This is a genomic window from Pseudoalteromonas sp. HL-AS2 (assembly GCF_031198805.1).
GTDB lineage: Bacteria > Pseudomonadota > Gammaproteobacteria > Enterobacterales > Alteromonadaceae > Pseudoalteromonas > Pseudoalteromonas nigrifaciens.
In genome coordinates this window covers 1,960,831-2,883,576 of sequence record NZ_CP133571.1, presented here as the reverse complement: position 1 = coordinate 2,883,576, position 922,746 = coordinate 1,960,831, and the positions used below count along the sequence as shown (strand labels likewise).

Genomic DNA, 922,746 nt, shown 5'->3' with positions numbered 1-922,746 from the left:
CCATACAAAATTAGCGGTGGTATGTCGTTTTTTTCGCGCTCAGAAATTAAAGATATTATGGCCTACTTACGGCTGCTGGTTAATCAAGACGATGACAATGCATTTTTACGTATAGTAAATACGCCACGGCGCGAAATAGGCACGGTGACACTTGAAAAGCTGGGTACGCTCGCAAATGAAAAGCACATGAGTTTATTTGCTACCTGTTTTGATAATGACCTAGGTTATAGGCTAAAAGGGCGTGGTTTGAACGCACTTACTGGGTTTGCACGTTGGGTTGTGGAGCTATCAGACAACGCGGTGCGCGGTGATACCCTAGAAGCGGTTAAAGATTTAGTGCGTAACATTAACTACGAAGCGTATTTATACGAGTCATCACCTAGTGCCAAAGCGGCTGAAATGCGGATGAAAAACGTATCGGAGTTATATCGGTGGATCACCGACATGCTAACCGGCGACGCCGATAACGAGCCCATGACCTTGGCCGAAGTAGTGAGCAAACTTACATTACGCGATATGTTAGAGCGTAACGAAGAAGAAGATGAAGCCGACGCGGTGCAGTTATCAACCTTGCATGCATCAAAGGGACTAGAGTACCCGTACGTGTTTATGGTGGGTATGGAAGAGGGCTTGCTACCGCATCAGGTAAGTATTGATGAGGACAACGTAGATGAAGAGCGTCGCCTTGCGTATGTTGGGATCACCCGAGCTCAACAAGAGCTCACCTTAACTTATGCTAAAATACGTCGTCAATTTGGCGAAACATCACAAACAGAGCTCAGTCGTTTTGTACAAGAACTACCACAAGACGATTTAGCATTCGAGAATAAAAAAGCACCTAATAGCCAAGCCGAGCGAATGGAAAAAGGTCAGGCGCGTGTGGCTAATCTACGCGCTATGCTTAAAAAACCTGAATAAATTGGTTAACGTTGCAGTGATTCAGAGTGACTAATAGAGGGCTGCAAACTACTGTTAAGTGCAGACTGTTTACCGATAAAAAATCCTAGACCGTGTTTATCTAATAGAGCTCTAAAATTTAATATAGCAGGGCCTTTTGCTATTACTTTAGTGTTTTTAATTTTAGTAATGGCAAGTACTCCCTGCAGTTGTAGGTCGTAGCTAGCTTGCTGCAAAATACGTTTACTAAATGTCGAGCTTAGTAGTAGGTAGTCAAAATCAATTTCGCTAAGTAAGTTAAGCTCGCATTTATCTTTAGCAAAATTATTTAACCCAATAGAGTAGCCGTTTAAAGATAATTGCTTTAAATTTTCAATTTGTGTTGCACTAGCATAACGAATTTCTTGCTCGTCAAAGAGTAAGCAAAGCTGTGTTTTGTTTTCGCATTGGCTCAAAGCATCAGTAAATAAATTAAACTCAGGATGGGCCAATAACAAACTAGAGCAAGGTAGTAAGCCGACGTTTAAGTTAGCGTTACTTGTTTGTGTGTATGCTTGTTGCAGTAGCTGTAGTTCAACATTAAGATGTTGCTCTTTATCGCAGGCAAACTTTTTTAGAATATCAAAACTGGTATAGCCCAATATAGGGTGCTCGCCAAATGCCTCTAGCAATGACTCAGACTGGCAATTTTCATCAAGAGTAATGATCTCAGAACTTCTAAAGTTCATCGGTAGCTGTTCAAGGTAATGCAGTACTGGTGATTGCTGCTCTGGTATTGCTTGCGTTAATAGCGGGTGGAATAGCTCATAGCGGTTTCTACCTGAGTTTTTAGCGTAGTACATAGCGGCATCGGCATCACGCATTATTTCATCCGTATTTTTATAGCTTTGGTTAGAGTAAGTTATACCAATACTTGCACCACTTTGCAGTGACGAGCCTTTAAAACAAAATGGTTCTGCCATTAAGTTAATTATTCTATTTGCAACATCTTCTGCTTGTTGAGGCTCGGTTAAATGAGTCAATAAAATTACAAACTCATCCCCCCCTAAGCGCGCTAATAAGTCGTGCTCGCGAATACACTGCGAAAATAGCTTACTCACGCTAATTAAAAACTGATCCCCGGCATGATGGCCAAGTTGGTCGTTAATACTTTTAAACTTATCTAAATCAATAAATAATACGGCAAAGTGTTGCTCTACAAAGCGATGATATTCTTGCAGGGTTTTTTCAAGTTGAGTTAAAAATAAGCTTCGGTTAGCTAAACCGGTCAGCGAGTCGTGATGCGCGTCGTGATAAAGCTGCTGCTCTATTTTTTTTCGCTCATCAATTTGCATTTGTAAATGTAGGTTAGCTTGGCGTAACTCTTTAGTTTTTTCGTCAACTCGAAACTCAAGCTCCTGATGACTCTTTTTAAGTGCGATATTAGCTAATTTTGTTTGTAATACTGTAGCAATTTGATGGGATACAAAGGTGATGAGTTCGCAATCATCTTGGCTAAAAATATGTTTATTGTTATACGCTTGGCAAACAATTAAACCAATAACACCTTGTGATGTTTTTAATGGTGCGCCAAGCCAACTAGTAGCCATTTGCTTTTCAGGCACAGGTGAAGTGCGTTGTACTGTGCCATCTTGTATAAGCGCTTTTGCTCTATCGGGATGTATAAGCTGAGTTTCTTCGGTGCTAATTACCAGCTCACTATAGCCTTTAGAAAAACGCCTTGATTGAGGGTTCTTTTTAAATTCATCTACGTAATAAGGAAAGCTTAGCCAGCCAGAATCTTTGTTATAAAGTGCAATATAAAGGTTATCAGCATAGGTTATCGACTTTATAATTTCATGCAGTTGTAAATATACATCATCAATATTTTTAGCTTGTGTTGCCAGCTCCGATATTTTAAATAAAATTTGCTGGCGTTGTAGGGCTCGTTTACGTTGTTCGACTTCAAGGTTAAGCGCTGCGTTACTTTGTGTAAGTGCTTGGGTGCGAATTTTAACTTCGGCTTCGAGTTGCTCGCGCTTTTTTACTCGCTCTATTGCGGTAGCTAAGTACAGCGACATAACCTCTAGTAATTGTATTTGTTGAGGGCTGTATCCTTGCTCTGTGTCGTAACTTTGTGCTGCAAGTACGCCTATAATGCTTTTTTCTTGAAATACAGGCACGCCAATCCAGTGCTCAGCAGGCGTACCTAAAGCTTTAAATAAACCATTATTAGCAGCATCTTGCATTTGTTGCTTAGTAAAGTAGGTTGTTTTACCTTGTTTAAATACATAACCAGTTGCACCTTCGTTAAAACTATTATGCTGATTAAGGGCAATAGCAAGACCATCTTTTTCGTCTGAAAAATAAGAAAGTTCTAATAAGTTTGTGTGTCTGTTAGAAAGTACAACATAAAAACTTTTGCTTGGTACGTACTTTTGCAAAATATCGTGTATAGCGGGATAGAGTAAGGTAAGTTCTGCAACCGTGCTGGCTTGCTCTGATAATAGGATCAGGGCATTTTGTAGATGATGTGCATGCTTGTACTTTTTCAGTAGCGCTTTAAGACGTTTATTTTGATGCGCTAAGTTACTAGGTACTGTTAATTTATCTTCCAATGATGTTAACCAGTTGTGTTTTTATTGTATACTAATTGCGCTTATAATTTCATTTTTAACTATTAGCGTCAAGTATATATTCGTTAAAATAGCGGTTAAAAGTAGATAAAAAGCATTAAAAAAGGCTTACCTTAGGTAAACCTTTTTATTTATTGATTTTAGTAGGCTTTTACTTAGTTGTCATAAAGTTAATTGCGGCACTAATTTCGTCTTCAGAACAATCCATACAAGTACCTTTTGGCGGCATTGCATTAAAACCATTCAGTGCGTGATCGAGTAATACATCATTACCTTTAGCAAGGCGAGGTGACCAATCATCAGCCGATTTAGGTGCGCCTAACGCACCAGTACCGTGACACGCAAAACATGAAGCTTGATATACTTGCTCGCCAGAACGTGGGCCAGTAGGGGCTGCAGGAGCGGCCACTTTGTCACCCTCAAGGTATACAGCACCAATCGGTGCGAGACGTTTTTTGATTGCATCGGCAGTCATAGAGTTATCATATGGCTGTGCGTATGCGGTGGTTGCTAGCATTAGTAATGCTGCAGCTGATAGTTTTTTCATTTTGCCTTGCCCACTTCAATTTGAACGTGATCAATCACGATTGTAAATGACGGAATTTAAAACAATTATAACTCCCCTAAGCAATTTATAAAATGCTAAGAGTAGATTTTATTGATTAAATCGACTAAAGATTGCGTTAACTCAATAAAAACAGCAGTTTACTAAATGGTTAAACAGAGTAACTGTTATTCTAAGTTACAAAAATCTAAATAGATCATATTGCTCAAAAATCAGCTTAGTGCGAGCACTTCACTCACCAGTTTAGCTATTCCAGCATCGGCATCGAGTATAGATTGTGCCAGCATATAGGCTGGTGTTGTTACTAGCTTATACTGCTGATCTACAACAATATCATCTACTGCGCAGGTGACATGCTGAGCACCTAAGGTGTTAAGTGCATTAGCTGTGTCACTATCATTACCTATAGTTAGGTGTGCTTGCTGATAAATAAAAGGAATTAAATTAGGAGCAATACACATATAGCCCGCCGCTTTATTGGTATTGGCAAACGCTTTACAGGCATGTAACACGTCAGCATTAATACTTGCCTGTGGCCCTTTTATAGCAAAGTCAGATAGATTTTTTGCAGCACCAAAACCACCCGGTACAATTAAAGCGTCAAACTGTGTAACGTCCAGCTCAGTAATCGCTTTTACTTCGCCGCGAGCAATACGCGCTGCTTCTACAAGTACATTACGATTATCGGTGGTTTCTTCACCAGTGAGGTGATTAATGGTGTGATGCTGCGCTATATCGGGTGCAAAGCATTGATAACTTGCACTATTTTTTGCTATGTGTAATAAAGTCAAAACGGCTTCATTAATTTCACTACCATCATAAACGCCACAACCGGCTAAAATTACTGCAACTTTTTTCATTTTTTATCTGCTCCGTTTAAGTCGGCAAACTAAAATTTAGTTCGATAGATTAGGGTCTGTTAACCTTTGCGGATTAAAATTCGTTCAAACTAGGAGCGATTTGATCGCGGCGCGAGGTTTGTAACCTAGTAGGCTCGATAACTGCTCCTGCGTTATTCTACTGGCTTACATCTATGTGTAAATAAGTAAAAACCGAGCAAAGCTTTTGCATCCTGCTCATGCCCCTAACAAAGAGTTAACCGCCCCTAGACAGACCCTTCGGGCAGCGCATGTTTGGCATTAATGCTGCGTTATCGCCTATTTATAGGGAATAACCACACCACATAGGCTCTGCCTTGCCTAAATACCAAACACACTGCTGCAAACTCAATCTTGAAAGATCAACAGACCTTCAAGTTTAACATGGCAAAAATAATCTGTTTGAAAAATTATTTGTATAGTTACTGTTCGCTAAGCGAGTGATCATAGGGTATATGCCATTTGGTGATCAACCACAGTGAAAAAAATTATAAAGGATCGCTATGATCTTTGATCCATTATGCTAGAATGCTCGTCCAGTTATTTAAATGGATGCAAATAATGGCAATGACTAACAGCGGATGTAACGCTTAAAACTTTTTTCCACATTGGTAAAAAAATAATAAAAAAAGAACCTCGTACTATCTTTTTTAGTAAAAACAACCAGTTAACTTTATTTCTAAGCGTTTTTTAATGCTTTGGAAGAATGGTCTGTGGCTGTTATCTACAAAGTTATCCACAGTTTGTTCTGAATTAATCAACATCAGTAGTATTAATTCGCAGTCGTTTTATTCACTGCCTTATGGCATGCTTATAATTATCTTACTTTTTGTATTTAGGATCCAAATTCACCATGGCTCAGATCCCCGAAAACCCACTTATTTTAGTTGATGGCTCTTCATATTTATTTCGTGCTTATCATTCACCGCCACATTTAACTAACTCAAAAGGTGAAGCGACCGGAGCGATATATGGTGTGATCAACATGCTAAAAAGTTTGATCAGACAATATGATCCCTCGCATATGGTGGTTATATTTGACGCTAAAGGCAAAACCTTTAGAAATGACATGTATAGCGAATATAAAGCGAACCGTCCGCCAATGCCAGATGACTTACGCACGCAAATAGCGCCAATCCACCGTATTATTAAGGCAATGGGTTTTCCGCTTATTAGCATTGAAGGTGTTGAAGCCGACGATGTAATTGGTACGTTTGCGCGCATAGCTTCAGAGCAAAAGCGCCACGTACTGGTTTCTACCGGTGATAAAGATATGGCGCAGTTGGTAAATGAACATGTAACGCTTATAAACACCATGACCGACAGTATCTCGGATCCTGTTACTGTAGTTGAAAAGTTTGGTGTGGGCCCAGAGCTTATTATCGATTATTTAGCTTTAATGGGCGATAAAGTAGATAACATTCCAGGGGTAGAAGGGTGTGGTCCTAAAACTGCGGTTAAGTGGTTAGAAAAATACGGATCGCTACAGGGCGTTATGGATAATGCCAGCGAGATCAAAGGTAAAATAGGAGAAAAGTTAGCAGCTGCGCTAGATCATCTGCCTTTAAGCTATCAACTTGCTACTATTAAGTGTGATGTTGAGGTTGAGTCGGATCTTGATACCTTTAAGTTACAAGAGCCCAATAAAGATGAGCTAATTGCGCTTTATGGTGAATGTGAATTTCGTCGTTGGTTAGCTGAGTTACTCGATAACCCTAAAGATACCGAAACACACTTAGCTGTTCCCACTGAGGCTAACGAAGTACCAAAAGTAGCAGAGGCACAATACGAAACTATTTTAACCGAGAGCCAGTTTGATGCATTAATAGAGCAGCTAAATGATGCTGAGCTATTTGCCTTTGATACAGAAACAACCAGCCTTGATTACATGCAAGCACAGTTAGTAGGTATGAGCTTTGCGGTAAAAGCCGGTGAAGCTGCTTATTTACCCGTTGCTCACGACTATCCGGGTGCACCTGAGCAACTAAGCCTTGAGTTTGTAATGCAAAAATTAGGACCTATTCTAGCCGATGCCAAAAAAGCTAAAGTAGGGCAAAACCTTAAATACGATAAAAGCGTATTAGCAAATGCGGGTTATGAATTAAACGGTATTAAGTTTGATACCATGCTTGAATCGTATGTGCTTAACAGTGTGGGTACGCGCCATGATATGGATTCACTGGCACTTAAATTTTTAGGCCATAAAAATATCAGCTTTGAAGATATTGCTGGTAAAGGTAAAAAGCAACTTACTTTTAATCAAGTAGAGCTAGATAAAGCCGGCCCCTATGCCGCTGAAGATGCAGATATTACGCTGCGTTTACACCAAGTTTTATGGCCAAAATTAGCCGCTGACGAAAAACTAAAATCAGTATTCGAAGATATAGAAATGCCACTGGTTAATGTTATTTCTGATATTGAACGCACCGGTGTAGCAATAGACAGCAAAATGCTTGCTGCGCACAGCCAACGCTTAGGCGAGCGTTTATTGGAGCTGGAAAAAGAAGCGTATGAAATAGCGGGTGAACAATTTAATTTAAGTTCTCCAAAACAACTACAAGTATTGTTGTTTGAAAAACTGGAACTGCCAATAATTAAAAAAACGCCTAAAGGCGCGCCTTCTACCGCAGAAGAAGTATTACAAGAATTAGCGCACGACTATCCACTGCCTAAAGTAATTATTGAGCACCGTGGTTTATCAAAGCTTAAATCAACCTATACCGACAAATTACCGTTAATGGTTAACGAGAAAACGCAGCGTGTGCATACCTCGTATCATCAAGCCGTAACGGCAACTGGGCGTTTAAGTTCAACCGATCCTAATTTACAAAATATTCCAATTCGCTCAGAAGAAGGGCGTCGTATTCGTGAAGCGTTTATAGCGGCCGATGGCTATAAAATTGTCGCTGCCGATTATAGCCAAATTGAGCTACGTATAATGGCGCATCTTTCACAAGATAAAGGTTTATTAAGTGCGTTCGCTAATGGTTTAGACGTGCACAGTGCCACTGCAGCAGAAGTATTTGGTGTAAGTTTAGAAGAAGTGACCAGCGATATGCGTCGTAAAGCTAAAGCGGTTAACTTTGGCTTAATTTATGGCATGTCGGCATTTGGTTTAGCACGCCAGCTGGATGTGCCACGCCATGAAGCGCAGCATTATATTGATAAATATTTTGAGCGTTTCCCAGGTGTTTTAGAATATATGGAAACAACGCGTGAAAAGGCCGCTGAAAGCGGTTATGTAGAGACTATTTTTGGACGCCGTTTATATTTACCAGAAATAAAAGCCCAAAATGGTGCACGAAGAAAAGGAGCTGAGCGCGCAGCAATCAATGCGCCAATGCAAGGCACTGCTGCCGATATCATTAAAAAGGCAATGTTAAGTGTACACAGTTGGGTATACGAGCAAGCTCCCAATACCGTTAAGCTATTAATGCAAGTACACGATGAGTTGGTATTTGAAATTAAAACAGACTGTGTTGATGCTTACACAAAGCATATTTGCGAACTAATGTCGCAAGCGGCTACTCTTGATGTACCACTTATAGTTGAAGCTGATGAAGGCGACAACTGGGAACAGGCTCACTAAGTTTATATAATAAAATGACAAAAAAGTGCCTAAGGGCACTTTTTTTATGTCAGTATAAAAATATTAATTACTTAAATAAATAGCCGCTTTAGTTACATAAAAGTTAACCAAAGAAAAGACCCATGTTAAATCATAAGGTGTTGGCAAATATACACAAATTATCTAGAATTTTATTGTACTAGTGCGCTGGCTTTTGTTAAAGTCGCGCCGTCCTCATCCTGTAGGACATCCTGTTGATGATGCATCTGCGAAGATGCAATTATTCATAGCTTCTCCCCAGTTTGCTATACCGGCCTATCATATATTTGATGGGCCGTTTTTTATTCCTAACCTTAATTATTCCCCATTTATTATTCTATAATTACACTTAATCCTTTAGGTGATACCATCATAAGCTCATAAAAAGTACTTTCTATTCATTTGTGGTTCTAATGAATGGGGTATTGTTCATTTATAGAAGGAATTCGTCATGTTTAAAGCATTAGCTATTGCAGGTTTGTCGTTATCAAGTTTAGTTATTTCTAATATCGCTCAGGCCGATTGGCAGTTAGTAAACGATAAAAGCCAATTAAGCTTTGTTTCTATCAAAAAAAATAGTATTGCTGAAGCAAATCACTTTACTAATATTGAAGGCAAGTTATCAGATAAAGGTGAGTTTAGTGTAAATGTAGACTTAACCTCGGCAGAAACACTGATCCCCATTCGTAATGAGCGTTTAACAAAATTATTATTTGAAGCCGATACATTTGCAAATGCCATATTAACCGCAGATCTAGCATCGCAGCTCAGCAGTATTAAAAAACCTGGCCAGTATGTGCTTAAAGGGATTAATGCTGAACTTGATTTTCATGGTAATAAAAAGCCGCTTACTATAGATGTGCTGGTTAGCAGTGCAGAAAATGGTGATTTAAGTGTGTCTTCTTTCAGTCCTATTATTATTAATAGTAATGATTTTGCAATTACAGAGGGCATTATGGAATTACAAAAATTAGCGGGTTTACCGTCAATTGCGACTGCCGTACCTGTTACTTTTGCACTGACATTTAAAAAGCAGTGATTTCCCTTAGCCAACTAAGCAAGCAATTAAGCGAGCCAAGCAAACCCTTTGATAGTTGGCAACCAACTCACTGTGGATCATTGCCAATGGTTATTAACGACCAAGGGCAATGGTTTTATGCTGGCAGTGAAATAACACGCCCGGCTATGGTAAAGCTGTTTGCCTCGGTATTGTGTAAAGAGGGTGAGCAGTTTTATTTAAAAACGCCGGTCGAAAAAATAGCCATCACGGTTGAAGACGCCCCCTTTATTATTGTTGCCTGGCGATTTGAAAATACCGAGCAAGGACAAGTGCTTTGTTGTATAGATAACCTAGACAGACAATGGCTCATCAGTGCTGAGCAACCTATATATATACAAGACTACAAAGATGCAGCCGTGCCTTATATACAACTCCCTTATGGGTGCTGTGCACGCGTGGCAAGAAGTGTATTTTATCAATGGGCAGAAATAGCCCAGACAGACAAACAGGGTTATTTTATAACATCTGCCGGGGAGCCGTTTTATTTATCCTAAACTCGAGTAATAGCGGATAATAATGGCTTAGGTTTGTAATGCGTGCGTGGCAAGAAGTGTATGCTATTAATGCAATGGGCTAAAATAGCCAATACTGATAAACAGGGTTATTTTAATAACATCTGCCGGGGAGCCGTTTTATTTATCCTAAACTCGGGTAATAGCGGATAATAATGGCTTAGGTTTGTAATGCGTGCGTGGCAAGAAGTGTATGCTATTAATGCAATGGGCTAAAATAGCCAATACTGATAAACAGGGTTATTTTATAACATCTGCCGGGGAGCCGTTTTATTTATCCTAAACTCGGGTAATAGCGGATAATAATGGCTTAGGTTTGTAATGCGTGCGTGGCAAGAAGTGTATGCTATTAATGCAATAGGCTGAAATAGCCGAGACAGATAAGCTCGGCTATTTATCGAATGTGTAAGCTTTTAAGCCTTGCAGAATAAATTAGCTTGCTGGGTTAGTGTCATCGTTAAGTATTTTTTCAGCAGGTGGTACCGCTACAACAGGGCCTAAAAACCATTCATCAAGTTTTTTGGCAACGTCTGGCAAGCCAGTACCTTTTAGTGATGAAAATGCATGTACCGTAATATCACCATCAAGGGCGCTTAATTCACGGCGAACTTTAAGTACTTGTGATTGACGCGGACCTTGTTTAAATTTGTCTGCTTTAGTTAATAGCGCTAAAACAGGAATTTCACTGCTAATAGCCCAATTAATTAAATCACGGTCTAAATCTTTTAATGGATGACGAATATCCATTAAAATTACAATACCTTTTAAACTCTGACGCTTTTGTAAATATTCGCCTAGCGACTTCTGCCATTTCTTTTTCATTTCAATTGGCACTTTAGCAAAGCCATAGCCTGGTAAATCGATAAGGCGCATGTCATCAACATCAGCAAGTTCAAAGGTATTTATTAGCTGAGTACGTCCAGGAGTTTTACTGGTACGCGCTAATTTTTGGTCGGTAAGTGCATTAAGAGCACTTGATTTACCTGCATTGGAGCGACCGGCAAACGCAACTTCAATTCCCGTATCAGCAGGTAATTTAGTAATGTCTGGAGCGCTTGTAACGAAAGACGCGGTATTATATTTGATACGAGATTTGAGCACGGGCTCTCCTAAAACTTAAAAATGATCACATTGAGCTAAATTCGCTCATGGGGCGTATTTTATACTATAAAGGAGTTATTAAAAAGCTGTTAAACCACCATATACAGCACATTTAAACCAAGTTAAAGCTTAACCTAAGGCAAAACCCTATAAATTATAAGTTTAATATGAGTAGAAAACGTGCCAGAGAATTTATTATCGTGTAGAATATAAAAATCACAACATCCATATTGTAGATGATACAGGGTCGGAAACAGAGAATTCACCATGAAAAAAATAGCACTATCTTTAACTATATTGCTTGGTGCGTTGTCAGCAAGCAACGCAACAGCATTTGAAGGCGATGTAAACGCAGGTAAAGAAAAATCAGTAACGTGTGCGGCTTGTCACGGCCCAGACGGTAATGCACCGATTAATATCTATCCTAAGCTTGCGGGTCAACATGCCGATTATATTTATAAGCAACTTCAAGACTTAAAACTAGGTATGACCTCAGGTGGCAAAAAAGGTCGTATGGATCCGGTTATGAGCGCAATGGCTATGCCATTAAGCGAACAGGATATGAAAGATTTGTCGGCTTATTTTGCATCACTAAACATGAGCGAAGAAGCTACGCCTAAAGACGTAGTTGAAACCGGTAAAATACTTTACAAAGCAGGTGATGCAGATCGTGGTATTCCAGGATGTGCTGCATGTCATGGCCCTCGTGGTAATGGCTCGTCACTTGCAAAATTTCCAAAAGTTTCTTTTCAGCATCCAGGTTACGTTAAAGCGCAACTTGAAAAATTTCGTGATGGCACACGCCAAAATGATTTAAATGGTGTGATGCAAGATATTGCAAAGAAATTAACAGATAAAGACATTGAAGTACTTTCGCAGTACTTAGGTGGCTTACACTAAAGTTGTATTTATTTAATTATTATTAATGTAATAAACTACAATATGTACAAAAAAGCAGCTTAGGCTGCTTTTTTTGTGCTTAAAATTACTTTTATAGTCTTTATTCATGTAAGACATTGACCATGCATAGCTGTGAGATAAGTCTTATTTTAAAAACCATTAAATTGTTAACTTGATGTAATGTAATGGTTTTTGTGTTTTTTGTTATAATCCTTTTAATAAAAGATATATAAATTAGTTGTAACAAAATTATTAACAGGTACATTAACCCCTGTCGCAAAAAACAATAACAAAATGGAATAAGCTATAAGGACAGTAGCGCGACACGACTACATAGCACAAATTGGTGCTAGCAAAGGAAATAACAAAAAAGCGTTAGGAAGACCGAAAATAATAAAAACTCATGGAAGTTTAATAATAAAAACAAAATGGAATGCTACACGGAAGGTAAAAATAATAATAATAGGGATAGGTAAAAATAATAACAATAATAAAGACTAAAAAGTCGAAGGGAGAAGTGTCCAGATAATGGCGCTCAGATTAGTAGGCGGTAGAGATGTTTTCTCTACCGCCTTTTTATTTGTCCTGTTACAATAGCCACCGTTTAAAAACGAGCAGTAAGCTGTTTTAAGCGCTAAATAGAGAAACCCAGCCTCTAAAGCGCAAACTGAATTCTTCTGGCTAGGCCAGCATTGCGATGCCCATTGATTTGCGCCTCGCCCAAAACCTCTTAAGTGAGATGATCAAGATATGAGTAGAACTAAAAAGTCACGCAAAAGCCCAGCAAATGGACCAGTACGTTTAAGCCAAGATAAGCTTAAAGAAATGCGTGCATTAAAAGAGCAACGTGTTAAAAAAACCAAAGGTGCTAAGCCTGGATCTCGTAATACCCCTGAGCTATTAAATGATGATAGCCAAAAAAGTAACACGGGAACTAAAGATAAACGCATTGGCAGTAAAAAACCTGTGCCATTAATAGCTGTTGCAGCTGCACCTAAAGTAGAAATAAAACGTAACTTAAAGCCAACTGTTGAGCTTAAAAAGTCAGCAGAGCCAGAGTTTACGCCTGAGCAAGAGCTAGAAGCACTTGAAAATGATGAGCGCTTACTTAAATTAGTAGAGCGTCATGAAAATGGCGAAATGCTAACGGGTAAAGATGCTAAGTACTTTAATAGTCGTATTGCTCGTCATCAAGCATTGTGTAAATTGCTTGGTATCGAGGATGAAGATGAAGAAGAGTTTGAAGATGACTTTAGCGAAGAAAGTAATTCAGACTTCGATCAGTATTTATCGAACGATCTTGCTAACGAATGGTTAGACGAAGAAGACAAGTAATAAGGGTTATTAAATGAGTACAGCGGTGATCTTAGCCTTATTTGTAGGTGCTGCTATTATAGTGGGCTTAGCATTTTATGCGGGTCAGTTGCTTTATAAGTTAAGCGCGCAAAAAAAACTGATTGTTAAAAAGCAGGCTGAGCAACAGCAAAAGCTTAAGCAGTCACGTTTAAAGCGTAACGCCAAATTAGCCGACAGCATTCATTTAATCGCGCGTGCAATGCATGAACAGCAGTGTGAGTTTTCAGAAGGCTGTTTACGTATTTGGGTACTTATGTCGCAATATGGTTTTGAAGACGAGCAAGATTTAACGACAAAATACTCGGGCATTTATAAAATGTACCAAGTAGTTAAAGAAATGCCGACACATGATGCGCGTAAAAAATATACCAAAAAAGAAATATTTAAGTTAGATACAGCTCGCTGGCGTGCCGAAGAGACACATAAAGATGAGATTATAGCTGACTGCGCTAAAATTATTATTGAGTTTAAAGCCGCCCCTGGCAGCGAAAACGTGGTATTTAATTAATCAGCGTTTAAATAATTTAAAGCACAAAATACAAAAGCAGACCTCAGGTCTGCTTTTTCGTTTTAAATTTACTACTCGGGCTGAGGGTTAAATAACCCGAGAAAAACGCGTTGCATTTAGCTGTTTTTGTAAGTGAGCGTCAAAGCACATACAAATAATACGAATAAATAAATTACCTCTAGCAGTGACACTAATCATATTATTTTCAATAGTGACCATCCCATCAGCAATTAAAGGCTCAATTGCCGTTAGTGCATCAGCAAAGTAGTGGTTAAAGTTAAGTGCATGTTTGGCACTAAATGCCTCCATATCTAACTCAAACTGGCATATAAGCTGTTTAATTGCATCAGCGCGTATTACATCATCGGCACTTAAGTGCATGCCTTTGGTGATGGCACAGCCGCTTTGCGTTTCTACACTATGATAATAATGCTTTAACTCTTTTTGATTTTGTAAAATGGCAGTGCCAATTTGTGATATAGATGAAACCCCTAAACCTAATAAATCGCAGTTTCCGTGGGTAGTATACCCTTGAAAGTTACGGTGTAATTGCCCCGCATTTTGTGCCACAGCGAGTTCGTTATTAACTTTAGCAAAATGGTCCATACCAATAAATTGATAACCGGCTTGAGTCATTTGCTCTAAGGTGTTTTTAAACATAGTTAGCTTGTTGTGTGCACTGGGTAAGTCGGCATCTTTAATTTTACGTTGTGCTGCAAAACGCTCTGGAAGGTGAGCATAATTAAATACCGAAACACGATCAGGGCTAAGCTCAAGCAACTGCTCTATGGTTTGTTTAAAGCTTTGTGGCGTTTGCAATGGGAGGCCGTAAATCATGTCGGCATTAATCGATTTAAACCCTAATTCACGGGCTTGGGTGATTAACTGCTTTACTGTATCGGCATTTTGCGGACGGTTTACTGCTAGCTGCACTTCATCATTAAAGTCTTGAATACCAAATGATACGCGGTTAAAACCTAAGTTACTTAAATCAACCAACATGTTATCGGCAAGCGATCGAGGGTCAATTTCAATACCACGCTCAGTGGCGTCGGTAAAATTAAAGTGCAGCTCCAAAAGTTTAACTAAACGGCTCATTTGCTGCGTAGTTAAAAAGGTAGGTGTACCACCGCCTAAATGTAGTTGCTCTAGGGTGTAGTCTTTAAATAGAGGCGCTTGGGCTGCAATTTCTATGGCTAAAAAATCAAGGTAGGTGTCGGCTTTTGACTGATGGCGAGTAATAATTTTATTGCAGCCACAGTAATAACAAAGCTGACTACAAAACGGAATATGTATATATAAAGACAATGCACGGCTGTTTGATGACTCAATCGCACTGAGTAAGTCTTGCTGTTGATAGCCCTCAGTTAGCGACAGTGCCGTGGGGTACGATGTATAACGTGGGCCAGACACATTATATTTATTTATTAGGGTTTGATCCCATTTTGGAAGTTTAATCATCACGCGCACCTTGGTATATTATTTAGGTGCTGATTATAAAAAAATGTTTAGCAGGGCGGGTTGATCTACAACAAAAAAAGGTGCCGTAGCACCTTTTTAAAGTATATTTTTTAATCTGTTAGTAAGTAACTTGATGGGCATCTTTCAAATATTGAAATAGCTCTTTGTAACCTCTACCAGGTTTTTCATCTTTCGCTTCTTTAGCTGCATTACGAACTAGCTGGCGCATTTGTTGACGATCAAGCGATGGGAACTGCTCTATAGTCTCATTGATTAGGTCATCGCCTTGTTCAATTAGGTCTGCACGTAATTGCTCAATTTTTTTGACCAACACTTCAGCTTGGTTATTTTTATTAAGCATAACATCGATAATTGATCTTATAGCATCGATGTTCTCTACGGTGCGCAGTGTTTTAGCTATGTAGTTTAAATGACGACGATAAGCATCGCTTTTATTGCTAATTTTATCGGCAACAACCATTGCGGCTTTTAAATCATCATTTAATGGCAAGCGCTCACGCTGCTTTTTACCCATTTTGGCAATTTCAGTCCCTAACTGATGAAATTCTTGTGCTTCACGCTTCAGTTCGGTTTTTGAGACATATTCAATTTCTTCTTCAATATCAGCAGGCTTGCTTTTTTTCTTCGCCATGGGGTGCTCTTAAATAAAAATAACTTCTGCCATTATACATGATTATCATACAGAGGAATATTAGCTGATGTGATGCATTGAGTGTGTTAGCATTTAAATATAAAAAATGTGTGCAACATTGCCTTCAAGGCTCAGGACTTAATTTATGAAAAGCCAACAACACGATCCAATTTATTCTCAAATATCTCAAGTAAAAGATGCGGTAGCAGCAGTGCTCGAGCATGCGAAAAAACTCGGTGCCACAGCGGCAGAAGCGGCTATGTCTAGCACTTCAGGGCTGTCGGTTAGCACTCGCATGGGCGAAGTAGAAACCATTGAGTTTAATCAAGATGGCGGTTTAGGCATTAGTGTGTATGTAGGTAATAATAAAGGCTCTGCGTCTACCGCAGATTTAAGCCCTAAAACGCTACGCACTGTGGTTGAAAAAGCCATTGATATTGCAAAATTCACCTCAGACGACCCTTTTAACGGTGTTGCAGATAAAGAGCTACTTGAGTTTTCACCCAAAGATCTCGATTTATACCATCCATGGGATGTAAGCCCAGAGCAAGGTATTGAGTTTTGTCATGCTGCAGAGCAAGCAGCGTTAAATGCGGATGAGCGCATTGTTAACTCAGACGGCGCAAGTTTTTCATCGCACCAAGGTTTGCGTGTTTATGGCAATAGCCATGGTTTAATTGCTGGTTTTCCGCGTACTCGCCACAGCATAAGTACTATGGTAATTGGTAAAGATGGCGAGCAAATGCAACGCGACTCTGCTTACACCGTAGCACGCGATCAAGCTGGTTTAAATGATGCCGCAGCAGTGGGGCTTGAAGCCGCAGCCGAAACTTTAGCTAAATTAAATAGCCAAAAATTAGGCACCATGAAAGTACCGGTAATATTTAGAGCTGACATTGCTAATTCATTATTTGGCCATTTAGTGTCGGCCATTGGTGGTGGTGCGCTGTATCGTAAATCGAGTTTTTTACTCGATAGCCTAGGTACACAAGTATTTAGCAATTGCGTAAATATTGCCGAGCGTCCGCATATACTCAAAGGGCTCGCATCGTCGCCGTTTGACAGCGAAGGTGTTAAAACCTTTGATAGAGAAATCATTCAAGGTGGCGAGTTACAAACTTACCTACTTGCAAGCTATGCTGCGCGTAAAATGAATATGACACCAACAGGGCACGCTGGCGGTATACATAACTGGTTAGTTGAGCAAACACATAACGATTTAACCGCGCTACTTAAAACCATGGGCACAGGCTTATTAGTAACAGAGCTAATGGGGCAGGGCGTAAATACAGTAACTGGTGATTACTCGCGTGGTGCGGCTGGTTTTTGGGTAGAAAATGGCGAAATCCAATATCCAGTAAGCGAAATTACCATTGCCGGTAACTTAAAAGATATGTTTAAAGGAATATCAGCTATTGGTGGCGACATAGAGCGCCGTGGTGGCATTCAAACTGGCTCTGTGTTAATTGAACAAATGCAAATAGCGGGCGCTTAGTCACTGCGCTCAGTGTATACTCAAGTCGAGGGTTATTTCGATTTGAGTAACCGCATTATTGAGTTTTTACGAGGTGTTAAATGGCTAAAGACAGGTATGCGCCAAAACCATTAACTGACATTATGGCAGGACTGAATAACCGCTTGTCGGCTTATGCAGGTAAAAGCCAAGCACTCGATACCCAGCAAACCTTACTTAAAGACTTTTTAGGCCCCAAACTGGGTGATAAATGCCGCGTGAGTAACTACCGCGATGGTACTTTAATGATCGAAGCGGTATCTGCGCCTATTGCGCTTAGACTAAATTACTTAAAAATGGATATGCTCTCGCATTTTAGAGCCGCGGGCATGGCAGAGCTTGGGCAAATAAAAATTACCGCTAATCCACAAGCAACACAACGCTTGGGCGCAGTAAGTAAAACCATTAATACCCCAATAACTAATTCTCGTAAAATGAGCGAACAAACAGCCGATTATTTAAATGCCATAGCCGCCTCAGCCCCCCCTTCGCTAAAAGAAAAATTAGAGCGTTTAGCACTGCACGCAAAGCGTAAAACCTAGCTGCTAATAACTCGTTTATAAGCTCACATAGTTATTGATAGCACTATGTGGGTCACTCATCGCATTAAAATACTTTGTTACATATTCAATTTTATTGTTACCCCAATGGGGTTTATGATAGCTACTTAATACGCCTATTAACTAGGTTGCAGTTAATGCTTATTTCATTAAGTAAAAGTACATAAAATGTCATTACGCAGCTTTATGCTGCTGGTATTTGAATATTAATGAAATAGGTATTTATTTTAACTAACAAACGGAATCCTTATGATTAAAATAACAATGACCGCCGCAGGTATTGCGCTGGCACTTGGGTTGGTTGGTTGTGGTGAACAACAAGAAATTAAAGTAAACAAAACTCCCGCGGTTAGCGCTCCAGTTCCAGCTCCTTTTGCCTTGGGTATTGAGCTGGAAAATATGGATAAATCGGTACGCGCTCAAGATGACTTTTATTACCATGTAAATGGTCAATGGCTAGCTAAAACCGAAATTCCTGGCGATAAATCTAACTATGGTTCGTTTTCGCAATTATATGACGAGTCGCAAAAGGCGATGAAAACAGTACTTGAAAGTGCGGCAGCAAATAGCAATGTTGAAAAAGGCAGTGATGAAGCAAAGTTGGCGGCATTTTATAATAGCTACATGGCAGAAGAAGCGCGCGAAGAACTTGGCATCCAGCCACTTGAGCCATCATTGGCAAGCATTGACGCCGTTAAAGGTAAAAAAGATTTAGTTACTTTAATGGCGCAATTACAGATTAAAGGCGGCGACTTGCCATTTGGTTGGTATGTAAATAATGACGCTAAAAACTCCAGCGAAAATGCATTGTATGCGTATCAAGCTGGGTTAGGTTTACCCGATCGTGATTATTATTTAAAAGATGATGAAAAGTTCACTAAAATTCGTGCTTCTTATCAAGCTTACATTGCTAAAATATTAGCCAAGTCAGGGGTTGAAAATACAGAGGCTGTGGCTAAAAATGTATTAGCGCTGGAAAAAAATCTTGCTGAGGCGCAGTGGAGTCGAGTAGAGAGCCGTGATGCAACCAAGTCTTATAATAAAATGAGCCTTGCACAAGCAAATAAACTAATGGGTGACTTTGATCTTGCTAGTTACTTTAAAGCGATAGGCATAAACACCGAAGAGTTAATTATTAGCCAGCCGAGCTACTTTGAAAAATTTGCGACTATTTATAAAAACACCGATTTAGCAACATGGCAAAATTACCTTAAGTTTCACTTTGTAAGTAACTACGCTCAGTTACTCGATAAAGAGTTAGTGGACCTTAAGTTTAACTTTTACAGTACAACTTTACGTGGTGTAGAAGAACAAGCGCCACTTTGGAAGCAAGCGGTTGATGCTTCAAACAGTGTGCTAGGTGAGATTTTAGGTAAAGTGTACGTTAAAGAGAACTTTCCACCAGAAGCGAAAGCGCGTATGGAAGAGTTGGTTGATAACGTAATTAAAGGCTACGGTGTTGCGATTGAAAATTTAGAGTGGATGAGCCCGGAAACTAAAATTGCCGCTCAACAAAAGCTAGACAAGTTTACACCTAAAATTGGCTACCCAGATAAGTGGAAAGACTTCTCAGCACTAGAGATTAACCCTGATGAATTAGTCGGTAACTACATTCGTTATAGCGAATGGGCTTACAGCGATATGATTGCCAAATTGGGTAAACCAGTAGACCGCTCAGAGTGGCACATGACACCACAAACTGTGAATGCATACTACAACCCAGTAAATAACGAAATTGTGTTTCCAGCAGCTATTTTACAGCCGCCATTTTTTAACTTAGAAGCAGATGATGCAGTAAATTACGGTGCTATTGGCGCGGTAATTGGTCATGAGTTAGGCCATGGTTTTGACGACCAAGGTGCTAAATACGACGGCGACGGTAATTTACGTAACTGGTGGAGCGAGTCAGACCTTAAACAGTTTGAACAGCGAACCGCGGCTTTAGTTGCTCAGTATAATGAATACAAACCTTTTACTGATGCTGGCGTAAATGGTGAATTGACGTTAGGCGAAAATATTGGCGATTTAGGCGGCCTTACGGTTGCGCATAAAGCGTATATGCTATCTTTAGGTAACTCTAAGGCTCCAGTGATTGATGGCTACACTGGCGATCAGCGCTTCTTTATGGGCTGGTCACAAATTTGGCGTCGTAAGTATCGTGATGAAGCGTTGCGTAACCGCTTAATGACCGACCCGCATTCGCCTAGTCATTACCGCGTAATTGGTATTTTATCGAATATGCCTGAGTTTTATAAAGCATTTGACGTTAAAGAAGGCGACAAAATGTATATTAAACCAGAGGACCGCGTAAAAATTTGGTAATTTAATTACCTAACTAAAAAGTACCTAACTAGAAAGTACCTAACTAGAAAGTATCTAACTAAAAAGGCCAGCAAGTGTTAACTTGCTGGTCTTTTTGTAGCTGCCTAATAATGGCGGTTTATTGTTATTATTATTTTACTAAAAGAGTATAGCCAAATATTAAGCGTTAAATATATTTCGCTTTTATAGCGCTAATAATATCGACGTTAGCTGCTGGAAACTCGTAGTTATCTAGCTCGTCAATACTTACCCAAGCATTATCTTGCCCTTCTGCGCCATGTGCTTCACCACTAAAGTTACTCACCACATGTACGTTCAGCTTTACCGTTTTATCATCGTAATCGTGTTTTATTGTTAGCAACTCACTGGAACTAAAAATAGTGATGCCAATCTCTTCTTGAAGTTCACGCTTAAGTGCTCTAAATACACTTTCACCGGCTTCAATTTTACCACCAGGAAACTCCCACAAACCTCCTTGATGTTGATCATTTGCCCGCTTGCAAATAAACAGAGCGTTATTTTTTTTAATTACGCCAACAGCCACATTTACAATTATACTAGTCATTTTATCTCCCTTAAACACCATAAAAAAAGCGACGCAAGCGCCGCTTTTTACGAAATTTATTACACTATTGGATTATTTTAATTTACCACAACATTGCTTAAATTTTTGACCTGAGCCACAAGGACAAGGATCGTTACGGCCTACTTTTGGCTCGCTACGTGCCATTACAGTTGCGCTTTGTGGTGCTTCGCCGCCTACATGCTCAACTTCTTCATGCTGATATTCGCGAGGAGCGTTTTCACTTTTACGGTGTTGCTCTTCTACTTTTTCAACATCCTCTTCGGCGCGTACTTGTACTTTGCTTAAAATACTTACTACATCTATTTTTAAGTTTTCTAGCATTTCAGCGAATAGCTCAAACGATTCACGCTTGTACTCTTGCTTTGGATTTTTTTGCGCATAACCACGTAAATGAATACCTTGGCGTAAATGATCCATTGCTGCCAGGTGATCTTTCCAATGCTGATCTAGGCTTTGTAACATAATCGCTTTTTCGAATTGACGTAGTACTGAATCGCCTACCATCTCTTCTTTTTGCTTATATGCTTGCCCAACCGACTCTTCAATGCGCTCACGAAGTTTTTCTTCATAGAGTTTATTGTCATCAGCTAGCCACTGAGTAATTGGCAATTCAATTAAGAAGTCTTGTTTTAAGCGCTCTTCAAGGCCAGGTACATCCCACATTTCAGCCAAGCTTTGCGGTGCAATGTACTGATCAATAATATTACTCAGCACATCACCACGAATAACCGTGATAGTTTCTGAAATATCGCCTTCTTCAAGTAGTTCGTTACGCTGTGAGTAAACCACACGGCGTTGATCGTTTGCTACGTCATCGTACTCAAGTAATTGCTTACGCACATCAAAGTTACGTGCTTCTACTTTACGCTGTGCATTTTCAATCGCACGGTTAACCCATGGATGTTCAATAGCTTCACCGCGTTGCATACCTAGTTTACGCATCATGTTAGTCATGCGCTCGCCAGCAAAAATACGCATTAACGCATCGTCCATCGATAAGTAAAAACGGCTTGAACCGGCATCACCTTGACGACCAGAACGACCACGTAATTGGTTATCTATACGACGAGATTCATGGCGTTCAGTACCAATAATGTGTAAACCACCTGCATCAATTACTGCGTCATGGCGTATTTTCCATGCAGCTTTAATTTCAGCAATTTGTTCATCAGTTGGGTTTTCAAGCTTTTCAACTTCGCTGTGCCAGTTACCACCAAGTACAATATCGGTACCACGGCCAGCCATGTTAGTGGCAATCGTTACTGTGCCTGGTAGGCCAGCGTCTGATACGATATCAGCCTCTTGCGCATGAAATTTAGCATTAAGTACGTTGTGCTTAATTTTTTCTTTGCGTAAAAATTGCGATAAATACTCAGAGCTTTCAATTGAAATAGTACCTACAAGTACAGGTTGTCCGCGTTCTTGGCAGTCTTTAATATCAACTAAAATAGCTTCGTATTTTTCTTCTTGCGTTAGGTACACTAAGTCGGCGCGATCATCACGAACCATCGGCTTATTAGTTGGCATAACAACAGTGTCTAGGCCGTAAATAGACTGGAACTCAAATGCTTCCGTATCGGCTGTACCTGTCATGCCCGCAAGTGTTTCGTATAAGCGGAAATAGTTTTGAAAGGTAATAGATGCAAGCGTTTGGTTTTCGTTTTGAATATTTACGCCTTCTTTAGCTTCAACAGCTTGGTGTAAACCTTCTGACCAACGACGACCTTCCATTGAACGACCAGTGTGCTCATCAATAATGATAACTTCGTTTTCTTTTACAACGTAATCAACATCTTTTTGATAAAGCTTATGAGCACGAAGCGCTGCATAAACATGGCTTAGTAGCGTAATGCTGGCTGCAGAATAAAGCGAATCGCCTTCTGCAATTAAGCCGCGCTCAGTAAGTAGCTCTTCAACTTTAATTTGGCCACGTTCAGTTAAATGAACTTGCTTAGACTTTTCATCAATAGTGAAATCGCCATCGCCTTCAATACCTTCTTCGTCTTCTTTTTCTTGTAGTTCAAGTAAAGGCACCATGGTATTAATTTCAGTGTATAGCTCTGAGCTGTCCTCAGCAGGGCCTGAAATAATAAGGGGCGTACGGGCTTCATCAATTAAGATAGAATCCACTTCATCGACAACAGCATAAAATAATGGACGTTGTACACGCTCATCTATGCTAAATGCCATGTTGTCACGCAGGTAGTCAAAACCAAACTCATTATTAGTACCGTACGTAATATCGGCAACATAAGCTTGTTTTTTCTGCTGTGGCATCATACCCGGTACGTTACAGCCTACTGTTAAACCTAAAAACTCAAATAACGGACGGTTAGTTTCCGCATCGCGTTTAGCTAGGTAGTCGTTCACGGTAATTACGTGTACGCCCTTACCAGTTAAACCATTTAAGTAAGCAGGTAATGTAGCTGTGAGTGTTTTACCTTCACCGGTACGCATTTCTGCAATACGGCCTTGGTGCAGTACCATGCCACCGAGTAGCTGTACGTCAAAGTGACGCATGCCATTTACACGTTTAGATGCTTCACGTACCACAGCAAATGCTTCAGGCAGTAAGTCGTCAAGGCTTTGTCCGTTATCGTAACGTTCTCTAAACTCTGCTGTTTTCGCTTTTAAGTCGTCATCAGAAAGCGCTTCTAATTGCGTTTCAAGTGCATTGATCAGTGCGACCGTCTTTCTTAGGTTTTTAATAGTGCGGTCATTGCGACTACCAAAAATCTTGGTAAATAAATTAGATATCATGATAAAACCGTTACAATGTATTTTTTTGCCAGCCGTACATCGGCTAACCCATTTTTAACAATTGATAATTAATGTATTCTTTAAAGTAACACCGAGGACACATTAATTAGCAATTTTGTATTAAACCGTTCAAAAAGCACTGTTTATTACGTGTGCTACTATACCAGACTCTGCTAAACAACAAACCATCTCACTAAAAAGATATGGATTAAAAACAGAAAAACTTAATCTAGTACATAAAATTGCTATATATTTTTATACGAGGTGAAAACTGCTAGCAAAGCTAGTGATATTAAGTAAGTTTCCACTTTGAAATATCAACAGTCACTCAAAGATATGGTGCTGAATAAATTAAAAACAAGGGGGTAATAAGCGCTTAAAGTTTATCCTCAAGCGCTTAAATATAAGTAGCCGGCGTTTATAGTTTAAACTGGTTTACCGTTTTATTTAATGCCCCTGCAAGGTCACTTAAATCATGTGCTTCATTGGCAAGTGTGTGTGCATGCTCTGCGGTACTATTAACTAAACTATTAATAGCACTAAGGCTGGTATTAATATCTTCTGCTACTACCGTTTGTTGCTCGGTAGAGGTGGCAATTTGATGACTTTGATCTTGTACTTTAGTTACCGACAGGGCAATGCTTTGTAGTGAGCTAAGTACTTCTTTTGTTTGCAACACAGAGTCCTCGGTTTGTTTTTGCCCTTGTAGCATCATACTAGAGGCTTGCTGAGCAATTTGCTGTAAACGGGTAATCATATTGCGAATATCGTCGGTTGACTCTTGTGTACGACTCGCCAACGAGCGAACTTCATCGGCAACAACGGCAAAGCCGCGGCCATGTTCTCCGGCGCGGGCCGCTTCTATGGCTGCATTAAGCGCGAGTAAGTTGGTTTGATCGGCAATTGAGTTAATTACATCAACCAATGCGCCTATGTTATTACTTTCTTGCTCAAGCCCGGCAACCACCTTAGAGGCTTCGCCAATATGTTCAGCCAGCGCACTCATTACACTTTGTGCTTGGCTTGAGCGGCTTGCACCATCGGCAGTAATTGCTTGTACTTCTTCTGCTGCGGTATTTGTTTGCTGTGCGTTACGTGATATTTCTTGCACGGTAGTGGCCATTTCTGTCACTGCGGCACTAACACTATCTACTTGTTGTTTTTCTTGCTGAATTTCTGAATTCGTTTGTTGCGATACCGTTTTAAGCTGATCGGCAGCGGCACTTAATTGCTCAGCTTGTGCTGCGGTGTCTAGCATCATCGCTCGCAACTTATCAATAAAGGTATTCATATGATTAGCCAGTTGGCCTACTTCGTCTTGGCTATCAATATTAATTTTTTGGGTTAAATCACCCTCGCCAGAAGCAATGTCGCGCATAATATGCGTGAGTGTAGTGATTGGTTTTGAAATCATATGGGTGGCCCATAAAATCATTGCTAAAATAATCACTAAAATAATGATAACAGCGGTTGTAGTGGTTGTAACCGCAGCATTTACCGGGGCTTCAATCATACTGGTTGGAATTAATAAACCCACATACCAATCTAAATGAGGCTGCTCTAATTGTAGGCGGTTATAAACCACATAAAATTGCTCGCCTTTAAGCATAACAGTTTGGCTACCCGCGAGGTTATTTTGCATTGCACTGTTAAGTGTTTTAAACCCTGAGGTATTATTAAATTGTTGTTCAAGCGCATCGAGTCCGTCTTTACCGTTAGGGCCTTCGTCGGTGACAGAGAGTTTATGCCCAGATGCTTTTGAAAAGTGCACAACTTTTTGTTGATCATCTAATAAAAAGCCATAGCCTTGGCCGTTAAAGCGAATGTTTTCGACCATGTCGTTAATTTTATTAAGTTGTAAGTCAACGCCGCCCACACCAATTAATTTGCCTTGTGGGTTATAAACAGGTTGTTGTACAACTGCTGAGGCATCGCCGGTGGTTAAGTCTACCGAAATAGGGCCTACGTAAAGCTTATTAATTTGCATTGCTTCTTGCCACCAACCTCGTTTGTACGCGTAGTAAGGTTCGCCATTATAATATGCAGTACGTTCGTTTTCTTTAAAGTACTCGCCGGTAGTGGCTGAGGCAAAAAAAGCAGATAAAATATTTTCATCATTTGCACTTATGCGTACAAAGTCTTGATTTATAGCCAAGTAGCCGTTGGCATTTTCTAGGGCTTGATCGCGCTTATCCCACGCGGTAAAAAAATTCACCAAATGCGGATTATTAATAAAGGTGGCAACTACTTTACCGTATGTAGCAAAGTAACTTTGCATTGATAATTGCTCGCTTTGTAAGTAGCTTTGAGCCTCACGCTCTATATTAACTCTGGATAGTTTGGCAATATGGTTAACAAAAAAAGTAGAGGCAATGAGCAGTAAAATAGTAATTGTTCCGCCAATCAATAATAATATTTTTTTTCTTAATGATAAGTTATTTAGCATAAGTGCACATGTTGTTATTGTTTTTGTAACAGATATCTAAGCATATTTAATTTTAGAACTCTATGAAATGAGTTAAGAATTATACATTTAAATAAACGGGGTCATATAAATTGAATCATCAGAGTAACAACTTAGTGGTACTAGGCGCGGGCTGGCTAGGCAGTGCTTTGTGCGTTAATGCGCAGCAAGCAGGTTGGCAAGTGCAGGGTACACACCGCTCAGCAGTGCATGAGCATGATTTTGAACGTCAGTTTTTGCTAGAAAATGGCCAGTTAACGCATCAAATTGATTTACAAAATGCCTACTGGGTGTGCGCTATTCCTCCACGTAGTCGCCATAGTGAAAACAATTATGCGCAAACATTAACGGCAGCACTTACACTGGCAAAAAAACTGAATGCTAAGGGCTTTTTACTTTGCTCATCAACGGGAGTGTACGATCAAGAACCAGGTGTATATAGCGAAAGCAGCGATATTTCGTGTACAAACGAGCGACAAATAAAGCTATATGAAGCTGAAGAGCAAGTACTAGAGCAAAACGGTAAAGTGCTGCGCTTAGCCGGTTTAGTTGGACCCAATAGAGAGCCGGGGCGTTTTATTGCAGGTAAAGAGCTAAATACCTCTGCCGAGCAAGTCGTTAATATGGTGCATCAGCAAGATGTGATTAACGCTATTTTTGCGGTGCTTGAGCATTGGCATCAAGGGCAGAGTATTTATAATGTGGTTAACCCGTCGCATCCTTGTAAGCGCGATTACTATGCGCAAAAGTGCCAACAACATGGCGGCGAAATGCCACGCTTTACGGGAACAGATACGGCTGAGCGCAAAGTGCTTGGCTCAGCCATTGAGGCATTAGGGTTTAGTTACCAATACGCAATTTAATAAGATACTAAGCAGTCACCCTCAATAAAGTTGCATAACTTGCCTGCGTTTAATAACGCATTTGCAGCTTCAATATCGGGGGCAAAGTAACGGTCTTTATCGTAGTAGCTTACATGCTCGCGCAGTAAGCTTTTAGCACGCTCTACTTTAGCAGCAGCTGTAAGCGGCTTTCTAAACTCTAACCCCTGCGCGGCCGCTAACCATTCAACAGCAAGTACGCCTTGGGTGTTATCGGCCATTTCCTTCAAGCGCCTTGCCGCAAAAGTGGCCATAGACACATGATCTTCTTGATTCGCCGAGGTTGGCAAACTATCTACAGAAGCTGGGTGGGCAAGTGATTTGTTTTCAGATGCCAGGGCTGCGGCAGTTACTTGGGCGATCATAAAGCCTGAGTTTACGCCGCCATTTTCAACTAAAAAAGGCGGCAATTTAGATAGGCTAGAGTCAATTAGTAAAGCAATTCGGCGCTCGGCAAGTGCGCCAATTTCAGCAATGGCAATTGCTAAGTTATCGGCGGCCATTGCCACCGGCTCTGCATGAAAATTACCGCCAGAAATAATATCACCCACATCAGCAAATACCAGCGGGTTGTCGGTTACGCCGTTAGACTCACATAATAAAACTTCTGCCGCCTGGCGAATTTGGGTTAAGCAAGCACCAAGCACTTGTGGCTGACAGCGTAAAGAGTAGGGGTCTTGTACTTTTTCACAATTTACGTGTGATTCACTAATTTGTGATTGTGGACCTAGCAAGGCTCTAAATATAGCTGCAGTATCTATTTGCCCTTGTTGGCCTCGAATTTCATGAATACGCGCATCAAATGGTGCTCGGCTGCCCATGGCCGCTTCAATACTCATAGCGCCAATTACGCAGCTTTGTGCGTATAAATCCTCTGCTCTAAATAGCCCTTGTAATGCAAAAGCAGTCGAGGCTTGGGTGCCGTTTAAAAGGGCTAAGCCTTCTTTAGCGGCTAAGGTAAGTGGTTTTAGCCCCGCAATTTTAAGCCCTTGCTCGGCACTCATTATTTGCCCTTGGTGGCGCATGTGGCCTTCGGCTAGTAACGGCAAGCACATATGAGCAAGCGGTGCTAAATCGCCCGATGCACCCACCGAGCCTTTTTTAGGCACGCAAGGGTATACTTGGCTATTAAGCAACTGGATAAAAAATTCAATGACCTGCAAACGAATACCAGAATAGCCACGCGACAGTGAATTAATTTTTAAGGTGATCATTAAGCGTACGGTACTGTCATCCATATACTCGCCAATACCTGCCGCATGCGAAAGTACAATAGAGCGTTGTAATAGCTCTAGTTCGTTATCGGCAATTTTGGTGTTAGCTAATAAGCCAAAACCGGTATTAATACCATATACAGTGCGGTGCTCGTTAATTACGTTTTGCACTGTTTGTGCGCTGGCAGCTATTTGCGACTCGGCATGCTTTATAAGGCTCAATTTTACCGGTGAATTATTAATTTTTCTTAGTGTGTTTAAATCAAGCGAGCCGGGGGTGAGAGTTAGTTCAAGCATGATCATTCCTCGTTTAACATTGGTAAGTCTAGGTTTTGCTCTTTTGCACAATTTTTTGCTATATCGTAGCCTGCATCCGCGTGGCGCATAACTCCAGTTGCAGGGTCGTTCCACAGTACGCGGGCAATACGCTGTTTTGCTTCGTCGCTGCCATCAGCCACAATAACTACGCCTGCATGTTGGCTAAAGCCCATACCTACGCCACCGCCATGGTGTAGCGATACCCAAGTTGCACCACTGGCTGTGTTAAGAAGTGCATTGAGTAATGGCCAATCAGATACCGCATCAGAGCCATCTAGCATAGCTTCGGTTTCGCGGTTAGGGCTAGCAACCGAGCCAGAGTCGAGGTGGTCGCGACCAATAACAACCGGGGCTTTAAGCTCGCCATTTTTAACCATGTTGTTAAAAGCGAGCGCAAGACGGGCTCTGTCTTTTAATCCTACCCAGCAAATACGCGCCGGTAAGCCTTGAAACTGAATACGTTCACGCGCCATATCAAGCCAGTTATGTAAGTGTGCGTCATCGGGGATTAACTCTTTAACTTTGGCATCGGTTTTATAAATATCTTCGGGGTCGCCCGACAGTGCCACCCATCTAAATGGGCCAATGCCTTCGCAAAATAAAGGACGAATATACGCAGGTACAAACCCTGGGAAATCAAACGCGTTGGTAACGCCTTCATCAAATGCCATTTGCCGAATATTGTTGCCATAATCAGTGGTAGCAGCGCCCGCTTGTTGCAGCGCGAGCATAGCTCTTACTTGCACCGCCATTGATTGCTTAGCTGCTGTTACAACCGCTTTTGGGTCTTGTTCGCGCATTTTAGCTGCATGTTCCATGCTCCAGCCTTGCGGTAAATAGCCATTTAGCGGATCGTGCGCTGAGGTTTGATCGGTGACCACATCGGGAGTAACGCCACTTTTAACTAAAGTGCTAAACACATCGGCAGCATTACCAAGTAACCCGACCGAAAGAGCGTCACCTTTTACGCACGCATTAGTTATAAGTTGTAGTGCGTGTTCAAGGTTGTTGGCTTTAATATCTACGTAACCGGTTTTTATTCTAAAATCGATACGGGTTTCATCACATTCCACCACTAATGCACAAAAGCCTGCCATAGTTGCAGCAAGAGGTTGTGCGCCGCCCATGCCACCAAGCCCGCCAGTTAATACCCATTTACCTTTAGCACTGCCAGCAAAATGTTGTTTAGCCATGGCCACAAAAGTTTCGTAAGTGCCTTGCACTATGCCTTGTGAGCCAATGTAAATCCAAGATCCCGCGGTCATTTGCCCGTACATCATCAAGCCCTTTTTATCGAGCTCGTTAAAGTGCTCCCAATTAGCCCAGTGCGGTACTAAGTTAGAATTAGCTATGAGTACTCGCGGCGCATTACTGTGGGTTTTAAATACCCCTACAGGTTTACCCGATTGTACGAGTAGCGTTTCGTCATCTTCGAGTCTATCGAGAGTTGCTATAATTTTGTCGTAACTGGGCCAGTCACGTGCAGCGCGACCAATGCCGCCATAAACAACTAATGCATGGGGATGCTCTGCAACGTCAGGGTCTAAGTTATTCATTAACATGCGTTTAGCGGCTTCGGTTTGCCAACTTTTAGCGCTAATTTTATCGCCGTGGGGGGCGCGTATTGTGCGGTTGTTGTCGAGTCGATTGTTCATATTTACTCCTGTTGTAGTTTTTAATTATTATTTTTAAAAGTTAAGTGACCACCTAAACGATACTTACTCCCAGGTGAAACAAGTCGGGCATAACTCACAATGCCGTTGCTTGACCAAGTACGGCGAATGAGTTGCAGGCAAGGTTCTTGACTCGATAAGTTAAGCCACTGGCACATTTGTTTATTGGGCATAATGGCTTCCACCGTATGCGTTGCTTGGGTAAGCGGGGCTACATTCGATAAGTACTCATGTGGAGTAAGTAGCGTAAAATTTTGTTGTAAGTACTGCGCGGCAAAAGCGGGGTTTACAAAGCGTTCCTCTACTTGCAGTGGTTTGGCATTTTCGTTATGCAGCAATACACTGCGATACACAGTGCTGTTAACTTTAATACCCAGTGCAATGGCAATGCTAGCAATTGCGGGTAACGACTCAAGCGCCAAAACCGTACAGCTATAATTACCATTACGTTCTTTTACTTCATCGGCAATATTTTTAATTTCAAGCAATGACGACTGCGATTTAAAGCTAGCAACAAAGGTGCCTAACCCTTGGCTGCGAGTTAAAATTCCCGCCTCGGTTAGCTCGCTTAATGCGCGTCGAGCGGTCATACGGCTTACAGAAAATTGATTGCTTAGCTCGTTTTCAGAAGGCACACGCTGGTTTTCTTGCCATGTAGCACTGCTAATTTTATCAACTATAAACTGTTTTATTTGTGCAAATTTAGGCGTTGTCATGGTGTATTTAATTGTATTAAAAATAAACTATAAGATTAAGATGGCATAATTGCCTTGTATATACAAGACGGGTTGTTAGACTATATTTTAGTCATTATAAAAAACACAAGGGCGCGCAATATGCAAAGTGCAACACCAGGTTATGAATTAGAAGATATTGATTTACTGCTTACCGATGCCAACATTGCCACTATGGATAGTGCTGTAGAGGCGCCTTATGGCGCGATAGAAAATGCAGCCTTAGCAATCAAAAATGGAAAAATTATGTGGCTAGGTGAGCAAAAAAACTTACCTAGTTTTGATGTGTTTGCAACGCCTACTTTGAGTATAAAAGGGCAATGGTTAACCCCAGGGTTAATAGATTGCCACACGCATTTAGTATTTGCAGGCTCTAGAGCAGAGGAGTTTGAGCAGCGCTTACAAGGGGTGAGTTATGAGCAAATTGCTGCCCAAGGTGGCGGTATAACTAGTACAGTTAAAGCCACCCGCGCTGCCGATCATGAGCAGTTATTTGTAGCCGCCAAAGATAGGTTAAATACGTTACTGGCAGAGGGCGTGACAACGGTAGAAATAAAGTCGGGTTATGGACTCGATACTGCCAACGAAATAAAAATATTAGAAGTGGCGCGCTTACTTGATGAGCATCACCCTATTAATATTAAAACCACCTTTTTAGGGGCGCATGCGCTACCACCAGAGTACAAAGGGCGTAGCGATGACTATATTGATTTAGTATGTAACGATATGCTTGATCAGGTAGTGGTTAATAACCTTGCTGATGCGGTTGATGTTTTTTGTGAGAATGTAGGCTTTAGCTATACCCAAACCAAGCGGGTGTTCGAGGCGGCAAAAAAACATAACTTGCCAGTAAAATGCCATGCCGAGCAACTCTCTAATCAACACGGTGCTGAGCTGGTGGCGCAATTTAACGGGCTATCGGCTGATCATATTGAATACCTAGATGAAGATGGCGTAAAAGCGATGGCACAGGCCGGCACAGTAGCAGTATTGTTGCCTGGCGCATTTTACTTTTTAAGAGAAACACAACTTCCGCCAATAGCTTTGCTTAATCAATATAAAGTGCCTATAGCGATTGCTAGCGACTTTAATCCGGGCACCTCACCGCTGTGTTCGCTACAATTAATGATGAATATGGCATGCACATTATTTAGATTAACACCCGAGCAGTCACTTGCTGGAGTAACTCGTAATGCTGCTAAAGCTTTAGGGTTAACAGACCGCGGAGTTTTAAAAGTAGGTGCGAGGGCCGACATTGCACAGTGGCAAATAAGCCATCCAGCACAATTAAGTTACCAGTTTGGGGTAAATAAACTGTTAAACTTATGGATTATGGGTAAACTTATTTAGTCACACCTTTACCCCAGACCGATAAGTAGGCCTTAATATTTATGCTTTTATTTAATTTTTTAGCCAGTACCAGTAGTGCTAATTTGAGCTTGATTAGCGACAGTGGCTTGCCGGTTTTTTTTAGTGGCGCCTTACTTATGGCGATGATCGCTACCTTGCTGAGCGTAAAAAATACAGCATCTAGATTAAGCTACTTATGCACAGGGTTAATAGGGTTGGCTATTTTAAGCAGTGGTGCTGCATGGCTTAGCGCTTTACTCGCATTAGGTTTTGGCTTTAATTTGTGGCATGCAATTGTACATAAAAACAAGCTGTTAATTATATTAAGTGCACTTGCTGCGGTGTTGTTTATAGCATTACTTATAGCCATTGCAGCGTTTGGCATTACACTGTTTTGGATTGTTAGTGCGGTGTTGTTATTATCATTAACTGGGTTTATTACTAATAATGAGACACTTAATCAAGCGCCCTTGAAGCAGCAGCAAGCAGCACCTGAACATTACATCGAAAGCTCTCCGCTGGCCTCTTTTGCCGATAAACAAAAATTACGTCAAGGTTATAATACGTGGCGTAATAAAGCACCGTCACTAGGGGCGTTGGTAATTCTTCGTTTAGAAGGTTTTGAGCAAGTTAATCAGCATATTGGGCGTGATTTTGGTGATTTACTGCTTGCTCAGTCGGCGAATAGAATAAAAGAATTACTCAATAATGATGGCATTGTATCGTTAGAGGACGATGAAAAACTAACCCATTTAGGAGGGCTTAATTTTGCCTTTATTTGTAACTTAGCCAGCCATAAACACTTGCATGAAAAAATAATTACCGAAATATTTGGCGCTACACTTAAACCTTTTAATGTGGCTAACTGCACTATAGAAGTGACCGCAAGAGCAAGCTATGTGCATTGTAATGAGCAAGATGAAGACTTTGACAATTTAATTAAATCGGCTTATTTAGCACTTGATAGCCAGCCAAAACAACAGGTGGTTGCTTATCATCAACAAATGATGATCGAGCAGTTAGAGCAGCAAGCACGATTAAAAGAGCTTGCAGAAATTGATTTCACCAATGAGTTCGAGCTGTATTTTCAGCCGGTTATTGTAAATGATAATGGCCAAATTGAGTTTTTAGAACTATTACTGCGTTGGCAGCATCCTAAGCAAGGCATACTTTCAGCGAGTCGTTTTATTGATGATATTAGAATTGCAGGGCTTGCTTACCCACTGGCTATATTTGTTATAGAGCGCGCTGCTGAACTTGCAATGGCATTGCGTATGGAGGGCTTTGCAGTGCCATTGAGCATTAATGTATTTGGCCCTGAAATGCTCAATGAAGAGTTTGTAGAATTTGTAACGAGTGCTATGAAAGAGCATAACTTAAGGCCTGGCGATTTAATTGTTGAGTGCCCGCTACATATTTTTACTAACCTAGATGACAAAGGGCGAGCCATGATTGCGCGGCTTAATAATATAGGCTTAAAAGTGTGTGTTGATGGTTTGGGCGATAACCCCGTTTCGCTCTCTAAGTTACCTAGTTTAGCGGTAGAATACATTAAAGTCGCGCCAGCATTAACTGCTGATTTTAGTAATCAAAACAATATTCGCAGCCTAGTTGTTGGTATGGTGCAAATGCATAATCAACAAAGTACTAAGGTTATTTTTGAAGGGGTTGAAACCCTAGATCAGCTTAAATTTGTAAAAAGCCTAAAAGGCTATGCTGCACAAGGCTATTATTTTGGCCACCCATTAAGCAGTGTTGGTTTAATGAGCTGGTTAAAGCAGTGGCAATTAGCGCAGCAGCAAAGTAATTAAGCACACTCTTTGGCTTGCAGGTAACTATTCACTAGTGCGCTAATAACTTGTCCGCAATGCACTTTACCGGCTTCAATCCCGCTGGGATGTTGAATAGGAGCTGCTTCGCATAAGTGCAAGTAGTGAGAGTGGCGGTTGCTTGCAGCTAAATGCACAAAGTGCTCAGCGTCACTTACGCTAAAACCACTACAGGTATAAGCACTTACAGGCATAAATGCAATGCTATCTAAATCAACCTCAACACCTAGAGGCGCTGCATCAAAACTCTTCAGCGCATTGCTCACTGCTTGAGTTAGATTAATTTCACGTTTAACGGCGATTGACTGATAGCTATTAAAAGTAAAATTAGCAGCGGCTAACGCATCTATAATAGCTTGATTGTTTTTTAGCTCGTGCAAGCCAATAACATGGTAACTTTTTAAATACTGCGCGCTGTACGCATAGCTAAAGCCATTACCACTGTGGCGGCCTTCGCATTCTCGAAAGTCGGCGTGGGGATCAAAATTTATAGCGTTAATAGCGGTGTTTTTATACTTAGCTAACGCTTTTATAATACCTAAGCAATTATTATGGCCGCCACCAATAACAATGGGTTCAAGCCCCGCTTTAAATATTAAACTTAATATAGCTTCTACGCGTTGATCAAGTTGCTCACATAACTCACGCAACTGTGTTAAATGGGCAGGTTTTTGGTTGTCGAGTAGAGCGCTTTGCGCCATTAAATCAGCTGTGTGCACTTCGCCAAGTAACAGTACTTTTTGCGTGGCAATAAATTGATTATAAGGCTGGTTTAAAAAACGTTGTAAAAAAGCCGGCCATGCTTGCTCTGCACCCCCGGCTCCTAAGTTTGCTTTTGGGCCAATATCTTCACAAATACCCAGTAACACGTAGCGCATGCCAAATTGTGCGGCATCGCTAAGCGCTTGTTGTATATTTACGTCGGTATCGAGTAATGACATTGACTGCCATACTTTGGTTTCGTTAGCGCGACTAGTGCAAAACGACTTAACCGCGCTTTCATCGTAAACGTTTAAATAGTGCGCCACGTTATATTTCTACGATTTCCAGTTCTAGCTCTTCTGCAGATAATACAATGCCGGTGCTGTCGGCATAAATAAAGTCATCATCAAAAAACGATACGCCAGCAAAGTTAACCCCAATGCCGTCTTCGCCTGCGCCTTGGCTATCTGCTGCAACCGGAATAGAGGCAATAGCTTGAATGCCTAAATCAAGCTCTTCAATTTCGTCTACGTGGCGTACAGCCCCGTAAACAATAATACCTTGCCAGTTGTTTTCAAGTGCAAGTTCGGCCAGTTCAATATCGATAAGCGCACGACGAGTAGAGCCACCACCGTCAATAAGTAGCACTAGGTCTGTACCATCTTGAGAAAGTAATTCACGGATAAGTTCATTATTTTCAAAACATTTAACCGTTTTAATGCGGCCACCAAAGCTGTGTCGGCCACCAAAGTTGATGAACATAGGTTCAAGCACGTCAACCACATCGGCAAAGTGGTCACATAAGTCAGAAGTGCTGTAATCCATTATTTTATCCTCAAAAGATACATTAGTTTATGCTTCAGTATACCCTCCTTATATGCAATAACAACGACTTAATCGCAGTAAATTTAGGCAAAATAGGCGGCTAATAAATAATTTGTAATCATTGGCCTATACAATGTATAGGCCTTAAGTTATTGCTGGCATATAATCCGCAACTAAATAATTGCGCGGTTAATTAAGCTAAATAACGTCACTTTAAAAAGTGCTCAGCAGTGCAGGTGTTTTAGTGTTTTTCGGTATTTCTTTCTTTGTTAAAAGCTTAAGTTATTTAAGTGTAAGTAACAGAGTTGCTCATTAAATTTTTAAAGGTGTAACAATGATTGTTTTGCAAAACTTGACCATTAAGCGGCGTTTACAGCTAAATGCTTTAACTGTTGCTTTGGCCATGCTGGCTTTTTTATATGTAATTATCACAGGTTCACAAACCACGTTAAAGTTAACTAACATCACGCAACAGGCCGAGCAGTTAAACATTCATCAGTTGCAGTTAAGTGCACATGAAAAAACCTTTTTGTTTTATAAACAGCCACAAGCACTCTCATTATTTGAACAAGAATACGCACAATTAAATAAACAAATAATTCAATTACAATCGCAAATGCAAGATTCAGAGATTGATACACAGCAGATAACCCTCTATATGCGTTTAATAAAAAGCTTTTATAGTGATTTTAATGAGGTTGTGCGACTGCAAAAAAGGATTGGCTTACATCAAGACGATGGGCTTTATGGGCAGCTGCGAAGTGCTGTGCACGAAGTAGAAAGTTTGCTCAATCAACAAGATGAATACCAGCTATTGACCCTAATGCTACAGCTAAGACGTGCCGAAAAAGACTTTATGTTACGTTTGGATGAAAAATATTTAGCAAGTTTTCAAGATCATGTTGATACGTTACAACAAAAAATAACGAGCTCATCACTAAGTCAAAACATTAAAAGTAATTTAAAAAACCTACTGTCTAATTATCAAAGTGCTTTTCAAACATTAGTAAAAGCGCAGCTTGAGTTAGGTGTTGATCTAGACTCTGGCGCACTTGGGCGCATGCAACAAAGTGTAGATCAAAGTGATCAGTTGGTAATGCAGCTAGTAGCAGATACTAAATTGCAAGTTGAAGCCAGTATAGCTAAAGCACAGTCGGTCGCTATTATGGTGTTTATTATATCGGGTATTATAGTTTTAACCCTGGTTTACTTAACCAGTCGCTCTATTATTGTACCTGTAGAGCGTATTTACCAATCTATAAACAAGATTCGACGCAATAATGATTTAACAGTAACTATTGAGCAAATTGGCAATGACGAAATTACGATAATGTCGAAAGATTTTAATAGCTTAATTGGTGACTTTAACAGCCTTATAAACGAGGTGAATGGGGCTTTAAATGCGTTAAATATCGCTACTGAAAATCTATCAGAAAGTACTGCCGCAACCAGCTCGGGTATGCAAGATCAATTACATGAAGCCGATATGGTGGCCACCGCGGCGACCGAAATGCAGGCGACCATTCAAGATATTTCACATAATACTGAAGCCGCGGCTAAAAAAGCCGAATCGACTAATTTAAGTGCGCAACAAGGTCGTAGTGAGGTTGAGTCAACCGTCGCCCATATTAGAGGGTTGTCTGACTCTTTAGAGCATGCCTCAAGTGTTGTTTCTTTATTAGAAAAAGACGGTGAAACAATAGGCTCTGTGCTTGATGTTATTCGTGCGATTGCCGATCAAACTAACTTGTTAGCGTTAAACGCCGCTATTGAAGCCGCTAGAGCGGGCGAGCAAGGCCGAGGCTTTGCTGTGGTTGCAGATGAAGTGCGCTCATTGGCTCAGCGAACACAAGAGTCTACAAGTGAAATAGAAGGCATAATAAATACTCTACAACAGCGCACTCAAGAAGTGGTGAGTATTATGCATCAGTGTCGCTCACAAGGTGATGAAAGTGCATCGCAAGCAAATAGAGCTGGTGAGTTACTCGGATCAATAACCGAAGATGTGCAAACGATTATGGAAATGAGCACACAAATTGCTGTGGCAATTGATCAACAAAGCCAAGTCGCATCTGAAGTAAATAAAAATGTGGTGAGTATTCGTGATATTGCCAGAAACACCTCAGGGCACGCTGCTAACAATGCGCAAACAAGCGAAGAAGTATCAGCGCAAGCACGAGTGCTTTTTGCTGCAATTGACAAATTTAAGGTTTAAAACTTAGCAATAAAGTACCCGTATAGTTTAAGGAATAAACTTTATGGGTACGCTGTCTTTAGAGTTATTGTGCTCACTAACTCGCTTTAAATACTCATCCCAGAGAGTCGCTTGCTGCGCCTGTAGCTTTGCAAAATATTGCCAGCTAAATAGCCCGCTATTGTGGCCATCGTCAAAATCTATACGCAGTGCGTAATGACCAACATGAGCTATGTTTTTAATACCAACAGACTGTTTATTGAATACTAATTTCATTGGCCCTGAGCCATGCCCTTGCACTTCTGCAGAAGGGGAGTGCACACGTAAAAATTCACAACTAAATACGGCTTGGCTGTCATCATCAAAGTAAACATCTAAATTTTTGCTAACGCTGTGGTAATGTACTTTTGTTACGTGTTTCATTTTTATCTCATTAAAAAGCCCCCAGTGCGGAGGCTTTTAGTATAACTGTTTATGCAGCTAATTTTAATTAAAGAATATAGCGGCTTAAGTCTTCATCTTCAACCAGCGCACCTAAGTGTTTTTCAACATAAGCGGCGTCAACCACCAGTGATGTTCCGGCTTGCTCTGAAGCGTCATATGAAATTTCTTCCATTAGTTTTTCCATTACCGTATGTAAGCGACGAGCACCGATGTTTTCGGTTTTTTCGTTAACTTGCCAAGCAGCTTTAGCAATGCGCTCAATTGCATCATCACTAAATTCAATAGTTACTTGCTCAGTTTTAAGCAGTTCACGCTGCTGCTCGGTAAGCGATGCATGCGGCTCTGTTAAAATACGTTTAAAGTCATTAGCAGTAAGTGCTTCAAGTTCTACACGAATAGGAAGACGACCTTGTAGCTCAGGGATCATGTCTGATGGCTTAGCCATTTGAAATGCGCCTGAGGCAATAAATAGCATATGATCAGTTTTAACCATGCCATGCTTAGTGCTAACCGTACAACCTTCAATTAATGGTAGTAAATCGCGCTGTACGCCTTCACGGCTAACGTCTGGACCTGATGAGTCACCTCGTTTACAAATTTTGTCTATTTCATCAATAAACACAATACCATTTTGCTCAACTGCAAAAATAGCCTGCTCTTTTAGCTCCTCAGGGTTAACTAGCTTAGCGGCTTCTTCTTCGCTTAATAGTTTAAAGGCTTCTTTAATTTTTAGCTTACGTTTAGTGCGCTTATCGCCACCCATGTTTTGAAACATGCTTTGCAACTGGTTGGTCATATCTTCCATACCAGGAGGGGCCATAATTTCTACGTTTGGTTGTGCTTGAGCTAAATCAATTTCGATTTCTTTGTCATCTAATTGACCTTCACGTAGCTTTTTACGAAACGTTTGACGAGTTGAAGAGCTGTCATCGCGTTGGCTTTCGCCATATTGATCTTTAGCTGGTGGTAAAAGCGCGTCTAAAATACGCTCTTCGGCTGCTTCTTCAGCGCGATGCTTAAACTTTTTAGTTTGTTGCTCACGCGTCATTTTAATCGCAACATCGACTAAATCGCGGATGATGGTTTCTACTTCCTTACCAACATAACCAATTTCGGTGAATTTAGTTGCTTCTACTTTAATAAATGGCGCGTTAGCAAGTTTAGCTAAACGACGCGCAATTTCGGTTTTACCAACACCCGTTGGGCCAATCATTAAAATATTTTTAGGCGTTACTTCATTACGTAAATCATCACTTAACTGCATCCGGCGCCAGCGGTTACGCAGTGCAATAGCAACGGCTTTTTTAGCCTTTGCTTGACCAATAATGTGCTGATCTAGCTCGTGAACAATTTCTCTTGGGGTCATAGCAGACATAGCGGTTCCTATTACAATTCTTCGATAGTTTGAAAGTCGTTAGTGAATACGCAGATATTGCCTGCAATGGTTAGGCTTTTTTCTACTATTTCGCGAGCACTTAAATCGGTATTTTCCAGTAAAGCAGTTGCTGCCGATTGGGCAAAGTTACCGCCACTGCCAATGGCAATTAAGTCATTTTCTGGCTGTACTACATCACCATTACCGGTAATGATTAAAGAGGCAGTTTCGTCGGCTACAGCAAGCAGCGCTTCGAGCTTGCGCAAAGCGCGATCGCTGCGCCAGTCTTTGGCCATTTCAACCGCGGCTTTAGTGAGGTTACCTTGGTGCATTTCTAGTTTGCTTTCAAAGCGTTCGAAAAGGGTGAAGGCATCAGCAGTACCGCCGGCAAAGCCAGCAATTACTTTGCCATTATAGAGGCGTCGAACTTTACGGGCATTGCCCTTCATTACTGTATTACCAAGCGAAACTTGGCCGTCGCCGCCAATTACAACATTGTTGCCGCGACGTACACTTACGATAGTAGTCATATTATTCCTCATCATCGAGCTGCAGGGGCAGCTCGTAAAAAACGATTATGAAGAGGTTATATGGGTGAATGGTTTATTTTCAAGTCCAGCCCCAAATTCCGCAGCCGACTATTTTTACACGTTTAAGTTTATTTTTATCGCTCTCAGCTTGGCGCTTGGTTTTATAAGGGCCTAAGCGTACTTTATACCAAATGCCACTGCTGCCTGTGGTCTCTTTTATTTCAGAAATAAGCCCTGCAAAGGCTATTTTAGCTTTTAACGATTCAGCCTGTGGGTAGGTTCTAAATGAGCCGCACTGCATAACGTAAGGGCCTTTTTGTTCAAGTTCTTTTACTTCAACCTGAATTTCGTGGTTTCTAATTTCTTTAATAAACGCAGGCGTACGTGGTACAACAACTTCTACAGGAGTTGTAGGTACAGGGTTAGCTTGTTTTTCAACTAGCTCAGGATCGGCGTTATTTTTAATAAACCATAAGCCATAAGCAAAACCTGCCACCAATAAAGTAACAATTAAAACTAACAGTATTGGAAAGGGTTTTTTAGCGGGCGCTGATTTCGCTTTTTTGCGGTTTGCTGGTTTTTTGTTAATGTAATCGTGCTGTGCCATAGCTTTATTTTGGCCTTAACCTAAATCATGTCTATAGGGTCTACGTCTAGGCTCCAGCGTACTTTTTGTGCAAGTTTGCTAGTGCTTAGATAATCAACCATTTGCGCAAGATATTGGTGCAATACGCGGCGATCTTGCGCTTGAATGTGTAATTGAAAACGATACATACCTGCTACTTTTTCAAGAGGAGCAGGTATTGGACCGAGCAATTGTATACCAGTTACCCCGCTTACTGGAACCAAATCTGTCAAAAAATCGACGACTTGTTTTATATTGTGTCCTTGGGCGCGAACAATGGCCATATTCGTGATTGGTGGTAGGTCTGCATCTTCACGTTCACGCAGTGCAAAGCGAGCAAAATCCTGATAACCATTATTAACCAAATCTTGTAATAGTGGGTGCTCAGGAAAATGTGTTTGCAATAACACTTGGCCTGCCTCACCTGAGCGCCCAGCACGCCCGGCCACTTGCGTAACAAGTTGGGCTAAATGCTCAGTTGCTCTAAAATCACAGGAGTATAAGCCGCTGTCTACGTCTAAAATAACCACTAAACTTACATCGGCAAAGTGATGCCCTTTAGCCAACATTTGCGTGCCCACTAAAATGCGCGCGCCGCCTAGGTTTATTTCATCCAGTGCTTTTTCAAGGCTGCCTTTACGACGAGTAGAGTCGCGGTCGATACGTGTAACAGGGGTTTGTGGAAATTCACTCGATAAAAACTCTTCGATTTGCTCAGTGCCTTTACCATTAGGAAAAATTTGCGTGCTACCGCAGTCGGGGCATTGGTGTGGAACATGATATTGATCGCCACAGTGATGGCAAATCATTTGCCCAATAGCTTTATGAAAAGTGGCGCTGGTGCTGCAACGCTTGCATTCGCTTAACCAACCACATTCATGGCAAATTAACGTGGGCGAAAATCCACGACGATTTAAAAACACCATCACTTGTTTGCCACGTTTTAAATGTTGGCGCATGGTAGCAAGGCTGGCATGGGCAATGCCTGCTTGGTCGGGCTGACCTTTCATATCGAGTAATTTAAATTGGTTATCGGTAGCGGTTTGCGCGCGCTCAGTAAGGCTCAGTAGTTGGTATTTATTATTAATTGCTTTGTGCAGGGTTTCGAGTGCCGGTGTTGCACTGCCTAATATAAGCGGAATTTTATGCTGATATGCACGATACGCAGCTAAATCACGGGCATGGTAGCGCAGCGTGTCTTGCTGTTTAAAAGACGAGTCATGTTCTTCATCAACCACTATCATGCCGAGCTTTAAAAATGGCAGAAAAATACTCGAACGTGTGCCTATTACTATGGCGCAGCTGGCTTTTTCGCAAAAACGCCAGGTTTGTAAACGTTCATTATCGGTTAAAGCTGAATGCCAAAGCATAATGGGGGTGTCGGGAAAGCGGCGGCGAAAGCGGTTAACGGTTTGCGGGGTTAAGCCTATTTCGGGCACTAATACTAGTGCTTGTTCGCCGCGCTTTAGTACTTCTTCTAAACATTGTAAGTACACTTCTGTTTTGCCGCTACCGGTTACACCTTCTAATAAAAAGCTGCTAAAACCGCTGCTTTGATTAATTGTGGTGCAGGCAACCGCTTGCTCTTTGTTAAGTGTTGGTTTGCTACCCACTGTTGGGGCTACACTTTGCCAGTGGTTATCATGCTCAATTGACTGTGTTATGAGTGCCTTATCTATTAAGCTATCAATGGTTTTTTTACTAAAGCCCAAAGCTTTTAACTCGGTTAATGACGACTTGCCTGATTGCGATAGCTGCTTTAGTAAATTAAGTTGAGTCTTAGCTTTTAATGACGGCAGCAGCGCGCCTTTTTCCGTTAGGGCTACCATATTAATGCTGGTTTTATCAGGCGATTCGCCTTGGCGTAGTGCGCTTGGCAATGCAATATGAATGGTTTCACCCAGCGGGTAGCAATAATAACGGGCAGTAAAGCGCAGTAACTCTATGTGCTCTGCAGATAAAATTGGCGTATCGTCGATAATTTCAAAAATTGCCTTTATTTTGTTTTCAGGCACTTCGGTTGTTGTTTTAAGCGCTAAAACCACGGCTACTTTACGTTGATTACCAAAGGGTACTAACACCCGCATTCCGGGTTTTAATGGCGCAGAAGCTTCACCAAGCTGGCTATCTACTTTATAATCAAAGGTGCGCGGTAGTGGAACTTTTATAGCAACTTCAACAAAATACATAGTAACTCAACTGTTAAAAAAATAATGGGGGAGGGCGTGCTAATACTTGGCCCTAATGTACTAAAAATACAGCTAAAAACCTACTACCAAATAACCTTGTTTACTCAAAATGGTTATTTTTTTAGCAAAAATACTAATTAATGCTTGTGTGCTTGATGGTTGTTGGATAAAATCCGCCACCAATAAATTTGTTTTAACGACGTATGGTGCCAGACTCCGGGTTTGGAGAGCGATGCGGCCTTAACTAGAGGTTTCTATGAAAGAAGGTATTCACCCTAAGTACGAAGTAATTTCTGCAACTTGTTCATGTGGAAACGAATTCGAAACTAGCTCTACTCTGTGTAAAAATATTCACCTAGACGTTTGTTCTGCGTGTCACCCGTTTTACACTGGTAAGCAAAAGATTTTAGACACTGGCGGACGTGTTGATCGTTTCAACAAGCGTTTCGGTGCACTTGGTAGCAAAAAGTAATTATTGCTATTTAGTTAAAAAAAGCATCTTAGGATGCTTTTTTTATGCCTAAAAATCCTCTAACTTCCCCCTAACCTCGCTAGTTTTAAGTTTATTGCTTTTTGCATAACTATTTCCTGTTCTTATTCTCGGTATGCATAAACCTTTGCAGACAAATGACTTAATATTCTCTATATTTTTAATAGCTTAATTTTCAACTCGGTTTCTAAAAGTAGCCAACATGAAGCTATGTGTTGTTAAAGCAGAATAAATAATCGCTTTTAGCTGATTTTATTTACGTTTTAAAAACCTGTTTTGTGAATAATACTTTTAACTAAAATAAGCTTGAAAAGTGTCTTTTAGCACAATTTATATTTATGAAAAGTAGCGGTGTTTTTATCGAAGTTGCTGAAAATTCGCTTAAAATTAACAGATCTAGCATATAACAGGATAGACCTGATATTGCTTGGAATTTAAAAATAATAAGGGTATCGTACTTTAAGGCATGTTAAGTGTCGCTTTACTCCCTCTCACTTTAACTTAAATTGCAGGATATAATCGCGTTATGTCGGACTTTCGTGAACAAGCACTACATTATCACTCTCACCCCGTTCCAGGTAAAATCAGCATTGAGCTAACCAAGCCTGCAGAAACGGCTCATGATCTCGCTTTAGCTTATAGCCCCGGTGTAGCTGAGCCGGTGCGTGAAATTGCTGCTGACCCTGCAAATGCCTATAAGTACACAGGTAAAGGTAATTTGGTTGCAGTGATCACCAATGGTACTGCCATTTTAGGCTTAGGAAATTTAGGCCCGTTAGCGTCAAAACCGGTAATGGAAGGTAAGTCGTTGCTGTTTAAACGCTTTGCAGGTATTGACTCAATTGATATTGAAGTAAAACACCGCACCACCGAAGACTTTATAAATACTGTGGCTAATATTGCTGATACTTTTGGCGGTATTAACCTTGAAGATATTAAAGCACCAGAGTGTTTTGAAATTGAAAAGGCGCTTATTGAACGCTGTAGTATTCCTGTTTTTCATGATGATCAGCACGGCACGGCTATTGTAACGGCTGCAGGCATGATAAATGCGCTGGAAGTGCAAGGCAAAGATATTGAAGATGCAGTTATTGTATGTTTAGGTGCCGGCGCTGCAGCGATTGCTTGTATGGAGTTATTAATTAAGTGTGGTGCACTGCGTGAACATATTTATATGCTTGATCGTAAAGGTGTTATTCACACTCGCCGTGATGATTTAAACGAGTACAAACAGTTATTTGCTAACAATACCGATAAGCGTACATTACAAGATGTAATTGAAGATGCTGACGTATTTGTTGGTGTATCGGGCCCTAACTTATTATCGGCCGATGATTTAAAATTAATGGCAGCAAAGCCAGTCGTATTTGCTTGTTCGAACCCAGACCCTGAGATTGATCCGGCATTGGCACACGGCGCACGTAGCGATTTAATTATGGCAACAGGGCGCTCAGATTACCCTAACCAAGTTAATAACGTGTTGTGTTTTCCGTTTATTTTCCGTGGTGCACTTGATGTGCGTGCCAGTGAAATTAACGATGAAATGAAAATTGCAGCAGTTGAAGCTATTCGTAGTATTGCCAAAGAGCCGGTTCCACCAGAAGTACTAAAAGCTGCCGGTGTCGATAAGCTAGCGTTTGGTGCAGAGTATATTATTCCTAAGCCTATGGACCCGCGTTTATTGCCGCGTATTGCTAAAGCAGTTGCATTAGCAGCCATTGCTTCAGGCGTAGCGCAAATAGAGCTGCCAGCAAACTATATGGAATAAGCAGCATTATGTTGCTCGGTATTAAGTTACTTCAGTGTAATTTATAGCCATAAAAAAACCTCAGCCATGCTGAGGTTTTTTTGTTTAAAAGCCGCTGTTTAGTCTTCGTTTAAAACAGGAACTTCTAAGCCCATTTCTTGCATTATTTTTTTCACTTCTTCAGGCACTTTTTCGGCGTTATCTTTACGTAAATCATCATCGTTAGGTAACGGTTGCCCAGTAAACGCATGCAAAAATGCTTCACATAATAGCTCGCTATTAGTTGCATGGCGTAAGTTATTAATTTGCCTACGGGTGCGTTCATCGGTTAGTACTTTTAATACATTTAGCGGGATCGAAACGGTGATCTTTTTAACTTGCTCTGATTTTTTCCCGTGTTCTGCGTATGGGTGAATATACTCGCCATTCCATTTTGCCATAAGATGTATCGTTGCCTCAGATTATTAATTGCTCACCCTACTAAAAAATAGCGCGAATATGCGTGAAATTCTATCGATTTAAACAAATTAGTCAAATACTTGTTGCACAGATGGCTAGGTGTTTAAATGTTTTGACTTCTTAAGTTGAATGAATTACTGTTTTAGACGTCTAAACATCTAAATAAAGCAGGTAATAAATATGAGCGAAAAAAATAAAGCGACAATTGCAGTTCGCAGTGGTGTCGATGCTGATAAGCACCATGGCGCGGTTGTGCCTCCGCTGTATTTATCAACCACTTATTCGTTTGCCGACTTTGATACAAAACGTCAATATGACTATGGCCGCAGTGGTAATCCAAATCGTGATACTTTAGCCCAAGCACTCAGCGAACTCGAAGGTGGTGCTCGCGGCATTATTACTGCAACAGGAATGGCTGCCGTACATTTAGCCACTCAGCTGCTTAATAGTGACGATACGTTAGTGATCCCCCATGATTGTTATGGCGGCAGCTATCGCTTATTTACCTCATTACAAAAGCGCGGCCTATTAAAACTCGAAGTGTTAGATTTAACTAAACCAGAAAGTTTGCAGCAAATTTTAGTAATCAAACCTAAGTTAATTTGGATAGAAACCCCTAGTAACCCTATTTTACGTTTAACTGATATTAAAGCAGTAACCGATATTGCGAAACAATGCGGTGCTTTGGTAGCCGCAGATAACACTTTTTTATCGCCTGCATTACAAAACCCGATTAAATTTGGCGTTGATATTGTGGTGCACTCAACCACTAAGTACATAAATGGCCACTCAGACGTGGTTGGCGGTGCGGTTATTGCTGCAACTGACGAACTAGGTGAAGAACTGGCTTGGTGGGCAAATAATATTGGTATAACGGGGGCACCGTTTGATAGTTACTTAACTTTGCGTGGCTTGCGTACTTTAAATGTACGCTTACGGCAGCATCAAGAAAATGCCTTAGCTATTGCTAAGTACCTTGAAAGCTCAAAATTTGTTAGCCAAGTATATTACCCGGGGCTAGAGTCGCATCCACAACATGAATTGGCTAAAGCACAGCAACTTGGTTTTGGTGGCATGGTTAGTTTTGACATTAAAGGTGATGTAAATGACGCAGCTGCATTTTTAACAAACCTTAAAACATTTAGCTTAGCTGAATCTTTAGGTGGCGTAGAGAGCTTAATATGCCACCCAGCAACAATGACGCATGCAGGAATGGAAGCCGAGGCTCGTTTAGCCGCTGGCGTTGGCGATACGCTTATTCGTGTGTCGGTAGGTATTGAAGATGTAGCAGATTTATTAGCAGACTTTGATCGGGTATTTAATTTAGTGCAACCAGGTCAGCACAATAACGCAGGTAAAGCAGGTGCTAGCGCAAGTAGTAATGTTAAATTGAGCGCTGCTCACCCGGCGTTGTGGTAATTAATATGACTAATAATATTCATAAGTTTGGTGGTTCGAGTTTAAGCTCAGCCGAGCGCTATAAAAGCGTTGCAAAAATAATTTTAGGGCAAGCTCAGCCCGGTGATTGTGTAGTGGTATCGGCTGCAGGAAAAACCACAGATACATTAGTAAAACTGTGGCAAAGTTATCAGCAGCACGATACTCAAGCGCTCGCTGATATTGTATTGCAATTAAACAATCATCAAAGTGATTTAATAACGCAGCTACTGCAGGGCGATTTAAAGCGCAGCGCTTTAACCACTCTAAATGAAGAGCTAAGTTTAGTTGCTAAATTAGCGAGTACTGAGCAGTTGCAAGAAGCGGCGCTACTCGCCCATGGTGAGTTGTGGTCAGCTCGTTTGCTCGCTGCGTATTTACAGCAACTTAATGTTGCTGCATGCATGCAAGACGCAAGAGGCTTGTTTACGCTAAGTGATGGACAATTATTGCATAGCCAAAATACACAGCAGTGTAGTGAGCTTATTAGCCAGCACAAAATTAACGTGGTAACAGGGTTTATTGCGGCTAATACCCAAGGCGATACGGTCACTCTTGGTCGCAATGGTAGTGATTACAGTGCAACCTTATTGGCAAGTTATTGCAATGCTAAACAAGTATATATTTGGACCGATACACAAGGGATATTTAGTACCGACCCACGTAAAGTTAACAAGGCCATTAAATACGCTAAGGTATGTAGAGCGCAAGCTAACTTATTGGCAAGATTAGGTAACCCCGTTTTACACGCTAAAACATTATCGCCACTTAAAAATACCGATATAAAGCTTGCGGTGCGCAGTAGTTTTGACGTGCAAGCAAGCTCAACAAATGTAGTGAAAGAGGGCTGTGTAAAACAAAAACGCTTTATTACTACATTAGAAAATATAGATTTACTTAGTGTTGAAGGGCTAGTTGAGGGTGAGGTAACTCAGGTTAGCCAGCTTATTCAACATAGTTTGCATCATTTTAGTAGCGCGGGTGAAACTTACCTAATAGTACCGGCAGTAGCGACCCATCAAGTAGTTAGTTACTTTGCAGGAAGAGCCAATATTAGCGAGTCTAACCTACATGGTTGCGCGCTAGTTGCTCCTGAGCAAGATATAAACTTATTGAGTACTCAGGCACGCGAGTTGCTCAATTTGCATAATATTGAACCTCGCTTTGTGCATCAAGATAGTGGTTATGTATTGCTACTGACGGATCAGCTTATTGATAGTGATGTGCTTAATGTGCTGCACGATAAACTGATCACTAAAGGCCAAGAAATTGCCTTAATAGTGGCAGGGCTTGGTAACGTAGGGGATGTATTTGTTAGCCAACTATCGGCGCAGCTAGCACGTTTATCAACCGACTTTAATATTAAGTTAGTGGGATTAGCACGTTCGCAAAAACTGCTATTTAATCCCAGCGGCATAAATGTACAGCACTGGAAGAACCAATGGCAGTTAGAGGCTGTTGACTATAGCAGCCAAGATTTATTAACCGCTATTGGCCAGCTTGATTACGAGCATAAAGTGGTTATAGATATAACCGCCAGCGAGCAATTTAGTCAGTTATACCCAGATTTTGTTGCGCTTGATTGTCATTTAATTAGTGCTAATAAGTATGCTGGTACCGCGCCAACTCCTTGGTATAAAGCGTTGCAGCACAATATTGCGCAGCGCAATTTATATTGGCGCTATAACGCTAGTGTGGGTGCCGGTTTACCAATTAATTTTGCCCTTGCAGATTTACAAAACAGTGGCGATAAAATAACACGTATAGAAGGTGTTTTTTCGGGTACGTTATCGTGGTTATGTAGTATGTATAATGGCGCAACTGCATTTTCTGAGTTATTACTTGAAGCGCAACAAATGGGTTTTACTGAACCCGATCCGCGCGAAGATTTATCGGGGCGAGATATGCAGCGTAAGCTACTTATTTTAGCGCGAGAGTTAGGGGTTGAATTAGACCTTAACGACATTGCCTTAGCGCCGTTAATGCCCGATGAGCTAGCACTAGGTAGCTGGGATGACTTTTTAGCTAATAAACATAAGCTCGACACTTTTATTGAAGAGCATGCACGCAATGCAAAATTACAAAACGCGGTACTTCGTTATACAGGTTTACTGAGTATTGAGCACGATAGCGTAACGGCCAAAGTAGGGTTAGCGTATGTTACGCCCAATGACGCATTAGCAAACTTAACCCCGGGTGATAATATTTTTGTTATTAACAGCCAGTGGTACAGCAATAATGCCTTGATTATACAAGGCCCAGGTGCTGGTAAGGAAGTGACTGCAGCAGGCGTTCATTCTGACTTATATTGGCTGATAAAAAACTTAAAGTAATAATTAAATAAAACAAAAAACGGCAACCTAAGAAGGTTGCCGTTTTTTAGCGTAATTAACCATTTAGCTAATGAGAGATGTGCTTATGGTTAAAATAGCTCTTCTTCTGTTTTGGTGTTTTCTTCAAAAATATCGCTTGGCTGCGAAAGCACATAACTAGTTGGGGTAGTGCCTTTTTCAAAGTATTCAAAGCGGCTAGTATAATCATTTTTGTGGCTTAATAAGCCAGTCGCTAAATCAATACGAATAGAAACTAATCCTTCAGGTGGTTCAATTGGCGCTTCTGGTTGCCCATCAAGAGCTGCCCTCATAAATTCATTCCATGCCGGTTGAGCTGTTTTAGCGCCCGATTCAGCCCCTGTTATTTGACCACTATCAAGGTTGTTGTTATAAGCAGAACGACCTAGAGTATTGCCAGGGTTGTCAAAGCCAACCCATACTGAGGTGAGTACATTGCGGTTAAAACCACTAAACCAAGTGTCAACAGAATCGTTTGTGGTACCTGTTTTACCCGATAAATCACGACGCCCTAAACGCTGTGCTCGCCATGCAGTCCCCGTCCAGCCTGTTTTATTGCTCCAGCTTCCGCCGCCCCAAATTGCGCTGTTCATAGCGTCTGCAATTAAAAAAGCATTTTGTTTAGAAATAATACGTGGGGCACATTGCACTGTTTGCTGCGCTTTTTCACCTTGCTCAGTATTTTCTATCGTTAGGCTGCTGTTATTTTCGATAGCGAGGGGCTGCGTGTTCTCATCGCAGGCTAGGGCTGGGTTTGCTTTAAATAACACTGTACCAAAGGCATCTTGAATTTCAGATATAAAATACGGTTCTATTAAATGCCCGCCATTAGCAAACGCGCTCATACCACGAGCAAGTTCTAATGGAGAAATGGAAGCACTACCAAGCGCTAAGGATTCACTGCGGTTAATGTCTTTATTATCAAAACCAAATTTAAGTAAATGATCGGCAGTACGTTGCAAGCCTACACCACGTAGAAGACGAACCGAAATAACGTTTTTAGATTGCGCCAATGCGCGGCGAATACGAATTGGGCCATTATAAACTGCAGGGCTGTTTTTTGGGCGCCATGCAATACCTTGGCTTTTATCCCATTGATTAATTGGAGCGTCGTTTAAAATGGATGCTAAAGTGTAGCCTTTTTCCAGAGCTGCAGAGTAAATAAAGGGTTTAATGTTTGAGCCGACTTGGCGTTTAGCTTGCACTGCACGGTTGTACTGGCTTTGCTCAAAACTATAACCACCAACAATTGCTTTAATACGGCCATCTTGAGGGTCTAAAGACACAATGGCACTAGAGGCTTCAGGAATTTGACTCAATAAATAATTATTATCGTCGTTTTTACGTAGCCATATTTGTGCACCTGGTACTAATATTTCAGTTGCAGCTTTAGGAGCAAAACTTTGGCGGTAACGCGTAATATATTTACGTGCCCACTTTAAGTTATCCCATGTAAGTGTTGCCAGTTCACCATTTTTTAGTAAAACGTCGGCTGTTTTTTCGTTAACCGCCAATACCACTGCTGCTTGTAAGTCGCCAAGCTGTTTTACGTCTTTTAGCTGGTTAAGAATTTGTGCTTGGCTTAATGCTGGTTGTGTTTGCGCATCCCATAATAAACGCTCTGGACCTCTAAAACCGTGGCGCATATCGTAACTATGTAAGTTATTTACTAAAGCCGTTTGCGCAGCTTGTTGAACGTGGGATTCTACCGAGGTAAATATTTTAAAGCCAGAGTTGTACGCTTTATCAATACCGTATTTAGCAACCATTTCTGCACGCACCATTTCAGATATATAAGGTGCGTATAAATCTATTTCAGCGCCATGAAAAACGGCCGTTATAGGTTGATTAATAGTCTCTTCATATTCGCTTTGGGTTATATAACGTTCAGACAACATTCTACCAAGTACGACATTACGACGCGCTTTAGCACGCACTGGATTGCGAATAGGATTAAGCGCTGAAGGTGCTTTTGGCAGGCCGGCAATCATTGCCATTTGCGCAAGGGTTAAGTCTTTTAGTTCTTTACCGTAATAAACTTGCGCTGCTGCACCAATACCAAACGCCCTATTACCTAATTCAATTTTATTTAAATACAGCTCAAGAATTTCGTTTTTGCTTAATAAGTTTTCAATATGTATCGCGATAAAAATTTCTTTTACTTTACGAATGTAGGCTTTTTCGCGGGTTAAGAAAAAATTACGTGCTAGCTGCATAGTAATAGTACTAGCGCCTTGTTTTTTCTCTCCGGTAGATATAAGTACAAGTGCAGAGCGCACTATACCTATGGGGTCAATACCAAGGTGATCATAAAAGCGGCTGTCTTCGGTGGCTAAAAATGCATTAATGAGGGGTTGTGGTATTTGGTCTATTGTGACCGGAATTCGTCGTTTTTCACCAAATTGATTGATCAACAGACCATCTTTAGTGAATACTTGCATAGGAGTTTGTAATTGCACGTCTTTTAAAACTTGCACACTTGGGATATCAGGTTTAACGTAATAATAAAGGCTGAACAAAGTGATCAGTCCAAATAATGTGCAAATGATAAAAAATTGTAAAGTTCTTTTTAATAAAATCACTGATATTTCCCTAAATGGACTCCCAATTACAAGTTGAGGCTGCTAGTATATATTGATTAAAAAATGAATAGTATTTTTTCAGATAAGAATTATAACTTGTTTATTATTAAAACAAAGGCAAAGTTGCAAACATGCTAAGTCAACTATTTAAAAAGCCATCGCCGATGATGGTAGGCATTGATATAGGATCGCACTCTATCAAAGCTGTACTGTTAAGTGAAACAGACACTGGGCTTCGATTAGAAGCACTTGCAATTGAACCTATGCCAAAAGGCGCCATGAGTGAGCGTACTATTCAAGATATTGAAGCAATTGGTAATGTAATAACTAAATTAAAACGAAAATTACCTAAATCACTAAAAGAAGCTGCGGTGGCTGTTTCAGGCCAGACCGTGATCACCAAGGTGATTTTCATGGATGTCACCTTAAGTGACGCTGAATTAGAATCGCAAATTGAAATTGAAGCAGACAGCTTAATTCCTTATCCATTAGATGAAGTTAATCTTGATTTTGAAAAGCTATCAACCAATGCCGCCGATCCTAGTAAAATGAATGTATTGCTTTCGGCTGCGCGTACTGAAAGCGTTGAAGCACGTGTTGGCGCGTTAGAAGCGGCTAACTTAGTTGCTAAAGTGGTTGACGTAGAAAGCTACGCATTAAGCCGAGCAATGGATGTGTACTATCAACAGTTACCAAGTGATGCATTTAATAAGTGCGTTGCAATTGTCGATATTGGCGCGGTATTAACACTCGTAAGTGTAGTGCAAGCGGGTGATACAATTTATACCCGCGACCAAGTGTTTGGTGGCGATCAATACACTAATAGTATTGTTACTTATTATAATAAAGGCTTTGATGAAGCTGAAATTGGTAAAGCAACCGGCGACTTACCGCCAAATTATACCTTTGAAGTACTTGCACCTTTTCAAACAGCCTTGCTACAACAAGTGCGCCGCGCGGTGCAAATGTTTTTAACCACCACGGGTAAAGATCAGCTAGATTATATTGTATTAACCGGTGGTACAGCTATGATTAGCGGTTTTGAGCGCTTATTAGTCGAAGAGTTAGGTATACACACAATTGTAGCCGAGCCATTTGTAAATATGGAAATATCTCCTAGAGTTGACCGTAATGTATTACAGCGTCATCGCACGCAATTTGCTATTGCAACAGGACTCGCTTTGAGGAGCTTTTCATCATGCCACATATAAATTTACTGCCTTGGCGTGAACAACAGCGTGAAGACTCAAAAAAGAAGTTTATTACTTCATTAATTGCAGTTGTTGTTTTGTGTTTTTTGAGTATGTATTTATTGAGCTCATTTTATGGCGCTTTAAAAGAGGGTCAAAATCTAAAAAACAATTACCTTAGTGCAGAAATAAGTATGCTAGATAAAGAAATAAGAGACATTAGAGAGCTAGATAAGAAAAAAGAAAACCTGCAGCAGCGTATGCGCTTAATTGAAAACCTGCAAAGGAGTCGTAATTTAGGCACGCAAATTATGGATGAAGTCGCAAAAATAGTACCTGCAGGGGTTTATTTAACTAAGCTAGAGCGACGCGGTAATCAAATTCATGTACTTGGAAAAAGCGAATCGAATAATCGCCTTTCAACCTTGTTACGTGAAGTGCAAGGTTCTTATTTATTAGAGCGCCCAGTAATGCAAGGTATTGTTGCTGGCGATAAATCTTCGCGTTTGTTGAGTGATTTTAATATGGAATTTTATGTAAAACCATTCGATAAAATTGGCGAGGTACATGATGAACCTTGATTTTAAAGCATTTAAAGATGTAGATTGGAATGAAATAGAACTTGATAATATAGGTGAATGGCCGGTTATTGTTAAAGTTATTTGCGGTGCTTTTATTGCGGGTTTAGTGTTGTTTTTTAGCTATAGCTTATTAGTTTCAGATGAAATAGACAGTTATCACAACGCGGTAGCCAAAGAGGTGGAGCTGCGCACTACTTATCGCACCAAATATGCGATAGCCAGTAAACTAGATATTTATCGACTGCAAATGATTGAAATGGAAGATAAGTTTTCTCAGCTATTAAAACGCCTACCAACCTCTAATGAAACCCCAGGCTTGTTAGATGACTTATCTTATGTGGGTACTACCAGTGGCTTAACCTTTTTAAAAATTGGTTGGTTGCCTGAAGTTGAAAAAGAATTTTATACCGAACTGCCAATAAAAATAGAAGTGGTAGGGACCTACCATGAATTTGGTCAGTTTGTAGGTAAAGTGGCTCAATTACCGCGAATTGTTAGTTTACATGACTTTTCTATTTTATCATCTGGAGAAAAGCAGTTAACATTTAGTGTGATTGCAAAAACTTATCGCTACGAAGAGGGGACTAAATAATGAATAAACTCCCTTTAGTGGCTATTTTTACAATGTTATTGAGTGGCTGTAATAGTGACACTTCTGAACAAAAAGAATTTATTGATCAGGTAAAAGCAAGTACAACCCCCAGAGTGGAAAAAATACCAGAGCTCATTCAGTTTGAGTATTTTGAATACAATGCAGGTCAATTGCGTAGCCCATTTGTAGCTCCACAACCTGAAATTATACAAAATAAGTTAACGCAAATTAAAAACTGTTTGCACCCAGATCCAGATAGAGTTCGTGAGCCATTAGAAAAATATCCGCTAGATAACCTAGCGATGAAAGGCACGCTAGGTTCTAATAGCCAAACATGGGCACTTATTACTGCTGCTGATGCAACGCTGCATAGAGTAACCGTAGGGAGTTACTTGGGCACTTACGACGGAAAAGTAAAAAAAGTGAGTAGTGACTATATTGAGTTAATAGAATTAATCCCTGATGGATCTGGCTGTTGGAAAGAGCGTCAGACTAAATTAGAAATGTTAGAGGCGACAATTGATGGCGCAAATTAATAACAAAAAAGGTCATACAAATATGTATAAGGATGTAGGTTCGCTTCATCGTGTATTGTCAGCTTTATTAGTGATTTTTGCACTATTAATAGCCAAAACTGCGGTAGCTGAGCCGCTACTTTATGACGTGCGCTATAATCCATTATTAAAAGGCGAAACCGAACTACAGCTGGTATTTGATGAAGAATTAACCCAGCAACCAAGTATTCAAGTGTTCAATAGCCCAGCGCGTATAGAAATGCTGTTTACCAATGCACAGTTAGATCAAGGGTTAGCCGATGTTGCTGTTAATTTGGCTGGAATAAATAATGTAACCAGCGTAATGACAAGTAACGGTTTAAAAGTAACGGTACATCTTGAGCGTTTGAAAATTTATGAAACCCAGGTTAATAATAATCTGGTCTCGCTGCGTATCTCTGATAATCCATTAACCGAGCAAGCGCTAACGACTGATGATGCTGCAGATAGCATTGGCGGTAGTTACATTAATCGTATTCAATCTATTGATTTTCGCCGTGGTGAAAAGGGCGAAGCTAAAGTATTGGTATTTTTGCAAGATACTCAAGCCGCAATAGAAGTACATGAAAGTGGCGGTAAAATTATTGCAGAGTTTCATCACACTGATATTTTAGATGATTTATTATACGAATTAGATGTACTTGATTTTGGTACTATCGTAAGCAATATAGAAACCTTTAAAGAAGATAACCTGAGCCGAATTGTTATTGAGCCAAACGCAGCATTTACGTTTACTTATCAGCAAATAGATAATATTTTTACCTTAAATGTTGAGAAAGACGAAACCCAAAATGCTTACCTTGATGGTGGTAAAGAATATCAAGGTCGACCAATGACCCTGAACTTTCAAGACATTTCGGTACGTGCAGTCTTGCAAATTATAGCCGGATACAACGACTTTAACTTAGTAACCAGTGATTCTGTAACGGGCAATATAACGCTACGCTTAGATGGCGTGCCATGGGATCAAGCGCTTGATGTGGTACTCAGAATAAAAGGCCTTGATAAGCGTATGGATGGCTCTATTTTAATGGTAGCCCCATCAGAAGAGCTTGCAGCACGTGAAGCAAAAGACTTAAAAGCAAAGCAACAAGTAGAAGATTTAGAGCCTTTGTACAGCGAGTACATTCGCTTAAATTATGCAAAGGCCGAAGATTTTGCAGATTTACTAAAAACGGACACTAACAGCATTATAACCCCAAGAGGGAGTGTGTCGGTTGATCAGCGTACCAATACATTATTAATGAAAGATACGGCAAAAAGTATCGAAAGCGTACGCCGCATGGTCGAAACGCTAGATATACCCGTAAAGCAGGTTGTAATTGAAGCGCGCATGGTAACCGTACGCGACAACGTTACAGAAGATTTAGGGGTACGTTGGGGCTTTAGTGATCAGCAAGGAACCGATGGTATTTCAGGCACCCTAGAGGGGGCTGAAAACATCTCTAATGGTAATATTCCAAGTTTGTCTGATAGATTAAATGTAAACCTGCCGGTTGCTAATCCTTCAGCTAGCATAGGTATGCATATTGCTAAACTAGCTAATGGTACGTTAATTGATTTAGAGCTAACTGCGCTTGAAGAAGAAAATAAAGGTGAAATTATTGCCAGTCCGCGAATTACTGCGGCTAACCAGCAAAAGGCGAGGATTGAACAAGGTACCGAAATACCTTATGTTGAATCAGCCTCTAGTGGTGCGACAACAGTAAGCTTTAAAAAAGCAGTACTTAGCTTAGAAGTAACACCGCATATAACACCTGATAACAAAGTTATTTTGAATTTAATTATCACTCAAGATACCCGAGGTGATACAGTACAGACCGGAACAGGCCCTGCGGTTGCAATTGATACGCAACAAATTGAAACGCAGGTACTGGTAGAAAATGGCCAAACAGTTGTTTTGGGTGGTATTTTTCAACAGCAAATTATTAATTCGACCAAAAAAGTTCCTTTATTGGGCGACATTCCATACATTGGAAGACTGTTTAAAAGTACCAGTGAGTTTAACGAAAAGCGTGAACTACTGATTTTCGTCACTCCTAAGATACAAGTTGATTAGGACGTGATTATATTTGAATATTGATTTTGCAGCACTCTACTTAGTTTACTAAGTAGAGAATATGCAGTGTGGTTACTTCCCAAAATATGCGATAGCAGCATAAAACCAACATGCGCTGCCCTTCGGGTGCACTCTAGTGTTATTTTGCGCTTTACTGTGTGAGTTTTACATAACATTACGTAGTAAAGTTATCAGTAATTTGATAAATACAACTTTGGATTGCACAAATTTTAACCATGAAAAATAAATACTCCCTAAAATAAGCTAATGTTTTGTTAACTAATGGATGATTATTTAGATTAATTGCTCGTTATATGGCTTTTTATGCTAATTGACTTGAAATACCCAACCGATTACTGAGATAATCCTCTCCTTAATTTTGGGGCCAGGTCGTTAGGCGGGGTTTTATTTCAAATTTTAGAGTTCGTTTGTACTAAAAGATATGGCTGAGAAACGTAATATATTTCTAGTTGGCCCCATGGGGGCTGGCAAAAGTACGATTGGTCGTCACATCGCTGACCAATTACACCTTGAATTTGTTGATTCTGATCAAGAAATCGAACGCCGTACCGGTGCAGATATTGCCTGGGTGTTTGATCTTGAAGGTGAAGAAGGCTTTAGACTTCGTGAAGAATCTGTTATTGGCGATCTAACCGAAATGCAGGGTATTGTACTTGCAACCGGTGGTGGTTCAGTAATGAGTAAAGAAGTTAGAAACAAGCTTTCGGCTCGCGGTATTGTAGTATACCTAGAGACACCGATTGAAAAACAAGTTGCACGCACACAACGCGACAAGCGTCGCCCATTACTGCAAACAGAAGAAGCACCTCGTGATGTATTAGAGCGTTTAGCAGAAGAACGCGAACCGTTATATAAAGAAGTGGCTGATTTTGTTGTACGCACTGATGAGCAAAGCGCTAAAGTTGTTGCTAACCAAATCATCGAGAAATTGGATTTTTAATTACTAATATTAAAGGAAATAGCTAAGCATGCTTGAATTATCTGTTAATTTAGACGAGCGAAGTTACCCTATTTATATTGGTCAATCTACACTTCAAGATAATGGCCGCCTAGTTCATCACATTGGTGATTGTCGGCCTATCATCATTACTAACGACACTATTGCGCCTTTTTATTTACAAGGCTTATTAGCGCAGTTAGCAACATTGAATCCACTGCACTTTATTATTCCTGATGGCGAGCAATATAAATCGCTTACTTGGTTTGAAAAAATATCGGCATTCTTACTCGAAAATAACTGTGGTCGTGACACCTGCTTAATTGCATTAGGTGGCGGCGTTGTTGGTGATTTAACTGGTTTTGTTGCTGCATGTTATCAGCGTGGCATTCCCTTTATTCAAATGCCAACGACACTATTATCACAAGTTGATTCGTCGGTAGGTGGAAAAACAGCGGTAAATCATCCACTAGGTAAAAATATGATTGGGGCATTTTATCAGCCACAAGCCGTTTTTATCGACACACAATCATTACATACTTTACCTGCGCGCGAGTTTGCAGCCGGTATGGCTGAAGTGATTAAATACGGTTTGATTTACGATACTGAGCTATTTGCTTACTTAGAGCAAAATGTTGAGCGTTTACAGCAATTAGATGAAGCCTGTTTACAGCATATAATTTATAGGTGCTGTGAAATTAAAGCGCTAATTGTAGCTCAAGACGAAAAAGAGCAAGGCCTAAGAGCACTATTAAACTTAGGTCATACCTTTGCGCACGCAATTGAAGCGCAAATGGGGTACGGTGTTTGGCTACATGGCGAAGCAGTAGCAACAGGTATGGTACTTGCTGCAAAACTAGCATATACACGCCAAGATTTAACCGCTGAGGACGTTACTCGTATCTCTGGTTTAATTGCGCAATATAGCTTACCCACGCAGATCCCGCCGGTAATGACCAGCGAGCATTTTTTGCAGCATATGCGTAAAGACAAAAAGAATAAAAAGGGTACTATCCGCTTTATTCTGCCCACCCAATTTGGACAATGTGCATTAGTGGATGATGTTTCAGATGACCAAGTTCGAGCGTTAATCGAGCAATAATGCAGCCACAAATTTTACCAAGCCGTGCGGCATTGGTGGATAGAATCGCACTGCAATTTGAGTACGGACAAAACCTGATTGTTTTACTAGGCACCTCTGGCCTAGGTAAAAGCTACCTACTCGAAACTTTTATTACTGATAAATATAACGATTTTAATAAAGCATTTGTGCAAGTAACAGCGCAAATGACAGACATTCAATTAATGAGCGAGCTATTAGAGCAAAGCTTTAATGCACCTTTAATTGATCATAGCTTGAGCTTATCCGAAAACTTTTATCAATTATTACAACAGCAAGCTTGTGGCCCTTGTTTATGGGTGCTAGATAACGCCAGGCACTTATCAGAAGAATTACAGGTAGAGTTAGAACTACTGGCTAAAAACTCCCCCAGTACGCTGTATATTATGCTTGCTGCGCAGTCAAAACTGGCCTTTACTGCGGCAATAAACATTCACTTAGAGCCATTAAACCAAAGTGAAAGTAAGCAGTTAATGCGTTGGTATTTTAGCGACCTGCCTTATGATGAAGACCCAGTTTATCAAGCTTTTATAGCTGCGGCTCAGGGTAATCCTAATTTATTACTGAGCTGGCAAGCAACAGAACATATAGCGGATGTTGTTGTAAAAGATAAAGTATCTTGGCGTTTACACTTATTAATTTTGATGTTAATTATTCTGTTTTTAATAATTGGCTTGTTATATAAATCAGACATGACCCAATGGTGGCAACAATATTATCAGCAAGCTGAGCCTGAAGTGCTCACAACGGCAATTTCGGTTAAGCAAATACAGCAGCCATTAGCGAATAGCGACAATAGCGTTATTGCAGCGCCACCTAACTTACCTGCAAGCACAGTTGAGCTACAAACAGCGCATAATGATGTGCCTGCAATTATGCAAAGTCTGACTGCGAAGCAAACAATTCCCAGCTCTAAAAATACACCATCGGTAGAGCCAAAGATATTAGCAACGCAGCCACACAGTAATATTTCAGCTCAGGTTGAGAGCAAAATACTCACAGGTAATGCATGGTACTTACAACAGCCAGACACAAATACAGTTATTCAATTATTAGCGATTACTCAGCAACAAGTCAGTGCTGAATTTATTAGCCAGCATAAACTACAAAAAGTAGCGCATACCTATCAAACTAAAAGAAACAATAAAACTTGGTGGGTGGTAACAGTGGGTAGTTTTACTGATATGAATGCTGCAAAGTTAGCTATGAGCGCTTTGCCTGCAGAGGTTAAAATAAATAAGCCTTTCTATAAAAAAATAAGCAAAATAAAACAAGAAATTGTATTAGTTGATCAGTAAACTAAGCAACTTTAGTGTAAAATCGCGCAACACCAGATTGAAGTAAAGAGCCAATGCAGCAAAAGAGTAGAGCCTTCCTTAAATGGGCTGGCGGAAAATACAGTCTAGTTGAAGATATTAACGCGCGACTAAAGCAAGCTAGCCAGCAGGCTGATACTTTGGTTGAACCTTTTGTTGGTGCCGGCTCAGTGTTTTTAAATAGCGACTTTAAACACTATATTCTTAATGATATTAATGCCGATTTAATTAATTTATACAAAGAACTTAAAAACTCGCCCGATGAGTTTATAAGTGATGCTAAAAAGCTGTTTGTGGATTTAAATAATCATCCCGACGCTTACTACGAATACCGCGTGCAATTTAATCAAAGTAGCGATATATACGAACGCGCAATGCTGTTTTTATATATGAATAGACACGGTTATAACGGGCTTTGTAGGTATAACTTAAAGGGTATTTTTAATGTACCTTTTGGTAAATACAAAAAGCCTTATTTTCCCGAAAAAGAAATGTACTTTTTTGCTAAAAAAGCGCAACAGGCTACGTTTACCTGCCTTGATTACGATGACATTTTTAAACTAGTACCTAAAAATGCAGTTATTTATTGTGATCCACCGTATGTGCCTTTAAGTAAAACAGCCTCGTTTACCTCGTATGCTAAGGGCGGTTTTAATTTAGATGATCAAGCAAATTTAGCAAATTTAGCCGAGCAAGCGGCGTTTGAAAATGACACTCCAGTGCTTATCTCTAACCATGATACGGTATGGACGCGTAAAATTTATAGCCAAGCCACATTAGATCAAATTCAGGTAAAGCGTACTATTAGCCCTAAAGGCGGATCGCGTAATAAAGTGAGCGAACTAATGGCTATGTACTTAGCACCGAAACAACAATCGCGTAAATCGAAATAATAAAAACAATAAAAAGCATAATAGCTATTATGATAATGCTAACTGGCGAGTGGTGTTTAAAATCTGCGTGGCGTTTATGGTTAGATTGCACCCCAAAAAATGCAGCAAGTACACTTTGTAAGGCGCTAAAAAACTGTCGCATATTTAAAATGATGGTTTTAAAGAGGGAAGCTTTTTAGAATCACCAGAGCTTGTAAGCAACTCTAATAAATCTAAATAATGAAACTGTGCACTGCGGCTGTCGCCTGTTATCCATGAAGACCAAGACGACTCATCTGTTACTTTAAGGCAAGCACTTACAGCTGTATCTGTAGTGGTTGTTTGTTTTTGCTGGCAATTGTTAATTGCTGTTAAATCTTGCTCAGAACTTGAGATAAAATTTAACGCTCCAACAAACAAAAGTGCTGACGCCATTAATATCCCCGTTTTAAAAGCACGCATGATTTAAACCTAATAATTTGATCCTTTTTTAAGCATAACAAAAATTGCTTAAATAACAAACTTAAATTTTATCATTAGCTTCTAAAGTCGAATGAAAATAAAGGCTTATCAATAATCTTTATTTTTATTAAGCCATTATATTTGTCGCGATTACTTGGGTAACATCATTAATTAAGTTACATTAACGCAATATATTATTCATTGCCGGATTAACTATGTTGAACCCAGAAAAAAAATACTTAATAGCCCCTTCTATTTTATCTGCTGATTTCGCTAAACTAGGTGAAGATGTTGATAGTGTACTTGCTGCGGGTGCCGATGTGGTTCACTTTGACGTGATGGATAATCACTATGTGCCTAACTTAACTATTGGCCCTATGGTGTGTAAAGCGCTCAGAAATTACGGCATTAAAGCGCCTATTGATGTGCATTTAATGGTTAAACCGGTTGATAGCCTTATTCCTCAGTTTGCCGAGGCCGGTGCTTCAATTATTACCTTTCATCCAGAAGCCAGTGAGCATATTGACCGCACATTACAATTAATAAAAGATCATGGCTGCCAAGCTGGTTTAGTGTTTAATCCAGGTACTAGCTTGAGCTTTCTTGATCATGTGATGGATAAAATTGATGTTATTTTAATTATGTCGGTTAATCCAGGGTTTGGTGGGCAAAGCTTTATTCCGCATACTTTAGAAAAACTACGCCAAGCAAAACAACGTATTGTAGAATCGGGTCGCAATATACGCTTAGAAGTTGATGGCGGAATAAAAGTCGATAACATTGCCGCTGCTGCAGAGGCAGGAGCTGATATGTTTGTAGCGGGATCAGCCATTTTTAACCAGCCAAATTACCAAGAAGTTATCGATCAAATGCGTGAGCAATTAGGAAGTGTTAAATAATGAAGTACGACCTAGCCCTGTTTGATTTAGATGGCACCTTAGTAGATAGTGTATACGATTTATACATAGCACTTAATCTTACTTTGAGCGACTTAGCATTTCCGATTGTTAGCCAGCGCTTAGTAGAAAGCTGGGTTGGTAATGGTATAGAAGTATTAGTAAAACGCGCACTGAGTGGCGAAATGCAAATAAGTGAGCATTTAGATAAAGTACTTAGCGATAAAGCATTTACATTATTTTACCAACATTATGAACAGCAAGTAGGTGAATATAGCGTACTTTACCAACATGTTGAAACTGGGCTTGCTGCCCTACGTGGTATGCCCAAGGCATTGATCACTAATAAAGATCGTTTATTTACCGAAAAATTACTGGATAAGTTAGCCTTAACGAGTCATTTTGAGCTAATAATTTGTGGTGATGACATGGCTAAAAAGCCATCAGCAGAGCCGTTGTTATTTGCCTGTAATAAACTAAATGTTGAGCCCAGTAAAGCGATTATGATTGGCGACTCTAAAAGCGATATACTAGCTGCCAATGCAGCTAAAATTGACGTTATTGCACTGAGCTATGGTTATAATCAAGGTGAAAACCTTAAGGACTATAATCCACAGTACCTATGCGATAACTTCTTAGATATAATACCTGTTCTTACACAGCGCTAAGTGCTGTTAATTAAGCAAAATAAAGGAAAATCATGAGTAAACCAGTAGTTTTAAGTGGCGTGCAGCCAACCGGTGGTATGACAATAGGCAACTATGTTGGCGCTATTAACCAGTGGCTAAAGTTACAGGAAGACTATGATAGCTACTTTATGCTTGCAGATCTTCACGCAGTAACTGTGCGTCAAGACCCTGAATTACTTCGCTCGCGAGTTTTAGATGGTGTAGCGCTTTATACTGCTTGTGGTATTAACCCAGAAAAAGCCGCGTTATTTGTGCAATCGCAAGTACCAGAGCATGCACAACTTGCTTGGGTATTAAACTGTTATGCACAAATGGGCGAACTTAATCGTATGACCCAGTTTAAAGATAAGTCGGCAACGCACGCGCACAATATTAACGTGGGCTTATTTGCTTACCCAGTATTACAAGCGGCCGATATTTTATTATACCAAGCAGAGCAAGTGCCGGTAGGGGAAGATCAAAAGCAACACCTTGAACTAACCCGCGATATCGCAACACGTTTTAACAACCTGTATGGCGAGGTATTTAAAATACCTCAAGCGTATATTCCAGAGTTTGGTGCGCGAGTAATGAGCTTGCAAGATCCGCTGAAAAAAATGTCTAAGTCTGATGAAAATCTAAATGGTTTTATTATGATGTTAGATGAGCCAAAAAAGATTGAGAAAAAACTGAAAAAAGCAGTTACCGATTCAGACGAACAAGCGCGTATTTACTTTGACCGAGCTGAAAAGCCTGGAGTGTCAAACTTACTTACCTTGTTAAGTGTGGCAACTAAACGTTCAATTGAAGATTTAGTGCCAGAGTACGAAGACAAAATGTACGGCCATCTGAAAAAAGACACAGCAGATGCGGTGGTGGCAATGATTGAGCCAATTCAAGCGCGTTTTAAAGAGATCAGAGAAGATCAAACACTCCTTAATAACATCATGAAGCGTGGCGCAGAAAAAGCCAGCAGCCAAGCCGAAGGTACGTTAAAAGCTGTGTACGATGCACTCGGTTTTATTCCTCGCGGCTAAACCTTGCTAGTTAAAATGATCAATAAAAATGCCGCTTTATTTATAAAGCGGCATTTTTGTTTTATTAGTATATTTGGCGGTTAATAAAAGAAGTTAACCACCAAATACACAAAAAAATGAATAGCTACCCAGCTACCCAGCTACCCAGCTAAGCTGCACTCGTTATTTAAGCAGTTCTTTTAAATAACGACCAGTATGCGAGCGCTCACACTCGGCTACTTGCTCAGGTGTACCTGCAATGAGTATTTCACCACCGCCAGCTCCGCCTTCAGGGCCTAAATCGATAACCCAATCTGCGGTTTTAATAACATCGAGGTTATGCTCAATAACAACAATAGTATTACCGTGATCGCGCAAGCGATGAAGTACAACAAGCAGCTGTTCAATATCGGCAAAGTGTAAGCCTGTTGTTGGTTCATCAAGTATGTATAGCGTTTTACCGGTATCGCGTTTTGACAGCTCGCGGGCTAATTTAACTCGCTGTGCTTCACCGCCCGAAAGCGTTGTAGCTGCTTGGCCTAAACGAATGTACGATAAACCTACGTCCATCAGGGTTTTAAGTTTGCGTGCAATGGCCGGTATTTTATCAAAGTAGTCGTGGGCATCTTCCACTGTCATGTCGAGTACTTGATGAATATTTTTACCCTTATACAGTACTTCAAGGGTTTCGCGATTATATCGTTTACCCTTACATACGTCGCACGGCACGTACACATCAGGTAAAAAGTGCATTTCTACCTTAATTACGCCATCGCCTTGGCAAGCTTCACAGCGTCCGCCTTTAACGTTAAAGCTAAAGCGACCTACTTTATAACCACGAGAGCGCGACTCTTGCGTACCGGCAAATAATTCACGAATACCAGTAAAAATACCAGTATAAGTAGCCGGGTTAGAGCGTGGTGTGCGGCCAATGGGGCTCTGATCAATGTCGATCACTTTATCAAAATGCTCAAGCCCTGAAATTGATTTATACGCAGCAGCTTCGGCAGTTGTTGCGCCATTTAATTCAGTATGCGCAAGCTTAAATAAGGTGTCGTTTATGAGCGTAGACTTGCCCGAGCCAGACACACCTGTTACACAGGTCATTAAGCCAAATGGAATTTTTAAATCAACATTTTTTAAGTTGTTACCAGTAGCGCCAAATAACTCCAGCCATTTGTCGTTAGTGGGGTGGCGTAATTTAGGTATTTCTATTCTACGTACGCCGGATAAAAACTGCCCAGTAACCGACTCTTTACAGGCTAAAATATCGTCGCGAGTACCTTGGGCAATAATATGCCCGCCATGCACACCAGCACCTGGGCCAATATCAATAATGTGATCGGCTGCGCGAATGGCATCTTCGTCGTGCTCAACCACAATGACCGTGTTACCTAAATCACGTAAATGCACCAATGTTTTTAATAATCGGTCGTTATCGCGCTGATGCAAACCAATTGATGGCTCATCCAGTACATACATAACACCCACTAGGCCTGCGCCAATTTGGCTTGCAAGGCGAATACGTTGTGCTTCACCGCCCGAAAGCGTATCGGCACTTCTATCGAGTGAGAGGTAGTTTAAACCCACGTTAATTAAAAACGATAAACGGTCGCGAATTTCTTTTAATATTTTTTCAGCTATTTGGCCTCTTTGTCCGGTTAGTTTTAACCCTTCAAAAAAGTCCATTGCTTCACCAATACTCATATGAGTAATAGTGGGTAAGTTAGTTTGGCCAATGAATACATGGCGTGACTCTTGGCGTAAACGCGAGCCATGACAGCTAGGGCAAGCCTGGCTGGTTTGATACTTTGCTAGTTCTTCACGTACCGAGTTTGATTCAGTTTCACGGTAGCGACGGTACATATTATTAAGTACCCCTTCAAACTCGTGATTACGGGTAATCAAATCGCCGCGGTCGTTACGGTAGCTAAAGGCTATTTTAGTAGTGTCTGAGCCTTCTAAAATGATTTTTTGCGAGGTTTTATCTAAATCCTGATATGGCACATCTAAATCAAAATTATAATGCTGCGCAACGGCTTGTAGCATTTGGTAATAATAAAAACTACGTTTATCCCAGCCTTTAATTGCGCCACCGGCCAAGCTTAGTTCAGGGTTTTGTACTACGCGGTTTGGATCAAAATATTGGCGTACGCCTAGGCCGTCACAGCTTTGGCATGCTCCGGCTGGATTGTTAAACGAAAACAATCTTGGCTCTAACTCGGTCATGGCATAGCCACAAGTAGGGCAGGCAAAATTAGCCGAAAACAGCATTTCTTCTGCGCTGCTGTCATCCATATAAGCTATGTTAGCCACGCCACCCGACATTTCTAATGCAGCTTCAAATGACTCAGCTAAACGCTGTTGTTGGCCATCTTTTACTTTAAAGCGGTCTACAACTACTTCTATAGTATGTTTTTTATGTAGATCAAGTGGCGGTGGATCCGATAGGTCACATACTTCGCCATCAATACGGGCACGAATGTAGCCTTGGCTCGCCAATTGCTCAAGGAGCTTAACATGCTCACCTTTACGCTCTTTTATTACCGGTGCAAGCAACATGAGTTTACTGCCCTCAGGCAGAGCTAAAACAGTATCGACCATTTGGCTAATAGTTTGTGCGGCTAACGGTAGGTCGTGAGTTGGGCAACGCGGTTCGCCCACGCGGGCAAACATTAAACGTAAATAGTCATAAATTTCGGTAATCGTACCCACAGTCGAACGCGGGTTGTGCGATGTTGACTTTTGCTCAATAGAAATAGCCGGAGAAAGACCTTCAATATGATCTACATCGGGTTTTTCCATCAGTGATAAAAACTGCCTTGCATACGCAGAAAGTGATTCAACATAACGACGCTGCCCCTCTGCATACAAAGTATCAAATGCAAGCGAAGACTTACCCGAACCAGATAGGCCAGTAATAACAATTAACTTATCACGTGGGATGGTTAGGCTGATGTCTTTTAAATTGTGCGTGCGGGCGCCTCGGACTTCAATGTTTTCCATGCTATCTCGTCTATTACCAAAATTATTTGTCCAGTATCGCATAATACGTAACATTATTAATCTATGATCAATGAAAAATCCTTACTTATGACGATTAATTATTAGTAAGCTTATGGTAGAATATCAGCCTAAATTTTCCACACAGTAAGATCACGCAAATAATGACCGCATCTTCACTTAATTCACGAGAAAAACGCGCTGCCATATCGCTAGCTAGTGTGTTTGCATTTAGAATGCTCGGCTTATTTATGCTGATGCCTGTATTAGCTATTTATGGCCAATCATTGGAGGGCTTTTCGCCTATCTGGATAGGCTTTGCTATTGGCGCGTATGGGTTAACTCAAGCGGTGTTGCAAATACCTATGGGCCGACTGTCTGATAAAATTGGCCGTAAAAAGGTTATTGTTGGCGGCTTACTAATGTTTGCGCTGGGTTCGGTAATAGCTGCATTAGCCGATTCAATTCAAATGGTTACAGTTGGGCGTGCGCTACAAGGCATGGGCGCTATAGCCAGTGCATTACTGGCATTTGCTTCCGATTTAAGCCGCGATGAACAACGCCCTAAAGTAATGGCCGTTATTGGTATGAGCATAGGCATGAGCTTTGCGTTTGCTATGTTACTTGGGCCAATCGTTGCTGCCTCGTGGGGTATTTCGGGGGTATTTTGGTTAACCGCAATATTAGCTATAATCGGCATATTTATAGTGACTATGCTAGTGCCTAATGCGGTTAATAAAGCCCCTAAAGGCGATACCCTCGCCAGCTTTAGCGATATTAAAAAATTAATTAAACACCCGCAGTTAGCGCGCTTAAATGCGGGTGTATTACTACTACATTTAACCCTCACTACTATTTTTGTAGTGTTACCGAGTCAGCTTATTAAAGATGGCTTAGTGGCCGATAATCACTGGCATTTATATATCCCAGTATTATTTTTAGCTTTTTTATTAATGGTGCCTATTATGATAATCGCCATTAAAAAAGAGAAAGAAAAGCAGGCATTTATTGGCTCCGTTATACTGTTAATGTTGAGCATGCTGGCTATGTCGGTATGGGTTAACAGTATTGTAGGTATTGCTGTTTGTATGCTGTTGTATTTTGTTGCATTTAACTTTTTAGAAGCCACCATGCCAGCGCTAGTATCGCGTATTGCACCAGCAAGCCAAAAAGGCTCTGCCATGGGAGGGTATTCTACTAGCCAGTTTTTAGGTGCCTTTTTAGGCGGTATGCTTGGCGGTTATGTAGCACAAACCACAACAACGCAAGCGGTGTTTGCGGCAGCGGCACTTGTTGGGTTAATATGGCTTATTATTGCGTGGAAAATGCAAGTCCCACCCAAAAGTAAAGTTATTAGCTTAATGACCAAATTAGATTCAGAAGAGCAGGCACAGTCGCTTGCTTCTCTGTTAGTTGCTTTACCTGGCGTAATAGAAGCAACTGTAGTGCGCGACGAAAGCCGCAGCTACTTAAAGATTAATGATAAAGAATTTGACCTAGACCAAGCACGTAAAGTAGCTGGTTTAATCTAACGTTTATAGGAGATAGTTCCATGGCACGCGGTGTGAACAAAGTAATTTTGGTTGGTAATTTAGGACAAGATCCTGAAGTACGTTATATGCCTAACGGCAACGGTGTAGCAAATATCACCTTAGCAACTTCAGATAGCTACAAAGATAAAAACACTGGCCAAATGGTTGATAAAACTGAGTGGCACCGTGTGGTATTTTTTGGCAAGTTAGCAGAAATTGTTGGTGAATATTGCCGTAAAGGTTCACAAATTTATGTTGAAGGTAAACTTCAAACACGTAAATGGACTGACCCACAAGGCCAAGAAAAATACACGACTGAAATTGTAGTTGACGGTTTTACCGGCCAAATGCAAATGTTAGGGAGTCGTGGTGGCGACCAGCAAGGTGGTGGTTACCAAGGTAATCAATCTCAAGGCGGACAGCAAAGTGGTGGTTATCAAAATAATCAATCACAAGGCGGCCAACAAAGTGGTGGTTACCAAAACAACCAAGGGCAGAATAACCAACAGCAAGGTGGTTATGCTCCACAACAGCAGTCTGCACCAGCAGCACAGCCACAGTCTGCTCCTGCACCACAGCAAAATAACCAATATCAGCAGCCACAAGGTGGTTTTGCACCACAGCAAAGTAGTGCACCACAACAGCAAGGTGGCTTTGCTCCTAAACCGCAAAGTGCTCCACAAGGCGGCGCGTCTAACCCAATGGAACCAACCATTGATTTTGATGACGACATACCGTTCTAGCACACAGTTAAACTAAGAGTGTAAGAATAAAGATCTAAGCATACCATAACCCAGTGTCATTACTGGGTTTTTTGTTTGCCCAGCGAAGCTGGCAAACCCGATAGGCTGAAAGATGCCTTATTACCCTGACTAAGGGGAAGATAATCTGAATGGCAAGGGCGTCACTGGCCAACGGTGGGGTCTGAAGGAAGCCATAAGAAGTTAGAGGTACACAACTAACCGTAACCTGTTTCGGCAGTATTGGTGGGTCAGCGTGCAAAATAGCGCAACGCCCTATACTTAGTCAGACCAATACTGTGCTTGAGGGTGGGATTTCTAACAGGGAGCCAGTGCAGTAACTGGGGAAGCCTGGCATCTAAACTTAGAGTAAATAAGTGGCCTAAACTCAAGGGGAAACCCAAGGTTTAACGTCGGTGTGAGGTGGCAGATGAACCCGTAGTAGTGAGTAAGGCTAGGCCGATGAAAGCCAGTGATGGTGTGGAGGACAAAACCAAGCCGACTATCAACAGAATGTTTGATAGGGTCAATTTTAATCAAAAGTTTTAATTGATTGCGAAGGGGGGAAGTATTCTTTAAGTGTATGAAAATCAGGAGTATCGACGTATAGGCTCACATGTATTTCGACGGAAATAGGCAAGAGATGACGGCTAAACAGGAATGTGGACGCTGAGAACTGAAGGCCGAGCATGGGAGTAATGAGCGACCACTTAGGCAGATTGCCATTCGGCTAGCACACCTAATGTCCTCATGAAGAACACCACTATACATCAATGTGAAACGACAGACATACCGTAAGCAAAGGCAATTGATGACAGTTTACTACAGCTTGTATGGGCAATTATTAGATATTAATAACCTGTACAAGGGATTCAAACAAGTGAAAGCAGCGAAAGGAGCGGCCGGAATAGATAGGCAGTCCATAGCCGCGTTCGCCTTGAATTTAGAAGAAAACTTGAAACAACTGCAAGGTGAACTGCAAAGCAAGCAGTATCGCGCACAGCCAGTCAAACGGATAGAAATACCGAAAGATGATGGTGGTGTGAGACTGCTGGGAATTCCAACAGTTCGCGACCGCATAGTACAACAAACACTATTGAACATTCTCCAACCGCTCTTCGACATCGACTTTCACCCATCAAGTTATGGGTACAGGCCGAAACGAAGTTGTCATGACGCCATCAGCAAAGCCACGGTATTTATTCGTAAATATCACCGTGAGTGGGTGGTTGATATGGATCTGTCGAAGTGTTTTGACCTACTCGATCACGACTTGATCATAAGCAGCGTCAAACGCAAAGTGACAGACGGTAGCATCTTAAAACTGCTCAAACAGTTTTTAAAAAGCGGAGTAATGATAGGCAATAATTGGGAAGCGAGTGAGCTAGGAAGTCCACAAGGTGGTGTTATCAGTCCATTGTTGGCGAATATCTACCTAGATGCATTTGATCAAGAAATGAAAAAGCGAAATCACAGAATAGTGAGGTACGCCGACGACATATTGATCTTATGCTGCACAGAAAAAGCAGCCAAGAATGCACTCACAGTAGCGACTCAGATACTCGAAAAAGGCTTAAAGTTAACAGTCAACGAAAAGAAAACGCACATAGCGCATAGTAGTGAAGGCGTAAAATTTTTGGGAGTGGAGATAGGCAGTAATTGGACGCGTATCCAAGCCACAAAACTCAAAGGCTTTAAACAAAGAGTTAAACGATTAACAAAGCGAAATAGTGGCATGAACTTAATTGAAGTAATAAAAAGACTCAATCCAGTTGTGCGCGGCTTTGTAAATTATTTCAGTATAGCCAATTGTAAACGAGTGCTAAATTTGTTGGCAAGGTGGGTGAGACGACGATTAAGGGCAATTCAGTTAAGGTTGTGGAAAAACCCAGCGAGGTTGCATAAGCGACTAAAACAATTAGGGAAAAAGCCGCCATTTAAGTTCATCAAAATGAACTCATGGCGAAACTCTCTAAGTCCATTATCGAATGTAGCGATGCCAAACCAATGGTTTGAGGAGCAAGGTTTATATTCAATGGAAAAAGTAAGTACAGGATGGCTTGCTCAATCGGCGTTTAGAAAATAAGCCGAAGGGATAGAAGAATACAGGAGCCGTATACGAGGCCCGTACGTACGGCTCTGTGAGAGGGATGAGGCAAAAGCCTCACCCTACTCGATGTTTTTTAGGACTTACTCTGCTTAGTTTAGATAAATGATGATAAATGTGTGCCAATATCAAGGCGGTTAACTTCATACAGCGAGCAGCCGATATAGGCAAATTCAAAACTCCCAGCTTAAGAAATGTGATGAATAGTAAGCCGTGGATGCATAATGGCGTGTTTCCTTCTATTGCAGGTGTTTTAAATATTTATAATGCCGGCGGCTTTGTTTTTAATAAAGATCCTAAAGATCCTAAAGATCCTAACGATCCTTTGTCACCACAAACATCTAAAATACTGCAGCCTTTATCGTTAACGAGCAAAGAAAAAAAGCTCTTGAGGCATTTTTACACTCTATTACTAGCGCCCCAGCAGCGGGTCCGCATAAAGCGTTTATAGTACAAGAGCTAAATGGGGCGTAACGCTTTAAGTTATTTAGAGAAGTTTATAAACATTATTTATTAGCTATAAATGCAATACTAAACTTTTACTATTACCTTGTGCTTATTGGGATCTTAGACAACACTTTAGCTAGTAATTTAACTAGCGAGTGCATTATGCAAAAGGGTAAGCTTAAGTTTATTAACCGCTTTAAGGCTCATCTTGTTGTGTTGCTAAATTTAATTATATTAGCGGCAACTCGCTGGGTTACTCATTTAGCAACTCTAGTAGCGCCATTGAAATCAAGGTGTAATGTAAAGCATAAAATAGAGGCAGAAACAGCGCCTACTAATACTTTAGATAATGATCGCCCTTTGAGTGAGAGTACGGCTGCAGCTTATAATATATTTGCCCTGATCGAGTGTCATTGTCATTTTGATCCCAGTACTGATCTAGAAGCTAGTTTTAAAATTCTACTTGCAAAAAACTTACCTGCGTTAAACTATATTTCAGTTAAATTATTAAGTGCGGGTAACTTAGCGGTAACCATAAAGCATATTCCAATCATTAAGTTAGAGCTGTACATTGAGCGCTTAAATTTTTGTGCACTAACAATATGTAAAAAGCATCAAAAACACTTAACGGCAAAAAATGTAAAAATAGGCCTGTGTAATTACAGAGCAAGTGCTAATCAAACACTGGTTTATCAACAAGCAAAGTCTGCGTTAACTTTATCGCAGCAAAGCCCATTACAGCATTGTCATCGCTTGGGAATAAGCCATAGCCGAGTAAATATATTTTCGAATAACCAAATAATAAAAAGCATTAAAAAAAATAAATTTGTAATTTATTTTCAGCCTTTATTTGAACTCGATAGTGGGCGTATTTTGCAACATGAAGTGTTGATTAGAGTACGCGGTGGCGCTAATGAGTTGCTGCTAGCTAATGCTGGCATTAATCAGCTAGATAATGATCAAGACGCATTTTTATTTGATCAAGCAATTATCATCAAAGTTAAAAAGCTATTACTAGCAGATACTTCAGCCGCAATTATTAGCATTAGCTTACATCCTAAAAATTGGTTTAACAAAGCGTTTTGGCAATGGCTAATAACGCAAGTAAGCGATTTTAAAATAGAGCATAAACTACAATTTGAAATAAATGCAGCAGACTTTTTTAAATATCAAATACGTTTACAAGGCGTATTAAAAATAATAACTAAGCTAAATTATCAGATTATTATTGATGGTATTAAAAGTTGCGACCATATTATTCAACTGGTTAATTACCCACAAGTTTTAGGAGTTAAATTAGCCTACGATTTAGTGCACTCAATAGAGGCAAGCACGCATCAACAAAGTTGTGTAAAAAACATTGTAAATGCTTGCCAGTTATTAAATATAGCGGTATTTGCTAGTGACGTAGAAACCAAACAAGAGCTACAAATGCTTACTATTTTAGGGGTAGATGCCGCGCAGGGGTTTTATTTTACGCAGTTGTTGCCTGATTTTACACAAACCGTATTTCATTAATTTTAAATAAGTCCTCTGTATTTTAAACCATCTAATCCTTGTAACCCACCCGTATGAACCGCAATAATTTTACTGCCTGGCGCAAAGTAGTCCTGCGCAATTAATTGCCACAAAGCATGCATCATTTTACCAGTATAAATAGGCTCTAATGGCAGTTGGTGCTCAGTTTTCATGTATTGGCAAAACTGCCAAAGTTCGGCAGAAAACTTACCATAACCACCACCATGAAAATCACATAATAATTGCCAATTAGTTTGTGAAGCGGCTTTAGGGCTAAGCGCTTTAATTTCATCGCGTAAATAGTCAGCTTGTTTTAGTACCGCAATTCCCAGTACCGTTGTATTAACTGAACTGCCTTCAATAAGCCCCGCTAAGGTGCCACCGCTTCCTGTGGGGCAAACTAAGTAGTCGTGCTTAGGTAAGCTCAGGGCAAGCTCTTTACAACCCTCAAGCGCCAGTTTATTTGTCCCACCTTCAGGTAAAATATAGGCATTAGGGAAACGCGATTGCAACTGCGTTAAATAATCGCTTTGGCTACGTTGTTTGTACTCTATACGTGTGATTGGGTGTAGCTGCATACCACATTGCTGTGCGAACAAAAGTGTAGGATTGTTAGGGTCTAGTTCTGGGCCGCGAATAATCCCGTGCGTTTTTATATTAAAAAACTTGCCAGCCGCCGCACACGCATGAATATGATTAGAAAAAGCACCACCAAAAGTGAGTAATTCAGTTTTTTTAAGCGCCTGCATCTGGGCTAAATTGTATTTAAGCTTTCGCCATTTATTTCCACTTATGAGGGGGTGGAGTAGATCATCGCGCTTAACGCCTAAAAATATATTTTTGCGCTTTAATAAATCACTATCTATTTGTTGTATTTGGTTGTTTTCATTTATTTTAAGTTTATTTAACATTGTTTATGATAATCACTTGGCAAAGTAATGAAAATGTACGGCAGTTAGTACATCGACTAATAATAATAGTAGCTATATGAAAAGAAAACTGTTTTCACTGTTTTCCTTGTTCAAGCGTAGTTTAGATAAAAATACAGTTGTGGGTGTAGCAACATATGCTAATACCGTTAATGCAGTCTGTTTAAAAAAACAGTATGGACACTGGAAAATACACAAATATCACAGTGTAGAGATCACTGAAAAACATGACTATACTGCTGCAATTACGCTATGTACGCAACAGGTTAGTAGTGATGTGTGCGCAGTGAACTTAGTTATTCCTCATTCTCTTTATCAAATTGTACAAATAGAAAAACCCGCACTAAGTGATGAAGAGATCATTCAATCGCTACCGTGGACAACGAAAGATCTAGTCGATATTGATCCTGAAAATATTGTTGCTGATTTTATTGATTATCCAATTACATTGCCGATGCAAAGTAAAAAAATGAACGTGTTTATTACCAGTAAGCTGCAGTTATTGCCGTTTATAGATAGTTTTAAGCAGGTAAAGCCTCTTTTACGGACTATGACATCAGAGGAAATGACTCTTGTAACTCTACTCGGCACGAGTAAAGACGCCCACATGCTCATTGTGCAGCATGCCAGCTTTGAGCCACGTATTTTAATTATTCGCGATGGGTAGCTATTACTTACTCGGCGTTTAAATGGCTTACTGGGTATGTCAGATAAAGATCAAAGCCAAGAGTTGGTAGAGGCATTTGGACTTGAAATTCAGCGTTCTATGGACTTTTTTGAGAGCCAGTTGAAGCAGCCACCTATTCGCAGTATTCAGCTACAGTGTGACGATTTGACGTCACTAACACTTAGAGCAGAGTTGGCTGAGTTTTTACAAGTTAAAGTGATTGATTTTAAACCAACCCTAGACCTAGCACAGCAATTAGAAACGCAATATTACTACGCATTGGGTGCGGCTTATCAATTAACTGAGCCGGAGTCTGTGATATGAAAACCCGGATTAACTTTTATCAAAAGTCCTTACGTGTAAGGCGTGATCCAGTATTACTGCAAAATATGCTAATGCTGTGGCGCGTTAATTATTGCACTTAATACTTGAATTCGAGTCGCGTCATGTGTCGGTTAAAAGCAAATGAAATAGAAAGGGCATTTCAATCTTGGATATCATCACTGATTGAAACTACAGGTGCAGATATCATCGCTATCGATGGCAAAACCGCACGGCGTTCATTTACCACAAAAGACAGAAAAAGTGCCTTACACACGGTCAGTGCATGGAGTTGCCAACACCAGTTAGTGCTTGGGCAGACGGCTGTTGATAATAAAACAAATGAAATCACCGCAATACCAGAATTACTCACCCTGCTCGATATTGAAAACAGTATCATTACGTTAGATGCGATGGGATGCCAACAAGAAATAGCAAAACAAATCATCCAACAAAAAGCAGATTATATTCTTGCACTTAAAGGAAATCATTCAGGCATGCAAAAGGAACTAGAAGCGTGGTGGCACAAGTGCGAGCGTGAAAGGTTAACTAAGCATAATTGTGATGAACATACCGAAATAAGCTCAGGACATGGGCGTGTTGAAACACGTACATGCCAGCAGTTACTTATAGATAAAAGCTGGCTAGGCAAGGATTATCGTTGGCCTGGCTTAACGAGTATTATTAAGGTCAGGGCTGAAGTTCATGATAAGTCGGCAGGGTCGGATACCACTGAAACACGCTGGTATATAAGTTCATTAGACTTAAATGCAGCGCAAGCACTCAATGCGGTACGCAGTCACTGGCAGGTTGAAAGCATGCATTGGATGCTTGATATGAACTTCAGAGAAGATGAATCGAGAATACGCAAACTTCAAGGGCCATTAATGTTTAATGTAATGCGAAAGATAGCCATGGCGCTTTTTAAACAAGATGCATCTAAGTCAGCAAGTATGGCGAGGAAAAAGAAAATGGCAGGGCTAGACGATGATTACCGCTCAACCCTGCTAGAGTCTGGGATTAAAATGCGCTAGCCGTGACAATTTGGCCACTTTCGAGGGAATGATCGGGTTATTTACTGGCGTGAAACACGTGAATAGTTGTAAACTTAGATAATAATTGAACAAAGCTTGTGTTTTGTGCTTCAAGTACATAGCATAAGGCTTTATTTTAGAAAAATAATAACGACCAAATAATTGCCGCTTTTTGGGACTGAATATATGCGAATTACTCCTTTATCTCTGTTAATTTCAGCTAGTTTGTTGGCTAGTAGTGCATTTGCACAAGACACAGCAACAGTAACTGGAATTGAATCTGAGATTAGTACAAAACAGATCGACTATGACAAATCTACAACAATACTTGATAAACATTTAAAAGAAGAAAGCCAACTGCAAACCCAGTTGCAACTTTTGCGTTCACGTTCAACCGAGTTAGATAAAGAAAAAAACCAAGCACTCGACGCGATGAATGAAATGTACCGTCGTTTAATTGATGATCCTAGCATTGATATAACCGCTGCTCAGGCGCGTTATCAAAAAGCTGTGGCCGATCACAAGCAAAATAAAGATGATATTTCTATGCAGTTGGCGGCAATTGCATCCCACCGTAAAGACATTGAGCAAATTCGTGTGGCTAAACACACGCTTTTAAACACTTTAGAGAGCTTAAAAGAGCAGTTAACTACCGCCAGAGTAGAGCGTTTACGTAACGAATTTACCCGCGAAGGCACGTTAGAGGTTAATCACACAATTAATTGTAAGCGTACCGAAACACTTGCAGCGTGTGAGCAACGCGGACAGCAAATGGGGTTACAAAAAGCGACTAAGCGTTTTGTTGACCAAATATTTGCTAACTTAACTGAAGAGCGTTTAGTTGAACCCAAACGTAATTTGGCCGGTGCTCAGGTACAAATTTTAAGTAGTCATGTGGTAAAAAGTGCATTTAGTGGCCAAGGCAATTATAACGTTAATTTAAGCGTTACTATGCGTGGTGAAGTTAACAGTAGCCGTTTATGTAACTTATTAAGCATTGATAACCGCTACTGCTCTGAATACGGCACGCCCATGGCGGCAACATATCAGCCTACTTACAGCACAACTTTTTCAGATAGTCAGTTAACATTCAGTAAGCACGCGGATAATGGCAACGTTTCGGCGGCTCGTTTAAACGAGCAACCAGTGCGTGGTTATGCAGTAAAGCCTATGGTAACAAACAACTCGGTTATTGCTAATAACGATAAAAACCAAGCAGTAGAATTAACGCTACGCTCAAACGTATACGACGACGAAGTGTTTATTGATGGGGTTAGCTTTGGCTCAACCCGCTTAGTAACCCGCTTACCGCGAGGTGTGCACAATATTGAAGTGCGCAAGCTTGGTTATAAACCTTATCAGGTACGTGTTGATTTAAATAAAGCACAAACCGTGCATGCCAATTTAGTAAAAAAGTCAGAGTCGATTGCTGCACCGACATACACGCGTGAGCAACCAGAGCAAACAACTCGTAAAGTTAGCGACAACATTAGTGTATTAAACGCTAATGTAAAAACTTCGGTAGTTGTTATTCCGGCAGGTAAATTTAAAATGGGCGATATTAATGGCAATGGTTTAGCCAATGAGCGCCCAGTTATTGAAAAAGTAATTGCCAACTCTTTTGCTATGCAAAGCAAAGAAGTGACAGTAGGTGAGTATGAGCAGTTTGCTGCTAATACAGGCTACAAAACACAAGCTGAGCAAGGTAAAGGCTGCGCCTATTATTTAAATGGCGAACCCGTATGGGAAGCTAATTTAAATTGGCGTAATCCTGGGTTTGAGCAAACAAGTGATTTTCCGGCTGTTTGTTTAACTTATAGCGACGCTAAAGCGTATGCTGATTGGTTGTCAGGGCAAACAGGTCAACAGTTTCGTTTACCTAATGAGGTTGAGTGGGAATACGCTGCACGCGCAGGTAGTCAAACAGAATACCCTTGGGGTAACGATATTGGTAAAAATTTAGCGAATTGTGGCTGGTGTGGTAGTCAATGGTCAAACAAGAGTGCTGCACCGGTAGGATCATTTTCTCCTAATGCATTTGGTTTATACGATACCGTAGGCAATGTATGGGAATGGACTAACAAAAACTCGGGTGAGTCGGATGTTGCGGTTAGAGGTGGAGCGTGGAATTTTGCGCCTAGCCTTGCACGTGCCTCAACGCGATTAATATTAGCGCCCGACTTTAGAGCTAACTACATAGGTTTTCGCTTAGTTCGCGAACGATAAATAGGAAGCTTTGCTTCCTTTTTTAACTAAATTACAAAGGCAGCTGTGCTTAATATCGCTCATTATATTAGCGTATTAAAGTGAAAGCAGCTTAAATAAGAACGTATTTCAAAGGTCATCCAGCCTCATGTTTAAAAAACTCCGTGGTATTTTTTCAAACGATCTATCGATCGACTTGGGTACAGCCAATACCCTCATTTATGTAAAAGAAGAAGGCATAGTACTTAACGAACCATCAGTGGTTGCTATTCGTCAAGAGCGTGCTGGTGGGCCTAAAAGCGTTGCTTCAGTAGGTACTGAAGCAAAGCAGATGTTAGGCCGTACGCCTGGTAACATTAAAGCTATTCGACCAATGAAAGACGGCGTAATTGCCGATTTTTATGTTACCGAAAAAATGTTACAGCATTTTATTAAGCAAGTGCATAACAATAACTTTATGCGTCCAAGTCCACGTGTACTTATATGTGTGCCTTGTGGTGCAACCCAAGTAGAAAAACGTGCAATACGTGAATCTGCAATGGGAGCGGGTGCTCGCGAAGTGTATTTAATTGAAGAGCCAATGGCTGCGGCAATTGGTGCAGGTTTACCGGTATCAGAAGCCACAGGTTCTATGGTTGTTGATATTGGTGGCGGTACTACCGAAGTGGCTATTATTTCGTTAAACGGCGTAGTTTACTCCTCGTCGGTACGTATTGGTGGCGATAAGTTTGACGAGGCAATTATTAATTATGTGCGTCGTAACTTTGGTAGCCTGATAGGCGAAGCTACTGCTGAAAATATTAAGCATCAAATTGGTTCTGCTTTTAAAACCGATGAACCAATCGAAATTGAAGTGCGTGGCCGTAATTTAGCCGAAGGCGTACCGCGCTCATTTATATTAAACTCGCACGAAATTCTTGAAGCGCTACAAGAGCCATTAATGGGAATTGTTAGTGCTGTAATGGTTGCCCTTGAGCAATCACCGCCAGAGCTAGCGTCAGATATTTCAGCGCACGGTATGGTGTTAACCGGTGGTGGTGCATTACTAAAAGATTTAGATCGTTTATTAATGGAAGAGACTGGTATTCCAGTTGTGGTTGCTGATGATCCGCTTACATGTGTTGCCCGTGGTGGTGGTAAAGCGCTTGAAATGATAGACGTGCACGGCGGTGATGTATTTAGTTACGACTAATGAAATCAATGTTTGCACAAACCGTTTCCTTGCAACTGCGACTCTTTGTCGCAGTGCTTTTGAGTGTCATACTGATTATTGGCGATAAGTACACCGAAGGTGGAACAAACGTTCGTACTAGTTTAAATACACTGGTTAGCCCATTAATTTATGTGGCTAATTTACCCTACGAAGTATTTAGCTTTGGTGCAAAAAGCTTACATACCCGCGATCAATTACTTACCGAAAATGAAGCGCTGAAAAAAAAGCAAATGCTGCAAAGCGAGCAGCTACAGCAATACCAGTTTTTGAGCAGAGAGAATCAAAAATTGCGCGCCTTATTAGGCTCATCGGCTAAACCGTCAAATCGTAAAATTATTGCGCAAGTACTGTCAGTTCATTCAAACCCGTATAGCCATCAAGTTGTTATAAACCGAGGAACCACCAATGGACTTAGCGAAAGCCAAGCCGTAATTGATGATATGGGTGTAGTAGGGCAGCTTACCAAAATAGGCTCAACCACCTCGCGCGTGTTATTAATGACCGACACTACCCACGCTACGCCGGTACGTATTTTACGTAACGATGTGCGTACAGTGGTTGAAGGCATAGGTAAAATTAATGTTGTTAAGCTCTCTCATGTACCGCATAGCCTAGATGTACGTATTGGCGATGTATTAGTGACCTCAGGTCTTGGAGGCATCTTTCCGGAGGGCTACCCCGTTGCCGTAGTTACTGAAATAAATCGCGATGAAGGCCAGCCGTTTGCACAAGTTTATGCAGAACCCATAGCGCAGCTAGATCGTATTAGATTATTAGTAGTGCTGTGGCGAAATCAACAGGAGCAGGTTAGCGATGATTAATCGTTATTCGTTGTTAATTGCACTGAGCATTTTTTTTGCGTTAGTAATGGCTTTGATGCCGTTACCGTTTTCGTTTGAACCCTTTCGTCCTGACTGGGTGCTATTGGTATTAATGTATTGGTCACTTGCTGTGCCACATCGTTTAAATATAGGAACCGCATGGATTGTAGGCTTATTAATAGATTTAGCTTCTGGTTCGCCGCTAGGGGTTAATTCACTTACTTATTCAATCTGTATTTTTGTTACCGCCAGTAATTTTCAAAAAATCCGTAACTTTTCGCTATGGCAACAAAGCTTATTAATTGGCTTATTTTTAACTCTCTATCACTTAATGCAGTTTTGGCTAAATCACTTTTTATTGGGTGTGTACTTTAGCCCGCAATACTTATGGCCTGTGCTTACAGGTATGTTGAGTTGGGTATGGGTGTTTTTATTACTGCGTAAATACCGTAGACATTTTAGGATCAGATAATGACCAACGCCGTATATTTGGCATCTGCCTCGCCTCGCCGTAAAGAGCTTTTAACGCAACTAGGAATCGAATTTACACAGTTTAGTGTTGATGCCGACGAGAGCCAACTCCCCAATGAACCACCTTATGATTATGTAGAGCGCTTAGCGCGTTTAAAGGCGCAGTCGGGTGTAGCACTTGGTTATACCGATCGCCCAGTGCTAGGCAGCGATACCGTAGTGGTTATTGACAATCAATCGCTAGGTAAGCCTTGTGATGAAAATGACTTTACCCATACATTAAAGCGCTTGTCGGGCAATACTCACCAGGTATTAACCGCGGTTGCTTTTGCAACAACAGATAAGGTGCTTAGCTGCGTAGTAAGTACTAATGTTACTTTTAAAACCCTCAGCGATGATGAAATACATACCTACTGGCAAAGTGGCGAGCCACAAGATAAAGCAGGAGGATATGGCATTCAAGGCTTAGGCGGTCGATTTGTTACTCATATTTCGGGTAGCTATTTTGCTGTAGTAGGCTTACCTTTATACGAGACCGAACAATTATTACAAACATTCTTAAGAGGCTAGCATGAGTATAGAATTACTAATTAATGTCACGCCAAGTGAAAGCCGTGTTGCCCTAATAGAAAACGGTGTTCTACAAGAAATACAATTAGAGCGAATTGGCAATTTAGGGATTGTTGGTAATATTTACTTAGGAAAAATTAGCCGTGTTTTACCCGGCATGCAAGCCGCCTTTGTTGATATAGGCCTTGAAAAAGCTGCATTCTTACACGCCTCAGATATTGTAAATAGCGCCTCTATTGTTGAAGGTGTTGACGATACCCCGATAAAAAAAGTACAAGATATTCGTGAGTTAGTTCGCCAAGGGCAATATATTATGGTGCAAGTGGTAAAAGATCCACTGGGCACTAAAGGCGCACGTTTAACTACCGACATTACCATACCTTCTCGCTATTTAGTGTTTATGCCCGACGCCACCCACGTTGGCGTAAGCCAGCGCATAGAAACAGAAGAAGAGCGTGGCAGATTAAAAAAAATCGTTGCTGAATACAGCGATGAAAACGGCAGCTTTATTGTGCGAACCGCCGCAGAAGGCGCAAGCGAAGCCGAATTAAGGCACGATGCTGCATTTTTACAAAAATTGTGGCAAAAAGTGGTGTCACGCCGTAAAAAAACCAGTAAAGCCAGTATCTTACATGAAGACTTAACCCTTGCTTTTAGAACGCTACGTGACTATGTGGGCGAAGACATGGAACGCATTAGGGTTGACTCTAAACTAACCTACCAAGAGCTTAAATTATTTACCGAAGAGTTTGTGCCAATTTTGTCGCAAGTGCTTGAATATTATCCGGGTGAGCGCCCCATTTTTGATTTGTTTGATGTTGAAAACGAAATACAAAAAGCGCTGCATCGTAAAGTAACCCTTAAATCGGGTGGCTATTTAATTATCGATCAAACCGAAGCGATGACCACGGTTGATGTTAATACTGGTGCATTTGTTGGTCATCGTAATTTAGAAGAAACCATTTTTAATACCAATGTTGAAGCAACTTCTGCTATTGCGCGCCAGCTTAGGCTGCGTAATTTAGGCGGTATTATTATTATCGATTTTATCGATATGGTAAGTGAAGATCATAAACGCCGCGTAATGCATTCGCTCGAATCGGCATTAGCAAAAGATCGTGCTAAAGCTAATATTAATGGCTTGTCGGCATTAGGTTTAGTAGAAATGACCCGTAAGCGCACCCGCGAAAGCTTAGAACATATATTATGTGATGTTTGTCCTGCGTGTTCTGGTCGTGGTTCACAAAAAACAGTAGAAACAGTGTGCTACGAATTACTGCGCGAAATAGTGAGGGTTAATCGTGCTTACGATGCAGATAAGTTTGTGGTTTATGCCGCGCCAGCGGTATGTGAAGCATTACTAAACGATGAATATCATAACTTAGCTGAGTTAGAACTATTTATTGGTAAACAGGTCAATATTCAAGTTGAGAGTTTATACAGCCAAGAGCAGTTTGATGTGGTAATGATGTAATGAAAGCAAAAGCGGTCTGTTTTTTTTGTTTTAGAAAGTTATGGCAAACGTGTGCCATAATTTTAGTGTTACTGGCCGTGACTGTTTCTATTTTAAAATATACCCTACCTTATGCAAACGACTATAAAGATAATATAGAAAACTACCTACATACCAAGTTTGATATTAGTTTATCAATCGGCTCTATTTCAGCAAGTTGGCAAGGTAGCGGGCCTGCTCTAGTGCTCGAAAACCTATCATTTAAAGACAACCAAACTGCACCTATTGCACTCACTATAGCTAAAACCAGTTTAGAGCTTAACTTGTGGGAAAGCTTAAAAACGCTGCAATTAAAGTCAAACTACTTTGTAATAAATGGCTTTCATACCAGTATTAAAGTAGCTAATTTATTTGCCAAAAATGAAGGCGAAGTGTCGTTTGAGCAAAAAGAGCTAATAGAAGAGCTATTTTTGGGTGACACAGGCCACTTCGCAATAGAAAACTCCAGCATTAACTTTATTTTAGAAGACGGTACTGAGCGTAAGTTACTGTTAGAGAATATTGTTTGGCAAAATCAAAATAAGCAACACTTAGGTAGCGGTAGCTTAGCATTACCGGGTATTTCGGTGGGAAGTTTTGATGCGCGAATTGCACTCAAAGGCGATACTATTGAAAAAATGGCAGGCGACATGTATGTGCAAGCTAATGAGGTAGATGTATCTAACTGGTTAGCGCAATATATTAATACCGAAAAACAGCAACTGCACAGCAACATAAACTTACAAGCTTGGTTAGAGCTTAATCAAGGTTTAGTGAGTGATGTTAAAGTACAGTGGTTACCTAGTTTTGCACGTTGGGAGTTGGCTGGAGAAAAACAACAGCTGAGCCTAAGCGAAGGGGGATTTCATTTATTTCCTGAACAAAAAAGCTGGCGGTTGAAAAGCACGGGGTTAGCGTTTAATAGTAATGATAAAAGCTGGCCGAGTTTAGAGTTTGAGGCACTGCTGGGTAAGCAAAATAAAATTTGGTTACAGCAAGTTGATATAGCGCTACTTAGCGATTTAGCCGAGCTGACTAACTTTAATAACCTAACGCCATTTTTACAGCGCCAACCTAGTGGGCAAATAAAGCAAGCTTACTTAGACTATACCCATAGTGAGCAATGGCAGCTGTGGTTTGAAGCCGATAATATTGGCTGGCAAGAGCAGCACGCAATACCTGCCGCACAAGAACTGCGAGTTAGTGCTCTGGTTAATCAGCAATACGGGCGAATTACCCTGTTTGGTGAAAATAACAGCCTAATTACCGGTGATAGTTTTAGCCAAAATATAGATTATGAGCAATTAAATATAGAGCTCAATTTAGCCAAGCGCAGTAATGCTTGGCACATTAGTAGTGACAATATTTGGTTTAATAATGATGAAGTAACCTTTGCTGCAGAAATGCAGCTTAGCTTAGGCGACGAACCGCGTTTAGATTTATACGCCGAAGCATTTGCACCCGACGCGAGTATTGCTGGGCATTATTTTCCTTTAAAAGCGATGAGCCCTGAATTAGTTAGCTATTTAAATGGCGCTATAAAAGGCGGTGAAGTGTCAAAAGCACAAGTGCTTTTTGCAGGCCCGCTAACAGGCTTTCCATTTAGTGACGGCTCTGGGCAGTTTGATGTGTTAGCACAAATAGATAACGCCACTTATCAGTTTGATCCCGACTGGCCTGCAGTTACTAACGCCAGCGCCCAGTTACATTTTGCCAACGAGCGCATGGATATTTATAGCCAGCAAGGCAAGTTAGTAAATTTAGCTGTGGGTAGTAGTGTACGCGTTAGCATTAGCGATTTAATGCATGCCGATGAGCTAGTAGTTAAAATAGATAAGCAAGCCGAGCTTGAAAAAATGCACGACTTTTTTGCGGCCACGCCACTTGCCAGCCCGCTTGCTGAAATTTTTAAAATTGTGCAAGGTAAAGGCGAAGCTAGTGCAGATATAGAGCTGTTAATTGGTTCTAAATTTGCTAATGGTGCAAGTGTGAGCGGCAAAGTAAATTTAATAGACTTACCTGTTTATATTGCGACTCCAGGCATTGAACTGGATAACTTAAACGGCGAGCTGCATTTTAAAAACAATGAAATAACCCTCACTAATGCCACTGCAACATGGTTGGGCATGCCACTCAATATTAACTATGACAGCAAAAGTATTGAGCAAGATTATCGCGCCAATATAAACATAAAAGCGCAGCTAGATGCCGAGACTCTTATTGCGAGCGGCCAAGGGTTATTAAAAAACTACCTTAGCGGGAAAAGTGCAGCCGATATTGGTTTAGTGCTTAACTTTACCGAACAAGGGTTTGATTATCGTGCGCAAGTAACCTCGTCATTAATTGGTTTAAGCAGTACTTTACCGGGTGACTATGCTAAAAGCAGCGAGCAACCATGGCCACTCAATGCAGTTATTCAAGGCGATAATATATCTAACTTAATTACCGCTAATATAAAGCAGCTATTTTATTTTAACGCCATTTTAGATAACGCCAACACCCACTTTAATAATGCTCATTTTGTTATCGGTAAAAATGATTTAGGGCTTAATAAAAAAGATTTAGCGGTTAGTATTAATTTACCACAAACCGATTTGCTTCCGTGGCTAGAGTTAATTGAGCAAATTATAAATGTATCTAAGCAAGGCTCAGAGCAAGCATCAGCTAGTGTTATGCCACCACTGCATGAAGTACTTGCTAATATAGAAAAACTTAATATTAGTGACGTGCAATTTAATGACTTTGAAATGCGCTTAGCACCTACCCAAAACGATTTATACCTAAAGTTAAATGCTAAAGAATTGCGTGCAGGGGTGCTAATTCCTATCTCGCAAGCCAGCCAGCCGATTCGAATTAATAGCGATTATTTAAGGGTTAACTTTATTGAACCAACAAATGTTAAGCCAGTTGCAAGCACAGAAACAGCCGATGACGTAAGCTGGCTTACTCAGCTACCCGCAATAGAATTTGAATGTGGCGATTGTAAGGTGAGTCAGTATCAGTTAGGTAAAGTAAGCGCGTCTTTATTGGGGGATGGTAAACGGCTTGTTATTTCTGAGTTAGTGGTTGATAAGAACGATCATATTTTACGCACCCATGGGCAGTGGCAAAATGGCCAAACGCAACTCAGCGGTGAGCTTAAAAGTGAGGATATAGGCGCATTATTTAATGAGTTTGACTTAACCACCGCAATTAAAGATTCAAACGCAACCATTAACTATAATCTTGCATGGCAAGCAGCCCCGTATAACCTTGATGTAGCAAGTCTTTCGGGCAATATTGATTGGCGTTTAGGCGAAGGACATTTAACCGAGGTAAGTGATGGTGGCGCGCGGGTGTTCTCGTTACTGAGCCTAGATTCACTAGTGCGTAAATTAAAACTCGATTTTAGAGATGTGTTTTCCAAAGGTTTTTTTTATAACAGCATGCAAGGCACAATGCAGCTTGATAAAGGCATTGCCTACACTCAAGATACTAAAATGGATGGCGTACCAGCCGACTTAACCATTAAAGGTTATGCTAATTTAAATACCCTAGAAATAGACTACGACCTAGCGGTTGCGCCGCAAGTAACCTCCAGCATACCTATAATAGTAGCTTGGATGGTTAACCCCGTTACCGGCCTTGCTGCGCTTGCTATAGATAAAGTGATTCACTCGGCGCGCGTTATTTCCGAAATAAACTTTAAAGTAACCGGTAAAATGAATGACCCGCAAGTACAAGAACTTGACCGTAAAAGTCGTGAAGTAACGCTACCACAAGCGGCGCAAAATCAGCCTCAAGCAGCAACAAAGCTTAAACTAAAAGACGCTGAGGTGAGCGTTACCCAATGAGAAATAGCCAATGAGAAATAGCTAATGAGTGCTACCTTATGAGTGAAGCAATTCCGACAATTATTGCTCTGCAAATGTGCTCTGGGGTTGATCCTGAGCAAAACATACAAACGCTAGTTAATCAGTTACAACAATTACCCACTACAAGGCCACTATTAGTGTGCTTGCCTGAAGCCTTTTTAGTGTTTAGTAAATCGGGTAACGATACCTTAAAAGTGGCTAAGCATGCAGAGCGTTATAAGCAGCAGTTAAGCGAGCTGTGCCAATTGCATAATATTTGGTTAAGCGCTGGTACTATGCCAGAACCTTATAACGACAATAAATATTACGCCGCGTCGCACTTATTTAATGCCCAAGGTGAACTCGTTGCCAGCTACAATAAAATGCATTTATTTGATGTAACAGTTGATGATTCAACAGCCAGCTATCGAGAATCAGACTTTACTCAAGCAGGAAATGAAGTTGTTGTTGTCGACTCTCCCTTTGGTAAAATAGGCTTAACAGTATGTTATGATCTGCGTTTTAGTACTTTATATACTCAACTTGTACGCCAAGGTGCAGAAATTATATTAGTCCCTAGCGCCTTTACGGTAGTGACCGGACAAGCCCATTGGCAACCTTTATTGGCGGCTCGTGCAATAGAAACACAATGTTATGTGATTGCTGCAGCGCAATATGGAGCACATGAAAATGGCCGCCAAACCTATGGCCACAGTATAATTTTGTCCCCTTGGGGAAATACATTAAGTGAGTTGCCCACGGGCACAGGTTTTATAAGCGCCACGTTAGATTTAAAGCAATTACACAAAATTCGACGAGATATGCCAGTGCAATCTCATCAACGATTTAGAGAGCATTTATTATGAATACGGTTGAACAGCATTTATTACACGACAGCCAGCTAAATCGAGAAGAACTCGAAAAAACGCTCGCCTACATTCATCAACATAAGGTGGATTACGCTGATTTATACTTTCAATCAAGTCACCATGAATCATGGGTACTTGAAGACGGCTTAGTAAAAGAAGGTTCATACAATGTTGAACGAGGCGTAGGTGTACGCGCAGTAAGCGGCGAAAAAACCGGTTTTTCGTACTCAGATGCAATCACCCTTGAAGCACTTAATAAAGCCGCAACTGCAGCGCGTAGTATTGCCGAGGCCGGTGAAAATAAATCAATTCAAGTATTTAGCGATGTAACTGCAAAGCAGCAGTTTGCCCCGCATCAGCCAATTTCAAGTATGAGCGATACTGATAAAGTAAATTTGTTACGAGAGCTTGAAAACTATATTCGTGAACTAGCACCCGACGCAGAGCAAGTAATAAGTTCAATGTCGGCCGTGTACGAAGAAGTACTTATTGCCGCTAGCGACGGTACTTTTGCCACCGATATTCGCCCACTTATTCGTTTAAATTGTTCAGTACTACTTGAGAAAAATGGTCGTCGTGAACGCGGTGGAGCCGGTGGTGGTGCGCGTTTAGATTATGGTTATTTTAAAGAGTTAGTAGAGGGTAAACCACGTTGGATGGAGTTTGCAGAAGAGGCAGTACGCCAAGCAAAGGTAAACCTAGAAGCCATTGATGCGCCAGCCGGAACCATGGAAGTGGTGCTAGGAAATGGCTGGCCAGGTGTATTATTACACGAAGCCGTAGGCCACGGCCTAGAGGGCGACTTTAACCGTAAAGGCGCATCGGCGTTTAACGGAAAAGTAGGGCAAAAAGTAGCGTCTGAGCTATGTACTGTGGTTGATGATGGCACTATGGCTGATCGTCGTGGCTCACTTAACGTAGACGACGAAGGCACACCTGCGGCCTATAACGTACTTATCGAAAACGGTATTTTAAAAGGCTACATGCAAGATAAAATGAACGCGCGCCTAATGGGCGTTAGCCCAACGGGTAACGCACGTCGTGAATCGTACGCACATTTACCTATGCCACGCATGACCAACACTTACATGTTAGGCGGTGAGCACAGCCAAGCAGATATTATCAGTAGTGTTAAAAAAGGCGTGTTTGCGCCTAATTTTGGTGGCGGACAAGTTGATATAACGTCAGGTAAATTTGTATTTAGCGCATCAGAAGCCTATTTAATCGAAAACGGTAAAATTACCCAACCAATTAAAGGCGCAACCTTAATAGGTAACGGCCCAGAAGTAATGCAGCAAATATCTATGGTAGGTAACGACCTTGCGCTTGATAAAGGCGTTGGCGTGTGCGGTAAAGACGGCCAAAGCGTCCCTGTTGGGGTGGGTCAACCTAGTTTGAAAATAGACAAGTTAACAGTAGGCGGAACAGCTTAAGTACTGCTATTTGATTTAATAAAAGATAAAAGCAGCGCAGTGTTTGGACATAAGCAAAGGATGTTGGCTTGCGATCACTAAGTGTGTGCTTTAAATAAGCTGGTATATAAACCTAAACATGGTTTATATTTTGAGCTGAACCCTATTCACGGCTGCGCTTATCGTAGCCGTGTTTTTAATTACATGGTAGAATTTGCGCAATTTTTTGCAGCAAACAAAGTAGCACAGCAATGATCTTAGATGATATTCGCGTTGTTTTAGTTAACACATCACACTCAGGTAATATTGGCTCGGCGGCTCGCGCCATGAAAACCATGGGCTTATCAAAGCTTTATTTAGTCGACCCAGCGTGTGAAATCGACAGCCATGCCAGTGCATTAGCCGCTGGAGCAAGTGATGTTTTAGGTAATGCTGTGATTGTTGATACTGTTGCTGATGCAATTGCCGATTGCGCGTTAACTATTGGCACGAGTGCGCGCTCTCGCACACTATCTTGGCCTATGGTTGAACCACGTGAATGTGGTGAAAAGCTAGTAAGCGAAGCAGTTAATGGCCCGGTTGCTTTGGTGTTTGGTCGTGAAAATAGCGGCTTGAGCAACGATGAATTACAGCTTTGCAATTATCATGTATGTATTCCGGCAAATCCAGAGTACAGCTCGCTTAATTTAGCTATGGCAGTGCAGACATTATGCTACGAAACGCGAATGGCGTTTTTAAATCAGCAACCTAAAATAGCCGAAGAAGATGACACCGTTTACCCTAGCTCAAAACAAACTGAGTTATTTTACGGGCATCTTGAAGAGACACTGTTTAATACTGGGTTTATCATTAAGCAGCACCCAGGCATGGTTATGACCAAGTTACGTCGTATGTTTAATCGTGCTCGCCCTGAAGATGCTGAAATGAACATTTTACGTGGTATTTTAACCTCTATAAATAAGTCGATACCTAAATAATAATGGTTATAGCAATTAGTTATAACAAGCTACGATTAAATAACGCGCTAATACTTGACTAAATTACTCAGGTAATTACAATAGGACGTAATACTTGAGTAAAACACTCAGGTATTACGTGTTTAGCTAAGAACTGGTTTTAAGTTTTAATACTTGACTAATTTACTCTGGTAATTAAAATTTGCACTCTTTTGTGCGGAGGGCGTTATGAAGTTAACATCAAAAGGCAGGTATGCCGTTACAGCTATGCTGGATGTTGCACTGCACACAGGTGTAGGTCCTGTTGCCCTTGCTGATATTTCACAGCGACAAGAAATTTCTTTGTCTTACCTTGAACAGTTGTTTGCCCGTTTACGTAAAAACGGTTTGGTAAGTTCTGTTCGCGGCCCTGGCGGTGGTTATTTATTGGGGCGTAAAGCGGACGCTATTTCTGTTGGTGATGTGATAAATGCAGTAGATGAGTCAGTTGATGCAACACGTTGCCAAAAAAGTGATATAGGTTGCCAAAGTGGTATGCGCTGTTTAACTCACAATTTGTGGTCAGAATTAAGCGCACGAATAGAAGAATTTTTAGATAATATTACCCTTGCTGAATTGGTAGAGAAATCTGATGTGAAAGAAATCGCATTACGCCAAGATAACAGTGTTAATGATGCAATTAAGCAGTTGGAAAATATTCAAGTAAGCTGTCAACTTTAAGGTTGACCTGCAGCGGAGAGAGAAATGAAGTTACCGATTTATTTAGATTACGCAGCAACCACGCCTGTTGACGAACGTGTTGCCAAAGAAATGATGCAATGCCTGACAATGGACGGTAATTTTGGAAATCCTGCGTCACGTTCACATAGGTTTGGTTGGCAAGCTGAAGAAGTGGTCGATCAAGCACGTACCGATGTTGCTGATTTAATTAATGCAGACCCACGTGAAATTGTTTTCACTTCGGGTGCAACTGAATCAAATAACCTAGCAATAAAAGGCGCAGCACAGTTTTACAAAAAGAAAGGTAAGCATATTATTACCGCTAAAACTGAGCACAAAGCTGTAATCGACACGTGTCGTGAGCTTGAGCGTCAAGGTTTTGAAGTAACCTATATGGACGTTGAAGAAAACGGCCTACTTGATTTACAAAAACTTGCCGACACTATGCGTGACGATACCGTACTTGTAAGCATCATGCATGTTAATAACGAGCTAGGTGTAATTCAAGATATCGCTACTATTGGCGAAATGTGTCGCGAACGCAAAATTATGTTCCACGTAGATGCAGCGCAAAGCGCAGGTAAAGTATTAATTGACGTACAACAGCTTAAAGTTGATTTTATGTCATTCTCAGGCCACAAAGTATATGGTCCTAAAGGTGTTGGTGCACTTTACGTTCGTCGTAAACCGCGCGCTCGCCTAGAAGCACAAATGCACGGTGGCGGCCACGAACGTGGTATGCGCTCTGGCACACTTGCTACGCATCAGTTAGTGGGTATGGGTACAGCGTTTAGAGTTGCTAAGCAAGATTTCGAAAAAGACCATGCACATATAAGCGCCCTACGTAAGCGCTTAATTGACGGTATTATGAGTGATATGGAAGAAGTGTACTTTAACGGTACACAAGACCAATCAGTACCAGGCATTGTAAATATCAGCTTTAACTTTGTTGAAGGTGAGTCGTTACTAATGGCAGTAAAAGACATTGCAGTATCGTCAGGTTCAGCCTGTACGTCAGCAAGCTTAGAGCCTTCTTATGTTTTACGTGCACTTGGCCGTAACGACGAATTAGCACATAGCTCAATTCGTTTTAGTATTGGTCGTTTTACCACCGAAGAAGAGATTGATTACACCGTTGAATTAATGAAAAACTCTATCGGTCGCCTACGTGAAATGTCTCCACTTTGGGAGATGCATCAAGAAGGTATTGATTTAGATTCAGTTGAATGGGCTCACCACTAATAATAGTGCGAGTACATACCTAGCAGGTAGTGAGGATAGAATTATGGCTTACAGTGATAAAGTAATCGACCACGTAGAAAACCCACGTAACGTAGGTGTTTTAGACAAAAATGATCCGTCAGTGGCAACGGGTATGGTAGGCGCACCAGCATGTGGTGACGTAATGAAGTTACAAATTAAAGTATCTGCCGATGGTATTATCGAAGATGCAAAATTTAAAACGTATGGTTGTGGTAGTGCAATTGCTTCATCTTCACTGGTAACAGAGTGGGTTAAAGGCAAAACACTAGAGCAAGCAGCGACTATTAAAAATACTGATATAAGTGCAGAGCTAGAGTTACCACCAGTGAAAATTCACTGTTCAATTTTAGCCGAAGATGCAATTCAAGCAGCAATTGCAAATTATAAAAGTAAACAAGCGAAGTAAGAGAGTTCCATGGCAGTGACATTGACAGATGCGGCAGCAAACCGCGTACAATCATTTTTAGCAAATCGCGGTAAAGGTTTAGGCCTGCGCGTTGGCATTAAAACGACGGGCTGTTCAGGTCTTGCCTATGTACTTGAGTTTGTTGACGAGCTAAACGACGACGACGAAACATTTGTAGCAAAAGGCGTTACCTTAATTGTTGATGCTAAAAGCTTAGTTTACATTGACGGCACGCAGCTCGATTACACTAAAGAAGGCTTGAATGAAGGGTTTAAATTTACTAACCCTAATCAAGCTGACGAGTGTGGTTGTGGCGAAAGCTTTACCGTTTAAATTTAAACGTGTTTTGAATACCTAAGTTACTTGGGTATAAAACAAGCCCTGCCAATAAACGTAGGGCTTTGTTATTTTTGAAATTAATTTCTGAATATTATTGGTTGAAGTTATGCGCTATTTTGAGTTATTTGCAATACCAGTTGACTACAATATTGATTTAGTAATAGTTAACAAGCACTACTTAGAGCTACAGCGTGCAGTGCACCCCGATCGCCATGCCAACGCCAGCAGTCGCGATAAATTAATGGCCGTGCAAAGCGCCGCAGAAATTAACGACGCACTACAAATATTAAAGCACCCAGTAAAGCGTGCCGAATATATGTTAAGTGAGTTGGGTGTCGATATTCGTGCTGAGCAACAAACCTTGCAAGATCCGGCATTTTTAATGCAGCAAATGGAACTTCGCGAAGAGTTAGAAGAGCTAACGTCAGCGAGCGATCCTGACACTGCAATCGCTAATTTTGAAAAGCAAATCAAGCAACTTAACGAACAATACAGTGCACAACTTGCACAGCAATTAGCAAGTAACGACGAGCAGCAATACCAAGCTGCTGCAGATAATGTTCGTAAACTAAAATTTGTTTATAAACTACGTGACGAACTAGAGCGTATTGAAGACAGTTTATTTGATGACTAATCACCTAACTTGCTAATTTATAAAGCAAGGTAAAGCGAGTTTAAAAAATATTATGGCATTATTGCAAATTGCTGAGCCGGGGCAGAGCGCGGCACCACATGAACATAAACTAGCCATAGGTATTGACCTAGGTACAACTAACTCATTGGTAGCCACGGTACAAAGTGGCGAAGCACGCACCTTAACAGATGACTTAGGTGAAGCAATGCTTCCTTCGGTAGTGCGCTATCAGGCGGGTGGGATCACTGTAGGCAGCGAAGCTGTAAAATCAGCAACGCAAGATCCCGTTAATACGCTAATTTCAGTTAAGCGCTTTTTAGGTAAAACCCAAGCAGAAATAGAACAAAGCTATGGGCAACTACCGTATCAATTTTGTCAGCACGATGGTGCACTTGCCATAGAAACAGCTGCTGGAAAAATCAGCCCAGTTAAAGCATCTAGCCATATTTTAGCTGCATTAAAAGCCCGTGCAGAACAAAGCTTTGGTAATCAAGAAATATTAGGTGCAGTTATTACTGTACCGGCATACTTTGATGACGCTCAGCGCCAAAGTACAAAAGATGCCGCTGAACTTGCAGGTATTAACGTACTGCGATTATTAAACGAGCCAACGGCAGCCGCTGTTGCTTATGGTTTAGACTCGGGTCAAGAAGGTATTATTGCTGTTTACGATTTAGGCGGTGGCACCTTCGATATATCAATTTTGCGCTTGCACCAAGGTGTATTTGAAGTATTAGCTACCGGTGGCGACTCAAGCCTAGGCGGCGATGACTTTGACTCACTGATTGTTGATTACTTAAAGCAGCAAACGGGTGTAACCACTTTATCTCCAGCGGTACTGCGCTTATTTATTAATAAAGCTAAAGCCTGTAAAGAAGCATTAAGCCAATACTCAACTGTTAATGTTGGGCTTGAGTTTGATGATGAGAAACACATGGTTGAAGTGACCCGCGAAAAACTTGACGAGCTTGCGATACCACTCGTTAAAAAAACGCTTCGTTCTTGTCGCCGTGCTGTAAAAGATGCTGGTATTGAGAACGAAGAAGTGCTGCAAGTAATTATGGTGGGTGGCTCTACTCGCATGCCATTAGTACGCAGCCAAGTTAGTGAGTTTTTTAATAAAGAAGCATTAACGTCAATTGATCCCGATCGCGTTGTAGCGCTAGGTGCTGCGTTGCAAGCAGACGTGTTAATAGGTAATAAACCTGATTCAGATATGTTGTTACTTGATGTATTACCACTATCGCTAGGTCTTGAAACTATGGGTGGCTTGGTGGAAAAAATTATTCCACGTAATACCACTATTCCAGTAGCACGTGCCCAAGAGTTTACTACTTTTAAAGATGGCCAAACAGCCATGTCGTTGCACGTACTACAAGGTGAGCGCGAATTGGTAGACGATTGTCGCTCTCTTGCTAAGTTTAGTTTAAAAGGTATTCCGCCAATGACTGCGGGTGCTGCACATATTCGGGTTACGTTTAAAGTAGACGCCGATGGTTTACTTAGCGTATCGGCAATGGAAAAATCGACAGGCGTACAAGCAGATATTCAAGTTAAACCGTCATTTGGTTTATCAGACGACCAAGTCTCTAATATGCTAAAAGAGTCAATGAGCAACGCTAAAGGCGATATGCAAGCGCGTATGCTCAAAGAGCAACAAGTAGAAGCACTACGTGTAATTGAAGCACTAGAGGCATCACTTGCGAGTGACAGTGGTTTACTTGACGAAGCGCAACTAGCATATTTACGAGCTGAAATTGCAGAGTTGGTAAAAGTGCGTGAGAATGCGCAGCAACCAAACGAGATTAAAACCGCGATTGAAAAAATGGATAACGCCAGCAGCGATTTTGCCGCACGCAGAATGGATGCATCAATTAAAAAAGTTCTTACTGGGCAGTCAGTAGACAATATTTAAGAGAGATTAGAATGCCACAAATTATTTTTCTTCCCCATCCAGAATTGTGTCCAGATGGCGCTGCAATTGAAGCACCTAGTGGTCAAACGGTTCTTGATGTTGCCCTTAAAAATGGCATTAGCATTGCTCACGCATGTGAAAAGTCATGTGCGTGTACCACGTGCCACTTAGTGATCCGCGAAGGCTTTGATTCGCTAGAAGAAAGCGACGAGTTAGAAGACGATATGCTTGATAAAGCATGGGGCTTAGAGCCAGAGTCGCGCTTAGGTTGCCAAGCTATTATTAGAGATGAAGACCTAGTGGTTGAAATACCTAAGTATAACGTTAATATAGTTAATGAAGAGCACTAGCTTTTAACGATTAATATAATAAAAGCCGCTGTTTAATACAGCGGCTTTTTTGTTTGTACACCGCAGGGTAGGCGGGAGTTTACCTCGCGCAGATTTATATAAAAAGTTAGCCTTGGCTCTATGTCACGCATTAAAAGCTAACACCTTAAACGTAATTTGGAGGTTTATTTTGAGTAATCTTATTTTTTCTGACTCGTTTATTAATGGTGAATTTTATAAAACAGACACACACTTTAGTGTTGATGATCCTGCTACCGAAAAAAGCATTGTTGATGTAAGCGATATTGATCAGCAGGGTGTAAATAATGCAATAGTTGCTGCTCAAAGCGCATTTGTTAAATTAAAAGCAACCAATGCTACGCAGCGAAGCGAAACCTTGATGCGCTGGTATGAGCTAGTTATAAAACACAAGCAAACGCTTGCAGAGTTAATGACCAAAGAGCAAGGTAAACCACTTAAAGAAGCATTGGGCGAAATAGATTACGGCGCAGGCTTTATAAAATGGTTTGCCGAGGAAGCTAAGCGCAGCTATGGCGATGTTATACCTGCTACCGACAACACCCATAGGTTAACCAGCTTTAAGCAGGCTGTAGGAGTTGTTGCAGGGATCACGCCATGGAATTTTCCTGTTGCTATGATTACGCGTAAAGTTGCCCCCGCCTATGCAGCCGGTTGTAGTTTTATATTAAAACCTTCAGAGCACACCCCATTATGCGCTATTGCACTTGCTTATTTAGCCGATCAAGCAGGGTTTGAAAAAGGGGCATTTAACGTCTTAGTATCGCAAAATGCTAAAAAAGTAGGAAAAATACTAACCGACTCTGAGATAGTGCGTAAGTTTACTTTTACCGGATCAACGGGGGTAGGCAAGCAGTTATTAGCGCAATGCGCAGGTACTATTAAGCGCACTTCTATGGAGCTTGGAGGAAACGCACCTTTCATTATTTTTGATAATGCAGACCTCGATGCAGCTATTGAGGGGTTAATGGCTGCTAAGTTTAGAAATAGTGGGCAAGCTTGTGTTGCTGCAAACCGTATCTTTATTCAGCGTAATATTATTGATGCGGTACTAAATAAACTAACCCCTAAGGTGGCTGCTTTAAAAGTCGGTAATGGCTTTACAGCAGATGTTGATATCGGCCCGCTTATTTACCCTAAGGCAAAAGAAAAAGTACAGCAGCTAGTACAAGACGCACTAGATAAAGGGGCAGTATTGATTGGTGATAACAGTGATTTAGGTGGCAGCTTTCAAAACCCGTTGATTGTAAATAACGTCACTACCGACATGGATATTTACCATGAAGAAGTATTTGGTCCAGTATTAACAATTATTCCTTTTGATGATGAAAGCGAAGTACTTACTCTAGCAAACGACGTACCTTACGGCTTAGCCGCTTATTTTTACAGCCAAAATATTAAGCAGGTTTATCGCATTAGCGAAGGTCTTGAGTTTGGCATGATTGGTGTAAACGAAGGCGTTATTTCTAACCCTGTAGCGCCATTTGGTGGTGTTAAGCAATCGGGCCTTGGCCGTGAAGGGGGGCACCAAGGGTTAAATGAGTACCTAGAAGAAAAATACGTGTGTATTAAAATTTAAACCGTTTATATGCTCTTGGCGGCTTGCAGTAAAACAACTTCAAGGCGCTGTACAAATACATTGAGCAATTTATTTTAGGCAAAGAAAAGCGCGCTCTATCTCTAGGCGCGCTTGCGGAATCTTCTAATTTTCTGCATCCTGCAATTGAACTTAATCAACTCCAAATTCTTACAAATCCTTGTTATTACAATATTACTTTTTAGTTCTATGTAATGTAGGCGCTCCTGCCTGTATCCTTTATTTCCTCAACATCCTGTAAAACAACGTAAATCCTTTGTTGCTATCCTTTACGCATCATCCAGATGCTATCCTTTAAGACATTCCATTGTGCTGCTCTCCTAGAGCCTGTCCTAAAATCCGTTTTGTATTAGTAACCTAAATCATTGGTTGGTCGAGTAAGTTGTCCGTTTCCATTTACTCGTTAAGCATCACTGCTTGGTTGTTAAGTTAATTATAGGCGGTACGATATTTTAAAGAAGTATAGGTTGCTAATTAATTGCTATAGTCGTAATAGTTAAAATAATTTACTTTAATTAAAACAATTGGTTACTTTGTTTGTTATGGTTTTTCATGTTGTGTTTTCATCATTGGCTGTCACGTTTGTAGGATATGTCTTACGTTGGTTTTCTATTTTAGCGATTTTAACAGGATCAGATTATATAAAGTGTGCACTTTTGGGTAAGGCACGGTAGAATTATTGATAATAGTTATTATTCAGGTGGGAAATATGAAAAAAGTATTCGCAATTGTAGTTGGTTTGGCTGTGTCGGCACCCGTTTTTGCAACTGAGTCCGTTAATATTTATTCTTTTCGACAGCCTTTTTTAATAAAACCAATTTTAGATGACTTTACCAAACAAACTGGTATTAAAACAAATGTAGTGTTTGCTAATAAAGGCTTAATAGAGCGCGTTAAGCGCGAAGGTAAACACAGCAAAGCCGATTTAGTATTAACGTCTAATTTTAGCGCCTTAATCCAACTTGAAGATTTAGATTTAACGCAAACTATTAGTAGCGAAGCAATTAATAACAATGTGCCTGCGGCATTTCGTGATGGCGACGGCCAGTGGGTGGCACTTACTAAGCGAGTACGTAATGTTTATTCGTCAAAAGAGCGTGTGGGCGCGCTACCTGAACTGACTTATGAAGATTTGGCCGATCCAAAATATAAAGGGCAAATATGTACTCGCTCTGGTAAACATCCGTATAATTTGGGTTTAGTTGCATCAATGATTGCACACCATGGTGAAGCAGATACCAAAGTATGGCTTGAGGGAGTTAAAGCAAATTTAGCGCGTAAACCACAAGGTAACGATAGAGCGCAAGTAAAAGCAGTGAAAGAAGGTTTGTGCGATCTTGCATTTGGCAATAGTTACTATTTAGGTAAAATGCTGCAAGATGAAACCCAAAAAGAATGGGCACAAGCGGTAAATATTAACTTTCCGAACCAAATCAATCGCGGCTCGCATATAAATGTGTCGGGTGCAGTTATTACAAAATACGCTAAAAACCCTGAAAATGCCTTGAAACTCCTAGAGTATATGACCGACAATAAAGCGCAAAACATGTACGCTTCAATTAATATGGAATACCCGGTTAAGCCAGGCGTAGAATTATCAAGTTTAGTTGCATCTTGGGGAAGCTTTAAAGAAGATAGCTTACCACTTGATGAAATTAGTAAATATCGTCCGTTAGCGTTAAGGCTAATTGATGAGGTGAAATTCGATCTTTAAATGACTTATAAATTTCAGCTGTCTAAATGGCAGCTTTTTGCATGGTCGACAGGATTATTACTGTCGACCCCATTGTTTTTTCTGCTATTTGAATCTCTACAAGGTAACTCAGAGGTGTTTTCGCATCTTTGGGATACAGTGCTGTGGGATTACATTTCTAATACCGTATTACTTATTTTAGGTGTGTGTGTACTAAGCTGTGCTATTGCCTTACCACTTGGCTGGCTAACCGCTTATTGCCAGTTCCCGGGTAAAAAACAGTTTGAATGGGCGTTAATGCTGCCACTGGCTATGCCTACCTATATTATTGCCTATGTTTATACCGACTTGCTTGATTACGCAGGCCCAGTACAAAATACTCTCAGAGACTGGTTTGGGTGGCAATCGCCGGATGATTACTGGTTTTTTGATATACGCACTTTGCCCGGCGCTATTGTAATGCTTGCACTGGTGCTTTATCCCTATTTATATTTAATTTTTAAAACAGCCTTGCGTGAGCAGTCTTTTAAGTTAGTACAGGCTAGCCAGTTAATGGGGCTGTCGTCGTGGCAGAGCTTTTTTAGGGTGAGCTTAGTGTTATCGCGCGGCGCAATTGTAGCTGCGCTAGCGCTAATTAGTATGGAAACCATGGCTGACTTTGCCACAGTAAGCTACTTTGCTGTAAGCACCTTAACCACTGCCGTATACGATACTTGGTTTGGTTATTACTCGTTAACCGCTGCAGCTAAAATATCGGGCGTGATGTTATTACTATTGTTTTTAGCCTTAATGGCGGAGCGCTTTAGTCGCCGTAATCAAGCGGTGTTTGAGCGTCAGTCGGGTATAAATAGTGAAGCGCTTTATATATTAAAAGGCAAGTCGGCTTGGCTGGCAACGCTATTTTGCAGTGTGATTTTAATTGTTGCCTTTGTTATACCTATCGCTGTGTTAATAAAGTACGCCATTGTTTATTTTGATCAAGCATGGAGTAGTGAGTTTTTTAGCTATGCGTGGCAAAGTTTAAAGGTAGCTATAGTAGTAAGCGTAGTAACGCTGTTACTTAGTGTATTAGTGGTGTTTTATCAACGTATAGCCAAGCAAAATTATCCACTTATTCCGGGGCGATTAGCTAGCACCGGCTACGCTTTACCAGGAACAGTACTGGCTATTGCGGTGCTATTACCGCTTACGCTGTTAGAAAATACGGTAAACCGTGTGCTTGAGCCATACGACTTAAATATAGGCTTGTTACTCACTGGCAGTGTATTTACCATTATTTTTGCTTATGTAGTGCGTTTTTACGCAGTAGCACATGGCGCGATTGAGTCGAGCTTTTTACGCATTAGCCCCTCTCTCGACATGGCTAGCCAATCTATGGGCAAAAGCCAAGGCCATACGTTACGTTTGGTGCATTTACCCCTACTTAGACGCGGGTTGCTTACTGCGGCTTTGCTGGTGTTTATTGAATGCATGAAAGAGCTACCTACGGCTTTGTTACTTAGGCCGTTTAATTTTGAAAGCTTAGCTACGCATGTGTTTCAGTATGTGAGTGATGAGCAATTAGAGCTGGCTTCTATATCGGCATTATTTATTGTGCTGGTTGGATTTATCCCTCTGTATTTTATTAACCGTTCTATGGAGCAACGTAGTTAAATGAGTAGTTTGATTTTACAAGGCGTGAGCTATCAATATAACGGTACTAAGGTTATTCACGAGCTAAATTTAACCATAGGTAAAAACGAAATAGTGTGTTTGTTAGGTGCCAGTGGTTGTGGTAAAACCACCACCTTAAAAGCAATTGCAGGGCTAATAGAAACGCAACAAGGAAGCGTGTTTATCGATGGTAAGCTGGTGAGTAACGCCAATACATTTATCTCGCCAGAGCATCGTAATATTGGCATGATGTTTCAAGATTATGCGTTATTCCCGCATTTAACCGTGGCACATAATATTGCTTTTGGCTTAAGTAAAATGAGTAAAGAGCAAAAGCAACAGCGCGTTGATGAAATGCTTAAGCTGGTGCATTTAGTTGGCTGCGCCGACAGGTATCCGCATCAGTTATCGGGTGGGCAACAACAGCGCGTGGCGATTGCGCGTGCACTTGCTTACAAACCAAGTTTACTATTACTTGATGAGCCGTTTTCGAATATAGACACTCAAGTACGCTTTGAATTAATTGCCGATATTCGCCGCATAATTAAAACTCAACAAGTGTCGGCAGTATTTGTTACCCACTCAAAGGAAGAGGCTTTTGCATTTGCAGACACGCTGGCTATTATGCACCAGGGTAAAATAGCTCAGCAGGGCACCCCAGAACAGCTTTTTGCTAAACCAAGCTCAAAGGAGGTTGCAGAGTTTCTGGGTCAGGGCATATACTTAAGCGCAGAAGTGTTAACAGCAACTGAATATAAAACCGCTTTTGGCCTAGTTGAGTCGGTTATTGCGCACCAGCATCAGGCTAATATAGGAAAAATATATGTGCGTCCTCATCAAATAGAGCTAATGAGCGACAATAAAAAAGATAGCCATAGTGAACGCGCCACCATATTAAGCAGTCGTTTTATTGGTTCGGCTTATGTTTACACTGTAGTTATTGCACAACAAGAAATAGAAGTTGCAGCGCAATATGGCCAGTCATTTGTTCAAAATGAGCAGGTTATAATAAAAATAAAACCCCACACGGTGAATTTTTTCGAATCATAAATTAATTTGTTATTCGCTGTGTTTATCTATTTATAAGCTAAGGAATAACAATGGCACAAGCGCAATCAGGGATTTGTGCTGAAGCAAACTTACACGGTTTGCATTTATTTTTTAATGTGTTTGATGGCCAAGATGAGTCATTACGTACAAAGCTCAAGCAAGTAAGCGCTATTGAGGAAGAGTTTAGCGATCAGTTTTCTGAATCTATGCTTTCTTGTATGGTGGCTATTGGTGCACAGTATTGGCCGCATATTTTGCCAGAGTATATCCCCAGTGAACTACAAAGCTTTCCTAATATAAATCATAATGAACACGCAATGAGCGTGCAGCCGTGTGATTTGTTTGTGCAAATACGTTCAGACCGCGAAGACGTTAATCATTTATTTGCACTGCAAATTTTAAAGTTATTTGCACCAGATGTAGAGCTGGTGGAACAAATTCGTAATTTTAGATTTTTAGATGGTCGCGATTTCAATGGTTTTATTTATGGTGGCAAAATGCCGCATGGCCGACAAAAGCGGGCAACGGCGTTAATAAATAAACCAGGTAGCTTTGAGGATCAAGGCAGTTATATTCATGTGCAACGTTATAAGCACGATCTAAGCGTATGGCAGCATCTATCGCTAGATGAGCAAGAGCAAATAATAGGTCGCACTCGCTTAGACAACACTCTTATAGCCCCAGCGCTTGAAACCAGCCATGCACAACGCAGTGAATTAAAAGATGAGCAAGGCCAGCCAATATTACTTAATCAAGGCATGCCTTATGGCGATGTTTACGAGCAAGGAATGCTGTCAATTACTTGCTCGGCCAGTGGAACCGCATTTGAACAGGTATTAAAAAGTCGTTTAGGTGAGGGGGAGTGCTATGATCATTGGCTTGATTTTACTCAAGCCGATATGGGGTCTGCGTTTTTTGCACCGTCAGTTGGGTTTTTAAAACAGTTATAACGCATGTTTTAAATACTAAACCGTATCAAATAAAATACGTACCCGCTCTAGGGTTAAGTCTATTTCAGATATTTTAGCTGGGGCAATAAAAATAGTGTCGTCGCCAGCTATAGTACCTAACACGCCATCGGCTTTACCTAATGAGTCAAGTAAACGCGCAATAAGCTGAGCCGCGCCTGGACTGGTACGGATAATAATCATCATTTCGTTATGCATTATATCAATAACAAGCTGGCGCAACGGGCTTTTTGCTGTGGGTACGCCCATTTCTGCTGGCAAGCAATACACCATTTCTTGTTTGGCATTGCGCGTTCGTACCGCGCCAAACTTACTAAGCATGCGCGACACTTTACTTTGGCTTATATTGTCAAAACCTTGCTCTTTTAACGAATCTACTATATCGCCTTGAGAACCAAAGTTTTCTTCTTTTAAAAGCGCTTTAAATGCTTTTACTAACGCTTCCTGTTTGTCTTGTGGTTGCATAGTTTTTATTTGCTTTTTATTATCCATGCCGCAAATTCTACACAAAAACGAATAATTATGCAGCAGTTGTTTATTTAACTTGCCAGTTTACTGTATTCAGGCCAAATGTTTTTACAACTATGGTCTAAAATATTACGAAAATAGGCAGGATAAATTTGTTTTTAGTCGCTAATTTCTTTATCTTAGAGCCATAAATATTTCCTACCTCAAATCACGGAGAATTCCAATGAAAGTTGCTGTATTAGGTGCTGCAGGCGGTATCGGTCAAGCGTTGTCTTTATTATTAAAAACAGGCTTACCAGCTGGTTCTGAATTATCACTATATGATGTTGCACCAGTAGTTCCAGGTGTTGCGGTTGATCTATCTCATATCCCTACAGCGGTTAAAGTAGCTGGCTTTGGCGCTGATGCGTTAAATGAAGCGCTTAAAGATGCTGATATCGTACTTATTCCTGCTGGCATGCCACGTAAGCCAGGTATGGATCGTGCAGATTTATTTAATGTAAATGCTGGTATCATCAAAACATTAGCAGAAGGCATAGTTGCAAGTTGTCCTAAAGCATTAGTAGGTATTATTACTAACCCAGTAAACGGCACTGTACCAATTGTTGCTGAAGTATTTAAAAAAGCAGGTACTTACGACGCTAAACGCGTATTTGGTATTACTACGCTTGACGTTATTCGTTCAGAAGCATTTGTTGCTGAACTTAAAGGCGTAGACGTAGCAACTGTTAAAGTTCCTGTAATCGGTGGCCACTCAGGTACTACTATTTTACCTCTACTTTCTCAAGTTGAAGGCGTGAGCTTTACAGATGAAGAAGTTGCAGCACTTACTCCACGTATCCAAAATGCGGGTACTGAAGTTGTAAATGCTAAAGCGGGTGGCGGTTCAGCTACTTTATCAATGGGTGCAGCAGCAGCTCGTTTTTGTATGTCTTTAGTTAAAGGCCTACAAGGTGAAGACGTTGTAGATTACGCGTACGTTGCTGTTGAAAATGGCGATGCGGAGTACTTTGCACACCCAGTACGTTTAGGTAAAAACGGCGTAGAAGAAATTCTTTCTTACGGCGAACTAAGCGCATTTGAAACAAAAGCAAAAAATGACATGCTTGAAACACTGAAAAAAGACATCAAAGAAGGTGTTGATTTCATGGCGTAATAGCCAAAATCAAGTGACAAAAAAGCCTGCGTTTGCAGGCTTTTTTATTGCTCGGAATTTAGCTAACCTGCACCCAGGTTAGCTACACATAAAGGCAGTAAAGTTAGTGATCGCGATCAACTGCAATACGGGCAAGGCTCACAAGTGCTTGTTTATATTCAGACTCAGCTAAAAAGTCTAAGCAAGCAATGGCTTTGTCGGCTTCAAGTTCGGCCTTTTGCATCGTAAATTCAAGCGCATTGGTTTGTTTAAGTGCCGCTAAAATTTCTTCAAGATGATCCATGCCATTACTGTGCTCTATAGCGTCACGGATCAGCTGTGTTTGCTGCTCATTACCATGTTGCATTGCATAAATAAGCGGCAGAGTTGGTTTCCCTTCGGCTAAATCATCACCAATATTTTTACCTAATTGATCTGCATCTGCGTTGTAATCAAGTACGTCATCAACGAGCTGAAACGCAGTACCTAAATGCATGCCGTATAGGTTAAGCGCATCAAGCGTGGCTTGGTTTTGCTCAGTAATAATGGCCGCAAGGCCTGTCGCGGCTTCAAATAGCTTAGCGGTTTTAGAGTAAATAACCTGCATATAACTCGCTTCAGTGGTGTCGGGGTCATTACAGTTCATTAACTGTAATACTTCACCTTCAGCAATAATGTTAGTTGCATCTGCAAGCACTTGCATTACCTGCATTTTACCAAGGCCAACCATAAGCTGAAATGAACGAGTGTAAATAAAGTCGCCCACTAATACGCTGGCAGCATTACCAAACTCAGCATTTGCTGTAGGCGTGCCTCGGCGTAAGTTAGATTCATCAACAACATCATCATGTAATAGTGTTGCGGTATGAATAAACTCAACAATAGTTGCAAGTGTAATATGATCTTTACCCTGATAACCCAATGCTCTGGCCGCTAGTATTGCCAACATTGGGCGCACGCGCTTGCCGCCACTGTTTACAATATACAAGCCAAGTTGGTTAACTAACGCCACATCTGAGCGCATTTGCGCATGTATAAGTTGATTGACGTCATTCATATCGTTTTCGATTAACGCCTGGATAGCTTTTATATCCATTGATCTCCGAGCCAATTTTTATGTGTGAACGGCGCAGATTGTACAACAAAAAAAGCACTAGCTCGATATTTTGTGACGATTCCCTGAAAAAACACGGTTAACATCGCTAATTAGCACTTAAATACGAGAGATAGCTGATTAATTAGCGTACAAAGTGTGCTGTAATTTATGTTTATTTATTATCCGTTGTAGTGTGTGTTTAGCTAAGGCAAATTATTTTCACTAATCGTGAAAAAGCGCTTGGCAAAAGGGCTATTTAATATAAAATAGGGGAAATATTGAATTGCTCTCAATGCAGCTACTTTTTATTCATTTTAATTACAAAATAGGCTTGCTAGTTATTACGCCGTAGCGTAAACTTCGCGCCCTATCGAAGAATATTTTAGTTGCGTCGATTTGAGGGCGCACAGACGGAGTTAATTATGTACGCGGTTTTCCAAAGTGGTGGTAAACAGCATCGTGTGACTGAAGGTCAAACGATTCGTCTTGAAAAATTAGACGTTGAAACTGGTGCAGCAGTAGAATTTGATTCAGTACTTTTAGTTGCTGATGGTGAGAAAATCGAGATTGGTGTACCGTTCGTAAACGGTGGTAAGATAACAGCTGAGGTTGTTTCACATGGTCGCGGTGAGAAGATTAAGGTTGTTAAATTTAGACGCCGTAAGCATTCTCGTAAGCAAATGGGCCATCGTCAATGGTTCACAGAAGTTAAAATCACTGGCATTAGCGCTTAATTAGAGGTACTTAGAAATGGCACATAAAAAAGCAGCTGGTAGTACTCGTAACGGTCGCGATTCAGAAAGCAAACGCCTAGGTGTTAAGCGTTTTGGTGGCGAATCAGTTCTAGCGGGTAGCATCATTGTTCGTCAGCGTGGAACTCGTTTCCACCCTGGTACAAACGTAGGTATCGGTAAAGACCACACTATCTTCGCAAAAGCAGATGGTAAAGTTCAGTTTGAACAAAAAGGTCCTTTAAACCGTAAATACGTAACTATCGTAACTGAGTAATCAGTAAGATAGTTAAAAAACCCCGCCTTTGCGGGGTTTTTTGTTTTCATTATTTTACAATATATACCCAAGCCTGCAATTATACCTATGGGTTTAAGTAGCGGGCTCTTTAACGAAGTTATAGAGCGATCTAATTCGTAAAATGGTTCAAATATTTATGCCAATTGGTATTAAGTTGGCTTGGGTATATAATAGTGTTATTAACAAGCCAATCCCTAAAGTGAGTAATCATGAAGTTTGTAGATGAAGTAGAAATTCGCGTAGAAGCTGGAGACGGTGGCGCCGGTATCGTGTCTTTCCGTCGTGAAAAATATATCCCAGAAGGTGGGCCTGACGGTGGTGACGGTGGTGACGGTGGTAGTGTTTATCTACAAGCGGATGAAAACTTAAATACCTTAATTGATTACCAATTTGAACGCTTTCATAGAGCAGATCGCGGTACTAATGGCCGCAGCCGTAACTGTACGGGTAAAAAATCTGACGATTTAATTATTATGGTGCCTGTAGGTACACGTATTATGGACGTTGATACGCAAGAGGGATTAGGGGATTTAACCCAACATGGCCAAAAGATTTTGGTGGCAAAAGGCGGTTTCCATGGCTTAGGAAATGCGCGTTTTAAATCAAGTACAAACCGTGCTCCGCGTCAAAAAACCTTAGGGACAGAAGGCGAAGTACGCAACCTTAAACTAGAGTTATTGTTACTAGCAGATGTAGGCTTATTAGGTTTGCCAAATGCAGGTAAGTCTACCTTTATCCGTAGTGTATCGGCAGCAAAACCAAAAGTAGCAGATTACCCATTTACGACGCTTATTCCAAATTTAGGTGTGGTACGTCCTGAAGCTAATAAATCATTTGTTATCGCTGATATACCAGGCTTAATTGAAGGCGCATCGGATGGTGCTGGTTTAGGTATTCAATTTTTGAAACACCTAGAGCGCTGTAGAATATTACTGCATATTATTGATGTAATGCCAGTTGATGGCTCAAATCCAGTTGATAATGCATTTGCGATTGTTAATGAGTTACATCAGTACAGTCCTAAATTAGCAGAAAAACCGCGCTGGTTGGTATTTAATAAAATAGATTTATTACCAGCTGACGAAGCAAAAGCTTTATGTGAAAAAATTGCACAAGAGCTAGGCGAAACTGAAAATATTTACAGCATTTCTGCTATTAATAAATCAAATACTCAACCACTAATTCATGACGTAATGACATTGCTTGAAAGCATGCCAAAAGAGAAATTCGTTGAAGCAACAGACGAAGAAGTTGAGTTTAAGTGGGACACCTATCATCAAAAAGCCGCTAAAAAGAGCGACGATGATGATGATTGGGATGAGTGGAATGAAGATGATTACGACGTAGAAGTTGTGTACGAGCGTTAATTATAATTAATTACATATAAAAGGAGCTTATGCTCCTTTTTCTTTGTTTAATAATAAATACTGGATAATTAGTGTGATAATTTCAATGATTGCTGCAATGGCAAATAACCGTGTAATTGGCCTTAATAATACAATGCCTTGGCATTTACCTGGAGACTTACAGCATTTTAAAAAAGTAACCACAGGTAAACCTGTGATTATGGGGCGCAAAACATTTGAGTCTATTGGACGGCCTTTACCTGGGCGTCGTAATATTATTATTACCCGTAATAGCCAGTATCAAGCAACTGGAATAGAAATTGTTACAACGCCAGAGGCCGCGTTAAATTTAGTTGCTGATGTGGAAGAGGTGATGATCATTGGTGGTGGAAATATTTATCAACAATTTTTAGAAAGTGCACAAAGACTTTATTTAACCTTTATAGACTTAGATGTTGAAGGTGACACTCAGTTTCCTGATTACGAAAAAGTGGCAACCTGGCAGGTTAAAGATGAAATACAAATGGCTGCGGATGAAAAAAATCAATATAGTCATAAGTTTGTAACTTTATATAAAAACTCTTAACATTATTGCGAAATACTGAGCATATTGGTACAATATTAACTAATCCAATAGGAATAAAGTATTATAAAAAGGGTTTTCCATGATTAAGTTATCAAAGCTAGTTGTTATTACTGCGCTTGCAGCCGGTTCGTTTGTATATACTGCCCCTGCACAAGCAGATGATCAGTTAGCGATTTCTATCTGTGAGTATATTGCAGCGGATGATAAAAATCGTTTACGTAGTAAGCTTAAAAGCTCACGAGTGAAAGTTCGTAATATATACGACGCAGTATTTTGTAACGGCAATAATTTATTGCGTCATGCAGTGGCAAGTAATGCATTAGACAGCGGTGAATATATAGTAAAAAACTTATCTAAAAGCTCGCTAGAAGATGGTGCTGATATATCATGGGCTGAATCGAACGGTCATTCAGGATCGCCCTTAATTACTATAATTAAAGAGCGCGCAGGTCTTTAATTTTACAATAAATACGATTAAACCACGTTTTATACGTGGTTTTTTTACGCCTGTATTTTTATAAATAATTTTAAATAACACAGCACTATTTTAGTATTGTAATCCCCCCCTTTTAACACAAACGCCAACCTTATTAAAAACATAACCCTTTTTACTTATTAACTTACTTATTGTGTTGAAATGAACTTATAGCCGACTCTATAGGTGCTGAAGTTAAAGGAATCTAGGAATAGCCACAAAAAATAACTCATTGTTTTTATTTGGGTTAACATTCTTGTTGTTGCTTTGACAGCTCATGAATTTAATACGATTGTTAGTATTTGCCATTAAACTGTCATAAATAGTCAATATTCTACGCGCATATGATTTTAGGGATTTATTTATGCGCGCCTCTACATTTACCCGCTTACTGGCTGTTTTGTTAACTCTCGCAAGTGTTTTATTAGCTATGACTCTACTTTGGGCCAGTCAAACTTTTCTAAAACTAGAGCAGCAAGACAGTGCATATAGACAGCTTAAAAATACGATTATGGTTGATCTAGCGAGCTATCTAAGTAATTACTTAGCACAAGGCGATAGCCAATACTTAACACAAGCCTCAAGTTTAATCTCGCAAGTAGAGCAAAAACAGTTAACGCTATTACCAGCAGCTCTTAAATCACAACTTACTGAGCAGTTAATTACTCTAAATAATGATATAAACGGTAAATATAGAGCCTTGGGTAAGCTCTCTGGTAACGAAACGGCTTTACTTGATAATGCGCTAAGGCAAATGGCTGGTTCGGCATCCTCGTTAATTAATTATGCGCGCTCAGCTTCGGATAATAGTAACAACACGCTTAGTTATTATAAATTGGCCAATGAGTATTATAGTGAAGTGATTAACTTATCATTATTTAGTTATCAACTGGTGCTAGATTATCAGCAGAGTGTAGAGCAGAGTTTGCAACAAAGCGTGAAAAATTTAAATGTATTAGCAGCAAAAATAGAGCAGCTACCAAACTTAGGTGTGATGGATAAAGTAGATGAGTATAGTTTATTTATTGACGAGCAAAGTGAAGATTTAGCTACTGATATTAAATCAGAATTAAGTAGTTGGCCAAATCGCTATCCTCGGGATTTAACCAGTACATTAACTCAGGCACAACAACGACAGACGGGGGCCGATGAATTGCGCACGCAGCTTAGTAATTTATCTAAAACAGTGATAAATGCAGAGCAAGCACTAAAAACACAACAAGATAATTTAAAGCAGCAAGTATTTTGGGTGTTTTGTGTTGCTATTAGTGGACTCGTTATACTTGCTGGCGGTGTTTATATTGTTCAGCGTAATCTGGTACTTAATCCTCTTCGACGGTTGCGCGACGGGTTTGCATTTTTAATTGAAACGAATGAGCTTAAAAATATTGTCAGTAATAACCCAAAAACTGAAGTTGGGGAAATAGCCCAATACTTTAATCAGCTAATTGAACGCCAGCGCATAGAAGCACAAGAGCGAGCGCAAATGCTAAAAGTAGTGAATGCTTTTATGCAGCAAATGAGTAAACACTTACAGACGATTGAGCAACAAACTACTACGAGTTATGGGCAAGTGGAACAAAATCAGTATTTACTAACCGATATTCAGCAGATTGGAGAGCAAGTTAATGATATTAATACACAAGTAGCTGATAACGCACAAAGTACCTTTAGTGCCATGGAACAAAGCTTAGGATTTGCGCAAAGTATGTTAAGTGCGAGTGCCGATACACAGGCACGGGTTGAACGCAGTATACAAAGCTTACAAGAGCTACTTAATGGTGTTGAAGGCGTAAGTAAAATTATAGAAGTAATACGTAATATTGCAGATCAAACCAACTTACTTGCGCTAAATGCAGCAATAGAATCAGCTAGGGCAGGTGAGCATGGTCGCGGCTTTGCAGTAGTGGCTGATGAAGTTAGGCAATTGGCACTGCAAACGCAAGGCTCGCTGAGCGAGATAAATGGGCAGCTCACCATACTGAGTGAAAACTCACGGCTAGTTGCTACGCAAATAACAGCATTAACCCAAGGTGCTCAATCGCAAACGCAAAATGCCCAAGAACTTAAGTTAAATTCGGAAGCGGTGGCAAGTAATGCAAAAAATGCTAATAAAGTAGCGTTTGAGGCGATGAAGCTTGCTAAGCAGCAAAGCAATTTATTAGATAACTTTAGTCAGTCAATGGCTGAAATGAAGGGGCAAGTAAGTGAGTCGAGCTCGTTGGTGGATGATATACGACATCAGCTACAACAACAAATTCATTCGATTAAAGGGGGCCTGGGGTTGTAATAAATTAGCTTTAGCGCTCATCTTATATCATGCTCTAAATTCTATGTGCTAAGCTGTATGCTGGTTTTATTTTATAAAATGAAGGATTTATAATGATTGTACAAGGTCAAACTATTCCCTCGGTTACGCTAAGCCAGTTAACCGACGATGGTATGCAAACACTGACTAACAGTGAATTATTTGCAGATAAAAAAGTTGTATTGTTTGCAGTCCCCGGTGCGTTTACACCTACCTGTTCAAATGCACACTTACCTGAGTTTATTACTCTGGCAGATAAAATAAAAGCAAAGGGCGTTGATGCAATTTATTGTGTATCGGTAAACGATGCGTTTGTTATGAAAGCATGGGGGGCATCACAAAATGCACAAGAAATAGCCATGCTGGCAGACGGCGATGCGAGCTTTACCAAAGCATTAGGCCTTGATATGAATACGGCAGGGTTTGGCGGTGTGCGTTCAAAGCGTTACGCAATGATCGTGGAAAATAGTGTAGTAACCGGTTTATTTGTAGAGCAAGAAAAAGAATTTGTGGTTAGTCGTGCTGCTGCTGTTTTAGAAAAGCTATAGAATAAATTAGCGATTTGAAAATACAAAAGCCGATGTTGATGCAACATCGGCTTTTTGCAATTATTGCTTATTAAGGCTGATATTGCCCGCTAATTGTTAAGCCCGAGAAGGTTTTATACGCGTTAACACTTAAGTGCCACGTACCCGCTTGTGGGCTTGAGAAAGTACAGGTTTCGGCATTACCATTTTTATATGGACGACAATCGTAACTCGATGTCGTGGGCTGACTGCCAAACTTAACAAACAAATCAGCATCGCCTGTGCCACCGCTTGTTGTTACTGTAAATGTAGCCATACCTGCTGGCACGTCTAGTGTGTAATGCTTCCATTGACCTGCATTAGCACTCACATCGCTTACAGTGCCACCACCAGCTTGAGGTGTGCCTGAGCCCCCGCCCGAAGCTGCTGTAATATTACCAGTTAAGCTGATCCCAGAATAGGCTGAATAACCTCGTAGCATCACATGATACGTACCTGATGTAGGGTTATCGATTGAACACTCTTCGTTGTTACCACTTTTGTAAGGGCGGCAATCGTATGTAGAGGTTGTTGGCTTACTGCCAGAGCGCACGTATAAATCGGCATCACCAGTGCCTCCACTCATAGTGAAAGTGACATTAGTTGCGCCACTGGGCACTGTCATTGTATAAAATGTTTCAGAGTTAGTTGCGCCGCTTAAACCGGTTTGAGTTTCGCCATCAAGAAGTTCATTACCACTTGGTGGTGGTGCAGTGCCACCACTTGCAGCAGCTACGGCAGCTGCTGCATCAACAATACCGGTACCACAGCTAGTACATGTGGCTGGGAACGAGCGGGTGGTTGTTTTTAAAATATTTTCGATTTCATCGGGAGTAGCATTCGGCTTTGCTTGTTTTATCAGTGCCGCTACGCCAGCAACATGGGGGGCTGCCATTGATGTACCCTGCGAAAAACCGTAGCTATCACTAGAAGGGGTTGACGAACCGGCGTTATAAGTGGATAAAACACCTTCAGAATCGTTAGCAAAACTTTGCGCACCACCCGGTGCGGCAACATCAATATTACTACCGTAATTAGAGTAATAAGCACGACCGCCATTACGGCCAACCGAGGCTACATTTACCACGCCATTACAGTTGCCTGGGTTATAGTTTGCTGAGTTATCGTTATCGTTACCAGCAGCAATTACCACTACTGTGCCGTTATTACGTGCGGTGTTAATAGCACTTTGTGTTGTAGAGCTACATGAGCCACTACCCCCTAAGCTCATATTTATTACATCTGCAGGATTGGCATTTGCCGGTAGCCCAGATACATTGCCACCAGAAGCCCAAATAATACCATCAGCAATATCAGAGGTTAAACCACCGCACTTACCTAGTACACGTACAGGCACTACTTTGGCGCCGTAAGCAACCCCAGCAACACCCTCACCATTATTAGTAACTGCAGCAACAGTACCCGCTACATGTGTGCCGTGCCAGCTAGAGTTTTGTGCACCGTTAGTACCACATTCATTGGCAGCAACCGCATCGCCCGGATCGCGGGCATCGCTATCGCGACCATTGCCATCATTAGCCACCGATAAATTCGAGATCATATCGTAACCGGGTAAAATATTAGCGTTTAAATCAACATGAGGGCGATAGCCTGTATCGAGTACAGCAACAACAACACCGCTACCAGTGGCTGTATCCCACGCTGTAGGTAAGTTTAAGCCGCCAGCTTGTTCATAATAATGCCATTGGTCGTCAAATCGTGGATCATTAGGCGTTGCAAATGGTTGCAGCATTTGATCGACTTCAATGTATTCAACATTGCCAGATTCAAGCATTTCTTGCATAAATCGCTGTGCTTCTTGTGCATTTAGCTTTTTACTTGCACGCATTACATGGTGATTATTAAGTGCCATGGCACGAATATACTTCGCTTTTACTTTACCTTTTTTAGAGGTGTAATTTTTAACAAAGCTCTGCGCTTTATTTTGCATATTTGATTGGCTTACATCTGTGTCTGTGTCTGTAGCTGCAAAGCTAGCTAAATCATTAGTGTTATTTTTATATTTAATAATGAATTGTGTTTCAAAACCAGTTTGATTTTGTAATTTAGCTGTTGTTTCTGCCATTGATGGTGCAATTGCTTGTGCAGGAGTTGCAATACTCGATGTTGCAGCAAATAGTGAGCTGATAGTAAAGGCTATTGCACACTTTTTAAATGATTTACCTGTTGTCATGATTATCCTTAGTTTTTATTTGTTATTTCGTAGCACAAATCCACGAAGTGGGTACAAAGGTAAATGATCTGTTAAATTAATTGAAAGATTAATTACTTATTAGCTTCTTTCATTTGGTTATAACCTTGTTATTAGCGGGTTTGTAGTTACTTTGTACTTTTTATATTTATAAATATAAGCATAAGTAACTAGTTTTAAATTTGAGTATTAATACTTTTATTTTTATTTGTTGTGCAATTGAAAATAATCAATTCGATGTCCAGCCGGTGCATAAATTTTGTTATAATCAAAAAAAATTAATGAGATAAATAAATGACCCAAGTAGATGTGATAGTAATAGGTGCGGGAGCAGCAGGCTTAATGTGTGCAGCGCAAGCAGGATATCGTGGCCGTAGTGTTACAGTACTTGATATGGGCAAAAAGCCAGGTCGAAAAATACTCATTAGTGGCGGTGGGCGCTGTAACTTCACCAACGAAAATGCCAGCCCTAGTAATTATTTGTGTGATAACCCTCATTTTGTTAAATCATGTTTAAGTCGTTATACCCAACATGACTTTATTGAACTGGTAGATCGTCATGGTTTAGCCTATCACCACAAAACACTAGGTCAGCTTTTTTGTGATAATAATGCTCAAGACATTGTTGATATTTTACTTACTGAGTGTGAATGGGCGGGGGTATCTATAAAGTTGCGTAACGAAGTAATCAGCGTTTCAAAAACTGAAACTGGTTATAGCGTAGTAACCGAGCATGAAACATTTTATTGTGAGTCGTTAGTGATTGCCTCCGGTGGCTTAACTATGCCTAAGCTTGGCGCAACACCCATTGGCTATAAAATTGCTGAGCAGTTTGGCTTAAAAGTATTACCGACCATGGCGGCACTTGTACCATTTACTTTGCATCAGCACGATAAAGAACGTTTTGAAGCGCTTTCAGGTATAAGTATTTTATGCGATGTTACTAGTGAAGATGGAACTGCATTTAAAGAAAACATTTTATTTACCCATAGAGGATTATCGGGCCCTGCTATATTACAAATAAGCTCATTTTGGCGCGCCGGACAGGCGGTAACTATTAATTTATTACCCGAAACAGATTTAAGACAACAGCTAGCCGATTGGCGTGAAACGCAATCCCAAAAGTCGTTAAAAAATAGCTTAGCCACTATTTTACCTAAACGTTTTATTGAAGTTCTTCATGAGGGGAAAGCAATTCCTGATTGTAATATTAACCAGCTAACACATAGCCAAATTGACGAGTTAGTTAACTATATACATGCATGGCAAATTAAACCAAATGGCACAGAAGGTTACAGAACAGCGGAAGTAACGTTAGGCGGTGTAGATACCGATGAACTTAGCTCAAAAACCTTCGAAGCAAAAAAAGTACAAGGCTTATATTTTATTGGCGAAGTAACCGATGTAACCGGTTGGCTAGGGGGCTATAATTTTCAGTATGCGTGGAGCTGTGGTTTTGCTGCTGGGCAGTATGCTTAATATTTTAGGAACAATAAGTTAGCAGTTACAAGGTTAATTTAGTTTATTGGGTTTAACCGCTGATACTTTAGAGCTAACTTTTAAATAGCAGCGGATTTACTTAATGTGTTTTCATAGCGAGTTTTGGTTAAGTTGTCGCTAGCAACACAGACCTGATCTCGTCCTTGTAATTTTGCTTTATAAAGCGCTTTATCGGCGCGCTCTAAAAGATGCAAAGCAGTGTCGTCAACATGCGCTTTAGCTATACCAATACTGATAGTTAACGCTCTATTATCGATTAAATGAGTGGCAATAAACGCTCTGAGCTCTTCAGCTTCGTTAATTGCGTTATCTAGGCTGCTATCTCGAAGAATAATAGTAAACTCTTCTCCGCCCCAGCGTGCAATTAATGCACTATTTGTAAGCTTGTTTTGTAAAATATTGGCAAACTCACTAAGCACGTTATCACCCGCTAAATGGCCATAAGTATCGTTTACTTTTTTAAAGTGGTCTATGTCGCAAATCATCACTATATTTGATTTTCGCTCATTATTATTTTCACTCAATAATTGCGACAATTCAAAATCAAATTTTTGCCTGTTATATAACCCGGTGAGCTTATCGGTTTCGGCTAGCAGTTTTATTTCGGCATTGCGCTTCGAAAGATGAGAGTAAGCCGAAAAACGCGTTTTTTCATAAAACCTAAATAATAAAACATGCGCAATAGACACTTCAATAAAATTAAATAATGCAGATAAACCTATGGTAATTGATAGTTGTTGCTGTAAGTAAACTAGATAGACACAAATACCAAAAGCAATGCTACTTAATATACTTCCCCAATTACGCCCAACTAAAAAAAAGGTAAAAGGCGGAATAAGTGTTGCCCAAAATAATGAATGAGCATGACCCTTTGCCGATACTATAAAGAGCATAATTAAGCTAACTATCATTAATGCAACAACCCAAGCAGCTTTACTAACCTGGGCTGTTTTATTAAACCATATACAAATACTTAATGACGCTATAAGTCCTAAGGCATCAATAAGTGCAATATCGTAACTCGAAAAATAAAAAACATTTAGTAAGGTTAAAATTAAAAAGTAGCAGCAGCAGATTAATAAAGAATGTGCAATTAAGCGTGTTCGCCAGTAATCCTTATGATCTCTAGGGTATTGCGGAAATTCTTTATACCAAAAATGTAGCATCAAATAACGACTTAATAATTATTAGTTAATTCAGTATTGTCTATTTATTATAAAGTGGGTAGTAATAAATTATAAAACCCCAATAGACTTAAATCTATCGGGGTTTTTATCATTTATTTTTACTCTTGTATAAATGCTTCGCCTTCTTTCATCCACTTTGCGGCGGGTTTGCCTTTTAAGTAATGATCAAAGTACTGCATCATACGAATCGAAAAATCGACTTGATTAGGAAACTTTTTCAAGTGATGAGGTTCGCCTTCATACTGTAAAAAAGTGGCATCTTTACCCGCACGGCGCAGGGCTAAGTAATACTGTACCCCTTCGTGCCAAGGTACAGCGTCGTCTTTATCGCCAAACATAATTAAAATAGGAGTGTTTACTTTATCGGCAAAAAATACCGGTGAGTTTTCTATGTATAATTCTGGCGCTTCAAAAAGGTTTTTACCAATGCGGCTTTGTCCTGTTTCGTACTGAAACTGACGCGCTAAGCCCGATTTTAAACGAATGCCACTATAGGCACTGGTCATGTTAGACACGGGAGCACCCGATACAACCGCTTTAAACATATCGGTTTGAGTGATCATAAAGGCACTTTGATAGCCTGCCCACGAATGACCTTGTAAACCAATTTTATTTTTATCAGCAATGCCTAAATCAATGAGCTTTTGCGTGGCGTTGATCATGGTTTGCGTTGATGATTTACCTGGGTGGCCTATTTCAAAACGAATGTCGGGTAAAAATACCGCGTAACCGTTTGAGGTAAACATAGGAAAATTAGGGCGGTGGTTTAATTCCATTTTAGGAAAGTCGTACATGCGCTGGCTCATATAACGGTAAAAATACACCATTACTGGTACTTTATCGCCTTTTTTGTAACCCGCAGGTTTAATTAGTACGCCTTGTAAGTCTTCGCCATCAAAGCCTTTGTAGCTTATGAGTTCTGGTTTTTCGCCCCAGGTAAAGTTACTTATTTGTGGGTTAAGTGTAGTCACTTGTTGCGGAGCACTGAAACTAAAGTCAGTTTGATAAAAGTCTGGAAACTGATGATACGCTTGCTCAGTAAATAGGTATTTATCGGCATTTTTTGCTTTTTTAACTAAATCAAAACGTTTATTACCACTGAGCACTTTAGTTACTGTGTTGGTGGTTAAATCAAGCTTGGCTATTTCACTTTGCTTAGTTTGTAAGTTAATAGCCGATATAAGCAATGTTTCGTCTTTTTTAAAGCCAACTTGGCTTTTATCAAGTTTAATAACGCGATATTGAGTATTGGTTTGTTTACCATTAGTTAAACGTTTTGCCTGCTGGCTATTTACATCAAACGCCCAAATATCGTACTTACTGTAAGCAAGTAGTTGGCTGCTATCTTGATTCCAACCGGCAAAACCATAACCTGGTTGGGCAGAAGGGTAGTCGTGCTTGTCATCAGCAAAAGTAGCTTGAATTGCACGTGTAAGCGTAGTGACTTTATTATTTTTTAAATCTTTTAGCTGTATATGGTTATCGCTAAAGTAGGCGGCAAACTCGCCATTAGGTGCCAAACTTGGTTTAAACGGGTAGTTACTAACAATGGGAGTGTGTTTACCTGTATTAATATTTACAGCAAAGTAGTCAGCAAAAAAGCCGCCATACATTATTTTCTCAAGGTATGGGGTATCAGTATAACCAAGCAGTGATGTATCGCGCTGCGGATTAAGCGCAACCTCTGGCATGCTCACAGTACTTAGCTGGGTAACTTTTTGCGAATTTATGTGGTACACCGCGCTGTAATGGCGGTTTTTGTTTTTTTCGTTCCACTGCTGCTGTTCACGCGGTTTTATTTGCGCGTCGTTGTTATGCCATACTTTTAAGCCTTTATGCTCTCGTATAGTGTCAAAGTCGTATAGTGAGGCTTCGTCGCTATACTCTTTAGCTTTTACTTTAGCGGCTAGTTTAGGGCGATTTTCAAAATATAAACGCTCGCCATTTTCAGACCATATTAACGCGGCGGTTTTACCTATTCCCCAATCTTTGTTGGGGGAGTTAATCGTTGTTAGCTGCTCATTTTGCCAAAGTTGTAAGCTGTAGTTACGACGGCGCATGTCGTCGTTAACATAGTTACCTAACGTAAATACTACGCTTGCCTCAGTCGGGTGCCAGGCTATTTTATTGGCCACAACACCAGGCTCATCTATGAGTATGCTGCTTACAAAGTCATTTAAATTAAGCAGTGCTATTTGATTGTTGTTACCATCGCTGTAACTCTGGCTAACTAATAGTTGCTGGTTAGTTGCGCTAACACTGTAGTTAAATACATCTGCAATTGTGTGGCTGCGTTTATTGCTTAAATTTACAATAACCAGCGGATAGGTTTTATCTTCTTTGTCTGGTGTGATGGCGCTATCGTTTTTATTAGCATGAGTGCTGGTACTTTCATCCTCGGCTTTTTCATCATCGCCTTTAGCTGCTTTTTGATCTAAGCGATAGGCAAGCCAAGTTCCATCGTTTGATAACTTATAGTCTTTCACATTACTAAAACTTTGTTGCTCGCCTGTTTGGGTATTTACTAGTACCAGGTTGTTTTTTAGAGCATCTTTTTTATTCGTGGTTTCTTGTTCTAGTAGCGTGGGTACTTGGGTAAATGCGACCCAGTTAGCAGCTTTATTAATAACAGGCTTAGTACCACGCGGTACTTCTGCAATTAAGCTATTACCGCTTAGCGAGTAAACTTGGCCAGTGGCATCACCACGATACGGGGTTGCACTGAGCGATAAAATACGGCCATCTTCAGAAAGTTGTGTTGCTTTGGCTGATTTAAAATCAAACACATCGTTAAATTGTAGCGACTCTTTAGCGTAAACTGTGGTGCTAGCTACGCTGACAATAAGCGCAGAGCTTAAAAGGGTGAGCTTTGTTTTCATTATAGGTTCTCGTTTTTTAGCGTTATTTTATTGTAACGAGTTTTGTCTATAATTCGAGTATATACGACAAGTGGTAGTAAAGCAGAGTTGAAAGGCTGAAGGTGAAAATTTAAAAACCTTGCAAGCGTGGCTCACAAGGTTACGTGTGTTGAATTTGGAATTTATAACCAAATTTTTTGTAGTTCCGGCCATTGTTTTTCAAATTGTGCGCTTGGCTTAGTACTAAAATTACTGCGTACAAACTGATTCATTTTACCTTCAACATAGGCAAGTAAAAAGTTGGCTAGGGTTAGCTCGTCACTTTGAAAGTTTTTACCTTCACGCAGCTTTCTCTCACGTAGTACTTGTTTAAATTGGGTCTCAAGTTTTTCAAAGAAACTTTGCACTCGTTCACGTAACCGCTCTTGCTCACCTTGCAATGCGTCGCCGGTTAAAATACGGGTAATACCAGGGTTCTTTTCAGCAAACGTTAGCAGTAAATGCAAAATATTATAAACGCGGGCTTGGCTTTCTTTTTCGTTTTCTAAAATAAGATTTATACGAGATAAAAGCGTGTCTTCAATAAATTCTATTAAGCCCTCAAACATACGTGCTTTACTAGGAAAATGACGATACAACGCTGCTTCCGATACACCAACCTCAGCGGCTAGCTTTGCTGTGGTAATACGCTGGCCGGGACTGGTTTCTAACATTTGTGCAAGTGCTTGCAGTATTTGCTCTTTGCGATTACTTCTTTTTGTCGCAGGCATGAACATTCCTTTTTTATTAGTTATCTTTTAGCAGGAGCTAGTCATTTTGATTCAAATGTTTAAGGCGCGTTTATATTTAGAATTAAACAAATTTAAACTCTTAAAAGTAAACGCGTGTTTAGCATGTTAATGTTTTATTCAGTTTGTTTCCAGCTCTTTTATATTCTCTGAGCGAGCTGTTGGATCACTGTTAGCGCAATTGCTGTTTTGCTATTTGTTGGTAATTCAAGCTGTTCATTATGCCAGTACAGGGTTAGCGCATTATTGTCAGCGTTAAACCCAAGATCACTTTGTGATACATCGTTAGCGCAAATCATATCCAGGTTTTTATTTTTTAGTTTGCCTTTTGCGTAGTTTGCTACATTTTGTGTTTCTGCGGCAAAACCAACAGTGTAAGGGCGGTTTTGCTGTAAATTAGCTACGTGTGCAATTACATCCGGGTTTTTAACTAAAGTAAGAGTAAGCTCGTCGCCTTGCTTTTTCATTTTTTGTGCTGCAACCGTTGCTGCGCGGTAGTCGGCAACAGCGGCGCAGCCAATAAACGCATCTGAACGCGGTGCGTAGTTGAGTGATTCGTTTAATAGCTGCTCGGCGCTTTCTATGTTGATCAAATTTACGCCAGTAGGGGCTTTTATAGTCACCGGGCCTGAAATTAAATTAACTTTAGCGCCAAGTAATAAAGCGGCCTCAGCAAGTGCGTAGCCCATTTTTCCTGAGCTGTGATTAGATATAAAACGTACCGGGTCAATGGCTTCTCGGGTCGGGCCTGCAGTTATGGTAATGGTTTTACCTGCAAGTAACTGAGGTTGCTCTTTTGCAATACATAAAGCAACTAGCTCATGAGGCTCTAGCATGCGCCCAGCGCCTACATCGCCACAAGCTTGCTCACCCTTTCCTGGGCCCCAAATAAGCACGTTACGTGCTTTAAGTGTGGCTAAATTAGCTTGTGTAGCAGGGTGAGCATACATTTGCTGATTCATAGCCGGTGCGATAGCGACTTTAGCCGGAGTTGCAAGTAATAAGGTAGTGAGTAAGTCATCGGCAATGCCCGCCGCCATTTTAGCAATAATGTTGCTGGTGGCTGGGGCAACTAAAATTAAATCGGCCCACTTGGCAAACTCAATATGGCCCATAGCAGCTTCTGCAGAAGGGTCGAGTAAGAAGTCTGCAACCATTTCACCGCTCACAGCTTGCATAGTTAAGGGGGTTATAAAATGTTTTGCTGATTCAGTCATAACTACTTTAACACTACAACCATGCTCTTTTAAGCGTCTAACCAGTTCTGCGCATTTATAGGCCGCTATACCGCCGCTAATTCCCAGCACTATTTTTTTATTAGTTAAATTAATCATGGTTGTCCATCAGCCTTATTTAATATTAGGGCTAAAATAACAAATCTTGACCCGTACAGCTAAGCTTTTAAGATGAAAATAACAGGCTAATTTTCAAATTTGCATTACAGTTAATATATAAGCCGATTTATCAAGGATGAATAATGCAACTAACCTCACTTCCTAATTCGCAGCGTCCCCGCGAAAAGCTAATCGAAAAAGGCGCAAAAGCGCTCAGTGATGCTGAATTGCTTGCCATATTTTTACGCACCGGTTTGCCGGGTATGAATGTGATTGAGCTTGCCCAACATTTACTTAATGAAAACAAAACGCTACACAATTTATTTAATGCCAGTATGGAAGAGTTTTGTGCGCAAAAAGGGTTAGGTACAGCTAAGTATGTGCAGTTGCAAGCGGTGCTTGAGCTCAGCCAGCGTTATATGCAGGAGCGTTGCCAGCGCGATGCTATATTTAACTCGCCAAACGCTGTATATGATTATTTAACCTTGCAAATGCGTGGTTTGCAGCAGGAGGTATTTATGGTGCTGTATCTTGATAGTCAAAATCGCTTAATTAAAGATGAAATACTTTTTTATGGCACCATTAATTCTGCCAGTGTATATCCACGAGAAGTGGTAAAAGCGGCACTTAAAAATAATGCAGCAGTGGTTATTTTTGCGCATAATCACCCAAGCGGGATTGCCGAACCGAGTCAGGCCGACAAACTTATTACTAATAAATTGCAACAAGCACTGCAATTGGTAGATATAAATGTGCTGGATCATATTATTGTTGGAGGAGAAACCTGTGTTTCTTTTGCTGAACGAGGTCTTATTTAGCTTTACTTTTACAGAAGAGTACTAAAAACGAGCAGTTTAGTGTGTTTTGGCAAATTAGTTTAATTTAAATGCAGTTTTTACTTTCCCTATGGGCTTTCGATCTTTATAATTAGCCGCTATCAAATTTGCACATGAGCTGATTGGATGAGATCAGTTATTTGATCTTCGCCTGTAAAAGCTGTATAAAGAGCGCCCTTCGATTTATCTCTAGGGCACAACTACATGGCCTTAGGGAAAATTAAGCTCGAGCTAAGTTATTGGAGATATATAGACATGGCTAAAGTATGTCAAGTTACAGGTAAGCGTCCTGCGGTTGGTAATCACCGTTCACACGCGAGAAACGCGACTAAACGTCGTTTCCTACCTAACCTACAAACACACCGTTTTTGGGTTGAAAGTGAAAAACGTTTTGTAACATTACGCACTACTACTAAAGGTATGCGTATTATCGATAAAAAAGGCATCGACACGGTTCTTACAGAAATCCGTGCTCGCGGCGTAAAAGTTTAAGGATCTGAATCATGCGCGATAAAATCCGTTTAGTTTCAACTGCCGGTACTGGTTTTTTCTACACTACCGACAAGAACAAACGTAACATGCCTGAGAAGATGGAAATCAAAAAGTTTGATCCAAAGATTCGTAAACATGTTCTTTTTAAAGAAGCTAAAATTAAGTAATTTTAGTTTTCTATTAGAATGTAAAAACCCAGCTTATGCTGGGTTTTTTGTTTTTGTTTTACGTAAAATAATAGCTTAATTGTTTAATATTGCCCTTAGCTTTAGCTTAGAGCTTGCTTCTAATAGCTGTAATATATCAGCGCTTACCCCTCAATTAAAACCTACTCGTTTGATTATCAGCGTATTAAATCACTTTTTCTAAGTGAGTACTTATTTACTGTGGGGCTATTTTACATAAAGGTTTGCATAGGAGTATAATGCTGCGCTCATTTAGTTTATGGTTGTCTTATCTTCAACTCAGGCTGTAGGAATTGCCATGGAAAGTTGGTATTTAGTTGTATGTAAACCTCGCCAAGAAGAGCGTGCGCAGGTTAATTTAAAAAACCAAGGAATAGCGTCATTTTTTCCAAAGTTAACTACTGAAAAGTTAGTTAAAGGACGCCGCACTGTTAAGCAGTCTGCTTTATTTCCTGGTTATGTATTTGTGTGTTTAGAAGCTGAAAATGGTAACTTTTTTGCGGTAAAAAATACCCGCGGAGTAAGTGGCTTTGTAACTTATGGTGCTGCATATCAGCGTGTGCCCGTTGAGTTAATTAATCAGCTTAAAGCAGAGCGTTCGCACTCACATGAATCGCAAGTTCCTAAAAACGGTGACTTGGTGAGTGTAAACAATGAGTCATTTAAAAATATTGACGCTATTTATAAAGAGCCTGATGGCGATATGCGCAGTATTTTGTTCATTAATTTGCTTAACAAACAAATAGAAATTAGCGTGAGTAATCAAGCAATAAGCAAAATCTAATAAAAAAAGGGGAAGTAATAAATTACTTCCCCTTTTTATAAATGTTTATAGCAGTAATTAAACCTTAAAGTTTTCTACTGATAACCTAAGTTCTTCTGCTAGTTTTGCTACTTCTGAACTTGATATGGTCGTTTGTATTGCGCCCTCAGCGGTTTGCTCGGCTATAGCAACAATGGACTCTAAGCGCTCACTTATTTCTTGTGATACTTGTTGTTGCTCTTGCGCTGCCGTTGATATTTCTTCACTCACGTTATGCGCTTGCGATACGGCTAAAGTAATCGAGTCGAGAGCGCTGCTTGCTAAATCGCTTTGCTTAACACACGACACGGCTTGTTGTTTACCTTTTTCCATAGCCGATACAGCGGCTTCTGCACCGCTTTGTAGTGACTCAATCATAGATTGAATCTCTTGGGTTGATTCTTGTGTTTTACTTGCCAGAGAACGTACTTCATCTGCTACTACAGCAAAGCCTCGCCCATACTCACCTGCACGCGCTGCTTCAATCGCGGCATTTAATGCCAATAAGTTTGTTTGATCAGCAATACCGCGAATCACATCTAATATACTGCCAATCGATGCGCTGTCTTTGTGGAGCTTATTAATAACATTCGACGCTTCATCAACTTCGTAAGCTAGTTGCTCAATAGTGGCTTTATTTTGATTTGAAATGTCTTTAACGCGCTCGGCTTCTTTATCGGCATTTTTAATCTCATGTAACGCCTGTTGAGCGCTATTACTTACCGTTTGTGATGTACTACTCATTTCTGTTGTTGCTGTAGCTGCCTGTTCAACTTGTGCTTGCTGATTACGAATTGCTTTACTTGATTCGCCAGTAATTGTTGAGGTTTGCTCTGATGCAGCTGCAAGCTGAGTTGAGCGTGAAATAATGCCTTTAATTAAACTGCGAAGGCTATCAATTAAGGTGTTACAGCTTTTAGATAGCTCACCAAACTCATCTTTGGCACTGTCATCTAAGCGCTGTGTCATATCGCCACTTGCTACAATATCTAAAATGCGGTTAACTTCAGCCAGTGGTTTAGTAATACGATTAACTGTAACGACTGCCACGATAATTGCAATTATGGTGGCTATTATCATGCCTATCCAAGTCCACAAGTTTGCAGAATCTACGTCGCTGCGCACCCCTTTTTGCAATGAAAAAGCAACATCGCTGGCTTGTTTTACAAGTACGTCAATTTGATTTAGCGCTGTTTTAGTTGCTTGCTCAGACTCTGCAAGTTCACGTTCAGTAAGGCTAATTGCATCGATTAAGCGTTTTTTATTCGCAGCAAGGCTATTGTTACCTACAATGTTGCTCTCTAGCGTGTCTACGTATTCTTTTAGACTATTGTATAAACCACTATGGCTTTGCTCTATGGCTGGTTTAATTAGCGCTATGGTGCGGGTCACTTCTTCGAAGTAGTATACTTGTTCATTTTTTACAATATCTAAAGTATTAAGCGTTTTAACCGTTAGCATGTCGGTACTGTTGCTTACTACAGACATAAAATTGTTTTCAAGATTATTAGCAGCCTGGTAAGCGCGTGGGTTACTTTGCTCTAAGCCGTTTATATCAATAATATCGAGTACAATTGAGTTTGCATCTTCGGCGGCAAGCTCTATGCTTTCTAGTTGCGCTTTTAACATTTTATTCAGTGCTAGCTGTTTAGCTTTGTCGGCAAGTAAGCCCTCTACCGTGCTTAAAAAACTTAAATAGGTTGTTTCAACTTGTTGGCTACTTTTACTCAATAGTGGATCGTTTTTAACCACTTCTTGTAATTCACTATGCAGCGTATTGAATAACTGCTTTTGTTCGAGCACTTGGTTTTTTATTGGTTCTAGTTGCTCTGCAGAAGAGGTATAAAAACTAGCTTGAGCAGCTTTGCTCATTAAAATAAACTCGGCTTGTAATTCAGCGCTTTTATTTAAAGCGGGCAGCGACAACTGATTTACTTTTTGGGTGGAGCGATCAATATTTGCTATTTTTATTAAAGAGTTACCGCCAATTATTAAAAGCAGTAGAGTGATGAAAATAAATCCACCCCAAATACGCTGGCTCACTGTTAAATTCATACGGATTTCCATTCTAAAGTATATCAGTTAAAACTTATCGGCTTGTATTGCAATAAGTTAAGTAATTAAAGTTAATTTTAATTGTTTAATCTGTGTTGATTATTTTTAATTAAGCAATGGCCATGCGTAGCTCTAATTATAGGAGTGCTATTTTTGCTACTAGAATATAATGCCAACTTAATGTGAACAGGTTGTAGTTACAAAGTTTCAACATGCGACATTAAACTTAACAGATGTATTACTTTATTTCAGTTTATTTAGACGAAAGTTGTGATTTTTCTACAGTTTTTTGTTTGCTTTTTAATTCTATTAAGGTCATGGCACCTCCCCAAACACATCCGGTGTCTAAGGCTAATAAATGATTATGAGGTGTTTTACCATTTAATGCTGCCCAGTGGCCAAAAATAAGCGTTTGTTTAGCCGTTGTTATTGCTGGATGCATAAACCAAGGGGTTAAGTTATTGCCACTTGTTACTTCCCCTTTTGCACTTAAGTCGAGTTGGTTATCGGCAGTTAAAAATCGCATACGGGTAAAGTAGTTAACTGTGTATCTAAACTTTTCGTAGTTATTAAGTTCATTAGGGTTATTAATGGGGTGAGGTTGGTACATGTTTGCAAAAAAGTCATGCGCTTTAGGCGAGCTGTAACAATGCTGAGCAAACTGAGCATGTTGTAAGGCTTGTGCTATCGACCAGTCAGGGTTGAGCCCAGCATGGGATATAAAGCTATTGTACTGCTTAAGGTAAAGTGCCAAAGGCTGAGTTTGTAAAAATGCAATATAGTGGGGGAGTTTAGTGCTATTGAATACAGCTGCTAATTTATCATTAGGGTTGGGTGGTTTATTAAGTAGATAGCAGGCAATCAGGTGTAAGTCATGATTGCCTAGCGTAACTGTAATGCTATTTTGGTGTTTGTATAAGTACTCTAAACAGGCTAGTGAGTCAGGGCCTCGAGCGACTATATCGCCCACCAAGTAGAGATGATCTTTACTTGGATTAAAGTTAACGCGTTGGAGTAACGCGTTAAACTCGTTAAAGCAGCCTTGCAAATCACCTATTGCGTAGTCAGCCATGCTTATAGTGTACTAGTGCAGTATGTTAGGGCAGGCTAAACGAAACACGTTAATAGGCGCTTTAAACTCAGTGCCAAGCTCGTTACGTAACGTATAATGCCCTTGCATAGTACCTACAGGGGTATCTAGTATTGCCCCACTGGTATATTTATAACTTTCGCCGGGTGCTATAACCGGATTTTCGCCGACCACACCTTCGCCTTGCACTTCAATTTCTTTGCCATTTGCATCGGTAATTAACCAATAACGGCTCAGTAATTTAGCGCTACACAAACTGTGGTTTTTAATGGTTACAGAATAAGCAAATACAAACTTTTCTAGTTCAGGTTGCGACTGCTCTTCTACATAAAATGTTTCAACAGATACCTTTACAGGCGATCCAATATTACTGCTTGTTGTCATAAATCCAATTTGCTATGTCAATAAATTGTTGTAACGATAAGCGCTCAGCACGCAAAGTAACATCTATGCCAATGCTGGTTAGCTCATCTGCAGTTAGTAAGTTGCTTAAACTATTGCGTAGTGTTTTACGACGCTGGTTAAAGGCTTCTAGGCAAACGTTATTTAAAATTTTCACGCTTTTTGCAGTGCGTTGTTCAGGCTTTTTAGGGATTAAGCGAATAACCGCCGAATCAACTTTAGGCGCAGGTTTAAAGCACTCAGGCGGTACTTCTATAACCGGCATTGCATTACAGTAGTACTGAGTCATTACGCTTAAACGACCAAAGGTTTTGCTCCCCGGGCCTGCAACCATGCGTTTTACTACTTCTTTTTGCAGCATAAAGTGCATGTGCTCAATATTGTCTGCAAATTCAAAAAGATGAAATAATAACGGAGTCGAAATGTTATACGGTAAGTTACCAAACACTTTTAGTTTTTTGTCATCTCTCACCAAGCTTGCAAAATCAAAGGTCATTGCATCGCCTTGGTTTACGGTTAATTTAGGTCCCAAAAATGGGTGTTCAATTAAACGCTGTGCCAAATCTTTATCTAATTCTACAACCGTTAAATGGCCGCTTAATTCGGCTACCGGTTCAGTAATTGCGCCAAGGCCTGGACCAATCTCTACTAGGTTATCTTCTGGTTTAGGATCGATTGCGCTCACTATTTTACCGATGATCATGTCATCAAATAAAAAGTTTTGTCCAAAACGTTTACGGGCGCGGTGTCCTAAATGTACTTTATCGGTCATTGATTTTGTGCTTTTTCTTGGGCGAGCTTAATTGCTTCGCGGATCGCTAATTCAAAACTGCCAACATCAGCAGTACCTTTGCCTGCCAAATCCAGAGCAGTACCATGATCTACTGAGGTGCGGATAAATGGTAAACCTAAGGTAATATTTACCGAGTTACCAAATCCCTTGTATTTTAGCACAGGTAGCCCCTGATCGTGATACATAGCTAATACGGCATCGGCTTCATTTAGGTATTTATCTTGAAATAAAGTGTCGGCAGGGAGTGGACCAATCAGGTTCATACCTTGGTTGTTAAGTATTTCAAGTGTTGGAATAATGGTATCTATTTCTTCACGGCCTAAATGGCCATCTTCACCAGCATGAGGATTTAAACCACAGACTAAAATACGCGGCTTTTCTATACCAAACTTAGTTTGTAAGTCGTGGTTTAAAATACTCGCTACTTTGATTAGCCGATCCTCTGTAATAGCACGCGATACATAGGCAAGCGGAATATGCGTCGTTACCAGCGCTACTCTTAGGCCTTGCGTAGCAAGCATCATTACTACATCTGCGGTATTCGACTGTTGTGCAAAATACTCGGTGTGGCCACTAAACGAAATACCGGCTTTATTAATAATACCTTTATGTACAGGGCCGGTAACAACTGCTGCAAAAGTGCCATCCATGTTTTTTTCACTGGCAATACGCAAAGTGTCTAATACGTATTGGCCATTAGCATCGTTAAGCACACCTAGCTCTACAGGCTCAGCTACATCTACTTGATGTAGGTAAAGGCTTCCTGCTGGTGCAGGCGTTGCTGCAGCATGCTGGTCAAACTCTATTAGCTTTATACTTAAGCCTAAATGTTTAGCACGTTGCTTAAGCATATTTGCGTCGGCAATGGCAACAAGCTGTGCGTCCCAAGTTTGTTGGGCAAGTTTTAACAGTAAATCTGGACCAATGCCCGCAGGCTCACCAGGGGTAATTGCGATACGTAATGTCATAGTTATTCGTCTATTGGGAAAATTTCAACATGGGCTTGTTCGCGCATTTCTTGCTGCCAGTTAAAGCTTTCTTCTTTAAATTTACGATTAAATAGCATGCCATGGGCGCGGTTGCGTTTAGCTTGCTCTGTTTTATCAGCTACACGGGTATCGAGTAACTGCACAATATGCCAACCGAATTGGCTTCTAAATGGTTCGCTAATTTCATTTTGCTTAAGTGATAATAAAGTATCTCTAAAGGCAGGAACATAGCTAGTTGGATCAGCCCAATCGTACTCACCACCTTTAAGGGCTGAGCCTGGATCTTCTGAGTATTCTTTAGCAAGTTTTGCAAAGTCGGCTTTATCAGCGCGTAAGTCTTTTACAAAACCGGCAAGCATACTACGTGCTTTTTCTTCACTTAAAATAATAGATGGTTTTATTAAAATATGACGTGAGCGAGTTTCAGTTGTTTCTACAACTTGACGACCACGAACATCTTGGACTTTTATAATATGAAAACCAGCACCAGAGCGCAGCGGACCAATAATAGCGCCTTGCTTTTTACCTTTTACGGCTTCAGCAAATAACGACGGCATTTCGTTAATGCCCATCCAACCTAGTTGTCCACCTTCAAGTGCTTGAGAGCCGCTTGATGATGAAATAGCAATGCGTTTAAATTCTTGCTCGTCATTAAGTAATTCAATTACTTTGTCTGCGCGCGTTTTAGCTGACGCAATTTCATCGGCGCTAGCATCACTAGGAATATCAATTAAAATATGGCCAATGTCATACTCTTCTGCGTTTTGACCTTGGCTTTCCATAATTTTTAGTAAGTTATCTACTTCTTGCTCGCTTACATAAACACGGCGATCAACATTGGCGCGCATAACTTGCTGCGTAGTGATCTCTTTACGAATTTCTTCACGGTATGCTTGAAAGCTTTCTCCCGAGCCCTCAATAGTACGACGTAAATCTGCAATGCTACCGCCTTGCTCTTTAGCCATACTTGCAAGTGTTTGATCTAGTTGGCTGTCTGAAATCTCTAACCCCATACGCTCAGCCATTTGCATCATGAGTGTTTGGTTAACTAATCGCTCTACGGCCTGGACACGTAATGTTTCGTCTTTAGGAAGCTCCTGACTCTGTTCTTCAGCTTGCTTTTTAACACGGTTAACTATGGTGTCCACTTCACTTTTTAAAATAACTCCTTGGTTGACTATGCCAATAACTTTGTCGATTTCAACCGGAGCTGCAAATGCGCTTTGGCATAAGCTAATACTTAAAACTGCTGATGTTAATAATTTTTTTAAATTCATATTCTTTTTACTACTCTTGCTAATAGTACTGTTGTGATCCTAGGGAATACTCAATTTTTAGCGTTAATTAATACTACTTTAACTTTAAAAATAGTGTCCTAGTCATTAAGAAAATACGGTCTACGATAACCAAAAATACCTTGTTGTAATAATTTTTTAGCATCATAACGGCTTTTACTACCTAACCCTTTTAAAACAAAATTCAAACGAATGCTTGAATCAAAAGTCGCCTGTTGTTGCCCTATAGACTGATTTAAGTCGGTAACAATTTGGCGATGGCCAGTAATTTGAAATGCCCAACAGCACGATTCATACTGTAGTCCGCTTAACACTTCGATACTGCGGTTATTTTCAAGGTCGCGGTGATAGCTTGCAATAAACTGCCATTCGTCGCTCACTGGAATGCTTGTAAATAAGCCTGTTTGTTCAATTGCATTACCTGAGACATCATCTGAATACCGATGGTTCAATTGAACTAGCTCATTATCGTCGCCTTTATAGTCGAGCGTTACGTTAGACTGAATAATTTGTTTACCGTCAGTATCATACTGAATACCCGCAGATAAATACCAGCGACGATGCCAATGTACCATGGTTTGTGCTGCAAACAAGGCATTGTAGTTGGTGTCTGAGTTTAATCCTTGTTCTGTAGGTTTGGCTGAATCGCTTAAATAAAATATTTGTCCGGCGCTAAAATTAAATACTTCTTGGTGTTTTTTGTCAAATAACCGAGTCGTTGCACCTAAGGTAAATTGGTTAGCAGCAGCTATTCTATCAACACCTGAAAAGCGTGTGTCTCTAAATAAACCAAAAAAATCATCTTGTAGTTTGGCAGTATCAAATAAGCCAATATCAGATTGATCTTCATTAGGGGTATATAAATATTGTAGCTGTGGCTCTAAAGTTTGAATACCGTCATCAATAAAGTAGGAGGTTTCGCGCTCAAAATTAAGTTGTGTATACAAACGTACTTTTGGCAGTGTACGCGATACGCTTTCGCTGTATTGAGTTCCTTCTAAATCACCATGCTGTTTGTAGTTTGTTTGTAATATGCTTACTTCTGATAAAAACGACCATGCATGTTCTTTATAATCAAAGCGAGCTTTTGGCTCAATATGTATTCGAGTAGCTTGATCAATAATAGCTGAGCTATTAGTAAAGTGGCTCACTTCTCCCGATACACTAAAATCAAAGTTGTCGTATTGCCAAGGTGCGGTTTGGGTAAAACTAATTTGTGGCAAAGCGGTATAAGACTCTAAGTGATCGCCCAGTACTTCAAAGTTTTGTACTGTAATATCGGTACGCCAAGTGTCGCCCATATGAGTAAGCGAGCCTGTTCTGTACAATTGAGTATCGGTTTTACTGGCATAATTAGAGTCTAAATCAGTTAAGTAGTTGTCGTCACTCACGTTTGTTATATCAACATTAGCGCGCCAGTTTTCACCTAAATAGCTTTTTTGTTGCCAATGAAACATATAACGATCGCCAAGATCGGGGTCTGAATCATCTTTATTTAAATATTCAATACCCACTAAGCCTTCATGCTCTTGGGTTAAATATCTAAATTCAGTTTGCAGTTGTAAACCTTTACGCGACATATAACGCGGGGTAATGGTGGCATCTAAATTGGGAGCGATATTCCAGTAGTAAGGCGTAATAGTTTCTAAACCATAGCGATCTGAGCTTGAAAAACTAGGCGTAAGTAACCCAGATTTACGGCGCTCATCAAGCGGAAAGGTAAAATAAGGTAAATATAAAACCGGCGTATCTAGGATGCGTAAAACCGCATTATAGGTTTCGCCCCAGCCTTCTTCGCGAGAAAGGTTAATTTCGTCGGCTTCAATGGCCCACACAGGTACTTCGCCAGGGCAAGCAGTAAAGCTTGCATTCATTAGCATTAAGCCAGACTCATCAACGGTGAGTTTTTCAGCGCCACCTTTGCCTAGCTGTTGTGTTAGGCTATATTGTGCACCAAGTAAGCTGATTGCTGAATTATTTAAATCGGCGTTGAGGCCAGTGCTGTTAACTTCGCTTATTTTGTCGCGATAAGTAATTGGCCCAGTAGCATTGAGTAAACCGCGTTGTTTATCGATTAGTGCAGTTTGTGCGGACAAACTCATATTAACGGTGTTAATATCAACATTACCAGTAAATTCAGCGCTTTGTGTGCCTAAAAGCTCTACGTCGTTAGCGCGAATATCAACCATACCTAGCTTTAAGCCAGGAAGCGGTTGCCAAGCTCTGGTTTGCATTGAAGTGCCACAAAACTTGTGTGTCAGTTCAGTTTCGGCAAGCGATGGTGCGCTCAGTACGCTTAGCATCAATATGCCCCAGGTTTTGCTCATTTATCGACCTTTATACGCTGTGATTAATTTCAAGTAGACATAATAAAGGAAAACAATGGCAAAGTAATTAGTGAAAAATAGATAGCTTATAAAATGACACGTTTTGAACGCTTACAACTCTTTATAAATACTCACTTTAGTGAGCAACAATGCACGTTAGCGGCAATTACTGCCGATGCGAGTTTTCGTCGTTATTATCGCTTAAATTGTGCTAATAACAGCTTTATAGTGATGGATTCCGATCCGCTTAAAGTAAATAATGCGCCGTATATCTCGCTTAATAGCGTATTTACGCAGCAAGGATTTTTATTGCCCGCTATTATTGCCAGTGACGAGCAGCAAGGTTTTTTTATTTTAAGTGACTTAGGCAGCACGCACCTAGCAGACATGCTTGATGATGAGCACCGCACCGAGTATTACCAGCAATTAATTAAGCTGAGCGTACAGTGGGCAAAAACACCTGCAGCCGCTGCTATGCAAGCTTATGATAAAAAGTTTATAGCTGTTGAGCTTGGCATATTCAGCCAGTGGTTAATGCATGACTTCATTGATTGTGAACTAACAGCAGAGCAACAAATGCTGTGGCAAACAAGCTGTGATCTGCTTAGTAATACCATGCTTGCTCAGCCTAGCGTTACCATGCACCGCGATTACCATAGTCGTAATATTATGCGCTGCAACCAGCAATGGGCGATCATAGATTATCAAGATGCTGTACGCGGGCCGTTGTGTTACGACTTGGTATCTTTGTTACGCGATTGCTATTTTAAACTGCCAGAGAGCGAATTAACTCATTTAGTTAAATACGGATACGATGAATTTAATCGCCAAGGTTTAATTGCTAATGTTACCTTTAATGAATTTAAATATTGGTTTGATTTAACCGGTTTACAGCGCCATTTAAAAGCGGCAGGTATTTTTTGTCGTTTGTATTTACGTGATGGTAAAAAAGGTTATTTGGCTAATATACTTCCTACACTTGCATACATTGTAGAGGTAGCTGCTAATTATTCAGAGCTACAGGCCCTTGGCTTATTTATACAAAATACCATTGCTCCTAAAGTGGTTGAGCGCTTGGCTAAGGAGCGCACATGAAGGCGATGATTTTAGCGGCCGGGCGCGGACAACGTATGATGCCACTAACGCAAAATATGCCTAAACCTATGTTGGCAGTAGCGGGTAAGCCATTAATTGAGCATCATATTGTTAATCTTAAAGCGGCGGGTATTACCGAAATAGTAATAAACCTTGCGTGGCAAGGTGATAAAATTAAAGATTATTTTGCCAATGGCAGCAAGTGGGGCGTAAATATACGCTATAGCCAAGAAGTGGCAGGTGGCCTTGAAACGGCCGGTGGCATTATTGCTGCGCTGCCCCTATTAGGCGATACCTTTATTGTTATAAATGGCGACATATATACCGATTACGACGTAAGCGCGTTAACTCAACTGCATTTACAAGCGGGTGAGGCGCACATAGTGCTGATAGAAAATCCACCGCATAATCCTAACGGTGATTTTGCACTCAGTCATTTGTCGAGTGATAGTCAAAAATATACATTTTCTGGAATTGGCCGATATCAAGCCGATTTTTTTAACGATTTTGAGCAAGGTGTTCGTCCGCTTGGGCCTATTTTAGCTAAAAGATTAACTGAACATTTAGTCTCTACCGAACTCTACATAGGCCAATGGGATGATGTAGGTACTCCTGAGCGATTATCAGCACTTAATCAACGACAAATTTAATAGAGGTAATAATTTAGATGTGGGGAAAAATACTCGGGTTTATTTTCGGTTTTATGTTTGGCAAAATATTTGGTGCTATTTTTGGCCTATATCTTGGTCATATGTTTGATAAAAGCTTAAAAAAAGATTTTGATAAAGCCGGTGGCTTTTCAAACTTATTTAAAGGTGACGACGTCAACGAGCGTCAAGCGCTGTTTTTTTCTAGCTGTTTTGCAGTTATGGGGCATATTGCTAAATCAAATGGGCGCATTAGCGAAGTACATATTAAAGCTGCAACGTTATTTATGGACGAAATGGGCCTACAAGGCGAAGAGCGCCGCGAAGCACAACATGCATTTCAGTCGGGTAAAGAAAATGATTTTTCATTAAAAGAAACAGTACAAGACTTTAAAGAACGTTTTGCTAAGCGTTATGATTTATTACAGCTATTTTTAGAAATTCAAATTCAAATGGCATTTTCAGATGGTGTACTCGCTGAGCAAGAAAAACTACTTTTACAAGAAGTGAGTAAACAGTTAGGCGTATCTAGAGCGCACTTTGCTTTTGTATTAAAGCGTTACCAAGCAGAGTTTAGCTTTAGGCAGCAGCAACAGCGTTATAAACAACAGCAACAAGGGCAAAGTAGCAGTTACCGTGAAGGTTCAGGCCATCATGTACCACCTAATAATAATATAAACCGCGCACAAGCGTTGGCATTATTAGGGCTTAATGACTCGGCAACAGCGCGAGAAATAAAGCTCGCGTATCGAAAACTGATGGCGCAGCATCACCCTGATAAATTGGTATCGCAAGGTTTACCAAAACATATGATGGAATTAGCGGTCAAAAAAAGCCAAGATATTCAAGCTGCTTACGAGTATTTAAAAAAGTCGGCGTAAAAAGCCGTCTATTTCTTTACTTAGGCGTGCATGTTGATCGGGCTGATTGCGCAAACCAAATAACTGGCGTTGGCGATAATCAAATTTTGCGTTGCGGTTAACCCAGCGCTGACGATTTTTAAGGTTCATTAAAATCTCGTTGTTATCGTTAGCGTAGTAAATATCCAGTAATGGTGGGGCAATTAAAGACGAAGTTTGGCTTAAGTCTTGATTACGTTTACTGTTAGGTAAATAACTGCTTAAACTTATAAATGCATTAAGTCTTGAGTCGGGAAATTGCGCATAATGTTCAAGTAGCACGCCAGCACTGATCCCCTGGGCAATTACTACAATATTATTCGGCTCTGCCATTGCTGTATTATACAGTGCTTCATAGCGGGCGATTAAATTTACTTTATAGTTATCGAGTACCGCGTCACTCACTTTTTCAATGGCATTAACATGGTGTGGCTCAGCACTTTTGTTTACACCAGTATCCTCAATAGTAGCACTTTCAACTGCAGCACTTTCATTAGCTGTATTTGCATTGTCAGAGCTTTGGGCAAGAATATTTTCAGCTGAGGTGCTTTCAGTTGCAGTGTTTTCGTTAGTTGCAGCAGTGGCTATTTCACTCGCCTGCCAGTTAATATCAGGTACTGTCATTGCGTAGGTAGTGTAGCCTAAATTATTTAGTTCTTTGCGTAAAAAGCTCATTCCGGCATTATTGGTCGCGCTTGATTGCCAATCAGGTATAAGCAGTACAGTGCCTCTAAAATCAGCACTCATATACTCGCTGTACAAGGTTAAAAATTCAGTATCGCCAGCTAATATAGGCTTTATTTCATCATTGGGAAGTAAGTGTTGAATATCATTATTTTCAATACTTGCATACGAGGGTGGGGCAATATGCTCTGCTGCAGTTACTTGCACAGTTAAAAGTAGCGCACAGCTTAGCAGTACGTTTAGTTTAATTACCTTTAAATACTGCGCCAATACCATAACCAACTCAAATAAAAAATATTACTTAGATATCGGCGCAGCAGCAAAAAAGTTTAGCGTAACAGGCTAAACTTTAATATTAATTGTTAGCGCTAAAAATTAGGGTCAGCTTCAAATGTAAGTATTTGCTCAGTAGTTGGATGTTTTAAGCTGAGCATTTGTGCGTGTAATTGCAAGCGCGGCGCCGCAGCGAGTGCCTCTTTGTGCGCGTAAAGCCTATCACCTAAAATAGGATGGCCTAGGCTTAGCATATGTACACGCAACTGGTGCGAGCGCCCTGTAATAGGGGTTAGTTCTACACGGGTTGCATGTGGTTCACGTTCAAGTATTTTAAAGTGGGTAAGCGACGGCTTACCGTTTTCGTGATCAACCATTTGCTTGGGGCGATTAGGCCAATCGCAAATAAGCGGTAAATCAACCGAGCCGGTTTGCGCCTCAAGTTGCCCATATATCCGGGCAATATAGCGCTTGGCGGTTTCGCGCTCCTGAAACTGCATACTTACATGGCGGTGTGCGGCTTTATTCATTGCCAAGCAAAGTATGCCCGACGTTGCCATATCTAAACGGTGCACTATTTTAGCAGTAGGAAAAACTCGGTTAACACGGCTTATTAAGCAATCGGCATGTTTAGGGTCTTTACCTGGCACGGTTAACAACTCGCTAGGCTTATTAACGATGAGTAAGTCCTCATCCTGATACAGAATAGTTAAATACGGATCTGTTGGGGGATTGTAGTTAATTAACACGGCCGACCTCAGTGATTTACAAGGGCGCCATTTTAGTGGAGCGGGCACTAAGGCTCAAGGAAAAAGATTAAAGTTTAATTGCGTGTTTTTCATACTGGTGTAAAATTACACCAGTATGATTTTTTGAGGTATATATTATGGCAAGGCAAAGCATTTCGCTCACTGAGAAAAATGATTTATGGCTGCGTAATCACATTGAAAATGTAGGTGATTACGCGAATAAAAGCGAATTAGTGAATGACTTAATTCGACGTGCAAGAAGGGCTGAAGCTATCAATAGTAAACTGCTTAAATCTGAAAAAAGTGGCTTTACTAATCAATCTGCTGATGAAATCCTGACTGAATTTAAACTAAATGTTAAGTAATGCGAAAGTTTAAACTCTCAAATGATGCTAAAGAAGACTTACGTCATATTTATCAGTATGGCTGTAAGGAGTATTCACAGCAGCAAGCAGATACTTATTTTTATGCTTTTTTTACTCTGTTTGAAAAGCTAGCTGCAAATCCTTATCCCTACCAATCAGTTGCTCATATTCGTAAAGGTTATCGACGTGCCGTTTGTGGCTCAGATAGTATTTATTACAGAGTTTATGAAACTGATGTTGAAATAATGGCTGTTTTGGGTGGGCAAGATATAGAAGAGTGGTTGTGATTTACAAGTGATTTTAGAAAGAGTTGAATAGCACTTAACTAATCGTTTTATAGGGTTTTTATCAAGTTTTAAGGTGAGCTCAGTAATATATTTTTTATTACAACAACGCATGCATTAAGTTGAAACTAAAAAGCCTGAGTTCGATACACTACCGAAATCAGGCTTTATTAGCTGCTTAGAAATGAATCCAACTTTATGGGGTCACTTCAAAATACCGCGCTTTCTTCATTCGCACATTAGCAATTTTTTACTAACGGCTGTCAGCTTATCGCCAAAGCGTTAGTGCGAAACCACAATCAAGCGTATCGCATCTAGTTTTAACTGGGTTTTTTCAATGTAGGTAGTCAAATCTGTGCGTTGCTTATCGTAGAAGGTAATTTCTTCTTGGCGAATATTAGGGTTAATTTGCTTAAGGGCAACTAATCGTTGCTGCTCTTCACTTAGTGATGTTTGCATTTTAGCCAGTGACGCAGCACGAATAACTTCAAGCTTTTCTTGTGCCATGTCTTTTGCGGTGCTGATCATTGGGTGAATAGCACTTTGCAATGCGCCGGCTAGTTTACTGGCTGTTTGGCGACCAACGGCAGAAAGCTGCTGATTAAAGCCGTCAAACGCGACGTTTTCACCTAAGTTATTACCTGCTTTATCGAGTAAAATACGAATTGGCGTAGGTGGTAAAAAGCGCCCTACTTGTAATACTTTTGGTGCCATAGCTTCGGCTACAAAAATAAGCTCAACAAAAAAGGTGCCTGGTGGTAGTTTTTTGTTTTTAAGTAAAGCAACCGATGCGCTACCAAAATCGTCGTCACAAATCATATCTAGGGTGCCTTGCACCATAGGATGATCCCAACTAATAAAGTGCACGTCTTCTTGCGAAAGCGCGGTATCGCGGTCAAATGTAACTGTCATGCCATCTTCTCTTAATGCCGGAAACGAGGCGTTTAACATATGCTCGGTTGGCTTTAAGATAATGGTATTTTCGCCTTTATCTTCTTGGCTTACGCCAAAGGTGTCAAATACGTTAATCATGTAACTAGGCAGTTCAAACTGATTGTCTAGTTTTTCAATATCAGCTACCAAAGAGTCGGCTGCGCCTTGGCCCGATGAATGCAGCTCAAGTAAACGGTCGCGTCCGCTTTCCATTTGTTTGCGCAGTACCGCATTTTTTTGTGCTACTTGCTCAAGTAATGGATCTAACTCGTCTTCGTCGCAGTTATGCGCTGCAATGTAATCAAGTAGGTCATCACGGAATTCTTTATACAACATTTGTCCCGTTGACGAGGTAGATTCGAATGCGTCTAGGCCTTCGTTGTACCAACGTAGTAATACTTCTTGGGCGGTGTTTTCAAAATATGGCACGTGAATGTTCACATCTTGAGTTTGTCCAATGCGGTCTAGTCGGCCAATACGTTGCTCTAGTAAATCTGGGTTTAGTGGTAAATCAAATAACACTAAATGATGTGAAAACTGAAAGTTACGCCCTTCAGAGCCAATTTCAGAACACAGCAGTATTTGCGCGTTGTCGTACTCGTCTGCAAAAAATGCAGCGGCGCGGTCACGCTCAATAATCGACATACCTTCGTGAAAAACTGAGGCTTTAATTGCTTCGCGTTCACGTAGTATTTGCTCAAGGCTGATAGCTGTTTCGGCTTTAGCACATATTAGCAGTACTTTTTCACGCTTAAGGGTTTTAAGAGTGTCGATTAGCCAATCTACGCGAGGATCAAATGCTCCCCAGCTGGCGCTTTCGCCTTCAAACTCTTGAAATATTTTTTCTGGGAATAGTGCGCGCTGTGCACTAAGTTCGGGGTTTTGAATGCCGCTCATATTGCCCAGTACTGTCATTGCTGTTTTATATTGCTTTGGCAATGGCATAGGGTAGGCGTGTAATATACGGCTAGGGTAGCCGTCAATGCCGCTGCGGCTATTTCTAAATAAGATGCGGCCGGTGCCGTGGCGATCCAGTAACATGTTAAGTATTTCTTTACGCGCGGGTAAATCACCTTGCTGTGCTTTTGCCAGAATATCGGTAATGTCGGTTTCTTTTAATAGCTCAATTAAAGTCGCTTTAGCGCTCTCGTCTAGGCCTTGCTCTTGGAGTAATTGATTAGCAGCTTCGGCAACGTCTTTGTAATTTGCTTCTTCTTCTTTAAATACGTCGTAGTCGTAAAACCTGTCTGGATCGAGTAGCTGTAGGCGAGCAAAGTGGCTGCTATGACCAAGTTGATCTGGCGTGGCGGTAAGTAAAATAAGGCCCGGAATATCTTGGCTAAGCTCGGCCATACGTTGGTACTCTGAGCTTGGCTTGCCATTATTAATACTTAAATGATGCGCTTCATCTATTACTAGTAAATCCCAGTCAGCTAAAGTTGCTTGTTCGAACCAACGTTTTTTCTTGGTTAAAAACTCTAGGCTGGTAAGTACCAGTTGTTCGGTATCAAATACATTTGGCGAGTCGGCAAACGCTTCATCGCAACGATCTTCATCAAAAATAGAGAAACGTAAATTAAAGCGGCGCAGCATTTCTACTAACCATTGGTGCTGCAGATTTTCGGGTACTACAATAAGCACACGGCTGGCACGGCCACTAATAATTTGCTGATGTAAAATCATTCCCGCTTCAATTGTTTTACCAAGGCCTACTTCATCTGATAAAAGTACGCGTGGTGCAAAACGTTTACCTACTTCTTGGGCTATATAAAGCTGATGCGGAATAAGATTAGCACGCTGACCAATTAAGCCTTTTATAGGCGACTGTTCACGTTCAAATTTATGTAACCATGTTTGGTAGCGCAGCGTGTAACGATCAAAACGATCTACTTGGCCGGCAAATAAACGATCTTGAGGTTTGTTAAACTTAATAAAATGATCTAGAAAGGTTTCTTTTAGTTTGGCTGCTTCACCATTATCAACACGAGTACCGTGATAACAAAGTAGCTCGCCTTGCACTTCAATAGACTCAACTTCTAATTCCCACTCTTCAACGCTTTTGATCACATCGCCAGGATTAAATGACACACGGGTTACGGGTGCTTCTGCCCAAGAATAAACGCGGCTTTCGCCACTAGCAGGAAATAATATGCTGACCTGACGGCCCTCAATGGCAACAACTGTGCCTAATCCTAAATCTGACTCTGTATCACTGATCCAACGCTGACCTAAGGAAAAATTCATATATGTCTCGTCTATGAAGAAAAAGGCGGCTATGTTACCTGTTAGACAACACCACTGCAAGGCGCTATTAGCCTCACTTTTAATTAATTCGGTAAGTGTGAATTATTCCTAACAAAACGGCTAACATCTGGATCTTTTTTGGGTAAATAAGTACACAGTAAGATAATAAATAGCTCTGCAGCTATTACTTTGAGCGTTAGCAGCATTAAAAAAATTTCCTTGGCAAAACCTACTTAATTAACTTTTATAATGCACTATTTTAGTCAGTTGATTGCTTTGATTTTAAGGTTTAATTAAAACAAAATCGAGTTTGTAATAAAACGGACTTTTATGACAAATAGACTAAACTAAAATTATACCTAAGTAACTAACGAGCCATCACTACTCAAAAGCACTTAGTTAGTTTGGTATAGCATACTCATCATAAAAAGTAAGGAAAGTGCTATGGAAAATGCTTCGAACCTTAAAAGTAAAATGTATGTGCTAGATACCAATGTATTGCTTCACGAACCCCTCGCGTATTTATCGTTTCAAGAGCACCATGTAGTTATTCCGATGACAGTGTTAGAGGAGCTTGATCATATAAAAGATAGAAAACACGATGTAAGCCGTGATGCTCGCGTGGCTATTCGTGGTTTAGATGAAATATTAAAAAATGCCACACCAGAGCAAATGCTCCAAGGCGTAGCCCTTCCTAGCAATAAAAAAGCGAAAACAGCATCAAACGGCACCTTAATTATTGTAAACGATCATTTATTTGCCGACTCTATTTCTGGCCTGCCAGGCAATGAAAACGATCATCGCATTATTAACTGTGCAGTGCATTTACAAAAGCAGCACACAAATAGCAAAGTAATATTAGTCACTAAAGATATAAACATGCGCTTAAAAGCCAAAGGTGCAGGGCTTAATTATGTTGAGGATTACCGCACCGATCAGCTTATAGACGACATTAGCTTACTAACCAGCGGCTACAAAAAAATAGCCGGAGACTTTTGGCAGCATGTTGGCCAATGTAATACTGAGCAATATGGCCGTGAGACCTTGCATCATGTGGCTAAAAACTTAATCCCTGATGTATTTTATAATGAGTATTTAATTGATGAGGGGGATCAGTTTGCAGCGCGAGTTAAATCGTACGATGAGGAGCATATAACCTTAAAAGATATAGGTTATGAGCGATTAATGAACCAAGGTGCATGGGGTATTAAACCAAAAAATATTTACCAAGGTATGGCACTCGATGCTTTATTAGATACCAGCATAGAACTGGTTATTTTAACTGGCCCTGCAGGGTGTGGTAAAACTTTATTGGCGCTTGCTAGTGCACTAGAAATGGTGATCGAAAAAGGCATTTACGACAAAGTAATAGTAACGCGTAATACGCCAGAAATAGCCGAGTCAATTGGCTTTTTACCCGGCACTGAGGAAGAAAAAATGGCGCCATGGCTAGCGGCCATTACCGACACCCTAGAGGTATTACATAAGGGCGACGAAAATCCAATTTCAAGCCGTAATTATATTATGGAAAAAGCCAATATTCAGTTTAAGTCGGTAAATTTTATGCGTGGTCGCAGTATTCAAAATGCAGTAGTTATTTTAGATGAAAGCCAAAACTTAACGGCGGCACAATTAAAAACCATTATTACCCGTTGCGGCGAAGGTACTAAGCTAATTTGTACTGGTAACTTGGCACAAATAGACAGTAACTACTTAACACCGGTTACTTCGGGCTTAACTTATATTGTGGAGCGCTTTAAAAACTTTGAAGGTAGCGCAACAATAAACCTCAATGGTGTGGTACGTAGTCGCCTAGCTTCATTCGCTGAAGAAAACTTATAACTTGCGCTTAACATTATGGCTCGCTAGTCTATTAGCTGATTATTGAGCCATAAAACAGGCAAACAGTTGAAGTTTTTACCCTTAAAAGATTATTACCGCTCTTTAGTTGTGGCTTTGGCCGTGCCTTTGTTTGTGGCTTTATTATTATGTTTGCACCTTTACAATATTAAGGTTGAACGTGCGATAGAAAAGCGCCATGGCGATTTTGCTAATGTATCGGCGCAAATTGAACATACTATGGCTGGGGTAAATAACTTATTTACCACTATGTTTAATTTGTATCACCAACCTAAGCCGCATTTAGCAGATAGCACAATGCCATTGCACGTTAATCAGTATGATGACTATTACTATCGGTATTTAAGTAATTTAAATGGCGAAATAGTAGGTGCTGGCGAATTTTCTCAATCGCAAAGTGCCTTATTACGCTGGCAAAAAGTCGTTATGTTAGCCCCTTCATTTAACACCACGTTAGCGCTAATACAGTCATTAAGTGCAGTTGCTTATGTTGATGAGCAAGGTTTTGCTTACGTTGCCAGGCGAGATCGTAGCCAAAGTGCCTTTTTAACTGATATTTTAAAAGGCAAATTTAAACCACCACTTTTAACCGAGCAACTCAGCTCTAGCCAAATTATTAAGGTTGCTAATAAAGCCTACTTTGCCATTGGCCGACAACAAGATATTAACTCCCAAGATTACATAGTTCTTATTTATGACTTACAAGCTATTTCTAATTGGCTAAAAAAAGTATCGCCGCAGCAAGGCGAATATATATTTATGAATCAGTATCATGAGGTTATTGCCAGCTCACAAAAGTTGATAAACAAAGCTGTTAAGTTAAATCAATATTGGCCGGCAGTATTAATAGAGCACAATAATACTAAGGAAGTTAAAGGTAATCAGTTTTTAATGCAGCCAATTGGTAACTACCCTATACATGCTGCCTACCATGAGCCAATAGAGCAGTTATCTGCGCCGATTATTTACGAAACAGCGATAGAATTTATATTTTTAACCGTGTTTTTAAGCATTATGTTTAGCGTGTTTTTTTGGTTGAGCCAGCGTATTTTTATCAAGCCGATGACCTTTTTAATGCGTTATCTAGAGCATAACAACACTGTAACTGGCGAGCAGTTAAACTATAAAATTCCTTTAAATTGGCAGCCATGGTTTTTAAAGGTAAAAGCTATATTTGCTAAAAATACTCAGCTGGTCGAATCCCTACAGAACGTTAATAAAGATTTAGATAAAAAATTGCAGCTACAGTCTGAAAAACTAACCAGCAGCTACGAAGCCAAAGAGCGTCATTTAGCTTTACTTAATACTGTACTTAATAACGTTCCTGACTTTATTTATTTTAAAAGTATTGATGGCTTATTTTTAGGTTGTAATAAAGCTTTTGAAACATTTATTGGTAAAAAGCAAGCTGAGCTAGTTGGTAAATTAATAGAAAATGAGAGCAGCGATAGTAAAAAAATTAGTAAGCTAGAGCAACAAGTACTACACAATCGCACGCAAATTCAACAACGTATTGATAGCGCAGAACGCTCTTACTTATTAACCATAGCGCCATTTTATAATGAACAGCAACAACTGTTAGGCGTTATGGGGATTGGCCGCGACATAACCGAGCAACAGCAAACCCTACATGCATTAAAAGAATCAGAAACTAAATTTAGAAGTGCGATAGAGTTTGCGGCTAATGGAGTGGTGTTACTTTCGCTTGATCATACTATTTTACAAGCGAATAAAGCGGCTAGAGAGCTATCTTCTGAACAAAATTTATTGGCGGGAGCGCCTTTAAATCGGGTGTTTAGTAACCCCCAATGGCAAGAAATTAAAGCCACGTTAGCGCAATTACTAAATAATAAAAAACGGGTATACCATTTAACTTTAGCGCACGGCGAACTGGCAGATTGGTTACAGCTGAGCGTGTCGTTAGTGTGGAATGAAAATGCCGAGCCGCTGTATTATGTTATTCATATTCAAGATATAAGTATATTAACCAAAGCAAAACATGATGCAGAGCGCGCCACATTAGCAAAAAGTCGATTTATTGCTAATTTAAGTCATGAGATCCGCACACCGCTAAATGCGGTATTTGGTTTACTTGATATGCTTATTGAGCAAGGACTTACGCCAAAACAATTAGAACAAACCGCGCAAGCTAAGCACGCAGCACACAGCTTGTTGTTAATGCTTAACAGAATGCTGGATTTTGCACGGGTAGAAAGTGTGGCAGCGCAGTTAAAACTCGCGCCATTTAGCATTGTTGAGTTGGTTGATATTTGTGAAAGTTTAACGGCACCTTTATGTGAAAACAAAGGGATTGAATTAATTATTGATATTGATCCCTTAATTTCCCCCAACCTTATATGCGACAGCATTCGCTTACAGCAAGTATTAGGTAACTTATTAACTAATGCCGTTAAATTTACTAAAACCGGTAGTATTACCCTTAAAATGGATTTATTACCAAGCGATACCTCAGAGCAACAACATATTTGCTTTAAGGTAATAGATACCGGAGTTGGCATAGATAAAGCCGATCAAAGGCGCTTATTCGATGCCTTTACCCAAGGGGATGAGTCATCTACGCGAACTCATCATGGCGTGGGCTTAGGGCTGGCTATTGTAAAGTCGGCAGTGCTGTTAATGGGTGGCGAAATAGCGCTAAATAGTGAAAAAGGCGAAGGGTGTGAGTTTTACTTTAGTGTTTTATTAGATGTTGTACCTGCTTGTAAGCAGCTACCTGATAATACATTAGTTATTTTATCAGCGCATAGTCACGAATTAACTCAGGTTATAAATGCATTTCCTACGCTAACTTATACTAATTTAGAGCAATTATTAAAATCTCCTCGGGAGCATTTAAAAGCCAAGCAATTAATTATAGGTGCAGCAGATTTACCTGCTTTATTAGCGGTAGCTGTAATTAAAGATATTTTATTTGCAAAAGCAATTACGCTTATTGTTGTAAGTAATCAACCAAGGTTAAATTTGCCGATCAGCATGGGTTTAACTGTACAGCATATTAAAACGTCAGCGCTTGCACAGCGATTGTTTAATTTAAATTTAGAGTCAGCTTTAAAAATAACGAATACAACGAAATTAAACCCAAGTGTGTCGGGTCTGTTAGTGTTAGCTATTGACGATAATCAATTAAACTTAGAAATAATTAGCAGCGTGTTACGCCAAGCAAAAATTAATGTGGTTACAGCCACTAGTGCCATTGATGGTATGGCATTATTACCGAATTTAATGCCAGACTTAATTTTAATGGATGTGCAAATGCCTCATTTAGATGGTTGCCAAGCAACAACTTTAATTAGGCAGCAGTATAGTGCAGAGCAATTACCTATTTTTGCACTAACCGCTCATTGTGAGCCTGCAGATATTGAACGCTCTTTAGCGTGTGGCATGAATAAGCATTTAACTAAACCTGTGGTTGCAGAAGTGCTTATAGGTGCAATAACCGATTTAGCACCTTATAAGCCGAGCTTTTTTGAGTACTCATTTGCTTTAACTCAGTTTAGTTTAAACGAAACACTGCTTAACACTATGATCGGTAAATTTGCTAGTGTGTGCAAAACTCAATTAGCGCAGCTCAAAATAAGTAATAATAAAGATGACTTAATTCGTATAGCGCATAGTATTAAAGGCGTAGCGGGTAATTTAGGCTTTAGTCGACTGTCGCAATGTGCACAGCAAACTGAAAAAGATCTTAAAACAACCGATAAAGCTGTTGAAATAACAATGAAAGAGCTTATTATGCAGTTAGAACAGGTGGTTGTTTTTATAAACGTTTTAGGGGCAATGGATGTCAAAAAAAGCTAAAGTATTAATTGTTGATGATGATGCTCTTAATCGAATTGTACTCGAAAAAACACTTAGCGATGAGCATGAGGTGTTTTTAGTTAAAAGTGGTGACGAAGCGCTTACTTTTATAAAAACAACACAAGTTGATTTAATTATACTCGATATTGTTATGCCAGGAATGAATGGCTACGAAGTACTGGTTAAATTAAAAGAAGATTCAGCAACGCAAATGATCCCGGTTATTTTTATATCGGCAAATAGCAGCCATGATGACGAGTCTAAAGGTTTAGAACTAGGTGCAATGGATTATATAACTAAGCCATTTTGTTCATCAATTGTGCGCGTAAGAGTACGTAATCAACTGCTTATTAAGCAAAAAAATGATTTGCTTGAAATGTTAGCTTCGATTGATGGCCTAACCGAAATACCCAATAGACGCAACCTAGACGAAAACCTATCTCGTGAATGGCGTAAAAGTAAGCGCAACAACACACCACTTTCAGTGCTACTTATGGATATAGATCACTTTAAGCGTTACAACGATACTTATGGGCACCGAGCTGGCGATGACTGCTTAAAAGCGGTGGCTCAAGCACTTGCTGCACAATGTGAGCGTGGCAGTGACTTTATTGCACGCTATGGCGGAGAAGAGTTTGCAGCCGTTTTACCCGGTGTAGATAAAGCTGAAGCGATAGGCTTTGCAAATAAACTACGTAATGCTGTTAATGCATTAAATATAGCGCATAAAGCATCGCTTAATGCTGAGCATGTAACTATTAGTATTGGTGTAGCAAGTACTGAAAACGCAAGTATTGAAACTGAGCAGGCACTTTTAGAAGAAGCTGATTTAGGTTTATATGCAGCGAAAGAGGGTGGCCGTAATCAAGTTGTTGCCCGCTAATTAAACTTTTATTTGTAAAGTAAACGCCAACGTTATTGGCGTTTAATAGTTAATTTTCGGATGAACACATTTAAAAAAGTGTAGCGCTTTTTAGAGCTACACAGCAGGGCACTACAGCAAGGTATTACACTAAGCGATTACGTGATTGCTGCTGCGTAAACGCCATAATATTTAAACTTACCTCATTTACCAAACGTACAATTGACTCTGTGCTTGCCCAAGCAATATGTGGCGTAAGCAGTAAGTTATTGCCTTTATAATTAGCCAGTGGGTTAGTTAGTTCAGCGGGCTCTTTAGTCAGCACATCAACCCCGGCACCTGCAATTAAGTTTTGCTCAAGAGCGGTTGCTAAGTCTGCTTCGTTAATAATGCCGCCACGTGCAGTATTAATGATAATGCTACTTGGCTTCATCATTTTAAGCTCATTGAGTGTAATTAGATCGCGAGTTTCATCGGTTAATGGGCAGTGCACACTAATTATATCGGCGGTTTTAATTGCTTGTTCAAAAGGGATACGACCTTCACGGCACTGTGTCCCTTTGCGCTCGGCAGTAATTACATTTGCGCCAAAAGCGCTAGCAACCGTTGCAACCGCGCTACCAAGTGTTCCACCACCAATAATAGCGAATGTTTTGTCTTGTAAATCGTTAAAGCTATAATCTAGGCGGCAAAACATTTCACTTTTTTGCCATGCACCTTGTTGGCAGTCCGCTTGGTAGCGATGTGTATTACCTAATAAATTAGTGATTAAAGAAAAGGTATGTTGTACTACAGAGGGGGTTGAATAGCCGGCAACGTTAGTTACTGCAATACCAAGCTCTTTAGCTGCTACTAAATCTACATTATTAGTACCAGTGGCACTAACACAAATTAGCTTTAGTGATTTTAATTGGCTCATAGTTTCACGGTTTACAACTGCTTTGTTGGTAATTAAAACGTCAGCATTTTTACTATGAGCAACAACTTGCTCCGCACTTGTTAATTCATGAACGGTAAGCTCACCTAATTGAGCAATACAATCAAGTGATGTTTTAGCAAGAGTCGCATTATCGAGAATAGTAATTTTCATATTTTTTCCTAAAATTAAACCCCATTTAAGAGAGTTATTTGCAATGCTTGCATTGCTTGATTTGAGGTTGGAAATATTTGCAGTACTAATGAAAGCAAATACAGCGCAGCATACGTATGCAAGATTAATACACTAAAGTACTATAAAGCATACACTTTGTTAATTTTAAAGTCGTAAAAACGTAGGCCAACTTAAATGTGGTCTGCCCACTAGGTTAGTTGTTACATGCTACCCTTTACGGCTATTTTGTTGTACTGCCGTCGCCATGCAGCTTTAGTAAAGCTATTTGCTTTAACTAATATTCACTATAAATAACAACAGGGCAATGTAAGTTGCATCAAGTGTGCAAACTTATAAACTTGCCGACTAAACTATAACTCTATTTGAACTAGGTAAATCGAACTTTAGTATTGCTAGTTTCGTATTTTTGATTGAGTTATAATCAAAATTAGACACGACGGTGCGCTTTGGCGTGCCGTTTTTAACTTTGTAGATGCGCTAAATGATTGAATTAGAAGATAAGTACGCTGACATAAGACCTTACAATGATGATGAAGTTGCCACTTCGCTGAAGCGTTTAATTGACGATAATGCATTTATTGATGTAATTGCAAAGTACAATTTACCACGCATTTTATCGGCAATTCCATTTGTTGCACGACCATTAATTAGACAGCAACTACGTAAAAAATGGGGCCAAATTAATAGCGTTGAAGATGTACAAAATGAAGTTGCAAAGTATTTAAATAAGTTAGTAAAACGCACTACGTCAGAAGTCACTTTTTCAGGGTTGGATAAACTAGACCCTAATCAGGCCTATTTATTTATATCGAATCATCGTGACATTGTGCTCGATCCGGCTTTAGTAAATTGGGGATTGTTTCAACATAAAATGAAAACAGTGCGCATTGCAATAGGAGATAATTTATTGCAAAGACCCTATATCACTGAGCTTATGCGATTAAATAAAAGCTTTATAGTAAAGCGATCTGCAAAAGCGCCTAAAGAAATGCTTAAAGCATTAACGCAGTTATCTTCCTATATTTATGACTCACTAACAGCAGGAAACTCTATTTGGATAGCGCAAAAAGAAGGGCGAGCAAAAGACGGTGTAGATCAAACCGATCCGGCACTACTAAAGATGCTACAACTAAATGGGCGTAAGCAAAAAAAAGAATTTGGCGATTATATTAAAGAGTTAAAAATAGTGCCGGTATCAATATCGTATCAATACGAACCCTGCGCAATTGCTAAAGCAAAAGAGCTTTATCATAAACAACACCATGGTCAATATGTAAAATCTGTAGGTGAAGACATAGCCAGTATTGTTGAAGGTTTTAGCTCATCTAAAGGACATATTCATTTAGCTTTTGGACAGCCGATAGAGTCACATTGCGACAGCGCAGATGAGCTGGCTAAAACAATAGATAAACAAATAATAGATTCATTTTATTTGCACCCAGGTAACTTTATAGCAGGCGGCTGTACAGAAGCGGTCATTAATAAAGCCGACGCTGCAAAGTTTGCAAAACGTATGGATAAAGTGCCCGAAGAGCTTAAACCTTTGGTATTAGCTATGTATGCAAAGCCATATCATCGTAAAGCAGAAGTAAATATTAAAAGTTGTGAGCATTAAAAGCTAAAGCTGCTTTTTATTACGGCACTTTAGCTAAAGCGAAGTAAATTTGTATTACAGCTTCAGCGCATGTTGGGCTGTGGTTTATGCCCCGGCTGATACCTACATTTTATCTGGTTAAGAGATTTACTAAACGTCCAGAGCTAATTACTCACAAAGCTGCTCTTTGAGTAAATAACGCTATACTTAACCTGTATCTTTATAAGTGTGGGGAGGGGCAATGCAACAAATTGAAATATTTGATATTCCAAGCCCTTGCAAGAGTATTTGTTTGGTTAATAATAGGGGATATTGTAAAGGTTGTTATCGTAGCCGCGATGAGCGTTTTTTATGGAACTCGTTAACCAACGCACAAAAGAAAAAAGTATTAAATTTGTGCCAGCAGCGCTACAAGCGTTTTATACAAAAAAAACTAGACGTTACTGCCGCTAGCGAATTAATTAATCAGCAAGGTTTTGACTTTTAGTTAGGGGGCGTGCCCTTTGTTGATTAAATTCGTAATTATCTGAGCCAATAAGCTATTAAATCCCCAAACATAATATAGCATTTAGCTGACTAAGCTTGTTGGCCTAGATGCTTTATTAAAGCAGCATTCATAACTATTTATAAGTATAATAAAACATCTTTAGTAAGTAATAGGAGTTACTGTGAGTTTTAATTTATGTAATTTACCTCGTGAACAAAAGTATCAAATTCAGTTAGATTATGAGGCTTCTTTTTGGGCGTATCAAATTAAGCGCGGGAAAAAAACACGTGAGCAAATATATAACACCCTCCATAGTCGCCCTATTGCAGAGCAAGCTTCTTTAAAGCAACAATTTGAAAGGTATTTAGCGCTAATGTTAGGCTAATGTTGTGCTTACTTGAGCAGCTCGAGTTGATTTAAAACCTCTTTAGTTTATAGGATTTATACATTCACCTCTAAAAGTAGACCTGATTTATACCGCATTATTGGTTTTAACTAGATATTAACATATAATCATTCCTTAGTAGTGCTTTTGGTGTGTGCCAATATCGTATATCGTCGCTGTCAAATACCTATCAAAAGCAACATAATAAGTGGGATCAAGAATGGGTAAAGCTATTAACAGAACAATAAGTTGCTTGCTCGCACTTATGCTAATAATGAGCAGCCAAATAAACGCACAAGTGAAGCGTTTATCTCCTAGTGAGGGGCTATCTCAAAGCTATGTTAATACTATGCTTATTGATAATAACGGTTACTTATGGCTGGCAACAGAAGGTGGCCTTAACCGTTATGATGGCTACCAAGTAATGCCAATTAACGGGCCTAATGGTGAGCTTGAAGAAGCTATTATTGACCGCATATATCAAGACACCCAAGGGCATATTTGGATTGCCTCACTGCTGGCAGGGCTATTTCGCTATGATCCAGCTACCGATTCTTATAAACAGTTTTTAGAAAAGCCGCTAAGCGAAGAGCAGATAATTAATCAATCTGTTTTTAGCATGTTAGCAATAGATGATAAAACCCTCTGGATTGGCCGAGGCCGTGACTTTGCAAAGCTTGATATTGAAAGTGGTGAAATAACCACTATTTTTGAGCTTCCGAGTAAATACAAAAGTACCCTAGTTAGAAAGCTATTTTATTATAATGGCTATATATTTATTGGTACTAGTCATGGTGCTTATGTGTTTGATATTGCCAGTGAAAAAGTGCGGCCATTAGAGCATTTACGCGCAGAGGCTGAGCATATTTACCAAAATAATGTGAAGTCATTTGCTATTGCTAACAATAATCAGCTATTAGTGGGCGCTGTTAAAGGGTTGTACCAAGTTGATATTAGCAATTTATCGAGCATGTTTGAGCGCCCCGATGTGGCATTTAACAATAGTGTATTGCTTGATAATTTAAATATTTGGCAAATTACAAATGACCATGAAAAAATTGATTTAGCCACTGATAAAGGGTTGTTCAAGTTTAATTTAAAAACGGGGGAAATAATAAAAAACACCCGCATTAACCAAAGTAAATATACCCTAGCCGATACCAGTATTATTGATATGGTTAAAGATAATTCTGGTGGAACATGGGTGGCCACTAAAACAGATGGGGCGTTTTATTTAGCCAATAATAACTATCAGTTTACCAATGTTGAGGGCAGCATGCTTGGCGGTGACGGCTTATCGCATCATTCTATTTGGGGTATTACTGAGTATAAAGACAAGCTATGGCTAGCTACGCATAATGGTTTAACTGAAGTTGATTTAAAAACAAATATAGGCAAAACGTATTTACAAGATTTTAAAGTTGATTTGCTAACCACTGAATTTACTATTTATAAAATAATGCCTTATAAAAATAAATTATGGCTGCACTCCAACAGAGGTTTATTTATTTTTGACCCTGTTAGCCTGCAATTAACTGAGCCGGAAACACAAAATCCGAGCAACCAAAAGCTGATCGCCGGCTGGGTTCATGGTGTTACTTTAATGCCCGATGGTAACTTGTACTATGTGCACTCAGATCATGGCATGCTTATGTATAATATTAATACCCAGCAACTAACCCAGTTAGAGGGCGAGTTTACTCAGTTTGACCCTTTTTTAGCGCATGGGTTTTTACCACCATTATCGACACAACCAGATAAACCTTTATTTTTTAGTGGTGGGATTTTATATCAAGTTAATCCTCACAGTTTAACTCTAAAAATAATATATAAGGTTCCTAAACAACATGAAAATGTTGCCATAAATGTGCTGTCGTATGAAGTTGATCGTAATAATATTTTATGGCTCTCGTTATCCAACTTTGGCCTGATTGGCATTGATGCCTTAACGTATGAACTTGTTCATACTATTGATTTAGACAAAAACAAATTGGGTACCTTATTGTACGATATGGTGCTTGATGACGATGGCATGATTTGGATGAGTAGTCATAAAGGCATTTGGCGTTTAAACCCGACTACACTGCATTTTCAGCAATTTACTACGTCAGAAGGGCTGCTCTCTGCAGAATTTAACAGCGGCGCTATGGCACATTTAAAAGATGGGCGTATTGCTTATGGTAGCCTAAAAGGCTTTACCTATTTTCACCCAATGAACAATCAAAACACCAAAGCGTTAATTGATCACGTTAATATTACTCGGATCAATTTAATGTCGCGAAACTTGTCGCTTAATTTACAGCAACCACTTGAAGAAATAACATTAAATCATGACGATATAGGTTTAGAAATAGCTTTTTCGGCAATGTCGTTTAGTTTTCAAGAGCGGATTATTTATGAGTATCAGCTCGATAACGGGCAAAAAAGTTATACCCGTAACAACAGAGTGTTATTTCCAAAATTAAATCCGGGTAACTACCAATTAAAAGTGTGGGCTAAAGACCCATTAACCGGCGAATATACGTCGCCCGCTAGTTTAAAAATAAAAGTGAAATACCCACTATGGCGTGCCCCTTATTTTGTGGTGCTCTATGCATTATTGCTAATTGCTTTAGTGGTGGCTTGGGTAATGCGCCGCAATAAAATACAGCGTATTTTATTGGCAGCTCACAAAGAAAGTAAAGAAAGCGAAGCGCGTTTAAAACTGGCACTAGAGGGCAGTGAATCCGGGGTTTGGGACTGGCAGTCAAGCAGCCTTAGTATTTATCAACCGCGGTTAATAAATGAATTAGGCTACAGCGTTGAATGCGTAAATTTAGATGACTATTTAGTAAAAATACACCCACAAGACAGACCTTTATTTAGATTGGAGTGGTTAGAGTTTTTATCTACAGATAAAGGATCTTTTAATTGTACCTACAGGCTTAGGCATGCAAAAGGGCATTGGCGCTGGTACAAAGATTTTGGCAAAGTAGTAGAGTGGCATAATAAATTACCGCAAAAAGTGGCCGGAACTTACACTAATATGACCCGTGAAATGGTGTTTGAAGAGCATGCTCGCTTATTCGCAGCAGCCTTTGAGCAAACTCGCGATTGGGTATTTATACTCGATAAAAACTTTAATATACGCGCCTCTAATAAATCCTTGCAAACTGCGTTTAACTTCCCAGCTGAGCCGCGATCTAGCCGAGTACTTAATTTAGGAATTTCGCGCAGCAGCCGCTTTGATTACTTGCGCATTATGCAAAAGCTCAATGTAGGGGAGCACTTTTCTTGCGAAGACACAGTAACATTGGTTAATAACGAGCAACGCCACGTGCTTGTTAAAATAAGTGCAGTTGCCGATAACGAACACAGACTAACCAGTTACGTTGTTATTTTAACCGATATTAATGCACAAAAATTAGCAGAAAATGAGCTGCATATACTCGCCAACTACGATCAGCTAACTAGCCTGCCAAATAGGGCATTATTTAATGACCGTGTAATACATGCCATTGAGCAAGCACAGCGCCATAACAGCAAGGTTGCTTTGCTGCATATTAATATTAAACGCTTTAAACACTTTAATGATTCGTTAGGGCGAGAAGTTGCCGATGAATTGATTAAAACAGTGGCAGAGCGATTAAAAAGTACCTTACGCCCCAGCGATAGCGTAGCTCGATTTGGTGGTGATGAATTTGTTGTGTTGGTGGAAGATATACAACAAATAGAAGAGGTATTGCTCGTTTGCACTAAATTAATGGGCTGTGTTAATAAAAATATTGCCCTTAATGGCCAAGTAATTAATATTAATTTAAGCATTGGTGTTGCCACATATCCAGATGATGCGCAGCAATATAAAGATCTATTAAAAGCTGCCAATATTGCTTTATACCACGCTAAAGATAATTTAGAAGGGAGCTATAAGTTTTATAAGCAAGAGATGAATCAACGGGTGCAAAAAGCACTGCACCTAGAATCGCAGTTAACTAAAGCGTATCAAGAGCATGAATTTTGTAATTATTATCAACCTATTATAAGTGCTAATAGCCAAAAAACCGAAGGCTTTGAAGTATTGCTACGCTGGCCAAAAAATCAATTAGTGAACACTCAAGAGTTTTCGTTAGCGGCAGAGAGTATTGGTTTAATTACAAAAATAATGCTGCAAACATTGGGCCGTGCTTTAGAAGAGTTAGTGGCTTGGCGCAAAATTGCTCCCGAGTTATATTTGTCGATTAACTTATCGGCACTCGATTTTGAATTTGAACACTTGGTGCCTGAAATTAAAAAGGCATTAATTAAAGCAGCTATCCCTTCAAAGGCGATTGTATTTGAAATAACAGAATCAATATTAATGCGCGATTCAAAGCAGGCCTTATCGAGTATGGATATGTTAAAACAACTAGGTTGTAGGCTTTATATGGATGACTTTGGTACAGGTTACGCATCGTTAACTTATTTGAAGCGCTTTCCTATTGATGTATTAAAAATTGACCGTAGTTTTGTACAAGATATAGGGGTTGATTCTAATGATGAGGCAATTATCCAATCTACGCTTACTTTAGCCCACAGCTTAAATAAAGAATGTGTGGCAGAAGGCATTGAAAGTACCCATCAATTAGTATTTTTAAAAGCACTTGGTTGCGACTATTTTCAAGGTTATTTATTTAGTAAACCTGTGCCCACAAATGCTGTTATTCCTTTAATTACTCGCGATTGGAGCGACGTGTTTAAGCAAGATTAAAGGAAAGCCCTTAGTGTGCAGTTGCCAGCTAAAAGCTGACAACTACTTTTAACCTATTTATGGGCGCTTGCCACAGTTTCTACAAAACATGTGTTCGCTGCGCTCGTTAAGCTGAACTTTTATGGCTTTATTGGCCTCTAGTTTACTCAGCCCTAGTTTGTAACGCAGATCTTCAAGGTGACTGAGGTGCTCCTCGCTGAGAGTGCCGTTAGTGATCTGTTCATGTACTGCATTTTCGAATACTTGACGGCGTTTGCGTACTTGCTCTGAAAAGCTCGATGCAAGTAAACCGGTAGGCACTGCAACCATTCCCATACTCACTAGGGTTATTACCCCACCAAATAGTTTACCAATAGGTGTTATGGGCACTACGTCGCCGTAACCTACGGTAGTTAGCGTTGCCATAGCCCACCACATTGCCGCAGGGATAGAGCCAAATTTATCGGGCTGTATATCGTGTTCAAGCAAGTAAATACCACAAGAGGCTAAAATAAGCACCACGGCCATAATAAAAAATGCCGCTAAAAGTGTACTGCCTTCATCAATAAATGCTTGTAACAGCAACTGCATAGCACGCGAATAACGGGTTAACTTAAATACTCGCAGTAACCTTAAAACTCGTAAAAAGCGCAAATCTAGCATAAAGAAAAACATCAATAAGCTAGGTAATATAGCAATTAAATCAATTAATGCTAAAGGCGAAAAAATATAGTGCAAGCGTCGTTTGGTATTTGAGCCCTCAATAGCTGCATATTTAACTCTGTCTACACAGGTCCAAAGCCGTATTATGTATTCAATAGAAAATATAGTTATGGAAACAATTTCTAATAAGAAAAATTCTTCATGGTACTGCTTAGCAATACTCGATACAGACTCAAGGACAATGGCAACTACGTTGACCATTATGAGACAAACCAGCATTACATCAAGTATGTGCCCCGCGCGCTGATACTCTCCAGAGGCTTCAAAAGTGTGCGCAATTTTTTGTCTAAGTTTTCGTATATAGTTCATTTATAGTTTAAGTACCATATTTATACTGCCTTCTTCAAAGTCGCGGCTTATTTTAAAGCCCAATTTACGCGCAAGCTCAATCATGCCGGTATTCTCTGGTAAAGTAATCCCTTCAATAGATTTAACTCCTTGGCGCTTACAGTGCTCAATTGCGGCTGTCATTAATATACGACCTAGGCCAAGGCCTTGGCAGTCTGAGCGCACTACAACGGCAAATTCGGCCTGTAAATTATCAGGATCCATAATAACGCGCGATACGCCAAGAGTACGAGGCTGCCCTTGATATGTTTGAGATACAATAAAGGCCATTTCACGGTCGTAATCTATTTGCGTCATTTTAGCGAGTTGGTCGTGATTAAACTGCCTTAACTCCCCAAAAAATCGTTTATAGCGATCCTCTTTAGTTAAAGACTGATCGAACTGCTGATGTGCTTGCTCATCTTCTGGTTTAATTGGGCGCAGCGTCGCTTGGGTATTATTTTTTAACGTTACGGCCTCTACCAATTCAATCGGGTAGGGGCGAATAGATAAACGTTTACGATGCGTTTGCACTCGATAGCGGTTAATGGTCATGGTGGCGTCCAGCACTAAAAATTGCCCATTGCTGGCTAATATAGGGTTGAGCTCTAAGGAACTAATGTCGGGCTGATCAATTACTAACTGCGAGATGCGAGTAAGCAGTGCGCAGAGCCGATATTTATCTACTTTTTCAGGTAGAATACGATCCTTTAGTACGCCTTTATCGTGCGCCGCGGCAATTAAGTATTTTGCTAGGTTCATATTTAGCGGGGGCAAAGCTACTGCTGCTTGTGCGTATTCAAGACCGGTGCCTGCTTCTCCTAGTAAAATAACGGGACCAAAATTAGGCTCGGTTTTTATTGCTATTCGCAGCTCGTTGGCTCCGGCACGCGGCGCCATTTTTTGTAGCGAAAAACCATCAATAATGGCATCGGGATAAGTGTTCTTTATTCTTAATAACATCGAAAAAGCAGTTTGCTCTACTTCTTGGGCGTCATTTAAGTTAAGCACTACGCCACCCACTTCAGATTTTGAAGGAATGCTTGGACTAATTAATTTTAGCGCCACCGGAAACCCTAACTCAATGGCTTGCTCTTTTGCTTCTGTTGGCGTGTAAGCCACTTCGGTTTGAATACACTCAATACCGTAATGACTTAAAATTTGGCTCGCTTGATGGGTCGGTAAATAACTTTGTCCTTCTTCTAAAAATTCATTTACTAAGGCTTTAGCTGCCGACTTATTAATTTTTGTATCTACGGTATTCGACTCAGGTGTTTGGGTTAAATGCTTTTGATTGCGTCGATAACTAACTAAGTGCATAAAGGCCCCAACAGCGCCCTCGGGAGTGCGATAAGTTGGGATCGCGTTATTAGCGCAAACACGCCTAGCAGCATAGGCGGCATCTTCACCGGTAAAGTTAGTAATAACATACGGGCGCGCCATTTTTGGGAGTGCTTGTAAGGTTTTAACAATAATATTTGCATAGTCTTCGCTAGGTGCTAGCGCAGATGGAGTGTGAATAATCAGTAAGTTTTTTACTTCAGGAGCTTTAAGTAGAATTTCTAACGCCTGCTTATAGCGGCTCGGGGCTGAGTCACCAAAAATATCCACCGGGTTTGAGGCCTTCTCTGAGCGAGGAATTACTTTATTGAGTGCATCACATGTCTCTTCACTCAATTGCGTTAATTTACCTGAACTTTGTATTAGCTCATCTACTGCCATTACGCCAGGGCCGCCACCATTGGTTAAAATAGTGAGCTGCTCTACTTTTAATAATTTTGGGTGCATGGCTAATGTTTGCGTTGCAGCAAATAGCTCGCGTAAATCGTTTACTCTTAACATACCCGCGCGCTGAAATAGAGCATCGTATACCGCATCCGAGCTATGCGCTATTCCCGACTGAGCTTCAGCGGCAATAGCGCCCGCATGGGTCCTGCCCGTTTTAATTACAATTACGGGTTTGCTAAAAGCAGCCGCTCGAGCGGCTGAAATAAAGCTGCGACTGTCCTCAATGTTATCTATGTAGAGCAAAATAGCCGTAGTTTTAGCATCGCGACCTAAAAAGTCGAGCAATTCAGTAAATTTAATATCCAGACAATCGCCCATTGACACAAAGTAAGAAAAGCCAATTTCTTTATTTTTTGCCCAATCTAAAATGGTTGAGCACACTGCCGCCGATTGTGAAACGAAAGCGAGTTTGCCAGGGCTCGCTACGGTATGTGAAAAGCTGGCATTTAGGCCAATATGAGGAATTAATAACCCTAAAGAATTTGGGCCCAACAGCGTAACTTGATGGCTACGTGCGCACTCTTTTAAAGTTTGTTTTTGTGCGTTACTTAAGCCGTCAGCAATGATGATGGCATTATGACAGCCCAGTTTTCCAAGTTGCTCAATAATAAGATCTAAAGTGTTTTTATTAGTACAAATAACCGCGAGATCAGGTACTTTTGGCAAAGCATCAATACTAGGGTATGCCAGTACACCATGCACCGCAGTGTGGTTTGGCGTTACTGGCATAATTGGCCCTTTAAAACCACTTTGCAATAAGTTGCGCATAACTACATAACCAGCGCGGGTTGGCGTGTTAGATGCACCAATAACGGCTACCGAGCTTGGGTTAAAAAACTGACTGATACGCTTGAGACTCATGGCTTTTCCTATGCTGATTAATCTTTGCTATCTATTATTTCACAATGTACTCTGTTTATATTATATTTTCGAGCGTTTAGGGTTGTTTTAGGCGCTTAACAAGGGAGTTTTAATGAATAAAGTATCTAACTTTAATATTGTTATTGCGGCTATTTGTTTAAGTATAGGCCTAATTAGCTTAGGATTTATTTTAAAAGGTGCTGCGCTTGATATCAAAGGTATGGAACGTACCGTACAAGTAAAAGGATTGGCTGAGCAAGAAGTGCTGGCCGATACCGTGATCTGGCCACTGCAATTTAGTGATGCCGACAATAACTTAGAAGCGTTAGTGAGTAGAGTTGAGGGTAAAAACGATGCAGTAATTGCATTTTTAAAGTTACACGGCTTTGATGATGAAGAAATTAGCACTGGCAGCCAATCAATTATAGATAAACAAGCTCGCGAATACGGCAGCGAAAATCAACAATTTAGATATATAGTGCGCTCTAATATTATTGTTTATTCAAATGCGCCCGACAAAGTAAAAAATGCCCTGAGCAAGGTAAGTCAGCTGGCTAAGCAAAATATTGCCATAGTGCAAGATAACTACGAAACCCGTGTGGAGTATATGTTCACTGGTTTAAACGACATTAAACCAGCAATGGTACAAGAGGCCACCGAAAAAGCCCGTGAAGTTGCGACTAAATTTGCCAAAGACTCAAATTCAAAATTAGGTAAAATAAAAACGGCTCGCCAAGGGCAATTTAGCATTAGTGATCGTGACTCTAATACGCCGCAAATCAAAAATATTCGCGTGGTTACGAGTGTTGAATATTATCTTTCTGACTAAGTAAATTAATCACTTGAGTTATTGAGCGCTGTAAATAGGCAGCGCTTAATAAAAGCGTGGTTTCGTTTACCGTATTGCTTTGTAATACATTTAATAATTGCTGTTTTGCTTGTGCATTTTGCTTTTGCTCCATTTCCATTAATGCGAGTAGCGCCGAGAACTCATGCTTTATTGGCGTAGTCGGTTTATTTGCATAAGCAATATAACAGGCAACTGGCGTTAACCCTTGCAGGTTAGGCTGTGCCAGCGCTTTTAGTAAGTCATCGTTAGATTCAAATAACATTAACGAACGTACATAGTTAAACGGTAAATTATCTGCATCAGGGTGTTTAAATACAGTATGCAACACAGTGTTACCGGCCTCATTTTGCGCCAAAAAACCCTTGTTAACTTTAAGCGCAGGTGTAAAAAAGCTTAATGCGTCTAGGGTGCTTAGTTGGCTAATAAACGATGTTGGTAAAGGGTTACTGGTTAAAATACGGATTGCCACATTTTGCATAAAGTTATATTTAACACTCATTCGCTGCGCGCTTTGATACAAGTGCATTAATTGGCTTGCTTGCTGAGCAGGCGTTAACTGCTTAAAGTCGTTATCAAGCTCGTCGAGTTGATACTTAGCAAGGCGTGCGTTAAGTAATTGTATGCATAATTCCATGGCTTATCTCCTTAGTTTATTATTACCTAGCCTGAACACTGGTTAAGAGATTTACTAATGTATTGAATCATAGTTATATTTAATTTTATTATCCGGAGCTCAGGTTACCTACTCTAGCTTAAACAATTGGCTTATAAAACAAAAAAAGGCCGCATAAGCGACCTTCTATATTGTTACTGAGTTATTACAAGTTAAGCTTGTTTACTTGCTATCCACTGATTAACAAAGTTTTCTAGTACGTTAAGTGGTACTGGGCCATTTTTAAGCACTACGTCGTGGAACTGGCGAATATCAAACTTATCACCTAGTTGCTGCTTTGCATTTTCACGTAGTTCTAAAATCTTCAGCATACCCACTTTATAAGCAGTTGCTTGCGATGGCATTACAATGTGACGCTCAACCATTTTAACCCCGTCAGAGGTCGCATTAGGTGTGTTATTTACGTAGTAATCAATACCTTGTTGGCGGTTCCACTGCATAGCGTGAATACCTGTATCAACCACTAAACGTGCTGCGCGCCATAATTCCATCGAAAGGCGACCAAAGTCAGAATATGGGTCTTCGTATAAGCCCATTTCTTTTGGTACTAGCTCAGAGTATAAACCCCAACCTTCAATATAAGCAGTGTAGCCACCAAATTTACGAAACTTAGGCACGCCTTCTAGCTCTTGCGAAATAGCAATTTGCATATGATGTCCCGGAATGCCTTCATGATAGGCTAGTGCTTCCATTTGGTAAGTAGGCATAGCTTCCATGTCGTAAAGGTTAGCGTAGTAAACACCTGGGCGAGAGCCATCTGGTGCCGGTTGTTGATAAAACGCTTTGCCAGCTGCTTTTTCACGAAATGCCTCAACGCGTTTTACTATCATATCGGCTTTTGGTTTTACAATAAATAACTCATCAAGACGCGACTTCATATTATTAATTAGGTCGGTTGCTTGGCTAATATATTGCTCTTTAGCAGCATCAGTATTAGGTAAATAAAACTGCTTGTCGGTTTTCATAAACTGCATGAAAGCGGCTAAATCGCCTTTAAAACCTACTTTATCTTTAATGGCGCGCATTTCGTCATGAATACGAGCTACTTCAGCAAGGCCAATAGCGTGTATTTCTTTTGCTGTTAGGTCTGTGGTGGTGGTGCGCTTTAACGCATTGTTATAAAACGCTTCGCCATCAGGAAATTTCCATGCACCGTCGCGGTTATCTGCGCGCTTTTCAAGTTGGGCTATATAATTAATCAGTTTAGAGTAAGCAGGTTTAACCGCCGACTTTAAAGCATCTACTGCATCAGCTGTTAGGCTGTCTTTTTCGCTTTGACTGATTTCTAGTTTATTAACTTTGCGTTTAAAGTCGCTAAGCAATGTAGAGTCGTCGCCTTGCTCAAATGGAGCGCCTTTTATAATATTTTTACTTGAGTCGATAACATGCGGGAATACAAACTTAGGGGCAATAATGCCTTTTTCAGCACGTACTTCTAAATCAGTAATTAACTGATCAAATACTGCTGGCACACCGTTTAAGCGAGATATATACGCTTTAGCGTCTTTTACATCACTTACTTGATGCTGGTTAATTAAAAATGCCGCGATCATAGAGTGAGTGCCGTACATTTGGTTTACCGGGTAACTGTGGTAACGCCATTTGAAGTCAGCAATTGAGTTTTCAAGATCTTGCTTTTTTAAGTCGTAACTTACTTTAGTTGCATCATCAAGCTGAGCACGATTAATGCTATTAAGCGTTACTAAATCAGCTTTGGTTTGTGCAAAATCTTTTAATTTTTTAGCTTCGCTACCATCGTCCCACTTGTCGTAATCTTGCTTAATACCCATGTAAGTTTGATACACAGGGCTGCTCATTACGTCACGAGTAAAGGTATCTTCAAAAAATGTATTTGCTTTGTTTATTTCGCTTTGTACTGGTTGTGCCTGTACCGCAGGTGCTGCTGTTACTTGTTGTGTAGCTTGCTGGCAACCAGCAAGTAGTGCAACGCTTACTGCAGCTGCAATAAAAGTAAATTTACGCATTATTTATCCTCTTGATGTTAGAAATTTATTATTATAATTTTGTAGAACCTAGAACCTAGAACCTAGAACCTAGAACCTAGAACCTAGAACCTAGAACCTAGAACCTAGAACCTAGAACCTAGAACCTAGAACCTAGAGTTAAACAAATAACTCTAGCAGATCATTTAAAAAGCGCTGACCTTTCAGTGTTACTTGCCAATGGCTATCGGTTTGTATTAATAAGCCCGTTTTAATTGCCTGTTGTAGCGCGTGTTGTTGGCTTTGTAATGGCTGCTGTGTAAGCGCATTAAAGTCGTTAATAGGGCAAGGCTCTACTAGACGAAAGCGATTCATAAAAAACTCAAATGCTAAATCGTCTTGTTCAACCTGCCAGCTTTTAAACAAGTAAGGTTTGATCAGATCCATGTAACCACGCGGGTGCTTAACTTTTTCGGTGCGGGTTATTATGCCTGTATTTGCATCAGTTACCTTACCATGCGCGCCACAACCAATACCGATATAATCGCCAAAACGCCAATAATTTAAGTTGTGTTGGCATTGATAGCCAGGCTTTGCATAGCCTGATATTTCGTATTGCAGGTAACCTGCTTGGGCAAGTAACTCTTGGCCTTGCTCTTGAATGTCCCATAGGGTTTCGTCTTGTGGCAGGGTAGGCGGCTTAGAAGCAAATTGTGTATTGGGCTCAATAGTAAGCTGATACCAAGAAATATGCGGCGGGTTAAGGGCAATGATTTGCTTTAAATCACCCAGTGCATCATCGAGAGTTTGCCCAGGTAAGCCATGCATTAAATCAAGATTAAAGCTATTTAACCCCGCTTCTTTAGCTTGCTCTGCGGCGTAGTTTGCCTCGTCGCTGCCATGAATACGGCCAAGCGCTTTAAGCTTGTCGTTTTGCATGCTTTGCACACCAATAGAAATGCGGTTAATACCTGCTTTTACATAATCTTTAAAGCGGCCAGTTTCAACAGTGCCAGGGTTTGCTTCAAGAGTTATTTCGCAGTTATCTTCAAGCCCAATAAGGCTTTTAACTTCACTAAGTAGGCGTGTGTAAGCTGCGCCAGTTAATAAGCTAGGTGTGCCACCACCAATAAAAATACTATGAATTTTACGCCCTTGGACTAAATGCAGGTCGGCTTTTAAATCATCAATTAAATGCTGCACATATTCAGCTTCAGGAATTTCACCTTTTTGTCCGTGGCTATTAAAGTCGCAATATGGGCATTTTTGCACGCACCAAGGAACGTGCACATATAAGCTTAGTGGTGGTAGGTTCACAGGCCGCCTTTTAGCTTAAGTTGCTGTAGTAAATTTTGTAATGCTTGACCGCGATGGCTAATGGCATTTTTTTGCTCTTTTGTCAGATCGGCACTGGTGCAATTAAGCGTAGGTACAAAAAATACCGGGTCGTAGCCAAAGCCGCCTTCGCCATTTTGGGTTAGGGTTATTTCACCTTCCCAACTGGCACTACAAATAAGCGGAGTTGGGTCATTAGCGTGACGCATTAATACCAGTACACACCAAAAGCGTGCTGTTCTAATTGGGTTATTATCCAGCTCAAGTAGTAGCTTATCTATGTTATCTTGATCAGTTGCACCTGCTCCGGCAAAGCGCGCAGAGTACACACCTGGCGCACCATTTAAACCATCAACTTCTAATCCAGAGTCATCAGCAATAGCAGGCATACCGGTAATTTTGGCTGCATGGCGGGCTTTAATAATGGCATTTTCTACAAAAGTGGTACCGGTTTCGGCCACTTCACCTACGTTAAAGTCGCTTTGCGGCACAACATTAATATTGAGCGGGCTGAGCATGTTTGCAAGTTCATTTACTTTGCCAGGGTTGCCTGTGGCAAGTACTAAAGTTTTTATCATAAGTTATTTAATCTACGTAAAATTTTTGCTGAAACTGTAATTTTTGAAATTGTGAGTCTTGCTGTATTTCAATCTCAAAACGTAAAACTTCTTCGTTAGTGTAGTTAACTTGAGCAAGGTAATAAATTGCATCGCCTTCAATTACTTCTTTAAAGTTAAGCGTTTGTTTATTGCCAAGTAAATTTTTAGCTGTGCCTTTTAATACGGCCTTTTGCGCTGTGTTATCGGCATCGTTAGCTAATATAGATATATTAACAATCCCTTTGTAGCCGCTACGCTCAAGACCATAAGCTTGGGCTATTTTAGGTTGCACAAAGGTTGAAGGAAAAGCAATGTAATGTACTTGCCACTGACCTAGCTCTTTGTACTGTGCGCCGGAAACTTGCTCACTGTGAGCATTAAAGGTAAAAGCTAAACAGGTAATAAAAAACAATTTAATTAACCGTTGCATCATTAACTCCTAAAACATAAAAAAGAGGTCTAGTGACCTCTTTAGCTAAAATAAGTGCTTAAACTAATAAATCCATAAGCAGCATTTGTAAAAACTGTATACCAATAATAAGCACTAAAACCGATAAATCTAAGCCACCTAGCGGCGGTAGAATTTTACGAATAGGTTTTAACATAGGTTCAGTTAGCTGGTGGAATACCGCTTCTATTGGGTTATAGCCTTGGCTAACCCAGCTTAAAATAGCGCGAATAATAAGTACCCAAAAAACTAAATTTAAACCTTCTTTTAGTACGGTGATTAATGCTTGAATAAGTACAGGTTGTATAGCCCATGACTTATAAATAAGCCACATAAGCACGCTTATTTTGGCTGCGGCAACAAAAAATGCCAGCAATAGCGAGGCTAAATCAAGGCCTCCAAACCCAGGAATAATTTTACGCAGTGGCTTTACCGCGAACGAGGTGGCTTTAACCACAAATTGGCTCATTGGGTTGTAAAAGTCGGCTTTTGCCCACTGTAGCCAGAAACGCAGTAATACCACCATTAAAAATAAGTCAAACAGGGTACTGATTAAAAATTGCATGGCATTCATAATTTAACCTTCTTAAAGTTCTTGTTCCATTTGCTGTGCACGCGTAATACACGCATCCATGGCATCGGCAACGGTTTGGGTTAAGCCTTTATCTTTTAAATGTTCAACGGCTGCATGCGTAGTACCACCTTTAGATGTTACGTTTGAGCGTAACTGCGAAATGGTTATATCGGGTTGGCTTAGTGCCATTTCGGCAGCGCCAAGTGCTGTTTGTTGTACTAAGCGACGTGCATCTGCATCGTTAAAGCCCAGTGCTTTGGCTTTCTCTTCTATGGCTTCCATAAATAAGAAAAAATAAGCAGGCGATGAGCCTGTAACTGCAATAATATCGTTAATTTGCGATTCTTGCTCAACCCACACTACAATGCCAGTGCATTCAAAAACTTGTTGTACAAATTCGTGCTCGCTTGGCGTTTCGCCAGCGCCATATAAACCGGATACACCACGGCCAAGTAGCGAAGGTGTATTAGGCATACAACGTATCATTTTCACGTCTTGGCCAAGCATTTCGCGCAAACGTTTTACGGTTAAACCAGCTGCTACTGAAATAAACAGTTTATCGCTAAAGTCGACACCCGACTCTTGAAACGATTTACATAAATCGCCCATCATTTGTGGTTTAACAGAAAGTACAATTACGTCAGCATCGCGCAGGGCTTCGTTATTGTCACTGGTGGTTTTCACCTTGAAATCGGCTGCCACTTTGGCCAGCTTTTCTTGGTTACGGTTTGTGGCAATAATATTGTTTGCATTAAACCCATTTTTTACCATGCCACCAATAATAGCGTAGCTCATATTACCTGTGCCTATAAATGCGATTGTTTTATCTGACATATATCTGTTATCACCTTTTAAGTTCGTGTGCCAAAAATGTCTGTGCCGATCCTCACCATGGTTGAGCCTGCACTAATTGCAGCTTCAACATCATTGCTCATCCCCATCGACAAAGTATCTACTTGAGGATATTGGGTCTGTAGTTTATCAAAGCAAGTTTGTAATTGCTTAAAATATTGAGTTTGCGTTGTAATATCATCGCTTTTAGCCGGAATAGCCATTAGACCGCGTAAAGTTAATTGTTCACATTGGTTAATAAAACTGGCCAGTTCGGCTACTTCATTAAGCTGGCAACCCGACTTAGCCTCTTCATTACTAATATTTACTTGAATAAGCACATTAAGCGCGGCTTTATCGGCTGGTCGTTGGCTGTTTAAGCGTTTCGCTATTTTAATCCGATCAACACTTTGTACCCAAGCAAAATTGGCGGCCACTAATGCGCTTTTATTTGATTGAATAGGGCCAATGAAATGCCAAATGATATCGCTATATGCGTGTAGTTGCGCTATTTTATCTACAGCCTCTTGAACATAAGACTCACCAAATTGGCGTTGGCCATGCTTGTAGGCTGCAATAATATCGGCACTTGGTTTGGTTTTTGATACTGCAAGTAAGGTTATTTCGTTACTATTTCGTTGGGCGTTTTTTGCCGCTACTGCAATTCTAGCGTAGGCGGATGTGAGTCGTTCTGCTATTGTAACCATATATTTATCAGTTAGTTGTGGAGTCATAAATGGATATTACCGAATTATTGGCGTTTAGTGTGCAACACAAAGCATCCGATTTACATTTATCATCAGGGGTTTCACCTATGATACGCGTAGACGGTGATGTGCGGCGTATTAATATACCAGCACTAGGAGACAAAGATGTAAACAACCTAGTTTACGATATTATGAACGATAACCAGCGCAAGGACTACGAACAAAATCTCGAAGTGGATTTTTCATTTGAAGTGCCTAATTTAGCACGTTTTCGTGTTAATGCCTTTAATACTCATCGTGGCCCAGCCGCTGTATTTCGTACGATCCCCAGTGAAGTGCTCACACTAGATGATTTAGGTGCTCCCGATATTTTTAAAACCATTGCCGATAATCCTCGCGGCTTAGTATTAGTAACTGGCCCTACAGGGTCAGGTAAGTCGACAACATTAGCGGCTATGGTTGATTATATAAATCAAACAAAACATCACCATATTCTCACTATTGAAGATCCAATAGAGTTTGTCCACGATAACAAATTAAGTCTGATTAATCAGCGAGAAGTACATCGCGACACACATAGCTTTAAAAATGCGCTACGCAGTGCACTTCGTGAAGATCCAGATGTAATATTAGTTGGTGAATTACGTGATCTGGAAACCATTCGCCTGGCAATGACAGCAGCCGAAACTGGTCACTTAGTATTTGGCACTTTGCACACCACCTCTGCACCTAAAACCATTGACCGTATTATAGATGTATTCCCAGGTGAAGAAAAAGCCATGATCCGCTCTATGCTCTCGGAATCATTACGTGCGGTAATTTCGCAAACCCTGCTTAAAAAAATTGGCGGTGGGCGAGTAGCTGCTCACGAAATTATGCTTGCAGTACCTGCTATTCGTAACTTAATTCGTGAAGATAAAGTGGCGCAAATGTACTCGTCTATTCAAACTGGCGCTTCGCATGGAATGCAAACGATGGATCAATGTTTAACAAACTTAGTTAATCATGGCATTGTTACCAATATTGCAGCGCAAGCTAAAGCGCAAGACAAAACTCAGTTCGGTGGTTAAGGAATACTAATGGCTTTATCTTTAAATAACTTTTTACAAATAATGATAGATAAAAAAGGCTCTGATTTATTTGTTTCAAGCCAACTGCCTATCAGCGCTAAAATTAATGGTGAATTAACCCCGCTTGATGATGAGCCGCTCAGCGATGAGCAATCACTTGAGTTGGTTGAGTCGGCAATGAGTGAAAAACAAAAAGCCGAGTTTCATACAACGAAAGAATGCAACTTTGCGATTGCCACTGACGAAGGACGTTTTCGTGTTTCGGCATTTTGGCAGCGCGATAAAGCGGGCATGGTTATTCGTCGTATTGTTACTAAAATACCTGAAATTGGCGAACTTGGGCTGCCGTCTACACTTACCGATGTGATTATGTCGAAACGTGGTTTAGTGCTATTTGTGGGGGGAACCGGTACGGGTAAGTCAACCTCACTTGCTGCACTTATTGGCTATAGAAACCGTAATCAGCGCGGACATATATTAACCATTGAAGACCCGATTGAGTTTGTACACGAACACCGTAAAAGTATTATTACTCAACGCGAAGTAGGGCTAGATACCGAAAGTTTTGAGTCAGCGCTTAAAAGCTCGTTACGCCAAGCACCCGACGTAATATTAATAGGCGAAATACGCTCACAAGAAACCATGGAGTATGCATTAAGCTTTGCAGAAACAGGGCACTTATGTGTGGCTACCTTGCATGCAAACAACGCTAACCAAGCGATAGATCGGATCATGCATTTAGTGCCAAAAGAAAAGCACGATAAGCTTAAGTACGATCTAGCATTAAATTTACGCGCTATTATTGCCCAGCAGCTGATCCCCACATCTGACGGGCAAGGTCGAGTTGCTGCTATTGAAATATTACTTAATTCACCTATGGTTGCAGAGCTAATTAAAAATGGTGATATAGGCGGTATTAAAGAAACCATGGCTAAATCGAAAGAAATGGGTATGCAGACCTTTGATCAGGCCTTATTTGAGCTGTATAAACAGCAACGAATCAATTATGCAGATGCATTGCACCATGCCGATTCGGCGAACGATTTGCGCTTAATGATAAAGCTGCGCAACAATGAGCAGCAAGGGGCGGGCTTTTTACAAGGGGTCACTATTGATGGCCTTGATGATAAAGGCAATATTAGTTAAGTTAAAGAGAAGGCTTTGGGTATCAGCTTAAAAGCTCTGATATTCAAAGCCTAACACCTAATATTTTCACTCACCGTAACTTGTTTCAAAAAAGCTCTCTAAAATAATCACCGCAGACATGTTATCTACTTTGCCTTTGCCTAAGTTTTTATAACCGCCTTGCTCAAACAAGCGCGCTTTAGCATCGGCGGTGGTTAAGCGCTCATCTTGTGTTTCTACCGGTATGGCATAGTGATTGTGTAATCGATTAGCAAACTTTTTAGCTTTAAAAGTTACCTCTTGGGCGGTGCCATCCATATTTAGCGGTAAACCCACCACCATTAAATCGGGCTGCCATTCGTTTACTTGTACTGCTATGTCATCCCAATTAGGAATGCCATCTTGTGCTTTTACAGCTTTAAGGCTCGATGCGCTGCCAGTGAGCTCTTGACCTATAGCAATACCAATACTTTTGGTGCCAAAGTCAAAGCCCATTACAGTACGCTGGCCTTGCGGCTTGAAGTTTTTTTTTGTCATAAGTTTATCTTGTTAAGCATGACCAGCTTCAGGGCTGAGTTGGCTTATATCAAAGCCGAGCATAGAAACTGCTTTTTCCCAGCGTTTTTCAACGGGGGTGTCAAAAATAATTTTCGGATCAGCTTTAATTATCAGCCAGCTATTATCCAATAGCTCTTGTTCTAATTGACCTTGCTCCCAGCCAGAGTAGCCCAAAGTAATAATAAATTGTTCAGGTGCTTGTGCTGTGGTTAACGAAGCGAGTACATCTTTAGAGGTGGTGATCATGATATCACTGCTGAGCGTTTGGCTCGCAGAGTAACCATGCTTTGGAGAGTGCAGTACAAAACCACGGTCGGTTTTAACCGGCCCGCCAGCATATACGCTAACTTGCGCTGCTTGCTGAGTTTTGTCGTTATCAATTTCTATTTTATCGAGTAACTCACCTACGGTAATATTAATAGGTTGGTTGATTACCAAGCCCATAGCCCCGTCTTCATTGTGCTCACAAATATAGGTAACAGCACGTTTAAAAAAAGGGTCTTGCATCGACGGCATTGCGATTAAAAAATGATTTTCTAATGACTGCATAGATTTCACCCTTTTTAGTTAATGAATTTTTAGTATGGCACATACCCATGTTTTTAAAACAAAATAAGCACTTTCATACGATTTAAAAATAATGAATACCTTAAACCTTACAATATGAAAGCGCTTTTAATAACGCTAACTTATTTAGCGAGTCGTTTTTCAATTGCGTCAAATAAAATACCCGTAATTGAAATATCGTACGCCGCTTCAATTTCTTTAACACAGGTTGGTGCGGTTACGTTAATTTCGGTTAATTTGTCGCCAATAATATCTAAGCCGACAAAAATTAGGCCTTTTTCTTTAAGTGTTGGTGCCACAGCTTGTGCAATTTTTAAATCGGATTCACTTAAAGGACGTGCTTCGCCGCGTCCACCTACGGCTAAGTTACCGCGTGTTTCTCCGTTTTGTGGAATACGCGCCAAGCAATATGGAATTACTTCGCCATCAACAACCAATACGCGCTTATCGCCTTGAGTGATCTCTGGAACATAATTTTGTACCATGGCAAAGCGACTGCCGTGCTCGGTTAATGTTTCACAAATTACACCAATGTTAGCATCGTCTGCTTTAACTCTAAAAATCGACGCGCCACCCATGCCATCAAGCGGTTTTAAAATAATGTCTTTATGCTGCGCTAAAAACTCACGAATTTGCTTTTGGCTGCGCGTTACTAAAGTGTCGGGCGTGTGTTCGCTAAACCAAGCTGTAAACAGCTTTTCGTTTGCGTCGCGCAGGCTTTGTGGCTTGTTAACTATGAGTGTACCTGCTTGTTCGGCACGCTCTAAAATATACGTTGCGTATATGTATTCGGTATCAAAAGGGGGATCTTTACGCATTAAAATAACGTCTAAATCGCCAAGTGCAATAGTGGTTTTTTGCTCAAGCTGGTACCAATTGTTTGGATCGTCAAAAACCTGTGCTTTTGCAGCTGTAGCATATGCCTGACCTTGGCGTAGTGAAAGATCATCCATTTCCATATAGTAAATTTCATAGCCACGTGCTTGCGCTTGCATCATCATTGCAAAACCAGTGTCTTTTTTAATATTAAATCCGCTAATAGGATCTGAAATAATGCCTAACTTAATTGCCATGCGCTGTGCCTTAATATGAATATTAATATATATATGTGGGTACTTTTAGTTATTTCAATTAGCTAAGTCGCCAAACTGCAGCTGTAATGCACTTAAAACAGTTAATGCTGCTGTTTCGGTGCGTAATACGCGCGGGCCTAAGCGAATATCTACAAAGTTTTGTTGCTTTGTTTGCGCCATTTCCTCATCAGTAAAGCCGCCTTCAGGGCCAACTAAAAAGCGTACGCCATCTTTTGGGACGGTAATTGTTTTGATACTGTGCTCGGCACGTGGATGCAAAGTGAGCTTAATTGCTGCACTTTGCTGTGCAAGCCATTGCTTTAGATCTACCGGCGGATGAACAACAGGTACAAAATTACGCCCAGATTGCTCTGCGGCGGCTATGGCTATTTTTTGCCATTGTTGGTGTTTTTTATCAAGTCGATCGCCCATCAATTTAACGCCGCAACGCTGACTAAAAATAGGGGTGATTTCGGTAATGCCCAGTTCCACCGATTTTTGAATGGTAAAATCCATTTTATCGCCACGGGATACGCATTGGCCTAAGTGAATTTTTAAGGGCGACTCTACATCATGAGTATTTAGCTGTTGTGGCATAACCACGACATTTTTTTTAGTCACCTCAATAATTTCACTAAGGTATTCACCGCCTTCACCATTAAAAATAGACACGTGCTCGCCTACTTTCATTCGCAATACTCGGCCAATATGCCCTGCAGCGTCGTCATCTAATGTAACGGGAGTGTTTAAGGCAATACTCGATGCCTGATAAATATGAGGAACTCGCATGTGGTGTCACTTATTGGTTAGTGCATAAAAGTTATATGCCGCTATGGTAAGTAAGCTGTGAGCTAGGTGCAATTATTTATTTTTATTAAATTGCTCACCAGTCTCTATTAGGTTTAGTGATGCTTGCGCTATATCGGTATGGCACGATAAGTGATTTGAATGCCCTGGGTCTGTTACTGGGCTAAACGAAAAGCCATTTTCGTCTTGGCTAACTAAAAAGCGACTTTTGTGTAGTGAGTTATAAATAAAGCGCTGTTTATCATCGCCAAGTAAGTAATCAACACGGTTAAATAATACGCCTTTAATTTTATGATGATCATGCAAGTAGGTAGCGAGCTCTGATACACTAATTTCATTTTCAAAGTCGCAATAGCAGTAATCTTTTATAAGTTCATCAAACATCATTTTTACTAACTGCCGGGTGTGGCTACCAGCTGCTATTAACCCGCTGGGTGATTGGCTCTGAGCATGATTAAAAGAGTACTCAGCAAATGCTCTGCTAAACTCATTATCTATATCAACTAACAGATAATTGGTTACATCAAATAGCATAAGGCCCCATTACACTTAAGCAAAGTGTTCACAAGCTGATTAAATATTATATTTAATCAGCTTGGTGTTAAATTGAAAACATACTAATAAGCAAATAACCTACAGCACAAAAAACCGCAAATTCGATACAAGCAATACCAATATTATCTTGATGATCAATTTCCAGCGAAGTATCGATATTTGGTAACGAAATCTTTTTTATTACATAAGTTAAACTGTAAAGTAGCACCCACATTACACCGCAATGCATCACGAGTGTAAATAAATTTTCGACCATCTTACCATTTTGAAACGCTGCGCTGGACAAACCAGCATACGCGGCCAGCGATAAACCAATTGATTTACCCGCGTAACGAATACCAATAGAGGTATTTTCAAGGCCAAAGTTACTTTGTAGTGATGCGCCTTGGTTAGCTTTGGCAAAGTGGTATTCACGTATTTTACTATCAAAAGCAAACATACCTTGTAGTACAAAAAAACTTACAAAGGCAATGAGTAAACTGCTAAAACCTTGAGTGTGAGTCCAAGTGTAAAGCCCTAAAGTAATAATACAGTTAGCAATTAACATACCTGAGTCGACCAGTGCGGCGCAGACATTTTGTTTTAAAATAGCGGCTTCTTCATTAAAACGATGCAAAATCCATTTGCGATGAATTAAGTGACCTACTTTAATAAATAAAAATAATAAAACGATTAAAAAGATCACTTTTAATGGGTTCGATTGCGCTGTGCTTATGCTTATTTCATCAAATAAAAATGCTACTGAGGCAATCACCACCGATATTTCTGAGGCAAAACTAATCCCCATTGCAAAGTTATCATGCTGCGCTAACTCATCTTTAAGCGCTTGTTTTGCTTTTAGTTGAGTGGTTATTCTTAAGCTCATTATGATCACGCAAATAACAATAAAACTAATAGCAATCGCAAGTAAACTAGTGTTAGATAATGACAAATATGACATGGTTTTCCTAAGTAGTATTTACCTTAATAGGTTTTTAATCATTCTAGTACGGTTATTGATGATATAAAAGAGAGTATTGATGAGTAACGTAAAGCAACTTCCCATTCAATTACAAAAACTTGGCGAAACACGCTTCGAACAGCTTTATCCACAACAAAAGCAAGAATTAGCGCTGGTACGGTTATTAGCCTTGAGTGACTTTGCATGGCGCTGTTTAACATCGCAACCTGAGCTAAAAAACTGGTTATTATGTAACACCGAAATTAAAAATAGGGTGATTGCAGCTCCTTTTATTGACTTAGACCTAAATAATATTGATGAGCGCGATTGCCATAAATTACTGCGGCAATACCGAGAAAAGTACTGGCTTAAAGTGGCTTTTTTAGATTTATGTTGCGACAACCCAATTGCCGATAGTATCAAGTATGTAAGCCAATTAGCAGATAACCTAATAGAAAGTGCAAATCAGTGGGCTTATACACAGGTGGCAAAAACCAATGGTGAGCCTTTAAATGAACAAGGTCAGCCATTGCCTTTAATGGTGTTAGGAATGGGTAAGCTTGGCGGACAAGAGCTAAATTACTCATCAGATATAGATCTTATTTTTGCCTATCCTCGTAATATTAAAACTCAAGGCGGGCGTCGCTCGCTCGAAGCCCAAGTGTTTTATACCAAAGTGGCGCAAAAGTTAATAACCGCACTTAATCAAGTGACCGTTGACGGCCAAGTATTTAGAGTAGATATGCGACTGCGACCTTTTGGTGAAAGTGGCCCGTTAGTTATGAGCTTTAATGCAATTGAAGATTATTACCAAGAGCAAGGCCGTGATTGGGAACGTTATGCCATGTTAAAAGGGCGCTTAATTGGCACGCCTAACATTTATTTTAGCGAGTTTAACCAGCTATTAAAGCCGTTTGTATATAGACGCTATATTGACTTTTCGGTGATTGAGTCGCTGCGAAAAATGAAGTTGATGATTGCTCAAGAAGTACGTCGTAAGCGCCTAACCAACAATATAAAACTAGGCGCAGGCGGAATACGAGAAGTTGAATTTATTGTACAAGCACTACAAATGGTACGTGGTGGGCGAGAGGCTAATTTGCAAACTCAATCATTATTACACGCCCTTAAAGAGCTTAGCTTAAGCCAAGTAATTGATGAGCTTGAAGCAAAAGATCTGCAAAAAAACTACTTATACCTGCGTAAAGTAGAGCAGTACCTACAAATATTTGATGACCAACAAACGCAAACCCTCCCGGATGAGGAGCTAAATCAGCAACGTTTAAACTATTTACTCAATCAGCCCGACTTTAGCGCTACGTTAAGCTATTTAGAGCATGTAATGGGGCAAATTCATAATGAGTTTAATCATGTAATAGGGGAGGAAACCGAGCCGCTAGATACTTGCGAAGGCGCATTTATTAGTACTTGGGATCATGGTGATGTGAGTTTTTTAAATGATCCCAGGGAAGATTGGCAAACACCACTACACGACTTTAAACAACGTATATCTAAAGCAAAAGTGGGTAATCGAGGGCGTAATATTCTTGATAAATTAATGCCGGTTTTACTCAAACAAATGAACGACTTTAATGCCACTGCCGAAACATTTAATGTTATTTGCCAAATACTCAATAAAATAATTTCGCGTACCGCCTATTTAGAGCTGTTATACGAAAACCCAGGTGCCTTAAAGCAGTTAGTATTATTGTGTTGTTATAGTAAATGGATAGGTGAGCATATTTCGCTTTACCCTATTTTGCTTGATGAGCTAATAGACCCCGCAGTACTTTATAAGCCAACACCTTTAAGCGCCTATAAAGACGAAATTAGGCAATATTTTTTACGTATTGAGCCCGACGACTTAGAAATGCAAATGGAGGCGTTACGACAGTTTAAACAAACGCATCAGTTACGAATTGCCGCTGCCGATGCCACCGATGTTATGGATGTAATGAAGGTGAGCGATCATTTAACGGCACTGGCGGAGGCTATTGTCGATCAGGCCGTTAATATTGCATGGCACAATTGTGTAAAACGCTTTGGTATGCCACCTAGTACTAACGACGAAAGCAAAGGTTTTGCGGTTATTGCCTATGGTAAAACCGGTGGCTTTGAAGTGGGTTATGACTCTGATTTAGATTTAGTCTTTGTACATAACCACGATGGCAGCAGCCAAACTAATGGTGTAAAGCCAATAGATTCAAGGCAATTTTATTTAAAATTGGCGCAACGTTTAATGCATTTATTTAATACCCGAACCGCTTCGGGGATTTTATATGAGCTTGATACACGACTACGCCCTGAAGGCGCATCGGGGTTGCTGGCAATTAACCTAGAGAGCTTTAATCATTACCAACAAACACAGGCATGGACGTGGGAGCATCAAGCGCTAGTGCGAGCTAGGCTGATTTTAGGGCAAGCTGAATTTGTTGAGCGTTTTGCGCAAATTCGTAAAAATATACTGTGTCAGCCGCGCGATAAAAAAGTGCTCAAAGACGATGTAATAAAAATGCGTGAAAAAATGCGTGAACATTTAGCAACAGGAAATGAGCAGCAATTTGATTTAAAGCAAGATGTTGGCGCAATGACAGATATTGAATTTATTACTCAGTACTTAGTGCTAAATTATGCGCAACAATTTGAAGAGCTATGTGTGTATTCCGATAACGTCAGAATTTTAACTGATGCTGCAAAGCTTGGCTGCATTACCAAGGCGCAAAAGCAGCAATTAATTCAGGCGTATATTAATTACCGTTCGCGCTATCATGTGTTGAGTTTAGATCAGCAAGGGCGCCGCGCAGAGCGTGCACAATTTAGTGATGACATTAAAAATGTAACTGCAATCTGGCAAACTGTGTTTGAATTAAGTTAACTTGAACTTTGGTTAAGCGCGCGTCACTTTGATACTCAGATGAGTATCAAAGTGCTAATTATTAAGTTCAAGTTTTAAGTTGTAAGCAGTTAGTGCGAACAAATTCAGAAGGTAGTTCAGTAATTACGGCCGCGCGCTGTTTATGACATAAGTAAGTGTATACTTCGTTTTCAAAGTCGTCGTTAATTGCACGCCCTACTTGATACAAGGTAGAAGTGAAATTGCTATCGACTCTAAAATGATCTTTAACGACGTAATCTTTACTTAAATACCAATATAACTCTATGCCTTCATTACTGGCATATTGCGATAACGCCTTTTTTAGTGTTGACCCGTTTTCAAAGCGTCGAGGCTCAATTTTACCTGTCCAGGTTTTTGGAATCGGTTCAATAATACGCATGCGCTCAGCTAAAACACGCTCAAGAGTTTGTTCTGGCTTTTTAAGCTGCAATACAAACTTACCTTGCTCGTCGCTCACTTTATTACGAATTGAAGAGTAAAACCGACTTAATCCTTGCGCCGCTGCATTGTTTGATTCTTTAAAATCAAATACTGGACCATCACCTAATAAAAAGTAGACTGCGAGAATTATTAGCCCCGCAGCCAGTGATAAATGTTTAATCCAGAACCACATAGTTGGTACTCATTTTTATTTTTATTATCTATTGTTATACCATTACTTTTAATAAAAAGAAGTGCTATTTTCATCGGGGCGTGTTTTAAAACGGCGGTGTAGCCACATATATTGCTCAGGAGCGGCATTAATTGCTTGCTCTATACGTTGGTTAACACGAGTGACATCGGCTTTCTTGTCGCCACTGGGGAAGTTTTCAAGTTCAGGTAATACTTCTAAGTGGTATTTACCGTGTTCGTCGCGACGGCTAACTAAACTAACTGTTTCACAGTGTTTACTGGCTGCAAACATTAGCGTTCCTGTGGTTGTTGCTGTGTCTGGTACGGCAAAAAATGGCACAAATTCACAATGCTTACGACCATAATCTTGATCAGGTAAGTAGTAACATATTTTTTTGTTTTTAAGTGCTTTTAATAAACCTTTTACGTCTTTTCGGCCAATTAAATATTCGTTAGAGCGCAAGCGGCCATTGGTAGTAAAGTATTCCATAAGCGGATTGTTGTGCGGGCGATAAAAACCTAAGCCTTGGTATTTTAATCCCATTACACGGCTCGCCATTTCAAGATGCAAAATATGCGGAACTAGCATTAACACGCCTTTGCCCGACGCTTGAATGCGCTCAAAGTGCTCAAGCCCTTTAATTGAGCCGTAAGCTTTTTGTACTCGCCACTTTGGCCACCACCATGCCATACCAGTTTCGACCATAGCCATTCCGGTATTTTCCATGTTTTTTAATACTAATGCTTGCTGGTCTGCTTCGCTCATATCTGGGAAGCAGTGTTTTATATTTACCTCAGCAATATGGCGGCGTCGTTTCATATATTTATGCACTAATCGGCCAAGCTGCTTGCCCATTGCTAGTTGTAGCTTTTGTGGTAGCCATGAAATTAAATATAAAAAGAAAACACCCACCCAAGTTAACCAGTAACGAGGACCCAAAAAAGATATTTTAAAAGGAGATGAGGTAACCACAAAAAATTCTCTAATAATAAAAACGCTAGTTTAACGCTAAGCGCTATAAAACACAAAAAGCCAGCAAAATGCTGGCTTTTTAGTTACTAGACTAAGCTGTGTTAAATTGCGTTTAAACCTTTATTAATCGCCATTAAGTCAGCATTTGTCAGTGTTCCTGTTGCTTGCTTTAAACGCAGCGTAGATACCACGTAGCGATAGCGAACATTGGCAAGGTTACGTTTTGCATTGTACAAATTTTGTGTACTAACAAGTACATCAACAATAGTACGAGTACCTACTTCAAAACCTGCTTCAGTTGCTTTAAGTGCACTCTCGGCAGATATAACCGCTTGCTCTAGCGCTCTAAAGGTCGCTATATCTGAAACCACTTGATTATAAGAAGTAATAACTGTGCGTGTAACTGCGCGATAGTTAGTTTCGTAATCTTGGCTTGCAGCGACGTAAAATGCACGTGCTTGATTAGTTGCAGCAACCGTGGCACCACCTGAGTAAAGAGGCACACTAAAGTTAATACCTATAGTGGTCGAATCGGCACGAGGTTGGTTATCAAAACTTGCACCGTTTGTGTCGCGATTGGTTAAAGAATCACCGTAACGCGCATCAAGTGTTAATTTTGGGTAGTGGCCTGCTTTCGCTAGCTCAATTTGATCTTTAGCTATATCAACTGTGACTTTTGCTACTTGTAAATTTAAGTTCTTTTCTTCAGCCACTTTAACTAAGTCGCTAGAGGGTTTATTTGGCTTTACAGTTGAAAATGTTTCGGTATTTAAAACGTCAAGTTTTGCGTGGTACTTACCTGTTATTTCGCGCAGTAGTTCACGTGCTGTTTCTACGGCATTACCGGCAACAATTTCTTGTGCTACTGAGTTATCAAACTGAGCTTGGGCTTCGTGTACGTCGGTAATAGCAGTTAGGCCTACCGCGTAGCGTTGCTTTGTTTGCTCTAATTGGCGTTCAATAGCGCGCTTTTCAGCTTTAACAAATTCAAGGCTATCGATAGCACTTAATACATTAAAGTAACCATCGGCAACACGTACTATTAAATCTTGCTTAGCAAAATCGTACTGTGCACTGGCTTGTAAAGCTTGTTTATCAGCAATACCTAGGTTATTCCATGCGCCTAAATCAAACAGTGTTTGGCTTAAGCTAACACCACGAGTGAATTGGTCAGTATCGCTTTCTAGTTTAACTTGGTTGAAGGTACTTTCATCAACTTGAAAAGAGGTAGAGTCACTTTTTTCGTAGCCTAAGCTTAAACCTATTTGAGGTAATAATGCGCTCATCGCACGATCACTTTGATAAGATTGTGCATCCGCTTGGGCTTTTGCCTTTAACACGGTAGGATCGTTTGCTGTCGCAATTTCAAAAACTTGCAGTAAATCTTCAGCGTGAGCAGCTGTAGCGCCAATTGCGCATGATAAACTAACCAGCGCCGCAAGGATGTTCTTTTTCATGTGTGGTTCGGTCCTTAGACAAATTTTATACTATTGGGCATGTTAACCTGTTTTGGCTCATAACTAAAAAAAAAAATGAGTAAAACAATGTTTGTAAGTGTAACAGAATATATTAATCCACTTTAGTTTATTAAAATAAGTAAGAGGTAGTTATATGACCAATAAAAAGTTGATCGAATTTACTCACCAAGATGTGAGATTAAAACCTATTACTAACCTTTACGATGGTTTTTTTAAAATTAACTTATATCAATTTGAACATGCATTATTTGCCGGTGGCGAGTCGCAACTCATTAGCCGTGAAATTTTAGAACGCGGCGATGCTATTGCCGTGCTGCCTTACGACCCTGTAACCGATACAGTGTTATTAATAGAGCAAATACGCATTGGTGCAATAAAAAGCAAACATTCGCCATGGCTGTTAGAATGTATTGCAGGTATGACCGATGGCAGTGAGGATTATGCAGCGGTAGTAAAAAAAGAAGCCTATGAAGAAGCCGGACTTAATTTAACCGAGCTCGAGTTTATGCTTTCGTATCTTTCAAGCCCCGGCGGCACTACTGAGCGGTTACATTTATATTTAGCCCGCGCCGATTTAAGCCAAGTAAACAGCGGAGTTTACGGTTTAGAAACGGAAGGGGAGGATATTAAAACCCATATATTAACACTAGATGATGCACTGGCACGGCTTAATAGTGGGGAAATAGACAATGCTGCAACGGTTATTTGTTTGCAATGGTTAGCGCTCAATCGTGATGGTATGATCAACAAGTGGGCATAAATTTTATACATAAATAGTAATTTATAAATTGTAATGGCGGTACTTTGACAGCACTTTTAGCAACCCAAAGATATATTCAAAACCTTCCAAAGTATTTAACACTTTGCGAGCATAATTACGTGCGGCTTTTAAAGTTATTACCAAGCGAGCAAACTAAACAGAGTATTCGCGAGGTAAAGTTGGGTAACAGTGAGTTTGCTGTAAAAATAGATGACATGGCTAAATACACTATGGATGTGTCAATTAAACAGCTATCAGGAATGGTAAAAGGCATTACCCCATTATACTTAACCGTTAGGCTTTATAATGATGCGAAAGTGGCCGAAATTATTCATCACGACTATCATCAGCGCATAAAACCTTCTTACGGTTATCCTAATCCTAAAATGCATCAAAAAGATGAAAAATATCAGCTTAACGCCTTTTTATATGATTGGCTGGTGGCGTGTGTTGAGCATGGCCAAGCCACGCTAAATTGGGATGTAAATAATGGCTTGGTTTGATGATACTTATACTTTTAATAAGCCATCTTTACGTATTGCTCATGTTACAGATTGCCATTTATTTGCCGATAGAAATGCTGAGTACTTTGGGGTAAATACAGCCACATATTTTCAACAAGCGCTTGAACATATGGCGTTACAACAACTAGATGCAGTGGTATTTGGCGGTGATTTAACACAAGATCATAGTGTGGAATCTTACTTATTATTTAGTGAGCTTATAAGCAACAGTACACTTACTTGCCCAGTATTTTGGCTACCAGGTAATCATGACGAAATTGCCTTGCTTGAGCAAATCAGTGGTGGACAAATAAAAGCGGCAAAACGCTTAGTGGCTAATAACCTAACTAATAACGCAAGCACTGATATTGAGCTATTACTTATTAACTCCAAAGGGCTCACTCCAGCCGGTTGGGTGACAAGTGAGCATTTAAATGAAATATCCGATTGTTTAGCGCAGCCAGTTAGCAAGCAACTGGTATTTTGCCATCATAATCCGTTGCCAATAAACGGTTATTTAGATAAACATATGCTCGAAAATGGCCCACAACTATTAAATACGTTGGTTAATAATGGCAATGTTGCTGCGCTTATTCATGGTCATGTGCATAATGATTATACGCAATGTTTTAGAGAGCTTGATATTTACGCTACGCCGGCAAGCTCAGTGCAATTTACTAAGCACAGTAAAGCGTGGCAACAGCAAAATAATGGCCCAGCTTATAGAATGCTTTATATAAACTCATCGCAAGGGCAAGTGCATATAAATACGGACGTGATATGGTTAAGCGCGTAATTTATATTCACGGTTTTAATAGTTCTGAAAAATCATATAAAGCTGTGCGCTTTGGTGAGCTTATGGCACACTATGATGTTGACTATTATGTGCCACGTTTAAACCACGAACCTCTGCAAGCTATTATCGAGTTAGAGCAGTTAATCACACCTAATACCGCGTTATTAGGTAGTTCATTAGGCGGTTTTTTTGCCACCTATTTATCGCAGCGTTATCATATTCCTGCGGTGGTTATTAACCCAGCGGTAGCACCGGGCAATTTATTACAGCCTTTACTTGGGGCAAATTATAATCCGTATCAAGATTATAATTATGAACTAAATAACCGTCATATAGATGCTTTAAAAGTATTAACATTGAGCGAGTTAAAGCACCCTGAGTTGTTGTACTTGTTGCAACAAACGGGTGATGAAGTGTTAAATTTTCAACACGCAGTAAATTATTATTCACACTGTAAGCAATTAATAGAATTTGGTGGTGATCACAGCTTTATTGGCTTTGAGCGCACTATTGCAAGCATTGTCGATTTTCTTAAATTAAATAAAACTAGTTAGCGCATATAAAGATAAAAATTATGAGTCAGCAAAATTATAACGCCGAAGCTATTGAAGTACTCAATGGGTTAGATCCGGTAAAACGCCGCCCCGGTATGTATACAGATACCTCGCGGCCAAATCATTTAGGCCAAGAAGTTATCGATAATAGTGTCGATGAAGCAATGGCCGGCCATGCCACTCGAATAGATGTGATCTTACACGAAGATAACTCGCTCGAAGTGAGTGACGATGGCCGTGGTATGCCTATTGATATTCACCCAGAGGAAGGTATTCCCGGGGTTGAGCTAATATTTACCAAACTGCATGCTGGTGGTAAGTTTTCTAACAAAAACTATCAGTTTTCGGGTGGTTTACACGGCGTTGGTATTTCGGTTGTAAATGCGCTATCAACCCGCGTAGAAGTGACCGTTAGACGAGATGCCCAGCAATACAGAATGGCATTTGAAAATGGCGAAAAAGTTGAAGACTTAAGCGTAATTGGCGTGGTGGGTAAGCGCAATACCGGTACCACAGTACGTTTTTGGCCAGACGTTAGTTACTTTGATTCGCCTAACTATTCAATCACTAAACTAAATCACTTATTAAAAGCTAAAGCCGTGTTATGCCCAGGCTTACGCATTAAGTTTGTTAATAAGCAAACTAAAGAAACCCAAGAATGGTTTTACGAAACGGGTTTAAAAGATTACTTAATTGAAGCCATTAAAGGCTACGAAACATTACCAGATGTGCCCTTTGTAGGTGAGTTTTCAAGCTCAATTGAAGGTGCTGACTGGGCATTGATTTGGCTACCTGAAGGGGGCGAGTCAATAGCTGAAAGTTACGTAAACTTAATACCTACCGCACAAGGCGGTACTCATGTAAACGGTTTACGCCAAGGTTTACTTGAGGCAATGCGTGAGTTTTGTGAGTTTAGAAATTTATTACCACGAGGTGTAAAACTCACCCCAGATGATATTTGGGAGCGTTGTAGTTATGTGCTTTCAGTTAAAATGCAAGATCCGCAGTTTGCCGGTCAAACTAAAGAAAAGTTATCGTCACGCTCATGTGCGGCATTTGTATCGGGCGTAGTAAAAGACTCCTTTAGTTTATGGCTAAACGAGCATACCGATATTGCAGAGCAACTCTCTGAATTGTGTATTTCTAATGCGCAGCGACGTTTACGTGCTGCTAAAAAAGTGATCCGTAAACGCGTAACCGCAGGGCCTGCACTTCCGGGAAAATTAACCGATTGTAGTGCCGCAGATAACGATCGCACCGAGCTATTTTTAGTAGAAGGTGACTCGGCAGGTGGCTCGGCTAAGCAAGCGCGAGACCGTGAGTTTCAAGCAATAATGCCGCTGCGTGGTAAAATATTAAATACTTGGGAAGTTGATTCTGGGCAAATATTAGCATCGCAAGAGGTGCACGATATTTCGGTGGCATTAGGTATAGACCCAGATTCAGACGATTTAACAGCGCTGCGCTATAATAAAATATGTATATTAGCCGATGCTGACTCGGATGGGTTACACATAGCTACCCTATTGTGCGCCTTATTTGTGCGCCACTTTAAGCCACTAGTAAAAGCAGGGCATGTGTATGTTGCTATGCCACCACTTTTTAGAATCGATATTGGTAAAGATGTTTATTACGCACTAGATGAAGACGAAAAAACCGGTATTTTAGCGCGCATTGAAGCTGAGAAAAAACGCGGTAAAGTAAACGTACAGCGATTTAAAGGCTTGGGTGAAATGAACCCGTTGCAACTGCGTGAAACTACTATGGATCCAAATACCCGGCGTTTAGTGCAACTCACCTTGGATGAAGAAGAATTAACCATGGAAATGATGGATATGTTACTGGCTAAAAAACGCTCTGCAGATAGGCGTCAATGGCTAGAGGATCACGGTAACAAGGCACAAGTTTAATTAGCGTCTGCGTTTAAAAAAACAAGGAGAATATATGAATACGGTACTAAAAATAGTGCTATTACTAGGTTTAACTAGCAATACCGTAATGGCTAAAAATATATTAGATAAACTCACGGTAGCCCCGGGGTTTGAGCTTAGCTTATTTGCCAGTGATGTTGAAAATGCACGGCAAGTTGTAGTATCAAAAAAAGGCATAGTATATGTTGGCTCGCGCAAAGCAGGCAATGTATATGCACTTATTGATCATAACAGCGATGGCGTAGCAGATAAAAAAATGCTGGTTGCAGAGGGCTTAAATATGCCTTCAGGTTTAGCAATTAAAGATGGCGATTTATATGTTGGTGAAGTACACCGCATCATTCGTTTTAAAAATATTGATACGCAACTAAAAAATCCACAGTTTGAGGTGCTTTACGATGCGCTGCCATCAGAGCGCCATCATGGTTGGAAATTTTTACGCTTTGCCCCAACTGGCGAGCTAATAATTCCGGTTGGTGTACCTTGTAATATTTGCGCTGAAGACGAGCGTTTTGGCCGTATTTTTGCGTTAAACGTAGAAACCAAGCAAATTACTACACTGGCGCAAGGCGTACGTAACTCAGTAGGGTTTGACTTTCACCCTAGCACACAAGCGTTATGGTTTAGCGACAATGGTCGCGACATGATGGGGGATGACATTCCGCCAGATGAGCTAAATAGAGTCACTAAAGAGGGCGAGCATTTTGGTTTTCCGTATATTCACGCGGGCGCAATTATTGACCCTGAATTTGGAAAAGGTAAAAAAATTGCTGACTATACTTCACCTGCACTAGCATTACCGGCACATGTAGCGCCTTTAGGCATTCATTTTTATAACGGTAAACAATTTCCAGCAAACTATAAGCAGCAATTATTTGTTGCTGAACATGGCTCGTGGAACCGTTCTAAAAAGTCAGGTTATAAAGTGGCATTAGCGAGCATTGAGCAAGGCCGTGTAACTAAATATACGCCATTTATTACAGGCTTTATGCAAGACGAAACAACATATGGACGCCCTGTTGCATTTGCAGAATTAGGTGACGGCAGTCTATTGGTAAGCGATGATTACGCCAATGTGATCTACCGTGTAAGCTATAAGAAAAACTAGGTAAGCTTTAATGAGTGATACAGATACCTTGCTAATGCAAGGAATTGAGCAACAAACAATGGGGCGTTTTACCGAAGACGCCTACTTAAACTATTCTATGTACGTAATTATGGATAGGGCATTACCCCATGTGGGCGATGGCTTAAAACCAGTACAGCGACGTATTATTTATGCTATGAGCGAGCTGGGATTATCGGCTAATGCCAAGTATAAAAAATCAGCCCGTACCGTAGGTGACGTACTAGGTAAATACCATCCCCATGGTGATAGTGCCTGTTATGAAGCAATGGTATTAATGGCGCAGCCGTTTTCTTATCGTTATCCATTGGTTGACGGGCAAGGAAACTGGGGCGCGGCCGACGATCCTAAATCGTTTGCGGCAATGCGTTATACCGAAGCACGTTTATCTAAGTTCTCTGAAATACTCCTCAAAGAGCTAGGCCAAGGGACGGTAGATTGGACGCCAAACTTTGACGGCACCATGGATGAGCCTGTGGTACTGCCATCGCGTTTACCGCATATATTACTCAATGGTATAACGGGTATTGCAGTTGGTATGGCAACCGATATTCCGCCTCATAATGTGCGTGAAGTAGCCAGTGCCTGTTGCTTATTACTTGATAAACCAAAAACTGAGCTTGAAGAATTACTCACCTTGGTACATGCGCCAGATTACCCTACAGACGCAGAAATAATTACCCCAAAAGCCGATATTCACAAAATATATAAAACTGGGCGTGGTTCAATCAAAATGCGTGCAGTTTATACGCAAGAACAGGGTGATATAGTTATTACCGCACTGCCACATCAGTGCTCTGGTGGTAAAGTACTGGAGCAAATTGCAGCGCAAATGAACGCTAAAAAGCTGCCAATGGTAGCCGATTTACGCGATGAGTCAGATCACGAAAACCCGACTCGAATCGTCATTATTCCGCGTTCAAATCGCATTAAAGCTGAGCCGTTAATGGCGCACTTATTTGCCACCACAGATCTAGAAAAAAGCTATCGTGTAAACTTAAATATGCTTGGCCTAGATGGGCGTCCGCAAGTTAAAAATTTACTGACTATTTTAACCGAGTGGTTAGTGTTTAGACGCGAAACAGTACGTCGACGTCTACAATATCGTTTAGATAAAGTGTTAGCGCGTTTACATATTTTAGAAGGCTTATTAGCAGCCTTTTTAAATATTGACGAAGTGATTGAAATTATTCGCAGCGAAGATAAACCAAAGCCAGTATTAATGGAGCGCTTTGATTTAACAGACATACAAGCAGAAGCTATTTTAGAGCTAAAACTTCGTCATTTAGCTAAGTTAGAAGAATTTAAAATACGTGGTGAGCAAGATGAACTCGCTAAAGAGCGTGATAAATTGCAGCAAACGCTAGGCTCAGATCGTCGTATGTCAACGTTGCTTAAAAAAGAAATTCAAGAAGCGGCTGAAATATATGGCGACGACCGTCGCTCGCCAGTTGTTGAACGCCTAGAAGCAAAAGCGTTAAATGAAAAAGATTTAATCCCATCAGAGTCGGTCACTGTGGTGCTTTCAGACAAGGGCTGGGCACGCGTTGGCAAAGGACATGATTTAGATGTGCAAGGGTTAAGTTATCGAGCCGGTGATGCTTATAGAGCCTCAGCTCGGGGTAAGAGTAATCAGCCCGCCGTGTTTTTAGATTCAGCAGGACGAGCGTTTGCAACCGATGCGCATAGCCTGCCCTCAGCACGTAGCCAAGGTGAGCCCATGACAGGGCGTTTTAACCTTAGTGCAGGCGCTAACTTTGAGCACGTAGTAATGGGTGAAGATAACCAAGTATTACTTATGGCATCAGACGCAGGTTATGGCTTTATTACTGACTTTAAAGACTTAGTGAGTAAAAACAAAAACGGCAAAGCATTGGTGAGCGTACCTAAAGGCGGTTTATTACTGTCGCCAATTAGGGTTAACGAGGTCGCTAGTGATTATTGTATGGCCATTTCCAACGAAGGGCGGATGTTGTTATTTCCGCTGCGCGACTTACCAAAATTAGGTAAAGGTAAAGGTAATAAAATAATTTCTATTCCGGGGGCTAAAGTACAAGCCCGCGAAGAGTTTGTAAAAGTATTAGCAGTAGTGCCTGAGGGCAGTAGTGTAACGCTGCATGCAGGTAAGCGAAAACTAACGCTTAAACCAAGTGATTTAGAGCATTATTATGGCGAGCGAGGGCGTAGGGGTAATAAACTACCACGAGGCCTACAAAGAGTAGATGAAGCTGTTGTAGAGTTTAGCCCGCAAAATGACGAGCCAATTGAAAATGCTATTGATGAGTAGCGATTAATTCACATTCGCTCATATTAAACGGCTTGCTTATGCAGGCCATTTTTTTGTTATAAATTTAGTTTGTTGTAAAATTGAGCGTACACTTGTGCGCTATTTTCTCGTGTAGATCATAAAATAACGTTATAATAGCCGCTGGCTTAACGCGATTATATTTGGAGACGCTCTGTTGCTTGCTGTTATACGTATTTTTATTATGCTGTTGTTTATATTATTAAGTTGTATTTTTGGGTTACTGTTATCAATAGTGAGGCCATTTCATCCTAATAATGTGCATATTATAGCGAGCTGGTTTGGCTCAGTAGCAAAAATGCTGGGCGTTAAAGTTGTACTAAAACATCATCCGGATAGCGTAAATCTTGGTCCTGCGGTTTATGTGGCAAATCATCAAAATAGTTATGACTTATTTACTATTCCTGCAATGGTGCCTAAAAACTGTGTTAGCGTAGGTAAAAAAAGCTTAAAGTGGGTGCCATTTTTTGGTCAGTTGTATTGGCTTTCGGGGAATATTTTAATTGATCGTACAAACCGCTCAAAAGCTGCGGGAACTATTTCTAAAGCCGCTGAAAAAATAAAGAAAAATGGCTTATCAGTATGGATGTTTGCAGAAGGTACACGCAGTTACGGACGCGGTTTATTACCTTTAAAAACAGGCGCATTTCATACCGCTTTAAGTGCGCAAGTACCCATAGTGCCCGTATGTATGAGCACAACGCATAAAACCATTAAACTAAATCGTTGGGATAATGGTACAATTTATATTGAAATGTTAGCCCCCATATCGCTTGATAAAAACATCAGCGCGCGCGAGCACGCTAAAAGTGTGCACAGTATTATGGCTGCTAAAATAACTGAATTAGATGCTCAAGTGAGAGAAAATTAATGGAAAACTGGCGTGAAATAAGTGAAGACATCGTATCTTCATTACTCGAAGATGGTTCAGACCCTGAAATACTTTACGAAGTAGAACATCACTTTGTATGTGAAGACTTCCCTAAGTTAGAGCAGGCCGCATTAGCCGCTTTTAAATTAGGCTACGATGTAGAAGAGCCAGCAGAGCTTGAGCTTGAAGACGGTGCAAAAATTTGGAGCTTTGACATAGTTGTTGAGTCAGAGCTTGATGTTGACGTAATAATGGAAGACGTTGATAAGCTAGCAGCACTTGCTGTTGAATGCGAAGTAGAATATGACGGTTGGGGCACTTACTTTCAAGAGTAAGCGTAGCAGCTATAAAAAAGGCGAACATTGTAAAATGTTCGCCTTTTTTATATTGGTATAATCTCTACAAACTGTATTAGGTAATTAGTGAGCTATATTTTTACCGTGCTAACTTGGATGGCGGACTTTCCGATTATTCGATTCGTGTTTTTACCAGTTCGTTGATGAATAGCTATAAAGTATTCTATAGGGTACTTTATTTTAGAAAGCTGCTCTTCAGAAGGAGAGTGCGCCTTATCTAATATGGTTGGCCATACTATAGATTTTTCGCCTTTGGCTTTATTCAACTCACAAGGTGATTTTTTACCATTTGATATTGAGATTGTTGTGCCATCTAAAGCTAAAAATTGTACAGAGCAATTATATAAATTGTTCGCATCTACATATTCAGATATTTCATAATCAAAAGATATTTCTAGCTTATGCTGCCTTTCATTTAAATTATGAGTTTCGTTAATTTTAAGCTTTGATATTACAGCTTCACTAACGTCAAAATCTGAATAATTTGTTGATGCACATCCTGCTAAAGCTAATAAAGCAATTGAAATTCCGAGTTTTCTCATTATTTTTCCTTAAAATATAAAGCAACCAGATGTTGCAGTTTGGTGTTTTAAATATTCACGTTTAATCAGTATTAAGTTATATCAACAAGTGCCTTTAATTCTGAGTTTATTTTAACCTTAACCGGAATTTTAGTCGGGTTAGTTATGGAAGGCTTATATTGTTGTATTGGCATTTTATCTAATATTTTTTGTGTCATCCAATCATTAGGTATGGAGTCAATTAACTCTCTACTAACCAAAGTTCCGTTAGAATCAATAGTAATAAAAAAAGATGCTTTACCCATTCCTTTAGGTATCTACTTTGGACGCCCAGGTAAGAAAACTACCTTAGATGTCTTAGCGACCCAATATTGGTTCAAATCAGCTACATCAATCACTACAATATCGCTATTAAAAGTTGGCTTTTTAACCGAGCTACAACTTAATAAGGTCAAAGACGCAAAAATAAACCACAGTACTAATTTGGTCACACAATAACTCCTAAAGCGGTCACTTGCTTAAAGGCATTATAGAGAAAGACTAGGAGGCAATACTATCAGAGCTTCCTAGTTATTATTTCCTATATTAGTAACAAATAGTTAAGAGTTTTGCTAGTTTATTGTAATTAAATTGTTGCTTTATTTTGGTGTAGTTTGTTTTTAGGAGAATATAGAGGGTTTTATATTTGAATTTTTTTGCGTGTTTAGAGCCGCATCAGATTTTTATTGCATAAAAACCTGATGCGACTCACCTTAAATTACCTAGCGTATTTATAAGCTATCTTTGCTTATTGCTTTACCCGTAGCGCGTTACTTCCACTAAATAATTAATTTATATTGTTACAGCCATTTTTTATTTTTAAAGTACACGCCAATACTGCCGGTAAGTACAACTAAAAACACGACGAATAAAGTGAACGCATAAGGGCTTTCTGTGCCAGGTATGCCGCCTACGTTTACGCCTAATAAGCCGGTTAAAAAGCCCAGTGGCAAAAATAATGCAGCCACCACCGACATAACATACATACGCTGATTTAGCTGCTCAGATACTTGGTTAGTGACTGTTTGTTGAATAATTTGTGCCCGCTCTATTGAGCTGTCTAATTCTTCAAGGTAACGAGTTAGTAAATTAGTGGTTTCATTAAGCTTAGCTTTATCCTCATCGAAGAGCCATGAATAGTGATGATTAACCATGCTAATAAGCGCTTCTTTTTGTGGCTTTAAATAGCGTTTTAAAGCAATAGTTTGCCGACGTAATTGCGACAAACCTTGATTATCAAACTTTTTGCTTGGCTCATCTATTTCTTCTTCAAATTCATCTAGGGTTTCATCTAAAGCATCAATAACACTTTCCATACGGGAAGTGAGTTTTTGGGTGATAGTGCAGACGAGTTCAGAAATACTGCGCGGACCGGTATTGTTACTAAATGAAGCTAAAATATCTTGAATAGATAGTAAGCGACGCTTTCGGGTAGTAATAACAATATCATCGTTAATAAAAAGGCGAATTGAAACCATGTCTTCAGGGCTTTGTGCCGGATTTAAATTAATACCGCGTAAAAATAACATATGGCCGTTTGTAGCAGAGGTGATACGTGGACGAGTTTCGTCTGCAGTTAGCGACTCTAATTCGTAGTCGGTTAAAAATTCACAGCCTTTTAGCCAAGTGACAACGTCAGCTTGGCTATAATCCATGTGCACCCAAAGCTTGCCTTGCTCTGGTTGCCAATTATGTAGTTCGGCGCTGTTTTCTATAGTGCGCGCACCGCCTTGCTCATCAAGTACAAGGGCGTGAAGTAAGCCATTAATCATAATAATTTCTCATAGATGGTGTGTTTTTAATACCGTTTACTATAGTGTATTTACTTTAGTAAATTAAACTTATCTTTCTTTTTTAAGAAGTTAAATTTATTTAGCGCTTCGAACAAGGGGGTTTTTGGCCCTTAAAGTTGACTAGTTTGTTACGCTTATATTGTTAAACTAGTCGGCTATAAAGATCAATCAAATCAATTTGTCGACTTGATAAATTTATTTTGTTGGTGTTTTTTTTCCGGTAGCGTATAAGACACTTTTTTATTAAGGGCACATTTATGACAGCAAAGATTACCGTTGGTTGGCGTGAGTGGTTGAGTTTACCAGAGCTAGGCATCGAGAAAGTAAAAGCAAAAATTGATACCGGTGCCCGCACCTCATGTATTCATGCACTTAATATAGAAGAGTATGAAGTTGATGGAGAAAAGTGGGTTAAATTTATTACCCAGCCATTGCAAGAAGATGAAGAAACACAAGTTGTTTGCAATGCAAAAGTTAAAAAGAAGAAGCACGTAACCAGCTCTGGCGGGCAAAAAGAGTTACGTTACTTTATAGAAACAACATTGCATGCGGGTAAATATAGCTGGCCTATAGAAATTACCTTAACTAGCCGCGCAACAATGAAGTTTAGAATGTTACTCGGGCGTACAGCCATGGAAAATCGTATAGTCGTTGACCCGGCTTTATCTCATTTATTATAAGGATGTATTAACTTTTAGAGGGACTAAGCTTCTAAAATAATACGTACTTATTTAAGGTTTAAATTATGAAAATTGGTATTTTATCTCGCAACAAAAAATTGTATTCAACGCGTCGTTTAATTGAGGCGGCTGAAGCTCGTGGTCACGAAGTTAAAGTAGTAGATGCACTGCGTTGTTATATGAATATAAACTCTGAGCTACCAGAAATTCACTATCGTGGTGAAAACTTAAAAGGCTTTGATGCAGTTATTCCGCGTATTGGCGCATCAGTTACGTTTTACGGCTGTTCGGTGCTGCGTCAATTTGAAATGATGGGCGTGTATCCAGTAAACGAGTCGGTTGCTATTTCTCGCTCTCGCGATAAGTTGCGCTCATTACAGCTTTTATCTCGTAAAGGTGTAGGTATGCCAGTGACTGGTTTTGCTAGTAAACCAGATGATGTAAAAGACTTGCTCGAAATGGTAGGCGGTGCGCCGGTAGTAATTAAACTACTAGAAGGCACGCAAGGTATTGGTGTGGTATTGGCTGAAACGCGTAAAGCGGCTGAGAGTGTTATTGAAGCATTTATGGGCTTAAAAGCTAACATTATGGTGCAAGAATACATTAAAGAAGCCGGTGGTGCTGACATCCGTTGTTTTGTTTTAGGTGACAAAGTGATTGCAGCAATGAAACGCCAAGCACAAGAAGGTGAGTTCCGCTCAAACCTTCACCGTGGTGGTAGCGCTACATTAGTGCGTATTACGCCAGAAGAACGTAAAACAGCCGTTGCAGCTGCTAAAGCGATGGGCTTAAATGTAGCCGGTGTTGATTTACTTCGCTCATCACGTGGTCCTTTAGTGATGGAAGTTAACTCATCACCAGGCCTTGAGGGCATTGAAATAGCAACAGGTAAGGATATTGCAGGCATGGTGATTGATTTCATTGAAAAAACAGCATCAAGTAAAGGAACAGCAACTCGTGGCAAAGGTTAAAATTAACCGTTCTTTTACCTTATTAGGTGAAAGTGTTGGCGTAGGCGAGCGTAAAACGCTGGCCTTAGAAGCGGCAAAACTTTATACCCACTCTCCACTTAATATTCCAATTGAAGTGGTTAATGGTGTTATGGAAGGGCCGGTACTTATGGTGTGTGCGGCTATTCATGGCGATGAGCTCAATGGCGTAGAAGTGGTGCGGCAATTACTTGCTAAAATAGATCCTAACCAGTTGCGCGGCACGCTGATTGCGGTGCCGATTGTAAATGTGTTTGGCTTTATACATAAGTCGCGCTACTTACCTGATAGACGCGATATGAACCGCAGTTTTCCGGGTTCAGAGCGTGGCTCGCTGGCTGGTCGTATGGCGTATATGTTTTTTAATCAAGTGGCAGTACATTGTACCCATATTATTGATTTACATACGGGAGCTATTCACCGCACTAACTTACCGCAAATACGCGCTAATTTAGCCGATGAAGCCACCGCACAAATGGCTAAAGCATTTGGTACACCCGCAGTGATAGATGCCTCGTTACGTAATGGCTCACTGCGCAGCGAAGCCGCTAACTTAGGGATCCCGGTTATTACTTATGAAGCCGGTGAAGCACTGCGTTTTGACCCATTTGCGATTGCTGCAGGTGTACAAGGCGTTGACTATGTTATGCGCCATTTAAAAATGATCCGTGGTAAGCGTCCTAGAAAGCTTCCTGAGCCTATTATAGCCAGCTCTACAAGTTGGGTGCGTGCTAATGTAGATGGCATTGTGCGTGCGCAGGTATCGCTTGGAGAGCGTGTTACTAAGGGGCAAGTACTTGCTTATATTAGCAGCCCACTTGGCGACTCTGAACTTGAGTTACCAGCACCACGCAGTGGAATTATTATTGGCCAGCAAACTATGCCATTAGTAAATGAGGGTGATGCGGTGTTTCATATTGCGTATTTTGCTCATGCAAATAGCTTGGTTGAACAACAGCTTGGCACTTTTATTGATGAAATAAATGATTTAGATGATGAGCTTAAAACAGCTGAGTTAAATAACTAGTTATAATAGTAAGCTACTAAATATAGATAGAATAAATTGTAAAGCCGTTTTAGTTAACCCAGTTGGGATAACAAAACGGCTTTTTTATTACTATTTATTTGGCTTTTTGGGGCCAATAATACGCCTAATTACCGGTGCTTTTGTTGGCTTAGGTTCTTTGTTTAAAACCAGTACCGGACGAGTTACAAATAAGTTATTAGGGTATATAACTCTATGCCCGTCAATGTGCTCAAGCACTACATTCATTAAGCCCATTTCTATAATGCGCCCTTCAATACTATTTGCGCCATCAACAATACGTACCCAATAGCCAACGCGGCAGTCATTTTGAATAAACATCAGTAAAAAAGCGGTGAGATTACTAAGTAATGACCAAGCGGCAAACAGTGCAACACCTAACATAGCAAATAGCGACGAACCTAGTACTAGGAGTCCACGTAGCTCGATACCCCAAAATACCAGCACTAAACATAACATCACAAATGCGAGGATAATTTTAAGTAATAGCTCAGCACGATATTTTCGGTGTAGGTCTATTTTTCCTTTAATAGCTTTTTCGAGAAGCTTTTTAGTACCTTTTAACAGTATCGGAAAAAGTAATAACGCAATAAGGGTAACGACCAGTTTATATTGGGTGCCAAGCAGAGCTAACAATTCCAAAGTTATAATCTCACAATAATTATATATGCCCAGTTTAACGCTTTAGGGTGCGACGAAATAGCCATTTAAAAAGAATTTTTAACATTTACCAGCCACTGTACCGAATCTACGCCATCGGCACTATCTAGCGGTGCAGCTATATCTATATGGATCATGGTGCCGGCATTTGCACGGCTTGGTGCTAAGCGCAGGCCTATACCTACATTTTTAAGAACGCGGCTATCTTCAACATTGTTTGGGGTGTTAGACCATGCTCGGCCAACATCAAGAAAAGCCGCGCCGCCTACTTTAAATAATTGCAGCAAATCATATTCCCAATAGTAGCGCTTTTCTAAACTCACTAAAAAGCTGCGATCTCCATGCTGATAATCCATAGGATAGCCACGTAGGCCGGTTTCGCCGCCGAGTGTAAGTTGTTTATCGTTAGTGAGGTTTTTAGCGTACTGCACCCGAGCTTTTACATACCAAGACTGATCAATGCTGGTATTTAAATAATATTGTATTTGGCTGGTGGAGATCAGGTTTTCAAATTTGTCCTGCTCTTTATTCCAGTAACCATCAATGTCTGCACTAAAGCGCCATAAGGTATTATCGCCACTAAAGTGAGCTTTATTAAAGTTAAAAGAGTAAACCGCGCGGCTATCATCGTTACTAACAGATTCATCGGAGTAGCCTAGTAAGGCTTTTATGTTCCAACCTAAGTTTAAGTCCTCAGTACGATAAATACTGTCGAAATTGCGTACTTTTATAAAGTTATCTTCAAACCAGTGTCCGCTTACATAAGGATAGCTTAAGCTGCGATCGACGGCTAAGGGGGCAAAGGTAGAGTCTATTGCAGCAAAAGTATGTTGCTCATCAACGTAGCCCAGGCTGAGGCGCTGGGTCCAGTTACGGCTTAATGCTTTGGAGTGACCAACAAAAAAACTGTTGTAGTCGGTCGTTTGATCAAACTCGCTAAACTTTTCACCGCGCTGATATAGCGCTTCTTCGCGTTGCTCTGAATAGCTTAAAATACCGTAGCTAAAAGGGGTGTCTATAGCAAAAAACGGATAGGTAAGTTCTAGCAGATGGCGTTTACCATCGTTATTATCGGCGTACTCTAAACGCCCACGATAGCGGGTTGATAAAATATTAGGATCGTCGTATACAAATAAATAACCATTACGATCGCTATCTGTAGTGCGCGACAACGACAAACGCTTACCCCAGCCAAATAAGTTAGATTCGCGAAAACCAATACTCGACTTGTTTTCTCCGCCACTGCGGCTAAAGCTTATTTCTGGTAGTAGTGTCCATAAGTCACGCGTAACGACGGTAACATTAACGTTCCCTTCGCAGTTTTCGGTGGCAATGACTTGAGCATCGTATAAATAGTTTTGTTTACGCAGTAAGCGTTCTGATTCGGCGAGCTTTTTAGGATCAAAATTATCACCGCTCTCAAACAATAAAATACTTTTAATAACCTCAGGCTCGGTTTGAATATGCGCGCGGTTAGCAAAGCGAAATAGGGCGTTATTTTCGGCTTCGAGTTCAGTATTAAATACATTAAGTTGCTGCAAAGTAATATTGGCAATTTTTGCATTACTACTTTGCTTTAACAGTGGCGTTGGTTGATCTAGTTGACGGCGTAAATTATTACTACTTGATGAGGTTGGTTGCTCGCTTGCGCAATCATTTTGCGCATGAGGGGTTTCTTGCGCAGCTAAACTGAACATAAAAAAGCTTGGAATACAGAGGCTAAAACAACAAGATGAAATCCATTTTTTAGTAATCATTCAAACCCTTTACTGCTACGTAGCAAATTACTACCGTAATATCAGCTTACATCATTGTTACTAAAATGTAAGTTAAAAGTAGAGAGCTTGAAGTTATTTAATTGCTATTAACTTAGGTAAAAAGTAAGTGCGGCTAATAAATGTTCAGCGTCATGGCCTTCGCCGTTAATCCAAATACTTTGGCTGTAGTGTTCAAAGTTTAAATTAAATGTTTGCTGCTGATAAGTGAAGCGCAGTTGATGACGATCGGCACCAGCAGAGTACTCATTAATGGTTATTTCATCGTGGTGTAAAAACAAGCGACTCCACAGTTCAAAGTCTTCGTCGTGGGGCGGCTCTACCGGCGTAATAATAATGCATTGATGCGTGTGGTGATATTCTATTATGGTCATAATGCTCTTAGTTAGTAGCAAGGTAGTTGCGAATTGCAGTTAAAAACTCACCGCCATACTTATTTAATTTAGTAAAGCCAACACCCGACACCTTTAAGAATTCGCTGTCGTTGGTCGGCATTAGCTGCGCCATTTCTGCAAGCGTTTTGTCGTTAAATACCACGTACGGCGGTACATCGTCGGCATCGGCTAACTCTTTTCGCAGCGCTCTTAAGCGAGCAAATAGCTTTTTGTCGTAATTAAACTGGGCTAATTTATCTTGATAAACATGCTTAGCTTGCAGGCGAGGCTCTGCGAGTTGCAACGCATATTCGCTTTTTAAAATAGCGCGCGCGGCTTCGGTTAAACGCAGTGATGCACCTTGGGTTATATCTTGGCTTAATAAGCCTTGATGAATAAGTTGGCGTAAAATACTTAGCCAAAATTCACTGCTTTTGTCTTTGCCAATGCCGTAGGTGCTGAGTTGATGATGGTTATTATCGCGAATACGACTGGTGTTTGCACCGCGTAGTAACTCAACAATATATCCAAGGCCAAAGCGTTGCTCTGCTCTGTACACACACGATAGTGCCTGCTGCGCTACTAAAGTGCCATCAAAGCTTTTGGGCGGATTTAAGCAAATATCGCAGTTACCGCATGGCTCACGTTGATACTCACTAAAATAGTTAAGCAGTATTTGTCGACGGCAGGTTTGTGCTTCGGCAAAACTGGCCATGGCATTAAAGCGCTGCTCTTCGACGCGGCGACGTTGCTCGTCGTCAATATCTTCAAAAAAGCGTCTTACGCGGCCTATATCAGCCGGATCAAAATACATTATAGCCTCAGCGGCAAGGCCATCTCGCCCAGCGCGGCCAGTTTCTTGATAGTACGACTCTATGCTTTTGGGAATATCGTAATGCAATACAAAGCGCACATTGGGTTTATTTATACCCATACCAAAGGCCACTGTAGCAACCACTATTTGTATATCGTCGCGGGCAAAGCCGGTTTGCACAAATTGGCGCTGCTCGTTACTCATACCTGCATGATAGGCGGCGGCGTTAAGTCCCGCGTCGGCTAACTTTTCGGCTATGTCGTCTACGCGCTTACGGCTGGTGCAATAAATTATGCCGCTTTGGCTTTTTTGTTCTTTTAAATAGCGCAGCAGCTGCACCATAGGTTTAAATTTTTCTTCTATGGTGTAGCGAATATTAGGGCGATCAAAGCTGCCGGTATGAATATAGGGTTGTTGTAACTTTAATTGCTCAACAATATCAAAACGAGTGGCTTTATCGGCAGTTGCAGTAAGGGCCATCATAGGTACATGAGCAAAGCGCTGTTTTAATTCGTTTAAACGAAAGTAATGGGGTCTAAAATCGTGCCCCCAATGCGATACACAATGCGCTTCGTCAATAGCAAATAAGCTGATTTTTAAATGCGATAAGCGCTCTAAAAACTCGCGCTGCAGCACTTTTTCAGGGGCAACATACAGTAGTTTAATTAATCCCTGATGGAGTTGTTGGTATACCTGCTGCTGCTCTTCGCGGGCTAAGCTATTATTTATATATGCGGCTTTAACGCCCAGCGCTTGTAGTTGAGTTACCTGATCTTGCATTAGCGATATTAGCGGAGAAATAACAATAGTTACCCCTTCAAGCACTAAAGCGGGTATTTGATAGCACACGGATTTACCGCCACCGGTTGGCAGCAATACCAACGAATCTTGGCCGTTAATGGCTGCATCAATAACCGTTTTTTGGCCGTCGCGAAATTCACTATAACCAAACACTTGTTTGAGTACAGCTTCAGGGGTGCGCACAAGTGAGCTAGAGGGTGGTGTTAATGTATTCATTGCGGGGTATTTTAGTGTTTTTTGTACAGGATGTCTTTAGCGAGTGTTGAATGTTTTTTGAATAAATTTATAACGTGTGAATTTACTCGCTCAGGGGGGGGATATTAGCTGACTTTAAGCGGCTAATAAATTTAACTGTGTTGCTAGTTTTATCCTAGTTATGCTTTACTCCTCTTACCAGATATAACATAGAGAATAATAATGAATAAAGAAATGTTAATAGAGCATGTAGGCTCGCTGTTTGTAAATAATATGCCGTTTAATCAGTTTTTAAAAATATCGGTAGAATCACTTAGCCCAGAACAAGCAAAAATATCGTTTCCTTGGCAGGATATACTCATAGGTAATCCGGCACAAAAAATACTCCATGGCGGCGTTATTTCGGCAGTGCTCGATAACGTAGGTGGTATGTTAGCTGCAGCAAGTGTAATAGATAAGCTAAACGATGTTGATATTTTATCTGTGCAGCAAAAACTAGCCACCTTGGGCACTATAGATATGCGCACCGATTACCTACGCCCAGGCAAAGGCGAGAAATTTATAGCCAGTGCCACTTTAATTCGCTCGGGCAATAAAGTATGTGTTTGTAGGATGGAATTGCATAATGAGCAAGCAGTACAAATAGCATTTGGTACGGGTACGTATTTAGTTGGCTAATAAAAGTTTGCGGAGTAAACTGGCGACCTTTTGAATAACTAAGTGTTTATTTATGCCGATTGATACCGAGAAGCGCAAGGGCGCCATTTTGGCTTGCATCGCTTTTACTATATGGGGTTTAGCACCTATATACTTTAAGCAACTCCAGCATGTTACTGCATTTGAAATTTTAACGCATCGTGTTGTGTGGTCGGTGATGTTTTTAATTATTATTGTGAGTATTTTAGGCCAGTGGGATAGAATTAAACGCATTATAGTACAGCCTAAATTATTGTTAATGCTGGTTTTAACCTCGTCGATACTGGGGTTTAACTGGGGCTTGTTTATATGGGCGGTTAATAATAATCATATGCTTGATGCCAGTTTAGGTTATTACATTAATCCGTTACTAAATGTATTACTGGGAGTGTTATTTTTAGGCGAACGTTTACGTAAGTTTCAAATGGTTGCTGTTGCTTTAGCATTTACCGGTGTACTGCTGCAATTAATAAGTTTTGGCTCATTTCCTGTGGTTGCTTTTTCGTTAGCTATATCATTTGCAATATATGGTTTACTGCGTAAGAAACTGCCAGTGGAAGCATTGTCCGGTATTTCAATAGAAGCATTTATACTCTTGCCCGTAGCGCTTATTTATTGGTATTTAATGGTGCCTACAGCAACGTCAAGCTTGCCTGCTAATGACTGGCATACCAATGTGTTACTCATTAGTGCCGGGATCATTACCACCTTACCACTACTGTGCTTTACCGGCGCTGCTAAGCGTTTGCAATACACCACTTTAGGCTTTTTTCAGTACATAGGGCCAAGTTTGATGTTTATATTAGCTGTGATGCTTTACGGTGAAGTGTTTGATGCCGAGCGAGTAGTTACATTTGTTTGTATTTGGAGTGCATTGGCTATTTTTAGTTGGGACTCTTTTAGGCAATCTCGTAAACGTAAAAAAGCCGCTATTGTGGCCTCAGGCGTGGTTTAAAAGTTAGTTAACTTAAGTAAGCACGTAGCGCGATGTATTTTGTACTCGCGCTAGGCTTGGTGTATGTTTAACTATTTAAAATGTAAAAATTAAATAGTTAAAGCAATTACATACTGTCTGACTCGGCGTAATAGTCTTGGCTTATTGGTGCTGGGGTCGCTATTTTTGAGCGGCCAAATAATGTATGGAACTTTGCTTTGCTTGTTGTTAACTTTAAGTATTTAACCCAAGCGCGCTCAATTGCATTGGTTGGCTCTAAAGCACCACTAATAACAGCGACAAATTGTTGCTGATGTTCATTTTGTGGCTCTAGGGCTTTATTATGTAAGCCTTTTAAAACAACACCGTGTTGCTCTAATATACTGGCTTCTAATAAGGTAAAGTTTCCGCTGCGACCAAATCCGCGTGGGAAGTTTTGATCATCAAAAAACTGACGTTGACTAACAAATGCTTGGCGAAGTAGTGAAATATCATTGCTCATTGTTGTACCCTCATACCTTGGTAATTGCTGGAGTATGCGGCAAGTTTGCAAATATTTTAAACAAGTTATTTTTATCGTGAGGATAAAAAATTGGATATCGATTTATTAAAAACATTTGTTGAGGTAGTACGCACTCGTCACTTTGGCAAAGCGGCTGAAAACCTTTATATCACGCAGTCTGCAGTAAGCTTTAGAATTCGTCAATTAGAGCAAGGGCTTGGTGTTAATTTGTTTATTCGCCAGCGCAATAATATTCAACTAACAGCGCCAGGTGAGCGTTTATTACCCCATGCACAAATGATCATTACTGGCATGCAAAGAGCAAAAGTAGATGTGGCACTTGCCGATAATATGCATAAACAAATTTGCCTAGCGGGTACACCAAACATTTGGGATGCATTTTTACAGTTTGGTATTACTAATATTGTATCGGCAATGCCCGGTGTGTCTTTGGTGGCTGAGGTAAAAGCACAACAAGAAAGTACCCGCCTGTTATTAGAGCGCACCTTAGATTTAGCTATTTTATTTGATCCACCAAAAGTTGATGAGCTGGTGGTTGAGCGAATTTGTGAACTACCCATTATACCGGTAAGCGCGTTTGATACTGCCAGCTACGATAACTTTTTTGATAACCAGTACGTATATGTTGACTGGGGCACGACATTCTCACTGTGGCATGCTCGCCAGTTTACTGGCAAAACCCCACCTTACTTTAGAACAAGTACTGGGCGTATAGCACTTGATTTAATATTGCAATGCGGAGGGAGTGCATTCATTCCTCAAGTACTTGTTGCAGCGCATTTAGAAAAAGGCGAGTTATTTCATGTGAAAGACGTAGAAACCACCTCGCGCGATATATTTGTTGCCTATCACAGAGACAATGAGCAAAAAGAGTTAATAGAAACATTAGTAAATTTATTAACCCAAATGACTCCTAAGTTACCCGTTGAGTAAGGCCAATGGTTTTGCTGTATATGTACGTTTGATTGCAACTATTATGTGTTTTTATGAATTTAAAAGTGTAAAAATATGACGGCTGTAATATTTTTGTCATTTAACAGTGCCAAACTCCTGTTGCATTAAAAACGAGTCTGTTGTGATTATCGAGGAAATAACATGAAATTTGTAAAGTCGAGCTTATGTGTAGCTTTATTAGGTGGTTTGTCTTTTAATGCGCTTGCTGAAGTGGATTTTTACGGTAAAGCGAACGTAACACTACAGTCGTCGGATGATGGTGAGGGGTCTTTTACCGAAATTAAAAGTAACTCATCACGTTTGGGCTTAAAAGGGTCTGAAAAAATATCTGATGGCTTAGAAGCTGTTTATAAGTTTGAATTTCAAGTTGATGTTTCTGACGCCGACTCAAAAGGTGATAATGACGACAATATCTCTGCTCGTAATCAGTATATAGGTTTAAAAGGCGCGTTTGGCCAAGTTGTTATTGGCCGTAACGATACCGCGCTTAAGCAGTCACAAGGTAAAGTTGATTTATTTAGCGACCTTGAAGGCGACATTAAAAATGCCTTTAAAGGTGAAAATAGAATGGGCAGTAGTGTTTCTTATGCCTCTAATTCTTACCAAGGTTTTAAGCTTTTGGCTACGTTTGTTGCAGAGGATAGCGATGCAGCAGGTGCTAAAAATGGCTATTCAATGGCAGTAACTTATGGTGACGCAGCCCTTAAAAAGAGCGCAATATATGCCGCTATTGCTGCCGATAGTGAAGTGAACGGCTACGATGTAGTGCGCGCATCAGTACAAGGTAAAGTAGCCGATTTTAAATTAGGCGCTATGTATCAAACGCAAGAAAAAGTTGATGGCAGTAGTGAGGCCGACGGTTATTTATTAAGTGCGGCTTACACTATGGCTAGCAATACCTTTAAATTGCAGTACCAGGCAATGGATTTTAAAGGCAGTGATGACAAAACGGCTATTTCGGCAGGTGTTGATCATCAGTTAAATAAAAACACTAAATTATTTGGTTTTTATTCTAATTTCGATATGGACAACAACGTTGACCAAGACTACTTAGGTGTAGGTATAGAATATAAATTTTAAGCAGCGCTTAGCACTGCCTTTTTAAGCCGTACTTTGTTAAGTGCGGTTTTTTTTGCTTTAAATTATTTACTTAGCCGCCCATAATAGAGTATTCATTTGGAATGAGGTGCAACTCCTCAACTGTTCCCGCAACTGTAATTAGCATAACGCTTTAAGTCAGATACAAATAAACTATTTTAACGAGCGGGTTTACTCATCTTCAAATTATGTACTAGCCATAGTTAGTTGCATTGTTAGTGAGCGCATTCCTGCCTAGGGCTAACTATTGCAAACTCAAACGCCATTAAATACACCATTGTTAAGCGTTAATCACGTGTCGTGGAATATTGGCAGTAAAACTATCCTCAACAATGTTAATTTGCAAATAAAGCAAGGTAAGTTCGTTGGCTTAATTGGCCCCAATGGCGCAGGTAAATCTAGTTTACTGCGGTGTTTGTATCGCTTTAATCAGCCCACTGCAGGGCAAATTAAATTTAATAATACCGATATTTGGCAGTTAAAAAGCCATGAATACGCAAAGCAGGTTGCGGTTGTTTTACAAGAAACCCCATCACAATTTAATTTAACTTTATTAGATGTGGTTGCACTTGGGTTAACCCCGCATAAAGCATTATTTAGCACCACCACAACAGCCGACACACAAAAAATAAACCAAGCTATAGCGCGAGTTGGCTTGCAGGATCATGCAAGCCAACGTTTTGAGTCGCTTTCGGGAGGAGAAAAACAACGTGCATTAATTGCTCGGGCTATGGTGCAGCAACCGCAACTATTAATTATGGATGAGCCAACCAGCCACTTAGATGTGAAGTATCAAATTCAGGTAATGGAGTTGGCTAAATCGCTTGGCGTTACTGTGTTTGCATCGTTTCATGATTTAAATTTAGCCGCTGCTATGTGCGATGAGCTGGTGGTTATAAATCACGGCGAAATTGTTAATACAGGCTCTCCCATCGATGTGCTCAGCGAGGACATGCTCAATGATGTATTTGGTGTATGTGCACAAGTAAGCCACCACCCGCAAATGTCTAAATTAGGTGGTGTTATTCCACATATTACTTACTTTTATGGGTATGAATAATATGCGCATGCTTAACAATCATTCAATAGCACTTTTAGTCACAGTACTAGCTGCATTATTTACGTTATTTACGGCGCTGAGTTATGGCGCTGCCGACACATCATTAACTGATGTATTTAAAAGTATTTTCACCTCAACAGAGGGCTCCTTTAACACTCGAATTATTGTTGAATTAAGAATGCCACGCACATTACTGGCATTTTTAGCTGGCAGTGGTTTAGCCATTGCCGGGCTTATTTTGCAAACCGTGACGCGTAATCCGTTAGCAGATCCTTATTTATTTGGGATATCGTCTGGGGCGTCTTTGGGGGTAGTTATACTCATGGCGTTTGTGGGCATTAGTGCGGGCTTTGCATTATCGGCAGCGGCATTGGCTGGCAGTTTAGTGGCTATGAGTTTACTTATATTGATTGCAGGGCGGCAGCAAAGTGGGCAAGTAGAATCTATGCTGCTGGCAGGTGTGGCCTTGTCATTTTTATTTAGCGCATTTACCAGTTTATTACTTTACTGGAGCGATCCTCAGGCAGTTGCGGCTATTTTATTTTGGACGCTCGGCAGTTTTGCACGAGCGCAGTGGGCAACGCTGTGGTTACCTTTTGTGGTTATTGTATTGTGTACATTTACAATGCTTAGTTTTAGGCGCCAACTTAATGCCATGCTGCTCGGCGATGAAAGTGCTATAACACTGGGTGTGCGGGTACATCGCTTTAGAATATTGATGCTAGTTTTAAGTTCGCTGATAACGGCAGTGTTAGTGGCTATGTGTGGCGGAATTGGCTTTGTAGGATTAATGGTGCCGCATATAGTGCGCTTTTTTATCTCCCAAGGTAGCTTATCTGGCTTACTGGTAACGAGTTTGGTGGGCGGTACTTTTATGGTTTGGGTTGATGTGCTAGCGCGCACGTTATTAACTAATCAAGAGTTACCCGTTGGGGTTATTACTGCAGCTATTGGTAGCGTGTTCTTTTTAAGCTTATTGTATTTTCGTAAGCGCCAGGTGTAGGGCTATAAAATGAAAACGTTAATGGTGCAAGGCACCACATCCGATGCGGGTAAAAGTACACTGGTTGCGGCGCTGTGTAGAGTATTTGCTAATAGAGGGCTAAATGTAGCGCCATTTAAGCCACAAAATATGGCATTAAATAGTGCAGTTACAGATGATGGTGGTGAAATAGGTCGTGCTCAAGCACTGCAAGCTATAGCGGCAAAGGTAGCCCCTGAAACTGACTTTAATCCCATATTACTTAAGCCAAATAGCGATACTGGCGCGCAGGTTATTATTCATGGTAAAGCCATAAGTAATATGGAAGCTGGGGCGTATCACGATTATAAAAAAGTAGCTATGGATGCAGTACTCACGTCGCATAACCGTTTAGCAAAACGTTTTGATTTATTGCTGGTGGAAGGGGCGGGCAGCCCAGCCGAAATAAACCTCAGAGCCAACGACATTGCTAATATGGGCTACGCCGAAGCCGTTGACTGCCCCGTAATTATAATTGCCGATATAGATAAAGGCGGTGTGTTTGCTCATTTAGTGGGTACTTTGGCATTGTTGAGTGAGTCGGAGCAAGCGCGGGTAAAAGGCTTTGTAATAAATCGTTTTAGAGGCGATATAAGCTTATTACAAAGTGGACTTGATTGGCTGGAACAGTACACAAGTAAACCGGTGTTAGGCGTATTGCCGTATTTACACGACCTTGCATTAGATGCTGAGGATGCAATTGCTATTGATAATACGCTAACTAATGCCAGCGTTAATATTGCCGTGCTGCTTGTGCCGCACATTAGCAACCATACTGACTTTGATGCACTGCGCTTACATCCCAATATAAATATTAATTATGTAGCGCATACACAAGCGATCCCCGATGTTGATTTGATCATTTTACCGGGGAGTAAAAACGTATTAAGTGATTTAGCCTTTTTAAAAAATGAAGGCTGGGATACACAAATAAAACGCCATTTACGTTATGGTGGTAAAGTGCTCGGTATTTGTGGTGGTATGCAAATGCTTGGCAATAGTATTAATGATCCCCTAGGTGTTGAGTCATCATTACAGCATATGCCGGGGCTAGCGTTAAGTGATTTTACCAGCACACTTACAGCACAAAAAATATTGAGTAATGTAACCGCGACTATGCAATTAAATAACCAGCAAACACTTTGTAGTGGCTACGAAATTCATGCAGGCATTAGCCAAGGTGAAGCACTTAATAAACCATTTTTAAGCTTTAATGAACACCCAAATGGCTTTACAGCCGATGGGTTTATTAGTGATGATAACGCCATAGCGGGTACTTATTTACATGGCTTATTTGATCAAGCGAGTGCCACATTGCAAATATTAAAGTGGCTCAAAGCCGATACAGTTATTAATCCGGTTAATATTAACCAGCACCGTGAGCAGCAACTAGAGCGTTTAGCTGCCATGTGTGAAACGCATTTAAATATTGCACACATTATTAAAATTTATGAAGGGCATAATCATGAGCGAACAAAGTAAAGATAAACATCAGCAACGCCAACAAAAATTAAAAGATCAAGTTGATGCACGAATAGCTGCAGCGCAACAAGAAAAAGGTATTTTTCAAGTTATAACTGGTAATGGCAAAGGTAAGTCGACCTCAGGATTTGGTGTGGTAGCACGTTGTGTTGGCCATGGAAAAAAAGCCGCTGTGTGTCAGTACATAAAAGGCACTTGGGAATGCGGAGAGCGTAACTTGTTACAGGGGGTGGGTGTGGAGTTTGTGGTAATGGGCACAGGCTTTACATGGAATACCCAAGACAAAGAGAGCGATACCGCAGCCGCGCAAGCTGCTTGGCAAGAGTCAAAGCGACTGCTTAGTGACGCAAGCTTAGATGTAGTGCTGCTCGATGAGCTAACCTACATGGTAACCTATGGGTATATTGATGTAGATGAAGTGCTAGAGGCGATTGGCAACAGACCGCCAATGCAGTCGGTTATTATTACCGGCCGCGCAGCCCATCGTAAATTAATAGAACTGGCTGACACAGTAAGCGAAGTGCGTAATGTAAAACATGCATTTGATGCAGGTGTTAAAGCTCTGCAAGGTTTTGATTACTAATGTTTAAACAGCTTGTTGTTGGCCTATTGTTACTCTGTTTATCCCAGCATGCGCAGGCCAACAAGGTACAAATTGATAAAGTACAGCCAGCTAAAACACTGCGTATTGTGGCACTGGCCCCGCACATAGTAGAAAACCTGTATGCAATAGGCGCGGGAGATAATATTGTTGGCACAGTTGATTACGCCGACTACCCTGCAGCGGCAAAAGGTATTACCCGTATTGGCGGTTACTATGGTATTTCAATCGAAAAGCTTTTAGTCCTTAAGCCAGATATAGTAATTGCTTGGAAAAGTGGTAATCAAAGTGATGATTTAGCACAAATAGAGCGCTTAGGTATTAAGCTTTATTTAACTGATCCAACGACAATTACAGGTATTGCCGATGAGTTGCTTATGCTAGGAAAACTTACCGGTAACATTAAACAAAGCGAGCAAGTGGTAAAAGCATTTAATGCTAAACTTGCAGCCATTAAAGCCAAGCAACAGGGTAAAAGTAAACTCACTGGCTTTTATCAACTCTGGTCTGAGCCGATGATGACAGTGTCGAAAAATACCGGAATAAGTGAGTTAATAGCCACTTGCCAAGTAACCAATGTATTTGCAAATAGCCGCACCGACTATCCACAAATAAGCATAGAAAATGTGATTGTGGCTAAGCCGCAAATTATAATTATTCCGGATGAAAAATCAGCAACACCGCAACCTACTATTAATTGGCAGCAATGGCCAGAAATACCCGCAGTAAAAAATAAGCAGTTTTTATCTGTAAATGCCGACTTACTACATCGTTTTTCAGCGCGTATGCTAGATGGGCTGGCCGATATGTGTGATAAAATAGACGTATCACGTCAACAAATAAAGAGCATACAATGAGCGATTGGACTGCATTTTTAAAGCAAGAATTACAGCAAGCATATATGCAGCAAACACTCGACTACGTTGCTAAGCGCCGCAGTGAAGGTGTTGCTGTTTATCCTCCAAAAGAGCAAGTGTTTAGCGCATTTGCTGCAACACCGCTTAGTGATATACGCGTTGTTATTTTAGGGCAAGATCCTTACCATGGTGAAGGCCAAGCACATGGTTTGTGTTTTTCAGTATTACCTGAGGTTAAAAAGCTGCCACCTTCGCTTAAAAATATTTATAAAGAGCTGGCTAGCGATATAAACGATTTTGTTATTCCTACCCATGGTTACTTGCAAAGCTGGGCAGAGCAGGGAGTGTTTTTACTCAATACAGTACTTACGGTAGAGCAAGGCCAAGCCCATTCGCATAAACACTTAGGATGGGAGCAATTTACCGATAAGGTTATTGCGCATATAAACACCCATTGTGAAGGCGTAATATTTATTTTGTGGGGTGCTCATGCACAAAAAAAAGGTAAGGGAATTGATAGCGCACGCCAGCATATTTTAGCAGGGCCGCACCCATCGCCACTGTCTGCTCATCGAGGTTTTTTTGGTTGTAGGCATTTTTCAGCCACGAATGCGTTATTGCAATCTCAAGGTAAAACGCCGATTAATTGGCAAGTATAATTTTAACTTTTAAAACCAAAGGCCCGCACAGTAATGCGGGCCTTTTAGTTAGTCGTTTAAAAGTCGAGCTCATTAACGGCTATACTGTCTGTAAAGTAGTCCAACTCCTGTAGTTCTTTGCGTAAACGATACTTTTCTTGTATTGCTTCGATTTCGCGCCATCTTCTTTTTTTATTTTTTTGAGAAGCTTCCTTTTTTGTTTCAGGACCTTCTATTATATTGCTTAGGCTATCCATGAATATCTCCTTTAGACTGCATTTGATACCAGTCTTATTAAAAACATAAGCTATAACGGCTCACTAATTTAACGCAATAGGTATTAACTTCGCGAATACCTATACCATAGGCCTAGCTAAAATAGAATATAAAAGTGACATTTATGTTACTAAAGTGTGATTTGTTGATGAAGCTTTACTTTACGATGGGTTTATAAGTTTTTTGCATATAAATTACAGGCATAAAAAAACGTCGCAACTGCGACGTTTTTATACAAGCGTTTGAGCCAATTACATGGCTTTAAAGCGTGCTTCTAATTGTTCTTGAGCATCAGCAAAAGAGCGAATACCTTCAGCTAACTTTTCAGTCGCCATAGCATCTTGGTTATGCAACCAACGAAATTGAGCTTCGCTAAGCGGTGCCGGTTTTGGCTGCTGCGCAACATCTTTTGCTAGTAAGTATTCTGGTGCATCTTCAAGGTTACCCAACTCTTCTAAAAGATTGGGGCTAATAGTTAGCTTATCGCAACCAGTAAGGGCAATAATTTCGCCGGTATTACGAAAACTTGCACCCATAACTACCGTTTTGTAGTCGTGGCGTTTATAAAATTCAAAAATGCTGCGTACCGATTGTACCCCAGGATCTTGCAGTGGGTCGGTCGGTTTTTCCATACCGTTAGCAACGTGCCAATCTAAAATACGACCAACAAATGGCGAGATTAAAAATACGTTAGCATCGGCGCAAGCACGTGCTTGGGCATCACTAAACAATAAAGTAAGGTTACATTTAGTACCTTCTTTTTCTAGTTGTTCAGCGGCTTTAATGCCTTCCCAAGTAGAGGCTACTTTAATTAAGATTTTATCTTTGCTTACGCCTTCTTTTTCGTAAAGACTAAGTAGCGTGTGCGCTTTATCAATAGTTGCTTGGGTATCAAACGAAAGACGTGCATCTACCTCAGTAGAAATATAACCAGGTACAATAGCGCTAATTTCTTTACCTAATAATACCGCAAAGTAGTCGCATGCTAGCGCTAGTTGCTTCGCTGGATCTTGCTCGGTTTCTTTGGCGTAGCTCCATGCTTTATTTAAATAAGGCTTATAGGCTTCAATCTCGCTCGCTTTTAATAACAATGACGGATTGGTCGTTGCGTCTTCTGGTTGATGCTTTTTAATTGCTTCAATATCACCCGTGTCGGCCACGATTGATGAATGTTGTTTTAGCCTTTGTAGCGCGTTAGTCATTTGCTTTCCTCATTCCAAGCAAGTTAAAAGAAAATCTAAACTACTTTAATATTACACCATACTGCAACAGCGAAGTAATGCTTGATAGGTCTTATGTCCTTATCAATATAAAAACGGTTATGTATGAATTATTAAGGTAGGATCAGTCTGTTTAATATTAAACAAAACGTGCTTTTCGTTTCATTTAATGTTGAAATTGACATTAAATAAATTACAAGTCAATAGCTAACTATGATCACTGTTATTTCACCTGCAAAAAATCTTGATTACACCACGCCACCTGCAACCGATAAGTTCACTCAACCGGAATTACTTGAGCACAGCGAAGCACTGATGCAAGTATGCCGTGAACTAACCCCTGCGCAAATTGGCAGCCTGATGAAAATTAGCGATAAGCTCTCAGGGCTTAACGCTGCTCGCTTTAGTGAGTGGGCACAGCCATTTACCACAGAAAACGCTAAACAAGCGGTACTGGCCTTTAATGGCGATGTATATGGTGGTTTAGATGCTAGCACGCTAACGGCTAATCAGCTTGATTACGCACAAAGCCACCTACGCATACTATCGGGCTTATATGGGCTTTTAAAGCCGCTTGATTTAATGCAAGCGTATCGCCTTGAAATGGGCACCAAGCTTGAAAACAGCCGTGGTAAAAACCTGTATGAGTTTTGGGGCAGTGTAATTGCCAATAAACTTAACGAGGTATTAAAAGCCGAGGACGCCCAATACTTAGTTAACCTTGCTTCAAACGAGTACTTTAAAGCGGTTGATAAAAAAGCCCTTAATGCACAAATAATTACTCCACACTTTAAAGACTGTAAAAATGGTCAATATAAAGTAATTAGTTTTTACGCTAAAAAAGCACGAGGCATGATGGCGCGTTACCTCATCGAAAATAAAGTAACTCAGCTAAGCCAGCTTAAAGAGTTTACAGTAGCGGGTTATTACTTTAGCGCCGAAGCAAGTGTGAAAGAGCTTGAGCCAGTATTTTTACGCGATGAACAAAGCTAAAACTTAAACCTTTACCTAATCTATAAAAGCCATGCACAGCATGGCTTTTTTAATACTGGCGCTATACTTGCAATTGATATGCGAATTCAAGATTGATTCTAATCACATTATAAATCAATAGGTGCAAGTTACATGTTTAGTATTCCCTCAATTAGCGACGCCGAAAAACTTATCGAAGAAAAGCTCGGAGGGTGGTTTGATGTCGTTATAAGCCATATTCCTAATTTTATTGTGGCAGTTATTATTGTCATTCTATTTTCTATGCTGGCTCGCTTTGCCGGTAACTTAATGAAAAATTTATTACGCCGCTCCCTCGATTCAAAACAGATAGCTGATTTAATGGCTTCTATATTTAAAGTGCTGATATTAAGTGTAGGAGTGTTTATAGCACTGGATTTTATGGGCTTAAAAGGCACGGTAACGTCATTACTAGCTGGTGCCGGTATTGTTGGTTTAGCGATTGGTTTTGCATTTCAAGATATGACCGAAAACTTAATAGCAGGTATTGCTATGGGTATTCGTAAGCCATTTAAACCAGGTGATGTAATAAAAACTGATGATGTGTTTGGCTCTGTGCATTCAATAAACCTGCGTAATACACTAATAGAGAGCTTTTATGGGCAGCAAATACTAGTGCCTAATAAAATACTATTTAGAAATGTATTGCGAAACTACAGCACGCTAGGCGTTAGACGCATAGAAGTGCCGGTAAGAATTTCATTAACAGAAGACATAGAAAAAGCCGCAAACGTTATTGTGGATAAAATTAATCAATTTGAGTTTGTAATACGCCAAGATGAAACGGCCGTATACGCAGAGAGTTTTGGCGACAGTAGTATTAATTTATTATTGTGGTTTTGGATTAAATACCCTGGTGAGCCAGACTTTATGACAGTACGCCACAAAGGTGTTGTGGCAGTACAGCAAGCACTAAATGAGGCTGATATTCGTATTCCATTCCCAATGCGCAGTTTAGATTTTGGGGTTAAAGGTGGCGAAAACCTCGATGCAATAATAAGTAATAAAGTAAATACACAATCGTCAAAGCAAGAAGGAGTCGATGGCTCTACAATCAATAAAGAAGACTAGATAACCTGATAACCTGAACGCTGGTTAAATTATATTGCGTAAAAGTTACTTTTAACCAGCGCGTATTTACACAGTAATGCGCGCTGGTTTACTGATTAAACCAGCAACCAAGTTGCGGTGCCTAAAAAGGCAAAGATACCTACTATATCGGTTACTGTAGTGAGTATTACACTGCCAGCAAGTGCAGGGTCTATTTTCATACGTTTAAGTATTATAGGAATACACGCACCCGCCACACCCGCAACAACTAAGTTCATAAACATTGCAAACGCCAGTACCGCGCCAAGCATTAAGTCCCATTGCCATAGGGCAATAACACTGGCAATTAAAACAGCCCATAAAATACCGTTTAATGCACCAATGGCGAGTTCTTTTATCATTACAAAGCGTTGGTTAGTTTGGTTAATATGACCTACTGCTATACCACGAATAACCAAGGTTAATGACTGGCTACCGGCCACCCCACCCATCGAAGGGACAATGCCGTTAAGCACGGCTAAAATAGGCAGTATTGCTAAAGTACCTTCAAAAAAGCTGGCAACAAAAGCAGCTGCCAGAGCCGTTAATAAGTTAACACCTAGCCAAACAGAGCGTTTTTTTGAGCTTTTTAAAACCGGTGCAAAGGTATCTTCTTCATCATCAAGACCCGCTAAACCTAATAAGTGATGTTCTGCGTCTTCGCGTATTACATCAACGATGTCATCGATAGTAACACGGCCAAGTAGTTGGGCATTGTCGTCAACTACTGGGGCTGATATCCAGTTATGACGTTCAAATAATTGCGCCACTTCGCTTTCATCCATCGAAATAGGAATAGACTCACAGTCTTCATCCATTAGGTCATGAACAATTTTTTCGGGCGAATTAGTTAGTAAGGTACTTAACGATAAAGCGCCTAAAAAACAGTTATGCTTATCGACAACGTAAAGGTCGTCGGTACCTTCTGGGAGTTCGCCGCGCAAGCGAATGTAACGCAGTACCACATCTAGGGTTACATCAGGGCGAATGGTTACTGTATCTGTGTTCATCAGCGCGCCAGCAGAGCGTTCCTGATAGGAGAGTGCTTGCGTAGCACGTTCTCTATCTTGAATGTCCATGGCGCTAACCACGTCTTTATAAACCGTGTCAGGCAGGCTTCGCAGTACTTCACCTAAGTCATCGTGGCCCATGTCTTCAGTGGCAGCAGCAATGTGCTTAGGTTCCATTTGGGCAATAATGCCTAAACGTACATCTTCAGAGAGTTCTTCAAGGACATCACCTTGTACATCTGGATCAACTAATTGCCAGAGCAGGCGGCGAACTTTATGTGGTGATGATTCTAGTAAAAGTGCGGTATCACAAGGAGCTGTTTTTGCCAGCATGCGCCTAACTTGAACAAACTGACCACTATTGAGTGACTTGGTCACTTGTTGTAATTGTTGTAGTGGGTAGTCTTGTTCGAAAGTTTCGGGCATTGGCGTCCTTAATTTATTTTTATAACGTTAGGGAAGAAGTTAGTCATTAACTTCGTTCAGTTTATCTTACTTTTTTTAGCCAAACTAGCTTAAGGTTTCACTAACCCTATATTTTAGCTCGTTTACTTGGTTTAAATAAAGTGCCTACTATTCTTGTTCGTTAAAGCGCTGCGCTATTAATTGGCCAACGGCATGTAAAGCATGCTCTGCATCGGGTCCTTCGCACACTACTTTTACTTCTTTACCTTGGCTGCTTTCTAGTAACATTAAAGCCAGTACGCTATCGCCAGCGGCTTCTTTTTCATCTTGAAATAAGGTAATAGATGCGTCAAATTGTACCGCTAATTGTGCTAATACGGTAGCAGCTCTAGCATGCAGGCCTAGCTTGTTTTTTATTAAAAATGTATTTTCTAAGCGCATAAGATACTCTACTTAAGCTGAACAGATGATTATTTAAATTGAATTATTTTTCTTGCTCGCGATGGCGAATTTTTACATTAGGGTGAGACATAGCAAAGCTTTCACCAATTGTTTGCGCTAAATAAACTGAGCGGTGCTGACCACCAGTACAACCAATAGCAATGGTTAAATAACTGCGATTATTACGCTCTAGGTGTGGTAACCACGTTTGTACAAAGGTTTGAATTTGCCAAGTAAATTTTTGCACAATACTATGACTAGCTAAATAATCTTTTACTGGTTGATCTAATCCAGTTAAAGGCTTGAGCTCCGGTTCCCAGTGTGGGTTTGGTAAAAAACGCGCATCAAAAACATAATCAGCACCTTTGGGAATACCATGCTTAAAGCCAAACGACTCAAAGGTAATGATAAGCTGTTTGTCTTTTTTACCGAGTATGGTTTCACGCATAGATTCAGCAAGTTGATGCACACTTAAATCGGTTGTATCAATGACATGATCAGCCCGCGTTACGAGTACATCGAGTAATTCTTTTTCCTTTTTTATTGCTAAATCTAGCGGTAGCGAATCAATCGAAAGCGGGTGCAAACGACGCGTTTCTGAATAACGGCGGATTAACGTTTGATCGTCGCTATCTAAATAAAATAACGTTGGTTTAGCAAAGTCGGGCAAGTACTCAAGAATATCGTTAAACTGCTGCTGATCTTTAGGCAGGTTACGCACGTCTATACTAACGGCTATTTTATCGTAGTTATCAGAGACACTGCGCACTAATGAAGGCAGCAAATTTACCGGAATATTATCTACACAATAGTAACCTAAATCTTCTACAACACGTAAAGCAACTGACTTACCAGAACCTGATCGGCCACTTATAATAATTAATTCCATTTACCACCCCTTTATTAGTAACTAGGATTGATCCAAAATAACTTGGTATAACGCTTCATCAGACTTTGCCGCACGCAATTGCTTACAAAACTCTTTATCGTTTAGTTTATCAGCTATTGTGGCTAGTGTTTTCAAGTGCTGCTGGTTATCGCCATCGGGCACTATAAGCGCAACAAAAATATCAACTGGACGATTATCAATTGCATCAAAATTAATAGCGGTTTCGCTTATTAAAATTAAGGCAAGAGGCTCTTGTGCCCCGCTCATACGGCCATGTGGAATTGCTATTCCTCGGCCAATACCGGTACTACCTAGCTTTTCTCTTGCCAATAAAGCAGTGAGAATATCTTGCTGAGGTAAATACGGCATTTTTTTATGCGCGAGTTCACTGATGAATTCTAAAATTCTTTTTTTACTATTAAAAAGGACCACAGCTTTGCTGCAGTCCTGGCATATAAGTGAGCTTAATTTCATAGTGTTAGTGTCGAGCAAACTTCTCTTTGTGTTTAATTACTTGACGATCGAGTTTGTCAATCAACGAGTCAATGGCAGCGTACATATCTTGGTGTTCGGTCGATGCAAATAGCTCAGCGCCACTTACAAAAATTGTTGCTTCAGCTTTTTGACTTAATTTTTCTACATCGAGAATAACATGCACATTAGTTATGTGATCTGAGTGTCTTTGCAGCTTTGCAAATTTATTATTTACATAGTCTCTTAATGAGTCTGTAATGTCTACATGACGACCAGTTAAGTTTAGTTGCATCAGCATTTTCCTCTTTGTTGTACGTCTTAAATCAAGCTTTTACGTTGATTCGACGGGGGAATAGCCAGAGATTCGCGATATTTTGCAATTGTCCGTCTAGCTACTTTAATTCCTTGCTCAGCCAATATATCTGCAATCTTGCTATCACTCAATGGTTTGGCTAAGTTTTCTGCAGCTATCAACTTTTTAATCAAGGCACGTATGGCAGTTGATGAACATTCGCCACCATTTTCGGTGCTTACATGGCTTGAAAAAAAGTACTTAAGCTCAAAAATGCCACGTGGAGTGTGCATATATTTTTGCGTAGTGACCCGTGAAATAGTCGACTCGTGCATTTCAACTATTTCGGCAACATCGTTTAAAACCATAGGTTTCATGGCTTCTGGGCCATGTTCAAAAAACGCTTGTTGCTGCTTAACAATACAATTAGTTACTTTCAGGAGGGTTTCGTTTCTACTTTCTAGGCTTTTAATAAACCATTTAGCTTCTTGTAAGTGCGAGCGAATAAATTGGCTGTCACCGCTGGATTTTACTGTACGAGACATAGCCGCATATTGGCTGTTAACACGTATTTTTGGCATGCTATCTGGGTTTAGCTCTACCACCCAGCGGCCTTTTATTTTTTTAACAGACACGTCAGGTATAACGTATTCAGACTCTTCTCTGACAATAGTATCCGCAGGCTTAGGGTTAAGCGTATGAATAAGTGTCATTATTTCTTTAAGCTCTTCTTCTTTGAGCTTAGTTTTTTTCATTAACGTACGATAGTCGCGAGCAGCGAGTAAATCGATATGATCAGTTAACACCATTTTTGTTTCGTTAATATAAGGGGTGTCTTTATCAAATTGATTTAATTGAATGCATAAGCATTCTTGCAAGCTGCGAGCTGCAATACCAACAGGATCAAATAATTGAATGCGCTTTAGCACTGCTTCTATTTCATCTAGTTCTACTTCGTGTTCGTCATCACTTTCTTGATTAAAGCTTGCTAAAAGGTCTTCGCAACTGAGGGTTAAAATACCAGAGTCATCTACGGCTTCAACGATAGCTATGGCAATAGCTTCGTCGGTAGGGCTAAAAGGGGTGAGCTGTAATTGCCACATTAAGTATTCATGCAGGGTTTCGGTTGATGCACCTTGATAAATAGATTCATCTTCAGGCATTGGCCCTGATGAAGAGGCAGGCGCTGCGCTCATATATTCATCCCATGATACATCCATGGCCATGTCGTCGCTTATGGTGTCTTTATTTAGTGCTTCACCGCTATCTTGCTCATACTCGCTTGGGGTGTCGTCAGCAGAGGCGCTAACAGTAATGTCATCTGCTTTTTGCTCGTTTTTACCTGCTGATTCTTCCGTGTAATCTTGTTCATCAACTTCAAGTAATGGGTTGCTATCAAGTGCTTCTTGTATTTCTTGCTGGAGATCCAAGGTACTAAGCTGCAATAAGCGAATAGCCTGTTGCAGTTGCGGAGTCATTGTAAGTTGCTGGCCCATGCGCAGCTGTAATGATTGCCTCATTTATCTCTAACAATCCTTATAAATTGATATGATTAATCTTAGCAGATGCTTATAGTAATAACATAAATATTACAGTTTGAACTGCTCGCCTAAATAAACATCACGTACTGTTTTATCGTTTAATACAAATTCAGGAGTACCAGATGCAATTAGCTCCCCATGAGAAACAATGTAGGCTTTTTCACAAACATCAAGGGTTTCCCTTACATTGTGGTCGGTAATTAGTACGCCAATACCACGATTTTTAAGGTGTTCTATAATTTTTTTAATATCGAGTACTGAAATGGGATCCACGCCAGCAAAGGGCTCATCAAGCAATATAAATTTAGGATCTGCAGCTAAAGCACGTGCTATTTCTACGCGGCGACGTTCACCACCAGATAGCGCCATACCTAAGCTGTCGCGAATATGTTGCAGGCTAAATTCGTCCAATAAACTATTTAGGGTTTCTTCCCTGGCTTGTTTATTTAGTTGCTTACGCGTTTCTAAAATAGCCATTAAATTTTGATACACAGTGAGCTTTCTAAAAATAGAAGATTCTTGTGGTAAATAACCAATACCTAAACGAGCACGGCTGTGCATAGGAAGTAAGGTAATATCGTTATCATCAATTAATATTTTACCTTTGTCGCTAGGTACTAAGCCTACAATCATGTAAAAGGTAGTGGTTTTACCTGCGCCATTTGGGCCAAGTAAACCAACAATGCTGCCAGCTTTTACTTCAAGTCCTACATTTTTAACAACTTCACGGCCTTTATAGCTTTTTGCTAATAGCTCTGCTTTTAATGTACTCATGGCTGACCTTTATTGAGTTTTTGTTCTTTTTTTACGTCTACAGGCACTAAAATAGTGTGTACCCGATCAGTTGAGTTTTCATCTTTTTCAGCACTTATAAGCTGTTGCTCTATATCATAGGTGATGCTTTTAGCCGTAATTTTTTGCCCAGCTTGAGAAATGTTTGCATCTCCTACCAGGGTTAAAAAACGTTTCGCTACATCGTAACGTACTTCGTTAGCGCTGGCGCTCATGACAGTGCCATCTGCTTGCTTTTCTTCAAAATATGCAGGGCTGCCCGTGGCAATTAATAGTTGTTTATTATCGCCAAGTTCGTCGCGCTTATGTACTTCTAAACGATCGGCGGTGATACGACGATTACCGTGAATTATCTCGACGTTTTTCTCAAAAATACCAACGTTTTCTTTTAGTTGGCCTTCTTGGCGGTCAGCACTAATAGAAATTTGATTAGCTAATGGGGAAGTACTTTGCTCTGCCGCATTACTATTAAATACAAGTATAAGCGATGGAATAATAAGTATTTTTGCAAGGTTATTGGTCATAATATAGTGTTCGCGTATGGTTAATTAGTTTTATCACCTCGGTTGTTAAATTGGCTTCAAGGCCTTTACCGGTGATCTTTAAATTCGGTCCAGTTATAATAACGGGCTGTTCGCTGCGCATAGTGAGTAGCATTATATCTACTTGAATATTGTCGGCGGTAATTTTGTCTATCATTGCGCCATCAATTAAGTTTTGGGCAGTTACATTACCCTCTAAAATTAATTGTCTTTCATCGTAAAGTGTTGCTTCATCAGCATTGATACGCCACGTTTTTTGTCTGTCGTCGTACAATATGAAAGTAGGTTTTTCGAATAAGGTAAATCCTAGCTGCTCGTAAAGCTCCGTCTTAACCGCAGTTACTTTATGGCTAATTTCACCGTTTTCGTCAAAAGCTGTTTGTTTTAGCTCAATGGCGGTGTAATCGGGTTTAGCTATTACTTCTGAGTCGGCTTTAGCAACCGTATTTACCTGAGTGAAATAAGGGTACCAAAGCCAAACCATACAGCCGATGAATAAAACGCTTAAGACTATGCGCGCTATATTCATGAACTGGTGCCTTGGCTAGTTAATGGTTTATTGTTTTCAAGCATAAGTAAGTCGGTTAGCTCTCTTACTGCACCAAAACCACCCGGCATTTGCGTAGTGTAATGTGCTAAGCGTTTAATTAGTGGGTGCGCGTCGTTTACTGCGACTGCAAAGCCAACTAACTCCATAACAGGCATATCAGGGCCATCATCACCAATATAAGCAATTTGCTCATCGCTCAAATTAAGCTTGTTTTTAAGTTCTTGGTAGGCAATAAGCTTGTTTTCTTGACCTTGATAAATATGCTGCACGGTTAAGCTGGTCATACGTTGTTGTACTATTTGCGAGTGCCTGCCGGTAATAACCGCTACTTCAAAGCCGCTGTTAATAAGTGCTTTAATACCAAAGCCATCTTTTGTATTAAATGCTTTTAGCTCTTCACCTTGGTTGCCAAGATAAATTCGGCCATCAGAAAATACGCCATCAATGTCGCATATAAGTAGTTTTACTTTTTTTGCGCGCGCTTTAGCGTCATCACTTAGCGCTTGATAGAGTTCTTCAAATTGCATTTATAATACTCCTGCTTTAAGTAGGTCTTGCATATTGAGTGCCCCAATAGGCTGATTATGCTCATTAATAATAATTAAGCCATTAATGCGTTTATGTTCCATGATATTAAGCGCTTGCGCAGCAAGCATATCTTGGGTTGCCGTGGTACACGATTTAGTCATTACTGCATCTATTGATGTGGTATGAATATCAACGCGTTGCTCTAAAATACGGCGTAAATCACCATCGGTAAATAACCCGGCGAGTTGCTGATTATCGTCAACTATGGCGGTCATACCTAAGCCTTTAGCTGTCATCTCAATCAGCGCATCTTTAATAGTTTGCGAAGTAGTTATAATAGGCGTATTTACACCGCTGTGCATAACATCTTTTAAGGTGAGCAGTAATCGCTTCCCTAAACTGCCACCGGGATGCGATAGTGCAAAGTCATCGGCAGTAAATCCGCGTGCTTCTAACAGTGCTACCGCCATTGCATCGCCCATAGCGAGTGTTGCCGTGGTACTGGCTGTTGGTGCTAAGCCTAATGAGCAGGCTTCTTTTTCTACTTTAATGCATACATGCACGTTAGCAAGTGTGGCCATGGTTGATTGTGTATTTCCTGTCATGGAAATAATTTTTGCACCAAGGCGTTTTAACACTGGAATAATATTAAGTACTTCACTGGTTTCGCCTGAGTTAGAAATAAGCATAACGACATCGTTTTTAGTGATCATGCCCAAATCGCCGTGGCTGGCTTCGCCTGGGTGCACAAAAAAAGCAGGGCTACCAGTGCTTGCTAAAGTTGCCGCAATTTTATGGCCAATATGCCCCGACTTACCCATACCAATAATTATAATACGGCCGCTGCAGTCATACATAAGCTGACATGCCTGATGAAAATTATCATCTACATATTGTTTTATATCAAAAAGTGCTTGGCGCTCGATATCAAGAACACGTAGCCCTTGCTCGATAAAACTTAGCTTGGTCATAGACAACTCTTACCCTATTTGACTAAAGATGTAACCTTGGTAAATCAAAAATGCGCTTAGCAGTAAACCACCTTCTACTCTATTGATACGCTGAGCGCCTCTAAAGTTCAATGACATAACAATAAGTGCCAAGGTTGCTGCAATCATAATCAGTACATCACGATTAGCAATAGAAGGGTCGATTATCGATGGATTGATAATACCGGCAAGTGGTAACACGGCTAAAATATTAAAAATATTTGAGCCCACAATATTACCCAGTGCTAGGTCATCTTCATTTTTAAGCACACCTGCAACAGACGCTGCCAGTTCTGGTAAACTGGTGCCAATAGCAATAATAGTTAAGCCAATTACCAAGTCACTTAAGCCAAAGAATTTTGCAATATCGACAGCTGAGCCAACTAAAAAGTGAGAACTAACAGGAAGTAATATCAAGCCCACAATGAGCCAAAAAACTGCCTTTTTAGTGGGAACGTTATCGGGTACTTCATCGCAGGCTTCGTTTACAAATGGATCGTTATTATTTTTAGCTCTTAGGGAGATAATAATAAGTCCAAAAATAAATACAACAAAACCAATAAGTAGGGCAATTGCTTCTGGGTATGAAAAATAGTTATCTGAAAAAATATACCAAGTAGCTAACGAAATAATTAATACCAAAGGTATTTCACGTTTTAAGGTGCTTGATGAAACAGACAACGGGCGCAATAAAGCGGTAATACCCAGTACTAATAAAATATTGGTTATGTTTGAGCCAACGGCATTGCCTATGGCAGTATCGGTTTTACCGGCTAAAGCGGCAGAAGCCGAAACCATCATTTCAGGCGCTGATGAACCCATTGCAACAACGGTTAACCCTACAATTAAAGTAGGCACACCAAAGTTTTTCGCCAGTGCTGCGGCGCCATAAACGAACTTGTCAGCGCTCCAAACTAGGCCAGCAAGACCAAAAATTAAAATAACAAATGAGGTAACCATTGTATTGAACCAGTTATTGAAAATACATATTGCGCGAATAGTAACAAAAGCCAATCTGAAAGTATAAATAAAACAGTGGCGAAGAGAGCGGTTAATCACTTATTTTATAAATATTTAGGGTATGCTATGCAAAGGTTTAAGCCAAGGTTAAGGTGGTTTGAGCGAGCCTTATAACTGTTTTGGCAATTACATTACAAAATCTTACGAATTGTTTTTTCCATCTTGGTCGAAAAAGCCTTAAAATAGGAATACGAGTGAATATTGTTATGGAGAGCGACTTGTCGCAATCAATAGTAGAAGTCAAGGATGTTTGCTTTTCAAGGGGCGATAGAATCATATATAAAAATATGAGTTTTAGTGTTCCTAAAGGTAAAATCACTGCCATTATGGGGCCAAGCGGCATTGGTAAAACTACCATGTTGCGTTTAATTGGCGGTCAGCTAAAGCCTGACTCTGGTGATATTTTATTTGAAGGCAGTAGCATTCCAAAAATGTCACGTAAAACCCTATATGAAGCGCGTACCAAAATGAGTATGCTTTTTCAAAGTGGTGCATTATTTACTGACATGTCGGTATTCGATAATATAGCTTTTCCGATTCGAGAGCACACTAAGCTAAGTGAAGACCTTATTCGTTTAGTGGTATTAATGAAGTTACAAGCTGTGGGTTTACGAGGCGCTAAAGATTTAATGCCGTCGGAGTTGTCAGGTGGTATGGCTCGCCGTGCAGCTTTAGCCCGCTCTATAGCACTTGACCCTGAATTAATTATGTATGACGAACCATTTGCAGGCCAAGACCCTATTTCTATGGGAGTACTGGTAAAGCTTATAAAGTCACTCAATGAAGTGCTTGGTTTATCGTCTTTAATTGTGACCCATGATGTGAACGAAGTCATGAGCATTGCCGATCACGTTATAATAATTGCCGATCAAGGTGTTATTGGCAGTGGATCGCCAGAACAAATGCGTCAACACGAATCTCCTTTGGTACAGCAGTTTTTAAAAGGCTTATCGGATGGTCCTGTGCCATTTCATTTCCCGGCACAAACATATGCAGATGAGTTGCTTGGAGAGAATAAATGATGTTGAATTTTCTGCAAAAAATAGGGCATAAAACACTAGGTCGTTTTGCAGCGCTAGGGCGCTCAGCGAACATGTTATTTGGTGCACTTGTGCACATACCTAACTTTAAAAAAGGCACCCCCTTACTCATTCGCCAGCTTTATATGGTGGGCTCACAATCGTTGCTCATTATTGTGGTGTCGGGGTTGTTTATTGGCATGGTATTAGCGCTGCAAGGCTATACAGTGCTGGTTGGTTATGGTGCAGAGGATAGCTTAGGCCCTTTAGTTGCGCTGAGTTTGCTCAGAGAATTAGGTCCTGTGGTTACTGCATTGCTATTTGCTGGGCGGGCGGGCAGTGCGCTCACCGCTGAAATTGGCTTAATGAAAGCAACCGAGCAATTGTCATCACTCGAAATGATGGCCATTGATCCATTGAAACGTATAATTGCACCGCGTTTTTGGGCTGGTTTAATAAGTATGCCGTTGTTAGCATTAATATTTTCGGCAGTGGCTATTATTGGTGCCCATTTAGTCGGCGTTGATTGGCTAGGCGTTGATACCGGAAGCTTTTGGTCAATTATGCAATCACAAGTTTCGTTTCAGCAAGACATACTCAATGGCATAATTAAAAGCGTTGTATTTGCTATTGTAGTGACCTGGATCGCCCTTTATAAAGGATATGATTGTGTACCAACTTCTGAGGGGATCAGTAAAGCAACCACAGAAACCGTGGTGCACTCATCTTTAGCAGTGTTAGGGTTTGACTTTCTTTTGACAGCGGTAATGTTTACCAACTAGTAGGGTATAGATAATGAATTCACGGAAATTAGAGATTTTAGTTGGTTTTTTTGTCGCATTAGGCATTTTAGCATTTGCTATGCTTGCGCTTAAAGTGGCCAACACTGGTATTAGTGGCTCAGGTGACACATACACACTTAATGCTAAATTTGAAAACATAGGCTCATTAAAGCCCCGTGCACCCATTAAAGTGGGCGGTGTGGTTATTGGTCGGGTAGAATCTATTTATGTTCATCCGCAAGAATTTTTACCAGTTGTTAATATGACCATTGATGCACAGTATTTATGTCGTTTTTCAGACACTAGCTCAATCTCTATTTTAACGTCAGGCATTTTAGGTGAGCAGTACTTAGGGATTAATCCTGTTATTGCACCAGAATCTGCAGAGCAGCGTTGTTTAGGTTTAACTGTGGTACATAACGAACAAGATCAAGCAATTGATGATTTATTTGGCGTAGAAAGTAAAGCGCTAGGTGACGGTGGATCTATTACCGATACTAAGTCTGCCTTAGTGCTAGAAGAGTTAATTGGGCAGTTTTTATTCAACCAAGGTAGTGAGTAATTATTATGTTGAAAAAGTTTTTAGTTATTGCAGCGCTTAGTACCCTAACGTTTGCACAGGTAGTTAAAGCTGCCGATGTTAAACTAACAGATCCTAACAAAATGGTACGTCAAGTGGCAGATAATACCTTTGAGCGGATCACAAAAGATCAGCCATTAATTATTAAAAATAATGAGCATTTACGTGTCATTGTTGAAGAAGAATTAATGCCCTATATTGACTACAAATATGCGGCACTGCGAGTGTTAGGCAGCGAAGTATCAAAAGTGCGTGCAATAACCGATGAAGCTGAAAAAGCGCGCGCAATTAAAGATATTCAGCGCTTTATTGTGGTATTTAGAGAGTACCTAGTAGCAACGTATGCAGGTGTTTTTACCCAATACACCAACCAACAAGTCGAGTTTGGCGCACCACAACCTTTTAAAGGTAAAGATGTGGTGGTAGTAAAAACCAAGATCATTGAAGCGGGTAAACCCGATATTAAAATTGACTTTAAAGTACGTGAAGACAGAAGTGGTGAATGGCGTGCTTACGATATGATTGCAGAAGGTATTAGCTTACTAGATGCAAAGCAAAGTGAGCTACAAGGCATGTTACGCCAACAAGGTATTGACCACGTAAGTAACCTTTTAGAGCAAAAGAGCCAACTGCCAGTACAGTTTAGAGGCAGCGACACCAATGACTAAGTTGGTGATAAGCCAAGTTGATGAGCAACATTTTCGAGTCAGTGGTGAGCTTACTCGAAGTTCAATTGGCGATGAAAAAGGCCTGGGCAGTCAGGCAATAACCAAGCATAAAATCTGCTACTTTGACCTTAGTGACGTATCTAGGGTTGACACAGCAGGCTTAGCTTGGTTAATTCACACTTTTGCGCAGTACAAGCAACAAGGCATTCGCCTTGAGTTGCAAAATCCACCTGAACAATTGCAAAATTTAATGCAATTGGGTCAAGTTACAACCCTATTTGAGTGAGAGTTATGGAAACTAGCCAAGTCGAAATATTATTACGCGATGAACTTCAATTAGCAGAAGTACATGTTAAAGCCAATGGTAGCCATTATGAAGTAATAGCTGTTGGCGAATGCTTTGACGGTTTAAGCCGAGTGAAAAAGCAACAGCTAGTTTATGGACCATTAATGAATACTATTTCAGATGGCACCATTCACGCAGTATCAATTCGCGCTTTTACTCCTGTAGAGTGGAAACGCGAACAAAAATTTATTTTACCGCAATAAAAAAGGCCCCTACATGGATCAATTTGTAATTCAAGGTGGCACTTCGCTTGCGGGTGAAGTTACTATCTCTGGCGCTAAAAATGCGGCACTTCCTATTTTATTTGCCGCATTATTAGCCGATGGTAAAAGTACGTTTACTAATGTACCGCGCTTGCGTGACATAGTTACCACCGAAGCGTTATTAAAAACCTTAGGTGCGAGTGTTAATTGGCAAGGCGACACGCTTGTGATTGACGGCGCAACAGTGGATAAAACACTTGCTCCGTATGACCTAGTTAAGCAAATGCGTGCATCGGTACTGACACTCGGGCCTTTAGTGGCGCGTTTTGGTGAAGCACAAGTGTCACTCCCTGGTGGCTGCGCTATTGGGGCTCGACCTGTGGATATTCATATTCAAGGTTTAGAGCGCATGGGCGCACAAATCAACGTAGAAAACGGCTATATTAATGCCAAAGTAAATGGTCGCTTAAAAGGCGCTGAAATCTTTATGGAGATGGTTAGCGTTGGCGCTACTGAAAACCTATTGATGGCCGCGACCTTAGCCGATGGCAAAACTGTGCTTGAAAATGCAGCTTGTGAGCCAGAAATAACAGACTTGGCTAATTGCTTAATTGCTATGGGCGCTAAAATTACGGGTGCGGGTACAAACCGTATTGAAATTGAAGGCGTTGAGCGCTTAGCGGGTTGTGAGCACCGTATTTTACCAGATCGTATAGAAACAGGTACTTTTTTAGTTGCTGCTGCTATGGCCGGTGGCGAAGTGCTGTGTAAGATGACCGATTTTCATTCACTTGAGCCGGTAATTGAAAAGCTACGTGCAACCAATGCATTGTTAGAAGTACATGACAACAGCATTTATTTAGATATGCGCGGCAGAGAATTAAAAGCCGTTAATATTAAAACAGCTCCGCATCCTGGTTTTCCTACCGATATGCAGGCGCAGTTTACCGCATTAAATGTAGTGGCTAATGGTAGTGCCACCATTACCGAAACTATTTTTGAAAACCGCTTTATGCATGTACCTGAGCTACAACGTATGGGCGCAAATATTCGCTTAGAAGGCAACACAGCTATTTGTGGTGATACAAAAACTCTTAGCGGTGCCCAAGTTATGGCAACCGACCTACGTGCATCAGCCAGTTTAATTTTAACCGGTATAGTGGCGCAAGGTGAAACGATAGTTGATCGTATTTATCATGTTGATAGAGGTTATGAGCGCATTGAAGATAAGCTCAGCGCGTTAGGTGCTAATATTAAACGTAGAAGTAGTTAAATAACTATTTAGTTAGTTAAGGTATTTTTAAAGGCCGGATAAGCTAATTTGCTATCCGGCCTTTTTATTAAAGCTTAGTTTCAAGCTCTGCAACCGTCACCATTATTTTTTCTATTTTACCATTGCGGTACAGCTCAAATTCTATTTCTTTACCGGGTTCGGTATTGCCTATTTTTTCTAACACTTTTTGTGGGTTTGCTACCGAAAGTCCTGCTATTTCAATTACAATATCTTGCTCTTCAATACCGGCCTGCCAAGCTGGGCCTAGTGGGTCTAAGTTAGTAATACGCATACCTGCCACGGGCGTTAGGCTGTCGTTTACTTCTTTGCCTGTGCTATCTACAGCTGTCCCCTCAAAGCCTAAGTAGCCACGAACCACTCGGCCATGGCGAATTAGTTTTGCCATAACCTCTTTTACTAAAGAGTAAGGAACCGCAAAAAATATTCCCTGTATGTTTAAGTTTTCGCGAGTTTTAAATTGCGCAGAAGTAATACCGACTAAATCACCATTGGAATTAACTAATGCACCGCCCGAATTGCCTACATTAATGGCTGCGTCCATTTGCAATAAATTATTATAAGGACTGTCGGTGATTTTTTGTTTGCCGGTGGCGCTAATAATACCTTGGGTAATGGTTTGCCCTAAATTTAAAGGGTTACCAATGGCCAGTACAATGTCGCCAACACTTGATGAGTAGTCATCGTTAACAGGAATAACAGGTAAGTGATCGGCATTAATTTTTAAGAGCGCAAGGTCAGTAATAGTATCAAAACCAATAAGCTGTACATCAAAAAAGCGTCGGCCATCGGTTAATATAACCAGTATTTGGTCGGCATTATTAATCACATGATAATTGGTAAGAATATAGCCATCTTGCGACATGATCACGCCCGAACCTAGTTCTTGTACGGTGTTTTGTCGTTTATAGCGTGGTTCTTTAGAAATACTTTCTGAAAAAACGGTGACTACCGAAGGAGCCGCACGCTTAACCGCATCTGAAAAGCTTAAATGGTTGCTACTCATAGCACTGGGCAGTGGCACATTAGGCAGCAATGCAGTGCGCATATTAGGACTAAAAAAAACCACTAAAAAAGCAATACCTAGGCCTGCAAATAGAGGAGGGAGTATAAATTTTAAGATTTTCAGCACAAGATTCTTATTGTTAGTGAGCAATTTCTTTATGATGGCCAAAAAAAATAACAGCGGCAAGTGCCGCTGTTACTTTTATTGCATTTTAACGGTTATAAATTATTGAATGAGTACAAATATAGACTCACGACCGCGTTTTACCCCTAATACAATGTTGCCTTTGATGTTTTCAATGATCTGGTTCATATCATTTATGCTTTCTACGCGCTGGCGATTTACTTGCACAATAATATCACCTTCTTCAAGACCAACACGCGCTGCAGGAGAGCGCGGATCTACCGTACTAACTTCAATACCCTTAGCGTTATTTTTCTTAACGTTTTCTAATGTGGCACCTTGAAATGCAGGGTGTAATTCTTCGCCTGTTGCGGTAATACCAGATGCGCCATCTAGGGTTACTTTAACGGTTTTTATCTTACCATCGCGGTAAATACCTAATTTAACGTCTCGGCCTTCGCCTAAGGTTGCTATTTTACTGCGTAATTCATGAAAGCCGCTAATATCACTACCATTAATGCTAATAATAACATCGCCTGCTTGTATGCCCGCTTTGCTGGCTGCAGTGTTATCCATTACTTGCATAACATACGCGCCCTGTTTTACGTCAAGCTGCTGTGCTTTGGCAAGCCCAGCATCGAGAGGGCGACCTGATATTCCTAGCGAGCCACGGCGAACTTCACCGTGTTCAATAATTTGATCAACTAAGTTTTTCATCATATTAGAAGGAATAGCAAAGCCAATACCTACGTTACCGCCAGATGCGCCTAAAATTGCGGTGTTAATTCCAATTAGCTCGCCATTTAAATTAACTAATGCACCACCAGAGTTACCTTGGTTAATAGCGGCATCGGTTTGAATGAAATCTTCGTAACCTTCAATATTTAAGCCACTGCGACCAAGTGCGCTTACTATGCCAGATGTAACCGTATGGCTTAAACCAAATGGGTTACCAATGGCAACAGCAAAGTCGCCCACCCGTAAATTATCAGAGTTAGCTAGCTTTACTGCGGTTAAATCATCTGCATCTATTTGTAATAAGGCGATATCAGACTCTTTATCAGTGCCAATTTTGGTTGCCTCAAACTCTCGGCCGTCTTCAAGGGTGACTATCATTTTTTCGGCGTCTTGGATCACATGGTTGTTAGTGACCACATAACCTTTCTTAGCATCAATAATAACCCCTGAGCCTAACCCGCTAAATTGACGTTTTTGACTGCGAGGTTGTGGGTTACCAAAAAAGAACTCCAGCGGATCGGCGCGGCGACGTATTTCTTTTGAGCCCGACACCTGGATACTGACAACACCAGGGGTTATTTGCTCTAACATAGGCGCAAGTGTTGGTAATTGTTGGCCATTTACTGCAATCGGCATTTTTGCGTAAGACGTAACCGGGCTCAATAATAGGCTAGTAGACAAAATAGCTGCGCTGATAAGTGATAATTTCATTTTCATAGTCAGGGTTTACTCCACTTAGGATAAGCGAAAACAAAAAGGGCTACTTTAAAAGCAGCCCTTTTCGGTTTATTTAGGGCCTGTTGACCTTTCAGGATTGTAATTTGTTCTATCTAGAGGGGGGTTAATCGCGGCGCGAGATTTGTAACCTAGTGGGCTAAGTAAAAACCGAGCAACAATGAGTAAATTCCCCCTAGGACGAACCCAAGGGCAGCGCATGTTTGTTATTTATGCTGCGTTATCGCCTGTTTATGTGAAATAACCACATGGCACAGGCTCTGCCTTGCCTAAAAATCAAACATACTGCTGCAAATTCAACCTCGAAAGAAAAACAGGCCCTTTAAAACAACAAAGCTGTTATATCTAAAGACTATGGGGTTGAAAAAAAGTTCATCAAGATGCTGTTGAAGATTTTGCTTCGCCAGCAAACAAACCAGACTCACCCGATACGTAATCAGCCGGCTGTGCATCGGCGTTAGAGCGATCTGAGCGGCGCTCTTTAAGTGAAGCTTGTAACTGCTCAGTCATCTCTTTAGAGAAAAAAGGTTCAGCAGGTGCTTTATTTCTGTCCTCTAGTAACAACTGATTAGTTTCTTCAACATGGCTAAGTAACTGATCGTAATTGTCTTTCATTTTAGTTACTAACTTACCAGTATTTGCTAAGTGATCAGCTACATCTTGTCGATATTGCTCTAGCGTATTTTTCGCTTGTTCAACCTGCTCTTCTAATTCATCATGCTTGAACTGTTTTTTAGTGACAAATGCACCGATGAAAAATGCGGCTATAGCAACAATAATAACTAAACCGACCCATGTAAATGTACCCATAAATATCACCTCTTTGGGAAAATAACTAACGAATATCTTAAATCAAACTAAGTCTAATATACCCTGACTAATGATGCGTGTTAATATGCTTTGTAAATTAAACTGCGTTTTAACTGTAAATAGATATGACTCCTTGGCAAACATACCAGCAAGACCTCAAGCGTGATGACTTTGTATACGACGCAGCACAAGAAAATGCTGTACGTCATTTACAGCGCTTATATGATGATTTAACTCAAGCAAAACCGCAACCTACCGGTTTTTTTGCAAAGCTATTTAATAAAACAGAGCCTGCACCTATAAAAGGTTTGTATTTTTGGGGCGGAGTAGGGCGTGGTAAAACGTATTTAGTTGATACCTTTTATGAAGCACTACCGGGGCAGCGTAAAATGCGCGTGCATTTTCACCGCTTTATGCACCGAGTACATGACGAGCTTAAAAAATTAAATAAAAAAGAAAACCCACTAGAAATAGTAGCTGATATTTTTAAAGCCGAAACCGATATAATTTGTTTTGATGAATTTTACGTTCAAGACATTACCGATGCTATGTTACTCGGTGGCTTAATGGAAGCACTGTTTGCTCGTGGCATAGTGTTAGTTGCTACGTCGAATATTATTCCCGATGAGTTGTATCGAAATGGCTTACAGCGCGCGCGCTTTTTGCCCGCGATTGCGCTTGTTAATGCAAATACAGAAATAGTAAATGTCGATTCGGGCATAGATTACAGATTAAGAACTTTAGAGCAGGCAGAGATATTTCACAGCCCACTCGATGAGCAAGCCGATAAAAACCTATTTGAATACTTTGATAAGTTATCACACGAACAGGGTAAATCTAATACCGCCATTGAAATTGAAGGGCGCATGATTAAAACCCGTAAAGTATCTGATTGTGTTGTAATGTTTGAGTTTAGCGAATTATGTGAAACCGCGCGTAGCCAAGTAGATTACATGGAAATTAGCCGTTTATATAACACAGTTATTTTGTCTAACGTAAAACAATTTGGGCAAGTGAATGACGACGCAGCAAGACGCTTTATTGCATTAGTAGATGAATTTTACGAACGCCACGTGACTTTAATAATTTCGGCAGAAAAACCCATTACAGAGCTCTATACTCAAGGTAATTTAAGCTTTGAGTTTAAACGCTGCATAAGTCGCTTACAAGAAATGCAGTCGCTAGAGTATTTAGCGAAAGAGCATTTAGCATAAAAGTTAGCGCCTTAGGGCTAATTTATTCTTTTGAGGAAGGGGCTCAATGCTAGAGCCCAATACACAGCGAAGGTCTTTTTAATATAAAGTGCCTAGCAGTTAAAAAATTTGTGGAAAAAACAACCCGCCGGTAGTAATGCAATAAAAGTGCTGATATACTCCCGCTCCTGCCACGTTGCGTTCTATGCCTTCATATAGTCTAGCCACTTGTGAGCGGCGCAAAAGTCTAAAACTCGAAGGGGTTATAGCAAACTTAGAGCAGTAGTTAATATTAACTACTTGTGGTTTTAATTGAAAAACATTGGATTTTTATAAATGAAAACGTTTGTTGCTAAACCAGAAACAGTAAAACGTGACTGGTACGTAGTTGACGCTGAAGGTAAAACTTTAGGTCGCATCGCTACTGAAATCGCTCTCCGCCTACGCGGTAAGCATAAAGTTGAATATACACCGCACGTAGATACTGGTGATTATATCATCGTTATCAACGCTGAAAAAGTTACTGTAACTGGTAACAAATTCAAAAACAAAGTGTACTATTCACACTCTGGTTTTCCAGGTGGTCTTAAGTCTACTACTTTTGATAAACTTCAAGCTGCAAAGCCTGAAATGATCATCGAAAAAGCTGTTAAAGGCATGTTGCCACGTGGTCCTTTAGGCCGCGCTATGTACCGTAAACTTAAAGTTTACACAGGTACTGAGCATAACCATGCTGCACAACAGCCTCAGGTTCTAGACATTTAAGGAGCACCATCATGGCAAATCAATACTACGGTACAGGTCGTCGTAAAAGTTCTAGTGCTCGCGTGTTCTTACGCCCAGGTACTGGTAACATCGTAATCAACAAGCGCTCTTTAGAAGAGTACTTTGGTCGCGAAACAGCACGTATGGTTGTTCATCAAGCTCTAGAGCTTGTTGATATGACTGAAAAGTTTGATCTTCACATCACCGTTTCTGGTGGTGGTACAACTGGTCAAGCTGGTGCAATCCGTCACGGTATTACTCGTGCACTTATGGAGTTTGACGAGTCACTACGTCCACAACTTCGTAAAGCAGGTTTCGTAACTCGTGATGCACGTAAAGTTGAACGTAAGAAAGTGGGTCTTAAGAAAGCGCGTAAGCGTCCACAGTTCTCAAAACGTTAATATTTACGTTATCAAGAATTCAAAAACCCAGCTTATGCTGGGTTTTTTGTTTTTCGCGACATAATAAATGGTAACTTTGACGATAGGTAATTGATAAACTCAGCGTGTTTAATGAGCAAAAGTAAAAAAACACTCAGTGAATACTAAAAAAGTTAAATAATTATCGTAATTAGTTTAAATCCATCAGTTAATTGGTGAATTTTTTTGCTACAATTGGCTGGCAAATAATGTGAGCAGGTTTAGCCCTAGCAAATGCAGTTGTTACTGCTTGTTTTGGTGAGGTTGACCTGAGTCAGTATATTATTTTTACAGAAGCGATATGATAGTCATTCGGCTTCATACTCGAGCTAACTTAATCTATTTTTTGAGCAAGTCAGGATTATTCGAGCATGGGGCTGTGAGTAACCTTGTTTTAAACAAGGATTTAAATATGATCGTTTCTATTTTATAATTCAAAAAAATTAACCTGCTGTAACTGATGTTCTCAATATAGCAAGTGTTGAGAATCATAGTGGAGATAAGTGGATGAGCAATGCGCCTGTAGACAATGGCCGACGTCGCTTTTTAACCATAGCTACCTCTGTTGTTGGTGGTGTTGGTGCGGCTGGGGCTGCTGTTCCTTTTATTGCGTCTTGGAATCCAAGTGAGCGAGCTAAATCTGCGGGTGCGCCTGTAGAAGTAGACATAAGCAAACTTGAGCCAGGACAATTAATACGTGTCGAGTGGCGTGGTAAACCTGTATGGGTTGTATCACGGACCCCAAAAATGCTTGAGCAAATGAAAGGACATGAAGATCAACTTCGTGACCCGCATTCGCAAGAGCCACAACAATTAGAATCATCAACAAATGATTACCGTTCATTGCGTCCAGAAATATTTTTGGCTGTAGGTATTTGTACTCATTTAGGATGTTCACCTAGCTTTTTACAAGGTGGCTTTGGTGAAAAAGTGGAAGGGACTGACGACGGTTTTTACTGTCCATGTCATGGTTCTAAGTTTGATATGGCTGGCCGTGTATTCCAATCGGTACCTGCACCATTAAACCTAGAAATACCACCATACACTTTTCTTGATGAAACCACTATATTAGTGGGCGAAGAACAAGGAGTGGCCTAATGTTTGGTAAGATTATTGGTTGGCTAGACGACCGTATACCATTGACACGTGTCTGGAACATGCATATTGCACAGTACCCAGCACCTAAAAACTTTAACTTTTGGTACTTCTTTGGCTCACTAGCTATGTTAGTACTAGTTAACCAAATTCTTACAGGAATTTGGTTAACTATGAACTATGTACCTTCTGCTGAGGGGGCGTTTGCATCAGTTGAATACATCATGCGTGATGTTGATTATGGCTGGTTATTACGTTATTTACACTCAACCGGTGCATCAGCGTTTTTCATCGTTGTATATTTACATATGTTCCGTGGCATGATCTACGGTTCTTATCAAAAACCACGGGAATTACTGTGGGTATTTGGTATGTTTATTTTCTTAGCGCTAATGGCCGAAGCATTCATGGGGTACTTATTACCATGGGGGCAAATGTCATTTTGGGGTGCACAGGTAATCATTTCACTATTTGGAGCAATTCCGGTTATAGGTGATGATTTAACACTTTGGATCCGTGGTGATTACGTAATATCGGGTGCAACGCTTAACCGCTTCTTTGCATTGCATGTTATTGCTTTACCATTAGTTATCGTGATTTTAGTATTTTTACACATAGTTGCACTACATGAAGTAGGGTCAAATAACCCTGAAGGCGTAGATAACAAGCGTAAAAAAGGTACGGTAGCTGAAGAAGATAAACCTAAGTTTAAGTTCCATGAATATTATACTGATAAAAAAGATATTCTTGATGCGATCCCGTTCCACCCTTATTACACAGTAAAAGATATTGTGGGTGTGGTTGGTTTCTTAATATTGTTCTGTTGGGTGGTGTTCTTTATGCCAGCCATGGGTGGTTTCTTTTTAGAAGCGCCAAACTTTGAAGCGGCTAACCCGCTGAAAACACCAGAGCATATTTTTCCAGTTTGGTACTTTACGCCATTTTATGCAATCTTACGTGCGATCCCTGATAAGTTAATGGGTGTTGCAGCAATGGGTGCATCTATTGTAGTGCTTGCGTTATTACCTTGGATAGATCGTGGTTCAGTTCGCTCAGTTCGTTACCGTTGTGGTTTCCACAAATGGAACATTGCAGGCTTTGTTGTTACTTTTGTTCTTTTAGGTTGGGTTGGTGCAACACCACAAACTGACATGAAAACAATTGTTTCGCAGATATGTACTGTGACTTACTTTATGTTCTTCGTACTGTTATTTGTATACAGTAAGAATGAAAAAACTAAGCCATTGCCTGAGAGGTTACTGAAATGATGAAAAAGCTACTTATTGGTTTATTTGCATTATCAATTAATGTGTTGCCGGCAATGGCTGCAGGTCCTTCAGTGGCATTATTAGATGCTGGTAATGATCTAACAGATCAGCCTTCGTTGCAACGCGGTGCTAAATTGTTCATGAACTATTGTGTTGCTTGTCATCAAATGCAATACCAGCGTTATGAACGTACTTTTCGTGATATCGGTATTCCAACGGAAATTGGCGCAGAACAGTTAATTTTTGACGGTTCAAAAGTAGGTAGCCATATTACCAATGCGATGGCGAAAGAAGATGCTGAAAAGTGGTTTGGTGCTGCGCCACCAGATTTAACTAACGTTGCACGTGTTCGTGGTTCTGATTGGATATATACGTATTTAAAATCGTTCTACAAAGATGAGTCACGTCCATTTGGCGTAAACAATACATTGTTTCCATCTGTAGGTATGCCGCATGTTCTGCAAGAACTACAAGGCTTACCAACAGCTATTACAGAAGAAGTAGAAGTGAATGGTCATACTGTGACCAGAATTATTGCTACTGAAACTGATGGCTCAGGTGAATTAAGTGTAGATGAATACGACCAAGCTGCTCGCGATTTAACCAACTTCCTTGAGTACGTGGGTGAACCTTCACGTCTTGAGTCAGAAGCAATAGGTATTAAGGTAATTGGGTTTTTATTCATCCTATTTATCTTGGCATTTATGCTTAAGAAAGAATACTGGAGAGATGTTCATTAAGTTTGAACATGTTTAAAGGTAATTTTGCAATAGGGGCTTAAGCCCCTATTGCTGTTTTAGTTATTTAATGGAGGTAGGCATGGCCGTAGCTGCCAATAAGCGCCCTGTAATGACCCTTTTTTCTGGTGCTAACTGTATGTATAGCCACCAAGTACGCATTGTACTTGCTGAAAAAGGTGTAAGTGTAGATATTCATTTGGCTGAAAAAGATAACCTGCCAGAGGCACTTCACGAAATTAACCCTTACGGTACAGTGCCAACACTGATTGACCGTGAGCTTGGTTTATATCAGGCAAATATCATCATGGAATACCTTGATGAACGTTTCCCTCATCCTCCACTAATGCCTGTTTACCCGGTAATGCGTGGCCGTAGCCGTTTAATGATGCACCGTATTGATACTGATTGGTACAGCCTAGCTGACAAAATCACTAACAACGCACCAGATGCTGCTCAAGCTCGTAAAGAGCTAACAGAAGCATTGCTTGCGGTTGCAGCAATCTTTAGCGAAGCACCTTACTTTATGAGTGAAGAGTTTAGCTTAGTAGATTGTTATCTTGCTCCACTATTATGGCGTTTACCTGAATTTGGTATTGAGCTTAACGGTGCAGGTTCTAAAGAGCTTAAAGAGTATATGATCCGCTTATTTGAGCGTGAATCATTCCAAGCTTCTTTAACTGAAACTGAGCGTGAGATCCGTTTATAATGACGCCTAATCGTCCTTATTTATTACGCGCTTTTTTTGATTGGATTGTTGATAACGAATGCACGCCACATTTAGTGGTTGACGCTGATTACCCTGCAGTACAAGTGCCAACACAGTTTGTGCAAGATGGACAAATTGTATTAAACATAAGTCCTTCAGCGGTAACCCAGTTTTCGTTAGATAATGAGCAACTTAGCTTTAGCGCGCGGTTTGGTGGTCAGCCAATGCAAGTGTATGTGCCTTTAAGGGCTGTACTTGCAATATACGCGCGTGAAAATGGCGAGGGTACGGTCTTTACAGCAGATGAGTTTTTAGAGGACGAAGACGATTTTGCTCCAGATTTTGAAAGTGTTGATTCATCAGCAAATTATGTTGACGAAACACCACCAGAAAAGCCTGAAAAGAAAAAAGGTTCGCATTTACGTGTTATAAAATAATACATTTTATAATTTGTTAATGGTAAAAGAAAAACCGCTAATAAGCGGTTTTTTTATGTCTGTATAAAAGTAAAAGGTTTTAGGTATTAGGTAAAGATTAAGCCAAGCACAAAGTTTCGCTTAAGGCTTTATGCCTTAAAGTTTGCGGGAGTGGGCTGCGAGAAGTGGGTTAAGGTTGATTGTTGTAACGGCGGGTTTTCCCACCGGTATAAAAAACCTTGCAGTGTTAACTACAAGGCTTTTATATTCATCGAACCAGCTATCTTTACAAATATTCAAATACTTTAATTACGCGCTCAACACCCGATACATTACGCGCAATATTTACTGCTTGCTCTGCTTCTGCGTCAGAAACTAAACCCATCAAAAATACTTCGGCATTTTCAGTCACTACTTTAATATTATTACTACTAATATTTTTAGCGGTTAATAGCTGTGCTTTTACTTTTGAGGTTAACCAAGAGTCATGAGTTTGGGTAGTCACCCCAATATTTGAACCAATACGAATTTGGTTATGTATTTTTCGAATGCCAGCAACACTCTCAATGGCTCTATTAGCTTCGTTTTTCATTTCTTCATTGGCAACTTGGCCAACTAATAAAACAATGCCATTAACGCTTACAGCGCTAATATGAGCAAATTTATGCAAGCGATCTACTTCACTAATTGCAATGCTAGCTTTTATTTCAATATTGCTGTCATCGATCTGAGAGCCAATTGTGCGACGATCGTTTGCAGCTGTTATTGCACTAGCAGTACCAGCAACCACTGCGGCTGCACACCCTTGCAGTAATACAACCGTGCCTAAAATAATAAGGGAGCGTTTAAACATAATTTTCATCCTGCGGGAAAAGCGTTAAATCAACCAGTTCACTTAAACAATGTAAGTTAACTAAATGCGACTCAATAATACGGCTTGGGCGTTTAGAAGGCGTTCTAATCTCAACATCATTAGGGCCAAGTAAACCAACTAGCTCACCGCCGTCATCACCAACCATAACTATGACCTTCATATCCTTAGTTAGTGCCGCCTCTACCGCTGAAATAATTTGTTTTTCATTACCATTAATAGCCAGTGCCAGCAGTAAGTCACCTTGTTGAGCAAAGGCACGTACTTGACGAGCAAACGTGTCGTAATCGTCAACCTGAGTACTTTGCCCTAAGTTAATACTCTCTTGCGATAACGCAATAGCTGGCAGGCAAGGGCGCTCGGTTTCATAATGATTAACTAAAACACCTGCCATGTGTTGAGCAAGCATATGGCAGTTAGCTGTACCGCAACAAATAAGCTTATTGCCGTTGATCAGGCTTTGAGCAATGGTAAAAGCGGCTGACTCTAATGCACTGGGTAATACCTCACCCGCTGCTATTTGTACCTGAATGCTTTCTGTAAAAATTTCTTTAATTGTGTCTTGCATAGAATACCAACAATTTATACCTAGTTCTTTGTTTTTAAAATACGTTTTTGAGCCAGTTAATATGCATAGACGGCTCTCCAGTGATTGCTACATAATCGATTCTTAACGGCTGATTTGTTAGGTTTTTAGCGGCTAAGTAATGATAAATACTGCGTTTTAAGCGTGCTTGTTTTTGTATACTTAATGCGTAATTAGCGCCGCCGCGAGCGTGGTTTTTACGAAACTTAACTTCCACAAAAACCAAAGTGTTACCGTCTTTCATAATTACATCAAGTTCGCCAAAGGGGCAGTAATAGTTACGCTCAATTGCTGTTAACCCTTGAGAAACTAAATACTTTTGTGCCTGGAGCTCATAATACTGGCCTTTTTCACGACTGTTTTGCCACAGCTGTTTAAACCAAGACATGTCGCCCCCTTAGTTATTCGGTAATGTATAAGTCACTGGCTGATTGCATAAATAATGGCACTGGGCGTTGTGTTTTTAGTTGCACAGCCTTAATCCGACGATTGGTATATTGTGCCCAGTCTAATGTGCGTTCAATATGCCCGCTGGTATTAACCGAGAGCTTACCACTTAAACCGCTAAACTGATTCCCAGGGGAAAGACTTAGTTGTTTAATGTCATGCAATATAGTTACTGCATCGTAGGCCATAGCAAATAAACGCTGGCTTATATCGGCGTGCTCTGGCCACAATGTTTCGTATTGCTGGCGAAGATTATGCTGTTTAATTTGCGACTTTAACATCCAAGGAAGTTCGGTAAAGTATAAGCCATCTAAGTCGCCTTTATCGGTACGATCAATTTGGCTACTATGGCTTTTAGAACTAGCATAAAGCGGGATCCTATCAGCAAATGTACTTACATTAACGTCTAAATACGGCTTTATTAAACGGGTTTCTATTGCATCGCCTAAAATATAAATAGCGTCTATATCGCTGCGCGAGCGTGTTTCGTTTTCGACTTCTTGCTTAAATAAAGTTTTAACGGTTTTGATCCGCTCTTTACTTTTATCAACTTCAAGTAAGCTGGTAATCGTATCAGGCATGTCTTGACTACTGTTATAAAAGCCAATTTGTGGTTTGGTTTCGCTATAGCGTTGCCACTGCAGGTTAAAGTAATCAACCAAACGCTGCCCGTTTGCATTATTAGGCGCAAGTAACATAGGCTTTTGGTAGCCCTGAGCTAAAAAGTGCTCTAATGCTTGTTGTACTTCATGCTCGGGATTAAGGGCAAAAAAGTAGTGCTGTAACGAAAGCCGCTCACCATCAAAGGTATTTAAATGCATAGTAGGTATGTCTATAAGCACTTGCGCATTAGCAAGTTTATCTATATTCGCTTTTAACAGTGGACCAACAACAAAGTCGGGTTTTATTTGCGCTATTTTAGCCGTAATTTCATCAACATCACTGTTTTCATCAATAAAAATGGTTTCATTAATGCTTTGCTGATCAAGTGCTGCGAGCACGCCGGCTTTAAGTGCATCACCTAAGCGTTCATTAGCACCAGATTGCGGCAGTAGTACAACTAAACGCTCTATTATTACAGGCGTTAAGTCATTCACTAACTCATCTTGTTTAGATAAAACTACTTTAGCAGGGTGCCCGGGGTAGCGTCTCAACCAATTATTAATAGCTTGGTCAAGTTCAACGGCACTGCCAGCATAAACTTGATGGTACAAAGCAAGGTTAACCCAACCTTGTTGAATAACCGACCCTCTGTTAAAGCGTTCAAGTGTATAAGAGGAAAGCTTTTTTAAGTTATCCCATAAGTTTTGGTTTAGCTGTGCAATATCAATATTGTTTTTAGTAGCAGACTCAGACGCTGCAAAAAAGTAAGGGGCTGCGCGTTTCGCAAAGTCTTGCGATGCATACACACTGGCGGTTAAAAATTGATGCCAGGCAAAATGTTCAGGCTGTTTAAGTTGACCATCTAAAGACTGCAAAATAACTAACGCTTGAGCGTTTTTATTTTGCTGCTTTTGCGCAAACGCAATATAAAGACGATTTTGAATCTGATCAACACTTGGGGTTAATTCTAACTCACCGCATACCTTTTCTAATAACGACCAACTTTGCTCATTCACTGCAGCATCGCGGGCACTATAAAGTAGCTGTATTTTATCGGCACCTTGGCGGTTTTGCGCCAATTGGTAGATAGATAACGCACTATTAGCTTGGTTTTTTAGTGCATTGGCACTGTTACTGAAGTTATCACTGTTTTTAGTTGGTTTTTCGGTTGTGCTACACGCCGATAACCCTGACAATATAATTAATAGACTAACTAGTTTAAGTCGCACAATGATTTCCCAATACGTTAACGCGATTTGCTTATATTACTGACTGACGCAGGAGACCTCAATGTTAAATGAGGAGAATTCACAGAAAATTGGCACTCTTTACATTGTAGCCACCCCAATTGGCAATTATGACGACTTAAGTCAGCGTGCAATCGCGACATTATCGCAAGTTGACTTAATCGCTGCTGAAGACACACGCCATACTGGCAAGCTACTTAGCCACTTTGGTATCAAGGCTAAAACCTTTGCTTTACACGATCATAACGAAAAGCAAAAAGCACAACAAATTATCGACCAACTCAATCAAGGCTTAAATATAGCCTTAGTATCAGACGCAGGCACACCTTTGATCAGCGATCCTGGCTATGCGGTGGTTAATTTATGCCGCGAGCAAGGCGCACATGTTACACCCATTCCTGGAGCATGCGCTGCAATAACCGCTGTATGCTGTTCTGGCTTACCAACTGATCGCTTTCAATTTGTTGGTTTTACACCAGCAAAAAGTAAAGCACGCCAAGAATTTTTTATTGATGCAGTTAATTCTGGCATTACTAGCATAATGTATGAAAGTACCCATCGTATTATGGCAAGCCTTGATGACTTAGCCGAGGCACTTGGCGATGATCAGCAAGTGGTGTTTGCTAAAGAGCTGACTAAAACCTTTGAAACATTTTTTAATGGCAGTGTGAGTGAGTTAAAAGCATTTTTAACTAACGATCCTACCAAGCAGCGCGGCGAAATAGTACTCATGTTGCCGGGTAAACCTAAGCTAATAGACGACGTACCGCCTGAAGCACGTAAAATGCTAGCGCTGCTTGAAAGCGAAATGCCAATGAAAAAAGCCTGCGGTATTGTAGCCGATTACTTTGGTATGAAAAAAAATGCGCTGTATAAAACAATAATTGACGAAAAAGGGTAAATCTTTACTGCGCTTGGCATTATCCTCAGGTATAATCCGCGCCGAGTTAGCCAAGATAATCGCTGCCTGTGACGAAAATGATCAGGGGGAGGAAAGTCCGGGCTCCATAGGGCAGAGTGCCAGTTAACGGCTGGGGGGCGCGAGCCCACGACAAGTGCAGCAGAGAGAAGACCGCCAATCTTCGGATTGGTAAGGGTGAAAGGGTGCGGTAAGAGCGCACCGGGCCGCTAGTAATAGTCGGTTGCAAGGTAAACTCCACTCGGAGCAAGACCAAATAGGGTTCTATCATTTTAAATAATGAACGCGTGGCCCACGTCAGAACCGGGTAGGTTGCTTGAGCCATAGAGCGATTTATGGCCTAGACGAATGATTATCACTTTCTTCGGAAAGGACAGAACCCGGCTTATACGGCTAACTCACTCATTCAATAAAAAGCCCGCAGTGCAAACTGCGGGCTTTTTTGTGTCTAAAATAAAAGTAGGCTCGATATAACCTGATACGACCTTATAAAACTAGCTCCCTGATTTTTAACTAGATAATATTTTTACCTTGCTCGGGATCGCGGGATTGATCTGCTTGCTCGCGTATTTCATCGGTGTCGCTACTTACGTCATCTAAGTTTTTGGCTTGAGCTTGTGTTTCTGATACTTTTTTAGTTGGCGCTATAGGCTCACTTTTTTCTGGGGTTACAGCTTCAAGGTTAGGATCGCTAAGTATAATGCGTTCTCTGGCATCGTCTGGCATGCTGATGTTATGACTAGTAAATTCGTTTACTAATTCTCGCATTAGCTGTGAGGCCACTTTAGCGGTACTGAACTGCTCGCTATTAACCCAAAAAAATAACGTAAAGTTAATTGTTGATGAGCCTAGGTTTTTAATTAATACCTGCGCAGGTGGATCGGTTAATACTGCGTTTTGTTGGTTTGCAATTGTGAGGGCTAGGGTTTGTGCGCTGCGTATATCGTTATCATACCCTATGCCTATTTCTACTTTGCCGCGCATTTTAGGGTTGGCAGTGAGGTTTTTAATAATATTTTTGTACACAGTGGCATTAGGTATTTGAATATGGTTACCGTCGTAGTCAACTAAAGTGGTTGCGCGAGCGGTTACTTTTTTAACTATGCCGAGGCGGCCTTCTACCTCAATTACATCATCTATTTTAAAAGGGCGTTGTATGCTTAATAATAAACTAGCTATAAAATTTTCGGCAATATCTCTAAATGCAAAACCGAGAATAAGCCCTATCAAACCTGTGCCACTCATTATAGCTACGGCAAACTGTGTCAGCCCAGCTAAACGTAAAAACAAGTAAATACCCAATAGTAGGATTAAAATACTTATACTTCGCCTTATAACCAGATGAATAAGTGCACTATCGGTTAAATATTCAATAGGTTTAATTAATAGGCGTGATAACGGCCTGGCAAGGATGTAACTTATTACAACTATAATAATCCCTAAAAATAGGGTGGGTAAGGTTTGCACTACTACATGTAGGAATTGCATGCTTTGCTCTTGCAAAAACGCCCACGACAATACATCGGCTTTAATGCTTGGAGTAGCAGGGGCTGCATTAACTGCAGTTATAATGTTATTTAAAGCACTGAGCATGGGGGTTATCCGTGTTAAATCATCTTTATAAACAATAATAGCAAGTTTAATACCAAGCGCATTGGTGTTGGCAAACATTTTGCTCTCTTACTGCTATATAACAAAGGAGTTAAAATGAGCGATGTAAAACGTGGTCAAGATGCACAGCAACCAGTAAATATTCCGTTGCTTGGTTGGTGGGATATTACTAAGCGTATTTTTACTCAAATGAGTCGTGATAATTTATCGTTAGTGGCCGCTGGCGTGGCATTTTATGCGTTACTGGCTATTTTTCCAGCGCTTGCTGCACTTGTATCTATTTATGCCTATTTTGCATCACCTACAGATATAGGGGCGCATTTAAGTCAGGTAATTGAGCTGCTACCAGAGAGTACCGGAGAGTTAATTTTGTCGCAAATAGCCAGTATCGCCCAAAGCTCAAGTACTAGCTTGAGTTTGAGCGCAATTGGCACATTAATATTAACTATTTGGAGTAGTTCAAAGGGCAGCCAAGCATTAATTACAGCCTGTAATATAAGTTATCAGGAATATGAAAAACGCTCATTTTTTAAAGCACAACTTGTACGCTTTCTGTTTTCGATTGGCGCTATTGTAGTGGCTATTTTTGCGCTGTTAATTATTGGTATTTTACCGGTAGTACTTAATTTAGTGGGATTAAAAGAAAATATAGATTTACTCATCACGTTTATTTCATGGCCATTATTAGCATTTACTTTTAACTTTGCCTTAGTGCTTTTATACCGTTACGCGCCGCATCGTAAACCAGCTAAATGGCGTTGGATCACCTTAGGATCTGTTATTGCGACAATTTTATGGATAGTCGCTTCAATTGGTTTTTCATTTTATGTATCGAAATTTGCCAGTTATAACGAAACTTATGGCTCGTTAGGTGGGGTGGTTATTATGCTGATGTGGCTATACATTAGTGCTTATATTGTAATTTTAGGGGCGACAATTAATGCTGCCTCAGAGCAACAAACTGCAATAGATAGTACAATAGGCCCAGATAAAAAAAGAGGTGAGCGCGGAGCCTATGTTGCCGATCATCTTGATGTGAAAGAGCCTAATAGGTAAGTAACTTTACAAGTACTCATAATAGAGTACTTGGGTAATGTTTGGTGCCTAACGCTGTGGTTATTTTAGTGCAATGATTTGGCTTGTGGTTAGTAAGCTCATAAACTGCTCTTTAGGTAAGGGTTTTGAAAATAAATAGCCTTGCCCATAGTCGCAACCAGCTTCAAGTAACAGTTGCATTTGCTGCTTGGTTTCTATTCCTTCAGCAATTACTTTTAACCCTAACTGGTGCGCCATAACGATAATGGTTTCGCACAATACCAGCTCCTGGCTACCTTTATTAATGTTATCAACAAAGCGTTTATCTATTTTAAGGTAGTCGGTATCCATTTCTTGTAAGTAAGCGAGAGAAGAGTAACCGGTGCCAAAATCATCAAGGGCTAATTGCATTCCCGACTGAACCAGTGCCTTTAAACGGCTTTGTGTTAAAGCCTCAGGGTTGACCATTAAGCCTTCAGTTATTTCAGCAACAATTGATGATGCAGGCAGGTTTGCTGCATTAAGCATAGCTCCCCACTCATCTATCCCGCTATCTGGGGTAGATAGCTGTATTGGCGATACATTAACGCTCAGCTGAAAATCATTGGTTATGTGTGCTTTTATATCATTGAGTGTTTGTAATGCTTGGGAGAAAACAAATTGCCCAAGTATATTTATTTGTCGGGTTTCCTCAGCTAACGGAATAAAGTCAGCAGGGCTTATTAAGCCTTTTTCAGGGTGACGCCAACGAATTAATCCTTCAGCTTTGTGTACGTGCAAGTCTTTTAGGCAGACGATAGGTTGATAAAACAATTCAAACTGCTCAAGCTCTATTGCTGTTCGTAATTCTTTAAGTAGCAGCATGCGCATTTGCGCTTTTTCGCGCATGTCATGGGAGAAAAATTCAAAGCCATTACGGCCATTAACTTTTGCTTTATACATTGCTTGATCGGCTGCTTTGAGTAACTGCTCAGTATTTTCGCCATCATTAGGGGCTGAGGCAATACCTATACTGGCACTAATAAACAACTCTTCGTTTTCAATATAAATAGCCGATGACAAGCTAAGTAAAATATTTTCAGCTATTTGCTTTATATGCTGTTCTTTAATTTTACTAAATACGATTACAAATTCGTCGCCGCCAATGCGGGCAACAAACTCGGCATTTTTTGCTGACTCTAAAATACGCTGCGACACAAATTTAAGTAAAGCATCACCATAATGGTGCCCTAAAGTGTCGTTAACGTCTTTAAAGTGATCTATGTCGAGCAACATAATAACCAGTTGCTCGGCATTATTTTCTACACGCGTAAAACATTCATTTAAACGTTTTTTTAACTCTAATCGATTCGGTAAGTCAGTAAGGTGATCAAAGTGAGCTTGTTTCCAAATAAGCGCATCGGCTTGTTTTTTTTCTGTTAAGTCTGTAAATATGGCTATACGACGAACCGGCATGTTATTGTCATCATACACAGTATCTATAGTTAACCATTCCACGTAAAGCTCACCATTTTTACGGCGATTAATAATTTCTCCCTGCCAACGCCCCGTGCTTGTTAGTTCTGCCCACAGAGCCTGATAAAATGTCTTATCGTGCTTGCCAGAGGACAAAACACTGATCGTTTTATTAATTACTTCTTCTTTAGAAAAAAGCGTGGTTTTACTAAAAGCAGGGTTAACATCGAATATAATGCCATTTTCATCGGTTATAGCCATTCCTTCACTACTGTTACCGTACACAAGCGCCGCTAAGTGTAGGGCTTCTTCATTTTGTTTGCGCTGGGTTATATCGCGTAGCACTACTACAAACTCATGGTTAGTTTGCATTGGGTTTATTCTGGCTTCAAAGCTTTTAATATCAGTTTGGCTTTGCAAGGTAAACTCTAAGTTATTTGAGTTATTTGAAGTTGAAGTAGGGAGGTTATTGAGAATTAACTGTGCATTACGCTCAGTAACAAAACTAGCTAAAGTTAAGTTGTTTACCGATTGCGTAACACCAGGAATATTAAATGAGCCCCCAATATTAGAAACCTCACCTTTGTTGTTAATCTTTAAGTAACTATCTGGCAGTGCACTTAATAAACTGGTTAACTCATCGTGTTTATTTTTAAGGTTAGCCTCAGTAGCTAAGCGAGTTTCAGCCATTATTTTAAAGCGTTGATATAAAACCTTGAGCTCGGGGCTGTTAGGAGTATCATTTTGCTCAGATGGCATAACGCCATTTGCTAAGCTGTCGGTTGCTTTAGTTAGATTATTAATAGGTGTAAAAATACTTACTTTTAGTAGTTTGTAGGCAATAAATGTTAGCAGTAATAAAAAGGTTATAAATACAGTTAAAGAGATTATAAAGTTATGATTTATTTGTGCTAAAACATCGGTGACGGGTAAACCAATATAAATATCTAAGTTGTTATTATGTGGATCGTTATAAAGAGTTGAGCGAGAAAAAATACGGGTAACACCTTGCTCATCTGTAATAAAATGAGAATCAGCCTGCATCGACTCCACATAATTTTGGGCAATACTATTACCTATTAAAGTAGTGTTTTTGGGGTAGTGAGCTAAAATTTTAGTGTTAGAATCAACAATGGCAACTAACGATCCATCAGGTAAGTTAATTTCATTTATTGCTGCATTCCACCAATCTAAGGCAATCACAATTATAACAGCGCCTTTGGTAACCCCAGCGGTATTTTTTAACGACAGCGCAAAATTCACCGTTGTTGTTTGTAAACTTCGATCTAGCTGAAAATAGCCTACAGATAGCATGTCGCTATTTAATGCATTTTTAAAATAATCTCTATCTGCAATATTTATATTTTTTACTTGCCCCGATGTGGCGCAACTAATATTCCCCTGCAAGTCAATCATGCCAATATTAGCAACATTATTGTAGAGTGACTTAAATAGCTCAAAATAGTCAGGGCAGGTGGTTAGCAGCTCATCATGCTTGCTTTCTTGTTGTGCGATATAGCGCGCTAAACGCTCAATATCATCAAGCATATTTTTTTGTTGTAATGAAAAACGGTTGGCAATATTGGTTGCTTGTAGCTCACTTTGCTTAATTGAATAGTTACGTTCTAGTAATAACGTAAAAATGATCACAGCGACCCCAGGAATGCTAAATAAAATAAGCAAACGGTAAAGCTGATTTTTAAGTGAAGTGGTAAAAATAATAATGCCTTAATAGAGATTTACGCCAAAAATAATTGTAGCTAACTTTTTGTTTAATAACCATATAAATAATAAGGATTAAAGCATTGCTTATTAAATCAAAAATCAGCTGTAATAACTACTTTAACAGCAAGTCATTTAATAACGGTTATAGCAAACTGTAATTTTTTAGGATAAAAACTAAAATTCGTTTAAAAAGAATAAATGGTACGAATTAAACATATATACGTAAATTTTCAGTGTGCTTAAATAGTGTTATCTACTTTATTGGAGCAATAAAATGAAAGTAATTAAACAACTAAGTGCGCACGCAACCCAAGATGGTGATGGCGTTAATATTAGTAGAATTCCCGGTTTTGATGGCAAGCACCTAGATCCCTTTTTAATGATTGACGAACTAAAGTCAGATAATAAAAACGATTACATTGGCGGTTTTCCTGCGCATCCTCATCGTGGTATGGAAACCTTTACCTATATTATTAAAGGTGGCTTTGAACACCGTGACCAAATGGGTAATAAAAAGGCCATAAAAGCAGGCGATGTACAATGGATGAGTACAGGTAAAGGGGTAATGCATAGTGAAATGCCATTGGCAGATGCTAATGAAGGGTTACATGGTTTTCAGATATGGATCAATATGCCCAGTGCAGAAAAAATGCGCGCACCAATTTACCAAGATACAACAGCGCATCCTGCGCCAGTTGCCACCAATGATAATGGAGTAACACTTAAAGCATTGGCAGGCACATGGCAGTTTGCCGATCAGGCTTTAACATCAAGCCTACAAACACTCGCTGCAAATGCCGCTTTAGCTGATGTAACTTTACCTGCAGGACAGCGTTTTGAGTTGCCACCACTGAGCCAGCAAAAAGTGATGCTATATATTCATACCGGTTCGTTAACTACGCAAGCAGGTAACGTTATTGCAGCAAAACAGCTGTTAATACTAGAACCAGGTAGTGACATTGACTTATATACAGAGCAAGGAGCAGGTGTGCTTATTTTAGCTGGTGATGAGCTTCAACAACCAATTGCTCACATGGGGCCATTTGTAATGACCACTGAAGCTGAAATTCAGCAAGCTATTCGTGATTATCAAAACGGTGAGTTTGGTAATATTTAGAATCGCCGATTTATGATCAATGATCAATTAAGCCGCTTAACAAAGGCTAAAGCTATCAATTAGTGCTGCGCTATTATTTATTGCGCGGCACTGGTTTTATCCATTAAGCTAATAATCTTGCTAGCCAAGCATATTTTTTGATTAAACCAGATTTAGTACTACTAGCCTGCACAACAGCACCGGCTAAAAATGCGCTTGAAATACCAACTTTGGTAACCGCAAAGCGTTTTAATCTGTACTTAAACGCCATGTGATGTTGGCGTTTTAATTCACTTTGTAAATCCATTTGTTTACTAAGATTATTCACCGCTTTGTTTGGCGACTGAATTAAATAGTTAACCAGCATTGTTATCTCCTTGAAGGTTAAATAACCTGAACTTTGGATAATAAATCTATCTCAAACAGCTACTTTAAGCGCTAACTGCGTTGAATTTACTTGCAATAGGCCAGCTATTGACGCGTCAATTCGTCTTGTTTTCACTGAAAGTTTCTGGCTAGAGAAAATAAATTTAAACATAGCTATGATTCAATACGTTAGTAAATCTTTTAACCAGAGTTCAGGTTAAATAACTGTTTTAAGCTACGTAATGTTTTACTAAAGCCAATTTTGTTACTTAAATAAATAGCACTTTTCCAAAGCCAAATTAAGCCTATAACTTGTAGTAAAGTTGCGGTTGCTATACTTAACCATACAGAGGCAAATAACTCATAAACTCCAAAGCCAATTGCGCCCAATAAAACAATCCACAACAAAATCAAACCGCTGGCAAAACAACCCAAAAGTATAGTAATGAGTGCAAGTGATCTGAGCGACAAATGCCACTCAGCTTTTGCTAATTGTTTGGTAAGTTTGCCTTGCGTTTTGTAGTCATCCTTTATTTGCTCAGAATAGGCTAAAAGCTTAGCAATATGATCTTGCCAATCTTCCTTTTGGCTCGCGTCTTGGGCCGTTTGATTTTGAGCGTCACCATCCTTGGTCGCTGTTGTTTGTGGATTATTCATCATTGTTTACTTACGACGAAACAATGCAGTTACTAGCATACCTGCGGCAAATGCAATTCCAGCTGTTGCTAATGGGTTCTCTGCTGCAAGGGTGCGTGTTTTAGATGTATATTCACCTAGTTTTTCACGGGCAATGAGTTGCTTTTCACTCAGTGTTTCAGCAGAGCTAGTTGCCCCTTTTCTTACGCTGCTCTCTGCTACGGCTGCTTTACTAGAAAGTGCATCTACTGCGTCGTGTGCAGCCGATGTTGCTTTTTCTGTAAAGGGTGCTTCGTTAACTTCAGGTTTAGTCGCTGTAGTTGTTGATGTTTTAGTATTTGTTGCAGTAGCCATAATCAATCCTTAATAAAAATAAAGTTAAAAAATTTATTGGTAAGTATATAGCTGCAATGATCAAACCAACTTTAAAATAACTTTAACTATATGATTTATATTGATATATGTGTTTTACGGTTGGCCAGCTTTAACTTGAGTCGTAACAATTGCCATATAATTGAGTAAATTTTACAAATGGCTAAATCACGCCTTAAAATTTGTAATTGTTCACTGGTTATTCAGTAAGCAAAAAGTGTAAACGAAAGGTTACTTAAAATGATAAGAAAAAATCTCACCACGAATTCCATTTTTTCCCACTTAATTCAATCGCTTTACGCTAAGCCTTATTTTTTCTAGCTTTGAGACGCGTTAAAGGAAGCCTGATTACTTGACAAAAAGCCTTGTCAAGCCCTAAACTGGAGCACTGTGGTAAAAAGTGGTTTATAGTGGATCAAAATGGATCGGGTTAATCAAAAGTGTTGATTAAAACAATTTTAAAGTAGGCTTTTTATGTTTCGTGGCGCAAGTTCGCTGAGTTTGGATGATAAAGGACGTTTTGCGGTACCCACTAAGTACCGAGACGATCTATTGTCTGAAGATCAGGGAACGGTTATTTGTACCGTCGCATTAAATGAGCCGTGTTTATGGTTATATCCATTGGCACAATGGCAAGAAATAGAAAGCCGCCTAGCAAAAATATCTAATATGAACCCACGAGCCCGTCGTATGCAGCGCATGTTGCTGGGTAATGCTACTGAATATCAACTTGATAAAAATGGCCGGATTTTGCTAGCGCCTTCGTTGCGCGCCCATGCAGATCTTGGCAAAAAAATCATGCTTGTTGGTTTAATGAATAAATTTGAAATATGGGATGAAGCGCGTTGGCATCAGCAAATGCGCCAAGATACAGAGCTTGAAAGGCTTGGTGATTTTGAACCACACCCAGATTTAGATAATTTCACACTCTAACGGCACAATAAAAGGCAAACAATAGCTAATGACAGCACAATTTGAACACGTATCCGTGCTTATGGACGAAACCATAGATGCACTTGCAATTAAGCCAGACGGTATATACATGGATGGCACTTTTGGACGTGGCGGTCATTCAGGTCAAATATTAGCGCGCCTTGGTAGTGAAGGTCGCCTACAGGCCATAGATCAAGATCCACAAGCAATTAAATCGGCTGAAAAATTTGCAGATGATCCACGCTTTGCAATTGCTCATACACGCTTTTCAAACCTATACGATGTGGCTGAGCAAAACGATCTGATTGGCAAAGTTGATGGCATTTTACTTGATATTGGCGTGTCGTCGCCACAGCTTGACGATGCACTGCGTGGCTTTAGCTTTATGAAAGATGGCCCGCTAGATATGCGCATGGATCCAACCACAGGGCGCAGTGCTGCACAGTGGCTGGCCGAAGCTGAACTTGACGATATTACCCATGTTATTAAAAAACTAGGTGAAGAAAAGTTTGGTAAGCGCATTGCGCACAAAGTGCTGGAAGTTCGCGAACATACGCCAATTACCACCACTAAGCAGCTTGCCGACTTGGTAGATGAAGCGGTACCGGTTAAAGATAAATTTAAACACCCAGCTACACGAACTTTTCAGGCTATTCGCATTTATATAAATAGTGAATTAGAAGAAATTCAAACAGCATTACAATCTGCGATTAAAGTTCTTAAGCCAGGTGGTCGCTTAGTTGTTATTTCGTTCCACTCTTTAGAGGATCGTATTGTAAAACAATTTATTAGAAAGCAAAGCCGTGGCGAGACGCTACCTCGAGGTTTACCTTTAACTGACGCACAAATAAATCAAAATTTGACATTAAAAGCTGTGGGTAAAGCCATTAAGCCAAGCGCTGCAGAAGTAGAGCGTAACCCACGTTCACGTAGCTCTGTACTTAGGATTGCGCAGAGGCTGGGATGAGGAAAAAAGCGAGCTATCGTCAACCTAATTTATTTTTTGAAATAATTAAAGGCCTAGGTGCTAATAAGCTTACCTCGGCCTTATTGGTTGTGATACTCGCTTCTAGTTTAACTTTGGTGCAAATAACGCACCTTGCGCGAGGGCAACTTATCGAGCAAGACTCGTTACTGCAACAACGCGACGAATTAGATTTAGAGTGGCGTTACTTATTAGTAGAAGAAGAGTTTTACTCTCAGCATGCACGCATTGAAGAAGTTGCTATATCGCAGTTAAAAATGAAACGGCCAACCAGCCAAGATGAGCAGGTGATAATACTACAATGAGAACTCGCGGCAAAAAACCGGTTAATAATTTAATCACATGGCGCTTTACTTTAGTTTGCGCAGTGGTGTTTTTAGTGTTTGTAACACTGGTAGCCCGTGCTGCTTATTTGCAAATATTAGAACCAGATAAAGCCCGCTCAGAAAGCGATAAGCGTACGGTGCGAGTTGAAAAACTGCATGTACAGCGAGGCATGATATTTGACCGCAATGGCAAAGAGTTAGCGGTAAGTGTACCTGTAGTGAGTGTGTATGCAGACCCCAAAGCACTGCACAAATCATTGGTATCTAAAGTACTAAGGCAAGCACGTAAAAATGGTGAAGATCACCAAGCATTAGCAGAAAATGCTGCTGAGCTAGATAAGCGTACTGCACTTTATTATAAAAACGATTTGCGCTGGCGTGAGCTTGCCGATGTTTTACGTTTAGAACCTAAAAAAATAAACTCACGCTTGCTAAACGATCCAACGCGCCGCTTTGTATATTTAAAGCGTCAAGTAACCCCCGCAGTGGCAAATTACATTGGTGATTTACGCCTACCAGGCATTCATTTACTCGACGAGTCAAAACGCTATTATCCCGCAGGCGAAGTAACTGCGCATATTATTGGCTTCACAAATATTGATGGTAAGGGTATTGAAGGCATAGAAAAGCTTTACGAAAATGCCCTTACAGGTGAAGAAGGCCGTCGTACAATTCGTAAAGACGCCCAAGGCCGTGAAGTTGCAGTACTTGACGAGCGAGAGCGTGTAGAGCCCGAAAGCATTCACTTAAGTATTGATCAGCGCATTCAAGGTATTGCTTACAAAGCGCTAAAATCGGCAGTGCTTACTTATAAAGCCACATCTGGCTCTGCCATGGTGGTAGATGTTAAAACCGGCGAAGTATTGGCTATGGTAAATAGCCCATCGTTTAATCCTAATAATTTAAATGACGCTGCCCCGCATAAGCGCCGTAACCGTGCTATTACAGATTTGTTTGAACCAGGTTCAACCGTTAAGCCTCTAGCCATTTTAGCTGGGCTAGACTACGGCGCAATTAAGGCCGATGACACCATTGACACCTACCCAGGTTGGATGCGATTAGGCGGCAGCTTAGTACAAGATACCCGTAACCACGGTGAGATGACGCTGCGCGAAATTTTAAAATATTCCTCAAATATGGGCGTTGCTAAAGTAACTCAGTTGGTACCCAAAGATTATTTAGTGGGATTATTTCAAAAGGTAGGATTTGGATCGGATTCTGGCACCGGTATGGTGGGTGAAAGCAGTGGGTTGTTTTATCCAAATCGCCGTTGGTCTGACTTCGAAATTGCTACATTATCATTTGGTTATGCTATTGCGGTAAGTACCGCGCAAATGGCACGTTTTTACACCATGTTAGGCGCAGGCGGAATTAATCGGCCATTAACCATTTTAAAGCAAGATGACATCCCTGAGGGGGAGCGTGTTTTTAAACAAAAAGACGTAGAAGCGGTTGTACACATGATGGAAAGTGTATTTGAAAAAGACGGTACAGCGCGCAGAATTAACGTAGATGGTTATCGAGCTGCTGGTAAAACAGGTACTTCTAAAAAAGCAGCTGTTGGTGGCTACGGTGACGAATATGTAGGCTACTTTGCCGGTATTGCACCTGCAAGTAATCCTAGATTAGCAGTGGTAGTGATGATTAACGAACCCGGCGGCGATGTGTACTATGGAGGTGCCACTGCTGGCCCTGCATTTGCAGAAATCGTCTCTAACGCATTAAGAATATTAAACGTAGCGCCCGATAAGGAAGAGGTAGCGTACGTAAAAGGTAAAGAGAACGATGCGTGATTTAAAAGCAATTTTAAAATATATAGAGATAGATGCCCCCTCGCAGCAGGTAGGGCACCTACGCCTTGATAGCCGGGAAGTAACGCCCGGTGATGTATTTGTGGCAATTAAAGGTCATCAATTAGATGGCGGACAATTTATTGCGAAGGCAATTGAAAATGGCGCGGTTGCAATTATTGCCGACAGATTATGCGAATTTGAAACTAGTTTTGAGCCACTTTACTTAGTGTCAGAGCTGACTAAAAAGCTCCCTGAGCTGGCGAGTCGCTTTTACCAGCAGCCAAGCCATATGCTTGATTTAATTGGTGTGACAGGTACAAACGGTAAATCGACCACCACGGCTATGATCGCTCATTTAGCGCAGTTTTGTAACAGCCAGTCGGCCATTATTGGCACCTTAGGCTATGGTCATCCAGATAATCTAACACCACTAATAAATACCACGCCATCGTCGGTTGATTTACAACGAATTTTAAATGATTTAAAGCAGCAAAATACCAAGCTAGTGGCGATGGAAGTGTCATCCCACGGATTAGTACAGCAGCGGGTTGCACAGTGTCAATTTAAAGCGGCGGTATTTACTAATTTATCGCGCGATCACCTCGACTACCATGGTGACATGGCGCGTTATGGTGATGCTAAGCTAATGTTGTTTAAAGACTTTGAGCCTGAACTTGTGGTTCTTAATCAAGATGATGGACAAACAGATCAGTGGCTCGAAAAATACAGCTTTAACAGTTTAGTGTGTTACGGGCGAAAAAACTTACCACCTAAAAATGCACAGTTTGTGTACTTTTCAGACGTTACTTATTCAGCGCAAGGCATAGCAGCACAATTAACTACAAGCTGGGGCGATATTGCTATAAAGTCGCCGTTATTTGGCGAATTTAATTTATATAATTTAACTGCGGCACTTGCAACTTTATTGGGGCTAGGTTATCCGCTAGCACAATTAATTGCAGGCTGTGCGCAATTGCAACCGGTAGCCGGACGCATGCAAGCATTTAGCGCCAAAGGCAAGCCAACCTGTATTGTTGATTACGCTCACACACCCGAGGCGCTTGCGCTTGCGCTGCAAGCATTACAGCAGCATGTACCTGGTGGAGTAAGTTGTGTATTTGGTTGTGGTGGCGACCGCGATAAAGGCAAGCGGGCATTAATGGCACAAGCGGCAGAGCAAAATGCGGATAAGGTTATTATTACCAGTGATAATCCACGTTCAGAAAATCCTGACGCCATTATTGCCGATGTAGCACAAGGTTTAGCGCAGCCAACAAAAGCTTATTTAGAGGCCGATAGAGCAACAGCTATTAGTTACGCTATAAACAATGCCAAAGCAGACGAGGTTATTCTTATTGCTGGTAAAGGCCATGAAGACTATCAAATAATAGGTGATCAGCGCATCGATTTTTGCGATCGCCGTTACGTACAACAACAACTAAAAAAAGCAGTAAGAGGGACTCAAGCATGATCCCGATGGATTTTGATTGGCTAGCTAACGTGCTGGCAACCGATTATCAAGGTGATAATCAACCAGTGCTAAATATAAATACAGATACTCGCAGCATTTGCAGTGGTGAAGTATTTTTAGCACTAAAAGGGCCAAATTTTGATGGTCATAAATTTATTGCCCAAGCAAAACAAAATGGTGCGATTGGCGTTGTTGTGCAGCACAAAGTTGATGTTGATATCCCACAGTTTATAGTTGCCGATACCCGTTTAGCATTGGGAATTATAGGCGGCGCAGTAATGGCGCAAGTAGCTCCTAAAACTATTGCCATTACTGGCAGCGTTGGCAAAACCACAGTAAAAGAAATGTGCGCTGCAATTTTATCTGTGCATGGTGATGTACTAGCCACTAAAGGTAATTTTAATAACGATATTGGCGTACCGCTAACCTTATTACGCTTAGAGCCGCAACACCGTTTTGCCGTTATAGAGTTGGGTGCAAATCATTTAGGTGAAATTGCTTATACCACCGCTATGACCAAACCCGATGTTGCCGTGGTATGTAATGTAGCCGCCGCTCACTTAGAAGGTTTTGGCAGCTTAATGGGTGTGGCTAAAGCCAAAGGCGAAATTTTTGATGGGCTTAAAGATGATGGCGTTGCCATTGTTAATTGCGACAGTGAGTTTAGCCAATATTGGCTAGATAAACTCGATGGCCGTAAAGTAACGCGTTTTTCGAGCAGTGAAAAACTCGATATTTGGGCTGAAAATATTAGCCTAGATGAAAATGCTCGCGCTAGCTTTACCCTATGCACTAAAAACGCACAAATACCGGTTAAGCTTGCGCTACCAGGTAAGCATAATATTAGTAATGCACTTATTGCAGCAGCACTAACCAGTGAGTTTGATGTCACTCTTGAGGATATTGCCAATGCGCTGGCAACCATGGGGGATGTAAAAGGCCGCGTTAATTTAATTAATGTTTCTGACTTATTAACTGTGGTTGATGATACCTATAACGCCAATGTTAAATCGGTTAAAGCCGCCATTGATTTACTAAGTGACATGCAAGGGCATCGTATTTTAGCACTGGGCGACATGGGTGAACTTGGCGAAGAAGCACGTCAATATCATCAAGAAGTAGGCGAATATGCATTAGAGCAAGGCATCAATGAGCTGTTTACTTTAGGTGTATTAAGTCGCTATGCCAGTGATGTGTATGGCCTGCCAAATAGACACTTTTCAAACCGTGAGCAAATGCTGCAACAAATTCAAACAAGTATTAAAAAAGTAGATAAAAAAACCACCATAGTCGTGAAAGGATCACGCAGTTCTCGCATGGAGCTTTTAGTAACCGATTTAGTTAATGGCCAGCAACAAGCCATCAATGGAGTATTTTAATGTTAGTTTGGCTGGCAGAGTATTTAACCCAATATTACACGGGCTTTAATGTTTTTTCGTACTTAACCCTACGTGCGATTTTAGGGATTTTAACCGCATTAATGATGTCGCTTTATTTAGGGCCTAAGTTAATTCGCGCTTTGCAACGTATGCAAATAGGGCAAACAGTGCGCGATGACGGTCCACAATCGCATTTATCAAAATCGGGAACACCTACTATGGGTGGCTTACTGATTTTAGCGGCTATTTTTACCAGTACCTTATTATGGGCCGATTTATCAAATAAATATGTTTGGGCAACGTTATTTGTTATTGGCTCGTTAGGAGTGGTTGGCTTTGTGGATGACTACCGAAAAGTTATTCGTAAAGACCCTAAAGGTTTAATTGCTAAGTGGAAGTATTTTTGGCAATCAGTTATAGCCTTAGTTGTTGCTTGTGCATTATTTTTTACCAGCACTCAAGCCAATGAAACTTCGTTAGTTGTACCATTTTTTAAAGATGTATTACCGCAACTAGGCTTGTTTTACATTGTTATTACCTACTTTGCGTTAGTAGGAACATCAAACGCGGTAAACCTTACCGATGGACTTGATGGCCTTGCCATAGTACCCACTATTTTAGTGGCAGCAGCACTGGCAATTATTGCTTACTTAACTGGTAATGTGAATTTTTCGAATTACTTACATATTCCATATTTACCGCTGGCCAGTGAGCTTGTTGTGGTATGTACCGCAATAGTAGGCGCAGGGCTGGGCTTTTTATGGTTTAACACTTACCCAGCGCAAGTATTTATGGGCGATGTAGGCTCATTAGCATTAGGCGGTGCATTGGGTATTATTGCCGTATTAGTTCGCCAAGAGTTACTGCTTATTATTATGGGGGGAGTATTTGTAATGGAAGCCTTGTCGGTTATTTTACAAGTAGGCTCGTATAAATTACGCGGGCAACGAATTTTTAGAATGGCGCCTATCCATCATCATTACGAATTAAAAGGTTGGCCAGAGCCGCGGGTTATTGTGCGCTTTTGGATTATTTCAATCGTGCTAGTGTTAGCTGGCCTTGCGACGTTAAAGATTCGATAAATGCGATACTTAAGTGAGATAAAAAACAAACAAATAACAGTGCTCGGACTCGGTGTAACCGGTCTGGGCATTGTGCGTTTTTTAGTGTCTCAGGGTTTAACACCAACCGTGGTTGATAGCCGAATAAACCCACCGGGAATTGATTGGCTAAAACAAAATACGCCAACCTTAACTACCCGTTTTGGTGATTTGGACAGTGCCGATCTTTGCGCCAGCGATATGATCATTATTAGCCCAGGCCTTAGCTTAACAATTCCAGCAATTGCTAAAGCTATAAACGCAGGCGTTGAAGTGATTGGTGATGTTGAGTTGTTTGCCCGTATTAATACTAAACCTGTGGTTGCTGTTACGGGATCTAATGGTAAATCCACAGTAGTCACACTGGCGCAGCAGGTATTACTTGCTGCTGGTTATAAAGCAGCATTAGGTGGCAACATTGGCACCGCAGTGCTTGATTTACTACAAAGTGATTTAAGTAACAACGACGTTGATGTGTACGTATTGGAGTTGTCTAGTTTTCAGCTAGATACCACAACAAGTTTACAGCCAATTAGCGCCACCGTGCTGAATGTTTCAGAGGATCACCTCGATCGTTACGCCAGTTATCAAGCTTATATAGATTCCAAGCTGAGTATTTATAATAACGCAGCTTTAGTGATAACCAATGCAGACGACGAAGCCACGCATAGTAAAGCAAAATCCCAATTAAGTTTTGGTGCTAACCAGGGCGATTACAGCCTAGGCGAATATCAGCAACAAACATATTTTATGCAGGCTAACAAAGCCTTTTTACCAGTAACTAGCTTGGCAGTAGTAGGCAAGCACAATTATTTAAATGCTCTTGCGGTAATGGCGCTACTTAGCCCGTTTAATATTAGTAAAGCACAATACAGTACAGCATTTAGCCAATTCAATGGCCTTGCACACCGCTGTCAGTTTGTTGCTGAACGTGCTGGAGTTAAATACTTTAATGACTCTAAAGCCACTAATGTGGGGGCTACTATTGCTGCAATAGATAGCCTTGCAACTAATGGCCAACAATTAATAGTTATTGCTGGTGGGGATGCAAAAGGAGCCGATTTAAACGCCCTTACACCTTACTTACAGCAGCATGTTAAAGCGCTAATTTGCTTTGGAAAAGATGCCAAAGATTTAATGGCATTAACCAATAAAAGCCATTTAACCAATAATATGAGCGAAGCGGTAACACTGGCTAAGCAATTAAGCGAGCCCGGTAATATTGTGTTACTTGCCCCAGCTTGTGCCAGTATTGATATGTACAATAACTACATGCAACGCGGCGATGACTTTATACAATGTGTTATGGCGGAACAGCCATGATGGCCTTTGCCGATATTAAAGAAGCACTAACGCCCAAGCCTTCGGCGCAGCTCTACGATGTACCATTATTGTATTGCATGCTGATGTTAATGGGGGTGGGTTTTGTCATGGTTACCAGTGCATCTATGCCTACAGCAGACAGATTATTTGGTAATATTTATCATTTTACTATTCGGCACGGTATATTTTTAGCTTTGTCGTTTTGTTTATTTTGGATCACCACTTCAGTGCCTATGAGCTGGTGGAAAAAAGCGAATCCGTACTTGTTGTTAGTGGGTTTAGGCTTATTACTTATAGTGCTTATTGTTGGCCGAGAAGTAAACGGTTCAACTCGTTGGATACCCATAGGGCCGTTTAACATTCAGGCATCTGAGCTGGCTAAGCTATTCTTTTTTAGTTATATATCAGGTTATTTGGTGCGTAAACGTAGCGAAGTCCAAGAAAACATAAAAGGTTTTATTAAGCCAATACTAGTATTTGCGGCTTATGCAGGATTAATTTTAATGCAGCCTGACTTAGGTACTGTGGTCGTTATGTTTGTAACTACCGTGGGTTTATTGTTTTTAGCTGGTGCCAAACTTTGGCAGTTTTTTGTATTAATTCTAACCGGTGTTGCCTTGGTTATCGGGCTAATAGTGCTAGAACCATACCGTATGGCGCGGGTTATTGGCTTTTTAGAACCGTGGGACGATCCATTTGGCAAAGGGTATCAGTTAGTGCAATCGTTAATGGCTTACAGTCAAGGTGATTGGTTTGGCCAAGGCCTAGGTAACAGCGTACAAAAGCTACAATACTTACCCGAGGCGCATACCGATTTTATTTTTGCGGTAATAGCCGAAGAGCTTGGTTTTGTTGGTGTATCGAGCATATTAATAGTATTAGGCACCTTAGTGTTTAGAGCCTTACTAATTGGCCAAAATGCACTTAAAAATGGTAAAGAATACGAAGGCTATTTAGCGTTGGCAATAGGTATTTGGTTTGCTTTTCAAACCATGGTGAACGTAGGCGCAAGTGCGGGTATTTTACCTACTAAAGGGTTAACACTGCCGTTTATTTCTTACGGTGGGTCGAGTTTACTCATGATGACAATTGCTGCTGGTATTTTATTACGTGTTGATTTTGAAACTAAAATGGCGACCAAACAAGCCACGTCAGGTGGAGCTAAGCGATGAGTAAAAAGTGTGTTGTAGTTGCCGGTGGTACTGGCGGACATATATTTCCGGGTATTGCTGTGGCCGACTACTTAAAGCAGCAAGGCTGGCAAGTAAGTTGGATAGGCACTCCCGATAGAATGGAAGCAACGGTTGTTCCTAAGCATAATATTGATATCAATTTTATTAATGTAAAAGGCGTACGTGGTAACGGAATAAAGCGTCTTATTAAAGCCCCATTCATGGTGCTTAATGCAATATTACAAGCGCGTAAAGTATTGAAAAGCGAAAAGCCCGATGTGGTACTCGCTATGGGCGGTTATGTAACTGGCCCAACAGGTATTGCAGCTAAAAGTTTAGGTATTCCGCTGGTGATTCATGAGCAAAACGCCATTGCCGGTATGAGCAATAAGTGGCTTGCTAAGTTTGCTAATCGGGTATTGGCGGCTTTTCCAAGTGCATTTGCTACAGGGCAAGCCGAGTTGGTTGGTAATCCAGTGCGAGAAAGCGTGGCAAATATTGCAGTGCGAGAAGTATCAAGCCCAATTAATATTTTAGTGGTAGGCGGCTCATTAGGAGCGCAAGTACTTAATACAACTTTGCCTGCTGCGTTTGCAGAGCTGGGTAATACCAATGCTATAAGTGTTTGGCACCAAACAGGTAAAGGGCACTTAGGCAGTGTTGAAGCTGCTTATAAGTCGCATAAATTTAGCACTGAAAATACAAAAGTAGCTGAATTTATAGATGATATAGACACAGCTTACGGCTGGGCTGATATTGTTATTTGCCGCTCGGGCGCGCTCACTGTGAGTGAAATTGCCGCTGCTGGTAAAATGGCAGTGTTTGTACCTTTTCCGCATGCGGTGGACGACCATCAAACAGCTAACGCACAGTATTTAGTTGTGGCAAATGGTGCATTACTAATGCCACAAGGGCAGTTTAATCAACAATCAATTGTTGCGCTTTTAAGCCCATATTTAGCTAAACCTTCATTAATTAAAGAAATGGCGGCAAATGCAAAACAGCAAGCCATTTTAGATGCCACAGCAAGCGTAGCTATGCACTGTGAGCAAGTAACCAATAAGAGAGCATAAGTGAAACAAACGTCAATAAGAGAGCAATATACACGACCAGCAATGCGTCGCATTGAAACCATCCACTTTGTTGGTATTGGCGGCGCAGGCATGGGCGGCATTGCCGAAGTACTCGCGTTTGAAGGTTATAGGATTACCGGTTCAGACATTGCGCACAGCGCTATGACAGACAGGTTAATTAAAGCCGGTGCAGAGGTGTTTATTGGGCATCACGAAAATAACGTAAAAGATGCCAATGTAGTGGTTGTTTCCAGTGCTATTGATGAAACAAATCCAGAAATTATAGCCGCAAAGGCCGCAAGAGTACCTGTGGTACGCCGCGCCGAAATGCTCGCTGAGCTAATGCGCTTTCGCCACGGTATAGCTATTGCGGGTACACACGGTAAAACTACAACAACCAGTTTAATTGCCAGTATTTATGCACAAGCTGGCCTTGATCCAACATTTATAATTGGTGGCTTGTTAAATAGTGCCGGCAGCAATGCAAAAGTAGGTAAAAGCGACTTTTTAATCGCCGAAGCGGATGAAAGCGATGCCTCATTTTTACACTTACAGCCAATGGTATCGGTGATCACTAATATTGAAGAAGATCACATGGAAACCTATGGCGGCAGCCTAGAAAAAATGAAAGACACTTATGTGGACTTTATTCATAACCTGCCGTTTTATGGCTTAGCTGTAGTGTGTATTGACTCTGAAGTAGCGAGCGAGCTTATACCGCGTTTTGGTCGCCCAGTGATTACTTATGGCGAGTCGAGCGATGCGGATTATCGCATGAGCGACTTTAGCCAGTCGGCAAACACGTGCAAGTTTACGGTAACCAATAAACAAGGCGAGAGCTTAACCGCAACGCTAAATATGCCAGGCAAGCATAATGCACTTAATGCCACTGCAGCTATAGCGGTAGCAAAAGATCAAAATATTGCTAATTTCGCTATTTTAGAAGCATTGCAAAAATTTGAAGGTATTGGCCGACGTTTTCAGCACTACGGTGAATTTGAAAACGAACGTGGCAGCGTAATGTTAGTTGACGATTATGGGCATCATCCGTCAGAAGTGGCCGCCACTATTACCGCTGCTCGTGAAGGCTGGCCAGATAAGCGTTTAGTTATGGTGTATCAACCTCATCGCTTTACTCGTACTCGCGACTTGTACGAAGATTTTGTAAAGGTATTAGCCGAGGTTGATCAGTTGTTACTACTCGATGTATACAGTGCTGGCGAAGAGCCAATTGTAGGCGCAGATAGTAAAAGCTTATGCCGTAGTTTACGCCAGCGCGGTAAAGAGCCCCGCCACGTAGCTAATAGCGCAGAGCTGGCAAGCGTATTAGCTGATTGCTTACAAAATAACGATTTAGTATTAACCCAAGGGGCTGGCAACATAGGGCAATTAGTAAAAACCTTAGCCGCTACGGGTATGTCGATAGAAAAACTTAAACAAGGTGAAGTATGACACAGTTAAATACGCAGTTTGGTAAAGTAGCGGTGCTGTTAGGGGGTAACTCAGCAGAGCGTGAAGTGTCATTAAGATCAGGACAAGCGGTATTAAATGCATTGCAAAATCATGGCATAAACGCCATTGCCTTTGACCCAAAAGAGCGCCCGTTATGGGAGCTAAATGAGTTAGCAATTGATAGAGTGTTCATTGCACTGCATGGTCGTGGTGGCGAAGACGGTACAGTGCAAGGTGCGCTTGAATTTATGAACCTGCCGTATACTGGCAGTAACGTACTAGGCTCAGCGCTGGCTATGGATAAAGTGCGTTGTAAGCATTTATTTAAATCGGCAGGGTTAAGTACCGCTCCTTATACCGTGGTTGATGCCAAAAAAGGCTTTGATGCAGCGGCAATAATGCAGCAATTTAAAAAAGTGATGGTAAAGCCGTCACACGAAGGCTCAAGTATTGGTATGGCACAAGCAAGCACGCCACAAGAGCTTGAAGATGCACTGAGTAATGCGTTTAAGTTTGATAGCCAAGTGCTAGTTGAGCAGTGGATCAGTGGCCGCGAATTTACCATAACGGTATTAGGCGATGAAGTGTTGCCAGTAATCGAAATGACAACCCCCAATGGTTTTTATGATTACCAAGCTAAATATCAAGCAACCACCACGCAGTATCATTGCCCGGCAGATTTATCGCCTGCAGATACCGAGCACTTACAAGCAATGGCACTCGATGCATTTGATTTAGTAGGTGCTAGCGGCTGGGGACGCGTAGATGCAATGCAAGATCAGCAAGGTAATTTTTACTTATTAGAAGTAAATACAGTACCCGGTATGACCGAAAAGTCGCTTGTACCTATGGCGGCAAAAGCACATGGTGCAAGTTTTGAGCAATTAGTTGTTCGCATTTTGGAGCAAACACTTTAATATGCATCCCCTTTTAGAAAAAACGCTACAAATCAAACAGCAACTTAACTGGTCGCTAATTTTTGGGGTGAGTTTTTTTCTAGCTGTGGTAATCGGCTTAGTGCAAATTACTACAGGTGTATCGGATTGGTTGGTAGAAAATAAAGATGCCCAAATTAAACACTTAATGGTGCAGGGTAATCCTAAATATACCGACGAAATCGCTATTATTAGGGCGATTAAAAAAGCAGATTTAACTAGCTTTTTTGACCTTAATGTAAAGCATGTACAGCAATTGGTACAAGATTTACCTTGGGTGGCAAGTGTATCGGTGCGTAAACAATGGCCCGACACACTGCAAGTTTATGTAGTTGAGCACCGCGCTGTTGCGCATTGGAATAGTGACTTGTTACTTAATCAAAACGGCGATGCATTTGAAGCTAAAAGTAATAAGTTAAGTAAAAACTTACCTCAACTATATGGCCCAGAGGGCAGTGAGCAAGAAGCATGGATTGCGTTTCAGCAATTTGACGAAATGCTAAAAGTAAACGCATTAACGTTAAAAAGTTTAGCGTTATCGGAGCGTTTCTCATGGCAGTTGTGGCTAGATAATGGAGTGCGCTTAAATTTAGGGCGCAAAGATAAAGCTAAGCGTGTACAGCGTTTTATAGACGTTTATCCACGCATGGAAAAGCGTGCAGATGCTCAAATAGATGCAATCGATTTACGCTACGATACTGGCCTTGCAGTCAGCTTTAAGCCATTGCAAGAAGAACAATTACAAAATAAGAGTAAGGCATGACTAAGTCAGCAGAAAGAAACCTAGTGATTGGATTAGACGTTGGCACCTCAAAAGTGATTGCAACGGTAGGTGAAATCACCGCAGACAACAAACTCAGTATTGTTGGTGTAGGCACGCAAATATCCCGAGGTATGGATAAAGGCGGCGTAAACGATTTAAACTTAGTATCTGAGTCTATTCGCCGAGCCATAGACGAAGCCGAATTGATGGCTGATTGTCGTATTAGCTCAGTGTACCTTGGTATCTCTGGCAAGCATATACAATGCCAAAACGAAAGCGGTGTAGTAGCAATTAACAACACCGAAGTAACCGATGAAGACATTGAAAATGTGATTCATATTGCCCGCTCAGTGCCTATTTCAGCAGAGCGTAAAATGCTACATGCGTTACCACAAGAATACAGTATCGACATGCAAGAGGGGATTAAAAACCCACTCGGTATGAGCGGCGTACGTATGGAAGCACGTGCTCACATTATTACGTGCTCAAACGATATGGCAAAAAATATCGAAAAATGTGTACAGCGTTGTGGGCTTGAAGTTGACCAGCTTATTTTTACTGCACTTGCCTCATGTTACTCGGTACTGACCGATGATGAAAAAGAGCTGGGAGTAGCAGTACTTGATATTGGTGGTGGCACTATGGATATCACTATATACATTAATGGTGCACTGCGTCACTCAGCGGTTATTCCGGTGGCGGGTAACCAAGTAACTGGCGATATAGCAAAAATATTTCGCACACCTATATCACATGCAGAGGCACTCAAAGTACAATACGCCTGTGCTAGTAGCCAAATGGCCAGTAATGAAGACACCATAGAAGTACCGAGTGTAGGCGGACGCCCAGCTAGATTAATGTCGCGTCATACATTATCGGAAGTGGTAGAGCCAAGATTTAGAGAATTATTTGAATTAGCGATGGAAGAAATTCGTCGCTCAGGGTTAGAAGACCAAATTGCAGCAGGTCTCGTTATCACAGGCGGAACTGCTAAAATGGCCGGCGCAATGGAAGTAGCAGAAGATATTTTCCAAATGCCGGTAAGAATAGGCAAACCAATTGGGATAGTTGGTTTGACAGACTATGTGGACGATCCTTCGTACGCAACCGCTGTTGGTTTGTTACAATACGGGCGTACCATGCAATCAATGAATGCACAAAAGTTGAAAGCAGAAGGGAATAATAATTTATGGAGCCGCATTACTAAGTGGTTCCAAGGCGAGTTTTAGTACTCAAGTCGGAGAGTAAACATGTTTGATATGATGGAACAACATAGCGAAGAAGCTGTAATAAAAGTAATTGGCGTGGGCGGCGGCGGCGGTAACGCTGTTGAGCACATGGTAAAACAGCAAATTGAAGGCGTATGCTTTATTGCTGCTAATACAGACGCACAAGCATTACGTAACTCAGCAGCGCATGTTACTGTACAATTAGGCACGCAAATAACCTCTGGGTTAGGAGCCGGTGCAAACCCTGAAATAGGTCGTCAATCAGCTGAAGAAGATGCCGATACAATTCGTGCCAGCCTTGAAGGTGCCGACATGGTATTTATTGCAGCAGGTATGGGCGGCGGTACTGGTACTGGTGCAGCGCCTGTAGTGGCAAAAATTGCAAAAGAGCTTGGTATTTTAACCGTAGCAGTAGTTACGCGTCCTTTTGATTTTGAAGGTAAAAAGCGAGCTGCAGCGGCTGAACAAGGCATTAATGAATTGTCAGAAATTGTAGATTCACTTATTACAATTCCAAACAATAAACTGCTTAAAGTTTTAGGAAAAGGGACTACACTTTTAGATGCCTTCGCTAAAGCTAACGACGTATTATTTGGTGCGGTTCAGGGTATTGCAGAGTTAATTACTCGCTCTGGTCTGATCAACGTGGATTTCGCCGACGTACGTACAGTAATGTCAGCAATGGGTCCTGCAATGATGGGTACAGCGTCTGCATCAGGTCCTGATCGTGCACAAGAAGCAGCAGAAGCGGCTATCTCAAGCCCATTACTTGAAGACGTAGATTTAACTGGTGCTAAAGGTATCTTGGTTAATATTACTGCGGGTATGGACATTGCGATTGAAGAATTTGAGATAGTTGGTAACCACGTAAAAGCATTGGCATCAGAAAACGCTACTGTGGTTGTAGGTGCAGTAATTGACCCTGAAATGACCGATGAATTACGTGTAACTGTAGTTGCAACTGGCTTAGGTGGCGATCGTCGTCCGCAGTTTGGCATTGTTGATAATGGCTTTAAAAAAGCATCAGGTTCTGATGTAGCCAGCACTTCAAACCAAAGTAGCAGCATGTACGTACCAAGCTTTGCAAGCCAAGGCACAAGCGCTGAAGAAAACACTGCAAAGACGCAAGTTGAAAGTGACGAAAAAACAACTTCATCTAGTGCTAACAAAAGCACAACGAGTGCTGCAGCGCCAAGTAACAAAAAATCAGACAAGTCAGAAGGCGGAGATTACTTTGATATTCCTGCTTTTTTACGTAAACAAGCTGATTAATATAAACAGTATTTCGTTTGAAATGTGAACGAATATTGCAATTGCGGCGTATTTATGCTAGTATCCGCCGTCTAACTGTAACTGAATTTAAGTGAGCGAACCTATGATTAAACAGCGAACGATTGCACAAGTAGTCAAAGCCATAGGAATTGGACTTCATAAAGGTGAGAAGGTCACAATAACTCTCCGACCTGCGAGCGCAAATACTGGGATTGTATTTCGTCGTGTCGACCTTGATCCGGTTGTTGATTTTGAAACAACACCTGAAGCCGTTGGTGATACGCAATTATGTACCTGTTTAATTAACAAAGATGGTGTTCGCTTATCAACTACTGAGCACCTTATTGCCGCTGTTGCTGCAATGGGTATTGATAATCTAATTGTAGAATTAGATAGCTCAGAAGTGCCAATAATGGATGGTAGTGCATTACCATTCATTTATTTGTTACAAAAAGGCGGTATTGAAGAGCAAAATGCAGCAAAACGCTTTATTCGTATTAAAGAAAAAGTACGTATTGAAGAAGGCGATAAATGGGCCGAGTTAGAACCGTATGACGGCTTTCATATCGACTTTGAAATTGCCTTTGATCACCCAGCTATCAATGAAAGTCGCCAACGTATTGGTTTAGATATTACGACGAAAAGCTTTATTGAAGAAATTAGCCGTGCACGTACTTTTGGTTTTATGAAAGACATTGAATATATGCATGCTAACAACCTAGCATTAGGTGGCAGCATGGATAGCGCAGTAGTACTTGATGAGTTTAAAGTGTTAAATCCAAACGGTTTACGCTACAGCGATGAGTTTGTTAAGCATAAGATATTAGACTGTGTTGGTGACATGTTTATGACAGGTCATAACATTTTAGGTAAAGTAACTGCATTTAAATCGGGTCACGATTTAAATAATAAATTACTACGTAAATTAATGGCTACTGAGTCAGCATGGGAGTGGGCAACCTTTGAAACGCCTGTAACGATGCCTGCACCCGGCCTTGAATTAGCGCCAGCCTAATTTATTGCTCACACAGTTATAAAAAATGACGCTAATTAGCGTCATTTTTTTTGCCTATTGAAAATACTTTAAGTGCGTAGCTACCTACAGCTCTAAAATACTTTGTAACTGCTTCAAATGAGTAACGGTATAGGTAGGCTTTATACCCTCGGGCAACTGCTCGTTTGGGTGTTGTAACCAGCAGGTATCAATCCCCGCATTATTACCGCCTAAAATATCGCTTGTGGCAGTATCGCCAACCATTAATATTTGGCTTTTATCTGGGTTACCCATTAATTCAAAGGTATGGTCAAAAATAGCTTTATTAGGCTTAGCTATGCCCACTAATTCAGAAATGACTAACCATTCAAACATATCTTTTAAACCAGTATGCTCAAGGCGCACGGTTTGTAAACGTGCAAAACCATTAGTAATAATACCCAACTTAGCGTGCGGCTTAAGTTTATTTAACAGCTCTATGGCACCGGGTAGCGGCTCGCATATTTCTGCCATAGCATCTAAAAATGCATCATTAAGCTCTTTTGCTGGCACATTTAGTTTAGTAGCCCATTCGCTAAAGCGAGTAACCTGCAAGTAGTCGGCACTAATATCGCCATTTTGGTAATTAACCCATAGTTGCTTATTGGTTTTTTGATAATGAAGATAGTCGGCTTGGCTAAAATCTACGTTATATGTTTTAAACATGCGAGTCATGCCCGCTAAAATATCAAATCTAAACAAGGTTTCGTCTGCATCAAACAGCACGTAACTGTATTTCATTAAACTTCCTAAAATTAATTTGTTTGGCAATAAAGCGCTGAATGTAAAAAAGGTGCCATGGCCAAAGTAAGTGCCTGAGTATAGGTACTTTCGCGGGTGGCGTGGTTATTAGTGAGTAAACCAATAGCGCCGCCTTGCTGCTTTATATTGGTGGTATTAAAAGCCTTATCCATAACATCGCCAAGCTCTGCACCATTAAGTAATGCGTTATACAGTATTTGCGGCAAAGGTAGGTTGCTACTGCGTCCTACAACTTGATTTACCGCGTTATCGATAACTACATAGGCAAAGGTTGCGGCACCGTAACTAAATTGCTCTGCACCGCCTTCCATGGCCACATAATAGTGGGCTTGGTAGTGCTCTTTGCAGTAATTCACTCGGTTTTGTGCGCCAATGCGAGTTTGTTCTTCACCAATAGGTTGATCAGGCACACCCGAGGGAGCATTTACACCTTGGCAGTCAATGTCACGCTCTGGAAAATACATGCTAAAAATGCACTTAGCAGCATTTATTTTTACTGGGTTTTTAGAGCCCACAATAACTTTTAATGGTTGCGACATGCTGATCTCACTTTAAGCAAAATCAGCAGTGTACGTGAGTTGGCTTTAACAAAAAAGGGCTGTGGGTTATCCAATATCAAATAGGTAAATCCAGTGGTGCTAGGTTTTCTAATGCTCGTTTTTTTAAAATAATATCTTTAATGAGTGGGGTAAGTACCAACTCCATTGCCAAGCCCATTTTACCGCCAGGCACTACCAAGGTATTAATACGCGACATAAAGCTACCTTGGATCATCTGTAAATAGTACGGAAAATCGACATCTTCAATGCCCCTAAAGCGGATCACCACAAAGCTTTCATCGAGTGATGGAATGTCTTTTGCGCTGAACGGGTTAGAGGTATCTACGGTAGGGACTCGTTGAAAGTTAATATGGGTGCGTGAAAATTGTGGAGTAATATGGTTAATATAATCGTCCATACTGCGCACTATAGATCCCATTACCGCTTCGCGTGAGTGACCACGATCAGAGGTGTCGCGGATCAGCTTTTGGATCCACTCAAGGTTGATAATGGGCACCATACCAATAAGTAAATCTACATGTTTTGCTACATCCACATTGTGCTCTTGATCTACAACAGCGCCATGCAATCCTTCGTAAAATAATAAATCGGTATTTTGCTCTAGGTTTTGCCACGGAGTAAATGTGCCAGGCAATTGGTTGTAAGGCACCGCTTCGTCAAAGGTATGTAAATAACGACGCAGTTTACCTTGGCCGGTTTCACCGTAGCTATCAAATAGGGTTTCTAGTAAACCAAAGTCGTTGGCTTCGCGGCCAAAGTAGCTAATATGTTTGCCTTCTTGTTGCGCGTCACGTACTTTTTTTTCCATTTCAGGGCGAGTGTAACGATGAAAGCTATCCCCTTCGATAAAAGCCGCACTAATGTTAAGGCTACGAAAAATATGTTTAATTGCATTCGTGGTGGTAGTTGTCCCCGCACCTGAAGAGCCGGTTATTGCAATAATAGGATGTTTAGCTGACATATTAATTCTCTTTTATAAGACCCGGTTAGTTATAAAGATGTTGCTGGTCTAGGTCAAGTGACGTAATCAGCAAATAACGTTATCATGGGGTGCTTAAAAATAAAACGAGATAGAGCATGAAATTTTTAAAACCACTACTAGGGTTGTTTTCAATAAGCGCTTTAACGCTCTCAGTAGCACAGGCAAGTATGCCCAAAAGCCAAGTATTATTAGCCGATTTAAATACTCCTTATGGCCTGCAAGTTACTATTGTGAGCGACAGTGATAGTTATAATAATCAGCCTCATATACACAATAATGGTGTTTACTTTACCCATGAAGTATTAAGTGTTGAGCAAAGCCAAACCGATATTGCTTACTACGACTTTGCAACAAAACAAATTATTAATATAACCAATACGCCAGTAAGCGAATACTCACCTACCGTAATGCCAAATAAACAAAGCTTATCGGCAATTGTGGTAGAGGCCAATGGCAAGCAAAAGCTATGGCAATATCCGCTTGATAGCGAAGTTGCAGCAAGTCGTATTTTTGACTGGATAGAGCCAGTGGGATATCACGCATGGGGTATAAATAACGATTTAGTAATGTTTATTTTAGGTGAGCCACATACATTACAATATAGCTTGGTTGCAGCGGCAAAAGGGCAAGTTGTGGCAAAAAACATTGGTCGTACGCTTATTTACAATCATACAATGGCGCAGTTTATATTTAGTTACACCCAAAATGAGCAACATATTGTAGCGCGTTTTAACCCACAAACTAAGCAGGTAGAAAACTTACTTAGATTGCCGCTACAAGTACAAGACTTTATCTTAAAAGACGACAGTACGCTGGCTTATGCGCTTAACAACCGTGTTTACCAACGTAACCTTAGTGGCAATAACACTGTATCGCAATGGCTGGATTTAACACCCTATTGCCATACCAATATTACCCGTATGAGTTATAACAACGACAAACTTGCTTTTGTTTGTGATGTAGCTGAGGACTAATTTAAATAAATTTCAGACTTTATAATGCGTATGCGTTAAGGTTATGCGCAAATTTAACTAATAGGGATTACAACGTGGCTTATAGTGCAGACGAGCTTACTGAGCAGCTAATTAAATTAGAGTGTAGAAGTAATTTTAAAATAAAGAATATTGCCGAATACATGTTAGTTAATTCAAAAGAAGCGTTTTACACGCACAGTGAAGGCGGCAAAGGTAAAATTATAATTCGCCCAGCATTTGAAGTGTTTAGTGATGATTTTACCGATATTGATGGGGTAGTGCGTACTCAGGGCTATTTTCATAGTAGCGAAATGACGCGTTTTCCTACGCGCATTTATAAAAGTGCACAGCCGATTCATTATGGTGTCGCGTTTAAAATAAACTCTGAGCAAGCAGCAAAAGATTTTATTGCTAAACTAACGATGATTTTAGGCGGGTAATAGTAAAGGTTTATAAATCAGCTTTCAGGCTTCAGATTTAACAAAATATCGGCCAAGCTGGGTTTAGGTTATAAGTAGGCAAGGCAGTATGCCGCGCTTTTTTAAAGCCTGGTAAATTTAACACCACAGCGCAAAATGCTAGGTATTAGTAAAAAACAAACCAAGCTCGCAGTAAATTATTAGCTACGAAGCTTGGTTTTGTTATCAGCTCTAGGCTCTAAAATAAAACCTAGAACCCTAATCTAGCTACTTACCTTTTAAGAAGTTATTAACCGATTCAAGCTCACGATTTTTCAGTGCAATACAATCATTAGTACTTTCTTCTAGTTTACTTAAAGTACGAGCGTAACCTGGTATTTCAGCTAACTTAGTATTAAAGAAGCTTTGTGTTGTGGCAAAGCTATTTGCATCACAATTTGCAGTTGTAAAATACGGTAGGTTAGGGATAAAAAACGGCGGTAAGCTTGCTGTTACTTTATCGTAATTACTGTAAACCCAGTCAATAAACAGCGCTTGGCGCTCATCAGTATAGCTTTGTCCTGCTAAAATAGTGCGCATGTCGGATGCGGTTACTTCATCTGTTAAGCTGTAAGCCAATACTGCTTTTTGCAGTGCAGGTTTTGCAAAGTAGCCCATAGCCGAGAGCATATTAGTACGTACTTGTGGATCTTTGGTGGTTTTAAAGGTTGCCATAAATTGATCAAGCAACGCTTTATCGCCGTTAAAAGCAGCTAAAGTTAAATAAGTACCTGCTAAGTACGGGTCTACTTTTTGTGGATCGTTTAAATAAACCTGAGTTTGCTGTTTTGCTTTATTGATCACATTTTGATCTTCGCCATCAAAACCTAAACGCGATACAACCGCAGCTCGAAGTTGTGAAATAGCGCCATCTTCACCTACTTTTGCCTCTAAGCCATATTTTTTAGCCGCAGGGGTTACTGCACCACGAATAAATTTAGGCCATAAGTCTTTATTGCTATCGTCTTTAAAGGTGCGTTGTTGCGATACTAAATAGCCCAGCGCGGTATTAGCAACGCGAGGGTGGCTGTCGCTTATAAATACTTCAAGCGTTTGCATTAACTTAGCGGCCGATATAACACCAGCATCAAGTAGTGCATCGGTAGCAGATAATAACGCTAAACGTTCGCGGTCATCTAGCTTGTCAGCAGCATTGTCGATAAGCGCACTAAACTGTGCATCGTCCATCACCCAGCGGTAATAACCCAATGCGCCTTGATCGGGATAAATCCACTCGGGTGCAAAATCTAAATCTAGCGTTTGGCTTTGTTTATTAAGTAATACGTTCGCTGTTTTTACTTTATCGCCCGCGCCATATTTAATTGCAACAGGCACATTCCATAATTGCTCAGGCGCATCAACACCGGCATTTACAAAGCGACTTTGCGATATAGTTATTTTACTACCTTGCTGAGCTACTTTAATCAGTGGGTAGGAAGATTGCTCAATAAACGATTTTAAAACACTCGCTACATCTTTATTAGAAGCTTTGCCAAGTGCTTGCCATAAATCGGCAGCTTCGGCATTTTTATAGGAAAATTCTTTTAAGTAATTTTGAATACCTTTTTGAAAGGCCTCTTCACCTATCCAGTTTTCAACCATAGCAAGTACCGAGCTACCTTTGCTATAAGCAAGGCCTAAACCATCCATAATATCGGCTTCGGTTTTAATTGGTTTACGAATTGGTTTAGTACTCAAACGTGCATCAAGTGGCATAACGTTATTTTGTGGTAAATCTAGGTGCGATTCAAATTCAGGGTTTAGTTGCTTGGTAATTTTTGCCGCCATCCAACTAGCAAACGCTTCGTTTAACCATAAATCGTTCCACCACTTCATCGTTACTAAGTTACCGTACCATTGGTGTGCAAGTTCGTGAGCAATAATAGACACATTGCGTTGTTTTTTACTGCGCGTAGCGGCAGCTAAATCAACCAATAAAATATCTTCTCGGTAGGTTACAAGTCCTGAGTTTTCCATGGCACCAAATGGAAATTCAGGTACAGCCACCGAATCTAGTTTTTGATACACATAAGGAATACCAAAATACGCCTCAAGTGCGCCTAGTACTTTTGGCATGTTTTCTTTTGCGTACTGGGCTAAATGAATTTTACCTTGTGGGGTAATTACGCGCCCTGGCACCGACATACCTTCAACATTAAGCTCTTCAAAAGGGCCCACAGCCATTGCTACTAAATAAGAAGGAATAGGCGGTGTTTTATCAAAAAAATGGGTGGTCATGTCGCCATTTACTGTAGTTTTAAGCTCAGGTGTATTGGCATATACTTTTTGTGAGGTAGGCGCGGTAATAGTGAGCTGAAATGGAATTTTGTAGCTTGGCTCGTCAAACACCGGAAATGCACGGCGCGCATCACTCATTTCAAACTGAGTAAATAAGTAAGGTGTACCTTGATCTAATGTTTTATATAGCCCAACACTTTGGCGATTATATGGCGCTGAAAAATCAATTTTCAAGGTGTATTTACCCGGCTGAATTTGCTCATCACAGCTAAATTTTACTTTACCGGTTTTGAGCATTTCGCTGTTTAAGTCACAATTTTGCTCGCCAAGTAATTGTGCCATTTTAGTTGCGTAAGCCACGCCGTTTAGCTCTATGTAGTTAGTTGGCTTGAGTACTTCTAAAATAATTTCAGTCATTCCAGTAAAGGTATCTTGGCTTGGATCGAGTGTTAACGACACTGATTGACTGCTTGGTTTTGCGAGTTTTTCAATTACAAATTCGTTAGCATTTGCTGCGTTCATCGCGAATGCAACACTTACGGTTAAGAGGCTTTTAAGAAACATAGTATCCCTAGTTTATTATTGTTATAAATGACTAAAGCAGACAGCGTTACCACGCTACTTCAATAGAAACGGTATTATATGCGGATATCCTAGCAGCTTTCTTTTATGGAGTAATCGAATAACCCCGGATTTGGACGAGTAAAGAGTAACAAAGTTTGTCAGTGACTATCGCGATTGATAAAGCGCTGCCAATGCAGTTGTGAGTTAATAACGCGAATTTGCCCAATTATGCTATTTAACACTGCTACATTGCTATAATTTGGGTGTGGGTATTCGTTAAAGCCCATTAAATAATTAAACGCGTCTTTAGAGTTGGCTTGCAGTGCATAAATACGTACTTGCTGCTCAAAGTTAAGCCGCAGGCTACTTATAGCGGTTTTCATTCCGAGTTGGTCAATGTTTGGAATTGCACATTTTTGTAAGTAACCAGCGCGCTCGCCTTCGCCGCTAAACCAAATGCGAACTTTTTCGCTGTAGCGACCGGTTTTAGCTGGCAAGTCGAACATTAATCGCTGTTGGTTTTGGCTTTTTATAAATGCTAAATAGTCGTTAAAGCCAGCATTAATTAGCGCTTGATGTACAGGAATAAGTCGCGGTTTTATTTTTCCGTGGGTATGAAAACTAAAACATAAAATGTTTTGCTCAACAGTTAAGTCATCAAGTGTTAAACAGCCTATTTCGTCACTATAAGCGCCCGTATAGTAAGCAATTAATGGCAACCAAAAATGCCAATGTTTTGCTTGTTCACGCACCACGCGCATATCGCCATAAATATAGCCAGTGTAAAGTGTGTGCAGCTCCATAGCTGAAAAAGGACGGCGACCAAGATGGGTTTTCAACGGTGTACCTTGAAAATAATGACAAAATACATTTTATACCCAAAACATAGCAAGATGCGAGTATGTTTTGGGTATAAATACTTATACCTAATTAATTAAAACAAAAAAGCCAACTAGCACGAATGCAGTTGGCTTTTTTTATGCTTTATTAATTAAGCTATAGTGAATTATTCACTTAATGCGCGTGCTAAACCTACTGGTTCAATTTCTACGCATACTTGGTCGTCATTCCAGTTAAGGCCAACTAAAGCATTGTCTTCGTTTAGGTCTTCAACCCATTCATCTAAAAATTCATCAAGGCCAATTTCTACTGGGCTGTACTCTTTCCACTCGTCTTTACACTGAGCTTTAGCAGCCGCTTCGCTTTCCCAAAGTAGTAATACGTCAGTCTCGTCAAATTGATTTGAATCACACACTACAAAGCCATTATCTTCTGCACCTAGTGCCCAAATTACTTCGCTCATACGTACTTTTTCAACAAAGTTGACTAGTTCTGATTCAATCTCGATATCGCTCATGTGTTTACCTTTTTAAATTAATGACTAGGACTGGTATTTATTGCTGCTTGGCGTTGGCCATATTGCTCATAAAAAGCAACAAGCGCTGAATGCTGACTAATGTCGGTTAGTTCACGAAAGCAAATCCAATCAAGCAGGCAGTATAAACTGATGTTGAGGTATTCACAGCCTTTAAATTCATCATCAGTTAAATGATCATTTAAAAAGTGTAATGTTTCAACAATACGTTCGTTTTGCAAATTAAAAAATAACGCATCACTTTGCGTATCAAAACCAGAGCGCTGGCATAAAAGCATTTCCACTAAAGAGTCATTACAGGCATTAATAGTGGTAAGTAAGTGCTCTTGCGGCCAAGTTAATTTTGGCTGTGCTGTTTTTTCAAGTAAATAACGCAGTATTGAGTTTGAATCACTAAGGGTTAAATTGCCATCTACGAGAATAGGGATTTTGCGTGCTGGGTTTTTGCTCACCATAGTTGGGCGATCTTGCGCTGAAAAAATATCCAGATTAATAAACTCTAAATCACAGTTATTTTCCAGCGCCCATATTCTAATACGGCGTACATAAGGCGAGGTAACAGAACCAAATAGTTGCATAATTACTCCATAAAAAAGCCGCATAAGCGGCTTTTTTCAAAATTTACAGTACAGAATAAGTTACTCTGAACGGCTGGTTACTTCAAGTAAATGGTAACCAAACTGTGTTTGTACTGGGCCTTGTACTTGATTAATTGGCGCAGAGAACACCACTTTATCAAACTCTGGCACCATCATACCTGGGCCAAACTCACCAAGAGCACCGCCATCTTGACCTGAAGGACAGTTAGAGTGTGCTTTTGCTAACACAGCAAAGTCTTCACCTTGTTCAATTTTTTCTTTTAAATCTAAACACTGTGCTTCACTATCTACTAATATATGTCTTGCGCTTGCCACTGTCATAAAATCTCCTAATAATTAATCTGGTTGTTTTTTAATCATACTAACGTGTATTTTAGTTAGTTTAAACTAATTGTAACGGTTTTAACCTAGTTAATAGCTAATGTCGCTTCAATTGCTGCAGTTAGTTTTTCTGATTCGGGGGCTACTTTACTGTTAAAGCGCGTAATTGTTTTACGATCAGCAGACACTAAATACTTATAAAAATTCCAATTAGGTGAGCTGGTTTGGCTATTTAAGTGTTTAAAAATAGGGTTTGCATCGCTGCCGCGCACTGCGCTGGTGGCAAACATAGTGAAAGTAACCCCGTAATTAACAAAGCAGACTTTGGCGGTGTCTTGTTCGTTGTTTTCTTCTTGAAAAAAATCATCAGAAGGAAATCCCAATACCACTAAGCCTTGATCTTTATATTTATTATAAACCGCTTCAAGCCCTGCAAATTGCGGCGTAAAGCCACAGTTACTCGCTGTATTAACAATTAGCAGCGGTTGGTTTTCAAATTGGCATAAGTTAACAAACTCTTTTGAGCGTAGTTTACGCAAAGTAACGTTAGTAAAGTCTTGGCAGTTATTTTGTTTTTTAATGGGGTGCTCAGCCGTGCTTTGCGCTTGAGCTAATGCGGGTACAAGTAACGCCATTAATGCTAATAATATTATTTTTATCATTTTTAATCCCTAAAGTTAAAAGGTTACATATTGTTTATAGCCTCAATGATACGCTAATATAAACGCAACTGATCAACCTTATCTAGACCTTATGACAATCCGTTTAGCACGCCCAGAAGATTTAAAAACTATAGTCGCAATTTATAACGAAACCATTGCCAGCAGAATGGTTACCGCCGATACCGAAGAGGTAAGCGTTACCGACAAGCAAGCTTGGTTTGATAGTCACACTTCTCTACGGCCAATTTATGTATATTCTGAAAATGACCAAGTGTTAGCATGGCTTAGTTATAAACCGTTTTATGGGCGCGTAGCTTACGAAGGCACGGTAGAAATAAGTATTTATATTACCGCTAAAGCACAAGGCAAAGGTTTAGGTAAAACACTGATGGAGTTTGCCCAAACGCAAGCTAAGCAACTTAATATTAAAGTGCTGCTAGGGTTCATTTTTAGTCATAATTTACCCAGTATTAAACTATTTAAACACTTTAATTTTAGTGTGTGGGGCGAGTTACCACAGGTGGCCATTATGGATAATAACCCTTACAGCTTAACTATTTTTGGTAAGCACTTATAACCGTAGCGATTAATTAAAAGTGCTTACTCCACACCTAAACATTTAAGCGTCGCGGGGTAGGCCTTTTTCAACAATTCTGATAAGCCTTGCGGTTTTACGCAGTATAGTACCTTGCTTATTGCGTTGCTGTTGCAGCGCCCAATTTATATGCTCTAAAACCAGTTCACTGCAAGCTAAGCTTTTATCTTCTAGGGCATGAATAATGCTAGGGCTAAATTCAGCATTACCTAAGCCTACAGCCAAATTACGCAACCAACGCTCGTGGCCAATACGACGAATAGGGCTGCCTTCGGTGTTTTTTAAAAAAGTGGCTTCATCCCAAGCAAACAGCTCAAGCAGGTCTTTATCTTTTAATTGGGTGCGCGGATGAAAATCATTTTCGTCGGTAAGTTGGCCATAACGATTCCACGGGCAAACTAATTGGCAGTCGTCACAACCATAAATGCGGTTACCTAATAATGTTCGGTATTGCTCTGGAATAGGGCCTTGTAGCTCAATGGTTAAGTACGATATACACTTACGTGCATCTACCACGTAGGGCTCAACAATAGCGCCAGTTGGGCATAGCGTTATACAAGCTACGCATTTACCACAGCCTTCAAAGGTGTTTTCTGCATCTATGGGCAGCGGTAAATCAACAAATAACTCACCTAAAAAAAACCAAGAACCGGCTTCTTTATTAATAAGTAATGAGTGTTTACCGCGCCAGCCCAAGCCTGCTTTTTCAGCAAGTTGGCGCTCAAGTACCGGGGCTGAGTCGACAAAAGGCCTAAAACCGTATTCGCCAATTTCGAGCTCTATTTTTTGGCCTAATTTTTTTAAGCGATTACGCATTAATTTATGGTAGTCGCGGCCAAGAGCATAGCGACTTATATACGCTTTTTCTGAGTTTTTAAGGGTTTTGGCAAAACCTGCATCGGGGGGCAGGTAATTCATTTTTACCGAAATAACACGCTGCGTTCCGGGCACTAACTCAGCAGGGCGAGCGCGTTTCATACCATGAGCGGCCATGTAATCCATATTGCCATGGTAGCCGGCGTCGAGCCAACGTTGCAGCTGCGTTTCATGCTTGCTTAAGTCTATATCAGTAATACCTACTTCGCTAAAGCCAAGCTCTTGTCCCCACGCTTTAATTTGTTGGGCAAGGTTTTTATAATCAGGAACTGCGTCGCTCACATGCATCACACGGTTAAATAAATAGCTGGGTAATTTAACATATTTAGCTTATGGGTAAAACGCTTGTTATACCCATAAGCTTGTTAGCAAATACCTATTTTTAATAAAATAGGTATTACTGCACAAAGCGTTTTAGTTGTTGTTGTGTTTGTTGGCTGAGGGTTTGTGATTGTTGGCAATCATTAAGTGCTGTATCTATGGTTTGTTTGGCTTGCTCGCCAAGCGCTACAATATGCTCTACCGATTGGTGGGTTTGATTTTGTGTTTGCTCAAGTAAGTGCACAGCCTCGGCAATTTGTTGTAACTGTTGCTGGTTATGCTCAAATTCAGTAAGCATATTAGTAAAACCATTAGAAGTACTATTAATTGATTTTTGCGCATTGTGTGAGTGAGTAATTAATTGCTCTGACTCTTTATTTGTTTCGTTTACTAGCTCGTTCATTTGGTTTATAAAATCACTAATTTGCCGCGTTGCACCACTTACCTTAATTGAAAGAGTACGCACTTCATCGGCAACTACCGCAAAACCACGTCCCGCATCACCGGCTCTTGCTGCTTCAATGGCGGCATTTAGGGCTAGTAGATTGGTTTGATCAGAAAACTCTTCCACCATTTTTAAAATGCTACGAATGTTTTCACTGTTTTCTTTTAAGCCTGAAATAGTTGCCGAAAAGCCGGTTAGCATATCGGTTATTAATTTTACTTGTTGCACTAAGGCCGACAACTCTGTTGCCGAAAGCTTAACAAAATTTAAATGCTCACTATTTATTTTATGCACGCTGTCGGTATTGCTTACTATATTTTGTAAGCTCTGCGCTATTTGGTTGCTGGCATTTATAATGGTATGGCTTAAATGTATTTGTTGTCCGCTTAATTGCTCAGTATGTTGCATAGACTGAGTTACTTGCTCGGTACTTTGCACACCAGCTTGGGCGCTATTGTAGGTTGTGTTTAGTAGCTGATTTAAATGAGTAGTAAAAAGATTGTATTGCTCGCTTAGTTCACGAAACTCATCATAAGTAAAATGGGGTAACTTTGCCGATAAGTCTGCATCTTGCTGGTTTATATTTATTAGCGTGTCGCGCATTGCCTTGACTGGGCGCACCATTAAAAATCGCATATAAAATAGGGTGAAAATAAAGCCAGCCACAATCACTAAAGCTAATGCCCAAAATAACCCAGTACTTTGTTGGTTTAGGGTTAAGCTTTCATACAGCCAAAATAAAGTAATAGCCTGAAATAAAAATACAAAACTTAAATTACCCACAATTTTGCGCGTTAAGGTAAAAAAAAGTGTTTTTTCTAAAAAATTATAAATTCGCATATAGCTACTCATTATGTACAGACCATTTGGTTATTATTAATCACCTAAGTAAGCTTTAGTTTGTGCCGGATAATTTGTAAAAATACCATCCACACCTAAATCTAGCATCAGCTTTATATCTTGTTGTTTGTCTACAGTGTACGCATAAATTATTAAACCACGTTGTTTTGCATCATCTACAAAGGCTTTATTTATAAAGTTTTGATCTACATGAACACTGTACGCGCCTAAGTCTTCAGCAAACTTTGCATAATTAATTGGTATAGATGACGTTAGTGCACCCATTTTTAGCCAAGGTAAGCGTTTTTTTAACCAGGCTAGTTGATGATGATCGAACGACGACACTAAAATGTTATCTGCTGATATGCGTTTTTCTGTAATGTTTTTTTCAACTTGAGTAGCAAACTGTTCAAGATTAAAAGTATGTTTTAGCTCTAAATTTAAGAGTGTTTGATTATTATTCCAATCAAAAAGTTGCTGTAAAGTTGGTACTTTTTCGCCATTACCAGCATTGAGTTGCATAATGTGAGCAGCAGTAAAGTTACACACTTTACCTACGCCGTTAGTGGTTCTATCAAGCCAAGTGTCGTGAATGATCATGTAATCATCAAGTGCGCTTTGTACATCTACTTCAATGCCGTCAACGCCTATTTGTAAGGCCGCCATAATGGCGCTTTGGGTGTTCTCTGGAAAGTGCCCACTGGCACCGCGATGGGCAAATACTTTCATTGGCGTGATTTCCGTGCAATAGACCAAGTTTCAAAACAAGCAGCGCTAACAATTAATGCACCACCAATAAAAGTGGCGATAGAGGGGCGCTCATGCAAAATAATAATAGCTAATAATGTGCCGTAAAGTGGCTGAAGGCAAGCAATTAGCCCCGCGGTTGCCGCCGATAAATGCTTTAAACTGGCAGCAAATAATGAGTGTGGAGCTGCGGTAAATATAACTCCCGCAACTAAAATAAGCACCAAATCGTGATTAGTGGTCGCATAAATAGGCACTTCAATAAACGCGCAAAGCATTAGGCTGGCAACCAAGGTTTGATAAAACATGGTTTGCGGGCCACCGTATTGATTAAAATAGCGCTTATGAATGATATTACGAATGGCAAAAAAGAACGCCGAAATAACCCCAGTGATCACCCCAAGTGTTACATCATTCCCTAAATTTGTATTAGGTATTAATAAATAAATGCCGATTAACACTACCGCCGCACTAATAATATCTTTTGCTTTGGGCTTACTTTTATGAAAAAACGGTTCTAAAAACACGGTTATTACCGGGTAGCTAAAAAAAGCCAACATACCAATGGTGATCCCAGCAAGTTGCATTCCCGCAAAATAAGTTACCCAATGTATGCCTACTGCCACACCGAGTAACAGGGCAATTAAGTAATCTTTACCTTGGTTTAGCTTAATCGGCTTTTTTTGCATGCCGAGCAAAATAAAAATAGCGATGCCGGCTATGGCTGCACGATACACGGTAATGTCGAGTGCATTTAAACCAATTAACTTTGCAAATAGCGCAGTGCCGCCAAAGAGTAATACGGCAATGTGTAGGTAAATTAAACTTTGCTGTTGCGACTGCATGTTATTTCCTTATGTTGGCTCATCTAAATATTGCAGACAATGGTTAAGATGAGTTTTTGAGTTTTCGTGACAAATGTAAGCAAAGTTAGTTGTATTTAAGGTAATGTAACTAAAATCGAATTTACTTTTAATATTCGTTTAGCTTACACTCGTTAGTAGGTTACTGCGTTTAAAATTGATAAATACAGGAATTAAACGTTTATTTGTAAAGTTGTGCGTAAAAACACTAAACCAAGCTTGAGTGTATTAATAACAAAAACGCGCTGCTGAAACAGCATTAATAATTAAAATAATGAAAAATGAGGGAATAAATGACACGTTTTATAGCAATAAAAACCGAAGAAAGCACGGCCGTTTTAACCATGAATACCCCCGAAAACCGCCATAATCCAGAGTTTTTGGCTGAGTTTAATCAGCATCTTGATCAAATAGAAGCCGATAAAAATATTAAGTCGGTGGTGCTTACATCTAACAGTGAAAAAAATTGGTCATTGGGAATCGATCTAGAGTGGATGGCTAATACGAGTAATACCCCAGAAACAATTGCCGGCTTTATGAGCGATGTAACCGCGTTATTAAAACGCATTATTACGTTTCCTATGCCGATTATTGCCGCGTTAAACGGCCATACTTTTGGTAATGGTGCAGTATTGGCCTGCGCTTGTGATTTTAGGCTAATGAAATCTGATAAGGGATTTTTTTGTTTTCCTGAAGTCGATGTGATGGTGCCATTTTTACCCTCAATGTTTCCTATTATTAATAAAGCTATTCCACAAGCCTTTTTTAACCGTTTAGCTATGTCGGGTATGCGAGTAGGGGCACAAGAGTTATTAGATAACAAAGTAGTAGAAGCTATTTTTGCCGATGAAGCTCAATTACAAGCAGGTGCGCTGGGCTTTGCACAACAGTTTAATAAAAACCGTTGGATTTACGCTCAAAATAAAACCCAAATGAATAAACAAATAGTGTTAACCATGGAAACAGAAGATCCGATCTTTATCGATAATATCAGTAAATTGTTATGGAAAAATTTACAGCAAAAACAATTCTAACTTAGCGTCAAACAGGCCTTAATGAGTTTGTTTGAGCTACTAATTTTAGTTACTAATTTTAGTTACTAATTTTAACTTATAGCAGAATAAACCCGCCACAAAATTAAGGGCGGGTTAAGCCCGGTTAGGCTAAGTTTTTAAATACAAAAAGTAAGGTAAAAGTGCTTTATTAAAAGTTTAATAGCTTTTACCTGTCTCATTTTAGCTATATGGGTTAAAATACCTACATAACCAAACTAACAAGATAGTGAATGTCAAACCAAGATCCAAATCTCAGTCGAGAACAAGAAAAGTACGAAAACCCAGTCCCTAGCCGTGAGTTTATACTTACTCACCTTCAAGAGCGTTCAAAACCTGCTAACTATGCACAGTTATGTGAAGAACTAGCGGTAAACGATGAAGAACGGCAAATCGCATTTAAACGCCGCCTTCGTGCTATGGAACGTGACGGTCAGCTGTATTTTAATAAGCATAAATGTTACGCCCTAATTGACGAAGCCGGTTTAACTAAAGGCAAAGTAGTAGGCCACAGAGACGGTTTTGGCTTTTTAGAAGTTGAAGGCGAGAATAAAGATTGGTTTATTGCTAAACACCAAATGAATATGGTGTTACATGGCGACATTGTACTTGCTAAAGGCACTAAACGTGGCTCTGGCTCAAAATGCGATGCACGTATTATAAAAGTACTTACCAACGAGCGCGCGCCTATTGTTGGCCGCTATTTTGTTGAGCATGGTATTGCCGTAGTGGTTGCCGAAGATCCGCGTATTACCCAAGACATAATGATTTTACCGGGAAGCGAAAACGGCGCGCGCCACAACCAAATGGTGCAAGTTAAAATAACGCAAAACCCCACCCGAAATATGAACGCGGTAGGTAAAGTAATTGACGTACTTGGCGAGCATTTAGCCCCAGGTATGGAAATAGAAGTTGCCCTGCGTAACCACGATATTCCGCACGTTTGGCCTGAAGAAGTTGAAGCGCAAGTAGCCCACCTTGGCGAATTTGTTGACGAGGCTGACAAGCAAAACCGCGTAGATTTACGCGACCTACCTTTAGTAACCATAGATGGCGAAGACGCACGCGACTTTGATGATGCCGTTTATTGTGAGCCTAAAAAGTCAGGTGGTTGGCGTTTATGGGTTGCTATTGCCGATGTGTCGCATTACGTAGGTATGAACACCCCGCTAAACAAAGAAGCCATAGAGCGTGGTAACTCAGTGTATTTTCCTGAGCAAGTAATTCCTATGCTGCCTAAAGTATTGTCTAACGGCTTATGTTCGCTTAACCCTGAAGTTGATCGCTTATGTATGGTTGCCGAAATGACAGTGTCAGATTCGGGCAAGCTTTCGGGTTATAAGTTTTACGAAGCGATAATGAATTCGCATGCACGTTTAACTTACACCAAAGTAAATGCCATTTTACAAAACGATGAAAAACTACGTAAAGAATATGCGCATGTAGTGCCACATTTAACCGATTTACAGCAAATGTATTTAGCGCTTAAATCGGCTCGCCAAGAGCGTGGTGCAATTGAGTTTGAAACTCTCGAAACTCGTTTTGTATTTAACGCACAGCGTAAAATAGAATCGATAGTGCCGGTTATTCGTAACGATGCGCACAAACTTATTGAAGAATGTATGATTTTAGCCAACGTATCGGCGGCTAAATTACTTGAAAAACACGAAGCCAGCGCGCTATTTCGTGTCCATGACGAGCCAGATAGCGAAAAACTAGGTAACTTTACTAAGTTTTTAGGCGAACTTGGTATTGAGAGCACGTTAAGCGACGAGCCAACACCTAAAGAAATTACTCAAGTGCTAGCTCGTTTAGGCGATCGCCCAGAAGCAGAGCTTATTCAAACCATGCTGCTGCGCTCAATGAAGCAAGCTGTGTATCAACCAGATAACATAGGCCACTTTGGTTTAGCCTTATCTGCTTATGCGCACTTTACTTCACCAATTCGTCGTTACCCCGACTTAGTAGTGCATCGTGCTATAAAAGCGGTACTAAAAGCACAAGGCCAACATACTTCAGGCGAATACGCATACACAGATGACGAAGTAGATAAGTTAGGTGAGCAGTGTTCTACCACAGAGCGCCGCGCCGACGATGCTACTCGCGAAGTAGCCGATTGGTTAAAATGTGAGTTTATGCAAGATCACGTTGGCACTGAGTTTGACGGTGTTATTTCATCGGTAACCAATTTTGGTTTATTCATTCGTTTAGATGATTTGCAAATTGATGGCCTTATTCATGTTGCCAACTTAGGCAATGAATTTTTTGCCCATGATGCCGCAAAACATTGTTTAATAGGCGAGCAAACGCACAAAGTATATCGCCTTGGCGATAAAGTAACGGTAAGTGTTGCATCGGTTAGCTTAGAAGACAGACGCATAAACTTAACCCTTAAAGGCGATAAAGCGCAAGACCGATACACGCGCCGCCGTGGGCCAAAAGGCACTGATAAATCTGAGCATGCACCTGCGAGTGTACGCTCACAGTTAAAAGCAGGCAAAGTACCGGGTAAAAAATCGCATGGCGATGAAAAACCTAAAGGTAAAAAAAGGCCAGCAAGCAAAGATAAAGGTAAACCTGCAAATAAGTCGGCAACTAAACCAGCTGACAAAAAAGCAGTAGATGCCACAGCAAATAAAAAACCTAAAAAAAAGGCCGTTAAAAAGCCTAAAAGAGTAGGCAAAAATGCCCGCAAACGTAATACCCCAGGAGCAGAAAATACGTGAGTAATGAATTAATTTTTGGTTTTCATTCTGTTGAAGCGATTTTAGCAAGCGAACCAGAGCGTTTTGTAGAAATTTACGCGCTTAAAGGGCGTGACGATAAACGCTCAACCCCGATTATTGATGAAGCACTTAAATTTGGTATTTCAGTACAGTACATGCAACGCAAAGCCCTTGATAGCAAATCAAAAGGCGAGCAGCATCAAGGTATTATTGCCAACGTAAAAGCAGCACCAACGTTTAACGAAAAAGATCTTGATGCGATTATTGCACGTGAAGATACTCCATTTTTGTTAGTGCTTGATGGCATTACTGATCCGCATAACTTAGGTGCATGTTTACGTAGTGCCGACGCCGCTGGCGTACATGCTGTAATTGTACCTAAAGATCGCTCAGCTAAGCTTAACGGCACAGCGCGTAAAGTTGCCTGTGGCGCAGCCGAAACAGTACCGCTTATTCAGGTTACTAACCTTGCACGTACATTGCGCGAAATTAAAGACGCTGGTGTTTGGGTTGTAGGCACTGCAGGCGAAACAGATAACCACGTATTTGATGCCAGCTTAACAGGGCCAATGGCTATTGTTATGGGTGCCGAAGGCGAAGGCATGCGCCGTTTAACCCGCGAGCATTGCGACTTGTTAGTTAAAATACCTATGGCGGGAACGGTTTCAAGCTTAAACGTATCGGTAGCCACAGGTATTTGTTTATTTGAAGTATTACGCCAACGTAGCGTTAATAACTAAGTTATTAACTGGCTCGTTTAAGCAATAAAAAACCGAGGTTGAAAATTCAATCTCGGTTTTTTTGTGTTCGTAATTTAATGCGGTTGTTATAAACGGTTCAATAACAAGGCAATAATTTAGATGTGTAGTGCTTCCTACATAAAAAATTATTAACGCTGTTAGTAAGTAGTATTGCCTTAAAAGCACAGGTAAACGGTTCAATAACAAAGCAACAATTTAGATGTGTAGTGTTTCCTACATAAAAAATTATTAACGCTGTTAGTAAGTAGTATTGCCTTAAAAGCGCAGGTAAACGGTTCAATAACAAGGCAATAATTTAGATGTGTAGTGTTTCCTGCATAAAAAATTATTAACGCTGTTAGTGAGCCGTTTAACCAGCTTTCAACTTAGAATGAGTAGCTGTAGCCCAACTGTAGGGTACGAGGCTTACCTGGTTGAATACCGCCATTAGCACGATTAGCAATGTAGGTTTTATCAAACAAGTTATCAACGCTTAAGTATACTTTTTGATTGTCGTCGATGCGGTATTTAGCGGCTAAATCCCATACCACACGGCTATTAATAGCATTTAAGCCAGAGTCGGTTAAATCTGCATGTGAGTCAGATACATAGCGCAGTTGGCTGTGTACAACAAATGCTGATAATTCAGCACCCATAGAGAGTGCTACTTGGTTTTTTGGCACGTAAGGCATAGCGTCGCCTTTTTCTACTGTGCCCCAAATTTCTGAATCAAAAGTGTTTTTAAATTCAGAATCTGTGTAGGTGTAAGTTAACTTAACCGGGAACATAACAGTATCGGTGTTAAAAGTATGGCCTGCACTAAATTCAACGCCAGAAACAGCTACTTCACCATAGTTATATTGATCGCCAATGTTCTCATCGCTACACCCTACAGCGGCAGTACAATTACCGTGCATGTTGTCGTAATCAGAATAAAACGCAATAATTTCACCATTAATACCGCTTACGTTATAGCGTGAACCAAATTCAATATTTACACTTTTTTCTTCTTCTTGGTCGGCATTACCCGGCGCGGCTGGCGCATAACCTTGTTGAATACCAGCAAGTAGAGTGATGTTGTCGTTTACTGTGTAAGTTGCACCGAGTGACGGCACTAAAATATCAGTGTCGTTCGACACATTTTTAGTTAAACCATTGCTGCGTGTAGGATCCGACTTTGCCCACTCTTCACGGGTAATCGTAATGTCTTCGAAGCGCAGGCCAGCACTGATCACTAATGCATCTAGCGTCCATTCGTCTTGAATAAATAAAGTACGTGCAGTGGCACTATCTACGCGGTTACTGTCAGAACCCGGAACTCCGCGCTCTGTCAGTGTCATGCTTAAGTCTTGATTAAGCGTGTACTCGTCTTGCCACTGAAAGCGATCCATTTCGTCTTCATGGTAACGCATACCCACAGTTATATAGTGATTGCCAGCAGGAATATGCAGCTCAGACTGAATACCTTTAGCTTGGTAGTCGCGGTTATTTGCTTTTATAGCAATGCCTTCAATACCTTGTGTGGTAGGGTTGGCTTCAAATTCGCTGTACTGCTCAAGGTAGCTTTCGCTTACTTTACTGGCTTTATACCAGTTACGATGAAAGTCGTTTAAATATGCCGTAGCAAGTAGTTCGTAACCTGCACCAAAGCGATATGCATAGTTAAGTTGATAAGCATTGTGACGGGTATTCATTTCATCATTTTGCGATGCCGCATAACGATGGTATGGCGTTGCTTGGTAATCGGCATCGGTTAAGCCCATGTAAGTTTCGTCTGATGTTTCGTCTGAATACTTAATTTTTAGCTCAAGGTTATGCGCGTCATTTTTACCAAATGTATGGCCTAACTTTAATAGTAAGTCAGTTTTTTCAAAGCCGGTGTTGTCATCGCCAACTGGCAGGTCTTTAAAACCATCTGCGCCGTAGGTAAATACTTCAATTAAACCCGCGGTATTGTTTTTTTCTTTGGCAAAATAAGCATGGCCTTTATAGTAGCCATCGCTACCTAAGGCAGCATCAAGCATACCTGTTGAGCTATTAGGCTCGGTTGGTAAGCTGCGCGATAATAAGTTTAAAACGCCGCCTGTAGTACGTGGACCATATTTAACCGATGCAGCACCTTTTAATACTTCAATAGACTCCATGCGGCCCATAGTAGGGAAGTAATAAGCCGAAGGAGCCGAGTAAGGCGCAGGTGCTACAAGTACACCATCTTCCATTACTGATATTTTGTCGTTACGACCAGTGCCAGTTCCGCGCATACCTATATTAGGGCGCAGGCCGTAGCCGTCTTCTTCTTGTACGTAAACACCAGGTACAGAGGCTAAAACACGAGAAATGTCGGTAAATTCAAATTTTTGCAGCTCAGCATCCGAAATAAACGTTGCAGAGCCCGGAATATCGTTAATAGCTTGTTGTGAGCCTATAACTGTAATTTGTTCAAAGTTACGCTCTACCTTACCCATATCTTTTGCCATTGCAGTTGCACTAATAGACAAGGCAACCGCAGTTGCAAGGGTAGATACTAAAAACTTATGTGCCATTGAGACTATCCTAAATTGAGTCAATTAACTAAATTGGCGCAATTTAAACACGTTAACGAATGAGAATCAATGTTATTCAGTGTTTGCGTGTGTAAGTTTTTATAACTAAAAATCTTCATATATATAACTTTTAATATATGAAGATTTGTTGGCTAGTATGTGTATAAAGCAGGTTAGCCTAAGCGAAGTTTTATAAATTCGGCCAGTTTAAAAACGGCATTTTCTGGCTCACTGGCCGTTTTTACTAAGCTAATACCAATATCACCCAAGGATGGTAAAAATTTGGTTTTAAGTTGATAGTTTAGCTCGTTTGGTACAGTACTTTTAGCCAGCACTGTAATGCCTAAGCCTTCTTTTAGCGCAGCAATAAGCCCAGTTAAATCGGCGTTGCTATACACAATACGATACTTTATTCCCGACCTTTCTAGCGCCTCTATAGCTCGGCGTCTGTAAATACACCCCTCGGGAGCGGTAACCAAAGTAACAGTGTCGTTTTGTGCCAGCGACAAGTCGCCCACCCATACCAGCTGATCTTGCTTAAAAATAGGAAATTGCTCCGAGTCGAGCTGCTCGTTGAGTGCCAGTACTAAATCAAACTGATCTTGGCGTTCTTGCGATAATAAATGCTTACTTAAACGCGATTTAACTTCCAGCGATACTTCAGGGTATAAAGCTACAAAGTCGCCAATAATAGAGGGTAAAATACGCGCTGCAAATTCGCTTGGAATACCCAAACGTACTCGGCCGGTAATACTTTCTGAGGTAAATAGCTGCAAAATGGCATCGTTGTGTTGCATCATTTGTTTAGCCATTGGCAATAATAGCTCGCCATATTGATTAAGCACTTGGCGTTGGCCTTGTTTTTTAAATAATTTATAACCGAGCAAATCTTCTAAGCGCTTTATTTGCAGGCTAACCGCAGGTTGCGATAAGCCAAGTAAATCGCCGGCTTTAGCAAAGCCGCTGGCCTCTACTACCATTACAAAAGTGCGTAAACTATCTGTTGAAATGTTTTTCATATTTAAAATCACAATTAATATCGCCATATATATAAGCATTATTTATCAATTGATTAATAATTACAATTTGTTGTTGTACAGCGGGAGCAATATACTTTTGATATTATAAGTTTGATAGGTGTTTGTTATGACTTTTAGCCCCATTATGTTTGCCCGCCATAGCAAAGCTAACAGCGCGGTTATTAATTCTTTGCAGGCCAGCAACAACCACGTTGTAATAGACTTTAGCGGCACAGAAGCCTCGGTATTTTTAAGTAATATACTAGGCCACGATTTAACTAAGTTAACTGCCAGTGGTTTGGGTTTAATTGGCACCCTTGATGGCGATTTTAATTCTGATTATAGCTATGCCGTTTACTGCTTTAGCGAAACCGCTTTTAGATTTATATTACCGCACTGCGCAAGTCTGCAATTACAAGCACTTATAAACGAGCAACAACTGCGTTATGACATTGATTATGTTATGCGTACTGACCTAGCAAGCTTTATTTTAAGCGGCAGTAATGCCTTTGGCTCAATTGTAGAAGCCTTTAAATTAACGCCGGGTTTACGTCTTTCAGATGCACAATTATGTTACGGTACGCAAAGCGGTGACGTATTTATCACAGCCATAAATAAAAACGACCAGCAACAATTTGTACTGGTGGCTAAAACTCCTGAGCTGCAAAAGTGGCAAGAGTATATGCAAGCCCAAGGCTTTGCCCTTATTCAAGGCGCTGCAGCGTAAAATATTCACCCTAACTTGGGTGCTCACAGCTTAGTATTAATATTTGGCTGTGTTTAATTACAATTTGGCAGGCGTTAAACGCAGGCCATATTATTCCCCCTCATTAAATTGAGGCCACGCCCAAATAACTGGGTTAATTTAAAAGTGAAGGAATATCATGACTTCTAAAACAGTACTTTATGCTAAGCACCTTGAAGCGGGCGCTAAAATGGTTGATTTTCATGGCTGGGAAATGCCAATTAACTACGGCTCGCAAATAGAAGAGCATAATGCAGTACGCAACGATGCCGGTATGTTTGACGTATCGCACATGACCATTGTTGATATACAAGGCGAGCAAGCACAAGCATTTTTACAAAAACTAGTAGCAAACGATGTTGCTAAACTTACCGTACCTGGTAAAGCGTTATATACCCCAATGCTAAATGAGCAAGGCGGCGTAATTGACGACTTAATAATTTATTTTTTCAGTAACACCTCTTATCGCCTAGTTGTTAACTCAGCAACTCGCGAAAAAGACTTAGCTCACCTTGCTAAAATATCAGCCGATTTTGCCGTTACCGTTACAGAGCGTAACGAATTTGGCATGATTGCAGTGCAAGGCCCTAACGCTAAAGCTAAAACTGCCACATTATTAACAGCTGAGCAAAATGCAGCAATAGAGGGTATGAAACCGTTTTTTGGCGTGCAAACAGGTGATTTATTTATTGCCACAACGGGTTATACTGGCGAAGACGGTTACGAAATTGTAGTGCCAAAAGAGCAAGCTGCCGATTTATGGCAACAACTGTTAGACGCAGGAGTTGCACCAGCAGGTTTAGGCGCACGCGACACGCTACGTTTAGAAGCGGGCATGAACCTTTATGGCCTAGATATGGACGAAAGCGTATCTCCACTAGCGGCTAACATGGCTTGGACTATTGCATGGGAACCACAAAGTCGTGACTTTATTGGCCGTGATGTACTAGTACAACAACGCGCCGACCAAAGCACTGATAAACAAGTAGGCCTAGTGCTAGAAGAAAAAGGTATCTTGCGCAGTGGCTCTAAAGTAATTGTTGATGGTGGCGAAGGTGTTATTACTTCTGGCACTTTTTCACCAACACTGGGTTACAGTGTAGCGCTTGCACGTGTACCACGTTCAACGGGCGACACCGCTCAGGTAGAAATGCGTAAAAAATTAGTTACCGTAAAAGTAGTAAAGCCTGGCTTTGTACGTAACGGTAAATCAATACTTTAAAGTATAAATAAATTTAATTTTGGTGCTATCACCCAATATAAACCAAAGGACAAAACAAAATGAGCAATATCCCTAGCGAGTTAAAGTATGCCTCTTCACACGAGTGGGTTCGCAACGAAGGTGACGGTACGTTTACTGTTGGTATTACTGAACATGCGCAAGAGTTACTTGGCGACATGGTATTCGTAGAACTTCCAGAAGTAGGCGACGAAGTAGATGCAGGCGAAGAGTGTGCAGTAGCAGAATCGGTAAAAGCAGCATCAGACATTTACGCACCAATTGGTGGCGAAATTGTTGCAATTAACGAAGAGCTAGAAGACGCACCAGAAACAGTTAACACCGACGCGTTTGGTGACGGCTGGTTATTTCGCATTAAAGCATCAGATGAGTCTGAGCTTGAAAACCTACTAAATGCAGAAGACTACGCAAACACTATTGACGAAGATTAATCTTTAGTGAGTAAAAAGCCCCATTATTTAAAACATTGGGGCTTTTATGATTTTGCTGCTTACCTTTCCATACACTGTAAGTTATTAAATCATATTAATTTTAAGTTATTGCTGGTTACCCATTAGTAATAATCACATTTTTTGGATCATAGGAATCTGGACACATGTCAAACGCCAAATCTCTTGAGCAGTTAGAGCAAACGCAAGATTTTATTCGCCGCCATATTGGGCCAAGCCCAGCGCAAGTAAGCGATATGCTTAGCGCGCTTGAAGTATCGAGTGTTGAAGAGCTGATCGGTCAAACTGTACCTGCAGGTATTCGCCTTGAGCAGCCTTTAACCGTGGGCGAAAGCCGCACCGAAGTTGAAACACTAAGCTACTTAAAATCAGTAGCAAGCAAAAATAAAGTTTTCAAATCGTATATTGGCCAAGGCTACCACCCAACACATGTACCGCACGTAATTTTACGTAACGTACTAGAAAACCCAGGTTGGTATACTGCGTACACTCCATATCAGCCAGAGATAGCGCAAGGGCGTTTAGAGTCGTTACTTAACTTTCAAACTATGACCCTAGATTTAACCGGCCTAGATTTAGCAAGTGCATCGTTACTTGACGAATCAACCGCTGCAGCAGAGGCTATGGGCCTTGCAAAACGTGTATCTAAAGCGAAAAAAGCCAATGCATTTTTTATTGCCGACGACGTACACACACAAACAATTGACGTAGTAAGCACCCGCGCCGAGCAGTTTGGTTTTGAAATAATTGTTGGCAAAGCAGCCGACGCTGTTAACCATGAGATTTTTGGCGCGTTATTTCAATACCCATCAACAACTGGTGAAGTGGTAGACATTACCGACCTAATTGCTGGCGTACAAAGCAAAAAGGCAATTGCCTGTGTTGCTGCCGACATTATGAGTTTATTACTATTAAAAGCACCGGGTAAATTAGGCGCAGACGTAGTATTAGGTTCGGCGCAGCGTTTTGGTGTACCTATGGGTTACGGTGGCCCACATGCTGCATTTTTTGCAACACGTGACGCGTACAAACGTTCATTACCAGGTCGTATTATTGGCGTATCTAAAGACCGTTTAGGTAACGATGCACTGCGTATGGCAATGCAAACGCGTGAGCAACACATTCGCCGCGACAAAGCCAACTCAAACATTTGTACCGCGCAAGTATTACTTGCCAACATGGCAGCGTTTTACGCTGTGTACCATGGCCCACAAGGCTTAAAAACTATTGCTCAGCGTATTCATCGCTTTGCCGATATTTTAGCTGCAGGCTTACAAGCTAAAGGCGTGAGCCTTAAACACAACACCTGGTTTGATACCCTAACGGTAGTAAGCGATAGCAAAGCCGACGTTATTGCGCGTGCACTAGCAAGCGGTGTTAACTTTGCTACTAACCGCGATGGCGAATACTCAATTGCCGTATCAGAAACCACCACACGTGCAGACGTAGCGCAGTTATTTGATATTGTATTAGGCGAAGGCCATGGCCTAAGTGTTGATGCAATTGCAGCCGATATTGAAAACAATGGCAGCACGTCAATTCCAGCAAGCTTAGAGCGTGATGACGAAGTATTAACGCACCCTAACTTTAATTCGTACCACAGCGAAACTGAAATGCTGCGTTATATTAAGCGCCTAGAAAACAAAGATTTAGCGCTTAATCACTCAATGATCTCGTTAGGTTCATGTACCATGAAACTAAACGCGACTGCTGAGATGATCCCAATTACCTGGCCTGAATTTTCAAACTTGCACCCATTTTGCCCGCTAGATCAAGCACAAGGCTATCAAATTATGATGGGCGAACTGCATGATTGGTTGGTAAACATTACCGGTTACGATGCGGTTTCATTGCAACCTAACTCAGGTGCTCAAGGTGAATACGCAGGCTTAATTGCCATTCGTAAATACCACGAGTCTCGCGGCGACGCTCACCGTAACGTATGTTTAATTCCAAGCTCGGCGCATGGTACTAACCCAGCGTCGGCACAAATGGCCAGCATGAAAATTGTGGTGGTTGATTGTGATAAAAACGGTAACGTAGACATGGCCGATCTTAAAGCGAAAGCAGAAGCGGTAGCCGAAAACTTATCGTGTATTATGATCACTTACCCATCTACACACGGCGTATACGAAGAAACAATTCGTGAAATTTGCGATATTATTCATCAGCACGGCGGCCAAGTTTACATGGACGGCGCAAACATGAACGCGCAAGTTGGCGTAACTAGCCCAGGCTTTATTGGCTCAGACGTATCGCACTTAAACTTGCATAAAACCTTTTGTATTCCACACGGTGGCGGTGGCCCAGGTGTTGGCCCAATTGGTGTTAAATCGCACCTTGCGCCATTTATGCCTAACCACAGCATTATTAACGTACCAGGTACTAACGAAGGTAATGGAGCGGTATCGGCAGCGCCATATGGTTCAGCGTCTATTTTACCTATTTCGTGGGCTTACATTACCATGATGGGCTCAGAGGGCTTAAAACAAGCCACTGAAATGGCAATTGTAAATGCTAACTACTTAACGCATGAGCTAAGCAAGCACTTTCCAATTTTATACCGTGGCCGTAACAACCGTGTTGCGCACGAATGTATTGTTGACTTGCGTCCGCTTAAAGAGTTGTCGGGTATTACTGAAATGGACGTGGCTAAACGCCTACAAGACTACGGTTTCCATTCACCTACTATGTCGTTCCCAGTAGCGGGCACGTTAATGATAGAGCCTACCGAGTCTGAGTCTAAGGTTGAGATCGACCGCTTCATCGAAGCAATGGTGTCAATTAAGAGCGAAATCGACAAAGTAATCTCTGGCGAATGGTCAATCGAAAACAACCCGTTAGTGTTTGCACCGCACACCCAAGGCGACGTGTTAGGTAACGAATGGGACCGTGCATACGACCGTTTTTACGCAGCATTCCCAGTGCCAAGCGTGGCTAAAAACAAGTTCTGGCCAACCGTAACACGTATTGACGACGTATACGGCGACCGTAACTTAGTGTGTGCTTGCCCACCGGTTGAGACATACCGCGATTAATTTTTTGAAAAAATTTCTACAGTAGATTGGGAATTTATCAAAATTAAAAAAGCCGTTGCAGCAATGCAACGGCTTTTTTTTGTGTGGTGATTCGCCATAAATAATATGGGCGTAGGTTGGGAAGAGTGCAACGAAACCCAACGAATCACAAATATACTTACTCGCTCAAAAGCCAAGAGTATGTGTTATTTATTGTAGATACCATCTCTCATTTTAAGCTTCAAGGTCGTATTTAACTTTCTTGAAGCTTAAACGCTTCTTGGTTTTTTATTACACCAAAACATATATGAATTAGCTTTCGCATATTTGCACACACAGCTTGCATCGGTGTTTTACCATTATTTATTAACGTTAACTTATGTCGTTTTATTGTTTTATTCCATTGCCCGGCAACAATGGCCGCCATATAAAGTTTGCATCGAATTCTGGCTGGCCCAAGTTTACTGATTGATGTTCGCCCTTTTAATTTACCCGATTCATTGTGCCGTGGAATTAATCCACAATAAGCTGCCGCTTCTTTGGCTTTATTAAATTTTTTAGCCGCAAACAAATACGTCAGCTCTCTCGATAATACGGGCCCAATGCCAGGGATAGACTCAAGTAGTCTCCTGTTTCTTTTTAAATCAGGTTCATTATCTATGTGGTTATCAATGTCAGATTTAAGCTGTTTAATTTCATCATCTAAAAACGCGATTGTCACTTTTATCGATTGGCAAACACGTGCTGAAACGTTGCTGAATTCACTTGCTTCTAATCGGTTAGCTTCTCGTTGTCGGTTACTCTCAAGCGCATCTAAACGACGAATAAGGGCTTTAAGCTCTCTAATTTCTAACGCTTCAGGTTGCCAATAACTAACGACTGCGTGCTTAGCACAGCCGTAATGAGCAAGCATCGTTGCATCAGATTTGTCTGTTTTATGAATTATGTTTAAAGCGTCTGCATACTTTTTAGCTTTACCGGGATTCGCTAAAATAATATTAAAGCCTTGCTCGTGTAAAAAATACATCAGTGCTTCATGATAAACACCCGTTGGTTCGAGGGTGATAACGAGCTCATTAGCAGCGCTTTTAGTTGTATTTAAAAGCCATTTTTCTATTGCTAAAAAGTCTTGATGCTTGTTTTTAAAGACTTTTGTTTTAATTTTGTTTGTAAGCTGGTCTCTCAACCACGATAAATCAATCTTCTCTTTACTAATATCAATGCCGATAAACATCATCTCTACTTACTCCCCTTGTACATACAGCATCTACTTAAATAAAAGTGTGCTTGGATACCATTCAGTTTCTGAGAATAGAAAGTCAGGGCCTTATCTACGGAGCAGTATTAAATACTAGACGCACAGGCAAGCTCACTGACTTCGATGTGATAAATGATAGCTAATCATTTATCAATGAGAGATACAAGGCGCATAGCTTGCTGGCGCGTCGAATGTTACTCGGAAAATTTAGGAGTAGCATTCATGAGCTAAACGACTCACCGATTACTGATATCAGAACCGTAGTATTAAGCATGATATTTGAGTTTCAGTTTGTAAGAAACAAAACCTGAATCTATTTTTCTTTTGAGGGTTATTTTTTTGAAATTTTATTTAGACAACTCTTCATAGTATTTAATTAGAGTACTGATTGGGATAAAACCGTTAGGGTTTGTTGCTGTTTTCCCTTGTTCATTACCATTTGAAACTATACCAATTACTTTGCCATCAGTATTTAAAACTACACCGCCACTAGTTCCATGAAGTATAAGTTTATCTATTATTATCCTCTCCTCACCATGCCACATAAGTTTATTTATGATTTTTGATTCAATAATAGTGGCAATTTCTCCTTCATGATGATTAGGGTAACCTATGGTATATACAGTTGTGTTTTTTTCATAATTAGGGGCAGGCTCAACGAGTAAAGGGCGTATTAAATCTTGACCATTCCCAAGGTCTATTATTGCAATATCTTTTTGTTTATCGTAACTAATAAATTTTGCAAAAATAAATTTATTTTTTGGTTGAACTAACCATTTAAATTCTAAATTTTCTCGCTCAATTGATTCGTCCGTCGCCCCCTCTATAACGTGGTGGTTAGTGATAAGTCCTATGCCTTTTAAGAGAAAACCACTCCCTTGAGCAAAATTATCAAAATTATCAAAATTATTAATTATAATAGTCGATTCTGCGGCTACATCGAGCCAACTCTTATTGTATGTTTCGTTGGGAACTCCTATTGCAAGTGTGTAGTTGTACATCATTTTGCGCCAGACATCACAGTTTTCACCTCTAATTGAGCGGATGAAATTTAATTTACCTCGTACCTTTTGCAAAATTAGTTTTCCTGGTGTGGAAAACATTTTAATTTTATGTCGTTCTGAAATATAGCCATCATAGTATTTTTCAAAGTGTTCTTTTTCAGCTAACGCTGGTCCATATTTTAAGATTGCATTTAATAATGCAGATGTGGATCGCATAAGCCTTTTATTTATATTAAGTTTTTCATTTACTGTTACGTTGGTAACTGATTGACGCTGTGTCCTGTGTTGTATTCTTGTTTTTTTCTCATTTATATCAAAACCGTTGAGCTTAATTATTTTAAGAAGCTGGTTCCCTAAAATAATTTTTCTTTCTGTGTTAAAAAAGACAATTTGTTTAGGTAATGAATGAATTTTATTTGTAAATGAAAAGGAAATGTCATCGGCGTAACGTGTAAATGAGCATGAGTTGTCAATGGCTAAGTTTCTGAGTTGTATATCCAATTTATAGGCGATCATATTAGAAATAATTGGAGATGTAGGAGCCCCTTGTGGTAATTTTCCCTCGTTACAACAGATATGAGCTAAAACGCTTGCTACGCCATGACTTAAATTTAAAGGAGGTCCTTCAAATAACCCTTTGACTCTTCCAAAATTAATAGTATCAAAGAAATCTTTTAAGTCTATATTGAGCACAAATTCTTTACGAACATGTGACTTTGCATTTGTTTTAATACTACGCTCGCATATAAAACCATGAGTTGTTTTTTTAGGTTTATAGTATTTTTCTAACTCCTCTTTAATTTTATATTGTATTTCTTTTAACTTTTTAATCGGAGCAGAGATTATTCGAGTATTACCATTTTTTTTAGGAATTGTGAACAGGCGATATTTAAGCCTGTTACTATAAAGAAAGTTAGATGTTGTTTCAGGGTCACAATGTAAGAAAGTATATAGTTGTTCTACACTTTTACATTGTGTTAATTTGGATGGAGGATAAATATTTCCGAACACTATAAAGATCCTTTTTAAATTTTATTCCTAGATATAAATGGTTGGGAAGGGTTTTATCTTTACCCGCGCCGCCAACTAGCAGCAACGTAAGGAGACCTAGAGGCAAAATTGCCATTGTTTATTATCAGTGACCGATGGCACTGGAAAATTAAATCGTCCTCCCCAACCTAAAAGCAAATTACCATAGTTATTAAGATAATTGAAGTCTTCGAATGCTATTAGTTATTGATTAAAAACTAAAAATTTATTTGAAACATTAATATCTTTATGTTTTAAGTGGTAAATGAAGCAACTCACTTAATTACCACCTAAGCCCCACACTGCCTAACCCCAGCCCCCGCATGTTTAAGTGCAATAATTTGCCCTTTGCCGTTATGCGCCATGGCGAGCATATCACCGGTATTTATATTACTTTCAACCGCGTGTTTACCCTTTAAATCATTCAACAGTGACTGCTTAATTTGCACTAGCACCTCGTCATTACAGCTGGCTATGTACCAGTCGTTATCTACCTTCACTAGAGTGCCGTATTCTATGTGGCGTTGTTGGTAGCGGCGTAAATCATTAGCTAATTGATTATCAAGCGCGTGTTTTTGCTCGTTTATAGAGCTTGCGTAGCTACCTGCTTGATTTATTTCGTGTGTTTTAATAATTGAATAGTCGTGAATGTCTATAGTGTTAAATGCGCTGTTAAGCACAGTTTTAGGCGCGTGGTTAATGCCATCGTTATTATCAAACACAATAAAAGCAAATACACCCAGTGCGCAGGCAAGGCTGGTTAGCTGTAGCGTAAAGCCGAACTTTTTAGGCTTTGTATGCGTGGCCTTTTTAATTAGCGCTTTTTGCTGAGTGCTTGTAAGTGTTGTGCGCGCTTTTCGCTCTTTGTAATGTTGTGTGAGCTTTTGATCAAGCGGCTCATCAGGCTTGTTCATTGTTTGCTCCTAATAAACGTTTAAGGTTTTGTTTGGCATAGCGCAGCCTTGTTTTAATGGTCTCAAGGTTGCTTTGCGTTATAAAACCAAAGGGGTCAAATCTTGACTTCATACATCAATGGTCTAGATTTATAGTTTATTGCTCATTGAGTTTATTGTTATGTCTAGACCACTGCGAATAGAGTATGAAAATGCGTTTTATCATGTGATGAATCGCGGAAGAGGGCGTGAAAATACCTTTTTGAGTGATGACTAAAAACCAAAGGGGTCAAATCTTGACTTCATACATCAATGGTCTAGATTTATAGTTTATTGCTCATTGAGTTTATTATTATGTCTAGACCACTGCGAATAGAGTATGAAAATGCGTTTTATCATGTGATGAATCGCGGAAGAGGGCGTGAAAATACCTTTTTGAGTGATGACGATTTTAAGTATTTTTTATACTGCATTGAGCAAGCAAGCCTTCGTTTTAATATTGAAGTACATTCGTATTGTTTAATGACCAATCATTACCACCTGTTAATAAAAACCCCAGATGCAAATTTAGGCAGAGCCATGAAGCATATTAATGGCCTCTATACGCAATATTTTAATAGAGCACATAATACAGATGGTGCACTGTTTAGAGGTCGCTACAAGGCGGTGCTGGTGGATGCTGATAATTACTTACTACATGTTAGCCGTTATATACATCGTAACCCAATAGAAACAAGTACACCGTTAGTAGATGTACTTATTGACTATAAATGGTCTAGCTATTCAGCTTTCATCAAAAAAACAGCGACGCCAAAATGGCTAGTTCGAGACTTTATATTTTCGCTTCAAGGAAAAAATCGTAAATATGCTGCGTACAAACAGTTTGTTGAATATGAAAATAATAAAGAGGTAATTACGTTTTATGGCGCTAAAAAGTTACTTTCAGTTTTGGGTTGTGACGCATTTATTGAAAAAATAAAGGGGTATATAGCAATACCAGATAGCGAAAGAAGTATTGTTATTAAAAAACGCTCAACGGATGATGTAATTGATTACTTAGCTAAATATTTTTGTATAGATACACATGATATTGTAACGGTTAAAAAAGGGCGAAAAGAGAAAAACTTGCCACGTATGTTTGCTATTAAATTATGCCAAGATTTAACTGGGCAAAATTTAAAAGCGTTAGCCGTTATTTTTAATGTTCAACATTATTCAGCCATATCTCAAACGGTATGTAGGCTAAATAAGTTAATAATTGAAGATGATAAGGTCAAATTACAATTCGAAAAACTGCGAGATAGCTTGATGTGTGAAGTCAAGATTTGACCCCAAACCCATAACGTGTTGTGCCTCTGTGAGCTTAATAACCTGAGCTTCGGATAATAAACTTATCTCAAGCAGCTATTTTCAGCGCTAACTGCGTTGAATTTACTTGCAATAGGCCAGCTATTGACGCGTAAATTCGCCTTATTTTCACTGAAAGCCTTTGGCTAGAGTAAATAAAATTAAATATAATTCAATACGTTAGTAAATCTCTTAACCAGAGTTCAGGTTTAATAGTTAAGGTTAAGCAAGGCGTTTTATGACTCATGCAGTACCGAAAAAATACAGCAACATTGATAGCAAAATAGGGCTGACTCTTTACTGAATTAATCAAACATAATTGTAATTGGGTGGGGAGCAGGTTTGTGTTGTCTTTTTTATGGGGAGCGCAGGAGTCTGTGTTTTATTGGTGAAAAAATCACGAACTAAAATATCATTCCCTTGAAGCTTAAAGCCTTTCACTTTTCCTTTATATGAATTTCATCTACAACTGCGTTATTATCTAAAAGGTATTAACCAAACCCGAGAACACGTTGAATTATTTAGCTCATCTTTATTTAGCACAGCCTACGGCCGATTCGCACTTTGGTAATTTACTGGGCGACTTTGGTGGTCAACGGCATTTAAACCAGATACCTATAACGGTAAAGAATGCGCTCGATAATCACTATTTAGTGGATAAATTTACTGACTCTCATCCTATAGTTAAAGAGGCTAAACAGTATTTTTCACCTAAGCGTAAGCGTTTTGCAGGGGTGGCTATTGATGTGGTGTTTGATCACTTTTTAATTATGCATTGGCAAAAATATAATCTACAGCCATTAAACGACTTTAAACAAACTAGCTTTGCGCTTTTGCATAAGCGTATGCCTGTAATGCCGCCGCGAATGCAGCACGTTGTAAAACACATGACCGACAACGATTGGTTTAAAGAGTACGAAACCCTTGATGGGGTAGGGCTAGCACTTGATAATATAGCCAAGCGCATTCGCTTTACTAATACCTTTGCTGGTGCTGTTGATGATATAGCAAAGCATTATGATGAATTGAATGTTGTATTTTTAGCATTTTTCCCTGAGCTGATTACGCATGTAAATCAGTTTAATCTTGAAAACGCTAAAAACATCCGTGGGTTTTATACTTTATAGTCGGGGGATTTAATCCCCGAATCTACTTTTTATCCTCGGTAATAAACCTGATTTAGCAATCGGGTGCTTCTAATGTAAATACTAAATGTTTACGCATATCTTTTAAAACAACGCCTTTTTTTAGCATGGCTGCGCTTAAGCGCTTTTGCCATTTTAATAACTCTGGTTTTGCTGCAGCTAAGGCTTGCTCGTTGTCAAATTGAAAGCACAGTAGTAAGGAGCCAGGGAATAAGTGATATTGAACGTCAAACCAGCATTGCAGCATACCAGGGAGCTCTGCTAGGCCTTGTTTTTCGAGTGTATCGGCAATATTAAGGACAAGCGCTTGCTGTTTTATTTGCACTGCAGAGAGTTTTTTCATTGTTTTATCCAAGTTGTAGGCTAACAAATACAGCCATAAGTGCTCATTATACCCAAGCTTTTAGGTGAGCAACAACTTTGAGGATAGTTAACCTAAACTCTGGATAATAAATTTATCTCAAGCAGCTATTTTCAGCGCTAACTGCGTTGAATTTATTTGCAATAGGCCAGCCATTAACGCGTAAATTCGCCTTATTTTCACTGAAAATCTCTGGCTAGAGAAAATAAGTTTAAACATCATTATTATTATTCAATGTGTTAGTAAATATCTTAACCAAAGCTCGGTGGTTAAAATAAAAGGCGCTGTTCAAAGTGGTTTTTAAAGGCTAATCTGGGCTTATTGTAAAAAGACGGTAGTAATAAGTTAATGAGTAAAACCACGAGTGGTATGCAGGCTTATCAGCAGCAAGAAGAAGGTTATCGAATTAAAGCGTTAAGATTGTACCCTTGGGTATGTGGGCGCTGTGCACGTGAGTTTGAGTATTCTAATTTACGAGAGTTAACGGTGCATCATATTGATCATGACCATAATAATAACCCTGATGATGGTAGTAACTGGGAGTTATTGTGTATTTATTGCCATGATAATGAGCATAATAAATATCACGAATATGTGTTGTACGGCGGCACTACAGAGCAAAAAGTGGTGGCGGCTACACATAACCCGTTTGCCGACTTAAAGGCGCTGCTAAACAAAGATAAATAATGGGTAAAGCCATTTTGGCCAAGTGGTTAGTTTAGCTTACTTATTTCAAAGCTTTAGGGTCTGTTTATCTTTCAAGGTTAAATTTGCAACAGTGTGTTTGGTATTTAGGCAAGGCAGAGCCTATGTGGTGTGGTTATTCCCCATAAATAGGCGATAACGTAGAATCAATACCAAACATGCGCTGCCCGAAGGGTTCTTAGGGGCAATTAACTCTTTGTTAGGGGCGTGAGCAGGATGCAAAAGCTTTGCTCGGTTTTTGCTTATTCTTACATGGATGTAAGCCAGTAGAATAACGCAGGAGCAGTTGTCGAGCCCACTAGGTTACAAACCTCGCGCCGTGATTAACTCGCCCCTAGTTTGAACGAATTTTAATCCGCAAAGGTCAGCAGAACCTAATCGTTACTAAATACGGCGCAGTCGCGGCCTTGTTTTTTTGCTTGATACATAGCATCGTCGGCGCGTTTAAACCAGCTAGCAACTGTGGTGCCCGGTACCCAAGCTGCAACACCAAAAGATACAGTAACTGAGTTACCCGCAGGTGTTTTTAACTCGTTTTTTATTGTTTCGCGTAGCTTGTTTATAAAGCTAACTTGCTCTTGGGGCGGGATTTCGGGAATTATTAGCACAAACTCTTCGCCACCAAAGCGGTATAGCTTATCTGATTCTCTTATATGTGAATTGGTAATTGACACTAACTGCTTTAGTACTCTGTCTCCTTCGGCGTGGCCGAATTCGTCGTTTACCTTTTTGAAAAAGTCTAAGTCTAAAAACGCTAATAAATAAGTGCTGTTATAACGCTCTGCTCGCGAAATGGCGGCTAGTGTATCATCGTTAAGCGCACGGCGATTTAATGCGCCGGTTAAAGGATCGGTACTGTTTAGTTCTGCAAGTAAAGCAAGCTGCTTGTTGCCAAAAGAGGCATATACAAAAGCACAGGCAGCTAGCATTAAGTTGGTTGTAAAGTAAGAGTTTAGTGGCATAACATCGAATAAATTAGGTATGCTCGCAATAATTGCCACATTGCTAAGGGTGAGTATGAGCGCTTCTATTGGTTTAACTAAAAAAAACGTAACGGCTACTACCGGATAAACCCATAGCATACTGTTAATGCCGTTGGTAATTATAATGGCAATAACGCCAATATTAACAAGCAATGCAATAACGGCGCTAATAACACGCGGCTTTTTAGTGTAATGGGCATAACCGACTAAGGTTAAAATACCGCTTACAATGGCTAAGTCAATTAGCGCTGCGACTATGTTATTTTCTATAAAACGAATAATAATAAATGGCGTAATACCAAATACTGACACAATACTGAGTATAAGCAGAATAGAAAGCTGATGTTTTTCTTGTAGTTGCTTGAACATAAATGCCTCAAGGTAATAAGTATAATAATGCCAAACCTAAACTAGTGATAGCTTAAGCAAGCGGTGCGCTTTTAAGTTTTTATTTACTACTTTGTAGGTTGGCACAGCGCAACGTGTTACAAGTTATAGCGTTGCGCTATAAAATAGTCAACTAAGTTAGAAGTTTAGCCTAAAGTTAACTAAGGCAAAACAGCAGGAAAAACTAGCTTGAACTGCAGAGCACTTTAGCTAGTTTTTAATAAGAGGTATTTACGCGGGGCCAACTAATTGCATTGTCACAATAGATAAAATAAGTACTGCTAAACCAAAACAAACAACCCAGTTTAATTTATGACCAAACAACAACCAAGTTGCCAGCGCAGTACCGCTAATTGAAAGAGCTCCCCACGTGGCGTAGGCAATAAACAGTGGGATGCCTTGCACAGCGAGGGTGAGTAAGGCAAACGCGGCCATAATAAAAACAATGGCAAGTATGCCAAAGCGTTTATGTTTAAATCCGTGCGACATTTCTAAAAATACGTTGGCGGCAATGTCAAAAATTACTGAGCCAAGAATATAAAGCCAATATACTGTCATTGTTTTTGCTCTTGCATAGCGTGGCCGCTGTTAATTATAACAATGCCGATAATAGCTAATAAAAGTGCAAACATTTGGCCAATAGAAATAGCTTCGCCTAAAAATACAAATGACACAGATGCAATTAATATCATCCCCAAGCCTTCCCAGAAGGCGTTAGCAAGTGCGATAGGAATTTTGCTGGTGGCTTGGCTAAGAGCAAGATAAGCTAAGCCAACCATTAAAGTTACAAATAAGCTACCTAATAGTAACTGGTCTTCGTTTACCAGCCACTTCATTACTGTTGTACCTATAACCTCAAGAGTTACAGCTATTATTAAATATATCCAATGCATTTTTCCTGCTCTTAATACTAAAACATTGTGCGTATAATACTGCTTATTATTTTTATACTATAATTGCTCAGAGTCAAAATAATTGACACTAAGGGGGCTTGATGAAATTAGAGTCGTTACAGTACTTTGTGATGATTGCACAAACCGGCTCTATTGCTAAGGCGGCAGCGCGCTTGTCGGTTAATCGTAGCACTATGAGTATGGCGCTATCGACGCTAGAGGATCAGTTGGGTACTGCGCTATTTATTCGCACTGGTAATAGTATGCAATTAGCCCCCGCGGGTGAAAAAATAATTGACGATAGCATTCGCTTAATTAACCTTGCTGAGAGTATTAAGCACCGCTGCCTGCACGATGACGAGCAACTGCCACACCGCTTAGTTATTGGCCGTGATGATGCTTTACCCGAAGCCTTTTGGCGCGAAATTATTCGCAGTATTCGCAAGCGCTACCCAGGTATATCGTTAGAAATGCACTATGCGAGTGCAAATGCGTTGCAGCAAATGGTTGAAGAGGGCTTTATGGACTTAGCTTGTTGCTTAGATCAGAGCTTGTATGCAAATACTCAGCTACCTTTACAAGTTTTGGGCTGGGTGGCATTGCATATGGTTATTGCCAAAGATCATCCGTTAACGCAAATGCGCTATGTAAGTAATGAAGACTTAGCCAGTGTGCCGCAAATTGCTTATTTAGATTTAAGCCAAAGTGACATTCAAACTAATGTATCTGAGCGTTACGATATTGCGTTAAGTAGCTTTGAGTTAATTAGGGATGCAATACGCGACAAGCTAGGTTGGGGCTATGTGCCAGAGCCATTATTAAAAGGGTTTCAACCACAAGAGGTGGCGCGCATTGCTCATGGCTATAATGTTTCGTGGCATGGGTATGTGGCTATATCGCAGCAAGTAGTTGAAAACGAGCAGCCAATAATTCGTGATATTCGCCGCCTTATTAGCGATCAGATGGTGGCTTTACCTGGCATCGATATGAGTTTGCCTGCGTAATAGAGGGCTGTTTGTGCACTTATACACAAAAAATAATTGCTCCCTTTCGGCTTTTTAATCAATACAAAAACGACAAGCTAGAATGGCGAAGGTATTGCGAGTATTATAGCCTTTGGCAGTAGCGAAGAGGTGCTCTTTTCGTCTTAGCAATAATATATTAATGGAAGTAACGAATGACAACCAGTGGTCAAAATAACAGTAAAGGTAAAAAAAACAATCCATTATTTGAGGTCGTTTTTAATATTATAGTGCCTTCAATTATTTTAATGAAGTTTTCGGGGCCTGAATATTTAGGAACCGTTGTAGGGTTAATTGTCGCGCTTATATTTCCTGTGGGTTACGGTATTTATGATTTTATTAAAGCACGCTCGTTAAATTTTATTTCATTATTAGGTTTTTTAAGTACTTTATTAACGGGTGGCATTGCGCTGTTTGAGCTTAATGTAGAATGGTTGGCAATAAAAGAAGCGGCTATACCGGGTATTATTGGCCTGACTGTTTTAATGTCGGGTTTTTTTGGTAAGCCATTATTGGCAAAGGTGTTGTTAAACTCGATTTTATTTAAGTTAGATGTAATTTACGATACGTTAGATGCGCGCGGTAATACCCAGCGTTTTAAGCAGCAAATTACCAAGGCTAATTATATTTTAGCGCTTACTTTTGCTTTTTCATCAACTATGAATTACGTGCTTGCTAAGTGGATAGTGACCAGCCCTGCGGGTACGGTAGAGTTTAACGAGCAGCTTGGTGAAATGACCTTGCTCAGTTACCCTATTATTGCTATTCCGTCTATGTTGGCAATGATTGGTATTTTCTTTTATGTGATTAAAGTAATTACTAAATTAACCGGCATGAAGTTTGAACAAATGGTTCATTCACAGTAATTTAAGTTACTAAGTTTTTAGTATAAAAAGGCTTACAACTATGTGTTGTAAGCCTTTTTGCGTTTATAGCGGCTCGGGTTTTGCCTCATTGGTATGAGCTTCAAATAAGGCGACTTCGTCGGTAGGCTGGCTTACGCTATTTTTTTGTAGCGCAACATATAGATCGGAGTGAACATAAATGCCATTTTTACCCGATACCATTCCGGCAATTTCAAACCACGATAGAAGCTGGCGTTTTCTACCTGCTAGCTCAAGGCTAATGCCACGCTTTTTAAATATAACGTCTAAATCGGCAAGCATGGCCATAACGCTTAAATCTAAATGGGTAAAGCAAGGTACGGCATCAATAATAACGCATTGGGTATCGTCTTTTTGTTTTGCGTATTGCTCAAGTAATCTGCGTTTAAAGTAACTGGCATTAAAGTAAGTTAATGGCGAATTAAAGCGGTAAATAAATACCCCTTGCACGGCTTTTGCTTTATCGGTGGCATCTAAGCTTCTTACCACGCCTTTTATGTCTACGCCTAATATGTTGTCGGTAGGGCGCATTACGGTGCGAATAAATTGAAATAAACCCAGTAATACAGCAAGCGTAATACCCGGAATAACACCAATAAACAGCACTGCAAACAAGGTGGCTAAGGCAAGGTAAAACGCCTGCTTATCTTTAAACTTTAGTTGCCATACCGCTTTTAAATCTAACAAATGCACAGAGGCAATAATAAGTACCACGCCGAGTGCTGCACTAGGTATAAACTCGAGCGGGGCGGTTAAAAAAATAGCAATAATAGCAATAATAGTGGCGGCTATAATCGACACTAATTGCGTTTTACCGCCATTAGCGTCGTTAACCGCGGTGCGAGAGTCGGCGCCACTTACAGCAAAACCTTGCGACAACGCAGAGGCGAAGTTGGCAATACCTAGGGCTCTAAACTCTTTATCTGCATCTATGTCGTAGCCATTTTTTGCGGCAAAACTACGCGCTGTTAGCATCATACTTACAAAGCTCACTATGGCTAAGTTAAGTGCCGGCACAACTAGTTCACGAATAATACCAATATCAAATACAGGGGTGTTAAATACCGGCAGTCCGCCGGTTACTGTGCCTATGGTTTTAATATTAAATTGCTCTAAATTAAAAAACCACACTAATATTGCGCCCAAGGTAATGGCAAACATTGATGCGGGCCATGTAGGCTTTAGTCGTTTCATAACAAAGTAAATAACCACAGTAAATAAGGCCATTAATAAAGTGGGAATATGGGTTTGTGATAAATAAGTGGGCACCCCCCCTAAGCGTTCAAGTAGGTATCTTTCATCAAAGGTAAAACCAAATACTTTAGAAAACTGACCCACAATGATAGTTATGGCTACACCGTTTAATAAGCCCATTAAAATAGGCTTAGATAAAAAGTCTGCTAATACACCTAATTTAAATTTACTGGCTATAAAACACCAAAAACCAGTCATGGCGGTCATGGTTACAACTAGCTGCCAGTGCTTAAAACTGTCGCCTGCGGCAAGCGGGGTAACTACTGCAGCTATAACTGCACAGGTTGCTGCATCGGGGCCAACTATTAATTGTTTTGAGGTGCCAAAAAGTGCATATAGCATCATGGGTAGTATGCAGGAATACAGCCCAACTGCAGCATTAACACCAGTTAACTGTGCATAAGCAATAGCAACGGGTAGCGCCACGGCGGCAACCGATAATGCCGCTCTTAAATCATCAGCAAACCATTGTCGTTCATAATGAAGTAAAGTATTTAAACCCGGCATAAAATTATATAAACGCGACAGCACTACCTTTCCTTATTAATAGTAATTGCTCTTTGATATTAAGTTTTATATTAAGATAAGTATAGCTAGGGAGTGGGTTTTTTATGCAATATAAAGCTACTTTTATTTAGGCATAAAAAAGCCTGCATAAAAGCAGGCTTTAGCCTTCAGGGAAAATTAAAATTTAGCGCGAATGCCTAAGCTATAACGGCGATCCGCCTCAGTGTACTTCCAAGCACCGCCTAGTTCAGATAGGTAGATTGAAGGTTCACCGGTTAAGTTTGTTGCGTTACCTACTAGGGTAAAGTTTTCGTTAATGTCCCAACTTGCAGAAAAGTCTAACTGGCCTCTGTCATCACGGTAATTATTACCATAAACAGTACCGTCTTGTGAAATGCTGCCGTTAGAGTTAATGTTTTCTACGCGTTTTTCGTTTTCAGTACTTAAGAAACCGTCACGGTAGTTATAAGCAAGGCGAGTAGAGAAACCTTCGTGTTCCCAAAATACTTGTAAGTTATAAGTGTTTTTAGAAATGTCTAATAATGGGTTGCCGTTTGGCTGTTCGCTGTCTGCGTAAGTGTAGTTTGCATTAATACCCAAACCAGAAAACGCACCCGGAAGGCTTGTAAAAAACTGCTGGTAACCTACTTCAAAACCTTGAACAGAGCCGTTTTCACCGTTAATATTTTTAACGGTATCGATGCCGGTAAGCCCTGCATCTCTAAGGCCCGCAACGTGATTAAAACCATCAGCATCTACAGGATAGTTAGTTGCATCAGAGTAAACCATATTATCTTGAGATACGCCGGCAGTATCAAGCTGACATACTTGGTTCCACTGTGTTACGTTTTGCAGTGCAGCGGTAGTTGATGAGGCAACACACGTGCTTTCGTTGCTTAAAAATGACTTAACATCTTTATAAAATAGTGCAAAAGACAATACGTTACCTTCGTCAAAGTAATGCTCTACAGATAAGTCGTATTGGGTTGCGCGGTATGGTTCTAAATCAATAGCTCCTTGAGTTGCACCCGTTCGGTCGTTATTTACGTCAAATGCTGGGCTTAGCTCGCTAAAGTCGGCTCTGCGCATAACTTTTGCTGCAGCAAAGCGAAATAGTGTTTCGTCTGAATAGTTATATGTCACGTTTAAGCTAGGTAAAAAGTCGGTGTAATCATTTTCACCTGTCACTTTTACACCGTTTTGGTAAACACTTGACTCAAGATCTGTTGTTACATAACGAGCGCCCACAATGGCTGTAACGCTATCAAAATCTAAATAAGCCGATATATAAATTGCAGCGGTGTCTTCAACTACATTTTTGTATGCGCTTTCTTGAAACTCTTGATTGTCGTGTAAGCTCCCAGTAGACGCTAAATTAGTGCCTGCTAATAGTTGTTGTAATTGAGCATACGTATTACTTGGGTTAGATAAGCCATTATAAGTAAGGAATGTTAATAGATCGTTTTGACCAGAGTGACCCAGTTGATTAAAAGAGTTATCGTGGCTCATAGTTGTAAAGCTGCCAGGGAACAGCGCGTTATAATCATCGGCCCATAAAGTTGCTAATGACCCATCTGAGTCGTTAATAGCGTTTTTATAAATATCTTTAATTTCTACTTTGTATTGTTCATATTCGTAATCGCGTTTAGTAGCGCGAACACCTGCTTTTACTTTAGAGATCCAGTTTGCACTGCTTAACGGCTCAAACATTTCAATATCAAAACGAACCGCTGTTTCATCATTATTGGTTTTTCTATCTTCGCTTTTGAATGTTCTTAATGCTAAGTTTTGTGGATTAGTAAATGCAGTTGGATCTGAGTGTATAATGCTTGGTAAGCGATTACCGTCTTGTGAAAATGCGCCATCATATAAATGGTTTACTAAATCAACACCGCCACTGGCTTCAAACGTCGATTTTTCGATTGGACGCAATGTAAATTCTGAGTCTGCTCTTATGCTTTCAGAGGATGCAACAGCAACTTCACCAGAAATTTTGATGCTATCGGTAAGACTCCATTCTGCACCAAGTGCATTTGAAAACGAGTCAGTATCACGAAAATCACTGTATGTTTTAGGAATACCAAATTCGTTAGTTAACGTATAGTTATTTACGCCGTTAGCGTCTTGTGTGGTGTTTGCATCTGTTGATAGTGAACCTGCTACACCTAAAATAGAGTTACCAGCTTGCTCACCAGAGCGCTTAGTACCACTTAAATCAAGGTATACCATGCCATTACCCGAGTGTGGTGCCCACTGGAGTGACAAATTTACAGCAGTACGTTCACGTTTTTCTACATATTGCTCAATACTGTGCTCATCTCTGACGATGGCGTTACCGCTTGGTGTGTTTCCTTCTTGAGCGTTAATTACTATGTCTTGAGGTTTTACGCGGCTAGACGTTTCGTCTTGGCGAATTTCGCGATCTTGATATGAAAACATAGCAATAGCACCAAACGTGCCTATTTCATCAAAATCCCAATTATTACCAACAGATCCACTGAAAATAGGCGCTACGTTTTCGGTTTTATCTGCATATTCTGCATCTAATGACATGGCCGCTGTTAGTTTATCTAATTCTAATGGGCGAACCGTTCTTAAACTAACCGTACCACCAAGTGCGCCTTCAATCATATCGGCAGTTGGCGACTTAACAACTTCTACTGTTTTTAAGAAACTTGATGGAAAATCTTGAAGGCTAATGCCATCACGAGAATCGCCAATAGTAGAGCGACCATTTAATTCAACCCGGTTTTGCGGTAAACCACGAATCGAAACACTATCACCCACACCAAAGTCAGAATTAATAGATACACCAGTAATACGTTGCAGGGCTTCGGCAATATTATTGTCTGGTAATTTACCAATGTCTTCAGCAACAACAGCATCAACAATACGACCGTCAGTACGTTTAAGCATTGCAGCTGCTTTCATACTGTTAAGAATTCCTTTTACTTCAATAACCTCTATGTTTTTATCTGCTGTGGCTGAGGTGTTTTCAGACTCTTGTGCAGCTAAAGTAGATGATGTCATTAAAATAAGTGCGGCCGCGCTAATAAGTGCAGGATTACTTTTATGTTGTTTATTGATTAGTGAGGAAGTAATTCGATTAAGCTTCATGTATCTCTCCCGTTTGGGTAATTGTGTGTTGATGATGCGCTTTGGTTTACCAATTTTTCAGCGTTTTACTTTTTTTGGTAATGCGTAAAGTGTGGTTAAAATTAGTCCAATTAAGTTTTAATTTCAAGCTTTGTTTACCAGTAGTGTGAATTTGGTATTACAATTTTGGTTTCTTTTTATTTAATATTTAACAAATTTAACAAGTTATGTTTTTAATTTATTTTGTAATCGCAGTTAAAAAGTTTAATTTAATGTTGGTATATAGGTTTGTTATTGCTATTTATTAATTATGATTTTTAAAAGCAAGGTGAGTTTAACCTTACTTATTTGGGAAGATTGGGGTTTTAACCTATAAAAAAATTCATTGTTTTAGATAAGAAAGTGCTGATAAGTACCAAGGCGATAAAAAGAAATTAACTTACTGAGGAGGTATGAGGCGTTTATTTAAAATAAGAAATGTAAATTACTTACTGGTAATGGCTTTGTAGTTTTTATTTTAAGTTTAAAATTGGTTTGGTTAACCAATTTAATTGCTGATATAAATAAAATATCGACTGGTAATAATAATATAAAATTTAAATGCAGATGTACGAGGGGTTAATTGGGTGAGGTTCTTTTTTATGCATTTGCTGAGCGTGACATTATTTAATGGCTACTTGGGGGTAAACTTTTTAAGAGCAAAATGCAGATACTTTGCTATGTATGATGTGTAATTATTTTAGTAGGTTATTATTTTAGTAAGTTATTAGCACTTAAAAAGCCCGCATTATTAATAATGCGGGCTTTTCTTAATTTTAAATTATTAACTAACAATAAATATTTAGCTATGTATGCCAGTTATAATAGTGCACCTACTTTTGTAGTTCACCTGTTGATGATTCAAGGTGGGCACGAATAAACCATTGAAATTGCTCTAGCTCAGCTAGTTGGCTGGTGATCATATCCTCAGAAACCGGATCAAGATCAGCAAGCGTATCTATGGCTTTACGATGATCGCTATTAATACCGCTATATACATTATCGAGTGCACTTAAATGCTCGGTAACGAGGGCTTTACCAATTGAGTACTCGTCCCATGTACGGCGATCAACAATTGATTTTGGCGTACCAACAGGTACTCCACCTAGCGTTGCGATGCGCTCAGCAATGGTGTCTGTCATTTCGCGTACAACCGCAACTTGTGGGTCTAGCATTTCATGCACGCCAATAAAATTAGGGCCAACTACGTTCCAGTGAATATGTTTAAGGGTAAGTTGTAAGTCAATTAGCGCAACCATACGATTGTCGAGTGTAGAGATAGTTTTTTCTGCTGAATCGTTACTCATACCTGGAGCGGTAAATTTAGCTGTTTTGTTACTATTACTCATAATTTCTCCTACTTAATTATTTTGCCCATTAATTACTATATGAACATACTTTACTTTATTTAAAGCAATCACCATGCCGAGAAGGGATTTTAAATAAAGTTGTTTATATACAATCAGATAGGGTTTTCAATATGAGGGGAAGAATGATGTTAAATATTACATATTTGAAAACTATGCACTTTTTTGTAAATTATGCACAGTGTAATAAATATAATAGCTAAAGGGCTTAGCTATTATATTTAATGCTAAGCCCTAAAACTAAGCCCGCAAAGTATTGTTTATTAATTTGACGAGTTATTCAATCCGCAGTGCCATACAGTCACTATTGCCATTAATAATCATGCTTTTATCGACTCGCACACCCGCACCAGAATATTTTCCTGCTGTGGTAAAACTGCATATTTGTACAAAGTAATCGTCTACTTTTGGTAGCGCAAATAATTGCTGATATATTTGCTCTTGGGATGCAAAGTGTCCGGCGGTTTCCTCAATGGTTTGTTGTTGCTGATCGACTAGTTGAATATTTGCTCCGCAGCGGCCAACAATGGGTTTTACTATATAGCCGGTTTGTAATAATTCATCACTGAGCTCAAACGCGGTATTGAGCAAATATTTATGATTAGGAAATAAACTCCACAGCATCGGTAAGATTGCTTTATTACTGGGGATCAGTGTCCATAGTGGTTCAAAAACCATGACATTTTTACGCAATAATACATCAGCCAACCGCGGGGTTGCTCCTGCTTGCCATTGCGGCTCAAAATTATGATTTTGAGCTTGATCAGCCTCGCATTCTTCACGAATTTGCTCAAGTGCAGTTTCCCACGACCAGGTTTTCCATACATAATTAAGTTTATTGCCATCGGCATCAATAATATTGCCAAAGGCATCCCAAGACAGAGTATTTAAACCAATAATAATTTTGCACTCAAAACCTGCTGCCGCAATTGTTTCTTTCATAAATAAAGCGTGGTAATGCTCTTCTGGCTCGTCATCTTGAAGAATATGAACTAAACCTTTTACTTCACTTTTTCGCCATGCTTTTACTAAGTCTTTAAATAAGTCTTGGCCTGCATCAATACCCGTTTTAACCCCAAAGTGCCTTGCCCATTTACCCTGAACTTTACCGCTTTCCATATAACACGAAGCGGAGTCGCAGTTGTATTCATACACTTTTAAGCCTGCGGGGGTTAGTGCAAAGTCAAAGCGACTGGTGATCAATTGATTTAAGCGGTTATCCCACGATTGACGAATTTTATTGAGTACTACTTCAGGTAAATTAAACTTTTTTAATAGCTCAGGGTGCTGTAACACATAATCGGTGGCATGCATAAATAAGCCATGCAGCTCATTAGTGGCGTGCTCAATGACTTGTTGGGTTGTGTGTGAAATAGTAAAGTAGCTATGTTGATCCTCTGCATTGGAGGTAAGCTTGTGGCCTTGCATCATGTCTACATAGGCGGCTTCGTCATCATTAGCAATATTTAACCATGACTTTGCAGCTTGGCCTGTATCGGCAATGTAATTAGATTTGATTGTAAATAAATCGGTGTTTATTTCAGTGGTAGGTTCTGCGTGTTCAATTTGATCAGTTTGGGTCATCCAGCCTAAAATAGTTGCATCGTTATAAGAGCATTCAATCCAATAGTCGCCATCTTTGGTTATTTTAGCTTTAAGCTCGCGGCACCAATTTTGACCTTGTGGCCATGTTTGATGGCCAACATTTTGCTCAGCAAGACGAATTTTATCAGGGTGAACTTCTACTACAATGGCAACATGGCCGGTTTCTTCAAACTCACCACCTTCTTCCCAAATAAGTAAACTACCAACTTGAGGGTGATGCTTTGCGCCATTTTTAAATGCTTGTAAGGGAAGTCTATTTTGGCTGTTAACTTCACGTACTGAGCGTAGCTCAAAAATATCGTAAGCCATGGCTATGTCATCAAAAATATAACCATGATTGAGATACATCCAGCGCCTAGCAAATTCAACGCACTGCCATTTATAACCCATATAAATGCCATCTAAATAACTGCGATAGGCACTGCGGTTAGGGTAAATGCTTTCGTCGGCAGAGTCATAGTCAGACGAGTAAACAGCAACATTACCAGGTGCGTAACCTAATAGTTCACCAAAATCACGAGCTGGAGTGCTAGTTTTCATAACAAGTTTGTTCAAAATAAAGGCCTATAATCTGCTGACTATAGGAGCGAAGTAGCTTGATAGCAAGATAAAATGCTATGCCCTTATTTAGGTTTTTATTTGCGACAGATAAAGACAGTATTAATTGAGTTTAACAGCGAGATATTTAATTACATCATCACTAACTTGCGGTAAAAAATAAATGTCATCATATTTAAAGTACTGCACCGAGCTAATAGTTACGGGCTTTGCTGCCGTTGGTAGCGAGTCGTAAAACAGCCCAAGCTTATAATTGTTGCTGTTATTTACTTTGATTGCTCGGTTAACCTGTATTTTAGGCGTATCTACTACTGTGTAGCCGTTATTTTCGGCAATATAATATACATTTTGATAGGTATAATAAGTGTTATTGCGATGCCTTAAACGTGAGTGGTATCTAGGCAGTGATCTAATATGTAAACCTCTTGGTGGCATTACCTCTCGATAGCCTCTGCTGTGTTTACGATAGTAAGTGCCATTATGGGTATTAAATACTGCACCATTAAAACGTACCGATACACTATTACTAGGAATATGACGTATCACTTTACCTGGTTTATGGTGTTTGTTATGTACATTTTGCGGATTTGCAAAGGCGTTACTTGAGAGCATAGTAAGTGTTAAAAACACTGCTAACAAAACAGTTAAGTTAATAGTGTTTAGCTTTATAGGTGTTAGTTTCACAGTTATTTGTTTCATAGTAATGTCTCGCTTATGTTTTTTATACATAACCGATATTAGAGCCTGAAACTGAATAGCAACTGATAGCGGCTGTAATTACACAAAGCTTTACATATGTTTACATAACTAAAATGCTTGTTGGTAGGGTTTGAGCATGCTAAATGAACAGGAAAGTGGTTGATTATGGGCTGTTTTGCGGGTTTTATATATAACTGTAGCGCAGTATAAAAAGCCCAGCAAAGCTGGGCTTAATTATTAATTAGTCTTGCTGTGGCGTTTTCATTATTTTACTGGTGATCACACCTGAAGTAATAGAGCCTGACACATTAAGCGCAGTACGTGCCATATCAATTAATGGTTCTATTGATATAAGTAACGCAACAATTTCTATGGGTAATCCCATTGTTGGTAATACCACTAGCGCAGCAAAAGTTGCGCCGCCGCCTACACCGGCAATGCCAAAAGAGCTAATCACTACAATACCTATTAAGGGTAGAATAAACTCAAAAGTCATCGGGTCTATTCCCACACTAGGTGCAACCATCATTGCTAGCATTGCAGGGTAAATACCTGCACAGCCATTTTGTCCAATCGTAGCACCAAAAGAGGCTGATAAATTAGCAATAGCTGGGGGAACTTTAAGTTGGTTTACTTGTGTATCTATGTTCATTGGAATTGATGCCGCTGAACTGCGCGAACTAAAAGCAAAGGTCATTACTGGCCAAATCTTAGTAAAATAATGTTTTGGACTAACCCCAACTAGGCTTAACAGTATGCCGTGCACAACAAACATTAATAAAATAGCGACATAAGAGGCGATAATAAACGCCAATAAATTAAGAATGTCGTTACCACTTGAGTTTGCGACTACATTCGCCATTAATCCTGCAACACCGTAAGGCGTTAAAGCTATAACCATTTTAACTAAGCTCATTACAGTGGCTTGTAAAGCGTTTACACCAGTACGAATAGGCGCTGTAAGTTCGCTGCGCTCTAGCATTACTTTACGTGCTGCAATGCCTATTAACACGCCAAAAATAACGACGGCAATAATAGAGGTTGAACGTGTATTACTTAAATCGGCAAATGGGTTTTCTGGAATAAAGCTAAGCAACATTTGTGGCACATTTAAGTTAGCAACATTAGCCGCTTTACTCTCTAAAGTAGTCATTTGTGCCGCTTCACGAGTGCCGGCCACTAATCCTTCTACGCTTAAGTTAAAGCCATAAGTAACCGCAATACCAACCAATGCAGCAAGGGCTGTGGTAACCAGTAAAATAGAAATACTTACAAATGAAATCTTACCTAAAGAGCCTTGGTTTTCAAGTTTGACTACCGCGGCAATCATAAACACTAATACCAAAGGCATAATGACCATTTTTAATAGCCCAACATAGCCTTTACCAACGACGGCAACCCAACTTAAAACATGGTTAATAACTTGGGGTTGTTCGGCAAATAAAAACTGTAAAGCCAAACCAAAAGCACTGCCCAGTACTAGGCCAAATAAAACGGTGCGTGATAACGTTTTACTTTTTTGCGAAAAAAGATAAATCGCGAATAACAGACCAACAAACAATGCCAGCATTAATAGTACAGCAAGCGACATAATATCCTCTTCATTAGCTGTGATTTAGCGGCGCACTTTAACGCTTTAAACTTATTTAAGAAAATACACTTTCGCTATGACTTAGAAGAAATTGTTATGTATTGCTAATATTTGGTTATAAGGGATAGCAAGCGTTTGTAAATATCTTCAAAGATGTATGGCTAAATGTTATATTACCAAAAGAGTAATCGCTGTAATTGCAGCAAACTAAACAAGTTTGTCAGGATATATGATGCCTAATATTTATATTATTTACCGTGCTATGTTTGATCATAACGGCACTATGCATACCATTGGTGGCATTGAAAACTATATCTTAAGTTTGTGCGATGTTTTTACTCGCCAAGGTTGGCCATGTCATATAGTACAACCGGCTAAAAAAGCGTTTACCTTAACTACTCCCCAGTACACTATTCATAGCGTTACTACCGGTTTATATCGCGGTAACTTAAAAAAAATCGCCCTTGCAAACTGGGTCAGTGAAAATGCAGACAAAAATAACGATATTATTATTTTTGCTACCGACTCTTATTCAGTAAAAATGCCTGATTATAAAACGCTAGCGATTCAGCATGGTATATCTTGGGATAAACCTCGCGCAGCAAAATCAGCCATATCACAATATTGCTCCTCGCTATTAAGTCAGTACAAATATTTATCCTATATAAAATCAGATTGCAGTTTGGTGTGTGTAGATCATAACTTTGTTAACTGGTATCGCACTTGGTTTAATATTGAGCAGCAACATATGAAGGTTATTTATAACTTTTATAGTGAAAAAATTAGCGAAAGTGAATTTGCCAAAAAATGGTCAGATGATAACGCAACACTAAATATTATTATTGCTCGTCGTTTTGTTGATTACCGTGGTATTAAATTAATAGCACCTATTATTAAGCAGCTTTTACCGCAATATAATATTCAAGTAAGCTTTGCCGGAGATGGGCCATTAAAACCATATTTAACAGAACTATTTGCTAATGAAGTAAAAGTGAAATTAATGCAGTACGGACCAAATGAAAGCTTTAGCGTACATAAACGCCAACACATTGCCATTATTCCAACACTAGGTTCAGAAGGTACTTCGTTATCTATGATAGAGGCAATGGCCGCAGGTTGTATGGTTATAAGTAGTAACGTTGGAGGCTTATCTAATCTTATAATTAATGGTTTTAATGGTCGATTAGTGATGCCTAATACTGCCGAGTTTACCCAAGCGCTAACAACTAGCTTGAATGACTATCAGCAAAGTAAAACGTTGGCATATAACGGGTTAACATCAATAGCGAAAGTGTGCTCTAAAGAAAATTGGGCGCAAGATTGGATTGATATGATCAAACATAAACAAGGCTAATATGCAGTGCATTTGGCATTAATTGCACCGTTATTTATGAAAGCACTTAACTAAATGTTAGGTGCTTTTTTGTTTGTACGTAAATTAGTTATTTTAAGTGGTATTAATCTAAAATAGGTTTGCTATGAATACGTGAACTTTTAAACAGGGCTTTATTGCCTGTATCGGCTTCGGCCCAAAAGTTGATATTAAATTGCGCGTCGTCGCTTAGCTCTACTTTATGCCAGTATTGTGGCGGGCTGGTAGCAAATTGCCCCGCGTTAATTACAATAGTTTGCTCAGGCTCTGTGGCGGCTTCATTTGCAAATCCGTAAAAGGTAACAGTGCCTTGCATAACGCAAATTTGGCCAAACACACCCTCGGCTGTGTTGTGGTGAGTAAGTAACGCTTTTGGAATGTTATCTTTAGTAAAAAAGTGAGTGGAGCGTTTTATTTTCCAGTGACTTGGTATAGTTAAGTGACTCATAACAATTCCTTTTTTGTATTAGTGAAACAAATATAAAAGTTTAAATCATTTCAGCATCAATATGGCGCATTAAATTAGTTACCCAATTAATATACTGACGATGTATTTTACTACCGTTGTAATTAAGGTTAGTCGAATCTTGGTAATTGATAGAATAGGCTGTTTTGTCATAATTAATATTAACGATTAATTGATGAGTACGAATATTAAGAATTCCCTTTATTTTACCTTCACTAACAGGAGCACACTGCCAACCTAGTTGAATGCAGGCTTTTAAAATACCTGTTTCAACATCTGCTGTGTTATTAATTATTTTAGATGTTTGTGGAATAAGGTTTTGTTCAAAGTTTTTAATTGGCACTGAAGTTGAACAACCCGCGAGTGCGAATAACGCAGTGGCTATAAAAAGTGTTGTTTGTTTTTTCATGTTAGTCCTTTTGTTTAAATATGCAGCGTATCAGTAAATATTATTAAGTGGTAGATACTAGCAAAATTTACTAATAATTTTGCAAATAAGTGCCACTAATATTGATAAATAAATACGTGTTTATTTTATATTGTTTGCCACTTTAGACTAACCTTTGTAAGGAGAGCATATAACGAGGAGCACAACATGGCGGTATCAGCTATTCCAAAAGGGTATCATTCAATAACCCCTTATTTAATTATAAACGGTGCGCAACAAGCAATTGATTTTTATTGTGCCGCTTTTGATGCGCAGCTAGTTATGCAAATGCCTATGCCTGAAGGCGGCATTGCTCATGCAGAAATTAAAATTGGTAATTCACATATTATGATCTCAGATATGTGCCCAGATGTTCATTTTAAAAGCCCTACAGAGCTAGGCGGTACACCCGTAAGCATAATGTTGTATGTTGATGATGTAGATACGGTATTTGCAAAAACCATTGCGTTAGGAGCGAAAGAAATACGCCCCGTTCATGATCAGTTTTATGGTGATAGAGCAGGTACGCTGCAAGATCCTTTTGGCCACGTATGGACCATTGGCACTCATAAAGAAGACATTAATGAGCAAGAGCTCAGAAAAAGAATGGTAGATCTTATGAGTAAAGATCAAGATGCTTAGCTTTATAAAATAAAGGTAAGTAAACAAGGCTTTTACAAGCAGCTAATCCTAAATTCGTCATCTAGGTTTATTGGCAAAACCAGTGTATTAAATTGCCTATTAATAGCATCATCACACATATTGTTTAGTTCAGCGCTACCATTACTATACTTACTATTATATTCAACATGAAAAACAGCTTTATTGCTATTTATAAAAGGGGTGAGTAATTCGCACTCTTGATACTCGTAGCATTGCTCGTTTACTGCAAAATCAAAATAACTATGCAGCTCATTTACCTGATGAAGATTGTTTTTTAAGCCAACCGCCAAGCCACGAGTATGCGCCTGATTTGCTATAAAGCGAGTAAATACAAGCTGATCGTTTGCAGTTAAATTAAAGCCCGAATTATTCATATAGCCGTCAACGTTATCGGGCTCTACGCCATCACATCCTTTTTGTACTGCTAAATCTAGACGACTAGCCATTATTGCTTGCACATTAGGTGAGCGAATATCTAACCAACGCTCTCCTTGCCAATTAGCTAAAGAGTTACCTAATTCGTTGATTAAAAATTGGCTTTTATCACTTCGCCACGATTCATAAGAACCCGCTGAAAAATAGCAAATAACCCGCTTACCTTGAGCTTGTAATGTTTGTATTAACTGTACTGGGGAATCGAATAGGTCTATGTCGTAAATATTAACATTGTAGTTAGTATTTATTGTGCCAGTTAGCTGCCATTGCCAGGTGCTCCCCAATGCGGGTTTATACCAGTTACCGGTAGTAATAGGGGCAATTGCAGGCTCGACTTGGCTAGAGGGAGTTGCTGGTGTATTGTCATTTTCACCGCAGCTACTAATACTGATTAGCAGTAAAAATATAACACAGTGGCCTGCGGTTTGTTTATTAAATAAAGACAAAAACATAACATACTCAAACGGTATTAGTAGTTATTAATTTAGCTGAAAACTATTGATATTGCATTAAGGATGTCGATTTTTATATTGAGTATTAGGCCTTCCATGGCCTGCTTAAATTAAATGTTTTTATAGTATGGATAATCACTATAACCAACCTCTGTGCCGCCATACATAGTGGCTGCATCAGCTTCATTTAAAGGCCATTGTTGTTTAATACGCTCAGGTAAATCGGGGTTCGCAATAAAAGGCCGACCAAAAGCAAACAAGTCACCGTAGCCATTATTTAAAATACGCAGTGCTTTATCTACCGTGTATTTTCCTGCATATATAATTCGACCAGAGAACTGCGCTCTAGCTGCTTTATAAAACTGCTCAGGTAAATCAGGTGCGTTATCCCAATCGGCTTCAGCAATCGATAAGTAAGCAATACCTGCTTGTTCAAGTACCTTAATCGCTTCTATGTAGGTATTTTGTGGATCAGACTCGACCAAACCCAAATAAACGCGGGTTTCATCTGTGCTGCTAAAAAGTGGTGCAAAGCGAACGCCTAAGCGATCAGCGCCTACAACCGCGCTCACAGCAGCAACAATTTCTTTTAAAAAACGCAGACGATTAGTAAGTGATCCGCCGTATTGATCGTCACGCACATTAGTGTGCTCTGAAATAAATTGATTAACTAAATAACCGTTAGCACAATGTAGTTCAACGCCGTCAAAGCCGGCTTCTAATGCATTTTTTGCTGCTTGCGCATACATATTAACTAACTCGCTCACTTCATCAGTACTTAAAGCGCGCGGTGTACTTGGTTCACTTAAAGCACCTTGGCCTGGGCCGGTTTCAATAAACACCTTAACGTTGTCAGCTGTAATTGCTGAAGGAGCTATTGGCTTGGCTTCATTAGGTTGCAAACTGGTGTGCGATACACGGCCAACATGCCACAGTTGAGCAAATATAATGCCCCCTTTAGCATGCACTGCTTGAGTTACTTTTTTCCAACCTTCAATTTGCGCCGCAGAATGTATACCTGGAGTCCATGCATAGCCTTGACCTCTTGGCTCTATTTGCGTGCCTTCAGTAACCATAAAACCAGCGCTGGCACGCTGCGCATAATAGGTTGCCATTAAGTCGTTAGGAATATTACCTGGTTGGGTGCTACGAGAACGTGTAAGTGGTGGCATTACTATACGGTTTTTAAGTGTATAAGGGCCAAGTTCTACAGATGAAAATAACGAGCTGGTATCAGAAATAGATTGATTCATTAAAACTCTCTCTTAAAGCAAACTTAGTGGCTTATTACCTCGTAATTAACAAGGTAAAGTATGTTGATGCTTAGCTGTTTAAGCAATGTTGGTAAGCGTAGAGCTTTAAGGGTACAATTTGAAACAACACTTTATTGTTTTAGATACAATTATGAATGGTATTAACCGGCTCGATATTAAACAGCTCAGGGTACTAAATGCCTTGCTTGATTTAAAAAGCTTGTCGCAGGTTGCACGTAAAATGGGCTTAACCCAGCAAGCAATTAGCGAGCAACTGCGTAAACTACGTGATTTATTTGACGATCGTTTGTTTATTCGCCAAGGAAATAGTATGGTGCCAACGCCTAAAGCGTTATCTATGCAGCAACCTATTAGCCATATTTTAAAGCAACTTGAAATGCTGTTAGAGCCCGATGTATTTACACCGCAAACATACAAAGGTGTATTTACTATTAGCGCGACAGACTACGCAACTCAAGCCTTGTTACCGCAGCTTTTTAATATAACTAGGCGAGAAGCCCCCGGATTAAAACTAATAGTGCGCGACTTTGCCTCAGATAATGTTAACCAGCTAATTACGGCGGGCGAGCTTGATTTACTGATTAGTTTTCCTGAATTTATTCCAGATAACTTAGCTTATGTTACTTTGCTTGAAGAGCAGCATTTATGCGTTACAGGTTGTGGCAACAAGCTAACAAATGAGCCGTTAACACTGGCACAAATTGCAGCTTATCCGCAGCTAGTGGTATCACCTTCGCGTGCCAATTTACGTGGCTCTCACGATCAGTGGTTTGCAGCAAAGGGCCTTAAACGCAATATTGTTATGTCGGTACCTAGCTTTTCGGCAGTACCAAACATTCTTCATACAACCGATATGATCGCGTTTTACCCGGCGCGATTACTACCAAACAATAAAGTACAAGAGCTAACCGTGGAAGCATTGCCGCCTTTTAAAGTAATAGCTGCATGGCATCCACGTACCAGTGAAAGCCCAATTCATCGCTGGATACTGGAGCAATTAAAAGTAATTTGAAGTGTGAATAAATTTTAGCGAGCAACACTCGTTTTATAGTGTTACTCGCTAATATAGGAGCTAACGATAACGTAAGCCGTAATTTTAGAGCTTACCTATCGACAAAGATCGCACATCGTTACCTGTTGGCGACTCATGTGCTTTAAGGTAAAACACCGGTAAAATAGCCAGTATATGGTCAAAAATATCAGCTTGAATACCTTCGTACTCTGCCCACACTGTGGTGTTGGTAAAGGTGTAAATCTCGATAGGTAAGCCTTTATTAGTTGGCTCTAATTGCCTTACCATTAGGGTCATATTTTGATGGATTTTAGGGTGTTGTTTTAACAGTTCTATTAAATAATGCCTAAAGGTACCGACGTTAGTTAAGCGGCGGCCATTAAGTAGGCAACTCATATCTTTGCTAGCGTTTTCGGCGCTAATAGATAATATTGTGGTATCTATATATTTGGTTAGTAAATTTGCTTTTCTAAGCTCAGTGAGCTCTTGTTCATTTAAAAAGCGCACACTGTTCATTTCTAAATGAATACTACGTTTTATTCTACGACCGCCCGATTCCGACATGCCGCGCCAGTTTTTGAATGAATCAGAAATAAGCGCATACGTAGGTATTGTAGTGATGGTTTTATCCCAGTTTCTTACCTTTACCGTGGTAAGTGCAATGTCAATTACATCGCCATCAGCGCCATACTTGGGCATTTCTAGCCAATCACCTACCGCTAACATATTATTAGCAGAGAGCTGAATACCTGCCACTAAACCTAAAATAGCATCCTTAAACACCAACAGCATAACGGCTGATAACGCACCTAAACCACTTAATAAAATTAATGGTGATTTATTCATTAATAACGACACAGCTAAAATACCGGTTAATACACTGGCAATTAACTTAATGGTTTGTAATAACCCTCGTATCGGGAAGTGGGCTCTGACTGCGCGCCTATCAGAAATAACCTGAAAAATATCGAGCAACGAAAACAGTGATAGTAAAGAGAAGAGAATGATCCATTGGTCGGTAACCATTTCAATAATATGTAAAAAGCTACTCCCTTCGGGGATCCAAAGCCTAGCTTGAATAACGACAACCGCACCTTGAATTACAAAAGAGATATGTTTTGCAAGTTTAAATGCTAAATCGGCGGGAGTTTTTGCATCAGGCTGAACAATTCTTTCGCTAAAGCGACCTTTAAGAAAGTGCTTAGCTGAGTTTCTGATAATTAAATGTAAAATTATGGCAAAAATGGCGAGCCAGCAAAGTACTAAAATGTCGTACCATAAAAGAGGGTTGGCGGGTAAATATTGGCCAAACCACCCCAGTAAATACTCACGTAGTTCAGCTCTTATATCTGTCATTTAATCTCCGTTTACATCATAAAGTTATTTATTTATTCCAAGGTTATTTAAGCAGAAGGCGTAGTTAAAGTCTATCTTCACTCGGTGCCGATAGACTTTAACTATAAACAGTTCGTTTTATTTTTCAGCAAGTTGTTCACTTAACTCGGCAAAAATACTGGGGTCGTCAATAGTCGATGGAATTTGCAGTTCTTCGCCATCAATAAGCTGGCGTAAGTTTTTGCGTAAAATTTTCCCTGAGCGTGTTTTAGGTAAGCGCTCAACACACATAATATTTTTTAAACACGCGATAGCACCAATTTGGTTACGTACAGATTGCACAAGCTGTTGTTGTACTTCTTGGTGAGAGCCGGTAAAACCGTCTTTCAGTACTATCATCGCCATTGGGTTTTGCCCTTTAAGCGCATCGTTTACACCAAATACAGCACATTCTGCAACCGCAGGGTGGGCGGCAACAATTTCTTCCATTTCGCCGGTAGATAGCCTGTGGCCAGCAACGTTAATTACATCATCGGTACGACCCATAATAAATAAGTAGCCGTCTTCGTCTATGTAGCCACCGTCTCCCGACAAGTAATAGCCTTCATATTCGCTCAGGTAACCTTGTTTATAGCGCTCGGTATTTTGCCAAATTGTAGACAAGCAACCCGGCGGTAAGGGCAGTTTTATTACTACTGCGCCACTTTCGTTAGGGGCACATTCTTCGCCTTCCATATTTAAAATACGTACGTCAAAGCCCGGTGTAGGAACGGTTGAACTACCTGCTTTGGTTTCTAAGTGTTCAATGCCAATAGGGTTGCAAGCAATAGCCCAGCCGGTTTCTGTTTGCCACCAATGATCGAGCACAGGTAGGCCGGTTTTTTCTTTTAACCAACCGTAAGTAGCGGCATCAAGGCGCTCACCGGCTAAAAATAACCGTTTTAAGCTAGATGTATCATATTTTTTAAAACCCTCAGCTTCAGGGTCTTCTTTTTTAATTGCTCTAAATGCAGTAGGCGCGCTAAACAAGGCTGTTACTTTATGCTCCTCTACTACTCGCCAAAATGCACTGGCATCTGGGGTGCGCACTGGTTTGCCTTCGTAAAGTACAGTTGCACAACGATACATTAACGGCGCATATACTATGTATGAGTGACCCACCACCCAGCCAATATCAGACGCAGCCCAAAAAACTTCGCCAGGCTCCATACCATATACGTTTTTCATGCTGTAATTAAGGGCAACAGCATGGCCGCCATTTTCACGTACTACACCTTTAGGTAATCCTGTGGTGCCTGAGGTATATAAAATATATAGCGGATCACTACTACTTACAGGTACAGGGTCAACAGCTTGTGCTGTTTGCATAGCCTTTGCCCAATCAATATCTTGGCCACTATTGAGTGTTGCGGTTGCTTGTTCGCGTTGATAAATTACGCAGTGATCAACTTTATGTGTGGCGCGCTTAATGGCGTCATCTAATAAGGGTTTGTATTGAATAATATTACTTACTTCTACACCACAAGAAGCACTTAATACTAATTTAGGTTTAGCATCATCAATACGCACCGCTAACTCATGAGCTGCAAAGCCACCAAAAACCACAGAGTGCACTGCACCTAAACGAGCACAAGCTAGCATGCCAATCACTGCTTGTGGGATCATGGGCATGTAAATAACCACACGGTCGCCTTTTTGCACACCTAGCGATTGCATTACACCGGCAAACTTAGCCACTTCTTGTTGTAGCTGTGAATAATTATAAGTTTGTTTAGTATTGGTAACAGGAGAGTCGTAAATAAGCGCAGTTTGCTCGCCAAAGCCGGCTTCAACATGTTGGTCAAGTGCTAAGTAGCTAGTATTAAGCTGGCCATCATCAAACCAATGGTATAAGTCATCGCTGTCTTGTGTATAGGCATTTTGGGGTGTTTTATACCAAGGAATACACTTACTTTGTGCTAACCAAAATTCAGCTGGGTTTTGTTTGAAGGCGTTATAGTGCTGTTTATATTGACCTGACATAAATGATCCTAAAACTAAAAAAGAGTGTGAGAGACATTAAAAACTAAGCGTTTTTGCTTAATTATTATATTAGACCTTGGTCGGCTAAAAGCTGAGCAAGGTGGTTGTTTTTTAGTTTGTTTTGCAAGGCCTAATTACGACTTAATACATAGCAAGCTAATTGAAATTGTTATGTTTTTATAAAAAACGTCAATTAAACTCTATTTGTACGGCTTTTTCTTTATTTTCGATAGAAAACTGGCTTGCTTAATTATCAAACTAAGCGTAAAATGCGCGCTCATTTCGGCTTTTAAACTATTAATTCCTTGCCTTAAACCGACCGGCCGAAACGGTAGAAGGCTCTATTAACCGTAAGGAATATCCATGCGTCATTACGAAATCGTATTCATGGTTCACCCTGATCAGAGTGAGCAAGTAACTGGTATGATCGAACGCTATACTGGTTCTATCACTGAAGCTGGTGGTGTTATCCACCGTCTTGAAGACTGGGGCCGTCGTCAACTGGCTTACCCAATCAACAAGCTTCATAAAGCTCATTATGTTCTTATGAACGTTGAAGCACCAACTGAAGTAATCAGCGAGCTAGAAACTACTTTCCGCTACAACGATGCAGTGCTTCGTAACTTAGTTATGCGTACTAAAAACGCGGTAACTGAAGCGTCTCCTCTTGTAAGAGAAGAGAAGAAAGAAGCACCAGCTGCTTAATTGTTTTGAGTCCTAGCATGGCGTTTAACTGGTGATGAATATAAATGGTTAGCCCTTTTATGAATCAACTGGTTTTATCTGGGGTAGTTTGTAAAACTCCCAAGTTAAGCCAAAGTCCTGCTGGTATACCGCATTGTATTTTTGTTATTGAACATAAATCAATGCAAACAGAAGCAGATCTTAACCGTAATAGTTACGTTCGGCTTCAAGTGGTTGCCAGTGGAAAGCAAATGCAACAACAGACTCAACATTTGCACGTTGGGCAGGCATTGCAAGTGAGTGGTTTTTTAAATCGCCACGAAGGTCGTAACGGCCTTAGCCAATTGGTTTTGCATGCTCAGCATATCGAAAGAATTATTTGAGGAATTAATCTCATGGCACGTTATTTCAGACGTCGTAAGTTTTGCCGCTTTAAAGCGGAAGGCGTACAACAAATCGATTACAAAGATCTAGCTACTCTTAGAAACTATGTTACAGAAAGTGGCAAAATCGTACCTAGCCGTATCACAGGTACTAGCGCTAAATATCAGCGCCAGCTAGCAACTGCTATTAAGCGTGCTCGCTACTTAGCCCTTCTTCCATACACTGACTTACATAAGTAAGCAGCGGATTAACACGTTTTTAAAAGGTGTAGAAACATGCAAGTTATTCTACTAGATAAGATCGCTAACCTAGGTGGCCTAGGTGACCAGGTTGTTGTTAAATCTGGCTTCGCACGTAACTTCCTTTTCCCGCAAGGTAAGGCAGTTCCTGCAACTAAAGCAAACATTGAAACATTTGATGCTCGTCGCGCAGAACTTGAAGCGAAAATCGCTGATCAGTTAGTTGCTGCACAAGCACGCGCTGACAAACTTGAAGCATTAGCAGAAGTTACATTAGTATCTAAAGCTGGTGACGAAGGTAAATTATTTGGTTCAATCGGTACTCGTGACATCGCTGACGCTATCTCAGCTGTTGGTGTTGAAGTTGCTAAGTCTGAAGTTCGTCTACCTCTAGGTACTATCCGTGAGACTGGCGAATTTGACGTATCAATCGCAGTACATTCAGAAGTAACGGCTACTATTAAAGTAATCGTTATTGCTGAAGCTTAATTTTTAATTAAGCAAAAAAAGCCGTGCTATTTAGCGCGGCTTTTTTGTGCCTAAAATTTAGCTAGCTGTAGATCTAAAGACACGCTTAATAAAACCTCTTCTAAATCATCTTTCCTTTTTGCAATTATTTTTTCATTTCATTTAAACCTTTTCAAACTGTCATTACGTCTAACTTATCAATACACTTAAATGCTAACCCAGTAATTATAATTTAAAGGCGGCATTACGGATGTTACACGTTAAACCCGAACAGTCGCAATTGTGCGAAGCAGCACTCATTAAGCGTGTTAAGTCGGGGGATCAAGCTGCATACACACTACTTTATGAACTACACATAAAACGAGTATACGGGATATGTTTACGTCTATTAGCTGATCAGTCGTATGCAGAGGATGCGGCCCAAGAAGTGTTTGTACAGGTGTGGCACAAAGTAGCGCAGTTTGATGGGCGCTCGCAGTTCTCTACTTGGCTTTACAGCGTAGCGAGTAATGTTGCTATTAATTACTTACGCAAACAAAAAAATTGGCTGCAAAAAGTGGTGAGTATTGAGCACAGCGGTATGGATGAGCAATCAGTTAACGACTGTAAAGGTTTAAATGGCCTAGATAAATTAATAGTAAGGCTTCCAGAGCGAGCACGTATGGTATTTGTGCTGTTTGCCATTGAAGGCTACAGACACGAGGAAATAGCCGAGCAACTAGGTATGGCTGTTGGCTCAAGTAAGTCGCAATATCATCGTGCTAGGCTGTTATTACAAGAGTGGTATGAAAATGAGTAAAGAAAATTTTGATGACTACTTAAACGAGTCACTCAATACACTTGATAAAGACATAACGCCACGCAAAAATTTATGGCCAGGGATTGAGCGAGCGATTATTAATGCTGAACGCCCTACACAAAAACACACTACTATTTGGCCAAAGTTAACGGCAGTAGCCGCATGCAGTGTTGCGGTTTTAATTGCAGTAAACATCGTTTTTATAACGCCTGAGCCAAAGCCTGCCGTGGCGATAAGTGATTACTTTTTAGCGCAAAAAAACAGTTTGTTAGTTGCGTATAAAAATCAAGACGCACTTACCAGCAATTGGCAAGTGCAATTGCAAGAACTCGAAGAAGCAGAGTTAGCCATAAAGCAGGTTCTTGAAAACGAACCACAAAACCAAGCGCTATTAACTATGTTAGCGCAAATATATCAACAACAACTTGATTTGATTAATAAGGTGCACGCACCTCGTTGGCAGCATATTTAGGAGCATAACATGAAAGCGATTTTACTAGGGTTGAGCTTATTTCCACTGGCGGTATTAGCGGGTGAAAAAATAGATAAGCAAATAGAGGTAGCCAATGGCGGCACTATTTATATTGAAAACCAACGTGGTGATATAAACATAACGGGCTGGGATAAAAACGAATTTAAAGTGTCGGGCGAACTTGATGACAAAGCAGATGGCTATGAGCTTAAAACCAGTGGTGATAAAACCCAGTTTATTGTAAACATGCCACGTAATACGGATTGGGGTAACAGTGGTGATGGTTCAAAGTTAACTATATTTATGCCCAGAAGTAGTGCGCTTGAGTTTGCTGGTGTGAATGTATCTGTCAGTGCAAAAGAGCTACAAAACAGTGCAGAAATAGATGTGGTTAATGGTGAGATAAGCGCAAGTAATTTAGCGGGTAATATTAAACTTACCAGTGTTAATGGCGATGTAAAGGCGCAGAACTTAAGTGGTAATATTGCATTTGAAACCGTAAATGGCGAAATTAACGATAAAAACTCAAGCGGGAAGCTGCGCTTTAGCGCCGTAAATGGTGATATTAAATCAGATTCAACGGCAAGCGATGTTCGCCTTGAAAACGTAAATGGTGATATAGATTTTACTTTGTCGAGCATTAAAAACTTACGAATTAATACCGTTAATGGTGAGGCCGAAGTGCATATTAAAGAGCTGTTAAAGGGCGCAGATGTTCGTTTTGAATCGGTAAGTGGCGATGGTGAATTTTACTTTGCGGCAGATGTATCGGCTAAGTTTGAAGTTGAAGCGCATGCGAATGGCAAAATAATTAATAAAGTGACTAGCGATAAAGTCAGTAAAGCTAAATATGGCCCAGCCAGTAGTTTAAAATTTAGTATTAATGGCGGTAATGCTAACGTTGAAATGAATACAATTAGCGGGCGACTCGAACTACATACTAAATAACATTCGCTACTGGCTATGATTACAAAAAGCAGGAAAAGATTTCCTGCTTTTCTATTTGCACAGCCCCTGCAAGTAGATAGAATAGGCACCATTGTATTTTAGTACTGTGAAGTCATGGCCAAACGAGATAAGCAAGTCGATACCCTTAAAGTTCCTCCCCATTCAATAGAAGCAGAACAATCTGTTTTAGGTGGCTTAATGCTTGATAACCAAGCATTTGACCGCGTAGCAGAGCTTGTTGTATCACAGGATTTTTATACCCGCACGCATAAGCTTATTTTTGAAGCGATGACAACGCTTGCTGAAATTGGCGATCCGATCGATTTAATTACTATTTCAGAGAGCCTAGAAAAAAATAATAAATTAGCAGGAATTGGTGGTTTTGCTTATTTAGCTGAAATAGCCAAAAACACCCCAAGTGCTGCTAATATTGACGCTTACGCAAGTATTGTGCGCGAACGTGCTGTGGTACGTGAAATGATTGGTGTAGCAAATGAAATTGCCGAAGCAGGTTTTAATACCGAAGGGCGCACCAGCCACGATTTGCTCGACTTTGCTGAGAGCAAAGTATTTAAAATTGCTGAGCAACGCACAAAAAATAATGAAGGCCCGCAAAGCATTCATAGCATACTTGAAAAAACAGTTGATAAAATAGAAGAGCTTTATCAATCACCGCAAGACGGTGTAACAGGTGTGAGTACCGGCTATGCCGACCTTGATAAAATGACCACAGGTTTGCAACCATCTGACTTAATTATAGTTGCGGCACGTCCATCTATGGGGAAAACCACTTTTGCGATGAACCTTGCAGAACATGCTGCAATGACCCAAGACAAGCCGGTATTAATTTACTCATTAGAAATGCCTTCAGAACAAATTATGATGAGGATGTTGGCGTCTCTTGGGCGTATTAACCAAACTAAAGTGCGTACTGGTCAGTTAGATGATGACGATTGGGCACGACTTTCATCAACCATGGGTTTGTTGATGGAAAAAGGCAAAATGTACGTTGATGATGCCTCGGGCTTAACACCTACTGATGTACGCTCTCGTGCACGACGTATTGCCCGCGATCATGGTGGTATTAGTATGATCATGGTCGATTACTTGCAATTAATGCGAGTACCTAGCCTTGCTGATAACCGAACGCTTGAAATTGCCGAAATTTCACGTTCACTTAAAGCATTAGCAAAAGAGCTAAAATGTCCGGTTGTTGCGCTTTCGCAGCTTAACCGTACGCTTGAGCAACGTGCCGATAAACGTCCAATTAACTCAGATTTACGTGAGTCGGGCTCTATTGAGCAAGATGCCGATTTAATCATGTTTATTTATCGTGATGAAGTGTACAACGAAGACAGTACCGATAAAGGTATTGCCGAAATAATCATAGGTAAGCAACGTAACGGTCCTATTGGTAAAGTACGTTTAACCTTCCAAGGTCAATTTTCTCGCTTTGATAATTATGCGGGGCCAGCAGTAGATGACGATTATTAATGCGCCTAGCGATAGCCGAAATTAACTTAACAGCACTTGCGCATAATCTTGCGCAAGTTAAGAGCTTTGCGCCTAATAGCAAAGTAATGGCAGTGCTAAAAGCCAATGCCTACGGGCATGGCTTAGTAACCATAGCGCAGCACTTAAACGATGCCGATGCATTTGCTGTGGCACGTATAGATGAAGCGCTGGCACTGCGTGCTGGCGGTTTAACTAAGCCAATTGTATTGTTAGAAGGCTTTTTTGATGAAGCCGATTTACCCATTTTATTAGCTAATAATTTTCAAACCATTATTCATGACGAAAACCAATTAGCGGCACTGGAAAATGCGCAGCTTGAGGCTCCTATAAACTGCTGGTTAAAAATAAATACCGGCATGCATCGATTAGGTATTGCACCAGATCAATTTGATGAGTTTTATAATCGCTTACAAAAAACAGCCAATGCGAATAATACGGTTAATTTAATGACCCATTTTTCGTGCGCGGATGATGTTGATAGCAGTAAAACAATGCAACAAATAGCATTGTTTAATCGCTTGGCAGAAAACGTTGAGCAGGCACATTGTTTATCAAATTCTGCCGGTATTTTAGCTTGGCCAAGTGGCCACGGTGATTGGGTACGCCCAGGGTTAATGCTTTATGGTGTATCGCCTATGGCAAATACCACAGGTAAAACGTATCAATTAGAGCCGGTTATGCGCTTAACCACAAAAGTAATTGCAGTGCGTAATGTAGCTGCCCATGAAGCGGTGGGTTACAGCGGGCGTTGGCAAAGTGATAAGCCGACCCAGTTAGCGGTTGTTGCTATGGGGTATGGTGATGGTTATCCGCGCCATGCGAGGGCGGGCACTCCGGTAATAATAAATAAGCAGCGTTATGGTATTGTAGGTAGCGTAGCTATGGATATGATCACCTTAGATATAGGCAATAATACACATAATATTAAAGTAGGTGACGAGGTAACTATGTGGGGGCCTGAGCTACCAGTAGAAGAAATAGCCCAGTGCGCCGATACTATACCTTACGAGTTATTGTGTAATATTACACCAAGGGTAAGCTATCAGTATCAGCGTTAAACTGCTGGTACTATTACTCTTTTATAAAGTAAATATCGCTAAAGCCCATACGGGCAAACTCTTGATCGCGAAAATTACGCACCGACGCTGAGCCTTTCGAAGTCATTTCGATTTGCTGTACCATAGATAAATAATTAGTAAGATCGATACCTTCAGCGGCGGCAATTGCCTGATACATGTCGTGGTATTTATCTTTAGCGAAATTAATTTCGCGCGGTTGGTTTTTAAATGTATAGGTTATTCTGCGTGCCATATTAAGCTCATTTCGATTGCGAATTAGGGTGATTTTACACTGTATTGAATCACCATTGAATGATTTTTTTAAAATGAAATAATAAAGAGATAAAAATGAAATTAACAGTAGAGATCAGCAAGTACCCACTTCATCAAGACTATATCCCGTTTATAAAAGGCTTTATAGATCGCTTAAACGAGTACGATAATTTAAAAGTAATTACTAATACCTTATCAACGCAAATTTTTGGTGATTACGATTTAGTAATGCAAGTGTTAAGTACCGAAATTAAACGCTCGTATGAAGAGTTTGGTAAAGCTATTTTTGTCTGTAAATTTCTATCTGGCGATTTGTCTCCACAATAACGGCTAATATGCATATTAGTAGTAACACGGAACCACACAATATGGATTTTTTAACACAAACCTTAAGCGGTTTTACAGCAATGTCGCATTGGGAGTATATTGCAGTGGGGCTGTCTATGGCTTATTTATTATTAGCAATAAAAGAGAGTTTATGGTGTTGGCCAGCCGCATTTTTTAGCACCCTTATTTATACTATTATGTATTGGAATGGCGCGTTATTAATGGAGTCGTTACTGCATTTTTATTATATGTATATGGCGGTGTTTGGTTGGCTAGTATGGCGTAAAGGCAAAACTAACAACGATAGTTTAAGTATTACCTCATGGTCAATGAATCGTCATATAATATTGATAATAGTGACCAGCATAGTTGCTCTTGCCATTGGTTACTTTATGAAAAATTACACCCATGCAGACTTTGCTTACCTTGATAGCTTTACAACCTGTTTTGCGGTAGTTACTACTTATTTAGTGGCAAAAAAAGTACTCGAAAATTGGCTGTATTGGATTGTAATAGATGCCGCGTCTATGTATTTATATTACGAAAAAGGCTACTACCCAACGCTCGCGCTCTTTATTTTTTACACCATAGTGGCTGCGTGGGGGTTTAAAACTTGGTACGAAGAGTACGAGCAAAAACAAGCTAAACCTATAGCGCAGTTATAAGACATTCATGCAGTCAATTAGCGATATTATCAACGGGTTTAATGCACAATTAACACTACTTAGTAGTGAGCGATTACATAGTGGTTTAAGCAATGACAACTTTTTAGTGCGCGCTGCGCTAAATAATCAACAGTATGCTTATTTATTAAAAAGTTACCGCGATCACTGGCCTACATTAGGCTTAGCTGCACAAGCTCGATTTGCACAGCTGCAATTGTGCCCTAAACCACTTTGGTTAGACAAAGCTAACAGGCTCGCTATTTTTGAATACATAGAAGGCGACACAGCCCAAAGCAATTATACCCCTGAGCTAATTAAAAAGTTGGTTGGCTTACATTGTCATAATGTGGTTAGCGAGGCGATGAATATAAAGCAAGAGCTGGATTTTTATCAACATACAGCGTTATATCAACAATATAGCCAAACTGTAGGTGTGGCGGTAGCAGAAATAGAAAAGCTACCACGTGATGAAGGCTTTTGTCATAATGACTTAGTAAAAGAAAACATCATAGAGAACCCGCAAGGCATGTTTTTAATCGATTTTGAGTACGCCAAAACCAACGACGTTTACTTTGATTTAGCCGCAATAGCTGTAAGTTTTGAACTAGACAGGGAAGGTAAGCAACGGTTACTTAAAACCTATCAACAGCAGTTACCGCTTTCGCAACGCTTTTACTGCTCTATTAATAAGCTAGAGTATTATCAAGTAGTGTTTTTAGTACTGTGTGTTTGCTGGTATAGCGATCGCTCAATAAATGAAAAAGTGATGCCTCTGTGCGCGCAATTAGACGCATTAATAGCGCTGCAACATTAACTTATCTCTTTAGTGGCTAATTTTAGCTAGTGACCCACTTGGTTTTTAGCAACAAATAGCTGATTTACCAGCTACCACTAAGTCTTTTATTTAAAAGCGTTTAAATAATAAGCATATGAACGAATGACGCTAGCATTTACCTTTAGATGTCTTTATCATTACGCATGCCAAAGCATTGATATCGCGAGTTGATGTGGCGGCAACAAATGTGCTCTCGTGGTGAAATGGATATCACGTGGCCCTCCGGAGGCTGAGTTGTAGGTTCGATCCCTACCGAGAGCGCCATTTGCATTCCTCTAATACACTTGCTAACTTTTAGTATTATCCTTTAAAAAATATTCATTATGACTTATCTACCAATTAAATGTGGCGACTACGATCAGCTTGAGCTTTATTGCATGCGTGCAAATAAAGTGGCTATCACATTAGATACCCAAACCTTAGTGGGTGTTGCTAAAACCTTAGAAAATATTAAAGGCGAAGGCGAGTTTTTGGTGCTGCAAGAGCCAACAAACAAAATAATAAAAATACGGCTAGATAAAATTAAAACGATTTCACTCGCTTAGTTTGTAGCTATTTATTACTAGTAAAAACTTTAAAAGTAGACATTTAAGGTTAAAAAGTGCTATTTAAGAGACACGCCTTATAATTGTAGAACCTCCCACACTTATGCTTATCACTTTACCTATATCTGAGCTTGTCCCTGGCATGTTTGTTGACAATGTTACCAAGCAGCATGAAAGCATTAGTAGTATAAAAATCAAAACCAGTGGACTAGTGCGTGATAAGTCAATAATTAAGCGTTTAGTAACAGAAGGGGTGCTAGAGCTACTCATTGATTTTACTAAAAGTGATGTTGAGATACCCGCCAAATACAAACCGAAAAATAAAGCTAAAGTAGCTAGCAGCCAAGAAAAGCCAGCTAAAGCTGCTCTCGCTATATCGGTAGAGCAAGAGTTTGCAAAAGCGAGCGTAAGCTATGAGCAGCATAATCGCAAAATACAGGCTTTATACGGTGACTTAACAGCAGGGCTTGCGCTTAATATAAATGTGTTGGATGAAATTGCCGGTGAAATAGTGGCATCGGTATTTAGAAACCCCAATGCAATGACCATTCTTACCCGCCTTAAAGACAAACACAGCTATAATTGGCGTCATATGATCAACTGCGCCATTTTTGCAGCAGTATTTGCTAAATACTTAGGCTATGAAGAGCCTACTGTGCAGCAGCTTGCAATGGGGGCATTGCTGCATGATTTAGGACAGGCAAAGGTGCCGCAGGGTATATTATCAAAGCAGACTAAAGTCACTAATAATGAGTTTGCAGCAATAAAAAAACATGTTGTACAAAGTTTAGGTTTAGTTAAAGGCGAAAAAGGGATCACACCGTTAATGCTTGATATGATAGTGAATCATCATGAGCGATTAGATGGTTCGGGTTATCCGCGAGGCCTTAATGCAGAGAAATTAAGTCGCCCTGCACGTATAATGGCTATTGTAGATGTGTATGACGCGATAACAGCAGATAGGCCTCACCAAGTCGGTGACGAGCCAATAAACGCACTGCGTTATTTGCTCGCTAACAAACAACTGTTTGACGCTGAATTAGTACAACACTTTATTAAATGTTTGGGTGTGCATCCGGTAGGTACTATTGTAAAGCTGACCAATGAACGTTTAGCACTGGTACTTGAGGGCAATAACCTTAATCCCATTAAACCTAAAGTTAAACTATTTTATAATGCGAAGCATGGCCACCATGTTACGCCAAAAGATATTGATTTGAGCGACCTGAGCCAAGAGCTTAAAATTATTGCCAGTGTTAAGCCCCTTGATTATCAGATTAACTTGTCTCGTTTATTAAAAGAGCACTTACTTTTATAGCGTTAGTACATTTGCGTTTTTGGCTTTGTTTAGCCGAAATAAACGCACCTAAAAAGCAACTTGCCATTAATATTAACCACAATAAAGTACCAAGCTCTACATGCAGCGCTAAACAGCAAAATGTTAGCGAGATTAATGCACAAGTAATAGCCCCCAACCAAAAGTGATTAACTGGATTGTCACATTGCCCAGCACGAGTACACGCACAATAGTTTGCTTTATAAAAACAAAATACACTTGCGCCACAAAAAATAAGCCCAGTCAAAATAAGTAAAATGCTCACCGTTTTCTCTCATCATCGTTTTATAGAGAGTGTAGATTGCAGCGCATTTCAAGTCAATTCAAATGAGAATCAATTACAATTAGAGCTTGTGCTCTAATAGCACACTTCTAGTCCGATGAGTTTTAATAAGTTGTTAAATGGTCGTTAAAAAACGTGTTTTTTACTGTTTTTTGACGTGTTTGTAGAGTTTTTTATAAAAAATTAATGTAGTGTGATCAGGTTTGAAATCCTAATAACAACACACATAGCTACCCAAACAATAAGTTTGGTTAAGGAAACAACAATGAAATTTACTAAAACTCTAATCGCAGCGTCGCTGGTACTTGTTTCAGCAGATAGTTTTGCTGCAGCATTTCAGTTATCTGAGCAAAATGCCTCAGGACTCGGTCGCGCCTATGCAGGTGAAGCTTCAATCGCAGACGATGCGTCTGTAGTAGCTCGTAACCCAGCATTAATGTCACTATTTAAAGAAAAACAAATATCAGTGGCGGGTATTGCTGTACTTCCAGATGTAAGCTTAAAAGGCACTGATACAAATAACGGTTTAGATCCAAGCGTGCTAAATAATGACAGCATCGCTCCTAATGCAATTGTACCTGCGGGTTACTTTACCATGCCAGTTAACGATAAAGTGTCAGTTGGCTTTGGTGCATTTTCTAACTTTGGCTTAGCCACAGAATTTAATGGTGACTATGCTGCAGGCCAAATAGCTGGTGAAACAGAAATTGTAACAGTTAACTTCAATGCCAGCGTTGCTTATAAAGTAACAGAGCAATTTAGTTTTGGTATTGGCTTAAACTATATTTATGCAGATGCAACGATAATTCGAAAAGTGGGTGCGAACCCTAATATTCCAGCTTCAACTGATGCGGTTCACTTAGAAGGTGACGATACTGGTTTAGGTTTAAATTTAGGCTTAATGTATCAACTTGATGAAAACAGCCGCTTTGGTTTTAACTACCGCAGCGAAACCGATATTACTTTTGAGGGGACTTTCTCAAGCGCAGCTAAATTATTACCTGAAATGCCAGGTTCTGTTGAAATTACACTACCAGCTATTGCTGAATTTTCTGGTTCTCATCAGTTAGATGAAAAGCTTGGTTTACACTACAGTGTAATGTGGACAGGTTGGAGCAGCTTTGACAAGTTAGAAGCAAAAGTAAACGGACCAGCAGGTGAGTTTACAGGATTTGAGAAAGAAGAAAATTTCTCAGATTCTATGCGCTACGCAATAGGTTCTGATTACCAGTACAGTGAAAACCTATTATTACGTGCCGGTGTTGCGTTTGATGAGTCACCAGCGGATAAAAACCATATGTCGATTTCTATCCCAGATACAGACCGCTTTTGGTTCTCGTTTGGTGGTAACTACGCAATTGATCAACATTCAGACTTTGATTTAGGTGTGAGTGTACTACGTGGTAAAACACAAAACTTCACTGAAAAAGATAATTCACAGCAAGAATGGTCTTTTGAATCAAAAGGTCATGCATTGCTAGTTGGTGCTCAGTACAACTATAAGTTTTAATGCTTGCCTAGAGCCTAGAGCCTAGAGCCTAGAGCCTAGAGCCTAGAGCCTAGAGCCTAGAGTCAAAAAAAGCCGCGCTATGAAATTACATAGCGCGGCTTTTTAATGCCTATATAAATGTTCCGGGCTAATGCCCGGAAACTAAATTATAAGCTTTCTATTTTTGCTTTTTGCTCAAGTAGCTTAGTTTTAGCATCGCTAAACTCAGCTAGTTTGGCATTTTCTTTAGCAAGTACAGCTTCTGGTGCGTTGTTAACAAACTTTTCGTTAGCGAGTTTATTTTGCACTTGTGCTAGGCCTTTTTCGGCTTTTTCGAGTTGTTTATTAATACGTGAAAGCTCGGCTTCTACGTCAATTAAACCCGCCATTGGGATCATAATTTCAAGATTACCAACATAAGACGCTGCACACGCAGGCGCATCATCTTTATTTTCGAGCATGGTGAACTCTTCAATTTTTGCAAGTGATGCTAAAAATGAGTTGTTCTCCTCAATGCGGCGCACGTCGTCGCTCGAAGCATTTGCAAGTAATACGCTAAGCGGCTTGCTTGGGCTAATGTCCATTTCACCACGAATGTTACGAATTGCTAAAATGAATTGTTTAACCCACTCTAAATCGTCCATTGCTTTGGCATCAACGCTAGCTGCATTATAAACAGGGAATGCTTGTACCATAATACTGGTGTTCTCTGTTTCAAGGCCTGCAAGTGGTGCTACACGTTGCCAAATAGTTTCGGTGATGTATGGCATCATTGGGTGCATTAAACGCAACAAGCTTTCAAGTACGGTAATTAGTGTATTACGTGTACCGCGTTGCTGTGCTTCACTGCCTTTAAATAATACCGGTTTAGTTAGTTCTAAGTACCAATCGCAAAATTGGTGCCAAGTAAACTCGTACAGGGTGTTAGCAGCTAAGTCAAAGCGGTAATTATCTAAATGCTCAGTATAACTTTTAACAGTTGACTCAAATTGACCTAAAATCCAGCGATCGGCTAACGACAACTCTTTTTGTGCATCGGTTGCAAAACCACAGTCTTGCTCTTCTGTGTTCATTAATACGTAACGACTCGCGTTCCATAGTTTGTTACAGAAGTTACGGTAGCCTTCAAGGCGGTTCATATCCCAGTTAATATCGCGACCGGTAGAAGCCATTGCTGCAAGCGTAAAGCGAAGGGCATCGGTGCCGTGTGCTTCAATGCCGCCAGCGAATACTTTGCGGGTATCTTTTTCGATTTTAGCCGCTAATTTTGGCTGCATCATGTTACCAGTACGCTTTTGTACTAACTCTTCAAGTTCAATGCCGTCAATCATGTCCAGTGGGTCAAGTACGTTACCTTTTGACTTAGACATTTTATCGCCGTTGTCGTCACGTATTAAACCAGTTACATACACGGTTTTAAACGGCACTTGTGGTTTACCATTTTCGTCTTTTATAAAGTGCAGCGTCATCATGATCATACGCGCAACCCAGAAGAAAATAATATCAAAACCAGTTACCAGCACGTCAGACGGGTGGAAGGTTTTTAAATCATCAGTGTTTGCAGGCCAACCTTGAGTTGAGAACGTCCAAAGCGCTGATGAGAACCAGGTATCAAGTACGTCTTCGTCTTGGCTTAGTGTTACGCTGTCTGCAATGTTATTTTCGCGGCGTACTTCAGCTTCATCGCGACCAACAAATACGTTGCCTTCGCTGTCGTACCAAGCTGGAATGCGGTGGCCCCACCAAAGCTGGCGTGAAATACACCAATCTTGTACGTCGTTCATCCACGAAAAGTACATGTTTTCGTATTGTTTAGGTACAAATTGAATGTCGCCGTTTTTAACCGCTTCTTTAGCCGGCTCTGCAAGAGGTGCAACACGTACATACCATTGGTCGGTAAGCAGTGGCTCAATTACCACACCCGAGCGGTCGCCGTAAGGAACGGTTAAACCATGATCTTCAATTTTTTCAAGTAAGCCTAGTTCTTCAAATTCAGCTACAATCGCTTTACGCGCAGCAAAACGGTCAAGCCCGTGTAGGCGCTCAGGAATTGGTGCATCAAACTCAAGTTCTTTGCCATCAAAGCTGTAGGTTTCGCCTTGAGTAAGAATAGCGGCGTCTTTATCGAAAATGTTGATCATCGGCATTTTGTGACGCTTGCCTACTTCGTTATCGTTAAAGTCGTGCGCTGGGGTTATTTTTACACAGCCCGTACCTTTATCTTTATCGGCATGTTCATCGGCTACAATTTTAATACGGCGATTAACAATGGGTAATAAAATCTCTTTACCAATTAAATCTAAGTAGCGTTCGTCATCAGGGTTTACTGCAACGCCCGAGTCGCCCAACATAGTTTCTGGGCGAGTTGTTGCTACCACTATGTAGTCTTTACCATCTTGAGTTTTAACACCGTCGGCTAGTGGGTAACGTAAGTTCCACATGTGGCCTTGCTTGTCTTTGTTTTCAACTTCAAGATCAGAAATAGCAGTGTGTAATTTAGGATCCCAGTTTACTAGGCGTTTGCCACGGTAAATTAGGTTTTCTTTATGCAGGCGTACAAACACTTCTTTAACGGCTTCAGATAGGCCATCGTCCATGGTAAAACGTTCACGATCCCAATCAACCGATGCGCCAAGGCGACGAAGTTGTTTAGTGATTGTGCCGCCAGATTCTTTTTTCCATTCCCAGATTTTATTAATAAAATCTTCGCGACCTAAATCGTGGCGTGTTTTGCCTTCCTCAGCATGCAGCTTACGCTCAACCAACATTTGCGTTGCAATACCTGCGTGGTCAGTACCTACTTGCCATAATGTGTTGTTACCTTGCATACGCTTAAAGCGCGTTAAGGTATCCATTATGGTGTCTTGGAAAGCGTGGCCCATGTGTAAGCTACCAGTGACATTTGGCGGCGGGATCATAATTGAATACGGGACGCCTTGGCCAGATGGTTTAAAGTAGCCTTTTTCTTCCCAGCCTTGGTATAGAGACTGTTCAATATCTTGCGGATTGTAGGTTTTATCCATTACACAGAACCTTAAATAAGTACTTAAATTAGTTGGTTAGCTATTTTACTAAAAGTGTTTTTAGTTATTAATATCTTGCGTGGTGATGTTAGCACCGAGTTGGCGTAGCTTTTTAAAACGCTCACGAGCTGCTTGTTTAGCAACGGCTTCTACGGGTACAAAATCAAAAACTTGGTTAAAGCGGCGAATAAAATCCGGTAAGTTATTAGCCAAGTTAATTAAAACTTTACGATTGCCAACAGGGGGCGTAGTACCAATTTCTACCGGTGCGCCGCCTTTTGGGCCTTCACCTTGTAGGTTATGAGGTACAAAACTGTCGGGATCAAATGCCCAAAGTGTTTCATCAATGGCAAAGGCGGTATTTTCGTTATCTACACAAATAAATACACGTTGGCCAAGCCGATACTGATCAGCGGCAATTTGAGCCGCCAAAGCCAAATGATCATCAGGCTTAGCCAGCGACTCATCTTGTTGCTTTAGAACGAAAAATTGGGCGTTCATGTTCATTGTATCGGGGTTTCCCATGACATTGAATGTGTAGCTAGTTAATACACATAAATTAAGAGGCTGATTTTGCCATATAACGGGTTTTGCTTCAATTAATACCCAAATAAATAAGGCGCCAAACGGCGCCTTAATAAGTAGCTAAGCGGTATGCTTAATCTTGAGCGGCTTCGTTTACGCCGGCTCTGTTTAATAAATATTGAGTAAGCATAGGAACGGGGCGGCCTGTTGCGCCTTTTTTAGCGCCACTGCGCCATGCCGTGCCTGCAATATCTAAATGTGCCCAGTTGTACTTTTTAGTAAACTTAGATAAAAAACACGCTGCGGTAATAGTACCAGCTGCACGGCCCCCTAAGTTAGTAAAGTCGGCAAATGGGCTCTCTAGTTGATCTTGATAGTCGTCCCATAGCGGTAGTTGCCATGCACGGTCGCCACTTTGCTCCGATGCTTTTAACAACTCATGCGCAAGCGGATTATGGTTAGAGAGTAAACCGGTTGCATGTGCGCCTAGTGCTACAATACAAGCACCTGTTAATGTGGCTACATCAATAACGGTTTCTGGCTCAAAACGCTCTACATAGGTTAGTGCATCACATAATACTAAGCGCCCTTCGGCATCAGTATTTAATACTTCAACGGTTTGTCCCGACATAGTGGTTAAAATGTCACCTGGGCGATATGCATTTGGCCCCGGCATATTTTCGCAGCCGGCTAAAATACCAATCACGTTAATAGGTAACTGCATTTGTGCCAGTGCACGCATTGCACCAATAACACCTGCAGCACCGCCCATGTCGTATTTCATTTCGTCCATGCCTTCGCCAGGTTTTAATGAAATACCGCCCGAATCGAAGGTTAAGCCTTTACCAACTAATACGATAGGAGCTTGATCATCTGCGCCGCCTTTGTAGTTAATTACCGACATAACCGATTCGTTCACACTGCCGCGACCAACAGCTAAGTAAGAGTTCATACCTAGCTCAGCCATTTGCTCTTCGCCGATTAGATCAACAGTAATGTTGTCAAAATTAGTTGCTAGCTGTTGTGCTTGCTCGCCTAAATACGCAGGGTTACAAATATTAGGTGGCATATTTGCTACGTCTTTACACAGCTTACTACCGGCAGCAATAGCTAAACCATGCTCAATAGCGCTTTCGCCTATAGTTAGCTCGCGACGCGTTGGAACATTAAACACCATTTTACGCAGTGGACGACGTGGGTCTACTGTTTTACTTTTTAGTTGATTAAAGGTGTATAAACAATCTTGGGTGGTTTCTACTGCTTGGCGCACTTTCCAGTAGGTATCGCGACCTTTAACGTGTTGCTCTGTTAAAAAGCATACCGCTTCCATAGAGCCGGTGTCGTTTAAGGTATTAATTGTTTTAGAAATAATTTGTTTATATTGCTTATCGTCAAGCTCGCGCTCTTTACCACACCCTACAAGCAATATGCGCTCGCTTAAGATGTTTGGTACATGATGCAATAATAAAACTTGGCCCGGCTTTCCTTCTAGGTCACCTCGGCGAAGTAAATTTGAGATATAACCATCACTGATTTTATCGAGTTGTTCACCAATGGGGGATAACCGACGAGGCTCGTATACACCAACTACAATACATGCGCTACGTTGTTTTTCTGGGCTACCACTTTTTACGTTAAATTCCATTGTCACTCCTGATTTTGAGTCATCTTTAGAAGCTAAGCAGAAACTAAAAATATTTTTAGTCTTATATACCTAAATTATTTAGGTGTAGCTCTAATCTTAGCTGATTTTGCCCGACTCTTACTGTGTAATTGAACTTTATCTGCTTAAGGGTCACTAATGCAACATTATATCGTGTTGTTAGGTAGGATAATTAATTTTCATGGCTTATAATATTAGATCTATACTCGGCAACGCTGAGTAAAATCATGACTAACTATAAACTTTCACTATTGCAGTGACACACCATGTTTAACAGGGGCGACTATTGCTTATTTTTCGTTATTTGACTGCTGAGGTTTTAAAATCGCAGGTCGCCGTATTTTTAACTTTGATGACCATTTTTTTGTCGCAAAAGTTAGTTAGTATTTTAGGCGATGCCTCTGAGGGTAGTATTCCTGCTAAATTAGTGCTATCGATGATCGCACTTAAATTGCCACAGTTAGCCTCGTTAATTTTACCATTGAGTATATTTTTAGGCATAATTTTGGCCTACAGCCGTATCTACGCCGATAGCGAAATGACCGTGCTTAAAGCCTGTGGTGTAAGTGAATGGTATGTGGTTAGAGTGACGCTTATATCAAGTGTGGGGTTGGCTATTTTAGCCGCCGCGCTCACTATGCATGTTGCCCCTTGGGCAAGCGAGCAAGAGTACCAATTAAAAGAGCAAGCTAAAGCCGATGCGGGATTATCTGCATTAAGGGCAGGTCGCTTTCAGCAAACCGGTAACGAAAAAGCCGTGGTGTTTATTCATAACATTGAAAACGGTGGAAAAGAGCTTAATAAAGTATTTGTAGCGCAACTCCCCGATAGCGAAAAAGACAACCTTGCACGCCTAGTTTATGCAGAGCAAGGAGTTGTAATTGAAGCGCAAAATGGCGAACAACAACTCGTTCTTAGCGACGGCAAACGCTATGAAACTGATGGCTTAACGCCAGCGCTCAATTTAACCGAGTTTGACGGTTATAGTGTACAAATACGTGAGCAAGAAATAGAGCACCAACGCCGTAAATTAGAAGCAATTCCTACTAATCAATTGTTGGCACTTAACACTCCAGAGGCAACCGCGCAGTGGCAATGGCGTATTGCTATACCGCTTTCTATTCCACTACTGACACTATTAGCAGTACCGTTAAGTGTGGTTAATCCACGCCAAGGTAAATTTGCTAAGTTAGTGCCGGCAATTAGCTTGTACTTAGGTTATTTTATTTTACTTAACGCTGCTAAATTTGCTGTTGAAGATGGCAAAATACCTCCCTCTATTGGCCTTTGGTGGATTCACTTAAGTGCCTTATTTATTGGCGGACTATTAATAATTAAAGGGCGACCACTTGGCGCTTGGCTTAAAGCGGTAATTACTAAGCGGGAGTTGGGCGCATGATGAAAACCCTTGATTGGTATTTAGGTCGCAGCATTTTACAAACCACCGGCTTTGCATTATTGGTACTGGTAGGCATTAGCACCTTAATTAAATTTATCGACCAGTTAAAGTCAGTTGGCCGTGGTAGTTACGATTTAATGACCGCGATGCTCTACACGCTTTACACAATACCGGGCGATTTAGTGGTGTTTTTTCCGATGGCCGCGCTCATTGGTGGCTTAACTGGGTTAGGAGCGCTTGCCTCAAACAGCGAGCTGGTGGTAATGCACGCTGCAGGTATGTCGCGCTTACAAATTATAAGCTCGGTAATGAAAACCGCCGTATTTATGGCGCTATGTATGATGGCATTAGGCGAGTGGGGAGTACCCGAGGCGCAATTACAAGCTAAAGAAATGCGTAACCAGGCAATTCATGGTGGCGATGTTTTTAATGCGCAAAAAGGCGTATGGGCAAAAGACGGCAATAACTTTATAAATATAGAAGATGTAGATCAAAATGGTAAATTAAATGGTGTACATATGTACCACTTTGATCAGTCGCTATCGCTTACACAAATAACGAAGGCAAAAGATGCGCTAAGTCGCGAAAACGGCTGGTTACTGCGCGGCGTCAATAAAGTAAAAATAAGTGATGAGCTTATTACTACAGAGCAAGTGCCTGAGGAGTTTTACCCATCACAACTTACTGCTGAAAAGCTGGGTGTGGTGTCGGTTAAACCTGAGTCGCTATCGTTTACTGGGTTATGGTCTTACTTAGACTATTTAGAGCAAAACGATCAAGATACCAGCACCTATGAACTCGCGCTTTGGCGCAAACTTATGCAGCCAATATCTATAGCCGTAATGTTGCTAGTTGCACTGTCGTTTATATTTGGCCCGTTGCGTACCGTCACTATGGGTGCACGTATTATAATGGGCGTAGTTACGGGTATAGTGTTTCATCTAACCAACGAAATATTTGGTCCTGTGGTTATGGTGTATCAAATACCTGCGTTTATTGGCGCTGTAGTGCCTAGCATTATATTCACCGGCTTTGCTGCTTACTTAATGAATAAACGCGCATAAAACTAGTTATAAAAAGGTAGTTACAAAAATACCTTAAAACAAAAAAGCGTGGCTACTTTATAAAAGTGCCACGCTTTTTTGTGCTTATAAATTACAGTGTATTACTTTTAATTAATCAAGCTCACGGTAAATGCGCTTGTTTTCTTCTTTGGTGAGTGCAATAACTTCGGTTTTAGAAAGATAATCTTGCAAAGCTTTTTTATTTTTAAAATCAACCAATACCACTAAATTACCTAAACCAAGTAATGCACTAACGCTGCGAATTATTGCTTGCGGCCAGCTAATAAGTTGCCCATCTAGAGTTTGTACTTTTAAGCGCCATGCGCGCATGCCAATGGTTTGCCCGCTTTTAGTCCAAAAATAAGCAAAAAAGAATACGTTTACTCCAACAAACAACGCACTTCTAATACCAGAGAGTAACGTGGAGTCTTGTATTAAAGCAGCAGGATCGTCAGTTTTAACTATCATTTCTAAAGACGTTAGTAGCTGAATGACTGCAAAGTAGAGTATGGCAGTAAGCATAGATAAAGAAATTACGACCAAGGCATCATAAATTAACGACGCCAAACGACGCCAAAAGCCAGCTCGTGGAAATTCATTCAACATAAATATACTCTCACTATTAATATGCGCGCTAGTTTAGCAAATAGGCTGGTAAATACTACCTCTTCAGTAAGGCATTAAAGCGCTGCGCAGAGTTAAATGTTAATGGTTGCTTAATTGTTAAGCGGTTGATTGTACTTATGTCATAAAACGCTTGCCGCTACCTTTATTGATTGTATAATGCTTAGCATAGAGACAAAGGCAGTTTTATAAACCTAAGCTCTAAAGTGGTTTTTCTTTATCTTCTGGTATTTAGAAGGTTAAAGAAAAATTATGCCAGCGTGATGAAATTGGTATACATGGGGGATTCAAAATCCCCTGCCGAAAGGCGTGCCGGTTCGAGTCCGGCCGCTGGTACCACTTTTTATAGCCCCGATCAAATTGGTCGGGGTTTTTTTATGCCTACAGAAAAGTGTAAACGGACACAACCCGCCGGACTCGAGCGGCACGCGGGAGTGCCGCTGTTATAAGTTAAGGTCCGGCCGCTGGTACCACTTTTTATAGCCCCGATCAAATTGGTCGGGGTTTTTTTATGCCTACAGAAAAGTGCAAACGGACACAACCCGCCGTACGCGAGTAGCACGCGGGAGTGCCGCTGTTATAAGTTAAAGTCCGGCCGCAGATGCCACTTTTTATAGCCCCTGTTAGATTTAGCAGGGGTTTTTTATGTCTACAGAAAATAATAAAGGCAAGCAGCACAGAAGTTGTCTTGTAATGACTACTTTATTTAAAGCATGATTACTCTAATAATCTGATGTGATCAGTATTTTACTTAATACCGCTTTATTTGGGCCGTTTATTAAATCGGCCAAGGTGTACTGATCTAAGCAATTAAAAAAGCTTTCTATTGCGTGTGAAAGTACTTTTTTGAGTTGGCATGCTGGTGTAATAATACAAAAGTTATTTTCACCAAAGCACTCTACTAATGCAGACTTCCCCTCAAAAGATCTAACTAATTGGCCTATGTTTATTTGTTCTGCAGCGTGATTTAGTTTGATCCCACCATTTTTTCCTCGGGTACTATTTATATAGCCTTGTGCACTTAATTGTTGCACCACCTTCATTAAGTGGTTTTTAGATACGCCATAGCATTCAGCTATCTCTTTTATTGTTTTAATTTCGTTAGTATTTTTATTTATAGCGAGGTAAATAAGTACGCGTAATGAGTAGTCGGTAAAACGAGAAATATTCATCTGTTGGCCTTTTGCTAATAAATTAAATTATATATTTAATTTATTAGCTCTACAGTACTTTTTTATTAATTACAGGCTGGTTATTAATTAACGTTACTTTTATTGATCTAAACATGCATTTTGTTTGCATGTTTAGGTGTATGTTAACTATGAGCCAATAATAACTGGTAATAATGCTAATTTTAGTCGTGGTTTGGTTACTTACGAAATAAAAAAGCAATTTTGTAAAAATAAACATTTATTTCAACATAATAAAGTACCTATGGAGAGTAGCGATATGCGTAATCGTCAGGGGGATAGCAATGAGAGAATATAAAAGGTTATGGTGGGCCCTTTTAGGGGTCGTCGCAGTCACCTTTTCATTATTAGGTTACTACGGCACAGAAATTTACCGTGAAGCACCGCCAATACCAGCCGCGTTTGTATCAGAAAGTGGCAAAGTGTTAACCACAGAAGAGCAAATACTTGACGGGCAAACTGCGTGGCAATCTGTTGGTGGCATGCAATTAGGTTCGGTTTGGGGGCATGGAGCTTATCAAGCGCCAGATTGGACAGCTGACTGGTTGCATCGCGAGTTAGTGAGTTGGTTAAATTTAGCTGCAGAAGATCAATTTGGCACAGCATACGATGAACTCAATGAGCAGCAACAGCATATGCTGCGCTATGATCTTAAAAAAGATTATAGAACAAATACTTATAATACAAAAACCAACACTGTGAGCTTGTCGTCGCGACGTATGCAGGCAATAGCGCAAACCAGTGATTATTATAATGCGTTGTTTGGTGGTGCAGCTGAGCTGCAGCAAACCCGTGCTAACTATGCAATGAAAGAAGTTACTTTGCCCAGTGCTGAGCGCAGGGCACGTTTAAACGAGTTCTTCTTTTGGACGGCTTGGGCGGCATCTACTGAGCGTTTAGATGGGAATGCAACCTATACCAATAACTGGCCGCATGAGCCGTTAATTGATAATAAACCCACTACCGAAAACATAGTATGGTCGCTGGTCAGTATTGTGTTACTGGTTGCAGGAATTGGAGCATTAGTGTGGGCGTGGGCATTTTTACGCAGGCAGGATGACGAAGAGCCAATCGTGCCAAAAACAGATCCTATTTTATCTTTTAACTTAACGCCTTCGCAAAAATCTTTAGGTAAATACTTATTTTTAATTGTAGCTTTGTTTACCTTTCAAATATTTGTAGGGGCATTTACCGCTCATTATACCGTTGAAGGGCAGGGCTTTTATGGCGTGCAAACCTCTGAATGGTTCCCCTATAGTTTAGTGCGAACTTGGCATATTCAGTCGGCGTTATTTTGGATTGCAACAGGCTTTTTAGCGGCTGGTTTATTTTTAGCCCCAATTATTAATGGTGGCGAAGATCCTAAGTTTCAAAAGCTGGGTGTTGATGTATTGTTTTGGGCGTTAGTATTGGTAGTAGTTGGCTCGTTTATTGGTCAGTACTTAGCAATTGCGCAAATAATGCCGCCAGAACTAAACTTTTGGTTAGGCCATCAGGGCTATGAATACATTGATTTAGGACGACTATGGCAAATTGGTAAATTTGTTGGAATATTGCTGTGGTTAGTATTAATGATGCGTTGTATTACACCCACTTTAAATAAAGAGGGTGATAAAAACTTACTGGTTTTATTTATGCTGTCGGTAATTGCGATTGGCTTATTTTATGGTGCGGGTTTTTTCTACGGCGAGCGTACGCATATTTCAGTAATGGAATATTGGCGCTGGTGGATTGTGCATTTATGGGTAGAAGGTTTCTTTGAAGTATTTGCCACAACAGCACTGGCCTTTATATTTTTTAATATGGGTTTAGTGTCTAAACGTATGGCTACAGTGGCTTCGTTAGCGTCGGCTTCGTTGTTTATGTTAGGCGGTGTTCCGGGGACTTTCCATCACTTGTACTTTTCGGGTACAACTACACCGGTTATGGCTGTAGGTGCAACTTTTAGTGCGCTTGAAGTAGTGCCACTTATAGTGCTTGGTCATGAAGCATGGGAGCATTATAAATTAAAAACGCGTGCGCCTTGGATGGAAAATGTTAAATGGCCAATAATGTATTTTGTAGCCGTTGCATTTTGGAATATGTTAGGTGCAGGTGTGCTGGGCTTTATGATCAACCCACCAATTGCTTTGTATTATATTCAAGGACTTAATACCACAGCAACACATGCTCATGCAGCTTTGTTTGGCGTTTATGGCTTTTTAGCGCTGGGCTTTACACTACTCATATTAAGATACATTCGCCCGCATTTAAAATTTGATGAAGGCTTAATGAAAACCTCTTTTTGGTGGATGAATATAGGGCTAGCGTTAATGCTATTCACTAGTTTATTACCGGTTGGTATTATTCAATTTGTTGCCAGCGCATCAGAGGGGCTTTGGTATGCACGTAGCGAAGCATTAATGCAAAGCGATACTTTGGTAACGCTACGCTGGGTGCGCACCATTGGTGATGTAGTATTTATGGTGGGCGCATTAGCGGTTACTTGGCAAGTTGTTAAAGGTGTATTTAGCTCGCCAGAAAAAGCAGTTAAAACGCCCTAGTTATATTGTAAATATATAAAATAAAGTTAAACAAAAATGACGCTAAACAGCGTCATTTTTTATTGGTGTTTTTACTCTAGTGAGTTTTAGTTACTATGTAGTTTATTAAATATTTTGCATAATAACTCAAAATAGCTGGGTAATTATTTGCATTGCTCAGTGCATTGCGCATTATCTACTTACTCACGTCAAAATTTTCTATAACAGCACTGCACAGTGTTGCTAAAGGCTGATAATAAAAAGGAACACAGATGAAACGCTCATTAATCTCATTAGCTATTGGCTTAGCAAGCCTAGGGGCATTTAATGCCAGTGCCAATATTAATATCGATAAACAGATAAATCAGGTTGAAGATAAGGTGATTGAATGGCGTCGCGATTTTCATCAGCACCCTGAGTTAAGTAACCGCGAAACACGCACCGCTGCGATTGTAGCACGCCATTTAAAAGCCTTAGGGATGCAGGTTGAAACTGACATTGCTTACACAGGTGTAGTGGGGGTTTTAAAAGGCGGTAAGCCGGGGCCAACAGTAATGCTGCGTGCCGATATGGATGCACTGCCAGTAACCGAAAAAGCCGATGTGCCTTTTAAATCACTGGTAACTACCAAGTATAATGGGGTTGATGTTGGGGTTATGCATGCCTGTGGGCACGACACGCATGTGGCTATGCTAATGGGTGCAGCTGAAGTATTAGCCGCTGTAAAAAATGAATTACACGGCGATATTATGTTTGTGTTTCAGCCAGCAGAAGAAGGCGCGCCACAAGGCGAAGAGGGCGGAGCTGAGTTAATGTTAAAAGAGGGGATATTTAAAAAGTATCAACCCGATGTGGCGTTTGGCATTCATGTTATGGCGGGATTAAACAGCGGCCAAATTGGCTATCGTAGTGGCCCAATTATGGCCAGTGCCGATCGCTTCGAGATAACGGTAAAAGGTAAGCAAACGCATGGTTCATCGCCTTGGGGTGGGGTCGATCCTATTTCAGTTGCTGCACAAATTGTCTCAGGGGTTAATCATATTGTTAGTCGTCAAATAGATATAACTAAAGAGCCTGCCATTATCTCGTTTGGTAAAATAGCTGGTGGCGTACGTAATAATATTATTCCCGATAGTGTAGAAATGGTAGGCACTATTCGTAATTTTGATATGGATAACCGCCAACAAATTTTTGAAAAATTAACCACTACAGCTACGCATATTGCTAAAGCGTCGGGAGCCGAAGCACAGGTAAATATTTTTAAAGGTTACCCAGTAACGGTGAATAACCCAGAGCTTACCGCGCAAATGTTGCCAACACTTAAAAATATAGTAGGTAAAGATAACCTGTTTGATGTGCCAAAAGTAACCGGCGCAGAAGACTTTGCTTTTTATGCGCAGCAAGTACCGGGTTTATTTTTGTTTTTAGGCGGCACGCCAACAGGGCAAGATGTAAAAACAGCACCAACCAACCATTCGCCGTATTTTTATGTTGACGAGTCAACGCTTAAAGTGGGCACTAAAGCAATGAGCCAGCTGGCGATTGACTATTTAGCTGCACAGCAAAAAAACTAACATAAACTTAGCTCACGCTAGGATTAAATAAATTACGGGCGCTAATAGAAGAGGCGCCCGTGTTGTTTTTGCAGTAATTAGCGTGTAAAAGCATTAGCAACTAGTATCAAAGAGCATAAGAAAGTACTCTCAAAGGTGTTTTTTTTACCAGTTCGGGTATTATCCGCCCCAACATAATTGATCGGTTGTAATTTATGACTCATTTAAGTGCAAAAGAAAATATTCAAGCCATTGTTAAAGCTATTAAGGCTGAAGAGGCGAAGCTACGCGCTAAGCATCCATTATTAACGCATCAAAATACCTTGGGATTGGTTATTTTACTGTTATCTCTTGGGGCATTAGTTGGGGTTGGCTTTTTATATTATTTAGCCATTATTCCTGCGTGGTTATGTATTATTTTAGCTGCTATGGCTGCATCTATTTCGCATGAGTTAGAGCATGATTTAATTCATAAACAGTATTTTAGTAATCAGCCATTTATGCATAATTTTATGATGCTAACCGTGTGGTTAATGCGCCCTAATACTATCAGCCCTTGGTATCGTCGTAAGTTACATTTACACCATCATAAAACTTCAGGCACACAACAAGACCTAGAAGAGCGCTTAGTGGGTAACGGTATTAAAAATCCTTTGTTACGCGCGTTGGTTATTGTGGATGGCTTATTAGGCTTATTAATTAACGCCAAACGTTTTTCTAAAGAAATTAAAGGCTTTCACTTTTTTAAGATATTTAATGCCGGTTTTCCTATTACCACCGCTTACTTTATTGTTTTATACAGCGTAATTATATTTCATGGCGTTAATTTATTTACTGGGCTTGCACAAAGCTCGCCGGCTTGGTTATTAAGCACTATGTCGCTATTTGAGTTTTTAATGGTGGTGTTAATTGTACCTAATATTGTGCGCTCGAGCTCGCTAAATTTTGTTACCTCGTGCATGCATTACTATGGCGGTGTAACCAATATGCTGGAGCAAACCCATGTGTTAACCAGTCGGGTATTTATGCCGTTTCACTTGTTTTGTTTTAACTTTGGTAAAACCCATAGTATTCATCACTTTGTGCCAAATCAGCCATTTTATTTACGCCAAATGCTAAGTAAAAAAGTGCTAAATGTAATGCGCGAACATGGCGTGCGTTTTAATGATTTTGCCAGTATTAAACAGGCAAATTTTTATAATGTTAACGCCAATTAAACTTTTAATTTAACTAAAATACCGTGGCAGTAATGATTGCAAAACCCACTGAAAATGAGCTAATTGCGCAATGTGTTGAAGCAATCAATTCAACTGGTTTTGCACAAAAAATAGTTAATTACATTGCTCATTTAGTGCAATTTGACTGCGCGGTGATTTTAGGCTGTAGAGCCCATAAACACCCCATTTATTTATACGACTCGATAGATACTCGACGCGAGTTATTGTTTCAGCGCTATTTAACCAATTCGTTTATTAACGATCCCTTTTATATTGAACTGTCAAAAAGTGGCCATGAAGGTGTGTATCGGTTAGTCGATATCAGCGCAAATAAAGACTTAGCAGCTTATACCCAATACCAGCAACAGTTTTATAACGAAACCGGTTGGGTAGATGAACTAAGTATAAGTGTGCGCACAGATGAGAGCCGCTGGATTGTTATTTATTTAGGCTTTTTAGAAAGCAAACAACGCTTTAGCGCTGCACAAAAAAGCACCTTAATAGCTCATTTTAGCCTTATAAAAGCATTATGCCGCCAACATTGGGGCAATAACTTATTATTGCTTGGGCCTTTAACTACCACAGCTACAGGGCAATTAATTGAGCGTGGCTTAGCTACCTTTGCCAACGAGCAACTTACCACCCGCGAGCGACAAATAGCTATGCTATTAGTGCAAGGCTGCGACTCTAACGATATTGCTAAGCAATTAAATATCACCTTAGGTACAGTTAAAAACCACCGTAAACGTATTTACGCACAATTAAAAGTGTCTTCGTTGAGTGAGTTTTTTCAGCTGTTTTTAAACCACTTAATCACTAGCGAGTAAGATCAGTTAGCATAAATATTTGCCTTGCCTTAATACTACTTTCGCACCGTTAAACAGCGCTTCTACTTAAATTGATTAATATAAAGTACTTTCTATCCCTTTAGGGATATATGGTTATGTAGCAGCTTTAATTAGTATTTTTACCCTAACTAATTAACACATGTGTGTGGGATAAATACAATGACAACACAATTACTGGAAGATATTACACATCGCGGCCTGGTTTCTCAGGTTAGTGATTTAGCGCAGCTTGAGCAGTTATTAGCAACCTCGCAAGTTGTGTATTGTGGCTTTGATCCTACCGCGGGCAGTTTACATATTGGCCATTTAGTACCTTTGCTAATGCTAAAGCGTTTTAATGATGCCGGTCATAAAGCGGTGGCATTAATTGGTGGCGCAACCGGGTTAATTGGCGATCCAAGCTTTAAAGCCACCGAGCGCAGCTTAAACAGTAAAGAAACCGTACAAGGTTGGGTAGCAGATTTAAGCTCACAAGTAGAGAGTGTAATGAACCCGCATTTAAGCGAGCCAATTCAATTAAAAAATAATGCCGACTGGTTTAGCGGTATTGAAGTGTTGGATTTTTTTCGCGATGTAGGTAAGCACTTTTCAATTAATAATATGATCAACCGCGAGTCGGTAAAGCAACGTTTGCAACGCCCTGATCAAGGTTTATCGTTTACTGAATTTAGTTACACTTTATTGCAGTCGTACGACTTTGCTAAATTAAATAGCGAACTGGGTTGTAGTGTGCAAATTGGCGGCAACGATCAGTGGGGGAATATAGTAAGTGGGATTGATTTAACCCGCCGCTTAAATAAGCAAACTGTGTATGGATTAACTTTGCCACTTATTACTAAATCAGACGGTACTAAGTTTGGTAAAACGGAAGGCGGCGCAATTTGGCTTGATCCGAAAAAAACCTCACCGTATCGCTTTTACCAATTTTGGTTAAATTGTGACGATGCCGATGTATACAACTTTTTGCGTTTTTACACCTTTTTATCGGTAAAAGAAATTGAAGCCATTGAAGCGAATGACATTACCAGCCAACAAAAGCCTCAAGCGCAAGGTATTTTAGCCGAGCAATTAACCCGCTTTGTACATGGCGAACAAGGCTTAGCAAGCGCGCAGCGCATTACGCAATTATTGTTTAACGGCCAAGTACAAACACTCACCTTGGCAGAGCTTGAGCAATTAGAGCAAGATGGGCTCGCCGTACACGCTATTAGCGACGCGAAAATTAATATTGCTGAGTTACTGGTTAAAAGTGAACTGGCCAGCTCAAAGCGTACTGCACGTGAGTTAATAAACGCGAATGCGATTAAAATTAATGGCGAGGCCATTACAGATGAGCACGCACAGTTAGATTTTCCGCTGTTTGATCGTTTTTGGGTAATGCAGCGTGGTAAAAAGCAATTTAGGCTTATTAAGTTAGCTTAAAGTGTTACAGGCGTGTTGAATTGAACATCCTATGAAATAAAAAACGCACATAGCCTGTCTACTAATTAGGTTAATAGCCTTTTTGAGGTAGTACTATGTGTAGTTCAATGAAACGTAGCCGTGAGGTAAAAAAGTTACAGCTTAACTTTGAAGACAATCTTAGTAATGAGCAACGCTTGCGCTTTGCTGCTAAAGCAAATATAGCGCAAGCGCGCCGTGATGCGCTTAATAAAAACAGTGCTGATAAGCATATTGCTAAATCACGCTTTTTTAATTTATTTCGTTGGTTTAAACAGTATTTATCATAAATTTAGAGGCACTAAATAGTTGCTTTAGGCTGTGGTTTTTTATTGCTATGCAGGTACATTTTTAATATAAAACTCGTGTAATACCGAAGCACCCTTAAGGGTGGAGCTCGTTAAAAATAATGGATATATAAAATGAACATAACTGGAAGCTGTTACTGCGGCGACATAAAATACCAAGCGAAAACACAAAGTAACACGCTATTAGTGTGCCACTGTAGTGATTGCCAACGCATGTCGAGTGGGCCATTTAGAGCGGTAATAATGAGTGAGCCTAACGGCGTTACTTTTACGCAAGGTAAGCCTAAAGAATATATAAAAACGGCGCAAAGTGGTAATAAACGTGCGCAAGGGTTTTGTGGTAATTGTGGCACCTCACTTTATGCTACCAACGAAGCGACAGAAAACCGTGTATATGGCCTTAGAATAGGGGCGGTTGATCAACGCGATGAGTTTACGCCAGTAGCGCAAATTTGGTGTCAGTCTAGCGTTAGTTGGTTGAACGATTTAGTGCAAGTGCCTGCATTTGCCACCACCCCAAAAAATTAGGTTTATGATGAAAAAAATAACATTAATTACCTTATTCGCCAGTGTATTGAGCAATGGTTTTGCTAATGCAAAAAACAGTGATATTGAGCACTTAAATGCGGCCTCAGCAAGTTTACCTTTTTCGCAAATTGTAAGGGTCGATAATACCTTGTATATGTCGGGTCAAATTGGGCTTACAAGCAGTGGTAAACTAGCACAAGGTGGTTTTGCAGCAGAGACTAGGCAAACGCTCGAAAATATAAAAAGCACCCTAGAGCAGCATAATTACAGTATGAAAAACATAGTAAAGTGTACGGTTATGCTAACCGACATAAATGACTTTAAAATGTTTAATAAAATATATGCTGAATACTTTACCCCGCCATATCCTGCGCGCAGTGCGTTTGCAGTAAAAGCGTTAGCACTAAATTCAGTTGTAGAGGTTGAATGTATTGGCGCTGTTTAAGCTAAATATATAAAAAGTACTAAACTATAATTAGTTATAAAAGTGGGCAAATGATTACACCGCCCACTTTTAATTAACGCTTACGCTTTGTTGCGCATAGTAATATTACGCCCGCCTAAATAACCAAACACCGCACATAGCGCGCTCGCACCCGCGCAAAACCATAAAGTAGATGCCCAGTTACCAAAATAACTATGCAGCGCACCTGCAATAATAGGCCCAGTAGCGGCAAGTAAATAACCAATACACTGCGCCATACCAGAAAGTGCCGCAGCTTGATGTGAGTCGTGAGTACGTAAACTAATAAACGACAAGCCCAATATAAAGCATGCACCCGAGCAAAACCCCATAGTGATTGACCACACAGACGCATAGTCTGGCATATACAACAGTCCAATCGACGACAGGCTTGCCAACACTCCTAAAACAAAGGTGAGTACGCGCTGATCTTTTAGTTTTGCTAATAAGGGAATTAAGATAATACCGGGTAAAGCCGAAGCTACCTGAAATGAGCCTTGCAGCGCACCCGCTTGTTGTGCGCTGTGGCCACTGTCTATTAAAATGCTTGGTAACCAGCCAATAATTATATAAGTAAATAACGAGTTACAGCCAAGTAGCAAGGTAATTTGCCACGCAAGGGCTTGGCGCCACACTTTAACGTCACCGGTGTTTTCAACCAGATCTTTAGTCGGTTTGGTGCGTAGCTTTAATTGCGGTAACCAAATAAATAAACTTATTAAAGTAATTAACGCGTAACTGGCTAAAGCAATTTGCCAGCCCATTTGTTTATATTCGGCAAGGGGAATAATTAACGCTGAGTAACTACCGCCAAAAATACCCATAGCAAGCACATACGCCGAGGTCATTACAGCCACTTTGTGTGCAAAGTCGCGCTTAATTAAACTCGGTAACAGCACATTACCTATCGCAATGCCGACCCCAATGACGGCGGTGCCTAAATAAAGTACCGGCACAGAATCTATCATGCGCGATGCTAAGCCTAAGCCAATTAAAATAAGGGCAATAAAAAGCGACACTTCTAAGCCTTGCCTTTTAGCTAAACTAGTGGCTAATGGGCTTGCTAAAGCAAATGCAATTAACGGTAAGGTGGTAAGCATACCGGCTTGTGATGCGCTTAAATTAAAACTAAGAATTATTTGGTCCAGCACGGGGGCTAAACCAGTCACTGGCGCACGTAAGTTACTGGCAATAAGTAAAATTCCCAGTACTAATAATGCGTAAGATAAGCGAGATTGAGATTGTTGAGTTAACAAGGTAAACGTCCTAGCAGGTTGGTTATTTAGCAAGAAGCAATAGAGACTAGTATAAAGGCTAAGTCATCACTATAATTTAGTAAAAGAGACATTAAATAACTAAAAACAGACAAAATGCAGCTTCCCCAAGATTGGAATGAAATAAAAAACTTTGAAATCATGCCGCAGCCGGTTATTGCTAAAATAGAATATGCCCAGCTTAGCCGTGAAATTCCGCTGCATACTCATCCAAAAGGGCAGTTAATTTTAGCCCTGCACGGTTATGTTACCTGTGAAGTGGCAACAAAAATGTGGATGGTGCCTACTCATAGCGCCATTTGGATCCCGGCAAATGTAGAGCACAGTAATAGAGCATCTGATAATGCGCATTTATGCCACTTATTTATTGATGCAAACTTACAAGGTATGCCAAGTACAGCCTGTACATTAACCATTAGCCCATTAATAAAAGAGTTAATGCTTAGTTTGGCAAGTAATCAGCAAAACTATAGCTTAACGGGTAAAACCGCACGGCTTGCACAGGTATTATTTGATCAGCTGGTGGATATGCCAATTCAACCTTTAGACTTTGTACTATCAAAAAACAGTGTTATTAAAAACATGAGCAATCAACTTATTAGCCAGCCTTATAGCCGTAAAACATTGCCACAATGGGCACAGCAATTTGCTTTAACTGAACGTACTTTAGCGCGGTTAATAAAAAAAGAAACCGGTATGACCTTTGGTAAATGGCGCACTCAATTGCATATTATAATTGCACTGCAGGCGTTATCTAATCAGCAAAGTGTGCAGCAGGTATCGGAGCTATTAGGTTATGAGTCGGTGAGTGCGTTTATTACTATGTTTAAAAAAGTAATGAAAAAATCGCCCATGCGTTACATGAGCGATCTGGATGTTTACCAGCTATAAGTTGCTGAGATCATGGCGTTACGTGGCCGCCCTGGAAAGTAGCGGTCGCCGGTAAAGCTAGTGTAATCGGCGCGCTCGGCATAAGCGGTATCGGTTAAGTTAATAATACGCGCTGCAAGCGCTAAGTTATTTGTTATTTGCCACTGTGCTCGTAAACTTAAAATGTCATGCCCGTCATAACTGTGTAAGTTTTCAGGATCGGTATAGTAACGACCAACATGATGCCATTGCAGTGCCACATTGGCGTTATTAAACGCCTGCCAGGTTAAATCTAAATTGGCAATTTTACGCGGGGCGGTATCAACATCATTATCTTTAATATTGATATTATTGAGTATTTGCTCATTAGTATAACTATGCTTGGCATAACTGGCGGCAAAGTTAACTGACCAAGTTGAGGTGAGAGCATGCTCAAGTTCAAGCTCAATCCCGCGGTGGCGCGAGCTGCCATTATTCACGGTAAAAAAGTCGCTGTCGCGGTAAATAGTATGGTGCTTACTCATAGCATAAACCGATAAATTATAACGACTATTTTGATAAACGCCTTTTAAGCCAAACTCAGCATTATTAGCTATTTCGGCACTTAAATTAGTGGTGTTTTGCTGGCGTTGTAACTGATATAACTCGGCGGCTTGTGGCGCTCGGTAGCCACGCGAAAAGTTAGCATAAAGCAGGTTATTAACAGTGTACTGATAGCTAACCCCAAGTTTTGGCGATAAGTTACTAAAATTATTTTTTGTACTTGCAGGGCGGCTATATCGGCAACCACCAAATCCGCACTCTGTACCGTCTTCTTTCGTGCGCCCCGCTAACATGTTGTTAGTGTAGTCGTATTGCATGTGCTCATAACGAGCGCCAAGAGTCACTAACCAATCGTTTAGTTGCAGATCAACACTGGCAAAAGGTGCATATAAAGTGGCATTTACGTCGTAATCGTAATGCTTACCTTGGGGGACCGTAGCAACTAAAAATGCCGAGCCTTGAGTTGGCTTGTTTTGACTTTGTAAAAAGTCGGCGCGGGTGTATTCGCCATCTAGGCCAAAGTTAAGCTTAATATTATCCTCTAGCTGATGCTGATAAAGCGACTGCAGCCCCACACCGGTTTGACTGTTGTACTCTAGTGGCGTACCAGGTAAAAAATGCTTAAAAAAGTCCATACTTTGGTTACGAAAATACACCGTTGTTGAGAGTGTATCGTCATTTATTTGCCAAGTGGCGTTACTCCATACTCGTAACGAACGTGCTTTTCTAAACGCATCCGGATCAAAGTTTTGTTGTGCTATGCTCTCGTCTTTATAGCTTTTAAGGCCAGTAATAAAGCCTGCGGTTTGTTGATCTAAATGGGTATAAGTAAGCCCAGAAGTAAGCGCTAAATCGCTATTATTATACCGGTGACGTAAGTTTACCTTTTGTTGTTTTACGCTTTCATCATCGCGATAGCCGCTGTCGTCAGTAATGCTGGCGTTAATACCTAACCCACTGCTGCCCATATCGTGGCCAGCACGTAATTTATAGCGGTTATAGCCAAACGAGCCATAATCTAGTCCGATTAAGCCGCCATCTTGCGTTGTATCTGGGGTGATCACGTTAATAACCCCATGCACCGCATTTGAGCCATACAGGGCAGAGCCAGGGCCTTTAAGTACCTCTATACGCTGCGCCATTTCGCTATGTGCTTCAAACAACTCGTTTATATTACAAAACCCAGCTGCTCTTAGTGCAATACCATCCTCAAGTGTGAGTAAACCACCACAGGCACCTGCACCGGATAAAACAGGTGAGCGCAGCGCGGGTAAATATTCTTGGCCATTACCACGTTGTATATTTGCGCCAGCGACTCTTTGCATGGCTTCTTCAATATGCGTAGGAGCAATGGCATTTAATTGTGCTTCATTGAGCACGCTAATAATTACGGGTAACTGTGTACTAAGCGCCTCAACACGCGACGCAGTGGTTGTTATGCGCTCAATTGGCTGAGCATCATTTTGCTTGGCAATGGCTATAAGTGGTAGCTGAGAGAGTAACAGCAAAGGGGGTAAGTAATGGCGTTTCATATATTCCTACACATTGATTATATGGCAATAGTGCTATGGTAAGCGTTAGGCAAACGTATTGAAATAACTTGCGTTAAACGGTATTGCGTAAACGATAAAGCCGATAAGTAATTGATAAAATAAAGCACATAACAGCCGGTACTACTAAAGTTGCTACAGAAAACAATTCAAATAGCATAAACCCAATTACACCACCGCATAAAAAACCTAGGGTGATCAGTAAAAACACCATGAATTTTCGGCCATCTACAGCATCGCCTTTTAATGCGCGGCCCATCATTAAACCAAGGTCGGTAAAAATACCGGTTAAATGTGTAGTACGTACTACTGCGCCACTGTAATTGGTTGCCAGCGCATTTTGTAAACCACAAGCGGCAGATGCCAGCACTATGCCATAAACAAAGGAGCTATAAAGTAAGTAGGCACTGGCTAGTAGTAATAACCCTTCAATAAACAATAAAGTATCGTAATGTCGGCCTAACTTTAACGAACCACCGTTGAGTAAAAACCCCGACAACGCAGAGCCAAGCATAAAGCTAATTATGATACTAAACAGTAATAATGCCGCACTGCCATCACTCATTAATTTAATGCCAAATAAAGTAACAGAGCCCGACAAATGAGAAATAGCCTGATGTTCAAATCCTAATAAACCCACGGCGTTCACAATGCCGGCAATAAATGCCAGTGTAAATGCGCCATATTCAACCCAGCGTGGCAGCTTTGTAAACATAGTTAACTTCTCTATACTTGGTTATAGATATATTTAATATCATACACTTAAACTTTCTTCTTCTAAAATAATGATAAAAAATAACCGTAATTAAATATATCTCTATTTTATATGGCTTAAGTTAAATTGATCGTGCAATTTTAGTGCTTCGTATTAGTTATTTTTTAAAGAGAAAATAACTATGTTTAACGCCCAGCAGCAATCGCGCATTATAGAAATGGCATGGGAGGATAGAACCCCGTTTGAAGCAATAGAGCAACTTTATGGCTTAAACTATTCGCAGTTGGTGGTTTTTATGCGCCAAAATATTGCCAGCGGTAGCTTTAAAGTATGGCGAAAACGCCACGCTGGGCGCAAAACCAAACATTTAAAGCTGCGTGATCCCGCCATTATGCGCAGCCATTGTAAAACGCAATATAAGCAGCGTTAAGATTAATTTATACAGAGTTTCATATAATGTTCAGGCTAACTTGTTAATCTTGCGTTATTAACTAAAGCAGAGATTAACTATGTATAAAACCATTTATAGCGCATTAATTATTTTAATATTGAGCTCATTTAACGCACAAGCAAAGCACGACAAAGATGATTATTATGATAAGCACCATAATAAACATAGTAAATACGAGCATGGCTCAAACAAGCACTACAATAAAAAACACCATAATAAAAAACACTATTCAAATAAGCATGAGTGGAAAAAACACCATAAAAAATATGATCGCCACGATAACCACTTATCTAAAAAAGAAGCTAAAAAACTTATTCGTCAAGGGTGGACACCACCGGGTTGGCATAAAAGTTACCACAGAGGTGATATTTTAGAGCGTGATATTTATAAGCGTGCCAAAGTAATAGACAGATACCGAGATAAAGGTACTGTACGCATAGAGGTAGATCGTACTATTATTCATATGGTACACGACACGCGCGAAATACTGTCTATTTTGAGTCGATAAGCAACCAACAGGAATTTAAATGTTTATTACGCTGGCAATAATAACAAGTTTTTTATTATTTATAACGCTATTACCTATGGCGTATAGCCAGCATTACCTGGTGCGTGGTTGCGACTTTATTCGCTTACAAGTGTTTTATATTGCAAGCTTTATAGCATGTGTTGCTGGGTACTTTGCATTTAATAACGCCACAGACTTTTTGTATATTGTTGCAGGCGCTGTATTAATTCTGTTTTTACAGGGAAAGTGGATATACCCATATACTTGGTTGGCAAAAAAAGAAGTGCAAAGCGCCTCAAAACACATTGCGCACAGTGTAAGAATTATGTCGGCAAATGTACTTATGTCGAACCATAACAGTGAGCAATTAATTAGCTTGGTTGATCAGCATCAACCCGACCTGCTTATTACCCTTGAAAGTGACAGCTGGTGGCAAAATAAGTTATCAGTACTTAAAAAAGACTATCCATATTACATAGAGTGCCCTAAAGACAACCGTTACGGCATGCACCTATACAGTAAATTTAAAATATTTGACGCACAAATATGCCAGCTAATAGAAGACGACATACCGTCAATTCATATTTTATTTGCAAGTGCACAAGGGGTTAAAATGCAAGCGCACTTTATTCACCCAGCGCCACCAAGCCCCACCGAAGAAGACTCATCGCGGCCGCGCGACTCAGAACTAATTATGGTAGCAAAAGCACTTAAAAACCCAACACGGCCAACCATAGTTGCCGGCGACTTAAACGACGTAGCTTGGTCGCGCAGTACCCGTTTGTTTATGCAAATTAGTGGCTTACTAGACCCCCGTAAAGGCCGTGGCTTTTACAATACTTTTCATGCAAGTTACTTTTTTATGCGCTGGCCGCTGGATCATTTATTTCACAGCGAAGGGTTTAAAGTAAAGCGTATAAAACGATTAGCTAAATACGGTTCTGATCACTTCGCGCTATTAACCGAGCTAACCTTTGAAAATGCCGACCAACAATCGCTAGAAACTAAATCGGCGCAGCACAAGCAAGAAGAGATTCAACAACTCGCTATGAGCAAAGCAGATAAACGCAAAGTGCCAGTGTTTGAAAAGAGTTAAGCTTTCAGTAATTAATTTATAAAGAGCTTAGGTGCTGCGTTTTAGCACGTGATAAAAATGATGAGTAAAAGTGCGATATAAAATCGTAATAACAAAAATTGATGTTAGATAAATTGAATACAAAAACACCGCGCTGAATTAGCGCGGTGTTTTATTTTACTTTCTAGTAACGAGTGTTTAGTACTCGTACTTTATAGTAAGTTTATGAGCTGTGGATCATGATGCTTTTAACGTTCACAAATTCGCGCATGCCAAAGCCGCCGTGCTCTCGACCGTAGCCACTTTCTTTAACTCCACCAAATGGTAAGTTTGGTTGCGCTAAACCGTAGCCGTTTATGTTGATCATGCCGGTGTCGAAGTGCTTTTTAGCCAGCTCAATGGCTTTTTTCTCGTCTTTTGAGAAAATGCCGCCACCTAAACCATAGCGAGACGAGTTAGCAATTTTCATTGCATCGTTGTTGTCTTTCGCTTTTATAAGCGAGGCAACAGGGCCAAATAATTCGTCATCGTATGCTGGCATGCCTGGCGCTAAATTATCAAGTAGCGTAGGAGGGTAGTAAAAGCCGGTTTGCTCTGGTATTTCACCACCGGTGACTATGTTTGCTCCTGCTTTAACCGATTGCATTACTTGCTCGTGAATACCATCGCGTAAATCTTTACGTGCCATTGGGCCTAAATCAGTGCCGTCGGCCATTGGATCGCCCATTTTCATGGCTTCAAACTGCTGTTTTACTTGTGCTTTAAAGTCATCATACAGAGACTCAACCACTACAAAACGTTTTGCCGAAACACACGTTTCGCCGTTGTTGATCATACGTCCTGTTACACAGGTTTTTACGGCAAGCTCTAAATCGGCGTCATCAAGTACTAAAAATGCGTCGTTACTACCAAGCTCTAGTACGGTTTTTTTAACGTATTTACCTGCTTGCTCGGCCACTTTTTTACCTGTGCTATCGCTACCGGTAAAGGTAACGCCGCTAATCGCTTTATGCGCTATGAGTGCGCTGGCTGTTTTGCCATCAATAAGTAGGTTACTAAAGCAGTGCTCAGGAAATCCGGCTTGTTTAAACAAGGTTTCAATTTTTTCGGCCATACCAAATACATTACTGGCATGCTTTAACACTGTGGTGTTACCGGCCATAATATTAGCGGCGCTGTAACGAATTACCTGGTAAAGCGGAAAGTTCCAAGGCTGAATGCCAAGTAGTACACCCGTAGGCTGATAGCTAACAATTGCGCGACCGCCGTCCATGTCACGTTCTTCATCAGCAAGAATTTTAGGGCCGTGCTCGGCACTGTAACGACAAATGCCTGCGCACAGTTCAACTTCTTGCAAACCTTGGGCGTATACTTTACCCATTTCTTCGGTCATAAGCTTGGCTATGGCATCTTTTTGCTCTTCGAATAATGAAGCTAATTTGTTTAAGTGTTTTGCACGTTCGGTCACTGACACTAAGCGCCACTGTAAATAGGTTTGATGAGATTTTTCGATTACCTGCTCAGCTTGCTGTTGCGACAGCAGCGTATAGGTATTAATGATTTGCTCAGTTGTTGGATTGATCGTATTAACTGTGTTGCTCATTGTAATCTCCTCTATGTTTGTCTGTACTGAGAAGTGCAAAGGTAATGCCAGTTAAGGTTCTATTCGAGTTTATTTATAAGTTTATGTTATTAATGAATTTAATGTTTTTTATAATATGAATTTAATATTTTTATAGTTTATTTATCTGTTATATTTTGTAAACAATGCAAGTAGCTGCAAAATTTACAAGAAAATTAAAGTAATTTACGTATTTTTAGGCTTAGCTTTTTATTATTAGCTTGCAAGTTAGAGCCAGTAAACCCTCATCAAAAAATGGTTAATATAAATGAATGAAATTTCAATCTTGCCGCTAGGCGATAGCTATCAAGAACTTGCTGCAAATTTAAAACTGCAACTTGCAGCGCAATACCCAATTGAGCATATAGCGCGCAATACCGTATTGTTACAACAAGGACAAAAGCAGCGTTATGGCTATTTAATTCTTGATGGGGTGTTAGGTGCAATACATGATGATGCACAGGGCGGGCAAAGGTGTAAGGAGTTTTACTTTAAAGGTGAGTTTGCGCTACTTTATGGAAACTGGCTAACGAATACCGAAGCGTTTTATCAACTAAAAGTAATTAATAGGGTAAGCGTTATTAGCGTCCCATTGAATATATTTAATCAACCCGAATGGCAAATAATTAAGCAACAACTTATTGCGCAGCAGCTTATATTTAAAGAGGCCAAAGAAGCATTTTTATTGCTTAATACACCCGAGCAACGCTACCGTTATTTATTAGCCGAAAAGCCCCATTGGTTGGCGCAGCTAAGTTTAACTCAAGTGGCTATGTATATTGGTATTTCGGCAATTTCTTTATCAAGAATTCGTAAACGACTTAACTTAAGTTAAGAGTAATAACGTTAAAGCTAGTTAGACTTGCTGTTTTAAGGAGTCACTATGTTTTTAATTGCTCAGTCGTTAGTTGCTATAGCAACATTACTTGACCTTGCTTCGTTTCAGTTTAAGTCGCGTTCGTTAATTTTAACCTGCTTATTTATGTCGGTATTGCTGACTGCAGTGCACTTTTTTATGTTGGGGCACAATAGCGCAGGTTGCTTAATGTTAATTGCCGCCTTTAGGTATTTTTACTGCATTTATGCACGTAAAACGTGGGCAATGTATGCTTTTATGCTGTTGTGTTGCGTGGCTGTTTATTTTACTTGGCAAGATTGGTTTAGCGCACTGGCACTTATTGCGACGTTAATTCAAACGTTTGCATCGTTTCAAAAGCACGACTTACATATGCGTTTATGTATGGTTGTAGGTACTTTATTTTGGATAAGCCATAACGTTTTTGCAGGCTCTCCGGTCGCTATTGTTATGGAAAGCTTATTTTTAAGCAGTAATTTAGTTGGCTTGTATCGTTTTTATAGCACAAAAAAAATACCTTGTTGAGCTTTACTCAGGTGTAAGTAAAGCTAATTACAGGCTATAACTGTTTAGCTATTTCTTTGAGTAAATAGGTTTCGCGAATAATCGACAGCCCTTGCTTATCGCTGGTGGTAAGTGTTCGCTCGTTATGCTCAATTGCTTCATTTATATCTACCCACTTGGCAACCATACCATTTTGTTGCTCGTAGTGTTCAAGCTGCGCTTGGCCTAACTTTTGGTCAATATTACATACATAGCAATAAGACTTTATATGAATAATGTCAAAGTCGTCTTTGTACCAAGGGCGGTACTCTTCATATAGGCCGAACTCTTTTTTTATTACTATATTTTGTGCGCCGGTTTCCTCTTGTAGCTCACGTATTAACCCTTGCTCTATACTTTCGTGCTCATCAACACCGCCACCAGGTAAACTAAAGTCATCGTATCTCTTTGTATACATTAATAAAATATGCTGTTTATGCATGGCAATAGCGCGGGCGGTAATACGTGTAAATTGGCTGCCTTGTTCAATATTAATACTTGGGTGAATGAGGGTTTTTAATGGGCGCATTGGCTCTCCTGTAATAAAGTTAAATTATATCAGTTATTTATTTTAGGTTTTTATTAAATAGTATATAAAGTGAGTGTTTTTTAAGTTTAAGTACATCAAGTATGCTTACACTGTTCACTGATGAAAATGTAACTAAATAATATAAGCTCTGTAATTTAAGCTACAAATAGCGCGCCTTTCTTTTAGTGCTAAGGCCAAGTAGAATAATAAAAAAGCATAGGGATTAATCATGTTAAATATACTATTAGTGGACGATGACGTTGAGTTTAGTGACGTGGTTTGTCATATAGTCGAATTCCTCGGCCATAACATAAGTACAGCAACCAGTTTAAAAGAAGCCCATCAGTGGCTAGAAAACAATAGTTTTGATCATATACTGCTCGACTTTATGCTCCCCGACGGTAGCGGCTTACACCTACTTGATCATTTAAAAATGATAGGCCATTCACCTAAAATAACTCTAATATCTGGGCACCCTTCGGTAAAGGGGATTTTAGCCGACATGTGCGAACCTAATGTTGCGCATTTATTAAAGCCATTGCAGCGTGAAGATCTTGAAAGGGTGTTAAATGGCCCGAAAAAAACCATTAAAAAAACGAAATCATCAGCTATAACCCGCCACTTTGGTACGCTAATAGGCGAGTCTACAGCAATGCATAAGCTGTACACCATGATAGAGCGAGTGGCTAAAACCCACGCCAACGTAATGCTTATGGGCGAAAGTGGTGCGGGTAAAGAAGTGGTTGCTCAGGCCATTCATAATGCCAGCGAATGTGAAGGACCGCTGGTGGCAAGTAACTGTGGTGGTTTTTCAAAAGAGTTAATTAGTAGTGAGCTGTTTGGCCATGAAAAAGGCGCATTTACCGGTGCTATTGCACGTAAAGAAGGCGTGTTTGAACAAGCAAATGACGGCACGTTATTTTTAGACGAAGTAACCGAAATGCCAATTGGTATGCAACCTAACTTACTGCGCGTGCTAGAAACAAAGAAAGTAACACGTGTTGGCGGAAACCGCGAAATACCTACAAATTGCCGAGTTATTTCCGCCACTAACCGCTCACTTACCGATTTAGCGCAAAATAATATTATTCGTGAAGATATTTATTTTAGATTGGCAGTGTTTCCTATAGATATACCCGCACTGCGCGATCGTAAAGAAGACATTCCACTATTAGCAAATGCCTTTTTAGAGCAATTAAATGATGAAAATGGCACCGCATTTAATTGGAATAACGAACAGTTAAAAGAGCTACAAAGCTATGACTGGCCTGGTAACGTGCGCGAGCTACGCCATGCAATACATCGTGCCTTTATTATGAGCGAACCACAAACCAGTGATATTACCTTACCCGATAATTTAGAGTCGCCATTTTCAAAAGTGAATAGCCAAGTTAACGACAAGCAAGTATCGGCAGGACAAACCATTGAAGAAGTAGAAAAAGAACTTATTCATGCCACGCTCGATAAGGTACAAGGTAATAAAACACTGGCTGCACAAATGCTGGGTATTAGTACTAAAACACTTTATAACCGCCTTAATGCTTATGGTGGCATTGGCGAATATAAATAAAATTTGAGGAAAACAATGAGCAATCACAGTAAAAAACCTCTGAATGAGTTAGTACACGATGCTAGAGCACCACTTAATCGAATTTCGATGAATGCAGAGCTTATAAAGCTGGTGCTAGAAAACGATATGCCAAAAGAGAAAGCACTCGATGCGCTAAATAAAATTATTGCTAACTGCCAACAGTGCAGCGAAAGCTTACAAACAATTACAGACTCGCAATAATTTATCTCTTTGAATTAGGATGCTAAATGAGTACGCAAAAAGAACCAAGTAAAGCTAATGTCATTTGGGCAACATTTATTGTTGTGGTGTTATCTATCATTATTGGTAACGCATTTTTGGCAGTAAATACCATACACGGGTTAAGCCAAACACAAAATAGTTTAGACAATACCAGTATGCTCACTAGCGCTATCGAAAAGTTACATTTGTCAGTTGTGCAGGCCGAGTCGGGTCAGCGAGGTTATTTACTTACAGAAAAAAGTGATTATTTAGTTCCTTATTATGATGCACTTGAGCAGCTTGAGTCACAAACTGAGCATGTAAAATCATTAAGTTCAGAAATTAATGGCCAGGCAGAGCGTATTGCACTGTTATTGTCGTTAGTGGATCAAAAGGAAATTGAATTAAAAAAGACCGTTAACTTAGCGCAAAATAATAAAGAGCGCAGTGCGCTGTATTTAGTAAACACAGATAAAGGACGAGAGCTGTATAAAAAAATTCGCTTAGCGGTAAACGAAATTCAAGATCGAGAAATGCTGTTTAAAGTTAGCCATTTTTCTAAGTTAGCAAAAATAAAAAATGAAGCTAAAATTACCTTTGTTATTACCGCAGTCACTAGCGGTTTGCTAATTATAGGCATGTTTGTACTTACACGGTTAAATTTAAGAAATGCTGCGCAGTATCGTGCAGAGCTTGAAAAACAAAACGAAACGCTAGCTAACAAAGTGACAGAGCGAACTCAAGAGCTAACGCTTTATTCAGATGAGTTGAGCCGCAGTAACCGCGAGCTAGAAGAGTTTGCCTTTGTAGCAAGCCATGACTTGCAAGAGCCACTGCGTAAAATTCAAGCATTTAGTGATCGTCTCGAAACTATGTTTAAAGATGAGCTAGGTGAAAAAGGCATGGATTATATAGCGCGCATGAAAAATGCAGCGCAGCGCATGTCTAATTTAATTAATGATTTATTAGAGTTTTCGCGTATTACCACCCGTGGCAAAAACTTTGTTGATACCGATTTAAATAATGTATTAAATGATATTTTAAGTGATTTAGAAATTGCAATTAAAGAGTCTAATGCACAGGTTAATGTGGGCGATATGCCAATAATTCAGGCCGACCCAAGCCAGATGCAACAGTTATTTTTAAACTTAATTTCAAACGCAGTTAAATTTAGGCATCCAGAACAACAACCAGTTATTAATATTGAACACATAAAAACGAGTGAGTTTAGTGAAGGGCATAATACCGAAGTTTGTTGGCAAATAATTACCGTTAAAGACAACGGTATTGGTTTTTCGCCAGATTATGCAGATAAAATATTTGTTCCATTTCAGCGTTTACATGGGCGTTCGCAATATAAAGGCACCGGCATAGGTTTATCTGTTTGTCGGCGTATAGTAGAGCGTCATGGCGGTACTATAACAGCACAAAGTAACATGGGTGAGGGTGCAAGCTTCATAATAAAACTACCTGTGGAAAGCGAGCTTTTCACATTGCAAGGAGAGGCTTAAATGCCACTTACGAAAGTAAAACCAATCACTATTTTAATGGCTGATGATGATGAAGATGATCGTTTATTAACTCAAGATGCCCTCACCGAAAGCCGTGTACTTAACGAGTTACATTTTGTTGAAGATGGTGTGGAGCTATTAGAGTACTTGGAGCGAAAAGGTAAATTTGAGCAAAAAGATACATCACCCAGACCAGGTTTAATTTTATTAGACTTAAATATGCCACGTATGGATGGCCGCGAGGCATTGCAAGCTATTAAAGCAAACCCATGCTTAAAGGGTATACCTGTTGTTATTTTAACTACCTCAAAGCAAGAAGAAGATATGGTTAAAGGCTACGACTTAGGTGCTGCGTCGTATATAACTAAGCCAGTTACCTTTGATGGTTTAGTTGAACTAATGAAAGCACTCGGTAAGTACTGGGTTGAGTTTGTAGAGTTACCAAATACTTATAATGATTAAAAACAGCCACTAAAACGGGAGATTGCATGTCTATTAAGGCAACCAAGCTGCTACTTGTTGAAGATGATGAAGATGATTATATTCTTACTAGCGATTATCTTGAGCAGCTCAGTTCCCATACATTTGAGATTGAGTGGGTTAGCGACCCTAAGCAAGCAGTTAAAGTACTTAGTGAGAATAAGCATGACATTTGTCTGCTAGATTATCGCTTAGGTGCCTCAGATGGCTTAAGTGTATTAAAACAAGCAATAAAAAACGGCTTTAGTGGCCCAATAATTATGTTAACAGGGCAATCTAATGAAGCGTTAGATTCGGCTGCACTTGATGCCGGCGCTGTAGACTATTTAGTTAAAAGTGAAATGACCACTAGCCGCTTTGCGCGCGCAATACGTTATGCTTTAGCCCGTCGCGATGTTGAAGATGAGCGACTCGAACGATTAAAAGCCGAAGCCGAAAACCGCTCGAAAGATCGCTTTTTAGCGCACTTAAGCCACGAACTACGTACCCCGCTGTCGTCGGTTTTAGGTTACACCGAATTATTAATGCAAAGCGACTTTAGTAAACAAGCCGAAAACGAGCTAGGTGTAATTTATCGCAATGGTAAACACTTATTAAGCTTACTTAATGACGTCCTCGATTTATCAAAAATAGCGGCCGATAAGCTTGAACTTAATTGCAGTGATGTAAATCTTGATAGCTTAATGGCTGACGTATTTACTTTAATGCGAGTGTCGGCGCTTGATAAGGGCTTGTCATTACGCTTTGAATCGCTGCAACCCTTGCCTTTAATCGTTAATATTGACGCAACTCGCCTTCGACAAATACTTATAAACATTATCAACAATGCAATTAAATTTACCGAGCAAGGCGAAATAACTCTTTGTGCTTGGACTGAGTTTGTTAGCGACCGTGAAATGCTATTTTTTAGTATTGAAGACTCGGGCATGGGCATTGCCCCCGAAAAACAAGCGCTTATATTTAAACCGTTTGAACAAATAGCCGATGTTGAGTCGCGTGCAGTGGGCGGTGCAGGTTTAGGACTTGCTATTTGTACTGAGTTACTTAACAGAATGCAGGGCTCAATAGCCTTAGATTCAGCAATAGGCAAAGGCTCTAAATTTATTATTTCGCTCTATCCGGGCAATATTAAAAATGTAGAGCGTAGCTTATTAAGGCTTGACTTAACCCCTAATATGCAGCAAAAAAATGCACCATGTAAAGTTAATGGTAGGGTATTAGTGGTTGATGATTTACGTGATTTACGCGTTTTAGTTGGCCACATGATCACTTCTGCAGGAGCAAAAGTAGATTACGCTGAGCACGGTAAGCAAGCGCTTGAAAAAGTACGTAATGCCCAGCAACAAGGAATAGACTACGACGCTATTTTTATGGATATACATATGCCAATTATGGGCGGAAAAGAAGCCACCATAGAGCTTAGAAAAATTGGCTTTGAAGGCGCAATTATTGCCTTAACGGCAGCAACTATGAAAGGCATTCATAATGAGTTATCGGCATTAGGGTTTAATAATGTGATAGCAAAACCAGTCGATTCCAACTTACTGTATCAGTGCTTACAAGATACGCTTAGTAAAAATAATAAAACAGCAGATGTATTAATTCCCCCCGAAGTTACCCATAGTAATACCCGCTTTTTATTAGTAGAAGACGACGCCGATGCGGCGCAAATAACGCAACTTTTACTAGAAAGCTTAGGGGTTGAAACACAAATAGCAAGCAGTTATGAGCATTGTTTAGCCATACTTAAAGCAGACGCTAACTACGATAAAGTACTGCTAGATATGAACCTGCCCGACGGCAGTGGTTTAGATTTAGCAAACCATATAAAACAACATTATCCAAAATTAAAGCGCGTTATTGTTAGTGGTATGGAACCTGATCCAGTAAAAATTAAACAGCTTGAAATTGAGCAAGTGCTGCTTAAACCAATTAATTTAGCTTTGCTCGAAACACTTATTTAACCAACAATATAGAGTTGATTTATGCAGTTAGTAACATTGGGTTGTGAGCAAGTATTACCCTCAAAAGTGGTGTGTGTAGGGCGTAATTACACCGCACACATTGCAGAGTTAAATAATGAACTGCCAGAGCAAATGGTGTTATTTAATAAGCCTAATAGTGCAATTGGTACTAAGTTGCTAGCTAAGCATAATAAGGATGCTTTACATTACGAAACCGAGCTTTGCTTTGTGGTAAAAAATAGTCGTTTAGTTGGCGTTGGCTTAGGGCTTGATTTAACCAAACGCGAAGTGCAGGCTAAGTTAAAAAACAAAGGCTTGCCGTGGGAGCGAGCAAAAGCGTTTGACGGCTCTGTGCTATTAACGCCGTTTGTTGAGCTTAGCGAGGAGATGCAACATTTTAGCTTTGAGCTCAAAATAAACGATCAACTAATACAACAAGGCAATAGCGATTTTATGTTACATAAACCAGCGCAAATTTTAGCTGAAATTAGTGACTTTATGTACTTAGAAGATGGCGACGTGATAATGACCGGCACACCTGCAGGGGTTGGTGAAGTAACGGCGGGCAGTATATTTAGTGTCACGCTGTACGCCAATGGGCAACGTATATTGGCGTATAAATGGCGGGCCGAGTAATAATGCAAAGTTAAAAGTGCACCTATGGAGTAGGTGCACTTAGCTTGCGGTTTTTACTTTTAACTTGGTCTTTTTAATTAATGCGCATTAGCTTAATAAGGCATAGGGTATTGTCTAAAAATACGATTAATAGCGCCGAGAATTTCATTGCTTAAAGTAAGGTTAAACGCGCCTATATCTTCTTTTAATTGCGCCATAGACGTGGCACCAATAATAGTAGAAGTTACGCCATCCACTTTATTACACCAAGCTAGGGCAAGTTCTGCTGGGGTTAAATTATGGGCGTGAGCAAGTTCTACGTATTGCTTTATTGCTTGTTGTGCGTTTGGCGTATCGCGGAAAATACCGTTACGTTGCATAAAGGTCCAACGCGTTCCTTCAGGGCGTGCGCCGTTTAAATATTTACCGGTTAATGAACCCGCAGCTAATGGTGACCAAGGTAAATAAGCAATATCTTCGTGTACACATTGTTCTATTAAGTAAGGCCAATCTTTGGTGTGTACTAGGCTAAATTCGTTTTGAATCGACACCATGCGCGGTAAATTATGCTCTTTAGCTAAGTTTGAAAACTGGTTAACACCCCAAGGTGTATCGTCTGAAAGGCCACAGTGTTTTATTTTTCCGGCTTTTACGCAGTCGTTTAAACCTTCTAATATATCGAGCATATCGGCAGTTTGTTGCTGCGTATCTACCTCGGTAAATTTAAGCATTCCTGGCCATTGTTTGGCAAAATGTGGCGTGGCGCGGTTGGGCCAGTGTAGTTGGTATAAATCAATGTAATCGGTTTGCAAACGTTTAAGCGAATCATCAACCGCGGCAATGACTGTTTGGCGGGTAATATTGCTACCTTCACGTATCCACTCTAAACCGTTTCCGGCAATTTTAGTGGCAAGTACTATGTCGCTACGTTTATCTTGATTGCGCGCTAACCAGTTGCCAATAATTTGCTCTGTTTTGCCGTAGGTGTCGGGAGATGGCGGCACAGCGTACATTTCGGCGGTATCAATAAAGTTAACACCTTGCTCAAGCGCATAAGCTATTTGCTGATCTGCATCGCTTTGCGTGTTTTGTAACCCCCACGTCATACTACCTAAGCAGACCCTTGAGACGTTTACACCACTGCTACCTAGTGGGTTGTATTGCATATAAGCTCCTTATTTACTGGCTTAGTTTTGGGTATATTGCTGTATAGCAGATAAAAGCGGCTCAGTGATTGGCGACTTTTTACCAGTTTGAAAGTCAAACATTACGACTTGCGAAGTGCCCGTAGTGGTAATGGCATTTTGCGCGTGGCTAAACACGTTGTAGTTCATCATAAAGCGATCTGTTTTAATATCGCTAATGGTGACACCTACAGTGAGAGTATCGGGAAAAGTAACCGGGCGTTTATAGCGAATGGTGTTTTCGCTGATCACAGGGCCAATACCTTTGCTGCTAATGGTTTCAAAAAGATTTATTTTATTTAAAAAATCGATGCGAGCTATTTCAAAATAGCGTAAATAAACGACATTATTTACGTGTTGCAGAGCATCCATATCTCCCCATGCCACAGTAATATCAGTATGAATAGGATGTTGATCTTTAAACGTTTGCATACATTTACGCCCTTTAATTTTAAAGTGTTTAGATTATCAATATGGGGTTATTACCTCAAGGTAATTAACCTAGGGTATTTTATGTTTGGTTTAATTAAATAAAAGCTTTATTGTTATATAACACAGCTAGGGAGATATGTATGAAAAGTGTCGTTAATTGGCTTTTAGTCTGTTTAGTTTTTATAGCTGCATTTATTTGCTACGCGATGGGTAATGCATCGGGTGTAATTGCTTTAACAGTTGTGGGCTTTGCGTTGGAAACAGGGTTTTGGCTGTACTCTTTTAAAAAGCGTAAAAATAATAAACGCTGTTTTTAATAGGGTGCAAGCTTGCTAATTACAGGTGATTCTATAATAATGGCTGTATAAATAAACAGTTGTTATAGTGGTAATGAAAAAGTTTATTCATATAGATATGGACTGCTTTTATGCGGCGGTCGAAATGCGCGACAACCCTAAACTTGCCAATGTACCACTAGCAATTGGTGGTAATAGTCGCCGTGGCGTACTCTCTACTGCAAATTACATTGCTCGGGAATATGGCGTGCGCTCGGCTATGTCTAATTATCATGCTAAGCAGTTATGCCCCGACTTAGTTATAGTGCCTGGGCGTATGGCTGTTTATAAAGACGTGTCGACGCAAATACGTGCCGTGTTTAGTCGCTATACAGATTTAATTGAACCCCTCTCTCTTGACGAAGCCTATTTAGATGTAACCCATAGTGAGCAGTGTAAAGGCAGCGCTACACTTATTGCGCAGCAAATTCGTGCTGATATTTATAATGCCACAGGGCTTACTGCCTCGGCTGGTATTGCGCCAATTAAATTTATTGCCAAAATAGCCAGTGACGAAAACAAACCCAATGGTCAGTTTGTAGTATTGCCCGATCAGGTTGATGCCTTTTTAGCACAGCTACCGCTGGGTAAAATTCCGGGGGTAGGTAAGGTCACGCTCGAAAAGCTTAACTTAAAAGGTTTGTATACAGGCCAAGATGTACGCAAAAAAGGCGTAAATTGGATGCAGCAACATGTAGGTAATTTTGGCGTGTCGTTATATCAAAAGTGCGCTGGTGAACACATAGGCCGGGTGTCTACTGAGCGCGTACGTAAATCTCTAAGCGTTGAGCATACTTATGAGTACAATAAAAATAGTTTACAAGAATGCCTAGAACAACTTCCTTCACTACTTGAGGAGTTAACCACTCGACTAAACAAGCAGCAGCTGCAAAATCAGGTAAATAAACTTAGTGTTAAAGTGAAATTTGCTAATTTTGTAGTGACCTCAGCCGATCAGGCGCATCAGCAATTAAATAGCGATATTTTTAGCGAACTATTAGCTAAAGCGTATCAACGCGGCTTACAGCAACCAGTGCGTTTGTTAGGTATTGGGGTAGGAATAAAGAATCAGCCGCAACACAATTTGCAGCTGAGCATACTTGATATGTAAACCCTGTAGTGACAAGTTGCCAGCGCATGTTAACTTAAGCTGGGAGCTTATCGCAGCTTGCTGGTCTTCAATATTCAAATCAACGATAATAGAGGCTTATGTTTTTAACAGGACCTTTATTTATGGCATACCCTAAAGCAGTAGTGGCTCAGCCAATGAGCGCTAGCCTTGAATGCAACGCGCATGACGCACTCATTATAATTAGTGATGACTTTTCTCAATTAGCTAACAATCCATTACGCGACGCTATTGCAGCGCAAGCAAAAGTAGATTCACGTATCGGTAAGCAAGTAACTTTATTAGTTATTAATAATAAACGTGTAGTACTGGCGCCTACTGGGCCATTAAATAGAGACTACGACGATGTACGCCGTTATTTTGATGCTGCAAAATTAGCAATAAATGAAGCTAAAGCATCGGGCAGTGTTAACCCTGCTATTTACTTGCCTAATATAAATGCCGACAGCCGTTATCAGCATGCGCTAGAAGTTGCTTACTTAGGAACTTGCCAAGCATTGTGGCAGCCATTAGAAGCGCGCGAATATCATGGCGAGGCTATTGAGCCAATTACGCAAATTGGTTTGGTTGATGCCACAGAGCAAACAATTAAAGCAGTGAATGCACTTGCAGCTGGACAATACGCAGCGCGTGATTTATGTGGCACTGAGCCTGAGCGCATGGCGCCGCCACGTTTTGCAGATTACTGTGTTGATCTATTTAAAGGCAGTAATGTTGTAGTTGATGTTATTGATGACCTTGCAGTTATAGATAAAAACTACCCTATGCTTAGCACAGTAGCTCGTGCATCGTACGCTGTTGAGCATCATCACCCGCGTGTAGTTAAATTAGAATATGTACCAGAGGGCGAGGTAACTCGTACACTCATGTTTGTAGGTAAAGGCTTAGTATACGATACCGGCGGCGCTGATTTAAAAGTGGGCGGCCATATGGCGGGCATGAGCCGCGATAAGGGCGGTGCAGCTTCTGTGGCCGGCTTTATGAAAGCAGTGGCCGACTACCAACCTAAGGGCGTTAAAGTAATTGCTTACTTAGCGGTAGTACGTAACTCAATTGGCTCTGATTGTTTTGTACCAGATGAAATTATTACTAGCCGTGAAGGTGTGCGAGTACGTATAGGTAATACAGATGCAGAAGGGCGCTTAGCTATGGGCGACCTGTTAAGTGAAATGAAAGATTTAGCTAAAAACCAAATTAACCCAACGCTATTTACAGTGGCCACTTTAACCGGCCATGCAGCCCGCGCTATGGGTCCTTATGGTGCTTACGTTGAAAATGGACCAGCACGTAGTGCTAATATTTCACGAAAGCTCGCTGATAACGGCGACTTATGGGCCGATGGCGCAGAAGTATCGCGTTCTCGTCGTGAGGATTATGACTTTATCAAGTCGCGTACTTTAGCAGACGATGTACTTTCTAGTAATAACGCAGCATCGGCTGTAACGGCACGAGGACATCAGTTCCCTATGGCGTTTTTAGCAATTGTTGGCGGCTTATACAAGCATGGTAACGACTCAGCTCAGCCACTACCTTATGTACATATGGACATAGCGGGTAGCGCAGTAGAGGGCGGCGATTGGCAGCATGGCAAGCCAACGGCAGCCTCGGTAAGTAGTTTATTTGCTAGTTACTGTTTGTAATTACCATAAAGTAGTAATTAACAACGCCCTGTAAATACAGGGCTTTTAATTTTTAATCTAATTTAAAACGAGTTACTACACTTGAGAGTTGTGAGCTACTTTGTTTTAACTGCTCGCTGGCACCGGTTAATTGCTTGGTATTATCGAGTGACTCTTTAGTTGAATTAGCTAGGTCGTTAATACGCAAGTTCACTTCATCTGCAGCTAAAGTTTGCTGCTCAGTAGCACGCGCTATTTGACTGTTCATTTCGGTGATCACACTAACTAAGCGTTCAATTTCATTTAATGATGTGTTTGCTGATGATGCCTGCTCAACCGTTGATGCTGAAAGAGCTTGGCTCGACTTCACCGCTTCTACCGCTGCTTTTGCACCGTTTTGCAGCTTAGTGATCATAGCTTGAATTTCGTCGGTGCTTTTACCAGTTCGGCTTGCTAAAGTACGCACCTCGTCTGCCACAACGGCAAACCCACGGCCGTGTTCACCTGCACGGGCAGCCTCAATCGCAGCATTAAGGGCAAGTAAATTAGTTTGCTCTGAAATACTTCTAATTACTTCAAGTACCGATCCTATATTATTACTTTCGCTGGCTAAATCGGCGGTAACTCGGCTCACGGTTTCTATATTACTGGAGAGTGTTTCAATCGCCGTTATTGTATTGGCAACAACATTTTTACCTGATGATGCATTACTAGCTGCATCGTTTGCAGCTTGCTCGGCGGCTTCAGCATTGCGACTCACATCATGAATTTGATGGGTCATTTGCTCCATTGCTGCAGCTACCTGAGTGCTACTGTCGTTTTGTAATTCAATAAATGATTGGCTTGTTTTACTTGCTTCGTCAACGGTATGCGCATGTTGATTAACATCGTGCGCGCTTTGCGATACATGCGTTAACGATTCGTGCATTTTCAATATAAACGCGTTGAATGAATGAGAAAGCTCAGATATTTCGTCATTTCCGGTTTCATCTAAGCTGCGGGTTAAATCGCCTTCGCCTTGGGAAATATCTTTCATCATGTCGGCAGCTAAGCGTGTTGGAGTAATAATACTTTTACCAATAAAGTAGCTTAATATAATCAGTGCAATAATCATTACCACGGCATTTATAATTATTAAATTACGTTGCTCAGCAAATGCACCATCAATACTGTCGAGCTACACGCCCGAACCTATAACCCATTGCCATTGGTTAAAGCCCTTCACAAACGCTATTTTATCAACTGGTTTGTCTTTACCTGGTTTAGGCCATTTATAAGGTACAAACCCTGAACCTGCTTGTTGAGTCACTTTTACCATTTCTACAAATAATGCTGTGCCATCGGGGTCTTTGTTATTAGTTAAATCTGTACCATTTAAGTCTGGCTTAAATGGATGCATTATCATTTTTGGGTGGTAGTCATTTATCCAAAAATAGTTGGTATTATCGTACCTAAGGGCACTAATTGTAGCTAAAGCTTGCGACTGCGCTTGTTGTTGGGTGAGGGTATTACTTTGCTCAAGATTATAAAAGTGATCAATAACGCTATAGGCGGTTTCTACTAGGTTTTGAGTTTTAAGATATTGCTCATTTTTAAGCGCTTGATACTGATTACTTAAACTCGAAATACTTAATATAACCAGTCCCAATACAACGATACCAACTAACAGTGCAAAACGCTGAAAAATAGTAAAACGACGAAGGTTGAGCATATGTTTATTCCTTAATGGGTACAGCACTGCTGTGCTTTTATTAAGTTTATTTATATAACTAAACTTAGCACTTATTAAGGCAAAAAAAAGGCTGATTTATAATCAGCCTTTAGTCTATTTATTCAACATTTAGTTGTTATTTAACATCAAAATGACGATTAAAGAAGTTAGTAATGGTTTGGTGTAGGTGCGTTTGCACTGTTTTACCGCGTAGGCTGTGTTTAGAACCTGGATAGGTCATCATTTCAAACGGTTTATTGGTATCTTGTAATTGTTTAAATAGTTTAGTGGCGTGAGTAAACAATACATTGTCGTCGGCCATGCCGTGGTAAATCATTAATGGACCTTTTAAGCCGTCAATATACGGAAATACCGCACTGTTTTCATAGCCTTTAGCATTAGTGGCCGGGTGGCCTAAATAACGCTCAGTATAATGAGTGTCGTAAAGTGCCCAGTCGGTTACTGGCGCGCCAGAAACACCGGCGTTAAAGTAATCGCCAGCTTTAAACATGGTCATTAGTGCCATGTAACCGCCATAACTGTGGCCGTAAATACCAATACGTTGTGGGTCTACATAATCTAGCGTACGTAAAAATTCCACGCCTTTAATTTGATCAGCAACTTCTACTTCACCTAAATTTTTATAAATAGCATCTTCAAACTTTTTGCCACGGTTGTATGAGCCGCGGTTATCAAGTTGAAAAATCACATAGCCTTGTTGCGCCATATATTGAAAATATAGGTTTTTACTACGCCAGCTATTAGTTACTCGCTGTGCATGTGGGCCACCGTATACGTTTACAATAACAGGGTGTTTTTTAGCGTCACTTATATTGCTTGGTTTAAATAACCTATAATGCATTACTTGGCCGTCTTCGGCTTTAAGTGTGCCGTATTCAGGCGTCGCTAAATCACTTAGGTAAGGCGTAAGCGGGTGCGTGTTATCTAGCTTGTTTTCTTCAAGCCAAGTAATAAACTCGCCATTTATTTTACGCAGAGCTGCAGCGTTTGGCTGATTAACCGCCGAGCTATTATCAATAAAGGTTTTGTTGTCTTTGGCAAGTACGACGTCGTGATATTGGCCTTGCTCGGTAATGCGTTTAATATCGCCTTTTTTAAATAACGAGGCACTGTATAAGTGGCTTTCGAGTGGGGTGTCTTTTCTGCCTGAAAAGTAAACGAGGCCTTTTTTCTCATCTATGCCTTTTAAGCTATCGACCGCCCATTCGCCGTTAGTAATTTGACGTACTAATTGGCCATTGGTGCGATAAAGGTATAAATGTTTAAAACCATCACGCTCAGACGCCCACACAAAATGCTTTTTGTCTTTTAAAAACTCAAGGTCAAAGTGTAAGTTTATCCAGGTATCGCTACTTTCGGTGAGCGCTACTTTTTGGCTTTTAGTTTTGCTGTTATAAAAGCGCAGCTCTAACGTTTGCTGTGAGCGGTTTTGCCATTGATACGAGAGCGTATTACTATCTTTTAACCATTTTGCTCGGGCAAGGTAAATATCTTCATCTTTGCCTAAATCAACCCAATCCACTTGCTGATTGTTTAAGGTAACTACGCCAAGCTGTATTTTAACGTTATTAGTGCCAGTAAATGGGTAACGTTGATTGAATAGTTTTACTTCGTCGGCGTAAATTTCGTTGCGTAGCGCTTCTTTTACTGGGCTTTCGTCAACGCGAGTAAAGGCAATTTTAGACTCGTCGTCGGCCCACCAATAGCCGGTCATACGGCTCATTTCTTCTTGTGCAACAAATTCGGCCATACCATTTTTAATGATGCCGCCGCCATCGTTACTTAGTTGAATTTCTTTACCAGAATCGAGCGCTAAAGCGTACAGGTTTTGCTCGCGAATAAAAGATACAAAATTACCTTTTGGCGAAAAGCGAGCATCGGTTTCAAATGCCTCGGTATTGGTGAGTTTTTTACTTTTATTTGCTGCTAGTTCGTAGTAATACAAATCGCCGTTAAGTGGGAACAATAACGCTTTACCATCTTTAGACCACTTATATTCAAGAATACCTTGGCCAAAAATACGCTGGCGCTCGCGGCGTGCTTTCTCTTCGTCAGAGAGGTTCTCTGGGCCCGAGAATAACTTAGCTGAATCGACCAGCATACGGTTGGTGTTATCTTTTAAGTTATATTCCCATAAGTCGTAGCGGTTATAGTCGTCACTTTTGCCTTGTAAATAAGTAACGCGATTGCCATCGGGCGAAAACTTTAATTGCACAGGAGATTTACCCGATAAACTCGGGTCGTCAAAAATACGCTCTAGCGAGAGTGGTTTTGCTTGTACGCTAACAGCACTTGCTAGCAGAGGGATGGCCAGTGAAAGATGTTTTATTTTTTTTAGCACAGGGTTGCCTTCGCTTTAATAAATATTGCTTAGAATGGTAAAGCCAAGCGTGTGCAACTGCAACTAAATGCTATAAAGTGGTAATTATTAAAGACAAAGTAGGACACTATGATGACCCACCCCACATTTGAACTAGCCCCAGAGCTTAAGCGCGATTGTATAGAGCTTGCCGATTGGCCGCTGTGTAAAGTATTACTATTGAACGATAGCCAGTACCCCTGGTTTATTTTGGTGCCAAAAAAAGCCGGTTTAAAAGAGATAATTGACTTAAGCGAGGATGAGCAAGTTACTTATTTGCGCGAGTCGGCAAAATTGAGTCATTTATTAATGCGGGTATTTAATCCCGATAAATTAAACGTGGCGGCGCTTGGTAATATGGTGCCGCAATTACATATTCATCATATTGCGCGTTTTACTAGCGATGCCGCTTGGCCTGCGCCAGTATGGGGTAAACACCCGGCAGTGCCATATGAAGACGAGAAAATAGCAAAAATAAAAGCCCACTTTTAATTCTAAAACCTTATAGAGAGAGCCAAGATGAGACATATTAAGTTGTTTGCCAATGCATTATTTATCACTGCGCTATTAACTACAGGCGCAGCGTTTGCAAAAGAGCAGTCTATTAATATTACAGCAGTTAAAACTAGCGATGTGCGTAATTTAGTTATTCACGAAAATCAAACGTTGTCTACGGCACAACCAACGAGCGAGCAGCTTAAACAACTCGCTAATGCTGGAGTAAAGCACGTAATTAATTTACGTGGCGAAAACGAGCAAGACTGGGATGAAGCCCAGTTGGTGGCTTCGTTAGGGATGCAGTATCACGCATTGCCAATTGCTGGCGCGCAAGATGTTAGCGTTGAAAACGCACAAAAGCTGGCTAAAATAATGGCAGAACTAAACGGCGAACCTGTGCTGTTACATTGTGCTAGTAGCAATAGAGTAGGGGCTTTAATGGCTATTTCTGCTCATGCAGAGGGGCTTGATATTGAATCGGCCCTAGCAAAGGGAAAGCATTGGGGAATGAGTAGTTTAGAGCCTGTAGTGCGCAGCGTTATTACTGCTAAGTAATTATTACTCAATAATTAGCGTTTAGCTTAAATAACGACACCGAGCACTTTTAACTCAATAAAAAAGCGTTACAGTTTTGAGCTGTAACGCTTTTTTAGTTTTTATTTACTAGGCTATTTTAGGTAGTAAACAGGCTATAAACTATTTAAGGCCCAACACTGCTTTGCCTTGTTTAAAAGTAACATCAACCGGAATATTAGCTTGGCTTAGCTTTTCTAAATCCTCTGCTAGCTCTGCTTTAATATTACCGTGCGTAGCAATAAGCTGATCTACTTTTTGATAGTCGCCATCACCTTGAATGGTTAAAATTAAGCGCGATAATTTAGCCATAGCATGGCTCATTTTTTCCATATTTACACGGTATAAACCGGCTTCATTTTTAGAAAAAGCACCTTCTTGAGCAAAAAAGTTAAAGCGGATCATATTCGCTTTACCATGAGCGCTAGATGCACCAAAACGTACTGAGCGGAATATACCAGCCATAAAGGTGGTGTAGTAATCCTCTAGTGTACCTTCAGTAATTTCGCCTTTTTTAAGTAGTTGCTCAATCATGTATAAACCTAAAATATCGGCTTTACCTTCCTCTAGCGCACTGGCGTGTTCTTGTAATGATTGGCGCACAGTTCCCTTACCAGTAAGGGTATTTTTAATGCCTAAGCCATGAGCTACTTCATGGAACATAGTATTAGCAAAAAAAGCATCAAAGGTAATATGCTTACGTTGCTCAGGCACAATAAGTTGCTCTGCAATTGGTACTAAAATTTTGTCAAACTTAGCGCGCATGGCATTTTTAAGTTGTAAACGGCGCGTGCCTTTTTCAAGCTGTACTTGCTCGTCGTTTGGTAAGTTTATTGCAATGGTTTTACTGCCCGCATTTGAGTGCCCTGCATAGTAAACAACGTCGTAGGCATTTAGGTCGGCGTCTGATCCCGGAACTTCTTGTTTGTATTTATCATCAACCGGTAAGCCTTTTTGTAGCTCAGGTAAAAAGGCAGCAAATTTAGCCAGGCGTTCGCTCCATGCTAAATCTTTAATTAATACATAAGACTCATAAGCAGCACGGTAACCAAACAATTGGTCTTCATAAGTTTCAATTGGACCAATAACCACATCTACTGGGTTATTTTTCATATCCATCCACGCAAAATCAGACGCTTGAAAGTCATCGTTTAGTAGCGCGTCTGCACGAAGGTTTAAGTAGTTAGCAAACTCTTTATCGTCTGCTAGTTTACTTGCTTCACGTAGCAAGTTAGCAGCCTCTAAAAGCTCGGTTGCGTACTCTTTAGAGTATGGCACGCTGTAAAGGTTACCTTGCTCATCACGTTTAATAATAGAGTAAAGCCCATTTTTATCTGCAAGATCAGCTTTATTTAACTCTTCTTTAGTTATATCTGCAGGGTAAAACTGTGCACCAGTTGCTTTTTCTTTATAGCTTGATAAAAACACTTTATCGCCGTTTAAACGATCCCATGGACCGTAGTTTATGTCGGCAAATTTACGCACTTTGTCATCAGCTAGTTTAGCTAAAAATGACTCTTTATTTTCACCAAACGCTTGCTGCCAAAATAAATCATCCATAATTATTGAAGCATCTATAAGCTTTGCCACCATAGCTTTTTGGTTATCACTTAAATGTGATAAATCAGTTTGTAAGCTAAAGTCAGTGTAAATGTCTAAACGTTGTTTATCGGTATTTATAAGTGTTGGACCTACTGGCTTTACTTGCTCTGTTTTAACAGCCGTTTTATTACTAGAAGAAGGGGCTTGCTCTGAACAAGCACTAAGAAAAACGATGCCGGAGAGCATAATTGCTTGGCTAATTTTATTTAAATTCATTATTTTGCCTATTTAAAAGTAAGATTTATTATTTGTATGCAGTTCGCTAAGGCGCTTACTATCTTAAAAATACTGCCTTATAGTGACTGCATTAAAGCAAAACACCGTGGTAAATAGCAAGTTTTAGGCGTTAGAGGTGTAATTAACTGATGTTAAATAGTAAATAAAAAATAAATTTATGTAGTTTTGTTAGCTTTAACTATAAGTTAAGTAATACTAAAGCATATAATAACAACAATATAAGGCTTGTTTTAGCTTATAAATAACTAATCATAGGGATGTTATGTCTACTGAAAATGCATTGTTAACAATTTTGATTGATAGAATAAATAACGACACTTTGGTGCTGCCTACTTTACCTGAAGTAGCAATTAAAGTGCGCCAAGCTGCTGATAATAATGACGTAAACTTGATGCAAATGGCCGATGTGATTGCACATGATCCAGCACTAACAGCCCGTATGATTAAAGTAGCTAACAGTGCAATTATGGGGCGCTCAGTTAAGGTATCTAACTTACATCAAGCAGTTACTCGCATAGGCTTACGACAAATTAAAAATATTGCAACGGCTATGGCAATGGAGCAATTGTTTGTATCTAACAACGAGCTAATTAAAGGTTACATGGGCAAAGCGTGGCAAAAAACGTTAATAGTAGCGAGTCACTCAATTGCATTAATGGAATTTTACTTAAAGAATAATAAGCAAAACTCTTTAAATAGAGATTCGATTACCTTGGCATCATTAATTTATAATATTGGTGTATTACCCATTTTAACCGAAGCCGAACGCCATCCTGAGGTATTTGCTAATCCTAGCTTTTTAGCCCATGCAATTCAAAAGCTCAGTGGTAAAATTGGTGGCTCTATAATGAAAGCGTGGGAGTTTCCTGATGAATTTGTTGATGTGGCGCAAAACTGGGCTGATGCCAGTCATCGCCCTGAGCAGGTAAGCTATATTGATTTTATTAGGATTGGTGCAATTTTAGAGGGCACGCTACAAGTGTCAGATAAGTCGGCCGCGCTACAGGTTTATATTAACAAAGGAATTATTCCTTCTATGCAGCTTTTCACCAGCGATGAGTATCACGCTATGGTTGACGATATAAAAGAGATGTTTTGCTAATAGTAATTAAGTAGTGAGTGTAAAAAAGCACGATTAAATCGTGCTTTTTTTGGCTTAACTTAGCAAGGGTTAGCGCTTAAGCTAAGTCGTCTATATCGCCTAAGCCTTGAGTTAGCTCTTCAAGTAGCTGTTTAATTTCTTCTGAAGCTAAAATAAAGTCAGCATCGAGTTTTACTGCCATGTCTTCTTTTGGAATATCAGCATTTTCTTCTTTTAAGGTATCGCTGTAGCTTAAACGCTTAATAGAGCCGTCGTTTTGCAGCATAAACTTAACGCGTTCTTGCCAATCAAGTGCAAGCTTAGTAACACGTTTGCCTGTTTCAAGATGCGATTTAACTTCGTCGCACGATAGGTCGTGGCCTTTAAGCTTAACTTGCGCGCCACTGTCATCTGCTTCTTCTAACTCTGCATCTGAGCCTATTGCAAAACCTTCAGGCGTACTGAAGTTAGTTAACCAGTCGGTTAAAAATACATCTAGGTCGTAATTGGCAAATGCAGGTACTACAGGCAGTGTGCCTAACGATTTACGCAAAAGTGCGAGTAACTCTTCGGCTTTGTTAAAACTGCCGCTATTAACCACAACCCAGCCGTTTTCTTGGTCAATAAATGCAAACTGTAAGCTCGACTTTTTAAATGCTTGTGGTAGCAGTGTATGTAAAATGTTTTCTTTTAATTCGTCTTTTTCTTTCTTTTTAACTGGGCGATTTTCTTCAGCTTCAATTAAATCGACTTTTTCTGCAACTAGCTCATTTATAACCGATGCAGGTAATACTTTTTCTTCGCGCTTAGCGCAAACTAAAATACTTTTTTGTGAAAAATGCGATAAAGTTTCGCCGTGTTTCCCAAACGCTTTTGTCCAGCCAAATGTAGCCAGCTCTTGGCCCGTACATGGACGAAATAAGTCTTGCTCTAATGCTTTGTCAAAATCTTCTTGTGTATACGAAACATCTTGTTTAAAGCGATAACATATAAGGTTACTAAACCACATAGGAATACAGATCCATTTGAAAAATTTGCACAATCATAGCAATAAAATCAGTATCTCGAAATGGCTGATTTTATTGTGGCATATTTAAAAAATAGCAAGTTGTTTTAAGGAGCGCAGTCATAATTGAGTATGTGTAATCTTGCTTGCTGTCGCTGCGCACTTGTTGCGCAATAAGTTGCTACACTTTTATACAGGCCGTTTAAAACTAAGTGCATATGTATTTAGCGTTTAGCTTTTTGCATTACACTATAGTTTAATGCTGGGTTTGATAATGCGCAGGCTAGGCCAAATATAAATAACTCTTGGTTGAATAAATTTCAATTTTGAAAAATTAACACGCCCTAGTGTATTTTACATTAATTCAGTTATAGTGAAGCTCGATATTTTTGAAGTTTTTCGGCTTTAAGTTTGGCTGAACGAGAGGTTGTTTTTATGCTGGCTTTAATGCATCGCCTTAGTAACTGGTTTTCATGATGAACTTTTCTATTTTAGTTTGTGACGATTCAGCAGTAGCCCGCAAACAAGTGATACGTTGCTTAAATGACTGTATAACCGCCGATATACGCCAAGCGATAAATGGAGTAGATGCGTTAGCGTTATTGAAAGAACAACATTTTGATTTAGTTTGCCTCGATTTAACTATGCCGATACTCGATGGTGTGCAGGTGTTGGAGCATATTAAAGCAGAAAAAATGGAGTGTTTTGTATTAGTCATTTCGGCAGATATTCAACAGCAAATGCAGCAGCGCGTAGCACAATTAGGTGTTATAGGGTTTATCGAAAAGCCAGTTGGCAAAATAATACTTAATAATATTTTGCATAAATTTGGCATTTACTAGAAGTTAAGATGAAAAAAAAGACTGTTTTATCTTCTTAATGAGGGTTGACAGTATAGCCTGTGTTAAGGCAGTCTTAAGCTATGAAAACATTTAGTCTTGCAGCGACCATTATTATTACAACCATCATCCTAACTGGATAGTGGCATAGGTCGGTGCAACAAATTTAAAGGCCTGTGTTCACTTAGAACCCAGGCCTTTTTTCGTTTTATGGAATGAGGAAACATAAAAAATGCGCGTTTTAAAATTTGGCGGATCATCGCTTGCCGACTTTGCTTGCTTAGAGATGGTTGCCGTGCTGGCAAAAGCACAATTAAAAGATGAAATGTTATTAGTGCTTTCAGCCCCCGGTGGCATGACAGATTCATTAGTTGCATTAGCTTCAGCGGCTGAGCAGGGTGAAGACTTTAGTCACTTGTGGCAAGCACTGGTAAATCGATGTGACGAGTTAAAAAAAGCAGTAGAGCAAGGCTATGGTGAAATTGAAAACTGGCCAAATTTTACCGAGCTTAAAAATAAACTTGATGGTGTATCACTGATTAAATGCTGCCCTGAGCAAGTACGTGCTTTTATTATTAGCTTTGGTGAGCGCGTTAGTGTGTCGTTAATGCAATGCTTACTCGGTGATTTAAACGCGCAGTACCTTGAAGCGACCAATTGCATAGTATCAACCGGTGGTTACATAGATGCAGAGGCAGACTTAGTTGCCAGTAAAGTGCGCTTTCAAGCCGTATTAAAAGAACAACCAGCAACTATTTATATTATGCCCGGTTTTACTGCCAGTAATGAGCAAGGCGAACTAACCACTTTGGGCCGAAATGGCTCAGATTATTCTGCGGCAATTGCGGCAGCTTGTTTAGAAGCCGATGTTTGCCAAATTTGGACTGATGTAGATGGTGTTTACAGTGCCGATCCGCGTTATATAAAAACCGCCACTAAAGTTGATTTTTTATCTTATAAAGAAGCGATGGAGCTTTCTTACTTTGGTGCAAAAGTATTACACCCTAAAACAATTTTACCCTGCGCTAAAGCGGGTGTACCGTGCGAAATTAAAAACACGCGTAACCCCAATGCACAAGGCTCACTTATTAGTAACGAGAGCGTTTCATCTGAGCCAGTAAAAGCACTATCAAGTTTACAAGATTTAGCAATGCTTACCGTGTCGGGCCCGGGCATGAAAGGTAAAGTAGGGATGGCATCTAAAGTATTTAATGCCCTTGCCCTTGATAATGTGTCGATTGTTTTAATTACCCAGTCATCGTGTGAGTTCAGTATTAGTTTTTGTGTTCATGAGGTCGATTTAGCGCTGGCACTTGAAGCGCTGCAAACCGCATTTAAATTAGAGTCTCAAGCAGGTTTAATTGAACCAATACAAGTAAAGCGTAACTTAGCTATTGTTACTTTGGTGGGCGATAATATGCGTGCGCACAAAGGTTTAGCGGCTAAGTTTTTTGCATCACTTGCTCAAGCACAAGTAAATATTGTAGCTATAGCCCAAGACTCTACCGAAAGTTCTATTTCGGCCGTGATCGATGGTGAACGTTGTAATGGCGCTGTAAAGGTTTGTCATGAGAATTTCTTTACCCATATTCCATCAATTGACGTGTTTTTATTAGGGTGTGGTTTAGTAGGTCAAGAGCTTATTGAGCAATTAGAGCGTCAACAAGCTTGGCTTGAAAAACGCAATATTAAACTTAAGCTTTATGGGGTTGCCAACTCTCGCCAGCTACACTTAGACAGTGAAGGTATTGCCTTTGATGACTGGCAGCAAAAGCTTGGCGCATCAGAGCAAGCTTTTGATTTAAAACTAGTTGAACAATTTGTACAGCAAAATCATTTAATAAACCCAGTATTAGTTGATTGTACTTCGTCAGATGCGTTATCGGCGCAATACGTAGACTTTTTAAATGCCGGTTTCCATGTCGTAGCCGCAAATAAAAAGGCCAATACAAGCTCGTATGCTTACTATCAAGACTTAATTGCAGCAACACAAAAAAATGGCCGTAAGTTTTTATACGAAACCAATGTAGGAGCCGGTTTACCGGTACTTGATAACTTAAAATCGTTATTTGGTGCAGGAGACGAGTTACTAGAATTTAGCGGTATTTTATCAGGCTCGCTATCGTACATGTTTGGTGCGCTGCAAGATGGCTTGTCACTGTCTGAGGCAACAATTAAAGCTAAAGAAAGTGGCTTTACTGAACCTGATCCGCGTGATGACTTATCGGGGACAGACGTAGCACGAAAACTATTAATTATTGCCCGCGAATCTGGCATGCCACTAGAGCTAAGCGACATTGAAGTAGAGTCGGTATTACCGCACGGTTTTGCACAAGGCGATGATGTAAATACGTTTATGGAAAAGCTCCCTAGCCTAAACGCAGGTTTTAACGACCGAATAGCAAGTGCTGCCGCAGAGGGTAAAGTACTGCGTTACGTAGGCACAATTAAGCAAGGTCACTGTAAGGTAGGTATAGAAGCCGTTGATGCAAAGCATGCACTTTACGATATTCGTGATGGCGAAAACGCATTAGCAATTTTAAGTCAGTATTATCAGCCACGCCCATTTGTTATACGAGGCTATGGCGCAGGCTCGGCAGTAACAGCCGCTGGTGTATTTGCTGATATTTTAAAAACGTTATCGCGCTAGGAGCAAACAATGATTGAAGTATATGCTCCCGCATCTATTGGTAATTTTGCCGTTGGTTTTGACGCGCTAGGCGCAGCTCTTGCACCTATTGACGGCAGTTTATTAGGCGATGTAGCCGTTGTTAGTGCCGCATCGAGCGATGAGTTTATTTGCTCTGGCGAATACGCGCATAAGCTACCAAGTGATGCCAGTGAAAACTTAGCGTATCAATGTTTAGTGCATTTTAGAGCGCATGTAGCGCCTAATATGCCAAGTGTAAAGTTGGAGCTGAAAAAGAACTTGCCCATAGGTTCAGGGTTAGGATCAAGTGCGTGTTCGGTGGTAGCAACCTTTGCTGCCCTAGATAAATTTGCCGGAACCAAGCTTAGCCAAGTTGAACTTATTGAGTTAATGGCCGACTTTGAGGCAGTTGTTAGTGGTGGTCGTCATTACGATAACATCACGCCATGTTATTTAGGTGGCCTGCAGCTAACTGGCGATTTAATTCCTAATAAATCAATTGCTTTACCAGTTGATGAAAACTGGTATTACGTTGCTGCGTTTCCTGGTTTTTCACTTAATACAGCAAAAGCACGCTCAGTTTTACCAAAAGAGTTGAGCATGCACGCAGGTGTAGAATTTGCGCAGCGTTTATCTGCCTTTAGTAGTTTATTGTTAATGCATCGCTTTGATGATGCATTAAGTATTATGCAAGACCATATAGCCGAGCCATACCGTGCGCCACTTATAACAGGTTTTAGTGAAGCAAAAGCGAGTTTGCCAGCGCTAGGCGCCGAAATTGTTAGTATTTCTGGTGCAGGGCCAACATTATTTACTGTGTGTAAAACATTAAAAGCTGCACAGCAGTGCGCGCAGTGGCTTGAAAGTAACTACATAAACGAGCAAGGTTTTTGCCATATTTGTAAATTAGATAACGACGGCACACGTCAATTAACAGTTTTATAGGATAGTAGTTATGCAATTACATAATTTAAAAGATAGTTCGCAACAAGTGTCGTTTGTTGAGGCAGTAAAAACGGGTTTAGGGCGTAATCAAGGGGTATTTTTTCCCGAGTCGTTAACACCACTAACGGATGTTGATGCACTACTTGATATGGATTTTGTAACCCGTAGTAGTAAAATACTCTCGCATTTAATTGGCGATGAATTACCAGCAGATACCGTTGCACATATGGTTAAAAATGCATTTAACTTTCCGGTTAAGCTGGTGGAAGTGGCAGAGAACACTTATTGCTTAGAATTGTTTCATGGGCCTACCTTAGCGTTTAAAGATTTTGGTGCGCGCTTTATGGCAGAGTGTTTAGCGCAGTTTAATCAAGGCGATAAAGTGACTATTTTAACTGCAACGTCGGGCGATACTGGCGCGGCGGTTGCACATGCGTTTTATAATAAGCCTAATATCGACGTGGTAATTTTATACCCTAAAGGCAAAATTTCACTGGCGCAGCAAAAGCTCTTTACTACATTGGGTGGCAACATTCATTGTTATGCGGTTGAAGGCAGCTTTGATGATTGCCAAGAGTTAGTTAAAAATGCCTTTTTAGATGAAGAAGTTAAATCTACACTGGGGCTTAACTCTGCTAACTCTATTAATATTAGTCGCTTAGTGGCACAAGTTTGTTATTACTTTGAGGCAATTGCACAATTACCAAAAGCAAAACGGGCTACTGCGCATATTTCGGTTCCAAGTGGTAACTTTGGTAATGTGTGCGCGGCAATGATAGGTGCTGTTATTGGTTTGCCTGTTGGCAAACTTAGTGCAACTACTAATCAAAACGATACAGTACCGCGCTTTATGCTGGATAAAAACTGGACGCCAAACGCGACACTTGAATCACTTTCAAATGCAATGGATGTAAGCAAGCCAAATAACTGGCCACGAGTGCAATCTATGCTCGACAACAATTGGTTTAGCTACGATAATTTTTATTCAACTAGCGTAAACGAGCAAGATACGCAAACAGTGATGAAAAATATTCAACAAACAGGTTATGTTGCTGAGCCGCATACCGCTATTGCATACCAAGGACTTGTTGAAAATCGCGCTCCTGGCGCTGCCGGAATCTTTTTAGCAACGGCTCATCCAGCTAAATTTAAAGACAGTGTTGAAGGTATTTTAAACATTGAACTAGCTATGCCAAAACCACTTGCAGATGCATTAGCCAAGCCATGTTTAGCTAATGATATAAATGCTGATTATGATGCCTTACGTACTGAAATACTTAGAAAATTAAGTTAAAAGTAAGATCTAATTAAAGCGGCCTTGGTCGCTTTTTTATATGTATATTTTAGTGTGGGTGTTAATACTTTCATTAGCTATGTAAATATAATAATTAATATATATTTTAATTTGTTATGTAATGATTAAAAAATATCATCTTAAAAAGCCTGTGAAATAAATTCAATCCCTGTTTAAATATCCTCAACTTAAGAGCGTAGGCAAATAGTCGTTTTAAGCGTACAATAAAGCCTCTAAAAAATACCATACACCTTGCCCCAGGAGACCCCAATGTTAGAACGTAGCATGAATATTTCAGATTTTGACCCAGAGTTATTTGACGCAATTGCAAAAGAAACTGCGCGCCAAGAAGATCACATTGAATTAATCGCTTCTGAAAACTACTGTAGCCCACGCGTACTAGAAGCACAGGGTTCACAGTTAACTAATAAATACGCAGAAGGTTATCCGGGCAAACGTTACTATGGCGGTTGTGAGCATGTAGACGTTGTTGAGCAATTAGCGATTGACCGTGCTAACGAACTATTTGGTTCTGACTATGCAAACGTACAACCACATGCTGGTTCGCAAGCAAATGCGGCCGTTTTTTTAGCATTGTTAAACGCCGGTGATACCGTACTAGGTATGAGCTTAGCTCATGGCGGCCATTTAACGCATGGTTCACACGTAAACTTTTCAGGTAAGCTTTATAATGCAATTCAGTATGGCCTAGATGAAACTACAGGCGAAATTGATTACGCACAGGTTGAAGCGCTAGCGCTTGAGCACAAACCAAAAATGATTATTGGTGGCTTCTCAGCATACTCAGGTATTGTTGATTGGGCTAAATTACGTGAAATTGCTGATAAAATTGGCGCTTACTTTTTTGTAGATATGGCGCACGTTGCTGGTTTAATTGCGGCGGGTATTTACCCAAGCCCAGTTCCTCACGCACATGTTGTTACTACAACTACACATAAAACCTTAGCAGGCCCTCGTGGTGGTTTAATTATTTCGGCATGTGGCGACGAAGCTATTTACAAAAAGCTTAACAGTGCTGTTTTCCCTGGTGGCCAAGGCGGTCCTTTATGTCATGTTATTGCTGCTAAAGCTGTGGCATTTAAAGAAGCCCTACAACCAGAATTTAAAGTATATCAAACACAAGTTGTTAAAAATGCACAAGCTATGGTTGCTGTTATGCAGGAACGTGGCTACAAAATTGTATCTGACAAAACTGAAAACCACTTATTCTTACTTGATTTAATCAATAAAGATATTACCGGTAAAGATGCTGATGCTGCTTTGGGTAACGCTCATATTACAGTTAACAAAAACTCAGTGCCTAACGATCCACGTTCACCGTTTGTAACATCTGGCCTACGTATTGGTTCTCCTGCAATCACTCGTCGTGGTTTTAAAGAAGCAGAATCTAAAGAGCTTGCTGGCTGGATCTGTGACGTACTAGATAACATCAATGATGAATCAGTACAGGCGCAAGTAAGAGAAAAAGTAAAAGCAATTTGTGCAAAACTACCTGTTTACGCTTAATAAAAGTAAAACAGTAATTTAGATCACAATCGCTTAGTTTTTTGCTAAGATAAAGGCCGCTTTAAAGCGGCCTTTTTTGTTTTTTAAAACGGAAGTACCTAGCTATGCATTGCCCATTTTGTACCGCAAAAGATACCAAAGTTATTGACTCTCGCCTGGTTGGCGGTGGTCACCAAGTGCGTCGTCGTCGTGAATGCAATGACTGCCATGAGCGTTTTACTACGTTTGAGGGCGCAGAACTGGTTATGCCACGGGTAATAAAACAAGATGGCAGCCGCGAACCCTTTAACGAAGATAAATTGTTAAATGGTTTAAACCGCGCACTGGAAAAACGCCCCGTAAGTACCGAACAAGTAGAAGAAGTAGTTAATATAATAAAGTCGCAATTACGCGCAACCGGCGAGCGAGAGGTTTCGAGCCATTTAGTGGGAGAGTGCATTATGGAAGCGCTTAAAAAGCTCGATAAAGTAGCTTATGTGCGCTTTGCCTCGGTGTATCGCTCGTTTGAAGATATTCGCGAATTTGGCGAAGAAATTGCCCGTTTAGGGGAGTAAGTATGCAAAGCGACTGTGTTTTTAACCAATATGACGAAATGTATATGGCACGTGCTATAGAACTGGCTAAAAAAGGCCGGTTTACTACCACGCCTAATCCAAACGTAGGTTGTGTATTAGTTAAAAACAATGAAATAGTAGGCGAGGGATTTCATCAGCTTGCCGGACAAGGGCATGCAGAAGTAAATGCACTTGCTATGGCTGGCAGTAAAGCAAAAGGCGCAACTGCTTATGTTACGCTTGAGCCATGTAGCCATTATGGTCGTACACCACCGTGCGCAGAAGGTTTAAAAGCCGCCGGTGTGGTAAAAGTAATTGCCGCTATGGTCGATAGCAATCCACAAGTGGCTGGTAAGGGGCTGAAAATACTCAGCGACGCTGGTATTGAGGTTGCGTATGGGTTACTTGAAGCACAGGCTAGGGCGCTTAATTTAGGCTTTTTTAAACGCATGGAGCATGGCCTGCCCTATGTAACGTGTAAAATGGCCGCCAGTATTGATGGTAAAACGGCGCTTAATAATGGCCAAAGTAAGTGGATAACAGGCGCAGCAGCACGCCAAGACGTACAGTTATATCGTGCACAAAGTTGCGCTATTTTAACCGGTGCCGACACAGTATTAGTAGATGACGCTAAATTAAATGTGCGTAAAAATGAATTACCGCAGGCATTACCTACACAGTTACCGCTTCGCCAACCTGTGCGTGTTATTATTGACTCGCAAAATCGTTTAACCCCAAATCTTGCTTTATTTGCTATTGAAAGTGAAATAATAATTTTTACTACCAAGGTTGATAAATCGCAACATTGGCCGCATTTTGTAAAGCATATAGTAGTAACTGCTAGTAATTCAAAAGTTGATTTAACCGCGGTTTTAAAAAAGCTCGCAAAGCTGCAATTTAATACTGTGTGGCTAGAGGCTGGAGCAACCCTTGCGGGTAAAATGGTTGAACTGGATTTAATAGATGAATTTATTTTTTATCTAGCGCCTAAATTAATTGGGTGTGATGGCAAGAGTTTAGTTAATTTTCCTGAGTTGATCAGTATGCAAAATACGATTGATTTAACTTTTAATGAGTGTACGCGTATAGGTGATGATTTACGTATTAGCGCAGTAAAAAGCTCATTAAAACCACTTGATACAAAAGAGTAATGCTATGTTTACTGGGATAATAGAAGCCACAGGCAAAATTGCTTTATTACAAAAAAAACAAGGCGATTTAGCTATTCGTGTACAAAGCCCTGACCTTGATATGAGTGATGTTAAGTTAGGAGATAGTATTGCCACTAATGGTGTGTGTTTAACTGTTGTTGATAAACATGCCGATGGTTTTAGTGCCGACTTATCGAATGAAACGATAGATTTAACTGGTTTTGCTCATTACACATTAGGGCAAACAGTTAATCTTGAAAAAGCCATGCAACCGGTTTCGCGTTTAGGTGGGCATTTAGTGTCTGGCCATGTTGATGGCATTGCTACAATTACCGCCATTACGCCAAATGCACGTGCTACAGAATATTGGCTAACCACAGATGAAAACCTAATGAAATACATACCGTATAAAGGTTCTGTATGTATTGATGGTATTAGCCTAACAGTGAACGCAGTAGAAGGTAATAAATTTAAATTAACGATTGTGCCCCATACTAGCGAGCAAACTACGATAGCTAATTTTAAAGTGGGCACCCAAGTTAATTTGGAAGTCGACCAAATTGCGCGTTATTTAGAGCGGCTTATAAAAGGCGCAGAGCAGCCTACGGGCGCTGATATTTCAATGAGCTTACTCGCAAAAGCGGGCTTTATTAAGTAACGCAACTAACAACTAATAAGAGTGAATTATGAACTTACACAGCGCAGAAGAAATTATCGCAGACATTAAAGCCGGTAAAATGGTTATTTTAATGGACGATGAAGACCGGGAAAATGAAGGCGATTTAATTATTGCCGCCGAGCATATTAGTGCAGAAGCTATTAACTTTATGGCCACGCATGGCCGTGGTTTAATTTGTTTAACTATGACGCAACAGCGATGCGAGCAACTTGATTTACCGCTTATGGTAAAAAATAACGGTGCTGCGTTTTCAACTAATTTTACAATGTCGATAGAAGCTTCAAAAGGCGTTACTACAGGTATTTCGGCAGCAGATAGAGCACGTACAGTACAGGCCGCTATAGCTAAAGGCGCAGTGCCTAGCGATATAGTACAGCCTGGGCATATTTTTCCTATAATGGCACAACCTGGCGGTGTTTTAACGCGTGCAGGGCACACTGAAGCAGGCTGCGACTTAGCCCGTTTAGCAGGGCTTGAGCCTTCATCGGTTATTGTTGAAATACTCAATGCAGATGGCACTATGGCGCGCCGTCCTGACTTAGAAGTGTTTTCTAAACAGCACGATATTAAAATTGGCACCATAGCTGATTTAATTGAATACCGTAACTTAAACGAAACCACAATAGAGCAAGTGGCAAAGTGTAAGTTACCTACCGAGCACGGTGAGTTTGATTTAGTAACCTACAAAGACACCATTGACGGACAGCTACATTACGCATTAGTAAAAGGCGAAATAAAACAACAAGCGCCAACCGTAGTGCGAGTGCATTTACAAAGCACCTTTAACGATATTTTACTCTCAGATAGAAACTCTGAGCGTAGCTGGGGCGTGTCTGACGCAATGGCTTATATAGCTAAGCACAATGGTGTGTTAGTTATTTTAGGCAAACAAGAAAGTACCGCAGAGCTTGAGGCAACCGTAAAGGCGTTTGCAGCCGAAGATTCGGGTGAAGATGTAACACCGAATAAATTTACAGGTACGTCTCGTACTGTAGGCGTGGGTTCACAAATTTTAGCCGATTTAGGCATTAAACAAATGCGCTTAATGAGTCGCCCTAAAAAGTATCATGCACTTTCAGGGTTTCATTTAGAAGTTGTTGACTACATAGAGCCGCAGTAATTAGACGCTAGGCTATTATTTTATTTTTATGGTATGATGCGCTGCAATTTTTGCGCAATCGAAATCGCTCAAACTTATTTTTAAGGTTATCAAATGAAAATTATTGAAGGTAGTAAGTACGCTCCGGGCAAAAAATTTGCCATTGTCATTTCTCGCTTTAATGACTTTATTGGTAGTAGCTTATTAGCAGGCGCTATTGATGAATTAAAACGCACAGGTGGTGTATCGGATGACGATATTACCGTAGTTTATGTACCTGGCGCGGTTGAATTACCTTTAGCAGCGAAACGTATTGCGGCAAAAAAACAGTATGATGCAATCATCGCATTAGGCGTAGTGATCAGAGGTGGTACTCCACACTTTGACCTAGTTGCTGGCGAATCAAACAAAGGTCTTGCGCAAGTATCACTTGAGTATGATATACCGGTTGCATTTGGCGTATTAACCACAGAAAGCATTGAACAAGCAATTGAGCGTGCTGGCACCAAAATGGGCAATAAAGGCGGCGAAGCTGCTTTAGGCGCGCTTGAAATGGTTAATGTGTTAGATAAAATTTAAGTTTAAGGAATTTTTGTGAAACCAGCAGCAAGACGTAAAGCACGTATATTAGCACTTCAGGCCATTTATTCTTGGCAATTAAGTGGCAATGCAATTGCCGATATCGAACAACAAATGTTGATCGAAAACGACGTGACTAAAATTGATGTTGAATATTTTAAAGATTTAGCCAGTGGCGTTGCGGTAAATTATAAGCAACTAGACGAGGCTGTATCACCGCATTTAACCCGTCCATTCGATGAGTTAGATATGGTTGAACGCGCAATATTACGTTTAAGCAGCTATGAGCTAAAATTTCGTGAAGATGTTCCATACAAAGTGGCTATCAACGAAAGCATTGAATTAGCTAAAATGTTTGGCGCTGAAGATAGCCATAAATTTGTAAACGGTGTACTTGATAAAGCAGTTAAGCATTTACGTAAGTAATATTTAGTCAGGTTTTTGATAATTATTTTATCAAAACTGGCTGGTATAAATTACCGTTAAAAAGGAGAGCCGGCATAGGTCGGCTTTTTTGTGTATGAAGGAATTTGAATTAATTAATCGTTATTTTAAAGGCCGTGGTATTACTCGCCGCGATGTTAATTTAGGGATTGGAGATGACTGCGCATTAGTTACTGTGCCGCAAAATTGTCAGCTTGCTATAACAACCGATACACTCGTTGCTGGTGTGCATTTTTTTGATGACATTGAACCTCGCGCACTCGGGCACAGAGCATTGGCTGTAAATTTAAGTGATTTAGCGGCAATGGGGGCAGAGCCTACATGGGTTTCTATCGCTTTAACACTTCCGAGTATTGATCAGCAATGGATTGAAGAATTGACTGACGGCATGCATGAAATTGCCGAATATTTTAATGTACAAATAATTGGTGGCGACACGACTCAAGGACCTTTGAGTATTACTATTTGTGCAAAAGGTACAGTACCTGAAGGCACTGCACTATGCCGAAATGGCGCAAAAGTAGGTGACTGGATTTTTGTAACTGGGCCGTTAGGAGATGCGGGGCTTGCAATAGAGTCTCGCAAGCAAGGCTTAACGATTGAACCTGAGCATCTAAAACATATTAAAAAGCGCCTTAACTTCCCTACACCTAGAGTGGCTGCAGGGCAGGTATTACGTGGGCTTGCGTCTTCTGCTATTGATATTTCAGATGGTTTACTAGCCGATTTAGGCCATATACTAAATATGTCGCAGGTTAGCGCAACGGTTAATATTGAAAGCATACCCACCTCGGATGCAATGAAAGCTAGCCTTGATTTTGAACAACAATTACCGTTTATACTAAATTACGGCGACGACTATGAACTGCTTTATACCGTGCCTGATAGCAATAAAAGTATGCTTGATGTAAAACTGCGTCAATATGGCGTAGAGGCAATTTGTATTGGCCAAATAAAAAGTGGCGAAGGGCAAATTGACCTGTTACATAAAGGCGAAAAATTTACTTTTAAGCACCAAGGTTTTGAGCACTTTTCTAAGGATTTAAGTTGAACAACAAGCGTTTATTTAACCTAAAGCGTCCACATCAGTTTTTTGGTTTAGGTTTTGGTACTGGGCTTGCACCTATAGCCCCAGGCACATTTGGTACTTTGGCCGCTTTACCTTTTATTTTTATAACCATGCACTATCCGTTGTGGTTACAAGTAGTATTTGCTGTAGTGATCAGTGTTTTTGGTATTTGGGCTTGTGGCAAAACCGCTGATGATTTAGGGGTACACGATCACCCCGCGATTGTATGGGATGAAGTGGCAGGCTATTACATCACTATGATTGGTGCCGCACTGAGCTGGCAAACATTATTGGTTGGTTTTTTACTGTTTCGTTTTTTTGATATAGTCAAACCAGGCCCTATCCGTGTGCTCGACAAGCGTGCCCATGGTGGATTTGGAATTATGATTGATGACGTACTTGCAGGTATATTTTCACTTATTTGTTTGCAAGCGCTGATAAAAGTAGGTTTACTACCCTTTTAGTTTATTATTTGATTGTTTAGCTAGGTGGCAGCAATATGATGCGATTTTTACTAGTTTTTGTACTACTAACCTGTGCTATGCCAAGTTGGGCCTCAATTACTGATTACGTAGTTAAACAATGGAATATTAAAGATGGACTCCCCTCGCAATCACTCAAAAGTGTTGTGCAAGACCAGCAAGGTTATATGTGGCTGGGAACTCAATTTGGTTTAAGTCGTTTTGACGGCAATACTTTTACCAACTACAACACGCAAAATAGTCTTTTTTTACCAAGTAATGGTATTAATAAATTACTAATAGATGGCCAAGGCTTTTTGTGGATCGGCACCAAAAATGGGTTAGTGGTTATTGACCCTGCAACACTTAGTGCACAAGAGTTTAATATTAAAGGCCCGGTTAGAGATATTTTAGAGGACTCTAAAGGCGGTATTTGGATAGCCGCTAATGGCCTGTATTATGTTGATCGTAGTTTGGTTGATTTACGCGATCAAACTAATGAGCCATCACCCATAGTTAATCCCACTGTTATTACTCAAATAGTTGGCTCTGTGAGCAAAATGGCGCTCGCACCTGAAGGTATTTGGTTAGTAAACGACAGACATTTACTGCGCTTGACAAAAAGCGCTGCCGACTTTTCTAAATTACGCTTAGAGCTTACTGCCAAAGTGTCATTACCCGACAGCTTAGCGCAAACCATAGTGCACGATCTCTCTTTTTTAAATGGTAATTTATATTTAGCCTCTGAGTTGGGTGCTTATTTTTTAGATTTAGATGACGAACTACGTTCTTTCCCACTGCCTAATGTGAATAACTCTGCAGTTTATAAATTTATGAGCGACACCAATGGTGGCTTATGGGTATCTACTTATGGGCGTTTATTATTTCGTGGCAAGTCAGGTGATTGGCAATGGGTTGAGCCAAGTCAGTTAGATCAAAGTATTTGGTTTGCTGACATGTTTCGCGATGATCAAAATAATGTTTGGCTAGCCAGTTTTAGTGAAGGTTTATGGCTGGCACACGAAGGTCGCATTGAGCGTCACTCGGCAATTTCTAAAATGACTGAAACGGTAATGGCGATTAGTAAATCACCCGATGACAAACTGTGGATAGCTAACAGAAGCGGTGTTGGTTACTTTGATACCAATAAAAACTTTATTAATATAATAAACAGTAGCAAGTATGGGCATGCCTCGGTGCATGATTTACAGTTTGATGGCGATCGGCTTTATATTGCTACTGGGCGGGGGTTATTCTTTTATGAAGACGACACACTTTACAGCTTTCCTGGGCGCGCATTAAACGACAACCCGGTATTTGCTATTAGCTCAGCTACCCGAGGCGGATTTTGGATTGGTACTGGCCGAGGTTTGTATCGACTCAATTATAGTGGTTTAAGGCCCTTTGCTTATAATGCATTTTTAGGCAGTAAGTTTATTACTTTTGTATTAGATGCACCAAACTTTGGCATTATCGGTACTAGTAAAGGCGCGTATTACTTTACTGACCGAGGAATAGAAAAAATAGGCGACCAAACTACCTTAGAAAGTGCTTATGTAACCAGTATTTTGCATATAGATGGAGTTGGAATATTAGTTGGCTCGTTAAACGATGGTTTGTTTTATCGTAGTGGACAAGGACAATGGCAGCAATTAGATGCGGCAAATGGCTTACCCTATGGTTCTATTTTTAGCTTAAAGTACGATGAAAAATTAAAAAGAATATGGGTAAGCACCATGAAAGGTGTTTATCGGATGCCGGTAGATCAATTTAAAACGCAGATCCAAAGCTTAAAAGTTGAAGAGGTTATTTCCTCGTTCGATCGCCAACTCGATGGTAAAGCCAGCCAATGTTGTAATGGCTTAGGGCATGACGCGGTTGTTGATATGGATAACTCCATTTGGTATCCCAGTTTACAAGGTGTAGTTGAAATACCTAAAAGCGTTGAGCTGTTTGGTTTACGTGGTTTAAAACCTAAAATAGAAACATTAACTACACCATTACGTAGTTTAACCACAGCTGCATTAGGTAATAAACCGCGGTTAAAAATAGACGAGCGCGATGTTACTTTAAAATACACAGCTATAGATTATTACGCGCCAAATAGTATTGAGTTTAGATATAAATTAAATGGTTTAGATACTGACTGGCGATACGCTAATACTCGCCGCGAAGCTATTTATACCAACCTTCCAGCCGGTGCATTTTTGTTTCAGTTAGAAACAAAACGCCAAGGCGAGGATTGGAACATAGCCCAATCTGTTGATTACGCTTTTGTAGTACCTGAGCGTTTTGATGAAACAATTTACTTTAGATTACTGATCACCAGTGGTTTCGTTTTATTGTTTTATTTAGTGTTTTGGGTATTTAGAGCGCAAGAGCGCCGTAAACAAGAAGTGTTAGAAGGGTTGATCACTGATCGTACCTTAGAGCTTCGCCAAGCAAACGATAAGCTTAATAAGGTTAACTCACAGCTTAAGCTGGTGAGCCATTCAGATGAGCTTACAGGGTTACGTAGCCGCCGCTTTTTGTTCGACCAACTACCTAAAGATATTGAACATTTTCAGCGTAACTCACAGTCACTGCAAGCGCAGGGCAAGTCGCTAGTATTATTAATTATAAACTTAGATAATTTTAGCCGTATTAACGATGCGTATGGGCCAATTGCCGGAGATAGTTGTTTGCAGCAAATGGCGGTATTACTTAATTCGCGTACTCAGGGCTCAGATTATGTGGCACGTTGGAGCGGCGATGAATTTTTACTTTTATTACGTGACTTTAAATGTAACTTAATTGACAGCTATGTGTCGGATCTTTGCCAAGGAATTGCCGAACATGGATTTCAATTGCCAAATGGTAAAAGCACTCATATTTCGGCCTCAATTGGTTGGTCGTTTTATCCGCTACCATTATTAGGTGGCCAAGTTATTAGCTGGGAAACCTCGATTAATTTAGCTGATATTGCACTGCATCAAGTTAAAAAACGCGGTGGCGATGGGGTCGCTAATATTACCTTTGATGAGCAATTAGATGCGTTTGAGTTTGAGCAAAACCCTAATGTTGAACAGCAAATAGGCTTGCTACAAGCCAATGGTTTAGCTGATATTAAAGTATGGATGCGATAAGTAACTAATATTTAGATATTAAAAAAGGAGCCTAGGCTCCTTTTTTAATATGCTTTAAATGAGTAGGAGGTTAATTAATAAACGCTTTGATAGCAGTTAATATTCCTTGCTCGCCTAAGCCCATCTCGTCGTGCATTTCGTCTTGTGTACCGTGCTTAATAAATTCATCAGGGATACCCAAGTTAAGAATGCTAACCTGTGCTTTTTGCGTTGCTAAATACTCATTAACCGCAGAGCCAGCACCGCCAGAAATTGCATTGTCTTCAAGCGTTACTATTACATCGTGGCTGTTTATTAACTCATTGAGTAACGCAGTATCAAGCGGTTTAATAAAGCGCATATTAACTAAAGTCGCATTGAGTTCATCAGCTGCTAGTTGCGCGTTTTCAAGTAATGTACCAAATGACAATATAGCCACTTTAGCACCTTGCTTAACAACATCGGCTTTACCAATTTCAAGTAATTGCATATTAGTTGCAATTTCTGCCGTACCAGCACTACCACGCGGATAACGCACAGCAACAGGGCAATTTGCTTGATAACCAGTATATAACATGTGGCGACACTCATTTGTATCGCTTGGCGCCATAATGACCATATTTGGAATGCAGCGCATAAAGCTTAAATCGTACGCACCTTGATGTGTTTCGCCGTCTGCGCCAACAATACCAGCACGGTCAATAGCGAATAACACAGGTAAGTTTTGCAGCGCTACATCGTGAATTAGCTGATCGTACGCACGTTGTAAAAAGCTTGAGTAAATTGCGACAACGGGTTTTAAGCCTTCACAAGCAAAACCAGCAGCGAGGGTTACAGCGTGCTGCTCGGCAATCGCAACATCAAAATACTGATCAGGATGCTCTTTTGAAAAACGCACCATGCCAGAGCCTTCGCGCATAGCCGGTGTTATCGCCATAAGCTTGCTGTCTTGCTTTGCTATGTCGCATAACCAGTCGCCAAATACATTAGAAAATGTAGCCGCACCGGGTTTTGATTTAGGTAAACTTGATGTATTAGGATCAAACTTAGGTACGCCGTGATAGCCAATAGGGTCGGCTTCAGCGGGTTTATACCCTTTGCCTTTTTGGGTTTTTATATGCAGTAATTGCGGGCCTTTTAAGTTACGCATATTACGCAGCGTATCTACTAACATGTTTACATCATGGCCATCAATTGGGCCAATATAATTTAGGCCTAATTCTTCAAAGAAGGTACCAGGGATCATCATCCCTTTAATATGCTCTTCCATTTTACTGGCAAGTTGCTTAACTGGTGGCACACCCGAGAGTAGTTTTTTACTACCTTCGCGAATGTTAGTATAAAAGCTACCCGATAAAATACGGGCAAAGTGATTTGTTAACGCGCCAACGTTTTCAGAAATCGACATTTCGTTGTCATTTAAAATGATCAACATATCTGATTTTACATCACCTAAGTGGTTCATGGCTTCAAAAGCCATGCCTGCTGTAATAGCACCATCGCCTATAACGGCAACCGTTTTGCGTCCTTTACCTTCTTTTTGCGCAGCAATAGACATGCCCAACGCAGCTGAAATAGAGGTACTAGAATGGCCCACACTAAACGTATCGTATTGGCTTTCTTCGCGAAATGGGAAAGGGTGCAAGCCATCTTTTTTACGAATGGTGTGCATTAAATCGCGACGCCCGGTGAGTATTTTGTGTGGGTAAGCTTGATGGCCTACATCCCATACAAGGCGATCATCTGGGGTGTTATACACATAATGTAGTGCCACAGTGAGCTCTACGGTACCTAAACCAGACGCTAAATGCCCGCTACTTTGCGATACCGAGTTGAGTAAGTAGTCACGCAACTCATGGCTAAATGCAGGAAGCTTATCTTGTGCTAAGTCTCGCAAGTGGGCTGGTTCGTTAACCAAATTAAGTAATGGATACTTGCTGCTATCAAGTGTCATGGTTTTATATATGTCCTTCGCTAACATCAATTAACTGTGCAAACGCGTTGTTTGAGTTATTTGATGTTCAGTAATAATTTTAGTGCTAAGTTGCAATACATTTAAGCCGTGTTTAGTGGTCACGTTCAATTAAATAGTTAGCTAGTGACGCTAAAGCACTGGTATCGGCGTCTATATTTGCTAACGCTGCATGGGCTTGTTGTATTAAGTTTTGTGCTTTTTCTTTAGCGCCTAGCATACCTAATAAAGCGGGATATGTCGCTTTATTCGCAGCGATATCTGACCCTTGAGGCTTACCTAAAGTAACGGTATCGCCTTCTACGTCTAAAATATCGTCATGTACTTGAAATGCAAGCCCTATGGCATAGCCAAAAGTGGCTAAATTTTCTAACGTGTTTTGACTAACATTGTTCGAGCACAAAGCCCCCAGTGTAATTGCACAGCTTATTAGCGCACCGGTTTTTAACTTATGAATACGCTCAAGTTCAGCCACGGTTATTACTTTATCAGTAGCTGCAATATCAAGCCCTTGGCCTGCCACCATACCTTGTAACCCAGAGGCATGCGCCAGTTCAGCAATCATTTTAACTTGAGCTTGAGCACTACAGTTAAAATTATGCTTGGCTATTAACTCAAATGCTAAAGCTTGCAGTGCATCACCGGCTAAAATTGCGTGTGCTTCACCGTACACTATATGACAGGTTGGGCGTCCGCGACGTAATTCATCATCATCCATAGCTGGTAAGTCATCGTGAACTAACGAGTAGCTATGAATACATTCTATAGCTGCAGCAAGTACGTCTAAATCTTGTTTATCTGCGCCGAGCATTTTACCCGTTGCGTAAACCAAAAAAGGACGCAATCTTTTGCCGCCATTCATTAAACTATAATGGGTGGCGGCTTTTATGGTCTCGTCAGTATTAAGCGATTGGTCAAAATAAAGGTTAAGAGTATTGGCTACATCAGTTTGAGCATGTGTAATAAGTTCTTTAATAGTCACGGCTATTCCATATCATTATCAAAGTCGGTTAATACAGACTTCTCATCTTTGCCCATTAAAATAGCCACCTTTTGCTCAGCTTGTTGCAACTTACTAGACGATGCGCCTGCTAAAGCAATGCCACGCTCAAACTGTTTTAATGACTGCTCAAGCGATAAATCACCTTGTTCCATTTCACTAACGATTGTTGTTAATTCTTCTAGTGCTTGCTCGAAACTTAAGTTTTCAGGTTTTTTAGTCGCCATCTTTATTTCAACTTACATAATAAATTTAGAAGTCAATTTTAGGGGGAATGCTAAACTAGGTCAAAGGATGAAATGGTTTTTTCGTTAATAAACGTTTTATGTTTTAAAAAATTGATAATTAGATAGATTACACAAGTTGATCTAGAATAGTGCTTAATCCAGCTTTTTATGTTTATCTATAAAAAATGGCTTAAGCAATTCAGTATCTTGCCGATAAACAATTAATAACAAACGTTTGCATATAAAAGCAAAAACCTTTGGAGGGAATGTGGATTTAGCAACCATTATTGGGATCCTTGGCGCAATTGGCTTAATTGTCATGTCCATGTTTATGAGTAGTAGCGGTGAAATGGCTATGTTTTACAACACGCCCTCTGTTGTAATCGTATTTGGCGGTTCATTATTTATCGTTTTATCAAACTTTACTATGTCACAGTTTTTTGGCATAGGTAAGGTGGTTACCAAAGCGTTTATGTTTAAGCTTGAGTCGCCAGAAGAGTTAATCGAAAAAGCAGTTGAACTTGCAGATTCAGCACGTAAAGGCGGGTTTTTAGCACTTGAAGAGGCAGAAATACCGAATCCATTTATGCGCAAAGGCGTTGACATGCTAGTAGATGGCCACGACGCAGACGTAGTGCGGGCCACTCTGCAAAAAGATATTTCATTAACTACAGCACGGCATGAGTCGGGTGCTACTTTATTTAAATCTTTGGGTGATATAGCCCCAGCAATGGGAATGATAGGCACCTTAATAGGCTTAGTTGCGATGTTATCTAATATGGATGATCCTAAAGCAATTGGTCCGGCTATGGCGGTGGCATTGTTAACCACATTATACGGCGCATTTTTAGCTAACGTAGTCGCTATTCCTATTCAAACAAAATTGGAGCTGCGTAAAGACGAAGAGGCAATGAATCAACGTTTAATTTTAGATGCGGTTTTAGGTATTCAAGATGGTCAAAATCCAAAAGTAATAGAAGGTATTTTGAAAAACTATCTTGCTGAATCAAAACGTAAAGTAAACACTGAGGATTAACTATGTCTGATCAAGAGTGCAAGTGCCCACCCCCAGGTTTACCTGCGTGGATGGGGACATTCGCAGATTTAATGTCGCTATTAATGTGCTTTTTTGTGCTCTTGCTTGCGTTTTCTGAAATGGATGTACTTAAATTTAAACAAATTGCCGGTTCGATGAAATTTGCATTTGGTGTACAAAATAAAATAGAAGTTAAAGATATTCCCAAAGGCACATCAGTTATTGCTATGGAGTTTACTCCGGGCAAGCCAGAGCCTACCCCAATTGAAACAATTCAACAGCAAACGGTAGAAATGACCCAGCAAATGTTAGAGTTTCAGGCAGGTGATGAAAGCTCAGCAGGCGGAAGGCAAGAGCAGCGGGGCGATAAACGTGGTGGCGAGTCGCGTAGTACTTCCAAAGAGCAAGCATCGGAGCAAGCAATTTCAGCGGCCGATCAACAGCAAACAAACGACTTAGTTAAAAAAATCGCTCAGCAATTAGAAAAACAAATAATTGATGGTGCCATAGAGCTTGAATCATTAGGGCAGCAAATAATTATTCGTATTCGTGAAAATGGCTCTTTCCCTTCGGGTAGCGCATTTTTACAACCTAAGTTTAAACCCATTATTCAAGAAATTGGCGTGCTATTAAAAGATGTGCCTGGAGAAATTACCGTGTCTGGGCATACTGACGATTTTCAGGTTTCAAACGAGTTATATATTAATAACTGGGATCTTTCATCTAAGCGTGCAGTTGCAGTAGCTAGTGAGCTGCAAAAAGTAGTTGGATTTGATAAAAATAGAATGATGGTAGTAGGGCGTGCTGAAACCCGGCCGTTAGTGCCAAATGACAGCAATGAAGATCGCCGTCGTAATCGTCGCGTTGAAATATCTATTTTACAAGGAAAGGCCAAAGAGTCTGATCCTATCGATGTAAGGTAGCAGTCATTTTATTAAAAACACACTTGGTTTAAGCAAACTAAGTGTAATTGATTTCAGGTGACTTTTAGTCAAAATTGACTAAAAGTCACCACCTCAGCCAAATACCTCAGAGTTGTTAAATAGTACGGTTTAATAAAAACATCCCACGCTGTGAATTGATATGCTAAACTACTGTGTATATAAACAGTAAAAGAGCTTGCATATGAAACTCTATATTGCCGAAAAGCCGTCATTAGGGCGTGCTATTGCCGACGCGTTACCAAAACCGCACAAAAAGCACGATGGCTACATTGAAGTTGCAAATGGTGATTGCGTATCTTGGTGTATTGGTCATTTGCTCGAGCAAGCCGAGCCCGATGACTATGATGAGCGCTTTAAAAAGTGGCAGTTTGAGCACCTACCTATCATTCCTGAGCAGTGGCAATTAAAAGCAAAAACTAAAACTCGCAAGCAACTTACTGTGTTAAAAAAGCTAATCAAACAGGCTACAGCACTAGTGCATGCAGGTGATCCCGATAGAGAAGGGCAATTACTTGTCGATCAAGTTATTGAAGAAGCCAAAATAAGTAAAACTAAAAAGCAGCATATTCAACGCTTATTAATTAGTGATTTAAACTTAGCTGCAGTAAAAAAAGCATTAACGACTATGCGATCTAACCGTGAGTTTATTCCGTTGAGCGTTTCAGCCTTAGCGCGCTCTCGTGCTGATTGGTTGTTTGGTATGAATTTAACCCGCGCTTATACTTTAGCAGGGCAAAAAGCTGGGTTTGGTAACGTACTTTCTGTGGGACGAGTACAAACACCCATACTTGGCTTGGTGGTTAATAGAGATAATGACATAGCAAATTTCGTATCGAAGCCATTTTATGAAGTATTAGCCCACTTAGTCACCCCCGAAAAACAATCATTTAGTGCAAAATGGATACCCAGTAAGGCATGTGAGCCTTATCAAGACGAAGAAGGGCGAGTATTAAATAAAGCATTGGCTGAAAACGTAGCCTCGCGTATCACACAGCAAAATGCTGAGCTAACGGCGCTTGAACAAAAACAAAAAAAACAAACTGCGCCACTGCCTTATAACTTATCTGCTTTGCAGATAGACGCGGCAAAAGCATTTGCTATGCCAGCGCAAAAGGTGCTGGATATATGCCAAACTCTTTATGAGCGTCATAAGTTAATTACCTACCCGCGTTCAGACAACCGCTACTTACCTAATGATCATCACCAAGATGCGTCTGTTATTTTAAAAGCTATAAGCACTAATGGCGGGCAAGGTGTTGAGTTAGTAAAAGCAGCTGATAGTAAAAAACGTAGTAAATGTTTTAACGATTCAAAAGTGGCTGCGCATCACGCCATTGTCCCTACGGCAAAACAGTTAAAGTCGGCAAGTTTAGGTAGCGATGAGACAAAGGTTTATCAATTAATATGTCGTCATTATTTAATACAGTTTTATCCCGACTATATTTACAACGAAACTAAAGCAGAGATAACTATTGCTGGCGGGTTATTTAAAGCAAATGCAAAGCAAGATGTAAGCTTGGGTTTTAAGGTGCTAATGGGTAAGTCTGAATTAAAAGATGAAGCCACGCTACCGCCTTTAACAAAAGGCATGTTACTTTTTTGCTCGCAAGGGGAGGTTGTTGAAAAATATACCTCACCGCCAGCGCACTTTAGTGATGCGACTTTACTTGCAGCCATGACAGGCATAAGCCGCTATGTACAAGATCCACAGATAAAAAAAGTACTTAAAGACACCGATGGCTTAGGCACAGAGGCAACGCGAGCGGGGATCATTGAATTATTATTTAAACGCCGTTTTTTAAAACGTGAAGGCAAATTAATTAAAGCAACCGAAACCGGGAGTGCACTTATTAGTGTGCTGCCGCAAGGTTTAGTTCGCCCCGATTTAACCGCTAAATGGGAGTCGAGCTTAGGTGATATTGCACAGCAAGTAATGAGCTATCAGCAATTTTTACAGCCTTTACTTGCCGACTTAAATAGTTTTGTACAACAAGCTGCAAATTGCGATAGCAATGTATTTGCAAAGCTGCCTAAAACTTCAGCTAAAAAGCGTTTTGTTAAACGTGGCCAAAAAACGCCTTATAAAAAGTCAAGTTATAAAAAAAGCTCTGTTACAGGTTAACTACAGAGCTATTATTTAAATAAAACTATTGATTAAACAAAGTTACCGCTGCATTACTCATGGCTTTAATGCCAGTTGGTAGTGCGACTTTATAGTCTGGGGCAAACTTACTTGAATGCAGTGAAGGTAATGTTTTGCCCGCTTTTATTGCACTTGCATATTTTGCTTGGTTAACGCCACCGAGCCAAAATAGTGTGATAGGAATATTTTCGTCAGTGCGGCCATATAAGCCAAAGTCTTCACCTGCCATTACAGGGAGGGTTTCAAGCACATTTTCATCACCAATAGCGCTGGCAATACTTTGACGCACAAGGTTGGTTTGTGCCGGATTGTTATATGTAGATGGAATTGACTCATCTTCATGTACTTGCACCTTAGGGTAGAGCGCTTCCTCAAGGCCTGCGCTTTGTGCAATACCGGCGGTAATGCGTTTAATTGCTGCAATTTGTGCATTTCTAATATCAGGGTTATAGCTGCGTAATGTAAGTTGTAACTTTACTTCATCAGAAATTACATTATGTTTTGAGCCACCATGAATAGATCCAACAGTAATAACTGATGGCTCAAGCGGTGAAAGCTCACGACTCGTAATAGTTTGCAGTGCAAGCACAGTGCGCGCAGCAATAATAACCGGATCAATAGTGGTATGCGGATAAGCTCCATGTCCGCCTTTACCCTTTATAGTTATATCAACAGAATCGACGCTGGCCATAGTATATTCGTTTTTCATCGCAACTTTACCGGCAGGCACACTTGCACTTACATGTAGCGCAATTATGTGATCAGGTTTTGCATATTTACTAAATAAGCCTTCTTTTAGCATGGCTTTAGCGCCACCGCCTACTTCTTCTGCGGGTTGTGCCACCATCATTAGCGTGCCTTGCCATGCATTTTTGTGAGCTATTAGTTGTTCAGCAGTACCAATGAATGAGCTCATATGTATATCGTGACCGCAGCCGTGCATAACACCTACTTTTGCACCGTGCTCGTCTATTACTGTTACTTTAGAAGCATACGCCTTACCTGTTTGTTCTGTAATAGGTAAGCCATCGGTGTCAGTACGGATCATCACGGTTGGACCGTTTCCGTTTTTGTAAATGCCGACAACGCCAAAACCACCCACATTGCTTGTAACTTCAAAACCAAGCTTGTTTAACTGCGCTGCTATTTTTTTTGCGGTTTGTTGCTCGTGATACGAAAGCTCGGGTGATTGATGCAGATCGAGGTAAAAGCTTTCAATGGCTGGCATGCTGCTATGTAAATTTAAGTCTAATGATTTAGCCGCCAATAGAGGGCTAGCTAATAATAGCGCTGTGCCTAAGTAAGTTAACTTCATGATTTTCCCTTATTGAGATAAATGTATATCCAAGTGATTTAGATATATGACTTGTAATAATTATGTTCAGCACCATATAAAAACCTAAATAAATGAATATGGCAATCAATTCAATGAGCAACATAGTTAGTATCAACGCGCAAAATTTTCAGCAAGTACTCGGCGAAACATCACAACAAAAGTTGGTACTGCTAAACTTCTACTCAGCGCAAAGTCCTGAATGTATTAACCAGGCAGCAATATTAGATAAATTAGCCGCTGAATATAACGACTATATAGTAGTAGCAAATTTAGATTGCGATGCCGAGCAAGCTCTGGCTTCGCAATTAGCACAGCAAGTTGGTTTACAAACACTACCAACACTGGTGTTGTTAAAAGACTCAGCGCCCGTTGATGTATTATCGGGTGCCCAAGCTGAAGCGAAAATTCGTGAAGCATTAGCTAAACATTTACCCGCTCAACAAGACTTACTATTAGAGCAAGCAAAGCAAGCATTATTAAAGTCAGATTTAAATGCCGCGTTTAATTATGCAAAGCAAGCTTATGAAATTGACAACAGCAACGCGCGTATTAAATTAGTACTTGCAGATATATGTATTCAAATTCATAAAGTAGATGAAGCGCAAGCACTAATTAATACAATAGATGTACAAGAGCAAGATGCTTACTTTAATAATATAAAAGCAAAATGCGAAGCTGCGCTTGAAGCAAAAGATTCACCAGAGATTAAAGAAAAACAACAACAAGTAGAAAAGTACCCAAATGACTTAGAATTAAAAGAAGAGCTAAGTATTTTACTCAATGAAGCCGGCAGAAAAGAAGAAGCATTAGATGTACTATTTACAGTGCTGCAAAAAGATCTGAATTTTAACGAAGCAAAACCAAGTTTTTTAGCTATTATTGCCTCTTTACCCGACGGTGATGCACTTGCAGCAAAGTATCGTCGCAAGTTATATAGTATTTTGTACTAAAACTTAATAACTATTACTTTTAAAAGTACCTTATCTAGGTGCTTTTTACATTTTTAAGTTTATAGCAATATAACAGTAAGCTTGTTTAAGGAATAAAAAGCGCAGTTATCCACAGGGTTTTGTGGGTAACCTGTGAGCCTGGCTTGCGTATCTTTGGGGTAAAAATTAAATGCAAAAAAGGCGATAAAAACGCTTGCGTAAAATCTGCGGCTCCCTATAATGCGACCCCACTGAGAAGGGAAACGCTGAAGCATAGCAAGGCACGAACTACTCAGAGAGTTAAATAAAACTTCGGTTTTAAATCTTCCAAAAAGAAAGTTTAAAACAAAGTGTTGACTCGAAAAATAAAGGATGTATTATACGCATCCCTTGAGGCGCTAAAGCGACTCAAAACGTTCTTTAACAATATAAAGCAATCATCTGTGTGGGCACTCGTACAGATTGAGTTCTAACAGCCAACCTACTTAGGTAGCGAGGCAAACAAATTAGAGTCTCAATTGAAAACTGAGTGACCAACAGAAGTAACTTATTTATAAGTTGCTTCGGCACAGTCAATTCAATATCGAAAGATATTAAAAAATTCAGAATTCATTGAGCTGTCGAAAGACATAAAACTTTTTAATTGAAGAGTTTGATCATGGCTCAGATTGAACGCTGGCGGCAGGCCTAACACATGCAAGTCGAGCGGTAACAGAAAGTAGCTTGCTACTTTGCTGACGAGCGGCGGACGGGTGAGTAATGCTTGGGAACATGCCTTGAGGTGGGGGACAACAGTTGGAAACGACTGCTAATACCGCATAATGTCTACGGACCAAAGGGGGCTTCGGCTCTCGCCTTTAGATTGGCCCAAGTGGGATTAGCTAGTTGGTGAGGTAATGGCTCACCAAGGCGACGATCCCTAGCTGGTTTGAGAGGATGATCAGCCACACTGGGACTGAGACACGGCCCAGACTCCTACGGGAGGCAGCAGTGGGGAATATTGCACAATGGGCGCAAGCCTGATGCAGCCATGCCGCGTGTGTGAAGAAGGCCTTCGGGTTGTAAAGCACTTTCAGTCAGGAGGAAAGGTTAGTAGTTAATACCTGCTAGCTGTGACGTTACTGACAGAAGAAGCACCGGCTAACTCCGTGCCAGCAGCCGCGGTAATACGGAGGGTGCGAGCGTTAATCGGAATTACTGGGCGTAAAGCGTACGCAGGCGGTTTGTTAAGCGAGATGTGAAAGCCCCGGGCTCAACCTGGGAACTGCATTTCGAACTGGCAAACTAGAGTGTGATAGAGGGTGGTAGAATTTCAGGTGTAGCGGTGAAATGCGTAGAGATCTGAAGGAATACCGATGGCGAAGGCAGCCACCTGGGTCAACACTGACGCTCATGTACGAAAGCGTGGGGAGCAAACGGGATTAGATACCCCGGTAGTCCACGCCGTAAACGATGTCTACTAGAAGCTCGGAGCCTCGGTTCTGTTTTTCAAAGCTAACGCATTAAGTAGACCGCCTGGGGAGTACGGCCGCAAGGTTAAAACTCAAATGAATTGACGGGGGCCCGCACAAGCGGTGGAGCATGTGGTTTAATTCGATGCAACGCGAAGAACCTTACCTACACTTGACATACAGAGAACTTACCAGAGATGGTTTGGTGCCTTCGGGAACTCTGATACAGGTGCTGCATGGCTGTCGTCAGCTCGTGTTGTGAGATGTTGGGTTAAGTCCCGCAACGAGCGCAACCCCTATCCTTAGTTGCTAGCAGGTAATGCTGAGAACTCTAAGGAGACTGCCGGTGATAAACCGGAGGAAGGTGGGGACGACGTCAAGTCATCATGGCCCTTACGTGTAGGGCTACACACGTGCTACAATGGCGCATACAGAGTGCTGCGAACCTGCGAAGGTAAGCGAATCACTTAAAGTGCGTCGTAGTCCGGATTGGAGTCTGCAACTCGACTCCATGAAGTCGGAATCGCTAGTAATCGCGTATCAGAATGACGCGGTGAATACGTTCCCGGGCCTTGTACACACCGCCCGTCACACCATGGGAGTGGGTTGCTCCAGAAGTAGATAGTCTAACCCTCGGGAGGACGTTTACCACGGAGTGATTCATGACTGGGGTGAAGTCGTAACAAGGTAGCCCTAGGGGAACCTGGGGCTGGATCACCTCCTTATACGATTTAGAACTTATTTGTTCGTAGTGTCCACACAGATGATTGTTAATTAGTGCTTGTCCTTCGGGATAACTAATTAATATGCTCTTTAAAAATTTGGAAAAGCTGATAATAAAATTCTGATGAATAACATTGTTATTTATCAAGAGTTTTCAAAAGTAAAAAAAGAATGGTAGCAGTACCATTCAGTGCCATTTAATTAACTCTTTGAGTTGATTGATTGGTATCTACTTTAGTATTCAATATTGACTTCTGGCGAAGTTAAACTGTCACACAACAAAGACCCGTTTGGGTTGTATGGTTAAGTGACTAAGCGTACACGGTGGATGCCTTGGCAGTTGGAGGCGATGAAGGACGTATTAACTTGCGATAAGCCTAGTCAAGCTAGTAAAAAGCACTTGAGACTAGGATTTCCGAATGGGGAAACCCACCTGCTTGCAGGTATCGTTAACTGAATACATAGGTTAACGAGGCGAACGCGGAGAACTGAAACATCTAAGTACCCGTAGGAAAAGAAATCAACCGAGATTCCGAAAGTAGCGGCGAGCGAAATCGGAACAGCCCTTAAGCTTATTATGTGTTAATGGAAGGCTGCTGGAAAGCGCCACGATACAGGGTGATAGTCCCGTACATGAAAAGACATTTTAAGTGAAATCGAGTAGGTCGGAGCACGTGAAACTTTGACTGAATATAGGTGGACCATCATCTAAGGCTAAATACTCCCAACTGACCGATAGTGAACCAGTACCGTGAGGGAAAGGCGAAAAGAACCCCTGTGAGGGGAGTGAAATAGAACCTGAAACCGTGTACGTACAAGCAGTAGGAGCCCACTTGTTGGGTGACTGCGTACCTTTTGTATAATGGGTCAGCGACTTATATTTTGTAGCGAGGTTAACCGATTAGGGTAGCCGTAGGGAAACCGAGTCTTAACTGGGCGAATAGTTGCAAGGTATAGACCCGAAACCCGGTGATCTAGCCATGAGCAGGTTGAAGGTTGAGTAACATCAACTGGAGGACCGAACCCACTAACGTTGAAAAGTTAGGGGATGACTTGTGGTTAGGAGTGAAAGGCTAATCAAACCGGGAGATAGCTGGTTCTCCCCGAAATCTATTTAGGTAGAGCCTCGGACGAATACTTACGGGGGTAGAGCACTGTTAAGGCTAGGGGGTCATCCCGACTTACCAACCCTTTGCAAACTCCGAATACCGTAAAGTAATATCCGGGAGACACACGGCGGGTGCTAACGTCCGTCGTGAAGAGGGAAACAACCCAGACCGCCAGCTAAGGTCCCAAAGTCATAGTTAAGTGGGAAACGATGTGGAAAGGCCCAGACAGCCAGGAGGTTGGCTTAGAAGCAGCCATCCTTTAAAGAAAGCGTAATAGCTCACTGGTCGAGTCGGTCTGCGCGGAAGATGTAACGGGGCTAAACTATGCACCGAAGCTGCGGATTCAGAATTTATTCTGAGTGGTAGGGGAGCGTTCTGTAAGCCGTTGAAGGTGTACCGGGAGGTATGCTGGAGGTATCAGAAGTGCGAATGCTGACATGAGTAACGATAATGGGAGTGAAAAACTCCCACGCCGGAAGACCAAGGGTTCCTATCCCATGTTAATCAGGGTAGGGTAAGTCGACCCCTAAGGCGAGGCCGAAAGGCGTAGTCGATGGGAAACAGATTAATATTTCTGTACTCGATATAATTGCGATGGGGGGACGGAGCAGGCTAAGCAAGCATGGCGTTGGTAGTCCATGTGAAAGTGAGTAGGGCGTTTGTTTAGGTAAATCCGGACGAACACTAAACCTGAGACACGAGACGAGTCACTAAGGTGATGAAGTTGCTGATGCCATACTTCCAGGAAAAGCCTCTAAGCTTCAGATTATATGGAATCGTACCCCAAACCGACACAGGTGGTCAGGTAGAGAATACTAAGGCGCTTGAGAGAACTCGGGTGAAGGAACTAGGCAAAATCGTACCGTAACTTCGGGAGAAGGTACGCTCCTATCTGTGATGAGACTTGCTCTCTAAGCGGACGGGAGCCGCAGTGACCAGGTGGCTGGGACTGTTTATTAAAAACACAGCACTGTGCAAAATCGCAAGATGACGTATACGGTGTGACACCTGCCCGGTGCCGGAAGGTTAATTGATGGGGTTATCCTTAGGGAGAAGCTCTTGATCGAAGCCCCGGTAAACGGCGGCCGTAACTATAACGGTCCTAAGGTAGCGAAATTCCTTGTCGGGTAAGTTCCGACCTGCACGAATGGTGTAACCATGGCCACGCTGTCTCCACCCGAGACTCAGTGAAATTGAAATCGCAGTGAAGATGCTGTGTACCCGCGGCTAGACGGAAAGACCCCGTGAACCTTTACTACAGCTTGGCACTGAACATTGAACCTACATGTGTAGGATAGGTGGGAGACTTTGAAGCAGCGACGCTAGTTGTTGTGGAGTCAACCTTGAAATACCACCCTTGTAGTTTTGATGTTCTAACGTTGGTCCCTGAATCGGGATTACGGACAGTGCCTGGTGGGTAGTTTGACTGGGGCGGTCTCCTCCTAAAGAGTAACGGAGGAGCACGAAGGTTGGCTAAGTACGGTCGGACATCGTACGGTTAGTGTAATGGTAGAAGCCAGCTTAACTGCGAGACAGACACGTCGAGCAGGTACGAAAGTAGGTCATAGTGATCCGGTGGTTCTGAATGGAAGGGCCATCGCTCAACGGATAAAAGGTACTCCGGGGATAACAGGCTGATACCGCCCAAGAGTTCATATCGACGGCGGTGTTTGGCACCTCGATGTCGGCTCATCACATCCTGGGGCTGAAGTCGGTCCCAAGGGTATGGCTGTTCGCCATTTAAAGTGGTACGCGAGCTGGGTTTAGAACGTCGTGAGACAGTTCGGTCCCTATCTGCCGTGGGCGTTTGAGAATTGAGAGGGGTTGCTCCTAGTACGAGAGGACCGGAGTGAACGAACCGCTGGTGTTCGGGTTGTCATGCCAATGGCATTGCCCGGTAGCTACGTTCGGAACTGATAAGCGCTGAAAGCATCTAAGCGCGAAGCAGGCCTCGAGATGATTTCTCACTAGAGCTATAAGCTCTCTGAAGGGCCGTTGGAGACTACAACGTTGATAGGCAAGATGTGGAAGTGCTGTGAGGCATTAAGCTAACTTGTACTAATTACCCGTGAGGCTTAACCATACAACGCCAAACGCGTTTTATGTGACAGTTCAAGCAAGAAGTTAATATTGCTAAAGTAGATATTTACGCAAAGACTTAAAAAATATTATCAGATATTTTCCAAATTCAGTTAATTTGTAGTGATACGAATTAACGCCCTAATTTGCTTGGTAACAATAGCGTTTTGGACCCACCTGACCCCATGCCGAACTCAGTAGTGAAACGAAACAGCGCCGATGATAGTGTAGCATTTGCTATGTGAAAGTAGGACATTGCCAGGCTCCAAATTTAGTCGAGAGACTTTAAATTGAATAAATTATAAAAATAAGAAAATTGAAACGAATTTTCTTGGTAACAATAGCGTTTTGGACCCACCTGACCCCATGCCGAACTCAGTAGTGAAACGAAACAGCGCCGATGATAGTGTAGCATTTGCTATGTGAAAGTAGGACATTGCCAGGATTTAAATTAAAGAAACCCGTTACAGTAATGTAACGGGTTTTTTGCTTTTTAGAATTTATAAAGTAAGCACAAGCTATTTAAAAAGTGAAAGCGTACTTACTGCTTGCATGCTAAAATTCTGCTTTATATAACCGTGTAATTGAGGTTTCTATTGCCTACTACTGATTATCAACAAGTGTTGAATGACATAACCCAAGAGGTAGCTCCTTTATTATCACAAGGTAAAGTGGCCGATTATATTCCGGCGTTGGCAGAGGTTGATCCCGAGCAGTTTTCTATTGCTATTTACACCACCTCAGGCGAAACATTTTGCGCGGGTGATTGTACGCAACAATTCACTATTCAATCTGTATCAAAAGTAATGACATTAACGCTAGCATTACAACGTTATGGTGATGAACTATGGCATCGCGTGGGAAAAGAGCCATCAGGAACTGCATTTAATTCGCTTACTCAGTTGGAATTTGAAAAAGGCATACCTCGTAACCCATTTATTAATGCAGGTGCGATTGTAACCTGCGATGCTTTATATAGTCGCTTATCGGCTCCGATGCATACTATGCTTGAAACATTTCGGGCTTTATCGGGGAATAGGTGTATAGCAATAGATAAAAAAGTAGCAAACTCAGAATATGAGTTTAGGCATAGAAATGCGGCTATGGGGCATTTAATGAAGTCATTTGGTAACTTTGAAAACGAAGTAGATGACGTGCTTTGGGCTTACTTTAACTTTTGTGCAATTGAACTAAATTGTATTGAGCTGGCAAAAGCGTATAACTTTTTAGCTAATAATGGGATTGATAATACCTCAGGTAAACGGGTGTTACCGAGCCGTCAAACTAAGCAGCTTAACTCTTTACTCTTTACCAGTGGTTTATATGATGCAGCAGGTGATTTTGGTTATAGGGTAGGTATGCCGGGGAAATCTGGGGTGTCTGGTACGGTTTTAGCTGTATTGCCTAATAAATTTACGGTTGCGGTATGGTCACCAGGGTTAAACTCTTTTGGCAACTCGGTGGCGGGGATAGCAGCATTAGAGCTGCTATCTAAAAAACTCGATATTTCAATATTTTAAGGAGTTATAGCTCCTTAAAATATTATTTATCCCAGTAGACTAGTTCGAGGCAATCTTCGCGCTCTGGTAAACCACGAGATAAGCGAGGAGAGTGCTGCACTAATACTTCAAAGCTTGCTCTATTAGCGTATTTACTTATTTGTGACAATGACGAATAGGTAATTGCTTTTTGCTGGTGTTTTGCTGAGTTACTGACGTTTATTTTATGATAAACATTGGCAGATAAATCATGTAAAACAGCTGCTAATGCACAATCACCAGCACCATTGGTGTTTTTGATTGAATCAGGGCCACCCATAAATGGGGCTGTGTGGCTATAGGCTCTAATTGGATCATCGCAGTCAGCTTTGCGCATAGCACGTGAAAACTCATAACGATTAAAATCTGGGATTGCACCAGGTAATAATGTGTACTCAGTTTCGCGTTTTAATTGCTCGTCAACGTAACCTGCCATGAATAAGCCTTTTTCGCCAGCAGTACAAATTACCAAGTCGACCCAATCAAGCGCTTTATCAGCAGCTAGAAGGGGATCTTCAAAACCAGTAATTGCCAAGCCTTCCTCTTCGTTCATTGCAAGAATATCAACATGTTTTTCAACAAAGTTAGCCCACCAGCTTGGATCTTGTTCAATTAAGAATTTAGTTCCAAGTGTAAGTACCACTGGCACACCAGCATCATTAGCGTATTTAACCGCTTGTATAGTGGCTTCTGTCATGGTTTCTGCACCTTGAGTGCGCATTAAATAAGCACTGATCACCAACGCAGATGAATTTTCAATAAGGCTTTTATCGATTGATTCAGGGCGTAAGTGGTTCATTAACCCTGCACTGATAGCAAAGGTGCGCTCACCAGTTTCATCAATAAGTGTAAAGCAGCGACCAATTGGTCCATCTACTGGCTGTAAGTAATCTAAATCTACGCGGCTTGAGGTATTACATAAAAAGCGATAAGCATAACTGCCTATATTTATGTTTTCACTCATTACGCCCAATAGCACAGATCTGTCATCAGCAAGTACTGAATAGTTGTGCATAGTATTACCAACGGTTCCGCCAGCATACTCGTAGTCAACCATTTCATGTAACTTTAAACGCTCATATAAGGCGTTGGTGACGTCACTATCTATAACTTGTGACATGCCTCGTTGCAGCTTAAATTCATCAAGGAAAGCTTGATCGACCTTGGCTTCGATATCGACAACAATCTGATCGATTCCGGTAATATAGCTACGGTGTAATCTTTCTGTGGCGTTAAGTTGATTAGTTAGTGGATCTTTGGCTTCCACTGGAAAATAATGTTTATGCCTGCGACGTCCAGGAAATTTCATTTGCTACCCGTATTGTGAGCTAAATAAAAAAAGCGTGAGATTATAGCGCGAATCCCCCCTTAGGAGCCACGATAAACCGTTTTAATTTGTTTTATTTTTGCAATAAATGCCGTAATTACGCACTTTAATTAGCTAACTTGATATAATCGATGCATAAAAAATAATTAAAGTAGCTTCAATGAACGAACGATTTGATGACAACTATTGGATGCAACAAGCGTTAACGTACGCAAAGCAAGCAGAACAACTAGATGAGATCCCTGTTGGTGCCATTCTTGTTAAAGACAATCAGCTTGTTGCTGCAGGGTATAACCGTTCTATTACTGATAATGACCCATCAGCTCATGCTGAAATGATAGCTGTACGTAAAGGCGGTAAAGCACTTAATAATTATCGTTTAATTGATTGCACGCTTTATGTGACCTTAGAGCCATGCTCTATGTGCGCGGGGTTATTAGTGCACAGTAGAATTAAGCGTTTAGTGTTTGGTGCTGCCGATGCTAAAACAGGATCTGCTGGCTCGATTATGAATTTGTTGCAAGAGCCTAAGCTAAATCATCAGGTGGAGGTATTAGGTGGTGTACTAGAGGGGCAGTGCGCTACTATTATATCTGACTTTTTTAAGCGCAGAAGAGCGCAAATTAAGGCAGCCAAAAAGGCTGCTCGTAATAGCAATGAACTTTAACTTGCTGCCATTAAAGCATCTAGCTCTGCCATTTTTTGCATTGCAAACATGCGGCGGCGCCAAATTATTTTTTTATGTAAATTACGCAGCATAACGCGGCGTCGAGTTGCTGTTGAGTTAATTGTTTTTCGTTTGAATCTTTGCGTGCGTTTACGTTTTAGCATGTTTTCTCCTAATGCAATAATGAGAAATGCACAAATTATATCCAAATTACTCAGATGTTTATCATTAATTAATGTGAATATATAATTAACACACATTATTGAACATTTGATGACAAGTAAACAGTTTTTAATTACCCAGGGCGTATTTATTAGAGTAATGAATTAGTTGTTATTATTATCGTTTGTCAGTTTACTATTTTGCTTCAACCTCATCCCCAATTTTAGGGGCAACTACAGGTGCTTCTGGTTTTTCTTCTATTGCGTTATTTTCATCAAGCCAAACTAGGGCATCGTAATAACGGCGAATATTATCAACATAGCTCACCGCAACATCACCACGAGAATAGCCATAACGCGTTTTTCGGTAGTAACGTTTTTTAATTAGTAATGGTAAGCGCTTTTTAACATCGGCCCACTTATCAGGGCTTGCGCCTTGTTGTTTAGTAATAATTCGTGCGTCGTTTACATGTCCCCAGCCTACATTATACGCAGCAAGTGCGAGCCAGGTTCTGTCTGGTTGTGGAATACGATCAGGGATACGTTTAATTAGTTTACTTAAGTATTTTGCGCCACCGCGAATATTTTGCTCTGGCTCTAACCTATTAGTAACCCCAACTTGCTTAGCAGTATTACGGGTTAGCATCATAATTCCTCGCACCCCAGTTGGTGATTTTGCTCGCGGGTTCCACATAGATTCCTGATAGCTTAATGCTGCGAGTAAACGCCAATCAAGTGTTCCTGCATATTGTTCAAACCATGGTTGGTATTTAGGCAGTGTTTCTTTTATTGCTTCAATATAGGCAAGTGTATTTACGTAGTTAAATTGACGAACGTGACCAAAGTATTTTTCTTCAAGTACATAAAGTTGATTATTTTGTTTTGCTTCACCAAAAAAAGGGACTAATAAAGCATAAAGCGAATCGTCATTTGATTTACGCAGCATCCACGCGATCGGGTCGTTATGCGTAATTGAAAAACCAATACTTAAATTAGGGTGATAACGACGAAATAACGATAACGTATGGGTGTCGGCTAAAGTGTAATCTATTTCGCCATCAATAACGGCTTGTAGTAACTCTTCTTCGTCAAATTCTTCGGTTTCGCTCCAGTTAAGTTCTGGATTGCTTTTTTTTACTTTTTGTAAAGTAAGTGAGTGACTACTTTTAGCTATAACCATGAGATTACCAGTTAAATCATCATAGTCGCGTGGTCGCTCTATACCTTGTTTATACACTAGTTTTTGACTAATGGTTCGGTAGGTAGGGCCAAAACGATATTGTTGTGCACGTGTTTTATTATAGGTAAGGCCTGAGGCAATTAAATCGAGATCACCGCTTTGCAGGCGTGCAAACATGTCTGATAAATTAAAAAATGGGACTATTTCAAGCTCTACACCTAAATAGTCTGCAAAGGCCTGAGAAAGCTCGTATTCAAAGCCTTGCTCACCTTGTACTGCCTGATAATAGTTACTGGCACTGGCTAATGTACCCACTCTAATTTTGTTTTGCGCTTTTATTTGGGCAAGTTGAGTCGACTGCTCTTGTATATCGCATGCACACAACAGCATAACTAAAGTAATAATTATGATTAGTTTTTCTTTCAACATTGTTTGCCTCTTTAACGCCCTAATCCCCGTTATAACAAAACTTAGCCATTACGTCACTTAGCGTTTAGTTTTATTCGTTTCGAGTGGCTGTAAATAAAGAAAAAAAGTTAATTTTATGAAAAGCGAAATTATGAGTTAAATCTAAGTGCTACTTAGACTATAATGTTGCCCTAAAATATCGTTCAATCCCTAACCCCGGATGAAATTATCTATGTTGATCCTTCGTGGTGCACCAGCACTTTCAGAGTTCAGAGTTAATAAAATTTTAGCGCGTTGCCAACAATCGCAACTTCCTGTCACCAACGTATATGCTGAATATGCGCACTTTGCCGACTTAACATCGCCATTGAGTAGCGCTGAGCAAACCAAGCTTGAAAAACTATTAACCTACGGTCCAACTATTGCTGAGCATACCCCAGCAGGTAAACTTGTATTAGTAACACCTCGCCCTGGCACTATTTCGCCTTGGGCTTCTAAAGCAACCGACATAGCCCATAACTGTGGCTTAAAGCAGGTTCATCGTGTTGAACGCGGTATTGCTTATTATGTTGAAGGTGAGCTAAACGCAGAGCAACTTTTACAAGTAACGGCGTTATTACATGACCGTATGACCGAAGCAACCCATAGCCAGTTTGAGGATGCTGCGCAACTATTTCGCAGTGATGCACCGCGTCAAATGTCATCTGTAGACATTTTAAGTGGTGGGCGAGAAGCGCTTGCAATTGCTAACGTTGAACAAGGTTTTGCCCTTGCAGATGACGAAATAGATTACCTAGTAGAAAACTTTATAAAGTTAGGCCGTAATCCTAACGATATCGAATTGTTTATGTTTGCCCAAGCAAACTCAGAGCATTGTCGTCATAAAATATTTAATGCTGACTGGACAATCGATGGTGAAGAGCAGCCAAAGTCGCTGTTCAAGATGATTAAAAATACTTTTGAGAAAAACCCTGAAAATGTATTGTCGGCATATAAAGACAACGCTGCGGTAATGAAAGGCTCAAAAGCGGGGCGCTTCTTCCCCAATGCGCAAGGTGAATATGCGTATCATCAAGAAGACATCGAAATACTAATGAAAGTTGAAACTCATAATCACCCAACCGCCATAGCGCCATTTTCAGGTGCTGCTACAGGCTCAGGTGGTGAAATACGTGATGAAGGTGCTACTGGCCGTGGTTCTAAGCCTAAAGCTGGTTTAGTTGGCTTTACTGTTTCTAACTTACGTATTCCTGGTTACGAGCAACCGTGGGAAAGTGATTTTGGTAAACCTGGGCGTATTGTTACCGCTTTGGATATTATGACTGAAGGGCCGCTTGGCGGCGCTGCATTTAATAATGAGTTTGGCCGTCCTAATTTGTTAGGTTACTTTCGTACCTATGAAGAGCAAGTGACAAGCCATAATGGCCTTGAGGTACGTGGTTACCACAAACCAATTATGCTTGCCGGTGGTTTAGGTAATATTCGCACAGACCATGTACAAAAAGGTGAAATTCCTGTTGGTGCTAAGCTCATTGCTTTAGGTGGCCCAGCAATGAACATAGGTTTAGGCGGCGGTGCAGCATCAAGCATGGCGTCTGGGCAATCAAATGAAGATTTAGATTTTGCTTCAGTACAACGCGAAAACCCAGAAATGGAACGTCGTTGCCAAGAAGTTATCGACAAATGTTGGCAGCTAGGTGATGAAAACCCAATTGCGTTTATTCACGATGTGGGCGCCGGTGGTTTATCAAACGCATTTCCTGAACTAGTAAATGACGGTGGCCGTGGTGGTAAGTTTCAACTACGCGATATTCCAAATGATGAGCCAGGTATGGCACCACACGAAATTTGGTGTAACGAATCGCAAGAGCGTTATGTACTTGCCGTAGGTGTTGAAGATTTTGACCGTTTTGAAGCTATTTGTAAGCGCGAACGAGCACAGTACGCGGTAATAGGCGAAGCGACTGCTGAGCCACACCTAACGGTTGCCGATAGCCACTTTGATAATAACCCTGTTGATTTACCACTAGACGTATTATTAGGTAAAGCACCTAAAATGCATCGCGATGTAACCTCAAAGCAGGTTGTAGGTAAAGCACTTGATGTTACAAATATTAATGTAGCAGATGCGGCGCAGCGTTTATTGCGCTTACCAACCATTGCAGAAAAAACCTTCCTTATTACAATTGGCGATCGCTCGGTAACAGGCTTAGTAGCGCGCGACCAAATGGTTGGCCCTTGGCAAGTGCCTGTGGCTAACTGTGCTGTAACTGCTGCTACATACGATACTTACCATGGTGAAGCTATGTCGTTGGGCGAGCGCACTCCTGCAGCGCTATTAAATTACGCTGCATCGGCGCGTTTAGCTGTGGCAGAGTCGTTAACAAATATTGCCTGTGCAAATATTGGTAGCCTTGAAAATATTAAGCTTTCGGCTAACTGGATGGCAGCAGCGGGTCACCCTGGTGAAGATGCTGGTTTATATGAAGCAGTAAAAGCCATAGGCGAAGAACTTTGCCCAGCGCTTGGTTTAACAATTCCAGTAGGTAAAGATTCTATGTCGATGAAAACGACATGGAAAGATGAAGGTGATTCACAAGAGAAATCAGTAACATCACCGCTATCGTTAATTATCACTGCCTTTGGCCGTGTTGACGATGTACGTAAAACAGTGACACCGCAGCTACGTACCGACAAAGGCGAAACATCACTTATTTTAGTTGACTTAGGTGCGGGTAAAAACCGCATGGGCGCATCAAGCTTAGCGCAGGTTTATAAGCAATTAGGTGATATAACGCCTGATGTTGATAGCCCAGAGTTATTAAAAGGCTTTTATAACGCCATGCAAGTATTGGTAGCTGATAGTAAGTTACTTGCTTATCATGACCGTTCAGACGGTGGTTTATTTACCACAGTTGCCGAAATGGCATTTGCTGGCCACACAGGTGTAACTGTTGATATTAATGGCTTAACAGGCAACGACATTGAAGCGCTTTACAACGAAGAGCTTGGCGCTGTTATTCAAGTGGCTAATAGTGATTTAGATGCAGTTAATGCGGTACTTAAAGATCATGGCTTAGCGACAATCAGCCATATTATAGGCACGCTTAATAGCGACGATGCGATTGTATTTAACCGTGGTAAAAATACCGTGCTGAGTAACACGCGTACAGAGCTGCGTACTATGTGGGCAGAAACAACGTATCAAATGCAGGCGCGTCGCGATAACCCTGAGTGCGCTAAGCAAGAGTTTGATGCCAAATTTGATGTTAGAGATCCTGGCTTAAACGTTAAGTTAAACTTTGACTTAAACGAAGATATAGCAGCACCGTATATTGCAACGGGCGCTAAACCACCAATGGCTATTTTACGTGAGCAAGGAGTAAACTCTCATCTAGAAATGGCTGCCGCATTTAATCGTGCTGGTTTTGCTGCCATTGATGTACACATGAGCGATATTCTAGAAGGGCGTTTATCGCTTGAGCAGTTTAAAGGCTTAGTGGCATGTGGTGGTTTCTCTTACGGTGACGTATTAGGTGCAGGCGAAGGTTGGGCTAAGTCGATATTGTTTAACGACATGGCGCGTGAACAGTTCCAAAGCTTTTTCCACCGTGAAGATACCTTTAGTTTAGGTGTGTGTAACGGTTGCCAAATGTTATCTACTTTAAAAGAGTTGATCCCAGGTACTGAGCATTGGCCACGTTTTGTAACGAATAAATCAGAGCGTTTTGAAGCACGTTTTAGCTTAGTAGAAATACAAGAAAATCCATCGGTATTCTTTAATGGTATGGCTGGTTCGCGTATGCCAATTGCAGTATCGCACGGTGAAGGTCATGCTGAATTTGCAAACGATAACGCAGTTAAAGCAGCATTAGACTCGGGTACTGTAGCGGTTAAGTTTGTAGATAACTACGGTAATCCTACAACGCAATACCCAGCAAACCCAAATGGCTCGCCAGAAGGGATTACAGGTATTACCTCTACCGATGGACGTGCAACAGTAATGATGCCGCATCCTGAGCGTGTATTCCGTGCTGTTGCTAACTCTTGGCACCCAGATGAGTGGCGAGAAGATAGCCCGTGGATGCGTATGTTCCGCAACGCGCGTAAAAATGTAGGTTAATAACCTAACTGCTCAATTTAGGTTCATTTAAGTTGAGTATAATAAAAAGGCTGCCTTGTGCAGCCTTTTTTGTTTATGATTACCTAGAACCTAGAACCTAGAACCTAGAACCTAGAACCTAGCACTAATATTAAGGATAATATGTTTAAGCGTGTGAGTTTAATTATTAGCAGTTTATTACTAAGCATAATTTTGCTTGGTTATATATTTCGTTTGCCATTAGTCCAGTGGGCTATAACACCGCAATTAGAAAAAGCGGGTATTACACTCAGTTGCTTAGATTTTTCGGTTACAGCTCAATTAAATGTTCATGCCGACAAAGTATGCTTAACTTATCAAAATCAACAATTAGAGCTAATCGATATTACTGTAAATACAAAGCAAGTGATTGTTGAGCATGCAGTATTAAGTATAAACCCACTTCCCAAAAGCAATCAAAGTAGTCAAGCGGCAAAAAAACTTGCTCTCGCGCTGCCAGAAGAACGTCCATTAATTGCTATAAAACAGCTGGTAATAAAGAGTAATGACTTTAACAAGCCACTAAAAATAAATTTAGCAGAGCCGATTTTAAATCAATTTAATATAACAGGCGATATAAACGCTAAAGCAATTTTAGCTAATAATAAACTAACAGGGCAGTTTTCTGTTGATGACTCTCTGTTAAAGCAGCTTATAAATACCGAAAATACAGTCGTTGCAGGTATTAGCTTTAGTACTCAGCAAGTATTTAGCTTTGATGGTATTGAACTGCAGTTAAATGGCGATGTAAACGCACAGTTTGAATATGCTATGGAGCAGTGCCGGCTTGAAGCATTGGCTGATGGTAGGTTAATTATTGGTTTTAATTTAAATAGTAAATTAGTTGAGCTAGATTCGAGTTTGTTAAACAATAAATTAAATTTAACGCCTACGTGTAGCTCACTCATTCCGCCGAGTGATTATGCTGATTTTATAGCTGAGCAAACCCCTTTAAATTGGCAGATTAAACTTCCTAAAGTGATTAGTATTACTAATAACCACCTTACTTTGCCAATGCTAAATATAATTAGCGAAGGAGATAATCAATTTGAAATAACTCTAATGGAGTCAGAGCTTAATTTTACCAACCTTTGGGCGGATTTTAAAAGCATGTTAGCGGTTAGTATAAGTACGCCAGATATTAAAAACATTGAGCTTAATGCAGAATTTAAAAATAACACACTTAAAGGTAATTATACTGTTGCGCTTAATTCACTTCCCGATTTTATTGCCAGTACTAGTAGTAATAAAATTAGCGCTAATAAAGTTAACGCCTCAGGGCAATTTAATTTAATAAATATAGTCGATGGAAAACCAAGTGGTAATGCTACAAGTAGATTAACAGCCGCAAAGGTTGATTTTGCACAACTGAGTGTAGAGCAATACGAAGGTCGCTTAACGGCACAGCTAGATGATGCTTTAAACGCACAAATAACACTAAAAACCCTATTTAAAACGTTAAAATATAACGAATTTAAATTAACAGATATAAGCAATACCATAACTGCTAAAGCAAATTTAACTCATGGTGAATTATTTGCAGACCTTAGTGCTAATACAGTAATAAATAAATTTAATAGCCCTGTTATAAAACTCAATAATATAAAAGTTGCTTCTACAGGATTGCAAAGTCGCGCTCTAAAAGCATCACATCACGTATTTGTAAACGATATTGAATTAGCGGTAAACCATCATATATCGGCAGTGGAACATCCATTTGAAATAGTAGTACCTACACAAAGTATAGTGTTATTAAATACCTTTATTCATCAGTTTGAGCCATTAGCGCAGCTTACACAGGGAACGTTTAATGGCCGAATCAGCGGGGATGTAAATTTACAACATGCCTCGTTTGCAATGGAGTTAAACAACGCAAGTGCGCTTTATAACGATTACCTTGCCAGCGATTTAAGTAGCCAATTTGTTGGCGAATATAATTCAGGGCAGCTTAATGTAAAACCCACTACCTTTAACTTAAATGAACTAAGGGCTGGTGTTGTTATTAAAAACATTAAAGGGAACTGGCAGGTTAAAAACAATAATGCGCGTATGTTTGACATTGCAGGAGCGTTATTTGATGGTGAGTTTAGCCTTGATAAATACTCACTTAATGACCTGCAGCAAGTTGCTAATGTTAAATTTAAAAACATTGATGCCAGTAAACTTATTACACTTGATGAACAGTCGGGGATTACGCTTTCAGGGCGTTTTGCCGGCACTTTGCCAGTGCACTTTAATAACACGGGTATTGAGGTAGTAAATGGCAGTTTAAGTAATCAAGGAACGGGTAAGTTAATGATTACTAATAACGCAGCATTTGATTCAGTTATGCAGCAGCAACAAGAGTTACAGCCTGTATTGGGATTACTTAGAAATCTTGATATACAAAAGCTTAATAGCAGTGTGGCACTTAAAAGTGATGGTTGGCTAAAGCTTGGCGTAAATTTGCAAGGTTATAATAAGCAAGCAGAGCAGCAAGTTAACTTTAATTATAATCATGAAGAAAATATATTTACTTTATTACGCGCATTGCGCTTAAGTGATGAAATTACACAAAAAGTTGAGCAACAATACTCACAAAAAGGAAACTAATGATGAAACAGTCGTTAAGCATAAAAGTACTTATTGTATTTGCAGCAATAAGTGCCCTTGGTGCGTGTACGCACCGAGTAGAGGTAGCTGCTAAAGAGCCTATTACAATTAATTTAAATGTGAAGGTTGATCACGAAATTCGTGTAAAAGTAGATAAAGAACTCGATAATTTATTTAGTGACGACAGTGAGTTATTTTAAGGAGCTAGGATATGAAAGTTAACAACAAATTAAGCATAATTACATTAGTTAGTGCTGTATGTATGTCTTTTTCGGCATGGGCTATTAGTTTAGATGATGCTAAAAGCCAAGGTTTAGTAGGCGAAGATAGCTCAGGCTATTTGGGCTTAGTGGTACAAAATGCAGAGGCTAAAGTGGTCGTTGATACCATTAATGCTAAGCGTAAAGCACAGTATTTAAAATTAGCGCAAAAAAATAACTTGTCACTGTCGCAAGTAGAAGCGTTAGCGGCGGCAAAAACAATCGAAAAAACCCAAAGAGGTCATTTTGTTGAAGTAAATGGTAATTGGGTTAAAAAATAACGAGTTATTTACTGTTATATGCTATTTACTGTTATATATAACCGAGCGCTTTAAGCGCTCGGTTTTTTACACCCTTCGAGTAACTGTTGCCAAAAATCGATACCCTTGCGCCTTGCTAAATTTATATTATGCTCAGGTATAGATTCGGGTTCGTTATAACTCTCAAGTGCTGCACTCATACTTGCTTCGCGAATTAAATGCAAAGTAGGAAAAGGGGAGCGATTAGTATAGTTTGCCGCATCGCTTGCATCGCTATCGGCAAATACATAATCGGGATGAAAATTAGCAATTTGATACTTACCTTCAAAACCTTGGGCTACTAACAGCGCGTTGGCTAAGTCAACCAAGTCTAAAAAGTCTTCAAAGTCGCTAAAGCCGTTATCAAACATAATAAGTGTGGTTTCGCGTGCAGCCTCTCGGTCAAGCTCAATACATTGCTCAAGCATGTCCATTACGGCATCGTCTATGCTGCTAGCAGGGCTTACAAAATAATGAATACAGTTATTTTCTACTTCTTTGCGGGCAAAGGGACAAAAGTTATATTTTACAATAACATTTGAAACCCATTCGCGGGTTTGGCTTATGGCTATGTTGGTCACGGTTTGGGCTCTAAATATTGATTAATAATGTTAAGTGTTTTTTGTATAGCACCTTGGTTATTGGCCACGCATTGCGCTGCTTTTTTACCTAAAGTTTGGCATGCTTTGCTGTTTTGATTTAATGCTATAAGTTGTTGTGTTAGCTCATCAGCATTATCAACCACAATAGCGCCTTTGAGCTTTATAAGCTCAGGGTAAATATGATCAAAGTTATAGGTATGCACCCCGCTGATAACGCCCACTGAAAATGCAGCTGATTCAAGTGGATTATGGCCACCACGGCGAATTAAACTGCCGCCAATAAAGCTCACATTAGCAGCGCCATATAAGTATTGCAGCTCGCCAAGCGTATCTGCTAACAAGACGTTTTCGTTATTATAATTATTATTGCTGCGACGACTAAAACTCAGTGTACTTTGCGTTAGTAAATCTGCAACCTTATCGAACTGTTCAGGATGGCGCGGCGCTATTATGAGTAACGCATTGGGTTGTTTTTCTAATAGATTTTTATGAGCGCTAATTACCTGCTCATGCTCGATAGGGTGAGTGGAGCCTGCAACCCATATAAAGCGCTGCTCTAAATTATAAAGCTGTTTGAGTGCAGTTACCTTAGTTAGTTGCTCTTGGGTAGGTGTAATATCAAATTTTATTGAACCTGTAACTTTACTTTTATGTGGCTCAAGGCCAAGCTCTATAAAGCGTTTGGCGTCAGTTTTATTATGACTGGCCAATACAGTGATAGAGCGCATAATAATATGCGTTAGCTTAGCTACTTTTTGATAACCCTGTTGCGATTTTTCAGACAAGCGAGCGTTTAAAACAAGTACCGGAATATTTCTATTGCGACTACTTGCCATAAGGTTGGGCCACAGTTCAGTTTCTAAAATACACAGGGCTTGTGGCTTTACTCGTTTTAAAAATCGGGCGGTTGCAAATGGAAAGTCCATAGGTAAGTAGCAGCAGGCTACCGTGTTTTTAAACTGCGTAATGATTTGCTCACGACCAGTAGGGGTGTTGCACGTTATAAGTATATTTAATTTAGGGTGCGCTTTTTGTACTGCTTTGATCAGGGGGGTAGCGGCGAGTACCTCACCTACAGATGCACAATGCACTAGCAGCGGCTTATTGTTATTGGCAAATAAAGACTTGTCCACAAAACCAAAGCGCTGTTTAAAGTACGCTCTATAACCTGGGTTTTTTTTACCGCGTAATACATATAAATAAAATACGATTAGTGGGCTAATAATCATTAATGCGAGTGAATAAAAAATGCGTGCCATACTAAGCTTTTATAAGGGTAAGTCGTCTTAGTTTAACGTGAAAATGATCAATTCTAAACACAGAAAAGATAAAATATGGTTTGTGTTCAGCTGCTACCCGATAAAATAATAATAACGCTATTCAAGTTAGCTCAAAATACCTGTTTCAGTAATATGTATATTGAGGTGATTTGGGTATAGATTTATGGAATAATGAAATTAATTTTTCCTGCCATTTCAATTCCTAGAGGAATTTACCATGTCAATTATCGATTCAGTAGCAACGAGTTACCTTGAGAGTTTAAATCGTCATTTAGCATTATTTGAAACGATGGAGGCTTATCATCAAGAGTCTATGCAATTGTTAGAAGTGTGCCATAGTGCATTACAAGCAGGCGGTAAGGTTGTTTGGCTTGGTAATGGTGGTAGTGCGGCCGATGCACAGCATTTAGCGGCAGAATTTGTAGTGCGTTATAAATTAGAGCGTGGTCCACTTGCATCTATGGCACTTACAACCGATACGTCAATTTTAACTGCGCACAGTAACGACTATCATTTTGACACTGTGTTTGAACGCCAAGTACAAGCCTTATGTAAACCAGAAGATTTAGTTATAGGGTTAACCACATCAGGTACAAGCGCCAATATTAATCTAGCGTTAGCAGCAGCGAATAAAATAGGGGCCTTTACCGTAGCATTAACGGGGCGTGATGGCGGTGAAGTTAAAAATATTGCCAAATTACCTATTATTATTAAAAACGATGAAACAGCGCGAATTCAAGAAGCACACATGTTTATTGGCCATTGGTTATGTGAAGCTATTGATATGGTAGTTGCGGAGCAGCAGTAATGGATTTATCGCTATTAAAAAACTTATCAGCCGCACGTATTTTGGTGGTTGGCGATGTAATGCTTGACCGTTATTGGTATGGTGATTCAGGGCGTATTTCCCCAGAAGCTCCGGTGCCGGTAGTTAAAGTAAGCAAATTAGAAGACAAAGCCGGTGGCGCAGCAAACGTGGCTAAAAATATAGCCCGATTAGATGGTAAAGTAGGCCTACTTGGCTTAATAGGCGAAGATGAAGGTGGACAGATACTAGAAGGTATTTTAGAAGGTGAAAAAATAAATTCACAGTTAGTAAGTGTATGCGACTTACCGACAATTTCTAAAATGCGAGTGATTAGCCGTCATCAACAAGTTGTACGGCTAGATCTAGAAGAGACGTTTACAGAGCAACACAGCCAGCTGTTATTAAACCGTTTAGAGCTAGTACTTGATGAGTACGATTTTATAGTGTTTTCTGATTACAATAAAGGTTCATTGAGCCTGATTGAAAACATGATAAGCCTAGCTAAAAAAGCAGGGAAAACAGTACTCGTTGATCCTAAGTCGTCTGATTTACATTTATATAGAGGTGCAGACTACATTACACCAAATTTAAATGAGTTTAAATTAGCGGGTGGGCAAACAGACTCAGAAGAGGGCTTGGCAACAAGTGCGCGTAAGCTCATAAGTGACGCAGGCATAAAAGCAATGTTGCTAACGCGTTCAGAGCAAGGAATGTCGTTAATTAGTGCGACTGAAAAATATGATTTTGCCGCGCAAGAGCTTGAAGTCAGTGATGTAACCGGCGCAGGCGATACAGTTATAGCAACTCTCGCCGTGATGCTAGGGGCGGGAATGACACCTAAAAATGCGGTGGAAATTGCTAACTTAGCAGCGGGCATTGCGGTGAGTAAATTAGGTGCGGCCACAGTGTCGCCAGAAGAACTTAGTCGTAAGCTGGGTCAATATTTACATGCCACTGGTGAGCATTATCAAACTCCGTTTGACGATGTGCTGCAGCATATAGAGTTTGCAAAACAAAATGGCGAAACAATTGTATTTACCAATGGCTGCTTTGATATTTTGCATGCTGGGCACGTACGCTATTTAGCACAAGCAAAAGCGCGTGGCGATAGATTAGTGGTGGGGCTAAATAACGATGCGTCTATATCACGATTAAAAGGCGCCGATAGGCCAATTAATCCGCTAGATGAAAGAGCTATGGTATTAAGTGCACTTTCCTCTGTTGATTGGGTTATTCCATTTGGTAGTGCGGATGAAAATGACACACCGGCTAAATTAATTGAGCAAATTAGCCCAGATATTTTAGTTAAAGGTGGCGACTACACGGTTGAACAAATAGCCGGTGCTGAGCATGTACTGCTTCACGGCGGAAAAGTTGAGGTGCTTGAGTTTTTAGATGGTTGCTCAACTTCAAAAGTGATTAGTAAGATTAAGCAGTAATTACGACGGTTATTAATGAATTAAAAAAGGGATGAAAACAGTGTTTTCATCCCTTTTTATTTGCACTTATTATCCTAGTTTAGGATAGCCAAAAATCCCGAATTTAAAAGTTATATTCATATTTAGCAAATGCAGATGTGTCGTTTTCTGCTGCATCGTTATTTGATGCAAAAGCGCCTAGCGTTAAGCGCCCACCCATAGCAAGTTGCCTGTAACGTATTTCAAGCTGTTTACTGTTATAAGCTGTTTTAGTAATGGTATTGCCTAAATCAGGGTTATTAGGGTAGCGATCGCGGTTATCATTGTTGTAATCAACATCGCGTAATTTAACTTGCCAATCATCTCCATTTGAAAGCTGGCCTAGCACAGTTAGTACTAGTGATTGCGCGTCATTATCAAATGTTGAACCTATGGTACGGCCATGGTAGCGGTAACCAGATTTGTAATCTGAATGCTCGTAATAGCAGTTTTCACTGCTTGATTCAGCAGAGCATGTTACGCCCGTATCTATGTACTCTACATTTACTAATACGTTTTGATCATAAATACGATGAGTAGTTTGTACACCAAATAAATAGGCTCTGTCGACAGGTTTAAACTTTGAGCTGGCATCTTCACCAATGGTACTTGCATAAATTGCGTACGGTTGGCTAAATAAAGTGTCAGACCAGCGAATATCTATACCCGCAAGTTGATTACCAATCTTAGATTTTAATTCATCATCACAAGTAGTAGTGCCATCTATACAAGCTGCTTCACCTGTCACTATATCAATAAAGTCACTCGCTGAACTAGGTTGGCCATCACCAGCCCATTGCGCTGACCAGCTCAGTGCAATTTCTAATTGCTGTAATGGTCTGAAATTAACGCGAGTACTCCACAGTAAAGCATCAGGAATTACACGAGTAGATTCTAACTGAGCCATTTGTGCGGTAAATCCCCATTGGCCTAACCAGCTTAGCCAAGGGGTTTCAAAGGCAGTACTTTGCTCACGAGTCACGCTCATTGCAGGCAATGGTTTAGCGTTGCCCGACATTATTAAACTATTATCAACCCCCGGGCCCCAAAACTGCTCTATGGCACCGGCTCTAAAAATCCAGTTACCTAAACGGTAAGCTATATAACTGCCATCAAAGGAGGTGTCATTACAGTCAGTAAGTGCTTGCTCATCTAGCACTATATCGTCTGCAGTTTTCCCTGTAACAAAACACTTCTTGCCATCATTGCGATAATTAACCGCTACTTTAGCGGCAAAACTGTCGCCTAAATAGGCGTAGGCAGCTGATGCTTCTGACTCTTGGGTATTAGTTGCGCCAAAACTGGTGGCAACAATAGTATCTGAACTTGCAAAAGCAGACAGTTGTACACTATGAGAGCCCGTATTTTCAGACTTGTAACGATGTTTTACCCGTAATAAAGCATCTTGCAAGTTTGGCGATAACTGGCCTAGGGGAGTGTTGTCTACTTCACTTATAAAGCTCTTCCACATTAGAGGGTAAGTGGTTACCGGGGCTAAAATAACGCCAGCATCGGCTAAAAGTTGAATATCAGCTCTTAACCCATAATCATCTGGTTTTACCCATGGCTCTGCGTTAACCGGCGCGCTCATTGCGCAAAAAAGTGAAGATAATATAAAAATTTTGTTTCGCAAAGTTCAGATCCTTGTGATTTAAATTACCTTAAGTTTAGCAATCAAAGCACTTTATTGCAGTAACTAAATGGGCGCAGTAAGGCTAAAAATAAGATAAAAAGGGTCGCTATCTATCGCTAAAACTATGTGATTGATATACTGAGTGTCAAATCGGAAATTGAGATTGTAATGAGCAAAAAACGACTTTTATTTATTCCTGTATCATCACCAGAGGGCATTGGTGAATATATGCGTTCACTTTTGCTAGCACAAACGCTAGAAAATGAATGCCCAGGGGATATAAATATCCACTTTATTTTAAACAAACATACGGCTTACGCTAGATGTTGCCCTTTTGAAACCACACTTTTAGAGAGATCGGCAACCAAAGAAACCAAAGCAGTTTGTCAATTTATTGAGCAATATAAACCTGATGTGGTGGTGTTTGATTGTGCTGGTCGTGCTGAGCATATGAAAGCGGCAAAAAAAGTGAGCGCAAAAGTTGTTTTCATTTCGCAACATGAGAAAAAGCGAGCCAAAGGATTAAAGCTTAATCGTATTGGTTTAATTGACGTGCACTGGGTAATACAGCCAGATTACTGCATCGAGCCACTTACATGGCTAGAAAAGCTTAAATTAAATACCTTTGCTTTAGCACCTCCGCATAATGTAGGTCCCTATACTGCGTTTGCCTCTGAGCAACAAAAGCAGCAAGTATTAAACGACTATGATTTAACAAAAAATGAATATTTTATAGTGAATGCAGGCTCAGGCGGACACACTTTAAACGGTCAAAATTGTGCTGATATTTATTTTCAAGCTGCACTGGCCATCACTCAACGTACCTCGCTAAAGGGGGTTGTTGTTTTTGGGCCCAATTACACCAAGCCGTTACCGCAAACTGATGAATTAATTTGCATACCAAGTCAGCAGGGTAGTGAGTTTTTGGCATTGTTAAGCCAAGCTAAAGTAGCGCTATTAAGTGCGGGCGATACATTATTACAAGCTATTGCGGTACAAACTCCTACAGTCGCTTGCGCTATATCAAAAGATCAAAGTAACCGTATTGCACGCTGCGTTACTACTGGCGTGGTAATAAAAGCTAAACTCGATATTTTAGACATAACCAATAAAGTAAATGAGATTATCACTGAACCTAATTATCAAAATATACTCAGTAACTACGCGTTATTTGCAAACGTGCATAGTTTTGATGTAATTAACCAAGGTGTAAAAGCATTATTATTTGGAAGTAAATAATGAATATAGTGATAGTAATTGATTCACTGGTTGGCGGTGGTGCTGAAAAAGTAATGCTTACTTTGGCTGAGCAAATAGCGACACTTAAACACAATGTGACTATTTTATCACTCGCTAATAGCGTTGAATACGATATCCCAAGTAACTTACAAGTTGAGAGCTTATTTACGGATAGAGCGTCGAAGGTTGACCGTTTTTGGCTACGAAAAGCAAGTGTCGCTAAATTAGAGTCGTGGTTTGAAAAAAAGAGAAGTGAAGTCGGGTACATTGACTTAGTACTGTCAAATTTAGATCGTAGTAATAACCTGCTTGCGCGTAGTAATGTAGAAAATGTCCATTTTGTTATGCATAACTCAGTAAATGCTGAGCTAGCAAGGCAAAAAAAATTAGGGCCTCTTTCTTATTTATACCTTAAAAAAAGTAAACAAAATTTAAATGGTAAATCACTCATTTGTGTATCCAAAGGGGTTGAAAATGAAATTACCCAAGGTAACTTAATTACTCCAAGTGCGATCACTACAATTTATAACCCATTCGATTTAAAAAAAATAAATCAGCAAGCCAGTGAGCTAAACACTAACATTCCTAATGTGCCTTACCTTATTCATGTTGGGCGATTAGCCAAGCAAAAACGTCACGATATTTTATTCGCAGCGTTTGCTAAGTTAGATAAAAAGTACAAACTAGTACTGTTATGTAACAAACCGACAAAGGCATTAAAACTTGCACAGCAATATGGAATTGCAGAGCAACTGATTGTGCCAGGGTTTGAGCAAAATCCGTATAATTGGATAAAACATGCCAAAGCGCTAGTATTAAGCTCAGATTTTGAAGGCTTGCCAACGGTATTAATAGAAGCACTTGCAGTCGGTACACCAGTGGTGAGCACTAACTGTACTTTTGGCCCCAGCGAAATACTAACAGGTACGCTAAGTAAGTATTTAGTGCCAATACAGCAAAGTGAGCAGTTAGCACGTGTAATTGAACAAGTGCTGGCAGATAAGCCAAACGTTACAAATGCAGCTATTTTACAACAAGTAAACGCAGAGCAAGTGGCTGCCAAGTACTTAGCTTTAGCTAACTAGCAGCTAAAGTAAATTAACGTTTAAGCTTTGTGTAACAAGCATACAAGGCTTGCCAATCGCTGGCTTGCCAGTTAAATACAGGGTTACGGCCTTGTTCTTTTAAAAATGAGCGCTTTAGGCGCTCCATATTACTTTGTTGCCATTGTAAGGCGGGCGTTTTAATTTCGCCGCGATCAAAGTCAATAATATATATCTGGCCAGTGTCATTAAATAAAATATTATTAATGTTTAAATCTGCGTGGTATACGCCTTTACGGTGAAATAGCGCAATGGTTGTTGCTATACTTGTTAATTCAGATTCAGTTAAAGCACGCTCAACGAGTATATCCAGTACACTTTTGGCACCTGTTACCGCCTCGGTAATAATATCACCGCGGTAAATTAACCCGCTTCGAGTCACTTTTGCAGCAATGGGAGTTGGTACATTTAAGCCAAGCTCAATTAACTGCGCCATTAAAGCAAACTCTTTATATACTCGCGTTTGCTCAAAGCCTAAATACAAGTATTGGTCACTGAGTAATTTACCGACCAAGCCACCGCGCCAATAATGTCTTAGCACAGCGGTTAGTTCATTATTTTTAAAAAACCACGCCATTGCGCGGCCTTTTTTAGCACCCACTATTTTATTTTGTTGCTGCCAGTAGTCGGCATTAAACCAGTTTAAATTAACCTGATTTTCATAACTAGGGTGGCTCAGCAGAGTATGCTTACCTTGGACGTGTTGTTTGAACATAGCTCACAGGTATTACTTAAATATGCGCCTATGTTAGCGCGTTTTAAAGCCGAGGATAAGTACTTGCAATAGCGCGATTATAATTTAAGATCGGGTTTTACTATTTAATGCCCAAGGAAACGCGTGACTTCAGTGCCTAACTACTCCTCTATTTGTATTTTAAGACTCTCTGCTATTGGCGATGTATGCCATGCTGTGAGTGCAGTACAAGCGATTCAAAAAGCGCATCCTAATGCAAAAATCACTTGGGTTATTGGCAAAGTAGAAGCTATGTTATTGGCTAACTTACCCGGTGTTGAGCTGGTGGTGTTTGATAAAAAACAAGGCCGCGTAGCACTGAAAAATTTAAAGCAAACTTTTAAAGGGCAAAACTTTGATGTACTGCTTAATATGCAGGTGGCATTAAGGGCCGGGTTTGTTGCACGTTGTATCCCTGCAAAAGTTAAAATAGGCTTTGATTGGGCGCGCTCAAAAGAGCTGCATAGCCTATTTATAAATAAACGCATTACAGCGCAGCCACATGCGCACGTGTTAGAAGGGTTTAAAGGCTTTGCTAAAGCCATTGGCGTAAATGATTATCAGCCAAGTTGGGAAATGCCTTATACACAGCAAGATCAAAACACAGCCGATGAATTACTCACTGCAGAATATTTATCTAATAAGCTGTTTGTTATCTCTCCAGCAGCAAGTAAAGCACAGCGTAATTGGCTTCCCGAACGTTATGCCGCGCTTGCTGATTATGCCCATCAGCAGGGATTTAAAGTGGCCTTGACCGGCGGCCCTACCGAGCTGGAAATAAACCTTGCCAATAATATTATTAAACACAGCCAACACAGCATTTTAAACCTAGTTGGTAAAACTAAGCTTAAAGAATTGTTGTGCGTGTTAAAACGCGCCAGTGTAGTACTAGCCCCAGATACTGGCCCTGCCCATATGGCAGTAACGGTAGGCACTCCTGTTATTGGGCTATATGCCCATTCAAACCCAGCGCGCACAGGGCCGTATTTATACCAAAACTATGTGGTTGAGGTATATCATCAAAACTTACTTAAACAAACGGGTAAAACAGCGCAGCAGCTGCCTTGGGGCACACGTATTAAAGGTGACGATTTAATGAGCCAAATTACCATTGATGCGGTAAAAGCTATGTTTGATCATGTTGTGCAAAAAGAGTCGTTATAATGAATCAATCACAAAAAAATAAAGCGCTATTTTTAGATAGAGATGGCGTAGTAAACGTTGATCATGGGTATGTGTATCAAAGTGAGCGGTTTGAATTTATCGAAGGAGTATTTAGCACGTGCAAGGCATTTTATGATGCCGGTTATAAAATTATTATTGTAACTAATCAGTCAGGTATTGGTCGTGGTTATTACACCGAGGCTGACTTTATAGCACTGACCAGCTGGATGAAAGCACAGTTTAGCGCACATCAGATATTGATAAGCGACGTTTATTTTTGCCCCCATCACCCTAAAAATGCATTGCCTGAGTATTTAAAACAGTGCGCTTGCAGAAAACCAGCCCCTGGTATGCTACTACAAGGTATTAGTGAGCATAATATCGATCCGCAGCAAAGTATTATGGTAGGCGATAAAAAAAGTGATATGCAAGCTGCAGAACAAGCTGGCATTGCCACGCGCGTATTGGTGCACTCTGGCCAGCAGTTTGATGACAGCGCCAAACAAACTGCAGATTTTATTTTCAATTCAATTAATGATTTACCAGCACTTTTATAAATTTAAATACGCCCCCAAATTCAGGCACTGTAAACTGGCAGGAATTGCTGCCAAATTTATAATTTGCGATGAACTGCAAACAGTGCATTTTATTCGTTAAACTTTTACAATACCCCACATAATAAACAGTAGCTTTGTTTTGCTGTTTAACCTGTTAAATCAAATGGAGACTAAAGATGAGAGCATCTGCTTTTTTTAGCCAGCTACAACAGCAAATTGAAGACGTAAAAACTGAAGGTTTGTATAAAAGCGAGCGTATTATTTTATCGCAGCAGCAAGCTCAAATTGAAGTTGCATCAGGCAAAGTAATTAACTTTTGTGCTAATAATTACCTAGGCTTAGCAAATAGCCCTGAGCTAATAAAAGCAGCGCAAGATGGCTTAGACGCACATGGTTTTGGTGTGGCCTCAGTACGCTTTATTTGTGGTACGCAAGATATTCACAAAACGTTAGAGAAAAAAATCAGTGAGTTTTTAGAAACAGAAGATACTATTTTATACTCATCGTGCTTTGATGCTAATACAGGTCTGTTTGAGACTATTTTAGGCGCAGAAGACGCGATTATTTCGGATTCACTTAATCATGCTTCAATTATCGATGGCGTACGTTTATGTAAAGCTAAGCGTTTTCGTTATGCTAATAACGATATGGCTGACCTTGAAAAGCAGCTTATTGCCGCGACCGAAGCAGGTGCTAAAACTAAGCTAATTGCTACAGATGGCGTGTTCTCTATGGATGGCGTTATTTGTGATTTAGCCACTGTGTGTGATTTAGCTGATAAATACGATGCATTAGTAATGGTTGACGACTCGCATGCTGTGGGCTTTGTTGGCGAAAATGGTAAAGGCACACCAGAGTATTGTAACGTGCTTGATCGCGTAGATATTATTACCGGTACCTTAGGTAAAGCATTGGGCGGTGCATCAGGTGGTTATACATCAGGTAAAAAAGAAATTGTTGAGTGGTTGCGTCAACGTTCGCGTCCTTACTTATTTTCAAATTCATTAGCTCCGGCAATTGTGACTGCATCGATTAAAGTGCTTGAAATGCTAGAAAGTGGTGGCGAGCTTCGCGCTAAGCTTTGGTCAAACGCTAAATACTTCCGCGAGCAAATGGAAGCAGCTGGCTTTACCTGTGGTGGTAAAGATCATGCCATTATTCCAGTTATGCTAGGCGATGCTAAAGTTGCATCATTAATGGCTGATAAGTTATTAGTTGAAGGTATTTATGTAACCGGTTTTTCATTCCCTGTTGTACCTAAAGGTCAGGCACGTATTCGTACCCAAATCTCAGCTGCACATAGCATTGAACAACTTGATACCGCCATTGCTGCCTTTACCCGTATTGGTAAAGAAATGGGCGTTATTTAATTTTATTGTAAACCGCGCTATAGCCGCGGTTTTTTAGTTGAGTGTGAATTATGAAAGCATTATCTAAATTAAAAGCAGAACCGGGTATTTGGATGACAGATGCGCCAAAACCAGAAGTTGGCCATAACGACCTGCTAATTAAAATTCGTAAAACTGCAATTTGTGGCACCGACGTTCATATTTATAAGTGGGACGAGTGGGCTCAAAAAACCATTCCTACACCTATGGTTGTTGGCCATGAGTATGTTGGCGAAGTGGTTGATATGGGCCAAGAAGTACGTGGTTTTAAGGTTGGCGACCGAGTATCTGGCGAAGGCCATATTACGTGTGGCCATTGTCGTAACTGTCGTGCAGGGCGCGTACATTTATGTCGTAACACCACAGGTGTAGGCGTAAATCGCGAAGGTGCATTTGCTGAATACTTAGTTATACCAGCGTTTAATGCGTTTAAAATTCCTGATAATATTTCAGACGAATTAGCATCAATTTTTGACCCTTTTGGTAATGCCGTACATACCGCGCTGTCGTTTGATTTAGTCGGCGAAGATGTATTAATTACTGGTGCAGGCCCCATTGGTATTATGGCAGCAGCAGTGGCAAAGCACGTAGGCGCACGTCACGTAGTTATTAGCGATGTAAACGAATACCGCTTAGAGCTAGCACGCAAAATGGGTGCAACACGCGCTGTTAACGTAGCCAACGAAAAGCTTGAAGATGTAATAAAAGAACTCGGTATGACTGAAGGCTTCGATATTGGCCTTGAAATGTCGGGTGTACCAAGTGCTTTTAATTCTATGCTAAATAATATGAACCATGGCGGTAAAGTTGCCATGCTAGGTATTCCACCATCAGATATGGCGGTAGACTGGAACCAAGTGATTTTTAAAGGCTTAGTGATCAAAGGTATTTATGGCCGTGAAATGTTCGAAACCTGGTATAAAATGGCAAGTCTTATTCAATCAGGTTTAGACTTAAACCCAATTATCACTCATCAATATTCAATAGACGACTTTCAAGCTGGTTTTGATATGATGATTTCAGGACAATCAGGCAAAGTGATACTAAACTGGGATTAATTTAGTTTAATACGGTTTTATAAATGGTATTAAAAGGGCGGCTTGAGTCGCCTTTTTTATTGATTTAATTATTTTAAAAGAGATTTCAATGGCATTTAAACATATATCAATAGCACAAACTCTTGAATTATTAGATAAAGAAGACGTAGTAATTGCAGACATCCGCGATCCAAATTCATATCAAGCGGGGCATATTCCAGGTTCTGAAGCGCTTTCGAACGCTAACATTGCACACTTTATGATGGAAAAAGAGTTTGATCAGCCAATAATTATTGTTTGTTATCACGGTATGAGCTCGCAAGGCGCAGCAAGCTACTTAGTGGAGCAAGGTTTTGAAGATGTGTACAGTATGGATGGTGGTTTTACAGCATGGGAAGCGGCCTACAGCGAGAAAGTTGAACGATGATAGAGCTTGGCAGTTTAAATAATCCGCGTGCTGCACAAGGCTTTATAGACTATTTAAAAAGCCAAGGCTTGCAAGGCGAGTTACGCTCAACAGATGGTAGCACAGTAATTATTAGCGTTTTACCTGAGCACTTTCATCAAGTGCAACCGCTTTGGGCTGAGTTTACGCAAAATCCTAATCATGCCCGCTACCAGCAAGCATCTTGGGAAGTTGGAAGCACGCAATCACCGCTTAAGTATCAAGGGCAATCGCTGAATTTAGTGGCGCGATTTAAAGCGCTTAGCTGGCTTAATCAAACGGTTAGCATTTTAAGTATTGTTATTTATATTGCATTTTTATTGGGTGGATTTGAAACAATATATACCACGTTGCAGTTTAATCCTGCCGAGCCATTAACGTGGATTACCCCTGCTATAGTGCACTTTAGCGCCATGCATATTGTATTTAACTTAGTTTGGTGGGTGTCGCTTGGCGATAATATCGAAAAACAATGTGGCAAGCTCAGCTTAATCGGGCTGTTTGTGGTAAGCGCCTTAATCAGCAATTGGGCACAATATTTAATGGTTGGCCCTAACTTTGGTGGCCTAAGTGGCGTGGTATACGCGCTACTTGGCTTTTGCTGGATCCACAGCGCCTTAAACCCTAAACAACCTGCATTAGTAAGCACTGCAATTATTGGTTTTATGCTAATTTGGTTGGTGCTCGGTTTTGCGGATGTGTTGTTTATAGGGATGGCTAATTGGGCGCATTTAGGCGGGTTAATTAGCGGTATGGCTTACGCCGTTACCACGTCTATATTAAAAACTAAAAGCCACAATTAATGATATAAATACTTGGTGAACAAGACTTCACGGATGATCTCTTGTCCCGTTTCTTCTTTTAATAAGCTTTTAAGTTTTGCTGCACTTTTTACTCTTATTTCTTCACGCCCACTGAGCGATTTTATTTTATCTTCAGGTTCTTTAGATAAAATTTCAACTAAGGCGTCGCGCAGCAATGGCGTATGGTGCTCTACGGTTGCAATATCTGATGCGTTATTAAGCATTAAATCGATAGTAATGCGCACATAGCCCATTTTTTTACTCGATGCGCCAATATAGTTGGTAATAATGTCTGGCTCAAAACCAAAGTAACCCACAGTCGAATCTGCTCGTGCGGTTAAGCTTACTAAACTTGCGATAAGTACAAAAAGGCCGGCGAATACTGTTTTTTTCATGTTAAATGCTGTTTTTTATAAACGTGTTGTAAATAGTCTATACCTTATAGTGCCTAATATACAGCGCAGAGCAACTATTAGTGGCAGTAAATCGTACTTTTTCAAATGCTTTGGCAATGTTATTATTCAACTGATTTTTATTAAGTAGAGCAATTGTGATTACTTTCCCTGTTTCATTATCTGCCGATTGGCAATGTGCCTCACTGTTTAGTGATTTATCGAGTGCAGAGCAAGAGTGGTTATTTGAACCGCATTCATTAACAGCCAAATTAAAAAGTCGCTCACAGTGTTTTAGTGTAAAAGTACTTAGTGAGCAAGAGTTTGAGCTTAGTGCAGAGCAACAACAATTATTAGGCTGTACGCAAACTACTGCGCTTAACCGTGAGGTACTTTTACTTTGCGACAATAAACCGGTTGTATATGCGCAAAGCTGGTTGCCAGCAAGTGTTAACGCCGCAAATAATAAATTACATAATATGGGGGAGCGACCATTAGGCGATGTGATTTTTCAAGATCCACAATTAACCCGCACAGATATAGAAATTGCGCGCTTTAATACCCAGCATTCATTACAACAGCTTGTTGCACAATTAAAGTTACCATCGCAAAGTTTACTTGGCCGTCGCAGTCTATTTTCGCTTAAAGACTATAAATTTTTAGTGTGTGAAGTGTTTTTACCAGGAGCGTATTTGTACTCATGAAATTAGCGCGTTTAACCCCAAGCCATATTCCTTATTATATTGCGCTCATGCGTATAGATAAACCAATAGGTACTTTACTATTACTTTGGCCAACATATTGGGCGCTGTGGTTAGCAAATGCAGGAATGCCAAGTTTAACTAACTTTATAGTATTTACGCTGGGTGTTGTGATAATGCGCAGCGCCGGATGCGTTATTAATGATTTTGCCGACAGAAAAATAGATGGTTCGGTTAAACGTACAATGCAGCGGCCATTAGTTTCAGGACAGGTTAGTAGTGGTGAAGCGATTAGTTTGTTTATATTATTAATAACAGTCGCATTTTTACTGGTGTTAATGCTTAGTGTAAATACAATATTACTCTCTTTTGGTGCACTTGCTTTAGCGTTTTGTTACCCGTTTATGAAGCGTTATACACAATTACCGCAAGTGGTGTTAGGCGCAGCATTTGGTTGGGCTATTCCTATGGCTTTTATGGCGTCAATTAATGCACTTCCTATACAGGCTTGGCTGTTATTTATTGCTAATATTTGCTGGACGGTAGCCTACGACACTATGTATGCCATGGTCGACAGAGATGATGACTTAAAAATAGGGGTTAAATCTACCGCTATTTTATTTGGTAAATACGATCGTCACATTATAGGGTTACTTAATTTAGCCTTTATAGCGTTAATGCTCGCTATAGGAGCACTTAATAATATTGGGCTGAGTTATTGGCTTGGTCTTAGTGTTGCTATTGTATTGTTAGTTTACCAACAAGTGCTTATTCAACAACGCGCACGCACCGATTGTTTTAAAGCGTTTTTAAACAATCATTATGTAGGATTAGCCTTTTTTATCGGCTTATTGTTTTCCTACCCTGTCGCATTTTAATAACAGGGTAGAGTATTGTTAGCGGGGTGGATCAATAATGCCACTGATTGACGTGTTTTTTCTGAACCAACCAGCAATCGAGTAGCGTTCATCAACCGCAGGTAGCACTTCATGAACAAAGCGTTCGCTTTCAAATAATACTAAGGTGCCAGCTGTTGGCCTAATAGTAATTTCAATGTCTTTACTTTTAGGTTTATAAATAACTAACTCGCCGCCTTGCTGTGGCGTGTTTAAGTATAAAACGGTGGTAAAAACACGGTTAGAACGACCTTTAAAAGCATCAACATGCTTTTTATAAAAATCACCTAAAGTATATTTTGCGTAGTGGCATTCATAATCAAATAACCCCATAAAAAAACACCGGTTAAGTGTTGTTCTAATGCCTTCCATCGCAGTTTGATAATTTTTTTGGGCTTGCGAACTGCCATCAAACCAGTATGTTTTGTCTTTGCGAATAGTGCTATCAATTTGCTGATTATTTAAGCGGCCAATTCCAGCTAAGCTAAAGTGCGGGTTTATCCGGTAACAATCGGCCATTAAATCAGACATTAAGCCTTCATCAATGGCGTTTTCAACAATAGCGTAACCATAAGCTTCAATATGATCTAAATATATTTCTGAGGTAATAAAGTTGCCCATTGATACTAATTATTAAAATAAAGAGCAGCTAGTCTAGTGCAAAGCAACTTAATAGCCATCATTTATATGTTTAAAGGCACTTATTTTATTTATTAATTTACCGTCATAGCCATTTTTTTTATCAGTGATAACAGGTGCTCTATATGCTCACCCACTTCAATTTTTTGACTCGTTTGTACTATAAGTTGCTCACGGCTTAGGTCTTTATTGGTTTTTAACTGAATAAGATTACTATTTTCAGCAATAGCATTGGTGTGCTCAATGCCTGCTATTGCAAAATGATCTGACTTTTCAAGACCTGCCATTACTTGCTCTATGCTGCCAACTTTAATGCTAGATGATTTGTTTAATCCATCAATGGCTTCATTAAGCATAAGTTGTACGGGTTTAGATTGTGAAAAACAACCAAACATAGGGTAGTGATCTAGCTCTTGTTTGCTAATGTCGGCTTTATGCGCAAGAGGGTGGTTTTTAGAAACAAATAAAATTAGCTGATCAGGTAAGTGAATATCACTACCAATGCTATTAATGGCTTGCGAATAAACACTAATATCTATTTCGCCCTGTTGCAGTTTACGCGAAAGTTCTTGTTTATCTTGGAGTTGCATTTCAATTTTAATATGCGGATATTGATTTAAAAATTGCCCACACGAAATAGGTACAACACTACTTGCTTTGTTGGTGTAGCCAATAATTAGCTTTTTTTCAATAGTGCCATTAATAGATTGAAAAATACGCTGCTTAGTTAATGCCAACTCACTAAGCGTATTTTTAGCATAATCAAGAAAAAGTTCACCAGCATCGGTAAGGTGTACCGAGCGAGTAGAGCGTTTAACTAACTCGTAGCCTATTTCTTCTTCAAGAGTTTGAATGCTACGTGTAAGCGCCGACGTGCTTATTTTAGTTTGTTCTGCGGCTTGTCTGAAGTGGCGTAACATGCCAAGTGCTATGAATTGTTCCAGTTGTTCAAATCTCACTTTATAGTCCCTTTTTATAAGTAAGTCGCATATACGCGAACATAGTAATATTACTTATTAATCTATTAAAATTAATAAGTAATATTTAAATGCGATTGTAAATTTATAATAAATTTCAATCAGCATATCCCTCTTTTAGTATTAATTAAAGAGTGAAATTGTTAAATAGTATTATCCTTTAGGTTAATAACTAATAGTTTGTTATGTGTTTTAAGCTTTTATTATGCAAGTAACATATAAAGTAGCTTTGCCTTAAGGGTTAATAAACCACTGTGCAAAAATTATTATTTGAAACTATAAGCTTTTATTCAACAAAGTTACGACTAACCCGGTTGCTCAATGGTTTATTTTCAATGCTTTGCAGTTCTATTTCAATTGCATCGCAAGAAATATGAATTTCAAATAACGAAGTTAATAACGATAAACTTAAGCAAGTAAGACTAACGCCAAATAAAATAATTCCAGTAGTATTGAGCTCTATAAATAACGCAAACATGGAAAGTGTGCATAGTAAAAAAGATACAACTCCATATACCTGCATGGTTCTTATAAGTTTTATACGCTTTCTTAAATTGGTTATTTGCGCAACAACAACCGGGCGAATTGATTCACCTTCACGGGCGTTTAATCCTCTAATTAATTGCGCTATTACTAAAAATCGGTTTGTATAGGCAAGTAGTAACAATGAAATAGCCGGAAAAAGTAATCCTGGAGTTGTAAGTGTCATATTTATTCCTGCAAGCTGGCTAGTTTATGAATTAACACATTAATGAAAGGCATTGTAAACACAAATAAATGAGGTGAAAATTGCAAAATACTAATAGTGATAACTTAACCGCTGACCCTTTCACATGGATAACAATATATCGCGCTGAAAATAGTTTAGAAGCGAATATAATTAAAGGCTTAATCTTAAATGATGGCATAGAGTGTCAAATTAAAGGTGAAATGCTGCAAGGAGCTTTAGGAGAAATACCGTTTGATCAGGCTCAAGCCAGTGTGCAGGTTTATGCGATAAAAGAGCGCCATGCGCGACAAATATTGGTAAACTACCAGCAAGTAAAACAATCAGCTCCAGATTGGGTGTGTCCTAATTGTAATGAGCATAATGGATCAACATTTGAATTTTGTTGGTCATGCGAGACGTTAAAAAATGACAAAAGCAAATAACTTTCAGCGTATTAGAGAGCTAAACTACTTACAAAAAGCAGTGTTAGCCAGTGCCTTAATTGAACGTATGCTACCTAACTATGGCCTATTTAGTGAAGCAACAGGGTTTGGTGACGAAACCGTTTTACGCAGTGCTTTAAATGTTTGCTGGGAGAAAATACTGCTACCAAAAAGTAAGATTGATCTTGAAAAGCAAATCGAGAAAATAGAACCCAATGTGCCTGAGCTAGCTGACTTTGATATGTTTGGTACGTATCCGGCAATTGATGCCGCGACCGCATTATTAAGTCTTATGCATGGTTTAATGGCGCAAGATGAGCAAGAGCTCATAAATATAAGTAAAATATCGCAAGCAACGGTTGCCCGCTTTATTGAGTATCAAATGACTGTTGAAGGTGAAGTTGCCGATAACAAAGCAATACGCGAACACCCACTAATGCAATACGAAATGGATGTATTAGGTGAGCTAATTGATTTTGTAGAAGCCATGGGCCGTGTGACCTCTGATAATGTTAAAGAACTTAAAAAACATGTGCTTGCTGATGGGCAAACCAATATTGGTTTAACATTATAAAACGTAAATAATTTAGTTTAAAAAGCACCTAAATAGGTGGCAGGAGAAAAACAGTGCGAATTTTGGGCATTGAATCGTCATGCGATGAAACCGGTATTGCTATATACGATGACGAAAAAGGTTTATTGGCGCATCAATTATATAGCCAAGTAAAAGTACACGCAGACTATGGCGGTGTAGTGCCAGAGCTGGCATCACGGGATCATATACGTAAAACGCTGCCCCTTATCGACGCTGCATTTGCACAAGCGGGTTGCGGACCTGAAGATTTAGATGGCGTTGCGTATACAGCAGGCCCTGGTTTAGTTGGCGCACTTTTAGTCGGTACCTCAATTGGTCGCTCTCTTGCTTATGGTTGGGATATTCCTGCTGTAGCAGTGCATCATATGGAAGGGCATTTATTGGCGCCCATGCTTGAGGAAAATGTTCCTGAGTTTCCGTTTATTGCTTTGCTAGTATCGGGCGGACACACCATGATGGTTAAAGTAGCCGGAATTGGCCAATATGAAGTGCTGGGTGAGTCGGTTGATGATGCAGCAGGCGAAGCATTTGATAAAACAGCAAAATTACTAGGACTTGATTACCCCGGTGGCCCACGTTTAGCTAAAATGGCAGAGCAGGGGGTGGCTAAGCGATTTATATTTCCACGTCCGATGACAGACAAGCCTGGTCTAGATTTTAGTTTTAGCGGTTTAAAAACAGCAGCGTCTATCACTATTCGTGAAAACAATGATGACGAGCAAACTAAAGCCGATATAGCACATGCATTTCAAACCGCGGTTATCGATACCTTGGTAATAAAATGCAAACGTGCACTTAAGCAAACCGGTATTAAACGACTAGTAATTGCTGGCGGCGTAAGTGCTAATACGCAGTTACGTTTGCAGTTGGAGCGTGTAATGCAAGGCATGAAAGGGCAAGTGTATTATCCGCGTACCGAATTTTGTACCGACAATGGCGCTATGATTGCGTACGCAGGGATGCAAAGGTTAAAAGCAGGGCAATTTGCTACCCTTGATATGAAAACTAAACCGCGCTGGCCAATTGACAGCCTAGAAGCTATTTAATAGCAGTTAAATATCGCTTTTTTCATCAGTGGGTGCTTTTTTAGCGCCCACTTTTGGCTCGTTACCACTAAATAATCGTGCGATATTAGAGCGATGCCTAAAAATAATTAGTACCGTAATAAAGGTAACGGGGAGCGTATAAAGTGGCTTTATTAACCAAGTGTATAAAGGTGCAAGCGAAACCGCAATTAAGGCAGCAAGAGAAGAGTAGCGTGTTATTGCTACCATAATAAACCAAGTACAAATTAATAAACCCGCCAAAGATAACCCTATAGGTAATAAAGAACCAAAAGCAGTTGCTACCGCTTTGCCCCCTTTAAAACCAAAAAATAATGGGAACATGTGCCCCAAACAGGCGGCCACAGCGACTAAACCAAGCGCAAGCGGCTCAAGATCTAAAAAGTAGGCCCCCCAAACGGGAATAGTGCCTTTTAAAACATCAAATATCAGAACTAAACAAGCGGGTAGTGCGCCCCCCAGCCGGTAAACATTAGTTGCCCCTGGATTATTAGAGCCATTACTACGCGGATCGGGGAGTTTAAATAACCGCGAGACGAGTATGGCCGACGAAATCGACCCAAGTAAATAGGCTAAAATAAACATTAAAGTGGCTAACACGTGCTTCCTTATTTTTTAATTGTACTTTTTCGGCTATTATTGACGTCAAAATTTATAAACTGCTTTAATTACTAACTAGTATAGCTACCTTGTTATTGTAGAAGTAATTTATATGTATTTAAACACTGATTAAAGTATATACAGTATTAATTTAATTGATACATTATGCAGTTAACTCAGTGGCTTGTTACTGTCATTAGGAGCATTAATGGACAAGGTATTTATATCGCAATTACACGTCGACACTATTATTGGAGTGTACGACTTTGAAAAAGAAAGTAAACAAAGCCTTTACTTTGACGTTGAAATGTTAAGTGATATTAAACCTGCAGCTGCAAACGATGATATTAATTTAGCACTCGATTATGCAAAAGTAAGTGAGCGGATCATTGAGCACAGTACGGCAAAACCGGTAGAGCTGCTCGAAACCTTAGTTGAGCAATTAGCACATATAATTTTGACTGAGTTTAATACCCCACAAGTTACTATTCGAGTAAGTAAACCTACAGCCGTTGCTCAGGCGCAAACTGTGGGTGTTGAAATTACGCGTACTAAGGCAAGCATTTAAATGGCGCAAATTTATATCAGTTTAGGGTCAAATATTAATAAGGCGCATTATATGCGCTGTGCGCTTATAGCGCTCAAGCCGCACTTTAACGACTTAGTGCATTCCTCAGTATTTGAAAGCGAAGCGGTTGGATTTGCTGGTAATAACTTTTATAACTCGGTGGTTGGTGCTACAACCGATATGCCATTAGCAGATGTATGTAGCTTACTAAAGCAAATTGAGCGCAATAATGGCCGTACTGCAAACGATAAAAAGTTTAGCCCGCGGACTCTCGATTTAGATTTACTATTTTATGATGATGTAATTTGCGACTCTCCCGCACAATTACCACGTGACGAAATTACAAAAAACGCCTTTGTATTACAGCCCCTAGCTGAAGTGGCCCCGCATTTTTATCACCCTGTTGCACAGCAAACCATTGCCGATCTTTGGCGCGAGTACAACAACCCTCAACAAAAACTATGGAAGGTGGAGTTTTCTAACCCATGAGTATTATTGAAATTATTGTTTTAGCTCTTATTCAGGGGTTTACTGAATTTTTGCCTATTTCTAGCTCTGCGCACTTAATTTTACCATCGCAAATATTAGGCTGGGAAGATCAAGGGTTAGCATTTGATGTTGCAGTACACGTAGGTACTTTAATTGCAGTAGTGATTTATTTTCGTAAAGAAGTAAGCAGCATACTTAGTGCGTGGTTTAAGTCGTTTGGTGCGCAAGGTAGCACAGATGACAGTAAATTAGGCTGGTGGATAATTTTAGGCACAATTCCGGCCGCTATTTTAGGTTTGCTTTTAAAAGACATGATTGAGCTTTATTTGCGTAGCGCATGGGTGATCGCGGTTACCACCATTATATTTGGTTTATTGCTTTGGTATGCGGATGCAAAAGGTAAGCAAATTAAAACGATTTATCAGCTAAATTGGAAAACCGCGCTTATTATAGGCCTAGCACAAGCCGTTGCGATGATCCCAGGTACGTCACGTTCTGGTATTACTATGACCGCGGGTTTAATGCTTGGCATGAATAAACAAAGCGCTGCACGCTTTTCGTTTTTACTGGCAATACCTATCATTTCAATGATGGGACTTTACTATACCGTTGAGCTTGCACTAGGGGATCATCTAGTTGACTGGAGCACCTTATTATTAGGTGTTGTGTTGTCATTTTTATCGGCTTATGTCTGTATTTATATGTTTTTAAAAGTAATAGAACGTATGGGAATGTTGCCATTTGTTATCTACCGATTATTGCTAGGGGTCGGGTTAATTGTATTTTTAACGCTGTAATTAATATTTTTTACTCGTTTAGTTTAAGCGTTTAAAAGCCTTCCTAGTGTGGAAGGCTTTTTTGTCAGTGATACTTTTAACGGTAGTGGCTTAATTATTAAGTTACTTAGGCGTTTTTGGCAACAGTGAAATGCGCATGCGCAATGGTAACGAAGCACGAATTTTGGCATTATAGCGCCATTAAACTTTGCTGTTGTGCAAAGTAAGCACACGATTAAAGGAAAGTAGATGCATATTCATATTTTAGGTATTTGTGGCACCTTTATGGGTGGAATAGCTGCGATTGCTAAATCGCTTGGCCATAAAGTAACTGGGTCTGATCAAAACGTTTATCCACCTATGAGCACGCAGCTTGAAGATCTCGGAATTGAGCTAACCCAAGGCTACGAGGTAACCCAATTAGAGCCAGCGCCAGACATGGTGGTTATTGGCAATGCCATGAGCCGAGGCAATCCATGTGTTGAATATGTACTTGATAAAGGTCTGCCTTATACATCTGGGCCTGAATGGCTAAAACATAACTTATTACAAAATTCATGGGTACTTGCTGTTGCTGGTACACATGGTAAAACCACCACAGCGAGTATGCTTGCATGGATTTTAGAGTATGCGGGTTTAAAACCGGGCTTTTTAATTGGCGGCATAGTACAAAATTTTGGCGTGTCGGCCAAAGTAGGCGAAACCCCCTTTTTTGTTATTGAAGCAGACGAATACGACACTGCATTTTTTGATAAGCGCAGTAAGTTTGTGCATTATTTACCGCGAACACTTATTTTAAATAATCTTGAGTTTGATCATGCCGATATTTTTGAAGATTTAAACGCGATTAAAAAACAATTTCATCATTTAATACGTACAGTACCACAAAGTGGCAAAGTTATTTGGCCAAAGGATGATCAAGCACTTAGTGATGTAATAACTCAAGGGCTATGGAGCGAAAGTGAAACCTTGGGTATTGATTGGAATTATGAACCAATAAAAGCCGATGGCAGTGAGTTTAAAGTGTTTTTAAATAATGAAAAACAAGGCACCGTTAATTGGCAGGCAATGGGTGAGCACAACGTTAAAAATGCTATTATGGCAATCGCAGCTGCGCGCCATGTGGGCATTGCCGTTGAGCATAGTATAGCGGCACTTGGCGAGTTTATTGGCCCTAAACGACGCATGGAGCTCAAAGCCGATATTAATAATATAAAAGTGTATGACGATTTTGCACATCATCCAACGGCTATTCAAACCACATTAGCAGGGCTGCGCGCTAAAGTAGGTAGTGATAAAATAATTGCTATTTTAGAGCCGCGATCAAACACCATGAAAATGGGCGTGCATCAACATACATTACTTGCCTCGTTGAGTGATGCTGATGAGGTACTGCTTTTTGAGCCAGAAAACCTAAGCTGGTCGCTGAGCGAACAAGCGGCTACAGCCGGTATGCAGTGTTTTACCAGTACCCAGGTAATTATTGATACCGTACTTGATAATATAGCAGCTAATCAACATATTTTAATAATGAGCAATGGTAGTTTTAATGGCCTGCATCAGCAACTAGTCGATGCACTGGCTAATAAATACAGCGGAGAATAATTTGCAATTTAAAGACACAATTACCTTAGCATTTAGTGGCGCGTCGGGTGCGCCTTATGGCTTGAGATTATTAGAGGTATTAATAGAGCAGCAATTTCAGGTGTATGTGCTTATTTCAAGTGCAGCGCGAGTGGTATTTGATATTGAATCTGGTATTAAGCTCTCAGGTAATGAAACCAAAGCCAGTGAGCAATTAAGTGCGCTATATAACGCCAAGCCAGAACAGCTAAAAGTATATGGTAAAGACAACTGGTTTAGCCCGGTAGCCTCAGGATCAGCTGCCCCTAAAAAAATGATAGTGTGCCCTTGTAGCGCGGGCACGGTTTCGGCTATTGCTGTAGGTGCATCTGACAACTTACTAGAGCGCGCCGCTGATGTGGTAATTAAAGAGCGTGGCCATCTTATTTTAGTGCCACGCGAAACACCATTTAATCAAATTCATCTGGAAAACATGCTTAAGCTTTCACGCTTAGGGGTCACCATTATGCCCGCGTCGCCGGGTTTTTATCATCAGCCACAAAGTATTGCCGATTTAGTTGATTTTATGGTGGCGCGAATTTTAGATCATTTAAACATTGAACATAACCTAACAAAGCGTTGGGGTTATGGTGAGGGCAAGTCATGAGTAAGCAACAAATTGCTTTAAATATAGCAGGCCTTACTAAGGTTTATACTAATGGGGTTGAAGCTGTAAAGGGTATTGATTTACAAGTGCGTGAGGGCGATTTTTTTGCCTTACTTGGCCCTAATGGAGCGGGTAAGTCGACCACAATTGGTGTTATTTCATCACTGGTAAATAAAACTAAAGGTAAGGTAGAGGTGTTTGGTTGCGACATAGACACCGACCTAGAGGCTGCTAAAGCGCATTTAGGCTTAGTGCCGCAAGAGTTTAATTTTAGCCAATTTGAAACCCTAACCCAAATATTAGTAACTCAAGCGGGTTATTATGGTGTACCACGCGGCGAAGCACATAAACGCGCCGAAAAATATTTAACCCAATTGGGGTTACTAGATAAAAAAGATAAACAAGCGCGTACGCTTTCAGGTGGCATGAAACGCCGTTTAATGATTGCTCGCGCACTTATGCATGAGCCTAAATTACTGATTTTAGATGAGCCAACGGCTGGTGTTGATATAGAGCTGCGTCGTTCAATGTGGGATTTTTTACGCCAAATTAATGAGCAGGGCGTCACCATTATTTTAACCACTCATTACTTAGAAGAAGCAGAGTTATTGTGTAAAAACATAGCCATAATAGACAATGGCTTGATTGTTGAAAACACCACAATTAAAGCACTGTTATCTAAGCTTGATAAAGAAACCTTTATTTTAGATTTAAAAACACCGGCTAAGCCAGTTACGCTTGAGGGTTATAAATTTACTATGGACGATGAGCATACTATTGAAGTTGAAGTGGCTAAATCGCAAGGCTTAAACGCTGTATTTAGTGCGCTAACTGAGCAAGGTAATACCGTATTGAGTATGCGTAACAAAGCAAATAGATTAGAAGAGTTATTTGTTGGATTATTAGAACAAGGTCGAGGCAAGTAAATGTTTAAATATGGCGTAGCCTTAAAAAGTATTTGGATTAAAGAGTGTATTCGTTTTTTACGTATTTGGGTGCAAACCTTAGTACCTCCAGCAATTACCATGAGTTTATATTTTGTTATTTTTGGTAACTTAATAGGCTCACGTATTGGTGATATGGGCGGCTTTAGTTATATGGAGTTTATAGTACCTGGGCTGATAATGATGTCGGTTATTACTAACTCTTATTCTAATGTAGCCTCAAGTTTTTACTCGACTAAATTTCAAAAAAGTATTGAAGAGCTACTTGTAGCCCCAGTACCAAACTATATTATTGTGCTTGGCTATATGGGCGGTGGTATGACGCGCGGAATAATGGTGGGCTTTATTGTTACCTGCGTATCGTTATTATTTGTTGATATTCAAATTCATAATATTTTTATCATTATGGCTACCGTTATTTTAACCTCAGCAGTATTTGCACTCGGTGGCTTAATAAATGCTATATATGCAAATAGCTTTGACGATATTAGTATTATTCCTACCTTTATTTTAACGCCGCTAACTTATTTAGGTGGGGTGTTTTATTCAATTACCTTACTGCCAGAGTTTTGGCAAAACGTATCACAAGTAAATCCTATTATTTATATGGTTAACGCGTTTAGGTATGGGTTTTTAGGCGTGTCGGATGTTGATTTAAGCTTGGCACTTGGTGTTATTTTAGTATTGATTATCGCGTTATTTACCTTAGCGCTGACATTAATTAAAAAAGGTGTGGGGCTAAGACACTAATGACTGATGCAAATTCGCGTAGTATTGTATCTAATCAAGCGGGTATTCACGAAAAGCTGGATGACATAGTTAGCAAGCATTTAAACGCAGAGTTTAAAAAGCCAATAGCAGCACATACACAAACAGCGTTTGATGAGGTGAATGCTAAAGTACAGGCGTTTAATGGCCCACTTATTTTAGATTCGTGTTGTGGTGTAGGAGAAAGTACCGCTAATTTAGCTAAGCGCCATCCCGATGCGCTGGTAATTGGTATTGATAAATCGTCGCACCGGTTAGATAAGCACGATGTAGAGTATAAACAAACCGACAGTGGGCAATATATTTTGGTGCAAGCAGATTTAAACGACTTTTGGCGTTTAGCCGTGGCTGCAAACTGGCAACCTAGTCACCATTATTTGCTTTACCCCAATCCGTGGCCTAAATCTAAACATATTCGTAGGCGTTGGCACGGCGCGGCTATTTTTCCGTTTATTGTAAAGTTAGGCGGTAAATTAGAGGTTCGCAGTAACTGGGATATTTACGTTAAAGAGTTTGCCAGAGCACTTGAACTAACCGGTAATGCTTGTCAGGTTTCTGCTTATGGGGCAGATGAAGCAATCACCCCATTTGAGCGGAAATACTGGGCCAGTGGCCAACAAAGCCACCGCTTAGTTATTAATTTAACTCAGGGTTGATTAACTTTACTACTCAAATAATGGATTAACATGTGGCGCTGGGTGGGCAATGTAACTACCCTGCATTAGCGTCACATTTACTTTTTTGAGTGCCGTAGCAATAGCTTTGTTTTCTACCATAGAAGCAATTAGTTGAATATTTTGCTGCTTTGCAAAATTGGCTGTGTAATCAACAAATAGCGCCGTGTTCTCATCATTAACTATTTGCTTTATTAGCATGCCATCTAACTTTATTACGTCAATTTCCAATTTTAAAATATTGAGTGTATTTGCAAAGTCATTGCCAAAACTGTTAATCATCACCTTGATCCCCTTACTTTTAACCATAGTTATAAATGCCCTTACGCTTGAATAATTGGCGATAACTTGTGGTTCAAATAAAACTAAAGTGATATTTGCAGGGTACGGATAGCGCTGTAACTCGTAAGCAATGTATTCATTTATGCTAGGGTCTAATATATCTTCAATAGTAATATTTAAACTCCAGCTAATTTGTGTTTTACGAAAGCGGCTAAGACACTGTGAAAATAATGTACGGGTTAATAAGCCATCCATACGCAAGCGTATTACGGTATTTGAAAATGCATCGGGTTTTAAAATTTCGCCCTGTGAAGTCACTATTCGTGGCGTGCACTCGTAGTGTAGTGTTTGTTTAGACTCTATATCAATAACAGCCTGAAAATAGGGCACAACGCGCTTTTGCTCAAACGCTTCACGTACTTCTTTTGCTATTTCTAAATTATATAAATACAGCGACTTTGAGTCATTTATAGCCTCAGAGTAATTAACAACACTAAGGTTACCTTGTTTTGCCTGTAAAGCCGCAATATGGGCATTTTTTAGCAGTAACGACTTGTTTCCTCGGGCAATACCTGCACATAACGTAATGTAAATAAAGGGATTGGTTAAAAATGGCGTATTAAAATTATATGATTGGATTAAATTACTTAGCTCTTCGTATGGGGTTTCTTTGGGGGTTAGTAACACCAGTTTATTGGTTGCTACACGATAAATACGATAATTTACATTGCTGTGCTTTTTAAAGTGTATTAGTAATTTTTTCATTACTTTGTCACCCACTTTAGTACCGTAAAAGCGGTTTATATTTTCAATTTCGTTCACCCAAATTATGGCCATTTGCATATGGTGAACAGGGGTATTTAAAAAATATTTTTCAAGCGCAATATGATTAGCAAAACCACTACCAGAGTCTCTCATGGCAGCGCGTTTAGTCGCGTAGTTATACATAATCAGCAACAATATAATAATAACTAAAAAAAAGCCGCCTAAAACAGCCGATGTTGAGGCGCTTTGCGCTAACTTATTATTAATAGTTTTAAGGCTTATATCGGCAGCAGTTAAATATGTAATGCCATTTTTATCAATATGCGGGATAAAAATAGTTTTAAAGTCGCCCCATTGATCACTCGATATTTCAAAAACAGGCTCAGTAGATAAAAAGGCACCAATATTAGCTTTAGTTGCCTCTGGGTATAAATCTAAAAACTGGGTTACCTTGCCACTATTTTGATCCTCTTGGGTGTAGCTAGAGGCGCTAAAATGAACCTTGCCATTAATTAACACCATAGAATACACGTAAGCAATATCGAGTGCTTGTGCAAGCTCAGAAAGCTGCTTACTTTTACTTTCGTAAGTTGCAAAGCTAATAGTTTGGGTTTTATTTATTTTACTGTGATAGTCATCGCCCAAAATATATTTAACGCTGGTGGCTGCATTAATAAGACGATTATCGAGAGTGTTAATTACATCACTGCGAATGGTGCTATAAGTATAATAAACACAGATAATTAAACTGATTAAAAACAGCATAAAAGCGCTTATTAACCCATTTATTCTTAGTTTTCCTTGTAGCATATAATTCCCTTTTTATTGTTAAATTAATTATACGCAAAAAAAACAAATGCCCAATGACTTAATTGATTTTGAATTAAAAAGATAAAAAACAGCCAAAATTAGTATTATTTGTCATGTCATTTAGCGTTTTTATGGCTTTAAGCGAGACATTTTCTTAATATTGCAGTAAAGTTAGCGCAATTATTAAAAACCCTGTTACTAAAATAGCACCTTAATTTAGTGTGTTTAATAGAGTAGCAGGCGTTTTAGCCACACACTAGGTATTAAGATGGATCAAAAGCGTTTTGCCGTCGCCTCTAAAGAAAGCCTTAAGCGTATATTTACTGTACCTGAAGCGCCAGACTCAACTTTAAGCAAAATAGAGCTTGAAATATCGAGTAATTTAGCAGGTTTTTTAAACGAAAACATTGCGGCAATTGAAAAACCATTACACGAAATTGAAAAAGACTTTCAGTCGGCGATGATCCCAGAGGATCCAACGTTTGTATCTGCTTATGCGCAAGATATAATGGAGCAGCTGGTTGCACACTCTGTGCATACCGCAGCGCCTAGCTTTATTGGCCATATGACTTCTGCTTTACCTCATTTTTTACTACCACTGTCAAAGCTAATGGTAGGGCTAAATCAAAACCTAGTAAAAATAGAAACCTCTAAAGCTTTTACCCCACTTGAGCGCCAAGTGCTTGGAATGATGCACCATTTAGCGTACGGGCAACAACACGAGTTTTATGCTAAATGGATGCACAGTGCAAAAACATCATTAGGTGCATTTTGCTCAGGCGGTACTGTAGCCAATATTACGGCGTTATGGATTGCGCGAAATCGCTTATTAAAACCTGATGGCGATTTTAGGGGGATAGGCGCACAAGGCTTAATTGCCGGTATGCTGCATTACGGCTATAAAGGCTTAGCTATTTTAATTTCTGAGCGAGGCCATTATTCGTTAGGTAAAGCGGCTGATTTATTAGGAATTGGTCGTGAAAACTTAGTGGGTATTAAAACATGCGAAAACAATAAAGTAGATGTTAATGCCATGCGCGAAAAAGCCTTAGAGCTTGAAGCGCAAGGTATTAAAGTAATGGCCATTATTGGAGTAGCGGGTACCACAGAAACCGGTAATATCGATCCCCTTGAAGCGATGGCAGATTTAGCACAAGACATTAATTGCCACTTTCATGTTGACGCTGCATGGGGCGGGGCAACTTTGTTATCTAATACCCATCGCCATTTACTCAAAGGTGTTGAGCGCGCAGACTCAATTACCATTGATGCACACAAACAAATGTATGTTCCTATGGGAGCTGGGTTGGTGTTGTTTAAAGATCCAACCGCTACCGATGCAATTGAACATCATGCAGAGTATATTTTACGTAAAGGCTCAAAAGATTTAGGTAGCCATACACTTGAGGGCAGCCGCCCAGGTATGGCAATGTTAGTACATGCTTGCTTACGTGTAATTGGCCGTAAAGGCTACGAAATGCTAATCGATCGTAGTATTAAAAAAGCCCATTACTTTGCTAATTTAATTAAAGCAGATGAAGATTTTGAGCTGATCTCAGAGCCAGAGCTGTGCTTATTAACGTATCGTTATGTGCCTAAGCAAATAAAGCAGGCAATTGCAGATGCTGATCCACAAACACGGATTGATATTTTTGCCTCACTTAATCGCTTTACTGCAAGTATGCAAAAACGGCAACGTGAATCAGGGCGATCATTTGTATCACGTACGCGTTTAACGCCTACTCAATACGATAATCAGCCCACCGTGGTATTTAGGGTAGTACTTGCTAACCCACTTACATCAGGCGTTATTTTAAAAGAAATTTTAGCTGAACAAAAAGAGTTGGCTAAAACAGATCCGGTATTTAAAAAGTATTTAACCAAGTATATGTAATTAAAATATTAGCTTAAATAAAAAAGACGCTATTTAGCGTCTTTTTTATTTTTATAATCGCAATTAAGAAAAGCTAAAACAACTCGCTTTAATTATATTAGTGATAATTTGCTGTGAAGGCTTAATTTTTTCCATTGCTAAAAATTCATCAGGTTGGTGCGCTTGGTTTATAGAGCCGGGGCCCATTACTATGGTTTCACAACCAAGCTGTTGAATAAATGGCGCTTCAGTACAGTAGTTTACTGCCACCGCTTTTTGCCCCGCTATTTTTTCGGCTAGTTTAACCAAAGCGCTATCGGTGCTACCAGTAAATGCAGGAATTGGTTCGTGTAAATCAATTACGCTTACGGCATTAGGGTATTGCTGGTTTATTTCGTGAGTTGCATCAAGTACTAACATTTGCAGCTCTTGCACGCTTAAGCCCGGTAATGGGCGCATATCTATATGCATTTCGCAGCAACCACAAATTCTGTTCGCGTTGTCGCCGCCATGAATATTACCAAAATTTAAGGTTGGATAGGGTATTTCAAAGTGTTCTATTGAATATTTATGCTTTAACTGTTCTTTTAAGATCAGTAGTTTTGTAATCACTTTGTGCATTACTTCGATGGCGTTAACACCACGTTCGGGATCTGAGCTATGGCCTGAGCGTCCGACTACTCTAATTGCGGTACTCATATGCCCTTTATGTGTAAATACTGGAGTCATATCAGTGGGTTCGCCAATTATACAGCGATCTGGTTTTAAATTTGGATGTTTACAAATTTGTTGAGCACCGGCCATTGTTGTTTCTTCATCGGCGGTGGCTAAGATCAAAATAGGCTGAGTTTGCTGTTTTTCATCAAGTTCACTAATAGCTTGCAGTACAAAAGCAAAAAAGCCTTTCATATCAATACTGCCTAAGCCATATAGTTTATTGTTGTGCTCGGTTAATTTAAATGGATTATGATTCCAGCGGCTATCGTCAAATGGCACTGTATCGGTATGGCCAGCGAGCATTAATCCACCATCGCCTTTACCGCGTTTAGCTAATAAATTATAGCGACCTTTGCCGCCTTTTAATTCGATTATTTCACAGCTAAAGCCTAAGCTTTCACACCATTGTGCCAGTAATTCAATAACATTTTTATTACTCATACACAGGCTATCTTCAATGGCACTAATAGAAGGCGCTGCAATTAATTGTTGGTACATAGAAATAAATGAAGGCAAAGACATAAAAAATCCAAAATAAGTAATCAATTTAATTGCATAACAATATAAAAGTATTTATGATGAATATCAATTCACTTTTTAAGCATAAATATTTTAAAAGTAGCGCCATGAAAATAATACGACGATAATCAACATTCATTAATTAATTAAAGTCTTAATTAGCCCCAGAGCTAGTTTAAGCGAACAACATGGATAAGTAGTAACTAATTTTAAATAACGAGTAAACAATGAATGTAGTGATTATTGGCGCAAGCGGTTATAGCGGCGCAGAACTAGCAAGTTTAGTTGCTAAGCACCCTAAACTAATTTTAACTGGCTGTTATGTATCGCAAGGTAGCTTAGATAAAAATAAATTGCTGAGTGATTTATACCCCGAACACTTAGGGCTACTCGATCAGCCTTTACTGCCTCTTAGTGAATCTGCTTTTAGCGATATTGAAAACAGCGCCGATTACGTGTGTTTATGTACCGATCATAAAGTAAGCGTAGATTTAGCGCCGCGTTTTTTAGCCATGGGGAAAAAGGTATTTGATTTATCTGGTGGGTATCGCCTTGCGAGCAATGACGACTACGTTACTTATTATGGCTTTGAGCACCAACATCCAGAGTTATTAAATCAAGCTGCTTATGGTTTGGCTGAGTGGAATAGCGATGCTATTGCCGCGGCGCAATTAGTAGCTGTAGCGGGTTGTTATCCTACGGCTGCGCTTAATGCACTTAAGCCTTTGCAGCAGGCCGGTTTATTAACTGAGCAAACAATTATAATTAATGCGGTATCGGGTGTAACCGGCGCAGGGCGTAAAGCTAGTATTGGTACCCATTTTTGCGAAGTGTCGCTTGCCCCTTATGGTTTATTTAATCATCGTCATGGCCCTGAAATAGAGCAACACCTTGGTCACAATGTTTTATTTACCCCCCATTTAGGTAATTTCCCGCGTGGTATTTTAGAAACTATTTATGTGCAATTAAAGCCTAATGTCACCATTGAGCAAGTAACACAAGCGTATCAAGTACTTGCCGATGAGCCGTTAATTCGTTTACTGGGCGATAAAATCCCCTCAATTAAAGGCGTAGCTAAACAGCCATATGTAGATATTGGCTGGCAGCAACAAGGCACACAGTTAATTGTTATAGCTGCCATTGATAATTTATTAAAAGGTGCTGCAGGACAAGCTTTGCAGTGTATTAATTTATCAATGGGATTGGCGCATACCACAGGCTTAAAAGGATCGTTTTAAATGAGTAAAAAAACCTGGGTAATTAAACTTGGCGGCGCTGTACTTAATACAGAAAACGCGGCTAAAGCATTATTTTCAGTACTTAATGAGCAGCACAACGCGCAGTTTGTCATTGTGCATGGCGGAGGCGCGCTTGTAGACACTTGGCTTAAAGACGCTGGTTTTGCCAGTGCAAAGCATCAAGGTTTACGTATTAGCCCTAAAGAGCAAATGCCGTACATAGTGGGTGCGCTTGCAGGTTGTGCTAATAAACAATTAATGAGTGCGGCAATTAATGCTGGCCATAAACCAGTTGGTTTAAGTTTGTATGAAGCTGGTGTTACTGCCACGCAAAAACTAAAAGCATTATGTTTAGTGGGTAAATGTACCAGTAACGATGATTCGATTATTAACGATTTACTAAAAATTGGCCGTATGCCAATTGTCAGCTCAATTGGTTTTGACTTGCAAGGGCTTTGGTACAACGTTAATGCTGACGAAGCCGCCGCTGCAATTGCCAACAACTTAAACGCAGAACTAATATTTATGACCGATGTTGAAGCAGTGCTTGATGCAAATAAGCAGCCTTTACATCAACTAGATACAAAACACATTGATACTTTAATAAATGAAGGAGTGATTGTGGGCGGGATGGAGGTCAAAGTTAAGACCAGTCTTCACGCTGCCCAACACTTACGACGCGGTGTGTATATTTCCAGCTGGCAAAAGCCAGAAAACTTAACAGCTTTGCTGCAAGGCAAGCATGTCGGAACTAAAATTACACCATAGGTTTATTATGTTTGAGAATTTTTTAACGGGTTTAGAATTAGACCAACAAGGCGCACTTAACTTATTAAAGCTAGCGCAAGATATTAAAGCAAACCCTAAAAAATACAGCCAAGTATTGGCTGGTAAGTCAGTGGTTACTTTATTTGAAAAACAAAGCTTACGTACACGTTTATCGTTTGATATTGGTATAAATCGCTTAGGCGGCCATGCCGTGTATTTAGATCAACAAAATGGCGCGATGGGTGCACGTGAGTCAGTAAAAGATTTTGCTCTTAATATTTCTACCTGGGCAGATGGTATTGTAGCGCGCGTAAATCAGCACAGTACATTAACCACATTAGCGCAGTATTCATCGGTGCCAGTAGTTAATAGCTTGTGTGATTTATATCATCCTTGCCAAGCACTTGCTGATTTTTTAACACTACAAGAAGTGCATGGCGATGTGAGTCAATTAAAGTTAGCTTATTTAGGTGAGGGCAACAACGTAACGCATTCATTAATGTTGCTTGCTGCAACATTAGGTACAGACTTTGTTGCCGTTACGCCTAAAGGATGTTCTCCAGATTCACAAGTTCTGAAAAAAGCGGAACAAATAGCAGCAATGAATGGTGCATCAGTAATGGTGAGCGACAGAGTAGAAGCTGCTGTTGGTGCAAACGCAGTATACGCCGACACTTGGGTATCAATGGGCGACACCACACCACTTGAGTTAGTAAAAGAAAAATACATGCCTTATCAATTAAATAAAGCATTATTAGAGCAAACCGGTGCAACAACAGTGTTACATTGCCAACCGGCACACCGTGAGTTCGAAATTACCTCTGAGGTAATGGACGGTCCAGCGTCAAAAATTATACAACAAGCCGAGAATCGTATGCATGCGCAAAACGCTCTGCTAGTTACATTATTAAATCCAAATTTTGTTAAGGAACACCTATGAGTTCATTTAAAAAAGTCGTTTTAGCCTATTCAGGTGGACTTGATACGTCGGCCATTGTGCCATGGTTAAAAGAGAATTACGGCTGTGAAGTTATTGCCTTTGTGGCCGATGTTGGCCAAGGTGCAGAGGAACTTGAAGGCGTAGAAGCTAAAGCTATCGCATCGGGTGCTTCTGAGTGTTATGTAGTTGACTTAAAAGACGAAATGGTAAGTGATTACATTTACCCTACGCTTAAAACAGGCTCAATTTACGAAGGTACTTATTTATTAGGTACGTCTATGGCGCGCCCAATTATTGCTAAAGCACAGGTAGAAATTGCGCGTAAAGTGGGTGCAGATGCACTTTCTCATGGTTGTACAGGTAAAGGTAACGACCAAGTACGTTTTGAATCGTGTTTTGCAGCGCTTGCGCCTGATTTACAAGTAATTGCACCATGGCGTGAATGGGATTTATCAAGCCGTGAGTCATTGCTAGATTACTTAGCTGAGCGCGATATTCCATGCTCGGCATCGGCTACAAAAATTTATAGCCGTGATGCAAACGCATGGCATATTTCGCACGAAGGCGGCGAACTTGAAGATCCATGGTGCCAACCAAGTGAAAAAGTGTGGACCTGGACAAACTCTCCAGAGCAAGCGCCAGATAAAGCTGAACTAGTAACACTAAATGTAGTTGAAGGTGAAGTTGTTGCAGTAAATGGTGAGCAGCTTAAACCTTATGATTGTTTAGTTAAATTAAACGATATTGCATCGCCTCATGGTGTTGGTCGTGTTGATATTGTAGAAAACCGTTTAGTGGGTATGAAATCGCGCGGTTGTTACGAAACCCCAGGTGGCACCGTAATGATGGCGGCACTGCAAGCCATTGACGAACTAGTGCTTGATAAAGCAAGCCGTAAGTGGAAAGAAGTACTAGGCGGCGAATTTGCACATTTAGTGTATGACGGTCGTTGGTTTACACCACTTAAAGACTCTATTTTAGCTGGTGCTGAAGCACTTTCTAAAGATGCAACAGGTGAAGTTGTGCTTAAGCTATATAAAGGCCAAGTTACAGCAGTGCAAAAGCAGTCGCCACACAGTTTATACAGCGAAGCGTTTGCTACCTTTGGTGAAGATGATGTGTACGACCAATCACACGCAGAGGGCTTTATTCGTTTATTCTCGCTTTCAAGCAGAATAAAAGCATTAGCTAAAAAGTAATTTTTACGCCCCTTGTTAAAAGGGGCAATATCGGGTTTGGAGAGATTTCATGGCATTATGGGGCGGGCGTTTTTCTACGGGTCCAGACGAGGCGTTTAAGCAATTTAACGACTCTCTTCCTTTCGATTATCAATTAGCAGAGCAAGATATAATAGGCTCTGTTGCATGGGCTGGTGCACTTGAGCAAGTTAATGTGTTATCAAGTGACGAGCACCAAGAGTTAGTTGCAGCATTGTACCAATTGCTTGAAGAAGTAAAAGCAGATCCACAAGCGGTAGCAACTTCAGGCGCAGAAGATATTCATTCTCATGTTGAAGCTGCGTTAATCGAAAAAGTAGGTGATTTAGCTAAAAAATTACATACAGGGCGCAGCCGTAATGACCAAGTAGCCACCGATTTTAGATTGTGGTGTCGCGATACTGCTGATCATATTTTAAAAGCCATTGCCCAGTTAAAGGGTGAGTTTGTTGCATTAGCAGAGCGTGAGCTTGGGACTATTTTACCAGGTTATACGCATTTACAACGTGCACAACCGGTATTGTTTAGTCACTGGTGTATGGCTTACGTAGAAATGCTAGAGCGTGATGAAAGCCGCCTGCAAGATGCTAAAGCGCGGATGAACTTTTGCCCACTGGGCAGTGGTGCATTAGCGGGTACGGCTTATCCAATTGATCGTCAAGCATTAGCACAGGGTTTAGGCTTTACAGGAGCGACTAAAAATAGCCTTGATGGCGTATCTGATCGTGATTTTGTAGTAGAGCTATTAAGTTGTGCGTCTATTTCGATGATTCACTTATCGCGTATGTCAGAAGATCTTATTTTTTATAACTCAGGCGAAGCCGGATTTATAGAGCTTGCGGATAATGTGACATCGGGCTCATCGCTGATGCCACAAAAAAAGAATCCAGATGCACTGGAACTAATTCGTGGTAAAACCGGACGCGTTTTTGGTGCATTTAGCGCCATGATGATGACCCTAAAAGCACTGCCACTTGCTTATAATAAAGATATGCAAGAAGACAAAGAAGGCATATTTGACGCTATGCCAACGTGGCTTGCCTGTATTCATATGGCACAAGCGTGTATTAAAGGTATTAAAGTAAAAGGCGAACGTACACTTGCAGCGGCAAAAGGTGGCCATGCAAATGCAACTGAGCTTGCAGATTACTTGGTAGCTAAGGGCGTACCTTTTAGAGAAGGGCACCATATTGTGGGTGTACTGGTACAATTGGCCATTAGTGAAGGTAAAACGCTTGAAGACTTATCGCTTGAGCAATATAAATCGGTAAGTGACGTATTTGCAGATGATGTTTATCCGGTACTAGAAATTGACGCCTGCATTAAAGCGCGTCAAGCACTTGGCGGAACATCAATTGAGCAAGTAACCAGCGCTATTAAAGCTGCGAAAAAAAAACAGCAAATAACGGTTCGTGATGCTAATTTAGACGATGTTGAATCGATTGCTAAGCTAGTTCAACATTGGGCTACGGTAGGCGAAAACCTACCACGGGCTAAAAGTGATATGGTGCACTCGATTAACGAATTTGCTGTAACCGAAATTAACGGCAAAGTATCGGGGTGTGCCTCACTGTACATTTACGACACAGGTTTGGCGGAAATACGTTCTTTGGGTATAGACCCACAAAGCGCAGTGTCAGGACAAGGGCGGCAGTTAGTTGAACATTTATTAGCGAAAGCCAAAAAATTGGCGTTAAATAGAGTAATAGTGCTAACCCGAGTCCCAGATTTTTTTGAAAAACAGCGTTTTAGCTTTTGTACCAAAGAAAGCTTGCCAGAAAAAGTAATGAAAGATTGTGAGCTTTGTTTACGTAAAGAAAACTGCGATGAAGTCGCAATGGAATATATTTTAAAGCTAAGTAATAAAGCGGAGATCCCGTGTAAATTCGTGGCTTAAACTCCCTAGATGTAAAAAACGTACGGGTTACCCTCGTGCGTTTTTTTATGGATGAAAAACACTAATTTAAGTTATAAATATAAAGTTTTATGATTATTTCAAGGTGTTAATTAAAAGTTGGCACAGTGGTTGCTTTTGTTATAAGTGTAAAATGTAGTAACAGCTTAGATAAAAACGTTGCTGCTAAATATAAGGTAAATTTAATTACCCTCTTTAAAAGGTGTAATACAAGATTTCGCCAACAATACAAAAACACTTACAAGGAATAATCACATGCAAGTTTCAGCTAACAGCCAACTACAAATGCAAGCATACAATAAAACGCAACAATTAAAGCCAGCAATGGAACAAACTGCTAGCCCTAAAACCCTGCAATCTGATACAGTAAGCTTCTCTCAAGAGGCGTTAGCGGCCGCTGGTGGCGCAGAACTGCAGCGTGGCGGTGGAGTAGTACCACCTATTCGACCTAAGTAATTAAGGTAATAAATGTTTTTAACTGAGTTTTTTGGTTTATTTTCGTTGTCTGCTTATATGATGTGGGGCTTTTTAATGGCATTTTTTTTTAATGCCTTTATTTATTCTCTAAATATTAAAAGAAATACAACTTTATTACTCAGTTCATTTATTATGATGGTCTCATATTCGTCTTCAGACTATTTTTATACTTGGCTATCTATTCAAAATGGCTTCCTACTTGATTGGGCTCTCTATGATTTTGGGACTATTGTTGCACTACTTATCGCTTATGCTTTTATAAAAAAAACAACCTCATCTTTTTTCTACTTAATTACAGGTTTAACAATTAATTCTTTATTTTTTATATGTATGTACATAGATATGTATGTATTTAACAATCAAGAACCTTGGTTGTTTTGGGACATATATACATTTTCAGTTAACCTAATTGATTTAATAATGATTGTCGCGTTAATTGTTGATCGAGACTTTCTCGGCTTACATAAGCTAAAAAGCAAAGTACTATCTCTTTTTAAAAAACCTAAATTAAAATACAATCAATAATTAATGTATCTACTTGACTTACTTTTAGCTGATTACGTAAGCGCATTTATACAATGGGGCTTTTTAATGGCCTTTTTATATTCGCTAGTGTCAGGTATTAATAAGGCCGATAAGTCTTTAATTTATATAGCCGCTATAATGATGTGCTCCTACATTTTTAGTGATTTACTGCCTATATTAAATAATATCTACTTAGATTGGATTCTCTACGATTTACTAACAATTGCACTATTAATAGCCGCTATATTAATTTCTTATGTATTAACTTCTACAGCCAGTAATTATATTATTCTTGGATTATTTGTTAATGCTTGCCTAACACTCGCTATTTATTACGACTTGTATGTATTAAATAACATTGACGAGTGGTGGCTTTGGAGTGTTTATTCAATTGGCGTTAACGTTATCGATTTACTTATGATTGCAGTGCTTTTTATAAATAAAGACTTTTTGGGACTGATAAAGCTAAAATCATGTATTCTGAGGTTTATAGGCAAAGATGATAATAGCTGTGTGGGTATAAACTCGAATGATTGATTTTTTAAGGTTTATTGTTGATTTAGGTGAAAACATAAGCGCCTTTGTAACTTGGCTATTTCTAATCGCCTTTTTATTTAATTTATCGTCGAGTATTAATAAACCTGATAAAAGTAGAGTACAGCTATCGCTTATTATGATGGTTTCTTACTTTTCTAGTGCAGTACTAAGCTTAAAAACAGTTACCTATTTAGATTATTTTATGTTTGATATTGTTACCATATTAATAGTAATAATTTGGGGTATTAAAACAAAGTATACGATCCCTACGGCACTTATATATTTAATCACAGGAATGAGCATTAATGCGATGCTATTTTTAGGCATGCATTATGACACTGTTATTATTGGTAATATTGATTATTGGTGGTTTTGGGCTGTATACGTTATAGGTACTATCTCGATTGACTTACTAATGGCTTTGGTGCTGATTATTAATAAAGATTTATTAGGGTTAGCATGGATATATAATAAAACAAAAATGCGAGTTAATAGTTTGAATAGCGCACTTAAGTAATGCGCTCGTTAGTTTATTTGCTGTAGCTGCAACCTAGCTTTTTATTAAGTGCAGCCATTACAATAGGGTCTACAAATTCGCTTACATCACCATTATGGCGTGCCACTTCTTTTACTAAGGTTGACGAAATAAACGAATTTCGCTCTGACGGGGTTAAAAATACACTTTCTAAATCTGGGTTTAGGCGTCGATTCATATTCGCTAGCTGAAATTCATAATCAAAATCAGAAACCGCTCTTATGCCTCTAATTAATACATTAGCATTGTGATCGCGTGCCAAATCAGCAAGTAAACCTGAAAATCCTATCACTTTTACATTATCTATATGAGTTAAAAGAGTATTAGCTAGAGCTACACGCTCATCAAGGCTAAAGCAAGGCTGTTTACTGGGGTTATGAGCAATAGCAACGATAACAGTATCAAACATTTTTGAGGCACGTTGAATTAGATCTGTGTGTCCGTTAGTTAGCGGATCAAAAGTACCTGGATAAATTGCAGTGATTTTCATAAAGTATCGCTATGTATTATTTTTAGCATTAGTGTAACAGTGTTTTTTATACAAATCAGCCTAGTAAGTGGCTTTAATTGTCACGACTAAGCTATTACACAGAGTGTTTAATTATGCTGTTTTTGTTTATACTAGACAACTTATTGTACGAATTGTAACTTGTTGAATAAAATAGAGTGTTAGTATATGAATACCAAGGATAAAATAATACACACCAGTATTTCATTGTTTAATGAGCATGGTGAGCGAGCGATATCAACTAATCATATAGCCTCGCATTTAAACATGAGCCCGGGTAATCTTTACTACCATTTTAAAAATAAAGAAGACATTATTCGCCATATTTTTGCGCTGTATAGTGAGCACTTGAGCACTCACTTTAAACCTATAAACAAAAATGAAGATGCATTTAGTCAGTTAACGGTATATCTAGATTCGCTATTTGAACTGATGTGGCGCTACCACTTTTTTTACGACAATTTAGGCGATATTTTGGCGCGAGATACGCAGCTTAAGCAGGCTTATATTGATTTTCAACTAGAGCTGTTAGAGCAGGTGCGTAAAATAATACTTGGTTTACGTGATAGTGAAATGATTGCGATTAATGAGCAAGATGCGCTCGAACTTGCACATACGCTTAAATTAACAGTTAGTTTTTGGACCCCTTATATTAAAGCCCGCAGGCTCAGTGGCGCACTTGCCGAGCAAGATATTTATCATGGTATTTTAAAAGTATTAACTTTATTTAGAGCCTACAGCACAGATAAAAGTAGCGATAAAATGAACCAGTTACGCGAAAAATACACGCAACTTGCTCACTCAGCCCCAAGTATTCCGGCTGCTCTTAGTTCCTAGGCGTTAATTTTTTTGCTATAATCGCGCGCCCAATGCCTGGGAGCGCGAATTCCCGCAGTCTAAGAGTGAACTATGCTTAAATTTATCGTCAAACTACATCCTGAAATTGCCATCAAAAGCCGCTCGGTTCGTAAACGCTTTACCAAAGTGTTAGAAAATAACATTAAGATTGTACTGCGCCGTATTGACGGAAAAGTACAAGTTAGAAACAACTGGGACAATATCTCAGTAGTTACCCTACTTGAAGGTGAGCAAACACGTGCCACTTTTATTGATAGCCTAGCGCGAATTCCGGGTATTGTGCAGTTTATAGAAGTAACCGAAACGAGCTTTGAAACGCTTGACGATATTTATAAAAAAACCATTGAATTAGTTGGTCACACCATTGAAGGTAAAACGTTTTGTGTACGCGCTAAACGTATTGGTAAGCATGACTTTACTTCAACGGAGTTAGAGCGTTATGTGGGCGGTGGACTAAATCAGCATGTTGCCGGTGCAAGCGTAAAGCTAAGCCACCCAGAAGTAACGATACGCCTTGAAATAAAAGACGAGAAAGCTTACATAGTATCGCATACTCACCTTGGCATGGCAGGCTTCCCGCTGCCAACACAAGAAGATGTACTATCGCTTATGTCTGGCGGTTTTGATTCGGGTGTAGCCAGTTATCAAATGATCCGCAAAGGCGCTCGTACGCACTTTTTGTTTTTCAATTTAGGCGGTGCGGCGCACGAAATTGGTGTTAAACAAGCGAGCTACTACTTATGGAATAAATACAGCTCAACTCATAAAGTTAAATTTATTACCGTTGATTTTGAACCAGTAGTAGCAGAAATATTAGAGAATATTGAAAACAGCCAAATGGGTGTGGTGCTTAAACGCATGATGATGCGCGCAGGCAGTAAAGTGGCCGAAAAATTAAATATTCAAGCTTTGGTAACCGGTGAAAGTATTGGTCAGGTTTCTAGCCAAACATTAGCAAATTTAAGTGTCATTGACCGCGTAACCGAAACCCTTATTTTACGCCCGTTAATTCAACACGATAAACAAGAAATTATTAATATTGCACGTCAAATTGGTACGGCCGAAATGGCCGAAACGATGCCAGAATACTGTGGTGTTATTTCTAAAAAGCCAACTGTTAAAGCTAAAATAGAAGTAATAAAAGCAGAAGAAGAGAAGTTCGACTTTGATATTCTTAATACCGTAATAGAAAACGCACGAGTAATGGATGTGCGCGATATTGATGTAGAAGCTAAGCAGGAGCTAAAAGAAGCTGAGTCGGTTGCCGATTTACCAGCTGGTGCAGTGGTAATTGATATTCGCTCTCCAGAGGAAGAAGAAGCAGCACCACTGGAAATTGATTCTATAGAAGTGGTGCATTTGCCGTTTTTTCGCTTAGCAACTAAGTTTGGTGATTTACCAAAAGATCAAGACTATTACTTGTATTGCGATAGAGGTGTAATGAGCCAGTTACAAGCGCTTATTCTACACGATCAAGGCTTTACTACGGTAAAGGTATATCGCCCGTAAAAGTTATCTATTTAAAAAGCGTGGTTTATACCGCGCTTTTTTTTGCTGCAATTTTAGCTAAAAGTTCATCGTTAAAAGGGGTTTTAATATTATGAAGCTTACCTTGCTCGCTAATGTACCCACAAATTGCCATTATTTCGGTTGCTCTATTGTGAGTAACATCTTGTTGCATAGATGAGAAGTTCTCTGCGGTACGTGCCATCACATCATACGCACTGCTCAGTGCATTGATTAACGTTACATCAAGGTTTTTTGCCTTAGCAATATTACATGCTTCGGTTAGCAGGTTAATTATAATTGAGCAATATTGAGGCTCGCGCAACTGACCATTTTTAATGTTATGTAGCGCACTTAGCGGATTTATTGCTATGTTAACTAATAACTTATTAAAACGTAGCTGCTCAATATTCATAGACGTATTTAAAAGGGGGATCGCGGTTAATTGATCCGCCATAATTTTGCTATTTTTAACACCTAAGTTGTTACATCCGCCAATTGCACTTTGCCCATTACCAGTGTGCTGTACTATATATTGGTTTGATTTAAACCCTGCCATGCTGGTCGTTAAAAAATAAAGCGCTTGGTGCTCATTAAGCTCACATTTTAACTGCTCTACATTACCCATACCGTTATGCGAAAGCACAACAGAGCAATGCTGAGGCAAAAACTGTTTTATTTGTGCAAATGCGCTTTGCACTTGAAAGGCTTTTACCGTAAATAAAAACACATCAAATTTAGGTAAACTATTAAGCTCATTTAATGAAATAAAAGAGGCATTTATTTTTTGTGAAGCACTGTTGTCACTACTGTAAAAGCGAGTGTTACTCGTACTTTTTCGGGTTAACACGCTTACACTATGCTGCGCACTTAAAAAGTGGGCTAATAATAAGCCTATTGCGCCGTCGCCAATAATAAGAATTTTAGCCATGAGAGTTCTTTTTACGTGGGGTTAAAATTGCTTTGATTATAAAGTAGCTTGCTGCGCCGGCAAAATCTGCAATAAAATCTGCGATTGATGCTTGCCTATATGGAAGTGCGTCTTGCATTATTTCTATTGCAGCACCGTAACCGGCTAATAAAAGTATTTGTGCGTATAAAGGGAGTTTAAACGCTTTATCCATTATTATGGCAAGGATGAAAAATATCCCAAAGTGGGCTACTTTATCAACATGAGGAAACAGGTTGCCAACCCCTTTTATTTCTTTCGCAAATAAAAAGGTAAACACCACAATACTAATTAAAAAAATTGCTTGATAAACACGCCTTGTCACAACAAATCCTAAAATCGCTTAAAAAAGAAACCGTAGTATATCAAACTAATTTAGTATCGCACCTGAACAAGATGCATAAAAGTGTAAAGATTTATAGTTTTAGCGTTATAATCGCTTTAATAAATTAAGTATAAAATTAAGATAAAATAGTTAGGAGAAATCAATGCCTTCATTTGATATTGTATCTGAAGTAGAAATGAACGAAGCTAAAAACGCAGTTGATAATGCAAACCGTGAACTAGAAACTCGCTTTGACTTTAGGGGAGTTGATGCATCGATTGAGCTAAATGATAAAGTAATTAAGCTTAAAGCCGAAGCTGACTCTCAGGTTATACAATTATTTGATATTTTAGCGAGTAAAATTTCTAAGCGTGGTATGGATGTATCAAGCCTTGAATTGCAAGATATTAGCCGAGCGGGTAAAAATGTTTTTCGTAACGTTGGTTTAAAGCAAGGTATTGAAAAAGAGATGGCTAAAAAAATAGTTAAAGCCATTAAAGATTCAAAAGTTAAAGTACAAGCCGCCATTCAAGGTGAAGAAGTACGCGTAACAGGTAAAAAGCGAGATGATCTTCAAGAAGCTATGCAAGTAGTACGTAGCGCCGATTTAGGCCAGCCATTTCAGTTTAAAAACTTCCGCGATTAATAAAACAGATTACAGATATTATAGAGATTAGGAGACTAATTTTTAAAAAATTTGTGTTAAAAAAGCCAAACTACAGCAATGAAGTTTGGCTTTTTTGCTATTAGTAACTTGATATGTAATCTAACTCTTTTACAGTGATTGTTGAGGGTTTATATCGTTAAAAATCAAACTTTGGCTATATAGACGTCTATTGACATTTATAAACAAAATACTCACAATAGCGACCTATTTTCAAGGTGCTTGCTTAATACCTTTGTATACGTTTCAAAGTATTGAAATTAACAGCAAGATAATCGGGAAGTTGGTGCGTTTTCAAGACGATAACAACCCCAACACTGCCCCCGCAACGGTAAAGTATTAGCAGCTATTATAGTGTTGACTGAGTCCGGAGACCGGCCTTGAAGTAATCTTACTTATTAACATCTTTGCGGTGGGCAAAGGTAGGGGACATCATGTTAAATAAAACCGCTCTAGGTGTGGCAATTTCGGCTGCACTTTCATTTTCAGTATCTGCAACAGTGCAACCAATCGAAAAAATTACCGTTACAGCTAATAAATTCGAACAATCAATCAATGACGTTTTAGCAAGTGTAAATGTTATCGAGCGTGCAGAAATAGAAGCAAGCAACGTACGCGATTTACCAACGCTATTAAGTAAACAAGTTGGTTTTCAGGTTAATCCAAACGGTGGTTTTGGTCAAAGTACAGGTGTGTCACTTCGTGGTACTGGCTCTGGCGATGCGTTGATTTTGATTGACGGTGTACGTACAGGGTCTGCAACACTTGGACAAAAAGCACTAAATAATGTCCCTTTAAATAGTATTGAACGCATTGAAATTATTAAAGGCTCTCGCGCGGCTATTTATGGCTCTGACGCACTCGCGGGCGTAATTAATATTATCACGCGTGAGTCAGATAACTTATCTGTGAGTGCTACGTTTGGTTCTGATTCTTATCAAGATTATCAGGTGGCTGGCTCTGTAAAATCAGGCGATGTTACTACTGCGTTTAACGCAGGTTTTGAAAAAACTGATGGTTTTGATGTACTCCAAGGTGTAGCACCAGATGAAGATGGCTATGAAAATAAGAATCTTGGTTTTAAAGTAAATTATACCGATGCACGCTACGGCAACTTTAAGTTATTAGGCCAATACAGTGAAGGCTATGTAGATTACGACAATCGTTTCAGCCCAGCCACAAGTACTGTAGAAACAGGTGATTTTAAAAACTATCAGCTTTCTGCAGGTTGGAATAAAAACTACACTAACCAATCGCACAGTATTGATATTGCTATTTCAACAGATGATTCACACGATACCTCAGCATTTGGTGTAAATGATTTTATAACGAAACGTGTGCAATTGGATTATAACGGTCAATATACATTATCTGAAGAGCTTAATATTAGCGGCGGCGTTAACTGGTACAACGATGATGTATCTCGTAGTACAACGCAGTATGGTGTACAAGAGCGTGATGTATTAGCTGTATTTGTTGGTGCTTATTATAATACAGAGAAAGTGTTAGCTAATTTAACTGTGCGTCAAGACGATGATGAACAGTTTGGTGACGAAACGACTTACACTGCAGCAGCTGGCTATCATTTATCTGAAGACGCAACCTTTAGAATAAGTCAAAGCACTGGTTTTAAAGCACCTACATTTAACGATTTATACTTTCCGGCTTTTCCTGGTTTTCCACCTTCATCTAATCCTGATTTAGAGCCTGAAAAATCATTAAACCGAGAGATTGGGTTAAATGTAGATTTTGATATAGCAAGTGTTGATGTTGCTATTTTTAGAAATGATATTGAAGATAAAATCTCTTTGGATTCTAACTTTTTTCCTATCAACTTAAATGAAGCACGCTACGAAGGGGTTGAGTTTAGCCTGTCACAACAAATTTTGGGTTTCGATAGTAATCTTAACTTTGCTTATTTAAGTGCAGAAGACGAAGAAACGGGCGCAGAGTTACGTAATGTTGCTAAACGTACATTTAATTGGGAACTTGCAAAACAGTTTGGTGCGTTTGATGCGAGCTTAGACATGCAATATCGTAGTGACCGACAAGGTGCTGTGACGCGTTTAGGCTCATACACGCTTTGGAACTTAGCGGGTAATTATCAAGTAAATGAACACATTGAGGTTTCGCTTCGTGTAGAAAACTTATTTGATAAAGAGTATAACGTGGTTGACTCAAGCACTGATTCTATAACGGGTGAAGTATATTACTACAACACACCAGAGCGTCGCTTTTTTGCGGGCGCAAGCTACCAGTTTTAGCCGTCTTTAATGCTTTTAATGCCTTTAATAGATAAAGATTATTAAATTAAGCTGAAAATACAAAAGCCCGATTTAAATCGGGCTTTCTACTGTGTAGCTAAGTTTAACTACTCAAATTAGCTAGTCAGTTAAAAACTCTTTAAATACGGTTTCAAACTTATGTAATTTAGGTGCTATTAAAATACTACAGTAACCCTGCTGTGGGTTTTCGTTATAGTAATCTTGATGATAATGCTCTGCTGGATAATACGTAGTGGCAGGGCTGACTTCTGTCACAATTGGCTCACTCACATGGCTTTGCAGTTGAGCTATCATTTCATTGGTTTGCTTTAGTTGAGCCTCATCGTGATAGTAAACAACACTTCTATACTGTGTGCCTATATCGTTACCTTGGCGATTTAATTGTGTTGCATCATGCAAAGTGAAAAACATTGCTAGCAGTGTTTCAAAGCTAACTACAGTGGTGTCAAATTCAACTTTAACAACCTCAGCGTGCCCGGTTGTGCCAGAGCATACAGAATTATAGGTTGGGGTGTCGGTTTCGCCACCGGTATAGCCAGAACTTACATCTAATACGCCATTTACACGTCTAAATGCTGCATCTATACACCAAAAACAGCCGCCACCAAAGGTAGCGACTTGCGTTGTTGAACTCATAAATACTCCAAAATAGCTGTAAGTTTAGATTATGCAGAGCATAAGTCTAAAGCGTCGTAACAACAAGGTTACGACGCTATTAGGAGGTTAGATCTCTTCGAATGGCTTTTTAGCGGCTTGTTTATCAAGTTTTTGCTGCAAAAACTCAGGTGACTGTGTATTGCGCGCAAGTGCATAGTAAGCAGCAGGTACTACAAACAGAGTCAGTAGGGTTGATACAACAACACCGGTAAACACTACAACACCAATCACCATACGGCTTTCAGCACCCGGGCCCGAGGCTAAAACCAGAGGTACCGCACTCATTACAGTGGTTAATGAGGTCATAATAATAGGGCGTAGGCGCTGCGTAGCGGCTTGTAAAATAGCTTCGCTAAACTCTACGCCTTTGTCGCGTAGTTGGTTAGTAAACTCAACAATCAAAATACCATTTTTAGCGCTTAACCCTATGAGCATAACAATACCTATTTGGCTGTAAATATTGAGCGTAAGTCCTGTGGCCCACAAGCCAAACATAGCACCCATTAAGCCAAGGGGTACGGTAAGCATTATTACAAATGGGTGCATAAAGCTTTCAAACTGTGCCGCTAGTACTAAAAAGGTAACCGTAAGTGCTAAAATAAACACGTAGGTCATGGCCGAAGCACCTTCATAAAACAACTGCGATTCGCCTTTGTAGTCAATCGCGCCATCTATGTCGTTTTCTTCCATGGCCACTTTGTTTAAAAAGTTAAGTGCTTGCTCAAGTGTATAACCATCGGCTAAGTTGGCGCTTAAGGTAATTGCACGCATACGGTTGTAGCGGTTTAAGCGCGATGCGGTAGCTTCTTCTTTTAAGCTAATTAAACTATCAAGCGGGACTAGCTCGCCACTGCGTGATTTAAGATAAATGTTTGATATATCAGTAGGGTTGGCAAAGTCTTCTTTAGTGCCTTTTAAAATAACGTCGTACTCTTCGCCGCGATCTATAAAAGTAGTAACACGACGCTGACCTAGCATGGTTTCGAGTGTACGCCCTACATCAGATACTGAAATACCTAAATCGGCCGCTTTGTTTTTATCTATGCTGACTAAAAACTGTGGGAATGTTTCTTTGTAATCATGATCGATTCTAACCAGTCCTGGATTTTTCTCAGCGCGCTCTATAATACGGTCGCGCCAATCGGCTAGTTGTGCGTAATCGTTACCTTGTAGTACAAACTCGATTGGGCGTGATGAACCACCGCCGCCAATGCCTCGGCGCATAATAGCAAAGGCTCGCACGTCGGTAACTTCCTGCAGTTTAGTGCTTATTTCGTCCATTATTTCCCAGGTAGAACGTTGGCGTTTGTCCCAATCGGCCATACCTACAATTGCTACACCGCCACTGCCGCCCCAGCCTGGTACGCGCACGAGTACGCGGCTTAGCTCACCAGATTCAGAGTAAGGCATTAAGCGATCTTCAATTTTACTCATGTTAGCGGCATTGTTCTCATAACTGGCGCCTTCAGGGCCACTCATCATAACAAAAAAGGTACCACGGTCTTCTTTAGGTGTTAGCTCAGAGGGTATTTGAGTAAATAATGAATAACTTACAAAGCCAGCTAATAATAAGCTGATCATTAAGCCCCATTTGCGGGTCATGTTAGAGGCAAGTGAGTTACGATAACTAAGCTCTACCTTTGCAAAAAAGCGGTTCATCGACTGGCTAAATTTACTTTCTTTTTCAGAGGCTTTTAATACTTTAGAACATAACGCAGGTGAAAGAGTAAGTGCTGTAATACTTGAGAAAAACACTGCGGCACTTACCGCCATAGCAAATTCAGTAAATAAAGCACCAATACGGCCATCCATAAATACTAAGGGTACAAATACCGAAATAAGCACTAAAGTGGTGGCAATAATTGCAAAGCCCACTTCGCGCGCGCCTCTATAAGCGGCCAATAAAGGAGGCTCGCCAAGCTCTATGCGGCGATGAATGTTTTCTAACATAACAATGGCATCATCAACCACTAAGCCGATTGCTAGTACCAGTGCAAGTAAAGTAAGTAAGTTAATGGAATAACCCATAGCGAGTAAAAACATAAAACTACCCACTAACGCCACCGGCACAGTAACTGCAGGGATTAAGGTGGCACGAATATTACCTAAAAATATAAAAATAATTAATACAACTAAGCCCATAGAAATAGCAAGGGTGCTGTATACCTCATTAATCGATTCTTTTATAAAAATAGATGAGTCGTAACTATCCTCTATAGTGGTTCCTTCGGGTAGGTTACGTTTTATTTTTTCAAGTTCGGCGCGGGCGTTATCAACCACAGTTAAGGTGTTGGCTTTAGCTTGCTTTACAATGCCTAAACCAATCATATTGCGGCCATTACCCCGAAATAAACTCTCGTCATCGGCGGCTTCTAGTTGTACATCAGCCACTTCACTTAAGCGTACTAGGTAACCGTCATCACCGCGTTTTATTACTAGGTTTTGAAAGTCGCGCTGATCTTTATAACTGCGGGCTGTACGTACAGTAAAGTCACGGTCAACCGATTCAATTTCGCCAGCGGGTAACTCTACGTTTTCGGTGCGTAGTGTTTGTTCTATATCGCTCGCAGTAATACCGCGAGCAGCCATTGCTTGGCGGTTTAGCCAAATTTTCATGGCGTATTTTCGTTCACCACCAATGCGTACGTTAGACACACCATCAACTACGGCTAGGCGATCAACAATAAAACGCTGTGCGTAATCAGATAATTGCATTGAGTTCATGGTTTCGCTGTTTAGCACAAACCATACAATAGGGCTTTCATCGCTGTTAGACTTAGACACCTCAGGCGGGCGAACTTGTTCAGGTAGGCTATCTGCGGCGCGGGCAACACGTTCACGCACATCGTTAGATGCAGCATCTATATCGCGCTTAATATCAAACTCAATCGTAATATTTGAGCGACCATTACGGCTCGATGAGTTAATACTTTTAATACCTTCAATACCCGAGATACGGTTTTCGATGACTTGGGTTATTTTGGTTTCTATAATCTCTGCAGAAGCACCTGTATATTCGGTACTAATATTAACAATAGGTGTTTCAATATCAGGGTACTCACGCAGTGGCAGCATGCTAAAAGCAACGAGCCCAAAGGTGAGTAAAAGTAGGTTTATTACAATCGCAAAAACAGGGCGTTTAACGCTAATATCGGTAATTTTCACGGGTTATCCCTTCACGCTAACTTTACTGCCAGAGCGAATTTTTATTAGCCCTTCAGTTATAATTTGCTCACCATCGGCTAAGCCTTCATCAACAGCAACCCAGCCGTTATTTCTGCCCGCAATATGCACTTCAACACGATTAGCAACACCGTCCAAAATTTGAAATACGTAATGTTTGTCTTGTAGCGGAATAATTGCTTTTTCTGGAACCATTAATGCTTGGTTACTACTTAGCTCTAACGCTGTTTTAAGTAGCATACCAGGGCGAAGCAAACCTGAATTATTTGCAAAGCTGGCGGTTACTTCTACGCTACGCGTTACCGAGTCAATACGCGAACTAATATGCGTTACTTTACCGATAAAGGTTTGATCTGGATAAGCATCATTTTGAGTGAGCACTTTCATGCCGGTAGCTAATTGCGCTAAATATTTTTCAGGTACTTTAAAGTCTACCTTAATGATACTTATGTCATCGAGGGTGGTAATAATTGAACTGTTATTTACATAGGCACCAATCGATATTTCACGCTTGCCCAACATGCCAGAAAATGGCGCGGTAATGGTCATTTCAGCTAGCTTGGTTTTAGCACTTTCTAATTGTGCTTGGGTGGCATCAACTCGTGATAATTGCTCTTCAAGTAACGATTTTGCTGTTGACTGAGAACGTGAAAGTTCGGTAAGTCTATCGAGTTGGCGTTTTTCTTCGCGTAAATTAATATTTAGCTCTTTTACAGCAATTTGTTCTTGTTGGCTTTGCAGTTGTACTAGCTTTTGGCCTTTGCTAACTAGGTCGCCATCTTCAAAGAAAATATTAGTCACGTAATCACTTTGTGCGCTGGTAATATATACAGCTTGGTTAGCGCGAGCGCTACCAATAGCTTCAATCATTACTGCATTTTCTTGCGAGGTAACAGTGTGAGCAGACACTTGCGTGGCCATTTGTGAAAAATCTGCTTGTTCACCTTGGCTAGCGGGTAAATATAAATAAACGCTAAATATTACGAGTAGCGTAATAATAAATGGAAAAAGAGCTCTACCTGATTGTCTTGAGTACATTGCTTTAATACCAAAAAATAAATTATAACTATTGTACGAAATAACACCGAGAAAAGGCGGTATTATGTCCCATTAATTTGTGAATTAAGCGTAAAAGTTATAATAATTAATTAAATAAACTCATGCTTGAGCTTTAAAAGGTATTTTATGAAGTTAAATACGTCGTGCAAAAAATGTTTAATGCTCAGAAAAATAGCATTGTGGGGCATTATTATGTTCATTTTTTACAGTGTTTATTATCAATATGGATGAGTTTAACGCTATGCAAATTAAGTATCGTGCGCAGGGAGCTAAGCATGGCATAGAAGTATTAATTGTTGGTGCGATTGGTTTGTTATTCATTATGCTGTTTAATTTATTACGCCCTGGTGAAATTAGCATTCTAGAAATTTTTTTAGTTAGTTTGTGTATTGCAGCAATAACAATTGGTTTTTTTAAAACCCAAGAGCCATTTTATAGCTTAGTGTTAACCACTGAGCAGTTAACTTATCAGCACAAATATGGTGTTTGGCATTTAGCTCATAGTAATTTTAAATCAAGCGGAATACCCAAAATAGCAGTAGGGCTTGAGTACTTAGAGCTTAACGTGGTGGGAATTAAGGTAAACGATATGGATGAGTTTTTAACGGGTTTAGCCCCAAGAATCGCAGGGAAATTATTGATAGAGCAGCGTCATTTATTTATGCAACTAATTCAAAAGAATTGCAAAAATGGCGATTGCCCATCAGAATGGCTGGTAGAGGATACACAATATAGATCTAAAAATGGAATTAGCTATAATGGGTTAATAGCAATGTTTGCCAACAGGGCTAAGCATTTGCAGTTACTAACAGGCTATGAGCTATTATTACCAGCGAGTGTATTAGATAGAAATATTTGGGAATTTAGTGCTAACTTAAATGCATGGCAGCGCGAACCCCTTAAATTTATAGCGTCGCAAGTAAGTAATTAAAACGCGGCAGTAGGAATAATAATGAGCCAAGAAAGAGCTTTTTTAAAAAGTGGTCGTAATACCATAATACATAAAGACAAAAAACTTGATTTAGTCATTGTTAATTCTGAGATCCACCCTCGAATTAAAGTGACCCAAAATGGCTTAGAACCATTTAAAGAAGAGCTGCCAAAAAACCGCCGTGACGCAAAAGAGCGTTACTTAGAAGTTGTTTATGTTGGTAGCGCCGATGTGTTTGGCGAAGAAAAACGATTGTTATTTATTCAAGCCCTTGATGGGCGGGAATACAAGGTTGATTACAGTAAAATAGGTACTAAGTTATTTGTACGTATTCATCAAGATAGTTATTTATAGTACTTAGTGGCACTTTTATTGCTTTAAATAATTATTAATTATTTTTTGATATAAAAAGGTGCTTAGTATGAGAGCAATTGCGTTAATCCCGTTATTGTCGTGTGGGCTATTGGCTGCATGCGGAGGTGGGGGGAGCTCTGATGATGGTGATAACACTCAAGCTTCAGTATTTGCAGGTAACGATTTGCAAATTATTGAAAAAACCGATTTTACTATTACTGCAAAAGGCTCACCTACCGAGGGTACGTTTACTTGGCAGCGCGTAAGCGGCCCCATTGTTGATGGATTTCCGCTCGATGGTGCAGTGCAAACTATTACCGCGCCAGATGTAAAGGCAGACAGTGAACTGGTGCTCAGAGTAAGCTATCAAACAACCGGTGGTGGTTTAGTACATGACGATATTAGTATTTTTATTACATCAAACAATCAATTACCCCAAGCTGTAATTACTCAAACAGCACCGCAAGTATTGCCATCGGTTTATAACGATACCGTAACGCTAAGCGCAGCAGACTCAACAGATCCAGATACAAATGGTCAAATTAATAGCTACTTGTGGCAATTAATATCAGGACCAGCCCTCAATATTAATAGTTTTACTAATTCTACCTTAAGCTTTAGCCATCCACTGCTTGAAAACCATACAAATTTAAAGTGGTCATTAACGGTTACCGATGATGAAGGGGGAGAGTCAACCTCTGAATATGACATGACTTTAAATAAAACAGCGCAAGTTGTTATTGCCAATGCCGGGGCTGATCAGCAAGTTAACGAGTTTGATAAAGTAACCTTAGATGCAAGTAACAGCGCTGCCGCAACCAGTACTTATAAATGTGACTGGCAACAACTAACCGGCAAAGCGGAAACATTAGCTAATAGTAATCAATGTATTACTACTTTTTATGCCTCAGACATAGACACTAACGCCACTTTAAGCTTTGAAGTAATGGTTACTGATTCAAAAGGGCGCACCGCAAACGATAGTGTATTTGTAGATGTTGCACCTAAAGCGCTTGGGTTAATAAACGATACAGGTGTAGGGGAGTGTTACAACAATACTCAACGTATAAACTGTGTTAGTAAAGATTTTCCAAATCAAGATGCTGAACTTGGTCGAGACAGCTTTGCGAATCGTTTAGCCAAAGTAGGGCAAGGTAATTTAGCGTTTGATTACACCAAACTAAATGAGTTTGCCGATGAAGTGGCTGATGACGCACAAAATTTTAGTTGTATTCGCGACAACGTAACCGGTTTAGTGTGGGAGGTTAAAAGCCCTGTGTCAGGTGTGGTACCTAACACTACATTACGCGATGGGCAAAATCTTTATACATGGTACCTTACTGAATCTGCTATTCCTCAAGTAGGCGGAGCAAGAGGCGCAGCTAACTCCAGTTGCCCAAGCAATACTGATTGCGGATTGCAAAGCTATATACAAGAAGTAAATGCGCTAGATTTTTGTGGTGGCACAAATTGGCGAGTACCCACTTACACCGAGCTACTAAGCTTAGTAGATTATGGCAAGCAAGGGCAAAATGTATTAATAGATGAGAGTATTTTCCCTAATATGCCTGCGGTTAGTTTACTGGGTCACTTGCGTTATTGGACCTCTCAAACAGCGGTTGATGGCACCAGTTTATCGCAAGCTTATATTATAGATATGAGCGATGGTAATGACCTTGCTTATCCAAAAGGTAATATTGCTTATGTTCGTTTAGTTAGAAGCCGTTAGGGGAAGTATATGAAATTTAAATTAATAACTACATTTGCGGCAATGAGTTTAAGCTTTAACGCAATAGCAGGGGTTTGTTATGACTCTGTTACGCAAACAACACCAACAGAGCGATTTACAATAAATCCCGATGGCACAGTGTCAGATAGCAAAACAGGTTTAATGTGGCAGCGTTGTAGTTACGGACAAGTGTATAACAATGCTACAGCAACATGCGAAGGCTCTACACCATCATTAACCTGGCAAGCTGCATTGCGAGGCGCAGTTAACGATACAACGGCAAGTTATAATGACTGGCAAGTACCAAATATTAAAGAGTTAGCAAGTATTATTGAACACAGATGTACAGAGCCAAGTATTAACGAATCGGTGTTTTTGGGCACAAAGCTACAAAACTATTGGACCAATACCTCAGGTGTAAATACGATTAATTCTGCTTGGGTTTATCAGTTTGACAGTGGATTAAATAGTTTGCACGCTAAAACCAGTAGTGTTTATTTGCGCTTAATGCGTTACGAAAAATAATCCAATATAAGTAAATGCACAGCTAAGTTGAAAGCAGTGCTTTTTACATTAATTTACGTTATTTCAATAATAAAAGAGCCTGAGTGTTGTCACTAAGGCTCTTTTTTTGCCATTATGGAGGGGATTTATTTACCAAGGAATACTCAGGTGTATTTAAGCTATTTTGGTTTGCATGAAAAACCCTTTTCAATCTCGCCTAATCCCCATTATTTGTTTTTAAGTGAGCGACATAAAGAAGCGTTAGCGCACCTTACCTATGGACTAGGTGAAGACGGCGGCTTTGTATTATTAACCGGCGAAGTGGGTACCGGTAAAACAACCATTACTCGCAGTATGCTAGAAAAACTGCCAGAGAATACTCAAGTTGCGATGATCCATAATCCGGCATTATCAGAGCTTGAGCTCTTGGCGAGTATTTGTGATGAGCTTAAAATTAATTATGATGCACAAAATGCGAGTTTAAAAAGCCTTACCGATGTTATAAAAAAGCACTTAGAAGCAAATAATAAAGCGGGTGGGCATACCATACTTATTATTGACGAAGCGCAGTTACTTGCTCCCGATGTACTAGAACAACTGCGCCTACTAACCAACATAGAAACCGATCATAAAAAGCTATTACAAATAGTGCTGGTGGGGCAACCTGAGCTGCAAGTATTATTAAAACGAAATGAGTTAAGGCAGCTTGCACAGCGTATAACAGCTCGCTATCACTTACTGCCTTTAACACAAGGACAAACGGTGGCATACATTAAGCATCGTTTACATATTGCAGGCTGTGATAAAGGTATTTTTTCGTTGGAAGCAATGCAAAGCGTTCATCAACTTACCGGTGGCGTGCCACGATTAATGAACTTAGTGTGTGAGCGGGCGTTAGTAGGGGCATTTGCAAAACAGCAATTAACAATAGATAGCGAGATTATAAAAAAATCTGCTCTGGAATCATTACCACCCGATTTCATTGCGGCTAATAATACGCCACCTAAAACCGTGCCATATTGGCTATATTGCTCTGCTTTTGTTGCTTTATTTGCAGCCGGCTTAGGGCTTTCATTTATTTTATAGTTAGGTGATTAATGTCTTATTTATTAGATGCGTTAAAGCAATCGCAACAAGCCGATATAAGCGCCGAGCAGTATGACTTACAGGCACAGCAGGCTAAACAGCAACAAGCTCTAGTGCGATACCGCCGCTTGGCGTTTGTGATTGGTGGCAGCTTAGCGGTTAGCTTTAGTGTTGCTGGTGGTTTTGTTAGTGGAAAATGGCTACAAAACAGCTCATTTAATAGTAATAATGAGCAAGTTAGCACTACAGCAATATTAAAAAATACTAATGCCGATAAAGAACCAACAATAACAACCAAATCGGATATAGATAATACAGCAAAATTACAAAGTGCAGAGCAAAACATAGCTGTATTAGCGGCGCAATCATCAGCGTCAAAAACGGCCCCGCCAGACGCAGTAAATACAGCAACTTCAATTCAAGGTCAGTTAGTGTATGTACAAACCCCCAGTGGTATTGTACAAATGTTACTTACGCCACAAGGGCAATATATTCCAATAATGGAAAATCAAGCCATACTTCAGCAAAACCTAAACCCGCAAAATAGTTTTGCTCAGGGTACGTATGGGCAAGGCGCAATTAATCAGCAGGGATATTCACAACCACATTATAATCAACCTAGCTTCAATCAAACTAGTAACCAGGCAACACAAGCTGCAAAGCAGCAACCTCAAACAAATATGCCTTCATCGGCATCGCTTGATTTAAGTAAGTATAAAGTGCTTGGTAAACCGCTCGATTCACAAGGCTCTACAGCACAAAAAACTAAAAGACCTACGCTTGCAAAGAGCCCAACATTACTAGAAACAGCTTTTGATCAAGCTATTCAAGATACAGAAAAAACACAAAACTACGAAGTAACGCAAGCAACGCGCAGCTCATCACGCGTGCAACCAATAGAGCTGTTGCCAGATGGATTGCAAGCCATGTTACCGCCACTTAAATATCAGGCGCATATATATTCCTCTGCACTCGATAAGCGTTGGATCAAGCTCAATGGTCGCGAGCTTTTTGAGGGCGATAGTATAGGTGCATTAACAGTGCGAGAAATAACACCAGAGCAAAGCGTACTTGATTTTGACGGCTACGAATTTAGCTTAAAGGCGCTACAAGATTGGCCGCAATAGCGGCTAATTAGGGTAAAATTGAATTTTTATAAAAGCGTTGTAAGTCAATTTTGTATTCGTCAGCTTTAACTGCCGACTCAAGCGTATCTTGACTTTTTTTATGTGCCAAATCTATGTCTTGCACTTGGGTGTAGCGCCCATGCTTTGCACTATAGAAAGTTTTAACAACGGGCTTTAGTGGGCTGGCAGGGTTGCTCTGTGTCACCAGTCCCACTTTTTGACTCGAGAGCTTAACCAGTGTGCCTACCGGGTGAATACCGATACACTGAATAAATTTAGTTAATAACTCACTATCAAAACTATCAGGGCAACCTTCTTTTAATATTTTAAAGGCTTTTATCGGCTCCATACCCGCTTTATAAACGCGCTCAGCTGTGAGTGCATCATACACGTCAACAATTGACGCCATACGCACATACTGGCTTATTTCATCGCCTTTTTTACCAAACGGATAGCCTTTACCATCTAAGCGTTCATGGTGCATACCGGCAATATCAACAGCTATACCTTTGAGCCCTGCAGCTTGTAAAATTTCTTTACTAAAGCGCGCATGATTTTTCATTATTGTAAATTCTTCATCAGTAAAACGTCCCGGCTTATTGAGTACTGCATCAGGAATTTTTATTTTGCCAATATCATGCAGTAGCGCGCCAGTAGTTAGCTGTTCAATAATATCTTTATCTATATTCAAATGCTTGGCAAAAATACTAATTAAAATAGAAACATTAATAGAGTGCTCTAACAGGTAGGCATCTTTTTGGCGCATTTGAGTAAGACAAGCAAGTGCATCTTGATTTCTAAATACCGAATCCATAAAACCACTAGCAAGATCTCTAAAAGGCGCTATGTCTATATCTCGGCCTGCTTTTATATCTTTAAATGCTTTAATTTGTAGAGATTTAGCTTCATCGTAGAGCTTTTTAGCTTTGCCCATTTCTTGTTCAGCACTGTGCGTTTTTTGCCAAGGATCGCGCTTTGCAACAGGGGAAGGAGTATTGGCAGGCTCTTTTTCAGGCACTGATTCGATGAGGGTTTTATCTGGATCTATTTCAATTTCTAAAATACCGACATTTTTTAACTTATCGATGCCTGTCTGGGTTTTAACCCAGCCTTGGCTTTTTATTTTAATACGTCCGGTTTGCTTTGTTACGCTTTGTACAAACATGCCAGGTAATAACTGCGAAATTGGAATGACTTTCAATTTAATTCACTTCATATAAGTATTCTACTGGTTAAAGTAACAAAAATATTACAATTAACATAGTAAAAAAGGCACCCTAAGGTGCCTTTTCATACGAATAAGTAATTAGTGCTAAACTAGTTACTCATCATCTTCAACAAGCGTCATCAGCGATGTATTACCACCCGATGCCGTTGTATCTATACTGATGGTTTTTTCAGTTACTAAACGTTTAATAAGCGTATCGTAATATTCAGAGCTGATCACTGGCAAAATAGCACCTTTACGCTGCGCTAGCTGCTGGCTGAAATAACCAAAGCGAGAAGAGCGTGCTGCAACCACAGCGCCGGCTAAGTGCGGATGTGCCAATATAGCTTGTAACTGATTTGGTTTAGCTACTTGGAACACGCCTTCGGCAACACCGGTGGCAATAAATTTATCTCTAAAGGCAACCGCTTCTTCATAAAATATTTCAGAAGCAACAGTAATTACCGTATTACCCGCAGCAATTGCAGTAATGATCGATAATGCCCAAAAGTTAAACGATGTGCTCTTATCGGCGTAACATACAACACAACCACGTGCTTCAAGGTGCAATGTATTAGACTCACCCGTTGGCCCTGGTAATGTAGTAAATTTACGCATGTGCTTTTCTAAGCGATTAAGTTGTGCACGTGCATCGGCAAGTGTTAGTGCTAAATCGTCAGCTAAGTCGTCAATAATTTCAACTGTGGCTATTTTAGCAAGCAATTGACGCACCGCAGATACACGGTCGTTTAATGGTGTTGAGCGCCAAATTTTTTCATCGCGCATAGAGTTAATCATTAGCTTTTCTACTTGCTCATTTGCACCGCTGTAGTGGTGTAAATCCAGCTCGTCTGGCGTTAGATTGGTCATTTGCACGTTTTCTGGCGATGCTTTTTCTTTTACTAAACGTTGTAAGTAGTTAGGGCCACCGGCTTTAGGGCCAGTACCAGATAAACCACGGCCACCAAATGGTTGCACACCAACAATAGCGCCAATCATATTACGGTTAACGTATACGTTACCTGCACGCGACATTTTAGCTAGGTATTCACAACGCTCTTCGATGCGCGAATGCACGCCCATAGTTAAGCCGTAACCTGTGTTGTTTATTTGATCCATAACACTGTCTAGTTCGCTCGATTTAAAGCGTATAACGTGTACACATGGGCCAAATACTTCGCGCTTAAGTACCGATAAGTCTTTTATTTCGTATAAGCGAGGAGCAAAGAAGTACGCACCATTTACTGTGTTATCTGGAATTTTACACTCGTAATGTAATGTCGCATTACCTTTTAAATACTCAACGTGATCGTTTAAGCTTTTCAGCGCTTTTTCATCAATTACCGGGCCTACGTCAGTAGATAGTAACGATGGGTCGCCTATATGTAATTCAGCCAGTGCACCTTTAAGCATTTCGATTATGCCATCGGCAACGTCTTCTTGAATAAATAATACACGTAACGCTGAACAGCGTTGCCCAGCACTTTGAAAACCAGAACTAATTACATCGTCAACCACTTGCTCAGGGAGTGCTGTTGAGTCAACGATCATACAGTTTTGGCCGCCTGTTTCAGCAATTAACGGTACTTGAATATCGCTACGCGCCGCGAGTGTTTGTGAAATAAGCGTGCCTGTTTCAGTCGAGCCAGTAAACATAATCGCTTGAACGCGTTCATCCGGAACAATTGTTTTACCTACGTCACTACCGCGGGCTATTACCGCTTGCACAACATGCTCTGGTAAACCTACCGACAGCATAAGTTCAATGGCACGCAGCGCAATTAGGCTGGTTTGCTCAGCTGGTTTTGCAATAACGGTATTACCGGTCACAATGGCAGCGGCTACTTGGCCTAAGAAAATAGCTAGCGGGAAGTTCCATGGGCTAATACATAAAATAACACCACGAGCTTCAAAGCGCTCATCTTGCGATAGCTCTTCAGCGCGGGCTGCGTAGTAACGACAAAAATCAACCGCTTCGCGTACTTCATCAATACCATCTTTAGCTATTTTACCGGCTTCTTTAATACAAATAGCCACTAGTTCGTCATGATGACGCTCTAAAATATCGGCAACACGGCGTAATAAATTAGCACGTTCTTTTACCGATGTTTGTGACCATGATTCAAAAGCGCTTTCTGCGTTGGCTAGCAAAATTTGCATTTCATCGCTAGATTGCAGTTTTATATGGCCAATTACTTCTTTGTGGTTTGCCGGGTTTTTAACTGCCACAGAGCCCTCAGGTACTTGGCTTGGCTCAATTAAGTGCTCGTTAAACCACAGATCAAGGTTTTCTTTAAACGGAGTGATCACGTTTATATCGGTTAAATCCATGCCTTTTGAATTGGCACGCTCGGCGCCATATAAGTCAATTGGCATTTTAATTTGCGTATTGTATTTATTACGTAAACCTTGCAGTGTTTCTACCGGGTCAGGTAATAGTGACTCAACCGGCTTAGTGGTATCTACAATGGCATTAACAAACGATGAGTTAGCACCATTTTCTAATAAACGGCGTACTAAGTAAGCCAGCAGGTCTTCGTGTTGGCCCACTGGTGCGTATACGCGGCACTGAATTTTTTCCTCGGTAACGATTTGGTCAAATAAAGATTCGCCCATACCGTGTAAACGTTGGAATTCAAAACCGGTGTTATCACCTTTAGCCACTTCTAATATAGTTGCTGCTGAGTAGGCATTATGGGTAGCAAACTGTGGGTAAAGTACATCACGTGCTTCGAGCATTTTCATGGCACACGCTTTATAAGACACGTCGGTGGTTGCTTTGCGAGTAAATACCGGAAAATGCTCTAAACCATCTTGTTGTGTGGTTTTTATTTCAGTGTCCCAATAAGCGCCTTTAACTAAACGCACCATCATTTTACGACCCACACGGGTTGCAAGTTCAGTTAGCCATTCAATTACAAATATAGCGCGTTTTTGATACGCTTGAACCGCTAAACCAAAGCCGTTCCAACCTGCTAGGTCGTCATCACTAAATACCGCTTCAATTACATCTAAAGAAATATCTAAACGGTCTGCTTCCTCAGCGTCAACAGTAAAGCCAATGTCATATTGTTTAGCTGCTAGCGCAAGCTCTTTAAGCTTAGGCACAATCTCGGCCATTACGCGTTCTTTATGCGTAAACTCATAACGAGGATGAATAGCAGAAAGCTTAACTGAAATGCCTGGGCTTTTTATTGGGCCACGGCCATTTGCCGCTTTACCAATAGCATGAATCGCGTTCATGTAGCTGTCAAAGTAACGCTGCGCATCTTTCATGGTGCGCGCGCCTTCGCCTAGCATGTCGTATGAATATACATAGCCTTTTTGTTCTTTATCGGCAGCACGTACTATCGCTTCGTCAATGGTACGACCCATAACGAATTGCTTACCCATAATTTTCATCGCAAAGTTTACTGATTTACGAATAACTGGCTCGCCTAAACGACCTATGGTTTTTTTAAGCATACCAAATTGCTGTTCTTTGGTTTTATCTGTGTAGTTAACCATTTTACCGGTTACTAATAGACCCCAAGACGATGCGTTAACAAATAACGAATCGCTGCTGCCTAAATGAGAGCTCCAGTCGCCCTTTGCTAATTTGTCACGAATTAATGTGTCTTGAGTTGCTTTGTCTGGTACGCGAAGCAGGGCTTCGGCTAAGCACATTAATACTACGCCTTCTTCACTAGAGAGTGAAAACTCATTTAATAGTGCATCAACACCGCTTTGACCATCTTGGTCTTTACGAATATTTAAAACAATTTGGCGAGCTCTTTCCCAGGCACGACTTCGTGCTTTAACACCTACTTCAGCAAGTGGTAAAATATGATCGATAACCGCATTTTCGTCGATGCGGTAGAAGTCACGGATTTTTTGTCGAATTGGACAAGTCGTTGTCAAATCGCTATTGAATAACATAAGCAACCCTCAGGAGTGTTAAAACTTAAGGTAAAATTAATTACCACTAAATATTCGTTGGTGTAAGGCGTGCATTCTAATTAAAATTCAGCAGAATATGCTGGTTAAATTTGGCGTTTTACGCTAATTTACAGGGCATATTTTCTACTTATCCGTATAAAGTTCTGTTATGACGAGTCCAAATAGATTACGCCTGCTTGATCGTATCGATTTAGCTATTTTAGACGTTCTGCAACAGAACGGCAGAATTTCAAATGTTAACCTCGCAAAGCAGGTTAATTTAAGCCCCAGCCCTTGTCTTGATCGTGTAAAGCGTTTAGAGCAAGAAGGCTATATTGAAGGCTATGTTGCCAAGCTTAGCGAAGCCAAGCTTAATCAAAGCTTAGTTGCACATGTACAAGTGTCGCTGGTGACTTCAAATACCGCGGTATTTAAAGTGTTTAGAGAACACATTTTAAAAATTAGGCAAGTAGTGGAGTGCGACATGGTTGCTGGTGGCTACGACTACTTGCTGAAAATCAGGGTATCAAACATGGACGAGTACAGGCAAGTGCTTGGCGACTTAGTTGATATTCCAGGAGTGGGGACGCACCACACCTACATGGTAATTGAAAAAATAAAACAAGATCCGGGTCTGCGCCTAGATTTGTAATATAAACTGCAGGCATAAAAAAAGCATCTAATGATGCTTTTTTTATGCGACTAATTAAGTTGTCGTGTTATGCCCAGCCTTGGTAGCGCTTACGGCGAGACAACACAATCGTTAATATAATACCAAAAAACAATCCTAAAAATGCAATAGCACCGCCATAAGTAAGTAATTGGCGTTTTTCTTTAGAGCTAGTAGCTTGCTTTAAAGTGCGCTCTTGCTCAAGTGTAGTTTTTAATTGAGTTATTTGTGTAAACAATTGTTTGTTTTGGTTTGTTAACTGCACGTTTTGCTCTTGCAACTGCGGTAATTCAACTTGTGCTTGGCGCAGTTCATTTTGTATTGAGCTCATTTCATCACTTAACGTTTGGTACTGCTTATGTAAGCCAGCTGTTTGTGTGATGTATTTAGCTTCAACCCAACCTTCACGATCTTTATCATCCTTAACTTTTAAAAAACCGTTTTCTTCACTCGATAATAAGGTCAGTTGTGTGCCTGCATCAATAGAGCCGAGTAAACGATAGTTTTTGCTCGCACCAGAGCGCATAAACGTATAAAGATTGTCAATTATATAAGCTGTTTTTGCATTGGTGGGGGTTGCTGTTTGAGCTTCTTCTGCTTGGCTCGCAAATGTTGAGGCTGTTAAAAACAGCCATAATAAACAGTGTTTTAGCATTTATTTACCTTGTTAATCTAACCGTGTCCGTTTAGAACGTGATTTTATATTTCACATAAGTATAGCGATAATATGGATTAAATAGCGCAATAGCAAGGTTGATATTGTAACCGGTGTTATTTTATTAGCGGCCCATTTTGACTAAAATATTTGCAATATGGGGCGGCTTTGTTTATTTTGACCACTTATTAATTTTAAGGGTAATCCGCATAACTAATGGATACTGAGATAGAACTAAAATTTTTGGTATCAGATGCCGTCATTCCACTGATCCCCTCATTAATTACACAATTTGCAAAAACAGTTACTAATAAGCCATCTCGAAGTTTACAAAATGCTTATTATGATACGCCAAGCCGTGAGCTTAGAGCCCTTGATATTGGCTATAGAACGCGTTGTGCTGATAATAAATGTGAGCAAACAATTAAACTCGCCGGTGAGGTTGTTGGGGGCTTACATCAACGCCCTGAATTTAACTTACCAATAGAGTCTAATCGTCCAGATTTAATGGCATTTGACCCATCTATTTGGCCTCATGGCATGCAAGCCAATGTTATTGCAGAAAATATACATCCGATTTTTAGTACTAACTTTATTCGCCGTACTTGGTTAATTGAGACTCAAAACGGTGCAAAAATTGAAGTAGTGCTTGATAAAGGTGAAATTGCCGCAGCGGATAAAGTTGAGGTGATCAGCGAGCTTGAAATTGAACTTGTTGAGGGCAGCCGTAATGAATTATTTGCGCTAGCCGATAAATTAGTAAGCCAAAACTGTATTCGCTTAGGTTTGTATTCAAAGGCCGCAAGAGGGTATCGCCTTGCTGACGACACGCCACTGCAACCAAGTAAGTCTATTGGGTTTGTTAAACTCAAAGGGCAAGTAACCCAAGAGCAAGCATTAATAGAGGCTATGGGTTTTGGTATTCGTTTTGTGCAAAAGCACGAACAATGTTATTTCAATAAGCCAAGTTTAAAAACATTAAAGCGAGTAACCGACGGTATAAGCTTAATTCGTCATAACTTTTGGTTGTTTGACGACATTGTTAGCAAAGAAAGTACTGAGCATTTACGCAACGAACTAAAGTGGTTACTCAGCGAGTTAGCGTGGGTTGAAAATGCAATTCAATTAAAAACCTATACTTCAAAACGCCACGCTTTTTATAAAAAAATAAACAACGCACCGGCATTAACACAAGTTATTAATGACCTAAAAGAGCTACAGCCTAGCATTGACGACATTTATGCGCTGTTTCATAGTGCACGCTATAATCGTTTAATACTGTCGTTAACAACCTGGTTAATAGACAAACAATGGCGCAAGTTTTGGGATCAAAAGCAATTACAAAACGCTGACCAATCGGTAGCCAGCATTGCTAACCGTTTGTTTGATAAAGATTGGCGAAATTTGCATAAGCTGTTACCTAAAGAACAAACTTTAACCGCGAATGATTACCTTAATATACGCACACAATTAGAGAACAGTTTACTAAGTGGTAATTGTTTAGGTGCGTTATTTGATAAAGAAGAGCGCTTAGAGTTTAGACTCCCTTGGCTTGATATTTCTCATGGTATGTACGAGCTTAGTACCCTTGACTATTTAAAGCAGCTTTGCGGTGGTCAAGAAGATGAAAAGCTAGCTAAAATTCAAACATGGCTAGCACAAAAGACAGAATATTTGGTAAGTGCAATGGAGCAAAGTAGATTGGCTTCGTTCGATATAAAGCCTTATTGGCTTTAGATTTACAGAATATGATTAAATAAAAAAGGCTCATTACGAGCCTTTTTTTATGTTTGCTGATTAGTATTTAGCAGCTTGGCCTTCTTTAGGTAATGCCGCTTTTATAAATTCACGTAAGTCAGTATTAGAGCTCTCTAAATCCGCATGGCGTAAGTACATCATATGTCCGCTTCTGTAGCCTTTAAAGCTTAAGCGGTCTTGCATTTTGCCACTTGGATCTAACTGCCATAACGTATATTTAGCATCAAAGTAGTTAGTTGCACCGTCATAATAACCCGATTGAATCATTACCTTTAAATACGGGTTTTGCGCCATAGCTAAACGCAAGTTTTCGCCGGTGTTATTACCGCTTCTATCCCATGGGTGCACATTACCAAACAGGTTATATTTAATATCTGTTTTATAATTTAGCTCTTCACGTAAGTAATGATTAATAGCGGGTGTGAAAGAGTGTAACCACGACGTGAGTTCTGCCCAGTAATCAGGCGACTCGCCCGCATCGCGTTTATCAATACCTAAATAACGCGAGTCTAAGCGTCCTACCATTTGGCCGCGGTCACGTAATAGCTCTTTCCAAAAAAACTGCGTTGGAATATCTAAGTTATTTTGCTCTACAAAGGTTTCAGAAAGCCCAGCATATTGCGCCATTTTTTTAATTATGCGGCGCTTTTCATCATCTGCAATAAAGCCGCCTTTAGCCAGTGCGGGGATCAGTTCGTTAATTGTAAACTGCTCAACTTCAGGCAGTAACTCGTCTAGGTCTTTAGCTTGTAAGTTGGCATTTAATGCTTTGTGATACCAAGCTGTAGCGGCAAAGTAAGGCAGGCGGTTAGCTGCTTTAATTGGGCCGTCGCGCTTAATGCCAATATCGGTTGGTGAAACCAATACTACGCCGTTAATGTACATCCATTGGCTATTTTGCAGTTCATGGGCAAGGCCCGATACACGTGTTGTACCGTAGCTTTCGCCAATTAAAAACTTAGGAGAGCGCCAGCGCTCGTTTCTGTTTACAAAGGTATTGAGCCACTCAGCGAGGTACTTAATATCGGCTTTTACGCCAAAAAACTGCTCTTTTTGTTCAGCTTTAGAGAGTAATTTACCGTCTTTATCTTCAACTACGCGAGAGTAGCCGGTGTTTACCGGATTTACATATACAATATCGGCAATGTCGAGCACTGAGTAAGGGTTGTCTTTAACCCCATATGGTTGAATAGGGTAGCCTTCATCATCAATTTTTAATACGCGAGGGCCAGTATAAGCAAGGTGCATCCAAACCGATGCCGAGCCAGGGCCGCCATTAAACGAAATAAGCAAAGGGCGCTTTGCTCTGTCATCTACCTTATCGCGGGTGTAGTAAGTATATTGCAAGGTTGCTATAGCATCGCCTTTGTCATCCCAAACAGGTTGCGTACCGGTTGCAACCGTATATGAAAAGCGCTGATTATTAATTTTTGCTTTGTGCTCAGTAACCACTTTGCTGTCGATATCAATACGACGCTGGTTATTATCGGCAAAGGAGGCACTACTAAGTATTAAGGCAATGGCGGCAATAGGTAAAAAAATACTTTGGCTAAACTTCATGAATGACCCTTTTTTATTGTTAATGTTCTATTAAAAGAAATATTCAGTAAAAAAACAAAAGTATTGAGACTAGTTGCCGATAATAGTGGTTGAGTAAATAGAATGTGTAAAAACTTAGCTTTTAACGCTTTGTATCGCTCTTTATTTCGATCGTAATGAAAGTAATGTATATTCGCATCTATTTATAAATAGCAGCTTAAATAAGTGAGATTTACTTTAAAAAAATAGTGGCAAACCGACAGGGTGTGTAATTTGCTTTTTAATAAATTTAAAATCTCATTAAAGGCTTTAAATTTATGATGAACACATGGTTATAAAACAAGTAATCAAATTAGAAGTAAAGAGAAGCCCTATGCAAAGACTGTTGATAGTTGAAGATAGTAAAGTAGTACAACAAGTCCTTCGCCATATATCTGCACAGTATCTTGATGTTGCCATTGATTTTGCTTGGTCTTTATCTGAGTGTAAAGAGTTTGTAAGTAAGCACAGCTATACATTAGCCTTAGTTGATTTAACGCTCCCCGACGCACCAAATGGTGAGGTGGCCAAATATACCTTATTAAAAGGTATTCCTACTGTGGTGCTTACTTCTAAGATGGATGAGTACAAGCGCCTGCAAATGTTAGAATTAGGCGTAATTGATTATGTGATAAAAGATAACCGTGACTCATATAATTACGCTATAAAATTAGTTGCACAGCTGTTGCGTAACCAAGGCTGTAAAGCATTAATAGCCGACGACTCGGTTTTAAGTCGTACTTTAATGAAGCAAATGCTAGAAAAACAATTATTTGCAGTCAGTGAGGCGCACGATGGACGCCAAGCATTAGATATGCTCAAAAACGATGCTGAAATTAAATTACTCATGACAGACTATGCAATGCCAACAATGGATGGTTTTGAATTAGTTAAAGCGGTGAGAAACTTTAGAGGCCGTGATGACTTAGCAATTATTGGGTTATCAGGCGCGAGTAAGCATGGTTTATCGGCGCGATTTATTAAATATGGTGCTAATGATTTTTTAACTAAACCTTTTATGAATGAAGAGTTTCATTGTCGTGTATTGCAAACCATGGAGCAGTTATCGTTAATTGCAGACATTAAAGAAAGTGCTTTTCGAGATCATCTTACCGGGCTTTATAATCGTCGTTACTTTTATCAGTATGCTGAAAAACTACTCAAAAATAAAAATCAGAAAAATAGCTTAGTGTTACTCGATATAGATTTTTTTAAAGCAATAAACGATGAATTTGGGCATGACGGCGGCGATCAGGCACTTAAACAAGTGAGTAATTTAATCCGTACTTCATTTTCTAACAGTACAGTGGCACGTATTGGCGGTGAAGAGTTTGCAATTATATTAACGCAAGTAGAAGTTGAACAAGCCGAGAAGTGTTTAAATTTATTTATACAAAAGTTCGCAAGTTACGACTTTACTATCAGTGATAAAACCTTATCAATAACAGCAAGTATAGGCCTAGCCGAATTTCAAAATACCAGTTTAACCGCTGCTATGCGTGTTGCCGATAGAGCTTTGTATCAAGCTAAGGAGCAAGGGCGCAATTGTGTGGTTTTAAATAGTACTTTGCAGCTAGCAGAGGTTACAGCTATACGTTGAGTTAAATACACACGCACCAATCAAGTATTATATATAAAAAAACGCACCTAATTGGTGCGTTTTTTTGTTTTAAATATAAAATATTTTTATAAGTTATTGTTTTTTATTGCCATATATAAATGGCATAAAGCTTGGATTGTATTAACTAAGAAAAACAATAACGTGTCCTAAGGGGACTAAAATGAAAATGATTAGTGCAATCATAAAGCCATTTAAATTAGATGAAGTGCGTACAGCACTCGCTGATTTAGGCATAGAAGGGATGACAGTTGTTGATGTAAAAGGCTTTGGTCGACAACGTGGTCATACCGAATTGTATCGTGGGGCTGAATACCAAGTTGATTTTATTCCTAAAGTTAAACTCGAAATTGCCACTCGTACTGAAAACTGCCAACGCGTAGTTGACTCAATTACGCAAGTTGCAGGCACCGGAAAAATAGGTGACGGTAAGATTTTTGTGTACGACCTAGATCAAATTGTTCGTATTCGTACGGGCGAACTTGATGAAGATGCACTTTAAGGGGGATTTATGGAAAGTACACTGATAGAACTAAAGTTTTCGCTCGACACCTTTTATTTTTTAATTTGTGGCATATTAGTAATGTGGATGGCCGCAGGGTTTGCCATGCTAGAAGCGGGTTTAGTACGCTCAAAAAACACCACAGAAATATTAACTAAAAATATCGCCTTGTATTCAATTGCATGCACCATGTTTTTACTCGTTGGTTACAATATTATGTATGTAGGGAATACCGAGGGAGGCATCATTCCTTCATTTGGTGGCTTAATTGGTACACAAGCCGCTGATGCTGATCACTCTCTAGAATCTGATTTTTTCTTTCAAGTTGTTTTTGTTGCCACGGCTATGTCTATTGTCTCGGGTGCGGTGGCTGAGCGCATGAAGTTGTGGGCATTTTTGGTGTTTACCTTGGTGTTAACTGGGCTTATATATCCTATTGAGGGTTACTGGACTTGGGGCTCTGGGTTTTTATCGGCAATGGGTTTTGTTGACTTTGCTGGCTCAGCAATAGTGCATGCAACCGGCGCATCAGCGGCATTAGCTGGCGTATTATTACTGGGTGCACGTAAAGGTAAATATGGTAAAAATGGCGAAATATACCCAATTCCGGGGTCAAACTTGCCTTTGGCAACGTTAGGTACGTTTATTTTATGGATGGGCTGGTTTGGTTTTAACGGCGGCTCGCAGCTACTAATATCAGATGCAGAAAACGCGACTGCTGTAGGCAAAATTTTATTAAACACCAATGCTGCTGCTGCAATGGGGGCTGTTTCAGCACTATTTGTTTGTAAAGCATTATGGGGTAAAGCCGATTTAACTATGGTATTAAATGGCGCGTTAGCTGGGCTGGTTGTGATTACCGCCGATCCGCTTTCACCTTCACCATTGATGGCGTGTTTATTAGGGTTATTAGGCGGCTCATTAGTGGTATTTAGTATTGTTATACTTGATAAGGCAAAAATAGACGACCCAGTTGGCGCTATTTCTGTGCATGGCGTATGTGGAGTACTTGGTATTATGCTAGTACCTGTGACAAACGCCGAGGCAAACTTGGTAACTCAGTTAATAGGCTTGTTGTGTATTATTGGTTTTGTGTTTATTTCTTCGCTGCTGGTGTGGGCAATCTTAAAGCATACTATGGGCATTAGGGTTACCGAAGAAGAAGAGCTAAACGGTATGGATCAACACGATTGTGGTATTGACGCCTACCCAGAATTTGTATCGGTTCGTAGTAATTAAATTTAAGTTATTGTGTGTTGTCCAAAGCGCTACTTAGGTAGCGCTTTTTTATTTCAGGGGAGGTTAACTTTAGTGCTGCTAAGATGGGTTGTTAATTTACCTTATAATGGTGAACTAGTAGGTGACTATGCTAAGCTCACATCCGTAAAATAAACCTTGGAATAAATTACATTTAAATGGCTGATAACAAAAAAACACCGACAGGTAAAACCCCCACAAAGCGCAGCGCTAAACCCTCTAAAAGTACACCGCGTAACGGCGCTAAAAAAAGTACAAAAAACAAATCATCAGTTGCTCAGCGATCTTTACTCAATAAACTATGGTCTATTCTTTGGAAACTTAGTTTAGCGACATTTATTGCTATGGCGTTTTATTTTATTTACCTCGATGCAAAAATAACTCGTCAATTTGAAGGTAATAAATGGCAGCTTCCTGCGCAAGTTTATGCACGCTCGATGGCGTTTTACCCCGGGCAGTTCTTATCAAGCCAAGAGGTTATTTGGGAGTTAGAGCGGCTAAACTACTCAGCCGTTAATAGGTTAAGTCATACAGGGCAATATGTTAAAACTGCCAACAGCATTAAAATATATCGTCGCGATTTTGAATTTTATGACGCGCTAGAACAGGCGCATATAATTGAACTGCGTTTTGCTGGGCAAAAAGTGGCTAGTATTAAAGACAAGTTTGGTCGGCGTTTAAACAACGCTAGGCTGGAGCCGGTGCAAATAGCGCGTATAGGTAACGACTCTAAACAAGACCGTGAATTTGTACCGCTGGATAAATTTCCGGCAATGCTAAAAGACACGCTTTTAGTGGTTGAAGATCGTAATTTTTATCAGCACCACGGCGTATCGGTATTTTCTATTTTACGTGCGTTGTACAGTAATATTCGTGCTGGGCGAACAGTTCAGGGCGGCAGTACGCTAACGCAACAACTGGCTAAAAATATTTACTTAACCCGAGAGCGCTCACTTACACGAAAAATAAACGAAGCGTTTATTGCGCTTATTTTAGATTACCGTTATTCAAAAGATCAAATACTTGAAGCGTATTTAAATGAAGTATATTTAGGGCAGTCTTATAACCAAGGTGTACATGGTATGGGCTTGGCTGCTGAATTTTACTTTTCTAAACCAGTAGATGAGCTAGAGTACGATCAAATAGCGCTGCTGGTGGCTATGGTAAAAGGGCCGTCTTATTACAATCCACGTCGTTACGAAGAGCGCACAATGGAACGTCGTGACTTAGTGCTGCGCTTAATGGTTGAAGACAAACTTTTGAGTACTAATGAATACCGCGCTGCATTAAAACGTCCTTTGAATATAGCGCCAATGAAAGCCAGTTTACAAAAATCGTACCCAGGTTATTTAGAACTAGTAAATCGTGAACTCAAGCAGTTATTGCCCGATCAAAATGTGTTAGATGCCGGTGTTCGTGTGTTTACCTATTTTGACTTGCAAAAACAAACGGCAATGGAAGAGTCGATTCAGGCAAGTTTGCCTTATTTAGAAAAACGCCCTAATACTCGCGCGCTTGAAGCGGCGATGATCTCAGTTAACGTAGAAAAAGGTGGCGTATCGGCATTAGTTTCTGGGCGCGATGTGCGTTATTCAGGCTTTAACCGAGTACTTGATACCAAACGTAATATTGGCTCATTAGTTAAGCCTGCGGTGTATTTAAGCGCGCTGCAGTTACCACATTATAACCTAGCCACTTTACTTGACGACTCACCGGTGCAAGTTACCAATGAGCAAGGTAAAGTATGGCAACCTGAAAACTACGATCGTCAATTTCGCGGAGCGATCCCGTTATACAAAGCTTTTAGTCGCAGTATAAATATACCTGCGGTAAATCTTGGCCTTGATGTAGGGGTAGATAAAGTTGCAAATACACTAAGAGGGTTAGGCGCGCAGGGAAGAATTAACGAATACCCATCGTTGTTATTGGGGGCACTTGAAATGTCTAGTTTTGAGGTAGCACAATTGTACACAACCATTGCTGCCGATGGCGAATATAGAAAGTTAACCGCTATTTCTGCGTTAACCGACTCAATAGGCAAAGTATTGTATAAGCATGAAGTGAAATCTGAGCCGCGTTTTGCTAAAGATGCCATGTACATGACAAAATACGCAATGAAACGAGTGACTAAAGATGGCACCGCAAAACGGTTAAACTTACACTTTCCGTCGATTCAACTTGCGGGTAAAACGGGCACTAGTAACGATTTACGCGATAGCTGGTTTGCCGGGTTTGATCAAAACACAGTGACCGTTGCTTGGCTAGGCCGAGATGATAACAAAAGTACCGGCTTAACCGGTAGTGTAGGGGCTTTAGAGACCTATATTCGTTATTTAAAACCGCTAAATCCCGAAGCGATAGCCGATACTCGTCCACCTTCAATTCGCTGGGCGTTTATTAACGAGCTAACGGGTAAACAAGCGCCACCAGGGTGCGGCAAAGTTATTCAGCTACCACTAAGAGCCAGTGAATTTGAACCAAGGCCGCAGTGTATTCGTTAAGCTGTTTTGAATAACTACAAGACATAAAAAAAGCCCGTTAGGGCTTTTTTTATTGGCTGAATAAAACTGATGTTTTACAGCTTAGCAAACGCGCGCTCTGCGGCTGCAATGGTATCTTTTATTTCTTGCTCGTTGTGCGCTGCACATACAAAGCCTGCTTCAAAAGCAGAGGGGGCTAAGTAAACACCTTCTTCAAGCATCAGGTGGAAAAAACGTTTAAAACGCTCTAAATCACACTCAGTAGCTTGTTTGTAAGTTGTTACTTTTTCAGCATCAGTAAAGAAAAAACCATACATGCCACCGGCGTAGTTAGTGGTTAATGCAATGCCTGCTTTTTTAGCACCGGCTTCAAAGCCTTCACAAATTGCTTTACTGGTTGCTTCTAGTTTTGCATGTAAACCTGGCTCGCTTAATAACTCTAGCGATTTTAAACCTGCAGCCATGGCAATTGGGTTACCCGACAATGTACCCGCCTGATAAACTGGGCCAACCGGTGCAATATAATCCATAATTTCGGTTTTGCCGCCAAAAGCGCCAACTGGCATGCCGCCGCCAATTACTTTACCTAAACAGGTTAAGTCTGGTTTTATATTGTAGTAGGCTTGTGCGCCGCCAAGTGCAACTCGAAACCCGGTCATTACTTCGTCAAAAATAAGTACCGATTTGTATTCGTCACAAACGTCGCGCAAACCTTCTAAAAATCCCGGAACCGGTGGAATACAGTTCATGTTACCAGCAACAGGTTCAACAATAATGCATGCAATTTCGTCGGCATATTTAGCAAAAATAGCTTTCACTTCATCTAAATTATTAAACGATACAGTAAGCGTATGTTTTGCAAAATCTTCAGGAATGCCCGGTGAATTAGGCACGCCCATAGTCAATGCGCCAGAGCCTGCTTTAACTAATAATGAGTCGGCATGGCCGTGGTAACAGCCTTCAAACTTAAGTATTTTATCGCGACCAGTAAAACCACGCGCTAAGCGAATAGCGCTCATGGTGGCTTCTGTGCCTGAGCTAACCATACGTACTTTTTCGATTGATGGTACTAGCTCTTTTACTTTTTCAGCCATTAAAATTTCGGCTTCGGTAGGCGCGCCATAACTTAGGCCGTTTTCTACCGCGTCGTGTACTGCTTGTTTAATTGCAGGGTGGTTATGGCCCATGATCATAGGGCCCCAAGAGCCAACATAATCGATATAGCGATTACCATCGGCGTCAAATGTAAACGCACCCTCAGCTTTAGTGATAAATAGCGGTGTGCCGCCTACACCATTAAAAGCACGTACTGGTGAATTTACGCCACCAGGAATAGAAGCTTGAGCGCGTGCAAATAAGTCTTGGCTAATTGTCATGAAAAATCCTATTGTTTTGTCACAAAAAAAGTGGGTTTAGCTATCGCGTTTGCGGCTAAACCAAGGTACGTCTACTTCATACTGCTCGACTTTGTTTTCTACGCCGAGGGTTAAAGCAAACAGTGCCATACGAATTAATACGCCATTTTGTACTTGGCGAAATATAGCTAAATTGTCATTTGCGTTTAAGTCGTTATCTAGCTCGTTGGCTTCTAGGCGACTATCGCGTGGTAGCGGGTGCATTAACACTGAATTAGGTTTGCAATGTGCAGTGTAAATTGATTGACTAATTCTAAACCCACCACGGTATTTGTTGGCTTCTTCTTGCGAAGGAAAGCGCTCTTCTTGAATACGCGTTTGATAAACTATGTCGGCAGCTAAGTTACCTTCCATTTTGTTTACCAATTCAATTTTATGACCTGCATTATCTACTGCATCTAATATATAGCTAGGCATTTGTAGACCATCGGGTGCAACCATCGAGAATTTCACGTTTTTATAGTGGCATAATAGTTTTGATAAAGAGTGCACAGTGCGACCATATTTTAAATCGCCTACTAGCGCAATGTGCATACCATCTATGTTTTGCTCAAAACGGTTAAGCTCACGCTCAATGGTTAATAAATCGAGCAGTGCTTGAGTGGGGTGCTCGTTAGGACCATCGCCACCATTAATCACAGGGATTGAGCAGCCTGTTGCAAATTCACTTACCGAACCTGCATCGGGGTGGCGCATAGCGACAGCATCGGCATACGCCGAAATAACACGGGCGGTGTCGTAAAGCGACTCGCCTTTAGCGAGCGCTGAGCTTTGCATGCCGGTTGTTTCGCGAACGAGTCCGCCGAGTAAGTTAAAAGCGGTGCCAAAGCTTACGCGTGTGCGTGTGCTAGGTTCAAAAAATAAGTTGGCTAAAATGGCACCTTCTAGCACGTTAGTACGCTTTTGTTTTTTAGCGTAGGGTTCCATTTTTTTAGCTACTGCAAATATACGTTCAATACAGTCTCTGTCGAGTTGATTAACTGAGAGTATATTTTCACCTTGGAAACTTAACATGGGGTTATTCCTACTTATTCAAAAAGGCGCGATAATCCTTAAAGGAGCACGCAATCGCGCATATTATAGCAAAGTTACTTAGCTAGTTGGCAGAGTAAATTACCTAGAAACATTTTATTATAAACTGGGTTTTATTACCGCCAGTGCTACTATTATTAATAGTGCTATAACGGGTAACTCATTAAAAATACGATAAAAACGGTCACTTTTAGTGTTACGGTCATGTTTAAAATCAGCTAAAAGCTTAAAACAGTAACCATGGTATAGGTATAAAATAATTACTAGCACTAGTTTATAATGCAACCACATGCTGTACTTAAACCAATCGCGGCCATATTCAACTATAGTGAGTACACCAAATACCGCGGTTAACACGGCAAACGGAGTGACAAAAAAAAGCAGCCTACGTTCCATTACTTTAAGCATAGAGTTGCATGCCCTTTCTTCGCTCATAGCGTGGTACACAAATAACCGTGGTAAGTAAAAAATACCGGCAAACCAGGCAATCATAAAAAATATATGCAAGGTTTTGTAAATTAATAATGCGCTCATATTACCCTCATTTTAATTAAAGTAAGCTGTTACGAATGGTTAAAATATGATGGATTTGATCCCAACGTAATAATCCCATAATTTGTTGATTATCTAATAAGTTATATACATACAATGCGCCACTGCGCTTATCATTTAATAGCTCAAACGCATCAGCTAAAGTGGCTTGGCTGCTAATACCGGCCAAACTAATATAGCTAAGGTTAGTTGCTTGATCCGACATTAAGCTCAAGTCATATTCAGCCAATCGGTAACCATTTTCTTCATCGAATACAATTAATGGGGTTTGGCTGTCCATCGCATCAAGGGTGTTTTTTATTTGCTGTTTATCGTCGGAGTAAAGCAACTTAAAGTCTTCATCCATTTCATCCATTCCCCCTACTTTTTGTAGTGCCTCAGTAGCGGGAGATACCTGGTAAGGTAACTCTTGAAAATCCAGCTGTTGTAAAAATATCGAGCGATTACCAAACACTTGCAGCGCGGTAACATAAGCGGTGGTAATAACTATCATTGCAGGCACTATTATTTCTGGAGACGAAGTGAGCTCCATCACTGTGGTTAAAGCCGCAAGCGGTGCATGCAGCGTTGCTGCTAATAATCCTGCCATGCCAAGTACACCATAAGTGCCTGCTATATCTGTACCTGGGCTAATAAACTGGGCAAAAAAGGCCATTAAAGTACCAATTAAAACCCCCAGCCCTATAACCGGTCCAATTAAACCACCGGGAATACCCAAACCTATCGCAAATAATGTGGCGAGTAACTTAGCAATTAAAATAGTAGTTAATAATTGCATGTCTTCAGGGGATTCAACCGCAATAGTAATTGCACTCATACCCGACCCCATAGCTTGGGGGACGGTATACGCAATTAAGCTGGCAATACAGCCAGCAATAAGTAAGCGAGGAAACATGCTAAGTGGTTTAAACGTTTTAATAATTAACATTAAGTTTTGATTAAAACTATAGGCTATTGCGCCCAGCGCCATGCCACACAATATTAAGTACGGGTAATGCCAGCCACTTAGCGGTGCAATGCTTATAAGTGCTAACTCTGAGCCTTCGCCAAATACAAATTGGGTTGCTAAAGCGCCAGTAACAGCTGCAAGCATAATTGGCACAAATATATGTACTTTGTATTCTCGAAGTACTACTTCCATTACAAAAATAACCGCTGCTAACGGCGTGTTAAACGAGGCGGCAATACCAGCTGCAATGCCACAGCCACTAAGGGTACGCATGGCATTATGAGGTAAGTGCAGTTTAGTTGCTAAGATACTTGCCCCAGTTGCACCTAAATGCACCGAAGGTCCTTCGCGCCCCACCGAAAAGCCGCTGATGAGAGCCAGTGCACCACCAACAAATTGGTTTAGGGTGTTATATATTGGCATTTGCCCGTAATGGCGTTTAATACGATGAATTACAAACGGAATACCCAAGCGATAATGTTTAAAGCCAGTAAAAGCCGCAAAAAGCGCAATTAAGAGTGCCGCAATAAGGGGCATTAATACGCGTTCTAAAGTGGGGAGGGTGGTAAAGTCGTCGGGAGTTTCTAAAAATATACTTTGAAAAAAAAGAATCGTTAAGCGAAATAAAATAATAAAAAATGCAGCTATTAATCCGGCACTTACGCCTAATAAGCATAATTGTACGGATGTTTTAGGTTTGGCTAATCGACGCCTGAGTTGCTCAAGCCACATGCTTTATTTCCCCGCAGCATTTTTCAGCGGTCATTTTAGCAAAAGCCACTCGCTAAGTCGTTGTGATTTTGTAAAATAATTACATTTATAGAAAAGTTAACGTTAAAATACGCAAATAAGCGATGCTGGACTCAATATTTAGGTTTAGTTTGCTACTAACAGCAGCGAGTGCCTGCAACCTTTATTTTACTATACTTGATTAAAACACTCGGGTATTAGATAATCACGGCATTACGATATTGAGGGTTTTAAAATGTCTGAAGAATTACCAATTAAGTTCACTGACGCGGCAGCCGATCGTGTTAAACAGTTAATCGATGAAGAAGAAAATCCAGAACTTAAATTACGCGTATATGTAACGGGTGGTGGTTGTTCTGGTTTTCAGTACGGTTTTACCTTTGATGAAAAGGCCAATCCAGGTGATTTAGAAATCGTCAAAAATGGCGTGATGCTGGTGGTTGATCCGATGAGTTTACAATATTTAGTAGACGGTGAAGTTGATTACACTGAAGGATTAGAAGGCGCACGCTTTTTTGTAACTAATCCTCATGCAACTACAACCTGTGGCTGTGGTTCAAGCTTTACTATTTAACAAGGGTCTGTTGATCTTTTAAGGTTAAATTTGCAGCAGTCTGTTTGGTGTTTAGGCAAGGCAGAGCCTATGTGGTGTGGTTATTCCCCATAAATAGGCGATAACGTAGCATCAATGCCAAACAGGCGCTGCCCGAAGGGTTCTGCCTAGGGGCAATTAACTCTTTGTTGCTCGGTTTTTACTTAGCCCACTAGGTTACAAACCTAGCGCCGCGATTAAATTTCCCCTAGTTGGAACAAATATTAACCCGCAAAGGTCAACAAACCCTGGGTAAACAATAAAATATTAAAGCCGCTTTTGCGGCTTTTTTAATGCCTAAAATTCGCTAGGAGTGAATTCGGTTATTTGCATCATTAATATAAAAAAGCCAAGTACAAAAGTAGAAAACGCGAGTATATATACAAAGCCTCTTTTGCCTTTTTTAATAGGCACACCATGGTGGCGAAGAAAAAAACACCAGCCTAAGCACAGTATAATAGGAAGTAAAAAAAGTAGCCTGAACATTATTTAGCCTTTTAGGGTGCTCGTTATTGATTAAGCATAAACATGTAACACTAAAATGGAACAAAATTGTTACAAATATTTATTAATGGTTTAAGCTATCTATTCAGGCTTGGTAAATATATATTCATTATTTAACCTGTGCCGAATGTAATTAGCCATTTTACCAATGAGTTAATAGTATACAATATATAAGAATGAGACGGGCAAAATTTCATTCACCACCACAATAAGTAAGTATTATTTATAGCGTTTTTTAGCTCACAATGAGTAATTAGTAATTAGTAAAGCTGAGTTGCAATCAATGCCCAATTAGGCTGTTGTGCAGTGTACTCACTGAGCGCTATTAATAAATTGCATCAATTAGTATTTACACCGCATTAAGTAGGAGATGTACATGATGGGTAAAACAGTTTCATCAGAAGAAAATGCAAAACTGACCAAATGGCTTAAAAGTAAACGTCATGACAAAGGGCATACAATGCGTAGTTTAGCGCAGTTATTAGGCACACCACATTCGTTTATTGGCAAAATTGAAAACCAAGAGCGCCGCTTAGATGTAATTGAATTTGTGCGCTACTGTAATGCACTCGAAGTTGATCCGCATGAGGCATTAAACTTACTTAAAGTTGATTAATAGCCGCAAGTTACTTGGCATATTTTAATGCACCTTTAAATATGCCAAGTAAATAATTTATTTTAAGTATTGAGTTTAAGTATTTTGGTGATAATTACGCTCTAGCTGATACAGTTTATGACGAATTAAGTATAAAAATATCAACGATGGCAACACCATTAATGCCGTAAGAATAAAAAATAGCGACCAGTTACCCGCTAGCCAATCATCTATTACTACCCCACTGTAACTCGACAGTAAAGTACGCCCTAAATTACCCAGCGACGCAAGCAACGCATAATGTGTTGCACTAAATGCTCTATCGCATAGCATAGATATAAATGCCACCATAGCTACTAGCGACCATGCCTGAGTAAAACCATCAACCACAATAGCCATGGCGTATAAATGCTCTTGTGGGCCGGCAAGTGCAATCCAAGAAAACATTAAATTAGATGCCGCCATTGCCACACCACTAATAAATAAGCCTTTAACAATGCCGTATTTATGATTAAAAATACTGCCTAAAAAGGCAAATACGATGGTAATTAATCCGGTGCCTAGCTTAGAGTAATTGGCTATTTGGGTATTACTAAAGCCAACCTCTTTATAAAATACAATCGACATGCGAGCTAAAAACGCTTCGCCAATTTTAAATAAGAAAATAAATGCAAGCAGTGCCAACGCGGTTTTAACGCCATTTTTAGCAAAAAAGGTTTTAAACGGATCAACCACAGTAACTGCAAGCCAAGCGAGTGTTTTAGTTAATGGTGTTTGCTTGCTGGCGGCAAGTTTTTCAAGGTATACCCGCTCAAGCTCAGCGTGCACTGCTTCGCGGTTTGATTCGGGTTCTTTTGCCCAAAATACACAGCTCATTAGTAGCAGCATTATGGCGGATAAAAAGTAGTATACTTGCGGCCAATCTATCGAAGGTATATCGGCCATATAAAACGGAATGGCCCCAAGTAGCGCATAACCCGACCACCAACCCGAGGTTGCCATGGCAGCGGCGGCGGTCGCTTTGTGAGATTCATTTTCGCCCAGGGCGTCTATTCTAAAAGCGTCAATAGCAATATCTTGAGTGGCAGAGGCTATGGCTATTAATAAACAAAGTGCGGCGACGAGCGCTAAATTGGCTTTTAAATCAAGCCCTGCTAATAGCAGTGTGCCAAGTAAAATAAAGCTTTGGCAAAACAGTATCCAGCTTCGGCGTTGGCCTAACCATTTGTATAAAAAGGGTAGTTTGGTACGATCAATTAACGGCGACCATAAAAAGTTAATGCTGTAAGCGCCAAACACAATGCCAAATAAGCCAATCATACTGCGGCTTAAGCCTTCGTCTTTTAGCCATGCCGACATTACAGAGCCAATCAGCACCCATGGAAAACCACTACTCATACCAAATATAAAAATATTGATAAGGCGTTTGTCTTTAAAATAAGAAAAATATTCGCGAATAGAGAGTGTTTTGCTCATAGGGCCTTCATTGGCTTTAACACAGAGCAGCTAGGCTGCTCTTTTAATAGTTACAGGGGAACTTGTTCAAGTAATTTAATATTTAAAATAACTACAGGCTCTTTGGGTACAAAGTCGTAGCCAATTTTTTCGTTAAATCCGGTTTTTACCGCCATAATTTTATCTAGCGTGTCGTAGCCGTCCATTACATTGCCAAATACCGCAAACCCCCATTCTCTGCCAGGGTTTAAATGGTCGTTATCGTCCATATTAAAAAAGAATTGGCGCGTTCCTGAATGAGGTTGGCGGTCTTGATACGCCATAGCTATGCTATACATATCGTTTTTTAAGCCATTACCGCTTTCGTTAAAAATAGGATCGTTTTCGTGTAGTCCATCGTAGTCTTTATCGTAGCCGCCACCTTGAATAACAAAGTCGCGGTCGTTTTCTACATCACGCTCAATACGATGAAACACACTGCCTTGATAGCTTTTATCCATTACGTAGGTTAAAAAGTTATTTGCAGTAATGGGGGCTTTAGAGCGGTCAAGCTCAATCACTATGCTACCCAATGAAGTGACTATTTCAACACGCGGAAAAATATTATCTTTTTGTACAAAACGGCCTTCTTGAGCAGCAAGCGTAGTGGTACTAAAGAATAGGCTTAAGCAGATTAAAAAAAGTCGTTTCATTGTTAACCTTCTAAAAATTCTATTAATTCAGGGTCAGATACAATGCGGGTAATAATTTGTTCAGTCAACTTATTAAGCTGACCTTCTATTTTTGCTCTGTCGTGCCCCAGCGGCCCTGCTAAGTTAGCATTGCCTCGGTATACTTTGCTAAAGTTACTGGTAGCGCGAATAACCCGCACGCCAAACTCTATAGAAGCTGCGCTGGTGTGGCTCATTAGTTTTTCGGTAACAACTGCTTGCAAAGCATGAATATCTACTTCAAAGCGCACCGTGGCTAAGTTAGAAATGCTGGCACCGTTACGACTTAGGGCGCTGTCGAGCGCACTTTTTACTGAGGCTGTAATACCATGGCTGGCAAAAGTTTTGGTTTTGTCAGACTCTATAAGTTTTAAGGTGGCAGTATCGCCTCTTAAATCAATTACACTGGTACTTAAGCTGCTGTTGATTGAACTTATTTGCCCATTTTTATAAACAGGATTAAGTATTATCTGATTTGGCTGATTACTACATGCAGGCAGTGCCAAAAACACCAACCAAGGTAAAAGGTATTTTATAATTTGCATTTATAACATTCCGGTATTTTTTGTGGCACTAAGTACAACAAACTTTTTGTTAGAACCTAGTAGCTTGCAGTTACCAAACATACGGTTTAGTTTGTCGTGGTAATCTAAATGACGGTTACCAATAATACGCAATTCGCCACCTTCTTTTAAAGTATCTTTTGCTTCTTTAAACATTTGCCATGCAATGTGGTCGGTAACCGCTTGAGCTTGATGAAATGGCGGGTTACATAGCACCATATCAACACTGTCGCGCTCAAATCCCGATAAACAGTCATTTTCAACAAATGAACATTGCTCATATTTAGCTTCCATATTGAGCTCTACATTCAAGCGTGCCGATTCAACGGCCATATACGACTCATCAACAAAAGTAATATTTGCATTTGGGCAACGCGATAATGCCATTAAACCCACTACGCCATTACCACAGCCTAAATCAATAATGCTTTTAGCTTTATTGGTTTCTGGTAAGTAGTTAAAAAAGAACCGTGCGCCAATATCTAATGAATCACGCGAAAACACATTTGCATGGTTACTAATAGTAAAGTCAGTGCCTTCAAGTGGCCAATTTACCGGAAAATCAGCGGCTTTATACCCACCTTGTGCGTGGCTTATAATTAAGCGTGACTTTTTAACCGCTAAACTTGTTTTTGTTTCGCCAATAAACTGCTCAAACGCTTTAATTGTTGAATTATGCACATCTTTTGTTTTTGCCGCGGCAATAACAGGCGTTCCGGGTGCAAGCACTTCGCTAAGCTCAGACAGTTGATACTGTAAAAAGCCTAATGTGCGTGGTACTTTAATAAGTACCAAATCAACTTGTTCAGGTAAAGCCGATAAACTATCGAGCTGGCTAAAGGTAATAGCAGGTATTTTATTCTCTGCTAAGTTATAAGCTGCTGCTTGGTGGCTAATATAAGAGTCGTTTACTGAACAAACCGTTAATTGCTTGTGGCTAAAATAACAAGAAAGCGCGCCAAAACTATCATTTAAAATCAGCAAAGAGCGACAATCAGGATGATGTTCGCTAACATAGTCGATTAAATATTCGTCGGCTGAATCCCAAGCTTGTAAGCTGCGGTTTTTTTGATCCAAAGGAAAGCGTTCAAGAGTAAAGGTTTTATCGCCGAGCTGTGCTTGCATGGTCATAATAGTTTAGTGATCAGTAATCAAATGATAGGTAAATTCTAACATGCAACGGCCAAACGCCAACCCCCAACTGTTACCAAATGGCTTTTCTTATCAAAGTAGGGCGCTTAGTGCACAAAAAAGCCTCGATTTATTCTACTATTTACAGCAAAACCTGTGTTGGCAGCAGCCTAATGTTACGGTTTACAATAAAACGGGGCCAATTCCTCGGCTGCAGTGTTTTATCAGTGAAAACAATATTGAGTATGGTTATTCTCACAGTAAGTTAATAGTAGAGCCTTGGCCTGATGTTTTACTGGCGATGCGCAAACGTTTAGAGCGGCATTTAAACCAGCCATTAAATTCACTATTAGTAAATTATTACCGCGATGGTAACGATACTATGGGGTGGCATAGCGACGATGAAGCAGAGCTTGGCCATCAACCTACTATTGTTTGTATATCGCTTGGGGCTGAGCGAGTATTAAAACTAAAACACAAAGCTAGCAATAAAGTTACTAATTTAAAGCTACATAGCGGCAGCTGTTTAATTATGAGTGGCAATAGTCAGCGCGACTATCAACACGCTATTGCTAAGCAAACTACCTTGGCTCATCCGCGAATAAGTTTAACCTTTCGCTTGATAAAGCGTTAGCCATTAGGCTTAGCAAGTTGCTATAGTGGGCTTATAAATAAGTAACAATAATGGTTTATGTCATGCAGCAACAAATTCAACAAAAAATCAGCGATGCAATTGCCTGTAAGCATTTAAATGTAATTAACGAAAGCCATATGCACAGTGCTGGCAGCGACTCGCATTTTAAAGTGATAGTGGTTAGCGAAGAGTTTGCTGGTAAGCGCTTATTACAGCGCCATCGCGAAATTAATGAAATTTTAAAAGATGAATTAGCCAATCATATTCATGCACTGGCTATTCATACTTATACGCCAGATGAGTTTGCTGAACATAATGGTGAAGCGCCTGATTCACCCAATTGTATGGGTGGCTCTAAGTCAGCTTAAACAATTAATAGCGATTTGATTGATGTTTACACTCAAGATTAACTGATCAGATCAGTGTTTTTAGTATTAGCCTTTAAACTAGCGCTAATTTTTATTGTAAAGATATAGGATGATCAATGGTCATTAAGCCTAAAATTCGTGGATTTATCTGCACCAATGCCCACCCAGTGGGCTGTAGCGAACATGTTCAAGAACAAATTAATTATGTAAAGCAACAAGGTGCATTAAAAAATGCGCCTAAAAATGTATTAGTTATTGGTGCCTCTACAGGCTATGGCCTTGCATCGCGTATTACTGCGGCGTTTGGTGGCGGTGCTAAAACATTAGGTATTTTCTTTGAAAAAGAAGGCACTGAGCGCAAAACGGGTTCTGCAGGTTGGTACAATACAGCTGCATTTCAAAATGCTGCAGACGAAGCAGGCCTTTGGTCAAAAAATATTAATGGCGATGCGTTCTCAAACGAAATTAAGCAAAAAGCAATTGATACTATTAAAGCCGATTTAGGCAAAGTAGATTTAATTATTTACAGCTTAGCGTCTCCGCGTCGTACCGATCCTAATACCGGTGAAGTGTTCTCATCTACGCTTAAGCCAATTGGTAATGCAGTTACGACTAAAAACTTGAATACCTCAAAGCGTGAAATTGATGAAATAACCGTTGAAGCGGCAAACCAAGATGATATCGACAATACTATTAAAGTAATGGGCGGTGAAGATTGGGAAATGTGGATTGATGCACTAAAACAAGCCGATGTGCTAGCCGATAACTTCAAAACCACTGCTTATACCTACATAGGTAAAGAGCTAACATGGCCAATATACGGGCATGCAACGATTGGTAAAGCAAAAGAAGATTTGGATCGTGCAACGGCTGCTATTAAAGCTTCGACTAGTGATTTAAATGGCGAAGCGTATGTATCGTCACTTAATGCGGTAGTAACACAAGCTAGCTCGGCTATTCCTATTATGCCTTTGTATATTTCTGCTTTATTTAAAGTGATGAAGGCCGATGGCACCTACGAAGGTACTATTGAGCAAATACAGGCGTTATTTAGCGAAAACTTATACGGCGACACGCCACGTTTTGACGAAGGCGGTCATTTATTCCAAAACTATAAAGAGCTAGAAGATGACGTACAAGCACGTATTCAAGCTATTTGGGATAAAGTAGATACTAGTAGCATTGATGAACTAACCGATTATGTTGGTTATCATAATGAGTTTTTACGCTTGTTTGGTTTTGGTATACAAGGCGTTGATTATGAGCAAGAGGTTGACCCTGTTCAGCCTATTGCGAATATGATTGACTAATCAATTGTACAAAACAGTTTGAAAAGTCGCCTAGTGCGACTTTTTTATTACTGATTTTTTTATAAAAATAATGTTTCTTAGTAAACGTACAACTTTGGTCTAGCTTGAATTTTATTAAATAGCTACATCAAGCGTAAATAAGTCTTTCTCTGGTATAATTTTTATAAATACACTCGCATAGTGTTGCACAATGATGTTAAAATCATAGCAATATGTGAGGAGTTTTACTGCGTTGCTTGTTTAGTATTTATAGCAAGTTAGTTTTACACAACTTGTTATAGTTAATATGGCGACGTGGTTGATACGATTTTTCAGTTTCTTTCCGTTAATGTAGTGCAAGTGCGTATGATCAATATAAAAAAAGGTCTGGACTTACCCATAGAGGGCGCTCCTCAGCAAGTTATTCATGATGGTTCTACCGTCAAACGTGTAGCTGTGCTAGGTGAAGAATTTATCGGTATGCGTCCAACCATGCATGTTCGTGTGGATGACCAAGTGAAAAAAGGCCAGGTACTTTTTGAAGATAAAAAGAACCCAGGTGTATTATTTACTGCTCCAGCTTCTGGCACAGTAAAAGAAATTAATCGTGGTGCTAAACGTGTACTGCAATCTGTTGTTATTGAAGTTAACGGCAGTGAGCAAATCACCTTTGGTACTTTTTCTGATGCCGAGCTTTCGAGCTTAGATCGTGAAAAAGCCAAAGAAGTACTTATACAGTCTGGTCAGTGGACAGCACTTCGTGCTCGCCCATTCAGTAAAGTAGCGGCAGTGGATGCAAATCCTAGCTCTATTTTTGTGACCGCAATCGACACTAATCCACTTGCTGCAGATCCTGCGGTAATTATTGCTGAAAATGTGCAAGCATTCGAAGCAGGTTTAGCTGTTGTGTCGCGTTTAACCGACGGTAAAGTATTTGTTTGTAAACAAGCAGGTAGCCAAGTTCCTAGCTCATCTATAGCTCAAGTAGAAGTACATGAGTTTGGTGGTGTGCATCCGGCTGGCCTTGTTGGCACACATATCCATCATCTTGATGCAGTATCTATTAGCAAGCAGGTTTGGCATATTGGTTACCAAGACGTTATCGCCTTTGGTCACTTATTCCTTACCGGTGAAATTTACACTGATCGTGTAATTTCTCTTGCAGGTCCTCGCGTTAAAAACCCTCGTTTAGTGAAAACACAATTAGGTGCTTCATTGGATGATTTAGTTGCTGGCGAATTAGAAGACGGTGATAACCGTGTTATTTCTGGTTCAGTATTGTCAGGTTCTATTTCAAACGGTGTTCATGCATTCTTAGGTCGTTACCACGTTCAAGTATCTGTTTTACTTGAAGGTCGCGAAAAAGAATTGTTTGGTTGGATTGCACCAGGTAGTGATAAATTTTCCGTAACGCGTACCTTTATTTCTCACCTTGCACCGAGTCGTTTATTTAAAATGACAACGTCAACAGGTGGTTCAAAACGTGCCATGGTACCAATTGGTAGCTATGAGCGTGTAATGCCGTTAGATATTTTGCCAACTCTATTATTACGCGACCTATTGTCACGCGATGTAGACAGTGCAATGTCATTAGGCGCGCTTGAACTAGATGAAGAAGATTTAGCGTTATGTACCTTCGTTTGTCCGGGCAAATACGAGTATGGCGCAGCCCTACGCGATTGCTTAACTACGATCGAGAAGGAAGGCTAGAGAGATGGGTTTAAAAAAATATCTTGAAGATATCGAGCCGAATTTTGAAGCCGGTGGTAAATATGAAAAGTTTTATGCTCTGTATGAAGCAGCAGCAACTATTTTTTATACACCAGGCTACGTAAATAAAGGCGCGACACACGTTCGTGACAACATCGACCTAAAACGCATGATGATTTTAGTGTGGATGGCAACGTTCCCTGCTATGTTTTTTGGTATGTTCAATATTGGTCATCAGGCCGCTGGTGCTTTAGCACAAGGTTTTGAACTAGCTAATATATGGCAAGTTGATTTGTTTCAACTGTTAGGCGGTCAATTAACCGCTGATGCAGGCTGGGGCGCTAAAATGTTCTATGGAGCGTGTTTCTTCCTACCAATTTATGCAGTTACTTTTGCTGTAGGTGGTTTTTGGGAAGTTATATTTGCTTCAGTGCGTAAACACGAAATTAACGAAGGTTTCTTCGTAACATCAGTGTTATTTGCACTTATTTTGCCAGCAACTATTCCTTTATGGCAAGTTGCGCTTGGTATTACATTTGGTGTTGTAATTGCTAAAGAAATCTTTGGTGGTACAGGTCGTAACTTCTTAAACCCTGCGTTAGCTGGTCGTGCGTTTTTATTCTTCGCATACCCTGCACAAATTTCAGGTGACACAGTATGGACAGCAGTAGATTCGTTCTCTGGTGCGACTATGCTTGGTCAAGCGTTTGTTGGCACACTTGATTTTTCAAACATGGAGCTATGGTGGAATGCGTTTTACGGTTTCATTCAAGGTTCTGTAGGCGAAACATCAACACTTGCATTATTAGTGGGTGGCTTGTTCCTTATTTACGTGCGTATCGCTTCTTGGCGTATAGTGCTAGGTGTATTTTTCGGTATGGTAATCACTGCATTACTGCTAAATACAGTTGGCTCTGAGACTAACCCCGTATTTGCTATGCCTTGGCATTGGCACTTTGTACTAGGTGGTTTTGCGTTTGGTATGTTCTTTATGGCTACCGACCCTGTGTCTGCTGCATTTACCGATAAAGGTAAGTTAGCTTATGGCGCGCTTATTGGTTTTATGGTTGTTATGATCCGTGTTGTGAACCCTGCTTTCCCAGAAGGTATGATGCTAGCAATCTTATTTGCTAACTTATTTGCTCCACTGTTCGATCACTTTGTAGTGCAAGCTAATATCAAACGGAGGTTGGCACGTAATGTCTAGTAATAACGAATCAATCGGTAAAACGTTAGCAGTAGTTGTTGCGCTATGTTTAGTGTGTGCAATTATCGTATCGTTTGCTGCTGTACAGCTTCGTCCTTTACAGCAAGCTAATAAAGCAAAAGATATTCAAAGTAATATCTTAGTTGCAGCGGGAATCGGAAAAGTTGAAAATGTTTCTGAAACATTCAACAACAAAATCGAAGTACGCTTAGTTAATATGAAAACGGGTGAGTCTTTTGCAAGCGACTCAAGTGAAGAAGTTCAGGCTAAGGTTAATGCATTTGACTTTGAAAAAAGCAAATTTGACCCTAAGCTAAGCTTTGCGCTTGCTGAAAAAGGCATTACTGATATTGCGGGCATTCAGCGCGTAACGACAGAGGCACCTGTATACATCTCTAGAGCAGATAATGGGTCAGTTGACACTATTATTGTTCCTATTCAAGGTTACGGTTTATGGGGCTTAATGTATGGTTTCCTTTCGCTTGAAAATGATGGCGAAACAATCAAAAACATTATCTTTTATAAGCATGGTGAAACACCTGGTTTAGGTGGCGAAATCCAAAATCCACAGTGGACTGCAAAATGGGAAGGTAAAGAATTACCTATCGATGTTGTAAAAAGTGGCGCTAGCAATGAGCATCAAATTGATGGCCTATCGGGTGCAACTTTAACGTCTAACGGTGTTGATAATACAGTTGACTTTTGGACTGGTGACAATGGCTTTGGTCCATTCCTTGCGGAAGTACGTAAAGGAGCATTGAAATAATGGCTGATACTAAAGAAATGAAAGCGGTCCTATTTGGCCCGGTTTTAGCTAACAACCCAATCGCACTACAAGTACTTGGTATTTGTTCTGCGCTAGCGGTAACATCTAGCTTAAAAAACGCATTAATCATGTCAATTGCTTTGACCTTGGTAACCGCGTTTTCTAGCTTCTTTATCTCGACTATTCGTAACCAGATCCCATCGTCAGTACGTATTATTGTACAAATGACGATTATTGCATCTTTGGTAATTGTTGTTGACCAAGTACTACAAGCATTTTCTTACGCTACGGCAAAAGAGCTTTCGGTATTTATCGGTCTAATTATTACTAACTGTATTGTAATGGGTCGTGCTGAAGCATACGCAATGAAGTCACCGCCACTTATGTCGTTTCTTGACGGTATTGGTAACGGTTTAGGTTATTCAGTAGTACTACTTACCGTTGGTTTCATTCGTGAACTATTTGGTAAGGGTTCACTATTCGGTGTTGATATTATCCCATTAGTACAAAATGGTGGTTGGTATCAACCTATGGGTCTATTGATATTACCACCGAGTGCATTCTTCATCATTGGTTTATTCATATGGGTACTACGTACTTATAAGAAAGACCAAGTAGAAGCTAAAGCGTAAGGGGCACACAGTGGAACATTATATTAGTTTATTTGTAAAAGCCGTTTTTATTGAAAACTTAGCGTTATCATTCTTCTTAGGCATGTGTACTTTTTTAGCAGTATCTAAAAAAGTAACCACATCAATTGGCCTAGGTGTAGCGGTTATTGTTGTATTAGGTATTTCGGTACCAGTTAACAACTTAGTTTACCATGCAGTGTTAGCACCGGGTTCACTTACGTGGCTTGGTTACCCAGATGCAGATCTTAGCTTTTTACGTTTCTTAACTTTCATTGGTGTTATTGCAGCACTTGTGCAAATTTTGGAAATGGCATTAGATAAGTTCTTCCCAGCACTTTACAACGCGTTAGGTATCTTCTTACCACTAATCACAGTTAACTGTGCAATTTTTGGTGCGGTATCTTTCATGGTTGAGCGTAACTATAACTTCGGCGAGTCTGTGGTTTATGGTATTGGCGCTGGTGTTGGTTGGGCACTTGCAATTACATTACTTGCAGGTATCCGTGAGAAAATGAAATATTCAGACGTTCCAGATGGCTTACGTGGTTTAGGTATTACCTTTATTACTGTTGGCTTAATGGCTCTTGGCTTTATGTCATTCTCTGGTATTTCACTGTAAAGGTAGCGAGGATAAATCATGGGTTATACTGATATTTTCTTAGGAGTTGGTGTTTTCATCGCTATCGTTGTACTACTAGTTTTAGTGATCATTGGTGCTAAATCTCAGTTAGTTGCAAGTGGCGATATCATCATTGGGATTAATGGCGACCCAGACAAAGCCATTAAAACATCAGCAGGTAGCAAGCTATTAGGCGCGCTATCTGAGTCAGGTATTTTCGTATCTTCTGCATGTGGTGGCGGTGGCTCTTGTGGTCAGTGTCGTGTACACATTAAAGAAGGTGGCGGCGATATTCTGCCAACTGAACTTGATCACATTTCTAAAGGTGAAGCCCGTGAAGGCTGTCGTTTAGCGTGTCAGGTAAATGTTAAAAATGACATGGAAATTGAGCTTGAAGAGTCAATTTTCGGTGTTAAAAAATGGGATTGTGAAGTTATCTCTAACGATAACAAAGCAACGTTCATTAAAGAACTTGTACTACAAATTCCAGATGGCGAGTCAGTGCCGTTCCGTGCGGGTGGTTACATCCAAATTGAAGCGCCAGCTCATCATGTTAAATATGCTGATTTCGATGTTCCAGAAGAGTATCGTGGTGATTGGAACCATTTTGGTTTCTTCGACCTGGAGTCAAAAGTAGACGAAGAAACAATTCGTGCTTACTCAATGGCTAACTACCCAGAAGAAGAAGGCATCATTATGCTTAACGTGCGTATTGCTGCTCCACCGCCAAGAAACCTAAGCCTGCCATGTGGTAAAATGTCTTCGTACATTTGGTCACTAACTAAAGGCGATAAAGTAACTATTTCTGGTCCATTTGGTGAGTTCTTCGCTAAAAATACTGACGCAGAAATGATCTTCGTTGGTGGTGGTGCTGGTATGGCGCCAATGCGTTCTCATATCTTTGATCAACTTAAACGTTTGAACTCTAAGCGTAAGATGAGCTTTTGGTATGGTGCACGTTCTAGACGCGAAATGTTCTATGTTGAAGATTTTGACGGCCTAGCTGCTGAAAACGATAACTTCGTTTGGCACACTGCGCTTTCAGATCCGCAAGCAGAAGATAACTGGGAAGGCTACACAGGCTTTATCCATAACGTGTTATTTGAGAACTATCTTAAAGATCACGAAGCCCCTGAAGATTGTGAGTACTACATGTGTGGTCCTCCAATGATGAATGCGGCAGTTATTACTATGCTTAAAGATTTAGGTGTTGAAGACGAGAATATCTTACTAGATGATTTCGGTGGCTAATAGCTAAATGGGTTGAACCTATTTCAATCCTTAAAGGTCAACAAGATCTATATCAAAACAACTTAGTTTTGGTTAAAATATCAGCCTCGTAGCATATTATGTTACGAGGCTTTTTTATTCATAAAGTTTTATTCTTAAATTAATGGAAGTAGGGTTGTGATGAATCGTGTAAGTATTCCCCAAGGCATAATGGCCTTGTTTTTAATATCGCTGATTTTTTTACTTAGTGGATGTAATGAAAAACCACAGCCAGAGAGCTTTTACCTAGAAGGTAAAACAATGGGTACTACTTACCATATTAAATTTTACGATGAGCAGCCTCAGCGCGACGTAGTAGTGCTTAAAGAGGAAGTTGACGCTGTTTTACAAGATATAAATCAGTCTATGTCAACGTACATACCTGACTCTGAAATAAACACTTTTAACCGTTTACCAGCCAATGAAGTAATGCCAATAAGTGCAGACTTTAGAGCGGTTGTTACTGAGTCAATTCGATTAGGCGAATCAACTAAAACTCTCGATGTTACTATGGGGCCGCTCATTGATTTATGGGGTTTTGGCCCTAATAAAAAACCAACTAAGCGCCCAAGCGATGCAGCCCTAGCAAAAATGCTGGCAAATATTGGCGTTGATAAACTTACCTTAACCGAGCAAGGTTTGGCTAAAACCGTTGATGGCTTAGAGCTGACATTTTCGGCAACCGCTAAAGGTTATGGCATAGATAAAGTAGCGCAACTTTTAGAAAGCCATAATATTAGTAACTATATGGTAGAAATTGGTGGCGAGCTGCGTATAAGCGGTGTTAAACCCAATAATCAAGACTGGAAAATAGCCATTGAACAACCTGATGCACAGCCAGGTGAGCGTGAAGTGCATCGAGTTTTAGCGCCCGGTACCAATGGTATTGCTACATCGGGCGATTACCGTATTTTTTATGAAATGGAAGGTGAAACATACAGCCATTTAATCGATCCAGTAACAGGTATGCCTAGCCGTCACGATTTAGTATCGGTAACAGTATTGCACCCAAGTGCTATGACAGCAGACGGGCTTGCAACGGCATTAACCGTAATGGGTATGAAAAAAGCCCAAGCTTATGCACAAAAACATGATTTACCAGTGTATTTAATAGGAAAGTCAGATGAGGGTTTAATAACATATTCAAGCCCTGCATTTAAGCCTTATTTATAACGCTTAGGTTTATATTTTAATCACTAAGGTATATAATAACAGTTGCTCAAATATGTTTGAGCCTAATTTATTGCTGAACAATAGGGGCTAAGCAATGTCACTTTTTCTTCTTACTTTTACTTTACTTATTTTGATTGTGGCAGCGATGGCTGTGGGCATGATTGTACAAAAAAAATCTATGGCTGGTAGTTGTGGTGGCCTAGGTGCCGTAGGTATTGATAAAGCCTGCGATTGCGATGATCCATGTGATAAACGTAAACAGCGCATGGCAAAAGAGCAAGTTTGGAAAGAAAATCAAATTATGTAACGTATTTTTTATTTAAAACATACGTGTAAAAAAAGCCCCCAATATTTAATTATTGGGGGCTTTTTTATATGCGTTATTAATAGCAGAGTAATAACGCATATAAAACGAAAACTAACTTAAGGCTAATTAAATTGTTATTGAACTGGACGTTGTTTTATCAATATAAATAAGCAAAATTTGATTAGGTATAAAAATTAATGAAGTAAAAATGCTAAATATTTATTATTTTTTCTTGTGCAGCCCACTCGCTTTGTTATACTCACGTTCGAACTTTCAGTAAGTTTTGAAAGTTTGATTGATGCAAATCAATTTCCACTTAGCAAGTTTGTGCTAGTCGGATCTAATTGTATTTAGCAGCTGATTTTAGGCTTACAGCAGGTGTGATTTGTTATTTTTCATTATTTGCGTATTGAGTTATTTTTGTTATTAGTCATTTAAGTAGGTTAATGTCTTTGAACGCACTATCTTGTAATCATACTAATGTTCAGCTTGCCTTTGGCGAGAGTGCATTGTGTGGGCGCTTGAATAAGGCTGGAAAAGGCGTGTGCGTGGCTATAACATTAGTCGTATTTAATACCCTAATGCTGCTAAGCGGAGCTGCAGAGGATGCATTTAGCCTTGAAGCTTTGTTAAGCGATAACACTTTTGTAGAGCCGTTATTACTAACAATTGCTGAATTTTTAGCTTATCCGATTATTTCTAGCCAGTTACTTATTGGCCTTTGTTGGTTATTGTTTCATACATTTTCAGCACGTCGTGCTGGAATAATCCTCCGTAAAGCAGCCTTTGCTTTTAGCGAGGCTAAAGTTAGCCAACCAGTGCAAGCCGCACATGGTTGTCGTGCTCCACCTAGCTTTACAGGTTGTCTGTAAGGTTACCCCTTGTTATTGGTTTAATTATTTAGTCTTGCTGTAAATAATTAGCCTGTTGTAAACAAAGTAGCTCAGTGTTTTTTAAACACATTTCAGCCAACCACCACTCACCCAAGTTAACTTTTATTACGTTATATAAATGCGTTTAGAAAGCTGGGTTTGTTGCTAGGTCTTTATTGGCATGAGCTTTAGATTTTGAATAGCCCCCTTATTTTTTTATAATTTGATATTAGTTAACTTGGGTTTACCGATAAACCGTTGCTTAGCGCTATTTTAAAGCAGCACCTTAGAACTTTTAGGTTTGTAGGATAGTCCCTTGATAATTCGTAACCTCTGTAATATTGCTTTAGCTAGTACAGTACTGGCGTTGTCAGGCTGTAAAGGCGGGATACTCGATCCAAAAGGGCAGATAGGCATTGATGAGAAAAACTTAATCATCATAGCTACTGTGCTTATGTTACTGGTAGTGATCCCCGTTATTGTGATGACTTTATATTTCGCTTGGAAATATAGAGACACACAAACTCATGAAATTTACGCTCCCAAATGGGCTCATTCTAATAAGATTGAAGCTGTTGTGTGGGCTGTTCCTATTGTTATTGTTGTTATCTTAGGTGTTATTACTTGGCAGTCTACACAAGCGTTAGACCCTTATAAACCAATTGAAGGCAAAGGCAAGCACCTCACTGTTGAAGTGGTATCGCTAAACTGGAAGTGGTTATTTATTTACCCTGAGCAAGGCATTGCTACGGTTAACGAGTTGGTGTTTCCGGCAAATGTACCGGTTGAATATAAAATCACTTCAGAGAGCACCATGAATTCATTTTTTATTCCGCAATTGGGGAGTCAAATATACTCAATGGCTGGCATGGAAACCAAGCTGCATTTAATCGCCAATGAACCGGGTACTTTTAAAGGTTTTTCTGCCAATTACAGTGGTGCAGGTTTTACCGGTATGAAGTTTAATGCCATTGCTACTCCTACCCAAGCCGGTTTTGACAAATGGGTAAGCGATATAAAAGCACAAGGTAATAACCTTACTCATGCAAATTATGTTGAGCTGGCTAAAGCGAGCGAAAACAACCAGGTGGCCTATTACGGCGACGTTGAAGCAGGCTTATTTCATACCATAGTGATGAAATATATGGGCGCACACGGCGATATGAATAAAAAGCACCCTGCAATGGGCGAGCATTCAACGCACTCATCTCACAGCCAAGGCGAGGAATAACCATGTTGTTTTTAGGTAAACTTTCAATGGATGCAATTCCGTTTCATGAACCCATTATTATGGTAACCATGGCCGTTATTGCATTAGCTGGGCTTATTATTGCCGGGCTTATTACAAAATATAAAAAATGGGGCGTGCTGTGGCGCGACTGGATCACCTCGGTTGATCATAAACGCTTAGGCGTAATGTACATTTTATTAGCGTTAATTATGCTATTTCGTGGGTTTTCTGATGCCATTATGATGCGTGCTCAGTTAGCACTTGCTACCAGTGGCGCTCCTGGGTATTTGCCACCAGAACATTACGACCAAATATTTACCGCACACGGCGTTATTATGATCATCTTTATGGCCATGCCATTTATGATAGGTTTAATGAATATTATAGTGCCATTGCAAATTGGCGCACGTGATGTCGCTTTTCCATTTTTAAATAACTTAAGCTTTTGGCTTACTGCCAGTGGCGCTATTTTAATTAATTTGTCACTTATTTTTGGTGAGTTTGCAAAAACAGGTTGGGTGGCTTATCCACCGCTCTCGGAGCTAACTTTTAGTGCCGGGGTGGGGGTCGACTATTATATATGGGCGTTGCAAATATCAGGGCTTGGCACACTATTAACCGCAGTGAACTTTTTAGTTACCGTGTTTAAAATGCGTGCACCAGGTATGAGCTTAATGAAAATGCCGGTTTTTACTTGGACCTGTACATGGGCTAATATTTTAATTGCCGCATCATTCCCTATTTTAACTGCCGTATTGGCCATGCTAACGCTTGACCGTTATCTCGATTTTCACTTCTTTACCAATGATCTGGGCGGAAACGCCATGATGTACATCAACCTATTTTGGGCGTGGGGTCATCCAGAGGTTTATATTTTAGTGCTGCCAGCATTTGGTGTGTTCTCTGAAATAATTTCTACCTTTACCAGCAAACGTCTATTTGGTTATAAGTCGATGATTTACGCCAGTGGTGCTATCTCTATTTTAGGCTTTATTGTGTGGTTACATCACTTTTTTACCATGGGTTCGAGCGCCAACGTTAATGCGTTTTTTGGGGTAATGACTATGGTTATTGCCGTACCAACCGGGGTTAAGTTGTTTAACTGGTTATTTACTATTTACCGTGGCCGTTTACGTATAACCGTACCCGTATTATGGACGCTTGGCTTTATGGTTACCTTTACCGTAGGTGGCATGACCGGAGTGCTATTAGCAATACCCGGTGCTGACTACGTACTGCATAACAGTTTGTTTTTAATCGCGCATTTTCATAATACTATTATTGGTGGCGCGGTATTTGGCTACCTTGCGGGCTTTGCATTTTGGTTCCCTAAAGCAATGGGATTTAAGCTAAATGAAGGCTGGGGTAAAGGCGCATTTTGGTGTTGGATTATTGGCTTTTTTGTCGCGTTTATGCCGCTGTACGTATTAGGCTTTTTAGGTATGACCCGTCGTTTAAATCACACCAATAACCCAGATTGGAATATTTGGTTATACATAGCTGCAGTAGGCGCAGTCATTATTATGTTTGGTATTATTTGCCAAGTAATTCAATTGTATGTGAGCTTTAGAGACCGCGAAGCACTTGACGATGCTACCGGCGATCCATGGAACGGTCACACGCTTGAATGGTCAACATCGTCACCACCACAGGCTTATAACTTTGCCCAAATACCGCATGTTGACGATATTGATGCCTGGACCGACATGAAAGAAAAAGGCCAAGCTTATCAAGGTAAAATAAGCTATAGCCCAATTCATATGCCTAAAAACACTTCGGCAGGGGTACTTATGGCTGCTAGTTTAACCGCATTTTGTTTTGCCATGATCTGGCATATTTGGTGGTTAGCTGCGGCAGGTTTAGTAGGAGGCATAGCTATATTTATCAAACGTTGTTATGCAAGCGATGTTGACTACTATGTGCAGCCCGACGAAGTAGCACGTATTGAACAAGCACATAACTTAAGTGCCACTATTTTAGCCACTGATAAGGAGCTAAACGCATGAGTACCTTGTCTGTTAGTCAAGAGTCAGTAACTTTAAACTCTGCAATTGTAAATACCAAACAGGATCATGATGCTCACGCGCATCATGATACCTCTAGTAATACTACTTTTGGTTTTTGGCTTTACTTAATGACCGATTGCCTATTGTTTGCCTCGTTTTTTGCTACCTACGCGGTGTTGTTTATGAACACCGCTGGCGGCGTATCGGGTAAAGATATTTTTGAACTCGACTTTGTAGCAGTAGAAACTGCCGCACTGCTTATTAGTAGTATTACCTTTGGTTTTGCAATGATAGCCGCGCAAGGGCAAAAAAAGGCGCTGACCTTAATATGGTTAGCGGTTACTTTTTGTTTAGGTGTGGTGTTTATTAGTATGGAAGTTTACGAATTTAATCACCTAATTGTGCATGGCAATGGTCCACAAAAAAGTGCTTTTTTAACCTCGTTTTTTGCATTAGTTGGCTTGCATGGTTTACACGTAACCGCAGGTTTAATTTGGATGAGTGTAATGATGATTGAAGTTGCTAAACGTGGCTTAGGTAAAGCAACCGTAACGCGTTTAAGCTGCTTAAGCTTGTTTTGGCACTTTTTAGATATTGTGTGGATTTGTGTATTCACCCTAGTTTATTTAATGGGAGCAATGTAATGAGCCACAGCGAAACACATGCTTTAAAGCAAATGCAAAATGAGCATCACCACGATGAATCTCACGGCAGTGTTAAAAGTTATTTAATTGGTTTTGTATTGTCGGTAATTTTAACCGCTATACCATTTTATATGGTAATGAGTGGCGACTTTTCAAAAGCAACCACGCTTTACAGCATTATTACTCTAGCCGTAGTACAAATTTGGGTACATTTAAAATACTTTTTACACCTTAATTTTATTACCGAAGATGGCCGTGCAAGTACCTTCTCGTTTTTATTCAGTGCCCTAATTATTGTTATGGTGGTTGGGCTATCTGTTTGGATTATTTACGAATCTAACGCAATGATGATGTATTAGGAGCTAAAGATGTTTCGTCGTTATTTATCAGTAACTAAGCCAGGTATTATTATGGGTAACTTAATCAGCGTAGCGGGCGGGTTTTTACTAGCCTCCCGCGGTGATATAAACCCATGGCTAATGGTTGCTACCTTAATTGGCTTATCGCTAGTGGTTGCATCAGGTTGTGCTATTAATAATGTGATTGACCGAGATATAGATATTGCCATGGCGCGTACTCGCACCCGGGTAACAGTAACGGGCGAAATGTCTGCAATGGCTGCTTTATGTCATGGGGTGGTATTGGGGATTATAGGCTTTGGTTTATTAATAGCTTATACCACTCCTGCAGCAGTATTTTTTGCCGCCTTTGGTTACTTTATTTATGTAGGGGTTTATAGCCTTTACATGAAGCGTAACTCAGTTTATGGCACTTTTATTGGCAGTTTATCGGGGGCTGTGCCACCGGTTGTTGGTTACTGCGCAGTATCTGGGGAGTTTGATATGGGGGCATTAATTTTACTGGTAATGTTTAGCCTGTGGCAAATGCCGCACTCATACGCCATTGCTATTTTTCGCTTTAAAGATTACCAAGCAGCGGGTATTCCTGTATTACCTGTAGCGCAAGGTATTGATAAAGCAAAACGCCATATTGTGCTTTATATTGCCATATATGCCTTGGTTGTAATGCTGCTACCTATTAGTGGTTATACCGGTGCTGCTTTTATGGCGGTTGCCTGTATTACTAGTTTTTGGTGGCTGTTAATGGCGCTGCGGGGCTATCGTCGTAATATAGATATAAGCGGCTGGGCGCGTCAAGTATTCGCGTTTTCAATTATTAATATTACTGCACTTAGTATTGCTATGGCGGTAGATTATCAAAGCATAGCGCCGCAGTTACTCGTACTTAGTTAATTTAATCATACCTAATTAATACACCTAGTTAATAGTACCGAGTTAATAGTACCGAGTTAATTCCAAAGTTAACAAAGGCTCTGAGATATTCGAGGAGCCTTTTTTCGTTTTAACGCGCCGCTGCAATATGTACTTATACCAAAACTCTAAAGCTATTAAAAACGTGCAGCTTGCTCAACTACAATGCCATGACGCTGAGCTAAACGCTGGTGATCTCTGTCGTAACCGCCGCCAATAACCGTAGCTACCGGAGTGTTGTGCTCAAGGCAGCGTTTAAGTACGAGATGGTCGCGCTGCTCTATACCTTGCCAGCTAATATCGAGTTTGCCTAAACCGTCTTGTTGCCACACATCAACTCCCGCATCGTACAGCACTAAATCGGGGTTTAGCTCTTTGAGCAAAAATTGTAGGGTGTCGTCAACTATGCCTAAATACTCAGCGTCTTGCATATTGTTAGTTAAACCAATATCTAAATCGCTAGGGGATTTACGAAACGGAAAGTTTTTTTCGCAATGAATCGAGCAGGTATACGCATAAGGCTGATGTTGCAGCATGGCCGCGGTGCCATCGCCTTGATGTACGTCTAAATCAAAAATAAGTACATTAGTAACCTCACCCGACTCAATTAATGTTTGCGTAGTAAAAGCCAAGTCGTTAACCATGCAATAGCCTGAGCCAAAATCAGTATGCGCGTGGTGTGTACCGCCTGCTAAATGGCATGCCATACCGTGTTTAAGGGCTAAGCGAGCGGTTTGTAGTGTACCTTGTGGGGCTGTAAAGGTACGCGCCATTAGCTCTTTTGACCAAGGTAGACCAATACGGCGCATGGCTTTTTCGTCTAATTGATTATGATATAGGTCGTGAATATAGTTTTCGCAGTGTACTAATTCTAGTGCCTCTGGCGTACCTAATAACGGCTGTACTAAGTTATCGCCAACTAATCCTAACTGCTTAACGTGCTGGTATAAATGTGCAAATTTACTCATTACAAAGCGATGTTTAGGATCAAAGCTAAACGAGTAATTAGGATGATAAACTAACGGCAAGTGAGGATTTAGGGTCATAAAATTCTATTTGTAGTTATAGTTATAAAACAAAAGCCCTACATAAATGCAGGGCTTAATTATTGCCTAGAGCTTAAAATTAGCTATTAACCAATCTTTTTGTACTTAATACGCTTAGGTTGAGTTGCCTCAGCACCTAACGTCTTTTTAAGCCACTCTTCGTACTCAGTGTAGTTACCATCAAAGAAGTTAATTTGGCCTTCGTCGCGGTAATCTAAAATATGTGTAGCAATACGGTCAAGGAACCAACGGTCATGCGATATACACATTACACAACCAGGAAACTCTAAAATAGCGTTTTCTAGTGCACGTAGTGTTTCAACGTCCAAGTCGTTAGTTGGCTCATCGAGTAGTAACACGTTACCGCCAGCTTTTAATAACTTAGCAAGGTGTAAACGGTTACGTTCACCACCCGATAGGTCTTTAACAAATTTTTGCTGATCGTTACCTTTAAAGTTAAAACGGCTAACGTAAGCACGGCTTGGGAACTCAAAATTACCAATTTTAAGTACGTCTTGCCCGTCTGATATTTCTTGGAAAACAGTTTTGCTTTCGTCCATACCGTCACGGAACTGATCAACCGTTGCAATGTGTACGCTTTCACCTATGGTGATGTTGCCGCTGTCTTGCTGTTGCTCGCCGCTGATCATTTTAAACAGTGTTGATTTACCCGCGCCGTTAGCACCAATAATGCCCACAATGGCACCTTTTGGCATGCTAAAGCTTAAATCGTCGATTAATACACGGTCGCCAAAGCTTTTACGTAAGTTAGTTATTTCAAGCACTTGATCCCCTAAACGTGGGCCAGGCGGAATAAACATTTCGTTGGTTTCGTTACGTTTTTGATAATCAGACTGCTGCATTTCGGTAAACTGCGCCATACGTGCTTTTGACTTAGCTTGGCGGCCTTTAGGGTTTGAACGAACCCATTCAAGCTCTTGCGCAATTGACTTTTGACGTGCTTTTTCAGATTTTTGCTCTTGTTGTAGGCGCGCATCTTTTTGCTCTAACCACGAAGAGTAGTTACCTTCCCATGGAATACCTTCACCACGGTCAAGCTCTAAAATCCAACCTGCTACATTATCTAGGAAGTAACGGTCATGCGTTACCGCCACAACTGTGCCTTCGTAATCGTGTAAGAAGCGCTCTAACCAGGCAACCGACTCAGCGTCTAAGTGGTTAGTTGGCTCATCGAGAATAAGCATGTCTGGTTTTTCAAGTAACAGTCGGCATATAGCAACACGGCGGCGTTCACCACCCGAAAGGTGCTCAATTTTAGCATCCCACTCAGGTAAACGTAGTGCATCGGCAGCGCGCTCTAAAACGTTGTCTATGTTATGACCATCGTGCGCTTGAATAACCGCTTCAAGCTCGCCTTGCTCTTTTGCAAGTGCGTCAAAGTCAGCGTCTTCCATGGCGTATTCGTTATACACTTCGTCAAGGCGTTTAAGCGCGTATTTAACTTCGCCAACAGCTTGCTCAACGATTTCGCGTACGGTTTTGCTTTCGTCTAAAACAGGTTCTTGCGGTAAGTAACCAATTTTAGTGCCTGGTTGTGGAAAGGCATCACCTTCAAAGTCTTGGTCAACACCGGCCATAATACGTAGCAATGTTGATTTACCAGAGCCGTTTAAACCAAGCACACCAATTTTAGCGCCCGGGAAAAAGTGTAACGAGATGTCTTTTAAGATAGTGCGCTTAGGTGGCACAACCTTAGAAACTCGACTCATCGAGAATATAAATTTATCAGGTAAAACCATGGAAAAAACCTTCAAATAATAATAAAAATTACAATGCTCTATTGTAGTGGTTGACGGGTGAGGCAGTCAACGAATGGCCAATTTTAAACCGACAAACAAACTATAAAGTGCACAAAAACGATTATAAAATAGGATGAAAAAAATTCATTTGGATATTTAGACATCTATACATCTATTGGTTGATATTTTTTCTTATCTGTTCATAATAAGTTTTCGGTTTTGATGAATAGGAGTAAAAGGATGCCAATTACAGTAAAAGACGAACTACCAGCTATTGCTCGCCTGCGCCAAGAAAACGTATTTGTAATGCCACAAACTCGTGCAAAAACGCAAGAAATTCGCCCCATGCGTTTGGCTATTCTTAACTTAATGCCTAATAAAGTTGAAACCGAAGTACAGTTTATTCGTTTGCTTGCCAATTCGCCCTTGCAAGTAAATGTAGAACTACTGCGTCTAGACACTCATCGCAGTAGCAGTAATTCAGAGCAGCACCTAGACACCTTTTATCGTTATTTTTCAGAAGTAAAAAACAATAACTACGATGCATTAATAGTTACCGGCGCGCCGCTAGCGCATTTAGAGTACCAGGATGTAGCTTATTGGGATGAGTTTACCGCAATTTTAGATTGGGCTGAGCAGCATGTTACGTCTACACTTTTTTCGTGTTGGGCAGCGCATGCAGCGCTTTATCATCATTATAAAATAAAGCGCGATTTAAAAACCGATAAACTGTGCGGCGTATTTACGCACCAATGTTACTTTGAACATGGGGCGTTAACGCGCGGCTTTGACGACACCTTTTTAGTGCCGCATTCGCGTTATGGCCATGTAGATGTAAATAAAATAAATGCTTGCAATGAACTAGTCGTGCTAGCGGGTTCTGAGAAAGTAGGTGCTTACTTAGTTAAAAATAAGTCGGGCAGCCAAGTGTTTATTACCGGCCACCCAGAGTATGACGCCGACTCGTTAAAAGCTGAATACCAACGCGATTGCGAAAAAAGCGACAATGCGCCCAAACCCGAAAATTACTTTCCAGATGATGATGCAACTAAACAACCTTCAAAAACGTGGCAAAGCCATGCTTTTTTACTTTTTTCGAACTGGTTAAATTATTACGTGTACCAAACTACACCCTATGATATTAATTTAGTTAGCCAAGACGTAAGGACTAACAACTATGCCGAATAACCCTCTTAATAATGACCAAAATAAGCACGACGAACTAAGTGCAGCGTTAAAAGAGCGAATTTTAATTTTAGACGGCGCTATGGGCACTATGATCCAAGCACACCAATTAGAAGAGCAAGACTATCGCGGTGAGCGCTTTAAAGATTGGCATGTACTTATTCGCGGTAATAACGATTTACTAAGCCTTACGCAGCCTAAAATAATTACCGATATTCATCGTAGCTTTTTAGCTGCCGGTGCCGATATTATCGAAACCAATACCTTTAACTCCACCACCATTTCGATGGAAGATTACGACATGGCTAATTTAAGCCGTGAAATAAACCTAGAGTCGGCAAAATTGGCACGGCTACTTTGCGATGAGTTTAGTGCTAAAACACCCGAAAAACCACGTTATGTAGCGGGCGTACTTGGGCCAACATCAAAAACTTGTTCATTGTCGCCCGATGTAAACGATCCGGGTTATCGTAATGTTACCTTTGATCGTTTAGTTACTGCCTATGTAGAATCGACCTTGGCACTGATGGAAGGTGGCGCCGATATTATTTTAATCGAAACCATATTCGATACCCTCAATGCTAAAGCTGCATCGTTTGCAGTAGAGGAAGCGTTTGAGCAAGCAGGGCGCACATTACCAGTTATGATCTCCGGCACTATTACCGATGCCTCTGGGCGTACGCTTTCGGGGCAAACTACCGAAGCCTTTTATAACTCTATTCGCCATATTAAACCGCTTTCTATTGGCCTTAACTGCGCCTTAGGCCCAGATTTACTGCGCCAATATGTGCAAGAGTTGTCGCGTGTATGCGAAACCTTTACCTCTGTGCATCCAAATGCAGGCTTGCCTAACGAATTTGGTGGCTACGACCTAGAAGCAAAAGAAATGGCAACCGAAATTATTGATTGGGGTAAGTCGGGCTTTATTAATATTGTAGGTGGTTGCTGCGGCACCACACCTGCGCATATTCGCGCCTTTGCAAAAGGGCTTGAAGGCGTTAAACCACGCCAGTTGCCAGAAATTGAAGTACGCATGCGTTTATCGGGCCTCGAAGCCTGTAACTTAAATTAAGGAGCCGCCAACATGACTCAAAAAATAGCAGTATTTACTAATGTCGGCGAACGTACCAATGTAACCGGCTCCGCCATGTTTAAACGTTTGATCATGGAAGAAGACTATGAAACCGCGTTAACAGTTGCTCGCGAACAAGTAGAAAACGGCGCGCAGGTAATTGATATAAACATGGACGAAGCCATGTTGGACTCAAAAGCCGCCATGGTTAAGTTTTTAAATTTAATTGCCTCAGAACCCGATATTTCTCGCGTACCTATCATGGTCGACTCCTCTAAATGGGAAGTAATAGAAGCTGGTTTAAAGTGCATTCAAGGCAAAGCCATTGTTAACTCAATTTCGTTAAAAGAAGGCGAAGAGCCGTTTATTCGTCAAGCCAAAACCATTAAACGTTTTGGTGCAGCGGCTGTAGTTATGGCCTTTGACACCGACGGCCAAGCCGCTACCGCCGATAGAAAGTTTGAAATATGTGAGCGTAGCTACAAAATATTAGTAGAAGAAGTTGGCTTTGCGCCCGAAGACATTATTTTTGACCCAAATATATTTGCTGTAGCCACAGGGATAGAAGAGCACGACAACTACGCGGTCGAATTTATTGAAGGCACACGGCGCATAAAGCAAAACTTGCCGCACTGTAAAGTGTCGGGTGGGGTGTCGAATGTGTCGTTTTCGTTTCGCGGTAATAACCCAGTACGTGAAGCCATTCACTCAGTATTTTTATATCACGCTATTCAAGCGGGTATGGATATGGGGATTGTTAACGCGGGGCAACTGGCGGTTTACGATGATATACCTGAAGAGCTACGCAAAGCCGTTACAGACGTAATACTCAATACTGACCCCGGTGCAGGCGAGCGTTTAGTAGAGCTTGCGCCTAAGTACTCAGGCATGGCACAAGCTGAGCGCGTTGAAGATTTAGAATGGCGCAGTTGGAGCGTTGAAAAACGCCTTGAACATGCCCTTGTTAAAGGTATAACTACCTTTATAGACGAAGACACCGAAGAGTGCCGCGCAGCTGCCGCTAAACCTATTCACGTAATTGAAGGCCCGTTAATGGACGGCATGAACGTAGTAGGTGACTTATTTGGTGCAGGTAAAATGTTTTTACCACAAGTAGTTAAATCGGCCCGCGTAATGAAGCGCGCCGTAGCTTACCTAGATCCCTACATTGAGCTTGAAAAAGAAGAAGGTTCAACCAACGGAAAAATTGTAATGGCCACAGTAAAAGGCGACGTACACGACATAGGTAAAAACATTGTTGGCGTAGTACTGCAATGTAATAACTACGAAGTAATCGACTTAGGCGTAATGGTGCCTGCTGATAAAATACTGCAAACCGCAATCGACGAAAAAGCTGATATTATTGGTTTATCGGGGCTAATTACCCCATCGCTTGACGAAATGGTACACGTAGCCAAAGAAATGAAACGCCGTGGTTTTGAACTGCCGCTGTTAATTGGTGGTGCTACTACATCAAAAGCGCACACCGCCGTTAAAATTGAGCCACAGTACGATAAAGGCGTAGTGTATGTGAGTAACGCCAGCCGTGCAGTGGGTGTGGTTTCAAACTTATTATCGAAAGAGCACAAAAGTGACTTTTTAGAAAAAACACAAGCCGAGTACGTGAAAGTACGCGAGCAACAAGCGCGTAAAAAACCACGCTCAAAACCAGTGACAATTCAGCGTGCTCGCGATAACGCTGCAAAACTCGATTGGGATAACTACACACCACCAGTGCCTAAGCAGCTTGGCGTGCAAGAGTTTAAAAACGTATCTATAGCTACGCTGCGTAAATACATAGATTGGACGCCATATTTTATGACCTGGTCAATTGCTGGTAAATACCCGCGCATAATGACCGATGAAGTAGTAGGCGAGCAAGCGCAAAGCTTATTTAAAGACGCCAACGACATGTTAGACGACCTTGAAAAAGCAGGCAGTTTGCAACCACTGGGTGTAATTGGTTTATTTCCGGCAAACCGCGTTGGCGACGACATAGAAATATACACAGACGAAACACGCAAAGAGGTGTTAACTACCTCGTGCCATTTACGCCAGCAAACCGAAAAAACCGATTTTGCTAACTACTGCCTAGCTGATTATATAGCCCCAAAAGGTACGCCAGATTACTTTGGCGCATTTGCAGTAACGGGGGGGTTGGAAGAAGACGACCTAGCTAATGCGTTTGACGCCCAGCAAGACGACTACAACAAAATAATGATTAAAGCCGTTGCCGACAGGCTCGCCGAAGCGTTTGCCGAGTACCTACACGAGCAAGTACGTAAAGAATACTGGGGTTTTGCACCAGATGAAAACTTAGAAAACGATGAGCTAATACGCGAAAACTACCAAGGTATTCGCCCAGCGCCAGGCTACCCGGCGTGCCCAGAGCACACCGAGAAAAAGAAAATTTGGCAGTTGCTCGACACCGAAAAACGTATTGGCATGCAGCTAACAAGCTCGTACGCCATGTGGCCAGGTGCGGCCGTTTCGGGCTGGTACTTTTCACACCCTGAGGCAAAATACTACGCAGTAGCAGCGGTACAAAAGGATCAGGTTGAAGATTACGCTAAACGAACCAATATGACGCTGGAAGAAGCTGAAAGATGGCTGTCGCCTAATTTGGGGTATGATCCAGAATAGAGCGGAGCGGTCAGTTATCAGTAAAACAAAAACGAGCCAAATTTGGCTCGTTTTTAACAACTATTGTGACCAATTAATTCAGTGTCTAGAATTAATTGGCCACAACACATTAATTTTATTATTCAATTTTTTAGATTAGTTTTTGGGTTGGCCACCAAGACAAATCAGTTCATTGGCTTCTTCTTTGCTCAAGTCACTTAGGAGTAAATCTAAGGTGATCTCAGTGCGTCGTTGGGCTGAACCAAACTTGTCAAAACCACCACACTTCACGGTGTCAATTTTTACCAGTGCGATAGTTTGGCTGTTGTCTTTTATCTCAATGTTCAAATAGCGCATATAACTAGCCATGTCCCACCACCAGTTTGCAGAGTAAGTCAGCTTAGGGTTATTTGTTACGTTAGAGTTAGACTGTGAAATATCGACAATTTGATATTTAAAGCCGTATTTATCTAACTTGCCAGCAATGATATGTTTAATTGAATCTTTAGTTTTACCATCATCGATTATTTGTATATTTTTGTTTGTTAAACTTTTTGAATCTAGTTTTTGAAGCTCAACAATTGCATTGTTAGCACAACCAGAGAGTAACAATATTGTAGATATAGCGGTGAAGCATCTTAACATTAAATTAATTTCCAATAATTATATAGATCTTATAAATAATACCATGGTAAAAATTAAACAGACACCCACCTTAATATTTGTAATATCAGTGTAATTAACTATGCTCTTTTTAGTGCAATAATTAAGCAGGGTGTCACATGGCTATCGCAAGAAAACGTCAGGTTAGTTTGGTCGATACAAAATACTATCACTGTATTTCGCGCTGTGTACGCCGTGCATTTTTATGCGGCGTAGACAACTTTACTAATCAATCGTATGAACATCGCAGAGGGTGGGTTGAAAGCAAATTACTTGCCCTCGCTAACGTATTTTGTATCGATGTGTGCGCGTATGCAGTAATGAGTAATCACACCCACTTAGTACTCTATGTTGATGATAAAAAAGCCAAGCGACTAACCGATAAAGCCATTATTCAGCGGTGGCACAGGCTTTGTAAAGGCACTGTACTCACTAACAAATATCTGCAAGGTGAAGAGCTAAGTAAAATTGAATGGCTCTTTCTAAATGAAACAATCAGTGAATACCGAGAACGCTTAGCTAATATCAGTTGGTTTATGCGCTTATTAAATGAAGACATTGCGCGCAGAGCTAATAAAGAAGATAACTGTACCGGACGGTTTTGGGAGGGACGTTTTAAATCACAAGCCCTTTTAGATGAAGCCGCATTAATCGCCTGTATGGCATATGTTGACTTAAACCCAATAAGAGCAAAGGCAGCAACAACACCAGAAACATCAGAGCATACCAGCGTAAAAATACGCATTGAAAGTGCCACTGCAGGTAAGCAACCGAAGCAACTCCTGCGCTTTTCAGGTAAATCAAAAAAGCACATGGCGAAAGGATTACCATTTGCGCTTAAATCTTACCTTGAACTAGTAGAATTAACCGGGCGTTGTATACGCGAAGGCAAGAAAGGCCATATTGAGAGTACCACTTTACCCCTGTTACAAAGAGTAAACATTACCCCCGAAAACTGGCTAAAACTCACCACACAATTTAGTCGCGTATTTCATGGTGCAGTAGGTCGCCCAGCGTCACACGAAGGATACTGCGAACACCTAAACAGAAAGCGGCGCACCAACGTTAGTAACTGCGAAAAGCTACTGGCTTAAAATTTTACTTCAAAAACTCTCCGTAATTCCCTCTCACTGTGAAAGCACAGTATTTCGCATGCCTAAAAATGAATAAAAACAGTGTTATTTGAATATTATTTTAATAAGCAGAGAGATTGTCAAAGCTAAGGGGATTTTAAGCTCAGCAATGTTTATTTAGATAAACACCAAAGGGATTAATTATTAGGGTGGGTGTCATTCTATGTTCTCTTGAGCAAAAATATCACGAGTTCACTTTACCTGTTATTGCTGCCTTTGAGGGTGACGATAAAGCAGCTATTACCTCGCTTGTTTATTACCCATTAAAACGACGATATCCTATACCTGACATTAAAGATGAGGCTGAGCTTATTAACCGCTTTGATGAAGTGTTTGACGATGAACTCACCGCAGTTATTGCCAGTTCAAACATTGATACCGATTGGGATAGTGTAGGTTGGCGCGGCATTATGCTCAATAACGGCGTTATGTGGGTAGATACCGCCGGTAAAATTATTGCTGTAAATACCCAAAACGCTAAAGAGCAGGCACTTGCTAAAAGCTTAATAAAACAAGGTAAGCAATCTTTGCATGCAAGTATCAATACTTTTGAAAAGCCAGTACTTGATTGGAAAACAGCTAACTACCATATTCGTGTTGATGATTTAGGCGATCATAATTTTCGTTATGCAGTGTGGGGTATTGATAAAAAGCCAAGCGACAAGCCTGATATGGTTTTACTAAATGGCGATATTACATTTGAAGGCAGTGGTGGCAATCATAATTATACGTTTAAAAATGGTCGTTATAGTTATGTGTTACAGGTAACTATTATTGGTTGCGATACATCCCCGCCAGGCTGGCTCGAAGTATATAAAGGCGATGAGCTACTATTAGCTGAAGATGTGATAAGTGCTCATTAATGTTTAGCCAAAAACAAAACCGCCAACAAAGGCGGTTATTTTTAAGTAGCTAATAGCTAAAATTAATGGTCTTTTTCAAATTCATCAACTTCGCGTTCGGCTTCTTCTTTCGACTTACCGTATTGCTGTTGAATTTTGCCAACTAACTCTTTGCGGCTACCTTCAATTTTATCTAAATCATCGTCGGTTATGTCGCCCCATTTACGTTGCGCTTTACCTTTAAGTTCTTTCCAATTACCTTTGATACGATCGCTGTTCATAAGTAGCTCCTTACTTTAGATTAGTGAAATTAACAGTCAACTATAAAGTAGCAAGTCGTATACCAAAAAAAAGCATAAATATTTTTTGTAATTAATATCAGTAGCTTAATATCAATCATAAATAGAGTAAGGCTAAAAGGTGGGTGTAATTATGTGGTCCTTCTTTAAATGCATACAAAATATACATAGCAGTTTGTAATAATTGCTTATCCAATATAGGTTTTAAGTTATTATGTTGCGATAAAACAGACGGTATGAGTGAGTTATGGATACTAAAGTGTGTGAATATGGCGTAGGAGATTGCTCTTACAAAATGGCGGGGGAGTTAGTAGGTATTACCCAGCTGGTTGATGCATTTTATGATTATATGCAACAGTTAAAAGAGGCTAAGCACATAAGAGATATGCACAGTAAAGACTTGTCGCAGTCGCGTAAAAAGTTAGCTTACTTTTTGTCAGGTTGGATGGGCGGACCTAAGCTGTACGCGGAGCATTTTGGCAGCATTAACATTCCCCAGGCGCATAAACACTTGGCGGTAGGCGTTGCCGAAAGTGAAGCTTGGCTATTATGCATGCAAAAAGCTGTAGATGATCAGCCATATGCAGAGTCGTTTAAAGTGTATTTAATGCAGCAATTACGCGTACCCGCAGAGCGCATTAGAATGGTATCGGGTAGCTAGTAGAGAGTTAATAGGTAGAAAGTGGGCAACTAATGGGCAACTTATTGAGCTTAGTTGCTTGTAAAAGAGTATTAATTATTAAACATCAACCGCAGTCACGCTGCGGTTTTTTGTTACAATGCCGGTAAAGCAATTTAGGGTAAATAGCTGTGCTGCCGGTTCAAAACATATATCAACAACTCGTAATAACATTACAAAGCAACCCAATTACGCTACTGCAAGCGCCGCCGGGTGCTGGTAAGTCTACTTGGTTGCCGCTGCAACTTATGCGTGATGGGCACTTTAAACGTATTGTAATGCTAGAGCCGCGTCGTTTAGCTGCGCGTAATATTGCTAGTTACTTAGCAAAGTGTCAAAACGAGAGTGTTGGCCAAAGTGTTGGCCTGCGTATAAGAGGTGAGAGTAAAGTAAGTGTTAATACGCGCCTTGAAATAGTTACCGAAGGTATGCTTACTCGTATGCTGCAAAACGATCCTGATCTTAGCGATGTTGATTTACTGATATTTGATGAGTTTCATGAGCGCTCTATTGCAGCCGATACTTCATTGGCATTTGCGTTAGAGACTCAAAGTGCGCTGCGCGAAGATTTAACCATAATGTTGATGTCGGCAACCCTTGATACCCAGCGCTACACTGAGTTTTTTGCTTGCCCTGTAATTCAATCAAATGGGCGCAGCTATCCAATAGATGAAGTATATATACCCATAAAAGATGAAAGCCGCTGGCTTGATGCAATCCCCACTATAATAAAACAAGCACTGAGTGAGCAAACAGGCAGCGCGTTGGTATTTTTACCAGGGCAGCACGAAATACTCAGGGTACAACAAGCACTCACTGACTTACCAAACAATTGTATAGTGGCAACGCTATTTGGCGAGCAAGATAAAGCCAACCAGCAAGCAGCTATTGCTCCTGCGCCTGAAGGGATGCGCAAGGTGGTACTTACTACCAATGTGGCCGAAACTAGCTTAACCATTGAAGGCATAAGGATTGTGATTGATAGCGGTAAACGCCGCGCCGCGACCTTTAATTTAAAAACCGGTGTTACTGAACTCACAACACAAAGCATATCGCGCTCATCGGCAGTGCAGCGTGCAGGGCGTGCAGGGCGAATAGAGCCAGGTGTGGTTTATAGGCTTGGCTCTAAGCAAACTTTTGAGCGCCGTAATAGTCACGACAATCCCGAAATACTCACATCAGACATAAGCCAACTAATGCTAGAAGCTAAGCAATGGGGGACAAGCATTGAGGAGCTAACCTTGCTTGATAAGCCTACCGAGCAGCAAGGCATACAGGCAAGTAACTTACTTAGCATGCTTGAAGCCATAGACAGCAAAGGCAAGCTCACACCGCTTGGCAGTAAAATGTTAGGCTTTGGCGCTGATATTCGTTTGGCGCATATGCTATTAAAAGCGCAGGCATTAGAGCAAGCGCTCCCCGGTATTTATCGACTCGCTATTTATTTGGTGGCATTACTTGAAAGCCGAGTTAATACTGCTAATGAGCTAAGCTTAGCGCTGCATAGCCAACAACAACGGCCACATCCGGTATTCAAGCAGCAATTAAAATATTGGCAAAGTCGCTTAAAAGTAAAAGAGTCAAATGGCGATTTAAATACCGAGCACTTAAGCTTGCTGGTGGCGCTTGCTTACCCCGATCGAATCGCGAAAAAGCGTGGCAGTGGATACTTACTTGCCAATGGTGCAGGCGCTGAGTTAAACCGCGGTTACTGGCATAACGACGACTACCTTGCAATTGCCACTATGGGCGGGCACAAAGGCGGGCGTATTTTTAGTGCCACATCACTTAGCCCATTTGAGCTGCAAGCTTATTTGCCGCATTTATTTAGCATGCAAACTCGCTGTGAGTTTGATGAAAAAACCGCACGCTTTATCCATCAAGACGAAGTGAAACTTGGCGCTATTACGCTTACTAGCCAGCCAAGTGCGCAAAAACTCGATAAAAGTGAGCGCGCCAAAGCATGGTTAAATTTATTTACTAAACATGGCTTTGCACTGTTTAATGAACAAAAAGACGCTGAGCAACTATTAATTAGAATGAGCTTAGCAAGTAAGCTAATGAGCGAAAAGTTTCCGAAAATTAACGAGCAACAACTTATTCAAACGGCACCGCAGTGGCTAGGTGTATTTTTACAAGATATTAAAACCCTGGAGCAGCTTAAAAAGTTTAACTACTTTGAGGCATTACAAAATTGTTTTGACTGGCAACAACAAAGTGCCTTAAAAAGCTTACTGCCACTGCGTTTAACGGTAGCGAGCGGCTCTAATATTAGGATTGAATATCAGCTTGAAGGCCCTGCAAAGCTCAGTGTACGTATGCAAGAAGTATACGGTATGACCAGCACGCCGTTGTTGGCGCAGGGGAAATTGCCACTGCTGATGGAGTTATTGTCGCCGGGGAAACGCTCGTTGCAACTTACTCAAGATTTAGCGCACTTTTGGAATACCAGTTATCGCGATGTACAAAAAGAAATGAAAGGGCGTTACCCCAAGCTCATGTGCTATTGTTAAGATTGACTGGTAATGTGTAGTTACAAGTTATTGACAATAATGCAGTGAAAAAGGGGGCTATTATGTCTTTTGCTAAAGGAAATCGGATCGTTTTAATAAAGCATATAAGGCATTGCCATTCAGAATTAAGCACTACACCGGTTAATAAAAGCTCAGAAGAAATTATATGTAAGAAAGGGGCTTATTTTGTGACTCCAAGTCACTATTTTAATGAGGACCATGATCTATATTTGTTTCCATATATCCTCAACTGCGATTTATCTCCTTGGACTGATGCAAATCTATTCTTATATACGTCAGCTTTAAATAGGGACAAAGGGTATTCAAGCTCTGATGCAATAAGGTTAAAAGCTAGCTTATTAGTTGATTACAAAATTTATTGTGAAGGTCTTAAAATCGATTTGTATGATTTTAGTGGGCGAAAACCTAAAAGGCCAACCTACAGATATTTTTTTCATTTATTACAACAAGTAAACGAAGGTGCTCTCTCTCGAAAGAAGCTAAATCAAAGCACGAAAGTTGTATATGATTTTTATCGGTATCTATCTGAACAGCATAAATCTTCAATCGACATTGAGAGAGTTGATAGTGTCAAATTGGTGAATAGATATTTTCATAATCATCATGGTGGGCTTTACTCTATGGCAACAGAAAAACGAGGACAGAGTTTGAGTGTAAACAACTCTTCAAGGCCAAGGCGTATTGGCTTCACTAGAGAGTATGGAGAAGAACTACGACCTTTAACAGATAAAGAATTAGATGAGCTATTAGGTTGTTTAAATACTGATGCTTTTGGAGTTGATGAAAGGCTTATGCACTTCATAGCTCTTCAAGTTGGAGCTAGAAAACAATCTATTTTAACAATGCGAATGAAGCATTTAAAATTATTTGCTGATGAAAAATTATTGAAGGATGGTACTTTTAAAGTAAATGCTGGGCCTGGTACTGGTATCGACACAAAGTATAACAAACCACAAGCTCTCTACTTTCCATTAATATTAGCTAAAAGCATTCTTCGCTACGCAAACAGTGAAAAAGCTAAGAGGCGGCGCCAAAAGTTTTTACAAAACAATGGAAACATATTAAACGAAGACGATATGTATTTATTTATCTCTTCTTCTGGAGGAACCCATTATATGGCTAAATCAGACCCTAGGTATATATTTACTAGAAGTCGGCCTCAGGGAAGAAATACTTACTATATGAGCAAAAAGCTAAGTAAGTTGGTAAGTGAAAAATTCCCAAGTGACTTTGTGTTTCATTGGCTAAGAGCTACTTATGCTCTTCGTTATTATCTGTTTTTACAACCTCTATATGCAAAAGGACTTATAACGGATAGCGATATAATTTCAATGGTTCAAAAAAGGCTACATCATAGCAATAGAGAAGTAACTGAAAACTATCTCAAGCTCTTTGATTCAATAGATAAAAGGCTGGTTGCACAGCAACTTTATGAAGAACGAGTATTTGACTTATATGGCACTAAAATGGACTTTATATAATGGATAAAAATTATACACAGAGAAAAACTTATATTGCTACACTTGATGATCTTGCATCAAAAGAGTTGTTACATCTGGAAATGCTTAGGTTGTATTTGCCTAACTCGGGGAAAAAAAACCCAATCGATATGGGGGCAATTGCTTACTCTGATAGAAAGTTTGTTATCAAAATGTCTAGTTATGAAAATACTGATTATTTGGTTGTTCTTGAGTCATTTTTACCAGCTAGATGTACTTTTCTTAAGAGGTTTATCGAGTATATTATTACCGGTGGTTATAGAGAGTCGAGTTTAAATAGTTTAATAGCCAAAGTTAGAAAAGCATTTAATATAATCGACGGTTACAAAGAGACTGGCGCTTTCTTAGAAAGTTTCGACGATACGTCAAAAGTTTATGAGATGATAACCCATGATTTGAGGCATAAGCTTAATGTAGGTGAGCTAACCGCATATCAGGCTAAACTTAAGCAAGTCAGCATCGCTTTTCTTATACTAATAGGCCACGGAAGAGGAACCTTTGATCATATAATAAAAAATACTATTCAATTTAGTGGCAAATCTAAACCTACCCCCCCCCGTGAGCTTGATGAGATTAGGTTTGGTTATGAGATATATAAGAGTTTAGCGCTAGGGCTAACCAAAAGCTTAGTAAACAATGAACACCTACCAATTCTCTTAAAAATGCCGGACTATGAAACATATTTATTTCCATATGCAAATCATCGTGTAACGCCTTTTTATAGTTGCCCTACAGATGTTTACAATGATGAAGAGGGTCGATTAGTCACGATCGAAGAATATTGTGCTAAAAGGCCTGATAAATGCAAAAACGAGCTCGCAAGCAACTTAAGAAGAACCAAAACTTACTTAGATGAAGCCAACACTAATATGCGTGCAAAATGTCGCAGAGCATTCGCAACTACAGCTATGCAGGCATTTCAAATGTTATTTATGATGCTCTCAGGCTCTTACGTAAGTGAAATGAAAAAAATTGAATTCGATGGTGCCTTTGAAAAGGCTAAGTCTGTAACACAAAAAAGCTATCAAGTAGTTAAATTCAGAGCCAGTGGGAAAATTATACAGTATGAACTAGCTCATGGAGCAGTAGAACTTTTTAAACACTATATTAGGTTAAGAGAATGGGTACTTGACGGTAAAGTTTTTGATGAACTTTTTTTTAGTCTTAAAGTGAAATCTTGGGAACCTTGTATAGTAGATGCAAGCGCTATAAGGGGCTTTCAGAGAAAGAAAGTTATAGGTGTTTTTATGCCAGCTAGCTTTGAAGTGCTTACTTCAAGGCAGTTTCGCAAAACTAAAAGTATATTTTTACATGAGCAGCCAGAAGTTTCTAAAGAAACAGTTGCAGAAGTTCTTGGTCATTCTGAAAGAACAAATGAGGCTCACTATCTTGAAGTTTCCCCTGAAGTTGCAAAGTCAGAATTCAGTAATTTTTGGGAGTCAGCTCATGAAGCTATACAACACATAAGCTTTAATAAAGATGCTCATGATGGACAGCACCTTAGTGTAGCTGCAGGGCATTGTACGGACTATCAAAAGCCTGAACCTGCTATAGACGCTCCGCCTATAAAGCCTGATTGTGTATCCCAATATGGGTGTTTGTTTTGTAAACATTACGTATGCCATGCCAATGATGAAGACGACGTTCATAAGTTATTTAGCTTACTCTATATAGTAATAGGTGTAATGAATGCTTCATCTGAAATGGCAAAGTCCAAAGAGCTTCTCTTAATGCTTTCATCCAGAGTAAGACAAATTTTATTAAAAATTAAATCAAAATCGTCTTTGGGAGCTAAAAACGTCAAGTTGTATCGTGAGCGAGTTTTTAATTACGGAGAGCTTACTCCTTATTGGGAAAATCGTCTCCAAAGATATGAATCTATGGGGATGATTTTTTCAGAGGAAAATATAGGAGAAAGTTTTGAATTATAATAAAAACTACACTAACCGCCTATTTAACCAAGCTTTAAGTGTCAACGGGTTACGTGTTTCATCTGAGAGTGCCCCAGACACACTATGCTTGAGTTATTCTAAAGGTAATATTCCTGATGAATTTATTATATGTAGAAATAAGCAAAATGTACCAACGGCTATTTATAAAAATGATAAATGGGATTTGAGCCCATACATTCTATCATCTAAATCCAGCGAAGTTATTAATTTTGAAGACCTTATATGTACTTCAGACGCTACTAAAGATAGAGAACTTATTAATGAAGTTAAGTCCATAGTTATTTATTTGATGTATTTTATAAATACAGGTGTTGCGGGTAGTTTAGCTATATCTACCTTAACTAGGTATGCAAATGTTGCAAAATCGGCTGCTCGCTTTTGTATAGATACTCAAGAAGATAAAATGATTGGTAGGCTGAGCCTTCAAAAACTTTTTACTAATAAAAACTACCTAGCATTCTATGTAAAAACTCTTAACAATAGGCAAAAACAGCGTTTACATGCTTTGTTGAAAAAGTTAAACATTATAGGTATTGAGCATTTAGGATATAAGGTTGTTAATTACCAGCACTTACATAAAAGAATACCACATAATCAACATCCTTTAATTCCGACGCGAATATACCTTGAGGTAGTAAATTTTTTAACTGATAGAGTTGGGTTTCTTAAGAAAAACTCTTTAAAGCTTGAGTGTTTTATAAAGGAATTCTCAGATCCTTATTTTGGTTTATGTATTTTGAGCCAAAAAGATAGGATGGTTGGTGATCTCATAAAGCCAAAGGACAGATCATTTAGACCTACACTAGATGAGGCCATAAATGCTCATAATTTAAATAGTTTATTTGAACACCCCGATTTTAATTGTAAAAGCAGAAAAGAATTAGCAGCCCGTTTGGGTGTAATTCAGTATGAAATGAAGCATTTAATTCATTTATACACGGGTATGAGAAATGATGAAGTTAATCGACTAGGCTACGATTGTGTCGTAGATAAACCAACCGATAATTATGTTTTTGATGATAGTGATTCTATACCTTCATCAAAAGCAATTGTTAAGGTCATTTCAACAACAACTAAATTTACTGGATATAAAGAGGAGGAGGCCTGGTTAGCGCACACGATTGTTTTAGAAGCTATCGAAGTACTCCGAGCTATTGTTAGGGGGATCGCATACATAGCTGGACTTGAACCAAAAAAATGTAGTCTTCTTTTAAGTACCAAAATAATATACACGAGAGATAAGTCTGCCACAGGTACAAAGATTTTTTCTGCTCCAAAAAATGAACGTAAATATTTTGTAAAAAGGGACTCCTTCATTATCGGTAGTGATGATTATGACGTTTTAGTTGCTAGTGATCCGGAAAGAGATTTTTCTAAATCACCAGAATTTAACATTGGAAGTCACTGGCCTATAACTACCCATCAGTTTAGACGATCTTTAGCTTTTTACGCTGTAAATAGTGGGTTTGTTTCTTTGGCTACTTTAAGAAAGCAGTTTAAGCATTTATCACAAGAAATGACTAAATATTACAGCCGCAATAATGAAAACGTAATGACGATTTTTGGTCATTACGATGTAAAGGCAAAAGAGTATGTTCTTCCATTAAATCATATCGCTTATGAACTTCAAACTGGCATGTCATTAGATACGGCAGAAAGGTTATTAAAAGATTTATTAAGTGAAACAAGTAGTTTACACGGCAAGGTAGGGGGGTACTTTGAGAGGCAAAAATCTCAGTTGAAGAAAGGTGAAGTTTTAGTAGAGGAGTTTATTGAAACCACTTCAAAAAAAGTTTACGAAGGTGAGGTTAACTACCGCAGAACTTTACTTGGGGGATGCACTAATGCTGAGATTTGTAGCTGTTCTATTTTAGGAGAATTTGCTGATTGTTTAACAAGCAAATGCGCTGCTATTAAGTCTGAAAACATAGATGCTTTAATTAAATCGACGGAAAAAGAACTTCAGTCGTACCACAAGGACTCAGTTGAGTTCTTATCTACAAAATCAGAGTTAGATGACTTATTAAGATATAAAACCTTTAAAATCAAAAGCAGAGCAATAGGTATTGAAGATAGAATAATTGATATAAAGGAAGAGTAATGAATACTACAAAGAAGTTACAAGAATGTTACAAGGCTCTTGAACGATTAGTAAAAGGCTGCCCTCGTATAAGTGATTTTAGTGGTATAGAGTTAAGTCAAATTACTAATTCTATTGTTTCTCAAGAAGCTGGTCACGACAAAGGTTATATAAAAAATGATCGTGATAATCACCAGGGGATAGTGCAGGCTATTAAAGACGCTAAAAAGTCGCCTGAAAGTAGTACTTTATCTAAATCTGAAATAACGGAGCGACATAACAAAAAAATTAAAAGCGTCAAAAAGAGGCTAACTTTGACAGAAGAAGCTCTAGAGAAAGCATTATCACGAGAAATTGTATTGTTAGCCCGTTTACAAGAGCTAGAAAATGATTTGAATAGGCTAAATAACGTTATGGACATACGGCAGAAATGACGTTTAAAAGTACACCTCAATTATTCTTGTCGATAAACTAAATGATTTAGCAGATATTAGAGTTTAATTCTCGAAAATTAGACTCTAATAAACAATATAAATAGAGAAGTATTTTTGTTACCAATTAAAGATTATATTCCCAAAATATTAACTAGCCTAGAGTCCTACAACAACTTAGTTTTGCAGGCAGAACCAGGTGCTGGTAAATCTACAATAGTTCCACTTGAACTCATTAAATCAAACTTAATGACAGGTAAAAAAGTCATAATGTTGGAGCCTCGTAGAGTTGCAGTTAGATCCATTGCAAATTATCTAGCGAAGTTGTTAGGCGAGAATGTAGGCGAAACAGTAGGTTACCAGATAAGAAATGAACGTAAAAAATCAAAAAATACTATACTTGAAATTGTAACTGACGGAGTTCTGACCCGAAGAATACAAAATGATCCAGAGCTAACTGACGTAGGGTTGATAATCTTTGATGAATTCCATGAGCGTTCGATTCATGCTGATCTTGCTCTAAATTTAGCATTAGAGGTGCAGGAGGCGTATCGAGATGATTTGAAGTTACTTGTTATGTCTGCAACCATAGATACTGACTTGCTGTCAAAATACTTAAATAATTCGCCAATAATAAAATGCCCAGGACGCACTTTTCCTGTCCAAATCGAATATGCTGGTAGACCATCTTCTCACCTATCTATTTATATAAAAGGTTTGTTGGATAAAGTATTAAAAGAGCAACCGTTAGGGGATGTATTAATTTTTTTACCAGGACAAGCAGAAATCAATCGATGTATGAGTGCTGCTCAGAGCTACTTACCTCAAAATGTTGAAACTTTACCTCTTTATGGCGGCTTGCCACTTACAAAGCAGGAATTAGCTCTAAATAAGTCGAGTAAAAGGCGAGTTATTTTTTCCACAAATATAGCCGAAACAAGTCTAACAATCGACGGTGTTAGTATCGTTATTGATTCCGGTCTAGAAAAAGTAATGACATTCGATGTTAAGAGTGGATTATCAAGGTTAGATACCAGCCGTATATCAAAAGCGTCAGCTAATCAACGTACAGGTAGAGCAGGTAGAACTCAAAAAGGTCTTTGTATTAGACTTTGGGGGGAAATTGAGCAAAAAGGGTTGAAAGATTTTCAAATTGAAGAAATAAGTATTACAGACCTAAGTAATCTAGTGCTCGAGTTATCAGGCTGGGGAGTACTAAATTATGATGACGTAAATTGGCTAACGGCTCCGCCAAAGAAACACTTCGATGTAGCGTGTGATCTAAACTTTAAGCTAGGATTGATCGATAACTCACACAAAATCACTTCACTTGGTAAAAAAGTATTATCTCTAGGTGTTGGCTCAAGACTTGGAGCTATGCTTACCTCGTGTGAAACAGAAAATGAAACTCTTACTGCCTGTATCTTAGTTGCTCTTTTATCTGAAAAGGATATTTTACTTAATGCGGAGAATTCAGATCTTATAGAAAGGTTTGTTGTAATATATGAAAGTTTTATAGTTAAAAAAAGTAGTGAAGCCAGCAATATTAATAAATCAGTTTTAAAGCAAGTTATAAAACTGGTGAAATCATTCTTAAATGCTTTAAATGTTACATTAGTTCCTCATAATACTACCTTGGCTGAACTTCAACCACTAATAGGTAAACTGCTATTAAAAGCATACCCAGATAGGTTAGCTAAAATCAGAAATCCTAATAGCAAAGACTATTTGTTAGCAAATGGAAGAGGGGTTACTTTAAAGACTACTGATAGTCTTTTTGGGAGTAATTGGCTTGTAGTTTGTGATTGCGATGGGAAAAATTTAGGTGGTGTTATTTATAGCTCTGTACCTATATCCTTTGAACAAATTAATGCTGTTTTGGATGGAGAATATAAATTAGACACTTATTATAAATTAGATGCTAAGAAAGAAAATATAATTGGTAGACGAGTTCATAAGTATATGAGCTTAGTTATGAGAGAAGATAAGCTAAATTCAATTCCTGATGAGCAATTCAACTCCTGTATTAAGGGGGTCTTATTAGAAGAAGGCATTAAATTTTTAAATTGGACTGCCAAGTGTGAAAGTTGGCTGGCAAAATGTCAGTGGTTACATAGTGTTGTCGAAAGCTTCCCGAATATAAATGAAGACGTTTTACTAAAAAACTTAGATACATGGCTTATACCTTATACCTTAGATGTAAAAAGCTTAAAGCAATTGAAAAATAAAGATATTTATTCAATTTTAAACGCTAAACTAACTTGGGAGCAACAGCAGGTACTGGATGCTTGTGCACCTTCTAACTACATCACTCCTAGTGGCAAGAAAGTACTAATTAGGTACGATGAAAATCAAGGGCCCACTGTATCTGTTGTATTGCAAGAAATGTTTGGCCAGCTTGAATCTCCAATGCTAGCAATGGGTAAAGTCGCTATGAGATTTGAGTTATTGTCTCCGGCTAAGAGGCCAATACAAACAACAAGTGATCTAGCTCATTTTTGGCGTTCTTCGTATTTTGATGTAGCCAAAGATATGCGCGGTAAATACCCGAAACATCGTTGGCCTGAAAAGCCGCTTGAAGAAAAGCCTGGTCATTCTATAAAAAAGAAAAGATAGAATGGGTTTAAGTGTAGTAACTCATATCCGATATTACAGTTTAAAAAGAACGGGTTAGACTTCGCCTGACTGGCGGCTTTGAGCGAAAAGCAGACATTGACCGTTAATCGTTTCAACGACGGCAATTAGCCATACGTTGCATGTTTGCTCCCTTACTGGTTTTACGATATCCAAAACCGACATAACGACCATTAAGCAAATACCAAAGTAAAATAGGTATGTGCTCCAATCATATAGCCAAAGAGGATAAAGCGTTAATAGCACTGCTACAGGCCCTAGAATGCTGAAGACAGCTCTGGTATGGTTTTTATTTTTGTGCCAGTTGTATAAGTTTACCAATAGTTCCAAAGATGCAAAAATAGGTAAAAGCGTATTTACAGCTATTCCTTCGAAGTGAGAGAAGAAGCCTAGTCCTAATGCCGATGCAAGTGACCTTAATGCAGGGAGGCAGGCCGTGCCGCTAGCCAAACGCCACTAGAGCCTACTCTGTCTAATATTTTATTTATCATTTGAAAGTCTATTGGTTGATATTACCATCATTCTAAACTCCGTATACAAGTACGGAGTCAATCATTTTAATGAGTCAATTATGGGGCAATGTGTTGGATCTTCGTTTTGCATACAGGTATTTGTCATACCCACAATTACTTTCTCTAAACGTTGAAGGTCATTAATTTTGTCTCGAATGATTGCTAACTTTTGTCGGTTTAATAGCTCAACTTGAGCGCAGTTGCTGTCCATAGACATTAGCGATTTTATTTCTCTTAACGTAAAGCCGAGCGCTTTGGCTTTTGTGATAAACCTAAGTTGTCCTGCTATTGATTCGTCATATTGTCTATAACCAGATATTGGTTTTTCAGGTTGTGTAATCAGTCCTTCTCGTTCATAAAAACGAATGGTTTCTACATTTAAATTTAATGATTGTGCTAATTTGCCAATGGTTTTCATTATTGCCTTTGTGAATACTACTAATCTAAAGTTATATTTAGTTCAACTATCTAATGACTTGATAATGCCACAGACTTCAATTGTACCGTCAGACCCGCAAGAGCTTGCCATTAGTTTTAACTCTTTTTTGAGTGCATTCAATTCCTTCATTCGTTGATTAACTAAAGTTAGTTGCCGATCAATTAATGCATTTACACTAGAGCAACTCTCCTCTGGCTTGTTTTTTAATTCAATGAGTCGCTTAATATCATTAAGCGGAATATCTAAACTTCGACAATGCTTTACGAACTCTAGCTCTTTAAATGCCTTATTAGAATACAACCTGAAATTCCCTTCAGTGCGATCAGGATCTGACAGCAAGCCCTCCTTTTCATAATATCGGATGGTTTGTACTGAATACCCCGATGTTTTCGATAACTCACCAATTTTCATAAAATTTCCAAATAAACTTGACCCTATAGTCACTATAGGATTTATAGTTAGAGCATACAAGTTAATCGGAGATGAAAATGAGCGATTGTGGGTGTGAAGTTGAGCTAAAAGATAACCAGCAAAAAACGGTGCTTTATTGGCTTCTGGCTATCAATGCCTCGATGTTTGTTTTTGAAATTGGCTTTGGTTGGTTATCAGAATCAACGGCTTTAATTGCAGATTCGTTAGACATGCTAGCGGATGCAATCGTCTATGCAATTGCACTATACGCGGTGGGAAAGTCAATCCAACATAAGGCTAATGCTGCTTTAGTGAGTGGCTATTTCCAACTGGGGTTAGGCGTGCTAATTCTAATGGATATTGCTAGAAGGCTGTATGGTGAAAGTGAGCCTCACTCTTGGTTTATGATTGGCGTAGGCATGGTTGCTTTAGTTGCAAATGTGATTTGTCTCATCCTTATTCGAAAGCACAACAACGATGAAGTACATATGAGAGCTAGCTGGATATTTTCAGCGAATGATGTAATTGCAAATCTTGGTGTCGTTATCGCAGGCATACTCGTTATGGTGCTGAAACAGCGTTGGCCTGATATCGTCATTGGTAGCATCATTTCAATGTTAATTCTTCGAGGCGCTTACCGAATACTAAGCGATGCTAAACAAGAATTAGCTGTTGCTGAGAAAACACGTTAAACACCAAATGAAGATAAACAATCAACCTTTGGTTGTTCAAAGTAAGGAAACATCAATGAATAGCAAATATCTAGAAAAAACCAAGATAGTAAATTTTGAACACTCTACAATTCAATCATTAATTTCTGAGCGTAATTGGCAAGAACTCGATGACTTCAACAAAATTGGTGCAGCCTACCAATTTGTTAAAGATGAAATATTATTTGGTTACAATGAGATTGATGATATTTCAGCAAGCAGTGTTTTAGCCGATGGTTACGGACAATGCAATACCAAGGGTAACTTGCTGATGGCTTTGTTACGAGGATTAGGTATTCAATGTCGTTTTCACGGCTTTACTATTGAGCAGCGATTACAAAAAGGAGCTATTCCAACTTATGTATTTTGGTTAGCACCTAAATATATCATTCATAGTTGGATTGAAGTTTATTTCAAGGATCGTTGGATAAACTTAGAAGGCTTTATATTAGATGAACAATATTTAAGTTCACTACAGCACAAATTTAGTCAAATAAAAAACGAATTTTGTGGTTATGGTGTTGCAACAAAGTGTTTCTCTTCGCCAGATACAGATTGGCGTGGTCAAGATACCTATATACAAAAAGAAGGTATTCATGATGATTTTGGTGTTTATAATTCCCCTGATGAGTTTTATCTCGAAAAAGGAACTAACTTATCAGGAATCAAACGTTGGATGTATCAACGAGTGATCCGTCACTTTATCAATTTTAACGTAGTCAATGTAAGAAATTTAAAAGTTCTTGAGGTGGAAAATGCACAATCATAGCCATAGCCATTCGCATGGAAAAGACAACCGTATAGGTTGGACATTTTTCCTTAATGTTTCATTTACTATTATCGAATTTATTGGTGGTTGGCTAACCAACAGTACCGCTATTATGGCTGATGCTGTACATGACCTGGGTGACAGTTTATCTATAGGATTCGCTTGGATACTGAGTCGTTTCTCGGATAAAGAAGCATCCGATAGATTTAGCTATGGCTATCGTCGTCTTACCCTGTTTGGCGCATTAATTAACAGTATTGTATTAGTTATTGGTTCTGTCTGGGTGCTATTTGAAGCAATACCAAGATTATCTAATCCTGAAATGCCAATGGCTGAAGGAATGTTGGGTCTTGCATTACTTGGGGTTGCTGTTAATGGGTATGCAGTATTTAAACTAAAAGCGGGTAAAACGCTGAACGAAAAAGTACTTACGTGGCATTTGCTTGAAGACGTACTTGGCTGGGTTGCAGTCCTAATTGTTTCTATCGTGCTGCTTTTTGTAGATCTACCAATATTAGATCCTTTGCTTTCTATAGGCTTTACACTGTTTATATTGTTTAACGTTTTGAAAAACCTGAAAACAACATTGGCACTATTTCTTCAAGCTACACCTGATGAAGAAGTGCAGAATAATATTGAAAAAGCGATAAAGGCTATACCTGAAATTAATGGGATTCATCATATGCACTTTTGGTCATTAGACGGGGAAAGTCACGTATTAACTGCTCACCTAGAGTTAGCCCATAACTTTGAGGTTGATAAATTAATTAGGCTAAAACAACAAGTGGCTAAGGAACTTTCTTCTTATAATTTATCTCATACAACCATTGAGTTTGAGTTTCCTCAAGAAACTTGCCGTGACGAGCATGAAAAACATGCGCATGGCTAGTTTAGAAAACCTTTTTTTGATATTATAATTTTTCATATTTAAGTAGGTGTTTATTTTGAAATTCAATGTTGCGTTAAAAATACTATTAGTCGTTTCGATTGTTTTGCAATCGTTAACTGCTGTTGTATCCGCAACACCTGAGAATCACCAGATAGATATAGAGCACCTTCAAATTCAACATGATCATGCAGATGATCGAAATGTTTTAAATGATAATACAGATGATGAACAGCACGATGTAAAGGATTGTCATCACTGCGGACATTGCAGTGGCAGCCATTTATCTTGGATTTTAGTCAGTAATTCAAATGTCGATGGTAAGCTAAATATTATCAATAAAACTCCTTATCAAATTGATCAAACAAGTACCTTTCTTGAAGCGATACTTCGCCCACCCATTTCTTAATTAGATTGATTTTTAATGACCTATTTGTCCATGAGAAGGATAAAGGGTTCGTGTTTATAAATTAAAAAATTAAGAAGTTTTATGTATATATTTTTAAAAAATGCAGGTTTAACCCTGTCTTTATGCATGGCTGTGAGTTTTTCAGTTGCCACTTATGGCAAACAGAAAAGTATTTCATGGCTAGATAGTCAAATAAATAAAGATCCCGAAGTTGTTGCGGCTAAAGAGTTACTTAATGCAAGTAATCATAGAGCCAAAAGCTTAACTCAAGCCGTATATAACCCAGAGCTTGAAGCAAGCTATGAAAAAGAAGGTGATTTTGATAATTATTCTATTGGTATCAGTCAAACGATTGATTTTTGGGATAAGCAATCAGCAAATAAAAGCATTGGTGAAATTGGTGTTTATGCAAACCAGCAACAATTGTTATCTCTACTCGATTCTAAAAAGGCTAACGCTTTAACTGCAATAGTTAATTGGCAAGCAGCAAAAAAGGTGGCTCAGTTACTTTCAGTAAGAGAAAATCAATTACAAACGCTCGTTGGAATTATTGAAGATAAGCGAAAAGCAGGACTTTTAGAGCCACTTGACGCTGAACTGGTTTATTTAAACTTGTCCCAAGTTTTCAGTGAAATATCTGAGTCGCAAATTGCTTTGAAAAATGCAGAGGTAAATGTTCAGGAGTTATTGCCTGATTGGACGCCTAATACTACCAATTTGTTTTCATTTACTTTTGGAGCAACAAACTATTCATTTAACTCTCAGTGGGTTGAGGAACATCCAAAAGTTAAACTCGCTAGAGCGCAATGGAAGATAAAACAATCTAAAGCTCAACTAACCACTATGGAATCTAAAGCCAATCCAACCATTGGAGTTAACGCAGGGAAAAGTGGAGATGAAGACTTGATTGGCGTGACTTTCTCAATGCCTTTAAATATCAGAAATAACTATTCAGATACTGTTAAAGCCGCTTATTCAGAAGCAATTGCAGCAGAGGCTAACTTTCGGTCGGTTTATCGAAAGCAGTCATTTGAAGCAAAAGCTAATTATGAATCGCTTATTGTCAGTAAAAAATATTATGAGCAATGGCAAAAACTGACAAAAGGCAGATTAGATAGCAGCGAAAACTTATTAAATAAGCGCTGGGAAGCTGGTGACATTAATACTTCTGACTACTTACTTGCATTAAATCAACGTGCGGAAGGGCTTCATGCAGGAATACGTTTGGAAAATCAATTCAAGCTTGCAGAAATATCCTTCATTTTAAGTATGGGTCAGTTATCCAAATTTGAGATTTGAGCGCTTTGTTTTTTCAGTAGCGAAAAACGAAATCTTAAATTTATTAAAAATATAGGTTACAAAAATGAATACAGTAATTAGTAAAAAATTTTTAGCCGTAGTAATTAGCTGCCTGTTAGTTGGGTTTACTACAAATCATGATGCTTTTGCACAGTCGTCAGATGGAACTGGTTCTGTCACAAACGTTTCGAAACAAGAAGAAAAAGAACATCAAGATGAGCATGAACACGAAAAGGGACATGAAGAAGATAAAGGTGACCATGACGAGCACGGCCATGAAGGTGGTAATAAAGAGGGAGAAGAAGGACATGAAGAAGGTATCACTATTGATCCAAAGAAGATGTCGCTTGCTAACATTAAAGTGGAAAGTGTTAAGCCTGAATATCAATTTAGCTCCGTATATGCACCTGGCGAAATAAAAGCTAATGGCTATAAAAGTTATGTGGTATCACCACGTACAGAGTCAGTCATTATCAGTCGCCATGCAGCGCTTGGCGAGTATGTAGAAATAGGTCAGAAGTTAGTTACATTATTTAGTGAAGCAATGGCACAAGCACAAGCTGACTATTTAATCGCTTCAACCGAATGGCAACGTGTAAAAAAGCTGGGTAATAAGACGGTGAGTGAAAGTCGATTATTACAAGCTGAAACAACATACAATGCGAGCTATGGCAAGCTCATTGCTTTAGGGTTAACTGAAAAAGCAATAAATGGTATTTCTAACAAAGACATTAAAGCATTTGGACAATATGCATTAACGGCGCACCGTGAAGGTGTCGTGCTTCAAGACGACTTTATCCAAGGGCAACGTGTTGATGCTGGGGATTCAGTCATGTTGTTAGCTGATGAAAAACAACTATGGGTTGAAGCAAAAGTTTCTCCAAATAAAAAGCTAAATTTATCAATTGATTCTCCTGCGGTACTTAAATTAGAAGGCCAGAGTTACAATGCCAAAGTTATCCAAGAAGCCCATACAATTGATCCCGTAACTCGTACAAGAATTATTAGATTGGGGGTACAGAATGCTGATGATAACCTTCATTCAGGTATGTTTGTAAAAGTTTACTTTCAGTTTGCCACAAAGCAGAAAGTGATGGCTGTGCCAGAAGAAGCATTGATCCGCAGCGCAGATGGTGATTGGACCGTATTTGTCGAAGACCACCCTGGAGAATTTAAAGCTGTAGAAGTAGAACTAGGCCGAGCCTTAGGTGATTTTAGGGAAATCATTGGCCTTGATAGTGGGACGCGAATTGTAACCAAAGGCGCATTTTTTGTTGCTTCTGAAATCGCTAAAGGCGGATTTGATCCGCATAACCACTAAGGAGCAAGACTATGTTTAATAAAATAATAGATTGGTCTGTTAATAATAGACTCCTGATTTTGATTGCGCTGTTTGCCACAATTGTCGGCGCAATTATGGTTATACCAAAACTAAATTTAGATGCCTTTCCTGATGTTACTAATGTTCAAGTTGCTGTAAATACTGAAGCGCCAGGACTAGCTGCTGAAGAAGTTGAACAACTCATTACGTACCCCATTGAAGCGGTCATGTATGCCTTACCTGATGTAGAACAAGTGCGCTCAATTTCTAAAACAGGCTTGTCTGGCGTCACGGTTGTTTTCAAAGAAGGCACCGACATTTACTTTGCAAGACAACTTGTATTTGAGCGTCTTCAAGCCGCAAAAGAACTGATACCAGAAGGTGTCGGCACACCCGAAATGGGGCCAAACACCTCAGGGCTAGGCCAAGTATTTCAGTACCTTCTTATTTCAGATAAAGATGCAGGCTATGATGCTATGGCACTCAGGAGTCTCAATGATTGGGTAGTAAAATTACTCGTTATGCCTGTCGATGGTGTTACTGATGTACTCTCCTTTGGAGGTATTGTTAGGCAGTACCAAGTAAATGTAGATCCATCTAAGCTTCTTTCTTATAACCTAACGCAAGAAGACGTTGTTGGTGCCCTAGATAACAACAATGCCAATGTTGGCGGATGGTATATGAACCGTGGGCAAGAGCAGCTTGTTATTAGAGGTGCAGGTTGGTTTGAAAGTGGTGACGCTGGTATTAGTAATATCAAACAAGTTCCCGTCAAAACAGTTGATGGGACAGTTGTGACGGTTTCGGATATTGCTAAAGTTGAAATGGGCAGTGAAATTCGTCAAGGTGCTGTCACAATGACGCGCAAAACCGAAGACGGTAAAGTCGAAAATTTAGGTGAAGTTGTCTCTGGCATTGTCTTAAAACGCATGGGGTCTAATACTAAAGCCACCATTGATGGTATCAATGCAAGAATCCCATTGATTAATCAAGCATTGCCTAAAGGTGTTCGCTTTGAACCATTTTATGATCAGGCTGATTTGATTGAAAAAGCCGTTGATACAGTAGTTGATGCACTATTACTAGCATTTATTTTCATCTGTATTGTATTAGCACTATTTTTAATGAATATACGTGCAACCTTCCTTGTCCTAATATCTATTCCAATTTCAATTGGTATCGCGTTAATGATCATGGCTTGGTGGGGCATTTCTGCAAACCTTATGTCATTGGGTGGCATTGCCGTAGCCATTGGTATGCTAGTTGATGGTTCAGTCGTGATGGTTGAAAACATGTTTAAGCATTTAAATAGACCAGACTCTACCCATTTAAAAACTGTAAAAGAAAGAGTGCCTAGTGCTGATACTGATCCACATGATGTAGAACAAGATGAGCATGGTATTAAGTTACGTCTTCAAAATGCGGGTAAAGAAGTGGCTCGTCCCGTATTTTTTGCAGCTTCTATTATTTTAGTCGTATTTACGCCTTTATTTAGCTTTGAAGGTGTTGAGGCAAAGTTATTTCAACCTATGGCAATAAGCATCATTTTAGCTGTTATATCTGCTATTGTGGTTGCGTTGTTTGTTGTACCCGCTTTAGCTACTTATTTATTTAAGTCAGGTGTAAAAGAGAGGGAAAGCTTTGTTCTTAGGCCATTAGACAAACTCTACAGAAAAGGGCTTACATTCGCACTAAAACGCACCAAATTAGTCATTTCAGCCGCACTTATATTAGTTTTCTCTGCCTTTGCATTAGTTCCATTAATTGGTACTGAATTTGTACCTGAGTTAGAAGAAGGGACGATAAACTTAAGAGCAACGCTTGCACCTTCTTCCAGTTTAGATACCGCGCTCACTGTGGCACCAATTCTAGAAGAAAAACTAATGGCTTTCCCTGAAGTAACCTATGCATTAAGCCGAATTGGTCGAGCAGAAATAGGTGGAGACCCAGAGCCTGTGAATAACATCGAAATTTACATAGGGTTGAAGCCTGTTTCTGAGTGGACCAGTGCATCTAATCGATATGAACTTCAAGGAAAAATGGAGAGATCTTTAGAAGAATTCCCTGGGTTGCTACTCAACTTTTCTCAACCTATTGCGACTCGTGTCGATGAGCTACTATCTGGTGTTAAGGCTCAGTTGGCGATAAAGTTGTTTGGGCCTGAACTTGAGGTACTGGCGGCTAAAGGTCAAGAAATAGAAACAGCAATTAAAAACATTGAAGGTGCAAGGGATGTTGCATTGGAGCAAATTGCTGGTGAAGCGCAATTGGTGATAAGTCCTAACAGGCAAGAACTATCACGCTTTGGATTGTCTGTGAGTGACATAATGGAGGTTGTGCGTGATGGTATTGGTGGTGTTGCAGCCGGACAAATAATCAATGGTAATGAACGTTATGATATTTACGTTCGCATAGAGGAAGAGTACCGAAGTAACAAAGAAGCTATTGCTGATATTCGGCTTCAATCACCTACTGGTGCTTGGGTGCGACTGGGTGACGTAGCCTCAGTCTCATTTGAGTCAGGCCCACCACAAGTTAGACGCGATGATGTACAACGAAGAGTCGTTATCCAAGCAAATGTACAAAATCGAGATATGGGAAGCGTGGTTGCCGATATCAGAACGGTAATTGCTGAAAAGGTTGACTTACCTTCAGGTTATTCTGTTTCGATTGGCGGCCAGTTCGAAAGTCAAAAACGTGCTCAAAATAGGTTAGCTATAGTTGTACCTTTATCGTTAGCACTAATCGCACTACTACTTTACTTTGCCTTTGGTTCTGTTGGTCAAGCTATGCTGATATTGGTCAACGTGCCGCTTGCTGTAATTGGCGGAGTTTTCTCCTTATATTTATCTGGACAATACTTGTCTGTACCAAGCTCCGTTGGCTTTATTACCTTATTTGGTGTAGCGGTATTGAATGGGGTCGTTATGGTAGAAAGTATCAACCAACGTATTAAAGACGGTCTAGAAGCATCTAAAGCCGTTTTTGAAGGCGCTACTTCAAGATTAAGACCTGTACTTATGACTGCTATAACATCAGCTTTAGGTTTGATACCGATGTTAATGTCTAATGGTGTTGGTGCAGAAATACAGCGCCCATTAGCGAGTGTTATTGTTGGCGGCTTGGTAACTGCAACACTGTTAACATTATTTGTTTTACCTGTTTTATATCGCTGGTTTTCAGAGAAAAAAATAAAAGAGCTATCCAGATAAAATTACTGTGAACTCTAACCCCACGCTAAAGTCACGTTTAGCGTGGGGTTATTGAGTAGATGAACGAAAAGAAAGATTAGATTTAACAATAAACTAATAGTCATGACTGCTTTGTCGGAATATTTGTCGTTAAACAGGCCAAAGCTAACTTCCGCTTTCGTATCTTTGCAGTCTTAATCTCTATGTGTCTCAAGGTCGGATTATGGCACGTGCCAGACTCTAACTTCGAGTCTGGCTTAGGTTCAAATTTAAGCATCGATCTGTTCTGATACTTCTAACGCATCATCAACTTCTATTCCCAAGTACCTGACAGTGCTCTCTAGTTTTCTATGGCCAAGTAGAAGCTGACAGGCTCTTAAATTTTTAGTTTTTTTGTAAATTAGTGATGGTTTGGTACGTCTCATTGAATGAGTGCCATATTGAGTCTTATCTAACCCAATTGAGGTGACCCAAGAGTCAACTATACGTCCATATTGACGGGTTGAAAGGTGTTCAGAGGAATGAATTCGTGACTTAAACAAGTAATCATAAGAATTGAGAGTAAATTGCTCTATGAGCGCCACAATTGATTTCCTTGTATTTCCAGTAATTTCAAATTGAACAGGCATACCAGTCTTTTTTTGAACGACTATTGCCCGTGATTGGATTGCTTTACCATGTGCAATGTCATTAACTTTTAGTGAAACTAAATCACACCCTCTTAGTTTGCTATCTATGGCTAGGTTAAATAGTGCTAGATCTCTTATTTTATGAAAAAGTTCCAGTCGTATTCGGATAGCCCATATTTGCTGTAATTTTAGAGGTAACTTTTGTCCTACAAGCTTATTTTTATTCCAAGGCTCTTTAGGCTGATATATAGTTAACTGGTGCATTAGTTGTACTCCGGTGTTTATGGAGTTTTAAGCTTAGCTCGCTACAAAAGAATTCGGGTATGAGCTATAAGCGGACGGTCGGGTAAACTCGTTGTTGGACAGAAACGTGTTAGATCTGATGGTCTAATACGTTACTGTCAAATTAGGCAAAGTATGTGGATTTCTGTTTGTTAGGCTTTTGTACTGCACCACTGGACTTCCCACAGAAATCATCAAGCATTCTGAGAAGCTAACAGCGAAAGATGAGCAAACCCGATTATAAGTTTAACAAGCGCATTAAATCTGATGCCCCACATTGTCCGATTTTTTGCTTAAAAGAAAATGATGCAAAAAAGCGTCCAACATGTTCCGCAGTTTATGCGGGCGTTAGCAGTCGATATGAAATTTCGCATAATTAGAAGCATTGAAGCACATATTATTAAAGATCGTGTACCAACTGAGTACAAGAGCTTAGCGGCAGCTTGTGAATCTCAGTTTACTGAAAAATGTACTTTGATTACTTTTCCACATAATAGAAAAGATGTGATAAAAAGTAACCTTACAGAAAAAGCATTAAAAAAGTTTGGAGAGCCGAGCCAAGATACTTTAATAGTTGTTGGAGGCTGTTTTTCATTAGAATCTGTTGAAAAATTAAAAAAGTACAATGCCGTTTTTCTTGCTCTATCGGAGTTCTCATGGACAGATGAGCGTCACACGTTAATAAAGTCAGGCGAACCTAGGTAGAGCCAACTGCTAAGAAGTCGTTTAAAAGGACAAAAACAGTTGGCTTTTAACGAGTCGTTACGAACGTCCGGAAATGGCACTTATGCGACAGTCAGATTTGATTAAGCCCTAACAATCAAATCTGACGGATAAAGTTAATACTTATTCAGTTAAGTTAGTACAGTTAAGCTGTAGTAACTTCTGATTTAACTTCATTACATTATTGAATTTTTTATACTCAGGTGCAGGGTTTTGAGAGTAATTTAGGTCTTCCACCTTCTTTTTATAGTTAGTGTCTAAATCATAATCCTATTCAATTGCTCTAACTTAGCATGCGCTTCATCTGAAATATCAAAGAGCAATAATTCACTCAATCCTACAGGATTAATAGGCCGGTGGTTAAAATCACCATCTAGGGTTAGGTTATTTGCAACTTTAGCCAAAGGTGTTTTTGAATTATTTTTGAGGTTTGTTTCAGTCGTCTTTTCATTATTAATTAATCTATCTAAATTAATATCAAACAAATCACCTTCCTCTGCTAACACTTTAGGTGAGTTATCCAACGGTTCGAGCACAATACTTTTTTCATTCTCAATTTCAATATCAAAAATTTTAACTTTGCCTAATTCACCAGGAACATTCTCTGCAACACGTAATGCAAAATCAATTAAGTTAGGCTCAGCTGGCATAAACATAAATGCATCTTGGTTAACTGAATCAGTAATACGCAGAATGCGTCCTAATATTTGCCTAAAATAAAGCTCCGTACGGTAATTTGTTAAGTTACAGCATACTTGTAACCGAGGAATATTAGTGCCTTCACTTACCATTCCAACGCTAATCAGCCACTCATTATCGCTTTGCCTAAATCGCTTTATGATTTTGTCGGGCTCATTTTCGCTGCTAGTAACAATAATTGCGCTGCTGCTGAACTTGCTACGCATTATCGTATTAATTACATGAGCGTGTGAGATTGATGAAGCCACAATTAACCCTCCAGCTTTAGGGTTAATACTTCTAATCTCTTTTAGTTTAGCTGTAGCTCTAAGGAGCAAATTTTCAATAACTAGTTCGTTAGTAACAAGCTCAGAGTATGAAATAACTTTTGCCTTAAGCAATTCAAAGAAATTAGTAAAGGTCGTTGTTTCTTCGGAGTTTGTTAAAGTAATTTTATTATTATCTAACGCAATTATTTGCGGCACTCGGCATACTTTATCTGATATAGCTTCTTTTAACCCATACACATAATCACAGTTTATTTGGCCAGACTCATTACAGTAATTTGATAGAGCTATTGGCAAAGAGTCAGAACGCCAAGGCGTGCCAGTCAGCGAGAGTGTAAATGCAGCTTTTTCTTTAATTAAATTGAGGATAGGGCTCCCCCAAGAGTTTGCATCCTCAATTGAAGAACCCGCACAGTGGTGTATTTCATCAAATATTACAAAAACTCTATATTGTTCAAATAACTGCCAAACATTTGCATTTAATGTGCTTAGTGCTTGATATGTGTATGAATCACCTAGCGCACCTATAGAGCCATCAAATCGAGAATTAAATCGCAGAGATAACTCATCCGCAAAATCAGCAGAAACAACAGATGAAGGAGAAAAGCAGAGTATGATATCTACAAGCTTTTTATCATATAATTTTTTTGCTAATACCGAAGCCATTACTGTTTTTCCAGCCCCAGGTGTAGCTAACGTTAAAAAATGCTTAACAGTGTTGTTGTTGTTGTTGTTGTTGTTGTACTTTGTTAGCGCTATTTTTATACATTTTTGTTGCCAATCACGTAACCGCATTAAGAGTGCCTTGTTCAGTTATATTTTCTAAAAGTATATTCAAAGCGGCAATTCGGCCTTTTAAATTTTGTTGTCGTTCTTGGGCAATTAAATATTGCCGTTTAAATAGCGTTTGATGTTGTGGATGTTTATCCCAAAGATTTATATAAGTTTCGAGAGTGCCTATACACTGCAATAATGCGTTATTGCATTCACTTAGCTCCTTTTGGCAATCAGCTTTAAAGTTACTCACATTTGGCATCGAGGATTGGGCTGGGATAATTTTACTTGGCTCAAAATAACGTGTTTTTGTGTATGTCGTTATCTTTCTGTTTAAAGATGTCGATGAATGTAACCAACCTTTACATACAAGCTTATTAAGCTGTGCGTAAATAAGCTTTCTAATTTTTACAGGGTCAAGTGTTTGGTCTTGATGCAGGGCAACATACGCAGTTCTAATTTCTACTACAGTAAAGCGATCAATATTACGCTTGCATATAATGGTTTTAATTAAGGGATCTAGCTTCATTGACAACTTAAACAAATTTAATTGATAGAAAGGTTTATTTATTGATATATATGTAAATAAGTTTCATTATATGTCATGGGTTGGCAGGCTGCAATATGGGATTATTTACACTTTGCCTATGGATATTAGCAATGCAGCCCATACAAACGCTGATTGGTATGAATATAAAATTAGCGCGAACAAAATGCTCAATACCTCAAGCTCAGCTAGCTAATAAGCTCGGTATCGAGGCAAGCTACTTAAGCCGCATTGAAAAAGGCCGAGTTCCTGTTTCTTGTGAGCGAATTTATCAAATAATTAAAATACTAAACTGTGGACTAGAAGATATTTTCCCCGACCCATCAGAAGTAGGCATACAGTTAAGCAAAAATAAGTAATTGCAGCATTAATCAAAGCTTTTCATTTTATACGCTGTGAATACTTAATTTAAATATACAAAGAGATATAGTAACTATGAAATACAAACCAGAGGGGTGGGTAGTTTTAACATATCAATCAGTTGATGATGTGACATGGTATGCCATTTTTTGTTCTTGGAAGGGGAACGATATTTGGAGAGTAAGCTCTGGTTCTGAGGCTTTACCTGATTTATCACCATGCGGAAAATATTTGATTTGGCCTCAAAAATCAGGCTCAATCTATGAACTGCCAATTGATGGGGAAAATGGTTACACATTTTATACCGGCGCAGTTTTAGATGATTTATTAGCGAATGGATATAGTGATGGAACGAAGGTTAAACGTATCGCTTTGAATGGTATTTTAAATGCAGGCAAAGCCTGAGTTAGTACACAAGATCCTGTAATAGATTCATATTATCAACGTTAGCTTTTAGTGCATTCATTTATTAGCTTTTAGTGCATTCATTTATTAGCTTTTAGTGTATTCATTTATTAGCTTTTACCTGTGCTTACTTAAAGTTTTAAATATCTGACGTTATGCAAAGCTCATTATCTTCAAAAGTAAAACAAATAGACTAAAATCTGTATTGAACCCAACTCAAATAACTGACGCACTAAACAGAATACCTACTATTAAAAATAATTTTTTATACATAAACTTCAAGTAAATATATTAAGTCAAAACCTTTGTTCTTCACTTTGGGTATCACATTAGTGAGCGTGTGCTCATGGCACTGAGCTCAATTTCGGCAAAGAGCGAGAAACAGACGGTACTCAAGCTCGTTTTTGGACAAAAACACGTTAGAAACTTAAGTTAAGTTGTTACCTAATCAAATGATTGAACAAACTGTATCAAAAAGTTATTTCTGATACAGTGAATATAGTGGTGTATCTTATTTAGATAATTAGCAATGGAGTGCATATGCATATTTCGAAATTAAGCTTAAGAAATTATAGAAATTTTAAAAGTGCTACATTGATGTTCAACAAAGGGATTAATACTCTCATCGGTGAAAACGGGTCGGGTAAAACCAATATATTTAGAGCCATAAGGCTCTTGTTAGACAATAGCTTGCCTCGTGCTGCAACTCGTTTGAATGAGGAGGACTTTTGTCGAAAATTGTATGGTTGGCAAGGTCATTGGATCATCATAAGTTTAGAATTTAGTGATATTGGACAGGATGAAGTTAGCCAAGCATTGTTTATTCACGGAACTGGTGTTGCTAACGAAGGAACTGTTGAAAAGGCTACATATAACTTAATTTTCAGACCCAAATCTCATATCAGACAACAACTTTCAAAAATAAACCCAGGTGATGTAGCCACATTACAAAGCATTCAAAAAAGTATCTCAATAGCTGATTATGAAACAGTATTTACTGGCAAAAGCGGAGTCAATTTTTGTAACGAACAAAAATATATAGAGATCGTAGGCGACTTCGAACAAGCAATATTTCCTTCACGAATTTCAAATAGTGAAGTTGGTTCTTCATTGCCAAGCATTTTGTCCATGCCAAATGAAGTGTCTTTTACTTTTGTAAAAGCATTACGTGACGTAGTGTCGGATTTTAAACAAAATAGAACAAACCCACTATTAAATTTGTTAAAACTTAAAAGTGAAGAAATAAATTCTGACGAGTTTGATCCAATAGTAAATGCTGTAGAAAAATTGAATCAATCAATTGAATCATTAACGGATGTAAAAGACATTAAGCAAGGCATAACTGACACTCTAAACGATACACTAGGAGATACTTATTCCCCTTACTCACTATCTATTCAATCAGGGCTCTCAACTGAAGCTGAACAGCTCTTCAAGTCATTAAAATTATTTGTAGATGAATCTGGCGATGATCATGAAGGTGCTATTCATGAAATGAGTTTAGGAGGGGCTAATTTAATATTTTTAACTTTAAAGCTTCTAGAGTTTAAATACCAAAAACCTGAAGAATCTATTGCGAACTTTTTACTTGTTGAAGAGCCTGAGGCCCATATTCATACTCATATACAAAAGACACTATTTGATAAAGTAGGTTACACTGATACTCAGATTATATATTCAACGCACTCTAGTCACGTTTCTGAAGTAAGTAACATCAGAAATTCTAATATTCTTTCAAAGACGGAATCGGGGTGTGTAGCATTTCAACCGTCAACAGGGCTAGAGCCTAAAGAAGTGACTTTTATTGAGAGGTACCTAGATGCTATTCGCAGTAACCTACTCTTTGCAAAAAGTGTAATTCTAGTTGAAGGTGACGCTGAAGAAATTTTAATTCCAACTCTGGTTAAACAGTCTATTGGGTTATCGTTAGACGAACTAGGGATTACTCTGGTCAACATGAGAAGCACTGGCTTCGAAAATATAGCACTTCTGTTTCATTGCAATCGAATTAGAAAGCGGTGTGGAATAATAACTGATTTAGACCAAACTTTTTTTGATGCTACTCCAAACACTGAAGACAACGACTCTATTGCAAAAGCAAAGTCTAAAGCCATTGGTTCAGCTAAAAAAGGGAGACTAAGAAAAGCTATCTTAGATGAGTTTTGTGAAGGAAATAATTGGATAAATACTTTTTATGCTGATCATACATTCGAAGTAGACTTCTTAAAATGCTTAAACTCTAATTACCTAGTAAATGCAGTTAACGAGGTTTATACCTGTCCGAACATGATAGATAGAGCAAAAGCGGAATTGACAAACCTTGACATCTCTATTTCCGGTAAGAGAGCTTTAACTATGGCTAACAACCAGGGTAAAGGGTGGTTCGCTATTACACTAGGCTCTAAAATAGATTTCAATGTCAATGTACCTAGTTATATTATTAATGCCATTTCTTTTGCACATGGTGCTTTCACAAACGAGCAAATATTAAAAATTATTGGGTATCGCTTCAATAACATCCAACAATTTATATTAGAACAAAGAGCCAGAATTGATGCAATTCCAGTGAGGAATCAACATTATACCGATTGGGATAACTACCTGACTCCCCTCGAAGCTGGAGTTAATTCGTTTAAGGCGCAATGGTTGCACCTCAATGAGAATGGAGGCTCTGTTTCAGATCTAAAACAAAAATTTATAGATTCGATAAGAATAAACAGCAATAACTTTTTGCAGGCAATTTAAATTATGTTTGTCTGGGGAGAGGAAGACCTAAATACTGAACAATCAAACTCTATCCGTGAGAATGGAAGTGTTTATTTGGTTGCTTGCCCAGGCAGCGGCAAAACGAGAACACTGACATACAAAATTGCAAAAGAGTTAACGGAACTAAACTCTACTAAGACTTGGATAGTCGCCATTACATATACAAACCGAGCTGCTGATGAAATTAAAGAGCGGATTGAGCTATTAGGTGTCGATATTTCCCAGCTGTGGATTGGCACAATTCATTCATTTTGCTTAGAGTGGGTTATCAAACCATATGGTGCACAACACCCCTCACTAGAGTTCGGCTACCGAGTTATAGATTCATATGATTCAGAGCAACTTCTAGATGAGTTATGTAAGCCTTATAGCCGTCAAAAAATTACGTATTATGATTGCCAATATTTTTTCACTACACAGGGCATAACATACTCATGCGACCCCAAAAAGCGAGAAATAATAAGATCAATTATTAATAGTTATCACGAAATTTTATTATCTAGAAATCAGATAGACTTCGAGCAAATATTGTATTTTGCTCATCAATTAATTATTAGTAACTCGACAATTTCTAAAACGCTCAGTAACTTATTTTCCTTCCTACTGATTGACGAGTTTCAAGATACACGCGAAATTCAGTATTCAATATTTGGAGAAGTTATTAAAAAAAGCAACTCTCGGCTAAATGCCTTCATCGTGGGTGACCCAAATCAGGCTATTTTTGGCTCATTGGGTGGATACGCAATAACTATCGAGGAGTTAAATCAAATTTCAGGCCAAACATTTAAATTACTCGGATTAACCAAAAACTATAGAAGCTCAAGTAAAATTGTTTCTCACTTTTCAAACTACAAAGTTTTTGATTCAGATATCGTTGCAGCAGGCGAACATTCCAACTACCCAACATTAGTTTCATATGTTGATAATGTAAGTAAGCAGGATTTAGCAAGTCACTTGGCTGAGATAATTAAATACCACATATCGGTAGAGAATATCGATGAAAGTGAGGTTTGTATAATTGCACCTTGGTGGATTCACATCGCCAGTATAACTAGAGCACTTTCTTCACAACTCCCAGAATATAGTTTTAATGGGCCTGGACTAACTCCATTTTTTAGAGATGAAGAAAACTTTTGGTACAAATTATCAAAGTTAATACTTACCGAACCATCTCCTTCTCTTTATACGAGAAGGATTAGATGGGCTAGTGAAATATTAGAAATGCTTCAAAATTATGATGTATCAACAATTAACTTAAAACCAAAGCTACTTTTACGCTTTATTAATTCATTACATCTCGAAATTGATGATGGTCTACAGCATTTGGCTGATGCTTTTGAACTTATTTCTCAAGAGTTAAAAGTTGATTTCAAATCAATAGCAGGGCTTAAAGAGCATTATGATGCGTTCTTTGAAAATGCAAAAAAGCGAATTGAGAAGATATCCAAAGAAAATGTTGAATACGCTGGTTCAATAGATAATTTTCGTAACGTATTCAAAAGACGAAATGGTATAACTGTATCAACAATTCACGGCATAAAAGGCGCAGAGTTCGATGTTGTTCTAGCATATGGGTTGTTGCAAGGTATCGTTCCTCATTTTAACGATAAAGATCCTCATAGTGCTCACAAGCTTCTATATGTTATTGGTTCACGAGCCAGAAAGCATTTACATTTGATATCTGAAACAGGCCGAGGAACAAATTTTTATCCTAAATGGCCAACAAATATTTTGGCTGAACATGTTTTTGAATATGACGACCCCATACCTTTTATAAGCCAACTAAACTAAAGTTAAAATTAGGCTTTCCTATTTTTGTAAATTGTTTCTGTCCAGAGACTGGTTATGTATATAATTCGCTTTTGCCCCAAAACGAGTTAACGTAAATACTCAAGGGGCTGCTTTGAGCGAGAAACAGACGGTCGATCAAACTCATTTTTGGACAAAAACGATTTAGAACTAAGGCGTGCTTTGTGCCAATAGCGAAAACTGGCCACTTAATTCAAAAAAACAGCAATGATACGATAGCAGACTTTCCTAAGTAGATAAAAGCACTGGTGTTTTTATCATAACGTTTGTCGATTTCCTTTTAAGGCTGTATGTAAACTAAGCCACCATAGAGACTTTAATTTAAAGCCCCAGTAGAAACTAATACTTCACTTTAGAATTCATTGCTCTAAGATGTATAATCCTAATCTCAGGATGAAATAAGGCAATACGTTTTCTATTATTATGAAAAATCTATTATCCATCCGTTCCTATAGCACAAAGCCAGTTCGTCATTCACATCAATTTAATCAGTTGGTTCTACCTTTACGTGGTGTCATAAATATATCTGTTGGTGATTTTAATGGTAAAGTTGCTCCTAGTGAATGTGTTGTAGTTAAAGCCAGCGAAGAGCACTTGTTCACCGCAAACACTGAAGCTAGGTTTGTAGTCGCAGATATGAAAAATCTTCCGCTAAATATTTCATCTTCACAATGTATTGTTTTTGCAATTAACTCACCTCTTAGAAGTTACTTAACTTTTATCGAAAACCAACTAGAAAACAAAGTTAATGCCCAATTAGAACAGGCGATGTTCGAAATGTTCAGCCTATTGCTTGCAGAGCAACCTTTATTACCAAAAGTAGATAACCGCATTGGAGCAGCAATATCCTTCATAGAGAAAAATATTGCAGCGCAGCTTCAAATTAAATGTTTAGCTGAATCTGCTTTCCTGAGTGAGACACAGTTTAAGAAACTATTTAAACAACAAACAGGTATGACCGTGATGAAGTACGTAACAAAACTTCGAATGGAAAAAGCCCAAGCCTTACTTACACATACAGATTACCCGCTACCATTTATTGGTGAAAAAGTAGGTTATAAAGAACCTTCAGCCTTTAGCAGAAAATTCTCACAATACTTTGGTCTATCACCAATTAAATTCAAAAAGTAAACTTAGTCGGAATTGATAACGATTGCGTCTTAATTGTTAAAAACACTCTACATAATTAGCATACTATTTCTGTATTGAAGTTATTATAAATAGGTCTCATTATGGAAAATCATCACGGAAGTTTTAAAGGTGTTATGGCGATTATTGTTGCTAGTTTCTTGTGGGGGACAACTGGTACTGCTGCAAGCTACTCACCAGATGTAAGCTCTTTGGCTATTGGTGCATTCTCTATGGGGATAGGAGGGGTGTTGCTTGTAATCACAGCTCGAAAAAAGCTACTTATAGATTATAAGCTGATGCTCGAACAGCCTGTAGTATTTCTTTTAGGTGCCGTTTCTGTCGCTATTTACCCATTAGTATTCTATACCTCAATGCGTTTATCAGGTGTTGCCATTGGTACTGTAGTATCTATAGCCACTGCACCTTTTTTTGCCGCAATCCTTGAGCGTCTTATTAGTAAAAAGGACATTTCATTGCAATGGATGTTGAGCTTTGTCATTGGTGCTATAGGTATTGCTCTGTTAACTTTAGGTAAAGACCAGAGCAATAATGCTTACAGTATTAATCAACAAGGTTTGGGGATTCTTTTAGGTTGTATTGCTGGTTTAACTTATGCAGGTTATTCATGGTCAGCAAGGCGTTTAATTGAAAGTGGCATTCAATCAAAATCGTCCATGTCTGGGCTATTCGGTTGTGCTGCACTATTGTTACTTCCATCATTATGGTTTACGGGTGATAACTTATTTTCAAGCTCAACTAATGCTTTCGTATCTTTGTATATGGCAATAATTCCAATGTTTTTAGGATATTTATTATTTGGTTTTGGCTTGAATTATATAGATGCAAGTAAAGCGACATTAATCACCTTAATTGAACCGTTAGTTGCAACTGTTTTAGCTATAGTCATTATTGGTGAAAAATTTAAAGTAATTGGTTGGATAGGCGTAGCTTTAGTATCACTATGCCTATTGATACAAACAATCAAACCTCAAAAAAAAATTAAGATTAGCCATCAAAAAATATAGTTATACAGCACTAAATATTCTCTTGAATTTGCAAATGCCTAATGTCCGCAATTGGCTAGCCGCTGTCGCTAAAACCTTAACAGCCAACGTCCGTAGTTTGCTCTTTTGCGGCATTCGTCTAAACACGTTTTGGGGCAGAAACGAGTTTGGACTTCCAGCTTTAACTAGACACTGGCTTATAATCTTAAAGTACAAAACGGAAATAAACTTCCGGCTATTAAGCTTATGTTGCTATGTTTAAGAAGCAAACTTCCGTTTCTAGAGTTTCAAAGGTAGTTATCGGAAACATACTTCTGTTTTTTATAGCGTTAACTTAGATAGCTATATGAGCAACTTTTCGTGGTCTTATTTGAGCGAAAACCAATCATTGAGATTGGCTGTATATAAGAGTTAATTAATTTCCAAACTGTGTCGTTCGTGCATATATTCAAGTAGACGGGGTACGCCCGTATATTGCACCATTTATCTCTACTCAAAAGTTTTAGAAAACATAGAGATAGTAATACTTCGGGTTATTTGCTAAAACTATTTAATGTAGAAGTGAGCGTGGCGTTGGCAGGAGTATATGTGATGAGCGAACTAATATTAAATTATCATTAGATTTGAAACCGAAGCTAGAATGAGCATGGATAATAAAGTACTCGAAAATAAGCAGTTCATATGGAAAATGCTAAAATCAGGTAAATGGACTAAAGAGCATCTTCTGTCGCTTAAATTTAAAGCTAATGACCAAAGTTGGAACGTAGCTTTAAAAGCAGCTCAAAAATGAAAGTATTGAGCCAGACGGAACTCGATATAACAACATGCAACATCGCTTTGAAAGCGTAAAATACTCAACAAAATGGCATTCTCGGGCTGGTAAATTTAGGCGAAAGTGATGAGGTTTTATTCTAACGCAAGCATCGGCTTGCAGGCTGGCTGCACTGCTTAATGTGTTTCCATCGTCCGCTTTAAATACTCAGGCGTACTTTGGCAAAGAGCGAGAAGCGGTCATTGGGATTGGCTAAATATAATTGTTTATTGAGCAGAATTTAGGTGTAATAGGTACATAGTTAACGCTGAGCAATACAGGGAAAGCTTAAACTATAATAGGTAAGCCGGTTTAGCTAGAACCTAAAAAGCAAATTCCCACAACATAAACACCACCAACGTTGACACATCGAGCTGGTAGGGCCTCAGCCAAACAAGCTCTTATGCAACACAAACAGCGTGTCGCATAAATACTAAAATGTTAGCTGTCTGAATTCACATTGGAGAAACAATTGAAAATATCAGAAATAAGCTCTCTGGATGATATTCAAGAGTACAAGAAGGCATCAAATCTTAGAGACGATATACAAAAACTTATCTTCCCGCTTAAAACTGAAGCGAGTAGTGATGAAGAACTACTAAGTATCGTTGAGTTTCTCAAAGTAAAGTGGTTAGGTTTTAAAGAGGGTCCATTTGTTTCAAGGCAAGCTGAATTTATTTATTATTTATCACAGCTAGAAGGAAAACAAAGAAATAGAGCTATCGGTATTACAGATGAGCATTACGAAGATACTACTATTGCCAGAAAGTGGTACAAGGAAGTTTCGCAACTAGTTCATCCTGACAAAGGTGGGGATGCAACGGCCTTCAATGTTTTGAGGAAACTATATGAGGTAATGGTTGATGTGAAGGAAGATGAAGATGAGTGATGAAAAAAATCTTCCAGTCGTACATTCTGCTAAAGATCTAACTATTATCTTTCCTGAACAAAATAAGCATATAAGTGATACAGAAGCGGAAAAGAACAGAAGCCTTATTACAGATAACGGTGCTTATACCAGTGATGGTAGAGCTTACATAGATAAAAATGCATTACCTCACTTATTGGCGACTGATAAAAAAGGTGCTAATCGTTTTTTCAACAATCTGGAAGATGATGATAAATTAGAATTAGGCAATCAAAATCTGGCTTCTATATCTTCTGTAAACAAAGAGTTATCTGAGCGGATTCAAGAGCCAAGAGATACCCTAAATAAGGAACGTCTTCGAGATTCGGAAGCTTGTATTAATGCCTTCCGAGATGCACCTGAACTAGAAAAATCTCGCGAAGTCGAAGAGTCAAAAAATAGAAAAGAGCAGTCTAATTTGAAAGCAAAAAAAATTAAGAGTGAAAACATAACTTCGTGTCAACTGACTGGAGATCAATTAGAACCTGATGCAGATGCGCATCATATCGAACGGCAGGCCGATAACCCAAGAAGAGCAAGAGATTTGAGTAATATTGTTGTAGCAAATAAATCTCCTCATCGCGAAATTCACGCGGCGGGCGCAGAATCGTTAGAAGAGCTTTCCGCACTTTGTGCTGAGAAGGGTTGGAATGATCCAACAAAAGGCTAACAAGGCGCTCGATTATGATGGCAATGTCTACGTCCAACCATTAATTCTGTATTGATACATTAAGGTTTTTAAAGCCTTAATTTATCAATTTTTATCCATTCAACTATTTACCTAAATCTAGACCTACTTAAAATAAAGGTGAGACTTTAGTTAATAAATCTCAATTTAAGTGGCACAGGCCAGGTTGTCAACAAGCCCCTGATTTTATCAATCTGATGTCAATCTTCACGAAAAAATAAAGTGTCAAAGCAAATTCATACGTTTATCGGTTATGTTGTTAAAAATAAGGCATTAAATTGCTGTCAATTAATAATACAGTTTGACATTAACAAAAATTTTTGGCCCGATAGCCCTGCAACCAGTATTGCAACTAACAAGGTGAAAAGTAAAATGTGAGCGTGTACTTAGTTGAAGTAATAATATTAACCTCACAGTTAAATTCGAGATTAATATTATTCAAATACGTAAATACTAACTAAGATGCTTTGCTAAATAGTCGACCAATAACCTTATTTTTGGCGATAAGTGACGATTATGAGGGTATATGGCCCAAATGCCTTCATCAGGCACCCGATAGCTATCTAATAAGGTAATTAGTTCACCACTTTGCAGGTGATTTTGCACGTAGTAATCGGGCAGTTGTACTATTCCTAATCCTTTTAATGCTGCATCCGCTAGGCTATAGCCACTGTTGTATCTTAGCTTACCGGCAACGCGAATGTTTTTTTCTTTTCCCGATTCCATAAAGTGCCAATAATCAAGCGTGCCTAGTAGGCAACTATGTTTACTCAGTTCAGAAATTGCATGTGGTATGCCGTGTTTTTCCAGATATTCTGGCGATGCGCACACATAACTGGTTCTGGTTCCGAGTTTTTTTGCCATCATTGACGAGTCGGCCAGCTTACCAATACGTATAGCTAAATCGTATCCGCCTTCAACTAAGTCAATTTGTTGATTACTCAAGTAAGCAGAAACCGCGACCTCACTATATTGCAGCATAAAGTCAGAAACCAAAGGCAGTACTTGCTGCTCTCCATAAGTTACCGAAGCCGTAAGTTTTATTTTACCTTGGGGCGTTGTTTGTAAATTAGTTATAGCCCGCTCTGCAGCATCTAAGCCATCAAGCACGCTGCGGCAATGCTGATAAAACACTCGGCCTTCTTCAGTTAACGACACTTTGCGCGTAGTACGATAAAACAGCTTCACATTCAGCCGGTTTTCGAGCGCACTAATTTGCCTGCTTACTTGCGCTGTAGATATTGCCATTTTTTTTGAGGCTTGCGTAAAGCTGGCATTTTCAGCAACGTGTACAAATTCACTAATACCTTCCCACTGCATGATTGTTACCTATATGTACAAGTTAATTTCAAAAATAGCATATTATCATTTTTACAGAAACAAATATAATAGCAGCCATCAACACAAACATGCTGTGAATAAGTTAAATCGTCGATATAACGTTATCGACATTAATACAACAGCTCGCAAAATAAATAGGAAAAAATATGAGTTGGGTATTTTTATTTTTAGGTGTTATTGCAGAAGCAATGTCGCATGTGGCATTAAAACAAACAGATGGCTTTACTAGGTTACTGCCCAGCATAGTGGTGTTATTGGGCCATTTGGCTGCGTTTGTTTTTTTAGGCCAAGCAATGAAAGGCATGCCTGTAGGTATTGTGCATGCGATGTGGGCAGGGTTAGCTATTGTTACCGTTACGCTACTATCTACCCTTGTATATAAACAGCATTTAGATCTATCCACTTGGTTAGGAATGGCATTGGTGGCCATAGGCATTGCAATGATTAACCTATCGCAAGGGCATAGCCATTAATTGCTTTAAAATGAATAGCATAATTCTAAGCCAAAAATAATATGCAGCAGCGCATTATTAAGGTAACTGAACTAAACTAAAATACGTGTTTACGTTCATTTATATTAAATAATTTATTAATTAAGAGAGAACGAGATGTCAGATAAGTTTATAAAATCGAAAGCCGCTATAGCATGGGGTCCAAAACAGCCTTTATCTATCGAAGAAATTGACGTAATGCTGCCGCGCAAGGGCGAAGTATTAGTTAAAGTTATTGCCTCTGGAGTTTGTCATACCGATGCTTTTACTTTGTCTGGCGATGATCCTGAAGGGATTTTTCCGGTTATTTTAGGCCACGAAGGCGGTGGTATCGTTGAGCAAGTTGGCGAGGGCGTAACGAGTGTAAAAGTTGGGGATCACGTTATTCCTTTATATACACCAGAGTGTGGCGAGTGTAAGTTTTGTTTATCGGGTAAAACTAACTTGTGTCAAAAAATTCGTGAAACTCAAGGTAAAGGCTTAATGCCTGATGGCACCACTCGTTTTTACAAAGACGGACAGCCAATTTTTCATTATATGGGTTGTTCAACTTTCTCTGAATACACGGTATTACCAGAAATTTCGTTAGCAAAAGTTAATAAATCTGCACCATTAGAAGAGGTGTGTTTATTAGGCTGTGGTGTTACAACCGGTATGGGCGCGGTAATGAATACAGCAAAAGTTGAAGAAGGCGCAACAGTAGCCATATTTGGCCTTGGTGGCATAGGCTTGTCGGCAGTTATTGGTGCAACTATGGCTAAAGCGAGCCGAATTATTGCTATAGATATTAACGAAAGTAAGTTTGAATTAGCAAAAAAACTAGGCGCTACCGACTTTATTAACCCTAAAGACTACGACAAACCAATTCAAGATGTAATTGTAGAGTTGACCGATGGCGGTGTTGATTACTCGTTTGAGTGTATTGGTAATGTTAACCTAATGCGCTCTGCGCTAGAGTGCTGCCATAAAGGCTGGGGTGAGTCTGTGGTTATTGGTGTTGCTGGTGCGGGGCAAGAAATTTCAACCCGTCCGTTCCAATTGGTAACGGGTAGAGTATGGAGAGGCTCAGCATTTGGTGGGGTTAAAGGTCGCAGCGAATTACCTGATTATGTAGAACGTTATTTAGCGGGTGAATTTAAGTTAAGTGACTTTATTACCCATACAATGGGACTTGAAGATATTAACGAATCGTTCGATTTAATGCGCAGAGGCGAAAGTATTCGCACTGTTATTCATTTCGATAAATAACGATAAACAGCAGCACTATGGTTTAATTAAACCATAGTGCTTTTTTTGTTTAATTTATAGTTACTAATAAACAATCCATCAGTTTTAAAAAAAGTAGATCCAGCCAAAAACACTTCAAAATATATAAGCATTGTTTTTAAATTTCTTTACCGCCGTGTGTTTCGGCTAAATCGTCAAGCTCTGCGACTGTGTAGTCAAAATCACTCTCGTCATAGTCATAATTAACCTTTACGCAATTGCCGCCATTAAATAATTTTGTTTTTACATCATTAATGGGCCAATTTTTAAGTAGATGTATAAATCGGTTGGCAACTTGAGAAGATTCAAAACGATAGCTAATTTCTGTTTTCATAAATAATAAGGCTCTGGCTAGTTTAACCCCCGTAGTTTGTGCATTTTTGTGAATTAGTCAAGTTTCGGTTACAAAAAATAAAGAGTAAACATGTAATTTTTATGTTTCAATTGATGTGTTAATTGCAGTAAGCACTGTTGTGCTTTAATTAAAGGTGAGAACAAATTTACATGTACTATAGAACTTTTTTACTAGCAAGCTCTGCTTTGTTTATCAGTGCTTGCGGTGGCTCTGGCTCAGATGAGACAGCAGTTATAAGCACAAATAAAATCCCCTCCCTATCAATAATCAATATCAAAAACGATATAGTTAAAGGTCAAACTATTGATTTAAATGCAACAGTTGGCGATGCCGATGGCGTTATCAGTAGTGTTGTGTGGGAACAAACTGCGGGGCTTAAAGTACTTAATGCACCTGTAAATGCCAGTAGTATCACTATTACTTTACCAGATGCGCAAAGCCATGCAGCAATGGAGTACGCTTTTAGCGTAACGGCAACCGATAATGAAGGGGCTACCAACGTTAAAACTGTGAGTTTTGTTGCGCGTAATAGTATGGATGAAACTGCTGCCGCACGTATATTACAGCAAGGCAGTATGGGCCCCACATTAAGTGAAATACGCCAAGCTCAAGGGTTAAGCGAACAGCAGTGGCTTGAGCAACAAATGGCGTTACCAATTAACTACCATCGTGGTTATTTAGTGAAAAGCCCTGATGAAAACAAATTTCAGTATATTAATAGGATTGATGCGTGGTGGAAGGGGGTGTTGCATAGCGACGATCAACTACGCCAACGTGTTGCCTTTGCATTGAGTCAAATATTGGTTGTATCGGATGCAAGTAGTAATGTAGGTAATCAGCCCGAGGGCATGATCACTTACTACGATATTTTGCTTAAACATGCTTTTGGTAACTATAGAGAGCTACTAGAAGACGTAACGCTGTCGCCAATTATGGGTACTTTTTTAAGCCATTTAGGGAATGAAAAGGCAAATGATGAGCTTAATATTCGCCCAGATGAAAACTACGCCCGCGAAGTAATGCAGTTATTTACAATAGGCCTTGAAGAGTTAAATTTAGACGCTACTCCAAAGCTTGATGCGCAAGGTAATACAATTGCCACCTACGGTCAGGCTCAAATAGAAGGATTTGCGCGCGTTTTTACTGGGTGGACATTTGCAGCTAGTGAAACTTTTAAGAAAAAAAAACGTGATTATGTAAATCCAATGAAAGCGTTTAGCGAGTATCACTCTAGTAAACAAAAAACATTGTTAAATGGCGAAATTATCCCCGAGGGCTACGGACCAGAAGAAACACTGCAAATAGCGCTCGATAACCTATTTAATCACAATAATGTAGCGCCATTTATTAGTAAACAACTCATACAGCGTTTAATTACCTCAAACCCAACACCGCAATATGTTACCCGTGTTGCTCGTGTTTTTAATGATAATGGCGCTGGAGTACGAGGAGATTTAGCCGCGGTAATAAAGGCTATTTATTTAGATGATGAGGCACGCCATTTTGGCAGTGTTTTAAATTATCAAGGGAAACTAAAAGAGCCACTGATAACCACAATACAGTTTTGGCGAAATCTAGATGCTAAAACCGGTAACGGTTATTACAACACGTGGGGTTTATACAATACCTATGGACAGGGGCCAATGAAGTCGCCCTCAGTATTTAACTTTTACAGGCCCGATTACCAACCTGTTTATTTACGTAGTGATGGCTTAGTTGCTCCAGAGTTACAAATAGCAAATGACTCTACAATAATTGGCATAATGAATAAGCACTTTGCAGATTTAGTGTGGAATGCGGCTGAAGGAAAAACATCTTTAAGTCCAAAATTACTATACGTCTATATTAAAAACGATATGAACCATCTAAAAAATTATGGCATAGAGTCGTTACTTGATCAGTACAATGTGTTGTATTTTGCCGGTTCAATGAGCCACGAAACACGCCAGGCGTTACTCGATTTAAGTGCCTATTTTATTGATAATCAAGGTCGTCAGCGGGTATCGTATTTACTTTATATGATTGCTATTTCACCTGAATTTAATTTGCAGTATTAGGAGAGGCATAATGAGCATAAATAGAAGGCAATTTTTGTCATTATGTTTAAAAGGCGGGGTGTCGGCAGCGGCGCTAACCAGCTTACAACTTCAAGCATTAACGGGTTCAACAAATGCTATTGAATTGGGTGATTATAAAGCCCTAGTATGTATATTTTTATATGGCGGTAACGATTCACTAAATATGCTAATGCCGTTAGAGGGCGAGCAACGAAATTTGTATGAAAAAAGCAGGCAAAACTTGGCGGTTGCTTCGCCTATTGCGCTTAATACTAATTCGTCGTTTGCTGGTGGTGTAGGGCTGCACCCTGCGCTTGCACCCATGCAAAGTGTGTTTGATTCGGCTAACTTGGCATTTGTTGGCGGAGTAGGTACTTTGCTTGCACCAACCACGCTTGACGATTATAAAAATAAAGCAGTACCGCTGCCTCAACACTTGTTTTCACATAACAATCAACAAGCAGCGTGGATGTATGGTCGTGAAAAGGAATCGCTAAATAATGGTTGGGGAGCGCGTTTGCTAGAGCGCTTAAATCAGCAAGATCAGTTTGCTGCAAACATATCGCTCGATGGCACCAATCTTTGGCAAACAGGCGCGCAAACTAAGGCGTTTTCGCTTAATAAAAGCGGTATCAGTAAAGTAAACGCTTTTGGCGGTTATCAGCCAAGAACTGAGCATGTAACCAATATTATGAACCGTATAATGGGTAATACGAATCATCCATTAACGGGTGCTTACGCTAATAGTTTTAATTCAGCGATTAGAAATACCCAAACAATGAATAGTGCGCTTGAAGCCGCCCCTGAACTTATTACCTCATTTAGCGATACAGGGTTGTCGAAGCAACTAGCTGCGGTAACTAAGGCGATTAGTGTGCAAGCAAAGTTAAGTACGCAGCGCCAAGTGTTTTTTGTTTCTATGGGAGGGTTTGATACACACGATAATCAATTGAATACTCACCCCGCATTGCTTAGCACACTAGCACAAGGACTTAACGAGTTTAATAGTGCGATGAATGAGCTGAATATGGCTGACAAAGTAACGTCGTTTACTATGTCGGACTTTGGCCGTACGCTAACATCTAATGGCGATGGCACGGATCATGGTTGGGCAGGAAACCAAATCGTTATGGGAGGCGCAGTTAAAGGCGCCAATATATATGGGGAGTTATTAACTCAACATTTAGGCGGACCACAAGATACCGGCCGAGGGCGATTAATACCAAGTGTTGCAAATGAGCAATATTTTGCCACACTAGCTAAGTGGTTTGGTGTTCCTGCATCAGAATTAGGTGATATATTTCCAAACTTAAGATACTTTAATCAGTCGACATTAGATTTTATGGTTTAATTCGTTATTAATGTAACCCAAATTCCATCGCAAACAGTATAAAACTGTTTGCGAATAAAAAATTCATGTAATGGAGTAAATTAATGAAAGTTTTAGTAAGTTTGGTGAGTTTAATCGCCTTTTTAATGGTTGTATTACCCGGGCCATTATATAAATTTGGTGTTGTTGAGTTAGGCACTGCATTTGCTGGATTTAGGTTTGGTGTTTACGTGGGGGGAGCTGCGCTTGTATTACTTTTGGTGCAGGTTATATTTATGCGTAAAACAGCCACTGTAAGTAGCACTGTAGTGGCTGTTATATTTGCGGGTGTTGCTATTTTTATGCCACTTAATATGATGGATAAAGCGAAAAGTGTGCCGCCAATTCATGATATTTCGACAGATGTAGTTAATCCACCAAAGTTTGTAGCTATTGCACCACTGCGTGCCGATGCGCCAAACCCAGTGGCTTATGCCGGGGCAGAAACGGCTGCGCAACAGCTTAAAGCTTACCCAGAACTGACTACCCTTAATTATGCTTACCCAAAAAGTGAGTTAGTAGTGGCTACAGTGCAAGCGATTAAAAATTTGGGTTGGGAGTTAGTTAATAGCGATGCTAGCCAAGGGATTGTTGAAGCAACCGAGACTACCACCTGGTTTGGTTTTAAAGACGATATAGTGGTGCGTATTAAAGATGAAGGTTCTCAGCGTTTTGTTGATATTCGTAGTAAGTCGCGTATTGGTCGCAGTGATTTAGGTAAAAATGCAGAGCGTATTCATACATTTGTAGATGAATTAAACGCGGTACTGGCAAAATAATTAGGGCAAACCTAAATGTTAAGTTACTAACAATTAAGTTACCAACAATCAAATGGAACCCAAGCGTACGGCTTGGGTTTTTTATCATCAGTTAGTGTTCACAGCTAAGCAAGTATACTTATTTGGTATTTATATTTTTAACATACTATGGAGTTATTATGAAAACAGTAGGATATGCAGCAAAAAGCCAAGGTTCAGAACTCACCGAGTTTTCTTTTGAGCGCCGCGATTTACGAGATAACGATGTAGAAATTGAAATATTATACTGTGGAGTTTGTCATTCAGACTTACACGCGGTACGTAATGATTGGGGTGGTAGTCGCTACCCGTTAGTACCCGGACACGAAATTGTTGGTAAGGTTATGTCGGTAGGTAGCGACGTTACAAAATATAAGCAAGGCGATACGGTTGCTGTTGGTTGTATGGTCGACTCGTGTAAAAGTTGCGATCAGTGCGATAATAACGAAGAGCAGTTTTGCCGTGAAGGCATGGTAGGCACATACGCAGGAACAGATCGTGTTAACGGCGATATGACCCAAGGTGGGTATGCTAAACATGTTGTAGTGCGTGAAGAGTTCGTACTCTCAGTACCTAAAAACTTAGAGCTGTCGCGTGTTGCACCGTTGTTGTGTGCAGGCATTACTACCTACTCGCCATTGCATAAGTGGGGCGTTAAAAAAGGCAGTCGTGTTGCTGTAGTTGGTTTAGGTGGTCTTGGCCATATGGCGGTTAAAAACGCTGTTGCTATGGGCGCAAGCGTTACGGTAGTTGGCCGTAGTGAGTCTAAAAAAGACGATGCCGTTAAACTAGGTGCCCAGCATTATTTAGTGTCGTCAAACGATGATGCAATGAAAAGTGCGCAGTCAGCCTTCGACGTTATTATTGATACCGTACCGGTAAAGCACGATCTATCTATTTACACACCACTGCTAGATATTGATGGTACACTGGTTATTGTTGGTCAGGTTGGCCCGGTTGATGAGCTAAGCACAGTGCCATTATTAATGGGGCGTCGCCGTATTGCAGGCTCACTTATTGGTGGTATTGCACAAACGCAGCAAATGCTTGATTTTTGTGGCGAGCATAATGTCTTACCCGAATGTGAAATGATCAATATTGATGAAATAAATACAGCTTATGAGCGAATGGAAAAGTCTGACGTTCGTTATCGTTTTGTTATTGATATGGCATCGTTAAGTGTTTAATTACACTTAGTAATTAAAAATAAAAAGAGCCGCAAATTAGCGGCTCTTTTTAGTTAACTATTAAGCCTCTTTTGCTACAAACGATTTATTGCTCATTTGTAAGTAGCTAAGTAACCACATAATAAACCCACCAACAAAAAGAGCAGCGGCAACATAGCCTGTTTGATTTGGCGCGGCACCTTGCGCAATTGCAATGCCTCCAACCCAAGGGCCAATTGCATTAGCAACATTAAAAGCACACTGTACTAACGCGCCTATCATGGCATGCCCATTAGGAGACACATCCATTAGTAAGGTTTGTACTAGCGTTGCTAAACCTAAACTGCAGCCAATAAAAAATATAACCCCATAAAGCAGCCAAATGTTATAGCTTGCGGTTACATAAGCAAAGGCAAATACAATAGTGCAAACCAGTACTAAGCCAGTTGTTTTAATTGCAGATTTATCTGCCGCTTTACCTAATACATAATTACCTAATGTTGAGCCAATACCAAACATCACCATAGCAATCGAAATGGTGTAGGGCGCTGTTTCGGTTACTTCTAAAATAGTATCGGCAACATAGGTATAAATACAAAATACTCCACCAAAACCAATAATTACAATACCCAAAATAGACCAAACCAGCTTGTTTTTTAATACTCCAAACTCATTAAGTAAATTAGATGGTTTAGTGTTTTCAATATTTGGCACAACTTTATATACAAAAATAAAAGCAATAAAAGCTAAAACACCTGCACCGGCTAAGCAGTAACGCCAGCTTAAGTTTTGCCCTACTAAAGTTACCACAGGTACGCCAACAATGGTGGCAATGGTCAAACCCATAAAAACTTTCGACATAAAGCTTGCACGCTTACCTGCAGGGGCAATTTCAGAGGCTAATAAAATAGCTGCACCAAAATAAGCACCATGGGGCAAGCCACTTAAAAAGCGAAACAATACCAATTGCTCAAGTGACGTTGCAAAAGCGCTTAAGCTATTAGAAATACACATTAAGCTTAAAAATATAAGCAACGCTTTGCGTTTTCTCATGTTTGCAGTAGTTAACATTAAAATGGGCGCACCAACAACAACACCTAAAGCATAAGCGCTTATAGCGTAGCCACTTTGCGAAGGCGTTGAGCCAAAAGTTTCACTGATCAGTGGCAGCATAGGCATCATCGAAAATTCAGATAACCCTAAAATAAAAGTACCGAGCGCAAGCACGATTAATATAGCTGTTCGGTTAAGTTGATTAGATGGCGGCGCTACATTAGCGGTCATAAAAATCCTTTGAGATTAATGTTTAATTCATAAAAACTAGGGCAACAAGCAAACTGTAAAGTGTTGTTGCTGCGAAAAAAGCAAAGAAGTGTTGTTGTAAATGCTGGGAATAAATAGGCGGCCATTTTAAGCCAAATAACATAGGGCGTCATCTATTAGCTGGCCGTTAAAGGTAAATTAATTACTTTAATAAAATCTTAATGTCGTGTGGTTAATTTAGAGAGGCAAATAACCTAATATAAAAAGATAAGCTTGGCTAAAAATGCTGATTATAGTTAATAAAGTGCGACATTATGTCGCGCATGCAAGTAAGGTGAATCCAGTATAATTACGTCATTAATAATAGCAGTCCAAAGAATAAAATAATGGCGCATAAAATAATATACCGTACACCTTACTTACTCTCACCTTTAGTGTTTTTAACAAGTGGGCTTTTATCTCCTTTAGTATTTGCCGACGATACATCTTTAGAAGTGATTGAAGTACATGGGGATGCTCAAAATAAACATTTAGTACTTGGCTCTACAGAGTCGCTATTAAGTGATTTAGGTGTCGATTTTTCAGCTGCTGGTGGCGTATCTAATTTACCTATTTTAAATGGTTTAATGGGCGACAGAGTAAAAGTATTAGTTGATGGCGCAGAAATAACGGCGGCATGCGCTAATCAAATGAATCCGCCGTTGTCTTACATTTCGGCGAACCAAGTTACGTCTTATCATGTGGTTGCCGGTGTATCACCGGTAAGTGCAGGTGGCGATAATATAGCAGGTGTAATAAGTGTTAACTCTATTGCACCGCAATACACTCAAAATAGCGATTTAGCATGGCATTCTGGTTATGTATCGGCAAAGTACAGCACTGCTGACAATGGTCGTAATTTTGGAGTAGGTGCACGTTTAGCAAGTAATACACTTAGCGTTAATTATCAGGGCTCGTTTAGTGATGCAAACAGCTATGAAGACGGTAACGGCGATGTAGTGCTTGATACGTTGTATCGCGCCCAAAATCACAGTTTAACCGCAGCTATACGCGACGATAAACAGCAGGTTGTAGTTAAGCTTAGTCATCAAAAAATTCCGTATCAAGGCTTTGCTAATCAGTATATGGATATGACAGATAACACCAGTTACGGGGTTACAGCGCAATACAAACGAGCATTTGCGAGCAGCGAGTTTGCAGGACAAGTAAATTGGCATAGCGTAAAACACGATATGGGATTTTTTAGCGCAGAAAAAATCGGCATGATGCCAATGAAAACCGACGCAGAAGATATAAGCAGCCAGTTAAAATGGCGTATAAATTTAGATAACGATAGCAGCATATTGCTAGCTCAAGAATATTACCATTATAGTATTGATGATTGGTGGCCAAGTATTACAGGCTCGGCCATGATGGGGCCAAACGACTATAAAAATATTAATAATGGAAAGCGTGAACGCATTGCACTTGTTGCAGAATATGAACGCCAAAATAGTAAAAAACTATGGTTAAACACGGGTGTGCGTATTGAAAATATAAATACCCAAGTAAGTGAAGTACAGGCATATAACACAGGTATGCACATGGGCGGTATGCATATGGGCGGTATGCATATGGGGCCAAGTGACGCTATAGCAGCAAATACGTTTAATGCAGGGAGTAGAAATAAAACCGATACTGTAGTTGATGCAAACGTATTAATTAATTACCAAATAACTAACGTTGATGAACTGCAACTTGGTATTGCTCGTAAAAATCGCGCGCCAAACTTATACGAGCGATACAGTTGGGGGGTTAGCAATATGGCAACCACCATGATTGGCTGGTACGGCGATGGTAATGGTTATATTGGCACCCCAGATCTTGGCGTTGAAACCGCACATACAATGAGTGCTACTTATACTAAATTGGCAAAAGACGACAGCTGGCGTGTAAGCACTAATATTTGGTATACCGATGTGAGTGATTATATTGATGCTGACATAGTAAGGAACTTTAATAGTTCAGGCATTGACGGTAATAGTCGCAATATTTTGCAGTTTACTAATGTAGACGCCATTTTATATGGCGCTAAAGTAGATTTAAGTGCCAGTATTTATCAATCTGAACAGTTAGGTCAGTGGCAGTTAAAAGCAAATATAACTAACACCCGTGGCAAACGCGATGGTAACTCTAGCACTCAGCCGCTTTATCAAATTAAACCATTGCAAACCCAGCTTGGTATTAGCCAGCAAGTTGGTAATGTTGAAAACTTACTTTTATGGCAATGGGTCGATACTAAAACGAGAGTAGATAACAACCGCTTTGAAAACCAAACCGATAGCTATCATTTAGTTAATTTAAGTTCTAAAACAGTGTGGGATGCATTTACACTCAGTGTTGAGGTAACAAATTTATTTGATCAGTATTACCAACTACCATTAGGTGGGGTTAGCATTGCTGGGTTTAAACAAGATAACGCAACCGGCTTTACACAATTAGCAGGACAAGGAAGATCATTAAATTTAGCATTAAGCTACGCGTTTTAAGGTTGAAACGGTAAATAGAAGGGCTATATAAATTTACTATGGCTTTTAAATTAATAGTTACCACTGTGGTAGTAGGTTATTGAGCGATACGCTACTTTTACCACAATAGATCCGTAAAAACTTAAAACAATAAGCGCCTAAAAGCGCTTATTGTTGCTCAGCTTCAGGTTCAGCGGTTTGCTCAGTTGTTTGTTCTACTTTTTCGTCAGTAAGTTTTTCAAGTTTTTCGCGCTCAGCTTTTGATACATAACCTGGCTTTTTGCTTTTATGTAATTTGGCATTGGTGCGCTTGTCTTTCTTTTGAAATTTAGTAACGATTTTTTTGCGACGGTTCATGTTTAATACTCATAATTTTAAGGCGCGCATTATATAGCACCAAGTATAAAAGCAACTATATAAATATTTAACTAATTGCACTGGTTGTAATGTGACTTTACCGCAAAGCGCTGTTTGTGTGAGATACACAAGGTTATAATTATGTTTCTTAGTGATTAATTAAATGGGAATTGTTTTGAAAAAGTTAGCGTTAGCCAGTGTTGCATTATTTGCGTTTAGTGCCCAAGCACAGTTAAATAAAAATATTGATAGTGTTGCCAATTATGCCGTAAATACCTACCAAAGCGCCCAGGTACATACACTAACCAATTTAGTATCATTTCCTACTGTGAATAAAAGCGATATTAGCGCACCACAAAATCCCGACTTTATTGGTTTTAAAGCCTTACTCAAAATGAAAGCGGCCGAGCTGGGTTTAGATTATCAGGATTTAGGCTACACAGTATTAATTGGACTTGGGGAACAAAGCGATAAAGTAACCGTAGTAACACACGGCGACGTGCAACCAGCTAATGCGAGTAAGTGGCAGCAAAGCCCATTTATTATTGATACAACATCAGAGCCTGGGCGCTTAATTGGCCGCGGTACCGAAGACGATAAAGGCGCAATAGCGACAGCGCTTTACGCCATGAAAGCCATTAAAGATAAAGGCATAACGCTTAATAACCGCATTGAGTTAATGATTTACCTTGCTGAGGAGTCTGATTGGGGCCCGCTTACTGAGTTTATGAAAACCTATGAGCAGCCAAAGTACGCAGTAACAATTGATGCGTCATACCCGGTAGTGGTGGCTGAAAAAGGGTGGAGTTTAATTGCGCCAACGTTCAATGCTACCTCGGCAAAAACAGGCGTTTATGTTAGTGATGTTGCAGGTGGTGCATTTGTAAGTCAAATACCAGAAGACGCCAGCCTAGTACTGCATAATGCCGATGCTAAGTTACTTACTCAATTAAAAGCCAAAGCCAGTACGCTTAAGCAAGTAGAGTTTAACTTTGCTCAGCAAAGCGATACTGCTGTCGCAATTAGTGTAAAAGGCGTATCGGCGCATTCATCAGAGCCAGAGTCGGGTGTTAACGCAATTGCTTATTTAGCCGAAATATTTAAAGGTCTAGTGCTTGAAAATAATAGCGATGGGCAGTTAATTAACTTTGTAAATCAGCTGATTGGTTTAGGTATTCATGGCAAACAGTTTGGCGATATTGCCTATAAACATGATTTTATGGGGCCAATGACAGTGGCACCTACTGTGATTGAACGAGAGGGAAATGCCCTAACGCTTAGTGTAAATGCGCGCCGCCCTATGGGCAAAGAAGAGTTGGTGTTAAAGCAGCAAATAGACAGTGCACTAGCAAAATGGCAAGCCACTAACAATGTAACACTAAGTGATGTTAAAACTATTATTGGTACGCCTATGCTACTTGATGACGCGCCGCATGCGCAAAAATTACTTGATATTTTTAAGCACTTTACGGGTGATCAACAAGCGGGTTTTGTCTCTATTGGCGGCGGTACTAACGCTAAGTTATTTGATAATGCGGTATCGTTTGGCCCATCAATGCCAGGTAAGCGTTACACCGGACACTCTGAGCATGAGTTTATTACCCTTGAGCAGCTAAAGCTTAACTTGCGCATGTACACCGCGATGATGATAGAGCTAGGTAATATGTAACTTTACTCTCTCCTTAGTATAAAAGGAGCATAAAAATACCGGCTAAATATAAATATTAGCCGGTATTTAAGCTTGGCAATTTAAGTTAGCAAAGTTTACATCTGGTAAGCTTTCAAATCCCGGTTTAGCAAACAAATACCCCTGCATAAGCTCAACACCCGCATTTTTAAGCCATGTATATTCTTCCAATGTTTCAATGCCTTCGGCCAATGTTATAACTCCTAAATCGCGAAACATATTTAAGCAATGAGTCACAATTATTTGGCGTTTTGCATCTTTATCTATATCGCGTATAAGTGCCATATCAAGCTTAATAATATCGGTTTGAAAATCGGCTAATAAATTTAAGCCAGAATAACCCGATCCAAAATCATCAGTGGCTGTTTTAAACCCAAGAGACTGATAATAGTTAACAACGCGTTTTACATGGGCGGTATCTTCAATTTTTTCAACTTCGGTAAATTCAAATAAAATATTTTTTGTCGGGAAGTTATACTTTTCAGCGGCTTCTAATGTAGTGCGAATACAACGCTCAGGTTTATAAATAGCATTAGGAAGAAAGTTTATACTTAAAATGGAGTCTATTTTTAGTTTTGCCGCTAATGCAATGGCTTTTATACGGCACAGTTGATCAAACGTATAGCGATTATCGACTGTAATTTTAGAAATAATAGAATAAGCCGACTCATTATTTAGCCCTCTAACTAATGCTTCATAACCGTAAATACTTTGGGTTTTACAGTTAATAATAGGTTGAAAAGCCATGGTAAAATCAAATCCGAGCTCATCTAAATCTGCGCAATTACTACATGAGACCTTTTCACAATTTTTTGCTTTATCATCCATTATTATTGTCCTTTCAATTTAGAGGGGGTAATTACTGTGCTACGCTTTTATCTATAGAAGAGCTGGTGGAGCAAGTGTAATAAAAATTGCTATATACGAAGGTTATTCGAAAACAGCTTTAATAAAAAGTAACAAATTTACTCAGTATTAGAAAGATCATTTTTATTTAAGTAAATCTACCTTGTATCAATTATAACTCCGCAAAACATAATAAAAGTACGAAAAGGTATTTACTACTTTAGTGAGTTAATTGTTTAATTAATCAAAGGTTTTATAAATAAGGTGATTAACTAGGAAGTAGACCAAGCATAATGCTTGGCCTATTGGTGTAATTATTTATGTAATTACTAGCAAACTAGGTTAAGGGCTTTAAAGTAAGTTTGCTGTGAGTGATATTTCAGCATTCATTAGTTTAGAAATAGGGCAGCCTTTTTTAGTTTGCTCGCATAAAGCTTGAAACTGCTCGTTTGCAATATCAGCAATTTTAGCATTAACTTCAAGCGCAATATGGGTAACAGCAAAACCATCGTCTACTTCATCTAAGCTAACCACCGCTTTGGTATCAATGTTGTCGGCGGTAAACCCTGCTTCACCTAATGCTAGCGATAATGCCATACTAAAGCATGCACTGTGCGCCGCAGCTACTAATTCTTCAGGGTTTGAGCCGGGTTTATCTTCAAAGCGGGTATTAAATCCGTAGGGTTGATTATTAAGCGCGCCACTTTGCGTAGAAATACTGCCTTTACCTGTTTTAATATCACCAGACCATTTTGAGTTTGCAGATTTTTTAATTGTCATCATCTTCTCCTTATTGCATTGGCGGTAAGCTTTTCATACTAGGTGAGTGTTATTTGCAAAAATAATCACAAAATAGCTAAAAAGCGTTGTATTTATAAGGTTATTGCAAGATAAGCGCCAGCTATTATTACTTGTTGCACTTACAGCGCTTTGAGCAGTAAATAACATTGTCCCAGTCGCGTTGCCATTTTTTACGCCACGTAAAATGTTTACTGCAAATGGGACATATTTTTTGAGGTAAGCTTTGCTTTTTATGAGCCATCGTTAGTGGTTTTATTTTTTACTTGGCTTGTTTTTGGTGTAATTGCAACGTGCTTTTTAAGAATACTCCCTATGGCGCGTTTAACATCCGCTCGCTCGCGATATTGCCATAAGCGCTCGCGCGCTGCTTTTGAGGCTGCTGTTAAATCAAGCATGGGCTCGGGGTAATCTTCCCCTAGCTTAAAATCGTTAAATAGCGCTTCCATTGGAGTTTGTTGCCAAGGCTGGTGTAAATATTCAATAGGGAGTTTTTCAAGCTCGGGGCACCACTTTTTTATAAATGAGCCAGTTGGGTCTTGATCTTCCGATTGTTTAATTGGGTTGTAATGCCTAATAGTATTAATGCCAGTTACCGAGGCTTGCATTTGAATTTGCGGGTAGTGAATTCCTGGTTCAAAATCTAAAAAGTAATTAGCAAGAGGAAAGCTTGCTTGTTGCCAGCTTATATTTAAATGATGCGTTACAAAGCTTACAAGCATGGCGCGCATTCTAAAGTTTATATAACCTGTGGCTTTTAAGCAGCGCATGCAAGCGTCAATAATTGGAATACCTGTTTGACCTTGCGCCCAGCGTTCAATATCGCTTTTTACATGTTCGTCATCACGATACGGAAATACGTGATAACCCGGATTAAGTGCTAAAAACTCCATAGAGCATTCGCTTTCAAACTTTTGCATAAAGTGGCAGTGCCAATGCAAGCGCGATACAAACGCAGCAAGTGGGCGCTTCCAGCCTCTTTTATCAGGATGTTTTGAATAATATTCGTCAAAGGCCATTTGGTACACTTGCCTAAGGCTAATGTTCCCCCAGGCTAAATACGGCGAAAGCCGAGAGCAATGTACTTGGCTCAAACTTGGGCTTGATATTCCTTTTTGATAGCCTTTACCACGTTCGGCAAAAAAGCTCTGTAATACAGTGCGTGCTTGCAGCGGGCCGCCTTGTTGAAAACTGTCGTGATTTTGGGTGTAAGCGCTTGGCAGCTCAGGTGCTTGGTAATTATTGAGGGTAATTGTTTTTATACTTTTCCAATTAGGAACCGCGATAGGTGCTTGCATTGTTTGCTGCCAGCGCTCGTTCCAATTATTACGATTTTTTTTGCCGCGAATTACTGCGCCTGTTTGCGACTCCTGCCAATTAATGTGGTTATGTTGGCACCACACTTTAATGGCTTTATCGCGCTCAAAGGTATTGTTTAAACCTATTTCTTGATGGCTAAAAATATTAACTATTTCAAACTGCGTCTTTAACGATTCAAGTAAGTCACCCATGTTTAAATTAAATATATAAACGCAGGCATTAAAGCGTGTTAGTTGATTATTTAACTCAACTATTGATTGATATACAAAGCGCCAATGCCGCTCATTGTAGTGTGCATCTTCAAGCATTAATGGCTCAAAGTTATAAAGTAGTAGGGTAGGTAAGCCGTTACTAAATGCATTTTTTAATGGTTGATGATCGCTAAGGCGTAAATCGCGTTTAAACCACACTATGTTTATTTTCATATAATTTGTTTATTGCTTTAAATGGAGATAAAAATTAGTTTGTTATTTAGCTAAGTCAGCCAAGCCTATACGTAACTACTTTGAATTAAGATTTAGTTTTAATGTATTAAAGGGAAAAGTATGTTTTTAGATCTAACCGAAAACACCAGTCAAAATGTTTATTCTTACTTAGTAGGCGCAATAAGCCCTAGACCAATTGCATGGATAAGCACATTAAATAGTGAAGGTATTGCGAATATTGCGCCTTATTCATTTTTTACTGTGGCTAGCTGCAAACCACCTGTTTTAAGCGTTACACAAGTAAACCCAAGTGATAAAACGAATAAAGATACGCTCAGTAATTTAATGGCAACTAAAGAATGTGTGGTTAATATAGTTAGCCAAGAGCTAGTTGAAAAAATGAATCAAAGTTGTGCAAATTATCCTAGTGATATAAGTGAATTTGATGCAGCTAACATCGCCCAAGCTCCAAGTCTGTTAGTTAACGCGCCAAGTGTTGCCGGTTCAAAAGTACGGTTTGAATGTAAGTTACGCGAGGTTATTAGCATTTCCAATGAGCCTGGCGGCGGAAAAATGATGTTATTGGATGTAGTGGGTATTTGTATAAACGATAGCGTGATGAGTAATGGCTATATTGACCCTGAATTATTAAATGCAGTGGGCAAAATGGGCGGCGATTACTTTAGTACAACCAAAGATAAATTTGTGCTCAAAAGGCCACAATTGTAATTTTAATGTAGATTCTTCCTTAGTTTGTGCACATTGTTTGCACTTTTACTTGTTAACTTTGTTTTATTAAACGTTAATGTAAAGGTTCAAACATTGAAAACGCACTCTAAAACAAAAACCTCGAATGTAGCTAAGTTATTCGCATTAAGTGCACTTTGCATCGCTTTAAGCGCATGTAATAGCGATTCAACAAGTGCAACTATTGAAGGCGAAATAGTCAGCAATGCAGCTCCAACAGTTAATGCGGGTATTGATCAAATAGTTAATGCGGGTGATACCGTTTATTTAAACGCTACGGTTGAAGATGATGGTGAAGTATCGGTTAGCTGGTCGCAAACATCGGGCACAACCGTTAGTTTATCTTTAAGTACTGCAACGTCAACAGAGTTTGTAGCACCTGAGGTATTAACCGACGAAGCACTGATATTTGAACTCAGTGCAGATGATGGCACTAATGATGTTGTTATAGATAGTGTAACAATTACTGTGCGTGCATCATCAGATTATACTAGCAATACCAGTGCAAAGCTTGCTAGTTGGCTAATTAACAAGGATACAACTTCTACTTATATACAAAATAATGGTGCAGTGGTTGAAGATGTGCAATCAGTTGAAGTTGTTAGCGTTGCACAAGATGATGCTGACGTTGAATACATGTACGTGCAAACCACAGATATTCCAAAATATGACGTAACGCTTACACAAGAGCAAGTAGACGCGCTAAATAACCGCCCACGTGCAGCCACCGATTTTTATAACGGTGTAACCTCAGCAGCAGTAGGGCAAACAATCTCTTTTGGTGAAGACATAGGTTATAACAGCAGCACTGAAAATTGTAATGATACAGGCGGTGCAGGCTATTGGCCTCCAGGACCTGGTTGTCCGACTGAACAAGCTGTAGAAGCGTACTTTCCAATAACACCCACCGATTTACCTGACACCGAAACCTGTGAAACTGGCCTAGGTACAGTTGGTTTAATGGTTAATGGCACCAGCATATTTAATTGGGGCGATGGTATGAGCTACGGTAATAATGTTTGGTATACGTTAGCGCCAATTGCCGAACAATACGATGTGGATGTATGTGGCGGACACGCTGCTAACGGAGAATATCATCATCATTTTTACACGAGCTGCTTAGCTGATTTACTTGAAGATGATGGCGATGCGCATTCACCAATTTATGGTTTTGCAGCTGATGGCTACCCACTTTATGGCCCTTATGAAAGTAACGGGCAACTTGCATTAAGCGGTTGGGAAATGCGCGATTATGGTGCATCAACAAGCGAGGGCGGTTGTGGTACGCAAGGTGAGCGAAGCTGTACTTTAGTCAATCAATACGATATTAGCCAAGGTACACAAATAAGCGATACAGGCCCAGCTATTGGCGCAGAAGTAACAACACTTTCAGGTAATACATTAAATGCCGACGACGGTTATTATTTTGAAGATTATTACTACGCCCAAAAAACAGTAGCAGGTGCACAACTTGATGAGCATAACGGCCACGATACCAACGATGGTAAAGGTTATCACTACCACATAACACTTTCGTTAGACAGCGATGGTAAATTACAGCCTTCGTTCCCTTATCAAATTGGGCCACGTTTTAAAGGTCAATTAGCTGATAATTCAATTGGTCGCTGTGATACGGGCGAAACAATGGGTCCACCACCAAGAAGGTAAGGAGTAACTATGCGTTATTTTAAATACGCATTGATCCTAACTACTGCTGTGCTATTGAGCTTTAAGCTCTTTGCGCAGCAGGAAATGATGGATCATAGCCATATGCCTATTGCAGTACCAAACGCTGCACCCACACCGGCACTGAGCCTTAAGTTATTAAAAGATAGTATGTCGGGTTATAACTTAATTTTAGATACACAGCGTTATGATTTATCAGTGCCTCCTGAGGGCGCAATGAACATGCAACAAATGATGAGCGCGACAACAAACGAAAATACCGGTTTTTTACAAGGCCACGCTCATTTATATATTAATGGCGTTAAAATACAGCGAATTTACGGACATGCATTGCATTTACCTGCTAACTTATTTAAAAGTGGTATAAATACCGTATCGGTTACTTTAAATAATCATGGTCACATGTATTGGACCGCTCAGGGCAAAAAAATAGTTGCTACGTTGTATGTTAATGATCAAACCAAAGAGTTTATAACATACCGATTTGAAAGCTTTCCTAGCAAGGTTAAAAATACGCATTAATGAAAATTCATAATAAACTTTTTTTAATACTATTTAGTTTTACCTTTAGTGTTATTGCAGGGATAGTAATACTTATACAGTGGAGTATAGGGCAAGGCGTTATTGATTTTGTTAATGCAAAAGAGATAAAAGCATTAGAACCACTTACGCTACAACTTGCAAAGCAGTATCAAAAAACGCCCTCGTGGGAGTTAGTTATTGGCGGCGACAAAAACTTTAGAATGCTTATAGAATCGCAACTAGAAAACAGCCAGTTTTTATCTAAGTTACCAAAAAGCCCTGATCCAAGAGGGCGAATGATGCGCCGGCCACCACCATCCGAGCATATTGTTTTAGGCGCGCGCCGACCACCTCCTGAAAATATTGCTCATTATGCTTTGCTTGACGAAAATAAACAGCGAATAGTGGGCAGGTATTTAAGTAATTTAAACTATATGACTACAGCCATTACAGTGAATAATAAAGCGGTTGGTTATTTAGCTGTATCCAAAAGAGATAGCTTAGTTGATGGCTACGAACTTGATTTTTTACAGCAGCAAACAAACTACTTATGGTTTATTGCTTTAGCGGCGGTACTGCTTACATTACTGGTTACCTTTTTATTATCTCGGCATTTAGTTAGCCCAGTAAAACAAATAGCTAACGGTATGCACCGCTTAACGCAAGGCAATTACGAGACTAAGCTGACCCTAGATCGAAAAGACGAACTAGGGCAGTTAAGCGAGGATTTTAATACGCTTGCATTTACGCTCGCCAAAGACGAGCAAGTACGTAAACGCTGGCTTGCCAATATTTCTCATGAGCTTAGAACGCCAATGAGCATTTTGCTTGGTGAGCTTGAAGCTATGCTACTTGGCATACGCGAGCCAAATGCAAAAAATATAAACTCGGCCAACGACGAAGCCCTGCATTTAAAGCGCTTAATAGACGATTTGCATATGATCAATAGCGCAGAGTTAGGGGGCATGCATTACACTATGCAAGCTACTGATATGGCATTGTTATTAAATACTATTGAGCAAAAATATCAGGTTATACTTGAGCAACATAATATAAAGCTTTACCTATTAAATGCTGCAAAAAATATAACCGTTCAAGCAGATAAAACACGCCTTTTACAGTTATTCGATAATATTTTAATGAACGCAGTGCATTACGCACAATGCTCTACTATTTCATTAACGGCGAGTAATATAAGTATTAAAGGGCAAATGTATTTACAGCTTATTATTGAAGATAATGGCGTGGGGGTTGAGCCGTCGCATTTATCGCACTTATTTGAGTATTTATACCGAGTAGATAGTTCGCGAAATCGCCAAGAGGGCGGTTCGGGTTTGGGGTTATCTATTTGTCAGCACATAGTTAAAGGTCATAAAGGCGAGATTAAAGCTGAAAAATCTAGTTTAGGCGGTCTTGCTATCATTATTAAATTACCCTTATTTAAAGCTTAGAGGGCACTATGCAAGAGCAAATACTGATTGTAGAAGATGAGGTTAAGCTGGCTAACTTAATAAGCGATTTTTTAACAAGCCATCATTACATAACGCATCAAATACATCATGGTAATGAAGTACTACCTTGGCTTGAAATTAACAAGCCTAGTGTGATTTTGCTCGACATAATGCTACCTGGTCAAAGCGGAATTGAATTGTGTAAAGCAATTAGGCAGTTCTCTAATGTGCCTATCATTATGGTGTCGGCAAAGGTAGAGGAGATTGACCGATTACTTGGGCTTGAATTAGGAGCCGATGACTATATTTGTAAGCCTTTTAGTTATGCAGAGCTGGTGGCGCGTGTTAAAGCTATTTTAAGGCGCTTGAATAACGTTAAGCCAAAAACCAATGTTATGCAACTTGATGAAAGCACCTACAGTGTAAAATACAAAGCAGCAAGTATTGAGCTTACCAATGTTGAGTTTCAGTTATTTAAGCCCTTGTTTAACAACCCTAACCGTATTTATTCGCGCGATAGCTTAATGGATACTATGTACGCCGATCAACGTATTGTGAGCCAGCGTACTATTGATAGTCATATAAAAAAATTGCGTAAAAAGCTGGACGAATTAACCAAAACCGACAGCGTTATTCAATCGGTTTATGGTGTTGGTTATCGCTTTGTAAATCCACAGCAGTGTAATTAACAACAAAATATTTGATTAATTAGCAAATACGATGCGTTAACGTAAGTAATTAATAGCCACTTTAGCTATTTACTCGCATTAGCATTTTGCTATCATTTTAAATTTATGCATTAGCGATATACATTATTTTTACTTCCTCATTATTTGCACATTGTTTGCATTTTTATAGCGTAATCTTTCGTTATTAATTAAACAAAAGGTTACGAGCATGAAACACTTGTCATCACTTACAATTATTACACTATTGTCGGTTGCTTTTTCAGTAAATGTTGCAGCAAGAGGCAGCGATAGCAAACCACCTAAACCTGATTTCTCAAGCATGGATACCAATGGCGATGGCGTAATTAGCTATGCAGAGTTTAGCGCTAAAAAACCACCACACGGCGAAGACGCACAAACAATTTTTGACGAAATAGATTCAGATGGTAATGGCGAAATTAGTGAGCAAGAAGTAAATGATCATAAACCACCTCGTCGTAAGCGTTGAAAGGATACTGTAATGATTAATAATATTAGCAGTAATTCTGCAAGCCTGGTGCTGCAACAAAGTAGCCAAACCGCAAAGTTAACAACAGCACAAAGTGACTTTGTAAAACAAACACTCGCTGAATTCGATGCCGAAAATTTAACGGCAGAAAACGCGCTAAGTATTCAAGCTGCACTTAAAGAGCAAGGTATAGCGCCAACAAAAGAGTTGGCTGAGCTAATGGGCGAGTTGGAGTTTGACGCTAAAAGCATAGGTGATGATGCTCGACCTGAAGGTCAGCGCCCGCCACCACCGCCTAAAAATTCAATTGAGCAAGTAAATACTAAAGATGTAGTTAGTTATTTAGATGAGTTGTTAGCGCAGTATTCAAGCCAGTTAAATGACGAAGATAAAAGTTCTATTTTATCGGCGGTTCAAGAAAAGTTTGCTTTATCACAAGGTGATTCGATACTGAGTGTTAAAGCGTAATTATAAATAAGGCAACACCTAAACTAAAAAATCAGCTATTACAGCTGATTTTTTAGTTTATCAATAACAGCAAGGTTAAAAGTCACTACTACTGTGGCGCTCTGCTAGTTGCTCTTCTTCAGGTCCCCATGTGCGGTTAACGCGACGACCACGTTTTACGCCAGGGCGTTTTGAAACCTGTTTAGCCCAACGTACAACATGAGTGTATGAGGCAACATCTAAAAATTCAGCTGCATCATAAATGTCGCCAAGCACTAAAGAGCCATACCAAGGCCAAATTGCGATATCGGCAATTGAGTACTCATCTCCTGCCATGTATTCGTTTGCACTTAAATGGCGGTTTAGCACGTCAAGCTGGCGCTTGGTTTCCATGGTGAAACGATCAATAGGATATTGCATTTTAGTGGGTGCATAACTATAAAAGTGGCCAAAGCCACCACCTAAGTACGGCGCTGAGCCCATTTGCCAAAATAGCCAGTTACGACATTCAGTTTTAGCTTTTAAATCTTTAGGTATAAGCACATCAAACTTTTCTGCTAGGTATTGCAGTATAGAGCCCGATTCAAAAATACGCGTTGGCGGCGTGGTTGAATGATCCATTAACGCTGGAATTTTTGAATTTGGATTAATATCAACAAAGTCAGAACCAAACTGATCACCATCACCTATGCTGATTAAATATGCGTCGTATTCTGCATCGGTTAAGCCCAGCTCTAACAGCTCTTCAAACATAATAGCGGCTTTTTGACCATTTGGTGTAGCAAGCGAATAAAGCTGAAATGCGTGCTCGCCAATAGGTAAGGTTTTGTCATGAGTTGCGCCGGCGATGGGGCGATTAATGCTGGCAAATTTACCGCCACTCTCACTGTCCCATGTCCAAACTTTGGGTGGGGTGTATTGATTTTGATCACTCATAAAAATAACCTCTGTTTAAATGAAATACATATAAAAAAATATATGTATTAATAAATGTGGCCATTAAAATAAATTAAAGGCGAGTTTTTTGACTTTTAAGTTTGTCGGATTTTGCTAATTTATAGCCTAAAAACAATCCGCTCAATGCTCCAAATAAGTGGCTTTCAAACGAAATATGCAAGCGCTGTGGTAGTACACCCCAAACAAATCCGCTGTAAAGTAGGGCAACGACAACAGCAATAACAATGGATTTAAATGAACGTCTAATTACGCCATAGCAAAGTATAAAACCCCACAACCCATATATAACGCCACTTAAACCAACATGAATATTACTACGACCAAATGCCCATACTAAAAAACCACCTACTAATGCGGTAAAAATAAATACGTTATAAAAACGCTTAACGCTGTATTGGCAAATCAACCAACTTAAAACCATAAAAGGCAGCATGTTACTGGCAAAGTGCCACCAACTGCCATGTAAAAATGGCGCGCTCAGTATGCCAATTAAGCCATTAATGCTGCGCGGATAAATGCCAAAACCATTAAGATTAATGCCAGGTAAGCTATTAATTAGCTGTAAAAAAAAGCAAATTGTAACAATACTAAAAATAGCGAAGCGTTTGCTTGTTAGTAATGACCGTGTGGTTGGCTTGGTTGCCATATAATAGTCCTAGTTGAGCTTAATAGTTGCCAGTATAGGAATTGTATTTACTAATGCAAAGCAATTAAAAAAGCACAGCATTAAATGCTGTGCTTTTTTACTTATAAATCGCTATTAACCTAGTTTGGTTAGTAGCTTTTTAGCAGCAAGTTCTGAGCTTGCTGGGTTTTGACCGGTAATTACTAGGCCATCTTCGAGTACAAGTACACCCCAGTCATCTGTTTTTTGATAGTCGCCGCCTTTTTTAATTAGTTCGTCTTCAACTAAAAATGGCACTATGTCGGTAAGTTGTACCGCAGCTTCTTCGCTGTTAGTAAAACCAGTTACTTTTTTACCAGCAACCAGTGCGTTGCCATCGGCATCTTTAGTATTTAAAAATACGGCACTGGCATGACAAACAGCCGCTACTGGCTTTTGCTCTTTAATAAAGTTTTCAATAAGTGCAATAGAGTCGGTGTTTTCTACTAAGTCCCATAGTGGGCCGTGGCCGCCTGGGTAAAATACCGCGTCAAAATCTGTCGAATTTACTTCACTAAGCACTTTGGTATTGGCCATTAATGCTTGTGCGGCGCTGTCTGCGTCGTAGCGTTTAGTTGCATCAGTTTGAAAATCAGCAAGAGTACTTGTAGGGTCTATCGGGGGCTGGCCGCCATTTGGCGATGCAAGAGTGACTTCAACGCCTGCATCTCTAAATGCGTAATAAGGGGCTGCGAATTCTTCTACCCAAAAACCTGTCTTTTCACCTGTGTTGCCCAATTCTGCATGTGAGGTTAAAACCATAAGTATTTTTTTAGCCATTAGAATATTCCTTTTGATGATTTAAATTAGTTAACTTTGCTACCAACTACTATATGCACTAATAATGCTTTAAACAACGATGATAAATTTAACTTTATTGATTTAATAATTGATACAATAATACAGTGGATTTAGGAGATGTTATGAAAGTGTCGTTTGAGCAGTTAAAAAGTATGGTGGTGTTTGCACAAATTGTAGAGCAGGGTAGTTTAACCGCTGCGGCTAAGCATTTAGGTTTAACGCGTGCGGTGGCAAGTTACCATTTAAAAAAATTAGAAACCCAACTTGAAATTACCCTACTAAATCGCTCAACACGCACTATGGCATTAACAGAGGCGGGAGTGGCGTATTACGAGCGCTGCAGAATAATTACTGAGCAAGCCAATGCGGCAAATCAACAAATAGAAAATATAAAAAGTGAGCCTCAGGGGCTGCTCAAAATTAGTTGTCCGGTAAATGTAGGGATGCAATTAATAGTGCCTGCTATTAATAGCTTTAAACGCCAATACCCCAAAATTAACATAGACCTACAACTTAGCGATGATGTAGTTGATATTATAAAGCATGGTTTTGATTTTGCCATTCGTGGGGTGGCGCTAAGCGACTCTAATTTACAAGCAACGAAACTCACAACAATGAGTACCTGTATTTGTGGCTCGCCAGATTACTTTGCTCATTTTGGCAAACCTAAAAACCCTGTTGAGTTAGCTCAGCATCAATGGGTGGTGTATCAATTGGGCAGTAAAACGTTAACCCTTTCAAAAGAAGGTAAAAAATACGACATTACAATGCAAGGCGGTTTAAGTACCAATAACGCTGCTGCCCGTACTGCTTTTGTTGAAGCCGGGCATGGCATAGGCCGTATACCGCTGTACGATGCGTGGCCTAAAGTGCAAGCAGGGTTGCTAGAAATTATATTAGACGATTACAAAAGCAAAGATATTGAGCTTTATGGGGTGTTTCCGCCAGGAGCAGCAGGCTCTAAAAAATTGCGGCTATTTATAGATTATTTAAAAGCCTACTTTGTAAAACAACATACTGCTTTAGGCATGCTAAAAAATATTTAACATGAACGCTGGTTAAAAGATTTATTATCCAGCGTTTGGATTAATTTAAACATCTAATTTATAAAGTGCGGTTAAATAATGCCACAGCTTGTTGATACATACTTATTGCAAGCGCTGCGTCGTATCGCTCACCTTCGTCGCGCATAAAGGCATGTTGTGCGTTTACTTCTTGCCATTGGTAATTTATACCCGTATTAACGCATTGCTGATAAATTTTAGTGCGGCCTTCTTGCGGCACATGTGGATCTTGTTTACCCCATATAAAGTGAATTTCGCCTTGTACATCAGCCATACGTTCAAATGAATTATTACCTGCTTTTGCTGGTAATGTATTACTGTGAATATCGGTTGCGTATAAACAAAATGCAGCTTTAATTTCAGGGTTTAATGCGGCTCTATATGCTAAATGCCCACCAATACATACACCCATTACACCAAGCGTACCTGTGCAATAGTTTTGTTGTTTTACAAAGTCGATCATGGCTTGGGTGTCGCTATCGTGATGCTCTAAAGGTTTAGCCCATTTGTCGGCATTACCTTTGTCTTTACCTGCGTCGTCGTAAGCGAGCACAGTGCCAATAGGATTTAACTCATGAAATACTTCAGGTACTAATACTACAAAGCCATGGCTTGCTAAAATAGCGGCGCTGCGGGCAATAGGGGCGGTTTGCTGAAAAATTTCAGAGTAAAAAATAAGTGCAGGAAACAACCCTTGCGCCTGAGGGCGGTATATAGTGGTTCGCATCAACCCTGTAGGGGTAGGCAAGTCGGCGTTATGTTGTTCGATGATCATAATTGCGCTCAGTTATATAAATTTATATGGTAACTGAGCGCGATAAAATATACGACTAGTTAAAGGCTAGCAGGCATTTTATTGCAGCTTGCGTAGTAGCTAACGGTTGCTGGCCAGTCGGAAAATATAGCCATTACGCCAACATCTTGCGCAAGTACATCAACTACTTTCATCATATCGCCATCGTTATTTATTACATCAGCAATCGATTGATAGTAATAGCCACCACCTTGGTTAAGTGGGCCTGAGCGCTCAAGGCTCCATGCAATAAGCTCTAAGCCTGCAGCTTTAGCGGCAATTGCGTATTGTGATGGCACAATATTGCTTTCTTTATCTATTTTTAACATCATCCAAATAGGTGGGGCTAAAATTTTCACCCCATTAGTAACCAGTTCATCCATGCTAGGTTGCCATGTTTGTGGATTACTTGGATCGAACCCAGCATCGCTATCGCGCCCGTCAAGATAGACACTTTGATCAGCAAAATCAGGATTGTTGTTTATCCAATATTTTACGTCATCAAGATTAAATGATTGCGGGTATACTCGCGACGCCGGTATATCCATTTGAGTGTATTCATCTAACATTTTTTGCGCGTATTGCTCTTGCGTCATGCCTTTAAAAGGCATGCTAACTTCTGGTGATTTAAGCTCAGGGGTCATTTTTACCCCGAGTGCTTTAAATAACGCAATACTTTGTTTATGCGTCATTAATGTGCCATTAGTTGCGTATAAGTCGGTGCGCCAACTAGGTGTGCCCTGCATATACTGTGCAACAGTAGTTGCTTGAATGTTTGCACCATCCATTTTGCCTTTAAGCGTTAAAAACTCGCTCAAGCTAATGTCGCTAGTACAGCACTTTGCAGAGGCGGTTACTGCGTTTTCAGCGTCGGCGGGGATAAATGGTTCGCTGCATTTAGCAGCTAATTCAGGAATGGCTAAAATATTGGTTGTGGTGTGTAAATCGCATTGTGAATGGCGACATACAAGCTCATTATCGTTTGTAAATGTAACATCGCACTCTACAACACCTGCGCCCATTCTTGCTGCAGCAGTGTAGGCTTCTTTAGTGTGCTCAGGGTACTGCATAGACGCACCGCGATGCCCAATTGAAAAGTCGGTGCGATAAAAAGGGCCTTCACTACACGATTCTAATTGTGCCTTTAAATCACCAGCGTCCATATCGTTAATTAAATAATAAGGACGCGTACCCAGTTGAGTATTTTGTTTGTTAATTAGTGTATTGCTACAGCCAGTAATTATAAAAATAAAACAGGCGACTAAAATTATTTTATCGAGCATTTAAAACAACTTTAAATTATTAAGATAATGTAAGTGTAGCGCTATTTTATGGCACTTTTATTAAAGTATTGATTCACCAATAATGCAGCTAAAATAATTCCAGCACCAATAGCTAGCCTGAATAAATCGGCATCTCTGTTCCAAATAAGCACATTAACAATAATACCAGCAGGGATCAGTAAGTTATTCATTACCGCCAGCGCCCCCACATTTACTAAGGTAGCCCCTTTGTTCCAAACAAAATAACCAAACCCAGACGCTACGATTCCTAAATAAATAAGCACGCTCCATTGAGTTGTGGTTGTCGGTAGTTTATCGGTATTGCCAAACAGCAGGTAGCACACTAAAGCAACGCACAAAGCGCCGATAAAAAACCAACCGAACACCGATTTGTGCTCAAGAGTACTGTTACTCATTAAGCGTTTATAGGCCACTTGGCCAATGGCAAAGCACAGGTTAGCCGCTTGGACTAATAATAAGCCAAGCAAAAAGTCGCTACTTATGCCTTCATACCTAATGGCTACCGCGCCGCCAATAGCAATAATAGCAACAATAAAAAAGCGAGGGTTAAAGTGTTTTTCTAAAGCATCGTTTAGTAGGGTGATATAAAGCGGGGTCATCACTGTAAATAGTAGTACTTCAGGCACGCTTAAATATAAAAATGAGTGATAGTAAAAGCTGTACATAGCACCAAGTTGCACTGCACCAATAAGCATTAATTTTAACGCCAATGGTTTAGGAGTCTGTTTAACCTTTAAAAACGGTAAAAAGATTAATGCAGCCAGTGCAATGCGGATTAGCACACTAAACCATGCATCAACTTGGCCTGCTAAATACACACCAATTAAGCTAAACGAGAACGCCCATAATAGGGTGACGGCAAACAAGTAAGCCATGGTTTTTATAACTCCAAATAAAACAACGAGTTTAACCTAGATAATAAAAAAGGGTAATAGTCCACTTGATAAATAAGTGGACTAAAAAGTAACTATTGTGAACTTACAAATTGCTTTGCTTGTAGTTTTAAATGCTCTAGCGCTTTTTTATTGTAGTAGCGGTTATGGCTAATAACGCCTTGTAATGATTGCGTGTTACGAATATCAACTAACGGATTGCGCGCTAAAATAATAATATCTGCCACTTTACCTACCTCTAAACTGGTAAATTGCTGCGTTTTTCCTAAAAATTTAGGCCCAGCTATTGTGGCACTTTGTAGTGTTTGTAACGGGGTAAGCCCATAATCACTAAAAATAGCGAGTTCTTGATGCAACGACAATCCCGGATAAATATAAGAATTTAAAAAACCGGCGTCGGTACCTGCAATAATTGATACGCCAGCTTGCTGCACCCAAGGGAGTAATTTTGCCGTTTTTATAAAGCGCTCTTTGCGTTGTGTTATTTGCTCAGGGGTATCTTTATTTGCGCGATCAACTCGCCATTGGTAGGTGGCTTTTAATCCTTTGCCTAAATAATTTAGGTACTCGTCTTGCTGATGGTCGTTTTCATCAATGTAGGCCGTAATTTGGCCGCCAATTAAGGTAGGCACAACAGCGGTATTATTTTTTGCGAGTACGCGATATTTTTTCATTGCTGTGGCTTTGTCAACATGCTCAGTAATAATTGGCAGCGCACTGGAGTAGCTCAGTATACCTGATTTTACCTTAGCAGAAATTTCTTGTTCGTTATCGGCGGCGGCTTTTAACATGTAGGTCATATGCTCAATCGCATCAAGCCCTGCGTTTGACACATCGGTTACCGAAAGCGAAAAAGGAATATGCCCCGAAATTTGATAACCGCGCTTTTTAACTTCTTTTACTGCTTGTAAGTATAACTGTGGCGTTAAAGCGCTGTCGGTAATTTTAATAAAATCGACATTCATGGCCTCAAGTTTATCAATGGCGGCGTGCATTTCTGCGCTGGTTTCTACTTCTAAGTCGCCAGGCCAAATTGAGTCTTTACCTTCTAGCTTTGGCCCTGAGGTATAAATAGTAGGGCCTATTAATGTGCCTTGATTAATTTGCTCGCGCCATTGTAATACCGATTCACTTAAATCAGCGGCTGCATCGCGCACTGTGGTTATGCCATAGGCTAAATATAACGGCAGTAACTGTTTGTTTTCTGTTATTAGTTGCTCACCGCCGCCAAAGTGTACATGCATATCCCAAAGCCCAGGCATTACATATTGACCACTGGCATCAATTTGACTCGTAGCGCTGTAACGTAAATTTAGCTCATTGCCGCCGCGGGCTACAATAGTAGAGTTTTTGATAACAATGGATTGATTAGCCGTAATTTGCCCTGTCATCATATTAATTACATTGGCGTGGTTAATAATAATGTCGGCTTGTTGTTTTTGAGTCACTTGGTTACAAGCAGCTAAAATAAGCGTGATGGGGAGTATTAATATGAGTTTCATAGCGGCACCTGAATTTTTTATTCAGATTAACATAGTTGTTTAAAGTGGTATTTTCTTTGAGTTAAAAGGTTATAAAAGTGGGTTAAGTTAATGGCAATAAAAGAGCCCGCAAGCGGGCTCTTTAAAAGGTGTTAATTAGTTAACTAATTAGTCTACTAAACCACGGCGCTTAAGAAGTGCGTCGGTAGTTGGTTTTTGACCTCTAAATTCAATGTAGCTTTGCATTAAGTCGCGGCTATTGCCTTTAGATAGGATTTCTTTACGGAACTTATCGCCATTTTTGCGCGTTAAGCCACCGTTGTTTTCCATATGGGCAAAGGCGTCGGCTGCAAATACTTCAGTCCAAAGGTACGCGTAGTAACCTGCAGAGTAACCACCGGCAAAAGTGTGGCTAAAGTAGTTTGATTTATAACGCGGTGGTACAGGGTAGTAAGCAATACCATGTTTTTCTAGCGCGCTTTGCTCAAACTCTTCTACATCAGCTATTTTTTTATCAGAACCAAATGAATGCCATTCCATATCAAGCAATGCCGCAGCTAAGTACTCAGTAGTACCAAAGCCTTGGTTGAATTTTTGTGATTCTAACATTTTGTTAAGCAAGTCTTGTGGAATTGGCTCACCAGTTTTGTAGTGCTTAGCGTAGTTAGCTAATACAGTCGGTTCAATCATCCAATCTTCATTTGCTTGAGAAGGAAACTCAACAAAGTCACGTGCTGTTGCTGTGCCCGCTAGACTTGGGTACTTAACATCTGAGAATAAACCATGCGCCGCATGACCAAACTCATGGAACAAAGTAGATACTTCGTCAAACGTTAATAATGTAGGCTGACCTGCTGCTGGTTTTGGAATGTTTTGCGCGTTGTAGATAACAGGTTTAGTATTTTTTAAACCACTTTGTCCTACGTATGCACTCATCCAAGCACCGCCACGCTTACCTTCACGTGCGTATGGGTCCATGTAAAATAAACCAATTGCACTGCCATCAGCATTAAATACTTCAAAGGTAGTTACATCTTCGTGGTAAACCGGCAGATCTTTACGTTCTTTAAAAGTAATACCGTATAGTTTTTCCATAGCGAAGAATAAACCATTATGAATTACCGATTGTAATTCAAAGTAAGGTTTAACTAGGGCTGGGTCTAGGTTGTACTTTTCAGCACGTACTTTTTCAGCGTAAAAAGCCCAATCCCACGGTTTAAGTTCAAAACTTTCGCCAGAATCGTTAATTACTTTTTGAATTGCTGCAGCTTCAATTTTTGCTTTTTCAACTGCTTTAGGTGCAAGGTCATCTAAAATGCCGTAAACATTTTTAGTGGTTTGCGCCATACGCGAAGTCATTACATAAGAAGCCCAATCTTTATAGCCTAAAAGCTCTGCTTTTTGAGCGCGAAGGTTGGTTTCTTTAATAATAATAGGGCCGTTAGTTTTAGCCGCACGCTTAGTTGAAGCTGTAAACACTTGCTCGCGTAAGTCGCGGTTTTCTAGGCTACTTAAAATTGGCTGCTGCGTGGTGTTTACTAAAGTGATCATGTAACCGGTTTTGCCTGCTTTTTTAGCTGCATCGGCTAGGCTTGCAATTTCGCCTTCAGAAAGACCGGCTAATTTACTTTTATCGGTAACAACAATTACATCTTCTTTAAACGATTTTAAAACGTTTTGCGAAAATGCCGTTGAAAGCTTAGCAAGCTCAGAGTTAATTTCACGCATTTTTGCTTTTTCAGCGTCGTTTAATTTGGCACCGGCTTTAACAAACTGTTTGTAGTAAAAATCAACAAGACGCTGATCTTCTGCATTTAGTTTGCTTTTATTGTCGTAAATAGTTTGTACGCGTTTAAATAATGCGCCATTTAAGTAAATATCGTCTGAGTGCGCTGAAAGTACAGGCGCCATTTTCTCATCGATACGTTGATATTCACTGTCAGAAATTAATCCTGATAAGTTATAAAATGCAGTAGATACGCGATTTAATAACTCACCCGACAGCTCCATTTCAACTAACGTATTTTTAAATGTAGCTGGGGCAGGGTTGTTAGCAATTGCTAATACTTGTGCTTTATGCTGAGCAATACCGGCATCGAAAGCAGCTTCGTAATCTTTAGTAGAGAACTTATTAAATTCTGGTGCCATATATTGTAATGGGCTTGATTTGAACAATACATTGTTTGCGTTAATGTTTTGCACTTGTGTAGCGCTCTCTTTTGCCATGTTGTTTGAATCGTTTGATGTACAGGCAGATAATACTAAAACACTAGCAATAGTAGTGGCGATCAATGTTTTACGCATAGTAACTCCATAAAAATATTAGCCGAAATAGGCTGTGCGAGTCGAAAAACACAGTTAACTTATCAAATTTAGAGTTATATACAATCATGTTTATCGGTATTAAGCGGGATTTAAACGCAAATTAGCGAATAATAGAGGAAAAGGTGGGTAAAAGTAGCTCTAAATATAAACGTTTGAGCTACTTAGTTAAGTAAATAAGCAAAAAAAGTATCCAAATTTTAATTGTAACCTAGTACAAATTTTTTATCAGAGCTAAAGTTTACCGGTTGCTGTTGGCCAAATTCTTGATTAATAGTTGCCAGTGCTTGTTCTTGTTGAGCGAGTAAAGATAAAATTTTATTACGGTATTCGAGGCTAGTTTCAAATAAATTAAGGTCAACCTGCGGCTGCAAGGTTGCTAGTTTTTGAGCTAAAGTTAGTTGCGTCATAATGTTATCTCCAGTGCAAGTACACTATTTATATAGCACTAAGTACCATAAAAGGTTAGTTGATTGTATAAATTGATTTTATTCCCCTAATATTATGACGTGCTAAACTTAGCGAACCCTGAACCAGTTTTACTTTTATTTTAGACACACGTTTATAGAGCGGTATCTTCTTACTTATTTGGATAATAAATGACACTAGAACAATTAAATCAAATGCTTGCTTTTGTACTTTTTAGTTACAACGATGTGCAAATTACAGTGGTAAAAGTAATTCAGATCCCATTGATATTATTTACTATGTGGTTTGTGGTTACTCGTATTGGTAAGTTAATAAAAAAATCATTACTTAAACGTAAAATGAACCCTGATGCGGTGCTATTGTTTACGCGAATTTATTTTATTTTAAGTATCGCAATTTTAATTTTCACTTCTTTAGAGGTGTTAAATATACCGCTTACCGCTTTTGCTTTTGTATCGGGTGCTATTGCGATAGGTGTTGGTTTTGGTGCGCAAAATATCATTAATAACTTTATTAGTGGCTGGATATTAATGTGGGAGCGACCAATTCGTATTGGTGACTTTTTAGAGGTGGGCAATGCTAAGGGCGTAGTTGAAACGATAAACACTCGCTCAACCCGTATTCGCCGTAACGATGGCGTACATATGCTAGTACCAAACAGCCAATTATTAGAAAACACAGTAACTAATTGGACGCTAATTGATCGTAATGCACGTACCTCGGTTAATGTGGGTGTAATGTATGGCTCAGATGTTGAATTGGTTGAAAAACTGATGCAACAAGTGCTTGCAGATCATCCGGCAATATTACCCACCTTACCAAAAGCGGTGTTGTTAGATGACTTTGCTGAAAGCGCGATGATGTTTAGTGCTTATTTTTGGGTGTATGCAGAGTCTGAAACGATGTTGCGCCAAGTTCGCAGCGATATTCGTTTTAGTCTTTATAAGCAGTTTAAGTTAAATAATATTAAAATTGCCTTACCACAACGTATTATTCATATTGATGATAAAAAATTCAATACGCCACTGTAATTAGCACCCATTAAATATAAAGAAAAGTGGCTTAGCATTTTGGTGCTAAGCCAACTGAATTAGCGGCTTTGATTTAATTTTTTTAATTTAAGCGCTAAACCAACTATAAGCGCGCCAAATACTATAGCGTATGCAGCAACTAACCAAAGCAAGGTTAAAATGCCTGCACCTGGGTTAAATACTAAGTACAGTCCAAATATTATAGAAATAAAACCACTAATAATTAAAATCCATTCGTTACTAATTTCATTACGTAACTTTTGGGCTAAAAATATTTCTACTACACCAATTGCAATCGCCCACGCAGCAACATAATAAAGTAACAATAAGGCGGTAAGGTTTGGTGCAAGTAAAGTGACAAAAGCGGCAATAATACTCAGTAAGCCACCAATTAATAATAGCATCCAAAAGGGATTTGATTTTTTTGATGTTATGGCAACCCAAACTCTTAATATGCCATCAAATAAAAAGTAGCCAGCAAAAACTAATAACATAACTTGCAACGACGCCTCAGGTGCAAACCAGGTTATTAAACCAAACAGTATGGCTATAACACCACGAAGTAAAAGTAACGACCAGTTTTTGGTGAGTGTATTCGTAAGATTCATTTTAATCCTTAAGTAAATAGTATGAGCGCCCAGATAAGGTAGCTATTGTTATTAGCAGGGTCAAACAAGTTTAATATCAAGTCTATATAGCATAACTTTAATTTGAAACAGGTCAAATGTCCGCTATTTTTGTTTTTTAAAGGGTTTATTTTTAATTATTTTAAGAGATGTATTTTTTGCACAAATTGTTTTTTTTATGTTTCTTTTATGCAGTAAAAGAGCGTCAGGGTGTTATAATATTAACCACTCATTCAGCCTCTTTAATTCGTTTTGCACTCTCGAGAAAGAGGTCCGCGTAGCGTATCGCGAAAAATTGCCTGAGTCCGCTATTGTAAGTGGCGCAACACATCAACCGTTGAACAAGAGTGCACTAAAAAGGTTAATCCCCGACATGAAAGCAATGAAAAGATCTACGTTAGCAACCCTAGTAAATGCAGCGTTACTCTCTGCCGTAGCAGGCACTTCATTTTCTACTATTGCTGCTGAGCAAGCGCCAGCGGTAAAGAAAAATCAATTAGAAGTTATTCAAGTTACTGCTCGTAAACGTGTAGAAAATGCACAAGAAGTACCAGTAGCTGTTTCTGCACTGCAAGGCGATAGCTTGGATGCTTACAGCTCTGCTGGTATGGATATTCGTTTTATGAATGCGAAAATCCCAAGTTTATCAATTGAGTCTTCATTTGGTCGTTCATTCCCACGCTTTTATGTACGTGGTTTAGGTAATACAGATTTCGATTTAAACGCATCACAACCGGTATCATTGGTTGTAGATGAAGTAGTACAAGAAAACGCTATTTTAAAAGGCTTTCCAGTATTTGACGTTTCACGTGTAGAAGTACTACGTGGACCACAAGGTACTTTGTTTGGGCGTAACACGCCTGCGGGCCTTGTTAAATTTGATTCAGTAAAACCAAGCCAAGAATTTGAAGGTTACGGCTCGGTATCTTACGGTAGCCGTGGCGCTGTAGATTTTGAAGGTGCGGTAGGCGGTGGTTTAACTGACCGTTTATCAACGCGTGTATCAGTACTGTGGCAAGATAAAGACGATTACATTGATAGTCGTGCTCCAGGGTTTGAACAAAAAGACGCGCTAGGCGGCTACACAGATAAAGCAGCCCGTATTCAGTTTTTATACGAAGGCGATGACTTCACTGGTTTATTTAACTACCACGTGCGTGATATGGACGGTAAACCAATTGCCTTCTTTGGTAATTCTATCAAGCCAGGTACTAACGATTTAGTTGATGGCTTTGAAAATGACGTGGTTTACCACGATGCGGCATCACGTGCGACGCAGCAAGTTGAGTCAGAAGGTGCGAGCTTAAAGCTTGAGTGGGATTTTAATAATCACACATTAACCTCTATTTCGGCGTGGGAAAGTGCAGAAATATATTCTCGTGCAGACATTGATGGTGCTTATGAGGCTGGTTTTAGCTCAGCAGAAAGTGCTGATGGTATTCCTGACCACGATCAATACACTCAAGAGTTACGCTTATCAAGCAACTTTGCTGGCGATGTAAACTACCAAGTAGGTGTGTTTTACTTTGATGAAGCGCTGACAATTGAAAATTTCAGCTATAATACGTTTTCATCACCTGCGGGCAATCAAACCGGTTATGTACTGCAGCAACAAGATACAAAAGCATGGGCTGTATTTGGCTCAGTTGATTACACGATTAGCGATGATTTAAAAGTAACTGCAGGTCTGCGTTATTCAGACGATGAAAAAGAATTTTCTGCAAACCGTACTCAAAGCCCAATTGGTACTGGTCCGCTATCTAGTGGACTCATCAATGTAAGTGATGACCATATTAGCTGGGATATTTCAACAAGCTATAAAGTAAATGATGACGTAAACTGGTACACACGTATTGCTAATAGCTTCCGTGCACCTAGCTTACAAGGGCGTATTTTATATGATAATGATGTAACTACCGCAGAAACAGAAACGGTAACCTCATACGAAACAGGTATTAAGTCAGACGTACTAGACGGTCAAGGCCGTGTTAACGCCACTGTTTTTTACTACACAATGAATGACCAACAGTTAACAGCTGTAGGTGGTGGTGCTAACTTTAACCGTTTGTTAAATGTTGATAAAACCACAGGTTATGGTTTTGAGCTAGATTCTGAGTGGGTGTTAAGTGATGAGCTAAATGCTACATTCAACTTAAGTTATAACAAAACTGAGCTTAAAGATGACACGCTTAGCATAGCAGCTCCAAGCCGCCCAACGTTGACAATTACTAACCCAGTAGTAAATGGTAAAGTATTACTCGATGGTAACAGCTTACCGCATGCTCCAGAGTGGATTTCTAACTTCACATTACGTTATACCAAAGAGCTAGCTGATGGTGAATTCTTTGCTTATGGCGATGTTTCTTATCGTAGCAAAATTAACTTTTTCTTATATGAATCAGTTGAGTTTGAAGGTAAGCCGCTTGTTGAAACTGGCTTACGTGCCGGTTACGCATGGGCAGATGGCGACTATGAATACCAAGTGTCAGCATTTGTGCGTAACTTATTTGACGAGCAACAATCTATTGGTGGCGTAGACTTCAACAATAATACTGTAATGGTTAATGAAGAGCGTTACGTTGGTGTAGAGTTTAAAGTTAACTTCTTTTAAGCTTAAACACTAATAGTAAAAATACTACAGAGCCCGCTTTTATAGCGGGCTTTTTCGTTTATATTCATTAATATTACTGCTAAAGTAGCGTTAATTGATTTGCAAAATAAAGAGATGAAAAATGGCTGGATTTTGGAACTACCGAGTGATTTTTTGTGAAGCCACAAAAGATGAAGCAGCGCAGTATCAAATACATGAAGTAGAATATAACCTTAATGGTAAAGTAACTAATTGGTCTGAAACCGGAGCAGCTCCTTTTGGTACATCGCTTGATGAATTAAAAGCTGATTCTGAGCGATTAAAAACAGCGTTTGAAAAACCTGTTTTAAAAGTGGCGCGTAAAGCGCGTGGTTATGAGTTGGTTGATGTTGAAACAGGTGAAGAAGCCACTGGTGAGCCACCGGCGGGTTTAACGGAGTAATTTATAAACATATTAAAGGCGCTTAGGCGTCTTTTTTAGCGCTGTGATAAGGAATAAAAATGACTTTAAAAGCAGTATTATTTGATATGGATGGCACGTTAGTCGACTCTGAAAGCATGCACTTTGCATGTTGGAGCCAGGTACTTGCGCCATTTAATGTAAACTACGAAGAGGGTGAGTTTTGTCAGCGTTTTTCGGGGCGGCCAACGCTCGAAGCTGCAAGTGAAATAAAGCAACAGCATAACTTATCGGTTAGCAGTGACTATTTAGCCGATGAAAAATACCGTTTATTTGCACAATATGTAAAAACCAATTTACCAGCACTAATGCCTTTTGCAGAACAAGCATTAATAGCGGTTAAAAGCAGCGGCTTAAAAATGGCGTTAGTAACAGGCAGCGCTCGCCACGAAGCAGAGCCAATATTAAAGGGGCTTGGCTTTTATGATCTATTTGACGCAGTAGTCACTAAAGATGATGTTATTAATCCAAAGCCAGCCGGAGATCCTTACTTATTAGCACTCAAGCAGATAAATGTAGCTGCTAAAGATGCCATTGCAGTAGAAGATACCTTTACCGGAGTAACTGCAGCAAACAACGCCTGTGTTAGCGTGGTGGCGATTGCTAATAATCATACAAAAAACCATGACTTTAGCCAAGCCAGATACCGTATGAATGATCTGCAAGAGTTTTGGCAATGGCTACAATCTCAACTATAGTTTAAGCCACATTACCTTGCTTGGACGCGCTGATGTTTTATATTAAATTAATTACCTTAATCACAGCAGTACTTTTTAGCTCTATTGTGAGTGCAACATTACCCAAAGTGCTGCTTGCTAAAGTGTATGATGAAACTAAGCACAGCGATGTAAGTAACTATTTAGTTAGTGAAAAGTTTGATGGTGTAAGGGCTATTTGGACAGGCAAACAGTTTGTTACCCGACAAGGTAATGTAATAAACGCGCCTGAATGGTTTACAGCGCCCTTACCTAAAGTATGGCTTGATGGTGAACTGTGGACTAAACATCAGCACTTTGCGGTGCTCAGTGGCATTGTGCGCACTAAAACTCCCAATAATCATGATTGGCAAAGTATTACGTATCAAGTATTTGATATGCCTGATGCAAACGTGCCTTTTAGCCAGCGCTACAGCAATTACAGCCACCTTGTTGCTGGTTTAAATTCACCTCATATAAAAGCTATAAAGCAGCATCAGTTTACTAATAACCAATTATTAACTAACTATTTTAAAAATATAACAGCGCAAGGTGGCGAAGGCGTTATGCTGCATTTAGCAAGCGCAAAACATGCCGATGGGCGCAGCGATGCGCTATTAAAATTAAAGCCCTACTTAGATGCAGAAGCAATAGTGATTGCATACCTACCGGGTAAAGGTAAATACCAAGGCATGTTAGGATCGTTAAGAGTAAAAACACCGCAAGGGCAACTGTTTTCAATTGGCACCGGATTTAGCGATGCCGAGCGTGAAAGCCCGCCAGCATTGGGTAGCACCATTACTTATCGATTCCATGGTTTAACAAAAAATGGTTTACCTCGTTTTGCTAGTTTTTTACGTGTGAGAGAGTCACCCTAACAATTATTCAGCTCTATATGAGTATATATTTATTACTAGGTATGCTAAATTGCGCGGCCTTTTTAGTGATGTATGGTGATATATGTTTGTTGGTTTTGATTATGGTAGTTCTAATTGTGCTATGGGTGTAATGAACGAGGGTAACGTTCAATTAGTGCCGTTAGAGCAAGGAAAACATTACCTACCTTCAACACTTTATACCCACCATAGTGCGTTGGTAGTTGACTATGTTGCCAAGCATTTACAAGGTAGCAGCGATGAGCTTGCGTTTAAAACTCAGCGCCAAGCATTGCTAAATTCATTACCACGAATTAAATCTGACTTAGATTTACACCCCACAGACGAAACCTTATTTGTTGGCCGCGAAGCAATTAGCGAGTATGTGCAATTTCCTGAAGAGGGTTATTTTGTTAAATCACCAAAATCATTTTTTGGCGCTACGGGTTTAAAACAAGGACAAATTAACTTTTTTGAAGACATTGCCACCGCAATGATTTTAAAAATAAAACAACGTGCTGAGCAATCACTAAGCAAAACGTTAACCCAAACCGTTATTGGTCGTCCGGTTAACTTTCAGGCGGTAGGCGGTGAGGAGTCAAATCAGCAAGCAATTGGTATTTTAGAGCGCGCTGCAAAACGTGCCGGCTTTAAAGAAGTCGCATTTTTATACGAGCCACTGGCGGCCGGTATTGATTACGAGAGCAACTTAACACAAAACCAAAAAGTACTGGTTATTGATATTGGTGGCGGTACCAGCGATTGCTCGTTTGTGCAAATGGGGCCAAGCTTTCGGGATAAAAGTGACCGTGACGCTGACTTTTTAGCTCACAGCGGTAAGCGTATTGGTGGAAACGATTTAGACATAGCTTTAAGTTACTATGGCTTGATGCCGCTTTTAGGCTTAGGCAGTACGTTTAAATCAGGGCTACCTTTGCCTAATCAAGCTTTTTGGCAAGCCTGTAAAATTAACGATGTAAACTTACAAAGCCAATTTTATAGTGCTAACCATCATAGAGAACTTAGCGCACAATTGCGCGATGTGAGCGCGCCAGAGCTATTTAAGCGATTAATACATTTGCAGCAAAATAGGCAAGGGCATCAATTAGTACAACAAGCTGAGGCTGCTAAAATAGCATTAACTTCAGCCACTAATTATAACTGCGATCTTAGCTTTTTAGATGCGTCATTAAGTAAAGATGTTTCAGTCAGTGATTTAGCGTTAGCGGTAGATGATAGCATTAGCCAAATAGTCGCTTTAGCGAAGCAAGCTATAAATGATGCAGATACTACGCCCGATGTTATTTATTTAACCGGTGGTAGTGCACAGTCGCCTCTTATTAAAGCGGCGCTTAGCCAACATTTAGGTGATATTAAAATGGTTAATGGCGATCACTTTGGTAGTGTAACCGCCGGCTTAACTAAATGGGCTAGCATGCTTTACAGCTAAGCCATTAAATATTAAATATCTATTTGTCGGGTTGCTAAATACTTTTCGTAATCTGGCAAGGTGCGTTCAAGCTCAACATTCATTAATGGCGAGCTTAGGAGCATGTCAGCACTTACTTCATTACAGGCTACTGGTATGTTCCACACTGCCGCTAAGCGTAGTAGTGCTTTTACATCTGGGTCGTGGGGTTGCGATGCCAGCGGGTCCCAAAAAAACACCAGCATATGTATTTCATGCTCAGCAATTTTAGCCCCTAATTGCTGATCGCCACCCATTGGGCCGCTAAGCAATTGAATCACATCTAGCCCTGTGGTTTTATTGATTAAATGCCCTGTGGTGCCTGTGGCATATAATGTATGCTCGCTCAGTGCGTTTAGGTGTTTTATACACCATAATTTTAAAGCCGCTTTTTTACCATCGTGCGCTACTAGTGCAATATTTTTTTTAGCCGGTAGCGATTGTATTTTTTGGTCCATAAAAAATTCTTTTTATTGTTAAAGTAATAAGTTAATAGCAAGGGCAATGAAAACAATGCCGGTGATCCTATCTATCCAAGTTTGGCTATTTGGGTTATCTCTAAAAAAGCGCGCAATTTTATCGCCAAAATAAATATAAGCGCAATCAATCGGAAAAGCAAAAAGCGGATACAGCAAACCAAAAAAGGCGAGCTGAAAAGTAGCCGAAGAAAGTGCTGGATCAACAAATTGTGGAATAAACGCGATAAAAAATAATGCCACTTTAGGGTTAAGTACTTCGGTCATCATAGCTTGAAACATTACATTTTTACTTTTCTTCGTAGTTATATGTGGTTTGTCTGATTGCTCAATAGGCTCTTTTATAAAAGTGCTTTTAAGCATCATTATCCCTAAGTAGCACAAATAAGCAGCGCCTGCATATTGCACTGCACTATAAGCTACCTCAGAGGCTTTAAGTATGGCGGTTAAGCCAACAACAGCAAAAAATGTATGTACTACTCCACCGAGGGCAAAACCAAACGCACTTTGCATTCCTGCCGTACGGCCATTAGCAAAGGTTTGTGCCATTAAAAAGGCATTAGAAGGCCCTGGGGCCACCGCAATTAAAAAGCTAGCCAGTAAAAAAGAAACTAAAAAATCAGGGTTTATCATGATCAGCCTTGAGTTGGGTGTAAAGCATGTCCTTTTTTACTTATTAAAATAAGCCAAAGAGGAAGTAACAATAGTAAATGAAAGGCTATTAGCCATGGTGTAGTTAACCCTAAAAACTGTGTTGCAAACACTAATATACTCGCACCACTCATTTGCATTGCGCCAAGTAGCGCTGAAGCGGTTCCGGCTTGTTTTGCAAAGCGAGAAAGTGCCATACCAGCTGCAGAGCCTAAACTTAAAGCAAAACCAAGTGCAGCAATAAGCATAGGTAACATAAGTGCCAGCGCGGTTTGTATGGTGCTAAGCGCAAGCATTAATAACCCCGAAAAAATCAATAAACCAACCCCAAGACGCAAAGCACGCTGGCTATTATTTTTAATATACATAGGCGCTATAAAACTCGCCACAATGCTACATACCGCATTGAGTGTAAACCAAAAAGTAAAGTCAGCAACTGTACCGCCTAAGTGAGTAATTAACCAACCCGGCGCAAGTGTTACGTACACCAGTATTGCCGACATTGCGACCATACAAAGTAAGCTATTAAATAAAAATATAGGAGTGCTAATAATGGGCATAAAACGGCGTAAATCTAAAATATGGCCTTGATAGTAGCTGTCTGCTGGGCGTGTTTCTTTAAAAAATAATAAGGTTATAACTAAGCCAAAAATAGCAAAAAAAGTTAAAAATAAAAAATTCATCCGCCAGCCAAACTGCACGGTTAACCATGCCCCTAAAATGGGCGCTAATGCTGGAATAAAACAAATAATACCATTTAAATAAGTGATCATTTGCCCACTTCGCTGTGCACCGTATTTATCACGTACTATGGCAAAAGCAACCACAAAAGTGGCACATGCTCCTAATCCTTGTAAAGCACGCGCGAGCAGCAATATATTAAATGAAGGAGCATAATAGGCTAACAAGGCAGAGCCCGCATACAGGCTAATACCAATGACAGCGACCGGTTTACGACCAAACTTATCAGCAAGGGGGCCTGCAATTAATTGCCCTAAGCCTACAGTGAGCATAAAAATAGCAACACTTTGTTGTACTTGCTGCTCTGAAACAGCAAATTGCTCAGCAATAGTTGGAAATGCAGGTAGGTAAATATCAATAGCCATAGGGCAAAAAATAACGAGTAACGCTAATATAAGTAATAAAGTTAAGTTTGGTTTAGCGGGCTGTGTTTGCATTAGTTCTCCTTTTGTCGCGTATTTTAGGGGGGGACTAATAAAAAAGAAAGGGCTTATGACCCTTAGTATCGTCGACATTGATATTTTTTAATTTAAATAACATGAACTCTGGGTAATAAATTTATCTCAAGCAGATATTTTCAGCGCTAACTGCGCTGAATTTACTTGCAATAGATCAGCAGTTGACGCGTAAATTCGCCTTATTGTCACTGAAAATCACTGGTTAGAAAAAATAAATTTAAATATAACTATGATTCAATACGTTAGTAAATCTCTTCACCAAAGTTAAGGTTAAATAGCTAAAAGGGACTTTTAAAGACACTACCTCAAACTGGTCTGATGTGTTACTTTTACAAAAGAATGAACGATGGAAAATAATAATGAGCAATAAATCTTCAGTTTTAACAGCATGGCGCATTGTTAAAAAGCTACCCTTTGGGCACTGGCTATTTACTAAAATAGTCTGTTTTAAAGCGCCATACTTTGGCTCGATGAAGCCTTACATACTTAATTTAAAAGCAGGACATTGTAGTGCGCGGGTTAAAAACCGGCGTAGGGTTCATAATCACATAGGTACAATACATGCAATAGCGCAGTGTAATTTGGCCGAGTTATGTGCTGGAGTGATGGTGGATGCCACGGTACCGGTTAAAACTCACCGTTGGATCCCAAAAGGTATGACGGTACAGTATTTAGCTAAAGTAGATACCGATGTAACCGCTATTGCAGAGATTGATTTACCGCACCAGTGGCTAGATAAAGAAGACTTAGTGGTGCCAGTAAAATTATATAATACCCGCAATGAACTAGTATTCACTGCAGATATTACTATGTACATTACAGCTAAAAAGTAACTAGCTTTTATTAGAGGCTTGTTTATTTACGAATGACAAGCCGATATCGTCCTCGTTAATTAATGGTTTTACATCGCTCACCGGCTTTGACTCATCATTAATGAGTGTTAAGCTTTCTTTTTCAAAGCGCTGTTTTAAATTACCTTCAATAATTGCACCAGCTTCTATACTAAGCGTATCGTGAAAAATATCACCATGCACATGAGCGTTATTTTTAATGTTAACTTCACTGGCATTTAATGAACCAATTATTTTGCCCTTAACAATCACGCTTGTCGCTTCAACAATACCCTCAACTACGCCTGTAGTGCCAATTACTAAATGAGTAGCTTTAATGTCGCCATCAATGCGGCCATCAAGTTGCACTTCACCTTGGCTTATTACTGACCCGGTAAGGCGCATATCTTCTGAAATAATAGAAGGAGCGTGATTAACGCGTTTTAATGAAGCGTTATTTGTTACTTGCTTTTTTTTACCAAACACGAGAGAGCGCCTTTGTTATTTTAAGAGGATTGACATGCTTGCCATCAATAAGCACTTCATAATGTAAGTGAGTGCTGGTACTTCTGCCGGTGCTGCCCATTAAGCCTATTACATCGTGCTTAGTGACTGCTTGGCCTTTTTTTACTTTAACTTTATTTAAATGACCAAAGCGAGTGACTAAGCCATTTTTATGTTCAAGTTCTATAAAGTTACCATAACCGCCATTGCGCCCAGCGCGCAGTACAGTACCGTCGGCAGGAGCAAATATTTCAGTTTTATGCCAGCCGGCTAAATCAACGCCCTTATGAAAGGCGCGGCGACTGTTCATTGGATCTTTTCGCAATCCAAAGTTGCTAGAAATATAATACTTTGCAGCTGGCAGCGGTAAGGTATTAGGCAGTTCATTTAAAAAGTTTTCTAAATTATTTAGTAGTAATAATTTATCGGCAATAGCTAAAAATGTGCCAGGAATTTTTGCTTCATCGAATACATCTAACGGACCACCTTGAGCGGTTGTTTGCTCGCTTAATGCTAAATGTTGCGCTAATGCAGACTCTAGCCCTGCACCTTTAAGCATAGCTAAAATGGCGTTATGACGTTGGGTAATTTGACTTTCAAGCGATAAAAAATTTTGCTCGTAGTATTGATTTAGCTGTGCATAGCGAGCAGCGAATGTACTAGGGGGCGTATTTTGCACCTGTTTACTTTGAGCGCTGTCATCGACTAAAGGTTCATGAAACTCGCTTTGCTCTTCTTCAATAGGAGATTCAAGTTCGTCACCCAGCTTTATAACATCTTTACTAAGAGAAGCAGGAAGAGATTCGATCATGCTTTGGAGTAAAGCTTGTTTTTGTTCAAGCTCAGCTAATTGTGCTATTTGTTCGTCATGGCGTGTTTTTTGCTCGCTGACTTGCTGTTGCCATTGTTTTTGCTCATCGAGTTGAGTTTGCTCAATATCTGATATTTTTGTAGTTTGTGAGTAAACCCGAAAGCTCGAAATACTTACCCAACTAAGAGTAACTAATACAAGTAATACGATAAAAACTTGCAGCCAAGGCGCCAAAACCACATGCTTAACTTCACCATTTTGGCGAATAAGTAGTTGACGAGAGGGAAAAAACTGTTCAAAAAAAGACTTTATAAATATAGGCATGACACATAAATACTGGCTATTAACCAAGCTAAGATAGCAATTTGAGTTTAAAAAGCTAGAAAAAATTGTAACTATGACTGAATTAATAAAAAAGGACGGCAATAAATGCCATCCTTTTTAGCAAAAAAATTTATTCTTTAAATTATTTTGCAGCGAGTACAGTACTCTCTACACAGCCAAAACCAATGCGTGCGTAACCTTCTTTTTCACACCAGCCACGCATAATAACGTTATCGCCGTCTTCTAAAAAGCTACGTTGTTGGCCATTGCTCAGCGTGATTTTTTCTTTACCACCACGAGAAAGCTCAAGTAACGAACCCGCTTCTTCATGGGTTGGGCCAGATTGCGTACCCGAGCCCAGCATATCACCTGGCATAAAGTTACAACCATTCACAGTATGGTGCGTTACCATTTGCGCAACTGTCCAGTATGAGTGCTTAAAGCTTGAGGTTGATACACGCGTTGGTGTATGACCTTCATCACGCATTTGCTGAGTTTGAATTTTTACATCCATTTGAATATCAAACGCGCCTTGTTCACGGTTCGCTTTAGATTCTAAATAATCCAATGGTTGTGGATCGTTTTCATCTCGTGTCCAGCTTGTTCTAAATGGTGCTAGCGCTTCAGTTGTCACTATCCAAGGAGATACCGTTGATGCAAAGTTTTTAGCTAAAAACGGCCCTAACGGCTGATATTCCCACGCTTGTAAATCACGTGCTGACCAATCGTTAAATACACAAAAGCCAAATACATGGTTTTCAGCATTTTCAATCGCTATAGCATCACCTAACGCGTTACCTTTACCTAAGTAAATACCTACTTCTAGTTCATAATCAAGGCGTTTACACGGGCCAAACGATGGTACTTCAGCATCTGGCGCTTTGGTTTGGCCTTTAGGGCGATGAAATTGTTGGCCCGATACACCAATAGATGATGAGCGACCATGATAACCAATAGGTACCCATTTATAGTTAGGTAGTAGTGGGTTGTCTGGGCGAAACAAGCTACCCACAGCAGTTGCATGGTAGATAGAGGTGTAAAAGTCGGTGTAATCACCAATGCGACACGGCAATGCAAACTCAATATCAGCCTGTGCAATAAGCGCTTCGCTTAATTTAGCCTGATGCTCAGAGCCTTCACGCAGCGCTTTAGATAATGCTAAACGCAGTGCTGACCAATATTGCTGCCCAAGGCTCATAAATTCATTTAATGTTGTGTTACTTGCAGCAGCAATGGCTGTTTGCGCATCACCACTAAAAATAGCGAGTTCATTTAGTTTTGCTAAATCGATAACCTGATCGCCAATAGCGACAGCGCCACGAAAAGCTTCGTTGCTATTTTTACGACGAACTTCAGCAAAAGGTAGATTTTGAATAGGGAAGTCGCAATCTGCAACGTTTGCAGAGGCTACCCAGCTTGTTAAATTTATATCATGGGTTTCGTTAATTAAACTCATTACATTTCCTTTGGTTTAGTTGGTCGTGCTAATCAGTATAAATATCAATTTATTAAATAAGCATATAAAGATTAAAAACATCTATTATTAACAGCTTATATGGTGATGAATAGCACGATTTAAACAGACAGAGTAGAATTGTTACTCAATATCAGCGTAAAACGACAAAAAGCAGCGAGTTACGCTGCTTTTAAAATATAAATGCTAACTACTTATAAAACGCCACGGCGCTCTTGGTCGCGTTCAATTGATTCAAATAGTGCTTGGAAGTTACCTTCACCAAAGCCACCATCGTCAACTCGCTGAATCATTTCAATAAAAATAGGACCAAATAGGTTTTTAGAGAAAATTTGTAGTAAGTAACAGTTTTCACTTTGGCTATCTACTAGAATTTGATGCTCACGAATTTTTTCTTTGTCTTCAGCAACCCAAGGTACACGGTCAAAAATAGTATCGTAGTACTCAGGAATAATATCCAAAGTTGCAATAGTCGATTTATCAAGCTTATCAAGTGAGCTTACTAAGTCGTCAGTTAAAAATGCTAAATGCTGTACGCCAGGGCCATTGTATTCACCAAGGTATTCATCGATTTGGTTATTATCGTTGCCTTTACCTTCGTTAATAGGAATAGAGAAAGTGCCACAAGGCGATTTAAGCGCATACGAAATTAACGCTGTTTTTTGGCCTTTAATGTCGAAGTAGCGAACTTCTGTAAAACCAAATACATCTTTATAAAAGTTAGCCCATTTTTCCATGGTGCCTTTATAAACATTATTAGTTAAATGGTCGATGCGAATAAAGCCTTTATCGTCAACCACGTTTTGCTCGGCTAGATCCTCAAAGTCTTGTGCGTAAATAGAGCCTTTTTCGCCAAATTGCTCAATAAAGTAAATTAAGCTGTCGCCAATGCCATAAATTGCAGGGTAAGGTAAATCTTTATTTGCCGAGTCGGTTGCTGGTTTTGCACCGCGCTCTACCGCTGCTTCAAATGCTTTTTGTGCATTCTCTACTCGCCAACCCATAGAACAAATAGCCGGGCCATGATCTTTAGCAAACTGTGCCGAAAAGCCATCACGCTCGTTATTTAATAAAAAATGAATATCGTTTTGATTGTAATAAACAATGTCTTTACCTTTGAATTTTTTTAGCTTTGAAAAGCCAAAGTCGGTAAATACTTTATCCATGTAATCTGCATCAGGTGTCGCATACTCGGTAAATTCGATACCAACTAAACCTAAAGGGTTATTTACTTCACTCATTATCATTACTCCCGCAATTAAGCACTGCGATTATTTGTTGTCGTATTGCTGTAGATGATTAACTAAATTTGTACTTTGGGGAAGGGGGCGTTGTTATTTAGTAAACAGCGCGTGTGTAAATTTTATAGGACGGTTAGCAGTAAGTTACTTTTTTGCTGAGTGCTTTAAATACGCGTATGTATGAAAACGTTTGAATAAGTGCGGCATTTTAAGTTTTAGCTATTGATTTTGTTGTTGTTTATTTTTTATAAAGAGATTTAAGCTAACTTAAATCTCTTTTTTTACTGTAGTAAAAACAAGGTTTTTTGTATTTAATTGTTTACGGTTTGCTATTGTTAAAGAACTTGCTACGTTGCTCTAACCATAAATTAGGTTTTATTGCGGGTGCAAGTTGGTAATGGCGTTCAACACTTTGATTGAGCTCTCGGGTTGTTTGCTTAAAAGTCAGCTTTTGTTGCGCGTTACTTGTAAGCTTTTTCAGTGAAGCTCTGTATCAGAGGTTATAGTATTTACAGGAACTAATAATTTTAAAGTCATTTAAGGGTTACATACCAGCTAGCACTGGTAGTAGTAAGCAATGTACTAATTAGAGGCTGGGTAAAGGGTGTTGATGTTGGGAGTGACTTGATGCGAGGTAAGCAGATAAAAACAATGAAAAAGTAGCTAAACTTATTTTATACAAAATGAAATTTGTATTTAACTATCAAGATAACGCCTCCCCATATTGCTATGGGGAGGCGTTAAAAGCTCATTAATAAAGGTTTAGTTAAGAGGGGGTTAAGCTTCCTCGCTTAGTCCCTGTCTTTCCCACACTTTAGATTTAAAGGTCATTAGTACTAAAATAATACCAACACCAATACTAAATAATGCTATTTGTAGGTATAAGTTAGGTATTTCATCAACATTATTTGGATCGAAGTTACCAGCAAGTAATCCTGCAATGATATTACCGATAGAATAAGTTAATACAAATACGCCCATCATTTGGCCTGTGTAGCGACGAGGCGATAACTTACTTACAGCACTTAATGCCACAGGGCTCAAACAAAGCTCACCCACAGTGTGTAAAAAGTAGGTAGTAACAAGCCAGTAAGGTGCTACTTTTAGGCCTTCAGCCGCATAATGCGCTGCCATAAACATAACTAAGAAACCTGTTGCCATTATAATTAAACCAACAGCACATTTTGCACTATAAGATGGTGAAACAAGACGCTTTGACATATTAATCCAAAGCGCTGCAAAAAATGGTGATAGCGCAATAATAAACAGCGAGTTTAATGACTGAAACCAAGTTGTAGGGATTTCAAAAGTACCAATAAGACGGTCAGTATAATCACGTGCAAATAAGTTTAATGATGAACCTGCTTGCTCAAAGCCAGACCAAAAACAGGCAGAAGCTATACATACTAAAAATAGTGCCCACATTCTTTGTTTTTCAGCATCGGTTAACTTACCTTTAAAGTAGATAAGACCAAAATAAACAAAGAAAATAATAGTGAATGCAATCGCAGTATAACCTGCAACTACCGTTGGATTAATAATTATAGCGCCAGTCATAGCGGCGGTAGTGATAGCAGCCGCTATAATGATAAACATAGCAATACTGCCCCATGCGCGAGCAGTACCTTTAGGACCTAAAGGATTAGCTGGTAGAGCACTATGCTCAGGTAAGTTTTTAAGTGAGCGCTTGTATTGCACTAAGCCAATAGCCATACCAACAGCTGCAGCACCAAACGCCCAGTGCCAACCTAGATTTTCCATAAAGTAACCACAAACGTAATAACCAATTAATGAACCTAAGTTAATACCCATGTAGTAAATAGCATACCCGCCATCACGACGTTCATCAGCATCACTGTATAGTTGTCCAACCATAGCGCTGATATTTGGTTTTAGTAAGCCGGTACCCGTTGCTACAAAAATTAAACCAATAAAAAATGAGTAATCATGTGGAATAGCCAAAATAATGTGGCCACACATAATAATAATACCGCCATACCAAACCGCTTTTTGACCGCCGAATAATCTATCAGCTAGCCAACCACCAGGTAAGCCTAAAAAGTATACTGCGCCTGTGTACAAACCGTAAATAGCAGCAGCTGAAGCAACGGTGAAGGCTAAGCCTTCTTGTTGTAAACTTGCTGTCATGAATAATACGAGCATAGCTCGCATACCGTAATAACTCATTCGTTCCCACATTTCGGTGAAGAACAAGGTTGAAAGTCCTTTAGGGTGGCCAAACCAACCACTATCTGGAGCTGAACTCATATTTACTTCCTAACTTTAAGTATTGTTGTAATGGCCTTATATATTTTTGCTTTAGCTATTTAGCGCCATGTATTACACGCTAAATGCTCGACCATCAGTATTGTTTAATGCAGCTAAGGTAATGGTTTGCCGTTAAGGTAGTAAAGCTGTAGGTAAGAGTCACACCCTTATCCTAGCTACAATTGCGCATTAGTATACATAGACCTTAGTGCGAGGGGAAGTGTTAAGCTTTATGGTTTAAACACAACAAACCTTGTTAAAAGTCAGCATAAGGTATTATAGGTTTGCCTGGGAATGCTAATGTGCCGTAAACAGGATTGAAATAGTAACATATAGAAAGCTGCCCTAAATTAGGCTCTTAAAAGTCGATTGTGTTCGATTTAGTTTATGGGTAGGAAATACTGATTTTAATCAGGTAGATAAAATTTTCACCTTAACGTGCGTCATAACTTAATGGTAATGAAATACCTATATAGTTTGACGGGCTGTAATATTCCCTATAAACATAAGTTTTTCACTTAAACTAATAAAACCCATTAGCGGATAACGTTGATTACTTTTGACGTTTTGACTGCAAGTCAATACTTAACCAAAATCCCAGTTAGCATCTAAATCGTACGATAAATTAGCGGTCAAGTTAGTTGAGCATAGCCCTCCTAAAGCATCTCAGATTGCACATAGGTTAAGAGGGTATAGTGTATACTGAATTGGTAACTGATTTATCTACTTGGTATTGTTAAATTTATAGGTCCTGACCTGCCTCGTATGCCGCAAATAACAGTGACAAATACAAGCAGCTACTTTGCTCTATCTGAGCTGATAACTAAGGTGATGAAGAGTAATTACTTTGCAGGGAAAAGTAATAATATGGCAGAATTAGTGAGCCAGTTACCTACTTCGCAAAAAGTAGCAGAAAATGCCGGAACAATAATGATGTATGTTAATAAACGTCCATATATTCAATTAGATGGCGGTGAGTGGACTTTATATCCCCGAGGGTGAGTTATTTTTTATATTTAGCTCAAGCAAAAAAAACGCATATATGTCCAAATTTGTTTACATTAAACTATCCAGCTGATCAGAGTTAGCGTATTATTCAGCGCAAATAGTTTCCCCTTATTTGAGGCTGTATGCGTTTAGATATTCATTGTGCGGATCGAGTTGGTATTGCTCAAGAAATCCTTAATATTTTAGTTAACTATAATGTTGATTTAAAAGGGATTGAAGTCGACTCAGTTAATTGTCGTATGTATGTTAGCTTTCCTGAAATAGAATTTGAGCAGTTTCAAAAAATCATGCCATCAATTCGCTTAATTGATGGTGTGCATGATGTACGCACCACGGCATTTTTACCCTCAGAGCGTGAACATAACGAATTAAATACGCTACTAAGAGCACTACCCGATGGCGTTATTTCTATAGATGCCAAAGGTTGGGTGCGTTTATGTAATGACGCAGCGTGCAAAGATTTACAACTAACAGAAAAAGAAGTTATTGGTGCCAATATTAATAACTTACTTAAAGGTTTTAATTTTACTCGCTGGCTTGAGGGTAAAGAAGTACTTGGCCAAACTACGCGCGTAGAAGTGGCAGGTGAAGATTTTATTGCGGATATTTTACCCATTGCTGTTCCGCAAAGTAACGAAGGCGATGTGCTAGCCGGGGCGGTAATAAATATTAAATCGCAAAGTCGCTTAGGCCAACAAGTAAGTGCTTTTAGACGCTATGGACAAGAGAGCTTTGCTACTATTCATAACTTTAGCACTGCAATGCGCCGAGTAGTGCGTGAAGCACGCAAAATGGCGCAGTTAGAGGCGCCTATTTTAATTACTGGTGAAACCGGAACTGGTAAAGAGTTACTTGCACGTGCATGTCATTACGCTTCTAATCGCTCTGTTAAGCCTTTTATTGCTTTGTCGTGTGCTTCGCTACCCGATGATGTGGCCGAATCTGAATTATTTGGTTATGCCGGTTACGAAGAAAACGCCGCGCCAAAACGTGGCGTACTTGAACAAGCCGATGGCGGTACTGTATTTTTGGATGAAGTGGGCGAAATGTCTACTCAATTACAAACCAAGTTACTGCGCTTTTTACAAGATGGCACATTTAGAAAAGTAGGCGATGAAAACGAAGTAAAAGTTAATGTACGTATTGTTGCTGCCACTCAAAAAGACTTGCCTGCTATGGTGCAAGAAGGTGTTTTTAGAGAAGACTTATATTACCGTATTAACGTTTTAACGCTAGAAATAGCACCACTGAGAGATCGCAAAGCCGATGTGGGGCCGCTTGCTGAGCACTTTATTCAAAAGTACGCACAGCAAAATGGTCATGACGTGCCGTTGTTATCACAAGAGTGTTTAAGCTTTTTACAAGATTATCCGTGGCCGGGTAATGTGCGCCAATTAGAAAACGCAATTTACCGTGCTGTGTCTTTGTTAGATGACAGTGAATTACGCGTTGAGCATTTACAGCTCCCTACATTTACCCATGATTTAGGGTATTTAGAATCAGATTTTGAAGGCTCACTTGATCAAGCAGTTAAACGCTTTGAAGCTACGTTATTACGTAAGCTATATCCTGCTTATCCTAGCTCACGCCAACTAGCAAAGCGCCTTGGTTTAAGCCACACCGCGGTGGCAAACAAGTTACGTGATTATGGTATTAATCGTAAAACAGTAAAAGTTTAGTAACGCAAAGTAATAACTATAAGCTTAAACGTGCGCGGGTAGCTTATAGTTATTTACTTTAATAAAGTAAATTTTGGCTAAACGCGTGTGATACACTTAATTTAATTTTAACTGGTAAGACCTCTGCCGTGAACTTATACATTCGACTTATTTTATTGTTTTTTAAAATTAAACGTAACCATGACTATCAACACTTACTTGATACGGTAAATATTGATTACAAAGCCCTACCTACAGATTGCGATATAAACTTACATTTAACTAATTCACGTTACTTGGCTATGATGGATTTATCGCGCACTTGGATGACAGAGCGGGTGGGTTTATTAAAGCACATATTAAAACGTCGTTGGTTTCCAATTGTAAACGCGACTGCTATTACTTATATTCGCGATATAAAACCTATGCAGCGTTATACAATTAGCACGCGCTTAGTGGGCTGGGATCATAAGTACTTTTATATAGAGCAAAAATTTCACTCTCAGCGTGGCTTACACGCAATTGCTTATGTGCGCGGCGTATTTAAAAGTAAAAAGGGCATAATTAGCATTGAAGAAATGCTGGAAGTAGCTGACTTTAAAGGTGTAGCCCCTATTTTACCAAGTGAAGTAATGCACTGGAAAGAAATGTTAGAGCAGAAAAAAGTAACTAATTTACCACGATAATAATAGTTAACCTGAGCTCTGGTTAGTTATGAGTAATAATCAATAGTTGAAAAAAAAGGCCTTACGGCCTTTTTAACACACATGCTTATTACTATTAAAAGCTGTATTTAACCCCAAACATCGCCACAATTGGGTCAATTTTAACGGTTGACGTTAATGCTTGAGCGCCATCGGCATAGACAGTTGCATCAGTTTCAATATCCATAATTGAAACCATAGCGTGTAGGCCCCATTTTTCATCTATTTTATAGTTAGCACCCACTTGCGCTACAAAGCCAAACGAATCATCAAGTTTAACTTCTACATCATCTGTTCCAAGTACTGTTTTTAGTGCTTGAGAAGGTTGCTCATCAAAGAAAGTTGTATAGTTAACACCTACACCAACAAAAGGGCGAAACGCGTAGCTTGAATCTAAAAAGTGATATTGCGCTACTAACGAAGGAGGTAAATGCTTAATGTTAGCTATTTTATTGCCCGCTAAACCACCCGCGCCATTTATATCATGTGAAAACGGTGTAGCTGCAATTAACTCTAACACCCATTGCTCATTAAAAGCATAATCAACAGTAATACCTAACTGAGTATCTGAACCCGGATTAAGTCCTCGGGCAGAATCTTCGTTAATTGGTGAGCTAGTACTATCAGGGTTTACGTTTATAGCACCCACGTTTACGCTAAAGTTAGCGTGTGCAGCAGGAGAGAGTGCTAATAAAGAGGTGAGTAATGCAATGCTTAATTTAGTTTTCATGTTGTTCTCCAAGAACTACTTTTTGATTGCCGCTATTATTATTCATTAACACAAACAATAACTTGTTTTAGATCAAGGTTTCAGAAATGTTTGAAGTTAGCAAAATCATTTATTGATTTAGATTAAGTTTCTCCACAGTACATAACAAAAGCTATTGACTTATTTAGGTAATATTCAGAATAAAATCAGCCAAGTTTGTTAAACTTATCTTTATGTCTTCTTTTCAATATTAAGCAGGTTAAATGAACGCTACCCAGCAGCTGTTTCTTCATGGTTCAATTTCTAAAGCGCTGCTTAAGTTAGGTATTCCTATAATTTTAATCAATGTTTTACAGTCGGCGTATCAACTCACTGACGCTTTTTGGGTGGGGCGTCTAGGGGCTGCGCAAGTTGCTGCTGTGTCTATTAGTATGCCTGTTACTTTTTTAGTCATTGCCATAGGTGCAGGGTTGGCGATGGCGGGGGCTATTTTATCGGCGCAATATATGGGAGCAGGGCAGCAAGACAAAGTAAATCATGTTGCCGCGCAAACTATGTTAATGGTGACGCTAACAGCCATAGTGCTGGGGGGCATAGGTTATATGCTATCGCCTTATTTTTTAACCCTTTTAGGGGTAGAAGACGCTGTTTATGGCGATGCACTTAAGTTTATGCATGTATCGTTTATTGGGGTTATTTTTGTATTTATTTATGCCATGTTCCAATCGTTAATGCGTGGTATTGGCCAAACAAAAGTACCGCTAATTATTGTGAGCGTGACCGTGTTGCTTAATTTTGTACTCGATCCGTTATTTATTTTTGGCTATGGCAGTTTTCAAGGCTTAGGGGTAATGGGAGCTGCACTGGCAACTTTAGTAACGCAGAGCTTAGCTGCACTTGCTGGGGTAATTATATTTTTACGCGGCCGTCATGGTATTCAATTACAGCTAAAAAGCTTTTACCCCGATTGGCAATATATAAAACAAGCCTTCTTTTTAGGCGCTCCGGGTTCAATTGAATTGTCGGCTCGTGCTTTTGGTTTAATTATCATGTCTTTTTTAGTGGCAAGTTTTGGCACGCAAACGATTGCATCTTACGGTGTTGGCTCCAATGTTTTACAAATGGTGATGATCCCAGCAATGGGTTTGTCGATGGCTGTGTCTACATTAGTGGGGCAAAATATGGGCGCAGGAAACCCCAAACGCGCTGCGCAAATAACTCAGCTTGCTAGTTTATGGGGCTTACTAGGCCTGTCGTTTGTGGGAGGGGTAGCCTATTATTTTGCCGAGCATTTAGTTGCATTTTTTATTCCCGATGATGGGGCTGTAATCGCTAAAGGCGCAAAATTTATTCGCATAATGTGTTTAACTTGGGGGGGAATTGGTGTACAACTTTGTGTCGTGGCTGCTTTTAGGGCATCAGGCAATATGCTTAATGCTATGTTAGTTGCCCTGTTATCACAGGGGGTTGTACAGTTTCCTGCGGCGTATATTTTATCTAAACATACGCAATTAGGAGATCACGGTATTTGGTATTCATTTGCCATTACCAACGTAGTTATTGCGCTTATTACCTATGCGTGGTTTACTCAAGGTTCGTGGCAAAAAACTATTTTAACCAAAGAAGACAAAGACATAGCAAAAATTAGCCAAGAAGCCTTCATCGAAGAAGGCAGTCACTAAACATTGCGGTGGGTTTTGCTGCCGTATAATTAACTTTATAAGGAATAACTATGTCTGTTTTGGTTGCTATAGGGGATCGTGATAATTCTAAGCTGGTGTCGCAGTTACAAGCACGCTTACCTAATATACACATTGAGCAATATTCACAGTGTGAAGATTTCAGTAAAGTTGAGTTTGTATTAGCCTGGTATGCGCCAAAAGAACTATGGGCACAATTACCTAATTTAAAAGTGGTGTCGTCGTTTGGTGCTGGGGTTGATAGCGTTGATTTAGACTTGCTGCCAGAGCATGTTGAAGTAGTGCGTATTGTTGACTCCCAATTAGAAGTAGATATGGCCGAGTATGTACTTACTCACGTATTGGCGCAAAAACTACAATTAAAAGAATATTATCAAAAACAAGCCGCAACGCAATGGAAACCAAATCGGGTATTAAGTCACAACAAAGTGGCTATTTTAGGCTTTGGTCAATTAGGCAGAGCTTGTGCGCAAAGACTCGTTGATAATGGCTTTAGCGTGAGCGCGTGGGCACAAAGCCATAAAGACGTGAATAACGTGACCATGTATTATGGAGAACATGGGCTAAACGAAATGCTGCCTAATACAGATTATTTAGTGTGCTTATTACCGCTGACCGAAAACACGGCCGGAATTATTAACAAAGATTTATTGGCTAAATTACCCGCCCATGCAGTATTAGTAAATGCGGCACGCGGCCAGCACGTAATAGAAGCTGATTTATTACAGGCACTTAATAGTGACCGTTTACGCGCCGCCACGCTTGATGCATTCGATCAAGAGCCATTACCAAGTGAGCATCCATATTGGCTGCATCCTAAAATAACCATAACACCACATTGCGCTGCATTATCAGATGTTAACTGCGTTATTGAACAAATTGAAGTGAGTATTCAATGCTTAACTAATGGCACACCACTTAAAAACCGGGTTGATAGAACCAAAGGCTATTAGCCACAAAGAAAATGATTTGATAAACATCTTGTTAACAGGTGTAATTTTTATTATTGTATGAAACTTATTCTTACTAATAAAAATAATATCGAGAATACTATGAAGTCTAATCAGGGCGGCGTTAAATTAAGTTTAGTGGTTATATCTATTATAATTTTAGGAGTATCGGCATGGTTTAACCAAGCAAATGCTTGCGAGCTTGCGCTAATACTCTATTAAAACAAAACCTACGCTGAGTTTTTATCAAACCTAGCATAGGTTTTTGCTATAAGCACTAAAATTATCTCCTTAATTAGTTATCTAATTTAAGTCCTCAGTATGCTGCTTGTTGTATCACACCACAATTTCATTCTTATATTGCTAATAGTTATCGGGTTAGTCCAGATTGACGATGATAGTTGCTCAGCGTTAGCCTTATGCTGGGTGCTAAATTAATAAGCACGACATCGGAGATAAGAATGACGACAGCACCTAAGTACGTAGAAGGGCATAACCTGTTACGCGGGAAATCGGTTTTAGTAACGGCCGCCGCAGGCGCGGGCATTGGCTTTTCAGCCGCATTACGTGCAGCCGAAGAAGGGTGCCGGGCATTAATGATATCTGACATTCATCCACGTCGTTTAGATGAAGCTGTAGCTAATATAAAAGCGCAAACAGGTTTGCAACAGGTATTTGGCCAATTGTGCGACGTAAGCCAAGAAGAACAGGTTCAGGTATTGATCAATGCAGCAGAGGATAAACTCGCAGGTGTTGATGTGCTTATTAATAATGCAGGACTAGGTGGTCAAACCGCTGTAGTAGATATGAGCGACGAGCAGTGGAGTAAGGTGATGGACATTACTCTTACCGGTACATTTCGTATGACCCGTGCAATGCTGCCATTTATGCAACAACGCAAGGCAGGTGTAATCATTAATAATGCTTCAGTATTGGGTTGGCGAGCACAAAAAGAGCAAGCACATTACGCCGCTGCTAAAGCCGGTGTTATGGCATTTACTCGCTGCTCGGCATTAGAAGCTGCTGAGCATGGAGTGCGCATTAACGCGGTATCGCCTTCAATCGCTTTACATGAATTTCTTAAAAAAGCCTCAAGTGCCGACGTACTTGAGCAATTAGCCTCAAAAGAAGCCTTTGGTCGTGCTGCCGAAGTATGGGAAATCGCCAACGTGATGATGTTTTTAGCCAGCGATTACTCGTCTTACATGACGGGCGAAGTTGTGTCTGTTAGTTCACAGCGCGCTTAGGGGGCAAAATGGCAAATAAAATAATTACTAGCAAAACGCAATTACTTGCTTCAACCGGACTTGATTTAGGCGTAAGCGACTGGATTGCAGTAGAGCAAAGCCGTATTGATATGTTTGCCGAGGCAACGGGAGATCATCAATGGATCCATGTCGATCCCATTAAGGCTGCAGAAGGCCCATTTGGCGCATGTATTGCGCATGGTTATTTAACCCTGTCATTAGTTAATTATTTTTTACCTCAGTTGGTAGATGTGCAAAATATAAGCATGGGAGTTAATTACGGCTGCGATAAAGTACGCTTTCCTAATGTGGTTAAAGCGGGCAGTAAAGTACGCGGCACAGGGCAAATAATTAGTGTGGAAGAAGTTAAAGGCAGTGTACAAGTGATCACGCGAGTAACCATTGAAGTGGCAGAGCAACAAAGGCCAGCCTGCGTGGTAGATACCATTAGCCGTTACTCGTTTGTCTAAATGTTTTGGTTAAGCACGACTAAAGCATAACACTTAAACAGCTAGCGGTTATGTTACAAATAATAGTATTAAATTGCTTAATATAAGAGTGCAATTTAAGAATAACGGTTATTGATAAAAGGTTGGATTTAATTACACAAACGAGGGGTAACATGGTCAATACTGATACGCGTTATATTATTTGGTTGCTGGATTTTTTATCTAGCTTGGGAATGGATACCAACACCATTGCTGCCAACAATGGTATCAGTCGCAGTGAGCTCCACAAACCTAATGTGCTCATTAATGCTAAACAGCATCGAGGTTTACTAACTGATGCACAGCAGTGTTATGAGGGCAGCGATCTTGGACTCATATTAGGTTTAAAACGCTCTATTGCTACCCACGACCAACTTGCATATTTAATGATGAGCAGCGCGACGCTGCGCGATGCCAGCCATATTGGGCTTAAATATCAAAATTACTCAGGCCGCTTTTCTGGTAATTTAGTAGTGACCTCCTTTAGTGAAATTCAAGCCGAAGGCTGTTATCAAATTGACGCTAAAACTGAGCTGGGTGAATTGCGTGTATTAGCAATAGAAGATTTACTTGCCAATATAGTCACGACTTGTCGTTGGGTGCTTGGTCAAGCATTGCCTATTACTAAACTACGTTGTAATTATCCGGCGCCAGTACATGCTGAGCGTTACCAAGCCATTTTTAATTGCCCCGTCGAATTTGATGCCCCAGTAACCCAGCTATTTTTTGATGCTGCCATTTTGGATCAACCACTCCCGCAGTCGAGTCCAGAAAGTGTCAACTTTTATAAAAAACTGTGCGAAGAAAAAAGCATTACTCGAAATCATGGCGACATAGCATGGCGCTTGTCGCAAATTATTGTTGAAGATCCTGCCAGTCCTCCATCGCTGCACGATGCAGCACTAAAGCTGCATTGTAGTTGCCGTACCTTGAGCCGTAAGTTATTGGCGCAAGGTTGGCGCTATCAACAATTAATCGATCAAGTACGAGAGATACATGCGCGGCGACATTTGAGCGATCCTACGTTATCAATCACTCGCATTGGTCAGCAACTTGGGTATGCCGATAGTTCGGGGTTTCATCGCGCTTTTAAAAAATGGACTGGGTTGTCGCCAAGTGCTTTTCGCCATGCGTTATTTGCGGTGCGCTATTAGCTAGTTAATGGCCAGATCGGATAACAACTTGGCGCAATGAGACAAGCTTTATTAACCACTCAGACCTATTATTTTAACCATGATTTAACATGTTTATTTTGCACAGCAACAGGAAGGTATAATAATAATGAAAAAATATGATGGCCTTAATCAATCAATGCTAGAGCGCTTTGCAACTCGTCCGGGTCGCAAAGAATTATTACCAGAGTTAAGCGAAAAAGCGCAAGTTGCGCTTATGTGTCGCATGCTTATTCGTGAAGGATGGGATGAGCATATTGCAGGGCATATTACTTACCGATTAGAAAACGGTAATATTTTAACTAATCCATGGGAGCTCGCTTGGGGGGAGTTAACCGCCAGCGATATCGTTACGCTAGACCCAAAGGGGAATGTGCTTGATAGTGATTGGAATGTGACCCCAGCGATAGGTTTGCACTTACAGTTGCACGCAATGCGACCTGACGTACATGTTGTTATTCACAATCATCCGCATTGGAGTGGTATTTGGGCTTGTATGCAAAAAGTGCCTCCAGTATACGACCAAGCAAGTGCTTATTGTGGTGTTGAATTACCACTTTATGATGAATATGAAGGCACCTTTGAAAACGAAGCAACTAGCTTATCAGCAGTTGAAGCGCTCGGTGATGCTAAGTGGGCATTACTGGCAAACCACGGCTCGTTAGTGGTGGGTAAAAATCTGCGCCAAGCACACCTAAGAGCAATTACTTTAGAGTGGCGCAGTAAACGCGCGTATGAAGTGGAATTAGCAGGTGGCGGGCGACCATTAAGTGATGAAGAAGTTAAAAAAGTGTCTATTGCTGACGACAACGGTTTCCCTTTTGTTTGGGAAGCAATGGCGCGTAAAGAATTACGCCTAGATCCAGGTTTAGTCGACTAAATTTGTCGGATTCACTTAGCTAAGTAGAAGGAATAAAAAATGAAGCTTACAGTAACTCCGCTTGATAATGTTGGCGTAGAAGTGTCGGGTTTCGATATTAACGAGCCACTTACCGATGAAATAAAAGCTGAACTAAAAGCACTATGGTACGAACACGCTATTTTAGTGTTTCGTGATCAGGATATTAGCCCTGAAAAGCAAATTGAGTTTAGTCGCATTTTTGGCCCGTTAGAATTACATCCGTTAAAAGTTACCACCAGTGATAAATATCCAGAGTTATTTGTGCTACAAAATGGTGGCCCTATGGATAAGTTTCAAACTGCTTTTTATAAAGGCGAAGAAATTGTGGGTCGGTTAGATTGGCACATGGATTTGCATTATACAGCGCGTCCAAATCATGGTGCACTGTTGCGCGCTGTGGTGGTGGCAGCAGAAGATGGCATGACCGGTTTTGGCGATTTAGCAAAAGCGTACGATGCACTCGACGACGACACTAAAGCTTTAATTGAACAGCTAGAAGTGGTTTACAGCTTTAGTATGCAGCGCCGTCATATGCGTTACGTTAACCTAGATGGTTATGAGCCTGGCCCTAACAGCCCAACAAAACCAACCGACATTGGCTTTCCTGACTTTTCAGACGCTGCTTACCCTATGGTAGTTACACACCCGATCAGTGGCCGTAAAGTACTTGAGGTGGTAGAGCAGTTTTTAGATAGAGTTGTTACTCCACAGCAATTTGGTTTATCGAATGATGAATCTATAGAGCTACTTGAGCGACTTGTTGCGCATGTACAAAAGCCGGAATTTACTTACTTTCATAAATGGCGCGAAGGCGACATGGTACTGTGGGATAACTGGCGTGCAATGCACTGCACTACCGGCACTAAGCCTGGGATCAATCGCGTTATTAACCGCACCACTATTGAGGGCGATATAACGCTTGGCCGTGTGTTAAAAACAGAATAACTTATACAATACATCAATTGCAGCAGCTTAAATTAACCAGCTGCTGCTTTTTTATATCTTTCATTAATACTTACCAGCCTCTACACGACATTTCAATCTGCTAATTTTTAATCTATAGCATGCACTTAATATACTTGCTTTTAATACGCAGATTTATTACCTAAGCAGAATAAGTAAGTTAAACCGCTACGCTGTTTGCTATAACGGTTGTTAAATTAAGTGCTAAGGCGTGTTTATTATTCGAGGTTAAATTGGCAGGTGCTTAGCGGCGCTGCGCCCAGCGAGTCTGCCAAAAAAAGTGGCATCTCCAACCGACATACCACTGGCATATCCCTTGGCTGTACGTGGTAATCCCGCGGTGGCTCGACCAGCAGCATAAAGCCCACTTATTATTTCATTGTCTAAATTAACCACTTCACCCGTAGTGAGTGTTTTTAGCCCACCAAGCGTAAATATGAGCGGGCCTTTGGTGCCGGGCATAATTACAGCAGTCATTTCACTTGCAGAGTATTCTAATAAGGCAAAAGGGGGCTTGTTTAACGGTTTTAGCCACTCGGCGGTTTTATGAAATAGTGGGTCTTGTTTATTACTGGCGTGCTGATTAAAGTAGCTAACAGTTTGCTCAAGCATACCGGCCGGGAAGGGCGCTTCACTGGCAACTTCTGCTATGCTATCGCCAGTGGCAACAATGGCTGCACGTTGTAAATAATGCGACGCCTCAAAATCCTCTTCTTGTACTAACAAATAAAACTTTTGCTCAGCTTGTTGGCAAGAATAATGCGCCAATCTGGCTAAATACGCATCTTCATTTATATAACGCTGACCGTGTTTATTTAGTAAAATACCGTAGGTTAGCTTTGCTGGTGGATAGAGCGGAAACGACATAAAAGCCTGTTCCATATTAATTGTTTGCCCGCCGACTGCTTGGCCTAATTGAATACCATCCCCCATATCGAAGGTGTTGCCATAAGGTACGCAATACTCAAGTAGATCAGGCATATATTGACGTGTCATGGTGTCGTTCATTACAAAGCCACCGGTGGCTAATACCACACCACGAGTTGCACGAATCGCAATTTCTCGGTTGTCGCGCTTAGCAATTACGCCGCAAACACGATTGTTTTTATCTACTAATAAAGCAATAGCGCGACAATCATTAATTACCTCAGCGCCCGCGCCTGCGATGCGCTGCATTATGGCATCCATAAATATTTTACCGCCTTCGTCGCCCACTTTAGAGGGCACGTGACCGCGTGGAACGGGCTTAGCAATGGTATTAAAAGGGTGAGCTTTTTCATTACCGGTAAATAATAACGACTCATCACTGAGTGGCACTACTGTACGCTCTAAAAAGGCAGCGCGTTTATAAGGTACACCAAGGGATTCAACCCAATCAAAATGTCCTGCAGCGCCTTGTGCATAACAACGCATCTTATCTTCATCGCCATACGGGCCAAGTGCTTCGCGTAAATAAGCCAGCATGTTTTCGGTGCTATCTTCTAAACCTAACTCTTTTTGTAATGCAGTGCCGCCACTGCCGCCTAAATACATTTCACAGCTTGATAATGCAGTCGAGCCACCCCCAGCACTGGCACGTTCTAAAATAGTAACCTTAGCACCTAAGGTTACAGCTTCTAGTGCGGCGGCGGCTCCTGCGCCGCCATAACCGCACACGAGTACGTCGGTGCTAATATCAAAGTGGCTAATCGATTCAAAAGCGCGAACTTTGTGTGTGCTTAGTATTGGGTTCATGTTATATCCATATAAGTATTTAATATTTAGTGTTTAAAACTTGCCATTGCGCATCATGGCGTCCATACCACCATCTACATAAATAATGCTGCCATGCACAAAAGAGGCTTGGGCTGATTGTAAAAAACTGACCGCATCGGCAATTTCACTTGGCTGACCATTGCGACCAATAGGCGCAACAAAGTTACGTACGGCTTCGCCAAAACGTGGATCTTGCTTAGAGGCTTCGTGCAGTGGAGTTTCAATTGCACCAGGCGCAACTAAGTTAATACGTACGCCGGTACTCCCCGTTTTAACGGCTAAACGACGACAATGCACAGTGAGTGCGTATTTAGACGCAGAATAGGCTATTTGTGGTTGGCCAAGCTCATCTGCCAGTGCGCGAGCGGCTGGCTCGTCATTGTTGAGCATTAACTCAATAATAGGGTGTGGATCTGCCACTTGTTGACTAGCGGCCACTGAGCCAATAACGGTAATAGCTGGCTGCTCACCTTTAGCGAGTGCAGGTTGAAGTAATTCAATTAACTCGGTTGAGCCAAAATAATTAACCGAAACCACTAAACTGCTACTTGGTGCGGTAACGCCAAGGCCCGCACAACAAACCAGGCCATCTAGTTTACCATTGGCTAATTTGATAACTTGCTCTGCGGCATTAGCGCGACCTTCGGGGGATGATAAATCGGCATTAACCTCGGCTTGATGGCGGTCTATGCCGATCACAGTATGACCTGCTGCGCGTAGTTTTTCACAAACGGCGGCGCCAATCCCTGATGCTGAACCTGTAACTGCGGTAACTGACATAATAAACTCCTAGCATTATTGGTTAATAGTAATTAAAACAAAGTTTAATTTACTGAATGGGTTTTATGAGTTGTTTTGCTTGATAAGATTTTAATTTAAACAGTAAAAATACCGATATTAATGTTGTACTCGTACTAATAAGTAAAGCATAACGTAAGGATTCAACACCGGCCTCCTCGCTAAATACTTCACTAAGCACGCCCACCAACATAGGCCCAACACCTATGCCTAAAAAAGTAATCAGCACGGTTTGCATTGAAATAGCCAATGCCCGCTGAGTGCCCGGTACAATTGAAGTGAGTAATGTGAGACAAGGGCTAACCCACCATACAGAAAAGAAACTCGCTAAGGTGCAAAACAGCATAGCAAATGGAATACCGGCAAAAAATAGGTCATCGCCTAAGCCTTTAGGCCATAAAAAATATATAACAATAAATACCCACCCCAGTATATGGCCTAGTATAGGTAGCCATAAAACACCTTTTCGTCTGGCGATTCTATCAGCCAAATAGCCACTAGAAAGAATTCCAATTGCTGCCGCACCGCCGCCAAAAAAGCCTGCCATCATGCCGGCTTGGCTCAGTGTTAAGTCGTGGCTGCGTACTAAAAAAGTGGCATTCCACATGCCAAACGCATTTGCGCCTAACGTTGCAATGGCGCTTGAGCAAACTAATAGTCGATAATCTTTGCGCTTTAACAATGCTTTTGTTGATGCTCTAAAACCTGTGGTTAGTGCAGGCTGCAGCGGTGAAGTTGGAGAGCTAATGGCATCATCGTATTGACCGCGTTTAGGTTCGGGCATCACAAAAAATAGCAAAAAAGAAATAAACAAAGCGGGAGTAGAGATAATAAAAAAGGTTTCTCGCCATCCATACAGCTCTACCCAATATGCACCTAAGGTAAGCGCAATAATGGCGGCAAAGGTAGCGCCAGAGGTAAAACAGCTAATCGCAAATGAGCGTCGCTCAACCGGGTAACTGTCCGAAAGTAACGATAAAGAGGCCGAAGTAACCGGTGCTTCAGCTACTGCCACCAACATACGCATTATTAGTAAACTAATAAAGCCTGCAGTTATGCCGCTAAGTGCTGTAATAATGCCCCACACTAATGCGCTGGCGGCTAACAAACGTGTGCGGCTCACTTTGTCAGCAAGTCTGCCGGCCGATAAACCGGTTAAAGTAAATACAATGGCAAAACCTAGGCCAGTTAATAAGCCCATTTGCGCATCTGAGGCGCCAAATTCAGCTTTGATGGGTTCAATCATCACCGCCATAATTTGTCGCCCAACAAAACTTTCTATATAAAATAAAGTAAGCACCAACAATAAAGCATGTTGGCGCCAATTAGATTTTTTTATGTTCAAGCTTTCGCCGCCTTTAAGGCCTTAGCCATAGTCATTGCGGTGTCGTCTATCATATCTTCTTGTCCGCCTACGGTTTTTAAGCGCCCTAGTTCAAGTAAAATATCACGTGCAGGTACACCGTATTTTTTCTCGGCGCGTTCTGCAAATAATAAAAATGACGAATAAACACCAGCATAACCCAAAGTTAATGAGTTTCGGTCAATACGAATAGGTTGATCCATCATTGGCATGACTAAGTCTTCAGCAACATCCATAATTTTGTATAAATCAATACCGTGATTAACTGCCATACGATCAAGTACCGCGGTAAATACTTCCAACGGCGTATTACCTGCACCGGCACCTAAACCGGCCACCGAACCATCAATGCGATTAGCGCCCATTTCGATTGCCGCCAGCGAATTTGGAATACTCATGCCTAAATTATGATGACCATGAAAGCCAATTTCGGTCTCGCTGTTAAGTTCGCTGCGCAGTAACGCAATACGGGTACTTACGTCGTCGGGCAACATGTAACCAGCAGAATCCGTACAGTAAATACAGTTAGCACCGTAAGACTCCATTAGTTTAGCCTGTGCAAGTAGCTCCTCTGGGCTGATCATATGTGCCATCATTAAAAAGCCAACGGTATCTAAACCCATTTTACGCGCTGCGCTAATATGCTGCTCTGAAACGTCAGCTTCAGTACAGTGAGTAGCCACTCGAATTGTACTTACGCCATGATCATAAGCCATTTTTAAGTGATCAACCGTTCCTATGCCCGGAATTAATAACGCTGAGACTTTAGCTTGGGTCATTTTTGGCACTACAGCACTTAGGTATTCTTCATCGGTATGAGCAGGAAAACCATAATTAAGTGAAGAGCCGCCTAAACCGTCGCCATGGGTAACCTCAATTAAAGGAATGCCCGCCTGATCTAAGCCAGTGGCAATAGACACCATTTCATCTAAGCTAATTTGATGTTGCTTAGCATGCATACCATCACGTAATGACATATCGTGCAGGGTAACTTTTTTACCTTTTAAATCCATGATATTACTCCTTAAGATTGACTATCTGATGGCGATTGACCTAGCATTTGTAGTGCAAACATTTCTGCAGTACGCGCGGCCGACGCGGTCATTATGTCAAGGTTACCGGCATATTTAGGCAAGTAATCGCCCAAACCTTCAACCTCTAAAAATATAGACACTTTACGACCATCAAACACCGGGCCATTTTTTAGTTTATAGCCTGGAACATACTTTTGTACTTCAGCAATCATTTCATGCACAGATGCAGTGATAGCGGCTTGATCTGGCTCTGTTTCGGTTAAGCAATGGATGGTGTCGCGCATTAATAATGGTGGCTCAGCAGGGTTAATTATAATAATGGCTTTGCCTTTTTTAGCGCCACCAATTTGCTCCACTGCGCCTGAGGTAGTGCGAGTAAATTCATCAATATTTTGGCGTGTACCTGGGCCAACTGATTTTGATGAAACAGTGGCAACAATTTCACCATATTCAACCGGCTGTACGCGCGATACCGCAGCAACCATAGGAATAGTTGCTTGGCCGCCACAGGTCACCATGTTAACGTTTTTAATATCAGCATTAAGTTGATTTAGGTTAACCGGAGGCACACAAAAAGGGCCAATAGCCGCTGGGGTTAAATCTATCATCAACACGCCTTTTGCATTCACTTTAGCTGAGTTTTCACCATGCACGTAGGCTGAGGTTGCATCAAAAGCAATTTTGATTTCATCGGCTTCAATATGCGGTATTAAGCCATCAATACCGTCGGCGGTGGTTTTAATACCCAATTCGCGTGCGCGCGCTAAGCCTTCTGAGTCTGGGTCTATGCCTACCATCCAAACGGGTTCTAATATCTCACTGCGTTTGAGCTTATAAAGTAAGTCAGTACCAATGTTTCCTGAACCGATCAGGGCGCATTTAATCTTTTTCATGTTATTTCCCTCGTGGGTTAACTGTTAATCGCAAAAGCTGACAGAGCATGAACCGAGACCTTCGATCTCCATACTAAAATGATCGCCGCTGTTAGCATCTATTAGAGGAGCCAGAGCTCCCGACAGAATAATTTCGCCTTTTTTAAACTCTATACCATACTCGCCTAGCGTATTTGCCAGCCATGCAACTGCTTGCGCAGGATGCCCTTGTACTGCTGAGCCCACACCGGTTACTGCTTGTTTACCATTGTGTTTAACTACCATAGTGGCTGCAGCTAAATCGAGTGTGCTAGGGTCGGTATGTTTATCACCAATTACAAATACCCCGCATGAGGCGTTATCGGCCACGGTATCAACTATGGTGATTTGCCAGTTTTCGATACGCGAATCAACAATTTCAAAACACGGTGCCACCCAATCAGTCGCAGCAAGTACTTGCTCTGCGGTAACGTTTGGGCCTTGTAAGTCGTGTTTAAGGCAAAACGCAATTTCGCCTTCGGCGCGTGGTTGAATTAAATGTGATTTTTTAAGGCTAATATTACTGCCATCAGGGTGGTGCATAGTGTTGGTTAAAAAGCCAAAGTCGGGCTGATGCACATTAAGCATTTTTTGCACTGCTTCACTGGTAACACCAATTTTTTTACCAATGATTTTTTCGCCAGCCTGAGTGCGTATTGCCAGTGTTTTTAACGACACTTGATAGGCATCGTCGATTGTAAGCTCGGGGTTATTTTTAATTAATGGCGCAATAGGTGTGCGCTGTTGCTGCGCATCATAAAGAATTTGTGCTAAATGCTGGTGTAGTTCGCTCATGCGCTTTTATCCTCTGTAGACCAAAGATCAGGTAAGCCAGGATCGGTTTGATGAATAAGGCGTTTAAGTAATAGCTTTAATGCCATTACGTCGCCTGCACCAAGCTCTGTAATGAGCTCTTCTTCAATTACTTTTGCTTGCGCAATATGGTGTAGTGAGGTTTCTCGCCCAGCGGTGGTAAGTTGGTAATTGTCTTCGCTTTTTTGGCAAATAAGATCCTGCTTTTCTAAAAAGGCCATATCTTCAAGATTGACACTGTGGCCGGTATAATCAAGGTGGGTATTTAGCTGCTCTAAACTCAGATTTTGCTGAATATTTAATACCGATAATGCAAAAAAGTGTGAATCTTCCAGCGCTTGCTCATCGAGTACTTTACGCATGCGGTACAGCATTTGAAAATGTGAACGCCCAAGCAAGTAACCTAGTAAATCTTCGTTGTAGCTGCACTGTGGCGCTGTAGGTTCACTAGATAAGTTAACCGCTGCCCACGGTTTACGTGCAGTCATTGCGTACTGACCTTGCTGAAACACCAGTGGCGGTAGTGCTTGATGATCAAACCCCAGTACTTCACCTATAAAAATAAGATGATCCCCCCCATCGTGCGTTACCATATTACGACACTGAAAACGCGCGCTACAATCGGCAATAAGTGGTGCAGAGCTAATCCCCGCTTCGAGATTAGTGTCATTAAATTTGTCTTCGCCTTTTGCGGCAAATTTATTTGACAGCTCTTGTTGGTGCTGCGAGAGAACATGAACGTTCCAGTGCTCGGCCTCGCTAAAGGCAGCCACACTAAGAGAGGTTTTTGCCAAGCTCCATAGCACCATAGGTGGGTCTAACGAAACAGAATTAAAGCTGTTTGCGGTAAGACCAACAGGGGTGCCATCTGGAGCGGTGGCAGTAATAATTGTTACGCCAGTAGTAAAACTACCGAGCGCCTGTCTAAATGCCTGACTATCAAATTCTGCTTGTGCCATGTTAACTCGCCTTATTACTGTTATATAACTTCAGTATCATGATCTGGCTATTTTTCATCATCGTCTTAATGGACTAAACAACACAGGCATTTGCTATTTATATGATTACTCAGCAATTTATTTAGGTTATTTTATATTAAACAACGGCTAAGTTTTATTACGAAGGTTAGCTTTAAGTGGCCTATTTAAATAGGGCAAAATAGTGACTGCAGCAACCGTACATTAAATAATTTAAATACGAGAACTCGTCCAAGTGGACGAGGTTTATTTGAATAAAAACAGCTAGAAAGGAAGCACAGCTCAATTAGTTTACTTGCAATGCAAAAGCTGCAATATAGTGTGTAAGCAAATATTGTTCGCCAGGCCCAGGCAAGTGTAAAACCTAGTAAGGATATAGTGCATGAACAGCAAAGATTCAGGTTCAATGGCAGCTTTGCTGCAGCATCTGCAACAAGCGCATAAATTGCAAATGTTGGTAACTGCAGCGCAAAGGCGAGAGCGTATTCAACAAGTTATAAATTTACTTGTAGAGCATCACCAAGCATTTGCCGAGGCAATAGAAGCTGACTTTAATGGTCGCAGCCAAGGCTTTTCTATTATGAATGATGTGCTCGGCTCGCTAGCCAGCCTTAAATATACCCGCGACAACTTAGAACCATGGCTTAAAAGTGAAAGCCGCGAAGTGTTTGCTCCTTATGATCAACTCGGTAGTACCGCACGGGTTGAATACCAACCCAAAGGCAGTGTGGGTATTATAGGTACTTGGAATGCGCCACTTTATACCTTATTTGCCCCGTTGGCGTGTGTATTAGGGGCGGGTAACCGCGCCATACTTAAACCATCTGAGGTCACGCCTAAAACAGCGGCCTTAGTAGCGCAATTATTTGCCAAACACATAGACCCATTACTAGTGAGTGTAGTTACAGGTGGCGCCGACACTGGTGCTAAATTTAGCGAACTGCCGTTCGATCATTTAGTATTTACTGGTAGTACCCAAGTAGGTAAAAAAATTATGGCGGCAGCGGCTAAAAATTTAGTGCCAGTTACCTTAGAGCTTGGCGGTAAATCGCCGGCAGTGCTTAGCCAAGATTGCGATTTAAGCGAAAGTTGCAAACGCTTAGCCTTAGCAAAAAGTAATAATGGCGGCCAAGTGTGTGTTAGCCCTGACATTGTTTATGTACCGCGTAATAAGCTTGATCAAGTGGCTGCATTATTACTCGAAAATTTTCGTCACTTTTATCCAGAAATCACTCATAATCCAGATTTTGTACCTAGCGTTAACCGCCAACATTGCCAGCGAGTTGTCGATTTAGTTGAGCAAGCTCGCGATGCTGGATGCCAAGTTCTTAGTAGTCATGAGGTTGCTAATTTAGCAGAGTTGGTCACAAGCGATAAACGTTTACCACTGCAATTAGTTATATCCCCAGATAAAGAGCTGGATATTATGCAGCAAGAAATATTTGGCGCTGCATTAGTGCTACTTCCTTATGATGATATAGATGGCGTTATTAACGATATTAACAGCCGTGCTAAACCACTAGCGCTGTATTATTTTGGCGAAAATGACGCAGAGCTGAGTAAGCTTTTAGCAAACACTTCATCGGGTGGAGTAGCGGTAAATGATTGCTTAATGCATGCGGCAATGCACGATGCGCCATTTGGTGGCGTAGGTGCATCGGGTATGGGGCATTATCATGGTCGTGAAGGCTTTTTAGCCTTTAGCCATCAGCGTACTGTATTTGTTGCCCCAAAACACGACCCTCGTGGTGAGTGGGGCTTATTACCGCCGCATCATGAGCAATTTAAAGCTATGATGGTCGCGCAAGTAACGGCCGACTGACGTTAACCGGCACTGTTACTTTAATAATAACAGTGCCTAATATTACTTATTAATTCCTGCCTTTTAGTCTTTGTTATTTCTCATTATTTTTAGTTATCGTTCATGCGGACTATTTAGTTTTTGTAATAGTGTGCGAGGATAAAAACCTTACATTTATTGTTGATAAACACGCGATTATAACGTGATACAGCAATTTGCTTTTTGTAATTATGAAAACGCAATACATTAAGTTTTTAGGCCGTGCAAAGCGGTCTCAAAATTAACTTATGTAGTGTTAGGTACAGCGCGCGTAACTGGCGATATTCCTGTTAGTTAATTTTACTCGCGTTCAATTTTAAACAAGGACTAAATAGTGAATATTAATAAAAAACCACTAAATGCAGCGATAGCGTTAGCCTTAATTAGCATGGCAAATTCGACACTAGCGGCTCAAGAGCAAAGTACTAAAAAAGAAGGTTTGGAAGTGATCCAAGTAACCGCGCAAAAGCGGGTACAAAACTTACAAGAGCTACCTACGGCAGTTACCGTGTTTAATGCCCAAGCATTGGCCGATAAAGGCATTACTGATGTTGAAGATCTCAGTGTATATACGCCAAACATGCAAATATCAGAAACTCCAGGCGGCAGTACTGGTGCTACAATTGCCATTCGTGGCTCGGTTACAATTAACCCTGCAGTTACCTGGGAGCCCACTACTGGTGTGTATATAGACGGGGTATTTGTATCTAAAAATGTCGGTGGTTTATTTGATGTAGCTGCTATAGAGCGCGTTGAAGTACTGCGCGGGCCGCAGGGTACGCTTTATGGTAAAAATACAATAGGTGGGGCGCTTAATATTGTAACGCGTAAACCCAGTGGTGAGTTTACCGGCGAAGTACGCGTAGGGGCAGGTAACTACGGTATGACAGATGTTTATGTTACTGCCGACTCGGCGCAAATTAACGACAAACTCAGTTTTAATTTTACCGCTAATAAAAAACAGCGCGACGGCTTTTACGATAACCTTTCGACAAGTTCTGATATTGATAAGTTTAAAGAGCTTGATTCTACCTCACTGCGTTTTGGTGCCTTGTATGAGCACAGCGATAATCTAGAGTTTTACTACACTTACGATAGCAGTAATAAAAAAAACACTCCTCCGTTGGGCCAAGTCTATATTGCCGGTGCGATGCCAGAAGATACGAAAGATCGCCAAGAAAGTGCTGCATTAGATGGCGCTATATTCGATCGCTCTAAAAGCTCGGGCCATGCACTTACAGTTACATGGCAGCAAAGTAATAACTTAACTATTAAGTCAATTACGGCACTACGTGAAATAGATTACGATGATGGCAATGACTACGATGGCGCTGATTTTCTTGGCTTTCATACCTACCGCCATGTAGAGCATGAGCAAGTATCACAAGAGCTACAATTTATTGGCGATATAGATAATTTAACCTACGTTGCAGGCTTGTTTTACTTTAAAGAAGAATCTGATGTAAACAACCCGTATGTACTGGGTTTTGGCACAGTGAATAACTATTATGGTGTTGAGTCTACCTCGGTTGCCGCTTATGGTAATGTAGAATATCGACTAAGCGACAAGCTAATGTTGGCAGGGGGTCTGCGTTGGACCACAGAAGAAAAATCATTTTATATAGAACACCCAGATGACTTTAGCTTTGCTTATTTTTTCCCACTGCCATACACCACAGCGGGCGATACTTGGAATAACACCTCGGCTATGGCATCACTTAACTATGAGTTAGCAGACAATATTCACAGCTATGTTAAAGTATCACAAGGCTGGAAAGCGGGTGGTTTTAACGGTGAAGCAGCAACTCAAGCATTAGCAGTAAAACCCTATGCACCAGAGGAAGTAATTGCCTACGAATGGGGCCTTAAATCGCGCTGGTTAGATCAACGCATTCAAGCCAATATAGCGGTGTTTTATAACGATATTACCAATATGCAAATGTCGGAATACTTAGGTGCGTACTCAGATATTCAAAACGCAGGCTCGGCAAAAGTGGCGGGGTTAGAGTTTGAATTAGTAGCGGCATTAACCGATGATTTAACGCTAAACTTTAATTACGGTTTGTTAGACCCTAAATACGACAAGTTTATTACTTACGATGTGTACACTGGGGTAGCAAACGATGTTACCGACAGTGCCGAGTTTCCCTATAGTCCAAAAAATAAATGGTCGCTTGGGTTAAATTACATTAGTGAAACAGCCCTTGGTGAGTTTAGCGCCGGCGCCGACTACAGCTTTGTGGACGATCACTTTGCGTTTCATAATCAACCTTCAGCCCAATATACTCGGATTGAAAAATACAACTTACTTAACGCCCGAGTTTCACTTAAAAGAATTGCCGGCAGTGACTTTAGTGCCTCTATTTGGGGTAAAAACATGACCGACGAAGAGTACCGAATTAACGGTGTGCCGTTGGGTGATTCGTCAGGGGTATTCATTGGTGGCTTAAATTACTATGGCGACCCAGTAACTTATGGAGCAGAAATAACTTACTCATTTTAATAAAGAGTTACAGCTAAAAAGAGCCCCTACTTTTTAAGTAGGGGCTCTTTTTTGTATCTATAATTTATTTAAAAATAGATTAGTCTTGGGTATAAGCTACGGTGCCTTTAGGCACATATACGCCATTTACTTTGCTTTGGAACTCTTCTTTACGCGCTCTTGGATTAAAGAACTGTTTGTACCAAATACGCGCTTTCATAAACGGGCCATCACTTGGTAAAAACAACCCATTAAAACAAGGTGCTTTATTTGTCCACACTTGGAAGTCTTGCATAAATGCAAACTTACTTGCGTCTTGGAACTGGCGTGCTGCTACTTCATCCTCTACTGTGGCTACTTCATTGCCACCCGGTGATTTAACTAATAATGCGTGCCAAACTCTAATTGAACCATCCTCTACAGGGGTATGCGTTATCATTAAGTAAGACTCGTAATAGCCAGTCAAATGTGAAATTAATACGCCCGGACCATGGTATTTAGTTATTGTATGCAGCACTGGGCTTGCGCCATCTTCGCCTACTAAAGTACGGTGCGGACCACATTGACGTTGAATTGCTTCGTGGCCATCAAATTCATTTTCGTAGCGCTGTACGGTAGAGCCGTGAATTGGTGCTAAATGGCTATAATCACAAATGTTATCAATAACTTCTTGCGGATGCTGCTCAAGTATTCCCAAGTCGTCAAAGCGCCAATGTACCCACGCTTTATCGTCCCATTGTGGCAAACTTGGGTGATCCCACTCAGGATCACCATTTTCAGGATCGTGCCATATCCAAATTGCACCCATGCTCTCGGCCACAGGCCACGCTTTAATACAGGCTGTTTTTGGGATTGGTCCGTCGTGGTAAGGAATGTCGTCACATTGGCCATCAGGGCCAAAACGCCATGCATGATAAGGACAACGAATGCTATCGCCTTCGATGTTGGTACCACCGCCATCAATAATAACGTAAGAGGTATCATTTTCGGCGGCTAAATGCGTTTTCATATGCGGGCAATATGCGTCGAGTAGTACCACTCGACCTGTTGCTCTACCGCGATATAGTGCGAAATCGCGACCAAAAAACCGTACGGCTAGGGGCTTATGCGTGTTGATCTCTTCAGCCGTAGCTATCATGAACCAACCTCTTGGGAATGTATAATCGCCGAGGCGATAATCTTGTGTAGTGGCCATAAGTATTCCTTTTTATATTTAGGTAGTAGATGTACTTGAATTATTGTCTGAGGTGCAATCTGCTTTATTATTATAAGATTGCGCTGTTTTATCGTTATCACTTACTTTACTTGCTATTCGTTGTTGATAAGGGCCAATGGCTTTGTAGTAAAACCAAACCGAAAACAACGATAAAGCAATCATCACTGCAATGGCGTACTTAAGGCCTTCACCCGCATCACCAACAGAAAATAAGTCACTGAGTGTACCGGTTAGCAATGGGCCAATACCGGCACCAAAAAAGGTTAAAAATAAACTTAAGATTGCAATGCTAGTAGCTCTTTGAAAGCTGTTAACTAAATGGCTCACTGCAGCGAATGCAAGTGTTGGCCACCAGCTGTTAAAAAAGCTAAAGCCAGCAGCAAATATAATCGCGTGCGGTATTTTAAGGCTCCCTAATTGCCAAAAGGCGCCGGCAGGCCAAAGTAAAAAAGCCAAGCCAAAAGGAATACTAATTAATACGCCAATCGCAGGCATACGTAATTGCCAACGACAGTCTTTTTGGCTTAGTTTGTCGCAGTAATAACCGCTAAACATTGACCCAGTAGCAGCAAAAACACCACTGGCTATACCAAAGGTAAGGCCTGCATGTGAAAGTGACATATCGTAATTGCGTACCATAAAAGTAGGGGCCCAAATGGCGTAACCATAGCCGACCATGCCAGCAACGGCAGTACCCATACAAATTAAGAAAAACCCTTTTAGTTTCATAATATCGGCAACAGCACGGAAAAAGTTTTCTTGCGGTTGGGCACGAATATTACGCTCAGCATCGGTGTCATAAACACCTAAGCCAGGGTCTTTTGCAAAAACATAAAGTAGCAATGCTAGTAATAGCCCTGGAATACCGAAAAAGATGAATACTGCGCGCCAGCCGTGCTCTTGGGCTATCCAACCACCTAATGCCATGGCGGCTAACAAACCAATGTGTGGGCCAAGCATATATAAGCTAATTGCAAATGAGCGACGATGTGGAGGGTATAAATCAGATACCATAGAAATAGACGGTGATGTACCGCCTGCTTCACCAATGGCAACTGTCATACGGGCAACTACAAATTGCCAAAATTGGGTAACAACACCGCTGGCCATAGTGGCAAGGCTCCAGAGCCCACAACATACCGCAATAATATTTTTACGGTCGGTGCCTCTATCGGCCATACGGCTTAACGGAAAGCTAACCGCAGAGTATAAAACGGCAAATGCAAGGCCGCTCACCGCGCCCATAATAGTATCTGATACGCCAAACTCTAATTTAATTGGCTCAAGAACAATGGCAATTAAATTGCGATCGATATACGAAAAAACGTAAATAATAGAAAGCAATAATAGCGTCAGACGAGTCCGACCTGCGCTTAATGAACTTTGACCTACTTGCATTTATTGCACTCTCTTTTTGATATTGTTTTAAGCTACCTTAACTTTGCTAATAATTTCAGCATCGTCCTTTTGGACGTATTACAGAATCGCTAAATGGCTTCTTATTAAGTTAAGAAAATATAAACGCGCTGATCACTTATTTTTGGAGAAATAATGAAATCGATGATTTTACCCAAAGAATCACAAGGCCATCAGCTGCATAGCCTTTTAGAATATCCAATTACTCCACCCAATGCGGATGGTTCGGTAGTGGAGATAGCTGAAGGTTTGTTGTGGTTACGTATGCCTATGCCTATGCCGATGTCGTTGGATCATATAAATCTTTATTTACTCGAAGATAACGACGGTTGGTATATTCTCGATACCGGGCTTAATAATGACACAACACGGCAATTGTGGTTAACGGTAATAGAACAACATTGCAACAAAAAAGTAATTAAAGGCGTTATTTGTACGCATTTTCATTATGACCATAGCAGCCTAGCTAGTTGGTTAATGGCCACGTTTAATGTGCCGCTATATATGACTTTTGGTGAGTTTTACATGCTAAAAACGCTGAGTAATAACACCGCAGCGCTAGGCAGTGACAACCAGTTAGATTTTTATCATAGAGCAGGTTTACCACGAGATGAGTTAGACGTGATCATTACTAGTTGCCGTAAAGATCCCTTTATAAAATTTAGCCCGCCGTCATTTAATCGTCTGCGTGAAGGGGATGTGCTCACCATAGGTAAGCGCCGTTGGCAAATAGTCATAGGGGAGGGGCATTCGCCAGAGCATGCGTGCCTTTATTGTGAAGCCGACAAGCTACTGCTAGCTGGCGATCAGTTATTGCCCAATATTAGTTCAAATATTTTAGTGTCTGAGTTAGAGCCGCAAGGTCAGCCATTAAAAAACTGGCTACGTTCGCTTGAAAAGCTACAAACGCTCGACCCACAAACCTTAGTATTACCAGCCCATGGCCCAGTATTTCGCCACATGCATTTACGAGTACAACAGTTGATTGATCATCATTTTGAGCAGTTAGATATATTAAGAGCATTTGCACTGCAAGCTCCTGAATTTAATGCCTATCAGGCAATGAAGCATTTATTTAAACGCGCTCTTTCACCCATAGAAAGTATGATGGCATTGGGCGAAACCTTAGCGCACCTAAATTGGTTAGAAAGTAATGATGAATTATTTTGTCAGCGTAAAACTGATTCAGGCATTAATAGTTACTTACTCACGGACAAAAAATTAGCAGCTGGGAATACATTATGAGTTTATTTAATTTAGTCACTGCCACTAAATCACAATTAATGGCACCTGGCGCACCATTTGAAATCACTAATAAGCAAATCAATGGTCAAAGTTATCAGGTGTATTGCAACGCGCCGCTTAATTTAGCGCAAGTGATTAATGATGCAAGGCGCACTGATGAGCAATCATTTTTGGTTTATCAGGGAGAGCACTGCAGCTATAAACAGTTTTTTCAACACGTTGATAATGTTGCCAGTTACTTGCAGAAACATGGCATAAAGCAAGGGGATCGTGTTGCTATTGCAATGCGTAACCGACCTGAGTGGGTTATTGCTTTTTGCGCGATAGCATTGATAGGTGCAGTACCTGCACCACTCAACAGTTTTGGGATGCAGCAAGAGCTAATAACTGCACTTAATGGTATTACGCCTAAATTATTAATTTGTGATGGCCCAAGATGGCAGCGAATTAGCCAAAGTAATGAGTGGTTAACCGATACCTTAGTATTAAACGATACAGCATTAGATTTATCGCAATCTGCTGCTGCAATAGACTTTACAGAGGCGCTTAATTATTCAGCGCACAGCATTGAACCACCCACAATAACAGCGACCGATGCGGCTTTAGTACTGTTTACCTCAGGTGCGACCAGCGTGGCTAAAGCGGTTGAGTCGAGCCATATTGCAGTGTGCCAAGCACTTTATAATATTGACTTTATTGGTGCAATATCGGCAATGACCTCACCTAAAGCATTAGCGCTAATTATGGAAAAAGGACTGGTGCCTACTATTTTAACCGCGGTGCCGTTATTTCATGTAAGTGGTTTACATGCCCAGTTATTGTCGGCATTACGTGGCGGGCGGCGCTTAGTGTTTACCCATAAGTGGGATCCGCTAGAGGCAATTGAACTGATCAAAAAAGAGCAAGTAACACAATTTAATGGTGCGCCATCTATGGTGATGCAGTTATTACGAGAGCCGAGTTTTCATAGTGCAGAAGTTATGGCCTCGTTTAGTGGCTTAGGTTTTGGCGGCGCAGGACTACCAGCCAGCTTAATTGATAAAACGCTGTCTAGCTTACCTGAGCAAATGATAGGAATTGGCTTTGGTATGACCGAAACCAATGGCGTGGGCGCAGCAGCGTCTGGCGATTTATTTCGCCATGCACCCAAAAGCTCTGGGCTTATTTCGCCCATTATGGAAGTACGTATTTGCGCAGCAGATGGACAGTCGTTACCTAGCAATAGTGTGGGCGAAGTATGTATGCGCGGTATTACTTTAATGGATCAGTATGTTGGCGACTTAACAGCAACTCAAGATGCAATACGCTCTGGGTGGTTACATACCGGCGACTTGGGCTATATAGACGACGCAGGCTTTTTGTTTATTGTTGACCGTATTAAAGATGTGATTAACCGCGCGGGGGAAAATATTCCCGCAGCCGAAGTAGAGTCGTGTTTGCTTGAACACCCTGCGGTAGCCGAAGTAGCAGTGTTTGGTATTCCAGATGAAGAAACCGGTGAGGCCGTTATTGCTGTTGTTTGCCCATTAGAAGGCGAGTTTATTGAAGAGCAGCAATTGCTCGCACATGTAGCACAACGACTGGCTAAATATAAAGTACCGCAGAAAATTCATCTTATGGAAGATAAATTACCGCGTAATCCGGCCGGTAAAATTTTAAGAAACAAATTAAAAACAAAGCTTTATCAATAAATGTTAATCGCCGTTAAAAAAGCCAATAAAGCGCAGATTAGTCATTAGTGAATAAAAATAATTGAACAGGAGAAGGTAGATGACCACAGCCAATGATGTTGAAAAAAATTACGATGTAATTGTTGTCGGTTCGGGAGCGGGTGCAATGACTGCAGCACTGTTTGCCGCCGATCAGGGTAACTCAGTACTTATTGTTGAAAAAACCGATAAATACGGAGGCACCTCTGCAATATCTGGAGGTGGTATTTGGATCCCAAATAACGATGAATTTCGTGCACTTGGCGGCAAAGACAGCTATGAAGCAGCACTCACTTATATTAAAGCGGCCAGCCAAGGCAGTGTTGATGAGACGCGTATTCGTGCCTATTTAGATAATGCACCAAAAATGCTGCGCGAGCTGCAAGCTAACAGCCGCGTTAAATTTGCGGTTGCCGATAAGTACCCCGATTACTATCAACACCTTGAAGGCTCATTACCGGGTGGGCGTAGTATGGATCCAGAGCTATACGATACCACAGGGCTGGGCGATGAAATGGATAACCAACAGCCTGCTGCCGGTAATGCATTACTGATGGGGAAAATGTCGTGGACTGCGCGCCAAGCACATAAAGCAGTGTCGAAGGAGCGCGGCTGGATGCTGATGATAATTGGTTTAATGCTACGTTATAAATTGGACTTTAAGCAGCGTAAAAAAGGACGCCGCGATCGCAGAGCAGGGTTAGGTGCGAGTTTAGTGGCATCACTGCGCCACTCGTTATGCGATCGTAATATTCCATTATGGCGCGATACAGAGTTTACCGACTTTGTTATTAATAACGACAAAGTGACTGGTATTAAAGTGCTACGCGATGGCCAAGAACTTACATTAAATGCGCGTTATGGCGTAATAATGGGCAGTGGTGGCTTTGAGCAAAATCAAGCATTACGTGAAAAATATTTACCGGCACCGTCACAACAAAGCTGGAGTGCAACACCTAAAGGCGGTAACACTGGCGCGGCATTAGAAGCGGGGCAAAAACTAGGTGCAGCCACCGATTTACTTGATTGGTGCTGGTGGACACCTACCTTAAATGTACCTAAAGAGCGCAACGCTCGTGGTTTATTTGCCGAGCGAGCCTTTCCTGGTGCTATTGTTGTTGATGGTGCCGGGCAACGGTTTTTTAACGAAGCAGCGCCTTATTTAGAATTTGGTGATGCTATGTATCGTAATCATCAAAAAATGGGTAATTCTATTCCTGCTTGGGTGGTTTTTGATGGCCATTTTCGCCATGAATACGCTATGGGACCACTGATGCCTGGCAAAATTATGCCAGATAGCAGAGCGCCCAAAGCCTGGTTAGGCTCGGTTTATTTTAAAGCCGATAGCTTAGCAGAGCTGGCAAAACTAGTTAATATTGATGCTGATGGATTAGCACAAACAGTACAAAAGATGAACCACTACGCAGCAACGGGTGTAGATGAAGACTTTGACCGTGGCGGTAATGTGTTTGACCGTTATTACGGCGACACCAAAGTAAAACCTAATCCTTGTTTAGCACCGCTAACAAAAGGCCCTTATTACGCATTAAAAATTCATCCGGGTGATATTGGCACTAAAGGTGGCTTGCTTACTAATGAGTATGCCCAAGTGGTACGCCCATCGGGTGAACCCATTGCAGGACTTTATGCCATTGGTAATAGCTCATCCTCTGTTATGGGGATAAGTTACCCTGGCGCAGGTGCAACAATTGGCCCAGCTATGACCTTTGGTTACGTTGCGGCTAATCACATTACTGCTAACCGTGGCGCAGAAGCCAATGACTAGAGAATTGCATATGACGATCAATAATTCATTAAACTCTAGCATTAGCAACGAAGTGGATAGTATTCCTAAATTAGTGTTTGCTGCTGCAAAGCGCCATGGACAACTTATTGCTATTGAAGATGGCGAAGCAAAAATAACCTATCAAGACTTACCTACTGAGAGTTTAAATGTTAGCCGTGCACTTATTGCTTTTGGAATAAAACCGGGCGATCGCGTGGCTATTTGGGGAGCAAACTCTGGGCGCTGGGTGCTTGCCGCGATTGGTTTGCAAATGGCCGGAGCAGTGTTAGTACCTATCAATACCCGTATGAAAGCAGTTGAAGCGGCTGAAATTATTAATCGCAGTGGCGCAAAGTTAGTGTTTAGTGTTGGTGACTTTTTAAAAAGTGACTACCCCGGCGAATTGGCAAAATTATTCACTCCACAGCAACTGTCGATTGTAACCTTAACCCCACGTAAAGGGGAGCCACTTGATATTTGTTGTGATTGGCAAAGCTTTTTAGCTAGAAAAGACAGCATAGATGAGCGCAGTGCCCGTGAAATTGCCTTAGGGGTTGGTGCAGATAATCTGTCTGATCTTATGTTTACCTCTGGCACTACAGGCAAACCCAAAGGTGTTATGAGCCGCCATGGGGCAATAATTAAAGCGTTTAGCGTATTTGTAAAAACCTTAGGCATAGTACCTGGCGATCGCTATTTAGTGGTTAATCCGTTTTTTCATGCCTTTGGTTATAAAGCCGGATGGGTAAGTTGTTTATTAGCAGGCGCGACTATTTTACCACAAGCAGTGTTTGACGCCGATGATGTACTTGCCCGAATTAGCCAAGATAAAATAACCGTATTACCTGGGCCACCAACACTTTATTTATCATTGCTTGCTCATCCACAGTTGGCAAGCGCTAACTTAAGTAGCCTGCGCATAGCCGTTACTGGCGCTGCAACTATTCCGCCTATTTTAATAGAGCGAATGCGTGAGTTATTAGGTTTTAAAGTGGTAACCACAGCCTATGGATTAACTGAGTGCGGTGGTTTAGCAAGTATTTGTGGCATTGATACCGACGTTGCCACCATAGCCAGTACCAGTGGCCGCGCAATTGAAGGCACCGAAATAGCAATAATGTCTGAGCAGGGTGAAATACTCGGTGCTAATGAAACTGGCGAAATTTGTATTCGTGGTTTTCATGTAATGAAAGGGTATTTTGAGCAACCACAAGCCACCGCCGAAACCATAGATAAAGACAATTGGCTGCACACCGGCGATGTTGGGCATTTAGATAAAAATGGCTATTTAAGCATTACCGACAGACTAAAAGATATGTACATTTCGGGCGGATTTAACTGTTATCCGGCAGAAATAGAGGCAGTACTTATTGAGCACAGCGCTATTGCACAAGTTGCAGTGGTAGGAATTAAAGATGAGCGCATGGGAGAAGTTGGCTGTGCATTTATTACTTTAAAATCATCAGCAGAACTTGATGAGGCAACGTTAATGACTTGGTGTCGTGAGCGCATGGCAAATTATCGAGTACCCAGAAAAATCAAAATAATTGACGCAATGCCAGTAAATGCTTCTAACAAAGTAGTTAAAGCAGAACTGATAAAGCATTTTATGCAACAGTAAAATTTTAGAAGGAGCAAACATTTGGAATTTTCATTTACCGAAGAGCAGAAAATGATCCGCGATACTGCGCAAGCCTTCTTAGCTGAAGTATCGTCATCGAATGCAATACGCAGCGCAATGGACACTGAGCAAGGCTTTGATCCACAAATATGGCAACGTATTTGCGAAGAAATGTACTGGCAGGCAATTCATATACCGGAAGAATATGGCGGCATGGGACTAGGCTATGTAGATTTGGTGGTTATGCTGGAGCAAATGGGACGTTATTTATTATGTTCGCCGTTTTTTTCAACCGTGTGTTTAGCCAGTAATGCCTTAATAGTTGCCGGCACTGATGAGCAAAAGCAACAATATTTAACGCAAATATGTGAAGGTAGTTTAACCGCTACGCTTGCCTATACCAGTAAAAATGGCCAGTGGGACGCAACAGCAGTGCAAGGCATTGTAACTGCACAGGGCGATGATTATGTACTTAATGGCACATATCGTTATGTACTAGATGGCCACACGGCGCAATTATTAATAGTTGCCGCACGTAGTGAAGGCAGTGAGGGCGAGCAAGGAATAAGTTTATTTGCAATAGACTCAGACACCCCTGGAGTAAAGCGCACTTGGTTGCCAACTATGGATCAAACACGTAAACAGGCAGAAATAGTGTTTGATAATGTGCGAGTGAGCAGCAGCCAATTAATGGGCGAGGAAAATAATGCTTGGCCACAGCTAAATAAAGTATTGCAACTAGCTGCTATAGCCATTGCAGCAGAGCAAGTAGGTGGCTCGCAACAAGTATTAGATTTAACTGTAGAGTACACCAAAGAGCGAGTGCAGTTTGGTAGGCCTATAGCGGGTTTTCAAGCAGTTAAACACCAAGCGGCAGATATGATGCTGCGTACCGAGGTGGCGCGCTCAGCCGTTTATTACGCTGCGTGCGTAGCAGAGGAGGCGCTCAGTGGTGGTTTGTTGGCCGATGAGTTAGGCGAAGCAGCCAGCGTAGCTAAGTCGTATTGCTCAGAAGGCTACTTTAAAAATGCCGGAGATGCGCTGCAGCTTCATGGTGGAGTAGGGTTTACCTGGGAATATGACGTGCACTTATATTTTAAACGAGCCAAGTCGTCTGAGTTATTTTTAGGTGATGCAGCTTATCATCGTGAACACGTCGCAACATTGTTATTAGATTAAATGGCTGCTAAAAAAGGTAAAACAGATGAAATTAAGTTTTAGTGATGAAGACGAAAAATTTCGCGCCGAAGTGGCACTTTGGCTCTTTGAGAATTTAGTGGGTGAATTTGAGCAGCTTAAATTTCGCGGTGGCCCAGGGGATGAACACATGTTTCCTCTGGAGCGTAAAAAGTGGGAACAAAAGCTCGCGCAAGGAGGTTGGACCTGCATTGGTTGGCCTAAAGAATATGGTGGCCGAGGGTGCTCTATTGAGCAGCAAGTTATTTTTAATGAAGAATATGCTCGCGCGGGTGCACCGGGTCGTGTTGGGCATATAGGTGAAGGGCTTGCTGGGCCAACGTTAATTGCCTTTGGTAGTGAAGCGCAAAAACAAAAATACTTGCCAGGCATTGCAGCCGGAACCGCACTTTGGTGCCAAGGTTATTCTGAGCCTGGTGCAGGCTCAGACTTAGCTAATGTTAATACCAAGGCACATTTTGACGAAGCCAAAGGTAAGTGGATTATTAGCGGGCAAAAAGTGTGGACATCGCTTGCGCATGAATCTGACTATATTTTTGTTATAGCGCGTACTAACCCAAATTCTAGCGCTCACAAAGGGCTAGGCTTTTTCTTAATGAAAATGGATCAGCCAGGTATTGAAGTGCGTGGCATAAGGCAGCTTACCGGCACCTCTGAGTTTAATGAGGTATTTTTTGATCAAGCCGAATGTGATGCCGACGATATTGTAGGGCAACCAGGTGAAGGCTGGGCTATTGCTATGGGTTTACTTAATTTTGAGCGTGGCGTGTCGACCTTAGGTCAGCAAATGCAGTTTCAAAATGAGCTTAATCAAATTATTGATATAGCCAAAGCCAATGGTAAAAGCCAAAATCCAACTATTCGCCAACGCATTGCTGACGCTCATATAGGGCTTAAAATAATGCGCTACAACAGTATGCGTATGCTCTCAGATACAGGTGATGGCGGCTTACAAAAAGAAGCGCTGATCTATAAGTTATTTTGGGCAACATGGCACCGTGATTTAGGCGAACTGGCAATGGATGTACTTGGCCCCGAAGCCGAAATACTAGAGTCAGGCCCTTATACATTAACCCGTTTACAGGCTATGTATTTGTTTGTTCGCTCAGATACCATTTATGGTGGCACTAACGAAATACAACGTAACATTATTGCTGAACGTGGCTTAGGTATGCCCAAAGAGCCTAAAATAACCGCATAAAATAATTGTATTACTTAACCTGATGTAACGGATAAAAAATCGCTTAACCAGCACATCAGGTTACTTATTTTATTGCTCATTACGACTGGGCTGGTGGGGTTATTTTTAGCGAAGGCTGTGAGTTCAAAAATTAACTAAAGAGTAAGAAGGGCTGTAAAGCTAAGCCCGCTTAATCAGCGGGCTTTATTTGAATACAGTAAGGACGTTAAAAACTACTGCGAGGCATAGGCATCGGCGCGTCGGTTAGTCCCCCATTAACACCAAAAATTTCACCAGTGATATAGCCCGCCGCGGGCGAGGCTAAAAATAGCGCACAAGCCGCTACATCTTCAGGCTGACCTAAGCGATTCATAGGTGTACGTTTAACAATAGCCTGCTCCATTTCATCATTCATTACGCCTTTAAGTGCTTCGGTAAGGGTTGAGCCTACACTAATTGCATTAACGCGCACTTTAGGTGCAAAATCTTGCGCTAAATTAAGCGTCATAAAATTTAATGCCGCTTTGGCGATGCCGTAACTGATAAAGCCGGGCTGAGCTAACTGCCCAGCTACCGATGAAATATTAATAATACTGCCTTGGCCACTGGTATTTACCATGTGCGGGGCACTAATACGTGACAAATCAAACGCGGTAGCGGTATTGAGCTTAAAGCAATTTTCTAACTCTGCTGCGCTGCTGCTAAGTGTAGGCTTAATTGCGCCTGAGCCACCGACGTTATTGACTAAAATATCGAGTCGGCCAAAATGCTCAATTGTTTTATCAACTAATGACTGTCGTTGTTGCTCATCAAGTACATCGCACGCAACGACTAAAGCGCGGCTGCCGCGTTGGCGTATTTGCGCTGCTGTTTGTTCAATATCTTCGATGGTTCTGGCAGTGACTACAATATCGGCACCCGCATCGGCTAATGCCAGTGCTATGGCAGCACCTATGCCACGCCCTGAGCCGGTAACAATAGCGACTTGGCCATCGAGGCGAAATCTATCGAGTATAGACATTAATATCTCCTTACTTAAATTAGACTAACATGTTGCTGTGCAAATTAAGGTTGCCTTACAGGCATACCTCAAATAAACCCGCAGCACCCATGCCACCGCCAATACACATGCTCACCACAACATATTTAACACCGCGACGCTTGCCTTCAATAAGGGCATGGCCCACCATACGCGCACCACTCATACCAAAGGGATGGCCAATGGCGATAGCGCCGCCATTCACGTTAAGTTTATTGTTATCAATACCTAGGTAGTCGCGCGAATAAATAAGCTGACACGCAAACGCTTCGTTAATTTCCCACAAACCAATATCATCAATTGATAAACCATGTTGTTTTAATAGCTTAGGAATAGCATACACAGGGCCAATACCCATTTCATCGGGATCGCAACCTGCAACCGCCATACCACGAAACACACCCATTGGCGCTAAGCCTTTTTGCGCCGCTAATTGTGAGTCCATTACCACGCAGGCTGATGCGCCGTCAGATAACTGACTTGCATTACCTGCTGTAATAAATTCACCTTGTGAAATAACGCGACCATCTTTCCACACCGGTTCTAAGCTTTGTAGGCTCTCAAGAGTTGTAGAAGGGCGGTTGCCTTCATCTTTAGCTAGTAATACGTCCTCAAAGGTCACTTCTTTGGTTTCGCGGTTAAATACTGATTTAGTAGATGCCATTGGCACAATTTCGTCATCAAACAGGTTGTTTTTTTGCGCCGCAGCAATACGCAGTTGCGACTGTAAGCTGTACTCATCTTGCGCTAAACGTGAAATGTTGTAGCGCTTAGCAACCACTTCAGCCGTTTCGATCATCTGCATATAGGCATGCTCTGAATGCGACAGTACTTTTTTTGAAATATTACGATAAGTATTTTTGTGTTTGTTTTGCACCATAGAAATAGATTCAACGCCACCGGCAACCACAATATCCATTGAACCAAGCATAATATTTTGCGCCGCAAAACCTATACTCATTAATCCAGATGAACACTGACGGTCAAGAGTCATACCCGGCACGCTATTAGGTAGGCCTGCAGCGGTCGCTGTTAAACGGCCCAAGTTATAGCCTTGAGTACCTTGCTGCGCTGCACAACCAATGATCACATCATCAACCTCAGCACCATCAATACCCGCGCGTTTAACGGCTTGCTCAACTGCATGACCTGATAATGCAGGCGCTTCGGTATCGTTAAAGGCACCACGAAAGGCTTTGCCCATAGGCGTTCTGGCGGTAGAAACTATAACTGCTTCGCGCATGATTATTCCTTTTTTATTTTGAAGTGCAAAGGCACTCTTACGGTTAAATTTTAGCTAGGTAATAATGCTGAGTTGCTGCAATAACACGTGTGTATTGGTTAAATTAGTCAGATTAATTGCAATTATTACCACGGGTGAAAATAGAGTTTTCCATATCTACATTAACCCTTATCGCGTCACTGTGAACATCGACCATTTGAGGTAGGCAATAACTAATTAGTAAAATAAAGAGAATTAGTAATTGGTTTGTACTGCTTATTAATTCGCTTATTGGGCGAGTTTAGCTTTAATAGTGATGAGTAAAGCAAGACAATATTTGCCGCGGATTTTAGAAAGGGAAACAGTTACAAACGGAATTAATTTTAATGAATTTACGTTGTGGTTCCTGCAATTTATTGAAAGTAGTTAGGGTATATTGACCGTTCATGGTTGAACCTTTTTCACTCTAGGGGGCTTTAATCGCGGTGCGAGATTTGTAACCTAGTATTCTCGGTAACTGTTTTTTCCTTATTCTACTAGCTTAAAACCAAGTAAAAATAAGTAAAAACGAGCAAAGCTTCCGCCGCTCACCTATACCCATGTAGATAAAAATAGTTCATCACCCTTGGCAAAACTACTCGATCAGCGTGTGTTTGGCATTTATACGTCGATATCACCTAGTTTGTGGGGAATAACGACATTACATAGGCTCTGTCTAACCTAAAAGCCAAGCAAATTGCTAAAAATTAAACCTTAGATGGTAAACAGGCTCTAATTAAAAAGAATTTTTTAAGTGGGAAAGTTGTTTTTTATTAATTAAACAGGCTAAAAAAACACATGAAATGAATGAAAAGTGAACGAGGTATTTAATTATGTTTAGCTAATAGAGTTTATAAAAGTTATTAGGATCAAATAAAGACAGTTTATTTTTTGTTTACCTAGTTTTACGTTGTTTATAAATTATAAACACATATTTTACACACAATTAAAACGGTTTTTAATTTGTGGGTCGTTGAGGCTTGTGAATTGTTTAGTACGCATATTTATAAAAATTAAGTACTAATACTATTACATTTAATTGCAGGGTTGTTTGATAAGTAAGCAAATGAAAACTCACTAAACCGTTATTTTATCTTAAGATTAAATCGTCTTACCGAAGTTGCTCAAAGGAAATGGCAATAATGAAAAAATATCTAGGTTATTTATTATGTTGCTTTGCATGTAATGCATATAGCAACGATGAAGTAGCACTTACTTTAGTTGGGTACATTTCACCTAAATGTGAGTTCACGGCAGAAAATAAAAACTTAATTATTTCTTCAGATGGCTTCGCTAATACAGAGTTAGCAATTAATTGTAACTCACCTATGCGGGTATCTATGCTGTCAGAAAACGGTGGTTTGCGCCACCAGCAGGGTACTCACTTAAATGCTTATAACGTTAACTTGTCAATTGCAGATGCTAATCAAAGTATGTCTGTTTCGTCACAGACCCTAACAGTATCACAAACATTTAATGTTGATAAAATTTTATTTAACAGCGTAGCAAAACTACAGTTAGAGCTAGTAGACCCTTTAATTTATGCAGGAAATTACCAGGATGTTATTCGCATAGAAATGACGCCATCTGCAGTCTCTGGTGGCGTGCGGTAAACCATTAATTATTAAACATAAACATATATCACATGGAAAAGGAATATAACAATGAAAAAGTTAATCGTATTATCAGCAATCGCAGCACTTACATCAGGTGCAGCACTAGCAGACAGCATAAACTTAGGTGCGGCTGTACAGTCTGTGTGTGGAGTTAGCAACACGGATACTGTTAAATATTTTCCAGCTTTAGCGCTCGGTAATAGTGCTACTGTTAATTTTAATCTTCAGTGTAATGATGTAGACGGCGCAACAATATCGCTAACAACTTCTGAAGGGCATTTACAAAATTCAGATAATGAAGATATGGGCGTTGGTTATACTGCAGCATTAAGTGCAGGTCCATTTGCGTTTACTTTAACTGCAGATGATGGTGCAAATGATCAGTCAGCATCTCAAAGCCAAGCAGGCACAGCTGCACTTGCAGCAGGCAGCATAGCGGGTACAATTTTAGTTACTGTTACACAAACACCTACATGGTCAGGGACGTATGCGGATACGCTTACACTAGGTATAACAGCTAATTAATTCGTCACTTTAAAAGGCAGTTATTAACTGCCTTTTTATTATTTAGAGGGAATTTTATGCGTTTATTTATAATTTTTATTTTATTTACAGCTTCTTACTCGGCATTGTCTTTTCAAGTACAACCTATGGTTGCAGAGGTACAACCTATGGGGAGCCAATCGCAACAAACAATACGCATAGCAAATACATCAGTAAATCCTTTAACTATTGAAATTACAGCATATGATTTATTAATAACGGATCAAGGAGATGAGTCGTTACGTGAAAATGAAGATGACTTTTTAATTATACCTATGACAACTATTATTCCTGCAGGAAAAAGCCAGTCAGTTATTGTTAGGTATATTGGTGAGCCTGTACTTTCCGCTTCAAAAGCTTATCGTTTAATGATTGATCAAGTAAAAGTTAATTTACAAGATGATAATACATCAGGTGTTGGTATGAGCTTGAGCTTTAGAACGTTACTTAATGTGGTTCCGCAAGGAGCAGAAGCCAAGTTAATGATTAAAAGTAAAGCACAAGCAGCAACTGGTGAGTGGAAAGTATTATTAGAAAATACCGGCAATAAATATATTCGCTTATCGCAAGCACAGTGGGTAATTAAGGGTAATAATGAAAAATTTGTGCTTGAAGGAGAAAGCTTAAGTAAAGCGTTAAGTGGAAAGCTGCTTTTACCTAACTCAAGTCGAGAAGTAACAATAAAAATACCAGCGCAATTTAATGCAGAGCAAAGTGAGTTAGAGGTGCTGTTTTAATGTGTAGGCTGCTGAATTATTACTTATTATTATTTGTAATGTTAGCTTTGCCCGCCTACGCTTTAGAAGTAACGCCCATGGTAGTTACTTTTTCACCAAATGGCGTGTCAAATGGTGCATCTAGTTTAATACATAACCAGTTACCACGTGATATTGCCTTTGATATACAGGTATACGAAATTCAATTTACACAAGATGAACCACAATTAGTGCCGTTAGAAGATTCGCCATTGTGGGTGTTTCCGCCGTCATTATTGCTACAAGCGGGGCAAAGTCAGCGTATTCAATTTAGATGGCTAGATAAAGTACTGCCAACCACAGATAAAAGTTACCAAGTTAGCTTGATTGAGCAACCATTAAACGCTCATTTAGCAGACAAAGCATCGCAATTGACCATGCTGCTTAATGTGAACTTAATTGTGCATGTAGATCAACCACAGTTAACAGCAGATTTAGCCGTTGGAGAGTCTCATATTGAGGGAACAGACATTATGGTAAATATAATAAATAAAGGCCCAGGTGCGAGTCGATTAAGTGATTATGAGATCAAGTTAACTGATGAAAGTTCTGGAGTATTAATAGAACGCATTTTAAAGCAGCAATTAAAGGCACAAGGGTATGACGTGTTTTTTGCACCTAATAGTAGCCACTATATAAAAATACCTAAACCAAAATCGATAAAAGAGGATAGTTTTAAAAGCTTACGCTTAGAATTGATGAGGTAATAAATATGCGTATATTTATTTGTTTATTATTAATTGTATTCACTCAAGTAAGCCTAGCAAAAATAAATCCATCTAACCGAACCATTGAGCTAAGTGTTGAGGCTGAGCTTAATAAAACAGATATTGGCAGAGTAACACTTGCTGTGGAGCCAGGTGATAATTTATTACTTAAGTGGAACGAAGTTGAAACAGTATTAAAGGAAGTGTTATACCCTGAAGGCCTTGCCATATTAAAAGCTAAGGTTGTTGATGGTTTGCTTAGCAAGCAAGCATTAGAAAAGTTTGGCTTTGTGGTTAACTTTGACCTAAGCGATTTTAGTTTAAAAATAAATGCCCCTCTTAATTTAACCCGCCCGCAAACATTAAGTTTAAAACCAGACTCTAGGCGACTAAAAGCTTCAGAAGTGGCCAATTTAAGTGGCTTTGTTAACCTGTATTCTAGCTACTTATATCAACAAAATAACAATACAGATACGACAGACAAACAGCTAGCCTTTCGTGCTGAAATGGTAATGAATTGGGGGGGCTGGGTAGTAGAAAATGAACTTGAGTATTTATCAGATGTTGAGGCAACATCATCAAATGTTAAACGTTTAGGCACACGCTTAGTGCATGACTTACCGTTAAAAGGTATGCGTGTATCAATAGGCGATAACTACAGCTCAGGAAGTTACTTTCAATCTACATCACGTATTTTGGGAATTTCGCTTGCTCATGACTTCTCGCTAGTATCCGATAGGCCAATAAGACCCAGTGCCTCTAGAAGCTTTACTTTAGAAAGCCCATCTTCTGTAGAAGTATTGGTTGACGATAGGATTGTACAGCGATTAAATTTAACTGCAGGCATATATTCATTAGATGATATACCGTTGAATGAGGGAAGTAATAATATAAGTTTGCGGATCACTGATATTGCAGGGGTAGTACGATACGTTAATTTTGATGTAACCACGGGCTTAGATTTATTTGCAGAGGGACAGCTAGAATATGAGATTCATATTGGAGTGCCATCGACATTAACCGATCAGCTAAATTACGATAATGACAGCCCATTGATAAGTACCTATCTTGATTATGGGGTATCGCCTAGTTGGACTATTGGCTTTACAGCGCAGGCAGATGAATTTATACAACAAGCAGGCTTTAAAAGTATTTATGCTGCCAATATTGGCCAATTTGCATTTGAAAATGCAGTGAGTTTTGGCGACGAAACAGGACACGCTTACCGATTGGTATATAGTAGCTTTACAGACAGAAGTGAATTACCACAAGATATTAGTTTTGGTTATGAGTACTCTACTGAAAACTTCCGTGCTGTAGGCTATCGACCTGATCTACAAGGTAGTGCTCGACTACGAGAACACTTTATTCAGGCAAACTATAGCTTTTTTAATAGCCCTACTTTACGTACTTCTTTTTTTGCCAACCTATCAAGAGCACATAATGAAGCTCAGTTTGATAAATCAGTAGGGTTAAGTTTATCTGGTGATTTAAGTAACAACCGTTGGCGTTATAGCCTAGGCGCTCAATGGGATGAAATAGCAGATAATGCAGAGTGGGGAATTAGGCTCTCTTTAACCTATAAGTTTAGTAATGATCGACGTTTAAAGTTATCTCACCAATCACGTAGAAACAAAACACGTTTAGAGTATACCCAAGATGCTAATCAACGTTATGTAGGTGCCTTTAGTTTAAGAACGGGAATTGAACATAATGACCAAAATGAAGCATTATTTGACTTAAACACACAATATAATGGCAACCGGTTCTTAGCTAGTTTAGACCATGCTAGCTTTTATGAGCAATTAAATGCAAGTTCAGCTTATCATCAAAGTCGGGTTAGTTTTGCATCCAGCGTAGCATTTGCAGAAGATGATTGGGCAATAGGTAAGCCTATATACGACAGCTTTGCTTTAATTAAACCCCACTCGAGCCTAAAAGATAAAAAAATAACCTTGGGCCAATACAAAGATCAATACAGAGCAAACAATGCAGATTTTGATACTATTTTATTACATGATATTAGCTCATACGATAATTCGGCTATTTCAGTAGATGTAGAAGATTTGGAGCCTGGGTATGATATTGGGGCGGGTTTAGTGGTGTTTTTCCCATCTTATCGCAGTGGGTATAGTGTAATGATTGGTACTGCTGCAAATATATCGGTTATCGCCACTTTACTAGATCAACAACAACAGCCGTTAGCATTACAAGTGGGTGTTGCTGTATGTTCAGATAATACTGAAAAACAACATAAGTTTTTTACAAATAAATCGGGTCGTTTTGCATTAACTGGGCTTACCCCTTGTAGCTATGAAGTGACATTAAATAATAGCGAAAAATCGCAATTTATTTTAGATGTAAAAGAAGGTGAGCAACTACAAAGAAAAGGAAAGATTTATGTACACTAAACAAACGGTTACCTTTATTAGCGGCTTAGCTTTATTACTTTTACCTTATATTAGCTACGCACAGTGTGATGCAAGGTTAAATAATATTGACCACTTATTTGATGACTTTGATCAGTACCATGCATTACAAAAAGTAGATGCAAAAAAGCAGCTGCGCATTAATGTAATAAATGACGAACAGTGCCAGCTACATATTATACTAACCAGTGAAAACCAAGCGCAGCTAAAAGGCGCTTTTCAAAGTATTGCTTATCAATTTCGCAGCGATACTCAGCAATTAGTCAGCTCATCAATTAGTCGTTTACAACTAGTAGAGTCAGCGGCTGAAGTTGAACTTTTGATCCCATCGGGTACACCGGTAAAGGCAGGGTTATACACAGATAGATTGCAAATAAAACTTTATGATCAAAATAATCAGCTGCTCGATGAGCGTCAACTTGACATTGAAACAGATATTGCCCCAAGAACCAGCCTGTCGGTGCTTGGTTATAATACTTTTGCAAATACCATTAACTTAGGAGAGTTAATACCTCTGCAAGAATACGCTATGTTACCTAGCCTGCAAGTAGTGACTAATTCAGATGTTCGGCTGCGTGTTAGCTCTGATAATAAAGGTAAGTTAGTGCACAGTATGTATCAGCAACAATATGCGATAGATTATAATTTAGATTTGGCGGGTAATTGGTTAGGATTGAGTCATGATACAAATAAAACGTTTTCATACGCTGGGCAAACTGTGTTTTTATTGCCACTTAAAATACAGTTAGCTGACTTTAAAGAGCAAGCTGCAGGTGAGTATTCAGATACTATAAGGTTTCAAATTAGCCCACTTAACTATTAACTTTGTTTAAGTTTTTTTGACACCATGCAAGTGCTTGCTGCTTATTTTTAACGGCGATTTTTTGATACACCTTATGTAAATGAACTCGCACAGTTGCTTCGCTGATAAACAGGCTATCGGCAATAGCACTGGAGTGCATTCCTGAAAACAGTAAGTTTAAAACTTTAATTTCTTTACAGGTAAGGTTATTCGACTGCAGTGTTGTTTGTTGCTCGCTAGCCAGCATTTGCCTCATCCAACAATCAGTAACTGCGCGAGGAAACCAAAGTTCTCCCTTATTAATCGCTTCTAACCCTTGGTGAAAAAGAGCTTCGTCTGTATTAGCATAAAATAAGCCCTTTAAGTTAGGCCATTCTTTTAATGGAATAACATCACTGTCTTTAGGCACGTCAAAAATAACAAGCCCTTGGTGCTCATTTTTTAACATAAACTGATTAATTAGTTCATAGTTAGTGATAACGTTAAGTGCTTGATAATTTACCAGCAGTATATTGTATTGTGTCGCCACACAAAATAAAGAAGTATACCCGGAAGTATTTAAACACTTTATCTGTTTATTCGTTACATTTTCAATTGCCATAAATTTATTCCATATACTTAAGTATTAATACTATATTCCTAAGTTCAGTTAATATCAATGGTGGAATAATGTACAAATCGTTTGTTATTTAACTTAAATCGCTTGTTTAATTGTAGTATACGCAATAGGCTCTGTGGGTTTATTTACCTCTTCATTTTAATAATTTAAGGTGAATGGCGTTTTACTGAATAACTTTTAGCGAGGAGTTGTGGCGCGGCAGGGTTTTTATTAATAAAATATTAGAAAATGATACATATCATCTTGTTTATATCATATAATTTACATCCAGAGGAAAGATGCTACAACGCATCTTTTTTTATGCCTACAATTTATATTTTATAAAAATATAACGCATAACAAAACCTATACCCTTTGGAGATTATTTTTGAAATTACGCAACCTCTCACCGTTAAGCTTAGCAATTATTGCTGCACTCACTACCTCAGTAAATGCAGAAGAAACCAAAACAACAGCAAAGCAAGACGCATTTGAAAAAATAGAAGTAACCGCTCGTAAACGTACAGAAAGCTTATTTGAGTCTCCAACCGCAATTACATCAATTGGTGCAAACCTCATTGATAAAGCCAATATGAGTAATTTAGAAGATATTGGTAAGTATGTACCTAATTTAAATATTACTCGTTATGGCGTGGGGAACTCTGCACATGCATCTGTGTTTATTCGCGGTATAGGCCTTCAAGATCATGTTATTACTACCGATCCTGGTGTTGGGGTTTACTTAGATGGTGTGTATTTAGGCCGTCAAATGGGGTCAAATTTATCGCTACCGAATGTTGAGCGTGTAGAAGTATTACGTGGCCCTCAAGGTACTTTATATGGCCGTAATACTTTAGGTGGCGCGGTTAATGTAATAACCAAGCAACCAGGTGATGAAGGCATTTTAACAACGACTGCAAAAGTGGGTAGCCGCGGTCGTGTAGCAGGCGATATTTACTTTAATAACGCATTAACTGATGATTTGAGTATGTCGGCAAGTGCGTCATACAAACAGCGTGATGGGGTGGGTACTGCAGTTAATTTAGCTAACCCAGAAAAGGAAATTGGTGAAGAGCAAGAGTTTAGTGGCCGTGTTGCATTTAAATACCAAGCAACTAGCGACCTTGCATTTACTTTTTCTTTAGATGGCGTTGATAACGAATCGGGCCAATCGCCTTATACAATTGAGCTTACCGCACCACTTGACCCAAATGATCAGAACAATGGCGACTTCCCATTATTAACACCAGAGTTAATTCCGGCAAATCCAGATGATTTAGGCACAACCGTTGCGGGTATTGAATCAACTTCTTACTCAGGTTGGGGTACTTCATTTGCTGCTGATTGGGCAATTAACGACACTTATACAAGTAAGTTTATCTCAAGCTACCGTACCTCTGAGTATGAAGGTGGTTTAGATGATGATGCATCAGCGCTTAATTTATCTGAGTTTCCAGAGCAAGGTGGTGCTGATCAATACTCATTTGAAGTTCAGTTAAACGCAACGTTTGACAACATGGACTTTGTATCTGGCTTATACTTCTTTAATGAAGATGGCTTTACCCGTTCAGAAGACTTTGTATTTAGCCCATACAATACGCCTGACAGTTTTGGCTTCTTCGAAATAAATCAAGAAACCAACTCTTATGCTGCTTACTTTAATGCCGGCTACGATTTAACCGACGATTTAAGCATTGGTGGTGGCCTGCGCTACTCAAAAGATAAAAAAGAAGCGAATGCGATTTTTCCATCTTTTGCCGAACGTAAATATGTATCTGCAGACTTTGATGCTGTGACATGGGATATAAATGCTTCGTACCAGCTTAGTAATAATATGAATGTGTATGGTCAAGTTCAAAAAGGTTACCAAACAGGTGGCTTTCCACCGCGTCCATTTGGCGGGCCTGATCAGTTTTCATCATTTGATGAAACAAAAGCAATTAACTACGAAATTGGCTTAAAAGGCCAAGTACACGAAAATGTATCTATGATGTTGGCTGTATTTGTAACTGACTACACAGATTTAGCGCTGCCATTTTCAGACCCTACTTCGGGCGGTGGTTTTGTAACTATCGTTGAAAATGCTGGTCAATCAAAAGCGCAAGGTATTGAGCTTGAAACAACAGTAGCCATTACTGACGACTTTACTATTCGCAGTGCAGTGGGTTATTTAGATTCAGAAATTAGTGAAGTAGCAGCAGGCGTACAAGGAATTGGTAAAGGCGATTCGCCTGCATTAACACCACGCTGGACTGTGATGATTGCGCCTTCATATTTTATGGATTTAAATAACGGTGGCACTCTGGCTTTTAATGCAAACTACTCGTACCGCAGTGAAATGCAAGGTCAGTCAGTATTTAACTATAGCGAAACAATTGATTCTCGTGAGTTAGTTGGCTTTAATATTTCTTACACTAACCCGTACGGCGATATGGAAGTAACGCTATATGGTGAAAACGTATTAAACGAAGTGTACGATGTAGGACGCCTACAACAAACTGGTTTTGTTGGCGTTATGCGCAGTAATGACCGCAGTGAATTTGGTTTAAAGTTCAAAAAAGACTTCGAGCTGTAAACTAATTTAGCTAACGCATTTAAACAAAAAAGGTAAGCCGCGGCTTACCTTTTTTAATATTAGTAGGGCAAAATTAATCTTTGTTAAGATCTTTACGTGCTTGCTCAATTTCTTCGGCAATTTCACGTGCTTTTTGTTTGGTTTTTTCGGTTAGCTCGCCTGCCGTTTCTTTACTTTTTATCCACGCATCAACAGCAACTTCTTTGCCGTCATCGTACATATCTAAACCCATTGCTTTACTTTGCTGTAATAACTGATTTAGCGACTCGTCATGTTTAATTTCGTGAGTAGTTTCTTTTACTTTAGTCCACGCTTTATCTAGCTCTTGCTGTACTTGAGCACCGGTGTCTTTGGCGTCTTCTTTGATCTCTTTGGCATCTTCACACGCGGTTAATGTAAGTAAAGTACCTAATAATGCTAAACCTGCTAATTTATTCATGTGTAATTTTTCCATCGATATAAAATAATATTTAACACCATTATAAGTAACGAAAATGAACATACCCGTAACAAAACGATTAAATTTTAAATTAATGGATAAAAGTGATTGCCCTAAGCTGTTTAAATTGGCTCAATACTTGGGTGTAACTACGGTTTATTGAGCCCCGAGCATTAAGCTCGGGGGTTATTCGAATTAGCCTATTGCGGGTATTAATCCGGCCATTTGTAAGCCTTGGGCACTAATAATAGTTAAACCGCATAATGCCGCAATGGCTAAGCCAATATTACCGCTGCGTACTTTATAACCTGTGTTTTGTGTACTTTTACGTTGCTTATAAACCATAGCTACAGGTAAAAAAACGGCCAAAATCACTAAGGCAATCGCTGCGTAGCCAAGCGCCATAATAAACCCTTGCGGATAAAATATGGCAAAACCAAGAGGAGGTATAAAGGTAATTAATGCCGTTTTAATTCGATCCGCTTTTGTATCTGCTTTTTTGAAAGTGTCGGCAAAAAAGTCAAACAAGCCTAAACTTACACCCAAAAATGAAGTGGCCAATGCAAGATCAGCAAATAACTTAACGGCAGTGGCAACGTTTGGGTTGTGCGCAATGCTCGCCATGCTTTGTACAAAGCCACTTAAACCTTGGCTATTGAGCAAATCATTTTGACTCATAATACCCTGGCTTAATATTTGCCAAAAAATATAAATACCTAACGGTAGCGTTGCACCCGCTATCATTACTTTACGCAGTGTTTTTATGTCTAATCCTACGTATTTAACAATTGAAGGAATAGAGCCATGAAAGCCAAATGAGGTAAATACCACCGGAATAGCCGAGAGTATTAAGCCTTGCTCTACTGGCATTTCAAGTAAATGTTGGCCATGTACATAAGGCGTTAACATATAAAACAGGCTGGCAAGTACCACAATTTTTATTGAAAACAGCACTCTATTAAATTTATCGACCTTACTGGTACCCAGAGTTACGACACCAGCAATTAAAACCGCCAGTAAAACAGAGGCCAGTTGCGGTGCAATACTCACGTTAAACCCCGTGTTTATGCGATCTTGAAGTTGTGCGCCACCACCAGCAATATAAGCTGCACACAAAGCGTAAAATAAAAATATCACCGAAAAGTTAGCTACATATTGCCCGCGTTTGCCAAGCCAAAGTTTAGCTAAGGTATTTAGCGTCGCATCGCGAGGAGCATATTGATGGAGCTCAAGCATTAGCAGTGCAGTGTAGGTCATTAATAACCAACAACCGACAATTAATGTCAGCGCAGTACTAAACCCTAGTCCGGCTGATGCAATTGGTAAGGCCAGCATACCTGCACCTATGGTAGTACCTGCAACAATTAACATGCTACCTATTGTTTTATTTTTAAGCACTTAATGATCCTGATCAATCTTGAGAGGTACGCAAGATATAACTAGTTAACCAAAACTTAAATAGTTTTGTTATAAAAGAAATAAAATAAAGTGTAATTATCTATTTACAACTGTAATTTAAATGCATCTTTTATTAATATTAACTATTAAAAAAGTGCTTTAAGCGTATAGTTTATTTGAAGTTTTTTGAGTTTTATTGTTAATGGCTAAGGAGCGGCATGTGCCAATTAAAGTATCGTACTTTATAATGATTCTTATATGGTCAACCACACCATTAGGTATAGTGTGGAGCAGCGATACAGTATCGCCAACATTAGCGGTTTTATTACGTATGTTGGTAGGGCTTACTTTAGGTGCTGTAATTATAGCTATTACGCGTATTAGGGTGCCGTGGAATAAAAATGCCTGCTTACTTTATTTTTACTCTAGCATAGGTATTTTTGGTGGCATGTTACTTAGTTATATGGCGGCTAAAACAGTGCCCTCAGGCATTATTTCATTAATGTTTGGCTTAGCGCCTATTTTATCGGGCTTACTTGCCCAGCAACTCCTTAACGAGCCTAAGTTTAGTGCAATTAAGCTAATCGCACTTGCATGTGCCCTAATCGGATTATATTTTGTCAGCTATAACCAAATTAAGCACTCGCAAACTCAGGGGCTTGGTTTGTTATATGTGTTTATAGCGGTGTGTTTTTTTAGTTTAAGTGGAGTGATGATCAAGCGGGTTAAAATTGCTATTCACCCTATGGCAACTACATTTGGTGCTCTGGTGTTTGTAACACCTTTATTTTTTATTGCTTGGTTGCTGCTAGACGGTGAATTAAATATACAAAATTGGAGTGCTAAATCAATATGGGCTATTGGTTATTTAGGAGTATTTGGCTCATTGTTAGGAGCGCTGGCGTATTTTCATGTATTACAAAACTTAAATGCCAGTACTGTTGCACTTACCACGCTTATTACCCCAAGTTTTGCATTAGGGCTTAGCGCATGGCTTAATAATGAACCGCTTAGCAAGGAGCTTATTAGTGGTGCGGTTATTATTTTACTAAGCTTAGGTGTGTTTCAGTTTGGCGAGCAAATAGTTAATCGAAATAAGCAAAAAATATGATGTTAAAGCATCATATTTTCGCTATTTGAATTACTAATCTACGGTTTTTGTTGCGCCCTAAAATAGTATCGTTAGTGTCTACAAAACGTTTTTCACCTAACCCATCGGTATGCACTTTAGTTTCATCAACACCTAAACTAATCATATAATCTTTAATTGCTTTAGCGCGTGTTTTAGAAAGGTCTAGGTTATTCCATCGACCGCCATAGCTATCGGTATAAGACGCTATATTAATTGACTCAATACTTGGATCATTTTTTAAGTATTCAGCAATTTTATCTAAACGTTGCTGCGAAGATTTAGTTAATTTACTGCTGTTAGACTGATAGTTCATTACCGTAAACGAAATATCTTCAAAGCTATATGGCAGTAATTCATCGCGGCATTGTAAAAAGGCCCAATAGGCTTGTTTAAAATTAACCCCCGACATGCCTACGGCAATTTTATCGGCACTATTTTGCCAGTCTTGATAATAAAAAGTAGGCTGATTACCTTTTTCAAGTTCGGTGAGCATTTCCCATGCGGTTTTATTACCCAGTTCGCCGTCAAACTTTTTAAGTAACTTCATGTCAGCTATATCGCGAACTGGCGTACCGGCTCGCCATGCTGGTGGCACTGCTTTTAAGCCCGCAATAGCGTAATTATCAGGGCGAACAACCATATCTAAATTAAAAGTAAGGTCTTTGTTTTTACTTGCATTAACATTAAATATGGCTTCGCCATAATATGGAACTTCATGATTTAACTGGCATTGTAAACGAGAGGTTTTAACTACTTGCCAATTAGAGTTGTCTTGATCGGCAATGTATTGGCGCATAGCACCATAGCTGCTATAACTGCAAAGTGCGCTGGTAATACCAAGGCTAATAAATAACAACTTAAACTTCATCGGGAATTCTCCAGTAAATCAGTATTGCCAATAATTTGGCAAAATACCGTGTAATAGCACTTAATAGTAAACAATACTGAGTAAGCTCTAACTGTAAAGCAAATTACATGCCTATAGTTTTAGCTATAATTAATCAATAAATCCCCTAGCCGAAAGGCCCCCAATTTTGACATAATAGATGGCTTACACCTACAAACCAAGAAGACTATGGCAAATACTGAGCAAACACTTTTCGCAAAACGCTTTCGCGGCTTTTTTCCAGTGGTAATTGATGTTGAAACTGGCGGGTTTAATAAAGATACCGACGCTTTATTAGAAATTGCAGTATCTGTTTTAAAAATGGATGATGAAGGATTGCTTAGCATAGATCACACGGTGCACTTTCATGTAGAACCGTTTGCAGACGCTAACATTGAACAAGCGGCCATTGAGTTCAATGGTATTGATCCATTTTCAGCACTGCGCGGTGCCGTGCCTGAAGAGCATGCAATTAAAGAAATTTGCAAAGTTGTGCGCAAAGCGCAAAAAGCAGCCGGCTGCCAACGTTCAGTTGTGGTTGCGCATAATGCAGCATTCGATCATGGTTTTTTAAATGCAGCAATAGAGCGCAATAATATAAAGCGCACGCCGTTCCATCCATTTGTAAGTTTTGATACTACATCGTTAGCAGGGCTTGCTTTAGGGCAAACTGTACTTGCCAAAGCATGTAGAGCAGCGGGTATTGAATTTGATAATAGCCAAGCACACTCAGCACTTTACGATACAGAGCGTACCGCTGAGCTTTATTGTTTAATAGTGAATCGCTGGCAACAACTAGGCGGTTGGCCACTAGCGCCATTAGAAAACACCGATACTGAGTTACAAGTAGATGATATTGACAGCGATGATGCTAAAACGTCTGAGTAATTTTACCTTCGCTTAGCTTGACTAAATGGGGCGGATAAATACGCGAAAACTGCTTAGTGTCTTTTGCTATTTTAAGCTCCACACCCGGATGCATTAAATCGTTAACTTTTAAGTGGCTGGTGGCCAATAGTTGCATTATTTTATGCTTAATAAGCTGTTTTTGACGTTGTAACTGGGCAGTACGTGTTTGTATATGCTGCTCGTTAAGTTTTATTTTATCTAAATATAGTTGACGTTGTGCCGGCGCTGGGATTTTGTTGGCCTTAATTCGCGCATTTTTTAGCACAGCAGATTTATCAGCAAGCAGCTTTTCAAAGTCAAAAATTTCAGTTTGCTTTTCTCTCAGTTCAAACCAATGTTGTGCTAAAAACACCTTGGTTTTAGTTCCTGCGGGCGCACCCAGCTCACCAGTTTCAAGACGCAGTGCATCTAATATATTACCGCCAATTATTTTACCGCGCGGATTGTTCGCTTTTCCTACTCTAATTAATCGCTTAGCGCGTAAATCACAATGTAAAGCCTGGCGTTCAATAAAGAGATCTTGCGCTGTTTCTATGTGGCAATACTGCGCATATCCAACGCAAATAGTCCGCTGAGCAATTATGTGGCAACTAAATGCTTCATCAACTTCGCGCTTTCGGCCAATGGCACCTAGCATAATGGTTACTGCACCTTTACTGTGTATTGTTCCTGATTCTACAAAGCCTAAAACAGTAATGTCGCCATTCGCTTTAACATGCATACCATCTTTAATATCACCACTAATAATTACGCTACCGGTAAAGTTAATATGGCCGGTGCTTACATCTACGTTATCAAAACATAACACGTCATCCACACGCATTCCACGGGGGAGGGCAACTGGTACGCCTTTGCAATCAGCTATTAATATATTTGGGTTATTAGGATCTATTTTGGTTCCCTCAAAGGGCTGCAATTGATGCTCTTTTCCGGGCTTTGCTAAAATAATATCGCCAAATACAGTATAACCATCTTCACCTAAAGTAGCCGCAACTCGCTGCATAAGTGGCGTGCCTGGTTTTACCGTAATAATTGCCCCTAAATTTTTCATATCAACTTTACCGCCTTCCTTAGCTTGCGGGCTAAGTACGCGATCTTGTGCGGTTGAACACAAACGTACAAATTTGGCGTCAAGGCCTTTTTTAGGGTTACGGCCATGCGCAATAATTGCAGAATATTCGCTTCCTGCTGGGTGCTCAAATTGCTGTCCTAAAAAGTTATCTAAGGCTTGTGGGCTTATGCCCTTACTAATACCAGCATCAAAAAGTGCTTTTTGTGCGTCTTGCATTGATAGCAATACACCACCTTTTGCCGTTTTAATCGTTGCTTCGGCTACCATATTTTTGTCATCAATATTAATAGTAATAGCGGCATTAATTGCGTGTGCAACAATTAACGATTCGCTTTGGTAATTTTTACTTTGCGTAAATAACTTACTAATATTGACAGCTATAATCTCAAAGTCACAATACTGAGATTGCTCTATCAATGTTATTAACTGTGTTGTTGTTGCTATAAAACCACTGTCTATAGGATGCTTTAATAAAGACAAGTACCCTGTTTGTTGATTAAATGAGAAAACCGACATTTATAAATTCCCTACGTAATATGCCTGTTATTATTTTATTTTTTATATAAAGATCAAAATTTGTTATTAAATAAATTTTAATCTCGTATTTGAGCACAAAGCAGAGAGAGTGTTAAGTAAATGTTATTGCTTACTCGGGTTGTTTGCATAGCTTTGCCTGTTTAATGCACAATAGTGCTTAGTAAATAAAATAAAGCGTCGAAGGCCCTTGAGTATCAGCATGTTACTCGGTTATACTAGCCGTACGCTCTGAATGAGTTACTAATTCAGGGGCTGATTAGGATTCGACGGAATTCAAGAAGCCCAAGGTGCATGTCGAGGTGCGGTTTGCCTCGTTAAACAGCCGCAACCTAAAGTAATCGCAAACGACGATAACTACTCTCTAGCGGCTTAGGCCAGCTAGCGCTCCTTCTATGTATTCTTGTGGACTAGATTTTGGAGTGTCACCCTAACACCTGATCGCGATGGAAACCCTGGCCGGGGTTGAAGCGTTAAAACTAAGCGGCCTCGCCTTTATTTACCGTGTTTGTCCGGGACTTAAAGGTTAATTAAATGACAATACTAAGCATGTAGTACCGACGGTCGAGGCTTTTCGGACGGGGGTTCAAATCCCCCCAGCTCCACCAATATCGGTTTTTAGATTCGTTTATCTAAAAACCCTAAAAAACCCGCAACGCTTGATAAATCAAGCTTGCGGGTTTTTTTATGGCTAAAGGTTAATTAAGATCACAGACCCATTAAGCTACTCGCCAAAGTACCCACGAAGCCGGTAGCGCTCTTCATTGAGTGTTGATTTTTGATGCAGTAACCGAAGCTAAGCTTTTAAAAAATGAAGGTTTAAATGAGGGGAGTAACTGAGAGTTTAAAACTGTCTGCTGTAGATAAATTAATAATCAACCTTATTAGCAACGATCCTCATATTACAAACGCACAGTTAGTTGTCGCTAGCGAAACGTCGTTGAGCGCCATCTAAAGGCGAATAAAGGTTTTGAAAATAAGCAGAAGTAATAGTAAGAATTGGGTATTGGCTCTAAAAAACCGGCAATTGTCAGATTAAATAAGTTATTAAATTGAAAGAGTTTTAAATACTTGCCCGCTACTAATTTGCCAAAAGAGCAGTATAGCCATGTTTTACGCGCACTTTGCACCAAGTCATTTAGAAGATGCTATTAAGTTTGGACCACAGTTTTAAGCTAACGTTTTTCAGTTGTGAGATTAGCTATTGTCAGCATTTCTTCAAGCCAGATATCTATAGCTAATTCTGTAGTACCTTTCTTATGAGACCAAGCTAAGTCAGTTGGTGTAGTAATTTTGACGAAGCTATACCTACCAGCTAAATCATATAAATCCGATATAGTTTCAACATTTTTATGGGCACAAGCATTACGAACTAATTGGAGATCCTTTAATTGACTAAAACTACCGAAGGAAGAGATTAAGTTACTCTTATTATTTGGAGAAAGCCCATCAACTATCACAGGAACGTTTTCAATATCTCCCCAAGTAGGTTCTTTTCTAATTAAAAAACTATTATGGCCGGTATCAGATAAATTGTTATTCCTCAAGAACCGAGAAGACTCATAGCCAAGCCTTTTCCAGCAATTACCTATGGTAGTTGTACGTTCTTGTATGAAATCCCCATTTCGAGCAACTGTTCCTCTGCAGGAACTAAAGATAAGCTCTCTACTGAAGGCTGACCAACTTTGCCATATATCTGATATAAGGACTTCGGAACAATAGTTAAATTTCCACTGTTCCGAAGACGGAATTTGTTGGATTTGATAAATTCTTGACTTATATGAGCGGTAACGGCACTCGAATCTTGAATATAGTTTTCCAAGGTGCAAATTAATCACCGCTTAATACGTCAACTAAAACCTGAAACCTAGCTTTGCGTTGAGGAAGCTTAGTTGTGCTTGATAGACACGAATTTACATATTTAGAATGTTCACCCTCATTATCCTGTACTTCATGAGCTTCAGCTAATTCAATCAGTTTTTGATTGATTCTATAAAAATCAAATTCTATGTCATTATTTGGGATTATGTTTACTAATTCATCCATATTAGGGAATCCGTACTTGCAAGCTACAAAAGCAGAAAATAATGAATTGATAACGTATGATTTCATTATAAAGGTGTCATGCACTGGCGATAAGTCTGTTTTCAACATATGAAAAAAATCATCTAAAATAATGTCATAGTGTTCTTGTTGTGAAAAATTGACATCAAAGTTTTTGTATAAATCTTCGAAATGCTTAGCTGTTTTAGCAACAATACCTTTTTCTAATGTAACTATTAAATCTGATATAAACTCACAATCCCCCATTCGTGATAAAAGCTTTTGACCTATTATTTCAAGTTCAGCTAAAAGTGGAGAGTAAGCATCAGCTTGATCAACAATAAACCATTTAAAAGCTCCCTGATAAATAGCATGTCTTTTTTCAGCGGCTGCAAGAGGAGCTGTGTATGCATTTATACGTCTGAACATTTCAAGCAATTCTGGTCTAGTTGCAGACAAAATTACTGTTGCTTCAATTTGGTAAGATAAGAAGCCTTGTTGATCATCCTCATCTAGATCTTTAAAAAACATACCTTTATATTTATTCGAACTATTACCAAGCTTAAATTTATTATTCATGAAGTCTATGATAGTTGTTATTCTTTGTTGACCATCGATTAACTCTTTAATTGGTCTTTTTGTTTTTTCATTAAAAACTTGGTATAGGTATATTTTAGGGAAAGGGTAACTTTCGAGAATAGTATCAATAAAGTACGACTTAGCAGTATCAGGCCAAACTTTCCCCCTTTGGTAATCTCTATTAACAACAACTTCTTTTCTGTGAATTTGCTCTACAAGATCTATAAGTGTAATTTGGCTTACGCTGAGGTTCATTTTTCTATCTTCCAATTTTAGTCCTTTAAATAATAACCCCGCTTGGGTAAATTATAAATCTTTATTTGAATATCGTTAGTGCCCATATATTGCCCAATTACATTAGTTAACACAAGACCTAAGTAGATATCACAAGTAGATAACTGCATTTCAATGTAAATCATTGTTTTTATTCGTCATCTATAGCAATCGAGGCTTTCTGGCCGGGATTCCTCCCAGCTCCACCAATATCGGTTCTTAGGGATAAAATTCACGAGTACGTATTCAGGAGTGATTTTCTTATTACTGAGGTACTCGTAAGAGGCTTTAACAAGGTTTAACCACAGCGATAGATAACACCTTATACTGCCCCGTAGCAGGCTGTGAAGGGCTTTTATGGGGGTATCTACCTTAGTAAATAATACTAAACTTGTATTGCTTTAGATTATTGAAAGTAAGTTGAGATTTGATACGTTTGTAAGGTTGCTGCTTAGCGATGAGATAAAGCAGTAAGTAGATACGAAGTAAACATTAAGCCAGCGCTAAGGCTGGCTTAATGTTTAATACAATAGCTTAAGTGCGGCTATTAACCGCTAACAAAAGGAAAGCTTAAATACAGCTGTATAATGAGTGCGTTGGTAATATCAATGAAGAATGCGCCGACTAAAGGTACTACTAAAAATGCCTGTGGTGAGGGGCCGTAACGAGATACTAAAGATTCCATATTTGCAACTGCGGTAGGCGTTGCGCCTAAACCAAAACCACAATGACCGCCCGCTATTATTGCGGCGTTGTAGTTTTTACCCATTACTCTAAAGGTAATAAAGTAAGCAAACAGCATTAGCATAACGGCTTGTACTAAAATCATAAATATCATTGGGCCGGCTAAGCTCAGCAGCTCCCATATTTTTAACGACATTAAAGCCATGGCTAAAAACATTGATAGCGCCATAGTGCCCCATAAGTCTATACAGGCGCGGCTTACCTTATAAATTTTAGAAAATTCAGTAAGGTTAGTAATAAAAACACCAAATAATAATGGGATTAAAAATGCTGGTAAAATAACGTCAATTGCTTTTAATGCGTCGTAGCCCATGCGGCCTAAGTACATACATAATAATATAACAAACAAGGTTTCCATCATTTTACGCGGTGTTACTAGGTCGTGATCATCTGGGTCGAAGGTAACTGTGTCATCGCGCTCTTCATGGTATGAAGTGTCTGCTTTTAAGTTGTATTTATTAATGAGGCGTCTGCTGACTGGGCCGCCAACTAAGCCACCAAGAATAAGCCCAAGCGTAGCGGCTGCCATTGCCAGTTCAAATACGCTACTTTGCATACCATATTCATTAATAAATAAATCAGCGTACGTAGCACCACTACCATGGCCACCAGAGAGTGTTACAGAGCCGCCAATTAAGCCCATTAAAGGCTCCATACCGGTTGCTACCGCAATAGATATGCCTAAGGCATTTTGTACCAATAAATAAATTGTTGCGACGCCCAAAAACAGTGCGACTTTAGGGCCACCTTTAATTAATAAGCTAAAACTCGCACCCAAACCAACAGTGGTAAAAAACATGGTCATTAATGGGGTTTTAAAAGTCATATCGAATTGAAAGTTAATATCAAAGTAAACGTGCAGAATGGCCGCAATAATAGAAAAGGCAATACCACCCACAACGGGTTCAGGAATGTTGTTGTCTTTAAGAAAAGCAATTTTGCTATTGAGATAATAGCCTGCAAAAAGTATTAACAAAGAAACTAACAAGGTTTCTATAATAGAAATTTCAATATTCATAAGCGCATTTAACCTTTTTAATACGGTATATTTTTGTTTGCACATGAACCAAAGTTTGACCGTGAAGAGGTAATCAACAGATTAGCAGTTCAAAACTTTAGAGCGCCATAAGCAAAAGCAGTACCTTGCAACTTAGCAAATCATTAATAAAAAACAGGCAAAGTTTAATTTTGAGGGCAGGAGCTTAGCATATACCGGTTACCGATCAAGATGCATATTTTAAGTTTGTATACTATTTTGCAGCAAACACAGCCATAAAGTAATTCTTATTCATTAGTTTTAATGTGGTTGTATTTTTTTACAACAAACAAAGTTGGGTGTAATTGTTAAAAGTTGAATAGATAAAGGGACAGTTCATTTTTATTAGTTACGTGTTTGGGCTAATTTATAGCGGGTTATTAACTTTAAAATAGAATCTATAATTAATTGTTGTAAGCATATTTTTAACTTAATGCTGAGCTTTAATGTGCTGTGGCTTTACACAATGCTTATATTTTTTGAACGCAATTTAAACTATGCGTGTTATACCTAATGGTTATACAAAATCACTAAAATAAGCCTCAATATAAGGTGTTATTCACCCTAGAGCATAAATATGGATTTATTGGCTACAGAGTTTGTTACTCCCTGTATAGCGCTGTTACTTATTGTACTTGCAGGCTTTACATCGTTTGTATCTGCCGCGTTTGGTGCCGGTGGCGGGCTGATGTTATTAGTTGTTATGGCATCAATTATGCCAATGACGGTCGTGGTGCCAGTGCATGGCTTAGTACAATTAGGATCGAATGCAAATAGACTAGTGTTGAGCATTAAACATATAGATAAAAATATGTTTATTTACTTTACGCTTGGTGGGTTGGTTGGCGCTGGCATTTCTAGCACTGTAGTTAATGATATTCAGTTAGATGGTATGAAGTTGGCGGTTGCGGTATTTGTGGTTTATTTATTGTGGGGTAAAACACCTAAATTTAAAAACGACTCAAAGCTGGGGCGTTTAGTTGCGGGTTTAATAACGGCATTTATTTCTATGTTTGTTGGCGCAAGTGGACCGCTAGTAGCGAGTTATTTGCATATTAATAATTATGACAAATTAAAGTTCACTGCAACGTTTTCTAGCATTATGACCTTACAGCATGTGTTAAAGGCGTTTGTTTATACTGTTATTGGGTTTAGCTTTTGGCAATGGTTGCCATTGGTGATAGGTATGATTGCCAGTGGTGCGCTAGGCACTTGGTTAGGTATTTATTTACTTAAACGTATGCCTACAGCACGTTTTAAAGCTATTTTTAAGGTTATATTAACACTTATGGCTTGCCAATTGGCTTGGCAAGGCATAAGTGAAATATTGCTATAAGCAGATTATTTTACCGCAGCTTTAATAGGGCTGTCGCCATCAAAAAGCTCAAAAATACAACTGCTATTACATTGATTTTGCGCAATGTTAAATAAAACATGAGCAACGTTTTCTCTGCTTATTTTTGCATTTGAACGATCGCTTGGTCGTGTTGTGCTAATAAGCATTGATGCGGCTTCGTTGGTTAATGCACCCGGTCGTACAATGGTATAACTAAGGCCGCTATTTATTAGGTATCTGTCTGCCATGTGTTTAGCTACTAGGTAAGGTTTTAGATCACTTTGAATTGCATCAGGGTCGTCAGCACCTAACGAGCTCACCATAATAAAGTGTTTAACCCCGTGCTCTTTTGAAAAGTTAATTGCCTTAGTAGCAGCCCACAGATCAATTAATAAGGTTTTATCAGCACCTGTACCGCCGCCTGAGCCAGCAACAAATATAACTTGCTCACAGTCTTTTACTACGTCACTAAAATCGCTTTCTAAATCTTGTTCGATAATAGTTAAATGTACGCTATTTAAATCACTTAGTTTATTTTTATTGCGCACTAAAGCGATTACATTATGCTCATGCTGGAGTAATAACTCGGTAGTCATTTTACCAATTTGCCCGCTTGCGCCAATAATTAAGGTTTTACTCATCATTAACTCCTAAATTTGTTTGCTATTTCAGCTTACAGTAGATCGTGACTCGTTGGTATACCTTTCAAGTATAGCTAACTGATTAAATTTTATTACGAATTAAATCACGCACTATAAAACGAGCAGGGTGAATAGCTTGGCTTACACGCTCGCTGAGTGGGCGCGGCTCGTTGTTTAAACTGCTAATTAAGTGTTCACTGCAAAGTGGCGCACTGCATAAAGCACGTGCACCAAAGCCGGTGAAAATATGTAGCCCTTGTTGTTTTTTACTTAGGGCTTGGTACTGATAGCGTTTACCTAAACGTAAATTAGCAAAGGCAGTTAGGTAATCGCTTTGCTCTACCCACTCTCCTGCCATAGGTAAGTGATCAATAAAACTACAACGCACTGCGGCTTTTGCTGCGGTTATATTGCCTAAGCTAGTTGCAAAATTACAGTGGCCGTAAAAGTTGAGTAATTGCTCGCGATTACTAAGGTTGTCTTGCTCAGTTACTTGTCGGCTTTTGGTGTTTTTTTCAAACGTTGCACCCATGCAATGATGATCTAAATAAGCGGGTGTAAAATAGCCTTTATGGCACAGCACCGTTTTTAGTTTAGTTGACTGCTCACTTGCCTGCACATGCGATACTTGCCCGCGTACACCAACGATTGGTAGTGCTTTAGTTTGTGCAAATGCATCGCTGTGCTCACCTGCACATATAATTACATCGCTAAAGGGGCCAAACTGTTTGCCGTTACTAAAAAGTAGCCAGCCGTTGCTGGTTTTTTTTAATTGTTCTATATGGCAGTTAAAAGTACTTTTATAAGGCGATAAACAATGGGCGGCGCTCAACATAGCATTAACTAGTTGTGGTGGGTTTACCCAGCCACCTTGTTCAAAATATACGCCAGAATAACCAGTAGTAACTCCGGCTATAGTATCTCCTTGCTCTGCGGTTACGTTACGCATTAATGTTTGTGGCCATAATTGCTGCTGGGCTAAATTTTCATGGCGATCAACGAGTGGCTGTTTTACTGCATGCTGCAATACACCGCACCAGCTATGATCAAAACTAAAGCCATCATTGAGTAACTGTTTATAAAGCCGTTTGGCATATAAAAAGCTATGCGCAAATAACTCGCTGTGTGGGGAGTTTTTTGCTTGTAAATGAGGGTATACCGCCCCTTGCACGTTGTGCGATGCCCCCATAGCGGGTGCAGCATCTTGGCAAAATAATTGGCTGCTAATACCTCGCTTAGCTAGGCTGTATAAAATACAGCTGCTGGCAATACCACCACCAATTACCGCCACATTACTAAGCGGGCTTACATCGTGATTAAAATAACTTGGCGCCGATTGCGTATCGTTAGTGTGTTTTAATGTGCCAATTAGCATGCTACGTTTGTGCGCAAATCCTTTAACTTTTTGCATGGTAAAGCCTGCATCACTTAACCCACGACGAACAAAGCCGGCAGCGGTAAAGGTAGCAAGGGTGGCTCCTACTTTTGAAATGTTAACCATGGCATTAAACAGGCTTTGCTGCCACATGTCAGGGTTTTTACTCGGTGCAAAACCATCTAAAAACCAAGCATCTACTATACCTGAGCGCGGATAGCTCATTGTTTTAATCGATTCCAGTGCATCACCAAAATATAAATCGAGCACGATTGTCCCATTATTAAATTCAAGTCGATGGCAGCCTGCTAAATTAATGGGATACTGGCTGATAAGTTGCTCACTTAATAAATTAAGTTCAGGCCATGCTGTTAATATTTTGCTTAAGTCACTTACACTTAATGGGTGTTTTTCAAAGGCAATAAAGTGTAGTCGCTTTACACCATAGTTTAGTTGCTTTTGAACTTGTTGGCGTGCAAGGTGGTCAGTAAAGTGCTGGCATGTATTTAAAAAGTTAAGGCCAGTACCAAAACCGGTTTCGGCTATAACAAAATGTGCTTGGTCATGGCTTTGTAACCGTGTATCTATATTGTTTTGCTGATAAAACACATAATAAGATTCAGCTAAGCCATTATCGTCAGAATAATAAATATCATCGAAGTCATTGGCAACAGGTGTGCCTTGGTGGTTAAAGTGAATGTTGGCGTTTTTTATCATGACCCATTTAATTTTAGAGATGAAATTTTTTAATTATTTTACGTGTTTTCTTTGAAATAGTCTGGCGTTATTTATAAGCTAGCAGTTCAGAGTACAAGTGTACGCTAGAAAGCTGACCACTTAGATGATTAAATTCGCGTAAAATAGAACGCAATTAAGTATTAAGCTAAGGGAATTACCCATGAGAAGAGCCGTAATTACAGGTATCGGTGTTGTATCAAGTATTGGTAACAACAAAGAAGAAGTATTAGAATCGTTAAAAACAGGCCGTAGTGGCATTGCGTTTAACCAAGAATTTGCCGATTACAAGCTACGTAGCAACGTGTCGGGCAAAATTGATATTGACGTTAAAGAACATGTTGACCGCAAAGCAATGCGTTTTATGGGTGATGCTGCTGCCTATTCTTATATTTCAATGACGCAAGCGATTGCAGACTCAGGTTTATCTGACGAGCAAGTGTCAAACGAGCGTACGGGTATTATAGTTGGTTCTGGTGGTGGTTCATCTAAATGGCAAGTAGAAGCGGCTGATATTTTACGCGAAAAAGGCGTAAAGCGTGTAGGTCCTTATATGGTGCCACGTACTATGGCAAGCACCACGTCTGCATGTTTAGCAACACCGTTTAAAATTAAAGGTGTTAACTACTCTATTAGTTCTGCATGTGCTACATCAGCGCACTGTATTGGTAATGCAGTAGAACAAATTCAACTTGGCAAGCAAGATGTTGTTTTTGCTGGTGGTGGTGAAGAGCTGCACTGGACTTTAGCAATGGAATTTGACGCTATGGGCGCACTTTCTACTAAATACAACGAAACACCAGAAAAAGCATCGCGTACGTACGATGCAAACCGCGATGGTTTTGTTATATCTGGTGGTGGCGGTATTGTTGTGGTTGAAGAGCTTGAACATGCTCTTGCTCGTGGCGCACATATTTACGCAGAAATTGTTGGCTATGGTGCAACGTCTGATGGTTACGACATGGTTGCTCCTTCAGGCGAAGGTGCTGCACGCTGTATGCGCCAAGCTATGCAAGACGTAGAAAGTATTGATTATTTAAATACGCATGGCACATCTACTCCAGTGGGCGATGTTAAAGAGCTTGGCGCTATTCAAGACGTATTTGGTGGTAATTCACCAATGATCAGCGCAACTAAAGCAATGACAGGCCATGCCCTAGGTGCGGCGGGTGTTCACGAGGCTATTTTCTCTTTATTAATGCTAGAGCATGGCTTTGTTGCACCATCAATTAATATTGATGAATTAGACGAGCAAGCTGCAGGCCTTGATATTGTTACATCACGTCGTGATGTTGAGTTAAATACTGTAATGTCGAACAGCTTTGGCTTTGGTGGTACAAATGCCACGTTAGTTATGAGTAAATATAAAGGTTAATTAGTTTCTTACTAAATACCCAAAGCCGAGCATTGCTCGGCTTTTTAGTTTGTGCAAAGCCTAGGTTGTTCGTTACAATAGCGACCCTTAATTGCCAAACGGACTCTGTATGAAAATTCTTGCCGATCAGAATATGCCTTTAGTTGAGCAGTACTTTGCAGACATTGGTGAAGTTGAGCGTTTTGATGGGCGACAATTAACAGCCGATCAACTAATAGACGTAGATGTGCTGCTTACTCGCTCAGTCACTCAGGTTAATAATGAGCTTTTAGCACACGCTAACAAACTAAGCTTTGTTGGCACCGCAACAATTGGTGTTGATCATATTGATACGCAATTATTAAATGATAAAAATATTGCCTTTAGTAGCGCGCCAGGCTGCAACGCAATTGCGGTAGCCGAGTATGTAATAAGCAGTTTATATGCCTTAAGCCAAGAAAACGCCCGCCCACTTAATAATCAAACAATAGGTATAGTTGGCGTAGGCAGTATTGGCAGTTGTTTGGCGCAAAAATTACAAGCGCTGAATTTAACTGTACTTTTATGTGATCCAATAAAACATGCGCAAGACTTATTAAACGAGCACGTAGCACTTGATCAATTACTTGCGCAGTCAGATATTGTAACTTTTCATGTTCCGCTTATAAAAAGTGGCGAGCATAAAACGCTACATATGATGGATAAAGCCAGATTAAAAGCGCTCAAACCCGGGCTTACGTTAATTAATGCAAGCCGTGGTGATGTGATTGACAATCAAGCATTATTAGAAGTGATGCAAGCGGGTGCCGATTTAGATTTAGTGCTTGATGTATGGGAAAACGAACCCACTATTTTAACTGAGCTATTGGAGCATGTGCGCTATGCAAGCGTTCACATTGCAGGGCACACCCTTGAAGGGAAAGCCCGTGGTACACAAATATTGTATCAAAAGTTTTGTGAACTAAAAGGGATAGAAGCAACAAAGTCGCTCGACGAGTTTTTACCCGTGCCTGCAATTACGCAAGCTACATTAGGACAAAGTTTTAATGAAGCTGATATTGCGCGTTTGGTGCATTTAATTTACGACGTACGCCGTGATGACGGTATTTTACTGCGTGATTTAGCGAATAACGGTTTTGATAGTTTACGTAAAAACTACCCTGTAAGACGAGAATTTAGCACTTTAACAATACAAGGTGATAGCTCGCAGCTAGCCGCTTTAGCCCAGCTTGGGTTTACTGTTGCAAACTAATTTAACTAGCGATGTTGTTTTAATATCGCTTAAAGAGGAATAAATATGTCGCAAAAATATAACGTTGTGGTACTTGGTGCTACAGGTTTAGTTGGTCGTCAAATCATTGAAACATTAGCAGATCGTAAATTTCCAGTGGATCAACTTTTTTTACTTGCTAGCAGCCGCAGCGCAGGCGAAGACATTAAGTTTTGTGGTGAGACCATTGAAGTACTAGATGTTGAAGGCTTTGACTTTAGCCAAGCGCACATAGGCTTCTTCTCTGCTGGTGGTAGTGTGTCAGAGCAGTACGCGCCAATTGCTGCAGATGCTGGTTGTGTAGTAATCGACAATACATCATTTTTTAGAAATGATTTTGAAGTCCCTCTAATCGTACCAGAAGTTAACGCAGCAAGCTTAGCCGATTTTAGAAATCGTAACATAATTGCCAACCCTAACTGTTCAACTATTCAGATGATGTTGGCACTAAAACCAATATACGATGCTTACGGAATTGACCGTATTAATGTATCAACATATCAAGCAGTGTCGGGCGCAGGTAAAAAAGCGGTTGATGAGTTAGCAAAGCAAACCGCTAACTTAATGAATGCCCGTCCAGTTGACAGCGATATATTTCCTAAGCAAATTGCGTTTAACGTGATCCCACAAATAGATGCATTTGAAGATAACGGCTACACCCGTGAAGAAATGAAAATGGTTAACGAAACGCATAAAATATTAGGCGATACTACCATTGCAGTAAACCCAACGTGTGTAAGAGTACCGGTGTTTTTTGGTCATTCAGAGTCAATCAATATAGAAACACGTATGCCATATGACCTTGAACACGTAAAACAGTTATTAAACGACGCGCCAGGTGTTGAGCTTATTGATGATGCGGGCGATTACCCAACAGCGGTATCTGATGCCAGCGGTAATGACACAGTTTATATTGGTCGTTTACGCGCCGATATTTCACATCCACATGGTTTAAATATGTGGGTTGTAAGCGATAATACCCGCAAAGGTGCAGCAACAAATAGCATACAAATTGCAGAAGAGCTTATTGCTAACTACATGTAATTACTTATAGCTTTAAAGCAAAAAAAGCGGTAAACATTATTTGTTTGCCGCTTTTTGTTTATATGGCTGTCAATTAATTGCCGCATATAATTTAAAAGCGTATAAAGATGTTGATGTAACAGATTTAAATACTTTTAATTATAAATTTAAGGTATTTATTTTCAAAGTGTTGCGATGGATATTAGTGGCTAACTGGTTTATAGTTTGTAACTGGAATAGAGCTTGCAATAAAAATAGATTGTAATAAAAAATGTGAGTCAGCCATTTGGTTGATAACGGCAAGAATAATCAATGTTTATGCGCCCACTTTGTGGCGCTACGTTAACATTTAAACATTAAAGGATCAGCATGCGCGGTTTAGCTTCACTTATTATATTGGCGTCTGCATTGATAGTCACTTCTGTTTACTCTCAAGACAGTACCCAACTAAAGGGGCCTAAAGGCGTTGACTATGGTGTGCAAGGACGAGCAATAGGGCCAATAAAACCGACCGATACACTCTGGCGTATTGCTGTTAAAGTTCGTCCTGATAACTCTGTAAGCATTTATCAAGTTATGCAGGCCTTGTATAACAAAAATCCAAATTCATTTTTAGAACAAAACCTTAACCACATGCAAAGTGGTGCCTATTTAAACATACCCACCTTAGCTGAAATTAAAAGTGTTAGCTCTGAGCTAGCAAGACAGCGCTCTGAACAAGACGACAAGTTATGGGAAAAAAAGAAAAACGGCACGCTAACGCAAAGCGAAATTAATACAGCTCAAACCAAAGTAACGCAAGCGCGTAAAGTTGACGTAGACGAAGCTAAAAAAGAATTACAAAAAGAATTAAATGACATAAAAACGGATCAAAGTAATAGATTAGTTGAGCTGCAACAGCAATTTAAAAGTTCGGTAAACAATGTTGAAGAAATATTAGTAGAGAATAACAAGCTTAAAAAACAACTCACAGGAATTTCACAAGAGCTAAAAAACTTACGCGAGCAACTAGGCCAAGACAGCGAAATACAGCTGCAACTTAAAGAATTAATAGTTAAACAAAATGAAATAATAGCGCAACAAAAAATCAAAGACGCCAAACAAGATGCCGAATTTGACTTAGGAGCCTTGCTATCTAATCCGCTGGTTTTAATTTTGTTAATGACTATACCTGCATTATTAATTATTTTTGCCGTTGTAATGTTGTTACGTAAACGCGCAAATAACACAGAACAAAATAACCAAGAAGATGAAGAGTTTTTACCGCAAACTCCCGTTTATAGCAGTGATGACAGCGATGATGTTGTAAGTGCAGCTAGCCACGACGATCCTATTATTCCTGATCCGTTGGATGATTTAAGTGTTCAATTAGATGACGGTATTTCGGATGACGCGCTGTTAGATGACGATGTAGCGTTTGACGACTCATTAGACGATAGCAATTTATTAGATCAAGATGAGTTAGAAAGCTTACTGAGCGATGACATCATTTTTGATGATGAAGACGGCCAAGACGATGATGAGCTCGATATTTTTATGCAGCAAGGCTTTGATGAGCCTGTAGATGACAGCTTAGAGGACACTATTGATTTAGACTTAAACACATCACAAAACAGTGATGATATTTTAAGTGCTGATGATTTAGATAGCTTATTTGATGAAGACGATAGCTTACCAGAAATTGAATCGAGTGATAGCGACAAAGTAGCACCAGAGAGTGGGGATTCTCACGATGAAATATCTGCCTTTAGTGAAGAGTTAGCAAGTGAAGATGACGATTTTGATATTGATGATTTATTAGAATCAGAGCAATCATCAATACCAAAAAATACAGAAGAGTTGGTAGAGGAAAACGACGACTTTGACTTAGATGATATCGACAGCTTAATCGATGAAGTAAGTGAGCAGGACGATGCTCTGCCTGAAAAGCAAAGCAGCGCTACAGAGCTCGTAGAAGAAAACGACGACTTTGATTTAGACGATATCGACAGCTTAATCGATGAAGAAAGCGAACAGGGCGATGATCTGCTTGAAGAGCAAAACAGCGCTACAGAGCTAGTTGAAGAAAACGACGACTTTGATTTAGATGATATCGACAGCTTAATTGACGAAGCAAACGTTCAGGGCGATGATCTGCTTGAAGAGCAAAACAGCGCTACAGAGCTAGTTGAAGAAAACGACGACTTTGATTTAGATGATATCGATAGCTTAATCGATGAAGCAAACGAGCAGGGCGATGATCTGCTGGAAGAGCAAAGCAGCGCTACAGAGCTCGTAGAAGAGAATGACGACTTTGATTTAGATGACATCGATAGCTTAATCGATGAAGCAAACGAGCAGGATGATGATCTGCTTGAAGAACAAAGCAGCACGACACAATTAGTTGAAGAAAATGATGGTGTTGATATTGACGACATCGACAGCTTAATCGACGAAGTTAGCGAACAAAGCGATGAAGAGCAGCCAGAAACAGCGCTTGAAGAGCAATATAATACAGCTGAGTTAGTAGAAGAAGCTGATGACTTTGACTTAGATGATATTGACGATATCGACAGCTTAATCGATGAAGTAAGTGAGCAGGATGATGAAGAACAGCCTGAAGCACCGCTTGAAGAGCAAAATAATACAGCTGAGTTAGTAGAAGAAGCCGATGACTTCGACTTAGATGATATTGACGACATCGACAGCTTAATCGACGAAGTTAGTGAACAAAGCGAGGGAGAGCAGCCTGAAGCACCGCTTGAAGAGCAAAATAATACAGCTGAGTTAGTAGAAGAAGCCGATGACTTCGACTTAGATGATATTGACGATATCGACAGCTTAATCGATGAAGTAAGTGAGCAGGATGATGAAGAACAGCCTGAAGCACCGCTTGAAGAGCAATATAATACAGCTGAGTTAGTAGAAGAAACTGATGACTTCGACTTAGATGATATTGACGATATCGACAGCTTAATTGATAACTTAGACGACGACCTTGATGAACATGATGCACAAATAGATACAGCCCTTGCTGAATCAGTAGAGGATTTAGAAAAAGCGCAGCAAGAGTTAAATAGTGAAGACGCTGAATCTGTTGCCTCATCATTCAGTGAAAATACAGAGTCAGCACTTGAGTCAGAACCAGAGCTTGCAGTAGAAGAGCAAGACGATTTTGGCGACTCAATTATAGAGGATTACTCAGATACATCGCAGACGTTACTCGATCCTGAAGATGCGCTTGAAGAATATAATGACGATAATTTAAAAAGTGTTGATGAGCTTTTAAATGAGCTACAACAAGCATCCGATGATGAAGAGTATGTAGAACCCCCTCAGTGGTCGGTTGATGATTTTAATGATGTAACAGAAGCCGAATTAGGTGACGACCCTCTAGGTATTGAAAATGATGAATCTGAATTATTAGCAGATGAGTCAGTGCCTGATGTAGCAGCGCCAAGCGAAGAGCTTGATGTAGACGAATACCCTGAGCTAGATCTGAATGACGATGCAATACTAACAGCAGATGAACAGCAAGCGTTTACTCCGCAAGAGCTGCAAGGCGATAACCTAGATGGTGATGCTAAAGGTATGGCCTCGAGTCAAGCTGAACAAGATCTTGCAAACTCGCTACTAGCCGGTGGTAATTTAGATAGTTTAAATGATGACTTTGACGATGAACTATTAATTGAAAATGATTTTTCAGAGCTCGATAGTGAACAACAAAATGAAGATGAATTATTAGCAATAACCTCACCACCAGAGGTTGATACAAGTAATTCGTCTGAGCAGCAATTAAATGATGACGTTAGTGATGATTTGCTTAACGAAGTAGACGATATTCAAATTGAGCAATTAAATGAAGAGTTAGATGAGAAGTTAATTGATGAGCAAACAAATGTAGACCGTGAAGCGGCATTAATGCCAACAGAGTTACCGCATAACGGTGAAGTTGCATCGGATGATGAGCTTGATGACGAGTTTATGGCCGATTTAACTCAGACCGACTTTGATGCATTACTAAATGAATTAGCCGATGCTGATGAGCTGGATATTGCAGACAGTAGTGAGTTTGACGTTGATTTTAATAACTTACTCAGTGATGAAATAGATACTGATGAATCAGCTTTAGCGCCACAGCCAACTGTTAACAGCAATACTATTGAGCAAACTAGCAAAGATGAGTTTGTAGATATTGATGCGTTATTAGAGCAAAGTGACGACGCAGATACAGAGCACGAACCTTACGATGATGTGAATATGGACGTAGGGCTAGGTGATTTTGACTCATTACTGGCCGGCGATAACCCAACAGATGTTGATGCTGAAAGTGGCGGTTATTCTGCTAAATTAGACTTAGCCCGCGCTTATATTGAAATAGATGATTTTGACTCAGCGCTTAAGGTTATCGAAGACGTTATTAATAAAGGCCCTGAAGAAGTTCAACAAGAAGCGCTTAGCTTAAAAGCTAAACTTAAATAAAATAAAGAGCATAAATTTAAAGCCCGTAATTTTACTAATTACGGGCTTTTTTAATCGGGATAGGTTTGATTATAGCGCAGCTGCTTTTATTGCATCGCTAGATAGCATAAAATGCCCCGTTCATTAGCACAGTAGGTAAAGCAGTAATTATGCGAGTAGCACTTGGAGTTGAATACAACGGCGCACGCTATAGTGGTTGGCAACGACAATCACACGTAAACAGCGTACAACAAGAAGTAGAAACAGCGTTATCGCGTATTTGTAATCATCCGGTTGCAATTGTATGCGCAGGGCGCACCGATGCCGGTGTGCATGGTACCGGGCAAGTTGTGCACTTTGATACAGATGCACCACGCGATATGGTGGCATTTACTTTAGGCATGAATACATTGTTGCCAAAAGATATTGCTATTCGTTTTGCTCAGCCAGTGGCTGATGATTTTCATGCTCGTTTTAGTGCTACAGCACGCCGTTATCGTTATGTTATTTATAATAACCCACTTCGTGGCGCGGTATTAAACGAAGGTGTTACGCACTTTCATCACACGCTTGATGAAACTAAAATGCAAGAAGCGTGTCAGTATTTAATAGGTAAATACGACTTTACGTCGTTCCGCGCTATTCACTGCCAAGCAAATACTGCTATTAGAACAATTCAGCATTTATCGGTACAGCGCCAAGGCAGTTACGTTATTATAGATATTAAAGCCAATGCTTTTTTACATCATATGGTACGTAATATAACGGGTTGTTTAATGGATATAGGCTTACATAAACAACAACCTGTTTGGCTAAAAGAATTGCTAGATTTAAAAGAGCGAGCAAAGGCAAGTGCAACCGCTAAAGCTGCCGGTTTATACCTGGTAGATGTTGATTATCCTGAACAATTTAACATACCTAAAACGCCATTAGGACCTTTGTTTTTACCAGATATTAGTATTTAATTAGGTGGTTTTTAACTGTTTAATCTAAGCGCTGGCAACTACTAAGACCAGTTTTTGATACCGTGTTAGTGTAATTCATGTTTTAATTGAGAAAATTTGTTTGCATGATAAGCATGCAAGCTCGCGACACAGAACAGCATTAAGAGAGTTGCAAATGAGTTGGCTAGAAAAAATCTTACCTAAAACGACAAAAGCATCAGGTCGTAAAGAAATTCCAGAAGGTGTTTGGGCTAAGTGTACATCGTGTGATTCTATTTTGTATAAAGCCGAATTAGAAAAAGCATTGAATGTATGTCCTAAGTGCGATCATCATATGCGTATTAGTGGGCGTAAGCGCCTTGAGTATTTTTTAGATGAAGGTGACCGTGTAGAACTTGGTACACAGCACGAACCTAAAGATGTGCTTAAATTTAGAGACTCAAAAAAATACTCTGACCGTATTACAGCGGCGCAAAAATCAAGTGGTGAAAAAGACGCGCTTGTGGCAATGAAGGGACATTTAAAAGGTATTCCTGTAGCTGCTGTAGCATTTGAATTCTCATTTATGGGCGGTTCAATGGCATCGGTAGTAGGTGCTCGTTTTGTTGACGCTGTTGATCAATGCTTAGAGCATAATATGCCACTTATTTGTTTTTCGGCATCTGGCGGCGCACGTATGCAAGAAGCACTTATTTCATTAATGCAAATGGCTAAAACCAGTGCCGCGCTTGCTAAAATGACAGAAAAAGGCTTACCATTTATTTCAGTTATGACTGATCCAACAATGGGCGGTGTTTCTGCATCGCTTGCTATGTTGGGCGACATTAACGTAGGCGAGCCAAAAGCATTAATTGGTTTTGCAGGGCCGCGTGTTATTGAGCAGACAGTGCGTGAAACACTCCCTGAAGGTTTTCAGCGTAGTGAATTCTTGCTTGAACACGGTGCAATAGACATGATTATTGACCGTCGTGAAATGCGCGATACATTGGCACGCATCTTGGCTAAGTTTATGAACTTGCCTTCTACTGAGCAAGAGCATAGAGTAGCGTAAATTTAAGCTTTATTGATCTAACGCTATGACAAAAACAATTCCTAGCCAATCATCAAGCCTTGATGATTGGCTTTTTTATTTAGAAAGTGTTCACCCTGCAAATATTGCAATGGGGCTAGAACGCGTTGCCAGTGTTGCTAATAACATTGGGCTATTAAACACCTCAAGTAAAATTATTTTGATTGCCGGTACCAATGGTAAAGGCACCACAGCACGCTGCCTAGAGTCGTTACTTTTAGCGCAAGGCCTTAGCGTAGGTACGTATGCTTCACCACATTTAACGCACTATAACGAACGTGTACGGGTAAATGGGCAAGAGCTTAGCGATCAGTATCATGTTGATGCCTTTCATTTACTAGAACAAGGGCGCAAAGATACCGCACTCACTTATTTTGAATATGGCACCTTGGCTGCGCTGGCAATTTTTAAGCGCTGTGAGGTTGACTACGTACTCTTAGAGGTAGGTTTAGGCGGGCGTTATGACGCCACTAATATTGTTACGCCTTTTGCGAGTGTTATTACCACTATCGATTTAGATCACAAAGAATACTTAGGTGATACGCGTGAACTCGTTGCTTATGACAAAGCGGGTATTTTTCGTGAAAATACGCCGGCTATTATTGGCGATTTAAATATTCCCCATACCATGACTGATTATGGCGATGAAATAAATGCCAAGATGGTTTTATCAGGGAGTGACTTTATATTTAAAGAACACGCAGATACCTTTAGCTGGCAATACCAACAGTACAACCTTGAATTAGCTAAACCAGCAATTCCTAGTCAAAATGCAGCAACAGCGTTAACCACGCTAAGTGTGTTAAATTTACTCCCGAGTGAGTCGGTGATCAAAGCCTGTTTAGCAAACCTGGTTGTGGAAGGGCGTTTTGAGCAGTTAAGCGACCAACCCTTGGTATATACCGATGTAGCGCATAATCCTGAATCGGCTCGATATTTAGCAAGTAAATTACTAAGCTACAAAGATAAAGGCTTTAAAATTCATGCATTAGTCGCTATGCTTGCTGATAAAGATAAAGCAGGTGTGCTTAAAGAAGTAAGCCATTTAGTTGATCAATGGTCGTTAGCGAGTTTAAATGGCCCTCGTGGTGATAGCGCTAGCAACTTACAAAATGCGCTACAAAGCATACCGCATAATGATATTAAGCATAGTTATAATAGCGTAGCAGCAGCACTCGATGTAATTTTGCCAACACAACAAAACGACACAGTTTTGATTGTTTTTGGTTCATTTTTTACCGTTGCTGGCGCTATTGATTACTTTAAAAAATAGAGAGAATATCGGTGAACTCAAGTTTTATAAATCGCTTAGTCGGAACAAGTATCGTGGTAATAGCAGCAATTGTGTTTATACCTAACATACTTGATGGTGAAAAAGTGCACTATAAAGAAGGCTTTAAAGCGATTCCAGAACGCTCTGAGTTCAAAACAATCGATCTGCAGCAAGAAATTGATGAAAACGTAGCCGGAGCAGACTCGTTGCAACAAGATGAGATAGAAGACATTCAAGCAGATGATATCGCTTTTGAACAACAAGCTAATATTGCTCAAAGTGACTATACATCAGAAGCTAAAGTGGTAGAGGCGCTAATAGCGCCTAAAGCTCAACCACAAGCAGCTGCGCCGGTACAATCAATCAAGCCACGCCAAAACAATGAGAACCTAACCAGCATGGCTTATGTCATTCAATTAGGTAGTTTTTCTCATGCCGCAAACGTAAAAGCGCTGCAAGCAAAGCTGCAAGCTAAAGGGTTCAAAACCTTTACTAAGCCAGTAAAAACGCCAAACGGTACATTAACTAAAGTATTTGTTGGCCCATCGCTTAATAAAAATGAGTTACAAAAGCAATTACCAGCACTTAAAGAGCTAACTAAGCTCAATGGTAAAATAACGCAATTTGAAGTAACCAAGTAACGTGTTACACCTAGCCTTGTGTAGCAAGGTTAGGTGTTTTTATTAGTCGTATTACACTTCTCATATGTTGGTCAAAACTATTTTAATTAAGGTTAAAATTTACTGTTTTGGGCAACCAGTTATCTCCCGCTTAAACTTGCATATTAACGATGTTTAGGTATAGAATGCGCCCCAAATTAGCGACTAATTGGTTCTTATGATCTGGGTTGATTACGCCATTCTTGGCATTATTGCACTATCTACCGTCATCGGTTTAATACGCGGCTTTGTTAAAGAAGCTATGTCATTAGCTGTATGGGCTGGCGCTTTTATCATCTCTAGCTTGTTCTATCAATATTTAGCTTCCTTCCTAACTACCATTTCTGAACCCCTTTTAAGAAATGCAGCGGCCATAGCCATATTATTCTTTGTGACGCTATTGTTGGGCGGTTTACTAAACTACATTTTAGGTGAATTAGTACAGCGTACTGGTTTATCAGGCACCGACCGTGTTTTTGGCATTGTGTTTGGTGCTCTTCGAGGCGTGTTGGTCGTGAGCGCGTTACTCTTCTTTCTTGATGCTTTTACAGGTGCGCCTAGTACGCATTGGTGGGGCAACTCTATTTTGATTCCGGAATTTGGCTTTGTTGTTGAATGGTTTTTTTCATACCTTGAAAACAACTCAAGCTTTTTAAATTCAGTAAACCGTTAATCGGCGAGGATAAATTACATGTGTGGTATCGTTGGAATAGTCGGAACATCGCCAGTTAATCAGGCGATTTATGATGGCTTAACTGTTTTGCAGCATCGCGGCCAAGACGCCGCGGGTATTATTACCATTGACAACAATACGTTTAGCTTACGCAAAGCAAATGGTTTAGTGAGAGATGTATTTCACACTCGCCATATGAAACGATTGCAGGGAACAATTGGCATAGGCCATGTTCGTTACCCAACAGCAGGCTCGTCAAGCTCATCAGAAGCGCAGCCATTTTATGTAAACTCTCCTTTTGGTATTGCATTAGCACATAATGGCAACCTAACGAATGCAGAAGAGTTAAAAGAGCAATTGTTTTCAGAAGCACGACGCCATGTAAACACCACCTCTGACTCAGAAATATTGCTTAATATTCTTGCGCATGAGTTAAGTAAATCAAACAAGCTACAGCTTGGCGCAGAAGATATTTTTACCGCTATTACCGAAGTAAATAACAAAGTGAATGGCGGCTATGCTGCTATCGCGATGATTATTGGCCACGGTGTGGTGGCGTTTCGTGACCCTAATGGTATTCGTCCATTGGTATTTGGTAAACGCGAAAGCGCAAAAGGCACCGAATACATGTTTGCTTCAGAAAGTGTTGCACTAAAACAAGATGGTTTTGAATTTATTCGTGATGTAGCACCAGGTGAAGCTATTTATGTAACCGAAAACGGTGAATTTCACTCGTTAAGCTGTGCAGATAAAGTATCTTATTCACCATGTATTTTTGAGTTTGTTTATTTTGCTCGCCCCGATTCAACCATTGACCGTATGTCTGTTTATGCAGCACGGGTAAATATGGGAACTAAATTGGGTGAAAAAATAGCACGTGAGTGGGCTGATAAAGACATTGATGTGGTTATTCCTATTCCTGAAACATCGTGTGATATTGCGCTCGAAATAGCCCGTGTTCTTGATTTACCTTACCGCCAAGGTTTTGTTAAAAACCGTTACATTGGCCGCACATTTATTATGCCAGGCCAAGAGTTACGTAAAAAATCGGTGCGTCAAAAGTTAAATGCCATAGATCGTGAGTTTAAAGGTAAAAACGTATTACTGGTTGATGACTCAATTGTGCGTGGTACTACCTCAGCGCAAATAGTTGAAATGGCTAGAGAGTCGGGTGCTAAAAATGTTTATTTTGCATCAGCTGCTCCTGAAATACGTTTTCCTAATGTGTACGGTATTGATATGCCATCTGCAGCCGAGCTGATTGCTCATGGCCGTGAAGTGGAAGATATTAATGCAAGTATTGGTTCTGACGGTTTGATTTTTCAGTCATTAAAAGATTTGATTGCAGCGGTTGGCAAAGAAAACCCTGAAATCACTAAATTTGAAACATCAGTATTCGATGGCCAATATATAACTGGCGACATTGATCAAGATTACTTAAATCGTATTGATAAAATGCGTAATGACTCTGCAAAAAGTACTCGCGAAAATGCGATGTCTGCAGGGTTAGAGATTCATAATCAAGATGAAAACGAATCAGACTAATCGTTAAAAATATTTAAATAAAAAAGGAGCTAATTAGCTCCTTTTTTTTGTGCAAAAAAGCACAAATACTTTTACTCCAACGCGGTGCAGTGCTTATGTAAACATGGGGCTCACTATTCCATTAGTCCATAGCATAGCGGTAACCGCTAAAATAATAACCAGTAAAATTAAGCCACAAGTTACTACAGAGCTTGCGTAAATAAAGCCTCGTTCTTCTGGTATATGCATTAATATTGGCACACCGGTATAAAGTAAATAAACCGAGTAAGCCAAAGCAACCATGCCTACGCACACCACAAACCATAAGTGCGGTAAAAAAGCAGCTAGTGCCGACATAAATACCGGGGTTGCAGTATAAGCTGCTAGTTCGAGAGCTTGAGTGAAAGTGGGCTGAGCACCAAAGGTTACTCCCATCCAGTGGGCTAAATAAGCCAAAGCAAATATACCCGCAATTAGCGCCACATACATTGCAATTGCAATAAGTAGTGCACTGTCATGGGTTAAAAATACGGGGTTTCCTGTACCTATACTCCATCCTAAATATACCGATGAATAGTACCCCATAACCGAGGGAAACAGCGCTATCAACACAATATGCGAGAGGCTATAAGTTAGGCTTTCATGGCGGTTATCAATTGTTTGCCATTCTTCAAGTGGGTGAGCGTAAAGCCCCCATAGGTGGTTTAGTATCATAGTGTTTACTCCATAAAAGTAACTTATTAGTTTTTTACTGTTTTATTTTTATACAGTCACTATACAGTTATGGTTCACTTGCAATACAAAGTCAAGGTAACATTGTATTAACATTTTATAGTTGTAAATGATACCCATGTAAAAGTAGGTCGTGGTGATCTTTTAAAAAGGTTTCATGGTAAAATCGTTATTAAGTTTAAAGTTATACTGAGATATGCAAAAAGTGTCTACGCAACAATTATTAGCGCCAATTTTAAGTTTTTTAAAATGCGAAACCCCACAGCAGTGGGTTGATGAAGCGATAAAAAAAGAAAATTTATCGATTATATTAATCGACCATTTGATATGTGAATTAAAGGCAGCGCAATCAGCGATGTTTTTAATTCGTAAGTATGCGGTGGATAAAGAAAGTAGCGACGCTCTGCTTGAGTGGCTAAAACCGTTTGAAACATTAATTTATAAACGTGAAGGCAATTGGCGTGACTTAGCGGCTAAAAACAAGCTTACCAAGGCTATTATTCCTAAATCTAACTCGCCGTATGGGCAAGAGTTAATCGATAAAATGGTGATGCTAATAAAAGAAGAGTTGCATCATTTTTATCAAGTATTAGAAATTATGGACGAGTACGGTGTTGAGTATAGAAGTATTACCCCATGTCGTTATGCTAAAGGTATGCTGCGTAATGTAAAAACCTTTGAGCCAGATGCTCTAGTCGATAAGCTTATAGTGGGTGCTTACATTGAGGCGCGATCGTGTGAGCGTTTTGCTAAGCTTGCTCCGCATGTAGATAAACGTTTAGGTGACTTTTATATATCGCTATTGCGCTCAGAAGCGCGACATTATCAAGATTATTTAACGCTGGCGCAAGAAATTGCCGACTTTGATATTACCGAGCGAGTGCAGTTTTTTGCAGAAAAAGAACGTGAGCTCATTGCAACGCCCGATACCGACTTTAAATTTCATAGCGGTATTCCTGCATTAAAAAACTAACCTTTTGTAGCACTCATTTTACGCCTTAAAAGGAGTGCTAATTAACTTTTGAGCCTGTGGTGTAACCACTAAATATGAGCCTTGGGTGTACCAGTCACCTAAAACCGTACGCGTTAAAGTTTCTTGGTTTACTGTGTAAGTATGCACATTAGGGCGATGAGTATGACCGTGGATCATATTAGTGACCTGGTGCTTAGCAAAAGTAGCGAGTACGGCGTCATCAATCACATCGAGTATTTCAAGGGGTTTATTGGCTTGGCTAAGTTTACTTTTTTCACGTGCATTACGGGCTATTTTTTTACGATACCATAGTGGCATAGCCAACATTAGTTTTGGCCACCACCATCCACGGCTTTTACGACGAAACTTTTGGTACTCTATATCTTGAGTACACATTTCATCGCCATGTAAAATAACCGTTGGTGTACCGTATAAATCTATTACGGTTTGCTCATCAAGTAAGGTCATGCCTGCCATTGCGGCATACTTGTCGCGCATAATAAAGTCGCGATTACCATGAATAAAATAAACCGGTGTACCGCCATCACTGACTGCTTTTAAATGCTTTGCTACATTAGCGCTCAGCGTTGTAATGTAATCGTCGCCAACCCATACTTCAAAAAAATCACCTAAAATGTACAGTGCATCTACATCTTGATTAAGTATGTGCGTATTTAAAAAGCTAAAAAATGCCGCGCTAATATCAGGGCGGTTTTCACTTAGATGTAAATCGGCAATAAAATAAGTTTTGCGAGTCATAGATGAGTCTTTTTAGATAAAATAAAAGCGGGCTTATATAAATTAAGTAAATATTTAAACTTAATTTATATTAATACCCGCTTATATACTCACATAATGTGAGTAAACGCTATTAGTTAACAGTAACGCTTTCGATAATTACATCTTCAAGTGGTACGTCTTGATGAAAGCCGTTGCTACCAGTTGCTACGCCTTTAATTTTATTAACTATGTCCATGCCTTCAACAACTTCAGCAAATACACAGTAACCCCAGCCTTGCGACGTTTCGCTGCTGTGGTTTAAAAAATCGTTGTCGTTAACGTTAATGAAAAATTGCGCTGTAGCTGAATGAGGATCAGGCGTACGTGCCATTGCTAAAGTACCTACTTTATTTGATAGGCCATTGTTAGCTTCATTTTTAATTGGATCATTTACTTCTTTTTGATCCATACCAGGGATAAAACCACCGCCTTGAACCATAAAACCATCGATTACACGATGAAAGATAGTGCCGTTGAAAAAGCCAGCATTTGCATACTCTAAAAAGTTTTTAACTGTGTTTGGAGCTTCTTGATCAAACATTTTAATGGTGATGTCACCAAAATTAGTGTGTAGAACAACCATGAGGTTTCCTGTATCTGGTTTAAATAGTCGCGCTATTTTATCTCAGTTAGCTAAGATTAACAAAGTAGATGTTTGCTTTGTTATAAAGCGCTAGAGCAGGGGCTTTTCAAGTGGTAACATAGCTGTTCAAGTTAATAGTCAAGGACTCAAAGTAAATGGTTAATATATACAACACACTAACGCGACAAAAAGAGCAATTTAAACCAATGGTCGAAGGCAAAATCGACATGTATGTGTGTGGTATCACCATTTATGATTACTGTCATATTGGGCATGCGCGTACCTTTGTTGGCTTCGATGTGATTGTTCGCTACCTTCGCCATATTGGTTATGATTTAAAATATGTGCGTAATATTACCGATGTTGATGACAAAATAATTAAACGCGCTAACGAAAATGGCGAGTCAATAAACGACTTAACTGTGCGCATGACGAAAGCCATGCATGAAGATTTTGATAGTTTAAACATGTTACGCCCCGATGTTGAACCAACAGTAACTGCGCACATGGATGAAATTATTGAAATGGTTGAGCGCTTAATTACCAAAGGCCATGCTTATGTTGCTGCCGATGGTGATGTATTGTTTGATGTTTCTACCTTTGAGCAGTACGGCGCATTATCGCAGCAAGATTTAACCATGCTGCAATCAGGATCGCGTGTTGAGGTTGCTCAAGATAAAGACGATCCGCTTGATTTTGTATTGTGGAAAAAAGCCAAAGCGGGTGAGCCATCATGGTCATCTCCATGGGGCGAAGGGCGTCCAGGTTGGCATATTGAATGTTCTGCTATGAGCTCAAAGCATTTGGGTGAGCATTTTGATATTCATGGTGGGGGTTCTGACTTACAGTTTCCGCATCACGAAAACGAAATTGCACAATCGTGCTGTGCAAATAATGGCAAGTATGTAAATACTTGGATCCACACGGGTATGGTGCAAGTAAATAAAGAAAAAATGTCTAAATCGTTAGATAACTTTTTTACTGTGCGTGAAGTGTTAAAACAGTACGATGCAGAATCGGTACGTTACTTTTTAATCTCGGGCCATTACCGCAGCCAGCTAAATTATTCGCAAGAAAATTTAGATCAAGCTCGCTCATCACTTGAACGTATTTATACAGCACTTCGTGGGGTTAAACCAGTAGCGTGTGAGCTTGATGACAACGAGTATGTTATTAAGTTTAGAAAGGCGATGGATGATGACTTTAATACACCAGAAGCATTACCTGTGTTGTTTGAGCTAGCTAAAGAGCTAAACCGCGTAAAAGATATTGATAGCCAGCAAGCAGGGCAGTTAGCATTTATACTAGGTAGCATAAGCGAAGTGCTAGGTGTTGCTCAACAGGACCCAGAAGCCTTTTTACAAGGTGGGCAAGACGATGATGAAGTAGCACAAATTGAAGCGCTAATAGTTAAGCGTAACGATGCGCGTGCTAGTAAAAACTGGGCTGCTGCTGATGAAGCGCGCGATGCACTTAGTGCGTTAGGCGTAATACTAGAAGATTCAGCCGGTAAAACCACTTGGCGTAAAGCGTAATTGGTTTATTTCAAAAATAATAACTAACTTTATTAGTTGCATTAAAAAGGGTTGCCACTTGGCAACCCTTTTTTGATTCTGTTAGCGCTTAGCTATGATATTTTTCACACGCTTCGAGGGTGTTTTCAATCAAGCTTGCCACTGTCATAGGGCCTACACCACCAGGTACAGGGGTAATAAAGTCAGCTTTTTGCTCAGCAACACTATATTCAACATCACCCACTAACTTACCGCTATCTAAGCGGTTAATACCTACATCAATAACAATCGCACCTTCTTTAACCCAGTCACCAGGAATAAATTCAGGTTTACCAACTGCAACCACTAATAAATCGGCCCGACGAACATGGGTTTCTAAGTCTTGTGTAAACTTATGACAAACAGTGGTAGTGCAACCAGCTAACAATAGCTCTAGTGCCATAGGACGCCCTACAATATTAGATGCACCTACAACCACAGCATGCAATCCTTTATAACGCACACCCGTTGAGTCAAGTAAGGTAATAATACCTTTTGGTGTACAAGGACGAAGGGCTGGCATACGTTGGGCTAGTCGGCCTATATTGTAAGGATGAAAACCATCTACATCTTTATGCGGGGTAATACGTTCAAGAATCTTTTCTACATCAAGACCTTCAGGTAAAGGGAGTTGTACTAAAATACCGTCAATTTCTTGATCGTTGTTTAATTCATCAATTAACTCTAATAGTGTTTGCTCAGTGGTATTTGCTGGTAAATCAAAAGATTTAGAGATAAAACCAACTTCTTCACAGGCTTTACGTTTTGAGCCAACATAAACCTGACTCGCAGGGTCGAGTCCTACAAGCACTACTGCAAGACCGGGCGCACGAAGGTTTTGTGCTACTCGCTCTGAAACGCGTTGTGCAACTGCGCTACGTACTTGTTTTGCTATTGCTTTACCATCAATGATGTTTGCCGTCATGGGTGACCTTTAATTAGGGTTAATTAACTTGATACAGATACTTAAAATGGATATACAAAAAATAGGGGTAATGTAATAAAGAAATACTTACTTTATTAAATCCATTTTCAATATGTTTACTATTTTCGCAGAAAAGCACTAAAGCGCCAAGTTGCTTTTAGCTAATAGCGTATTTGATTATACAAAATAGTCTAAATTTCAGCCGGCTATTAGGTTATTCTGGCTATTATGAACTAAAAGTGAGCAATTGAATTGTTTTCTTAAAAAAACGTTTGACCTAACCCAGCCAAATCACTATTATGCACCCCGTTGTCAACGAGGTCACTCGCTAACAATTATAAGCATCGGCGATTAGCGCAGTTTGGTAGCGCACTTGGTTTGGGTCCAAGGGGTCGCAGGTTCAAATCCTGCATCGCCGACCACTTTCTTAAGTAATTAAGCTAAGTGGATATTATTTGGGTATTAATGCAATAGTACATTTGCACAAAGCCATTGTACTTACGTAATTAGCTTATTGGTAAACTATGAAGTTTTCGATGCGCCCATAGCTCAGCTGGATAGAGCAACGCCCTTCTAAGGCGTGGGTCGAAGGTTCGAATCCTTCTGGGTGCACCATTTGAAAACAAGTAAATACCGTGGTGATTGTAGCTCAGTTGGTAGAGCCCCGGATTGTGATTCCGGTTGTCGTGGGTTCGAGCCCCATCAGTCACCCCAATTTACAAAGAGTATCGGCGATTAGCGCAGTTTGGTAGCGCACTTGGTTTGGGTCCAAGGGGTCGCAGGTTCAAATCCTGCATCGCCGACCATTTTCTTATAAATGGTCTTAAATACAAAGTTTAAGTATTCAAAAGTTAAGTATAAAAAATATATCGGCGATTAGCGCAGTTTGGTAGCGCACTTGGTTTGGGTCCAAGGGGTCGCAGGTTCAAATCCTGCATCGCCGACCATTTTCTTTATTAACAATAATAAATGAAAATGGTTTTGATATTACACGCACTACTCACTTCAAAATCAGTATTATCGAGCACTTTGTTAAAGCAGAGATTGTTAATATTCGAAAATAAATAATAAAAACTCACTAATAAACTATTTTAGAACTTATAAACTATAACTTTATACTTTTGATTAGCTGCTAAATTAGCCTGTTTTTTATTCGCTTGATTACTAATAACACAATTGTGCTTCAAAAAATTGTTTCCTACACTCGACTATCATCAATATTACGTTATAATGCCGCGTCTATTATTTTAATATAGTGCCCGCAGGGCAGAGCAGCAATGGTATCTGGTGGTAGCGACGAATGTTTTTAAGCCACAAAGGTTTAAATTTTATCAAGACTCCTAAAGATGACTTTGTGTGTAAAGAAGGCGAACAGTCGCCAAAATTGAAGATTGAGGTAAATCATGCAAGTTTCTGTTGAGACGACCCAAGGCCTTGAGCGCCGTCTGACCATCACCGTTCCTGCAGAGAACGTTGAGAATGAAGTAAAAAAACGCTTACAACAACTGTCAAAAACGCAGCGTATTGATGGCTTCCGTGCTGGTAAAGTTCCAGCATCAGTAATTAACAAGCGTTTTGGACCAGCAGTTCGTCAAGAAGTTGCTGGCGAAGTAATGCAACGTAATTTCTATGAAGCAATTGTTTCAGAAAAAATTAACCCAGCTGGCGCACCAACATTTGCTCCAAAAGCACTTGAAGCTGGTAAAGATTTAGAGTTTTCGGCTACGTTTGAAGTTTACCCTGAAGTTGAAGTTCAAGGTTTAGACAAAATTACAGTTGAAAAACCAGCCGTAACAGTAACTGACGAAGATTTAGCTAACATGCTAGAAACACTTCGTAAGCAACACGCAGACTGGGCTGAAGTTGATACAGCTGCTGGCGAAAACGACCGTGTAACGGTTGATTTTGTAGGTACTATCGACGGTGAAGTATTTGAAGGCGGCAAAGCTGAAGACTTCCCATTAGAACTTGGCCAAGGTCGTATGATCCCAGGTTTTGAAGATAATATCGTAGGTAAAAAAGCAGGCGAAGAAGCAATTGCTGATGTAACTTTCCCTGATGATTACCATGCTGAAAACTTAAAAGGTAAAGCGGCTCAATTCACTATCACAGTGAAAAAAGTTGAAGCGCAAGAGTTACCTGAATTAAGCGAAGAATTTGCAACTAAATTCGGTGTTACCGAAGGTGGTGTTGACGCGCTTAAAGTTGAAGTTAAAAAGAACATGACACGTGAGCTAGACCAAGCGGTTAAAGCTAACGTTAAAGATCAAGCTATTAAAGGTCTTTTAGCGAACAACGAAATTGAAGTGCCTAAAGCACTAGTTGATCAAGAAGTTGACGCATTACGTCAGCAAGCTGCTCAACGTTTTGGTGGCGATGCGCAAAACATGCCTGAGCTTCCTGCTGAATTGTTCCATGAGCAAGCAGTAACACGTGTTAAAACTGGCCTTTTATTAGGTGAAGTGATTAAAGCTAACGAGATTAAAGTTGACGACGCTAAAGTTGAAGCATTAATCGCAACGGTAGCTTCTGCATACGAAGATCCAACTGAAGTAGTAGAATACTACAAAGCGAATGATCAACTTATGCAGCAAATGCGTAATGTAGCAATGGAAGAGCAAGCTGTTGAGGCTATCTTAGCTAAAGCAACTGTGACTGACGTTGAAACAGCATTTGACGACATCATGAATCCACAGCAAGGTGCTTAATAAGTCATTGACTTAAGTGCTCGCTAACGATTAAATGGCTCGTGTTACTCTGTTTATGCAGTGTGCTCGGGCCATTTTAGTTTGTGGTTCTTAATTTGCGAAAAATGATAACTATGCTTTTCTTTAATAAGGACAAGTATAAGCGCATAAGGAATTAAATAAGTATGAATATTGGTATTACAGATCCCCTAAACGCATTGGTCCCTATGGTTGTTGAACAAACACCTAAAGGCGAGCGCTCGTATGACATTTATTCGAGATTATTAAAAGAGCGTATTATCTTTTTAACGGGTCCTGTTGAAGACAACATGGCAAACCTGATTTTAGCGCAAATGTTGTTCTTAGAATCAGAAAACCCAGATAAAGATATCTTTTTATATATAAACTCACCAGGTGGTTCGGTTACTGCGGGTATGGCAATTTACGACACAATGAACTTCATTAAACCAGATGTAAGTACAATTTGTGTAGGTCAAGCTGCTAGCATGGGTGCTTTTTTACTTACCGCTGGGGCAAAGGGCAAACGTTTTTGCCTACCGAACTCACGCGTAATGATCCACCAACCATTAGGTGGTTTCCAAGGTCAAGCATCTGACTTTGAAATACATGCCAAAGAAATCCTGTCTATTAAAGACAAGCTAAACCGCTTAATGGCTGAGCATACAGGCCAACCATTAGACGTGATTTCTAAAGACACTGATCGTGATAACTTTATGAGTGCTGATCAAGCTGTAGATTACGGCATTGTAGACTCAGTATTTAAAAATCGCGCTAGCAAGTAAGCGTTTGGCAAACAGCTAGGCTGTTTGCCACTTTGAGTTACTATGCGAAAAAATTAAATTTTGGTATAGTTAAAACGTATTGAAATAGCCATCGACCAATTTGGTGGCCAACGTATAAAATGAGGTAGCTGAATGTCTGACACTCCTACAGACGGCGACAAAAGTAGTAAATTGTTATACTGTTCTTTTTGCGGCAAAAGCCAACATGAAGTACGCAAATTAATTGCAGGCCCTTCAGTATATGTTTGTGATGAATGTGTAGAGTTGTGTAACGATATTATCAGAGAAGAAATAAAAGACATTGCGCCTAAGCACGATGCCTCTGACAAACTACCTGTACCAAAAGAAATTCGTAAACACTTAGACGACTATGTTATTGGCCAAGACCATGCTAAAAAAGTATTGTCTGTAGCGGTATACAACCATTACAAACGCCTACGTAATCAGTCGACTAAGCAAGATATTGAACTAAGTAAAAGTAATATCTTATTAATTGGTCCTACAGGTAGTGGTAAAACATTACTAGCAGAAACGTTAGCACGCTTATTAGATGTGCCGTTTACTATGGCCGATGCAACCACATTAACCGAAGCGGGTTATGTGGGTGAAGATGTTGAAAACATCATTCAAAAGCTGTTACAAAAATGCGATTACGATGTAGAAAAAGCACAACGTGGTATTGTTTACATAGATGAAATTGATAAAATTTCTCGTAAATCAGACAACCCGTCAATTACGCGTGATGTATCAGGCGAAGGCGTGCAACAAGCACTACTTAAACTGATAGAAGGCACCATAGCTTCGGTTCCACCACAAGGTGGCCGTAAGCACCCACAGCAAGAGTTTTTACAAGTAGATACGTCTAAAATCTTGTTTATTTGTGGTGGCGCATTCTCAGGTCTTGATAAAGTGATTGAGCAACGTAGCCATAAAAATACCGGTATTGGTTTTGGTGTTGATGTTAAAGAGTCTGCAGCGAGCCGTTCTTTAAGTGATACATTTAAAGACGTAGAGCCAGAGGATTTAGTTAAGTACGGCTTGATCCCTGAGTTTATCGGCCGTTTACCGGTAGTTGCTACATTAACTGAACTTGATGAAGCTGCACTAATACAAATTTTAAGTGAGCCTAAAAACGCCATTACTAAACAGTTTTCAGTATTGTTTGGTATGGAAGATGTTGAGCTTGAGTTTCGCGATGATGCCTTAGCTGCAATTGCCCACAAAGCAATGGAGCGTAAAACAGGTGCTCGTGGTTTGCGTTCAATCGTTGAAGGTGTATTACTTGATACTATGTATGAGCTACCTTCTATGGATAATGTAAGCAAAGTGGTTATAGATGAAACCGTAATTAAAGGTGAATCAGACCCAATTTTGATTTATGAAAATAATAATCAAGATAAAGCAGCATCTGAGTAGTTTTTAAGCTATTTGATTTAAAAAGGAGCCTAAGGCTCCTTTTTTTATAATTAATTTAATTGAGTACGGGAAAATCGTTGAACTTTAATTAGGTTATCCCCATATACTTGAGTAATCTTTAAAATAAATGAAGTGCAAAGAGAAATATAATGACGCTTGAGAGAACCGATCGAGTCGAAATCCCAGTATTAGCACTGCGCGATGTAGTGGTATATCCGCACATGGTGATCCCGCTTTTTGTAGGCCGTGAAAAATCAATAAAATGCCTTGAAGCGGCAATGGATAAAGACAAACAAATTTTCTTGGTTGCCCAAAAAGATGCAACCGTAGATGAGCCTGAGCAAGATGATATTTATCGTGTTGGTACTATTGCCACTGTACTTCAGTTATTAAAGTTACCAGACGGTACAGTAAAAGTTTTAGTAGAAGGTACGCAGCGCGCAAAAATTGAAGAATTTATTGATAGCGAAGAATTTTTTGTAGCTAATGCGCAGTTTATTGAATCAGAATCAATAGATGAGCATGAGCAAGATGTGTTTATTCGCAGCGCAATTAGCCAATTTGAAGGCTATGTAAAACTCAATAAAAAAATCCCACCAGAAGTACTTACTTCGGTTTCGGGGATTGACGATCCGGCGCGCCTTGCCGATACCATGGCAGCTCATATGCCATTAAAAGTGCCTGAAAAACAAAAAGTATTAGAAACCTCAAGTGTTACCGAACGCTTAGAATACTTAATGGCGCTAATGGAAGGCGAAATAGATTTACTGCAAGTTGAGAAAAAAATACGTAGCCGCGTTAAAAAGCAGATGGAAAAATCACAGCGCGAGTATTACCTCAATGAGCAAATGAAAGCGATTCAAAAAGAGCTCGGTGAACTTGATGATGTGCCAGATGAGTTTGAAGCGCTGAAAAAGCGTATTGAAGAGTCGGGCATGCCAACCGAAGCAAAAGAAAAAGCGACGGCTGAGTTAAGTAAGCTAAAAATGATGTCGCCAATGTCGGCAGAAGCCAGTGTAGTGCGCTCATACATAGATACACTAATTAGTGTACCGTGGAAAAAACGCTCAAAAGTTAAAAAAGATTTAGCTGGCGCGCAAAAAATACTTGATAGCGATCATTACGGCTTAGAAAAAGTTAAAGAACGTATTTTAGAGTACCTAGCGGTGCAACAACGTACTAACAAGCTTAAAGGGCCTATTTTGTGTCTAGTAGGGCCGCCTGGTGTGGGTAAAACCTCTTTAGGTCAATCTATTGCACGCTCTACCGGCCGTAAGTATATTCGTATGGCGCTTGGCGGTGTACGTGATGAAGCTGAAATTCGTGGCCATCGTCGTACTTACATTGGCTCAATGCCAGGTAAAATGATTCAGAATATGACAAAAGTGGGCGTTAAAAACCCATTGTTTTTACTTGATGAAATCGACAAAATGTCATCAGACATGCGTGGTGATCCCGCATCTGCATTACTTGAGGTGTTAGATCCTGAGCAAAATAGTCATTTTGCCGATCACTACCTAGAAGTTGACTACGATTTGTCGGATGTGATGTTTGTTGCTACATCAAACAGCTTTAACATTCCAGGGCCGTTACTAGATCGAATGGAAGTTATTCGTTTGTCGGGTTACACCGAAGATGAAAAACTTAATATTGCTAAACAGCACTTAATTACCAAGCAAGTTAAGCGTAATGGCTTAAAAGAGCATGAAATTGAGATAGCCGATAGTGCCATTACCGGTATTATTCGTTATTACACGCGTGAAGCGGGTGTACGTAATTTAGAGCGCGAAATATCTAAACTATGTCGTAAAGCGGTTAAAAATATTTTAATCGAAAAAGACACCACAACAGTCACTATCGATGAGCACAACCTAGAGGACTTTTTAGGGGTGCAACGCTTTGATTACGGTAAAGCAGAAGACGGCGACCGTATTGGCCAAGTTACCGGCCTTGCATGGACTGAAGTGGGCGGCGACTTGCTAACTATTGAATGCGCCGCAGTACCAGGTAAAGGTAAGCTTAGCTATACCGGCTCATTAGGTGATGTAATGCAAGAGTCGATACAAGCAGCCATGACAGTAGTACGAAACCGAGCGGAAGAGTTTCGTATTAACAGTGATTTTTATGAAAAGCGCGATATTCATGTACACGTACCTGAAGGCGCAACGCCTAAAGATGGTCCAAGTGCAGGTGCTGCTATGGTAACTGGTTTAGTGTCGAGCTTAACTGGTAATCCGGTACGTGCCGATGTTGCCATGACAGGCGAAATTACATTGCGTGGTGAAGTACTACCAATTGGTGGCTTAAAAGAGAAATTATTAGCAGCGCATCGCGGCGGTATTAAAACGGTTATTATTCCAAAAATTAACGAACGTGACCTAAAAGAGATCCCAGACAACGTATTGGCTGGCCTCGATATTCACCCAGTTACATGGATTGATGAAGTATTAAAACTTGCTTTAGTGCACCCAGTTGATAGTTTTTCAGTCGAAACGCCGAAAAACCGATAAAAAACGCTAAAAAAGTGCTTTTAGGGGCTTTTCAAATCTAAACGGTATGATAAGTTAAGCACTGGTTTTCAAGCCTAGCCCTTATGGTTACTAGGCTTAAGAAAAATATAATCGTATGAGCATAATAGTTTGCTCTAAATTTTCAAAACAGTGATGTTAGTAAAAAACAATCGCTCTTGATAACAACAATTAAAGAGGATGATATTGTGAATAAATCTCAATTAATCGATCAAATCGCAGCTGATGCTGACATTTCTAAAGCGGCTGCAGGTCGTGCACTAGATTCATTTATCGAATCAGTTACTGGCGCACTTAAAGAAGGCGACTCAGTTGCACTTGTTGGTTTTGGTACTTTTTCAGTTCGTGACCGTGCTGCACGTTCAGGCCGTAACCCACAAACTGGCGAAACAATTCAAATCGCTGCTGCAACTATCCCTGCATTTAAAGCAGGTAAAGCACTAAAAGACGCAGTAAACTAATCACTGTTTTAAACACATTAGTTGTGGCGAGTGTAAAAATACTTAATGACCACAGAAGATGAATTAAGTAACTTTACCGCCAGTTACTTCAAGTGAAAAAGCGTATCTGGTAAGATACGCTTTTTTTACATATGACAAGGTAAAAACCTTGCTCAGAAAAGAGATAAACAAATGCTTGAGAAAATCAGAGAAGGTTCGCAAGGACCTATAGCCAAAGTAATTTTAGGCGCCGTGATTTTATCTTTTGCTTTAGCAGGAATTGGTAGTTACCTAGGTCAAACCACAGAACAACCTGTTGCTGAAGTAAATGGTATTAAAATTAGTCAAACCGAATTTAATCGTGCGTTTCAAAATGAACGAGGCCGATTAGAGCAACAGTTTGGTGAATACTTTACCCAAATTGCAGCCGATCCAAATTACATGGCGCAAATACGCCAAGGTGTAATTGACCGTTTAGTACAACAAGAACTGCAAACTCAACTAGCGGCAGAGTTAGGCCTTCGTGTAAGCGATGAAAGTGTAAGACAAACCATTTTAGAATTACCTTATTTTAAAATTGGTGAAAGCTTTAACAACGACCGTTACTTGCAAGTTATTCGTCAAATGAACTTTCAACCAGACTCATTTCGCGAGTATTTACGTAAAGACATGACACGCAGCCAGCTTGTATCTGCTGTTGCGGGAAGTGATTTTGCGCTAAAAAATGAACTTGACAGTGCCATTGCTTTACAACAACAAACGCGCAGCATTGACTACCTAGTAGTTAATAAAGAAGCAATGCAAGACAGTGTTGTAGTGAGTGAGCAAGAAATAGCTGATTACTATGAATTAAATAGCGGCCAGTTTTTATCTCCTGAGCGTTTATCGGTTAATTACATAGAGCTAAAAGCGCAAGACATTACAGTTGCTTCAGTAACTGAAGATGACGTAAAAGCCTATTACGAACAAAGTAAAGCGCAATACGTTGAGCCTGAAAAGCGTCGTGTTTCGCATATTTTAATTGATAACAGTGAAGACGATGATGCAGCTAAAGCAAAAGCAGAGTCTTTATTAGCGCAATTAAATCAAGGTGCTGATTTTGCCGAGCTAGCAGAATCATCGTCTGATGATATTGTAAGTGGCGAAATGGGTGGCGATTTAGAGTGGATAGAACGTGATGTAATGGATCCTGTTTTTGAAGACGCAGCATTTGCGCTCGAAAATAAAGGTGACTACTCAGACGTTATAGCATCAGAATTTGGTTACCACATTATTAAACTAACCGACCTACAGGCGCAGCAAGTAAAAGCCTACGATGATGTAAAAGCAGATTTACGTGCAGAACTAGAAAAAGCTGAAAAAGTAGATGCATTTTACGAAAAGCAAACAGAAATGGCCGCGCTTGCGTTTGAAATTTCAGACCGCTTAGTTGATGCAGCAGAAGCCGCGGGTGTAGAGATTAAGTCTACTCCACTTGTAGCGCTAAATGAGCTACCAGAGCCGTTAAACAGCCCTGCAGTTATTACAGCATTAACATCAGTTGATTTACTTGAAGATAAAGTAAACTCAGAGCTGATTGAGTTAGGTAATGAGCATGTTATTGTGGTGCGTGTTAATGAACATGAGCCAGCTGCCACTAAAGCACTAAGCGATGTAAGCGAGCAAATTAAAGCCAGCTTAGTTAACGAGAAAACATCAGCGCTTGCTAAAGAAAAAGCCCGTACACTCTTTGCAGAAGTACAAGCAGGCAAGAGCTTAAATGACGTTGCCGCTGAGCAAAACCTAACAGTTCGCCAAGAAGCGCAGTTAACGCGTCAGAGCTATACTGTTTCGCCAGCTATTGTGACGCAAACATTTAAAATGGCTCACCCAACTGATTCAGCAATCGTTGAGCTAGTTAATTTAAATAATGGTGATGCTGCGATTGTTGCGCTTAAATCGGTAACGAACGCTGAAGTTGCAGATAATATTGACCCACAAATTCAGCAAAACATTACCATGGCACAAGCAAACAAAAACTACATGGTGTTTATTGAGTCATTAAAAGCTCAAGCGAAAATTAACTTACCAAATGTAGCGCAAGCCGCAGAGTGAAATTCGTAATTAAATAATTAAAAGGCGCTTTTTTAAAGCGCCTTTTTTGTTTGTAAAAAAGCAGCTATTAGGAAAAGTAGTTATTACTAAAAGAAGGTGCCAGATATCAGTAAGTGATTAACCGAATTTGGTATTTAGGTTTACAGTTGAAATATTTTTAATGCAGACACCCATTTTAAAATATTTTCAATAAAGACACCCACCCTAATATTTGTAATATCAGTGTAATTAACTATGCACTGGTTAGTGCAATAATTGAGCAGGTATCACATGGCTATCGCAAGAAAACGTCAGGTTAGTTTGGTCGATACAAAATACTATCACTGTATTTCGCGCTGTGTGCGCCGTGCATTTTTATGCGGCGTAGACAACTTTACTAATCAATCGTATGAACATTATTTTTAATGCAGACACCCATCTTAATATTTGTAATATCAGTGTAATTAACTATGCTCTGTTTAGTGCAATAATTAAGCAGGGTGTCACATGGCTATCGCAAGAAAACGTCAGGTTAGTTTGGTCGATACAAAATACTATCACTGTATTTCGCGCTGTGTACGCCGTGCATTTTTATGCGGCGTAGACAACTTTACTAATCAATCGTATGAACATCGCAGAGGGTGGGTTGAAAGCAAATTACTTGCCCTCGCTAACGTATTTTGTATCGATGTGTGCGCGTATGCAGTAATGAGCAATCACACCCACTTAGTACTCTATGTTGATGATAAAAAAGCCAAGCGACTAACCGATAAAGCCATTATTCAGCGGTGGCACAGGCTTTGTAAAGGCACTGTACTCACCAACAAATACCTACAAGGTGAAGAGCTAAGTAAAATTGAATGGCTCTTTCTAAATGAAACAATCAGTGAATACCGAGAACGCTTAGCTAATATCAGTTGGTTTATGCGCTTATTAAATGAAGACATTGCGCGCAGAGCTAATAAAGAAGATAACTGTACCGGACGGTTTTGGGAGGGACGTTTTAAATCACAAGCCCTTTTAGATGAAGCCGCATTAATCGCCTGTATGGCATATGTTGACTTAAACCCAATAAGAGCAAAGGCAGCAACAACACCAGAAACATCAGAGCATACCAGCGTAAAAATACGCATTGAAAGTGCCACTGCAGGTAAGCAACCGAAGCAACTCCTGCGCTTTTCAGGTAAATCAAAAAAGCACATGGCGAAAGGATTACCATTTGCGCTTAAATCTTACCTTGAACTAGTAGAATTAACCGGGCGTTGTATACGCGAAGGCAAGAAAGGCCATATTGAGAGTACCACTTTACCCCTGTTACAAAGAGTAAACATTACCCCCGAAAACTGGCTAAAACTCACCACACAATTTAGTCGCGTATTTCATGGTGCAGTAGGTCGCCCAGCGTCACACGAAGGATACTGCGAACACCTAAACAGAAAGCGGCGCACCAACGTTAGTAACTGCGAAAAGCTACTGGCTTAAAATTTTACTTCAAAAACTCTCCGTAATTCCCTCTCACTGTGAAAGCACAGTATTTCGCATGCCTAAAATGAATAAAAACAGCGTTATTTGAATATTATTTGAATAAGCAGAGGGATTTTAAAAATTAAGGATGCTTTTAAGCCTAGCAATGTTTGTTTAGATAAACACCAAAGGGATTAATTATTAGAGTGGGTGTCATTTTAATTTTTTAACATTTTAGTTTTTCAGACGTTCAGGTTTAATTATGTTCTAAATCAAACCTAAACGCGTACACTTTTACGTATTGAAGTTAGTTTTTCTTGGATTGTCTCATCAACAACTCAATAATTTTTGCGTTATTTTCGATTGGGGATTTTGGAATATTGCTTCGGTGGGGCCGTATTCAACAATTTCGCCTCGTTCTAGTACTACCAGTTGGTCGCTAATATGGCGGACTAAACTAAGGTGATGGGTTATTAATATATAGGTTAATCCGGTTTCTAGTTGTAGCTTTAGTAATAAATTAACTATTTGTGCGCGTACAGAGGGGTCTAGAGATGAAAGTGCTTCATCAAGTACAACAACCTTAGGATCTAATATAAGTGCGCGAGCAAGCGCTACACGCTGTAATTGCCCTATGCTGAACATGTGCGGATAATATTGTTGATGATCTACTAATAACCCCACTTTTAACATAGTGCTGTCTATTTTTTCGGCGCGTTGTTGTTTGTCAAAATCGGTATTAAATTGCAGGCAATCATCGAGCATGTCGGCAATAGTCAGTGCCGGGTTTAGCGAGGTTGCTGAGTCTTGAAAAATCATTCTGATATGGCGACATTGTGGATCGCGAATGCCGTTATTTTCGATTATGTTGTTTTCGAGTAAAATTTGCCCGCTATCAGCGCTATCGGCTCCGGCAAGTAATTTTGCTAGGGTACTTTTTCCGGCACCCGTTTCACCAATTATGGCTATGGTTTCGCCTTTGCCAACACTAAACGAAATATTTTTAAGTACTGCAAATTTTTTACGGCTAAATAATCCAGCCCGTAAATTAAAGCTTTTTGATAATGCTTGTACTTTTAGTAAGGGTTGCACTATTTCATCTCCTTGATCAGCGGAAAATGACACGCATAACTATGCCCTTGGTGTTTAGTTAGCTTTGGCGCAATAACACATTCTCTTTGTGCTTGCGGGCAACGCGGCCCTAACCGACAACCAATTGGTAAATGTTGCAGCGTAGGAATGGTGCCTTTAAGCGCGTAAAAAGGCTCTTTATGCGCCAAACCATGTTCGTAATCGGGTAGGCTTTTTAGTAGTGCTTGCGTATAAGGGTGGCGTGGTTGGCTAAAAATACGATGCGTTGGGCCTGCTTCAACCATTTGTCCACAATATAAAACATGAATAGTATGCGACCAGTTAACAATTTCTTCTAGCTCATGAGAAATCATTAAAATAGACATGTTTTTTAACTGATTTAAGCTTTTTAACAATCTAAATACTTGTGCACGGGTGGTGCTTTCAAGTGCGGTGGTGGGCTCATCTGCAATTAATAATTTTGGCGTACGCGCAATTGCCATAGCAATCATCACTTTTTGGCACACCCCTTCTGAAAGCTCGTGGGGGTAGCTGCTAAGTATTTCTTCGTGGTTTTTAATACCGACTTTATGAATAAGTGCTTTTACTCTGTCTTTGCGCTCGCGATTACGCTTTAAGAAAAACCCTTTACTTGCTACCTCAGGTAAGGTTTCGGCTATTTGATCAAATATTTTAGCGGTAGGGTCAAGGCAGCGACTCGGATCTTGATAAATCATGGCTATGTCTTGGCTCACTACTTTACGGCGTTGTTCTGGGGTTAAACGCATTAAGTCTACCCCGCGCCAATGCACTCTATCAGCTGTTATTACCCAGCGTTCATTAAGCACTCCTACAATTGCTTTGGCGATTAAGCTCTTCCCAGAACCAGATTCACCCACTAAAGCATGTACTTCGCCTTCTTTTAAGCTAAAGCTCACTCTGTCTACGGCTCTAATAACGGTTTCAGAGGTGTGTAATTCAATGGTTAAGTTTCGAACATCAAGTAATTGCATTTAATCAGCCTTACGCGCTTGTAAAACTTGGCGAAGTCCATCGCCTACTAAGTTTGTTGACAGTACCGCTAAAAACAACAGTACGCCTGGTAGGGCTACAGTCCAGGGAGCTAAATATATAAGCCCTAGGTTTTCGGCTAAAATTGCACCCCATTCGGTTGTAGGTGGTTGCGCGCCTAATTTTAAAAAACCTAAAGCGGCTATATCTAAAATAGCAGTAGAGAGCGCCATGGTAAAAATAACCACTATATATTCATATATATTAGGGTAAATCCCTCGCGACAATATATGCCAATTAGAGGCGCCATCGAGCCGATAAGCGGTGATGTAATCTTTACTCAGCTCATCTACAATTAAGTTGCGAATAGAGTGAATAAATTGCGGCAGCAGTGCCAAAATAATTGCCCATACGGTATTCATTAAACCTGGGCCTAATATCGCTATAATAATAATTGCCAGCAACAACGACGGAATAGAAAGCGTTATATCCAGTAAGTGATTTAAAAAACTGGAGCGAAGCCCGCGACTAATACCAGCAAAAGTGCCTACGAGTAAGCCAATGACAGTGGTTAAAAACGCTGCAATAATTGATAAGCCAAATGTATACGTTGCGCCGTTCATTAATCTAGAGAGCACATCGCGGCCTAAATCGTCGGTGCCTAAAAGAAAACGTACGTCACCCATTTCGCGCCACGAGGGCGGAATAAGTAAGGCATCACTATGTTGCTGATTAACCCCATAAGGGGCTAAAAAAGGTGCACTGGCGGCCAGTAAAGCAAAAGCAATAAACACCCATAAACCAACGAGTGCAGGGTGGTTGGTTTTAAATTTTCGCCATAGCCGTGCTAGGGGCGATTTATTCGACTCTTCAGAAAATAAGTTAAACTTTGCCATGAGCTTGGTTCCGTGAGAGTGGGTCGAATAGAGTATAAATTAGCTCTGCGATTATGGTGGCAAAAATAATAAATAAAGAAACCGCCATTAAGCCACCTTGTATAGCGGGGTAATCACGCTGATAAATACTATCAATTAACCAGCGGCCAATCCCAGGCCACGAAAAAATAATTTCAGTGATCATTGCCAGCGTAATAAGCGTGCTAAATTGTAAACCAATTTGCTTAATTACCGGTAACAATGCATTACGCAGCGCATGGTGCATTATAAGTTGCCTGCGATTAAGGCCTTTTGCGCGCGCTGTTTTAATAAAGTTTTGATCCATTACTTTAAGCATAGATTCGCGAGTAAAGCGTATTAATACCGTAGTGGGGTACATAGCCAGTACTATGGTAGGCAAGGTAAGGTGGTGTAAGGCGTCAATAAAAGCCATGCCCTGGTACGGAAAGCTTGCCAAGCTAATATCAATTAAAATAAAGCCAGTAGTGGGTGGTATTTCATAGAGTAAACTCATTCTTCCTGACATTGGAAACCAACCCAGTTGCAATGAAAATAGCATAATGAGTAATAATGCTAACCAAAAAATAGGCATGGAATAGCCTATCATAGTGGTAGAGGAAATAAGCTTATCGGGCCATTGTTTATAATAAGCAGAGGCTAATATGCCTGTAGGAACACCAATAACAACCGAAACAAACAGCGCGTATATACTAAGCTCGAGTGTGGCAGGAATTAAGTCGAGTATTTGCGAAAACACGCTATCTCCAGAGGCAAACGACAGTCCCCAATCACCTTGCAATATACGCCCTAAAAAAGCGATATATTGCATAAAATAATTACTATTATATAAATACTTATCTTCTAACTGGGTGTGTTGCGCAAAGTTATTACTGGGAATACCGCTTAAATTACTTAATGCATCGCCAGGAAATAAAAAGCTCAGTAAAAAAGTAAAAACGCTAAGCATTAATACCATAAAAACAAATAAACCAATGCGGCGTAAAATATAATCTAAGCGCATTATTTTTTCCTCGCATTAGCAAGCGAAATAGCACCAAATGGGCCGAGCGTTATGCCCTCTACATCAGCACTGCTTGCCTGAAAACGCATGCCGTGGGCTATTGGTATTAAAGGTAGCTCATTAATAATCATGCTTTGTGCAGCGTCATAATATTGTTTACGCAGTGCTATATCGGTTGTACTAAGCGCTTGGTTAAGTAAAGAGTCAAATTGTGGGTTACACCAATTTGCGGCATTTTTACCACTAAAGGTGGCCGTGCAACTTAGCAAAGGGCTAAAAAAGTTATCAGGGTCGGGCGTATCGGCAGCCCAGCCAAGCAGTACGCTGTCGTGTCGGTGCTCGCCAACACGCTGAATAAAGGTATTCCATTCGTATTCTATAATACTCACTTTAACCCCTATTTTACGTAAATCACTTTGCATTAGCTCGGCCATTTTACGGGCATTAGGATTATAAATACGACTGACTGGCATGGCCCAAATGTTCATGTTAAAGCCATTAGGTAAGCCAGCTTCAATAAGTAATTTTTTGGCTAAAGCAGGGTCAAAATTTGGAATGTTAGCTTGTGGTTCAAACGCCCACGAGGTGGGTGGTAAAATTGATTGAGCGCGAATACCATTGCCGTAATACACAGCCTGCATTATTTTATCTACGTCAATTGCATGAGCGAGTGCTTGTCGTACTCGTATATCGTCAAAAGGGGGGCGCTCAGTATTAAATGCCCAGTAGCCAATATTTAAGTTAGTTTCTTTTTCTACATTAATGTCGTCGCGCTGGGCTAAAATACTCAATTGCGCGCTACTTGGATGAGCAGTGACATCACATTCTTTGGTGAGCATTTTAGCTATACGCGTGGTGCCGTTAGGGGTAATGTCGTAAACCAATTGATCCAGTACCACGTCGTGTTTCCAATAAACTGGGTTTTTATAAAAGCGCACTAAATGGTCGCGCCTATACTCTTTATAAATATACGGTCCTGTGCCTACTGGGTAGTGATCAAACAAATTGGTTTGTTCGCTGGCTTTTAGTTGCATGGCATATTCTTGTGACAATACAACCGCAAAATCGGTGGCCATATTGGCTAAAAAGCTACTTTCGGCATTAAACAATTCAAACCGTACTTGATAGTCAGACACACGTACAATTTTACGAATAAGCTGATCAATTCCTACACTCTGAAAGTAAGGATAATTAGCATCGCCAACAAAGTGATACGGATTATAAACATCAAATAAGCGGCTAAAAGTAAAAATAACATCGTCAGCGTTAAAGTCCCGCGACGGCGTAAAGTACGCCGTGGTATGAAATTTTACGTCTTTACGTAAGGTAAAAGTAATCGATTTACCGTCTTTACTCGTTTTCCAATCGGTGGCTAATTCACTTTGAAATTCAGCTGTAACAGGGTCAATACTAATTAGGCGGTCGTATAATTGATTGGCAATAATATCTATAGTTGAGCCTGTTGTAGTTACCTGCGGATTAAACGACACAGGGTTTGCTTCAGCGCAATAAACTAAGCCTTGGTTTTTTTCTTTTAAGATTTCTTCTTTACTATCTATACACCCTATAAGGCTGGTTGATAGCAAAGCAAGTAATAATTTATGCACCTGCGTAACCTCTAACTATTATTGAACTATAACTAAGTAAACTGAAACTCACCCCTTGGTGTCGCTTGGGTATAGCAAGTTATATTTTTTCAGATAGCCACGTAATTGATGATACGTCAAACCCAGTACTTCTGCAGTTTTCTTTTGATTAAATTGGCTATGCTCTAAAGCTTTGTTAATCATTAAAATTTCAAAGTCGTTAGAGAGTTTTTTTAAGTTACATGGAAACTCAGTATTAATAGGCGCTGCACTTGGTAGTGCTTGAGCAACCGGCGCTGCGGCAACCGCTGGCTCAGGAGTATTAATGTTATTATTAACAAAAGCAGTGGGCTTTACTCGTGGTTTTGGCCTAAAACGGCTTTCAAATGGGTCTAAAATAATCTGATGAACGGGGATCTGTTCACTCCCATGGCGATACAAACTGCGCTCAACCACATTTTTTAGCTCTCGAATATTACCAGGCCAATCATAACTAAGCAGTGTTTCTGTGGCACTACGGGTAAAACCGCTAAACAATTGCCACTCTAAATCGCGCGCCATATTCATTGCAAACTGCTCTGCAAGCAGCATTATATCGCCTTGGCGTTCACGCAGTGGGGGAAGGGTTATTACATCAAAAGCCAGGCGGTCGAGCAAATCGCTTCTAAACTCACCTTGCTGTGCTAAATAAGGTAAATCTTCGTTAGTAGCGCACACTAAACGCGTATCTACTTTTATTGTTTGTTTACCGCCTACACGCTCAAATTCACCGTACTCTATTACGCGTAGCAATTTTTCTTGTACCATTTCTGAGGTGTTTGCTAGCTCATCTAAAAATAAAGTACCGCTGTTTGCACGTTCAAAGCGGCCTTCGTGGCGTTTGCTAGCGCCAGTAAAAGCACCACTTTCATGGCCAAATAGTTCACTTTCGAGCAGGTTTTCGTTAAGCGCCGCACAGTTGAGTTTTACATAGTTTTGATCCCAACGTTTAGATAAAAAGTGTAAACGTGCTGCAATTAACTCTTTACCTGTGCCACGCTCACCAATAATAAGCACTGGTTTATCTAGGTTAGCTAACTGCGATACCTGATCAAGTACCGATAAAAAGCTATCAGATTGGCCGAGTAAGTTATCTTGTTGGCGATATTGGCTCATATTTCCTAACTCTTAGTCATTTTTACTAACAGTTAGTGTATTTCATAATGGGGGATAACTAAAGTAATTTGTAATTTGAGTTTAACTCTATGAATAAATTATGTATTTTAACTTTTATAAAGTTGGCAAGCATATTGATACAGTTATAGCAGACAAACTAAGTTTAAATTATAGAGGTAAATGTTATGGGAATTTTTTCACGTTTTGCAGACATTGTTAATTCTAATATCAATGCCATTTTAGATAAAGCAGAAGACCCAGAAAAAATGGTTCGTCTGATTATTCAAGAAATGGAAGACACCTTGGTAGAGGTTCGCTCTACGTCAGCTAAAACACTCGCTGAGCGAAAAGAATTAGTACGTCGCGTTGATACACTTAAAGCGCAAATGAATGATTGGCAAGACAAAGCTGAACTAGCGCTAAGCAAAGATCGTGACGATTTAGCACGTGCCGCTTTACTCGAAAAGCAAAAGTCAGCTGAAGCTGTAGCCTCAGTCGAGGGTGAACTTGAGCATGTAGGCTCACACATCGAAAAGTTACAACAAGAAGTAACCACGCTACAAGAAAAGCTAGCAGATGCTAAAGCTCGTCAAAAAGCGATTATATTACGTCAGCGTTCGGCTGAGTCGCGCCTTGAAGTAAAAAAAGCACTTGATAGCTCAAAGGTAGAAGATGCACTTAATCGTTTTGAGCGTTACGAAACTAAAATAGATGGACTAGAATCTCAAATAGAGTCGTACGATTTAGGCAAAAAAACCTTAGCAGATGAAATTGCCGAACTGCAAAAAAACGAAAAGGTAGACGATGAGTTAGCTGAGCTTAAAAAGAAGCTAGCAGATAAGTAACGTATAGCTAACGCATACCAATAATAATATAAGGGGCCCATGTGCCCCTACTTAAAACACTAATACGGATAGTCAGGAGAGGGTTATGTTTGATCCAGAAATACTCGTAGCACCATTTATTTTATTTATGATTTTTGTAGCGCCATTGTGGTTAATATTGCACTACCGTAGCAAAAAACAAGTAAGCCAAGGGTTAAGTGAACACGAGCATCGCCAGTTATTAGAGCTTGCTCAAAAAGCCGAAAAAATGGCAGACCGAGTCGAAACACTCGAAGCATTACTTGATCAAGAGTCGCCACAGTGGAGGCGTAAAGTATGAGTACCAAACGTGAATTATTAAGAGATCCGCAGCGCGGAAAAATAGCCGGCGTATGCGCTGGGCTAAGCGATTATTTTAATATGGAATTATGGTTAGTTCGTATTATATTTGTTAGTGCGGTATTACTAACTGGCGGCCCTTTATTTGTGGTAGCGTATATTGCAGCCTGGTTTATTTTAGATAAAAAAGAACCCACTAGCGCCTATAAAACAAATTCAACTAACTATGGCGATCCGCTAGAAGTGAAATTTAAAGTATGGCAAAAAGGCGAGCCACCGCGCCGCGCATTGCAAGACTTAAAAGAGCGTTTAACACGCGTAGATACGCGCCTACAAAATATAGAACGCTATGTTACTTCTACTGAATTTACGGTGAGCCGTGAAATTAACAAACTTTAAAGGATTTAATAGCACGGCAACTACACATTAAACAGTAAGTGAAGTGCTAAGTGCTAAACCATTATGAGTCGTACTTCATTTGCAAAAAAGACCTTTACCAGTATTAAAGGCAAAGCACAAAAAGCATTGCATCGCAGCTTAGATCAGCATGTAAAACTGGCTGTAACAGGTTTGAGTGGCAGCGGCAAAACAGCGTTTATTACCGCATTAGTTAAACACTTAACAAGCCAAGCGAGTGATAAAAACCTGCCTTTTTTTGATGTAATGCGCGAGCGCCGTCACATTGCCACTAAAGTAGTGCCGCAAGAGGCGCTTAAAGTGCCCACATTTAATTATACTCGAGCATTAAATGCGTTACTCCCCAGTGACGGCGAGCCAACATGGCCGCCTTCAACCGAGCGCATAAATACGCTGCGTTTAGCTATTAAGTATCAAAGTAACGCTGGGTTGCGTGGCCATTTTTCACCGCAATCAACACTTTATTTAGATATTATTGACTACCCCGGCGAGTGGTTGCTTGATTTACCTATGCTGGAGCAAAGTTATGCACAGTGGTGCGAGCTGCAATATCCGCTATTAACGCAGCATTTGCGGGTACATACCTCAAGTGAGTTTTTAACAGCCGTTGAGCAACTCGACCTAAATGCGCCGGTAGATGAAAGCGCACTTGCGCATATTGCACAGCTTTATCAAAGCATGTTGGTAGGGCTTAAAAAAGACACTAAATTAGCTATGCTGCAACCTGGGCGCATGTTAATGCCAGGCGATTTACAAGGCGCGCCATTGCTATTGTTTTTTCCAGTATCGGGTGAGATAAATAGTAATAACCTAGTTGCAGGCTCTAACTTAGCGCATTTAATTAAACGCTTTAACGCCTACGTTAAAGAAGTTGTAAAGCCTTTTTATAACGAACACTTTCGCCATTTTGATCGCCAAATAGTGTTAGTGGATGTGCTTAGTGCCTTAAACGAAGGGCATGCAACCTTGCAAGAGCAAAGTAGTGTTATTAATCAGTTATTGGCGCACTTTAGTTATGGTGAATCGGGCTTTTTTAAACGCTTATTTAAACCTAATATAGATAAAATATTATTTGCCGCTAATAAATCAGATCATATAACCGCTAAGCATCATAAAGATTTAGCACTATTACTCGACTCATTAGTGCACGAGCAAAGTAATCATTTAAAGTTTGATGGTGTGCAAATAGAAACCATGGCTATGTCGTCAATTACCGCAACACAGCCGCGCCAAGTAACCGACAAAGGCCAAACGCTAGACTGCATTTATGGCAAGCCACTTAACGAGCCTGATTGGCTAACCTACTTACCGCCACAGCCGCCTAATAGAATGCTTAATAAAAGTGAATGGCCAGCGCAAGGGTTTGAGTTTTTATCGTTTTCGCCAATGCCAAGCCCAGATAAGCAGTTAAAACATATTCGATTAGATCATGTGATGCAGTACCTGTTAGGAGACAAGTTAGCATGAGTGAATCAAACCAAGAGTTTCAAGCAGGACGTCGTATAAATATCCAGAGTATGGAGCAAAACGAACCTGAATTGGCGCCTGCAAAAATAATTGAACATGGACAAAGTGATTACCAAGAAGATAATGACGAAGCGCTAGAGCCAGAAATTGACCTAGCGCCAGTATATAAAAAGTCAAAATGGCAAACGCTCAAAGGCATTTTTGTTGTTAGTTTTATAGTGCTGGTATTGCTAGAGTTTGCTTTTTCATTGGTACTGGCTTTTCAACAGTCGATTATTTTAGGCAGTATATATTTAACCGCTGTAGTGAGTGGGGTGTTGCTAATAGGGCGCTTATTATGGCGCGAATACCGAATGCTGCGCAGTTTAAAACGTAACCAGTTACATCGCCATGAAGCCGACAGGCTGTTAAATAGCGAGCAAGTAGGCGGGGCATTACCTTGGCTTGAAAAACTAAATAAACATCAGCAACTTGATAACTTTGAAACTTTTAAAAATCAAGTGGCAACGCATCACAGCGATAAAGAAATAATGACGCTGTACGCCAATAGTTTATTAATAACGCAAGATACCCAAGCTAAAAAGCTAATTAATCGCTTTGCAACTGAATCGGCGTTACTAGTTGCGCTTAGCCCGCTGGCGCTGGTGGATATGATGGCTGTGCTGTGGCGTGGTACTAAGTTAATAGAGCAAATAGGAAAAATTTACGGGATTGGTTTTGGTTACGCAAGTCGCATAAAACTGTATCGCATGCTAATAAAGCAAGTAATGTTTGTGGGCAGTGCCGAGCTTATTTCTGATTTAGCTGCAACCGCGCTAAGCGCCGAGTTATTAGGTAAGCTTTCAGGGCGAGCAGCACAGGGCTTAAGTGCCGGTATATTTACCGCGCGCATTGGCTACAAAGCAATGGAACTAAGCCGCCCATTACCTCGGCTTGAAAATAAACGCAATTTATTAAAAAGTACGGTACAAAATATTGCTAGTAAAATTATTAGCCGTAAAAAGCCCGAGACAACGGAATAAGCAGTATTAAGAAATACTTGGCAATATTTATGTACAGCTAAAAGTATAAATATTGCACAAGTAGCCATCTGAGCATCCGGGATGCTTGTGCTTTGAATGCCCATACGTTTTGATTGAAGGCTAATACCCAATAACAATCAAAATAAGAGAGTATTCAATGAGCAAGCATCATATAAACACCCAATGTATTCACGGCCCGCAAAAAGCAAACGACCCTCACGGCGCACTCACTTCTCCTTTGTATCAAACCTCAACTTTTCATTTTGAAAATGCAGCGCAAGGTGCAGCACGTTTTGCTGGCGATGAGCCGGGCTATATTTATACCCGCCTAGGCAACCCAACTACTACCGAGCTCGAACAAAAAGTAGCGCAATTAGAGGGCTGTGAAGCGGCTGCAGCAACGGCAACTGGTATGGGGGCGGTATCGGCCTCAGTACTTAGCTTTTTATCGCAAGGGGATCATTTAATTGCATCGAGTGCTTTATATGGGTGTACCTTTGCGTTTTTCTCGCACATGTTGCCGCGCTGGGGAATAGAAGTCACCTTTGTTGATATGACCAACGAGGATGAACTACGCGCTGCAATTAAACCCAATTCAAAAATGATATTTGTAGAAACGCCCATTAACCCCACTATGGCGGTTATCGATTTAGCATTAATTGGCGCCGTTGCAAAGCAGCACAACTTAATTAGCGTGGTCGACAACACCTTTTTAACGCCATTACTACAATCACCTAAGCAGTACGGTATCGATATTATAGTACACAGTGCTACCAAATATTTAAACGGCCATGGCGATGTGGTAGCGGGCATTGTATGTGGATCTATGGAGCATATAACGCTAATAAAAATGACGGTGCTTAAAGACATTGGCGCCACTATAAGCCCGCACGATGCTTGGCTTATTAATAGAGGTTTAAAAACCCTCGCCATAAGAATTGAGCGCCACTGTATCAGCGCACAAACAATTGCCGAATACTTAGAAGCGCACCCACAAGTAAGTAAAGTTTACTATCCTGGGCTTAAATCGCACCCTGGATATAAATTTATTGGCAAACAAATGAAAGCGGCAGGCGGTGTTATTGCTTTTGAGCTAAAAGGTAGTTTGCAGCAGGGGGCACAATTCATTGATAGTATGCGGCTTTGTACAATTGCCGTAAGTTTAGGCGACGCTGAAACACTTATTCAACATCCAGCCTCTATGACCCATTCACCTTACACACCAGAGGAAAGGCTCGCTGCAGGTATTAGCGATGGATTAATTAGGCTTTCGGTTGGACTTGAAGATGTTAACGATATTATTACTGATCTTCATCAGGCATTTACTCAAATAAATTAGAGTGTATTTAATTGTGTACGATATTTTGCATCTTTAAAGCTTGTAGTTACTAGGTTGTTTTAAATTGTTTACTTGTGTGTAATTTTAAGTGTACAAGATGGCTGATCGTGGCTAATACAGATGTAGCCCAAGCTATTAAACTTTTGTTCACTTTTGCATAGTATGGCTGCAATCGGTATCCAAGTTACTTGGGTATCACCCTGACACCGGTTTCGGGTTAATCCCAAAGAAGGTACTAATGGCTAAAGCAAGTAAATACACCTCCAAAACACCAGATGAAAATGGCGTTATACATTGGAGCGATGAAGAAAATAAAATTTGGTCTGAGCTCGTAGCGCGCCAACTTGCGTGCATTGAAGGCAAAGCCTGTAACGAATATATGGAAGGTTTAAAAAAAATAAACCTGCCACACGATCGTATTCCGCAACTTAGTGAGTTAAACGAAGTACTGCTAGCCACTACCGGTTGGCAAGTAGCGCCAGTGCCGGCACTTATCGACTTTGATGAGTTTTTTCGGTTACTGGCCAATAAGCAATTTCCGGTGGCGACTTTTATTCGTAGCCGGGATGAGTTTGATTACCTACAAGAACCCGATGTGTTTCATGAAATATTTGGTCACTGCGCTATGCTTACTAACCCTGATTTTGCAGAGTTTACGCATAAATACGGAAAACTTGGCTACGCGGCAGAGAAAAAAGATCGTGTATACCTAGCGCGCATGTACTGGTTTACCGTTGAATTTGGTTTAATGCAAACCGATAATGGTTTGCGTATATACGGCGGTGGTATTTTATCAAGCCCAGGAGAAACCCAGTACGTATACTCAAGCACGCCAGAAATTACGCCAATGAGTGTATTAGATGTGCTGCGTACCCCGTACCGAATTGATATTATGCAACCGCAGTACTACACCATAAATTCGATTCATGATCTGTTTGATATATCGCAAATGGATATAATGGCTTTGGTTGAACAAGCAAAAGAACTTGGCTTGCACGACCCAAAATTTTCACCAAAAGAAAAATTAGCTAGTTAACTTTAATATAAAAAGTAACGCTAAAGATAAGGATTTAAAATGTCTTCATTAAGTGCACAAAAATGCGAAGCCTGTCATGCCGATGCGCCAAAAGTATCAGACGAAGAGCTAGCGCAATTAATTACCAAAATCCCTGATTGGGTACCTGAAGTACGCGATGGCATTATGCAGCTTGAGCGTGTTTACAAATTTAAAAACTTTAAACAAGCTATCGCGTTTACTAACAAAGTAGGCGACATGGCTGAAGACGAAGGCCATCACCCAGGTTTATTAACCGAGTGGGGCAAAGTAACAGTTACTTGGTGGAGCCATTCAATTAAGGGACTACACAAAAACGATTTTATTTGCGCTGCTAAAACAGATGACGTATTTAACGCGCTGTAATACCAAACTAATTGAGCAAACCAACAAAGGCACTTATTTTTAAGTGCCTTTTTGCTTTTTAGGGAAAATAAAAGACCAAACACAGGGAGCTTAGGCTAGCAGGTGGATGTGGGTAGTGAGCAAATTAGGGTTGTTTTTAAGGCATAGAGCAAACGATAAACCTGGTTAGTGATAAAGCCAGCCTGGCTACGATCGCTTTGGATTATTTAGCCCTTAACTATGTGATGCAGATAAGGGCTAAATTGGGTTAGCGCAAATTATTTGTCGGTGTTTAGCATTTCGTCATGCTCAGTCATATCCCAAGGAAGCTCGCCTGGGCTGTTATCTAAAAAGTGCAAATAGTTTTCAAATTGGTCGAGAATATCTTTCACAATATCATCTTCGCTATAGCCAAAAATATCATACGACAAACCACCACGGCGCAAGTATACCTCTGCACGACAATACGTTTCAGTGTTATCTGTTTCAGGTTTTAGCTCAGAGTGAACAAAACTAGGCATTGCATGCTCTGTTAACCTTATGTCGTATACAAAGTCCATATGTTCATGGCGTAAAACAGTTAAGTGCGCGCGACATAAGTCGGCATCAAATACTACTTCAGCATGCCATTGTCGAGATTTTAATTCGGCTTGCACTTCTTTCATCGCTTTAGTCACTACTTGGTCAATAAAGTTATGTACTTTGCTTTTGTTTGGGTAGTCGATCATGGCTGCTAAACGGCGTTTCCAATGCGATAAATTTAAGTTTCTGCCGTTTAAAGTATGTGCTTGTAAACTGGTATCGCGATGCCCTTCAATTACAAGCGCACGCCATAGGCCAACAGTGGCAATTAGCATAATAATAGCAAAGGGTAATGCACTGGCTATTGTCATAGTTTGCAGTGCGCTGAGCCCGCCTGCCAGTAATAAAGCTGCAGCAACCGCACCTTCAAGAACCGCCCAAAATACCCGCTGCCATGCAGGAGTGTTTGCATTACCACCTGAAGCTAATGAATCAATAACGAGTGAGCCAGAGTCAGACGAGGTAACAAAGAAGGTGATAATTAAAAATACCGTTAATAGCGAAATAAAGAATGACCAAGGTAATACTTCAAATAATTGAAATAGCGCTACGGCATGGTTCGCTTGCACATCAGTAATTAAAGTGTCTAAGCCTTCATTCATGATTAAATTGAGAGCCGTATCACCAAATATCGAAAACCATAAAAATGTGAATATGGTGGGCACTAACATTACCCCAACAACAAATTGCCTGATGGTGCGACCACGGCTAATTTTTGCGATAAACATACCCACAAAAGGTGCCCAGGCAATTGTCCAGCCAAATATAAATAAGGTCCAGTTACCTATCCAGTCGCTGCGACTATAAGCTTGCAAGTTAAAGGTACGCTCAACAATACCGCTTAAGTAACTGCCAGTATTTTGTAAAAAAGATTCTAAAATATGAATGCTAGGACCAATAAAAAATACAAACATCATTAAAGATATTGCCAAGGTCATATTCAAAATAGATAAGCGCTTAACGCCTTTATCCATACCCGCTACCACAGAGAGGGTTGCTGCTGCGGTTATAATGGCAATGGCTGATATTTGCACTGTGGTATTTATAGGAATGCTTGGCCATAAATAATGTAGGCCCGCATTTATTTGCGTTACCGATAACCCCAAGGTCGTGGCTATACCAAATAGAGTACCTAAAATAGCAAATATATCGACCGCGTGACCAATTGGGCCATAAATTCTATCGCCAATTAAAGGATATAACGCTGAGCGAATTGATAGGGGCAAACCATGACGAAAAGCAAAGTAGGCAAGTACTAAACCTACAATTCCGTATATTGCCCATATATGAAATCCCCAATGGAAAAATGCAATTTGCATTGCTTGTTTAGCAGCGTTAACTGTTTCTGCCGCACCCGAAGGTGGAGATGCATAATGCAATACAGGCTCAGCAACACCAAAGTAGAGCAGTGCAACACCGTAGCCTGCAGAAAATAACATAGCAAACCACTCTGCAAAGCTATATTGCGGCTCTGAGTGATCGGGCCCTAGCTTTATGTTTCCCCAACTAGAGGCGGCAACAGAGACTATAAATACTAAAAATATAGCGACAGATAACATATAAAACCAGCCAAAGGTTTCTGTTATCCAAGTAAGGGCGATACTGAATGCTTTACCAGCAAGTTCAGGGTTACTGCTCGTACCTATCACTAAAAGGAGAATGATGAATACGGCAGGCAAAAATACGGGGAGTAAAATAGTTGAGCGTAAAGCTTTTGTTGTCATATTAGTCCTTAATATTTATTGCTAACTTTAATGTATGCTTAACTACCTTATTATATTCTGGGTGTGCTTGGCTAATTTAATTACTTTTAGCTACTTCAAGTAAAGTAAACTGGTCTAAGCATTATTTATTCAAAGTACCTTTTTGCTTTTTTATTACATATTTAATAGCATGGTTAAAACAATTAAAAAAACAGCCTTAATGACCCTATCTCGTTATCACCTTGCAGCGCTAATTATTACAGTGACCTTTATAGACTCGATGTTTATTCCGCCTGTATTTGGCATACAGTGGCACAGCCAAAAATTTACCTATGAGTTGTCTACTTACCTAGTTTGGATAAAGCAGATATTGGTAAGTATTGCTACTTATGTGTTGATAAAAAGCATCAGTAAAACAAGCAAACATACTGTTCAAGCAAAATTAGTTAGCTTGCTATTGTTTATAATGGCAGGGTTGCAAATTGTAGCACTTGGGCTTACATGTATTTGGTATGCCATTGTTGGCAGTCAAGCGCAATTTTATCAGCAGCAGGAAAATATAGTAGCGTATACCAGCGATGTAGGTGCATTTGGCAGTGCGTATCATCACTTTGGTTATCAGTGTGTGGGTGAATATGGTTTTTATACATACACGCCAATAGCCACTATCGATTGGTTACGGGACATGTCATTTTATGAGAAAAACAATCAGCTAATTATTCGTTATTATGATTTTAAAACGAAAACTCAGCAGGTAAAACAAATAGACTTACACGGCTTGAGTTGTAATGGGTGATTGAAATACACAATGCTGGCTAAATAAAAAGCGCTAAACCCACAAGGGCTTAGCGCTTTTAAATATACAATTAAAGTTCAGCTAAAACACTTAACTTTAAAGTGTCGTTGGGTTTCGCTGCGCTCTACCCAACCTACTTAACTATTCATCATCAATTGAGCGGAGCAGGGCGTTGATGCCTACTTTTTCGCGTGTTTGCTGATCTACTTTTTTCACTATAATTGCAGCGTACAGGCTGTGGCTACCGTCTTTTGATGGTAGCGCACCAGGGACTACTACTGCGCCTGCTGGAACGCGGCCGTAGTGAATTTCACCGGTTTCACGGTCATAAATACGGGTACTTTGGCTGATGTAAACGCCCATTGAAATTACCGCGCCTTCTTCAACAATTACACCCTCTACTATTTCAGAGCGTGCGCCAATAAAACAGTTGTCTTCGATGATGGTTGGGTTGGCTTGTAATGGCTCTAAAACACCGCCTATGCCTACGCCACCCGATAAGTGTACGTTCTTACCAATTTGTGCACACGAGCCTACAGTAGCCCATGTATCAACCATGGTGCCGTCGTCAACGTATGCGCCAATGTTTACATACGATGGCATAAGTACCACGTTTTTACCTACAAAGCTGCCTTTACGCGCAACAGCATTAGGCACTACGCGCATGCCGCCTTGTTTAAATTGCTCCGGCGTGTAGTCGCTAAATTTAAGTGGTACTTTGTCGTAAAACTGATTTACGCCATCGTCCATTGCTTGGTTTTCGCGAATACGGAACGACAGTAAAACCGCTTTTTTAAGCCATTGATGTACTACCCATTCACCCGATATTTTTTCAGCAACGCGTGCTGCGCCACTGTCTAGCAGGTCAAGCGCGTCAATAATGGCTTGCTTTACTTCAACAGATACTGTGCTTGGGCTAATGCTATCGCGGTTATCCCAGGCGTTTTCGATCATCGTTTTTAAATCTGACATAGTGTCCTCTTATTCGGTTTCTGCGTTGAGTTTTTTACGCAATGCTTGATGAATTTTGGCTTGTTCTTCGTCTGTAAGTGCTTGGTACTCGTTATTAGAGACCACGAAGAAATCTTCTGCGCGCTGCCCCACTGTGGTAATACGCGCAGCGTGTATGTGTAATAAGTGTGCTTGAAAAACTTCGGCTATTTTAGTCAATAAACCGGGTATATCAATTGCTTGGATTTCAATTAGGCTGCGATCTTTACGCGGATGCGGGCGCAGCACAATTTTAGGTTTTATATTAAAGTCTTTAAAGCGTTGCGAGCGATTCTTTTTAAAGCGAATTTTTTTACGCGGCTCAAACAAGGCTTGCTCTAGGGCGCGTTTAATTGATTGTGCTCTGCCACTGGCAATTGGCTCGCCATTTACTTCTAAAATAACAAAGTTAAATAGTACGTAGCCATCTTTGGTGGTAAGTACTTGCGCGTGCTGTATTTGCGCTTTTTTAGAACCAATAACACTCACTAAGCGGGCAAATAAAGGCCCAGAGTAAGGGCTGTATACAAATACTTGGGTGCCACCGTGCATCGCTTTATTTGATACGATAACACTCGGTTGACTTAAATCTTCGCTATTAACTAAATGCTGGCTGTGCCATGAAATTTGCTGTTCGCTAAAAGCGGTAAAGTAATTGGCTTTAAAGCGGCTCCAAATTAAATCAATTTGGTCTTCCATGTAGCCTAAGTTGAGTAATCGCTGTTTAGCTTGATGCTTTTTGTCGCGAATTTGGTCGCGTTGATCCATTGGATTTTCAAGCCCTAAACGCAGTGCGTGTTGCGTATGTAAGTAAAGCTCACGCAGCAGGGTGTTTTTCCAATCGTTCCATAAATTGTCGTTGGTGGCACGTATATCGGCAACGGTTAAGCAATATAAATAATCAAGTTGGCGCTCTGTTTTTACTCGTGTGGCAAAGTCTTTAATAACTCCAGGGTCGTTTATATCTTTACGTTGTGCGGTAACCGACATAAGTAAATGATTACTAACCAGCCATGCGATTAGTTTACCATCGGCGACAGAAAAGGCATGTAACTTTGCAAAGGCTAGTGCGTCAACAGCGCCCAGCTCTGAGTGGTCGCCACCACGGCCTTTGGCTATGTCATGAAATATACCCGCTAAATAAAGTAGCTCAGGTTTATCCATACGAGTGACTATTTCACTACAAATAGGAAATTCGCTGACACCGGTTTTATCAAAGTACTGATAAATATTATTTATTAATCTGTGGGTGTGCTCATCTACTGTGTAGGCATGAAATAAGTCAAATTGCATTTGCCCAAATATGTTTCGCCACTGCGGTAAATAAGCAGCCAGCATGCCGTGTTTATGCATTAAGGTAAACGCACGGCCCATACCATTGGGGTGCTTTATAAGACGTAAAAAAGCTTCGCGACAGGCAGCGTAATCTTGTAAGTCGCCTAGTAAACGGCGGCGCACTTGGCGAATAGTGCGAATAGTGCTGGGATAAATGTGCGTTATTTCTGGGTTGTCGGCAATATGCTCAAATAACATAAAAAGCTGATCGCGCCTAAAAAATACCGATGGGCTTTTTACTTTAATTTGATTGCCAATACGCTCAAAATTGCGATCAAGCTCTTGAATAATAGGTTGATGGTGTTTTGGCGAAATACTTTGTTCAAAGTACGCCAGTAGCATCAGGTTTAGTTCGCGTACGCGGCTCATTATTCTAAACAAACGCTTCATCATGCGCTCAACTGACGATTTACCATCGCTACCAAACCCCAGAATTTCGGCGGCTTGCGGTTGGTGATCAAACAGTAAGCGGTTTTCTGAACGCCCAGCAGCCAAATGCAGCGCAAAACGAATATTCCATAAGTTTTCTAGGCACTCTGAAAGCTCTTGAAACTCTTCGTGAGTAAGGTAGCCATGGCTAATAAGCTCTTGTAGGGTTTCTGCTCTAAAGTGTTTTTTAGCAACCCAAATAATGGTTTGCAGATCGCGCAGGCCACCGGGGTTTTCTTTTATGTTAGGTTCGAGATTATACGCTGTGCCGTGGCATTTTCGGTGGCGTAAATGTTGCTCTTGTACTTTGGCTAAAAAAAACTCATTTGAGCGCCACACTGGCGTGTCAATTATGTGGTTTTTTAGCTTTTCAAATTCTATATGATTACCAAAAATAAGCCGGCTTTCTAATAAGCTGGTGGCAAAGGTAACGTCTTCACGTTTTTGCTCTATGGCTTGCGCTATAGTGCGAACACTGTGCCCAATCTCTAAATTGAGATCCCAAAGCATGGTAACAAACTGACCTATTTTTTCGCTGATTTCAGCGTTTGGTTGTTGTGTTACTAGTAGCAAAAAGTCGATGTCGGAATAGGGGTGTAATTCACCTCGTCCATAACCACCTACGGCTATAAGTGCTAGGTCGGGTTCGTGCGCTAAATCATAAACATGAAACAGTTTGATCAGCAAACGATCTATGAATTCAGCCCTGGCATTAATTAAATTACCAACCGGTTGTTTAGAAAACTCATTAAAAAGCCATTTATAAAAATAGCTAGAACAATCGCGATAATCACTAAGTTGCTCTGCGTCGCTAAGCAACTTTTTTACTTTGTTGGGTAATGCCACCGGGGCTGATTCCTTATTTATACGAGTTCATTTTGATAAATAAATAGCTATCAAGTTGAACGGGTATTTTAATGCTCAATGATCCTGTCGATTGTATCATCTGATCGTAGCGTTAAAATTTCAACACCATTTTCAGTTACTAACAAAGTATGTTCCCACTGGGCTGACAAGCTACGGTCACGTGTAACCACAGTCCAATCATCTTTAAGTAGTTTACATTGGCGTTTGCCCGCATTGACCATAGGCTCAATAGTTAAACACATGCCGGCTTTTAATACTTCGCCAGTACCTGCTTTGCCATAGTGCATTACTTGTGGCTCTTCGTGAAACCCTGCGCCAATACCATGGCCACAGTATTCACGAACAATTGAGTAGTTGAAGCTTTCAGCATATTTTTGAATTGCTTCGCCAATATCGCCTAAACGCACACCTGGTTTTACCATTTTAATAGCAATGTAGAGGCTTTCTTGTGTTACTTCTGCAAGGCGTTTACCTTGAATGTTAGGGGTACCAACATGGAACATTTTAGAAGTGTCGCCGTGGTAGCCATCTTTAATTATGGTAACGTCAATATTAATACTGTCGCCATCTTTTAATGGCTTTTCGTTTGGAATACCATGGCAAATAACATGGTTTACAGAGGTGCAAACTGATTTTGGAAAACCATGATAATTTAATGGAGCAGGGATTGCTTTTTGCACATTAACAATATAATCATGACAAATTGTATTTAGCTCATCGGTGGTCACGCCCGGCACTACATATGGGCCGATCATTTCAAGTACATCTGCCGCTAAGCGCCCAGCTACGCGCATTTTCTCTATTTCTTCAGGGGTCTTAATAATAGCGCTCATTGAAGCTCCAAAGTTGAGTTTTTAACATTTATCGCCGCACAATTTTTGCACGCGATGTTGAGTATTTAATTTTAATATGGTATAAAGCGCGCCGTCTTTTTACAAATAAATTCTTTAATGATTTTTTGTATTTAAGGCAAACACAATTTTATTTTAACACACACACGTATCGTCACATACACTTGGGTGCATTAGAAGTTTAAATACTTCGGTGTTGGTGCTATGGGATATGTGGAGGCCTAACCCTAAACAACTATAGAGGATCTATAAAATGGCAAACGTTTCAATGCGCGATATGCTTCAAGCTGGTGTTCACTTTGGTCACCAAGCACGTTACTGGAACCCTAAGATGAAGCCTTTCATCTTCGGCACACGTAACCGTGTACATATCATCAACCTTGAGCAAACTGTACCAATGTTCAACACTGCACTTAAGTTTTTATCTGGTGCTGCTGCAAACAAAGGTAAAGTTCTTTTCGTTGGTACTAAGCGTGCAGCAAGCGAAGCAGTGAAAGAATCTGCAATCGCAAGCGACCAGTACTATGTAAACCACCGTTGGTTAGGTGGCATGTTGACTAACTGGAAAACAGTTCGTCAATCAATCAAGCGTCTTAAAGACCTTGAAATACAAAGCCAAGACGGTACTTTCGAGAAGTTAACTAAGAAAGAAACGTTAATGCTTAACCGCGAAATGGAAAAGCTTGAGAAGAGCCTTGGCGGAATCAAGAACATGGGCGGTCTTCCAGACGCGCTTTTCGTTATTGATGCTGACCACGAGCACATTGCTATCCGTGAAGCTAACAACCTAGGTATTCCGGTTGTTGCAATTGTTGATACTAACTCGAACCCAGATGGCGTTGATTTCATCGTACCTGGTAACGATGATGCTATCCGTGCGGTAAGTCTGTACACTAACGCTGTTGCAACTGCGATCACTGAAGGCCGTGAGAACACACTTGTTGCTCAAGCTGAAAAAGACGATTTCGTAGAAGCTGAGTAATTAGCTGTCTTCAAGTCTTCATCTTTTAAAGGTGAAGACTTGCTATTCTTGTAGAGCGGGTAACCCGCTTATCTAAACCTGATTCAGATTTGAGGAATTACTAATGGCTGTAACTACTGCCCTAGTTAAAGAATTACGCGAGCGTACTGGCGCTGGCATGATGGATTGTAAAAAAGCGTTAACTGAAACTGATGGCGACATCGAGTTAGCGATTGAAAACATGCGTAAAAGTGGCGCGGCTAAAGCAGCTAAAAAAGCAGGCAATATCGCTGCTGAAGGCGCTATCATTATCAAGAAAAATGGTAATGTTGCAGTGCTAGTTGAAGTTAACTGTCAAACAGACTTCGTAGCTAAAGACGTAAGCTTTTTAGCGTTTGCTGATAAAGTAGCAGAAGCTGCAATTGCAGACACTGTGACTATCGAAGACTTACAAGCTAAGTTTGAAGAAGCACGCGTTGAGCTAGTAACTAAAATTGGTGAAAACATTAACGTACGTCGTCTACAGTACATCACGGGTGAAAACCTAGTTGAGTACCGTCATGGTGATCGTATTGGTGTTGTTGTTGCTGGTGTTGCTGATGAAGAAACACTTAAGCACGTTGCAATGCACGTTGCTGCATCAAGCCCTGAGTACTTAACTCCTTCAGACGTTCCTGCTGATGTTGTAGCTAAAGAACAACAAGTACAAATCGAAATCGCGATGAATGAAGGCAAATCTGCTGAAATCGCTGAGAAGATGGTTGTTGGCCGCATGAAAAAATTCACTGGTGAGGTTTCTCTTACTGGTCAAGCTTTCATCATGGAACCTAAGAAAACTGTTGGCGAAATTCTTAAAGAGAAAAACGCAACAGTTACTAGCTTCGTACGTGTAGAAGTTGGTGAAGGTATCGAAAGAAAAGAAGAAGATTTTGCTGCTGAAGTTGCTGCACAAATCGCTGCTGCTAAAGCTAAATAAGATTAACTATTTGTGTAGGGAGTAAAAAAGACATGCAATTAATGTGTTATTTGCTTTTGCTTCACAGCTAGAAATTCTTTAAAATAACCGCGCTTTTATGTTTAACATAAGCGCGGTTATTTTTTATCCATTTTTTATAAAAGTTGGCCCCAATACTATGACTATCAATCGTAAACCTATTTTTAGACGCGTTCTTCTCAAATTAAGCGGTGAAGCTTTAATGGGAGATGAAGGCTTTGGCATCGACCCTAAAGTGTTAGACCGCATGGCTCAAGAAATTAAAGAGCTCGTAGAGCTCGACGTAGAAGTGGGTTTAGTTATTGGCGGTGGAAATTTTTTACGCGGTGGCTCGTTAGCAGAAGCAGGCATGAATCGTGTTGTTGGCGATCACATGGGTATGCTTGCAACCGTAATGAATGGTTTGGCAATGCGTGATGCGCTGCATCGTGCATTTGTAAACTGTCGTTTAATGTCGGCTATTCCACTTCATGGTATGTGTGATGCGTACAATTGGGCTGAAGCAATTAGTTTATTAAAAACGGGCCGCGTAGTTATTTTTGCAGCCGGTACGGGTAACCCATTTTTCACTACCGACTCAGCAGCCTGTTTACGTGGTATCGAAATTGAAGCCGATACGGTAATTAAAGCGACTAAAGTAGATGGCGTTTACAGTGATGACCCAGTTAAAAATCCAGATGCGACACTTTATCGTCATTTAAGTTACAATGAGATAATTGAGAAAGAATTGAAAGTAATGGATTTAGCGGCATTTACATTAGCACGCGATCATAATATGCCATTGAGCGTATTTAATATGAATAAATCAGGCGCATTAAAACGTGTTATTATGGGTGAAGAAGAGGGAACCCTTATTTCTTCACAAGCCTCAGATGAAGTAATTAAATAGATTAGGATTAAACTGTGATTAACGATATTCAAAAAGATGCGCAAGAGCGCATGCAAAAGAGTGTAGCAGCACTGGGCAGCCAGTTATCTAAGATTCGTACTGGTCGTGCTCATCCTGCATTGCTAGATGGTATTATGGTGTCGTATTATGGCTCGCCAACACCGTTAAACCAAGTTGCTAACGTAACAATTGAAGATTCACGTACACTGGCTATTGGTGTATTTGATAAGTCACTTGCGCAAGCGGTAGAAAAAGCAATAATGGCATCTGACTTAGGTTTAAACCCTATGTCAGCAGGTTCAGTTATTCGTGTACCATTGCCAGCATTGACTGAAGAACGTCGTAAAAACTTAATTAAAATTGTTCGTGGTGAAGTTGAAGGCGGTCGTGTTGCAGTACGTAACATTCGTCGTGACGCGAATGGCGATTTTAAAAACTTATTGAAAGATAAAGATATTTCTGAAGATGAAGCGCGTCAAGCTGAAGAAGCAATTCAAAAGATGACCGATAAATTCATTAAAGAAATGGATACTCAATTAGCAGCTAAAGAAGCTGAGTTGATGGAAATCTAAGAAACTAATACGCTGCACTTGGGGTAATAGATTGAACCTATTGCAAGTAAATTCAACGCAGTTAGCGTTAAAAATAGCCACTTGAAATAGATTTATTATCCCGAGTACAGGTTAAATTTATTAGTTTTGAAACGCCGGCTGGGGTATACTAGGCGGCGTTTTTTTATGGAATACTCAATATTTATGGTTCTAGATGCTGACACAATTTCACAGCAATGTTTACCTAAACATGTAGCTATCATCATGGATGGTAACGGGCGTTGGGCGCAAGCCAGAAATAGACCGCGTGTGTTTGGGCATAAAAAAGGTGTGGACGCAGTTCGTCAATCTGTACAGTTTTGTACTAAATTAGGGATACAATCGTTAACCTTATTTGCTTTTAGTAGTGAGAACTGGCGTCGACCTGAAGACGAAGTAAAAACGTTAATGGAGCTTTTTTTATTTGTACTTAGTAAAGAAGTTAAAAAGCTGCATAAAAACAATGTAAAACTGACCATTATTGGAGACTTATCGCGGTTTTCTGAAAGCTTACGCAGTAAAGTAGATACTGCTCAAAAGCTTACAGCAAATAATACCGGGCTGCATTTAAATGTTGCTGCAAATTACGGTGGACGTTGGGATATGGCTAATGCTGCTAAACAACTTGCAGAGCAAGTTGCACAGGGGCAATTAGACCCAGCCGATATTACAGAAGAGCGTATAGCACAGTACATGAGTATGGCAGATCAGGCCGAGCCTGATTTACTAATTCGTACTGGTGGCGATGTCAGAATTAGTAACTTTTTACTCTGGCAAGCAGCTTACGCTGAACTTTACTTTACCGACACACTGTGGCCTGATTTTAATGAAGCAGCATTTGCTGAGGCCATAGCGTGTTACGTTGCCAGAGAGCGACGATTTGGTTGTACGGGCGAACAAATAAAACAATTACTCGCTCAAACCTAAATAGAATAAGGGTCATAATTTTGTTAAAACAACGCATTCTAACCTCACTCGTGCTAGCACCATTAGCGCTTGCTTTGGTTTTTTACACCCCACTGACATTATTTAGTTATTTTGCGGGTGCAATTGTATTAATGGGCGCATGGGAATGGTCTGCTTTTATGGGGCTGTGCAATAAACTTAAGCGCAGCGCTTTTGTACTTTTAGTTGCCGCTTTGCTTGCGTTACTAAACCTGCACTGGCCAATCGAATCACTTTGGCAAGATGGAAAATTAGTTGGTGATGCAAATTACTTATTTACGCTGTCGTTTGCATGGTGGATTGTTGCTAGTTATTTAGTATGGCGCTACCCAGAAATGGCTAAAGCATGGAACGAAGGCATAGTAATGCGCGGTATTGCCGGATTACTAACGTTAGTGCCTTTATGGTTAGCCCTAAATACGCTGCGCAGTGCGCAATATACCGAATCTAGTCATTTTGGCTCTATGCTTATTTTAGTGGTTTTAGGAATCGTATGGAGCGCCGATATTGGTGCCTACTTTACAGGTAAAAGCTTTGGTAAGCGTAAGCTCATGCCAAAAGTAAGCCCAAATAAAACTATTGAAGGTTTAGCCGGCGGCGTTGTCGCTGCAGTTATATTTGTGCTTACATTTTGTCATTTTACCGACGTAGATTTAATTGTATGGCCAATTTACGCCATTATGACTGTGTTTATTGCCTTGTTTTCAGCGGTGGGTGATTTGCTTGAAAGCATGTTTAAACGCGAAGCAGGACTTAAAGACAGCGGTAATTGCTTGCCAGGACATGGCGGGATTTTAGATCGTATTGATAGCCTAACCGCAGCCGCACCTATGTTTGTAATGTGTTATGCGTGGACTTTGAGTTTATGAGTGAAAAGCAGCAACTGGTAATTCTAGGGGCTACAGGCTCTATTGGCCTTAATACCTTAGATGTTGTGGCAAGAAATACTCAGCAGTTTAGTATTTTTGCATTAGCTGCTGGGAAAAATGCTAAAAAAATGGCTGAGCTATGCATTGCGCATCAGCCACGCTATGGCGTTATGGCAACACAAAGCGCTGCTAAGCAATTGTCGTTATATTTAAGTAATACGCCATGTAAAACGCAGATAATGCATGGTGAGCAGGCTATGAGCGAGCTGTGTGGGCATCCAGAGGTTGATGCTGTCATGTCGGCAATTGTCGGTGCTGCAGGGTTATTGCCGACGTTAAGCGCAGTAGAAGCCGGAAAAAAAGTACTGCTCGCCAATAAAGAATCTTTGGTAATGTCGGGTCAGTTGTTTATTGATAAAGTAAAACAACACAAAGCGACATTGCTACCAATAGACAGTGAACATAACGCTATTTTTCAATGTTTACCGTACTCTCTACAAAATGCGCAAGGCGATCAACACCTGCAATCTCATGGCGTAAGTAAAATATTACTTACCGGATCAGGCGGCCCATTTTTAACCCGTGATATAAATACCCTTAAAGGTGTAACCATAGCAGAAGCCGTGGCGCACCCTAATTGGTCTATGGGACAAAAAATATCGGTAGATTCAGCCACCATGATGAACAAAGGGCTTGAGTTTATTGAAGCTAAATGGCTGTTTAACTGCGACCCGAGTGATATTGATGTGGTTATTCATCCACAGAGTATAATTCATTCTATGGTGCAATATCACGACGGCTCAATTTTAGCGCAAATGGGTAACCCTGATATGCGTACCCCAATTGCCCATGCATTAGCTTACCCTGAGCGCATAAATGCAGGGGTTAAGCCGTTAAACTTTTCAGATATTAGTGACTTTTCGTTCACTAAACCTGACTTTTCTCGTTACCCTAATTTACAACTAGCGATTGATGCGTGTAGCGCAGGGCAAGGCGCAACAACGACAGTGAATGCCGCAAACGAGATCGCGGTAAGTGCATTTTTAAATGGTGAAATTGGTTTTACCGATATATACACAATAAATGCACAGACTCTCGAAGCGGCCACGTACACCAATGTGCAAAGCTTAGATGAAATTTTAGAGTGCGATAGATTAGCGCGTTTAAGCGCATCGCAGTTTATAACAAAAGTGACGCATTAATATGTTCGATTTTTTTTGGAATCTCGGCTCATTTATTTTAGCGCTGGGCATTTTAGTTACAGTACATGAATACGGCCACTTTTGGGTGGCGCGTAAAGCCGGCGTTAAAGTGCTGCGCTTTTCTATCGGCTTTGGTAAACCATTGCTAAAATGGCGTGATAAATACGATACCGAGTACGTTATAGCAGCCATACCTTTGGGTGGTTATGTAAAAATGCTCGATGAGCGGGTTGATGAAGTACCTGCAAATCAGCGTCATTTATCGTTTAATGCTAAGTCGGTACAAGCGCGTATAGCGATTGTTGCTGCGGGGCCCGTTGCTAACTTTATATTTGCTATATTTGCACTTGCCGTTATGTATATGGTGGGTGTGCAATCAGTAAAACCTGTTGTTGGCAGTGTGGTTGAAGGCAGTCGTGCAGCGCAAGCGGGATTAATGCCGAGCCAACAAATTACTAAAATTGGTGATGATGAAATTACCACCTGGCAAGACGCAACCTTTGCGCTTATGTCGAGTTTAGGTGATAAAAGCGTTGCAGTAACTGTACGTAACGAAAACTATCAGCAGCAAACAAAAATGCTCAATTTAGACGGCTGGAAACTTGATCAGCAAGACGTGCCACCATTGAGCTCTCTAGGCATAGTACCATTTAGGCCACAAGCAACACTTAGTATTGCTGCGGTTACTAAAAGCTCTGCTGCAGAGCTGGCAGGGTTAAAAATAAATGATACTATTGTGGCTGTAAATGGCGAAACAATAAGCAATTGGCAGCAATTAGTTAATCTTATTACCCAATCGGCTAACAAATCATTACAATTTAGTGTAAAAAGACAAGACACTATAAAAATAATATCGGTAATACCTCAAGCTAGGGTTAACGCTCAGGGCATAGAGCAAGGCTTTTTAGGGGTTGCACCAATAGTAGAAAAATGGCCGCAAGGTTATATAGAAACTAGACATTATGGCCCGCTCGATAGTATTGTGCGAGGTAGTAAAGAAACGTGGCGATTAATTACCCTTAGCTTTGATATGATAGGTAATTTAATTACAGGCCAGATTTCGGTTAAAAATTTAAGTGGCCCAGTAGGCATTGCCGTAGGCGCGGGGACTAGCGTAAGCTACGGTTTCGTTGCGTTTTTAAGCTTTTTAGCACTGATCAGTGTTAACTTGGGTGTATTTAATTTATTGCCCTTGCCAGTGCTTGATGGCGGACACTTAATGTATTACATAATTGAACTTTTTCGTAAAAAGCCAGTCTCTGAAAAGACACAAGAGTTTGGTTTTAAAGTGGGTGCGTTACTACTCATTTTTTTAACATGTTTCGCTTTGTTCAATGATGTATCGCGTTTGTCGTTTTAACGTGACAATGACTAATTAGAACCACGATTGTACAGCTCGTAAATTTACTTTTCGATGCTAAGCGGTAATACAGTTGTAAAGGATAAATATAATAAAATGGCTATAAAAAAACATTTGGTAGTTTCAAGTTTATTGGGTGCAAGCTTTGCAGCCCTAGGCCAAAACTCCTTTATTGTTGAAGATCTCAAAGTTGAAGGTTTACAGCGTGTAGCACTGGGTGCTGCATTAACGCATATTCCTATTAACGTGGGCGATAATGTTGATGAGTACACGATTTCAAAAACAATCAAGTCTCTCTACCGCTCAGGTCACTTTGACAATATAAAAGCGCTACGCGACGGTAATAACGTTGTTTTTAAAGTAACTGAACGCCCAACAATTAGCTTTATTGAGTTTGATGGCAATAAAGATATTAAAGATGAGCAGCTTAATCAGTCACTTGATCAGCAAAATATTCGCCAAGGCGAGCCACTAGATAAAACCGTTATTGATAATATAGAAAAAGGCTTAACTGAATTTTTCCACAGTATTGGTAAATACAACGCTAAAGTTGATATTAGTATCACTAAACTGCCGCGTAACCGGGTTAAACTTAAATTAAAATTTGATGAAGGTGATGCTGCATCAATTCGTCAAATTAACTTGGTAGGTAATGAACTTTTTTCTAATGAAGAGCTATTACAACTGGCTGAGTCGCAACAAGACTTACCTTGGTGGCAGTTTATGGGCAGCGACCGCTACCAAAAACAAACCATTGAAGGCGATTTAGAAAAAATTCGTAGCTTTTATTTAGACCGTGGTTACCTACGTTTTAACATAGACTCTACCCAAGTGTCGGTTAGCCCAGAGCGTGAGTCTGTATACGTTACAGCTAACTTAACAGAAGGGGTTAAATATAAAGTTAAAGGTTTTGACTTTATTGGTGACTTACTTGGTCGCGAAGACTTAATTAAAAGTGTTATTCCACTACGAGCGGGTGAGTTATATAACGGCTCAGTGGTTACCTCTTCAGAAGAATTTATAAAAAGCTACTTAGCGCGTTTTGGTTATGCCAATGCTGAAGTACGCACAATTCCGCAAATTGATGACGAAAATCAAGAAGTACAACTAACCTTATCGGTTAACCCTGGTAAGCGTGTTTATGTGCGCCGGATTATTGTTGGTGGTAACCAAAGTACTGCAGATGAAGTGCTGCGCCGCGAAATGACACAGCTTGAAGGCGCATGGTTATCTAACCAAAGCTTAGAGCGTTCAAAATTACAAATTCAGCGTTTACCTTATATGGAAAAAGTTGATTTTAACGTTGTGCCAGTCCCAGGTGTTGATGACCAAGTAGATGTTGATTTTACTGTAAAAGAGCAGTCGGCTGGTAGCTTTAATGCCGGCTTAGCGTATGGCTCATACCTAGGTTTACAGTTTAATATTGGTGTAACAGAATCTAACTTTTTAGGTACTGGTAATCAAATAGGCTTTAATATTAATACCTCGCGTGGTTCTGAGCGTGTGAGCGTGTCTTATACCGACCCATACTTCACGCCAGATGGCGTATCGCAAGGTAGCAGTATTTTTTACAGTAACTACGATGCAAGTAAGTTTAGTTTGATCGACTATAAGTCGAAAAGCTATGGATTGGGGACTAATATAGGCTTCCCAATTGATGCGGTTAACCGCATTAACTTTGGTGTTCGTTGGATTCAAGAAGAGCTTTCAGATATTGCAGAGTACGAGCAAACGCGTGTACTGCGTGAAACCTTCTTAGACCAAGACAACCCAGATGCAGGTTTTGACTTTACTAAATATGAGTTAAGTGCTGGCTGGTCTCGCGTTACGGTAAACCGTGGTTTATTCCCAACAGCGGGCTCACGTCAAACGCTAAACTTAACAGCAACAACGCCGAATTCTGACTTAAAATACTTTAAGTTAAACTATGATTCGCGTTTTTACTGGCCAATATCGAACGACCATCGCTGGGTGTTCTCAACCCGTGCGGCGTTAGGTTACGGTAATGGTTATGGTTCAACTAACGGCTACGACCAAGTACTGCCATTCCAAGAATACTTCCGTATTACTGAAATGGAACTACGTGGTTTTGACCGAAATACAATTTTACCACGCGCAATTGCACGTATACCGCAATCAATTCCGGGTACACCTTTACCAGACGGCTCAACCACAGGTAATATAGGCGGCTCATCTGAATTTGATGTGCTAGTACCACAAGGTCGAATTGGTGGTAATGCTAAAGCGGTAGCAGGTATGGAATTAATTGTACCTACACCGTTTTTAGATGAAGAAAATACCAGCTCAGTACGTACCAGTTTCTTTGTTGATGCTGCTAACGTATGGGATACCGAGTTTAACGTAGACCGTTACCAAAATTTAGCAGCCGATGAGCGAGCTAAATTAGATGATTACTCTGATCCAATGCGTTTTAGGGTTTCAACCGGTTTATCATTACAGTGGATCTCTCCAATGGGTCCAATGCTGATTAGTTTTGCGTATCCATTGCAAAAAGAAGAAGATGACGATACGAAGACCATCAGTTTTAATATTAGTAACAGCTTTTAAAGGAGTTTTTTGTGAATAAATTATTTAAATCAACGGCAGTAGCTGTTTTAGCAACACTTATGATGGGCACCTCGGTAAGTGCATTTGCACATAAAGTAGGTATTGTAGACATGCAAGAAATCTACAAGCAAATACCACAAATGGCTAAAATTGAGCAATCTCTACAAACTGAGTTTGCAGAGCGCCGTCAAGAGTTAGAAAAGCTACAAGGCGATATTCGCTTTGAAGCTGAAAAGTTCAAGCGTGAAAGTACCACTATGAGCCAAGCGCAAAAAGATAAACTGCGTGACAAAATTCAGGGTATGCAAAAAAACCTTGCTGAAGTAGGTCGTCCTCTTGAGCAAGAAATTAAAGCACGCCAAAACCAAGAGCTTGCAAAAGTGCAGGGTTTAATTATCAAAACAATTGAAGACATTGCTAAAGATGGCGACTTTGATGAAGTTAAAGTTAAAGATACAACTATTTACTTTAACCCTAAAAAAGTAACTGATCTTTCTAATAAAGTAGTTGCTGCAGTGAGTAAGAAATAATTAAGTTATGCAAAATTATACGCTTTCGCAAATAGCGGAACTTCTAAGCGCCGAGCTGCAAGGTGATGGCGCTTTAGAAATAACAAAAATAGCAACACTTGCACATGCCCGCTCAGGGCATATTGCATTTTTAGCGAATAAGAAATATCGCTCGCAACTTGAAGTGACTCAAGCCAGTGCTGTCATTGTTAGTGAAGCAGATGCTCCTTACTTTAACGGCAATAAACTAATAGTTGCAAATCCGTATGTAAGTTACGCCAAGCTTGCGCAATTAATGGATACGACGCCACGCTCTGCCGCAACAGGCATTCATCCAAGCGCGGTTGTTCACCCAAATGCGACAGTAAGTAAAAGTGCCGCTATTGGCGCTAATACGGTAATTGAAAGCAATGCGATAATTAACGATAACGTACAAATTGGTCCGAACAGTTTTATTGGTGAAGGTGTTAAAATAGGCTCAGGCACTAAGCTTTGGTCGAATGTAACTATTTATCATAATGTTGAAATTGGCTCAGATTGTTTGTTGCAAGCCAATAGCGTTATAGGTAGTGATGGTTTTGGTTATGCTAATGAGCGTGGGCAATGGATTAAAATTCCTCAGCTTGGCTCTGTTATTATTGGTGATAAAGTTGAAATTGGCGCAAGTACTACAATTGATCGTGGTGCACTTGACGATACTATTATCCATAGTAATGTAATTATTGATAACCAATGCCAAATAGCACATAACGTTGAAGTTAACTCAGGCACAGCTATTGCTGGTTGTACTGTACTTGCTGGTAGCGTCACCATAGGTAAAAACTGCCAAATTGGCGGCATGACAGCAATTAATGGTCACATGAGCGTCTGTGATGGTGTTATAATTACGGGTATGAGTATGGTGACAAAATCAATCACCGAGCCAGGTATCTATTCATCTGGTATACCTCATACTACAAACAAAGAATGGCGTAAATCAATCGCTCACTTGCGTAACCTTTCTGAAATGAAAAGCCGTATTAAAGCACTTGAGCAATTAAATAAGCCATAAACGTTGAACACTAATGAGGATGCTATTTTGGCAAACGAATTAAATAGCCTTGATATTCAAGAAATTTTAAGTTTATTACCGCATCGCTACCCGATGTTATTAGTTGATAGAGTAATTGACTTTACACCTGGCAAATCTTTGCATGCTATTAAAAATGTGACTATAAACGAACCCATTTTTACCGGGCATTTCCCAAATCAGCCAATTTTTCCGGGTGTATTAATATTAGAAGCCATGGCTCAAGCAACTGGGTTACTTGGCTTTAAAACGGTTGAAAACCGTAGCGAAAATGAATTGTATTTGTTTGCAGCTGTAGATAATGCACGTTTTAAAAAACCAGTACTTCCTGGTGATACTATGCATTTACATGTTGAGTTTTTAAAAGAACGTCGTAATTTATGGAAGTTTGCAGCAGAAGCAAAAGTCGATGGCAAGCTAGTATGTAGCGCCGAAATTATGTGTGCGAGAAGAGAGTTTTAATTGTGATTCATCCAACGGCAATAATCGAACCAGGCGCGACACTAGGCAGCAATGTTTCAGTGGGACCATATAGTTATATTGGCAATGATGTTGTCATTGGTGATAACTGTATTATTGAGTCTCATGTTGTAGTTAAAGGCCCATCAACTATCGGTTCTGGAAATCATATTTTTCAGTTTGCGTCGGTTGGTGAAGCATGCCAAGACAAAAAGTACAACAACGAACCAACATCGCTCACTATTGGTGACAATAATATTATTCGTGAATGCGTTACAATTCACCGTGGCACAATTCAAGATCAGGGCGTAACCATTATAGGTAGTAATAACCTGTTTATGGCCTATACCCATGTTGCTCATGATGCAGTGATTGGCGATAATGTTATATTTGCTAATAACGCCAGTGTTGCAGGGCATGTACATATTGGTGACTGGGTTATTCTTGCGGGCAACTCAGGTATACATCAGTTTTGTAAGGTAGGCGCACATGCATTTGTAGGCATGTATTCAGCTATTAATAAAGATGTACCACCATTTGTTACCACTATAGGTATACCTGCAGGTCCAGTTGCAATTAATACTGAGGGCATGAAACGCCGTGGTTTTCAAAGCGATGAGATAATGGCTGTACGCCGTGCTTATAAAGTATTTTATCGTAAAAGCCTAGGTGTAGATGAAGCAATTGAGTCACTTAGCGAAGATGCGCAAAAGTATCCAGCAGTACAGTTAATGATAGATTTTGTTAAAAGCTCAGAGCGCGGTATCGTACGATAAACGCCTTTTAGCTTATATAAAAAACCACCTAAGAGTAATCGATGGTGGTTTTTTATTGCTTATTATTTATAATTATTAGTGAGTAATTCAGGATCAGCTCAGGCAAGTAGCTGTAGGCTAGTTGCTAATTATATCAATTACATAAGCTATTAAATGATACTTAAAAAACTCACTGTTACTTTTATTGCTATTATCCTTGCAGGTTGTAGTAGTCAACCACTTGTAAAATCAAGCTCAGGGGAGCTGACACAGCTTGGCAAAGCATCATTTTATGCCGATAAATACCAAGGAAGAACCACCGCAAATGGCGAACGCTTTGATCAGCAAGCAGCAACGGCAGCGCATCTTAAGCTGGCCTTTGGTACTAAAGTGAAAGTAACAAACCTAGCAAATAATAAGTCGGTAATAGTGAGAATTAACGACCGAGGTCCTTATATACGCGGGCGTATTATAGATTTATCGAGCAGTATGTTTAAAAAGATAGCCGACCCTAAAGTCGGCGTTATTGATGTGCAAGTTACCGTAATAGATAAAGCGAATTAAAAACGGATAGTAAGTGACGTGTAAGCAGGATCGCTAAGTAATTGCTGATGGGTGCCTTGTGCTATTACGCGCCCATCCTCTAACCAAATAATATTATCCATATGCTCAAGCAGGGCTGGATCATGGGTAATAGTAAGTACACTGGCGTTACTCATAACTTGCATAATGGCATGCATTACACTTTGTTTAGATTGATTATCTAGCCCTTCTGTTGGCTCATCAAGCACTAAAATAGCGGGGTTTTGCAATAAAGCCTGCGCAATCGCAATCCGCCTCGACTGACCTTGTGACACATTACGCCCGCCGGTACCTAAGCGAGTATTTAACCCCGATTTTAACTCAGTAAACCACGGGCTAAGTTGTGCATGCGCTAGTGCATCTAGCATTTGCGCTTTAGTTGCATTAGGCGCTGCATAGCATAGGTTTTCTTTTAAAGTGCCATCAAAAATATGATGCTGTTGAGCCAAAATATTAATTAACCTTGCTCGGTTATCATTACTTAATAAATGCAAATCAACGCAGTTGCCTTGCTCACTCAAGGTAATATTGCCTTGTTGCAGTGGCCATAAACCGGTGAGTAAGTTAACTAAGGTGGTTTTACCGCTGCCGCTTCTACCAACAATGGCCACTTTTTGCTGCGGCTTTAGCTCAAAACTCACGTCATTTAATGCTGGGTGTTTATCGTAACAATAACTAATGTTCTTAAGTGTTAGTGAGGGATTTTGCAAAGCCAAATTATTATTTATAGCGGCATCATATTGCGTATTAGCATTTACGGCTTTATCTTCAAGCGTAAATAAACGTTCAGCTGCTTTTAACACATTTGGTAATTCAATAAACGCATTTGGCAGGAGTAACACACTCTCAAAGCTGGCGAGCACAAATAGGCTTAGCATTGCCAGCTCAACATTAACCATGGCATTACTGTAAACCAGGGGCGCTATGGTCACAATACTTGCGATCATGGCCAGTTGTACAACTAATAAGCTTAAACCATCGGTATTAGCCAGCGCCTTGTGGCGAATAAACAGTTGCTGATTATACTGCTCGCTTAAATCATCGCACTTAGCAATTTGCTGCTCCCGAGCTTGGTAAATACTCAGTTCTCTAAGGCCGGTTAAAGTATCGGAAAGCTCAGAGCGCAGCTGTGCACTTAACTGTGTTTCTTTGTGGCTGTTTTTATTTAATTTAGCGCTAAGAAAAGCAGGTAAAACGACGCCAATCAGAACAATGCCAGTAAAACAAATAAGTGCGACATCGGCGTTGTATGCCGACATAAACAGCATAATAATAGGCACGCTTAATAGCGCAACTAACATAGGTAATAATACGTTTAAGTAAAACTTATCTAGCGCGTCTACATCGTTTTGGAGCCGATTAACTAAATCGGCGCTGCGGCTCATTGCTAAGTCAACATTATTGAGTTTACTGAGGGTAGAGAACACACTAACGCGAATTTCACTTAGCATTAAAAACGTAGCATTGTGAGTTACTAAGCGTTCCCCATACCGTGATGCGGTGCGTACAATCGCTAAAAAGCGAATAGTACCCGCTGGAGTAAAGTAATTCATTTGTGTACCGGCAATACCGGCTGCCGCCATTGAGGCTAAAAACCAGCCCGATATAGCCAGTAACCCCACATTAGCAAGTACTGTAATTGTGGCTAAAAAGGTACCCAACAACATAGCTTTGTAGTGAGGACGGCACAGTTTTAGTAAGCGAATAAAATTATGCATGAACTGCTCCTTGCTGTGCTGTTTGCAGTAAAGTGGCAAACTCACCATCTTCAGCCGCTAAGCTATTAAAGCAACCTTGCTGAGCTATCTTGCCATTGTGCATTACAATAAGTTGCTCAGCATTTTTGACAGTATTGAGCCGATGGGCAATAACTAGCACTAAATTATTTTTTGCATAATCAGCTATAGCATGTTGAATAACTTGTTCGGTTTCGCTATCAAGGTGCGCAGTAGGTTCGTCAAGTACCAATACAGGTGCTTGTTTTATAAAAGCACGCGCAAGGGCAATGCGTTGCTTTTGACCACCAGAAAGTCCCTCACCTTGCTCGCCAATTAAAGTATTAAAACCATCAGGCAGTGCCTTTATAAAGCCCAAAGCGCCTGCTTGCTTTGCTGCATGCTCAAGCTCTTGTTGCGTTGCATTAGGCTTTGCTAATTTAATATTGGCAGCAATAGTGTCGTAAAATAACGTGGCTGATTGCGGTATCCACGCAATGTGGCTTTGTAATTGCCCAATATGTGCAGTACTTAAAATTTGCTGATTAATACTTATATGCTTAATGACCTCGGGGTGAAACCCCAATAAACAATCAAACAGGGTACTTTTACCCGAGCCACTGGCACCAACAACGGCAATTAACCCTTTGTTGGGTAGAGATAAGTTTATATTTTTTATTCCTTCGTCACTATTTGGGTAGGTAAAGCTAAGGTTATTAACTGTAATTGAGCTAATAGTAGCGCTAATTTTGTCAGTAGTATGTTCGCTTTGTTGCTCAGGCAATGGGGCATTTAAAATTATTAGCATGTCGGCGGCGGCACTTATACCTTGCAAGCGCGCATGATAGTGGCTGCCTAATTGACGCAGTGGCAAATAAAATTCAGGCGCTAACAGTAAAACCACAAAACCAGTGGCAAAATCAAGTGTGCCAAAAAACAATCTAAAACCAATAATAACCGCCACTAAGGCCACACTAATGGTTGCTAAAAACTCCAATGCAAATGATGATAAAAAAGCAATTTTTAATACGCTAAGTGTTGCGTGTCTAAAGTCATCAGATATTTTAGCAATTTGTTTTAGCTCTAAGCGAGTGGCGTTAAATAGTTTAAGTTGGGTAAGCCCTTGTACGCGATCAAAAAAGTAATTCCCTAATACCGCCAGTTGTTGCCAACGTTGTTGATTAAGCGCTTCGGCTTTTGAGCCAACTAAAATCATAAAAAAAGGAATAAGCGGCGCAGTTAATAAAAATATTAGCCCAGCTTTGTAATCTGTCGGAAAAATAACGATTAATATAGCCAGCGGAATAAGCGCACTGTAGGCAACGCCAGGTAGGTACTTAGCATAATAATCGTGTAGCGCTTCTACACCATTGTGCAATGTATTGAGGGTAGCACCTTGGCCATGCTGCTCTACATAGCTTGGCCCAAGCAGGCTGAGCTTATTAAGTAGGGTTTGGCGCATTGCCGACTTTATTTTAAGTGCAGCATAAGCGCTAAAGCGTTCACTTAGTGTTAAAAATACCGCGCGCAGTAAAATAATACCGGCCAAAGGCCATAATAAGTAGGTGATTTCAGCCAAACTATACTGTTCAAAAATTACATTATGAATAGCTTGAGCAAGTAAATAAGCACCTGCAATCATGAGTAATGCGTTAACAGTACCCAGTGCAATGCTTAGCTTTAATAGCATTGCAGCGGGTTTACTTTGACGCTTTAAAAAAGCGCGCAAAGACTGCTGTTGCGCGCGATCAGGGCGGGTGTTAGTCGTCATTTTTAGTTGTGTTAGTCTCTTTTAATAAATCATGCATTACTTGCTCGTCATCAGCAATACTGTCTTTATTTTGCTGAAACTCATACCACATTACATTTATTACACCTAGGGTACAGGCTAAAAGTACACCTAAAATCCAAGCGAAATACCACATAGTTTAGTCTCCTTAGTAGCTACCGTGAGGGTTGTTTTCTATTTCTTCTACCGTAACGCGGCGCCACATTTTTACGTAACACCAGGTGGTGTAAGATAAAATAATTGGCACAAAAATAACTACGGCAACAAACATAACGTTAAGCGTCATATGGCTCGACACCGCATCCCAAATAGTTAAACTAATATTTGGGTTATTACTCGATGGCATAATAAAGGGGAACAGTGATACGCCTGCCGTCATAATAATGCCTATTAACATTAAGCTAGTTGAAGCAAGCCCTAATGCGGGTTTATTTAATTTAGAGAACAACAATGCACTGAGTGCCATTGCAAACGCTAAAATAGGGAAGGTCATAGTCCAAGGGCGCTCACTGTAATTAGTTAGCCAAGCACCTTGCGCAGTTGTAACTACTTTTGCCAGTGGGTCGGCATGGCTTTGTGTATCCGGCATAGATACAATTTGATAACCCGTTAAATTAGCAACCCAAAAACCAGCTGCTGCAAATAGCACAATAAATAGAATAAGTGCATAACGACCATATTGCCCTGAGCGCTCTGCAACTAAGCTAGCAGTACGCAATTGTAGCCACATACCTGCATGAGCTATTAACATAGTAATACTAATTACACCTACTAACAGTGCAAATGGGTTAAGTAGTGCAAAAAACGAACCTTGGTAACTTACTCGTAAAAAATTATCAATGCTAAAAGGCACACCTAAAAAGAGGTTACCAAAGGCCACACCAAATACTAATGCAGGAATGGCACTGCCAGCAAATAGGCCCCAGTCCCAGTTATTACGCCAGCGTTTTGAATCTACTTTACTGCGGTAATCAAACCCAAGTGGTCTAAAAAATAATGCAAACAATACCAGCATCATAGCAAAATAAAAGCCTGAAAAAGCCGCTGCATATACCATAGGCCACGCGGCAAATAGTGCACCACCGGCGGTAATAAACCATACTTGGTTGCCATCCCAATGCGGGCCAATAGTATTAATAACGGTGCGGCGCTCTGAATCAGTTTTACCCACTAGGCGCAGCAGCATAGCAACGCCCATATCCATGCCGTCGGTAATTGCAAAGCCAATTAGCAGTATGCCTATGATCAACCACCACAGCATTTTTAATGTTTCATAATCAAAAATCATGATTGCTCTCCTTTACCTTCAGTGGTGTTATTAGGTAGTTCAAAGTGATACTTACCGGTATGTAGTGAGCTTGGGCCTTGCTTAATAAAGCGTAGCATTAACCAACCTTCAACAATGGCTAAGCCGGTATAAAATACAATAAACCCAGTTAAGCTAATTAAAATATCGTTTACCGTTAGCGTAGAAGTTGCTAAAAAGGTTGGTAATATTTCAGAAATAGCCCAAGGCTGGCGACCATATTCGGCCACAATCCAACCAAATTCAATGGCTATCCACGGCAGTGGAATACTTAAAACAGTAGCCCATAATAGCCAACGTTTTTGCTCAATAACTCGCTGCGCGTTATAGTAAAAAGCAAGAATAAACACACCCAGCATTAATACGCCACAGCCAACCATAATACGAAAAGACCAAAACATTGGGCCCACTTTAGGAAAAGAGTCTTTAACTGCTTTTTGAATTTGCTCTTCTGTGGCATCTACTACATCAGATGTATAACGCTTCAGTAATAGGCCGTAGCCTAAATCGTCTTTTAGGGTGTTAAATTTAGCGACGTTTTCAGGCGTGTCATCACCAGCGCGCAGTTTTACTAGGTATTCGTACGCAATCATACCGTTACGAATTCGCACTTCGTGTTGTTTTTCTAGATCGTTAATACCGGTCACTTGCTCATCGAGCGAGCGAGTTGCAATAAGCCCTAATGCATACGGGATTTTTACAGCGCCGTGAGTTACCTGCTTTTCTGAATCTGGGAAACCTATAAGTGTAAACGCTGCTGGGGCTTCTTCGGTATGCCATTCTGCTTCAATGGTGGCCAGTTTTACTTTTTGCACTTCGCCTACTTCATAACCCGATTCATCGCCGAGCAAAATAACACAAAAAATAGAGGCTAAACCAAAGCCAGAGGCGACTGAAAACGAGCGTTTAGCAAAGGCTAAGTCGCGTCCTTTTAAAATATAATAACCACTAATACCGAGCACAAACATAGATGCAGCAACATAACCTGCAGATACAGTATGAATAAATTTAACCTGTGCTACAGGGTTAAATACCAGCTCTGCAAAGCTGGTCATTTCCATGCGCATGGTTTGGTAATTAAACTCGGCACCTACTGGGTTTTGCATCCAGCCGTTGGCAATTAAAATCCATAACGCCGACATGTTAGTACCAATTGCCATTAAAAAGGTAGCACCTAAGTGCTGGCGTTTAGAGAGCCGGTCCCAACCTAAAAAGAACATACCCACAAAAGTTGATTCTAAAAAGAATGCCATTAACCCTTCAATTGCTAATGGAGCCCCAAAAACATCACCTACGTAATGGGAATAATAAGACCAGTTGGTACCAAACTCAAACTCCATAGTAAGACCCGTAGCCACACCAATTGCAAAGTTAATACCAAACAATTTCCCCCAAAACTTAGTCATATCGCGATAAATTTCACGACCGGTCATAACATAAACCGATTCCATAATAACTAAGATCCAAGTCATACCTATAGTTAAAGGTACAAATAAGAAGTGAAAGAGGGCGGTAACAGCGAACTGCAATCGCGATAGATCCACAAAGGTTTCATCTATCATGTTTAGCTCCTAAATATGTGATGTAGTTACAGCACAAAGCAATAATTTGACGGGTGCTTTGGTTTTATAAGGTTTCAGTAATTACTGAAAGTTGCGTTAGTATTTACTTTTGACCATTTGAAGTCAATATTTATATTAGTAAAACTCAATATAAGCGGTTAGTGCTTAATCAGTATCAAAAGCATACAGTACCTGGGCTATTTTTAGCAAATTTAAGCACTTAGTTTTAAGCATTTAATCCAATACGAAAACGCGGTAAACTAGGTTCAATTAACGCCCAGAGCCTGTTAACCCATAAAGGCAAACAGGCCCTAGTTTACGTGTGAAAAAATCAAATGAATAAAGAGCAAAAACAACTACGAATTGGTATTGTGGCAGGTGAACTGTCGGGCGATATTTTAGGTGAAGGCTTAATTAAAGCACTTAAAAAGCATTTTCCCGATGCGATTTTTGAAGGTATAGCGGGCCCTAAAATGCAGGCGCAAGGCTGTAACACGCTTTACGACATGGATGAATTGTCGGTAATGGGGTTGGTTGAAGTATTAGGGCGCCTACCACGCTTACTTAAAATACGTAAACAACTGGTGCAACATTTTATTGATAACCCACCCGATGTATTTATTGGCATAGATGCGCCCGATTTTAACTTGCGCGTAGAAAAACCCCTTAAAGACGCTGGAATTAAAACAGTACAATACGTAAGCCCCTCGGTTTGGGCATGGCGAGAAAAACGCATTCATACCATAAGTGCTGCTACTAACTTAGTGCTTGCATTATTACCGTTTGAAAAAGAATTTTACGACAAGCACCAAGTACCTTGTACATTTGTAGGGCACACATTAGCAGACGATATAGCGCTTGAGCACGACGATAGCAAAGCCCGCAAAGAGCTAGGTTTAAGCCCAGATGATAAAGTACTTGCCCTGCTACCTGGTAGTCGCGGCTCAGAAGTAGGCTTATTAAGCGAAACCTATATTAAAACAGCCGTGCAGTTACAAGCGCAAAACCCAGCACTTAAAATTGTGGTGCCATTGGTTAACGCCAAACGCAAAGCGCAGTTTACTGAAATTTTAAATGCTACTGCGCCAACGCTTAAAATTAGTTTGCTGGATGGACAATCAAAACAAGCTATGCAAGCAGCCGATGCTATTTTATTAGCGTCGGGTACTGCCACGCTTGAGGGCATGCTGTATAAAAAGCCCATGGTAGTGGGTTATAAAATTAAACCACTGAGCTATTGGATTTTTAAAACCTTATTTACCTTTAATATAAAGTATTTTTCATTGCCGAATTTATTGGCCGATGAAGAACTCGTACCCGAGTTTTTGCAAAGTGAGTGCAATGTAGCTAATTTAACGCAAGCACTTACGCCTATGCTAAATACCGATAACCAAGCATTAAAAGCACGCTTTTTAGCGATCCACAAAAAAATTAGGTTAAATGCCAGCGAACAAGCAGCCAATGCTGTAGCGGAGTTAATAAATGCAAATTGAACGACCCAATGTAGCCCTTATTGCCGGTGTTGACGAAGTAGGGCGTGGCCCCCTTGTTGGCGACGTAGTTACTGCTGCCGTTATTTTAGATCCCTCAAAGCCTATTGCAGGTTTAGCAGATTCAAAAAAATTAACGGATAAAAAACGCCAAGCGCTTGCCATTGAAATTCAAGAAAAAGCATTGTGTTACGCGTATGGTCGTTGCAGCCCAACAGAGATTGATGAACTAAATATTCTGCACGCCACTATGCTTGCCATGACTCGCGCAGTAGAGGGGCTAAGCACGCAACCTGAATTTGTATTTATAGATGGCAACCGCCTACCTAAGTTAACCATGCCAGCGCAAGCAATAGTAAAAGGCGACAGCTTAGTAGCCGAAATTTCAGCCGCTTCTATTTTAGCTAAAGTAGCGCGCGACAACGAAATGGTAGAGCTAGATAAACGCCACCCAGAATATGGTTTTGCAGGGCATAAAGGCTATCCAACCAAAGCGCATTTTGCAGCACTTGAGCAATATGGCGCAATAAAGGAGCATCGTAAAAGCTTTAAACCAGTGCAACGTGTATTAGCGCAAGCCAAGGGTGAGGCGTAAACATGGCAGCTCCAGATTTTGTTCACTTAAGAGTTCACTCTGATTTTTCGATGGTTGATGGCCTTGCCAAAACCAAGCCAATTGTAGCCAAAGCACAAGAACTACAAATGCCGGCAATTGCTATTACCGACCAAATGAACTTATGTGGCTTAGTGCGCTTTTACGAAACAGCCCACAGCACAGGTATAAAACCTATAGTGGGTGCTGACTTTTGGCTACGCAGCCCTGAGTTTGAAAACGAGCCAAGCCGCATTACTATTTTAGCAAAAGACAATCAAGGTTATAAAAACCTCACTTTATTAATATCTAAAGCATATCAGCGCGGACATGTATTTCATCGCCCGGTGATTGATCGTGATTGGCTAATAGAACTTAAAGCCGGGTTAATAATACTCTCTGGTGCAAAAGACGGTGATTTAGGTAAAGCGTTATTAAAAAATAATCCGAGTGTTATTGAATCGGTTGTTAGTTTTTATAAACAGCATTTTAGTGATAACTACTACCTTGAACTGGTTCGAACTAATCGACCGCTTGAAGAAGATTATTTACACATGGCGGTAGAGCTTGCTGCTAAAGAGCAATTACCCGTTGTGGCCACTAACGAAGTGGTGTTTTTAAAACCAGAAAACTTTGAAGCACACGAAATTCGCGTGGCTATTTTTGATGGTTATACACTGGATGATAAACGCCGCCCTAAACGATTTTCAGAAGAGCAATACTTAAAAACGCCAGAGCAAATGGCTGAGTTATTTAGCGACATTCCAGAGGCATTACAAAACACCGTAGAAATAGCCAAACGCTGTAATGTAACGGTGCAACTTGGTACTTACTTTTTACCAGATTATCCGACCGGCTCACTTAAAATTGAAGACTTTTTAGTTAAGGTGTCACAAGACGGTCTTGAAGAGCGATTACAGTTTTTATTTCCTGATGAGCAAGAGCGTAAAGAAAAACGCGTTGAATACGATGAGCGCCTAGATATAGAGCTTGGTGTAATTAACGAAATGGGATTCCCAGGTTATTTCTTAATCGTAATGGAATTTATTCAGTGGAGCAAAGATAACAATATTCCAGTTGGCCCTGGGCGTGGGTCAGGTGCAGGATCACTGGTAGCCTACGCGCTTAAAATTACCGACCTTGATCCATTGGAATTTGACTTGCTGTTTGAGCGGTTTTTGAACCCAGAACGTATTTCAATGCCCGATTTCGACGTCGATTTTTGTATGGATAGGCGCGATGAGGTGATTGATCATGTATCGGCCTTGTATGGGCGTAACGCGGTATCGCAAATTATTACCTTTGGAACCATGGCGGCAAAAGCGGTAATACGCGATGTTGGCCGAGTATTAGGTCACCCGTACGGTTTTGTTGATCGTATTTCAAAAATGATCCCAGGCGATCCTGGGATGACACTTGCCAAGGCATTTGATATAGAGCCACGCTTGCAAGAAGCCTACGATGGCGACAATGAAGTAAAAGATTTAATCGACATGTGTCGCATTCTCGAAGGGTGTACACGTAACGCCGGTAAACATGCGGGTGGGGTAGTAATATCGCCCACCACAATTACCGACTTTGCTGCTCTTTATTGCGATGACGAAGGTAAGTTTCCGGTTACTCAGTTTGATAAAAACGATGTAGAAACTGCCGGTTTAGTTAAGTTTGACTTTTTAGGCTTACGCACGCTGACTATATTGCAGTGGGCGCTCGACATGACCAACGAGCGCTTAGCGCGCACCGGTAAAGAACCAGTAGATATTAATACTATTCCGTTGGATGATAAAAAGAGTATTGAGTTACTACTGCGCGCCGAAACGACTGCGGTGTTTCAGCTAGAATCACGGGGCATGAAAGACTTAGTAAGGCGCTTAAAGCCCGACAGCTTTGAAGATATGATTGCTTTAGTAGCCTTGTTTCGACCCGGTCCGCTGCAATCGGGCATGGTAGATAACTTTATCGACCGAAAATTAGGCCGCGAAGAAATCTCATACCCCGATGCGCAGTATCAGCACGAAAGCTTAAAACCTATTTTAGAGCCAACCTACGGCATTATTTTGTATCAAGAACAAGTAATGCAAATAGCCCAAGTATTAGCAGGCTATACACTAGGCGGCGCCGATATGCTGCGCCGTGCTATGGGTAAGAAAAAGCCCGAAGAAATGGCAAAACAGCGTTCAACATTTGAAGATGGTGCGCGAAATAACGGCATTGACGGCGAACTAGCAATTAAGATCTTCGATCTGGTAGAAAAGTTCGCAGGTTATGGTTTTAATAAATCGCACTCCGCTGCGTATGCATTAGTGTCGTATCAAACACTGTGGATGAAAACCCATCATCCAGCAGAGTTTATGGCTGCGGTAATGTCGGCCGATATGGATAATACCGACAAAATAGTTATTTTGGTGGATGAATGTGAAAACATGAAACTCACCTTGCTCCCGCCTGATGTGAATGCAGGCGAGTTCAAATTTACTGTAAACCTGCAAGGCGAAATTGTTTACGGTATTGGTGCTATTAAAGGAGTAGGTGAAGCCCCTGTAGAGGCTATTTTAGAAGCGCGCGCTAAGGGCGGACCATTTAAAGATTTATTTGATTTTTGTGCCCGTGTTGATTTAAAACGCTTAAATAAACGTGTAACCGAAAAACTTATTTATTCAGGGGCACTTGATCAGCTAGGCCCTGAAAAAACTCAATCAGGGCGCGCCACGTTATTGGCAAGCTTAAAAAGTGCCATGCGCGCCGCCGATCAGCACAATAAAGCAGAGTTATTAGGGCAAAGTGATTTATTTGGCTTATTAGCCACTGAACCCGATGAAGTAGAGCAAGCCTTTATTAAAGCCACAGGACTCACCGATAACGAATGGCTCGATGGCGAAAAAGAAACTCTTGGTCTTTATTTAACCGGTCATCCAATAAATCAATATCGCCGCGAGCTAAAATATTATACCAGTGGTAAATTGGTCGATTTACAGCCTACTAATCGCGATGTAGTATCTACAGCTGCAGGGCTTGTAATTTCGGCCAGAGTGCTTATTAATAAAAAAGGAAATAGGTGGGCATTAATAACTTTAGATGACAAGAGCGCCCGCATTGATGTACGCTTATATTCAGATGAGTTTGAAAAATACCAAGATATGCTCCAAGTTAATAATATTTTGGTGATATCTGGACAGGTCAGCTTTGATAACTTCTCTGGTGGTATTACAATGACCGCCAGAGAAATAAACACCATTGCTCAAGCGCGTGAAAAACGTATTAAAGCGATTAAAATGACGCTGAACATGGTGCAAGTCGAGGCAGGTTTCTTCGATAAATTACAAAAAGTACTCGAACCATATAAAATGGGAACGTGTCCGATCAAGGTTTATTACCAACGCCCAGATGCATTGGCGCAATTAACCCTAGGGATCGAATGGTGTGTTACGCCAAGTGACGACTTAATTCATAAGTTATCGCTAATGGCAGCGCAAGATGTAGAACTAGAATTTAACTAATTAGGTAGTTTAGAGCATGAGCCTCAATTATCTTGATTTTGAGCTTCCGATTGCAGAATTAGAAGTGAAAATTGAAGAATTACAAAATGTAAGCCGCGCTGGCGAATTAGACCTTGAATTAGAAGAGGAAGTCAGCAAGCTAAAAGAGAAAAGCGACCGATTAAAAGAGAAAATATTCTCTGAACTTGGCGCTTGGCAAGTATCACAGCTGGCACGTCATCCGTTGCGTCCTTATACTCGAGATTATATCGAGCGTATTTTTACGGAGTTTGACGAGTTTGCAGGTGATCGTACTTTTGCTAATGATCCGGCAATTTTAGGTGGTATAGCGCGTTTAGATGGCGAACCAGTAATGGTTATTGGCCAACAAAAAGGCCGTGGTACCGCTGAAAAAATTAAACGTAACTTTGGTATGCCAAAGCCTGAAGGATACCGTAAAGCATTGCGCTTAATGGAAATGGCTGAGCGTTTTAAAATGCCAATTATGACCTTTATCGACACCCCTGGAGCTTATCCTGGTGTGGGTGCTGAAGAGCGTGGCCAGTCAGAAGCTATCGCCCGTAACCTTAAAGTAATGGCCTCTTTAAAAGTGCCAACTATTTGTACGGTTATTGGTGAAGGTGGATCGGGTGGTGCGTTAGCAATTGGTGTTGGCGATCGTGTTAACATGTTGCAATACAGTACTTACTCAGTAATTTCTCCTGAAGGGTGTGCGTCTATTTTATGGAAAAGCGCCGATAAAGCCCCACTTGCAGCTGAAGCTATGGGTGTAACTGCTAAGCGAGTTAAAGAGTTAGACCTAATTAACAACTTAGTAGATGAGCCATTAGGTGGAGCGCACCGTAATTATGATGCTATGGCACGTAATTTAAAAGTGCGATTAAAGCGTGACTTAGCCGACCTACAAGCACTTTCGCTTGAAGAGATGCTTGATCAGCGCTACAAACGCTTAATGTCGTTTGGTTATTGCTCTTAAATTCTTTTAATAATTAGCAATAAATATTTAAAAAAGCCGCTTATGCGGTTTTTTTGTTTTAAAATGGCTAAAATCAAGTACCTAAAACTTAGGGTCTGTTTATCTTTCAAGGTTAAATTTACAGCAGTGTGTTTGGTATTTAGGCAAGGCAGAGCCTATGTGGTGTGGTTATTCCCCATAAATAGGCGATAACGTAGGATCAATGCCAAACATGCGCTGCCCGAAGGGTTCTACCTAGGGGCGATTGACTCTTTGTTGCTCGGTTTTTACTTAGCCCACTAGGTTACAAACCTCGCGCCGTGATTAAATCGCCCCTAGTTTGAATAAATTTTAATCCGCAAAGGTCAACAGACCCTAGTATTTTAAAATTATTGGCTAAATTATCTGGAGCTCAGGTTAAATTAATGCACACATCGCTTATTTATCAACAAGTAAAACAATCATTGGGTCAATATATTGAGCAAGGTCATAGGGTGTTTACTGTGGCACTTTCTGGTGGCGTTGATTCTGTGGTGTTACTGCATTTAATGCATGCTTTACGAGTGCAGGATCCTGCACTGCAAGTTTCTGCTATTTATATACACCATGGTTTGAGCCAGTATGCCGACGACTGGCAGGTTTTTTGTCAAACCCTGTGCAATGAGCTAAATGTGCCATTTCAAACGGCTAAAGTAAATATAAAGCAGCAGTCACGCACGAGCCTAGAGGCGCAAGCGCGCGATGCTCGTTACCAAGCATTAGATGAGCTAAGTCCACATGGCAGCATTATTTTACTTGGGCAACATTTAAACGACCAAATAGAAACCTTTTTACTGCGCTTAAAACGTGGCTCGGGTTTAAAAGGTTTAGGTGCAATGCAGCGCGAGCGCACTTTAACCAGCGGCCGATTATGTTTCAGGCCGCTGTTAGCGGTAAAACGCAGTGATATAGAAGCCTTTGCGGCGCAATATGCACTTAACCATGTTACCGATGATTCTAATACTGATGAGCGCTTTGAGCGTAATTTTATGCGCCAGCAAGTTGTGCCAATATTAGCAGCGCGCTTTAATGGTTTTGAACAATGTACCGCTCGCAGTATTAGTTTACTGCAGCAGCAACACGCTTTACTCAACGAATATACTCACATTGATTTAACGCAATGTGTTAATTCTCAGCAGGCGTTAAATATAAGTGCTATTGCCAAATTTACTCCGATTAGAACAGCCAATGTAGTACGTGCATGGCTAGAGCTATTTACTCATGTATTACCATCGCAAAAGCAGCTGGAGCAAATAATTAATCAGGCTATTGCAGCTAAAACCGATGCACAAATGCTTATTGAGCTTAGTGGTGGACAAATACGCCGCCATCAAGGGCATTTATATTTTGTTGTACCAAGTACGCAAATATTAAACAACACACTAATTACTCGCAGTGAGTTAAAGCTTGCCGATGGTCGCTTACTAAAAAAACACAGTGGCGTAGGAGTCAGAGCGCCAACTGCAGATGAGCAAGTAAGCGTGCGTTTTAATTGTAATAGTGCGCGCATCAAACCTTTAAAAAAACCAGGAAGTAATACGCTCAAGCATTGGTTTAAAGATGCAAAAGTGGCTCCTTGGCTGCGTGCTAATGTGCCGTTAATTTTTTATAATGATGACCTAGTACAAGTGGTAGGCTATTTTATAAGTGCTAACCATAGTGATGAAAACGGTATTTATTGGGAGTGTAAATAATGAGTAAGGAGCCGCATGTAGGCTTATCGTTAGTAAATAAAGCACCACAAGGTATGCTAATTACAGCGGTTATTGCTGTGCTTGCTAATTATTTTTTAACGCTTGATGTAGTGACATTAGGCTGCGCTATAGCGGGTGGAATAGTGTGCGCTAGTATTTTACTGGCTTATTGGTTAGGTAAAGGTGGGCTGTTTTTTATTTTAGGAGTGAGTGTACCGCTGTTGTTAGTGTTATTTACGCCACTTGCTAGTATTGCTGCATTACTTAATTTACTCAGTGGTTTCTTTTTTGGTTTTTGCATTGCGTTGGTTATGTATAAATTTTTATCGGCAAAGTTGCTCCCTAAGTAGGTAGACTTATTAAAACTACTTAGGCAGCAATAAAAAGCCTAGCGGGGGAAGCTAGGCTTTTTATTTACAACAATATTAACCGCTGTACTTAATATGCTTTGGCGCAATTTCGTCCCGCTGCTTTGGCTTTATATAAACCCTTATCAGCTCGCGAAAAAACATCGTTTTCGGTGTCTTGGCTACTCGCTAAAGTAAAGCCAATACTAGTAGTAACTGAGTACTGCGCCATTATTTTTGAGTTTTTAACGCGTTGCATAATGCGCTCAGCTATTACTTTATTAGTAGTAAACTCAGGATCTTCAATGAGTATTGCAAATTCATCGCCACCAAATCTAAATACAGAGTCAGTGCCTCGAATAGAGCCATTAAGTACTAAGGCAAATTCTTTAAGTACATCGTCACCTACTTTATGACCAAAATTATCGTTTACTTGCTTAAAACTGTCTAAATCAAGCAACATTAAACTAAATGGGCGCTGGTAGCGGCGGCAGTTTTCAAGCTTTTGCAGTAAGGTGTCATTAAATTGACTTCTATTGCTTAGCCCAGTTAATGCATCTTTTGTGGCAAGTTTTAATACCCGGTTATACATTATCGCATTACGTAAAGGGTAGAGCAGCGCACTATGAAAATATTGTAGTTTTTTTTCTATGGCCACACTCAGTGGGTATTTACTAAAGTATATTAGTTGCCCTAAATTATCATTTTCGACAATTAAATCAAAAGTATAAGAAAGCGTATCAATATCGCAATCAGGCGTTTGCACTGTACCTAGCGCAGACTTGAACTGTATACCTGAAAAATTTAGCAGTTGTTTTGCAAATTTTGCATAAATAGCTAATATATCTTCGAGTATTAAACTGGTTTGTAATTTTGCAGCTAGCTCTTGCGTTGCTGCCGGTTCATTTTTACGATAATGCTCAGCCGAAAACGGCAAAAACTCTCCGCGTCCAGCAATACGTTGTGTCAATATATGCACATTTTCCATTGATTTATTTCCCCCGAGTATATGATCTTATAATACCAAGCGAATTTTATGCCACATTTAAAAACTGGCCGATAAATTGGTGATTGCTATAGTTAAGCATGGCTGTTTTTATAAGTAACGAGGTAATATTTGCAAAATATTAATACTCAAATTTTTACTTTATTAGTCGCTGCTGTCTTATTTGTATGGATTTTTAAGCGCGTAGGGCTGCCTCCTATATTGGCTTATTTAGCAACAGGGGTTTTGGCGGGTAGTCACAGTGTTGGCTGGATGACGCAAACTCACGAAATGGATTTAGTAGCTGAACTAGGTATAGTATTTTTATTATTTAGTTTGGGGCTCGAGTTTTCTATTTCGCGCCTAATGGCAATGCGCAATATAGTATTTGGCTTAGGATCATTGCAGGTTGTAGTAACCAGTACAGTGCTTATTGTGATTTTATATTGCTTAAACTTTAGTTTGCTCACCAGTTTTACAATTGGCGTTATTATGATGCTGTCCTCAACTGCTGTGGTTGTTAAGCTATTAAAAGAAAACGGAGAGTTAAATAAACGCCGTGGGCAGCTCGCCATTGGAGTGCTTTTATTGCAAGACATTGCGGTTGTGCCTTTACTGATTATTTTACCTTTATTAGCCGCTACCGGATCGCAAAGTATTAGCTGGGCGTTAGCAGTAGCACTCACGAAAGGGGCGTTTGTTTGTTTACTACTTTGGGCTATAGGTAAATGGATTTTGCCTAAAGTATTTAATGAAATTGCGTTAGTACGTACCGACGAGCTATTTATGCTTACCACTTTGCTGGTGGCTTTATTTGCTGCCTTACTCACCTACTCATTTGGTTTATCTATGGCACTGGGCGCTTTTTTAGCAGGCATGATGCTAGGAGAAAGCCATTATCGGCATCAGCTTGAGGCAGATATTAGGCCATTTAGAGATATTTTAATGGGGTTGTTTTTTGTCACTGTCGGCATGCAGCTCAATGTAATGTATGTGCTTAATAATAGCTTACTTATTATTGGCGCATTAGTTGGGTTATTAGTATTAAAAATAGCGGTAATGGCAATAAGTGCTCAGCTAATGGGCGAGCGAAAACAAGACGCGCTAGCATGTGCATTTATGCTATGGCAAATGGGGGAGTTTGGTTTTGTACTTATAGCGCTAGGCGCTCAGCATCAGTTACTAACTAATCAGCAAGTATCGTTTTTAATTGCTTTAGGGGTGCTTTCTATGGCGCTTACGCCCTTTTTAATTGATAAAACACCTTTTATTTTAAAGCGTATTGGCGTGCTAGATCGTGCAAGCCAAGCGTGGGAAAGTGAACCTAAAAGCAGCACACTGTATAGTGATCATGTCATTATTTGTGGCTTTTCACGGGTGGGGCAAACGGTTGCACGTTTTTTAAAACCAGAAGCCATTGATTATATAGCAATAGAAAGTAATCCAATTTTAGTTCAAGAAGGTAAAGCGGCTGGTGAGCCTATATTATTTGGCCATGTTAAACAAAAAGATATTTTAAAATGTGCGGGAGTAGAGCGAGCACGTTTAGTCATTATTACCTTTACTGAGTTTGAGCAAACGCAAATAGTAATAGATGCAATCAAGCAAGTTGCCCCAGAGGTAAAAATACTAATAAGAACCAAAGACGACAGTCAGCTGGAGCGTTTAAAAGAACTGGGGGTTACCGAAGTTGTGCCAGAAACCCTTGAAGCTAGCTTAATGTTGGTTTCGCATGTTTTGTCTATGTCGGGGGTACCAATGAGCCGTATTATTCGCCGTGTTAGCACCGAAAGGCATAACCGTTATCAATTATTGCAACGCTTTTTTACCGGTGAGTACCTTGATGTAGACGAAGGCGCGCATGAACGCCTTGAATACTTGCATGTAATAGCGCTACCCGATAAAGCTTTTGCGGTTAATAAAAGTATTGCGGGCTTAATTTAGCAAAACGAAAAGTGTCTATAAAAGCACTGCGCAGACAAAATAATGAAATAGACAATCCATCAGATCACACTATATTACTAGCCAACGATATTTTAATACTGCAAGGTAAACCAAGGCGCGTAGAGCGAGTAGAGCATTATTTATTTGATGGTATTGAGTAAGTTACTTAGATGATGCAGGGCGAGCATGCATCAGCGCCCTAATCTAGCTCTAAAAACTTACGTATTTCAGGTAGCTTTTTCATGCCATCCTCATAACCAATTTGTATTAAATGTTGGGTATAACGTTTTTCAAATAATAAATAGCTGGTTAAACTCGATTGCGAATGTTTTTTAACCCCTATGATCCTAAGCAACACTTTAATTGCCCATGGCATATCGTCGTAGTACTGCGCGGCAATAGCATTAAAGTTTTGTGATGGGTTGATCACGCAAGTTTCTATGCGCTTAAGTTCTTGGTGTTTATCGCGAGCTGGCAGCAAGCCTAAGGTGCGGTTAATTCGCTCTAGCCGTTCTAAGTCAGATTGCATAGTGTCGGTAAACACGCTGTCGAGTAAATGCCCTGCGACCGAAGACAGCCCAGGGTAATGAGCTGAGTAACCCACAGGATGTAACTCTTTAGGCTGCTCAACACCAATAATGAATATTTTTTCAGCGCCTAAATGTATTGATGGGCTTAGAGGCGATAACTGATGTATAGAGCCATCACCAAAGTAATGGTTATAAATATTTACACTAGGAAACACCATAGGAATGGCGCTCGAAGCCATTAAATGCTCAACATTAATACGCGTAGCGCGGCCCTCACGTTTAGCGCGTTGCCATGGTAGGCGTGTATTAGATTGATAAAACGCCACCGAATCACCAGTAGTATAACTAGAGGCGGTAATCGAAAGCGCTTCTAAGTAATTGTGATGTAAATTGCGTTCAATGCGATGTAAATCTAATATTTCGTTTAATAATTTACGCAGTGGCCGATTGTTTAATAAACTCGCAGGCGGATGATTTATATGTTCTGACTGAAAACTGGTTAAAATATTACGAGTAATATGACCAAATACACTTAAAAAATCACTTTTATACACCATAGAAGTAGAAAAGTTCTTCCATACAGACTCGAGCTTTCTAACTGCTAAGTGCGCGCAGGAGGCATAGCAAGCTAGCGCCGCAGAGTTTATAGCCCCAGCAGATGTACCATTTATTACTCTAAATGGCAGAGGCGCTGTTCTAGGCATGCTATGAGCTAATGCTTTAAGTACGCCTACTTGATAAGCAGCGCGTGCGCCACCCCCTGTTAATAGAAGGGCAACTTTGGGTTTGTTAGGATCAACTTGCTTGATTTTCATATAAGGGACTAAACTGTTCTACGTCTTTACTTTATTTATTTACTTTAAGTCTTTAAGCTAGAAGAATCAAAGGATACCTTAGCTGCTTTTAATATTATTTACTGTAAGCTATGAATTAAACTCATTTAGAATACTCTAAGTGATATTGCATTTTAATTTTAATGGAGTTCGTATGTCAGATAAACCATCAGCGTCAGATGTTCAAAAACGTCCACCTAATAACAATCTACTTTTTGCCATTATTATTTTAGTGGTACTCGTATGCGCCGCTGCATTTGTATTGCTTAAGCCAAGCAACGAGGCAGAAGTGCTTACTGAGGTTGAGCCAGCACCAGTAGAGCAGCCTATGATGGAGTTAAAGCCAGAGAATGATCCTGTTTTAGATGTTCCATCAGTATTGCCAGATAAACCACAAGATTATGAAATGCCAGCGCAGCGTGATGCCGAGCCAGCAGCCGTGCAATTACCACCACTTGATGAAAGTGATGCAGTTGTTGTAGCAAAAATGGATGAATACTTAAGTGATTCGGTAATGGAGCTAATGATTACCGATGATGTTATTCGCCGTGGTGTCGTGTTTGTTGATAATTTAGCAAAGGGCAAAGTTGCTACAAAACATACACCAGTAATAAAGCCAGAAGAAAAATTTAGTGTCACAGAAGGTGATATTTTAACTATCGATCCTAATAGTTATGAACGTTACACCCCGTATGTAAAAATATTTACTAGTATGAGCGCCGCCCAAGCCGTGCGTTTATTTGAAGAATATAAACCGCTTATTAATAATGCCTATACAGAAATTGGTTACGGCGATAATGAGTTTACGCAAACGCTTGAAGATGCAATCGACTTATTACTCGATACACCAGAGCCAGAAGGTAACTTACCATTACTGCGCGATTCAGTAACCTACCAATATGCATTTGCAGAGTGGGAGCAATTACCCGCTGCACAAAAACAGCTTTTACGTATGGGCCCAGAGAACATGAAAAAAGTAAAAGCGGCACTGCGTAATATTAAAGCGCAGTTAGAGAGCAAATAGTAAACATAAAACAGTTTAAAAGGCCGCGATTGTATATGAAGTATGCAATCGCACTTTCTTTTTCGATTATCCCTTGAATAACGTAGCAAAAGTAGAGATAATCCCTCCCGCGCCAACCAAGGCCCTCAATGGTAGTCTTATTGGTCCTCTCGCAACACTAGCAGGCGAACCTGGTCAGGCCCGGAAGGGAGCAGCCACAGTTTGTGACGTGTGTGCCGAGATGTGGCTGGTAAGACTGCCACCCAAATTCCTCATTTGGGTGTTACAAATTTAATTTAATATACTTCATAAACATATCCTTTTTAAATAAAGCTATTAAAGCTTGCTTAACCATATTCTGATTTTTAAATTAGCTGTCTTAAGTATGATCATTTAAATGGAATTAAAAGCTTAATTTATGTCTACAGTTTCCAAAGTGTTTTTACCTGATGAGGGAAAAACTACACCTCTAATAAAATTCTATCTTTAGATGAAGCAAAACTATTCAAGCTTAGACGTTTTTGAGAGAGCCTGAAGGGTTAGGTAGTATTTTATGTATTACATGTTTTGAGCCTTTAATTCTTGCTGGTACTCCACCTGCGGCAACTTTTTAATTATGAACCAAGTTCAGTTTAGCCTTTGAATTCTGTAAGTTTGACATTTTACTACGGGTGATCAAGTTAATCCCGAGTAACAGTTTGAATTGCTATACATAGTAAGCTTTATTAAAGACGGTTTTATTGTTTGCTTAAGAATAATTGAAATTACTTAGCAACAGTACTATACATTTATGAATTTTTTAGTGGTATGTTAGTAGTAGATGGAGTTTTAAATAACAAAATGGTGCCAACCATTTTTAAAGGGATGTTGCATGGAATTCGTTTTTATAATTGCAGTTGTTATATTGATAATTTGGTTAATTACAAGTTCACGCTCAGATTCAAAAAAAACAAAGCCTAGAGTGCTAGGTAACCCGAGTCAAAATATAAAAGAAACTCGTGATGCGGCTGCTTCTAAACATTCTTTATCTAAGCCTTCTTTATCTAGACCTTCGAGTGACGTAACTAGCTCGATAGCTCCTATTACAACTACAAAAGCATCAGTTAGTGTTGAGTTACACGAACAAGCTACTGAATTAACCACAGCAAAGCAGACTAATCCAAAAACTCACACCACTGCTGTTAATAAACCTACGCCAATTATAGAGAGTGCCCATAGTGCAACACATTCCGAGGACGATTTTGCTACATTTAATATTTTTGAGAGCACAGAACCTCAAAATGCAAACATTAAAAGTACAAGAAAAGCCCAATGGCTTGATAAGAAGAAAGAAACTATTATACACAAGCGCAAGCTAAGAGGATTTATTTACTTAGGTGAAAAAATGGAGTCTCTTCGAGGTTATGACTCTGAGCCTGCATTATTAAACCCAATTTTACCCGCATCAACCCCTTTGGGGCATCAGCTAGGTTATTATACAGATGATTCACTTGGTTACTGGCCGAGTTATAACAGGCTTTCTAGACAGTGTAGAGGAGCCTACCTTGACTGGTTAGCAACCGACAGAAGCGCGGCCAATACCCCAGTAGGATTCGTGTTTTTGTACTTTTATGGACTTGAAAGATTTGTTATTGAAAATGGTCAAGTTGATAAAGTTGGAGATGAACAATTTGAAGACATTTTTTATGAAGTACTGCGTTTGCACAAGGTGTTTATTTCAAATCGTTCTTTTGCTGGTTACTCAGCAAACTTTTTGGAATTTATGTATTTACTTAAACCTGAATTATTTAAAAGTAAAAAACATATATTACCGAAGACGCGTCATTCACTACTTTTTAAATTACGTCTTTCAGAGCAAGTTGTTGCCACAGAAAGAGTGAGTGATGAACTAGCACTTGAGTGGATTAAAAATACAGACCAATACAATCTAAAAACAGCAGCTAGACGCTGCGATGTAGAGTTTGATTCACTTTTCAAACTTTACTACAAGCAAAAATTCCCAGAAGGGATGCAAGTAAAAGTAAATAAAACTAAATTAAACGCTGAGTACTTTGCTGCCAGTGGTGGCATCCCTAGCGTTAAAATTTTACTCGACGGTTTGCCTGACCCGAGCATATTAAAAGCACCTATAAAAAAGCTTATTCCAATAGCAGATATGGTCACTGAGGAACTAGCTAGCTATAGCCGTTATTTAGCTAAGACTAATACAAGCAAAGATGATTTAGCTGCATTAATACTGTTGCCTCGTGCCATCGCTAATAGCCAACCATCACCATTAATCGAAAAGTTTAAAACGTGGGCCCAAACTATCATTTTAGAACATGATGGGGTAACAAATGTAGCTGATTTTTGGTTGCAAACAGACTTACCAGCACCAAAAGCGATAAATAAGAAAGAAGGTGAGCTCATTTATAACTTAGCTAGCTTTGCTGATATTGGTATTGCGCCTGACTTACGTTATCACCATACAAAACCTAAATTAGATGGCAAACTTGTATTATTTTATCCAGGTCATGGGGAAGAGTTCGTCCCTAGCTATGCGTTTAATCAAGTCGGTGTCGCACTGCGCTTAGGTGCTATGGTTGCAAATATAGATGGAATTGTAGATGAGTCAGAAAGTTCAGAGTTAGAAAAGCTAATTGCTCATGATGAAAAATTAACGGATACAGAAAAGCGATCTCTAAAGGCTTATCTTACATGGCGATTAGTTACACCATCAGGTAATACGGGGTTAAAAAATAGACTTAATAATTTAGGTGTAAAAGAAATAGAATTTGTGAAACGGTTTATTCTGTCTATTGCGCTCGCTGATGGCAATGTTGATAACAAAGAAGTAAAGCAAATCGAAAAACTCTACACAAATTTAGGGTTGAATAAAGAGTCTGTTACGAGTGATATTCATCAGCTTACTACAAGTAGTCACCAACCAGCACTAAGTAATCAAAACTCATCAGAATTTAGCTTAGATGAAACAATATTAGCCCTTCATGAAAGCCAAACAACAGAAGCAAAAAATATGTTGGAACAGATCTTTATCTCAGGTGAAGATGAAAGCGATTATATTGAAGTCTCAGAGCTGACAAACGAAGTTGATGGATTAGATCTGGCTCATAGCCAGTTGTTTGAAAAGCTATGTGCTAAAGCGCAATGGGGTCGCGAAGAGGTAGCCCAAATGTGTAGTGAGCTAAAATTAATGGTCGATGGTGCTATAGAAACCATCAATGACTGGTCATTTGATTTAGTGGATGCACCAGTAATCGAAGACGATGGTGATATGTACATTGATGAAGAAATAGTCGAAGAGATAAGGGAGTTATAGCAATGGCAGCAAAAAAAATTAGAGCAAAAGAGCGCGATGCAATTATACAGTCTCTTAAATCGGGTGTTACCCCAAAAGTCGGCATACAGCATATACAAGTAGGCCGTGGTAATGAACTTAAGGCGCTCATTAAAGATATCGACAGAGTGACAGAGGGCGGCTCTGCTTTTCGGTTAATTATTGGTGAATATGGATCAGGTAAAACATTCTTTTTAAGTGTTGTAAGAGCGATAGCATTAGAGCGAAAGCTAGTTACTGTTAATGCGGATTTATCTCCCGACCGTCGTATTCATGCATCATCAGGACAAGCCAGAAACTTGTATTCTGAGTTAATGAGAAACATGTCTACTCGTAATAAGCCTGATGGTAATGCATTGACCAGTGTGGTTGAAAAGTTTATTACCGAAGCACGAAAAGAAGCTGATAATACAAGCAAGGAAATAACCACAGTGATCCACGAAAGGCTCGCGTCACTCTCTGAGCTTGTAGGTGGTTACGACTTTGCAAAAGTTATCGAAGCATACTGGACAGGCCATGAAACAGATAACGAGCAACTTAAAAACAACGCTGTAAAATGGTTAAGAGCAGAATATGCTACAAAAACAGATGCTCGCAAAGATCTTGGTATCAGAAGTATTATTTCAGATGCATCGTTTTATGACTCTCTAAAGCTTATGAGCTTATTTGTAAGGCAAGCTGGCTACGAAGGGTTATTAGTTAACCTCGATGAAATGGTAAATTTATACAAACTCAATAGCACCCAAGCACGATTATCAAATTACGAGCAAATTCTAAGAATACTCAACGACTGCTTACAAGGATCGGCTGAGTACTTAGGGTTTTTACTGGGTGGTACACCTGAGTTTTTACTTGATCCAAGAAAAGGCTTATATAGTTATGAAGCGCTGCAATCTCGCTTAGCTGGCAATACATTTGCAAAACAAGCTGGTGTTATTGATTACTCATCTCCAGCATTACATTTGGCAAGTTTAACGCCAGAAGAGTTATTCATATTACTTAAAAACCTTAGACATGTTTTCGCATCAGGGGATGAATCGTTATATTTAGTGCCTGACGAGTCCCTAAAAGCATTTTTAGTCCATTGCAGTAAAACAATTGGAGACGCTTACTTCAGAACACCAAGAAATACGATCAAAGCGTTTTTAGATATGCTTGCCGTGATTGATCAAAATCCAAACATTTCGTGGGACAGCTTAATAGAAAATGTTAATATAGCACAGGAAAAACCTTCCGATGTAGAGTTAGATATTGAATCTGAAGACGATGAGCTAGCTGACTTTAAATTATGATCAACGCACACGAAAAGCTCGATTTTCGCATTCAGCAGTGGATTTTTAAACAAGGTTGGGATCGACTTAGAGAGATACAATGTTTAGCAATTGATCCTATCCTCTCAGGCAATACTGATGTGCTTATTAGTGCCTCTACTGCCGCAGGTAAAACGGAAGCATTTTTTTTACCTGCAATAAGTAGTATCGCAGATGAAGTAAGCGGTGTGGGCATTTTATATATCAGCCCGCTAAAGGCGTTAATAAACGATCAAGACCGAAGACTCGAAAGCTTGTCAGATTTATTAGGCATACAAGTTACACCTTGGCATGGTGATAGCTCGCAAGGTCGAAAAAATAAGCTGAAACGAAATCCATCCGGCATGGTGTTAATAACGCCTGAGTCCCTAGAGTCATTATTAATAAGAGACAGTGGTTGGGTAAAATCTGCTTTTCAGAATTTAAAGCATATAGTTATAGACGAATTTCACGCATTTATTGGTACTGAGCGTGGCCATCACTTGTTGAGTTTACTGCACCGCTTAGAGCATCTGCTTGGCCGCGTAAACTCGCCAATACCCAGAACGGCTTTAAGTGCCACTTTAGGTGACCTAGAAAGTGTCCCAGCATCTTTAAGACCAAATAAATCACTACCTTGTAAAATAATAAAGCAAACGCAGTCTTCATCATCGTTAAAAATGCAAGTGAAAGGATACATTGAAAGCGCTGTAGTAACAGATGAGACGCTTACTGCGGAGCAAAGTGTATGTAACGATTTATATGGCCTTTGCCGTGGTGGAAACCACCTAGTATTTGCCAACAGCAGAAGCCGCACCGAAAGCATTGCAACTACTCTTGCAGAGATGTGTGAGAGCAACATTGTGCCTAACGAGTTTTTTCCACATCACGGCTCGTTAGCCAAAGAAATGAGAGAAACACTTGAAGCTCGGCTTCAGCAAGATCAAATTCCAACAACAGCAATATGTACTATGACTTTGGAGTTAGGTATTGATATAGGTAAAGTTAACTCTGTTGTGCAAGTTACTGCGCCACATTCTATTGCAAGCTTACGGCAGCGAATGGGTCGTTCAGGCAGGCGTGGTGGCGCTAGTGTTTTGCGAATGCTGATAACAGAGGCCGACCTTACAGAGCAATCAAATATTGCAGATAAACTTCGGCTTGAATTAGTTCAATCGCTGGCGATGATACGGTTACTGGTTGCAAGCAAGTGGTACGAACCCGCAGACACTTCGCTTTATCACTTTTCGACATTACTACATCAAGTCTTAGCGCTCATCGCGCAATGGGGTGGTATAAGAGCAGATCAAATCTACGTATTACTGTGCAAAGATGGGCCGTTTCAGCAGGTTAGTATTACCCACTTTAAAGGTTTGCTGTCTCACATGGGAAAAGTAGAGCTTATTACTCAGTTAGGGAGTGGTGAACTTGTTTTAGGCCACATGGGTGAAAAAGTAACAAATCATTATACGTTTTATGCGGTGTTTAAAACCCCTGAAGAATTTAGAATAGTGACTGGTAGTAAAACACTAGGGACATTGCCCATAGACAGCCTAATTTTAGAAGGGCAACATATTATATTTGCTGGCAAGCGTTGGGTTGTTGAGTTGGTTGATGCTGACAAAAAAGTGATTTCAGTACGGCATGCAAAAGGCGGGAAACCACCTAAGTTCGGTGGTACAGGGATGGCTGTACATGATGTAGTAAGGCAAGAGATGCTGACAATATTGAGAGAAGGAGATTACAGAATTCAAGTTGGCGAACAAAAAATTGAGTTTGGTGATGAGGTTGCTCAATCACTTTTCAAAGAAGCAGCAGGTTTTTTTCAAACAGCAAAACTTGATAGTACGCATTTTATACAGCATGGCAATATAGTAGTTATTCTGCCTTGGGCCGGAGATAAAGTTTTAAATACACTTGTTGCTGTACTTATTAACAAAGGTTTTGGTGCTGGCGCATTTGCAGGGGTGATAGAGGTTGAAAATGCTTTAGTAGAAGATGTTATTGATGCGCTTAAAAGCTTTGAAAATAACGAAACAATATCAGCAATTGATTTAGCTGAAGTTATCTCAGAAAAGGCCATTGATAAGTTTGATGAATATTTATCACAAAATTTACTCACACAAGGATATGCCGCTAGAGCATTTGACGTTGAGAAGACAAGGATATTAGTAAAAAAATTACTCTAAAGAAATCTCGCATCATAAAGCTAGTATTCGGTCACTTTATGTCACCTTATGCTTCAAACAACATTGGGTGTATAAACTAATTACTTATAACTAGGCCACTTTATAAACTACAATTATATTCAATTTATTTCTCTCTCATTATTCTACTTTTTTCCAATTTTAATCCCATACTTTAAATACTCACTTAAAACTTACGCTATATCAGCATATTAAATTTATATAAATGTTCGTACATTAAAGTAAATTACTACCATCAAGGCACTTTATTCTGTGTTTGCGTAACTTAATTTAGTAAATGCGACCTAAGTCTAGATTGCGAAGTGCGCTGTAATACTTAAAATAACGCCAAATTAAAAAGGGGCTCAGTAGTATGCAGTTAGAACGTATCCGCAATAGCAATCTGCACCAAAAAGTAATGTCAGCAGAACAAGCTAGCCAATTTATTAAAGATGGAATGACAGTAGGCATGAGTGGCTTTACTCGTGCTGGTGAAGCTAAAGCCGTGCCAAGAGCACTGGTTGAGCGTGTTAAAAATAATCCAATGAAAATAAACCTAATGACCGGTGCGTCGTTAGGTAATGATTTAGATAAACTACTTACAGAAGCGGGTGTGCTAGCCCGCCGTATGCCTTTTCAAGTAGATAGTACATTACGTAAAGCGATTAATAACGGCGAAGTAATGTTTATTGACCAGCATTTATCAGAAACCGTTGAGCAGTTGCGTAATCATCAATTAACTATGCCTGATGTGGCGGTTATTGAAGCGGTAGCCATTACTGAAGAAGGCCATATTGTGCCTACTACTTCGGTAGGAAACTCTGCAAGCTTTGCTATTTTTGCTAAAGAAGTGATTATTGAAATAAATATGTTGCACAGCCCTGAACTTGAAGGCTTGCATGACATATATATTCCTTCGTATCGCCCTGTGCGCCAACCAATTCCTTTAACTAAAGTAGATGATCGTATTGGTAGCACGGCTATTCCAATTGATCCTGCTAAAATTGTTGGCATTGTTTTTACTAATCAGAGCGATTCGTTTTCAACAGTTACCGACCCTGACGTAGATACAGCGGCTATTGCCAGCCACTTAGTGAGCTTTTTTAAAGAAGAAGTAGCACAAAAGCGTATGGCAGAAAACCTAGGGCCATTACAAGCAGGTATTGGTAATATTGCTAACGCGGTAATGATGGGATTGTTAGATTCTGATTTTGAAGATTTAACAATGTACTCAGAAGTATTACAAGATTCGACCTTTGATTTAATTGATGCCGGTAAACTTAAATTTGCTTCAGGCAGTTCAATTGTTTTATCAGAGCGTTGTAATGCAAAAGTATTTAATAACCTATCAGAATATAAAGATAAGTTAGTGTTACGTCCGCAAGAAGTGTCGAATCACCCTGAAATAGTACGCCGTTTAGGGATCATTGCCATTAATACTGCGCTTGAGTTTGATATGTACGGTAACGTAAACTCAACCCACGTTTGTGGTACTCGCATGATGAATGGTATTGGCGGCTCGGGTGACTTTGCACGTAATGCGCATTTAGCGATATTTGTTACTAAGTCGATTGCTAAAGATGGCGCTATTTCGAGTGTAGTACCTATGGTAAGCCACGTTGACCATAACGAACATGACGTTGATATATTAGTAACCGAGCAAGGCTTAGCCGATTTACGCGGCTTAGCGCCACGTGAACGTGCTGTACAAGTTATTAAGCACTGTGTGCACCCAGATTACCGTGATGCCATGCTAGATTACTATGAGCGCGCTTGTAAGCGAGGCGGACACACACCTCATTTACTAGAGGAAGCGTTTAGCTGGCATATTCGCCTTGAAGAGCAAGGCAGTATGAAAAAAGCCTGATAAATGTAATCCCAAATTGCACCAATCCATACAGTTAATCTGTTTTGGGTTTAATTAAACGCTCCTTTTAGGGGCGTTTTTTTAGCGCTACTCTACACAATTAATTAGCCACTTAGTCTTGAGTATTAAAAGGCCTAAATTCGGATAATAAATGCTGGCTAATTACCTTTAAGTAATCCATTAACACCTGGTATTAATGGGTTACTTAAACAGCCTCTAAAATCAAACTTAAGTAAGCTTTTTAGTTAGCCACATACCGCCTAGCACGGCCGCAAAAAACAACAAAAATTCCACTTTAAGAGACACTAATTGAACCAAGCCAGGGCCTGGGCATATGCCACTTAAACCCCAGCCTAAACCAAAGAGTATTGAGCCAGTAATTAAGCGTGCATCAATTTTTTTCAAATCACTTAAGTTAAATGATCCTGAAAGGAGTGGCTTCTCTTTTTTTGCAACCCATAACCACGTAAGCATCATTATTAGCATGGCAACAGCCATCACTATAATTAAACTTGCGTCCCATTGGTTCCCGTAGGTAAGAAAGTTAATTACTTTAGCGGGGTTTGTCATACCGCTAATAATAAGCCCTAAGCCAAATATAAAGCCTATAACAACCATCATAATTGCTTTCATTACTTATCCTACCAGGTTTGCTGTAATAATGGCGACGAGCATAAATGTACACGTTGCAACCCAAGAGCGGGTAGAAAAACGCGACATGCCGCACACGCCATGGCCACTTGTACATCCATTAGCTAAAGTTGTACCTACGCCAACTAAAAGCCCCGCAACAATAATAAGCCAAGGCGACAACTGTAATTCGCCTTCTAATAAAGAAGGCGCAAATACTCTTACAGCTACACCTGCTAACAACAACCCTAAAATAAAGTATAACTGCCAACGAGAGCCCGAATTTGCTTTAGCAAATACAGACTTAACAATGCCCGATATGCCTGCAATTTTTCCGTATAAAACCAGTAATAACGTACACGCTATACCTATTAATGCACCGCCTATTGCAGCCGACACTGGGGTGAATTCTGTTACCATTTTTTAAATTTCCCAAACAATAGAAACACCTAAACCGGTTTGTTTCATTTCGATTGATACTTGCTGATTTGGCGCTAAGTAGTTAGCACCCGTTACTTTTTTTGCAGGCGAATAAAAAGCCATAGCGTTTAATTGTACCTTGTTGGTAAAAGAATGGCTAAAGCCCGTTGTAAAATGCCACTCTTGAACGCCCGGCGCTAAAATATTTAATATAACTTGGGACGAAGGAATAGGTTGCTCGGTGTAAGACACCCCAAAGCGAATCTTTTGTTGCGATGTACGCTGCCACTGATAACCAAGCTTATAAATAGTCATATCGTTCCAGCCAAATCCAGCGCCGCCGTTAGCTCCTAAAGGCGCTGACATTAAGTTATTGATTGGATTTGCAATACTTTTTACTTCGCTGTAATTTATTTTTTGCCAATCAAATACCACCTGATTACTAGGTGTAAGCTTATAAGCTGCACCAAGTTGAAACGAACTTGGCAGATCAAATCCGCCTTGCTCTGCAAACAAACCTTTATAGCTATCAAACTCTTCCATCGACACTGCTGAGCGGTAACTTGCGCCTAAACTAAGCGATGAGTTAATTGCATGGCTTATACCTAATTGAACACCAAACCCTGTACTTGTATCTGTGCCATTATTAGTAAGCGCTTCTGGTGATTGCGAAAAAGGAGCAAAGTTTTCAAGCCCTTGTGCTTCAAACTGTTGCACCACGTAAATGGGGGATACACCAAGGCGTGTTTGTTCATTCAACTTATAGCTTAAGGTTGGGCTAATAAAGAGTTGCTTTAAATCAACGCCTGCCGTACCAGCGTAAAAGGTGCCTTCAGGAGCGGACTCTGCGCCGTACTCGGTATTCATACCGCCGTTGCCATACACTAATAAACCAATATTTACTTTTTCATTTAATTGATGACCAATAGCAAATTCTGGAATTGCAAACACGGTGTTGTCGCTTTTTTGTGTTTTTGCTGCAAGATAAAATGCGCCGGGGTAAAAAGTATCTACTTTTGATGCAGTGTATTTTCGCTCAGGAGAAAAAAGCTCTAAGCCCAGAGATAGCTGTGTTCCGTTTGGTAAAAAGGCTGCTGGATTATTAGCGCCAGACATTAGCTCTTCTGACAGCGCTACACCTGCGCCAGCCATACCTTTGTGGGTCATGCCGTAGCCGTGAGTAAAATAACCATTCGTAGCAAATGTACTAAATGAGCCCAACGCGCACGTTAAAGCTAAGCCTGATATTAACTGTTTTTTCATTTTGGTAGACACATAAAGTTGGAATTGGCGGACAATAGCTAACTTTTGATATTCTAAAAAGGAATTTAAATAGATTACTTATAATAAAAGGTAATAGAACAATGGCTATAAAGTTAAAATAAATGAGTATAGATTGCTAATTAACCTTTAGGTTATTTAAATCGCCATTATTAAATGGCGCTATTGTGTGCAAAGGCAAAGCGGCGACTAATATCACCGCTTTTAAAAATCACATAGATTCGAGCGTTTTACCGCGCGTTTCTTTAATGTATTTAACAACAAAAAACAGGCTTATAAGTGCCGATAACGCATAAAATCCGTAAGCACCGGCAAGGCCTATATTGGCAAGCATAATAGGGAAGGTCATAGTAATTGCAAAGTTAGCAATCCACTGCGCACTGGCGTCCACAGCAAGGGCTGCTGCATCATAATTAGCGTAAGAAATAATATTATTAGCACTATTAATGGTGCTAAATCTAATCCTAATTAACGCCTGATAACTCAAAGCATTACTGATTACAACTTTAAGATTGAATAATAAGCATAAATACTAGATACTGTTTTTATATACAGCTATGGCAATGTTATGAAAAAAGAATTACCAGCAAAATACTATTTAGCACATTTTAGAGAGCTTATTGAGTTTGTAACAAGTAAATGTATGCATTTACTTGAGCCCAAGCACAGCGAATTTATTAATAAAATTAATCAGCTTGATGAGCAAAGCCAGTGTATGTTGGCGCGCGTGTATTCGCGCAAACCCTATTTAGTACAAGCGCAGTCCCTCACTTATGAAGAAATAACCTCGCCGCATCAGGCTATTTATACGCTAAAAAAAGCAGGTATTTTATTTGAGCCGAACGAGCAGCATTATTCACAGCTTTTGGCGCACTTAACCAAACCTGCTTTACTAGAGTTACTAAGTAATTACGACGAACAAATAAGCTATAAAAAGAGCGCCGCTAAAGGCGCGCTGGTGGATAGTGCCCGTGAGTTTTTTAAAAGCTGCCCGCACGAGCTTGCACCGCTTTATAGCCAGTATGTAATTAATAACCGCAGCGATTATTATGAGTATTTTGAGTTTTTATTTGCAGGTAAACTAAGCAGTGGTGATGTGAATCATCAAAATCGTTTTGTAATGCGAGACTTAGGTTTAACCGCTACGCGTGAAGGGCATAGCGAGAGCTTATCGCGCTTTGAAACGAAGGCCGAGGCGCAATCAAACTATTTATTAAACCGTTACCGATTAGCATTTAAAAATATAACCGATGAGAACGATTACGTTGCTTTAGCGCTGCAGGTTCTAGTGCAAGCTGCGTATGGTGCAATAGCTGTTGCGCTTAAAAATAAGTTATTAGTACAGCTTTTTAAACAGTTAAAAAACACCAATAGCGAACTTGCTTTTAGTTTACTTGAAGGGTGTGTGGATGATAGCGAAGCACACGAAATTCAAATAAGAGAGCAATACAGGCTTGGTAATAAACAGTGGGTAAAAGCACGCTTAGAAGCCATTATTGAAAATCCGCTAACGGATGATTTACTGTACTTTGCTGACGACTTTTTAATGCGTAAATTTAATAAGCAAACGCGTTCGCGTTTAAGCACTATGCTTGCTGATACTCAGTGCGTACTCGAAATTGACGAATTATACCGAGGTGAAGTAGAGCAAGGTGTAAACGATTATTACACTGGCCAAGGTATGCAGGTATTTAATACCGAAAACACATTGTGGCAAAGTTTGTTTGGTTTAGTATTTTGGCACGAATTATTTATTGATACCCCTTATCCGCCATGCAATGAGTTTGATATTTATCCGCAGGTATTAAGGCTTGGTAATTTTTATGCAGCGCAACCAGCGCAAATAAATGAGCGCTTAGCACAGTGCCAAACACCTCAGGCATTACTTAAATTAGTATGTAAAAATGCAGCGCAATACTTTGATCAACCTAACGGTTTATTTAAATGGCATAACGAGTTATTACAACCACTAGAAGCGCTGATTTTAAATAGCCCAATTGAGGCGTTAATTACTCACTTAACTAATATGAGTAAACATTATTTACAGCTAAAAGACGGCTACCCCGACTTAATGGTTATCCATAACGGCAAAGTACATTTTGAAGAAGTAAAAGCCCCAGGCGACAAGCTAAGGCGAAATCAATTAACGACTATAGATAACTTAAAGAGCAGTGGTTTTGAGGTACATATAGCCGTTGTTAAATGGTTTATAGATCCCAACCGCATTTACAGCGTAGTTGATTTAGAAACGACAGGCGCATTAAAAGGCGGTAACAAAATAACCGAAATTGGCTTAGTTAAAGTACAGCATGGCAAAGTAATCGATACCTGGACTACTTTAGTTAACCCACAGCGACATATACCTGGTTTTATCACGTCGTTAACCGGTATTAGCGATAGCATGGTAAGTAATGCGCCAGTATTTGCAGATATAGTAAAACCTTTAATGGCTAAATTAGCGGGAAGCATTTTTGTTGCGCACAATGTTAACTTTGACTACGGGTTTATTAAAAAAGAATGCGAAATGGCAAAGGTGCCTTTTAAAATGCCCAAGTTGTGCACTGTGGTGGAATCGCGTAAAGCCTTTGCGGGCTTAAAGTCGTACTCGTTGGGTAATTTGTCAAAGCACTTTAATTTAAACTTAACCAGCCATCACCGAGCGCTTGCCGATGCAACCGCCACAGCGCAGTTGTTACTGTTAATTCAAAAATCACAAAGCTAGCTTATTATTCTGCTTTTTTTCGAAGTCGATTTTTACTATTTCGAGTGCTTTAAGTACCTCATCAGGAGCAACGTCGTGTTGCTCTAGTAGCATAATTAAATCGACTGCGAGTTTTATATGGGTTGGTGCTTGTTGTAGATTATTGCTCATGCTGGGGTTTCTTTTTTGCAATTTGGCTAATTGCTACATCAATGGCTGTTTGCACCCGCTGTTGCATATGCATACGCTCTGTTTGTGATAAATAATAGGCCATATCTACGTCGGAGCGAATATAGCGCGCAGGCAGTTGATTTAAAACAGTACAGCAAAAATCGGCCATTACATCATCAGTATACTGTTCATTAAGTTTGCGATTAATTATTTCTTCTAAAACAAATTTTTCATAAAAGTTATGTATATCTTCGTGTAATTGCATATTCCACTCGCTCGTTTTTAATCCATTTAATTGAGTTTATACCAAGGAACAGTATAAATCGAGGGGATAGCTTTACAGCTATTTATTAACGGTTAATTAGTTAACGGCTTGATTGGCATTGTGAAACATACTTAAAGTGTTTAGCGAAGTTGTTGTTTTTCTACACGTTGTATTTTTTCTTCGGTGGCTGAAATCGCTTTTCTACAGCGCCCTAAGCGTGCATGCGTTGTTAATATTTCCATATTTAGCTTTTGTGCTTTAGCCGGGGTTGCTTTATCCATTTGCATTTTACGCTCTTCAATCATTAACAATAATCGGCGTTCAAACTCGTGATTTTGTTTAAGTTCGTCATAAAGCTCATGAGAAGATTGTATTACTTGTTGCACGGCTTGTTTATAAACGGCTTGTTTGGGGCGTGGTTTATAGTGACTTTTATTTTCTTTTATCCAAATAGGGGTTGATTTAATAACATTAAAAACAGCTTGTACTTGTGTTGCTATACGCTCAAGTGCATAAGTGTATGCATGGCGATGCTCACTTGGTGGTAAAGACGATACTTCGTCTTCTATTTCGGTTACATAGTCGGCTAGGTTCATACTTTTAGTACTAAAAACAGCACGGTCAAATAAGCTTGGTTGCGCTTGCATATAACGGTTTTTAGAAAACAGTTTGGCTTTATCAAATTGCTCGGCTTGCTGCTTTAAGGTTGCAACTTGTTGGCGTAGTTTATCAAAAGCGGGTGAGTGCATATTAAAAGTAAGCCTCGTAAATAAGTTTTAGTGCTAATAATATAACCATAGTATTAAATACTGGACGAATAAACTTACTGCCAAAGCGTATTGCTGAATGCGCGCCAAACCATGCGCCTAGCATGATAAAAAAGCCCATAGTAATACCCAGTAAAAAGTTAACATGGCCTAATGCTACAAAAGTAATAAGTGAAATAAAGTTAGACACAAAGTTCATTGAGCGCGATAAACCACAATTTAGCAGTAGGTTCATTTTATATAGCATGCCGTTTGAAGCGGTCCAAAAGGTGCCTGTACCTGGTCCTGCTAAGCCATCAAAAAAACCTAAGCTTAAGCCTTGCAGCCACTGCTTTATTTTCATTGTTTGGGTAAGCTTAGGTAGTTCACTTCCCTCTGTGGTACTTAAACTACCAAACAAGCTATAACAGGCTACAACAATTATAATTATAGGTAATAATTTATTTAAGAAGTCGATACTTAAGTGATCAACTATTAAAGTGCCTATTAATGCGCCAATGGCGGTGGCGAAAATAGAGGCTAGCCAAAACTTAGGGTTAAATAAGTCTTTTTTATAATAAGTATAACTTGCAGTTAAAGAGCCAAAGCTTGCGGCTAATTTATTTGTGCCAAGCGTTAAATGCGGTGGTAAGCCTGCTGTTAATAAAGCAGGAACCGTTAACATACCACCACCACCGGCGATGGCGTCAATAAAACCTGCGGCAAGTGCAACGGCACATAAAATAGCCCAGGTTGTTGGATCGAGTGCAAGTTCAAACATTATTAATAATCTATCTGTCTTTTAAAAGGAGGTAAGGAATCGAGTATTGCTTTGCCGTATCGCTTAGTGATCAAGCGTCTATCGAGAATAGTAATACAGCCAGCATCGCTTTCTTTACGCAGCAGTCTACCACAGCTTTGTACCAATTTCTTTGCCGCATCGGGAACGGTTATTGATAAAAAAGGATTGCCGCCTTTACTTTGTACAAACTCGGCTTGCGCTTCTTCAATTGGCGAGGTGGGTACGGCAAAAGGAATTTTTGTAATTATTAGATTTTCTAGGTATTTACCTGGTAAATCAAGGCCTTCTGATAGGCTTTGGGTGCCAAATAAAATACTACCTTTGCCTTCATCAATATTTTTAGTATGTAATTTAAGCATTGCCTCACGCGACATTTCGCCTTGTACTAATAAGTTAAAACCTTTTGTTCTAAGAAACTTTGATACATGGTCCATTTGCCAATAAGAAGCAAACAATACTAGGTTGGCTTTTTTGGTGTCTAAATACTCAGGTAGAGTATTGGCTAAGTGATCGCTAAATGCTTTATCGGTTGGTTCAATTGTAGAAACCGGAATACGCAAAGTTGCTTGATTAGGGTAGTCGAAAGGCGAGGGCACTTTAATAAATTTAACGCCTTCCTCTTTCGCCAGGCCTGTTTCGTAAGCAAAATGATCAAACGAGCCTAAAGCACTTAATGTAGCCGAGCATAAAACTGCGCCCGCGCACTCGCTCCATAGCTTGTCTTTTAAGTAGTAACCTACTTCAATAGGGCAGTCGCTTAATAAATGGTCATGGTGGTTTTTATACTCAAGGCGCTTTATCCATCTAGCATGCGGTGTACCTTCACCTTTATTTGCATAGCTAAACCACAGCTTATTTAATTGCTCTAAACGATTTATGTATTGCCCGCTCTCGCCTAAAATAGGGTCGGCTACGTAGGGTTTTATATCGCCGTCGCTTACATCTTGGGTTAGCGTGTCATGCATTTTACTTAAGCAGCGCAGTGCATCTTGCGTGGCTTCGCTTATATCTTTGGCTTTACTGTGTAGTGACTGTGGAATTTCGCCATTTTCGAACCTGTAAGTATCATCTTTTGAATATTCAAAGTCAGCATTATCGAGAATGTCGCGTACTACTTTTAAATCTTTGTTGGCGTCGTTAATGCTATCGCAAAGCTTAAAGTTTTGTCCTATCGCCTTTTGACCCACTATTACTTTAGCCATTTTGCCGCTAAATTTAGTGAGCTTATCGAGCCACTCTATGGTGCCTTTTATTGTCGCCGCCGCTGATGAAAAGTCGCGAGTAATATGTGCTAAGTGGTGTGCTTCATCAATTACATAAATAGTGTTGTCGGGTTCGGGTAAAATTTTACCACCGCCTAAGTCTAAATCTGCAAGTAATAAAGAGTGGTTGATCACCAGTACATCCATTTGCATTAATTGCTGACGCGCAAGCTGAAACGGGCAGGTTTGATGCGCTTTCATTTGGCGCTGACACGAGTGTTTATCGCAGGCTATTAATCCCCATACTTTATCGGGAACTGTGTCGGCCCAGCTATCTCTGTCGCCTTGCCATTTTTTAGTCGTATAAGCGGTGTAAAGCTCATTTAAACATTTGGTTTCCATTACGCTTAAAGGGGAGCTAAGCGTAGGCATAAATTCCATTTGTGTTTGGCTATCGCCGTTAACCGCATTGTGTAGTTTATGAGCGCAAATATATCGCTGGCGACCTTTTACTAAATCAAACTTAAAACTAAGCCCTGAATGCTTTTTAAAAAAAGGTAACTCTTTGGCTATTAACTGCTCTTGCAGCGCAACTGTGGCGGTTGAAATAACTAATTTCTTTTTTTGTGCTAGCGCAAGTGGCAAAGCGCCTAAACAATATGCCAGAGACTTGCCCGTGCCTGTACCTGCTTCTATAACGCAAATACGTTGTTTTTTGTGATATTCACCCGCTAGCGTTTTTGCTATTTCGGCAACTAAGTAATTTTGGCTGCTACGCGGGCGGTAATCACTTAGGTTATTAGCCACATGCTGATGTACTTGCCTAATAGTTTTTTTTAATGAGCTCGATAGCATGTGATGATTACCTAAAGTATGTATATAATTACAGTGTATATATTAAGTGGGATCGGACATTGACACAAGCAATCTATCAGGGCTTTATTTTATCAAGGCAACAATACTCGTCTAAAAACAGGCAGGGCCTTACTTTGTGTTATTGGTTAAGCTCTGAGTATGGGCCTATAAAGGTGGTTGTTGAAAACCAGCAAGCCGTATTTTTTATTGCGCAACAACAACTTCCTCTTGCACAAACGTTATTAGCCAAAGCCAAAATAAAGGTAAGTTTTAAAGCGGTTAATATGCGCCACTTTAGTGGTGTTGACTGCACAGCTTGCTATTTTAACGACAGTAGTAGCCTTTATAAAGCAAGAGCCCAGCTTGAGGAGCAAATAAATATATACGAAGGGGATATTCGCCACAGCGACCGATTTTTAATGGAGCGCTTTATTAAAGGCGGAGTGTGGGTAACTGGAGAGGCGCTACAAAAAAATGGCTTTATCGAAATTACTCAAGCAAAACTAAAAGCTAATCCAGAATATACGCCACAGCTTGCGTCGCTTTCATTAGATATAGAATGTAACGCAGAAGGCGTGTTGTTTTCGGTTGGGTTAGTTGGCAATGGCTTAGATTGCGTATTAATGATTGGTGAGCCACAGCCTCACAGTAAGGCATTTAATATTGACTGGTGCGTTGATGAAATAAACTTACTGCAAAAATTGCAGTGCTACATCACTAGTAACGATCCGGATGTGATTGTGGGTTGGAATGTAATTGAATTTGATTTTAGCGTACTTAACGCGCGCGCAGAAGCATTAGGACTGGTGCTTAATTTAGGTAGAGATCAACAACCTCTAACAATTAGAACGGGTCATTACACCCGGCTTACTTTACCTGGGCGCAGCGTAATAGATGGTATAGATACACTAAAAAATGCCACTTATCATTTTGATAGTTATTCGTTAGCTAATATTTCTCATAAAGTGCTGGGCGAGTCTAAGTTAATTCAAGCAGATAATCGCCTTAGCGAAATTATTCGTCTATTTAATCACGACAAGCTCGCACTTGCCGCTTATAACCGCCAAGACTGTATATTAGTAAATAGAATTTTTGTTAAGTTAAAGCTATTTGAATTTGCCATAGTAAGAACGCAACTTACGGGGCTTGAACTAGAACGTATGGGCGGCTCGGTAGCTGCATTTACCAACCTATATTTACCCTTATTACATCGCAGTGGCTATGTTGCACCTAATTTAGGCGATCATGGCTTATCGTTTGAAAGCCCTGGCGGTTATGTAATGGAGTCGACTCCTGGTTTATATAAAAATGTATTAGTGCTCGACTTTAAAAGCTTGTATCCGTCAATTATGCGCACTTTTTGTATTGATCCATTAGGCCTTATAGAAGGGCTAAACTCTCCCGAAAGTGCGGTAGCAGGGTTTAACGATGCACTTTTTTCACGCGAGCTGCATCACTTACCTAAATTAATTAAGCACTTAACCCGTACTCGCCAAAAAGCTAAAGACACCAACCAGCCAATGCTTTCTCAGGCAATAAAAATAATAATGAACAGCTTGTATGGTGTATTAGGCTCTAAAGGTTGCCGATTTTACGATCCCAGGCTCTCAAGTTCAATTACACTTAGGGGGCACGAGATCATGCAAACCACCCGAAAATGGATTGAAGAGCTGGGTTATGAGGTTATTTATGGCGACACAGATTCAATATTTGTAAAAGTAAATGAGCGCTTAAATGCCACACAGTGTAATGAAATAGGCAATAATGTGATGCAAATTATTAACAAACGCTGGTCTGATAGCATTAAAACTCGCTTTTTGTTGACCAGTTATTTAGAAATAGAGTTTGAAACCCATTACAGCCCGTTTTTTATGCCCACCATAAGAGGAAAAAAAATAGGCTCAAAAAAACGTTACGTTGGCCAAATTGAAAAAAACAACGCTAAGCAGCTAATTTTTAAAGGAATGGAAACCGTGCGCAGCGATTGGACCCAATTTGCTCAAGAGTTTCAAACCGAGCTTTTTAAAACATTATTTGATCAACAATTTGAAATAGAGCAATTAAACGACATTATAAAAAGCTACACTAAAAAACTATATGCAGGGGAGTTTGATAAAAAACTTATATACCGTAAACGTTTAGGCCAAAATTTAAGTGACTATGTAAAAAATATTCCCCCGCATGTGCAAGCAGTCAAAAAATATAAAGCGAATAATCCCGACTTTCAAATTAAGCGCGGCCAAATAATAGAATATGTTTATGCCATTAATGGCGCTGAAATTTACAATGGAAATAATACCCTCAATTACCCTCTTTATATCCAGCGGCAGCTAGAACCTGTTGCCGATATGATTCTAAGCGCACTTGGCGTACTGCCAAACTCAACCCAAAGTAGTTTGTTTTAAGCTTAATAATCAGTAAAAATTAAAGTGTAGAACTGATTAAAAAGCTGTTTACAAAAACTCACATGCCGAAAGTTAACAAGTATGATTTCAATTAAACTACAACTGAAAACAACATTAAAGTAAATCACTTTAAAAACAGTGAGTTATTTTTATTTTTTAATTTATAGCGAACTTACCAAAAGTATTTTTGTAAGCGGACAGTACTAATAGCGGTGATTAAGTGTGATATATGATAATGACAAGTCACTTAAAGTTAATTTTATGTTGACCTTTCTGTTCTCATAGTATTATCATTGGTTACATAATCATTGTTTATTCGTAATCAGATGATTAAATATAAAAAAATAAAATAGTATTCTTGGGAGAATCAAATGTTAAATAATCAAGTTTCAAAAGCAGTTCGCTTAGCAATCGCTTTTGGTGCAGCTTCAACAGCTGTATTTTCAGCAAGCTCAATTGCTGCTGAAGAAGGCGTAGAAAAAGTAGAGCGTATCGCTGTTACTGGTTCACGTATTAAAAGAACTGACTTAGAAGGTTCTGTACCTGTAACTGTTATCGATCGTGCTGCGATTGACTTTTCAGGACAAACTTCTGTTTCAGATTTATTACGTAATACAAGCTTTAACTCGGCGGGTTCATTTCGTCCACAGTCTGGTAGTTCTGCGCAAGGTGTTTCGCAAATTAACTTACGTGGTTTAGGTGCTTCACGTTCATTAATTTTGGTTGATGGTCGTCGCTTACCTAAGTCACCTTCAACTGGTAACTCACAAGATTTAAACTCAATCCCAATGGCGGCGGTTGAGCGTATTGAAATTTTATCTGATGGTGCTTCAGCAGTATATGGTTCTGACGCTATCGCTGGTGTAGTTAACATCATTACCAGAAAAGATTTTAACGGTATTGAAATGCGTATCGGTGCTTCAGAAGTAAGCTTACCGGAAGACGGTGGTGACCGTGAAGAAGGCTCTGTAGTATTTGGTGCTTCAAGCGATAACTCTTCTGTAATTGGTGGTGTTTCTTGGAACAGCCGTGACATTATTTATGAAAATGCTTACTCATGGGTACAGCCTGGTGCTTCAAGCTTTGGTGCAAACTGGGTAAAACCAAGTGGCTACGATGGTATTGGTGCTGATGGGGAGCCACTTAGTGGTGGTCTAAGTTCAATTTTATCAGCTAGCGCTTGTGATGGAATCGAAAACTTCTTCTCATCAGGTGATGATTTCTGTGCATATAACTTTAACGCGACAAATGCTAACGAAGCTTCTACATCAAATACATCAGCGTTCTTAAAAGCTAATTATGATATTAATGATGACTGGAGAATCTTATCGCATACTCTAGTGTCAAAAACTAAGTCTTTTGGTCGTTACGCGCCAACATTGAATGACGCAGGTGTTGGTGCTTTCATGTCTGCTGATAGCCCAAATAACCCAACTAACCCAGCTAGCCCTTTTTATGATGCTCCTGCAGATGGTTTAGGTGCACGTGAAGTTGGATATCGTCATCGTTTTGCTGCATTAGGTAACCGTGATAGTGAAGTTGATAACTGGTCTACTGACTTTATGATTAGTGTTGAAGGTCAAATAGGTAATGTTTTTGTTGATTTTGGTGCACGTAAAAACCAAACAAAAACGTATGAAATTGGCCGTGGTTATTTAATGGGTTCAAATGCAAGAACTGCAGTTGATAACGGTGATTACATGCTGAATGACCCATTTGGTACTCGTTTTACTACAGATGAGCAACGTAATAATTACGCTAAAGTACTAAATGGCTTGAATGTAACTACATCGCGAATTGGTACTTTCCAACAAGAAGAAGTGTTTGGCTCTGCAGCATTTGACGTAATGGAAATGAATGGCGGAACTCTACAAGCTGTTGTTGGTCTTGAATACCGTAAAGAAGATTATTCTGATACGTACGATTCATTATCAGAAGCTGGTCAAGTAGGTGGTTCTGCAGGTAATAGTGCTGGTGGTGGTCGTAATTTAACAAGTGCTTATTTTGAAGCTTTATTCCCAGTTATGGAAGGCCTAGAGTTTACATTAGCAGGTCGTTACGATGATTATTCTGATTACGGTTCAGATTTTTCACCTAAAGTTTCAGTAAAATATGATGTAACAGAAGAGCTAGTATTACGTGCATCATATGGTGAAGGTTTCCGTGCACCTACATTGGATATCCTTACAGCTAAACCAGCTCCAGGTAACCCAAGTGTATCAGATGATCCGTCATGTCTAAATTTAGGCCAGGCAGCAGGTTGTGATGTGCAAGTAAGTGCGATTACTTTAGCAAACGCAGAAATGGGTTCTGAATCATCAGAGCAAATTTCATTAGGTTTAGCTTATCAACCAACAGATTGGTTAAACTTTTCTGCTGATTATTATGAGATTGAAATCTCTAACATGATCCGTTTCTTTGGTGCTAATACAATCCTAACTCGTGAACAAACAGGTGACCCAATTCCTGCAGGTTTAGGTGTTAAACGTTTAAGCAATGGTGGTATTGACCTTATCACTCAGGGTTATGCTAACGAAGGTAAATGGGAAATTAGTGGTTTAGATTTAAATTTAAACACAACGTTTGACTTTGATGCAGCGGGTACATTAAAACAAACATTACAATTTAGTCATCAGTTTGAAAGTAAAATTGATGGTGGTCGTAATACACTTAAAGACACTGGTGAGCCACAGCAACGTGCTTCATTGTCAAACAGCTATGCAATACAAGACTTTGACTTTACTTGGAACATCAACATGATTGGTTCTCAGTATGAAGATGTAACGCAAGTAGCTGGTGGTAGTGTTGAACGTACAGGTAATATTGCAACGTGGATCACACATGATTTACAAGCGACATATAGCTTCCCTACAGGAACTAAGGTGTCTGTTGGTATGCAAAATGCCTTTGAGAAAGAGCCACAGTTAAGCAGCTACGATGGACGTAGCTATAACTTTAACCTTTATGATGCTTACGGTCGTGTTACGTACTTACGTTTCTCACAATCGTTTTAATTTATAAAATAAGTTAAATAAAAAGGTGGGTTTAAACCCACCTTTTTTTATGGGTAAAAAATGCAACATTGGAATTCATACTGGTCAAGGACCAAATCACTTAATAGTTTTGCAGAAGGGGAACACAGCCAAGGTTATAAAGGCATTGTAGCAAATTTTTGGCAAACTATTTTTAAATCACTACCTGAATCAACTACAATTTTAGATCTAGCTACCGGAAATGGTGGACTGGCTGTTTTAGCGCAGCAATTTAATTCAAGTTTTGATGTTTATGCATCAGACGCGGCAAACATAGCACCATTATCTCAACATGCCCCCTCAGATCCTAATTACAAACACCTCGAAAAAATACATTTTTATGGCAATATGCCCTCTGAAGCCTTAGCGTTTGAAAACGTTCTATTTGATAGTGTTATAAGTCAATTTGGTTTTGAGTATGCAGAGCCCGCAGCAGGTCTTTTAGCGGTAAATAAGGTCTTAAAACCTAATGGTGAATTTATTGCGTTAGTACATCATCAAGACTCATTTATTTCTACAGATTGTAAAATTGGGTTGAAAGTACTCAAAGACTTGAGTAAAGACAATGGTTTGTTATTGCAACTGCAGGACTTTGCTGACCTTTGCCAGTCTATTACAAATAAGGTAGAGCCGACTGCTGAGCAACAAGTTCAATTTAAGCAAAAAAATGTAAACTTGTTACAGCAAGTAAAATATCAGCAGAGTAAATGCAGCAGTGAAGATGAGTTAGACTGGTTTAATTTGCTAGTAAAAGAGCTACTTCCAGCGATCATTGATTGGCCGCAAACAGACAGTAAAAGAGTAGAAGAACTCCGCGATAACTTATATTCTTTTCAGCTTCGCTTACAAGATCAACAAGCCGCATCGTGGTCAAACTCAGATGTTGAGTATATAAAAACCCTTCTGCAAGATAATTGGTCCAGCTACGAGTTCGATGTTATGAAAATAGACGCAGGTATTTTTTGTTGGGTTATAAAAGCACGAAAGTAAATTTAACATTGAATGTATTGTACTAATTTAAAAGTGTAAATTAGTACAATAATAAATAGCTATGTAGTTCTTTATTGCTGCCTAAATTAAGTAAAAAAGAATTGTAAATTACTATCTGCTTATTATAACCAATTGTCCCTTCATTAATAACGCAACAGGCTATTAATACTGTAGCGGTCTGTTTTAAATAGTTATCTTTCTGACTTGAGGCATATAAACCTCTGCCTTTTACTTATTTTATATAAGCTTTAAAGTTATTAATCCGCTAAGTGACTTTGTAGATATGTAGCAGCTACTATTACGCTTTTGTGCAGTTAAACTCAATTGCTCTATTTAGTTAGTAATATGTTACTGCTTTAGTATGGGCTGTTTTTCAATTTTAATGTAAAAGCTAGCTTAATAATTACTAAACCAAACATAATACAGAGATTAATTATAAGTAATATTACCTTTACTTCTATACCTTTATTTTTGCTCTATGCCCCGCCAAATATCAAAATCTGATTTTTATCAGTTAATTCATATACCCCTAAAAACTCAATTATAGATAAACAATAGTACCCACAAAAAGTGCGGTAAATTGTTTATCAGATATTAGTTATTGTGTTTATGTGAATACATGCGCCTTGTAAACACACGTAAACAAAAGCTCTTTTGTGTTAACTGGGTGTTGACCTGATGGTGTACTTAGTAATACTCTTTAATTGAAAGTAGATGCTATGCAGAATACCGTAGCTTTATTTTTCATAAAAAATGATAAAAATAAAATAGAAACATAGGGAGAATCAAATGTTAAATAATCAAGTTTCAAAAGCTGTTCGCTTAGCGATTGCTTTTGGTGCAGCATCAACAGCTTTATTTTCAGCAAGCACAATTGCAGCTCAAGAAGGCGCAGAAAAAGTAGAGCGGATAGAAGTTACTGGTTCGCGTATATTACGCGAAGGAGCTATATCTCCATCACCAGTGACAGTGATAAGTGGGGAAGATTTAGTTGATACTGGGGCTATGAATATCGGTGAAGTACTAAATAAACTACCCGCATTAGCTACTACGTATTCACTTGCAAACTCAGGTCGTTTTATTGGTACGGCTGGCATCAGTTTACTAGATTTGCGTGGAATGGGCAGTGAGCGGACACTGGTTTTAGTCGATGGTAAACGTCACGTTGCTAGTGCTCCTGGTACTTCTTCAGTAGATACTAATACGATTCCAAGTGCTTGGATTGAAAAAGTTGAGATTATCACTGGTGGCGCATCAGCAGTATACGGCGCAGATGCTGTGACAGGTGTAGTTAACTTTATTCTTAAAAAAGATATAACAGGCTTCAATGTATCAGCAACGAAGGGGTTTGCCGATAATAGCTCTTATCAAAATGAAAAGTATACTTTATCTTATGGTAAAGACTTTGCTGAAGGTCGTGGTAATGCTGCATTTTCAGTAGAATACAATTCACAAAACTCTTTGAACTCGTTGGATAACCCTTGGACAGCAACATCATATGCGTCTATGCCGTATAATGTTGTAACAGGTCAAGCCCGCCCAGAAGGTCAAATTGATAGTGAAGCTTATCCAGATAAAATTGTAGTCCCTAATGCGGGTTATTACTTAATTTCTAATGCAGGTACTGCTTGGGATCCAAATACGTACGGTATTTTAGGTAAGTTTAATGGCGATAGTACTTTAGGTGAGGTATACACTGGCGCTATTGATGATGGTGATTACTGCGCCAGCCCTGGTTGTGATTTTATTAACTTACGCCAATATTCAGAAATTCAACCTAAGTTCGATCGTGTAAACTTTAACTTTAAAACAAACTATGATGTAACAGATGAGTTAAATGCATATTTTCAAGCGAAATATTCAAAAACTGAAGGCGAGAATATAGGGCAACCTTTCTTTCGCTTTTTTAGTGGCGCAAATTTAATTAAGCGTGACAATGCTTTTTTAACTCCAGATACAGCTGCAATGATGGACGAAAAAGGCTTGTCTGTTATTGGTGTTAGTAAAATGTACAACGATATTGGTCGCCGTCTTGAAGAAAATACGCGTGAAACAACGCGTTTTGTGGCCGGAATTCAAGGTGATATCAGTGATGATTGGGCTATGGATCTTTCTGTAGTACATGGTAAATCAGAGATAGAGCGTATCAACGGTGCAAACGTAATTATGGCTAATTACGCAAATGCTATAGATGCAATTTTTGATGGAAATGGCGATATTGTTTGTCGTGATGCAGACGCTAGAGCAAATGGTTGTGTGGCCGCAAATATAATGGGTGATGGTGCGATTAGCCAAGAAGCGATTGATTATGTAACCACAACATCAACAGGTACATCTGAAATTAAGCAAACAGTATTTAATGCAACATTTAGTAACTCAGCTATTTTTGAGCTGCCAGCTGGAATGGTTGGTTTTGCTGGTGGTGTTGAATATCGCGATGAAAGCAGTGTAACGATTGAGGATGCTTTTGCTAAAACTGGCGCGACGTTCTTTAATGCTTTAGGTGAGACTGATGGTGGCTATGATGTAACTGAAGCCTTTTTTGAATTATCGGTGCCTTTAATTGAAGATGTATTTTTGATTGACACTTTAGTTTTTGACACTGCAGTTCGCTATGCTGATTACTCAACTATTGGTGATGCAACCAGTTGGAAATTAGGCCTTGACTGGACTATAAACCCTGAGTTACGTGCTCGTTTTACCGTCTCTGAAGCAATGCGTGCTCCTAATATTGATGAGTTATTTTCAGGACAAAGTCAGTCATTTACGAATGTAGATGATAGCTGTAAAGTATCTGAGCTGGATCAATTAAGTGCCGGTGGCCGCGCAACACGTGCTGCTAACTGTGCAGCGCTTGGCGTACCATCTGACTTTGATTCTAGTTATGATAGTAAGACATTGGAGACTTTAGTTGGTGGTAATCCAGATCTACAACCAGAAGAGTCTAGATCAATTACTGCAGGTATAGTATATCAACCAGAATGGTTGGAAGGGTTCAGTGTTACTGCTGATTATTGGGAAATAGATATTGATGACACAATAAGCAGTATTGGCTTTCAAACTATTATTGACCGTTGTGTAGACTCACCTACAGGAATTGATAATCAGTTTTGTGGCTTAATAACTCGCGATCCTAATACCAGCGAAATTACTTTATTAAAAGGCTTTGCACTAAATATCGCACGCAGCACTAACTCTGGTGTAGATTTTGAAGTCGGCTATGATTTCGATGCATTTGGGGGCAGCTTTAACACCAGCTTTATCGGTACTTACTTGATAGAAGCAAAAGATTATCCTTTCTCAGCAGAACAAGAAAACTATACTGACTCTGAAGGTGTATTAGGTGATGAAACATGGCAGGGCAATATTTCTGTTGATTACACTTATGAAAATCTTGCAGTAGGATTTAGTACTCGTTTTATCAACGGTGTTGAACTATATGATCACAAACAGTTAGAAACTAACCCTAACCCATCTAATGAGATGCGTTACGGCTCATACTTTATAACAGATGCCTCTGTTGCTTATAAATTTGATAGTGGCGTTGGCTTTAAACTAGGCGTTGATAACCTATTTAATCGTCAATTACCTGGAAGTACATCAGGCACTGGAGCAGGTTCAGCAATATACGATAATATTGGCAGATTTGCTTATCTTCAAGCTACTTACAGGTTCTAAATATAATTTATAGTGTATAAAAACCTATATTAATAGAGTATTTAAGAACTACTAATTGGTGCAGTAATCTATAAAATACCCATAATCATTTTGATTATGGGTATTTTTTTATATTTATAAATAATATAGTCTTCAGGGTTTACATTTCACTGAGTAAAACGGTTGCTCCATATGAAAATTAAAATTTTATAGAGCTAATATTAAAAAGAGTTTGTTGTTCAACATCTAACCGCTAACCGCATTGAGACCTTTTATAACTCATGACCTACACCCTAAGACCTTATCAGAGCGAGGCGGTTGAACGTACCGTTTTACACTTTAGAAAAACCAATGATCCCGCAGTGATTGTATTACCTACTGGTGCGGGTAAAAGCTTGGTAATTGCTGAGCTTTCGCGTATTGCTAAACAAAAAATATTAGTACTGGCGCATGTTAAAGAATTAGTAGAGCAAAACTCACAAAAATATAAAAGCTTTGGGCTTGAGGCGAGTATATTTTCGGCAGGATTAAAAGAGAAATCGTTAAACCATCAGGTTACTTTTGCCAGCGTGCAGTCGCTATCGCGTAATTTAGATCAGCTTAATGAGCATTATTCACTGTTAATAATTGATGAGTGCCATAGAGTTAATGGTGATAAAAAAAGCCAATACGGTAAAGTTATTAATGCCTTGCAAGCGCATAATCCGCAGTTAAAAGTATTAGGGTTAACGGCAACGCCTTATCGGTTAGGTATGGGGTGGATTTATCATCATCACTATCATGGTTTTGTGCGGGGCAATAAAGACAGCCCATTTAAAAGCTGTATTTTTGAATTACCGCTGCGCTATATGATCAAACATAACTATTTAACGCCACCCAATGAAGTGGATGCGGCGATTAGTCATTACGATTTTTCGGCGTTAACCAGTGATGCGTATGGCCGTTATACTAATGAGGATATGAATGCGTTATTAAAAAACAGTGCACGCGCAACGCAGGCCATTTTACAACAAGTAATACAATATAGTGAAAACCGCCAAGGTATTATGATTTTTGCTGCTACGGTTATCCACGCACAAGAAATTTTAAGCTATTTACCTCACCAGCAAAGCGCCTTAATTACAGGTGATACACCGAATAGCGAACGCGATAAAATAATTAAGCAATTTAAAGCCAAACAATTAAAATATTTGGTTAATATATCTGTACTCACCACCGGATTTGATGCACCTCATGTTGATTTTATTGCTATTTTACGCCCTACGGAGTCGGTGAGTTTATACCAGCAAATTGTTGGCAGAGGGCTTAGATTAGCCGATTCAAAAACAGATTGTTTGGTGATTGATTATGCCGGAAATGGTTTTGATTTGTTTCACCCTGAGGTTGGCGATAAAAAAGGTGATAGCGATAACGAGCCGGTACAAGTGCTTTGTCCGGGTTGTGGCTTTGCTAATATTTATTGGGGTAAAACTGACTCTACAGGAAAGGTTATTGAACACTTTGGTAGGCGCTGTAAGGGCTTGTTAGAAGATGATGAAGGTAATAAAGAGCAGTGCGATTATCGTTTTCGCTTTAAAGAGTGTGATGAATGTGGTGCGCAAAACGATATAGCCGCACGTAAATGCCACGATTGCGGTGCGGTAATGGCCGACCCTGATGATAAGTTACGCAATGCACTAAACTTAAAAGATGCACTCGTACTTCGCTGTAGTGGTTTAAGTGTAACGCAGCTTAAAAATGAGATGATTAAAGTAACGTATTTTGACGAAGACGGTGCAAGTTGCGACGAAGTTTACGATATTGCCAATAAAGGGGCGGCGTATATTTTTAATCGGCAATTTGGTAAGCGAGTTGGCCAAGGGCAAGCGCCCATAAAATTTAAAACAGCAGAGCAAATAATTAACGCGCAGTTTGATTTAATTGCGCCCGACTTTGTAATTGCGCGTAAAAGTAAAAAATATGGTTGGAAGGTAGCAGATAAGCTGTTTGATTATAAAGGCAGTTTTAGAAAAGCTAATCAGTTAAACCCTTAGGTTTAACTGATTTATAATTTAGTATGGGAATGCAGATTAAGCTTCTTCTGCGTCCATTAATCCCCAACCATCGCCGTAACCGTTAAAGTTATTAGCTATGCTTTCAATGTATTGCTCAGCTTGGCCTAATAGAGTGTGCTCAGGAACCATTTGTACTTGAGTAATTACTTCCCATACGCCAGTGTCTTGGCATTTTTCGAGTTCAGCATGCTGTACTAATGTATCGGCTACTACTTCTTTGGCAAACTTTTCTGCATCGCTTTGTTGCTCAAATAAAATATAAAAATCGACTTGGTGCATTTTACTTAAATCAATACCAGCGGCGGCTATTTCAGCTAAAAGTTGGCCATTTTCGTCATCAGGAAATTGCATTAAAAAACTCATTAAAATTATTGTGTACTTGTTAGGGCTATTGTAACCAAAATAAACGCTTAAAGCGTACTAATTTTAATATTATAGATTGCATATTATGTCACTGGGTAGCTATTAAGTTAATGTAAGGCTCATTACGGCTATGATATTATAGAGTTGATGCATCGTTATATTTTAAGAATTAAAGGTAAGGATATTTACTTGTTTAATCAGTTTTTGCGTTACATGTTTATTTTTTGCATTCTTCTGAGTGCTCAGTCTGTTGCCTCTGAAAATGTAATAGAAGATTATGAGATTAAAGGGATAAATGACGATTTAGAAAAAAATGTTGCGCTTTATTTAAAACAACTTATAGGTGAAAAGCCGACCTTGACCCTGCGCCGCTATGCAAAAAAACAAGTCGAGAATAGTATTAAAGCATTAGGGTATTACAGCCCTAAAGTAGAGGTTAACTTTGATAAAGATGAGCGTGATTTGGTGGTTAGAATTGAGCGAGGGCCAGCTACTCGCATCGCTGCAATAAATATTAGTGTAAAGGGGGCTGGCAAGCAGGACCCCGCTTTATTGGCAGTAATTAATAATATTACCCTAAAGCAGGGAGATATTTTAAACCACGGACATTATGACAGCGCGCATAAAAAAATAGAATCAATGCTGTTAGAGCTAGGTTATTTTGACGCTAAATGGCCTGCGCGTAAACTAGAAGTATCTTTGGGGAAACATAGCGCAGAAGTTACTTTTATTATTGAAACTGGGGTGCGTTATCAGTTTGGCGATATTGTAATTGCTAGCGATACACCTGCTGAAAAGTATATTCGTTCTTTAGCGCCTTTTGCCAAAGGGCAGCCTTATAAATCGACCCACATAGCCGATTATAATCTTGATTTATCAAGCACGCCTTATTTTACTAGTGTACGAGTATATGCAGATATAACCGAACGTAAAAATAACCAAGTACCTATAAAAGTAGATGTATTACATAAACCTGCAAATAGCTATGAAGTGGGTGGTGGCTTTAGTACCGACTTAGGCCCCAAAGTGCGCTTTAAATGGAGTAAACCATGGATAACGCAAGATGGCCATTACCTAGAAAGTAACTTAAATGTGTCTGAGCGACAACAAGATATTTCAATGGCTTATACAATCCCAGAGGATGATCCTAATGACGATTTATGGCGTTTTTCGGTTGGTTATAAACTTGAGGATGAATTAGCTAATAATATTTATAGTGAAATACTTACCGGGCAAGTACAACGCCAATGGTTAACTGATAATAACTGGGTGCGTACCGCTTTTATACGCCGCGACCATGAAACATATAGAATAGGTGACGACGAAGAAGAAAGCAGTGAAATGTTAATGCCGGGTATTAGTTATGCACGTAAAAAATCAAAAGGGGGAACAACCCCTTATTGGGGCGAACAGTGGTTAATATCTGCAGAGTTTGGCGTAGAAGATGTACTCTCTAGTACTAATTTGATCCGCGTGCAGTTACAAAACGCTTGGCTGAGAACTTATTTAGACCGCCATTTAGTGTTTTTAAAAGCGAACCTAGGTGCCATGTTGGTCGATAATATAGCTAATGTGCCGTATTCACTGCGCTTTTTTGCTGGTGGCGATCAAAGTGTGCGTGGTTTTGCGTATCAATCAATTTCACCCGAAAACGATGAAGGGCAGCTAATAGGGGGTAAGTACTTAGTCTCTGGTACTGCAGAATACAACTATCAGTTTGCGCAAAATTGGCGGGTTGCTTTATTTGTAGATGGAGGTACTGCAACCAATGATTTTTCGGATAGATTTGAAGTAGGTGCTGGTTTTGGTTTTCGTTATTTAACACCTGTAGGTCCGGTTAGAATTGACCACGCTTGGGGACTTACCAAAGAAAGTAAAAGCACCCGTTTGAGTATTACTATAGGGCCTGAAATTTAATGACTGTATTTAAAAAAATAACTGCAAGTGTCAGTGCTGTTTTAGTCATACTGCTAATAACCGTATTTTGTATATTATTTACTGCACCCGGTAATCAATTTATTGCTTATAGTGCAAACAAGTTGGTTGATGGTTTAAATATTGACATTAAAAACGGTCGGTTTTTATATAACGATGTATTTAATGTTAGGTATAACAATAACGGGGTAGATTTTAATGCCCAGCAACTAAAGCTTAATTTATTTTGGTGGCAGTGCGACGGCATTTGCATTGATAATTTAAGTGCTAATACAATGGCCTTAACTTTGGAGCAATCAACTGAAGCAGTTGCAGAAGAGCCATCTGAGCCACTAACTAAAATTACCTTACCTTTTAATATCGCTGTTAAAAATATAGCTGTAAAAGTATTTACTTTAGAACACCCAAGCGCCAACGTGCGTGTTGATAACTTTAAGTTATCGGCAAAAGCGATGGGATCAGAGCTTGTAGTAAAAAGCTTAAACATACCTAAAATACTGGTTACGCTAAAAGAGCAAGCCCAATCCCAGCAATCACAAACAGCATCAACGGCAATTACGCAGCTTCCTGCACTGCCTAATATCGAATTTACTTCACCACTGGATATAACCATTGAGCAGTTTGATATTGATAAAGTGGCTATACAGCAGGGCGAACAAGACTATGAGATAGAAAATATAGCACTGCAAATGACTGTAGAAGATGCCAAAATAAATTTATATTCTTTAGCGGCTCGTTATCAGCAGTGGCAATTAAATACACAACTTAACACAGAGCTTGCAGGTAATATGCCGCTAAAAGGTCATATTGTATTAAAAAGCCCGCAACACCAAGCTGACTTATCACTCAGTGGCGACTTGGCAAATTTAAATGTTGATTTAGAAACCACAGGGCAATTTCCGCTTAGTTTAAATGCCAATGCTAATTTAAAGCAAACAAACTACCCATTTACAGTTAAAGGCAAAATAAACCAGTGGCTGATCGACGCACAAAGCGAGCAGTTAACGCTACGTAAGGTTAACTTAAGTGCGCAGGGCAACGCAGATGACTATCAACTTAGTTTAACTGCAACGAGCCAGTTAGGCGCGTACCCAGCCGTTGATTTAAACACACAATTAACGGGCACGCTTACCCATGCACAGCTTTCTACATTGTCGGTTAAGGCCAACGACAGTACTGCAAAAATAAATGCCAATGTTAACTGGCAACAAGGTATAAAAGCAGATTTTGCAGGGACGCTATCGCATTTAAAAGCGCAATACTTAACAGATGCAGTAACGAGTGATATTTCTGGGCAGTTTAAAGGCTCATTTAATGCACAAACGGATACTTGGCAACTGAAAATGAATAATACCAAACTCACCGGCACACTTAACGACGTGCCATTAGAGTTTGCCGCAAACTTTAGGCTAGATAATGCATTTAAAGCTAATATTGATAGTTTTTATTTAAGCAGTGGTAAAAATAAATTAGAACTCAATGGCCAAATAGATAGCAAATGGTTAGTAGATGGCAATATAACACTACAAAGTGATGAGCAGGCTAATATGCCATTTATTGCAGATGGTAAGGCCAATATAGCCCTTAGAGGTCAAAGGTTAACACCGTCGGTTGACTTAGCATTAATGCTGGAACGTTTTATTTTTGATGAAATAAACATAAGTAAGTTATCTGTTAAAGCTGATCTTGATACAGCGGCCGATTGGCAAACTAATATTGCAATAGATGTTGGTTCGGCTTTAGTTGCTGAGCAACAAATTAACAGTGTAAAAATAGATGCAACAGGGGATAAAAAAGATCATCAACTTACCGCATCTGTTGATGCGCAACAAGGTGCAGTTGAGTTTGAAGTTAATGGTCAACTTACCAATGCGATTTGGCAAGGTGCATTGAGCAATGTGCAGTTAAGCGATAAAAAGCTAAGCTTTAACAACAGTAAAAAAATTACACTTAACGTAAACACCCAAACAGGCGATTTTGATGTAAGTAAGCACTGCTGGCAATCTGCACAAAGTGAGTTGTGTATCGACACTTTGTCGCAAAATAAACAGTTAGGTCAATTCAATGCTAAATTAAACAATTTAGCACTTGAGGAACTAAAGCATTTACTACCTGATAATGTTGGTGCAGAAGGCGCTTTAACAGGGGAACTTGTTGCAAACTGGCAAGCGAGTGCGCTGAAAACATTACGCGCTTCTTTAAATTCAAATAACTTAATAGCCAAATACAATTCCGAAGAAGATAACTTTCGTTTACCAATAGAAACGCTTAGTGTGAATGCATTTACTGATTCTCAAACAGGTAAATTAACAGCTAACTTAAACTCTAGCGTGTTAGGTGAAATTACCACCCAAATTAATGTAGATGACATACAAAACACGCAAGCGTTAAGCGGTAATGTAAACATAGATAAAATATTATTTTCTAACTTGCAGCCATTTTTAGACACTATTGAGCAGCTCAAAGGCAATATTAGCGGTAAAATTGCATTAGCAGGTACATTAAAAGAGCCACTCCTTGAAGGTGAAGTAAATATTGATGATATTAATTTACAAGGTGAACAACTACCAATAGCACTTGAAAAATCGAATGTGAGTATTTTATTTAACAAAGCGACAGCAACAATTAAAGGCCTTTTAACAGATCCCCAAGGCGGGAATATTAAATTAAATGGCGACATAGATTGGCAAGGTGAACAACCAGCCGTTAACGTTGCAATAGTAGGTGAGCAATTTTATGTACGTGCTCAGCAAGGAGTCGTTTTTAAAGTATCTCCAGATTTAAAAATTGGTTTGGCTAACAACGCAATAAACCTTGTGGGTGAAGTAATTGTCCCTTATGGGCGAATTGAAATAGAAGAGTTGCCAGAGGGCGCTGTGCAAGTTAGCGATGACGAAATAATCGTTGATCAAAAAACCAAAGCGACTAAAAAAGTGCCATTTGATTACGATATAGATTTAAAACTGATTGTAAAAAATGACGTGAAAATTGAATCATTCGGTCTAGAATCTAAAGTAGAAGGCGATTTGGCGATTAAAATGAGCCAAGGAACTCCTATTATTGCCACAGGCGAGCTTAAGTTAGTAAACGGTACATACTTAGCATTTGGCCAAGATTTGTTAATTCGTACCGGCCAGGTTGGCTTTAGTGGCTCAATAGAGCAGCCTTACTTAAATATTAAAGCCATTCGTAATCCCGAAAACACCGCCAATGGTGTTATTGCTGGGGTAACGCTTACAGGTAATGTAGAGCAACCCAGGCTAAAAGTGTTTTCGGAGCCAGCGATGGATCAGGCACAAGCTTTGGCCTATTTACTCAATGGCCAACCACTAGGCGAGGGCGATAGCTCCACCGATGCTATGCTCACTCAGTTGTTACTTTCGCAGGGGGTTAGCCGCAGTGAAGGGCTGGTTTCTAAAGTGGGTGAAACGTTTGGTTTGTCGGATGTTAGCCTTACCTCTAAAGGCAGTGGTGAGCAAACAAAAGTAGAAATATCAGGCTATGTGGCACCGAGCTTACAAGTAAAATACAGTGTTGGTATTTTTGACTCCCTTAGTGAAGTGGCAATACGTTATCAGCTGCTTTCGCAGTTTTATATCGAAATAACCAGTGGGCTATATCAAAACGTAGATATACTTTATAAGTTTGATTGGGACTAATAACTACAGGTTAAAGCAGATGTTAGCAAGTAATAACCAAGCTTAAGGATAAGACCCTAATGTAAAACTATAATAATAAGGCGCTAATTTATGAAAAAGTACCTGTTAACAGTGGCCGCTGCGATGTTATTAAACGGCTGTGCTGGACAATATAAACAAAGCATTACCACGCAACAAGTTGAGCCGAAAATAAAGTACACTGCCAGTGACGTTATTACTAAAGCCGCCGAGGACGAGTGGCGAGTGGTTAACTCGCAAAATATTTTAAAAATAACCTTACCCACAGGCGCCACTTATATTGAGCTTAATCCGCAGCTTGCTCCACAGCATGTAAAAAATATTAAAAAGCTTGCGCGAGAAGGCTTTTATCAAGGAACGAGTGTTTATCGCTTTGTTGAGGGATTTGTAGCTCAAGGTGGTGCTAGCAGTGCTAAAAAGATTATTAAGACTGCAAATAAATCACTTTTGGCCGAGTTTTATTTAACTACTAAACACCCGTTGGCAATTACAGCCCTTGAAGGTGATGGTTATGCACCTATAACTGGTTTTTTAAATGGTTTTGCGGTTGCTCAAAACGCACTACAAACCCAAACTTGGCAAGTACATTGCAGTGGCATATTTGCAATGGCGCGAGATAACGATATAAATAGTGCAAGCACCGAATTCTTTATCACTATAGGGCAAGCGCCACGTTATTTAGATAAAAACACCACTGTATTTGGACGCGTACTTGAGGGTATAGAGCATGTTAACCGCTTAGAGCGTACCGCTCGCAATGATAAAGAATTTAACCCAATAACTGATATTCAAGTACTTGAAGACATTAATAATAGTGATAAAAGTGTTTTTAAAGTGATGAAAACAAACTCACAGGCATTTAAAAACCTAATTGCGGCAAGAAAAAATCGCTCTGAGCCTTGGTTTGTACATACAGCTAATTATATAGACGTGTGCGCTGTGGCTATTCCCACCAAACGTAGTGAATAAAAAAGGAGCCTAGGCTCCTTTTTTATTACAATAAACACTTATTGGCGGTTAATTTTAACTGCAAATGGCGTGTCGTTATTATGAGTTGAGCGATACGGATTTATATCAAGGCCACCACGGCGCGTATAGCGAGCATAAACTTCAAGATTTTTAATGCTGAGCTGAGTGCTTAAATCGCTATAAATACGCTCCACGCATTGTTCATGAAACTCATTATGGGTTCTAAACGAAATTAAGTAGCGCAGTAACGACTCTCTACATATTTGCTCACCTGTATAACGAATAATTACACTTGCCCAATCGGGTTGTGAGGTAATTAAGCAGTTAGACTTAAGTAAGTGGCTATGCAGGGTTTCGGTTACTGTTTTATTACTTTGCGATTTTAGAGAATGAGCGTCAATATCGTAGTTATCAATTTCGATATCTAAATCATCAATACACTCACCAGGTAATGGGGTGTAAGGAAGGCAGTTATACTCATCTGCATTGTATAAAGTTACCTGTACTAAGCTGTTAACCACTGCGGTTAGATCTTTAACTAAATGCTGTTTCACTTCATCACGGCTGTTAAATCGAGTTTGGTTAAAGCTATTTAAATACAGTTTAAACGATTTAGATTCAACAAGGTGACTGCTTTGGCAGGCAAAAGTAAATACAGCGATAGCGACTTGCGGCTTGCCTTTGGCGTTTAACCACGACAGCTCGTAACCAGTCCAAATGTCTTGGCCTTTGAATGGTAAAGCGGCTTCGTCAATATTTAAAGCATCTCTATTTAGCTTGCGTGCAATTGGAAAAAGTAAGCTAGGAGTATATTGATCTATATATTCAGTTGATTGGCCTAACACACTGCCTTTAAGGTCGGGAGAATTGCTGTAATCTGTCATGTTTGCCCTTAAATAGTTACAATAGCGGCATTATATCTAATTTAAATGAGTTTCATAGTATGTCTGTTGTATTGCAGTTAACCCAGCTACACCAAAGGTTTAATGACAAAACCTTAAAAAACACGCAAAAACATCCACTTATGGTGCACGATGAACAATGGCCAAGCCCATGTGAAATAGGTAATGTTGATCAACAAGGTAATATTCAGTGGCAAGCTGTGCTGCAGCAACCTGCAGGCTCGCTTAATGATTTAGCTAAGGCATTGGATGTTACATTTCCAAGTGGCTTAAATGCGCTTTATGGGCATATGTATGGTGGCAATATTCAAGCCAGTATTGATGGTCACCAAGTTGAATTGTTACAGGCATGGAATAGCGATGACTTTGATTTATTGCAACAAAATATAACTGGCCACGTTTTAATGAAGCGTAAACTTAAACAACCTGAAACAGTATTTATAGGGTTAACAGCACAAGATGATTTGTTAGTAAGTGTGTTATTGCACAGCGGTGAAGTGTGCTTAGAGTACGTAGGCAAAAAAACGCATCATGTGCTTGCTGCCAATATAGAAGAATTTTTGCAAGCGCTTGAGGTTTAATTAAAACAGGCGTTAATTACCTTAAAACGATTTAGTGTAAAGTATTAGCTCGGAATTAATTTTAATATCGAGCTAATACATTAATAATATCTTTAACTTATTGAAAGTCCCACGATATGTTAGACACTAAGGCGCAGGGCTCACACCTAAAATCAAATAATCCAAACCAGGATTCAGGTAACCTCCAATCGCCATTACAGCTTGGGCATTTACGCTCTAGTTCAGAAGTTTTATCGGTGCCACCTACGCGGTATATATAGTAATACACAGGCTTTTTAGTTAAAAAGCTAATTCGTTTAGTAATGTCTTTACCGCGGCGGAATAAGTCGCTTTTAATACTCGAAATTTCTTCAAGAGCAGGAAACTCACAGCGTGTTGCGCCATTAATTTGAATTTGATCGCAGGCTTGCCAGTCTTCCTGCCATTTAATTAAGGTTTTATAATCACCATTAGCAATTGCTGGGATCCGAAATAGCGGTACCGGTAAAAAGTCGTCACCACAATAAAGTGGGCTACAAGTATGCACATAAGTGGTGTATAAAATATAGCTAGAAGGCTCGGCGCAGCAATCAGACCCATTAGAATGAATATCTTGACCAATAATTTTTACTTTTGGCGCAAGTAAACCAGCGCTGTGCAATTGCTCAATGCTGTGTTTTACAAATGGACTATTGTTAAGCGGGTGCATAGCATCTTCGTTTGGGCACATAACACGGGTAATAAAGTAACCATCTTTTAAAACAGTAGGAAATTCTTCGCCCATTATTTGGCCATTAAAACGTAGCGCATTAACCAAGCGATTAATAGCTTGTTCGGCTTTCTCTAAAGTGGTGTCTTGGTAGCAATCAAAGGTTAAATCAACAACGAACATTTATAGTCTCGAATTATTATTTTTCTAGTAGGGTAAGTAACCGGTCGAGCTTTTCTTCAATTCTGTCTAGCTGCGAAGTTTTAGAATCGCTACTACTCGGCTGTACTTGGCTTTTCATTAAGTTATAAATTGAATCTGGATTGTTTTTATACTGACTCACCGCCGCAATAATAACAGGCATAGGCACAGGCTTAATTAAACGACTTTTAGTAAGCGCGACAGTAGGTACTTTGCCTTCATCAAGAAGGACTTTAATTGCATCAAATACAGCAGCATTCATTAGGTTTATAACTCTTTAGTATAAATAGGTACGCAGCATGAAGCTGCTGCGTGGAGGCTATAGTAACAATAAATAGGGAGGGGCACATTAAATGTCCCAAATTAAATCAATTACCTTAAAATTAATTGCCTTGGCGAAGGCGTACATCAAGCTCATCAATAACTTCACTCCAATCACTGTCCTCTGCGAGTGATTCAGCTAAAAAATGCTGTTGAGATTCATCCCAAAAAGGTGCATCTTGTATTAACGTTGTATCTTCAATCGCATGGGAAGCAATAAAAGCATCAATCTGAGCTTCAGAACTAGGTAAGCCAAGTTGTGCAAACAGTGTATTTATATCGTGCTTTGTTGTATCCATGTTGTGCTCCTAGCGTGTCAAAATAAGATTATAAATAAACTATAGTCTAAGCCAGCTAAACTCACGCTGAATTTACCATTAATAACTTTACAGCTATAGTTTAGAAAGTGAGTAAATAAAGCGCTTATTTAGAGAACAAATATAAATTTATTATGTGTGTAAGTTGTAGCTATGAGTAAACCCAATCGCATTAAGTTAGTGATTATAGCGCCAAGCTAATGGTTTAATCATAAGGCGAAAATAATGATGTGTTGTTCTAATACAAAAAAGGAATAATAATGACTGTGACCACCCAAGCCGATACATTTAGCGTACAGTATTTAGCCGCAGAAGATATAAGTATTGCCGCGAGTTTAATTTATCAGGCGTACCACGACGATCCTATTTTACAAACTATGCTCAATTACGAGCAAGAGAGTAAATCGGCCTACGAAAAAAAACTTCGGTCATTAATTCGCGAAGAGCTAAGCAGCTTTTGGCAAGAAAAGCAGCCGCTTATTGGTTTATATCGTAACGATAAGCTCAAAGCCGTTGCCTGCGTGTTCGAATCAAACAGCCAATTACAGGCGCAGCGTTATTGGCATTGGCGCTTAAAGCTAATGTTAAGTGCTGGTTACTTACAAACCAATCAACTAATAGATAAAGAGCAAACAATTAGAGATGCACTAGAGCAGCAGGGCAACTACTATTTTTTAGCTTTTATTGCGGTCGATCCGCATTTTCATGGCCAAGGGTTTGGGCGTTATTTATTAAGAGGCCTAAATGACCTAGTTCAATCTAATGCTGAGTCTACAGGTATGGCGGTGTTTGTAACGCGCAAAGAGCATACTCAATTTTTTAAAACCGAAGGGTTTGAAAGCTTTAAGCAGCTTACTTTTAATAAGATTGCGGGCGAATTGTTATTTAAGTCAAAAAACTAAATTTAATTTAGGTTATAAGGTAGCCTGCATTGGTGGTTTACATCCCAAAACGGACATATGACCGTGAGATATATCTCACATCACTGTGCGAGTTGTCAGTTTAAATTGCATTGAAATAGTTACTCCTTACCTATTTGATTGATATGTAAGGTTATTTTTATAGTTTGTGTTTTTTAATATAAATGCCATTTAATAATTAACAGCTAGGTACTATATCTACTAGCCATTTGCTTTAAACTTTACTTTGTCAAGACGACACAGCTCAATGATTGAGTGATTACCAAGGATACGGAAGTAGGCAACATAGCAGACGCTAGCAAGAAGCAAAACGGACAAGTTAACACGGATGCAAGGATGAGTAGGAAAGTGCATGATGCGCTTAAGTGGCAGGAGCTACTAAGGGGTAATCAAGGATGGCGCTACAGGAAGTAGCCGGAGCGTTAGTTTACGCAGGACAGCCAAGGTGGCAAGAGGATATTGCAGGATGCAATGTGAGGGTGAACAAGGTTGTTTGCTCGTTCAGAGGATGATAATACGGATTACACAGGTAAAGGATACCTAACAGGATGTTTGTCAATTGGGGCGTAACTTTAGTTACGCCTTAGTTTTTTGTGTTTTACTTATTTTTAAATTAAACCTTACCCTAAATTAAACTTTTAGCGCAGTATAAAGATTATATTTTATGCGGTGGAATAACCACACTTTTTAAATACTCATTTTCCATGATCAGTATTCCCTGATAGGCATTTTCGCCATCACTTGAAAACTCAAAAATAAATTCGCTTTTCACTCCAGGTTTACCACTTTTTAAAAAGCCAAAGCGGCGTTTACTACAGGCAACGCTCATTAATTGCACCTGCAGTTGTTCGCTTTGGCGTTTAGCATGAACGTTCGCCGCCTCGGCTACCTTTCGGTTTAGCCAAAATAAGTAAATTACACTACCAATAAGTATGAACGTCCATAAACTTGCCATTTAAGAGAATAACCTTCCAATTGCACGCGCGAGGGTTTCGCTACGATTTTCTTTACGTAATAAGCCTAATAAATGCGGGCGAATGGTGGGTATTGCAACTAAATCAGCAAAAACACTCACAAATAGTTCAGTAATTTGTTGATGGTGTGCACAGTTGTCCATAAATACATGCAAGCGTTCAGGGTCTTCTAGTTGTTTAAAACAACGCCCAGCAATAGTGAGCAGTACGTCAGCATCTTGATTAATCGATGAAGTTAATACGCTATCGACCAATTGGGCGGTTAAGCCTTGCGCTTGCGCTTTAGAAAGCGAACGTAGCGCTACTGTAACAGCAAACGGGTCGTTATTTTTTATAGCCGCTTGGCCGAACCCTACTAGTAATTGACTTAATGAGGGCGGTATTTCTACATGCTCAAGCATGGCGCTAAGGGGCTGTAATACCTCAACGGGCAAATGAGGCCAGGCTTTTTGTAAATTAGCTAAGTTAGTCTCATTATCGAGGCGCAGTGCAAAATCGGCAATGCCTTGTAATGCCACACTTTGCCAATTTTCAAAACCCAGCTTACCACTAAAGTACAGCTGCGTATGCTCGTAATACTGTGATGCAGGTTGTTTTAATAGTACTTTAAGTTGCGCATTAAAGGCTGCTAATTTATTAGCGTTTGGTGTAAAAACATAAGGATTGTTATCAAGTTTACCATCGGCTTGCTCACCGGTAAGTTGTGTGCCGAGTGCTTCAATTACCATGTCGGCAAAGTGATCGCGACTCGCACTCACCAGTTTGCTTTGCTCATCAACTGGAAATTTCAAAAACCATACATAAGGTTCTTTACTCGCTTTACTATCCCAAAACTGAATAGCTAACCACGCATGACCAGCAAGTGGATAAGGGTAAGGGACTTGTGCTTGCTCTATGGCTAAAAATTGTTTTTTATCAAGCTTAGTTATGTGTCTACCAATATCAAACGCGCGCCACTGAGTACCTGCATTATCTAAAAGCTGCCCTAATGTCGCTATTTGCTTACTCATCGTTTTCTCAATTGTTTTTACTACAAAATTGCGTCAATTATACGCCATAGCAAAGGTTGAGGGAACCGCGCTTATAGAGTTTGAGTTTTGATTTTGCTAAATAACTGAGCAAGCGGGGGTAATATTAAGCGGGTATTTTCAGTTACTATAATTTCCCTCTTAATAAATACAAATGGTATTATTACTTCATCTAGTTTTAAGAGGGCGGTTATGTACCAGCAAACCCAAGCTTATTTAGTGCAGTTAAGGGCACTTTTAAAAAAGCATCAGCTTTGGCAAAATGAGCCAATAGCAGCAGAAGCATTACAATCAAACGTGCCTTTTTGCCACGACACCATGGCATTTGAACAATGGTTACAGTTTGTATTTATTGAAAAAGTTGAGCAGCTAATTATTGATAAGCAGCCATTGCCGCGCAACTTTGCAATTGCTCCTATGGCACAAATGACGCTTGCGAGTAAAAAAGGCAGCGATGAAATTATTACTCTGTTAACAGCTCTCGATGCCTTTTTAGGAGATCCAAATGAGTGAGCGCCCAATACCAATTGAGTATGGCGAACTGACTATCTTGTATCAGGATGAAAACTACGTAGCCATAGATAAACCCTCAGGCTTATTAGTGCATCGTTCGTTTTTAGATAAGCACGAAACCCAGTTTGCTATGCAAATGCTACGCGATCAACTTGGGCAGCATGTTTTTCCGGTACATAGGCTCGATAGACCCACATCGGGGGTGTTACTGTTTGCGTTAAGTTCAGAAGCGGCCCGCGATATGAATCAGTTATTTATTGAAGGCACTATTAGTAAACGCTATTTAGCCTTAGTACGTGGTTTTGCACCCGAGTCGGTATTTTTAGATAAACCACTAAAAGAAGAGCTGGACAAAATAGCAGATAAGTTTGCCGATCAAGACAAAGCGCCACAAGAAGCGCAAACTCAGTTTAACTGCTTGCACCAAGCAGCCTTGCCTATTCCCATTGGCAAGTACCCAACGGTGCGCTATTCCCTCGTAGAATGTTTTCCTAAAACGGGGCGTAAACATCAAATTCGTCGGCATTTAAAGCATTTATCACTGCCTATCATTGGCGATGTAAACCATGGTGATAATCAGCATAATCAATTTTTTAGGGAGCATTTTGAGCTGCGCAGATTAATGTTATTTGCAACTGAGCTTAGCTTTGTGCACCCTTATAGTAATGAATCAATAACAATTAAAGCGCCACTAGGTGATGCAATGCTCAGCATTTGCAAACAACTAGGTTGGCCAGATGAAGAAAAGGATTATTAATTAATGGCACATATTAGTATTTTTGTAGGCAGCGTATATGGCGGTGCAGAGCGTTTAAGTGACGAAGTAGCCACAACAATAGAGCAAGCTGGGCATGGCGTTACGGTATTTAATGAGCCAGTGTTGAGCGACATTCAAAGTGCATCACATATTTTAATTATCACCTCAACAACCGGCCAAGGCGATGTGCCTGATAACTTGGCTGATTTTTATAATCAGTTAAATAGTACTTTTCCTATGTTAACCGACAAGCCATTTGGAATTATTGCCATGGGCGACAGAAGCTACGGCGACACCTTTTGTGGTGCAGGGCGCAGCTTTGATGAATTATTACGTGACTTACAAGCTAAGCCTGTTGGTAACCGCTTAGAAGTTGATGCCTGCGAAGACTTTGAACCTTGGCCGGTTACCGAGCCGTGGTTAAAAAATTGGCTTAGTAAGCTTTAATTATTAATAAAGGTGAGTGTTACCCTAAGCTCACCTTTATTATCTGAGTTATTTTATTTTTAGGTAGCAAAATAGCTATGCAGCTAAATCCCATCGCGGTTCATTTGTCTGAAAGTTTTGGCGTAGGCAATCAGCATATCAGTATCAAACCAATCGGTAGTGGGCTGATCAATAGTACATGGTTACTTAGCACTGCTAAAAAGTCGCTAGTAGTACAAAAGCTCAATGTTGATGTGTTTCCTGAGCCCGGTTTACTCGTAAAAAATGCCCGTTTAATAGAGCAACACCTAACTAGCAAGCAGCAATTGGGTGAGTACAACTTAGATATTATTCGCCACGTAGCGACTATTAATAATGACTATTTAGTTAACTGTGATCAGGGGGTATGGCGAGCACTAGAGTTTATTGGTGGCAGTTACAGCGACGATGTAGTCACTAATGCTACCCAAGCGCAAACTGCGGCGAATGCCTTTGGTCAATTTGCTGTGGCGCTAGAGGATTTTGATGCAGAACAATTGCACCATGTGATCCCTGACTTTCATAACTTAGCCATGCGTGCACAGACGTTTAAAACTGCAGTTAGTCTTGACCCAGAGCAGCGCTTAGCTAGTTGCCAAGCTGAGGTTGATTTTTGTTTATCGCAATTTACACTCATTGATGAACTCCAAGCATTAGCAGGATCTATACCGGTAAGGCCTTGTCATAACGATACAAAAATAAATAACATGCTGTTTTGTGAGCAATCACATAATGCTAAAGCGGTAATCGATTTAGACACTTGTATGCCAGGGTATTGGCTTTACGACTTTGGTGATATGGTACGCACCTTTTGCTCACCAGAGCAAGAAGACTCCACCGATTTAAGTAATGTAGGTGTGCGCGAAGAAATATTTGCAGCCATAGTTAAAGGTTACGTAGAGCCATTAAAAGGCCTGATCACCGAGCAAGAAAAACAAAGCTTTTGGCTAGGTGCTAAAGTGATGACCTTTATGATAGGCCTGCGATTTTTAACAGATTATATTGATGGCGATAATTATTTTTCAATCAAACATGCCAATCATAATTTAGAGCGGGCGCAAAATCAGTTTGCGCTTTATAAAGATATTATTGCAAAACAAAGCACCCTTAAAGCAATATTAGCACAAGCCTAAAATAACTAAGGCGCTATAAGCGCCTTAGTTTTACCTGTTGCAGTTTAACTGCTTCTAACATCTACTTTTAATTTAAGCTTTTGCCCCGGCTGTAAATACTTTTGTCCGGCTAAACTATTCCACTTTATAATGTCGTTTACAGTTAAGTTAAACTTAGACGCAATACGCGCTAACGAATCACCACGGCGCACTTTATACGTAATTGTACGATGCGTAGTGTTTGCTGCTGTCTTTGCTTTATTAGCAGATTTATATACCGTTAGCTTTTGATTTAAACGCAATGTGGCGCTTTTCTTCAGCTTATTCCACTTTGCAAGCTCATCCATAGTGACATCGTATTCACGACTAATATCCCACAGCGTATCACCACTTTTAACCGTATGCGAAAGCTTAGTACGGCTGGTATTATTAGCCGCAGAGCGCATTTGCTCTGGTAAATGTTCGCTATTAATTGCGCCATCAGTTAGTGGCACTAATAGTTGCTGACCGACTCTAATTGTATTTGAGCTTAACTTATTTAATGATCGGATTGCACTGGTGCTGGTGGTAAACTTTTTGGCAATAACCGATAAACTGTCGCCACGCTCAACCGTATATTGCTGCCAGCGTAAGCGGTTTTTAATATCAGTATTAGCTAATTTTTGACTAAACTGCTCAGCTTTATCAACCGGTAATAGTAAAGAATGCGGGCCATTAGGATCGGTTGCCCAACGATTAAAACCAGGGTTTAACCTATACAACTCAGTGAGTGTTATATCGGCCATTTCTGCAGCGAGTGCTAAGTCAATTTGCGAACCAATTTCAACTACTTCAACAACTTGTGCATTTATAATAGGATTCCACGTCACGTTAAAGTCATCTGAGCGCTTTAATAAGTCGGCCAGTGCTAATAATTTTGGTACATAGGCGGTGGTTTCGCTAGGTAAATCAAGTGACCAAAAATCGGTCGGCAAGTGTTTCTTGCGATTCTTTTTAATCGCGCGCAACAAACGACCTTCACCCGAGTTATAAGCTGCAATGGCATTGAGCCAATCGCCCTCAAGGGTTTTGTGTAAATACGACAAGTAATCAAGCGCAGCGCGAGTTGATTGTACTATGTCGCGACGCCCGTCATACCACCAGTTTTGCTTTAAATCGAAACGCTCACCGGTTTGTGGCATAAATTGCCAAATACCCGACGCCGTGCGATGCGAGTAACCAAACGGATCAAAAGCACTCTCTACAATAGGCAGCAGTGCAATTTCGATAGGCATTTCACGTTTTTCTATTTCTTCAACAATAAAATGCAAATAAGGTTCGGCACGCTTCGAAATACGATTTAAATAAGATTGGTGCTTTGCATAATAGTTACGCTCGGTAACTACGGGGCGATTTTGCGGCACCTCTATTGAAAGCTGGTAACGAATACGCTCCCATACATCATCAAAAATAGGTGCTTCAGTGTCAGTATCTTTAACGTGTTGATACTTGGCGCTGCTCATTAATGCATTGCTAATATCGTGTGGACTTGCGCCTCCAAGCTGCTTATTTGCTTGAGTTGCGGCTTGCGAGTCAGTGTTTTCGTTTGTTAACGTTTGACAGCCGCTTAGTGCTAATACTAAAACCAGTAATAGGGGAGATTTATTCATAAATACCAATACATGGGGTAAAAAACTCGGCGAATACTACCCGTTATGAGCTAACATTGCCACTTGTGACCTTTTAAAACACTTAGCAATAATCAAATGCTAATTTTAACTTTTTGATTGCTAAACAAAAAGTACATGTGGCTATTGGTTAGCGGATTAAAAATGGTCTTTGAACTTTCTCAGACCCGCAAAGTTTTCCCAAGGTTCATTGTTTTTTGTAACCGAGCAAAATTCTTTTGGTATTAGTTCAGTAATGTTAGGTAAATCGCTGCGCATAAAGGGGTTTATTTTTAGCTCTTGGCCGATAGTGCTTGGTAAAGTAATTCCATTTTTGCTGCGCAGTTCATCTACTCTTTTACTATAGGCAAGTAGCTCTGGGTTACGCGGTTCAATGGCTGTTGCAAAAGCGAGGTTAGCTTGAGTGTATTCGTGAGTACAGTAAACTTTGCAATCAGCAGGTAATTCGCGCAGTTTATTAAACGAGTGCCACATTTGTTCTGCAGAGCCTTCAAATAAACGCCCACAACCACCACTAAATAAAGTATCACCAGTAAAGGCAAGTTGTTCATTAACATAACAAATATGATCTAGAGTATGCCCGGGTGTCGCTATAATATTAAAAGCAGTATTAAGCACTGTAATACTTTGGCCATCAGTAAGTTGCTGAGTAATCCCCTTAAACGGGCTGTTAGTTGGGCCGTATACAGCAATATTTGGGTTTTCGCTAACCAGCTTTGCTACGCCATCGGTATGGTCGTAATGATGATGGGTAATTAAAATACCCGCCAAGGTTAAATTATGCTGCGCCAAATAATCAAGTACTGGCTCTGCTTGGCCCGGATCGACTACCCAAGCTTGCGTATTATTGCTTGTAGTTAAGCACCAAATATAATTATCTGAAAAGGCTTTAATTGCTTTGACTTGCACCATGTAACGTTGCTCTATAAAGTGACAGTTAACACCTAGTATAACGAGCTCATAAAATGAAACCAGCCCTTAGTTTTCAAGAAGGACCTAAACCGTTGTCATGGCAGCAGTTTCCTCATGGGGATTATTTACGCTGTGAGATTGAACGTAAATTAGCGCCGTGGCTCCCCCGTATGTTTGGCTACCATATGCTTAAGTTAGGTAGTTTGAGTGGCGAGCTAAACACCAGTAAATGTTTAATAAAACACCAAGTGTGCGTAGCGCAAGCGGGCGCTCACACCGGCGTTATTGCCGATATAGACGAATTACCATTTTATGAGCACACTATTGATGCATGTATTTTAAGCCATTGCTTAGAGTATCACTCAGATCCTCACCATATTTTACGCGAAGCACATCGCACTTTAATTCCAGGTGGGTATATTGTGGTAACAGGCTTTAATCCGTTTAGTTTATGTGGGCTTGCCCAATTACTGCCATTTAGTGGCCAGAAACTGCCATGGACAGGGCGTTTTTTTACCCCTGCACGGGTTAAAGATTGGCTTAATTTATTGGGGTTTGAAATAGTGAGTGATGAGCGCTTTATTTACTCATCACTGGCGCGAGGTAATAGATTGTCGCGTTTTGCGTTTTGGCGTAGCTTTACCAAACAATACTTAAAACCTATGGGCAGTGTTTACATGCTGGTGGCACGTAAACGTGTTGCACCGCTCACACCCATTAAACCTAAGTGGCATGCTCGCCCGCGCTTTACAACTGTAGAAGGGGGCCTTAGACAAACCTCAAAGCAACACTTAAAGCATTGTGAGCAAAATAAAAAGTAATTTGGTATGTGCTAATCAGCTTTAAGGTTGATAACCTACATCATCGAGTAAATCTTTACTGCCAGCGGCATCGCGCGCTAAGTCATCTACAATTTCATTGTATTTATGACCGCTATGCCCTTTAACCCATTTCCAGGTTACGGTGTGTTTAGCGCACGCTAAATCGAGGCGTTTCCATAAGTCGACATTTTTTACTGGTTTTTTAGCTGAGGTTAACCAGCCGCGCTTTTTCCAATTCGTGATCCAAGACTCAATACCTTGTTTCACATATTGGCTATCGGTAGTGATATTAATAACACATGGGCGAGTTAATACTTCCAGAGCCACAATTGCCCCCAGCATTTCCATGCGATTATTAGTTGTTAGTTTATAACCTTGACTCAATTTTTTTTCATGTTCGTTATAAATCATGAATATACCATAACCACCGGGGCCTGGATTACCTAAACACGAACCATCGGTATAAATCTCTACGGTTTTTTCCACTGTTTTACCTTGATATTATGTACAATAAAGTGATTATAGAAAGATACCAGAGTCAGGATTAATTCGATATGGCACGCAGACAAATAGTTTTAGATACAGAAACCACCGGCATCGACCCTAAACAAGGGCATCGTATTATCGAAATAGGGTGTGTTGAATTAGTAAATCGCCGCTTAACCGGCAATAACTTTCATGTGTATATCAACCCACAGCGCAACAGTGAAGAAGAAGCAATAGACGTTCACGGTATCACTAATGAGTTTTTACGTGATAAACCACTGTTTCATCAAATTGCTCAAGAGTTTTTTGATTATATTAAGGGGGCAGAACTGGTTATTCATAATGCGCCGTTCGATATTGGCCATATGGATAACGAATTTTCTCTGCTTAACCAGGGCTATCCTAAAACGGCCACTTTCTGTCAAGTACTCGACACGCTTAAAATGGCGCGTGACTTGCATCCAGGACAAAAGAACAACCTAGATGCGTTATGCCGTCGTTACGACGTAGATAACGCTAAGCGAACATTGCACGGCGCATTACTGGATTCTGAAATATTAGCCGACGTTTACCTAGCAATGACTGGCGGACAAGTTAAGCTAAATTTGAACCAAAACAAAAATGACGATACCGAACAGCAAAAAGGCGGAATACGACGCTTAAGCGCCCAAAGAGCACCTCTTGTAGTATTAAGCGCCAGTGAGGCAGAACAAGCTGCACACGAAGCACGATTAGATATTGTTAATAATGAAGGCGGCCACTGTATATGGCGCGCTGATTAAGGCCATATTATGAAAACCTTTTATTTGGTAACCGCATTAGTATCTGCTAGTTTTTTTGCAACCAGCGCATATGGCGTTAAACAAGTTGAAGTACTAAAGCGTGATGGGAGGCAAAATGAAATCCCTTTATTAGATAATCGTTTTCGTATTGATAGTAAAGTAGCTGAAATAACCTTACTTTTTTTTAGAAAACCAGGCTCACCGGCTGTTATTTTAGTAAGGCCCGATGGCAGTAAATATTTTGCTACCGAATCAGTTAAAAACCCTGACTTAAGTTGGCATGACGAGCTTAGTTATGATTTGGTTACCATACGCAACCCCATGGCTGGCCCTTGGCAAGTTATAGGTAATATCTTACCCGACAGCCGCATTGTCGTATTAGGCCAGGTATCACTTGAGGCAGAGCCGTTACCGGAAATGCTGTTTCGAGGCGAGACAATAAAAATCACCGGAAAAATTTTAAATGACGGTGCTCCCATAAATGCCAATCTATTTAGAGATGTCGTTACCTTAAATGTTGATTTTGTAAGTACTAATAGTGCAGAGGCTGCTAATTTTGGAGCCAGTACTCAAGAAGTCGCTGAATTTAAAGATGATGGCCGAGGGTTTGACGAACGCCCAAACGATGGCGTTTTTACGGGCGAGTTTAAATTAGACTTTCCCGAAGGAGAATGGATCCCCGAACTCTACATAGCAACCCCCTTATTACAACGTCGAATAGTGCAAAGCAGCATTGTGGTACATTCTGCCCCAGTAAGTTACGACATGACGCTAGCAGAGCAAGAAAGTAACGAGCACCTTTTAGCTATTAATTTAGATGACACAATAGTTAAGCCAGAAACCGTAATTATGCAGGGTAAAATTTACTACCCTAATAACGAAGAGCAAATGTTTAGTATAGAGTCGGATGCACAACATACGAGGCAGTTAGCAATTAAAAATTATGGTTGGGGTCGATATAGTGTCGAGCTGTCTATTTTTGGCACAAATATAAAGGGTCGTGAGTTTATGGCAACGCTGCCAACGTACAAATTTGAAATTGCACGCCCAATAGAAGCGGTACCAGCAGTTGATCCAGCGACCATAATTCCACCTGATTTAATGATTGAGAGTGAACCCGTAGCAGAAAAAATAGCGAATTGGGTTTTACTCAGCTTAATTATTGTTGGAAATCTGTGCGTTTTATTAATGGGTTGGCTGGCAATTCGTATTTTTGTACAGAAAAAATCGCTTAAATTTAAAGTGAAGCTGCCTTTTATAAATAAAAAGACAACAACAAATGACGATGTTGGTAATTCTGAAAAAAAGCAAAGTACTAAAAACGGCTCAAAAAATGACAAAAGCGGTGAAATTTTAAACCTTTCGATGACAGATGACTAAAAAACCTAAATAAAAGCGAAAAAGCCCTTGACGAAATAGGGGCTGGTTCGTATTATTCACGCCGCTGTCAGGGGAGACTCAAACAGCAACGAAAATGTGGAGTGGTAGTTCAGTTGGTTAGAATACCGGCCTGTCACGCCGGGGGTCGCGGGTTCGAGTCCCGTCCACTCCGCCAATTTTCGAAAACTTGTAAGCAAAACTGGAGTGGTAGTTCAGTTGGTTAGAATACCGGCCTGTCACGCCGGGGGTCGCGGGTTCGAGTCCCGTCCACTCCGCCAACGCTTACACAACATATGGTTGTAAAACATATTCTTATTCTGGAGTGGTAGTTCAGTTGGTTAGAATACCGGCCTGTCACGCCGGGGGTCGCGGGTTCGAGTCCCGTCCACTCCGCCAATAAGAAAAAAGATAACAGTTTAAATATACGCTGGAGTGGTAGTTCAGTTGGTTAGAATACCGGCCTGTCACGCCGGGGGTCGCGGGTTCGAGTCCCGTCCACTCCGCCAACTATTTAAACATTGTTATAGTATAAAATTTGTATGCTGGAGTGGTAGTTCAGTTGGTTAGAATACCGGCCTGTCACGCCGGGGGTCGCGGGTTCGAGTCCCGTCCACTCCGCCAACAAATTAAGTAATACAAGTAAAGTAAAAGTAATATGATATCTCTGCGGAGTGGTAGTTCAGTTGGTTAGAATACCGGCCTGTCACGCCGGGGGTCGCGGGTTCGAGTCCCGTCCACTCCGCCATTTGATATCAGTAACAAAATTAGTAAGTGCATTACCCCATGCACATACCACTGCGGAGTGGTAGTTCAGTTGGTTAGAATACCGGCCTGTCACGCCGGGGGTCGCGGGTTCGAGTCCCGTCCACTCCGCCACTTGTTATTTCCTCAATAACAAGTTGAATACAATAAAAATCATAAATTACATTTCTTAGCACATAAAAAAGCCCACAAAAATGCAGGCATAAATTAATCAGTGCAAACTTATTCAGCTTTTAAATACTGCTCTAAAAATTTCAAGTAAGCGTTTGATGCCGTGATCCGATTTTCTTTTTTGCTAAAACCATGACCTTCATCGTCAAACAATACATACTCAACTGGTACGCCATTGGCTTTAACTGCAGCTACAAGCTCATCACTTTCAACTTGTAACACGCGCGGATCGTTAGCGCCTTGAATAACCATAAGTGGCTTGATGATGTTTCTAGCGTGGAATAACGGTGAAATGGCGCGGTGACGATCACCGTCTGTTGCCGGATCGCCCATTTCGTCGTACAGCGACTTTTTAAAGCTCTCCCACCAAGGAGGAATAGAATTAAGTGTACGTACCCAGTTGGTTACTCCAAAAATATTAATCCCAACTTTAAACTCTTCGGGTTCAAAGGCAAGGGCTGCCGCGGTCATAAAGCCGCCATAGCTACCACCCATAATGCCAATTTTATCGGTATCGACCCACTCTAAGCTCTGTAAATGTTTTTTGCCGTATACAATATCTTGTAGGTCATCGGTGCCGTGCTTTTTATCATCTAAATGAAAAAAGGTTTTACCATAGCCCGAGCTGCCTCGATTATTAACTGCAAAAATGGCGTAACCATGATTTACCAAATGCTGTTGCATCGCACTATAACCGGTACGGCTTTGTCCGCCTGGCCCACCGTGCACCCAAATTAACGCAGGCACTTTGTTGGTGCTACTCGCTTGCTTGGGTTTATATAAAACACCTGGTATTTCTAAACCATCAAAGCTCTTAAAGCGTACTATAGTGCTTTGCACTAAATCGTTTTGATTAATTTTTTTACTGAGGGTATTAGTTAATTGCTGCGTGTTATTACTGCCTACTTGCCATACAAATAAATTACTAGGTGCAGTGTCTGAATTTAAATAAAAGGCCATGCTTTGCTCATCAGCTGAAAAGCTCACACCCCGTAAATTACCTGCCGGTAGCTTAGGCATGGCAATTTCTTTATTCGTTTGCGTATCGATCACGGTTACTTTAGTGCTGGCATCGGCGTTCACACCACTTACCTGGTAGCGCCCCGACGTTGAAAAATAAATAAAGCTTACGTCCCAGTCATCGGCTAAAGCTGGGCTGTGCTCGCCAGAAGCTAGGTCATAACGCCACATCTGCGAAAACTCACCTTTAGCGTCTGTAGAGTAGTATAAGTATTTGTTATCGGCAGAGAAGGTTTCAGGGCTGTATTGAGCAGGTGTATGGTGTTTTGAAATTAATTGTGGCTTTAGTGTTTTAGTATAAGTATCTAAAATAAAGGTATCGCTGTCTTTGTTGCTATTACTTTTAGACAGCGCAATAAAACGACCATTTGGGCTTATTGCACCTATATTTAGTCCTAAAGTATTTTGATAAACAGGCGTTACTTTATAGGTTTTACTATTAACGCGATATAAATCCATAAACTTAGCATCACGCTGATTGCTGGTAATAAAAAATTGGCTGGCATTTTTAGTGAAGCCGGCAAAACTAGCACGGGTTTCATCCCCTGGGGTTAAGTCTTTTACTGTGCCGTCAGTTTCGCGTACATAAATATGAAAGCGTTCGTTACCGCCCGTGTCTTTTGTAAACAACACTCGCTCATCATTTGGAAAATAGCGGATAGGGTAGGTACTGTCGGTAAAATCGGTTAAGCGAGTTTTGCCGCCTGTTTGGACATTAACCTCATATAGGCTGTAAATGCCACTTTCATCACTACTGACTAAAATTTTATCGCCATGGGGTGAAAAGCTACTCCCCATAATTGAGGTGGTATCAAAAAATGTTTCAGCTGAGTAGGTGCTCAGTTCTTTTACATGCGCTTTAGAGCTGGTTAGCGGGGCTGTATATGAGGATGAGGATGAGTTGGTTGATTCACTGCAACCAGAGAGCGCTAGGGTAACTGCGCATGTAATTATTGTAAGTTTAATAATTTGCTTCATTGTTACGTTCCTTCACTGTTGTTTTTATAACCCGAATTTAGGTTAAAGTATTTATAGCAGTTTTACCTGAACAGTTTTTAAACGCAATAAGCAGCTGGTTTTATGTACAACAAAAGTGTATCAAAATCTTACACATAAAAAAGCCAGCACATAATGTGCTGGCTTTTATAACTTAAAAGTAGATGCTGGGCTTATTTAGCGGCATCAGTTTTTTTAGGTTTATTATTACGAGCTGCTTTACCAGCGAGTAAATCAGCAGGATCAAAGTCGTCAACGTTTATAACGTCTAAACGAGCTTGTTCTACAGCTGCTAACTTGTCAGCTTCTGCTTGGCTTAAAATACCAGCCTCAAGACCCATTTGCGCTACTTTATCAAGCTGAAAGAATGGCAGTTTAAGGCCTTTTTCTTTACATACACGGTCAAATAATGGCTCAACTTCAAGTACGTCTTTAAGCGTTTGCTCTTGACGGCCTACAAGGTTAAGCGGCTCATTTGTTAAATACACATAGCTTGCCAAACGATTACGCGTTTCGCTAGGTACTTGTAGTATTTGCGCTAATTTGTGTTCAAGTTGGTCGGTAGGTTTACGAACCGGACGGCCAAACGGGAATAACAATACTTTTAATACGCCACGCAGTGGAGCAGAAGGCATGTTATTAATTAAATCAGCAAGTGCGCGTTGACAATGATACAGGTGATCTTGACAGCTCCACTGTACTAACGGGAAGTCTTCTTTTTTACGGCCTTCGTCGTTATAACGTTTAAGCGTTGCAGACACTAAGTATAGGTAGCTTAGTAAGTCACCTAAGCGAGCAGAAATACGCTCTTTACGTTTTAGTGAGCCACCAAATACTGCCATGCTAATGTCAGACATAAGTGCAAGTGATGCACTAAAGCGCGACGCTATACGGTAAAACTCAGCGGTTTCGTCTTTGTACGGCACACTTGTAAAACGAGCACCCGTTAACGCGAGCCATTTAGTGCGCACAAGGTTAGACATGGTAAAGCCAATGTGACCCATTAATGCTTTATCAAATACGTTTAGCGCTTCTTCACGGTCTTCAATTTCGCACGCACCTAGTTCGGTAAGTACAAACGGGTGACAGCGAATTGCACCTTGACCATAAATAATCATATTACGGGTCAAAATGTTGGCACCTTCAACGGTAATCGCAATAGGTGCACCTTGATAACCACGGCCTAAATAGTTATTTGGCCCAAGCATGATGCCCTTACCGCCAAGTACGTCCATGGCGTGCAGGGTAGAGTCACGCATTTGTTCTGTAAGGTGGTATTTAATAATAGCCGAAACAACCGAAGGTTTTTCGCCTAAATCTACCGCACCGGTAGACATGCTTACTGCAGCATCAGAGCTATATGCATAACCAGCAAGTTTTGCTAACGACTCTTCAACGCCTTCCATTTTACCAATAGGTAAGCGGAACTGGCGACGAATACGGCTGTAGGCACCGGTTGCAACAGCAATCATTTTAATGCCACCGGCTGAGTTTGACGGCAATGTAATTGCACGGCCAACTGATAAACACTCAACCAGCATACGCCAGCCTTGGCCTGCCATATCTGGCCCACCAATAATGTAATCAAGCGGTACGAATATATCTTTACCCTGCGTAGGACCATTTTGAAACGGCACATTAAGCGGGAAGTGGCGACGACCAATTTCAACCCCTGGAGTATCGGTTGGAATAAGTGCACAGGTAATGCCAGGCTCTTTATTATCACCAATTAAACCATCAGGATCTTGTAATTTAAATGCAAGCCCTAGTACCGTAGCCACAGGTGCAAGCGTAATATAACGCTTGTTCCATGTAAGGCTAACACCTACAACTTCTTCACCTTTCCATTGTCCTTTACATACTACACCGTAGTCTGGAATTGAGCTTGCATCAGAACCTGCTTCTGGCGAGGTTAATGCAAAACATGGAATTTCTTGGCCACTGGCAAGGCGCGGTAAGTAATGGTCTTTTTGCTCTTTTGTTCCATAGTGCTGGAGTAATTCACCAGGGCCTAATGAGTTTGGTACGCCAACAATTGACGAAAGTAAGGTTGATTTACTGGTTAGCTTTTGTAGTACGCACGACTGTGCAAATGCTGAGAACTGTAAACCGCCATATTCTTTTTTGATGATCATGGCAAAAAATTTGTTATCTTTTAGGTATTGCCATACATCTTGAGGAAGATCGGTAAGTTCGTGTGTTGCTTCCCAGTCATCGAGCATACTACACACTACTTCAACAGGGCCATCGATAAAGGCTTGTTCTTCAATAGTTAGCTTAGGCACTGGATATTGGTGTAACTTTTTCCAATCTGGGTTACCACAAAATAAATCAGCTTCCCACCATGTTGTACCGGCATCAATGGCTGACTTTTCAGTATCAGACATGCTAGGCGTTACTTTTTTAAACATAGTAAAAAGAGGCTTAACAATATATTGCTGGCGAATACCAGTAACAGAGAGAGGCACCGCTATAATTAAAAATATTATCCAACTAATTAAACCAAAAGCACCCGCAAAGGTACCAATTAATAATGTTGCAATAGAAACACCAAGTGCGGTGTTCCAACTTGCTCTGTGGTAAACCGCTGCGCTGAGCAGTGCGATTAAACCGAGTGTAAATATGAGTGTCATTGCTAATTCCTTATTAGAGGTCAGACCACCTTAGTTAGAGTAGCGTTAGTAACGCTAAGTTTCAAGTACCTTACGTAGTTAAATTTTAATCGAAATAACCGTAAAAAAGCAGCTCATTTAATAGAGTCAGCGTTAATAAAGTAAGTTACAGCTTTAGTCTATGCATTCATAGCGACAAAAAAAATTTAATCTAATAGTAAAATGTTATTTTTTAAGTAAATATAGACGCCCGTACACACAACTAAATAGTGTACGCTTAATATAAAAATATAACGTTATTTATTAATACGTGGTTTAAAGGTTATTTATTTTATGTGTGAATTGCTTGGCATGTCGGCGAATGTGCCTACAGATATTTGTTTTAGTTTTTCGGGGCTGCTGGAGCGCGGCGGTAATACTGGGCCACATAGAGATGGGTGGGGTATTACATTTTACGAAGGCAAAGGCTGCAGAACCTTTAAAGATCCGCAGCCGAGCTACCAGTCAGAAATAGCTAAGTTAGTTAAAGCATACCCGATTAAAAGTGTGTCCGTTATTAGCCATATTCGCCAAGGTAACCGCGGTAAAGTATGCCTTGAAAACACGCACCCATTTACGCGTGAACTGTGGGGGCGCGAAATTACTTATGCGCATAACGGCCAGTTATCTAATTACCATGATTTAAAGCCTGATCATTACCGACCTGTTGGCGATACTGACAGCGAGTTGGCTTTTTGCTGGCTGCTGGATCAAATACGCACTAAGTACCCAAATAAGCCAGAGGATATGGCATCGGTATTTCGTTATGCAGCAACGCTTTCGCATACACTGCGTGAAAAGGGCGTTTTTAATATGCTGCTGACCGATGGCGTATTTGTTTTAGCTTACTGTACCAATAACTTACATTACATAACTCGCCGTGCGCCCTTTGAAAAAGCGACCTTGATTGATGCTGACATGGTGGTCGATTTTAACGAAGAAACCACGCCCAACGATATTGTTAGTGTTATAGCAACAAAACCACTGACTAACGACGAGCGCTGGAAAAAAATGCAGCCGGGTGAGTTTGTATTATTTAAGATGGGTGAATTGATTTAAGCTTGTTTTTTGCCTTTAGCGCTTAGTTGAGAGGCAAACAACTGTTGTAGTAAAGTAGACGCGGGCTTTTATATTGAGCTGACCCAGTATATTATTTATTATCGGAATTATATTATGACTCCTAAAAAACGCCGTATTCTACAAGCTGTGTTGTATGAATTATTTGCCATTGCTTTTGTTGGCCCTATTATAAGTTTTATGTTTGATAAATCAGCCACTTCGGCGATAGGCCTCGCTTTTGTATTATCCAGCGTAGCACTTAGCTGGAACTATGTATTTAATGCGTTATTTGAGCGCTGGGAGTCCCAGCAAACAATAAAAGGTCGCTCATTCAATCGTCGCTTATTACACGGAATTGGCTTTGAAGGTGGCCTTGTTTTAATTTTAGTGCCGGTTATGGCGCTGTGGTTGAAAATTTCAGTGCTTAGTGCGTTTATAGCGAACCTTGGATTTTTTATATTCTTTTTTGTTTATGCAATTGTTTTTACATGGGCGTTCGATCGAGTTTTTGGCTTGCCAGCTTCTGCGCAGCAGCAAAGTGAAGCATAATAAAGCTTAACTTTTAGATTTAATCGCGAAAAAACGTATAAAAAAAGCGCGATTTGCATCGCGCTTTATATAAACTAATAGTAATAAAGATATAAACAAATAGTAATAAAGATATAAACAAATAGTAATAAAGCCATTTGTAGCTAAAAATAATTGCTTACTCTGGGCTTGTTACTTTTTTAATATCAGCAGGTGGGGCAATGACAGGTGTTGTCACGGTAAATGAGTTTATTTGCACTTCAAATTGTTCCATTCCTTTTTCACCTTTCCACATACGCACTAACATGTAATCCATTTCTGGTGCAAACCAAGCAAGTGCTTGGCGTTTGTCGTTATCGTATAAGCGTTTTACTTTAATTGCTTCTACGTTGCCGATAGGTAATGAAATCGTCTCTGTTGCAACAACTTCAAAATTGTAGTCGCGGCGATTACCTTTTTTATCGATTAATGGGAATGAAAAACTGGTTTCGCCTTTTTTCAAACCTTCGCGCACTTGTACCTGATACGAAATAGCATCTTGAAAGTCATCGGTCCATTCGCATTCAAGCGGGTATTCGCTGCGACTACTGTTAACTACTTTTTTTTGTGCGTCAAAATCAATGTTGTAATCTTTATCAGGACCAGTGCCAGTACGGATCATTGAATAATGATGCGGGCTCACTTTGCCATCTTTAAAGGTAAATTTAGAGGTTTCCTGGCGTGAGTCAGAAAAAATCATCCACTCAATATTGCTGTGATAGGTTAACTCGTAGTTATCGTCACTTATCTTTTTGAGTTCACGCACGGCTTCACCATGATTTTTACCTTTGCGTAAAATATCATACTTAGCTTCGTACTGTGTCAATTCGCCGGCAATAAGGCTAGTTGGAAGTAAAGTGCCCACACATAATAGCAGGGCACTTATTTTTTTATTGTGGGTACTGCGCGCCGTGTGCAGGAAGTTTTGTTTCGTCAAGAACTGCATAATCTGCTTCCATAGTTAGTCTGTGTTCACTGAACCACTTGACCACCAAAGGATAAATTATATGCTCTTGTTCGTGCACGCGTTTTGCTAATGTGTCTGCTGTATCATCCTTGAGTACAGGTACTTTTGCCTGAAGTATAACCGGACCTCCGTCTAGCTCTTCAGTTACAAAATGAACACTTACGCCATGAACATCATCATTTGCATCAATTGCTCTTTGGTGGGTATTCAGCCCCTGGTACTTAGGCAACAAAGATGGATGAATGTTCAACATTTTTCCAATATATTTTTGTACCAAGTTAGGAGTAAGAATACGCATAAACCCAGCTAATACAACTAGATTCGGTATAAAAGAGTCAATGATGCTCATTAACTGTGTATCGTAGGCCTCGCGCGAGTCAAAATCTTTATGACTCAGCACTTGTGTAGCAATGCCAGCTTGCTTAGCACGTTCAAGGCCATAAGCGTCTGCTTTGTTACTAATAACAGCCGCTATTTGCGCATTTATCTCGCCACTTTCACAGGCATCAATAATGGCTTGTAAATTAGAGCCACCGCCTGAGATTAAAACTACAAGACGAGTGGGTGCCATTACTTAGCACCACCTACAATTTCAACTTGCTCTTCGCCAGGCGCTGCGTCTTGAATTTCACCAAGGTGCCATGCGTTTTCGCCCAAGTCTTTTAGCATGCTTAAACTTTGCTCAAGTTTGTCGGCTGGAACAACTAATACCATGCCTACACCACAGTTAAATGTGCGGTACATTTCATGCGTAGTAATGTTACCGTTTTCTTGTAACCAGTTAAAAATAGGTGGCCACTGCCAGCTATCGCCTTTTACTACTGCTTTTGCAGAGGCAGGTAATACGCGTGGGATATTTTCCCAAAAGCCGCCACCGGTAATGTGCGAAAGCGCGTGTACGTCAACGTGCTTGAATAACTCAAGCAGTGGTTTAACGTAAATGCGAGTAGGTTCAAGTAATGTTTCGCCTAATGTTTTGCCTTCAAAATCAGCGCTTGTATCTGCTTTAGATACTTCAAGCACTTTGCGAATAAGTGAGAAGCCATTTGAATGCGGACCACTTGAAGCAAGCGCGATAAGTTGATCGCCCGCGGCTACTTTAGTGCCATCAATAATTTTTGATTTTTCTACAACACCGGTACAAAAACCAGCCATATCGTAGTCTTCGCCGTCGTACATACCAGGCATTTCTGCGGTTTCACCACCAATAAGGGCACAGCCAGAAATTTCACAGCCTTTACCAATACCGGTTACTACGTCGGCGGCCGTGTCTACGTCTAGCTTACCTGTTGCATAGTAATCTAGGAAAAACAACGGTTCAGCACCTTGAACAATTAAATCGTTTACACACATAGCGACCAAGTCGATACCTACAGTGTCGTGCTTTTTAAGATCGATAGCTAAACGTAACTTAGTACCCACACCATCAGTGCCGGCAACTAATACTGGTTGCTTATAACCTGCCGGAATTTCGCAAAGTGCGCCAAAACCACCAATACCGCCCATTACTTCAGGACGACGAGTTTTTTTAACCACACCTTTAATACGCTCAACAAGTGCATTACCAGCGTCGATATCTACGCCCGCGTCTTTATAGCTTAGAGACTGTTTTTGTTCGCTCACAGGTTTTCCTCAAAATAGTTGTTTTGGGTTGCTTAGAAACGCGCGTATTTTACAACAATTGCGTAACCGCGGCTAGCGTAAATATAGTATTGAAATAATTAACAGGACACTTGTCCGCTAATTGCTGGCTAAATAAACAAAAAAACGCCCTTAGGCGTTTTTTACTGTTTGCTGATGTTGCAGTTAACGCTATGCTTTAGCAGTTAAAATAGCACGTAGTGGTGCCGGGTAACCTTCAATGGTTTTACTGGTGTCGTTTGGATCTAAAAAGTCGACTAACGATTCGTTTTCCATCCAAGCAGTTTTGCGTTGCTCATCTAAGGTGGTAATCGCACAATCTTTCACTTGAACATCTTTAAAACCGACGCGCTCCATCCATAGCTTTAATGCTGCGGTGCTTGGAATAAACCACACGTTACGCATTTTAGCGTAGCGGTCGGTGGGTACAAGTACCGTATTTTCGTCGCCTTCAATGACTAAGGTTTCTAGGACTAACTCGCCACCGGGGCGCAGCTGTGCTTTTAATTGCGCTAAAAAGTCGATAGGCGAGCGACGATGATAAAGTACCCCCATCGAAAATACCGTATCAAATGCTTTTAACTCGGGTAGTGCTTCAACACCCAGTGGTAATAAATGCACGTTTTCGTCGGGGTTAAAGTGTTTTATAGCTTGAAACTGACACAAAAATAAGTCAGAGGGGTCAATGCCTACTACAAACTGAGCGCCTTCACCGCGCATACGCCATAAATGATAGCCCGAGCCACAGCCAATATCTAACACTGTGCGGCCTTTGAGTGGCTCAATATGTGGAAGCAGGCGATCCCATTTCCAATCGCTGCGCCACTCTGTATCTATTTCAATGCCGTGAACGCTAAATGGGCCTTTGCGCCATGGCATCATACGTTTTAATAAATGGAGGGTTTGTTTTTGCTCACCATCGGTCATTTCACCCGCTGCGCCAATTTTTACCTGAGTAGTAATATCAACATGTTGAGTTTTAACTTCAGGTAAATTTTTAAGCACTTTTTGCCATTTAGGTAAGTCGCCATGACTTGCCTCTAACTGCCAATGTTTTAATTGCGCAGGCAGGGTTTCTAGCCAGTGACTAAGTGGGCTTTGGGCAATAGCGGCGTAAAATTGGTTAAACCATTGAGACATAAATTACTTACTCTCTTTATTTAATTGCGATCATTGAGCAAAAATTAAAACATTGGTACCACGCCTGAGTTTGGCTAAAGCCAATATCTTTTAAGCGGGTAAAGTGCGTGCTTAGCGTATCTGGGCGCATTACGTTTTCAATAGCGGTGCGCTTTTGGCTTATTTCAAGCTCCGAATACCCATTATGGCGTTTAAAATCGTGGTGTAGGTCAATTAGTAAATTATCGCACAGCTCGTTTTCGGCTTTTATTTTTTCGCTTAACAGTAATACACCGCCGGGTTTTAAGTTGGCGTATATTTTTTCAAGCACGGCTTGGCGTTGTGCATGCGGAATAAACTGCAGCGTAAAGTTCATTGCCACCACTGAAGCATTTTGAATTTCAAGCTCGTTAATATCGCCTAAGGTAACGGTAACCGGTACTTCAGACTTAAAGCCTTGTAAATGTACCTTACAACGCTCAACCATAGCTTGTGAGTTATCTACTGCAATAATATGGCAGTTATCGGTGCGAATATTACGGCGCATACTTAACGTAACCGCACCCAGCGAGCAGCCTAAATCGTAAAGATTAGAGTTACTTTGCGCATACTCACCGGCAAGTTTACCCATAGTGCTCACTATAGTGGCGTAACCCGGCACTGAACGCTGGATCATATCAGGAAAAACTTCGACTACGTTTTGATCAAAACTAAAGTCTTTAACTTGTTGCTCAGAGGCATAAATACTGTCTTTAATGGTCACGAAGCCAGTCTCTTTGAAAATAATGGCGCTATTTTAACATTTTATGCTGGATAGTCAGTGATAAATTAAGTAGCTTGGCTAGAATAATGAAAAATAAGTATAAATGAGACTATTAAATGAGCAAAAGTAAAGTTATTAGCACCGATGATATATTAGCAACCCTTTGTCACTCGGTTACAGGGGTACTCACTTCGGCCAGTGGTAATAGTGTTAGTTACTCCGCTATGGTGCAAAAAATTACCCGTACTTGTATGCGCCCAGATATTGGCTGTTTTGTGTTATTTGATGGTGGCTTTACTGGCCTAGTAATTACTAATTTCACATCGCAAGCGGCAATGGAAATTTATGGCGATTACATGCGTAACATGGGCATGCCCGAAGAAGAAATAGCACATAGTCATTTGTCTGACGATGTATCAAATGTGTTAGGCGAGTTAATGAACCAAATAGTTGGCGACTTTACCTCTAAAGTACGCGAGCAATTACATACCTCTATTACCCAAAATCAGCCAAAAATGATGGCAATTAATAAACAGGTACAAATATCGGTAGATACCACAATGGATCGCCCACAAGCGCGCCGCGTAACGTTTACCACCAGTAAACAAAATATATTTTATTTAGAGCTGGCAATGGATAAAACTGAGTTTATTAAATTACACGACTTTGACATTATCGAAGCAATAGATCCCGACGATATTATCGAAAACGAAGCAAAACAAAAAGCAGAAAAAGCGAAAGTTAAAGCTGAAAAAGAAGCAGAAGATAGTGATGATGACGACTTTATGGCAGGACTAGGGCTGTAAGAATACGTTAAAATAATTATGTGGTTAAGGTCATAAAAACCAGCCAAGCGCAGTGTTGGCCTTTATTAATAACTGTTGGGTTGCATGATTTAACCCAACAGTTATTTAAACACAATAGCGCTATTTAGCGAATAATCATCTGTTCGCGCTCAGGACCAACAGACACCATAGTTATTGGTACGCCCATTAACGCTTCAATGCGCTCAACGTATTGTTGCGCTGCAATTGGTAGGCTGTCGAAGGTACGACAACCGGTAATGTCTTCATCCCAAGGTTGCATATTTTCATACACAGGGCTTAATGCAGCCGTTTGTGGCCAAATTGGGTTTTCGCTATGATCGCCATCATAGGCAACACAGATTTTTAAATCTTTCATACCCGATAAACAATCAATTTTGGTTAAGGCAATTTCGGTGGCAGCTTGTAGCTCAACACCGTTGCGCGTGGCAACTGCATCAAAGTAGCCCATGTCGCGTGGACGGCCAGTTACTGCGCCATATTCGTTAGCGCTTTCACGAAAATTGTCTTGCTCTTCCATTGCAGTAACTAAAGTACCTGTACCTACTGATGAGCTAAACGACTTTGCTACCGCAACAACACGTTCAGGACGAAGCGCAGGTAAACCGCTGCCTATGCCTGCATAAGCGGCCGTTACGTTTGAAGAGGTAGTGTAAGGGTATTCGCCATAAACTAAATCGCGACCGGCACCTAACTGAGCTTCAAATAATAAATTAGCATTTTGTTTTTGTAGTGCTTTTAACGGCTCTGTCACATTACAAATAAATGCACGCCAAGGCGCGGTAACATCGAGTAACCACTGCGTCATTTCTTCAGCTGTTTGTGAAAAATCACAACTTGGATATAAGGCTTTTAGCTGTGGCATTTTCCAATCAAGCATAAATTGAATACGCTCTAGTAAAACGTCAGGCTGATTTAACCAACCCACTAAAATGCCTTTTTTCATTACTCGGTCGCCATACGCTGGCGAAATACCTTGGCGAGTCGAGCCGTAAGCAGCGTCGCCTAAACGTAATTCTTCAAGGGTGTCTTCAAGGGCATGTAAAGGCAGACATAAAGTGGCACGATCAGAAATACACAGCTTTACATTAACGCCAGCGGCTTTAACTTCGGCTATTTCTTCACTTAAGGCGCTAGGGCTTATTACCATGCCTGGGCCAAGTACTGCTATGCAATCAGGATTAAAAATACCGCTAGGTAATTGGTGTAGTTTAAAGGTGCCAAAATCATTCACAACGGTATGACCGGCGTTATTACCACCTTGAAAGCGAATGCTTGCTGATGCGTTCTCAGCTAAAAAATCTACGATGCGGCCTTTGCCTTCATCACCCCAGTTTGCACCTACAACAACAATTGACGGCATAATTTAATCTCCAAATTGAACAAGCTGATATGATATGCGGGCTGTTAAAATAAGAGAAATTAATTATAATTATGATATCAATAAGGATTCCATATGGCGTGTGCAATATTAAGGAAGTGAGATGTTAGATATTCATTGGTTAAAAACCTTTGTTACATTAGCAGAGCTAAAGCACTTTGGTAAAACGGCAAGTGCACTGCACATGACGCAACCTAATGTGAGCTTGCATATTAAGCAGTTAGAAAAAATGACGCGGGTAAAGTTAATCGAGCGTAACCCCTTTTGTTTAACCCAAGCGGGTTTGCGTTTATTACAGTCGGGGCAAAAAACCTTATGGGAATTGAAGGTATGTCAGTCTGATCTAAATGCAATAAATAACTTAAGCCAAGGCACACTCACCATTGCAGCCAGTGATATTATTTCTCGCTTGTTACTCATAGAGCCTTTTCAGCTGTTTAAAACCCAGTTCCCGGGGATTGATTTTACCTTGCTTAATACCACCTCGTCACAGGCATCGGCGCTGGTTAAAAGTGCAGAAGCCGATTTAGGCTTTGTAATTGCTCAAAAAGAAAGTGAGCCACTGCATTTTAGTGAACTCCAACAGATAAAGTGGTGTGCGCTGGGAAATAATTTAGCGTTATGGCAGCAAGCAAAAAACGATGAAAGTATGGTACTCACTGAGCCGCCAACATTAATTTTATTAGGCCACGATACCCGCACCCGAGAGTTATTAGATAATGCGCTACCGTCTTTAAATTTACCGAGTTATCGGGTTATGGAAGTGGGTAGTGTTGATGCACAAATTGATTGGGCAGAAGCTGGTTTTGGCGTGGCAATTGTTCCTGAGTTTTCGCTGCGCTCTAAAGCTAATTTAACCAATACAGTAACGGCTTTACCGCAATTCCCAACCACCAGTTTAGGTTATATAGTGCGGCAAAATCAGGTGCTATCTAAGGCAATAAAACAGTTACTACACTGGGTAAATGAAGAAATTTCGCGCACCCATTTAAAACAACCAAAATAGTCATCACTTAATATTACTACCGATTATTATATTGTTAATAAGCTAAGGGGTTTTATGCTATTTATGTGTTGTTCAGGTAATTACTTTAAGATAAAACGCTTATGTTTTTAAGCGCTTTAGCATGCACACTTGTACGGACCCAAAATTAGATGGACTATTTTAAAAGTTTAATAACAAAATTTATAATCGCAATGCAACAGCGGCCGGGATTATTAGCGGTAATAGCATTTTGCTCTGGTGTGGCAAGTTATGTGTTAGTTGAGCGAAAAGAATCGTTTTCGCAATTTATTGCCATATTTTTGCTAGTGAGCTGGGTATGGTTAATTATTGATAACTGGTTGCGCGATAAAGTAGAGCAAAGATTTGGTGTCGCGGTATCGCCCAACTTTATGCGCTTTGCTTTACAAATGGTGCAACAAGAAAGCCTGTTTTTTGCTTTGCCATTTTTTTTAGCGGTAACGCAGTGGGATCACCCGCAAGCTATTTTTACCGCGCTAATGATAATGTGTGCAGTCATATCGGTAATTGATCCTTTGTATTATAAAAAGTTAGCAAAAAATCGCATGTTATTTGCGGTGTTTCATAACTTTGCATTGTTTGTCGTTATATTGGTTACTTTGCCTATTTTATTTAATGTAACCACTAGCCAAAGCTTAGCAATTGCTTTGGTTACTGCTGTTATTTTTACCCTCCCCAGTTTAGGCAACTTAATGCCTAATACCCGCTGGTGGCGATTTCCTTTATTGGTAGTGATTTTGTGTATATTAAGTGCTGGCTTATGGCAACTACGTAGCTGGGTGCCGCCAGCGGCTTTGCGCTTAACCGATATTACTTTATCGCACGAGGTTGATTTAGAGCAACGCCAACCTATTGGTAATATTAAGCAATTAGACTCTTATTCACTACATCATCAGGGGTTATATACGTGGACTGCTGTTAAAGCGCCCAGAGGATTAAATGAAAAGATATTTCATGTGTGGCTATACAACAATAAAGAAGTAGATCGGATCACACTAAATATAAGTGGTGGGCGAGAGCAAGGTTATAGAGCGTGGACCCATAAAGTAAATTTCCCAACTGATTCTGTCGGTAAATGGCAGGTGCAAGTAGTAACAGAATCGGGGCAACTTATAGGTTTAACTAAATTTACAGTTTTGCCTTAGCTAATGTGCATTTACTAGCGCGTTTACGGCAATTTAATTAGCTCATTTTAAGTAAGGATTATTGCCTTGCTCTACAGCCACGCAAAAAATGCGTAAATCAAGCTCTAGCTGGTGGTAACTTGGCTCCATGTGACAACAAAGTTTATAAAAACTTTTGTTATGGTCTTTTTCTTTAAAATGAGCGAGCTCGTGTACCACTAAGGCTTTTAATAACGGCTCGGGAGCGCGCAGTAAATCACTGTTGATGGCCAAATCGTGCTTGCGAGTTTTACCTTGCATACGATAGGTGTGCGTGCCAAGTGCATTAGTGACCATGTCGCCTTGCTTTTTAAATGCGGCGCGACCAAACGGCGGGGCATTTTTTAAATACTGTTTTTTAAGCTCTGTGGCGTAGCTAAAAAGTGCTTTGTCGCTGGTAATATTATGTGCCTGCGGATACTTTTTAAGTAAGTAGTTACTTACTTTATCATTACTGATTAGATTTAATACTTGCTCAACAATGTTTGCAGGGTAGCCGGTAAAATAACGTGCATATTCACTCATGTTGCTCTCTAAGTTCTAACATTTTATTTGTTGTAAGTGGTTATTTAAAACAGTGCTTGCTGGTGGGCTTCTGCCTCGCCGCTAAATGGATTTAGTACCTTGTGGTTATAACCTAGGTCCTTACAAAACTGCCTTGCTAATAACGGTGCTTCTCGGTTGTCTGCGGTATGAAAAAATACATAGGGCGTTTTTCCTTCATCAAGCCACTGTTTTACTTTACTAAGCCAAGGCTTATAAAAGGTTTTATATTCACTTTGTAAATTAGCAATAACAAAACGTGCCATGGGTTGCTCACTTGTAGCAATAGCATGCACGGGCAGATGCGGCTTTTTTTGTTGTGCATCAATCAGCGCTTCTGTATTCGCTTTAACTGCAAATAGGGCGCGGGTATCCATGGCTATACGGTTTATGTTATTTGCCATTAATAATTGATTAAGCGCTATTTCGGCTTCACCCTTTTGAAAAAATGCCGGATGGCGAACTTCTACCCCGAAGTTTAGCTCTTTGGGTAATAGGCTAATAAATTGCGCTAACTTGGGTAAATCATTAGGGCCAAAAGCACTTGGCAGCTGCAGCATAATTTGCCCAGTTTTCTCTAAAATTGGTGCAAATAAGTTAAGCCAAGCGGTTAGCTCGTTGTGTACATTAGTCAGCTTTAGCTCATGGCTAAAGCGCCGATGAAACTTAAAGGTAAATTTAAAATCGTCGGGTACACTGTTTGCCCAGCGTAAAAGAGTACTTGGGGATGGATCGGCGTAAAAGCTGGTATTTCCCTCTACAGAGTTAAAATGTTGCGCGTATTGGCTTAGCATATCGGTATTTTTACATTGGCTCGAAAATAAATTGCCTTTCCACGCATTGCTTGACCACTGTGGGCACCCAATATATAGCATACAAACTAACGCCTAATTATAAAGTAGCTATAGTGTATCAAATAATAAAATATGCTGCTTTAAATCCGATGCAAAAAACGACACCCGCCCTAGTATCTTCATATCACTTGCGTATAATACAGGGCTTAATTTGATTATTTTGAATTGCAAGCGGTGTTATTTTTATATTCGTATTTATAAAAAAGATTTACCCTACTTAAAACGAATGTTTTTTGACCGTTGCACGCCTTTTATCTGACAGGAAAACTATGCGCTCTATATACTGCGGACAGCTAAATAAAACTCACGTAGATCAAGAAGTTGAACTATGTGGCTGGATCAACAAACGACGTGACCTTGGTGGACTTATCTTTGTCGATTTACGCGATAGAGAAGGTTTAGTACAAGTTGTATTCGATTCTGACATTGAAGAGTTGATGAGTTCAGCTAACACGCTTCGCCAAGAATTTTGTGTGCAGTTAAAAGGTATTGTACGTGCACGCCCAGATAGCCAAGTAAATAAAGACATGCCTACAGGCGAAATCGAAATATTAGGCACTGAGCTTAATATTATTAACCGCTCAGAGCCATTACCACTTGATTTTAACCAAGTGAACTCTGAAGAGCGTCGTTTAAAATACCGCTACCTAGACCTACGTCGTTTAGAAATGAGCGACCGCATTAAGTTACGCGCTAAAGCAAGCAGCTTTGTGCGTCGTTTTTTAGATGAAAACGGCTTTTTAGACATAGAAACACCCGTACTTACCAAAGCAACGCCAGAGGGCGCGCGCGATTACTTAGTACCGAGTCGTGTTCACAAAGGTAGTTTTTACGCATTACCGCAGTCGCCGCAGTTATTTAAGCAATTGTTGATGATGTCGGGTTTTGACCGTTACTACCAAATTGTAAAATGTTTCCGTGATGAAGATTTACGTGCCGATCGCCAACCTGAGTTTACTCAAATAGATATTGAAACCTCGTTCATGAGCTCTGATCAAGTACGTGGTATGACTGAAAAAATGATCCGCGAAATGTGGCAAACATTGTTAAATGTAGATTTAGGCGATTTTCCAATTATGCCTTACAGCGAAGCAATGAGCTTATACGGTTCAGATAAGCCTGATTTACGTAATCTAATGAAGCTTGTTGATATTGCCGATTTAGTTAAAGACGTAGAGTTTAATGTTTTCTCAGGCCCTGCAAATGACGAAAAAGGCCGTGTTGCGGTATTAACTGTACCAGGTGGTGCAAAGCTTTCGCGTAAACAACTTGACGATTACACTAAGTTTATTGGTATTTACGGCGCTAAAGGCATGGCGTGGATGAAAGTAAACGATCACACTGCGGGCGCAGAAGGCGTGCAGTCACCAGTAGCTAAATTTTTAACTGCAGATGTAATTACTCAGTTACTTGAGCGTACTAATGCACAGTCGGGCGATATTATTTTATTTGGTGCCGATAAGCGCAACACAGTAAATGAAGCAATGGGCGCACTGCGCGTTAAAATTGGTATTGATTTAGAAATCACTAACCTTGATAGCTGGGCACCACTTTGGGTTGTAGATTTCCCAATGTTTGAAGAAGATGACGAAGGTACGCTGCACGCTGTACATCATCCATTTACTGCGCCAAAAGACATGAGCGCAAGTGAACTTGAAGCAAACCCTGCGGCTGCTATTTCAGATGCGTACGATATGGTATTAAACGGCTACGAAGTAGGTGGCGGTTCGGTACGTATTCATAATGCTGATATGCAAGAAGCTGCGTTTAGAATTTTAGGTATTAATGAGCAAGAGCAACAAGACAAGTTTGGCTTTTTGCTTGACGCACTTAAATACGGTACGCCACCACATGCTGGTTTAGCTTTTGGCCTTGACCGTTTAGCTATGTTGCTTTGTGGTACTGATAACATCCGTGACGTTATTGCGTTCCCTAAAACTACGCAGGCGTCGTGTTTATTAACCAATGCGCCAAGTAAGCCTAATGCTGATTCGTTAGCAGAACTTGCAATTAGCGTAGTAGAAAAAGCGGTACTAAGCGCAGAGTAAATTATTTTTACAGTGTTTTGTAAATATGCGTTAGATAATTAAAAATTAAACCTTTAAGTGTAGGCTTAAGGGTTTTTTTATGGTTAAATTTAGTACTGCAATAATCATACAGATGAAAAGGAATTCTTATGTCAGTTAACATCACTCTTTTTGGCGAGTTTATCGCTTTTTTTATACTTTTATTAGTGCCTATTTTTGCTTTTATTAGTTATAAATTAGGTAAACGAAAAAGTACTAATCCAGGTGTCATTGCTTTTGTTGGTGGCTGTTTATCGCTAATTTTACCTCTGGGTTTAATATTTATAGCGATACTCGCACTGAAAAAAGATCTCCCTAAAAAAGCTCAATTTGCGCGTTAAGGTAATATTCAAACCGTGTCTATAGAAAATAATAATCACTATTTTGATCAACAATTTACAGCATTAGCACTGACAGAGCAGGTTTTTGAGAATATAGAGTTTGAAGACTGTACTTTTACAGATTGCGACTTTTCAAATGGCCAATTTAAACACTGCCGTTTTATAGAATGCAGCTTTAAAAAATGCAATTTAGCATCACTAAAATGGGGTTATAGCTCACTCGAAAATGTTGACTTTAGTCATTGTAAATTAAACAGTATACAGTGGAGTGATATAAACTGGCCGCAGCTTAGTGTTAATGCTGCTGTGAGTTTTAGTCACTGTGAGCTTAGCCACAGTTCCTTTTTTGAACTAACTCTAAAAGCACTTAAACTAACAGATTGCTTTGCAAAAAATGTAGACTTTAGGCACGCAAATTTAGCTAAGAGTAAATTTAGCGGTACTGATTTTCGTGATAGCGAGTTTTTTCAAACTAATTTAAGCCAGTGCGACTTTGTTGGTGCCACGCAATTTAATATCGATTTAAATAGCAACCAAATAACCAAGGCTAAATTTGAGCGTTTTGAAGCGTTGAATTTACTCAGCGGATTAGGTGTGGAGCTGGTGGATTAGCCGTTATTACACGGCTAATTAAGCTTTTTTAACAGCTAGGGCCATTTTTATTACGTGCACTTGCAAGCACTCTGGCTATTTCAAGCAACGCTGGCGAAATATCGGTTGCGCCATCTTTAATTAGCTTAGTTACATCACCCGACGAATATAAGCTATCGCGAGACGATTTAATGCCTAAACCACGTACATAGTCTTTGGTTTTACCCGTGCTGCCGGTTTCAATAAACTTAAAAATAATGCGTTCGTTATCACTTTTAGGTTCCGCTTTTAATACTTCAATTTCGTCTTTATAGGCTTCGATTCGGCTTTGTAAAATTTCAATTCGTTCTGCAATGGTGTTATATGATTTCATGGATGGATTCTTTTGCTAAAAATATTGGAACAATGACGGTTATTATCGCACACATTTAAAATAATTAATTATTTAGCTTAACAAGATGAAAAAATAGCGCAGCTTTAACTGCGCTATTTTATATACAGAATTAAAATTATTATACGTTACTCTACCAATTCACTTATCACCAGTGGGTTATTGTGTAGGGTTTTATGCACTGGGCATTTATTAGCAATTTCGAGAAGGCGCGCGCGTTGCTCGGGGGTTAAGTCGCCCGTTAAGGTGATTTTACGCGTAATAGCTTCAACACCTTGGCCTTGCTCTGCGTCACCGTCTTGTTTTTTATAATCGCGAGTGTGCTCAAGCTCAACTTTGACATGTTCCAACGGTAACTTTTTATGACTCGCATACATGCGCAGTGTCATAGAGGTACACGCGCCAAGCCCCGCGAGTAAATGCTCATACGGATCTGGGCCTAGATTTTTGCCCCCCATTTTAAGTGGTTCGTCAGCAAGCCAAGTATGCTCTTTGGTGCTTACGTGCTGAGTAAATACATGGTCTTTTTCTTCTACTAATACGCTGCCATTATTTAATTTAGCCGTATATTTAGTTTTATCGTAATTTACATAACGATTGGCCCAGGTGGCAATAATATCTGCTGCGTAGTCGGCATCGTTTTTATTAGTAAGTAAGTGATCGGCGTTATCTAGGCTAATAAAGCTTTTAGGGTGCTTAGCTGATGCGTAAATTTTTTCGGCTTCGCTAATATTTACAGTCGCGTCAATAGGGGAGTGCATTACTAATAATGCGCGCTTAAGTTTACTTATGTGGCTTTTATCGTACTTAGCTATATCGTCTATAAATTGTTTTTTAATAGTGAACTCGCGGCCCGCTAAATTTACTTTAGCTTCGCCAGCTGCGTTAATTTCATCTAGGTGGGCTTTAAAGTTGTGTGCTACGTGTTGTGCATCTGACGGCGCACCTATGGTAGTAATTGCCGATACTTCTGGTATGTGCTCTGCAGCGGCCAGCACTGCTGCTCCACCTAAGCTGTGGCCTATAAGTAGCTGCGGCGCACCAAAATGTTCACGCAGGTGATTAGCGGCCGCTACTAAGTCTTGAATATTAGATGAGAAATTACTATTGGCAAAGTCGCCATCGCTATTACCTAAGCCGGTAAAATCAAATCGTAATACTGCAATCCCTTGTTGTGTGAGTGCACGGCTGATACGTGTTGCCGCCGCTATATCTTTGCCACAGGTAAAACAGTGTGCGAATAGGGCGTAAAATTTAATTTCACCAGAGGGCAGTTCAAGTTGTCCTGCCAATTTTAAATCACCACTTTTAAAAGATACTTTTTGTCGCATGAGAAGCCTTAATACTTAAATTTAAGTACAAAATAATAAACATTACTATCATAGTTCAGAGATAGGTGCGAAGTGATGTTATTTCAATCTTTATTTATAATTTGATTAAGATCAACTCGATTGCTCACCTAGCCAAGGTGCGGACATATGTCCTTATGATTTTAGGGCTGTTTGTCTATCCTCACGGTGGTAATAATACAGGCTTTGCTGCTTAAATAGAGTAATCTACCTCTATAATGTAAATGATCTCTCACAACCTATTCACTGGAATGTACAATGCAATTACCTACTGTTGATTATAAAGCGGACAATGCGGCTGCTCAATTTGTTGAATCATTAAGAAATACCGGCTTTGGGGTATTAAAAAACCATCCAATTCCGCAATCTTTAGTTGAGTCTATTTATAAAAATTGGCAAGACTTTTTTAACTCAGAGCAAAAGCAGGACTTTTTATTTTCTAAAGACACCCAAGATGGCTATTTTCCGCCTTCGGTATCTGAAGTGGCAAAAGGTTGTAAAGTTAAAGACATTAAAGAGTATTTCCATGTTTATCCTAAAGGCCGTGTACCTGCCCAGTTAGAAGCAGACATACGTGAGTACTATCGTTTAGCTAATGAGTTTGCAGCAACGCTTTTAAGTTGGGTACAAGCAGAAGCACCAGCAGATGTGCGTGCTAAATTTTCGATTGACTTAAAAGATATGATTGCTAATTCTGAGCAAACATTACTGCGTATTTTACATTACCCACCAATGACCGGCGATGAAGAGCCTGGTGCTATTCGTGCAGCTGCGCATGGCGATATTAACTTGCTAACTGTATTACCTGCTTCTAATGAACCGGGTTTACAAGTTAAAAATACCGAAGGCGGTTGGTTAGATGTTCCTTCTGATTTTGGTTGCTTGATCATTAATATTGGTGACATGCTACAAGAAGCGTCGGGTGGTTATTTCCCTTCAACAATTCATCGGGTAATTAACCCAACAGGTAAAGCGTCTAGTAAGTCGCGTATTTCATTACCACTATTTTTACACCCTCGCCCAGATGTGGTGTTATCAGAGCGCTATACTGCTGATAGTTACTTGCAAGAGCGTTTACGTGAGCTTGGCGTTAAGTAACTAGTAAATATCGCGATATAAAAAAACGGCTTTTTAGCCGTTTTTTGCGTTTTATAACTGCGGGTAGCGCTGCTGCATAATGTTGAGTGACCTTGTAATAATCTGCGCGAGTATCGTTAAATCCACTTTAGCTAGGTTTGTAATATATAAACAGCTTTTACCTAAACTGTGCTTTCCTAACTGGTTAAGTAGGGTTTTAATCGTCTCATCTTCAAAGCCGGGCATTATATAAATACACAGCTTGGTTTTACGCGGGGAAAAGCCAGTGAGTGGCCATTTTTCACTGCTGCCAGAGTTATGTTTATAGGTGTAGTGGCCAAAGCCAATAATATCCTTACCCCATACAACGGCTTGCTCATTAGTGACTTTTGTAAATAGGGCGAGTAATGTTTTCGCCTCATCTTCCCGCTTAGTCTCTACATTATGTAAACACTCAACTAAAGTTATTTGGTTTGCTTGGGTTTTTAAGCTCATAAGTAACTCTTTAATTTATTTTTAGCGGTAGTTAATAGTAGCAAAAAATGAGTACTAAAAGTTGGATGTGAATATTTTTATGCAATATTGCAGGTTATAGGTATAATGCGCGCAACTGGCTAGTTTAGCCTTATTTAAAAGAGAGTTTATATGAGTTTTGAAGGTTTAGGTTTATCACAGTCTTTAGTTAATGCGGTTTTAGAGAAGGGCTATGAAACGCCAACGCCAATTCAGGCTCAAGCAATTCCGGCGATTATTGAGCGTCGTGATGTGATGGCAGCAGCGCAAACAGGAACAGGTAAAACAGCGGGTTTTACACTGCCACTTATTGAGCGTTTGTCTAGCGGTCCTAAAGCTAAAAGTAACCATGTGCGTGCACTTATTTTAACGCCAACACGTGAGCTTGCTTTGCAAGTTAGTGAAAATGTTGAAGAGTACGCAAAGCATTCAAATGTAAGCTCGTTTGTAGTTTACGGTGGCGTTAAAATTAACCCACAAATGCAGCGTTTGCGCAAAGGGGTTGATATTTTAGTGGCAACTCCAGGGCGCCTAATCGATTTACATAATCAAAATGCGGTTAAGTTTGATAGTGTTGAAGTATTAGTTCTTGACGAAGCTGATCGCATGCTCGACATGGGCTTTATTCATGATATTAAACGCCTGATTGCAAAAATGCCTGCAAAACGTCAAAACTTAATGTTTTCGGCAACCTTTTCTGACGAAATTCGTGCACTGGCAAAAGGGTTGATAAACGATCCGGTTGAAATTTCTGTTGCTGCAAAAAACACCACAGCTAAAAGCGTTACTCAGTGTGTTTACGCGGTAGATAAACCACGTAAAACAGCGTTATTAAGCCACCTAATTCGTACTAACGATTGGCAGCAAGTATTAGTATTTAGCCGTACTAAGCACGGCGCAAACCGCTTAGTTAAACAACTAGAGCGCGATGATATTGTTGGCGCGGCTATTCATGGCAATAAATCGCAAGGCGCACGTGTTAAAGCCCTTGATGGCTTTAAAAGCGGTGAAGTACGTGTGTTAGTTGCAACCGATATTGTTGCCCGTGGTTTAGATATTGTGGAGCTTCCACACGTTGTTAACTACGACTTACCAAACGTATACGAAGATTATGTGCATCGAATTGGCCGTACTGGCCGCGCCGGTGCATCGGGCCATGCAATTTCGTTTGTAACCACGGAAGATGCAGTGGATTTATACGGCATTGAACGCTTTATTGGTGAGCTTATTCCTCGTGCTACCGAAGAAGGTTTTGAGCCGGTTAACCCAGTACCAGAGCGCGACTTAGATGCGCGTCCAATCGCTCCTAAAAAAGCTAAAAAGACCAATCAGCCATTTAATAAGCCTAAATCTGACAGCAGCAAGCCAAATAATAAAAAGCCTAATAATGGCGGAAACGGTACGGGTGCGCGCAGAGGCGGTTCTAAAAAGCCAGTAGCTAAAACGGATGATAAAGCGCAAAGCCCATGGGCAAAACGCGAATCTGTTGGTGGTAATACTCAGCGCCGTCGTCGTCCAAGTAACAACGATTAATAATACTTTTAAACGCTGATACAAAAAACGCGCTTACTTGCTTTACAAGTAGCGCGTTTTTTAATGGGGATTTTTTAGTGTGTATGCTTTGCTATTATTACAGGCTAGCTGATTAAGTAATTAATTCCTAATCCTACAAATAAGGTAACACTTACGCTAAGTAGTGTGCCTAGCATTACATATTCGGTGAGCTTTTTATCTTTACTGGCACTTAAATCGCCAAATCTAAATACAGATTTAGCGGCAATTAAAAACCCTAGCCCTGCAAACTGATCTAATAAGATAAACGTCAGCATCAGTACTCTTTCAAGCATGCCAATACTTTGTCCAGCTAAGGGCAGGCTACCATCACTTGAAAAGTGGTTGGTTATACGCTCTAACATCATTCTTATAAATACGGCACTGGGATTTAAAATAATGAGGTAACCAGCTATAACCCACAGCGCTTTTGAGTTGGTTAATAGCGCCATTACACTGTTAGTAAACTGCAGATTGTCAGTTAGCCAAATACTTATCGCAATAATAATGATGATATGTGCAATTTGGTCGAATAAAAAAGGCACTACGCCTTTATTAGAGTACGATTTTGCAATATCAATAAAGTAGTGGCTAATCACGATAATACTGGTGGCAAGAAATACGCTACTCAGTTGTTGCCAGCCAAAGGTATACTCCCAAAGCGTAATAATTAGTGCGCTAGTCACGCCGTGAACTAATACATGGTAGTAAAGTTTTTTTGCTTTAAAGTGGCGGGTGTTTCTGTCGTTTACCCAGCTCATGGGTTGCCAGTAAAAATCGGCGAGTAGGTGGCCAATAATAAGGGCAACGAGTAAGAGTGAAAATGCCATTATTTACTTCCTGCGATTATTTTTTGGATACATTGCTGAGTGTATTTAATAAAACGCTCTATTAGTTGGTAATGCGCTAAATTAAGCAATTTAGTAACATTCTCCCGGCTTGTTTTTAGCTCTTTAGCTACAGCGGCATGGCTGTTGTCGGCTTTAGTTAAGTACACATACAAGGCATTGGCCTGCTTTAGCGTAATTTTAGTGAGTAACACATCTACAAAGGCTAGATTAAGGCTTAAGCTCTCATCGAGTTGTTGCTCTGCAATATTAATAATAAAGCGTTGATTGGCTATTTTATCTAGCCCTTGCCCAGAGAGAGTAAAGGCAGAGCCGGTTGCGGTTTTTATATCGCTGCGCGGATTATCTATTTTCCCTAAAGCCATACTTTGGCGTAGTTCATACCCCGATGCTTTTAAGTGTAAATACACTAAAATAGCGGTTTTAAATAATTGCTCTGGGTTGTTTAACTGTAATTGAAAGGCATCGCCTCGGTATATATTCCAATGAGTGCGCTGTGTGGTAATACTTCTTAGGCTTTGCTCTAGCTGATAAAGCATGGCATCGTACTGCTGCTGAGGAATAGTTTGCGATTTAATAATGTCGCCGCTGATCACACCAATCATATGAGCCTCGAAATAGTTACTTTTTAAAATGTAACCTAAATTGGTTACATGGAGTTAAGTAACCAATTTAGGTTACTTAAATAAAAAATGCAAGGTACACTTATTTTAATAGCACCACGCCATTACTATAAATCCTGATTAGGAAATTAAATGACTTCACAACACGAGCTGCAAAATACCAAACCCCGTGTAGGTATTTTTGTCGATGTACAAAATATTTATTACACTTGCCGTGAAAGTTACGGAAAAAACTTTGATTACAACGCATTTTGGCGAGTTATGGCGCAGCAATATAATATTGAATGTGCGTTTGCTTATGCAATTTACCGAGGGGATGAAAAACAAAGCCAGTTTCAAAATATTTTGCGTGCAATTGGTTTTGAGGTAAAACTTAAGCCATTTATTCAACGCCGCGATGGCAGTGCCAAAGGCGACTGGGATGTGGGTATAACCATTGATATGCTTGAGCATGGTAAAAACCTTGATAAAGTTATTTTACTCTCTGGTGATGGCGACTTTGCTTTATTGTTGGGGCATTTAAAAAGCCAATATAATGTTCCGTGTGATGTATATGGCGCTGATAGGTTAACCGCAGAGGCATTAAAACAAAGTGCTGAGCAATTTCATTTAATCGACAATACATTTTTGCTTTAAATCAAGGTTTACTAAATAGCCAAAAAATAACACTCACATAGGCTATTAGCCCCTGCAACATGAGACTTTTTAATACTGCAGTGTTATATAGCAATTAAGCCTATTTTAGGCTTTTTTTATCGCGCTAATAAATTGGGTTTACTAAAGGGTTATGGTAATTTTAAAACATAACGTGTACCTAAGGATTTAAATGCTTCATTACAGCAACATGCCACTAGACAGAGGCTCAAATTTTCGTAACGACCCAGCATGGCTTAAAGCGCATATGTCGGCGCAAAGTAAGTGGGTTTTAGTTAAAAATAATCAAACCTTATTTATTAAAGATACCCCAAAAGTTAGTTATTTATCGTATCAACAGGTTGCCCATTTAGATTTAACGAATGCTATTTTTGTTGGCTTAAACAATGCAAAAGATGGGGTGTTTGCTCTTGATGTATCTAAGCTAGATACGAGCATACTTGATCCTTTAATTGACGGCGCACAGTTTGTTGACATACGCCAATACGGCCCTCAAGTAACCATTAAATACGCTTCAATAGCGGCACTTGCACGCGGCTTATGTTATTGGCATGCAACCCATAGTTTTTGTGGACGTTGCGGCAGTAAAAATCATTTAGTAGAAGCCGGGCATTCGCGAGTATGCGAAAACGAAAACTGTAAACACCCTACTTTTCCGCGCACTGATCCTGCAGTAATTATGGTGGTTACTAAAGTGTTTGCCGATGGGGTAGAGCGCTGTTTACTAGGTCGTCAAGCTGCGTGGGCGAGCGGTATGTATTCGTCGTTAGCGGGCTTTGTTGATCCCGGTGAAACACTCGAGCAAGCAGTTGCTCGTGAGGTAAAAGAAGAGGCGGGTATTGAAGTAAATAATGTACGTTATGTTGCATCACAACCTTGGCCGTTTCCTTCATCAATAATGCTGGGCTTTTTTGCCGAAGCGGTTACAGAAGATATTAATGTTGATAAAAACGAACTTGACGATGCTAAGTGGTTTAGTCGTGAAGAGTTACGCCAGTTTGGTAATTGGCATGACGAAGGGGAGCATTTAAAGCTTCCCAGAACAGATTCTATTTCTCGCTATTTAATTGAGTACTGGCTAAATAATAAGGATTAAGCATGACGAGCAAAAGCAATAAAAATACCCAACTTGTTACATCAGGACGTAAAAAAGCCTATACCCACGGTGTAGTTAATCCGGTTGTGCAACGTGCATCAACCATAGTATTTGACTCAGTAGCAGAATTAAAAAAAGCCGCTAAAACATGTGGTGACAAAACCTTATTTTATGGCCGTAGAGGCACAACTACCCACTTTGCGCTGCAAGAGGCGATAACTGAGCTTGAGGGCGGCGAAGGGTGTGTACTTTATCCGTGTGGCGCAGCTGCAATTAGCCAAACTTTGCTGTCGTTTTTAAAAACCGGCGACCATATTTTAATGGTTGATAATGTATACGAACCTACTCGTGATTTTTGCGATAAAATTCTAGCCGGCCTGGGTATTAGCACTACGTATTACCCACCTACTATAGGCGCAGGAATTAAAGACTACATTAAAGCAAACACCAAGGTATTGTTTTTGGAATCGCCGGGCTCTATTACCATGGAAATTCAAGATGTACCGGCTATGGTAAAAGTAGCAAACGAGCACCACATAATGACCATGCTTGATAATACCTATGGCAACGGTTTGCATTATCGTCCGCTTGAGCACGGTGTTGATATTAGTATTCAAGCAGCTACTAAATATATAGTAGGCCATTCTGATGTAATGATGGGCGTGGCTGTTGCTAATAAAAAGTATTGGCTAACTTTGCGCGAAAACTCCTATTTACTCGGGCAATGCACTAGCGCAGACGATGCATATTTAGCACTTAGGGGCTTACGCACTATGGCTGTGCGTTTAAATCAACACGAAAAAGCAGCAATAGAAGTGGCTACATGGCTTGAGCAACATGAGCTTGTTGATCATATTCGCCACCCAGCATTTGCTACTTGCCCGGGGCATGAATTTTTTAAACGTGACTTTGATGGCAGTAATGGTTTGTTCTCAATAGTAATGAAAGCAGGGGATCAGGCTGCCATAGATGCGTTTTTAGATAGCCTACACTATTTTAAAATGGGTTTTTCGTGGGGCGGCTTTGAAAGCTTAGTAACCGCTAATTTAACCATGAAAGGACTGCGTTCTGATACAGGTTGGGATTTAGGGCCCGTTATTCGTTTGCATATAGGCCTTGAAGATGTAGACGATTTAATCAACGACTTAAGCCAAGCACTTGAGGTTTATAAGCAGCATTTATAATTTTTAATGTAATTTATGCTGTTAGATTAAAATGTATTGTTACAAAGCTCACCATTAGTGAGCTTTTTTTTGCTGGTAATTCAAGGTATTTACACTTAGTGTGGATAAATATACTGAAAACAAAAAGTCATTAAGGATAGTCAATGGCAACACCATTACCGATAAACATAGGGCGACTAACGCAAATAGCAGGCTTTGAGCTCGTACGTATGTTTTTAACTAAACGTGGGCTTATTGCATTAGCTGCCTTTGCATTGGTGTGGCTAATAATACTGCGCTACCCGATAGGGCAAGCGGTAGGCATTGTAAGTGCGCCCGATTTTGAACAAATTGCCCGTGATATATCTGGCTCCATAGGTTTAAGTAAATTACTTGATTGGCCTGAGGCCGAATTTGCTATGTATTGGCTGATTGCTTTGTATAGCTTTCCGATATTTAGTGTGTTTATTTGCAGCGACCAAACAGTAGGCGATAGAGAGCGTGGCACACTTCGTTTTTTATCGCTGCGTTCAACACGTTTTGAAATACTCTTTGGCCGTTTTTTAGGGCAATTAGCGGTATTAGCATGCTTGGTAGGTATTACCCTGGTGGCTACGCTCGCTGTGCTGGGGTTTAGAGATCCTAGTTTACTTGCTGGTGGCTTTGCCCGCGCACTTTCTATATTTTTAATATTAGTGGTTACTCTGTGCCCATTTGTAGCTCTTATGACGTTGATAAATACCTTTGCTCGCTCATCGCGTTTATCTATAGTGTTGGCAATTTTATATTTTACTGCAGGCGGTATTGTTGTTGGTATTTTGCAGTGGCAAATCCCCGCATTAGGTATGCTTGATTTTTTATTTCCGGGTGTACAAATAGAGCTATTAGCTGGACAAAATTTACCATTACTAAGCGCGGTGGCTATTCCACTGATCCAAACAGCGGTATTACTAAGCGTTGCTCAGCGTGTTTTTGCAAGGAGCTCACTATGAGAGCATTAATTACAGGCAGCGGTTTGAGTAAATCGTATGGCGCAAAACTTGCGCTTAATAATGTGAACTTTGAAATAAATAAAGGTGCGCCAGTGGCGCTTGTTGGGCCAAATGGCGCGGGTAAAACCACCTTATTTAGTTTGTTATGCGGCTATATAGCGCCCAGTAAAGGCAGTCTTGAAATATTAGGGCATAAGCCTGGCAGCGCAGCTTTATTTAATAAAGTAAGTGCATTACCGCAAGACGCGCAGCTTGACCCTCGTTTTAATATAGACAAGCAACTTGCCTTTTATGCAAAACTACAGGGTATGGGCGCTAAGCAAAGCCAAACTGAGGCGCTACGTGTACTTGACTTGGTTGGTCTAAAAGAGATTGCAAAGCAGCGTGCAGGGGACTTATCACACGGTATGCGTAAACGTGTAACCATAGCACAGGCGCTTATTGGTGAGCCGCAAATAGTGATGCTTGATGAAGCCACTGCGGGGCTTGATCCTATTCATGCCAGAGAAGTACGCGAGCTGGTTTCTGATTTAAGTGAGCAGGCTACTTTTATTTTAAGCTCGCACGATTTAACTGAGCTGGAGCGACTTTGCTCGCAAGTATTGCATTTAGATAAAGGCGTTTTAAGCGAGCATCAAACCAAAGAAAACAAGTCAGATACACATTTTTATACCCTAATGCTTAATGAAAATTATCAAAATGTAGAGCAGCAGTTGCAATCGATAGCAGGTATAAGCCGTGTATATATGAGCCAACATAAAGAGTTTGTAATTGAGTACCAGCCTACAGGTGAACCGCTTGATATTGCATTGCTTAACTTTTGCCATCAGCATAACTGGCAATATAGGCAGCTTGTGAACGGACACACCCTAGAGAATCAAATTTTTAAACAGGAGAAATTATAATGGGATTATTCAGTGGGTTAATGGGTAACGCTAGCGAAGTAGATGATGCCGACTTAGAAAAAGTATTATTAAATACCTTAATAGAAGGCGAACAGGTTGAAAAGGCTTATAAAGTAATACGCGATATGTTTATTTTTACTAACAAGCGATTGATCTTGATAGATAAACAAGGAGTTACTGGTTCTAAAATGGAAATGATCAGCATAGCTTACTCAAAAATAACAAAGTTTAGTAAAGAAAGCGCAGGGCATTTTGATCTAGATGCCGAGCTGAAAATATGGGTTGGCTCAGACTCTACACCTATTAGTAAAGACTTTAAGTCTGGCGATAATATTAATGATGTTTATCGTATTATTAGCCAATATGCACTGTAATACTTAGTTTAGTTAAAGTAGTTGTTAGCATGGTGTTGCAATTACTTTAATCTTACACATACCTACACTTCATTACAATTAACTTAATGAATACAAGTGCTTAGTTAAGTTTTCATTCAGTTTCACAGCGTTAGCATGTCCCTCGATCTCAGCTACCCAGCTAAGACATAAAAAAGTCATATAAATAGGGATTTATCATAATGAAAAAGTTAGCAGTTATTATCTCAAGTATTTTATTATCTAGCGCTGCAACCACTGCAATGGCAGCAGATAGCTATCAGTCAATTAGTAACCTAGGCTTTAAGCATGAAGCTAGCAGCAATAACAATACCGTTGCGGTGGATTCTATTTACTATTTATCGCCTAAAAAAACATTAGGCCCGTACGATCAGTTTGAATACATAAATAAACAAAGTAATGTATATGGTGGCTACGCTGACGACGACTCTAGTGACGTAACTTCAGTTGGTGGCGAATACTTTATTAACAACTTTGTGGTAGGTGCATCTTACAGTAACCTTGATACTGGTTCGCACAATGAGTTTTACACGCTTTCAGGTGGTTTCTTTTTTAACCCAAACTTACTGGCTAAAGTAACTTTAGTTGAAAACAAAAACGGTGAAGATTTTGCGTTATTTGATTTAGCTTACAACCACATGCTAAACAGCACTGACTACATTGGTGTAACAGTAACCGCTGATGACGACTTTGATTACCGTGCAGTAGCAGCTAAATACTTTATTGACTTGCAACAAGGTAACTTCTTAACGTTTGAAGGTAAATACGAGAGCATTGATGATAAAGAAAACCAATGGGTAGCAGAAACTAACTACTACTTCTCAAAAGCAACATCTGTATTTGCTAACTACAACAAGCAAGATGCTTACAGCTTTGGTGCTCAGCATTTCATTAATGAAAATGTAGGTATTAAAGTTGGTTACGGTAACAATGCTGATGATTCAGGCAACGATGCTTACTTTGCTAACATGCGTTTTCAGTTTTAATTAAGGCTTATAGTTAATTTACTTAAGAGTAAAAACAAACCCCGCTTAATACTAAGCGGGGTTTTTGTATTTTTAAAGTAAGTAATTGAGTTAAAAATAATAACTAAAGCTATGCAGAAAGTTAAAAGAGGTGATTTTTAAATAAACTAAGCATAACTTACGACTGAAGAATGATTGTATTTAACTTGAGAACGGTCATAATTAAACCACTATTTTCATTCAATGTATCAAGGAATATGCACATGACATTTTTTATTATATTGCTGGTCGTGGTGGTGGTTATATTTGCAGTTAAAAATATTCGCCTCAATTTAATCAGTCGACCTACCTTTAAAATGTTTAAAAAAGTATTACCGCCGTTATCACAAACCGAGCGCGAGGCAATGGAAGCTGGTGATGTTTGGTGGGATGGTGAGTTATTTAGTGGTAACCCAGACTGGCAAAAGCTGCACCGCTTTCCTAAGCCTGAGCTAAGTGATAAAGAAAACGCCTTTATGGATAATCAAGTAGAGACTTTATTGGCTATGCTTGACGATTATCAAATTGTGCAAAAAGATAAAGACTTACCAAAAGATGTTTGGGATTACTTAAAATCGGAAGGTTTTTTTGCATTAATAATTCCTGAAAAATTTGGTGGGCGTGAATTTTCTGCGATTGCAAACTCTACTATAGTGTCAAAAATTGCCACAAAAAGCTTAACAGCAGCTGTTACCGTAATGGTACCTAATAGCTTAGGCCCAGGTGAATTACTGCTACATTACGGTACTACAGAGCAACAAAACCGCTGGTTGCCTACGTTGGCGACTGGTGAAGATGTACCTTGTTTTGCACTAACAGGTCCAGAAGCCGGATCTGATGCAGGAAGCATTCCTGACTCAGGCGTGGTGTGTATGGGGGATCATAATGGCGAAGAGGTTTTAGGCCTGCGTTTAAATTGGTCAAAACGTTATATTACGCTTGCGCCTGTGGCAACGGTTTTAGGGCTTGCCTTTAAAATGTATGACCCTGATGGTTTATTAGGTGGAGAAAAAGAGCTGGGAATTACCTGTGCGCTTATCCCTACTGATCACCCTGGAGTTGAAACTGGCGAGCGCCATTACCCACTAAATATGGCGTTTATGAATGGCACAACGTACGGTGAAGATGTGTTTATTCCACTGGATTGGATTATAGGCGGGCAGCAAGGCGCTGGACGTGGTTGGCGCATGTTGGTTGAGTGTTTAAGTGCAGGGCGCGGCATTTCATTGCCAGCATTAAGTACAGCAACAGGGCATTTAGCCGCTAAAATGACCTCAGCTTACGCCATGGTGCGCCAACAGTTTGGTGTGTCTATTGGTCAATTTGAAGGTGTACAAGAAGCACTTGCACGTATTGGTGGTTTAACCTATGCGCTTGAGTCGTGTCGTTTAATGACGGCAGGTGCAATTGATTTAAAACTCAGCCCTTCAGTTGTTACCGCTATTGCTAAATACCATATGACTGAAATGGGTCGTACAGTAATGAACGATGCGATGGATATTCATTCAGGTAAAGGCATTCAGGTTGGTCCAAATAACTATTTAGCGCATGGCTATATGGGGATCCCGGTATCGATTACGGTAGAAGGCGCTAATATTTTAACGCGTAATTTAATGATATTTGGCCAAGGTGCCACACGTTGTCATCCGTTTGTATTAAAAGAAATGGAAGCGGCAGCGATGGAAGATGATGACGCTGCATTAGAGCAATTTGATGGTTTATTAATGGACCATATTATGTTTGCCGCGTGCAACGCCAGCATGGCATTTGTGCATGGTTTAACGCGTAGTTGTTTTGCTAAAGCACCAGTAAGTGGCGAAACAGCAGTTTACTATAAGCAACTGACAAGAATGAGCCGTGGCCTTGCCATATGTACAGATGTAGCCATGCTCATGTTAGGCGGAGAACTTAAACGTAAAGAAATGATATCGGCACGTTTAGGTGATGTATTAAGCCATTTGTACTTAGCGTCAACCGTACTAAAACGTTTTGAAGACGAAGGGCGTCAACAAGCCGACTTACCCTTTGTTAAATACGCAATAGAAACGTCATTGTATGAAATTGGCCAAGCATTTGATGGTTTCTTTAAAAATTTCTCAAACCCGGTGGTTAACTTTGTGCTCAAACGTATTGTATTCCCACTCGGTAATCATTATCACAAACCAAGTGATGCCATTGCACAAAGTATTTGTAAACATATGACTCAACCAGGTGTGTTTAGAAACCGTTTAACGCATTTATGTTATGTGGATGAAAACGCGGGTACGGGTGTAATGGAAAGTGCATTTTTAGCAATGCATGATATGCAAACACAATTTAAAGATCTAAAACAATGGCAGCGTAAAGGGAAGGTACCCGCTACGCTTGATATTGAGGGGGCGATTAATTATGCGCTTGAAAACGATTTATTAAAGCAAACCGATGCCGATGCAATGCATCATGCTAATAAATTAAGAAAGCAAGCCATAGCAGTTGATAACTTTCAACCTGGTGAGCTATAACGCAGTGCTTTAAGTAATAACTAAAACGAAAAAGGCCTTACAAATGTAAGGCCTTTTTCGTTTAATTCATTTAAGTTAACGAGCGTAAGGATCGGTCACTATTTTATCTATATACCATAGGCCTTTTTTATGACGCATTTTAACGCTGCGCATATCATCAATTTTTTTACCATTTAGAGTGCCGGTGAATATAAGATTAATTTTAGCCGAGTCGCCATATTGCTCCCGTAAGCTCATATTAGACATATCAACTTCTATAACCACTTGATCATATTGCATGTTTAATAAGGTGCGAGAAAATTGCTTAGCAGTACCGTATGATTTCATAATGCGGGCAAGGTTTGGGGTTGCCATAGTGCTGGCTTTATGCAGATTTTTTTGATTATAAAGCGCGTCAAAATAAGCCGTTGCAGCATCGCCCGGCGTGCTATTAACTTGGGCAACTTCTTCAGTGCAGCTAATAATAAATAGGCAAAAAGTTAAGCTTAAAAAAGAGGTTAGTTTTTTCATCATCAATATAATTTATTCATTCTTTACAAAGTGTGTGGCTTTATTGCACGGATGTAAAGGGGGGTGAATAAATAAGCAATAAAAAAGGATGCTCTTAGCATCCTTTTTTCAAACAAAATACTTATTGCACGAGCTCTTGTTCACTAAACTCTTCATCAAACATGGGGCTTGATAAATAACGCTCAGTGGCACTTGGTAAAATAACCACTATATTTTTATCTGCATTTTCAGGCTTTTCAGCAATGCGTTTCGCCGCAACAACCGCTGCGCCAGATGAAATACCTACTAATATACCTTCTTGTCTCATTAGTAGGTGTGCCATCGCAATAGCATCTTCGTTAGATACTTGCTCTGCACCATCAATCACACTTAAATCTAAGTTACCAGGAATAAAGCCAGCACCAATACCTTGAATTTTATGTGGCCCAGGCTTAATTTCTTCACCTGCTAGCGTTTGGCTAATAACCGGTGAATTTGTTGGCTCAACAGCAATCGATTTTACATTGAGACCTTTTTCGTTTTTAAGGTAGCGACTAACACCAGTGATAGTCCCGCCAGTACCAACGCCTGCAACAAAAAAGTCTACTTTACCATCAAGGGCATCATAAATTTCAGGGCCGGTGGTTTCAAAGTGAATTTTAGGGTTTGCCGGGTTTTCGAATTGTTGTAATAAAATATATTTATCGGGAGCGGTTGCTTGAATTTCTTTTGCTTTATCAATTGCACCGTTCATACCTTTTGCGCCATCGGTTAGTACTAGGTTTGCACCTAATGCTTTGAGCAGTTTTCGGCGCTCTAAACTCATAGTATTTGGCATGGTAAGGGTTAGTTTATAACCACGAGATGCTGCCACAAACGCCAGCGCAATACCGGTATTACCAGATGTAGGCTCAATTAGTTCTTTATCTTTCGTTAGCTGCCCTGATTTTTCAGCTTCCCAAATCATTGATGCACCAATACGACATTTTATACTAAAGCTTGGGTTGCGAGATTCAATTTTTGCGTATACGTTGCCACCGGTAACACGGTTAAGTTTTACCAGCGGTGTATTACCAATGCTTAGTGAGTTATCTTCAAAAATAGTAGACATAATGTTCCTTTGGATACAATCCGCTTAACATGTTAGTAGTTTTGCTATTAACTATATAAGCATACTTTACTGTGAGTTTAAAAAATTTAAAGTAAAGTTTGGCTATAACATATATTTATTGGGCTTATAACGAGGATGTGTTTATTTCTCAAGCTTGAATTTACCGCGGCGTGGTTGATTTTTGAGCTATGCAGGGCCTTCTTAATGTGGTTACTGCCCATTAATTGACGCTAACGACGCTTAAAAGATAAATAAACCCTAATTAAATAAAAACTTGGCCTCGTGATCATTGCAAGTGTTACTTAAGGAACCTGAGCTCCGGATAATAAATCTATCTCAAGCAGCTATTTTCAGCGCTAATTGCGTTGAATTTACTTGCAATAGGCCAGCTATTGACGCGTAAATTCGCCTTGTTTTCATTGAAAACTTCTGGCTAGAGAAAATAAAATTAAATATAACTATGATTCAATACGTTAGTAAATCTCTTAATCAGAGTTCAGATTAAGTAGAAAAATAAACTTTTGAAAGGCGTGTTATATTTATTTATATTCTAACAATTAATCTATTAAAGACTTAATACTCACCGTATTGTTGCTTATTTGTGCAAATGAACTGCAGTTGAACAGTTTTATGATACAAGCTATGCAAAACATGATAAAAACACAGTATCTAAATTCAAGAAAGCAATCACAATGAAGTTAATCTTAAAATTAATTGCCGGTATTGTGGCCGGTATCTTAGCTGGACTCTATTTACCACTAATAGGCGTTGAACTTTTATATACTGTTAAAGAACTGATTGGACAATTGATCTCCTTTACTATACCGCTGATCATTTTATTTTTTATTGCATCGGGTATTGCTGGACTACCAAAAGGGTCAGGGCACTTATTAGGTAAAACAGTTGGTTTTGCTTATGGCTCTACTGTTATTGCTGGCACACTGGCTTTTTTACTGGTTAGCACAGTAATTCCATTTTTAAGTGGCGGTATTACATTTGAAGCTGAATCAGCGACACAAGTTGGTAGTTTTATTGATTTAGAAATTCCGCCACTAATGGGCGTGATGACTGCATTAATGAGCGCATTTATATTTGGTATTGGCATGAGCCAGCTTGAATTGACTACGCTTAAAACAGTGTCTGATCAGGGGCGTGATATTGTTGATAGCTTATTATCTAAGGTGATAATACCGGCATTACCATTTTATATTGCAGGTGTATTTGCCGAAATGACGGTAGCAGGAACAGTTGTTGATACCCTACAAGCATTTGGCGTAGTACTTATTGCAGCGTTGGTTATGCACTGGTTATGGCTTACTGTTTTATATGTATCTACAGGCTTGTTACTAAAACGCAACCCAATCGAATTAATTAAAAATATGCTACCAGCGTACTTTACCGCTTTGGGCACAATGTCTAGCGCTGCAACAATTCCAGTATCATTACAATCAAGTAAGTCGAATGGCGTAAAAGAAGACGTAGCCAATTTTACGGTTCCGCTTTGTGCGACAATTCATTTATCGGGCTCTACAATTACAATTGTAACCTGTGCAATGGCGGTCATGTTTTTATCACCAAGCATGCAAGCACCTTCATTAATGGGCATGTTGCCATTTATTATGATGTTAGGTGTAGTAATGATTGCCGCACCAGGTGCACCAGGTGGTGCAGTAATGTCGGCACTGGGTTTATTAACAACTATGCTAGGCTTTAATGAAGGCGCAGTAGCTTTAATGATTGCACTATATTTAGCCCAAGACAGTTTTGGTACTGCGTGTAACGTAACCGGTGATGGCGTTATTGCTTTGTGGGTAGATCGCTTTAGCGAAAAAGCATAATAAACTGGGTGTGTTAATCTGTTAATATACATGTATTAACACACCTTAAACGATGAAATAATATCGGTTATTGTTTTATTTTAACTGTGTTACTGTGGCAAATTAATATTATTAAATTGCATTTTATTAGGCTAGTGAGGATGTTCCATTGATTAATGTACTTTTAGTTGATGACCATGAGTTGGTACGAACAGGGATCAGGCGGATTCTTGACGATGTACGAGGCTTTAAAGTTGTTGGAGAAGCTAAAACAGGTGAAGAGGCTGTGCAATTTTGTCGTCAACACTCACCCAATATAGTACTTATGGACATGAATATGCCCGGTATTGGTGGCCTTGAGGCGACGAAAAAGATATGTCGTTATTGCCCTGATGTAAAAATTATAGTGCTTACTGTTAATTGTGAAGATCCGTATCCTAGTACCGTAATGCAGCTTGGCGCGCATGGCTTTTTAACTAAAGGTGCTGGGTCTGATGAAATGGTACGTGCTATACGCTGTGTGCATGCCGGGCAGCGTTATATTGCACCTGAAATTGCACAGCAAATTGCATTAGCACAGGTAAGTGGGCGCACAGATGAAAGTCCATTTCAGAGTTTGTCAGAGCGTGAACTGCAAATAATGCTAATGATCACCAAAGGTGAAAAAGCACAAAGTATAGCTGAGCGTTTAAATTTAAGCTCTAAAACAGTTAATAGCTACCGCTATCGTATGTTTGAAAAACTAAATGTGAGTGGCGATGTAGAGCTGACTCATTTAGCTATTCGCTATAAAATGATTGATATAGACGTATCGTACTAATCATAATTTATGTCTGAATTTGATCACGCCCAGTTTTTAAAAACACTATCGAGTGAGCCCGGGGTTTACCGTATGCTCGATAGTGACAATCAAGTAATTTATGTTGGTAAAGCAAAGCATTTAAAAAAACGGGTGAGTAGTTACTTTAGAAGTAACATCACCGACAGCAAAACCCGTGTTTTAGTCAGTAATATTTGTAATGTTGAAGTAACGCTTACTAATACCGAAACCGAAGCGCTATTACTTGAAAACAATCTGATAAAAAAGTATCAGCCTCGTTACAATATTTTATTACGCGACGATAAATCCTATCCTTATATATTACTTACTAATCATAAACATCCTCGATTAGCGTTTCATCGTGGCAGTCGTAAAGTAAAAGGTGAGTATTTTGGCCCATTTCCAAGTGCGGGGGCGGTATCAGAAAGCTTACGACTGATGCAAAAAATATTTCCCATTCGTCAATGCGAAGATGTTTATTACCGTGCGCGCAGCCGACCATGCTTACAATATCAACTCAAACGATGCTCAGCCCCGTGTGTAAATAAAGTTTCAGATGAAGATTATACTGAGCAAGTTGATTATGTGCGTAAGTTTTTAACGGGTAAATCACATGAGGTAATCGCCGATCTCATTAAAAAAATGGAAGCAGCTAGCCAGCAGCTAAATTTTGAGTTGGCTGCAAAAGTGCGTGACCAAATAATGTTGCTGCGTAAAATGCAGGAACAACAGTCTATTTCGGGTAATTTTGCAGAAATGGATGTTGTAGGCTTTGCACACCTAAATGGTTTAAATGGCATTCACTTATTGATGATCCGCGACCATAAAGTATTGGGCAGTAAAACCTACTTTCCAAAAGTGCCAAAAGACTCAAGTGAACAAGAAATATTGACTTCGTTTTTAGGCCAGTACTATTTAGCGCCGGGGGCAACTGGGCGTATCGCAAAAGAAATCATTTTGCCGTTCGAAATACAAGAAAGCGACGTATTAGGCCAAGCACTTACGCAAATAAGTGAGCGTAAAGTAACTCTTAAAGTAGTTACTCGGGGTGAGCGTGCCCAGTATTTGCAGTTAGCCAATAAAAACGCATTAAATAGTATTACCGTTAAGCAAAGCACCCAAGACTCTATTAATAAACGCTATGCGCAATTAAAAGCTACCCTACGCCTTGATGATATAACCAGAATGGAATGTTTTGATATAAGCCATACTATGGGGGAGAACACGGTTGCTAGCTGTGTGGTATTTGATTCACAAGGACCCAATACTAAAGAGTATAGGCGTTACAACGTGACTGGAATAACCGGTGGAGATGATTATGCTGCCATGGAGTTTGCGCTTAATAAGCGCTACAACAAATTAGTTGATGAAGATAAAATACCCGATGTGATTTTTATAGACGGTGGTAAAGGGCAATTAGGGCGTGCAGAGCAGTATTTTGCTACTTGGCCACATGCAAAAATGCCCTTGTTAGTTGGTGTAGCTAAAGGTACAAGCCGTAAACCCGGCCTCGAAACACTGTTAATAGACGGTGGTCGAAAAACTATTCCAATGGATTCAGATGCACCTGCACTGCATTTAATTCAGCATATACGCGACGAATCACATCGTTTTGCTATTGCGGGGCACCGTAATAAGCGCCAAAAACAACGAACGCAATCATTATTAGAAGAAATAAATGGCGTAGGTGCTAGGCGCCGACAAACATTATTAAAATATTTAGGGGGCATGCAAGGGGTAAAAGCTGCTAATATAGAACAGTTAAAGAAAGTACCGGGGATCAGCCCTGACATGGCTGACAAGATATTTAACCATTTGCATGACAAGGGTTAGCCCTTCATGCGAATATAGCAAAAAAGACATACCCAAGCAGTTATGTGGAATATTCCAAACACACTCACAACCTTTAGACTTTTTCTTATCCCCATTTTTTTGGTGGTATTTTATTTGCCTTATTCATGGGCGCTTTTTGCTGCCGCCTTTATTTTTTGGTTTGCATCAATAACCGACATTCTCGACGGTTATTTAGCACGTAAACTTGAGCAATCAACTCCCTTTGGTGCGTTTTTAGATCCCGTTGCCGATAAAGTTATGGTGTGCGCTGCCTTAGTCGCGTTATCAGAGCATTATCAGTCTATGTATATGACTATCCCGGCACTTATTATAATAAGCCGCGAAATTGTTATCTCTGCACTGCGTGAATGGATGGCAGAACAAGGTAAGCGTGATAACGTAGCTGTATCTAATATGGGTAAAATAAAAACAGCAGCACAAATGTTAGCCATTATCGGTCTAATTTGGCAATACGATGCTTGGATGAATTATTTAAGTTTTGGTTTGTTGTATATTGCGACCTTCCTAACATTGAGTTCTATGATGCAATATTTGGTATCGGCATGGAGTGAATTGACCAAAAATTGATTCTAAACGTCTAATAACGCACCATATTAGATAAAAAATAATCAAACAGTTCGAAAGTGGCATTTTTTGTATTGACGCGTTTAATAATCTCTGTAGAATGCGTCCGTGTTGAGAGGGCATAGCCCCCAAGATAAACTAAATGGTAATTAATCAGTTACTGAATATTTACTGCAATACGTTGCAAGTTGATAGAAAGCTTACTGAATAATATTAAATGCGGCACTAGCTCAGTTGGTAGAGCGCGACCTTGCCAAGGTCGAGGTCACGAGTTCGAGCCTCGTGTGCCGCTCCAGTTTATCTCATTGTTAAGGCGGAATGGCAGAGTGGCCATGCACCGGATTGCAAATCCGTTTACCTCGGTTCGACTCCGGGTTCCGCCTCCATAGCAACACTCCACATGCTTTAAATAGCAAACTCGATGCCCGAGTGGTGGAATTGGTAGACACAAGGGATTTAAAATCCCTCGACTAACAAGTCGTGCCGGTTCAATTCCGGCCTCGGGCACCACTTTGTGGTTTAATTACATTACCAAGTGTAATTTATAAAATGTTTAATTTAGAACTAATATGATGCGGCACTAGCTCAGTTGGTAGAGCGCGACCTTGCCAAGGTCGAGGTCACGAGTTCGAGCCTCGTGTGCCGCTCCATATTAGTTTTATCCACTTGCTTTAAATAGTAAACTCGATGCCCGAGTGGTGGAATTGGTAGACACAAGGGATTTAAAATCCCTCGACTAACAAGTCGTGCCGGTTCAATTCCGGCCTCGGGCACCACTTTTATATAAAGTGGCAGAGTAATGAAATACTAATTTATAGTATAAGTAAATACCATTGCTTATAGAATAAAATGCGGCACTAGCTCAGTTGGTAGAGCGCGACCTTGCCAAGGTCGAGGTCACGAGTTCGAGCCTCGTGTGCCGCTCCAAATTATTTGGATACATTTAGGCGGAATGGCAGAGTGGCCATGCACCGGATTGCAAATCCGTTTACCTCGGTTCGACTCCGGGTTCCGCCTCCATATAATTTACTCCACACGCTTTAATTAGCAAACTCGATGCCCGAGTGGTGGAATTGGTAGACACAAGGGATTTAAAATCCCTCGACTAACAAGTCGTGCCGGTTCAATTCCGGCCTCGGGCACCACTTTCTTGCTATTACTACTTATAAACAATGCTATAAGCTGGCAATAACATTAGTCAGTATTTACGCATCAATTCGTTATAATAAAACTACACATCTTATTACTACAATAAAACCCAGTCTGTTAAAGTGAATAGTTACCTTGAATAACGCTAGATTCAGTGCTTATTTATATCTTAAAGTCTACAGCCTTACCTAAATAAGTATTTCCAATTAAGCAATTAGCTATTTATTGTTACTGCACGTAAGAAATAGCCACACTTGCTGATAATACCAAAGATCCCGTAATGAAATAACGCCGCAGCGCTTAGCTACATGGCTACACTTCATCTAGTTAGAATACTAATCAAAACATGAGGACTCTATACACTAGTATAGGGTTTTGTATTTGCCGCATGAGAACGTATTACAATGCAAAACTAAATGCTTACCATGAGTAGCGATTACTAGGCGTTAGCAATAAGTAATCGGCAAAGCGTTACCATTTAAATCGCCAGATCATCGTTACTAAGTTTAGAGGGGGAGGTTAGGCCTCATGCGTCTCTGAGGCTTAGGTTATTGTATGAAGGTGTAGAGTGAAGCGTAATTAGGTATGTAAAAGCGAGCCAGTAATGGGTGTGTTTTAAAAGCAAAAAAAGGGAAGCAATATAGCTTCCCTTTAATTTAACCAATATTAGCTATAATTACTTATGCCAAATCCCTTTTGGAATTGTTTTATCAAGATGCTTATTTTTAGTTGGATCGAAAGTTGGTAACTTCCCAGCACGACGTTGCGTGTTGTAGTCTTTAGCAAGCCAAACAACTACGCCTGACAACATAAATAATGCTATAACGTTCACAATAGCCATTAACCCCATAGATATATCAGCTAAAGTCCACACTAATGGTAGCTCACCCATAGCGCCAAACATCACCATACCTAATACTAACAATCTAAAAATCAACATGCCGTATGCATGGTTATGCTCTAAAAATAATAAATTTGTTTCTGCATAAGAGTAATTAGCAACAATAGATGTGAAAGCAAAGAATAAAATAGCAATCGCAACGAATATTGCACCCCAACTACCTACATGCTCCTCAAGTGCTGCTTGAGTTAAAGCTATGCCCGTTAAACCAGAGCCAGCAGTAAGTTGTTGTGATAATAAAATTAATGCCGCAGTAGCGCTACAAATTACAATAGTATCAACAAAAACGCCTAACATTTGCACATACCCTTGTGAGGCAGGGTGGGGAGGGTTAGGTGTTGCTGTTGCAGCTGCGTTAGCAGCGCTACCCATACCCGCTTCGTTTGAGAACAAGCCACGTTTAATGCCTTGGATCATCGCTTGCATAACGCCGTAGCCAATTGCGCCTGCGCCTGCTTGCTCAATGCCAAATGCACTATTTATAACATGCATAAAAACACCAGGTAGCTCAGAGTAATTTAAAGCACAAACGTACAAAGCCACTAGTAAATAAGCAAGAGCCATAAAAGGCACTACCATTTCTGCAAATCGAGAAATAGTTTTTAAACCGCCAAAAATAATGATCCCAGAGCCAATAACTAAAGCAATACCTACTACATAGTTCGGAATATCAAAAGCGACTTTAAATGCAGCTGCAATAGAGTTTGATTGCACTGCGTTAAATACAAAACCAAACGCTAATATTAAACACAGTGAAAAAATAACGCCCATCCAGCGCTTACCTAAACCATATTCCATATAATAAGCAGGGCCACCACGAAAGTTCCCCTGTTCATCACGCGTTTTATAAGCTTGCGCTAATGTGCTCTCGGCAAAACTAGTCGCCATACCAATTAAAGCAATAAGCCACATCCAAAAAATAGCCCCAGCACCACCTAAATAAAGTGCAACTGCAACACCTGCCATATTACCAGTACCAACACGCGCTGCGAGTGAAGTACAAAAGGCTTGGAATGAAGAGATGCCATCGCCTGAACCTCTACGACTCAAAAACATCACTTTTATCATGTGAGGAAACTGTACAAATTGAATAAAGCGAAGGCGAATGGTGAAAAACAGCCCTGCTGCTATTAATAAGTATACTAAAACATGGCCCCATAAGAGGTTGCTTATACTGTTTATTATATCTGTCATGCTATTTGCCTAATCAACGAGTTTAAATCTGTCGCGCAACTTAGCATAAGCTTGAGAAATAGTTTAGTGATCGAGGTAAAAAAATGACTTGTCCACAGGCTTTTGTGGGTAACCTGTGAGCCTGGCTTGTGTATCTTTGGGGTAAAAATTAAATGCAAAAAAGGCGATAAAAACGCTTGCGTAAAATCTGCGGCTCCCTATAATGCGACCCCACTGAGACGGGAAACGTCAACGCCTAGCGAGACGCGAACTACTCAGAGAGTTAAATAAAACTTCGGTTTTAAATCTTCCAAAAAGAAAGTTTAAAACAAAGTGTTGACTCGAAAAATAAAGGATGTATTATACGCATCCCTTGAGTCGCTAAAGCGACTCAAAACGTTCTTTAACAATATAAAGCAATCATCTGTGTGGGCACTCGTACAGATTGAGTTCTAACAGCCAAGCTTAGTTCGCTAAGCAAGGCAAACAAATTAGAGTCTCAATTGAAAACTGAGTGACCAACAGAAGTAACTTATTTATAAGTTGCTTCGGCACAGTCAATTCAATATCGAAAGATATTAAAATAAATTCAGAATTCATTGAGCTGTCGAAAGACATAAAACTTTTTAATTGAAGAGTTTGATCATGGCTCAGATTGAACGCTGGCGGCAGGCCTAACACATGCAAGTCGAGCGGTAACAGAAAGAAGCTTGCTTCTTTGCTGACGAGCGGCGGACGGGTGAGTAATGCTTGGGAACATGCCTTGAGGTGGGGGACAACAGTTGGAAACGACTGCTAATACCGCATAATGTCTACGGACCAAAGGGGGCTTCGGCTCTCGCCTTTAGATTGGCCCAAGTGGGATTAGCTAGTTGGTGAGGTAATGGCTCACCAAGGCGACGATCCCTAGCTGGTTTGAGAGGATGATCAGCCACACTGGGACTGAGACACGGCCCAGACTCCTACGGGAGGCAGCAGTGGGGAATATTGCACAATGGGCGCAAGCCTGATGCAGCCATGCCGCGTGTGTGAAGAAGGCCTTCGGGTTGTAAAGCACTTTCAGTCAGGAGGAAAGGTTAGTAGTTAATACCTGCTAGCTGTGACGTTACTGACAGAAGAAGCACCGGCTAACTCCGTGCCAGCAGCCGCGGTAATACGGAGGGTGCGAGCGTTAATCGGAATTACTGGGCGTAAAGCGTACGCAGGCGGTTTGTTAAGCGAGATGTGAAAGCCCCGGGCTCAACCTGGGAACTGCATTTCGAACTGGCAAACTAGAGTGTGATAGAGGGTGGTAGAATTTCAGGTGTAGCGGTGAAATGCGTAGAGATCTGAAGGAATACCGATGGCGAAGGCAGCCACCTGGGTCAACACTGACGCTCATGTACGAAAGCGTGGGGAGCAAACGGGATTAGATACCCCGGTAGTCCACGCCGTAAACGATGTCTACTAGAAGCTCGGAGCCTCGGTTCTGTTTTTCAAAGCTAACGCATTAAGTAGACCGCCTGGGGAGTACGGCCGCAAGGTTAAAACTCAAATGAATTGACGGGGGCCCGCACAAGCGGTGGAGCATGTGGTTTAATTCGATGCAACGCGAAGAACCTTACCTACACTTGACATACAGAGAACTTACCAGAGATGGTTTGGTGCCTTCGGGAACTCTGATACAGGTGCTGCATGGCTGTCGTCAGCTCGTGTTGTGAGATGTTGGGTTAAGTCCCGCAACGAGCGCAACCCCTATCCTTAGTTGCTAGCAGGTAATGCTGAGAACTCTAAGGAGACTGCCGGTGATAAACCGGAGGAAGGTGGGGACGACGTCAAGTCATCATGGCCCTTACGTGTAGGGCTACACACGTGCTACAATGGCGCATACAGAGTGCTGCGAACCTGCGAAGGTAAGCGAATCACTTAAAGTGCGTCGTAGTCCGGATTGGAGTCTGCAACTCGACTCCATGAAGTCGGAATCGCTAGTAATCGCGTATCAGAATGACGCGGTGAATACGTTCCCGGGCCTTGTACACACCGCCCGTCACACCATGGGAGTGGGTTGCTCCAGAAGTAGATAGTCTAACCCTCGGGAGGACGTTTACCACGGAGTGATTCATGACTGGGGTGAAGTCGTAACAAGGTAGCCCTAGGGGAACCTGGGGCTGGATCACCTCCTTATACGATTTAGAACTTATTTGTTCGTAGTGTCCACACAGATGATTGTTAATTAGTGCTTGTCCTTCGGGATAACTAATTAATATGCTCTTTAAAAATTTGGAAAAGCTGATAATAAAATTCTGATGAATAACATTGTTATTTATCAAGAGTTTTCAAAAGTAAAAAAAGAATGGTAGCAGTACCATTCAGTGCCATTTAATTAACTCTTATGAGTTGATTGATTGGTATCTACTTTAGTATTCAATATTGACTTCTGGCGAAGTTAAACTGTCACAGAACAAAGACCCGTTTGGGTTGTATGGTTAAGTGACTAAGCGTACACGGTGGATGCCTTGGCAGTTGGAGGCGATGAAGGACGTATTAACTTGCGATAAGCCTAGTCAAGCTAGTAAAAAGCACTTGAGACTAGGATTTCCGAATGGGGAAACCCACCTGCTTGCAGGTATCGTTAACTGAATACATAGGTTAACGAGGCGAACGCGGAGAACTGAAACATCTAAGTACCCGTAGGAAAAGAAATCAACCGAGATTCCGAAAGTAGCGGCGAGCGAAATCGGAACAGCCCTTAAGCTTATTATGTGTTAATGGAAGGCTGCTGGAAAGCGCCACGATACAGGGTGATAGTCCCGTACATGAAAAGACATTTTAAGTGAAATCGAGTAGGTCGGAGCACGTGAAACTTTGACTGAATATAGGTGGACCATCATCTAAGGCTAAATACTCCCAACTGACCGATAGTGAACCAGTACCGTGAGGGAAAGGCGAAAAGAACCCCTGTGAGGGGAGTGAAATAGAACCTGAAACCGTGTACGTACAAGCAGTAGGAGCCCACTTGTTGGGTGACTGCGTACCTTTTGTATAATGGGTCAGCGACTTATATTTTGTAGCGAGGTTAACCGATTAGGGTAGCCGTAGGGAAACCGAGTCTTAACTGGGCGAATAGTTGCAAGGTATAGACCCGAAACCCGGTGATCTAGCCATGAGCAGGTTGAAGGTTGAGTAACATCAACTGGAGGACCGAACCCACTAACGTTGAAAAGTTAGGGGATGACTTGTGGTTAGGAGTGAAAGGCTAATCAAACCGGGAGATAGCTGGTTCTCCCCGAAATCTATTTAGGTAGAGCCTCGGACGAATACTTACGGGGGTAGAGCACTGTTAAGGCTAGGGGGTCATCCCGACTTACCAACCCTTTGCAAACTCCGAATACCGTAAAGTAATATCCGGGAGACACACGGCGGGTGCTAACGTCCGTCGTGAAGAGGGAAACAACCCAGACCGCCAGCTAAGGTCCCAAAGTCATAGTTAAGTGGGAAACGATGTGGAAAGGCCCAGACAGCCAGGAGGTTGGCTTAGAAGCAGCCATCCTTTAAAGAAAGCGTAATAGCTCACTGGTCGAGTCGGTCTGCGCGGAAGATGTAACGGGGCTAAACTATGCACCGAAGCTGCGGATTCATCTTAGGATGAGTGGTAGGGGAGCGTTCTGTAAGCCGTTGAAGGTGTACCGGGAGGTATGCTGGAGGTATCAGAAGTGCGAATGCTGACATGAGTAACGATAATGGGAGTGAAAAACTCCCACGCCGGAAGACCAAGGGTTCCTATCCCATGTTAATCAGGGTAGGGTAAGTCGACCCCTAAGGCGAGGCCGAAAGGCGTAGTCGATGGGAAACAGATTAATATTTCTGTACTCGATATAATTGCGATGGGGGGACGGAGCAGGCTAAGCAAGCATGGCGTTGGTAGTCCATGTGAAAGTGAGTAGGGCGTTTGTTTAGGTAAATCCGGACGAACACTAAACCTGAGACACGAGACGAGTCACTAAGGTGATGAAGTTGCTGATGCCATACTTCCAGGAAAAGCCTCTAAGCTTCAGATTATATGGAATCGTACCCCAAACCGACACAGGTGGTCAGGTAGAGAATACTAAGGCGCTTGAGAGAACTCGGGTGAAGGAACTAGGCAAAATCGTACCGTAACTTCGGGAGAAGGTACGCTCCTATCTGTGATGAGACTTGCTCTCTAAGCGGACGGGAGCCGCAGTGACCAGGTGGCTGGGACTGTTTATTAAAAACACAGCACTGTGCAAAATCGCAAGATGACGTATACGGTGTGACACCTGCCCGGTGCCGGAAGGTTAATTGATGGGGTTATCCTTAGGGAGAAGCTCTTGATCGAAGCCCCGGTAAACGGCGGCCGTAACTATAACGGTCCTAAGGTAGCGAAATTCCTTGTCGGGTAAGTTCCGACCTGCACGAATGGTGTAACCATGGCCACGCTGTCTCCACCCGAGACTCAGTGAAATTGAAATCGCAGTGAAGATGCTGTGTACCCGCGGCTAGACGGAAAGACCCCGTGAACCTTTACTACAGCTTGGCACTGAACATTGAACCTACATGTGTAGGATAGGTGGGAGACTTTGAAGATGAGACGCTAGTTTTGTTGGAGTCAACCTTGAAATACCACCCTTGTAGTTTTGATGTTCTAACGTTGGCCCCTGAATCGGGGTTACGGACAGTGCCTGGTGGGTAGTTTGACTGGGGCGGTCTCCTCCTAAAGAGTAACGGAGGAGCACGAAGGTTGGCTAAGTACGGTCGGACATCGTACGGTTAGTGTAATGGTAGAAGCCAGCTTAACTGCGAGACAGACACGTCGAGCAGGTACGAAAGTAGGTCATAGTGATCCGGTGGTTCTGAATGGAAGGGCCATCGCTCAACGGATAAAAGGTACTCCGGGGATAACAGGCTGATACCGCCCAAGAGTTCATATCGACGGCGGTGTTTGGCACCTCGATGTCGGCTCATCACATCCTGGGGCTGAAGTCGGTCCCAAGGGTATGGCTGTTCGCCATTTAAAGTGGTACGCGAGCTGGGTTTAGAACGTCGTGAGACAGTTCGGTCCCTATCTGCCGTGGGCGTTTGAGAATTGAGAGGGGTTGCTCCTAGTACGAGAGGACCGGAGTGAACGAACCGCTGGTGTTCGGGTTGTCATGCCAATGGCATTGCCCGGTAGCTACGTTCGGAACTGATAAGCGCTGAAAGCATCTAAGCGCGAAGCAGGCCTCGAGATGATTTCTCACTAGAGCTATAAGCTCTCTGAAGGGCCGTTGGAGACTACAACGTTGATAGGCAAGATGTGGAAGTGCTGTGAGGCATTAAGCTAACTTGTACTAATTACCCGTGAGGCTTAACCATACAACGCCAAACGCGTTTTATGTGACAGTTCAAGCAAGAAGTTAATATTGCTAAAGTAGATATTTACGCAAAGACTTAAAAAATATTATCAGATATTTTCCAAATTCAGTTAATTTGTAGTGATACGAATTAACGCCCTAATTTGCTTGGTAACAATAGCGTTTTGGACCCACCTGACCCCATGCCGAACTCAGTAGTGAAACGAAACAGCGCCGATGATAGTGTAGCATTTGCTATGTGAAAGTAGGACATTGCCAGGCTCCAAATTGTAGAAAGCCCGACTAGAAATAGTCGGGCTTTTTTACGTCTGTAGAAAAGTGAAATGTGGGTGAATAATGTACACAAGTCTCCCGCGTAGGTTGGGCGAGCGTAGCGACACCCGACACTCAAATCATAAAAACATCATCACTAGCCAATGAGTTTAGTGCATTTGCACTGTGACTCTCCACCGCTGTGGGCACTTACGACATTCTACTGCGTTGTCGCTACGAAGTAGCGCACCGACATTCAAATCATAAAAACATCATCACTAGTCAATGAGTGTGGTGTATTTGCACTGTGACTCTCCACTGCTGTGGGCATTAAGACACTACCAGGCCTAATTAAAGACTCCGATTCTAATTATCGCTTTGTTATTGAGCTCGTTATTTAATATTAAATTACTCATTAACTTTATGCGATTAGTATAAAAACATTAAATTGTTAGACAAAAATAACCCCATCAGCAATCTCTGCTAGCACCTAGCACCTAGCACTTTTTCCTACAAATAAAATATAATTTTGCTTTGTGGGTTGCTTTGATTTAGGATCAAATCAGTTTAAAACTAAGAACAAATAGCCTGTGTATAGATTATTATTAAGTGCCTTATCAATTATATTTTGCTTTACTACATCAGCGGTTGAAGTAACTGATCTTTATCAAGATATTTTAAAAGTTGATGATAAAACTCGAGACACGCGTTTAGCAGCAAGTCGTAAAGCATTGCTGAATGTTCTAGTGAAAGTCAGCGGTGATGAAAGTGCTGATCAAAACAGCTTAGCGCAACAAAAAACTCAAGATATTTCAGACTACATGCTCAAGTTTGAGTACGACGAGAGTACAACCGGTAACTTAAAACTTGTTGTTAAATTTGAAGCGCGAAAAATTAATGCATTAATTAAAGAGCTCGGTTTACCCTTATGGGGTGTGCAACGACCATTAATTGCAATATGGTTAGGAATTGAAGATAACTGGCGCAGAGAGCTAGTTACTCAAGAAAGCTACCCACAACTAGAACAGTTAATATACGATAAAGCAGGGCGACGTGGTTTACCGGTTGTGGTGCCTTTACTTGATTTACAAGACAGACGTCTAGTAGGTATTCCTGAAGTATGGGGTAACTTTTCAGAGCCAGTAGAAGAGGCCTCTAAGCGTTATAGTGCTGAGCGCAGTATTACAGCCAGAATGTATAAGCAACCAGATAGTGAAAACTGGGTTTTAGATTGGCGATTTACTAACGATGATCTTTTTGAATTAAATAGATTAACGGGTGATAAACAACAAGTTGTTGCGCAAATGATAGATACGTTAGCGAAAGGGCTAGCTAATGAATATGCAATTGATCCAAATGCTTATTACGAGCAAGCAGCGGCAACTTTAACTCTAAAAGGTACGCAAAGCTTTGTTGATATTGAGTTGGCTAAACGCCGGTTATCAAATTTAAGTGTGGTAACTCAGGCTACTATTATACGAAAAACCCCAGATTTAGTTGAGTTCAAACTTAATCATACGGGTAGTGTGGTTGATTTAAAAAAAGCATTAGGGCTTGATGCTGCGTTTAGAGATTATGTTGATCCAAGTGCTTTTTATCATATTGTTGATAAAAACAGTTTAGAGTATCAATGGATTGGTGAGTAATGCTAACTCATGAGCCAATGCAAATGGCATTGCCGGTTACTTTGCCCGATGACGAAACCTTTACCTCGTACTTTGGCGGTGAGGACTCTTTAGAAGTAAGTCATTTAAAAGACAGTTTTTCAAAATTGTCGCAATCTTTTCAATACACTTATTTATGTGGTTTGGGCGATTCAGGGAAATCTCACCTTTTGTACGCTACGTGTATTCAAGCGCAAGAGCGCGGCTTATCAAATATGCTGTTATCTATGCGAGAAGTTATTGATTTTGGCCCTATGGTATTAGAAGGCTTAGAAGCCCTTGATGTTTTATGCATAGATGATGTGCATTTGGTAGCGGGTGATGATGCGTGGGAAAAGGCCTTATTTAATTTTTTTAATCGCTTTAACGAGCCTAAAAAAATGTTAGTGGTGACCGCTGACTTACTCCCCGACATGCTAAATATTAGCTTACCAGACTTAGAATCGCGGCTAAAATGGGGAACTACACTGCAAATTCGTTCAATGAGTGATGACGATAAAGCACAAGCTTTAGTTAAACGCACAAAAATGCGTGGCTTAGAGCTAAGTGACGAATGCGCCCGATTTTTATTAACGCGCTTAAGCCGTGATATGCGTACATTACTCGACGTATTAGACAAATTAGATCATGCATCTATGGCCGCACAACGAAAATTAACAATTCCTTTTATAAAATCAACGTTAAAGCTCTAGTAGGTCTAGAATCTAGGCACTGCTTTCAGTTATCATAAGTTATTACTTAACAGCAATCACCTTCTGTGAAAGATCAGGTATCCAATGAACTTAGAAAATATATTAGCGCAAGCACTTGAGGCGGTAGCCAGTGCCAGTGAAATCGCGCAGTTAGAAGAAATGCGGGTTAATTACCTTGGCAAAAAAGGCGAGATCACCAGCTTACTTAAAACGTTAGGCAAAATTGCCCCTGAAGAGCGTAAAGAAGCGGGCCAAGTTATTAATCAAGCTAAACAAGATGTGCAAGCTGCTATAAACGATAAACGCGAGCTGTTAGCCAGTAAAGCGCTAGAAGAAAAGCTAGCCGCTGAAACTATCGATGTAACATTACCTGGGCGTGTTATGCCTACTGGTGGCCTACATCCGGTTACACGTACCATTGAGCGCATAGAAAGCTTTTTTGGTGAGTTAGGCTTTGCAGTTAAATCGGGTCCTGAAGTTGAAGATGACTTTCATAACTTTGATGCGTTAAATATTCCTGAGCATCATCCAGCCCGTGCTGATCACGACACTTTTTACTTCAACCCTAAGCTGGTATTGCGTACGCAAACGAGTGGCGTACAAATACGTACAATGGAAGTTGAGCAACCGCCGCTGCGTATTATTTCTCCTGGACGTGTATATCGTAACGATTATGACCAAACGCACACGCCTATGTTTCATCAGGTTGAAGGCTTAATGGTCGACACAGATGTGAGCTTTACTGAACTTAAAGGTATTTTACACGACTTCCTGCGTAACTTTTTTGAAGAAGACATGGAAATTCGTTTCCGTCCTTCATTTTTCCCTTTTACAGAACCTTCAGCAGAAGTAGACGTAATGGGTAAAGACGGCAAGTGGCTAGAAGTATTAGGCTGCGGCATGGTACACCCTAACGTTCTTAAGTCTGTGGGCATTGATCCTGAAAAATACACCGGCTTTGCTTTTGGCATGGGTGTAGAACGCTTAACTATGTTGCGTTATGGCGTAAACGATTTACGTGCATTTTTTGAAAATGACTTAAAATTCCTAAACCAGTTCCGTTAAGAGTGAAACAATAATATGAAATTTAGTGAAAAGTGGTTAAGAGAGTGGGTTAATCCAGCCATTGATACGCAAGCTCTGTCGGAACAGCTTTCTATGGCTGGCCTAGAAGTTGATGGCGTAACACCTGCAGCAGCAAAATTTAATGGTGTATTGGTAGGTGAAGTTGTTGAATGTGGACAACATCCTGATGCAGATAAGCTACGCGTTACCAAAATTAATGTCGGTGGTGATGAACTACTTGATATCGTATGTGGCGCACCGAACTGTCGTTTAGGCATTAAAGTTGCGGTTGCAACTGTTGGCGCAGTGCTTCCTGGTGATTTTAAAATTAAAAAAGCCAAGTTACGTGGCCAACCTTCAAATGGCATGTTGTGTGCCTTTGTTGAGCTAGGGATTAGCGAAGAAGGCGATGGCATTATGGAATTGCCAAGCGATGCGCCAGTAGGTACAGATTTACGTGAATACCTAGGCCTTGATGATAATATTATTGATGTTGATTTAACACCAAACCGTGGTGATTGTTTAGGTATAAAAGGCTTAGCGCGCGAAGTGGGCGTACTTAACAGCATTGACGTAAACGTATTACAAATTCCAGCGGTTACAGCAACAATTGACGATAAAGTATCGATTGAATTAGTTAATGAAGATGCATGTCCTCGCTACCTTGGGCGTGTGATTAAAGGCATTAACCTTGATACAGCAACGCCGTTATGGATGGTTGAAAAACTACGTCGCAGCGGTGTGCGTTCAATCGACCCAGTAGTTGATGTTACTAATTATGTATTACTTGAACTTGGCCATCCAATGCATGCATTTGATTTAAATGCGATTGAAGGTGGAATTAAAGTACGTAGTGCAAACGCCGGTGAAGAGCTAGTTTTACTTGACGGTAATAGCGTTAAATTAAACGAATCTACATTAGTGATAGCCGATCATAATAAAGCACTAGCCATTGCGGGTATTTTTGGTGGCGAGCAATCGGGTGTTACAAATAAAACGTCTGATATATTACTTGAAAGCGCATTTTTTAACCCTGTAGCAATAGCTGGGCAAGCACGTAGCTACGGTTTACACACAGATGCATCGCATCGTTATGAGCGTGGTGTTGATTTTGCGCTACAGCATGATGCAATAGAGCGTGCAACAGCGTTACTACTTGAAATAGTAGGCGGTGAAGCAGGCCCAGTGGTTGAAGCCGTTGCCGCAGATAAACTACCTAAAGTGACTGAGGTTCGTTTACGTCGTAGCCGTTTAGACCGTGTTATTGGCCATCATATTGAAGATGAGAAAGTTACTGATATTTTAACTCGCTTAGGTTTTAACGTAAAAGTTGAAAACGACAGCTGGAGTGCAGATGTACCTAGTTACCGTTTTGATGTGCGTATTGAAGAAGATTTAATTGAAGAAGTGGCGCGTGTTTACGGTTACAACAGTATTCCTAATGTTGCACCGACTGCTAAGCTTAAAATGACCACCCATAACGAAGCGACTATCGCACTAAGCAAGTTTCGTAATACGCTAGTAGCCCGTGGTTATCAAGAGGCTATTACGTACAGTTTTGTCGACCCTAAAGCGCAAGCTATTTTGCACCCAGAAAGTCAGCCGCTAGTATTACCGCACCCAATTTCAATTGAAATGTCTGCAATGCGAGTAAGCTTAATGCCTGGCTTATTGGCGTCGCTAGCGTATAACCAAAATCGTCAGCAACCGCGTATTCGTCTATTTGAACACGGCCTTAAATTTTTAAGTGACGAAAATGCCGAAAACGGTGTTAACCAAGTGCCAGTAATTGGCGGTGTAATTACCGGTCTTGCGCATGGCGAACATTGGGTTGAAGAAAAACGCAACGTCGATTTTTACGATGTGAAAGGTGACGTGGAAGCACTACTGGCAATTACCAATGATATGAGCCGCTTTGAAATTAAAGCAGAGCAGTCAGACGGTTTGCATCCTGGTCAATCAGCGGTAATTTATGTTGCTGGTAAAAAGGTTGGTTTTTTTGGTGCATTACACCCTCAAGCGCAAAAGTCGTTAGATATCAATAATGCTACTTTCGTGTTTGAAATTGAAATGTCGGCAATCGAAAAAAGAAATTTACCGCAAGTTGCAGGGGTGTCTAAATTCCCTTCAAATCGCCGCGACATCGCGATTTTAGTGCAAGAGAGCGTAAATATTGGCGATATTTTAACAGCGATAGAAAAAGTTGGCGGAAATCAATTAGTTGACCTAAACTTATTCGATGTGTATAAGGGCAAAGGTATTGAGCCAAATTATAAGAGTTTGGCGATTGCTCTAACACTGCAATCGGTTGATAGAACACTCGAAGAGAAAGATATCAATCTAGTAGTTGATAACGTGGTGGCCACACTGGCCGAACAGTTTAATGCATCGTTGAGGGACTAGATATGGCGCTTACTAAAGCCGACATAGCTGAACACCTATTTGAAAAACTCGGGATCAATAAAAAAGATGCCAAAGATTTAGTTGAAGCGTTTTTTGAAGAAATCCGCTCAGCGCTTGAAAAAGGCGAGCAGATTAAGCTCTCTGGATTTGGTAATTTTGATCTTCGTGATAAAAAAGAAAGACCGGGACGTAATCCGAAAACAGGGGAAGATATTCCTATTTCGGCGCGTCGCGTGGTGACCTTTAGACCTGGGCAAAAACTTAAAACCCGAGTAGAAGTGGGCACAAGTAAAGCAAAGTAATATAAAAAAGGCAGCGTAAGCTGCCTTTTTTATTATTAATGTTTTATTTAACTACGCCTAGGTTACTTAAAACTCCCTAGGTGATACAAACTTACCAGCGCGAATTTGCTGAAAAGTTTGTTGCGCTAAAGAATCTAAACTATCAAGATTTTTTCTGCTGCTTGCCAATTGCTGCTCTACAGCAAATATATCAACGTTTTCTATCCCCGACATCTGCGCAACTTTAGAAAAAACATAGGCATGTTTATAATTTTGTTGTTTATAAAACAAACTGACCAAAGAGGTAAACACCTCGGGATCAGGTATTTGCTGTGCTTTATTAAGTTCTAATGTTTTGTAGAGCAAATCAATCGTTTTATCATCATCAAATTTAATATAATACGATGCCAAAAAAAGTTGCATTTCAGCACTTGTTGTCACCCTTTCATCATGCTCCAAAGCTAAAAATTTAGTCAGTGCTCGCTGATCGTTATTACGCGACCAATGATAGTAAAGTAAGCCTGGGTGATTAGTACTTTTAGTATCTTGATATAATCGCGTCATTTCTTTAATACTGGTTAATTTACCTTCTACACGAGAGGTCTTTTTTTCTTTTAATTTTATATGCTCAATTTTAGCTGCAAGCGTAATACACTGATTATATGATTCAAACTCTTTAAGTAGCTGATATTTATTTTCATCAGTTGGGTGCTTGTATTCAATATAACGCTGCAAAATAGTGTTAGAACGCTGCTCCCGACAATGATTATCTTTATTTAGATCGTTGCAAAAACCGGGCGTTTCTTTACATACTTGGGCCAAGCTTAGTGGCTTTTCACATCCGGCTAAGGTGAGTACTCCAAGTACTACTATTAGTCTTATAACCATCCTCAACCCTTAAATATATTAATATAATGTTATTCTAACGCAATCATTTAGCCTCTAACAGTAGAGAATAAAGCAAGATTAAATTAGAATAGGGAAGTCACTAGAGTGCGTTGACTTATCAGGGTCGAAATCATTTCAACTTTTGATGGTTAAATGCTCTAGGGCTATCCGTTCAAAAATGTTTAACTTAGGTAAATAAAATGACCTCATCTCACGAGTTAGAATACACAAATAGTTGGCAAGAACGCCAAGGTTACGCAGAAAGCATGCAACCAATCATTGGTAAGCTTTATCGTAGTCGTGGTATCGAAATTGCTGTTTATGGCCGCCCACTTGTAAATGCAAGCCCAATTGAAATTATCAAATCTCACAAATCAGTTGCGCAGTTTGAAGGTACAAAATTACGTTTACGTGAAAGCTTCCCATTTTTAGAAGCGATTAGCAAAATGGATTTAAACTCTGCACGTATCGATATTGGTAAGCTTGCTTACAGCTATTTGTATAATGATGCTGCAAACGGTCGTTCTGTTGAAGAGTTTGTAAAAGATGAGCTCGCTGAAATTGCTGATTTACCAGCTAAAGAATCACGCGATGTGGTGCTTTATGGCTTTGGTCGAATTGGCCGTTTACTTGCACGCCTACTAATTGAAAAATCAGGTCCTTATGCTGACTTACGCCTACGCGCAATTGTTGTACGTGGTGGTAAAGATGGCGACCTTGAAAAACGTGCCAGTTTATTACGTCGTGATTCAATTCACGGTCCATTTAATGGATCTATCACTGTTGATAAAGAGCGTAATGCAATTAAAGCTAATGGTAGCTACATCCAGGTTATTTACGCTAACTCTCCTAGCGAAATAGATTACACAGCCTACGGCATCGACAATGCACTTATTGTTGATAACACAGGTATTTGGAAAGATGAAGCAGGCCTTGGTCAGCATTTAGAATGTAAAGGCGCTGCTAAAGTACTATTAACGGCTCCTGCTAAAGGTAATATCAAAAACATCGTATATGGTGTAAATAACAAAGATATTTTACCTGAAGACAAAATTGTATGTGCAGCAAGCTGTACAACTAATGCCATTACACCAACACTTAAAGCATTAAACGATAAGTTTGGCATTAAAAATGGTCACGTAGAAACGGTTCACTCGTATACTAATGACCAAAACTTAATTGATAACTACCACAAAGCAGACCGCCGTGGCCGTGCTGCTGCACTTAACATGGTAATTACTGAAACAGGCGCTGCAAAAGCGGTTTCAAAAGCACTACCAGAGCTTGAGGGCAAACTAACGGGTAACGCAATTCGCGTACCTACACCTAACGTGTCGCTGGCTATTTTGAACCTAAACTTAGAAAAGAGCACCTCGGTAGAAGAGCTAAATGCATTTTTACGCGATACCGCACTTCACTCAGACCTGCGCGACCAAATTGATTACACCGCTTCTACTGAAATCGTATCTACCGATTTAGTAGGTAGTCGTTACGCTGGTGTGGTTGACTCGCAAGCAACTATTGTTGATGACAACCGTATTGTACTTTACGTTTGGTACGATAATGAATTTGGTTACAGCTGCCAAGTGGTACGTTGTATGCGCGATATGGCCGAAGTGGCATTCCCAAGCTTACCTCACTAATTTATTAGTCGTTATACAAAAGCCAGCATTTGCTGGCTTTTTTGATTATCAATATTTTTAAAGCGCAGCGCTTATGGTACGCTTTATACATTAGATACGGCTAATCGCAGCGTACTTACATCCTGGCTATTTATGCAGTCCAGAGACACTTAGTCAACTTATAGGTTTTTTGTCATGAAAATCAGTAGCAATTTCGATAGTGGTAATATTAAGGTTATTGAAGCCACCGATCCATTAAATATCCAGTTAGAGATTAATAACGATTTCCAGTCTGAATTTTATCAGTGGTTTCATTTTCGCCTAGAAACAACCCCTTACCAATTACATAAGCTAAATATAAACAAGCTCGAAAATTCAGCTTATCCAGATGGCTGGGTAGATTATCAGGCGGTTGCATCGTATGACCGTCAAACGTGGTTTCGTGTACCTTCAAGCTACGAAAATGGCACATTAAGCTTTGAAATAGAGCCAGAGTGCGGCAGTGTTTATTTTGCTTATTTTGCACCATATAGCTATGAGCGTCATTTAGATTTACTTACGTGGGCGCAAAGCCAGCAAATTTGCCAATTAGAAACATTGGGCGAAACCCTAGATGGCCGCGACATGAGCGTACTTAAAATTGGTGAGCCAAGTGCAGATAAGAAAAACATTTGGATCACAGCTCGCCAGCATCCGGGTGAAACAATGGCGCAGTGGTTTGTAGAGGGAATACTTCACAAACTACTTGATGACGAAGACCCGCATGCTGCTGCATTACTATCAAAAGCAGTATTTTATATTGTGCCAAACATGAACCCAGATGGTAGTGCTCGTGGGCACTTACGTACTAACGCTAAAGGCGTTAACTTAAACCGTGAATGGCAAACGCCGAGCATGGAAAATAGCCCAGAAGTTTATTTAGTGCTTAATAAAATGCGTGAAACAGGCCTAGATATGCACCTTGATATTCATGGTGATGAAGCAATCCCGTATAACTTTGTCGCCGGCAGTGAAGGCATTCCAAGTTATGATGCGCGCTTAAAAGATCTAGAAGATAGCTTTAAAGCTGCTTTGTTAACCATTACTCCTGAGTTTCAAGACGAGCATGGCTACCCTAAAGACGAGCCAGGCCAAGCTAACCTTACAGTAGGTTCATCTGCAACAGCAGAAGAATTTAAGGCGCTTACCTATACAGTCGAAATGCCATTTAAAGATAATAACGACTTACCCGACCCAGATTACGGTTGGTCAGATCGTCGTTCATATCAATTTGGCCAAGATACTTTGGCGGCTATCGTAAATGTCGTTGATAAATTAAGATAAATTAGTATAAGGTAAGGGCAACATTAAAATGTTGCCCTTTTTTGTTACAACACTTACAAAAATAACAAGTGCGCAACGGCACAATAAACTGTGGCTTAACGAATGTTTAGTCAGCAATTTCAAAATAAAATAATAAGAGGAATTTAGCGTGGATGCATTCGGACAACTTTTAGATAGCCTAGATGGCATGTTAGGAGGAGCAGTATGGTTTCCTTATGTGTTATTAGGGGTTGGTTTATTTTTTACTATTTATTTAAAATTTCCCCAAATACGGTATTTTAAACATGCTTGCCAAGTTGTTTCGGGTAAGTTTGATAAAAAAGATACAGAAGGGGATACCACTCACTTTCAAGCACTTGCTACAGCACTATCGGGCACAGTAGGCACAGGTAATATTGGTGGCGTAGCACTGGCTATATCAATTGGTGGGCCTGCGGCGTTGTTTTGGATGTGGATGACCGCATTTTTTGGTATGACTACCAAGTTTGTAGAAGTTACCTTGTCGCATAAATACCGTGAAAAAACTGAAGATGGCACTATGTCTGGCGGCCCAATGTATTACATGGATAAACGCCTTAACATGAAATGGCTGGCCATTTTATTTGCCGTAGCCACTGTAATTAGCTCGTTTGGTACAGGCAGCCTGCCACAAATTAATAATATTGCACAAGGTATGGAAGCCACCTTTGGTTTTGCGCCTATGGCCACAGGTGCAGTGTTATCTATTTTACTTGCCTTGGTTATATTAGGCGGCATTAAGCGTATTGCAGCAATTACATCACGCGTAGTACCGTTAATGGCGACTATTTATATTATTGGTGCTCTGGCTGTTATTTTTTATAACGCTGAAAACATCGGTCCTTCATTTTCTGCTGTATTTATGGACGCATTTTCTGGCTCTGCTGCCGCAGGTGGCTTCTTGGGGGCGTCATTTGCTTATGCGTTTAACCGGGGTGTAAACCGTGGTTTATTCTCTAACGAAGCGGGTCAAGGTTCTGCGCCTATAGCGCATGCTTCGGCAAAAGCTGATGAGCCAGTATCAGAGGGTATAGTATCTATCCTAGAACCTTTTATCGATACCATTATTATTTGTACGCTTACGGGGTTGGTTATTTTATCCTCGGGGGTGTGGAATGAAAAATTTCAAACTCATTTTGAGCGCTCGGCTATGAGTATTATTAAAGGCGATTACACAGAAGAAAACCAAACACAGCGCGAAGACCTCTATAAATATCTTAATGGTCAAAAAAGTAATATAGAGACGTTTACCGGCAATATTGAAGTGGTTAATGGTGAGGCATTGAGTACAGGTTTTACGGTACTACATTCACGCTCAATTGCAGAGGATGTACGCTTTGGTATTACTGAAAAGCACAAATACACAGGTGTTGTAGAAGTAATAGATGGCATGCCAACAGATGACAGCATTAGTTTAGTGGGCAAATCATTGGTACATTCAGCAGAGCTAACTACCAAGGCTTTTAAACGTGGTTACTTTGGCGATAGTGGCCAATACATTGTATCAATAGGCTTATTGCTGTTTGCGTTCTCTACTGCCATTGCTTGGTCGTACTATGGAGATCGCGCAATGATTTACTTATTAGGGCATCGCTCAGTAATGCCGTATCGCGTATTTTATGTGGCTGCATTCTTTTGGGCATCGTTCGCCGATACCACCTTGGTATGGAAGTTAGCGGCAGTGGCTATTGTTGTTATGACGCTACCTAACTTAATTGGCATTATGTTATTGCGTAAAGAGATGAAAGAATCGGTAGATGACTACTGGGTCAAATTCAAAAAAGACAACGAGAAATAAAACAAGTACAATAAAGGCGCCGCAAGGCGCTTTTTTTATGCGTAGTATGGAGAGATGTATGGCGATTATCCGTTGCCCTAAATGTGCCAAATCAATATCAGATAAACACGCGCAATGTCCGCATTGCGAAAGTAACGTTGCCGACTTAAATAATGAGCAAGTTCAACAGCTTCAACGTGAGCAGCGAATTAAAAAACAGCAAATGTTTATAACTCACTCATTTTTAGCACTTATCCTATTTTTAGGCGGTTTTTTCTGTTTGTACTTCTTACAACCGCAAGAAAAAACACCTCAGTGGTATGCTTACACCATCGCTATTGGCGTGGGGTGTATTTGGTACCTTATTAATCGTATTATTTTAGTGACTCTAAAAAAGAAAAAATGACATGAATATCGACAATCTTGTACAAAATATTACCCCAGAATTATTTGAACGTTTGCAATATGGAGCAGCAACTGGCAAATGGCCAGATGGCACTCCTTTATCAGATGAACAAAAACAGCAAACAGTGCAGTTAGTTATGTTGTATCAAGCAAAAGTTGCTCAATCGAATGAGCAATTTACTATTGGTGCAAATGGCGAAATGGTGCAAAAAACAAAAGCACAACTGCAAAAAGAATTTAACTCAGATAACGAAATAGCTAGGTTTAGTGAACATGATCTTTAAACACCTTTTTACGCCAAAATGGAAACACCCAAAGCTGCAAGTACGTCTAGACGCAATCGAAAAGTTAGATGTACAACGCGACGCAATAATTTTAAGCACTTTAGCGCTGGAAGATAGCTCAGCAGAAATTCGTCGTAAGGCACTGCAAAAAGTAAACGACTTGCCACTGTGGTGGAAAGCCTATAAACAAGATCAAGCATTAAAAGATATTGCTGAACAACAAATATCTACCGCAGTTTTAAGTAGCGAAAGTACACTGTCGCCGCAAATTAAAAGCGAATATATAGAGCGTTTTGCACCAGTAAAAACCCTTGAAAAACTTGCCTTTGCAGAAAAAGAGTTGCAAGTGCGGGTTAAGTTACTAAAGCGCCTAGGAAACCCTAAACTAATAGAAAAAGCCTTTAAAGAGGGCAGCGAAGAGTTACAAGCGCAACTAGTTGAGCTGGTTATTACCCACCAGTTAACTAAACCATTATTAAAGCATGCACAAAACAGTGCTAAAACAGCGCTTAACACGCATTTAGAAAACGAGCGTTTAGCAATTGAAATGCCAGCGCAAGTTGAGGGGGAAACCCGTGTTATTTTAGCCAAGCTAAATGCTTTGCGCGATAAAAATGATTTTGCATTAGTAAACCCAAAAGCCGGTGAGTTAATGGCGCAATGGCAAGCCTTAGAGCTTAAGTGGCTTAGCACCGAGCAAGTAAAACAGCTAAACGAAAAGTACAGCACAATTACCGAAAAGCTAAATGCCCATATTGCACAGCTTCGCAGTGAGCACGAAAAAGAGCAGCAATTACTTGCACTACAACAGCGTCAACTGTTGGCATTAGCAACGCTTGAAGCTTTAAGTGAAGAAATTGAAAATGCATTACAACTTGGCCTAGAAACGCCAGAGCAAATTCAGCAAGATTGGCTTGATGCAAAAGTAGCGCAGGCTCAACAAGCAATAAATGAAACAGAGTTAGCCAATAACCCGCAATCAAAGCAGGTTATTAATAAGTTAGAAAAGTCATTTACTCAAGTAGCTAAATTACCTGAGCTAACGTCTGCTATTAAAGATTATAAGCTGGCATTTACTGAACTGTGTGAAATAAAACCAGCAGCCGATTTAGCCCAATACGACGAAACCCTAGCTGCATTTAATAGTGGTTTTAAAGCAGCGCGTAATCATCTAAATATATTAGATAGTGCATTGCAAGGTACGTTTAAAACACAACTTAATGCGCATAAAAAGCAATTTTTAGTGCCAATGAACGAGTTGATAAAACCGCTTGAAAAAAATCAAAGCCAAGCTAAACGCAAAGCCCGTGATGTAAAGCGCCTAATAGAAGAAGGTCGTTTTAACGTTGCATTTGGTGTGTTTAAAGGCTTTGAAGAGTTATTTAATACCTTAACTGAGCAGTATCAGCAACCACTTGTAAGCTTAAAAACCGATTTAGAAGCGCAGCTAGCTGACGCCAAAGATTGGCAAAAATATGCTGCAGCACCAAAGCGCGAAGCATTACTTGAAGAAGTTAGCACGCTCGCTTTAGAGGAGTGCGTAGATCCCCAGCAACGGGCTGATCAAGTTAAAGTGTTGCGTAAACGTTGGAATGAGCTTGGCCGCTTAGATACAGACGAAGAAAAGCAACAAGGTGAGCAATTTGATCAAAAAATCGAATTATTGTTTGCACCTTGCCGTAACTATTTTGCAGAGCAAGAAGTACAACGTGAAGCGTCAAAAGCGCAGCGCGAAAGTATTATTGCTGACATGCATGCACTGCACTTACTCGCAACTGACGAGCAGGGTTTTGATTGGAAGCAGTTTGAAAGCCAATACAATCGTTTAAACAAAGCATGGCGCAGTGTGGGTAAAGTTGACCCTAAAACGTACCGTGTATTAAACGATCGTTACAAAAACGAGCAGCAGCGTGTGCTAGCGGCGTTAAATGCGTTTCATAAAGGCAATGCTGCACTTAAAAATGCATTAGTAGAGCAAGCGCAGCAATTATCACAAAGTGATGACCTAGCAGCAGCATGCCAAGAGCTAAAACAATTACAGCAGCAGTGGCAAGCAATTGGCTTTGCCGGCTTAAAAGCTGAAAATGCCTTATGGCAAAAATTTCGTCAATTTAACGACGAAACTTTTACTAAACGCAGTAGCGAGTTTGAACAGCAAAAGTTAGATCAAAGCGAAAACGACAAGCAAGTAGTCGCTGAGCTTAACGAACTTGAATTGGCGCTGGGTCAAATTAACGAAAAAGCGCAATTACACGACTTAGAAACTAAAGTTAAAGGGTATACCCAGTTTAAGTCACTATCGCCAAAAGTAACGTCGTTACTTAGCGCCATAGAAGAGAAGCTTGCAGGGCTAACGAGCAAAGCCGAACAAGCTAATTTAGTGGCCTTATTTAACGCTCTTGAAAATAATGAAGCGATACCGAGCCAGTACCAAGCTGCACTTAAAACATCACTTAGTAGCGCACAGTTACTTACTAGAATGGAAATTTTAGCTAATGTAAGTAGTAATGATGCAATGCAAAGAATGGCAGAGCAAGTTGCCATGTTAGATGATAAGCATCGTGGCGAACATGCAGATATAAGCTATTATTTAAAGCAGTTGTTAGCGCTCAGTGAAGGTTCAGTTGATGCTGACACACTAGCAAGGCTAAAGGCTGTTTTTACAGCTTAGTGTAGTTACACCTAATAGAGTATTACTCTTTTAAAAGCCGCTCGTAAGCGGCTTTTTTATACCCATCACTTATAATAATTTAGAGAGTTTTTTATGAAAATATTATTTATTATTGCCGCATTATTTTTAACTGCATGTAACGCTACACAAGGAATGTCTGTTTATTCATTTACTAACGCCGACGTGGAGTCGTTATTAACAAAACAGCTTCCTAAATTAAGCGAACAGGTAAGTTTAATGGGATTACCAGTAGAGTTTGATGTAAACGATGTGAGTGTAAATATTGGTCCAGAAAATCGTGATGTTGTAGTGCTAGGCGCCGATTCAAGCGCTAACATTAGTGCTTTTGCATTAAAATACCCAGTACGCTTAAAGCTGCAAATAGAAGGTAGCCCATTTTACGACAGCGAGAAAAAAGCGGTGTTTTTACGTAATATAAAATTACTAGATTCGAGTGTTGATGCTGGTGGTTTTAAAGGTAATTTAGGTGCGCTAGACGAACAAGCTATGGATATTATTAACCGCTTTTTAGCTGTAAACCCAGTGTATGAGCTAAATATGAACGATCCTAAAATGGCCTTGCTAAGTAAACTACCACTTGATATGAAAGTGGTTGCAGGCGCTATAAAATTGGTTCCACGCCTTTAAGTTAGTTGTAAATAAAGTCTAGTTAGCATAATAAGGTAACTAGGCTTTATTTTCTGTCATAAATTTTTGTATTTTCGTAATTCTATTGTCACTCCCTTCCTCCAGCGCTATTAATTACTAATAATAATTTTTGCAGTGCACTTTTTGAATTAAATTGTCATAATGATCGCGATATTTCGCGAGGGCTATTTTATGATAAAACAATTTTTAAACGATCCTAGTTTATTACTCAACGCAGTGGGCGAAGGAATTTATGGCTTTGATCTGTCGGGTAATGCCGTGTTTGTTAACCCTGCGGCCGAGCGCATGACAGGCTGGAGTGCAGAGACACTATTAGGTAAAAAAATTCATCAATACCATCATCATACTCATGCCGATGGCACGCCTTATCCAGCCGACGAATGCCAAATATATTGCACCATGTTTGACGGTAAACGCCGTGAAGTGAAAAACGAAGTTTTTTGGCGCAAAGATGGCAGCTCTTTCCCTGTTGAGTACACATCGACACCAGTTTATCGAAATAATGAATTGATAGGTGCGGTAGCGGTATTTCGCGATATTTCTCAGCAGCAACAAACACAAAATGCATTACAAGATGCACTTGCACAAGTAAAACATTTGAGTGAACAGTTACAAGATGAAAATAATTATTTAATAGCAGAATTAAACGAAGATTGGCAAGACTCTGGCTTAGTAGGTAAAAGCCACGTGTTTCAAACCATGTTAGAGCAAATTAAGTTAGTGAGCGAAACCGATACCACAGTGCTTATTTTAGGCGAAAATGGTACAGGTAAAGAGCTGGTTGCCCGAAACCTATACAGATTAAGTAAGCGTAATAAACAGCCCTTTATAAAAGTGAACTGCGCAGCATTTACGCCAAGCTTATTAGAGTCAGAGCTGTTTGGCCATGAGAAAGGCGCGTTTACTGGTGCTAATGAGCGCCGTAAAGGGCGTTTTGAACTAGCCGACAAAGGTACCTTATTTTTAGATGAAATAGCAGAGCTGCCGCTTGAAGCGCAAAGTAAGTTGCTTAGAGTGTTGCAAGAGCAAGAATTTGAACGTGTTGGGGCAAGCAATACATTAAAGGTAGATATTCGCGTTATTGCAGCAACTAACCGCGATCTATGGGAAATGGTGCAAAAAGGCAGTTTTAGAATCGATTTATACTATCGCTTAAATGTATTTCCTATAAAAGTGCCAGCGCTGAGAGAGCGCAAGGAAGATATTCCTTATTTATGTAGTAATTTAATAGTGCAGTTAAATAAACGTTTAACTAAGCAGCTTAAGGGATTAAGCAATAAGGCAATTTCTCAACTACAAGCTTATGACTGGCCAGGCAATATTAGAGAGTTACAAAATGTACTAGAGCGCGAGGCCATTTTATCTAAGCAAGCTATTTTACAATTAAGTCAGCCATTACAAGCAATATCACAAAGTACTATAAACCCAGCATTAACGCTCAATGAAATGCAAAAACAGCATATTATTACTGTGCTTAAGCTGTCGGCTTGGCAAATATCGGGGAGTAAAGGTGCCGCTGCAAAACTTGGTATGCCAGAGAGTACTTTACGCTCTAAAATGCACAAGTTAGGGATTAGCAAGATTTCGTGATATATCGTGAGTATCGCTTTATTTCGCGAGTTTGAGGTTTTCAATAATAAATAAATCACTTAAATATCAATGTAATGCCTTTGCTTTCAGTTTGGTCTGAAAGTTGCAAATACTTAACTAACATCCGTTATGATTAAGTAAGTACTATGAAGTTTGATATTAAAGAAGAAGATATGATCATCAAGCCCTATAAAAGCGAAGGGCCAATTTATATACGTGAGCAAAAAGGCTTTTTTCAGCGTATACGCCGTAACTTAGGCTGGTTATTAATGCTTACGTTTATTGCAATACCGTGGATCCAATATAACGGCCAACAAGCGGTGCTATTAGATGTAGCAACGCAAAAGTTTACTATTTTCACTTTAACTTTATTCCCGCAAGATTTTATTATTGTAGCCATGTTGTTTATGGTGGGGGCCTTTGCGCTATTTTTTGTAACCAACTGGTTAGGCCGCGTTTGGTGTGGTTATACTTGCCCTCAAACTATTTGGATGTTGATGTTTTCATGGGTTGAGCAACGCGTTGAAGGCACACGTAATCAGCGTATACAGCTTGATAAATCTGCATGGGGTTTTACCAAATGGCGTAAAAAGCTTACTAAACACAGTGCTTGGTTAGTGCTATCACTATTAACTGCCACTTCATTTTTAACTTATTTTATACCCGCAAAAACATTGTACTTAGAAATGCTTACTTTTGAGTGGTCGGGTATTACCAGCTTTTGGGTGTTTTTATTTGCTTTGTGTACATATGGTAACGCAGGATTTTTACGTGAAAAAATGTGTACTGTGGCGTGTCCGTATTCGCGTTTTCAATCGGTTATGTTTGATAAAGATACACTCGTGGTTACTTACGATAGCGCACGCGGTGAAAACCGTGGCCCACGTAAACGTAAGGCCGACCCAAAAGCACTTAACTTAGGTGACTGCGTAGATTGTAATTTATGTGTAGAGGTATGCCCAGCTGGAATAGATATTCGAAATGGTTTGCAATATGAATGTATAAACTGTGGCTTATGTATTGATGCTTGCGACGATACTATGAATAAATTTGGTTATGAAAAAGGGTTAATAAAATACGCTAGTGGAGAGCAAATGGCGGGTAAAAAAACCAACCCTTTTAGGCTTAAATTGGTTGGATATGGTGTTTTGACCGTGATGCTAATTGTAGCTATGTTTGCTTGGGTGGTACAAAGAACACCAATTGAAGCCTCGGTACTGCGCGATAGAGGCGCCTTGTACAGAGTAAATTATGAGGGTTTAGTAGAAAACCCTTATACGTTAACGATTATAAATAAAACCCAACAAACATTGCACTACACTATTGCTATATCAGGCTTAGCAGAGGCTAAATTAACTAGCCCAGATACAACACTAATTCAACCTGGAATGATGAGGCGTATACCCGTAACGGTGACTGCAGATGGCTTTGATATTTCAAACAAGGTAAGTAAAGTTAAATTTATTATTTTTGCAGAAGAAGATCCGAGCATTAGCATAACGAAAGATAGTTACTTTTATAAAAATTAAAAGTATAAAAATGCCCAAGCTAGTTTACCTACTTGGGCATTTTAATAGGATTATTAATTGTATATATTTAAACCCAGATCACAGATTAATTATGTAATCTAATGCGCTCGTAATTACGGCTACTTGCGCCAAAATACATTCTTCGTCACTTGCTGTAGGGCTATCTGGGTATACTTCAGTGGTGGTTACATAAGGTGCATTGGTAAAGCCCATACATAAACCTAATTCGCGAGCAGCGTAGTTGATCACCCCAAATTGCTCTTGTGGCACACCAATAAGTTGGTTATTTTCATCACTTGGGGCAATGTGGGTTACTTTTGCTACGCTATCAATAATGGCTTTTTGAAATGCAGCCTCAGGTTTAGTGCTATCGGCCACTAAATAAAAACCATCGGGAATATTCCAATTAGTATTTACTGTGCCTTCGCGTGCAGCTAGTGCCGGGCGAAACTCGCTGTTGTCGCTGTCGGTCGTTTCGTGCAAATCAATATGAGCAATTAAATCTAACTCAAGGGATTTTACATACGCCATAATCGCCGCCGACTCTTGCGCTGGGCTACCTTCATAAAATGAGCGGTTAGGATCAATGGCTTCTGGGTTCCAGCGGTTTATCGTTTCGTAACCCCAAGGGCTAATACAAGGTGCGATTACAATATTAAAATGCTGACTATATTTTTGCGCTGCCGTTTTTGCAAACCTAAGCGCGCCGTGTACACCGCTAGTTTCGTAGCCGTGTACACCACCGGTAATTAAAACGGTAGGTTTGTTAGTGTTAAAGTCAGCGGTTTTTAAAACAAATAAAGGATATTTGCCTGCAACGTAATTTAGTTCGCCATATTGTTCTACATTTAGCTCATCTTTGAGCTCGTTAATGAGGGTTACTACTTCATTTTGATAGCTGCGTTTAATATTTTGGCGGGTTAACCAATCGGCTTTATCGTTGTTATTCCACTTAGTGCCAGGTGTGCCAATAGGATATGTGCTGTTAGTCATGATAAACCTTTAATAATAATTATAATTAACCTTATAGCAAGGCTATATAGCAAATGCAGTTAATATAATTAGTAAATAAAAGCACAGCTTAACGCTGACTAAAATAAGGCGCAAATTAAAACGATAAACAGCTGTTTTAATTTTTTAAATTAGCTATTTACTAAGCTCAGTTATAGTAAGTTGTTAAATTAAATGTATTATAAAAGAGTATGTTACAATTGTTTTATTACCTACTTAGATATTGAGTATTATGGCGCAGTATTTTGCCACACCTAGTTGGTTAGGCCGTTTTTTCACCCGTATTAAATTACTCAGTATTGAGCAGGAAAGCTTAGTGATTGAGTTTAAAAACGCGACTAAGCAATCGTTTTTAATCAAGGATTTTAACGATTTTTCGCAGTTGCAAAACCGGATATTTAGCGCCAAAATTAATTTAACTCTAGGTGAAAATAGTGCTCATACTACTATTAGCTTTTTAAACAAAGCACAGGCAAAAGCACTAAACATTGCAATTAACCAATATTTTTCGCAAGCGCTTGAACACAAAATAAATAATGCTAAAGCTTTATTAAAGCGCACTGCGTTAGATGAGTATTTACGCGACAGTAATACCACAATTTTAAGCGCTGAGGTGTTTTCACTGAGCAAGCGCTATCAGCAAAACCGCAATGTGTGGCAAGGGTATTTACCTTCAAATAGTAGCCAGTTTTTATCGGTATTGGCCAGTGCAAAAAATAAGAATGATGCTATTGCACAACTGCGTAATAAATATGAGCGCAAGCAACTTGCTCAACGAGCTGATTTTTATAATAACGTGGAGTCAAACCCATTAACTAATGAGCAGCGTCTTGCTGTAATACGCAATAACGATAAAAATTTAGTATTGGCTGCTGCAGGTACCGGTAAAACCTCAGTTATGGTAGCCAAAGCACTTGATCTAATTGCCACAAAACAAGCAATGCCAGAGCAAATACTGGTACTTGCTTATAATAAAACAGCGGCGCAAGAGCTTAAAACACGCTTTATTAAACGCGCCCAGCAGGCTAAATTATCAAGCAAGTCACCAGAGGTTTTAACTTTTCATGCGTTAGGGTTGCAGCTGCTACAGCAGGCAGGTAAAGGTTGCAACATATCGCCTTTTGTAGGTGATTTTGGCGCGCTGACGAGTTGGCTAACATCATGGCTAAGTGAGCAAGTACAAGCCCAACCGGTATTATTAAGCGCCTTTATTGCTATGCTCGATAAGCCTTTAGTATCCTGCGATACTCATAAAAGTAAGTTTAATGCTACGCAAGTACTGGCAATATTAAAAGACTCAGGGCAGCTTAAGCATGAGGTTGATAAATATTTAAAATGCTTAGCAGCTATAAGGGCTGAACAGTTAACCGATAGCGAAATTACTCAGCGGCTTAAGCGCCAAAATAATCAATTAAATACTGTTCATCTAAGTACCAATCAATTAAATACGAGTCAAGTTAATAGCAATCAAAAAAGCACTAATCATCACAGTGCGGCCGCGCAGTTATTAATTGCTATGCATCGCGCTTATAAAACGCAACTCATTGCGCAAAACTGTATTGATTTTGACGATATGATTTTACAAGCTACTCAGGCTGTAAATAAGCAGCAAGTGAATGTGCCATGGCAGCATATTTTAGTGGATGAATTTCAGGATATTTCTGCTGCACGTATGGCTTTATTAAACAGTTTAATTAAGCATGGTCATAAGGTGCGTTTTACCGCTGTAGGTGACGACTGGCAGTCAATTTATCGGTTTTCTGGTGGTAACTTAGCACTTACCACACGTTTTAATGAGTTAGTGGGTAGTCATTCGTTAACGTTGTTGCAAAAAACATTTAGGTATAACAATAGTATAAGTGACGTAGCGGGGCGTTTTGTTATGCAAAACCCTGAGCAGTATAAAAAGCTCATTATTACTCATACACAAGTGGCTGAGCCTCAAGTTATTTTATTAGATGACGTGTACCAAGGTAAAAAGTCGTTAGAGCTAAAAACCCAGCAAACTATCAATACTATTCAAAAACACCATGCAAACGCGAGTATTGCTGTATTGAGCCGTTATCGTTATACGCTCAACAAAGTGCAACAGCATTTAGCCTCACAACAAAAAAGTGCAAACGTAGCATTTTTAACCCTGCATAGCGCCAAAGGGTTAGAAGCAGATTACTGTATTATTATAGGGTTAGAGCAGGGGAAGTTTGGCTTTCCGAGTAGTCAGCAAAATAATCCGCTGCTGGAGGCTTTACTACCTAGCCAAGACACCTTTGCTTATTCAGAAGAGCGGCGTTTATTATATGTGGGGCTTACCCGAGCAAAACATAAGGCTTACTTAATTGCCGATGCTAAACAGCCGTCGTTATTTGTTAAAGAATTAATAAATGACAACTATCCAATTCATATTGCATCTACTTTGTTTAGCAAATAACAAAAAGCAATAGTATGCAGTGACTGTAACCAGAGGCTGTTGTTAAGCGCTAACTTGGTGAGTTAATTAATGGTTCATGCTGATATAAATTAGCGTATTGACGTTGGTGTTCGGCAAATAAATAAGCTCTTAATTGTTCTTTACCAGTATGAATGTGTTTTATTTTAGCTGCAAGGCCATGCTTGCTTTGCCTGACAGGCTCAATATCCATAGATACAGATTCTTTATTTGGTAGGGTAAATTCTACGTGTTGAACTTTTGATAGGTTTTTGTGTTTACCGGTGGGCTTTAAAAATACACCTGTGCTTGAAATTGATTCAATGCAAAAGCCTTGGCTTTTAATATTTAAATGGCTCCAGCGCCAACTGCGTTGAGTGCCTTTAGTATCAATAACTTCAGGAGCGCTTAAAGTAGGTGTAATTGTGCCGGAGCTATTAATTTTTAAGTGTAGCGGAAACCACAGTTGGTAATGGGCAACCTCAGCCAGTAGAGTTAAATTGGCATTGCTAAGTAACTGCGCAATACTAACAGGCACACTGCTTTGCATGGTTAACATAGGCTCATGAGGTAATGCAGGTTTTTGATCGGATTTAAATAAGTCAGATAAAAAGTCTATTTCTTCAGCAGAAAAATCCATATTCCATACTCGGGTTGCCTAAAATATAAGCATAAGTTAAACAAAACACCGGCTCAATAAACAGCGTGTTTAATTTTGTTTAGTTAGTCTTTAACCGTTTTAGGTAGTTAGTATCTTTAGCTAAACAAAGCGATACGGCGCGTTATTAGCTTAACCCTAGAGCTAGATTAAGATATAAAGTTGCAGCCCAAGTTATTAAAAATTAACATGATGTAATTACAAGCCACTTTTTATTTGGGTTATATCATGACGCATGCATTTACACATTATAGACAACAGCAATTGGTCCGCTTTTTAGCTGTGTTATTAAGCATTACGTTTTGTGCTAGTTTAACGGCCGCAGAGCAAAGCCAAACGTTAATTTTAGTTGGTAGCGAGCTAAGTAGCTGCAGTAGTTTAAACATGCAACAGTGCGATAAAAACACCCAAATAGCGGGTAAAGCAGAGCATTTATTTAGCGTTACGGCTGAAAAAGTTAAAAAAATCACTCAGCAGTGGCCGAGTACTAATCAAGAAGTTAAAAGCAGTACAGTTAAAGTTTTACTTGCGATAAAGGCTAAATCATCAACATCAATAACTAAGCCTGCACTGTTATGGCACTGGCGCGATATTGATAATACCCAGCTTAATAGCCTATCGGAGCAAGAGTATCATTTTGTTATGGATATGCTTGAAGTGCCTCAGTTGAGTTCTCAAGGGCAGCGATTAGCGGAGCAAGTTAACCCTAGTTTGAATAATGAACCGACTATAAACAATATACTGCAATTTATAACGGGTAGTTTAAAGGTAGCTAACGAGCAACCAAGTGTGTTGGCAATTACAGCAGCAAGCCGAGACCCTTATGCTGCTGCCGATTTTACTCAAGGTTTATTGAGCACGGCAAGTGTAAACAGCCAATGGTTAGCATTGACCCCTGCATTAGTTAAAGCAATTACTACAAACACCTGTGAAAAATTACCACAATATAGGCAATCAGAAATGCGCTTGTATAACCGTGAGGCTATTTATCCCGATCGCATCCAAGCAGAAAATACCCTTTGCAGTAATGGCGTTAATAGCTTGGTAAAGCTAATAAACAACAGTACAGGAGTGATTTTTAATAATGGCGAGCAAGACTTAACGCGCAGCGTACTGTTTGATGAAAACAACCAAGCTTACCCGTGGACTAAAGCATTGCAAACACGCCCTGTTGTTATAGGTAGCGCCGCGGGGGCGGCTATTCAAAGCGGTGGCAAAAACACAAGTGGTAACATAGCTACAATTACTAAAGGATCGAGCCTTTTGGCTTTACAGGCAGATATTAACGATAGTTCTATGTTTAATCTTGCTGGTGGCCTTGCAACATTTAATTATGGCATGATCGATACTCACTTTAGTGAACAAAACCGTACATTAAGGTTGGCAACAGTACTTGATAAAACGCAACAAAAGTTTGGTTTTGGTATTGATGAAGCCACGGCATTAGTCGTTATAAAGTCATCCGCAGGTAACTTAATGACCGTAATAGGTAAAAGTGGTGTGGTATATTTAAAAGCAAAAGGCAATCAGCATTATAACTACTCATACTGGCCTGCAGGCAGCGTTATTGATATTGCAAATGAAGATTTTACCCTAAGCCAGCGCAGCATTAATAAAGCTTTAGCAAGTATTAAAATACCAGCATTACCGCTACAACGATTTGGCTCTATATTAACGAATGCAAAATTACGCTCACTTATTCAAGCTATGTGTTTAAGCCAAGAACAAAGTACAGTTGCTCAACAAGATCAGTTTATATTGAGCTTAAGTGTACAAGCTAACACTGCGTATCATCGTATTAATAAGGATCAATATGGCTGTGCTATAAGTCATTTAGAACTTGCAGTGAGTACATTTTAGTTCTGAAAGTTTACTAGAGCGTGTTTAATTAAAACGGCCAAAATATTGTTTATAAAACTACATTGGCCGTTTTAATACTTAGTAGCCAGCGGGGCGGCTATCACGCATGATAAAATCTAGTTTTATTTGCGCTTTTATTGGCTGCGACAGATCAGTTATTTCAATCATTTCACACTCATCTCTGATCATTTCAGCTATTAGGCTCGGATAATGGCGACAGTCTTCGGGGCGGTCTAAGTAAATACTGCAAGTGTATTTATTTTGCGCTAGTGGGTTTGTTTTAGGCTCAATCTCTAAAAAAGGGCACCTGCTTAGTCTTACACCCGATTTAGGGTCGAACCATATTTCATTATTTTTAACAAATTCAAAGATTTCAGGGTTAAATACTTCCCATAAATCAATTTCTTCTTGGGTAGCACTCAAGTCGCCATCGCCGTATTTAATACAACATTTACCGCATTGATTACAGTCTTTCATAGTTTGCCAGTTAGCATAATAACCAGGCCACAGTGTAGCACTTATATTGATATGCGGTGTTGTTGGCGAAAAGGTTTAAGTTTCTACCAAGAGTATATAAAATAGCGAGCATATTGTATTGCTAAGCTTTGCAGTACGCGGAGCATGATTAAAAGAGTTATAAAAAATGAGTGAAGAGCAAAGTGTAATTGATAACCTAGCCGACCTTGAAAGTTTTTTACTTAATGTAGAAAGCGGTGGTTTTGGCTTAAAAGGTGTTGCAGGCATTGGTATGGCAACAAATAACGCAGATGGCAGCCGCTTTGTAGCAGTATTTGACGATAATCAAAAGCTACTTTTAGCACGCATGATTACAGAAAACGTATTCCAAACAGGGCAAGACATGGTACGTAATGGTGTAGGGCGCAAGCATTAACTATAATAGTTAAAACGCCGCTTTAATTTAAACTGTTAAATTAAAGCGGCGTTTATTTTGTTTTTAGCCTATAAGCTTATTTAAGGTTTATAGGCGCTATCAACTTCAACAGCCTCATCTATAACTTATTAATAAATAATGGCAGGGTTTGGCTTATTCGGCGAACCTAACATTTCGCGATAAGATGGTGGCTGCAAACCTTCTCTGTCGGTAATATTAAAATGCTTAGCTATTTCGGCAGCAATTACAGTGTGCCCGTTAAGCTCGTCACCTTTAGGGTCATTAGCAATAGCATAAACAATATCACCAATAAATTCTGGTGACTCTGCGGTTGCCATAAACTGCTGGTATTGCTCTTTATCTAGTTTACCTATAATGGCCGAACGTTCGGTTAAGAGTGGCCCCATCCAAATAGATACAGCACGCATACCTGTGCCTTTAAAGTCTACCGCCATATCATGAGCAAGCTTATCAAGGCCCGCCTTTTGTGCACCATAAGCAGGCCCATGAATATAACAACTAGCACCAAATGATGAACCAAACATAATTAAGCCACTGTTATGCTTAGCCATTAGTTTTGCGCCATGCCAACTAGCCACGTAAGCAGAGCGTAAACCTACATCTAAAATTTTACCCGCATCAAGCTCTTTTTCCCAAAATGGCTTTTGTTCAACTAATTGATCATGAATAAATGCAGCGTTATTAACCAAAATATCTAATCGGCCTTGCTCTTTTTCAACCTGAGCAAACAATGCGGCGGTTTGTGCATCGTCACTGTGATCGCACACCACAGCAATACCTATACCACCTGCTTGATTAATTTGCTCGGCAGTTTCATATACTGTTCCGGGTAATACCGAGCCATCCCACCCTAAAACTGAGCCTGTTTTTATACTGCGGCCAGTAACATAAACTGTCATGCCTTTTTTACCTAAAGCTAAGGCAATGCCTCTGCCTGCACCGCGGCTAGCACCGGTTACAATGGCAACTTTTGCTTCTTCCTGTTGCATGGATTCCCTCATTTAAAAAGATGACACATTAAAAGTACTAAAGGTTAAATTGGCTAACCAGCTCAATTTAGTTTCGATAGTAGTCGTACTAGTAATAAAGATATATTTGTATTGAAATTAGCATGTAAAGCCTTAGTATAAAAGCCTAGCTTAAAAATCAACCAAAAAACAAAGGACTGCTATGAAATATACAAAGACTACCGAGCAACGTTTACAACAACTAGAAGACAAGCAATCAATATTAGAGTTGAAATATCGCTACCTAAATGCCTGCGATGAAAAACAACCTGAGGTGGTAACTAATTGCTTTATTAGCGGCGAAGTAGATATTAACTTTGGTCACATTGGCCAATTTAACCGACGGGAAGATTTTGTGGCTGTTTTTAAAGATCTTGGTTGCCACGACCATATAGTTGATATGCATCACGCACAAAATCCGGTTTTTTTAGAGCTCACCAACAATACAGCCAAGACTAAAATTAACCTTCGCTTTCAAAGTATCAACACCAAAGATAAGCTCCATGTGCAATTAGGTGGCTACTACCTCGACGAATTTGAAAAGCAAAGAGACGGTCAATGGCTGATCAGCAAAAGTGCATTTATAATAAATTCGGTAAGCATGAGTGATTTTTCAGGTGAATATAGCAAAGTGGTTTATAGCGGAAACTGCATGCCAGACTAGGTTACTGTATATTTTTTAAATTCAGGAAAGGTAGCAATAAAGTAACTGAGCGTGTTGCGAAGTAATTGATTTTGGTTATTTAAAAGGCTTTTAAAGTTGGTTGGTATGGAGAGATATTAAACAGACACCGGATATTAAACAGACACCCATCTTAATATTTGTAATATCAGTGTAATTAACTAAGCTCTGGTTAGTGCAATAATTAAGCAGGGTGTCACATGGCTATCGCAAGAAAACGTCAGGTTAGTTTGGTCGATACAAAATACTATCACTGTATTTCGCGCTGTGTACGCCGTGCATTTTTATGCGGCGTAGACAACTTTACTAATCAATCGTATGAACATCGCAGAGGGTGGGTTGAAAGCAAATTACTTGCCCTCGCTAACGTATTTTGTATCGATGTGTGCGCGTATGCAGTAATGAGCAATCACACCCACTTAGTACTCTATGTTGATGATAAAAAAGCCAAGCGACTAACCGATAAAGCCATTATTCAGCGGTGGCACAGGCTTTGTAAAGGCACTGTACTCACCAACAAATACCTACAAGGTGAAGAGCTAAGTAAAATTGAATGGCTCTTTCTAAATGAAACAATCAGTGAATACCGAGAACGCTTAGCTAATATCAGTTGGTTTATGCGCTTATTAAATGAAGACATTGCGCGCAGAGCTAATAAAGAAGATAACTGTACCGGACGGTTTTGGGAGGGACGTTTTAAATCACAAGCCCTTTTAGATGAAGCCGCATTAATCGCCTGTATGGCATATGTTGACTTAAACCCAATAAGAGCAAAGGCAGCAACAACACCAGAAACATCAGAGCATACCAGCGTAAAAATACGCATTGAAAGTGCCACTGCAGGTAAGCAACCGAAGCAACTCCTGCGCTTTTCAGGTAAATCAAAAAAGCACATGGCGAAAGGATTACCATTTGCGCTTAAATCTTACCTTGAACTAGTAGAATTAACCGGGCGTTGTATACGCGAAGGCAAGAAAGGCCATATTGAGAGTACCACTTTACCCCTGTTACAAAGAGTAAACATTACCCCCGAAAACTGGCTAAAACTCACCACACAATTTAGTCGCGTATTTCATGGTGCAGTAGGTCGCCCAGCGTCACACGAAGGATACTGCGAACACCTAAACAGAAAGCGGCGCACCAACGTTAGTAACTGCGAAAAGCTACTGGCTTAAAATTTTACTTCAAAAACTCTCCGTAATTCCCTCTCACTGTGAAAGCACAGTATTTCGCATGCCTAAAAAATGAATGAAAAGTAGGTAAAAACGATGTTATTTGAGCTAGCGGAAGCATTTTGAATATTTAGGACACTTTAAGCCAAACGATATTTATCTTAGTAAAAATTAAAGCGATTAATTATTAGAGTGGGTGTCACATTAATTTTTTATTTGTCCTTACAATTTATTTAAGATATTTGCAGGGCTTTGTAAGCTACTGCTCTATTATCACTGCTGTACCCGAGGCGACAATAAACAACATGCCAGCTTTACCACCACCTGATATTTCACTGTAGTCTAGGTCTATACCTATTACAGCATTCGCACCAACAGAAACGGCTTCTTTTCTAAGCTCAGCTAGAGCTGTTTTACGTGCGTCTCTTAATGTGTTTTGTATGCTGTCACTCCTCCCACCAAAAGTATCACTAAAGCTTGCAAATATATCTTTGAAGATATTCATACCATAAACACATTCAGCTGTGATTACATCAATACGCTTGAAGATCTTTAAGTCAGGAGCAGTTTCAGTTGTGAGCAATACATCACTAGGATCTACTTTTTTAAACTTATTCGCGGTTGCAAGCTCTACTTTTTGCGTATCGAATTGCTGTTTTGTTTTACTGCCATTAAGACCGTACATTCGAGCTAAGTGAATATCTTTGGCTTTATCTATTGTGTTAGCTTCATGCTCGGAAACATGTGTTAAAAGACTCCCATAATGTAATACACCATAGCTGTCTATATTGTGGTGGGTTCTTATCCCAGCTAATCCGTACTCTTTGTCTAGAAATGATAGTGTGGGTAAGGATATTTCTATGCTATTACCATCTAAATCAACCAAATTTACATCATTAAAATCTTCTAGAAATGCATCACACTCTTTCATACCATGATTTTTATAGATATTAGATTGGCTGTATAACGTAGTTAAGTTGCATAAAAACTTACCTTCATGCCAAATAGTCGTGATTGCGTTGTAGCCATCTTTCTTTGAAGCATAATAAAGATTAGCCATATCATAAGACTCGCCAGTGATATTGTTAATTAGCTCACTATCTTTGAGGCTCCAATCGGGTTTAGTATTTGCTGGTGTAGATTTGTCATTTTTAGAGAAAAACATAACCGTCCTTAGTAGTTTTAGTGTTATTAGAATTACAAAAGGCGCTAGCAAATTCAAGTCATTTAAGTTTTATTATCCATAGCCTTCTTATTGAACACAATTTTATGCCTAACTGAATCGCCCGAAATGATTGTAATAAAAGGGTATAATATGACCTTCTAAGGAGGATATATGAATACACAGCATAGAATTGATAACGATAAACTAGTATTTAAAGCGCTGGTATTAAAGCTTAATGAATCGCATAAATATAAAAACCCTAGCTACCAGTATTTAGTTAATCATTTAAATAACATAAACTTAAAAACTAGTTGGGGTAATACATGGACGCGTAAAAGCTTATTTAGATATTTACAAAGAAACGGGTTTTCGGGTGTATGGGGGCTTAGAAATAGCCTAGAACAATACAGCAAGCTAGCTAAATTTTTATAGGGTATTTTCCTACACCGTAGAAGGGGGATTCGCAACCAGTACGCGCAAGCAATTAAAGAGTTGAATTTTAATTCCCGACTATAAAAAAGAGTAGAGTGGCTACACATTGGCTACACGCAATGCGTTAGGCTAAAACGGAAGTCTTATAATTAGAGGTAAGGTATTGATTTAAATGGTCGGTATGGAGAGATTCGAACTCTCGACCCCTGCCACCCCATGACAGTGCGCTACCAAGCTGCGCCACATACCGACTGAGGTTGCAATAGTACGTGTATTTTTTTAAAAATCAATAAGCATTTGTTTGTTTGGGTGTTTTTTGCGCAAGCAGGCTGAAAATAGTTTCCTTGCGCAATTAAAAGTAGTTAAGCATGGCGCTAGTCTTTATTTAACCAAAGTTTGATCGTGTTATACATTTCGTCTCGTAGTATTGGTTGCGCAGTTTTGTTAGGGTGCAAGTTATCGTTTTGCATTAAGTCGTTTCGCCCAGCAACTTTAAGTACAAAAAAGTCCATAAGGTAAGCGTTTGTATTTTTACTTACTTGTGTAAAACTATCGGTAAACATTTTGCTGTAACGTGGCCCGTAATTGGGGGGAATATAAATTTCCATTAAAGCGCTGGTGGCATTGGCTGCTTGGCTTTTTTTGATTAATTCGGTTAAGTTAGCTTGTAGCTTACTCACCGGAAAACCACGTAAACCGTCGTTTGCGCCCAGCTCAATAAGTACATGAGTTGGTTGATACTGCGCTAGCAAAGAATCTACACGGCGCAGTGCGCCACCGGTTGTTTCGCCACTAATACTGGCATTAATAAGTTTGATATTACTTTGCTCAGCATCGTATTTATCTTGTAACAATTGTACCCAGCCTTGTTCTTGTTTAAGTCCGTAGGCTGCGCTTAAACTGTCACCAAGTATTAAAATGGTGTTATTAGCTGCTGCACTTAGTGGTTTGATAACTAAAAATAAAATGAATACAAAACGTAGGATTGAATGAGTCATATGTCAGCGCTTTCTCAATTAAATATAATTCAAGTAAATGGTTTGTCTAAAGTGGTATCTACCTTTGAAGGTGAGTTGCCCATCCTCAGCGACATCAGCTTTAATGTCAAGCATGGCGAATCTGTTGCAGTAGTGGGCACTTCTGGTTCTGGTAAATCTACGTTACTTAGTTTGTTAGCTGGGCTTGATACGGCGAGTGGCGGTGAAATATTTTTAGATGGCGAGCCGCTACATAATCTCGATGAAGAAGCGCGTGCTGGGCTGCGCGCCGCAAAAGTAGGCTTTGTATTTCAGTCGTTTATGTTAGTACAAAGTTTAACAGCGCTTGAAAACGTAATGCTACCCGCTGAACTTGCAGGGGAGCGCGACGCTAAACAGCAAGCACTTATTTTGCTAGAAAAGGTAGGTTTGGCTCATCGCATCGACCATTATCCGTCGCAACTCTCTGGTGGTGAGCAGCAACGCGTTGCTATTGCGCGGGCATTTATTGGCACACCAAAAATACTGTTTGCCGATGAGCCTTCGGCAAACCTAGACAGTAAAAACGGTAAAATGATTGAGTCGTTATTATTTGATCTAAATTCGCAGCACGGTACTACGCTTATTTTAGTAACGCATGACGAGGCACTTGCACAAAAATGCCAGCATATTATTCAAATTGAAGGTGGCCGATTAGTAGAAAACTCAGCAGAGGAAATAGCAAATGTGGGCTAAGTTAGCGCTTAAGTTATTTTCGCGGGAGTTTCGCCGTGGTGAGCTTACGGTGATAAGTGCGGCTATAGCGCTTGCGGTACTTACCGTGCTTACTTTATCTATGGTTACCGAGCGTATTGCGCAGAGCATTGCGCAAAAAAGTAGCGCCTTTATTGCCGCCGACCGAGTGCTTGGCAGTAATCACGTAATCGACACTTCTTATATAGCTAAAGCAGAGCAACAAAATTTAAAAACCGCACAAATGCTTTACTTCGACACTATGTTATTTGCCAACGACGAAATGCAATTTAGTTCGGTAAAAGCGGCTTCAAGTGGTTACCCGTTAAAGGGGCAACTTAAGGTTAAGTCGAGCCTAAATGGAGAAACCGAAGTTGCTAACGGCGGACCAACACTTGGCAATGTGTGGCTTAGCGAGTCGGTATTTTATAGTTTAAATATAGATATAGGCGATGTAGTAGAGCTAGGTGCTGCATTATTTAACGTTGAAAAAGTAATTGTAGAAGAGCCCGACGCGCCTTTTAATGTGTTTTCGAGTAGCCGCAGGGTGCTTATAAACATTAACGACGTGGAAAAAACAGAAGTAATACAACCGGGTAGCCGAGTGTTTTATCGTCAGCTTTATGCCGGCGATGAAAGCGATATAAATAGTTTTTATGATTGGCTAAAACCGCAGTTAAAAGAAAACCAGCAATGGTATGGCGTAAAAGATCGCCAATCGCCAATATCTAATAGTTTAAACCGTGCAGAAAGCTTTTTGTTGCTAGCAGGTTTGCTGGGCATTATTTTAGCCGCAGTGGCAATTGCGGTGTCTGCAAAGCGTTATTGTGAACGCCAATACGACCCAGTTGCTATGATGAAAACCTTAGGTGGTAGCCGGGCAATGATCCGCAAAATTTACCTTACACATCTATTAATGGTGTGTTTAATGGCGGTAACAGTGGGTTTATTAATTGGCTATGGTTTACAAGAAATTGCGACACATTATTTAGCAAAAAGCATGGGTACAACGTTGCCAATGGCGGGTTTTAAGCCGTGGTTAGTGGCAATTAGTACAGGTGTAATTTGTGCTGTGATGTTTTCTATCAAGCCCTTATTTGATTTATTTGATATTCCGCCATTGCGAGTGCTGCGTCGTAACTTAGGCGATAAACTAGCGGTTAGCAGGGTGCACTTAGCTATGAGTGCGTTTACCGTGTTTTTACTCATGTGGCTATTTAGCAATAATATAAAAATTACTCTGATTTTGTTTGCCTCAACCCTTACTTTAATTGGCGTGTTGTTTTTGGTGTCTAAAGTTATATTTGGTGGTGGCCGTAAATTAGGCTTAAAGCCGGGTAACAGTTGGTCGCTGGCAATTGCGTCAATTCAAAAGCGTGCAAATGTGAATGCAGTCCAGCTGATCAGCTTTTCCCTCGCTATTAAGCTATTACTATTTTTAGTGGTACTTAAAAACGACATGATAGCCGATTGGCAGTCGCAGTTACCAGATGATGCTCCCAATGCATTTTTAGTCAATATTACCCAAAACGAACTTGAGCCAATTAATACTTATTTGGCGCAAAAAAACATTCAGGTATCGGAGTTTTATCCCACCATTCGTGGCCGGGTAAATGCGGTAAATGGCGAGTTGGTAGCGCGAGAAGTATCTCTGCAAGACAACGAGAAAAAAGATGAAGAGGCACGCGCTGGTATTGGTCGCGAGCTAAATTTAACCTGGCTTGAAACGCCGCCAGCGCAAAACGAAATAGTGCAAGGGCAGTGGTTTAATGAAAACACATTAGCAGAGGCATCTATTGAGGAGTCTATGCTTGAGCGTTTAGATGTTGAACTTGGCGACACGTTAACGTTTTTAATTGGTGCGCAGTCGTTTGATGCTAAAATTACCAGCGTGCGTAAAGTAAACTGGGCCACCCTTAAGCCAAACTTTTTTATTATTTTAAGTCCTGATGTGCTCAAAGACTTTCCGGCAACGTATATTTCGTCGGTACGTATTGAGCCTGATCAAAAACGCGACTTTAGCCAATTGCTGCGCAGCTATCCAACGGTTACCGCCATAGATGTAGGTAACTTTGTTAAACAAATACAATCAACCATAGAGCAAGTGTCACTTGCAATTGGCTTTGTACTTACTATTGTGGTGTTGTGTGGTGCACTGGTATTAATATCGCAAGTGCAAGCAAGCTTAGGCGAGCGCATGCAAGAAATTGTAATACTGCGCACACTTGGTGCAAAAAGCCGGCTTATTAAAAACGCTACTTTATATGAGTTTTTATTGCTTGGTGGTTTGGCCGGCTTAGTTGCCGCTTTTTTTAGTGATATTGCACTATTAGTTGTACAGCAGCAGTTATTTGATCTGGCGGGTAAATTACATCCACATATTTGGATAATAGGACCGGTGGCAGGTGGAGTGTTTGTAGCGGGGTTAGGCTATTTTATGATTGCTCGCACACTTAAGCAAAACACCCAAGGGCTGGTGCGTGCGTTAGGTTAAGTTGCCAATATTTAAGCAAAAGGAAAACGCCCACTTAAGTGGGCGTTTTTGTTTTATTGTTACTGGTAATTTATACAGTGCTCTGGCATTATTAGCCTAATTAACGAATAACAATAATGAGAGTGCTTTTTGGCCATAATTTTAGGGATTGATCCAGGCTCACGCTTAACTGGCTACGGTGTTGTAGCGCATCAGGGGTCTAAATTCACTTATTTAGGCAGTGGTTGCATTAAATTAGCGGATCATGAGTTTCATATAAGACTTAAAATGATTTACCAAGGCATTACCCAGCTTATAGAGCAGTTTTCGCCAGAAACCTTCGCGATAGAAAAAGTGTTTATGGCGCACAATCCCGACTCAGCCTTAAAGCTAGGCCAAGCACGTGGTGCTGCTATTGTAGGCGCTGCAATGGCCGACTTACCAGTATTTGAATACTCAGCAAGGCAAATAAAACAAGCCGTAGTAGGCAATGGTGGCGCCGATAAAACTCAAGTACAGCATATGGTTAAAAACATTTTAAAACTACCTGGTACGCCACAAGCTGATGCCGCCGATGCACTGGCTATTGCTATTTGCCATGCGCACTCAGAACAAAATTTAATAAAACTAGCGGGTAGCGCAAGCAAAACCGTTAGAGGACGTTTAAGGAAATAACTATGATTGGTCGCTTAAATGGTATTTTAGTAGAAAAACAACCTCCCGAAATATTATTAGAGGTAAGTGGTGTTGGCTACGAAGTGCAAATGCCAATGACCTGCTTTTACGACTTACCTAAAGTTGGCGAAAGTGCCATTGTTTATACTCATTTTGTAGTACGCGAAGATGCACAACTATTGTTTGGCTTTAACAACAAGGTAGAGCGTGCCTTATTTAGAGAGTTATTAAAGGCCAATGGCGTAGGGCCAAAGCTAGGTTTAGCTATTTTGTCGGGTATGTCGGCGCAGCAATTTGTAAGCTGTGTAAATAACGAAGACTCCACAAGCTTAGTTAAATTACCCGGTGTAGGTAAAAAAACCGCCGAGCGGCTAGTACTCGAAATGAAAGACAGATTAAAAAATTGGGGCAACGATTTATTCACCCCTTCCAGCGACAGTGCGGTTATTGAGCCGTTTAGCGACGCAACAATTGCTAATAATGCCGCCGATGATGCTGTGTCGGCTTTGGTGTCGCTAGGTTATAAATTGCCACAAGCGCAAAAAGCAGTAAAATCAGTAAGTAAACCCGATATGTCTACTGAGGTTCTTATTAAAGAATCTTTAAAATCAATGCTGTGAGTAACCTATGATCGAAGCTGATCGCTTAATTGACGCGACTGAAAAACCCAACGAAGACTCTATAGACCGTGCAATTAGGCCAAAATTACTCGCCGATTACCGTGGTCAACCGCATGTTAAACAGCAAATGGAAATTTTTATTGAAGCGGCCCGTAGCCGAGGCGAAGCACTCGATCACCTGCTTATTTTTGGCCCACCAGGTTTGGGTAAAACTACATTAGCTAATATTGTTGCCAACGAGCTGCAGGTAAATATAAAGGCAACCTCAGGGCCAGTGCTCGAAAAAGCCGGTGATTTAGCCGCATTGCTAACCAACCTTGAAGAAGGTGATGTATTATTTATTGATGAAATACACAGGTTAAGCCCACAAGTTGAAGAAATACTCTACCCAGCAATGGAAGACTACCAACTTGATATTATGATAGGTGAAGGCCCAGCAGCACGCTCGATAAAATTAGATTTACCCTCGTTTACGCTTATTGGCGCAACGACTCGCGCGGGTTCGTTAACCTCGCCACTGCGTGACCGCTTTGGTATTGTGCAGCGCTTAGAGTTTTATTCAGTAGAAGACTTATCGTACATAGTAGGGCGATCGGCGCATTTTCTTGATTTAGAAATGTGCGACGAGGGTGCAGTTGAAATTGCTAAACGCTCACGCGGTACCCCCCGTATTGCCAATAGATTACTACGCCGAGTGCGTGACTACACCCAAGTAAAGTCAGACGGTACGGTAAACGCCGAAGTGGCAGAGCTGGCACTTAATATGATAGATGTAGATAAAAGCGGTTTTGATTATATGGATCGTAAGTACTTACTCGCCATTATAGAAAAATTTATGGGCGGCCCAGTTGGGCTCGACAATATAGCTGCAGCTATTGGCGAGGAAAAAGAGACTATTGAAGATGTAATAGAACCCTTTTTAATTCAACAGGGCTTTATTCAGCGTACACCCCGTGGACGAATAGTGTCAGACAACGCATATCATCACTTTGGTTTACTACCAAAGCAAGACTAATAAAAAGCTTTACCCAATTTAAAAAGCCATTGCGATTAATTAATTGCAATGGCTTTTTAGTTTATGCTTAGCCGTGTTTTATGTTGCTTTGCGCTGCCGTTATATTCATTCTATAGGCACGTTATTGGCGCTATACTTGGTGAGTTTTAATGTGGTTGGTATGCGTACTTAAATTTAGCAATAATTCACGATGCGTTAAGTCAATCAAGGTTATTGTGCCTGCGTTATATTGCTGGTGTTAACTAATAGGTGGTTTGCTGTGGCGCACTAGCTTAGGCTTTATGCAATTGTTATAAACGCTAAAGTTGTGATGCTAACTTAATACCTAGGTATTCATGTTATGAAGATTATTTATGGGCAAAAAAAAGCCCGCAAATAATGCGGGCAAACAACAAGTTGAAGGAAGTAATCTTGGGAACTCTATTTTACTTACTTAGGTTTTATCCTAAAAAAGTAAAACAATGTAATACGATGAAATGTCATATTACGAAGAACTGGGTGCAATGAAAACTTTCATTTAATGCGTTAGTTCGGTATGAGGTAATAATACCGAAGAGTTGTTTTTTGTTCAAACTAGAAAATTTATAATTTCAGATAAAAAAAACTAATCTGAATGCTTTTTATGAATGTTCAATTATTGCACGTTAATTAATCGTTAACATTATAACTTTATGAAATTATTTGCTTATATTGTATTTTACAGTAAATTTCGGTATTAGTTTTACTATTACGTTAAAGTAAACCTTAGGTTGTTTTGCGTGCTTATGCTTATATTTTGAATAAACAGCTAATTTAACTGAGTGTTACCTTTATAATAGCGCATTAATAAACACTAATATTAATTACGCAATTATAATAAACGGGTTATTTTACGGTTTAATAAAAATAAAAGAATTTTTTAACGTTTTTTGTTGTCTATTCATAGCAAGATCGTTGTAAGCGGGAAATACACTATATACACTAGCTACAATTTTAGACGCTTACCCTTTGTAGTTCTGGTGTAAGGTCATATTATCCAAATAAATCAATTTGATGTGTTTTTAATTTTTTAGGAGTTTAACGTGGGATCAGGGCTTAATTTTTTAGATCTAATTCTAGAAGCAAGTTTGCTTGTGCAACTAGTGATGCTAGCGTTAGTAGCGATGTCGGTAATGTCGTGGGCTATTATTTTTCAGCGTAAAAAGGCAATCTCAGACGCTTTAAGCAATGCCAAAAAGTTCGAACAAAAGTTTTGGTCTGGAATTGATTTAAGTAAGCTGTATAGCGAAATTTCATCACGTAGTGGGCAATCAAAAGGTATAGAAGCATTATTTACCGCTGGCTTTAAAGAGTTTGCACGTCATAAAAAAAATACATTTCAAAGTGCAGGCATTGTTATGGAAGGCACACATCGCTCCATGCGCGTGGCGCTTTCACGTGAGGTAGAAAAATTAGAATCAAGTTTGTCATTTTTAGCAACCGTGGGCTCAATTAGTCCATATATAGGCTTGTTTGGTACAGTATGGGGCATAATGAATGCCTTTATTGCACTGGGCGAAGTTAAGCAAGCTACGCTACAAATGGTAGCACCAGGTATTGCTGAAGCGTTGATTGCTACTGCAATGGGCTTATTTGCAGCTATTCCAGCTGTTATTGCTTATAACCGTTTTGCTAATAAAGTTGAAAAATTAGAAACGCATTACATTAACTTTATGGAAGAGTTTGCTAATATCCTACACCGTCAAGCAGCTACTCAAATAGAGGCCCAAGCGAATGTATCAGCGTAAAAAGCGCCGTCCGGTCGCAGAAATTAATGTAGTGCCTTACATTGATGTAATGTTGGTACTACTAATTATATTTATGGCTACAGCACCTCTCATTACTCACGGTGTTAAAGTTGACTTACCAAAAATGGAAGAGTCAGACTTAGTTGATACTAAAGATACGCCACCTATTATTGCCTCTATAGATGCTGATGGCCGATACTATGTAAGCGTAGGCACCGACCCTGAAGAGCCAATGGAAGCGCTAGATGTAGC

Annotated in this window: 806 protein-coding genes, 23 tRNA genes, 7 rRNA genes, 3 other RNA genes, 6 pseudogenes, 2 riboswitches and 1 other annotated feature (2 of these 848 cut by a window edge); of the genes and pseudogenes, 534 read left to right on the top strand and 311 right to left on the bottom strand. The window is 40.1% G+C overall.

Annotation, left to right across the window (positions count from 1 at the left end; genetic code table 11):
* A protein-coding gene (gene rep / locus RB215_RS13390; protein ID WP_086994727.1) for a DNA helicase Rep crosses the window boundary here: on the top strand, window positions 1–918 show its 3' portion. It extends 1,101 nt beyond the left edge of the window; 918 of the gene's 2,019 nt are visible here — the last part of the coding sequence; the start codon falls outside the window, past its left edge; its stop codon occupies window positions 916–918.
* A gap of 5 nt (window positions 919–923) precedes the next feature.
* Here the strand turns inward: rep and RB215_RS13385 are convergent, their stop codons facing one another.
* The 3 genes from RB215_RS13385 to elbB form a co-directional block, all read right to left on the bottom strand.
* Window positions 924–3,494: a diguanylate cyclase domain-containing protein gene (locus tag RB215_RS13385; RefSeq protein WP_309216553.1), complete on the bottom strand. Its 2,571-nt coding sequence runs from the start codon at window positions 3,492–3,494 to the stop codon at window positions 924–926.
* Window positions 3,495–3,663: 169 nt separating this feature from the next.
* Window positions 3,664–4,059, bottom strand: a complete 396-nt coding sequence (locus RB215_RS13380) for a cytochrome c5 family protein (protein ID WP_041454600.1) — start codon at window positions 4,057–4,059, stop codon at window positions 3,664–3,666.
* Window positions 4,060–4,289: 230 nt separating this feature from the next.
* A complete protein-coding gene (elbB, locus tag RB215_RS13375; protein ID WP_309216552.1) occupies window positions 4,290–4,937 on the bottom strand; it encodes an isoprenoid biosynthesis glyoxalase ElbB in 648 nt (215 codons plus the stop codon).
* 871 nt (window positions 4,938–5,808) lie between these two features.
* Here elbB and polA point away from each other — a divergent pair.
* The 3 genes from polA (at window position 5,809) to RB215_RS13360 (ending at window position 10,116) form a co-directional block, all read left to right on the top strand.
* On the top strand, window positions 5,809–8,544 hold the full coding sequence (gene polA, locus RB215_RS13370; protein ID WP_309216551.1) for a DNA polymerase I: 2,736 nt from the start codon (window positions 5,809–5,811) through the stop codon (window positions 8,542–8,544).
* Window positions 8,545–9,013: 469 nt separating this feature from the next.
* Complete coding sequence (locus RB215_RS13365) at window positions 9,014–9,601, top strand: YceI family protein (RefSeq protein ID WP_011329398.1); 588 nt, start codon at window positions 9,014–9,016, stop codon at window positions 9,599–9,601.
* Entirely contained in the window at window positions 9,598–10,116 is a 519-nt protein-coding gene (locus tag RB215_RS13360; protein WP_041454598.1) for a DUF1285 domain-containing protein, read from the top strand. Before RB215_RS13365 ends, RB215_RS13360 begins: the two co-directional genes overlap by 4 nt.
* A 450-nt stretch (window positions 10,117–10,566) precedes the next feature.
* Here the strand turns inward: RB215_RS13360 and yihA are convergent, their stop codons facing one another.
* The gene (gene yihA, locus RB215_RS13355; RefSeq protein ID WP_058374289.1) at window positions 10,567–11,235 is read right to left on the bottom strand and encodes a ribosome biogenesis GTP-binding protein YihA/YsxC; all 669 of its coding nucleotides are present in this window, start codon (window positions 11,233–11,235) and stop codon (window positions 10,567–10,569) included.
* 267 nt (window positions 11,236–11,502) lie between these two features.
* Between yihA and RB215_RS13350 the strand changes: the two genes are divergently transcribed.
* The 3 genes from RB215_RS13350 to RB215_RS13340 all read left to right on the top strand — a co-directional run bounded on the left by RB215_RS13350 (window position 11,503) and on the right by RB215_RS13340 (window position 13,999).
* On the top strand, window positions 11,503–12,135 hold the full coding sequence (locus RB215_RS13350; protein WP_011329395.1) for a cytochrome c: 633 nt from the start codon (window positions 11,503–11,505) through the stop codon (window positions 12,133–12,135).
* 750 nt (window positions 12,136–12,885) lie between these two features.
* A complete protein-coding gene (yihI, locus tag RB215_RS13345) occupies window positions 12,886–13,470 on the top strand; it encodes a Der GTPase-activating protein YihI (protein WP_011329394.1) in 585 nt (194 codons plus the stop codon).
* Between the two features lie 13 nt (window positions 13,471–13,483).
* Window positions 13,484–13,999 (top strand): DUF2489 domain-containing protein, encoded by a 516-nt coding sequence (locus tag RB215_RS13340; protein WP_011329393.1) that lies wholly within the window; start codon window positions 13,484–13,486, stop codon window positions 13,997–13,999.
* Window positions 14,000–14,086: 87 nt separating this feature from the next.
* Here the strand turns inward: RB215_RS13340 and hemN are convergent, their stop codons facing one another.
* Both hemN and yjgA read right to left on the bottom strand, forming a co-directional pair.
* Complete coding sequence (gene hemN / locus RB215_RS13335) at window positions 14,087–15,460, bottom strand: oxygen-independent coproporphyrinogen III oxidase (protein WP_011329392.1); 1,374 nt, start codon at window positions 15,458–15,460, stop codon at window positions 14,087–14,089.
* 118 nt (window positions 15,461–15,578) lie between these two features.
* A complete protein-coding gene (yjgA, locus tag RB215_RS13330; protein ID WP_011329391.1) occupies window positions 15,579–16,112 on the bottom strand; it encodes a ribosome biogenesis factor YjgA in 534 nt (177 codons plus the stop codon).
* Window positions 16,113–16,257: 145 nt separating this feature from the next.
* Between yjgA and pmbA the strand changes: the two genes are divergently transcribed.
* The 3 genes from pmbA (at window position 16,258) to RB215_RS13315 (ending at window position 20,507) form a co-directional block, all read left to right on the top strand.
* Complete coding sequence (pmbA, locus tag RB215_RS13325) at window positions 16,258–17,607, top strand: metalloprotease PmbA (RefSeq protein WP_309216546.1); 1,350 nt, start codon at window positions 16,258–16,260, stop codon at window positions 17,605–17,607.
* 80 nt (window positions 17,608–17,687) lie between these two features.
* Window positions 17,688–18,167, top strand: a complete 480-nt coding sequence (locus RB215_RS13320; protein ID WP_011329389.1) for a DUF721 domain-containing protein — start codon at window positions 17,688–17,690, stop codon at window positions 18,165–18,167.
* 267 nt (window positions 18,168–18,434) lie between these two features.
* Window positions 18,435–20,507, top strand: coding sequence for a M13 family metallopeptidase (locus RB215_RS13315; protein WP_309216545.1), 2,073 nt, complete (start codon window positions 18,435–18,437; stop codon window positions 20,505–20,507).
* 166 nt (window positions 20,508–20,673) lie between these two features.
* On the opposite strand, the gene mutT is transcribed toward RB215_RS13315, so the two are convergent.
* The 3 genes from mutT to RB215_RS13300 all read right to left on the bottom strand — a co-directional run bounded on the left by mutT (window position 20,674) and on the right by RB215_RS13300 (window position 26,299).
* Complete coding sequence (gene mutT / locus RB215_RS13310; RefSeq protein ID WP_011329387.1) at window positions 20,674–21,072, bottom strand: 8-oxo-dGTP diphosphatase MutT; 399 nt, start codon at window positions 21,070–21,072, stop codon at window positions 20,674–20,676.
* Between the two features lie 72 nt (window positions 21,073–21,144).
* A complete protein-coding gene (secA, locus tag RB215_RS13305; RefSeq protein WP_011329386.1) occupies window positions 21,145–23,853 on the bottom strand; it encodes a preprotein translocase subunit SecA in 2,709 nt (902 codons plus the stop codon).
* 418 nt (window positions 23,854–24,271) lie between these two features.
* A complete protein-coding gene (locus tag RB215_RS13300; protein WP_089368817.1) occupies window positions 24,272–26,299 on the bottom strand; it encodes a methyl-accepting chemotaxis protein in 2,028 nt (675 codons plus the stop codon).
* A 110-nt stretch (window positions 26,300–26,409) separates the two neighbouring features.
* Between RB215_RS13300 and RB215_RS13295 the strand changes: the two genes are divergently transcribed.
* Entirely contained in the window at window positions 26,410–27,180 is a 771-nt protein-coding gene (locus tag RB215_RS13295) for an NAD-dependent epimerase/dehydratase family protein (RefSeq protein WP_041454596.1), read from the top strand.
* Here RB215_RS13295 and hutH read toward each other — a convergent pair.
* The 3 genes from hutH to hutC are packed head-to-tail and all read right to left on the bottom strand — an operon-like array spanning window position 27,177 to window position 31,119.
* Window positions 27,177–28,709 carry a histidine ammonia-lyase gene (gene hutH / locus RB215_RS13290; RefSeq protein WP_192531516.1) on the bottom strand — a complete coding sequence of 511 codons (1,533 nt, stop codon included), beginning with the start codon at window positions 28,707–28,709 and terminating at the stop codon, window positions 27,177–27,179. The two genes, RB215_RS13295 and hutH, sit on opposite strands and share 4 nt — an antisense overlap.
* A 2-nt stretch (window positions 28,710–28,711) precedes the next feature.
* On the bottom strand, window positions 28,712–30,385 hold the full coding sequence (hutU, locus tag RB215_RS13285) for a urocanate hydratase (protein WP_182683861.1): 1,674 nt from the start codon (window positions 30,383–30,385) through the stop codon (window positions 28,712–28,714).
* 20 nt (window positions 30,386–30,405) lie between these two features.
* Window positions 30,406–31,119, bottom strand: coding sequence for a histidine utilization repressor (gene hutC / locus RB215_RS13280; RefSeq protein ID WP_192531518.1), 714 nt, complete (start codon window positions 31,117–31,119; stop codon window positions 30,406–30,408).
* Window positions 31,120–31,239: 120 nt separating this feature from the next.
* On the opposite strand from hutC, the gene hutI reads away from it, so the two are divergent.
* Both hutI and RB215_RS13270 read left to right on the top strand, forming a co-directional pair.
* Window positions 31,240–32,487: an imidazolonepropionase gene (gene hutI / locus RB215_RS13275; protein WP_192531519.1), complete on the top strand. Its 1,248-nt coding sequence runs from the start codon at window positions 31,240–31,242 to the stop codon at window positions 32,485–32,487.
* A 41-nt stretch (window positions 32,488–32,528) separates the two neighbouring features.
* On the top strand, window positions 32,529–34,298 hold the full coding sequence (locus RB215_RS13270) for an EAL domain-containing protein (RefSeq protein ID WP_372811821.1): 1,770 nt from the start codon (window positions 32,529–32,531) through the stop codon (window positions 34,296–34,298).
* Here RB215_RS13270 and RB215_RS13265 read toward each other — a convergent pair.
* Window positions 34,295–35,344, bottom strand: a complete 1,050-nt coding sequence (locus RB215_RS13265; RefSeq protein ID WP_192531520.1) for a formimidoylglutamase — start codon at window positions 35,342–35,344, stop codon at window positions 34,295–34,297. The two genes, RB215_RS13270 and RB215_RS13265, sit on opposite strands and share 4 nt — an antisense overlap.
* 1 nt (window position 35,345) lies before the next feature.
* Window positions 35,346–35,843 (bottom strand): ribonuclease E activity regulator RraA, encoded by a 498-nt coding sequence (gene rraA / locus RB215_RS13260; RefSeq protein WP_011329377.1) that lies wholly within the window; start codon window positions 35,841–35,843, stop codon window positions 35,346–35,348.
* Between the two features lie 334 nt (window positions 35,844–36,177).
* Here rraA and RB215_RS13255 point away from each other — a divergent pair, with 334 nt between their 5' ends.
* On the top strand, window positions 36,178–38,058 hold the full coding sequence (locus tag RB215_RS13255) for a methyl-accepting chemotaxis protein (protein WP_309216542.1): 1,881 nt from the start codon (window positions 36,178–36,180) through the stop codon (window positions 38,056–38,058).
* 27 nt (window positions 38,059–38,085) lie between these two features.
* Here RB215_RS13255 and RB215_RS13250 read toward each other — a convergent pair whose 3' ends face one another.
* The 5 genes from RB215_RS13250 to priA all read right to left on the bottom strand — a co-directional run bounded on the left by RB215_RS13250 (window position 38,086) and on the right by priA (window position 43,200).
* A complete protein-coding gene (locus RB215_RS13250; RefSeq protein ID WP_179808003.1) occupies window positions 38,086–38,460 on the bottom strand; it encodes a gamma-butyrobetaine hydroxylase-like domain-containing protein in 375 nt (124 codons plus the stop codon).
* A 67-nt stretch (window positions 38,461–38,527) separates the two neighbouring features.
* Entirely contained in the window at window positions 38,528–39,856 is a 1,329-nt protein-coding gene (gene hslU / locus RB215_RS13245) for an HslU--HslV peptidase ATPase subunit (protein WP_179808004.1), read from the bottom strand.
* Window positions 39,857–39,867: 11 nt separating this feature from the next.
* Entirely contained in the window at window positions 39,868–40,386 is a 519-nt protein-coding gene (hslV, locus tag RB215_RS13240; protein WP_011329373.1) for an ATP-dependent protease subunit HslV, read from the bottom strand.
* A 79-nt stretch (window positions 40,387–40,465) separates the two neighbouring features.
* The gene (locus RB215_RS13235) at window positions 40,466–40,993 is read right to left on the bottom strand and encodes an SPOR domain-containing protein (RefSeq protein WP_011329372.1); all 528 of its coding nucleotides are present in this window, start codon (window positions 40,991–40,993) and stop codon (window positions 40,466–40,468) included.
* A 20-nt stretch (window positions 40,994–41,013) separates the two neighbouring features.
* The gene (gene priA, locus RB215_RS13230) at window positions 41,014–43,200 is read right to left on the bottom strand and encodes a primosomal protein N' (RefSeq protein ID WP_011329371.1); all 2,187 of its coding nucleotides are present in this window, start codon (window positions 43,198–43,200) and stop codon (window positions 41,014–41,016) included.
* Between the two features lie 256 nt (window positions 43,201–43,456).
* Between priA and rpmE the strand changes: the two genes are divergently transcribed.
* Together rpmE and RB215_RS13220 are read left to right on the top strand one after the other, a co-directional pair.
* Complete coding sequence (rpmE, locus tag RB215_RS13225; protein ID WP_011329369.1) at window positions 43,457–43,672, top strand: 50S ribosomal protein L31; 216 nt, start codon at window positions 43,457–43,459, stop codon at window positions 43,670–43,672.
* Between the two features lie 544 nt (window positions 43,673–44,216).
* Window positions 44,217–45,458, top strand: a complete 1,242-nt coding sequence (locus RB215_RS13220; RefSeq protein ID WP_179808005.1) for a malic enzyme-like NAD(P)-binding protein — start codon at window positions 44,217–44,219, stop codon at window positions 45,456–45,458.
* 98 nt (window positions 45,459–45,556) lie between these two features.
* Here RB215_RS13220 and metJ read toward each other — a convergent pair whose 3' ends face one another.
* Window positions 45,557–45,877: a met regulon transcriptional regulator MetJ gene (gene metJ, locus RB215_RS13215; RefSeq protein ID WP_006793094.1), complete on the bottom strand. Its 321-nt coding sequence runs from the start codon at window positions 45,875–45,877 to the stop codon at window positions 45,557–45,559.
* A 199-nt stretch (window positions 45,878–46,076) separates the two neighbouring features.
* On the opposite strand from metJ, the gene metB reads away from it, so the two are divergent.
* Both metB and RB215_RS13205 read left to right on the top strand, forming a co-directional pair.
* Window positions 46,077–47,315, top strand: coding sequence for a cystathionine gamma-synthase (gene metB / locus RB215_RS13210; protein WP_011329367.1), 1,239 nt, complete (start codon window positions 46,077–46,079; stop codon window positions 47,313–47,315).
* Between the two features lie 5 nt (window positions 47,316–47,320).
* Complete coding sequence (locus RB215_RS13205) at window positions 47,321–49,666, top strand: bifunctional aspartate kinase/homoserine dehydrogenase II (protein ID WP_179808007.1); 2,346 nt, start codon at window positions 47,321–47,323, stop codon at window positions 49,664–49,666.
* Window positions 49,667–49,755: 89 nt separating this feature from the next.
* On the opposite strand, the gene RB215_RS13200 is transcribed toward RB215_RS13205, so the two are convergent.
* Complete coding sequence (locus tag RB215_RS13200) at window positions 49,756–52,266, bottom strand: penicillin-binding protein 1A (RefSeq protein ID WP_011329365.1); 2,511 nt, start codon at window positions 52,264–52,266, stop codon at window positions 49,756–49,758.
* A gap of 131 nt (window positions 52,267–52,397) precedes the next feature.
* Here RB215_RS13200 and RB215_RS13195 point away from each other — a divergent pair, with 131 nt between their 5' ends.
* The 9 genes from RB215_RS13195 to RB215_RS13155 all read left to right on the top strand — a co-directional run bounded on the left by RB215_RS13195 (window position 52,398) and on the right by RB215_RS13155 (window position 61,529).
* Window positions 52,398–53,477: a pilus assembly protein PilM gene (locus tag RB215_RS13195; RefSeq protein WP_011329364.1), complete on the top strand. Its 1,080-nt coding sequence runs from the start codon at window positions 52,398–52,400 to the stop codon at window positions 53,475–53,477.
* The gene (locus RB215_RS13190) at window positions 53,465–54,037 is read left to right on the top strand and encodes a PilN domain-containing protein (protein WP_089368805.1); all 573 of its coding nucleotides are present in this window, start codon (window positions 53,465–53,467) and stop codon (window positions 54,035–54,037) included. The genes RB215_RS13195 and RB215_RS13190 overlap by 13 nt, the downstream gene beginning before the upstream one ends.
* Complete coding sequence (locus RB215_RS13185; protein ID WP_197181845.1) at window positions 54,027–54,629, top strand: type 4a pilus biogenesis protein PilO; 603 nt, start codon at window positions 54,027–54,029, stop codon at window positions 54,627–54,629. Before RB215_RS13190 ends, RB215_RS13185 begins: the two co-directional genes overlap by 11 nt.
* The gene (locus RB215_RS13180) at window positions 54,629–55,165 is read left to right on the top strand and encodes a pilus assembly protein PilP (protein WP_011329361.1); all 537 of its coding nucleotides are present in this window, start codon (window positions 54,629–54,631) and stop codon (window positions 55,163–55,165) included. Before RB215_RS13185 ends, RB215_RS13180 begins: the two co-directional genes overlap by 1 nt.
* A complete protein-coding gene (locus tag RB215_RS13175) occupies window positions 55,152–57,242 on the top strand; it encodes a type IV pilus secretin PilQ (protein ID WP_089368803.1) in 2,091 nt (696 codons plus the stop codon). Before RB215_RS13180 ends, RB215_RS13175 begins: the two co-directional genes overlap by 14 nt.
* Window positions 57,243–57,684: 442 nt before the next feature.
* On the top strand, window positions 57,685–58,203 hold the full coding sequence (aroK, locus tag RB215_RS13170) for a shikimate kinase AroK (RefSeq protein ID WP_008466255.1): 519 nt from the start codon (window positions 57,685–57,687) through the stop codon (window positions 58,201–58,203).
* Window positions 58,204–58,231: 28 nt separating this feature from the next.
* A complete protein-coding gene (gene aroB / locus RB215_RS13165; protein ID WP_306288435.1) occupies window positions 58,232–59,302 on the top strand; it encodes a 3-dehydroquinate synthase in 1,071 nt (356 codons plus the stop codon).
* Window positions 59,302–60,618: an AAA family ATPase gene (locus RB215_RS13160; RefSeq protein ID WP_309216534.1), complete on the top strand. Its 1,317-nt coding sequence runs from the start codon at window positions 59,302–59,304 to the stop codon at window positions 60,616–60,618. Before aroB ends, RB215_RS13160 begins: the two co-directional genes overlap by 1 nt.
* 53 nt (window positions 60,619–60,671) lie before the next feature.
* The gene (locus tag RB215_RS13155; protein ID WP_011329357.1) at window positions 60,672–61,529 is read left to right on the top strand and encodes a Dam family site-specific DNA-(adenine-N6)-methyltransferase; all 858 of its coding nucleotides are present in this window, start codon (window positions 60,672–60,674) and stop codon (window positions 61,527–61,529) included.
* Here RB215_RS13155 and RB215_RS13150 read toward each other — a convergent pair.
* Both RB215_RS13150 and RB215_RS13145 read right to left on the bottom strand, forming a co-directional pair.
* Window positions 61,486–61,671: a DUF2970 domain-containing protein gene (locus tag RB215_RS13150; protein ID WP_041454590.1), complete on the bottom strand. Its 186-nt coding sequence runs from the start codon at window positions 61,669–61,671 to the stop codon at window positions 61,486–61,488. The two genes, RB215_RS13155 and RB215_RS13150, sit on opposite strands and share 44 nt — an antisense overlap.
* 2 nt (window positions 61,672–61,673) lie before the next feature.
* Entirely contained in the window at window positions 61,674–61,970 is a 297-nt protein-coding gene (locus tag RB215_RS13145) for a hypothetical protein (RefSeq protein WP_089368800.1), read from the bottom strand.
* A 215-nt stretch (window positions 61,971–62,185) separates the two neighbouring features.
* Between RB215_RS13145 and rpe the strand changes: the two genes are divergently transcribed.
* From rpe to trpS, 3 genes are read left to right on the top strand one after another with little or no spacing between them, the layout of a single operon-like run.
* A complete protein-coding gene (rpe, locus tag RB215_RS13140) occupies window positions 62,186–62,869 on the top strand; it encodes a ribulose-phosphate 3-epimerase (RefSeq protein WP_179808010.1) in 684 nt (227 codons plus the stop codon).
* Complete coding sequence (locus RB215_RS13135) at window positions 62,869–63,534, top strand: phosphoglycolate phosphatase (protein ID WP_089368798.1); 666 nt, start codon at window positions 62,869–62,871, stop codon at window positions 63,532–63,534. Before rpe ends, RB215_RS13135 begins: the two co-directional genes overlap by 1 nt.
* 32 nt (window positions 63,535–63,566) lie before the next feature.
* Window positions 63,567–64,571 (top strand): tryptophan--tRNA ligase, encoded by a 1,005-nt coding sequence (trpS, locus tag RB215_RS13130; RefSeq protein ID WP_011329353.1) that lies wholly within the window; start codon window positions 63,567–63,569, stop codon window positions 64,569–64,571.
* Between the two features lie 162 nt (window positions 64,572–64,733).
* Here trpS and uvrA read toward each other — a convergent pair whose 3' ends face one another.
* Window positions 64,734–67,556, bottom strand: a complete 2,823-nt coding sequence (uvrA, locus tag RB215_RS13125; RefSeq protein ID WP_182677587.1) for an excinuclease ABC subunit UvrA — start codon at window positions 67,554–67,556, stop codon at window positions 64,734–64,736.
* A 161-nt stretch (window positions 67,557–67,717) separates the two neighbouring features.
* Here uvrA and RB215_RS13120 point away from each other — a divergent pair, with 161 nt between their 5' ends.
* The 5 genes from RB215_RS13120 to RB215_RS13100 all read left to right on the top strand — a co-directional run bounded on the left by RB215_RS13120 (window position 67,718) and on the right by RB215_RS13100 (window position 73,897).
* The gene (locus RB215_RS13120) at window positions 67,718–69,085 is read left to right on the top strand and encodes an MFS transporter (protein ID WP_089368797.1); all 1,368 of its coding nucleotides are present in this window, start codon (window positions 67,718–67,720) and stop codon (window positions 69,083–69,085) included.
* A gap of 20 nt (window positions 69,086–69,105) precedes the next feature.
* Entirely contained in the window at window positions 69,106–69,828 is a 723-nt protein-coding gene (gene ssb / locus RB215_RS13115) for a single-stranded DNA-binding protein (RefSeq protein ID WP_182677553.1), read from the top strand.
* An 808-nt stretch (window positions 69,829–70,636) separates the two neighbouring features.
* Window positions 70,637–71,911 carry a group II intron reverse transcriptase/maturase gene (gene ltrA, locus RB215_RS13110; RefSeq protein ID WP_309216533.1) on the top strand — a complete coding sequence of 425 codons (1,275 nt, stop codon included), beginning with the start codon at window positions 70,637–70,639 and terminating at the stop codon, window positions 71,909–71,911.
* A gap of 220 nt (window positions 71,912–72,131) precedes the next feature.
* Complete coding sequence (locus RB215_RS13105; RefSeq protein WP_182679339.1) at window positions 72,132–72,383, top strand: hypothetical protein; 252 nt, start codon at window positions 72,132–72,134, stop codon at window positions 72,381–72,383.
* A gap of 158 nt (window positions 72,384–72,541) precedes the next feature.
* The gene (locus tag RB215_RS13100; RefSeq protein WP_309216531.1) at window positions 72,542–73,897 is read left to right on the top strand and encodes an EAL domain-containing protein; all 1,356 of its coding nucleotides are present in this window, start codon (window positions 72,542–72,544) and stop codon (window positions 73,895–73,897) included.
* 2 nt (window positions 73,898–73,899) lie between these two features.
* Here RB215_RS13100 and RB215_RS13095 read toward each other — a convergent pair whose 3' ends face one another.
* The gene (locus RB215_RS13095; protein WP_011329345.1) at window positions 73,900–74,808 is read right to left on the bottom strand and encodes a 1-aminocyclopropane-1-carboxylate deaminase/D-cysteine desulfhydrase; all 909 of its coding nucleotides are present in this window, start codon (window positions 74,806–74,808) and stop codon (window positions 73,900–73,902) included.
* 76 nt (window positions 74,809–74,884) lie between these two features.
* Here RB215_RS13095 and RB215_RS13090 point away from each other — a divergent pair, with 76 nt between their 5' ends.
* The 25 genes and pseudogenes from RB215_RS13090 (at window position 74,885) to RB215_RS12970 (ending at window position 103,278) form a co-directional block, all read left to right on the top strand.
* On the top strand, window positions 74,885–75,493 hold the full coding sequence (locus RB215_RS13090) for a hypothetical protein (RefSeq protein WP_309216530.1): 609 nt from the start codon (window positions 74,885–74,887) through the stop codon (window positions 75,491–75,493).
* Between the two features lie 36 nt (window positions 75,494–75,529).
* Complete coding sequence (locus tag RB215_RS13085) at window positions 75,530–75,817, top strand: hypothetical protein (RefSeq protein ID WP_309216529.1); 288 nt, start codon at window positions 75,530–75,532, stop codon at window positions 75,815–75,817.
* 113 nt (window positions 75,818–75,930) lie between these two features.
* Window positions 75,931–76,848: pseudogene (locus RB215_RS13080) on the top strand (ISAs1 family transposase); the annotation flags it as partial.
* 186 nt (window positions 76,849–77,034) lie between these two features.
* The gene (locus RB215_RS13075; protein WP_182676588.1) at window positions 77,035–79,074 is read left to right on the top strand and encodes a formylglycine-generating enzyme family protein; all 2,040 of its coding nucleotides are present in this window, start codon (window positions 77,035–77,037) and stop codon (window positions 79,072–79,074) included.
* 127 nt (window positions 79,075–79,201) lie between these two features.
* Complete coding sequence (locus RB215_RS13070) at window positions 79,202–80,245, top strand: rod shape-determining protein (RefSeq protein WP_011329327.1); 1,044 nt, start codon at window positions 79,202–79,204, stop codon at window positions 80,243–80,245.
* On the top strand, window positions 80,245–81,087 hold the full coding sequence (gene mreC / locus RB215_RS13065; RefSeq protein ID WP_182676586.1) for a rod shape-determining protein MreC: 843 nt from the start codon (window positions 80,245–80,247) through the stop codon (window positions 81,085–81,087). Before RB215_RS13070 ends, mreC begins: the two co-directional genes overlap by 1 nt.
* The gene (mreD, locus tag RB215_RS13060; RefSeq protein ID WP_089368784.1) at window positions 81,080–81,559 is read left to right on the top strand and encodes a rod shape-determining protein MreD; all 480 of its coding nucleotides are present in this window, start codon (window positions 81,080–81,082) and stop codon (window positions 81,557–81,559) included. The genes mreC and mreD overlap by 8 nt, the downstream gene beginning before the upstream one ends.
* Complete coding sequence (locus RB215_RS13055; protein WP_182676584.1) at window positions 81,559–82,128, top strand: nucleoside triphosphate pyrophosphatase; 570 nt, start codon at window positions 81,559–81,561, stop codon at window positions 82,126–82,128. Before mreD ends, RB215_RS13055 begins: the two co-directional genes overlap by 1 nt.
* 1 nt (window position 82,129) lies before the next feature.
* A complete protein-coding gene (rng, locus tag RB215_RS13050) occupies window positions 82,130–83,602 on the top strand; it encodes a ribonuclease G (protein WP_011329323.1) in 1,473 nt (490 codons plus the stop codon).
* A complete protein-coding gene (locus RB215_RS13045) occupies window positions 83,602–87,453 on the top strand; it encodes a YhdP family protein (protein ID WP_182676583.1) in 3,852 nt (1,283 codons plus the stop codon). Before rng ends, RB215_RS13045 begins: the two co-directional genes overlap by 1 nt.
* Window positions 87,454–87,491: 38 nt before the next feature.
* A complete protein-coding gene (locus RB215_RS13040; RefSeq protein ID WP_309216528.1) occupies window positions 87,492–88,319 on the top strand; it encodes a carbon-nitrogen hydrolase family protein in 828 nt (275 codons plus the stop codon).
* Complete coding sequence (gene tldD, locus RB215_RS13035; protein WP_309216526.1) at window positions 88,316–89,755, top strand: metalloprotease TldD; 1,440 nt, start codon at window positions 88,316–88,318, stop codon at window positions 89,753–89,755. Before RB215_RS13040 ends, tldD begins: the two co-directional genes overlap by 4 nt.
* Before the next feature lie 230 nt (window positions 89,756–89,985).
* Window positions 89,986–90,711, top strand: coding sequence for a tRNA (cytosine(32)/uridine(32)-2'-O)-methyltransferase TrmJ (gene trmJ / locus RB215_RS13030; RefSeq protein WP_011329318.1), 726 nt, complete (start codon window positions 89,986–89,988; stop codon window positions 90,709–90,711).
* Window positions 90,712–90,918: 207 nt separating this feature from the next.
* Complete coding sequence (gene iscR / locus RB215_RS13025; protein WP_011329317.1) at window positions 90,919–91,410, top strand: Fe-S cluster assembly transcriptional regulator IscR; 492 nt, start codon at window positions 90,919–90,921, stop codon at window positions 91,408–91,410.
* Window positions 91,411–91,434: 24 nt separating this feature from the next.
* Window positions 91,435–92,652 carry an IscS subfamily cysteine desulfurase gene (locus tag RB215_RS13020; protein ID WP_011329316.1) on the top strand — a complete coding sequence of 406 codons (1,218 nt, stop codon included), beginning with the start codon at window positions 91,435–91,437 and terminating at the stop codon, window positions 92,650–92,652.
* A 43-nt stretch (window positions 92,653–92,695) separates the two neighbouring features.
* Window positions 92,696–93,079, top strand: a complete 384-nt coding sequence (iscU, locus tag RB215_RS13015; RefSeq protein ID WP_011329315.1) for a Fe-S cluster assembly scaffold IscU — start codon at window positions 92,696–92,698, stop codon at window positions 93,077–93,079.
* 9 nt (window positions 93,080–93,088) lie between these two features.
* The gene (iscA, locus tag RB215_RS13010) at window positions 93,089–93,412 is read left to right on the top strand and encodes an iron-sulfur cluster assembly protein IscA (RefSeq protein ID WP_011329314.1); all 324 of its coding nucleotides are present in this window, start codon (window positions 93,089–93,091) and stop codon (window positions 93,410–93,412) included.
* A gap of 112 nt (window positions 93,413–93,524) precedes the next feature.
* Complete coding sequence (hscB, locus tag RB215_RS13005; RefSeq protein WP_041454584.1) at window positions 93,525–94,052, top strand: co-chaperone HscB; 528 nt, start codon at window positions 93,525–93,527, stop codon at window positions 94,050–94,052.
* Between the two features lie 52 nt (window positions 94,053–94,104).
* The gene (hscA, locus tag RB215_RS13000) at window positions 94,105–95,967 is read left to right on the top strand and encodes a Fe-S protein assembly chaperone HscA (RefSeq protein WP_011329312.1); all 1,863 of its coding nucleotides are present in this window, start codon (window positions 94,105–94,107) and stop codon (window positions 95,965–95,967) included.
* 11 nt (window positions 95,968–95,978) lie between these two features.
* Window positions 95,979–96,317 (top strand): ISC system 2Fe-2S type ferredoxin, encoded by a 339-nt coding sequence (fdx, locus tag RB215_RS12995; protein ID WP_011329311.1) that lies wholly within the window; start codon window positions 95,979–95,981, stop codon window positions 96,315–96,317.
* A gap of 169 nt (window positions 96,318–96,486) precedes the next feature.
* Window positions 96,487–97,914, top strand: coding sequence for an NAD-dependent succinate-semialdehyde dehydrogenase (locus RB215_RS12990; protein ID WP_182676579.1), 1,428 nt, complete (start codon window positions 96,487–96,489; stop codon window positions 97,912–97,914).
* A gap of 727 nt (window positions 97,915–98,641) precedes the next feature.
* Window positions 98,642–99,646, top strand: a complete 1,005-nt coding sequence (locus tag RB215_RS12985) for a Fe(3+) ABC transporter substrate-binding protein (RefSeq protein WP_011329308.1) — start codon at window positions 98,642–98,644, stop codon at window positions 99,644–99,646.
* Window positions 99,647–101,278: an iron ABC transporter permease gene (locus RB215_RS12980; protein WP_011329307.1), complete on the top strand. Its 1,632-nt coding sequence runs from the start codon at window positions 99,647–99,649 to the stop codon at window positions 101,276–101,278. It begins immediately after the preceding gene.
* On the top strand, window positions 101,279–102,328 hold the full coding sequence (locus RB215_RS12975; protein WP_086997672.1) for an ABC transporter ATP-binding protein: 1,050 nt from the start codon (window positions 101,279–101,281) through the stop codon (window positions 102,326–102,328). It abuts the gene before it with no gap.
* Window positions 102,329–102,378: 50 nt separating this feature from the next.
* Window positions 102,379–103,278 carry a Dyp-type peroxidase gene (locus RB215_RS12970; protein WP_011329305.1) on the top strand — a complete coding sequence of 300 codons (900 nt, stop codon included), beginning with the start codon at window positions 102,379–102,381 and terminating at the stop codon, window positions 103,276–103,278.
* A gap of 15 nt (window positions 103,279–103,293) precedes the next feature.
* On the opposite strand, the gene argR is transcribed toward RB215_RS12970, so the two are convergent.
* The gene (argR, locus tag RB215_RS12965) at window positions 103,294–103,761 is read right to left on the bottom strand and encodes a transcriptional regulator ArgR (RefSeq protein WP_041454781.1); all 468 of its coding nucleotides are present in this window, start codon (window positions 103,759–103,761) and stop codon (window positions 103,294–103,296) included.
* A 226-nt stretch (window positions 103,762–103,987) separates the two neighbouring features.
* On the opposite strand from argR, the gene mdh reads away from it, so the two are divergent.
* Window positions 103,988–104,920 carry a malate dehydrogenase gene (gene mdh / locus RB215_RS12960; RefSeq protein ID WP_011329303.1) on the top strand — a complete coding sequence of 311 codons (933 nt, stop codon included), beginning with the start codon at window positions 103,988–103,990 and terminating at the stop codon, window positions 104,918–104,920.
* A 103-nt stretch (window positions 104,921–105,023) separates the two neighbouring features.
* On the opposite strand, the gene ispB is transcribed toward mdh, so the two are convergent.
* A complete protein-coding gene (gene ispB / locus RB215_RS12955; RefSeq protein ID WP_011329302.1) occupies window positions 105,024–105,995 on the bottom strand; it encodes an octaprenyl diphosphate synthase in 972 nt (323 codons plus the stop codon).
* Between the two features lie 422 nt (window positions 105,996–106,417).
* On the opposite strand from ispB, the gene rplU reads away from it, so the two are divergent.
* The 7 genes from rplU (at window position 106,418) to RB215_RS12920 (ending at window position 112,287) form a co-directional block, all read left to right on the top strand.
* Window positions 106,418–106,729 carry a 50S ribosomal protein L21 gene (gene rplU, locus RB215_RS12950; protein ID WP_006794538.1) on the top strand — a complete coding sequence of 104 codons (312 nt, stop codon included), beginning with the start codon at window positions 106,418–106,420 and terminating at the stop codon, window positions 106,727–106,729.
* 16 nt (window positions 106,730–106,745) lie between these two features.
* Window positions 106,746–107,003: a 50S ribosomal protein L27 gene (gene rpmA / locus RB215_RS12945; RefSeq protein WP_002957747.1), complete on the top strand. Its 258-nt coding sequence runs from the start codon at window positions 106,746–106,748 to the stop codon at window positions 107,001–107,003.
* A gap of 230 nt (window positions 107,004–107,233) precedes the next feature.
* Window positions 107,234–108,391, top strand: coding sequence for an Obg family GTPase CgtA (gene cgtA, locus RB215_RS12940; RefSeq protein ID WP_197181816.1), 1,158 nt, complete (start codon window positions 107,234–107,236; stop codon window positions 108,389–108,391).
* A gap of 73 nt (window positions 108,392–108,464) precedes the next feature.
* On the top strand, window positions 108,465–108,956 hold the full coding sequence (gene folA, locus RB215_RS12935; RefSeq protein ID WP_306287726.1) for a type 3 dihydrofolate reductase: 492 nt from the start codon (window positions 108,465–108,467) through the stop codon (window positions 108,954–108,956).
* Window positions 108,957–109,035: 79 nt separating this feature from the next.
* Window positions 109,036–109,413, top strand: coding sequence for a DUF3718 domain-containing protein (locus tag RB215_RS12930; protein WP_011329299.1), 378 nt, complete (start codon window positions 109,036–109,038; stop codon window positions 109,411–109,413).
* A gap of 382 nt (window positions 109,414–109,795) precedes the next feature.
* Entirely contained in the window at window positions 109,796–111,721 is a 1,926-nt protein-coding gene (locus RB215_RS12925; RefSeq protein ID WP_197181815.1) for a methyl-accepting chemotaxis protein, read from the top strand.
* Between the two features lie 92 nt (window positions 111,722–111,813).
* Window positions 111,814–112,287 carry a peroxiredoxin gene (locus tag RB215_RS12920; RefSeq protein WP_086997685.1) on the top strand — a complete coding sequence of 158 codons (474 nt, stop codon included), beginning with the start codon at window positions 111,814–111,816 and terminating at the stop codon, window positions 112,285–112,287.
* Window positions 112,288–112,357: 70 nt separating this feature from the next.
* Here RB215_RS12920 and RB215_RS12915 read toward each other — a convergent pair whose 3' ends face one another.
* On the bottom strand, window positions 112,358–114,499 hold the full coding sequence (locus tag RB215_RS12915; RefSeq protein WP_309216525.1) for a S8 family peptidase: 2,142 nt from the start codon (window positions 114,497–114,499) through the stop codon (window positions 112,358–112,360).
* Between the two features lie 312 nt (window positions 114,500–114,811).
* Here RB215_RS12915 and RB215_RS12910 point away from each other — a divergent pair, with 312 nt between their 5' ends.
* Complete coding sequence (locus RB215_RS12910) at window positions 114,812–115,996, top strand: NAD(P)/FAD-dependent oxidoreductase (RefSeq protein ID WP_192531546.1); 1,185 nt, start codon at window positions 114,812–114,814, stop codon at window positions 115,994–115,996.
* Window positions 115,997–116,076: 80 nt separating this feature from the next.
* Here the strand turns inward: RB215_RS12910 and RB215_RS12905 are convergent, their stop codons facing one another.
* The 4 genes from RB215_RS12905 to coaBC all read right to left on the bottom strand — a co-directional run bounded on the left by RB215_RS12905 (window position 116,077) and on the right by coaBC (window position 122,184).
* Window positions 116,077–117,183, bottom strand: a complete 1,107-nt coding sequence (locus tag RB215_RS12905; protein WP_193038456.1) for a GGDEF domain-containing protein — start codon at window positions 117,181–117,183, stop codon at window positions 116,077–116,079.
* Window positions 117,184–117,302: 119 nt separating this feature from the next.
* Entirely contained in the window at window positions 117,303–120,083 is a 2,781-nt protein-coding gene (locus RB215_RS12900; protein ID WP_193038455.1) for a S9 family peptidase, read from the bottom strand.
* Between the two features lie 161 nt (window positions 120,084–120,244).
* Window positions 120,245–120,832: a nucleoid occlusion factor SlmA gene (gene slmA / locus RB215_RS12895; protein ID WP_011329292.1), complete on the bottom strand. Its 588-nt coding sequence runs from the start codon at window positions 120,830–120,832 to the stop codon at window positions 120,245–120,247.
* Window positions 120,833–120,990: 158 nt separating this feature from the next.
* Window positions 120,991–122,184, bottom strand: coding sequence for a bifunctional phosphopantothenoylcysteine decarboxylase/phosphopantothenate--cysteine ligase CoaBC (gene coaBC, locus RB215_RS12890; RefSeq protein WP_309216523.1), 1,194 nt, complete (start codon window positions 122,182–122,184; stop codon window positions 120,991–120,993).
* Between the two features lie 143 nt (window positions 122,185–122,327).
* Between coaBC and radC the strand changes: the two genes are divergently transcribed.
* The 4 genes from radC (at window position 122,328) to rfaH (ending at window position 124,481) form a co-directional block, all read left to right on the top strand.
* On the top strand, window positions 122,328–123,002 hold the full coding sequence (gene radC, locus RB215_RS12885; RefSeq protein WP_182683894.1) for a DNA repair protein RadC: 675 nt from the start codon (window positions 122,328–122,330) through the stop codon (window positions 123,000–123,002).
* Window positions 123,003–123,275: 273 nt separating this feature from the next.
* Entirely contained in the window at window positions 123,276–123,512 is a 237-nt protein-coding gene (gene rpmB / locus RB215_RS12880) for a 50S ribosomal protein L28 (RefSeq protein ID WP_041454777.1), read from the top strand.
* Between the two features lie 11 nt (window positions 123,513–123,523).
* Window positions 123,524–123,679: a 50S ribosomal protein L33 gene (gene rpmG, locus RB215_RS12875; protein WP_004335545.1), complete on the top strand. Its 156-nt coding sequence runs from the start codon at window positions 123,524–123,526 to the stop codon at window positions 123,677–123,679.
* A gap of 316 nt (window positions 123,680–123,995) precedes the next feature.
* A complete protein-coding gene (gene rfaH, locus RB215_RS12870; protein WP_011329287.1) occupies window positions 123,996–124,481 on the top strand; it encodes a transcription/translation regulatory transformer protein RfaH in 486 nt (161 codons plus the stop codon).
* A 57-nt stretch (window positions 124,482–124,538) separates the two neighbouring features.
* Here the strand turns inward: rfaH and RB215_RS12865 are convergent, their stop codons facing one another.
* The 7 genes from RB215_RS12865 to lptD form a co-directional block, all read right to left on the bottom strand.
* Entirely contained in the window at window positions 124,539–126,554 is a 2,016-nt protein-coding gene (locus RB215_RS12865) for a methyl-accepting chemotaxis protein (protein WP_089368770.1), read from the bottom strand.
* A gap of 253 nt (window positions 126,555–126,807) precedes the next feature.
* The gene (locus tag RB215_RS12860) at window positions 126,808–127,626 is read right to left on the bottom strand and encodes a symmetrical bis(5'-nucleosyl)-tetraphosphatase (protein WP_011329285.1); all 819 of its coding nucleotides are present in this window, start codon (window positions 127,624–127,626) and stop codon (window positions 126,808–126,810) included.
* Window positions 127,627–127,638: 12 nt separating this feature from the next.
* The gene (apaG, locus tag RB215_RS12855) at window positions 127,639–128,028 is read right to left on the bottom strand and encodes a Co2+/Mg2+ efflux protein ApaG (protein WP_309216522.1); all 390 of its coding nucleotides are present in this window, start codon (window positions 128,026–128,028) and stop codon (window positions 127,639–127,641) included.
* On the bottom strand, window positions 128,012–128,818 hold the full coding sequence (rsmA, locus tag RB215_RS12850; RefSeq protein ID WP_011329283.1) for a 16S rRNA (adenine(1518)-N(6)/adenine(1519)-N(6))-dimethyltransferase RsmA: 807 nt from the start codon (window positions 128,816–128,818) through the stop codon (window positions 128,012–128,014). The genes apaG and rsmA overlap by 17 nt, the downstream gene beginning before the upstream one ends.
* On the bottom strand, window positions 128,815–129,807 hold the full coding sequence (pdxA, locus tag RB215_RS12845) for a 4-hydroxythreonine-4-phosphate dehydrogenase PdxA (RefSeq protein WP_011329282.1): 993 nt from the start codon (window positions 129,805–129,807) through the stop codon (window positions 128,815–128,817). The genes rsmA and pdxA overlap by 4 nt, the downstream gene beginning before the upstream one ends.
* A gap of 2 nt (window positions 129,808–129,809) precedes the next feature.
* Complete coding sequence (gene surA / locus RB215_RS12840) at window positions 129,810–131,105, bottom strand: peptidylprolyl isomerase SurA (RefSeq protein ID WP_011329281.1); 1,296 nt, start codon at window positions 131,103–131,105, stop codon at window positions 129,810–129,812.
* 98 nt (window positions 131,106–131,203) lie between these two features.
* Window positions 131,204–133,450, bottom strand: a complete 2,247-nt coding sequence (lptD, locus tag RB215_RS12835; RefSeq protein ID WP_041454580.1) for an LPS assembly protein LptD — start codon at window positions 133,448–133,450, stop codon at window positions 131,204–131,206.
* A 93-nt stretch (window positions 133,451–133,543) separates the two neighbouring features.
* On the opposite strand from lptD, the gene RB215_RS12830 reads away from it, so the two are divergent.
* The 3 genes from RB215_RS12830 to djlA are packed head-to-tail and all read left to right on the top strand — an operon-like array spanning window position 133,544 to window position 136,073.
* Window positions 133,544–134,545 (top strand): aminoglycoside phosphotransferase family protein, encoded by a 1,002-nt coding sequence (locus tag RB215_RS12830; RefSeq protein ID WP_089368768.1) that lies wholly within the window; start codon window positions 133,544–133,546, stop codon window positions 134,543–134,545.
* On the top strand, window positions 134,542–135,195 hold the full coding sequence (murU, locus tag RB215_RS12825) for an N-acetylmuramate alpha-1-phosphate uridylyltransferase MurU (protein ID WP_309216521.1): 654 nt from the start codon (window positions 134,542–134,544) through the stop codon (window positions 135,193–135,195). Before RB215_RS12830 ends, murU begins: the two co-directional genes overlap by 4 nt.
* 17 nt (window positions 135,196–135,212) lie before the next feature.
* Window positions 135,213–136,073, top strand: coding sequence for a co-chaperone DjlA (gene djlA, locus RB215_RS12820; RefSeq protein ID WP_089368767.1), 861 nt, complete (start codon window positions 135,213–135,215; stop codon window positions 136,071–136,073).
* On the opposite strand, the gene RB215_RS12815 is transcribed toward djlA, so the two are convergent.
* Window positions 136,056–137,051 carry a DUF3530 family protein gene (locus tag RB215_RS12815; protein WP_309216520.1) on the bottom strand — a complete coding sequence of 332 codons (996 nt, stop codon included), beginning with the start codon at window positions 137,049–137,051 and terminating at the stop codon, window positions 136,056–136,058. The two genes, djlA and RB215_RS12815, sit on opposite strands and share 18 nt — an antisense overlap.
* A gap of 92 nt (window positions 137,052–137,143) precedes the next feature.
* Window positions 137,144–137,797, bottom strand: a complete 654-nt coding sequence (gene rluA / locus RB215_RS12810; protein WP_086997723.1) for a bifunctional tRNA pseudouridine(32) synthase/23S rRNA pseudouridine(746) synthase RluA — start codon at window positions 137,795–137,797, stop codon at window positions 137,144–137,146.
* Between the two features lie 137 nt (window positions 137,798–137,934).
* Between rluA and RB215_RS12805 the strand changes: the two genes are divergently transcribed.
* The 3 genes from RB215_RS12805 to RB215_RS17850 all read left to right on the top strand — a co-directional run bounded on the left by RB215_RS12805 (window position 137,935) and on the right by RB215_RS17850 (window position 138,628).
* Window positions 137,935–138,162, top strand: a complete 228-nt coding sequence (locus RB215_RS12805; protein WP_011329274.1) for a hypothetical protein — start codon at window positions 137,935–137,937, stop codon at window positions 138,160–138,162.
* A complete protein-coding gene (locus RB215_RS12800; protein ID WP_309216519.1) occupies window positions 138,162–138,449 on the top strand; it encodes a type II toxin-antitoxin system RelE/ParE family toxin in 288 nt (95 codons plus the stop codon). Before RB215_RS12805 ends, RB215_RS12800 begins: the two co-directional genes overlap by 1 nt.
* Before the next feature lie 119 nt (window positions 138,450–138,568).
* On the top strand, window positions 138,569–138,628 hold the full coding sequence (locus RB215_RS17850) for a hypothetical protein (RefSeq protein ID WP_375144260.1): 60 nt from the start codon (window positions 138,569–138,571) through the stop codon (window positions 138,626–138,628).
* Window positions 138,629–138,728: 100 nt separating this feature from the next.
* Here RB215_RS17850 and rapA read toward each other — a convergent pair whose 3' ends face one another.
* Window positions 138,729–141,623, bottom strand: coding sequence for an RNA polymerase-associated protein RapA (gene rapA / locus RB215_RS12790; protein ID WP_011329272.1), 2,895 nt, complete (start codon window positions 141,621–141,623; stop codon window positions 138,729–138,731).
* 444 nt (window positions 141,624–142,067) lie between these two features.
* On the opposite strand from rapA, the gene RB215_RS12785 reads away from it, so the two are divergent.
* From RB215_RS12785 to RB215_RS12775, 3 genes are all read left to right on the top strand, one after another.
* Entirely contained in the window at window positions 142,068–143,465 is a 1,398-nt protein-coding gene (locus tag RB215_RS12785; RefSeq protein ID WP_086997728.1) for a PhoH family protein, read from the top strand.
* A 66-nt stretch (window positions 143,466–143,531) separates the two neighbouring features.
* Window positions 143,532–147,302, top strand: coding sequence for an ATP-binding protein (locus RB215_RS12780; RefSeq protein WP_309216518.1), 3,771 nt, complete (start codon window positions 143,532–143,534; stop codon window positions 147,300–147,302).
* A complete protein-coding gene (locus RB215_RS12775; RefSeq protein WP_192531889.1) occupies window positions 147,286–148,185 on the top strand; it encodes a diguanylate cyclase in 900 nt (299 codons plus the stop codon). Before RB215_RS12780 ends, RB215_RS12775 begins: the two co-directional genes overlap by 17 nt.
* 124 nt (window positions 148,186–148,309) lie before the next feature.
* Here RB215_RS12775 and RB215_RS12770 read toward each other — a convergent pair whose 3' ends face one another.
* Window positions 148,310–149,254 carry a D-2-hydroxyacid dehydrogenase gene (locus tag RB215_RS12770; protein WP_011329267.1) on the bottom strand — a complete coding sequence of 315 codons (945 nt, stop codon included), beginning with the start codon at window positions 149,252–149,254 and terminating at the stop codon, window positions 148,310–148,312.
* Between the two features lie 502 nt (window positions 149,255–149,756).
* On the opposite strand from RB215_RS12770, the gene RB215_RS12765 reads away from it, so the two are divergent.
* From RB215_RS12765 to RB215_RS12750, 4 genes are all read left to right on the top strand, one after another.
* Window positions 149,757–150,890: a 1-acyl-sn-glycerol-3-phosphate acyltransferase gene (locus RB215_RS12765; protein WP_011329266.1), complete on the top strand. Its 1,134-nt coding sequence runs from the start codon at window positions 149,757–149,759 to the stop codon at window positions 150,888–150,890.
* A 220-nt stretch (window positions 150,891–151,110) separates the two neighbouring features.
* A complete protein-coding gene (locus tag RB215_RS12760; protein ID WP_011329265.1) occupies window positions 151,111–151,356 on the top strand; it encodes a DUF1289 domain-containing protein in 246 nt (81 codons plus the stop codon).
* 181 nt (window positions 151,357–151,537) lie between these two features.
* On the top strand, window positions 151,538–151,741 hold the full coding sequence (locus RB215_RS12755; protein ID WP_011329264.1) for a DUF3283 family protein: 204 nt from the start codon (window positions 151,538–151,540) through the stop codon (window positions 151,739–151,741).
* Window positions 151,742–151,961: 220 nt separating this feature from the next.
* A complete protein-coding gene (locus RB215_RS12750; RefSeq protein ID WP_193038451.1) occupies window positions 151,962–156,467 on the top strand; it encodes an EAL domain-containing protein in 4,506 nt (1,501 codons plus the stop codon).
* A 57-nt stretch (window positions 156,468–156,524) separates the two neighbouring features.
* Here the strand turns inward: RB215_RS12750 and RB215_RS12745 are convergent, their stop codons facing one another.
* Window positions 156,525–157,478 carry an ion transporter gene (locus RB215_RS12745; protein WP_011329262.1) on the bottom strand — a complete coding sequence of 318 codons (954 nt, stop codon included), beginning with the start codon at window positions 157,476–157,478 and terminating at the stop codon, window positions 156,525–156,527.
* The gene (locus tag RB215_RS12740; RefSeq protein ID WP_011329261.1) at window positions 157,479–160,145 is read right to left on the bottom strand and encodes a bifunctional acetate--CoA ligase family protein/GNAT family N-acetyltransferase; all 2,667 of its coding nucleotides are present in this window, start codon (window positions 160,143–160,145) and stop codon (window positions 157,479–157,481) included. It lies immediately after the preceding gene.
* Between the two features lie 112 nt (window positions 160,146–160,257).
* Here RB215_RS12740 and RB215_RS12735 point away from each other — a divergent pair, with 112 nt between their 5' ends.
* A complete protein-coding gene (locus RB215_RS12735) occupies window positions 160,258–160,974 on the top strand; it encodes an SIMPL domain-containing protein (RefSeq protein ID WP_011329260.1) in 717 nt (238 codons plus the stop codon).
* Here RB215_RS12735 and RB215_RS12730 read toward each other — a convergent pair.
* The 8 genes from RB215_RS12730 to RB215_RS12695 form a co-directional block, all read right to left on the bottom strand.
* Complete coding sequence (locus RB215_RS12730) at window positions 160,943–161,629, bottom strand: hypothetical protein (protein ID WP_192531892.1); 687 nt, start codon at window positions 161,627–161,629, stop codon at window positions 160,943–160,945. The genes RB215_RS12735 and RB215_RS12730 overlap by 32 nt on opposite strands.
* Window positions 161,630–161,820: 191 nt before the next feature.
* The gene (locus RB215_RS12725) at window positions 161,821–163,653 is read right to left on the bottom strand and encodes a DUF885 family protein (RefSeq protein ID WP_011329258.1); all 1,833 of its coding nucleotides are present in this window, start codon (window positions 163,651–163,653) and stop codon (window positions 161,821–161,823) included.
* A 138-nt stretch (window positions 163,654–163,791) separates the two neighbouring features.
* On the bottom strand, window positions 163,792–164,928 hold the full coding sequence (hemW, locus tag RB215_RS12720; protein WP_011329257.1) for a radical SAM family heme chaperone HemW: 1,137 nt from the start codon (window positions 164,926–164,928) through the stop codon (window positions 163,792–163,794).
* A complete protein-coding gene (gene rdgB / locus RB215_RS12715) occupies window positions 164,925–165,524 on the bottom strand; it encodes an RdgB/HAM1 family non-canonical purine NTP pyrophosphatase (RefSeq protein WP_309216517.1) in 600 nt (199 codons plus the stop codon). Before rdgB ends, hemW begins: the two co-directional genes overlap by 4 nt.
* A gap of 7 nt (window positions 165,525–165,531) precedes the next feature.
* The gene (locus tag RB215_RS12710) at window positions 165,532–165,975 is read right to left on the bottom strand and encodes a DUF4426 domain-containing protein (RefSeq protein ID WP_182676591.1); all 444 of its coding nucleotides are present in this window, start codon (window positions 165,973–165,975) and stop codon (window positions 165,532–165,534) included.
* 58 nt (window positions 165,976–166,033) lie between these two features.
* Complete coding sequence (locus RB215_RS12705) at window positions 166,034–166,567, bottom strand: YggT family protein (RefSeq protein WP_058374186.1); 534 nt, start codon at window positions 166,565–166,567, stop codon at window positions 166,034–166,036.
* 12 nt (window positions 166,568–166,579) lie between these two features.
* A complete protein-coding gene (gene proC / locus RB215_RS12700; RefSeq protein ID WP_011329253.1) occupies window positions 166,580–167,401 on the bottom strand; it encodes a pyrroline-5-carboxylate reductase in 822 nt (273 codons plus the stop codon).
* 17 nt (window positions 167,402–167,418) lie between these two features.
* Complete coding sequence (locus RB215_RS12695) at window positions 167,419–168,132, bottom strand: YggS family pyridoxal phosphate-dependent enzyme (protein WP_011329252.1); 714 nt, start codon at window positions 168,130–168,132, stop codon at window positions 167,419–167,421.
* 2 nt (window positions 168,133–168,134) lie between these two features.
* Between RB215_RS12695 and RB215_RS12690 the strand changes: the two genes are divergently transcribed.
* Both RB215_RS12690 and RB215_RS12685 read left to right on the top strand, forming a co-directional pair.
* Entirely contained in the window at window positions 168,135–169,175 is a 1,041-nt protein-coding gene (locus tag RB215_RS12690; protein WP_041454575.1) for a type IV pilus twitching motility protein PilT, read from the top strand.
* A 9-nt stretch (window positions 169,176–169,184) separates the two neighbouring features.
* Entirely contained in the window at window positions 169,185–170,321 is a 1,137-nt protein-coding gene (locus tag RB215_RS12685) for a PilT/PilU family type 4a pilus ATPase (RefSeq protein WP_011329250.1), read from the top strand.
* A gap of 66 nt (window positions 170,322–170,387) precedes the next feature.
* Here RB215_RS12685 and ruvX read toward each other — a convergent pair whose 3' ends face one another.
* From ruvX to RB215_RS12655, 6 genes are all read right to left on the bottom strand, one after another.
* Complete coding sequence (gene ruvX / locus RB215_RS12680; protein WP_011329249.1) at window positions 170,388–170,837, bottom strand: Holliday junction resolvase RuvX; 450 nt, start codon at window positions 170,835–170,837, stop codon at window positions 170,388–170,390.
* Between the two features lie 12 nt (window positions 170,838–170,849).
* The gene (locus RB215_RS12675) at window positions 170,850–171,407 is read right to left on the bottom strand and encodes a YqgE/AlgH family protein (protein WP_058374183.1); all 558 of its coding nucleotides are present in this window, start codon (window positions 171,405–171,407) and stop codon (window positions 170,850–170,852) included.
* Window positions 171,408–171,547: 140 nt separating this feature from the next.
* Entirely contained in the window at window positions 171,548–172,498 is a 951-nt protein-coding gene (gene gshB, locus RB215_RS12670; protein WP_089368758.1) for a glutathione synthase, read from the bottom strand.
* A 54-nt stretch (window positions 172,499–172,552) separates the two neighbouring features.
* On the bottom strand, window positions 172,553–173,287 hold the full coding sequence (rsmE, locus tag RB215_RS12665) for a 16S rRNA (uracil(1498)-N(3))-methyltransferase (RefSeq protein WP_011329246.1): 735 nt from the start codon (window positions 173,285–173,287) through the stop codon (window positions 172,553–172,555).
* A 72-nt stretch (window positions 173,288–173,359) separates the two neighbouring features.
* On the bottom strand, window positions 173,360–173,839 hold the full coding sequence (locus tag RB215_RS12660) for a hypothetical protein (RefSeq protein ID WP_309216516.1): 480 nt from the start codon (window positions 173,837–173,839) through the stop codon (window positions 173,360–173,362).
* A 67-nt stretch (window positions 173,840–173,906) separates the two neighbouring features.
* Complete coding sequence (locus tag RB215_RS12655; RefSeq protein ID WP_011329244.1) at window positions 173,907–174,800, bottom strand: hypothetical protein; 894 nt, start codon at window positions 174,798–174,800, stop codon at window positions 173,907–173,909.
* 79 nt (window positions 174,801–174,879) lie between these two features.
* Here RB215_RS12655 and glnE point away from each other — a divergent pair, with 79 nt between their 5' ends.
* A complete protein-coding gene (gene glnE, locus RB215_RS12650) occupies window positions 174,880–177,675 on the top strand; it encodes a bifunctional [glutamate--ammonia ligase]-adenylyl-L-tyrosine phosphorylase/[glutamate--ammonia-ligase] adenylyltransferase (protein WP_011329243.1) in 2,796 nt (931 codons plus the stop codon).
* A 67-nt stretch (window positions 177,676–177,742) separates the two neighbouring features.
* Here glnE and RB215_RS12645 read toward each other — a convergent pair whose 3' ends face one another.
* The 3 genes from RB215_RS12645 to tolC all read right to left on the bottom strand — a co-directional run bounded on the left by RB215_RS12645 (window position 177,743) and on the right by tolC (window position 180,738).
* Complete coding sequence (locus tag RB215_RS12645; protein WP_179806956.1) at window positions 177,743–178,309, bottom strand: toxin co-regulated pilus biosynthesis Q family protein; 567 nt, start codon at window positions 178,307–178,309, stop codon at window positions 177,743–177,745.
* A 48-nt stretch (window positions 178,310–178,357) separates the two neighbouring features.
* A complete protein-coding gene (gene lpxL, locus RB215_RS12640) occupies window positions 178,358–179,281 on the bottom strand; it encodes an LpxL/LpxP family Kdo(2)-lipid IV(A) lauroyl/palmitoleoyl acyltransferase (RefSeq protein WP_309216515.1) in 924 nt (307 codons plus the stop codon).
* A gap of 101 nt (window positions 179,282–179,382) precedes the next feature.
* Window positions 179,383–180,738, bottom strand: a complete 1,356-nt coding sequence (gene tolC / locus RB215_RS12635) for an outer membrane channel protein TolC (RefSeq protein ID WP_182676521.1) — start codon at window positions 180,736–180,738, stop codon at window positions 179,383–179,385.
* 154 nt (window positions 180,739–180,892) lie between these two features.
* Between tolC and RB215_RS12630 the strand changes: the two genes are divergently transcribed.
* The 9 genes from RB215_RS12630 to rraB all read left to right on the top strand — a co-directional run bounded on the left by RB215_RS12630 (window position 180,893) and on the right by rraB (window position 189,940).
* Window positions 180,893–181,519, top strand: coding sequence for an NUDIX domain-containing protein (locus RB215_RS12630; protein WP_011329239.1), 627 nt, complete (start codon window positions 180,893–180,895; stop codon window positions 181,517–181,519).
* Between the two features lie 44 nt (window positions 181,520–181,563).
* Complete coding sequence (locus RB215_RS12625) at window positions 181,564–182,022, top strand: DUF1249 domain-containing protein (RefSeq protein ID WP_058374175.1); 459 nt, start codon at window positions 181,564–181,566, stop codon at window positions 182,020–182,022.
* Complete coding sequence (locus tag RB215_RS12620) at window positions 182,009–182,818, top strand: metallophosphoesterase (RefSeq protein ID WP_182676516.1); 810 nt, start codon at window positions 182,009–182,011, stop codon at window positions 182,816–182,818. The genes RB215_RS12625 and RB215_RS12620 overlap by 14 nt, the downstream gene beginning before the upstream one ends.
* Window positions 182,803–183,372 carry a YqiA/YcfP family alpha/beta fold hydrolase gene (locus RB215_RS12615; protein WP_011329236.1) on the top strand — a complete coding sequence of 190 codons (570 nt, stop codon included), beginning with the start codon at window positions 182,803–182,805 and terminating at the stop codon, window positions 183,370–183,372. Before RB215_RS12620 ends, RB215_RS12615 begins: the two co-directional genes overlap by 16 nt.
* 20 nt (window positions 183,373–183,392) lie before the next feature.
* Entirely contained in the window at window positions 183,393–185,282 is a 1,890-nt protein-coding gene (parE, locus tag RB215_RS12610) for a DNA topoisomerase IV subunit B (protein ID WP_011329235.1), read from the top strand.
* Between the two features lie 34 nt (window positions 185,283–185,316).
* The gene (locus RB215_RS12605; protein WP_309216514.1) at window positions 185,317–186,411 is read left to right on the top strand and encodes a PQQ-dependent sugar dehydrogenase; all 1,095 of its coding nucleotides are present in this window, start codon (window positions 185,317–185,319) and stop codon (window positions 186,409–186,411) included.
* Window positions 186,412–186,421: 10 nt separating this feature from the next.
* A complete protein-coding gene (gene parC, locus RB215_RS12600) occupies window positions 186,422–188,716 on the top strand; it encodes a DNA topoisomerase IV subunit A (RefSeq protein ID WP_011329233.1) in 2,295 nt (764 codons plus the stop codon).
* Window positions 188,717–188,891: 175 nt separating this feature from the next.
* Window positions 188,892–189,605, top strand: a complete 714-nt coding sequence (locus RB215_RS12595; protein ID WP_086995208.1) for a 1-acylglycerol-3-phosphate O-acyltransferase — start codon at window positions 188,892–188,894, stop codon at window positions 189,603–189,605.
* The gene (gene rraB / locus RB215_RS12590; protein ID WP_011329231.1) at window positions 189,605–189,940 is read left to right on the top strand and encodes a ribonuclease E inhibitor RraB; all 336 of its coding nucleotides are present in this window, start codon (window positions 189,605–189,607) and stop codon (window positions 189,938–189,940) included. The genes RB215_RS12595 and rraB overlap by 1 nt, the downstream gene beginning before the upstream one ends.
* A gap of 92 nt (window positions 189,941–190,032) precedes the next feature.
* On the opposite strand, the gene RB215_RS12585 is transcribed toward rraB, so the two are convergent.
* The 4 genes from RB215_RS12585 to RB215_RS12570 form a co-directional block, all read right to left on the bottom strand.
* A complete protein-coding gene (locus RB215_RS12585) occupies window positions 190,033–190,503 on the bottom strand; it encodes a hypothetical protein (protein ID WP_011329230.1) in 471 nt (156 codons plus the stop codon).
* A 71-nt stretch (window positions 190,504–190,574) separates the two neighbouring features.
* Window positions 190,575–190,787, bottom strand: coding sequence for a hypothetical protein (locus RB215_RS12580; protein ID WP_011329229.1), 213 nt, complete (start codon window positions 190,785–190,787; stop codon window positions 190,575–190,577).
* Between the two features lie 12 nt (window positions 190,788–190,799).
* The gene (locus RB215_RS12575) at window positions 190,800–190,973 is read right to left on the bottom strand and encodes a hypothetical protein (protein WP_157863182.1); all 174 of its coding nucleotides are present in this window, start codon (window positions 190,971–190,973) and stop codon (window positions 190,800–190,802) included.
* 348 nt (window positions 190,974–191,321) lie between these two features.
* Window positions 191,322–192,293, bottom strand: coding sequence for a zinc transporter ZntB (locus RB215_RS12570; protein WP_193038447.1), 972 nt, complete (start codon window positions 192,291–192,293; stop codon window positions 191,322–191,324).
* A 278-nt stretch (window positions 192,294–192,571) separates the two neighbouring features.
* On the opposite strand from RB215_RS12570, the gene RB215_RS12565 reads away from it, so the two are divergent.
* The 3 genes from RB215_RS12565 (at window position 192,572) to RB215_RS12555 (ending at window position 195,010) form a co-directional block, all read left to right on the top strand.
* Window positions 192,572–192,994, top strand: a complete 423-nt coding sequence (locus RB215_RS12565) for an ATP-dependent zinc protease (RefSeq protein WP_086995212.1) — start codon at window positions 192,572–192,574, stop codon at window positions 192,992–192,994.
* Between the two features lie 65 nt (window positions 192,995–193,059).
* Window positions 193,060–193,965, top strand: a complete 906-nt coding sequence (rimK, locus tag RB215_RS12560; RefSeq protein ID WP_011329225.1) for a 30S ribosomal protein S6--L-glutamate ligase — start codon at window positions 193,060–193,062, stop codon at window positions 193,963–193,965.
* Window positions 193,952–195,010: a succinylglutamate desuccinylase/aspartoacylase family protein gene (locus RB215_RS12555; protein WP_011329224.1), complete on the top strand. Its 1,059-nt coding sequence runs from the start codon at window positions 193,952–193,954 to the stop codon at window positions 195,008–195,010. Before rimK ends, RB215_RS12555 begins: the two co-directional genes overlap by 14 nt.
* Window positions 195,011–195,100: 90 nt before the next feature.
* Here the strand turns inward: RB215_RS12555 and RB215_RS12550 are convergent, their stop codons facing one another.
* The 4 genes from RB215_RS12550 to recQ form a co-directional block, all read right to left on the bottom strand.
* The gene (locus tag RB215_RS12550) at window positions 195,101–195,670 is read right to left on the bottom strand and encodes a mechanosensitive ion channel domain-containing protein (protein ID WP_011329223.1); all 570 of its coding nucleotides are present in this window, start codon (window positions 195,668–195,670) and stop codon (window positions 195,101–195,103) included.
* Window positions 195,671–195,735: 65 nt separating this feature from the next.
* Window positions 195,736–197,445 (bottom strand): ShlB/FhaC/HecB family hemolysin secretion/activation protein, encoded by a 1,710-nt coding sequence (locus RB215_RS12545; RefSeq protein WP_309216511.1) that lies wholly within the window; start codon window positions 197,443–197,445, stop codon window positions 195,736–195,738.
* A gap of 107 nt (window positions 197,446–197,552) precedes the next feature.
* Entirely contained in the window at window positions 197,553–197,837 is a 285-nt protein-coding gene (locus RB215_RS12540) for a DUF3630 family protein (protein WP_011329221.1), read from the bottom strand.
* Between the two features lie 7 nt (window positions 197,838–197,844).
* Window positions 197,845–199,668 carry a DNA helicase RecQ gene (gene recQ, locus RB215_RS12535; protein ID WP_192532767.1) on the bottom strand — a complete coding sequence of 608 codons (1,824 nt, stop codon included), beginning with the start codon at window positions 199,666–199,668 and terminating at the stop codon, window positions 197,845–197,847.
* 201 nt (window positions 199,669–199,869) lie between these two features.
* On the opposite strand from recQ, the gene RB215_RS12530 reads away from it, so the two are divergent.
* On the top strand, window positions 199,870–200,325 hold the full coding sequence (locus tag RB215_RS12530; RefSeq protein ID WP_172459223.1) for a thioesterase family protein: 456 nt from the start codon (window positions 199,870–199,872) through the stop codon (window positions 200,323–200,325).
* Window positions 200,326–200,377: 52 nt separating this feature from the next.
* Window positions 200,378–201,298, top strand: a complete 921-nt coding sequence (gene rarD / locus RB215_RS12525; RefSeq protein WP_011329218.1) for an EamA family transporter RarD — start codon at window positions 200,378–200,380, stop codon at window positions 201,296–201,298.
* A gap of 106 nt (window positions 201,299–201,404) precedes the next feature.
* On the opposite strand, the gene RB215_RS12520 is transcribed toward rarD, so the two are convergent.
* The gene (locus RB215_RS12520; protein ID WP_011329217.1) at window positions 201,405–201,779 is read right to left on the bottom strand and encodes a DUF413 domain-containing protein; all 375 of its coding nucleotides are present in this window, start codon (window positions 201,777–201,779) and stop codon (window positions 201,405–201,407) included.
* A gap of 90 nt (window positions 201,780–201,869) precedes the next feature.
* On the opposite strand from RB215_RS12520, the gene RB215_RS12515 reads away from it, so the two are divergent.
* The 8 genes from RB215_RS12515 (at window position 201,870) to ung (ending at window position 209,532) form a co-directional block, all read left to right on the top strand.
* Window positions 201,870–202,733: a LysR family transcriptional regulator gene (locus RB215_RS12515; protein WP_011329216.1), complete on the top strand. Its 864-nt coding sequence runs from the start codon at window positions 201,870–201,872 to the stop codon at window positions 202,731–202,733.
* A 162-nt stretch (window positions 202,734–202,895) separates the two neighbouring features.
* Window positions 202,896–203,834, top strand: a complete 939-nt coding sequence (locus RB215_RS12510) for a porin (RefSeq protein ID WP_182683921.1) — start codon at window positions 202,896–202,898, stop codon at window positions 203,832–203,834.
* A gap of 45 nt (window positions 203,835–203,879) precedes the next feature.
* Window positions 203,880–204,021: riboswitch (cobalamin riboswitch) on the top strand.
* 78 nt (window positions 204,022–204,099) lie between these two features.
* On the top strand, window positions 204,100–204,912 hold the full coding sequence (locus RB215_RS12505; protein ID WP_089368747.1) for an ABC transporter ATP-binding protein: 813 nt from the start codon (window positions 204,100–204,102) through the stop codon (window positions 204,910–204,912).
* Between the two features lies 1 nt (window position 204,913).
* Window positions 204,914–205,915, top strand: a complete 1,002-nt coding sequence (locus tag RB215_RS12500) for an iron ABC transporter permease (protein ID WP_011329213.1) — start codon at window positions 204,914–204,916, stop codon at window positions 205,913–205,915.
* Window positions 205,916–205,924: 9 nt separating this feature from the next.
* Window positions 205,925–207,415 (top strand): cobyric acid synthase, encoded by a 1,491-nt coding sequence (locus tag RB215_RS12495; RefSeq protein WP_179806965.1) that lies wholly within the window; start codon window positions 205,925–205,927, stop codon window positions 207,413–207,415.
* Entirely contained in the window at window positions 207,399–207,998 is a 600-nt protein-coding gene (cobO, locus tag RB215_RS12490; protein WP_011329211.1) for a cob(I)yrinic acid a,c-diamide adenosyltransferase, read from the top strand. Before RB215_RS12495 ends, cobO begins: the two co-directional genes overlap by 17 nt.
* Window positions 207,998–208,873, top strand: coding sequence for a cobalamin-binding protein (locus RB215_RS12485; protein ID WP_182683924.1), 876 nt, complete (start codon window positions 207,998–208,000; stop codon window positions 208,871–208,873). Before cobO ends, RB215_RS12485 begins: the two co-directional genes overlap by 1 nt.
* Complete coding sequence (ung, locus tag RB215_RS12480; protein WP_182683925.1) at window positions 208,870–209,532, top strand: uracil-DNA glycosylase; 663 nt, start codon at window positions 208,870–208,872, stop codon at window positions 209,530–209,532. The genes RB215_RS12485 and ung overlap by 4 nt, the downstream gene beginning before the upstream one ends.
* A 56-nt stretch (window positions 209,533–209,588) precedes the next feature.
* On the opposite strand, the gene RB215_RS12475 is transcribed toward ung, so the two are convergent.
* Both RB215_RS12475 and tal read right to left on the bottom strand, forming a co-directional pair.
* Complete coding sequence (locus tag RB215_RS12475) at window positions 209,589–209,768, bottom strand: DUF3545 family protein (RefSeq protein ID WP_011329208.1); 180 nt, start codon at window positions 209,766–209,768, stop codon at window positions 209,589–209,591.
* Between the two features lie 270 nt (window positions 209,769–210,038).
* On the bottom strand, window positions 210,039–210,989 hold the full coding sequence (gene tal / locus RB215_RS12470) for a transaldolase (RefSeq protein ID WP_089368743.1): 951 nt from the start codon (window positions 210,987–210,989) through the stop codon (window positions 210,039–210,041).
* Window positions 210,990–211,220: 231 nt separating this feature from the next.
* On the opposite strand from tal, the gene yaaA reads away from it, so the two are divergent.
* Together yaaA and RB215_RS12460 are read left to right on the top strand one after the other, a co-directional pair.
* The gene (gene yaaA, locus RB215_RS12465) at window positions 211,221–212,000 is read left to right on the top strand and encodes a peroxide stress protein YaaA (RefSeq protein WP_011329206.1); all 780 of its coding nucleotides are present in this window, start codon (window positions 211,221–211,223) and stop codon (window positions 211,998–212,000) included.
* Between the two features lie 132 nt (window positions 212,001–212,132).
* On the top strand, window positions 212,133–213,089 hold the full coding sequence (locus RB215_RS12460) for a mechanosensitive ion channel family protein (protein ID WP_309216507.1): 957 nt from the start codon (window positions 212,133–212,135) through the stop codon (window positions 213,087–213,089).
* Window positions 213,090–213,184: 95 nt separating this feature from the next.
* Here the strand turns inward: RB215_RS12460 and mgtE are convergent, their stop codons facing one another.
* The 12 genes from mgtE to RB215_RS12400 form a co-directional block, all read right to left on the bottom strand.
* Window positions 213,185–214,543 carry a magnesium transporter gene (gene mgtE / locus RB215_RS12455; RefSeq protein ID WP_011329204.1) on the bottom strand — a complete coding sequence of 453 codons (1,359 nt, stop codon included), beginning with the start codon at window positions 214,541–214,543 and terminating at the stop codon, window positions 213,185–213,187.
* A gap of 147 nt (window positions 214,544–214,690) precedes the next feature.
* Entirely contained in the window at window positions 214,691–214,963 is a 273-nt protein-coding gene (locus RB215_RS12450) for an HPr family phosphocarrier protein (RefSeq protein ID WP_011329203.1), read from the bottom strand.
* A 43-nt stretch (window positions 214,964–215,006) separates the two neighbouring features.
* Window positions 215,007–215,852 carry an RNase adapter RapZ gene (gene rapZ, locus RB215_RS12445; protein ID WP_011329202.1) on the bottom strand — a complete coding sequence of 282 codons (846 nt, stop codon included), beginning with the start codon at window positions 215,850–215,852 and terminating at the stop codon, window positions 215,007–215,009.
* 21 nt (window positions 215,853–215,873) lie between these two features.
* Complete coding sequence (gene ptsN, locus RB215_RS12440; RefSeq protein WP_041454569.1) at window positions 215,874–216,326, bottom strand: PTS IIA-like nitrogen regulatory protein PtsN; 453 nt, start codon at window positions 216,324–216,326, stop codon at window positions 215,874–215,876.
* 4 nt (window positions 216,327–216,330) lie between these two features.
* Complete coding sequence (gene hpf / locus RB215_RS12435) at window positions 216,331–216,618, bottom strand: ribosome hibernation promoting factor (RefSeq protein ID WP_011329200.1); 288 nt, start codon at window positions 216,616–216,618, stop codon at window positions 216,331–216,333.
* Window positions 216,619–216,644: 26 nt separating this feature from the next.
* A complete protein-coding gene (locus RB215_RS12430) occupies window positions 216,645–218,138 on the bottom strand; it encodes an RNA polymerase factor sigma-54 (protein ID WP_058374151.1) in 1,494 nt (497 codons plus the stop codon).
* Window positions 218,139–218,207: 69 nt separating this feature from the next.
* On the bottom strand, window positions 218,208–218,933 hold the full coding sequence (gene lptB, locus RB215_RS12425) for an LPS export ABC transporter ATP-binding protein (RefSeq protein ID WP_011329198.1): 726 nt from the start codon (window positions 218,931–218,933) through the stop codon (window positions 218,208–218,210).
* Window positions 218,930–219,475 carry a lipopolysaccharide transport periplasmic protein LptA gene (gene lptA / locus RB215_RS12420; RefSeq protein ID WP_011329197.1) on the bottom strand — a complete coding sequence of 182 codons (546 nt, stop codon included), beginning with the start codon at window positions 219,473–219,475 and terminating at the stop codon, window positions 218,930–218,932. Before lptA ends, lptB begins: the two co-directional genes overlap by 4 nt.
* Window positions 219,465–220,022 (bottom strand): LPS export ABC transporter periplasmic protein LptC, encoded by a 558-nt coding sequence (gene lptC, locus RB215_RS12415; RefSeq protein WP_011329196.1) that lies wholly within the window; start codon window positions 220,020–220,022, stop codon window positions 219,465–219,467. Before lptC ends, lptA begins: the two co-directional genes overlap by 11 nt.
* Window positions 220,019–220,570: a 3-deoxy-manno-octulosonate-8-phosphatase KdsC gene (gene kdsC / locus RB215_RS12410; protein ID WP_011329195.1), complete on the bottom strand. Its 552-nt coding sequence runs from the start codon at window positions 220,568–220,570 to the stop codon at window positions 220,019–220,021. The genes lptC and kdsC overlap by 4 nt, the downstream gene beginning before the upstream one ends.
* Window positions 220,571–221,542: a KpsF/GutQ family sugar-phosphate isomerase gene (locus RB215_RS12405; protein ID WP_011329194.1), complete on the bottom strand. Its 972-nt coding sequence runs from the start codon at window positions 221,540–221,542 to the stop codon at window positions 220,571–220,573.
* Window positions 221,543–221,551: 9 nt separating this feature from the next.
* Window positions 221,552–222,520 carry a calcium/sodium antiporter gene (locus RB215_RS12400; RefSeq protein WP_041454567.1) on the bottom strand — a complete coding sequence of 323 codons (969 nt, stop codon included), beginning with the start codon at window positions 222,518–222,520 and terminating at the stop codon, window positions 221,552–221,554.
* A 266-nt stretch (window positions 222,521–222,786) separates the two neighbouring features.
* On the opposite strand from RB215_RS12400, the gene RB215_RS12395 reads away from it, so the two are divergent.
* From RB215_RS12395 to murA, 7 genes are read left to right on the top strand one after another with little or no spacing between them, the layout of a single operon-like run.
* Window positions 222,787–223,602, top strand: a complete 816-nt coding sequence (locus tag RB215_RS12395) for an ATP-binding cassette domain-containing protein (RefSeq protein ID WP_309217167.1) — start codon at window positions 222,787–222,789, stop codon at window positions 223,600–223,602.
* Complete coding sequence (gene mlaE / locus RB215_RS12390; protein WP_041454775.1) at window positions 223,602–224,381, top strand: lipid asymmetry maintenance ABC transporter permease subunit MlaE; 780 nt, start codon at window positions 223,602–223,604, stop codon at window positions 224,379–224,381. Before RB215_RS12395 ends, mlaE begins: the two co-directional genes overlap by 1 nt.
* Window positions 224,382–224,394: 13 nt before the next feature.
* On the top strand, window positions 224,395–224,943 hold the full coding sequence (gene mlaD / locus RB215_RS12385; protein ID WP_011329190.1) for an outer membrane lipid asymmetry maintenance protein MlaD: 549 nt from the start codon (window positions 224,395–224,397) through the stop codon (window positions 224,941–224,943).
* 5 nt (window positions 224,944–224,948) lie between these two features.
* The gene (locus tag RB215_RS12380; RefSeq protein WP_011329189.1) at window positions 224,949–225,629 is read left to right on the top strand and encodes a phospholipid-binding protein MlaC; all 681 of its coding nucleotides are present in this window, start codon (window positions 224,949–224,951) and stop codon (window positions 225,627–225,629) included.
* A complete protein-coding gene (locus RB215_RS12375) occupies window positions 225,622–225,915 on the top strand; it encodes a lipid asymmetry maintenance protein MlaB (RefSeq protein WP_011329188.1) in 294 nt (97 codons plus the stop codon). Before RB215_RS12380 ends, RB215_RS12375 begins: the two co-directional genes overlap by 8 nt.
* 5 nt (window positions 225,916–225,920) lie before the next feature.
* Complete coding sequence (locus RB215_RS12370) at window positions 225,921–226,178, top strand: BolA family protein (RefSeq protein WP_011329187.1); 258 nt, start codon at window positions 225,921–225,923, stop codon at window positions 226,176–226,178.
* Between the two features lie 13 nt (window positions 226,179–226,191).
* Window positions 226,192–227,451 (top strand): UDP-N-acetylglucosamine 1-carboxyvinyltransferase, encoded by a 1,260-nt coding sequence (gene murA, locus RB215_RS12365; RefSeq protein ID WP_011329186.1) that lies wholly within the window; start codon window positions 226,192–226,194, stop codon window positions 227,449–227,451.
* Between the two features lie 67 nt (window positions 227,452–227,518).
* Here the strand turns inward: murA and RB215_RS12360 are convergent, their stop codons facing one another.
* The 3 genes from RB215_RS12360 to RB215_RS12350 form a co-directional block, all read right to left on the bottom strand.
* A complete protein-coding gene (locus RB215_RS12360) occupies window positions 227,519–228,601 on the bottom strand; it encodes a trypsin-like peptidase domain-containing protein (RefSeq protein ID WP_011329185.1) in 1,083 nt (360 codons plus the stop codon).
* A 99-nt stretch (window positions 228,602–228,700) separates the two neighbouring features.
* Window positions 228,701–230,053: a Do family serine endopeptidase gene (locus RB215_RS12355; RefSeq protein ID WP_086995406.1), complete on the bottom strand. Its 1,353-nt coding sequence runs from the start codon at window positions 230,051–230,053 to the stop codon at window positions 228,701–228,703.
* A gap of 393 nt (window positions 230,054–230,446) precedes the next feature.
* Window positions 230,447–230,881, bottom strand: a complete 435-nt coding sequence (locus tag RB215_RS12350) for a YhcB family protein (protein ID WP_011329183.1) — start codon at window positions 230,879–230,881, stop codon at window positions 230,447–230,449.
* Window positions 230,882–231,006: 125 nt separating this feature from the next.
* On the opposite strand from RB215_RS12350, the gene zapE reads away from it, so the two are divergent.
* The 8 genes from zapE to RB215_RS12310 all read left to right on the top strand — a co-directional run bounded on the left by zapE (window position 231,007) and on the right by RB215_RS12310 (window position 237,504).
* Entirely contained in the window at window positions 231,007–232,095 is a 1,089-nt protein-coding gene (gene zapE / locus RB215_RS12345) for a cell division protein ZapE (protein ID WP_011329182.1), read from the top strand.
* 315 nt (window positions 232,096–232,410) lie between these two features.
* Window positions 232,411–232,839, top strand: a complete 429-nt coding sequence (gene rplM, locus RB215_RS12340; RefSeq protein ID WP_011329180.1) for a 50S ribosomal protein L13 — start codon at window positions 232,411–232,413, stop codon at window positions 232,837–232,839.
* Window positions 232,840–232,847: 8 nt separating this feature from the next.
* Entirely contained in the window at window positions 232,848–233,240 is a 393-nt protein-coding gene (rpsI, locus tag RB215_RS12335; protein WP_086995409.1) for a 30S ribosomal protein S9, read from the top strand.
* A 525-nt stretch (window positions 233,241–233,765) separates the two neighbouring features.
* Window positions 233,766–234,356 carry a ubiquinol-cytochrome c reductase iron-sulfur subunit gene (gene petA / locus RB215_RS12330; protein ID WP_011329178.1) on the top strand — a complete coding sequence of 197 codons (591 nt, stop codon included), beginning with the start codon at window positions 233,766–233,768 and terminating at the stop codon, window positions 234,354–234,356.
* Window positions 234,356–235,621, top strand: coding sequence for a cytochrome b N-terminal domain-containing protein (locus RB215_RS12325; protein ID WP_011329177.1), 1,266 nt, complete (start codon window positions 234,356–234,358; stop codon window positions 235,619–235,621). Before petA ends, RB215_RS12325 begins: the two co-directional genes overlap by 1 nt.
* Entirely contained in the window at window positions 235,618–236,361 is a 744-nt protein-coding gene (locus tag RB215_RS12320; RefSeq protein WP_011329176.1) for a cytochrome c1, read from the top strand. The genes RB215_RS12325 and RB215_RS12320 overlap by 4 nt, the downstream gene beginning before the upstream one ends.
* A gap of 79 nt (window positions 236,362–236,440) precedes the next feature.
* On the top strand, window positions 236,441–237,067 hold the full coding sequence (gene sspA / locus RB215_RS12315) for a stringent starvation protein SspA (protein ID WP_011329175.1): 627 nt from the start codon (window positions 236,441–236,443) through the stop codon (window positions 237,065–237,067).
* Window positions 237,067–237,504: a ClpXP protease specificity-enhancing factor gene (locus tag RB215_RS12310; protein WP_011329174.1), complete on the top strand. Its 438-nt coding sequence runs from the start codon at window positions 237,067–237,069 to the stop codon at window positions 237,502–237,504. The genes sspA and RB215_RS12310 overlap by 1 nt, the downstream gene beginning before the upstream one ends.
* A 265-nt stretch (window positions 237,505–237,769) precedes the next feature.
* Here RB215_RS12310 and dolP read toward each other — a convergent pair whose 3' ends face one another.
* The 4 genes from dolP to RB215_RS12290 are packed head-to-tail and all read right to left on the bottom strand — an operon-like array spanning window position 237,770 to window position 241,219.
* Window positions 237,770–238,336 (bottom strand): division/outer membrane stress-associated lipid-binding lipoprotein, encoded by a 567-nt coding sequence (dolP, locus tag RB215_RS12305; protein WP_011329173.1) that lies wholly within the window; start codon window positions 238,334–238,336, stop codon window positions 237,770–237,772.
* Window positions 238,329–238,922 (bottom strand): SIS domain-containing protein, encoded by a 594-nt coding sequence (locus RB215_RS12300; protein ID WP_011329172.1) that lies wholly within the window; start codon window positions 238,920–238,922, stop codon window positions 238,329–238,331. The genes dolP and RB215_RS12300 overlap by 8 nt, the downstream gene beginning before the upstream one ends.
* A 34-nt stretch (window positions 238,923–238,956) precedes the next feature.
* Complete coding sequence (locus tag RB215_RS12295; protein ID WP_011329171.1) at window positions 238,957–239,328, bottom strand: YraN family protein; 372 nt, start codon at window positions 239,326–239,328, stop codon at window positions 238,957–238,959.
* A gap of 13 nt (window positions 239,329–239,341) precedes the next feature.
* A complete protein-coding gene (locus RB215_RS12290; RefSeq protein WP_309216506.1) occupies window positions 239,342–241,219 on the bottom strand; it encodes a penicillin-binding protein activator in 1,878 nt (625 codons plus the stop codon).
* 61 nt (window positions 241,220–241,280) lie between these two features.
* Between RB215_RS12290 and rsmI the strand changes: the two genes are divergently transcribed.
* Together rsmI and rnpB are read left to right on the top strand one after the other, a co-directional pair.
* Window positions 241,281–242,138: a 16S rRNA (cytidine(1402)-2'-O)-methyltransferase gene (gene rsmI / locus RB215_RS12285; protein WP_086995415.1), complete on the top strand. Its 858-nt coding sequence runs from the start codon at window positions 241,281–241,283 to the stop codon at window positions 242,136–242,138.
* A 43-nt stretch (window positions 242,139–242,181) separates the two neighbouring features.
* An RNA gene (gene rnpB / locus RB215_RS12280) (RNase P RNA component class A) lies at window positions 242,182–242,560 on the top strand.
* Window positions 242,561–242,669: 109 nt separating this feature from the next.
* Here rnpB and RB215_RS12275 read toward each other — a convergent pair.
* Window positions 242,670–243,749: a mechanosensitive ion channel family protein gene (locus tag RB215_RS12275; RefSeq protein WP_011329168.1), complete on the bottom strand. Its 1,080-nt coding sequence runs from the start codon at window positions 243,747–243,749 to the stop codon at window positions 242,670–242,672.
* Window positions 243,750–243,863: 114 nt separating this feature from the next.
* Between RB215_RS12275 and RB215_RS12270 the strand changes: the two genes are divergently transcribed.
* A complete protein-coding gene (locus RB215_RS12270; RefSeq protein ID WP_182683928.1) occupies window positions 243,864–244,823 on the top strand; it encodes a YihY/virulence factor BrkB family protein in 960 nt (319 codons plus the stop codon).
* A gap of 60 nt (window positions 244,824–244,883) precedes the next feature.
* Here the strand turns inward: RB215_RS12270 and RB215_RS12265 are convergent, their stop codons facing one another.
* Window positions 244,884–247,907: an EAL domain-containing protein gene (locus tag RB215_RS12265; protein ID WP_309216504.1), complete on the bottom strand. Its 3,024-nt coding sequence runs from the start codon at window positions 247,905–247,907 to the stop codon at window positions 244,884–244,886.
* A gap of 349 nt (window positions 247,908–248,256) precedes the next feature.
* Here RB215_RS12265 and RB215_RS12260 point away from each other — a divergent pair, with 349 nt between their 5' ends.
* Window positions 248,257–249,099, top strand: coding sequence for a pirin family protein (locus RB215_RS12260; RefSeq protein WP_086993251.1), 843 nt, complete (start codon window positions 248,257–248,259; stop codon window positions 249,097–249,099).
* 103 nt (window positions 249,100–249,202) lie between these two features.
* Here the strand turns inward: RB215_RS12260 and RB215_RS12255 are convergent, their stop codons facing one another.
* The 3 genes from RB215_RS12255 to RB215_RS12245 all read right to left on the bottom strand — a co-directional run bounded on the left by RB215_RS12255 (window position 249,203) and on the right by RB215_RS12245 (window position 250,434).
* Window positions 249,203–249,445, bottom strand: a complete 243-nt coding sequence (locus RB215_RS12255) for a hypothetical protein (RefSeq protein ID WP_011329164.1) — start codon at window positions 249,443–249,445, stop codon at window positions 249,203–249,205.
* A gap of 200 nt (window positions 249,446–249,645) precedes the next feature.
* On the bottom strand, window positions 249,646–250,101 hold the full coding sequence (locus RB215_RS12250) for a hypothetical protein (RefSeq protein ID WP_011329163.1): 456 nt from the start codon (window positions 250,099–250,101) through the stop codon (window positions 249,646–249,648).
* Between the two features lie 6 nt (window positions 250,102–250,107).
* On the bottom strand, window positions 250,108–250,434 hold the full coding sequence (locus RB215_RS12245) for a hypothetical protein (protein ID WP_011329162.1): 327 nt from the start codon (window positions 250,432–250,434) through the stop codon (window positions 250,108–250,110).
* A gap of 492 nt (window positions 250,435–250,926) precedes the next feature.
* Between RB215_RS12245 and mraZ the strand changes: the two genes are divergently transcribed.
* The 16 genes from mraZ to lpxC all read left to right on the top strand — a co-directional run bounded on the left by mraZ (window position 250,927) and on the right by lpxC (window position 268,673).
* Window positions 250,927–251,385, top strand: coding sequence for a division/cell wall cluster transcriptional repressor MraZ (mraZ, locus tag RB215_RS12240; RefSeq protein WP_011329161.1), 459 nt, complete (start codon window positions 250,927–250,929; stop codon window positions 251,383–251,385).
* Between the two features lie 28 nt (window positions 251,386–251,413).
* Window positions 251,414–252,352: a 16S rRNA (cytosine(1402)-N(4))-methyltransferase RsmH gene (gene rsmH / locus RB215_RS12235; protein WP_089368734.1), complete on the top strand. Its 939-nt coding sequence runs from the start codon at window positions 251,414–251,416 to the stop codon at window positions 252,350–252,352.
* On the top strand, window positions 252,349–252,675 hold the full coding sequence (gene ftsL / locus RB215_RS12230; protein WP_086993255.1) for a cell division protein FtsL: 327 nt from the start codon (window positions 252,349–252,351) through the stop codon (window positions 252,673–252,675). Before rsmH ends, ftsL begins: the two co-directional genes overlap by 4 nt.
* A complete protein-coding gene (locus RB215_RS12225) occupies window positions 252,672–254,489 on the top strand; it encodes a penicillin-binding transpeptidase domain-containing protein (RefSeq protein ID WP_182676487.1) in 1,818 nt (605 codons plus the stop codon). The genes ftsL and RB215_RS12225 overlap by 4 nt, the downstream gene beginning before the upstream one ends.
* Window positions 254,482–255,960 (top strand): UDP-N-acetylmuramoyl-L-alanyl-D-glutamate--2,6-diaminopimelate ligase, encoded by a 1,479-nt coding sequence (gene murE, locus RB215_RS12220; RefSeq protein ID WP_309216502.1) that lies wholly within the window; start codon window positions 254,482–254,484, stop codon window positions 255,958–255,960. The genes RB215_RS12225 and murE overlap by 8 nt, the downstream gene beginning before the upstream one ends.
* Window positions 255,957–257,339, top strand: a complete 1,383-nt coding sequence (gene murF / locus RB215_RS12215; RefSeq protein ID WP_089368731.1) for a UDP-N-acetylmuramoyl-tripeptide--D-alanyl-D-alanine ligase — start codon at window positions 255,957–255,959, stop codon at window positions 257,337–257,339. Before murE ends, murF begins: the two co-directional genes overlap by 4 nt.
* Window positions 257,339–258,421, top strand: a complete 1,083-nt coding sequence (gene mraY, locus RB215_RS12210; RefSeq protein ID WP_011329155.1) for a phospho-N-acetylmuramoyl-pentapeptide-transferase — start codon at window positions 257,339–257,341, stop codon at window positions 258,419–258,421. The genes murF and mraY overlap by 1 nt, the downstream gene beginning before the upstream one ends.
* Window positions 258,422–259,762 (top strand): UDP-N-acetylmuramoyl-L-alanine--D-glutamate ligase, encoded by a 1,341-nt coding sequence (gene murD, locus RB215_RS12205; protein ID WP_011329154.1) that lies wholly within the window; start codon window positions 258,422–258,424, stop codon window positions 259,760–259,762. It begins immediately after the preceding gene.
* Window positions 259,759–260,934: a cell division protein FtsW gene (ftsW, locus tag RB215_RS12200; protein ID WP_041454565.1), complete on the top strand. Its 1,176-nt coding sequence runs from the start codon at window positions 259,759–259,761 to the stop codon at window positions 260,932–260,934. Before murD ends, ftsW begins: the two co-directional genes overlap by 4 nt.
* Entirely contained in the window at window positions 260,931–262,007 is a 1,077-nt protein-coding gene (gene murG, locus RB215_RS12195) for an undecaprenyldiphospho-muramoylpentapeptide beta-N-acetylglucosaminyltransferase (protein ID WP_086993258.1), read from the top strand. Before ftsW ends, murG begins: the two co-directional genes overlap by 4 nt.
* A 42-nt stretch (window positions 262,008–262,049) precedes the next feature.
* A complete protein-coding gene (murC, locus tag RB215_RS12190) occupies window positions 262,050–263,459 on the top strand; it encodes a UDP-N-acetylmuramate--L-alanine ligase (protein ID WP_225740939.1) in 1,410 nt (469 codons plus the stop codon).
* Window positions 263,456–264,376: a D-alanine--D-alanine ligase gene (locus RB215_RS12185; protein WP_011329150.1), complete on the top strand. Its 921-nt coding sequence runs from the start codon at window positions 263,456–263,458 to the stop codon at window positions 264,374–264,376. Before murC ends, RB215_RS12185 begins: the two co-directional genes overlap by 4 nt.
* A 1-nt stretch (window position 264,377) precedes the next feature.
* Window positions 264,378–265,157, top strand: coding sequence for a cell division protein FtsQ/DivIB (locus tag RB215_RS12180; protein ID WP_089368728.1), 780 nt, complete (start codon window positions 264,378–264,380; stop codon window positions 265,155–265,157).
* Window positions 265,154–266,386 carry a cell division protein FtsA gene (gene ftsA / locus RB215_RS12175; protein WP_011329148.1) on the top strand — a complete coding sequence of 411 codons (1,233 nt, stop codon included), beginning with the start codon at window positions 265,154–265,156 and terminating at the stop codon, window positions 266,384–266,386. Before RB215_RS12180 ends, ftsA begins: the two co-directional genes overlap by 4 nt.
* A gap of 21 nt (window positions 266,387–266,407) precedes the next feature.
* The gene (ftsZ, locus tag RB215_RS12170; RefSeq protein ID WP_011329147.1) at window positions 266,408–267,658 is read left to right on the top strand and encodes a cell division protein FtsZ; all 1,251 of its coding nucleotides are present in this window, start codon (window positions 266,408–266,410) and stop codon (window positions 267,656–267,658) included.
* Between the two features lie 103 nt (window positions 267,659–267,761).
* Entirely contained in the window at window positions 267,762–268,673 is a 912-nt protein-coding gene (lpxC, locus tag RB215_RS12165; RefSeq protein ID WP_011329146.1) for a UDP-3-O-acyl-N-acetylglucosamine deacetylase, read from the top strand.
* An 84-nt stretch (window positions 268,674–268,757) separates the two neighbouring features.
* Here the strand turns inward: lpxC and yjjG are convergent, their stop codons facing one another.
* The 3 genes from yjjG to RB215_RS12150 all read right to left on the bottom strand — a co-directional run bounded on the left by yjjG (window position 268,758) and on the right by RB215_RS12150 (window position 270,974).
* Complete coding sequence (gene yjjG / locus RB215_RS12160) at window positions 268,758–269,432, bottom strand: pyrimidine 5'-nucleotidase (RefSeq protein ID WP_309216501.1); 675 nt, start codon at window positions 269,430–269,432, stop codon at window positions 268,758–268,760.
* A 14-nt stretch (window positions 269,433–269,446) separates the two neighbouring features.
* A complete protein-coding gene (gene yjjX / locus RB215_RS12155; protein ID WP_011329144.1) occupies window positions 269,447–269,992 on the bottom strand; it encodes an inosine/xanthosine triphosphatase in 546 nt (181 codons plus the stop codon).
* A gap of 76 nt (window positions 269,993–270,068) precedes the next feature.
* The gene (locus tag RB215_RS12150; protein ID WP_011329143.1) at window positions 270,069–270,974 is read right to left on the bottom strand and encodes a phosphoribulokinase; all 906 of its coding nucleotides are present in this window, start codon (window positions 270,972–270,974) and stop codon (window positions 270,069–270,071) included.
* A 116-nt stretch (window positions 270,975–271,090) separates the two neighbouring features.
* Between RB215_RS12150 and RB215_RS12145 the strand changes: the two genes are divergently transcribed.
* Window positions 271,091–271,969, top strand: coding sequence for a hypothetical protein (locus tag RB215_RS12145; RefSeq protein WP_011329142.1), 879 nt, complete (start codon window positions 271,091–271,093; stop codon window positions 271,967–271,969).
* 74 nt (window positions 271,970–272,043) lie between these two features.
* Window positions 272,044–272,409, top strand: coding sequence for a hypothetical protein (locus RB215_RS12140; protein ID WP_011329141.1), 366 nt, complete (start codon window positions 272,044–272,046; stop codon window positions 272,407–272,409).
* 246 nt (window positions 272,410–272,655) lie between these two features.
* Here the strand turns inward: RB215_RS12140 and RB215_RS12135 are convergent, their stop codons facing one another.
* From RB215_RS12135 to RB215_RS12110, 6 genes are all read right to left on the bottom strand, one after another.
* Window positions 272,656–275,229, bottom strand: coding sequence for a M1 family metallopeptidase (locus RB215_RS12135; RefSeq protein WP_089368724.1), 2,574 nt, complete (start codon window positions 275,227–275,229; stop codon window positions 272,656–272,658).
* 158 nt (window positions 275,230–275,387) lie between these two features.
* Entirely contained in the window at window positions 275,388–276,068 is a 681-nt protein-coding gene (locus RB215_RS12130) for a hypothetical protein (RefSeq protein WP_011329139.1), read from the bottom strand.
* A gap of 167 nt (window positions 276,069–276,235) precedes the next feature.
* Entirely contained in the window at window positions 276,236–276,586 is a 351-nt protein-coding gene (locus RB215_RS12125; RefSeq protein ID WP_011329138.1) for a DUF2750 domain-containing protein, read from the bottom strand.
* Between the two features lie 17 nt (window positions 276,587–276,603).
* Window positions 276,604–277,182 (bottom strand): glutathione S-transferase family protein, encoded by a 579-nt coding sequence (locus RB215_RS12120; RefSeq protein ID WP_011329137.1) that lies wholly within the window; start codon window positions 277,180–277,182, stop codon window positions 276,604–276,606.
* Window positions 277,183–277,242: 60 nt separating this feature from the next.
* Entirely contained in the window at window positions 277,243–277,524 is a 282-nt protein-coding gene (locus RB215_RS12115) for a peptidylprolyl isomerase (RefSeq protein ID WP_011329136.1), read from the bottom strand.
* Window positions 277,525–277,610: 86 nt separating this feature from the next.
* On the bottom strand, window positions 277,611–278,186 hold the full coding sequence (locus tag RB215_RS12110; protein WP_197181789.1) for a glutathione peroxidase: 576 nt from the start codon (window positions 278,184–278,186) through the stop codon (window positions 277,611–277,613).
* 91 nt (window positions 278,187–278,277) lie between these two features.
* Between RB215_RS12110 and RB215_RS12105 the strand changes: the two genes are divergently transcribed.
* Window positions 278,278–278,763, top strand: coding sequence for an N-acetyltransferase family protein (locus tag RB215_RS12105; protein WP_309216500.1), 486 nt, complete (start codon window positions 278,278–278,280; stop codon window positions 278,761–278,763).
* Window positions 278,764–278,805: 42 nt separating this feature from the next.
* Here the strand turns inward: RB215_RS12105 and queG are convergent, their stop codons facing one another.
* The 4 genes from queG to RB215_RS12085 form a co-directional block, all read right to left on the bottom strand.
* On the bottom strand, window positions 278,806–279,945 hold the full coding sequence (queG, locus tag RB215_RS12100) for a tRNA epoxyqueuosine(34) reductase QueG (RefSeq protein ID WP_220488969.1): 1,140 nt from the start codon (window positions 279,943–279,945) through the stop codon (window positions 278,806–278,808).
* A 109-nt stretch (window positions 279,946–280,054) separates the two neighbouring features.
* The gene (locus RB215_RS12095; protein ID WP_309216499.1) at window positions 280,055–281,275 is read right to left on the bottom strand and encodes a methyl-accepting chemotaxis protein; all 1,221 of its coding nucleotides are present in this window, start codon (window positions 281,273–281,275) and stop codon (window positions 280,055–280,057) included.
* A 24-nt stretch (window positions 281,276–281,299) separates the two neighbouring features.
* On the bottom strand, window positions 281,300–281,992 hold the full coding sequence (locus tag RB215_RS12090; protein WP_309216498.1) for a glycerophosphodiester phosphodiesterase family protein: 693 nt from the start codon (window positions 281,990–281,992) through the stop codon (window positions 281,300–281,302).
* Window positions 281,989–282,855 (bottom strand): DMT family transporter, encoded by an 867-nt coding sequence (locus RB215_RS12085; RefSeq protein ID WP_182676461.1) that lies wholly within the window; start codon window positions 282,853–282,855, stop codon window positions 281,989–281,991. Before RB215_RS12085 ends, RB215_RS12090 begins: the two co-directional genes overlap by 4 nt.
* 311 nt (window positions 282,856–283,166) lie before the next feature.
* Between RB215_RS12085 and RB215_RS12080 the strand changes: the two genes are divergently transcribed.
* From RB215_RS12080 to rlmB, 3 genes are all read left to right on the top strand, one after another.
* On the top strand, window positions 283,167–283,907 hold the full coding sequence (locus RB215_RS12080) for an enoyl-CoA hydratase/isomerase family protein (protein WP_309216496.1): 741 nt from the start codon (window positions 283,167–283,169) through the stop codon (window positions 283,905–283,907).
* A gap of 251 nt (window positions 283,908–284,158) precedes the next feature.
* On the top strand, window positions 284,159–286,651 hold the full coding sequence (gene rnr, locus RB215_RS12075) for a ribonuclease R (RefSeq protein ID WP_011329128.1): 2,493 nt from the start codon (window positions 284,159–284,161) through the stop codon (window positions 286,649–286,651).
* On the top strand, window positions 286,648–287,391 hold the full coding sequence (rlmB, locus tag RB215_RS12070) for a 23S rRNA (guanosine(2251)-2'-O)-methyltransferase RlmB (protein WP_011329127.1): 744 nt from the start codon (window positions 286,648–286,650) through the stop codon (window positions 287,389–287,391). Before rnr ends, rlmB begins: the two co-directional genes overlap by 4 nt.
* Window positions 287,392–287,777: 386 nt before the next feature.
* Here rlmB and RB215_RS12065 read toward each other — a convergent pair whose 3' ends face one another.
* Both RB215_RS12065 and RB215_RS12060 read right to left on the bottom strand, forming a co-directional pair.
* The gene (locus RB215_RS12065; protein ID WP_309216493.1) at window positions 287,778–289,934 is read right to left on the bottom strand and encodes a TonB-dependent receptor domain-containing protein; all 2,157 of its coding nucleotides are present in this window, start codon (window positions 289,932–289,934) and stop codon (window positions 287,778–287,780) included.
* A gap of 173 nt (window positions 289,935–290,107) precedes the next feature.
* Window positions 290,108–290,953, bottom strand: coding sequence for a LysR family transcriptional regulator (locus RB215_RS12060; protein WP_011329125.1), 846 nt, complete (start codon window positions 290,951–290,953; stop codon window positions 290,108–290,110).
* A 127-nt stretch (window positions 290,954–291,080) separates the two neighbouring features.
* On the opposite strand from RB215_RS12060, the gene RB215_RS12055 reads away from it, so the two are divergent.
* From RB215_RS12055 to gcvP, 4 genes are all read left to right on the top strand, one after another.
* Window positions 291,081–291,680, top strand: a complete 600-nt coding sequence (locus RB215_RS12055) for a hypothetical protein (RefSeq protein WP_309216492.1) — start codon at window positions 291,081–291,083, stop codon at window positions 291,678–291,680.
* Between the two features lie 157 nt (window positions 291,681–291,837).
* On the top strand, window positions 291,838–292,920 hold the full coding sequence (gene gcvT, locus RB215_RS12050; protein WP_011329123.1) for a glycine cleavage system aminomethyltransferase GcvT: 1,083 nt from the start codon (window positions 291,838–291,840) through the stop codon (window positions 292,918–292,920).
* Window positions 292,921–292,979: 59 nt separating this feature from the next.
* On the top strand, window positions 292,980–293,369 hold the full coding sequence (gcvH, locus tag RB215_RS12045; protein WP_011329122.1) for a glycine cleavage system protein GcvH: 390 nt from the start codon (window positions 292,980–292,982) through the stop codon (window positions 293,367–293,369).
* Window positions 293,370–293,533: 164 nt separating this feature from the next.
* Window positions 293,534–296,425: an aminomethyl-transferring glycine dehydrogenase gene (gene gcvP, locus RB215_RS12040; RefSeq protein WP_089368720.1), complete on the top strand. Its 2,892-nt coding sequence runs from the start codon at window positions 293,534–293,536 to the stop codon at window positions 296,423–296,425.
* A gap of 232 nt (window positions 296,426–296,657) precedes the next feature.
* Here the strand turns inward: gcvP and RB215_RS12035 are convergent, their stop codons facing one another.
* The 4 genes and pseudogenes from RB215_RS12035 to RB215_RS12020 form a co-directional block, all read right to left on the bottom strand.
* The gene (locus RB215_RS12035; RefSeq protein WP_309216488.1) at window positions 296,658–297,641 is read right to left on the bottom strand and encodes an IS110 family transposase; all 984 of its coding nucleotides are present in this window, start codon (window positions 297,639–297,641) and stop codon (window positions 296,658–296,660) included.
* A 368-nt stretch (window positions 297,642–298,009) separates the two neighbouring features.
* The gene (locus tag RB215_RS12030) at window positions 298,010–299,677 is read right to left on the bottom strand and encodes a reverse transcriptase domain-containing protein (RefSeq protein ID WP_309216487.1); all 1,668 of its coding nucleotides are present in this window, start codon (window positions 299,675–299,677) and stop codon (window positions 298,010–298,012) included.
* A gap of 308 nt (window positions 299,678–299,985) precedes the next feature.
* Window positions 299,986–300,609: a hypothetical protein gene (locus RB215_RS12025; RefSeq protein WP_309216486.1), complete on the bottom strand. Its 624-nt coding sequence runs from the start codon at window positions 300,607–300,609 to the stop codon at window positions 299,986–299,988.
* Window positions 300,596–300,691, bottom strand: a pseudogene (locus RB215_RS12020) (RNA polymerase sigma factor); the annotation flags it as partial. The pseudogene RB215_RS12020 and the gene RB215_RS12025, both read right to left, overlap by 14 nt.
* Window positions 300,692–300,942: 251 nt before the next feature.
* Here RB215_RS12020 and RB215_RS12015 point away from each other — a divergent pair.
* Window positions 300,943–301,917, top strand: a complete 975-nt coding sequence (locus tag RB215_RS12015) for a transposase (RefSeq protein WP_309216484.1) — start codon at window positions 300,943–300,945, stop codon at window positions 301,915–301,917.
* A gap of 530 nt (window positions 301,918–302,447) precedes the next feature.
* A complete protein-coding gene (locus RB215_RS12010) occupies window positions 302,448–303,062 on the top strand; it encodes an ACP phosphodiesterase (protein ID WP_011329116.1) in 615 nt (204 codons plus the stop codon).
* 52 nt (window positions 303,063–303,114) lie between these two features.
* Here the strand turns inward: RB215_RS12010 and RB215_RS12005 are convergent, their stop codons facing one another.
* A complete protein-coding gene (locus RB215_RS12005) occupies window positions 303,115–303,423 on the bottom strand; it encodes a hypothetical protein (protein WP_179808122.1) in 309 nt (102 codons plus the stop codon).
* 366 nt (window positions 303,424–303,789) lie between these two features.
* On the opposite strand from RB215_RS12005, the gene RB215_RS12000 reads away from it, so the two are divergent.
* Complete coding sequence (locus RB215_RS12000; RefSeq protein ID WP_086997751.1) at window positions 303,790–304,128, top strand: YajD family HNH nuclease; 339 nt, start codon at window positions 303,790–303,792, stop codon at window positions 304,126–304,128.
* 392 nt (window positions 304,129–304,520) lie between these two features.
* Here RB215_RS12000 and RB215_RS11995 read toward each other — a convergent pair whose 3' ends face one another.
* The 3 genes from RB215_RS11995 to RB215_RS11985 form a co-directional block, all read right to left on the bottom strand.
* Window positions 304,521–305,498, bottom strand: coding sequence for a GGDEF domain-containing protein (locus tag RB215_RS11995; protein WP_179808123.1), 978 nt, complete (start codon window positions 305,496–305,498; stop codon window positions 304,521–304,523).
* 249 nt (window positions 305,499–305,747) lie between these two features.
* A complete protein-coding gene (locus RB215_RS11990) occupies window positions 305,748–306,074 on the bottom strand; it encodes an SMR family transporter (RefSeq protein ID WP_011329111.1) in 327 nt (108 codons plus the stop codon).
* Complete coding sequence (locus tag RB215_RS11985) at window positions 306,071–306,409, bottom strand: multidrug efflux SMR transporter (protein ID WP_011329110.1); 339 nt, start codon at window positions 306,407–306,409, stop codon at window positions 306,071–306,073. The genes RB215_RS11990 and RB215_RS11985 overlap by 4 nt, the downstream gene beginning before the upstream one ends.
* A gap of 101 nt (window positions 306,410–306,510) precedes the next feature.
* Between RB215_RS11985 and RB215_RS11980 the strand changes: the two genes are divergently transcribed.
* Together RB215_RS11980 and RB215_RS11975 are read left to right on the top strand one after the other, a co-directional pair.
* Window positions 306,511–307,413 carry a LysR family transcriptional regulator gene (locus RB215_RS11980; RefSeq protein WP_011329109.1) on the top strand — a complete coding sequence of 301 codons (903 nt, stop codon included), beginning with the start codon at window positions 306,511–306,513 and terminating at the stop codon, window positions 307,411–307,413.
* A gap of 173 nt (window positions 307,414–307,586) precedes the next feature.
* Window positions 307,587–308,297 carry a VC0807 family protein gene (locus RB215_RS11975; protein WP_011329108.1) on the top strand — a complete coding sequence of 237 codons (711 nt, stop codon included), beginning with the start codon at window positions 307,587–307,589 and terminating at the stop codon, window positions 308,295–308,297.
* Between the two features lie 63 nt (window positions 308,298–308,360).
* Here the strand turns inward: RB215_RS11975 and RB215_RS11970 are convergent, their stop codons facing one another.
* The 6 genes from RB215_RS11970 to RB215_RS11945 all read right to left on the bottom strand — a co-directional run bounded on the left by RB215_RS11970 (window position 308,361) and on the right by RB215_RS11945 (window position 319,031).
* Window positions 308,361–310,100, bottom strand: a complete 1,740-nt coding sequence (locus tag RB215_RS11970) for a SulP family inorganic anion transporter (protein ID WP_011329107.1) — start codon at window positions 310,098–310,100, stop codon at window positions 308,361–308,363.
* Between the two features lie 153 nt (window positions 310,101–310,253).
* Complete coding sequence (locus tag RB215_RS11965; protein WP_309216478.1) at window positions 310,254–313,193, bottom strand: TonB-dependent receptor; 2,940 nt, start codon at window positions 313,191–313,193, stop codon at window positions 310,254–310,256.
* A gap of 851 nt (window positions 313,194–314,044) precedes the next feature.
* The gene (gene dps / locus RB215_RS11960; protein WP_011329105.1) at window positions 314,045–314,560 is read right to left on the bottom strand and encodes a DNA starvation/stationary phase protection protein Dps; all 516 of its coding nucleotides are present in this window, start codon (window positions 314,558–314,560) and stop codon (window positions 314,045–314,047) included.
* A gap of 294 nt (window positions 314,561–314,854) precedes the next feature.
* Complete coding sequence (gene gss / locus RB215_RS11955; RefSeq protein ID WP_309217166.1) at window positions 314,855–316,723, bottom strand: bifunctional glutathionylspermidine amidase/synthase; 1,869 nt, start codon at window positions 316,721–316,723, stop codon at window positions 314,855–314,857.
* A 120-nt stretch (window positions 316,724–316,843) separates the two neighbouring features.
* The gene (locus RB215_RS11950; protein WP_011329103.1) at window positions 316,844–317,440 is read right to left on the bottom strand and encodes a DUF6515 family protein; all 597 of its coding nucleotides are present in this window, start codon (window positions 317,438–317,440) and stop codon (window positions 316,844–316,846) included.
* A 241-nt stretch (window positions 317,441–317,681) separates the two neighbouring features.
* Complete coding sequence (locus RB215_RS11945; protein WP_089368713.1) at window positions 317,682–319,031, bottom strand: L-cystine transporter; 1,350 nt, start codon at window positions 319,029–319,031, stop codon at window positions 317,682–317,684.
* A gap of 229 nt (window positions 319,032–319,260) precedes the next feature.
* Here RB215_RS11945 and RB215_RS11940 point away from each other — a divergent pair, with 229 nt between their 5' ends.
* The gene (locus RB215_RS11940) at window positions 319,261–320,385 is read left to right on the top strand and encodes a glycosyltransferase family 4 protein (RefSeq protein ID WP_226898012.1); all 1,125 of its coding nucleotides are present in this window, start codon (window positions 319,261–319,263) and stop codon (window positions 320,383–320,385) included.
* Between the two features lie 103 nt (window positions 320,386–320,488).
* Here the strand turns inward: RB215_RS11940 and RB215_RS11935 are convergent, their stop codons facing one another.
* Window positions 320,489–320,851 carry a DUF1971 domain-containing protein gene (locus RB215_RS11935; RefSeq protein ID WP_089368711.1) on the bottom strand — a complete coding sequence of 121 codons (363 nt, stop codon included), beginning with the start codon at window positions 320,849–320,851 and terminating at the stop codon, window positions 320,489–320,491.
* Between the two features lie 40 nt (window positions 320,852–320,891).
* Window positions 320,892–321,278 carry a lipoprotein gene (locus RB215_RS11930; RefSeq protein WP_011329099.1) on the bottom strand — a complete coding sequence of 129 codons (387 nt, stop codon included), beginning with the start codon at window positions 321,276–321,278 and terminating at the stop codon, window positions 320,892–320,894.
* 186 nt (window positions 321,279–321,464) lie between these two features.
* Here RB215_RS11930 and RB215_RS11925 point away from each other — a divergent pair, with 186 nt between their 5' ends.
* Window positions 321,465–321,938, top strand: coding sequence for a VOC family protein (locus RB215_RS11925; RefSeq protein ID WP_011329098.1), 474 nt, complete (start codon window positions 321,465–321,467; stop codon window positions 321,936–321,938).
* Between the two features lie 32 nt (window positions 321,939–321,970).
* Here the strand turns inward: RB215_RS11925 and RB215_RS11920 are convergent, their stop codons facing one another.
* Window positions 321,971–322,846: an endo alpha-1,4 polygalactosaminidase gene (locus tag RB215_RS11920; protein WP_208834257.1), complete on the bottom strand. Its 876-nt coding sequence runs from the start codon at window positions 322,844–322,846 to the stop codon at window positions 321,971–321,973.
* A gap of 110 nt (window positions 322,847–322,956) precedes the next feature.
* Window positions 322,957–324,099: an alkene reductase gene (locus tag RB215_RS11915; protein WP_197181769.1), complete on the bottom strand. Its 1,143-nt coding sequence runs from the start codon at window positions 324,097–324,099 to the stop codon at window positions 322,957–322,959.
* Window positions 324,100–324,217: 118 nt separating this feature from the next.
* Between RB215_RS11915 and RB215_RS11910 the strand changes: the two genes are divergently transcribed.
* Window positions 324,218–325,132, top strand: coding sequence for a LysR family transcriptional regulator (locus RB215_RS11910; protein WP_309216473.1), 915 nt, complete (start codon window positions 324,218–324,220; stop codon window positions 325,130–325,132).
* Between the two features lie 84 nt (window positions 325,133–325,216).
* Here the strand turns inward: RB215_RS11910 and RB215_RS11905 are convergent, their stop codons facing one another.
* Window positions 325,217–326,488 (bottom strand): mechanosensitive ion channel domain-containing protein, encoded by a 1,272-nt coding sequence (locus RB215_RS11905; RefSeq protein WP_309216472.1) that lies wholly within the window; start codon window positions 326,486–326,488, stop codon window positions 325,217–325,219.
* Window positions 326,489–326,605: 117 nt separating this feature from the next.
* Window positions 326,606–328,489: a propionyl-CoA synthetase gene (locus RB215_RS11900; protein WP_309216470.1), complete on the bottom strand. Its 1,884-nt coding sequence runs from the start codon at window positions 328,487–328,489 to the stop codon at window positions 326,606–326,608.
* 363 nt (window positions 328,490–328,852) lie between these two features.
* Between RB215_RS11900 and rpsF the strand changes: the two genes are divergently transcribed.
* The 9 genes from rpsF (at window position 328,853) to alr (ending at window position 335,056) form a co-directional block, all read left to right on the top strand.
* Window positions 328,853–329,194 carry a 30S ribosomal protein S6 gene (gene rpsF, locus RB215_RS11895; protein WP_011329092.1) on the top strand — a complete coding sequence of 114 codons (342 nt, stop codon included), beginning with the start codon at window positions 328,853–328,855 and terminating at the stop codon, window positions 329,192–329,194.
* A gap of 44 nt (window positions 329,195–329,238) precedes the next feature.
* A complete protein-coding gene (gene priB / locus RB215_RS11890; RefSeq protein ID WP_041454555.1) occupies window positions 329,239–329,556 on the top strand; it encodes a primosomal replication protein N in 318 nt (105 codons plus the stop codon).
* 12 nt (window positions 329,557–329,568) lie between these two features.
* Window positions 329,569–329,796: a 30S ribosomal protein S18 gene (gene rpsR, locus RB215_RS11885; RefSeq protein WP_002962753.1), complete on the top strand. Its 228-nt coding sequence runs from the start codon at window positions 329,569–329,571 to the stop codon at window positions 329,794–329,796.
* A 36-nt stretch (window positions 329,797–329,832) separates the two neighbouring features.
* Entirely contained in the window at window positions 329,833–330,285 is a 453-nt protein-coding gene (rplI, locus tag RB215_RS11880) for a 50S ribosomal protein L9 (RefSeq protein WP_011329089.1), read from the top strand.
* A 229-nt stretch (window positions 330,286–330,514) separates the two neighbouring features.
* Complete coding sequence (locus tag RB215_RS11875) at window positions 330,515–331,063, top strand: sigma-70 family RNA polymerase sigma factor (protein WP_309216468.1); 549 nt, start codon at window positions 330,515–330,517, stop codon at window positions 331,061–331,063.
* Window positions 331,050–331,535, top strand: coding sequence for a hypothetical protein (locus tag RB215_RS11870; protein ID WP_080516819.1), 486 nt, complete (start codon window positions 331,050–331,052; stop codon window positions 331,533–331,535). Before RB215_RS11875 ends, RB215_RS11870 begins: the two co-directional genes overlap by 14 nt.
* 9 nt (window positions 331,536–331,544) lie before the next feature.
* Window positions 331,545–332,483: a DUF4097 family beta strand repeat-containing protein gene (locus tag RB215_RS11865; RefSeq protein ID WP_309216466.1), complete on the top strand. Its 939-nt coding sequence runs from the start codon at window positions 331,545–331,547 to the stop codon at window positions 332,481–332,483.
* Window positions 332,484–332,597: 114 nt separating this feature from the next.
* The gene (gene dnaB / locus RB215_RS11860; protein WP_041454554.1) at window positions 332,598–333,977 is read left to right on the top strand and encodes a replicative DNA helicase; all 1,380 of its coding nucleotides are present in this window, start codon (window positions 332,598–332,600) and stop codon (window positions 333,975–333,977) included.
* Window positions 333,977–335,056, top strand: coding sequence for an alanine racemase (alr, locus tag RB215_RS11855; protein WP_086997797.1), 1,080 nt, complete (start codon window positions 333,977–333,979; stop codon window positions 335,054–335,056). Before dnaB ends, alr begins: the two co-directional genes overlap by 1 nt.
* A 13-nt stretch (window positions 335,057–335,069) precedes the next feature.
* Here alr and RB215_RS11850 read toward each other — a convergent pair whose 3' ends face one another.
* The gene (locus RB215_RS11850) at window positions 335,070–335,309 is read right to left on the bottom strand and encodes a DUF2960 domain-containing protein (protein WP_011329083.1); all 240 of its coding nucleotides are present in this window, start codon (window positions 335,307–335,309) and stop codon (window positions 335,070–335,072) included.
* A 95-nt stretch (window positions 335,310–335,404) separates the two neighbouring features.
* On the opposite strand from RB215_RS11850, the gene RB215_RS11845 reads away from it, so the two are divergent.
* The 6 genes from RB215_RS11845 to RB215_RS11820 all read left to right on the top strand — a co-directional run bounded on the left by RB215_RS11845 (window position 335,405) and on the right by RB215_RS11820 (window position 339,019).
* Window positions 335,405–335,656 carry a hypothetical protein gene (locus RB215_RS11845; RefSeq protein ID WP_011329082.1) on the top strand — a complete coding sequence of 84 codons (252 nt, stop codon included), beginning with the start codon at window positions 335,405–335,407 and terminating at the stop codon, window positions 335,654–335,656.
* A 41-nt stretch (window positions 335,657–335,697) separates the two neighbouring features.
* Window positions 335,698–336,321 (top strand): nicotinamide riboside transporter PnuC, encoded by a 624-nt coding sequence (gene pnuC / locus RB215_RS11840; protein WP_041454551.1) that lies wholly within the window; start codon window positions 335,698–335,700, stop codon window positions 336,319–336,321.
* Between the two features lie 7 nt (window positions 336,322–336,328).
* Window positions 336,329–337,135 (top strand): phosphotransferase, encoded by an 807-nt coding sequence (locus RB215_RS11835; protein WP_309216462.1) that lies wholly within the window; start codon window positions 336,329–336,331, stop codon window positions 337,133–337,135.
* A 210-nt stretch (window positions 337,136–337,345) separates the two neighbouring features.
* Window positions 337,346–337,420 (top strand) — tRNA-Arg (locus tag RB215_RS11830).
* A gap of 59 nt (window positions 337,421–337,479) precedes the next feature.
* A complete protein-coding gene (locus RB215_RS11825; RefSeq protein WP_041454550.1) occupies window positions 337,480–337,701 on the top strand; it encodes a Rho-binding antiterminator in 222 nt (73 codons plus the stop codon).
* Window positions 337,702–337,804: 103 nt separating this feature from the next.
* Window positions 337,805–339,019, top strand: coding sequence for an HD-GYP domain-containing protein (locus tag RB215_RS11820; RefSeq protein WP_011329078.1), 1,215 nt, complete (start codon window positions 337,805–337,807; stop codon window positions 339,017–339,019).
* Here RB215_RS11820 and RB215_RS11815 read toward each other — a convergent pair.
* On the bottom strand, window positions 338,979–339,302 hold the full coding sequence (locus RB215_RS11815) for a hypothetical protein (protein ID WP_309216459.1): 324 nt from the start codon (window positions 339,300–339,302) through the stop codon (window positions 338,979–338,981). The two genes, RB215_RS11820 and RB215_RS11815, sit on opposite strands and share 41 nt — an antisense overlap.
* A gap of 283 nt (window positions 339,303–339,585) precedes the next feature.
* Here RB215_RS11815 and RB215_RS11810 point away from each other — a divergent pair, with 283 nt between their 5' ends.
* Window positions 339,586–340,830 (top strand): outer membrane protein transport protein, encoded by a 1,245-nt coding sequence (locus RB215_RS11810; RefSeq protein ID WP_011329076.1) that lies wholly within the window; start codon window positions 339,586–339,588, stop codon window positions 340,828–340,830.
* A gap of 146 nt (window positions 340,831–340,976) precedes the next feature.
* Here the strand turns inward: RB215_RS11810 and RB215_RS11805 are convergent, their stop codons facing one another.
* The 3 genes from RB215_RS11805 to pepA form a co-directional block, all read right to left on the bottom strand.
* Entirely contained in the window at window positions 340,977–343,832 is a 2,856-nt protein-coding gene (locus RB215_RS11805; RefSeq protein WP_309216458.1) for a valine--tRNA ligase, read from the bottom strand.
* Window positions 343,833–343,892: 60 nt separating this feature from the next.
* The gene (locus RB215_RS11800) at window positions 343,893–344,339 is read right to left on the bottom strand and encodes a DNA polymerase III subunit chi (protein WP_011329074.1); all 447 of its coding nucleotides are present in this window, start codon (window positions 344,337–344,339) and stop codon (window positions 343,893–343,895) included.
* 151 nt (window positions 344,340–344,490) lie between these two features.
* Window positions 344,491–346,002, bottom strand: coding sequence for a leucyl aminopeptidase (pepA, locus tag RB215_RS11795; RefSeq protein ID WP_011329073.1), 1,512 nt, complete (start codon window positions 346,000–346,002; stop codon window positions 344,491–344,493).
* Window positions 346,003–346,306: 304 nt separating this feature from the next.
* Here pepA and lptF point away from each other — a divergent pair, with 304 nt between their 5' ends.
* On the top strand, window positions 346,307–347,419 hold the full coding sequence (gene lptF / locus RB215_RS11790; protein ID WP_011329072.1) for an LPS export ABC transporter permease LptF: 1,113 nt from the start codon (window positions 346,307–346,309) through the stop codon (window positions 347,417–347,419).
* Entirely contained in the window at window positions 347,416–348,483 is a 1,068-nt protein-coding gene (lptG, locus tag RB215_RS11785; protein WP_089368699.1) for an LPS export ABC transporter permease LptG, read from the top strand. Before lptF ends, lptG begins: the two co-directional genes overlap by 4 nt.
* A 111-nt stretch (window positions 348,484–348,594) precedes the next feature.
* Here the strand turns inward: lptG and RB215_RS11780 are convergent, their stop codons facing one another.
* Window positions 348,595–349,089, bottom strand: a complete 495-nt coding sequence (locus tag RB215_RS11780) for an RDD family protein (RefSeq protein WP_309216456.1) — start codon at window positions 349,087–349,089, stop codon at window positions 348,595–348,597.
* Window positions 349,090–349,361: 272 nt separating this feature from the next.
* On the opposite strand from RB215_RS11780, the gene RB215_RS11775 reads away from it, so the two are divergent.
* Window positions 349,362–349,446, top strand: a tRNA-Leu gene (locus tag RB215_RS11775).
* Window positions 349,447–349,829: 383 nt separating this feature from the next.
* Here RB215_RS11775 and RB215_RS11770 read toward each other — a convergent pair.
* A complete protein-coding gene (locus RB215_RS11770; protein WP_011329069.1) occupies window positions 349,830–350,279 on the bottom strand; it encodes an Rrf2 family transcriptional regulator in 450 nt (149 codons plus the stop codon).
* Between the two features lie 302 nt (window positions 350,280–350,581).
* Here RB215_RS11770 and RB215_RS11765 point away from each other — a divergent pair, with 302 nt between their 5' ends.
* The 8 genes from RB215_RS11765 (at window position 350,582) to RB215_RS11730 (ending at window position 359,158) form a co-directional block, all read left to right on the top strand.
* Complete coding sequence (locus tag RB215_RS11765) at window positions 350,582–352,840, top strand: nitric-oxide reductase large subunit (protein ID WP_086993231.1); 2,259 nt, start codon at window positions 350,582–350,584, stop codon at window positions 352,838–352,840.
* A gap of 251 nt (window positions 352,841–353,091) precedes the next feature.
* Window positions 353,092–354,393 carry a M20 family metallopeptidase gene (locus tag RB215_RS11760; protein ID WP_208834263.1) on the top strand — a complete coding sequence of 434 codons (1,302 nt, stop codon included), beginning with the start codon at window positions 353,092–353,094 and terminating at the stop codon, window positions 354,391–354,393.
* A gap of 194 nt (window positions 354,394–354,587) precedes the next feature.
* Window positions 354,588–355,589 carry a fatty acid desaturase gene (locus RB215_RS11755; protein WP_309216453.1) on the top strand — a complete coding sequence of 334 codons (1,002 nt, stop codon included), beginning with the start codon at window positions 354,588–354,590 and terminating at the stop codon, window positions 355,587–355,589.
* 32 nt (window positions 355,590–355,621) lie between these two features.
* Window positions 355,622–356,416, top strand: a complete 795-nt coding sequence (locus RB215_RS11750) for a LuxR C-terminal-related transcriptional regulator (RefSeq protein ID WP_011329064.1) — start codon at window positions 355,622–355,624, stop codon at window positions 356,414–356,416.
* 180 nt (window positions 356,417–356,596) lie between these two features.
* The gene (gene tyrS / locus RB215_RS11745) at window positions 356,597–357,859 is read left to right on the top strand and encodes a tyrosine--tRNA ligase (RefSeq protein WP_011329063.1); all 1,263 of its coding nucleotides are present in this window, start codon (window positions 356,597–356,599) and stop codon (window positions 357,857–357,859) included.
* A 95-nt stretch (window positions 357,860–357,954) separates the two neighbouring features.
* Window positions 357,955–358,167, top strand: a complete 213-nt coding sequence (locus tag RB215_RS11740; protein ID WP_309216451.1) for a hypothetical protein — start codon at window positions 357,955–357,957, stop codon at window positions 358,165–358,167.
* A gap of 132 nt (window positions 358,168–358,299) precedes the next feature.
* Complete coding sequence (locus RB215_RS11735; protein WP_011329061.1) at window positions 358,300–358,713, top strand: GFA family protein; 414 nt, start codon at window positions 358,300–358,302, stop codon at window positions 358,711–358,713.
* 7 nt (window positions 358,714–358,720) lie between these two features.
* Complete coding sequence (locus RB215_RS11730; RefSeq protein ID WP_309216449.1) at window positions 358,721–359,158, top strand: Rid family detoxifying hydrolase; 438 nt, start codon at window positions 358,721–358,723, stop codon at window positions 359,156–359,158.
* Window positions 359,159–359,238: 80 nt separating this feature from the next.
* On the opposite strand, the gene RB215_RS11725 is transcribed toward RB215_RS11730, so the two are convergent.
* Window positions 359,239–360,432: an MFS transporter gene (locus RB215_RS11725; protein WP_011329059.1), complete on the bottom strand. Its 1,194-nt coding sequence runs from the start codon at window positions 360,430–360,432 to the stop codon at window positions 359,239–359,241.
* Between the two features lie 114 nt (window positions 360,433–360,546).
* On the opposite strand from RB215_RS11725, the gene RB215_RS11720 reads away from it, so the two are divergent.
* On the top strand, window positions 360,547–361,341 hold the full coding sequence (locus RB215_RS11720; protein WP_011329058.1) for a helix-turn-helix domain-containing protein: 795 nt from the start codon (window positions 360,547–360,549) through the stop codon (window positions 361,339–361,341).
* On the opposite strand, the gene RB215_RS11715 is transcribed toward RB215_RS11720, so the two are convergent.
* Both RB215_RS11715 and RB215_RS11710 read right to left on the bottom strand, forming a co-directional pair.
* A complete protein-coding gene (locus tag RB215_RS11715) occupies window positions 361,329–363,395 on the bottom strand; it encodes a TonB-dependent receptor (RefSeq protein WP_309216446.1) in 2,067 nt (688 codons plus the stop codon). The two genes, RB215_RS11720 and RB215_RS11715, sit on opposite strands and share 13 nt — an antisense overlap.
* A gap of 73 nt (window positions 363,396–363,468) precedes the next feature.
* Window positions 363,469–364,128, bottom strand: coding sequence for a YoaK family protein (locus RB215_RS11710; protein WP_011329056.1), 660 nt, complete (start codon window positions 364,126–364,128; stop codon window positions 363,469–363,471).
* Between the two features lie 181 nt (window positions 364,129–364,309).
* On the opposite strand from RB215_RS11710, the gene RB215_RS11705 reads away from it, so the two are divergent.
* The 3 genes from RB215_RS11705 to RB215_RS11695 all read left to right on the top strand — a co-directional run bounded on the left by RB215_RS11705 (window position 364,310) and on the right by RB215_RS11695 (window position 366,183).
* A complete protein-coding gene (locus RB215_RS11705; RefSeq protein WP_011329055.1) occupies window positions 364,310–364,558 on the top strand; it encodes a TIGR03643 family protein in 249 nt (82 codons plus the stop codon).
* Between the two features lie 79 nt (window positions 364,559–364,637).
* Window positions 364,638–365,087 (top strand): hypothetical protein, encoded by a 450-nt coding sequence (locus tag RB215_RS11700; RefSeq protein ID WP_011329054.1) that lies wholly within the window; start codon window positions 364,638–364,640, stop codon window positions 365,085–365,087.
* Window positions 365,088–365,106: 19 nt separating this feature from the next.
* Complete coding sequence (locus tag RB215_RS11695; protein WP_011329053.1) at window positions 365,107–366,183, top strand: endonuclease/exonuclease/phosphatase family protein; 1,077 nt, start codon at window positions 365,107–365,109, stop codon at window positions 366,181–366,183.
* Between the two features lie 202 nt (window positions 366,184–366,385).
* On the opposite strand, the gene RB215_RS11690 is transcribed toward RB215_RS11695, so the two are convergent.
* Complete coding sequence (locus tag RB215_RS11690) at window positions 366,386–367,765, bottom strand: NAD-dependent succinate-semialdehyde dehydrogenase (protein ID WP_011329052.1); 1,380 nt, start codon at window positions 367,763–367,765, stop codon at window positions 366,386–366,388.
* 286 nt (window positions 367,766–368,051) lie between these two features.
* Here RB215_RS11690 and RB215_RS11685 point away from each other — a divergent pair, with 286 nt between their 5' ends.
* Window positions 368,052–368,618, top strand: coding sequence for a Crp/Fnr family transcriptional regulator (locus RB215_RS11685; RefSeq protein ID WP_309216444.1), 567 nt, complete (start codon window positions 368,052–368,054; stop codon window positions 368,616–368,618).
* 48 nt (window positions 368,619–368,666) lie between these two features.
* Complete coding sequence (locus RB215_RS11680; RefSeq protein WP_011329050.1) at window positions 368,667–369,164, top strand: YgjV family protein; 498 nt, start codon at window positions 368,667–368,669, stop codon at window positions 369,162–369,164.
* 34 nt (window positions 369,165–369,198) lie between these two features.
* On the opposite strand, the gene RB215_RS11675 is transcribed toward RB215_RS11680, so the two are convergent.
* Complete coding sequence (locus RB215_RS11675) at window positions 369,199–369,711, bottom strand: NUDIX domain-containing protein (protein ID WP_309216442.1); 513 nt, start codon at window positions 369,709–369,711, stop codon at window positions 369,199–369,201.
* A 229-nt stretch (window positions 369,712–369,940) separates the two neighbouring features.
* Between RB215_RS11675 and RB215_RS11670 the strand changes: the two genes are divergently transcribed.
* From RB215_RS11670 to RB215_RS11645, 6 genes are read left to right on the top strand one after another with little or no spacing between them, the layout of a single operon-like run.
* A complete protein-coding gene (locus RB215_RS11670; RefSeq protein WP_179807508.1) occupies window positions 369,941–371,281 on the top strand; it encodes a sigma-54 dependent transcriptional regulator in 1,341 nt (446 codons plus the stop codon).
* A 15-nt stretch (window positions 371,282–371,296) separates the two neighbouring features.
* Window positions 371,297–371,503: a hypothetical protein gene (locus RB215_RS11665; RefSeq protein WP_011329047.1), complete on the top strand. Its 207-nt coding sequence runs from the start codon at window positions 371,297–371,299 to the stop codon at window positions 371,501–371,503.
* Between the two features lie 26 nt (window positions 371,504–371,529).
* Window positions 371,530–373,014: an ATP-binding protein gene (locus tag RB215_RS11660; RefSeq protein WP_309216438.1), complete on the top strand. Its 1,485-nt coding sequence runs from the start codon at window positions 371,530–371,532 to the stop codon at window positions 373,012–373,014.
* A complete protein-coding gene (locus RB215_RS11655; RefSeq protein ID WP_011329045.1) occupies window positions 373,015–373,476 on the top strand; it encodes a response regulator in 462 nt (153 codons plus the stop codon). It abuts the gene before it with no gap.
* Between the two features lie 26 nt (window positions 373,477–373,502).
* Window positions 373,503–375,458, top strand: coding sequence for a hybrid sensor histidine kinase/response regulator (locus RB215_RS11650; RefSeq protein WP_197108732.1), 1,956 nt, complete (start codon window positions 373,503–373,505; stop codon window positions 375,456–375,458).
* A 21-nt stretch (window positions 375,459–375,479) separates the two neighbouring features.
* Window positions 375,480–376,094, top strand: coding sequence for a fumarylacetoacetate hydrolase family protein (locus RB215_RS11645; RefSeq protein WP_309216435.1), 615 nt, complete (start codon window positions 375,480–375,482; stop codon window positions 376,092–376,094).
* Window positions 376,095–376,186: 92 nt separating this feature from the next.
* On the opposite strand, the gene RB215_RS11640 is transcribed toward RB215_RS11645, so the two are convergent.
* Both RB215_RS11640 and RB215_RS11635 read right to left on the bottom strand, forming a co-directional pair.
* The gene (locus RB215_RS11640; RefSeq protein ID WP_309216434.1) at window positions 376,187–377,239 is read right to left on the bottom strand and encodes an aldo/keto reductase; all 1,053 of its coding nucleotides are present in this window, start codon (window positions 377,237–377,239) and stop codon (window positions 376,187–376,189) included.
* A gap of 21 nt (window positions 377,240–377,260) precedes the next feature.
* Window positions 377,261–377,689 carry a thioesterase family protein gene (locus RB215_RS11635; protein WP_086993205.1) on the bottom strand — a complete coding sequence of 143 codons (429 nt, stop codon included), beginning with the start codon at window positions 377,687–377,689 and terminating at the stop codon, window positions 377,261–377,263.
* Between the two features lie 140 nt (window positions 377,690–377,829).
* Between RB215_RS11635 and RB215_RS11630 the strand changes: the two genes are divergently transcribed.
* From RB215_RS11630 to RB215_RS11620, 3 genes are all read left to right on the top strand, one after another.
* Complete coding sequence (locus RB215_RS11630; RefSeq protein ID WP_011329040.1) at window positions 377,830–378,006, top strand: hypothetical protein; 177 nt, start codon at window positions 377,830–377,832, stop codon at window positions 378,004–378,006.
* A 73-nt stretch (window positions 378,007–378,079) separates the two neighbouring features.
* Window positions 378,080–379,135: a DNA polymerase IV gene (gene dinB, locus RB215_RS11625; protein WP_011329039.1), complete on the top strand. Its 1,056-nt coding sequence runs from the start codon at window positions 378,080–378,082 to the stop codon at window positions 379,133–379,135.
* 122 nt (window positions 379,136–379,257) lie between these two features.
* Window positions 379,258–380,793: a leucyl aminopeptidase family protein gene (locus RB215_RS11620; RefSeq protein WP_309216432.1), complete on the top strand. Its 1,536-nt coding sequence runs from the start codon at window positions 379,258–379,260 to the stop codon at window positions 380,791–380,793.
* Between the two features lie 52 nt (window positions 380,794–380,845).
* On the opposite strand, the pseudogene RB215_RS11615 reads toward RB215_RS11620, so the two are convergent.
* Together RB215_RS11615 and RB215_RS11610 are read right to left on the bottom strand one after the other, a co-directional pair.
* Window positions 380,846–382,483: pseudogene (locus RB215_RS11615) on the bottom strand (methyl-accepting chemotaxis protein).
* Window positions 382,484–382,619: 136 nt separating this feature from the next.
* A complete protein-coding gene (locus tag RB215_RS11610) occupies window positions 382,620–384,845 on the bottom strand; it encodes a S9 family peptidase (RefSeq protein ID WP_089368684.1) in 2,226 nt (741 codons plus the stop codon).
* 111 nt (window positions 384,846–384,956) lie between these two features.
* On the opposite strand from RB215_RS11610, the gene RB215_RS11605 reads away from it, so the two are divergent.
* Both RB215_RS11605 and RB215_RS11600 read left to right on the top strand, forming a co-directional pair.
* Window positions 384,957–385,355 carry an HIT domain-containing protein gene (locus tag RB215_RS11605; RefSeq protein WP_041454540.1) on the top strand — a complete coding sequence of 133 codons (399 nt, stop codon included), beginning with the start codon at window positions 384,957–384,959 and terminating at the stop codon, window positions 385,353–385,355.
* A gap of 27 nt (window positions 385,356–385,382) precedes the next feature.
* Window positions 385,383–385,916, top strand: a complete 534-nt coding sequence (locus tag RB215_RS11600) for a tyrosine-protein phosphatase (protein WP_309216430.1) — start codon at window positions 385,383–385,385, stop codon at window positions 385,914–385,916.
* Between the two features lie 141 nt (window positions 385,917–386,057).
* Here the strand turns inward: RB215_RS11600 and RB215_RS11595 are convergent, their stop codons facing one another.
* On the bottom strand, window positions 386,058–387,752 hold the full coding sequence (locus tag RB215_RS11595; RefSeq protein ID WP_011329033.1) for a hypothetical protein: 1,695 nt from the start codon (window positions 387,750–387,752) through the stop codon (window positions 386,058–386,060).
* Between the two features lie 283 nt (window positions 387,753–388,035).
* Here RB215_RS11595 and RB215_RS11590 point away from each other — a divergent pair, with 283 nt between their 5' ends.
* Window positions 388,036–388,875 (top strand): HDOD domain-containing protein, encoded by an 840-nt coding sequence (locus tag RB215_RS11590; RefSeq protein ID WP_011329032.1) that lies wholly within the window; start codon window positions 388,036–388,038, stop codon window positions 388,873–388,875.
* A gap of 76 nt (window positions 388,876–388,951) precedes the next feature.
* On the opposite strand, the gene rdgC is transcribed toward RB215_RS11590, so the two are convergent.
* Entirely contained in the window at window positions 388,952–389,863 is a 912-nt protein-coding gene (gene rdgC / locus RB215_RS11585) for a recombination-associated protein RdgC (protein WP_011329031.1), read from the bottom strand.
* A 470-nt stretch (window positions 389,864–390,333) separates the two neighbouring features.
* Here rdgC and RB215_RS11580 point away from each other — a divergent pair, with 470 nt between their 5' ends.
* From RB215_RS11580 to RB215_RS11515, 14 genes are all read left to right on the top strand, one after another.
* Window positions 390,334–390,702: a response regulator gene (locus RB215_RS11580; RefSeq protein ID WP_086993178.1), complete on the top strand. Its 369-nt coding sequence runs from the start codon at window positions 390,334–390,336 to the stop codon at window positions 390,700–390,702.
* A 229-nt stretch (window positions 390,703–390,931) separates the two neighbouring features.
* Window positions 390,932–393,349, top strand: a complete 2,418-nt coding sequence (thrA, locus tag RB215_RS11575; protein WP_011329029.1) for a bifunctional aspartate kinase/homoserine dehydrogenase I — start codon at window positions 390,932–390,934, stop codon at window positions 393,347–393,349.
* A gap of 9 nt (window positions 393,350–393,358) precedes the next feature.
* Window positions 393,359–394,294 (top strand): homoserine kinase, encoded by a 936-nt coding sequence (thrB, locus tag RB215_RS11570; RefSeq protein WP_011329028.1) that lies wholly within the window; start codon window positions 393,359–393,361, stop codon window positions 394,292–394,294.
* 10 nt (window positions 394,295–394,304) lie between these two features.
* Window positions 394,305–395,588 (top strand): threonine synthase, encoded by a 1,284-nt coding sequence (gene thrC / locus RB215_RS11565; RefSeq protein WP_179807521.1) that lies wholly within the window; start codon window positions 394,305–394,307, stop codon window positions 395,586–395,588.
* Between the two features lie 270 nt (window positions 395,589–395,858).
* Window positions 395,859–397,115: a serine hydroxymethyltransferase gene (gene glyA / locus RB215_RS11560; protein ID WP_011329026.1), complete on the top strand. Its 1,257-nt coding sequence runs from the start codon at window positions 395,859–395,861 to the stop codon at window positions 397,113–397,115.
* A 104-nt stretch (window positions 397,116–397,219) separates the two neighbouring features.
* On the top strand, window positions 397,220–397,669 hold the full coding sequence (gene nrdR, locus RB215_RS11555; protein WP_011329025.1) for a transcriptional regulator NrdR: 450 nt from the start codon (window positions 397,220–397,222) through the stop codon (window positions 397,667–397,669).
* A 2-nt stretch (window positions 397,670–397,671) separates the two neighbouring features.
* Window positions 397,672–398,820 carry a bifunctional diaminohydroxyphosphoribosylaminopyrimidine deaminase/5-amino-6-(5-phosphoribosylamino)uracil reductase RibD gene (gene ribD / locus RB215_RS11550; protein ID WP_011329024.1) on the top strand — a complete coding sequence of 383 codons (1,149 nt, stop codon included), beginning with the start codon at window positions 397,672–397,674 and terminating at the stop codon, window positions 398,818–398,820.
* Between the two features lie 4 nt (window positions 398,821–398,824).
* Window positions 398,825–399,478, top strand: a complete 654-nt coding sequence (locus RB215_RS11545; RefSeq protein WP_086993175.1) for a riboflavin synthase — start codon at window positions 398,825–398,827, stop codon at window positions 399,476–399,478.
* A gap of 28 nt (window positions 399,479–399,506) precedes the next feature.
* Entirely contained in the window at window positions 399,507–400,619 is a 1,113-nt protein-coding gene (gene ribBA, locus RB215_RS11540; RefSeq protein ID WP_011329022.1) for a bifunctional 3,4-dihydroxy-2-butanone-4-phosphate synthase/GTP cyclohydrolase II, read from the top strand.
* 93 nt (window positions 400,620–400,712) lie between these two features.
* On the top strand, window positions 400,713–401,177 hold the full coding sequence (gene ribE / locus RB215_RS11535) for a 6,7-dimethyl-8-ribityllumazine synthase (protein ID WP_011329021.1): 465 nt from the start codon (window positions 400,713–400,715) through the stop codon (window positions 401,175–401,177).
* Window positions 401,178–401,192: 15 nt separating this feature from the next.
* Window positions 401,193–401,603, top strand: coding sequence for a transcription antitermination factor NusB (gene nusB, locus RB215_RS11530; protein ID WP_011329020.1), 411 nt, complete (start codon window positions 401,193–401,195; stop codon window positions 401,601–401,603).
* Window positions 401,604–401,697: 94 nt separating this feature from the next.
* Complete coding sequence (gene thiL / locus RB215_RS11525; RefSeq protein WP_041454538.1) at window positions 401,698–402,672, top strand: thiamine-phosphate kinase; 975 nt, start codon at window positions 401,698–401,700, stop codon at window positions 402,670–402,672.
* Complete coding sequence (locus tag RB215_RS11520; RefSeq protein ID WP_086993172.1) at window positions 402,669–403,154, top strand: phosphatidylglycerophosphatase A; 486 nt, start codon at window positions 402,669–402,671, stop codon at window positions 403,152–403,154. Before thiL ends, RB215_RS11520 begins: the two co-directional genes overlap by 4 nt.
* 35 nt (window positions 403,155–403,189) lie before the next feature.
* The gene (locus RB215_RS11515; RefSeq protein WP_011329017.1) at window positions 403,190–406,276 is read left to right on the top strand and encodes a ligand-binding sensor domain-containing diguanylate cyclase; all 3,087 of its coding nucleotides are present in this window, start codon (window positions 403,190–403,192) and stop codon (window positions 406,274–406,276) included.
* A 70-nt stretch (window positions 406,277–406,346) separates the two neighbouring features.
* Here the strand turns inward: RB215_RS11515 and dxs are convergent, their stop codons facing one another.
* The 3 genes from dxs to RB215_RS11500 form a co-directional block, all read right to left on the bottom strand.
* Window positions 406,347–408,209, bottom strand: a complete 1,863-nt coding sequence (dxs, locus tag RB215_RS11510) for a 1-deoxy-D-xylulose-5-phosphate synthase (protein ID WP_086993171.1) — start codon at window positions 408,207–408,209, stop codon at window positions 406,347–406,349.
* A gap of 112 nt (window positions 408,210–408,321) precedes the next feature.
* A complete protein-coding gene (ispA, locus tag RB215_RS11505; protein ID WP_011329015.1) occupies window positions 408,322–409,209 on the bottom strand; it encodes a (2E,6E)-farnesyl diphosphate synthase in 888 nt (295 codons plus the stop codon).
* A gap of 2 nt (window positions 409,210–409,211) precedes the next feature.
* Window positions 409,212–409,454 (bottom strand): exodeoxyribonuclease VII small subunit, encoded by a 243-nt coding sequence (locus RB215_RS11500; protein ID WP_011329014.1) that lies wholly within the window; start codon window positions 409,452–409,454, stop codon window positions 409,212–409,214.
* Between the two features lie 268 nt (window positions 409,455–409,722).
* Here RB215_RS11500 and pomA point away from each other — a divergent pair, with 268 nt between their 5' ends.
* The 3 genes from pomA to RB215_RS11485 all read left to right on the top strand — a co-directional run bounded on the left by pomA (window position 409,723) and on the right by RB215_RS11485 (window position 413,556).
* Window positions 409,723–410,490, top strand: coding sequence for a flagellar motor protein PomA (gene pomA, locus RB215_RS11495; protein WP_041454537.1), 768 nt, complete (start codon window positions 409,723–409,725; stop codon window positions 410,488–410,490).
* Between the two features lie 2 nt (window positions 410,491–410,492).
* A complete protein-coding gene (locus tag RB215_RS11490; protein WP_011329012.1) occupies window positions 410,493–411,413 on the top strand; it encodes a flagellar motor protein MotB in 921 nt (306 codons plus the stop codon).
* Window positions 411,414–411,615: 202 nt separating this feature from the next.
* Window positions 411,616–413,556 carry a DNA topoisomerase III gene (locus RB215_RS11485; protein ID WP_089368675.1) on the top strand — a complete coding sequence of 647 codons (1,941 nt, stop codon included), beginning with the start codon at window positions 411,616–411,618 and terminating at the stop codon, window positions 413,554–413,556.
* 25 nt (window positions 413,557–413,581) lie between these two features.
* Here RB215_RS11485 and RB215_RS11480 read toward each other — a convergent pair whose 3' ends face one another.
* Complete coding sequence (locus RB215_RS11480; RefSeq protein WP_309216424.1) at window positions 413,582–414,892, bottom strand: amidohydrolase; 1,311 nt, start codon at window positions 414,890–414,892, stop codon at window positions 413,582–413,584.
* A gap of 113 nt (window positions 414,893–415,005) precedes the next feature.
* Between RB215_RS11480 and RB215_RS11475 the strand changes: the two genes are divergently transcribed.
* From RB215_RS11475 to glsB, 6 genes are all read left to right on the top strand, one after another.
* Window positions 415,006–415,863: a tetratricopeptide repeat protein gene (locus tag RB215_RS11475; RefSeq protein ID WP_041454532.1), complete on the top strand. Its 858-nt coding sequence runs from the start codon at window positions 415,006–415,008 to the stop codon at window positions 415,861–415,863.
* 619 nt (window positions 415,864–416,482) lie between these two features.
* Window positions 416,483–418,018, top strand: a 16S ribosomal RNA gene (locus RB215_RS11470).
* Between the two features lie 299 nt (window positions 418,019–418,317).
* A 23S ribosomal RNA gene (locus tag RB215_RS11465) occupies window positions 418,318–421,208 on the top strand.
* A 145-nt stretch (window positions 421,209–421,353) separates the two neighbouring features.
* Window positions 421,354–421,468 (top strand): 5S ribosomal RNA (gene rrf / locus RB215_RS11460).
* A gap of 66 nt (window positions 421,469–421,534) precedes the next feature.
* Window positions 421,535–421,649 (top strand): 5S ribosomal RNA (rrf, locus tag RB215_RS11455).
* The 16S, 23S and 5S rRNA genes sit together here, the layout of an rRNA operon.
* A gap of 151 nt (window positions 421,650–421,800) precedes the next feature.
* Window positions 421,801–422,724: a glutaminase B gene (gene glsB / locus RB215_RS11450; RefSeq protein ID WP_011328992.1), complete on the top strand. Its 924-nt coding sequence runs from the start codon at window positions 421,801–421,803 to the stop codon at window positions 422,722–422,724.
* Window positions 422,725–422,746: 22 nt separating this feature from the next.
* Here glsB and RB215_RS11445 read toward each other — a convergent pair whose 3' ends face one another.
* Entirely contained in the window at window positions 422,747–424,051 is a 1,305-nt protein-coding gene (locus tag RB215_RS11445) for an inosine/guanosine kinase (RefSeq protein WP_179807596.1), read from the bottom strand.
* Between the two features lie 178 nt (window positions 424,052–424,229).
* Between RB215_RS11445 and tadA the strand changes: the two genes are divergently transcribed.
* Window positions 424,230–424,736 carry a tRNA adenosine(34) deaminase TadA gene (gene tadA / locus RB215_RS11440; protein WP_179807595.1) on the top strand — a complete coding sequence of 169 codons (507 nt, stop codon included), beginning with the start codon at window positions 424,230–424,232 and terminating at the stop codon, window positions 424,734–424,736.
* Here tadA and RB215_RS11435 read toward each other — a convergent pair.
* Both RB215_RS11435 and mltF read right to left on the bottom strand, forming a co-directional pair.
* Window positions 424,733–424,900 carry a hypothetical protein gene (locus RB215_RS11435; protein ID WP_167376939.1) on the bottom strand — a complete coding sequence of 56 codons (168 nt, stop codon included), beginning with the start codon at window positions 424,898–424,900 and terminating at the stop codon, window positions 424,733–424,735. The two genes, tadA and RB215_RS11435, sit on opposite strands and share 4 nt — an antisense overlap.
* Window positions 424,901–425,093: 193 nt before the next feature.
* On the bottom strand, window positions 425,094–426,506 hold the full coding sequence (gene mltF / locus RB215_RS11430) for a membrane-bound lytic murein transglycosylase MltF (RefSeq protein ID WP_011328988.1): 1,413 nt from the start codon (window positions 426,504–426,506) through the stop codon (window positions 425,094–425,096).
* Window positions 426,507–426,717: 211 nt separating this feature from the next.
* On the opposite strand from mltF, the gene purL reads away from it, so the two are divergent.
* The 4 genes from purL (at window position 426,718) to RB215_RS11410 (ending at window position 433,759) form a co-directional block, all read left to right on the top strand.
* On the top strand, window positions 426,718–430,608 hold the full coding sequence (gene purL / locus RB215_RS11425) for a phosphoribosylformylglycinamidine synthase (protein WP_309216422.1): 3,891 nt from the start codon (window positions 426,718–426,720) through the stop codon (window positions 430,606–430,608).
* A 141-nt stretch (window positions 430,609–430,749) separates the two neighbouring features.
* On the top strand, window positions 430,750–433,218 hold the full coding sequence (locus RB215_RS11420; protein WP_309216420.1) for a YdbH domain-containing protein: 2,469 nt from the start codon (window positions 430,750–430,752) through the stop codon (window positions 433,216–433,218).
* A gap of 2 nt (window positions 433,219–433,220) precedes the next feature.
* The gene (locus RB215_RS11415) at window positions 433,221–433,418 is read left to right on the top strand and encodes a YnbE family lipoprotein (RefSeq protein ID WP_011328985.1); all 198 of its coding nucleotides are present in this window, start codon (window positions 433,221–433,223) and stop codon (window positions 433,416–433,418) included.
* A gap of 11 nt (window positions 433,419–433,429) precedes the next feature.
* Window positions 433,430–433,759 carry a YdbL family protein gene (locus RB215_RS11410; RefSeq protein WP_011328984.1) on the top strand — a complete coding sequence of 110 codons (330 nt, stop codon included), beginning with the start codon at window positions 433,430–433,432 and terminating at the stop codon, window positions 433,757–433,759.
* Window positions 433,760–433,809: 50 nt separating this feature from the next.
* On the opposite strand, the gene RB215_RS11405 is transcribed toward RB215_RS11410, so the two are convergent.
* The gene (locus RB215_RS11405; RefSeq protein ID WP_058373986.1) at window positions 433,810–434,358 is read right to left on the bottom strand and encodes a DUF1415 domain-containing protein; all 549 of its coding nucleotides are present in this window, start codon (window positions 434,356–434,358) and stop codon (window positions 433,810–433,812) included.
* Window positions 434,355–435,638 carry a lipid IV(A) 3-deoxy-D-manno-octulosonic acid transferase gene (gene waaA, locus RB215_RS11400; RefSeq protein ID WP_309216418.1) on the bottom strand — a complete coding sequence of 428 codons (1,284 nt, stop codon included), beginning with the start codon at window positions 435,636–435,638 and terminating at the stop codon, window positions 434,355–434,357. The genes RB215_RS11405 and waaA overlap by 4 nt, the downstream gene beginning before the upstream one ends.
* A gap of 238 nt (window positions 435,639–435,876) precedes the next feature.
* On the opposite strand from waaA, the gene RB215_RS11395 reads away from it, so the two are divergent.
* Entirely contained in the window at window positions 435,877–436,467 is a 591-nt protein-coding gene (locus RB215_RS11395) for an SIS domain-containing protein (RefSeq protein ID WP_011328981.1), read from the top strand.
* Window positions 436,467–437,906 (top strand): bifunctional D-glycero-beta-D-manno-heptose-7-phosphate kinase/D-glycero-beta-D-manno-heptose 1-phosphate adenylyltransferase HldE, encoded by a 1,440-nt coding sequence (gene hldE, locus RB215_RS11390; RefSeq protein ID WP_011328980.1) that lies wholly within the window; start codon window positions 436,467–436,469, stop codon window positions 437,904–437,906. Before RB215_RS11395 ends, hldE begins: the two co-directional genes overlap by 1 nt.
* A gap of 103 nt (window positions 437,907–438,009) precedes the next feature.
* Here hldE and RB215_RS11385 read toward each other — a convergent pair whose 3' ends face one another.
* A complete protein-coding gene (locus RB215_RS11385) occupies window positions 438,010–439,515 on the bottom strand; it encodes a capsule assembly Wzi family protein (RefSeq protein ID WP_089368980.1) in 1,506 nt (501 codons plus the stop codon).
* Between the two features lie 210 nt (window positions 439,516–439,725).
* Between RB215_RS11385 and RB215_RS11380 the strand changes: the two genes are divergently transcribed.
* Window positions 439,726–440,796 (top strand): glycosyltransferase family 1 protein, encoded by a 1,071-nt coding sequence (locus RB215_RS11380; protein WP_309216417.1) that lies wholly within the window; start codon window positions 439,726–439,728, stop codon window positions 440,794–440,796.
* Complete coding sequence (locus tag RB215_RS11375; protein ID WP_309216416.1) at window positions 440,796–441,881, top strand: glycosyltransferase; 1,086 nt, start codon at window positions 440,796–440,798, stop codon at window positions 441,879–441,881. Before RB215_RS11380 ends, RB215_RS11375 begins: the two co-directional genes overlap by 1 nt.
* 13 nt (window positions 441,882–441,894) lie before the next feature.
* On the opposite strand, the gene RB215_RS11370 is transcribed toward RB215_RS11375, so the two are convergent.
* On the bottom strand, window positions 441,895–442,614 hold the full coding sequence (locus RB215_RS11370) for a 3-deoxy-D-manno-octulosonic acid kinase (RefSeq protein WP_197182664.1): 720 nt from the start codon (window positions 442,612–442,614) through the stop codon (window positions 441,895–441,897).
* Between the two features lie 123 nt (window positions 442,615–442,737).
* Here RB215_RS11370 and RB215_RS11365 point away from each other — a divergent pair, with 123 nt between their 5' ends.
* From RB215_RS11365 to glpG, 6 genes are all read left to right on the top strand, one after another.
* The gene (locus tag RB215_RS11365; RefSeq protein WP_309216415.1) at window positions 442,738–443,796 is read left to right on the top strand and encodes a glycosyltransferase family 9 protein; all 1,059 of its coding nucleotides are present in this window, start codon (window positions 442,738–442,740) and stop codon (window positions 443,794–443,796) included.
* A complete protein-coding gene (gmhB, locus tag RB215_RS11360) occupies window positions 443,796–444,353 on the top strand; it encodes a D-glycero-beta-D-manno-heptose 1,7-bisphosphate 7-phosphatase (protein WP_011328974.1) in 558 nt (185 codons plus the stop codon). The genes RB215_RS11365 and gmhB overlap by 1 nt, the downstream gene beginning before the upstream one ends.
* A 176-nt stretch (window positions 444,354–444,529) precedes the next feature.
* The gene (locus RB215_RS11355) at window positions 444,530–445,723 is read left to right on the top strand and encodes a glycine C-acetyltransferase (RefSeq protein WP_011328973.1); all 1,194 of its coding nucleotides are present in this window, start codon (window positions 444,530–444,532) and stop codon (window positions 445,721–445,723) included.
* A gap of 50 nt (window positions 445,724–445,773) precedes the next feature.
* Entirely contained in the window at window positions 445,774–446,799 is a 1,026-nt protein-coding gene (tdh, locus tag RB215_RS11350; RefSeq protein WP_011328972.1) for an L-threonine 3-dehydrogenase, read from the top strand.
* A gap of 88 nt (window positions 446,800–446,887) precedes the next feature.
* Window positions 446,888–447,205, top strand: coding sequence for a thiosulfate sulfurtransferase GlpE (glpE, locus tag RB215_RS11345; RefSeq protein ID WP_011328971.1), 318 nt, complete (start codon window positions 446,888–446,890; stop codon window positions 447,203–447,205).
* Window positions 447,202–448,026 carry a rhomboid family intramembrane serine protease GlpG gene (gene glpG / locus RB215_RS11340; protein WP_011328970.1) on the top strand — a complete coding sequence of 275 codons (825 nt, stop codon included), beginning with the start codon at window positions 447,202–447,204 and terminating at the stop codon, window positions 448,024–448,026. Before glpE ends, glpG begins: the two co-directional genes overlap by 4 nt.
* Here glpG and RB215_RS11335 read toward each other — a convergent pair.
* Complete coding sequence (locus tag RB215_RS11335; RefSeq protein ID WP_011328969.1) at window positions 448,023–448,421, bottom strand: flagellar basal body-associated protein FliL; 399 nt, start codon at window positions 448,419–448,421, stop codon at window positions 448,023–448,025. The genes glpG and RB215_RS11335 overlap by 4 nt on opposite strands.
* A gap of 155 nt (window positions 448,422–448,576) precedes the next feature.
* Here RB215_RS11335 and RB215_RS11330 point away from each other — a divergent pair, with 155 nt between their 5' ends.
* Both RB215_RS11330 and ubiA read left to right on the top strand, forming a co-directional pair.
* Window positions 448,577–449,122 carry a chorismate lyase gene (locus RB215_RS11330; RefSeq protein WP_011328968.1) on the top strand — a complete coding sequence of 182 codons (546 nt, stop codon included), beginning with the start codon at window positions 448,577–448,579 and terminating at the stop codon, window positions 449,120–449,122.
* Window positions 449,119–449,997, top strand: coding sequence for a 4-hydroxybenzoate octaprenyltransferase (gene ubiA, locus RB215_RS11325; RefSeq protein WP_086994012.1), 879 nt, complete (start codon window positions 449,119–449,121; stop codon window positions 449,995–449,997). The genes RB215_RS11330 and ubiA overlap by 4 nt, the downstream gene beginning before the upstream one ends.
* Window positions 449,998–450,015: 18 nt before the next feature.
* Here ubiA and RB215_RS11320 read toward each other — a convergent pair whose 3' ends face one another.
* The 3 genes from RB215_RS11320 to RB215_RS11310 all read right to left on the bottom strand — a co-directional run bounded on the left by RB215_RS11320 (window position 450,016) and on the right by RB215_RS11310 (window position 452,340).
* Complete coding sequence (locus RB215_RS11320; RefSeq protein WP_041454529.1) at window positions 450,016–450,636, bottom strand: 2OG-Fe(II) oxygenase; 621 nt, start codon at window positions 450,634–450,636, stop codon at window positions 450,016–450,018.
* Window positions 450,637–450,728: 92 nt separating this feature from the next.
* Window positions 450,729–451,613, bottom strand: coding sequence for a LysR family transcriptional regulator (locus tag RB215_RS11315; protein WP_041454528.1), 885 nt, complete (start codon window positions 451,611–451,613; stop codon window positions 450,729–450,731).
* Between the two features lie 304 nt (window positions 451,614–451,917).
* Window positions 451,918–452,340, bottom strand: coding sequence for a DUF2721 domain-containing protein (locus tag RB215_RS11310; protein ID WP_011328964.1), 423 nt, complete (start codon window positions 452,338–452,340; stop codon window positions 451,918–451,920).
* A gap of 80 nt (window positions 452,341–452,420) precedes the next feature.
* Between RB215_RS11310 and RB215_RS11305 the strand changes: the two genes are divergently transcribed.
* Genes RB215_RS11305 through tsaD form a run of 3 tightly spaced genes read left to right on the top strand, consistent with a single transcriptional unit; the run spans window position 452,421 to window position 454,424 of the window.
* Window positions 452,421–452,783 (top strand): DUF2007 domain-containing protein, encoded by a 363-nt coding sequence (locus tag RB215_RS11305; protein WP_011328963.1) that lies wholly within the window; start codon window positions 452,421–452,423, stop codon window positions 452,781–452,783.
* Entirely contained in the window at window positions 452,767–453,357 is a 591-nt protein-coding gene (locus tag RB215_RS11300) for a YjaG family protein (RefSeq protein WP_011328962.1), read from the top strand. Before RB215_RS11305 ends, RB215_RS11300 begins: the two co-directional genes overlap by 17 nt.
* Before the next feature lie 53 nt (window positions 453,358–453,410).
* Window positions 453,411–454,424, top strand: coding sequence for a tRNA (adenosine(37)-N6)-threonylcarbamoyltransferase complex transferase subunit TsaD (gene tsaD / locus RB215_RS11295; RefSeq protein WP_309216412.1), 1,014 nt, complete (start codon window positions 453,411–453,413; stop codon window positions 454,422–454,424).
* Window positions 454,425–454,430: 6 nt separating this feature from the next.
* On the opposite strand, the gene plsY is transcribed toward tsaD, so the two are convergent.
* Window positions 454,431–455,042 (bottom strand): glycerol-3-phosphate 1-O-acyltransferase PlsY, encoded by a 612-nt coding sequence (plsY, locus tag RB215_RS11290; protein ID WP_182684350.1) that lies wholly within the window; start codon window positions 455,040–455,042, stop codon window positions 454,431–454,433.
* 208 nt (window positions 455,043–455,250) lie between these two features.
* On the opposite strand from plsY, the gene folB reads away from it, so the two are divergent.
* The 8 genes from folB to RB215_RS11250 all read left to right on the top strand — a co-directional run bounded on the left by folB (window position 455,251) and on the right by RB215_RS11250 (window position 461,473).
* Window positions 455,251–455,610 (top strand): dihydroneopterin aldolase, encoded by a 360-nt coding sequence (gene folB / locus RB215_RS11285; RefSeq protein ID WP_309216411.1) that lies wholly within the window; start codon window positions 455,251–455,253, stop codon window positions 455,608–455,610.
* On the top strand, window positions 455,611–456,099 hold the full coding sequence (folK, locus tag RB215_RS11280; RefSeq protein ID WP_041454526.1) for a 2-amino-4-hydroxy-6-hydroxymethyldihydropteridine diphosphokinase: 489 nt from the start codon (window positions 455,611–455,613) through the stop codon (window positions 456,097–456,099). It begins immediately after the preceding gene.
* Window positions 456,096–456,896 carry an undecaprenyl-diphosphate phosphatase gene (locus RB215_RS11275; protein WP_011328957.1) on the top strand — a complete coding sequence of 267 codons (801 nt, stop codon included), beginning with the start codon at window positions 456,096–456,098 and terminating at the stop codon, window positions 456,894–456,896. The genes folK and RB215_RS11275 overlap by 4 nt, the downstream gene beginning before the upstream one ends.
* A 228-nt stretch (window positions 456,897–457,124) precedes the next feature.
* Window positions 457,125–458,480, top strand: coding sequence for a UDP-N-acetylmuramate:L-alanyl-gamma-D-glutamyl-meso-diaminopimelate ligase (gene mpl / locus RB215_RS11270; protein ID WP_309216410.1), 1,356 nt, complete (start codon window positions 457,125–457,127; stop codon window positions 458,478–458,480).
* Between the two features lies 1 nt (window position 458,481).
* On the top strand, window positions 458,482–459,105 hold the full coding sequence (locus tag RB215_RS11265; RefSeq protein ID WP_041454762.1) for a flavin prenyltransferase UbiX: 624 nt from the start codon (window positions 458,482–458,484) through the stop codon (window positions 459,103–459,105).
* Entirely contained in the window at window positions 459,102–460,031 is a 930-nt protein-coding gene (locus RB215_RS11260) for an ABC transporter ATP-binding protein (protein WP_011328954.1), read from the top strand. The genes RB215_RS11265 and RB215_RS11260 overlap by 4 nt, the downstream gene beginning before the upstream one ends.
* Window positions 460,032–460,799, top strand: coding sequence for an ABC transporter permease (locus tag RB215_RS11255; protein WP_309216409.1), 768 nt, complete (start codon window positions 460,032–460,034; stop codon window positions 460,797–460,799).
* Window positions 460,799–461,473, top strand: coding sequence for a tRNA (guanosine(46)-N(7))-methyltransferase TrmB (locus tag RB215_RS11250; RefSeq protein ID WP_011328952.1), 675 nt, complete (start codon window positions 460,799–460,801; stop codon window positions 461,471–461,473). Before RB215_RS11255 ends, RB215_RS11250 begins: the two co-directional genes overlap by 1 nt.
* Before the next feature lie 9 nt (window positions 461,474–461,482).
* Here RB215_RS11250 and RB215_RS11245 read toward each other — a convergent pair whose 3' ends face one another.
* Window positions 461,483–463,348: a GGDEF domain-containing protein gene (locus RB215_RS11245; RefSeq protein WP_089368662.1), complete on the bottom strand. Its 1,866-nt coding sequence runs from the start codon at window positions 463,346–463,348 to the stop codon at window positions 461,483–461,485.
* Window positions 463,349–463,616: 268 nt separating this feature from the next.
* Between RB215_RS11245 and panP the strand changes: the two genes are divergently transcribed.
* The gene (gene panP, locus RB215_RS11240; RefSeq protein ID WP_309216407.1) at window positions 463,617–465,242 is read left to right on the top strand and encodes a pyridoxal-dependent aspartate 1-decarboxylase PanP; all 1,626 of its coding nucleotides are present in this window, start codon (window positions 463,617–463,619) and stop codon (window positions 465,240–465,242) included.
* A gap of 63 nt (window positions 465,243–465,305) precedes the next feature.
* Here the strand turns inward: panP and argE are convergent, their stop codons facing one another.
* On the bottom strand, window positions 465,306–466,460 hold the full coding sequence (gene argE / locus RB215_RS11235) for an acetylornithine deacetylase (RefSeq protein WP_309216406.1): 1,155 nt from the start codon (window positions 466,458–466,460) through the stop codon (window positions 465,306–465,308).
* Between the two features lie 224 nt (window positions 466,461–466,684).
* Between argE and argC the strand changes: the two genes are divergently transcribed.
* The 9 genes from argC to RB215_RS11190 all read left to right on the top strand — a co-directional run bounded on the left by argC (window position 466,685) and on the right by RB215_RS11190 (window position 474,591).
* Window positions 466,685–467,695, top strand: coding sequence for an N-acetyl-gamma-glutamyl-phosphate reductase (gene argC, locus RB215_RS11230; protein WP_197182670.1), 1,011 nt, complete (start codon window positions 466,685–466,687; stop codon window positions 467,693–467,695).
* A complete protein-coding gene (gene argB, locus RB215_RS11225) occupies window positions 467,696–468,463 on the top strand; it encodes an acetylglutamate kinase (protein ID WP_011328947.1) in 768 nt (255 codons plus the stop codon). It begins immediately after the preceding gene.
* A 7-nt stretch (window positions 468,464–468,470) separates the two neighbouring features.
* Window positions 468,471–469,403, top strand: coding sequence for an ornithine carbamoyltransferase (locus RB215_RS11220; RefSeq protein WP_011328946.1), 933 nt, complete (start codon window positions 468,471–468,473; stop codon window positions 469,401–469,403).
* Window positions 469,400–470,602, top strand: a complete 1,203-nt coding sequence (locus tag RB215_RS11215; protein ID WP_011328945.1) for an argininosuccinate synthase — start codon at window positions 469,400–469,402, stop codon at window positions 470,600–470,602. The genes RB215_RS11220 and RB215_RS11215 overlap by 4 nt, the downstream gene beginning before the upstream one ends.
* A 49-nt stretch (window positions 470,603–470,651) precedes the next feature.
* Window positions 470,652–472,517, top strand: coding sequence for an argininosuccinate lyase (gene argH / locus RB215_RS11210; RefSeq protein ID WP_011328944.1), 1,866 nt, complete (start codon window positions 470,652–470,654; stop codon window positions 472,515–472,517).
* Between the two features lie 273 nt (window positions 472,518–472,790).
* Window positions 472,791–472,991, top strand: coding sequence for a hypothetical protein (locus RB215_RS11205; protein WP_309216405.1), 201 nt, complete (start codon window positions 472,791–472,793; stop codon window positions 472,989–472,991).
* Between the two features lie 12 nt (window positions 472,992–473,003).
* The gene (locus RB215_RS11200; RefSeq protein WP_309216404.1) at window positions 473,004–473,537 is read left to right on the top strand and encodes a hypothetical protein; all 534 of its coding nucleotides are present in this window, start codon (window positions 473,004–473,006) and stop codon (window positions 473,535–473,537) included.
* A 66-nt stretch (window positions 473,538–473,603) separates the two neighbouring features.
* Window positions 473,604–474,074, top strand: coding sequence for a hypothetical protein (locus RB215_RS11195; protein ID WP_309216403.1), 471 nt, complete (start codon window positions 473,604–473,606; stop codon window positions 474,072–474,074).
* Window positions 474,067–474,591, top strand: coding sequence for a hypothetical protein (locus tag RB215_RS11190; RefSeq protein ID WP_182677846.1), 525 nt, complete (start codon window positions 474,067–474,069; stop codon window positions 474,589–474,591). Before RB215_RS11195 ends, RB215_RS11190 begins: the two co-directional genes overlap by 8 nt.
* A 13-nt stretch (window positions 474,592–474,604) precedes the next feature.
* On the opposite strand, the gene coaD is transcribed toward RB215_RS11190, so the two are convergent.
* Window positions 474,605–475,099 (bottom strand): pantetheine-phosphate adenylyltransferase, encoded by a 495-nt coding sequence (coaD, locus tag RB215_RS11185; RefSeq protein ID WP_011328939.1) that lies wholly within the window; start codon window positions 475,097–475,099, stop codon window positions 474,605–474,607.
* A 186-nt stretch (window positions 475,100–475,285) separates the two neighbouring features.
* Between coaD and RB215_RS11180 the strand changes: the two genes are divergently transcribed.
* A complete protein-coding gene (locus tag RB215_RS11180) occupies window positions 475,286–475,954 on the top strand; it encodes a TetR/AcrR family transcriptional regulator (RefSeq protein WP_309216402.1) in 669 nt (222 codons plus the stop codon).
* A gap of 72 nt (window positions 475,955–476,026) precedes the next feature.
* The gene (gene thiI / locus RB215_RS11175) at window positions 476,027–477,484 is read left to right on the top strand and encodes a tRNA uracil 4-sulfurtransferase ThiI (protein WP_309216401.1); all 1,458 of its coding nucleotides are present in this window, start codon (window positions 476,027–476,029) and stop codon (window positions 477,482–477,484) included.
* A 25-nt stretch (window positions 477,485–477,509) separates the two neighbouring features.
* Here the strand turns inward: thiI and RB215_RS11170 are convergent, their stop codons facing one another.
* On the bottom strand, window positions 477,510–478,412 hold the full coding sequence (locus RB215_RS11170; RefSeq protein ID WP_309216400.1) for a 2-dehydropantoate 2-reductase: 903 nt from the start codon (window positions 478,410–478,412) through the stop codon (window positions 477,510–477,512).
* On the bottom strand, window positions 478,405–478,755 hold the full coding sequence (locus RB215_RS11165) for a VanZ family protein (RefSeq protein WP_011328935.1): 351 nt from the start codon (window positions 478,753–478,755) through the stop codon (window positions 478,405–478,407). The genes RB215_RS11170 and RB215_RS11165 overlap by 8 nt, the downstream gene beginning before the upstream one ends.
* Window positions 478,756–478,918: 163 nt before the next feature.
* On the opposite strand from RB215_RS11165, the gene RB215_RS11160 reads away from it, so the two are divergent.
* Together RB215_RS11160 and RB215_RS11155 are read left to right on the top strand one after the other, a co-directional pair.
* Window positions 478,919–479,401: a YajQ family cyclic di-GMP-binding protein gene (locus tag RB215_RS11160; RefSeq protein WP_011328934.1), complete on the top strand. Its 483-nt coding sequence runs from the start codon at window positions 478,919–478,921 to the stop codon at window positions 479,399–479,401.
* A 250-nt stretch (window positions 479,402–479,651) separates the two neighbouring features.
* Window positions 479,652–479,817, top strand: a riboswitch (cobalamin riboswitch).
* Window positions 479,818–479,853: 36 nt separating this feature from the next.
* Window positions 479,854–481,683: a TonB-dependent receptor domain-containing protein gene (locus RB215_RS11155; protein ID WP_309216399.1), complete on the top strand. Its 1,830-nt coding sequence runs from the start codon at window positions 479,854–479,856 to the stop codon at window positions 481,681–481,683.
* 120 nt (window positions 481,684–481,803) lie between these two features.
* Here RB215_RS11155 and msrA read toward each other — a convergent pair whose 3' ends face one another.
* The 3 genes from msrA to RB215_RS11140 all read right to left on the bottom strand — a co-directional run bounded on the left by msrA (window position 481,804) and on the right by RB215_RS11140 (window position 486,582).
* Window positions 481,804–482,340 carry a peptide-methionine (S)-S-oxide reductase MsrA gene (gene msrA, locus RB215_RS11150; RefSeq protein WP_309216398.1) on the bottom strand — a complete coding sequence of 179 codons (537 nt, stop codon included), beginning with the start codon at window positions 482,338–482,340 and terminating at the stop codon, window positions 481,804–481,806.
* A gap of 87 nt (window positions 482,341–482,427) precedes the next feature.
* Entirely contained in the window at window positions 482,428–485,526 is a 3,099-nt protein-coding gene (locus RB215_RS11145; RefSeq protein ID WP_182684343.1) for an efflux RND transporter permease subunit, read from the bottom strand.
* A 3-nt stretch (window positions 485,527–485,529) separates the two neighbouring features.
* A complete protein-coding gene (locus tag RB215_RS11140; protein WP_011328929.1) occupies window positions 485,530–486,582 on the bottom strand; it encodes an efflux RND transporter periplasmic adaptor subunit in 1,053 nt (350 codons plus the stop codon).
* Window positions 486,583–486,826: 244 nt separating this feature from the next.
* Here RB215_RS11140 and RB215_RS11135 point away from each other — a divergent pair, with 244 nt between their 5' ends.
* The 6 genes from RB215_RS11135 (at window position 486,827) to RB215_RS11110 (ending at window position 492,334) form a co-directional block, all read left to right on the top strand.
* On the top strand, window positions 486,827–487,534 hold the full coding sequence (locus RB215_RS11135; RefSeq protein ID WP_193038612.1) for a DUF2982 domain-containing protein: 708 nt from the start codon (window positions 486,827–486,829) through the stop codon (window positions 487,532–487,534).
* Between the two features lie 21 nt (window positions 487,535–487,555).
* Window positions 487,556–487,888: a hypothetical protein gene (locus RB215_RS11130; RefSeq protein WP_011328927.1), complete on the top strand. Its 333-nt coding sequence runs from the start codon at window positions 487,556–487,558 to the stop codon at window positions 487,886–487,888.
* Between the two features lie 67 nt (window positions 487,889–487,955).
* Window positions 487,956–489,617, top strand: a complete 1,662-nt coding sequence (locus RB215_RS11125) for a DUF1566 domain-containing protein (protein WP_309216397.1) — start codon at window positions 487,956–487,958, stop codon at window positions 489,615–489,617.
* Window positions 489,618–489,626: 9 nt separating this feature from the next.
* Window positions 489,627–490,142, top strand: coding sequence for a DUF1566 domain-containing protein (locus RB215_RS11120; RefSeq protein ID WP_309216396.1), 516 nt, complete (start codon window positions 489,627–489,629; stop codon window positions 490,140–490,142).
* Window positions 490,143–490,289: 147 nt separating this feature from the next.
* Entirely contained in the window at window positions 490,290–491,207 is a 918-nt protein-coding gene (locus RB215_RS11115) for an AAA family ATPase (protein WP_182684341.1), read from the top strand.
* A gap of 11 nt (window positions 491,208–491,218) precedes the next feature.
* Window positions 491,219–492,334: a general secretion pathway protein GspB gene (locus RB215_RS11110; RefSeq protein WP_309216395.1), complete on the top strand. Its 1,116-nt coding sequence runs from the start codon at window positions 491,219–491,221 to the stop codon at window positions 492,332–492,334.
* 7 nt (window positions 492,335–492,341) lie between these two features.
* Here RB215_RS11110 and RB215_RS11105 read toward each other — a convergent pair whose 3' ends face one another.
* Window positions 492,342–493,535 carry an HD-GYP domain-containing protein gene (locus RB215_RS11105; protein WP_179808037.1) on the bottom strand — a complete coding sequence of 398 codons (1,194 nt, stop codon included), beginning with the start codon at window positions 493,533–493,535 and terminating at the stop codon, window positions 492,342–492,344.
* Between the two features lie 120 nt (window positions 493,536–493,655).
* Window positions 493,656–497,459, bottom strand: coding sequence for a bifunctional proline dehydrogenase/L-glutamate gamma-semialdehyde dehydrogenase PutA (gene putA / locus RB215_RS11100; RefSeq protein WP_179808038.1), 3,804 nt, complete (start codon window positions 497,457–497,459; stop codon window positions 493,656–493,658).
* Window positions 497,460–497,628: 169 nt separating this feature from the next.
* Here putA and RB215_RS11095 point away from each other — a divergent pair, with 169 nt between their 5' ends.
* On the top strand, window positions 497,629–498,111 hold the full coding sequence (locus RB215_RS11095) for a winged helix-turn-helix transcriptional regulator (protein WP_011328920.1): 483 nt from the start codon (window positions 497,629–497,631) through the stop codon (window positions 498,109–498,111).
* A gap of 67 nt (window positions 498,112–498,178) precedes the next feature.
* Here the strand turns inward: RB215_RS11095 and RB215_RS11090 are convergent, their stop codons facing one another.
* Window positions 498,179–498,784: a TIGR04211 family SH3 domain-containing protein gene (locus RB215_RS11090; protein WP_309216392.1), complete on the bottom strand. Its 606-nt coding sequence runs from the start codon at window positions 498,782–498,784 to the stop codon at window positions 498,179–498,181.
* A gap of 216 nt (window positions 498,785–499,000) precedes the next feature.
* On the opposite strand from RB215_RS11090, the gene RB215_RS11085 reads away from it, so the two are divergent.
* Entirely contained in the window at window positions 499,001–500,521 is a 1,521-nt protein-coding gene (locus tag RB215_RS11085) for a CYTH domain-containing protein (RefSeq protein ID WP_309216391.1), read from the top strand.
* Between the two features lie 60 nt (window positions 500,522–500,581).
* Here the strand turns inward: RB215_RS11085 and RB215_RS11080 are convergent, their stop codons facing one another.
* Window positions 500,582–502,102: a carboxypeptidase gene (locus RB215_RS11080; protein ID WP_309216390.1), complete on the bottom strand. Its 1,521-nt coding sequence runs from the start codon at window positions 502,100–502,102 to the stop codon at window positions 500,582–500,584.
* 352 nt (window positions 502,103–502,454) lie between these two features.
* On the opposite strand from RB215_RS11080, the gene RB215_RS11075 reads away from it, so the two are divergent.
* From RB215_RS11075 to mrcB, 4 genes are all read left to right on the top strand, one after another.
* Complete coding sequence (locus RB215_RS11075; protein WP_011328916.1) at window positions 502,455–503,720, top strand: diguanylate cyclase; 1,266 nt, start codon at window positions 502,455–502,457, stop codon at window positions 503,718–503,720.
* A gap of 181 nt (window positions 503,721–503,901) precedes the next feature.
* Window positions 503,902–504,240 (top strand): P-II family nitrogen regulator, encoded by a 339-nt coding sequence (locus RB215_RS11070; RefSeq protein WP_309216389.1) that lies wholly within the window; start codon window positions 503,902–503,904, stop codon window positions 504,238–504,240.
* Between the two features lie 9 nt (window positions 504,241–504,249).
* Complete coding sequence (locus RB215_RS11065; protein WP_011328914.1) at window positions 504,250–505,479, top strand: ammonium transporter; 1,230 nt, start codon at window positions 504,250–504,252, stop codon at window positions 505,477–505,479.
* A 176-nt stretch (window positions 505,480–505,655) separates the two neighbouring features.
* Window positions 505,656–507,998 (top strand): penicillin-binding protein 1B, encoded by a 2,343-nt coding sequence (mrcB, locus tag RB215_RS11060; protein WP_309216388.1) that lies wholly within the window; start codon window positions 505,656–505,658, stop codon window positions 507,996–507,998.
* A gap of 74 nt (window positions 507,999–508,072) precedes the next feature.
* Here mrcB and hemL read toward each other — a convergent pair whose 3' ends face one another.
* From hemL to RB215_RS11040, 4 genes are all read right to left on the bottom strand, one after another.
* Complete coding sequence (gene hemL, locus RB215_RS11055; protein WP_011328912.1) at window positions 508,073–509,353, bottom strand: glutamate-1-semialdehyde 2,1-aminomutase; 1,281 nt, start codon at window positions 509,351–509,353, stop codon at window positions 508,073–508,075.
* A gap of 36 nt (window positions 509,354–509,389) precedes the next feature.
* Window positions 509,390–510,406 carry an aspartate carbamoyltransferase gene (locus RB215_RS11050; protein WP_011328911.1) on the bottom strand — a complete coding sequence of 339 codons (1,017 nt, stop codon included), beginning with the start codon at window positions 510,404–510,406 and terminating at the stop codon, window positions 509,390–509,392.
* 117 nt (window positions 510,407–510,523) lie between these two features.
* Window positions 510,524–510,958 carry a CopD family protein gene (locus RB215_RS11045; RefSeq protein WP_011328910.1) on the bottom strand — a complete coding sequence of 145 codons (435 nt, stop codon included), beginning with the start codon at window positions 510,956–510,958 and terminating at the stop codon, window positions 510,524–510,526.
* 16 nt (window positions 510,959–510,974) lie between these two features.
* Complete coding sequence (locus RB215_RS11040; protein ID WP_309216387.1) at window positions 510,975–512,657, bottom strand: chloride channel protein; 1,683 nt, start codon at window positions 512,655–512,657, stop codon at window positions 510,975–510,977.
* Window positions 512,658–512,910: 253 nt separating this feature from the next.
* Between RB215_RS11040 and erpA the strand changes: the two genes are divergently transcribed.
* Complete coding sequence (gene erpA, locus RB215_RS11035; RefSeq protein WP_011328908.1) at window positions 512,911–513,249, top strand: iron-sulfur cluster insertion protein ErpA; 339 nt, start codon at window positions 512,911–512,913, stop codon at window positions 513,247–513,249.
* 315 nt (window positions 513,250–513,564) lie between these two features.
* On the opposite strand, the gene RB215_RS11030 is transcribed toward erpA, so the two are convergent.
* Window positions 513,565–513,753 (bottom strand): hypothetical protein, encoded by a 189-nt coding sequence (locus RB215_RS11030; RefSeq protein WP_011328907.1) that lies wholly within the window; start codon window positions 513,751–513,753, stop codon window positions 513,565–513,567.
* Between the two features lie 394 nt (window positions 513,754–514,147).
* Here RB215_RS11030 and RB215_RS11025 point away from each other — a divergent pair, with 394 nt between their 5' ends.
* Entirely contained in the window at window positions 514,148–514,387 is a 240-nt protein-coding gene (locus RB215_RS11025; protein WP_011328906.1) for a helix-turn-helix domain-containing protein, read from the top strand.
* A gap of 75 nt (window positions 514,388–514,462) precedes the next feature.
* On the opposite strand, the gene RB215_RS11020 is transcribed toward RB215_RS11025, so the two are convergent.
* From RB215_RS11020 to RB215_RS11005, 4 genes are read right to left on the bottom strand one after another with little or no spacing between them, the layout of a single operon-like run.
* Window positions 514,463–515,842: an MFS transporter gene (locus RB215_RS11020; protein WP_011328905.1), complete on the bottom strand. Its 1,380-nt coding sequence runs from the start codon at window positions 515,840–515,842 to the stop codon at window positions 514,463–514,465.
* A 50-nt stretch (window positions 515,843–515,892) separates the two neighbouring features.
* Entirely contained in the window at window positions 515,893–516,513 is a 621-nt protein-coding gene (locus tag RB215_RS11015) for a peptidylprolyl isomerase (RefSeq protein ID WP_011328904.1), read from the bottom strand.
* 2 nt (window positions 516,514–516,515) lie between these two features.
* Window positions 516,516–517,076 (bottom strand): YajG family lipoprotein, encoded by a 561-nt coding sequence (locus tag RB215_RS11010; RefSeq protein WP_011328903.1) that lies wholly within the window; start codon window positions 517,074–517,076, stop codon window positions 516,516–516,518.
* A complete protein-coding gene (locus tag RB215_RS11005) occupies window positions 517,077–518,225 on the bottom strand; it encodes a methyltransferase (RefSeq protein ID WP_011328902.1) in 1,149 nt (382 codons plus the stop codon). It abuts the gene before it with no gap.
* A gap of 43 nt (window positions 518,226–518,268) precedes the next feature.
* Here RB215_RS11005 and RB215_RS11000 point away from each other — a divergent pair, with 43 nt between their 5' ends.
* The 17 genes from RB215_RS11000 (at window position 518,269) to cyoE (ending at window position 534,205) form a co-directional block, all read left to right on the top strand.
* Window positions 518,269–518,859 (top strand): alpha-ketoglutarate-dependent dioxygenase AlkB, encoded by a 591-nt coding sequence (locus tag RB215_RS11000; RefSeq protein ID WP_011328901.1) that lies wholly within the window; start codon window positions 518,269–518,271, stop codon window positions 518,857–518,859.
* Window positions 518,860–518,921: 62 nt separating this feature from the next.
* Window positions 518,922–519,227, top strand: coding sequence for a BolA family transcriptional regulator (locus RB215_RS10995; protein ID WP_011328900.1), 306 nt, complete (start codon window positions 518,922–518,924; stop codon window positions 519,225–519,227).
* 116 nt (window positions 519,228–519,343) lie between these two features.
* Window positions 519,344–520,537 (top strand): enoyl-ACP reductase FabV, encoded by a 1,194-nt coding sequence (gene fabV, locus RB215_RS10990; protein WP_086993907.1) that lies wholly within the window; start codon window positions 519,344–519,346, stop codon window positions 520,535–520,537.
* 345 nt (window positions 520,538–520,882) lie between these two features.
* Window positions 520,883–522,226 (top strand): Na(+)-translocating NADH-quinone reductase subunit A, encoded by a 1,344-nt coding sequence (locus tag RB215_RS10985; RefSeq protein WP_011328898.1) that lies wholly within the window; start codon window positions 520,883–520,885, stop codon window positions 522,224–522,226.
* A 4-nt stretch (window positions 522,227–522,230) separates the two neighbouring features.
* Entirely contained in the window at window positions 522,231–523,433 is a 1,203-nt protein-coding gene (locus RB215_RS10980) for an NADH:ubiquinone reductase (Na(+)-transporting) subunit B (RefSeq protein WP_011328897.1), read from the top strand.
* Complete coding sequence (locus RB215_RS10975) at window positions 523,426–524,199, top strand: Na(+)-translocating NADH-quinone reductase subunit C (protein ID WP_011328896.1); 774 nt, start codon at window positions 523,426–523,428, stop codon at window positions 524,197–524,199. Before RB215_RS10980 ends, RB215_RS10975 begins: the two co-directional genes overlap by 8 nt.
* The gene (locus tag RB215_RS10970) at window positions 524,199–524,831 is read left to right on the top strand and encodes an NADH:ubiquinone reductase (Na(+)-transporting) subunit D (protein WP_011328895.1); all 633 of its coding nucleotides are present in this window, start codon (window positions 524,199–524,201) and stop codon (window positions 524,829–524,831) included. The genes RB215_RS10975 and RB215_RS10970 overlap by 1 nt, the downstream gene beginning before the upstream one ends.
* A gap of 10 nt (window positions 524,832–524,841) precedes the next feature.
* On the top strand, window positions 524,842–525,450 hold the full coding sequence (gene nqrE / locus RB215_RS10965; RefSeq protein WP_011328894.1) for an NADH:ubiquinone reductase (Na(+)-transporting) subunit E: 609 nt from the start codon (window positions 524,842–524,844) through the stop codon (window positions 525,448–525,450).
* Between the two features lie 18 nt (window positions 525,451–525,468).
* On the top strand, window positions 525,469–526,701 hold the full coding sequence (nqrF, locus tag RB215_RS10960) for an NADH:ubiquinone reductase (Na(+)-transporting) subunit F (protein WP_011328893.1): 1,233 nt from the start codon (window positions 525,469–525,471) through the stop codon (window positions 526,699–526,701).
* Between the two features lie 159 nt (window positions 526,702–526,860).
* The gene (locus tag RB215_RS10955) at window positions 526,861–527,892 is read left to right on the top strand and encodes an FAD:protein FMN transferase (RefSeq protein ID WP_309217165.1); all 1,032 of its coding nucleotides are present in this window, start codon (window positions 526,861–526,863) and stop codon (window positions 527,890–527,892) included.
* Between the two features lie 94 nt (window positions 527,893–527,986).
* Entirely contained in the window at window positions 527,987–528,199 is a 213-nt protein-coding gene (gene nqrM, locus RB215_RS10950; RefSeq protein ID WP_011328891.1) for a (Na+)-NQR maturation NqrM, read from the top strand.
* A 452-nt stretch (window positions 528,200–528,651) separates the two neighbouring features.
* Window positions 528,652–529,071, top strand: coding sequence for a hypothetical protein (locus RB215_RS10945; protein WP_041454755.1), 420 nt, complete (start codon window positions 528,652–528,654; stop codon window positions 529,069–529,071).
* A 316-nt stretch (window positions 529,072–529,387) separates the two neighbouring features.
* Window positions 529,388–530,302 carry a ubiquinol oxidase subunit II gene (gene cyoA, locus RB215_RS10940; RefSeq protein WP_086993897.1) on the top strand — a complete coding sequence of 305 codons (915 nt, stop codon included), beginning with the start codon at window positions 529,388–529,390 and terminating at the stop codon, window positions 530,300–530,302.
* A 2-nt stretch (window positions 530,303–530,304) separates the two neighbouring features.
* Window positions 530,305–532,308 carry a cytochrome o ubiquinol oxidase subunit I gene (gene cyoB, locus RB215_RS10935; RefSeq protein ID WP_179807874.1) on the top strand — a complete coding sequence of 668 codons (2,004 nt, stop codon included), beginning with the start codon at window positions 530,305–530,307 and terminating at the stop codon, window positions 532,306–532,308.
* A complete protein-coding gene (gene cyoC, locus RB215_RS10930; RefSeq protein WP_011328886.1) occupies window positions 532,305–532,952 on the top strand; it encodes a cytochrome o ubiquinol oxidase subunit III in 648 nt (215 codons plus the stop codon). The genes cyoB and cyoC overlap by 4 nt, the downstream gene beginning before the upstream one ends.
* On the top strand, window positions 532,952–533,311 hold the full coding sequence (cyoD, locus tag RB215_RS10925; protein WP_011328885.1) for a cytochrome o ubiquinol oxidase subunit IV: 360 nt from the start codon (window positions 532,952–532,954) through the stop codon (window positions 533,309–533,311). The genes cyoC and cyoD overlap by 1 nt, the downstream gene beginning before the upstream one ends.
* 9 nt (window positions 533,312–533,320) lie before the next feature.
* Window positions 533,321–534,205 carry a heme o synthase gene (gene cyoE / locus RB215_RS10920; RefSeq protein WP_089368635.1) on the top strand — a complete coding sequence of 295 codons (885 nt, stop codon included), beginning with the start codon at window positions 533,321–533,323 and terminating at the stop codon, window positions 534,203–534,205.
* 155 nt (window positions 534,206–534,360) lie between these two features.
* Here cyoE and RB215_RS10915 read toward each other — a convergent pair whose 3' ends face one another.
* On the bottom strand, window positions 534,361–535,269 hold the full coding sequence (locus RB215_RS10915) for a histone deacetylase (RefSeq protein WP_011328883.1): 909 nt from the start codon (window positions 535,267–535,269) through the stop codon (window positions 534,361–534,363).
* A gap of 86 nt (window positions 535,270–535,355) precedes the next feature.
* Entirely contained in the window at window positions 535,356–537,029 is a 1,674-nt protein-coding gene (gene ettA / locus RB215_RS10910) for an energy-dependent translational throttle protein EttA (RefSeq protein ID WP_011328882.1), read from the bottom strand.
* Between the two features lie 240 nt (window positions 537,030–537,269).
* Here ettA and metA point away from each other — a divergent pair, with 240 nt between their 5' ends.
* Genes metA through metH form a run of 3 tightly spaced genes read left to right on the top strand, consistent with a single transcriptional unit; the run spans window position 537,270 to window position 541,929 of the window.
* A complete protein-coding gene (metA, locus tag RB215_RS10905) occupies window positions 537,270–538,217 on the top strand; it encodes a homoserine O-succinyltransferase (protein ID WP_011328881.1) in 948 nt (315 codons plus the stop codon).
* Window positions 538,207–539,286, top strand: coding sequence for a homocysteine S-methyltransferase family protein (locus tag RB215_RS10900; RefSeq protein WP_011328880.1), 1,080 nt, complete (start codon window positions 538,207–538,209; stop codon window positions 539,284–539,286). Before metA ends, RB215_RS10900 begins: the two co-directional genes overlap by 11 nt.
* 12 nt (window positions 539,287–539,298) lie before the next feature.
* Window positions 539,299–541,929, top strand: coding sequence for a methionine synthase (metH, locus tag RB215_RS10895; RefSeq protein WP_309216381.1), 2,631 nt, complete (start codon window positions 539,299–539,301; stop codon window positions 541,927–541,929).
* A 135-nt stretch (window positions 541,930–542,064) separates the two neighbouring features.
* Here metH and RB215_RS10890 read toward each other — a convergent pair whose 3' ends face one another.
* Window positions 542,065–542,553, bottom strand: coding sequence for an Sbal_3080 family lipoprotein (locus RB215_RS10890; protein WP_011328878.1), 489 nt, complete (start codon window positions 542,551–542,553; stop codon window positions 542,065–542,067).
* Between the two features lie 137 nt (window positions 542,554–542,690).
* Between RB215_RS10890 and RB215_RS10885 the strand changes: the two genes are divergently transcribed.
* The gene (locus tag RB215_RS10885) at window positions 542,691–543,665 is read left to right on the top strand and encodes a transposase (RefSeq protein WP_089368564.1); all 975 of its coding nucleotides are present in this window, start codon (window positions 542,691–542,693) and stop codon (window positions 543,663–543,665) included.
* Between the two features lie 188 nt (window positions 543,666–543,853).
* Entirely contained in the window at window positions 543,854–544,567 is a 714-nt protein-coding gene (locus RB215_RS10880; RefSeq protein WP_309216380.1) for a hypothetical protein, read from the top strand.
* Window positions 544,568–544,629: 62 nt separating this feature from the next.
* Here RB215_RS10880 and RB215_RS10875 read toward each other — a convergent pair whose 3' ends face one another.
* Entirely contained in the window at window positions 544,630–544,827 is a 198-nt protein-coding gene (locus RB215_RS10875) for a CsbD family protein (protein WP_011328875.1), read from the bottom strand.
* A gap of 265 nt (window positions 544,828–545,092) precedes the next feature.
* Between RB215_RS10875 and RB215_RS10870 the strand changes: the two genes are divergently transcribed.
* The 7 genes from RB215_RS10870 to hrpB (RB215_RS10840) all read left to right on the top strand — a co-directional run bounded on the left by RB215_RS10870 (window position 545,093) and on the right by hrpB (RB215_RS10840) (window position 556,636).
* Window positions 545,093–545,506 carry a group II truncated hemoglobin gene (locus RB215_RS10870; protein ID WP_011328874.1) on the top strand — a complete coding sequence of 138 codons (414 nt, stop codon included), beginning with the start codon at window positions 545,093–545,095 and terminating at the stop codon, window positions 545,504–545,506.
* A gap of 149 nt (window positions 545,507–545,655) precedes the next feature.
* The gene (gene hrpB, locus RB215_RS10865) at window positions 545,656–548,037 is read left to right on the top strand and encodes an ATP-dependent helicase HrpB (RefSeq protein ID WP_309216377.1); all 2,382 of its coding nucleotides are present in this window, start codon (window positions 545,656–545,658) and stop codon (window positions 548,035–548,037) included.
* Between the two features lie 62 nt (window positions 548,038–548,099).
* Window positions 548,100–549,539 (top strand): site-specific integrase, encoded by a 1,440-nt coding sequence (locus RB215_RS10860; protein WP_309216376.1) that lies wholly within the window; start codon window positions 548,100–548,102, stop codon window positions 549,537–549,539.
* Window positions 549,539–551,488 (top strand): hypothetical protein, encoded by a 1,950-nt coding sequence (locus tag RB215_RS10855; RefSeq protein ID WP_309216374.1) that lies wholly within the window; start codon window positions 549,539–549,541, stop codon window positions 551,486–551,488. The genes RB215_RS10860 and RB215_RS10855 overlap by 1 nt, the downstream gene beginning before the upstream one ends.
* Window positions 551,478–553,610 (top strand): hypothetical protein, encoded by a 2,133-nt coding sequence (locus RB215_RS10850; RefSeq protein ID WP_309216373.1) that lies wholly within the window; start codon window positions 551,478–551,480, stop codon window positions 553,608–553,610. Before RB215_RS10855 ends, RB215_RS10850 begins: the two co-directional genes overlap by 11 nt.
* On the top strand, window positions 553,610–554,023 hold the full coding sequence (locus RB215_RS10845) for a hypothetical protein (protein ID WP_197121248.1): 414 nt from the start codon (window positions 553,610–553,612) through the stop codon (window positions 554,021–554,023). The genes RB215_RS10850 and RB215_RS10845 overlap by 1 nt, the downstream gene beginning before the upstream one ends.
* 114 nt (window positions 554,024–554,137) lie before the next feature.
* Entirely contained in the window at window positions 554,138–556,636 is a 2,499-nt protein-coding gene (gene hrpB, locus RB215_RS10840; RefSeq protein ID WP_309216370.1) for an ATP-dependent helicase HrpB, read from the top strand.
* A 54-nt stretch (window positions 556,637–556,690) separates the two neighbouring features.
* Here hrpB (RB215_RS10840) and RB215_RS10835 read toward each other — a convergent pair whose 3' ends face one another.
* The 3 genes from RB215_RS10835 to RB215_RS10825 all read right to left on the bottom strand — a co-directional run bounded on the left by RB215_RS10835 (window position 556,691) and on the right by RB215_RS10825 (window position 558,016).
* Complete coding sequence (locus RB215_RS10835) at window positions 556,691–557,104, bottom strand: MerC family mercury resistance protein (RefSeq protein ID WP_309216368.1); 414 nt, start codon at window positions 557,102–557,104, stop codon at window positions 556,691–556,693.
* 102 nt (window positions 557,105–557,206) lie between these two features.
* The gene (locus RB215_RS10830) at window positions 557,207–557,584 is read right to left on the bottom strand and encodes a MerR family transcriptional regulator (protein WP_004588890.1); all 378 of its coding nucleotides are present in this window, start codon (window positions 557,582–557,584) and stop codon (window positions 557,207–557,209) included.
* A gap of 42 nt (window positions 557,585–557,626) precedes the next feature.
* Window positions 557,627–558,016, bottom strand: a complete 390-nt coding sequence (locus RB215_RS10825) for a Cd(II)/Pb(II)-responsive transcriptional regulator (protein WP_004588889.1) — start codon at window positions 558,014–558,016, stop codon at window positions 557,627–557,629.
* 77 nt (window positions 558,017–558,093) lie between these two features.
* On the opposite strand from RB215_RS10825, the gene RB215_RS10820 reads away from it, so the two are divergent.
* From RB215_RS10820 to RB215_RS10790, 7 genes are all read left to right on the top strand, one after another.
* Window positions 558,094–558,708, top strand: coding sequence for a cation transporter (locus tag RB215_RS10820; RefSeq protein ID WP_004588888.1), 615 nt, complete (start codon window positions 558,094–558,096; stop codon window positions 558,706–558,708).
* 55 nt (window positions 558,709–558,763) lie between these two features.
* Window positions 558,764–559,495: a transglutaminase-like domain-containing protein gene (locus RB215_RS10815; protein WP_309216366.1), complete on the top strand. Its 732-nt coding sequence runs from the start codon at window positions 558,764–558,766 to the stop codon at window positions 559,493–559,495.
* Window positions 559,482–560,384 (top strand): cation diffusion facilitator family transporter, encoded by a 903-nt coding sequence (locus RB215_RS10810; protein WP_309216365.1) that lies wholly within the window; start codon window positions 559,482–559,484, stop codon window positions 560,382–560,384. The genes RB215_RS10815 and RB215_RS10810 overlap by 14 nt, the downstream gene beginning before the upstream one ends.
* A 55-nt stretch (window positions 560,385–560,439) precedes the next feature.
* Window positions 560,440–560,790: a hypothetical protein gene (locus tag RB215_RS10805; RefSeq protein ID WP_309216364.1), complete on the top strand. Its 351-nt coding sequence runs from the start codon at window positions 560,440–560,442 to the stop codon at window positions 560,788–560,790.
* Between the two features lie 81 nt (window positions 560,791–560,871).
* Window positions 560,872–562,089 carry a TolC family protein gene (locus tag RB215_RS10800; RefSeq protein ID WP_309216363.1) on the top strand — a complete coding sequence of 406 codons (1,218 nt, stop codon included), beginning with the start codon at window positions 560,872–560,874 and terminating at the stop codon, window positions 562,087–562,089.
* A gap of 64 nt (window positions 562,090–562,153) precedes the next feature.
* Window positions 562,154–563,410 carry an efflux RND transporter periplasmic adaptor subunit gene (locus tag RB215_RS10795; protein WP_002962258.1) on the top strand — a complete coding sequence of 419 codons (1,257 nt, stop codon included), beginning with the start codon at window positions 562,154–562,156 and terminating at the stop codon, window positions 563,408–563,410.
* An 11-nt stretch (window positions 563,411–563,421) separates the two neighbouring features.
* Window positions 563,422–566,622 (top strand): efflux RND transporter permease subunit, encoded by a 3,201-nt coding sequence (locus RB215_RS10790; RefSeq protein WP_150138351.1) that lies wholly within the window; start codon window positions 563,422–563,424, stop codon window positions 566,620–566,622.
* A gap of 248 nt (window positions 566,623–566,870) precedes the next feature.
* On the opposite strand, the gene RB215_RS10785 is transcribed toward RB215_RS10790, so the two are convergent.
* Window positions 566,871–567,494 (bottom strand): tyrosine-type recombinase/integrase, encoded by a 624-nt coding sequence (locus RB215_RS10785; RefSeq protein WP_004589486.1) that lies wholly within the window; start codon window positions 567,492–567,494, stop codon window positions 566,871–566,873.
* Window positions 567,495–567,872: 378 nt separating this feature from the next.
* On the opposite strand from RB215_RS10785, the gene RB215_RS10780 reads away from it, so the two are divergent.
* Window positions 567,873–568,217, top strand: a complete 345-nt coding sequence (locus RB215_RS10780) for a hypothetical protein (RefSeq protein WP_309216356.1) — start codon at window positions 567,873–567,875, stop codon at window positions 568,215–568,217.
* 275 nt (window positions 568,218–568,492) lie between these two features.
* Here RB215_RS10780 and RB215_RS10775 read toward each other — a convergent pair whose 3' ends face one another.
* Window positions 568,493–569,995 carry a DEAD/DEAH box helicase family protein gene (locus RB215_RS10775; protein WP_309216355.1) on the bottom strand — a complete coding sequence of 501 codons (1,503 nt, stop codon included), beginning with the start codon at window positions 569,993–569,995 and terminating at the stop codon, window positions 568,493–568,495.
* Window positions 569,982–570,503, bottom strand: a complete 522-nt coding sequence (locus RB215_RS10770; protein WP_197121747.1) for a hypothetical protein — start codon at window positions 570,501–570,503, stop codon at window positions 569,982–569,984. Before RB215_RS10770 ends, RB215_RS10775 begins: the two co-directional genes overlap by 14 nt.
* 95 nt (window positions 570,504–570,598) lie before the next feature.
* Here RB215_RS10770 and RB215_RS10765 point away from each other — a divergent pair, with 95 nt between their 5' ends.
* The 8 genes from RB215_RS10765 to RB215_RS10730 all read left to right on the top strand — a co-directional run bounded on the left by RB215_RS10765 (window position 570,599) and on the right by RB215_RS10730 (window position 580,384).
* Window positions 570,599–570,880 carry a helix-turn-helix domain-containing protein gene (locus tag RB215_RS10765; RefSeq protein ID WP_231619810.1) on the top strand — a complete coding sequence of 94 codons (282 nt, stop codon included), beginning with the start codon at window positions 570,599–570,601 and terminating at the stop codon, window positions 570,878–570,880.
* 76 nt (window positions 570,881–570,956) lie between these two features.
* Window positions 570,957–571,286: a hypothetical protein gene (locus RB215_RS10760; RefSeq protein WP_197121746.1), complete on the top strand. Its 330-nt coding sequence runs from the start codon at window positions 570,957–570,959 to the stop codon at window positions 571,284–571,286.
* 540 nt (window positions 571,287–571,826) lie between these two features.
* Window positions 571,827–574,031 (top strand): AAA family ATPase, encoded by a 2,205-nt coding sequence (locus RB215_RS10755; protein WP_309216354.1) that lies wholly within the window; start codon window positions 571,827–571,829, stop codon window positions 574,029–574,031.
* Between the two features lie 3 nt (window positions 574,032–574,034).
* Entirely contained in the window at window positions 574,035–575,843 is a 1,809-nt protein-coding gene (locus RB215_RS10750; protein WP_309216352.1) for an ATP-dependent helicase, read from the top strand.
* A 441-nt stretch (window positions 575,844–576,284) separates the two neighbouring features.
* Window positions 576,285–576,992, top strand: a complete 708-nt coding sequence (locus RB215_RS10745) for an AraC family transcriptional regulator (protein WP_039485098.1) — start codon at window positions 576,285–576,287, stop codon at window positions 576,990–576,992.
* 101 nt (window positions 576,993–577,093) lie between these two features.
* Window positions 577,094–578,017: a DMT family transporter gene (locus RB215_RS10740; protein ID WP_039485102.1), complete on the top strand. Its 924-nt coding sequence runs from the start codon at window positions 577,094–577,096 to the stop codon at window positions 578,015–578,017.
* A gap of 1,262 nt (window positions 578,018–579,279) precedes the next feature.
* Window positions 579,280–579,696, top strand: coding sequence for a hypothetical protein (locus tag RB215_RS10735; protein ID WP_197121743.1), 417 nt, complete (start codon window positions 579,280–579,282; stop codon window positions 579,694–579,696).
* Window positions 579,689–580,384: a hypothetical protein gene (locus tag RB215_RS10730; RefSeq protein WP_197121742.1), complete on the top strand. Its 696-nt coding sequence runs from the start codon at window positions 579,689–579,691 to the stop codon at window positions 580,382–580,384. The genes RB215_RS10735 and RB215_RS10730 overlap by 8 nt, the downstream gene beginning before the upstream one ends.
* A 471-nt stretch (window positions 580,385–580,855) precedes the next feature.
* On the opposite strand, the gene RB215_RS10725 is transcribed toward RB215_RS10730, so the two are convergent.
* Window positions 580,856–581,722, bottom strand: a complete 867-nt coding sequence (locus tag RB215_RS10725; protein ID WP_011328872.1) for a LysR family transcriptional regulator — start codon at window positions 581,720–581,722, stop codon at window positions 580,856–580,858.
* A gap of 167 nt (window positions 581,723–581,889) precedes the next feature.
* Between RB215_RS10725 and RB215_RS10720 the strand changes: the two genes are divergently transcribed.
* Complete coding sequence (locus RB215_RS10720; protein ID WP_011328871.1) at window positions 581,890–582,216, top strand: multidrug efflux SMR transporter; 327 nt, start codon at window positions 581,890–581,892, stop codon at window positions 582,214–582,216.
* Between the two features lie 135 nt (window positions 582,217–582,351).
* Window positions 582,352–583,482, top strand: coding sequence for an S-(hydroxymethyl)glutathione dehydrogenase/class III alcohol dehydrogenase (locus RB215_RS10715; protein ID WP_011328870.1), 1,131 nt, complete (start codon window positions 582,352–582,354; stop codon window positions 583,480–583,482).
* 136 nt (window positions 583,483–583,618) lie between these two features.
* Here RB215_RS10715 and RB215_RS10710 read toward each other — a convergent pair whose 3' ends face one another.
* The gene (locus RB215_RS10710) at window positions 583,619–583,834 is read right to left on the bottom strand and encodes a hypothetical protein (protein ID WP_309216347.1); all 216 of its coding nucleotides are present in this window, start codon (window positions 583,832–583,834) and stop codon (window positions 583,619–583,621) included.
* A 170-nt stretch (window positions 583,835–584,004) separates the two neighbouring features.
* Between RB215_RS10710 and RB215_RS10705 the strand changes: the two genes are divergently transcribed.
* From RB215_RS10705 to RB215_RS10690, 4 genes are all read left to right on the top strand, one after another.
* The gene (locus RB215_RS10705; protein WP_309216346.1) at window positions 584,005–585,912 is read left to right on the top strand and encodes a DUF1800 family protein; all 1,908 of its coding nucleotides are present in this window, start codon (window positions 584,005–584,007) and stop codon (window positions 585,910–585,912) included.
* A 10-nt stretch (window positions 585,913–585,922) separates the two neighbouring features.
* Window positions 585,923–587,263 carry a DUF1501 domain-containing protein gene (locus RB215_RS10700; protein ID WP_197108254.1) on the top strand — a complete coding sequence of 447 codons (1,341 nt, stop codon included), beginning with the start codon at window positions 585,923–585,925 and terminating at the stop codon, window positions 587,261–587,263.
* Window positions 587,264–587,346: 83 nt separating this feature from the next.
* Window positions 587,347–588,060: a DUF1499 domain-containing protein gene (locus RB215_RS10695; RefSeq protein WP_309216344.1), complete on the top strand. Its 714-nt coding sequence runs from the start codon at window positions 587,347–587,349 to the stop codon at window positions 588,058–588,060.
* A 158-nt stretch (window positions 588,061–588,218) separates the two neighbouring features.
* Window positions 588,219–589,265, top strand: coding sequence for an NAD(P)-dependent alcohol dehydrogenase (locus tag RB215_RS10690; RefSeq protein WP_011328865.1), 1,047 nt, complete (start codon window positions 588,219–588,221; stop codon window positions 589,263–589,265).
* Between the two features lie 60 nt (window positions 589,266–589,325).
* On the opposite strand, the gene RB215_RS10685 is transcribed toward RB215_RS10690, so the two are convergent.
* Window positions 589,326–590,528, bottom strand: coding sequence for an MFS transporter (locus tag RB215_RS10685; protein WP_011328864.1), 1,203 nt, complete (start codon window positions 590,526–590,528; stop codon window positions 589,326–589,328).
* A gap of 365 nt (window positions 590,529–590,893) precedes the next feature.
* On the opposite strand from RB215_RS10685, the gene RB215_RS10680 reads away from it, so the two are divergent.
* The gene (locus tag RB215_RS10680; protein ID WP_309216342.1) at window positions 590,894–593,035 is read left to right on the top strand and encodes a TonB-dependent receptor plug domain-containing protein; all 2,142 of its coding nucleotides are present in this window, start codon (window positions 590,894–590,896) and stop codon (window positions 593,033–593,035) included.
* Window positions 593,036–593,182: 147 nt separating this feature from the next.
* Here RB215_RS10680 and RB215_RS10675 read toward each other — a convergent pair whose 3' ends face one another.
* Entirely contained in the window at window positions 593,183–593,371 is a 189-nt protein-coding gene (locus RB215_RS10675) for a DUF2986 domain-containing protein (protein WP_011328862.1), read from the bottom strand.
* 175 nt (window positions 593,372–593,546) lie between these two features.
* On the opposite strand from RB215_RS10675, the gene RB215_RS10670 reads away from it, so the two are divergent.
* Entirely contained in the window at window positions 593,547–595,040 is a 1,494-nt protein-coding gene (locus RB215_RS10670) for a dipeptidase (protein ID WP_197182094.1), read from the top strand.
* Window positions 595,041–595,106: 66 nt separating this feature from the next.
* Here RB215_RS10670 and RB215_RS10665 read toward each other — a convergent pair whose 3' ends face one another.
* The 4 genes from RB215_RS10665 to RB215_RS10650 all read right to left on the bottom strand — a co-directional run bounded on the left by RB215_RS10665 (window position 595,107) and on the right by RB215_RS10650 (window position 598,447).
* A complete protein-coding gene (locus tag RB215_RS10665) occupies window positions 595,107–595,886 on the bottom strand; it encodes an EAL domain-containing protein (RefSeq protein ID WP_309216341.1) in 780 nt (259 codons plus the stop codon).
* A gap of 369 nt (window positions 595,887–596,255) precedes the next feature.
* On the bottom strand, window positions 596,256–596,684 hold the full coding sequence (locus tag RB215_RS10660; RefSeq protein WP_041454749.1) for an OsmC family protein: 429 nt from the start codon (window positions 596,682–596,684) through the stop codon (window positions 596,256–596,258).
* A 127-nt stretch (window positions 596,685–596,811) separates the two neighbouring features.
* Entirely contained in the window at window positions 596,812–596,946 is a 135-nt protein-coding gene (locus RB215_RS10655) for a DUF2256 domain-containing protein (RefSeq protein ID WP_309216340.1), read from the bottom strand.
* Window positions 596,936–598,447 carry a deoxyribodipyrimidine photo-lyase gene (locus tag RB215_RS10650; RefSeq protein WP_309216338.1) on the bottom strand — a complete coding sequence of 504 codons (1,512 nt, stop codon included), beginning with the start codon at window positions 598,445–598,447 and terminating at the stop codon, window positions 596,936–596,938. The genes RB215_RS10655 and RB215_RS10650 overlap by 11 nt, the downstream gene beginning before the upstream one ends.
* 120 nt (window positions 598,448–598,567) lie before the next feature.
* On the opposite strand from RB215_RS10650, the gene RB215_RS10645 reads away from it, so the two are divergent.
* From RB215_RS10645 to RB215_RS10615, 7 genes are all read left to right on the top strand, one after another.
* Window positions 598,568–599,176 (top strand): flavin reductase family protein, encoded by a 609-nt coding sequence (locus RB215_RS10645; protein ID WP_011328856.1) that lies wholly within the window; start codon window positions 598,568–598,570, stop codon window positions 599,174–599,176.
* Between the two features lie 33 nt (window positions 599,177–599,209).
* Window positions 599,210–600,862: a YHYH protein gene (locus RB215_RS10640; RefSeq protein ID WP_182684388.1), complete on the top strand. Its 1,653-nt coding sequence runs from the start codon at window positions 599,210–599,212 to the stop codon at window positions 600,860–600,862.
* Window positions 600,863–600,871: 9 nt separating this feature from the next.
* A complete protein-coding gene (locus RB215_RS10635) occupies window positions 600,872–601,402 on the top strand; it encodes a hypothetical protein (protein WP_011328854.1) in 531 nt (176 codons plus the stop codon).
* Complete coding sequence (locus RB215_RS10630) at window positions 601,402–602,853, top strand: ATP-binding protein (protein ID WP_309216336.1); 1,452 nt, start codon at window positions 601,402–601,404, stop codon at window positions 602,851–602,853. The genes RB215_RS10635 and RB215_RS10630 overlap by 1 nt, the downstream gene beginning before the upstream one ends.
* Window positions 602,854–602,861: 8 nt before the next feature.
* Window positions 602,862–603,542 carry a response regulator gene (locus RB215_RS10625; RefSeq protein ID WP_197108251.1) on the top strand — a complete coding sequence of 227 codons (681 nt, stop codon included), beginning with the start codon at window positions 602,862–602,864 and terminating at the stop codon, window positions 603,540–603,542.
* A gap of 208 nt (window positions 603,543–603,750) precedes the next feature.
* The gene (locus RB215_RS10620) at window positions 603,751–604,029 is read left to right on the top strand and encodes an EF-hand domain-containing protein (protein WP_011328851.1); all 279 of its coding nucleotides are present in this window, start codon (window positions 603,751–603,753) and stop codon (window positions 604,027–604,029) included.
* Between the two features lie 12 nt (window positions 604,030–604,041).
* On the top strand, window positions 604,042–604,497 hold the full coding sequence (locus RB215_RS10615) for a hypothetical protein (RefSeq protein ID WP_011328850.1): 456 nt from the start codon (window positions 604,042–604,044) through the stop codon (window positions 604,495–604,497).
* 75 nt (window positions 604,498–604,572) lie between these two features.
* On the opposite strand, the gene yghU is transcribed toward RB215_RS10615, so the two are convergent.
* From yghU to RB215_RS10600, 3 genes are all read right to left on the bottom strand, one after another.
* Entirely contained in the window at window positions 604,573–605,412 is an 840-nt protein-coding gene (yghU, locus tag RB215_RS10610) for a glutathione-dependent disulfide-bond oxidoreductase (protein ID WP_011328849.1), read from the bottom strand.
* 73 nt (window positions 605,413–605,485) lie between these two features.
* Window positions 605,486–606,079: a rhomboid family intramembrane serine protease gene (locus RB215_RS10605; protein ID WP_309216335.1), complete on the bottom strand. Its 594-nt coding sequence runs from the start codon at window positions 606,077–606,079 to the stop codon at window positions 605,486–605,488.
* A 114-nt stretch (window positions 606,080–606,193) separates the two neighbouring features.
* Window positions 606,194–606,877 (bottom strand): type 1 glutamine amidotransferase domain-containing protein, encoded by a 684-nt coding sequence (locus tag RB215_RS10600; RefSeq protein ID WP_309216334.1) that lies wholly within the window; start codon window positions 606,875–606,877, stop codon window positions 606,194–606,196.
* A gap of 143 nt (window positions 606,878–607,020) precedes the next feature.
* Here RB215_RS10600 and RB215_RS10595 point away from each other — a divergent pair, with 143 nt between their 5' ends.
* Window positions 607,021–607,944, top strand: a complete 924-nt coding sequence (locus tag RB215_RS10595; protein ID WP_182678351.1) for a LysR family transcriptional regulator — start codon at window positions 607,021–607,023, stop codon at window positions 607,942–607,944.
* Between the two features lie 58 nt (window positions 607,945–608,002).
* Here the strand turns inward: RB215_RS10595 and RB215_RS10590 are convergent, their stop codons facing one another.
* The 6 genes from RB215_RS10590 to RB215_RS10565 form a co-directional block, all read right to left on the bottom strand.
* Window positions 608,003–608,737, bottom strand: a complete 735-nt coding sequence (locus RB215_RS10590; protein ID WP_011328845.1) for a dienelactone hydrolase family protein — start codon at window positions 608,735–608,737, stop codon at window positions 608,003–608,005.
* Between the two features lie 59 nt (window positions 608,738–608,796).
* Window positions 608,797–610,038: a glycerophosphodiester phosphodiesterase family protein gene (locus RB215_RS10585; RefSeq protein ID WP_309216333.1), complete on the bottom strand. Its 1,242-nt coding sequence runs from the start codon at window positions 610,036–610,038 to the stop codon at window positions 608,797–608,799.
* A 41-nt stretch (window positions 610,039–610,079) separates the two neighbouring features.
* Window positions 610,080–610,934 carry a carboxylate/amino acid/amine transporter gene (locus RB215_RS10580; protein ID WP_011328843.1) on the bottom strand — a complete coding sequence of 285 codons (855 nt, stop codon included), beginning with the start codon at window positions 610,932–610,934 and terminating at the stop codon, window positions 610,080–610,082.
* 92 nt (window positions 610,935–611,026) lie between these two features.
* Window positions 611,027–612,454, bottom strand: coding sequence for an amidohydrolase family protein (locus RB215_RS10575; protein WP_086998837.1), 1,428 nt, complete (start codon window positions 612,452–612,454; stop codon window positions 611,027–611,029).
* 147 nt (window positions 612,455–612,601) lie between these two features.
* Complete coding sequence (locus tag RB215_RS10570) at window positions 612,602–614,737, bottom strand: M3 family metallopeptidase (protein WP_309216332.1); 2,136 nt, start codon at window positions 614,735–614,737, stop codon at window positions 612,602–612,604.
* Window positions 614,738–614,955: 218 nt separating this feature from the next.
* On the bottom strand, window positions 614,956–615,165 hold the full coding sequence (locus tag RB215_RS10565) for a hypothetical protein (protein WP_011328840.1): 210 nt from the start codon (window positions 615,163–615,165) through the stop codon (window positions 614,956–614,958).
* Between the two features lie 189 nt (window positions 615,166–615,354).
* On the opposite strand from RB215_RS10565, the gene RB215_RS10560 reads away from it, so the two are divergent.
* Entirely contained in the window at window positions 615,355–616,215 is an 861-nt protein-coding gene (locus tag RB215_RS10560) for a mechanosensitive ion channel family protein (RefSeq protein ID WP_011328839.1), read from the top strand.
* A gap of 59 nt (window positions 616,216–616,274) precedes the next feature.
* Here RB215_RS10560 and RB215_RS10555 read toward each other — a convergent pair whose 3' ends face one another.
* Window positions 616,275–616,823: an HdeD family acid-resistance protein gene (locus RB215_RS10555; protein ID WP_086998845.1), complete on the bottom strand. Its 549-nt coding sequence runs from the start codon at window positions 616,821–616,823 to the stop codon at window positions 616,275–616,277.
* A gap of 391 nt (window positions 616,824–617,214) precedes the next feature.
* On the opposite strand from RB215_RS10555, the gene RB215_RS10550 reads away from it, so the two are divergent.
* The 5 genes from RB215_RS10550 (at window position 617,215) to yegD (ending at window position 622,911) form a co-directional block, all read left to right on the top strand.
* Entirely contained in the window at window positions 617,215–619,452 is a 2,238-nt protein-coding gene (locus tag RB215_RS10550; protein ID WP_309216331.1) for a TonB-dependent receptor, read from the top strand.
* Window positions 619,416–619,510, top strand: a sequence feature (Trp leader region). It overlaps the preceding gene by 37 nt.
* A 63-nt stretch (window positions 619,511–619,573) precedes the next feature.
* Window positions 619,574–619,873, top strand: a complete 300-nt coding sequence (locus RB215_RS10545; protein ID WP_011328836.1) for a hypothetical protein — start codon at window positions 619,574–619,576, stop codon at window positions 619,871–619,873.
* Between the two features lie 59 nt (window positions 619,874–619,932).
* On the top strand, window positions 619,933–620,589 hold the full coding sequence (locus tag RB215_RS10540; RefSeq protein ID WP_309216330.1) for an HAD family phosphatase: 657 nt from the start codon (window positions 619,933–619,935) through the stop codon (window positions 620,587–620,589).
* A gap of 32 nt (window positions 620,590–620,621) precedes the next feature.
* Window positions 620,622–621,464, top strand: a complete 843-nt coding sequence (locus RB215_RS10535) for a DNA ligase (protein WP_309216329.1) — start codon at window positions 620,622–620,624, stop codon at window positions 621,462–621,464.
* Between the two features lie 82 nt (window positions 621,465–621,546).
* Window positions 621,547–622,911 carry a molecular chaperone gene (yegD, locus tag RB215_RS10530; protein WP_309216328.1) on the top strand — a complete coding sequence of 455 codons (1,365 nt, stop codon included), beginning with the start codon at window positions 621,547–621,549 and terminating at the stop codon, window positions 622,909–622,911.
* Between the two features lie 11 nt (window positions 622,912–622,922).
* On the opposite strand, the gene RB215_RS10525 is transcribed toward yegD, so the two are convergent.
* From RB215_RS10525 to RB215_RS10515, 3 genes are read right to left on the bottom strand one after another with little or no spacing between them, the layout of a single operon-like run.
* A complete protein-coding gene (locus RB215_RS10525; RefSeq protein WP_011328832.1) occupies window positions 622,923–623,387 on the bottom strand; it encodes a methylglyoxal synthase in 465 nt (154 codons plus the stop codon).
* Window positions 623,388–623,405: 18 nt separating this feature from the next.
* The gene (locus RB215_RS10520; RefSeq protein ID WP_011328831.1) at window positions 623,406–624,038 is read right to left on the bottom strand and encodes a LysE family translocator; all 633 of its coding nucleotides are present in this window, start codon (window positions 624,036–624,038) and stop codon (window positions 623,406–623,408) included.
* A gap of 2 nt (window positions 624,039–624,040) precedes the next feature.
* Window positions 624,041–625,234 carry a multidrug effflux MFS transporter gene (locus RB215_RS10515; RefSeq protein ID WP_011328830.1) on the bottom strand — a complete coding sequence of 398 codons (1,194 nt, stop codon included), beginning with the start codon at window positions 625,232–625,234 and terminating at the stop codon, window positions 624,041–624,043.
* 380 nt (window positions 625,235–625,614) lie between these two features.
* Here RB215_RS10515 and RB215_RS10510 point away from each other — a divergent pair, with 380 nt between their 5' ends.
* Window positions 625,615–626,088 carry a hotdog fold domain-containing protein gene (locus tag RB215_RS10510; RefSeq protein WP_089368608.1) on the top strand — a complete coding sequence of 158 codons (474 nt, stop codon included), beginning with the start codon at window positions 625,615–625,617 and terminating at the stop codon, window positions 626,086–626,088.
* On the opposite strand, the gene RB215_RS10505 is transcribed toward RB215_RS10510, so the two are convergent.
* The 5 genes from RB215_RS10505 to RB215_RS10485 form a co-directional block, all read right to left on the bottom strand.
* Window positions 626,089–626,571, bottom strand: coding sequence for a polymer-forming cytoskeletal protein (locus tag RB215_RS10505; protein ID WP_309216327.1), 483 nt, complete (start codon window positions 626,569–626,571; stop codon window positions 626,089–626,091).
* Window positions 626,561–627,724, bottom strand: coding sequence for a M23 family metallopeptidase (locus RB215_RS10500; RefSeq protein ID WP_086998862.1), 1,164 nt, complete (start codon window positions 627,722–627,724; stop codon window positions 626,561–626,563). The genes RB215_RS10505 and RB215_RS10500 overlap by 11 nt, the downstream gene beginning before the upstream one ends.
* A gap of 142 nt (window positions 627,725–627,866) precedes the next feature.
* A complete protein-coding gene (gene fahA / locus RB215_RS10495; protein WP_086998865.1) occupies window positions 627,867–629,180 on the bottom strand; it encodes a fumarylacetoacetase in 1,314 nt (437 codons plus the stop codon).
* A 212-nt stretch (window positions 629,181–629,392) separates the two neighbouring features.
* Complete coding sequence (hppD, locus tag RB215_RS10490) at window positions 629,393–630,439, bottom strand: 4-hydroxyphenylpyruvate dioxygenase (RefSeq protein WP_011328825.1); 1,047 nt, start codon at window positions 630,437–630,439, stop codon at window positions 629,393–629,395.
* 777 nt (window positions 630,440–631,216) lie between these two features.
* Entirely contained in the window at window positions 631,217–632,707 is a 1,491-nt protein-coding gene (locus RB215_RS10485) for a peptide MFS transporter (protein ID WP_309216326.1), read from the bottom strand.
* 765 nt (window positions 632,708–633,472) lie between these two features.
* Here RB215_RS10485 and bcsG point away from each other — a divergent pair.
* From bcsG to RB215_RS10470, 3 genes are all read left to right on the top strand, one after another.
* Window positions 633,473–633,709 carry a cellulose biosynthesis protein BcsG gene (gene bcsG, locus RB215_RS10480; RefSeq protein WP_375144241.1) on the top strand — a complete coding sequence of 79 codons (237 nt, stop codon included), beginning with the start codon at window positions 633,473–633,475 and terminating at the stop codon, window positions 633,707–633,709.
* A 128-nt stretch (window positions 633,710–633,837) separates the two neighbouring features.
* Complete coding sequence (gene tyrR, locus RB215_RS10475; protein ID WP_011328814.1) at window positions 633,838–635,394, top strand: transcriptional regulator TyrR; 1,557 nt, start codon at window positions 633,838–633,840, stop codon at window positions 635,392–635,394.
* A 128-nt stretch (window positions 635,395–635,522) separates the two neighbouring features.
* Entirely contained in the window at window positions 635,523–636,059 is a 537-nt protein-coding gene (locus RB215_RS10470; protein ID WP_179807456.1) for a thioesterase family protein, read from the top strand.
* Window positions 636,060–636,153: 94 nt separating this feature from the next.
* On the opposite strand, the gene RB215_RS10465 is transcribed toward RB215_RS10470, so the two are convergent.
* Window positions 636,154–636,807, bottom strand: a complete 654-nt coding sequence (locus RB215_RS10465) for an OmpW family protein (RefSeq protein ID WP_179807455.1) — start codon at window positions 636,805–636,807, stop codon at window positions 636,154–636,156.
* 242 nt (window positions 636,808–637,049) lie between these two features.
* Here RB215_RS10465 and RB215_RS10460 point away from each other — a divergent pair, with 242 nt between their 5' ends.
* From RB215_RS10460 to RB215_RS10430, 7 genes are all read left to right on the top strand, one after another.
* Window positions 637,050–638,468, top strand: a complete 1,419-nt coding sequence (locus tag RB215_RS10460; protein ID WP_309216325.1) for an MATE family efflux transporter — start codon at window positions 637,050–637,052, stop codon at window positions 638,466–638,468.
* Window positions 638,469–638,518: 50 nt separating this feature from the next.
* Window positions 638,519–639,439 carry a glyoxylate/hydroxypyruvate reductase A gene (locus tag RB215_RS10455; protein WP_309216324.1) on the top strand — a complete coding sequence of 307 codons (921 nt, stop codon included), beginning with the start codon at window positions 638,519–638,521 and terminating at the stop codon, window positions 639,437–639,439.
* A 458-nt stretch (window positions 639,440–639,897) separates the two neighbouring features.
* A complete protein-coding gene (locus tag RB215_RS10450) occupies window positions 639,898–640,683 on the top strand; it encodes an SDR family oxidoreductase (protein ID WP_058373853.1) in 786 nt (261 codons plus the stop codon).
* 8 nt (window positions 640,684–640,691) lie between these two features.
* Window positions 640,692–641,153: a MaoC family dehydratase gene (locus RB215_RS10445; RefSeq protein ID WP_197108216.1), complete on the top strand. Its 462-nt coding sequence runs from the start codon at window positions 640,692–640,694 to the stop codon at window positions 641,151–641,153.
* A gap of 152 nt (window positions 641,154–641,305) precedes the next feature.
* Entirely contained in the window at window positions 641,306–642,325 is a 1,020-nt protein-coding gene (locus tag RB215_RS10440; protein ID WP_089368595.1) for an AraC family transcriptional regulator, read from the top strand.
* A gap of 127 nt (window positions 642,326–642,452) precedes the next feature.
* Window positions 642,453–643,223 carry a class II aldolase/adducin family protein gene (locus tag RB215_RS10435; RefSeq protein ID WP_011328805.1) on the top strand — a complete coding sequence of 257 codons (771 nt, stop codon included), beginning with the start codon at window positions 642,453–642,455 and terminating at the stop codon, window positions 643,221–643,223.
* A gap of 39 nt (window positions 643,224–643,262) precedes the next feature.
* On the top strand, window positions 643,263–644,189 hold the full coding sequence (locus RB215_RS10430) for a TauD/TfdA family dioxygenase (protein ID WP_011328804.1): 927 nt from the start codon (window positions 643,263–643,265) through the stop codon (window positions 644,187–644,189).
* A 246-nt stretch (window positions 644,190–644,435) separates the two neighbouring features.
* On the opposite strand, the gene RB215_RS10425 is transcribed toward RB215_RS10430, so the two are convergent.
* Genes RB215_RS10425 through RB215_RS10395 form a run of 7 tightly spaced genes read right to left on the bottom strand, consistent with a single transcriptional unit; the run spans window position 644,436 to window position 651,840 of the window.
* Window positions 644,436–645,941: an FAD-dependent oxidoreductase gene (locus tag RB215_RS10425; protein WP_208834147.1), complete on the bottom strand. Its 1,506-nt coding sequence runs from the start codon at window positions 645,939–645,941 to the stop codon at window positions 644,436–644,438.
* Between the two features lie 33 nt (window positions 645,942–645,974).
* Window positions 645,975–646,742: an SDR family oxidoreductase gene (locus tag RB215_RS10420; RefSeq protein ID WP_179807449.1), complete on the bottom strand. Its 768-nt coding sequence runs from the start codon at window positions 646,740–646,742 to the stop codon at window positions 645,975–645,977.
* 49 nt (window positions 646,743–646,791) lie between these two features.
* Window positions 646,792–648,105, bottom strand: coding sequence for an MFS transporter (locus RB215_RS10415; RefSeq protein WP_306287838.1), 1,314 nt, complete (start codon window positions 648,103–648,105; stop codon window positions 646,792–646,794).
* Window positions 648,102–649,136: a 4-hydroxy-2-oxovalerate aldolase gene (gene dmpG / locus RB215_RS10410; RefSeq protein ID WP_011328800.1), complete on the bottom strand. Its 1,035-nt coding sequence runs from the start codon at window positions 649,134–649,136 to the stop codon at window positions 648,102–648,104. The genes RB215_RS10415 and dmpG overlap by 4 nt, the downstream gene beginning before the upstream one ends.
* Before the next feature lie 11 nt (window positions 649,137–649,147).
* Entirely contained in the window at window positions 649,148–650,050 is a 903-nt protein-coding gene (locus RB215_RS10405; RefSeq protein WP_011328799.1) for an acetaldehyde dehydrogenase (acetylating), read from the bottom strand.
* A 24-nt stretch (window positions 650,051–650,074) separates the two neighbouring features.
* Complete coding sequence (locus tag RB215_RS10400) at window positions 650,075–650,863, bottom strand: fumarylacetoacetate hydrolase family protein (RefSeq protein ID WP_182684186.1); 789 nt, start codon at window positions 650,861–650,863, stop codon at window positions 650,075–650,077.
* Window positions 650,860–651,840 carry a flavin reductase gene (locus tag RB215_RS10395; protein WP_011328797.1) on the bottom strand — a complete coding sequence of 327 codons (981 nt, stop codon included), beginning with the start codon at window positions 651,838–651,840 and terminating at the stop codon, window positions 650,860–650,862. The genes RB215_RS10400 and RB215_RS10395 overlap by 4 nt, the downstream gene beginning before the upstream one ends.
* A gap of 400 nt (window positions 651,841–652,240) precedes the next feature.
* On the opposite strand from RB215_RS10395, the gene RB215_RS10390 reads away from it, so the two are divergent.
* The gene (locus RB215_RS10390; RefSeq protein WP_309216323.1) at window positions 652,241–653,680 is read left to right on the top strand and encodes a coniferyl aldehyde dehydrogenase; all 1,440 of its coding nucleotides are present in this window, start codon (window positions 652,241–652,243) and stop codon (window positions 653,678–653,680) included.
* A 352-nt stretch (window positions 653,681–654,032) separates the two neighbouring features.
* A complete protein-coding gene (locus RB215_RS10385; protein ID WP_011328795.1) occupies window positions 654,033–656,201 on the top strand; it encodes a TonB-dependent receptor in 2,169 nt (722 codons plus the stop codon).
* Window positions 656,202–656,280: 79 nt separating this feature from the next.
* On the opposite strand, the gene RB215_RS10380 is transcribed toward RB215_RS10385, so the two are convergent.
* Window positions 656,281–657,375, bottom strand: coding sequence for a Rieske 2Fe-2S domain-containing protein (locus RB215_RS10380; RefSeq protein WP_011328794.1), 1,095 nt, complete (start codon window positions 657,373–657,375; stop codon window positions 656,281–656,283).
* An 18-nt stretch (window positions 657,376–657,393) separates the two neighbouring features.
* Window positions 657,394–658,794, bottom strand: a complete 1,401-nt coding sequence (locus RB215_RS10375) for an MFS transporter (protein WP_011328793.1) — start codon at window positions 658,792–658,794, stop codon at window positions 657,394–657,396.
* A gap of 153 nt (window positions 658,795–658,947) precedes the next feature.
* On the opposite strand from RB215_RS10375, the gene RB215_RS10370 reads away from it, so the two are divergent.
* The 6 genes from RB215_RS10370 to RB215_RS10345 all read left to right on the top strand — a co-directional run bounded on the left by RB215_RS10370 (window position 658,948) and on the right by RB215_RS10345 (window position 667,571).
* The gene (locus tag RB215_RS10370; protein WP_309216322.1) at window positions 658,948–660,057 is read left to right on the top strand and encodes an MBL fold metallo-hydrolase; all 1,110 of its coding nucleotides are present in this window, start codon (window positions 658,948–658,950) and stop codon (window positions 660,055–660,057) included.
* Window positions 660,054–661,748: a class I adenylate-forming enzyme family protein gene (locus tag RB215_RS10365; RefSeq protein WP_309216321.1), complete on the top strand. Its 1,695-nt coding sequence runs from the start codon at window positions 660,054–660,056 to the stop codon at window positions 661,746–661,748. Before RB215_RS10370 ends, RB215_RS10365 begins: the two co-directional genes overlap by 4 nt.
* Before the next feature lie 79 nt (window positions 661,749–661,827).
* Entirely contained in the window at window positions 661,828–663,552 is a 1,725-nt protein-coding gene (locus tag RB215_RS10360) for an FAD-binding protein (protein WP_011328790.1), read from the top strand.
* A 10-nt stretch (window positions 663,553–663,562) separates the two neighbouring features.
* Window positions 663,563–665,173, top strand: coding sequence for a FadD3 family acyl-CoA ligase (locus RB215_RS10355; protein WP_011328789.1), 1,611 nt, complete (start codon window positions 663,563–663,565; stop codon window positions 665,171–665,173).
* A gap of 21 nt (window positions 665,174–665,194) precedes the next feature.
* Complete coding sequence (locus tag RB215_RS10350) at window positions 665,195–666,352, top strand: acyl-CoA dehydrogenase family protein (RefSeq protein ID WP_089368585.1); 1,158 nt, start codon at window positions 665,195–665,197, stop codon at window positions 666,350–666,352.
* 25 nt (window positions 666,353–666,377) lie between these two features.
* The gene (locus tag RB215_RS10345; protein ID WP_011328787.1) at window positions 666,378–667,571 is read left to right on the top strand and encodes an acyl-CoA dehydrogenase family protein; all 1,194 of its coding nucleotides are present in this window, start codon (window positions 666,378–666,380) and stop codon (window positions 667,569–667,571) included.
* A 205-nt stretch (window positions 667,572–667,776) separates the two neighbouring features.
* Here the strand turns inward: RB215_RS10345 and RB215_RS10340 are convergent, their stop codons facing one another.
* A complete protein-coding gene (locus RB215_RS10340) occupies window positions 667,777–668,571 on the bottom strand; it encodes an SDR family oxidoreductase (RefSeq protein ID WP_011328786.1) in 795 nt (264 codons plus the stop codon).
* A 55-nt stretch (window positions 668,572–668,626) separates the two neighbouring features.
* Window positions 668,627–669,832, bottom strand: a complete 1,206-nt coding sequence (locus RB215_RS10335) for an acetyl-CoA C-acyltransferase (RefSeq protein ID WP_309216320.1) — start codon at window positions 669,830–669,832, stop codon at window positions 668,627–668,629.
* Window positions 669,833–670,992: 1,160 nt separating this feature from the next.
* Between RB215_RS10335 and RB215_RS10330 the strand changes: the two genes are divergently transcribed.
* From RB215_RS10330 to RB215_RS10305, 6 genes are read left to right on the top strand one after another with little or no spacing between them, the layout of a single operon-like run.
* A complete protein-coding gene (locus RB215_RS10330; RefSeq protein ID WP_011328783.1) occupies window positions 670,993–671,463 on the top strand; it encodes a hypothetical protein in 471 nt (156 codons plus the stop codon).
* A gap of 51 nt (window positions 671,464–671,514) precedes the next feature.
* Window positions 671,515–671,991, top strand: coding sequence for a hypothetical protein (locus tag RB215_RS10325; protein ID WP_011328782.1), 477 nt, complete (start codon window positions 671,515–671,517; stop codon window positions 671,989–671,991).
* Window positions 671,992–672,047: 56 nt separating this feature from the next.
* Window positions 672,048–672,746, top strand: coding sequence for a molecular chaperone (locus tag RB215_RS10320; protein ID WP_179807442.1), 699 nt, complete (start codon window positions 672,048–672,050; stop codon window positions 672,744–672,746).
* Window positions 672,746–673,471, top strand: coding sequence for a hypothetical protein (locus RB215_RS10315; RefSeq protein WP_041454511.1), 726 nt, complete (start codon window positions 672,746–672,748; stop codon window positions 673,469–673,471). The genes RB215_RS10320 and RB215_RS10315 overlap by 1 nt, the downstream gene beginning before the upstream one ends.
* A 5-nt stretch (window positions 673,472–673,476) precedes the next feature.
* A complete protein-coding gene (locus RB215_RS10310; protein ID WP_309216319.1) occupies window positions 673,477–675,882 on the top strand; it encodes a fimbria/pilus outer membrane usher protein in 2,406 nt (801 codons plus the stop codon).
* Window positions 675,872–676,723, top strand: a complete 852-nt coding sequence (locus RB215_RS10305) for a hypothetical protein (RefSeq protein ID WP_309216318.1) — start codon at window positions 675,872–675,874, stop codon at window positions 676,721–676,723. Before RB215_RS10310 ends, RB215_RS10305 begins: the two co-directional genes overlap by 11 nt.
* On the opposite strand, the gene RB215_RS10300 is transcribed toward RB215_RS10305, so the two are convergent.
* Complete coding sequence (locus RB215_RS10300; RefSeq protein ID WP_182684175.1) at window positions 676,713–677,303, bottom strand: LuxR C-terminal-related transcriptional regulator; 591 nt, start codon at window positions 677,301–677,303, stop codon at window positions 676,713–676,715. The genes RB215_RS10305 and RB215_RS10300 overlap by 11 nt on opposite strands.
* Before the next feature lie 385 nt (window positions 677,304–677,688).
* On the opposite strand from RB215_RS10300, the gene RB215_RS10295 reads away from it, so the two are divergent.
* Window positions 677,689–679,875, top strand: a complete 2,187-nt coding sequence (locus tag RB215_RS10295; RefSeq protein WP_089368579.1) for a TonB-dependent receptor — start codon at window positions 677,689–677,691, stop codon at window positions 679,873–679,875.
* Window positions 679,876–679,948: 73 nt separating this feature from the next.
* On the opposite strand, the gene RB215_RS10290 is transcribed toward RB215_RS10295, so the two are convergent.
* On the bottom strand, window positions 679,949–680,314 hold the full coding sequence (locus tag RB215_RS10290; RefSeq protein WP_041454510.1) for a hypothetical protein: 366 nt from the start codon (window positions 680,312–680,314) through the stop codon (window positions 679,949–679,951).
* 195 nt (window positions 680,315–680,509) lie between these two features.
* On the bottom strand, window positions 680,510–681,712 hold the full coding sequence (locus RB215_RS10285; RefSeq protein ID WP_080516816.1) for an aromatic amino acid transport family protein: 1,203 nt from the start codon (window positions 681,710–681,712) through the stop codon (window positions 680,510–680,512).
* A 220-nt stretch (window positions 681,713–681,932) separates the two neighbouring features.
* Here RB215_RS10285 and RB215_RS10280 point away from each other — a divergent pair, with 220 nt between their 5' ends.
* Window positions 681,933–682,823 carry a DMT family transporter gene (locus tag RB215_RS10280; protein ID WP_309216317.1) on the top strand — a complete coding sequence of 297 codons (891 nt, stop codon included), beginning with the start codon at window positions 681,933–681,935 and terminating at the stop codon, window positions 682,821–682,823.
* Between the two features lie 10 nt (window positions 682,824–682,833).
* Here RB215_RS10280 and RB215_RS10275 read toward each other — a convergent pair whose 3' ends face one another.
* On the bottom strand, window positions 682,834–683,712 hold the full coding sequence (locus RB215_RS10275; RefSeq protein WP_011328772.1) for an OmpA family protein: 879 nt from the start codon (window positions 683,710–683,712) through the stop codon (window positions 682,834–682,836).
* A 207-nt stretch (window positions 683,713–683,919) separates the two neighbouring features.
* Here RB215_RS10275 and rnt point away from each other — a divergent pair, with 207 nt between their 5' ends.
* Complete coding sequence (rnt, locus tag RB215_RS10270) at window positions 683,920–684,618, top strand: ribonuclease T (protein ID WP_011328771.1); 699 nt, start codon at window positions 683,920–683,922, stop codon at window positions 684,616–684,618.
* Here the strand turns inward: rnt and RB215_RS10265 are convergent.
* Window positions 684,602–686,227 carry a DUF342 domain-containing protein gene (locus RB215_RS10265; RefSeq protein ID WP_197108192.1) on the bottom strand — a complete coding sequence of 542 codons (1,626 nt, stop codon included), beginning with the start codon at window positions 686,225–686,227 and terminating at the stop codon, window positions 684,602–684,604. The two genes, rnt and RB215_RS10265, sit on opposite strands and share 17 nt — an antisense overlap.
* 269 nt (window positions 686,228–686,496) lie before the next feature.
* Between RB215_RS10265 and ssrA the strand changes: the two genes are divergently transcribed.
* Window positions 686,497–686,853: a transfer-messenger RNA gene (gene ssrA, locus RB215_RS10260) on the top strand.
* A 567-nt stretch (window positions 686,854–687,420) separates the two neighbouring features.
* Here ssrA and RB215_RS10255 read toward each other — a convergent pair.
* The 3 genes from RB215_RS10255 to gltS all read right to left on the bottom strand — a co-directional run bounded on the left by RB215_RS10255 (window position 687,421) and on the right by gltS (window position 690,902).
* The gene (locus tag RB215_RS10255; protein ID WP_208834159.1) at window positions 687,421–688,074 is read right to left on the bottom strand and encodes a hypothetical protein; all 654 of its coding nucleotides are present in this window, start codon (window positions 688,072–688,074) and stop codon (window positions 687,421–687,423) included.
* A gap of 1 nt (window position 688,075) precedes the next feature.
* Window positions 688,076–689,137: a DUF262 domain-containing protein gene (locus RB215_RS10250; RefSeq protein WP_244363750.1), complete on the bottom strand. Its 1,062-nt coding sequence runs from the start codon at window positions 689,135–689,137 to the stop codon at window positions 688,076–688,078.
* Between the two features lie 550 nt (window positions 689,138–689,687).
* A complete protein-coding gene (gltS, locus tag RB215_RS10245) occupies window positions 689,688–690,902 on the bottom strand; it encodes a sodium/glutamate symporter (protein WP_011328742.1) in 1,215 nt (404 codons plus the stop codon).
* A 595-nt stretch (window positions 690,903–691,497) separates the two neighbouring features.
* On the opposite strand from gltS, the gene RB215_RS10240 reads away from it, so the two are divergent.
* Window positions 691,498–692,256, top strand: a complete 759-nt coding sequence (locus tag RB215_RS10240; protein WP_309216316.1) for a sulfite exporter TauE/SafE family protein — start codon at window positions 691,498–691,500, stop codon at window positions 692,254–692,256.
* Between the two features lie 5 nt (window positions 692,257–692,261).
* On the opposite strand, the gene RB215_RS10235 is transcribed toward RB215_RS10240, so the two are convergent.
* Window positions 692,262–692,897, bottom strand: coding sequence for an NAD(P)-binding oxidoreductase (locus RB215_RS10235; RefSeq protein WP_011328740.1), 636 nt, complete (start codon window positions 692,895–692,897; stop codon window positions 692,262–692,264).
* 82 nt (window positions 692,898–692,979) lie between these two features.
* Entirely contained in the window at window positions 692,980–694,989 is a 2,010-nt protein-coding gene (gene mnmC / locus RB215_RS10230; protein WP_011328739.1) for a bifunctional tRNA (5-methylaminomethyl-2-thiouridine)(34)-methyltransferase MnmD/FAD-dependent 5-carboxymethylaminomethyl-2-thiouridine(34) oxidoreductase MnmC, read from the bottom strand.
* Window positions 694,990–695,170: 181 nt separating this feature from the next.
* On the opposite strand from mnmC, the gene fabB reads away from it, so the two are divergent.
* From fabB to purF, 10 genes are all read left to right on the top strand, one after another.
* The gene (fabB, locus tag RB215_RS10225; RefSeq protein WP_309216315.1) at window positions 695,171–696,382 is read left to right on the top strand and encodes a beta-ketoacyl-ACP synthase I; all 1,212 of its coding nucleotides are present in this window, start codon (window positions 695,171–695,173) and stop codon (window positions 696,380–696,382) included.
* Window positions 696,383–696,491: 109 nt separating this feature from the next.
* The gene (locus RB215_RS10220; protein WP_309216314.1) at window positions 696,492–697,613 is read left to right on the top strand and encodes a 4-phosphoerythronate dehydrogenase; all 1,122 of its coding nucleotides are present in this window, start codon (window positions 696,492–696,494) and stop codon (window positions 697,611–697,613) included.
* 45 nt (window positions 697,614–697,658) lie between these two features.
* Window positions 697,659–698,675: an aspartate-semialdehyde dehydrogenase gene (locus RB215_RS10215; protein WP_011328736.1), complete on the top strand. Its 1,017-nt coding sequence runs from the start codon at window positions 697,659–697,661 to the stop codon at window positions 698,673–698,675.
* 348 nt (window positions 698,676–699,023) lie between these two features.
* Window positions 699,024–703,115, top strand: a complete 4,092-nt coding sequence (locus RB215_RS10210; protein ID WP_309216313.1) for a FimV/HubP family polar landmark protein — start codon at window positions 699,024–699,026, stop codon at window positions 703,113–703,115.
* Window positions 703,116–703,264: 149 nt separating this feature from the next.
* A complete protein-coding gene (gene truA, locus RB215_RS10205; RefSeq protein ID WP_011328733.1) occupies window positions 703,265–704,059 on the top strand; it encodes a tRNA pseudouridine(38-40) synthase TruA in 795 nt (264 codons plus the stop codon).
* Window positions 704,060–704,213: 154 nt separating this feature from the next.
* Window positions 704,214–705,089: an acetyl-CoA carboxylase, carboxyltransferase subunit beta gene (gene accD / locus RB215_RS10200; protein WP_011328732.1), complete on the top strand. Its 876-nt coding sequence runs from the start codon at window positions 704,214–704,216 to the stop codon at window positions 705,087–705,089.
* A gap of 25 nt (window positions 705,090–705,114) precedes the next feature.
* Window positions 705,115–706,380, top strand: coding sequence for a bifunctional tetrahydrofolate synthase/dihydrofolate synthase (gene folC / locus RB215_RS10195; RefSeq protein WP_086998467.1), 1,266 nt, complete (start codon window positions 705,115–705,117; stop codon window positions 706,378–706,380).
* An 11-nt stretch (window positions 706,381–706,391) separates the two neighbouring features.
* The gene (locus RB215_RS10190; protein WP_089368568.1) at window positions 706,392–707,021 is read left to right on the top strand and encodes an SPOR domain-containing protein; all 630 of its coding nucleotides are present in this window, start codon (window positions 706,392–706,394) and stop codon (window positions 707,019–707,021) included.
* Window positions 707,022–707,217: 196 nt separating this feature from the next.
* On the top strand, window positions 707,218–707,712 hold the full coding sequence (locus tag RB215_RS10185; RefSeq protein WP_058373811.1) for a CvpA family protein: 495 nt from the start codon (window positions 707,218–707,220) through the stop codon (window positions 707,710–707,712).
* An 18-nt stretch (window positions 707,713–707,730) separates the two neighbouring features.
* On the top strand, window positions 707,731–709,257 hold the full coding sequence (gene purF, locus RB215_RS10180; protein WP_089368566.1) for an amidophosphoribosyltransferase: 1,527 nt from the start codon (window positions 707,731–707,733) through the stop codon (window positions 709,255–709,257).
* Between the two features lie 93 nt (window positions 709,258–709,350).
* On the opposite strand, the gene RB215_RS10175 is transcribed toward purF, so the two are convergent.
* Window positions 709,351–709,950, bottom strand: coding sequence for a Yip1 family protein (locus tag RB215_RS10175; protein WP_011328727.1), 600 nt, complete (start codon window positions 709,948–709,950; stop codon window positions 709,351–709,353).
* A 223-nt stretch (window positions 709,951–710,173) separates the two neighbouring features.
* Between RB215_RS10175 and RB215_RS10170 the strand changes: the two genes are divergently transcribed.
* Window positions 710,174–710,941, top strand: a complete 768-nt coding sequence (locus RB215_RS10170) for a tRNA-(ms[2]io[6]A)-hydroxylase (RefSeq protein WP_011328726.1) — start codon at window positions 710,174–710,176, stop codon at window positions 710,939–710,941.
* Between the two features lie 18 nt (window positions 710,942–710,959).
* Here RB215_RS10170 and RB215_RS10165 read toward each other — a convergent pair whose 3' ends face one another.
* Together RB215_RS10165 and RB215_RS10160 are read right to left on the bottom strand one after the other, a co-directional pair.
* The gene (locus RB215_RS10165; protein WP_011328725.1) at window positions 710,960–711,700 is read right to left on the bottom strand and encodes a UDP-2,3-diacylglucosamine diphosphatase; all 741 of its coding nucleotides are present in this window, start codon (window positions 711,698–711,700) and stop codon (window positions 710,960–710,962) included.
* A 112-nt stretch (window positions 711,701–711,812) separates the two neighbouring features.
* The gene (locus RB215_RS10160) at window positions 711,813–712,304 is read right to left on the bottom strand and encodes a peptidylprolyl isomerase (RefSeq protein WP_011328724.1); all 492 of its coding nucleotides are present in this window, start codon (window positions 712,302–712,304) and stop codon (window positions 711,813–711,815) included.
* Between the two features lie 155 nt (window positions 712,305–712,459).
* Here RB215_RS10160 and cysS point away from each other — a divergent pair, with 155 nt between their 5' ends.
* Window positions 712,460–713,839: a cysteine--tRNA ligase gene (gene cysS, locus RB215_RS10155; protein ID WP_309216312.1), complete on the top strand. Its 1,380-nt coding sequence runs from the start codon at window positions 712,460–712,462 to the stop codon at window positions 713,837–713,839.
* An 88-nt stretch (window positions 713,840–713,927) separates the two neighbouring features.
* Here the strand turns inward: cysS and folD are convergent, their stop codons facing one another.
* Window positions 713,928–714,782 (bottom strand): bifunctional methylenetetrahydrofolate dehydrogenase/methenyltetrahydrofolate cyclohydrolase FolD, encoded by an 855-nt coding sequence (folD, locus tag RB215_RS10150; protein ID WP_011328722.1) that lies wholly within the window; start codon window positions 714,780–714,782, stop codon window positions 713,928–713,930.
* Between the two features lie 345 nt (window positions 714,783–715,127).
* On the opposite strand from folD, the gene RB215_RS10145 reads away from it, so the two are divergent.
* From RB215_RS10145 to RB215_RS10085, 13 genes and pseudogenes are all read left to right on the top strand, one after another.
* Window positions 715,128–715,204: transfer RNA gene (locus RB215_RS10145), tRNA-Pro, on the top strand.
* A gap of 116 nt (window positions 715,205–715,320) precedes the next feature.
* A tRNA-Arg gene (locus RB215_RS10140) sits at window positions 715,321–715,397 on the top strand.
* A gap of 23 nt (window positions 715,398–715,420) precedes the next feature.
* Window positions 715,421–715,496 (top strand) — tRNA-His (locus RB215_RS10135).
* A gap of 15 nt (window positions 715,497–715,511) precedes the next feature.
* Window positions 715,512–715,588: transfer RNA gene (locus RB215_RS10130), tRNA-Pro, on the top strand.
* A 64-nt stretch (window positions 715,589–715,652) separates the two neighbouring features.
* A tRNA-Pro gene (locus RB215_RS10125) sits at window positions 715,653–715,729 on the top strand.
* A 456-nt stretch (window positions 715,730–716,185) separates the two neighbouring features.
* Entirely contained in the window at window positions 716,186–717,490 is a 1,305-nt protein-coding gene (gene tig, locus RB215_RS10120) for a trigger factor (RefSeq protein ID WP_011328721.1), read from the top strand.
* A gap of 164 nt (window positions 717,491–717,654) precedes the next feature.
* Window positions 717,655–718,272: an ATP-dependent Clp endopeptidase proteolytic subunit ClpP gene (gene clpP / locus RB215_RS10115; RefSeq protein WP_011328720.1), complete on the top strand. Its 618-nt coding sequence runs from the start codon at window positions 717,655–717,657 to the stop codon at window positions 718,270–718,272.
* Between the two features lie 132 nt (window positions 718,273–718,404).
* Entirely contained in the window at window positions 718,405–719,688 is a 1,284-nt protein-coding gene (clpX, locus tag RB215_RS10110; RefSeq protein WP_011328719.1) for an ATP-dependent protease ATP-binding subunit ClpX, read from the top strand.
* A gap of 149 nt (window positions 719,689–719,837) precedes the next feature.
* Window positions 719,838–722,198, top strand: a complete 2,361-nt coding sequence (gene lon, locus RB215_RS10105; RefSeq protein WP_011328718.1) for an endopeptidase La — start codon at window positions 719,838–719,840, stop codon at window positions 722,196–722,198.
* A 206-nt stretch (window positions 722,199–722,404) separates the two neighbouring features.
* Window positions 722,405–722,677 carry a nucleoid-associated protein HU-beta gene (gene hupB / locus RB215_RS10100; RefSeq protein WP_011328717.1) on the top strand — a complete coding sequence of 91 codons (273 nt, stop codon included), beginning with the start codon at window positions 722,405–722,407 and terminating at the stop codon, window positions 722,675–722,677.
* A gap of 171 nt (window positions 722,678–722,848) precedes the next feature.
* Complete coding sequence (locus tag RB215_RS10095) at window positions 722,849–724,750, top strand: SurA N-terminal domain-containing protein (RefSeq protein WP_309216311.1); 1,902 nt, start codon at window positions 722,849–722,851, stop codon at window positions 724,748–724,750.
* Window positions 724,751–725,020: 270 nt separating this feature from the next.
* Window positions 725,021–725,116 (top strand): annotated as a pseudogene (locus RB215_RS10090) (Mobile element protein); the annotation flags it as partial.
* Between the two features lie 120 nt (window positions 725,117–725,236).
* Window positions 725,237–726,211: a transposase gene (locus tag RB215_RS10085; protein ID WP_089368564.1), complete on the top strand. Its 975-nt coding sequence runs from the start codon at window positions 725,237–725,239 to the stop codon at window positions 726,209–726,211.
* A 312-nt stretch (window positions 726,212–726,523) separates the two neighbouring features.
* Here the strand turns inward: RB215_RS10085 and RB215_RS10080 are convergent, their stop codons facing one another.
* Genes RB215_RS10080 through pspF form a run of 6 tightly spaced genes read right to left on the bottom strand, consistent with a single transcriptional unit; the run spans window position 726,524 to window position 732,933 of the window.
* Window positions 726,524–727,285 (bottom strand): ATP-binding cassette domain-containing protein, encoded by a 762-nt coding sequence (locus RB215_RS10080; protein WP_011328713.1) that lies wholly within the window; start codon window positions 727,283–727,285, stop codon window positions 726,524–726,526.
* Window positions 727,285–728,277, bottom strand: coding sequence for an oligopeptide/dipeptide ABC transporter ATP-binding protein (locus RB215_RS10075; protein WP_011328712.1), 993 nt, complete (start codon window positions 728,275–728,277; stop codon window positions 727,285–727,287). The genes RB215_RS10080 and RB215_RS10075 overlap by 1 nt, the downstream gene beginning before the upstream one ends.
* Window positions 728,278–729,171 (bottom strand): ABC transporter permease subunit, encoded by an 894-nt coding sequence (locus RB215_RS10070; protein ID WP_011328711.1) that lies wholly within the window; start codon window positions 729,169–729,171, stop codon window positions 728,278–728,280. It lies immediately after the preceding gene.
* A complete protein-coding gene (locus tag RB215_RS10065; RefSeq protein WP_089368562.1) occupies window positions 729,158–730,192 on the bottom strand; it encodes an ABC transporter permease subunit in 1,035 nt (344 codons plus the stop codon). The genes RB215_RS10070 and RB215_RS10065 overlap by 14 nt, the downstream gene beginning before the upstream one ends.
* Complete coding sequence (locus tag RB215_RS10060; protein ID WP_011328709.1) at window positions 730,192–731,799, bottom strand: ABC transporter substrate-binding protein; 1,608 nt, start codon at window positions 731,797–731,799, stop codon at window positions 730,192–730,194. Before RB215_RS10060 ends, RB215_RS10065 begins: the two co-directional genes overlap by 1 nt.
* 48 nt (window positions 731,800–731,847) lie before the next feature.
* A complete protein-coding gene (gene pspF / locus RB215_RS10055; RefSeq protein WP_309216310.1) occupies window positions 731,848–732,933 on the bottom strand; it encodes a phage shock protein operon transcriptional activator in 1,086 nt (361 codons plus the stop codon).
* A 185-nt stretch (window positions 732,934–733,118) separates the two neighbouring features.
* Between pspF and pspA the strand changes: the two genes are divergently transcribed.
* From pspA to RB215_RS10015, 8 genes are all read left to right on the top strand, one after another.
* Window positions 733,119–733,778, top strand: a complete 660-nt coding sequence (gene pspA, locus RB215_RS10050) for a phage shock protein PspA (RefSeq protein WP_041454499.1) — start codon at window positions 733,119–733,121, stop codon at window positions 733,776–733,778.
* A gap of 85 nt (window positions 733,779–733,863) precedes the next feature.
* A complete protein-coding gene (gene pspB, locus RB215_RS10045) occupies window positions 733,864–734,097 on the top strand; it encodes an envelope stress response membrane protein PspB (RefSeq protein WP_011328706.1) in 234 nt (77 codons plus the stop codon).
* Window positions 734,094–734,495 (top strand): envelope stress response membrane protein PspC, encoded by a 402-nt coding sequence (gene pspC / locus RB215_RS10040; protein ID WP_011328705.1) that lies wholly within the window; start codon window positions 734,094–734,096, stop codon window positions 734,493–734,495. The genes pspB and pspC overlap by 4 nt, the downstream gene beginning before the upstream one ends.
* Before the next feature lie 63 nt (window positions 734,496–734,558).
* Window positions 734,559–735,980: a YcjX family protein gene (locus RB215_RS10035; protein WP_086997937.1), complete on the top strand. Its 1,422-nt coding sequence runs from the start codon at window positions 734,559–734,561 to the stop codon at window positions 735,978–735,980.
* Complete coding sequence (locus RB215_RS10030; protein WP_309216309.1) at window positions 735,977–737,002, top strand: YcjF family protein; 1,026 nt, start codon at window positions 735,977–735,979, stop codon at window positions 737,000–737,002. Before RB215_RS10035 ends, RB215_RS10030 begins: the two co-directional genes overlap by 4 nt.
* 157 nt (window positions 737,003–737,159) lie before the next feature.
* The gene (gene megL, locus RB215_RS10025) at window positions 737,160–738,341 is read left to right on the top strand and encodes a methionine gamma-lyase (protein WP_182677460.1); all 1,182 of its coding nucleotides are present in this window, start codon (window positions 737,160–737,162) and stop codon (window positions 738,339–738,341) included.
* Window positions 738,342–738,579: 238 nt separating this feature from the next.
* The gene (gene phhA, locus RB215_RS10020) at window positions 738,580–739,377 is read left to right on the top strand and encodes a phenylalanine 4-monooxygenase (RefSeq protein ID WP_011328701.1); all 798 of its coding nucleotides are present in this window, start codon (window positions 738,580–738,582) and stop codon (window positions 739,375–739,377) included.
* A gap of 39 nt (window positions 739,378–739,416) precedes the next feature.
* On the top strand, window positions 739,417–739,761 hold the full coding sequence (locus tag RB215_RS10015) for a 4a-hydroxytetrahydrobiopterin dehydratase (protein WP_011328700.1): 345 nt from the start codon (window positions 739,417–739,419) through the stop codon (window positions 739,759–739,761).
* 257 nt (window positions 739,762–740,018) lie between these two features.
* Here the strand turns inward: RB215_RS10015 and RB215_RS10010 are convergent, their stop codons facing one another.
* A complete protein-coding gene (locus RB215_RS10010; protein WP_086997940.1) occupies window positions 740,019–742,046 on the bottom strand; it encodes a BCCT family transporter in 2,028 nt (675 codons plus the stop codon).
* 199 nt (window positions 742,047–742,245) lie between these two features.
* Here RB215_RS10010 and RB215_RS10005 point away from each other — a divergent pair, with 199 nt between their 5' ends.
* A complete protein-coding gene (locus RB215_RS10005) occupies window positions 742,246–742,821 on the top strand; it encodes a hypothetical protein (RefSeq protein ID WP_309216307.1) in 576 nt (191 codons plus the stop codon).
* Window positions 742,822–742,962: 141 nt separating this feature from the next.
* Here the strand turns inward: RB215_RS10005 and dapD are convergent, their stop codons facing one another.
* The 3 genes from dapD to map form a co-directional block, all read right to left on the bottom strand.
* Entirely contained in the window at window positions 742,963–743,793 is an 831-nt protein-coding gene (gene dapD / locus RB215_RS10000; RefSeq protein WP_011328697.1) for a 2,3,4,5-tetrahydropyridine-2,6-dicarboxylate N-succinyltransferase, read from the bottom strand.
* Between the two features lie 9 nt (window positions 743,794–743,802).
* Window positions 743,803–746,421, bottom strand: coding sequence for a [protein-PII] uridylyltransferase (glnD, locus tag RB215_RS09995; protein WP_011328696.1), 2,619 nt, complete (start codon window positions 746,419–746,421; stop codon window positions 743,803–743,805).
* Between the two features lie 68 nt (window positions 746,422–746,489).
* Window positions 746,490–747,275 (bottom strand): type I methionyl aminopeptidase, encoded by a 786-nt coding sequence (gene map / locus RB215_RS09990; RefSeq protein ID WP_089368556.1) that lies wholly within the window; start codon window positions 747,273–747,275, stop codon window positions 746,490–746,492.
* A gap of 271 nt (window positions 747,276–747,546) precedes the next feature.
* Between map and rpsB the strand changes: the two genes are divergently transcribed.
* The 14 genes from rpsB to RB215_RS09920 all read left to right on the top strand — a co-directional run bounded on the left by rpsB (window position 747,547) and on the right by RB215_RS09920 (window position 761,027).
* Window positions 747,547–748,275 carry a 30S ribosomal protein S2 gene (rpsB, locus tag RB215_RS09985; RefSeq protein ID WP_011328694.1) on the top strand — a complete coding sequence of 243 codons (729 nt, stop codon included), beginning with the start codon at window positions 747,547–747,549 and terminating at the stop codon, window positions 748,273–748,275.
* A gap of 103 nt (window positions 748,276–748,378) precedes the next feature.
* Complete coding sequence (gene tsf, locus RB215_RS09980; RefSeq protein ID WP_011328693.1) at window positions 748,379–749,230, top strand: translation elongation factor Ts; 852 nt, start codon at window positions 748,379–748,381, stop codon at window positions 749,228–749,230.
* Window positions 749,231–749,387: 157 nt separating this feature from the next.
* Window positions 749,388–750,137 carry a UMP kinase gene (pyrH, locus tag RB215_RS09975; RefSeq protein ID WP_011328692.1) on the top strand — a complete coding sequence of 250 codons (750 nt, stop codon included), beginning with the start codon at window positions 749,388–749,390 and terminating at the stop codon, window positions 750,135–750,137.
* A 50-nt stretch (window positions 750,138–750,187) separates the two neighbouring features.
* Window positions 750,188–750,709: a ribosome recycling factor gene (gene frr / locus RB215_RS09970; RefSeq protein WP_011328691.1), complete on the top strand. Its 522-nt coding sequence runs from the start codon at window positions 750,188–750,190 to the stop codon at window positions 750,707–750,709.
* A gap of 165 nt (window positions 750,710–750,874) precedes the next feature.
* Window positions 750,875–751,654 (top strand): isoprenyl transferase, encoded by a 780-nt coding sequence (locus RB215_RS09965; RefSeq protein ID WP_011328690.1) that lies wholly within the window; start codon window positions 750,875–750,877, stop codon window positions 751,652–751,654.
* A gap of 20 nt (window positions 751,655–751,674) precedes the next feature.
* Window positions 751,675–752,541 carry a phosphatidate cytidylyltransferase gene (locus RB215_RS09960; protein ID WP_011328689.1) on the top strand — a complete coding sequence of 289 codons (867 nt, stop codon included), beginning with the start codon at window positions 751,675–751,677 and terminating at the stop codon, window positions 752,539–752,541.
* Window positions 752,538–753,743 (top strand): 1-deoxy-D-xylulose-5-phosphate reductoisomerase, encoded by a 1,206-nt coding sequence (ispC, locus tag RB215_RS09955; protein ID WP_309216305.1) that lies wholly within the window; start codon window positions 752,538–752,540, stop codon window positions 753,741–753,743. Before RB215_RS09960 ends, ispC begins: the two co-directional genes overlap by 4 nt.
* 1 nt (window position 753,744) lies before the next feature.
* Window positions 753,745–755,103, top strand: coding sequence for a sigma E protease regulator RseP (gene rseP, locus RB215_RS09950; protein WP_192531577.1), 1,359 nt, complete (start codon window positions 753,745–753,747; stop codon window positions 755,101–755,103).
* A gap of 96 nt (window positions 755,104–755,199) precedes the next feature.
* Window positions 755,200–757,671, top strand: a complete 2,472-nt coding sequence (gene bamA / locus RB215_RS09945; protein ID WP_011328686.1) for an outer membrane protein assembly factor BamA — start codon at window positions 755,200–755,202, stop codon at window positions 757,669–757,671.
* Window positions 757,672–757,682: 11 nt separating this feature from the next.
* Window positions 757,683–758,201 carry an OmpH family outer membrane protein gene (locus RB215_RS09940; RefSeq protein WP_041454497.1) on the top strand — a complete coding sequence of 173 codons (519 nt, stop codon included), beginning with the start codon at window positions 757,683–757,685 and terminating at the stop codon, window positions 758,199–758,201.
* A gap of 7 nt (window positions 758,202–758,208) precedes the next feature.
* Window positions 758,209–759,231 (top strand): UDP-3-O-(3-hydroxymyristoyl)glucosamine N-acyltransferase, encoded by a 1,023-nt coding sequence (gene lpxD, locus RB215_RS09935; RefSeq protein WP_011328684.1) that lies wholly within the window; start codon window positions 758,209–758,211, stop codon window positions 759,229–759,231.
* 27 nt (window positions 759,232–759,258) lie between these two features.
* Window positions 759,259–759,711: a 3-hydroxyacyl-ACP dehydratase FabZ gene (gene fabZ / locus RB215_RS09930; protein WP_011328683.1), complete on the top strand. Its 453-nt coding sequence runs from the start codon at window positions 759,259–759,261 to the stop codon at window positions 759,709–759,711.
* Window positions 759,712–759,713: 2 nt separating this feature from the next.
* A complete protein-coding gene (gene lpxA / locus RB215_RS09925) occupies window positions 759,714–760,484 on the top strand; it encodes an acyl-ACP--UDP-N-acetylglucosamine O-acyltransferase (RefSeq protein ID WP_011328682.1) in 771 nt (256 codons plus the stop codon).
* Window positions 760,485–760,637: 153 nt separating this feature from the next.
* Entirely contained in the window at window positions 760,638–761,027 is a 390-nt protein-coding gene (locus RB215_RS09920) for a septal ring lytic transglycosylase RlpA family protein (protein WP_089368555.1), read from the top strand.
* Here the strand turns inward: RB215_RS09920 and cydC are convergent.
* From cydC to RB215_RS09895, 5 genes are read right to left on the bottom strand one after another with little or no spacing between them, the layout of a single operon-like run.
* Window positions 761,024–762,763 (bottom strand): thiol reductant ABC exporter subunit CydC, encoded by a 1,740-nt coding sequence (cydC, locus tag RB215_RS09915; protein WP_309216304.1) that lies wholly within the window; start codon window positions 762,761–762,763, stop codon window positions 761,024–761,026. The genes RB215_RS09920 and cydC overlap by 4 nt on opposite strands.
* The gene (cydD, locus tag RB215_RS09910) at window positions 762,756–764,531 is read right to left on the bottom strand and encodes a thiol reductant ABC exporter subunit CydD (protein ID WP_086995287.1); all 1,776 of its coding nucleotides are present in this window, start codon (window positions 764,529–764,531) and stop codon (window positions 762,756–762,758) included. Before cydD ends, cydC begins: the two co-directional genes overlap by 8 nt.
* Window positions 764,521–764,685 carry a cytochrome bd-I oxidase subunit CydX gene (gene cydX / locus RB215_RS09905; protein WP_011328678.1) on the bottom strand — a complete coding sequence of 55 codons (165 nt, stop codon included), beginning with the start codon at window positions 764,683–764,685 and terminating at the stop codon, window positions 764,521–764,523. Before cydX ends, cydD begins: the two co-directional genes overlap by 11 nt.
* Window positions 764,686–764,697: 12 nt before the next feature.
* Complete coding sequence (cydB, locus tag RB215_RS09900) at window positions 764,698–765,837, bottom strand: cytochrome d ubiquinol oxidase subunit II (protein ID WP_011328677.1); 1,140 nt, start codon at window positions 765,835–765,837, stop codon at window positions 764,698–764,700.
* Window positions 765,834–767,417, bottom strand: a complete 1,584-nt coding sequence (locus RB215_RS09895) for a cytochrome ubiquinol oxidase subunit I (RefSeq protein ID WP_309216302.1) — start codon at window positions 767,415–767,417, stop codon at window positions 765,834–765,836. Before RB215_RS09895 ends, cydB begins: the two co-directional genes overlap by 4 nt.
* Before the next feature lie 335 nt (window positions 767,418–767,752).
* Here RB215_RS09895 and lpxB point away from each other — a divergent pair, with 335 nt between their 5' ends.
* From lpxB to RB215_RS09865, 6 genes are all read left to right on the top strand, one after another.
* On the top strand, window positions 767,753–768,910 hold the full coding sequence (gene lpxB, locus RB215_RS09890) for a lipid-A-disaccharide synthase (RefSeq protein ID WP_309216300.1): 1,158 nt from the start codon (window positions 767,753–767,755) through the stop codon (window positions 768,908–768,910).
* Entirely contained in the window at window positions 768,900–769,502 is a 603-nt protein-coding gene (gene rnhB / locus RB215_RS09885) for a ribonuclease HII (RefSeq protein ID WP_011328674.1), read from the top strand. The genes lpxB and rnhB overlap by 11 nt, the downstream gene beginning before the upstream one ends.
* 2 nt (window positions 769,503–769,504) lie before the next feature.
* Window positions 769,505–772,996 carry a DNA polymerase III subunit alpha gene (gene dnaE / locus RB215_RS09880; protein WP_011328673.1) on the top strand — a complete coding sequence of 1,164 codons (3,492 nt, stop codon included), beginning with the start codon at window positions 769,505–769,507 and terminating at the stop codon, window positions 772,994–772,996.
* A 16-nt stretch (window positions 772,997–773,012) separates the two neighbouring features.
* Window positions 773,013–773,972, top strand: a complete 960-nt coding sequence (gene accA / locus RB215_RS09875; protein ID WP_011328672.1) for an acetyl-CoA carboxylase carboxyl transferase subunit alpha — start codon at window positions 773,013–773,015, stop codon at window positions 773,970–773,972.
* A 404-nt stretch (window positions 773,973–774,376) separates the two neighbouring features.
* Window positions 774,377–775,684: a tRNA lysidine(34) synthetase TilS gene (gene tilS / locus RB215_RS09870; RefSeq protein WP_309216298.1), complete on the top strand. Its 1,308-nt coding sequence runs from the start codon at window positions 774,377–774,379 to the stop codon at window positions 775,682–775,684.
* Entirely contained in the window at window positions 775,684–776,034 is a 351-nt protein-coding gene (locus tag RB215_RS09865) for a hypothetical protein (protein ID WP_182677449.1), read from the top strand. The genes tilS and RB215_RS09865 overlap by 1 nt, the downstream gene beginning before the upstream one ends.
* 88 nt (window positions 776,035–776,122) lie before the next feature.
* Here RB215_RS09865 and RB215_RS09860 read toward each other — a convergent pair whose 3' ends face one another.
* On the bottom strand, window positions 776,123–777,019 hold the full coding sequence (locus tag RB215_RS09860) for a GGDEF domain-containing protein (RefSeq protein WP_309216297.1): 897 nt from the start codon (window positions 777,017–777,019) through the stop codon (window positions 776,123–776,125).
* Between the two features lie 129 nt (window positions 777,020–777,148).
* Between RB215_RS09860 and RB215_RS09855 the strand changes: the two are divergent.
* Window positions 777,149–779,121 (top strand): annotated as a pseudogene (locus RB215_RS09855) (cation:proton antiporter).
* Window positions 779,122–779,159: 38 nt separating this feature from the next.
* Here the strand turns inward: RB215_RS09855 and RB215_RS09850 are convergent.
* Window positions 779,160–780,305, bottom strand: a complete 1,146-nt coding sequence (locus tag RB215_RS09850; RefSeq protein ID WP_011328667.1) for a patatin-like phospholipase family protein — start codon at window positions 780,303–780,305, stop codon at window positions 779,160–779,162.
* Window positions 780,306–780,477: 172 nt separating this feature from the next.
* On the opposite strand from RB215_RS09850, the gene RB215_RS09845 reads away from it, so the two are divergent.
* The 6 genes from RB215_RS09845 (at window position 780,478) to RB215_RS09820 (ending at window position 790,005) form a co-directional block, all read left to right on the top strand.
* Window positions 780,478–781,347: a DUF3014 domain-containing protein gene (locus tag RB215_RS09845; protein ID WP_086999367.1), complete on the top strand. Its 870-nt coding sequence runs from the start codon at window positions 780,478–780,480 to the stop codon at window positions 781,345–781,347.
* Between the two features lie 138 nt (window positions 781,348–781,485).
* Window positions 781,486–781,582, top strand: an RNA gene (gene ffs, locus RB215_RS09840) — signal recognition particle sRNA small type.
* Window positions 781,583–782,197: 615 nt separating this feature from the next.
* Entirely contained in the window at window positions 782,198–784,645 is a 2,448-nt protein-coding gene (locus RB215_RS09835) for a TerB N-terminal domain-containing protein (protein ID WP_309216296.1), read from the top strand.
* A gap of 2 nt (window positions 784,646–784,647) precedes the next feature.
* The gene (locus tag RB215_RS09830) at window positions 784,648–785,955 is read left to right on the top strand and encodes an ATP-binding protein (RefSeq protein ID WP_086999318.1); all 1,308 of its coding nucleotides are present in this window, start codon (window positions 784,648–784,650) and stop codon (window positions 785,953–785,955) included.
* On the top strand, window positions 785,952–788,141 hold the full coding sequence (locus RB215_RS09825; protein ID WP_309216295.1) for a DEAD/DEAH box helicase: 2,190 nt from the start codon (window positions 785,952–785,954) through the stop codon (window positions 788,139–788,141). Before RB215_RS09830 ends, RB215_RS09825 begins: the two co-directional genes overlap by 4 nt.
* Window positions 788,142–788,511: 370 nt before the next feature.
* Window positions 788,512–790,005, top strand: coding sequence for an acetyl-CoA hydrolase/transferase family protein (locus RB215_RS09820; RefSeq protein ID WP_011328660.1), 1,494 nt, complete (start codon window positions 788,512–788,514; stop codon window positions 790,003–790,005).
* 228 nt (window positions 790,006–790,233) lie between these two features.
* Here the strand turns inward: RB215_RS09820 and RB215_RS09815 are convergent, their stop codons facing one another.
* The 4 genes and pseudogenes from RB215_RS09815 to RB215_RS09800 form a co-directional block, all read right to left on the bottom strand.
* On the bottom strand, window positions 790,234–790,638 hold the full coding sequence (locus tag RB215_RS09815) for a DUF6691 family protein (RefSeq protein ID WP_309216294.1): 405 nt from the start codon (window positions 790,636–790,638) through the stop codon (window positions 790,234–790,236).
* Window positions 790,639–790,641: 3 nt separating this feature from the next.
* Complete coding sequence (locus RB215_RS09810; protein WP_309216293.1) at window positions 790,642–791,055, bottom strand: YeeE/YedE thiosulfate transporter family protein; 414 nt, start codon at window positions 791,053–791,055, stop codon at window positions 790,642–790,644.
* 3 nt (window positions 791,056–791,058) lie between these two features.
* Window positions 791,059–792,318: an outer membrane protein transport protein gene (locus tag RB215_RS09805; protein WP_309216292.1), complete on the bottom strand. Its 1,260-nt coding sequence runs from the start codon at window positions 792,316–792,318 to the stop codon at window positions 791,059–791,061.
* A 229-nt stretch (window positions 792,319–792,547) separates the two neighbouring features.
* Window positions 792,548–792,739 (bottom strand): annotated as a pseudogene (locus tag RB215_RS09800) (MFS transporter); the annotation flags it as partial.
* 165 nt (window positions 792,740–792,904) lie between these two features.
* Here RB215_RS09800 and RB215_RS09795 point away from each other — a divergent pair.
* Entirely contained in the window at window positions 792,905–795,058 is a 2,154-nt protein-coding gene (locus RB215_RS09795; protein ID WP_309216291.1) for an exonuclease domain-containing protein, read from the top strand.
* On the opposite strand, the gene RB215_RS09790 is transcribed toward RB215_RS09795, so the two are convergent.
* The 5 genes from RB215_RS09790 to dinG form a co-directional block, all read right to left on the bottom strand.
* On the bottom strand, window positions 795,047–795,208 hold the full coding sequence (locus RB215_RS09790; RefSeq protein WP_309216290.1) for a DUF2496 domain-containing protein: 162 nt from the start codon (window positions 795,206–795,208) through the stop codon (window positions 795,047–795,049). The genes RB215_RS09795 and RB215_RS09790 overlap by 12 nt on opposite strands.
* Window positions 795,198–795,473 carry a late competence development ComFB family protein gene (locus RB215_RS09785; RefSeq protein ID WP_089368542.1) on the bottom strand — a complete coding sequence of 92 codons (276 nt, stop codon included), beginning with the start codon at window positions 795,471–795,473 and terminating at the stop codon, window positions 795,198–795,200. Before RB215_RS09785 ends, RB215_RS09790 begins: the two co-directional genes overlap by 11 nt.
* A gap of 140 nt (window positions 795,474–795,613) precedes the next feature.
* Window positions 795,614–796,222: a primosomal replication protein gene (locus RB215_RS09780; protein ID WP_086999300.1), complete on the bottom strand. Its 609-nt coding sequence runs from the start codon at window positions 796,220–796,222 to the stop codon at window positions 795,614–795,616.
* 1 nt (window position 796,223) lies between these two features.
* A complete protein-coding gene (locus tag RB215_RS09775) occupies window positions 796,224–797,000 on the bottom strand; it encodes a TSUP family transporter (protein WP_011328650.1) in 777 nt (258 codons plus the stop codon).
* 2 nt (window positions 797,001–797,002) lie between these two features.
* Window positions 797,003–799,078 carry an ATP-dependent DNA helicase DinG gene (dinG, locus tag RB215_RS09770; RefSeq protein ID WP_309216289.1) on the bottom strand — a complete coding sequence of 692 codons (2,076 nt, stop codon included), beginning with the start codon at window positions 799,076–799,078 and terminating at the stop codon, window positions 797,003–797,005.
* A gap of 59 nt (window positions 799,079–799,137) precedes the next feature.
* On the opposite strand from dinG, the gene RB215_RS09765 reads away from it, so the two are divergent.
* The 5 genes from RB215_RS09765 (at window position 799,138) to RB215_RS09745 (ending at window position 811,195) form a co-directional block, all read left to right on the top strand.
* Window positions 799,138–801,483: a DNA polymerase II gene (locus RB215_RS09765; protein ID WP_309216288.1), complete on the top strand. Its 2,346-nt coding sequence runs from the start codon at window positions 799,138–799,140 to the stop codon at window positions 801,481–801,483.
* 371 nt (window positions 801,484–801,854) lie between these two features.
* Window positions 801,855–804,497, top strand: a complete 2,643-nt coding sequence (locus RB215_RS09760; protein WP_309216287.1) for a TonB-dependent receptor — start codon at window positions 801,855–801,857, stop codon at window positions 804,495–804,497.
* A gap of 60 nt (window positions 804,498–804,557) precedes the next feature.
* Window positions 804,558–805,505, top strand: coding sequence for a class I SAM-dependent methyltransferase (locus tag RB215_RS09755; protein ID WP_309216286.1), 948 nt, complete (start codon window positions 804,558–804,560; stop codon window positions 805,503–805,505).
* A 789-nt stretch (window positions 805,506–806,294) separates the two neighbouring features.
* Complete coding sequence (locus tag RB215_RS09750) at window positions 806,295–809,183, top strand: TonB-dependent receptor domain-containing protein (RefSeq protein WP_309216285.1); 2,889 nt, start codon at window positions 806,295–806,297, stop codon at window positions 809,181–809,183.
* A gap of 260 nt (window positions 809,184–809,443) precedes the next feature.
* Complete coding sequence (locus RB215_RS09745; protein ID WP_309216284.1) at window positions 809,444–811,195, top strand: DEAD/DEAH box helicase; 1,752 nt, start codon at window positions 809,444–809,446, stop codon at window positions 811,193–811,195.
* A gap of 36 nt (window positions 811,196–811,231) precedes the next feature.
* On the opposite strand, the gene RB215_RS09740 is transcribed toward RB215_RS09745, so the two are convergent.
* On the bottom strand, window positions 811,232–811,567 hold the full coding sequence (locus RB215_RS09740) for a ribonuclease E inhibitor RraB (protein WP_011328642.1): 336 nt from the start codon (window positions 811,565–811,567) through the stop codon (window positions 811,232–811,234).
* Between the two features lie 201 nt (window positions 811,568–811,768).
* On the opposite strand from RB215_RS09740, the gene RB215_RS09735 reads away from it, so the two are divergent.
* The 3 genes from RB215_RS09735 (at window position 811,769) to RB215_RS09725 (ending at window position 818,160) form a co-directional block, all read left to right on the top strand.
* Window positions 811,769–813,496, top strand: coding sequence for an autotransporter assembly complex family protein (locus tag RB215_RS09735; protein WP_309216283.1), 1,728 nt, complete (start codon window positions 811,769–811,771; stop codon window positions 813,494–813,496).
* Window positions 813,496–817,173 carry a translocation/assembly module TamB domain-containing protein gene (locus RB215_RS09730; RefSeq protein WP_309216282.1) on the top strand — a complete coding sequence of 1,226 codons (3,678 nt, stop codon included), beginning with the start codon at window positions 813,496–813,498 and terminating at the stop codon, window positions 817,171–817,173. Before RB215_RS09735 ends, RB215_RS09730 begins: the two co-directional genes overlap by 1 nt.
* 90 nt (window positions 817,174–817,263) lie before the next feature.
* Window positions 817,264–818,160: a peptidylprolyl isomerase gene (locus RB215_RS09725; protein WP_182677419.1), complete on the top strand. Its 897-nt coding sequence runs from the start codon at window positions 817,264–817,266 to the stop codon at window positions 818,158–818,160.
* A 38-nt stretch (window positions 818,161–818,198) separates the two neighbouring features.
* Here the strand turns inward: RB215_RS09725 and queF are convergent, their stop codons facing one another.
* Window positions 818,199–819,044 carry an NADPH-dependent 7-cyano-7-deazaguanine reductase QueF gene (gene queF, locus RB215_RS09720; protein ID WP_011328638.1) on the bottom strand — a complete coding sequence of 282 codons (846 nt, stop codon included), beginning with the start codon at window positions 819,042–819,044 and terminating at the stop codon, window positions 818,199–818,201.
* A gap of 59 nt (window positions 819,045–819,103) precedes the next feature.
* Here queF and syd point away from each other — a divergent pair, with 59 nt between their 5' ends.
* Window positions 819,104–819,643 carry a SecY-interacting protein gene (gene syd / locus RB215_RS09715; RefSeq protein ID WP_089368970.1) on the top strand — a complete coding sequence of 180 codons (540 nt, stop codon included), beginning with the start codon at window positions 819,104–819,106 and terminating at the stop codon, window positions 819,641–819,643.
* 97 nt (window positions 819,644–819,740) lie between these two features.
* Here the strand turns inward: syd and RB215_RS09710 are convergent, their stop codons facing one another.
* The 3 genes from RB215_RS09710 to RB215_RS09700 form a co-directional block, all read right to left on the bottom strand.
* The gene (locus RB215_RS09710) at window positions 819,741–820,514 is read right to left on the bottom strand and encodes a Zn-ribbon-containing protein (RefSeq protein WP_011328636.1); all 774 of its coding nucleotides are present in this window, start codon (window positions 820,512–820,514) and stop codon (window positions 819,741–819,743) included.
* A gap of 16 nt (window positions 820,515–820,530) precedes the next feature.
* A complete protein-coding gene (locus RB215_RS09705) occupies window positions 820,531–820,794 on the bottom strand; it encodes a hypothetical protein (protein WP_011328635.1) in 264 nt (87 codons plus the stop codon).
* Window positions 820,795–820,915: 121 nt separating this feature from the next.
* Window positions 820,916–821,152 (bottom strand): DUF2789 domain-containing protein, encoded by a 237-nt coding sequence (locus RB215_RS09700; protein WP_011328634.1) that lies wholly within the window; start codon window positions 821,150–821,152, stop codon window positions 820,916–820,918.
* A 278-nt stretch (window positions 821,153–821,430) separates the two neighbouring features.
* Here RB215_RS09700 and RB215_RS09695 point away from each other — a divergent pair, with 278 nt between their 5' ends.
* On the top strand, window positions 821,431–822,072 hold the full coding sequence (locus tag RB215_RS09695) for a GNAT family N-acetyltransferase (RefSeq protein WP_011328633.1): 642 nt from the start codon (window positions 821,431–821,433) through the stop codon (window positions 822,070–822,072).
* Between the two features lie 673 nt (window positions 822,073–822,745).
* Here RB215_RS09695 and RB215_RS09690 read toward each other — a convergent pair.
* Window positions 822,746–823,045, bottom strand: a complete 300-nt coding sequence (locus RB215_RS09690; protein WP_011328632.1) for a DUF3301 domain-containing protein — start codon at window positions 823,043–823,045, stop codon at window positions 822,746–822,748.
* Window positions 823,046–824,074 carry a DUF3549 family protein gene (locus tag RB215_RS09685; RefSeq protein ID WP_309216279.1) on the bottom strand — a complete coding sequence of 343 codons (1,029 nt, stop codon included), beginning with the start codon at window positions 824,072–824,074 and terminating at the stop codon, window positions 823,046–823,048.
* Window positions 824,075–824,284: 210 nt separating this feature from the next.
* On the opposite strand from RB215_RS09685, the gene RB215_RS09680 reads away from it, so the two are divergent.
* From RB215_RS09680 to RB215_RS09665, 4 genes are all read left to right on the top strand, one after another.
* Complete coding sequence (locus tag RB215_RS09680; protein ID WP_192531553.1) at window positions 824,285–824,605, top strand: YqcC family protein; 321 nt, start codon at window positions 824,285–824,287, stop codon at window positions 824,603–824,605.
* Window positions 824,598–825,362 carry a tRNA pseudouridine(65) synthase TruC gene (gene truC / locus RB215_RS09675; RefSeq protein WP_011328629.1) on the top strand — a complete coding sequence of 255 codons (765 nt, stop codon included), beginning with the start codon at window positions 824,598–824,600 and terminating at the stop codon, window positions 825,360–825,362. Before RB215_RS09680 ends, truC begins: the two co-directional genes overlap by 8 nt.
* 3 nt (window positions 825,363–825,365) lie before the next feature.
* Entirely contained in the window at window positions 825,366–825,809 is a 444-nt protein-coding gene (locus RB215_RS09670; protein WP_011328628.1) for a flavodoxin, read from the top strand.
* Window positions 825,810–825,886: 77 nt separating this feature from the next.
* Window positions 825,887–826,960 (top strand): phosphotransferase enzyme family protein, encoded by a 1,074-nt coding sequence (locus RB215_RS09665; protein ID WP_011328627.1) that lies wholly within the window; start codon window positions 825,887–825,889, stop codon window positions 826,958–826,960.
* A 44-nt stretch (window positions 826,961–827,004) separates the two neighbouring features.
* Here the strand turns inward: RB215_RS09665 and RB215_RS09660 are convergent, their stop codons facing one another.
* Entirely contained in the window at window positions 827,005–828,588 is a 1,584-nt protein-coding gene (locus tag RB215_RS09660) for a LysM peptidoglycan-binding domain-containing protein (RefSeq protein WP_011328626.1), read from the bottom strand.
* 156 nt (window positions 828,589–828,744) lie between these two features.
* Window positions 828,745–829,518, bottom strand: a complete 774-nt coding sequence (gene gloB, locus RB215_RS09655) for a hydroxyacylglutathione hydrolase (RefSeq protein WP_309216277.1) — start codon at window positions 829,516–829,518, stop codon at window positions 828,745–828,747.
* A gap of 53 nt (window positions 829,519–829,571) precedes the next feature.
* Here gloB and RB215_RS09650 point away from each other — a divergent pair, with 53 nt between their 5' ends.
* Window positions 829,572–830,339 carry a class I SAM-dependent methyltransferase gene (locus tag RB215_RS09650; protein ID WP_011328624.1) on the top strand — a complete coding sequence of 256 codons (768 nt, stop codon included), beginning with the start codon at window positions 829,572–829,574 and terminating at the stop codon, window positions 830,337–830,339.
* A gap of 21 nt (window positions 830,340–830,360) precedes the next feature.
* Here the strand turns inward: RB215_RS09650 and rnhA are convergent, their stop codons facing one another.
* Window positions 830,361–830,825: a ribonuclease HI gene (rnhA, locus tag RB215_RS09645; protein WP_011328623.1), complete on the bottom strand. Its 465-nt coding sequence runs from the start codon at window positions 830,823–830,825 to the stop codon at window positions 830,361–830,363.
* 68 nt (window positions 830,826–830,893) lie between these two features.
* Between rnhA and dnaQ the strand changes: the two genes are divergently transcribed.
* The 9 genes from dnaQ to RB215_RS09600 all read left to right on the top strand — a co-directional run bounded on the left by dnaQ (window position 830,894) and on the right by RB215_RS09600 (window position 833,863).
* Window positions 830,894–831,607, top strand: a complete 714-nt coding sequence (dnaQ, locus tag RB215_RS09640) for a DNA polymerase III subunit epsilon (protein ID WP_086999245.1) — start codon at window positions 830,894–830,896, stop codon at window positions 831,605–831,607.
* Between the two features lie 9 nt (window positions 831,608–831,616).
* Window positions 831,617–832,987 (top strand): TIGR03503 family protein, encoded by a 1,371-nt coding sequence (locus RB215_RS09635; protein ID WP_089368529.1) that lies wholly within the window; start codon window positions 831,617–831,619, stop codon window positions 832,985–832,987.
* A gap of 98 nt (window positions 832,988–833,085) precedes the next feature.
* Window positions 833,086–833,162: transfer RNA gene (locus RB215_RS09630), tRNA-Asp, on the top strand.
* 26 nt (window positions 833,163–833,188) lie between these two features.
* A tRNA-Asp gene (locus tag RB215_RS09625) sits at window positions 833,189–833,265 on the top strand.
* A 41-nt stretch (window positions 833,266–833,306) separates the two neighbouring features.
* Window positions 833,307–833,383, top strand: a tRNA-Asp gene (locus tag RB215_RS09620).
* A 33-nt stretch (window positions 833,384–833,416) separates the two neighbouring features.
* A tRNA-Asp gene (locus tag RB215_RS09615) sits at window positions 833,417–833,493 on the top strand.
* 38 nt (window positions 833,494–833,531) lie between these two features.
* Window positions 833,532–833,608: transfer RNA gene (locus RB215_RS09610), tRNA-Asp, on the top strand.
* A gap of 47 nt (window positions 833,609–833,655) precedes the next feature.
* Window positions 833,656–833,732 (top strand) — tRNA-Asp (locus RB215_RS09605).
* Window positions 833,733–833,786: 54 nt separating this feature from the next.
* A tRNA-Asp gene (locus RB215_RS09600) sits at window positions 833,787–833,863 on the top strand.
* Between the two features lie 108 nt (window positions 833,864–833,971).
* Here RB215_RS09600 and RB215_RS09595 read toward each other — a convergent pair.
* Together RB215_RS09595 and fadE are read right to left on the bottom strand one after the other, a co-directional pair.
* Entirely contained in the window at window positions 833,972–835,918 is a 1,947-nt protein-coding gene (locus RB215_RS09595; RefSeq protein ID WP_309216276.1) for a S9 family peptidase, read from the bottom strand.
* Window positions 835,919–836,109: 191 nt separating this feature from the next.
* Window positions 836,110–838,569: an acyl-CoA dehydrogenase FadE gene (gene fadE, locus RB215_RS09590; protein ID WP_011328618.1), complete on the bottom strand. Its 2,460-nt coding sequence runs from the start codon at window positions 838,567–838,569 to the stop codon at window positions 836,110–836,112.
* A gap of 312 nt (window positions 838,570–838,881) precedes the next feature.
* Here fadE and RB215_RS09585 point away from each other — a divergent pair, with 312 nt between their 5' ends.
* Window positions 838,882–839,646: a class II glutamine amidotransferase gene (locus RB215_RS09585; RefSeq protein ID WP_309216275.1), complete on the top strand. Its 765-nt coding sequence runs from the start codon at window positions 838,882–838,884 to the stop codon at window positions 839,644–839,646.
* Between the two features lie 114 nt (window positions 839,647–839,760).
* Complete coding sequence (locus RB215_RS09580; protein WP_011328616.1) at window positions 839,761–840,195, top strand: PACE efflux transporter; 435 nt, start codon at window positions 839,761–839,763, stop codon at window positions 840,193–840,195.
* 157 nt (window positions 840,196–840,352) lie between these two features.
* On the opposite strand, the gene RB215_RS09575 is transcribed toward RB215_RS09580, so the two are convergent.
* From RB215_RS09575 to cmoA, 5 genes are all read right to left on the bottom strand, one after another.
* Window positions 840,353–841,159, bottom strand: a complete 807-nt coding sequence (locus tag RB215_RS09575) for a DUF3108 domain-containing protein (protein WP_375144240.1) — start codon at window positions 841,157–841,159, stop codon at window positions 840,353–840,355.
* Window positions 841,104–841,751, bottom strand: a complete 648-nt coding sequence (purN, locus tag RB215_RS09570; protein ID WP_011328614.1) for a phosphoribosylglycinamide formyltransferase — start codon at window positions 841,749–841,751, stop codon at window positions 841,104–841,106. Before purN ends, RB215_RS09575 begins: the two co-directional genes overlap by 56 nt.
* Window positions 841,751–842,803: a phosphoribosylformylglycinamidine cyclo-ligase gene (gene purM / locus RB215_RS09565; RefSeq protein WP_309216274.1), complete on the bottom strand. Its 1,053-nt coding sequence runs from the start codon at window positions 842,801–842,803 to the stop codon at window positions 841,751–841,753. Before purM ends, purN begins: the two co-directional genes overlap by 1 nt.
* 189 nt (window positions 842,804–842,992) lie before the next feature.
* Window positions 842,993–843,961 carry a tRNA 5-methoxyuridine(34)/uridine 5-oxyacetic acid(34) synthase CmoB gene (gene cmoB, locus RB215_RS09560; protein ID WP_089368525.1) on the bottom strand — a complete coding sequence of 323 codons (969 nt, stop codon included), beginning with the start codon at window positions 843,959–843,961 and terminating at the stop codon, window positions 842,993–842,995.
* Window positions 843,962–843,977: 16 nt separating this feature from the next.
* Window positions 843,978–844,703, bottom strand: coding sequence for a carboxy-S-adenosyl-L-methionine synthase CmoA (cmoA, locus tag RB215_RS09555; protein ID WP_011328611.1), 726 nt, complete (start codon window positions 844,701–844,703; stop codon window positions 843,978–843,980).
* Window positions 844,704–844,819: 116 nt separating this feature from the next.
* Between cmoA and RB215_RS09550 the strand changes: the two genes are divergently transcribed.
* Entirely contained in the window at window positions 844,820–845,509 is a 690-nt protein-coding gene (locus RB215_RS09550; protein WP_089368524.1) for a DUF3334 family protein, read from the top strand.
* A gap of 124 nt (window positions 845,510–845,633) precedes the next feature.
* On the opposite strand, the gene RB215_RS09545 is transcribed toward RB215_RS09550, so the two are convergent.
* Window positions 845,634–846,890, bottom strand: coding sequence for an adenylosuccinate synthase (locus tag RB215_RS09545; protein ID WP_011328609.1), 1,257 nt, complete (start codon window positions 846,888–846,890; stop codon window positions 845,634–845,636).
* 121 nt (window positions 846,891–847,011) lie between these two features.
* Here RB215_RS09545 and RB215_RS09540 point away from each other — a divergent pair, with 121 nt between their 5' ends.
* Both RB215_RS09540 and RB215_RS09535 read left to right on the top strand, forming a co-directional pair.
* On the top strand, window positions 847,012–847,914 hold the full coding sequence (locus RB215_RS09540; protein WP_089368523.1) for a LysR family transcriptional regulator: 903 nt from the start codon (window positions 847,012–847,014) through the stop codon (window positions 847,912–847,914).
* Window positions 847,915–848,063: 149 nt separating this feature from the next.
* Window positions 848,064–849,077, top strand: coding sequence for a DUF5924 family protein (locus RB215_RS09535; RefSeq protein WP_089368522.1), 1,014 nt, complete (start codon window positions 848,064–848,066; stop codon window positions 849,075–849,077).
* Window positions 849,078–849,119: 42 nt separating this feature from the next.
* On the opposite strand, the gene RB215_RS09530 is transcribed toward RB215_RS09535, so the two are convergent.
* Together RB215_RS09530 and RB215_RS09525 are read right to left on the bottom strand one after the other, a co-directional pair.
* Window positions 849,120–849,620: a M48 family metallopeptidase gene (locus tag RB215_RS09530; protein WP_011328606.1), complete on the bottom strand. Its 501-nt coding sequence runs from the start codon at window positions 849,618–849,620 to the stop codon at window positions 849,120–849,122.
* Between the two features lie 44 nt (window positions 849,621–849,664).
* On the bottom strand, window positions 849,665–850,513 hold the full coding sequence (locus RB215_RS09525; RefSeq protein WP_011328605.1) for a DUF72 domain-containing protein: 849 nt from the start codon (window positions 850,511–850,513) through the stop codon (window positions 849,665–849,667).
* A 248-nt stretch (window positions 850,514–850,761) separates the two neighbouring features.
* Here RB215_RS09525 and aspS point away from each other — a divergent pair, with 248 nt between their 5' ends.
* The 3 genes from aspS to RB215_RS09510 all read left to right on the top strand — a co-directional run bounded on the left by aspS (window position 850,762) and on the right by RB215_RS09510 (window position 853,511).
* Window positions 850,762–852,540 carry an aspartate--tRNA ligase gene (gene aspS, locus RB215_RS09520; protein WP_309216273.1) on the top strand — a complete coding sequence of 593 codons (1,779 nt, stop codon included), beginning with the start codon at window positions 850,762–850,764 and terminating at the stop codon, window positions 852,538–852,540.
* Window positions 852,541–852,668: 128 nt separating this feature from the next.
* Window positions 852,669–852,899: a hypothetical protein gene (locus tag RB215_RS09515; protein ID WP_011328602.1), complete on the top strand. Its 231-nt coding sequence runs from the start codon at window positions 852,669–852,671 to the stop codon at window positions 852,897–852,899.
* A gap of 15 nt (window positions 852,900–852,914) precedes the next feature.
* A complete protein-coding gene (locus RB215_RS09510) occupies window positions 852,915–853,511 on the top strand; it encodes a pentapeptide repeat-containing protein (protein ID WP_011328601.1) in 597 nt (198 codons plus the stop codon).
* A gap of 28 nt (window positions 853,512–853,539) precedes the next feature.
* Here the strand turns inward: RB215_RS09510 and RB215_RS09505 are convergent, their stop codons facing one another.
* Window positions 853,540–853,863, bottom strand: a complete 324-nt coding sequence (locus tag RB215_RS09505; protein WP_011328600.1) for a hypothetical protein — start codon at window positions 853,861–853,863, stop codon at window positions 853,540–853,542.
* Between the two features lie 146 nt (window positions 853,864–854,009).
* Window positions 854,010–855,212 carry a bifunctional alpha/beta hydrolase/OsmC family protein gene (locus RB215_RS09500; protein WP_197182166.1) on the bottom strand — a complete coding sequence of 401 codons (1,203 nt, stop codon included), beginning with the start codon at window positions 855,210–855,212 and terminating at the stop codon, window positions 854,010–854,012.
* Between the two features lie 276 nt (window positions 855,213–855,488).
* Here RB215_RS09500 and RB215_RS09495 point away from each other — a divergent pair, with 276 nt between their 5' ends.
* Window positions 855,489–856,328, top strand: a complete 840-nt coding sequence (locus tag RB215_RS09495) for an isopenicillin N synthase family oxygenase (RefSeq protein WP_011328598.1) — start codon at window positions 855,489–855,491, stop codon at window positions 856,326–856,328.
* A 51-nt stretch (window positions 856,329–856,379) separates the two neighbouring features.
* Here the strand turns inward: RB215_RS09495 and RB215_RS09490 are convergent, their stop codons facing one another.
* Window positions 856,380–856,802 carry a DUF1801 domain-containing protein gene (locus RB215_RS09490; protein WP_011328597.1) on the bottom strand — a complete coding sequence of 141 codons (423 nt, stop codon included), beginning with the start codon at window positions 856,800–856,802 and terminating at the stop codon, window positions 856,380–856,382.
* A gap of 150 nt (window positions 856,803–856,952) precedes the next feature.
* On the opposite strand from RB215_RS09490, the gene RB215_RS09485 reads away from it, so the two are divergent.
* The gene (locus tag RB215_RS09485; protein ID WP_011328596.1) at window positions 856,953–858,353 is read left to right on the top strand and encodes a DEAD/DEAH box helicase; all 1,401 of its coding nucleotides are present in this window, start codon (window positions 856,953–856,955) and stop codon (window positions 858,351–858,353) included.
* Window positions 858,354–858,457: 104 nt separating this feature from the next.
* Here the strand turns inward: RB215_RS09485 and RB215_RS09480 are convergent, their stop codons facing one another.
* Window positions 858,458–859,201: a DUF3307 domain-containing protein gene (locus RB215_RS09480; protein WP_011328595.1), complete on the bottom strand. Its 744-nt coding sequence runs from the start codon at window positions 859,199–859,201 to the stop codon at window positions 858,458–858,460.
* The gene (locus RB215_RS09475) at window positions 859,201–859,824 is read right to left on the bottom strand and encodes a hypothetical protein (protein ID WP_041454486.1); all 624 of its coding nucleotides are present in this window, start codon (window positions 859,822–859,824) and stop codon (window positions 859,201–859,203) included. The genes RB215_RS09480 and RB215_RS09475 overlap by 1 nt, the downstream gene beginning before the upstream one ends.
* Before the next feature lie 150 nt (window positions 859,825–859,974).
* Between RB215_RS09475 and RB215_RS09470 the strand changes: the two genes are divergently transcribed.
* The 8 genes from RB215_RS09470 to RB215_RS09435 all read left to right on the top strand — a co-directional run bounded on the left by RB215_RS09470 (window position 859,975) and on the right by RB215_RS09435 (window position 868,549).
* The gene (locus tag RB215_RS09470) at window positions 859,975–860,478 is read left to right on the top strand and encodes an NYN domain-containing protein (protein ID WP_086999215.1); all 504 of its coding nucleotides are present in this window, start codon (window positions 859,975–859,977) and stop codon (window positions 860,476–860,478) included.
* A 190-nt stretch (window positions 860,479–860,668) separates the two neighbouring features.
* Window positions 860,669–861,592 (top strand): NAD(+) diphosphatase, encoded by a 924-nt coding sequence (gene nudC, locus RB215_RS09465; protein WP_089368520.1) that lies wholly within the window; start codon window positions 860,669–860,671, stop codon window positions 861,590–861,592.
* 2 nt (window positions 861,593–861,594) lie between these two features.
* Window positions 861,595–862,776, top strand: a complete 1,182-nt coding sequence (locus tag RB215_RS09460) for a cystathionine beta-lyase (protein WP_179808246.1) — start codon at window positions 861,595–861,597, stop codon at window positions 862,774–862,776.
* A 143-nt stretch (window positions 862,777–862,919) separates the two neighbouring features.
* Window positions 862,920–863,747 (top strand): ABC transporter permease subunit, encoded by an 828-nt coding sequence (locus RB215_RS09455; protein ID WP_309216272.1) that lies wholly within the window; start codon window positions 862,920–862,922, stop codon window positions 863,745–863,747.
* On the top strand, window positions 863,744–864,652 hold the full coding sequence (locus RB215_RS09450; RefSeq protein ID WP_011328589.1) for an ABC transporter ATP-binding protein: 909 nt from the start codon (window positions 863,744–863,746) through the stop codon (window positions 864,650–864,652). Before RB215_RS09455 ends, RB215_RS09450 begins: the two co-directional genes overlap by 4 nt.
* Window positions 864,652–865,026: a PH domain-containing protein gene (locus tag RB215_RS09445; RefSeq protein ID WP_011328588.1), complete on the top strand. Its 375-nt coding sequence runs from the start codon at window positions 864,652–864,654 to the stop codon at window positions 865,024–865,026. The genes RB215_RS09450 and RB215_RS09445 overlap by 1 nt, the downstream gene beginning before the upstream one ends.
* A 200-nt stretch (window positions 865,027–865,226) precedes the next feature.
* Entirely contained in the window at window positions 865,227–866,030 is an 804-nt protein-coding gene (locus tag RB215_RS09440; RefSeq protein WP_309216270.1) for a putative porin, read from the top strand.
* A gap of 242 nt (window positions 866,031–866,272) precedes the next feature.
* Window positions 866,273–868,549 carry an acyl-CoA dehydrogenase gene (locus RB215_RS09435; protein WP_309216269.1) on the top strand — a complete coding sequence of 759 codons (2,277 nt, stop codon included), beginning with the start codon at window positions 866,273–866,275 and terminating at the stop codon, window positions 868,547–868,549.
* 75 nt (window positions 868,550–868,624) lie between these two features.
* Here RB215_RS09435 and RB215_RS09430 read toward each other — a convergent pair whose 3' ends face one another.
* Window positions 868,625–869,059, bottom strand: coding sequence for a hypothetical protein (locus tag RB215_RS09430; RefSeq protein ID WP_041454731.1), 435 nt, complete (start codon window positions 869,057–869,059; stop codon window positions 868,625–868,627).
* Window positions 869,060–869,180: 121 nt separating this feature from the next.
* Window positions 869,181–870,149 carry a cysteine synthase A gene (gene cysK / locus RB215_RS09425; RefSeq protein WP_011328584.1) on the bottom strand — a complete coding sequence of 323 codons (969 nt, stop codon included), beginning with the start codon at window positions 870,147–870,149 and terminating at the stop codon, window positions 869,181–869,183.
* A 692-nt stretch (window positions 870,150–870,841) separates the two neighbouring features.
* Here cysK and RB215_RS09420 point away from each other — a divergent pair.
* The 12 genes from RB215_RS09420 (at window position 870,842) to RB215_RS09365 (ending at window position 876,349) form a co-directional block, all read left to right on the top strand.
* Window positions 870,842–871,987, top strand: coding sequence for a dicarboxylate/amino acid:cation symporter (locus tag RB215_RS09420; protein ID WP_011328583.1), 1,146 nt, complete (start codon window positions 870,842–870,844; stop codon window positions 871,985–871,987).
* Window positions 871,988–872,135: 148 nt separating this feature from the next.
* On the top strand, window positions 872,136–872,786 hold the full coding sequence (gene uvrY, locus RB215_RS09415; protein ID WP_011328582.1) for a UvrY/SirA/GacA family response regulator transcription factor: 651 nt from the start codon (window positions 872,136–872,138) through the stop codon (window positions 872,784–872,786).
* A 9-nt stretch (window positions 872,787–872,795) separates the two neighbouring features.
* Window positions 872,796–874,619, top strand: a complete 1,824-nt coding sequence (gene uvrC, locus RB215_RS09410) for an excinuclease ABC subunit UvrC (protein ID WP_309216268.1) — start codon at window positions 872,796–872,798, stop codon at window positions 874,617–874,619.
* Between the two features lie 42 nt (window positions 874,620–874,661).
* Window positions 874,662–875,207, top strand: coding sequence for a CDP-diacylglycerol--glycerol-3-phosphate 3-phosphatidyltransferase (gene pgsA / locus RB215_RS09405; RefSeq protein WP_089368514.1), 546 nt, complete (start codon window positions 874,662–874,664; stop codon window positions 875,205–875,207).
* A gap of 216 nt (window positions 875,208–875,423) precedes the next feature.
* Window positions 875,424–875,499 (top strand) — tRNA-Gly (locus tag RB215_RS09400).
* Window positions 875,500–875,516: 17 nt separating this feature from the next.
* Window positions 875,517–875,590, top strand: a tRNA-Cys gene (locus RB215_RS09395).
* Between the two features lie 37 nt (window positions 875,591–875,627).
* Window positions 875,628–875,714 (top strand) — tRNA-Leu (locus RB215_RS09390).
* A 64-nt stretch (window positions 875,715–875,778) separates the two neighbouring features.
* A tRNA-Gly gene (locus tag RB215_RS09385) sits at window positions 875,779–875,854 on the top strand.
* 39 nt (window positions 875,855–875,893) lie between these two features.
* A tRNA-Leu gene (locus tag RB215_RS09380) sits at window positions 875,894–875,980 on the top strand.
* Between the two features lie 75 nt (window positions 875,981–876,055).
* Window positions 876,056–876,131: transfer RNA gene (locus RB215_RS09375), tRNA-Gly, on the top strand.
* A 19-nt stretch (window positions 876,132–876,150) separates the two neighbouring features.
* Window positions 876,151–876,224 (top strand) — tRNA-Cys (locus tag RB215_RS09370).
* 38 nt (window positions 876,225–876,262) lie between these two features.
* Window positions 876,263–876,349, top strand: a tRNA-Leu gene (locus RB215_RS09365).
* Between the two features lie 680 nt (window positions 876,350–877,029).
* On the opposite strand, the gene RB215_RS09360 is transcribed toward RB215_RS09365, so the two are convergent.
* Window positions 877,030–878,448 (bottom strand): sodium:alanine symporter family protein, encoded by a 1,419-nt coding sequence (locus RB215_RS09360; protein WP_309216267.1) that lies wholly within the window; start codon window positions 878,446–878,448, stop codon window positions 877,030–877,032.
* A 606-nt stretch (window positions 878,449–879,054) separates the two neighbouring features.
* Between RB215_RS09360 and RB215_RS09355 the strand changes: the two genes are divergently transcribed.
* The 8 genes from RB215_RS09355 (at window position 879,055) to ihfA (ending at window position 890,156) form a co-directional block, all read left to right on the top strand.
* Window positions 879,055–880,590, top strand: a 16S ribosomal RNA gene (locus tag RB215_RS09355).
* A 300-nt stretch (window positions 880,591–880,890) separates the two neighbouring features.
* Window positions 880,891–883,779: ribosomal RNA gene (locus RB215_RS09350) — 23S ribosomal RNA — on the top strand.
* A gap of 145 nt (window positions 883,780–883,924) precedes the next feature.
* Window positions 883,925–884,039 (top strand): 5S ribosomal RNA (gene rrf / locus RB215_RS09345).
* A gap of 581 nt (window positions 884,040–884,620) precedes the next feature.
* Window positions 884,621–885,676 (top strand): DUF2066 domain-containing protein, encoded by a 1,056-nt coding sequence (locus tag RB215_RS09340; protein WP_309216266.1) that lies wholly within the window; start codon window positions 884,621–884,623, stop codon window positions 885,674–885,676.
* On the top strand, window positions 885,676–886,386 hold the full coding sequence (hda, locus tag RB215_RS09335; protein ID WP_172459224.1) for a DnaA regulatory inactivator Hda: 711 nt from the start codon (window positions 885,676–885,678) through the stop codon (window positions 886,384–886,386). The genes RB215_RS09340 and hda overlap by 1 nt, the downstream gene beginning before the upstream one ends.
* 84 nt (window positions 886,387–886,470) lie before the next feature.
* A complete protein-coding gene (gene pheS, locus RB215_RS09330; RefSeq protein ID WP_011328576.1) occupies window positions 886,471–887,451 on the top strand; it encodes a phenylalanine--tRNA ligase subunit alpha in 981 nt (326 codons plus the stop codon).
* Between the two features lie 15 nt (window positions 887,452–887,466).
* Window positions 887,467–889,854, top strand: coding sequence for a phenylalanine--tRNA ligase subunit beta (gene pheT / locus RB215_RS09325; protein WP_086994471.1), 2,388 nt, complete (start codon window positions 887,467–887,469; stop codon window positions 889,852–889,854).
* Between the two features lie 2 nt (window positions 889,855–889,856).
* Window positions 889,857–890,156, top strand: a complete 300-nt coding sequence (ihfA, locus tag RB215_RS09320) for an integration host factor subunit alpha (protein ID WP_011328574.1) — start codon at window positions 889,857–889,859, stop codon at window positions 890,154–890,156.
* A 66-nt stretch (window positions 890,157–890,222) separates the two neighbouring features.
* Here ihfA and RB215_RS09315 read toward each other — a convergent pair whose 3' ends face one another.
* Window positions 890,223–891,023, bottom strand: a complete 801-nt coding sequence (locus RB215_RS09315) for a DUF2989 domain-containing protein (RefSeq protein WP_089368513.1) — start codon at window positions 891,021–891,023, stop codon at window positions 890,223–890,225.
* A 200-nt stretch (window positions 891,024–891,223) separates the two neighbouring features.
* Between RB215_RS09315 and RB215_RS09310 the strand changes: the two genes are divergently transcribed.
* The 9 genes from RB215_RS09310 (at window position 891,224) to ccoG (ending at window position 902,911) form a co-directional block, all read left to right on the top strand.
* Window positions 891,224–892,666, top strand: a complete 1,443-nt coding sequence (locus RB215_RS09310; protein WP_011328572.1) for a glyceraldehyde-3-phosphate dehydrogenase — start codon at window positions 891,224–891,226, stop codon at window positions 892,664–892,666.
* A 174-nt stretch (window positions 892,667–892,840) separates the two neighbouring features.
* Complete coding sequence (locus RB215_RS09305; RefSeq protein ID WP_011328571.1) at window positions 892,841–893,968, top strand: M14-type cytosolic carboxypeptidase; 1,128 nt, start codon at window positions 892,841–892,843, stop codon at window positions 893,966–893,968.
* A gap of 148 nt (window positions 893,969–894,116) precedes the next feature.
* Window positions 894,117–895,784, top strand: coding sequence for an AGCS family amino acid carrier protein (locus tag RB215_RS09300; RefSeq protein WP_309216264.1), 1,668 nt, complete (start codon window positions 894,117–894,119; stop codon window positions 895,782–895,784).
* Between the two features lie 58 nt (window positions 895,785–895,842).
* Entirely contained in the window at window positions 895,843–896,169 is a 327-nt protein-coding gene (locus RB215_RS09295; RefSeq protein WP_011328569.1) for a hypothetical protein, read from the top strand.
* A gap of 1 nt (window position 896,170) precedes the next feature.
* Complete coding sequence (locus tag RB215_RS09290; protein ID WP_011328568.1) at window positions 896,171–896,452, top strand: YeaC family protein; 282 nt, start codon at window positions 896,171–896,173, stop codon at window positions 896,450–896,452.
* Window positions 896,442–899,123 (top strand): DUF349 domain-containing protein, encoded by a 2,682-nt coding sequence (locus RB215_RS09285; protein WP_309216263.1) that lies wholly within the window; start codon window positions 896,442–896,444, stop codon window positions 899,121–899,123. The genes RB215_RS09290 and RB215_RS09285 overlap by 11 nt, the downstream gene beginning before the upstream one ends.
* A 93-nt stretch (window positions 899,124–899,216) precedes the next feature.
* Window positions 899,217–899,771: a DUF1439 domain-containing protein gene (locus RB215_RS09280; RefSeq protein ID WP_011328566.1), complete on the top strand. Its 555-nt coding sequence runs from the start codon at window positions 899,217–899,219 to the stop codon at window positions 899,769–899,771.
* Window positions 899,772–899,963: 192 nt separating this feature from the next.
* A complete protein-coding gene (locus tag RB215_RS09275) occupies window positions 899,964–901,382 on the top strand; it encodes a sigma-54-dependent Fis family transcriptional regulator (RefSeq protein WP_193039007.1) in 1,419 nt (472 codons plus the stop codon).
* Between the two features lie 146 nt (window positions 901,383–901,528).
* Window positions 901,529–902,911, top strand: a complete 1,383-nt coding sequence (gene ccoG / locus RB215_RS09270; RefSeq protein WP_041454483.1) for a cytochrome c oxidase accessory protein CcoG — start codon at window positions 901,529–901,531, stop codon at window positions 902,909–902,911.
* 78 nt (window positions 902,912–902,989) lie between these two features.
* Here ccoG and RB215_RS09265 read toward each other — a convergent pair whose 3' ends face one another.
* On the bottom strand, window positions 902,990–903,904 hold the full coding sequence (locus tag RB215_RS09265; protein WP_089368508.1) for a M14 family metallocarboxypeptidase: 915 nt from the start codon (window positions 903,902–903,904) through the stop codon (window positions 902,990–902,992).
* 250 nt (window positions 903,905–904,154) lie between these two features.
* On the opposite strand from RB215_RS09265, the gene RB215_RS09260 reads away from it, so the two are divergent.
* Window positions 904,155–906,350 (top strand): UvrD-helicase domain-containing protein, encoded by a 2,196-nt coding sequence (locus RB215_RS09260; RefSeq protein ID WP_309216261.1) that lies wholly within the window; start codon window positions 904,155–904,157, stop codon window positions 906,348–906,350.
* A 49-nt stretch (window positions 906,351–906,399) separates the two neighbouring features.
* On the opposite strand, the gene RB215_RS09255 is transcribed toward RB215_RS09260, so the two are convergent.
* Entirely contained in the window at window positions 906,400–906,987 is a 588-nt protein-coding gene (locus RB215_RS09255) for a hypothetical protein (RefSeq protein WP_089368506.1), read from the bottom strand.
* A 246-nt stretch (window positions 906,988–907,233) separates the two neighbouring features.
* Between RB215_RS09255 and RB215_RS09250 the strand changes: the two genes are divergently transcribed.
* Window positions 907,234–908,865: a cyanophycinase gene (locus tag RB215_RS09250; protein WP_089368505.1), complete on the top strand. Its 1,632-nt coding sequence runs from the start codon at window positions 907,234–907,236 to the stop codon at window positions 908,863–908,865.
* Between the two features lie 78 nt (window positions 908,866–908,943).
* Here the strand turns inward: RB215_RS09250 and RB215_RS09245 are convergent, their stop codons facing one another.
* Window positions 908,944–909,342: a YkgJ family cysteine cluster protein gene (locus RB215_RS09245; RefSeq protein WP_086994494.1), complete on the bottom strand. Its 399-nt coding sequence runs from the start codon at window positions 909,340–909,342 to the stop codon at window positions 908,944–908,946.
* Between the two features lie 166 nt (window positions 909,343–909,508).
* Here RB215_RS09245 and RB215_RS09240 point away from each other — a divergent pair, with 166 nt between their 5' ends.
* Window positions 909,509–909,757, top strand: coding sequence for a hypothetical protein (locus tag RB215_RS09240; RefSeq protein ID WP_011328558.1), 249 nt, complete (start codon window positions 909,509–909,511; stop codon window positions 909,755–909,757).
* 128 nt (window positions 909,758–909,885) lie between these two features.
* Here RB215_RS09240 and RB215_RS09235 read toward each other — a convergent pair whose 3' ends face one another.
* On the bottom strand, window positions 909,886–910,767 hold the full coding sequence (locus RB215_RS09235; protein ID WP_089368504.1) for an SDR family NAD(P)-dependent oxidoreductase: 882 nt from the start codon (window positions 910,765–910,767) through the stop codon (window positions 909,886–909,888).
* 181 nt (window positions 910,768–910,948) lie between these two features.
* Between RB215_RS09235 and RB215_RS09230 the strand changes: the two genes are divergently transcribed.
* Both RB215_RS09230 and RB215_RS09225 read left to right on the top strand, forming a co-directional pair.
* Window positions 910,949–911,449, top strand: a complete 501-nt coding sequence (locus RB215_RS09230; protein WP_089368503.1) for a nuclear transport factor 2 family protein — start codon at window positions 910,949–910,951, stop codon at window positions 911,447–911,449.
* 218 nt (window positions 911,450–911,667) lie between these two features.
* On the top strand, window positions 911,668–912,642 hold the full coding sequence (locus tag RB215_RS09225; RefSeq protein WP_089368564.1) for a transposase: 975 nt from the start codon (window positions 911,668–911,670) through the stop codon (window positions 912,640–912,642).
* A gap of 256 nt (window positions 912,643–912,898) precedes the next feature.
* Here the strand turns inward: RB215_RS09225 and RB215_RS09220 are convergent, their stop codons facing one another.
* Window positions 912,899–913,804, bottom strand: a complete 906-nt coding sequence (locus tag RB215_RS09220; protein WP_225741027.1) for a YbjQ family protein — start codon at window positions 913,802–913,804, stop codon at window positions 912,899–912,901.
* A gap of 171 nt (window positions 913,805–913,975) precedes the next feature.
* Here RB215_RS09220 and RB215_RS09215 point away from each other — a divergent pair, with 171 nt between their 5' ends.
* Window positions 913,976–914,236, top strand: coding sequence for a hypothetical protein (locus RB215_RS09215; protein WP_192532648.1), 261 nt, complete (start codon window positions 913,976–913,978; stop codon window positions 914,234–914,236).
* Between the two features lie 173 nt (window positions 914,237–914,409).
* On the opposite strand, the gene RB215_RS09210 is transcribed toward RB215_RS09215, so the two are convergent.
* Window positions 914,410–914,486, bottom strand: a tRNA-Pro gene (locus tag RB215_RS09210).
* Window positions 914,487–914,610: 124 nt separating this feature from the next.
* Window positions 914,611–915,234, bottom strand: coding sequence for an arylesterase (locus RB215_RS09205; protein WP_309216258.1), 624 nt, complete (start codon window positions 915,232–915,234; stop codon window positions 914,611–914,613).
* Between RB215_RS09205 and RB215_RS09200 the strand changes: the two genes are divergently transcribed.
* The 7 genes from RB215_RS09200 to tolR all read left to right on the top strand — a co-directional run.
* Window positions 915,235–915,948 carry an ABC transporter ATP-binding protein gene (locus RB215_RS09200; RefSeq protein ID WP_309217162.1) on the top strand — a complete coding sequence of 238 codons (714 nt, stop codon included), beginning with the start codon at window positions 915,235–915,237 and terminating at the stop codon, window positions 915,946–915,948.
* On the top strand, window positions 915,938–918,439 hold the full coding sequence (locus RB215_RS09195; RefSeq protein ID WP_309216256.1) for an FtsX-like permease family protein: 2,502 nt from the start codon (window positions 915,938–915,940) through the stop codon (window positions 918,437–918,439). The genes RB215_RS09200 and RB215_RS09195 overlap by 11 nt, the downstream gene beginning before the upstream one ends.
* Window positions 918,440–918,568: 129 nt before the next feature.
* Window positions 918,569–919,093, top strand: coding sequence for a crossover junction endodeoxyribonuclease RuvC (gene ruvC, locus RB215_RS09190; RefSeq protein WP_011328549.1), 525 nt, complete (start codon window positions 918,569–918,571; stop codon window positions 919,091–919,093).
* 2 nt (window positions 919,094–919,095) lie between these two features.
* The gene (ruvA, locus tag RB215_RS09185) at window positions 919,096–919,713 is read left to right on the top strand and encodes a Holliday junction branch migration protein RuvA (protein WP_309216254.1); all 618 of its coding nucleotides are present in this window, start codon (window positions 919,096–919,098) and stop codon (window positions 919,711–919,713) included.
* A 7-nt stretch (window positions 919,714–919,720) separates the two neighbouring features.
* Complete coding sequence (gene ruvB, locus RB215_RS09180; RefSeq protein ID WP_011328547.1) at window positions 919,721–920,728, top strand: Holliday junction branch migration DNA helicase RuvB; 1,008 nt, start codon at window positions 919,721–919,723, stop codon at window positions 920,726–920,728.
* A gap of 1,061 nt (window positions 920,729–921,789) precedes the next feature.
* On the top strand, window positions 921,790–922,494 hold the full coding sequence (tolQ, locus tag RB215_RS09175) for a protein TolQ (RefSeq protein WP_041454480.1): 705 nt from the start codon (window positions 921,790–921,792) through the stop codon (window positions 922,492–922,494).
* Window positions 922,481–922,746, top strand: partial view of a protein TolR gene (tolR, locus tag RB215_RS09170; protein ID WP_041454479.1) — the 5' portion only. 166 nt of this gene lie beyond the right edge of the window; the window shows 266 of its 432 coding nt (coding positions 1–266); it begins with the start codon at window positions 922,481–922,483; its stop codon lies beyond the right edge, outside the window. The genes tolQ and tolR overlap by 14 nt, the downstream gene beginning before the upstream one ends.

Excerpts from the sequence above, each read along its gene's own strand:
- RB215_RS13380 (WP_041454600.1), bottom strand. The coding sequence starts at position 4,059 with ATGAAAAAACTATCAGCTGCAGCATTACTAATGCTAGCAACCACCGCA.
- elbB (WP_309216552.1), bottom strand. The coding sequence starts at position 4,937 with ATGAAAAAAGTTGCAGTAATTTTAGCCGGTTGTGGCGTTTATGATGGT.
- polA (WP_309216551.1), top strand. The coding sequence starts at position 5,809 with ATGGCTCAGATCCCCGAAAACCCACTTATTTTAGTTGATGGCTCTTCA.
- RB215_RS13365 (WP_011329398.1), top strand. The coding sequence starts at position 9,014 with ATGTTTAAAGCATTAGCTATTGCAGGTTTGTCGTTATCAAGTTTAGTT.
- RB215_RS13350 (WP_011329395.1), top strand. The coding sequence starts at position 11,503 with ATGAAAAAAATAGCACTATCTTTAACTATATTGCTTGGTGCGTTGTCA.
- yihI (WP_011329394.1), top strand. The coding sequence starts at position 12,886 with ATGAGTAGAACTAAAAAGTCACGCAAAAGCCCAGCAAATGGACCAGTA.
- RB215_RS13340 (WP_011329393.1), top strand. The coding sequence starts at position 13,484 with ATGAGTACAGCGGTGATCTTAGCCTTATTTGTAGGTGCTGCTATTATA.
- hemN (WP_011329392.1), bottom strand. The coding sequence starts at position 15,460 with ATGATTAAACTTCCAAAATGGGATCAAACCCTAATAAATAAATATAAT.
- yjgA (WP_011329391.1), bottom strand. The coding sequence starts at position 16,112 with ATGGCGAAGAAAAAAAGCAAGCCTGCTGATATTGAAGAAGAAATTGAA.
- pmbA (WP_309216546.1), top strand. The coding sequence starts at position 16,258 with ATGAAAAGCCAACAACACGATCCAATTTATTCTCAAATATCTCAAGTA.
- RB215_RS13320 (WP_011329389.1), top strand. The coding sequence starts at position 17,688 with ATGGCTAAAGACAGGTATGCGCCAAAACCATTAACTGACATTATGGCA.
- RB215_RS13315 (WP_309216545.1), top strand. The coding sequence starts at position 18,435 with ATGATTAAAATAACAATGACCGCCGCAGGTATTGCGCTGGCACTTGGG.
- mutT (WP_011329387.1), bottom strand. The coding sequence starts at position 21,072 with ATGACTAGTATAATTGTAAATGTGGCTGTTGGCGTAATTAAAAAAAAT.
- secA (WP_011329386.1), bottom strand. The coding sequence starts at position 23,853 with ATGATATCTAATTTATTTACCAAGATTTTTGGTAGTCGCAATGACCGC.
- RB215_RS13300 (WP_089368817.1), bottom strand. The coding sequence starts at position 26,299 with ATGCTAAATAACTTATCATTAAGAAAAAAAATATTATTATTGATTGGC.
- hutH (WP_192531516.1), bottom strand. The coding sequence starts at position 28,709 with ATGCTTGAACTAACTCTCACCCCCGGCTCGCTTGATTTAAACACACTA.
- hutU (WP_182683861.1), bottom strand. The coding sequence starts at position 30,385 with ATGAACAATCGACTCGACAACAACCGCACAATACGCGCCCCCCACGGC.
- hutC (WP_192531518.1), bottom strand. The coding sequence starts at position 31,119 with ATGACAACGCCTAAATTTGCACAAATAAAACAGTTTATAGTTGATAAA.
- hutI (WP_192531519.1), top strand. The coding sequence starts at position 31,240 with ATGCAAAGTGCAACACCAGGTTATGAATTAGAAGATATTGATTTACTG.
- RB215_RS13270 (WP_372811821.1), top strand. The coding sequence starts at position 32,529 with ATGCTTTTATTTAATTTTTTAGCCAGTACCAGTAGTGCTAATTTGAGC.
- rraA (WP_011329377.1), bottom strand. The coding sequence starts at position 35,843 with ATGGATTACAGCACTTCTGACTTATGTGACCACTTTGCCGATGTGGTT.
- RB215_RS13255 (WP_309216542.1), top strand. The coding sequence starts at position 36,178 with ATGATTGTTTTGCAAAACTTGACCATTAAGCGGCGTTTACAGCTAAAT.
- RB215_RS13250 (WP_179808003.1), bottom strand. The coding sequence starts at position 38,460 with ATGAAACACGTAACAAAAGTACATTACCACAGCGTTAGCAAAAATTTA.
- hslU (WP_179808004.1), bottom strand. The coding sequence starts at position 39,856 with ATGTCTGCTATGACCCCAAGAGAAATTGTTCACGAGCTAGATCAGCAC.
- hslV (WP_011329373.1), bottom strand. The coding sequence starts at position 40,386 with ATGACTACTATCGTAAGTGTACGTCGCGGCAACAATGTTGTAATTGGC.
- RB215_RS13235 (WP_011329372.1), bottom strand. The coding sequence starts at position 40,993 with ATGGCACAGCACGATTACATTAACAAAAAACCAGCAAACCGCAAAAAA.
- priA (WP_011329371.1), bottom strand. The coding sequence starts at position 43,200 with ATGTATTTTGTTGAAGTTGCTATAAAAGTTCCACTACCGCGCACCTTT.
- rpmE (WP_011329369.1), top strand. The coding sequence starts at position 43,457 with ATGAAAGAAGGTATTCACCCTAAGTACGAAGTAATTTCTGCAACTTGT.
- RB215_RS13220 (WP_179808005.1), top strand. The coding sequence starts at position 44,217 with ATGTCGGACTTTCGTGAACAAGCACTACATTATCACTCTCACCCCGTT.
- metJ (WP_006793094.1), bottom strand. The coding sequence starts at position 45,877 with ATGGCAAAATGGAATGGCGAGTATATTCACCCATACGCAGAACACGGG.
- metB (WP_011329367.1), top strand. The coding sequence starts at position 46,077 with ATGAGCGAAAAAAATAAAGCGACAATTGCAGTTCGCAGTGGTGTCGAT.
- RB215_RS13205 (WP_179808007.1), top strand. The coding sequence starts at position 47,321 with ATGACTAATAATATTCATAAGTTTGGTGGTTCGAGTTTAAGCTCAGCC.
- RB215_RS13195 (WP_011329364.1), top strand. The coding sequence starts at position 52,398 with ATGCTAAGTCAACTATTTAAAAAGCCATCGCCGATGATGGTAGGCATT.
- RB215_RS13190 (WP_089368805.1), top strand. The coding sequence starts at position 53,465 with ATGCCACATATAAATTTACTGCCTTGGCGTGAACAACAGCGTGAAGAC.
- RB215_RS13185 (WP_197181845.1), top strand. The coding sequence starts at position 54,027 with ATGAACCTTGATTTTAAAGCATTTAAAGATGTAGATTGGAATGAAATA.
- RB215_RS13180 (WP_011329361.1), top strand. The coding sequence starts at position 54,629 with ATGAATAAACTCCCTTTAGTGGCTATTTTTACAATGTTATTGAGTGGC.
- RB215_RS13175 (WP_089368803.1), top strand. The coding sequence starts at position 55,152 with ATGGCGCAAATTAATAACAAAAAAGGTCATACAAATATGTATAAGGAT.
- aroK (WP_008466255.1), top strand. The coding sequence starts at position 57,685 with ATGGCTGAGAAACGTAATATATTTCTAGTTGGCCCCATGGGGGCTGGC.
- aroB (WP_306288435.1), top strand. The coding sequence starts at position 58,232 with ATGCTTGAATTATCTGTTAATTTAGACGAGCGAAGTTACCCTATTTAT.
- RB215_RS13160 (WP_309216534.1), top strand. The coding sequence starts at position 59,302 with ATGCAGCCACAAATTTTACCAAGCCGTGCGGCATTGGTGGATAGAATC.
- RB215_RS13155 (WP_011329357.1), top strand. The coding sequence starts at position 60,672 with ATGCAGCAAAAGAGTAGAGCCTTCCTTAAATGGGCTGGCGGAAAATAC.
- RB215_RS13150 (WP_041454590.1), bottom strand. The coding sequence starts at position 61,671 with ATGCGACAGTTTTTTAGCGCCTTACAAAGTGTACTTGCTGCATTTTTT.
- RB215_RS13145 (WP_089368800.1), bottom strand. The coding sequence starts at position 61,970 with ATGCGTGCTTTTAAAACGGGGATATTAATGGCGTCAGCACTTTTGTTT.
- rpe (WP_179808010.1), top strand. The coding sequence starts at position 62,186 with ATGTTGAACCCAGAAAAAAAATACTTAATAGCCCCTTCTATTTTATCT.
- RB215_RS13135 (WP_089368798.1), top strand. The coding sequence starts at position 62,869 with ATGAAGTACGACCTAGCCCTGTTTGATTTAGATGGCACCTTAGTAGAT.
- trpS (WP_011329353.1), top strand. The coding sequence starts at position 63,567 with ATGAGTAAACCAGTAGTTTTAAGTGGCGTGCAGCCAACCGGTGGTATG.
- uvrA (WP_182677587.1), bottom strand. The coding sequence starts at position 67,556 with ATGGAAAACATTGAAGTCCGAGGCGCCCGCACGCACAATTTAAAAGAC.
- RB215_RS13120 (WP_089368797.1), top strand. The coding sequence starts at position 67,718 with ATGACCGCATCTTCACTTAATTCACGAGAAAAACGCGCTGCCATATCG.
- ssb (WP_182677553.1), top strand. The coding sequence starts at position 69,106 with ATGGCACGCGGTGTGAACAAAGTAATTTTGGTTGGTAATTTAGGACAA.
- ltrA (WP_309216533.1), top strand. The coding sequence starts at position 70,637 with ATGACAGTTTACTACAGCTTGTATGGGCAATTATTAGATATTAATAAC.
- RB215_RS13105 (WP_182679339.1), top strand. The coding sequence starts at position 72,132 with ATGAATAGTAAGCCGTGGATGCATAATGGCGTGTTTCCTTCTATTGCA.
- RB215_RS13100 (WP_309216531.1), top strand. The coding sequence starts at position 72,542 with ATGCAAAAGGGTAAGCTTAAGTTTATTAACCGCTTTAAGGCTCATCTT.
- RB215_RS13095 (WP_011329345.1), bottom strand. The coding sequence starts at position 74,808 with ATGTTAAATAAACTTAAAATAAATGAAAACAACCAAATACAACAAATA.
- RB215_RS13090 (WP_309216530.1), top strand. The coding sequence starts at position 74,885 with ATGAAAAGAAAACTGTTTTCACTGTTTTCCTTGTTCAAGCGTAGTTTA.
- RB215_RS13085 (WP_309216529.1), top strand. The coding sequence starts at position 75,530 with ATGTCAGATAAAGATCAAAGCCAAGAGTTGGTAGAGGCATTTGGACTT.
- RB215_RS13075 (WP_182676588.1), top strand. The coding sequence starts at position 77,035 with ATGCGAATTACTCCTTTATCTCTGTTAATTTCAGCTAGTTTGTTGGCT.
- RB215_RS13070 (WP_011329327.1), top strand. The coding sequence starts at position 79,202 with ATGTTTAAAAAACTCCGTGGTATTTTTTCAAACGATCTATCGATCGAC.
- mreC (WP_182676586.1), top strand. The coding sequence starts at position 80,245 with ATGAAATCAATGTTTGCACAAACCGTTTCCTTGCAACTGCGACTCTTT.
- mreD (WP_089368784.1), top strand. The coding sequence starts at position 81,080 with ATGATTAATCGTTATTCGTTGTTAATTGCACTGAGCATTTTTTTTGCG.
- RB215_RS13055 (WP_182676584.1), top strand. The coding sequence starts at position 81,559 with ATGACCAACGCCGTATATTTGGCATCTGCCTCGCCTCGCCGTAAAGAG.
- rng (WP_011329323.1), top strand. The coding sequence starts at position 82,130 with ATGAGTATAGAATTACTAATTAATGTCACGCCAAGTGAAAGCCGTGTT.
- RB215_RS13045 (WP_182676583.1), top strand. The coding sequence starts at position 83,602 with ATGAAAGCAAAAGCGGTCTGTTTTTTTTGTTTTAGAAAGTTATGGCAA.
- RB215_RS13040 (WP_309216528.1), top strand. The coding sequence starts at position 87,492 with ATGAGTGAAGCAATTCCGACAATTATTGCTCTGCAAATGTGCTCTGGG.
- tldD (WP_309216526.1), top strand. The coding sequence starts at position 88,316 with ATGAATACGGTTGAACAGCATTTATTACACGACAGCCAGCTAAATCGA.
- trmJ (WP_011329318.1), top strand. The coding sequence starts at position 89,986 with ATGATCTTAGATGATATTCGCGTTGTTTTAGTTAACACATCACACTCA.
- iscR (WP_011329317.1), top strand. The coding sequence starts at position 90,919 with ATGAAGTTAACATCAAAAGGCAGGTATGCCGTTACAGCTATGCTGGAT.
- RB215_RS13020 (WP_011329316.1), top strand. The coding sequence starts at position 91,435 with ATGAAGTTACCGATTTATTTAGATTACGCAGCAACCACGCCTGTTGAC.
- iscU (WP_011329315.1), top strand. The coding sequence starts at position 92,696 with ATGGCTTACAGTGATAAAGTAATCGACCACGTAGAAAACCCACGTAAC.
- iscA (WP_011329314.1), top strand. The coding sequence starts at position 93,089 with ATGGCAGTGACATTGACAGATGCGGCAGCAAACCGCGTACAATCATTT.
- hscB (WP_041454584.1), top strand. The coding sequence starts at position 93,525 with ATGCGCTATTTTGAGTTATTTGCAATACCAGTTGACTACAATATTGAT.
- hscA (WP_011329312.1), top strand. The coding sequence starts at position 94,105 with ATGGCATTATTGCAAATTGCTGAGCCGGGGCAGAGCGCGGCACCACAT.
- fdx (WP_011329311.1), top strand. The coding sequence starts at position 95,979 with ATGCCACAAATTATTTTTCTTCCCCATCCAGAATTGTGTCCAGATGGC.
- RB215_RS12985 (WP_011329308.1), top strand. The coding sequence starts at position 98,642 with ATGAAAAAAGTATTCGCAATTGTAGTTGGTTTGGCTGTGTCGGCACCC.
- RB215_RS12980 (WP_011329307.1), top strand. The coding sequence starts at position 99,647 with ATGACTTATAAATTTCAGCTGTCTAAATGGCAGCTTTTTGCATGGTCG.
- RB215_RS12975 (WP_086997672.1), top strand. The coding sequence starts at position 101,279 with ATGAGTAGTTTGATTTTACAAGGCGTGAGCTATCAATATAACGGTACT.
- RB215_RS12970 (WP_011329305.1), top strand. The coding sequence starts at position 102,379 with ATGGCACAAGCGCAATCAGGGATTTGTGCTGAAGCAAACTTACACGGT.
- argR (WP_041454781.1), bottom strand. The coding sequence starts at position 103,761 with ATGCAACCACAAGACAAACAGGAAGCGTTAGTAAAAGCATTTAAAGCG.
- mdh (WP_011329303.1), top strand. The coding sequence starts at position 103,988 with ATGAAAGTTGCTGTATTAGGTGCTGCAGGCGGTATCGGTCAAGCGTTG.
- ispB (WP_011329302.1), bottom strand. The coding sequence starts at position 105,995 with ATGGATATAAAAGCTATCCAGGCGTTAATCGAAAACGATATGAATGAC.
- rplU (WP_006794538.1), top strand. The coding sequence starts at position 106,418 with ATGTACGCGGTTTTCCAAAGTGGTGGTAAACAGCATCGTGTGACTGAA.
- rpmA (WP_002957747.1), top strand. The coding sequence starts at position 106,746 with ATGGCACATAAAAAAGCAGCTGGTAGTACTCGTAACGGTCGCGATTCA.
- cgtA (WP_197181816.1), top strand. The coding sequence starts at position 107,234 with ATGAAGTTTGTAGATGAAGTAGAAATTCGCGTAGAAGCTGGAGACGGT.
- RB215_RS12930 (WP_011329299.1), top strand. The coding sequence starts at position 109,036 with ATGATTAAGTTATCAAAGCTAGTTGTTATTACTGCGCTTGCAGCCGGT.
- RB215_RS12925 (WP_197181815.1), top strand. The coding sequence starts at position 109,796 with ATGCGCGCCTCTACATTTACCCGCTTACTGGCTGTTTTGTTAACTCTC.
- RB215_RS12920 (WP_086997685.1), top strand. The coding sequence starts at position 111,814 with ATGATTGTACAAGGTCAAACTATTCCCTCGGTTACGCTAAGCCAGTTA.
- RB215_RS12915 (WP_309216525.1), bottom strand. The coding sequence starts at position 114,499 with ATGACAACAGGTAAATCATTTAAAAAGTGTGCAATAGCCTTTACTATC.
- RB215_RS12910 (WP_192531546.1), top strand. The coding sequence starts at position 114,812 with ATGACCCAAGTAGATGTGATAGTAATAGGTGCGGGAGCAGCAGGCTTA.
- RB215_RS12905 (WP_193038456.1), bottom strand. The coding sequence starts at position 117,183 with ATGCTACATTTTTGGTATAAAGAATTTCCGCAATACCCTAGAGATCAT.
- RB215_RS12900 (WP_193038455.1), bottom strand. The coding sequence starts at position 120,083 with ATGAAAACAAAGCTCACCCTTTTAAGCTCTGCGCTTATTGTCAGCGTA.
- slmA (WP_011329292.1), bottom strand. The coding sequence starts at position 120,832 with ATGCCTGCGACAAAAAGAAGTAATCGCAAAGAGCAAATACTGCAAGCA.
- coaBC (WP_309216523.1), bottom strand. The coding sequence starts at position 122,184 with ATGATTAATTTAACTAATAAAAAAATAGTGCTGGGAATTAGCGGCGGT.
- radC (WP_182683894.1), top strand. The coding sequence starts at position 122,328 with ATGCAACTAACCTCACTTCCTAATTCGCAGCGTCCCCGCGAAAAGCTA.
- rpmB (WP_041454777.1), top strand. The coding sequence starts at position 123,276 with ATGGCTAAAGTATGTCAAGTTACAGGTAAGCGTCCTGCGGTTGGTAAT.
- rpmG (WP_004335545.1), top strand. The coding sequence starts at position 123,524 with ATGCGCGATAAAATCCGTTTAGTTTCAACTGCCGGTACTGGTTTTTTC.
- rfaH (WP_011329287.1), top strand. The coding sequence starts at position 123,996 with ATGGAAAGTTGGTATTTAGTTGTATGTAAACCTCGCCAAGAAGAGCGT.
- RB215_RS12865 (WP_089368770.1), bottom strand. The coding sequence starts at position 126,554 with ATGAATTTAACAGTGAGCCAGCGTATTTGGGGTGGATTTATTTTCATC.
- RB215_RS12860 (WP_011329285.1), bottom strand. The coding sequence starts at position 127,626 with ATGGCTGACTACGCAATAGGTGATTTGCAAGGCTGCTTTAACGAGTTT.
- apaG (WP_309216522.1), bottom strand. The coding sequence starts at position 128,028 with ATGACAACAAGCAGTAATATTGGATCGCCTGTAAAGGTATCTGTTGAA.
- rsmA (WP_011329283.1), bottom strand. The coding sequence starts at position 128,818 with ATGACCGATAAAGTACATTTAGGACACCGCGCCCGTAAACGTTTTGGA.
- pdxA (WP_011329282.1), bottom strand. The coding sequence starts at position 129,807 with ATGACATTACGTATCGCAATTACCCCTGGTGAGCCTGCGGGCATTGGT.
- surA (WP_011329281.1), bottom strand. The coding sequence starts at position 131,105 with ATGAATTTAAAAAAATTATTAACATCAGCAGTTTTAAGTATTAGCTTA.
- lptD (WP_041454580.1), bottom strand. The coding sequence starts at position 133,450 with ATGAGCAAAACCTGGGGCATATTGATGCTAAGCGTACTGAGCGCACCA.
- RB215_RS12830 (WP_089368768.1), top strand. The coding sequence starts at position 133,544 with ATGACACGTTTTGAACGCTTACAACTCTTTATAAATACTCACTTTAGT.
- murU (WP_309216521.1), top strand. The coding sequence starts at position 134,542 with ATGAAGGCGATGATTTTAGCGGCCGGGCGCGGACAACGTATGATGCCA.
- djlA (WP_089368767.1), top strand. The coding sequence starts at position 135,213 with ATGTGGGGAAAAATACTCGGGTTTATTTTCGGTTTTATGTTTGGCAAA.
- RB215_RS12815 (WP_309216520.1), bottom strand. The coding sequence starts at position 137,051 with ATGGTATTGGCGCAGTATTTAAAGGTAATTAAACTAAACGTACTGCTA.
- RB215_RS12805 (WP_011329274.1), top strand. The coding sequence starts at position 137,935 with ATGGCAAGGCAAAGCATTTCGCTCACTGAGAAAAATGATTTATGGCTG.
- RB215_RS12800 (WP_309216519.1), top strand. The coding sequence starts at position 138,162 with ATGCGAAAGTTTAAACTCTCAAATGATGCTAAAGAAGACTTACGTCAT.
- rapA (WP_011329272.1), bottom strand. The coding sequence starts at position 141,623 with ATGAATTTTTCCTTAGGTCAGCGTTGGATCAGTGATACAGAGTCAGAT.
- RB215_RS12785 (WP_086997728.1), top strand. The coding sequence starts at position 142,068 with ATGGAAAATGCTTCGAACCTTAAAAGTAAAATGTATGTGCTAGATACC.
- RB215_RS12775 (WP_192531889.1), top strand. The coding sequence starts at position 147,286 with ATGTCAAAAAAAGCTAAAGTATTAATTGTTGATGATGATGCTCTTAAT.
- RB215_RS12770 (WP_011329267.1), bottom strand. The coding sequence starts at position 149,254 with ATGAAAATTACTATTCTCGATAATGCGACTCTTGCTAAAACATCACTT.
- RB215_RS12765 (WP_011329266.1), top strand. The coding sequence starts at position 149,757 with ATGATTGAATTAGAAGATAAGTACGCTGACATAAGACCTTACAATGAT.
- RB215_RS12760 (WP_011329265.1), top strand. The coding sequence starts at position 151,111 with ATGCAACAAATTGAAATATTTGATATTCCAAGCCCTTGCAAGAGTATT.
- RB215_RS12750 (WP_193038451.1), top strand. The coding sequence starts at position 151,962 with ATGGGTAAAGCTATTAACAGAACAATAAGTTGCTTGCTCGCACTTATG.
- RB215_RS12745 (WP_011329262.1), bottom strand. The coding sequence starts at position 157,478 with ATGAACTATATACGAAAACTTAGACAAAAAATTGCGCACACTTTTGAA.
- RB215_RS12740 (WP_011329261.1), bottom strand. The coding sequence starts at position 160,145 with ATGAGTCTCAAGCGTATCAGTCAGTTTTTTAACCCAAGCTCGGTAGCC.
- RB215_RS12735 (WP_011329260.1), top strand. The coding sequence starts at position 160,258 with ATGAATAAAGTATCTAACTTTAATATTGTTATTGCGGCTATTTGTTTA.
- RB215_RS12730 (WP_192531892.1), bottom strand. The coding sequence starts at position 161,629 with ATGGAATTATGCATACAATTACTTAACGCACGCCTTGCTAAGTATCAA.
- RB215_RS12725 (WP_011329258.1), bottom strand. The coding sequence starts at position 163,653 with ATGCGTAAATTTACTTTTATTGCAGCTGCAGTAAGCGTTGCACTACTT.
- rdgB (WP_309216517.1), bottom strand. The coding sequence starts at position 165,524 with ATGATAAAAACTTTAGTACTTGCCACAGGCAACCCTGGCAAAGTAAAT.
- RB215_RS12710 (WP_182676591.1), bottom strand. The coding sequence starts at position 165,975 with ATGCAACGGTTAATTAAATTGTTTTTTATTACCTGTTTAGCTTTTACC.
- RB215_RS12705 (WP_058374186.1), bottom strand. The coding sequence starts at position 166,567 with ATGAATGCCATGCAATTTTTAATCAGTACCCTGTTTGACTTATTTTTA.
- proC (WP_011329253.1), bottom strand. The coding sequence starts at position 167,401 with ATGTCAGATAAAACAATCGCATTTATAGGCACAGGTAATATGAGCTAC.
- RB215_RS12695 (WP_011329252.1), bottom strand. The coding sequence starts at position 168,132 with ATGACTCCACAACTAACTGATAAATATATGGTTACAATAGCAGAACGA.
- RB215_RS12690 (WP_041454575.1), top strand. The coding sequence starts at position 168,135 with ATGGATATTACCGAATTATTGGCGTTTAGTGTGCAACACAAAGCATCC.
- RB215_RS12685 (WP_011329250.1), top strand. The coding sequence starts at position 169,185 with ATGGCTTTATCTTTAAATAACTTTTTACAAATAATGATAGATAAAAAA.
- ruvX (WP_011329249.1), bottom strand. The coding sequence starts at position 170,837 with ATGACAAAAAAAAACTTCAAGCCGCAAGGCCAGCGTACTGTAATGGGC.
- RB215_RS12675 (WP_058374183.1), bottom strand. The coding sequence starts at position 171,407 with ATGCAGTCATTAGAAAATCATTTTTTAATCGCAATGCCGTCGATGCAA.
- gshB (WP_089368758.1), bottom strand. The coding sequence starts at position 172,498 with ATGGCAATTAAGTTAGGCATTATTTCAGATCCTATTAGCGGATTTAAT.
- rsmE (WP_011329246.1), bottom strand. The coding sequence starts at position 173,287 with ATGCGAGTTCCTCATATTTATCAGGCATCGAGTATTGCCTTAAACACT.
- RB215_RS12660 (WP_309216516.1), bottom strand. The coding sequence starts at position 173,839 with ATGCTATTTGATGTAACCAATTATCTGTTAGTTGATATAGATAATGAG.
- RB215_RS12655 (WP_011329244.1), bottom strand. The coding sequence starts at position 174,800 with ATGTCATATTTGTCATTATCTAACACTAGTTTACTTGCGATTGCTATT.
- glnE (WP_011329243.1), top strand. The coding sequence starts at position 174,880 with ATGAGTAACGTAAAGCAACTTCCCATTCAATTACAAAAACTTGGCGAA.
- RB215_RS12645 (WP_179806956.1), bottom strand. The coding sequence starts at position 178,309 with ATGTGGTTCTGGATTAAACATTTATCACTGGCTGCGGGGCTAATAATT.
- tolC (WP_182676521.1), bottom strand. The coding sequence starts at position 180,738 with ATGAAAAAGAACATCCTTGCGGCGCTGGTTAGTTTATCATGCGCAATT.
- RB215_RS12630 (WP_011329239.1), top strand. The coding sequence starts at position 180,893 with ATGACCAATAAAAAGTTGATCGAATTTACTCACCAAGATGTGAGATTA.
- RB215_RS12620 (WP_182676516.1), top strand. The coding sequence starts at position 182,009 with ATGGCTTGGTTTGATGATACTTATACTTTTAATAAGCCATCTTTACGT.
- RB215_RS12615 (WP_011329236.1), top strand. The coding sequence starts at position 182,803 with ATGGTTAAGCGCGTAATTTATATTCACGGTTTTAATAGTTCTGAAAAA.
- parE (WP_011329235.1), top strand. The coding sequence starts at position 183,393 with ATGAGTCAGCAAAATTATAACGCCGAAGCTATTGAAGTACTCAATGGG.
- RB215_RS12605 (WP_309216514.1), top strand. The coding sequence starts at position 185,317 with ATGAATACGGTACTAAAAATAGTGCTATTACTAGGTTTAACTAGCAAT.
- parC (WP_011329233.1), top strand. The coding sequence starts at position 186,422 with ATGAGTGATACAGATACCTTGCTAATGCAAGGAATTGAGCAACAAACA.
- rraB (WP_011329231.1), top strand. The coding sequence starts at position 189,605 with ATGGAAAACTGGCGTGAAATAAGTGAAGACATCGTATCTTCATTACTC.
- RB215_RS12585 (WP_011329230.1), bottom strand. The coding sequence starts at position 190,503 with ATGAGAAAACTCGGAATTTCAATTGCTTTATTAGCTTTAGCAGGATGT.
- RB215_RS12580 (WP_011329229.1), bottom strand. The coding sequence starts at position 190,787 with ATGGGTAAAGCATCTTTTTTTATTACTATTGATTCTAACGGAACTTTG.
- RB215_RS12570 (WP_193038447.1), bottom strand. The coding sequence starts at position 192,293 with ATGATTAATGGCTTACTTCACGCCCTTGTACTTGATGAGCAAGGCGGT.
- RB215_RS12565 (WP_086995212.1), top strand. The coding sequence starts at position 192,572 with ATGACAGCAAAGATTACCGTTGGTTGGCGTGAGTGGTTGAGTTTACCA.
- rimK (WP_011329225.1), top strand. The coding sequence starts at position 193,060 with ATGAAAATTGGTATTTTATCTCGCAACAAAAAATTGTATTCAACGCGT.
- RB215_RS12545 (WP_309216511.1), bottom strand. The coding sequence starts at position 197,445 with ATGATTACTAAAAAATGGATTTCATCTTGTTGTTTTAGCCTCTGTATT.
- RB215_RS12540 (WP_011329221.1), bottom strand. The coding sequence starts at position 197,837 with ATGACCATAATAGAATATCACCACACGCATCAATGCATTATTATTACG.
- recQ (WP_192532767.1), bottom strand. The coding sequence starts at position 199,668 with ATGAATACATTAACACCACCCTCTAGCTCACTTGTGCGCACCCCTGAA.
- RB215_RS12530 (WP_172459223.1), top strand. The coding sequence starts at position 199,870 with ATGAATAAAGAAATGTTAATAGAGCATGTAGGCTCGCTGTTTGTAAAT.
- rarD (WP_011329218.1), top strand. The coding sequence starts at position 200,378 with ATGCCGATTGATACCGAGAAGCGCAAGGGCGCCATTTTGGCTTGCATC.
- RB215_RS12520 (WP_011329217.1), bottom strand. The coding sequence starts at position 201,779 with ATGAGCAATGATATTTCACTACTTCGCCAAGCATTTGTTAGTCAACGT.
- RB215_RS12510 (WP_182683921.1), top strand. The coding sequence starts at position 202,896 with ATGAAATTTGTAAAGTCGAGCTTATGTGTAGCTTTATTAGGTGGTTTG.
- RB215_RS12500 (WP_011329213.1), top strand. The coding sequence starts at position 204,914 with ATGCGCATGCTTAACAATCATTCAATAGCACTTTTAGTCACAGTACTA.
- RB215_RS12495 (WP_179806965.1), top strand. The coding sequence starts at position 205,925 with ATGAAAACGTTAATGGTGCAAGGCACCACATCCGATGCGGGTAAAAGT.
- cobO (WP_011329211.1), top strand. The coding sequence starts at position 207,399 with ATGAGCGAACAAAGTAAAGATAAACATCAGCAACGCCAACAAAAATTA.
- RB215_RS12485 (WP_182683924.1), top strand. The coding sequence starts at position 207,998 with ATGTTTAAACAGCTTGTTGTTGGCCTATTGTTACTCTGTTTATCCCAG.
- ung (WP_182683925.1), top strand. The coding sequence starts at position 208,870 with ATGAGCGATTGGACTGCATTTTTAAAGCAAGAATTACAGCAAGCATAT.
- RB215_RS12475 (WP_011329208.1), bottom strand. The coding sequence starts at position 209,768 with ATGGATAGCCTAAGCAATATAATAGAAGGTCCTGAAACAAAAAAGGAA.
- tal (WP_089368743.1), bottom strand. The coding sequence starts at position 210,989 with ATGACTAACGCGCTACAAAGGCTAAAACAACATTCATCAATCGTGGCC.
- yaaA (WP_011329206.1), top strand. The coding sequence starts at position 211,221 with ATGATCACTGTTATTTCACCTGCAAAAAATCTTGATTACACCACGCCA.
- RB215_RS12460 (WP_309216507.1), top strand. The coding sequence starts at position 212,133 with ATGTTTAGTATTCCCTCAATTAGCGACGCCGAAAAACTTATCGAAGAA.
- mgtE (WP_011329204.1), bottom strand. The coding sequence starts at position 214,543 with ATGCCCGAAACTTTCGAACAAGACTACCCACTACAACAATTACAACAA.
- RB215_RS12450 (WP_011329203.1), bottom strand. The coding sequence starts at position 214,963 with ATGCGCTTAGAAAATACATTTTTAATAAAAAACAAGCTAGGCCTGCAT.
- rapZ (WP_011329202.1), bottom strand. The coding sequence starts at position 215,852 with ATGGAATTAATTATTATAAGTGGCCGATCAGGTTCTGGTAAGTCAGTT.
- ptsN (WP_041454569.1), bottom strand. The coding sequence starts at position 216,326 with ATGAAATTAAGCTCACTTATATGCCAGGACTGCAGCAAAGCTGTGGTC.
- hpf (WP_011329200.1), bottom strand. The coding sequence starts at position 216,618 with ATGCAACTAAACTTAACTGGTCGTCATGTAGACATTACAGACTCATTA.
- RB215_RS12430 (WP_058374151.1), bottom strand. The coding sequence starts at position 218,138 with ATGAGGCAATCATTACAGCTGCGCATGGGCCAGCAACTTACAATGACT.
- lptB (WP_011329198.1), bottom strand. The coding sequence starts at position 218,933 with ATGAGTACATTAAAAGCAGAGCTATTAGCAAAAAGCTATAAAGGCCGT.
- lptA (WP_011329197.1), bottom strand. The coding sequence starts at position 219,475 with ATGACCAATAACCTTGCAAAAATACTTATTATTCCATCGCTTATACTT.
- lptC (WP_011329196.1), bottom strand. The coding sequence starts at position 220,022 with ATGAATATAGCGCGCATAGTCTTAAGCGTTTTATTCATCGGCTGTATG.
- kdsC (WP_011329195.1), bottom strand. The coding sequence starts at position 220,570 with ATGCAATTTGAAGAACTCTATCAAGCGCTAAGTGATGACGCTAAAGCG.
- RB215_RS12405 (WP_011329194.1), bottom strand. The coding sequence starts at position 221,542 with ATGACCAAGCTAAGTTTTATCGAGCAAGGGCTACGTGTTCTTGATATC.
- RB215_RS12400 (WP_041454567.1), bottom strand. The coding sequence starts at position 222,520 with ATGGTTACCTCATTTGTTATTTTAATTTTTGGTCTTGCTGGCCTAGTT.
- RB215_RS12395 (WP_309217167.1), top strand. The coding sequence starts at position 222,787 with ATGGAGAGCGACTTGTCGCAATCAATAGTAGAAGTCAAGGATGTTTGC.
- mlaE (WP_041454775.1), top strand. The coding sequence starts at position 223,602 with ATGTTGAATTTTCTGCAAAAAATAGGGCATAAAACACTAGGTCGTTTT.
- mlaD (WP_011329190.1), top strand. The coding sequence starts at position 224,395 with ATGAATTCACGGAAATTAGAGATTTTAGTTGGTTTTTTTGTCGCATTA.
- RB215_RS12380 (WP_011329189.1), top strand. The coding sequence starts at position 224,949 with ATGTTGAAAAAGTTTTTAGTTATTGCAGCGCTTAGTACCCTAACGTTT.
- RB215_RS12375 (WP_011329188.1), top strand. The coding sequence starts at position 225,622 with ATGACTAAGTTGGTGATAAGCCAAGTTGATGAGCAACATTTTCGAGTC.
- RB215_RS12370 (WP_011329187.1), top strand. The coding sequence starts at position 225,921 with ATGGAAACTAGCCAAGTCGAAATATTATTACGCGATGAACTTCAATTA.
- murA (WP_011329186.1), top strand. The coding sequence starts at position 226,192 with ATGGATCAATTTGTAATTCAAGGTGGCACTTCGCTTGCGGGTGAAGTT.
- RB215_RS12355 (WP_086995406.1), bottom strand. The coding sequence starts at position 230,053 with ATGAAAATGAAATTATCACTTATCAGCGCAGCTATTTTGTCTACTAGC.
- RB215_RS12350 (WP_011329183.1), bottom strand. The coding sequence starts at position 230,881 with ATGGGTACATTTACATGGGTCGGTTTAGTTATTATTGTTGCTATAGCC.
- zapE (WP_011329182.1), top strand. The coding sequence starts at position 231,007 with ATGACTCCTTGGCAAACATACCAGCAAGACCTCAAGCGTGATGACTTT.
- rplM (WP_011329180.1), top strand. The coding sequence starts at position 232,411 with ATGAAAACGTTTGTTGCTAAACCAGAAACAGTAAAACGTGACTGGTAC.
- petA (WP_011329178.1), top strand. The coding sequence starts at position 233,766 with ATGAGCAATGCGCCTGTAGACAATGGCCGACGTCGCTTTTTAACCATA.
- RB215_RS12325 (WP_011329177.1), top strand. The coding sequence starts at position 234,356 with ATGTTTGGTAAGATTATTGGTTGGCTAGACGACCGTATACCATTGACA.
- RB215_RS12320 (WP_011329176.1), top strand. The coding sequence starts at position 235,618 with ATGATGAAAAAGCTACTTATTGGTTTATTTGCATTATCAATTAATGTG.
- sspA (WP_011329175.1), top strand. The coding sequence starts at position 236,441 with ATGGCCGTAGCTGCCAATAAGCGCCCTGTAATGACCCTTTTTTCTGGT.
- RB215_RS12310 (WP_011329174.1), top strand. The coding sequence starts at position 237,067 with ATGACGCCTAATCGTCCTTATTTATTACGCGCTTTTTTTGATTGGATT.
- dolP (WP_011329173.1), bottom strand. The coding sequence starts at position 238,336 with ATGTTTAAACGCTCCCTTATTATTTTAGGCACGGTTGTATTACTGCAA.
- RB215_RS12300 (WP_011329172.1), bottom strand. The coding sequence starts at position 238,922 with ATGCAAGACACAATTAAAGAAATTTTTACAGAAAGCATTCAGGTACAA.
- RB215_RS12295 (WP_011329171.1), bottom strand. The coding sequence starts at position 239,328 with ATGTCTTGGTTTAAACAGCTGTGGCAAAACAGTCGTGAAAAAGGCCAG.
- rsmI (WP_086995415.1), top strand. The coding sequence starts at position 241,281 with ATGTTAAATGAGGAGAATTCACAGAAAATTGGCACTCTTTACATTGTA.
- RB215_RS12275 (WP_011329168.1), bottom strand. The coding sequence starts at position 243,749 with ATGCTCAGTGCTTTAAATAACATTATAACTGCAGTTAATGCAGCCCCT.
- RB215_RS12270 (WP_182683928.1), top strand. The coding sequence starts at position 243,864 with ATGAGCGATGTAAAACGTGGTCAAGATGCACAGCAACCAGTAAATATT.
- RB215_RS12260 (WP_086993251.1), top strand. The coding sequence starts at position 248,257 with ATGAAAGTAATTAAACAACTAAGTGCGCACGCAACCCAAGATGGTGAT.
- RB215_RS12255 (WP_011329164.1), bottom strand. The coding sequence starts at position 249,445 with ATGCTGGTTAACTATTTAATTCAGTCGCCAAACAAAGCGGTGAATAAT.
- RB215_RS12250 (WP_011329163.1), bottom strand. The coding sequence starts at position 250,101 with ATGAATAATCCACAAACAACAGCGACCAAGGATGGTGACGCTCAAAAT.
- RB215_RS12245 (WP_011329162.1), bottom strand. The coding sequence starts at position 250,434 with ATGGCTACTGCAACAAATACTAAAACATCAACAACTACAGCGACTAAA.
- mraZ (WP_011329161.1), top strand. The coding sequence starts at position 250,927 with ATGTTTCGTGGCGCAAGTTCGCTGAGTTTGGATGATAAAGGACGTTTT.
- rsmH (WP_089368734.1), top strand. The coding sequence starts at position 251,414 with ATGACAGCACAATTTGAACACGTATCCGTGCTTATGGACGAAACCATA.
- ftsL (WP_086993255.1), top strand. The coding sequence starts at position 252,349 with ATGAGGAAAAAAGCGAGCTATCGTCAACCTAATTTATTTTTTGAAATA.
- RB215_RS12225 (WP_182676487.1), top strand. The coding sequence starts at position 252,672 with ATGAGAACTCGCGGCAAAAAACCGGTTAATAATTTAATCACATGGCGC.
- murE (WP_309216502.1), top strand. The coding sequence starts at position 254,482 with ATGCGTGATTTAAAAGCAATTTTAAAATATATAGAGATAGATGCCCCC.
- murF (WP_089368731.1), top strand. The coding sequence starts at position 255,957 with ATGATCCCGATGGATTTTGATTGGCTAGCTAACGTGCTGGCAACCGAT.
- mraY (WP_011329155.1), top strand. The coding sequence starts at position 257,339 with ATGTTAGTTTGGCTGGCAGAGTATTTAACCCAATATTACACGGGCTTT.
- murD (WP_011329154.1), top strand. The coding sequence starts at position 258,422 with ATGCGATACTTAAGTGAGATAAAAAACAAACAAATAACAGTGCTCGGA.
- ftsW (WP_041454565.1), top strand. The coding sequence starts at position 259,759 with ATGATGGCCTTTGCCGATATTAAAGAAGCACTAACGCCCAAGCCTTCG.
- murG (WP_086993258.1), top strand. The coding sequence starts at position 260,931 with ATGAGTAAAAAGTGTGTTGTAGTTGCCGGTGGTACTGGCGGACATATA.
- murC (WP_225740939.1), top strand. The coding sequence starts at position 262,050 with ATGCGTCGCATTGAAACCATCCACTTTGTTGGTATTGGCGGCGCAGGC.
- RB215_RS12185 (WP_011329150.1), top strand. The coding sequence starts at position 263,456 with ATGACACAGTTAAATACGCAGTTTGGTAAAGTAGCGGTGCTGTTAGGG.
- RB215_RS12180 (WP_089368728.1), top strand. The coding sequence starts at position 264,378 with ATGCATCCCCTTTTAGAAAAAACGCTACAAATCAAACAGCAACTTAAC.
- ftsA (WP_011329148.1), top strand. The coding sequence starts at position 265,154 with ATGACTAAGTCAGCAGAAAGAAACCTAGTGATTGGATTAGACGTTGGC.
- ftsZ (WP_011329147.1), top strand. The coding sequence starts at position 266,408 with ATGTTTGATATGATGGAACAACATAGCGAAGAAGCTGTAATAAAAGTA.
- lpxC (WP_011329146.1), top strand. The coding sequence starts at position 267,762 with ATGATTAAACAGCGAACGATTGCACAAGTAGTCAAAGCCATAGGAATT.
- yjjG (WP_309216501.1), bottom strand. The coding sequence starts at position 269,432 with ATGAAATACAGTTACGTGCTGTTTGATGCAGACGAAACCTTGTTTAGA.
- yjjX (WP_011329144.1), bottom strand. The coding sequence starts at position 269,992 with ATGTCGCAACCATTAAAAGTTATTGTGGGCTCTAAAAACCCAGTAAAA.
- RB215_RS12150 (WP_011329143.1), bottom strand. The coding sequence starts at position 270,974 with ATGTCAGCTAAACATCCTATTATTGCAATAACCGGCTCTTCAGGTGCG.
- RB215_RS12145 (WP_011329142.1), top strand. The coding sequence starts at position 271,091 with ATGAAATTTTTAAAACCACTACTAGGGTTGTTTTCAATAAGCGCTTTA.
- RB215_RS12135 (WP_089368724.1), bottom strand. The coding sequence starts at position 275,229 with ATGTTTCTTAAAAGCCTCTTAACCGTAAGTGTTGCATTCGCGATGAAC.
- RB215_RS12125 (WP_011329138.1), bottom strand. The coding sequence starts at position 276,586 with ATGAGCGATATCGAGATTGAATCAGAACTAGTCAACTTTGTTGAAAAA.
- RB215_RS12120 (WP_011329137.1), bottom strand. The coding sequence starts at position 277,182 with ATGCAACTATTTGGTTCTGTTACCTCGCCTTATGTACGCCGTATTAGA.
- RB215_RS12115 (WP_011329136.1), bottom strand. The coding sequence starts at position 277,524 with ATGACAGTGGCAAGCGCAAGACATATATTAGTAGATAGTGAAGCACAG.
- RB215_RS12110 (WP_197181789.1), bottom strand. The coding sequence starts at position 278,186 with ATGATAAAAATAATATTATTAGCATTAATGGCGTTACTTGTACCCGCA.
- RB215_RS12105 (WP_309216500.1), top strand. The coding sequence starts at position 278,278 with ATGACAATCCGTTTAGCACGCCCAGAAGATTTAAAAACTATAGTCGCA.
- queG (WP_220488969.1), bottom strand. The coding sequence starts at position 279,945 with ATGCATGTGAGCGACGCAGTTCCTGATTATAAAAACCTTGCCCAACAA.
- RB215_RS12095 (WP_309216499.1), bottom strand. The coding sequence starts at position 281,275 with ATGAGTAGCTATATGCGAATTTATAATTTTTTAGAAAAAACACTTTTT.
- RB215_RS12090 (WP_309216498.1), bottom strand. The coding sequence starts at position 281,992 with ATGAAAGTATTTGCCCATCGCGGTGCCAGTGGGCACTTTCCAGAGAAC.
- RB215_RS12085 (WP_182676461.1), bottom strand. The coding sequence starts at position 282,855 with ATGCAGTCGCAACAGCAAAGTTTAATTTACCTACACATTGCCGTATTA.
- RB215_RS12080 (WP_309216496.1), top strand. The coding sequence starts at position 283,167 with ATGACACGTTTTATAGCAATAAAAACCGAAGAAAGCACGGCCGTTTTA.
- rnr (WP_011329128.1), top strand. The coding sequence starts at position 284,159 with ATGTCAAACCAAGATCCAAATCTCAGTCGAGAACAAGAAAAGTACGAA.
- RB215_RS12065 (WP_309216493.1), bottom strand. The coding sequence starts at position 289,934 with ATGGCACATAAGTTTTTAGTATCTACCCTTGCAACTGCGGTTGCCTTG.
- RB215_RS12060 (WP_011329125.1), bottom strand. The coding sequence starts at position 290,953 with ATGAAAAACATTTCAACAGATAGTTTACGCACTTTTGTAATGGTAGTA.
- RB215_RS12055 (WP_309216492.1), top strand. The coding sequence starts at position 291,081 with ATGACTTTTAGCCCCATTATGTTTGCCCGCCATAGCAAAGCTAACAGC.
- gcvT (WP_011329123.1), top strand. The coding sequence starts at position 291,838 with ATGACTTCTAAAACAGTACTTTATGCTAAGCACCTTGAAGCGGGCGCT.
- gcvH (WP_011329122.1), top strand. The coding sequence starts at position 292,980 with ATGAGCAATATCCCTAGCGAGTTAAAGTATGCCTCTTCACACGAGTGG.
- gcvP (WP_089368720.1), top strand. The coding sequence starts at position 293,534 with ATGTCAAACGCCAAATCTCTTGAGCAGTTAGAGCAAACGCAAGATTTT.
- RB215_RS12035 (WP_309216488.1), bottom strand. The coding sequence starts at position 297,641 with ATGATGTTTATCGGCATTGATATTAGTAAAGAGAAGATTGATTTATCG.
- RB215_RS12025 (WP_309216486.1), bottom strand. The coding sequence starts at position 300,609 with ATGAACAAGCCTGATGAGCCGCTTGATCAAAAGCTCACACAACATTAC.
- RB215_RS12015 (WP_309216484.1), top strand. The coding sequence starts at position 300,943 with ATGTCTAGACCACTGCGAATAGAGTATGAAAATGCGTTTTATCATGTG.
- RB215_RS12005 (WP_179808122.1), bottom strand. The coding sequence starts at position 303,423 with ATGAAAAAACTCTCTGCAGTGCAAATAAAACAGCAAGCGCTTGTCCTT.
- RB215_RS12000 (WP_086997751.1), top strand. The coding sequence starts at position 303,790 with ATGAGTAAAACCACGAGTGGTATGCAGGCTTATCAGCAGCAAGAAGAA.
- RB215_RS11995 (WP_179808123.1), bottom strand. The coding sequence starts at position 305,498 with ATGTTCAAGCAACTACAAGAAAAACATCAGCTTTCTATTCTGCTTATA.
- RB215_RS11990 (WP_011329111.1), bottom strand. The coding sequence starts at position 306,074 with ATGACAGTATATTGGCTTTATATTCTTGGCTCAGTAATTTTTGACATT.
- RB215_RS11985 (WP_011329110.1), bottom strand. The coding sequence starts at position 306,409 with ATGCATTGGATATATTTAATAATAGCTGTAACTCTTGAGGTTATAGGT.
- RB215_RS11980 (WP_011329109.1), top strand. The coding sequence starts at position 306,511 with ATGAAATTAGAGTCGTTACAGTACTTTGTGATGATTGCACAAACCGGC.
- RB215_RS11975 (WP_011329108.1), top strand. The coding sequence starts at position 307,587 with ATGACAACCAGTGGTCAAAATAACAGTAAAGGTAAAAAAAACAATCCA.
- RB215_RS11965 (WP_309216478.1), bottom strand. The coding sequence starts at position 313,193 with ATGAAGCTTAATCGAATTACTTCCTCACTAATCAATAAACAACATAAA.
- dps (WP_011329105.1), bottom strand. The coding sequence starts at position 314,560 with ATGAGTAATAGTAACAAAACAGCTAAATTTACCGCTCCAGGTATGAGT.
- gss (WP_309217166.1), bottom strand. The coding sequence starts at position 316,723 with ATGAAAACTAGCACTCCAGCTCGTGATTTTGGTGAACTATTAGGTTAC.
- RB215_RS11950 (WP_011329103.1), bottom strand. The coding sequence starts at position 317,440 with ATGAAACAAATAACTGTGAAACTAACACCTATAAAGCTAAACACTATT.
- RB215_RS11945 (WP_089368713.1), bottom strand. The coding sequence starts at position 319,031 with ATGTCGCTTGCTGTACTATTAATGCTGGCATTGTTTGTTGGTCTGTTA.
- RB215_RS11940 (WP_226898012.1), top strand. The coding sequence starts at position 319,261 with ATGATGCCTAATATTTATATTATTTACCGTGCTATGTTTGATCATAAC.
- RB215_RS11935 (WP_089368711.1), bottom strand. The coding sequence starts at position 320,851 with ATGAGTCACTTAACTATACCAAGTCACTGGAAAATAAAACGCTCCACT.
- RB215_RS11930 (WP_011329099.1), bottom strand. The coding sequence starts at position 321,278 with ATGAAAAAACAAACAACACTTTTTATAGCCACTGCGTTATTCGCACTC.
- RB215_RS11925 (WP_011329098.1), top strand. The coding sequence starts at position 321,465 with ATGGCGGTATCAGCTATTCCAAAAGGGTATCATTCAATAACCCCTTAT.
- RB215_RS11920 (WP_208834257.1), bottom strand. The coding sequence starts at position 322,846 with ATGTTTTTGTCTTTATTTAATAAACAAACCGCAGGCCACTGTGTTATA.
- RB215_RS11915 (WP_197181769.1), bottom strand. The coding sequence starts at position 324,099 with ATGAATCAATCTATTTCTGATACCAGCTCGTTATTTTCATCTGTAGAA.
- RB215_RS11905 (WP_309216472.1), bottom strand. The coding sequence starts at position 326,488 with ATGACAGATATAAGAGCTGAACTACGTGAGTATTTACTGGGGTGGTTT.
- RB215_RS11900 (WP_309216470.1), bottom strand. The coding sequence starts at position 328,489 with ATGTCAGGTCAATATAAACAGCACTATAACGCCTTCAAACAAAACCCA.
- rpsF (WP_011329092.1), top strand. The coding sequence starts at position 328,853 with ATGCGTCATTACGAAATCGTATTCATGGTTCACCCTGATCAGAGTGAG.
- priB (WP_041454555.1), top strand. The coding sequence starts at position 329,239 with ATGGTTAGCCCTTTTATGAATCAACTGGTTTTATCTGGGGTAGTTTGT.
- rpsR (WP_002962753.1), top strand. The coding sequence starts at position 329,569 with ATGGCACGTTATTTCAGACGTCGTAAGTTTTGCCGCTTTAAAGCGGAA.
- rplI (WP_011329089.1), top strand. The coding sequence starts at position 329,833 with ATGCAAGTTATTCTACTAGATAAGATCGCTAACCTAGGTGGCCTAGGT.
- RB215_RS11875 (WP_309216468.1), top strand. The coding sequence starts at position 330,515 with ATGTTACACGTTAAACCCGAACAGTCGCAATTGTGCGAAGCAGCACTC.
- RB215_RS11870 (WP_080516819.1), top strand. The coding sequence starts at position 331,050 with ATGAAAATGAGTAAAGAAAATTTTGATGACTACTTAAACGAGTCACTC.
- RB215_RS11865 (WP_309216466.1), top strand. The coding sequence starts at position 331,545 with ATGAAAGCGATTTTACTAGGGTTGAGCTTATTTCCACTGGCGGTATTA.
- dnaB (WP_041454554.1), top strand. The coding sequence starts at position 332,598 with ATGGCCAAACGAGATAAGCAAGTCGATACCCTTAAAGTTCCTCCCCAT.
- alr (WP_086997797.1), top strand. The coding sequence starts at position 333,977 with ATGCGCCTAGCGATAGCCGAAATTAACTTAACAGCACTTGCGCATAAT.
- RB215_RS11850 (WP_011329083.1), bottom strand. The coding sequence starts at position 335,309 with ATGGCACGCAGAATAACCTATACATTTAAAAACCAACCGCGCGAAATT.
- RB215_RS11845 (WP_011329082.1), top strand. The coding sequence starts at position 335,405 with ATGAAATTAACAGTAGAGATCAGCAAGTACCCACTTCATCAAGACTAT.
- pnuC (WP_041454551.1), top strand. The coding sequence starts at position 335,698 with ATGGATTTTTTAACACAAACCTTAAGCGGTTTTACAGCAATGTCGCAT.
- RB215_RS11835 (WP_309216462.1), top strand. The coding sequence starts at position 336,329 with ATGCAGTCAATTAGCGATATTATCAACGGGTTTAATGCACAATTAACA.
- RB215_RS11825 (WP_041454550.1), top strand. The coding sequence starts at position 337,480 with ATGACTTATCTACCAATTAAATGTGGCGACTACGATCAGCTTGAGCTT.
- RB215_RS11820 (WP_011329078.1), top strand. The coding sequence starts at position 337,805 with ATGCTTATCACTTTACCTATATCTGAGCTTGTCCCTGGCATGTTTGTT.
- RB215_RS11810 (WP_011329076.1), top strand. The coding sequence starts at position 339,586 with ATGAAATTTACTAAAACTCTAATCGCAGCGTCGCTGGTACTTGTTTCA.
- RB215_RS11805 (WP_309216458.1), bottom strand. The coding sequence starts at position 343,832 with ATGGATAAAACCTACAATCCGCAAGATATTGAACAGTCTCTATACCAA.
- RB215_RS11800 (WP_011329074.1), bottom strand. The coding sequence starts at position 344,339 with ATGAACATGAACGCCCAATTTTTCGTTCTAAAGCAACAAGATGAGTCG.
- pepA (WP_011329073.1), bottom strand. The coding sequence starts at position 346,002 with ATGGAATTTAACGTAAAAAGTGGTAGCCCAGAAAAACAACGTAGCGCA.
- lptG (WP_089368699.1), top strand. The coding sequence starts at position 347,416 with ATGATGAAAACCCTTGATTGGTATTTAGGTCGCAGCATTTTACAAACC.
- RB215_RS11780 (WP_309216456.1), bottom strand. The coding sequence starts at position 349,089 with ATGTTGAATGAATTTCCACGAGCTGGCTTTTGGCGTCGTTTGGCGTCG.
- RB215_RS11770 (WP_011329069.1), bottom strand. The coding sequence starts at position 350,279 with ATGAATATTTCTCGTTTTACCGACTACTCATTACGCGTACTTATTTAC.
- RB215_RS11765 (WP_086993231.1), top strand. The coding sequence starts at position 350,582 with ATGAGAGAATATAAAAGGTTATGGTGGGCCCTTTTAGGGGTCGTCGCA.
- RB215_RS11760 (WP_208834263.1), top strand. The coding sequence starts at position 353,092 with ATGAAACGCTCATTAATCTCATTAGCTATTGGCTTAGCAAGCCTAGGG.
- RB215_RS11755 (WP_309216453.1), top strand. The coding sequence starts at position 354,588 with ATGACTCATTTAAGTGCAAAAGAAAATATTCAAGCCATTGTTAAAGCT.
- RB215_RS11750 (WP_011329064.1), top strand. The coding sequence starts at position 355,622 with ATGATTGCAAAACCCACTGAAAATGAGCTAATTGCGCAATGTGTTGAA.
- tyrS (WP_011329063.1), top strand. The coding sequence starts at position 356,597 with ATGACAACACAATTACTGGAAGATATTACACATCGCGGCCTGGTTTCT.
- RB215_RS11740 (WP_309216451.1), top strand. The coding sequence starts at position 357,955 with ATGTGTAGTTCAATGAAACGTAGCCGTGAGGTAAAAAAGTTACAGCTT.
- RB215_RS11735 (WP_011329061.1), top strand. The coding sequence starts at position 358,300 with ATGAACATAACTGGAAGCTGTTACTGCGGCGACATAAAATACCAAGCG.
- RB215_RS11730 (WP_309216449.1), top strand. The coding sequence starts at position 358,721 with ATGAAAAAAATAACATTAATTACCTTATTCGCCAGTGTATTGAGCAAT.
- RB215_RS11720 (WP_011329058.1), top strand. The coding sequence starts at position 360,547 with ATGCAGCTTCCCCAAGATTGGAATGAAATAAAAAACTTTGAAATCATG.
- RB215_RS11715 (WP_309216446.1), bottom strand. The coding sequence starts at position 363,395 with ATGAAACGCCATTACTTACCCCCTTTGCTGTTACTCTCTCAGCTACCA.
- RB215_RS11710 (WP_011329056.1), bottom strand. The coding sequence starts at position 364,128 with ATGTTTACAAAGCTGCCACGCTGGGTTGAATATGGCGCATTTACACTG.
- RB215_RS11705 (WP_011329055.1), top strand. The coding sequence starts at position 364,310 with ATGTTTAACGCCCAGCAGCAATCGCGCATTATAGAAATGGCATGGGAG.
- RB215_RS11700 (WP_011329054.1), top strand. The coding sequence starts at position 364,638 with ATGTATAAAACCATTTATAGCGCATTAATTATTTTAATATTGAGCTCA.
- RB215_RS11695 (WP_011329053.1), top strand. The coding sequence starts at position 365,107 with ATGTTTATTACGCTGGCAATAATAACAAGTTTTTTATTATTTATAACG.
- RB215_RS11690 (WP_011329052.1), bottom strand. The coding sequence starts at position 367,765 with ATGAGCAACACAGTTAATACGATCAATCCAACAACTGAGCAAATCATT.
- RB215_RS11685 (WP_309216444.1), top strand. The coding sequence starts at position 368,052 with ATGAATGAAATTTCAATCTTGCCGCTAGGCGATAGCTATCAAGAACTT.
- RB215_RS11680 (WP_011329050.1), top strand. The coding sequence starts at position 368,667 with ATGTTTTTAATTGCTCAGTCGTTAGTTGCTATAGCAACATTACTTGAC.
- RB215_RS11675 (WP_309216442.1), bottom strand. The coding sequence starts at position 369,711 with ATGCGCCCATTAAAAACCCTCATTCACCCAAGTATTAATATTGAACAA.
- RB215_RS11670 (WP_179807508.1), top strand. The coding sequence starts at position 369,941 with ATGTTAAATATACTATTAGTGGACGATGACGTTGAGTTTAGTGACGTG.
- RB215_RS11665 (WP_011329047.1), top strand. The coding sequence starts at position 371,297 with ATGAGCAATCACAGTAAAAAACCTCTGAATGAGTTAGTACACGATGCT.
- RB215_RS11660 (WP_309216438.1), top strand. The coding sequence starts at position 371,530 with ATGAGTACGCAAAAAGAACCAAGTAAAGCTAATGTCATTTGGGCAACA.
- RB215_RS11655 (WP_011329045.1), top strand. The coding sequence starts at position 373,015 with ATGCCACTTACGAAAGTAAAACCAATCACTATTTTAATGGCTGATGAT.
- RB215_RS11650 (WP_197108732.1), top strand. The coding sequence starts at position 373,503 with ATGTCTATTAAGGCAACCAAGCTGCTACTTGTTGAAGATGATGAAGAT.
- RB215_RS11645 (WP_309216435.1), top strand. The coding sequence starts at position 375,480 with ATGCAGTTAGTAACATTGGGTTGTGAGCAAGTATTACCCTCAAAAGTG.
- RB215_RS11640 (WP_309216434.1), bottom strand. The coding sequence starts at position 377,239 with ATGCAATACAACCCACTAGGTAGCAGTGGTGTAAACGTCTCAAGGGTC.
- RB215_RS11635 (WP_086993205.1), bottom strand. The coding sequence starts at position 377,689 with ATGCAAACGTTTAAAGATCAACATCCTATTCATACTGATATTACTGTG.
- RB215_RS11630 (WP_011329040.1), top strand. The coding sequence starts at position 377,830 with ATGAAAAGTGTCGTTAATTGGCTTTTAGTCTGTTTAGTTTTTATAGCT.
- dinB (WP_011329039.1), top strand. The coding sequence starts at position 378,080 with ATGAAAAAGTTTATTCATATAGATATGGACTGCTTTTATGCGGCGGTC.
- RB215_RS11620 (WP_309216432.1), top strand. The coding sequence starts at position 379,258 with ATGGCATACCCTAAAGCAGTAGTGGCTCAGCCAATGAGCGCTAGCCTT.
- RB215_RS11605 (WP_041454540.1), top strand. The coding sequence starts at position 384,957 with ATGACCCACCCCACATTTGAACTAGCCCCAGAGCTTAAGCGCGATTGT.
- RB215_RS11600 (WP_309216430.1), top strand. The coding sequence starts at position 385,383 with ATGAGACATATTAAGTTGTTTGCCAATGCATTATTTATCACTGCGCTA.
- RB215_RS11595 (WP_011329033.1), bottom strand. The coding sequence starts at position 387,752 with ATGAATTTAAATAAAATTAGCCAAGCAATTATGCTCTCCGGCATCGTT.
- RB215_RS11590 (WP_011329032.1), top strand. The coding sequence starts at position 388,036 with ATGTCTACTGAAAATGCATTGTTAACAATTTTGATTGATAGAATAAAT.
- rdgC (WP_011329031.1), bottom strand. The coding sequence starts at position 389,863 with ATGTGGTTTAGTAACCTTATATGTTATCGCTTTAAACAAGATGTTTCG.
- RB215_RS11580 (WP_086993178.1), top strand. The coding sequence starts at position 390,334 with ATGATGAACTTTTCTATTTTAGTTTGTGACGATTCAGCAGTAGCCCGC.
- thrA (WP_011329029.1), top strand. The coding sequence starts at position 390,932 with ATGCGCGTTTTAAAATTTGGCGGATCATCGCTTGCCGACTTTGCTTGC.
- thrB (WP_011329028.1), top strand. The coding sequence starts at position 393,359 with ATGATTGAAGTATATGCTCCCGCATCTATTGGTAATTTTGCCGTTGGT.
- thrC (WP_179807521.1), top strand. The coding sequence starts at position 394,305 with ATGCAATTACATAATTTAAAAGATAGTTCGCAACAAGTGTCGTTTGTT.
- glyA (WP_011329026.1), top strand. The coding sequence starts at position 395,859 with ATGTTAGAACGTAGCATGAATATTTCAGATTTTGACCCAGAGTTATTT.
- nrdR (WP_011329025.1), top strand. The coding sequence starts at position 397,220 with ATGCATTGCCCATTTTGTACCGCAAAAGATACCAAAGTTATTGACTCT.
- ribD (WP_011329024.1), top strand. The coding sequence starts at position 397,672 with ATGCAAAGCGACTGTGTTTTTAACCAATATGACGAAATGTATATGGCA.
- RB215_RS11545 (WP_086993175.1), top strand. The coding sequence starts at position 398,825 with ATGTTTACTGGGATAATAGAAGCCACAGGCAAAATTGCTTTATTACAA.
- ribBA (WP_011329022.1), top strand. The coding sequence starts at position 399,507 with ATGAACTTACACAGCGCAGAAGAAATTATCGCAGACATTAAAGCCGGT.
- ribE (WP_011329021.1), top strand. The coding sequence starts at position 400,713 with ATGAAAATTATTGAAGGTAGTAAGTACGCTCCGGGCAAAAAATTTGCC.
- thiL (WP_041454538.1), top strand. The coding sequence starts at position 401,698 with ATGAAGGAATTTGAATTAATTAATCGTTATTTTAAAGGCCGTGGTATT.
- RB215_RS11515 (WP_011329017.1), top strand. The coding sequence starts at position 403,190 with ATGATGCGATTTTTACTAGTTTTTGTACTACTAACCTGTGCTATGCCA.
- dxs (WP_086993171.1), bottom strand. The coding sequence starts at position 408,209 with ATGACACTTGATAGCAGCAAGTATCCATTACTTAATTTGGTTAACGAA.
- RB215_RS11500 (WP_011329014.1), bottom strand. The coding sequence starts at position 409,454 with ATGGCGACTAAAAAACCTGAAAACTTAAGTTTCGAGCAAGCACTAGAA.
- RB215_RS11490 (WP_011329012.1), top strand. The coding sequence starts at position 410,493 with ATGTCTGATCAAGAGTGCAAGTGCCCACCCCCAGGTTTACCTGCGTGG.
- RB215_RS11485 (WP_089368675.1), top strand. The coding sequence starts at position 411,616 with ATGAAACTCTATATTGCCGAAAAGCCGTCATTAGGGCGTGCTATTGCC.
- RB215_RS11480 (WP_309216424.1), bottom strand. The coding sequence starts at position 414,892 with ATGAAGTTAACTTACTTAGGCACAGCGCTATTATTAGCTAGCCCTCTA.
- RB215_RS11475 (WP_041454532.1), top strand. The coding sequence starts at position 415,006 with ATGAGCAACATAGTTAGTATCAACGCGCAAAATTTTCAGCAAGTACTC.
- RB215_RS11445 (WP_179807596.1), bottom strand. The coding sequence starts at position 424,051 with ATGAAATTTCCTGGACGTCGCAGGCATAAACATTATTTTCCAGTGGAA.
- tadA (WP_179807595.1), top strand. The coding sequence starts at position 424,230 with ATGAACGAACGATTTGATGACAACTATTGGATGCAACAAGCGTTAACG.
- RB215_RS11435 (WP_167376939.1), bottom strand. The coding sequence starts at position 424,900 with ATGCTAAAACGTAAACGCACGCAAAGATTCAAACGAAAAACAATTAAC.
- mltF (WP_011328988.1), bottom strand. The coding sequence starts at position 426,506 with ATGTTGAAAGAAAAACTAATCATAATTATTACTTTAGTTATGCTGTTG.
- purL (WP_309216422.1), top strand. The coding sequence starts at position 426,718 with ATGTTGATCCTTCGTGGTGCACCAGCACTTTCAGAGTTCAGAGTTAAT.
- RB215_RS11420 (WP_309216420.1), top strand. The coding sequence starts at position 430,750 with ATGTTTAAGCGTGTGAGTTTAATTATTAGCAGTTTATTACTAAGCATA.
- RB215_RS11415 (WP_011328985.1), top strand. The coding sequence starts at position 433,221 with ATGAAACAGTCGTTAAGCATAAAAGTACTTATTGTATTTGCAGCAATA.
- RB215_RS11410 (WP_011328984.1), top strand. The coding sequence starts at position 433,430 with ATGAAAGTTAACAACAAATTAAGCATAATTACATTAGTTAGTGCTGTA.
- waaA (WP_309216418.1), bottom strand. The coding sequence starts at position 435,638 with ATGGCACGCATTTTTTATTCACTCGCATTAATGATTATTAGCCCACTA.
- RB215_RS11395 (WP_011328981.1), top strand. The coding sequence starts at position 435,877 with ATGTCAATTATCGATTCAGTAGCAACGAGTTACCTTGAGAGTTTAAAT.
- hldE (WP_011328980.1), top strand. The coding sequence starts at position 436,467 with ATGGATTTATCGCTATTAAAAAACTTATCAGCCGCACGTATTTTGGTG.
- RB215_RS11385 (WP_089368980.1), bottom strand. The coding sequence starts at position 439,515 with ATGAGCGCGCCGGTTAACGCAGAGCCATGGGTAAAACCAGATGATTAT.
- RB215_RS11380 (WP_309216417.1), top strand. The coding sequence starts at position 439,726 with ATGAGCAAAAAACGACTTTTATTTATTCCTGTATCATCACCAGAGGGC.
- RB215_RS11375 (WP_309216416.1), top strand. The coding sequence starts at position 440,796 with ATGAATATAGTGATAGTAATTGATTCACTGGTTGGCGGTGGTGCTGAA.
- RB215_RS11370 (WP_197182664.1), bottom strand. The coding sequence starts at position 442,614 with ATGTTCAAACAACACGTCCAAGGTAAGCATACTCTGCTGAGCCACCCT.
- gmhB (WP_011328974.1), top strand. The coding sequence starts at position 443,796 with ATGAATCAATCACAAAAAAATAAAGCGCTATTTTTAGATAGAGATGGC.
- RB215_RS11355 (WP_011328973.1), top strand. The coding sequence starts at position 444,530 with ATGAGAGCATCTGCTTTTTTTAGCCAGCTACAACAGCAAATTGAAGAC.
- tdh (WP_011328972.1), top strand. The coding sequence starts at position 445,774 with ATGAAAGCATTATCTAAATTAAAAGCAGAACCGGGTATTTGGATGACA.
- glpE (WP_011328971.1), top strand. The coding sequence starts at position 446,888 with ATGGCATTTAAACATATATCAATAGCACAAACTCTTGAATTATTAGAT.
- glpG (WP_011328970.1), top strand. The coding sequence starts at position 447,202 with ATGATAGAGCTTGGCAGTTTAAATAATCCGCGTGCTGCACAAGGCTTT.
- RB215_RS11335 (WP_011328969.1), bottom strand. The coding sequence starts at position 448,421 with ATGAAAAAAACAGTATTCGCCGGCCTTTTTGTACTTATCGCAAGTTTA.
- ubiA (WP_086994012.1), top strand. The coding sequence starts at position 449,119 with ATGAAATTAGCGCGTTTAACCCCAAGCCATATTCCTTATTATATTGCG.
- RB215_RS11320 (WP_041454529.1), bottom strand. The coding sequence starts at position 450,636 with ATGGGCAACTTTATTACCTCAGAAATATATTTAGATCATATTGAAGCT.
- RB215_RS11310 (WP_011328964.1), bottom strand. The coding sequence starts at position 452,340 with ATGACACTTACAACTCCAGGATTACTTTTTCCGGCTATTTCATTGTTA.
- RB215_RS11300 (WP_011328962.1), top strand. The coding sequence starts at position 452,767 with ATGACAAAAGCAAATAACTTTCAGCGTATTAGAGAGCTAAACTACTTA.
- folB (WP_309216411.1), top strand. The coding sequence starts at position 455,251 with ATGGACAAGGTATTTATATCGCAATTACACGTCGACACTATTATTGGA.
- folK (WP_041454526.1), top strand. The coding sequence starts at position 455,611 with ATGGCGCAAATTTATATCAGTTTAGGGTCAAATATTAATAAGGCGCAT.
- RB215_RS11275 (WP_011328957.1), top strand. The coding sequence starts at position 456,096 with ATGAGTATTATTGAAATTATTGTTTTAGCTCTTATTCAGGGGTTTACT.
- mpl (WP_309216410.1), top strand. The coding sequence starts at position 457,125 with ATGCATATTCATATTTTAGGTATTTGTGGCACCTTTATGGGTGGAATA.
- RB215_RS11260 (WP_011328954.1), top strand. The coding sequence starts at position 459,102 with ATGAGTAAGCAACAAATTGCTTTAAATATAGCAGGCCTTACTAAGGTT.
- RB215_RS11255 (WP_309216409.1), top strand. The coding sequence starts at position 460,032 with ATGTTTAAATATGGCGTAGCCTTAAAAAGTATTTGGATTAAAGAGTGT.
- RB215_RS11250 (WP_011328952.1), top strand. The coding sequence starts at position 460,799 with ATGACTGATGCAAATTCGCGTAGTATTGTATCTAATCAAGCGGGTATT.
- RB215_RS11245 (WP_089368662.1), bottom strand. The coding sequence starts at position 463,348 with ATGCTACAAGGAAAACTAAGAATAAATGGGTTAATAAGCGCTTTTATG.
- panP (WP_309216407.1), top strand. The coding sequence starts at position 463,617 with ATGGATCAAAAGCGTTTTGCCGTCGCCTCTAAAGAAAGCCTTAAGCGT.
- argE (WP_309216406.1), bottom strand. The coding sequence starts at position 466,460 with ATGTCTTTGCCTTCATTTATTTCTATGTACCAACAATTAATTGCAGCG.
- argC (WP_197182670.1), top strand. The coding sequence starts at position 466,685 with ATGAATGTAGTGATTATTGGCGCAAGCGGTTATAGCGGCGCAGAACTA.
- argB (WP_011328947.1), top strand. The coding sequence starts at position 467,696 with ATGAGTAAAAAAACCTGGGTAATTAAACTTGGCGGCGCTGTACTTAAT.
- RB215_RS11220 (WP_011328946.1), top strand. The coding sequence starts at position 468,471 with ATGTTTGAGAATTTTTTAACGGGTTTAGAATTAGACCAACAAGGCGCA.
- RB215_RS11215 (WP_011328945.1), top strand. The coding sequence starts at position 469,400 with ATGAGTTCATTTAAAAAAGTCGTTTTAGCCTATTCAGGTGGACTTGAT.
- argH (WP_011328944.1), top strand. The coding sequence starts at position 470,652 with ATGGCATTATGGGGCGGGCGTTTTTCTACGGGTCCAGACGAGGCGTTT.
- RB215_RS11205 (WP_309216405.1), top strand. The coding sequence starts at position 472,791 with ATGCAAGTTTCAGCTAACAGCCAACTACAAATGCAAGCATACAATAAA.
- RB215_RS11200 (WP_309216404.1), top strand. The coding sequence starts at position 473,004 with ATGTTTTTAACTGAGTTTTTTGGTTTATTTTCGTTGTCTGCTTATATG.
- RB215_RS11195 (WP_309216403.1), top strand. The coding sequence starts at position 473,604 with ATGGCCTTTTTATATTCGCTAGTGTCAGGTATTAATAAGGCCGATAAG.
- RB215_RS11190 (WP_182677846.1), top strand. The coding sequence starts at position 474,067 with ATGATTGATTTTTTAAGGTTTATTGTTGATTTAGGTGAAAACATAAGC.
- coaD (WP_011328939.1), bottom strand. The coding sequence starts at position 475,099 with ATGAAAATCACTGCAATTTATCCAGGTACTTTTGATCCGCTAACTAAC.
- RB215_RS11180 (WP_309216402.1), top strand. The coding sequence starts at position 475,286 with ATGAATACCAAGGATAAAATAATACACACCAGTATTTCATTGTTTAAT.
- thiI (WP_309216401.1), top strand. The coding sequence starts at position 476,027 with ATGCTTAAATTTATCGTCAAACTACATCCTGAAATTGCCATCAAAAGC.
- RB215_RS11170 (WP_309216400.1), bottom strand. The coding sequence starts at position 478,412 with ATGGCTAAAATTCTTATTATTGGCGACGGCGCAATAGGCTTATTATTA.
- RB215_RS11160 (WP_011328934.1), top strand. The coding sequence starts at position 478,919 with ATGCCTTCATTTGATATTGTATCTGAAGTAGAAATGAACGAAGCTAAA.
- RB215_RS11155 (WP_309216399.1), top strand. The coding sequence starts at position 479,854 with ATGTTAAATAAAACCGCTCTAGGTGTGGCAATTTCGGCTGCACTTTCA.
- msrA (WP_309216398.1), bottom strand. The coding sequence starts at position 482,340 with ATGAGTTCAACAACGCAAGTCGCTACCTTTGGTGGCGGCTGTTTTTGG.
- RB215_RS11140 (WP_011328929.1), bottom strand. The coding sequence starts at position 486,582 with ATGTACTCAAGACAATCAGGTAGAGCTCTTTTTCCATTTATTATTACG.
- RB215_RS11135 (WP_193038612.1), top strand. The coding sequence starts at position 486,827 with ATGGATGAGTTTAACGCTATGCAAATTAAGTATCGTGCGCAGGGAGCT.
- RB215_RS11130 (WP_011328927.1), top strand. The coding sequence starts at position 487,556 with ATGAGCCAAGAAAGAGCTTTTTTAAAAAGTGGTCGTAATACCATAATA.
- RB215_RS11125 (WP_309216397.1), top strand. The coding sequence starts at position 487,956 with ATGAGAGCAATTGCGTTAATCCCGTTATTGTCGTGTGGGCTATTGGCT.
- RB215_RS11120 (WP_309216396.1), top strand. The coding sequence starts at position 489,627 with ATGAAATTTAAATTAATAACTACATTTGCGGCAATGAGTTTAAGCTTT.
- RB215_RS11110 (WP_309216395.1), top strand. The coding sequence starts at position 491,219 with ATGTCTTATTTATTAGATGCGTTAAAGCAATCGCAACAAGCCGATATA.
- putA (WP_179808038.1), bottom strand. The coding sequence starts at position 497,459 with ATGTTATTCAATAGCGATTTGACAACGACTTGTCCAATTCGACAAAAA.
- RB215_RS11095 (WP_011328920.1), top strand. The coding sequence starts at position 497,629 with ATGACGAGTCCAAATAGATTACGCCTGCTTGATCGTATCGATTTAGCT.
- RB215_RS11090 (WP_309216392.1), bottom strand. The coding sequence starts at position 498,784 with ATGCTAAAACACTGTTTATTATGGCTGTTTTTAACAGCCTCAACATTT.
- RB215_RS11085 (WP_309216391.1), top strand. The coding sequence starts at position 499,001 with ATGGATACTGAGATAGAACTAAAATTTTTGGTATCAGATGCCGTCATT.
- RB215_RS11080 (WP_309216390.1), bottom strand. The coding sequence starts at position 502,102 with ATGAAGTTTAGCCAAAGTATTTTTTTACCTATTGCCGCCATTGCCTTA.
- RB215_RS11075 (WP_011328916.1), top strand. The coding sequence starts at position 502,455 with ATGCAAAGACTGTTGATAGTTGAAGATAGTAAAGTAGTACAACAAGTC.
- RB215_RS11070 (WP_309216389.1), top strand. The coding sequence starts at position 503,902 with ATGAAAATGATTAGTGCAATCATAAAGCCATTTAAATTAGATGAAGTG.
- RB215_RS11065 (WP_011328914.1), top strand. The coding sequence starts at position 504,250 with ATGGAAAGTACACTGATAGAACTAAAGTTTTCGCTCGACACCTTTTAT.
- mrcB (WP_309216388.1), top strand. The coding sequence starts at position 505,656 with ATGGCTGATAACAAAAAAACACCGACAGGTAAAACCCCCACAAAGCGC.
- hemL (WP_011328912.1), bottom strand. The coding sequence starts at position 509,353 with ATGACAATTAGCCAAGACTTATTTGCACGCGCTCAAGCTTCTATTCCT.
- RB215_RS11050 (WP_011328911.1), bottom strand. The coding sequence starts at position 510,406 with ATGTTAAGTTTCCAAGGTGAAAATATACTCTCAGTTAATCAACTCGAC.
- RB215_RS11045 (WP_011328910.1), bottom strand. The coding sequence starts at position 510,958 with ATGAGCGCATTATTAATTTACAAAACCTTGCATATATTTTTTATGATT.
- RB215_RS11040 (WP_309216387.1), bottom strand. The coding sequence starts at position 512,657 with ATGTGGCTTGAGCAACTCAGGCGTCGATTAGCCAAACCTAAAACATCC.
- erpA (WP_011328908.1), top strand. The coding sequence starts at position 512,911 with ATGTCTGAAGAATTACCAATTAAGTTCACTGACGCGGCAGCCGATCGT.
- RB215_RS11030 (WP_011328907.1), bottom strand. The coding sequence starts at position 513,753 with ATGTTCAGGCTACTTTTTTTACTTCCTATTATACTGTGCTTAGGCTGG.
- RB215_RS11025 (WP_011328906.1), top strand. The coding sequence starts at position 514,148 with ATGATGGGTAAAACAGTTTCATCAGAAGAAAATGCAAAACTGACCAAA.
- RB215_RS11020 (WP_011328905.1), bottom strand. The coding sequence starts at position 515,842 with ATGAGCAAAACACTCTCTATTCGCGAATATTTTTCTTATTTTAAAGAC.
- RB215_RS11015 (WP_011328904.1), bottom strand. The coding sequence starts at position 516,513 with ATGAAACGACTTTTTTTAATCTGCTTAAGCCTATTCTTTAGTACCACT.
- RB215_RS11010 (WP_011328903.1), bottom strand. The coding sequence starts at position 517,076 with ATGCAAATTATAAAATACCTTTTACCTTGGTTGGTGTTTTTGGCACTG.
- RB215_RS11005 (WP_011328902.1), bottom strand. The coding sequence starts at position 518,225 with ATGACCATGCAAGCACAGCTCGGCGATAAAACCTTTACTCTTGAACGC.
- RB215_RS11000 (WP_011328901.1), top strand. The coding sequence starts at position 518,269 with ATGCAACGGCCAAACGCCAACCCCCAACTGTTACCAAATGGCTTTTCT.
- RB215_RS10995 (WP_011328900.1), top strand. The coding sequence starts at position 518,922 with ATGCAGCAACAAATTCAACAAAAAATCAGCGATGCAATTGCCTGTAAG.
- fabV (WP_086993907.1), top strand. The coding sequence starts at position 519,344 with ATGGTCATTAAGCCTAAAATTCGTGGATTTATCTGCACCAATGCCCAC.
- RB215_RS10985 (WP_011328898.1), top strand. The coding sequence starts at position 520,883 with ATGATCAATATAAAAAAAGGTCTGGACTTACCCATAGAGGGCGCTCCT.
- RB215_RS10980 (WP_011328897.1), top strand. The coding sequence starts at position 522,231 with ATGGGTTTAAAAAAATATCTTGAAGATATCGAGCCGAATTTTGAAGCC.
- RB215_RS10975 (WP_011328896.1), top strand. The coding sequence starts at position 523,426 with ATGTCTAGTAATAACGAATCAATCGGTAAAACGTTAGCAGTAGTTGTT.
- RB215_RS10970 (WP_011328895.1), top strand. The coding sequence starts at position 524,199 with ATGGCTGATACTAAAGAAATGAAAGCGGTCCTATTTGGCCCGGTTTTA.
- nqrF (WP_011328893.1), top strand. The coding sequence starts at position 525,469 with ATGGGTTATACTGATATTTTCTTAGGAGTTGGTGTTTTCATCGCTATC.
- RB215_RS10955 (WP_309217165.1), top strand. The coding sequence starts at position 526,861 with ATGAATCGTGTAAGTATTCCCCAAGGCATAATGGCCTTGTTTTTAATA.
- nqrM (WP_011328891.1), top strand. The coding sequence starts at position 527,987 with ATGTCACTTTTTCTTCTTACTTTTACTTTACTTATTTTGATTGTGGCA.
- cyoB (WP_179807874.1), top strand. The coding sequence starts at position 530,305 with ATGTTGTTTTTAGGTAAACTTTCAATGGATGCAATTCCGTTTCATGAA.
- cyoC (WP_011328886.1), top strand. The coding sequence starts at position 532,305 with ATGAGTACCTTGTCTGTTAGTCAAGAGTCAGTAACTTTAAACTCTGCA.
- cyoD (WP_011328885.1), top strand. The coding sequence starts at position 532,952 with ATGAGCCACAGCGAAACACATGCTTTAAAGCAAATGCAAAATGAGCAT.
- cyoE (WP_089368635.1), top strand. The coding sequence starts at position 533,321 with ATGTTTCGTCGTTATTTATCAGTAACTAAGCCAGGTATTATTATGGGT.
- RB215_RS10915 (WP_011328883.1), bottom strand. The coding sequence starts at position 535,269 with ATGACCCTAAATCCTCACTTGCCGTTAGTTTATCATCCTAATTACTCG.
- ettA (WP_011328882.1), bottom strand. The coding sequence starts at position 537,029 with ATGGTTTTACCTGATAAATTTATATTCTCGATGAGTCGAGTTTCTAAG.
- metA (WP_011328881.1), top strand. The coding sequence starts at position 537,270 with ATGCCAATTACAGTAAAAGACGAACTACCAGCTATTGCTCGCCTGCGC.
- RB215_RS10900 (WP_011328880.1), top strand. The coding sequence starts at position 538,207 with ATGCCGAATAACCCTCTTAATAATGACCAAAATAAGCACGACGAACTA.
- metH (WP_309216381.1), top strand. The coding sequence starts at position 539,299 with ATGACTCAAAAAATAGCAGTATTTACTAATGTCGGCGAACGTACCAAT.
- RB215_RS10890 (WP_011328878.1), bottom strand. The coding sequence starts at position 542,553 with ATGTTAAGATGCTTCACCGCTATATCTACAATATTGTTACTCTCTGGT.
- RB215_RS10885 (WP_089368564.1), top strand. The coding sequence starts at position 542,691 with ATGGCTATCGCAAGAAAACGTCAGGTTAGTTTGGTCGATACAAAATAC.
- RB215_RS10875 (WP_011328875.1), bottom strand. The coding sequence starts at position 544,827 with ATGAACAGCGATCGTATCAAAGGTAATTGGAAAGAACTTAAAGGTAAA.
- RB215_RS10870 (WP_011328874.1), top strand. The coding sequence starts at position 545,093 with ATGGATACTAAAGTGTGTGAATATGGCGTAGGAGATTGCTCTTACAAA.
- RB215_RS10860 (WP_309216376.1), top strand. The coding sequence starts at position 548,100 with ATGTCTTTTGCTAAAGGAAATCGGATCGTTTTAATAAAGCATATAAGG.
- RB215_RS10855 (WP_309216374.1), top strand. The coding sequence starts at position 549,539 with ATGGATAAAAATTATACACAGAGAAAAACTTATATTGCTACACTTGAT.
- RB215_RS10845 (WP_197121248.1), top strand. The coding sequence starts at position 553,610 with ATGAATACTACAAAGAAGTTACAAGAATGTTACAAGGCTCTTGAACGA.
- RB215_RS10830 (WP_004588890.1), bottom strand. The coding sequence starts at position 557,584 with ATGAAAACCATTGGCAAATTAGCACAATCATTAAATTTAAATGTAGAA.
- RB215_RS10825 (WP_004588889.1), bottom strand. The coding sequence starts at position 558,016 with ATGAAAATTGGTGAGTTATCGAAAACATCGGGGTATTCAGTACAAACC.
- RB215_RS10820 (WP_004588888.1), top strand. The coding sequence starts at position 558,094 with ATGAGCGATTGTGGGTGTGAAGTTGAGCTAAAAGATAACCAGCAAAAA.
- RB215_RS10815 (WP_309216366.1), top strand. The coding sequence starts at position 558,764 with ATGAATAGCAAATATCTAGAAAAAACCAAGATAGTAAATTTTGAACAC.
- RB215_RS10810 (WP_309216365.1), top strand. The coding sequence starts at position 559,482 with ATGCACAATCATAGCCATAGCCATTCGCATGGAAAAGACAACCGTATA.
- RB215_RS10800 (WP_309216363.1), top strand. The coding sequence starts at position 560,872 with ATGTATATATTTTTAAAAAATGCAGGTTTAACCCTGTCTTTATGCATG.
- RB215_RS10795 (WP_002962258.1), top strand. The coding sequence starts at position 562,154 with ATGAATACAGTAATTAGTAAAAAATTTTTAGCCGTAGTAATTAGCTGC.
- RB215_RS10790 (WP_150138351.1), top strand. The coding sequence starts at position 563,422 with ATGTTTAATAAAATAATAGATTGGTCTGTTAATAATAGACTCCTGATT.
- RB215_RS10785 (WP_004589486.1), bottom strand. The coding sequence starts at position 567,494 with ATGCACCAGTTAACTATATATCAGCCTAAAGAGCCTTGGAATAAAAAT.
- RB215_RS10780 (WP_309216356.1), top strand. The coding sequence starts at position 567,873 with ATGAAATTTCGCATAATTAGAAGCATTGAAGCACATATTATTAAAGAT.
- RB215_RS10775 (WP_309216355.1), bottom strand. The coding sequence starts at position 569,995 with ATGCGGTTACGTGATTGGCAACAAAAATGTATAAAAATAGCGCTAACA.
- RB215_RS10770 (WP_197121747.1), bottom strand. The coding sequence starts at position 570,503 with ATGAAGCTAGATCCCTTAATTAAAACCATTATATGCAAGCGTAATATT.
- RB215_RS10765 (WP_231619810.1), top strand. The coding sequence starts at position 570,599 with ATGGGATTATTTACACTTTGCCTATGGATATTAGCAATGCAGCCCATA.
- RB215_RS10760 (WP_197121746.1), top strand. The coding sequence starts at position 570,957 with ATGAAATACAAACCAGAGGGGTGGGTAGTTTTAACATATCAATCAGTT.
- RB215_RS10755 (WP_309216354.1), top strand. The coding sequence starts at position 571,827 with ATGCATATTTCGAAATTAAGCTTAAGAAATTATAGAAATTTTAAAAGT.
- RB215_RS10750 (WP_309216352.1), top strand. The coding sequence starts at position 574,035 with ATGTTTGTCTGGGGAGAGGAAGACCTAAATACTGAACAATCAAACTCT.
- RB215_RS10745 (WP_039485098.1), top strand. The coding sequence starts at position 576,285 with ATGAAAAATCTATTATCCATCCGTTCCTATAGCACAAAGCCAGTTCGT.
- RB215_RS10740 (WP_039485102.1), top strand. The coding sequence starts at position 577,094 with ATGGAAAATCATCACGGAAGTTTTAAAGGTGTTATGGCGATTATTGTT.
- RB215_RS10730 (WP_197121742.1), top strand. The coding sequence starts at position 579,689 with ATGAGTGATGAAAAAAATCTTCCAGTCGTACATTCTGCTAAAGATCTA.
- RB215_RS10725 (WP_011328872.1), bottom strand. The coding sequence starts at position 581,722 with ATGCAGTGGGAAGGTATTAGTGAATTTGTACACGTTGCTGAAAATGCC.
- RB215_RS10720 (WP_011328871.1), top strand. The coding sequence starts at position 581,890 with ATGAGTTGGGTATTTTTATTTTTAGGTGTTATTGCAGAAGCAATGTCG.
- RB215_RS10715 (WP_011328870.1), top strand. The coding sequence starts at position 582,352 with ATGTCAGATAAGTTTATAAAATCGAAAGCCGCTATAGCATGGGGTCCA.
- RB215_RS10710 (WP_309216347.1), bottom strand. The coding sequence starts at position 583,834 with ATGAAAACAGAAATTAGCTATCGTTTTGAATCTTCTCAAGTTGCCAAC.
- RB215_RS10705 (WP_309216346.1), top strand. The coding sequence starts at position 584,005 with ATGTACTATAGAACTTTTTTACTAGCAAGCTCTGCTTTGTTTATCAGT.
- RB215_RS10700 (WP_197108254.1), top strand. The coding sequence starts at position 585,923 with ATGAGCATAAATAGAAGGCAATTTTTGTCATTATGTTTAAAAGGCGGG.
- RB215_RS10695 (WP_309216344.1), top strand. The coding sequence starts at position 587,347 with ATGAAAGTTTTAGTAAGTTTGGTGAGTTTAATCGCCTTTTTAATGGTT.
- RB215_RS10690 (WP_011328865.1), top strand. The coding sequence starts at position 588,219 with ATGAAAACAGTAGGATATGCAGCAAAAAGCCAAGGTTCAGAACTCACC.
- RB215_RS10685 (WP_011328864.1), bottom strand. The coding sequence starts at position 590,528 with ATGACCGCTAATGTAGCGCCGCCATCTAATCAACTTAACCGAACAGCT.
- RB215_RS10680 (WP_309216342.1), top strand. The coding sequence starts at position 590,894 with ATGGCGCATAAAATAATATACCGTACACCTTACTTACTCTCACCTTTA.
- RB215_RS10675 (WP_011328862.1), bottom strand. The coding sequence starts at position 593,371 with ATGAACCGTCGCAAAAAAATCGTTACTAAATTTCAAAAGAAAGACAAG.
- RB215_RS10665 (WP_309216341.1), bottom strand. The coding sequence starts at position 595,886 with ATGGATGATAAAGCAAAAAATTGTGAAAAGGTCTCATGTAGTAATTGC.
- RB215_RS10660 (WP_041454749.1), bottom strand. The coding sequence starts at position 596,684 with ATGACAATTAAAAAATCTGCAAACTCAAAATGGTCTGGTGATATTAAA.
- RB215_RS10655 (WP_309216340.1), bottom strand. The coding sequence starts at position 596,946 with ATGGCTCATAAAAAGCAAAGCTTACCTCAAAAAATATGTCCCATTTGC.
- RB215_RS10650 (WP_309216338.1), bottom strand. The coding sequence starts at position 598,447 with ATGAAAATAAACATAGTGTGGTTTAAACGCGATTTACGCCTTAGCGAT.
- RB215_RS10645 (WP_011328856.1), top strand. The coding sequence starts at position 598,568 with ATGTTTTTAGATCTAACCGAAAACACCAGTCAAAATGTTTATTCTTAC.
- RB215_RS10635 (WP_011328854.1), top strand. The coding sequence starts at position 600,872 with ATGCGTTATTTTAAATACGCATTGATCCTAACTACTGCTGTGCTATTG.
- RB215_RS10630 (WP_309216336.1), top strand. The coding sequence starts at position 601,402 with ATGAAAATTCATAATAAACTTTTTTTAATACTATTTAGTTTTACCTTT.
- RB215_RS10625 (WP_197108251.1), top strand. The coding sequence starts at position 602,862 with ATGCAAGAGCAAATACTGATTGTAGAAGATGAGGTTAAGCTGGCTAAC.
- RB215_RS10620 (WP_011328851.1), top strand. The coding sequence starts at position 603,751 with ATGAAACACTTGTCATCACTTACAATTATTACACTATTGTCGGTTGCT.
- RB215_RS10615 (WP_011328850.1), top strand. The coding sequence starts at position 604,042 with ATGATTAATAATATTAGCAGTAATTCTGCAAGCCTGGTGCTGCAACAA.
- yghU (WP_011328849.1), bottom strand. The coding sequence starts at position 605,412 with ATGAGTGATCAAAATCAATACACCCCACCCAAAGTTTGGACATGGGAC.
- RB215_RS10605 (WP_309216335.1), bottom strand. The coding sequence starts at position 606,079 with ATGGCAACCAAGCCAACCACACGGTCATTACTAACAAGCAAACGCTTC.
- RB215_RS10600 (WP_309216334.1), bottom strand. The coding sequence starts at position 606,877 with ATGGCTAAAAAAATACTTATGGTTTTAACCTCACATGCAGAATTGGGC.
- RB215_RS10595 (WP_182678351.1), top strand. The coding sequence starts at position 607,021 with ATGAAAGTGTCGTTTGAGCAGTTAAAAAGTATGGTGGTGTTTGCACAA.
- RB215_RS10590 (WP_011328845.1), bottom strand. The coding sequence starts at position 608,737 with ATGATCATCGAACAACATAACGCCGACTTGCCTACCCCTACAGGGTTG.
- RB215_RS10585 (WP_309216333.1), bottom strand. The coding sequence starts at position 610,038 with ATGCTCGATAAAATAATTTTAGTCGCCTGTTTTATTTTTATAATTACT.
- RB215_RS10580 (WP_011328843.1), bottom strand. The coding sequence starts at position 610,934 with ATGGCTTACTTGTTTGCCGTCACCCTATTATGGGCGTTCTCGTTTAGC.
- RB215_RS10575 (WP_086998837.1), bottom strand. The coding sequence starts at position 612,454 with ATGAAACTCATATTAATACTCCCCATCACGCTTATTTTAGCTGCTTGT.
- RB215_RS10570 (WP_309216332.1), bottom strand. The coding sequence starts at position 614,737 with ATGCGTAAAACATTGATCGCCACTACTATTGCTAGTGTTTTAGTATTA.
- RB215_RS10565 (WP_011328840.1), bottom strand. The coding sequence starts at position 615,165 with ATGACGCAACTAACTTTAGCTCAAAAACTAGCAACCTTGCAGCCGCAG.
- RB215_RS10560 (WP_011328839.1), top strand. The coding sequence starts at position 615,355 with ATGACACTAGAACAATTAAATCAAATGCTTGCTTTTGTACTTTTTAGT.
- RB215_RS10555 (WP_086998845.1), bottom strand. The coding sequence starts at position 616,823 with ATGAATCTTACGAATACACTCACCAAAAACTGGTCGTTACTTTTACTT.
- RB215_RS10550 (WP_309216331.1), top strand. The coding sequence starts at position 617,215 with ATGAAAGCAATGAAAAGATCTACGTTAGCAACCCTAGTAAATGCAGCG.
- RB215_RS10545 (WP_011328836.1), top strand. The coding sequence starts at position 619,574 with ATGGCTGGATTTTGGAACTACCGAGTGATTTTTTGTGAAGCCACAAAA.
- RB215_RS10540 (WP_309216330.1), top strand. The coding sequence starts at position 619,933 with ATGACTTTAAAAGCAGTATTATTTGATATGGATGGCACGTTAGTCGAC.
- RB215_RS10535 (WP_309216329.1), top strand. The coding sequence starts at position 620,622 with ATGTTTTATATTAAATTAATTACCTTAATCACAGCAGTACTTTTTAGC.
- yegD (WP_309216328.1), top strand. The coding sequence starts at position 621,547 with ATGTTTGTTGGTTTTGATTATGGTAGTTCTAATTGTGCTATGGGTGTA.
- RB215_RS10525 (WP_011328832.1), bottom strand. The coding sequence starts at position 623,387 with ATGGACCAAAAAATACAATCGCTACCGGCTAAAAAAAATATTGCACTA.
- RB215_RS10520 (WP_011328831.1), bottom strand. The coding sequence starts at position 624,038 with ATGATAAACCCTGATTTTTTAGTTTCTTTTTTACTGGCTAGCTTTTTA.
- RB215_RS10515 (WP_011328830.1), bottom strand. The coding sequence starts at position 625,234 with ATGCAAACACAGCCCGCTAAACCAAACTTAACTTTATTACTTATATTA.
- RB215_RS10510 (WP_089368608.1), top strand. The coding sequence starts at position 625,615 with ATGAGCAATAAATCTTCAGTTTTAACAGCATGGCGCATTGTTAAAAAG.
- RB215_RS10500 (WP_086998862.1), bottom strand. The coding sequence starts at position 627,724 with ATGCCTATATTTATAAAGTCTTTTTTTGAACAGTTTTTTCCCTCTCGT.
- fahA (WP_086998865.1), bottom strand. The coding sequence starts at position 629,180 with ATGAGTTTAATTAACGAAACCCATGATATAAATTTAACAAGCTGGGTA.
- hppD (WP_011328825.1), bottom strand. The coding sequence starts at position 630,439 with ATGAGTGAAGTAAATAACCCTTTAGGTTTAGTTGGTATCGAATTTACC.
- RB215_RS10485 (WP_309216326.1), bottom strand. The coding sequence starts at position 632,707 with ATGAGTTCAGCTCCAGATAGTGGTTGGTTTGGCCACCCTAAAGGACTT.
- bcsG (WP_375144241.1), top strand. The coding sequence starts at position 633,473 with ATGCCGCAAATAACAGTGACAAATACAAGCAGCTACTTTGCTCTATCT.
- tyrR (WP_011328814.1), top strand. The coding sequence starts at position 633,838 with ATGCGTTTAGATATTCATTGTGCGGATCGAGTTGGTATTGCTCAAGAA.
- RB215_RS10465 (WP_179807455.1), bottom strand. The coding sequence starts at position 636,807 with ATGAAAACTAAATTAAGCATTGCATTACTCACCTCTTTATTAGCACTC.
- RB215_RS10460 (WP_309216325.1), top strand. The coding sequence starts at position 637,050 with ATGAACGCTACCCAGCAGCTGTTTCTTCATGGTTCAATTTCTAAAGCG.
- RB215_RS10455 (WP_309216324.1), top strand. The coding sequence starts at position 638,519 with ATGTCTGTTTTGGTTGCTATAGGGGATCGTGATAATTCTAAGCTGGTG.
- RB215_RS10450 (WP_058373853.1), top strand. The coding sequence starts at position 639,898 with ATGACGACAGCACCTAAGTACGTAGAAGGGCATAACCTGTTACGCGGG.
- RB215_RS10445 (WP_197108216.1), top strand. The coding sequence starts at position 640,692 with ATGGCAAATAAAATAATTACTAGCAAAACGCAATTACTTGCTTCAACC.
- RB215_RS10440 (WP_089368595.1), top strand. The coding sequence starts at position 641,306 with ATGGTCAATACTGATACGCGTTATATTATTTGGTTGCTGGATTTTTTA.
- RB215_RS10435 (WP_011328805.1), top strand. The coding sequence starts at position 642,453 with ATGAAAAAATATGATGGCCTTAATCAATCAATGCTAGAGCGCTTTGCA.
- RB215_RS10430 (WP_011328804.1), top strand. The coding sequence starts at position 643,263 with ATGAAGCTTACAGTAACTCCGCTTGATAATGTTGGCGTAGAAGTGTCG.
- RB215_RS10425 (WP_208834147.1), bottom strand. The coding sequence starts at position 645,941 with ATGAACCCAATACTAAGCACACACAAAGTTCGCGCTTTTGAATCGATT.
- RB215_RS10420 (WP_179807449.1), bottom strand. The coding sequence starts at position 646,742 with ATGTCAGTTACCGCAGTTACAGGTTCAGCATCAGGGATTGGCGCCGCC.
- dmpG (WP_011328800.1), bottom strand. The coding sequence starts at position 649,136 with ATGGATTTAAAAGGTAAAAAAGTTACCCTGCACGATATGTCATTACGT.
- RB215_RS10405 (WP_011328799.1), bottom strand. The coding sequence starts at position 650,050 with ATGAAAAAGATTAAATGCGCCCTGATCGGTTCAGGAAACATTGGTACT.
- RB215_RS10400 (WP_182684186.1), bottom strand. The coding sequence starts at position 650,863 with ATGAGCGAACTACACCAGCATTTAGCACAAATTCTTTATGATGCGCAG.
- RB215_RS10395 (WP_011328797.1), bottom strand. The coding sequence starts at position 651,840 with ATGGCACAAGCAGAATTTGATAGTCAGGCATTTAGACAGGCGCTCGGT.
- RB215_RS10390 (WP_309216323.1), top strand. The coding sequence starts at position 652,241 with ATGAACAGCAAAGATTCAGGTTCAATGGCAGCTTTGCTGCAGCATCTG.
- RB215_RS10380 (WP_011328794.1), bottom strand. The coding sequence starts at position 657,375 with ATGGCCACTACACAAGATTATCGCCTCGGCGATTATACATTCCCAAGA.
- RB215_RS10375 (WP_011328793.1), bottom strand. The coding sequence starts at position 658,794 with ATGCAAGTAGGTCAAAGTTCATTAAGCGCAGGTCGGACTCGTCTGACG.
- RB215_RS10370 (WP_309216322.1), top strand. The coding sequence starts at position 658,948 with ATGAAATCGATGATTTTACCCAAAGAATCACAAGGCCATCAGCTGCAT.
- RB215_RS10365 (WP_309216321.1), top strand. The coding sequence starts at position 660,054 with ATGAGTTTATTTAATTTAGTCACTGCCACTAAATCACAATTAATGGCA.
- RB215_RS10360 (WP_011328790.1), top strand. The coding sequence starts at position 661,828 with ATGACCACAGCCAATGATGTTGAAAAAAATTACGATGTAATTGTTGTC.
- RB215_RS10355 (WP_011328789.1), top strand. The coding sequence starts at position 663,563 with ATGACGATCAATAATTCATTAAACTCTAGCATTAGCAACGAAGTGGAT.
- RB215_RS10345 (WP_011328787.1), top strand. The coding sequence starts at position 666,378 with ATGAAATTAAGTTTTAGTGATGAAGACGAAAAATTTCGCGCCGAAGTG.
- RB215_RS10340 (WP_011328786.1), bottom strand. The coding sequence starts at position 668,571 with ATGTCTATACTCGATAGATTTCGCCTCGATGGCCAAGTCGCTATTGTT.
- RB215_RS10335 (WP_309216320.1), bottom strand. The coding sequence starts at position 669,832 with ATGCGCGAAGCAGTTATAGTTTCTACCGCCAGAACGCCTATGGGCAAA.
- RB215_RS10330 (WP_011328783.1), top strand. The coding sequence starts at position 670,993 with ATGAAAAAATATCTAGGTTATTTATTATGTTGCTTTGCATGTAATGCA.
- RB215_RS10325 (WP_011328782.1), top strand. The coding sequence starts at position 671,515 with ATGAAAAAGTTAATCGTATTATCAGCAATCGCAGCACTTACATCAGGT.
- RB215_RS10320 (WP_179807442.1), top strand. The coding sequence starts at position 672,048 with ATGCGTTTATTTATAATTTTTATTTTATTTACAGCTTCTTACTCGGCA.
- RB215_RS10315 (WP_041454511.1), top strand. The coding sequence starts at position 672,746 with ATGTGTAGGCTGCTGAATTATTACTTATTATTATTTGTAATGTTAGCT.
- RB215_RS10310 (WP_309216319.1), top strand. The coding sequence starts at position 673,477 with ATGCGTATATTTATTTGTTTATTATTAATTGTATTCACTCAAGTAAGC.
- RB215_RS10305 (WP_309216318.1), top strand. The coding sequence starts at position 675,872 with ATGTACACTAAACAAACGGTTACCTTTATTAGCGGCTTAGCTTTATTA.
- RB215_RS10300 (WP_182684175.1), bottom strand. The coding sequence starts at position 677,303 with ATGGCAATTGAAAATGTAACGAATAAACAGATAAAGTGTTTAAATACT.
- RB215_RS10290 (WP_041454510.1), bottom strand. The coding sequence starts at position 680,314 with ATGAATAAATTAGCAGGTTTAGCATTATTAGGTACTTTACTTACATTA.
- RB215_RS10275 (WP_011328772.1), bottom strand. The coding sequence starts at position 683,712 with ATGAAGTTTAAGTTGTTATTTATTAGCCTTGGTATTACCAGCGCACTT.
- rnt (WP_011328771.1), top strand. The coding sequence starts at position 683,920 with ATGGCAAATACTGAGCAAACACTTTTCGCAAAACGCTTTCGCGGCTTT.
- RB215_RS10265 (WP_197108192.1), bottom strand. The coding sequence starts at position 686,227 with ATGTCGGTTTTCTCATTTAATCAACAAACAGGGTACTTGTCTTTATTA.
- gltS (WP_011328742.1), bottom strand. The coding sequence starts at position 690,902 with ATGAATATTGAAATTTCTATTATAGAAACCTTGTTAGTTTCTTTGTTA.
- RB215_RS10240 (WP_309216316.1), top strand. The coding sequence starts at position 691,498 with ATGGATTTATTGGCTACAGAGTTTGTTACTCCCTGTATAGCGCTGTTA.
- RB215_RS10235 (WP_011328740.1), bottom strand. The coding sequence starts at position 692,897 with ATGAGTAAAACCTTAATTATTGGCGCAAGCGGGCAAATTGGTAAAATG.
- mnmC (WP_011328739.1), bottom strand. The coding sequence starts at position 694,989 with ATGATAAAAAACGCCAACATTCACTTTAACCACCAAGGCACACCTGTT.
- fabB (WP_309216315.1), top strand. The coding sequence starts at position 695,171 with ATGAGAAGAGCCGTAATTACAGGTATCGGTGTTGTATCAAGTATTGGT.
- RB215_RS10220 (WP_309216314.1), top strand. The coding sequence starts at position 696,492 with ATGAAAATTCTTGCCGATCAGAATATGCCTTTAGTTGAGCAGTACTTT.
- RB215_RS10215 (WP_011328736.1), top strand. The coding sequence starts at position 697,659 with ATGTCGCAAAAATATAACGTTGTGGTACTTGGTGCTACAGGTTTAGTT.
- RB215_RS10210 (WP_309216313.1), top strand. The coding sequence starts at position 699,024 with ATGCGCGGTTTAGCTTCACTTATTATATTGGCGTCTGCATTGATAGTC.
- truA (WP_011328733.1), top strand. The coding sequence starts at position 703,265 with ATGCGAGTAGCACTTGGAGTTGAATACAACGGCGCACGCTATAGTGGT.
- accD (WP_011328732.1), top strand. The coding sequence starts at position 704,214 with ATGAGTTGGCTAGAAAAAATCTTACCTAAAACGACAAAAGCATCAGGT.
- folC (WP_086998467.1), top strand. The coding sequence starts at position 705,115 with ATGACAAAAACAATTCCTAGCCAATCATCAAGCCTTGATGATTGGCTT.
- RB215_RS10185 (WP_058373811.1), top strand. The coding sequence starts at position 707,218 with ATGATCTGGGTTGATTACGCCATTCTTGGCATTATTGCACTATCTACC.
- purF (WP_089368566.1), top strand. The coding sequence starts at position 707,731 with ATGTGTGGTATCGTTGGAATAGTCGGAACATCGCCAGTTAATCAGGCG.
- RB215_RS10175 (WP_011328727.1), bottom strand. The coding sequence starts at position 709,950 with ATGATACTAAACCACCTATGGGGGCTTTACGCTCACCCACTTGAAGAA.
- RB215_RS10165 (WP_011328725.1), bottom strand. The coding sequence starts at position 711,700 with ATGACTCGCAAAACTTATTTTATTGCCGATTTACATCTAAGTGAAAAC.
- RB215_RS10160 (WP_011328724.1), bottom strand. The coding sequence starts at position 712,304 with ATGGTTGTTCTACACACTAATTTTGGTGACATCACCATTAAAATGTTT.
- cysS (WP_309216312.1), top strand. The coding sequence starts at position 712,460 with ATGGTTAATATATACAACACACTAACGCGACAAAAAGAGCAATTTAAA.
- folD (WP_011328722.1), bottom strand. The coding sequence starts at position 714,782 with ATGACGGCAAACATCATTGATGGTAAAGCAATAGCAAAACAAGTACGT.
- tig (WP_011328721.1), top strand. The coding sequence starts at position 716,186 with ATGCAAGTTTCTGTTGAGACGACCCAAGGCCTTGAGCGCCGTCTGACC.
- clpP (WP_011328720.1), top strand. The coding sequence starts at position 717,655 with ATGAATATTGGTATTACAGATCCCCTAAACGCATTGGTCCCTATGGTT.
- clpX (WP_011328719.1), top strand. The coding sequence starts at position 718,405 with ATGTCTGACACTCCTACAGACGGCGACAAAAGTAGTAAATTGTTATAC.
- lon (WP_011328718.1), top strand. The coding sequence starts at position 719,838 with ATGACGCTTGAGAGAACCGATCGAGTCGAAATCCCAGTATTAGCACTG.
- RB215_RS10095 (WP_309216311.1), top strand. The coding sequence starts at position 722,849 with ATGCTTGAGAAAATCAGAGAAGGTTCGCAAGGACCTATAGCCAAAGTA.
- RB215_RS10085 (WP_089368564.1), top strand. The coding sequence starts at position 725,237 with ATGGCTATCGCAAGAAAACGTCAGGTTAGTTTGGTCGATACAAAATAC.
- RB215_RS10075 (WP_011328712.1), bottom strand. The coding sequence starts at position 728,277 with ATGCAATTACTTGATGTTCGAAACTTAACCATTGAATTACACACCTCT.
- RB215_RS10070 (WP_011328711.1), bottom strand. The coding sequence starts at position 729,171 with ATGGCAAAGTTTAACTTATTTTCTGAAGAGTCGAATAAATCGCCCCTA.
- RB215_RS10065 (WP_089368562.1), bottom strand. The coding sequence starts at position 730,192 with ATGCGCTTAGATTATATTTTACGCCGCATTGGTTTATTTGTTTTTATG.
- pspF (WP_309216310.1), bottom strand. The coding sequence starts at position 732,933 with ATGAGCCAATATCGCCAACAAGATAACTTACTCGGCCAATCTGATAGC.
- pspA (WP_041454499.1), top strand. The coding sequence starts at position 733,119 with ATGGGAATTTTTTCACGTTTTGCAGACATTGTTAATTCTAATATCAAT.
- pspB (WP_011328706.1), top strand. The coding sequence starts at position 733,864 with ATGTTTGATCCAGAAATACTCGTAGCACCATTTATTTTATTTATGATT.
- pspC (WP_011328705.1), top strand. The coding sequence starts at position 734,094 with ATGAGTACCAAACGTGAATTATTAAGAGATCCGCAGCGCGGAAAAATA.
- RB215_RS10035 (WP_086997937.1), top strand. The coding sequence starts at position 734,559 with ATGAGTCGTACTTCATTTGCAAAAAAGACCTTTACCAGTATTAAAGGC.
- RB215_RS10030 (WP_309216309.1), top strand. The coding sequence starts at position 735,977 with ATGAGTGAATCAAACCAAGAGTTTCAAGCAGGACGTCGTATAAATATC.
- megL (WP_182677460.1), top strand. The coding sequence starts at position 737,160 with ATGAGCAAGCATCATATAAACACCCAATGTATTCACGGCCCGCAAAAA.
- phhA (WP_011328701.1), top strand. The coding sequence starts at position 738,580 with ATGGCTAAAGCAAGTAAATACACCTCCAAAACACCAGATGAAAATGGC.
- RB215_RS10015 (WP_011328700.1), top strand. The coding sequence starts at position 739,417 with ATGTCTTCATTAAGTGCACAAAAATGCGAAGCCTGTCATGCCGATGCG.
- RB215_RS10010 (WP_086997940.1), bottom strand. The coding sequence starts at position 742,046 with ATGACAACAAAAGCTTTACGCTCAACTATTTTACTCCCCGTATTTTTG.
- RB215_RS10005 (WP_309216307.1), top strand. The coding sequence starts at position 742,246 with ATGACCCTATCTCGTTATCACCTTGCAGCGCTAATTATTACAGTGACC.
- dapD (WP_011328697.1), bottom strand. The coding sequence starts at position 743,793 with ATGTCAGATTTAAAAACGATGATCGAAAACGCCTGGGATAACCGCGAT.
- map (WP_089368556.1), bottom strand. The coding sequence starts at position 747,275 with ATGAGCGCTATTATTAAGACCCCTGAAGAAATAGAGAAAATGCGCGTA.
- rpsB (WP_011328694.1), top strand. The coding sequence starts at position 747,547 with ATGGCAAACGTTTCAATGCGCGATATGCTTCAAGCTGGTGTTCACTTT.
- tsf (WP_011328693.1), top strand. The coding sequence starts at position 748,379 with ATGGCTGTAACTACTGCCCTAGTTAAAGAATTACGCGAGCGTACTGGC.
- pyrH (WP_011328692.1), top strand. The coding sequence starts at position 749,388 with ATGACTATCAATCGTAAACCTATTTTTAGACGCGTTCTTCTCAAATTA.
- frr (WP_011328691.1), top strand. The coding sequence starts at position 750,188 with ATGCAAAAGAGTGTAGCAGCACTGGGCAGCCAGTTATCTAAGATTCGT.
- RB215_RS09965 (WP_011328690.1), top strand. The coding sequence starts at position 750,875 with ATGGAATACTCAATATTTATGGTTCTAGATGCTGACACAATTTCACAG.
- ispC (WP_309216305.1), top strand. The coding sequence starts at position 752,538 with ATGAGTGAAAAGCAGCAACTGGTAATTCTAGGGGCTACAGGCTCTATT.
- rseP (WP_192531577.1), top strand. The coding sequence starts at position 753,745 with ATGTTCGATTTTTTTTGGAATCTCGGCTCATTTATTTTAGCGCTGGGC.
- bamA (WP_011328686.1), top strand. The coding sequence starts at position 755,200 with ATGGCTATAAAAAAACATTTGGTAGTTTCAAGTTTATTGGGTGCAAGC.
- lpxD (WP_011328684.1), top strand. The coding sequence starts at position 758,209 with ATGCAAAATTATACGCTTTCGCAAATAGCGGAACTTCTAAGCGCCGAG.
- RB215_RS09920 (WP_089368555.1), top strand. The coding sequence starts at position 760,638 with ATGATACTTAAAAAACTCACTGTTACTTTTATTGCTATTATCCTTGCA.
- cydC (WP_309216304.1), bottom strand. The coding sequence starts at position 762,763 with ATGCATAATTTTATTCGCTTACTAAAACTGTGCCGTCCTCACTACAAA.
- cydD (WP_086995287.1), bottom strand. The coding sequence starts at position 764,531 with ATGACGACTAACACCCGCCCTGATCGCGCGCAACAGCAGTCTTTGCGC.
- cydX (WP_011328678.1), bottom strand. The coding sequence starts at position 764,685 with ATGTGGTATTTCGCTTGGATTTTAGGTGTACTTTTAGCCTGTACCCTA.
- cydB (WP_011328677.1), bottom strand. The coding sequence starts at position 765,837 with ATGATTTTTGATTATGAAACATTAAAAATGCTGTGGTGGTTGATCATA.
- RB215_RS09895 (WP_309216302.1), bottom strand. The coding sequence starts at position 767,417 with ATGATAGATGAAACCTTTGTGGATCTATCGCGATTGCAGTTCGCTGTT.
- lpxB (WP_309216300.1), top strand. The coding sequence starts at position 767,753 with ATGAATAAAGAGCAAAAACAACTACGAATTGGTATTGTGGCAGGTGAA.
- rnhB (WP_011328674.1), top strand. The coding sequence starts at position 768,900 with ATGCAAATTGAACGACCCAATGTAGCCCTTATTGCCGGTGTTGACGAA.
- dnaE (WP_011328673.1), top strand. The coding sequence starts at position 769,505 with ATGGCAGCTCCAGATTTTGTTCACTTAAGAGTTCACTCTGATTTTTCG.
- accA (WP_011328672.1), top strand. The coding sequence starts at position 773,013 with ATGAGCCTCAATTATCTTGATTTTGAGCTTCCGATTGCAGAATTAGAA.
- tilS (WP_309216298.1), top strand. The coding sequence starts at position 774,377 with ATGCACACATCGCTTATTTATCAACAAGTAAAACAATCATTGGGTCAA.
- RB215_RS09865 (WP_182677449.1), top strand. The coding sequence starts at position 775,684 with ATGAGTAAGGAGCCGCATGTAGGCTTATCGTTAGTAAATAAAGCACCA.
- RB215_RS09860 (WP_309216297.1), bottom strand. The coding sequence starts at position 777,019 with ATGGAAAATGTGCATATATTGACACAACGTATTGCTGGACGCGGAGAG.
- RB215_RS09850 (WP_011328667.1), bottom strand. The coding sequence starts at position 780,305 with ATGAAAATCAAGCAAGTTGATCCTAACAAACCCAAAGTTGCCCTTCTA.
- RB215_RS09845 (WP_086999367.1), top strand. The coding sequence starts at position 780,478 with ATGTCAGATAAACCATCAGCGTCAGATGTTCAAAAACGTCCACCTAAT.
- RB215_RS09835 (WP_309216296.1), top strand. The coding sequence starts at position 782,198 with ATGGAATTCGTTTTTATAATTGCAGTTGTTATATTGATAATTTGGTTA.
- RB215_RS09830 (WP_086999318.1), top strand. The coding sequence starts at position 784,648 with ATGGCAGCAAAAAAAATTAGAGCAAAAGAGCGCGATGCAATTATACAG.
- RB215_RS09825 (WP_309216295.1), top strand. The coding sequence starts at position 785,952 with ATGATCAACGCACACGAAAAGCTCGATTTTCGCATTCAGCAGTGGATT.
- RB215_RS09820 (WP_011328660.1), top strand. The coding sequence starts at position 788,512 with ATGCAGTTAGAACGTATCCGCAATAGCAATCTGCACCAAAAAGTAATG.
- RB215_RS09815 (WP_309216294.1), bottom strand. The coding sequence starts at position 790,638 with ATGAAAGCAATTATGATGGTTGTTATAGGCTTTATATTTGGCTTAGGG.
- RB215_RS09810 (WP_309216293.1), bottom strand. The coding sequence starts at position 791,055 with ATGGTAACAGAATTCACCCCAGTGTCGGCTGCAATAGGCGGTGCATTA.
- RB215_RS09805 (WP_309216292.1), bottom strand. The coding sequence starts at position 792,318 with ATGAAAAAACAGTTAATATCAGGCTTAGCTTTAACGTGCGCGTTGGGC.
- RB215_RS09795 (WP_309216291.1), top strand. The coding sequence starts at position 792,905 with ATGAAAAAAGAATTACCAGCAAAATACTATTTAGCACATTTTAGAGAG.
- RB215_RS09790 (WP_309216290.1), bottom strand. The coding sequence starts at position 795,208 with ATGAGCAATAATCTACAACAAGCACCAACCCATATAAAACTCGCAGTC.
- RB215_RS09785 (WP_089368542.1), bottom strand. The coding sequence starts at position 795,473 with ATGCAATTACACGAAGATATACATAACTTTTATGAAAAATTTGTTTTA.
- RB215_RS09780 (WP_086999300.1), bottom strand. The coding sequence starts at position 796,222 with ATGCACTCACCCGCTTTTGATAAACTACGCCAACAAGTTGCAACCTTA.
- RB215_RS09775 (WP_011328650.1), bottom strand. The coding sequence starts at position 797,000 with ATGTTTGAACTTGCACTCGATCCAACAACCTGGGCTATTTTATGTGCC.
- dinG (WP_309216289.1), bottom strand. The coding sequence starts at position 799,078 with ATGCTATCGAGCTCATTAAAAAAAACTATTAGGCAAGTACATCAGCAT.
- RB215_RS09760 (WP_309216287.1), top strand. The coding sequence starts at position 801,855 with ATGTTAAATAATCAAGTTTCAAAAGCAGTTCGCTTAGCAATCGCTTTT.
- RB215_RS09755 (WP_309216286.1), top strand. The coding sequence starts at position 804,558 with ATGCAACATTGGAATTCATACTGGTCAAGGACCAAATCACTTAATAGT.
- RB215_RS09750 (WP_309216285.1), top strand. The coding sequence starts at position 806,295 with ATGTTAAATAATCAAGTTTCAAAAGCTGTTCGCTTAGCGATTGCTTTT.
- RB215_RS09745 (WP_309216284.1), top strand. The coding sequence starts at position 809,444 with ATGACCTACACCCTAAGACCTTATCAGAGCGAGGCGGTTGAACGTACC.
- RB215_RS09740 (WP_011328642.1), bottom strand. The coding sequence starts at position 811,567 with ATGCAATTTCCTGATGACGAAAATGGCCAACTTTTAGCTGAAATAGCC.
- RB215_RS09730 (WP_309216282.1), top strand. The coding sequence starts at position 813,496 with ATGACTGTATTTAAAAAAATAACTGCAAGTGTCAGTGCTGTTTTAGTC.
- RB215_RS09725 (WP_182677419.1), top strand. The coding sequence starts at position 817,264 with ATGAAAAAGTACCTGTTAACAGTGGCCGCTGCGATGTTATTAAACGGC.
- queF (WP_011328638.1), bottom strand. The coding sequence starts at position 819,044 with ATGACAGATTACAGCAATTCTCCCGACCTTAAAGGCAGTGTGTTAGGC.
- syd (WP_089368970.1), top strand. The coding sequence starts at position 819,104 with ATGTCTGTTGTATTGCAGTTAACCCAGCTACACCAAAGGTTTAATGAC.
- RB215_RS09710 (WP_011328636.1), bottom strand. The coding sequence starts at position 820,514 with ATGTTCGTTGTTGATTTAACCTTTGATTGCTACCAAGACACCACTTTA.
- RB215_RS09705 (WP_011328635.1), bottom strand. The coding sequence starts at position 820,794 with ATGAATGCTGCTGTATTTGATGCAATTAAAGTCCTTCTTGATGAAGGC.
- RB215_RS09700 (WP_011328634.1), bottom strand. The coding sequence starts at position 821,152 with ATGGATACAACAAAGCACGATATAAATACACTGTTTGCACAACTTGGC.
- RB215_RS09695 (WP_011328633.1), top strand. The coding sequence starts at position 821,431 with ATGACTGTGACCACCCAAGCCGATACATTTAGCGTACAGTATTTAGCC.
- RB215_RS09690 (WP_011328632.1), bottom strand. The coding sequence starts at position 823,045 with ATGGCAAGTTTATGGACGTTCATACTTATTGGTAGTGTAATTTACTTA.
- RB215_RS09685 (WP_309216279.1), bottom strand. The coding sequence starts at position 824,074 with ATGAGTAAGCAAATAGCGACATTAGGGCAGCTTTTAGATAATGCAGGT.
- RB215_RS09680 (WP_192531553.1), top strand. The coding sequence starts at position 824,285 with ATGTACCAGCAAACCCAAGCTTATTTAGTGCAGTTAAGGGCACTTTTA.
- truC (WP_011328629.1), top strand. The coding sequence starts at position 824,598 with ATGAGTGAGCGCCCAATACCAATTGAGTATGGCGAACTGACTATCTTG.
- RB215_RS09670 (WP_011328628.1), top strand. The coding sequence starts at position 825,366 with ATGGCACATATTAGTATTTTTGTAGGCAGCGTATATGGCGGTGCAGAG.
- RB215_RS09665 (WP_011328627.1), top strand. The coding sequence starts at position 825,887 with ATGCAGCTAAATCCCATCGCGGTTCATTTGTCTGAAAGTTTTGGCGTA.
- RB215_RS09660 (WP_011328626.1), bottom strand. The coding sequence starts at position 828,588 with ATGAATAAATCTCCCCTATTACTGGTTTTAGTATTAGCACTAAGCGGC.
- gloB (WP_309216277.1), bottom strand. The coding sequence starts at position 829,518 with ATGGTGCAAGTCAAAGCAATTAAAGCCTTTTCAGATAATTATATTTGG.
- RB215_RS09650 (WP_011328624.1), top strand. The coding sequence starts at position 829,572 with ATGAAACCAGCCCTTAGTTTTCAAGAAGGACCTAAACCGTTGTCATGG.
- dnaQ (WP_086999245.1), top strand. The coding sequence starts at position 830,894 with ATGGCACGCAGACAAATAGTTTTAGATACAGAAACCACCGGCATCGAC.
- RB215_RS09635 (WP_089368529.1), top strand. The coding sequence starts at position 831,617 with ATGAAAACCTTTTATTTGGTAACCGCATTAGTATCTGCTAGTTTTTTT.
- RB215_RS09595 (WP_309216276.1), bottom strand. The coding sequence starts at position 835,918 with ATGAAGCAAATTATTAAACTTACAATAATTACATGCGCAGTTACCCTA.
- fadE (WP_011328618.1), bottom strand. The coding sequence starts at position 838,569 with ATGACACTCATATTTACACTCGGTTTAATCGCACTGCTCAGCGCAGCG.
- RB215_RS09585 (WP_309216275.1), top strand. The coding sequence starts at position 838,882 with ATGTGTGAATTGCTTGGCATGTCGGCGAATGTGCCTACAGATATTTGT.
- RB215_RS09580 (WP_011328616.1), top strand. The coding sequence starts at position 839,761 with ATGACTCCTAAAAAACGCCGTATTCTACAAGCTGTGTTGTATGAATTA.
- RB215_RS09575 (WP_375144240.1), bottom strand. The coding sequence starts at position 841,159 with ATGCAGTTCTTGACGAAACAAAACTTCCTGCACACGGCGCGCAGTACC.
- purN (WP_011328614.1), bottom strand. The coding sequence starts at position 841,751 with ATGGCACCCACTCGTCTTGTAGTTTTAATCTCAGGCGGTGGCTCTAAT.
- cmoB (WP_089368525.1), bottom strand. The coding sequence starts at position 843,961 with ATGTCTCAATGGTTTAACCAATTTTACGCCGCTATTGCCCAAAGCCCA.
- RB215_RS09550 (WP_089368524.1), top strand. The coding sequence starts at position 844,820 with ATGAGCAAAAGTAAAGTTATTAGCACCGATGATATATTAGCAACCCTT.
- RB215_RS09545 (WP_011328609.1), bottom strand. The coding sequence starts at position 846,890 with ATGCCGTCAATTGTTGTTGTAGGTGCAAACTGGGGTGATGAAGGCAAA.
- RB215_RS09540 (WP_089368523.1), top strand. The coding sequence starts at position 847,012 with ATGTTAGATATTCATTGGTTAAAAACCTTTGTTACATTAGCAGAGCTA.
- RB215_RS09535 (WP_089368522.1), top strand. The coding sequence starts at position 848,064 with ATGGACTATTTTAAAAGTTTAATAACAAAATTTATAATCGCAATGCAA.
- RB215_RS09530 (WP_011328606.1), bottom strand. The coding sequence starts at position 849,620 with ATGAGTGAATATGCACGTTATTTTACCGGCTACCCTGCAAACATTGTT.
- RB215_RS09525 (WP_011328605.1), bottom strand. The coding sequence starts at position 850,513 with ATGCTATATATTGGGTGCCCACAGTGGTCAAGCAATGCGTGGAAAGGC.
- aspS (WP_309216273.1), top strand. The coding sequence starts at position 850,762 with ATGCGCTCTATATACTGCGGACAGCTAAATAAAACTCACGTAGATCAA.
- RB215_RS09515 (WP_011328602.1), top strand. The coding sequence starts at position 852,669 with ATGTCAGTTAACATCACTCTTTTTGGCGAGTTTATCGCTTTTTTTATA.
- RB215_RS09505 (WP_011328600.1), bottom strand. The coding sequence starts at position 853,863 with ATGAAATCATATAACACCATTGCAGAACGAATTGAAATTTTACAAAGC.
- RB215_RS09500 (WP_197182166.1), bottom strand. The coding sequence starts at position 855,212 with ATGCGACAAAAAGTATCTTTTAAAAGTGGTGATTTAAAATTGGCAGGA.
- RB215_RS09495 (WP_011328598.1), top strand. The coding sequence starts at position 855,489 with ATGCAATTACCTACTGTTGATTATAAAGCGGACAATGCGGCTGCTCAA.
- RB215_RS09490 (WP_011328597.1), bottom strand. The coding sequence starts at position 856,802 with ATGAGCTTAAAAACCCAAGCAAACCAAATAACTTTAGTTGAGTGTTTA.
- RB215_RS09485 (WP_011328596.1), top strand. The coding sequence starts at position 856,953 with ATGAGTTTTGAAGGTTTAGGTTTATCACAGTCTTTAGTTAATGCGGTT.
- RB215_RS09480 (WP_011328595.1), bottom strand. The coding sequence starts at position 859,201 with ATGGCATTTTCACTCTTACTCGTTGCCCTTATTATTGGCCACCTACTC.
- RB215_RS09475 (WP_041454486.1), bottom strand. The coding sequence starts at position 859,824 with ATGATTGGTGTGATCAGCGGCGACATTATTAAATCGCAAACTATTCCT.
- RB215_RS09470 (WP_086999215.1), top strand. The coding sequence starts at position 859,975 with ATGACTTCACAACACGAGCTGCAAAATACCAAACCCCGTGTAGGTATT.
- nudC (WP_089368520.1), top strand. The coding sequence starts at position 860,669 with ATGCTTCATTACAGCAACATGCCACTAGACAGAGGCTCAAATTTTCGT.
- RB215_RS09460 (WP_179808246.1), top strand. The coding sequence starts at position 861,595 with ATGACGAGCAAAAGCAATAAAAATACCCAACTTGTTACATCAGGACGT.
- RB215_RS09455 (WP_309216272.1), top strand. The coding sequence starts at position 862,920 with ATGGCAACACCATTACCGATAAACATAGGGCGACTAACGCAAATAGCA.
- RB215_RS09450 (WP_011328589.1), top strand. The coding sequence starts at position 863,744 with ATGAGAGCATTAATTACAGGCAGCGGTTTGAGTAAATCGTATGGCGCA.
- RB215_RS09445 (WP_011328588.1), top strand. The coding sequence starts at position 864,652 with ATGGGATTATTCAGTGGGTTAATGGGTAACGCTAGCGAAGTAGATGAT.
- RB215_RS09440 (WP_309216270.1), top strand. The coding sequence starts at position 865,227 with ATGAAAAAGTTAGCAGTTATTATCTCAAGTATTTTATTATCTAGCGCT.
- RB215_RS09435 (WP_309216269.1), top strand. The coding sequence starts at position 866,273 with ATGACATTTTTTATTATATTGCTGGTCGTGGTGGTGGTTATATTTGCA.
- RB215_RS09430 (WP_041454731.1), bottom strand. The coding sequence starts at position 869,059 with ATGAAAAAACTAACCTCTTTTTTAAGCTTAACTTTTTGCCTATTTATT.
- cysK (WP_011328584.1), bottom strand. The coding sequence starts at position 870,149 with ATGTCTACTATTTTTGAAGATAACTCACTAAGCATTGGTAATACACCG.
- RB215_RS09420 (WP_011328583.1), top strand. The coding sequence starts at position 870,842 with ATGAAGTTAATCTTAAAATTAATTGCCGGTATTGTGGCCGGTATCTTA.
- uvrC (WP_309216268.1), top strand. The coding sequence starts at position 872,796 with ATGTCTGAATTTGATCACGCCCAGTTTTTAAAAACACTATCGAGTGAG.
- pgsA (WP_089368514.1), top strand. The coding sequence starts at position 874,662 with ATGTGGAATATTCCAAACACACTCACAACCTTTAGACTTTTTCTTATC.
- RB215_RS09360 (WP_309216267.1), bottom strand. The coding sequence starts at position 878,448 with ATGACAGATATAATAAACAGTATAAGCAACCTCTTATGGGGCCATGTT.
- hda (WP_172459224.1), top strand. The coding sequence starts at position 885,676 with ATGCTAACTCATGAGCCAATGCAAATGGCATTGCCGGTTACTTTGCCC.
- pheS (WP_011328576.1), top strand. The coding sequence starts at position 886,471 with ATGAACTTAGAAAATATATTAGCGCAAGCACTTGAGGCGGTAGCCAGT.
- pheT (WP_086994471.1), top strand. The coding sequence starts at position 887,467 with ATGAAATTTAGTGAAAAGTGGTTAAGAGAGTGGGTTAATCCAGCCATT.
- ihfA (WP_011328574.1), top strand. The coding sequence starts at position 889,857 with ATGGCGCTTACTAAAGCCGACATAGCTGAACACCTATTTGAAAAACTC.
- RB215_RS09315 (WP_089368513.1), bottom strand. The coding sequence starts at position 891,023 with ATGGTTATAAGACTAATAGTAGTACTTGGAGTACTCACCTTAGCCGGA.
- RB215_RS09310 (WP_011328572.1), top strand. The coding sequence starts at position 891,224 with ATGACCTCATCTCACGAGTTAGAATACACAAATAGTTGGCAAGAACGC.
- RB215_RS09305 (WP_011328571.1), top strand. The coding sequence starts at position 892,841 with ATGAAAATCAGTAGCAATTTCGATAGTGGTAATATTAAGGTTATTGAA.
- RB215_RS09295 (WP_011328569.1), top strand. The coding sequence starts at position 895,843 with ATGGCGATTATCCGTTGCCCTAAATGTGCCAAATCAATATCAGATAAA.
- RB215_RS09290 (WP_011328568.1), top strand. The coding sequence starts at position 896,171 with ATGAATATCGACAATCTTGTACAAAATATTACCCCAGAATTATTTGAA.
- RB215_RS09285 (WP_309216263.1), top strand. The coding sequence starts at position 896,442 with ATGATCTTTAAACACCTTTTTACGCCAAAATGGAAACACCCAAAGCTG.
- RB215_RS09280 (WP_011328566.1), top strand. The coding sequence starts at position 899,217 with ATGAAAATATTATTTATTATTGCCGCATTATTTTTAACTGCATGTAAC.
- RB215_RS09275 (WP_193039007.1), top strand. The coding sequence starts at position 899,964 with ATGATAAAACAATTTTTAAACGATCCTAGTTTATTACTCAACGCAGTG.
- ccoG (WP_041454483.1), top strand. The coding sequence starts at position 901,529 with ATGAAGTTTGATATTAAAGAAGAAGATATGATCATCAAGCCCTATAAA.
- RB215_RS09265 (WP_089368508.1), bottom strand. The coding sequence starts at position 903,904 with ATGACTAACAGCACATATCCTATTGGCACACCTGGCACTAAGTGGAAT.
- RB215_RS09260 (WP_309216261.1), top strand. The coding sequence starts at position 904,155 with ATGGCGCAGTATTTTGCCACACCTAGTTGGTTAGGCCGTTTTTTCACC.
- RB215_RS09255 (WP_089368506.1), bottom strand. The coding sequence starts at position 906,987 with ATGGATTTTTCTGCTGAAGAAATAGACTTTTTATCTGACTTATTTAAA.
- RB215_RS09250 (WP_089368505.1), top strand. The coding sequence starts at position 907,234 with ATGACGCATGCATTTACACATTATAGACAACAGCAATTGGTCCGCTTT.
- RB215_RS09245 (WP_086994494.1), bottom strand. The coding sequence starts at position 909,342 with ATGAAAGACTGTAATCAATGCGGTAAATGTTGTATTAAATACGGCGAT.
- RB215_RS09240 (WP_011328558.1), top strand. The coding sequence starts at position 909,509 with ATGAGTGAAGAGCAAAGTGTAATTGATAACCTAGCCGACCTTGAAAGT.
- RB215_RS09235 (WP_089368504.1), bottom strand. The coding sequence starts at position 910,767 with ATGCAACAGGAAGAAGCAAAAGTTGCCATTGTAACCGGTGCTAGCCGC.
- RB215_RS09230 (WP_089368503.1), top strand. The coding sequence starts at position 910,949 with ATGAAATATACAAAGACTACCGAGCAACGTTTACAACAACTAGAAGAC.
- RB215_RS09225 (WP_089368564.1), top strand. The coding sequence starts at position 911,668 with ATGGCTATCGCAAGAAAACGTCAGGTTAGTTTGGTCGATACAAAATAC.
- RB215_RS09220 (WP_225741027.1), bottom strand. The coding sequence starts at position 913,804 with ATGTTTTTCTCTAAAAATGACAAATCTACACCAGCAAATACTAAACCC.
- RB215_RS09215 (WP_192532648.1), top strand. The coding sequence starts at position 913,976 with ATGAATACACAGCATAGAATTGATAACGATAAACTAGTATTTAAAGCG.
- RB215_RS09205 (WP_309216258.1), bottom strand. The coding sequence starts at position 915,234 with ATGACTCATTCAATCCTACGTTTTGTATTCATTTTATTTTTAGTTATC.
- RB215_RS09200 (WP_309217162.1), top strand. The coding sequence starts at position 915,235 with ATGTCAGCGCTTTCTCAATTAAATATAATTCAAGTAAATGGTTTGTCT.
- RB215_RS09195 (WP_309216256.1), top strand. The coding sequence starts at position 915,938 with ATGTGGGCTAAGTTAGCGCTTAAGTTATTTTCGCGGGAGTTTCGCCGT.
- ruvA (WP_309216254.1), top strand. The coding sequence starts at position 919,096 with ATGATTGGTCGCTTAAATGGTATTTTAGTAGAAAAACAACCTCCCGAA.
- ruvB (WP_011328547.1), top strand. The coding sequence starts at position 919,721 with ATGATCGAAGCTGATCGCTTAATTGACGCGACTGAAAAACCCAACGAA.